Below are 916535 nucleotides of genomic sequence, written 5' to 3' on the forward strand. Positions count from 1 at the left end.
TGCGGTCCAGCCGAAGAAGTTCGTGTAGGTCAGGACCATGGTGAGCACGAGCACGGCGAACAATCCCCAGATCGCCGCACGTCCCCATTTCGCCGGTCCCGCGCGCTCGAAGAGCACGAACAGCACCGGCACGAGCAGGATCTTCCGGTACTTCAGCAGGAAATTGAATGCTTCATGATGGCTTGCCACACTGTACGTCATGCTGAGCGCGAGCACGGCGAACAGGATCAGCGCCATCAGGCTGGCGGGCGACGTGCGCACGCGCCGGCAGGCTCGCCATGCTTCTGGCGAGAGGACGGCGAAGAGCAGAATGAACGCGGATCCGACGTTGACGGCCGCCGTCGAAACCGGCACCGCATACAGGGTCAGCAACGCGGATGCGCGCGCGAGAAACAGCGGGAGCGATTCTCCGGGATTGCGCCAGTGGCTGCCGCCTGGGGGCGCTGCGCCGGTCGGGGTGGCCGCTCCTTCACCGGCGGGCGTTGCTAGACTTGTGTGTCGCATGATCTGGAATGCTATATCGGTCGTATTTTCAGCGCGTCGTTTCGACGTCGGGGCGCCGTGGGGACCGCGATCCCGCACTTCAGGCGGCCGCACCGGGCGAAGCGCTTGCCGTCCTGCGCTGAAAGCGAATGTCACGGATTATGCCGGATATTGTTGCGCGCACGCAGATCGTCAGGCGGCAAGACCCGCTGCATGGTTGCCCGGATCGCGCATACCCGCCCGCGGGAACGGCAGCCGGCAGCCGGCAGGCGCGTGCGTGCGTTCCGGCGTATGGCGTGACGACGTCGTGGCGCTCAGGCGCGATCCGTTGCGCGCGCACCCGTAAAGAAAGCGGCCCGGCTCCGCAATGCGTCTGCGGAATACAGCGCCTCGACTGTCTGCCTTGCGCGCACCCCGATCGATGCGCGCAGCACCGGGTCGGCGATCAGCGTCCCGACCAGCGTGCGGGCCTCATCCGTCGTGTCGAAGAGAAAGCCGTTTTCGCCGTGGCGGATCCAGTCGCTGTAGCCGCCGCGCCGGTGGCAGACGACCGGCAGGCCGCACGCCATCGCCTCGAAGACCACGCGGCCGAACGTTTCGACGTGCGCGCCGGTACGGTAGTAGAAAATGTCGAGCGAGTGCAGGAAATCTGCTGCGGGAAGCGTGCCTTCCCGCAGCAGATGGATCGATGGCTCCGCCTGAAGGCTGTTCGCAAGGCAGGTGCCGCCCTGCAGCCTGACTTCGATCCCCTGTGCCGCCCATTCGCGGTAGAGGGCGAGGTCCTGATCGTCGTGCTTGTCGGGCGTGTCCCGGCTCATCCGGCCGACGGCCAGTCTGTCGCGCGGCACGGCGTGCGCCGCCGGCCGGAAGCGCACAAGATCGATCGGCGACGGCTGCACGACCCCTTCGACGCCCACCTGTCGCTTCTGGAACTCGGAGATGAATACGTACTCCGTCTTCGGCCAACGCAGCAGCGGCGCATGCCGGGACGTGAGGTCGAGCAGCCTCGGGTGAAACGTATTGAATACGTAGACCAGTCTGCGTGGCCGGCCTGCGAGAAACGGCCACAGGCGGTTGCGCCAGTGCGCGCCCACGAACACATAGGTGCCGCCGTCCGGATGGCGCGAAGGCGCGAGCCCGAGCCGCGTGATGCGATGGGCGCGCGTGAGTTCGGGCGAACTGCGCGACGACGACGACCACAGCTTCACCGTATGCGTCGTGCCGAGCAGCGCGGCGAGATAGAGCGCTTCCTGCTCGCTTCCGCCATGCGGGTTGTGAAACCCGTTGATGATGTGGATGACGTCGTCGGGGCGGGTCGGGTTCATGGTTTTTGCGCGGGACGCGAGCCGGGGCAGCGCTGGTAGACCGCTTCCGTCTGCGCGACAAACTGCTCGCTCGAAAATGCGCGTATCGCCTTCGCGCGGGCGGCGGCGCCCATTGCGTCGATGCGCGCCCGGTGCGCGAGGATGTCGTCCAGCGCCTGCGCGAGCGACGCCGGATCGTGCGGCGGCACGATCCAGCCATCCACGCCGTTGTCCACGTTCTCGGGCAAGCCGGCGTAGCGCGTCACGATGACGGGCTTGCCCATGGCCATCATTTCGCGGCACGCGAACGACACGGTTTCGATGGCGTACGACACCACGTAACCGATGTCGAATGTCTGGATACAGCTTTTGACGTCCTCGACGAACCCGACGATCGTGAGCTGGCCGCGCACGCCAAGCCGGTCGATTTCGCGCTGCTGCGCGTCGTTCGGCGCGGTGCCCACGACCACCACCTCCACCTGCTCGCGCAGCGGGTCGGGCAGGGCCGCAACGGCAGCCAGCACGTCCATGGTGCCCTTGTACCAGTCGAATCCGGTCACGCTGCCGATCACCAGTTTGCCGGCGCGCGCGGGCCCGAGCAGCGCGAGGCGCGCGGCGGCCGCCTCGACCGGATTTGCCGGCCTGAACGCGTCGACATCAACGCCGTTCTTGACCACGGACAACGCACAATGCCGGTACACGGATTCGTGCACGAGCGCGCGGGTCGAATCGGAGACCGCAATGACGTGATCGGTCGCGCGCCGCGCGCGCAACGCGGTGATGAAGTCGCGCTTGATCGGAATCGAGTTGTGTTTGGTCCAGACGATGTAGGGTCGCGGCGCGTTCAGCGGCATCAGCGCGAACATCAGCAGCCGATGATCCGGCGAGCCGTTGACATGCACGACGTCGTAGCGCTCGCGCCGCAGCAGCGCGCGCAACGCACGCACCGCCGCGAGCATGCGGCCGAGGTCTTTCAGCTTGGCGGGGAAGGGGAACGGCAGCGCCGTCACGCCGGGCACCGCGCGCACCAGTTCGAGCAGCCGGCTGGCAGGCGGGGCGGCCACGGTGATCTGGTGACGGCTCGCCAGCATGCTGGCGAGCGTCAGAACGTAGCGGTCGTGACCGCCTCCTCGCCCTTCATGAAAGTTGGTGAACAGTATTTTCATTGTGATCGACGAGCGAAGCGATGACGTCGATGACCTCGCGTACCGTGGGCGGGGCCCCATCGTCGCCGACCGACGTCGAGATTCCGGGCACTTCCACGCCGAAGTAGCGGCGAGCGGTAGCCGTGAAGATCATCACGGTCTTGCGCTGCAGCGCGCTCGCGAGGTGCACGAAACCGGTGTCGGTGCCAACGACGAGCGCGGCCCGGTCGACATATTGCGCGACCTGCGTGATGGACATGCGCGGCAGCACGCGCGCGCCGGGAATGTCCTTCGCGATGGCAAGCGCTTCCTGCTCCTCGGCCGCCGACCCCCAGGGCACGAGTGGTGTGAGGCCGCGCTCGACGAGCTCGCGTCCGAGTTCGACCCAGTGCGCGGTGGGCCACTTTTTCACGGCGCTCGAGGTGGCATGGAACAGCATCGCGAACGGTTCGTCCGGGATCGCGTGCGCGGCGCCGTCTGCTTGCGGAATCACAAGATCGAAGCGCGCCGGGCCCTCAACCGCATAGCCGAACGTGTCGCCGACCGTGCGCCGCAAACCGTCCCACGCATTCAGCGGCTCGCGCGGCGGGAAGCGGCGCGTATAGGCGAATGCCGCGCCGCGCTCGCCGAGGTCGGCGTTGCGATAGCCAAAGCGCTTGCGCGAGCGGGCAAGGAACGCAATGATCGCGCTCTTGTAGACACCCTGCAGATCGAGCACCACATCGTATTTCTCACGCCGCAATTCGGCAATCGACGCGAGGATCGCCGAGAATTCGGCGCCGGAGCGGTTCTTCTTGAAGCCTCTGAGCGGCGCGCACAGCACCCGGTCGACCCCGGCATTCCAGCGCGGGATGTCGGCGAAGGCCGCGTCGACGGCCCAGTCGATCGTCGCCTCCGGAAAGGCGCGACGCAGGTCGGCCACGACGGGCTGCCCGTGCACGATGTCACCGAGGGAGGTGACTTTCACTATCAGGATTCGGTGCATCGTCTGATTCGCCCACAAGCGGAAAAGCGGAATTCACGAAAGCCGGGTTGAACGCGACGCGACGCGGCGACCGGCGCGGTGCCGGCAGGGCGCGCGGCCACGCGCAAGGCGCGGGAACGTTGCGCCGCGCAGCAGGGCTGTTCAGGACAATGTGTGTGGCGACGGCGATCGCCGTCGCCGGTCCCTTTTCGGTCATTTCCAGCGCGCGGCTGCGACACCGGGTTTGCCGCCTGGCGGGACGCAGGCTTTCGTGATGCTTTCAGCCCCGTGGGGTCGCCGGCCCATCTGGAAATCTGTACCGGCCGAGATGATACCTGAGCCCCCCACCTATTGCCAGCGGGCCCGCAGCCTTCACGCGGAGGCGATCCGGCGCCGTGTGGCCCGCGTGGCGAAGCCGGCGCGCGCGGCTGTTCCCGGTAATGACGACCACGCCTTCCGCGGTGCCCGCGACGGGCCTCTGCGGACCCGGAGCGCTTCCCATCCAGAAAAAAGCATCACAACACTTGTTATAATTCTATCAACTGATGTACGATGCATGATAACAACCGATCGCCAGCAAGTGTGTATCGCACCATTTTCACCGCGTCTCGCGCGGTCCCAACGGATGTCACATGCCTGAAGTCTCTCTTTCGAGCTCATCGGTCGTCGCGCTGCACCGCGGCACGGCTGCCCATCCGGTGCGCAATCGCGGCGTACCGTTCGACGCATCCTGGCTCGACGGCCTGCGCGTGAACCAGTCGGCGGTCGAGCGGCGCACCGCGACGCTCGGCACGCGCCGCACCGTCAAGAAAGACGCGCAGGCGGCCTGGCTGCTGAAAGCCGTCTCGTGCATCGACCTCACCACGCTGAACGGCGACGACACCGAGGGGCGCGTGCGCCGTCTGTGCGCGAAAGCGCGCCAGCCGGTGCGCGCGGATCTGCTCGCTGCGCTGGGCGTGGCGCCGCACGCGCTCACCACCGGCGCGGTGTGCGTCTATCACCGCTTTGTCGCGGCGGCCGTGGATGCGCTCGCGGGCAGCGGCGTTCCGGTCGCGGCTGTATCGACCGGCTTTCCCGCCGGGCTGATTCCGCATCCGCTGAAGCTGAAGGAGATCGAGGCGTCGGTGGCCGACGGCGCGCAGGAGATCGATATCGTCGTCACCCGCGAATACGTGCTGACGGGCAACTGGTCCGCGCTGTACGACGAAGTGCGCGAATTTCGCGCCGCCTGCGGACCGGCGCACCTGAAGGCGATCCTCGCGACCGGCGACATCCGCACGCTGTCGAACGTTGCGCGCGCATCGATGGTGTGCATGATGGCCGGCGCGGATTTCATCAAGACGTCGACCGGCAAGGAGTCCGTCAACGCGACGCTCGACGTGTCGCTCGTGATGGTGCGCATGATCCGCGACTACATGGAGCGCACCGGCGAGCGGGTCGGCTTCAAGCCGGCGGGCGGCGTATCGACGGCAAAGACCGCGCTTGCCTTTCAGATCCTGATGAAGGAGGAGCTGGGCCGCCGGTGGCTCGAACCGGACCTGTTCCGTTTCGGCGCATCGAGCCTGCTCGCCGACATCGAACGCCAGCTCGAGCATCACGTGAGCGGCCGTTACTCCGCGTTCAACCGTCATCCCGTCGCGTGACGCGGCTCGCGCCGCATCCGACGCCCTTACCGAACCGATCCACCCCATGAGCGTAGCCGAGTATTTTTCTTCGATGGATTACGGTCCCGCCCCCGAGGACGACGTCGCCGCGCGCGCCTGGCTCGCGCAGCACGACGCGTGCTTCGGACACTTCATCGACGGCGCCTGGCGCGCGCCGCAGTCCGGCGCCACCTTCCCGTCGCTCGCGCCCGCGTCCGGCGAGCCGCTCGCGCAGATCGCCCAGGGCGACGCGGCCGACATCGCTGCCGCGGTGGCCGCCGCCCGCGCCGCGCAGCCCGCGTGGGCCGCGCTCGGCGGTCATGGCCGCGCGCGTCATCTGTACGCGCTCGCGCGCATGGTGCAGCGGCACAGCCGACTGTTCGCGGTGCTCGAATCGCTCGACAACGGCAAGCCGATTCGCGAGACGCGCGACATCGACGTGCCGCTCGTCGCGCGTCACCTGCTGTATCACGCCGGCTGGGCACAACTGCAGGAGAGCGAGTTCGCGGCCTACGCGCCGCTCGGCGTGATCGGCCAGATCGTGCCGTGGAATTTTCCGCTGCTGATGCTCGCATGGAAGATCGCGCCCGCGATCGCGCTCGGCAACTGCGTCGTGCTGAAGCCGGCCGAATACACGCCGCTCACCGCGCTGCTGTTCGCGGAGCTCGCGCATCGCGCCGGGTTGCCGAAGGGCGTGCTGAACGTGGTGACCGGCGACGGCCGCACCGGCGCCGCGCTGGTCGAGCATCCGGAGGTCGACAAGCTCGCGTTCACCGGTTCGACCGAAGTGGGGCGGCGCATCCGCGAGGCAACGGCCGGTTCCGGCAAGTCGCTGACGCTGGAGCTGGGCGGCAAGTCGCCGTTCATCGTGTTCGACGACGCGGATCTCGACAGCGCGGTCGAGGGCGTGGTCGACGCCATCTGGTTCAACCAGGGGCAGGTGTGTTGCGCGGGCTCGCGGCTGCTCGTGCAGGAAGGCGTCGAGGCGCGTTTCATCGACAAGCTGAAGCGCCGCATGGCGACGCTGCGCGTCGGCGCGTCGCTCGACAAGAGCATCGACGTCGGCGCGATCGTCGATCCGGTGCAGCTCGCGCGCATCGACGCGCTCGTCGAGGCCGGCCGTGGCGAGGGCGCACAGATCTGGCAGGCGCCCGAGGTCGAGGTCCCGCAAGGCTGCTTCTATCCGCCGACGCTCGTGACGAACGTTGCGCCCGCATCGACGCTCGCGCAGGAAGAAATCTTCGGTCCGGTGCTCGTCACGATGAGCTTCCGGACTCCCGAGGAAGCGGTGGCGCTCGCGAACAACACGCGCTACGGGCTGGCGGCGAGCGTATGGAGCGAGACGATCGGCCGGGCGCTCGATATCGCGCCGCGGCTCGCGTGCGGCGTTGTCTGGGTGAATGCGACGAACCTGTTCGATGCCGCGGTGGGCTTCGGCGGCTATCGCGAGTCCGGCTACGGTCGCGAGGGCGGGCGCGAAGGCGTCTACGAATACCTGAAGCCGAAGGCATGGCGCGATCTGCCGCGCCGCGATGCGCCGCGCGCCGCGCGGCCCGCGACCGGGCACACGGTGCTCGACACCGGACTGAACGCGAACGTCGCGCTGCTCGACCGCACGCCGAAGCTGTATATCGGCGGCAAGCAGGTGCGTCCGGACAGCGGTCACACGCTGACCGTGCGCGCGCCGGATGGCCGCATCGTCGGCGAAGTCGGCGCGGGCAACCGCAAGGACATTCGCAACGCGGTCGCGGCCGCGCGCGGCGCGCAGGGCTGGACGACCGCGAGCGCGCATGCGCGTGCGCAAGTGCTGTACTACGTGGCCGAAAATCTCGCGCAGCGCGGCGACGAACTGGCCGCGCGCATCGCGGCCTGCGGCGCCGCCGGCGAGGTAGAGGCGCGTGCGGAAGTGGACGCGTCGATCGCGCGGCTGATGACGTATGCCGCCTGGGCCGACAAGTTCGACGGCGCGGTGCATGCACCGCCGCTGCGGGGCGTGGCGCTTGCGATGCACGAGGCGCTCGGCGTGATCGGCATCGCGTGTCCGGACGAGGCGCCGCTGCTCGCGTTCGTGTCGCTCGTCGGGCCGGCGCTCGCAATGGGCAACCGGGTGGTGGTGCTGCCGGGCGAAGCGGCGCCGCTGCTCGCGACGGATTTCTATCAGATCGCGGAAACGTCGGACGTGCCGGCCGGCGTGCTGAACATCGTGACCGGCGAGCGCGCCGCCGTGCTGCCCGCGCTTGCGCGCCACGACGACGTCGATGCGATGTGGTGCTTCGGCGACGCGGACGCGGCTGCGCAGGTGGAGCGCGATTCGATCGGCAACCTGAAGCGCACTTTCGTCGATCACGGCCGTGCGTTCGACTGGCGCGATCCGTCGAGCGAGGGGCCGGTGTGGCTGCGCCAGGCCGTGCAGGTGAAGAACATCTGGATACCGTATGGCGACTGAGCGGCACGAGCGCCGCCGCTGAACCGCCGCTGAACCACAACAGGCACGCCAACCGAACCCTGGAGGAGACAACGTGCTGAAGAATCTGGACCCGCTGTTGAACGCCGATGTCCTGCATGCGCTGCGGGCGATGGGGCACGGCGACGAAGTCGTGATCTGCGACGCCAATTTTCCGGCCGACTCGGTCGCGCGCGAGACCGTGCTCGGCACGCTGCTGCGGCTCGACGGCGTCGATGCGCCGCGCGCGATTCGCGCGGTGCTGTCGGTCTTGCCGCTCGACACCTTCGTCGACGCACCGGCCGCGCGGATGGAGGTGGTCGGCGAACCCGACACGATTCCGGCCGTGCAGCGCGAGGCGCAGGACGAAGTCAACCGGGCCGAAGGCCGCGGCGTGCCGTTCGCGCCGGTCGAGCGTTTTGCGTTCTACGCGCGTGCGAAGCGCGCGTATTGCGTGATCGCGACCGGCGAAACGCGCGGCTACGGCTGCTTCGTGTTCAAGAAGGGCGTGCTGCTCGCGCCCGATGCACCGCGGGCGTGACGCGATGAGTGCATCGACGAAACAGGGGCGCGTCGTCATCCTCGGCATCTTCGTGGCCGACCTGACCTTTCGCGCCGCACGCATGCCGCAGATCGGCGAGACGCTCGCGGGCTCGTCGTTCCTGATGGGACCCGGCGGCAAGGGTTCGAACCAGGCGGTGGCGGCCGCGCGCGCCGGGGCCGACGTGGTGTTCTGCACCCGCATCGGCAATGACGCGTTCGGCGAGATCGCGCGCGCGACGTGGGCGGCCGAAGGCATCACCGCGCGCGCGAAGATGCTCGACGGCGTATCGACGGGCGCCGCACACATCTTCGTCGACGAGAACACCGGGATGAACGCGATCATCGTTGCCGCGGGCGCGGCGGGCACGATGGATGCGAGCGACGTCGACGCGATCGAGGCCGACATCGCCGCGGCGCGCGTCTTCGTCACGCAGCTCGAACAGCCGCTCGCGGCCGCGCGGCGCGGCCTGGAGACCGCGCGCCGGCACGGCGTGACCACCGTGTTCAACCCGGCGCCCGCTATCGCGCTCGACGACGCGATCTTTCCGCTGTGCGATTACATCACGCCGAACGAGACCGAGGCGCAGGCACTGACCGGCGTGCCGATCCACAGCGTCGACGATGCGCGCCGCGCCGCCGACGTGCTGCTGGACAAAGGCGTCGGCGCGGCAATCGTGACGCTCGGCGAAGCGGGCGCGTTGCTGCATACGCGCGCGCATTCGCTGCACGTGCCCGCGTATGGCTGCGGCAAGGTCGTCGAAACGGCGGGCGCGGGCGACGGATTTACCGGCGGGTTTGCCGCCGCTCTCGCGCGCGGCGACGACGCGCTCGCTGCCGTGCACTTCGGCTCGGCGCTCGCGGGGCTGTCGGTGACGCGTGCGGGCACCGCGCCGTCGATGCCGGCGCGCGACGAAATCGTCGCGGTGTTGCGTCGCGCGCGCGAGCGCGCAGTCTGACAGGAGCACAGGGTCGCCATGAAGTCCACATTTGCTGCAAGCAGCCTGTTCTCCGACCGGCAGCTGAATTTCCTGCTGATCGTCAACCTCGCGATCGTCGTGGCCGCCACGGTGCTGTCGCACGGCGAATTCATCGGCATCGACAACCTTCAGTCGATGGGCGGCCAGTTGCCCGAACTCGGTCTGCTCGCGCTCGGCATCATGCTGTCGATGATTTCCGGCAACGGCGGCATCGACCTGTCCGGCGTCGGCCTCGCGAACCTCTCCGGGATGATCGCCGCGCTCGTCGTGCCGAAGTTCGTCAGCGGCGACGATTCGCCCGCCATGTACACCGCGCTCTTTTGCGTGATCACGATTGCGATGGGCTTCGTGGGCGGATTGATCAACGGTTTCGTGATCGCGAAGCTGCGCCTCACGCCGATCCTCTCGACGCTCGGCACGCAGCTCGTCTTCACCGGCACGGCGGTCGTGCTGAGCAACGGCGCGTCGGTGCACGTCGACTATGTGGATCCGCTGTCGGATATCGGCAACGGCAACTGGTTCGGCGTGCCGATCGCGTTCTGGATCTTCCTCGCCGCGGTGCTCTGGCTCGGCTGGCTGCTGCGGCGCAGCCCGTTCGGCCTGCGCCTGTACCTGATGGGCACCAACCCGAAAGCCGCGTTCTACGCAGGCATCCCGCGCGACCGGATGCTGATCCTCACCTACATGACATGCGGCGTGCTCGCGTCGTTCGCGGGGCTGATCGGCACCACGCATACGCTGAGCGCGAAGTGGGATTACGGCAGCTCGTACCTGCTGATCGCGATCCTGATTGCGGTGATGGGCGGGGTCAATCCGGCCGGCGGCTATGGCCGCATCGTCTGCGTGTTCTTTGCCGCGACGATGCTGCAGTTCCTGTCGAGCACGTTCAATCTGATGGGTGTGTCGCAGTTCTTCGGCGACTGCACCTGGGGTTTCCTGCTGCTGCTGTCGCTCGCGTTCGCCGGCGGCGGGCGGGTGCGCGCGCTGTTCGGCTTCGCGCGCACGAATACGCCGGCAAGGCGTTAGCGGCATCGGCCGCGTGGCTCATCGCTTCCCCCTCGAAGCTGGTTAATCAAACAAGGAGACATTGACATGAAACTGACCCGACTGGGTGCCGCGCTGGCGGCTGGCGCCCTGCTGAGCGCCGCCACGGCCGCGTATGCGGCGAGCAACTACACGATCGTCACGGTCGTGAAGGTGACGGGCATCAGCTGGTTCAACCGGATGGATCAGGGCGTCAAGGAGTTCGCGAAGGACAACCCTGGCGTGACCGCGTATCAGACCGGACCGGGCCGCGCGGACGCGGCGCAGCAGTTGCAGATCATCGAGGACCTGATCGCGAAGAAGGTGAGCGCGCTGGCCGTCGTGCCGTACGATCCGCCGACGCTTGAACCGGCGCTGAAAAAGGCGATGGAGCGCGGGATCGTGGTGGTCACGCACGAGGCGGACAACGAGAAGAACACGATGGTCGACGTCGAGGCGTTCGACAACACCGCGTACGGCGCGAACCTGAACGAGCGCCTTGCGAAGTGCATGCACGACGAAGGCAAGTGGGCCGTGCTGGTCGGCTCGCTCGGCAGCCGCTCGCAGGTGCAGTGGGCCGATGGCGGCATCGACAACGCGAAAGCGAAGTATCCGAAGATGCAGCTCGTCGAGCCGAAGCTCGAAACCAACAACGATGGCGAGCGCGCGTATGAAGTCGCGAAGGAAGTGCTGCGCAAGTACCCGGATCTGAAGGGCTTCCAGGGTTCGTCGTCGCTCGACGTGATCGGCATCGGCCGCGCCGTCGAGGAAGCCGGCCTGCAGGGCAAGATCTGCGTGTACGGCACCGGCCTGCCGGCCGAAGCGGGCAAGTATCTGGAAAGCGGCGCGATCAACGGCATTGCGTTCTGGGATCCGAAGCTCGCCGGCATCGCGATGAACAAGATCGCGCTGATGCTGCTGCACGGCAAGACCGTGCATAACGGCGACGACCTCGGCTTGCCGGGCTATCACAAGGTCACGGTCACGAAGGGTCCGGGTAAGGGCATCATCGTGCGCGGCCAGGGCTGGGTCGACGTGGACAAGTCGAACTACAAGAACTATCCGTTCTGATCCGGGTGTCGCAGCGTCGTGCCGCATGCGGCACGACGCGTAACCGTTGCGGTCTGCCATCATGAATCAAGACGTTACCCCTACGCCGTTTCTCGAAGTCGTCGGCGTGCACAAGCGCTTTACCGGCGTGCATGCGCTGCGCGGCGTGAGCCTGTCGTTCGAGCGCGGCCAGATTTACCATCTGCTCGGCGAGAACGGCTGCGGCAAGAGCACGCTGATCAAGATCATCTCCGGCGCGCAGCCGCCCGACGAGGGCGAACTCGTGATCGAAGGCGAGCGGCACACGCACCTCACGCCGCTCGCGTCGCTCGCCGCCGGCATCGAAACGGTCTATCAGGACCTGTCGCTGCTGCCCAACATGAACGTGGCCGAGAACGTCGCGCTCACCGGCGAGCTCGCGGAGCACGACGGCCGTCTCGCGCGGACGTTCGACCGCAAGGCGCTCGCACGCAAGGCGGCGCGCGCGCTGCAGGCGGTCGGGCTGCCGGGCGACGCGGCGTTCCTCGATGCGCTCGTCGAGCAGTTGCCGCTCGCGACGCGCCAGCTCGTCGCGATTGCACGCGCGATCGCGAGCGACGCGAAGTTCGTGATCATGGACGAACCGACCACCTCGCTCACGCAGAAGGAAGTCGACAATCTGATCGCGGTGCTCGCGAATCTGCGCGCACGCGGCGTGACGGTGCTGTTCGTCAGCCACAAGCTCGACGAATGCTACGCGATCGGCGGCGAAGTGATCGTGCTGCGCGATGGCCAGAAAATGGCGCAAGGCCCGATTGCCGACTACACGAAAGCGCAGATCAGCGAGCTGATGACCGGGCGGCAGGTGTCGAACGAACGCTATCGCGACGGCGCGGTCGGCAGCGAGATTGTGCTCGACGTGCAGGGCTTTTCGCGCGCCGGGCAGTTCCGCGACGTGTCGTTCCGGCTGCATCGCGGCGAGATTCTCGGCGTGACCGGCCTGCTCGACTCGGGGCGCAACGAACTCGCGCGCGCGCTCGCCGGTGTGGCGCCGGCCACGTCCGGCCGCGCGACACTCGACGGCGAGCCGGTTGCGCTGCGCTCGCCATCGGACGCAAAGTTTTTCCGCATCGGCTATGTGCCCGAAGATCGCCTGAACGAAGGGCTCTTTCTCGACAAGCCGATTCGCGACAACGTGATTACCGCAATGCTGTCGAGCCTGCGCGACCGGTTCGGCCAGATCGACCGCAAGCGTGCGCGCGCGCTTGCCGAGCAGACGGTCCGCGATTTGCAGATCGCCACGCCGGACGTCGACAAGCCGGTGCAGTCGCTGTCGGGCGGCAACCAGCAGCGCGTGCTGATCGGCCGGTGGCTCGCGATCGATCCGCGCGTGCTGATCCTGCACGGCCCGACCGTCGGCGTCGACGTCGGTTCGAAAGACATCATCTATCGCATCATGCAGCGGCTGTCGCAGCAGGGGATCGGCATCATCCTGATCAGCGACGACCTGCCCGAACTGCTGCAGAACTGCGACCGCATCCTGCTGATGAAGAAAGGCCGGGTGACCGACGAATATCGCGCCGATACGCTCGATGAAGCCGCGCTGTATCGCGCACTGCTGTCCGAAGCCGCCGAGGACCTCACCGTATGAGCCGCACCATGACGACCCCCACCGTGATCGAAATCGCCCCGCAGGCTGTGTCGCCCGGCTTGCGCGCGCGCCTTGTCCGCCAGCCCGAATGGTTCACCGCCGCGCTGATCGTCGTCATGTGCCTGGTGGTGGGCGCGATCAATCCGCGCTTCTTCCAGCTTGCGACGCTGTTCGACATGCTGCACTCGGCGACGACCGTCTCGCTGTTCGCGCTCGGCACGCTGGTCGTGCTCGCGTCGGGCGGCATCGACGTGTCGTTCACCGCGATCGGCGCGCTGACGATGTACGCGATCACGAAGGCCGTGTTCGCCTGGTGGCCGGCCGCGCCGTTCGCGCTGATTCTCGCGATCGGCGCGCTGGGCGGCATCCTGCTCGGCATGATCAACGGGCTGCTGGTGCACCGGCTGAAGGCGCCGTCGCTGATCGTGACGATCGGCACGCTGTACCTGTACCGCGGCATCTTGCTGACGTTCGTCGGCACGGTGTTCTTCATGAACATCCCCGCGAGCATGGATCATTTCGGGCGCATGACGCTGTACGTGTACAAAACCCCGGACGGCTTGCGCGCCGAATTGCCGGTGTCGGTGCTGGCGCTGTTTATTGCGGCAGGGCTCACGTGGTGGCTGCTCAACCGCACGATGATGGGCCGCGCGGTCTACGCGATGGGCGGCAGCCTCGCGATCGCCGAGCGTCTCGGCTACAACCTGCGCGCGATCCATCTGTTCGTGTTCGGCTACACGGGCATGCTCGCGGGAATCGCGGGCATCCTGCACGTGGCGAACAACCGGCTTGCGAATCCGTTCGACCTCGTCGGGTCGGAACTCGACGTGATCGCCGCGGTGATCCTGGGCGGCGCGCGCATCACGGGCGGCACCGGGACGGTCGTCGGCACGCTGCTCGGCGTCGTGCTCGTCACGATGATCAACAACGTGCTGATCCTGGTCGGCGTGCCGAGCACGTGGCAGAAGGTCATCATCGGGCTGTTCATTCTGCTCGCGGGCACGCTGTTCGCATTGCAGCGCAAGAACGCATAAGCGCACCGGGGCGCGGCGGCCGGGCAGGGCGCCTGCGCCGGAACAGGAAAAAGGCCGCGCATGCGGCCTTTTTTGCGGTGCGCGCGCGACGCGCGGCGCTAGCGGTGCGCGCGTTTGCGCTTCGTCTGGCCCTTCTCGGTGATGATCGAGTCGAAGTCGTCGATCTGCGAGAAGCGCACGGCTTTCACGACGCCCATCTTGCTCGTGTCGACCACCAGGTGCCGCTCGACCGCGCTGCCCATCGCGGCCTGCTTGATCGCGACTTCGTGAAAATTCCAGCAGGTCACGCCGCGCGCCTCGTCGACGCCGCCGGCCGACAGGAAGGCCTTGTTGATGCCCATGCGGCGCAGCACGTCGATGCCTTCTTCGCCGGAGAACGAATCGGACGACGGCATATAGACGCCGCCGAGCAGGATCATCCGCACATTGGGCTTGCGCCGCAGCACTTCCGCGATATTCAGCGAGTAGCAGATGACGGTGACCTGCCAGTCGTTCGGGATCAGCCGCGCAAGCGTGGTCAGCGTGCTGCCGCAGTCGATGAAGACGGTTTCGTGGTTTTCGATCAGCTCGACCGCGCAGGCGGACGCCTCGGCCTTCGCCTGCGCGAAGTGGTCCTTTTCCTGTTCGAGCGAGTAGCCCGCGCTGCCGCTGTTCGGCACGTCGTTTGCGCTGACGATGTAGCCGCCGAGATAGGTGAATTGCCCGGGGCTTGCGGCGATGTCGCGCCGGACCGTCATCTCGGAGACACCGAGGAGCGTGGCGGCGTCGCGCAGGCGCATCACGTTCTGGCGGCCCAGCGCATCGGCGAGCGCGCGAAGGCGTTCAGGTTTCTGCATGGCGATGGCAGTCCTCGGAGACGGAGGTGCGTTATGTTTTGAGCGAGATTCTGAGAAGATTGTAACAGGTCGGGCTTGCGCCGGGGTGTCTCAACCGTCCGGCGAACGGCGATTTGTCACGTGTGGCGGCGGCGTTTTCACGCAGCGGCGTCATCGCTTGGGCAGAGGCGGTCCGGACGCGCGGCGGCGCTGCCGCACAACGAGGTTCCACGCGCCCCACACGCCCAGCAGCAGGAGCGCAGCCGGGAACGTCACGAGCGACGCCCAGCCCAGAACGCCGAACGTGGCGAGCAGTTCGCCATAGTCGCGGCCGAGGATGACGCAGGGATAGGCGCCGGCCTCGTCGAAGCGGCAACCGTTCGCCTCGGCGATCTGGCCGGCGCCCAGCGCGCAGAGGAGCGGCGAGAGGCCCGCGACGGCAATCAGCAGCGAGACGACGACAAAGCGGGTGCGCGGCGTCATGGGGGCCTCCCGATCGGAAACGGGCGATGGAACGGTTTGAGAGAGCGTTGGCGCGGCCGGTGCGTGTGCGCCGGAGTGGGATGATGCATTGTGCCAGCGGCGGGACGATGCGGGCGGCCGGATGCGTTCCCGGAGCGGGACCGGCATCCGGCTTTATGCCAGGCCAGCCGGTTTGCGATCGAACCGGTGCCCGAAACATGGCATCCTTGCGCATCGCCTCGACGGTGCGATGCTGTCGCGAACGAGGCCCGCGGCGCACGGAAACCGGCGCGCAGGCGCACCCCTCATCGAGATGAACATGGTTGAGCACATCACCGGCAAGCAGGCAGGCGTTGCAGAGGGCATCTGGAACATCACGGAAGTCATCGAGCAGCAGGCGCGTCGTCATCCGGCCGCGCTGGCGCTGATTCTTCCCGAGCGCGTCCTGACCCGTCGCGAGCTTGTGACGGCGATTCAGGTCGTTGCGTTGCGATTGATGGCCGAGGGCGTGCAGGCGGGGCAGGTCATCGGCGTCTCGATGGGCCAGACCTCGCTGCATCTGGTCACGTTGCTGGCGATCATGCGGATCGGGGCCGTCGCGGTGCCGCTGCATGCCGCGTTGCCGCCCGAACGCCGGATGCTGGCGGCGCGGCGCTTCAACGTATCGGCCGTGGTGTCAGGACGAGAGGACATGAAGCTCGACGGCTGGCCGTTCATCTCGCTGCGCGCGGTGGACCTCGCGCGGCGCGTGCCGTTGCTGCCGTCCGCGCGGACGCAACCCGACGATCCCTGCTGGATTTCGCTGTCCTCGGGGACGACCGGCGACCCGAAAGGCGTCTTGCGCACGCACGGCTACATGCTCGACCGCGTTGCCCGGTCGACCTACGCGCGCGGCCCGCACTCGCGCATGTTGCCGATGGATCTGAATTTCGGTGTCGGATTCGGCCAGGCGATGCGCATGCTGGTGCTGGGAGGCACCGTCGTGCTGTCGCCGGACCGGCTGCCTGCGAATCTCGCCTTTATGGTTCGCTCGCATGCGGTCACGCACTGGCTGATCTCGCCCGCGATGGCCGAAGATATCCTCGCGCTGCTCGAAGACGACGACATCCATTTTCCGTCGCTCACGTATCTGCAGATACTCGGCGGGACGCCGAGCCCGCGTCTGCTCGATGCGCTGTTTCGCAAGTTCACGCCGAACGTCTACGTCGACTATGGCACCTCGGAGCTCGGTCCCATCGCGACGGCGACGCCCGACATCCTCCGGCGCGCGCCGACGTGCGCCGGGCGGGTGGCGCCGTGGGTGACGCTGGAGGTCGTCGACGACGGCGACCGGCCGGTGCCGGCCGGCGAAACCGGTCGTCTGCGCGTGAAGCTCGACCAGATGTTCGAGCGCTATCACCTCGATCCCGCGCTCACGTCCGAACGTTTCCGCGACGGCTGGTACTATCCGGGCGACCGCGCGCGTCTCGACGCGCAGGGGCTGCTGTATATCGAAGGGCGCGAGGACGACGTATTCAACATCGGCGGGAGCAAGGTCCATTTCCGCGACGTCGAAAGCGTGATCGGGACGCACCCGGCGGTGCGCGAAGCGGCGGCCTTCGTGCTGCCGCAAGCCGCGGGGCGCGATCGGCTCGCCGTGGCGGTGATCGCGGCGCGCCCCGTGCCGGGCGACGTATTGCTGAAGTGGGCGCGCGACAGGCTCGGGCCGATCAGCCCGGAGAAGCTCTTTTTTGTCGACGCGTTTGCGCGTACCGCAACCGGCAAGATCGTGCGCGACGCGTTGAGCGCATCGTGTGCGGCCGGGTCCGACTGAGCCCGCCGCGCGCGGCGGACCGACGGCGCGCCGCGGTGTCCCATGACATGACGGCCCTTGATGGGGTGAAGGACGACGGGGTGAATAGGCCGGGTAGTGTGATCGATGTGCACGCGATGATTGCCGGTCGTCCGATCGGGCGGCTGCAGAAGCGGGTGCTTTGGCTGGGATTCTGCATCATCGCGCTGGAAGGGTTCGATCTCGCCGTGATGGGTTTTATCGTGCCGGTGCTGCGACAGCAGTGGCACGTGAGCAGTCATGCGCTGGCGCCCGCGCTGGGCGTCACGCAGATCGGGCTCGTCCTCGGCGCGCTGGCGGCCGGACCGCTCGCGGATCGCTTCGGCCGCAAGTCGGTGCTTTTGCTGAGCGTCGCGGTTTTCGGCGCAGCCACGCTGCTGAGCGCAACGGCCGACGATCTGCCGCATCTGATCCTGTACCGGTTTCTGACCGGCCTGGGGGTGGGCTCGGTCGTGCCCAATGCCGCCACGTTGATATCCGAATATGCGCCCGAACGGATGCGCTCGCTTGCGGTGGCGTTCATCATCTGCGGCGTGGCGTTCAGTTCGGCCTGTGCGGGCTTCCTGTCCGCGTGGATCATCCCGGTGCTGGGCTGGCGCAGCATGTTCGCGCTCGGCGGCGGCATTGCGCTGCTGATGATTCCCGTGCTGATGTTCGCGCTGCCGGAGTCCGTTCGCTTTCTGGTGGCGAGCGAGGCACCCGCCGGCCGGATCCGCGCGATCGTCGAACGGCTGGCGCCCGGGGAAGCGTCGGCGCAATCGTCGTTCATGGCTTCCGCCGAATCTCCCGGACGCGCCGGGACGAAACTGCTGTTCTCCACGCGTTACCGTTTCGGGACGCTGATGTTGTGGCTGACCTATTTCTGCGCGCTCTTCGCGAGCAATCTGCTGTCCAGCTGGCTGCCGAGCCTGATCAAGGAAGCTGGCTTCAGTTTTCAGTACGCCGCGAAAGTCGGCGCCGTCTACCAGATGGGGGGCGTGATCGGCGCCCTGGTGCTCGGATGGGCGATGGACCGTCACGATCTGCACAAGGTGCCCGCGCTTGCGTGCGTGGCGAGCGGCGCCCTGTTTCTGGGCCTCGGGCTAGCCTTCCATTCGGTGCCGTTGATGCTGCTGCAGGCGTTCGCGCTGGGCTTCTGCCTGATCGGCGCGATCTGCAGCGTCAATGCGCTTCCTACGGTTTTCTATCCGACCCGGGCGCGCGCGACGGGCTCGTGCTGGATGCACGGGGCCGGTCGCTGCGGCGCGCTGCTGAGCATTCTGTCCGGCGCGCAGATGCTGAGCATGGCATGGAGCGCGAGCCGCGTCTTCTTCGTGCTCGTCGCGCCGGCGCTGCTGGCAGGGATCGCGTTGCTCGCCGACGAGCGCCGCCGGCGAGCCGGGCCCGCCTGACGCGTTGCGTCGAATACGGAAGACGCACCGCAGGCCCGATGCGAGATCAGACGCGGCAGACGCGGCAGACGCGGCAGACGCGGCAGACGCGGCAGGCGCGGCAGACGCGGCAATCGGGCAAACGGGCAAACGGGCAGGCCGCGCAGCGGCGCGCGATCGCGCGCCGCTGCGCCCACGTTCAGAAAAGCTGCCGCAGCCGCAGCACGCCGGTCTGCGAGACGAAGCGCGGTGCGGCCTGCAATTCATAGCGCGCAGACAGCGACAGGTTGCTCGCGCGCAGCACGGTGATGCCGACCGACACGTCCGCCAGATCCGAAACCGGCACCGGACCGACGGTCGTGAACGCGGTCTGCCCGCTCGGGTCGGCTGCGAAGCTGGCGCCGGTGGTCTGCTGCGTGTGGTCGTACTCGTGTATCCACTGCAGCTGCAACTGCGGCACGATCATGCCGTAGCGCGTCTCGAAGCCGCGTTCGAGCCGTGCGCCCAGCGCGCTGCGTACCGACGTCTCGTGCGCGGCATCGACCGATAGCGCGGCGCCGTCGCCGCCGGTCTCCGTATAGCTGTTTTGATGCTGATAGCTGTACGTGAGACTGGTGAGCGGCGTGAGCGTGAAGCGGCCGAGCGCGAGCGGATAGCCGCCCTCGACGCGCGCAATATACTGCTGCCCGCTGAACGCGCCGTTCGCGACGCCCGAGAAGCCGGTAAAGCCGATCTGGCGCGTCGTGTCGAAGCGCTGCTGCACGACGCCGCCGCTGACGTTCACATACCATGGCGCACCGGTGTAGCTCGCATAGCCGAGCAGGCCGTAGCTGTTCACGCGTGCGGAGTCGCCGGCGCTGTTTTCGGTTTCGTCGATCAGCGTGTTGCTGTAGCTGAACACGCCGCCGGCGCGCCAATGATCGTTGAGCGCGCGATCCGCGCCGACCAGCAGCCCGCCGTAGTTGGCGCTGTAGCCGTCGACCTGGTCGATCGCCCCCTGTCCCGCGTGCCCGCCGAACGCCTGACCCCATACGCTCCACAGCGGCGCGGCCTCGCCGGTCGCGATTCCCGATGCGCTCGAACCGTCGGCCTGCGCGAGGCGGGCTTCGTCGGCATGCGCGGAGACGACCGAAAGCACGTCGTACGTCGAGGCGGCCGCCCCCTGTGCGTCTGCCCCGGTATGCGACGGCGCGAGCTGCGCGCCGGCGCGATTCGCTTCGGCCGTCGAACCGTAGGCATTCACGGCGATCGCCGCGTTCTGCAGGTTCATCAGATTCGCGTTGTAGCCGGTGTACTTCCCGAGCCCGCCCAGCGACGCCACCGAATTGGGCGCGGTGGCGGGCGTCGGCGTAGGGGACGGGGACGGCGTTGGTGTCGGTGATGGCGAGGGTGTCGGCGCAGGCGACGGTGAAGGCGACGGCGTGGGTGAGGGCGTGGGTGAGGGCGTGGGCGAGCTGTTCAGCGTCAGCACCAGTTCCTGCTGACTGCCGCTTGTCACGTTTTGACCGCTGATGGAGCCGGCGAAGCCCGTCGCCGAATAATGGAGGCTGCCTTCGTTATAGGCGCCCGTGCCCGCCGCGGCGATCACGATATAGCGCTGGCCCGCCGCGAACGCATACCCCAGGCTCTTCAGCCCGATCGACGAGCCGGATGCCACGGTCGCATTGCCGCTTACCACCAGTTCGCCGTAGTTCGAGGCCGATGTGACGCCCGACAGCAGGGTCGCATTCTCAGCCTGGTTGTAGTTGCCCGTGATCGTGACCGGCGCATCCACCTGCAGCGTCGCGCCGTTGTTGTTGACGGTATGGCTGCCGGCTTCGATCTTGTCGTTGAGCAGCAGACTGCCGCTTCCGAAATCCAGATCCGACGCGGTATTGAGAATGGTGCCGATCGCTCCGCCGTAGCCGGTCAAGGTGCCCATGACCGCGCCGTTGCCGGACAGGGTCAGCACGTTGCTGCTGTCGTTCGCGATATTGCCGGCAATCAGGCCGCTGTTCTGGACGACCCCGATCGAACCGTTGACGTCGATGGACAAGGCCCGAAACGAGCCTGTGATCGTGCCGCTGTTCGTCAGCGTGCCGATCGTGCCGGGGTTGTAGATGGCCTCGTTTCCGCTGATCGTGCCCATGTTGTCGAGCAGGCCGATGGTGCCGGAATTGTAGATGCCGTCGTAATTCGTGGAGATGATCGTGCCGGTATTGGACAGCGTGCCGATGGAGCCGCTGTTGAGGATGCCGGTGTTGCCGCCGGCGATGTAGCCGCCGCTCTGGTTGACGAGCGTGCCGATCGTGCCGCTGCCGTCATTGGCGATGCCGTATCTGTTGGGATCGTCGGGATCGGCGGACGTGGTGATGGTGCCGCTGTTGCTCAGGCTGCCGATACTGCCGCTGTTCTGGATGCCCGAGCTGCCGCCGACGATGACGCCGCCGCTGTTATTGTCCAGCACCGCGATGCGGCCGGTGTTGTTGATCCCGTTGAACGACGTGTAGCCGTAGCCGCCGTAGCCGCTGATCGTACCGCTGTTGCTTAGCGTGCCGATGCTGCCGTTGTTCCAGATGCCGGTGCTGCCGGCACCGATCTTGCCGTTGTTGGTCAGCGTGCCGATCGTGCCGTTGTTGCGCAGACCGGCCGCGCTGACGCTCAGGCCGAGGATCTGGCCGGCGCTGTTGTTGGTGAGCTGGCCGAGGGTGCCCGAATTGAGCAGGCCATACATGAAGCCGGCGATGGTGCCGCTATTGGTCAGCGTTCCCAGCGACGAGCCGGTGGCGAGCAAGGCCGTCTGCGTGTTGTAGTTGGAGAGCGTGACGTTCGGGGCGATCGTACAGTCCCCCGATGACCAGCCGATTTCGCTGGTATTGCTGCTAATCGTTCCGTTGATGCCACAGTTCGCTTTCGCCGCGAGGGGGCTTGCGCCGGAAATGACGCCCGCGATTGCAACAGCGATGGTGCGTCCCCTGGGATGGGCTGGATTGCGGTTCATGGCGTATACCCGGGTGCGATAGTTCTTGGAAATTGTTTCCGAAACTTAATACATGACGATCTGCGCAAGCAAGACCTTACGGTGTTCGTCCTTGAACGAGGTGGCCCGCTTCCCGCGCATGCGCGCCAACGGGCGCTGCCCGAGCGACGCGCCGGCGTGCGATCGCTTCTCACAGACTGTTACCGCGGCGGGCCGCATGAAACCTGAATGGGTAAACGGCAACGCGCGGCTCGAGCTTTAGCCTTGGTGAACGGCGCGCGGGTGAGCGTGCGGGTGGGCGGGTGTGTGGCGCGGCTAGGCGAAGCGGATGTTTTCCTGCAACACGGCCGAGAACAGTGGCCGGTCGTCCCAGGGCGCGTCGTGAAATATTTCGTAAAGCATTGGGCTGAGCGGATCGCGGTACCACTCGTCCGGAAAGAGCGCCACGTGGCGTTCGCCACGCGCGCCGGGTGTCCGGTTACCGGCGGTCGCGCCGCACGTGTCGGCGAGGGCCTGGCATAGATCGTCGCCCAGCAGGTACCCGAGATGGGAGATGGAAATGGCGCGGGGATTGTGCTCGATCATCAGCGCGTTTCCGGCTTCGTCCAGCTGGAAATCCCAGCCGTGGAATCCCGAGGCGCCGGTGTTTGCCACGAATGCGGCACAACTGGCGGCCATCGCATCGTGCTGAAGCAGCCTGACCACGCTGCTGGGCGCGGTGGGATTGTCGCTGCGCCTGCTGATCTGCACGGCGCTCAGTTTCGCCAGCACGCGGCCCTGCTCGGCAAAGACGGCGTGCATGCCGAGCACCCCCGGGATGAAGCGCTGGATGATCCACGGCTGTCCCGCGTTGCCGAACGGGCCGCGCGCGGCCCGTTCGCGCAGGGCCGCCTCGCTGTCGACGATGAACGCGGCTACGCCCCCGCTGGAAGTCTCCTGTTTGAGCACGACCGGATACCCATGCGCCTGGGCAAACTGAACGCAGGCTTCAAACGTGGCCACGTCCGCTTGCGGCGCTGCCGGGATACGTGCGGCCTGGGCGGTCTCGAAAGCGCGGCGGCGCGCGGCGAAAAGCGGATAGCCGGCCGGACTGCCGAGCGAGCGGCGCACCCGCGCCACCACATCGGCGGGCAGCGGCATCGTGCCGCCCTGCAGCTGCCCGATGCCGATTTGCTGGAGCACCTGAGCGGACAACTCGTCAAGGGGGATCACCCATTGAGGCAGCGTCTGCCGGACGCAGTCGATAAACGGCTCCACCGCCAGGCCGCCGCCATCGGACGGCCACGGGAAGAACGCCCGGACGTGGCCGGAACGCGATGCCATGCAGGTCCTGACGCCGGCGAAGACGACCTCGAGACCCACGCGCGCCAGATGTCGAGGCAGATGCATATTCCCGATGCCGGGCGACAAGCCAACCAGCAGGATTCGCGGGGAGCGCGGCGTGCTGGACGCTGGGAACGTAGTCATGGCGATATCGACGGGAGCGGAATCCTGTCCGCCTCGCGCAGGATCGTAACCCTCTGTTCTTCCGTGAACCGGCTCTTCTTCATGACTTCCTTCTCTCCGTTGGAAGCCATTCTCTCAAGTTTCTACCGATCCGAAAATCGCCGGGCAGGTTACCGGCGGATATCGTTGCGCTTGGTCGTCGGGTGATCGCTGGCCAGGCGCCGCCGGTCGAGGTCGCCATCCACTTCCGAATAGCTAAGGTCTCGCCGGCCCCCGCTCAATGACCAGTTTCCGGTTAGCAAATTGCCCGTGGCACTGGCTCAACCCGGCCAGGAACGGTCGTTCGACGCACGTGGGAGGATCGTCGTCAATCTGGCACAGAGCCAACCGCTCCGTAGCCTACGCTCAAAAATTTTCTCAGAACTGAGGCGCGTCGATCGCATCTATCGTTGAGCGCCCCCTTGCGGGGTGAAACCAAATGCAAGCGTTTTCCCTCCCGCTTGGAAGCGAGCGATTGGCCCTGCGATCAAACGAATTACCGCACATAAGCCCGTTACTTTATGGCATTCGCAATCGCCTTCCGTGAGAGAATCGTCGCCACCAAACTAACCTGGCCCTATGTTGAGCGATGATTACCTCATTCCGTATAGAGAACTTCAGGACTTGCCGTGACGTGGAAATAGTGGGCGCGACCCACTCTACGTTGTTGATTGGCAGGAATGGTGCTGGAAAGACGAATATTCTTTCAGCGTTGGAATGGACGGCGAATGTCGCCGTCGGTTCGGGCATACCTGCGCTGGCTCCCTTTATTGAAAAATCCTCGGTCTCGCTGACACTAAGATTGAGCGACCGCACATATCGTTATTCCTTAGTTACGCGAGGCTTCTCGGGCACCAACGATCAGGCGCTAGGTATCGGGATGATGTACGACGACAAATTGTGTGAAGTAGGGAGCCGTGGTCAGGAAAAGTTACTGTTTGAGAGAACTGGCGAGTCCATTACCATCGCGAACGGCCGACGTCGTCAGGTAGTCGCGCTCCCAACGGGCCTCACACGCACGTTCAATCTTGCGCTCAGTATCGCTTCGGGTACGAGTGCCCGGCAGTCCATCAAAGAAGTTCGTGATTTTCTGTCGGGGATCCGCTACTACGCTCTCGACGATCTGCGCTCCAAATCTTTCTTTATCAGGCAGGAGCAATATTCGGCTTGGCTGCAAGACGAGGATGACGATTTGTCAGGCGGGGATGCTGTGTTGTACCGTTTAATTCGCCTATATCAAGACAAAAGAGAGATATTCGACGAGATAGTTGAAATTTTAGGGGGAAATGAGCTTAATATCATAAAAAACATAAGAGTTACCGCAACAGCTTATTCCACAAAAACTAAAAATAGGGTCGGCGGCGATCAAATGGAGTTAAACGCGTCTAATGCACTGAACTCGATGTACACAGTGAATTTTTTTGTGCCTGGCGCTGAATCGGCTGTTGTGGCCTACCAAGGGTTGTCGTTTGGCACACGGCGCATTCTGCAGCTAATCGTTGCTTTGTTATATGACCGCTCCACGGTCATGCTCGTCGAACAACCAGAAGACGGCATACATCCGGGTTTGTTGGGGAAGCTGATGCGTGTGATCCACAGCTACGCTTCTCCGACTCAATTTTTCATGACGAGCCATTCGCCGTCCGTGGTGAATAGCGTTCCTGCAACGGATTTGCGCATCGTTATGAACGTGAAGGGAAAGACTAGATGCAGATCGCTGACGGACGCTGAACTCGAGGATGCAAAGAAATTTATCAACGAAGAAGGGCAGCTTTCTGAATACGTGAGACTCTTGGAGCAGTGAATGTATATTGTTATCGCGGAAGACGAAACTGATTATGAGGCGGTGAAGGTGTTCATTGAGCGCATCGCGCCAAAGAAGGTCGACGTTGACGGATGCGGATTCGATGGCTGTGGGGATTTAGTCAAGCAAGGAGCGCGCGTACTAAATATACTCGCAAAAAAAGAGGTTAATAAATTCGTTATCGTTCACGATTGCGATGGCCATGCGTCGGATAATAGGCGTCAACTTGTCATAGATCGGATTGTTAAAAAAGTTAATGCCAAGGGGAAATTTTGCCTTCTGATCCCGAAAGAGGAACTTGAGGCATGGTTTTTTGCCGATATTTCCTGCGTGACAAAAGTTTGGTCAGGATGGAAGTTGGATAAGGAAATCGATAAAAAGTATCCGAATCCAGAGAGCGTAGCAAAGCCAAAAGAGTTAATAAGAAAACTAAGTGTAGATCAGTCACTGAAGCCGCGCTTCAATACGAATAAGAATAAACTCTTGGCACAGCATGTTGATCTCAGGAAAGTTGAAAAGAAATGCCCTTCATTTCTTCCACTCAAGCGGTTTGTAGTGGATGGGTTGGCGAATTACCCGGAAGACCTCGGGGCGGCTGCATAACCTCTTCCGGTATGGTGTCGGCCTCTTACCTGCACGCGCGTAGCCAGCAGGTATGGCGCCTTATCGCCCCTATACCACCCTGCGTTTCGTGACCTGTAACCAGAAGGCCAGCGCATAGCAAAGTAATTGCTGGGGTACGGACGAGTGAGCGCTTTGGCGCCCGGCGAGAGACCGCTTGGGGTCGGGTTGAGACCTCCCTGCGGCGTCAAACGTCGAGGCGGCGTTGTCGGTCCGGGTGCGGCTAGGAAGCGACGTACATGTAACGTGTGGATTTGACATTCGAATGTCTGCTTTGGGTGGGCGGAGTGAACCGGTAACCGCAAACCTGCGCAGACATCCTTTGGTGAGCAACACATACCCAAGGATTGGAGAGGCGTGATTCGGGTATTGGAGACGCTCACGTCAGGTTAATAAGACTTTCTGCTTGCACAGTTAGTGGACTTAACGTCAGAATGTCCAGCTACCACAATATCTAGAAAAGTCACAATACGATGCCACCGCCTAGAGTCACAAAAGCCTTTGTAACATCTTCCGCGAGTGCGTTCATCCGTGATGTCGAGAGGGCTCGCGAACTCTATGTTAAGATTGTTTTAAACGGTTATACAGGTACTGCAACGGCGCCCGTCAAGCTAAACAATCCGGATACCTGCGATGCGGCGCAGTTTATTTTTTTCGAAGCTGCCGCAAAATTTGAAGAATTTGCGAAAGCGATGTTCCTCGTTGAAACGCGAGCAAAACTTCGTATTACCTCGCATCGAACCTATCTGGTAGCGCCTCGCCTTGTGCGCCCGTACACTGGTTCAGACACGCCTCGGGCATCTCAAAATCATTGTAGTTTCCCGGATAGCAGGCGCACAGCAAATCAACGAATTTTTCGACATCGAAGTCGGAGGGCTGGTAGGCGTTGCTCATAACGCAGCTCGATTACTAATAGTGGCGTCAACGTGATCTACGATACTTACCACAGATATACAGTGGTAAGCGGCCATTTGTCTGCCGGGAGGTCCAATGGCTGAGAAGGGTTGCTTTCTGCTCGGCGCCGTCCGGCCAACATGAATTGCCCACCGGGAGGGGCACCCCGACATTCGACCGGCATTGGTGTAGCCGAAAGCAGGCCTACACGAATTTAGGGGGAAGCGGAATCCATGGGCCGTCACGGCTTGATTGCTGACGTCAGACCGTTTGGCTGTGCCTCGGAAACCGCTTTGAAGCTGAGCATTTCATTCGCGTAGCGAGATCGAATGCCATTGATCAGCATTCTGCCTCCGACCTCTGTTGTGCTGTATTCAGATTGCGACACACAAATACGGAATCTATCAGATGGATCGTGTTCCTTCGTTAAGATCAACCCGTAGCACTCGTTTTTCCCGTGATTTTCGTACTTTCCCGTTACATCATAAATTTCTGAATAGGCAACGCCTTCACGCCGATTCATCTCAAGTGAAACAGCCGAAATTGACAAGAAAGCAATAACAGTCGCCGCGAACAATCCCAAAAACCAAGAAACTCCCGGCCCAACCTCTGTCATTCCGCCGATACGCATGCGGTACGTACTTCCTACTATCGCTGTCCGAAACCACCAGCCGATCAAAATGACTGGGCCTATCGCGACTCCAATTGCCTGACTTCTATAGTCAGGATTAGTTTGTGTTGCGAGGCCTCCACTTGGAAGGATAGAAATGGCAACAATCACAAAAACAATAAAACCTAAAAGTCGCGGTTCGAACCGACGGTTACCAGATGCAGACATAAGCCACTCGCCAAGAAGTCTCTATTCTTCACCGTGTCAAATGACATCGGCACAGATTTACTTCAATCGTACAGGATTGTCTTCTTCGTAGCGCGCCGTCATCGCAATCGACGCGTGTCCTACTGGAGCCAAACTTCCAACCATCTGTGCTTTCACGGTCGAAGGCCGTTGTCTCTTGCGAGCGGCCGTTGAACACGCGCCGTTACGACCGACAGTTGTGGGTCGCGTGCTGCCGGACACCGTCGTCGATGAGCAAAGCGCAAATATGCGGTTTGCATTGGGCACGCATTCAGCCAATTACAGCCGATCGACCAGCTCACCAGAATAGTCGACAATCGAGGTGCACCGCAGACGAATCGTTATTGCACGCTTGACGGCTCGAGGTCAGGCGAAGAACAGTTTGTAGGGGTAGGTTAGCTCGGGTGGAACTCACATTGGCGTACGGGCCATGCGGCCTATTCCACATTCCCTGAAAACGAATGGATTCCTGAGAAAGATGGCAAACACAAGCGTCCGGGTCCCGGACATAGAAATGGAAGGCGTTGGGATCACGCGGGTGATCGAGATTCTAGTTAATCCAGGCGACATCGTGAAACCTGAGGACACAGTGGCGGTACTCGAAAGCGACATCTGGACGATGGATGTCCCGTCCCTTTCTGAAGGGATCGTGAGTGAGGTCCTCGTTTCGATCGGACAGGAAGTTAAGTCCGATTCGGCGATCGTAACCTTGAGTGAAGCTAGCACTGCAAAGGTCGCAGACGTTTTTCTGGTCCATGGACGCAACGATGGTCTCAAGGAGACGGTCGCACGATGCATCGAGAAGCTCGGGCTTGCAGTGTCGATCCTGCACGAGAAGCCGAATGAGGGGAAGACGATCATCGAAAAATTTGAGGGGCATGCTGATGTGAAATTTGCCGTAGTGGTGATGACCGCGGACGACCGCGGCGGCCTCCACGATGACGAGGTTGCGAAATATCGGAGCCGTGCGAGACAAAACGTAGTTTTCGAGCTCGGCTATTTTTTGGGGCTACTTGGACGCAATAAGGTTTGTGCTCTATACGAGCAAGGGGTGGAAATGCCGTCCGATTACAGCGGAATCCTGTTCATCGAGTTGGACGACCGAGGCGCGTGGCGCTATCAACTGGCAAAGGAACTTCACCAAGCCAAGCTCCCGGTCGATCTGAACAAGTTGCTAACGTAGCGGACCGCGTGGACCAGCAATCGCCTGAACCCTCAGTACAATTGACAAACAGATCGGGACGGAAAATGACTATTAGAAAGATATTCTTTCTAATCATCCTGATAACAGCTCCCGTCGTGGCACAGGGGCAGGCTCAAGTCAAACTTATGTTGTTCGGGGGCAGTAGCCACGACGTCTATTTGGGCTGTCTGAACTGCTCAGATGTGGCACCCGACTCAGTTCAAAATGATATCGGTCAATATGGTTCCGACATCTCGCCGCAGAGCATCTTCAATGACATAGGTCGGTACGGATCGGATATATCTTCCGAAAGCCCATGCAACGACATGGCATCTGATCCACCAGTTATCGTCGACCAAAATGGCGGATTCTATGGGTATCTGACGCTGAATGATACGCATCCCAAAGCAGTTACTGATCCGAGTATCCTAGGATGGCTAAAATATAAAGTCTGTAAAGTACAACGCTGACCGCCTTTCGTCTGCAGCGCTGAGCAAGTGGCCATGCTAAGTGATGCGAATTGACCGATCGCGAAGGGCAGCTTTGGAGAGGCGAGAAGGTCTCTTTCGGGTCGAGAGTACGCACTGCCGAATGGCCGCTTGCGGGCCGCTGAATTCCAGTGACCGTTTCCGAGCGATGAGTTTGGGGAGTGGACTGACGCAGCACGACCCCAAGCGGACCTACGCACTTGAGCGGGGACGATGGCCGCTTCCAAGATACAGCGGTCGTACGTGTGGCACGCTAGTGGGCCGCGGAGCGGTTGGCTAAGAGAAGAGCGGCATTTACAAATTCCATTCTGGTATTCTCGGACAACGCATCGAAGAATGAGTCGACAGATGGAATACAAATTTAAAAGCGGGGTTCTTACGGCGTATCTGGCGCATGAGACTTCCGCACGGTTGCCTGAGTATTTTGCCCCGGTGGCACTAGAACTAAGTGAACAGGTCCGAGGTTACGATTTCACTGAAACGGCACAAGATGGTCATATCCATGTGAGGATGTTCGAACACAACCTCGAAGATACCCAGAGATTTGTCGACTGGGCTGTCGAGATATGGAATAAAGTTTGGCGTTTCGCCCATCGATCCCGCAAGATTTCTACGGACGAGTGCCTCGCGAATATATTACTCCGAGACGGAGATACACCCCTCGAATCTCTCCTAATCATGTTTGAAGGTTGGCATGAGGGCAGTGAATTGGACGAAGGTCCTTACCTTTCTCCGATGAAGTATTCATTTCGCGAATTTTCGGATGAACCATTTGCGACCATAGGGAATCTTTGTGCAGCTACGGGTTTGGCTGTTTTAGATCAGTTGATCGTGCACTTCGAATCGAAAAGCAAGGAACACGCGCTCTACGAGTTGGGACTGGCATGGCGGTTCGCATCGATTGCGCGTTGGAGTAACCATATGGAAATGGCCATGTATTTCGAAATGGAATCTAGCCGTGAGCGGATGTCGCGAGCCGCAAGAGCCCGGCACAAGAAATCCCCGATCCAGACGGTGAAGCTTGAGGTTAACGAACTGTGGCAGATGTGGGAACGGTCTCCTTCAAAGTATCCAAGTGCGGCCGCTTTTGCGCGCGATATGTGCGACAAATGGCCCGACTTGCTTCAAAGCGAGGTCGTTGTTGCTCGCTGGGTACGCGAGTGGAGAAGAAAGAAGGTGGGATAGAACTCTGCAAGCAGGCTGCGCACCGAGCTAGCATCATGCGCATCGTGCATGCAACGGGATTTCGCAACGCGGCCCATGCGCAGACACTGACAACAACATCAGTGTATGGAGTCGCAGGATGACAAAAAGCCGGAAATCTTGGCCTCTGAAGAGAGGCGCAGCTCATGGATATGCGCGCCAAGTGCCGTTGGTAGAAGTAATGCATCTGTTTGCAACCGAGTCGGTGACAGTTAGGCTAAGCGTTCTGCTATGCGCGCTGGGCGGAGAGATCATTTTAAACGCGTTGATTTGTTTAACGCGTCTAAGCCTCATCGCAATGTTTTTATTGGCGACGAGCGCAGGCATAAAGCACGGCGTCTTGGCGTTGTTGTAGGCGTCCTAGTTGTCCGATAGAGGCTTCAATGCAAGCGGTCGTAAGGTCCAGTTGTTGAGTGAAGCAGTCACTCGAACGACCACTCGTCGGTGATCGCGACTGGCAGCTCCTGGCCGGCTGCCGTCTGATGCAACTGGCATACACGGCTCGGACCTCGCGAGGCCCCGATCGGCAGCACCCGACCCGAAGGCGACGTTCGTTATGCGCGATAGCGGTCATCCGAAATAGTGCATCATTGATGCCTTTCATTCAGCGATGAGCGACTGCGGTATACCCATGAAATGTGATTGCCACGATCAGCCTGCAATACGCCGGATTGACGGAACTTTATCTTCCCTGTTTCCCGGCTTCCAGCACGTGGATGCTGGCTCCTGGAGAGCGCTTTTACGATGCCCAGCATGCGGACAGCTATGGGCTGCCGATGAGTGGGAAAAATACCAGATTCAGCTTGCGGTAAAGGTCGCCGACGCTGAGAGCTGGAGCGCCTCTGATAAGGCTCAGCGAAAGGAACATCTTGCTCTGTCGCGTGGGGGAAATGCGGCTGCAAAATGCATGTGGAACGGGTGCGACAAAAATCAGCTGACCGGCAGCGCATACTGCGTCGATCATCTCTACGCCACTGGGACAAGAGCCTGACGATCGGCAATCTGGACATGTTCTTCGTCGACTGACCGGTCCTGGCCGATTGGGTGAGGTCACCAACGGCCGCTTTATGGCGCTCTAGTTCGCAAAACCTGGATTCGACCGTCTGACTGCTTCGGAGAAGGTCGTCTGACCGAAGCGGATCGCATCGAGCCAACTGGTCCGCGCCTTCCCACGGCTGCTCGACTCGCGCCGCAGCATTCCGCGGGCGCATCAACCGACAAATGCGGATATCCTCCATCGCCTTCGCGTGGCAGAGGCGACCCGCCGTCATCCAGAACGCGACGTATTGATCCTCCTGCTGCGCTTCACGTGCGGCATGCGCGTGTCCGAAATCGCTCAAATCGAAACGGCCGACGTGCTGCTGCCGTCCGGGCGCCTCCGCGAAAAAGCGCGTGTGCAAGGTGCGATTACAAACGGCGCACAGGCCGTTGCGTCTGTCTGGGTCATCCTCAAACCATCGATGCCCCGGAGCGGTACATCGAATGGCGCTGGAAGCACGGCGAGGCGACGGCGCTCGACCGGAGCAAGTGGCAGGGACTTATGCCTACGTATCGCTCATCTTGACGCACAAGGGCGCGCGCCTCGAATGAGCATCAAGCGTCGCGTCAACTACGACGGCGAGACGCGATCGAATTCGCGTGCGGCATCCCTCAACGGCTCAAGCGCGATTACACCGAGCACGTCTCGACCGGCATGGACAACGGGACTGTGCGTCGGCCGCCTGATGTCGTCGCGGGCATCACGCCTTGCAACTTTCCACGCATGCTGCCCTGCTGGATGGTCCCGGTTGCTATCGCAGCGGGTAACGCGTTCATCCTGAAGCCGGGCGCGCGCTCCGCTTCATGCACCGCTACGACCCGCTACGCCGTGGCGAGGCCGCGCCGCATGCGCGGATCACGAGCCGCACGACTTCGTCGCTCGACGTGTCGAACGCCTTCTGGGTGAGCGCACGCTTGCCGCCGAGCGCGCGGATCTGCGCATCGAAATCCGCGTAGTGCTGCGTGGTGGCCCAGATCATGTACATGAACGTCTTCGGATCGAGCGGCGCGAGCAGCCCGCGCGCGATCCAGTCGTCGATCACCGTCACGCGGCTTTCCAGCCACGGCTTCACGCGCTGCGTGAGGATGTCCTGCATGTGTCCGGCGCCCTGGATGATCTCGTTCGCCCACACCTTCGAGCCGTTCGGGCGCCGTCGCGACAGTTCCATTTTCGCGCGCACGTAGCCGCTGATCGCGACGACCGGATCGTCGCTCGCCTCGAACGTGTCCGCCGCGCGATGCCAGTCTTCGAACAGGTCTTCGAGCACGCGCCGGTAGAGCGCAAGCTTGGTCGGGAAGTAGTAGTGCAGATTGGCCTTCGGCAGGCCCGCGCGTTCGGCGATGAGCGCGGTGCTCGCGCCCTCGAAGCCGCGCTCGGCGAACACGGCCTCCGCGCACGCGAGCAGATGGGCTTCGTTCGATTCGCGGATATGAGCTTTGCGCCGCCGCAAGGGGGGCGTGGTGTCGTCCTGCCCGGTCGTCCCGGGGGCGCCTTCGTCGTGTTTCATCGTGACCTCAGGTGGCGCGCATCGCGCGTCGCGCTTCATTCTAGCCGCTCGGCCATTTTCAGACACCCGACCCCGCACGCGCTCGGCCGTGCGTGCTGCACTGCGATGGCACGCTTCTCGCTCTGCTTTTCTCCAAGCGAAAAGCATTGATTTGTCGATGCTAATCGTCTAAAACCTGTCCGACTGGACAGGATTTGAGAAGCGCCGGAACCGGGCCGGTCGGAAGCACGCAGGGTGTCGCACGACGTGCACCGGGGTCGTGCGCGCGTGCCCCACGATCCGGCGCCGATGCACCTGTTTCATCGGCAGGGTCGGGGCACGGCAGCGCGCGTGTCCATCACGGAGCGCAACACGGTCGAATCTTCGAACAGGAGCGAGACGCATGAATGCAGTATCCGAAGCGTTGCGGCAGGCCGCACCGGACACGTCGATCCGGGTCGACGGCAAGCGGCTGTGGGACAGCCTGATGACGATGGCGAAGATCGGCGCGACGCCGAAAGGCGGCGTATGCCGGCTCGCGCTCACCGATCTCGATCGCGAAGGACGCGACCTGATCGTGAGCTGGGCGAAGGAGGCGGGCTGCACGGTGTCGGTCGATCAGATGGGCAACGTGTTCATGCGCCGCGCGGGACGCAATCCGTCCGCACTGCCGGTGATGACCGGCTCGCATGCGGATTCGCAGCCGACCGGCGGCCGCTTCGACGGCATTTACGGCGTGCTCGGCGGCCTCGAAGTGATCCGCAGCCTGAACGATCACCGTATCGAGACCGAGCATCCGGTCGAGGTGGTGATCTGGACCAATGAGGAAGGCTCGCGCTTCGCGCCCGCGATGGTCGCCTCCGGCGTGTTCGCCGGCGTGTTCACGCTCGACTACGGGCGCTCGCGCAAGGATGTCGACGGCAAGACGATCGGCGAGGAGTTGCAGCGCATCGGTTATGCGGGCGACGTGCCGTGCGGCGGACGCCCGCTGCACGCGGCGTTCGAGCTGCACATCGAACAGGGGCCGATTCTCGAAGCCGAACGCAAGACGATCGGCGTCGTCACCGACGCGCAGGGGCAGCGCTGGTACGAAATCACGCTGACCGGTCAGGAAGCGCACGCCGGCCCGACGCCGATGCCCCGCCGTCGCGACGCGCTGCTCGGTGCCGCGCGGGTCGTCGATCTGGTCAACCGCATCGGGCTCGATCATGCGCCGTACGGCTGCGCGACGGTCGGGATGATGCACGTGCATCCGAACTCGCGCAACGTGATTCCGGGGCGCGTGTTCTTCACCGTGGACTTTCGTCATCCGGACGACGCGGTGCTCGCGAGGATGGATGCCGCGCTGCGCGACGGCGTGGCGAAGATTGCCGGCGGCATCGGTCTGGATCTCCAGCTCGAACAGATTTTCTATTACGCCCCCGTGGCGTTCGATCCGGCCTGCGTGAAGGCCGTGCGCGCCGCCGCGGAACGCTTCGGCTACAGCCATCGCGACATGGTGTCCGGCGCCGGCCACGATGCGTGCTATCTCGCCCAGGTCGCGCCGACGTCGATGGTGTTCGTGCCGTGCGTCGACGGCATCAGTCACAACGAGATCGAGGACGCGACGCCCGAATGGATCGAGGCGGGCGCGAACGTGCTGCTGCACGCGATGCTCGCGCGCGCCTGCGAACCCGCTTCATGAGCCTGACCCGATAGCGCGGGCGCCGCGGCACCCGCACCCAGTCCGACCGCTTCTGATCGGGCCGCCGCGACCGGTCCGGCTGCACGCTCGCGCAGCCGGCGGGCGAGGTCGTGCCTTCACTTCGAACGAGGATGTCCATGACCATCAAGCACACCGGCGACATCGCCGCGCATCGTCTGTCGGCGGCGCAGCTCGCCTGCGAGTTCGCCGACATCGCCCCGCTGCTCGATCCCGCCGCGGCGGCCGCCGCAGCGAGCCGCTGCCATTACTGCTACGACGCGCCGTGCGTGAGCGCGTGTCCGACCGCGATCGACATTCCCGGCTTCATCCGCAAGATCAGCCACGACAATCTGAAGGGCGCGGCGCTCGACATCCTGTCGGCGAACCCGCTCGGCGGGATGTGCGCGCGCGTCTGCCCGACCGAAATCCTCTGCGAGGGTGCTTGCGTGCGCAACCATCAGGACGGCCGCGCGGTCGAGATCGGCGCGCTGCAGCGCTACGCGACCGACTGGGCGATGGCGCGCGGCGAGCCGCTGTTTCGCCGCGCGGCCGACACGGGCCGCCGCGTCGCGGTGCTCGGCGCGGGACCGGCCGGGCTCGCGTGCGCGCACCGGCTCGCGCTCGCCGGCCATCGCGTGACGGTGTTCGACGCGCATCGCAAGGGCGGCGGTCTGAACGAGTACGGCATCGCGGCATACAAGACGGTCGACGATTTCGCGCAGCGCGAGCTCGCGTGGCTGTGCTCGGTCGGCGGCATCGACGTGCGGACCGGCGTCGCGCTCGGCCGCGACGTGAGTCTCGACGCGCTGCGCGAGCAGCACGACGCGGTGTTTCTCGCAATCGGCCTGGCCGGCGTGCGCGCGCTCGAGGTGGCCGGCGAAGCGCTGGCGGGCGTGGGCAGCGCGGTCGATTTCATCGAGGCGCTGCGCAGCGCGGAGGATCGGGCGAGCGTGCCGGTCGGACGCCGCGTCGTCGTGATCGGAGGCGGCAATACCGCGATCGATGCGGCCGTGCAGAGCCGCAAGCTCGGTGCGACGACCGTGACGATGGCGTACCGCCGCGGCGTCGACGCGATGAGCGCCACAGCGGCCGAGCGCGCGTTCGCGCAGACCCAGGGCGTGACGCTGATCACCCACGCGCGGCCGGTGCGTTTTCTCGGCGAAGACGGCCGCGTGAGCGGCGTCGAATTCGAGCGAACGGCGGGCGATGCGCCCGAGCGCTTCGTCATCGAAGCCGACATGGTGCTCGAGGCGATCGGCCAGACGCTCGTGCCGGCCGGACTGGCCCGCGAGCTGCTGACGCTCGACGGCAGCCGCATCGCGGTCGACTCGCACGGATGCACGTCGCTGGCCGGCGTCTGGGCCGGCGGCGACTGCGCGGCGACCGGCGGCGTCGATCTGACCGTGCAGGCGGTGCAGGACGGCAAGGTCGCAGCCGCGTCGATCGACGCGTATTTCGCGCAGAGCGCCGCGAAGGCGGCCTGAAGCATGGCGGGGCCGCGCACTGTCACGCAAGACGCAAGACGCAAGACGCAAGACGCAAGACGCAAGACGCAGGACGCAGGACGCAGGACGCAGGACGCAGGACGCAGGACGCAGGACGCAGGACGCAGGACGCAGGACGCAGGACGCAGGACGCAGGACGCAGGACGCAGGACGCAGGACGCAAGACGCAAGACGCAAGGCTGTGCGCGCGCCTGAACCCATGCCCCCGGAGCGCACGCGAATCCGCATCCGGGCAGACGACGCGCCGTCGCGGCCACGCGCCGGCGCACTGCGATATCAACGAGTCCCCAAGGAGCCCAAGATGGCCGATCTGCGCTGTACGATTGCCGGCATCGCGTCGCCGAATCCCTTCTGGCTGGCCTCCGCGCCGCCGACCGACAAGGCCTATAACGTGAACCGCGCGTTCGAGGCGGGCTGGGGCGGCGTCGTCTGGAAGACGCTCGGCCTCGACCCGCACGTCGTCAACGTCAGCTCGCGCTACGGCGCGGTGCAGTGGAACGGCCAGCGCATTGCCGGCCTGAACAACATCGAGCTGATCACCGACCGTCCGCTCGACGTGAACCTGCGCGAGATCGCGCAGGTGAAGCGCGACTGGCCCGAGCGCGCGCTGATCGTGTCGCTGATGGTGCCGTGCAACGAGCGCGACTGGAAAGAAATCCTCGCGCAGGTCGAGGATACCGGCGCCGATGCGGTCGAGCTGAACTTCGGCTGCCCGCACGGGATGAGCGAGCGCGGCATGGGCTCGGCGGTCGGGCAGGTGCCCGAGTACATCGAGATGGTCACGCGCTGGGTCAAGGAGGGCACGAAGCTGCCGTGCCTCGTGAAGCTCACGCCGAACATCACCGACATCCGGCTCGGCTCGCGCGCGGCCTTCAAGGGCGGGGCGGACGGCGTGTCGCTGATCAACACGATCAACTCGATCGTCGGCGTCGACCTCGACGCGCTCGCGCCGCTGCCGAGCGTCGACGGCAAGGGCACGCACGGCGGCTACTGCGGTCCGGCGGTCAAGCCGATCGCGCTGAACATGGTCGCGGAGATTGCCCGCGACCCGCAGACGCCGAACCTGCCGATCTCCGGCATCGGCGGCATTTCGACGTGGCGCGACGCCGCCGAGTTCATCGTGCTCGGCGCCGGCAGCGTGCAGGTCTGCACGGCGGCGATGCATTACGGCTTCCGGATCGTGTCCGATCTGGCCGACGGGCTGTCGAACTGGATGGACGAGAAAGGCTATGCGGATCTCGACGCGTTGCGCGGCCGCGCCGTGCCGAACGTGACCGACTGGACGCAGCTGAACCTGAAGTACGACATCAAGGCGCGTATCGACCAGGACCGCTGCATCCGCTGCGGACTCTGCCACATCGCATGCGAGGACACCTCGCACCAGGCGATTACGCGCGAGAAGAACGGCGTGCGCCATTTCGAGGTGGTGGACGCCGCCTGCGTCGGGTGCAATTTATGCATGCACGTGTGCCCGGTCGAGCAGTGCATCACGATGGAGCGCGTGGATACCGGCGAGTTCGCGAACTGGACCACGCATCCGAACAATCCCGCGCGCGTCGATCCCGCGGCTGCGCCGCAACCGGTGTCGCAACCGGCGGCGACCGCCGCCTGACGCAGGCTCGCCGGTGCGCGCGCAACCAGTCCGTTTTCATCCGCCCGTACGCCGCCTGCGAAGCGGCGCCGGCCCCAACGACGAAGTGGAGAGTCACCCATGAACCAGGCAGCGCAAGACGTCGAGCCGCAGCTAGCGGCCGGCGTGCAAGGCAGCAGTCTTTACAACGACGATCTCGCGCCGACCGGCGTCGCGCGGCGCACGTGGAAGTGGTATCACTTCGCCGCGCTGTGGGTCGGCATGGTGATGAACATCGCGTCGTACATGCTGGCGGCCGGCCTCACCGAGCAGGGCATGTCGCCTTGGCAGGCGGTGCTCACGGTGCTGCTCGGCAATCTGATCGTGCTCGTGCCGATGCTGCTGATCGGTCATGCCGGCGCGAAGCACGGCATTCCGTATGCGGTGCTCGTGCGCTCGTCGTTCGGCACCCAGGGCGCGAAGCTGCCGGCGCTGCTGCGCGCGATCGTCGCATGCGGCTGGTATGGAATCCAGACCTGGCTGGGCGGCAGCGCGATCTACACGTTGCTCAACATCCTGACCGGCAATGCGCTGCACGGCAGCGCGCTGCCGTTTCTCGACATCTCGCTCGCGCAGCTTGCATGCTTTCTCGCGTTCTGGGCGCTGCAGATCTACTTCATCGTGCATGGCACCGATTCGATCCGCTGGCTCGAAAGCTGGTCCGCGCCGATCAAGGTGGTGATGTGCATTGCGCTCGTCTGGTGGGCGACGTCGAAGGCGGGCGGCGTCGGCTCGATGCTGTCGGCGCCGTCGCAGTTCGCGGCCGGCGGCAAGAAGGCGGGGCTGTTCTGGGCCACGTTCTGGCCGGGTCTCACCGCGATGGTCGGCTTCTGGGCGACGCTCGCGCTGAACATTCCGGACTTCACGCGCTTCGCGCGCACGCAGCGCGACCAGATGGTCGGCCAGTCGATCGGCCTGCCGGTGCCGATGGCGTTGCTGTCGGTGATCTCGGTCGTCGTGACGTCCGCGACCGTGGTGATCTACGGCAAGGCGATCTGGGATCCGATCGACCTGACGAGCCGGATGACCGGCATCGGCGTCGGCGTCGCGCTCGTGATCCTCACGCTCGATACGATGTGCTGCAACCTCGCGGCGAACCTCGTGGGTCCCGCGTACGACTTTTCGAGCCTGTGGCCGAAGGGCATCAGCTATCGCGCGGGCGGCATGATCACCGCGACGATCGCGATCGTGATGATGCCGTGGAAGATCCTTGCGACGACCCAGGGCTACATCTTCACGTGGCTCGTCGGCTACTCGGCGCTGCTCGGGCCGGTGGCGGGCATCCTGATGGTCGACTACTTCCTGATTCGCGGCACCCGCCTCGATACGCGCGCGCTCTTCGACGAAAACGGCGAATACAGCTACACGGGCGGCTGGAACCCCGGCGCGGTGGTCGCGCTCGTGATCGGCGTGCTGCCGAATCTGCCGGGTTTCCTGCATACCGCGTTTCCGCACGCGTTCGCCGACGTGCCGGCGTTCTTCAATACGCTCTACACGTATGCGTGGTTTGTCGGTCTCGCGCTGGCTTCGCTCGTCTACAGCGCGTGGATGAAGCTGAGCCGCGGGCCGAGCGCGCGCGTGGCGAGCGCGTGATGTACACGACGCGCGTGCCGCGCGCGATGCGCGGCGGCGTGCGGCAATGACCTGGCAGTCACAGAGGAGGCAGCAAGATGACGACCCTGATACGCGGTGGCACGGTGATCGACGCGGAGCGCAGCGTGCGTGCCGATGTGTTGTGCGCGGACCCGCAGGACGGCGGCACGATCCTGCAGGTCGGTCCCGGCCTCGACGCGCCGGCGGGCGCGACGATCGTCGACGCGCACGGACAGTATGTGATGCCCGGCGGCATCGATCCGCATACGCACATGGAATTGCCGTTCATGGGCAGCACCGCGAGCGACGATTTCTATACCGGCACGGCGGCGGGCCTGTCGGGCGGCACGACGAGCATCATCGACTTCGTGATCCCGAGCCCGCGCGAGTCGCTGCTCGAAGCGTTCCGCAACTGGCGCGGCTGGGCCGAAAAGGCGGCGGCCGATTACGGCTTTCACGTCGCGGTGACGTGGTGGGACGACAGCGTGTATCGCGAGATGGGCACGCTCGTGCACGAGCATGGCGTGTCGAGCTTCAAGCATTTCATGGCGTACAAGAACGCGATCATGGCCGATGACGAGGTGCTCGTGAACAGCTTCGCGCGCGCGCTCGAACTCGGCGCGCTGCCGACCGTGCACGCGGAAAACGGCGAGCTCGTGTTCCAGCTGCAGCGGCAACTGCTCGCGCGCGGCATCACCGGGCCGGAGGCGCATCCGCTGTCGCGTCCGCCCGAAGTGGAGGGCGAGGCCGCCAACCGCGCGATCCGCATTGCGCAGGTGCTCGGCGTGCCGGTGTACATCGTGCACGTGTCGTCGAAGGATGCGGTGGATGCGATTGCCCGCGCGCGCAACGAGGGGCTGCGCGTGTTCGGCGAGGTGCTGCCGGGGCATCTCGTGATCGACGAAAGCGTCTACCGCGACCCGGACTGGACGCGTGCGGCCGCGCACGTGATGAGTCCGCCGTTTCGCACGCAGGTTCATCGCGATGCGTTGTGGAGCGGGCTGCAGGCGGGCCAGCTGCATACGACCGCGACGGATCACTGCGTGTTCTGCGCGCCGCAGAAGGCGATGGGGCGCGACGACTTCACGAAGATCCCGAATGGCTGCGGCGGCATCGAGGATCGCATGGCGGTGCTGTGGCATCACGGCGTCAATACCGGACGCCTGACGCCGAACGAGTTCGTGCGGATCACGTCGACGAACGCCGCACAGATCTTCAATCTGTATCCGCGCAAGGGGGCTGTCCAGGTGGGGGCCGACGCGGACCTCGTGGTCTGGGATCCGGCTGCGACGAAGACGATCTCGGCGAAGACGCACCACCAGAACGTCGATTTCAACGTGTTCGAAGGGATGGCCGTGCGCGGCGTGGCGATGCATACGCTGGCGCGCGGCGCACTGGTGTGGACCGACGGCGACCTGCGTGCGGTGCGCGGCGCCGGGCGCTATCTGAAGCGGCCGCCGAACGCGGCCTATTTCGACGCGATCCGGGTGGCGAACCGGCTGAAGGAACCGCACGCGGTCGAGCGGTAAGCCGCGTATCGCGCGGGCCGCGGCGGCCCGCTTGTGCGGTCCTGTTGCCGGTTTCCTGCGGATGCATCGCGCGGCTCGCATGCGTGCCGCACGTGGCGCGCATCGCATCGCGCGATCTGCCGCGAGCGTTTATCGCCGAACGCTCGCATCGGCGAAACGGATCGGGTCCGCTCCCTCGGGCCCCTTGCGTCCGCGCCGGGCGTCCGCCGCGACCCGGCCGCCCGTCGGCGGCGTGCCGGTCGGGCTGACGACCCGCAGGCAGGGGCGCCGCGCCATGTCGCGGCGTGCGGTACGGGAGGCGCAGCGCCTTTGTGCCACCTCGCAGGACCGAGGCTTCGTCGCATTGCCGCCAATGGGGGGGTGTCTCACCTGGGCTTAGGGCGAAGCTGAACAAGCATCTGAATTCATGACGTCATCGAGAGTTCGAAGCGAACCGGTCATGACAACGGCGCTCGCGTGTCTGGCCCTTGCGTTTGAACAATGATCTGCGCCACGCGTGGACGAGCTGGCACGTTCGGCGCGGCACGCCGCTGACGGTGCTCAAGGCGCTCGGGGGATGGGAAACCATCGAGAGGGTGCAGAAGCACGCCCACCTCGCCCTGAGTCACCTGGCCGATCACTTGGGCACGGTCAGGTTTTGGTCAGGCCAGGAGGCGCAGAAAGAAAAAACGCCGCTTGACGAAGCGGCGTAATTCCTTGATTCCACGAAAAATTCTTTGGTAGGCCGTACTGGATTCGAACCAGTGACCAACGGATTAAAAGTCCGCTGCTCTACCAGCTGAGCTAACGACCCAAAAGAGAAGCGGGATTATAGCGACCGCGGCGCAATGCTGTCAACCGTACGTCCGGGGACGGACACAAAAGGAAACGCCCGGGGCGCGAGCCCCGGGCGTTCCGGCGAGAGGCGTGCGTGGCAGGGCCACGCGGCGGGCGGGCCGCTATTTCAGTTGCGTCAGCTTGCTTTGCGCGGACTGTGTGACGTCCGAGTTCGGATACTGCGAGACAAGCTGTTCAAGCGTGCGCCTTGCCGCGCTCTTCTGGCCGAGTTCGAGCTGGTTGTTGGCAATGGCGAACAGCGCTTCGGGTGCGCGCGGATGCTGCGGGTAGTTCTTCACCACGCCTTCCCACGTTGCCGTCGATCCCTTGTAGTCGCGCAGCGCATACAGCGCGTTGCCGAGCCAGTATTGCGCGGTGGGCTGGTACGGGCTCTGTGGGTACTTCGCGATGAAACTGCGGAACGCCGCGGCAGCGCCCTTGTAGTCGCCGCTGCGGAATTGCTCGGAAGCCGTATTGAACGCCTCGGTCTCCCCGGGCTGCACCGTTCCCTGGACTCCGTCCACCGTCACCTGCTGCGGCTCGAGCTTCTTGAGCCGCGTGTCGAGATCGGTGTAGTAGTCCTTCTGCTGCTTTTGCAGCGTGGCGAGCTGGTTGGTCAGGTCCTCGTTCTGGCCGCGCACCGTCGCAATCTGCTGGTTGAGCTGATCGAGACGGTTCGACTGATCGAGGATGGTGCGCTGGGCCGCCGCCAACTGGCTCGCCAGGCTATCGGTCCGGGTGCGCAGATCGAGAATCGCCTGACGGGCCTGGTCGTCGTCGAATATGCCCGCGTGCGCGGGCACGGCCGTCAAGGCCATGCCCGCGACGCAGGCCGCTGCGGCAACGCGCAGCCAGGAGAGACGATGCGTCATACGGCTAGTCACCCATTACTGTTGATAGACGAGATCGGCGCGGCGGTTCTGGGCCCATGCCGCTTCGTCATGACCGAGCGCGACCGGCTTTTCCTTGCCGAGGCTCACGGCTTCGAGTTGCGAATCCGGCACGCCCATCAGTTCCAGCGCGTGCAGCACGGCTTCAGCACGCTTCTGGCCGAGCGCGAGGTTGTACTCGCTCGTGCCGCGTTCGTCGGTGTTGCCCTGGATCAGCACGTGGCGTTCCGGGTGCGACTTCAGGTAGCGGGCGTGGGCTTGCAGCAGCGGCTGGTACTCGTCCTTCACCGAGTAGCTGTCGAAGTCGAAGTAGATGCTGCGCTTCGCGAGCGGGCTGTTCGGGTTGTTCAGATCGTCGACGTTCACCTGTGCCACGGCATTCGGGTTCGGTTGCGTCGAGATCGCGCCGCCCTTGTTGGCGTTCTGGTCGAGCTTGACGCCCGAGTGACATGCAGCGAGTGCGCCGACCATCAGCGCGACAAAGGCGATACGAAGTTTGGACATCATTTGTTGCTCTCCTTGTGTGTCATTGCATAAAAGGGCCCCAGGACGGCTCGCGAACTGAACCGCCCTGAACGGACAGGACCTGCCGGGTGAGACCATCGATCGACACCGCGGCCAACACGCCACGGCCGTTCACCTGTGTGGCGTAAAGAATGTACTGACCGTTCGCCGCGAAGCTCGGCGATTCGTCATGTGTTGTGTCAGTCAGCCCGGTCGCAATGCCGGTCTGAAGATCCTGGATGTACAGCTTGAACGCGCCGCCCACCCGCGAGATGTACGCGAGTTCCTTGCCGTCCGGGCTGATGCGCGGGCTGGTGTTGTAGTTGCCCGTGAACGTGACGCGCTGGGCCGCGCCGGCGCTTTCCCCTTGCGCCGGCATCTTGTAGATTTGCGGTTCGCCGCCGCGGTCGCTCGTGAAATAGATCCACTTGCCGTCCGGCGAATAGACCGGCTCGGTGTCGATGGAGGTGCCTTGCGTGAGGCGGCGCAGACCGCTGCCGTCGACGTTGACCGAGTAGATCTGCGTGGTGCCCGAGCGCGACAGCGCGACAGCCAGCGTGCGGCCGTCCGGCGCCCAGGTAGGCGCGCTGTTGTTGCCCTTCTGGTCGACGAGGATGTAGCGGCGGCCGGTGGGCAGGTCGTGGATGTAGACGATCGGCTTGCGTCGTTCAAACGACACGTAGGCGACCTTCGTGCCGTCCGGCGACCAGGCCGGCGAGATGATCGGTTCCGGGCTCGACAGCGCGATGTGCGCGTCCTGGCCGTCCGAGTCGGAAATCTGCAGCTGGAAGCGGTTGCCGACCTTCACGACGTACGACAGGCGCGTCGCGAACACGCCGCGGATGCCGAGCAGCTTCTGGTAGATGTAGTCCGACACCTTGTGCGCGCTCATGCGCAGGCCGCTTGCGGGGCTCACGAGGACGAGACCGCCGAGGCTTTCGCCCTTGACGGTGTCGTACAGCTTGAAGCGCACCTCGTACTGGCCGTTCGGCAGGTGATTCACGCTGCCGGCGACGAACGCGTTCGCGCCCTTTGCCTTCCACGCGTTCAGGTCGACCGGATCGGTTTCGGACACCGGCGTGCTGCCCGCGTCGATGTTCGAGAACTTGCCGCTGCGCTGCAGATCCTGCCGCACGATGGTGCTGATCTGCTGCGGCGCGTTGGCTTCACCGGCAAAATTTGCAGTAGCGATGGGGAACTGGGTGGACCCGACGCCCGTCACGAGGACGTTGAGTTGCGCGTGTGCGGCGCTGCCGGCCGCAATGAGGCACGACGCGATCAAGGTCCGCAGGCCTAGCTTGGTCATCAAACTCATGCTGTGTGGATTCCCAAAAGATCAGATTACGAACATGCAATAACAGCAAACAGACCCGGAAACAATTATTTCGTTCCCGGGCGCCCCCGCCGTGGCGGAGCGCCCGGGCCCTGCATCATCCCGCGGGCCGCAGCGTGACGAGGAAGCTCGCCGGCGCCTTGCCGTCGACGTCGACCGGCATCGGATCGGTCAGCTGCACCGCGCGCAGCGCTGCGGCATCCCACTGCGGGTTGCCGCTGCTGTGGATGATCGTCGCGCTCAGCAACGTGCCCGACGGCGCGCAGCGCACCGCAACAACCGTTTGCAGCCCCTGCGTTTCGCCTCCCCACACGAGGTGCGACTTGACGAGCCGGCGCACCTTGTCGGCGTAACCCGGCGAGGTCGCCGTGCCGCCCGAGCCGCTGCCGTTGCCGCTCTTCGCGAGACCGTTGCCCGACGCGCTGGTGCCGTCGGCCATTCCCTGCATCTGCGCGAGGCGGGCACGGCGTTCCTGGTCGAGCTTCTTCGCCGCTGCCTCGGCCGCCGCCTTCGCCTTGGCCGCCTTCAGCGCCTGCTCCTTCTTCTGCGCTTCAGCCTCGGCTTCCTTCTGCTGCGCCTCGAGTTGCTGCTGCTTCAACTGTTGCTGCTTCAACGCCTCTTCCTGCTGCTCCTTCTGCTGCTGCGCGAGCTGTTGCTTGAGCTGTTGCTGCCTGAGCTTTTCCGCCTGCTGCTGCCGCAGCTTCTCGGCCTGCAGCTGCTGCTGTTTCAGCTTGTCTGCGGCCTTCTCGGCGGCGATCTGCGCAGCCTGTTCGGCCGCGCGCTCCTGTTCGCGCTTCGCCTCCGCCTGCTGCTGCTGGAGTTGCAAAAGCCGCTGCTGCTCGGCAAGTTGCTGCGCTTCCCGTTGGGCTTCTTCCTGCTGGCGCTTTTTCTGCTGCAGTGCGATGTCGGCCTGTTCGTCGGGCAGCGGCGGCGCGGGGGCGACCGGCGCGGGAGGCGGCGGCGCCGGGCGCGGCGTGGTCATGTCGGGCACGTCGGTCCACAGTTCCGCTTCCGCGCCTGCCGGCATGCTGTTTTGCCAATGAATGCCGTGATACAGGAAAAAAGCGAGCAGCACGTGCATCAGCAGGGCGAGCACAAAGGCTCGCCCCGTGCCGCGTTCACGCGGCGGCTGGAGCGGGTAGGCGGAGTGGTTGCGGCTCATTGCGATTTGACAAGCAGCCCGACGCGCTTGACGCCGCGAGCCTTCAGATCGGACATGACGTTCATCACGGCTTCGTACTTGACCGTCTTGTCCGCCGCGATCACGACCGGCTGATCCGGATGGGTCTGCTCGCGGTCGGCGACGAAGTTGTCCAGATCGGTCAACGTCATTTGCTGCTGCTGCATCCCGCCATTGTCGTCCTTGTATTTGACGCTCATGTTGCCGTCGGCGCGGATGTTGACGAGCACGGGCGGCGTCTGCTGCGCGGGCGATGCGCCGCCGACGGTGGGCAGATTGACGATCGACGGCGCGACGAGCGGGGCCGTGACCATGAAGATCACGAGCAGCACCAGCATCACGTCGATGTAAGGCACGACGTTGATGTCGGCCATCGCGCGACGCGAGCGGCCGCCGCGCATGCTGGAAGATCGGACTGACGAGCCTGCCATCGTGGACTCCTTAGTGCGTCTGCCGCTGCAGGATGTTCGAGAACTCTTCGATGAAGGTCTCGAAGCGGATCGCGAGGCGGTCGATGTCGTGCGCGTAGCGGTTGTACGCGACGACGGCCGGGATCGCGGCGAACAGGCCGATCGCGGTGGCGGTCAGTGCCTCGGCGATGCCGGGCGCCACGTTGGCGAGCGTCGCCTGCTGCACGTTCGCGAGACCGCGGAACGCGTTCATGATCCCCCACACGGTGCCGAACAGACCGATGTACGGGCTGACCGAGCCGACCGACGCAAGGAACGAGAGGTTCGCTTCGAGCACGTCCATTTCGCGCTGGAACGCGGCGCGCATCGCGCGGCGTGCGCCATCGAGGATCAGGGTCGGGTCGGAGAGGCGCTTTTCCTTGCCCTTCAGGAATTCGCGCATGCCGGATTCGAAGATCCGCTCCAGCGCACCGATCGTGTGACGGTTGTTCGCGGCGCTCTGATACAGCGCCTGCAGGTCGCCGCCCGACCAGAAATCGCGCTCGAAGCGCTCAGTCTGCGCGCGCGCGCGGCGGATCGCAAACCACTTGCGGAAAATGAAGGTCCACGACAGCAGCGAGAGCAACAGCAAAAGTGCCATCACAGCTTGCGCCAGCAGGCTCGCATTGAGAACGAGGGAAACGATCGAAAGATCCTGGGTAGTGTTCATATAGGTTCGCTATAACGTCCCGACAGGGGCGTCCGGCTGCAAGGTCGTTCGAAGCTGTCCGTGAGGGAAGCGGAAGCTTCGGCCGGCTGCGTGCCGAACCGTCATTGGTGCTGCATTTTTGATACGAGTTCACTGGCCCCGTATCAACGGTATTCAGCCGTTGTCCGTTGACACGTTGCCTGCATCGATACCCAGCAAACCGCGCCGCAAGGCTGCAAGTACGGGCGCGGGCACCGGCGCGGGACGCAATGCGGTCTGGTCCACGCAGCCGACCCGGATGGCGCCGGTGGCGAGCAGCGTATCGCCGCGCCACGCCTGCTGCGTAAAATCGACCGAAGCACGGCCGACCCGCCCGGCCCGGCTGACGACGGTGACAATGTCGTCGAGCCGGGCGGGCGCGAGATAGTCGAGCGCCGTGCTGCGCACCACGAACAGAACTCCGTTTTCCTGCGCGAGCCGCTGCTGCTCGACGCCGCACGCACGCAGCCATTCGGTGCGCGCGCGTTCGAAGAACTTCAGGTAGTTGGCGTAGAAAACGATGCCGCCGGCGTCGGTATCTTCGTAGTACACGCGCACCGGCCATGTGAAGCCGGTTTCGCCGGCGGGCGTGCTGGAGAGCCTGGTCATGCGGCGCATTTTACCGGATAGCACCCCCGCGCGCGCGATTCGCGGGGCGGTGCGGCCGTGCCGGTGCGCCGCGCGCGCAAACGCGGACCGGCCGCAATATTGCGGTTCGCTGACAGCCCTTCGCGGGTGTCTCCCGCGGCGTGTCGCCCGCGTCGCGCCTGCGCTTTGCCGGACGGGCGGTTGAGCGGAATCCGGGCGGCCTCGCCGGACGCTTTCAGAAGGCTTGCGGGCCATGTTTCCACGCGGTTGCCTATTCGGTGCGCTTCCAATACACTACCGTGCTCATCCCTGCGTGACTGGCGATAGAACCGCACCGGTTCAAGGTGGAGCATCCCACCGTGAAGCGCAGGGCGCCGTTTTGCCGTTCGCCTGGGCAGCCGTGTTTTGCGCGCATGTTTTTGCGCCGCTGGTGGCTGTCCTGACTCGCATGTGCGGTGCGTTCCCGTCCGCCATGTCAGGGCTGGCTCCGCTGCCAGCAGCGCCGCGTACCCACTACGCGTTTCGCGCACGATCCGGTCAACCTGAAAACACTCAACGGAACCCGTATGTTTGACAGAGCCCATAGCACCATCGCCAGCGTCGATCCCGAAGTCTGGCAGGCGATCGAGCAGGAAAACCGCCGCCAGGAAGACCATATCGAGCTGATCGCGTCGGAAAACTACACGAGCCCGGCGGTCATGGCCGCGCAGGGTTCGCAGCTCACCAACAAGTACGCTGAAGGCTACCCCGGCAAGCGCTACTACGGCGGCTGCGAATACGTGGATATCGTCGAGCAGCTCGCGATCGACCGCGTGAAGCAGCTGTTCGGCGCCGAGGCGGCGAACGTGCAGCCGAATTCCGGCTCGCAGGCCAACCAGGGCGTGTTCTTCGCGATGCTCAAGCCCGGCGACACGATCATGGGCATGAGCCTCGCGCATGGCGGCCACCTGACGCACGGCTCGCCGGTCAACATGTCGGGCAAGTGGTTCAACGTCGTCAGCTACGGCCTGAACGAAGCGGAAGACATCGACTACGAAGCGGCCGAAAAACTCGCGCAGGAACACAAGCCGAAGCTGATCGTCGCGGGCGCATCCGCATTCGCGCTGCGCATCGACTTCGAGCGCCTCGGGAAAATCGCGAAATCGGTCGGGGCGTATTTCATGGTCGACATGGCGCATTACGCGGGTCTCGTCGCCGCGGGCGTCTACCCGAATCCGGTGCCGCACGCCGACTTCGTCACGACCACCACGCACAAGAGTCTGCGCGGCCCGCGCGGCGGCGTGATCCTGATGAAGGCGGAGTACGAGAAGCAGATCAATTCGGCGATCTTCCCGGGTATCCAGGGCGGCCCGCTGATGCACGTGATCGCGGCGAAGGCGGTTGCCTTCAGGGAAGCGCTGTCGCCGGAATTCAGGGACTACCAGCAGAAGGTCGTCGACAATGCGCGGGTGCTCGCGGAAGCACTCGTCAAGCGCGGCTTGCGCATCGTGTCGGGCCGTACCGAGAGTCACGTGATGCTGGTCGACCTGCGCGCGAAGCACATCACCGGCAAGGCAGCGGAAGCGGCGCTCGGCGCAGCGCATATCACGGTCAACAAGAACGCGATCCCGAACGACCCGGAAAAGCCGTTCGTGACGAGCGGCATCCGCCTCGGCTCGCCGGCGATGACCACGCGCGGCTTTGGCGTGAAGGAAGCCGAGCAGGTGGCGAACCTGATCGCGGACGTGCTGGACAACCCGGAAGACGCCGCGACGATCGAGCGCGTGCGCACCCAGGTTGCCGAGCTGACGCAGCGCTTCCCGGTCTACGGGTAAGCTGCGATGCGCTGCCCGTTCTGCCGGCATGACGATACGCAGGTGGTAGATTCCCGCGTATCCGAGGACGGCGCGGCAATTCGCCGGCGGCGCCGCTGCCCGGCCTGCGACAAGCGTTTCACGACGTACGAGCGGGTCGAGCTGGCACTGCCGGCGGTTGTCAAGAAGGACGGCAGCCGGACCGAATTCGACCGCCGCAAGATCGTTGCGAGCATGAAGCTCGCGTTGCGCAAACGTCCGGTCGCCGCCGAGGCGATCGACGCGGCGGTCGCGCGTATCGAGTACCAGTTGCTCGGCAGCGGCGAGCGCGAAGTCCGCAGCGAGCGCCTGGGCGAACTCGTGATGCATGAGTTGCGCGAACTCGACACGATTGCGTATGTCCGTTTTGCCTCGGTATACCGGCGCTTTGAAGACGTTTCCGAGTTCGAGGACGTGATCGAGGAATTCCGCCGCGCCTCGGCGCCTCCTGCGCCTACCCCCCGCAAGCGCTGAGCGCGCGGGCATCCGCGTATTCATTTTCCCCTCCTTTCCTGCATGGTTTCCGGTGTCATTGTCGCGGCTGGGCGCGCGTGACGCGACTCGGCCATCCGGCTAATTGTCCGCAGTGAACTGCGCCGCTACATTGTCTGCATTCGTCATAAATTAAGGAATGCAGATGAATGGGGTTGCAGATTTTCCAGCTTGCCGTGGCGGGGGTTTCACGCTGATCGAGACGCTCGTGGTGGTGACGATACTCGCAGTCGTCGCGCTGGTCGCGATGCCGTCGTTTGTCGCATGGCATGTGCGCGACCAGGTCGACGCGCGTGCCCGGGCGTTGTTTTCGACCCTGGCCTATGCCCGCAGCGAGGCAATCCGGCGTGGTGTACGCGTGACCGTGTGCCGTATCGATGCGGCACGCCGCTGTCTTGCGAGCGGCCAGTCCTGCCGGACCGGTGTGGCCGACTGGTCATGCGGATGGGCAGTGATCGTCGAGCGCGAGGGCACGCCGACGATACTTCGGGCACAGCCGGAACTGGCAGCGGTGAGCATTGCCGGTACGCAAACCAGCCTGACGTTCACGCCGCCGGCAGGGCAACTGATCGGCAGTTTTCGCAGTTTCGATTTCGCGCCGCTCGCGCTGTCGCGCGCAGTCGAGGGCAACCCGTGGCGGCGTTGCCTGCGCATCGCCGCAGGAGGGCGGCCGCGCATGACCGATGGTGCGTGCGGAGCATCATCATGACGACCCGGCGTGCAATGCGGATACGTGGTGCGTCGCTGATCGAGGTGATGCTGGCCGTCGTGGTGACAGCGGTGACCGCGCTTGGGCTGATTGCGGCGCAGCTCTGGATGACCCGCGAGGCGCGCGCCGCGGCGCAGCGCGAGCATGCAGCGTGGCTGGCCGACGCCGCAGCCGAGTCCGCGCGTGCATCGGCCAGCGACGCGGCCTTGCAGGTGTTGAAGGCGCGGGCAGCAGGCCTGCTTCCGAATGGCGAAATCGCGCTCGTCGCCGTGGGCGCCGGGGTAGAGGCCGCTCGCGCCACCTGGTCCGCATCGTCCCGGCCACCGGCTTCGACCGAGTACATCGACAAACCGGACGCGTGCGGTGTCGCAGATGCGCCCGCCGGTGTCGCGTGCGTGGCACTGGCGTTCGCGCGATGACGCGGCGCATGGGGTCGCTCATCAGGCGGCGCAGCAGCGCTTCGGGTAACGGCGGTTGCGCCGGCCATACCCTCGCCGAACTGATGATCGCCATGGCGCTGGGTCTCGTCGTGACAGCAGGTGCGGTGTCGCTCTACCGTTCGCAGCGTGCGGCTCTCGCGCGCGCGAATGACGCGATGCAGATGCGCGAGGCGGGTCTCGCCGCGCTGACGCTCGTTGGTCAGCAGGTCCAGATGACCGGGTTCGTTCCGGCCGACGCGCCGCAACCGCGCACGCGTCCCGCGCTGTTCGGCTGCTCGGGCGCGCGCCCGACGGGGGCCGACGACGCGCTCGCGTGCGAGCCGCTCAGCGGCCGTTCGGACGGCATCGCGGTGCGCTATGTCGCGGACGGCGTCTCGACCTGGCCATCGTCGAGCGGGCAACCCACCGACTGCCTCGGGCAGGCGCCGGGCGCCGGCAACGCGCCTGGCGAGGCGGGCGGGGTGCCTGTCGTCAACCGGTTTTATGCGAAGCAGAGCGGTTCGACCGGCGAGTACGAACTGTATTGCGAAGGCAGCGGCAGGGTCGGGACCGCGCAGCCGCTCGTGGAGGGCGTCGAACGGTTGCGCGTCCGTTACTGGACGGCCGGGGCGCCATCGGCGCTCGATGCGTCCGCGCTGGCGCCGGATCAGTGGCCGGATGTCGTGGTGGTGGACGTTTGCGTGCTGGTGCGCGGCGCGCCTCAAGGCCAGCGCGTTCGCTATCTCGATTGCGACGGCGCGAGCGTGCTCGGCACGGACTTTCGCGCAAGACAGGCGTTCTGGCGACGCATCGCGCTGCGCAACAACGAGGCGATGCCATCATGACGCGCCGTCGCACTCGTGATACGTGCACGGCCGCCGCCCGGACAGACGGGATGCGCCGGCGCGGGGCGGCGTTGCCGGTGGTTTTGCTGATTGCGGCGATGATGCTGACCGGGTCCGCCGCGTGGTTCGAGTCGTCGCTGGCGGGCATGCGCGCGGGAACTAACCAGCGCGACGCGCTGCAGGCCTTCCATGCGGCGGACTCGGCGCTGAGCCTATGCGAACGCGCGGTGATCGCCGGTGCGGCACCGGTGAGTCCGCCCGTCGACATCGAGCCGGGTGGCTGGAAAAACGCCGGCACATTTGGCGCGGGCGCGTTCACGCCCGTCGCGCAATGGCCGGGCTCGATCCAGCCGCCGCAGTGCCTCGTCGAAGCATGGCGACTCGCGACGCGTCCCGAGGTGCATGTCTACCTGATTACCGCACGCGGTTTCGGCGCCGCGCAGGCCTCACAGGCCTGGCTACAGCTCGAACTGGTGGTCGACGGCGCCAACGTCGAGCGGCACTGGCGCCGTGTCGCGTCGCGGCCGTTCTGAGGGGAGAGTCATGAAATCGCATCGTGCTGCATTTACGCTGCTTGAACTCGTGATTGCGCTTGCGATCGCGGCCGTGCTGGTCGCGTTCGCAATCCCTTCGTATCACCGGCAGGTCATGCGTTCGTACCGGATCGACGCGGCGTCCGCCCTGTATCGCGCGGCGCAGTTCGTCGAAGCAGCCGCGCCCGGCGATCCGGGGGCCTTGCCGGCCGGGCTCGATCAGGTGCCGGCAGCGGGCGCGGCAATCTATCAGCTCAGTGTCTTGCCCGCTGACGACACGAACGGCGGCTACGCGCTCGAGGCGCGTCCAGCCGCGGCCGGACCGATGCACGACGACGCCTGTGGAACGTTCATTCTCGATGCGACAGGTCTGCGTACCAACCGCACGAGCGACGGCGCCGCGCCCCCGGATGCGGTGGTGTGCTGGAATGGAGGGTAACGTCGTGGGTCATGGTTGCCGCTCGCGCATCGTTCGATCCATTGCGCGCATTGGCCAGTCGCCGCCGCATCCTCAGCCGCTCGCTTCCGTTTGCGTGTCGCCGGCTTCGTCGGCGTTCGCCTCGGCCTCGGCGTCGGCCTTGATCTGCTGCCAGATGCGCCATGCTTCCCATCCGGCGAACGCGAGGCTCCCCCATTTGAGCGCCGGCCGCGCGCTGCGGGCGAGGGTCGCGCGCAACGGTTTGGCCAGCACCAGCGAAATCAGCGAGCTCACCAGCGGATATTCCTTCAGGAGCGTGCCGATTCCGGGGCCCTTGCGCTCGCGCAGCGCCGCGACACCGGGCAGCACGAACTTGAGCCAGCGAAAGTGCGTGACGGTCTGGCGCAATTCGGAGGCGGCCTCGGCGAACTCCATGCGCTCGACGTCCGCTCGCAGCAGCAGCAACTCCTTGCGCAGCGCGCGCAGTTGCGGCGCACTCAGGTCGCGCGACGTCGGACGCTTGCTGGAAAACGGGGCGTTGTGGCGGCTTGTGCTCATGGCGGGCGGCGTCAATGGACAGGAAAGGGACGCGCACAGCGGGTGCGCGCGGACGACCTTACGGCTTCCGAAACATTTCGCGGTCCTTTTCGAATTCGGCGAGCGTGGCCTCGAAGATGACCGGCGAAGCATGCAGACTGTTGCGTGCCTTCAGCGCGCAGAGCAGGGCGGCGATCGCGTAGATTGCCGTGATGCACGCGAGGGACTGCCAGCGGTAGGTGTCCCAGAACGCGATCGCGACGAGCGCGGTCAGCGCGATCAGCGCCATCGTCGCCAGCATCATGGCGGCGAGGCCGAGAAACAGCGCGCCCAGCAGCCGGCCTTTTTCCTCGGCAAGCTCGATGCCGATCAGTTCAAGACGGGTCTGCAGGATCGCGAACAGGGAGCCGACGAGGCGGCGCAAGGGGCTGTGGTCCGCGCGGTGCGATTGTGTGTCGTTCGTCATGGCTTGAGCGCGTGGCGCCTCAGGTGCGCTGGATGGAAAACGCGAGCCGGGCGGAGCCGTCCGGCCCGGGACCGCGGGCGCACCGGCGCCGCGGCCCGGTACTGCGGGCCGCGACGCTTACTTGCGGTTGATCAGCAGGCCGACCAGCACGCCGACGCCGGCGGCGATGCCGATCGACGTCCAAGGGTGCTCGTGCACGTAGTCGTCCGTTGCGCGCGCGGCCTTCTTGCCTTTTTCGACCACGACGACCTGGACGTCGGCCGCTTTTTCGCGTGCCTGCTTCAGGCGCGAGAGCGCGGTTTCACGCAATTCGGAAGCGCGCTCGCCGGTGGCGCTCGCGGCCTGTTTCAGCAGATCCTCAGCGTCCGCGAGGACGGTTTTGATATCCGACATCAATCTCTCCTTGTTGACTTCCGACATTGACTGCTCCCATCTTTTCGCGTCACGCAATTAATCGTAACGAAAGTAATCGCCGCTGGCGAGTGCGTCGTACGGTGCGCGCGCGACATGCCGGCGCGTGCATCCGGGCCGCACGAAACGTTCCCGCCTTGCTCACCTCTGCACGCGCCGCACCCAGACGGAACAATGCGCGCGTCTGCGAACCCTGATGGAGTTGATCTGGCACGTAAAGTTTCCTCCATTCGCGAGAAAATTACAAAAATTCATAAGGGTGTGACGCGAAGTTTGTTCAGGGTGTACCTGGCCTCCCGTATGCTCTAGATTGATAACCTGGCGCAGGCGTCGGCCTGCGTGCCCGTCCAACCACACACAGGAGATGGATCATGAGTTTACGTCTTGGCGATATCGCTCCGGACTTCGAGCAGGATTCGAGCATTGGCCGCATCAGGTTCCACGAATGGCTGGGCGACAGCTGGGGCGTGCTGTTCTCGCATCCGGCGGACTTCACGCCCGTCTGCACGACCGAGCTCGGCCTGACCGCGAAGCTCGCGGGCGAATTCGAAAAGCGCAATGTGAAGACGATTGCGCTGTCGGTAGACAGCGCCGAGTCGCACAACGAATGGATCAAGGACATCAACGAAACCCAGGCGGCGAGCGTCGGCTTTCCGATCCTCGCGGATGGCGACCGCAAGGTCTCGCAGCTCTACGACATGATCCATCCGAATGCGAACGAGACGCTCACGGTCCGTTCGCTGTTCGTGATCGACCCGAACAAGAAGGTGCGTCTGATCATCACGTATCCCGCGAGCACCGGGCGCAACTTCGACGAAGTGCTGCGCGTGATCGACTCGCTGCAGCTCACCGACCACTACCAGGTCGCGACGCCGGGCAACTGGAAGCAGGGCGATGACGTCGTGATCGTGCCGTCGCTGAAAGACGAAGATCTGATCCGTCAGAAATTCCCGAAGGGCTATAAGGCGCTGCGGCCGTATCTGCGGCTCACGCCTCAGCCGAACCGCTAGGCGGCGCCGCCCGCAGGCGGCCAGTCGGCATGAAAAAAAGGCCAACCGCACAGGGTTGGCCTTTCTTTTTTCGCGCATCGCCGCGCGGCACGCGGCCGGCGACGCTCAGAAGAACGCCTGGATGCCCGTCTGCGCACGGCCGAGAATCAGCGCGTGGATGTCGTGCGTGCCTTCGTACGTGTTGACGACCTCCAGGTTCACCAGGTGCCGCGCCACGCAGAATTCGTCCGAGATGCCATTGCCGCCGAGCATGTCGCGCGCGAGCCGCGCAATGTCGAGCGCCTTGCCGCATGAGTTGCGCTTCATGATCGACGTGATTTCGACGGCCGCGGTGCCTTCATCCTTCATTCGCCCGAGACGCAGCACGCCTTGCAGCCCGAGCGTGATTTCGGTCTGCATGTCGGCGAGTTTCTTCTGGATCAGCTGGTTTGCCGCGAGCGGCCGGCCGAACTGCTTGCGGTCGAGCACGTACTGGCGCGCCGTGTGCCAGCACGCCTCGGCCGCGCCGAGCGCGCCCCATGCGATGCCGTAGCGTGCCGAGTTCAGACAGGTGAACGGACCGCGCAGGCCGCTCACGTCCGGCATCAGGTTCTCGTGCGGCACGAATACGTCGTCGAGCACGATCTCCCCGGTGATCGACGCGCGCAGGCCCACCTTGCCGTGGATCGCGGGCGCGGACAGCCCCTTCCAGCCTTTCTCCAGAATGAAGCCGCGGATGGCGTCCTTGCCGTCCTCCTCGAGCTTCGCCCAGACGACGAACACATCCGCGATCGGCGAGTTCGTGATCCACATCTTCGCGCCCGACAGCCGGTAGCCGCCCTCGACCTTCTTCGCGCGCGTGACCATGCTGCCCGGATCGGAGCCGTGGTTCGGCTCGGTCAGGCCGAAGCAGCCGATCCACTCGCCGGTGGCGAGCTTCGGCAGGTATTTTTCCTTCTGCGCATCGGAGCCGAACGCGTGGATCGGCACCATCACGAGCGACGACTGGACCGACATCATCGACCGGTAGCCGGAATCGACGCGCTCCACCTCGCGCGCGATCAGGCCGTAGCTCACGTAGTTCAGGCCGGGGCCGCCGTACTGTTCGGGGATCGTCGGGCCGAGCAGGCCGAGCTCGCCCATCTCGCGGAAGATCGCGGCGTCCGTGCGCTCGTGGCGGAAGGCCTCCAGCACGCGCGGCGCGAGCTTGTCGCGCGCGTAGGCGGCGGCGGCGTCGCGCACCATCCGTTCGTCTTCGGCGAGCTGCTGATCGAGCAGCAGCGGGTCTTCCCAGTGGAACTGCGCGGCGTCGGCCATGATGCGTATCTCCTGAATCGAATTCCGTATAACGCGGGACGTGAAGTCGGTACTTGACGGTACTTGACTTAAGTTCCGCTAAGCGGAACAATGTTTTGCAAAAGACACCGAAGTGTACCACCCGATGACGCCCCTATCCACTCCCCCCGATGCGCTCGACGAGCGCAAGTTCGTCGTGGCGCTGGCGCGCGGTCTCGATCTGCTGCGCGCGTTCCGGCCCGGCGAGACGCTGCTCGGCAACCGCGACTTCGTCGAGCGTACCGGCCTGCCGAAAGCGACCGTCAACCGCCTGGCGTACACGCTGACGGTGCTCGGCTACCTGCGCCTCGACGAGACGCTCGGCAAATATGCGCTCGACGCAGGCGTGCTGTCGCTCGGTTTCGCGCTGCTGTCGGGCAGCGACACGCTCGACCTCGCGCGGCCGCACATGCGCACCTTTGCGAGCGAGGTCGGCGCGGCGGTGTCGCTCGGCTGCCGCGACGGGCTCGACATGATCTATCTGGAGACGATCCGCAGCGAGACCGCGCTCACGCTCGGGCTCGCGGCGGGCTCGAAGCTGTCGATGCTGACCAGTTCGATGGGCCGCGCGTATCTGGCGGTGCAGCCGCCGGACGCCCGCGCCGCGCTGCTCGTCGAACTGCGCAAGGCCGCCGGGCCGCGCGGCGCGCGCGAACTGGCCGACGCACAAAAGGAAATCGATGCGTTCGCGGACGAAGGCTGCTGCTACTCGTTTCGCGCGTGGCATGACGACGTGAATGCGGTCGCGGTGTCGTTTCGCGAGCCGCGCGATGGCCGCTGGCTCGTGCTGAGCTGCAGCGGACCGGCGTCGTCGATGGACGAGACGTGTTTCCGGCAAGCCGTCGCGCCGCGCCTGAAGGCGCTCGCGCGCCGGCTTGGCGAGACGGTCTGAGGCCGCACCGCGCTGCCTCACCCAGGGCGCCCTGGGGCGGCGGCGCAGGCGGGCGGGTCCCCTCAGACCGCGCCGTCGTGGCTGTGCACGATGAACAGCGGCCCCTGGACGAAGCGCACGTCGTACTGCTGGAGCAGATCGAATTGCGCTTCGGTGGTCACGTGATCGAAGATCAGCGGGATCCGCAGCCGGTTCGCGTATCCCACCAGCGGCTTCACCATCGAGTCGCGCAGTGCGTGCGCGGCGTTCATCTTGATGAAGTCGAGCCGCGCCATGTCCGATATCGACAGGATCTGTCCGGCGTTCGGCAGATTCCCCGCGACCTTGAAGCCGTAGTGCTGGTAGCTTTTCGTCAGATAGCCGAGGAACGTGCGATGCGCGACGGCCGCCCCGGGCAGCTCGATGACGACGCGCGCGGGGCTCAGCCCGAACGACATCAGCACGGTCGAGAAGTGCCGGCCGTGATCGTACTTGACGCTCTTCAGCAGGCGCTCGTGCACCCTCAGGAACAGCAGCCCGTGACGCTGCGCGCCGAAGAAATTGAGCGCATGCATGGCGCGCGCGAGCCGGTCCACGGTGACGAGTTCGGGATCGTCCTGAATGTGCTCGAACGGGTCGAACGGCGCGCCGCTGTCGTGCAGCGTGAGCGCCTCGAAGCCGAGTTCGTCGCCGAACCGGTCGCCGCTGAACGGCGCGGACGACAGCGACTGGGCGTGCGCGTGCACGCTGATGTCGAAGATCGGCTCATAGGCGCTGGCGAGCGCGAGATCCCCGTAGCGCGCGAGCGCGCAGCCGTGATGCGCGCCGTCCCCCATGGTCAGATGCTTGCCGAGAAACGGATGGGAGCCGGCGCGGGCAACGAGTTCGTCGACGGTTTGCGAAATCATGAAGGCGTGGATGGCGCGTCGTGGACAGGAAGTGCGGCGCGATGCCGCATCTTTCGATGTTAGCAGTCCGCTGAAAGCCTGCATGAACAAAATCGGCTCCGCCATCCGGGATTCTTGCGGAGAATCCGGGTTTACGCTGGCTGGCTGGCTGGCTGGCTGGCTGGCTGGCTGGCGCCGCGCCGTCCGTCGGCAGCGGTCTTCATTAGCCGCTTTCGTCAGCGGCCGTCGTCAGCGGCCCGTCGTCGGCCGCTTTCATCAGGCGCTTTCATCAGCCGTTTTTTCAGCCGCCCGACGGTCCACGGGCCGGTGCGCTGCGTTCGCCGGTTCGGCGCGCGTGGGCGCGGCGCGTCAGCCCGGCACCGCGCAGCGCTGTGCGCGCCGTTCGAGCGAAACCGACCACAACGTCAGCGCGAGCGCGGCGATCGCGCCCGCGACGCCAACCCACGGCAGCGCGGTGAGCGGCGCGCCCGCGCCGATCGCGAGGCCGCCGAGCCACGCGCCGGTGGCGTTGCCGAGATTGAACGCGCCCTGATTGAGCGTCGAGGCGAGGTTGGGGGCCTGGCTCGCGCGGTCGACGATCAGCATCTGCAGCGGCGGCACGATCGCGAAGGCGAGCACCCCCCACAGGAAGATGGTCAGGAGCGCAGGGAATACCGCATGCATCGTGCCCGCGAAGATCGTCATGATCACCGCGATCGCGAGCAGCAGCGCGACCAGCGACGGCATCAGCCGCCAGTCCGCGAGCTTGCCGCCGAGCGTGCTGCCGACCGTCAGCCCGAGGCCGAACAGCAGCAGCACGAGCGTGACCGCGTGCGGCGTGAAGCCGGTGACCTGTTCGAGGATCGGCGTGATGTACGTGAAAGTCGAGAACAGGCTCGCCGACGCGAGCACGCTGATGCCGAGCACCATCAGCACCTGCGGGTTCTTCAGCACGCCGAACTCGTGGATCAGGCTGGTTTTCTGCATCTCGATCTTCGCGGGCAGGCAGGCGGCGAGCGCGGCGGCGGCCAGCACGCCGATGCCGGTCACCGCCCAGAAGGTCGCGCGCCAGCCGACCGCCTGCCCGAGCGCGGTGCCGAGCGGCACGCCGAGCACGTTCGCGAGCGTGAGGCCGGTGAACATCAGCGCGATCGCCTGCGCGCGGCGGTTCGGCGCGACGAGCCCGGCGGCGACCACCGAGCCGATGCCGAAGAACGCGCCGTGACAGAACGCGGTGACGATGCGCGCGATCATCAGGATGCCGTAGCCGGGCGCCACCGCGCACAGCAGATTGCCGACGATGAACACGCCGATCAGGGCGAGCAGGGCCTTCTTGCGCGGCATGTCGGCGACGGCGATCGCGACGATCGGCGCGCCGATCGTCACGCCGAGCGCGTAGGCGGAGACCAGCATGCCGGCGGCCGGGATCGAGACGGCCAGGTCGCGCGCGACGTCGGGCAGCAGTCCCATGATGACGAATTCGGTCGTACCGATTCCGAACGCCGCGACGGCGAGCGCAAGCAGAGGCAAAGGCATGGGAGTGCGGGGGGAAGGCGCGCGTCGCGCGGCCAGCGCGCGTTTCGGGGCGAGAACGCGGGCGCTGTCAGGGTAAATCAGTAGGGGATTGTAGCTAAGCGCGGCGGTTCCTGCCGACTGGCGTACGGTCCGTTGTTTTTTGCCGAATTCAGTCCGGCGCGCGGTCTTGCGGGCGATCTTGCGGGCGATCCGGCATGTCGTCCTGCGCGCCGAGCGGGTCGCCGTGGCGGCCTGCGCCGCCGGCGAAGCGCCGCGCGAGCGCGAGGCCGTCCGCGAAGACCGCGGCATGGCCGCCCGCGCCTTCGCGCCGCAACGCTTCCGGCAGATCGTCGAGCGGACTGTTTTCCAGTGCCGAGCGGCGATCCGCGAGCAGCGCCGCCTGCGGAAACGCCGCGAGCTGCGCGGCGAGTCGCTCGGCTTCGACGCGCGCGTCGCCTACCGGCACGACGCGGTTCGCGAGGCCGAACGCGAGCGCTTCGTCGGCGCCGAGCGGCCGTCCGGTCAGGATCAGGTCGAGCGCGCGCGACAGCCCGATGAGCCGCGGCAGCCGGATCGTGCCGCCGTCGATCAGCGGGATGCCGACGCGGCGGCAGAACACCCCGAGCACCGCATCCTGCTCGACGACGCGCAGATCGCACATCGCCGCCAGTTCCAGCCCGCCTGCCACGGCGTATCCTGCAATGGCGGCGACGACCGGTTTCGTGAACGCCATGCGGGTCGGTCCCATGGGTCCGGGACCGCTGCCGTCGGCGTGCAGTTCGTTGCGGCGCTGCGCGTCGTCGAGCGCACCGAGGTCGGCGCCGGCGCAAAAGGTGCCGCCTGCACCAAACAGGACCGCGGCGCGCCAGTCCGGCTGCGCCTCGAAGCGGCGAAACGCGGCGCTGAGCGCGTCAGCCGTCGGCCGGTCCACCGCGTTGCGGCACGCGGGGCGCTCCAGCACGATCGTGGCGACGGCGGCGCATGCCTCGATGCGGACATGTTCGCCGAAGGAGATGAGGGTCATGATGTCTCCGCAGTGGTGGCAGTGGTGGCAGTGGTGGCAGTGGTGGCAGTGGTGGCGCGGCGGTGAAACGGCGCGGTCAGGCTCTCCGGGTTTCGCCGGGCTCAGGCGGGTTCGAGCAGTCTCAGACGGCCTCAGAAGGCTTCAAGCGGATTTATGCGGCGTGAATCTTGCTTTGTGTCACATTTTCTTCACGAACGGGATTTAGCGTAGTCGGCTTTTCGGCCTCGTCGCGCGTCCACGGCTTCCACCGCGTCCACCGCGTCCACCTTTTCTTGCGCCTGTGTCTTCCGCTCCTTTCATGTCCTCGTCCGCCCCGAGTCCCGACTTGCCTATCGCAGAGACCCTCTGGATCGTGCCGCTGCACGAGCATCCGTGGTACGACCATGTCCGGCTGAAGCGCGTCTTCGTCAACGACGGCTCCCGGCATCAGGTCGTGCTGGTCGACGCGCGCAAGCTGCTCGAATGCGCGGATCGCGACGAAACCGACTACGTGCTGCGGCCGGTGAGCGAGTGGCACGCCGGCAAGGTGCGCGGGATTCGCGAATTTCTCGATCCGGCCAATCCGCGCATCCCGCCGATGCCATACGTCACCGTGACGACGCGCCGCGCGGCCGGGCTGACCGGCTGGCTCGGCATCGAGAAGATCGGCGTCGTCGCGTTTCGCAACGGCCAGCATCGCGCGCGCTACATGGCCGAGGCGGGCGCGCGCTGGTTCCCGGTCGAAGTGCACGAGCGCGAGGCCGTGCTGCTGCGCGAAGTGTGCGGCGCTGCCGACGACGCCCGCACGCTGATCAGGCAGATCCACGGCGGCGACGCGCGCTAGCCGCGCGGCGCGACGAGATGGCGCGCGTTGCCGTGCTGCCACGCGGCGACGTTGCCGAGCGTGGTCTGCGCGATCTCGTTCATCGCCTCGCGCGTGAAAAACGCCTGGTGCGCGGTCACGATCACGTTCGGGAACATCAGCAGGCGCGCGAGCACGTCGTCCTGCAGCGGCAAATTCGAGTGATCCTCGAAGAAAAGGCCGCCTTCCTCCTCGTACACGTCGAGGCCCAGATGGCCGAGCTGGCCGCTCTTGAGCGCGCCGACCAGCGCGTTGCTTTCGACGAGTCCGCCGCGCCCGGTATTGATCAGCATCGCGCCGCGCTTCATTTTCGCGAGCGCGCCCGCGTCGATCAGATGATGGGTGGCCGGCACCAGCGGGCAGTGCAGGCTGACGATGTCCGCTTGCGCGAGCAGCGTATCGAGCGGCACGTAGCGCGCGCCGAGCGCGAGCAGGTCGGCGGCGGGCGTGCCGGGATCGCAGGCAAGGATCTGCATGCCGAAGCCCGCCATGATCCGGCCGAACACGCGGCCGATGATCCCGGTGCCGACGATGCCGACGCACTTGCCGTGCAGGTCGAAGCCGAGCAGTCCGTGCAGCGAGAAGTCGCCTTCGCGGGTGCGCGCCGCGGCGCGCGGCAGGCGACGGTTGAGCGCGAGAATCAGCCCCGCTGCGTGCTCGGCGACCGCGTGCGGCGAGTACGCCGGCACGCGCGCAACCGGCAGGCCGAGCCGCTGCGCGGCGCCCAGATCCACGTGATTGAAGCCGGCCGAGCGCAGCGCGATCAGCCGCGCGCCGCCCTCGCGCAGGCGCGTGAGCACCGCGGCGTCGACGCTGTCGTTGACGAACGGGCAGACCACGTCGAAGCCGTCCGCGAGCACTGCGGTTTCGTCGTCGAGGCGCGATTCCTGGAAGTGCAGGTCGAAGCCGAACGCAGCGTTGGCTTCGCGGAAGGTGTCGATGTCGTACTGGCGGCTGCTGAACAGGATCATGCGCATCGGCGACTCCGGCGGCGAGGGGGCGTGCCGATAGTCTAGGCCGGTTTGGGCGGCACTCCGGGCAATCCGGGCAATCCGGGCAATCCGGGCAATCCGGGCAATCCCGGCCCAATCCCGGCCCAATCCCGGCCCAACCCCGGCCCAATCCCGGCCCAATCCCGGCCCAATCCCGGCCCAATCCCGGCCCAATCCCGGCCCAACCCCGGCCCAATCCCGGCCCAATCCCGGCCCAATCCCGGCCCAATCCCGGCCCAATCCCGGCCCAATCCCGGCCCAATCCCGGCGCGATGCCAGGCAATGCCAGGCACTCCCGGCGCACTCCCGGCGCAATCCGCGGCAATCCCGATCCCGGGCAATCCGGGGCAACTCGCCCGCCGCCCGTTCAGATTCCCGCCGGTGCGCCCGGCGCGCGGTGATGGCGCAGATACAGCGCGGTCGACAGCGCGACCGCGGCGGCGCACGCGAGCGCCGCGAACAGGAACACCGAACCGTAGCCGAACGCGCCCGCCACATAGCCGGCAAGCGGTCCGGTGATCCCGAGCGACAGGTCGAGAAACACCGAGTACGCCGACAGCGCCGCGCCGCGGCTGGCCGGCGGCACGAGCCCGACCGCCTCGACGCCGAGCGCCGGAAATACCAGCGCGAAGCCGAAGCCCGTCAGCGCGGCGCCGGCGAGCGCGACGTGCGGCAGCGGCGCGAGCCACAGCATCAGCAGGCCGACGCATTCGCACGAAAAACACGCAATCGCCACGCGAAAGCCGCCGTAGCGCTTGATCGTATTGGCAAACAGCAGCCGCGCGCCGATGAACATCGTGCCGAACACCGTCAGCGACAGCGCCGCGTTCGGCCAGTGCCGCGCCGCGTAGAACAGCGTGATGAACGTCGCGATCGAGCCGAAACCGGCCGAGCCGAGCGCGAGCCCCAAGCCGTGCGGCAGCACCCGCATGAACACGCTGCGGTACGACATCCGTTCGCCATGCACGATCGGCACCGCTTCGATCGCCCGCGTGAGGCGGTAGCCGAGCGCCGCGAGCGCGATCACGACGATGCCGAGCGTCGCGAAGCCGAGCGTGCGCGCGATCGCCACGCCGAGCGGCGCGCCGATCGCGAGCGCGCCATAGGTCGCGATGCCGTTCCACGAGATCACCTTCGCGTTGTGCGAGACGCCGACGCGGCCGATCCCCCACAGGATCGCGCCGGTGCCGCACAGGCTTTCGCCGCAGCCGAGCACGAGCCGGCTCATCGCGAGCAGCGTCAGGCTGAGCTCGGGCCAGTGGCCGGCGAGCGCCGCGAGCAGCAGCAGCGCGCCGCTCGCGCCGCAGCCGATCAGCCCGAGCGCGACCGTGCGCTTCGGCCCGAGCGTGTCGGCCGTGCGGCCGGCCAGCGCGCGCGACGCGAGCGTCGCGAGATACTGGATGCTGATCGCCGCGCCGGCCATCACCGTGCTGAAGCCCAGATCGTCGTGCACGTAGCCCGGCAGCACCGCGAGCGGCAGGCCGATCGCCAGATAGCAGATAAACGTGAAAAAGACGACCTGAACGATCTGTAAGGTAGTGGCGAATTCGCTGCGCGAAGAGGCGGAGTCGGCGGACATGGGGAAAACCAGACTTGAAATCGGCGGGAAGCGCGTGATTGTCCCATGGAACCGTTTCGCGTGCAGGACCTGCTTAATAACGCAGCCGGTATCCTGCGACGGATTGACCGCTTTGCCGCAGATGCGGCCAGAATACGGTAAAGCCGCCGCCGGAAGGGTCTGTCCGCGTGCGGCAACGCCCGCCGGCATATCGTTGCGACGATATGTCCCGCATGCGATTCGGGCTATGGGTTGCATTGATTGACAGTGATAGCTTTCGAACCGTCACTGCAGAAAGGTCCGCACGCGGATCCAGAACAACCGGGAGTCAAGCCAGATGAGCCAGCCGATCCGCTTTTATCACCGCAACGCGATTCGTGAAATCGCCGATGCGCCCGTTACCCGCACCGTGCTGCAGTATCTGCGCGAAGACGCGCGCTGCACCGGCACGAAGGAGGGCTGTGCGGAAGGCGATTGCGGCGCGTGCACGGTGGTGCTCGGCGAGCGCAACGCGGCCGGCGGCGTCGACTTCAAGGCGGTCAACGCGTGCATCCAGTTCCTGCCGACGCTCGACGGCCGCGCGCTCTTCACGGTCGAGGATCTGCGCCAGCCGGACGGCTCGCTGCACCCGGTGCAGCAGGCGATGGTCGACTGCCACGGCTCGCAGTGCGGCTTCTGCACGCCGGGCTTCGTGATGTCGATGTGGGCGCTCTACGAAAAGCATGGCCACGAGCATCAGTGCGCGAACCGCACGGGGCCCGCGCGCGACGAGATCAGCGACGCGCTGACCGGCAACCTGTGCCGCTGCACCGGCTACCGGCCGATCGTCGACGCCGCGGTGCGGATGTTCGACGCGCCCGCGCCGCGCGCGCCGCTCGACGTCGCCGCGCTGTCGGCGACGCTCGCGACGCTGGCGCGCAGCGACACGTTCCACTACGAGCACGCCGGCCAGCGCTTCGACGCGCCGCGCAGCACCGCGGCGCTCGCGCAGATCAAGGCCGCGCAGCCGGCGACGCGCATTCTCGCGGGCAGCACCGACATCGGCCTGTGGGTGACCAAGCAGATGCGCGCGCTCGGCGACATCGTCTACGTCGGGCAGATCGACGAACTGCAGCGCGTCGACGTGAGCGACGAATGGATCTCGATCGGCGCGGGCGTGACCGTCGAGACGGCCTACGCGGCGCTCGCGCAGCCCTATCCCGAGCTCGCGCAGATGTGGAAGCGCTTTGCGTCGCTGCCGATCCGCAACGCCGGCACGCTGGGCGGCAACATCGCGAACGGCTCGCCGATCGGCGATTCGATGCCGGGGCTGATCGCGCTCGGCGCGCGCGTGATCGTGCGCGGCGGCGACATCGAGCGCGAGATGCCGCTCGAAGACCTGTACCTCGCGTACCAGAAGAAGGACATGGCCGAGCACGAATTCGTCGTCGGCCTGAAGGTGCCGACGCGCACCGGCGCGCGCCGCAATCTGCAGTTCCGCACCTACAAGCTGTCGAAGCGTTTCGATTCGGACATCTCGGCGGTGTGCGCGGCGTTCTCGTTCATCGCGGACGGCAGCGTGATCCGCGAGCCGCGCATCGCGTTCGGCGGGATGGCCGCGACGCCGAAGCGCGCGAGCCGCGCCGAAGCCGTGCTGGGCGACGCCGAATGGCACGAGGCGACCGCCCAGGCCGCCATGATCGCGCTCGGCGAGGACTACGCGCCGCTCACCGACATGCGCGCGACCAGCGACTACCGGCTCGAAGCGGCGAAGAACACGCTCTACCGCTTCTGGCTCGAAACGCGCCCGCACAATCCGCTTTTGCCGGGTGCGCTCGACGTGCGCGCGGTCGAAGCCGCAAGCGCCTGACGCAGTCCGCTGCGCCGTTATCCGGATACGGGAGAACCATTCGAATGAACCAGCAAGCAGAACCGTTCCTGAAAGACGCCCAGGAGCGCGAGGACTTTACCCAGGTGCACGTGTCGCGTCCGCACGAATCCGCGCATCTGCATGTGAGCGGCCGCGCCACCTACACCGACGACATTCCGGTGCTCGCCGGCACGCTGCACGCGGCGCTCGGCCTGTCGACGAAAGCGCATGCGAAGATCGTGTCGATGTCGCTCGACAAGGTGCGCGCGACGCCGGGCGTCGTCGCGGTGCTGACTGCGGGCGACATCCCGGGCGTGAACGACCTCGGCCCGATCATCCACGGCGACGACCCGATTCTGGCCGATACGCTCGTGCAGTACGTCGGCCAGCCGATGTTCATCGTCGTCGCGACCTCGCACGAGATCGCGCGGCTCGCGGCGCGACGCGCCGACGTCGCGTACGAGGAACTGCCCGCCATCCTCACCGCACAGGGCGCGCGCGCGGCGAACCAGTCGGTGCTGCCGCCGATGCACCTCGCGCGCGGCGACGCCGGCGCGAAGATTGCCCGCGCCGCGCATCACGATGCCGGCGAGATGCTGCTCGGCGGCCAGGAGCAGTTCTACCTCGAAGGCCAGATTTCGTATGCGGTGCCGAAGGACGACGACGGCATCCATGTCTACTGCTCGACGCAGCACCCGACCGAAATGCAGCACGCGGTCGCGCACGCGCTGCATGTGCCGTCGCACAACGTGCTGATCGAGTGCCGCCGGATGGGCGGCGGCTTCGGCGGCAAGGAATCGCAGTCGGCGCTGTTCGCGTGCTGCGCGGCGGTCGCCGCGTGGAAGCTGCTGTGCCCGGTCAAGCTGCGTCCGGACCGCGACGACGACATGATGATCACCGGCAAGCGGCACGATTTCCACTACCGCTATGAAGTGGGCTTCGACGACACGGGCCTGATCGAAGGCGTGACGGTCGACATGACCTCGCGCTGCGGGTACTCGGCCGACCTGTCCGGCCCGGTGATGACGCGCGCGGTGTGCCACTTCGACAACGCGTACTGGCTGCCCGACGTATCGATCGACGGCTTCTGCGGCAAGACCAACACGCAGTCGAACACCGCGTTCCGCGGCTTCGGCGGCCCGCAGGGGGCGTTCGCGATCGAGTACATCATCGACAACGTCGCGCGCGCGCTCGACGTCGATTCGCTCGACGTGCGCCGCCGCAACCTGTACGGCAAGACCGAGCGCAACCAGACGCCGTACGGGCAGGTCGTCGAGGACAACGTGATCCACGAGCTGATCGACGAGCTCGAGGCGACCAGCGGCTATCGCGCGCGCCGCGCCGCGGTGCGCGAGTTCAACGCGCGCAACGACGTGCTGAAGAAGGGCATCGCGCTCACGCCGGTGAAGTTCGGCATTGCGTTCAACGTCACGCACTTCAACCAGGCCGGCGCGCTCGTGCACATCTACACGGACGGCTCGGTGCTCGTGAATCACGGCGGCACCGAGATGGGGCAGGGGCTGAACACGAAGGTCGCGCAGGTCGTCGCGCACGAACTCGGCGTGAGCTTCGCGCGCGTGCGGGTCACGGCGACCGACACCAGCAAGGTGGCGAACACGTCGGCGACCGCGGCGTCGACCGGCTCGGACCTGAACGGCAAGGCCGCACAGGACGCCGCGCGCCAGCTGCGCGAGCGGCTCGCCGCGTTCGCCGCCGAGCGCTACGGCGCGGGCGCGGTGAGCGCCGCGGACGTGCGCTTCGCGTACGACAACGTGCGCGTCGGCGACGCAGTGGTGCCGTTCGAGGAAGTGATCGCGAAGGCCTACGTCGCGCGCGTGCAGCTGTGGTCCGACGGCTTCTACGCGACGCCGAAGCTCTACTGGGACCAGTCGAAGCTGCAGGGCCGCCCGTTCTACTACTACTCGTATGGCGCGGCGGTGTCCGAAGTGGTGATCGACACGCTCACCGGAGAAATGCGCGTGCTGCGCGCGGACGCGCTGCACGACGTCGGCGCGTCGCTGAATCCGGCGCTCGACGTGGGCCAGGTCGAGGGCGGCTTCATCCAGGGGATGGGCTGGCTCACGACCGAGGAGTTGTGGTGGAACCCGGGCGGCAAGCTGATGACGCACGCGCCGTCGACGTACAAGATTCCGACCGTCAACGACACGCCGCCGATCTTCGACGTGCGCCTGTTCAGGAACCGCAACGCGGAGGACAGCATCCATCGCTCTAAGGCGACCGGCGAGCCGCCGCTGCTGCTGCCGTTCTCGGTGTTCTTCGCGATTCGCGACGCGGTGGCGAGCGTCGCCGACTACAAGGTCAACCCGCCGCTGAACGCGCCGGCGACCGCCGGGGAAATCCTGCGCGCGGTGCGCGCCGTGCGCAACGCCGGCGCGGACGACACGCCGCGCGTGCCGGCGGCGGCGCGCTAGGCGCACACGGGCGGAGCATGGCGATGAATACGGAAAGCTTCATTCAGGTGGGCAGGCGCAGCGGCCATGCGGCCTCGCGTCCCGCGCCGCTGCACGTGGTGCTGTTCGGCGCGGGGCACGTCGGCCACGCGCTGATCGCGCTGCTCGGGCAACTGCCGTGCGTGGTCCAGTGGGTCGACGAGCGCGACGAGCTGTTTCCCGACGAAGTGCCGGCAAACGTGCAGCTCGAGCCCACCGACACGCCCGAGGCGATCGTCGACACGGCGCCGCCCGGCGCGTACTTTCTGGTGATGACGCATAACCACGCGCTCGATTTCACGCTGACCGAGCGCATCATGCGGCGGCGCGACTTTGCGTACTTCGGGCTGATCGGCTCGAAGACCAAGCGCGTGAAGTTCGAACGCAGGCTGCTGGAGCGCGGGGTCGACGCGGAGCGGCTGGCCGAAATCGTCTGCCCGATCGGCGTGGCGGGGATCGTCGACAAGGCGCCGCCGTCGATTGCAGTGGCGGTGTGCGCGGAGCTGCTGCAGGTGCGCACGCGCCAGCGTGGCTGCGCGGCGCCGCCGCGCGCGTTGTGCGCGAACGCCTGAGCCGGCCACACGGGCGGCGCCGGGTGCGCTCGCATGTACTGCTACTGCTACTGCTACTGCTACTGCTACTGCTACTGCTACTGCTACTGCTACTGCTACTGCTACTGCTACTGCTACTGCTACTGCTACTGCTACTGCTCCGGCCGCTTTCGCGGCCGGTGTCGTTTTCAGGCTTTCAGGTTTTCAGGCTTTCACGCGTGGCGCGCTTTGCGCGCCGCGGCCGCTGTGCGACGAGCGCATCCGATACCTCGGCCATCAGCGCCCGCAGCCACGCGAGGTCGCTTGGCCGGTCCGCCTGCATATGCCAGAGCTGATAGGAACGGATGCGCGGAAACGGAATCGGCACGTCGACGACCGCGAGCGGCAGCATGCCGGCGTAGTGGATCGCAAAGCGGCGCGTCGTCGTGAAGATCAGATCGGATTGCAGCAGCACCTGCGGCACGAGCCCGAAATACGGCAGCGTCATCACGATGTGCCGGTCCGCGCGCGCCCGCGCGAAGCCCACGTCGATCGCGCCGACGCGCGCGCCGCTGTAGGGCGTCGGCGCCAGATGCGGCGCGGCGAGGTAGGTCTCGCGCGTGAGCGGCGCGCGCGCGAGCGGATGATCCGCGCGCATCATGCAGACCACCGTATCCGAGAACAGGTCGCTGCGCGCGAAGCGCGGGTCGGGCTTCGGCCAGTTGCCGATCACCAGATCCAGTTCGCCGCGATCGAGCGCGGCGGTGTGATCGAGCGTCGGATTCAGCGAATCGATTTCGAGCCGCGCGTACGGCGCGGCTTCGCGAAAGCGCGCGATCACGGTCGGCATGAAGAAGTCGTTCAGGTAATCCGGCGCGGCGACGCGGAAGATGCGCCGCGAGCGGCCCGGATCGAACTCGCCGTGCGGCGTGGCGACGAAATCGACGTCGCGCAGCACGCGCTGCGCCGATTCGAGCAGCGACTCGCCGTACTCGGTCGGCACCATGCCGGCCTTGCCGCGCACGAGGATCGGGTCGTTCAGGGTCTCGCGCAGCTTGCGCAGCGCGGTGCTGATCGCGGGCTGCGTCTGGTTCAGGCGCAGCGCCGTCTGGGTGACGCTGCGCTCGACGAGCAGCGTACGCAGCACGCGTACGAGCCAGATATCGAGGGTGGCGGCGGTGTCGTCCATCTTGGCTGGGGGCAACGGCTCCGGTTCGGCTGGCGGCCCCGGGTGCGGGGTTGCGCGGGTGAGCGGGTGCGCGAATCGTGCGCGCAACGGGAGCGAAGCAGGTGCGAAGCCTATACCTTAGGCCTCTTTGTACCCCATTGGCCATAGCGGACGCGCTATGACCGGGATCAAGCGGCGCCGGACCCGGCTGCCGCTGCGCGCGGACCCGGGGTCCGCGCGCAGCCGGGCGGGCTGCTCAGGGCGTCGTGCGAGGCGTCACCCGATGCGCTGCTCAGGGCGTCGCGCTGGCCGGCAGCGTGCTGATCCGCTTCACTTCCTTCGATTCGAGCCAGTTCGGCGTGCGCGCGCAATACAGCACCATCGGCAGCGCGTCTTCGCCCCAGAACAACTGCTTGTTGAGCCAGAAGGTCGGCACGCCGAATACGCCGAGCGCGAGCGCGTCGGCCGTATTGCGGCGCAGTTGCGCCTTCACGTCTTCGCGCTCGATCAAGGCGGGGCCGTCGGGCACGCCGATGCGCTCGCACAGCGCGGCAAAGCCCGCCTCGCTCGACGGATCGCGGCCCTCGCGCCAGATGAAGCGGAACATCTCGCGCACCGTCGGCACGTCGGCTTTGGCCGCGACCGCGAGCCGCAGCGCCTTGTCCGAATCGAACGGATGGGCCGGCGGCATGCGGAACGGAATGCCGAGCTGGTCCGCGCGAAACAGCGCGTGACGGTACATGTACACGCGCTTGGCCGGAATGCTGTACGACGGCCGCTGGCCCCACTGCTGATACAGGTCGTTCAGCGCGACCGGCGTGAAGCCGAACGGGAAGCCCGGCCATTTCTCATACTGTTCGAGCAGCAGGTACGTGAACGGCGAGACGAAGTCGTAGAACCACAGCGGGCGGGTGACGTCGATGCCATCGGTCATGAGGGAACTCCCGGAATGCCTGGATTGGGCGGCCGCGGCGTACCGATTCGCACCGCATCGCCTGGTTTTGACGTGATCTTACGCAATGCGGCAGCCGCTTGCGAGGGTCTTGCGAGATCGGGTTGCGCGCGCGGGTGAGGCGGCGCGGCGGTGGGCTGCCCGGGTCAGTCGCTTCTCGACCCGACGGGGTCCGGCGCAGCGGGCGCATCGGGCGCATCGGGCGCGTCCGACACATCGGACACATCGGACACATCGGGCGCCGCGTGGGCGCCGGCCGGCGCGTGGGCCGCCGCGCGCGCCCGCGCGCGGGTCGTCTCGCGGCCTTGCGTGAGCCGCTCGCGCACGAAGCCGATATGCTCGCGCAGCACATAGAACTGGTCGGCGTAGGCGAGCGGCATCTTCAGCCCGTTGACCGATTCCTCGATCGCGTCGAGGCGCCGCACCAGTGCTTCGCGCTCGCTCGCACTCGCGTCGCTGAGCGCGCCGCGCTCGATTGCGATCAGCCCGCCGTACCAGCGATAGATGCGCGAGCGCACCCGCCACGCGTACAGCGACGGCACGACGCGCAGCGCCGGCACCAGCACCACCACGAGCGGCACGACCACCACCAGCAGCCGGTCGACGAGGCTCGCGATCCAGAACGGCAGCGTCCGGTACAGGAAGCTCTTGCCGGACTTGTAGTAACGCGCGGCGTCGTCGCTGATCGGGAAGTCGCGCGCGAGCGGCGCGGGGAATTCGCCGGCCCGCTGCAGTACGCCTGCCTTGCCGTGCACTTCGCGAGCCGCCTCGATCAGCAGGTCCGACAGCGCCGGATGCAGCGAGTCGCGCGCGACCAGCTCCTCGGTCGGCGCGACCATCTCGATCGGCGCGGACGGCAGGTTCGCGCCGAGATCGAAGGCGCCCATCGGAATGTGCACCTGGGTCAGATAGGGAAAGCGGCGCGCATAGGCTTCGGCCTGGGTGAAGTTGTAGAAGCGTACGTTCGGCGTCCGGTAGAGCCGGCCCATCACCGGCGGCTGCGCGGAGTCGCCCGTCAGGAATGCGGCGTCGACCTTGCCGGAAATCAGCGCATCGGCGGCGGCGTCGCCGGACAGCGGCAGCAGCGTGGTCGAGCCGCCCGGCTCGATGCCGTTCGCCTTCAGCAGCGCAAGCGCGAGGGCGCGCGTGCCGCTGCCCTGCGCGCCGATCGCCAGACGCTTGCCCCTGAAACCGGACAGCCGCGTGACGACGGGGCCGTGATAGAAGATCGCGAGCGGCACATAGGCGACGCTGCCGAGCGACATCAGGCCGGCGCGGTCCGCGGCGGGCGCGATGCCGTCCTGCACGAAACCGACGTCGACGTGGCTGTGAGGATCCGCGAGGCGCCGCAGATTCTCGTCCGAGCCCTCGGATGTCAGCACCTTCAGCGTGATGCCGTTGCGCGCGAGAATCGCCTTGTATTTCTGCGCGGCATTCCAGAACGAACTGCCCTCGGGGCCGGCGGTGATCGTCAGCGTGTCGGGCGGCGCCGGCTGGATCAGCCGCACGGCGAGCCAGACCGCGGCGACCGCCAGCAGCGCGATGGGTCCGAACGATACCGCGAGATCCCGCCAGGAGATCGCGACGAAGCGTGCGACGAGACGAACGGGTTTGCGGCCGGAGGGAGACTTCATCGCAGCGGGTGACGGTCGGCAGGTTTCAGGAGCGAGGTGGTGCGCGCGGCGGTGCCGACGCGCGCGCGCCGGCGTGTTCGCGCCGATGGTACATGAGAATGCCGGCGTATCCGTGGCACGCCGGAATGGGGGGGCGACAAATGCGTAACAAATCGTGAACCGCGCGGGGATGGCAGATGGCAGGCGCGGGGACGGCACAGGAGCGGGCACAGGAGCGGCACAGGGAAGGCACACGAACAGCGCGAGTCTCGGGTCACAGTGACCCGAGCCGCCCGCGAAAGCGCCCCCTGCGCCGCCTGCCGCACCGCGCAAATCTTTTGCGCTTCTCCGGGACCTGAACTACATTGAGCTTCGCTGCCGATGTAAAACGTTTGCGCGAGCCGACCCGGCACAGCACGGCACGACACAGCAGAACCGGGCGGATCACGAATCGGTGCGGCATGCATCCGGGTGCGCTGCGGCTCGTTGCGCCCGCGCATTTCCCTTGTCTCTCGCACGTGGTGTCCAGGTTCTGGCCGACGGGTTTCCCGCCGCGCGTTCGCGCGTCGCGCTTCGGCTAACGGAAGTCGTAACGAAGCCGCTTGTCGGACGCGGCCATAACCGAAGTAAAAGGAGAGATCATGAAATCGATCGGTTTTCTGAAGGCCCTGGTAGGGGCGGTTGCGCTGGTCGTGGCGTGCAGCAGCTATGCGCAGACGAATCCGGCGTCGGGTGCGATGGCGCCGCACAGCACGAAGATGATGAAGAAGGCGAACCGCCAGCTCGGCCGCAAGGTGCGCTCGGCGCTCTCGAAGGCGCAAGGGGTCAGTGTGGCGAACATCGCGGTGCGCGCGCGCGGCGGTGCGGTCACGTTGACGGGCTCGGTGCCCGATCAGGCGCAGGTGGACAAGGCGGGCGAGATCGCGAAGTCGGTGGACGGCGTGACGTCGGTCACCAACAAGCTGACCGTGGTGGTGCCGCACTAAAAAACGGGGCAAGCTGCGCGCGACGCGGTCGCGCGCAGCTTGTGCGACGGGCGTATCGGAGCGCCGGTGCGCTGTGACACACAAATTTCCCGGCTAAAGGCGTAGTCTGAATGCATCGAACCGGAGTGATTCATCATGGACACGGTGCTTCAGCATTACACCGACCTGCCGATCGGGGAGCGGGCGGCTTTCGAACTGGTGTGCGCGCGGCACGGCTTCGCCCCCGCGCACTTCGAGATCACCGGGATGCCGGATCCTGACGATGTCGAGCATCACCGCAGGCTCGTCACGGTGCGGCGCGGCGGCTGGGCCCAATCGTATCGCGCGGACGAAAACGGTTACTGGGTGCGCGAATTCGAAACCGATCTGAATTGCCGCTTCTTCCGCTGACGCTTGCGGCTTGTGGTTTGCTGCCGCAAGCCGCAAGCCGCAAGCCGCAAGCCGCAAGCCGCAAGCCGCAAGCCGCAAGCCGCAAGCCGCAAGCCGCAAGCCGCAAGCCGCAAGCCGCAAGCCGCAAGCCGCAAGCCGCAAGCCGCAAGCCGCAAGCCGCAAGCCGCAAGCCGCGTCGGCGGCGCGCTGCGGGCGCTCAGGCCATGACCAGCCGGACCCCCACCAGCATCAGCGTGGCGGCGAGCACGTTGCGCAGCAGCGCGTCCGGCGCGCGCGACGACAGGAGGCTGCCGAGCGCGATGCCCGGCAGCGAGCCGACCAGCAGCGACAGCAGCATCGGCCAGTTGATCGAGCCGAGCAGCCAGTGGCCGGCGCCCGCGAGCAGCGTGAGCGGCACGGCGTGCGCGATGTCGGAGCCGACGACGCGCGTCGTCGACAGCCGCGGATAGAGCAGCAGCAGCACGGTCACGCCGATCGCGCCCGCGCCCACCGACGTGAGCGACACCAGCACGCCGAGTATCGCCCCCGTCAGCAGCGTCAGCCCGAACGTGGTCGCCTCGCGGGGCGCGCGGGTGCGTCCGGTGGCCAGTTTCGCGAGCTGCGGCCGGAACACCAGCGCAAGCGACGTGATCAGCAGCGCCGCGCCGAGCACCACCTGGATCAGGCTGCTCGCGCCGGGCGTGTTCATCCCGTAACGGTGCAGCAGGATCAGCGTGACGGTGGCCGCCGGCACGCTGCCGGTCGCGAGCCGCAGCGTCACGCGCCAGTCCACCGAGCCTTTCAGGCCGTGCACGAGCGTGCCGGTTGCCTTGGTGGCGGCGGCGTACAGCAGGTCGGTGCCCACTGCGGTGGCCGGATGCACGTGGAACAGCAGCACGAGGATCGGCGTCATCAGCGAGCCGCCGCCGACGCCCGTCAGTCCGACCAGAAAGCCGACGAACAGGCCCGATACGGTGTAGAGAAGGTCAATATGGGGAAGTGCCATGGGCGGCCCGGGCGGGTCGGATAGGGTTGGCGGCGCGGCCGGCCGGCACGCATGGCGGGTGCAGGCTCGGTGCGGCGGGCGCCCGGGGCGGACGCGGACAAAGCCGCTATTGTCGCAAAACTGCGGCGCGCTTGCCGGTCCACCCCTGGGACCGGCAGGGCCATGCGACTCAGAGCGCGCGCCGCATCTCGATCAGGCCGAACACCGCGAGGCCCACACCGACCGCGCGGTCGATCCACGCGCGCACGCGGCTGCCGAGCGCATGGCGCGCGAGCGACACGCCGCTCACGAGACTGCACCACCAGGCGATCGAGCCGCAGAATACGCCGGCGACCGTCGTGAGCGCGAGGGCCGGCGAGAACGCGCCGCGCGGCGCGAGCGTCGTGAAGAGCGCGGCGAACATGATGACGGTTTGCGGGTTCGTCAGCGTCAGCAGCAGCGCGCTCGCGTACGCGCGTGCGACGCCGGCGCGGCTCGCGCGCAGCGGGGCGGCTCCAGCGGGGCGCGCGGCGTCGGCGGGCGGGGCCCGGTGTCCCAGCGCGCGCAGCCCGAGATACAGCAGGACCAGGCCGGCGGCGACGTGCAGCGGCCGATCGTGCGCAAGCATGAAGTGCGACAGCCCGACCAGCCCCAACGCGGCGACGAGTCCGTAGAGCGCGTCGCCGCTCGCGATGCCGAAGCCGACCGCGAGCCCGGCGCGCGGGCCCTCGGCGAGCGTACGGCGGATGCACAGCATGCCCATCGGGCCGATCGGTGCGGCGACGGCGAGACCGACGCCCGCGGCGGTGAGAAAGAGTGCGGTATGCGACATGCGATGTCCTCGATCGGTGCGGCGGGGCGGTTGTGCGACGCTTCAGCATAGCGGGGCCGGCGGCTGCCGGCAATGACGGCATGCCGCGCGCGCAGGGCTATCCGCGCGGAAGATCGGGTTGCGCAAATAATCAGGAATGCAGATTGATCGTGTTCGGGCCGGCGACGACGCGACCGGAATGACGCCCGCACTCGTGCGCGCGCCGTGTCGCGCGCACGTTGCCCGGCGCCGGGCGCATCCAGCGCGGCGAGGGCCCCGGTCAGCGCGCCGGCTGCAGGTCGCCCCAGCTCACCAGCACCCGCTGGATATTGCGCGCATAGGCGTCGCGCTCCTTCGGCGATTCGGAATGGTAGGCGCCGACCGCGCGCCACGTGTTGCCGTATTTCACCATCTTCTGTTTCAGCAGCCATGCAGCGACGTAGACGTTCACGCACGGATCGGTCAGCGCGCGGTGCGGAATCCCTGCACGCGCGAGATCGGGGAAATGCACCGAGTTGATCTGCAACTGCCCGACGTCGATCGATCCGTCGGCATTGCGGTTGATCGCGGACGGGTCGCCCTTCGATTCGAACCAGGCGAGCGCGCGCAGGATCAGCGGATTGACGCCCTGATAGGCGGCGGCCTGCTCGAAGCAGTCGTTCGACGGTTGCGCGTGTGCGATGCGCGCGCATGACGCGATCGCGACGCCGGCCAGCAGCAGCGCGAACGCGCGCGACGCGACCGGCCGCGCGGGCGCAGCGGCGCCGGGATTGCGGGTCGACACGAGTCGTTCCTCCATGGATGGGCGTTATCTGAGCAGCGCGAGATCGAGCTGGCGGTCGACGTCGCTCAGATAGGCACGCGACGCATCCGACACGACGAGCCGCGCGGGCGGCGCCGCGACGCGCCGTTCCTCGCGCTCGCGCTTCCAGCGGCGCTTTTTCGGGCCGCGGCGCGGCGACGGGTCGTCGGTGTCGGCGCTGCCGGCCGGCAGCATCGCGAGCGTCGGCAGCGGCGGATACACGGTGTCGGCGGCGGCGACCGGATGCACGGCGCCGGGCGGCGCGGCTGGCGCGACGCCGCCCGCTTCGCCCGCGAAAGCAGCCGAAGCGGCGAGCAGCGCGACGAGCGCCACGGGCACGATGAGCACGAGGAAGCGGGGCATGCGGTGACTCCGTTATTCGGTCGGCCTGATCGTCACGCTGTACGGCTGGTTCGCACCGGCCGTCAGGTTGTCGAGGCTCAGGTGCGCGTCGTGCTGCGGCGGCACGCCTTTCCAGATCGCCGCGTTCAGATACGGGAAATCCTGTGCGAGCGCGGTCACGAGTATCGTGGTCGGCTGCTTTTGCGCAGCCGCGAGCGCCCCCGCCTTGGCGAGCACCGCCGACAGTTGCGGGTCATGGGCGCCGAGCGCATCGGGCGGGATCGTGAAGCGGATGATCTCGCTCGTCGCCGGCGGCGTGGCCGGCTGGACTTTCGCAACCGGCTGCAAGGGCGCGCAGCCGGCCAGCGCGAGCAGCGCCACAAAAGAGCACAGCGAGGACCACAGCGAGAACCACAGCGAGAACCACAGCGGCTTCACGAGTCGCTCCTCCGTCGAATGTAATGAACGTCCGTACACGCGATGTCGGCATGCGCGCGAAGCAACTTGATACGCATGCCGCAAACGTTTGGCAAAAAAGAAAACGTCTCTCAGGAACGGGGCGACGGCCTTCAATCGTTAGCTGACTGACAGCCGTCGCGAGGCGAACCTGCTCTGCGAACGCGACGCGGCGCGAGGGTACGAATGATCGGACGAATGCGCGCGCCCGGGCCGCGCGCGCTGCGTGACGCACTGCTGCAACGTGCGACACCGGACCGCGCGGCCGGAACGGACCGTGTCGCGCGCCGCTGCGGCCGGCCCGGCGGATTGCGTCGCAAACGCAGCACGCATGCGCGTTCCGGCGAATTCACCGGGCGCGCGGATAGGCCGGTTGCCGCGTCCGGCGCACCAAAACAGGGCGCTCGCGCCGCGCCCGCCGGCGCGCGCCCAGCCAAGGTTGCGCAGCGAGTTATGGTAAACACGCCTATACTCACGGGCGCGCCCCAACAGTCGCTTCATCGGCTCGGCCCCTCTCGCGGCACAGCCGGCGGCCTTGCACGCGGCCTCGCCGCGCGCCCGGCCGGATGGCTGCGCAGATCCGCTCCCTCGCATTGCACCGCCGCTGCCCCGGCGGTCCGATCATCCCGCGGGGACGGCGCGCGGCGGCCTGCGGTATGCACGGTGCAACCTGGTCGGTTCAGCGCGGCCTGCGCGCTGGCTTTCTTTTCATCAAGCAACGCATCAGATATGTCTACATCGCCGAAGATCATCTACACCCTCACCGACGAAGCGCCCGCCCTCGCCACCTACTCGCTGCTCCCGATCATCAAGGCCTTTACGCACTCGTCGGGTGTCGACGTCGAGACGCGCGACATCTCGCTGGCCGGCCGGATCATCGCCACGTTCCCCGAGCATCTCGCCGACGGACAGAAGATCGCCGACGATCTCGCCGAACTCGGCGCGCTCACGCTGCGTCCGGAAGCCAACATCATCAAGCTGCCGAATATTTCCGCGTCGGTGCCGCAGCTGAAAGCCGCGATTGCCGAACTGCGCACGCAGGGCTACAACCTGCCGGACTATCCGGACGAGCCGAAGAACGACGAAGAGAAGGCCGTCAAGGCGCGTTACGACAAGATCAAGGGCAGCGCGGTGAACCCGGTGCTGCGCGAAGGCAACTCGGACCGCCGCGCGCCGCTGTCGGTCAAGAACTATGCGCGCAAGCACCCGCACAAGATGGGCGCGTGGAGCGCGGATTCGAAGTCGCACGTCGCGCACATGGACGGCGGCGATTTCTACGGCAGCGAGAAGTCCGCGCTGATCGGCGAGGCCGGCACCGTGAAGATCGCGCTGACCCGCGCGGACGGCACGACGGCCGTGCTGAAGGAAAAGACCGCGGTGAAGGCCGGTGAAATCATCGACGCCTCGGTGATGAGCAAGAAGGCGCTGCGCCGCTTCTTCGAGGAACAGATCGCGGACGCGAAGGCGCGCGGCGTGCTGTTCTCGGTGCACCTGAAGGCGACGATGATGAAGGTCTCGGACCCGATCATCTTCGGCCAGGTCGTCTCGGTGTTCTACGCGGACGTGCTCGCGAAGCACGCGGAAGCGCTCGCGCAGATCGGCTTCAATCCGAACAACGGGATCGGCGATCTGTACGCGCGTCTGAAGGAGCTCCCGGACGCGACGCGCGAAGCGATCGAAGCGGACATCAAGGCGCAGTACGCGCAGCGTCCGGCGCTCGCGATGGTCAACTCGGACAAGGGCATCACGAACCTGCACGTGCCGAGCGACGTGATCGTCGACGCGTCGATGCCCGCGATGATTCGCGAATCGGGCCGCATGTGGGGCGCGGACGGCGCGCTGCACGACGCGAAGGCGCTGATTCCGGACCGCTCGTATGCGGGCGTCTATCAGGCCGTCATCGAAGATTGCAAGCAGCACGGCGCGTTCGATCCGGTCACGATGGGCAGCGTGCCGAACGTCGGCCTGATGGCGCAGGCGGCGGAAGAATACGGTTCACACGACAAGACGTTCCAGATTCCGGCGGACGGCGTCGTGCGCGTGACCGACGAGAAGGGCAACGTGCTGCTCGAACACGCGGTCGAAGCCGGCGACATCTGGCGCATGTGCCAGACGAAGGACGCGCCGGTGCAGGACTGGGTCAAGCTCGCGGTCACCCGTGCGCGTGCGACGGGCGCGCCGGCCGTGTTCTGGCTCGACGCCGCGCGTGCGCACGACGCGCAGATCATCCGCAAGGTCGAGCATTACCTGAAGGAGCATGACACGAGCGGCCTCGATATCCGCATCCTGACGCCGGTCGACGCGACCCGTTTCTCGCTTGAGCGCATCCGCGCGGGCAAGGACACGATCTCGGTCACCGGCAACGTGCTGCGCGACTACCTGACCGACCTGTTCCCGATCATGGAACTCGGCACGAGCGCGAAGATGCTGTCGATCGTGCCGCTGATGGCCGGCGGCGGCATGTTCGAAACCGGCGCGGGCGGCTCGGCGCCGAAGCACGTGCAGCAGCTCGTCGAAGAGGGTTTCCTGCGCTGGGATTCGCTCGGCGAATTCCTCGCGCTCGCGGCCTCGCTCGAACATCTCGGCAACCTGTTCGACAACGCGCGCGCGAAGGTGCTCGCGAAGACGCTCGATCAGGCGACCGGCCAGTTCCTCGACAACGACAAGTCGCCGGCGCGCAAGGTCGGCGGTCTCGACAACCGCGGCAGCCACTTCTACCTCGCGCTGTACTGGGCGCAGGCGCTCGCGGCGCAGACCGAAGACGCGGCGCTGCAGGCGCAGTTCGCCGGCGTGGCGAAGGCGATGGCGGAGAACGAGGCGAAGATCGTCGCCGAACTGGCGAGTGCGCAGGGCAAGCCGGTGGATCTCGGCGGCTACTACCGCCCGGATGTCGCGCGCACGAGCGGCGCGATGCGCCCGAGCGCGACGCTGAACGGCATCGTCGACGCGCTCGCGTAAAACGGCCGGCGGCCGGCGAAGCCGGGCCGCGCGAGCGGCATTGACCGGCCGCGAAAAGCACGATGGCGCCGCAAGGCGCCATCGTCGCATGGGCAGCCCGCAATGGGCTGCCGCTCAGACATGCACGATCTCCCAGTCGCCGATCTGATGCGGAATGTCGAGCGTCGACGTATCCGCCTCGGACAGGTGCGGACAGCACACGCCGCTGGCGAGGTCGTCGGCGGCCTGCTGCGGGCTGTCGAACGCGCCGAGTTTCTGGTTGCCGAACGATGCTTCCCAGCCGTCCTTGCCGGGCAGGATGTAGAACGATCCTTCCGTCGAGCCAAAGCGAAAGCCTTTCATTTTCAGTCTCCCAAGTGCCAATGAAATAACGCGATCTGTTGGGAACAGTCTATGACAGGCCGACGCACTGCAAGGTCGGCAAAGCGGCTTTGCGCCAATAAAAATTATTGTTTTAAATCAACGTGATGCTGGCATTTTTTCGAGATGTGGAATGTGACTGGACATTGCGAAATCGCCGATTTGTGCCCCGCACCACGATTTTTTGTAGTGCAGGGGATCGTGTCACATCGTGAAATTTTGCTGGCGGCGCGGGCGGCAGGCGGTGCCGCGCGCGCGGCGTCGCCCGGTTTCAATGAAGTCCGGGCGAAACCGGCCATCGCACACGGCCGTCGCGCGCCGCGCAAATAAGGGCGGTCCGCGCCGTTTCAACATCAACGGCGCGCTATAGAGGGATGCTGCGAATATCGCCACGGCCGATGTTGAAACACGTGTTTTCGCGCCCATTTGCCAATCCGAAAGGACGGTTGCAGTGCCGGACGAACGGGCGGCCGTCCTCTTCCCATCACGTATCGAGAGGAGTGGACCATGAGTGATTTCTACTTCGGCAGCGATCTGTTCGGCGATATCGGTCGCCTGCAGCGGCAGATGTCCGCGCTGTTCGACACCTTTCCGTCAAGCCTGCGCGGGAGCCGGGCCGACGCTTTTCCGCCGCTGAATGTTGGCAGTACTGAAGAAGCGATCAGCATTGTCGCGTTTGCACCCGGCATCGACCCGGCCACGCTCGACGTGACCATCGACAAAGGCACGCTGACGATCAGCGGCGAGCGCAAGGCGCCCGAGGCGGCGAGCGAAGGCGAAACCCGCCGCTATGCGCAGGAGCGCTTTTTCGGCACGTTCCGGCGCGTGATCGAACTGCCGCAGAACGCCGATCCGGACAAGGTCGCCGCCCGCTACGCGGACGGCTGCCTGACGATCACGGTTGGCAAGCGCGAAGCGTCGAAGCCGCGCGCCATCGCCATTCAGTAACGACAACGGAGCCAGCGATGAACGATACGACTGAACTTACCCCGCGCGACACCGGCGCAACGGCGCGCCGCAACGACGAAGCGCCGCGCCGCGTGACGCTGGTCCCGGCGGTGGATATCGTCGAGGACAGCCACGGCGTGACGCTCTGGGCCGACCTGCCCGGCGTGCCGCGCGAGCGGCTCGACGTGAAGGTGCACGACGGGCGCCTCTTTATCGAAGCCGAGGCGGTGGTCGCGACGCCTGCGGATCTGCGGGTGCATCACGCGGAAATTCGCGCGCCGTACTTCGCGCGCGCATTCACGATCAGCGAAGATTTCGACACGACGAAGGTCGATGCGAATCTGCAGAACGGCGTGCTGAAACTGGTGATTCCGCGTCGCGATGCCGCGCGCCCGCGGCGTATCGACGTCCAGGCCAGCTGAGCGGGGCCGGCGGGGGCGGCCGGCGAAACGGCGCGTCTCCTTCGCGTGCCGCGAAGGAGGTCTGCCGCCGCGTCATGCCGCGGCGGGCTTGCCGCGCGACACGCATCAGACGGTCGCGCGCCTCGGCGGCCGGCGCGCTGTCCGGCGGCACTCGCGGCCGCGCGTGCCTAAAATGAAAGTGTTGTGAAAGAAATCCGGGCGCGGGTTTTCAGATTCCGAATTTTTTTGTAATAAGCGCGTCGCCCGCCGCAAGAATGGGGCCGCGCTCGCTTATCATGTGGCCACGTCGCGTGATTGCCACCGTCGCCGAGGGGAGCGGCGCGTGACGAAGCGCTGTCCGATCCGGTTATCTGATCAGGCATACTTATTAAATAGACCAATATGTCTGCAACCCGTCCGGAACCGAGTTCCGGTTTGACCGCCTCCGCGAACGGCCCGGCTTGCACGGCCCGCGAACTGCGCGAAGGCGTGCCGCTTGGCTATGTCAGCGAAAAGCTGCGGCACGCGATTGCCGAAACGCACGACGCGGCGCGCGCCCACCCTGACGCGCGCGAGCGGCTCGTGCACGTCATGTATTCGCAAACCAAGGCATTGCTCGCGCTGCACAATCTGCTGGACGTCGCCAACGCAGAAGGCCTGCCCGAGCATCTGCTCGACATGGAGCGCGACGAGCTGGACCGATGGGTCGCCGCGATCGTCGCGCACGGCGATCTGTTCGGCGCGGCGCAAGGTTAGCCGCGCCGCCTGCCGGCCTGCAATAGCCGGCGAACCGCGCTACGCTTCGGGGTATCCGGGCCCGGTCCCGGCGGATGGCGGGCCGCGCCACAACATGATCCGACAGGGATGCACGATGACACAACCGCTCAGAATCGACTTCATTTCGGATATCGCGTGCCCGTGGTGCGCGATCGGCCTGGCGTCGCTGCAGCGCGCGCTCGAGCGGCTCGGCGACGCGGTGGACGCCCAGATCGTCGTGCATCCGTTCGAGCTCAATCCGCGGATGGGGCCCGGCGGCGAAGCGATCGTCGATTACCTCGGCAAGAAGTACGGACGCACACCCGAGCAGATTGCCGAAACGCAGGCGATGATCCGCGAACGCGGCGCGGGCGTCGGTTTCGCGTTCGGGCCGCGCACGCGCGTCTACAACACGTTCGACGCGCATCGTCTGCTGCACTGGGCCGGGATCGAAGGCCGGCAACTGCCGCTGAAGCTCGCGCTGCTGCGCGCGTATCACACCGACGGCAAGGACCCGAGCGATCACGATGTGCTCGTCGCCGCCGCGCAGGACGCCGGTCTCGATCCCGTCGAGGCGCGCGCGGTGCTCGACAGCGCACGCTATAGCGACGACGTGCGTGTGCAGGAACAGGAGTCGCAGCGTCTCGGCATCCATGCGGTGCCGGCGTTCGTCTTCAACCAGCAGTACCTGGTGAGCGGCGGTCAGCCGGTCGAGGCCTTCGAGGACGCCATCCGGCAGATTCTCGCGAAGGCCGCTTGAGGGTCTGCGTGAGCGTCTGTCTGAGTGTCTGCTCGAGCGTGCGCCTGAGCGTGCGGTTTGCGCGGCGCGCCGCGGCTCGTTGCGCGCGCAACAGTTCCGGCAGCGCCGGCGCGGCGGGGTAAGATCGGAATTTCGTTCCGCTCGCCGCCGCCATGCTGGTCCTCAAGCTCACACTCGTCCCGTTGTTTCTGCTCGGTGTCTCGATGGCGGGCAAGCGCTGGGGGCCGTCCGTGGCCGGCTGGCTCGCCGCTTTGCCGGTGGTGGCCGGCCCGATCCTCTTTCTGCTCGTGCTGGCGCATGGCCCGATGTTCGGCGCGCGTGCAGCCACGTTGTCGCTGTCGGCGATCCTCGCGTCCGAAGCGTTCAACTTCGCCTATGCGTGGATCTGCCGGACCCGTCCGTGGCCCGTCGCGCTCGCGGCGGCCCTGCTGGCCTGGCTGGTCGCGGCCTGTGCGTTGTCCCTGCTGCCGGACTCGCCTCTGTGCGCGGCCGGCATCGCGCTTGCGGCGGTCTGCTTCGGCCAGTCGTTCCTGCCGCGCAGCACGGTTGCCGCCGCGAATCCCCGCGTGAGCCGCTGCGACCTGGCGGGCCGGATGCTGGCCGGCGCGTTGCTCACGGTCTTTGTGACGACGCTGTCGGCCCGGCTCGGGCCGGCATGGAGCGGTCTGCTCGCCGTGTTTCCGCTGCTGGGCAGCGTGCTGTCGGTGGCGTCGCATCGCGCGCACGGTCCCGACTTCGTGATCGCGCTGCTGCGCGGCATGGTGCTCGGGCGGTTCTCGTTTGCCGCGTTCTGTCTGTTCCTGTCGCTTGCCCTGCCGCATGAGGCCGCGTACGTTGCCTTTCTCGAGGCGGCGGCCGTTGCGCTCCTCGTGCAGGGGGCGACGAAGCGGCTCGCGACCACCCGTGCGGCGCGGCCGGCCACGGCGGAGTGAGCGCGCGTGCCGCGGCCGGCCAGCCGGCCGCGGCGCACGAACCACGCACGAACCACGCACGAACCACGCACGAACCACGCACGAACCACGCACGAACCACGCACGAACCACGCACGAACCACGCACGCGCGGGACGATGCGATGCGAAGCCGGCTTCGCGGCTTGCATCCGGGCGGAGCGGCACATGACACGCAGGCCCGTTTGTCATCTCGACGCAGGGGACACCATGACTCTGACTCACATCGGACCGGAAGCGCTGACGCGCAGCGTTTTTTCCATCGCAAACGTTTTGCAGGGCGCCGCGCGTCGCCCCGATGGCCGGCGCGCGCGCCAGCATGACCTGCTGCTCGTGCGTGTGCTGGCTGCGCTGTGCGCGTCCGTGCTGCCGGTTCTCGCCGCTGCGCAGTGGCAGGTAAGCACATTGACGGCGCCGCCGTCGTCCGACGGCGACGCGTCGCTGGCCTTTCCGGTCGTGTCCGGCGGCGCACCGGGCGCCGCCGCGCGCATCAACACCTGGCTGCAAGTTTCGATGCTGCAGAAACTGCCCGGACGCTACCGGCACGATCCGTTTGAAGACGTGGCGCCGCACGGCGACGACCCGTCCGGAATCTCATCGCTCGCGTACGAGGTGAGGAGCGCGACGCCCAGCTATCTGTCCATCGAGATCACCGGCGAATACGACTCGGCGACGATCAACGACATGGACGTCGCGTACAACTTCGACGCCCGTACCGGCGACCTGCTCGGTCTGGCCGATCTGTTCAGCAGCACCGGGCTCGCGCAACTCACGAAAACGGTGCGCGCGCAACGATTGAAGGCGATCGACGATGCGCTGGCTGAGCTACCCCGCTCGCCCAGGACGTCCGATGCGGACGACGATCCCGCGGACCCGCGTCACCTCTATCTCGACTGCCGGGCCGACGTCGTGCGCGAATCGCTCGCCGACCTCGATTTCCTGCTCGGCCGCCATGCGCTACTGCTGAGCAAGGATTGCACGACCTCGCATGAAGCGCGTGCCACGAGCGGCGCCGAGCCGATCGCGAGCCGGTTTCCTTTCGCGAGCCTCGCGCCCTGGCTGAGCGACTACGGCCGCTGCGTACTGGTGGCGCAGCGCGAGGACTGCGTGAACCCGCGCGTCGACGTGTCGCGCGGCATCCTGCACGGCATGCTCGGCGGCCGCTATCCGATCACGCTGGTCTACGGGTCGCCCGCCGGCGACGGGTACTTCTACGACCGTTTCGCGAAGTTCATTCCGCTCGATGTCAAGGCGAGCACGGGCGATAGCGTGCGGCTGCACGAATCCGGCGGCGACGGGCCCGATGCGCAATTCGTGCTGCAACGCGCGGCAGACGGCACGTTCCACGGAACGTGGACGCAGGCGCACACCGGCAAGCGCCTCGCGGTGGTGCTGCGCTGAGCGCGCGGCGCGGCAGGGCTCGCAGCAGCCGGCCTGCTGTGCACGGGCCCGGTCAGCCGGCGCCGCGCGCGACGGGATGAGCGTCGAGCCACGCGCTTTGCGTATCGTCGAAAAGACGCGAGCGGGTCAGAAAACGCAGCCCCGTCGGTCCCTCCAGCGAAAACATGCCGCCGTTGCCGCGCACGGCGTCGATGACGAGCTGCGCCAGTACTCGAACTGCGCGGCGCTCATGTGGAACGGCATGCCGCCGATCTTGCCGAGCATCACGTCGGACGCGCCGACCATGAATTCGCTCGCGGGAAAGCACATCGGCGCGCTGCCGTCGCAGCCGCCGCCCGACTGGTGAAACAGCAGCGCGCCGTGTTCGCGCGCGAGTCATTCGATCAGCGCGAGCGCAGCCGGCGAGCCAGCGGAAATGATCGATCGCGAGCGGAATGTCGGCCGCGAGCGTTTCGCGCGAGGGCTTGCCGTTATCGATCGTCTCCGCGACCGCCAACCGGTGCAGGTTCTGTTCGAGACGATCCGCGATCCGGTTCAGCAGGTTCGCGCGGTCCGCCGGCGAGGTCGCGCCCCATGCGGCGCGCGCGGTCTGGCGCGCCAATGGCATGCGACTTGCCTGAGCGCAGACGCACGCGGCTTCCCGCCGCCTGGCGCGACCGGCATGTCCGGCTTGCGGCAGTGCATCGACACGAATGGCGCTATGCGTTTCCGGCCGATCTGAAGCAGGGCTGCGAGGCGACGCCGATCGTCAACGGCAGCTATCTGTTCGTCACCAAGCCGAAGGACAACGTCTACGCGTTCGATGCGAAGACCGGTAAGCCATTGTGGAAGTACGAGCCGAAGCTCGGCCCTGAATCGTTCAGGACTGCGTGCTGCGACGTCGTGAATCGCGGCGGCACGCTGTACGTGTTCGCGCTCGATCGCAGCTGATGGTACACGTGCGCCCCGCTGCGGTCCGCGGCCGCCGGGGCGCGCGCGCTTCTCTTGCCTTTACTGGAATGCACGACCATGAGCCATCGATTCACCCTGTTCGCTGCGGCCGGGGCCGTCGCGGCTTGCGCCGCGCCGGTTCCCGCGCAGGCGTTCGCCGGCGTGCGCGTCTGCACGATGCCGGGCAGCCCGTCCGCGGTGCTCGATCGCGCAGTCGCGCGCGATGTGCTCGACACGGCGGGTATCGGGGCGTCGTTCGTCGCGCGCGGCATCGACGATGACGGCGGCGACGACGGCATTTCTGCGCATGACCTCGTCAAGACGCTCGGCGGCGAACGCGCATCTGACGATCGGCGGCATCTATCCGTACATGCCGACGAACATGCCGGCCGATCATCCAGGCAAACTGACCGATCAGGATTACGCGGACCGGATGGCGTTTCTGCTGTACACAAACGGCTACGACGCGGGTGGCGCGAAGCTGACCTCGAATGCCGCGCTGGCGTCGACGCCGCCGCTGAACGCGGGCCCGCGCCGCTAGCGCGAAGGCCGCCGCCCCTGCGGCGAGGAGCGCGCGCGTATCACGCGCTGGTCGACAGCAGCCCGGTGGTCTGTCCGCTGGACAGCATCAGTTGCGCGAGGGCGCTCTGCGCACTTTGCAACTGGCCCTGGATCTGCGTGACCTGGCTCGTGTCCGAGCCCTGCAGCGCCGTGGCGAGCGCGCTCTGTGCGCTTTGCAACTCGGCCTCGATCTGGCTGACCTGGCTTGCGTTCGCCCCCGCCGCCGCGCCCGCGCCGGACGACACCTGCGCGAGCTGCGCCTCCAGCGACGCGACGAGCGCGCTCATCTGGGTGAGCGCGCTGCTCGACGAACTGGCCGACGAGGCGGCGACCGCCGCGCCGCCGCCTGCCCCAGGCGACGAAGTGGCCGATGACGCCGCCGATGACGTGCCCGTGCTGGACGACGATGTCGTCGTGCCCGTCTGCGTGCTGCCGGACGCGGATGACGTGCTGGATGAGCCTGCTCCGCCGGCTTGAAGGGTGCTGCCGGTTCCCGGTGTGCCGCTGCCTTGTGTCGTCGCGGCAGACGTGCTGGCGACCGGCGAGGCCGGATACGCGCTGGGCGCGGTGATCGACGGAATCTGCATGAAATCTCTCCTTGGGCATGTGTCCGCGCGACGCGGCTGCGGCCGCGCGGTACGCGCTGCGGCAGCCTGCATGCCGCCATGTCTTTGATAACGGCCGCATCCCGCAGCACTTGAAGCGCTCTTTCTTACCGCGTGTTACCGCCGCTGTTACCGTTGCTTGCGCGCGCAACGAAGACGGTAATGAGGCGGTAAGCCGATGCGCGCGTGACCGCTTCATGAAAAATTGCCATCGATGCTGCGTGCGGGGCGTGCATTTTTTCCTCGCTGCGTCGCGCGGCAGGCCAATCCGGCCGCATCCGATGGCCCGCAGATGACGCGAAACTGACCGTCCCGTCATCCTCGCGCGAGCGTGTTTACTTCGCGCGGCAGTGCGCGCAAGCTCGTCGGACCGGGGCCCGTCCGATGCCCTCGCGGTGCAGGCCGTCCGCGATGTCCGGCGGCGTTTGCGCTGCCAGATCACGTTGTCGCCGCCGCGGGCGTGCGTCGATGCGCATGCTCGCGGCGGTTGTCGCGTTCTTTCAGGGAGCAGGCAGAACGTCATGTCCAGCGATCACGATAAGCCTGGCCCCGACGACGATCCGGCGATCACGCCGTCGAGTCAGTCGCGCCGCCGCTTCCTGCAGTCCGCGGCCGCCGCGGCGACGATCGGCGCGGCGCCGCATCTGCACGCGCAGCCCCGCACGCCGGCAGCGGATGCGCCGGATGCGCCACACCCACCGGCGATTCCTGCGCAGCCGGTACAGCCCGTGCGCCTGAACATCAACGGGCGCGTCTACACGCTGCAGCTCGAACCCCGCGTGACGCTGCTCGACGCGCTGCGCGAATACGCCGGGCTGATGGGCACCAAAAAGGGTTGCGACCGCGGCCAATGCGGCGCGTGCACGGTGATGACCGACGGGCGTCGCATCAACGCGTGCCTCACGCTCGCGGTGATGCACGAAGGGCAGGCGATCACGACGGTCGAGGGGCTGGCGCACGAGGGTGCACCGGCAGCGCTGCAGCGCGCGTTCATCGAGCACGATGCATTCCAGTGCGGCTACTGCACGCCCGGACAGTTGTGTTCGGCGACGGCGATGCTGCGCGAGTTCGCCGCCGGCACCGCGAGCGCGGCGACCGTCGATGTCCGCGCAGCGGCGCCGCAACTGAGCGACGCCGAAATTCGCGAGCGCATGAGCGGCAATCTGTGCCGCTGCGGCGCGTATGCGAACATCGTCGCGGCGGTGCGCAGCGTGCACGCCGGCGAGTTCGGCGCAACCTGACGGAGGCGCGCATGCAGGCTCTCTCCTATGAGCGCGTGAGCGACATCGCGGGCGCGTTGCGCGCCGCGCAGCGTCCCGGTGCGCAATTCATCGGCGGCGGCACGAACCTGCTCGATCTGATGAAAGGCGGCGTCGAGAATCCGCTGCATCTGGTCGACATCACCCGCATCCGCACGCTCGCCGCGCTCGGCCCGCTGCCCGACGGCGGGCTGCGCATCGGCGCGCTCGTGCGAAACAGCGATGCCGCCGATCATCCGCTCGTGCGCACGCGTTATCCGCTGCTCACGCAGGCCTTGCTGGCGGGGGCGTCGCCGCAATTGCGCAACATGGCCACTGTCGGCGGCAACCTGATGCAGCGCACGCGCTGCGGCTACTTCAACGATACCGCGTTCGAGCATTGCAACAAGCGCGATCCGGGGAGCGGCTGCGCGGCGATCGGCGGCGAAAACCGCATGCATGCGATCCTCGGCGCGAGCGCGCAATGCATCGCGGTGAATCCGTCCGACATGAGCGTCGCGCTGGCGGCGCTCGATGCGACGGTGCGCGTCGTCGGCCCGCACGGGGCGCGCACGATTGCGCTCGACGCGTTTCATCGCTTGCCGGGCGAGCATCCCGAGCTCGACACGACGCTGCGTGCCGGCGAGCTGATCACCGCGGTGGATCTGCCGCCGCCGCTGTTCGCGCAGCACGCGTACTACCTGAAGATCCGCGACCGCGCGAGCTACGCGTTTGCGCTCGTGTCGGTCGCCGCCGCGTTGCAGATGGACGGGGCGACGGTGCGCAGCGCGCGCATCGCGCTGGGCGGCGTCGCGCCCAAGCCGTGGCGCGCGCGTGCCGCCGAGCAGAAACTGACGGGGCATGCGCTCAGCGACGCGCTGCTGCACGACGCGGCCGCCGAGGCATTGCGCGACGCGCAGCCGCAATCGGCGAACGGCTTCAAGGTGATGCTCGCGCAGCGCGCGATCGTGCGCGCCGTCAACGAAGCCGCCCAACGCACCGGAGGCGCCGCATGAGCCCGCTGATCGGAGAACCGCTCGACCGCACCGACGGCCTCGCGAAGGTCACGGGCGCGGCGCGCTATGCGGCGGAGTTCGCGCATCCGGGCCTCGTGCACGGCGTGCTCGTGACGAGCACGATCGCGCGCGGCACGATTGCGTCGATCGATCACGTCGAGCGGGTGCAGGCGATGCCCGGCGTGCTGCTCGTGATGACGTGGCAGAACGCGCCGCGCCTGCCCGGCGCGGGGAGGTCGCGGCTGTCGCCGCCGGCCGGCCGCCATCTGTCGCTGCTGCAGGACAACGAGGTTCGCTACAGCAACGAGCCGGTCGCGGTGATCGTCGCGGATACGCTCGAACGGGCCACCGATGCGGCGCGCCGGTTGCGCCTCACGTATGCGGCGCAGCCGGCCGCGCTCGATTTCGCGCAGGCGCTGCCCGACGCGTATGCGCCGACGCATCCGCAGGGCCGCCAGACCGATACGGCGCGCGGCGATCTCGACGCGGGCATGCGCGAGGCGGCGGTGCGCGTCGAGGCGGTCTACACGACGCCGATCGAGCATCACAACCCGATGGAGCCGCACGCGACGATGGCGCAGTGGGACGGTGCGCGCCTCACGCTGTACGACGCGACACAGGGCGTCACCGGCGCGAAGAATGCGATCGCGGCCACGCTCGGCATTGCGCCGGAGAACGTGCGCGTGCTCGCGCCGTTTCTCGGCGGCGGGTTCGGCTGCAAGGGTTCGTCGTGGTCGCACGTCGCGCTGTGCGCAATGGCCGCGCGCGAGGTCGGGCGGCCGGTGCGGCTCGTGCTCGAACGCCCGCAGATGTTCGGGCCCGTCGGCGCACGGCCGCGCACGCAGCAGCGCATCCAGCTCGCGGCGCGTGCCGACGGCACGCTGACCGCAATGCGACACGATTCGTACTCCGATACATCGACCTTCGAGGACTGGACGGAGACCTGCTGCATGGTCTCGCGCATGCTCTATGCGGTGCCGAACCAGGTGACGACGCACCGGCTCGTGCGGCTGAACGTCGGCACGCCGACCTTCATGCGCGCACCGGGCGAAGCGACGGGCTCATTCGCGCTCGAATCGGCGATGGACGAACTGGCCGTGCAACTGGGCATGGACCCGCTCGCGTTGCGACTGAAGAACGATACGGATGTCGATCCGAGCGTGAACCGGCCGTTTTCGGCGAGGGCGCTGCGTGCCTGCTACGAAGCGGGCGCCGAACGTTTCGGCTGGTCGCAACGCCCGGCGGCGCCGCGCGCGACACGGCGCGGCGACACGCTGATCGGCTACGGGCTGGGCACGGCGACGTATCCGGCCAACCGCAACGAGGCGGCGGCGCGCGCCCGCATTTTCGCGGACGGGACGGCCGAGGTGGAATCGGGCACCCAGGACCTCGGCACCGGCACCTACACCGTGATGACACAGGTCGCCGCGGATGCGCTCGGTTTTGCGCCGCACGACGTGCGCTTCGTGCTGGGCGATTCGTCGCTGCCGAAAGCGCCCGGCTCCGGGGGCTCGCAGACCGCGGCCAGCGTGTCGCCCGCGGTGCGCGACGCGTGCCTGCAGGCACGCGCGCGCCTGATGGCCCTCGCGTCCTCGGACCCGGCGTCGCCGCTGCACGGGCTCGCACCCGACGCGCTAGCGGTCGAGGAGGGCTGGGTCGTGAGCCGCACGGATGCGACGCGGCGCGTGGCGGCCGCGACGCTCGTCGCGCGCGCCGGCGCGCCGGTCGACGTGCGGGCGTCCGCGCGGCCCGGCGCGGAGCGCGAGACGTACGCGTTCCATTCGTTCGGCGCGGTGTTCGTCGAGGCGCACGTCGATGCGTTGCTTGGCACGATCCGCGTGCCGCGCGTCGTGGCGGTCTATGACGTCGGCCGCATCCTCAATCACAAGACCGCGCGCAGCCAGCTGATGGGCGGACTCGTCTGGGGCATCGGCGCGGCACTCGAGGAGCAGACGCTGCTCGACACCCGCTACGGCCGCTTCACGAACGCGAACCTGGCCGAGTATCACGTGCCCGTGAACGCGGATATCGGCGAGCTTGACGTGACGTTCCTCGACCAGCCGGACCCGCACATCAATTCGCTCGGGGTGCGGGGGATCGGCGAAATCGGCATCACGGGGGTGGTGGCGGCGCTTGCCAATGCGGTCTGGCATGCGACGGGCGTGCGGGTGCGCGATCTGCCGATCACGCTCGACAAGCTGATGGTCTAGCGCGCGGTGCGGCCCGTTGCGGCGGACCGCGCCGCGCCAGGGCTACGCCGACGCCTGGAAGCGCCACTGTGCGCACAGTTCGTCCGCGAGCGCGCGCTTTTTCTCGACCTGGGCCGCGATGTCCGGTTGTGCGCGCGATGCGTCGTCGAGGTGCGACAGCAGAAACGTCTGCGCGGCGAAGTTCACGGCACGCAGCGCGCGTCCGTCGATGCCGGCCATCCGCTTCGCGTGGCGCATCGCTTCGTCGACGAGGTTGCGCGCGCCGCCCAGATCCGGCGCGACGCCGGCGTGCGCCTGAAGCTGCGCGCGCAGGTCCGGTGCGGCGGCGGGCAGTGCGCCGAGTTCATCCATGTCGACCATGACGTCGACGTGACCGAGCATGCGCCACGTGCAGAGCGTCCACAACGCAACGAAGGCGCGATACGCGTTGTCGCCCTCGACGGTGCGCGCAAACTGCTCGCACGCGGCGGCATACGCATCGTGCGAAGCGGGGACGCCCGGCGGCAGCCGCACGCCGCACAGCCCGATGACTTCGCGCACCGCCGGCTCGGCCTGATTCAGGCCGAGCACGCGAAACGGCGCCGCCACGAAGAACGGGTTGTTCCACTCCTGCTTCAGCAGCCACCCGGACGCAAACTGCGAGGCGGGATTGCGCAGCACGCCCACGTGCATCGCGCCGGGGAAGGCTTGCCGCAGCCAGCGCACGCGTCCCTGCGAGCGGCAGAACTTGAGCACCGGCAGCAGGTTGCGCTGCGTGGCGTGCTGGCACAGCGTGCGCAGATAGTCCTGCAGCGCGGGGAACGTGTCGTCCGGCTGTTCGCTGAACCGGTCGAGGCCGAAGCGTTTGCGGTAGCCGCGCACGCCGCGCGCGCCGTCCTGCATCAGCGCGCGATATTCTTCGTAATACGGCGCGCGCAGCGGCGGATGGCCGGAGGTCAGCACCGGCTGGACCGCCGCAATGTCGGCCGCGCGCAACTCGCCGAGGAGCGGGCTGAGCGGCTCGTAGAACGCGCACACGCGGTCTTGCGCGCGCAGCCGCGACCACAGCCACGTGCCCGCGCTGCGCCAGCCGGTGTGCAGAAAAATGCCCTTCGTTTGTGCGCTGGCCAGTGCGTCGGTTGCATTCGCTGCGTCCGCCGCATCCGCTGCATCCGCTGCGGGTGAGCGGGCGGGATTGGCGGCGGCGCCCGATGGGCGCGGGCCGTAATAGGGGGGGCTGCCGTAAGACGACGTCATCGTGGGGCTTCTCGCAGGGCGGCTCGCGTCCGCGCCGGCCGCGCGCGGGCAGGCAGGCGAGGGGGCGATAGCCGGAAAACAGGGCGGCGAGCGCGTCTGCGATCTCGCCGGCGGCGCGATATTGTCGCGAATCAGGCCGTCAAGTGTAGTGCAAGCGGGCGCGCGCCGGGCCGGATGCGGTCCCGGCGCGCGCCATCCAGCGGCGGACCAGACGTGCCACACTGGGCGCCATTGTTCAACGCTGTCGTTCGAAGGGGATGCTCATGGATCGCGAAACGTTTGTCCTGACTCTTGCCGAGGAGGGCTTTGCGGAGGTCGTCACGGTGACGCGCGAGCCCGGTGTGATGGAGATGCACACGCACCCGTTCGAGGCGAAAGCGCTGATACTCGCGGGCGAAATGCGGATTCGGGCCGGCGACGACGAGCGGGTCTACCGCCCCGGCGACGTGTTTCATCTGCGGGCCCACGTGCAACACGTGGAGCAGTATGGCCCGCAGGGCGTGCAGTATCTGGTGGGCAGGAAGTAGCGTCGGGGCGAGTGCGAGTGCGAGTGAGCGTGAGCGTGAGCAGGAGCAGGAGCAGGAGCAGGAGCAGGAGCGGATTTCACGTGGCCGCGTCACGCGCGGGTGCCGCTCGTTCGCTGCGTACGGGCACGATCACGCGCACATGCAGCCCGCCGTCGGGATGATTGCCGAGTCTGAGCTTCGCGCCGCACTGGTGCGCAAGGCGGCGGACGATCGACAGGCCGAGGCCCCAGTGCTCGCCGTCCGCGTGGCGGGTGTCGTCCGCTTCGAGCCGCACGAATGGGCGGGTTGCGGCGGCGAGGTCGCTGCCGCGGATACCGGCGCCATGATCGCGCACGCTGAGCACCCGGCTGCGTACGCCGCGCATCGTGCAGATTTCGACCGGCGGCGCACCGTGCGCGAGCGCGTTGCCGACGAGATTGTCGATCAGGCGTTCGAGCGCGTGACGCGGCAGCGTGAAATCCGCGCCCGCTCCGAGCCGAAGCGCGATGTTCGCGTCCTCCATGGTGCTGCCGTGCAGAAAACGGTCCCGCAGATAGGCATCGACGCCGGTCTGCGCGTCGTGCACGCGGTGGCGGCCGGGCAGGTCGATGCACTGGCGCGCGATGTTCAGGAACAGATCGATGTCTTCGATGAAGGCGACGCGCGTATGCCACTGTGCGATCCGCAGCGCGCGGTCGCGCAACTGCGCGACGCGCGCGTCGAGTTGCTGCGAAAACGCGGCGAGCGCGCGCGCCTGGTCGTCGAGCGAGCGCCGGTGGCGGCACATCATGTCGCTGAGCGCGCGCGCGAGCAGACACAGGTCGCGCACGCGGTGTTCGAGCGCGCGCCGCGTGGCGCCGCCCGCCCCGAAGGTTCGCGCCATCGCGGAGAGCGCGTGCAGATCGCGGCGGATCTGCAGGAACCAGTACAGCCGCAGCACGGACAGCGCCGCGGCGACGGACAGCAGCAGCGTCGCGAACGGCGTGTCGGACATGAAGCCAAGGAGGCCGTCGCACGACGCGTCGTCCGGACACGCGTCGCCGCCCGCGAAGGCGCGGGACGACGCGTCGCCGGCGCGCGCCCAGACGGCCGAGCGCAGGTCGGGCGCGACGGGTTCGCCGAGATCGACGACGCGCGGCCTGATCGACCAGGACGGGCCGATGCCGCCGGCGGCCGCGCGCAGCGGCTCGTCGGCGGCCGTCGCGTCCAGCGCGATGCGCAGTGGCGCGAAGCCGCGGACTTCGTCCGTTAAAGAGTCGGCCATGATCAGCCGATAGCCGGTATGCAGGGAAAGCAGCATCGCCACCGACAGTAGCGCTGCTCGCGCGAGCAGGGTATTCACGTGGGGATTGACGTCGATGATTCCGCGGGATCGGTGCGCGCGGACGCGGGTGCGCCCGCACAACGGAGCGATCTTGGCCGATAACGCCCGTTTTCAAAGCGCGGAACAGCCACGAAAAGTGGCCCTTCCTTACCAGATGTTTCTCTTGCGCGGTGCCACGCCCGGCTGCGGAGCGCGGCGGCGCATGCACGCCGCGTTGCCGTGCCGCGCGCCGTCGCGGCCTCCGATGCCGTGCGCGTGGGGGCGATGCCCGTCGGGCAGGTCGGCGCCGCTATCCGGCAGTCGTTATGCGTTTTGTGGTCGATGCGGATCGCTTTTTAGGCAGTCTTGATCAACTTTGTTAGCAAAGCTAAAAGAATGAAGAAATGCCGCGCGCGCTTTGCTATGTTTCCCGCTTGAATGAAAAGGCTACGCGTATCGCGAGCCCATCCCGTTCAATTCATTGGGAAAAATGATGCGCACGACATACAGACTGGCGGCTGGACTGACGGCCGCCCTCCTGCTGGCATCGGCCTGCAGCGGAGACGGAAACGTCACGGCGAACCCGGGTGGCGGTCCGGCAGAAAACAGCGCGGGCAACAGCGCAGGCAACGGCGCGGCAGGCAGCGGCGCAGGCGCCGCCGATACGGTCGGCGACAACGGCACGCCCGCCAATCCGCCGGCCACGCCGGCCCATCCGGTCAACATTCTTTTTGTCGGCAACAGCTACACGTTTGCGCGCGTCGATCCCGCAATGACGTACAACACCGCGAGCGTCGCCGATATGACGGCCGCGTTCAATGCGGCCAATCCGGACGGCACCAACAGCTACCCGGTGGGCAGCGGACTGCCGCCTGCCCCCTGTGTCGCGCAGGGCGTGGGCTGTTTCGAGCCGCATCCGTGGGGCGGCGTGCCCGGCATCTTCAAGAAGCTGACCGACGAAGCGGGCCTGAATTACATCGTGTCGCTCTCGACGCGCAATGCGGCGTCGTTGCGCGGGCACTTTCTGAACATCGCCAATGCGACGTGGGACCTGCGGGGCAATATCGCGAGCCAGAAATGGGACGTCGTGATCGTGCAGGGTCAGAGCGACGAGCCGCTGCCCGCGGGCAAGGCCAAGAACGCCAATTTCCCGCAGTTCGACACCTATGCGAAGCTGATTGCCGAATACGTCCAAACCGGCACGATCGGCACGCTCGACGCGAATGGCCAGACGACCGAAGCGCAGATCTTCGGCAGCCTCGCGAACTGCATGGCGGCGACCTCGGCCAGTCCGGCCGGCCCGGGCCTGAGCCGCACCAGTTGCAACACGGTGCGCACGATTCCCGTCAACGTGAATGCGAATCCGAATGCGCGCATTTACCTGGAGCAGATGTGGGCGCGCCCGGACATGGTCGAGGCCCATCGCTGCACGACCCCCGATCTGTCGACGATGGACGGCAGCCCGATCGTCGACCCGACCTGTTCGAACGGCGCCAACGGCAGCGCGGTCACCGGCATGAACACGCTCTACTACACGAGCGAGCCGTCGACGGCAGCCAACCTGAACGACATCACGAACGACATGAAGTCGGCCGTGAACCGTGTCGTGGCCGAAAGCGGCCGCTATGCCGGCATCGTGCCGGTGGGCGACGCGTTTCAGCGCGCGGTGAATACGGGCGTCGTGAAAGCATCGGGGTTTTACGATGCATCGGGCGTCTATACGGTGTCGCCGACCCAGATGGAATTGTGGTGGAAGGACCGCACGCATGCCAGCGTCTACGGCTCCTATCTGAAGGCGCTCGTGCTGTATGGACGGCTGACGGGCCGGGATCCGGCCGCGTTCGGCGCCGGCGAGCAGGCGGCGAAGGACCTGGGGATCAGTGCGGCGAACGCGCTGACGCTGCAAAAAGTGGCCTCCGATACGCTTCAGGCGCAAGGCTATCTCACCCAGTAGAACGCGCCGGCGCGCCGCGCGCGAGTTTGCGCGGCGCCGTTCACGCGCGTTCGAGCAGCGCGTCGAAGCGGCCTTGCAGATCGATCTGCCGGGCCGCGTCCCAGAACGCCGCGACGAGCGGCGGCATGACCGGAACGTTGCGCGTAATCAGGCCGATCTCGCGCGTGAGTTCGGGCATCAGCAGCGTCGCGGCGAAGACGTCCTTGCCGTGCACGCTGCCAAGCAGGCTGTGCGGCAACACGCTGTGCATGCCGACATGCTGCACGCTGGAGATGAGCGTGAGCAGCGAGTCGGCCTCGGCGATCACTGCCGGCTGCACACCGGCCTGGCGAAACGCCGCGTTGATCACCTGACGGTTCTGCATCGCGGTGTCCAGCAGGCATAACTGAAGCCCGCCCATCGCGTCCCAGCGTCCGATGCCCGCGCACGCCCCCTCGCCGCATCCGGCGGGCGACACGAGCACATAGCGCTCGCGATACAGCGGACACACGGAGAAGCCCGCCTGCACGTCGTTGTCGAGATACGTGAAACCGATGTCGAGCTCGAAGTCGTCGAGCTGGCGCAGGATGGCGCTCGAACTGAGCGAGCGCAGCGAATAGCGGATGCCCGCATGTTCCGCCTGGCAACTCGCGAGCAGCAGGCTGACGACGGGCAGCGTGGTCGGAATGACACCGATGCGCAGCGTGCCGCTCAGACGCACCCGCGCGGCCGACGCGTCCTGGCGCATGTGTTCGAGCGTCGCGAGGGTCTGCCGCGCCCAGCCGAGCACGCGTTCGCCTTCTTCGGTGAAACCGAGAAAACGCCGGCCGCGCCGGACGATCACGAGACCCAGCTCGTCTTCGAGGCGGCGGATCGCGGAGGACAGGGCGGGCTGCGACACGTTGCAGACGTCGGCCGCGCGGGCGAAATGCTCTTCGCGCGCGAGCGTCACGAGGTAGTTGAGCTGACGGATAAACATGCGTGACAGGCGAGCCGGGTAGTGTCCGATGCGGAATGCGTCATATTTTGGCGTATATGGCGTGGCATTGACAACCGCAGGCGGCGCGTAGACAGCGCGTAGACAGCGCACGAAGACGACACCGCGCCGCATCGCGCGGCGCAGCGGCGCACGCGCGCCCGGACGGGCCATGAAAAATGCGCGGCAGCGCCTGGAATAAGAGCGGTCGCTTCGCGTTTACCCAGCATCCGATGCTCCGATCACGAGGACCCGCTCATGCACCCGTCACCGCCACCGGCTTCGCCGGTCAACCGCGCTGCCCGATGGGGCCTGATAGCCGGCGTCGTCGCGGCCACGGTGGCCGCATTCGGTTATGTCGGCGGATGGTTCGCGCCGCATCGGCTGACCGCCGACCGGATCATCCGCCAGTTCCAGACGAATGCCGGCGTCTTCCCCGGTTACCGCCGCAATCATGCGAAGGGAGTGTGCTTCACCGGCTATTTTCAGAGCACGGGGCGTGCCGCGCCCTATTCAGTTGCGCAGGTGTTCGCGGCGGATCAACGCACGCCGGTGGTCGGACGCTTTGCGATTCCGGGCAGCAACCCCTACGCGCCGGACAGCAGCGTGCCGATCCGCAGCATGGCGCTACGCTTCACGCTTGCGAACGGCCAGCAGTGGCGCACCGGCATGAACAGCATGCCGGTGTTTCCCGTTTCCACACCGCAGGCGTTCTACGCGCAGTTAAAGGCACAGCAGCCCGATCCGCGCACCGGCAAGCCCGACCCGCGCAAGGTCGCCGCGTTCTTTGCCGCGCATCCGGAAACGGCTGCGTTTCGCGCGTGGGCGAAGACTGCGAAGCCGTCGGCGAGCTTCGCGACGAACGCTTACTGGAGTCTCGATGCATTCGAATTCATCGGCCCCGGCGGCCAGCGCCACGCGGTGCGCTGGCGTATGGCGCCGCAGGCCGCGGCGGACGTGGCGGAGCACGCGCGGCCCGAAGGCCCGGATTATCTGGCCTCCGATCTGCGCGCGCGCATCGCGCAGGCGCCGCTGCGCTGGACACTGCAGGTGACGCTCGCGCAGCCGGGCGACCCGACCGGCGACGCCACGAAAGCATGGCCGGCCGACCGGCCTGCGATCGATGCCGGCACCCTCGTGGTGCAGGCGACCGAGCCGCAGGACAGCGGTCCGTGCCGCGACGTCAACTACGACCCGCTGGTGCTGCCCGACGGCATTCAGCCGTCCGACGATCCGCTGCTGCCGGCCCGTTCCGCGGCCTACGCCGATTCGTATCTGCGCCGCACCAGCGAAGAGGCGCATCTGCCGGGCACCGTACGCACGTCCCCGGCCACCCCCGCGCCGCCCGCGCGAGTCACGCCACGGAGCCCGTCATGAAGCGCACCGATATCTTCTGTCTCCCCGCGCGGATCCTGCACTGGCTGATGGCCGCGCTGATCGTCGCGATGCTGTTCATCGGCGTGGGCATGGTGGCGTCGGTGTCGGCGCGCCATCTGTGGCTGGTACGCATTCACAAGCCGCTCGGCATCGCGATCCTGGTGCTCGCGGTGCTGCGCCTGATCGTGCGCATGCGCCGCGCGCCGCCGCCGCTGCCGGCCGATCTGCCCGCGCCGCAGCGGCTCGCCGCGCACGCGTCGCACGTGCTTCTGTACGGCCTGATGCTGGGGATGCCGCTGGTGGGCTGGGCGATGCTCTCGGCCGGCGGGTATCCGGTGATGTTGAGCGATTCGCTGCGCCTGCCGTCGATCTTTCCGGCGAACCCGGTTGCATTCGCGGTGCTGCGTCATCTGCACGCGTGGCTCGCGATGCTGCTGTTCGTCACGTTTCTCGCGCACATGGCCGCGGCGTTGTATCACGGCCTGATACGACGCGATGGCGTGCTCGCCGCGATGCTCGGCCGGGCGAGCGGCGGATGAAAGCAGCGGTGCGACCCGGCATGACGCCGCTGCTGCACCGAAGCGGCAGCGTCACGCGGTCTTTGCCATTGCGGCGAAGGCCGTCTCCTGTGGCGACGCGCGCACGGCTCGCAGCACGAGCCACATCGCGGAGCGCGCGCCCCTGTTTTTCAGCGGCCGGTACACCACGCCGTTCACGTTGACGCTGCGCAACGACTCCGGCACCAGCGCGACCCCGAGCCCTGCCGCGACCAGCCCGACGATGGTCGGCGCCGCGCGCGCTTCCTGTCCGATGCGCGGCGCGAAACCCGCCTGGCGGCAGAGAGCGACGATCTGGTCGTACACGCCGGTGCCGCTTTCGCGCGGATACATGACGAACGCTTCGTCCGCGAGTTCGCCGATCGAAAGCGGTTTCGTGCTCGCGGAGAGCCGGTGCTGGGGCGGCAATGCGACGATCAGCGAGTCCTCGAACAGGCGGGTGGCGCGCAGCGTGGACGGCAGGTCGGGCGGCGCGGCGCTGCGCACGATGGCCACGTCGAGCCGCTGCTCGAGCAGTGCGGTCAGTTGCTCCTGCGTCGTCAGCTCCTCGATGCGCAGATGGACACCGGGAAAGCGTTGCCGATAGGTCAGGATCAGGCGCGGAATCAGCGCGGTGAACGCGCCGGACCCGGTCAGGCCCACCCGCAGCTCGCCGATTTCGCCGCGTTGCGCACGGGCGGCGACCGTCGATACCCGTTCGGCTTGCGCCAGCAGCGCGCGTGCTTCGGGCAGCAACGCCTTGCCGGCCGGGGTCAGGTCCACGCGCCGGTTGGCGCGATCGAACAGCTGCGCGCCCAGTTCCTCCTCGAGCACGCGAATCTGCTGGCTGAGCGGCGGCTGCGCGATGTTCAGGCGCAACGCGGCGCGGCCGAAATGCAGCGTTTCGGCCAGCACGACGAAGTAGCGGATGCGGCGCAGATCCATGATATCGAAGATGTATTAATTCGCTGAAAATTAATATTGGACGGGTATCCCGTAACGGCGGATTATTCCCTATCCCCCAAGCGTTGTCCAAGCCGGACCCGAAACATGCCTGCCCCTCATATCCCTGCACTGAAGCCGATGGAGCCGCCGGCTGTCACCGCGCGCAAGAGCGCGGAGCCGTCGTCCGCCGTGCCGAGCCCGAAGATCGAACTGGGCACGGCCGCGTTCGTGCAAACGAACTGCGCGCTGTTTGCGGCCGGCTTTGCGACTTTTGCGCTGCTGTACTGCGTGCAGCCGCTGATGCCGCTGTTTTCCCGGCAATTTCACGTGAGCGCCGCGGGCGCGAGCCTCGCGTTGTCGCTGACCACCGGTCTGCTCGCGGTGTCGATGCTGGTCGCGGGCGTGCTGTCCGAAGCGTGGGGCCGCAAGCCGATGATGGTCGCCTCGCTCGTCCTGTCGGCGTTGCTTGCGGCGCTCAGTGCGATCCTGCCGCACTGGTCTGCGCTGCTCGCGGCGCGCGCGCTGATGGGCATCGCGCTGAGCGGCCTGCCGGCCGTTGCGATGGCCTACGTCGGCGAAGAGATGCATCCGCGCTCGCTCGGGGTCGCGATGGGGCTGTACGTCGGCGGGACGGGCCTCGGCGGGATGGCAGGGCGTCTGCTGACCGGCGTGGTGACGGACCTGTGGGGCTGGCGCGCGGCGGTGATGGCGATGGCCGTGCTGGGCGTCGTGTGCGCGGCGATCCTGCAGCGATGCCTGCCGGCGTCGCGTCACTTCGCGCGGCGTCCGCTGCGGGTCGTGCCGCTCGCGAAGAACTATGCGCTCCAGTTGCGCGACCGCGCGCTGCCGTGGCTGTTTGCAGAGGGCTTCCTGCTGATGGGCGCGTTCGTGACGGTCTACAACTACGTCGGCTACCGGCTGGTGGCGCCGCCGTATCTGTTGAGCCAGACGAAGATCGGCCTGATTTTCGCGGTCTATCTATGCGGGATCGTCAGTTCGGCGTCGATCGGCGGGCTGTCGGAAAAGCTCGGCCGGCATACGCTGCTGCCGGCGATGCTCGGGCTGATGCTGGTCGGCACTGCGCTCACGCGTGCGCATGCGCTGCCGGTGATCATCGTCGGCATTGCGGTGCTGACCGTGGGCTTTTTCGGTTCGCATTCGGTTGCGAGCGCATGGATAGGCGCCCGTGCGCAAACCGGCAAAGCGCAGGCGTCGTCGATGTATCTGTTCGCGTACTACGTCGGGTCGAGCGTGGTCGGCTCGCTTGGCGGCGTGTTCTGGAGTCTGCGCGGCTGGTCCGGGGTGACGTTGATGACCGGGTCGCTGCTGGTTGTCGCGATCGCGATCGCGCTGCGGCTGCGGAAGATGACGGTGCGCGGTTAGCGCGAGCCTCGCTGCGCGTGTCGATGACGCACCTGCTCGCCTGCTCGACGCGCGGTCATGGCATGGCGGTCTGATAGGGCAGGTGGGACGACGCGGGAAACGGGCTCGCGACTTTCCTTAACGGGTCGGCATCCTGCATATTGCCGGGGGGCGTCTCACGCAACGGGCACGAGACGACCGGGAGCGGGCCGCCACGATTGCCTTGAGCGGACGTTCACGAGGGTGAAACCGGTTTTTTGCCTCGTGATGTTGGCGGCGCTATACTGCGCGCAATTATGCTGAGTCTGGCGGGAACACGAAGCCCCATATAGGTGGAGGCGAGAAATGCTGCTCGTATACCGTCAAAAATACCGTCGCATCACGATACTTGTAGCGAGACGACGATAGGCAATGCCGGACGGTGCCCGCAATCGTTCAGAGCGTTTCCAGCATCTGAAGCGTTTCCGGATGCTTGGCGACCAGTCGGATCAGCGTGGCGGCCTGTGCGTTGGGCTTGGCTTTGCCTTGTTCCCAATTCTGATACGTGCGCACGTTGATGCGCAGGCTTCGAGCCATGACCGCTTGCGACGCGTGAGAGGCTTCGCGCACGGCCTTGATTTCGGCCGGCGAGACTTCGAGCGCATCGGGTACATCGGCCTTGACCTTGCGCAGCGTGATTTTTCCTTCGCGCTCGGCAGCAAGGGCGTCGAGACCCTCAGTCAATTCAGCAAACAGATTTCGCTTCTTCATTGCTTGCTCCGTATCGTGACCTCTCTTTTCAGTAGCTTCGCGAAGGCTTTGCGCTCGTCACTGGATAGGTCCGCCATTTCATCCTTGTCGTACAGTGTGAACAACCAGAATTGATAACCGCTGACCCAGTAGTAATAGATCACTCGTAGGCCACCGCGTTTGCCTTTCTGGCGGCGTTTGTCGGCGAACCTCAACTTCCGCAGACCGCCGGCTCCCTTGATCAAGTCGCCAGCCTCGGGATTAGCCAGCAGCTCTTTCTGCAGGACGGCGTACTCGTCATCCTGCCAGATAGTTCTCGCGTTCGCGGGAAAACGGCGGTAGTTCAATGAAGGTCGCTTGCATGGCAGAATTATACGCTACCTGCGTATAATTTCAAGGATATGGCTTTGGCGAGCCCGGTCGAAGCATGCTTGGGCCGACCGCTCATCGCGCCGGAGCCGGTTGGCGGTACGCCATGTCAGATCGGCGCACATTTTCTCTTGGTACAAGGTTGCTTCCCTTTCTATGCTCTATCTTTACTGCACTCACAAGCTGCTCAAACGTCTAAAACCCGACGTGGTCGAGGGTGGGAGCAGCACCGCGAAGCTGGGCAACTGGTACGCAACTGTTTTGCCATGGCGGCCGCAGGTTGCGATGCTTGTGAATGAGCAGACGCTATTGCCGGTGCTGATGCCGTTGGCTCCGGCCGCCAACCTGGCGATCAGGTTCCCGGGGGCTCTGATGGATATACTGGCCGCCCACGGAGTGCCGCGTTGGTTTATCGACTCGGAAGTGAGAGAAATGCAGGCCGTCAAATACGCGAAGACGCAAAATCGCAGCGTTGTTGGCATCATGACGGCGTTCGCGCATCTCGCCGAAGCCTATCGCGCTCACGACGAACCGACCGAACTCATCGCGTTGTCGTTAAAACTGGCGCGCACGCCATGTAGCCCGCTTTACAAGGGGGCGGTCTTCCCGGACAGGGCTTTGAAAGAGCTGACGAGCGATAGCGGTGCGATCGCTTGATTGCGCCGCTATCGCGCGCGTATTCCTGTTCGATCTGACCGGAGGGCAGCCCGGTAGGCGAGCACCGACTAGCTGATGGGCGGCGATAATGCCGGTGATCTCCTGCCAAACCAAATCCGCCATCGATATGTTGAACGAAGTGCTCTCGCGCCTCACCACGGACCAGTTGAAATCGCTTATGCGCTGGCTGCCTGATACGGCGCCGACCGGAAAGAAGGACCAACTGATCGAACAGATCCTGAAGAGTCTCGATGGCGATGGGCTGCACGCGCTTTGGGATCGCCTGGACGACACGCAACGCATGGCTGTTGCCGAAGCTGTGTACGCCGAGCGAGGAGTCTTCGATGGGAAGCGGTTTCGAGCGAAATACGGGAGATTGCCGGATTTCACCGTCGACGAGGGCGGCCGGCGCTATTCCTACCGCAGGCAGCCGACGGCGCTGGGTCTTTTCCTGTACCACGAGGCCGGTCGCTACAGCCTGCCATTCGACCTCTGTGAACGGCTGCGCGGTTTCGTCGAGGAGCCTGCCCCCGTTAGGCTAAGCCCGGTCGGCGCGCTGCCCGAAAAGCTTGGCGAACAGCAGCTGACCGTGAGGCGTACCGAACTCGATGCATTGGTCGATCTGCCGGTTTTGCTGCGACTGGCGGACCAGGGGAAGATTCAGACGAGCGAGAAAACGTTGCTGCCCGGAAGCGTTACATTGCGGTTGCTGACGGACTACCTCGCGAATGGGGATTTCTATCGGCCGGCAGGCGGTAACCCGGACCCGGGTACAGGTCCGTTCAAGGCGTTTTCTTGGCCGCTGCTGCTTCAGGCTGCGGGGCTCGTGCAGCGAAACGGCAGCAAACTGGCTCTGAGCATTGCTGGTCGCACGGCATTGGCGTCCGCGCCAGCCATTGTGTTGAAAGCGATCTGGAGCAAATGGCTGAAGACCAATCTGTTCGATGAATTTAGCCGTATCGATGTCATCAAGGGGCAAAAATCCAAAGGACGAGCGATGACCGCGGTAGCGCCGCGTCGCACCGCGATTATCGACGTGCTGAGGGACTGCCCGATCGGAGCTTGGGTCAGCGTCGACGACCTTTCTCGGTTCATGGAGGCGACCGGGCGGACATTCGAAGTGGCGAATGATCCCTGGAGCCTTTATATCTGCGAACCGCAATACGGTAATCTGGGCCACGACGGTTACCACGATTGGTCAATTCTGCAGTTTCGATATCTTCTTTGCGTGCTGTTCGAGTATGCTGCGGCCCTCGGGGTGGTCGATGTCGCCTATATCGAGCCCGCCGGCGTACGTGACGACTATCGCGGGATGTGGGGGACCGACGACCTGGAATACCTGAGCCGTTATGATGGCCTGATGTATTTCCGCATTAGCTCGCTCGGTGCATATTGCCTGGGACTGAGCGACGAGTACGCACCTCCTCCGGTTGTGCCGAGCGTCAAGCTTGCCGTGTTGCCGAGCTTGCAAGTGAATGTCGTCGACGGACGGCTCTCAATCGACGAAACGCTGGCGCTGGCTACGTGGGCAGAGGAACTGACGGAAAATCGGTGGCGCTTGGATCTTCAAAGGGCCGTTGGCGCCATCGAGAAAGGGCTCGATATCGGAGAGCTTCGGGTGTTCCTGGAGGCACGAGAAGATCAGCCGTTGCCTGAAACAGTGGAGTCGTTCTTAAAGGCGGCCGAGCAGCAGGGCAAAGCGCTGAAGGTCCTGGGAACCGCGCTACTGATTGATTGCGAGAACGAGAAGATCGCTTCTATGGTGGCGGAGGCGAAGGAAGCAAGGGGTCTTTGTCTACGCGCCGGCGAGCGACAACTGGTGGTCAGGCTTGAACACGAGGAAAAATTTCGGAGCCTCGTCCGCAAGCTCGGGCTCGGCGTGACGGTCTGAGATCCGTTGCGCCGGGTCCAACGAAGCCGGAGGCTCCGAAGTCGTCCGATGGACGACTTGCAACGCGGCGAAAAGCTGTTGGGCAGCGAGGGCAACCGCAGCGGTTAGTTGCGCATCATGGGCGGCGCCGACGACAGAATCCTTTCGGTGTACCGCGCAATCAGATCAACCTCAAGATTCACCCGCCCACCTTCGCGCAGATGCTTCAGCGTGGTCACTTCGACAGTGTGCGGAATCAGGTTGATCGAAAACTCGCAGCCGTCGTCGCGATCGTCGATCGAGTTGACCGTGAGGCTCACCCCGTTCACCGTGATCGACCCCTTGTATGCGAGGTAGCGGCCCATCTCGCGCGGCGCGAGAATGCGCAGTTCGTGCGACTCGCCAACCGGCGCGAAGCGCGTGACCGTCCCGAGTCCGTCGACGTGTCCCGACACGATGTGGCCGCCAAGCCGGTCGTGCGCGCGCAGCGCCTTCTCGAGATTCACCTCGCCCACTTCGCCCAGGCCCACCGTGCAGTTCAGGCTCTCGCGCGACACGTCCACGTCGAACGCATGCGCCGTCTTCGCGACGACCGTCATGCAGGCGCCCTGGATCGTGATGCTGTCGCCAAGCTGCACGTCGTCCATGTCGAGGCCGCCCGCGTCGACGTGCAGGCGCACGCCAGCCTGTCCGTCATTGCCCAGGGGCGTCACTGATTCAATGCGGCCCACCGCCGCGACAATACCGGTAAACATCGTTCTGGATTCCTTGTCAATGTCCGATCAACGGGATTCGGGTTGCGGCGCCACGCGCGCCAGAACACGCAGGTCTTCGCCAATCCGCTCGACCGCATGAAATACGAGGCGCACGCGCTCGTCGAGCCCGGCGGGCGCGGCGAGGTTGAACATCCCCATCGAGTCGGTGCCGAGCAGGCTCGGCGCGAGATAGACCAGCAGTTCGTCCACGCAGCCCTCGCGCAGCAGCGAGCCGTTCAGCTTGTAGCCGGCCTCCACGTGCAGTTCATTGACCTGACGCTCGCCGAGCACCTTCAGCATCGCCGGCAGATCGACCTTGCCCGCGGCGTTCGCGCGCGGCACGATCTCCGCGCCGCGCGCGCGCAGCGCGTCGGCCCGCGCTTCGAGGCGCGCATCGAGCACGCCGCAGAAAATCAGCGTCGGCGCGCCGGCCAGGATCTGCGCGTCCGGCGCCACCTCGAGCTGGCTGTCGATCAGCACGCGTTGCGGCTGCCGCGGCGTGTCGACCGCGCGCACCGTCATGCGCGGATCGTCTTCGCGCACGGTACCGATGCCGGTCAGGATCGCCGAGGCCCGCGCGCGCCACGCGTGTCCGTCCGCGCGGGCCGCTTCGCCGGTGATCCATTGGCTCACGCCCGACGGCAGGCCGGTGCGCCCGTCGAGCGTCGCGGCCACCTTGACGCGCACCCACGGCCGGCCGCGCGTCATCCGCGACACGAAGCCGATATTGAGCTCCGACGCTTCCTGCGCCAGCAGCCCGCAGCGCACTTCGATGCCGGCCTCGCGCAGCATGTTGAAGCCGCGGCCTGCGACCTGCGGATTCGGATCCTCCATCGCCGCGATCACGCGGGCGACCCGCGCGTCGATCAGCGCGTTCGCGCAAGGCGGCGTGCGGCCGAAATGGCTGCACGGTTCGAGCGTCACGTAGGCCGTGGCGTCGCGCGGGTCGTGGCCGCGCGAGCGCGCGTCCTTCAGTGCGCGTACTTCGGCGTGGTCCTGGCCGGCCGGCTGCGTGAAGCCTTCGCCGATCACGTCGCCGTGCTTGACCAGCACGCAGCCGACGCGCGGGTTCGGATCGGTCGTATACAGGCCGCGCTGCGCCAGCGCGAGCGCGTGCTTCATGTGGACGAAATCGGTTTGCGAGAACATCGGCGTTCGTCAGGGGCGGTGTGTGTCGTTCGGGGCGGACCGGCGGGCCCGGGGAGTCAGACGTCGAGCGCGGCGAACGCGTGCGCCGCGGCGTCGAGCGTCGCGTCGATCACTGCGTCGTCGTGCGCGCTCGACACGAAGCCCGCCTCGTAAGCCGACGGCGCGAAGTACACGCCCGCATCGAGCATCCGGTGGAAGAACGCGTTGAAGCGCGGCACGTGGCTCGCCGTGACGTCCGCGAAGCGCGCCGGAACGCGCTCCGCGAAGTAAAGGCCGAACATGCCGCCCACCGAATCGGCGGCGAACGGCACCCGCGCGGCGCGCGCGGCCCCGGCGAGCCCCGTCGCGAGGCGCGCGGTGCGCGCACCCAGCGTGTCGTAGAAGCCGGGTGCCTGGATCAGTTCGAGCGTCTTCAGGCCCGCGGCCATCGCCACCGGGTTGCCGGACAGCGTGCCGGCCTGATAGACCGCGCCGAGCGGCGCGAGCTGCGCCATGATGTCGCGGCGTCCGCCGAATGCGGCCGCCGGCATGCCGCCGCCGATCACCTTGCCGAGGCAGGTGAGGTCCGGCGCGATCCCGTAGAGCTGCTGCGCGCCGCCGAGCGCGACGCGAAAGCCGCTCATCACTTCGTCGAAGATCAGCACCGCGCCGGATTCGCTGCACAGGCGGCGCAGCGCCTGCAGAAACGCCGGCGTCGCGCGCACGAGGTTCATGTTGCCCGCGACCGGCTCGACGATCACCGACGCGATCTCGTTGCCGAACGCGCGGAACGCTTCTTCGAGCGCGTCGACGTTGTTGTATTCGAGCACCGTCGTGTGCTTCGCGATATCGGCCGGCACGCCGGCCGAGGTCGGATTGCCGAAGGTCAGCAGGCCGGAGCCCGCCTTCACGAGCAGGCTGTCCGCGTGCCCGTGATAGCAGCCTTCGAACTTGACGATGCGGCTGCGGTTCGTGAAGCCGCGCGCGAGACGCAGCGCGCTCATCGTCGCCTCGGTGCCGCTCGATACCATGCGGACCTGCTCGATCGACGGCATCAGCCGGCAGATCGTCTCCGCAATCTCGATCTCGGCCTCGGTCGGCGCACCGAACGAAAAGCCGTTGACGAGCACTTTCTGCACGGCGTCGAGCACGTCGGGATGCACGTGGCCGACGATCATCGGCCCCCACGAGCCGATGTAGTCGATATAGCGCTGGCCGTCCGCGTCCCAGAACCAGGGGCCCTGCGCGCGCTCGATGAAGCGCGGCGTGCCGCCGACGGAGCGAAAGGCGCGCACGGGCGAGTTGACGCCGCCGGGAATGGTCAGCTGGGCGCGTTCGAAGAGGGCTTGATTCCTGGACATGGACGTTGAACCTGTCTGAGCGGGATGCACGGAGCGCGCGGCGCGGCGAGTGCCTGGGCGGGACGCGGCAGCCGGCTGGATGGCCCAAATTGTACCGGAGTCGCCGCGCGCGGGTTTCCCGCGCGTCCCGGCGGCGGGCGGCCCGCGTCCGCCGGTCGGCCCGGCCCGGCGCTGTTCCGGCGCGCCCTCGGCCGGCGGCCTGAGTCGCGGGGCTCGCGTACAATCGCGCCTGGTTCAGGCCGCGTGCCGGGCCGCGCGTCCTGCCGCGCCGCGTTCGCGCCGTCGCGCCGCGGCTTTCTATCCCCTCCGTCACCTGCCATTTCCCGCAGAATCCCATGCCCCAGATCCCGCCCCGCGAGCCCGATATCCGGCTGATCCTGCTGCTCGGCGCGCTCGCCGCGTGCGGGCCGCTTGCCACCGACATGTACCTGCCGAGCCTGCCTTCCATCGCGCAGGCGTTCGCGGTTGCCACCGGCGCCGCGCAGAGCACGCTGACGAGCTTCATGCTGGGCTTCTCGGTCGGCATGCTGCTTTATGGTCCGCTGTCCGACGCGTACGGGCGCCGGCCGGTGCTGCTCGGCGGCATCGCGATGTTCGTGCTCGCGAGCGTGGCCTGCTGCCTGTCGTACTCGATCGGTTCGCTGGTGCTGTTTCGCTTCGTGCAGGCGCTCGGGGCAGGCGCGGCGTCGGTGCTGTCGCGGGCCATCGCGCGCGATGCGCACGAACCCGCCGACGCGGCCCGCGTGCTGTCGATGGTGTCGATCGTGATGGCGATCGGTCCGCTGCTCGCGCCGCTCGTCGGCGGCCAGTTGCTGCTGCTGGGCGGCTGGCGCACCGTGTTCGCGGCGCTCACGCTGTTCGGCGCGGCCTGTGCGGTGCTCGCGTGGACGCGCATCCCGGAGACGTGGCCGCCGGAAAAGCGCCGGCATGCGGCGCTGCTGCAGTCGTTCGCGGTCTACGGCAGGCTGCTGCGCGACCCGCTCGTGTGGGGCCACGTGCTGTGCGGCGGCATGGCGTTTGCAGCGATGTTCGCGTACATCACGGCCACGCCGTTCGTGTACATCGAATATTTCCATGTGTCGCCGCAGCACTACGGGCTGCTGTTCGGGCTGAACGTGGCCGGCATCATCGCCGGCAATTATCTGAATGCGCGGCTGGTGCTGCGGCGCGGCGCGTTGCCGGTGATCGCGTTCGCGTCGGCGCTCGGCTGCGCGGCGTCGCTCGTGGTCGCGCTGGTATGCGTGACCGGCTGGGGCGGATTGTGGGCGATCGTCGCGGCGCTGTTCTTCGTCGTGGCGGTGGTCGGCGTGCTGCTCGCGAACTGCACGACGGAGCTGATGCATCGCTATCCGCACAACGCGGGGGCCGCCGCGGCGGTGTTCGGCGCGATGCAGCTCGCGTTCGGCGCGCTCGCGAGCTTCGCGGTCGGGCTGTGGGAAGGCGTGTCGCCGACCGGCATGGGCGTGACGATCGGCGTGTCGGGCGGGCTGGGCTTCGCGGGCCGCGCGATGGTGCTGCGCTGGCAGCGGCGTGCGGTGCCGGGCGTGGCCGCGTGATGCGCGTGGTCTGAGCGCGCAGCGGGCCAGGTTGCTCCGGGCAGGGTTGCGTCAGGGGCGTCGCCACCGTGCGTCATGGCGACGCACGAGGGAAGCACGAGGGAAGCACGGGCGCGCAGCGCGCATGCAGCAGCGCTGCACCGCTGCGTCGCCTTGCATAAGCAAGCGCATGGTTCGCCGCAAGCGCGGGCCGCCGGGGCGCGGCGGCCCGTGCCGGTGCCGCGTCAGTCCTTCGGGGACGATGCGGCGCCGTGGCTCAGCCAGTCGAGCACCGCGGTCGCGTCGTCGTCCGCGCCGCGGCGGGCTTTTTCGACGGCCTGGGTGACGTCCTCGTCCGGCAGCGCACGGCGGATCGCCACGCCGACCGCGAGGATGTCGATCATCACGAGATGCAGGATGCGCGAGATCATCGACAGCTGCGATTCGCGGATCTCGATGTGATCGGTTTCGAGCGCAACGGTCGCGCGCTTGGCGAGCGGCGTGTTGCTCGACGTGATCGCGATCACCTGCGCGCCCGCCTGCATCGCCACGTCGAGCACGCGCAACAGCTCCGGCGCGCGGCCCGATTTCGACACCGCGACGATCACGTCGCCCTTGCCGAGCAGCGCCGCCGACGCGGCCTGCATGTACAGGTCGCCATACGCGATGGTCGGGATGCCGAAGCGAAAGAACTTGTAGTGCGCGTCCTGCGCGACGATGTTCGAGTTGCCGAGCCCGTAGAACTCGATGCGCCGCGCGCCGTTCAGCAGGTCGATCGCGCGCTCGACGTGCTCGAAGTTCAGATGCTCGCGCAACTGCAGGATCGCCGAGACCGTGTTGTCGAGCACCTTCGCGCCGAAGTCGGTGGCGGTGTCGCCCAGGTGCACCTGGCTGTGGCTCACCGGAATCGTGCCGGTCAGGCCGGTGGCGAGCTTCAGCTTGAAGTCCGACAGCCCCTGGCAGCCGAGCGAGCGGCAGAAGCGGATCACGGTGGGCTGGCTCACGTCCGCCTTGCGCGCAATGTCGACGATCGGGTCGTTGATGATCGAACGCGGGTGATTCAGCGCGAGATCCGCGACGCGGCGCTCGGCCGGCGTCAGCGCGTCGCGCATCTGCCGGATCCGCTCGAACACCGCCGACGAACTGCCGCCCGCGCGGTTCGACAACTGTTCCGCGAGGATCGCGGAGACGCCGAGGAACGCCGGGTATTCGGCGGTGATCACATACGTCGGCACGTTCTTCAGATACGCCTCGAAGCGGCCCTTCGCCTCGAAGCGCTGGCGAAACGACGAGCGCTCGAACAGCTCGCCGAGCCGCGGCACGACGCCGCCGCCGATATAGATGCCGCCGAGCGCGCCGAGCGTCACCGCGATGTTGCCGGCGAAGGTGCCGAGAATGCCGCAGAACACGTCCACGGTTTCGAGCGCGAGCGCATCGCCGTCGAGCGCGCGCTTCACCACCTCGGCCGTGTCGAATTGTGACGACACGCGTTTCTTGTCGCGCGCGGCGAGCGCGCGATAGATCACTTCGAGACCCGGTCCGGCGCACACGCGCTCGAACGACACGTGCGGCCACTTCTTGCGCGCGTAGTGCAGCACGAGGTCTTCGCGTTCGTCGTTCGGTGCGAAGGTCGCGTGGCCGCCCTCGCTGCCGAGCGCGATCCAGCGGTCGTCGGCCGGAATCAGGCCGGAGACGCCGAGGCCGGTGCCCGGACCGAGCAGGCCGATCACGCTGTTCGGCCGGCGCGCGCCGCCGCCCACCTGCACGCGCTGCGTGTCGGTGAGGCCGGGCAGCGCCATCGCGAGCGCGGTGAAGTCGTTGACGACCAGCAGCGTGTCGAAGCCGAGCGCGCGGCGGGTGGCTTCGATCGAGAAGGTCCAGTCGTGATTGGTCATGCTGACCTGATCGCCGTCGACCGGATTGGCGATCGCGATCGCCGCGTGGTTCACGCGGCCGATGCGGGTGTCCTTCAGGTACTTGCGGATCACGTCGGCGACGCCGGGGTACTCGGCGCACGGATACACCTGCACCTGGCCGATCTCGCCCGGTCCGGTTTCGAGCGCGAAGCGCGCGTTGGTGCCGCCGATGTCCGCGAGCAGCCGGGGTCCGTCGGCGTGCTGGCCGGCGCCCGGGACAGCGTTAGTTTTGACACCAGTAGACATCGAGTCTCACTCCCTTGTCGTTTGCCAGCTTCGAGATGGCATTTTGTTGTGGTGCGGCAGCGGCGGCATTCAGCACGTCGAGCTTGCGCGGCCCCGCGATCAGCAGAAACAGCCGTCCGACCTCGCGCAGCGCGGACATCGACCAGCTGACGCGCGCATGCGGCGCGGCCCCCGGATGAACGGCGACGAAGCGCTGCGGCGTCGTGAGCGCGAAGTCCCATTCCGGCGCGTCCGCGAAGATCGACGCGGTATGGCCGTCCTCGCCCATGCCGAGCACGGCGACGTCCGGCACGCGGCGGCGCGCGTCCGCGTTCAGCGCGGCAACGTGCGCGTCGAGCGTCTGCGACGTGTCGACGAGCGGCCAGAACGCCGCGTCCCGCGCCGCGTGCTGCAGCAGCGTCTCGCGCGCGAGACGCGCGTTGCTCGCACTGTCGCGCTCGTCGACCCAGCGGTCGTCGACGAGCGTCACGTCGATGCGGGTCCAGTCGAACGGCTGCGTCGACAGCGTCTGCAGAAAGGGCCGCGGGCTGGTGCCGCCCGATACCGCCAGCGTCGCGCGGTCCGCGCGGACGCCTGCCACGGCGGCGAGCGACGCATGTAGCGCGTCGCCGACCGCCTGCGCCAGCGCGTCGGATTGCGCGCGCTGGTCGTCGAAAGCGTGAAGCTCGATCACTTCTCCTCCGTACTGCCTTCTTGTTGGGCCGGTCGGCCCGGCGCTTGCGCCAGGCCGGCCGGCCCACCGGTAAGGTTATGCCGGCGGCGCCGCAGGCCGGGCCGGCCCGCGGCGCCGCCGCGATTCTTCAGTTCTCTTCTTCGAGCCAGCAGGTGCCGTGCTGCGCGAGCATCGCGCTCGACGCGGCCGGTCCCCACGTGCCCGCCGCGTATGGCTTGGGCGGCCTGTTGCTGGTGGCCCAGTCGTTCAGGATCGGCTCGACCCAGCGCCATGCGGCTTCCTGCTCGTCGCGCCGCACGAACAGCGCGAGGCGTCCGTTGATGACGTCGAGCAGCAGCCGCTGATAGGCTTCCATCCGGCCTTCGCGGAAGAACTGGTCGAACGCGAGGTCCAGATGCACGCTCGCGAGATTCATCCCTTCGCCCGGCTGTTTCGCGAGGCAATAGAGGCGGATGTTTTCGTTCGGCTGCAGGCGGATCACGAGCCGGTTCGAGCCGGGGCGCAGCGCGGTGGAGCCGAGCGCCGAGTGCGGCACCGGCCGGAAGTTGACGACGATCTCCGCGACCCGGTCCGCGAGGCGCTTGCCGGTGCGCAGGAAGAACGGCACGCCGGACCAGCGCCAGTTTTCGATCTCCACCTTCAGCGCGACGAAGGTCTCGGTCGTGCTGTCGCGCTTCACGCCCGGCTCGGTGGCGTAGGCCGGCACCGCGGTGCCGCGGATGCCGCCCGCGTGGTACTGGCCGCGCACCGCGACCTTGCCGATCTCGCGCGGATCGACCGGCTTGAGCGCGCGCAGCACGCGCAGCTTCTCGTCGCGCACCGAGTCGGAGTCCATCGAGTGCGGCGGTTCCATCGCGACGATCGACAGCAGCTGCAGCAGGTGGTTCTGCACCATGTCGCGCAGCGCGCCGGTGTTGTCGTAGAAGTCGCCGCGCGCCTCGACGCCGAGCTCCTCGGCAATCGTGATCTGGATGCTCTCGACCCATTCGCGCCGCCACAGCGGCTCGAACAGCGCGTTGCCGAAGCGCAGCGCGAGCAGGTTCTGCACCGGCTCCTTGCCGAGATAGTGGTCGATCCGGTAGATCTGTTCTTCGGCGAAGATTTCGCCCACCGCGTCGTTGATCGCGTTCGACGATTCGAGGTCGTAGCCGAGCGGCTTTTCGAGCACGATGCGCGCCTGAGTATTCAGGCCCACCGACGCCAGCGCGCGGCAGATCGGCACGAACAGCGACGGACCGGTGGCGAGGTAGAACACGCGGATGCCGGGCAGCGGCGCGATCTTTTCGCGCAGCACCGCGAAGTCTTCCGGGTTGCCCAGATCGAGCTTCATGTAGTCGATGCGCGCGAGGAAGCTCGCCCACGCCGGGCCGTCGACGCCTTCCTTCGACACGTGCGGCTTCACATGCTCGTCGATCCACTGCAGGTAGCCGGCGCGGTCCGCGTCGAGCCTCGCGACCGCGAAGATCCTGCCGCTGTCGGCCAGCATGCCTGCGCGATGCGCTTCGTACAGCGCCGGAAGGATCTTGCGCATCGACAGATCGCCGGTTCCGCCGAAGAGTACGAAAGTGAAGCCTGAGTCCGTCAACATGTGTCTCCGTCGATGTCCAGAAAGGGCCGGCAACGGGCCCCGGTGGGCCATCGTAGTCCGATAAAAATTTTTTTGACACTGAATTGTAGTTTAACTACAATCCAAATCAAGAGGTAGCGCCAAATCGATGAAAAAAGCGTCCGCGGCAGCCGGGCGGTGTGCTTCAGGGAGTCGGTCGGCGTCCAGCATGTTAACGGACATCGTGCCTTCGTATGCAGCGGCTGCCCGGCGGGCGGCGCGCTGTAGGCGCAAGGCGAGGGTTAACGTGAGGAAGCCTCGAGTCTGCCGCGCGACGCGGGCGGGCAAAAAAGCACAAAAGGAGACTGTCAGTTGCATTCCGCATCACTCATCTTCTGAGCTTCCCGCGGCCGTATCCGGCTTGCCGGCACCTGCCTTGCGCATGCGTCCGACGGAAGCTCGATCGCCCCGTGTTTTGCCTGTTTGAACCAACCACAGCACCCTGGAGAATCAGGGGACATTCGTTTTTTTGTTCAGGTGTCTGGAGGAGATAAGCAATGAAATTCCGCGCGATCATGGGCGCCCTGTGCGCCGCAGGTCTGATGTGTGGCGTGTCCGCAGCGCAGGCGGGCGAGTCGCTTGAAGTGCTGCACTGGTGGACCTCCGGCGGCGAAGCGAAAGCCGTTGGCGTGCTCAAGGACGACATGCAGAAGCAGGGCTATGTCTGGAAGGACTACGCGGTGGCGGGCGGTGCGGGTGCGGCGGCCATGACGGCCCTGAAGACCCAGGTGATCTCGGGCAACGCACCGGACGCGGCGGACATCAAGGGACCGCTGATTCAGGAGTGGGCGCAGCAGGGCGTGCTGGTGCCGATCGACGCAGTCGCGGTGCCGGGCGACTGGAAGAAGAACCTGCCGCCGGAAATCGACAAGATCATGCGCGCGGACGGCCACTACGTCGCGGCGCCGTTCTCGGTGCACCGCGTGAACTGGGTGTGGATCAACAAGGCGGCGCTCGACAAGGTGGGCGGCAAGGTGCCGACCACGTGGCCGGAATTCTTCGCGCTCGCCGACAAGCTGAAGGCCGCGGGCATCCAGCCGGTGGCCGCCGGCGGCCAGCCGTGGCAAGACCTGACACTGTGGGAAGACGTGGTGCTGTCGCAGGGCGCGCCGTTCTACAAGAAGGCGCTGGTCGACCTCGACCAGAAGACGCTGACCTCGCCGCAGATGGTCGACGTGTTCAACACGGTCCGCAAGATCGAGTCGTACATGGATAACGGCCGCACCGGCCGCGACTGGAACCTCGCGACCGCGATGGTCATCAACGGCAAGGCCGGCATGCAGTTCATGGGCGACTGGGCGAAGGGCGAGTTCGCGAACGCGAACAAGAAGCCGGGCGTCGACTACGTCTGCGCGCCGGTGCCGGGCACCTCGAAGGCCTATACGTTCAACGTCGACTCGTTCGTGTTCTTCCAGCAGAAGGGCCAGAAGAGTGCGACGCCGGGCCAGCTCGCGCTGGCGAAGACGATCATGAGCCCGTCGTTCCAGGAGCAGTTCAGCCTGTACAAGGGCTCGATTCCGGTGCGCCTCGGCGTGAACATGTCGAAGTTCGACGCGTGCGGCAAGCAGTCGTATGCGGATGAGCAGGCCGCGATCAAGGCCGGCGGCTACGTGCCGTCGCTCGCGCACGGCATGGCTCAGCCGGACGCGACTGCCGGCGCGATCACCGACGTCGTCACGAAGTTCATGAACTCGAACGAAGACGCGAAGACCGCGGTTCAGGAACTGGCGAAGGCCGCCCAGACGAAGTAAGCGCAGACCTGCCTCACGCAGTCCATGCAGCAGACGCCCGGTTGCGACTCCACGCGCAACCGGGCGTGTTCGAAATGCGTCCGCCGTATCAGGTTCAGACAGAGTCAAAGCTCATGCCGCTGCCGTGTTGCGCGCCGTTTGCGCGGGCCGCGGACGGCACAGTTCCAGGAGTCGAGTAGTGACTGCTTCTCTTAGCGGAAACGGGAAAAACACGGCCTCCGTGTCCCGCCGCACGTCGCCGATGGCGGCGCTCGCCGACCGCTGGATTCCGAAGCTGGTGCTTTCTCCCAGCATCGTGATCAGCCTCGTGTTCGTGTATGGCTTCATCGCCGTGACCGGCTATCTGTCGCTGTCGAATTCGCGGCTGATGCCGAACTACGGATTCGCCGGCCTCGCGCGCTACCGGCAGCTGTTCGCCAACGACGTCTGGTGGACGTCGGCGGCCAACCTGGGCTGGTTTGGCATTCCGTTCATCGCGATCTGCGTCGCGCTCGGGCTGTTTCTCGCGATCCTGCTCGATCAGCGCATCCGCAGCGAAGGCGCGCTGCGCGCCGTGTTCCTGTATCCGATGGCGCTGTCGTTCATCGTGACCGGCACCGCCTGGCAGTGGATTCTGAACCCGAATCTCGGCATCCAGAAAGTGATGCACGACTGGGGCTTCACGCACTTCGCGTTCGACTGGCTCGACAATCCGGACCGCGCGATCTTCTGTATCGTGATCGCCGCCGTCTGGCAATCCACCGGCTTCGTGATGGCGCTGTTCCTCGCCGGCCTGCGCGGCGTCGACAGCGAGATCTTCAAGGCTGCCCAGGTGGACGGCGCGACGCTGCCGACCATCTACCGCAAGATCGTGATTCCGAGCATGCGCCCGGTGTTCTTCTCGGTGCTGCTGATCCTGTGCCACATCACGATCAAGACTTTCGACCTCGTCGTCGCGATGACGGCCGGCGGTCCCGGCACGTCGTCGTCGCTGCCGGCCATGTTCATGTATACGTTTTCGTTCAATCGCGGGGAACTGGGTGTCGGCGCTGCGTCGTCGATGATGATGCTCGCGACCGTCGTGGCCGTGCTCGTGCCGCTGATGTACATGGAATCGAGGAGCACGCGCAATGCAGCCTAAGATGACGTTCAGCCGCGCCTTCATTTACGCGGCGCTGATCCTGTTCGCGCTGTACTTCCTGTTCCCGCTGTATGTGATGCTGTCGACCTCGTTCAAGAGCCTCGACCAGCTGCATACCGGCAACCTGCTCACGCCGCCGTCCGACCCGACCTTCGCGCCGTGGATCAAGGCGTGGGCGCATGCGTGCACCGGCGTGCGCTGCGACGGCATGGAGCCGTTCTTCATGAACTCGGTGCGCATGGTGATTCCGGCCGTGCTGATCTCGTCGATCATCGGCGCGTTCAACGGCTACGTGCTGACCCACTGGCGCTTTCGCGGCGCCGATGCGCTGTTCACGATGCTGCTGGTCGGCTGCTTCATCCCGTTCCAGGCGATCCTGCTGCCGATGGCGCGCCTCGAAGGGATGCTCGGGCTGTCGAACACGGTGGCGGGCCTCGTGTTCGTGCACGTGGTCTACGGCATCGCGTTCACGACGATGTTCTTCCGCAACTTCTACGTGAGCGTGCCCGCGGAGCTCGTGAAGGCCGCGCGCATCGACGGCGCGGGCTTCTTCCTGATCTTCACGAAGATCATGATGCCGCTGTCCCTGCCGATCTTCATGGTGTGCCTGATCTGGCAGTTCACGCAGATCTGGAACGACTTCCTGTTCGGCATCGTGTTCTCCGGCGTCGATTCGATGCCGATCACGGTGGCGCTGAACAATCTCGTGAACACCTCGACCGGCGTGAAGGAATACAACGTCGACATGGCGGGCGCGATCATCGCGGCGCTGCCCACGCTGCTCGTCTACGTGATCGCCGGCCGCTACTTCGTGCGCGGCCTGACGGCGGGCGCGGTGAAGGGCTAACTGCAACGAGCGCCGCGGTGCGCCGCGGCAAGAACCGGCATCCGGGTGACGCCGCCGCGCGGCGCATCCGGCGCCGTACCAGAGACTAGAGGATTCACAGCATGGCAAGCCTTTCCATCCGTGACGTGTACAAGACCTACCCGAACGGCGTGCCGGTCTTGAAGGGTGTCAACATCGACATCGAAGACGGGCAGTTCCTGATTCTCGTCGGCGGCTCGGGCTGCGGCAAGTCGACGCTGCTCAACATGATCGCCGGTCTCGAAACCGTGACGAAGGGCGAGATCCAGATCGACGGCAAGACGGTCAACGAGCTGTCGCCGAAGGATCGCGACATCGCGATGGTGTTCCAGTCGTATGCGCTGTATCCGTCGATGACGGTGCGCGAGAACATCTCGTTCGGGCTGAACATCCGCAAGGTGCCGAAGACCGAGCAGGCGCAGATCGTCGAGCGCGTGTCGGGCATGCTGCAGATCCAGCATCTGCTCGATCGCAAGCCCGGCCAGCTGTCCGGCGGCCAGCGCCAGCGCGTCGCGATGGGCCGTGCGCTCGCGCGCGATCCGGTGATGTTCCTGTTCGACGAGCCGCTGTCGAATCTCGACGCGAAGCTGCGCATCGAGATGCGCTCGGAAATCAAGCTGCTGCATCAGCGCCTCGGCACGACGATCGTCTACGTGACGCACGACCAGATCGAGGCGATGACGCTCGGCGACCGCATCGCGGTGATGAAGGACGGGATCGTGCAGCAGTTCGGCGCGCCGCAGGAAATCTACGATTCGCCGGCGAACCTGTTTGTCGCGGGCTTCATCGGCGCGCCGCCGATGAACTTCATCCAGGGCCGGCTGGTCGAGCAGGGCGCGGGCGTCGGGGTCGAGCTCGATACGGGCGTCGCGCGCACGGTGCTCGCACTGCCGTTCGCGGCGGGCACGCTGAAGAGCCAGATCGGCAAGGACGTCACGCTGGGGCTGCGTCCCGAGCGGCTGACGGATGCGCGCAGCGCGCATCACGGCGAGGGCGGCGGCCAGTTGCAGTCGGTCGAAGTGAAGGTCGACGTGATCGAGCCCACCGGCCCGGACACGCTGGTGTTCGCGCAGGTGAACGGCAAGCGCGTCGTGAGCCGCGTGCATCCGGCGTCGAATCCCCAGCCGGGCGCGAACATGACGCTGCTGTTCGACGTATCGAAGGCGGTGCTGTTCGATCCGGCAACCGAAGAGCGGCTCGCCTGAGCTTGCCGGAATCCCGCGGGCGGCTGCTTCGGCCGCCGCTTCGGGTAACGGCGGGAAGGTCGATGCAAAAAGGCCCGTTGCGTGTGCACGCAACGGGCCTTTTGCCTTGTACGGCGGCTGCGTGCCGCGACGCTCGCCTAGCCCTGCTGCGGATGTGGATGCGACGGCCCCTGACCGGGCTGCAGCAGCACCAGCACCGCTCCCGCGCCGCCGTCGTGCGGCCGCGCCTGGCAGAACGCGATCACCTCTTCTTTCTGCACGAGCCACGCGCGCACCTTGCCCTTGAGCACCGGCTCCTTGCCGACCGAGCCGAGCCCCTTGCCGTGGATCACGCGCACGCAGCGCAGGCCGCGCCGGACCGCTTCGCGGATGAACTCGGCGAGCGCCTCGCGCGCTTCGTCGCGGCGCATGCCGTGCAGATCGAGCTGCGCCTGCACGATCCACGTCCCGCGCCGCAGCTTGCGCACCACCTCGGAGCGGATGCCCGGCCGGCAGTACGACAGCGAGTCGTCGGTATCGAGCAGCACCTCCGGATCGAATTCGTCGGAGATCGCTTCCTGCAGCACCGCTTTTTCGTCGAGCTGCGTCTGCAGCGGCGTTGGCGCGGGCGGGATGCGCGCCCGGGTGGCGCGCGCCGGTGCGGCAAGCGGGGCGACCGCGCCGATTTCGCGGCGAAACAGGTCCGCTTCGGCCGCCGCTTCGCGCTGCGCCTGCTCGGCTACCGCGTGTGCCCGTGCACGCCGCTCGGTGTCGGTCTTGAGCGCATCGCGCAGCGCGCCGAGTCCCGCCGCCGGCTCGATACGCGCGCGCAGCGGCGCGTCCGGTTGTGCAGGCGCGGCGGCTGCCGCGGGGGCGCGGCGTCGCGGGTCGTTCGGATGGGGCCGGTTCTTCGCCATGGTGCTGACGTGCGGACAAGAAAGCGCGTGGCGCGGCGCGTGCCGCGCCCGCGCTTCAGCGTTCCGCTTCCTGGCTCATCACGTGCTCGCCGATGCCTTCGTCGATGCTTTCGAGGTAGCGCTGCGCGTCGAGCGCGGCCATGCAGCCGGTACCGGCGCTGGTGATGGCCTGCCGGTAAATGTGGTCCTGCACGTCGCCCGCGGCGAACACGCCCGGCACGCTGGTCGCCGTCGCGTTGCCGGCGAGGCCGCTGTGCGTGACGATGTAGCCGTTCTTCATGTCGAGCTGGCCCTCGAAGATGTCCGTGTTCGGCTTGTGGCCGATCGCGACGAAGATGCCCTGCAGCGCGAACGCGGTGCTCTCGCCGGTCTGCGTATGGCGGATGCGCACGCCGGTTACGCCGGAGTCGTCGCCGGTGACTTCGTCGAGCACGTGGTTCCACTTGATCTCGACGATGCCTTCCTTCTCCTTCGCGAGCAGCCGGTCGATCAGGATCGGCTCGGCGCGGAACTTGTCGCGGCGGTGGATCACCGTGACCTTCTTCGCGATGCCGGCGAGGTACAGCGCTTCCTCGACCGCGGTGTTGCCGCCGCCGATCACCGCGACGTGCTGCTGCCGGTAGAAGAAGCCGTCGCAGGTCGCGCATGCGGATACGCCCTTGCCCATGAACGCTTCTTCGGACGGCAGCCCGAGGTACTGCGCCGAGGCGCCCGTCGCGATGATCAGCGCGTCGCACGTGTACTCGCCGGAGTCGCCGATCAGCCGGATCGGCTTTTCCTGCAGCTTCGCGGTGTGGATGTGATCGAACAGGATCTCGGTGTTGAAGCGCTCCGCGTGCTCCAGGAAGCGCGCCATCAGCTCCGGCCCCTGTACGCCGTGCGCGTCGGCCGGCCAGTTTTCGACGTCCGTCGTGGTCATCAGCTGGCCGCCCTGGGCGAGGCCCGTGACGAGCACCGGCGCCAGGTTCGCGCGCGCCGCGTAGACGGCGGCCGTGTAGCCGGCGGGGCCGGAACCGAGAATCAGAACCTTGGCATGTTTCGTGGAAGTGGCGGGCATGATCGAAATCCGTAAGAAACGCCGGACGCGCCGCGGCGCGTCCGCGCAATGGGGGCTGAAACCGTAGATGGGTATCCGGGCGTCATTATAAAGGCGGGCCGGCCGCGCTGCCTCATGAGGCTTTCCGATGGGCGCGATAGCGTCGCGCGCGGGGCGCCGGCGCGGCCCGTCGCCGGCTTCGCGATGCGCGCCGGCAGCGGTTACCGTCATTTACAGCCCCGGCCGCAACAGTGCGGCTACAATAAGCCGCAACAAGACGTACCGGCGGTCCGCGGCCGGGCAATCCGCCCGGCCGCGGACCGCGCAAGCAACAGGATCAATGGCAAAAGCTCCTTATTCCGCGAGCGCGCAGGCATTGCCGCACCGCATGTCGCGCCTCTTCACCGAAATCCGCTGGATCCTGCAGGTCGCGCTCGGCGCGTTCCTGCTGATGGCGCTCGTCAGCTACAGCCGGCACGACCCGAGCTGGACCCACGCCGCACAGGTGGACCGCATCGCGAACTGGGCCGGGCGCGTCGGCGCGTGGACATCGGACATCCTGCTGCTGCTGTTCGGCCTGTCCGCCTACTGGTGGGTCGTGCTGCTCGGCCGGCGCATCTCGGCGAACTACCGGCGCATCACGCGCCACGACGCCGAGCCCGACGCGCCGCCGCGGCCGGCCGGCTGGCTCGCCGAGGCATGCGCGTTCGCGCTGGTGCTGCTCGCGAGCGACGGCATCGAGGCGCTGCGGATGTGGTCGCTGAAGGTGCCGCTGCCGCGCGCGCCGGGCGGGGTGGTCGGCGAGGGCGTCGCGCGCGCGGTGTCGCACGCGCTCGGCTTTACCGGCGGCACGCTCGCGCTGCTGCTCGCGCTGGCCATCGGTTTGTCGCTCTATTTCCGCTTCTCGTGGCTGTCGGTGGCCGAGCGGGTCGGCGATTCGATCATTTCGGCGGTCACCTTCGCGCGCCTGCGCCGCGAAGCGGGGCGCGACCGCAAGCTGGGCGAGGCCGCCGCGGTGCGGCGCGAGGGCAAGGTCGAGCAGAGCCGCGTGCGCATCGAAGACCACGAGCCGGTGATGATCGTGCCGCCCGTCGCCACGCCGGCGCGCTCCGAGCGGGTCGAGAAGGAGCGCCAGGTGCCGCTCTTCACCGATCTGCCGGGCGACTCCACGCTGCCGCCGATCGCGCTGCTCGACGCGCCGCCGGCCGCGCAGGAAACCGTCTCGCCCGACACGCTCGAATTCACGTCGCGGCTGATCGAAAAGAAGCTGAAGGACTTCGGCGTCGACGTGAGCGTGGTCGCCGCGTATCCGGGCCCGGTCGTCACGCGCTATGAAATCGAGCCGGCCACCGGCGTGAAGGGCAGCCAGATCGTCAATCTCGCGAAGGATCTGGCGCGCTCGCTGTCGCTCGTGTCGATCCGCGTGGTCGAGACGATTCCGGGCAAGAATTTCATGGCGCTCGAATTGCCGAACCAGCGCCGCCAGACCGTGAGCCTGTCCGAGATCCTCGGCTCGGCGGTCTACGCGGACGCGGCCTCGCCGCTCACGCTCGGCCTCGGCAAGGACATCGGCGGCAATCCGGTGTGCGCCGACCTCGCGAAGATGCCGCACCTGCTCGTCGCGGGCACGACCGGTTCGGGCAAGTCGGTCGGCATCAACGCGATGATCCTGTCGCTGCTCTACAAGGCGAGCGCCGAGCAGGTGCGGCTGATCCTGATCGATCCGAAGATGCTCGAAATGAGCGTCTATGAAGGCATTCCGCATCTGCTGTGTCCGGTCGTCACCGACATGCGCCAGGCGGGCCACGCGCTGAACTGGACCGTCGCCGAGATGGAGCGCCGCTACAAGCTGATGAGCAAGGTCGGCGTGCGCAACCTCGCGGGCTACAACAACAAGATCGACGAAGCGGCGAAGCGCGACGAGAAGCTGCCGAATCCGTTCAGCCTCACGCCGGACGACCCGGAGCCGCTCGCGCGCCTGCCGAACGTGGTCGTCGTGATCGACGAACTGGCCGACCTGATGATGGTGGTCGGCAAGAAGGTCGAGGAACTGATCGCGCGGATCGCGCAGAAGGCGCGCGCGGCCGGCATCCATCTGATTCTCGCGACGCAGCGGCCGTCGGTGGACGTGATCACCGGACTCATCAAGGCGAACATCCCGACGCGCATCGCGTTCCAGGTGTCGTCCAAGATCGACTCGCGCACGATTCTCGACCAGATGGGCGCCGAGTCGCTGCTCGGCATGGGCGACATGCTGTACATGCCGCCCGGCACCGGCTTGCCGGTGCGCGTACACGGCGCGTTCGTGTCCGACGACGAGGTGCACCGCGTGGTCGAAAAGCTTCGCGAGCAGGGCGAGCCGAACTACATCGAGGGCATCCTCGAGGGCGGCCTGTCCGGCGAGGGCGACGAGGGATCGGCCGGCGCCGAGGGAACCGGCGCGGGCGGCGGCGAGTCCGATCCGCTGTACGACCAGGCGGTCGAGGTGGTGATCAAGAACCGCCGGGCGTCGATTTCGCTCGTGCAGCGGCATTTGCGGATCGGCTACAACCGCGCGGCGCGGCTGCTCGAACAGATGGAGCAGTCGGGGCTCGTGTCGGCGATGTCGTCGAACGGCAATCGCGAGATCCTGGTGCCCGCGCGCGAAGCCGACTGAGCGGGCGCAATCGTGCCGGCGCGGCGCGGACGGACCGCGTACCCAGACTTTCCTCCTTCGCCTGCCCGCGCCGCGTTCTCGCGCGGCACGGGCAGGCGAGGAATCCGATTCAATTCACGGAGAATGACATGCAGCAATACGCGGGGCTTCACGCCCATTCCGGCCGGGCCGGTCAACTGGCGCGCACGCTTGCGCGCCGCCTCGGCGGCGTGGCGATCGGCGCGTCGCTGCTCGTCGCGCAGCATGCGTTCGCGAGCGGCACCGAGCAGTTGAGGGCCTTCGTCCAGCAGGTGCAGTCGGCGCGCGGCGATTTCGTGCAGCAGGAACTGCGCGCGCCGAGCAAGGCGCACATCGCGAGCGACGCGGTGCAGATCATGCCGAAGAGCAGCACGTCGAGCGGCACGTTCGTGTTCGCGCGGCCAGGCAAGTTCATCTGGTCGTACCTGAAGCCGTATGAGCAGGTGCTGCAGGCCGACGGCCAGAACCTCTACGTCTACGACAAGGACCTGAACCAGGTGACCGTGCGTCCGCTCGGCAACGCGCTCGGCGCGAGCCCGGCGGCCATCCTGTTCGGCAGCAACGATCTGGACAAGAATTTCACGCTGCGCGATGCCGGCGTGAAGAACGGCATCGACTGGCTCGAACTGACGCCGAAGGCGCGCGACACGCAGTTCGAGAGCGTCGGCATCGGCTTTCGCGACGGCAACCTGCAGGCCATGGAACTGCACGACGTGTTCGGCAACGTGACGCTGCTGACGTTCTCGAACATCCAGAAGAATCCGTCGCTGCCGCCGGGCACCTTCAAGTTCACGACGCCGAAGGGGGCGGACGTGATCAACGGCTGAACGCCCGCCCGGCCCGGCGCGGGGTATCAGGCGCAAGCGGCCGGCGAGGGGTTGTGCGAAGGGCTGCGCACCGCGTGCGCGGCCCTTTTTGCTGCGCGTTGCTGCGCGCGCCGCGTGCCGCGTGCCGGCGGATCCGCCGGAATTCACGCGTAGGCGGTCTTGCGGGCCGCGCGCAGCGCGAGATAGCTGAGCGCGCCGACCGCGAACGCGGGCAGCGTGGCGCCGAGATCCGGCAGCCACTGGTTGATCGCCTGGTAGGCGGCGATGCCGAGCGCCCACGCGGCGAACGCGCCCAGATGCCAGCCGCCCGAGTAGCCGTAGCGGCCCGCCGGGTCGGCGAGCGCGCCGGCATCGATGCGGCGCCGGCGGACGATGAAGTGATCGACGAGCACGACGCCGAACAGCGGCGCGAACACCGAGCCGATCAGCAGCAGGAAGTTCTGGTACTTCGCCATCGGCACGAGCAGCGCGACCGCCGTGCACAGCGCGCCGAAGCCGGCCGACAGCAGCGGCACCGTGCGGCGCGTCCAGAACGTGCCGGTCGACACCGCGGCCGAGTGGATGTCGGCAAACGCGTTATCGATCTCGTCGATCAGGATCAGCATCAGCGCGAAGCCGCCGCCGGCCTTGGCGAGCGCGCCCGTCAGCAGCGCGTCGCCGCCGCCGGCGGCGAGGCCGTAGATCGCGCCGAGCGCGTAGAACCACAGATTGGCGATGCCGTAGCCGAGCAGCGTGCCGCGGAACGACTCGCCGGCGCGGCGGCCGAAGCGCGAATAGTCGGCGATCAGCGGCAGCCACGACAGCGGCATCGCGACGACGAGGTCGATCGCGCCGCCGAACGACATGTCGCCGGTGCCCGGACGGCGCATCAGCGCGCCGAGGTCGTGGCGCGCGAGCAGGTTCCACGTGAGCCACGCGGCCCCCGCGAGCAGCAGCCAGATGCCCCACGTACGCAGAAAGCGGCGCACGAACGACAGCGGGCCGCTGACCGCGAGCAGCGTCGCGAGCAGGCCGAACAGCACGGTCCACACGAGCGGCATCGACAGCCCGAACGCCTGTTTCGCGAGCGCGTCGGCGGAATCGCGCATCACGATCACCTCGAACGAGCCCCAGCCGACCAGCTGCACCGCGTTGAGCACGGCCGGGATCGTCGCGCCGCGCACGCCGAGCGTGGGACGCAGCGACGACATCGCGGCGAGCCCCGTGTCGGTGCCGATCACGCCGGCCAGCGCGAGCAGGATCACGCCGATCACGCTGCCGATGCCGATCGCGGCGAGCGCGTGCGGCAGCGACAGGCCCGGCACCAGCAGCGCCCCCGCCTGCGCGACGAGCAGCCCGATGCCGAGCGAGAACCAGAGCGCGAACGCGTCGACGGTGCGGAACGCGCGCCGCGCGTCGGGCACGGGCGTGAGCGGGGCGTAAGTGGAGCCGGCGTTGCCGGCGAGCGGATCGAGTGCCATCGGTCGGGGTTTCCTGTCCTGTCGTGTCGTGCGGTGGTGGTATCGGTATCGGGTCCGGCCGCGGGGCGTGCGCGCTCGCGCGAGCGCGGCCGCTGTCATAATGAACGGCTGTGCCGCCGCGTGCGCCCGCGCGCGTGCCGGTCCGACCGGGTGCGCCGCCTGCGCTGCGCGCCCGGAAAGCCGAGATTATCCACAAAACGCCATGTTCGAAGAAACCCGTGCCAATGTGCCGCTCGCGGAGCGGCTGCGGCCCCGCAGCATCGACGACGTGATCGGCCAGACGCACCTGCTCGGGCCGAACAGGCCGCTGCGCGTCGCGTTCGAGTCCGGCGAGGCCCACTCGATGATCCTGTGGGGCCCGCCGGGCGTCGGCAAGACCACGCTCGCGCGGCTGATGGCCGATGCGTTTCACGCGGAATTCATCGCGCTGTCGGCGGTGTTATCGGGCGTGAAGGACATCCGCGAGGCGGTGGAGACCGCGCAGGTGCATCGCGCGCACGGCAGGCAGACGCTGGTGTTCGTCGACGAGGTGCATCGCTTCAACAAGAGCCAGCAGGACGCCTTCCTGCCGCACGTCGAGTCGGGGCTGTTCGTGTTCGTCGGCGCGACGACCGAGAATCCGTCGTTCGAGGTGAACAGCGCGCTGCTCTCGCGCGCGGCGGTCTATGTGCTGAAGAGCCTCGACGACGACGAGCAGCGCGCGCTGCTCGCGCGCGCGCAGCAGGAGCTCGGCGGCCTCGCGTTCACCGACGAGGCGCGCGACGCGCTGATCGGTTCGGCCGATGGCGACGGCCGCAAGCTGCTGAACAATCTGGAGATCGTCGCGCGCGCCGCCGCGCAGCAGAAAGCGGATACGGTCGACGGCGCGCTGCTCGGCAGTGCGCTCGCGGAGAACCTGCGCCGCTTCGACAAAGGCGGCGACGCGTTCTACGACCAGATCAGCGCGCTGCACAAGTCGGTGCGCGGCAGCAACCCGGACGGCGCGCTGTACTGGTTCTGCCGGATGATCGACGGCGGCGCGGATGCGCGCTACCTCGCGCGCCGCATCGTGCGCATGGCGTGGGAGGACATCGGTCTCGCCGATCCGCGCGCGGCGCGCATCGCGCTCGACGCGGCCGAAACCTACGAGCGGCTCGGCTCGCCGGAAGGCGAACTGGCGCTCGCGCAGGCGCTCCTCTACCTTGCGGTCGCGCCGAAGTCGAACGCCGGCTACATGGCCTACAACGAGGCGCGGCGCTTCGTCGGCAAGGAGCCGTCGCGAGCGGTGCCGGTGCATTTGCGCAACGCGCCGACGCGGCTGATGAAGGAACTCGGCTACGGTCACGACTACCGCTACGCGCACGACGAACCCGACGCCTACGCGGCCGGCGAGACCTATCTGCCCGACGGGATGCGCGAGCCGCGCTGGTATCGGCCGACCCCGCGCGGGCTCGAAGGGCGGATCGGCGAGAAGCTCGCGCGGCTCGCCGAGCTCGACGCGCAGTGGTGCAGCGAGAACCGGCCGAAGAAGCGCTGAACGGCCGGTCGCCTGCGCCGGTGCGCTAAAATCGCGGCTTCACACAACGAATTTCTGTCCCTCCATGCTCGACATCCAGCTGCTGCGCAAAGACCTCGACGGCGTCGCGAAGCGCCTCGCCGACCGCGGCTACACCCTCGACGTGGCGGCGTTCTCCGCTCTCGAAGCGGAACGCCGCGCCGTCCAGACCCGTACCGAAGAGCTGCAGGCGCGCCGCAACAGCCTGTCGAAGCAGATCGGCGCGCTGAAGGGGCGCGGCGAGGATGCGTCGGCGGTGATGGCCGAGGTGGCGGGCATCGGCGATGAGATGAAGGCGTCGGCGGCGCAGCTGGACGAGATCCAGACGCGCCTGTCGGACCTGATGCTCGGCATTCCGAACCTGCCGCACGAGAGCGTGCCGCCCGGCAAGGACGAGACCGGCAACGTGGAAGTGCGCCGCTGGGGTACGCCGCGCCAGTTCGATTTCGACGTGAAGGATCATGTCGACGTCGGCACGCCGCTCGGCCTCGACTTCGAGACCGGCGCAAAGCTGGCGGGCGCGCGCTTCACGATGCTGCGCGGGCAGATCGCGCGGCTGCATCGGGCGCTCGCGCAATTCATGATCGACACGCATACGCAGCAGCACGGCTATACCGAGGTCTATACGCCGTACATCGTCAATCCGGAGATCCTGTACGGTACCGGGCAACTGCCGAAGTTCGCGGACGACATGTTCCGGGTCGAGAAGGGCGGCGCGGAAAATACCGTCACGCAGTACCTGATCTCGACCTCCGAGATTTCGCTGACCAACACGGTGCGCGAGTCGATTGTCGAGGCGGGCGCGCTGCCGATCCGGCTGACGGCGCACTCGCCGTGCTTTCGCTCCGAGGCGGGCTCGTACGGGCGCGACACGCGCGGGATGATCCGCCAGCATCAGTTCGACAAGGTCGAGATGGTGCAGATCGTTGCGCCGGAGACGTCCTACGACGCGCTCGAACAGATGGTGGGGCACGCCGAGACGATCCTGCAGAAGCTGGAACTCCCGTATCGCGTCATCACGCTGTGCACCGGCGACATGGGTTTCTCGGCGACGAAGACCTACGACCTCGAAGTGTGGCTGCCCGCGCAGAACACGTACCGCGAGATTTCGAGCTGCTCGAACACCGAGGCTTTCCAGGCGCGCCGGATGCAGGCGCGCTACCGCAATGCGCAGGGCAAGCCGGAACTCGTGCATACGCTGAACGGATCGGGGCTGGCGGTGGGGCGCACGCTCGTCGCGGTGCTGGAGAATTTCCAGAATGCCGATGGATCCGTGACGGTGCCGGCTGCGTTGCGTCCGTATCTGGGCGGGCTCGAACGGCTCGACGCGCCTGCCGCGTGAGATGCATGAGACGCATGAAACGCGCCGCAGACGGGCGCGCCGAGGCGGGTTTGCTAAAAAGGGCTTGGAATCCCGCTGCGACTGTTCTATAATCTTCGCTTCGCCAAGCAGCGACCCGCTCGGCGAAAGTGGCAAAGCCACGCAGTTCAAAGCCGGAAAGGTGGCAGAGTGGTCGAATGCGCCGGACTCGAAATCCGGTATACGGTTATACCGTATCGTGGGTTCGAATCCCACCCTTTCCGCCAGATTCAAATCAGAAACCCCGTAAAGTCGACGACTTACGGGGTTTTTGTTTTGCGTCCCACCAATCAACGATCAAGCACGGGCGCAAACGGACGGAGCACGCCGGTACGCTGCGTCGCCCATTCGGAGCATGGGCGAGCAGCACGTGTGCGAGGGCGTGCGTATCGCTCGACCGCTTCCGCCATCAACGCGTCGGCGGACTTTTCCCGTGCCCGTCGAGTCCGATCCCCGCGGGGCCACTGCGCAGCGATTTGATGGATTGGGGCACAAGGGCGACTTTTCGAACTGCATCGACGCTGGCGCGCACGAACGCGTCTGAGCTATGGATCGAACAGATTCGCCAGCGCAGGCCACCAAACGCGTGCGGGCCTTCTTGCTGGCCAGCGCCATGGTCGCCACGATCGCCACGATCGCCACGTTATTGGGGCCGTTGAGGGCATGATCGTCACGACGCTGTTCGCCGTAGCGTGCATCAGCCTGTAACCGAAGCGCCGACCGTTCTGCCCGGTGATGAAGCAAAGCGGTCGGCAGCAGCGAAGCGTTATTTCGCGGCGGTGCTTATCGGAGTGCCGGTATATTTGAGCTGTTCGATATCCTGAGGGCCGGTTTCCGGATCATCGAGCGTCGGGGTGATATGGCCAATAAACAAACCCATGCTGACGGTAGTACGCACGTATTTTGTGTCGCCGGCGTGCAGCGTGAACTTGATGTCCCGCTCCACTTCAGTCGAGGTCGAGACCGTGTATTCGCCCGGCTCTTCATCGACGAAGAAGAAGCCACCCGGTACCGAGCGTCCGACGACTTTATCGTTAAGCTTGATTTCAGGCTGAATGGCCGATCCAGCAAAGTTACCCGGGCGGAAGAAATAGATGCGACCGTGATCGGGGGCGAGTGTCGGGATGGCGGATGCCACGTCCTTGTACTGCGGGCCCGATGCGCAGCCGGCTGCGAGCAATGCCGCGCCGGTTGAAACCAATAGCGTTCGATAAATCTTATTCATTCAAGAATCTCCGTGAACCAGAAATGTGCTAGGCGGTGCGGCCCCTGTGTTCCGCCTGTCCTGAGCACTTCTGGATTACGGCTTTACAACGCGGATTCTTTAATCGCGCTTAGACTTTTCGCACCTGCACGATCAGCGCGATTTTATTCGGCGCTTTGGAGTAGTCAACTAATCCCGGATAGGGCATTCAGTTTGACGTGTCGTCTGCGGTGGGATCATATTGATTCCGCATATCGTGGCGATATGCCGCTTTTCATGTCGAACCGTAATTCGCCGAGCGTGAATGCGATCGGGTCGCTCCCGGCCCAAAACATTGGGGACGTGAGATTGCTCGCCTTGAGCATCGAGCTTCGGTCGCACAATGGAAAGCAGAGCCTTTTGCCAAACGGCTCAAACCAGCGAAACCAGCGAAACCGGCGACCAACCGGCGACTGCATCAGGATGTGCCGGAACGCCTGGAGGGCAAGGTGCGTGACTGTGTGACGCCGATGGCCGTGAGACTGCCGGGCCCCAGCAGGCACCTTTCAAGGGGCGAAATAAACCGCTTCGCGGAGACCGGAAATGGGTCAATGGGGGCCCCGGAGCAGATCGCTCGCCGCCTGCGGATCGAATTTCCCGAAGACGAATCCATGCGCATGTCTCACGAAGCGATTCGCGAGGTTCTTGACATTCAAGGGCGCGGCGCACTTAATCGCGGGCAGCGAGTGGCTTACCCCGCTTCGGCCACGCCATGTGCAGCCACCACAACGATCGCAGACGCGCGGTACGACACATGGGCCCCGGCCTGTCCCGGCACGACACCCCGACTTTCAAATGAAAACATTACCTTGCACGATCTGGCTTACCGGTCTGAGCGCTTCCGGCAAGACGACGCTCGCGCATGCGCTCGCCGCCGCGCTCGTCGCGCGCGGCACGCGTTGCGAGGTGCTGGACGGCGACGCGGTGCGGCAGACGCTGTGCCGCGACCTCGGGTTTTCGCCGCAGGACCGCAGCGAGAACGTGCGGCGCGTCGCGCACCGTTGCCGGCAGCTGAACGACGCGGGCGTCGTGGCGATCGCCGCGCTGATTTCGCCGTATCGCGCGGACCGCGACCTCGCGCGCGCCGCGGTGGGCGACACGCGGTACGTCGAGGTGTATCTGTCGACGCCGCTTGCCGTCTGCGAAGCGCGCGACCCGAAGGGTCTCTACCGGCGCGCCCGCGCCGGCGAGATTGCCAACCTGACGGGTATCGGCGACGTCTACGACATTCCGCACGCGCCCGATCTGTCGATCGACACGAGCGTGCAATCCACTGAAGCATCGGTTGCCGCGGTGTTGCAGGTGCTCGGGCTTACGGCTTTGCGCCGGGCCGGCGGGCGGGCGATGCCCCGGTAGCCGCCGGCATCGCCCGCCCGCATGCGCATCGCGCCGCGTCAGCTTCCCGCCCGCAGTGCCCGCGCGGCCGCCACCATGTTGCCGAGCGCGGGGATCACCTCATCCCACTGGCGCGTCTTCAGGCCGCAGTCCGGATTGACCCACAGCCGCTCAGCCGGAATACGCTCCGCCGCCTTCTTCATCAGCGTCACGATGTGCCCGGTATCCGGAATGTTCGGCGAGTGGATGTCGTAGACGCCCGGCCCAATCTGGTTAGGATAACTGAAGTGATCGAATGCATCGAGCAGCTCCATGTCCGAGCGCGAGGTTTCGATGGTGATCACGTCGGCGTCCATATCGGCGATCGACGCAATGATGTCGTTGAACTCCGAGTAGCACATGTGCGTGTGGATCTGCGTGTCGTCGCGCACGCCGTTCGCGGCGATACGGAACGACTCCACCGCCCAGTGCAGGTACGTATTCCATTGCGAGCGGCGCAGCGGCAACCCTTCGCGCAGCGCCGCCTCGTCGATCTGGATCACGCGCACGCCGGCTTTTTCCAGGTCGAGCACCTCGGCGCGGATCGCGAGCGCCAGCTGGTAGCACGACACCGCGCGCGGCTGGTCGTCGCGCACGAACGACCAGTTCAGGATCGTCACGGGGCCGGTCAGCATCCCCTTCATCGGTCGCTTCGTCAGCGATTGCGCGTACGTGATCCAGTCGACCGTCATGGCTTTCGGGCGGCTGATGTCGCCGAACAGGATCGGCGGCTTCACGCAGCGCGAACCGTACGACTGGACCCACCCGTACTCGCTGAACGCGTAGCCGTCGAGCTGTTCGCCGAAATACTCGACCATGTCGTTGCGTTCGGCCTCGCCGTGCACCAGCACGTCGAGCCCCAGCGCCTCCTGCTCGCGCACGCTGCGCTCGATTTCGCGGCGCATCGCGTCCTGGTAGCGCGCGGCGTCGAGCTCGCCCCGCCGGTACTGGCTGCGTGCGGCGCGGATCTCGGCGGTTTGCGGGAACGAGCCGATCGTCGTGGTCGGGTAGCGCGGCAGGTTCAGGATCGCAGCCTGCTGCGGCGCGCGCTGCGCATAGGCACTGGCGCGCTGGCCGAGCGATGCATCGAGCTTCGCGAGCGCCGCCTTGACCGCCGGATTGTGCACGCGCGGCGATGCGCGCCGGCGCGCGATGTCCGCGGCGTTCGCGGCCAGTTCGGGCGCGACCGACGCCCGCCCGTGATTGAGCGCGCGCGCGAGCACGTTCAGTTCGTCGAGCTTCTGCAACGCGAATGCGAGCCACGCGCGAATCTCGGGGTCGAGCTTCTGCTCGCTCGCGAGGTCGACCGGCACGTGCAGCAGCGAGCACGACGGCGCGATCCACAGCCGCGAGCCGAGTGTGCGGGCAAGCGGTTCGAGCCAGTCGAGCGTCGCCGCAAGGTCCGTCTTCCAGATGTTGCGGCCGTTAATCGCGCCGACCGACAGCACACGCTCGCCCGGCAGGTCGCGGGCGAGCTGCAGCGCTTCCTCGCGCGTGTGGACGGCGTCGACGTGCAGGCCGTCGACCGGCAGCGCGCGTGCGAGCGCGAGATTGTCTTCGAGCGGGCCGAAATACGTGGCGAGCAGCAGTTTCACCCGACGGGTTTCGAGCGCCGCGTATGCGGTTTCGAACGCCTGTTGCCAGGCGGGATCGAGTTCGGTGACGAGCGCCGGCTCGTCGATCTGCACCCAGTCCACGCCCTGTGCCGCGAACGTGTCGAGCAGCGCGCCGTACACCGGCAGCAGTTTCGGCAGCAGCGCGAGGCGGTCGGAGTCGTCTTTCGACTTGCCGAGCCACAGGTAGGTGAGCGGCCCGATGATCACCGGCTTCGGGTTCACGCCGCACGCGCGCGCCTGCGCGAGCTGGCGCACGAGGCGCGACGCGTCGAGCGAGAACTGCGTCGTCGCGGTGAACTCCGGCACGATGTAGTGATAGTTCGTATCGAACCATTTCGTCATCTCGCCGGCCGCGACGCCGCCGCAGCAGGCGTCGTGAGCCTGCCCGGCGTGCGCGGAGCGCCCGCGCGCGACGCGGAAGTAGTTGTCGAGCGTATCGCCATGAAAGTCGCGCACGCGCTCCGGCAGGTTGCCGAGCGTGAAGCTCATGTCGAGCACCTGGTCGTAGAACGCGAAATCGCCGACCGGGACGAGATCGAGCGCCGCCTGGGCGGCCCAGTGGCGCGCGCGCAACTCCGTGCCGAGCGCTTCGAGCGCGTCGCGCGAAGTCTGTCCTTTCCAGTAGCTCTCCAGTGCGAACTTCAGTTCGCGCCGGGCGCCGATGCGGGGGAAACCGAGATTGTGTGTGTTGACCATGTCGACCTGCGGGAATGAGAAAACGGCAGGTCCCGATGATAGGGCGTTCAATGCATGAAATAAAATGGCATTATTTCATCCATCAATCAAATTTGTTCATGGGTTAGGACTATGCTGGAACGTGTTCATCTGGTCATCATTCGCGAAGTCGACCGGCAGGGCTCGCTGACCGCGGCGGCGGGCGTGCTGAACCTGACGCAGTCGGCGCTGAGCCACACGGTGCGCAAGCTCGAACAGCAGCTCGGCACGCCGGTCTGGGATCGCGAGGGGCGCAGCCTGCGGCTCACGCAGGCCGGCCAGTATCTGCTCGCGCTCGCGAACCGGCTGCTGCCGCAGTTCGAGCAGGCCGAGGCGCGCATGAAGCAGTATGCGCAGGGGCAGCGCGGCACGCTGCGCATCGGGATGGAGTGCCATCCGTGCTATCAATGGCTGCTGAAGGTCGTGTCGCCGTTTCTCGCGCGCTGGCCGGATGTCGACGTGGACGTGAAGCAGCGCTTCCAGTTCGGCGGCATCGGCGCGCTGTTCGGCTACGACATCGACGTGCTCGTCACGCCCGATCCGCTGAAAAAGCCGGGTTTGCGCTTCGATCCGGTGTTCGATTACGAGCAGGTGCTGGTGGTCGCCGATCATCATGATCTCGCGCAGGCGCGTTATGTGCGCCCGGAACAGCTGGCCGACGAAATCCTGATCACGTACCCGGTCGAAACGGACCGGCTCGACATCTACAACCAGTTCCTGACGCCGGCGGGCGTCGTGCCGCGCCGCCACAAGACGATCGAGACGACCGACATCATGCTGCAGATGGTGGCGAGCGGACGCGGCGTCGCCGCGCTGCCGCGCTGGCTCGCCGACGAGTACGCGGACCGGATGCCGGTCACGGCGGTGAAGCTCGGCCGCGACGGGATCGCGAAGCAGATCTTCCTCGGCACGCGCGAAGCGGACGCATCGCTCGACTATCTGCGCGCGTTCGTCGAGCTGGCGCGCGATAGCGGCGGGCAGGCGCCGCGCCTGCGCCGCTAGGGCCGGGCGCGCGGCTTCGCGGCGGCGTCGCTGCGAAGCCGGTGGTGCGCAACCGTTGACGGCCCTATGCCGGAATCGGTACCCTCTCGCCTGGATGGTTCCCGTCAACGGGATCAAAAGGGAACGCAGTGGAAGCAAACGCTTCGAGTCTGCGGCTGCCCCCGCAACTGTAAGCGGCGAGTCCGTGCCCTACGTGACCACTGGGATACCGGGAAGGTCGGCAACGGATGACGACCCGCGAGCCAGGAGACCTGCCATCGACCGAGGTCCAAGCAGCCGCAAAGGGCGGGGTGTCCCGATGCGCGAGTGCCGCGTCACGCGGTTCCATGTTGCAAGGACAGCCCTGACCTCAGGATCTGTCATATGTTCACCGTTCCGATAGCGGCGCGCGCTCGGGGAGTGCCGCGCTGTCCGCTTGCCGGCGCATCGCCTGCCGCGCGTGCGCATTCCTTCCGCGCGCTTTGGCCGTGCCATGCGTGCCGTTCTTGCCATGCGCATCCGCGCCTGCCGGCGTCGTACGCCTCGCCCGGGCGGCCTTGCGCCGTTCGCGCGACGGCCCGCGGCAGCGCGCGCAGCGCGGATCGGGCGCGCGCGACCGCATCCGCACGCTAGCTGACGCCCGCGCCGCCCGCCGGATGGCGGCGACGCGTCCCGGGCGGGCGCGCTGCCGCTTCACGACCCCTATCACGACACCGCGTACCGCCGGCATACGGCGCACGCGCGATTCAAGGACACAGCCTCATGAAGTTCCGCCATACCCTCATCGCGTCGGCCGTCATGGCCGGTGCACTGCAAGGCGCCTGGGCCGCCGGCGACACGACGACGGCCCAGACCGACGCGTCGTCCGCCGACGCGACGCTGCCGAACATCGTCGTGGTCGGCGATACCGAGCACTTGCCGCAATCGTTCGACCAGCGCTACGCGACTACCCAGGTGCTGACCCGCGAGGATCTCGACCGGCTGTCACCGGCCGATCCGAGCATCACGCAGGCGCTCGCGACGCTGCCCGGCGTCACGGTCTCGCAGACGGGCGGCCCGGGCGCGGCCGCGTCGGTCAGCATCCGCGGCTCGTCGGGCGAGCAGGTGGCGGTATTCATCGACGGCATCCGGGTCGGCTCCGCGACCACCGGCGAGGCCGAATGGGCCGATCTGCCGACTTCCGCGTTCGACCGCGTCGAGGTGATCTCCGGCCCGGCGGCCGCGTCGTTCGGCGCGGACGCGGTGGGAGGCGTCGTCCAGCTGTTCACGCGCCACGCGGCGAACCAGCCGAACCAGACCACGGTCTCGTTCGGCGGCGGCTCCAACAAGACGTTCGACACGCAGGTGCGCACCTCCGGCACGGTCGCGTCGAGCGGGCCGCTCGCGGCGCTCGCCGGGCTCACGTACTCGCTCGGACTGCACGACTACAACACGGCCGGGATCGACGCGACGCAACCGTGGGCGTACGGTCACGAAGACGGGCGCAATCCGTACCACTCGCAGGATCTCGACGCCCGGCTCGGCTATGCCCACTCGAACTGGTCGATCTCGACCTTCGCGCTGTATCACCGCTCCGATCTGTCCTACGACAACGCGGGCGGCGACGACTGGCAACTGGACCATCAACTGACGACGGGCGTCGCGTTCCATCTGGACGTGTCGCCGACCACGCAGTTCGACCAGTCGTTCGGCTACGCGAACGACCGCCAGTTTCTCTACGCCGCCGATCCGACGATCCCGACCGACGAGATCGATTCGACGCGGCTGAGTTCGTCGACCTCGGTCACGCATCAGGAAACGGGCCATACGCTGTGGGGCGAACCGCTGTCCGGCGAGACGAAGCTCGCATACGACGCGTCGCGCGAGCAGGCGTTCCTGCCGGTCGATATTCCGGGCGGCGTGCCGACTCGCGACGATTCGGCGGTGTCGCTGCACCAGTCGGCCACGCTCGGCGCGTGGACGCTGTTCCTCGCGGGCCGTCACGAAATCATCCAGGGGCTGCCGGTCAATACCGGCAATGTCGCGCTCGCATGGGCGATCACACCGGTCTACACGGCGCGCCTGTCATACGGCAACGCGTTCCGTCTGCCGACGTTCGACGATCTGTACTACCCGGGCTACGCGAATCCGAACCTGCTGCCGGAGCGCAGCGACACGGTCGAGGCCGCACTCGACGCGACGACGTCGTTCGGCACCTTCACGGCCGCGGTCTACGACACGCGGGTTCACGACCTGATCACCTACGATTCGCAGACGTTCCTGCCCGTGAACGTCGGGCAGGCGCACATCCAGGGGCTGGACCTGTCTTACAAGGGCACGCTCGGCAAGTCGACGCCGGTGAGCCTCGCGATCGGCATCCTGAATCCGCAGGACGTGACGGACCAGACCTGGCTGAATCGCCGCCCGCGCCAGACCGTCAGCCTGAGCATCGACCACGTGTGGGACGAACTGCATCTGCACGCGCTCAGTACGGGCGTCTCGCTGCTGTACGGCGGTTCGACCTACGACGACCAGTACAACACGACCTACCTGCCGTCCTATACGACCGTCAGCCTGCGTGCGTCGTACCGGATCAATGCGCATCTCGCGCTGTCCGCGTCGTTGTCAAACCTGTTCAACCGGCAGTACATGACGGCCTACGGCTACAACACGCTCGGGCGCACCGCGTTCGGCAAGCTGACCTACACGTTCTGAGCGACGTCCGTGCCGGGTGCGCCGTCCGCGCGGGCGGCGCGCCGCACAATGCTGCCTGGCAGCATCTAAATTTGTCGACAGAATTCCTGGCTTTCCCGATAGTTGCCTTACAATGTGCCGTTACCGCGACCATATCGGCTTGAGCCATGATCGATCACAAGACGTCCGGTATGCCCGGACGGATCTATAGCGACATTCTGAGTCGCATCATCGAAGGGGAGTATCGGGAAGGAGACCGGCTGCCGGCCGAGCACGCGCTAGCCGAACGTTTCGAGACCTCGCGGCCGACCGTGCGCGAGGCGCTCGCGCGCCTGCGCGCGGACGGCATCATCGTGACCCGCCACGGTTCGGGCACCACGGTGCGGCGCCGGCCCGATCCGGACGTGCGGCGCTTCGCGCCGCTGGAGACGCTGTCGGATATCCGCTGCTGCTATGAATTTCGTCTGACCACCGAGGTGGGCGGCGCGACGCTCGCCGCGCGCAAGGCGGACGACGCCGATCTGCACGCGATCCAGCAGGAGTGGGACAGCCTGCAGCAGGTCGTCCAGTCCGAGGGGATCGGCGCGAAAGACGACTTTGCATTCCACATGGCAGTGGCGCGCGCGTCGAAGAACCGTTTCTTCGTGACCGCGCTGTCGTTCATCGACCAGCATGTCGAGTTCAGCATGAATCTGTCGCGCAATCTGTCGCGCGTGAAGTCGTTCGAGCGGCAGCGACTCGTGCAGCAGGAGCATCTCGCGATCCTCGACGCGATCCGCCGCCGCGACGCGCGCGACGCAGGCGAAGCCATGCGCCAGCACCTCGAGAACGCGATGATCCGGATGTTCGGCGATTGACCCCGGCGGGGTGCCGCGCCGGTTCGCGCAGTGCATCGTCATTTGTATAACAACAACGCATACAACTTATAGATGCTAGGCAACAGATGGGTTGTCTCTATCTTTCAACATCCGGGTTTTCCTGATTTTTCAATATTTACTGATACAAAACAATAAGATATGAAGCGCAGACCGGAAGCGGTTCATTCCTGTTTCTGAAATAGTTGCTTGACATCATTGCGCGCCGTTCGGTATGTTCGAGCCTCGGCTGACCCGTCTACGCAGGCGGGCCTGCCAAGAACAAAAGGAATGGGGACGCTATGGGCGCATCGGATGGTTGTCTGTCAAATTGGTGGGGAGCCGCCCGGCCGCCATGGCCGCCACAGCGGCGGCAGTCGATGTCCGGCACTCGCCTGTGCCTGCGCTTCCCCGATCCGGTCGCTCGTCCGTCACGCGCGACGTCACGCGCAGCGGCACGCCGCCGCGGTTGCCTGTCTTCGTCTCATTCCACACGTTCCCTGCCGCTTCGCCATGCGCGACCGCTCGCGGCTGCCGCGGGCATCGTGCGGATGGCCGGCGCGGGCGGGGACCGGGGCGAGCGGCAGCATCGCCCGGTAGCGCGCGGGGTATCCGTTACCGCCCGGCATGGGCCGGGCCGCCGGGGCTGACGCGACGCGAGCGCCGCCTGCATGAAGCCGCTCCCGCCGTATCGGGCGAGGCCGCTGTGCATACGATAAGGACTCCATATCAGATGCGATCGGGCAACTTCGGATGACGGGCAGCGGTGAAGGTAATGACCGGGCGAGCAATCGTCCGGGCAATCTGGTGCGGCATCACCTGCCGCGATTATTCCAACGATGAAAAGGACGTTTCGATGAAAAGCTATAAACCGGCCACTCTCGCGCTCACCGGTCTCGCGGCGATGCTCGCCGCGAGCGGCGCCTGCGCGCAAAGCAGCGTGACACTGTACGGCATCGTGGATACCGGCATCGGCTACCTGAGCAATCAGGCGCCGTCGACCGGCGCCACCTCGGGCGGCAAGTCCGTCGTCAAGATGCTCGAAGGCGTCTGGGGCGGCGAGCGCTTCGGTCTGCGCGGCAGCGAAGACCTCGGCGGCGGTACCAAGGCGATCTTCCAGCTCGAAGAGGGCTACAACGCCGACACCGGCGCCCAGGGCAAATCGGGTCTCGCGTTCAACCGCGGCTCGTGGGTCGGCCTGACGAACAGCACGTACGGCACGTTCACCGCTGGCCGCCAGTACACGCCGTACTATGTGATGCTCTCGCCGTACAGCCCGACGACCTGGCTGACCGGCGCGTTCGGCGCGCATGCGGGCGATGTCGACGCGCTCGATACCGACTACCGCGTGAATAACTCGGTCGTCTACACGACGCCGTCCTTCGACGGCCTGAAGCTGAGCGGCATGTATGCGTTCGGCGGCACGCCGGGCAGCTTCAACGCCGGCTCGACGTGGAGCCTCGGCGCGCAATACCTGATGGGCCCGGCCGGCCTCGCCGTGGGCTTTGCCCGCTTCAACAACGCGACGGTGGGCGGCGGCGCATGGAGCGCAAGCTCGACCGCGTACTCGGGCACCGGCGAGCAGGGCGAGTCGAGCGTCACGAACGGCTACCAGACGGCCGCGGCGCAACAGCGCTTCGCCGTGACGGGCGGCTACCGCTTCAACGATCAGTGGGATGTGTCCGCAGCCTACTCGAACGTCGAATACATCGCCGGCATCGGTTCGAGCTTCGCGTCGACCGCGATCTTCAACACCGGCGGCGTGGCGCTGCACTACCGCCCGGTCACCGCGTGGGATCTCGCCGCCGGCTACAGCTACACGCGCGCGACGCAGGCCAACGGCGTGCAGAACGCGGCGAGCTACCAGCAGTTCAACCTGACGCAGTTGTACAACCTGTCCGTGCGCACCCGCATCTACGTGCTGGAAGCCTACCAGCGCGCGAACGGCCAGACGCTGAGCAGCAGCGGCAAGGTGATCGACGCGACCGCGAATATCGGCGAGCAGTCGGCGTCGGCGGGCCGCAGCCAGTTCGGCTTCACGGTCGGCATCAATCACACGTTCTGATTGTCGCGATCAACCGGATGGCGGCGCGCCGCCATCCGGCCCGCGCACCGCGGGCTGCGGCCGCCGCCGCGCGGTGCGTCGGCCTTATCTGCCGCCCGTGGGCCGTTCCTACGGGTATCTACTAGGGCGCAAGCGCAAAAGATGTTTATACAATCTCTTCTTGTCAAACAACATCGCTCGGGTTGTCTACCGACGGAGTTCGATGTCGTGGCTGACCGCCCGACGCGGCAACGCAAGAGCGGTTCTGGTCGGGGATCCGGAAGGGGTCCGGGTTACCGCTACGCACCTGATTAACGATCCATTTCTGAGGAGATCATACGATGAAACGCAAGTTTGCCCTGTCGGGTATCGCGACGCTCGTTGCCACTTCGTTTCTGGCGCTGGGCGCCGGTACCGCACAGGCGCGCGTGTTCCGCGTCGCGGACGTGCACAGCGACACGTTCCCGACCACGATGGCGCTGAAGTACATGGGTCAGGAAATCACCAAGGATACCGGCGGCAAGGATACCGTGACCGTGTTCGCCAACGGCGCGCTCGGCTCGGAGAACGATACGATCGATCAGGTGCGCGTCGGCGCGATCGACATGGTTCGCGCCAACGCGGCGGCGTTCAACGACATCGTGCCGGAATCGATCATTCCGTCGCTGCCGTTCCTGTTCCGCGACATCAACCACTTCCGCAAGGTCATGTACGGTCCGGAAGGCCGCAAGATTCTCGACGCGTTCTCGGCCAAGGGCATGGTTGCGCTGACCTTCTACGAAAGCGGCGCGCGTTCGATCTACGCGAAAAAGCCGGTGCTCTCGCCGGCCGACATGAAGGGCCTGAAGGTGCGCGTGCAACCGTCTGACCTGATGGTCGACGAAATCAAGGCGATGGGCGGCACGCCGACGCCGATGCCGTTCGCCGAAGTCTACACGGGCCTGAAGACGGGCCTGATCGATGCGGCGGAAAACAACATCCCGTCGTACGTCGAGACCAAGCACTACGAAGTCGCGCCGGTCTACTCGGAAACCGAGCATTCGATGACGCCGGAAGTGGTGGTGTTCTCCAAGAAGGTGTGGGACACGCTGACCCCGCAGGAGCAGACCGTGATCCGCAAGGCCGCGCAGGACTCGGTGCCGTACTACGAGCGTCTGTGGACCGCCCAGGAAGCGCAAGACGTGACGCTGCTGAAGAAGGCCGGCGTGACGATCATCCCGGCTTCGAAGGTCGATCGCGCGGCGTTCGTCGCGGCGATGAAGCCGGTGTGGGCCAAGTATGAGAAGACGCCGGAAATGAAGCAGATCGTCGACGAAATCCAGGCGATCCACTAAGCTGCAGCGCCAGCCCGCCGCGCCGGAAATCCGTCCTGAACACGCACGGGGTTTCCGGCTTTCGTCATTTGAGCGCGAGCGGCGCGGGTTGGCTTCGTTGTGCGGGCAGACCGGCGGAACACGGCACGGGCTGCCCAGTCTGGCAGGAGGAAAGGGTAGATGAACTTCGTTAAGCATTCCAACAGCGTGGTGGCCCGGGTGATCACCGTGCTGTCGGCAATCTGTCTCGCCCTGCTGTGCGTGCTCGTCATGTACAGCGTGGTGATGCGGTACATCTTCGACAACGCACCCGATTACGTCGAGCCGATCGGGCTGCTGCTGGTGCTGGTGATCGCCTTCATGGGGGCCGCGCTGAAGGTGCGCGACGGCGGCCACATCGGGCTCGACTCGCTGGTGAAAAAGCTGCCGCGGCGCGGCCAGCTCGGCATCGCGGTGTTCCAGCAGCTCTGTCTGATCGGCTTTTCCGTCGCGGTCTGCGTCGGCTCGCAGGGCATGGCCGAAACCACGCTCACGGACCAGATCCCGATCCTCGGCATATCGGAAGCGACCCGCTATGCGATTCCCTTCGTTGCAAGCGCCTGCACGATTCTTTTTTCACTCGAACATATGCTGGCGCTCTTCGCGCAGAAGCGGAACTGATCAATCATGGAACTTGCCATTCTCGCCATCAGCTTTCTGGTGCTCCTGCTGCTCGGGGTGCCGGTGTCGTTCGCGCTGGGCCTGTCCTGCGTGCTGACGTATCTGCACGAAGGGCTGCCGCTGTCGACTGCGATGCAGTCGATGGTCTCCGGGATCAACGCGTTCTCGTTTCTCGCCGTGCCGTTCTTCATCTTCTCCGGCGAACTGATGTTGCACGGCGGCATCGCGGACCGCATCCTGCGCTTCGCGCAGGCGACGGTCGGCCATTTTCGCGGCGGCCTCGGGATGGCGAACGTGGTGGCGTGCACGATGTTCGGCGGCGTATCCGGCTCGCCGACCGCGGACACGTCCGCGATGGGCGGCGTGGTCATTCCGCTGATGAAGCGCGAAGGCTATAGCGCCGCGTATGCGGTCAACGTGACGACGCACGCGTCGCTCGCCGGCGCGCTGATGCCGACGTCGACCAACATGATCATCTATGCGCTGGCCGCGCAGGGGATCACGGGCATCGTGGCGGGGCAGTCGGTGAGCGGCGTGTCGATCGGCGACCTGCTGTTCTCCGGGCTGATTCCGGTGTTGTGGGTGATGGGCTTCGTGCTGATCGCGGCCTACTGGCAGGCGGTGCGCTACCGCTTCCCGCGCCGTGCCGACGGTTCGAGCGATCTGCCGAAATTTCCGGGCTGGGTGGCGGTCGGGCGCAGTTTCGTCGGCGCGGTGCCGGGGCTGATGGTGATCCTGATCATCCTGACCTGCGTCGCGAAGGGGATTGCGACCGCGACCGAGGCCGCGGCGATCGCGGTGGCGTACTCGCTGGTGCTCACGTTCGTCGTCTATCGCACGATGACGTTGCGCAAGCTGTTCGTCGCGCTCGCGCGCTCGACCCGCACGACCGGCGTCGTGCTGCTGCTGATCGGCGTGTCGAACATGCTGCGCTTCCAGATGGCGTTCCTGCAGATTCCGGATGCGATCGAGCACGCGCTCGAACACGCCACGACAATTCCGTGGCTGATGCTGATGTACATCAACGTGATCCAGGTGTTCCTCGGCACGTTCGTCGACATGGCCGCGCACATCCTGATCACGACGCCGCTGTTCCTGCCGCTCGCGATGCATTACGGCGTCGGCCCGGTGCAGTTCGGCATCATGATCCTGCTGAACTGTTCGCTCGGCCTCGTGCACCCGCCGATCGGCTCGGTGCAGTTCATCGGCTGCGCGATCGGCGAGGTGTCGATCGGCGAGACGACGAAGATCGCCTGGCCGTACTACCTCGCGATTTTCAGCGCGATCAACATCGTCACGTACTTCCCGGCGTTTTCGACCTGGCTGCCGAGCGTGATCAACGGCCACCCGGTGTTCTGACGCAGCGCGCGGGCTGTCGCGCCCGCGCGTGCTGCCTTCGCCTGCCGGATGTCGAACCGCCCCGGGTGCGCGCACCCGGGGCGGTTTTGCATGACCCGTCCGCGCGCATGAAGCGAGCGCCCGGCCGTGCCGGGCGCCGTCGCGGCTAGCCGCGCGCGCTGCGCTTTTCCGGCGGCGTGAAGTCGATGCTCGCGAAGCCGCCGCCCTGGTAGCGTTGCGCGACGGCGTCGAGCGGATTCGGGCGCCCGAGGATGTCGGCGGCGTAGTGTTCGGCGTTCTGGCGCGGACGGTAGCCGAGCCGCGCCGCGCCGGCGTTGTCCCAGTAGCTGCGCGTGTTGTCGGAGACGCCCCAGACGACCTGGTAGCCGAGGTCCGGCACGTTGATCGACTGCTCGATCAGGTGCATCAGGTCGTCAAAGCCGAGCCAGGTGCTCAGATGGCGGAACTCGGTCGGCCGCTCGACGCAGCTGCCGATGCGGATGCACACGCTCTCGATGCCGTGCTTGTCCCAGTAGAGCCGCGCGAGGCCTTCGCCCCACATCTTGCTGAGTCCGTAGAAGCCGTCGGGGCGGAATTCGCAGTCGAGCGCGAGCGTCTGCTCGACCGGATACATGCCGATCGCGTGATTCGAGCTCGCGAAGACGATCCGGCGCACACCGTGGCGGCGCGCGCCCTCGTAGACTTCGACGAGCCCGCGCAGGTTGTTCTCGATGATCTCCGGCAGCGGCCGCTCGACGCTGGTGCCGGCCATGTGGATCAGCACGTCGACGCCGGCGAGCAGCCGGTCGACCACGGCCGGATCGCGCAGGTCGCCATGCATGACGTCTTCGCCGTCGACGAGCGGTTCGAGCGGTTTCGAGCCGGCGGCCGAGCGCAGGTCGACGCCGCGTTCGAGCAGCGCGCGGCGCAGGACGCGGCCAAGCTGACCGGCGGCGCCGCTGAGTGCAATCTTCTTCACAGTACGTGTCCTTGTGATGGAAATCCTGAAAGACGTGCCGGCGCTGCGCCCCGGCGAGCGGCGCGCGTCCGCGGCCGGTCGCCGGGCGCGGATGCGCGCATCGGCACGTGTCAGGCATCATCCAAAAGCAGTCCGAAGTTGTCAAGCAAATCTGCGGTGCAATGCCGTGCGGTGCGAGTGCCGCGCGTCGGACCGGGGGCGCGGCGCGAGCGGCGCGGCCACGCGGGACGGTACGCGTGCGTCCCACGCGCGAGGTAAAATCGACAGTAGTTGGCCCTGTCACACAACCCATCGGTGCTGCGATGAAAACCTCTTCTCCGCAACCGGAACGCTCGCGCCGGCGTCCGTCCGACCGGGTTCTGAATCTGCTCACCTGGCTGGTCGCGCTCGTGACCCTCGGCGCCGGCATCGGATGGCTGGTCTACAGCTACTACGTCGACCTCGAAGTCCCGTACTTCGCGATCCCGCTCGTGCTGTGCGTGCCGGTTATCGTCGCGGTCGCGTTCCGCAATGTCTGGGACTAGCGCGGCGCCTCGTGCGCCGCGCGCCGCGCGGCCGGTACGTCACCGCGCGTCGGCGTAACCGAACGCTTCGCGTGCTTCGGGCGAGCGGAACATGGCTGCGGCGTCGTGGCCCACGCCCGGCACCTCGATCAGGGTCCAGCCGAAGCGCCAGCCGTGACGCTGCGCGGCCTGCCTGGCTGCCTCGAACACACGCCGTCCGCGCGCGAGCCGGGACGCGCCTTGCGCGCGCGCCGCGCGGCTGCGCGCGAGTTCGTGTGTGCCGGTGTCGGCGGTGCCGAGCAATACCGTGACCGGTTGTGCGAGATAGGCGCGCAATGCGCGGGTTGCCGGGCTGTCTGTGCCGCGGGTTGCCGCGCCGTTCGCCTTGCTGTTCGCCCGGGCGTTCACCGTGCTGCCGTTCGCTGCGCTGCCGTTTACCGTGCTGCCGTTCATCGCGCTGTTCGCCGCGCTGTTCGCCGCGTTGTTCACCGAGTTGTTCGTTCCGCCGACCACCTCGCCGTTCGCCGGTTCACCCGTCCCGACTCCGGCAAAGCCGAACGGTGGCGGCTGCGCGGTATCGGGCCACACCCACGTGGAGGGATTCGCGATCACATAACGCGCGGCGGGCACCGGCGCATAGGCGGCCACCCGGTCGACGAACTGCGCGCCGCCCGAGTGGCCTAGCAGCGCATAGGGCAACGCCGGCAGACCGGCGGCGTCGCGGCTCCATTGCGCGAGCGCGGGAATCAGGTCGACGGTGCGCGGCCGCGCCGTCGATGCGACGCCGCCGTACTGATACCGCGCGCGCGGAAAGCGCTGTCGATCGAATTGCGGCGCGACGACCAGCGCGCAGAGCCCGCGCGCGAGCGGGCGCGCATGGTCGCGATAGCCGTCGCCGTCGCGGCCGACGCCGTGAAAGACGAGCAGCAACAGACGCGGCGTGCAGTGCGGCGGCCGGTACGTGAACACCGGCAACGCGACGCCGTCGATCAGGGCCGTCTGCTGCCCGTTGCCGGCAGAGATCGTTGCGGCGCACGCGGGGGCCGCAACGGCTGCGCCTGCGCAGAGCGCCAGCAGCGCGCGCACCGCCTGCGGCCGGCGGCGCGCGCGCGGACATGGCGCGAACCGGGCGGTCAATGGAGCGGCGAACCTCGCGGCCAGGTGGGCAGCCAGCAGGGCAAACAGCGGGGCAGCCAGCCAGGCAAACAGCGGGGCAGTCAACGGGGCAAACAGCCGGGCAAACGGCCAGGCAAACAGCGGGGCAGTCAGCCAGGCAAACAGCCAGGCAGTCAACTGAGCCGCCAACCGGGCATTCGGACCAGCCATAGGACCAGCCATAGGACCGGCCATAAGGCGACCCACCAGACCACCCACCAGACGAGCCCATCCACGCACGAATCTCTCCTCGCATCGCCAGATGCGCCATCGTAGCCCGTCGCGGCGCGGGCGCGCTGATCCGTTCCTGATTATTTTGCCTCCCGCTGCATCCAGGCCTGTCACCGCTGCGTATCTCTGTCACAGGCGCGACGCAGCGCGTTGCGGCGCACGTCTTTCGACGCAGGAGACCTCGAACATGAACCAGACCGTTCCCCCCGCCGGGATGCCCGGGCAACGGATCGCGGTGGTCGGCGCGGGCATCGCCGGGCTGGCGAGCGCCTGGCTGCTGGCACGGCACCATCGGGTGACGCTGTACGAGGCCGGCGCTTACGCGGGCGGCCACACCCACACCGTCGACGTGACGCTCGACGGCCACACGCATCCGGTCGACACCGGCTTCCTCGTGTTCAACGACCGGACCTATCCGAATCTGATCGCGCTGTTCGACGAACTGGGCGTCGAATCGCACGCGAGTTCGATGACGTTCTCGGTGTCGCTCGACGAAGGCCGTCTCGAATGGGCCGGCACGAGCCTGAACACGGTCTTTGCCCAGCGCCGCAACCTGTTTTCGCCGACCTTCATCGGCATGCTGCGCGACATCCTGCGCTTTAACGACAGCGCCGAGCGCAACCTCGACGCGGCCCAGCACAGCGGCGCGTCGCTCGGCGAGCTGCTGAGCGCGGGCGGCTACGGCGGCGCATTCCAGCAGCACTACCTGCTGCCGATGGCCGCGGCGATCTGGTCCAGCGCAACGGCCGACATCCTGCGCTTTCCGGCCACCACGTTCCTGCGTTTCTGCGTGAATCACGCGCTATTGCAGGTGAACGGCCGGCCGCAATGGAAGACGGTGCGCGGGGGCGGGCGCGACTATGTCCGGCGCATCCTGCGCCAGCTCGACGACGTGCGGGTCGGCACGCCGGTGCATGCGGTGCGCCGCGACGCGGACGGCGTCGACGTGCTGGCCGCCGATGGCGCGCGGCGCTACGACGCGGTGGTGTTCGCGACCCACGCGCCCGACACGCTGCGCATGCTCGACGACGCCGACGCGAACGAGCGCAGCGTGCTGCGCGCGGTGCGCTATCAGCCGAACGTGGCGGTGCTGCACACCGACACGAATCTGCTGCCGCGTCGCCGGCGCGTGTGGTCCGCATGGAATTATCTGGGCCGGCGTCATGCGGACGGCGCGCGTCCCGTGTGCGTCAGCTACCTCGTCAACCAGTTGCAGCCGCTGCCGTTCGAGGCGCCGGTCGTCGTCACGCTGAATCCGGTGGCCGAGCCGGCGCCCGGAACCGAGTTTGGCCGCTACGTCTACGATCATCCGCTCTTCGATCTGGCGGCGATCGACGCGCAGCGGCGTCTGCCGTCGCTGCAAGGGCGCCGCCGGACATGGTTTGCCGGTGCGTGGACCGGCTATGGTTTTCACGAGGACGGCCTGAAATCGGCGCTGCGCGTCGCGGCCGATTTCGTCGCGCTGCCGCGCTGGGCGAAGCCATGAAGCGCCCGTTCTCCGAGCCCGGGTGCCCCGCCGCGCTGCTGCTGACCGGGCGCGTGATGCACGAACGGCTGCGCCCGCGCCATCACCGGTTTTCGTACCCGCTGTTCTACGTGCGCTGCAACCTCGCGCGCCTCGACGCGCTGCGGCGCTGGTGGTTCGGCATCGACCGCTGGGCGCCGCTCAGCCTGCATGCGCGCGATCACGGTCCGTGCGACGGCAGCGACCTCGCGACATGGATGCGCGCGCAACTGCAGGCCGCCGGGCTGCCCGCCGACGGCGAGATCTGGCTGCAGGCATTGCCGCGCGTGTTCGGCTATGCGTTCAATCCGGTCAGCTTCTGGTTCTGCCACGATCGCGCCGGCACGTTGCGCGCGTTGCTGGCCGAAGTGCGCAATACATTCGGCGCGCGCCACAGCTACCTGCTGAGCGCTGCGGACGGCGGACCGATCGGTCCCGGCGTCGCGCTGTGCTGCCGCAAGGTGCTGCACGTGTCGCCGTTTTGCCGCGTCGAGGGCGGCTATCGCTTCCGCGTGCGCGAGACGCCCACGCATGCTGCGATCGCGATCGACTATCACGATGCCGACGGCCTGCTGATCCGCACCGCGCTCGGCGGCCGGCTGCGGCCCCTCACCGGCGGCGCGGCGCTCGGCGCGCTCGCGCGCCAGCCGTGGCTGACGGTGGGCGTCGTCGTGCGCATTCACTGGCAAGCCGTGCGTCTGCTGCTGAAGAAAGTGCCGTTCCACGGCCGGCATCCCGGGCCGGGGCGGGACGCGCAAGCCTTTGCCGCGGGCCACGACGCCGTCCCGCCGTATCCATCTTCGTCGCTTGAGGAGATTGAGTCATGACGCTCTCCCGCACCCTGAGCGGGCCGCTGACGGCGCCCGCGTCGGGCCGGCTGTTTCTGTCGCTGCTCGAACGGATTCGCGTCGGGCATCTGGTGCTGGTCACGCCCGACGGCCAGCCGCGCGTATTCGGCGATCCCCACGCGGCGCCCGGCGCGCGGCTCGAACTGCGTGACTGGCGCGCCTGCGGCGCGATCCTGCGCAAGGGCGACATCGGCTTCGCGGAAGCCTGGCGGCGCCGCTGGGTCGATACGCCCGACCTCGCCATGCTGTTGCGGGTGGCGATCCGCAACGAGCGCGCGCTGCAGCGCACGGTCTACGGCGGATGGCTCGCGCAGCTCTGGTACGGCATCCGTCACCGGCTGCGGCCGAATACGCGTGCGGGCAGCCGGCGCAACATCCACGCGCATTACGACATCGGCAATCCGTTTTACGCGCGCTGGCTCGACCCGGGCCTCACCTATTCGAGCGCGCTGTTCAAGGGCGATTTCACGCTCGCGCTCGAAGCCGCCCAGCGGGCGAAGTATCAGCGCATCGTCGACACGCTCGGGCTGCGCGCCGGTATGCGCGTGCTCGAAATCGGCTGCGGCTGGGGCGGCTTCGCGATGCATGCGGCGCGCCTCGGCATTCACGTGCATGGCGTGACGATCTCCGCCGCGCAGCTCGACGAGGCGCGCGTGCGCGTCGAGGCGGCGGGGCTCGCCGGACAGGTCGAGCTGGCGTTGCGCGACTATCGTACGCTCGACGGCCAGTACGACGCGATCGTGTCGATCGAGATGTTCGAGGCGGTCGGGGAGAAGTTCTGGCCGACTTATTTCGGCATCCTGCGCGACCGGCTCGCGCCCGGGGCGCGTGCGCTGGTGCAGACGATCACGATCGACGAAGCGCATTTCGTCGCGTATCGCGCGACCAGCGATTTCATTCGCGAGTACATCTTTCCCGGCGGGATGCTGCCGAGTCCGCAGCGTTTTCAGGCGGCTGCGGCGCGTGCGAAGCTCGACGCCCAGGTCACGCTCGCCTTCGGCCGCGATTATGCGGAGACGCTGCGCCGCTGGCGGGATGCGTTCGACGCGCAGCTCGATGCGATCCGCGCGCAGGGATTCGACGATACGTTCGTGCGCACCTGGTATCTGTATCTCGCGTATTGCGAAGCGGGTTTCGACGAGGGCCGCACCGACGTGATGCAGTTCGTGCTCACGGCGGCGGACTGAGATGCGCCGGCTCGCGGCCTGCCTGCTGCTGTATTCGCTCTGCGCGCACGCGGGCTGGCGCGCCGACGTGCAGCCGGCGCGCCTCGTCGGCGAGGGCGACCTGAGCCTGTTCGGCTTTCGGCTCTATCAGGCGCAACTGTGGAGCCCGCAGGTGCCGGTACGCTACGACGCGCGGTTCGCGCTGCATATCACGTACGCGCGCAGCATCTCGCGGCAGCGCTTCGTCGACACGGGCATCGACGAGATCAGGCGGCAGGCGTCTGCGCCGCTGTCCCCGCAGACGCTGGCGCATTGGCGCGACGACATGATGCGCGGCCTCGTCGATGTCGATCCCGGCGACCGGCTCACCGCGGTGAACCTGCCCGGCAAGGGCGTGCGCTTCTACGCGGGCGCGCGCGAGACGGCCGAAATCGACGATCCGGCGTTCGCGCGTGCGTTCTTCGGCATCTGGCTCGATCCGTCGACGCGCGCGCCGGGGTTGCGCAAGGCGCTGCTGGGTTTGTCGAAATAGCGCGCGCATGGTCGGCGCACGACGCCTCGCGCGGCGCGCGGCGCGAAGATCAGTCCGCTTCGCTCGCCTGAAGCGCCGCGTCCGCACGGCGCGGCTGCGTTGACGCCGGCGCGTGCGCGAGACCGGCGCGCATGGGATCGTGTGCGGCCGCACCGGCTTGCGCCGGGCCGCCGGCGGCGGCATCGGCATCGGCATCGGCGTTCGCGCGCCGGCTAGCGCCCGCGCGTGCCGATACGGTATCGATGAAATGCGCGCAGTCGTCGAGCACCGGTGCGAGCAGCCGGAGCGGGGCCGCGAACGCGCCGATCAGCAGCGCGTGGGTGATGCGCGGATAGTGCTTCACCTCGACCGTGTCGCCGGCCGCGCGCAGCCGTGCCGCGAGACGGTCGGTGTTGCCCGGATCGACCACGGTGTCGCGGCGTCCGGCGGCGAGGAACATGGGCGGCTCGCCGCCGCGCACGAAGTTGATCGGCTGGCTCGCGGCGCGCAGCGCGCGCGGAAAGATTGCCTTGAGCGTCGGGTCCTGCAGCGGCAGAAAGTCGTACGGGCCCGCGAGACCGATCACGCCGCGCAGATCGTGCGTGCTCATCTGCTGCGCGGCGAGGTAGCGCCCGTCGGTCGCGAGCAGCACGGCGATGTGCGCGCCGGCCGAATGGCCCATCAGGAAAAGCGTGTGCGGATCGCCGCCGAAGGCGGCTGCGTGATCGCGGGCCCAGCGCACGGCCGAGGCGGCGTCGTCGACGAAGCCGGGAAAGCCGGTAGCGGGCCACGTGCGGTAATCGGGCAGCACGGCGACGAAGCCGCGCGATGCAAGCGCCTCGCCGACGAACAGATAGTCGCTGCGCGTCCCGCTTTGCCAACTGCCGCCGTAGAAAAACACGACCACGGGGCGCCCGTGCGTGTCGGCGGCGTCTGGCGCGCGGGTCGGCACATAGACATCGAGCTTCTGCCGCGGATCGCGGCCGTATGCGATGCCGCGGGTCAGTTCGAACGCGTTGCGGGGGGCGGCCGCGTTCAGCACATCCGTGCCGCTGCAGCCGCCGAGGGCGGCGAGCGCGAGGGTCGCGGTCAGGGTTAGCAGGCGTCGGGGCATGGTCAGGTGGAGCGCGCTCAGAGTCGGGTTTGACGGGTTTACGTGCGCGGCGCGCGAACGGATGCATGTGAGAGGCGCGCGTGATCGTACGTGCCGGTGGGGGAGGGGCGCCGCCGGGGCGTCATGTTCGCATGGCACGAGGGGGAAAATAGATAAATAAGGAATGCAGAATAGTTGGATATGTCTGGCATGCGCCCCGGAGGAGCGCGTGCACCGGCTGCCGCGTGTCGGCGGCAGCCGGCCCGGCAGGCCGCGCGCCGGCACCGGTGCACGAGACCGGCCGGCGATCCTCTGTACAATGGCCGCATGGAGCCGCGAGGCAACGCGTGTCGATCAACCGTACCGATTTCATGGCCATTCACTACAAGACCCCCGAAGATATCGCGAGGCTGCGCATTGCAGGACGCCTCGCAGCCGATGTGCTCGCGATGATCGGCGAGCACGTGCGTCCGGGCGTCTCGACCGACGAACTCGACGCCCTCTGCCACGACTACATCGTCAACACGCAAAAGGCGATTCCGGCGAACGTCGGCTACCTCGGTTTTCCGAAGACGGTGTGCACGTCGGTGAACCAGGTGGTCTGCCATGGCATTCCCAACCGCGCCGAGATCCTGAAGGACGGCGACATCGTGAACATCGACGTCGCGGTGATCCGCGACGGCTATTTCGGCGACACGAGCCGCATGTATTGCGTCGGCACGCCGAGCCCGGTTGCGCGGCAACTGATCGACACGACCTACGAGGCGATGCTGGCGGGCATCCGCGCGGTGCGGCCGGGCGCGACGCTCGGCGATGTCGGCTACGCGATCCAGAAGACCGCGCAGCGCGACGGCTTCTCGGTGGTGCGCGACTACTGCGGACACGGCATCGGCAAGGTCTATCACGAAGATCCGCAGGTGCTGCACTACGGCCAGCCGGGGCAGGGGCTGCGGCTGAAGCCCGGCATGGTGTTCACGATCGAGCCGATGGTCAACGCCGGACGCGCGGGCACGATGGTGCTGCGCGACGGCTGGACCGTCGTCACGAAGGACCGCTCGCTGTCCGCGCAATGGGAGCACATGGTCGCGGTCACCGAAGACGGCTACGAACTGCTTACGCCCTGGCCCGACGGCACCGGGACCTACGCGGCCGTGTGACGGCGCGCCACCTCGCGGTGCGCGAACGCGGCCCGCAAACCTTTGCGCCGGGTGGACGCGGCGCGGGCCGTGCGGCGCGCCGCACGCGCCTGTGTGCGAAGATCCGGCGGCGTGCGGGCCGGGAACGCGACTGGCGCCGTCCGTCAAGGCGGGGCGTCCCCAAAGCGGCAAAATAAGCATTTGACTCTCGCGCCGGTTCGGTTAAAGCTACGTCCTGGTGTTACAAAAGGTTTTTGTCTGCATGAGTTCGTCATTGACCGTTCGCCGCATCGCCGCTGACCAGGGTGCCGTTCTGCGCGAACTCCGTACGGCTTCGCTGCGGGAAGCGCCCTACGCCTTCGGCGCCACGCTCGAAGATGCGCTGTCGGCCGACACCGCCACGTTCCACGCCACCGCCGCGAACCATGCCGTTTCCACGGCGGCCGCGTCCTTCATTCTCTATACCGAAGGCCATCCGGCCGGCCTGATCGAAGCCCATTTCGAGGACGGCGCGGCGCGCCGGGCGTTTGTCGGCGAGCTGTGGGTCGCGCCGGCGGTGCGTCATCTGCGCGGCGGCGAACTGCTCGTGAACACCGCGAGCGACTGGCTCGCGAGCGAGGGCGCGCACGAAGTCTACGCGTGGGTGGCGGACGCGAACCGCACGGCAATGCGCTTCTACGAACGGCTCGGGTTCGGTCCGACCGGCGAGCACGCGCGGATCGCCCGTGCGCCCGATCAGACGGAAAGCCTGCTGGTGCGCGAGACCGCCCACGCACCGCACGGCGCATTTCACCCTTGAGCGGCCGCGCGCAGCGCCGCGGTCCGCTTCCGTTGCTTCCGGGTTGCCCCCCGCCGCGTCGTCCGCGGTGGAAGGCGAGGGCGTTGACAGGCATCGAAAATACTGGCTCCGCGCGTGGACGCCTGTAAAATACGCAAAATTTTTTGCCGAATGCTATGTCGCCCAGAAAATCGCCATTTTTCGAACTTCGCAGCGGCAGTGTCGATACGCTCCTGTTCGTCGTCAAAACGAACGACCTCGACGCGCTCCGCGCCGAGCTGAACCGGCGCTTCGAGGCGACCCCCGAATTTTTCGCGCATGACGTCGTCGCGATCGACGTGCGCCGTCTCGGCGACGACGAACGCGTGCCGCTCGCCGATATCGCGCAACTGCTCGACAGTGTGCGGATGCGCCCGGTCGGCGTGGTCGCGAATCCGCAGCAGGGCTGGGCCGGCGAGGCCAGCCTGCCGCTGCTCGAAGCGCGCGACCGGCGCGGCGCGGGCGGCAAGGCCGGTGCCGGCGACGACGCGGCCGAGCCCGCCGGCGCGCAAGCGGCCGCGGCGCAGTCGGCGGCGAGCCCCGTGAGCGCGGAAGCAGCCCCGGCCACGAGCGCACCGGGCGCCGCTGCCGCAAGCGTTTTGGCGGCTGCCGTGCCGCAGACGCTGGTGGTCGACAAGCCGCTGCGGTCGGGTCAGCGCATCTATGCGAAGGGCGATCTGGTCGTGCTCGGGCTCGTGAGCTACGGCGCCGAGGTGATCGCGGAAGGCAACATCCACGTGTATGCGCCGCTGCGCGGCCGCGCGCTCGCCGGCGTGCACGGCAATCACGACGCGCGGATCTTCTGCACGTGCCTCGAACCCGAGCTCATTTCGATTGCGGGCATTTACCGGACGACCGAAACGCCGCTGCCGGCGGATGTGCAGGGCAAGCCGGTGCAGATCCGGCTGGACCAGGAAAAGCTGATGATCGAACCGCTGCGGCTCACCTGAGCGCGCGTATCGCGCGCCGCGGCTTCACGCAGGCGCCGGATTAACTTGAACGATATTGACGAATACAGGGTAAGGGTAATGGCAAAAATCATTGTGGTGACGTCGGGCAAGGGTGGGGTAGGCAAGACGACGACGAGCGCGAGCTTCTCGTCGGCGCTGGCGCTGCGCGGCCACAAGACCGCGGTGATCGACTTCGACGTCGGCCTGCGCAACCTCGACCTGATCATGGGCTGCGAGCGCCGCGTCGTCTACGACCTGATCAACGTGATCCAGGGCGAGGCGAACCTCAACCAGGCGCTGATCAAGGACAAGAAGTGCGAGAACCTGTTCATCCTGCCGGCCTCGCAGACGCGCGACAAGGACGCGCTGACGATGGAAGGCGTCGAGAAGGTGATCAACGACCTGAGCGCGATGGACTTCGACTACATCGTGTGCGATTCGCCGGCGGGGATCGAATCGGGCGCGCTGCTTGCGATGCACTTTGCCGACGAGGCGCTGATCGTCACGAACCCGGAAGTGTCGTCGGTGCGCGACTCGGACCGCATCCTCGGCATCCTGTCGTCGAAGACGAAGCGGGCGATCGAAGGCAAGGAGCCGATCAAGGAGCACCTGCTGATCACGCGCTATAACCCGAAGCGAGTGAGCGAAGGCGAGATGCTGTCGCTCAGCGACATCCAGGAGATTCTGCGTATCGACCTGATCGGCGTGATTCCGGAGTCGGAGGCCGTGCTGCACGCGTCGAACCAGGGCGTGCCGGCCGTGCACCTCGACGGCACCGATGTCGCCGAAGCGTACAAGGACGTCGTGTCGCGCTTTCTCGGCGAGCAGAAGTCGCTGCGCTTTACCGACTACCAGAAGCCAGGCCTGCTGCAGCGCCTCTTCGGCAACAAGTAAGAGGAGCGCACGTAATGTCGATTCTTTCGTTTTTGCTGGGCGAGAAAAAGAAGTCCGCATCGATAGCGAAGGAACGCCTGCAGCTGATCATCGCGCACGAGCGCGCCGGCGGCCACGCGCCCGCCGATTATCTGCCGGCGTTGCAACGCGAACTGGTCGCCGTGATCTCGAAGTACGTGAAGATCTCCGACGAGGACATACGCGTGAGTCTCGAGCGCCAGGACGATCTCGAAGTGATCGAGGTCAAGATCGAGATTCCGCAGGCCTGAGGCCGCGCCTGCCGAGGCGGGTGGCGCTACCCGCGCGGCCCGTTCCGCCCGCACGGCCCCCCGGCGCGGGTCTGACGCGCCCTGTCGTTCTGCCGCGCTGTCGTCCTGCCGCACTGTCGCGGATGGTTTCATCGCGACACGCGCGGCGCTTTGCGCCTGCGCCATTTTCGTGCGCCGTGCGCGTTCCCCCTCCGATACCCGACTCTCGCTGACGCGGCGGTGTATGCCCGCCGTCCGACAGGGCGGGCGTCTGCGCGCTTTTTCTTTGCGGCGGGGAAATATTCCGTTGCACTTGAGCCTCCAACGTTACTTATGTCGCGTCAGCCGTCATCGCCCCTCGCGCATTGAACAGGCAATGCCGCACAGGCGTGTTGACCAGGAGGGGAAGATGAACCGAACCATTCGTTTGTTGCTTGCACAAGCCGTGCTGATCGCTGCCGGTGCGACGGCCGTTAGCGCGGCGTCGGCCGCCGAAGTCGTCGTGATTGCGCCGAGCGCGCCGCCACCGGTGCGCTTCGAGCGGGTACCGGCGCCGCGCGCCGGATTTGTCTGGGATCGCGGCCACTGGGGTTGGGATCATGGCCGCTACGTGTGGGTGGCGGGCCACTGGCAGCGCGCGCGGGTCGGCTACCGCTGGATGCCGGGCCACTGGGCCGCGCACGGCCCGACCTTCCGCTGGGTGCCGGGCCACTGGGTCTGAGCGGCCGGCTGCCAGACCGTCGAACAAGACATGATCTGAGTGACAACGAAGCCGCAGGATGCGCGCGACGCGCTTGCGCATCCTGCGCGCTCACGGAGAGACGCACATGAAAAGAAATCTGATCGCAATTGCGCTGCTGGCCGTGACGCTCGCCGGCTGTGTCGTGGTGCCGGCACGGCCCGTGTACGTCCGGCCAGGGCCGGTGGTGGTGTACTGACCGGGCGCGCCGTTGCCGGGGGGGTGCGCGCGCGTCGCGCACCGAGCCGGGGCGGCGGTGCCCGGGATGCACGCGGGACTTACGCGGGAGGCGCGCAGGACTTACGCGGGACTTTTCCGCACGATACACGCAGGATGCGCTCGGGAGGCACGCAGGACGTGTAAGTCGCAATTGCCCGGAACCGCGCGCCGCCGGTTCAGCGCGGCGGCGCCTCGGCGGCGTTCGCCGTAGCCGACGCTTCCTCGGCCGGCGCGTTGTCGATCAGCGCCTCCGGCACCTCGGGTGCGGGGGCGGGCACCGGCTGCGGCAACGGCGCCGCGTAGCGTTCGGATAGCGCTTCGTACAGCGGCGGGGCAAAGAAGCGCGATACGCGGCTGGCGATCAGCGACGTGCCCATCAGCGAGATCACCAGCGCGTGGCCGTTGATCATTTCCATCACGATGACAAACGACGTGATCGGCGCCTGCGTGACGGCCGCCAGATAGCCGACCATCGCGAGCGCGATCAGCATCTGCAGTTGCATGCTGCCGAACAGCATGTGCAGCAGATTGCCGAAGCCCGCGCCGATCGAGAGTGACGGCGCGAAGATCCCGCCCGGAATGCCCGGCAAGTACGAGCCGACCATCGAAACCATCTTCAGGAACGGATAGAACACCGACAGATGCACGCGGCCATCGAGCAGCCCGCGCGCTTCCGCGTAGCCGCTGCCGAACGTGAGGCCGCCGGAGATCACGCCGACCACGGCAATCACGAGGCCGCATACCGCGGCGAACGCCACCGGCCGCTCGCTGTGCAGCTTGCGCAGCGATGCCGGAATCCAGCGTCCGGTATTGAGCAGCAGCCAGCAGAACACGCCGCCGGCGATACCGGTGACGATCGCCGTGAGCACCACGGCAACCGCGAGCAGATCGGGGAAATGCGCGCCGATCTGGATCGTGCCGAAGTAGGTGTAATTGCCGTTCAGGCCGAGCGCGATCACCCCCGCAATGATGATGGCGGTGATCAGCACGCCGCTCGCGCGAGCTTCGAAGCTGCGCGTGAGTTCCTCGATGGCGAACACGATTCCGGCCAGCGGCGTGTTGAATGCCGCGGACAGCCCGGCGGCCGCGCCGGCCAGCACGAGTTGCCGCTCGATCAGCGCATTCGAGCGCGGATACAGCCGCCGCAGGTTGAACATCAGCGCGGCGCCGACCTGCACGGTCGGACCTTCGCGGCCGATCGTGAGGCCGCCGATGATCGCGAGAAACGACACGACGATCTTGCCGACCAGGATCCGGAACGTCAGCAGGCGCTGGCCGTACTCACCGGGCCGCGCATGCAGGGTCGCGATGACCTGCGGAATGCCGCTGCCCTCCGAGCCGCGAAAGAACGCGCGGGTCAGCCAGACGGAGAGCGCGGTAATGGCCGGCGTGATGATCAGCGGCAGCCACGCGTGCCGATGCTCGATGGCCTGGAATTGCGCGTAGCCGAAGTCGATCAGTTTTGCGTAAAGGACCGCGATGAGGCCGACGGCGATTGCGCCGAGCCAGAACACGCCGTATTGACGCCACAGCCGGCGCGTGTGACGCGCGAAGCTGGAGGTGAAAGGGGGGGACGCCTGCATGAGCCGGTGACTGAGGCAAAGGCGCCATTATAACGATTGCCCCGTCGACGTGACCGGGTGGACGGCCCGCAGCGCGGCATTGCCGCTCGGCCACGCATGTTGCGCGCACGGACAGGACGCACGGACAGGACGCACGGACAGGACGCACAAACAGGACGCATGGACGGGGCGCACGGAAAGAGGCACGGCGCGCGATGCATCTGCGTGATGCGCACGCGGCGCGGGCACGCCCTGCAAAAGCTCGGGCCGGATGGCGGCGGGCACGGAGGATCCTGCAATGAACACAAAGGCACGACGCATCAGCAGGCCGCTTCAGTGACATCGAGTTCGGCCATCGCGCGTTTGCGCAGCGAGCTGCCGACACGCTTCATCGGCGCCCCGCGCATTACATGGTTGTTAAAAATGTGGCTTTTGATTGATGGCCGCCCGCTTGCCGATGCGCTGCGGAACGGCGCACGACGCGATGGAGGGCATTTTTCGCGCGTGCCTCGCGTGACGACGTGTAACGCCGCGCTTATCAGCGCTTACAAAATGCAACGCTCCGGCACGGCGGCCTCGTGTCCAATCGACAGTATTCGAGGTCGGCTCGAATGCCCCCGATACCACGGAGAGAATGACATGAAACGCCTGATCCTGACCCTGATTGCCGGCGCCGTGCTCGCGTCCGCACTCGGCGGATGCGTGGTCGCGCCGGCGCCCGGCTACTACTACGGTGGCTACTACCACCATCACGGCTACTACAACTGATGTCGCAAGCCGGCGCCGCGGCGGGTCCGCGGCGCCGGCGGCTCACCCGAGCATCAGTTCGAAGGCGATGACCGCGGCGATGGCAGCCGCATTGGCGGCAAGCGCTTCCAGCACGATGATTTTCCAGTTGCCCGGACGAAAACGCAGCGCGAGCAGCAACGCGGCAAGCAGCGCAAGCGCAATGATCGTCACGACGTCGGCGTTGTGCAGATAGAGGTTCATGGCTGCCTCCCGGCGGATCGGGCGCGCGGCGGCGGGATGTCTGGCGCCGCCCCGCCGTTTCGCCTGATTCAATCAAGTGGGTGCTTGTTCGAGTATAAGCAGCGCGGCCGGACGTGCAAGGCGCACAACCCCGGATGCGGCGTGATTGCGCGACCCGCAGCGGCATGGCGCCGCGCAGCGTGGCCGGGCGGCCGTGCGCTGCCCGGATCGGTGCGCGGCTCAGGTGAGCTGCGTGTCGCGCGTCTCGCGCATGCACAGTACGCCGAACAGACTCACGGCGGCCGCCACCGAAATATAGGCGCCCACCCAGCTCAACCCGCCGTGCGAAGCCAGCAACTGGGCGATGTACGGCGCGACCGATGCGCCCAGAATGCCGCCGAGGTTGTACGCGACACCCGCGCCGGTATAGCGCACGTGGGTCGGAAACAGTTCGGGCAGCAGCGCGCCCATCGGCGCGAACGTCACCCCCATCAGGAACAGCTCGATCACGAGGAACAGCAGCACGAGCGGCGTCGAGCCGCTGCCGAGCAGCGGCGCCATCGTGAAGCCCGACAGGATGGCCGCGACGATGCCCGCGATCAGCACCGGCCGGCGCCCGAAACGGTCGCTTGCCCACGCCGACAGCGGCGTCGCGAGCGCCATGAACAGCACCGCGATGCACAGCATGCCGAGGAACGTCGGCCGCGGAATGTGCAGTACCGCGACGCCGTATGACAGCGAGAACGTCGATGCGTTGTAGAACAGCGTGTAGCAGACCACCATCGCGAGGGCGCCGAGCAGCGTCGGCCAGCCGTGCCGCGCGAACAGCGTGAAGACCGGCACGCGCACGCGCTCTTCGCGTTCGATGGCGGCGCGAAACGCCGGGGTCTCGGCAATCTTCAGGCGCACGTACAGTCCGAGCGCGACGAGCACCGCGCTGACGATGAACGGGATGCGCCAGCCCCAGCTGCGAAACTGCGCGTCGCTGAGCGTCAGTGCGAGCCCGAAGAACAGCCCGTTCGACGCGAGGAACCCGACCGACGGTCCAAGCTGCGGGAACATGCCGAACCAGCCGCGCTTGCCGTGCGGCGCGTTCTCGGTGGCCAGCAATGCCGCGCCGCCCCATTCGCCGCCGAGGCCGATCCCCTGGCCGAAGCGCAGGATGCACAGCAGCACCGGCGCGAGCCCGCCGATCGTGTCGTAGCCGGGCACGAAGCCGATCAGCGTGGTCGATACGCCCATGACGAGGAGCGATGCGACGAGCGTCGATTTGCGGCCGATGCGGTCGCCGAAGTGGCCGAACAGAAACGAGCCGATTGGCCGCGCGACGAACGCGATGCCGAACGTGACGAACGCGGACAGCGCCTGCGCGGCCGGCGAGCCGTGCGGGAAAAACACCGGGCCGATCACGAGGGCGGTGGCCGTCGCGTAGACGTAAAAGTCGTAGAACTCGATCGCGGTGCCGATGAAGCTCGCGAAGATGATCCGGGCACTGCTGTTGCGGCCGGCCGCGCCGGGCTGGGCGGCGGAAATCGGCGAGGTGGACATGCAAGGTCTCCTGGTCGTCGGAATACCGTGCGGCGCGCCAGTGGGGGGGCGCGTCGCCGGACGTCATGGGGGGAGATCCACTCCGGACGCGGCGACGATCGTCGCCGCAGCGGCGTGCGCGGCGCGCGCCGGCGGATGGGCGGGCGGCCACGTCAATGCCGGCGGGCACCGGCGCGGAACGTCGAAAATTATAGCGTGCGGCTAACGCTTGCGGGCGCAACCATTTGTCTGCGTCTGCGTCTGCGTCTGCGTCTGCGTCTGCGCCGCGCTCAGTCGTACGATTGTGCCTGTGGCGACGCGAGCGTGCGCAGCTGGAACTTGCCGTTGTCGTTGAACAGCCAGTCCTCGAAGAGCTCGAGCTGGCCGCGGGCGTTGAGCAGCTGCGCCGGCGGCGGCGGCAATGGCGCCGCGCGGCGCAGCGTCGCGAGCGCGGTGCGCTCCGCCTCGTCGTCGCCATTGGTGCGGTAAACCGAGGACTGCACCAGTGCGCCGCTGCGGTCGATCGTGAACGACACCACCACGAGCGAGCGCAGCATCGGCTGCAGCGTGCCGCGCAGCACATACGACGGATTGCGCTCGACGATGCGCTGCGCGACCGACTGGCGATACTGGTCGAGTGTGGCGCTGTTGATTGCCGCGGGCGGCGTGATCAGCAGCGGCCGCAGCGGTGGCGTGACCGTGCAGCTCGCCAGCAGGACGGCAAGCGTCACGCCGGCGGCCACGAGCACCGGGCGCAGCGTGCCCGTGGGGGCAACGCGATGAGGGGGGCGTGTGCGAGGGAGCATGGACGAAGGCTCGAGGACACGACGTCTTTTCATCGTAGTTCAATCCGGCCGCGTTTCAATGCAGGGTGTCACGGAGGCGGTCATGATGCGCCTGTGCGGCTAGCCGGATGGCCGGCCTCGCTGCTCGCGGCAGTTGCTGCCGCTGCCGTGAATCGCCGCGTCGCCGGCGGCGGATCGCTTCAATGGACGCCGCCTGTCCGTCCCTGTATCGGACCGGGCGCGGCATTCGCATTCGACCCTTTGTAACCGCGTAACAGCTTGAAACAGCATCGTTGCCCCATCCTCGCCAAGGATCATTAGCATGGGGACTTCGCTGTCGCATGAATCTACGAGGTGCCGAATGCTGAGTCACCATGAACTTGCCACGCTGATGCGTTTGCAGGATACGCCGCGCAGCGTGGCGGAACGCGATCCCGACGTGCTGGCGCTGCGCCGCTATCAGCTGGTCGAAATACGCGAACAGGGGCGCGAGGGCGCTACGCTGGCGCTCACGCGGCGTGGCCAGGCGTTGCTCGCGCGGCTGCATCCGGACGCCGGCCGCGCGCCGTTCGCGGAGCGCAACGAGGCGGCGGTGCGCAGCCGCGCGCCGGATGTCGGCCTGCAGTGAAGACTGTGCGATTCCCGGGCGTCGTGCGCCGGTCCGGGGTCGCTGCGTCAGTCCATCGTGTAATGAGCAGAAAAAATGTTCGGCGATCAGGTAATTGTATTGCCGCCGCGAGTGGCATAGCGTTCAGTACTACTGCTGGCTCGCGGAGAACGGCCAGTTCTTGTGTGGAGATTGACGTGAAAAGTTCGAAAATTGCATTTGCGCTGCTGGGCGCGGCGCTCGTGTGCGCAAGCGGCGTCGCGCACGCGGCGCGCGTGGGGGTGTATATCGGAGGCGGCGGGTACTACCCGTGGGGATGGGGGCCCGCGCCGTATTACTACCCCTATCCTCCGCCGGTCGCCGTGCCGGTACCCGTGCCCGTCCCGGCACAGCCGCAGGAGTACATCGAGCAGGGGCAGTCCGCGCCGGCGCCGGCCGCCCAGTCGCCGGGCGGCACCTGGTACTACTGCGACGACTCGCGGAGCTACTACCCGTATGTGAAAGCGTGTGCATCGGGCTGGCGGCCGGTGCCGGCGCAGCAGTCGTCGGCGCCCGCCAACTGACCTCGCACATGAATGCGTAAAGAGAACAGCATGATGAACTATTCACGGATTGCGTTGATCGCATCGCTTGGCTTTCTCGGTGCCTGTACGGTCATGCCGACAGGCCCGAGCGTCATGGCGCTGCCCGGCACTGGCAAGACGTTCGACCAGTTTCGCGCGGACGATGCGTCATGTCGGCAATACGCGACGCAGCAGGTGGGCGGGGTATCGGCCAATCAGGCTGCCACGGCCAGCGCGGTCGGTAGCGCGGCAGTCGGCACTGCACTGGGCGCGGCCGCCGGTGCGGCATTCAACGGCGGCAGTGGCGCGGCGGTGGGCGCCGGTGCCGGTCTGCTCGCAGGCGGCCTGTTCGGGGCCAATGCCGCGCAGGGTTCCGCTTACGAGGTGCAGCGGCGGTACGATTACGCGTACTTGCAATGCATGTACGCCGCCGGCGATCGCGTTCCGGTGTCGGGGCGTCTGAGGACCGTGCAGCCGTATGGCGCGAGTGGCTATCAGGCGGCACCGCCGCCGCCTCCGCCGCCGGGTATGGCACCCCCGCCGCCGCCCGGCGTCGAATGAGCCGATCGTGCGCGATGCTGGCTCGGGCGCGGCTGCCGCATGGAGCGGCGGCCGTGTTGTCATGAGTCGGGGGATGGCGCGTGCCTTGGCGGCACGCCGCGCGCGGCGAAGCGCAGCGTCGCGCATGTAATGAAGTGAAACGCGTCCCGGATCCCGTTTAGCCGGAAATCCTCCTAAACTGCAAAGGCCTCTCCCAAAGGGGCATCGGTGGAAGGTCTTTTACGTGCCCGCTCTACGCGGGCATTCTTTTTTGCCGACAGGCGTACCGGAGACCCGGTACGCGCACGCGTCAACGATGCCAGCCGCCGCCCACTCCGACGCCGACACTGACGGCGGGTACAGCGTAGTAGCCATAGCCATACGCGGGCGCCGGCGCGTAGCCGTAGCCATACGGGGCCGGTGCGACAACGCAGCCGCCAAGGCTGGCAGCGATGCCGATGAGCGCGAGAAGTCTGATCATCTTGTTCCTCCTTGTGCGCGCGACGGGCGCGCGTGTGTTTGCGGCGCGCGGGAAGCCGCGTGCGTTTGCGCGGTCGCGCGCCGATGCACTTCGTTTGCGTTCGCTCCACCATGGCGGAGTCGTTCAGGCGCGGAGCCGAAACAGCGAATGCGTGCGAGATCCCAGCTGCCGCGCGCGTTGCCGGGCGCGAAAAAGGCCCGCCAGTCGCAGGCGGGCCAAACTGAGGAGACTCACGAAATACCTCATTGGGGGATGAGGCGTTCCCAGTTTAGTCGTGCGGAGGGCCGATGGTGTTTCGCATGGCTTTACACCTGTTACCGTTGATGACCCGCGCGCACCGGGGCAAAACCCGGGCGTCGCGCGACGGCACGGCTACGCGCGGTTGATAGCCGCGGCAAGGCTACCGGCGTGCAACGATCGGAAACAGACTGGTGTCGTCTGCAAGCGGGCCTTGCAGACGTGTCCGGGCGGCGATGTGTGCGGCGCGCCGCGCGCTCAATGGACGACGAGGGTGTTGGCTTGCGCGTTGCCGGCGCCGGAGACGATATTCAGCCCGATATTGCCGCTTGCGTGGGCTAGCGCGCCGGCGTCGAGCTGCGCGCGGCTGCCGCCGGTGAGGGTGGCGGCGACGCTCACGTCCTGGGCGGTGTCGATGACGGCCGTCGAATGGTCGAGCGCGACAATCTGGTTCGCTTGCACATTCAGCGCGCCGGCCGCGATGTTGACGCCGATGTTTCCGGACGCGTTGCGCAGCGTATCCGCGCCAACCGCCGCGATCGCGCTCGACAGCGATGCACGGCCCGCCGTCTGCTGCGTGGTCGTGACAACGGTATCGAAGGGCGTAGCGGTAGCGTCGCCGGCCGAGGCTAGCGTATTGGTCAGCGCGGGCGACGCGCCGATGACGAGCGACAGCGCCAGTGTGACGGCAGGATGAGATTTCATCGGACACTCCCGGTCGGGCCTTGAGCGGCTCGTGACCGGGTTAACGGCGCAACATCGGTAAAGTTGAGTGCGGCGACGCGCGGAATATCCCGGACGCAGGCGGTTTCGTCTAATCATATGAGAAATACAAAAGGCTGGGCCTTGTTCAATCAAACGGTGTCCTAATCATCACCGCCTTCTCCTGCCTCATCCCCACGCCGTGTACACCATGCATGGACGCCCCCGGTTTGCCAAGCTCTCATTTGTGGTGAACTGAAGGTGGAGATTGCAGCCATGCATCCGGACTTCGATGTCCGGCGCGAGGCCGGCGGTCCCTGATGGAATGCGCTGGCCGGGCTCTCATCACTTTCGCGTGCTCCTGTGCACACTGGTGTACCCAGAGTTTTCCGGCCACGGTCTTACCTGTTCTGCCATCACTTCATGATCGCCTGAGCAATCGGTGGTTTGCGTCTCTCCTGTAAGGTGTCTACGTCAGTGTTTGGCCGGCCTGATTACGCGGCCGCAGTCGCGGGCGTGTAATCAGGCCGGAATTCGCGGCCGTGAGCGAGCAACGCCCAGATGATCCGTGCATTCTTGTTCGCAAGCGCGACGGCCGCGACATTTGAGTTTCGTCGCTGTAGCAATCCGTCCAACCAGCCGTCCTTTTGCTGCTTGCGCTCAGCGGCTTGCATGACGGAACGTGCGCCGTGGATGAGCAGCGTTCGCAGATAGGTGTCGCCGCGCTTGCTGATTCCGAGCAGCACATTCTTGCCGCCGCTTGAGTTCTGTTTAGGTACCAAGCCAAGCCAGGCCGCGAGTTGCCGTCCGTTTTTGAAGCTCTTCGCGTCACCGACAGACGCGACGAGTGCACTGGCCGTAAGCGGTCCGATGCCAGGCACGCTTGCAAGCTTGCAACTGGTGTCGTCGCTGCGGTGCCAGGCCTGGATTTGACGTTCGAGTTCGCGGACCTGCTGGTCGAGATCCTTCAGATGGTCCAGGAGGCGCTGAATGAGCAGCCGGAAGGAGCCCGTCAACTCGTTGCTGGCATCCTCGATTAGCTCGGGCACCCGGCGGGCGAGATGCGCAATCCCCTGGGGAACGACAATCCCGAACTCGCTGAGCAGACCGCGAATCTGGTTGGCCTGCGCGGTGCGCGCTCGCACGAAGCCTTGGCGAACGCGGTGCAGTGACAACACCGACTGCTGCTCGATGTTCTTGATAGGCACGAAGCGCATGTTCGGCCGTGTGACGGCCTCGCAGATCGCCTCGGCGTCAGCCGCGTCGTTCTTGTTCGTCTTGACGTAGGGTTTGACGAACTGCGGCGCGATCAATCGTACCGTGTGTCCCATCGCTTGCAGCTTACGGGCCCAGTGGTGTGCGCTGGCACACGCCTCCATGCCGATGAGACAGGCCGGCAGATTGGCGAAGAACGCCGCTACCTGATCACGTTTGAGCATCTTCCGGAGGACGGCCCTCCCATGCTCATTTACACCATGCACGGCAAAAATGTTCTTCGCCAGATCGATGCCAACTGTCGTAATCTTCATGATGGGCGCTCCCCTCGGTCAGGTGGTTGCTTCGACACTTCCACTTTGGCACATCGATGCCGTTTCGGGTGGGGGCGTCCATTCCATTACTTTCACCGATAGCTCGGCTCTGTCTGACTGCTGCCGTTACTGGCCCGCACCATGCGCCCGCCCCGTCCTGAACGACTTTAAGCCCGGTCCGAGGAAATTGGCCCGAAGCTCGCACCCGGGTCCGATGAAGTTGACCCGAGGCCTGAGCGATACTTCATGTCATCGATAGCGTGCTGATTACGAGGAACGGCAGCTTCCCTGCCGAACCATCCCTGGAGTGATGATGCTTTCCCGACTCAAACAGTTTCTTCCTGCGCTCGCGCTGTGCGCTAGTGCATTCGCTACCGGCGCCCACGCACAATCGATCGACATACGTGTCCTCGGCTCCGTGAAGCCGCCGAGCTGCGTGCCAACGCTGAGCAACGGCGGAGTGGTCAACTACGGGAGGATCGAGGTGTCGAGGCTCAAAAAAACCGAATACACGGCATTAGAAAATAGAGATCTTTTCCTGTCGATTGATTGTATCGATCGGACCCTCCTCGCACTGAAAACGACGGACAACCGGTCTTCAAGCAGGATCCCTGGCATTCTCCGAATTCTCGGCTCCGATTGGGGCGACGGAATCAACTATGGCCTTGGCACTTCGAAGGATGTGAAGGTTGGAGGGTACTCCATGGCCCTGCTGCAAGGGACATACGCCGTGGATGGCAACAGTGCGAATACCGTGAGCCGCACGACTACCGGCCAGACATGGAGGCAGGCGGGCCACGACGGTACAGTGTCTCACAGTGGCTGGTACTACTCCTGGTCGACGACCGACAACAACGCGCCGACTGCATTTAAGAACCTGACGGGTACGCTTCGGGTCTGGACGGTTCTCAACAAGGCTGACGAATTGCCCCTGTCGGGTGATGTCGAGCTCGACGGCTCAGCTACGCTCGAACTTGTTTATCTGTAAATCAAAGATCGTCGGCTTGCCCAGGCCGGCATTCGTCTCTCACAGGCCTTTCCTCGCACAAACCCCGGCAGCGTAAGCGCTACCACCAGGCGCGCGTCGCACGGGCCCGGCGACACCGCAACGCCCTGTTTGCCAGGCTGCGTGCGCGCACCATCTGCCCACCCCGGTTGGCCCCTCGCGCTTGACGAAGAACATCGGGTCCCATCGCGCGGCTCTGCCTGACTGCTGCCGTTACCGGCCCGCGCCATGCGCACGCACCGTCTTGATCGACTTTAAGCCTGGTCCGAGGAAATTGGCCCGAAGCCCGCACCCTGGTCCGATGGAGAGTGGGTGCCTACCCACCCAACGACCCGCCAAAGGAAATACGGCTAGACCCGCAACGCGAAAGGGCTCAACGACAGGGATGTCGCTGAGTTTCATCAACTGAACGAAAATCTTCTCAAGTTCGTAGCCCTTTTGCTGTGGCGACATGCTGTGTGCAGCCAGAAACCGCCTCTGAAGATCGGCCAGATCACTGGCATAGCTTGATGCAGCAGACTTCTCGGGAGCATTTCGCGCGGCCTGTTTGGCCTCTTGCACGGAGGAGAGTAACGAGGGTGGACTACTTGTGCGAGCAACCCATACGCAATGTGGATACAACTACAGCCCCAAGATTTGCCGCTCCGCGCCGGATTGATCGTCGCGCCGGATTGATCGTCGAATTGTGAGTTGAAAATTAAAAAGCCGTTGAATCTTGTTTAGATTCAACGGCTTAGTGTTCGATCGTGGCGGAGGCGGTGAGATTCGAACTCACGGAAGGATTGCTCCTTCGCCGGTTTTCAAGACCGGTGCCTTAAACCGCTCGGCCACACCTCCAAACCGCAAATTGTAACCCGAAACCGCGTCCGCCCGGCAGGCATGCGCGTCGTCACGTGCCTTCTTTCAGGAACAGCGCCTGGAGATCGTTCAGGAACGCCTGCCCACGCGGCGTCGGGGCGATCCGCTGATGATCGCGTGCGATCAGGCCGCGCTGCTCGGCCTCGCGCAGCGCCGGTTCGATCGAGGTCATCGACATGCCGGTGCGTTCGACGAACTGATGCACCGCGAAGCCCTCGGTGAGCCGCAGCGCGTTCAGCATGAACTCGAACGGCAGATCGTGCGGTCCGACCTCGTGTTCCTCCTGGATCGGCGTGCCGGCCTGGCATTGCGCGATGAAGGTTGCCGGATGCCGGTGCCGCATCTGCCGCAGGATGCGATTCGGAAACGACAGCTTCGAATGCGCGCCTGCGCCGATCCCGAGATAGTCGCCGAAACGCCAGTAATTCAGGTTATGCCGGCTTTGCCGCCCCGGCTGGGCATACGCCGACACTTCGTAGCGCGTGTAGCCGGCCGCCGCGGTGCGCTCGTGAATCCAGTCCTGCATGTCGGCGGACAGGTCGTCGTCGGGCAGCGCGGGCGGAAATTTCGCGAACAGCGTGTTCGGTTCCAGCGTCAGGTGATACAGCGACAGATGCGGCGGCGCGAACGACAGCGCGGTGTCGACGTCGGCGCGGCATTCGTCGAGCGTCTGCTGGGGCAGCGCGTACATCAGGTCCAGATTGAAGTTCTCGAACGTGTGCGCGGCGACTTCCACCGCGTGACGCGCCTGCGCGGCGTCGTGGATGCGTCCGAGCGCCTTCAGGTGCGCCGCGTTGAAGCTCTGGATCCCGACCGACAGCCGGTTCACGCCGCTCGCGCGAAACTGCGCGAACTTGTCGGCCTCGAAGGTGCCGGGATTGGCTTCGAGCGTGATTTCGGCATCCGCATCGAGCGGCAGCCGCGCGCGCACGTCCGACAGCAGCCGGTCGAGTCCCGCCGCCGACAGCAGGCTCGGCGTCCCGCCGCCGATGAACACCGTATGGACCTGGCGTCCCCAGACGAGCGGCAGCGCGAGTTCGAGGTCGGTGCGCAGCGCATCGAGGTATTCGGCCTCCGGAAAGGTCTCGCCTTTCCATTCGTGCGAATTGAAATCGCAGTACGGGCACTTGCGCACGCACCACGGGAAGTGCACGTACAGCGCGAGCGGCGGGAGCGCGCCGAGCCGGATGCGGCCGGGCGACGTGAACGCCGTGAGCGCGCCGGCGCCGCCCTGTGCCGGATGCAGCGGAATCACGCTTCCTCCGCGAGGCGGGCGAGCAGCTGCCGCAACGCGCGTGCGCGATGGCTGAGGGCGTTTTTTGTCGGCGGATCGAGCTCGGCCGCGGTCGCGTTCAGCTCGGGTAACAGGAAGTGCGGGTCGTAGCCGAAACCGTTCGCGCCGCGCGGCGCGTCGACGATTTCGCCGTGCCAGCGCCCTTCGGCGATCAGCGGTTCGGGATCGTCCGCGTGCCGCACGAGCACCAGCACGCAGAAGTAGTACGCGCGGCGATCCGTGGCGCCGCGCAACTGCTCGACGAGGCGGGCGTTGTTCGCCGCGTCGCTCTTCGGGCCGCCGGCAAGCTGCGCGTAACGCGCGGAGTAGACGCCCGGCGCGCCGCGCAACGCGGGCACGCACAGCCCGGAGTCGTCGGCGAGCGCCGCCAGGCCGGTGTGCTGCGCCGCATGGCGGGCCTTCGCGAGCGCGTTTTCGACGAAGGTCGGATACGGCTCGTCCGCCTCGCTCACGCCGAGCGCGCCCTGCGCGATCAGCTCGATGCCGGCGGCGTCGAGCAGCGCGGCGAACTCGCGCAGCTTGCCGGCGTTGTTCGACGCGAGAACCACCCGGCGCAGCGCGGCGTGTCGCTGCGCGTTCGCTGGCTCGATGGCGTCCCTGGGGGTGTTCCCGGTGGCGGGGTTAATCACGGGCGAGCCCCAGCGCTGCCTTCTGCAGTCCGACGAGCGTACCGATGCCGTCGCGCGCGAGATCGAGCAGCGCGTTCATTTCGTCGCGCGAGAACGGCGCGCCTTCGGCGGTCCCCTGGATTTCGACGAAGCCGCCGGCACCGGTCATCACGACGTTCATGTCGGTGTCGCATTGCGAGTCCTCGGTGTAGTCGAGGTCGAGCACCGGCATGCCGCGATACACGCCGACCGACACCGCCGCGACGAAATCGCGGATCGGCGAGCGGGCGAGCTTGCCGCTCGCGAGCAGCGTCGCGACGGCGTCGTGCGCGGCGACGAAGGCGCCGGTGATGCTGGCGGTGCGCGTGCCGCCGTCCGCCTGGATCACGTCGCAGTCCAGATGCAGCGTGCGCGTGCCGAGCGCTTCGAGATCGAACACCGCGCGCAGCGCCCGGCCGATCAGGCGCTGGATTTCCTGGGTGCGGCCCGTCTGCTTGCCGCGCGCGGCTTCACGGTCGCCGCGGGTATGGGTGGCGCGCGGCAGCATCCCGTATTCGGCGGTGAGCCATCCCTCGCCGCGCTCGCGCAGGAACGCGGGCACGCTCTCCGCGACGCTCGCCGTGCAGATCACCTTGGTGTCGCCGAACTCGACGAGTACCGAGCCCTCCGCATGCTTCGTGTAGTGGCGCGTGATGCGGACATCGCGCAGTTGATCGGCGTGGCGGCCGCCTGGACGTAGGGTCGTGTGGTTCATGGTTCTTCCGGAAAACGGGCGCGTGGAGGGCAAAGAACGAAATTTTACCGCTGATCGCCGCGCGCGGCCCGGTCTCCGGCGCACGCGCGCCGGACGCGCGGCGGGAGTGCGGTGGATACGCACCGGATACGCACCGGATACGCACCGGATACGCACCGGACGCGCACCGGACGCGCACCGGACGCGCACCGCACGCGCACCGCACGCGCACCGCACGCGCGCCGGACGTGCGCCGGACGTGCGCCGGGAGCGCCCGTGCGTCGGGGCGCGGCGTCAAACATGGGATAATGAGGCTTCCCCGTCCCGCGTCTCGTACACGCCGGGCGATTCGATTCACCGGCTGTCCCGTGCGCGGGCCGGCCCCCATCGCGAGACCTACGATGATCTACAGCATGACCGGCTACGCGAGCGCCACGCGCGAGCTCGCGGCGGCGTCCGGCAATGGCGGCGCGAGCGTGTCGGTCGAACTGCGCACGGTGAATTCGCGCTTTCTCGACCTCAATTTCCGCATGCCCGAAGACGTGCGCGTGTGCGAGCCGACGCTGCGCGAGATGTTGATGAACCGGCTGTCGCGCGGCAAGGTCGACATCCGCATCAATCTGCAGCGCAGCGAGCAGTCGGCCAACGCCGGTGCGCTCAACCGCGATGCGCTCGCGCAACTCGCGCAACTCGAGCGCGCCGTGCTCGGCGCGTTTCCGGAGGCCGGGCGCCTGCGTACCGGCGAGATTCTGCGCTGGCCGGGCGTGCTGGCCGAGAGCGGCGTCGACGCGGACACGCTGCGCGACGCGGTGCTCGGCTGCGGCAAGCAGGCGATCGCCGATCTCGTCGACGTGCGCGCGCGCGAAGGCGCGCAACTGGCGTCGATGCTGCTCGGGAACGTGACCGAGATGGAGGCGATCGTCGCGAAGGTCACGCCGATGATGCCGGAGCTGATCGCGAAGCATCAGCAGAAGATTGTCGAGCGCCTGCAGGAAGCGCTCGGCATTGCCGCGCCGGACGCCGCGGCAACCAGTATCTCGCGCGAGGAAGTCGCCGAGCGCATCCGTCAGGAAGTGACGATGTACGGCATCCGCATCGATATCGCGGAGGAGCTGTCGCGCCTCACCGCGCATCTGAACGAGACGCGTCACGTCATCGAGAAGGGCGGCAAGGTCGGCAAGCGTCTCGACTTCATGATGCAGGAGCTCAACCGCGAAGCGAACACGCTCGGTTCGAAGGCGGCGGCCAAGGAGATCGCGGATGCGTCGATGACGCTCAAGCTGCTGATCGAGCAGATGCGCGAGCAGGTGCAGAATCTGGAGTAATCCTGGAGCAACCCACGCAATGACCGATCTCAAACGCGAAAGCCACGCCCCGCACAATCCGTATGCCGGCGCGTACCCCGGCAACCTGTTCATGGTGGTCGCGCCGTCGGGCGCCGGCAAGTCGACGCTCGTGAACGCGCTGCTCGCGCAGGACGACGCGATCCGGCTGTCGATTTCGTACACGACGCGCCCGCCGCGTCCGAAGGAGCAGGACGGCGAGCACTATCACTTCACGACGGTCGACGACTTCCTGAAGCGTCACGCGGCCGGAGAGTTTCTCGAAAGCGCCGAGGTGCACGGCAACTACTATGCGACGTCGCGCGTGTGGATCGAGGAGCAGATGAAAAGCGGTCACGACGTGCTGCTCGAAATCGACTGGCAGGGCGCGCAGCAGGTGAAAAAGCAGTTCCACAACGCGGTCGGCATCTTCATCCTGCCGCCGTCGCTCGACGCGCTCGAGGAGCGCCTGAAAAAGCGCGGCCAGGACGAGCCGAACGTGATCACGCGGCGGCTGCTCGCGGCCGGCGGCGAGATGGGGCACGCGGCCGAAGCGGAGTACGTGGTGATCAACGAGAACTTCGAGCGCGCGCTGCACGAACTGCAATGCGTCGTGTCGGCAACGCGGCTGCGCTTCGCGTCGCAATACGCGCGCCACACCGGCCTTTTCGTGCAGCTCGGCATCCATCAGCCGCACGCGTGAGCGCGGCGAGGCGCCGGTCACATAAGGTAGAATAAGCGTCATACTGAGAAGGAACCCAACATGGCCCGCATTACCGTCGAAGACTGCCTGAAACAGATCCCGAACCGTTTCGAACTGGCGCTCGCTGCAACCTATCGCGCGCGTCAGCTCGCTCAAGGCCACACGCCGAAGATCGAAAGCCGCGACAAACCCACGGTGGTTGCGCTGCGCGAAATTGCGGCGGGCCAGGTCGGCATCGAAATGCTGAAGAAGGTACCGGTCTAAGGTACGCTTCGCCCGTTTCGACGGGCATGTCATCCCCCTCAAGCGTGCAGACCGGCGCCCAAACCGATACGGAGGCGAACATGAGTACCACCCCCTCGCCGTCCGTCAACGAAGTGGAGCGCGACGCCCACGACAGCGGTGCTCCCGGTTCTGCGCGCAAGTACATCGACGCGGTCCTCGAACAGTCGTTCCGCCATCTGTTCGGACCCACCGCCACGCCGGAGCAGCCGCGCCGGCACGACGTCGTATCGATCGCCGGGCTCACCTCGGCGCTCTCCGGCTACCTGTCGCCGGAAGAGATCAAGGACATCAAGGCAGCCTTCCATTTCAGCGACGAAGCGCATCTCGGCCAGTATCGCCAGAGCGGCGAGCCGTACATCACGCATCCGGTAGCGGTTGCGGAGATCTGCGCGGGCTGGAAGCTCGACGCGCAGTCCATCATGGCGGCGCTGCTGCATGACGTGATGGAGGACCAGGGCGTCACGAAGGCCGAGCTCGCGGAGCGCTTCGGCGCGAAAGTCGCGGAACTGGTCGACGGCCTGTCGAAACTCGACAAGATGGAGTTTCGCAACCGCGAGGAAGCGCAGGCGGAAAACTTCCGCAAGATGCTGCTCGCGATGGCGCGCGACGTGCGCGTGATTCTCGTGAAGCTTGCGGACCGGCTGCACAACATGCGCACGCTCGGCGCGGTGCCGCCGGAAAAGCGCCGGCGGGTCGCGCGCGAAACGCTCGATATCTACGCGCCGATTGCGCATCGGCTCGGTCTGAACAATACCTATCGCGAGCTGCAGGATCTGAGCTTCGCGAACTTCAATCCGCATCGCTACGCGACGCTGGAGAAGGCCGTCAAGGCAGCGCGCGGCAACCGGCGCGAAGTCGTCAGCAAGATACTCGAATCCGTGCAGCGCGCGATTGCCGACGCGCAGATCGACGCGGAAGTCACGGGCCGCGAGAAAACCATCTTCAGCATCTACAAGAAGATGCGCGACAAGCAGTTGTCGTTTTCCCAGGTGCTCGACGTGTACGGTTTTCGCGTGGTCGTCGAGAGCGCGCTGGAGTGCTATACGTGCATCGGCGCGCTGCATGCGCTCTACAAACCGGTGCCAGGCAAGTTCAAGGACTACATCGCGATTCCGAAGGTGAACGGCTACCAGTCGCTGCACACGACGCTGGTGGGTCCGTTCGGCGCACCGATCGAGTTTCAGGTGCGCACCCGCAAGATGCACGAGATCGCGGAAGCGGGCGTCGCCGCGCACTGGCTTTACAAGAACGGCGGCGCGGACCTGAACGACGTGCAAAAGCGCGCGCATCAGTGGCTCAAGTCGCTGCTCGACATCCAGAGCGAAGTGGGTGATTCGAGCGAGTTTCTCGAACACGTGAAGATCGACCTGTTCCCGGATGCGGTCTACGTATTCACGCCGAAGTCGAAGATCATGGCGCTGCCGCGTAGCGCGACTGCGCTCGACTTCGCGTATTCGATCCACAGCGACCTCGGCAACCAGTGCGTCGCGGTCAAGATCAACAACGAGTTGCTGCCGCTGCGTACCGAGCTCAAGAGCGGCGACATCGTCGAAGTCATCACGGCGCCGTATTCGAAGCCGAATCCGGCGTGGCTCGGTTTCGTACGCACCGGCAAGGCGCGCTCGGCGATCCGGCACTATCTGAAGACGATGCGGCTGAACGAGTCGGTCCAGCTTGGCGAGCGTCTCGTCGACCAGGCGCTCAAGGGTTACGAGCTCGCGTTGTCTGATGTCACGCCGGAAGTGTGGGACAAGCTCGTGCAGTGGACCGGCAACAAGAGCCGCCAGGAAATTTTCGCGGATATCGGCTTGGGCCGCCGCGTCGCCGCCGTGATGGCCAAGCGCATCGAGGTGCTGATGAGCGGGCGCGACGCGGACGACGACAGTCCGCGTTCCGAGGCGCATCATCCGCATGCGCCGCCGGTCGTGATCACCGGGACCGAAGGGATGTCGGTGCAGTTGTCGGCCTGCTGTCGGCCGATTCCGGGTGACGACATCATGGGCTATATCGGGATCGGCCTCGGCATGGCGATCCACACCACGGACTGTCGGGTCGCGCAACGCATCCACCGGCGCGATCCGGGTCGCTGGATCGATGTAGCATGGGCGCCTCAGCCGGGGCGTCTGTTCGACGTCGCGGTCAAGGTGCTGGTGAAGAATACAAAAGGCGTGTTCGCGCGGGTGGCGGCGGACATTACGTCCGCGGATGCGAATATTGTCCACATCGCGATGGACGAAGATCTGTCGCAGGAATCCACCGTGCTGCGGTTCGTGATCCAGGTCAGCGACCGTGTCCACCTGGCTAACGTGATGCGCCGGGTGCGGACCAACCCGGACGTGATGCGGATTGCGCGCGAACGCCCGAGCGAGGAGGGGCACCATCGTCACGACGGTGGAATGCGCATCGACCGCGAGCGGGCCGATTACTGAAAGCGGCGGCGGGGAAGGGTGCTGCTTTGCCTCGCGGTGGTGGCTCAAGGGCACGGATGGCCTGAATGAGCGGCCGGGATCGTCCAACAATGAACCAAAAACAAAGGGCCTTCCATAAGGAAGGCCCTTGACGAGTGGCGCGGCTGGCAGGATTCGAACCCACGACCCCTTGGTTCGTAGCCAAGTACTCTATCCAACTGAGCTACAGCCGCACGCAAACCGGGTGACACTAGAACCGGCAAAACAACAGGGCCTCCCCGGAGGGAGGCCCTCGAATAAATGGCGCGGCTGGCAGGATTCGAACCCACGACCCCTTGGTTCGTAGCCAAGTACTCTATCCAACTGAGCTACAGCCGCACGCAGAAAAGAGATTATAGCAGAGCCCGAAAAAAAGGGAAGTGTGAAGCCGTGATTTGTGCTCGCGCAATGATCGTGTAACCTTGAAAACCGGACGTACCGCAGTCAATGGAAGACCATGAACAAGGCTTTTGTCAAAGAGTCGAGCGAGGACAACGATGACGATCTCGACGTCGCGCAGCCAGCCATTCCGGCGGGCGCGAAAAATTACATTACGCCGGCCGGCCATCGCCGCCTGCGGGATGAGTTGCTGCATCTGATCGACACCGAGCGCCCCGAGGTGGTCAAACTGGTGTCCTGGGCGGCGTCGAACGGCGACCGCTCGGAGAACGGCGACTATATCTACGGGAAGCGCCGTTTGCGGGAGATCGACCGCCGGATCCGATTCCTGACCAAACGGCTCGACCTGGCGGAGGTCGTGGACAGCAGCAAGCAGGAGAACGTCGATCAGGTATTTTTCGGTGCAACCGTCGAATATGCGATGCAGGATGGCGATGTACGCAGCGTGACAATCGTCGGTGTGGACGAAGTCGACCTCGATCGCGGCCATGTCAGCTGGATCTCGCCGATCGCGCGTGCGCTCGTCAAGGCGCGGGTCGGTGACCAGGTCACGTTGCATACGCCCGCCGGGCCGGAGCAGATTGATATTCTCGATGTCCAGTATCCGCCGCCGGATGTCGCGGCCTGACGCCAGGCATAAAAAAAGGCGCCGCAAAAGCGGCGCCTTTTTCACGCTGTAAGGCGCCGGCTTTGGCATTACCGAAGCCGGCGCCTTAGATGCTGCTTACAAGCGGCTTAGAGGCGGCTTAGAAGCGGTGACGCAGACCCGCCGTCACGGCGACCTGGCTGTTGGTCGACGAAGCGTCCACGCCGTTGATGACTGCGTCGACGCCCGAACCCTGGTTCACACGCTGATACACGCCTTGCAGATAGACATCCGTGCGCTTGGACAGGGCGTAGTCCGTTTGCAGGTTGAACTGGTTCCACTTCGGACGCACGCCGTCGACCGACGCTTGCGTGTACGTGTAGGCTGCTGCCAGGCTCAGGGCCGGGGTCAGCGCGTAGCGGCCGTTCAGCTCGAAGTTCTGGAAGTGCGCGCTGCTGCCGTTCAGGGCGAGACCGTCGCTGGTGCCCGAGTTGCTTGCGGAGATGCCGTATGCCTGGTTCAGGTTGGTTTGCGAGTACACGAAACCGACCGTTGCCGGGCCGAAACCGTAGTTCAGGCCGGCTGCCCAGGTTCGCTGACGGCCCGCGACGAACGTGTTGTCGCCCGACAGTGCGCCGCTTGTGTTCGTCAGGGCGCCGCCGCTCACGCTGTTGTTCAGTTGCAGGTAGCCTGCACCGACGTTCAGGCCGCCGTACGTATACGAACCGCCGAGGCTGTATGCACGGTTATTTGCGAAACCGCCCGCCTGGTTCGAGAAGCCGTACAGGGCGCCGAACTTGAAGCCGCCGTAGTTCGCGCTCGAGTACTTGACCGAGTTGTCGATCCGGAACGAGTTGTCGAGGTTGTCGTTATCGAACGGGTGGGCGAACTCCGTGCCGCCGTAGCCGGTGCCGGTCAGGGCCAGCGGGCCGACGAAATCGACAACGCTGTCGTACTGGCGACCCAGCGTGACCGAACCGTACTGGTCGCTTGCCAGGCCGACGAACGCCTGACGGCCGAACAGGCGGCTATTCTGCTTCAGCGAGCCGTTGTTGATGCCGAAGCCGTTTTCCAACGTGAAGATTGCCTTCAGGCCGCCGCCGAGGTCTTCCGAACCGCGCAGACCGAAACGGCTGCCGTTCACCGAGCCGCTGGTTTCCTGCCAGGCGGAATGGCCACTCTGGTTGTTCGTGTAGGTGATGCCCGCATCGATCAAACCATACAGCGTGACGCTGCTCTGTGCGTGCGCAGCAGTAGCGAAAACGCCCGACAGGGCCGCGACCATGAGTGTCTTTTTCATCTTTGTAACTCCGAGAACAGGATGGGCTAGAGAACCCAGGCTTCGAGGAAACGTCATGCGTTGCGCTGCCAGAGACGGCGCACTCGCGAGACAGTGCGCCGTAGCGCACGTGTTTCCGGACAGGCAGAGTGTAGGGATGTGGTCGCAGATCGGGCATTCCGATTCGCGCAATAATTTATTCCTTGCTGTGAAATTATGGCTGCTGTAACGAAAAGTCCTTGTCAGCCAAGGCTTTCCAGCACTTGCGTCGGAATATGAAAGAGGTGTCAACCTTCGTGCGTTGTTCAATTGCTACACGAATCGACGTGAAAAAACAACGATCAAACAATGAAACATTCTGATTGTTGTTGGCTGCGCAATAGATGATTGCTGATTACGTCGTGAATCGCCTGAACGGGCGCCGGTATACTGGTGACTCCGCTTTCCGAAGCGGACTTTTTCGTTGACGAAAAAGATCTCCAAACCTTTGTCGGCGCGACTCCCCAGTCGCGCTTTTTTTTGCGCTGCGGCTGAATCGCGTGCTAGTGCGCGTGCTGGGCGAAACCCGACGACAGCGAATCGAAATCGGTGCTGACGCTCCAGTCTTCCATCACATAATGGCGTGCATCCATCGGGGATGACAGAAGATTCTGCCAGTGATCGCCGTGCCACATCGGGTCGATATCGAGCGCCGACGCGCTCGACGGGTTTTGTCCAGCCTCGTCGGAACGGGCTGCGCGGCGGGATGGGGCAAGCCAGGCAAGGAAGCGACGTAGTGTATTCATTATGCGTATCTCCGATACGGACCAACAGATCAAGCATGGGCTGCGTGACGGGCGACTACAACCCGGACAAACACTTACGATTGACAGATTTTGTTACATTTATATATCAAAATTACCGCATCCCCTGTATTCGTGACCATCCCAGTAAAAATGACGAATCCGATGGATTCTCAGGTTTGATTGCGGCCGCCGCTTATTTTTTGAGATATCACGTCGCGCCTAGGCGCATCATCCGCCCGGCATTTAATTGAGATAAGTTGTTTGAAAATTCACTTGACGATCGCTCTTCGTTCCCTTTATAACGGCACTGCTGAATTTTCGATTAGTTGACGAGATGGCGTCGGGATTTTCATGTGTCGCTATTCGGAGCAGCATCGTAATCGGCGTGAGGGCATTGCCCGCTTTAATCAAAATTTCGAGGAAAACTGGAAAATGGAAACCGGTATCGTCAAATGGTTCAACGATGCTAAGGGCTTCGGCTTCATCACGTCGGACTCCGGCGGTGAAGATCTGTTCGCGCACTTTTCGGAGATCCGTACCGAGGGCTTCAAGTCGCTGAAGGAGAACCAGCGCGTGTCGTTCGAGATCAGGACAGGCCCGAAGGGCAAGCAGGCGGCGAACATTCACCCGCTCTGAGAGGTCCGCTCGCGCAGGCATCGCGAGTGCCTGCGCACGCATCACCGAGCCCCCGCGCGAGCGGGGGCTTTTTTATGCCGGTGTTATGCCGGTGCCGCGCATGAATGCGGGGAGTCTGCCCGTCATCCAGGTGTTGGCAGCGCCGGCAGGATTTTCCGGCTATCCGTACGATGAAGACTCATTTAAATCAGTAGATCAGTCCGTGTTATTTTCTGATTTCAATTGGGGAAAATACGGAATCGATGCGGGTCGCGCACCGAAAGCAGCCGGGCAAATCGCCTCGGGCGTCGGTTATCCGAAAAGAAACGTGCCCGAAGGTCAGCCGGCGCCCGGGAGTGTGCAACCCGCCGCCGCAACTGATGCATACTTGGCGGATACCCGCTTCTGATGCTCTTCTCATGCCCGAACCGTTTTTGCAGAAACCCGCTATCGACGTGCCGATTGCCTTTGTGGATCTCGAAACCACGGGTGGAACAGCCGGCCAGCATCGCATCACCGAGGTCGGTGTCGTGGAGGTGGGGCCCGATGGCGTGTCGCGTTGGAGCACGCTGGTCGATCCGCAGCAATCCATTCCGCCTTTCATCCAGCAACTAACCGGTATTACCGACGCGATGGTGCGTGGCGCCCCCACGTTCGGCGCGATCGCGCCCGAACTGTACGAGCGGCTGAGCGGAAAGCTCTTTGTGGCGCACAACGCAAGTTTCGACCATGGGTTTCTGCGCAGCGAGTTTGGCCGGGTCGGACTGGCGTTCAACCCGGATGTGCTGTGCACCGTGCGCCTCTCGCGCGCGCTGTTCCCGGCGGAAAAGCGTCACGGGCTCGACGCGCTCGTCGAGCGCCACGCGCTGGTGCCGTCCGATCGTCACCGGGCGCTCGCCGACGCCGATCTGCTCTGGCAGTTCTGGCAACGTCTGCATGCGCTGGTACCGGATGACGTGCTGCGCGGCCAGATCGAGCGCACGATGCGCCGCTACCGGCTGGCCGGCACTATCACGGAGGACCTGCTCGATACCGCGCCGGCCGGGTGTGGCGTCTACGCGTTTTTCGGCGAAGACGGCGCGCCGCTTTACGTCGGCCGCAGCGTGCGGGTCCGTCAGCGTTTGCGTGCGCATCTGAGCGGCGAACGGCGCTCGTCAAAGGACGTGCGTCTCGCGCAGCTGGTGCGGCGCGTCGAGTGGCTCGCAACCGGCGGCGAAATTGGCGCCATGCTGGCCGAGGCGCAGTGGATAGCCACGCTGCGTCCGGCGCAGAATCGCGTGCCGCGCGCCGTGCGCGGCCTCGTGGGCGAGGCGGCCTGGCCGTTTGGGGGCGCGGTCGCCTTCGAGGAGCGCGACCCGCGCGCACCCGCGCGGGTATTTCATGTGATCGACCGTTGGCGCTATCTCGGCCAGGCCGCCACGCTCGCGCAGGCGGAGGCATTATGCGTCGCGCAGCAAACGGGGGCATTCGAGCCTGCGACGTGCAGGATCATGCAGATGCAGCTCGCGCGCGGTTTGCGCGTGGTGCCGCTCGCGACGAGCGCCACCGCGGACGCCGTGACCGCTGCCTAGCTGGTCGCGCCGACGCCGCCCGTCGCGCAGACGTGTCCCAGCGCATGCGCGAGCGCGTCCGAGCGCGATGAGTCATAGCGCGTCAGGTTTTTCCAGTTGGCGAGGCTGCCGGCAACGCGCATCGGGCAGTCCGGCGCGTCGCGCAGCGTCTGCACGCGACTCAGTGCTGCGATCATCAACGGCGTCAGGCGATCCAGTTCAGGACGGATCTGGCTGGCGAGGTCGGGCGCGGCGCCCGTCGGCGCAGCCGTGCTGCGCCACTGGTCGAACAGCGCGTGTTGCACTTCCTTGCTTGCGTCGATCTGGTCCTCGAAGAACGCGTGGGCGAACGCGGGATCGACCTGCGCCGAGGCCGCGCGCTTTTCGACGCCGGCGAGCAGGGCGGCTTCGCGCGGCGCATCCGTGATCGGCTTGTGGTGCGCCCACTTCCAGCGCGCGACCGGTTCGGCGAGCGCGAGGCGTTGCGAGACGAGGGAGATCAGATTCGTGAGCGCGGTGTCGCCGCTATCCGCGACCGCACCCGGCGTGGCACAGGCAAGCGCGGCGGACAGTGCGAGCGCGCAGCAAACTGGATGACGTAGCGGAAAACGCATGGAGGCAGGTCGGCGGCCGACGGGAGCGCGGAAGGTCGCAGCATACCCGATCGAGCCCGATGTGCGCGAGCGCGCATTTTTGTGGCGAAACGATGCCGCTTCCCGTGACGGGACATCTGGCGCGTGCGTTGGCGCGCACCCGAAGAGGGCGGCACGCTTACTTCTGCTCGCACGCCTTGCGCTGTTCGTCAAAGAACGCGCGTACGTGTTCGGGCAACTCCGCGCCGAGGAATTCAACGCCCGCCGGTTCCGGATCCGGGCTGAACACCTTGTCCGGGGAGGGAATCTTGGGCGGTTTGGCATCCATGGTGTTTCTCCTTTACGGAATCATTATCTGCCACAGTCGCTGTCTGGCACCAGCGGGACCGGGCGGCAACATTCGTTTTCAAAGCGCCTTTGTTGCTTTAACGGTACAGCGCGCACTTCGGTTGAATCGCCGAATAAAATTTAACGATTGCTTACGTCTGATTCGGCTGAATGGTCTGCATCTGGTCTTACGCGTCGACGGTCCGCGTGTGAGCGCAGCGGGTCTTGGCGAGCGCGGCGCGGACACGTTGGAGCAGCGCGGGCGCAACGACATGGCGACGATGAGCTCGAACCACAACTTGCTGATCGTGCCGGATCTGTTGGAGCGCAACTTCACGGCCACAGCGCCGCATCGGGTCTGGACGAGTGACATTGCGTATGTGGGGACGGCCGAAGGCTGACTGTATCTGGCCGTCATAATCGACCTGCCCAACTGGCAGGGGTGGGCTGGTCGATGCAACAGCCTATGACGGCCGAGCGGGTCACGGACGCGCTGCGCATGGCATGGTTCCGGCGCCGCCCCGAAGCCGGCGTGATTTCGCAAGCGACCGGGGCAGCCAGTATTGCAGCGGACTCTTCCAAGACGCGCTTAAGGCGCACGGCATGCGTTCGTCGATGAGCTGGCGTGGCGATTGTTGGAATAATGCGCTGACCGAAAGTCTGTGGGGTTCGCTGAAGGTTGCACGACTGCACGGTCGGCACTTCGCGACGCGGCGTGCCGCGATGGATGAAATCGTCGACGGGCCTGGCCAGCCGGGCCAACCCCTTGAACATTCCTGCTGGCACGACGACGAGCCAATAGCAGAGCCGCCCTTGGACGGTGAGGTTCCCTCGGTTTTTCGCCTTCCAGAGGCCCCGGGTTATGCAGCCGTTTCCTTTGTTCGCTGAGCCGCAAGCCAGTTTTGCATGAACTGGGTTGGCGACACGAAGCCGAGTGATGAATGACGACGACTGCGGTTATAAAACACTTCAATGTATTCGAACAAGTCCGCCACGGCTTCGCGATGCGTGCGATACCTCGTGCCGTGTACCCGCTCGTTCTTCAGGCTGTTGAAGAAGCTTTCTGTCGGCGCGTTATCCCAGCAACTGCCTTTGCGGCTCATCGAGCAGCGCATGCCGTACGAGTTCAGCTTGCGCTGGAATTCTTGACTCGCGTATTGACTGCCTCTGTCCGAGTGATGCAGCACGCCGGGCGCGGGCCGGCGGCGGAACCATGCCATCGTCAGTGCATCGGTCACAAGGTCCGCCGTCATGCGCGGCTTGACGGACCAGCCCACGACTTCCCGGTTGAACAGGTCCAGCGTGACGGCCAAATACAGCCAGCCTTCGTCCGTCCAGATGTACGTGATGTCCGACGTGAACACCTGATTGGGCTCGGCCGGCGTGAAGTTGCGGTTCAACACGTTCGGCGCGACCGGCAGTTTGTGTCGAGAATCGGTTGTCACCCGATAACGGCGCTTGTGGCGGGCTCGAATACCGTTGTTGCTCATCAGCCGCTCCACCCGTGCTTTGCTGGCTGGAAAGCCGCGAGCGCGAACCTCCTCAGTCATGCGCGGCGAGCCGTAGGCGCCCTTGTACTGAGCGTGAATCGTCCGAATCAACGTGAGCAACTGCGCATCGGTCAGCCGCTGACGCTCGGGCGTGCCGCCGCGCTTCCAGGCTCGATAGCCGTTCACGCTGACATCAAGGACCTCGCACAACGCCGACAGCGGATAGTGCCGGCACTGCGTGTCAATCCAGGCGTACTTCACAGGAGGTCCTTCGCGAAGAACGCCGCCGCTTTTTTTGCGATTTCCAGCTCCATCTGCAAGCGCTTGTTCTCCGCTCGAAGGCGCGAGAGCTCCATCTGTTCTGCCGTGACGACCTTCGCCCCGGCGCCGTTCAGCTTGCCGGCTTCGGACGCCTTGAGCCAGTTGCGCAGCGTCTGCGTCGACATACCCAATTCGCGGGCCACGGCGCTCACGCCTTGCCCGTCCTTGACTCGTTGCACGGCAGCTTCCTTGAACTCTGCCGTGTACACCTGGTGCGGTACCTTGAACATTTCTTCTTTCCTTCCTTTGGGTCGAGTTTATACACGACCTGCTGGAAGGCGAAAATTCAGGGGAAGCTCACGGCTTTTGCATTTGTGTGGGCCAGCGGCATTGTGTCTTGACAATAGTTTGCAAAATTTCGGACTGCGTGAGATTGCCGTTATCTAGCTGATTAGCTATCAAGGTGGGCGCACTTCAAGTCTGAAGATAGTGCGGCCCACCGCCGCCGCTTGCCTGCCAACAATCCACAAAAAGGAAAATCGACCATGCCGGGAGTCCGGAAAGGCCATTCTGTGTATCTCTTCATCGCTGCCCGTTCGCTGGCGGCATCCCGGTGCACCGCGGCACTGGCGGCTGGTGCGGTGATCGCACTGTCGGCATGCGGACATGCGTTGCCCGATGACCCCTTCGCCAGCGAAGGCCAGGCGATGGCGATGGTGCCGATCAATCACACCGACCGGTACGCGGTCAATATTTTCGTGGACAAGTACTGGGCTGGAGATGTAACGCACCAGTCAGGCGGCGGCGCCGCTGCCTGCTGCTATCCGGGGCTGAAGGACTGGAAACAGCCTGTGACGGTCAGGTGGACCTGGGGCTGGGAAGAAGATCCCAGGACGAAGGCCGTAACGATGCCGGACGCACCGCACACGGTCGTTACTCACTTCCCCTCCAGTGGCCCACACAACGACCCGGACCCAGGAAAAGACGATGCCTACGTCTGCGTGATCCTGCGCGACCTCAACACGGTGGAACTGGAGTTCTCGCCGTCAGCGTCTGGCTGTGCCGACAAATAACCACAGAGGAATCCTTACCCTGCCGCTTCTGATCCCGTCGAATCACCCCTTTCCCTTGTGGCGAAACAGGCCACGCACTGCTTTCACTCCCCTGAGCAGCAGTACGCGAATCTACCGCGCAGGCGCGTCATCGCAGACCGGATGCACACGGCGTTCGCGCTGGGTTCACCCCGGCACGCCGAGGCCAGAACGTGCCTCACCAACCCGAGAATCGGGCTCGAGATGGTCCGGGACCAGACGCGCGGCGCGAAAGGGCATCGCAGGCTGGATCGTTTCCTCCTTGAGGTAATCCGGTGACGCGTAGACAAGGACGGATGGGCACAACCTGTCGAGGCGGCGCGGGAAAGGCGTGCCGCGCCTGAAGTCCTGATCCTGAAGATGGCGGGGGAAGCGCGGGCGGTCGATGGCGACGACGATGCAGTAGCGGTTTAGCTGTCGCCAGCTGCGCCGCCTCTTCGGCATAAATGACAAATTTTCGGACTGGTGGCGATTGCGTCTGTCCGGCCGCTCAGATATCAAGGTGATCCGACTTCAAGTCTGAAGATAGCGCGGCCTACCGCCGCCGCTTGCCTGCCAACAATCCACAAAAAGGAAAATCGACCATGCCCGGAGTCCGGAAAAGCCATTCTGCGTATCTCTTCATCGCTGCCCGTTCGCTGGCGGCATCCCGGCGCACCGCGGCACTGGCCGCTGGTGCGGTGATCGCACTGTCGGCATGCGGACATGCGTTGCCCGATGACCCCTTCGCCAGCGAAGGCCGGGCGATGGCGATGGTGCCGATCAATCACACCGACCGGTACGCGACCAGCATTTTCGTGGACAAGTACTGGGCTGGAGATGCCGATGATCACTCGGGCGGCGGCGCCGCTGCCTGCTGCTACCCAGGACTCAAGGACTGGCGTCAACCTGTCACGGTTCGGTGGACGTGGGGCCAAGAGTCTGATCCTCAAACCAAGGTCGTTCTAAAAAAGCGCGAGCATAAAACCGTCACCGCCTATTTCCCCTCCAGTGGCCCGCACAACGACCCGGACCCAGGAAAAGACGATGCCTACGTCTGCGTGATCCTGCGCGACCTCAACACGGTGGAACTTGCGTTTTCGCCGAACCGATCTGGCTGTGCCGACAAATAACCACACAGGAATCGTTAGGCTATGACTGTACGCCAGGCTGGTGCACCCGTTACGGACGAGGATCTTCGCAGTGCCGTGATGTTCGGTGGGATGAAAAAAATGCAGGAATTGTCTTCCCCCGCTAACAAGGCAGGCCCTATCTCGTTGAGAGATACCAAATGCCGCCTGTATCCCAAGCTCTCGTTTTTCTTCGACGGTAGCGGCAATAATCTTGACATCGACGAGCCGTTACAGCGCCTCTCGAACGTTGCCAAGCTTTATCGTGCCGCAACCAGCGATCAGAAAGGAAGAGGTGCTACCCCAACGTATATCCCTGGCGTGGGCACTCCATTCAAGGTGCCGAAGCTTGTGGGCTATACCGACAAACTATCGGACGACAAGGGCGGTGCACTGGGGCTGGGGCTGGGCAGTGGCGGCGAGATGCGTATCCAGTTTGCACTGGCCGAATTCTCGCGAATCCTCGAACTCGACTGGAGTTCGGCATCGTGGCGCTGCATGCAGTTTATCGATGTCTCGATCTTCGGCTTTTCGCGTGGTGCGACCGGGGCGCGGGCGTTTGTGCGGAGGTTGACTGAAAAAAAGTGCCAGCGCACGGACAGCGGCCTGATCTGGCAAGCCCCGAATGGAGAGCGCACGCCGGTACGGATCCGATTCATGGGGCTGTTCGATACGGTGGCGTCGGTGGGTGGCCCAACGCTGCATCTGGACTGGGCCAGCGAACTCGCGATACCGCCCGAAGTCGAGCGCTGCGTGCATTTCGTTTCGGCGCACGAGGTGCGCGAAGCGTTTCCGCTTGATTCGGTCCGCGTAGGCCGCCACTATCCCGCCCACTGCGAGGAAGTCGTTTATCCGGGTGTGCATTCGGATGTGGGCGGGGGATACGAGCCGGACGTACAGGGACGCAGCAACCTGCTGTCGCGCATCCCCTTGCGCCACATGCTGGCCGAGGCCATCCAGGCTGGAGTGCCAATGCGACTGCCGGAGAATTTGAGGGAAGACTGGCGAACAGATTACGAACTGCCGGACGACGACCCGGTGTCAAGCCTGTACCAGGGCTACATGGCGGCATTGCCGCCCGCAGACGGGGACGACGTCGAATCACTGATGCACGCGCATCGCCGCCTGAATTTCCAGTGGCGCGGAGCGGTGGAGCGTCAGCCCCGCGATACGCGCATTCTCGGGCGGCTGTATGGAAAGGTCAGTGCGGCGTGCGAAAGTGTGCGGCCCGCGACGGACGCCGACCATCCCGCGTGCAGCCCCGGCAAGTGGACCTATGACGTTCCACCGCATCCGGACGAGCAGGCCAGACAATTGTTGCGGGAGCAACGCAGACTGGTGCAACGGGTGGCATTCCTGCGTAACCCCATCGTGCGTCCCGCAAGCAACCGCGACTGGCCGCCGCCCGAGCCGCGCAACCGGACCGCCTATGAAGACCTGATCCTCAGCGCGTGGGATAACCGAGGCGCCTTGGCAGCCGCCGTTGACGGACTGCTGGCCGAACACGTCCACGATTCCGTTGCGCACTTCACTTCGTGGCCCTGTGCGCTCTATGACCCGCGGGGCCTGTATTGCGACGGCGAGAAGTACTATGCCGACGTTCGGGATCGCAGCGTCGAGACGGCGTGACGATGCCTCACGGGAACGTATTGTCTGCTAGCACATGCGCCGCTCACGCTTGCATCATCGGGCGGTGCTGCTGCACTCGATTGCAGTGAACCACGTGCCGCAGTAATGCCAGCGCGAAGGCGCGGCTGGCGGCGTTGATCAAATTTGCCTACACAATGCCTGCAGCGCCACAGAAAACAAAAATCAGAAAGCAAAAAGCCCAGTCGCAATGACTGGGCTTCAGTGCCTGAATCTTTTGGTGCCGGAAAGAGGAATCGAACCCCCGACCTTCGCATTACGAATGCGCTGCTCTACCGTCTGAGCTATTCCGGCATCAGAGAAACGAGATTATAGGGACTTCTTTGTTGCCTTGGCAAGTCCTCAAACTCAATTTTTTGCTTCCAGGTGGTAGCGGGTCACACGGTCGACTTCGTTCTTCGAGCCGAGGAACACGGCCACGCGCTCATGCAGGCTGCCCGGTTCGATTTCGAGAATGCGCTGCGTACCGTTGGTCGCCGCGCCGCCCGCCTGTTCGACGATGAAGGCCATCGGGTTCGCTTCGTACATCAGGCGCAGCCTGCCGGGCTTGTCCGGCGTGCGCTTGTCCGCCGGGTACATGAAGACGCCGCCGCGGTTCAGGATGCGGTGAACGTCGGCCACCATCGACGCGATCCAGCGCATGTTGAAATCGGCCTGACGTGGGCCTTCCTTGCCCGCCTTCAGCTCGCTGATGTATTGCTGGACGGGCGGGTACCAGTGGCGCTCGTTCGACGCGTTGATCGCGAATTCGCGCGTGTCGGCCGGAATGCGCATGTCGCTCTGCGTCAGCACCCATGAGCCGAGTTCGCGGTCGAGCGTAAAGCAGTTCACGCCGTTGCCGGTGGTCAGCACGAGCACGGTTTGCGGTCCGTAGACCGCATAGCCGGCCGCCACCTGCTTCACGCCCGGCTGCAGGAACGAGCCCTCGGTGGGCTGCTGGCCGTCCGGGCAGCGCAGCACCGAGAAGATCGTGCCGATCGACACGTTGACGTCGATATTCGACGAGCCGTCCAGCGGGTCGAACACCAGCAGGTATTCGCCCTTCGGGTAATTCGCCGGAATCGGGAAGAATGTCTCCATTTCCTCCGACGCCATGCCGGCCAGGTTGCCGCCCCATTCGTTGGCGTCGAGCAGGATCTCGTTCGACAGGATGTCGAGTTTCTTCTGCACTTCGCCCTGCACGTTTTCGCTGCCGGCGGTGCCGAGCGCATCGCCCAGCGCGCCTTTGCTGACGTGATAGCTGATCGCCTTGCAGGCGCGCGCGACGACTTCGATCAGCAGGCGCAGGTCCGCCGGCAGATTGTGGTTCTGGCGCTGCTGCTCGATCAGGTACTTCGTGAGGGTGGTGCGGCGTTGCAAAGACATGGCGAGGCTCCGGTATGGCGAATCAATGCAGCGATTTTACCCGTTCGTCCGCGTGCCTCCTGGCTTTTGCCAGGCGCCCGCAGCCGGCGGACAATGCGCCGCGGCCGAGCGAAGGGAAGCCGGCGTCGCGCGCCGGCGCGCCGCGGGACATGGCCTGTCCCGCGCGGCGAGGGGCTCAGGCGAGCGCCTTTTCGACGATTTCGCGCACGTCGCGCGACTGGGCCTGCGCGGCGACTTTTTCCAGCGCCGCGCGCATCTGTTCACGCAGCGCCGGCGTGAAGCGGCGCCACAGTTCGAGTGCCCGCGCGAGCCGGGCCGCGACCTGCGGGTTGAGCGCGTCGAGCGCGATCACCTGGTCGGCCCAGAATGCATAGCCGGAGCCGTCCGCCGCGTGGAACTGCGCGGGATTCGCCGAGCAGAAGCTGAAGATCAGCGAGCGCGCGCGGTTCGGGTTTTTCAACGTGAAGGCCGGGTGCTGCATCAGCGCGCGCACGGTTTCAATGACCGGACGCTGCGGCGTGCCGCGCTGCGTGGCCTGCAGCGCGAACCACTTGTCGATGACGAGCGGCTCCTGCTCGAAGCGCCGATAGAAGTCTTCGAGCGCGCGTCCGGCTTCGCCCTGCGCGCGCGCGTCGCCGGCGGCTGCGCCGAGCAGTGCCGACAGCGCGGCGGCGCGGTCGGTCATGTTGTTGGCGCCGTCATATTGCGCGCAGGCGAGGCGTACCGCGTCGGCCGGGTCGTCGAGTTCCGCGAGATACGACAGCGCGAGGTTCTTCAGCGCGCGCTGGCCGCTGGCGGCCGGCGTGGCTTCATAGGCGCCGGGGGTCTGATGCTGCGTGTAGACGTCGAGCCATTCCTGTTGCAGCGCCCGCGCGAGCCGCTTGCGCATGAACTGGCGCGCCGCGTGCACCGCAGCCGGGTTCGACTCGGGCATCTGCTCGGCGAGATAGGCTTCGGACGGCAGGATCAGCGCAAGCTCGCGAAATGCCGGCGACAGCGATGCGTCGCTCAGCACCCGCGCGAAGGCGTTCACGACGGCGTCGTCGAGCTGCAGCGGCAGGCCGCCGGCGGCGCGCCCGGCGAGCACGAGCAGCTCGCGTGTCGCGAGGCGCTGGCCCGCTTCCCAGCGGTTGAACGGGTCGCTGTCGTGCGCGAGCAGGAACGCAAGTTCGTCGGCCGTGTAGTCGTACTCGACGATCACCGGGGCCGAGAAGTTGCGCAGCAGCGACGGCAGCGGCGCTTCGTCGATATCGACGAACGTGAACGTCTGCTCGTCTTTCGTGAATTCGAGCACGCGCGTCGTGGCGGCCGCATCGGCCGGCTCGCCTTCGAGCCGCAGCGGCAGGTCCGCGCCGCGCCGGCCGATCAGGCCGAGCGCAAACGGAATCAGCAGCGGGCCCTTCTGCGTTTCGCGCGCCGCGGTTACCGCGTCGCCGTAGGTTTGCGCGAGCGTCACGCGGTACTGGCGCGCGGGGGCGTCGTATTCCGCCTTGACCGCGACGCGCGGCGTGCCGGCCTGGCTGTACCAGCGCTCGAACTGCGCGAGGTCGCGCCCGTTCGCGTCGGCCATCGCGTGACGGAAGTCGTCGCAGGTGACCGCCTGGCCGTCATGACGCTGGAAATACAGATCCATGCCTTTGCGAAAGCCGTCGCGGCCGAACAGCGTCTGGTACATCCGCACGACTTCCGCGCCCTTCTCGTAGACGGTCATCGTGTAGAAATTGTTGATCTCGACATAGCTCTCGGGCCGCACCGGATGTGCCATCGGCCCGGCGTCCTCGGCGAACTGCATTTGCCGCAGCACCCGCACGTCCTCGATGCGTTTGGTCGCGCGCGCGGCCTCGTCGGTTGCCCCGCCTGCCATGTCGGCCGAGAACTCCTGGTCGCGAAACACCGTCAGCCCTTCTTTCAGGCTCAACTGGAACCAGTCGCGGCACGTCACGCGATTGCCGGTCCAGTTATGGAAGTACTCGTGTCCGACGACCGCCTCGATGTTCGCGAAGTCGGTGTCGGTGGCGGTTTCCGGGTTCGCCAGCACGTACTTCGTGTTGAAGACGTTGAGCCCCTTGTTCTCCATCGCGCCCATGTTGAAGTCGCTCACCGCGACGATCATGAACCGGTCGAGATCCAGTTCGAGGCCGAAGCGCGCTTCGTCCCAGCGGATCGAGTGGATCAGCGAGGCCATCGCGTGCCGGGTCTTGTCGAGATCCTGCGGCTCGACCCAGACCTGCAGCAGCTTTTCCTTGCCCGACCCGGTCTTCACGCGCTCCTCGATGCACACCAGCTTGCCCGCGACCAGCGCGAACAGATAGCAGGGCTTGCGAAACGGGTCCTCCCAGCGCGCGAAATGGCGGCCGTCCGGCAGCTCGCCCTGTTCGAGCAGGTTGCCGTTGGACAGCAGCACCGGGCAGGCGGCCTTGTCGGCCCGCAGCGCGACCGTGTAGGTCGCCATCACGTCGGGGCGGTCGAGGAAGTAGGTAATACGGCGAAAGCCTTCTGCTTCGCACTGCGTGAAAAAGTTGCCGCCCGACACATAGAGCCCGGACAGCGTCGTGTTCTCGGCGGGCCTGCAGAGGCTCGTGAGCGTGAGCTCGAACTGGTCCGGCACGTTCTCGACCGTCAGCCCGTGCGCGTGCGCGCGCACCGCATCGTGCGGCGCGCCGTCGACGGCCGCGCTCACGAATTCGAGCTGCTCGCCGTGCAGGTCCAGATGCGCGTGGTGTGCGGCGTCCGGATTGCGGCGCACGCGCATCGTGTTCCTGACGACCGTGCGCTCGGGCACGAGATCGAATTCGAGTGCAACGGTATCGATCAGGAATGCGGGCGGCGTATAGTCGGCGCGGCGGATGACGGTAGGGGTTGCGGTGTCTGCCATGGCGGTCTGTCGGTAAGAGGGGGCGAGCCGGCTACGCATCGGGGCGCAGCCCGTCTGTCGAGCCATTGTACAAAGCCGCAGCCGCTCTGAGGGCCGAACTTTTTACGCGGCGCACGGGTCAGCGTATGATCGGGCCGCCGCGCCCGCGCGCGGCGATCTCACGTCAGAACGAGGAAATCATGAAATCAGACCGCTGGATGCGGCGCGCCGCGCTGGTGCTGGCTGCGCTCGGGGCGCTGCTGTCGGGCTGTACTCCGTATGTCACGACGCAGGTGACGGCGTTCTCCGACTGGAGCGGCAGCGACGCGAGCCGGACCTATGCGTTCTCGCGCGCCCCCGCGCAGCAGAACAGCCTCGAACAGGCGACCTACGAGCAACTGGTGGCGAACGCACTCGCGGCCGAGGCGTTCCGGCCGGTCGACGCGCACGACGCGCATTACCTCGTCGCGCTGTCGTACGGTACCCGGACCGGTTCGGTGAGCGTGTCGCAGCCGGTGTTTTACGGCGGCATGTGGTCGGGTCCGTTCTGGGGGGCGCCGCTCGATCCGTGGGGGCCGTTCGGGCCGTTTCCTCCGGCCTACGTCAGCCAGACCTATCCGGTCTACACGCATACGCTCGGCATTCGCTTTACCGACCGGGCGAGCGGCAAGGAGGTCTACAACGTGATGGCGCGCAATGCCGGCGGCGAGCCGTCGCTGGTCCGCGCGATGCCGTATCTGGTGCGCAGCGCGCTCGCGGATTTTCCGCTCGGCAACGGCGAGGTGCGCACCGTCAGGCTGCCCGTCGACCAACGCGGCGGACTGCCGGACGCAATGGCGGCGCCCGCCGCGCCGGCATCGGCACCGCCTGCGCAGTAGTCGATGCCGGGTGCGGCGCGCGCCGCGTCAGAAGCCGACGTTCAGCAGCGCGAGCGCCCCGAGCACGACGAACAGCACGGCGGCGATGCCGTGCACGAGCTTCGTCGGCAGCCGGTGCGCGAAGCGGTCGCCCAGCAGGATGGCGGGCACGTTGGCGATCATCATCCCGAGCGTGGTGCCGGCGACTACGCCGAAGAAGTCGTGAAAGCGCGCGGCGAGCGCGACGGTGGCGATCTGCGTCTTGTCGCCCATCTCGGCCAGAAAGAACGTCACGACGGTCGTGCCGAATACGCCGAGCCGCGTGCGGTTCGGGTTTGCTTCGTCGTCATCGAGCCGGTCCGGCACGAGAATCCAGAACCCCATCGCAATGAACGACGCGGCGAGCGCCCAGCGCATCACGGTCGGTGTGACGAGCGCGCCGAGCCACGCGCCCAGCGCACCGGCGCCGGCGTGATTGACGAGCGTGGCGGTCAGGACGCCGAGAATGATCGGGAGCGGTTTGCGGTAGCGGGCCGCGAGGACAAGCGACAGGAGCTGCGTCTTGTCGCCGATTTCGGCGAGCGCGACCGCGCCGGTTGAAATCAGAAAGGCTTGATTCACGATGGACTGGATTCCCCCGGGCCAGACAGGTGCGAGCGACGACCCACGACGCGCCGGGCCCTTGAGCGGCGGTAGTGGATCATCGGTCTCGCCAGGCCAGAGGCTGCGCCTGCCATGGCCGCGAAGGCCAAGTGTGTTGACAGGCGCCCCCGCGCGTCGCGGGCGTCCGGTGCGGGACGCCGATGGAGCGCGGGGCGGCTACTCCCCAATGAGGGCCGGAGTATAGCATGCACGCAGGCACAGGCACATCCCGGACGCCGTCCCCGAGCGGCCTTGACCGAGCGTAACTGAGCGCTGCAACTGGGGGGCTGCAACCGAGTGGCTGCAACCGAGTGGCCGCAACCAGGCGGCTGCAACTGGGCGGCTGCAACTGGGCGCCCGTCCCCGGGCGCGGCTGCGCAGCGGTGCCGAAAGCCCGTCCTACGCAGCGACCTTTGCCTGCGCCGCGCCGCGTTGCGCGGCGTCGCGCCGGTGCACGCACCGGCCGGCGGCGTAGGTCGCGAACACCGCGCGGTCGTCGCCGAGCAGCGCAAACGCGAACAGCAGTTCTTCGAGCGATTCGGTGCGCGCGGTGCGGCGCGCGAGCAGCGGCGTCGACTGCGGGTCGAGCACGACGAAGTCGGCTTCGGACTGCGCGGCGAGCGTGCCGACCCGGTCGGCCAGATCGAGCGCTTCGGCCGCGCCGGCGGTGGCGAGCCAGAACATCCGGGTCGCGCTCAGGTGGTGGCCGGTGAGGCGCGCCACCTTGTGCGCCTCGTTCATCGTCTGCAGCATCGAGAACGACGTACCGCCGCCGACGTCGGTCGCGAGCGCGACCGGCATGCCGGCTTCGGCGGCCTTGTCGAAATCGAACAGGCCGCTGCCGAGGAACAGGTTCGAGGTCGGGCAGTGCGATGCGACCGTGCCGGTTTGCGCCATGCGCGCGCGGTCCTCGGCATCGAGGTAGATGCAGTGTCCATAGACCGCGCGCCGGCGCAGCAGGCCGTAGTGATCGTAGACGTCGAGGTAGCTGCGGCGCCCCGGAAAGAGTTCGGCGACCCACTTCACTTCGTCGGTGTTTTCGGCGACGTGGCTCTGGATGAAGATGTCCGGATGCTCGCGTGCGAGCACGCCGCACGCCTCGAGCTGTGCCTCGGTCGAGGTGGGCGCGAAGCGCGGCGTGAGCGCGTACATCTGGCGGCCGCGTCCGTGCCAGCGGCCGATCAGCTCGGCGCTGTCGTCGTAGCCGGACTGCGCGGTGTCGCGCAGGAACTCGGGGCAGTGGCGATCCATCAGCACCTTGCCCGCGGCCATGCGCAGGTTGCGCGCCTCGCTCTCCGCAAAGAACGCATCGGCGGACGCCTTGTGGACCGTGCAGTAGACGAGCGCGGTCGTCGTGCCGCAGGCGAGCAGTTCGTCGAGGAAGAAGCTTGCGGTCTCTCGCGCGCGCGCCGGATCGGCGAAGCCGCGCTCGGTGGGGAACGTGTACGTGTCGAGCCAGGGCAGCAGGCCCGGCGCGGGCGACGCGATCATGTCGGTCTGCGGATAGTGAATGTGCGTGTCGATGAAGCCGGGCACGATCAGCTTGTCGCGCATCTCCTCGACCGGGGTGCCGGGCGGGAGCCGCGGCGCGAGCGCCGCGTAGGCGCCCGTCGCGACGACCTTGCCGTCTTCGACGATCAGAAGGCCGTCTTCGTGGAAGACGGCTGCGTCCGCCGCGTGCGCCGGGTCGCCGGTAAAGGTCAGCAGTTGCGCGCGGAAAGCCGACTGGGTCGATTGAGTCATGAGAAAAGTGTCTCCGTAACAGGGAATGTAATGAATGAGGCGCCCCGCGCCGCGGCCCGGCGTCAGGCCGCGGCCGCGAGGCGTGGGCGAGGTGCGCGCTGGTCAGCGGCCGGGGGTGCCGTGCCAGTACGCGTCGAGCTGCGCGATGAGCGCTGCCCGCTCGTCGGGGCCGATGAACGACGCTTCGAAGCTGTTGCGCACGATCGTGTAGACCTCGGCGTCGGTGAGCTTCAGCGCGTCGATCGTCGCGAGATAGTTGTCGTTGACGTAGCCGCCGAAATACGCGGGGTCGTCCGAATTCACGGTGACCGCGACGCCGCGTTCGAGGAGCGCCTTCAGCGTGTGCTTCGTCAGGTCGTCGAATACGCGCAGCTTCAGGTTCGACAGCGGGCACACGGTCAGCGCGACGCGCGTGTCGGCGAGCCGCGTGACGAGCGCGGGATCTTCGATGCTGCGCACCCCGTGATCGACGCGGTCGACCTTCAGCCGGTCGAGCGCTTCGTACACGTACGACGGCGGCCCTTCCTCGCCGGCGTGTGCGACGAGCTTCAGTCCGAGCGCGCGCGCCTTCGCGAACACGCGCTCGAACTTCGACGGCGGATGGCCGCGCTCGGACGAGTCGAGCCCGACGCCGATCAGGCGGTGCCGGTATTGCTCGAACAGCGGCAGCGCGGCGTCGAAGGTGGCGAGCGCGTCGTCCTCCGAAAGATGGCGCAGGAAGCACAGGATCAGCCGGCTCGTGAGGCCGCGCGTCTGCGCCTCGGCCAGCGCGCGCTCGATGCCGGCGACCACCGTCGCGATCGGCACGCCGCGCTCGGTGTGCGTCTGCGGGTCGAAGAAGATCTCGGCATGCACGACGTGATCGGCGAGCGCGCGCTCGGCATAGGCGAGCGTCATTTCGTAGAAGTCCTGCTCGGTGAGCAGCACGCTCGCGCCCGCGTAGTAGATGTCGAGAAACGACTGCAGGTCGGTGAACGCGTACGCGGCGCGCAGCGCGTCGATCGAGGCGTACGGAAGCGGGATGCCGTTGCGCTGCGCGAGCCGGAAGATCAGTTCGGGTTCGAGCGAGCCCTCGATGTGGATGTGCAGCTCGGCCTTCGGCGCATGTGCGGCTTTCTCGGCGAGCGTGAGGGCGGTTCGGGTGTTCATGGTGGTGTTTCTTGTTTCAGGTGTATCGGTGAGGGGATTCGGAAAGACGGCATTCGAACGACGCGCGGCTGCAGCGTCCGTCATGCGACGCGCGGCATCTCCGCATGCGCCTCGACGGCCTGCAGCAACTGCGCGGCCGCCGAAATCGCAATGATCTCGGGCGACTTGTCGACGATGCCGTCGACGCCGAGCGGGCACTTCATCCGCGCGATCTGCGCGGGATCGATGCCGCGCGCGGCGAGCCGGTGCTCGAACTGCTTGCGCTTCGTATGCGAGCCGATCATGCCGAAGAACGCGAAATCGCCGCGGCGCAGGATGCGCTCGGCGAGTTCGAGGTCGAGCGTATGGTTGTGCGTCATCACGATGAAGTATGTCCGCGGCGCGGCCGCGTCGATCGCTTCGTCGGGCGCGTCGTTCGGATCGGGCGTTACGTTCGGCGCCTGCAGCGCGGCCGGAGCGGGGAACAGCGTATCGCGCGCGTCGACCCAGCGTACCCGGCAGGGCAGCGTCGCGAGCACCCGCACGAGCGCGACGCCCACGTGGCCGGCGCCGAACAGCACCACTGGGAATTCGCGCGGCGCGATCGTTTCGGTGAGCAGCGAGCGGCTTTCGTCGAAGCCGGCGCCGTCCCACAGCAGGCAGTCGCCGGCCGCGACGCCCGGTTCCGGGTCGGACAGCATCACGGCGTCCGGCGCGGGTCCGAACGAGACGCTGCGCACCGTCGACTGACCCGCTGCGAGGCGCTTCGCGAGCGACGTGATCCAGCCGAGGTCGCCGACGTCGAGCCGCTCGAACGCGAGCACCACCGCGCCTCCGCAGCACTGGCCGAGGCTCGGGCCGAGCGCGAAGCGTTCGAGGCGGCGCAGGTGCGGGGCGCGCATGCCGTCGCGCAGCACGTGGCGCGCGGTCTCGATCGCCTTCCATTCGAGGTGGCCGCCGCCGATCGTATGGCGGGCCGAGTCGCGCGTGACGATCATCTTCGTGCCGGCTTCGCGCGGCGCCGAGCCTTCGACGCGCGCAACCGTCACCAGCACCGCGGCGTCGCCGTGTGCGAGCAGGTGTTGCAGATCGGTGAGCCAGGCTTGCATCCGGCAGTTCTCCATCGAGGGCCGCACCGGGTATCCGGGCGGCCGGTTAAGCAGGCGCGGCGCAGTCGTGACGCGCCGCGCGGAATCAGTCCACGGCCGGCGCCGTACGCGCTTCCGCACCGGCGGCGGGGCACGCCTGCCCGGCGGGCGGCGCCGCGCCGCTCAGCGCAAGCGCGTCGAGAATCGCCTCCGGCGTGGCCGGCGCGCGCAGCGGCGGCGCGCCCGCGTGCTGCGGCGCAGCCGCGGCGATCGCGTCGCGGATCGCAAGGAATACCGAAAACGCGAGCAGCAGCGGCGGCTCGCCGACCGCCTTCGAGCGGAATACGGTCGGCTCCGCGTTCGCATTGCGATACAACTGCGCGTGAAAGGCGGCGGGCGTGTCGTTGACGGCCGGAATCTTGTAGGTCGACGGCGCGTGCGTCATCAGTCGACCGTCGCGATTCCACCAGAGTTCCTCGGTCGTCAGCCAGCCCATCCCCTGGATGAAGCCGCCCTCGACCTGGCCCAGATCGATGGCCGGATTGATCGATTGTCCCGCGTCGTGCAGCAGGTCGGCGCGCACGAGTTTCCACTCGCCGGTCAGCGTATCGACCACGACCTCCGATACCGCGGCGCCGTACGCGAAGTAGTAGAACGGGTGGCCCGTCAGCGTGCGCGCGTCCCAGTGTACCTTCGGCGTTGCGTAGAAGCCGTCGGACCACAGCTGCACGCGCGCGAGATACGCGGCGTCGACAAGCTGCGCGAACGGCAGCGACGCGTCGTTCACGTGCACGCTGCCGTCGCGGAACTGCACGTCGTCGGGCGTGCCGCCGAGCATCGTCGCGGCGAGCGGCGCGAGGCGCGCGCGGATCGTGCAGGCGGCCGTTTCGGCGGCCTTGCCGTTCAGGTCGCTGCCGGTGGAGGCCGCCGTCGCCGACGTGTTGGCGACCTTCGACGTGTCGGTTGCGCTCGCGCGCACGCGGGCGAGCGGCAGGCCGAACGCGCCGGCCACGACCTGCGCGACCTTCGTGTTGAGCCCCTGGCCCATCTCGGTGCCGCCGTGATTGACGAGGACCGAGCCGTCCCGGTACACGTGCACGAGCGCGCCGGCCTGGTTCAGAAACGGCACGTTGAACGAGATGCCGAACTTCACCGGCGTGAACGCGATGCCGCGCTTGAGCACCGGGCTCGCCGCATTGCTCGCCGCGAGCGCCGCGCGGCGCGCCTGATATGCGCTGTCCGCGAGCAGCTGTTCCGTGAGCGGCGCGAGCACGTTGTCCTCGACGCGCTGGCCGTACGGCGTCACGTCGCGCTCGCCGATGCCGTAGTAATTGACGCGCCGCACGTCGAGCGGATCGCGCCCGAGGCGGCGCGCGATGCTGTCGAGCATCACCTCCATCACGAGCGCGCCCTGCGGGCCGCCGAAGCCGCGGAACGCGGTGTTCGACTGCGTGTTCGTCTTGCAGCAGAGCGCGACGATCTCGACGTCGGGCAGGTAATAGGCGTTGTCGAAATGGCAGACCGCGCGCGTGGCGACCGCGCCGGACAGATCCGCCGAATACCCCGCGCGCAGCGCGATCTCGACGCGCGTGCCGAGGAGGCGGCCGTCGTCGTCAAAGCCGGCTTCGTACGTGTAGCACGCATCGTGACGCTTGCCGGTGATCATGAAATCGTCGTCGCGGTCGGCGCGCAGCTTGACCGGACGCTTCAGCGTGTGCGCGGCGAGCGCCGCGACGCAGGCAAACAGCGCCGATTGCGATTCCTTGCCGCCGAATCCGCCGCCCATGCGCCGGCATTCGCAGACGACGCTGTGCGCCGGCCAGCCGAGCATGTGCGCGACCACCTGCTGCATTTCGCTCGGATGCTGCGTCGAGCTGTAGACGAGCATGCCGTCGCCTTCCTTCGGGATCGCGTAGGCGACCTGGCCTTCGAGATAGAACTGCTCCTGGCCGCCGACCTCGAACGTCTCCGCGATCCGGTGCGGTGCGGCGGCGATGCGCGCCGCCGGGTCGCCGCGCTTCAGATGCAGCGGCGGCAGCACGAACTGCTGCGCGGCCTTGGCCGCCGCCGGCGTCAGGATGGCTTCGAGCGGCGTATAGCGCACGACGTCGTCGCGCCCGGCGAGCGCCGCGGCACGGCGCGCGAGCGCGTGGCTCTGCGCGATCACGACGAACACCGGCTGGCCGAGGTACAGCACTTCGCCGTCGGCGAGAATCGGGTCGTCGTGCAGCACCGGTCCGCAGTTGTTCTCGCCGGGAATATCGGCGGCGCTGAACACCGCGACGACGCCCGGCGCGGCGCGCACCGCGCTCAGGTCGAGCGCGTCGATGCGCGCATGGGCATGGCGCGACAGGCCGAGCGCCGCGTGCAGCGTGCCTTCGAGCTGCGGCAGATCGTCGGTGTAGAGGGCTTCGCCGCTCACGTGGAGGGCGGCCGACTCGTGCGGCAGCGGCGTACCGAGCGCCGCCGCGGCGGCCTGCCCGACGGTGGCGCCGATGAAGGCGTCGGTTTGCCTGTTCATCACGGCGACTCCTGAATGCTGGACGTGCCGGCGAGCGTCGGCTCGTATGCGTACACGTCCACGTCGAACAGCGCGAGCGGCGCGTCGTCGCGCGTTTCCAGCTGGAAGCGCCACAGCAGATTGCGCGCGATCTTCATCCGGTAGGCGCTCGTCGCGCGCATGTCGCTGAGCGGCTGATAGTCGGCCGCGAGCGCGTCCATTGCGCGCTGCGCCGCCGCGGCGTCCCACGCCGCGCCAACGAGCGCGGCTTCGGCATGCGCGGCGCGAAGCGGGGTCGCCGCCATCCCGCCGAACGCGATGCGCGCCGCGACGATGCGATCGTTGGCGATCCTCAGCGCAAATGCGCCGCAGACCGCCGAGATGTCCTGATCGTAGCGCTTGGCGACCTTGTAGGTGCGAAAGCGCAGATCGGGCGCCGGGCGCGGCACGCGCAGCGCCGCGACGAACTCGCCGGGCGTGAGCGCGGTTTTCTGGTAACCGACGTAGAACGCGGCGAGCGGCAGCGTGCGCGCATGGGTGCCGCGCCGCAGCACGAGTTCGGCGTCGAGCGCGAGCAGCGCCGGCATCGAGTCGCCGATCGGCGAGCCGTTCGCGACATTGCCGCCGAGCGTGCCCGCATTGCGGATCGGCCGCGACGCGAAGCGGTCCCACAGTTCCGCCAGCTCCGGGTAGTCGGCGCTCAGCGCCGCATACGCGTCCTCCAGCGTGGCGGCCGCGCCGATCGTCAGCGTCTGCGCGTCGCATTCGATCGTTTTCAGCTCGGCGACGTTGCCGATGTACAGCAGGTCGCCAAGATCGCGAAACTGCTTGGTGACCCACAGCCCGATGTCGGTGCTGCCGGCGAGCAGGCGTGCGTCCGGGTGCCGCGCGCGCAATGCGGCGAACGCGTCGAGCGTGACGGGGGCGCGAAAGACCGCTGCGCCGAACGCGCTGCCGCGCGCGTCGGGCGCCACGTATTCGAACGTGTCGCGGCGCGCGAGCGGCCGCAGCGCGTCGGCGAGCGCGGCGCGGTCGACGCGCGCGCGCGGGTAGTCGAACATCTTCTGGGCGGCTTCGACGATCGGCCAGTAGCCGGTGCAGCGGCACAGATTGCCGGACAGCGCGGTATGGATTTCGTCGCGGCCCGGCAGGCCGGCGTCGGCCGGCTGGTTCTCGTACAGCGCCCACAGCGACATCACGAAGCCGGGTGTGCAGAAGCCGCACTGCGATGCATGACAGTCGACCATCGCCTGCTGGACCGGATGCAGCGCGCCGTCGGCGCCGCGCAGATCCTCGACGGTGAAAAGCGCGCGGCCGTCGAGCGTGGGCAGGAACTGGATGCAGGCGTTGACGGCCTTCAGCGCGAGATTCCCGGCGTCGTCGAGTTCGCCGAGCACGACTGTGCAGGCGCCGCAATCGCCTTCCGCGCAGCCTTCCTTGGTGCCCGTGCAACGCAGATCTTCGCGCAGATGCTCGAGCACCGTGCGCGTCGCGGGCACGCCGCTCACCTCGCGGATCGCCCCGCGGTAATAGAAACGGATGGTTTGCGTTGTCATGGCGAATCCAGAAGACATTGCGGACCGGGCGCGCGTTACGCAGGGGGCGTGCCTGAGCCGGCCTCGCGCACGTAGATCGCCATCCATACCCGAAGATAGCACTAGCTTGTCACGAAAATATTCCCCGCTGGTGATGGGGGCTATCAGCGGGGCCCGATGGCGCGCATAGTCGTGCCGCCGGGCGGCATGCGGGACGGCGCGCCTGCCGCGGCGGCCGGCGGCCCGCCGGGCGGCAAGCCCCCGGGTGGCAAGCCGCCCGGAGCGGCAGCAGGCGCGCGGTGAAGGCGGGGTGAGCGCGCGCGCCGTCGCATCGCGCGGCGTCGCGTCGGGTGATGCCGGACGGGTGCCCGGCGGGTTTTCAGGCGGGTAGGCGGTGACGGGCTCAGGCCGCGCGGCGGCGGTTGCGCACGAGGCTGCGCGCGAGCGCGACGAAGGCGAGCACGAATGCGATCAGCGACCAGGCCGGCAGCGACAGGCCGAAGATCGGCGGATACGGCGTCTCGCACAGGCCGGCGACCTTGAACACGCCCGGCAGCCATTGCGCGGGCGGCAGGCTGTCGACGACCGGCTGCAGCGCGTCGAAGCCGCAGCTAAAGCCGGGATTCGCGAGCACGTAGACATGCCGGATGGCGGTCGCGATACCGGCCAGCGCCGCCAGCGCCGCGAGCCCCTCGGCGACGCGCACGCCGCGCCAGCTGCTGATGCCCGCGCCAACGAACGCGAAGATCGCCGTGAGCAGGAAGAAGTAACGCTGCAGGATGCACAGCGGGCAGGGATCCTCGCGTTTGACGTACTGCAGATACAGCGCACCGCCCACCAGCGCGACACAGATCAGGGCAAGCAGGATCAGCAGGGAGCGCTCGCGGCGCAGCAGCATATTGTCGTTATTCATGATGGATCGAAGTGCGGTCGGCGGCCCGGATGGGCCGGTCGTCTGCGATTCTAGCGCGAACCGCGAACCGCGAACCGCGAACCGCGAACCGCGAACCGCGAACCGCGAACCGCGAACCGCGAACCGCGAACGGCGAACGGCGAACGGCGAACCGCCGTTAGCGGATCGGGTCGAGCACGGCTTCGACGGCGCGGCCGATCGCGAGCAGCGCGTCGTCGCCATACGGGGCGCCCGCGAGCATCAGCCCGACCGGCGCTTCGCCCCGCGGATGGCACGGCACCGACAGCGCGCACGCATCGAGGAAATTGAATGCGCTCGGGTTGCGCAGGACCAGCGCGTTCGTCCGGGCGAAGACGGCGTCGTCGGCGACGAGTTCGGCGACGCGGGGCGGAACCACCGGAACGGTCGGCGCGACCAGCGCATCGAAGCGCTGCCACAGGCCGCGCGCAGCGTCGAGCAGCGCGGCGCGCTCGGCGACGAGCTCGAGGTAGTCGGCGGCGGTCGCCGGCGCTCCTTTCAGGATGCGGGCGAGCACGCGCGGATCGTACTGGTCGCGGTGCTGCGCGAGCAGCGGCCGGTGCCACGCATACGCTTCCATCGACGACAAGCCGATGCGGTTGATCTCGGGAAGCCGGTCGAGCGGTGCAAAGCGCACCTCGCTGACGATCGCGCCGGCCGCCTCCAGGTGCTTCAGCGCGGTATCGATCGCGGTGGCGACCGCTGCCTCGACGTCGTCGGTCACGTAATGGGTCAGCACGCCGAGGCGCACGCCTTCGAGCGGACGCGTCGCCGGAATGCGCGGTTCGAGCCCGGCGAGCATCCGGTCGACGAGCGCGCAGCAGGCGACCGACACGCCGATCGGGCCGAACGAGTCGAGCGTCGTCGACAGCGGGATGCCGCCCTGGCGGGGAATGCGCGCGGCGGTCGGCTTGAAGCCGGTCAGGCCGCACAGCGCGGCTGGAATGCGGATCGAGCCGCCGGTGTCGGTGCCGAGCGCGATCGCCGCCATGCCGTCCGCCACCGACGCCGCCGCGCCCGACGACGAGCCGCCCGCGATCCGCTCGTCGCCTTTCACGCCGCGCCGGTAGGGCGACAGCGGATGCCCGTAGTGCGGATTCAGGCCGAGTCCGGAAAATGCGAATTCGCTCATGTTGGTGCGGCCGATCAGCACCGCGCCGGCGCGCTTGAGCCGCGCGACCGCGACGGCGTCGGCGCGCGCGGGCGCGGCGCCGGCGAGGGCCAGCGAGCCGGCGCGCGTCACCTGGCCTTCGATATCGAACAGGTCTTTCACGGATACCGGGATGCCCGCGAGCGGCGACAGCACGGTGCCTGCCGCGCGCAGCCGGTCGTAGCCGTCGGCGGCGGCGCGCGCGTGGTCCGCGTCGACGTGCAGGAACACGGTCGAGCCCTGGCCGGCCGGTTCCGCGATCCGTTCGAGCGCGGTTTCGACCAGCTGGCGGCTGGTGGTGCGGTGCGCGGCGAGATCGGCAGCGAGCTGGGCGAGCGGCGGGAAGGGGGTGAATTCGGTGGCCATCGCGGTTCGGATCGGGTTGGCGCGGGCACGCCGGCGCGCGGTCGCGCGGTCGCACCCGCGCCGCGCGCCTGCGCGGGCAGGCGGGACGGGCAACGGCGGCCGTACCCGGCACGCCTTCGCCCGCATTGTAGAACAAGGCTTTGCCGGCGGCGCGGGAACCCGCGGACGTTATCATTCGCCTATCTTGTTTTAATTTTGTAAGGAAATGGGGCATGCATCACGAAATCGGCTTCATCCAGGATCTCGCGGTGATCATGGCGGTCGCGGGCGTCGTCACCGTGCTGTTTCATCGTCTGAGACAGCCGGTCGTGCTCGGCTACATCGCTGCGGGCGTGATCATCGGACCGTACACGCCGCCGTTCCAGCTGATTCACGACGAGCAGACGATCCGCACGCTCGGCGAACTCGGCGTCGTTTTCCTGATGTTCTCGCTCGGGCTCGAGTTCAGCCTGCGCAAGCTGGCCCAGGTCGGCGCGACCGCGGTGGTCGCCGCGCTGTCGGAGATCGTGCTGATGCTGTGGCTCGGCTACGAGATTGGCCGCGCGTTCGGCTGGAGCGCGATGGATGCGCTCTTTCTCGGTGCGATGCTCGCGATCTCGTCCACGACGATCATCGTCAAGGCGCTCTCCGAGCTCGGGCTGAAGCGCGAGCGTTTCGCGCAACTGGTGTTCGGCATCCTGATCGTCGAGGATGTGCTCGGCATTGCGATGCTGGTGCTGCTGTCGGGCATCGCGCAGACCGGCACGCTGAGTGCAGGCATTGCGCTTGCGACGCTCGCGACGCTCGCGCTCTTCATGACGGTGTCGCTCGTCGTCGGGGTGCTCGTCGTGCCGCGCGTGCTCGACCACGTCGCGCGCACCGGGCGCGACGAGATGCTGCTCGTCGTCGTGCTCGGGCTGTGCTTCGGCTTTTGCCTCGTGACGGTCAAGCTCGGCTACAGCATCGCGCTCGGCGCGTTCATGATCGGTGCGATCATGGCCGAGTCGCGCCACCTGCATCGCATCGAGCACCTGGTCGCGCCGTTGCGCGACGTGTTTTCCGCGATCTTCTTCGTGACGATCGGCCTGATGCTGGACCCCGGCGTGCTGGTCGCGCACGCATGGCCGATCGCGGTGATTACCGTGGCGGTCGTGGCCGGCAAGGTCGTGTCGTGCGGGCTCGGCGCCTTTCTCGCGGGCAAGGACGGACATACGGCGATGCGCGTCGGCATGACGGTGTCGCAGATCGGCGAGTTCTCGTTCATCATCGCGACGCTCGGCGTCACGCTGCACGTGACGAGCCCGTTCCTCTATCCGGTGGCGGTGGCCGTGTCGGCGCTCACGACACTGTTCACGCCGTACCTGATCCGCGCGGCCGATCCGCTGGCGCGCCGGCTCGGCGCGGCGATGCCGCCGGCCGTCGCGAGCGTGTTCGGCCTGTACGCCCAGTGGCTCGGCAGTCTGCGCCCGGCCGGCGACGCGGCGGCGCTGTTCGCGATTACGCGGCGCATCCTGCTGCAGATCGCGGTGAACCTGGCGCTGGTCGCCGCGATCTTCGTCGGCGCGAGCTATGGCGCGCCGCGCATCGGCGGCTGGCTCGCGCCGCTGCTGCCGGGCGAGGCGGCGCAGCGCGCGGTGCTGTGGGGGGCGGCGCTGCTGGTGTCGATGCCGCTGCTCGTCGCGGTCTATCGCAAGACCCGCTCGCTTGCGATGCTGCTGGCGGAACGCGGTGTGCAGCCCGCGCGGGCAGGGCGCTTCACGCGGGCGATCCGCGAGACGATTGCCGGGCTTGTGCCGCTCGTCTCGATGGTCGGCGTATTCCTGCTGGTGGCGGCGCTTTCCGGCGCGATCCTGCCGCCGGCCGGCCTGCTCGCGGCCGTGCTGGTGTGTGCGGCGCTGCTCGTGGCGATCCTGTGGCGCTGGTGCGTGAAGATCCATGCGACGCTGCAGATCGCGCTGCGCGAAACTTTCGACGAGCAGCCGGATCCCTGATATCAACGGTGTGCGTGTTGTCGCAAGCGGCGTTCGCGCATCGCATGGGCCGGTTTGCCGCGCGTTGCCCGGTAGCGGATAATCGGCCGGTATCCATCCGTTTGCATCGAAGGCGCGCAACCCATCGTCATGAGCGAAAACAAGCCTGAAAGCGCCGGGATCCCCGGCACGCCGTCCGCCGCCGACCATCCGGCCGGCAACCCTGTGCAGTCGAGTGCGGTGCCTCCGTTGTCGCCGTCCTGCGAACCGGCCCGCGCGCCGGACGACACGATGACCGGCGCGCAGGCCGGTTCGCGGGGTGAGCCGGCGGCTTCGTCGGCGGTGCCTTCGTCGGAAGCCGCTTCGGCGGAAGCCGCCGCGGCCGATGCCGCGTCGGGTGCCGCATCCGGCCTGCACGACACCGCCGCCGGCAGCGCGCCGCGCGCCGCCGGTGCGCCGCCGGCCGGCTTCGGCGCGGCGCCCGATTTCTCGGCGACCCATCCGCCTCCGCCGAACGCGCTGCCGCCCACGCCGCCGCGCTATCTGCGGCAGACCGATTCGGCGTGGTCGGTGTTCGGCCGGATCGTCGCGGCGCGCGCGCGGCAGATCTTTGATCGCGCCGGTCAGCGGATCACGCAGCGCACGCTGCGCATCGGCGTGTCGGCGCGGATCTTTCACCCGGAACCCGGTGCGAAAGGGCTGCGCGGCAAGACGCTGCAGTACCTCGAAGAGTCGATTGCGCACTGGGTGATGTCGCGCGACGTGCTGGTCTTCATGATCCCGACCGTGGGCCATCAGGGCATGCTGCATCCGAGCAACATTCGCCTGCGCGACTATGCCAAGCATCTGGACGGCCTGCTGCTGCAAGGCGGCGCGGATGTGTCGCCGCAGTCGTACGCGGAGCAGATCCGCTCCGAGTGGCCCGGCGACCGCGTGCGCGACATGTACGAGCTGGAACTGCTGCACGAATTCATCGAGTCGGGCAAGCCGGTGCTCGGCGTGTGCCGCGGCTGCCAGCTGATCAACGTGGCGTTCGGCGGCACGCTGTATCAGGACATCGCCACCGACGTGCCGACTGCCGGCGTGCACGTGAACGAGCACTACGACCAGCACCGCCATGCGATCCATTTTCCGGACAGCTCGACGCTCGCGAGCATGTTCCCGGGACGGCGCGAGGCGATCGTCAACTCGATCCACCATCAGGCGGTCAAGTCGCTCGGACGCGATCTGAGCATCGAGGCGGTGTCGTCGGAGGACGGCCTCATCGAGGCGGTGCGCTACCGGCGCGCGCCGTTCGTCGTGGGCGTGCAATGGCACCCGGAGTTTCATCGCGCGGGCGGCCCGGAAATGCTCGACTGCACGCCGCTGCTCGATACCTTCCTGCGGGTCGCGCGCGAAACGCGCTTCTAGCGCACGGGCCGCGGGCGACGCCGCACGCCGCACGCCGCACGCCGTCGCGGCGGCGTGTGGCCGCGTCCGCAGCGCCTGGCCGCGCGTGGCTTGCGTGTGCGGGCGCTTCGTCTATCCGGTCAGCGCGCCGTCGTGTGCGGCGCCGATCCGGTACACGTAGCGCAGCGCCGTGATGTCGGCGCCGCCCATCCGGTCCGGCTCCGCGCCGGCGAATTTCCAGCCTTGACGCTCGTAGAAACGGATCGCGGGCGTATTGCCTTCAAGCACGTACAGGTACAACTGGCGCTCGCCCTGGGCGCGGGCCCAGTCGCGCGCGGCGCCGATCAGCATCGTGCCGGCGCCGAGCCCCTGATGGCCGGGCAGCGCGTGCAGATTGTCGAGCAGCACCCCCCAGACCGAATCGGGCTGGCGCTCGACGCAGGAAAAACCGATGGCTTCGCGGCCCCGTTCGGCGATCGTGATGCTGCGCTGCTCCGCGCCCGGTGCGTTCAGGCGCGCCTGCCAGTAGGCGGCGCGTTCCTGGGTGACGTCGTGATCGAGGAAGCGGTCGGGCAGCAGCCCGCGGTAGGTCGCCTGCCAGCTGGCGGCGTGGATCGATGCGATCAGCGCGGCATCGGCGGGGGCGGCGGGGCGTAGCGAGAGCGTAAGGTCGGAGGGCATCGGCGGCACGGTGAGCGGCATCGTCAACGGGATCGTCGCAGTGTACTGCGATCGGGTGGCGCGTTGCCCGCGCGCGAGGCCGGATGCGCGGGCCTGTGCGGTTGGTGCAACCGGACGGGCGGCCGTCCGGGAACGTTGCCCGGGCGACGTGATCGTGGGCAACGCGACATGGGCGACGTGGCGCGGACAACGTGACGCGGACAACGTGACGCGGGAAACGTGATCGTGGTCTACGCGACGCGGGCCACGTGATCGTGAGCAACGCAACCCATGCAACGCAACCCCGGCGGCCATCCCGTCGCACGCATTGTCCGGTTACATCCGTCAGATGTCGTCAGGGGCCTTCAGGCGTCGCGCAGCGCGTGCGCGACCTCGGCGATCACCTCGCCCCATGCGCCCGGCTCCGGCTGGCGGACCAGCTTCGCCCCCGGATACCAGCGGCTGCGCGTGTCGCCGACAAACCAGCGCCAGTCGGCTGCGAACGGCAGCATCAGCCACAGCGGTTTGCGCAGCGCCCCGGCGAGGTGCGCGACCGACGTGTCGATCGACACGACCGCGTCCAGCCGCTCGATGATCGCAGCCGTGTCCGCGAAATCCGCGAGCCGTGCATCGAAGCGGTGGATGCGCGCGGCGTGCGGATGACGGTCGAGTGCGGCGCGTTCGTCGTCGGGCAGATTCGGCTGCAGGACGATCCAGTCGATGCCGGCAAGTGCGAACAGCGGGTCGAGCGCCGCGAGCGGCATCGAGCGGTTTTCCTGCTGCTGGATGCGTCCCGACCAGGCGAGCCCGATCTTGCGCCTCGCCTGTCCGCCGATCGACCCGCGCCATTTGCGCCGATACGCTTGCGGCACGCTCAGGTACGGCGTGTGCGCCGGAATCGTGTCGGGCGTGATGCCGAGCGCGAGCGGCAGGCTCAGCAGCGGGCAGTGCAGGTCCGCGTGCGGGCGCGCCGCGCCTTGCGCGACCAGCGCGACGCGCCATGCGGCGGCAGCCGGCGCGATGAGCGGCAGCAGCGCGGGCTGCACCTCGAGGACGACGCGCCCGCCGCGCTGCGCGGCGAGCGGCACGAAACGGACGAATTGCAGCGTATCGCCGAAGCCCTGTTCGGCGGACACGAGCAGCGTACGGCCGGCGAACGCCTCGCCCTTCCAGCGCCGCAGATAGTGCGGCGCGCTTTGCGCGGCGGCGTGCAGGCGCCATTCGTAGGCGGGCAGGCCTCGTGCGAAATCGCCCAGTGCGAGCCATACGACCGCGCGGTTCAGGTGCGCGGCCGCGAGGTCGGGACTCAGCCGCAGCGCTTCGCCGAACGCGCGGATCGCCGCTTCGTGCCTGCCGAGCGCATAGTGCGCGCTGCCGAGACTCAGCCACGCGAGGGCGTCACGCGGATCGAGGCCCACCACGCGTTCGAACAGCGGCAGCGCGCGCGCATGCCGGCCGGCCGCGGCGAGCGCGTTGCCAAGGCCGAACAGCGCGACGATGAGGCCGGGCTGCATGCTCAGCACGGTCTCGAAGGCCGCGATTGCGGCTTCGTGCTGGCCGGTGGCGGCGAGCGTGTTTGCCAGATTGAATTGTGCGGCGACGAAGCGCGGCTGCGCGGCGAGGGCCGCGCGAAAGTGACCGAGGGCCTCGTCCGCGCGCTCGAGCGCGTTCAGCGCCATGCCGAGGTTGTTGTGCGCGCCCGGATGGCCCGGCTGCAGTTCGAGCGTGCGCTGGAACGAGGCGATCGCATCGTCGTAATCGCCGAGCGCGTGCAGCGCGTTGCCGAGGTTGTTATGCGTCGACGGATGGTCCGGCTGCAGGCGCAGCGATTTGCGAAACGCGTCGACGGCGTCTTCGTGACGGCCTGCCGCCGCGTACGCGTTGCCGAGGTTGTAATGCGCGAGCACGAAATCCGGTGCGAGCGTCAGCGCGTTGCGAAAGCGCTCGATTGCGCCATCGAGGTGCCCGAGCGCTTTCAGCGCGTTGCCGAGGTTCAGCTGCAGCGCGGCGTCGCGCGGCCGCAGGTCGGCGGCGCGGCTCACGAGATCGACGGCCTCCGCGTGCTCGCCGCGCTGATGGCGCAGCACGCCGAGCAGATGCAGCGCGTCGACATGGACAGGATCGGCGTCGAGTGCGGCGCGATAGTCGCGTTCGGCGTCGTCGAGGCGGCCGTCGCGATGCGCCGCATATGCGCGCTCAAAAGCGGATGGCATGGACGGAAAGCGGGATTTCGATGGATTTCGGCGGTACAGAGACCGCATTGTCCCACAGTCGCCGGCACGTCCCGGGGATTGACACGGCGCGGGCCGGACTGGAACCATGCGGGCAGGCAACGCGGCGTGCCGTCGGGCGGCCCGTTGCTTACCCTTATCATGGGCCGTGCGGGCAGCGGCGCGCGCCGCGCGGCTGCTCCCGCCGTTGCTTCCACCACCGCTCCCGCCGTCGCGAGGATCAGCCATGACGAACACGCCGGATTCGCGCCCGCAGGCCGGGCCACCTGAAGATCGTGCGCGGCCGCGATCGGACGATGCGCGTGACGGCCGCAGGAGTGACCATATTCACGATCACGATCACGATCACGATCACGATCACGATCACGATCACGATCACGAGCACGATCACGAGCACGATCACGATCACGATCACGATCACGAGCACGAGCACGAGCACGGGCATGGGCATCAGCAGGCAAATGCGCACGCGCACGCCCATGCGGCACATACCGGTCACGGCACAGGACAGGGCGCGCACCGGCACGGCGGCCACGCCCACGCGCACGCCCATGCGCCCGTCGCCGGGCACGGGCGCGCGTTTGCGATCGCGGTTGCCCTGAACGTCGCGATCGTTCTGGTTCAGGCGGTCTACGGCGTGATCGCGCACTCGACCGCGCTGCTCGCCGACGCCGGTCACAACCTCTCCGACGTGCTCGGCCTGCTGCTCGCGTGGGGGGCCGCCTGGCTGACGACGCGTCGCCCGTCCGCACGCTACACCTATGGCCTCGGCAGTTCGTCGATTCTGGCCGCACTCGCCAATGCGGGACTGCTGCTGTTCGCGTGTGGCGTGATCGCGGCCGAGGCGGTCGGCCGGCTGCTCGATCCGGCGCCGGTGGCCGGGTGGATCGTGTTCGTCGTCGCAGTCATCGGCATGCTCGTCAATGGTTTTTCCGCTTGGCTGTTCATGCGCGGGCGCAGCGAGGACCTGAACGTGCGCGGCGCGTTCCTGCACATGGCCAGCGACGCGCTGATCTCCGCCGCGGTCGCGGTGAGCGGCCTCGCGATCGTGCTGACGCACTGGACCTGGCTCGATCCGCTGATGAGCCTCGCGGTCGTCGCCGTGATCGTGTACGGCACCTGGGGACTGCTGCGCGATTCGGTGCGGCTCGCGCTGAACGCGGTGCCCTCCGGGGTCGATCTGCAGGGTATCCGCCTGTTCCTCGCCGCGCAGCCCGGCGTCACCGACGTGCACGACCTGCACGTGTGGGCGCTATCCACGACGGGCAACGCGCTGAGCGCGCATCTGGTGATGCCGGCCGGTCATCCGGGCGACGAGGCGGTCGACGCCATCGTCCTCACGCTGCGCGAATCGTTCTCGATGCAGCATGCGACGCTGCAGGTCGATCTCGGCACGACCGATCACCGCTGCACGCTCGATCACCCGCGTTGACGCGGGATTGACGCAGCGCACCCGCAGCCGGCGACCCGGCGGCGTACACTAGGCGGCATATTGCGCTTCGGAGTTCCTGCATGGCCGCCGCCCCAGCCGGCGCGCTGCCGGTGCTGATCGTCGGGGCGGGTCCGACCGGGCTTGCTGCGGCGATGAGCCTCGCGCGTGCGCGCGTTCCCGTGCGCCTGATCGACAAGGCGCTGCAGCCGGATCCGCACTCGCGGGCGATCGGCATCCAGGCTCGCACGCTCGAACTGCTCGAACAGCATCGCCTGATCGAGCCCTTCCTCGAACTCGGCCATCGTGCGCACGCGGCAAATCTCTATTCGAACGGACAGCGCCTCGCGCGCCTCGACTTCGATCCGCTGCAAACCCGCTACCCGTACGTGCTGTTTCTCGATCAGCCGGTTACCGAGCGGCTGCTGGGCGGGCACCTTGCCGCACTGGACGTCGAGATCGAGCGTGGCGTCGCGTTGCGCGCGTTCGCCGAAGAGGGCGCGGCGCTCAGTGTCATGCTCGATCACGCGGACGGGCGCACCGAGACGCTGCGCGCCGCCTACCTGATCGCGGCGGACGGCGCGCATAGCACGGTGCGGCATCAACTCGGCGTCAGCTTTGCCGGCAAGACCTTCGCGCAGACGTTTTTGCTCGCCGACCTGCAGGCCGATACGGGCTGGTCGGATGACGAATTTCAGCTATTCGCGAGCGCCGACGGGCTGGCCGCGCTGTTTCCGATGGGCGGGCAGCGCTATCGGCTGATCGCCGATCATCCGCCGCTCGCGGCGCCGGAGGCGGGGGAGGCTGCCGAGGCGGCGGAGGGTGGCGTCCGGCGCGCGCCGGACGCGGCCGGCGCCGCGCCGCCGCCTTCGCTCGACGCCTGCCGGGCGCTGGTGGCGCGCCGCATTCATCATCCGGTGAAACTGTGGGATCTGAGCTGGTCCGCGCACTTTCACCTGAATAGCCGGATGGTCGAACAACTGCGCGCCGGCCGCGTGTTTCTGGCCGGCGACGCTGCGCACGTGCACAGCCCGGCGGGCGCGCAGGGGATGAACACGGGGATTCAGGAAGCGTTCAATCTCGGCTGGAAGCTGGCGGCGGTGATGCTGGGCCGGGCGCCGGAGCGCCTGCTCGACACCTATCACGCCGAGCGGCATCCGATCGAGCGCGACGTGCTGCGTCAGACGAGCTTTGCCACGCAGCTCGCGGAAGCCGAGCGGGGGCCGCTGAAGCTGCTGCGCGAACGCGTGATGCCGGCGCTCGCGACGTTCGGTCCGCTGCGCGACGCGGCGCGGCAGACGGTGAGCGAGCTGGCGATCCAGTATCGACGCAGTCCGCTCACGCTCGAACGGGTGCTCGACGGCGGACCGAGGGCCGGCGAGCGCGCGCCGGATGCACTCGTGCACGTGCTCGACGGGCCGCTCGGCCGGGCGCCGGGTATCGGCTGCATTTTCGATCTGCATGATCCGGCTTTTTTCTCGCTGTTCCTGCTGATCGCACCGAACGGCGCGGCGCCGCTCGATCCGGTGATGGACGGGGAGTCCGCGCGCGATGCCGCCCTCGACGGCCTCAGTGCGGCCGTCGAGCGTCTGCTGCCGGGCGTGGTGCGGATCTGGCGCGTGACGGACATGCGCGGCGACGGCGGGCCGCCGCTGGCGGAAGCGTATGGCCGCACGCGGCCGGCGTTTTATCTGGTGCGGCCGGATGGCTATATCGGCGTGCGGGGCCGACCCGCGACCGATCTGCACGCGCTACAGCGTCACTGCGAGATGTGGTTTGCCGCGCACGCGGCACCAGGTGCGCCGGCTGGACCGACGGGCTAGGGTGTGCGCGAGCGGGCCCGTCCCGTCCCGCGCGGCATGCCGCAAGCGCCGGGCAAGACAGGGCAGGACGCCGGGCGCCGTGTCAGACGACCGGGTTTTCCTCGGGCGCGGGTGTCAGGCGGTCCCGATACCGTATCAGCGCTTCGCGCACGACGGGCAGCATGGGCATGTCCGCCGGCTCGGGCTGGTCGAGCGCGGCAAGAATGGCGCGCCGCATGCGGGGCTCCCAGAAGCGGCGGATGTGCATGGCGATGCCGTCGAGCGCTTCGTCGTGATCGGGCATCGACTCGAAGAACTCGCCGATCCGGTTGGCCATGTCGATCAGGTTGTGAACGTCCATCGCGGCCCCCTCACTTGCCCGCCGTTTCCGGCGCCGCCTCGCGCCGCTCCAGCAGCTCCAGCTGCTGCGCGTTAAAGCGCGTGTACTCGCGCTGCCACTGCGACGGCTGCTCCACCGGCATCACCTGCACCGCCGTCACCTTGTACTCCGGGCAGTTCGTCGCCCAGTCCGAGCTCTCTGTCGTGATCACGTTCGCCCCCGACTCCGGGAAGTGGAACGTCGTGTACACCACCCCGGGCTGCATGCGCTGCGTCACCTTCGCGCGCAGCACCGTCTGCCCCGCCCGCGACTCGATCCCCACCCAGTCCCCCGTGCGGATGCCCCGCTCCTGCGCATCGTGCGGATGGATCTCCAGCCGGTCCTCGTCATGCCAGCGCGAATTCTCCGTGCGCCGCGTCTGCGCCCCCACGTTGTACTGCGACAGGATCCGCCCCGTCGTCAGGATCAGCGGGTAGCGCCGCGTCACCTTCTCCGGCGACGCCACGAACTTCGTGATCACGAAGTGCCCCAGCCCCCGCACGAACTCGTCCACGTGCATCGTCGGCGTGCCCCCGGGCGCCTGCGCATTGCACGGCCACTGGATGCTGCCCAGCGCATCGAGCTTCGCGTACGACACCCCCTCGAAGCTCGGCGTGAGCCGCGCGATCTCGTCCATGATCTGCGACGGATGCGTGTACGCCATCTCGTAGCCCAGCGCCCGCGCCAGCAGGATCGTCACCTCCCAGTCCGCGTACCCCGCCAGCGGCGGCATCACCCGCCGCACCCGCGAGATGCGCCGCTCCGCGTTCGTGAACGTGCCGTCCTTCTCCAGGAACGTCGCGCCCGGCAGCAGCACGTGCGCGTACTTCGCCGTCTCGTTCAGGAAGATGTCCTGCACCACGATGCACTCCATCGCCGAGAGCGCCGCGCTCACGTGATGCGTGTTCGGGTCCGACTGCACGATGTCCTCCCCCTGGCAGTACAGCCCCCGGAAGCTGCCGTCCAGCGCCGCATCGAACATGTTCGGAATCCGCAGCCCCGGCTCCGCCTGCAGCGCCACCTGCCACGCCTGCTCGAACAGCGCGCGCGTCGCCGCATCCCCCACGTGCCGGTAGCCCGGCAGCTCGTGCGGAAACGACCCCATGTCGCACGAGCCCTGCACGTTGTTCTGCCCGCGCAGCGGATTGACCCCCACCCCCTCGCGCCCGATGTTGCCCGTGGCCATCGCCAGGTTCGCGATGCCCATCACCGTCGTCGAGCCCTGCGCGTGCTCGGTCACCCCCAGCCCGTAGTAGATCGCCGCGTTGCCCCCCGTCGCGTACAGCCGCGCGGCCGCGCGCACCGCGTCGGCCGCCACCCCCGTCACTTCCCCGGTGGCCTCCGGCGCGTTCTCCGGCTGCGCGACGAACGCGCGCCACTGCCCGAACGCCCGCGCCTCGCAGCGCGCCGCGATGAACGCCTCGTCCAGCAGCCCCTCGGTCACGATCACGTGCGCCAGCGCATTGACCAGCGCCACGTTCGTGCCCGGGCGCAGCTGCAGGTGATGCGCGGCCCGCACGTGCGGCCCGTCCACGATGTCGATGCGCCGCGGATCCACCACGATCAGCTTCGCCCCCTCGCGCAGGCGCCGCTTCAGCCGCGAGCCGAACACCGGATGGCCGTCCGTCGGGTTCGCCCCGATCACCATGATCACGTCCGCCTTGCCCACCGACGCGAAGGTCTGCGTGCCCGCCGACTCGCCCAGCGTCGTCTTCAGACCGTACCCCGTGGGCGAGTGGCACACCCGCGCGCACGTGTCCACGTTGTTGTTGCCGAACGCCGCGCGCACCAGCTTCTGCACCAGGTACGTCTCCTCGTTCGTGCACCGCGAGGACGTGATGCCCCCGATCGAGTCGCGACCGTACTTCTCCTGGATGCGCCGGAACTCCGAGGCCGCGTAGCGGATCGCCTCGTCCCAGCTCACCTCGCGCCACGGGTCCGTGATCTTCGCGCGGATCATCGGCTTCGTGATCCGGTCGCGGTGCGTCGCATACCCCCACGCGAAGCGCCCCTTCACGCACGCGTGTCCCGCGTTCGCCTCGCCGTCGCGCTGCGGCACCATGCGCACCACCTCGTTGCCCTTCATCTCCGCGCGCAGCGAGCAGCCCACCCCGCAGTACGCGCACGTCGTCACCACCGCGTGCTCCGCCTGACCGAGCATCACCACGCTCTTCTCCTGCAGCGTCGCGGTCGGACACGCCGCCACGCACGCCCCGCACGACACGCACTCCGAGTCCATGAACGGCTGGCTCTCGCTCGCCGCCACGCGCGAGTCGAACCCGCGCCCGGCGATCGTCAGCGCGAACGTGCCCTGGGTCTCCTCGCACGCGCGCACGCAGCGGTTGCACACGATGCACTTGGACGGGTCGTACGTGAAGTACGGGTTCGACTCGTCCTTCTGCTCCTGCAGGTGGTTCTGTCCCGCGTACCCGTAGCGCACCTCGCGCAGCCCCGTCACGCCCGCCATGTCCTGCAGCTCGCAGTCGCCGTTGGCCGGGCACGTCAGGCAGTCCAGCGGGTGATCCGAGATGTACAGCTCCATCACGTTGCGCCGCAGCGTCTGCAGCCGCCCGCTCTGCGTGCGCACCTTCATGCCCGCCTCCACCGGCGTCGTGCACGAGGCCGGGTAGCCGCGCCGCCCCTCGATCTCCACCAGGCACAGCCGGCACGAGCCGAACGGCTCCAGCGAATCGGTCGCGCACAGCTTCGGCACGTTGATGCCCGCCCCGATCGCCGCGCGCATCACCGAGGTGCCCGCCGGCACCGTCACCGCGCAGCCGTCGATCTCCAGCGTCACGTCCACGTCCGCGTGCCGCTGCGGCGTGCCGTAATCGGTCTGGTCATGGGGCGTGTGCATCGCGCGCGCCTGCGACTGGCACGCGCAGTTGCCGGAACCGCAACCGCCGGCGCGGCTATTCTGTACATCGGACATGAGGGGCTCCATCGTCAGGCCGCCGCTTCGCGCGGCATGGCGTCAAGACCGAAGTCTTCGGGAAAATGATCGAGGGCGGACATCACCGGGTAGGGCGTCATGCCGCCCATCGCGCACAGCGAGCCCGACACCATCGTGTCGCACAGCTCGCGCAGCAGCTGCACCTGGCGCGGCGAGCGGTCGCCGTCGCGGATGCGCTGGATTACCTCCACCCCCCGCGTCGAGCCGATCCGGCACGGCGTGCACTTGCCGCACGACTCCAGCGCGCAGAAGTGCATCGCGTACTGCGCAAGCTCCGCCAGGTTCGACGTGTCGTCGTGCACCACCAGCCCGCCGTGGCCCACCACCGCGCCCACCGCCGCGTACGCCTCGTAGTCCAGCGGAATGTCCCACTGGCTCTGCGGCAGGTACGTGCCCAGCGGCCCGCCCACCTGCACCGCGCGCACCGGCCGCCCGCTCGCGCTGCCCGCGCCGTAGTCGTACACCAGCTCGCGCAGCGTCACCCCGAACGCGAGCTCCACCAGCCCGCCCTGGCGCACGTTGCCCGCCAGCTGGAACGGCAGCGTGCCGCGCGAGCGGCCCATCCCGAAGTCGCGGTAGAACGCCGCGCCGCGCGCGAAGATCACCGGCACCGTCGCCAGCGTGATCACGTTGTTGATCACCGTCGGCTGTCCGTACAGCCCCGCGAGCGCCGGCACCGGCGGCTTGGCGCGCACCACCCCGCGCTTGCCCTCCAGCGATTCGAGCAGCGCCGTCTCCTCGCCGCACACATACGAGCCCGCGCCTCGGGCCACCTCCAGCCCGAACGCATGCGCCGTGCCCAGCACGCCCGCGCCCAGCCAGCCCGCCTCGCGCGCCCGCACCAGCGCCGCCTCCAGCGCCGCGATCGCATGCGGGTACTCGCTGCGCACGTAGATGTAGCCGCGGCTCGCGCCGGTCACCACCCCCGCGATGATCATCCCCTCGATCAGCGCATACGGGTCGCTCTCCATGAGGAGCCGGTCCGAGAAGGTGCCCGAGTCGCCCTCGTCCGCGTTGCACACGATGTACTTCTGCGCCGCGCGCGCGCCGCGCACCGTGCGCCACTTGATGCCCGCCGGAAACGCCGCGCCGCCCCGCCCGCGCAGCCCCGATTCGATCAGCGCCTCGCAGGCCGCCTCGCCGTCCATCGCCAGCGCCGCCTTCAGCCCCGCCAGCCCGCCGTGCGCCACATAGTCCTCCACCGACAGCGGATCGGTCACGCCGATGCGCGCGAACGTCAGCCGCTGCTGCTTCTGCAGGTACGGAATCGCGTCGACCGGGCCGACGCAGCGCGGGTGCGCGCCGCCTTGCGTGAAGCCCGCATCGAACAGCGCGCCGACCTCCGCGCACCCGACGTTCGCGTAGCCGATGCGCCCCTGCGGCGTGGCCACCTCGACGAGCGGTTCGAGCCACAGCAGGCCGCGCGAGCCGTTGCGCACCAGCTCGATGGCCACGCCGCGGCGCTGCGCCTCGGCCTCGATCGCCGCGGCGAGCGCATCGGCGCCCAGCGCGAGCGCGGACGAATCACGGGGAACGTAGATGCGGGTCATGCGTCAGCCTCCTGGGCGTCGCGGGCGGCCGCCCACAGCGCGTCGAATCCCTGCGGATTCACCTTCGCGTGCAGCGTGCCGTTGAGCGTCATCGCCGGCGACAGCGCGCACTGCCCCAGGCAGTACGCCGATTCGAGCGCCGTCGCGGCGCCCGCCGCGTGCGGCGCGTCGAAGCGGCAGCCGGTGCGCGCCTCGATGTGCTGCGCGAGTGCCTCGGTGCCCATGCTGCGGCAGGCCTCGGCGCGGCACAGCTGCACCGTCACCGCCGCCGGCGGCGTGGTGCGAAAGTGGTGGTAAAACGTCAGCACGCCGTGCACCTCCGCGCGCGACAGGTTCAGCGCCCGCGACAGCGGCTCCACCGTCTCCGCAGGTATGTAGCCTACGTCGTCCTGGAGGGCGTGCAGGATGGCCAGCAGCGAGCGGCCGGGCTGCGCATGACGTTGCACCAGCGCGTCTGGTGCGAGTGCGGTTGAATCGTTCAAAGTGGGGGCTCCTCCGAAGTCAAATATGCACTTGTTTTTCATAATACGTGCACGTATGCTTCAGTCGTTCGGACTATGTCTGACCTGAACGATAGGCGCGCGCTACACCTTGTGCAATAGGAAAGAACGATTCATATATGATCCGGGTCGAATGCCACGCGCAGCTTGTCCTGCGCGACGCGGACGGGCGCGAAGCCTGCCTGACCGACGTGGCGCCGCTTCTGGCGCTCGTCGACGAATCGGGCAGCATCGCTCAGGCTGCCGCGCTTAAGGGTTTGTCCTACCGTCACGCGTGGGGTCTGCTGCGCGACCTCGAGGAGCGGCTCGGCGCGCCACTGATCGCGAAGGAGCGCGGGCGCGGCTCGGTGCTGTCCGAACTCGGGCAGGCCTTGCTGCGCGCGCAGCGGCTTTGCGGCGAGCGGCTCGACGGCAACATGCGCGCGCTCGCGAGCGAGGTGGCGAGTGAGCTGAACCACTGGCTTGCGCCGCCGGCGGACCACGTGCGCATTCACGCGTCTCACGGTTACGCGGTCGCGGCGCTGGTGACCGCGCTGGTCGGCGATGAGATCCCGGTCGACATCAAGTACCGCGATAGCGCGGACGCGGTGACGGCGCTCGCGCGCGGCGAATGCGACCTCGCGGGCTTTCACTTGCCGCGCGGCGAATTCCGGGCGGCGTGTGCGAACACTTACCGGCGCTGGCTCGATCCGCGGCGGCACGTGCTCGTGCACCTCACGCGGCGCAAGCAGGGGCTGTTTCTTGCCCGCGGCAACCCGAAGGGAATCGCGGCACTGGGCGACCTGGCGCGCGACGATATCCGCTTCGTGAACCGCCAGCCCGGCTCCGGCACCCGCATGCTGCTCGATCTCGCGTTGCGGCGCGTCGGCGTGGATCCGGATCGCGTCAACGGCTATGCATCGACGGAGCTGACTCACTCGGCCATTGCGGCATTCGTCGCGAGCGGGATGGCCGACGTGGGCTTCGGCGTCGAGCCGGCCGCGCATCATTTTGGGCTCGATTTCGTGCCGATCGTCGACGAAGACTATTATTTCGCGTGCGATCGCGCGAGCCTCGAACGTCAGCCGCTCGCGATGGTGGTGAATATGCTGCGCGGCGAGCCCTTCAGGCATGGCGTCGCGCGGCTCGACGGCTACGATCCGCAAGACTGCGGGACGCTCGTGGACGTCGAGGACGGGCTCGATCCGGGCGCCGGTAAGCCGCGGTAACAGCGCGCCCAACGCGCTTCGCTGCGTTGGGCGGCGGGATGCGATACCCTTGAGCCTTTCAGCCCGTACCGTTGCGCGGCCCGCCGCGCCTGAACGACATGAATGTTTTCGCTAAAGCCTGCGTCGCGGCGGCCGCCGCCGGCGCTCTTGCCGCCATGGTTTCGGTCGCCTTTGCACAGGACTCGCCGGGTATTCCGGACGGAATCCTGACGGACCAGTTTCACCTGGAGGCGCACCCGCAACTGGAGTTTGCCGCATCGGCGCCGACCGGCAAGTATCAGTCGGACAAAAAATCGGCGATGCGCAAGCGCGGTGACAATGGCGACCCGGACGGCTGCAATCTGCAGTGCCCGCAGAGCAATAACTAGCACTAGCAGGTACGCGTGCAGTGAGCCCGGCCTTGCGTCGGGCGACGCATGCAGCCTCGCCCGGCAAATAAAAACCCGCATCGTCCGTTGGGCGATGCGGGTTTTTTTGCGCGAGGCGCGGAGCAGCAGCAAAACGGTGTGAACCGGTGCCGTGCCATTTTGAAAATTCTGGTGGAGGCGGCGGGAATCGAACCCGCGTCCAGAAGTACTCCACGACTAGTTCTACATACTTAGTTCTGTCTTTTGATTTAACCGCCACGACGCGGACGAACACGCTGCGCGACGGCGATCCACTGAATTTTCGACCCCGGCGTCGTGGCGCCACCGGGGCTTAACTGACGTATATGACCTCTGGCGGTATTGCTACCGGTCTTGCGACACTAGCCCGTCAGTGAACCAGGCAGAGGACGGCGGCCCTTAGGCTGCCAGTGCGAACGTATCGTCGTTTGCAGTTACGTTTTTCCCATTGATTAACGAGGTGACGGGTCCTCGGTATGCCCTAGCCGCTTCGCTACCCCTGTCGAAACCAGGTCGCCCCCGCGGTGGATGCCCAAAATGTCTGGGCGAATGCAGATTTTACAAGAGTTTGGCGATTCTGTCGCGACTCGCTCCGGATGCCATGCCCCGGCGTGTGCACGCCGTGCTTCTCAGGCCGGACTGATGTCGCGCAGCAGTCGGCGCAGTTCGTCAGTCGATTCCACGACGTGCCGCGCGTGCCACTGGCGTGGCGGGATGTCGTTGCCGCAATAGCCGTACGCGGCCGCGACGGTCACCATCCCGGCGGCGAAGCCCGCCTGGACGTCGCGCAGGTCGTCGCCGACATAGATGACGCGCTCCGGCGCGCATTCCAGCGCGCGCGCCGCGTGCAGCAGCGGCGCGGGATGCGGCTTCGCATGCGGTGTCGTGTCGCCGCTCACCACGCAGCCGGCGCGCAGGTCGAGACCGAGTTGCGCGACGAGCGGGCCGGTCAGGCGGGCAACCTTGTTCGTCACGATCCCCCAGCGCACGCCGCGCCCATCCAGTTCGTCCAGCAACGCGTCGATGCCGGGAAAGAGCGTTGTCTCGATGCACAGATCCGCTTCATAGTTGGCGAGAAACTCCTCGCGCATCGACGCGAACTCGTGATGCTCGGGGCCGATGCCGAACGCGCCGCCGATCAGCCCGCGCGCACCCGCGGACGCGAGCGGCCGCAGCGCCTCGAGCGGCACCATGTCGAGACCGCGGTCGTGGCGCATCTTGTTGACGGCGGCGGCCAGATCGGGCGCGGTATCGGCGAGCGTTCCGTCGAAATCGAACAGGACGGCTTCGCACAGACGGATGGACGCGTCGTCTTCGTCGCGCTGGGGCAGGGGAGTGGGATCGCTCATCGGGATAGAAATACTGTCAGGAGTCCGTCAGGCCTCGCGGCGGCAGGCCAGCAGGTAGTTGACGCTGGTGTCGTTCGACAGCGCAAAATGCTTGCTGAGCGGATGGTAGGCAATGCCCTTGATGTCGGCCGTGTGCAGCCCCGCCGCGCGGACGAAGCCGGCGAGTTCCGACGGCCGGATAAAGCGCGCGTAGTCGTGGGTGCCCCTCGGCAGCATTCTGGCAATGTATTCGGCGCCGATGACAGCGAGCAGGTAGGACTTCACATTGCGGTTCAGCGTCGAGAAAAAGACCCAGCCACCCGGCTTCACGAGGGTCTTGCACGCGGCCACGATGGCCGCCGGCTCGGGGACGTGCTCAAGCATTTCCATGCAGGTCACCACGTCATACGTTGCCGGCTCGCGCGCGGCGAGCGCTTCCGCGGCGATTTCCTCGTAATCAACGCTTACACCGCTTTCAAGGCTGTGAAGATCCGCGACGCCGAGCGCCTGATTCGACAGGTCGATACCTTTGACCTGGGCGCCGAGGCCAGCCATCGATTCGGACAGGATTCCGCCGCCGCAGCCGATGTCGAGCACCCGTTTGCCCGCCAGATGGGCGTGCGTGTCGATCCAGCCGAGGCGCACCGGGTTCAGCTCGTGGAGCGGCTTGAATTCGGCGTTTGGGTCCCACCAGCGATGGGCGAGATCGCTGAACTTCTGCAATTCGTGGGGATCGGCGTTGGTCATGGCGGGGGCGTACCTCATTGGGAGACGGCGGGAAGGCGGCTGTCCGGGGATAAGACCGGAGTATAAAGGCCGCCGCAGGACACGGCAAAATGGCCGTCTCCTGTGTGCGCAGCAAAAAAAAGCCCCGCCGGAGCGGGGCTTTGATACTGCGGTAACGCCGAACTTACTGCTTCGCGGTACCGACGACTTCGACTTCCACGCGGCGGTCCGGTGCGAGGCAGGCGATCAGCGCCTTGCGGTTGCGCTGGTTGCAGCCGGTCGTCACCGGGTTGCGCTTGCCCTTGCCTTCCGTGTAAATACGGTTGGCCGGGATGCCCTTGCTGACCAGGTAGGCCTTCACGGACTGGGCGCGGCGCAGCGACAGACGGTCGTTGTACTTGTCCGAACCGATGCGGTCGGTGTAGCCGGTGGCCACGACGACTTCGAGGTTCAGGGCTTCGATCTTCGAGGCAAGGTCGTCCAGCTGTTGCTTGCCAGCCGGCTTCAGCACGGCCTTGTCGAAGTCGAACAGCGCGTCAGCCTGATACGTGATCTTCTGGCTCTGGACAACCGGAGCCGGCGGGGGCGGCGGAGCCGGCGGCGTCGGAGCCTGGGCAACCAGCGCGCCGTCGCACTTCGCGTTGGCGGTAGCCGGCGTCCAGAACGCATCGCGCCAGCAGAGCTCGTTCGTGCCGTTCATCCACACGTATTCGCCCGTGCCGTTCACCCAGTTGTCGTTGGTAGCTTGTCGCGACGCCGGCACCGACTGAGCCGATGCGGATGCAGCCATAACCGCGGTAGCTGCAATGAACGCGAGCTTTGAAAGTTTATTCATATTTCTCCTCTCGAAATTGAGATTACCGCAGGTTTACTGCGAGCCTGTTGACGAAGACCAGTCATACATTGCTCGAAGTATAACATTGGTGCGGAACAAAAAAGCGCGCTGTGTAGACTTCGAGCAGTGTCTGACTCTTTGTGCGTTGGCATTTTGCCATATCGTTCCCTTCCCACGAAAAAAAAATTCCCCCCCGTTTTTTACCCCTGGCCAATTGTGGTGCATGCGCAACAACCGTCGGACAGGGGGCGCCGTTGTCCCGTCAGCACGGGCAGCGCGCGCGAAAGGATGTAGCAGGAATCGGGCCTGAAATGGGGTCATGCAGGCTGCCGCGCACGCCGCGATTGCGGGCTCCAGGAGGCGCTGGCGCCTGCCCTCCTAATAGGTATACGTACCCCGGCTGGGGGTGGATGCGCGGCGTGCTAGAATCGCGTGATGCGTTGCCGCCGCAGCGCTCATGCGAATGTGCGGCTTTCCCGCCGTCTTCGCGCGTACAAGATACGGATAATGGATCAATTCGCCAAAGAGACTCTGCCCATCTCCCTCGAGGAGGAAATGCGCCGTTCGTATCTCGATTATGCGATGAGCGTGATCGTGGGGCGTGCGCTTCCCGATGTCCGCGATGGCCTGAAGCCGGTGCACCGGCGCGTGCTGTACGCGATGCACGAGCTGAACAACGACTGGAACCGCGCCTACAAGAAGTCGGCGCGTATCGTCGGCGACGTGATCGGTAAATACCATCCGCACGGCGACACCGCCGTCTACGACACGATCGTGCGGATGGCCCAGGACTTCTCGCTGCGCTACATGCTGGTCGACGGCCAGGGCAACTTCGGTTCGGTCGACGGCGACAACGCCGCCGCCATGCGGTACACCGAAATCCGCATGGCGAAGATCGGCCACGAACTGCTGGCCGACATCGACAAGGAGACGGTCGATTTCGTGCCGAACTACGACGGCAGCGAGAACGAACCCGCCATCCTGCCGGCGCGGATCCCGAATCTGCTGATCAATGGCTCGTCCGGTATCGCGGTCGGGATGGCGACCAATATTCCGCCGCATAACCTGAATGAGATCGTCGACGCCTGTCAGCACCTGCTGAAGCATCCTGACGCGTCGATCGACGAACTGATCGAAATCGTCCCGGCACCCGATTTCCCGACTGCCGGCATCATCTACGGCGTCGCCGGCGTGCGCGACGGCTACCGCACCGGCCGCGGCCGGGTCGTGATGCGCGCGCTCACGCACTTCGAGGAGATCGATCGCGGCCAGCGGATGGCGATCATCGTCGACGAGCTGCCGTATCAGGTCAACAAGCGCTCGCTGCTCGAGCGGATTGCCGAACTCGTCAACGAGAAAAAGCTCGAAGGCATTTCCGACATTCGCGACGAATCCGACAAGAGCGGCATGCGGGTCGTCATCGAACTGAAGCGCGGCGAAGTGCCGGAGGTGATCCTCAACAACCTCTATAAGGCGACCCAGCTGCAGGATACGTTCGGCATGAACATGGTCGCGCTGGTCGACGGCCAGCCGAAGCTGCTGAACCTGAAGGAGATGCTGACCTGCTTCCTGTCGCACCGGCGGGAAGTGCTGACGCGGCGCACCGTCTATGAACTGCGCAAGGCGCGCGAGCGCGGTCACGTGCTCGAAGGCCTCGCGGTCGCACTCGCGAACATCGACGAATTCATCGCGATCATCAAGGCGGCGCCGACGCCGCCGATCGCCCGTCAGGACCTGATGGCGCGGGCGTGGGATTCGTCGCTGGTGCGTGAGATGCTGGCGCGCGCCGAGACGGAAAATGGCGCGGCGGGCGGCAGCGGCGCCTATCGCCCCGAAGGGTTGAATCCGGCATTTGGCATGCAGTCCGACGGCCTTTACCGGCTCTCGGATATTCAGGCGCAGGAAATCCTGCAGATGCGCCTGCAGCGCCTGACGGGGCTGGAGCAGGACAAGATCATCGGCGAATATCGCGAGGTGATGGCGCAGATTGCCGATCTGCTCGACATCCTCGCGCGCCCGGAGCGTATTACGGCGATCATCGGCGACGAACTGACGTCGATCCGCGCGGAATTCGGCGACGCGCGCCGCTCGAAGATCGAGCTGAACGCCACCGAGCTGAACACCGAGGACCTGATCACGCCGCAGGACATGGTCGTCACGATGTCGCATGCCGGCTACGTGAAATCGCAGCCGTTGTCCGAATATCGCGCCCAGAAGCGCGGCGGACGCGGCAAGCAGGCCACCTCGATGAAGGACGACGACTGGATCGACACGCTGTTCATCGCGAACACGCACGACCATATCCTCTGCTTCTCGAACCGCGGCCGGGTCTACTGGGTGAAGGTCTACGAGGTGCCGCAGGGCTCGCGCAACTCGCGCGGCCGGCCGATCGTGAACATGTTCCCGCTGCAGGACGGCGAAAAGATCACCGTGGTGCTGCCGGTGAAGGAGTTTTCCGCCGACAAGTATGTGTTCATGGCGACCGCGTTAGGAACGGTAAAAAAGACGCCGCTCGAAGCCTTTAGCCGGCCGCTGCGCAAGGGTATCATTGCGGTCGGACTGGACGACGGCGACTATCTGATCGGCGCAGCAATCACCGACGGCGAGCACGACGTGATGCTGTTCTCGGACTCCGGCAAGGCGGTGCGCTTCGACGAGAACGACGTCCGGCCGATGGGCCGGGAAGCGCGCGGCGTGCGTGGCATGCAGCTCGAAGACGGGCAGCAGGTGATCGCGATGCTGGTGGCCGGCGACGAGGCGCAGTCGGTGCTGACCGCGACCGAGAACGGTTTCGGCAAGCGCACGCCGATCACCGAGTACACGCGCCACGGCCGCGGCACGAAGGGGATGATCGCCATCCAGACCTCGGAGCGCAACGGCAAGGTGGTGGCGGCGACGCTGGTCGACCCGGAGGCGCAGATCATGCTGATTACTACGACGGGCGTGCTGATTCGCACGCGCGTCGCGGAAATTCGGGAAATGGGCCGTGCGACCCAGGGTGTTACACTCATCAGCCTCGATGAGGGCACCCGTCTGTCCGGTCTTCAGCAGGTTGCGGAAGCGGATGGCGAGGGCGACAGTGAAGAGGGCGGCGAAGACGGCGGCGTCTGATCCGCCGGCACAGCCTCATGCAGGGTATAACGCCGCGGGCGTGGACGAGCGCATCGGGCCGGTGCGAGCGTGCTGCGGCAAGTAGTTCGACTATATTTCTCTCAGGGAGTAATGATGCAAAAACGATTCAAACAGTGGATGTTGCTGGCTGCCTTCGTGCCGACGTTCGCGATGGCGCAGGCGCTGCAGAACCAGGGTGCAGCGCCGGCCGACACCACCGCCGCCGCGCCGGTCGATCCGGCCAAGCAGGCGGCGATCAAGGATCTGCTGGACGCAATCGATGCACAGAAGCTCGTCAGCGCAATTGGCGGCAGCGCGCAGATGCAGGCGAAGCAACTGGTACCGGCCATCCTGTCGGATGCGCTGACCGAAAACAAGACGATGACGGACAAGCAGAAGCAGGCCGCCGTCCCGACGCTGCAGAAGAACGCGGTGCCGAAGCTGGTCGACTCGGCTGGCCAGGTCTTCACGACGCCGCAGTTCCGCCAGGACGCGATGCAAGCCCAGTATCAGGCATATGCCAAGTACTACTCGACGGCTGAGATCAAGGATCTGACCGCGTTCTACAAGAGCCCGACCGGCCGCAAGTTCATCGAGGTGCAGGACCAGGTCGGCCGCGACGTCGTCAATGGCCTGATGCAGAAGTACATGCCGGAGTCGATCAAGGCGACCCGCGCGCAGGCCGACCAGGAAGTCGCTTCGGTCAAGTCGGCCAAGTAAGCAGGCGGGCTGCTGCAGTCCGGGTACGCCATTTGCCGGCGACCCGGCCGCGTTTGGCGGCTTTCCTGTGACGATGCGATAATGGCTGTTTGCGCCTGTGCGCAAACAGCCATTTTCTTTTCAGGCGCGGATCTGCCACCTTTTATGCCGCGTGCTGCCTTGGGGACCCGTTTCAGGGACCCGATTCAGGGATCAGATTCAGGGATCAGACGAATGCGCGTCTTTAATTTCTCGGCCGGACCCGCGGCCATGCCGGAAGAAGTGCTGCGCCAGGCGGCCGACGAGATGCTCGACTGGAACGGTAGCGGCATGAGCGTGATGGAGATGAGCCATCGCGGCAAGGAGTTCATGTCGATCCATGAGGCGGCGCTGGCGGACCTGCGCGCGCTGCTCGACGTGCCCGCGAGCCACCGGGTGCTGTTCCTGCAGGGCGGCGGCCTCGGCGAGAACGCGATCGTGCCGATGAACCTGTTCGGCCAGAAGCCCCGTGCGGATTTCGTCGTGACCGGTTCGTGGTCGCAGAAGTCGTTCAGGGAAGCGCAGAAATACGGCACCGTGCATCAGGCCGCCAGCGGCGAGACGGCGGACGGCTTCACGCGCGCCCCGGCGCGCAGCGAATGGCGGCTCTCCGCGGATCCGGCGTATGTGCATCTGTGCACGAACGAGACGATTCACGGCGTCGAAACGTTCGACATCCCGGACCTCGGCGATATCCCGCTGGTCGCGGACGCGTCGTCGCACATCCTGTCGCGGCCGATGGATCTGGCCAAGTACGGCGTGCTGTTCGGCGGCGCGCAGAAGAACATCGGGATGGCAGGCGTCACGCTCGTGATCGTGCGCGAGGACCTGCTCGAACGCGCGATGTCCATCTGTCCGTCCGCGTTCGAGTGGAAGACGGTAGCCGCGAACAATTCGATGTACAACACGCCGCCTACCTACGCGATCTACATCGCGGGACTCGTGTTCAGGTGGCTCAGGAAGCAAGGCGGCCTCGCGGCGATCGAGGCCCGCAATATCGAAAAAGCGAAGCTGCTGTACGAGACGATCGATGCGAGCAGCTTCTATCTCAACAAGGTGGAACGCGCGTCGCGTTCGCGGATGAACGTACCGTTCTTTCTCGCCGACGAGTCGCGCAACGAAGATTTCCTCGCCGGCGCGAAAGCGCGCGGGCTGGTGCAGCTGAAGGGCCACAAGTCCGTCGGCGGCATGCGGGCGTCGATCTACAACGCGGTGCCGCTCGAGGGCGTGAAGGCGCTCGTCGAGTACATGAAGGAATTCGAACAGCGCAGCGCCTGAGCCCGCAGGGGCAGGGCGGGCCGTCGGCCCGCGGGCGCGCGCAGGGTTTCCGCAGTTTCCGCCAAGGCCGTTTTCACGCATGGACGACGAACTCAATCTCCGACTCAAACCGTTGCGCGAGCGTATCGACGCGCTCGACGCGCAACTGATCGCGCTGCTCAACCAGCGCGCCGCGATCGCGCTCGAAGTGGGCGAGGTCAAGAAGCACTTCAACGCACCGGTGTTTCGCCCGGAGCGCGAGCAGCAGGTCATCGCGCGCCTGCAGGACATGAGCGCCGGCCCGCTCGCCGGCGAGCACATCAGTGCGATCTGGCGCGAGATCATGGCCGCGAGCCGCGCGCTCGAAAAGACGCTGAAGGCGGCGTACCTCGGTCCGGTCGGCACGTACAGCGAACAGGCGATGCACGCTTACTTCGGACAGGCGATCGAAGGGTTGCCGTGTCCGACGATCGACGAAGTCTTCCGTTCGGTCGAAGCGGGGAGCGCCGATTTCGGCGTGGCGCCGGTCGAAAATTCCACCGAGGGTGCGGTCTCGCGCACGCTCGATCTGCTGCTGCAGACGCAACTCGTGATCGGCGGCGAGCTGGCGCTGCCGATTCACCATAACCTGCTCACGCAAAGCGGCGACCTGAACGGCGTCACGCGCGTGTGCGCTCACCCGCAGGCGCTTGCCCAATGCCAGGCGTGGCTCGCCGCGAATGCACCGCATCTGGAGCGTCAGGCGGTTTCGAGCAATGCCGAGGGTGCGCGGCTGGCGGCGAGCGACCCGAGTGTCGCGGCGATCGCGGGCGACCGCGCGGCGGCCCATTACGGTTTGCAGACTGCCCGTGCGCTGATCCAGGACGACCCGCACAACCGCACGCGTTTCGTGATGATCGGCAAGCAGCCGGCGGGTCCGAGCGGACACGACCAGACTTCGCTGATCGTGTCGGTCGTGAATCAGGCGGGCGCGGTATTCAAGCTGCTCGAACCGCTCGCGCGCCACGGCGTGTCGATGACGCGCTTCGAGTCGCGGCCGGCGCGCGTCGGCACGTGGGAGTACTACTTCTATATCGACGTCGAAGGGCATCGCGACGACGCGCCCGTTGCAGCGGCGCTCGCCGAGCTCGACCAGAAGGCGGCGTTCCTGAAGATTCTGGGCTCCTACCCGCGCGCCCGCTGACCGGCCGGGCTGCGGCGCCGAGCGTCACTCATTCTTGATCATTCTGTTGCGGAGATACGCATGACAACGCCTTTCGGTCCTTCCTACGTGCGCGCGATTGCGCCTTACATTGCCGGCAAGCCGATCTCGGAAGTGGCCCGCGAGTTCGGGCTCGACGAGGCGAAGATCGTGAAGCTCGCGTCGAACGAGAATCCGCTTGGCATGCCGCAATCGGCGCAGCGTGCGATCGCGCAGGCGGCGAGCGAACTGGGGCGTTATCCCGATTCGAACGCGTTCGAACTGAAGGCGGCGTTGAGCGCGCGCTACGACGTGCCGGCAGACTGGATCACGCTCGGCAACGGCAGCAACGACATCCTCGAAATCGCCGCGCATGCGCTGGTTGAAACGGGGCAGTCGATCGTCTACGCGCAATACTCGTTCGCCGTGTACGCGCTCGCGACGCAGGGGCTCGGGGCGCGCGCGATCGTCGTGCCCGCGCAGCACTACGGGCACGATCTCGATGCGATGCTCGCCGCCATCACGGACGACACCCGCCTCGTATTTGTCGCGAACCCGAACAACCCGACCGGCACCTTCGTCGACGGCGCGGCGCTCGAAGCCTTCATCGCAAAGGTGCCGCGCGAGGTGGTCGTGGTGCTCGACGAGGCGTACACCGAGTACCTGGCCGCGGACAAGCGCTACGACTCGATTGCGTGGGTGCGTCGCTACCCGAATCTGCTGGTGTCGCGCACGTTCTCGAAGGCCTATGGCCTCGCGGGACTGCGGGTCGGCTTCGCGATCGCGCAGCCGGCGCTGACCGATCTGCTCAATCGTCTGCGCCAGCCGTTCAATGTCAACACGCTCGCGCAGGCGGCCGCGGTGGCCGCGCTGAACGACAAGGCGTTTCTGGAGGAAAGCGCGGCGCTGAACGCCCAGGGGTATCGTTACCTGAGCGCGGCGTTCGAGCGGCTGGCCCTCGAATACGTGCCATCGTACGGCAACTTCGTGCTGGTGCGGGTCGGCCATGACGATGCGGCCGGCGGGCGGGTCAATCTCGCGCTGCTGAAACAGGGCGTGATCGTGCGGCCGGTCGGCAACTACGGCCTGCCGCAATGGCTGCGCGTGACGGTCGGTCTGCCGCAGGAGAACGAGGCGTTCGTCGCGGCGCTCGAAAAGGCGCTTGCGCCGGCCTGATCCGGCGAAGTCGTGAGGCCGGGCGTCCGGAGCGGGCGCCCGATTTCTGATTCTTACCCGCGTGCCTGCGTTTGTCGTCATGGCGCGCCTTTTTTCTGTCACCGACGTGTCCGGGTTCTCATTCAACAAGCTGGTGATTTTTGGGGTCGGCCTGATCGGCGGCTCGCTGGCGCGCGCGTTGCGCGAGCGCGCGGGGACGCACGGCGCGCGCACGGTGATCGGCGTGTCGCGGACGGCGGCGTCGGGCGCGCGAGCGCTCGCGCTGGGTGTGATCGACGCAAGCGTGGCGCTCGACGACGACGCGGCGCTGCGCGCGGCGCTCGCGGGGGCCGATCTGGTGCTGCTCGCCGCGCCGGTCGCGCAGACGCAGCCGCTGCTCGCGCGCATCGCGCCGTTTCTCGACCCCGCGACGATCGTCACGGATGCGGGCAGTACCAAGTCCGACGTCGTGGCGGCGGCCCGTGCGGCGCTCGGCGAGCGGATCGCGCAGTTCGTGCCGGGCCATCCGATTGCCGGGCGCGAGTCGAGCGGCGTGGAGGCCGCGCTGCCCGATCTCTACGCCGGCCGCAATGTGGTGCTGTGCGGTCTGCCGGAAAATCCGCCGGAAGCGCTGGCGCGGGTGGCCGCGATGTGGCGCGCGACCGGCGCGCGCGTGCACGAGATGACGCCTGAACAGCACGACCGGGTCCTCGCGTCGGTGAGCCATCTGCCGCATGTGCTGTCGTTCGCGCTGGTCGAGCAGATTCTCCATTCGCCTGACACGGCGCTGAAATTTTCATTTGCCGCCGGAGGCTTTCGCGACTTCACCCGGATCGCCGCGTCGAGCCCGGAAATGTGGCGCGACATTTGCGTGGCCAACCGCGCCGCGCTGCTCGCGGAACTCGACGGCTATACCGCGGTGCTCGCGCAACTGCGCGCGGCAATCGACGCCGGCGACGGCGCCGCGCTCGAAGCGGTGTTCGCGCGCTCGCGCGTGGCCCGCCGCGAGTGGCAGGAGCAGGGCAGCGCGACCGGCATCGCCGGGGATGCCGCCCAATAACCGGAACTGGACTCACTCATGGAATATCTCGACCTCGGACCGTTCTCCCGTGCGTCCGGCACGATCCGCCTGCCCGGCTCGAAGAGCATCTCGAACCGCGTGCTGCTGCTCGCGGCGCTTGCCGAGGGTGACACCACGATCACCAACCTGCTCGATTCCGACGATACGCGCGTGATGATCGACGCGCTCGAGAAACTCGGCGTGAAGCTGCAGCGCGACGGCGACACCTGCGTCGTGACGGGCACGCGCGGCGCGTTCACCGCGAAAACCGCGGACCTGTTTCTCGGCAACGCGGGCACGGCGGTGCGCCCGCTTACTGCGGCGCTCGCGGTGAACGGCGGCGACTATCGCGTGCATGGCGTGCCGCGCATGCACGAGCGGCCGATCGGCGACCTCGTCGACGGCTTGCGCCAGATCGGCGCGCGAGTCGACTACGAGGCAAACGAGGGTTTCCCGCCGCTGCGGATCCGCCCCGCGCGGATCGCGGTCGACGGGCCGATCCGCGTGCGCGGCGACGTGTCGAGCCAGTTCCTGACCGCGCTGCTGATGACATTGCCGCTGCTGCGCACGGAGAGCGGCGCGACCGTCGTGCAGGTCGACGGCGAACTGATCTCGAAGCCCTATATCGACATTACGATCCGGCTGATGGCGCGCTTCGGCATCGCCGTCGAGCAGCACGGCTGGCATCAGTTCACGGTGCCGTCGGGGCAGCGCTACCAGTCGCCGGGGCGGATCATGGTCGAGGGCGATGCGTCGTCGGCTTCGTATTTCCTCGCCGCGGGCGCGCTCGGCGGCGGCCCGCTGCGCGTCGAGGGCGTCGGCCGCGCGAGTATCCAGGGCGATGTCGGCTTTGCCGACGCGCTGATCCGCATGGGCGCGAACGTGAGCGCCGGCGACGACTGGATCGAAGTGCGCGGCGTCGGCCACGATCACGGCAAGCTCGAACCGCTCGACATGGACTGCAACCTGATTCCCGATGCGGCGATGACGATCGCCGTGGCGGCGCTGTTCGCCGACGGCACCACGACGCTGCGCAATATCGCGAGCTGGCGCGTGAAGGAAACCGACCGGCTCGCCGCGATGGCCACCGAACTGCGCAAGGTCGGCGCGAAAGTGACCGAGGGCGAGGACTACCTGGCCGTCACGCCGCCGGCGGCGCTGGTGCCGAACGCGGCGATCGACACGTATGACGATCACCGGATGGCAATGTGCTTTTCTCTCGTCAGCCTCGGCGGCGTGCCGGTGCGGATCAACGACCCGAAGTGCGTCGCGAAGACGTTCCCGGACTATTTCGAGCGCTTCATCGCGCTTGCGCGGCCGTGATGCGGCCGGCTTTTCCCTGACGTTCGACTCCCCCGATGAAATCGACTCGCCCCTTTCACCAGACGCCCGTCATCGCGATCGACGGTCCGACCGCCTCGGGCAAGGGCACCGTGGCCGCGCTCGTGGCGGCCCACCTGGGTTTTCACCTGCTCGACAGCGGCGCGCTGTACCGGCTCGCCGCGCTCGCCAGCGTGCGCTACGGAATCGCGCCGGACGACGCCGACGGGCTTGCAGCCCTGGTCGACGACCTCCATATCACCTTTCGCGAGGGCCTTGCGCAACTCGACGGCGTCGACGTGTCGCACGAAATCCGGGCCGAGGCGATCGGCACGCGGGCTTCGGCGATCGCCGTGCACGCGTCCGTGAGAGCCGCGCTGGTGGCCCGTCAGCGGGCATTTCGCAAGGAGCCCGGCCTTGTCGCGGACGGCCGCGATATGGGCACGGTGATCTTCCAGGACGCGGTGCTGAAGGTGTATCTGACCGCCAGCGCCGAGGCCCGCGCGGCCCGCCGGTATAAGCAATTGATCCAAAAAGGATTTTCTGCTAATATGGAAGACTTGCTGCGGGATTTGCGTGAACGCGACCAGCGCGACAGTCAGCGCGCGGCCGCGCCGCTCAAGCCTGCGGCGGATGCGAAGCTGCTCGACACGTCGTCGCTGTCGATCGACGAGGCGGTCAGCGAGGTGCTGCAGTGGTACCGCGCTGGCGCGTCCGTCGCGTGACGCCACGAAAATGCGCAGCAAACCTTGCGCAGTGAAGTGGTGTTGTATGCGATGTTGTACACGACGTTGTACAGATAGTCAGCAAGTAACAGGCAGTCGGGCGCGCCGTTGCGCCAGGCTGTCCGTGCAGGTGCCGCGCGTCGTGGATGCGCGGTGTGTTTCAACCCTTTAACCCCGCGTGGCGTTCGCCCATTGCCGAAATGGCAGCCTGTCCGGCCCGCCGGACGTCGCGAATACCAGGCAAATTCCGATTTTTATGTCCGACCTGCAAACCTCTACCCCGAATACCGAATCTTTCGCGGCTCTGTTCGAAGAGTCGCTGACCAAGCAGGACATGCGCGCCGGCGAAGTGATCTCCGCCGAAGTCGTGCGTGTCGACCACAACTTCGTGGTCGTCAACGCTGGTCTCAAGTCCGAAGCCTACATCCCGATCGAAGAGTTCCTGAACGACGCGGGCGAGGTAGAAGTGCAGGCGGGCGACTTCGTTTCGGTCGCAATCGACGCGCTGGAAAATGGCTATGGCGACACGATCCTGTCGCGCGACAAGGCAAAGCGTCTCGCTTCGTGGCTGTCGCTGGAAAAGGCGCTCGACAACAACGAACTCGTCACCGGCACGATCACCGGCAAGGTGAAGGGCGGCATGACCGTGATGGTCAACGGCATCCGCGCGTTCCTGCCGGGTTCGCTCGTCGACACGCGTCCGGTCAAGGACACGACGCCGTACGAAGGCAAGACGCTGGAATTCCGCGTCATCAAGCTCGACCGCAAGCGTAACAACGTCGTGCTGTCGCGCCGCGCGGTGATCGAAGCCACCCAGGGCGAAGAGCGCGCGAAGCTGCTCGAAACGCTGAAGGAAGGTGCGATCGTCGAAGGCGTGGTGAAGAACATCACCGACTACGGCGCGTTCGTGGACCTCGGCGGCATCGACGGCCTGCTGCACATCACCGACATCGCATGGCGTCGCGTGCGTCATCCGAGCGAAGTTCTCTCGGTCGGTCAGGAAGTCACCGCGAAGATCCTCAAGTTCGACCAGGAAAAGAACCGCGTTTCGCTCGGCATCAAGCAGCTCGGCGACGATCCGTGGGAAGGCATCTCGCGCCGCTACCCGTCGGGCACCCGCCTGTTCGGCAAGGTCACCAACATCACCGACTACGGCGCGTTCGTCGAAGTGGAATCGGGCATCGAAGGCCTCGTCCACGTGTCGGAAATGGACTGGACCAACAAGAACGTGGCGCCGTCGAAGGTCGTGCAGCTGGGCGACGAAGTCGAAGTCATGGTCCTCGAGATCGACGAGGACCGCCGCCGTATCAGCCTCGGCATGAAGCAGTGCAAGCCGAATCCGTGGGATGACTTCAGCCGCAACTTCAAGAAGGGCGACAAGATCCAGGGCGCGATCAAGTCGATCACCGACTTCGGCGTGTTCATCGGTCTGCCGGGCGGCATCGACGGCCTCGTCCACCTGTCGGATCTGTCGTGGAGCGAAGCGGGCGAAGAAGCGGTTCGCAAGTACAAGAAGGGCGACGAAGTGGAAGCGATCGTGCTCGGCATCGACGTCGAGAAAGAACGCATTTCGCTCGGCATCAAGCAGCTCGAAGGCGATCCGTTCAGCAACTATGTCGCGATGAACGACAAGGGCTCGATCGTCGACGGCACGGTCAAGTCGGTAGACGCGAAGGGCGCGGTGGTCCAGCTGTCCGGCGAAGTCGAAGGCTACCTGCGTGCGTCGGAAATCGCACAAGACCGCGTGGAAGATGCACGCAACGTGCTGAAGGAAGGCGACAAGGTCAACGCGATGATCATCAACATCGACCGCAAGTCGCGCGGCATCAATCTGTCGGTCAAGGCGAAGGATTCGGCTGAGCAGCAGGAAGCCATGCGCGGTCTCGCCGCGTCCGACAACTCGGCTGCGACCGGCACGACGAACCTCGGCGCGCTGCTGAAGGCCAAGCTCGACGGCCAGAACCAGTAAGCCTGACGAGGTCTGCTGCAGTATGACCAAATCGGAACTGGTCGCCCACCTGGCTACGCGATTTCCGCAGCTTGTTTTGAAAGATGCGGATTTCGCGGTGAAGACGATGCTCGATGCGATGTCCGACGCGCTTGCGAGCGGTCATCGTATCGAAATTCGCGGCTTCGGCAGCTTCGGCCTGAACCGTCGTCCATCCCGCGTCGGGCGCAACCCGAAGTCGGGCGAGAAAGTGCTGGTGCCGGAGAAATACGTACCGCACTTCAAGCCCGGCAAGGAGTTGCGCGAGCGGGTGGATCGCCGCGCAGGCGAGCCGTTGAAGGCCGAACAGCCGGACGACGATCTGTGAGCGCCGTGTTGTGCCGTCTGCAACGTGGCTTCGAAAGCGTCAATGGCGTAAGCCTGGCGGCAAGGACCAAAGAAAGCGCCTTCGGGCGCTTTTTTTATGCGCGCCGACCCCGCGCGCAGGTTCCACGCGGGCGGTGGGCACCCCATTGCGGCCTGGGAAGGCGTCAGGTTGAGGTCAGCTTGCCGAAAGCCGGCTTCTGCCCAGCCAAGAGGGCTTCCTTTACAATACGGGTCAATTCGGCGCGGGCCGGCGCGTGATGCGATCTGCATCCTCCGGCTGGCGTCGCGTGTGCAACTGCCGTCAAGAGATCGACTCATGAAATTTTTCGTCTGGCTGATTCGTGTGCTGGTGTTCGTGCTGCTGCTGGTGCTCGCACTCTCCAACACGCAAGGCGCTACGCTGAATTTCCTCGCGGGATATCGCTGGAGCGCGCCGCTCATCCTCATCGGTCTCGCGTTTTTCGTTGTCGGGTTGCTCGCGGGTCTCGTGTCCGCGGTGCCGGGGCTCGTGCGTCTGCGACTCGAAAACGGCCGCCTGAAGCGCGAATTGCGCTCGGTGCGCGAGACGCCCGTCGCTGTCGAGCCGCCGCCGCTGCCGCCGCTGATCTAGCTTTCAGGCTGCCGCGGGTCGCAGGTCCGCGGCGTATGTTTCTGCTCTCCCGATCAATCGCATGGATCTAGACTTTTGGTGGCTGCTCGTCGTGCCCGTCGCGTTCGCGCTCGGCTGGATGGCGGCACGCTACGATCTGAAGACGCTGCTGTCCGAGAGCGCCAACCTGCCGCGCTCGTACTTTCGCGGCCTCAATTTTCTGCTCAACGAGCAGCCTGACAAGGCGATCGACGCGTTTATCGAAGTCGTCAAGCTCGATCCGGAAACCATCGAACTGCATTTCGCACTGGGCAACCTGTTTCGCCGCCGCGGCGAAACGGACCGGGCGATCCGCGTGCACCAGAATCTGCTGGGGCGCACGGACCTGCCGGTCAGCGAGCGCGACCACGCGCTGTACGAACTCGGTCAGGACTTCCTGAAAGCGGGCCTGCTCGATCGTGCAGAGGAAACCTTCCGCGCGCTCGAAGCCGGCGATCACGCGCTGGGCGCGCAGCGCGCGCTGCTGACGATCTACGAGATCGAGAAGGACTGGAACCGCTCGATCGACACCGCGCGTCACCTCGAAACGATGGGCGCGGAGTCGCTCGACAAGGAAATCGCCCAGTTCCACTGCGAGCTTGCGCAGGAGGCGCTGCAGAGCAAGCGTCCCGATGAGGCGCGCCGGCAACTCGATCTCGCGCTGAAGGCCAACCCGGAAAATGTGCGCGCGACCATCCTGTTCGGCGACGTCGACCTTGCGGGCGGTTCGCCGGAAAGCGCGATCCGCCAGTGGCGCCGCGTCGAGGAGCAGAATTCGACCTATCTGCCGCTCGTGGCCGAGAAGATCATGAAGGCCTACGAGGCGCTCGGCCATGCCGATCAGGGCGCGGATCTGCTGACACAGTGGGTCGACCGTTATCCGTCGAACGACCTGCTCGACGTGGCCTTTCAGCATGTCGCCGCGCTGCGCGGCGCCGATGCGGCCCACAGCCTCGCGCGCACGCAGATGCAGAAGGCGCCGAACCTCGCCGGCATGACGCGGTTGCTCGAAGCGCAGCAGGCGAGCGCCGAGGAACCGCGGCGCAGCGAGCTGGAACTGATGCGCACGCTGATCCGGCAGCGCACCAAAAATCTGCCACGATATACATGCCAGAATTGCGGCTTCCGGGCACGGCTGTTCTACTGGCAATGTCCGGGCTGCAGCGGCTGGGAAACCTATGCGCCGCGGCGCGTCGAGCCGATCAACGCGGCGACCTGACCGGCCCGGCGCACCCGCCTCCGGCGCATCGGCCCGGCGCGTCGTGACGCACCGGGCCCGCACCGCGCAGCGGGCTTTACGTTGACGAAAACGAAGCGCATTTCTCACCGGACTTCATTACCGGAACGTGTATGAAACTCACCATTATCGGCACCGGCTACGTCGGGCTTGTCACCGGCGCGTGCCTCGCGGAAATCGGCCATGACGTGTTTTGCCTCGATGTCGATCCGCGCAAGATCGACATCCTCAACGAAGGCGGCGTGCCGATTCACGAGCCGGGTTTGCAGGAGATGATCCGGCGCACCCGCGCGGCCCGGCGCATTACGTTCTCGACCGATGTCGAAGCGGGGGTCGCGCACGGCGAAGTCCAGTTCATCGCGGTCGGCACGCCGCCGGACGAAGACGGTTCCGCGGACCTGCAGTACGTGCTCGAAGCCGCGCGCAACATCGGCCGCACGATGAACGGCTTCAAGGTGATCGTCGACAAGTCGACGGTGCCGGTCGGCACCGCGCAGCGCGTGCGCGCCGTGGTCGAAGAGGAACTCGCGAAGCGGGGCCTCACGGGCAGCGCGTCGCATCCGTTCTCGGTCGTATCGAACCCGGAGTTCCTGAAGGAAGGCGCAGCGGTCGACGACTTCATGCGGCCCGACCGGATCGTGATCGGCAGCGACGACGACGAAGCCGGCCAGCGCGCCCGCGAGGTGATGAAGCGCCTGTATGCGCCGTTCAACCGCAATCACGAGCGCACGCTCTATATGGATGTGCGATCGGCCGAATTCACGAAATACGCGGCCAACGCGATGCTCGCGACGCGCATCTCGTTCATGAACGAGATGGCGAACCTCGCGGAGCGCGTCGGCGCCGATATCGAAGCGGTGCGCCGCGGCATCGGCTCCGACCCGCGCATCGGCTATCACTTTCTGTATGCGGGCTGCGGCTACGGCGGTTCGTGTTTCCCGAAGGACGTGCAGGCGCTCGTTCGCACCGCGGACGAAAGCGGCCACAACCTGCGTATTCTCGAGGCGGTCGAAGCGGTGAATCACGCGCAGAAAGACGTGCTGGTGCGCAAGATCGTCGCGAAGCTCGGCGAAGATCTGAGCAGCCGCACCTTTGCGCTGTGGGGGCTCGCGTTCAAGCCGAATACGGACGACATGCGCGAGGCGCCGAGCCGCAACGTGGTGGCCGAACTGCTCGCGCGCGGTGCGACCGTGCGGGCTTACGATCCGGTCGCGACCGAGGAGGCGCGCCGCGTGTTCGCGCTCGATCTGCACGACGCGCCGGCGCGGCTCGAGCGTCTGCATTTCGCGTCGACGCAGGACGAGACGCTCACGGGCGCCGACGCGCTCGTGATCGTGACCGAATGGAAGGCGTTCAAGAGCCCGGACTTCGTGCATCTGAAATCGGTGCTGAAATCGCCGCTGGTGTTCGACGGCCGCAACCTCTACGAACCGGACGCGATGGCGAGCCTCGGGATCGATTACCACTCGATCGGCCGCCCCTATCTGCAACCGTCCGCTGTGTCGACCCATGTCTGATCCGATCGCCGAACGGGCCGCGCCCGCGCCCGAAGCGCCCGTGGTGCCGCGCGCGCGGCTCGCGGCGTCGCGTGTTCTGGTGGTGGGCGACGTGATGCTCGACCGCTACTGGTTCGGCGACGTCAATCGCATCTCGCCGGAGGCGCCGGTGCCGGTGGTGCACGTGCAGCGCCAGGAGGACCGGCTCGGCGGCGCGGCGAACGTCGCGCGCAACGCGGTCGCGCTGGGTGCGCAAGCCGGGCTGCTGTGCGTGGTCGGGCACGACGAACCGGGCGAGCGGATCGTGACGCTGCTCGGCCATAGCGGCGTCGTGCCGCATCTGGAGCGCGACCCCGACCTGCTGACCACGATCAAGCTGCGCGTGCTGTCGCGTCAGCAGCAGTTGCTGCGGGTCGACTTCGAGAATACGCCGGCGCATGAAGTGCTGCTCGCCGGGCTCGCGCGGTTCGATATGCTGCTGCCCGCGCACGACGTGATCCTGATGTCGGACTACGCGAAGGGCGGCCTCACGCACGTGACGAAGATGATCGCGCGCGCGAGAGCGGCCGGCAAGCCCGTGCTGGTCGATCCGAAGGGCGACGACTGGGAACGCTACCGCGGCGCAACGCTGATCACGCCGAATCGGGCCGAATTGCGCGAGGTGGTCGGGCAGTGGAAATCCGAGGAGGATCTGCACGCGCGCGTGACAGGCTTGCGTGCGCAGCTCGGCCTCGACGCGCTGCTGCTCACGCGTTCCGAGGAGGGCATGACGCTCTTCACGGGCAGTGGCGCGCTGCATGCATCGGCGCTCGCGCGCGAAGTGTATGATGTGTCGGGCGCGGGCGACACCGTGATCGCCACGCTCGCGGCCATGCTCGGCGCGGGCGTACCGCTCGTCGAAGCGGTGTCGCTGGCCAATCGCGCGGCCGGCATCGTGGTCGGCAAGCTCGGCACCGCCACCGTCGACTACGACGAGCTCTTTTCCTGATGTCGCGAGCCGCCCCGCGTGCGGCGCGGCTCGCATCCGTTGACTCCCTTTTCGCAGGACGATCATGACTCTCATCGTCACCGGCGCGGCCGGCTTCATCGGCAGCAATCTCGTGAAGGCGCTCAACGAGCGCGGCGAACAGCGCATCATCGCGGTCGACAACCTGACCCGCGCCGACAAATTCCGCAACCTGGTCGACTGCGAGATCGACGACTACCTGGACAAGAGCGAATTCGTCGAACGCTTCGCGCGCGGCGAGTTCGGCAAGGTGCGGGCGATTTTCCACGAAGGGGCCTGCTCGGACACGATGGAGACCGACGGCCGCTACATGATGGACAACAACTTCCGCTATAGCCGCGCGGTGCTCGATGCGTGCCTGGCCCAGGGGGTGCAGTTCCTCTATGCGTCGTCGGCGGCCACTTACGGCGGCTCGACGCGCTTTGTCGAGGAGCGCGAGGTCGAAGCACCGCTGAACGTGTACGGCTATTCGAAGTTCCTGTTCGACCAGGTAATCCGGCGCGCGCTGCCAGACGCGCGCAGCCAGATTGCGGGCTTTCGCTATTTCAACGTGTACGGGCCGCGCGAGACGCACAAGGGGCGCATGGCGTCCGTGGCGTTCCACAACTTCAACGAGTTCCGCGCCGCCGGCAAGGTGAAGCTGTTCGGCGAATATAACGGCTATGCGGCCGGCCAGCAGACGCGCGACTTCGTGTCGGTCGAAGACGTGGTGAAGGTGAACCTGTACTTCCTCGATCATCCGGAGAAGTCGGGCATCTTCAACCTGGGCAGCGGCCGCGCGCAGCCGTTCAACGACATCGCGTCGACGGTCGTCAACACGCTGCGCACGCTGGGCGGCGAGGCGCCGCTGTCGCTTGCGGAGCAGGCTCAGCGCGGGCTGATCGAATACATTCCGTTTCCGGACGCGCTGCGGGGCAAGTATCAATGCTTTACCCAGGCCGACCTGGCGAAGTTGCGCGCGGCCGGCTACGACGCGCCGTTTCTGAGCGTGCAGGAAGGGGTCGATCGCTACGTGCGTTGGCTGTTCGGCCAGCTGTAAGCCTCGCAAGGACCCCTCTAGACTGGAATCTCCTCGCTGGCGACAGGCGCCGGCGGGGGGTACGAGGGAGAGTCCACATGTTTCGAAAATTCATCGTTACGGCGGCAATGCTTGCCGCTTTTGGCCACGCGTATGCGGCGGTCGACGTCAACACGGCCAATGAGGCGGCGCTGCGCGGCATCAAGGGTATCGGTGCAGCCCGAGCCAAGGCGATTCTCGACGAGCGCGAAGCGCACGGACCGTTCAAGGATGCGGCCGATCTCGGCAAGCGCGTCAAGGGCATGGGCGGGCATACGGTCGAGCGTCTGCAGGCCGAAGGTCTGGGCGTCGGACCGGCTGGCGCTGTTGCTGGCGCACAGACTGCGGCAGCGGCGAAATCCGGTGCGGCGCCCGCCGCCGGTGCGCCGAAAAACGGCGCCGAAGTGGTGGTGAAAAAATAGCCGGCGGCCACCGCGGCCCGCATCGCATGGGCTGCGGCGGTGCCGCCGCGCTCGCGGCTCCTTCAGCCGTCGTCTCGATGACGGATTCCCGCGGTATCCCGCCGCGGGTTTTTTGCATCCGCGACGCGGCCCCGGCGGCGCACGCCCATGCTGCGCGCAGGGCCGCGCGGCAATTGCGCAGCCGCTAGTTTAAACTTGACAGATTGCAGACCAGAAACAGCGACGGCGTCGCGTTCCGATATGACCTACAAGACGATTGAAGACACGATCGGCAATACGCCGCTCGTCCAGCTCGTGCGCTTGCCGGACGACGAAATCCGCAGCCGCAACAACGTGATTCTCGGCAAGCTCGAAGGCAACAATCCGGCGGGTTCGGTGAAGGACCGCCCGGCGCTGTCGATGATCAAAAAGGCGGAAGAGCGTGGCCGCATCAAGCCGGGCGACACGCTGATCGAGGCGACCAGCGGCAACACCGGCATCGCGCTTGCGATGGCCGCCGCGATCCGCGGCTACCGGATGGTGCTGATCATGCCGGAGGACCTGTCGGTCGAACGCCGGCAAAGCATGGCGGCCTACGGCGCGCAGATCGTTCTGACGCCGGTGACGGGCGGAATGGAATACGCGCGCGATCTCGCGGAGCAGATGCAGCGCGAAGGCAAGGGGATCATTCTCGACCAGTTCGCGAACCCCGATAACCCGCTTGCCCACTACGAGACCACCGGCCCCGAAATCTGGCGCGACACCGAAGGCCGGATCACGCACTTCGTGTCGGCGATGGGCACCACCGGCACGATCATGGGTGTGTCGCGGTATCTGAAAGAGCAGAACCAGGCGATCGAGATCGTCGGTGCGCAGCCCGAGGAGGGGTCGCGCATTCCCGGCATCCGCAAGTGGCCGGAAGCGTACATGCCGAAGATCTTCGAGCGCAGCCGCGTCGATCGCGTCGAGAGCGTGAGCCAGGCCGCGTCCGAGGCGATGGCGCGCCGGCTCGCCGCAGTCGAAGGCATCTTTTGCGGCATTTCTGCGGCAGGCGCATGTGAAGTGGCGTTGCGGATCGCGCGTCAGGTCGAGAACGCAACGATCGTTTTCGTCGTCTGCGACCGCGGCGACCGCTACCTGTCCACCGGTGTGTTCCCCGCCTGATTCCGCGGGAAGCGCACGAGACCCGCAGTCCGCACACGCCGGCTAGCAGGCCGGCGTTTTTTTGCGCCGGATGCCGCGAGATGGCGATTACTGCGAGTCCGAACCCGGTGTCGTGGGCAGAAGCGGCGGCATCGAGGGCGGCATTGACGGCGCCGGCGCGGGCGGCGAAGCCGGCATGCCGGGCACCGACGGCGGAATGACCGACGGGGCGGCGCTGGGCGCCGGACTCATCGGCGTAGCCTGCTGCATGGGTGCCGCAGGCGCAGCAGGTGCGGACGATGTGGCCGACCCCGGCGCGGTGGCGGCAACGGGAGCCGAGGCCGAAGCCGGCGCCGCCGGCGTCTCATACGCGAGCCCGAGCGGGGCGCCGTGGCTGTCCAGATCGCCCGCCGCGATCAGTTGATCCTCGACGCGCTTGCCGAGTTCGTACACGGCGAGCGCATAGAAAAAGCTGTGGTTGTAACGCGTGAGCACGTAGAAGTTTTCGAGCCCCAGCTTGTACTGCGTCGGCTGTCCCGGTGTCGGCAGATCGATGACCGTGACCGGCGTGCCGGCTTCGGCGGACGCGTCGAAGCCCGGCTCGTCGAGCAGCATGCCGGCCCGCAGCAATTGTTCGAGCGGCCAGTGCGGCTCGGGCTGGCCGTCGGCGGCAGCCTGCGCGATGCCGAGACTGCCGGTGTCCGATGCGATGTTCCAGATCACCGGGCGGCCGTTCTCCCAGCCCTTCTGCTTCAGATAGTGCGCGACGCTGCCGATGGCGTCCGCGACGTTCGTGCGCAGATCGACCTGTTTGCCGCCGTCGAACGGAACCGCGTAATTGACGATGCTGCTGGGCAGGAATTGCGGAATGCCGATTGCGCCCGTGTACGAGCCGAGCACGCTGGTCGGATCGATTTGCGCGTCGCGCGTCCACACGAGGAAGTCCGCCAGGTTCTTGCGGAACGTTTGCTCGCGCGCCGCCCGGTTTGGCGTGTTCGGATAGTCGAACGCGAGCGTCGTCAGTACGTCGAGCACGCGGAAGTTGCCCATGTAGCGGCCGTAGATCGTCTCGACGCCGATGATGCCGACGATCACTTCGGGCGGCACCCCGTACTGCTCGTAGGCGCGTTCGAGCGTCGCCTCGTTGTCGCGCCAGAAGCGCATGCCGGCGTTCACGCGGACCTGGTCGAGAAAGCGCGAGCGGTACGACTCCCAGTTCTTCACGGCGGGCTTGCCGGACGGCGTCACGAGCCGCACCGCCGTCGCCGAGTAGCTGACGCCGGCAAAAAGTTGATGTAGCGCAGCCGGATCGAAGTCGTAGCGCGCGACCATGTCGTTGATGAAGCCGTTCACGTCCGCATTGTCCGCATAGCGTTGCGGGACGATTTCTTCTTCGAAGGTCTGTCCGTTCTGCGGCGTTTGCTGCGGCTGGGCCTGGGCCAGTTGCACCGGCGCGCCGGGGGCGCGGGTCTGCGCGTCGGCCGCAGCGGCGCAGCAGCCGATGACAAGCGCGGCGGCAATGGCGCTCAGGCGAAGCGGAAGGCGTGCGGACAGGGCAGGCGTGAAGGTCATGGTGAGCAGGAAGTGCAGTGCCAGAGATGCGGATCAGGGACGACGGGCGTATCGCGCGCAGTATAACCGAGGCTCACCGCGCAGCCGCGCCCCGATCCGGGCGGCGCGCGGCGCGCGCGCATCGTGTGGTAACTTGCGGGTAACTGGAACAGGGCGTGCTGCGCCGGCGCGCCGCAGAAAGGAGACACGCCCGCTTCGCGCGCCGTCTGGAGAATCATGGCAACCGCGTTTTATTCCCACTCCGACTGCCTGCTGCACGAAATGGGCCCCTGGCATCCCGAGTGCCCGGGGCGCCTGCAGGCGATCGAGGATCAACTGATTGCTAGCCGCATCGACATGCTGCTCGAACGCGAGTTCGCGCCGCTCGCCGACGAAGCCGCGCTGCTGCGCGTCCACACGCAGGCGCATCTCGACTACATCCGCGAGCGCGCGCCGCGCGAGGGCTACGCCGAGATCGATCCCGACACGTCGATGAATCCGCATACGTGGCAGGCTGCGCTGCGCGCCGCGGGCGCGGCGCTCGCCGCGACCGATGCGGTGATCGAAGGCCGCTACGACAACGCGTTCTGCAGCGTGCGCCCGCCCGGCCACCACGCGGAGCCGGCGCGCGCGATGGGATTCTGCTTTTTCAACAACGTCGCGATCGCCGCGCGTCATGCACTGGACGTGCACGGGCTGCGGCGCGTCGCGGTGATCGACTTCGACGTGCATCACGGCAACGGAACGGAAGCGGCGTTCGCGGGTGATGAGCGCGTGCTGATGTGCAGCTTTTTCCAGCATCCGTTCTATCCGTTCACCGGCGCCGACAATCAGGCGGCGAACATGGTCAACGTGCCGATGCCGGCGCGCTCGAAGGGGATGGATGTCCGCGAGGCGGTGGACCTCGCATGGCTGCCGCGGCTGCATGCGTTCAGGCCGGAGATGCTGTTCGTGTCGGCGGGCTTCGATGCGCATCGCGAAGACGATCTCGGCAACATGGGCCTCGTCGAGGACGACTACACGTGGTTGACCGACCAGATTCGCGACATCGCGCAGCGCTATGCGCGCGGACGCATCGTCAGTTGTCTGGAGGGCGGCTACAACCTGTCCGCGCTGGGCCGCAGCGTCGTGGCCCATGTGCGCGCACTGGCCGGAATCTGAGCGTCTGCGGGCGCGGGAGCGACATCATGACTGAGCGTGAGCCGTCGCACGACGGCGCCGGCGAGGGCCTGCTGCGGATCGGGCACGACGCTTACGGACTGCCCGGCGTCGTGAGCGTCACGCTGAACCGGCCGGCTGCGTACAACGCGCTGTCCGAGGCGCTGCTCGACGCGCTGCAGACGCAACTGGACGCGATTGCGGCGTCCGCGGCGCGCGTCGTGGTGATCGCCGGGGCGGGCCGGGCGTTCTGCGCCGGCCATGATCTGAAGGAGATGCGGGCGTCGCCGTCGCGGGCTTATTACGAAGCGCTTTTCGCGCGCTGCTCGAAGGTGATGCTGACGCTCGCGCGCATGCCGCAACCGGTGATCGCGCGCGTGCATGGCATCGCAACGGCCGCCGGCTGCCAGCTGGTTGCGGCATGCGACCTCGCGGTCGCGGCGCAGTCCGCGCGCTTTGCCGTGTCCGGCGTGAACCTTGGCCTGTTCTGCGCGACGCCGTCGGTGCCGCTGTCGCGCAACCTGTCGCGCAAGGCGGCGTTCGAGATGCTGGTGACGGGCGAGTTCATCGACGCGCACGACGCCGAGCGGCGCGGGCTCGTCAACCGCGTGGTCCCGCCCGACGAACTCGATGCGCAGATCGCCGCGCTGGCCGCGAGCATCTGCGCGAAGCCCGCACAGGCCGTGCGCATCGGCAAGGGCCTGTTTTATCGCCAGCTGGAAATGGGCATCGAGGCCGCGTATCAGCTGGCGGGCCAGACGATGGCCTGCAACATGATGGACGAGGCAGCGCTCGAAGGCGTGCAGGCCTTCATCGAGCGGCGCGAGCCGGGCTGGCGCCGCTAGCTCGCCGCGCCTGGCGCTCAGCGCCCGGTGCCCAGCGCTCAGCGCTCAGCGCTCAGCGCTCAGCGCTCAGTGCGCGTGCGCGTCGATCCAGCCGATCAGATCGTCGACGACACGGGTGCGGTCGAGGTCGTTCATCGTTTCGTGATAGCTCCCTTCGTAGAGCCGCAAGGTCTTGTCCGGCGAGCCGGCGTGCGTGCCGAACGCGCGGCTGCCGTCGGGCTCGGTGAGCTTGTCCGCGGTGCCGTGAAAGACCAGTAGCGGTGTGCGCAAGCGCGCGCGCGCCTGCTCGATGCGCCGCATCGCGAGCAGGATCTGCGCGCCCGTGCGCGCCGGAATCGCGCGGTGATGCACGAGCGGATCGTTCCGGTTCGCCGCGACAATCGCCGCGTCGCGCGACAGCAGCGCCGCGTCGATTTTCATGGCGGGAAAGCGCGGCCACACGCGGCTGATGATCTGGCTCATCGCCAGCATCCAGCGCGGGACGTCGCGCCCGGGTGCGAGCGCGGCGCTCGACAGGATCAGGCCAGCGAGCGGGCGGCCGCCCTGTTCGAGTCGCGTGAGCGCGTACAGCGCGGCGATGGCGCCGCCCATGCTGTGGCCCATCAGGAACAGCGGCGGGCGCGGTGACGCACCGTTCTCTCCGGCTGCGGCGGCGCCGACCAGCGCGTCGGCATCCAGAAGATAGTCGTCGAAGCGGTCGACCCAGGTCCGTCGGCCCGGCGCGCGGCCGTGTCCACGCAGGTCGACGGCGACCAGTTCGATATCCGCCGCGTTGAGTCGCGCGGCGAGTGCCGCATAGCGGCCCGCATGCTCCGCGAGTCCGTGCAGCAGTGCGACGGTCGCGCGGGGTGCGCGGGCGGCAGGCCAGCGAACGAGCGGCAGCGCGAGTCCGTCACGGGTCGTGACCGTACCGGACTCGCGAGGCGGTTCGTGCGCGGGCGGCGGGGCGGGGGTGAAGCGGGTCGTCTCCATCGCGAGGCTGTTCTCCGGGTGGCGCGCGAGCGTGCCGCGATCATAGCCGCCCGCGCGGCGGACGCGCACGCCCGCTCGCGGGAGCCGTCCTCTAATTTCTCTGGGTTATTTATTGGCAGAAATTGATTATTTAGAGAAATGAAGGCGAGACATTAGAATGCTCGGCTCGGCCTGATAGCCGTCACGGCGACGACGCGCGCAAAGCGTGCGTTGCCTGTGACGGCACGGCAAGTCCATCGAGCGACCTGCCCCGGCAGTCCGCTGGCGGCTCCCGGACAGGTGGGCGCCATGACCGACGATTTAGAGGCGGGTGTCGGAACCCCGGGGTTGTCACCGGGTTTTTTTCGGGATTAAAATAGAACGATCGTTCGATATTGCTGTCACGCCGATGAGGAGCGCTATCCTCGCTGTTCTGCAGCCCGCGACCGCGACGACCGCCAGAGGGCGGTCGCTATAATGTGCGCTGGGTTGACGTATTCGTAACTTTGGAGCGTGTGCATGAAAATTCTTGTGCCAGTCAAACGAGTGGTCGATTACAACGTGAAAGTCCGCGTGAAGTCGGACGGCACGGGGGTCGACATCGCGAACGTGAAGATGTCGATGAACCCGTTCGACGAGATCGCGGTGGAAGAGGCGGTGCGTCTGAAGGAAGCGGGCGTGGCGACGGAGGTGATCGCGGTGTCGGCGGGCGTCGCGCAGGCGCAGGAAACGCTGCGCACGGCGCTGGCGATCGGCGCGGACCGCGCGATCCTGATCGAGTCGAGCGAAGAACTGCAGCCGCTGGCGGTCGCGAAGCTGCTGAAGGCGCTGGTGGACAAGGAGCAGCCGCAGCTGGTGATTCTGGGCAAGCAGGCGATCGACGACGATTCGAACCAGACGGGCCAGATGCTGGCGGCGCTGGCGAACCTGCCGCAGGCGACGTTTGCGTCGAAAGTCACGGTTGCCGATGGCCGTGCCACCGTCTCGCGCGAAGTGGACGGCGGTGCGGAGACGCTGTCGCTGACGCTGCCGGCGGTGGTGACGACGGACCTGCGCCTGAACGAGCCGCGCTACGTGACGCTGCCGAACATCATGAAGGCGAAGAAGAAGCCGCTGGAGACGGTGAAGCCGGAGGACCTGGGCGTGGACGTGACGCCGCGGCTGAAGACGCTGAAGGTGGTGGAGCCGCCGAAGCGCAGCGCGGGCGTGAAGGTGCCGGACGTGAAGACGCTGGTGGAGAAGCTGAAGACCGAAGCCAAGGTGCTGTGAGGGAGCGGACAAGATGACGATTCTGGTGATTGCAGAGCATGACAACGCGGCCGTGAAGGCGGCGACGCTGAATACGGTGGCCGCGGCGCAGAAGGTGGGCGGCGACATCCACGTGCTGATTGCCGGCCACAACGCACAGGGGGCGGCGGAGGCGGCGGCGAAGATCGCGGGTGTCGCGAAGGTGCTGCTGGCGGACGCGCCGCAACTGGAGCAGGGGCTGGCGGAAAACGTCGAGGCGACGGTGCTGGACATCGCACGGGACTACACGCACATCCTCGCGCCGGCGACGGCGGCGGGCAAGAACGTGGCGCCGCGCATCGCGGCGAAGCTGGACGTTGCGCAGATCAGCGACATCACGGCGGTGGGCAGCGCGGACACGTTCGAGCGTCCGATCTACGCGGGCAATGCGATCGCGACCGTGCAATCGCAAGACCCGGTCAAGGTGATCACGGTGCGCACGACGGCGTTCGACGCAGTCGCGGCAGAAGGCGGCAGCGCGGTCGTGGAAAAGCTCGAAGCCGCGGCCGACAGCGGGCTGTCGCAGTTCGTGAGCCGCGAGGTGACGAAGCTCGACCGGCCGGAGTTGACGAGCGCGTCGATCATCGTGTCGGGCGGGCGTGGTCTGGGCAGCGGCGAGAACTACACGAAGGTGCTGGAACCGCTGGCGGACAAGCTCAATGCGGCGCTGGGCGCGTCGCGTGCGGCAGTGGACGCGGGCTACGTGCCGAACGACTACCAGGTGGGGCAGACGGGCAAGATCGTGGCGCCGCAGCTGTACATCGCGGTGGGGATCTCGGGGGCGATCCAGCATCTGGCGGGGATGAAGGACTCGAAGGTGATCGTCGCGATCAACAAGGACGAGGAGGCGCCGATCTTCAGCGTCGCCGACTATGGCCTGGTTGGCGATCTGTTCACGGTCGTGCCGGAACTCGTCAGCGCTTTGGGCTGAGCCCCGCTGCGGCGTCGTCGGGCGCCCGGCAAGGGGCGCCGGCACGAGAGTCCGGCGCCCTTTTTCCAGTCACAAGCATGAAGGAGAACGAAATGAGCTATGCGGCGCCCGTCAAGGACATGCTGTTCGTGATGCGGGATCTGGCTGGTCTGGACGAGATTGCGGCACTTCCCGGCTTCGAAGACGCGACTCGCGAAACGGCGCAGGCCGTGCTCGAAGAATCCGCGAAGCTGTGCGGCGAAGTGCTTGCCCCGCTGAACGCCGAAGGCGACCGCGATCCCAGCCGCTGGAAGGACGGGGTCGTCACCGCCACGCCCGGCTTTCGTGACGCGTTCCGCCAGTTTTCCGACGGCGGATGGCAGGGCGTGCAGCATCCGCTCGACTTCGGCGGCCAGGGCCTGCCGAAGCTGATCGCGACGTCGTGCATCGAGATGCTCAACGCGTCCAATCTCTCCTTTGCGCTGTGCCCGCTGCTCACCGACGGCGCGATCGAAGCCTTGCTGACCGCCGGCACCGACGCGCAGAAGCAGACCTACGTGCCCAGGCTCATTTCCGGCCAGTGGACCGGCACGATGAACCTGACCGAGCCGCAGGCCGGCTCCGATCTCGCGCTCGTGCGCACCCGCGCCGAACCGCAGGGCGACGGTTCGTTCCGGCTGTTCGGCACGAAAATCTTCATCACGTGGGGCGAGCACGACATGGCGGAGAACATCGTCCACCTCGTGCTCGCGCGCACGCCCGGCGCGCCCGAGGGCGTCAAGGGCATTTCGCTGTTCATCGTGCCGAAGTTCCTCGTCAACGCAGACGGCTCGACCGGTGCGCGCAACGACGTGCACTGCGTGTCAATCGAGCACAAGCTCGGCATCAGGGCGAGCCCGACCGCGGTGCTGCAGTTCGGCGATCACGGCGGCGCGATCGGGCATCTGGTGGGCGAGGAGAACCGCGGCCTCGAATACATGTTCATCATGATGAACGCGGCCCGTTTCGCGGTGGGCATGCAGGGCGTGGGCATCGCGGAGCGCGCGTACCAGAAGGCTGTCGCGTATGCGCGGGAACGGGTGCAGAGCCGTCCGGTGGACGGCTCGGCGAAGCAGGCGGTGACGATCATCCATCACCCGGACGTGCGCCGCATGCTGGCGACGATGCGCGCGCTGACCGAAGCGTCGCGGGCACTCGCCTACGTGGCGGCCGCGCACTGCGATTTCGCGCACCGTCATCCGGACGACGCGACGCGGGCGCGGCACCACGCGATCTACGAGTTCCTCGTGCCGGTCGTGAAGGGCTGGAGCACGGAGCTGTCCGTCGACGTCACGAGCCTCGGCGTGCAGGTGCACGGCGGGATGGGTTTCATCGAGGAGACGGGCGCCGCGCAGTACTATCGCGACGCGCGCATCCTGCCGATCTACGAAGGCACCACGGCGATCCAGGCCAACGACCTGGTGGGCCGCAAGACGCTGCGCGACGGCGGCAAGGTGGCGAAGGACCTGCTCGCCGGCATCGCGCAGACGCTCGACGCGCTGGCCGCGCAGCCTGGCGCGCCGTTCGGCGCGATGCGCACGCAGCTCGCGCAGGGGCATCGCGCGCTGGGCGCCGTGGTCGAGTTCGTCGTCGCGCGTGCGAAGGCGGATCCGAACGCGGTGTTCGCCGGCAGCGTGCCGTATCTGAAGCTGGCGGGCATCGTGCTCGGCGGCTGGCAGATGGCGCGCGCGATGCTGGCGGCGCAGGAACAGCACGCGAGCGATCCGGCGTTCTACGGCGCGAAGATCGCGACCGCGCAGTTCTATGCCGGGCACGTGCTGCCGCAGGCGGCGGCGCTGGAAGTCGCGATTGTCAGCGCGAAAGGCGACGAGGGCGTGCTCGCGCTTGCCGAAGCGCAGTTCTGACGAGCTGCCTGTCCGACGCGCGGCGATACGCGGCGATACGCGGCGACGCGGAGCGATCACTGCCCGCGCCGGACAGACAAAAACGGCGCCCGCGCGGGCGCCGTTTTTCATGCGATGCGATGCCGCTCCGGAGCGCCGTGCGGGCCGCGTTACGCGTACGCGGGCTGCCCCGCGCCGCCGCGCTCGCCCAGATAGCGGTGCACCGACAGGTCGTCCGCCTGGATCGCCGGCTTCCGGCCCGACATCAGGTCGGCGAGCAACTGGCCCGACCCGCATGACATCGTCCAGCCGAGCGTGCCGTGCCCGGTGTTCAGGAACAGGTTGGGCACCGGCGTACGGCCGACGATCGGCGTGCCGTCCGGCGTCATCGGACGCAGTCCGGTCCAGAAGCTCGCCTTCGACGTATCGCCGCCGCCCGGGAACAGGTCGTTCACGCACATCTCGAGCGTTTCGCGGCGCGCGCGGCGCAGCGACTTGTCGAAGCCGACGATCTCCGCCATCCCGCCGACGCGGATCCGTTCGTCGAAGCGCGTGATGGCGATCTTGTACGTCTCGTCCAGCACGGTCGACACGGGCGCCGCATGCGGATTGACGATCGGCGCGGTGATCGAGTAGCCCTTGAGAGGGTAGACCGGAATCCGCACGAGATCCGCCAGCAGCGACGTCGAGTACGAGCCCAGCGCAACGACGAACGCATCCGCGCGCACCAGTTCGCCGCCGCACTGCACGCCGGCGATGCGACCCGCCGTCGACGCGAGCGCGTCGATCGGCGTGTTGTAGCGGAACCGGACGCCGAGTTGCGCCGCCAGCGCGGCGAGCCTCGTCGTGAACATCTGGCAGTCGCCGGTTTCGTCGCCCGGCAGCCGCAATCCGCCGGTCAGCTTGTGCGATACCGCGGCGAGCGCGGGCTCCGCGCGGCCGAGTTCGGCGGCCGACAGCAGCTCGAACGGCACGTTCGCGTCCTTCAGCACGGCAATGTCCTTCGCCGCGCCGTCGAACTGCTGCTGCGTGCGGAACACCTGAAGCGTGCCGCCGGCGCGGCCCTCGTACTGGATGCCCGTATCGGCGCGCAGCGCCTGCAGACAGTCGCGGCTGTACTCGGCAAGCCGCACCATGCGCGCCTTGTTGATCGCGTAGCGCCCGGCCGTGCAGTTCTGCAGCATCTGCCACATCCATTGCAGCTGGAACGTCGTGCCGTCGAGGCGAACCGCGAGCGGCGCATGCTTCTGGAACATCCACTTGACGGCCTTCAGCGGCACCCCGGGCGCGGCCCACGGCGACGCGTAGCCCGGCGAAATCTGGCCGGCGTTCGCGAAGCTGGTTTCGAGCGCCGGGCCGGCTTCGCGATCGATGACGATCACTTCGTGTCCCGCGCGCGCGAGGTAATACGCGCTCGTCACGCCGACGACGCCACTGCCCAAAACGACGACTCGCATAGCTGCTCCAGAGAGGTTTTTTGCGGGCTGACGGATGCACCGGCCGCTTTCGCCCGCGAGGGCCAGGCCATCGCGACACAAAACCGTCGCGAAACGTCGGTGAAATGCGTTTTACCCAGTGTTAACCGCTATGGTATTGACTGTCATCTAGGTTTTGTTATTGTATTTTCTTGATTTTCAGTAAAAACATTTAGAGGAATGCATGCGAACCCAACGTCAACCCGTCCGCACGCTCGACAAGCTCGACCGCAAGATCCTGCGGCTGCTGCAGCAAGACGGCCGCATGGCGATGAAAGACCTCGCGGAGCAAGTCGGCCTGTCGGTGACGCCGTGCATCGAACGCGTGAAGCGCATGGAGCGCGACGGCGTGATCATGGGCTATCACGCGCGTGTCAATCCGGCGGAGCTCGGCGCGGCGCTGCTGGTATTCGTCGAGATCACGCTCGATCACAAGAGCGGCAACATGTTCGACCAGTTCCGGCGCGAGGTGCAAAAGATTCCCGAGGTGCTCGAATGTCATCTGGTGTCGGGCGACTTCGACTACCTGATCAAGGCGCGGATCGGCGAAATGGCCGACTACCGCAAACTGCTCGGCGACATCCTGCTGCAGTTGCCCGGCGCGGTGCAGTCGAAAAGCTATGTGGTGATGGAGGAGATCAAGGAATCGCTCACGATCGACGTCGGCGAATGAGTCGCGCGGGCATAAGCAGGGGCTCGACAAAGGCCGCCAATACTGTATATTTATACAGTATTGGCGGCGGTTTTTTTGCCGTTTTGCTGCCTTGCTGCTTTGTCGTTATGTCGCTTTAGCCGGGTTGCGCGGGGTAGCGTCCGTCCGCCCGGCCGTCGCGGCGGAGGCTGCCACGGCTGGGCTGTCGCGCCGCTGGCGGCACCGGCCGAGCGCCTGCCTTACCCTGTCTGGATGTCCCGTGACCGATTTCGACGCCGAGTATCCGCTTGCCCCGCCCGCGCCCCGCAAGGGACGCGGGGCGGTGACCAATCTGCAGGGGCGCTACGAACCCGACCAGCGCGAGGCGGTCGACGACGGCTGGACCCACGAGAGCAGCAACGGCGATGACGACGAGCCTGCGGTGCTGCGCACGCAGGTGTTCGAGGAGCGCGCGAAAAGCATCCTCAACCGCAACGCGTCGCCGGACATCCCGTTCGACGTATCGCTGAACCCGTACCGGGGATGCGAGCACGGCTGCATCTATTGTTTCGCGCGGCCCACGCACAGCTATCTCGGGCTGTCGCCCGGGCTCGACTTCGAGAGCCGTATCTACGCGAAGGTCAACGCGCCGGAACTGCTCGCGCAGACGCTCGCAAGGCGCACCTATGTCCCGGAGCCGATCGCGCTCGGCGTGAATACCGATGCGTGGCAGCCGGTCGAGCGTGAGTTGCGGATCACCCGCCGGGTCATCGAGGTGCTGCATGCGCACGGGCACCCGTTTGCGGCGATCACGAAATCGTCGTTGATCGAACGCGACCTGGATCTGCTCGCGCCGATGGCCGCGCGCGGCCAGTTCATGGCCGCCGTCACGATCACGACGCTCGATGCGGCAATCGCCCGTTCGCTGGAGCCCCGCGCGGCGGCGCCGGCGCGCCGGCTACGCACGATCCGCGCGTTGAGCGAGGCGGGGATTCCGGTAGGAGTCAGCGTTGCGCCGGTCATCCCGTTCGTTACCGAGCCCGACTTCGAGCGGGTGCTCGAGGCGTGCGCGCAGGCGGGGGCGACGAGCGCCAGCTACATTGTGCTGCGCTTGCCGTGGGAGGTGGCGCCGCTGTTTCAGGACTGGCTGCGCGCGCACTTCCCGGATCGCGCGGAGCGCGTGATGAGCCGTGTGCGCGACATGCGCGGCGGCAAGGACTACGATGCGCGCTTTGCGACGCGGATGAAAGGCGAAGGCTTGTGGTCGGACTTGCTGAAGCAGCGCTTCGCGCAGGTGTGCCGCAGGCTGGGTCTGAACCGCCGGCAGTATGGCATGCTCGACATGTCGCTGTTCAGGCGGCCGGACCCGCCGCCCGCGCCCCGGCCCGGTGACGCGCAACTGACGCTTTTCTAGCCGCGGGGGGCGCTATCGAGCGGCGGTGGCGGCGGGCTGCTGGGCCTCGAAATAGGTCATGACGGTTACCGCGAGACCGCCCATCAGCAGCATCGCACCGATGAAAAGGGAAAATATCACCACGAAGATCACCGCCCAGCCGGAGCGGCTGCGTCGCGACAGGTGAGGATTGAACTGCGCGTCCCACCTCGCGTCCGGGCGCAGCCCGTAAGCGATCGCCGCGATGAAGGCGGCGAATAGCGAGATCGCCCCGGGTATCGCGAGCGCCCAGCCGAGCAGCGACGCGCGGTCGCTGGCGATCAGCAGCAGCACGCCGGGAATGCCGGCCAGCATCGTGACGCACAGGTGCAGCCAGCCGAACGGGTCGCGCGGACCGTACAGGTAGAAGCGGTGCGCACCCAGGCTGCCGGTGAAGAACGCCAGCGCGGCGGCGACGGTTTTCGAGCGGAAGCGTGTCGAAGGCAGAACGCGGGTGGACATGGCGCGAAAGCTCGATGACAGGCGGTGGAGGGAGGGCGCGCAAGCGCGCACCGGCGGGACCGACGCGCATTCTACGCCGCGCCCGCACACGGGGTCACGTGCGTGCGGTTTCCCGGTGTCGGCCCGCCGCCGGACGGGCGTGCCTCGTGTCGTCCGCGCACCGTCCGCGCACTGTCCGCGTACCTTCCGCGCGCCGCGTGTACAGCCGCCGGCACCGGTTCCGCGGCGGGCACGCGCGTTTGATCAGGTAAGTGTTTGTTATGGCTTCGGTTTCAGGCTATAATCGCGTGTTTCAGTGGTTCCGAACCCCGGTTTTCAAGGATTCTGAGTATGGTCATCATCCGCTTGGCTCGTGGCGGCTCGAAGAAGCGCCCGTTCTACAACATCGTCGCAACCGATTCGCGTAGCCGTCGTGACGGCCGCTTCATCGAGCGCGTCGGCTTCTACAACCCGGTCGCCACGAAGGGCGAGTCGCTGCGCATCGCGCAAGACCGTCTGAGCTACTGGCAAGGCGTGGGCGCGCAACTGTCGCCGACGGTCGAGCGCCTCGTGAAGGAAGCCGCCAAGGCCCAGCCGGCTGCGTGATGGCGGCCGGTTCGCGCATCGTACGCGGCTTGCGCATCGGGCGTGGGTGGGGCGACATGCGCGTTGTATTTTTGCGGCAAGCGTCGGCGCTGGCTGAGGAGTTGACTCATGTCCGCGCGTGATTCGAGCGGTTCGGCAGGTTCGGCGCGCGCACAGGGCGCTTCCGGCGCGAAAGCGGGCGCATCGTTTGGTGTGTTCGCGCGCAAGCCGCCAGCGGATCGCGCCGGCGCGCGCGGTAGTGCGAATAGTGCAGGTAGCGCGGATACGGCCGTCGTCAAGCCGGACGATCCGGCGCCGCGGCTGGAAACGGCTGCAAGCTGGCCGGAAAACGCTATCGAAGTCGGCGCCATTGTCGACGCGTATGGCCTGAAAGGCTGGGTCAAGGTTGCCGCGCATGCGGAAGCCGGCCGTGGCGGCGATGCGCTGCTTGCTGCCCGACGCTGGTGGCTGATGAAGGGCAGCGAACGAAGCTCGGCCCCGGCCTTGCACGCCAAGGTTCACGGGGACGCCATCGTGGCCCATCTGGCGGGGGCAACCGACCGCGACATGGCGCTCGCGCTGCGCGGCACGCGTGTCTATGTGCGGCGCGAGGATTTTCCATCGCTTGAGGCGGACGAATTCTACTGGGTCGACCTGATCGGCCTCGCCGTCGTGAACCTGGCCGGCGTCGCGCTCGGCAGCGTAGCCGGCATGATCGACAACGGCGCGCAGTCCGTGTTGCGAATCGAATACCCGGCAACCGGCAAAGACGGCAAGCCGGTCACCGGCGAACGTCTGATTCCGTTCGTCGGTGTCTATGTGAAAACGGTGGATCAGGCGGCGAAGCAGATCATCGTCGACTGGGAAGCCGACTATTGAAGCAAAGCAAAACCTGGGCACGGGAGGGCGCGGTGCAGTTCGATGTCGTCACGCTCTTTCCTGACATGTTTCGCGCGTTGACGGACTGGGGCATTACCAGCCGCGCCGCGAAGCAGGCGCGCTATGGTTTGCGGACGTGGAATCCGCGCGATTTCACGTCCGACAACTATCGCACTATCGACGATCGGCCGTATGGCGGCGGCCCTGGCATGGTCATGCTGGCCCGGCCGCTGGAAGACGCGATCGGCGCGGCGAAAGCCGCGCAGGCGCAGCAAGGCGTCGCGGATTCCCGCGTCGTCATGATGTCGCCGCAAGGCGCGACGCTTGACCACGAACGGGTCATGCGGTTTGCCGCGCAGCCCGGCCTCATTCTGCTGTGCGGGCGCTACGAGGCGATCGATCAGCGGCTGATCGACCGTTGCGTGGATGAAGAAGTGAGTCTGGGCGATTTCGTGCTGTCGGGCGGTGAATTGCCCGCGATGGCGCTGATCGACGCAGTCGTGCGGCAGTTGCCCGGCGTGCTGAACGACGCGCAGTCGGCCGTGCAGGACAGCTTCGTCGACGGGCTGCTCGATTGCCCGCACTACACGCGCCCCGAGGACTATGAGGGCGTGCGCGTGCCCGACGTGCTGCTCGGCGGCCATCACGCGGAGATCAACGCGTGGCGCCGTCGCGAAGCGCTGCGCAATACGTGGCACAAGCGGCCGGACCTGATTGGAAAGGCCAGACAGAACAGGTTGTTGAGCCGTGCCGACGAGGCATGGCTCGCAAGTCTCGCAAACGAAGCGCCGAAGCCGCAGGGCCCGGCGTGAGTTGCGACCAGGCGGCGTTGTCCATGCGTGGGCGGCGCCTGATGTGAACCCATCCTCTATCGGGGCCGTAGCCGCGCGTCGAACGCAAGGCCGGTGCAAACGCCGACAAGATGGCTTAAGGAGTCAGTGATGAATCTGATTGCAAAACTCGAGCAGGAAGAAATGGCCCGCGTGCTGGGCGAGAAGGCCATCCCCGAATTCGCCCCCGGCGATACGGTGATCGTCAACGTGAACGTGGTCGAAGGCACGCGCAAGCGCGTTCAGGCCTACGAAGGCGTCGTGATCGCAAAGCGCAACCGCGGTCTGAACTCGTCGTTCATCGTTCGCAAGATCTCGTCGGGCGAAGGCGTCGAACGGACGTTCCAGACGTACTCGCCGCTGCTCGCGAGCATTGTCGTGAAGCGTCGCGGCGATGTCCGCCGTGCGAAGCTGTACTACCTGCGCGAGCGTTCGGGCAAGTCGGCCCGGATCAAGGAAAAGCTGGTCTCGAAAGACCGCGCTGCTTCCGAAGCGTAAGAGCTGTAAGGAAAAGCACCCGTCCCGGGTGCTTTTTTACTGGTTGGGTCAAAATAGCACTCTCCACCGTCCAGGCTTGTATCGAGATTGCCTTTGACCCGTCCCGCCTTCCAACCCGAAAGCCTGCCCGTCGAATCGACGGGTGACGATCTTCCGCCCGTCGCCCCCGCGCGGCTCACGCCGGATGGCCTGCGCACGCGTTTCGGGCAGCGCCTGCCGTGGCAGGTCGAGGCGGCGGACCCTCGCTGGAAAGACTACGGCGACCCGCGCGCCGCGGCAGTGCTGGTGCCGCTCGTCGTTCGCGAAGCCGAACTGACGGTGCTGCTCACGCAGCGCACCGATCATCTGAACGATCACGCCGGCCAGGTCAGCTTTCCGGGCGGGCGGCGCGAGGCGTTCGACGCCGACGCCACGGCCACCGCGTTGCGCGAGGCACGCGAAGAGGTCGGGCTCGACCCGGAGCGCGTCGAAGTGCTGGGTGCGCTGCCCGATTACCTGACAGGTACCGGCTTTCGTGTGACACCGGTGATCGCGCTCGTGCATCCGCCGTTCACGGTCGAAGCGGATTCGTTCGAGGTGGCCGAGGTCTTCGAGGTGCCGCTCGGCTTCCTGATGAATCCGGCGCATCACGAGGTCCGGGTGCTGCGCTGGGAAGGGGGCGAGCGGCGCTTTTTCTCGATGCCGTACCCGCGCGGCGAGGCCGCCGGGCAATATTTCATCTGGGGGGCGACGGCCGGGATGCTACGCAACCTGTACCGCTTTCTCGCCGCCTGAAACGGTTGCGCGGCCCGCGAGGTGTCGCGGGTTTGCAACCATCGGTGCGCTCAGTCGCATCCGACCCTGTGCTATCGTTATAAACAATCGCAAAAACTCGAATCGCACGGCGCATCGCATGACCTTTTTCTCCGTATTGCTGGCTCTGATTATTGAACAGGTGCGCGCGCTCTCGCCGAGTAATCCGGTGTTCGCGCTGCTTCAATATCACGCGGAGTCGGCGGCACACGGTTTCGATGCCGGCAAGCCGAAGCACGGCGTGCTCGCCTGGCTGGTCGTGGTGGTGCCGTGGACGCTGGCCGTCGCGATCGTCTACTACATTCTTTACCGCATCAACTTCGTGCTCGCGTTCCTGTGGAACGTCGTGATCGTTTATTTCACGCTCGGGTTCCGCCAGTTCAGCCATTACTTCACCGATATCCATCTCGCGCTGAATAACGACGACGTACCGCGCGCGCGGGAAATTCTGCACGAATGGACCGGCACCGACACGGTCGACATGCCGGTCAGCGAAATCGTGCGCCACACGATGATTCACGCAGTCGTCGCGTCGCACCGGCACGTGTTCGGCGTGTTCTTCTGGTTCCTGATACCGGTCGGCCCCGCCGGCGCGGTGCTGTACCGGATCGCCGAATATCTCGCGCGTTCGTGGTCGCGTCCCACGGACGATCGCACGGCGGCGTTTTCGAGCTTCGCGCAGCAGGCGTTTTTCATCATCGACTGGGTGCCGGCGCGGCTGACATCGCTCGGTTTCGCGATCGTCGGCAACTTCGAGGACGCGATTTACGCGTGGCGCAATCACGCGCGCCAGTGGCCCGACACGAACGAGGGCGTGCTGCTCGCGGCCGGCAGCGGTGCGCTCGGCGCACGTTTGAGCGGGCCGCTCGCCGAGCCGTCGAGTCTCGACGCGCTCGCGACCGGCGAAGGCGGCCCGTTGCCGGTCGGCGACGACTGCACGCCGCGCACGCTGCAATCGGCCGTCGGGCTCGTGTGGCGCGCGGTGATTCTCTGGATGATCCTGCTGCTGATGCTGACCATCGCAGTCTGGGTGGCCTGATCCGCCGGAGATGCCCGCCCGGCGCGATTAGTCGTTGAGCGGGTCGCGCGGCGTCCCGCATTGCCAGCAGACCGTGAACTGTGCTTCGAGCATCTCGCCGCAGTGGGCGCAGCGCCATCCCGGCGCGTCGGCAGCGGGGCCGCGCGTGGCTTCGTCGATCAGCCGGCGCGCGATTTTTTCGTCGCGTTCGTCGACGAGCCAGAGTTCCGGCGCGCACTGATCGGCGGGAATCTCGCCGAGCGCGCCGTTCAGATAACGGTTATGCAGCTCGCACGCGATACCGGCCGTGGCGAGCACGTTGATCCAGTGCTGGCCGATGATCAGATTCGGCGCCCGCATCAGCCTGATCATCGCGGCGCGCCTTTGCCGCGCTGCGGCCGCACTTGCCGGGTCGATGCCGCTGCGTCGCGCTTCACGTTTGCCCCCTGCCTAGCGCACGATCTGACTGGCTTCATGCACGAGTTGTGCATAAAGCGCATGCCGCGCCGGCGCAATGCGGCCGTCGGCCACCGCTTCGAGAATCGCGCACCCCGGCTCATGCAGATGATGGCAATTGTAGAAACGGCAGTGCGCGAGCAGCGGGCGGAACTCGGGAAAGGCGCGCTCCAGCGTGCCTTCGGTCAGATGGTGCAGGCCGAACTCCTGAAAGCCGGGTGAGTCGATCAGCGCGCCGCCGCCGGGCAGCGGATAGAGCCGCGTGAACGTGGTCGTGTGGCGGCCGCTGTTTAGCGCGGTCGAAATCTCGCGGGTTGCGGCTTCCGCATCGGGCACGACCAGATTGACGAGCGTCGACTTGCCCATTCCCGACTGGCCGAGCAGCAGCGTGCGATGGCCGCGCAGTTGGGCGTCGAGCGCGGCGCGCGCGGCATCGGGCTCGGCGCGGATCGACAGTTCGATCACCGGATAACCCAGCGCCCGATAGCGCGCAAGGCGCTCGCGCGCACCCGGCAGCGCGGCCGCGACGTCGGTCTTGTTCAGCACGATCAGCGGCGTGAGGCCGTTCGCGTCGGCGGCGACCAGCGCCCGGCCGAGCAGGTCTTCGCTGAAGTAAGGCTCGGTCGCGAGCACGATCAGCAACTGGTCGAGATTCGCCGCGAACAGCTTCGAACGGTACTGGTCGCTGCGATACAGCAGGTTGCGCCGCTCGCCGATCTCGACGATCACACCCTGATCGGCCGACGTCGCCTCGTAGACGACGTGGTCGCCGACCGCCACCTCGCTGCGCTTGCCGCGCGGGAAGCACTGCAGCGCCGCGGCGCCGTCGTCCGGCGCGACGAGGTAGTGCCGCCCGTGTGCGGCGATCACGACGCCGCGCAGGCGCGCGCCGGCCGCCGCGCGCGCCGCTTTCGGCGAGCGCGCGCTCATGCGTGCCGCAGCAAACGGTCGATCCGCTGCGACGCGGGCGGATGCGAGTAGTAGAACGCCGTGTACAGCGGGTCGGGGGTCAGCGTGGAGGCGTTGTCTTCATAGAGCTTGACGAGCGCGTTGACGAGTGCCTGCGCGTCCGTTTGCGTCGCGGCGAACGCATCGGCCTCGAACTCGTGCTTGCGCGAACTGAGGCTGCCGAGCGGCGTGACGAAGAACAGGAACACCGGCAGCGCGAGGAAGAACAGCACGAGCGCGAGGCCGGCATTGCTGCCGACCAGCGAAGGCCGCACGCCGAGCCCCTCGTAGAACCACACGCACTGCATCAGCCAGCCGAGCAGCGCGAGCATCGCGAGGCTGAGCGCGAAAATCACCAGCATCCGCTTGAGGACGTGGCGGTGCCTGAAATGTCCGAGTTCGTGCGCGAGCACGGCCTCGATCTCGTTGCCGGACAGGCGGGCGAGCAGCGTGTCGAAGAAGACGATTCGCCTGGCCGCGCCGAAGCCCGTGAAGTAAGCGTTGCCGTGCGCCGAACGGCGGCTGCCGTCCATCACGAAGAGGCCCTTTGCGGCGAACCCGCAGCGCTTCATCAGCGCTTCGATGCGGCTTTTCAGCGCGTCGTCCTTCAGCGGCTCGAACTTGTTGAACAGCGGCGCGATGAAGGTGGGATACAGCACCAGCACGAGCATCTGGAACACCACCCAGACCACCCATGCCCACAGCCACCAGAGGTTGCCCGCCTGGTTCATCAGCCACAGCACGACGAGCAGCAGCGGCAGTCCGAACACGGCGCCGAGCAGCACGCCCTTGATGCGGTCCGCGAAGAAGATGCCCCGGCTCATCCGGTTGAAGCCGAAACGCTGCTCGACGACGAACTGGCGGTAGTAGTCGAACGGCAGGTCGATCACGCCGGTGATCGCGATTACCGCGGCGATCAGCGCGATCTGGCCGGCATAGCCGCGCCCGAGGCCGCCGGCGATCGCGAGGTCGAGTGCCTGCACGCCGCCGAGCAGTGTCAGGCCGACCAGCACCGCCGCGCTGGCGACGATCTCGACCATCCCGAGACGGGTGCGCGCGATCGTGTAGTCGGCGGCGCGCTGATGCGCGCCGAGCGCGATCGTGGCTTCGAACTGGGGGGGCACGCGGTCGCGGTGCGCCGCGACGAAGCGGATCTGCCGCGACGCAAGCCAGAGTTTGGTGCCGACCATCGCGACAACGGCGACGGCGAACAGGAGGGTGAACGACAGGGTGAGCATCCGGGCAATCCGTGGTATCTATGCGACAATTATACGTTTGTCCCCGCCGGCCGGCGGGGCCTCGCGAACATCAGCCGCTTCGGCGCTGTTTCTGCGTTGTTTCTGCGCTGTTGCGGCACCGTCTCGCCGCGTTCGCGGCGCCGCGCGGGCCGCTCACCAAGGTTGCCTTCATGACTGAGATTCTCGAACCAGCCGCTCCGTCCGGGCTCGCCTGCACGGACATGAACCTGATCTGGCTGGACATGGAAATGACCGGGCTCGAGCCCGATACCGACCGGATCATCGAAATCGCGGTGGTCGTCACCAATTCGACGCTCGACAAGCTCGTCGAGGGGCCGGTGCTGGCGATCCACCAGAGCGACGACACGCTCGCGAAGATGGATCAGTGGAACCAGAACACGCACGGCCGCTCGGGCCTGATCGACCGGGTGCGCGCGTCGACGGTTGACGAAGCGCAGGCCACCGCGCTGATCCGCGATTTTCTCGCGCAATACGTGCCGCCCGGCAAGTCGCCGATGTGCGGCAACTCGATCTGCCAGGACCGCCGCTTCATGGCGCGCTGGATGCCGGACCTGGAGCGCTTCTTCCACTACCGCAACCTCGACGTGAGCACGCTGAAGGAACTGTGCCGCCGCTGGCAGCCGGCGGTCTACAAGGGATTCCAGAAGCGCGCGATGCACACGGCGCTGGCCGACATCCACGAGTCGATCGACGAGCTGAAGTACTACCGCGATCATTTCCTCGTGCCGGCGGCGAGCGCGCCTGTCGCGCAGGCATAGCCGTAGCCCCGCTGCGCCCGCCGCGCTTCTGCTGTTGCGGCTATTGCGGCGCGCGGGGCGCGCGCAACGCGCTTTTGGGCCGGAACGCCTTGACCACCGCGTCGTGCGTTTCGATGTACGGGCCGCCGATCAGATCGATGCAGTAGGGCACGGCCGCAAAGATGCCCGGCACGCTCGCCGCGCCGGTGTCCTCGCGCAGGCCTTCGAGCGTCTCGCGAATCGACTTCGGCTGCCCCGGCAGGTTGATGATCAGCGCCGCGTGGTCCGCGCTCTCGCGGATCACCGCGACCTGGCGCGACAGGATCGCGGTGGGCACGAACCGCAGCCCGATCTGCCGCATCTGCTCGCCGAAGCCCGGCATCACCTTTGTCGCGACCGCGAGCGTGGCCTCGGGCGTGACGTCGCGCCGCGCCGGGCCGGTGCCGCCGGTCGTCAGCACGAGATCGCAGCCGGCGGTGTCCACCAGCTCGACGAGCGTCGCCGAGATCGTCGGCGCGTCGTCGTGAATCAGCCGCGCGACCGACTGCCACGGCGAGGCGAGCGCCGCGCCGAGCCAGTCCTGCAGCGACGGAATTCCCTTGTCCTCGTAGACGCCGCGGCTCGCGCGGTCGCTGATCGAGACGAGGCCGACGACCAGCTCGTCGGGGTGGTTACGCGCGATCTTCGTCATCGTCATCCTCGTCGGCTTCGTCGGTCCCGTCGGCGGGGCTGCCTTCCTCATGGCCGCTCGCATCGCGGATCCAGCGGAACAGCTCGCGGAAATAGCGCGGCGGCTTGCCGAGCTGCGCCTCCTTGCGGGCGTTGCGGATCAGTGTGCGGCCTTCCTGCGGGTCGGCGTCCGGGTGCTGGCGGATGAAGTCCGTGAGCGCGCCGTCCTCGGCCAGCAACTGCTCGCGGGTGCGCTCGATCCAGTGCAGCCGCGCGGTCTGTGCGCGGTTTGCGCCGTTGTACGTATCCAGCGCGGCACGCAGCGCCGCGGTTTCGTGCCCGCCCAGCGAGCGCATCACCCGGCCCACGTATTGCAGCTGGCGGCGTTTGCCTTCGTGGTCCGTGATGCGGCGGGCTTCGCGCACCGCTTCGTCGAGCTTTTCGGGCATCGGCATGCGCTTGAGCGCGTCTTTCGGCAGCGCGACGAGCGCCTCGCCGAGTTCCTGCAGCGCAAGCATTTCGCGCTTGATCTGCGATTTGCTCGGGCGGTCGTAGCCGTTTTCGTCGACGACGGGGTCGACGACGGGTTCCATCGGTTGATTGCGGGTTTTGCGTGTCATGGCGGTATTGTAGCGTGCCGGCATGGCACGCTCCGGCCCCGCCGGCCGCCCGCGCGCGGCGAAGACGAGCAGGCTCCGCGCGGTCCTTGCTATCATCGCGGGAGACAGAAAGGACGAACTCGCGAGATGCTCGCGAGCCCACCCGCGGGCCGTCGTCGGCCCCGAACAGGACGGCAACGAATATGGCAGCAGACATGGACGTCGGACAACGCTTTTTCCCGCATACCCAGGACGAACTGAAGGAGATTGCGTCGGACATCCTGCGCTATGCGAAGACGCTCGGCGGCACCGACGCCGCGACCGAAATTTCCGAGGGCGACGGCCTGTCGGTGTCGGTGCGGCGCGGCGAGGTCGAGACGATCGAGCACAATCGCGACAAGATGGTCGGCGTGACGGTATTCATCGGCAACAAGCGCGGCAATGCGAGCACCTCGGATTTTTCGCCGCAGGCGCTGAAGGACACGGTGGCGGCCGCCTACAACATCGCGCGTTTCACGGCGGAAGACGACTGCGCGGGCCTCGCCGAAGCGGAACTGCTGGAGACGGCGCCGCGCGACCTCGAGCTGTATCACCCGTGGAACCTGGGCGCGGACGAGGCGGTGCAGATCGCGCGTCGCGCCGAAGACGCGGCGTTCGCCACCGACCCGCAGATCCGCAACTCGGAGGGCGCGAGCGTGTCGGCGCAGCATTCGCAGTTCGTGCTCGCGACGTCGCGCGGCTTTCTCTCCGGCTATCCGTACTCGCGCCATTACGTGGCGTGCGCGCCGATCGCCGGCAGCGGCCGCGCGATGCAGCGCGACGACTGGTACACGTCGAGGCGCAGCGCGGGCGAGCTGGCGCAGCCCGAAGCCGTCGGCCGCTACGCGGCGCAGCGGGCGCTCGCGCGGATGGGCGCGCGCGGGCTCGACACGCGCAAGGTGCCGGTGCTGTTCGAGGCGCCGCTCGCGGCGGGGCTGCTGGGTGCGTTCGTGCAGGCGGTGAGCGGCGGGGCGCTGTATCGCAAGACTTCGTTTCTGGTCGACAGCCTCGGCAAGCCGGTGTTCGCGCCGCACGTGCAGGTGGTCGAGGACCCGCACGTGCCGCGTGCGATGGGCAGTGCGCCGTTCGACGAGGAGGGCGTGTGCACGAAGCGTCGCGCGGTCGTGAAGGACGGCGTCGTCGAGGGCTATTTCCTGTCGACGTACTCGGCGCGCAAGCTCGGCATGCAGACAACCGGCAACGCGGGGGGCTCGCACAACCTGTCGCTGCTCAGTTCGGACACGCGCGCCGGCGACGACTTCGAAGCCATGCTGAAGAAGCTCGGTACCGGCCTGCTGCTGACGGAGCTGATGGGGCAGGGCGTCAACTATGTGACGGGCGACTATTCGCGCGGCGCGTCGGGCTTCTGGGTGGAGAACGGCCAGATCCAGTATCCGGTCGAGGAGATCACGGTCGCGAGCACGCTGCAGGAGATGTTCCGCCATATCGTCGCGATCGGCGCAGACACGATCGTGCGCGGCACGAAGCAGACCGGTTCGGTGCTGATCGAGCGGATGACGGTGGCCGGCCAGTGAGCAGGCCGGACGAGAGGACATGCGCCGGGCCGGCGCGCTCAGGCGGCGCGGCGCCGCCGGTAGGTCACGAACGCATAATCGAACTCGTTCGGCGCGTGCGCGCGATGCGTTTCGCGCTGCACCTCTTCCCACTGCTGCGGATCGGGGGCCGCGAAGTGCGCGTCACCGGCGAACTCCGCCATGATCTCGGTGACGATCAGCTTGTCCGCCTGCCGCAAGCCTTCTTCGTAGAGTTGCGCGCCGCCGATCAGGAACGCTTCGGGCGCCTGGTCCTGCGCCGCGAGCACGAGGGCGTCCGCGAGGCTCGGCGCGCTGTCGCAGCCGGCAAACCGGCGTGCGCGGTCGCGCGTGACGACGATGTTGCGCCGCCCCGGCAACGCGCGGCCGATCGACTCGTGGGTCTTGCGTCCCATGATGACCGGGGCGCCCATCGTGGTGCGCCTGAAAAAGGCGAGGTCTTCCGGCAGGCGCCACGGAAGCTGGTTGTCGCGGCCGATCACGCCGTTGCGGGCGCGAGCGACGATCAGGGTGAGCGTCGTCATCGAAGGGGCAGGAGTGTCGAATCGCTTCGATTCTACCCGAGCCCCGCGCGCGGCCTCCCGGCGTGCATGCGCCGTCTGCGCGGCGCGCTCGTGCCCGCGGCTACTCGTTAGCCGGCGTTTCGTCGTCGAGCACGCCGTTGTCGTCGGCGCCCGCCAGCGCACGCAAGCCGTGCGTGCCCATGAGCCGGTAGAGCGTCACGCGCGAGATGCCGAGGTCGGCGGCGGCCTCGGTCAGCCGGTGCCGGTGGCGCAGCAGCGCCGCTTCGATCGCGCGCTTTTCGGCGACCTCGCGGGCTTGCGCGAGGGTGATCGACTGCTGTCCGGTGAAATGCTCGAGATCGAGGTCCTCGGCGGTGATCAGCTTGCCCTCGGCCATCACGATCGCCCGCCGCACGCGGTTGATCATCTCGCGCACGTTGCCGGGCCACGTGTAGTTGTACATCGCCTCGATCGCCGACGGCGTGAAGCCGCGGATCTTGCGCGAGCTGTCGCTCTTGAACTTGTGCAGGATGTGATGCGCGAGGATTTCGATGTCCTTGCCGCGCGCGCGCAGCGGCGGCTCGTCGACGCGCAGCACGCATAGCCGGTGGAACAGGTCCGCGCGAAAGCGTCCTTCGCGCATCGCGGCTTCGAGGTCCACGTGGGTGGCCGAAATGATCCGCACGTCGACCGGGATCGACTCGCGTCCGCCGAGCCGCTCGATCTTGCCTTCCTGCAGGAAGCGCAGCAGGCTCGCCTGGCTTTCCATCGGCAGGTCGCCGATCTCGTCGAGCAGCAGCGTGCCGCCGTCGGTCGCTTCGACGCGGCCGATCTTGCGCTGGTTCGCGCCGGTGAACGCGCCGCGTTCGTAGCCGAACAGTTCCGACTGCAGCAGATGATGCGGGATCGCGCCGCAGTTGATGGCGATAAACGGCGCCTTGCGGCGGCGCGAGCGCTCGTGGATCGCCAGCGCGGTCAGTTCCTTGCCGGTGCCCGATTCGCCCGAGATGAACACGCTCGCGTCGGTGTTGGCGACCTTGCGGATCGTGCGAAAGAGCTGCTGCATCGCTTCGCAGGTACCGACCATCTGCTCGTCGTCGCCTGCCGCGGCGGCCGGCACGTCGTCGGTGTCGTCGCTCAGCACGACCATGCCGAATGCGTGTCCGGCGAGATAGTCGATCGTTGCGTTCGCAACGGGTGTCTTCACGTAATCGAAGCAGTAGTGGCGGATGAGCCGACGCGCATCCGGGTCGGCGAGCCGTTCGAGCGTCGCGAGCGCGATCCAGCCGATCTGCTGTTGCCGCAGGCAGGCTTCGAGGCTGCCCAGCTCGCGCGGCGCAAAACTCGCGAGATCGACCACTCCGGCGCAGGCCGTGTCGGCGCGTATCGCGCGCACGGCTTCATGGGCGGAGCGCGCGAGCGTCACGTGCCAGCCGCGGCTTCTCAGGTACGCGGCGAGGGTTTCGTCCGGTGTGCGGCAGACATAGAGCAGGATGCGCCCGGCAAGGGCGCCGGGCGTTGCCGCGTGTGCGTGCAAGGCTGCCGGCGCGGCCGCGTCCGTCTCCTCCACGATGCGCGCCTGAGCGGGCCGCTCCGTGTCGTCCCGGACGCGGGCGATCGACAGATGCGCGCCGGAAGGGGGCGGGACACTGGTCAGATGGGGTGACTCGCGCACGATCAGCCTCTTTGCGTTGGCGATTCAGAACGTATAGGGAAAGCGCACTCCGACGACGAAGTTCGGCGTATCGGGCGTGAGACCGATCGACACGGAGCCGTTGATCGTCAGGTGCTGGTTCACGACGTGGTTCAGGCCGAACGTCACGGCGGCGGCGACCGTTTCGCTGCCCGGGACGCCTGTCCAGCTGCCGCCCGGCGCCTTGGTTTCCGACTGCGGTTCGAGCGCGAGCGTGTATGACACGCTCGCCGAATCCTTGTCGGAGAAGGCAAGCGCCGCGCCCGCGCCGAGCTGGATCACATTGCCGAGCCGCACGGAAGCGGGTTCGGTCTGCCCGACCACCGACGAAATGTCGGAGAACGAGCGCGAAATATTGTAGGTGTACGAAACACTGCCGAACAGCACGACCGGGTCGTAGGTCTTCAATGCCGACAGGCCCGCCGTCACGTTCCAGAAGCCGGTGCCGGTCGGCAGCTTGGTCGGTGCGACGAGGTTCGTGTTGTTCGCATCGACCTGCACGAGCTTGATGCCGAACGGCGACGAGCCCGTGTCCGACTTCACGCGCAGACTCGCGACGAGGTCCGGCAGCGCGTTGGTTTCCTTCAGCAGCTCGTAGTACATGCCGAAGCTGACGTCACCGATGTCGTTCGAATTCGCCGACGCGTCGGACAGCGTGCTCGCGGCACCGCCGGCGCCGCCGACGATGAAGTTGCTGTGCCGGTACAGGTACGGTACGTCGACGTCGAAGCTCAACCGGTCGGTGAAGCCGTAGCGCACGTCGACATCGGCCATCAACTGGTGCGATTTGGTCTCGCCCAGGTTGATGTTGCCGAGGAAGATCGCATCGAGCGCAAGGAAGCCCGACAGCTGCAACTGGCGGCGATCGTAGTAGGTATCGCTGATGCCGAAATCGACCGTCAGCTTGTGATTGAACAGCGGCGTGTGCTGCTGGTTCTGCGCCACGGCTTCTTCCGACTCCGTGCGCACCGGCTGCGCGGCCTTCTGCGTTTCGCCGACGGTGCCGCTCGTGGCACCGCCCTCGGTGGCGGGCGGCAGCGCGTTGTTGCCGCCGGCGCTGTTTTCTTCAGGGGTCGCGTTGGCGGGCGCCGTGCCGGTCGCGCCGCTCGCGGGCACCGGCGGCGTGACGGGCACGCCGGTGGCCGTCCCCGTTGCGCTGCCCGGCGCGGCCGAGCCCGGGTTGATCTGCGCAAGCGGCGGCAGCGGCGCCGGCAGTCCGTCCGTGCCGGGCGGCGCGGCGACCTGGGCGCTGCCTTCCGGTGCGCCGTAGCCGGGCACACCGCGGCCGCGCTGCGCCATCTCGAGGTTGACGACCTGTTTTTCCAGCGCATTGATCTGTTTTTGCTGCTCGTCGACGACGCGCATCAGCGTGTTCAGGCGCTCGTCGACCGACTGGTCGGCCAGCGCCTGGGCACTCGCGCCCTGCGACAGCGCAAACAGGATGACCGCGGCCGGGATGGCCGCAAGCACGGTGCGAGGCGCACCGCCTGTCGAAAGTCTCTTCATTTTTCTTCCCCCGGTATTCTGGACGCGCACCGCCGGTCCCCCCCGGCCGTGCGCGCTCGCTTCGATCCGTTGCAGCCTTCCGTCGTCGCGGGTGGCGGCCCGCGCGTCATCTCCTCACGGTGTTTTGCAGAGCCTGCAGCACGCCGAGCTGACGCAGCATCGACGCCGACATCTGCTGGGTCTGCAGGCTGAGCTGCAACTGGTTGACGACCTGCTGGCTATTGCCCGCGATCTGCAACAGCTGGGCGATCGAGCCGGCTTGCTGCGCGCTGCCCGGCATGATCGTCTGCGACGCGATACCGGCCGGTGTCTGCAGGGAGATCGAAATGCCCCCGTTTGCGAGACTGACGGCGGCCTTCAGTGCGCCGTTGGCAGTGCTTGCGACTGCCGAACTCTCGTTGTTGTAGGTGCCGCCCGGCTGGGCGCCGGCGGGTGCGTTGAAATCGATGCTCGCCTCGTTGCTGCCGAGGTTGCCGTTGCCGGCGATCTGCGAGATCTGCGATACCCCGTTGACGGTCACATTCTGTCCGCCGGTGGCGCTCGAGGCCGGATTGGCGCCGCTGCCGGCCATGCCGCCCGGGCCGCTGACGCTGGCGGACGCGCCGATCTGCACGCTCGCCTGGTTCAATGCGTTGGTGGTCACCGAGATCGCGCCGGCCGCCGACGCCGCGGCACCGTTCGGCAGGTGCCAGGTGGACAGCAGCTCGACCACGACGCCGGAAATGACGTTGCCGCCGATCCCCTTGCCGGTCTGGCTGGCGAGCACGTCGTCCGAGACCGGTTGCAGCTTGATGGCGGGTGTATCTTCGAATACAGACGATGCCTGCGCGGCAGCATGGGCGACAGAGGCCACGCCGCACGTCGAGAAGCACAACGCGCAGCTGATCGTGAAAAGGTTGCGTTCCATGGTGGGTCAGAACAGCTCTGCCTTGATCAAACCGTATTCAACGAAAGGAGTCGCTGCCGTACTGTTCTCCAGCGCACGTTCCCGCAGTTTCAGTGCGAGCGACTCGTTGCCTTGCAAGAGCGGAGAATCCTCCCTGAAAGGTTTGCCGACGACGGCGAACACCAGCCCGTTCCATTTCTTGTCGAAATCCTTTTCGGACACGATGCGATTGCCGAGCGCAGGATCGGCAATGAAGATGCGGCCGTCTTCGGCATGCTTGACCAGAACGAAATGCTCGTAGCCGTTACTGTTCATCAGCACGAGCACCGGAATACGCAAGTGATAGAGCGCGTCGGACGTGACGCGAAAGCCGCGGCCGCGCAGGCCGAGCGTTTCGACGAATTTTTTCATGTCGAGCATCGAGAAGCCGTTCTTCACGACGACCGCGGGCGTGGAGTACACCATCATCCGGCGGATCATCTCGGGCTCGGGAATGTCGATGCCGTAGCCGTATTTCAACAGCGTGGCGAGTGCGGCCGAGCCGCAACTGAAGTCGTAGCGCTGCGCGACGATGTGCTCGTAGGTGAGATCGTGCATCGATCGCACCTTCACGTTGAACGGCACCCCCGCGGCGGCGTACATGTTGAGCGCCGACTGGGCGTGCGCTCCCTGTGTCAGAACGAGCCCGGCCGTCAGCGACAGCAAGGCTCCCCGCGTTACCCTGCCCACCCCGAACATGGTAATCCCCCTTATGGAAACAGCCGGTCAGCACGAAGGCTGACCGGCGCTTCCCGCGTTACCGCACAGACTACTGATGCGACACGCTGGCCACTGCGAGACCGTTGTGCTGCAGGTTGCCCACCCCGGAAGCGATGTTCACGCCGATGTTGCCCGTGGCGCCGGAGAGCGCCCCGCTGCCGAGCATCGCAGAGCCGGTGAACTGGCCGTTGACGCCCGCCGTCGCGGTCTGGCAGTTCTGGTCGCTCGCGACGACTTCGCCGCCCTGCGTGCTGCCGCTGCCGTAGCCGTGATGGGGATCCATGCCGCCGCTGCTTGCGCTGTCGGTGGTGGCGGACGTCGCGAGGCTGTTGTTCTGCACGTTGCCGACGCCCGACGCGATGTTCACGCCGATGTTGCCGGTCGCGCCTGCCAGCGCGTTATTGCCGACCGAGGACACGAAGCTGAAGTCTCCGACCGTCGCCTTGCCGGTCGATGCCTGCGTCGAGTAGATCTGGGCCGAGCCGAACACCGGGCCCACGTCCATGTTCGACAGCGCGGCGTCGTTGGACTGCGCGTTGTCGACGCCGGTCGCCATGTTCACGCCGATGTTGCCGGTCGCACCGCCGAGCGCACCGTTGCCGAGCGTGGCCGACATTTCGGTCGGCGTTTCGGTATCGATGTGCTGCGTGACGCTGCCGTTCACGGAGATCGAGCCCTTGCTGTCGCTGTAGCTGTGGCTCCAGCCGTACGCGTTGCTGCCTTCGGAGAAGCTCGCGTGTTGTTCGTCGCCATAGCCGCTGCGGGTTTCGGTGGCCGTGCTGTAGCTGCCGGCCTGGTAGCCGCCCCAGGCGAGGCCGTAGCCTGCCGCCTGACCGGCGAAGCCGCCGCCGAAGTTGCTCGATTCGTGCGTGTTCAGCGCGCCGGCGAAGCCCGCGGCAAACCCGCCGAGGAACACGCCGTTGCCGCCGCCGACACCGGCGATCAGGCCCGCGGCGAGGAAGCCGTTCGCGGACGCATGCGTGTTCTGATACTGATAGCCGCCATACGATGCTTCGACGCCCGTGGCGAAGCCGCCGCCCGCGACGAAGCCGGCCGTCGAGTACGAGCTGTTCGTCTGCGTATTGGACTTGTCATAGGCCCACGCATTGTTGCTGTACGACTGGCTCACGCCCCAGCTGCCGCCGCCGCCCTGCGCGTTGTTCCAGCTGTTGTTCGTGTGGATCGACGTCGTCACGTTGCCGGACGTATAGGTCTGCGGCGGGGGCTGCATGTTGACGCTGCTGATGTCGACGTTCTGCGTGTTGTTGACCGTCGCCCCGTTGCTGCTCGACACGCTGACGCCGCCGTGCAGCGTGATGAAGCCGAACTCGCCGATGTCGGTGTAAATGCTGGTCGCGGTAAAGAGCTCGGCTGGATCACAGCCGGCGGTGCATTCGGCGTAGGCCGAACCTGCTGCCATCATCGAGAGGACAGCTGCTGCGATGAGTGTGCGCTTCATGATGACGCTCCGATAAAGAGTGTGGCTCGTTAGAAAAAGGTGCCCGCCGGGGGACGGAGCACGAAACTGTTTGAACTGACGTTACCCGAGCCGGCAGTCTGGTTGATCTGGACCACGCCGCTGACGTTCTGAAGCGCCTGCTGACCGATGGACACTTCGCGCACGTCATGGCTTTCGCCCGGAACCACCAGACCACCGCCTTTGGCGGCCACCCCGGATAGCACGCCATCCGAGACGACCTCCGCTTCAACCGGCCCAGTGCCGATCACGGCGCTGTTCCGCTGAAGATTCGCTACTCCGGCCGACTGATTCAGTTCGATCAGCCCGGAGGTGTTCGAAAACGCATTGCTGCCGATCGAGCTCTGCGCGATGCCGAGCTTCGCGCTGGCACTGGCGAGTTGCGCGCTGCCGGTCAGGTCGAACGGCGAGGACAGACCGTTGACGAGCACGCCCTGATTCGTCTGCGCGTTGTCGAGCCCGGCTGCCTCGTTCAATGCGACGACGCCGGTCGCCCCCAGCGCGACGCCGCTGCCGATCAGCGCCTGCGCGTCGAGCTGCGCGGGCAGCGTCTGCGCCTGCGCGGCAAGGCCCGCAGCGGCGAGCAGCGCCGCGACGGCCACGCGTGCACGGGTGAGCGCGGCGCGCGACGGGGCGGGGACGCGGACTGTTCTCATTTCATCGCTCCGATGGCGCCGCCCAGCGGGGCGAGGGCGCCGGTGACGGTTTGCGCGATCGAGCCGCCGATACCGCTTATCCCGCCGACGCTCGCGCCTGCGCCGACCGGTACCTCGTTACGGTTGCCCGCGAGCATCTGTGCCACGCCTTGCGGGCCGACCAGCGACGGCATGAAACTGCTGCCCGCGACGCCGGCGGTGCCGTGCGCGCCGTTCAGGTCGAGGTCGCTGGCCATCGAGCCGATTGCGCCGTCGAATGCGGCGGTCGGGAAGGTCTGGACCTGGACTGCAATCGGGTCCTGGTCTTTCGGGACCGGGACAAAGGCGTCGCGCGGCGTAACGTCGCGCTCGATGACCAGATTGCCGGGCTGCGTCTGGTTCGACTGCGCGAGCGCGCCAGTGGCGGCGCAGGCGGCCAGCATCGCGAGCACGGTCCCCGTCAGCATCGGGTGCGACAGGCGGCGTGGCGAGCGGTTGAGTACGTTCATGGCGGTTCCTTGCGTGCCAGGCGGATGCGGCGTGGCGCGGCTAGTTTCTCTGGTACGTGGTGACGTTGCCTTGCGCGGAGCGGGCGAGGTCGGCGGGCACCGGCAGCGGCGCGGGCGGCGCGATTTCGTCCCACAGCGTCACGCCGTTGCCGTTGTTCACGCCGCGCATCATTTGCGGCGTCGCAACGACCATCAACATGCCGCCGAAGCCGCCGCGCTGGTGCGACAGCGCCTGGTCGTCGAGCACCATGTCCGGGCCGCCGAGGTTGCCGCTCGCGAAACTCTGTGTGCCGTCGGCCGCGTCGCTCGCGAGCGCGCGATCCTCGCTCGCGGCGGGGGCCACATCGGCCGGCGTCGCAACTGGTTGCGTGCTTGCAACGGTGAGGACGCCGGCGTCGGCAGACGCGGGCGCACCGGACCCCTGAGCCTTGACACCCGTGGACAGCATCCCCAGCACGAGCGCGGCGCATGCGAGCGCGCGCAGTGGGCGGCGATGCAGGTCGATGGCGAGAACGGGGCGCATGATGTGTCTCCTTGGTGCGACCCATTTAGCGAAACATGTGCCATCGGACGTAACCCGTTGATGGGCTTGGCGATTGCGCAATACCTGTGGCTGCGTACCGGAGAAATGGCTCAAAAACGTTTCAGCGCTGAAACACAAACTGCGAAATGGCGCTAATTCGTAATTGGCGTCGGTACAGTCCGCGTCCGAAAGCGCCGTCGTTCGGGTCTGCGGAACGTTTTACAGGGTCGGTACGGATGGCTGGAAGGCCCGCCGCACAAGGCTTGCGGCCGATCGACGATTAACTTCGCAGATTTGTTTTCGAATCGGCCTGCATATAGTAAGCTTCCGAAAACGGAGTCAAGTTTAAATAAGCCCGCTCAGGGTCGTCTTACTACACACGCCGCTTTTCGGGATCAGCTGTCCGCACGGAATGGAATGGACGTTTGGGATTGGCAACAGGCGAATCCCGACGGGATCGGCGCATCCGGAATGGTTGGATGCGCGCCGTCATCCTTGACGTTCGTCGACGAGAGGATCTGAGAAGAATGGAACCTTCAACGCGGCAACTGGTTTACGTGTCACGCGACCCGAGTACGGAGCTGCACGACAGCCTCCATCAGCGCGGCTGGCATATCGAGGTGGTCGGATCGGCGCGCGACGTGCGCCGCGCCGTGCGCGCCGGCTCCGCGGCGGGCGGCCTGCTCGACCTGTCGAGCCGTTTTCACCAGCATGAAATTGTCGCGTTCGAATCGTGCCTCACGATGCCGAACGTGGGCTGGGTCGCGACCACCACGCCGGGGCAGTTGCAGGACGCCGCCTTGCGCCGGCTGGTGCGCGACTATTGCTACGACTACGTGACGCTGCCCTGTCCGGGCGAGCGGATCGTCGATTCGATCGGGCACGCGTACGGGATGATCTCGCTCGGCGAGCCCGCGTCGAACGACGGCGTCCCCGGCGGCACCGAGGGCGAAATGGTCGGCTCGTGCGACGCGATGCTGGCGCTGTTTCGCTCGATCCGCAAGGTCGCGATGACCGACGCGCCGGTGTTCATCTCCGGCGAATCCGGCACCGGCAAGGAGCTGACGGCGGTTGCGATTCACGAACGCTCGTCGCGGCGCAATGCACCGTTCGTCGCGATCAACTGCGGCGCGATTCCTCCGCATCTTCTGCAGTCCGAACTGTTCGGCTACGAGCGCGGCGCGTTCACCGGCGCGAACCAGCGCAAGATCGGCCGCGTCGAGGCGGCCAACGGCGGCACGCTGTTTCTCGACGAGATCGGCGACCTGCCGCTCGAAAGCCAGGCGAGCCTGCTGCGCTTCCTGCAGGAGCGCAAGGTCGAGCGGCTCGGCGGGCACGGCTCGATCGACGTCGACGTGCGCATCATCTCCGCCACGCACGTCGACATGAACGCGGCGATGATCGAAGGGCGTTTTCGCTCGGACCTGTATCACCGTCTGTGCGTGCTGCAGATCGACGAGCCGCCGCTGCGCGCGCGCGGCAAGGACATCGAACTGCTCGCGCGGCACATGCTCGAACGTTTCAAGAAAGATGCGAGCCGGCGTTTGCGCGGGTTCTCGCCGGATGCGATCGCGGCGCTGCATAACTACAGCTGGCCGGGCAACGTGCGCGAGCTGATCAATCGCGTGCGGCGCGCGATCGTGATGTCCGAAGGCCGCGCGATCACCGCGCGCGACCTCGAATTGTCCGAGTACGTCGAGATCGTGCCGGTGTCGCTCGCGCAGGCGCGCGAAGCGGCCGAGCGGCAGGCCATCGAGCTCGCGCTGCTGCGCCATCGCGGCCGGCTCGGCGATGCCGCGCATGAACTCGGCATCTCGCGCGTCACGCTGTATCGCCTGTTGTGTGCGCATGGGATGCGTCACATGGAAGGCGAGCCGATCGGTTCGCATCCTGTGCAGGCCACGGTGCCGCACATCTGATACGCGGCCGCGCGCGGGGCGGGGGACGCGCGCGCTTGCTAGAATCGGGTTTTGCCGCGACAACCCCCGGCGCCGCGCGCCGGGTCGAAGGAACCCGAATGAAACAGTACCTCGAGCTTGTCCGCTCGATTCTCGACACCGGCACGTGGCAGGAAAACCGCACGGGCATCCGCACGATCAGCCTGCCGGGCGCGATGTTGCGCTTCGACCTGCAACAGGGTTTTCCGGCCGTCACGACGAAAAAGCTCGCCTTCCGCTCGGCGATCGGCGAACTGGTCGGTTTTCTGCGCGCGTCGCGCAGTGCGGCGGATTTTCGCGATCTCGGCTGCAAGGTGTGGGATGCGAACGCCAACGAGAATCCGCAGTGGCTCGCCAATCCGTATCGCGAGGGGCCGGACGACCTCGGCGACGTATACGGCGTGCAATGGCGTCAATGGCCCGCCTACAAGGTGCTCGACGCGTCGGCCACGGCTCGCATCGACGACGCGACCGGGCGCGGCTATCGCGTGATGACGGCATTCGACGAGGACGGCGGTCGCAAGGTGCTGCTGTACAAGGCCATCGATCAGTTGCGGCAGTGTCTCGACACGATCATGCGCAATCCGGCCGACCGCCGGATTCTGTTTCACGCGTGGAATCCGGCGGTGCTCGACGAGATCGCGCTGCCCGCCTGCCACCTGCTGTACCAGTTCCTGCCGAATGCCGCGCGCCGCGAGATTTCGCTGTGCCTGTACATCCGCAGCAACGACGTGGGTCTCGGCACGCCGTTCAATCTTGCCGAGGGCGCCGCACTGCTGCATCTGGTCGGCCGTCTGACGGGCTACACGCCGCGCTGGTTCAGCTACTTCATCGGCGATGCGCATATCTACGAGAACCAGCTCGACATGCTGCACACGCAGCTTGCGCGGGAGCCCTACGACAGCCCGCGTCTGGTGATCGCCGACCGGGTGCCGGACTACGCAAAGACCGGTGTGTATGAGCCGGAGTGGCTGGAGAAGGTCGAGCCCGGCGATTTCTCGCTGACCGGTTACCGGCATCACGCGCCGGTCACCGCACCGATGGCGGTCTGAGCGTCCGCGCGGACCATGACGCGGGGCAGGTGCCCGATTGCGTCCTGATGCGTATCCTGGTTGCTGATTGCGGTTCCCTCGCGCGGCGGACGCTCGTCGTCCGCCGCGCCCGCATCCGAGCCCGCGCCGGTTCCCGGCGCGGGCTTTTTGCATGGCGGGCCGCCGGCTGACGCTTCCCGCGAGCGCGCAACGGGCGTGTCACGGGCGGGATATCGACCCGGATATTGGCTCCGGCATCAGCCCGGGCGGTGCTCGTCCCGGTCGTTGCCGCCCGGGTGGGCGGACGGTGCCGCGTGGGCTTGCCGGGGCGGCTCGGCGGGGTGCGGCGCAGGGCGCGCCGGCGGGTGGAACGCTTCACGCGGCGGCTCGGCGTGGGGTGCCGCGCGCATCGCTTCGCGCGGCGGCTCGGCGTGCGGTGCCGCGTGCATCGCTTCGTGCGGCGGCTCGGCGTGGGGCGTCGCGCGCATCGCTTCGCGCGGCGGTTCGGCGTGGGGTGCCGCGTGCGTCGCTTCGTGCGGCGGCTCGACATGGGGTGCCGCGTGCGTCGCTTCGTGCGGCGGCTCGGCGTGGGGCGTCGCGCGCATCGCTTCACGCGGCGGTTCGGCACGCGGCGACGCTTGTGCGTGCTGCGCAGGCGCTTCGGGCATGCGGGCTTCCTGTGCGCCGCGTGCGTCGCGCGGCGGCGCACCGGACGCAGCGGCGGTCCGCCCTTCGATGCGCGGCAGAGACGGCCGCGCATCTTGCTGCGCCTGCGCCGCGCCATGCGCGGCTGCCTGCGCCTGCTGCGCCATTGGCGGATGCGGTTGAGTCCACGCCGGCTCGCGATGAGCCGCCTCGGCCGGCGTGGCAGGGCCGTGTGCGGCCATGCCGTTGGCGACCCTGTCCGCTTGCGGCGGATGCGGAACCGGAACCGCGTGCCCGGCTGGCGGCCGCGCGTCGGCGAGGCCGGCCGGGGCGCCGTGCGGTGCTTGTGAAGCGAGCGGCGGCCGGCTGTCGTGCGGCGCGCCGGGCGCCGGACGAGCCGCGATGACCGGCGAATGCGCCTGCACCAGGCGGATGTCTCGCGGGACGCCGTGGGCCTGCGTCGCCGCGAAATGCGCGGGCATCGACGTGCGGACCACCGGCGCGCCGGCGCCCGGCACGCGCGCGCCACCCCGCGCAAAGCGCTCGGCCAGCGTATCGCGATAGGCGGGCGGCACGGCTGGACTGCGGGTAGCGATCACCGGGCGGGTGGCGAGCGGTACGGGCGGTCTGACGGACGCGCGCCGCAGATCCGGCCCGAAGCTCTGCCGGACCGGCGCGATGCGCGGCGCGCCCGGATTGAACGTCACGTTGCGCCAGTGGCCGGGATCGACCTTTTGCGCAAACCGGCCGACCGGTTGCCCATGCATGAACACGGTGGCCGGCACGGCCGTGACGGCGCCTGGCACGCGGTAGTTGAGATAGGTCGTGTGGATGTTCGTGATGTTGGTCACGTTCACAACCGTGCGATTGACCCCCTCTTCATAACGGGGACTCCAGTCGCCCCAGCGCGGATGCCAGGGCTCGCCCGGACCGAGCGGGAACCACGCGAGACCCGCCGCGGCGATGCCGCCCGCCGCGAGCGACACGCCCCAGTCGAAGTTCCCGCCCCCGCCCCCGACGAACGCGACCAGTGCCGGCGCGTAGACGGGCGGAGCACTCGCCACGAGCGGGCCGGGCACCCAGGCCCACGTGCCGTCGAAGAACGCCCACCGGCCGTAGTGATAAGGCGCGAAGCCCCAGGGGGCGTCGTCGACCCAGGTCCAGCCCCAGGGCGCCTGCCAGATCCAGTGACCGTCGCGATACGGGGCCCAGCCCGCGGGCACCGCGTCCGGTACCCAGACTTCGCCATACTGTGGCGTGCTGCGCCACGTGCCGTTCGCGTCGAGATCTTCGTAGCCGGGGATGTCGCGCGACACGTAGCGCGCCGAGATCGAGCGGTCCTCGGCCGCGTCGCGTGCGTCGGTCCACTGATCGAACGCATCGGGCGGCGGGGCGGCGCCGTCGGCCAGCGTCTGCAGGCCGGTCCCGGCAAAGCGGATCTGCTGACCCGAGGCGACCGGCGTCTGGCCATTTTCGCCATACGCGGTTGCGCTGCCGCTGCGCACCGTGACGGTCGTGCTGCTGCCGTCGGGCGCCACGTCGACGCGATAATCGCCCGGCGCGTTCAGCGCGAGCGCGAGATTCGGCGTGTCGATCTCGTACGCGGCGCCGTCCGGCAACTCGCGCACGCGCGTCGACAGCGTGCCCTGCGCGACCTTCAGCTGTGCGGTGCGGTCGTCCAGGCTCAGGATGTCGAGGCTCGTCGACGCATCCATGCGCACCGCGGTCGAGCCGATATGCAGCTCCGCGCGCGCGTTGCGGTCGGTCCAGAGCTGGTCGCCGGTTGTGAGCGGCCGGTTCAGTTGCGCGTATGACCAGTTGCTCGCGCCGGCGGGCTCGGTCGTGACCGCGCCCGCCATGTAGTTCAGCCGCGCGACCCGATCGGGCGGATCGGTTGCGGTCGCGGCGGCGGCGGCGCCGTTGGGCGTCTGCTGGGCGGGGACGCAGGGGGCCGCCAGCGCGAATACGGCGAGGGCGATCAGCGGACTGGCGAGCGCGCGGCGCGCGGCGGGGCTGCGGGCGGGACGTGTTTTCATGGTGTCTCTCGGTGCCTTTCTGACAGATGACGGAGATGTCGAATCCGTCAAGGCACTCTACCGTCCGCGCCTGTTTCAAGGCGTCGCGATTTGTAAGACGGTGCGCTTCGCGTGTAACCAAATCTGTTTGGCCGGCGCGTGGTCCGCACGCATGAAGGCGAAGCGGACGATGCGCGCTCAGTGACGCAGGAAATCGTCGAAACGACGCTGCCCCGCCGGCGTCACCTGCAGCATTCGCGCGCGCGTGCTGCGCATGACCCAGCCCTGCTCGCTCCACGCGGCGAGCAGCGCGGCGCCCAGTGCGCCGCCCAGATGGGCGCGCCGCTCGCTCCAGTCGGGGCACGTGCAGGCGAAGCGGCGTCGCCGCGCGCGCGCAAGCGTCACGTCGACACCCCAGTCGGCCAGCTGGGCGAGGCCGGCCGGGGTCGCGTCGACGCGCGCGCCGTCGGTCGTGAGCCAGCCCTGGTCGATCATGCGTTCGTATAGCCGCACCGACAGTTCGCCCGCCATGTGGTCGTAGCAGGTGCGCGCGTAGCGCAGGCCGAGCGGCACGGTACGTGCCGTGCGGCGCGCTTCGAGCGGAGGCAGTGCGATTTCCGCGACGTTCGCGAGCGCTTCGATTGCCGCCGCGATCTCGCCCGATGCAATCCGGTAGTAGCGATGCCGGCCGCGCACGTCGAGCGCGAGCAGGCCGCTTTCGGTGAGGCGGGCGAGGTGCGCGCTTGCCGCCGACGGCGAGAGTCCGGCGATTGCGGTCAGTTCGCCGGCCGGGCGGGCGCTGCCGTCCATCAGCGCCCAGAGCATCGCGGCGCGCCCGGGGTCGGCCAGCAATGCGCCCATTCGGCTCAGGCCGGGGAAATGACCGGGGTTCTCGCTCGGCGAAACGGACATGGGCGTCTCCAGAAAAGGGGGGGCGGGCTGCCGCGATGGGCACTGTCGCTAATGTAGTCGTTTGATGCGTTCGATGTTTCGGTCTGACGTGAACAGTCGAATGCGGCGACACGTGCAGCCCGCCGGGCCGCCAGGCTAGAATCGAAGCCTGTCTTGGAGGGATGGGCGGCCATGAAACTTCTGCTGGCGATTACCGTGACGGCGCTCCTGTGCGCGGCTTGCGCGCAAGGCGGCCCGACGCAGGGCGCGGGCTCCGGCAATGTCACGATGTACGGCACGATCGACGAAGGGGTGGCTTACCAGAGCAAGTAGCCAACCCGCCGGCGGGTGCGCCGCTACGGCGCGCGGGGAGTCGGGCCTGGCCGGAAACCGTGGCCGGGTCGTTGGCCCGATCTCGGTGCGATCGCGGCCCGATCGTGTCGAAAGCGTGTCCGGATCCTGGCCCGATGGTGGCCGTATTCGTGCCCGTATAATCGGCGGCTTCCGATCCTCTCGTTTGCCCGGAGTTCATCATGAGCACGCCCGCCACCGCCCCGCTGGACCGTTCCGAAACCACGTTCCGCTTTCTGGCCGAGCCGACCTCGGTCAACTTCGGCGGCAAGGTGCACGGCGGCGCGCTGATGAAATGGATCGACGAAACCGCGTATGCATGCGCGGCGGTGTGGTCGGGCCGCTACTGCGTGACCGTCAGCGTCGGCAACATCCGCTTTCGCCGGCCGATTCTGGTGGGCAATCTCGTCGAGCTGCGCGCCCGCGTGGTCCACACCGGGCGCACGAGCATGCATATCCACGTGTCGGTGCAGGCGGGCGATCCGAAGGGCGGCGAGCTGCTGCAGACCACCGATTGCCTGATCGTGATGGTCGCGGTCAACGAGAACGGTCACCCGGTGCCGGTGCCGTCGTTCGTGCCCGAAACCGAAGAGCAGAAGCGCCTCGCGCGCTACGCGCTCGACGTGAAGGAAGCGCTCGACGCGATCGTCGAGTTGAAGCCGGACGAAGTGACGCAAGGCAAGGTCTAGGCTTTTGCTGGCGCACCCTGGGGGGTCCCGGAGGCACCCAGGGGCACCCAGGAGGCACTCAGGAGGCACCCAGGAGGCACCCAGGAGGCACTCAGGAGGCGGCACCCCGGGTGCCCCCGGGCACCCCCCACCCGAGCCGGCTCAGCGCGCCGCATGGCCGACCATTTCGTGCGGCCGTACCCACTCGTCGAACTGCTGTTCCGTCACGTAGCCGAGCGCGAGCGCGGCCGCCTTCAGTGTCGTGTGTTCCTTGTGCGCTTTCTTCGCGATCTGCGCGGCCTTGTCGTAGCCGATGTGCGGATTGAGCGCGGTCACGAGCATCAGCGATTCGTTCAGCAACTGGTCGATGCGTTCGCGGTTCGGCTCGATGCCGACCGCGCAGTGATCGTTGAAGCTCCGCGCGCCGTCGGCGAGCAGGCGGATCGACTGCAGCACGTTGTGCGCGATCATCGGCCGGAACACGTTCAGCTCGAAGTTGCCGCTTGCGCCCCCCATGTTCACCGCGACGTCGTTGCCGAACACCTGGCAGCACAGCATCGTCAGCGCTTCGGACTGGGTCGGGTTGACCTTGCCGGGCATGATCGAGCTGCCCGGCTCGTTTTCCGGAATCGACAGCTCGCCGAGTCCGCAGCGCGGACCGCTGGCGAGCCAGCGCACGTCGTTGGCGATCTTCATCAGGCTCGCGGCGACTGTTTTCAGCGCGCCGTGTGCGAACACCAGTGCGTCCGCGGCGGCCATCACCTCGAACTTGTTGGGCGCCGTGACGAACGGCAGTCCGGTGAGCGCGCCGATCGTCGCCGCGACCTGCGCGGCGAACTGCGGATGCGCATTCAGTCCCGTTCCTACCGCGGTGCCGCCCAATGCAAGCTGGTACAGATGCGGCAGCGCCGATTCCACATGAGCCATGCCCTGATCGAGCTGCGCGACATAGCCGGAGAATTCCTGACCGAGCGTGAGCGGCGTGGCGTCCTGCAGGTGGGTGCGGCCGATCTTGACGATGCCGGCGAAGGCGCGCGCCTTGTCGTCGAGCGTCGCGCGCAGCGTTCTGAGCGCGGGTAGCAGGTGGCCTGCGATCGCACAGGCGGTGGCGACATGCATGGCGGTCGGGAACACGTCGTTGGACGACTGGCCGCGGTTCACGTCGTCGTTCGGGTGCACCTTGCGCGCCTCGCCGCGCTCGCCGCCGAGCAGCTCGCTCGCGCGGTTCGCGATCACCTCGTTCAGGTTCATGTTGGTCTGCGTGCCCGAGCCGGTTTGCCAGACCGCGAGCGGAAATTCGTCCGGGTGCCGGCCGGCGACGATCTCGTCCGCCGCCTCGACGATCGCGCGGGCCTTCGTGTCGTCGAGCACGCCGAGGCTGCGATTCACCTCGGCGGCCGCGCGCTTGATGGTCGCGAGCGCGGTAATCAGCTCCGGTGCCTGCTTCTCGGAGGAAATGCGAAAGTTCTGCAGCGAGCGCTGGGTCTGCGCGCCCCACAGGCGCGCGGCGGGCACGGCGATTTCGCCGAAGGTGTCGCGCTCCATACGTACGTTGTCGGTCATGGTGGACTCCGCGTGGACGGGATGACGGCATGATCCGGGCAGGCCGGCCGCGCTGCCGGGCGCGGCCGGCGCGTCAGAGTTCGCCCTGGATCGGCAAGAGCAAGCATAGTCCGGTCAGCAGGTTGCGGTACACACCGGCTTGTGGATCGTAGTGGTAGGTATGGACGACGTCGCCCTCGCGATCGGTCCAGATGAGCGGCGACGGCGGCGCGCCGATCGCCTTCAGGCCCGCGATCTGCGCGGGCGTCGCGAGCGTGACGCGATAGCTGACCGTGGGCGACGTCGCCTGGTCGAACAGCCGCGCGACCTCGCCGGCGAGCACCGGACTGTGGATCACGAGCGCGAGCTCGGTGTTCAGGTGCGCGGAGCGCGGATCGAGGTTCATCGAACCGATCACGAGAATCTTGCGGTCGATCACATAGCTTTTCGCGTGCAGCGCGGCACGCGAGCGCGAACCGGTGATCGTCGGCGATGCGTTGCGCTGGGTCGGCTTGAACTCGTATAGCTCGACGCCCTCCTTCAGCAGCGGCACCCGGTACGGGCTGTAGCCGGCCTGCACGGCGACCGCGTCGGTGGCGGCGAGCGAATTTGTCAGGACCGCCACGCGCACGCCGCGTTTCACGAGGGCGCCCAGCGCTTTCACGCCCGCGTCGTGCGGCACGAAATACGGCGAAATCACGAGGACTTCCTTGCGCGCGTCGTGCGTCAACTGCAGCAGCCGCTGCAGCGGCGGGCTCACGTAGTTGGGCGACGGATCGTCGATCTTGCCTGGCGTGTCGGCCTTGAACTCCGCCGGCGCCCACGTGAGGCCGAGTTCGTGCTTCGCGATCTGGGTGGCGAGCGGCGTCGCGTTCAGCGGGAGCGCGTCGTACGGATGCGCGTACTTGCGCCAGTGCGCGCGCAGTGCGTCGCGGGTCGCGTCGAGCTCCTCCGGCGAGAAATGCTGGTGATTCAGCACGCCGAGCGGATAGGCGCCGCTGCTGTTCCAGTAGGCGTCGAAGCTCGCGGAGATGTCGGCGGTGATCGGCCCGGCGGCGAGCACGTCGAGGTCGCGGAACTGCAGGGTCGGGCTGGCGCTGAAGTATTCGTCGCCGAGGTTGCGGCCGCCGACGATCGCCACCTGGTTGTCGACGATCATTGCCTTGTTGTGCATGCGCCGGGTGAAGTGGTCGATCTTCGTGAACAGGTCGGTGGTGCGCTGGAACATGCTGCGATGGGCGCTGCCGAACGGATTGAACACGCGGACCTGGATGTTCGGATGCGCGTTCAGGCCCGCCATGATGTCGTCGATGTCCCGGAAGTTCAGGTCGTCGACCAGCATGCGCACGCGCACGCCGTGATCCGCCGCGTGGAGCGCCGCGGCGAGCAGCAGCTTGCCGGTGGTGTCCTCGTCGGCGATGTAGTACTGCATGTCGAGCGTTTTCGTCGCGGCGCGCGCGAGCGCAATGCGCATCTGCAGCGCGTCGGTGCCGCTCGACAGCACCCGGAACCCGGATTCGCCCGGATGTTGCGCGTCCAGCGGCGCCAGCGCATTGCCGAGCGGTGTGGCCGCCGAGGCGGGCAGCGCATGGGTGACGGAGCGGTCGAACGCGGTGGCGGGCGGGTAGCTTGCGCAGGCGCTCAACAGCAGCACGGCGGCCGCGGGCAGGCCGCGTTGGGCGAACCGGACGAGCGCGGCCCGCAGCGTCGGCAGGCGGCGCTCAGAAGGACATGACGGGGTGTCGCACGGGAAGTCGGTTGCCGGCACGCTCAGAGTCTCCATCGGGTTCGTTGCTGGCCGCGGCGCCGCGCCGCGCGGCCTGCACCCCTGCATTCGAGGGTATCGCGTATTGCAAGAGTGTGCCCGAAGTCCGCCCGTGCGTTTGGGACGGCGCCGTGCGCGGGGCAGCCGCTGGCAGCGCGCCGAGGCCGGTCCGGCGGAGCAGCGGGCCGTGCCTGGGCGCGAGCGTCTTCGCGAAGACGACGGCTGTGCGCAAGAGCGGACATCTGGATCCACGTCGACTCGGACAGCGATCGGACCCCGTCGGTTCCCGCGCGCGGCAGCGTCTGCGGCTGCATCCGCGACTGCGCGCGGCAGCGGTTGGCGAAGGCGTGAGGGCTGGGTGCCGGTCGGGCCGGTTGGTGCGCGCAGCGTGTGTCAGGCGGACGGGAAAGCAGCGGAGTCGGCGCGGCAGCGGGGGCAGGGTGGCGCGAAAGCGGGTTCGACACCCGGCCATGTCAGGATGCGCTCGACGTTCGCGTCGGCGACGGCCGTCAGGTGCCCGGATTTAGTTTGCATTCCTGATCGAATTGGCGTGTATGGGCGATCGCCAGCCGCCGTGCGCGGTGCGGTGTGAAGGTGTCACGTCGCACTGCGCGGCGCAACGCGAAGCGCGACGGCGCGCCGTGGATCGCAGCGCCGGGCCCGTTTCTGACCGGAGCCCGGGGCCTGTCGCGGCGGCCCGGTTGGCCGCGCGGCTTCGCGTTGTGTCGCGCTTCAACCCGCCTCGTTGCGCGCGACGCCCGCCGCGTGCGCATGCGGCGCGCCGCGCGCCGGGCGGTCGCGCCAGTAGCCCGCGAGCAGCGAGCCGGACAGGTTGTGCCAGACCGAGAACAACGCGCCCGGCAGCGCCGCGAGCGGCGTGAAGTACAGCTTGCCGAGCGTCGCCGCGAGGCCCGAATTCTGCATGCCGACTTCGATCGCGAGCGTGCGGCACACGGCCTCGTCGAAGCCGAGCAGACGGCCGCCCCAGTAGCCGCCGAGCAGCCCGAGGCCGTTGTGCAGCACGACGCCGAGCATCACCACGAGGCCCACCGACGCAATGCTCTTCTGCGTCGCCGCCACGACGGCTGCGATGATCAGCACGATGGCGATCATCGACACGAGCGGCAGCACCGGTTCGATCCTGCGCACCAGCTTGCCGAACAGATGGTTGACGACGACGCCGATCACGATCGGCAGCGCGACGATCTGCACGATGCTCACGAGCATGCCGCGCACGTCGACGACGATCGACGCATCCACGTACAGGCGCGTGAGCAGGGGCGTCGCGAACACGCCGACGAGCGTCGACAGCGCGCTGATCGTCACCGACAGCGCGACGTCGCCGCGCGCCAGATAGATCATCACGTTCGATGCGGTGCCGCTCGCGACGCTGCCGACCAGCACCATGCCGGCGGTCAGATCGGGCGGCATGCGCAGGACCTTCGCGATGATCCACGCGGCGAGCGGCATCACCAGATAGTGCAGCCCGATGCCGGCGAGCACCGGGGCGGGGCGCGTGAAGACACGCCGGAAATCGTCGAGCGACAGCGTGACGCCCATCGACAGCATGATGATCGTCAACAGCATCGTGACGTGCGGCGCGAGCGGCGTGAAGCTCGCGGGCCGCGCGTAGGCGGCGAGCGAGAACAGCACTGCCCACAGCGGAAAGAGTCGGGTAACGCGGGCAAGCATCGAAAGATTCCTTTGTTCTGGTTGGGGGCGCCCGGGCGGATTGCCGCGCGCCGGGGCTCGGCAATGGTCCCGCAAGGCGCGCGGCGAGCAGCACGCGGGTGGTACGCAAACGGCACACGCAAACGGCACACGCAAATGGCAGGCGCAAATGGCAGGCGCAAATGGCACACGCAAACGGCACGCGCAAACGGCACGCGCAAACGGCACACGCAAACGGCACACGCAAACGGCACACGCAAACGGCACGCAGGCATCTGCGCGGCACGCTGCGCGAGCAGCCCGACGCGTCGCGGGACAAAGGCTCATGCGAGGTTGCTTACGCGGACGGCCGCGCGGACAGCCGCCTGGCGCAGGCATCGGCCGGGCCAACGCCGTCGCGCATCGCGGCGGTCGTGCCGCCGCGCGGGGCGGCGGGCGTCGCAGCGGATGGCTGGAATGAAGGGGCGCGGTGTGCGCTCGTGACGCACACGGGCGGATTGCCTCGGGCCGGGATGGGGCAGGGCGGCAACCCGCGCGCATTGTACCTTGGGGGTGCCGCGCCGGTGGCTCAGGCGGGCGGCCGCGCGGCCGACCACGGCAGACGCCGCAGGCTCAGCCGGTGAAAGCGCAAGGTCATCAGCACGGCGACGCTCGCGAGCCCCGCCGCGAGTCCCCACCACAGGCCGCGCGCGCCGAGACCGAAGTGAAACGCGAGCGTGTAGCCGGTCGGAAAGCCGATGCCCCAGTAGCCGAATGCGGCCGCGAGCATCGGCACGCGCGTGTCTTTCAGGCCGCGCAGGCAGCCGGAACCGACGGTCTGCATGCCGTCGACGATCTGGAAGAGCGCCGCGACGCCGAGCAGCGAACTGGCGAGCGCGACTGTTGGTGCGTTCGCGGGGTCGTCCAGATGCAGATAGAGGCCGACGATCCAGTGCGGCGCGAGAATCAGCACGAGCGCCGACATCGACATGAAGCCGACGCCGAGTGCGAGCGCGACAAAGCCCGCGTGCCGCGCGGCCAGCGGATGGCCGGCGCCCGACCAGTAGCCGACCCGCACGTTGGCTGCCTGGCCGATCGCGAGCGGCACCATGAAGGCCACCGACGCGACGTTCAGCGCGATCTGGTGCGCGGCCAGCTGCGATTCGCCGAGCAGGCCGACCATCAGGCCGGTGGCGAGAAAGAGCGTCGATTCGACGCCATACGTGATCGCGACCGGCCAGCCGATGCCGAACAGTTCCCCCATCAGCGGCAGGCGCGGACGCGTCGCGACGACGAAATGCCGGAAACGCGGCCGCAGATGCAGCAGCGCCATCAGCACGAGCGCGGTCATCCAGACCGTGAACGTCGTCGCCGCCGCGGATCCGAGGAAGCCGAGCCGCGGCAGCCCGTACGCGCCGTGGATCAGCCCGTAGTTCAGGAAACCGTTGAACACGACGCCGGCGATCGACACCCACAGCAGACGCCGCGCGGCGCCGATCGCCGGCAGGAACGAGCGCATCAGGCCGATGCCGATCAGGCTGCCGGGCGCACCCCAGCGCAGGACCGCCGCGTACTCGCCGACATGCTGCGCCAGCAGCGCCGGCTCGCCGAATGCGCGCAGCAGCGGCGCGGCGACCGACAGCAGCGCGAACGCCGGAATCGCGAGCAGCACGGACATCACGAAGCCGCTCCAGTAGATGTGCGGCACACGGTCGTCGGCCTGCGCGCCGCGCGCATGCGACACGCTGACGCTCACCGACGTCAGCACGCCCTGCAGCAGCGTCACCGTGACGAAGAACAGATTCGCGCCGAGCCCGCCGGCCGCGAGCGCATCGGGGCCGAGCGAGCCGAGCAGGATAGTGTCGGTGACGCCCATGGCCATCTGCGAGAGCTGGGCGATCGCGAGGGGAGCGGCGAGGCGCGCGGTGTCCGCGGCGTGGCGCGTTAGCGTGGGCGGAGGGGTGTCCGCCCGGGAAAAACCGGGTTCTGTCATGAAATGCGCGGCGCATGCGAACGATGCGCCGTTTTCTGCCAAAACGTACAGCTTAGGGGGAGCGCGCGCGGTTGTCGATCAATACGCACAATTCTGGTGCGACGACAGCGACGACAGCGACGACAGCGACGACAGCGACGACAGCGACGACAGCGACGACAGCGACGACAGCGACGACAGCGACGACAGCGACGACAGCGACGACAGCGACGACAGCGACGACAGCGACGACAGCGACGACAGCGACGACAGCGACGACAGCGACGACAGCGATGACAGCGACGACAGCGCGCCGCTTCCCCGTGCCGTGCCGCGCGCTACGCGTCGTGCACGGCAATGCGCGTGTCGCCGAGCAGCACCGCCTGGCCCGCGCGAATCTTGCAGGTCTTGCGCCGCTCGACCTGGCCGTCGACCGTGACCACCCCCGATGCGACCAGCGCCTTCGCGGCGCCGCCGCTGTCGGCGAGCCCGGTGATCTTCAGCAGATTGTGCAGTTCGATGTAGTCGCCGGTCAGCGTGAAGTCGAGGTTGGGCATCGTGTCGGGGAGCGCGGAGGGCGGGGTACGCATGATAAGCCAGATGAGCGGGGCGCACGTCCCTCGCATGCGCGACGCTCCGCGTGCCCGCCTGAAAAAAGGGGCGCTTGCGGCACCGGGTTGTATGGATATACAGTACGGACGCCGACCGCCTCGTGCGGCTTGTCCTGTTCCGCCTGACGACTTCATCGTGCTCACCGCTGCCGAATCCGCGCCACCCGACGCCGCCGCCTGGCGCGCGAAGCTCAACGACGCCCAGCGCGCCGCGGTCGAGTACGGCGTCGCGCCGGGAGCGGCGCCCGCCGGCCCGCTGCTCGTGATCGCGGGCGCGGGTTCCGGCAAGACGAGCACGCTCGCGCATCGGGTCGCTCATCTCGTCGTGCAGGGCGCGGATCCGCAGCGGATCCTGCTGCTCACCTTCTCGCGCCGCGCGGCCGCCGACATGACGCAGCGCGCCGGCCGGATCGTCGCGCAGGCGCTCGGCGCGCGGGCGATGGCCGCCCAGCCGCTCGCATGGGCGGGTACGTTCCACGGCATCGGCGCGCGCCTGCTGCGCGAGTATGCGGAGCGTATCGGTCTTGCGCCGGCCTTCACGATCGGCGACCGCGAGGACTCGGCCGACCTGATGAATCTCGTGCGCCACGATCTCGGTCTCGCCGCGAAGGAGCGGCGCTTTCCGGGCAAGCAGGCGTGTCTTGCGATCTATTCGCGGGTCGTCAATACCGGCGCGACGCTCGCCGACGTGCTGGAGCGCGCGTTCCCGTGGTGTCGCGACGCGCAGGACGACCTGCGGCGGCTATTCGCGGCATACGTGGACGCGAAGCAGAAACAGGGCGTGCTCGACTACGACGACCTGCTGCTGTACTGGTCGACGATGGCCGCGCATCCCGCGCTGGCGGCCGATCTGGCGAGCCGCTTCGATCACGTGCTGGTCGACGAGTACCAGGACACCAACCGGCTGCAGGCGTCGATCCTGCTCGCGCTGAAGCCGGACGGACGCGGCCTGACCGTGGTCGGCGACGACGCGCAGTCGATCTATGCGTTTCGCGGCGCGACCGTGCGCAACATCCTCGAGTTTCCGCAGTGCTTCGCACCGCCCGCGTGCGTCGTCACGCTCGAGCGCAACTATCGCTCGACCCGGCCGATACTCGCCGCGTCGAACGCGGTGATCGGACTCGCGCGGGAACGCTTCACGAAGAACCTGTGGACCGACGGCGGCGGCGCGCAGCGTCCCCGGCTCGTGAACGTCGCGGGCGAACTCGAACAGGCGCGCTACGTGGTCGAGCAGGTGCTCGACGCGCGCGAGGCGGGCAGCAAGCTGAAGGCGCAGGCCGTGCTGTTTCGCGCGGCGCACCACAGCGCCACGCTCGAAGTCGAGTTGAGCCGGCGCAACATCCCGTTCGTGAAGTTCGGCGGGTTGAAGTTTCTCGATGCCGCGCACGTGAAGGATCTGCTCGCGGTGCTGCGCTGGGCCGAGAATCCGCGCGACCGCGTCGCGGGTTTTCGGGTGCTGCAGCTATTGCCGGGGATCGGGCCGGCGATCGCCGCACGCGTGCTCGATGCGGTGGCGGAGTCCGCTGGCACAGGCACAGGCACAGGCACAGGCACAGGCACAGGCACAGGCACAGGCACAGGCACAGGAGCAGGAGCAGGCGCGCCTGTCGCGCGTCCGCTTGTCGCGGCGCTGGCAGCGTTCTCGCCGCCGCCGCGCGCGCTCGACGACTGGCCCGCGTTCGTCGCGCTGATGTCGGCGCTGGGCGGCGGCAGCGCGTGGCCCGGCGACGTGGAGGCGATCCGGCGCTGGTATACGCCCTGCGTCGAGCGCGACTACGAGGATGCGCCGATGCGCATCGCGGATCTGCTGCAGATGGAGAGCATCGCGGCGACCTATGCATCGCGCGAGCGCTTCCTGACCGAGCTGACGCTCGATCCGCCCGACGCGACGAGCGCCGAGGCCGGCGTGCCGCTGCGCGACGAGGACTATCTGATCCTCTCGACGATCCATTCGGCGAAGGGCCAGGAATGGCGCAACGTCTTCGTGCTGAACGGCGTGGACGGCTGCATTCCGTCCGACCTCGCGACGGGCAGCGACGACGAAATCGAGGAGGAGCGGCGCCTCCTGTACGTCGCAATGACGCGCGCGAAAGACGACCTGCATATCGTCGTGCCGCAGCGCTTTTACGTGCATGGCCAGGCCGCGCTCGGCGACCGGCATGTGTGGGCGTCGCGTACCCGTTTCATCCCGGAGGCGCTGCTGCCGCTGTTCGACGTGTCCGCCTGGCCGCGGGTGCCCGAGCCGGCTGCGCCGAGCACCGCCGGGCTGGCGGCGGCGGCCCAGGCGAAGCTCGACATCGCCGCCCAGCTCAGAAAAATGTGGGGGTGAACCGCGCACGGCGCCCGCAGGGCGCGTGCGCCGCGCGCTAGCGCGACTGCCGCGGCTGTTGCTGCGGGCGCGGCGGCGGCGTAAAGAAGTTGCGCAGCCACGCGGCAAGGCGCGAGAAGATGTCGTAGGGCTCTTCGACGAAGATTTCCGGCTTCAGCAGACGCAGATATTCCATGATCTGCTGGGCTTCCTGTTTCTGGAAGCTGCCGTGCGCAATGCCCAGACGCAGCAGGCCGCGCAGTTCGCCGAGCTTTTCCCGCGCGGTGCTGCCGACGCTCGTCTCGCACGCGACCTTCGCTTCGTAGACGCGCTGGCGCAGCGATTCGACCAGCCGCCACGCGGGGGTCTGCATCGTCTCCTCCAGCGACTGGATGTCCTGCACCGCGCCCTTGATCTGCGCGGCGAGCGGGTCCACCAGCGCGGCGTCTCCTTCCGATTCGCGCACGATCGCCGCCGCCCACTCGCGGCATTGCTTGCTCAACTCCTCCGGGGTCCATTCGGAGCGCGCGGCAAAGCCGAAGCCGAACTCGGCGGCCTGCTGCATCAGGATTGCGACCACGTCCGGGAATTCCTTGTCGAGCGTGCGCTTCGCCCACGCGTACTGCCCCCCCTGCAGCATCCGCTTCACCGCGTGCTCGGTGAGCGGCACCATGTTGTCGAGCAGCTTCGCGCGCAGGAAGTCCTCGAACGACGGCGTCGCGAACTGAGGGTCGAGCTTCAGCGAGACACGCAGAAAGGCGTCGAAATCCTTGCGCAGCGAGGCAATGGTTTCGTCCTTGATTGAAAGGGTAATCTGACCCATGTGCTGTCCCGGTTGGTCTCGCCGCGCGGCATCGATGCCCGGCGCGGCGGACCCTGCTTGTTGCCGCGTTACCGCCGGAATTGGCTTTCCGTCGAGCGGACCTCGACTGTTTAACGGCGAGCCGGGGTGAAACTTGAGGAAGCGGGCGGGCGTCCGGGACGCCGCCGCACTACGCGCCGGGCGCGGCGACGTGCATCACGAACGCTTGCCACGCGAAGAACACCGCGAGGCCGACCGCGATTGTCAGCAGCGGCCGCCGCGTCAGCGCGCTGACCGCGATCGCGGCGAGCGCGCCGGCCAGTTGCGGGTTGCGCCAGCTTAGTTCGGCGCCGTGGCCGTGCGGCGAGACGACCATCGGCACGATGATCGCCGTCAGCACGGTGACCGGCACGAAGCCGAGCGCAGTGCGCACGAGCGGCGGGAACACGAGCCGGTTGCCGAGCACGAAGACGATCGCGCGAATCGCCCACGTGATCAGCGCCATGCCGACGATGAGTGCGACGACGTTCATTGGGCACCTCCCGGGGTCGGCTGCCGGGCGCCCGGCAGCGACAGCAGCACGCCGAGCACGACGCCCGCGAACACGGCCCCGAGCAGCCCGAGCTTGTACGGCCAGCCCTGCCAGTACCAGGCGAGCGCGCCGGCCGTCGCGGCGGCGACGAAATGGCGCAGGGCCGCCAGTTGCGGCACGACGATCGCAATGAAGGTGGCCGCCATCGCAAAGTCGAGCCCGAGCGACTGCAGGCGCGGGAACGCTGCGCCGAACAGCAGCCCGGCGAGGGTCCAGAGCTGCCAGTTGACGTACATCGCAAGGCCCGCGCCGAGAAAGTAGTAAGGGCTCGCCGCCCCCGGCGGATGATGCCGGTAGTGCGACCACGCGACCGCGAACACCTCGTCGGTCAGCACGCCGCCGAGCCCGAGCCGCCAGCGCAGCGGCAGGTGCGACACATAGGGTGCGAGCGTCGCGCTGTAGAGCAGATGGCGCAGGTTCACGACGAACGTGGTGGCAAGCACGACGGCGAGGCCGGCGTGGGCGGCGATCAGGCCGAGCGCGATGAACTGCGCGGAGCCGGCGAACACGATCAGCGACATCAGCTGGCCGTGCCACGGCCGAAGCGGTCCGGTCGTGACGAGCGTGCCGAAGATCACGCCGAACGGCGCCGCGCCGACCATCATCGGGATGATGTCGCAGGCGCCCGCGGTGAATTCGCGAAAACGATGCGGTGGGTTCACGTTCCTCTCTCCATGGGCGGCGAGGATAACGCGGGCCCGCGGCGCTGGCTTGAACGTTCTTGCGGTCCGCGCGACCGCGTGCGCGCGGTGGGCCGGTTACCCCGCTACCCCGTCACGCGGATTGCCAGCGTCCGGGCGGCACGCCGAACATGCGGCGGAAATGGCGCGTGAAGTGACTCTGGTCGGCAAAGCCGCTCGCCGCGGCGACGTCCGCGACCGGCACGCCCGCGCGCAGCGGCGCGAGCGCGCGCTGCAGGCGCACCTGAGTGCGCCACGCGTGCGGCGGCAGGCCGGTGGCCTGCGCAAACAGGCGCGCCGCGTGAAACGGTGACAGGCCGACCTCGGCGGCCAGCTCGGCGAGCCGCAGCGCCTCGGTGAGATTGTCGCTCAGGTGCGCCTTCATCGCGGCGACCCGGATGTCGTCGGCGGCGATGCGGTGCGGCTGCGGCCGGCTGCGCGCGTGGCGCACGAGCAGCATCGACAGCGCGTCGAACATCGCCGTCTCGGCCGCAAGCGGATCGCCGTGCGCTTCGAGCAGCCGGTGCGCGTACGCCAGGCGCCGCGCGAGCGCGGGATCGCGGATCACACCGGGTTCGAACCACGGCAGATCTTGCGGCGATCCGGCCAGGTCGGTCGCGAGCCGGTGGATGAATTCGACCGGCGCGTACAGCACCCGGTAGCGCCAGCCTGCCTCGACCGCGCGGGCGCCGGTGTGCAGTTCGCCCGGATGGATGACCGGCACGCTGCCTGCCTCCGCGACGTGGTTGGCGCCGCGGTAGCGGTAGCTCTCGGCGCCGGCGACGATCACCGGAATCGTGTACGCGTCGTGCCAGTGCGGCGCGAACGTGTGATCGTGATATTCGGCGGTCACAAGGTCGGCGCCGGGCAGCAGCGGGGTGCGCCAGTAGCGGGCGCTGTCGCGAAAATGCGCGGCCGGCGCGCGCGGCCGCGCGACCGGCGGGGCGGATGCACGCATGGGGGACGGTGCGCGGCGGGTGGCGGTCATTTCAGCGGGATCGTCGTGCCGGCCGGCAGCGGCACTGCGCTGACGCTGTTTTTCGCGCTGCCGCTCGCGACCCGGTCGCTATAGGTCAGGTAGACGAGCGTGTCGCGTTTCGCGTCGACCACGCGGACCACGTGCAGCGTCTTGAAAATGAGCGACATGCTGACCGAGAACACGTCCGCCTGCTGCTTGAGCGGCCCGTTGAAATGGATCGGGCCGACCTGGCGGCAGGCGATCGACGCCTCGGTCGGATCTTCGGCAATCCCGAGCGTTCCCTTGATGCCGCCCGTGCGGGCCCGCGACACGTAACAGGTCACGCCCTGCACGAGCGGGTCGTCGTAGGCCTCGACCACGACGCGATCCGAGCCGGTGAAATGGAAATTGGTGTTGACGCTGCCGATTTCCTCGCTGCGGGCTGGCGGGACGAGGGCGGCAACGGCGGCGATCGCGAATGCGGCACGCAACAGGCGGATGGTCATGGGCGGCGGGGAACGGGAAACGGGGAAACGCCCATCGTAACGCGATTGCGTGCGGCGCGGATGGCGGGCGGAGAAGAGCGGACGTGGGCCGAGAGGGCGCACAAAACTGGTGACGTGGCGAGCGACGAGACACCACGAAGTGAAGTGGTACAAAACCAAACGGCGCAAAACCAAACGGCGCAAAACCGACGCCACCAAGCAAAAGGCCCGCATGGATGCGGGCCTTCGCAATTCTTGGCTCCCCGACCTGGGCTCGAACCAGGGACCTACGGATTAACAGTCCGGCGCTCTACCGACTGAGCTATCGGGGAACAGCTGTGCAACACGACGGCGCGTCACTTGACGCATAAAAAAGCCCGTTCTGGTTAACGGGCCTTTGCAATTCTTGGCTCCCCGACCTGGGCTCGAACCAGGGACCTACGGATTAACAGTCCGGCGCTCTACCGACTGAGCTATCGGGGAACAACAACAGCAGAGAAACGGGATTTTAGGGGGTGTGCACGGGACTGTCAATACCCCGACTTCTCCCGAAAGGCGGTGCGGCGGCTGCGGCAAGCCTGCGCGCAGCCCGCGGCAGCCGGACGCCGCTTAGCGCGCGAGCAGCGCGAGTTTGTCCTTGACGTCCTTGAACTCGTCCGCTTCGGGCAGCGGCGCCTTGGTCTTCGTGATGCTCGGCCAGCCCTTCGCGAGATCCGCGTTCAGCGCGATGAAGTTCTGCTGGTCGCCCGGCACGTCTTCCTCGGCGTAGATCGCGTTCACCGGGCACTCGGCGACGCACACGGCGCAGTCGATGCACTCGTCCGGGTCGATCGCGAGGAAGTTGGGACCTTCGCGAAAGCAGTCCACCGGACACACATCGACGCAGTCGGTATAGCGGCACTTGATGCAGCTTTCGGTCACAACGTGGGTCATTCAGGCAGCTCCTGCATGCAGTATCGGGGGAGGCAAAACGCCAAAAGCGGTATTGTAACTGAACGTCAAGAGGCATATCACGCCGCGCGCCGGCGGGCTCTTATACCTTTTCGTGATTAGTTTATGGCCGTCCCGCCGGGGCGCGCGGGCCGCTGCGCGCGCACGCATTCGGGTAACATGGGCGCAGGGCGGCGCGCGAGGGGAGGCCGCCGGCTGGCCGCGGTGTCGGCGGGGTGCCGGCGCAGTACGGCCGGGATATCCGGCTCGCGTCGCCGGTCGGCCGCCGGGCTCGCGCCGCCAGTTTTGCACCGTTGGCACCATCATGATCATCACTTCGCTGCTCGATACCGATCTCTACAAGTTCACGATGATGCAGGTGGTCCTGCATCATTTTCCCGCCGCCAGCGTCGAGTACCGCTTTCGCTGCCGCACGCCGGACGTCGACCTCGTGCCGTACGTGGACGAGATCCGCGACGAGGTCCACAAGCTGTGCGCGCTGCGCTTCACCGGCGAGGAGCTGGACTACCTGAGGCGCATGCGTTTCATCAAGAGCGATTTCATCGACTTCCTTGCGCTCTTTCACCTGAACGGGAAGTACATCTCGATCGAACCGTCCGCAAAGGGCAACGGCGAGATCGAGATCGGCATCAAGGGGCCGTGGCTGCACACGATCCTGTTCGAGATTCCGGTGCTCGCCATCGTCAACGAGGTCTACTTCCGCAACACGCAGAAGGAGCCGGCGTATGGCGAGGGCCGCGAGCGGCTCGGCGAAAAGATCAAGCTGCTCGGCGCGCGCCCGGAGTTCGCCGACTGCAAGATTGCCGACTATGGCACGCGGCGGCGCTTCTCGAAGCGCTGGCACGAAGAGGTGACCCTCACGCTGAAGGACGACCTGGGCGAGCAGTTCGCCGGTACGAGCAACGTGTTCTACGCGATGAAGCACGGCCTCACGCCGCTCGGCACGATGGCGCACGAATATCTGCAGGCCTGCCAGGCACTCGGGCCGCGGCTGCGCGACTCGCAGATCTTCGGCCTGGAACAGTGGGCGAAGGAGTATCGGGGCGACCTCGGCATCGCGCTGTCCGACGTGTACGGGATGGATGCGTTCCTGCGCGACTTCGACATGTACTTCTGCAAGCTGTTCGACGGCGCGCGCCATGACTCGGGCGATCCGTTCGAGTGGGGCGAGCGGCTGCTGAAGCACTACGAGGCGAACCGGTGCGATCCGCGCACGAAGGTGCTGGTGTTCTCCGATGCGCTCGATATCCCGAAAGTGCTGCAGTTGTACGAGCGCTTTCGCGGGCGCTGCAAGCTCGCGTTCGGGGTCGGCACGAACCTCACCAACGATCTCGGCTACAACCCGTTGCAGATCGTGATCAAGATGGTCCGTTGCAACGGACAGCCTGTCGCGAAGCTGTCCGATTCTCCCGGCAAGAACATGTGCGACGACAAGGCCTATCTTGCTTATCTGCGCCAGGTGTTCGGTATTCGCCAGCCGGAGGGCGCATCGGCCTGACGCCGTGCCGCCGTGTGCGCGCATTGGCCGGATGGCCGCGTGTTTGCGCGCGGGGGCGCCGGTATAATCCTCGCGAAGCCGTCTGGCTAACGACACGAGGACCGCGCTCATGGATACATCGATTGCCCGCCGCAACATCCTTGCGCGCATTCGCGCGGCCCAGGGGCGCGACGCGGAACCGGCCGCCGTCGAGCATGACGCGGTGGCCGATTATCTGGCGCGTCATCCGCGCGGTCCGCAGCCGGTCCTGCCGGCAGACCGCGTCGCGCGCTTTGCCGAGGAGGCGCAGAAGCTCGCCACGACCGTCGATTCCATCGCGACGCTCGCCGAGGCGCCGCTTGCCGCGCATCGCTACCTGAGCGCGCACGGCCTGCCGCTGCGCGCGGTTGCGTGGCACACGCTGAGCAGCCTCGACTGGGCGGCGGCGGGGCTCGCGGTCGAATGCCGCAAGCCGGGCGAGGCCGACGCGGTCGGCATCACCGGCTGCTTTTGCGCCACCGCCGAAACCGGGACGCTCGTGCTGCTGTCCGGTCCGCAGACGTGGGCGTCGGCTGCGCTGCTGCCTGAAACGCATCTGGCCATCGTGCCGGCATCGCGCATCGTCGGCGGACACGAAGACGCGTTCGACCTGATCCATGCCGAGCGGGGCGAGTTGCCGCGTGCGGTCAACTTCGTGTCGGGACCGTCGCGAACCGGCGACATCGAGCAGACCATCGTTCTCGGTGCGCACGGACCCTACCGCGTCCATGTCATCGTCGTGCGCGACGCCTGACGGTATGACCGTACTGAGCGGCGTCCTGCCGCACTTTGCTTTTTCCATTTCGGGGATTCCATCATGAAGCGTCCTGTCGCAACGCTATGCATCGTTTGCGTTGCCGCCCTGTCGCTGCTGCCCGGGGTCGCGTCGGCGGCGACCCTCGACGGCGCGAGTCTGTCGGCCGCGTGGGGCGTGCCGTTTGCAGGCATCCTGCTGTCGATCGCGGTGTTTCCGCTAATCGCGCCCTCGTTCTGGCATTACCACTTCGGCAAGATCGCCGCGGCCTGGGCCGCGCTGTTTCTGGTGCCGTTCGCGTTCGCGTTCGGCGTGGGCACGGCATTCGGCGCGGTGGTGCACGCGCTGCTCGAAGAGTACGTGCCGTTCATCGTGCTGCTCACGGCGCTCTATACCGTGGCGGGCGGCATCTGCGTGCGCGGCAACCTGCGCGGCTCGCCGCGTCTGAATACCGGGATCCTCGCGCTCGGCACCGCGCTCGCGAGCATCATGGGCACGACCGGTGCCGCGATGCTGCTGATCCGGCCGCTGCTGCGCGCGAACGACAACCGCAAGCACATCGTGCACGTGGTCGTGTTTTTCATCTTTCTCGTGGCGAACGCCGGGGGCTCGCTGTCGCCGCTCGGCGACCCGCCGCTCTTCCTCGGCTTTCTGAACGGCGTGAGTTTTTTCTGGACAACGAAGCATCTCGCATTGCCGATGCTGTTTGTCTGCGCGGTGCTGCTCGTGCTTTTTTACGCGCTGGATTCGTACTATTACCGTCGCGACGACGAGCAGCGCAGCGCGCTCGCCGACCCGACGCCCGACTCGCCGATGCTGGGCATCGACGGCAAGATCAACTTCGTGCTGCTCGCCGGCGTGATCGCGCTGGTGCTGATGAGCGGCCTGTGGAAGCCCGGCATCGCGTTCGACGTGTTCGGCACGCAGGTTGCGCTGCAAAATCTCGTGCGCGACGTCGCGCTGGCCGCGCTCACGCTGCTGTCGCTGGCCATCACGCCGCGCGCGGCGCGCGAGGGCAACGCGTTCAACTGGGCGCCGATCGAGGAGGTCGCCAAGCTCTTCGCCGGCATCTTCGTGACGATCGCGCCGGTCATCACGATCCTGCGCGCGGGCGAGGCGGGGGCGTTTGCCGGCATCGTCCACCTGGTCAAGGATGCGAGCGGACAGCCCCACGACGCGATGTACTTCTGGGCAACGGGCGTGCTGTCGTCGTTCCTCGACAACGCGCCGACCTATCTCGTGTTCTTCAACCTCGCGGGCGGCGACGCACAGACGCTGATGAATGCCGGCGCGACCACGCTCGCCGCGATCTCGGCCGGCGCGGTGTTCATGGGCGCGAACAGCTATATCGGCAATGCGCCGAACTTCATGGTGAAGGCGATCGCGGAATCGCGCGGCGTGCGCATGCCGGGCTTTTTCGCCTATCTGGGCTGGGCCGCGGTCGTGCTGGTGCCGATGTTTCTGGTCACCAGCTGGCTATTTTTCTGACACTGAACGAGGCACGGACCCCGCTCGGGCAGCGCGTGCCATTCGGAGAGTTGCAATGCAAAAGATCCTGGTTGCCCGTCCGATTTTTCCGGACGTGATCGAGCGCCTGAAGCAGTATTTCGTGGTCGACTGGAATAACGGCGACCTGCTGTCGGAGCAGGCGCTGATCCAGCGGCTGGCCGACTGCGACGGCGCGCTCACCGCCGGCGATGTGATCGGCGCAGCGGCGCTCGCGGGCGCGCCGCGTCTGCGCGTCGTGTCGAATATGGCGGTCGGCTTCAACAATTTCGACATGGCCGCGTTCAACGCGGCGAACGTGCTCGGCACCAACACGCCCGACGTGCTGAACGAGTCCACCGCCGACTTCGGCTGGGCGCTGATGATGGCCGCCGCGCGCCGGATTGCCGAGTCGGAGCACTGGCTGCGCGCCGGCCAGTGGCAGAAATGGGCGTATGACGGGTTCCTCGGCAGTGACGTTCACGGCGCCACGCTGGGCGTGATCGGCATGGGCCGGATCGGCCAGGCGCTCGCGCGCCGCGCGCGCGGCTTCGACATGCGGGTGATCTACCACAACCGCTCGCGCGTCGCGCCGGAGATCGAGGCGCAACTGAACGCGCAGTATGTGTCGAAGGAAGCGCTGCTGCAGCAGGCCGACCACGTCGTGCTGGTGCTGCCGTACACGAAGGAGAGCCATCACACGATCGGCGCGGCCGAACTCGCGCTGATGAAGCCGACCGCGACGCTGACGAATATCGCGCGCGGCGGCATCGTCGACGACGCCGCGCTGGTCGACGCGTTGCGCGCAGGGCGCATCGCCGCGGCCGGCCTCGACGTCTACGAGGGCGAGCCGAGCGTGCATCCCGGACTGCTGACGGTGGCGAACGTCGTGCTGACGCCGCATATCGCGAGCGCGACCGAGGCGACCCGGCGGGCGATGGCCAACCTTGCGGCCGACAACCTGATCGCGGCGCTCGGCGAGGGCCCGAATGCGGGACGCCCGGCCAATCCGATCAACCCCGACGTGATGGGCAGGGCGCGCGTATGACGACACTGTGGCCGGCGGCGGTCATCGTTCTGGCCGTCGCGCTTGTGCTGGCCCTCGTGGCCCTCGTGGCGCTCGTGCGCGGCGCCCGCCCGGGTGCGGTGGACGCTCAGCTCGACGCACTGGGCGATCACCTCGGCGCCGCGGCGGACGCGCAGGCGCGCGCCGCCGAGCGGCTCGAACGCGAGTTGCGCAGCGAAATCGCCGAAACCGCGCGGGTCTCGCGCAGCGAACTGAGCGGCGGCTTCGCGCAGTTCCAGCAGACGCTGACCGCCCAGTTCACCAGCATGGCGACGCTGCAGGGCGGCAAGATCGACGGGTTTGCGCAGCAACTCGTCAAGCTTACCGAAACGAATGCACAGCAGCTCGACGCGGTGCGCCAGAGTCTGCAGCAGCAGGCGCTGCAGGCGCGCGAGGAGCAGGCGGCCACGCTGCGCCGCTTCGGCGAGACGCTCACGCTGCAGCTCGGCCAGCTGACCGAGGCGAACGATCGCCGTTTCGCCGAGGTGCGCGCGACGCTCGAACAGCGGCTGAAGGACATCGAAGCGAACAATGCGGCGCGGCTCGAGGAAATGCGCCGCACGGTCGACGAGAAGCTGCATGCGACGCTTGAACAGCGCCTCGGCGAATCGTTCCGGCAGGTGTCCGAGCGGCTCGAACAGGTCCATCGCGGTCTGGGCGAAATGCAGACGCTCGCGGCCGGCGTCGGCGACCTGAAGAAGGTGCTCACCAACGTGAAGACGCGCGGCACCTGGGGCGAAGTCCAGCTCGAAACGCTGCTCGAACAGATTCTCACGGCCGAGCAGTACGCGAAGAACGTCGCGACCGTGCCGCAGAGCAACGAGCGGGTCGAATTCGCGATCCGTCTGCCGGGGCGGCAAACGCCCGACGGCGCGTCCGCGCCGGTATGGCTGCCGATCGACGCGAAATTTCCCCGGGAGGATTACGAGCGGCTCATCGACGCCCAGGAGCGGGCCGATCCGGCGGCGGTCGACGACGCGTCGCGCGCGCTCGAAGCGAGGATTCGCGCCGAAGCCCGCACGATTGCGGAGAAATACGTCGCCCCGCCGCACACGACCGATTTCGCGCTACTGTTTCTGCCGACCGAGGGCCTGTATGCAGAAATCCTGCGCCGTCCCGGGTTGACCGATGCGTTGCAGCGCGATTATCGCGTGACGATCGCCGGGCCGACCACGCTCACCGCGTTGCTGAACAGTCTCCAGATGGGTTTCCGCACGCTCGCGATCGAGAAGCGTTCGAGCGAAGTGTGGCAGGTGCTCGGTGCAGTGAAGACCGAGTTCGGCAAGTTTGGCGACGTGCTCGCGAAAACCAAGGCACAGCTCGAGACGGTCACGCGCTCGATCGAAGCCGCGCAAACGCGCACGCGCGTGATGAACCGCAAGCTGCGCGAGGTCGAGGCGTTGCCGGGCGAAGAGGCGAGCGGCCTGCTCGGCGAGGCGCTGCCCGGCGCGGAGACGGACGAGCCGTGAACCGGCCGCTTTTGAACCGCTGCTGTGAACTGCTGCCGTGAACCTCTGCCGTGAACCTCTGCCGTGAACCTCTGCTGTGATCCCATCGGGCCGCATGAGGCGTGCAGCGTAGCGCGCGCTCTTGCGCGAGCGCGCGGCGCGCGGCCGGCGCCCGGGTTCAGCGGGCGGCGTCGGCCGGTGCGTCGGCAAGCCGCGCGAGCGCGTCGCCGGTGACGCGCACCACGCGCCAGTCGGGCAACACGGTAGCCCCCATCTTCTCGTAGAAGCGGATGGCCGGCTGGTTCCAGTCGAGCACGGTCCATTCGAAGCGGCCGCATTCGCGCTCGATCGCGAGCGACGCGAGGCGCCGCAGCATCTCGGTGCCGAGGCCGCTGCCGCGCTGCGACGGCTGGACGTACAGGTCTTCCAGATACAGCCCGCGCCGGCCGAGGAAGGTCGAATAGTTGTGGAAGTACAGCGCGTAGCCGACGATGCGGCCGTCCCGCGCCTGCGCGACGAGCGCCTCGGATGCCGGGCGCGGACCGAACAGCGCGTCGTGCACGCCGGCTTCGGTGGCGACGAACAGGTGCGTGAGCTTTTCGAATTCGGCGAGTTCGCGCATCAGCGCGAAGACGGCGCCGACGTCGGCCGGCGTCGCGGCACGGATCGTCACACTCATCACGCTTCCTCCTGCACGTCGCTCAGCTGGATCTCGATGCCGCCGAAGCGCGAGGCGACCCAGTTGTACGCGCGGCACGCGATCCACAGCAGGATGAAGCCGAGGATCGCATTGAGCAGCAGCGCGCTGAACACGGTGCTGAGCTCGACCGAGTGGTAGCGGATCAGCGCGACCACCGCGCCCAGCAGCACGATCGGCACGCTAAAGGTCAGGTACACGAGGATCAGCGCTTTGGCGGTCTGTCCCGGGGCGATGTACGAGATTTGTTTTTTCATGGGAGTCGAACCCGTTGGTCGAAAGAAGGTTGGGGCGCGCCGGCCCGGACGACAGGATACCGTGCGGCCGCTCAGATCAGTCCGTCGAACAGCATGATATCGACCGGTTCGCCTTCGGCGACGTCGCCCGCATCGTGTTCGAGCACGATGAAGCAGTTCGCTTCGCTCATCGAGCTGAGCACGCCGGAGCCCTGCGAGCCGGTCGGCGCGACGCGCCATTGCCCGCGCGCGTCGCACCGGGCGATGCCGCGCTGATACTCGGTGCGGCCGGCCCGCTTGCGGATGGCCGTGCCGCTCGACGCGCGAATCCGTGCGGGCGGCTCATGGGTCGCGCCCGCCATGATGAGGAGTGCTTCGCGCACGATCTGATAAAACGTGACCATCACGGCGACCGGGTTGCCTGGCAAACCGAAGAACAGCGCCGGATGGCCGTCGCCGGGCCGGCCGCCCGACCACACGCGGCCGAAGGCAAGCGGGCGGCCGGGGCGCATCGCGAGGCTCCAGTACGCGACGTCGCCGAACGCCTGCAGCATCTGCTTCGTCAGGTCCGCTTCGCCGACCGATACGCCGCCCGACGTCAGCACCACGTCGGCGCTGGCGGCCGCGCCGCGCAGCGCGGTACCGAGCGCATCGGCCTCGTCGCGCACCACGCCCAGGTCGAGCGGTTCGAGGTTCAGCCGCCGCAGCATCGCGAACAGCGTGTGCCGGTTGCTGTCGTAGACGCAGCCAGGCTCGAGCGGCTCGCCAAGCGAGCGCAGCTCGTCGCCGGTCGAAAAGAACGCGACCCGCAGACGGCGCTTCACCGGCACTTCCGCGAAGCCGAGCGACGCGAGCAGACCGAGGTCCGACGCGCGCACGATGCGCCCAGCGTGCAACGCCGCGCTGCCGCGCGCCAGATCTTCGCCGGCAAGACGCCGGTTGGCGCCGGCGCGCACGGCGTCGCGCGCAAAGCGGATCGTGTCGCCGTCGCGCGCGACGAGCTCTTGCGGTACGACCGTGTCGCAATCGGCCGGCATGCAGGCGCCCGTCATCACGCGCACGCATTGCGCAACGGCGGTGACGCCCATGAACGGATGACCGGCGAGCGCGCGGCCGGCGACCGCGAGTTCGACGTCCGCGCCGGGCTCGCCCAGCACGCTGCCGTGGAACGCATAGCCGTCCATCGCCGAGTTGTCGTGCGCGGGGACGTCGTGCGGCGAAACGATGTCTTCGGCGAGCACACGGTCGAGCGCATCGTGCAGCGGCACGCGCTCGACGCCGGCCACGGGCGCGGCCCAGTGGCGCACGATGGCCTGCGCGGCGGAAACCGGCAGCGCGTGAGGATCGTACTGGGCGACGCAGCGGGAGTATTCGTTAAGCGTGGTCATGGGAGGTGGAGCGTCGCGTCCGGAAGCGGGTCCGGCGGCCGTTGCGCGGCCGGCGCGGGAATTCGGCGGAGACCTCAGCTACGTTCAAGGTCGTCGAGTTCCTGTAAAGAATTGATATTGTAGAACGCGCGCTCATCGTCAAAGTCGACTTCGACCGCCCTGTGGCGCGCGTACCACGCGCGCACCTTGCGCTCGCCCGCGTCGAGGAACGCGCTCAGGTCGTCGGCGAGGTGCGTGGCGAGCAGCGCGACGACCGGATGCAGCGAGCGCGTGCCGTGCGCATCGCGGGTGCGGACGGTCGCGATGTCGGCCTGATCGGCATCGAGCGCGGCGGCGAGGCGGGCGGCGAGATCGGTGGGCAAGGCCGGCGTGTCGCACGGGGCGCTGAGCACGAAGGGCGTGCGCGCGGCGCGCAGGCCCGCGAGCAGCCCGGCAAGCGGGCCCGGAAAACCCGGCAGCGTATCGGCGACCACCGTGGCGCCCCATGGCGCGCCGAGCGCCGCGTAGCGTTCGGCGTGCCGGTTCGCGCTGATCAGCAGCGCGCCGGTTTGCGGCGCGAGCCGCCGCAACACGTGGGCGGCGAGCGCCTCGCCGTGCAACGGCTGCAGACCCTTGTCGACGCCGCCCATGCGGCTGCCGCGTCCGCCGGCCAGCACGAGTCCGGTAAGATGCGCGCGCTCGGGCTTCACGGACGAGGCTCGCTCAGCCGCCAATGTAGGACATCTCGACGCGCCGCTCGGCCGGCGCGTCGGCCGGCTGGTTGCCACGCAACTGCGAGTAGCGGTCGGTGCGGCCCTGCCAGATGTGCGCGATGGCCGACGCGATCTGTTCGTCGCTCGCGCCGTTGCGCACCAGCGCGCGCAGGTCGTGTCCCGCGTGCGCGAACAGGCACAGGTACAGCTTGCCTTCGGTCGACAGCCGCGCACGCGTGCACGTCGCGCAAAACGCGCGGGTGACGCTGGAGATGACGCCGAGTTCGCCGCTGCCGTCCGCGTAGCCCCAGCGCTGCGCGGTTTCGGCCGCGCTGTGCGGTTCGAGCGGCACGAGCGGGTAGTGCGCGGCAATGCGCGCGACGACCTCGGCGGACGGCAGCACCTCGGTCATGTTCCAGCCGTTCGATGCGCCGACGTCCATGTATTCGATAAAGCGCAGCACGCTGCCGCTGCCCTTGAAGTGGCGCGCCATCGGCACGATCTCGGCGTCGTTGGTGCCGCGCTTGACCACCATGTTGACCTTGACCGGCGCGAGTCCGACGGCCTGCGCGGCGTCGATGCCCTCGAGCACCTGGCCGACCGCGAAATCGGCGTCGTTCATGCGGCGAAACAGGGCGTCGTCGAGTGCGTCGAGACTCACGGTGACGCGCCCGAGTCCGGCGTCCTTCAGGCTGCGCGCCTTGCGCGCGAGCAGCGAGCCGTTGGTGGTGAGCGTCAGGTCGAGCGGCCGTCCGTCCGGCGTCTGCAATTGCGCGAGCCGCTCGATCAGGAATTCGAGATTCTTGCGCAACAGCGGCTCGCCGCCGGTCAGGCGGATTTTTTCGACGCCGTGCGCGACAAAAAGCCGCGCGATCCGCTCGATTTCCTCGAACGTCAGCAATGCGTTGTGGGGCAGGAACGCATAGTCCTTGTCGAACACTTCGCGCGGCATGCAGTAGACGCAGCGGAAGTTGCAGCGATCCGTGACGGAGATGCGCAGATCCCGCAGCGGGCGCGCAAGGCCGTCCTGCAACGCGCCGACAGGCGCGAGCAGCGCGCCCGCCGGGGCGGGCAGCGCGCTGATGTCGGCAACCGGAATGATGCGTCGTGACATGGATCGTGAAGCGGAAGTTCAGTATTCCATTCTAGCGGAAGCCCCGCCGGCTCACAGTCCGTACATGGCCCGAGGCCACGGGGACAAAAAAGCCTGCCCCGGAGGGCAGGCTGTGCGCACCGATACGGGTGGCGGGGCTGGCGCGCCGCTTACTGCGGATGCCGGGCCGTTTCGACCTGCTGCATCGGCGTGGTGTCCACCGGCGGCAGCGATTTGCGCTCGCGCGGCACGCGGGCCGGCTTGACCGTCTGCGCAGCCGCTTCCTGCGCGGCGCGCAGCTTGTCGGCGTCCGTGTTCACCCAGATCAGGCCAGCGTGCGCGAGTACCGGCTGGAGCGTTTCCGGCGACAGTGCCGGGCGGGCCGGCGCGCCGGTGACGGGCCGGGCCGGCTCGACGGCCGGCGCCGCGGCTGCTTCGACTTCGCGCGTTGCCGGCTGCGCTGCTTCATCCGCGACGGGCGCGGACGCCGGTTCGGCGACGTCGACGGAAGCGCCAGCCGGTTGCGCGGGCACTGTCGCGTCGCCCGACGGTGCGATAGCCGGTGCTTCGGCCGCCGGCGCTTCGGCAGCGACGTCGGGCTCACGCGTGGGTTCAACTGCAGGCCCAACTGGGGGCTCAACCTCGGCCTCAACCGCGGCGGGCGCGGTGACGACCGGTTGCGTGACATCCGGTTGCGGCGCGACGTAGGCTTCAGCGCCGAGCGGCACTTGCGGCACTTCTTCCGGTTCGACCGCGACGGCCGGTGCCGCGGCGAGAGCCGGCGCGTCTGCGTGCTGGCCGGACGCAGCGGCGTGAGCCGTCCCGGTAGCGGTGACGTCGACCGGTGCGTCGGCAGGTGCCGGCACACTTTCCGCAGCGACCGTGCCTTCCTGCGCCGCAGCCTCGACGGATGCGCCTTCAGCCGTGTCCGCGCCGGTGCCGTTCGCCAGGTCTTCCTCGCGCTCGCGGCGGCCGCCACGGCGGCCACGACGGCGGCGACGACGCTCTTCGCCGTCGCGTGCAAGGGTTTCCTGCTCGGCGGCAGCATTTGCTTCGACCCCCGCGGAGGCGTTCTGCACCAGCGTTTCGCCGGACATGTCATCCGACATTTCGCTCGGGTTCAGCGCCTCGACGGCTTCGCTTGTCTGCCGGCGACGCTCGCCGCGCTCGCGACGTTCGCCGCGCGCGGCGGTTTCCGCCGCGTCGCCGCGTTCGGCACGCTCCTGCGCGCGATTTTCGCGCGGCTCACGGGTCTCGCGGGTCTCGCGCGCCTCGCGGCCGGCACGCGGCTCACGTGCCTCGCGCGGTTCCCTCGGCTCCCGGGGTTCGCGTGCTTCGCGGGTTTCCCGTGCCTCCCGTGCCTCGCGCGGCTCGCGTCCTTCCCGCGCTTCGCGTTCCTCGCGGCGCTGCGACGCCTGGGCCGGACGGCCATTGCCGCTCGCCGCTTCGGCGCGCGCTGCACCGTCGCGACCGGGCGCGCCGCGACGATTGCGATTGCGCTCGCCGTTGCGTTCACCCCGTTCGCCGCGCTCGCCGCGTTCGGGACGCGCCTCGCCGCGCGCCGGGCGCTCGCTCTTTTCCGCAGCCGCCGGGGCGGTTTGCACCGGTGCGGCCGGTGCGGCGCCAAACAGCTTCTTCAGCCAGCCGATGAAGCCGCCGCTGGCCGGCGCGACCGCCACCGGAGCAGCCGTCGGCGCAGGGCGCGGCGGGGCGCTCGGCGCCGGCTTCTCGGGCGTGATGCCCTTCACGGCCGCTTCCTGCTTCGGCTTCACTTCGGTGGTGCGCTTGCTGTAGCCGGTTTCCGATTCGAGCTCGCGGGCTGCTTCTTCGGCCATCTTCCACGATGCGCGCGGATCGTCGAGACGCGCGTCGTCGTGACGCAGGCGTTCGAGCTTGTAGTGCGGCGTGTCGAGATGCTTGTTCGGAATCAGGACGACGTTCACCTTGAAGCGCGATTCGATCTTGTTGATCTCGGCACGTTTCTCGTTCAGCAGGAAGGCGGTGACCTCGACCGGCACCTGGCAGTGAATCGCCGCGGTGTTCTCCTTCATGGCCTCTTCCTGAATGATCCGCAGCACCTGCAGCGCGGACGATTCGGTATCGCGGATGTGGCCGGTGCCGTTGCAGCGCGGGCAGGTCACGTGGCTGCCTTCCGACAGCGCCGGGCGCAGCCGCTGGCGCGACAGCTCCATCAGGCCGAAGCGCGAGATCTTGCCCATCTGCACGCGTGCGCGGTCGTGCTTCAGCGCGTCTTTCAGGCGCTGCTCGACTTCGCGCTGGCTCTTGGCCGACTCCATGTCGATGAAGTCGATCACGATCAGCCCGCCCAGGTCGCGCAGGCGCAACTGGCGCGCGACTTCGTCGGCGGCTTCGAGATTGGTGCGCGCGGCGGTTTCCTCGATGTCCGCGCCCTTGGTCGCACGCGCCGAGTTCACGTCGATCGCGACGAGCGCCTCGGTGTGGTCGATCACGATCGCGCCGCCCGACGGCAGCGGCACGGTGCGCGAGTACGCGGTCTCGATCTGGTGTTCGATCTGGAAGCGCGAGAAGAGCGGCACGTCGTCGTGGTAGCGCTTCACCTTGCCGACGTTGTCCGGCATCACGATGTCCATGAAGGCGCGCGCCTGGTCATGGATTTCGGTCGTGTCGATCAGGATCTCGCCGATGTCCGGCTGGAAGTAGTCCCGGATCGCGCGGATCACGAGGCTCGACTCCAGATAGATCAGCATCGGCTGGCCTTGCGCGCCGCTTTGCGACGCGGCTTCGATCGCGCGCCACAGCTGCATCAGGTAGTTCAGATCCCACTGCAGCTCTTCGGCGGAGCGGCCGATGCCGGCCGTGCGCGCGATGATGCTCATCCCCTCGGGCAACTGCAGCTGCGCCATCGTCTCGCGCAGCTCCTGGCGGTCGTCGCCCTCGATGCGGCGCGATACGCCGCCGCCGCGCGGGTTGTTCGGCATCAGCACCAGATAGCGGCCCGCGAGCGAGATGAACGTGGTGAGGGCCGCGCCCTTGTTGCCGCGCTCTTCCTTCTCGACCTGGACGATCAGCTCCTGCCCTTCGCGCAGCGCGTCCTGGATGCGCGCGCTGCGCATCTCGACGCCGTCGCGGAAGTACTGGCGCGCGACCTCCTTGAACGGCAGAAAGCCGTGGCGGTCCTCGCCGTAGTTCACGAAGCAGGCTTCGAGCGACGGCTCGATGCGGGTGATGATGCCCTTGTAGATGTTGCCTTTGCGCTGTTCGCGCCCGGCGGTTTCGATATCGATGTCGATGAGTTTTTGCCCATCGACGATGGCAACGCGCAGTTCTTCCTGCTGCGTCGCATTGAACAACATGCGTTTCATGGAACGGCTCCAGAGCGGCTGCGCCGGCCCGACGCCCGCGTTTGTCGGACGCAGGAGCGGTCTCGGCGACGGCGTGCCGCGCCTTGTTGTGTTTTCACACGTACGCTGGAGCGGGAAAAATGGCGGGGAGAATTGCCTGGGAGGGCACGCTCCATTGACAAGGACGCGTTGCCGCAGGGCACATGCGAACACGGCTTCAAATCATGGCCCGACACGCCGCGGAGGCTGCCTGCCGGCCCACTGCGGCCCGCGCCCACTCATGCCGGTGCGCCCGCGGGGCGCGTGACCGGAGGGGGCGAAGCCGAGGGCCGGGCGGCAACCGGAAGTTCGCGCAAACGGCGCGTCTTTTCCTGCCGGGGGTGTCTCGCCTCATTTTGACGTCGCCATGCCCTGCACACTCTGCAGGACGCCTCGGGCGCACGCCGTATTTTCGCAACCGGGAGCTTCGGGCCGCGGGCGTGTGGCCGCTCGCGCGCAAGGCTCCCGATTAAATTCTTTCTTGCCAAAATTCCGTTACCGTCGGAGCCGGCCCCTGCCGAACGCGCCTGTGGGCGCTGTCCCTGCCGGGCACGGATTCCGTGCGTACGACTTGTTGCATCTCTTCGGACGGGTGAGCAACCAGACCCGGGCGCAAGTAAAATGATGGTTTATCGCTTGCGCCGGCGCGGCCCGGAGGCACGGACAGGAGTCCGGGCGCCGCAGGCCGCTCGCCAAATTATATTCAGAATGAAAGAGTTAGGCAAAATATCCCAGAAAAGGGTCGCAAGTGATCAGGTTTCGATGATCGAAATCGATGACGGGGCGGCCGGGCAGCGCATCGACAACTTCCTGCTGCGCGTCTGCAAGGGCGTGCCGAAGAGCCATATTTACCGCATTTTGCGCAGCGGCGAAGTGCGCGTGAACAAGGGGCGGGTCGACGCGCAGTATCGCCTCGTCCACGGCGATCTCGTGCGCGTGCCGCCGGTCCGCGTCGCGGAGGCGAGCGCGCCGGCCATTCCGGCCACGGTGCGCGCCGGCCACTTCGAGATCCTGTTCGAGGACGAGCACCTGCTGGTGATCGACAAGCCGGCCGGCGTCGCCGTGCACGGCGGCAGCGGCGTCGCGTACGGCGTCATCGAGCAGATGCGCGAGGCGCGGCCGCAGGCGAAATTTCTCGAACTGGTGCATCGGCTCGACCGCGAGACCTCCGGTATCCTGATGCTCGCCAAGCGCCGCGCCGCGCTCGTCGACCTGCACGCGCAGATTCGCGAGAACCGCGTCGACAAGCGCTATCAGGCGTGCGTGCACGGCGTCTGGGAGAGCGGCTGGGGGCGTCGGCGCGCGGTGCGCGAGCCGCTGCACAAGTATCTGACCCCGGAGGGCGAGCGGCGCGTCCGGGTACAGCCCGACGGCCTGCCGTCGCATACGGTCTTCAACCTGCTGCAGCGCTGGCCGGCGTTCGCGCTGCTCGAAGCGGAACTGAAGACCGGGCGCACCCATCAGATCCGCGTGCATCTCGCCCATCTTGGCCTGCCGATTGCCGGCGACGCCAAGTACGGCGACTTTGCGCTGAACAAGGCGCTTGCGCGCGCCGGCGCGCGTCCCGGGCTGAAGCGGATGTTCCTGCACGCGTGGCGCATCGGGCTGACCCATCCGGCGAGCGGCGCGCCGCTGCGCTTCGAGGCGCCGCTGCCGGCCGAGTGCCGGCGCTTCGTCGAGCAGCTCACCGAACTGAACGAGGGCTCCGCCCCGGAGACGCTTACGCATGGCTAGAGAGCAATTCGATCTGATCGTCTTCGACTGGGACGGCACGCTGATGGACTCGACCGCGCACATCACGCGCAGCATCCAGATGGCATGCCGCGATCTCGGCCTGCCCGTGCCGGCCGACGAAGCCGCGAGCTACGTCATCGGCCTTGGGCTGCGCGATGCGCTGCAGATCGCCGCGCCGACGCTCGCGCCGGCCGAGTATCCGCGTCTCGCCGAGCGCTATCGCTACCACTATCTGATCAAGGACCAGACCACGGAGCTGTTCGCGGGCGTGCGCGAGATGCTGCAGGAACTGCGCGAGCAGGGCTATCTGCTCGCGGTCGCCACCGGCAAGAGCCGTGTCGGACTGAATCGCGCGCTCGACCAGGCGCGCCTCACGAGCCTGTTCGACGGCACGCGCTGCGCCGACGAGACCTTCTCGAAGCCGCATCCGGCGATGCTGCACGAGCTGACCCGTGAACTGGGGCAGGATCCGGCGCGCACGGTAATGGTCGGCGACACGACGCACGACCTGCAGATGGCGCTCAACGCGGGCGTCGCGGGCATCGGCGTGACCTATGGCGCGCATCCGGCCGCGTCGCTCGTCGCGCTCGCGCCGAAGTACGTGGCGAGCAGCGTGGTGGCGCTCGCCGCCTGGCTGCGCGAGCACGCATGAGCGAGCCGGTGCAGCCGGGCGCGGTACGCGTGTGCGCGTCCGCCGAACTCGTCGAGGGCGGCGCGGGGCAGCGGGTGGCGGCCATTCACGCGGGCGCCGAGGCGGTGGTGTTCTTCGTGCGCTACGGCGGGCGCGCGTACGGTTATCTGAACCGCTGCGCGCACGTGCCGATCGAACTCGACTGGGCCGAGGGCCAGTTCTTCGAATCGTCGGGGTTATACTTGATGTGCGCCACGCATGGCGCCATCTACGCGCCGGACACGGGCCGATGTGCCGGCGGCCCGTGTCGCGGCGGCAGGTTGCGTCCGGTCGAGGTCGACGAGCGGGATACGCCCGAAGGCCGTGCGGTATTCTGGCTGCCGGACGGCGAGTTGCGTCCGGCCGCTTGCTGAATGTGCTTTCTGAGCGCTTCGTGAGTGCTTCATAGCGCTTCCTGACCCCTCATCCACCACGCATGGCCGACCATCCGACTCCCGACGCTTCGTCATCCGTCCCAACCGGGCCTCTGTCTTCACCGGCCGGCGAGCCGGGCTGGGAGCGCGCCGCGCTCGAACGGATCGCGCTCGCCGCGCTCCACGAGCAGCGCGCCGCGCGGCGCTGGAAAATCTTTTTCCGCTTCGTCTACATCGGCCTGTTCCTCGTGGTGATCTGGGGGGTGTTCGATTTTTCGGGCGAGAAGGTCGGCACTACCGGGCGACACACGGCACTCGTGTCCCTTGACGGAGAAATCGCCGCCGATAGCAATGCGAACGCCGAAGATATCGATTCGGCGCTCGATAGCGCCTTCGCGGACGCGGGAACGGCGGGCGTCATTCTGAGCTGCAACAGCCCGGGGGGCAGCCCGGTGCAGGCGAGCATCATCAACGGCGAAATCCGCCGGCTGCGCCATCAATATCCGTCGATCCCGCTGTATGCGGTGGTCGGCGACATGTGCGCGTCCGGCGGCTACTACGCGGTCGCGGCGGCGGACAAGATCTACGTCAATCCGGCCAGCATCGTCGGCTCGATCGGCGTGCTGATGGACGGCTTCGGCTTCACCGGCCTGATGGACAAGCTCGGCGTCGAGCGGCGCCTGCGCACATCGGGGGCGAACAAGGGCTTTTACGACCCGTTCTCGCCCGATACGCCGCAGATGGACGCGCACGCGCAGCAGATGCTCGACCAGATCCACCAGCAGTTCATCGCGGCGGTGCGCGAAGGGCGCGGCAAGCGTCTGCACGAAACGCCGGACATTTTCTCGGGGCTCTTCTGGACCGGCCAGCAGAGTGTCGCGATGGGTCTCGCCGACGGCTTCGGAGACGACCATTCGGTTGCGCGCGACATCATCAAGGCGCCGGAGATCGTCGACTACACGATCAAGGAAAGCCTGACCGACCGGGTTGCGCGCAGGTTCGGCGCGGCCGTCGGCCACGCCGCCGTGCACGCGGTGTTGCCCGCCGGGCTGAGCCTGCGCTAGGCGCCCGGCGGACAGGCGTCCGGAGGCGTCAGAGCGCGAGCAGCAGGAAGATCGCGGGACGCTTGTGCAGGTCGGGCGCCGCGGCTTTCTTCCAGCTCGACGCCGGTCGGCTGACCACCGTCTCGGTCGGCAGGGTCAGATCGATCGCGACGCAGATCAGGGTGGACGGCGCGCAGCTTGCAAGCAGCGTGTCGAGCAGGGCCTTGTTGCGATATGGGGTCTCGATGAAGATCTGCGTCTGTTTTGCCTTGCGCGACTGCTGTTCCAGTTCGCGCAGGCGTTTCGCCCGTTCGCCGGCGTCCACCGGCAGATAGCCGTGAAACGCAAAGCTCTGTCCGTTCAGGCCCGAAGCCATCAGCGCGAGCAGGATCGAACTGGGGCCGACCAGCGGCACCACCTTCACGCCGCGCTCGTGCGCACGCCGCACCAGTAATGCGCCCGGATCGGCCACCGCCGGGCAGCCTGCCTCCGACACGAGCCCCGCATCGGTGCCGCCCAGCAGCGGGGCGAGCAGGCGGTCGATCTCGCCCGCGGGCGTATTGACGTTCAGCTCGCGGATCTCGATTTCCTGGATGGGCCGCTCGGTCCCGACCTTTTTCAGGAACGCGCGCGTCGTCTTCGCATTTTCGCCGATGTAATAGCTCAGGACGGCTGCGCGGGCGCGCACCGTCGCGGGCAGCACGGCGTCGAGCGCGGCGGCGTCTCCGTCGCCGAGCGTGTTCGGAATCAGATAGAGCGTGCCGCTCATCGCGCCTCCTTCAGAAGCGGATAGCCCGCGGCGAGCAGCATGTCGGTCAACGCGATCAGCGGCAGGCCGATCAGTGCGGTGGGGTCGTTCGCCTCGATGGTATCGAGCAGCGCGATGCCGAGCCCCTCGGCCTTTGCGCTGCCCGCGACGTCATAGGGCGTCTCCGCGCGCAGGTAGGCGTCGAGCAGCGCGTCGGGCAGGTCGCGAAAGCGCACTTTCGTGACGACGTCGCGCGTCTGCGCGCGCGCGTCGCGGCTGTCGAACAGGCACAGCGCGCTGTGAAACAGCACGTCGCGGCCGCGCATGGCTTGCAGTTGCGCGAGCGCCCGGTCGTGGGTGCCGGGTTTGCCGAGCTGCAGTCCGTCGTAAGTGGCGACCTGATCGGCGCCGATTACGAGCGCCTGCCCGCCGGGAGCGAGTTGCGCGGCGACCGCGCGCGCCTTGGCTTCGGCGAGGCGCAGGGCCGTTGCTTCGGGGGCTTCGCCGGCCTGCGGCGTCTCGTCGAGGGCGGGCACGACGACGTCGAACGGAATCCGCAGGCGTTCGAGAAGCGTGCGCCGGTAGGGCGAACTCGACGCCAGAATCAGGCGGGGCGGGCGGGGCAGGGTATCCGGCATGGTGAATCGGCGGCAGGGAAGGACGGGCCGCGGACGCTTGCGCATCCGCGGGCTTAAGTGTTTGACGCGTAAAGATAAAGCGGATATGATTTTAGGCTTTTCATCGGTGCGGGTCGGGTTTTGCCCGCCCTGTCCGGGCGAGCGGCTGGCGCGGATCCGGCCTGTGCATAACGGCTTGCCCGGGGCTCGCCCGGCTGTATCGGGTCTGCGCCGGGGCGCACGGGGCCAGAACGGCCGTTCCGAAGCAACCCAACCCGGGCCAACGCAAGGCTGACGCAGGAGCGCACATGACTGAACATTCCGGCAAACCTGCGGGTCTGATCGACCCGCATGCTTTCGATCTGTTCGAGTTCGCTCGCAGCGGGCGGCAGGCCGCGGGCGTCGTGCGCGTCTTGCAACTGCCGCGCATGTTAAACGAAGTGCCGGCGGAAGCGCCAGCGCGCGACAGCGCGTTCACCTGGCAAGCCGAAGGGTCGACGCAGCCGGAGTTGCAGGACGACGGCACCGAGGGGCCGCAGCCGTATCTGAGGCTGGCGCTTCACGGTTCGGCGTGGCTCGCGTGTCAGCGTTGTCTCGCGCCGTACGAGCAGTCGTTCAACGTCGACGCGACGTACCGGATCGTCGAGTCCGAGGCGCAGGCCGACGAGTTTCCGCTCGACGAAGATGAGCTCGATGTGATCGTGGGTTCGAAGCATTTCGATCTCATCGACCTGATCGAAGAAGAACTGCTGTTGTCGCTGCCGCTGGTGCCGCGGCACGATGTCTGCCCCGAAGTGCACGAGTCCCTCGTGTCCGGCGCGGGCGAGGGCGGCGGGGAGGGCGAGTCGCAGGAACCGGGCGAGCCCGGCGAGACGCCGGCGCGGCCCAACCCGTTTGCGGCGCTGGGCGCGCTGAAGAAGGGCGACCCGGACGGCACGAAGCACTGAACAGTAGCATGGGAGCGCGATGCGGCGCGTCGGCCATCCGGCCAGTGACGATGGCGTTATCGGGCTGTGTTAGAATCCGGAAAATTTTTAGGAGTTATCATGGCAGTCCAACAGAACAAGAAGTCGCCGTCGAAGCGCGGCATGCACCGCTCGCACGATTTCCTGAGCGCCGCGCCGCTGGCCGTCGAGCCGAGCACGGGTGAAGTGCACCTGCGCCATCACATCAGCCCGAACGGCTACTATCGCGGCAAGAAAGTCGTCAAGACGAAGAACGACTAATCGCTTCATTGCGATGCGCCTTGCGGCGTTTCGTGTGGCGACCGACTCGCTTGACATTTTCCCGGCTCATCAGAAAGGCGGCATTTCACTGCCGCTTTTTTGTGCCTGAAATTCGTCGCATTCCATGACAGTAAAGCTCACGATTGATTGCATGGGAGGCGACCACGGCCCGTCCGTGACCGTTCCCGCCGCCGTCAGTTTCGTTCGTTCGCATGCCGATGCGCAGCTCACGCTGGTCGGCATCGAGAGTGCGATTCGCGCCCAGCTGAAAAAGCTCAAGGCGGAAGGCGATCCTGCGCTCGCCGTCGTGCCCGCTTCCGAGATCGTCGAAATGGACGATCCGGTCGAGGTCGCGCTGCGCAAGAAGAAGGACTCGTCGATGCGCGTCGCGCTCAATCGCGTCAAGGACGGCGAGGCGCAGGCGTGTATCTCGGCGGGCAACACGGGCGCGCTGATGGCGGTGTCGCGCTATGTGCTGAAAACGCTGCCGGGCATCGAGCGTCCGGCGATTGCGTTCGCGCTGCCGAATCCGAGCGGCTACACGATGATGCTCGACCTCGGCGCCAACGTCGACTGCGAGCCGCAGCATCTGCTGCAGTTCGCGGAGATGGGGCACGCGCTCGTCGCCGCGCTCGAAGGCAAGGAGCGCCCGACCATCGGCCTGCTCAACATCGGCGAAGAAGTCATCAAGGGCAACGAGACGATCCGCCGCGCCGGCGAGCTGCTGCGCGCAAGCACGCTGAATTTCTACGGCAACGTCGAAGGCGACGACATCTACAAGGGCACGACGGACGTGATCGTCTGCGACGGCTTCGTCGGCAACGTCGCGCTGAAGACGTCGGAAGGCCTCGCGCAGATGCTCAACAACTTCATCAAGGAAGAATTCGGCCGCTCGTGGCTCACCCGGGTCATGGCCATCCTTGCGCTGCCGGTGCTGCTGCGTTTCAAGAAGCGCGTCGATCATCGCCAGTACAACGGGGCGGCGCTGCTCGGCCTGCGCAGTCTCGTGATCAAGAGCCACGGCTCCGCGGATGCCTACGCGTTTGAGTGGGCGATCAAACGCGGGTATGATGCCGTCAAAAATGGCGTGCTGGAGCGCCTTGCGCGGGCAATGGAAGAGAATGCCGGCTCTCTCGAGCAGGCATCCCGCGACGCAGGCGACGCAAGCGGCGCGGGTTGCGCAAGCCCGGCCGCCGGCCAGCCTGCCGAGCCCTACGCTGCGCTACCCTCGAAGGCATAATGGCTGAACCGACTCTCTATTCCCGCGTGCTGGGCACCGGCAGTTATCTGCCGCCCGCGCGCGTCACCAACCAGGCGCTCACGGAGCGCCTGGCAAAGCAAGGCGTCGAAACCAGCGACGAGTGGATCGTCGCCCGCACCGGCATTCACGCGCGCCACTTCGCCGAACCCGACGTGACGTCCAGCGACCTCGCGCTGTTCGCGGCGCGCCGCGCGATCGAAGCGGCCGACGTCGATCCGCAGTCGATCGATCTGATCATTGTCGCGACCTCCACGCCCGACTTCGTGTTTCCGAGCACGGCATGCCTGTTGCAGAACAAGCTCGGAATCCGCAATAACGGCGCGGCCTTCGACGTGCAAGCGGTCTGCTCCGGTTTTGCCTACGCGCTCGCCACGGCGGACAGCTTCATTCGCAGCGGCCAGCATCGCACCGCGCTCGTGATCGGCACCGAAACGTTTTCCCGCCTGCTCGATTTCAGCGACCGCACCACCTGCGTGCTGTTTGGCGACGGCGCCGGCGCGGTGATCCTCGGCGCGTCCCCGGAACCGGGCGTGCTCGCGAGCGCGCTGCATGCGGACGGCAGTCACGCGAACATTCTCTGCACGCCGGGCAACGTGCACGGCGGCGTGATTGCCGGCAGCGCGTTTCTGCACATGGACGGGCAGGCGGTGTTCAAGCTCGCGGTCAACGTGCTCGAGAAGGTCGCGATCGAGGCACTCGACAAGGCGGGCCTCACGTCAAGCCAGGTCGACTGGCTGATTCCGCACCAGGCCAATATCCGTATCATGCAGAGCACGTGCCGCAAGCTCGGTCTGCCGCAGGAGCGGATGGTCGCCACGGTGGGCGAGCACGGCAATACGTCGGCGGCGTCCATTCCGCTCGCGTTCGACGTCGCGGTGCGCGACGGGCGCATCCAGCGCGGCCAGAACGTCCTGATCGAGGGCGTCGGCGGCGGCTTCACCTGGGGCGCATCGGTCATCCGCTACTGATCTGGAAACGGCGGCCATGGCGTCGTCACGCCGCCGGCAGCGTGCTGCCGCGTGATCGTTTCGGCGCAGTGCCGCGTCCGGATACATCGAATTTTGGGGACGTTATGAAATTTGCGTTCGTATTTCCCGGCCAGGGGTCGCAGGCGGTCGGCATGCTCAACGCGTTCGCCGACCACCCGGTCGTGCGCGAAACGCTGCAGGAAGCTTCCGACGCGCTCGGTCAGGATCTGGGCAAGCTGATCGCCGAAGGGCCGGCCGAAGAGTTGAATCTCACCAGCAACACGCAGCCCGTCATGCTGACGGCCGCGTACGCGATCTTCCGTGCGTGGCAGGCCGCGGGCGGCCCGGCGCCGTCGATCGTCGCGGGTCACAGCCTGGGTGAATATACGGCGCTCGCCGCAGCCGGTGCGCTCGCATTCGGCGACGCGGTGCCGCTCGTGCGGTTTCGCGCGCAGGCGATGCAGACTGCCGTGCCGGTCGGCGTCGGCGCGATGGCCGCGATCCTGGGTCTCGACGACGACACCGTGCGCGCGGTCTGCGCCGAAGCGTCGGCGGCGGGCGTGGTCGAAGCGGTCAATTTCAATGCGCCGGCGCAGGTCGTGATCGCGGGCCACAAGGCCGCTGTCGAGAAGGCCTGCGAGATCGCGAAGAGCAAGGGCGCAAAGCGCGCGTTGCCGTTGCCGGTATCGGCGCCGTTTCACTCGTCGCTGCTCAAGCCGGCATCGGACCAGTTGCGCGAATATCTCGCGAGCGTCGACGTGCGCGTGCCGCAGATTCCGGTCATCAACAACGTGGATGTCGCGATCGTCAACGAGCCGGCGGCGATCAAGGACGCGCTGGTGCGTCAGGCGGCGGGGCCGGTGCGCTGGGTGGAATGCGTGCAGGCGATGGCCGCGCAGGGCGTCACGCACGTGATCGAATGCGGTCCGGGCAAGGTGCTGGCGGGTCTCACGAAGCGCATCGACGGCAATCTGGTGGGCGGCTCGGTGTTCGATCCCGCCTCGCTCGACGACACGCTGAAGCTCGTGGCAGGCTGAGCGCCGCCCGCGCTCGCGCGAATCTATCAACAGCCCCTTGCGGGCCATCCGGACTGACAGATGGAAATGAATCTCGACAAGCAGATCGCGGTCGTGACAGGCGCGTCGCGCGGCATTGGCCGGGCGATCGCGCTGGAGCTCGCGCGCCGCGGCGCGACGGTGATCGGCACCGCGACGAGCGAAAGCGGCGCCGCCGCGATTAGCGAAGCATTCGCTGCGGCGGACCTGGCCGGCCGCGGTGCGAAGCTCGACGTCAACGACGCCGCCGCGGCCGATGCGCTGATCGATGCGACCGTCAAGGAATTCGGGCGGCTGGATATTCTCGTGAACAATGCCGGCATCACGAACGATCAGCTCGCGATGCGCATGAAGGACGAGGACTGGGACGCGGTGCTCGACACGAACCTGAAGGCCGTGTTCCGGCTCGCGCGCGCCGTGCTGCGCCCGATGATGAAGGCGCGCGGCGGCCGCATCGTCAACATCACGTCGGTGGTGGGCGCCACGGGCAATCCGGGCCAGGTCAACTACGCGGCGGCGAAGGCCGGCGTGGCCGGCATGACGCGCGCGCTCGCGCGCGAGATCGGCAGCCGCAACATCACCGTGAACTGCGTGGCCCCGGGCTTCATCGACACCGACATGACGAAGTCGCTGCCCGACGAGCAGCAGGCCGCGCTAAAAAGCCAGATTCCGCTCGGCCGCCTCGGCAGCCCGGACGACATCGCGCAGGCCGTGGCGTTTCTCGCTTCGCCGCAGGCCGGCTACATCACGGGCACCACGCTGCACGTGAACGGCGGCATGTACATGTCTTGACGGAATTCGGGTACTATCCGCGCCGTGACGCGCTCATGCCTGTCGCGCGCAAGTGCCTTGACGAAGCCGTGTGCCGCTTTTTTGCCAGGGCAAACCTGATAAAATGCGCGCACCTGTATTTTTGAACTTCTTTTCCCTCGGAGGGGTTAATGGACAATATCGAACAGCGCGTCAAGAAGATCGTCGCGGAACAACTGGGCGTTGCGGAAGCGGAAATCAAGAACGAAGCATCGTTCGTGAACGATCTTGGCGCTGACTCGCTCGACACTGTCGAACTCGTGATGGCCCTCGAAGACGAATTCGGCATGGAAATCCCGGATGAAGAGGCTGAGAAGATCACGACCGTTCAGCAAGCGATCGATTACGCTCGCGCGAACGTCAAGGCCTGAGTTCATTCTCACCCGCGTTGCTGGTCTGGCGGCGCGTGATGCCCTGTCGCGCCGGGTTGGGTCGCTCGCGGGGATCATGCGGCGGCCCATGGCGCCGGCAGCGGGAATACCGGCGCGGGGCCGTGCAAATGCGCCAGTACGGTTGCCCGCTCGACTTACCGGTCAACAGCCACAGGGCTCACAGGGCAGATTCCTGTGGCCCCTGTGGCTTTTGCTTTTGTCATCTATGAAAATGAGGTTACTGTGACTCGTCGTCGTGTTGTTGTGACAGGCTTGGGGCTGATCTCGCCTGTCGGCAATAATGTTGCCGACGGCTGGGCCAATCTGGTTGCCGGCAAGTCGGGCATTGCCGACATCACGAAGTTCGACGCGTCGAACTTCTCGACCCGCTTCGCCGGCGAAGTGAAGGGCTTCAATATCGAAGACTATGTGCCCGGTAAGGAAGCGCGCCATATGGATACCTTCATCCATTACGGCGTGGCTGCCGGCATCCAGGCGATGCAGGACAGCGGCCTCGAAGTGACGGAAGCGAATGCGGAGCGCGTCGGCGTCGTCGTCGGCTCCGGCATCGGCGGCCTGCCGATGATCGAGAATACCCAGACCGAACTGCTCAACCGCGGCCCGCGTCGCATCTCGCCGTTCTTCGTGCCGGCTTCGATCATCAACATGATTTCGGGGCACCTGTCGATCCGCTTCGGCATCAAGGGCCCGAATCTGGCGATCGTGACCGCGTGTACCACCGGTCTGCATTGCATCGGCGAGGCTTCGCGCCTGATCGAATACGGCGACGCCGACGTGATGATCGCCGGCGGCGCCGAATCCACCGTGTCGCCGCTCGGCATCGGCGGTTTCGCGGCCGCGCGCGCGCTGTCGCAGCGCAATGACGATCCGGCGACCGCGAGCCGTCCGTGGGACAAGGACCGCGACGGCTTCGTGCTCGGCGAAGGCGCTGGCGTGATGGTGCTCGAAGAGTACGAGCATGCCAAGGCGCGCGGCGCGAAGATCTATGCCGAAGTGGGCGGCTATGGAATGAGCGGCGACGCGTATCACATGACCGCGCCGCTCGAAGACGGCGACGGCGCGCGGCGGTGCATGCTCGCGGCGCTCAGGAATGCCGGCGTCAACACCGGCGAGGTGAATTACCTGAATGCGCACGGCACCTCGACGCCGCTCGGCGACCTGGCCGAGACCACCGGCATCAAGCGCGCGTTCGGCGATCACGCGAAGGGGATCGTCGTCAATTCGACGAAATCGATGACCGGCCACCTGCTGGGCGGCGCGGGCGGCCTCGAATCGGTCTTCACGGTTCTCGCGGTGCACCACCAGGTATCGCCGCCGACGATCAACATCTTCAACCAGGACCCGGAGTGCGACCTGGACTACTGCGCGAACGAGGCGCGGCAGATGAAGATCGACGTGGCGCTGAAGAACTCGTTCGGGTTCGGCGGCACGAACGGCACGCTGGTATTCCGGCGCGTCTGAACGGGCGGGCCGGTTGACCTCCGGGGCACGCTCGCCGGGTGCAGCGCGCAACCTTTCCGCCGGAGTGGCGGAAGGCGGCGCGTCATTCGCGCTGCGGCCGTCGGCCGCAGTGTGGGTGATCACGGCCTGTCTTGTGCTGATTGCCGCGGCGGCGCTCTACAGCAGTCTGGCGGCCCGGCTCGGCCTGCTCGGGGCGGCGCCGGCCGCCCTGGCGGTGCTCGCCGGACTCGTGCTTGCCGCGCGCCGGTGCCGTCAGCGCGAAGCGGGCATGGTTAAAATCGGGCCGGATGGTCTGGTGGTCCGGGACCGGCTCGGGCGCCTGCGCGCCCACGGCGCGGTCGCCGGTTGCGTGCGGTGGGGCGGCTGGCTGCTCGTGATCGAGTTGCGCGGCGCGACAGGGCGCCGCCAGACCGTGCTGATTCCGGCGGATGCGCTGCCTGCCGCGGCCTTCCGCGTGCTGGCCGCGCTGGGGCGCACGCATGCGCGGGTGTCGCTGTAACGTCTGTAACCGCTGTTACCGAACGCAGTGCCCGATTAAGCGTGACGCCGTGACAGGGACGCTACAATGGTGCCCCGCGATGCACCCCAAGTGAACGGATTTATCAGGTGAGCGAAAAAGAAATCGACCAGTTGCTGGTAGAGCGCGTTCAGAAAGGCGACAAGGCTGCGTTCGAGCTACTGGTCACCAAATATCATCGCAAGATCCTCCGGCTGATCTCGAGGCTCGTGCGGGACCCTGCCGAAGTCGAGGACGTCGCACAGGACGCGTTCATCAAGGCCTACCGCGCGCTGCCCCAGTTTCGCGGCGAATCGGCTTTCTATACATGGTTGTACCGGATTGCGGTCAATACCGCGAAAAACTACCTTGCGACCCAGGGACGTCGGGCGCCGACGTCCACCGAAGCGGACGCTGAAGAAGCTGAAACTTTCTCGGATGCCGACCAACTAAGGGATATCAACACGCCCGAGTCGATGTTGATGAGCAAGCAGATCGCCGAGACGGTCAATGCGGCGATGGCGGTGCTGCCCGAGGAGTTGCGCACCGCCATTACGCTGCGCGAGATTGAAGGGTTGAGCTACGAAGAAATCGCCGAGATGATGGGTTGCCCGATCGGCACGGTCAGATCACGAATTTTTCGCGCTCGCGAAGCCATTGCGGCAAAATTGCGTCCATTGCTTGACACACCCGAGGGCAAGCGCTGGTAATCAGCCAGCCGCCGCCTGCGGGACAATGGCGTGATCTTTGGGTCAGGTGGTGTCACCAGGGGTTGTCTGTAAGAAGATGGGGAGCATCATGGGGTCGGTCTCGATGCAATCGCAAGCCAGCTCGCGAGGCGAGCGTCTGTCTGCTTTCGTCGACGGCGAGCTGTCCGGCGAAGTGCATCTGAATGAATTCGTTGCCGGGCTCGATCAGGACGATCGGGCGACGTGGTCGCATTACCATCTGATCGGCGACGCACTGCGCTCGGACGATCTGGCGGTCAAGCCGGCTGCGAGCAGCGCGTTTCTTGCCGGTTTCGCCGCGCGCCTCGAGCAGGAGCCGCATGTGCTGGCGCCGGCCGCCGCGCAACGGCGCCCGGGCACGCTGCGTCGGCGCGTCGTGCCGGCCTTCGCGGTCGCCGCCGCCGCCGCGATGCTCACGTGGATCGTCGTGCCGCAGTTGCAGGGCGTGACGGGCGGCGCGGGCGCGAGTCAGCTCGCGTCGGGGCAGCCGCAGGGCGACGCGCTGCGGCGTGTCGCGATGTCGCCGGTGCAGGCCGTCGCCGCACAGCCGGTCGCGGCGGTGAACATCATCCGCGACGCCAGCCTCGACCAGTATCTCGAAGCTCATCAGCAATTCGCGCAGCAACCGGTCATGCCGGGTGTCATGCCGCTGATCCGTACCTCCGCCACGACCAGCCAGGGCCAATAAGTCTGATGCAGACACTGCGGTTGAATAAAATAACGCTTTGGGGACGGCTGCCTGCCTTGCTGCTTTGTGCAGCCGTATTGCTGTCCGCCGCACCGCGTGTCTTTGCGCAACCTGACGATCCGCTCGCCGTCCGCCACACGGCGTCCGACTGGCTCAACCGGATTCATCAGGCCGCCCAGCAGGAAAACTACGAAGGCGTGTTCGTCTATCAGCGCGGCAGTTTCGTGCAGACCTCGCGCATCGTGCATTACGCGACCCAGAACGACGGCGAGTTCGAGGAACTCGAGAGCCTCGACGGCAAGCCGCACCGGATGCTGCGCCATAACGACGATCTGTACACGTTCATCCCGGAACGGCATTTGTGCATTGTCGAAAAGCGTCAAAACAAGGATTCGTTCCCGTCGCTGCTGGCGGCCAGCACCGATGACGTGCTGGCGGTCTACCGGCCGAAGCTGCTTGGCACCGACCGCGTGGCGGGCATCGACAGCAACGTGCTGGAACTCGAACCGCGCGACGCCTACCGGTTCGCCTACAAGCTGTGGGCCGACCGGAAAACCGGTCTGCTGCTGCGCGCACAGACGCTGGACGCGAGCGGTCAGGTGCTCGAACAGCTCTCCTTCACGCAGGTCAGCATCGGCGTGCCGGTCGACAAGGCGCCGATCGTCAATGGCATTCGCAACACGGCGGGCTGGACGATCGTGCATCCGCCCGTCGAGCCGGTCGACATGGAAGCGCAGGGCTGGCAGATCCACTCGCCGGTGGCAGGCTTTCACAAGATTCGCGAGCTGCGCCGCCCGATGGCTGCAAGCGATCCGAAAGAGCCGCCCATCCCGGTCGATCAGGCGGTATTTACCGACGGCCTCGCGGCGATTTCGGTGTTCGTGGAGCCGGTCGAAAACAATACCCGCAAGGAAGGCGAGGGCAGCAGCGGCGCGACGCACGTGCTGGTCAAGCGTCGCGGCAACTTCTGGATCACGCTGCTCGGCGAAGTGCCCCAGGCCACATTGCAGCAATTTGCGTCTGCCATAGAATATAAAGCTCCCAGGTAGGGTTCCCCGCATTCCTCGGTCCGCTACGATATGACGATTTCCTCGGTGCGCAATTTCCTCGCGGCCGCGGCGGTGGCAGTTTGCCTGCCGCTCGTGCCGCATGGCGCGTGGGCGGCTCCTGCCGCCAGTCTCCCGGACTTCACCGATCTCGTCGACAAGGTCGGGCCGGCCGTCGTGAATATCCGCACCACGACGCGCATATCGGATAGCGGTGTCGCGCGTGGCGTTCCGCCGGGGATGAACGACGGCGACATGTCCGATTTTTTTCGGCGCTTCTTCGGTATTCCGATGCCGCAGCAGCCGGGCGCGCCGCAGGGCAATGACAACGGGGATAGCGCCGGCGGTGGCGGGGGCGGGGGCAGCAGCGGTAGTCAGGACGTGCCGGATAATTCCGACGGCGAGCAAAGCAGCGGCGTCGGCTCCGGCTTCATCCTGTCGCCGGACGGCTACGTGATGACCAATGCGCACGTGGTCGACGACGCCGACAACATCTACGTGACGCTGACAGACAAGCGCGAATTCAAGGCGAAGCTGGTCGGCGTCGACGACCGGACCGACGTCGCTGTCGTGAAAATCAATGCGACGAATCTGCCGTCGGTGGTGATCGGTGATTCGAACAAGGTCCGCGTGGGCGAATGGGTGGTCGCCATCGGCTCGCCGTTCGGCCTCGAAAACACGGTGACCGCCGGCATCGTCAGCGCGAAGGGGCGCGATACCGGCGACTATCTGCCGTTCATCCAGACGGACGTTGCCGTCAACCCGGGCAACTCGGGCGGTCCGCTGATCAACATGCAGGGCGAGGTGATCGGCATCAATTCGCAGATCTACAGCCGCACCGGCGGCTTCATGGGCATTTCGTTCGCGATCCCGATCGACGAGGCGATGCGCGTGGCCGATCAGCTCGAGACCACGGGGCACGTCGTGCGCGGGCGGATTGCGGTGGCGATCGGCGAAGTGACCGAGGACGTGGCCGAATCGCTGGGCCTGCCGTCCGCCGAGGGCGCGCTGGTGAGCAGCGTGGAGCCGGGCGGTCCGGCCGACAAGGCCGGCGTGCAGCCGGGCGACATCATTCTGAAGTTCAACGGCAGGAGCGTCGAGAACGCAACCGACCTGCCTCGCATGGTCGGCGAAACCAAACCGGGCACGAAGGCGACCATCACGCTGTGGCGCAAGGGGCAGACGCGCGAATTGCCGATCACGGTCGCCGAAATGCAGCCGGACAAGACGGTGAAAACCGGTGACAGTCCGGTGCCGCCGCCGAGGCCGCGCGCGACCAATGCATTGGGGATCGCGGTCGGCGATCTGTCCGCGAGCCAGCTGAAGTCGTTGAAAATCCATGGCGGCGTGCGGATCGAACAGGTCGACGGACCGGCGGCGCGGGCCGGCCTGCAGAAGGGCGACATCATCCTGCGGGTGGGCGACACGGACATCACGAGCGCGCGGCAGTTCGACCAGCTCACCGCGCACCTCGACTCGCAGAAGCTCGTGGCGGTGCTCGTGCGCCGCGGCGACAACACGCAGTTCGTGCCGCTGCGCCCTCGCGGCGGCGCCGCGCAGAAATGAGCGCGGCGGCCTCGCTCGTGCTGTACGGGCGCGCGTGGTGCCATCTGTGCGAAGACATGCAGGCCGCGCTGGAGCCGCTTCTGGCGGAGTACGGCGCGCAACTGCAGAGCGTCGACATCGACGCGGACCCGGCGCTGCTCGCGCGATACGACGAGCTCGTTCCGGTGCTGGTGTGCGATGGCGTCGAATTGTGCCGCTATCGCCTCGACGCGCCCCGGGTTCGGGCCGCGTTGTCGACGCATCCGCGCTAGCGCGGCGTAGCCGGTGCGCGCACGCGCATGCCGGCGGAGGTCAAGGATGCCGGGGCACCGGCGTTTTCGGCTAAAATACGGAAGTTTTGCACCTATTGACAAGGCGTGCTCTGCAATTGTCCGAGCGCGCCTTTTTCGCTTGATCGGCACTGAATGGATCATATTCGTAACTTTTCGATCATTGCGCACATCGACCATGGCAAGTCGACGCTCGCCGATCGCATCATCCAGATTTGCGGGGGCCTGTCGGACCGCGAGATGGAAGCCCAGGTACTCGACTCGATGGACCTCGAGCGCGAGCGCGGCATCACCATCAAGGCGCAGACGGCGGCGCTCGCCTATCGCGCCCGCGACGGAAAGGTCTACAACCTGAACATGATCGACACGCCGGGGCACGTCGATTTTTCGTACGAGGTCAGCCGCTCGCTGTCCGCGTGCGAAGGCGCGCTGCTGGTGGTGGACGCGAGCCAGGGCGTCGAGGCGCAGACGGTGGCGAACTGCTACACCGCGATCGAGCTGGGTGTCGAGGTCGTGCCGGTGCTGAACAAGATCGACCTGCCGGCGGCCAATCCGGAGAACGCGATTGCCGAGATCGAGGACGTGATCGGCATCGACGCGGCCGACGCGACGCATTGCAGCGCGAAGACCGGCCTCGGCGTCGAAGACGTGCTCGAGGCGCTGATCGCCAGGGTGCCGCCGCCCAAGGGCGATCCCGAGGCGCCGCTGCAGGCGCTCATCATCGATTCCTGGTTCGACAACTACGTCGGCGTCGTGATGCTCGTGCGCCTCGTCAACGGCACGCTGCGCCCGAAGGACCGGATTCGCCTGATGGCGACCGGCGCACAGTATCCGGTCGAGCATATCGGCGTGTTCACGCCGAAGTCGAAGAATCTCGAACAGCTGTCGGCGGGGCAGGTCGGCTTCATCATCGCCGGCATCAAGGAGCTGGCCGCGGCGAAGGTCGGCGACACCGTCACGCTGGTCACGAATCCGGCGCCCGCACCGCTGCCCGGCTTCAAGGAAGTGAAGCCGCAGGTGTTCGCCGGCCTCTACCCGGTCGAGGCGAACCAGTACGACGCGCTGCGCGAGTCGCTGGAGAAGCTCAAGCTCAACGACGCATCGCTGCAGTACGAACCGGAAGTGTCGCAGGCACTGGGCTTTGGCTTCCGCTGCGGATTCCTTGGCTTGCTGCACATGGAGATCGTCCAGGAACGGCTCGAACGCGAGTTCGACATGGACCTGATCACGACCGCGCCTACCGTCGTGTACGAGGTGCTGCAGCGGGACGGCTCCGTCCTGATGGTCGAGAATCCGGCGAAGATGCCCGAGCCGTCGCGTATCGAGGAAGTGCGCGAGCCGATCGTCACGGTCAACCTGTACATGCCGCAGGAGTACGTCGGCGCGGTGATCACGCTGTGCACGCAAAAGCGCGGCGCGCAGATCAACATGCAGTATCACGGCCGCCAGGTCCAGCTCACGTACGAGATTCCGATGGCGGAGATCGTGCTCGACTTCTTCGACCGCCTGAAGTCGGTGTCGCGCGGTTATGCGTCGATGGACTACGAGTTCAAGGAGTATCGCGCGGCCGACGTGGTGAAGGTCGACATGCTGATCAACGGCGACAAGGTCGACGCGCTGTCGGTCATCGTGCACCGCTCGCAGAGCCAGTTCCGCGGCCGCGAGGTGGCCGCCAAGATGCGCGAGCTGATTCCGCGCCAGATGTACGACGTGGCGATCCAGGCGACGATCGGCTCGAACATCATCGCGCGCGAGAACATCAAGGCTTTGCGTAAGAATGTGCTGGCAAAATGCTACGGCGGCGACATCACCCGTAAGAAGAAACTGCTCGAAAAGCAGAAGGCGGGCAAGAAGCGGATGAAGCAGGTCGGGACCGTCGAGATTCCGCAGGAGGCTTTCCTTGCGATCCTGCGCGTCGAAGACAAATAACACGAAAAACGGAACGTTATGAATTTTGAGCTGATTCTTTTTGTGCTCGTCGTCGTGACGGGCGTCGCATGGGTGGCCGACAAGCTGTTTTTTCTGCCGCGCCGGCGGCGGGCGGCGGAGGCCGCGGTGGTCGAGTTCGACCGTCAGCAGGCCCGCGTGGGCGAGCGTTTCGCCGATGAAAACGCGCCGCAGACGCGTGCGCATCTGCGCGACGAAAAGCTGCGCCAGCCGTGGTGGCTCGAATACACGGCCAGCTTTTTCCCGGTGATTCTGGTCGTGTTCCTCGTGCGCTCGTTCGTCGTGGAGCCGTTCAAGATTCCGTCCGGCTCGATGGTGCCGACACTGCTGGTCGGCGATTTCATCCTCGTGAACAAGTACGAATACGGCCTGCGCCTGCCGATCACGAATACGAAGATCACCGAGGGCCGGCCGCTGGAGCGCGGCGACGTGGTGGTGTTCCGCTATCCGAAGGACCAGTCGGTCGACTACATCAAGCGGGTGATCGGCCTGCCGGGCGATGTCGTGAGCTACGAGGACAAGCATCTGACAATCAACGGCAAGCCCGTGCCGGAAACGCCGCTGCCCGACTTCTTCGACGAAGAGAGCGTGAGCTACGCGAAGCAGTACCGGGAAGACCTGTTCGGCCCGACGAACCGCATCCTCAACAATCCGGCCGTGCCGCCGTTCATCATCGGCGCGGAGGATTTTCCTTACCGCAACAACTGCACGTATGACGCGCACGGCGTGACCTGCAAGGTGCCGCCCGGCCATTACTTCATGATGGGCGACAACCGCGATAACAGTGCGGATAGCCGCTATTGGGGCTTTGTGCCGGACCAGAATATCGTGGGCCGCGCATTCTTTATCTGGATGAACTTCAGCAATCTGAAGCGCATCGGGCCGATCCATTAACGTCTCATTGCACTTGCCGCGCGTCACGCCGTGCCCGGCTCATCCGGGGCGCGGCGTGTTGGCATCCCACTTTAAAAATCCGCGGTAAGGTCGCATCACCACGCTTTTCCGTCGGCCGCTCCGCGTTTTCGCCGGGGCGGGCGCCCGCGTTATACTCTGCCCATGCCCCTATCTCCGTTGGAAAGCCGTTTGCGCTATGAATTTCGCAATGCGGAATTATTGCGTCAGGCTCTCACTCATCGCAGTCATAGCGCCACACATAACGAGCGGCTCGAGTTTCTCGGCGATTCCGTTCTGAATTGTGCGGTGGCTGCGCTTTTGTTCCAACGTTTCGGCAAGCTGGACGAGGGCGACCTGTCGCGCGTTCGCGCCAATCTGGTCAAACAGCAGTCGCTGTATGAAATCGCTCAGGCCCTGAATATCTCGGAAGGGCTGCGGCTCGGCGAAGGCGAGTTGCGCAGCGGCGGCTTTCGCCGTCCGTCGATCCTCGCGGATACCTTCGAAGCCATTCTCGGCGCCATTTTTCTGGACGGCGGCTTCGAGGCCGCGCAGACCGTCATCAAACGGCTTTACGTGCCGATTCTCGATCACATCGATCCGCGCACGCTCGGCAAAGACGCGAAAACGTTGCTGCAGGAGTATCTGCAGGGCCACAAGATCGCGTTGCCGACGTACACCGTCATCGCGACGCATGGTGCGGCGCACAATCAGCAGTTCGAAGTCGAATGCACGGTGCCCAAGCTCGAGGTGAAGGTGTCGGGTTCGGGCGCGAGCCGTCGCGCGGCCGAGCAGGCGGCGGCGAAAAAAGCGCTCGAAGAGGTGATGGCGGTCGCGCCGGCCGTGGTCGCGAAGCCGCGCCGCTCGAAGAACGCGCGCGCGGCGCGGCAAGCCGAGCCGGAGATCGTGCCGGGGGTGGCCGGCGTACAGGCGGCGCTCGATCTGCGCACGCCCGATCGCAAGAGCGAGCGTCACCCGCGCGGCGACGCGAGGCCGGCCGAAGCGGGCAGCGAGCGCGCGGCGAACGCGCCGCTCGCCGTGATGCGGGCCGCTCACGTCGAATACAGCGCGCAAGCCGGGGCGGACAAGGAAAAAGCCGAGCGTAGCGAAAAGACGGAAAAAGCCGACAGAATCGCGGATAAAGCCATGGAGAAGCCGGTGGAACGTGCCGATTCCACGCTGCGCGCCGCGGACCGGCCGGCCGAGAGGGCCGCCGAGCGGCCCGACCGCCCGCCGGAAAAAGTCTCCGACAAAGCCCCAGACAAGGCCGCCGACAAACCGCTCGCGCCGCGCCCGCGCGAACTCGCACAAGGTGCCGCCTCCGCTGCCGAACTCGAACCCGGTGTGGCCGGCGCGGTATCGAGCCGCGTCGCCGACGCCGGCCACTGACGCCACCGGCGTGCGGCTTGCCGCGCGCCTGCACACGACTTCCGCAGTCGCCCGAATATGAACGAATCCGCCCCCTCTGTGTTTCGCTGCGGCATGGTCGCGATCGTCGGCCGCCCGAACGTCGGCAAGTCGACGCTGATGAATGCGCTGGTCGGCCAGAAGGTCAGCATCACGTCGCGCAAGGCGCAGACGACCCGCCACCGCATCACGGGCATCCATACGCTCGACGACGCGCAGTACATCTTCGTCGATACCCCAGGCTTCCAGACGCGCCATAGCGGCGCGCTGAACCGCTCGCTGAATCGCGCGGTGACCTCGACGCTCACGTCGGTCGACACGATCCTGTTCGTGATCGAAGCCGGCCGCTTCGGGCCGGATGACCAGCAGGTGCTCGACCTGATTCCACCGTCGGTGCCCACGCTGCTGGTTGCGAACAAGCTCGACCGCGTCGCCGACAAGCGCACGCTCTACCCGTTCATGCAGCAGATGAGCGCACGGCGTCCGTTCAACGAAATCGTCCCGCTGTCCGCGAAGCATCCGGACGACATCACGCGTCTGCTCGCGACCATCAAGCCGTATCTGCCCGAAGGCCAGGCGATCTATGCGGAGGACGACCTGACCGATCGCAGCGAGCGCTTCCTCGCGGCCGAAATCCTGCGCGAAAAGGTGTTCCGCTGGACCGGCGACGAGCTGCCGTACACGAGCACGGTGCTGATCGACAAGTTCGAAACGGAAGGCCGTCTGCGGCGTATTTTCGCCACCATCCTCGTCGATCGCGATACGCACAAGGCGATGATCATCGGCCAGAAGGGCGCGAAGCTGAAGCAGATCAGCACCGAGGCGCGCCTCGACATGGAGAAGCTGTTCGACGGACCGGTGTATCTCGAGACCTTCATCAAGGTCAAGAGCGGCTGGGCCGATAACGAAGCCGGACTCCGCGCGTATGGGTACGAATGACGCATGGGTGACCCTGCAATCCGGTGACGAGCCCGACGGGTTCGAGCAGACCGCTGCGCCACGCGCGCCCTCGAAGCCGCGGGCCGGCAAGACCTCGCCGGCGTCGTCCGGGGACATCGGCGACGGCCCGGCAGGCGTGCCGCCGCGCGATGCGGCGCGGCGCGCCGCCGCGGCCGGCAGCCGGATTCGCGAGCAACCGGGTTTCGTGCTGCATAGCTATCCGTATCGCGAGACGAGTCTCGTGATCGACGTGCTCACGCGCGATCACGGCCGGCTCGCGCTGGTCGCCAAGGGCGCGAAGCGCCCGCATTCCGCGCTGCGGGGTGTCCTGCAGACGTTTCAGCCGCTTGCGCTGTCGTGGTCGGGCAAATCCGAACTGCGCACGCTGACCGGCGCCGAATGGGTGGGCGGCATGCTGCCGCTCGCGGGCGACGCGCTGCTATGCGGTTTCTACGTGAACGAGCTGCTGGTCAAATTCTGCGCGCGCGAAGATCCGCATCCGCCGTTGTTCCAGCACTATCTGGTGACGCTCACGCGGCTCGCGCACGACGAGCCCGCGGTGCAGGTACTGCGCTCGTTCGAGCGCGTGCTGTTGCGCGAGACCGGCTACGCGGCGACGCTCGATCGCACCGTATCGCGGGGTGCGGTGCTGCCGCAGGGGCGTTACGTGTTCGACCCGGAGCGCGGCGTGCGCGAAGCCTCGGACGCGCTGCCCGCGCAATGGCCGGTGATCGCCGGGCAGACCTTGCTCGACATGGAGGCGGACGATTACCATCGGAGTCAGACTGTCGCGCAGAGCAAAACGCTGATGCGTTTTCTGCTCAATACCTACCTCGGCGGCGTACCGCTTGCGACCCGCCAGATTCTGATCGATCTGCAGAACCTATGAGCTTCTTCCTGACGTCTCCCACCGTGATCGACCTCGGCGTGAACATCGATCACGTCGCCACGCTGCGCAACGCGCGCGGCACGTCCTACCCGGATCCGCTCCGCGCGGCGCTGGCCGCCGAAGAGGCGGGCGCCGATGCGATCACGCTGCATCTGCGCGAAGACCGCCGGCATATCGTCGACGCCGACGTGCGCGCGCTGCGTCCGCTGCTGAAAACGCGCATGAATCTCGAATGCGCGGTCACGCAGGAGATGCTCGACATCGCTTGCGAAGTCAAACCGCACGATGCCTGTCTCGTGCCCGAAAAGCGCGAGGAGTTGACCACCGAGGGCGGCCTCGACGTCGCCGGCCAGTTCGGATCGGTGCAGGCCGCGTGCCGGCAGCTTGCCGGCGCGGGCGTGCGCGTGTCGCTCTTCATCGACCCCGAAGAGGCCCAGATCCGCGCCGCGCACGAAGCGGGCGCGCCGGTGATCGAGCTGCACACGGGCCGCTACGCGGAAGCGCACGAGGCGCCCGCGCAGCAGAGCGAATACGAACGGGTGGTGCGCGGCGTCGAGCTGGGCCGCTCGCTCGGACTGAAGGTCAATGCGGGCCACGGCCTGCATTACACCAACGTCCAGCCGATCGCCGCGATCGACGGTATCGTCGAACTCAATATCGGCCACGCGATCGTTGCGCATGCAATCTTCGCGGGCTGGGACAACGCGGTGCGCGAGATGAAGGCGATCATGGTCGCCGCGCGCGTGGCGGCCCGCGGTTAGGCGGCTCGCCGGGCGCACCGCTTTCGCCACGATGCAATGAGGGCAATTCCACGCATGGCTATCTATGGCATCGGTACCGACATCGTCCAGGTGAGCCGCATCGCGGCCGTGATGACGCGCACGAACGGGCGCTTCGCGGAGAAGGTGCTCGGACCGGACGAGATGCGCGTCTATCGCGCACGCGCAGCGCGTTCCGCTGCGCGCGGCCTCGCGTTTCTCGCCACGCGCTTCTCCGCGAAGGAAGCGTTTTCGAAGGCGATCGGCCTCGGCATGCACTGGCCGATGACCTGGCGCGCGCTGCAGACGCTGAACGAAGCGGGCGGCAAGCCGATCGTCGTCGCTTCCGGCGAACTCGCCGCGTGGCTCGACGCGCGCGGCATCACCGCGCGCGTGACGATCAGCGACGAACGCGATTACGCGGTGTCGTTCGTCGTCGCCGAGACGGCCGAGCCGGTTGCCGCGATACCGGCCGGCGCAGCCTGACTGCACGGCGCCGAATCTTCTGACTGCCTGTTCCTTCCGGTATCCGAACCGATGACAACCCTGCCTGGTCCGGTGATGTTCGACGTCACCGGCAAAACGCTCAACGCCGACGATCGCCGCCGCCTTGCGCATCCGATGACCGGCGGCGTGATCCTGTTCGCCCGTCATTACGAAAGCCGCGCGCAACTGCTTGCGCTCACCGATGCGATTCGCGCGGAGCGTGCGGACCTGCTGATCGCCGTCGACCATGAGGGCGGCCGCGTGCAGCGCTTTCGCACCGACGGTTTCACGCTGCTGCCCGCGATGGGCCGGCTCGGCGCGCTGTGGGAGCGCGACGCTGTGCGCGCGACCGGCGTGGCGACGGCGGTCGGCTACATCCTCGCGGCGGAACTGCGTGCCTGCGGCGTCGACATGAGCTTCACGCCGGTGCTCGATCTGGACTACGGCCACTCGCAGGTGATCGGCGATCGCGCGTTCCATCGCCTGCCTTATGCGGTCGCGATGCTGGCCAAAAGCCTGAATCACGGGCTCGCGCTCGCGGGCATGACGAACTGCGGCAAGCACTTTCCGGGGCATGGATTCGCGCAGGCGGACTCGCACGTCGCGGTGCCGGTCGACGAGCGTCCGCTCGACGCCATCCTGCGCGAGGACGTCGCGCCGTATGACTGGCTCGGCCTCGCGCTCGCGGCGGTGCTTCCGGCGCACGTGATCTATCCGCACGTCGATGCGAAGCCGGCCGGGTTCTCGCGCATCTGGCTGCAGGATATCCTGCGCGGACGGCTGAACTTTGCCGGTGCGATCTTCAGCGACGATCTTTCGATGGAGGCCGCGCGCCAGGGCGGCACGCTGACCGAGGCAGCGACCGCGGCGCTGCAGGCGGGCTGCGACATGGTGCTGATCTGCAATCAGCCCGACGAAGCGGAGAAGGTGCTCGATGCCCTGGATTTCACGCCGACGCCGGCGTCGCGTGCGCGGCTCGCGCGGATGCGTCCGCGCGGGCCGGCGCTGCGGTGGGACGCGCTCCTGGCCGAGCCGGCCTACCAGCAGGCGCAGGCGCTGCTGCAGCGCGCGCTCGAAGCAGTCTGAGCCGAGCGGCGCATACGCCATACGCAGCACGGCGTATGGCGTTAGCCGAGGCGCATCCGCTGCAGCTTGTTGTAGAGCGTCTTCGGGCTGATGCCGAGCAGCGACGCCGCGCGGTGCCGGGTGCCGCCGACCGCGTCGAGCGTGGCGCGAATCAGCATTTCCTCGACGTCCGCGAGCGGCGTGCCCACGGTCACCTGCACGCGGCTGCCGTTCAGTTCGCGGCCGTGTCCATCGCCGGATTCGTCCGCGTGCAGCGTTTCGATCACGTCGCCGGACGCCTGGTACGCGCGCCGCACGCGCTCCTGCAATTCGCGCACATTGCCCGGCCATTCGTACGCAAGACATTCGCGCACGAAGCCCGGGCTGGCCTGCTTCGGCGCATCTGCGGGCGTGCGGCCGGCGGCTTCGCGATTCAGTTCGTCGACGAGCGTTTGCGCGAGCAGCGCGGCGTCGTCGCCGCGCTCGCGCAGCGGCGGCAGCGCGATGGCGCTTGCTTCGAGCCGCAGCGCGAGCGCTTCGTGCAGGCTGCCGTCGGCCACCGCGGCACGCGGCAGCTTGCAGGTCGATGCGATCAGACGGAAATCCGTGACGATCGGCTGGGTGCCGCCCAGACGCATGAACATCTGCGTATCGAGCACACGCCACAGCGCCTCCTGCTGCGCGCGCGGCAATTCGGTGAGTTCGTCGAGCAGCAGCGTGCCGCCGCTCGCCTGTTCGAGCAGGCCTTGTTCGCGATGGTCGGTGCCGCTGAACGCGCCGCGTTCGTGACCGAAGAGAATGCCGTCGAGCGAGCGCGTCGTGCTGATGCCCGCCGCCGAGCGGCAGTCGAAGCGCACGAACGGCCCCTTGCGGCGCCGGCTCATTTCGTGCAGCGTGCGCGCCGCCGCTTCCTTGCCGGTGCCGGCTTCGCCGTAGATCAGTACCGCCGATTCGGTCGGCGCGATGTGCTCGACCGTGTCGTAGACATGCTGGACGGCGGTGCTGCGGCCGAGCATTCGCCCGAAGTGACCGAGTTCGCGCAGCGCCGCACGCAGCACCCGCACCTCTTCGGTCAGCTCGTAGGGGCGCGGAATTCGCGCCAGCAGGCTGCGCAGGCGCGGAATGTTCACCGGCTTGAGCAGATAATCCCAGATGCCGTGACGCAGTCCCTCGATCGCGCTCTCGACGGTGGCGTTGCCGGTCATCACGATCACCGGCAGCGCGCCGCCCGGCGGCTGCGCGGGCAGGTGCTGCAGCAGGTCGAGCCCGCTGCCGTCCGGCAGGTTCAGGTCGACCAGCACGACGTCCGGGATGAAGCGTGCCAGTGCGGCGCGCGCCTCGGCGAGCGTCGTGGCGGTGTCCACGGAAAAGCCGTCGGCCGCGACGATCGCGGACAGGCCGGAGAGGCTATTGGGATCGTCTTCGACAATCAGGGCGTGTGGCATGGCAAGCGCAATGATGTTCAGTTGAACGGATGACCGGGCCGCGGCACGAGCGGGTCGCCAGCGTTGCACGTGCTCACGACGCCTCTCCCGACGGGAGAGCAAAGGGCCTTGCAGGGCTCATCCGTCCTCGAAGCAGACACTGTGCCACCCATGTGCGATCCGCGCCGGCGGCGCGCTGCGGGCGCTGCGGGCGCTGCGCGGGCACGGTCGGGGTGCGGGAAAACCTCGGGACCGGCAAATGGAACAATCGTGCCGGTAAAGTTTTCTTCAACCATACACGGTCGTGCAAAAAAGAAAAAGCGCCCCGCAGGGCGCTTTCTTGTCCGGCCGGCGACGCGCAAAGGCGCAACTGGCCGGCCATTGGCGTGGCGGCTGCGCTCAGGCGCGGCTGCGGTATTCGTGCGTGCGCGTGTCGATTTCGATCTTGTCGCCGATGTTGCAGAACAGCGGCACCTGCAGTTCGAAACCGGTGTTCAGCTTGGCGTTCTTCAGCACCTTGCCCGACGACGTGTCGCCCTTGACGGCCGGCTCCGTGTACGTGATCTCGCGCACCAGCGTGGTCGGCAGTTCGACCGAGATGGCCTTTTCGTTGTAGAACACGACTTCGCAGGGCATGCCGTCTTCGAGGTAGTGCAGCGCGTCGCCCATCATTTCCGCTTCGACTTCGAACTGGTTGTAGTCGGCGTCCATGAACACGTACATCGGGTCGGCGAAGTACGAATAGGTCACTTCCTTGCGGTCCAGCAGGACCACGTCGAACTTGTCGTCGGCCTTGTACACCGACTCCATGCCGGCGCCGGTCAGCAGGTTCTTCAACTTCATCTTGACGACGGCGGCGTTACGGCCCGATTTGTTGTACTCGGTCTTTTGCACGACCATCGCGTCGCTGCCGATCATCACGACGTTGCCGGTGCGGAGTTCCTGTGCGATCTTCATAAAACTGTCCTGTGCGAAATAAATAGCTTCAATAGCTTCAACGGTGCTCAACGGCGTGCGGCCCGCGCGGGGCCGCCTCACGATCTTCCCGAAGAACGACTTCCTTACCCGGAGCGTGCGGCCCGACAACGCGCGCCGGAACGCGTGCAGGACGGGAGCGACGGAGACGGCGCCGTGCCTGCGCAGCCGGCCGCGCACGGGCCGGGCCTCTGGGGCGGGGCTGGCAACGGCGGCCGTTGTTCATTGGATAACCGCTTATTTTAACTGAGTTTTTGCGAATTCGGCCAGATTTCCGGCGAGTTCGCCATGCCGGGCCAGCTCGCCGGCCCATTCGCGCGCGCGCTGCGCGAATGCTGCGCGGTGTCGCCAGAAACCGGTCCAGTCGGGCGTGCCGGCGCCGTTCCACGCGTGCCAGAAGCGCGCAAGCGCGGCGCGCGCGTCGGCGGGAAGCGGGCCGGCGTAGTGCGCGAGCGCGGCATCGAGCTTCGGCAGATGGGCGTTGTCCGCCTGCGGGTAGATGTGCCAGACGAACGGGCGCGCGGCCCATTGAGCCCTGACGAACGAATCTTCGCCGCGCACGAAATTGACGTCGCTCGCCCATAGCAGCGCGTCGTAACCCGACTGGTCGGTGAAGGCGAGCGCATGCGCGTGCAGGTTGCCGCGCTGCGCGCGCGTGCCGGCGGCGAACGTCTCCAGCCCGAAAAAGCGCCCGATTGCACCGGAGATCCGCCCCTCGGGCACCAGCAGCACGACGGGCGCGGTGCCGTCGCGCCACTGCGCGAGCAGCGCGTCGACGGCGGGATTTTCGTAGCTGAACAGCGAGACGACGGTGCTGCCGGCGGCGGGCGGCGGCTGTCCGGTGGCTGCGCGCCACCATGCGGCGCGCGCATCCGGCGACCCCTCGAAGGCGGCGCGCGCCGCATCGAGGCCGCGCTCCTTGAGCACGCCGCCGGTGCCCGCGCCGAGGCCCGGGAAGAAAAATGTCTTCGTGAGCGGATAGCGCGGGTGGGGCGAGCGGCGCAAATGAAAGTCCGCGACCCAGTCTTCGGCGCTCAGATATTCGAGGTTGATCCAGACGGGCGCGCGGGCGCGCCGGCTCATCGCGGCGACGTACGCATGCGGAATTTCGCACGCGAATGCCTCGATGACGACGTCGGCTACCGCGAGCGCCTCGCCCGCCTGCGCCGGCGCGTGCCAGTGTTCGACGACGACGCCGTCGATCCGCTGGCGCGCGCGTTCCGGCACGACGGACGGGCACAGCCGCTGGAACGGACGCAGATCGTCGACGAACAGGCGCACCTGCCAGCCGTGTTCGTGCGCGAGCTGGCGCGCGAGGCGCCAGCACACGCCGATATCGCCGAAGTTGTCGATCACCGCGCAAAAGAGGTCGCACGCAGGCGGCGACCCGGCGGGACCGCGGGCCGGCGAAGCCGATGACCCAGGCAGCGCAGCAGGCTGCGAGTCCGACGGCCTGGCGGACGGCGAGCCTCGCGGGGAGACTGACGCGAAGCCCGGCTGCGAGCCTGGCTGCGGATCGGACTGCGAGCCTGACTGCAAACCCGGCTGCGGGGTGGACGGCGGAATGGACGGCATGGCGTGCGCGTCTCGGACGCGACCGGAATGTTCTAAACTGGCGATTTTAAAGCACCCATTCCAGTTGCCGCGCACACCGGGACGCGGTATTCCGTCCGGTTCCGTCTGATTTCGCCCGATTCCGCATGACCGCTCCCGACGCTTCCGACGCTCCCGACTCCCCTCGCGCCCCGTCCGTTTTCGAGCCGAAACCGGTGCTTGCCCAGTTGCCGCATCTGCCCGGCGTGTACCGCTACTACGACGCACAAGGCACGGTGCTCTACGTGGGCAAGGCGCGCGACCTGAAGAAGCGCGTCTCGAGCTATTTCACGAAGACGCTGCTGTCGCCGCGCATTGCGATGATGGTCACGCGCATCGAGCGCATCGAGACCACCGTCACGCGCTCGGAGGCCGAGGCGCTGCTGCTCGAAAACAATCTGATCAAGGCGCTCGCGCCGCGCTACAACATCCTGTTTCGCGACGACAAGTCGTATCCGTATCTGAAGCTGACCGGCCATGCGTTCCCGCGCATGGCGTATTACCGCGGCGCGGTCGATCGCGCGAACCAGTATTTCGGCCCGTTCCCGAGCGCGTGGGCAGTGCGCGAGAGCATCCAGATCCTGCAGCGCGTGTTCCAGTTGCGCACCTGCGAGGACTCGGTGTTCAGCAACCGCACGCGGCCTTGCCTGCTGCATCAGATCGGGCGTTGCAGCGCGCCGTGTGTCGGCGCGGTCAGTGCGGAGGATTACGCGCGTGACGTCGCCAATGCGTCGCGCTTCCTGCTTGGCCGGCAGAACGAGGTGATGGCGGAGCTCGAGGAGAAGATGCATGCGTTCGCGGCCGAGCTGAAGTTCGAGCAGGCGGCAGCGGTGCGCAACCAGATGAGCTCGTTGTCGACGGTGCTGCACCAGCAGGCGATCGAGGTCGGCAGCGACAGCGACGTGGATATCCTCGCGGTGGTCGCGCTGGGCGGCCGGGTGTGCGTGAATCTCGCGATGGTGCGCGGCGGACGTCATCTCGGCGACAAGGCGTACTTCCCGCAACACGTCGAGAGCGCGCTGACGCTCGATGAAGGCGGGCTTGGCGCAACCGGTGACGACGCGATCGCCCTCGCCGCGCAGGCGTTGCCGAGCGGCGTGCGCGGCCGCCGCGGGCCGCGCGCGGCGGGTCTCGACGCGGCCGGTGCCGCGTTGGCGGAGGACGAGGCCGGTGCGATCGGCGCCGGTGGGGATGATGCCGAAGCCGACGCACCGCATACAGAAGGTGCGCAGCGCGCGCCGGCCGCGGCTCCGCAGGCCGCGGCCGCACGCGCTGCGACCGGCATCGAGGCCGAGGTGCTCGATGCGTTCATCGCGCAGCACTATCTCGGCAACCGGGCGCCGCCCGTGCTGGTGGTCAGCCACGCGCCGGCGAACCGCGAGCTGGTCGATCTGCTGACAGAGCAGGCGGGTCACAAGGTGACGCTGCTGCGTCAGCCGCAGGGGCAAAGGCGCGCGTGGCTCGCCATGGCGCAGCAGAACGCGCGTCTCGCACTCGCGCGGCTGCTCTCCGAGCAGGGCTCGCAGCAATCGCGCACGCGCGCGCTTGCCGATACGCTCGGCTTCGACGGCGAGGATCTCGCGCACCTGCGGATCGAGTGCTTCGACATCAGTCACACGATGGGCGAGGCGACCCAGGCGTCGTGCGTCGTCTATCACCATCACAAGATGCAGTCGTCGGAGTACCGGCGCTACAACATCGCCGGCATCACGCCGGGCGACGATTACGCGGCGATGCGCCAGGTCCTGACGCGCCGCTACGAGAAGAGGGTCGCGCAGGCCGCCGCGCAAGCCGCCGATGCGGACGCGCTGGCGCCCGATACGGTGCCCGATGCGGCCGATGCACCCGATGCGCCGGGTCGCGCGCTGTTGCCGAACATCGTGCTGATCGACGGCGGCAAGGGTCAGGTGGAGATCGCCCGCCAGGTCTTCACGGAGCTCGGCCTCGACTGCTCGATGCTGGTCGGTGTCGCGAAGGGGGAAGGGCGCAAGGTCGGCCTCGAGACGCTGATTTTTGCCGATGGCCGCGCGCCGCTGGAACTCGGCAAGGAGAGCGCGGCGCTGATGCTGGTTGCGCAGATCCGCGACGAGGCGCACCGCTTCGCGATCACCGGGATGCGCGCGAAGCGCGCCAGGACGCGCCAGACGTCGCGGCTCGAAGAGCTCGAGGGCGTCGGCGCGAAACGCCGCCAGCGTCTGCTCGCCCGCTTCGGCGGGCTGCGCGGCGTGGTGGCGGCGAGCATCGACGATCTGGCGAGCGTCGAAGGCATCTCGCGGGCGCTCGCCGAGCAGATCTATCGGCAGTTGCACTGATTGCGCTGCGCCGCGCTCGGGGTTGCGCATCGCGTTCGCTTGTGGCAGGCCGTGCGACACGGCACAATTGCATCTCCCTTGGTCTGACGCTGCGCCTGCTCATGCCGTTCAATTTCCCGATATTTCTGACGTGGCTGCGGATCGTGCTGATTCCGCTCGTCGTCGGCGTGTTCTATCTGCCGGACATGATGTTGAGCCTCGCGCACCGCAACGTGGCGGCCGCGACCATCTTCATCCTCGCCGCGCTGACGGACTGGTTCGACGGCTTTCTCGCGCGCAAGTGGAACCAGACCTCATCGTTCGGCGCATTTCTCGATCCGGTGGCCGACAAGCTGATGGTGACCGCTGCGCTGCTCGTGCTGGTGCAGCTTGCGCGGCTCGATGCGGCGATTGCGCTCGTCATCGTCGGGCGCGAGATCGCGATCTCGGCGCTGCGCGAGTGGATGGCGCAGATCGGCGCGTCGAAGAGCGTCGCGGTCAATTCGCTCGGCAAGTTCAAGACCGCCTGCCAGATGATCGCGATTCCGATGCTGCTGCTGTACGGGCCCGTGCCGCTCGCGCCGGGCGTCACGCTCGACACGCGCGTGTGGGGCATGTGGCTCATCGTACTGGCGGCATTCCTGACGATCTGGTCGATGCTCTACTACATGAAGCTCGCGTGGCCGCAGATCCGCGAACGGGGCGGCCATCTGTGAGGGCGCCCGCACGGGACGTCCCGCAATCGAGGGCTTGACACGTTTCTGCGCTTTCTCCATAATCTCGTTTCTCCGATGCACGCGGTACCGGATGCGCGGAGCAGCAAGCAGGATCATGCGGGAGTAGCTCAGTTGGTAGAGCGCAACCTTGCCAAGGTTGAGGTCGCGAGTTCGAGACTCGTCTCCCGCTCCAGATTTTTGGGCAGCGTCTTCGCGCTGCTTGCAGGTGTGTTTCACGGTGAGCGGTGGCAGCTCGCGCGCGAAACGCGCTGTTGTGCAGGACCATGCGGGAGTAGCTCAGTTGGTAGAGCGCAACCTTGCCAAGGTTGAGGTCGCGAGTTCGAGACTCGTCTCCCGCTCCACACATACGGGGAAGCAACGCTTCCCTTTTTGTTTGGTGGCGACCTGAGCAGTCAGGCTGCTTACCGGCAAAAATCTGCGAGACCGTTGCATGCGCAACCTGTTGCGACGGTGCCCGCAGTCCGCTTATGGCGCGATAGCAAAGCGGTTATGCAGCGGCCTGCAAAGCCGTCCAGGCCGGTTCGACTCCGGCTCGCGCCTCCAGCAGTCAAGGAAAAGCCCCGACTTGTCGGGGCTTTTCTTTTTTCTTGTGCTTTTTCTCCCCCCTGTTTTTTCCGCTCTGTTTTTTTCGGATCGGTTTTCGCCGGATCCCCGCGCTGCCTCGATTCGGCTACGATGAGGCCTTCAACGACCGGCTGCCGTCACTGTCGCCGACTCTCGGATTCGCCACCATGTACGTTCAACTCGCCGGGACATCGATTCGTCTGCTCGGCTCGATGCATCTGTTCGCCGCGTCCAGCCCGCGCATGCCCGTGTGGATCGACCGCGCGTTCGACTGGGCCGAGTCACTGGTATTCGAATCCGATGCGGGCGCCTTTTTGCCGCTGTTGCGGCAACCGGAAGACACGGCGCTCGAACAGTGGCTGGGCCCCGAGCGGTGGAACCAGCTGGCGCGCTCGTGGCCGGCCGAGGGCGCGCTCGCGCCGCTGCGCGCGCTCAAGCCGTGGGCGGTGCTGATCGCCGCGCCGATGCTGTGTCAGCGCGTGGTCGAGGGCGTCGAACCGAGGCTGCAGCGCAGGGCGCTCGGCGACGCGAAATCCTGGCGGTACCTCGAAAGCGCCGAAGAGATCGCCGCGTCGCTCGAAGCGATTCCGCTCGCGACAATCCGCGACGGTCTGGCGACGCTGCTCGCGGATCCCGGCGAACCCCAGCGGACCCTCGAACAGATGCAGGCCGCGTGGCTGCAGCGGGATCTCGCCGCACTCTGGCAGATCGCATCCGCGACGCCCCTGTTTGGGCTGCCCGGCCTGCGCGAGGCGATTCTCGATGCGCGCAACCGCGCATGGGCGCCGCGGATTCGCGCGCTGGCACAAGCGCCCGGGCGCACGCTCGTCGTGATCGGCGCGCTGCATCTGTGCGGCGCTGACAGCCTGCTGACCCATCTTCAGCATCCGGTCGAAGCGGTCGACGTGGTCGATGCGGGGGAATGACTTCACCTGTCCGCGGACGGTAGAAAGATTTCCATTTAATTGGGACTGCAGATCAATGGTGCAGCGACATGCGACGACATGCGACGACATGCGACGACATGCGACGACATGCGACGACACGCAGGGACACGCAGGGACACGCAGCGACACGCAGCGACACGCAGCGACACGCAGCGACACGCAGCGACACGCAGCGACACGCAGCGACACGCAGCGACACGCAGCCATACGCAGCGACTGCGAGGCATTCGCGCTCCACGGCGAGCGGGCTGCCGTGACGAGACGAGACATGACGCGACGCGGTCCCAGTCCAACCCGCCGGCCGGCCGCGCCAGTCGAGGGGGCGCCGCGCTTTTCGGACGCATGCCGTTCGCGGCATAATGCCTTTTTTCCGCCACCATCGCCGCCCCGTCCCATGAATCAGCCGCCGCACTCCGAAGTCGCGCCCGCAGGCATCGAATGGCGCTGGAAGCCGTTCGACGCGCTCACGCTTGCCGAGGTCTACGCGATGCTGGCCGCCCGCAACGAGGTGTTCGTCGTCGAGCAGAACTGCGTCTACGGGGATATCGACGGCCTCGATACGCAGGCGTGGCATCTTCTGGCGTTCGGCGAAGGGGCGGCGAGGCCGACGCTCGCGGGTTATCTGCGGGTGCTGCTGCCGGACGAGACCGACGCGGATATCCGCATCGGCCGCGTGCTGACGACAGCCGGATTCCGCGGCAAAGGGCTCGGCAATGCATTGCTCGCACGAGCGCTCGGCCACATCCGCGCGCAATGGCCCGGTACGCCGGTCCGGCTGCACGCACAGGCTCATCTGCAGGATTTCTACGGTGCGTTCGGTTTTGCCGCGATGTCCGAGGTGCACGACGAGGACGGGATTCCGCACGTCTGGATGCGCTCGGCGTGAGCGCGCTCGCGCAGGACGACGGAGGGTGCCGGCCCGAGCCCGGCCGAATCCTTGATCACGTGCTGTCAGCCGGCGTTAGCTGCCGTGCTGCGCGCTCGGTTGCGTCGCGGATGCGGGCGCGGGTGTGCCCGCGCCGCGCCGCGGACGATCGCTGCGCAACCGGCCGCGCGCGGACAGCCGCATCCAGTGACGCAACGCGATCAGCGCGCCTGCGACGCTCATCATCGAGCCCGGAATCCACAGCAGCAGGCCGCCGATCTGCTGGTCGCGCATCGCGCTGAGCCACGTGAACGCACGCCCGCAAATCGAATAGATCGGATACAGCTCGTGGGGCGTGAAGAAGATGTACGCGCCGAGCAGGATCTGCGGCGGAATGGCCGCGATCACGAGCAGCACCCGGCGGCCCGGCGCGAGCCGTGCGGGCGGGGCGGGGCGGGGGTCGAGCACGAGCCACCAGAACATCAGGCCGTCGATCACCATGCTCCAGTTCATCACGCGGTACAGACGCCAGTCGAGCATCGCAATGAAATGAATCGGAGAAAACAGCCAGAAATAGATCAGCCCGACGAACAGCAACAGCGCAACCGCCGGATGCAGCAGCACGTCAAGCGCGAGGCGCACCGGCGCCGCGTTCAGCATGGGCCGCACGATGCGTTGCCGCCAGCGGAACGGCACGCCGGCGCGCAGTGCCGCGCCCGGATACGACAGCGCAATGAAGAACGGGCCGAGGTGATGCAGCACCAGATGCTGCGCGCGGTGCATGAAGAACTCATGCTCGAAGTAATAATCGAGCCGCGTGTGCAGCACCGCGTAGAGCGAGACGAGCCCGAACCAGAACGACAGCTGGCGTCGCCACGACACGCGCGCCTTGCGTGCCCCGCGCGCGAACAGGATCGCGGCGCTCAGCACCGCGATGACGACCGTCGGCGACGGTTCCCAGGGATCGAGCCAGTAGAGCAGAGTCATCATGACGGGGTGCGCGTGCGGTGGGCGAGGTGACGCGGTTTAGCCAGCGGCGCCGATGATCCGGCGCAGGTCCGCCGCGATCGCCTGCGAGGTGTCGTGACCGGTGGCGAGCAGGCGTGCCCGGCCGCGCGCGTCGAACACATAGATTGCCGAGCTGTGCGTGACCTCGTAGTTGCCGCTCGCGTCGGGCTTGCCGAACTGGTAGGCCACCCGGTATTCGCGCGCGAGCGTACGGATTTCCCCGGCGGTGCCGCTCAGGCCTACCGCGTGCTGCGCATCGAACGCGTCGACATAGGCGTGCATGACGGCGGGCGTGTCGCGCGCCGGGTCGACCGAGATGAACAGGATGCGCACGTGCTTCGCGTCCGGACCGAGTTCGCCCATGACCTGCACGAGCCGGGCGAGCGTTTCCGGGCACACATCGGGGCAGTGCGTGTAGCCGAAGTAGACGAGCGTTGTGTCGCCGAGGTAGGTCTTGCCGGTGACGGGGCGGCCCGCATCGTCGACCAGCGAGAAGTCGAGATCCGGCAGATGGCCCTGAACGTTCGTCAGGTGCCACGGCGGTCCACTATGGGTGCAGCCGGGCAACACGCACAGCGCGGCCGCGACGGCGAGGCCGGCCAGGCCCGCGCCCCATGCGCCGGGAGGGCGGCGCGGCGCGCGCCGGGACGGGCGCGATTTTCTGGCGAACAAAGCGGGCATCCCTGAGTCCGTAGGAGAGGGCGATCCTCGTGCCGGGAGCCGGCGCCGCGCACCGTGCCCGTGCGATTGCGCACGCGCGCAGCGGCCAGCCTCGTTGCGACTGTAGCGCACTTTCCCGGCGGACGGCATACGTCGGACCCCGCATCGACGCCTCCGCGAGACGCTATGACGCAGCACGAGGCAGCGGGCCGAAAGCTTGCTGAAGCCGCGCCGTGGGTCGTTCGCACGCAACGGATGCGCGACTAGGCTGCGCAGCCGCGCCGACAGGCCCGCGCGCCTTACTGTCTCGAAAAATAAGGCCGGGCGCGGTAAGATGCGCACACTGTTGCAGCGACGAGCGGCATAGAGGCAAGATAAACCGATGCAAGCACTTCCGGCTGTTCTGTCTCCGAGCGGGACCGCATTTTTCTTCGATTTCGACGGCACCCTCGTCGAACTGGCGCCCACGCCCGATGGCGTGCTGGTGCGTCCAGACGTGATCGCGCTGCTGGGCACGCTGCGGCGCCTGACTCACGGCGCGGTGGCGGTGGTGTCGGGCCGCGGCATCGATAGCATCGACCGCTTTCTCGGCATGCCGGATCTGCCGGTCGCGGGCCTGCACGGCGCGGAGCGCCGCGACGCGAATGGCGATACGCAGCGCATCGGCTTTCACGACGAGCGGCTGTTGCGGATGGAGCGTGCGCTCGCCGAGGTCGTCAACGCGCATCCGGGCATGTTGCTGGAGATCAAGGGCGCGGCACTCGCGCTGCACTTTCGCAACGCGCCGGAACACGAAGGCGCGGCGCGCACGGCCACCGAGCGGCTGGTTGCCGACTACGCCGGAGCCTACGTGCTGCAGCCCGGCAAGATGGTCTACGAGATCAAGCCGAAGGATGTCGACAAAGGGCGCGCGATGCGGGCGTTCCTCGACGAGCCGCCGTTCGTCGGCCGCGTTCCGGTCTTTGCCGGCGACGACCTGACCGACGAGAAAGGTTTCGCAGTCGTCAACGAGCGGGGCGGTGTGTCGATCAAGGTCGGCGCCGGCGAGACGATCGCGCGCGCGCGCGTCGATTCGGTGGACGCGCTGATCGGGTGGCTCGAGGCGATCGTCGCGGCCGCGCCCCACGCATGACCAGCGTGCCGCTTCCCGCCGTCAACGCCCTTTCGCACGGACACCGCGCGTCATGAGCCGACTGATTATCGTATCGAACCGGGTCGCGCCGATCTCGGAAGGGGGGCCGGCCGCCGGCGGCCTGGCGGTGGGCGTCTACGATGCGTTGAAGGAAACCGGCGGCATGTGGTTTGGCTGGAGCGGCGACGTGCTCGCGTCGGGGCAGCCCCAGATCAAGGTCGAGGAGCGCGGGCCGGTGACCTTCGCGACGATCGCGCTGATGCGGCGCGACTACGACCAGTACTATCGCGGGTTCTCGAACGCCACGCTGTGGCCCGCGTTCCACTACCGGTCGGATCTGCTGCAGTACGACCGGCACGACTTCGAAGGCTATTGCCGCGTCAACGCGTGGCTTGCGCAGCAACTGGTGCCGCTGCTGCGCGAGGACGACGTGATCTGGGTGCACGACTACCATCTGATCCCGTTTGCCGAGGCATTGCGGGCGGCGGGCGTGCGCAACCGGATCGGCTTTTTCCTGCACATTCCGTTTCCGGCCGCCCAGGTGCTGCTGACGGTGCCGCCTCATCGCGCGCTGGTGAAGGCGCTGTGCTCGTTCGACCTGCTCGGCTTCCAGACCGCGCCGGATCTGCGCGCTTTTTGCGACTATATCGTCAACGAAGCGGGCGGCGCCGTCGAGGCGCGCACCGGCGCGCCGGACAGCGTGCACGCGTTCGGCCGCACGCTGGCCGCGGCGGCCTATCCGATCGGCGTCTATCCGGACGAGATTGCCGAACTTGCGAAAGCGGGCGAGCGCGGCAAGCCGGTACGCACGATGAAAGCGACGCTGCATTCGCGCAAGCTGATCATGAGCGTCGACCGGCTCGACTACTCGAAGGGCCTCGTCGAGCGTTTCCGCGCGTTCGAGCGGCTGCTCGACCACGTGCCCGCGCATCGCAACAACGTGTCGTTTCTGCAGATCGCGCCGCCGACGCGCGCCGACCTCCATGCGTACCAGGACATCCGCGTGCAGCTCGAAGGCGAGTCGGGGCGCATCAACGGGCGTTTTGCGGAGCTCGACTGGGCGCCGATCCTCTACATTCACCGGCAATACGAGCGGCCGGTGCTGGCGGCCCTCTTTCGCACGGCGCACGTCGGGTACGTGACGCCGCTGCGCGACGGCATGAACCTCGTCGCCAAGGAATATGTGTCCGCGCAGGATCCGGAAGACCCCGGCGTGCTGGTGCTGTCGCGCTTTGCGGGGGCCGCGCAGGAGCTCGACGGCGCGCTGATCGTCAATCCGGTCGATATCGACGGGATGGCGGAAGCGCTCGGCGAGGCGCTCGCGATGCCGCTTGCCGCGCGCCAGGCGCGCTATCGCGACATGATGGCGCAACTGCGCGAAAACAACGTCTCGGTGTGGCGAGACAATTTCATGCGGGATCTGCAGGCGGTCGCGACCGACGACGTGTCGTTCGCGCCAATGTCGCCGGGCGGGTAGCGGCGGGCGCGCGGCGGGTTTGCCGCCGGGGTCGTGGCACGACGGGCGACCGTGGGCGCCGGAGTTGACGGAGGCGCCGTCAGGTCTGCCGCCGGTTTGAAGCAGGAAGGCCGCTTCGTGAAGCGGCCTTTTTGGTGCCTCCGTAGCGGCGGCGCCAGGCGCCGCGCGCCGGTGCGTACCGCCGGCGTCCGGCTCGAATGTTGGTCAGGCGACGTGGTGCTCGTCGAACTTCTTGCCGCCCGCATGCAGCGTGCTGCCCTTGCCGTGCTGCTTCGCCAGCAGGTCGCGATACAGGCCCGGCCGGTTGCGCAGTTCGTCGGGACTGCCGTCGTCGATTACCTTGCCCGCACTCATCACGATGATGCGGTCGAAGCTGCTGAGCGTCGACAGGCGGTGCGCGATGGCCACCACGGTGCGGCCGACCATCAGCCGGTCGAGCGCGTGCTGGATCGCTTCTTCCGACGCGCTGTCGAGTGCCGATGTCGCTTCGTCGAGCAGCAGGATCGGCGCGTTCTTCAGGATCGCGCGGGCGATGGCGATCCGCTGGCGCTGCCCGCCCGAGAGCTTCACGCCGCGATCGCCGACGATCGTGTCATAGCCTTCCGGCATCGCCTCGATGAAGTCCGCACAACGGGCCTCGCGCGCGGCCGCGTACACTTCGTCGCGGGTTGCGTCGGGGCGGCCATAGGCGATGTTTTCGTAGATCGTGCGATGAAAGAGCGCGATGTCCTGCGGCACGACCGCGATCGTATGCCGCAGGCTATCCTGGGTGACCGCCGCGATCTCCTGGCCGTCGATCCTGATCTGCCCGCCCTGGGTTTCATAGAAGCGCTGCAGCAGCGCGAGCACCGTGGATTTGCCCGCCCCCGACTTGCCGACGAGCCCGACGCGCTGCCCCGGCTCGATGCGCAGGTCGAAGTGATCGAGGATCGGCCGGCGGCGCGGATATGCGAACGTCACCTGCTCGAAATCGATGCGTCCGCCTTGCGGCACCAGTTCCACCGCGTCGGCGCGGTCCGGCATGCTGTGCGGTTCGAGCAGCGTGCGCACGGCTTCCGAGAGCCGCGCGACGTGCTGCGTCACGTCGACGAGCGCCACCGCGAGATCGCGCGTTCCATGCAGGATCGTGAAGCCGAGCGAACTGACGAGCACGATATCGCCGGACGTCGCGCGGCCCTGATTCCACAGCCACAGCGCCCAGCCGAGCAGGCCGGCCGACAGCATCGCGGTGATCACCGCGTGCAGCAGGCGCAGCTTTTCGAGGTAGAGCAGGCTTTGCTGGCGCGCGTCGAGCTCGGCCTGCACCGTGGAACCGAAGCGCGCCTGTTCGCGAAACGTCATGCCGAATGCGCGCACGAGCCCCATGTTGCCGATCACGTCGACCAGTTCGCCGTCGACCGCGGCCGCCCGGGTGGCGAAATTGTGATGCCGCACCGAGCCGCGCCCGGCGAGCTTGTAGAGCACGATCGCAAGAATGGCCGAGCACGTGAGCAGGCAGGCCGCCATCAGCGGATTGACCGAGATGATCATCACGATCGCGCCGACCACCGCGATGCACGGCGGCAGCACGTTCCACGCGGTGGTGTTCTCGGCGGTGTACACCGCGTTCGACGTTGCCGTGATGCGGCTCGCCAGGGTGCCCGGCTGCTTTTCCGTGAAGTACGTGGGCGCGTGTCCGCTCAGGTACTGGAACAGGTCGCGGCGCAGGTCGCCGGTGACGGCGACGAAGGTGTGCGCGGCGACCCAGCCGCCGATCCGCCACAGCAGGTTGTCCGCGGCGATCAGGCCGACCAGCACCGCAAACGCGGTCCACAGCGGGCCCGGATGATGGCGCCCCTGGCCGAGCACGTCGATCAGGTGCTTGATCGCGTACTGGGAGGCGAGCGCGCAGCCGACGGCCGCGAATACGCTGCACAGCACGATGGCATGGGCAAGCGGATGGCGGCGGATGAAGCGAAACAGGAACGCAAGCGGCCGGTGCGCATAGCTCGCAAGCTTTGCGTTATGGGCGTTGCGCTGCGCGATGGTCAGATGTTCCAATTGATCGAGTGGTGGGCGTGATTCGGGTTTGTGTCATGCAACGCTATCGGCATCGGCGCGCATCGGCTTGAAAGCCGGATCCTTGGCATTGTAAACATGCCCGCGCCAATTCGCCGTGTCTGGACGGCAACGCGGAGCAATTCGTCCTGCGATGGATTAATACAACAGTTGCGCGGGCGAACCCGCTAAAAGCCGCGTCAAGCCAACGAATCGTGCGGGACGCCAATTTATTTTGGGATACAATTACAATCGCCATTCAGCGGCCCACGCAACCGTAGCCGCACCCGCAAGCGCAGCCGGTCTTTCGGCCGGAGCAGGCGGCGTGCCCGGCTCGGTGCAGGCACGCATCGCATGCGGCGACCGGTCCCTAATCTAGAACTTCGTTGTAAAACAAGGGTTTGCAAAGTGTTTCCACTTTGTAACAACGTAAAGTCTTTGAAATGTTCGGCGTCGCGCGGGGCCGTGAGCCCCGATAATGCGGGCTCGGTTGTCCGCTGAAAGAGGTCGGGCATTCGTCCAGCAAACCGGTCGTGGCGCTTTTGCGGCACACGGCCGGCCAGATGACGGGTGCGCGCTCAGGGCATCCTTACCAAAAGCGATCCATCGCAGGATTTCTCGAAGAAACAGACGCCGGGCCGCGGGCCTACGGGGCGGCTGGCGAGGCGAGCAACGCGAGTCGCTTCCAATCTATTGCAGTCAATTGCTTTCTTTATTCGAGGAGTTCTTTCCATGCGAATCGCTCAAATCGCTCCGCTGCACGAGGCGGTTCCTCCCAAGCTGTATGGCGGTACGGAACGGGTGGTGTCCTACCTGACCGAAGCGCTGGTGGAGGAGGGCCACGATGTCACGCTGTTTGCGAGCGGCGACTCGAAGACCTCGGCGAAGCTCGAAGCGTTCTGGCCGCAGGCGCTGCGCCTCGACCCGTCGATTCGCGACGTGATGGCGCCGCACATGCTGCTGCTCGAAGAAGTGCGCCGGCGGGCGGACGAATTCGAAGTGCTTCACTTCCACATCGACTATTACCCGTTCTCGCTGTTCGCGCGCCAGGACGTGCCGTTCCTCACCACGATGCACGGGCGCCTCGACCTGCCGGAACTGCAGCCGATCTTCAACACGTTCAGCGACGTGCCGGTCGTGTCGATTTCGGACAACCAGCGCATGCCGCTGCCGCAGGCAAACTGGCTGTCGACCGTCTACCACGGCCTGCCGGAAAACCTGCTGAAGCCGATCCCCGATGTCGAGCCGGGCTACCTCGCGTTCCTCGGCCGCATCTCGCCGGAAAAGCGGCTCGACACGGCGATCCACATTGCCGGCAAGGCGGGCATGAAGCTGAAGGTTGCCGCCAAGCTCGACAAGGCGGACCGCGCCTATTATGAAGAAGTGATCAAGCCGCTGATGTCGCTGCCGCACGTCGAATACATCGGCGAAATCAGCGAGGCCGAAAAGACCGAATTCCTCGGCAATGCGCACGCGCTGCTGTTCCCGATCGACTGGCCGGAGCCGTTCGGCCTCGTGATGATCGAGGCGATGGCCTGCGGCACGCCGGTGATCGCGTTCAAGCGCGGTTCGGTGCCGGAAGTGATCGACAACGGCGTGTCGGGTTTCGTCGTCGAGGACGAGATCAGCGCGGTGGCCGCCGTCAACCGCCTGCACCTGCTGCCGCGCGAAAACGTGCGCAAGGCGTTCGAATCGCGGTTCTCGTCGCGCGTGATGGCGCGCAACTACGTCGCCACGTACGAAGCGCTGCTGCGCGAAAAGCGCCGCACGGTGCTGCGCGAAGTCAACGCCGGCTGACCCCCGCCCCCGGTCGTTCGGCCCCGCCTTTCCGGGCCGGGGCCGAGCCGCCCGACAACGCCCCGCGTGTTCGCAACACGCGGGGCGTTGTCGTATGCGGGCCGCACCGGCACCACGGGTCCCGGCCAATGGCCTTTTTTGGGACGGGCAAGCCTGAGCCGCCTCGGTAATATCCCTATAATGGCCGTGCCGCAGCGTGGGCGAGCGGCGTATCGACGACAGGAGAATGCTTTGGCGAGAACGAAAGACACGCAGGCGAACGCGATCCCCGGAGCCGGGACGATTTTCGCGTTGCGCGCGATCGGTCTCGTGATGCTCGCGCGCTGGCTGTTCTCGATGTCGGGCATGGACCTGCTGGCGTCGCTGTCGGCGATGGCGTCGTCGCCGTGGGCGTGCATCAACCTGCTGCTGCTGTTCCTGCTGGTATTTCTGCCGGGCGCGCGGGCGCGCGCCGAGCGGCCGTTTCATCCGCTGCCGCAGTGGCTGCGCCAGGCGCTGCGCCTGTTTGCCTGCCTCGGCCTTGTGTTTGCGGTGTGGTCGGTGGGCGCGTTCGTCTGGAGCGCCGGCGCGCGCCGCGCGCTGCATGCGGTCGCGGCGACCAACGGCTGGCTGGTGGCGGCGCCGGCACTGTATGCCGCGGTGCTGTGGATTTGCCGTCCGCGCGCGCTGTGGCGCACGAATGTCGCGGCGCGTCGCTTTGCGATCGGCCGTTTTGCGATCGCGCTCGATGCGGCGACGCGGACCGTCGTCGTCTGGGCGGAAAGCCGCAAGGTCGGCCAGTACGATGCGCGGGAGTTGTCGGTGCGCTGGCTGCAGGGCGCGCGGGGCGGCAGTCCCGCCGCGCTGCCGGCGCCCGCGACGGCGGCCGCCGGCGATGCGCCGGGGCTTGCATCGGCAACGGGCGCGCACGCTGCCGGATCGCAGGCGCTGGCCCATGCGGCGTGGTGGCATCGGCGTGCGCAGGTCGAGTTGCTGTGGGATTCTCCGGCGGCGGCCGGACACAACCGCCAGACGGTGTTTCGCTCGCCGCTTTCAACCGAAGGCGACCGCGTGGCTGCGCGCTCGCTCGACAACGTATTGCGTCAGGCCTGAGCGCGCGGCCGCCGGCCGCTGCCGGCCGCCCAGCGGGCACTGGCGAGGCGCCCGCGAGCGCGCCGTCATACGCGGCGCGCTGCCGCCCGCGCGGGGCCCGAGCCGGGCGCCGCGCACGCTAGACGATCGTCAGCGTCACATCGATATTTCCGCGCGTGGCATTCGAGTAGGGGCAGACGATATGCGCCTTGTCGACGAGCGCCTGGGCCGCCTCGCGCGCCATGCCCGGCAGCGAGATCTTCAGTTCCACCTCGATGCCGAAGCCATTCGGGATCGGTCCGATTCCCACGCTGCCGTCGATCGAGAGGTCGGCGGGGAGCGCGATCTTGTCCCGGGCCGCGACGAACTTCATGGCCCCGATAAAGCAGGCGCTGTAGCCGGCGGCGAACAACTGCTCGGGGTTCGCCCCGTCGCCGCCCGCGCCGCCGAGTTCGCGCGGCGTCGTCAGCCTGAAGTCGAGCTTGCTGTCGGGCACCTCGGCGCGGCCGTCGCGGCCGCCGGTGGCGTGAGCGTGTGCGGTGTAGAGGACTTTTTCGGGCGACATGGTCGAACTCCTTTGAACGGGGTGGGGGACGAAGGAAACGTGCCGGAACTCTCTGGCGGCACGTCGGATGCTGCAACACCACTATAGTTGCCCCGCCGCAGGATGGACGAAACCGGCCGGGGAGGACGGCGCGTGTCACCTGCCCGCGGGTTGCGGCGCCGCGGCCTCGAGCAAACGGCATGCGTTCCGCTCTTGCCGGAATGGCTGCCGGCAAGGGCAGCGGAGCATAGGACCGGCCTGCCGCTGCGATCGGGCGCGATCCCTACCGCCCGATCTTCCGCAACGGCTTGCCCGCGAGCAGATTCTGCTCGATCGTTTCGAGCGGCACGCCGCGCGTTTCCGGCACGAACCAGAAGGTGAACGCGATGAACACCGCATTCAGCGCCGCATAGAGCCAGAAGGTCTGCGCGTGGCCGAACGAGTTGAGCATTGCGAGGAAGGTTGCGCCCACAATCGTATTGGCAACCCAGTTCGTCAACGTCGAGGTCGCGATACCGAAGTCGCGTCCCTTGATCGGCTGGATTTCGGAGCAAAGAATCCAGATCATCGGGCCGGCGGACATCGCGAAGCCGGCGATGAACACGAGCAGCATCGCGACCGCCAGCAACTGCTCGACATGCGTCGCCACGCCGAGCTTCAGGAGCCCGCCGAGCGCCCCCATGCCGAGCGCCATCACGCTGAACCCGGTGAGCAGGATCGGCCGGCGTCCCCAGCGATCGACTAGGCCGATGGCGATGAAGGTCGCGACCACATTCACTGCGCCCACGATCACCGTGCCCCACAACTGCGCCTGATGGCCGCTATAGCCGGCAAGGCCGAAAATACGCGGGGCGTAGTACATGACGACGTTGATGCCTGTGAGCTGCTGAACGACCTGGAGCATGACGCCCAGCGCAAGCGAGCGGCGAAAGTCGCGATTCGTGCGCAGCAGCGCGAAGCCCTGCTCCTTCACTTGGAGCTGGCGCGCGATGTCCTTCATTTCCTGCTCGACGACGGCGGTTTCCGCTCGCAGCCGGTTGAGCACCTCTCGTGCCTCGTCGTGACGGCTTTTCATCATCAGCCAGCGCGGGCTGCGCGGCAGCGTCACGACGCCCAGCAGAAAGAGTGCCGCCGGAAGGGCGACGACGCCGAGCATCCAGCGCCACGCGCCTGAAGAGGAGAAGGCGGTATCGGAGAGAAACGCGAGCAGAATGCCGACGGTGATCATCAACTGATAGGCCGACACCATCGCGCCGCGGACCTGCCCCGGCGCGATCTCCGACAGATAGAGCGGCGCCGTGAACGTCGCGATGCCCACGGCGACCCCGAGCACGAACCGCGAGCCGATCAGAAACGCCGGATCGGGTGCGCTCGCGCACAGTAGTGCGCCGGCGATGAAAAGGGCCGCGCCGAGCAGCAGCGAATATTTGCGCCCGAGCCGGAACGAGAGCCAGCCGGCGGCCAGTGCGCCGACCGCCGCGCCGACCATCATCGAGCTGACGATCCACTCCTGCGTGTGGTCGTTCACCTGAAAGTCCCTGGCGATGAACGGCAACGCGCCGGCGATCACGCCGATGTCGAGACCAAACAGCAAACCGGCCAGGGCGGCCATTGCGCACGTCATCCAGACGCGCGAGCGCGTGCCGGCGTGCACGCCATGATGAGAACGCGAGACGTATGAATCCATGTCGACTCCTGCGCGGGTCTGTGCGGGGCGTGCCGGCTACCTGTGCGGCGCGACCGCCCTGCAGCGGGGCAGCACCGGATCGTCAGCAATCGGCGTGCCGCGGCCGCCGGCCGGCGGGGAGCGGGCAGTGTGCGGCGTCGGCTCTTTTCAGGGAAGGCCGTCCGGCGTGTACGGGGTCGGCTTTCCTTCGGACGACGAATCGGATGACGAATCGGACGGCAAATCGGGTGACAAATCGGACGGCGAAGGCGGAGCAGGCGCGGTGACCAGGAGCAGGCTTGGCAGCCGGAAAAGAAAAAGGCCCTCGGCTTTCGCCTGAGGGCCTTTGTTCTTCGGGCTTCCTACGTACCCATGAATCTGGTGGGTAGTACTGGGATCGAACCAGTGACCCCTGCCGTGTGAAGGCAGTGCTCTACCGCTGAGCTAACCACCCGAAGAGCTTTGAATTATGTCAGAGCTTCGTCGGCTCGTAAAGCCCTTTTTAAGCGGATGGCTCATCGGCCGCGGGAACGGGCTGCTGGCGCCACACGCTCGTCCCCTTGATTGCCTTGTCGAGGCCGTCGAGTAGCGCTTCGTGTGCGGCGCGTTCGTCCTCGCTCGCCGCGACGACCGGCAATTCGAGCGTGTGGAGCGCGACGCGTGGCGTGCGCTCGCCGTCGTTCGACGCCGGTTCGCCGAGCATGTCGATGACAAGGCTTTCCTGGCCGCGCGTCATCGCGAGATAGACCTCCGCGAGCAGTTCCGAGTCGAGCAACGCGCCGTGCAGCGTGCGGTGCGCATTGCTGATCCCGAAACGCTCGCACAGCGCGTCGAGCGAATTGCGCTTGCCCGGGAACATCGCCTTCGCGCGCACCAGCGTGTCGATGACCTCGCCGCATTCCGAGGTGAACGCAGGCAGTTCGAGCCGCGCGAATTCCGCGTCCAGAAAGCCGAGGTCGAACGGCGCGTTATGGATGATCAGGTCCGCCCCGCGCACGAAATCGCGCAGCGCGCCGGCAATTTCCCCGAACTTCGGCTTGTCGCTCAGGAACTCCGTGGTCAGTCCGTGCACCGCGAGCGCTCCCGGATCGCTGTCGCGCTCGGGGTTCACGTAGAAGTGCAGGTTGTTGCCGGTGAGCCGGCGGTTCATCAGCTCCACACAGCCGATTTCGATCACGCGGTCGCCGGAGCGTGCGTTCAGGCCAGTGGTTTCGGTATCGAGGATGATTTGGCGCATGGGGTTCGGTTCGTGTCGGGTTCGTCGCGCGCGGCCGGCAAGCGGCCGGCCGCGCCAGCGCGGGCAAGCCCGCGGCGTGCCGGCTGCCCGCTCAGGTGCCGGCGAGCGCGGCCACGCCGCGGTTGGCGAGCGCGTCGGCCCGCTCGTTCTCCGGGTGGCCGGCGTGGCCCTTGACCCAGCGCCAGTCGATCTGGTGCTGGGCGACTGCTTCGTCGAGCCTCTTCCACAGATCGGCGTTCTTCACCGGGGTTTTCGCCGCGGTCATCCAGTTCTTTTTCTTCCAGCCGTGGATCCACTCGCTGATGCCCTTTTGCACATATTGCGAGTCGGTATGCACGACCGCGCGGCAGGGGCGCTTCAGCGTTTCGAGCGCGGCGATCACGGCCATGAGCTCCATGCGGTTGTTGGTGGTGTTCGGTTCGCCGCCGAACAGTTCCTTTTCCTGCGCGCCGAAGCGCAGCAGCGCGCCCCAGCCGCCCGGGCCGGGATTGCCCTTGCAGGCGCCGTCTGTATAGATTTCTACGAGATCCGAAGTCATTTTCCGTGGTTGCGTGTGTTCGGGGTGGCGGCCGGTGCGAGGCCCGTGGCGCGCACGGCTTTCTTCACTTTCACCGGACCGACGAGTCGCATGCCGCGCACGCGCTTGATTGCCTTCACCATGTAGGTGGCGCCGAAGATGGGCCACCAGCGATCGCCCGCTGCCTCCATGAAGCGGTAGTGTCCGAGCCACTGGTCGCTCGCGAGCGGCGGCCGGTAGCAGCCGAAGCGCCCGCGCTCGAGGTCGAAGCCGAGCAGTTTAATCCAGTCCTTCAGGCGGGTGAACGCGATCAGGTCGTGGGCGGCCGGGATGAACGGCCGGCCGGTCATCTTTCCGACCGATTGCCGCGCGCCCCACAGCGACAGCGAGTTGAAGCCAAGAATGATGAGCTGCCCCTCGGGCATCAGCACCCGCTCGGCTTCGCGCAGCAGCCGGTGCGGATCGGCGGTGAACTCGAGCGTGTGCGGCATCACGATCAGGTCCACGCTCTGCGCCTCGAACGGCAGGTCGAGCAGGTCGCACCAGACCGTGCTGCGTCCGTCGGGCGCGTGGCGGCCCGGCTGCGCCGGCACAGCCGCGGGCGGCGGCGCGAACGGCCGGCTTGCGGCGCTCGCCGCGTCGAGGACGAGGCCGCGGCACGGCATGCGGTTCTCGCGCAGCGCGTCGAGCTGCGGCAGCCCGAGCTGCAGCGCGTGAAAGCCGAACACGTCCGACACCACGCGGTCGAGCTGCGCCTGCTCCCAGTCGAGCACATAGCGGCCCGGCGGCGAATCGGTCCAGGCGGGCCAGTCTATAATCGGTCGGTCAGACATATTGAGAATCGCGTGGCCTATGAATGCGCTCGAGTACGTGCCGGTCCCGGCGTTTGAAGACAATTACATCTGGCTGGTATCGGACGGGCGCCATGCGGTGGCCGTGGACCCGGGCGAAGCAGCGCCGGTTCGCGCGTATCTGGCGGCGCGGGGCTGGCGGTTGAGCGCTATTTTACTCACCCACCATCATCGCGACCACGTCGGCGGCGTGGCCGATCTGCTGGACGGGCAGCCGGTGCCGGTCTACGGACCGGTTCACGAGCCGATCGAGCACGTGACGGTGCCGCTGCACGGCGGTGCGCGCGTGAGTCTTGCCGGGCCGGCGCTCGAATTCACAGTGCTCGACGTGCCGGGCCATACGCGCGGCCACATTGCGTATTTCCAGGCCGCCGATCCGGGCGGCACGCCGCATGTGTTCTGCGGCGACACGCTGTTCGCCTGCGGGTGCGGCCGCCTGTTCGAGGGCACCCCCGGGCAGATGCTGACCTCGCTCGACGCGCTCGCCGCGCTGCCCGGCGACACCCAGGTGCATTGCGCGCACGAGTACACGCAGTCGAACATCCGTTTCGCGCTCGCCTGCGACGGCGGCAATGCCGTGCTGCAGGCATGGCGCGACGAAGCCGACGCATTGCGTGCATGCGGCCTGCCGACGCTGCCGACGACGATCGCGCACGAGCGCGCCGTCAATCCGTTTCTGCGGGCCGACGACGCGGCGATCCAGCGTACCCTGGCCGAGCAGCTTCATGAACCGGTGCCGGATCGGCTCAGCGCCTTCACGCTGATGCGCGAATGGAAGAACAGGTTCCGCTGACCCGTGCGAGATTGGGGTCATGTTCACGCCAAATTTCGGAAAAATCTGCAAGCCCAAGATTTGCCTAGGTTTTTTGAATTATTCTGATTGACGTAAACGTTTCGCTTTCGTACTATCGGCTGCAAATTCCAGTCCTGTGGAAGCCGAGACGTTCATGAGATTTATCTTAAGTGCGTTGCTGGCCCTGATGCTCGCGGCATGCGCGAGCCAGGGGCCGGCAACGAATAGCGGTACCACTGCTTCCCATTCCGCCAGCCAGCAAGCGGTCGCCGACGCACTTCGCACCACCTCCGCCGCCAACGAAACGATCAACGTCGATCAGGGTTCGGTCGAGCAGCTCACGAGCCCCGACGCGGACCTGTGGGCCCGCATCCGGCGCGGCTTCCAGATGCCGAACCTGCAGGGCGACCTCGTCGACATGCAGGTCAACTGGTACGCGCAACGCCCGGAATACGTGCAGCGCATGACCGAGCGGTCGGAGAAATACCTGTACCACATCGTCGAGGAGCTCGAGCAGCGGCACATGCCGACCGAGCTCGCGCTGCTGCCGTTCGTCGAGTCCGCCTACAACCCGCAGGCGCTGTCCGTCGCGAAGGCCGCGGGCATCTGGCAGTTCGTGCCGGACACCGGCCGCACCTACAACCTGAAGCAGAACATGTGGCAGGACGAGCGGCGCGACGTGCTCGCATCCACCAGCGCCGCGCTCGACTATCTGTCGCGGCTGCATGACATGTTCGGCGACTGGCAGCTTGCGCTCGCGGCGTACAACTGGGGCGAAGGCAACGTGCAGCGGGCGATCGAGCGCAATCAGGCCGCCGGCTTGCCGACCGACTACGCGGACCTGCGCATGCCGAGCGAGACGCGCAACTACGTGCCGAAGCTGCAGGCGATCAAGAATATCGTGATGGATCCGCAGGCCTACGGCCTGACGCTGCCGTACATCCCCAACCACCCGTATTTCGTCACGGTGACGACCGCGCACGACATCGACGTCGCGGTTGCCGCGCGGCTCGCGAACATGACGCTCGACGAGTTCCGCTCGCTGAATCCGTCGTTCAAGAAGCCAGTCATCCTGGGGGCGACGAATCCGCAGATCCTGCTGCCGTTCGACAACGCCAGCGCGTTCGAGCACAACCTGAAGGCCTATACCGGCAACCTGTCGTCGTGGACCACCTACACGGTGACGGAGCGCGCGACGCCGGCGGCGATCGCCGACAAGCTCGGCATCGACACCCATACGCTGATGGACGTGAACAAGATCCCCGTCGGCATGCGGCTGAAAGCCGGCTCCACACTGCTCGTGCCGCGCACCGACGACGATGACGACGAGGACATCAGCGCCGACGTCGCCGAAAGTGCGGTGCTCGCGATGGAGCCGGACGTGCCGGACACGCGGAAAATGCTGATCCGGGTGCGCCGCCGGCAGAGCATGGCGGCGCTCGCGTCGCGCTATGGCGTCTCGCTGGGCCAGTTGCGCAGCTGGAATCACACGCGCCGCGACTATGCGGTGGCGGGCGAGGTCGTCGTGCTGCACGTGCCGGTTGACCGGCGGATGCCGAGCGAGCCCAGGGTGGAGCGCATTTCCACCGACATGCGGGGCGGCGGAATCGAGCGGATCAGTACCGCCGCGGCGGACACGCGCCATGAATCGCGCTACGATAAGCGTCCGGTGCATGAGCGTGCGCACACCGCGCAGGCGCATGAACGCAAAGGCAAGGCCGATACGCACGCCGCATCCCGCGAGAGTCGCGACAGGAAGCCGGCTGGGCCGGTGAAGGCGGAACGGCGTTCGACCAGCAAGGCGCCGAAGGCTGCAGCGAGCCGCCACAAGACTGCAGCGACAGCGAAGAAGGAAGACAGAGCAAAGCGGCCTTGACGGAAGTGAGCACATGCGCTGCGGGGGCAGCGCATGAATTGCGCTCCGATATCACTTTTCGTTTTCCCGCCGTCACGTTCCGTGACGGCGTTTTCATTTTCAGCGGCCCATTCCGGCGGTCCGGCCTCGTGGCCGCTCAGGAGCCTGCCCGAGGCGTGCATTGGGCGTGCATTGGACGTGCTTCCGGGCGACTCGGCAGCGCGGATGCGGCGTTTACATTATTGTTCTGGGTCTGAATGATCTTCGGCCCTTTCCCTTGTCATGTCTTCGGCTCAGTTGCGGGTATTCCTGCTGTTCTCGGCAGGCTATTTCGTCTCTTATGTGTTTCGCGGCGTCAACCTCGGGTTCGCGCCGCTGATCACTCACGACATCGGTTTGTCCGCGGCGGACCTCGGTCTGCTGACGAGCCTCTATTTCCTGGGCTTTGCCGGCGCGCAGATTCCGGCCGGCGTGCTGCTCGATCACTTCGGCGCGCGGCGCGTGACCGCGGTCACGCTGTTGTTCGCCGCCGCGGGAATCGGGGTGTTCGGGGCCGCGCAGGGTATCGGCGCGATGATGTTCGGCCGGCTGCTGATCGGCGTCGGCGTGTCCGTGTGTCTGGGCGGCGCGTTCAAGGCGCTCGCGCAGCATTTCGAGGTGTCCCGCCTGCCGCTGATGAACGGGCTCGTGATGGCGATCGGCGGTCTCGGCGGCGTCGCGGTCGGCTCGCCGCTGAACTGGCTGCTGGCGTTCGCGAGCTGGCGCGCGGTGTGCGCGGGGCTGGGCGTGCTGACGGTGCTCGTCGCGCTCGGTCAGTGGGCGATCGTGCCGCACACCCGCGAGGCCGGCGGCTCGGCGCGGCTCGGGGCTCAGTTCAGGGGCACGCTGTCGATTCTGTCGAGCGGCGTGTTCTGGAAAGCGGCGTCGTTTTCGATCGTCACGCAGGGGGTCTTCTACGCGATGCAGTCGCTGTGGGTCGGCGCCTACATGCGCGATGTGATGGGCCTCGCGCCGCCGCAGGCCGCGGCGCAGGTGTCGGTCCTCGGCTTCGCGATGATGGCGGGGTGCGTCGGCTTCGGCGCGGCGGCACGCAGTCTGGAGCGGCGCGGCGTGTCGCTGTACGCGTTTTGCGGGATCGGCATGGCGCTGTTCGTGCTCACGCAGCTGCTGATCCTCTTCAATGCGCCGTTGCCGCCCGCGGTGCTGTGGGCCGCGTACGGCATGTTCGGCGGCACGGGCATTCTGACCTATGCCGTGCTGGCGCGCCATTTCGCGCCGGAACTGACCGGCCGCGTCAATACGTCGCTCACGCTGGTCATCTTCCTGCTGATCTTCGGCTTTCAGGTGGGGATCGGCGGGGTGCTGTCCCTCTGGCCGGCGAGCGGCGGGCACTATCCGCGCGCCGCGCATCAGGTCGCCTGGGGCGTGCTCGTCGCGTTGCAGGTCGCGAGCGCGATCTGGTACGTACTGCCCAGCCGTGTCTCGTTGCGTGCCCGTCCATCCGGGGCCGGCCGCCCGCTCTGACGCGCGCGGGATGCACGCGGGATGCACGCGGGATGGGCCGCAGCCGGGCGCCGGCATCCGCGCGTATCCCAAATTTGAAGGAAGAGGGGGTTTCGGGCTATAATTTCAAGGTTTGAGCTTATCAACCCGCACCCTAGCGCCTACCTCCCCCTAACCGTTCATCCGCCGCGTGTCGCAAACGCTCCGTGCCCAGCCGACCGGTCTCTAACCGGTCCGAGCCGATTCCGGGCAGCGTCTGTCGCCGTACGCGAGCGGGCCTGCGCGCGCAGCGTGATGCGCCAGCCGCGGCCCGCATGGTCGGATAAACAGGTCGGCATCAGGGTGTTCCCCCAAGGAGCCTCCCGTGTTGCCGTCTTTTTCTCCCGCTCTCCTCGCGCTTGCCGACGGCACGGTCTTTCGTGGCTACTCGATCGGTGCACCCGGCCATACGATTGGCGAGGTGGTTTTCAATACCGCGATCACCGGTTATCAGGAAATCCTGACTGACCCGAGCTACGCGCGCCAGATCGTGACCCTCACGTATCCGCATATCGGCAACGTCGGCGTGAACGCCGAAGATGTCGAAGCCACGAAAGTCCATGCCGCCGGGCTGATCATCCGCGATCTGCCGGTTCTCGCGTCGAATTTCCGCATGGAGCGCACGCTCGCGCAGTATCTGCAGGACGAGGGCGTCGTCGCGATCGCCGGTCTCGATACCCGCAAGCTCACGCGCGTGCTGCGCGACAAGGGCGCGCAAAACGGCGCGATCCTGGCCGGTTCCGCCGACGAGGCGAAGGCCATCGAACTCGCCCGTTCGTTCCCGGGTCTCGCGGGCATGGACCTCGCGAAGGTCGTCTCCACGCGCGCGCCGTTCGCCTGGAAGCAGACCGAATGGCGTCTCGGCAGCGGCTACGGCACGCAGCAGGCGCCGAAGTATCGCGTGGTTGCGTACGATTTCGGCGTCAAGTTCAATATCCTGCGCATGCTTGCCGAGCGCGGCTGCGACGTGACGGTGCTGCCCGCGCAGGCAAGCGCGGCCGAGGCGCTCGCGCTCAATCCGGACGGCGTGTTCCTGTCGAACGGCCCCGGCGACCCCGAGCCCTGCGACTACGCCGTTGCGGCCGCGCGGGAATTCATCGAGCGCGGCATCCCGACCTTCGGCATCTGCCTCGGGCACCAGATCATGGGCCTCGCGGTCGGCGCGAAGACGATGAAGATGAAGACCGGCCACCACGGCGCGAACCATCCGGTGAAGGATCTGGACGACGGCCGGGTTGTCATCACGTCGCAGAACCACGGCTTCGCGGTGGATGCCGCGACGCTGCCGGCCAATGCGAAGGTCACGCACGTGTCGCTCTTCGACGGCACGCTGCAGGGCTTCGCGCTCACGGACAAGCCGGCGTTCTGCTTCCAGGGCCACCCGGAAGCGTCGCCCGGCCCGCACGACATCGCCTATCTGTTCGACCGCTTCACCCGTCTGATGGACGAGCACAAGGCCGGCGCGCGCGCGGCGGCCGCCGCGTAACGGTCGGCGGGTTGCCCGCCGGGCAGGCCCGCGCGGGCCTGCCCCGGTCCCGCCTCGCGACGCAGGCGAAGAAAACAGCGCGCAACGCGCCGGTGCGGCCCCGCGGGCCCCGCGCGCGAACGGAAAGCACACAGGAATACATTAGCGAGAGCGTTATGCCCAAGCGGACAGACATCAAGAGCATCCTCATTATCGGCGCGGGTCCGATCATCATCGGCCAGGCGTGCGAGTTCGATTACTCGGGCGCGCAGGCCTGCAAGGCGCTGCGGGAGGAGGGCTATAAGGTCATTCTCGTCAACAGCAACCCGGCGACGATCATGACCGACCCGAACACGGCCGACGTCACGTACATCGAGCCGATCACGTGGGAAGTGGTCGAGCGCATCATCGCGAAGGAGCGTCCCGACGCGATCCTGCCGACGATGGGCGGCCAGACCGCGCTGAACTGCGCGCTCGACCTGCACGCGCACGGCGTGCTCGCGAAGTACGGCGTCGAGCTGATCGGCGCGTCGCCGGAGGCGATCGACAAGGCCGAGGACCGCCAGAAGTTCAAGGACGCGATGACGAAGATCGGCCTCGGCTCGGCCAAATCCGGCACCGCGCATTCGATGGACGAGGCACTGAAGGTCCACGCGGAAATCGCCGCGGCGACCGGCTCGGGCGGCTATCCGGTGGTGATCCGGCCGTCGTTCACGCTGGGCGGCTCCGGCGGCGGCATCGCATACAACCGCGAAGAGTTCGAGGAGATCTGCAAGCGCGGCCTCGACCTGTCGCCCACGCGCGAGCTGCTGATCGAAGAGTCGCTGCTCGGCTGGAAAGAGTACGAAATGGAGGTGGTGCGCGACCGGCACGACAACTGCATCATCGTCTGCTCGATCGAGAACCTCGACCCGATGGGCATCCACACCGGCGACTCGATCACCGTTGCGCCGGCGCAGACCCTCACCGACAAGGAATACCAGATCCTGCGCAACGCGTCGCTCGCGGTGCTGCGCGAGATCGGCGTCGACACCGGCGGCTCGAACGTGCAGTTCGCGATCAATCCGCGCGACGGCCGCATGATCGTGATCGAGATGAATCCGCGCGTCTCGCGTTCGTCGGCGCTCGCGTCGAAGGCAACCGGCTTCCCGATCGCGAAGGTCGCGGCCAAGCTCGCGGTCGGCTACACGCTCGACGAGCTGAAGAACGAGATCACCGGCGGCCAGACGCCGGCGTCGTTCGAGCCGACAATCGATTACGTCGTCACGAAGATTCCGCGCTTCGCGTTCGAGAAATTCCGCGAGGCCGACCCGCGTCTCACCACGCAGATGAAGTCGGTGGGCGAGGTGATGGCGATCGGCCGCACGTTCCAGGAATCGTTCCAGAAGGCGCTGCGCGGTCTCGAAGTCGGCGTGGACGGGCTCGACGAAAAGACCACGAGCCGCGACGAGATCGTGCGCCAGATCGGCGAAGCCGGTCCGGACCGGATCTGGTATGTCGGCGACGCGTTCCGCATCGGCATGTCGCAGCAGGAAGTGTTCGAGGAGACCGCGATCGACCCGTGGTTCCTCGCGCAGATCGAGCAGATCGTGCTGAAGGAAAAGGCGCTCGCCGGCCGCACGCTCGCGAGCCTGTCGAAGGACGAGCTGAAGTATCTGAAGCAGAGCGGTTTTTCGGACCGGCGCCTCGCGAAGCTGCTCGGCGCGAAGCCGGCCGGCGTGCGCGCGCGCCGCATCGAGCTGGACGTGCGCCCGGTGTACAAGCGCGTCGACACCTGCGCGGCCGAGTTCGCGACGAAGACCGCGTACATGTACTCGACCTACGACGAAGAGTGCGAAGCCCATCCGACCGACAAGCGCAAGATCATGGTGCTCGGCGGCGGCCCGAACCGCATCGGCCAGGGCATCGAGTTCGACTACTGCTGCGTGCACGCGGCCCTCGCGATGCGCGAGGACGGCTATGAAACGATCATGGTCAACTGCAATCCGGAAACCGTGTCGACCGACTACGACACGTCCGATCGCCTGTACTTCGAGTCGCTGACGCTGGAAGACGTGCTGGAGATCGTCGACAAGGAAAAGCCGGTCGGCGTGATCGTCCAGTACGGCGGCCAGACGCCGCTGAAGCTCGCACTCGATCTCGAGGCGAACGGCGTGCCGATCATCGGCACGTCGCCGGACATGATCGACGCCGCGGAAGACCGCGAGCGCTTCCAGAAGCTGCTGCAGGACCTCGGTCTGCGCCAGCCGCCGAACCGCACTGCCCGCACCGAAGACGAAGCGCTCGCGCTGGCCGACGAAATCGGCTACCCGCTCGTCGTGCGTCCGTCGTATGTGCTCGGCGGCCGCGCGATGGAAATCGTGCACGAGCCGCGCGATCTCGAGCGCTACATGCGCGAAGCCGTCAAGGTGTCGAACGACTCGCCGGTGCTGCTCGACCGCTTCCTGAACGACGCGATCGAATGCGATGTCGACTGCATTGCCGATGGCGAAGCGGTCTTCATCGGCGGCGTGATGGAACACATCGAGCAGGCGGGCGTGCATTCGGGCGATTCGGCCTGTTCGCTGCCGCCCTATTCGCTGTCGAAGGACACGGTGGCGGAACTCAAGCGCCAGACGGCCGCGATGGCGAAGGCGCTGAACGTGATCGGCCTGATGAACGTGCAGTTCGCGATCCAGCAGGTGCCGCAGGCCGATGGCGCGAAGCAGGACGTGATCTACGTGCTCGAAGTGAATCCGCGCGCATCGCGTACCGTGCCGTACGTGTCGAAGGCGACCAGCCTGCCGCTCGCGAAGATCGCCGCGCGCGCGATGGTCGGCCAGACGCTGGCGTCGCAACGCGTAACGAGCGAAGTCGAGCCGCCGTATTTCAGCGTGAAGGAAGCGGTGTTCCCGTTCGTCAAGTTCCCGACCGTCGATCCGGTGCTCGGACCCGAAATGCGTTCGACCGGCGAGGTGATGGGCGTAGGCAAGACCTTCGGCGAGGCGCTGTTCAAGTCGCAGCTCGCGGCAGGCTCGCGCCTGCCGGAGTCCGGCACGGTGCTGCTTACCGTGATGGATGCGGACAAGCCGAAGGCGGTCGAGGTCGCCCGGATGCTGCACGAACTCGGCTATCCGATCGTCGCGACGCGTGGCACTGCCGCCGCGATCGAGGCGGCCGGCGTGCCGGTGAAGGTTGTCAACAAGGTGAAAGACGGCCGTCCGCACATCGTCGACATGATCAAGAACGGCGAGATCGCGCTCGTGTTCACGACGGTCGACGAGACCCGTTCGGCGATTGCCGATTCGCGTTCGATCCGCATGAGCGCGCAGGCGAACAAGGTGACGTACTACACGACGATGTCCGGCGCGCGCGCCGCAGTCGAGGGGCTGCGCTACCTGAAGAACCTGGAAGTCTATGATTTACAAGGACTCCATGCTCGCCTAAACTAAGGCTTCACGTTTCATTCACGAATGCCAGTGCCGCGGTTAAGCGGCGTTCCCGGCGCGCAGCAGCGGGCTTGCTCCCTGTGCCGTGGGAATGCACTTAACCGCGGTGATTTTTTTTATGGCCGTTTTTTGTTACCAGAGTTGTCTATGAGCACGATTCCCTTGACTAAGCGCGGTGCAGACCAGTTGCGCGACGAATTGCAACGCCTGAAATCGGTCGAGCGCCCCGCGGTCATCAACTCGATCGCCGAGGCCCGAGCCCAGGGCGATCTGTCGGAAAATGCCGAGTACGACGCCGCGAAGGAAAAGCAGGGCTTCATTGAAGGCCGCATCGCCGAGATCGAATCGAAGCTGGCTGGCGCACAGATCATCGATCCGTCGCAGGTCGACGCGGATGGCCGTGTGGTGTTTGGTGCGACCGTCGAACTGGAAGACCTGGATTCGGGCGCAACCGTCAACTATCAGATCGTCGGCGACGACGAAGCCGATCTGGAGCACGGCCTGATCTCGATCAGCTCGCCGATCGCGCGCGCGCTGATCGGCAAGTCCGAAGGCGACGTCGCGTCGGTGCAGGCCCCGAGCGGCGTGCGCGAGTACGAAATCATCGCCGTGCGCTACGTCTGAGCGGCGGGGCGCGATGAATCCGAAGCTTGCCGTGCCGCACCGGCTGTTCCGTCTGCTGGCCATGCTCTGGGTGGGCAGCCTGCTGACGATCGGCTATGCGGCGGCTCCTGTTCTTTTCACCACGCTCGATCGCACGAGCGCCGGCAACGTGGCCGCGCAGCTCTTTCGTATCGAGGGCTGGATTGGCGCCGTCTGCGGCGTGATGCTGCTCGCGCTCGCGAATGGCCTGATCCGGCGCGGCGAACCGGTCTGGCGGCAGCCGCGGCGGCTCGTGGCGGGCATGCTCGCATGCGTGCTGCTCGGATATTTCGCGCTCGAACCGTTCATGAACGCGTTGCGCGTCGCTGCCCAGGCGGCGGGCACCGACGTCGGCCACTCGGCTTATGCGCTGCGTTTTGGCTGGCTGCACGGCGCGGCGACCGTGTTTTACGGCGTCGAAAGCGTGCTGGCGCTGGTACTGGTCTGGACGCTGCCGGCCGGCGCGGGCACAGCAGCAGCGCAAGCGCCGCGCGATCCGGCCGGCGGCCGCATGCTGGGGTGAATCGGGAGGAACGCGCGGTATTGGCCGGTGACCGGTCCTGCGCGTCCGCCGTTGAACCGGCGTCCGTTTGCGTTACCGGTTGCCCTGGTGCTGGCGCTTGGCACCCGTCTGGCGCTTTTTCGCGCGCTTCACGTTACCGCCGGCCGTCACGCGCTCGTTGCCGCGCACGACGACCTGCTGGGGCCGCGGGCGGCGCAGCGGGTTATCCGACGGCTTGACCACCTTCACGACGCGCGGCGCGGCGCCGCGCGCCGGTTTGTCGGGCTGTGCGGCCTCGCGCGCGCTCGGCAGCGCGCCGCGCCTGCGCGCGACGGGTTGCGGCGCGGCTTCCGGCTGCCAGATCACGAGCAGCTTGCCGATATGCTGGACCGGCGCGGCGCCGAGTTCATCGCAGATCCGCTCGTAGATCGCCACGCGCTCGTCGCGCTCGTCGCCGAACACGCGGATCTTGATCAGCCGATGCGCTTCGAGGTGCACGCCGATTTCGGCCAGCACGGCGTCGGTCAGACCCTCGGCGCCGATCAGCACGACCGGCTTGAGCGCATGGGCTTCGGAGCGCAGTTCGGCGCGTTGAGCGGGAGAGATTTTGAGGGCGGGCATGGGAAGTGGCGGACTCGACTAAAATGACGGCGCCTGCAGCCTGGATCGTTTCGCGCGATCGCGCAGGGCGGCGCGTCAGAACAACGGAACACGCGGCGGCCCCCGGTGGGGGCCGCCGCGCAAATCAAACGCGTATTATCCGCTAAAAGCGCAGCATCACGCAGCAAGAGTTCAACGATTCATGGCAAAAAACAAGTTCAACACGTCGTGGTTGCACGACCACATCAACGATCCGTACGTGAAAATGGCGCAGCGCGAGGGATATCGCGCGCGTGCCGCCTACAAACTGAAAGAAATCGACGAGCAGGACAAGCTGATCCGGCCTGGACAGATCATCGTCGATCTCGGCGCCGCGCCCGGCAGCTGGAGCCAGTACGCGCGCAACCGGCTCGCGCAGGGCATGCGCCGCGACGCGGACCGTCCGGGCGGCATCGACGGCACCATCATCGCACTCGATCTGCTACCGATGGAGCCGATCGCCGACGTCACGTTCCTGCAGGGCGACTTCCGCGAGGAGTCGGTGCTGCATCAACTGGAAGAAATCGTCGGCGCGCGCCAGGTCGACCTTGTAATTTCCGACATGGCACCCAACCTGTCTGGCGTGGCGCTGGCCGATGCCGCGCGGATCGAGCATGTATGCGATCTCGCGCTGGAATTTGCCCAGCACCATCTGAAGCCGGACGGCGCGCTCCTGGTGAAATGCTTTCACGGCAGCGGCTATAGCCAGATTGTTGAAAAGTTCAAACGTCAGTTCAGGACGGTGGCAGCCCGCAAGCCGAAAGCGTCGCGGGACAAATCGTCGGAAACGTTTATTTTGGGTAAGCATTTGAAACAGCCCGGCTGAGCGCGCTGCGCCAGGCCCGGCCCGCATGCTCCGCAGCGCCGCGCAGTCGGGCGCCGCGGGCCGCGCGACGCTATTTGTGCAGTAGCGAAACGTTATGGCAGGGGTCTGCGGACTGGATTAGAATGCATTAGTGGTGCCGCAAGGCAAATGTAGGCGCCCGTCTATGAGTGAAGGAGTGGTGCTTTGAACAACAATATGTTTTCGAAGGCAGCAGTGTGGCTGGTTATCGCACTGGTGCTGTTTACGGTGTTCAAGCAGTTCGACAAGCCTCGTGTCCAGGAAGGTGTGTCGTACTCGCAATTCATGGACGATGCGAAGGACGGCAAGATCAAGAGTGTCGTCGTTCAGGGGCGCAACCTCACGGTCACTCCGGCAGACGGCCAGAAATACCAGATCGTCTCGCCCGGCGACATCTGGATGGTGGGCGACCTGATGAAGTACGGCGTCCAGGTGAGCGGCAAGGCCGATGACGAACCGAGCGCGCTGATGTCCGCGCTGTACTATCTCGGGCCGACCATCCTGATCATCGGTTTCTGGTTCTACATGATGCGGCAGATGCAGGGGGGCGGCAAAGGCGGCGCGTTTTCGTTCGGTAAATCGCGCGCGCGGCTGATCGACGAGAACAACAACTCGATCAATTTCACCGACGTCGCCGGCTGCGACGAGGCGAAAGAAGAGGTATCGGAACTCGTCGACTTCCTGCGCGATCCGCAGAAATTCCAGAAGCTCGGCGGCCGCATCCCGCGCGGTGTGCTGCTCGTGGGCCCTCCAGGGACCGGCAAGACGCTGCTTGCGCGTGCGATCGCGGGCGAAGCGAAAGTACCGTTTTTCAGCATTTCGGGCTCCGACTTCGTTGAAATGTTCGTCGGCGTCGGCGCGGCGCGTGTGCGCGACATGTTCGAGCAGGCGAAAAAGCATGCGCCGTGCATCGTGTTCATCGACGAAATCGACGCGGTCGGCCGTCATCGCGGTGCGGGCATGGGCGGCGGCAACGACGAGCGCGAGCAGACGCTGAACCAGATGCTGGTCGAGATGGACGGCTTCGAGGCGAACTCCGGCGTCATCGTGATCGCGGCAACGAACCGCTCCGACGTGCTCGACAAGGCGCTGCTGCGGCCGGGCCGGTTCGACCGCCAGGTGTATGTCGGCCTGCCGGACATCCGCGGACGCGAGCACATCATGAAGGTGCACCTGCGCAAGGTGCCGATCGCGAACGACGTCGACGCGGCGGTGATCGCGCGCGGCACCCCGGGTTTCTCGGGCGCCGATCTCGCGAACCTCGTGAACGAGGCGGCATTGTTCGCGGCGCGCCGCGGCAAGCGCATCGTCGAGATGATCGATTTCGAGGACGCGAAGGACAAGATCTTCATGGGTCCGGAGCGCAAGTCGGCCGTCATCCGCGAGGAATCGAAGCGGGCAACCGCCTATCACGAGTCGGGCCACGCGGTGATCGCGAAGCTGTTGCCGAAGGCCGACCCGGTGCACAAGGTCACGATCATCCCGCGCGGTCGTGCGCTGGGTGTCACGTGGCAGTTGCCCGAGCACGACAACGAGACGTATTCGAAGGAATATCTGCTCGATCGTCTGGCGATCCTGTTCGGCGGCCGGGTGGCCGAAGAGTTGTTCCTGAACCTGATCAGCACGGGCGCGTCGGACGACTTCAACAAGGCCACGGCTACCGCCCGCGCGATGGTGGCGCGTTTCGGCATGACCGATGCGCTGGGGCCGATGGTCTACGTCGACGACGAAAACGAAGGCTCGCCGTTCGGCCGCGGCTTCACGCGTGCGATTTCCGAGGCGACGCAGCAGAAGGTGGATGCCGAAATCCGCCGGATGCTCGACGAGCAGTACAACCTCGCGAAGCGGCTGCTCGAAGAGAATCGCGACAAGGTCGAAGCAATGACCGCCGCGCTGATGGAATGGGAAACGATCGACGCCGACCAGATCAACGACATCATGGCGGGTCGTCCGCCCCGCGCGCCGAAGAGCTCGCCGCCGAGTATCGACCCGTCTTCGGGCGGCGGTGCGGGCGCCGAGGTGAAGCCGGGCAGCGCGACTGCTCCGGCCTGATCCGGGCAGCAGGTCAACTGGCGGGCCGGTGTGGTGTCACACCGGCCCGTTTTGCATTCATCCCGCGCTTCGCGCCCATGTGTTCATCTGAATAGTCTGTCGAGTGTCGATGTCTGCCACGCCGCTTCATCCCGTCCCCGGGCCGCTTCAATGCGGTCGTTTCACCCTCCATTTCGAACGCCCGCTGGTAATGGGCATTCTGAACATCACGCCGGATTCGTTTTCCGACGGCGGCCAGTTCGCGATGCGTGACGATGCGCTGCGCCATGCGGAGCAGATGATCGGCGAGGGTGCCGACATCCTCGACATCGGCGGCGAATCGACGCGTCCAGGCGCACCGCCGGTGCCGCTCGACGAAGAACTTGCACGCGTGATCCCGCTCGTCGAGCAATTGCGCGATGCCGGGGTGCCGCTGTCCATCGATACCTACAAGCCCGACGTGATGCGCGCGGCGCTCGCGGCGGGAGCCGATCTGATCAACGACATCTGGGGTTTCCGGATGCCCGGCGCGATCGATGCCGTACGCGACAGTACGTGCGGCTTATGTGTGATGCATATGCTCGGCGAGCCGCAAACGATGCAGATTGGCGAGCCGCTGTACGACGATGTCGTCGCCGAGGTGCGCGCCTTTCTGTCGGCGCGCGCCGTCGCGCTGACGGCGGCGGGGATCGCCAGACGGCGCATCTGTGTCGACCCCGGGTTTGGCTTCGGCAAGGCGGTGGTCGAGCATAATTACGCACTGCTGGCCCACCTGCGCGAGACCGCGCCGCAGGCCACTCCGCCGTATCCGGTGCTCGCGGGGATGTCGCGCAAATCGATGCTCGGCGCAGTCACCGGGCGGGCGGCGTCGGCGCGCGTCGCGGCGAGCGTCGCGGCCGCGGTGTGCGCGGCGGAGCGCGGGGCCGCCATTTTGCGCGTGCATGACGTCGCACCGACCGTCGATGCACTGAAGGTCTGGTCGGCGACGCGCGAAGCCGTGCGTCGCTGATCGTTCAAAAAGAGGGAACACAACACGATGACGCGTCGTTACTTTGGTACGGATGGGATACGCGGCAAGGTCGGCGATGCGCCGATCACGCCGGACTTTGTACTGCGGCTCGGCTATGCGGCCGGCAAGGTGCTCGCCGGCGGCGATCGCTGGCGCAACAGCGCTCAGCGTCCGACTGTCCTGATCGGAAAGGACACCCGGGTGTCGGGCTACATGCTGGAGGCCGCGCTCGAAGCCGGTTTCTCGGCGGCGGGCGTCGACGTGATGCTCGCCGGCCCGATGCCGACGCCCGGTATCGCCTATCTGACGCGGGCGCTGCGGCTTGCCGCCGGCGTCGTGATCAGCGCATCGCACAATCCGTATTACGACAACGGAATCAAGTTCTTTTCGGCCGACGGGGACAAGTTGCCGGACGACGTCGAGTTCGAAATCGAAGCCCAGCTCGATCAGCCGCTTGCCTGCGCCGCATCGGAGCAGCTTGGCAAGGCCCGCCGTCTCGACGACGCGGCCGGGCGCTATATCGAGTTCTGCAAGAGCACGTTTCCTGCCGCGTTCGATCTGCGCGGCATGAAACTGGTGGTCGATTGCGCGCACGGCGCGGCGTATCACATCGCGCCGCACGTGTTCCACGAACTCGGCGCCGACGTGATTCCGATCGGCGTCGCGCCGAACGGCTTCAACATCAACGACGGGGTCGGCGCAACCGCGCCCGATGCGCTCGTGCGCGCGGTGCGCGCCAATCACGCGGATCTCGGCATCGCGCTCGACGGCGACGCGGACCGCCTGCAGGTCGTCGACGCGGCCGGCCGGCTGTACAACGGCGACGAACTGCTCTATGTGCTCGTCAAGGACCGGATCGCCACCGAGGGCGAAGTCGAAGGGGCGGTCGGTACGCTGATGACCAACATGGCGGTCGAGGTTGCGCTGCAGCGCGCCGGCGTGCAGTTCGTGCGCGCGGCGGTGGGCGACCGCTACGTGCTCGAACAGCTGCGCGAACGCGGCTGGCAGCTCGGCGCGGAAGGTTCGGGCCATATCCTGTCGCTCGACCGGCATTCCACCGGGGACGGCATCGTGTCGTCGCTGCTGGTGCTGGCCGCACTCAAGCGCAGCGGCCAGTCGCTCGCGAGCCTGCTCGACGGCATCACGCTGTTCCCGCAGAAGCTGATCAATGTGCGGATGCAGCCCGGCGCCGACTGGAAGGGCAGCGAAGCGATCCGGGCTGCGGTGGGAGCGGCCGAGGCGGCGCTCGCCGGCCATGGCCGCGTGCTGATCCGCGCGTCCGGCACCGAGCCGGTGTTGCGGGTGATGGTCGAGGCCCGACGGGTGGACGACGCGCGGCATCACGCGGAGACCATCGCGCATGTCGTGAGGCAGGCAACGGCGTAAGCCGGGCCGGCGGGCGGCGTCCGTCGGCCCGCCGCCGATCCTTTCGGCGCAGTAATGCTACTGTCACGGCAACTTAACGATTCGTCACGTTACTGTCACAAAGCGGCCCTATTCTTCGCGGTGTTGTCCAAACGCTCACACGCTCACACCACAAGAATGGAGGTCTCATGAAACTGATGCAAACCGCGTTCGCTGGCATCGCTGGCGCGCTTTTCGCCATCACGGCGCAAGCCACCGACATCACCGGCGCGGGCAGCACCTTCGCAGCTCCCATCTATACGAAATGGGCAGCGGCCTACCAGAAGTCGGGCGGCGGCAAGGTCAACTATCAGGGCATCGGTTCGGCAGGCGGCATCAAGCAGATTCAGGCCAAGACGGTCGATTTCGCGGGCTCGGACGCTCCGCTGAAGGACGACCAGCTCGCGAAGGACGGCCTCTTCCAGTTCCCGACCGTGGTCGGCGGCGTGGTGCCGGCGATCAACCTGCCGGGCGTGAAGCCGGGTCAGCTCGTGCTGTCGGGTGAAGTGCTGGGCAACATCTATCTGGGCAAGATCACGAAGTGGAACGACCCGGCGATCGCCGCGCTGAACCCGAAGATCAAGCTGCCGGATACGGACATCGCCGTGGTGCGCCGCGCGGACGGCTCGGGCACGACGTTCATCTGGACCGACTACCTGTCGAAGGTGAACCCGGAATGGAAGGCGAAGATCGGTGAAGGCACCACGGTTGCCTGGCCGACGGGCACCGGCGGCAAGGGCAACGACGGTGTCGCGGCGTTCGTGCAGCGGCTGCCGGGCGCGATCGGTTATGTCGAGTGGGCGTACGCGAAGCAGAACCACATGACCTACACTGCGATGAAGAATGCATCGGGTGCGGTTGTCGAGCCGGAAACGAGCACGTTCAAGGCCGCTGCAGCGGGCGCGGACTGGTCGAAGTCGTTCTACCAGATCCTCACGAACGAGCCGGGCAAGACCGCGTGGCCGGTGGTCGGCGCAACCTTCGTGCTGCTGCACACGACGCAGGACAAGAGCGCGCAGGGCACGGAAACGCTGAAGTTCTTCGACTGGGCATTCAAGAACGGTTCGCAGGCCGCGGACGATCTCGACTACATCTCGCTGCCGCAATCGGTGGTTTCCGAGATCCGTTCGCAGTGGAAGGCGAAGATCAAGGACGCGTCGGGCAAGCCGATCGCCGAGTGAGCGTCCTCGCGCAACGGTAGCACGCCGCCCGGTCTGTTTTCAGGCCGGGCGGCCAGGGCACTGCCCGCACGGCATTGTGTCGTGCGGGATACGGATACAGGTACCAGGCTTCCATGTCCGACATTTTTCTCGATCCCGGCGCGGCCGGGTCGACGCCCCCGGGCAATGCGTCGCAACAGAAAGCGCCCAGCGCGCTCGGCGACATTGTCTTCGGCAGCCTCACGCGCCTCGCGGCGATCGTGACGTTGCTGCTGCTCGGCGGCATCATCGTATCGCTGGTCTACGCGTCGATGCCGACAATCAGGCACTTTGGCCTGAGCTTCCTGTGGACCGCCGACTGGGATCCGCCCAGCGACAAATACGGCGCGCTGGTGCCGATCTACGGTACGCTCGCGACGTCGCTGATCGCGCTCGTGATCGCGGTGCCGGTGAGCTTCGGCATTGCGCTCTTCCTGACCGAACTCGCGCCGCTGTGGCTGCGTCGCCCGCTCGGCATCGCGATCGAACTGCTTGCCGCGATTCCGTCGATTGTCTACGGCATGTGGGGCCTGCTCGTTTTCTCGCCGATCTTCGCGACGTGGTTCGAAAAGCCGCTCGGCGACGTGCTCGGCAGTATTCCGTTCGTCGGCGCGCTCTTCAAGGGGCCGCCGATCGGCATCGGCATCCTGTGCGCGGGGGTGATTCTCGCGATCATGATCATCCCGTACATCTCGTCGGTGATGCGCGACGTGTTCGAGGTCACGCCGGTGCTGCTGAAGGAGTCGGCATACGGCATCGGCTGCACGACCTGGGAAGTGATGTGGCGGATCGTGCTGCCGTTCACGAAGAGCGGCGTGATCGGCGGCGTGATGCTCGGGTTGGGCCGCGCGCTCGGCGAAACGATGGCGGTGACGTTCGTGATCGGCAATACCAATCTGCTCAGCAGTCCTTCGCTGTTTTCGCCCGGCAACAGCATCACGTCCGCGCTCGCGAACGAGTTCGCGGAGGCGTCGCCCGGTCTGCATACGTCCGCGCTGATGGAGCTCGGCCTGATCCTGTTCGTGATTACGTTTATCGTGCTGGCGATTTCGAAACTGATGCTGCTGCGCCTCGAGAAAGGGGAGGGTGCGCGATGAGCGAGCCCACGCTGAACCTGCCCGGTCCGGACGACCGCGGCGTGCTCGACGGAATGCGCAAGCGGCTGCAAAGCCGCCGCCGCGTGACCAATGCGGTCGCGCTGACGCTGTCGCTGGCGGCGATGGCATTCGGGCTGCTGTGGCTGGTCTGGATCCTGTACACGACCGTGCAACTCGGCGTGGGCGGGCTGTCGGTGCAGTTGTTCACGCAATCGACGCCGCCGCCGAATACCGATGGCGGCGGTTTGCAGAATGCGATCGTCGGCAGCCTGATGATGATCGTGCTGGCGACCGCCGTTGGCACGCCGATCGGCATCCTCGCCGGCGTGTACCTGGCGGAGTACGGGCAAAAAGGCTGGCTTGCGCGCATCACGCGCTTCATCAACGACATCCTGCTGTCCGCGCCGTCGATCGTCGTGGGCCTGTTCGTGTATGCGCTGATGGTCGCGCAGCTTGGCCATTTCAGCGGCTGGGCCGGGGTGGTGTCGCTCGCGCTGCTGCAGATTCCGATCGTCATCCGCACGACCGAGAACATGCTCAAGCTCGTGCCGAACGCGCTGCGCGAGGCGGCATTTGCGCTCGGCACGCCGAAGTGGCGCATGGTGCTGTCGATCACGCTGAAGGCGTCGATTGCCGGCATTACGACCGGCGTGCTGCTCGCGGTCGCGCGGATTGCCGGTGAAACCGCGCCGCTGCTGTTCACCGCGATGTCGAACCAGTTCTTCTCGTGGAACCTGAACGAGCCGATGGCGAACCTGCCGGTCACCATCTACCAGTTTGCGATGAGTCCGTTCACGCAATGGCAGTCGCTTGCCTGGGCGGGTGTGTTCCTGATTACGCTCGGCGTGCTCGGACTGAACATCCTCGCGCGTTCGATCTTTTCAAAAAAGTAACGGCGGAGCGATCCGATGAATATGGCCGAAACCCAACTCAATCCGCTTGTGCCGCCGACCGTGCCGCCGGCCGTCCCCGCCGGCTTCGATCCCGCGCAGAGCGGGCGCGCGCAGGCTGTGGCGCAGCCGAAGATCCACGTGAAGAACCTGAACTTCTTCTACGGCAAGTACCACGCGCTGAAGAACATCAATCTCGAGATTCCGGAAGGCAAGGTGACGGCGTTCATCGGACCGTCGGGCTGCGGCAAGTCGACGCTGCTGCGCACCTTCAACAAGATGTTCGCGCTCTATCCGGAGCAGCGCGCCGAAGGCGAGATCCTGATGGACGGCGAAAACCTGCTGACCTCGCGGCAGGACATATCGCTGCTGCGCGCGCGCGTCGGCATGGTGTTCCAGAAGCCGACGCCGTTTCCGATGTCGATCTACGACAACATCGCGTTCGGCGTGAAGATGTTCGAGACGTTGACGCGCTCGGAGATGGACGACCGCGTCGAATGGGCGCTCACGAAGGCGGCGCTGTGGAACGAAGTGAAGGACAAACTGCAGCAAAGCGGCTATGGCCTGTCCGGCGGCCAGCAGCAGCGCCTGTGCATCGCGCGCGGCATTGCGATCCGTCCCGAAGTGCTGCTGCTCGACGAACCGTGCTCGGCGCTCGACCCGATTTCGACAGGCCGCATCGAGGAACTGATCGCCGAGCTGAAGAACGACTATACGGTAGTGATCGTCACGCACAACATGCAGCAGGCGGCGCGCTGCTCGGACTACACGGCCTACATGTACCTCGGCGAACTGATCGAGTTCGGCGACACCGAAAAGATCTTCATCAAGCCGGTCCGCAAGGAAACCGAGGATTACATCACGGGCCGCTTCGGCTGAGCCTCGTTGCGCGCACAACCAGACGGAGTACCTCATGTCCGATAAGCACCTCTCCAGCCAGTTCGACGCCGACCTGAACCAGGTCTCGTCGAAGGTCCTCGAAATGGGCGGTCTCGTCGAGTCGCAGATCGTCAAGGCGATGCAGGCCCTCAACGAATTCGACCTCGCGCTGTGCGACGACGTGATCGCCGCCGAGGACCGCCTGAACGCGATGGAAGTCGACATCGACGAGGAGTGCAGCAACATCATCGCGCGCCGGCAGCCCGCCGCACGCGATCTGCGCCTGCTGCTCGCGATCTCGAAGACGATCACCAATCTCGAGCGCGCCGGCGACGAAGCCGAAAAGATCGCCAAGCGCACCCGGCGTCTGATGGAAGACGGCGCCTCGCGCACGATCAACATCGCCGAGATCAAGCTGTCCGGCGAGATGGCCGTGTCGATCCTGCGCCGCGCGCTCGATGCGTTCGCACGCCTCGATACGGTGGCCGCCGCGCAGATCGTGCGCGACGACAAGGCGATCGACGAGGAATTCCGTGCGTTCGTGCGCAAGCTGGTGTCCTACATGACCGAAGATCCGCGCTCGATTTCGGTCGGGCTCGACTTCCTGTTCATCGCCAAGGCGATCGAGCGGATCGGCGATCACGCGAAGAACATCGCGGAGTTCATCATCTACATCGTCAAGGGCACCGACGTGCGGCACAAGTCGCGCGACGCGCTCGAGCGCGAAGCCCTCAGTTAACTCCAGCAAAAAAGGTCAAGAGGTGCCGATGCCTAGCAGCATTCTCGTCATCGAAGATGAACCCGCTATTTCCGAGCTGATTTCGGTCAATCTTCAGCATGCGGGGCACTGCCCGATCCGCGCCTACAACGCGGAGCAGGCGCAGAACCTGATCAGCGACGTGCTTCCCGACCTCGTGCTGCTCGACTGGATGCTGCCGGGCAAGTCCGGCATCGCGTTCGCGCGCGAACTGCGCAACAACGAACGCACGAAGCACATCCCGATCATCATGCTGACCGCGCGCGGCGACGAGCAGGACAAGGTGCTCGGCCTCGAGATCGGCGCGGACGACTATGTGACCAAGCCGTTTTCGCCGAAGGAACTGATGGCGCGCATCAAGGCGGTGCTGCGCCGTCGCGCGCCGCAGCTGACCGAGGACGTGGTCGCGATCAACGGTCTGAAGCTCGATCCCGCGACGCACCGGGTCGCCGCGCACGCGCAGGGCAGCGAGATCAAGCTCGATCTCGGCCCGACGGAATTCCGTCTGCTGCACTTCTTCATGACCCACCCGGAGCGGGTGCACAGCCGCACGCAACTGCTCGATCAGGTGTGGGGCGATCACGTGTTCGTCGAGGAGCGGACGGTCGACGTGCATATCAAGCGTCTGCGGGCCGCACTCAAGCCGGCGGGCTGCGATGCTATGATTGAAACGGTGCGGGGCAGCGGCTACCGGCTCGCGAAAAGCGCCTGAGCCTGCCTGCCTGGCGGGCGTCGGGCATCGCCCGCCACCCGCCGCCGGCGCGGGAAGCGAGCACCCGTATCGTTCACCCGCGCCGCCCGGCGCGCGTGACTCTCTCTTCGATCGCAGGAACATGAACATCATCTGGACCCGCTCCCTGGTGTCGATGGTGCTGCTGGCCGTTCTGTGCGTGGCGCTCGGCGTGATCGTCAACGTCGACGCCGCACTGATCGTCGCGGTCGTCGTGCTGCTCGCGCAGAGCCTGTTCGGCACCTTTCACAAGCAGCGTCTGTGGCGCCTGCTCGATGCCCCCGTGTATGGCGAAGTGCCGAGCGCACCGGGCATCTGGGGCGAAATCTATTACCGGCTGCACAAGCTCGCGAAGCGCTGGCACGCACAGGTGCGCCAGGTCGAGCAACAGCATTCGCGTTTCATCCAGGCGATCCAGGCGTCGCCGAACGGCGTGGCGATGCTCGACGATCACGATCAGATCGAGTGGTGCAACGCGATCTCCGAAGCGCATTTCGGACTGGATGCGAAGCGCGATCTGCGGCAGCACATCACGCATCTGGTGCGCCGTCCGGAGTTCGTGCGCTATCTGAACTCGCATCGCTACGAAGAGATGCTGATCATGCGCGGGATGGGCGAGAAGCGCCAGAACGTGTTGTCGGTGCAGGTGTTTCCGTACGGCGAAAACCGCAAGCTCGTGCTGTCGCAGGACATCACCGAGCTGGAACGCACGGATGCAATGCGCCGCGATTTCGTCGCCAACGTGTCCCACGAACTGAAGACGCCGCTCACCGTGCTGTCGGGCTTTCTCGAAACGATGCGCGAACTGCCGCTCGGCGAAGACGAGCGCGCCCGCTATCTCGAACTGATGGAGCAGCAGGCCTCGCGGATGCGGCATATCGTCAACGACCTGTTGACGCTCGCGAAGCTCGAGGGCGACAACCGCCCGCCGAGCGACCAGATGATCGACATGCGCGCGGTGCTGCGGCACCTGCGCGATGACGCGATGAACCTGTCGGGCGATCATCACCAGATCGGTTTCGACGTGGACGAGAGCGTGACCGTCACCGGCGTCGAAACGGAGGTGCTGAGCGCGCTCGGCAATCTCGTCACGAACGCGATCCGCTATACGCCGGATGGCGGCAGGATCCACGTGACGTGGCAGATGAAGGACCACTGTGCGGTGTTCGCGGTCGCCGACAGCGGCCTCGGCATTCCGGCCGCCGACATTCCGCGGCTGACCGAGCGCTTCTACCGCGTCGACCGCAGCCGTTCGCGCGATACCGGCGGCACCGGGCTCGGTCTGGCGATCGTCAAGCACGTGCTGCAGCGCCACGACGCGCAACTCGACGTGACCAGCGAAGAGGGACGCGGCAGCACGTTCACCGTGAGGTTCCCGGCGTTTCGCAGCGCCCGGCGCCAGCCGACGCTGGCGTAACGGCGCGTGGCGCGCGGCGCTTTGCCGGGCCGCGCGACCGGCCGCTCAGGGCTCGGCTCAGGGGCAGAACTTGCCGAGCAGGCTCAACTGCGCGTTGCGCGACGCCTTGCCCGGGCGACGCCGGCGATAGTGGCCATCGCTTTGCATCAGCCACGCTGACGTGTTGTCGCCGAGAAAGGCCGACAGGCCTTCCGCGATCACGCGGCGCTTCAGGCGGCGGTTCGTGATCGGAAAAGCGACTTCGACGCGCCGGAAGAAGTTGCGATCCATCCAGTCGGCGCTCGACAGGTAGATGTTTTCGTTGCCGCCGTCGTAGAAGTAGAAAATCCGGTGGTGTTCGAGAAAGCGGCCCACGATCGAGCGCACCGTGATGTTCTCGGAGAGGCCCGGCACGCCCGGCTGCAGCGAGCACACGCCGCGCACGATCAGATCGATCTTCACGCCGGCCTGCGACGCCTCGTACAGTTCGGCGATCACCGTCGGTTCGAGCAGCGCGTTCATCTTCGCGACGATGCGCGCCTTCCGGCCCGCGCGCGCGTGCACCGCTTCGGCGCGGATCGCTTCGATCAGCTTCGGATGCAGCGTGAACGGCGACTGCCACAGTTCGTGCAGCCGGATCTCGCCGCCGATGCCGGTCAGCTGCTGGAACACATGGTGCACGTCCTCGCAGATCTTCTGGTCGGACGTCATCAGGCCGAAGTCCGTGTACAGGCGCGCGGTCCGCGGGTGATAGTTGCCGGTACCCAGATGCGCGTAGCGCTTGAGCACCATCTTGCCGTGCTCGGACACGCGCCGCACGATCAGCATCATCTTCGCATGGCACTTGTGGCCCACCACGCCGTACACGACGTGCGCGCCGACTGCTTCGAGCTGCGCGGCCCAGTTGATATTCGTTTCCTCGTCGAAGCGCGCCAGCAGCTCGACGACGACCGTCACTTCCTTGCCGTTGCGCGCGGCCTGCATCAGCGCATCCATCAGCGGCGAATCGGTGCCGGTGCGATAGATGGTCTGCTTGATCGCCATCACGTTCGGGTCTTTCGCGGCCTGCAGCAGCAGCTCCAGCACCGGCTGGAAGCTCTCGTAGGGGTGATGCAGCAGCACGTCGCCCTGATCGATCGCATCGAACAGGTTGGTGCTGTTGGCGATCTGCGGCGAAATGGCCGGAATATGCGGGACAAATTTCAGATCGGGCCGGTCGACCATCTCCGGCAACTGCATCAGTCGCACGAGGTTGACCGGGCCGTTGACGAAATAGCAGTCCTGCGCGACGAGGCCGCTTTCGTCGAGCAGGCGCTGCACCAGATGCCGCGGCGTATCGGCCGAGACTTCGAGGCGCACCGCGTTGCCCAGGTGCCGCGCGGGCAATTCGCCTTGCAGCGCGACGCGCAGATTGGTGATTTCGTCCTCGTCGACGAACAGCTCGCTATTGCGCGTGATGCGGAACTGGTTGCAGCCGCGCACGTGCAGGTTCGGAAACAGCTCCCCGACAAAACGCTGCAGCAGCGAACTCAGCAGCACGAATCCGTGCGGATAGCCCGACAGGTCCTGCGGCATGCGCACGAGGCGCGGCAGCGCGCGCGGCGCCTGCACGATGCCCATCAGCGCCTGGCGGCCGAACGCATCCTTGCCTTCGAGCTCGACCACAAAGTTCAGGCTTTTGTTCAGCACGCGCGGAAACGGATGGGCGGGGTCGAGGCCGATCGGCGTCAGCACCGGCAGCAGTTCGTTGAAGAAGTAATGACGCGCCCATTCGGTTTGCGCGTCGTTCCACGCTTCCGTGCCGTGAAAATAGATGCCTTCCTGTTCGAGCGCGGGCAGCACCGTATCGTGCAGCATCCGGTACTGGCGATGCACGAGCTTCTGCGCGCGTTCGACCACGAGGTCGTAGACATGCTGCAGCGACATGCCGTCGGGCGCGAGCGCGCCCGGATTGTCGCGCATCTGCTCCTGCAGTCCGGCCATGCGGACTTCGAAGAATTCGTCGAGATTGCTGCTGGTGATGCAGATGAAGCGCAGCCGCTCGAGCAGCGGCACGGCCGGGTCGGCGGCTTGCGCGAGCACGCGCTCGTTGAACCCCAGGATGCCCAGTTCGCGATTCAGGAGAGGGTAGCGGGTGGACATCGTTTCAGCGGCAGGAATGTCAGGTGAAGACGTGTAAAGACGCTCGGAAATTCTCACAGTATGATGACGTTCTTATGACACTCGAAGTGTCATAAATTTTACGCCAATTCAAGTACGTGTCGTAAAGATGACGCAGTCTGCATGGGACCATTGAAGCCTGCCACTCCAGTCGAGGTGACACCGTGAAGTCCGGTGCGCTTAAAATGGCCAATTTGAACAACGCGGCGACCGGGCCGGTCGTGCCGCATGCGCGCATGGGGTCAGCACACGCGATGGTCACTACTCCACATCTGCTTGCCGCCGTCGATCTCGGCTCGAACAGCTTCCGTCTGATCGTCGGGCGTGTCGAGGAAACGGATGCCGGCAGCCAGATCTACCAGGTCGATGCGCTGCGCGAATCCGTGCGGCTCGCCGCGGGCCTGTCGCCGGACAAGATGCTCGACCGGGCGTCGCAGGTGCGCGGCTGGAACGCGCTGAAGCGTTTCGGCGAACGGCTGCGCGACTTCCATCCGGATCACGTCCGCGCGGTGGCGACCAATACGCTGCGTGTCGCGAAGAACGCGGGCGAGTTTCTCGTCGAGGCGCAGGCGGCGCTCGGTTTTCCGATCGAAGTGATCGCCGGGCGCGAGGAAGCGCGCCTCATCTACGCGGGCGCCGCGCATTCGGTGCCGGCGAGTCCGGGCAAGCGCTTCGTCGTCGATATCGGCGGCGGGTCGACCGAATTCATCATCGGCTCGCACTACACGCCGATCAAGATGGAGAGCCTGTATATCGGCTGCGTGAGTCATAGCCGCGCGTTCTTCCCGGCCGGCAACGTGGACGAATACACGATGCGCCAGGCGCAGCTCGCGGCGAGCCGCGAAATCCAGATCATCTCGCAGGACTATCGCAAGACCGGCTGGGACCAGGCGATCGGCTCGTCGGGCACGGCCCGCGCGCTTGCGGAACTGGTCGAGGCGAACGGCCTGAACGATGCGGGTGTCACACACGGCATTTCGCGCGGCGGGCTCGAACGTCTGAAGCGCGCGCTGATCAAGGCGGAAAACGTCAACCGGCTGAAGCTCGTCGCGCTCAAGCCGGACCGCGTGCCGGTGCTGGCCGGCGGGCTGTCGATCATGCTCGCGGTGTTCGAGGAGCTCGGCATCGACTACGTCGATACCACCGACGGCGCGCTGCGCCTCGGCGTGCTGTACGACCTGCTCGGACGCTCGCAGCACGAGGACATGCGCACCGTGACGGTCGAAGGCTTCATGCGCCGCTATGGCGTCGACCGCGCGCAGGCCGGGCGTATCGCGGAACTGGCGGCGAACTTCTACGACCAGCTGAACGAAGGCGATGCGGAGCGTCGCGTCGAGAACCGGATGTTTCTCGGCTGGGCAGCTTCGCTGCACGAGATCGGCTTGTCGATCTCGCACAGCGCGTATCACAAGCATTCCGCGTATATCGCGAGCAATGCGGACATGCCGGGTTTTTCGCGGACCGATCAGGCGCGCCTCGCCGCGCTCGTGCTCGGTCATGCGGGCAAGCTCGGCAAGCTGTCGCAGACGCGCGATGTCGAATGGCCGCTGCTGTTCTGTCTGCGGTTAGCGGCGCTGCTGTGCCGGCGCCGGGCCGACGTCGGGTTGCCGCGCATCGCGGTCGGGCGGGTCAACGGCGGCTACGAGGTCCGTTTGCCGAACGACTGGGTCGCGAACAATCCGCTCACGGACTACAGCATGAGCCAGGAAGCCGCGGAGTGGGGCAAGGTCGGCATGCCGTATCGCGTCGTTTATACGGACGACTGAGCAATCCGGCAGCGGGCGCCGGCCGGCGCTCGCCTTAGCCACGGGTTCAGGCGCGCGTTCAGGCACGCGTTCAGGCGTGCAGCGCGTCGCCGAGAAAGTGGCGCGCGTAACGCGCATTGATCTCCGAGAGGCGCAGCAGCGTCAGGAAATCGGCAGTATTGAAGTCGGGATCCCATGCGGGCGCGCCGCAGATTTTCGCACCGAGCCGCAGATACCCCTTCACGAGCGGCGGCGGCGCGGCGCGCACGCCGGTGCGCAGTTCGTCGACGGGCAGCGGCGTATGCGGGAACGCGCGATATTCGGGCGCGGTCGACGCCGTGGCGCGCAGCGCCTCGTACAGATTCGCCGCGTAGTGGCCGCCGTCGGCCATCGCGACGCTCGCGCAGCCGAGCATTGTCTCGTAGCCGTTGTGCAGCATGTACGACGCCAGGCCGCCCCAGAGCGACATGATGACCGCGCCGTGGCGGTAGTCGGGATGGACGCACGAGCGGCCCACTTCGACCATTTTCGCGCGCAGGTGCGTGAGGCGCGAGATGTCGAATTCGCTCTCCGCATAGAGGCGCCCGAGGCGCGCGGCCTGATGCGGCGGCAGCGCGCGATAGGTGCCGACCACTTGCAGCGTGTCGAGATCGCGCACCAGCAGGTGATCGCAGTACGCGTCGAACGGATCGACGTCGAGGCCCGCCGGGCCGCTCAGGCGGGCGCCCATCTCCTCTGCGAACACGCGAAAGCGCAGGCGCTGTGCTTCGCGCAGCTCTTCGTCGGTCCGGGCCCACGCCACCTGCAGACGGTGCTGCGCGGTGATCGTTTCCTCGGCACGCGGCAGACGGCGGCGTGTCTCGACGGGCGAAGCGAAGGGCAGGGAAGACGTCGTCGGATCGGACATGTGGCGTTCCTCGTCGAGGATGGAGTTCGCGATCCCGCCAATGTAGTAATCGCCAATGACGCCTGGATGGCAATGCGATGACCTCTGGATGACAGTCAGTAAGCCTGGTTGTTGCCCATCCGTAAGCTGACCGCCGCGCCCTTCAGACGAGTTCGGGGCTGATCGCCGCGCGCAGGACGACCTGCGCGTCGCCGTCGCGCTCGCGGCTGGCGAGCCACCATAGCCCGGCTTTCTTCAGCGTCCAGCTGGCGTTGCTGGCGGCAAGCAGGCGCGCCACGACGTGCCCGAGCGTGGGTTGATGGCCGACGATCACGACCGTGGAGGCCAGCCCCTGCGGCCAGCCGGCGGCAGCGAGCACGGCGTCCACGCGGGCGCCGGGGGCGAGTTCGGGGACCACGCGATAGCCGGCGCCCAGATACCCGGCGGTCTGGACCGTGCGCGCGGCGGGGCTGGCGAGGATCACGGCGTCGTCGTCCAGTCGCGCCCGCAGCCACCGTGCGACCTGCTGGGCCTGCTTGCGGCCATGCGGGGTCAACGGACGGGCGAGGTCGGACGCCGCGAGGTCTTCCGCTTCCGCATGCCGCCACAGGATCAGGTTCATCGCGCGCCTCCGGGACGGGGCGGCGCCCCCGGTGGCGCCGTCGCTGAAGTGACTGTCGCACGCGGGCGCACCGGCCCGCAAGCCGCGGATCGATGCACGCTCACATTCCGGATTGTGCTGGATCCGGCAACAGTGTTTTCGTAATGCAAGGGTTTACCCTGGTCATCTGTCCGCCTAGACTGCGTATGTCGGCTGCGCAACCGGGCGGTTGTGGCACCAGATAAAACAATCTTCGGAGGTCGTCATCATGAAATCGTATCTTGAAGCTATCGTTATTGCTGCACTGATTACCGCGCCGCTGGCGGCGTTTGCACAGTCGAACGAGCCGCTCACGCGTGCGCAGGTGCGCGAGCAGCTTGTCCAGGTCGAGAAGGCCGGTTATAACCCGATGGACTGGATGCACTATCCGGACAACATTCAGGCTGCGGAAGCGCGCGTGGCCGCGGAGCAGCCTGCGAAGGCGGAAACCACGGGCTACGGTTCGGGTAGTAACGGGTCGTCGCAGGCAGGGGTTGCGACGGGCGGAGCGGCCGCGAGTTCGTACTCGGTGCCGGTCGAGCACTTCGCGCGTTGATACGGTGTGGGCACGCATCCCCGTGATGCGTGACGGGCCGCGTCAATGAGCGGCGTACGCGGTGACATCGAATGGCTGCACGATCCGACACGAGGCCGTGATGGATACGACGGTGGTGGGCATTGCGTTCGGCTCGGTGGTAATGCTGATCGCGCTGGTGTTTGCGGTCGGGCACTACCGGCGCGAACGACTGCGCCAGCGGGTAATTGGCGACTTCGAGCGGCGCCGGTGCCTGTACGATCTGAGCGGGCCGAAGCGTTGAGGGTGCGGGCTTCACTTCGGGTAGCCGCGCGCAGGGCGCGGCGGTCGGCGCATACGACAAGGGGTTACAGTGCATCCAGCGCTGTAACCCCCTTTTGCATCGTGGTCGGAGCGATAGGATTCGAACCTACGACCCTCTGATCCCAAATCAGATGCGCTACCAGGCTGCGCTACGCTCCGAGGAATCGACGATTGTATCTGCTTCGATCTATCACCGTCAATGCAAATCGGGCGCGCGCGATGCGGCTGCTGCAGGTATGGCGGCGAGCGGCGCGTGAAGGGACGGGCGGGTCGATGAGCCTGCAGGGCGCGCGCACCCGCCCCGCGCAAGCGTGGTTGGCGGAAGCGGTCAGGGACGTAGATGAAACCGCAAGACGTAACCGCACAGCAGCCTACGAACCGCCGCGAACCGCCGCGCAGCAACGCCATGCGATGCCCACGCACCCACTTGGGCAAAGCGCCGCCCATCGCAGCATTTGCGCGCAACGCACCCGCCGCTTATCGTCCTGCGACGCAGCGGCGACCGCTCCGCCCGCTTCCGTGCGCCAAGATTCGCCGCGCGGAAGCGGGCGCGAGGAGACTCAGTGCCTTCGATGCATCCAGTCGAGCATATGATGCTCGGCTAACCAGTGGTGCATCATGCCTTCGCCACCGTGCTCACGCCGATAGGAGCGCGATTCGAAAATCGACAGCCCCAGTAGCACGAGCAGGCCAACACCGAGTCCGACAAACCCCGCGATCGATTCCGCATTCATGGCAGCCTCCTTTGGCGATTGCAGCCATGCCGTACATAGTAATCCAGCCGCGCGTGCGGGGGGAGGGGGGAAGCGTGATGGATGCCGCGCCGCGCGTCACCGCACGTCACCGCACGCACATGGCCCAGGCGCCACGCGACGCCATACGCCGGGCCAAACGCGCGTCATCGTTCGCGCGCGGCGCCGATGCCGGCACTTCGGTGGAGGCGAGACACCGGCGCGGGCACGCCGGCGTCTCTGACCCGCGCGCATTGTTCGCGCGATACGCACAGGCTGGCTTCATTCTATGGCCGGCTGCCCGCGCCATTTGTATGCGGCTGTTTCAAACCGTAACCGGATCGGACTGCGTTCCGCAGGCGTCCTTCAGGCGTCGCTCATGCGCTAGCCGGCGCAATCCCCTGCGTGATCCCCCGGGTGATCCTCGGCAGCACGCGCATCAGCGTCACGCCGCGCACCGCCATGAAAACGAGGAGCGCCGCCCATAGCCCGTGGTTGCCGAGCCGCGCGAGCAACCCGCACGACACCGCGACGAACACGGCGAACGACCACCCCATCGACACTCTCAGCTCCCGCGTGCGGGTCGCGCCGATGAACACGCCGTCGAGCAGGAAGCCCCAGACGCAGACCAGCGGCGATAGCGCCGCCCACGGCAGATAGGTGTCGGCAGCCGACCGGATGGCGGCCTGATCGGTGAGGCGTCCGATGATCCATCCACCGGCGCTCCAATAGGTCAGCGCGAATCCGCATGCACCGAGTACCGCCCAGAACAGTGTGACGCGCACAGCGAGCCGGAACGCGTGGCGATCGCGAGCGCCGATCGCCGCGCCGACCAGCGCTTCGGCAGCATGGGCAAAGCCGTCGAGACCGTACGACATGAAGGTCTGGAAATTGAGCAGCAGCGCGTTGGCCGCGAGCGTAATATCGCCCTCGCGCGCGCCCAGGTGCGCGAACCACGCGTACGACGACAGCAGGCACAGCGTGCGGATGAAGATGTCGCGGTTCAGCGCGACGAGGTGCCGGAGCGCGGCGCCATCGGCGAGGGTCGCGCGGCTGAGCGGCGGCAGCCCGCGCGGCCGGCCTTGCCACAGGAGTAGCGCGCCCAGTCCGCTGCCGAGCAGGTCGGCGCTCGCCGTCGCGGCCCCGATTCCGGCGATGCCCCAGTGAAATGCATACACGTAGAGCAGCACGGCAGCAATGTTGACGCCGTTGATGAATATCTGGGTAACGAGCGCGAGCCGCAAGCGCTGCGTGCCGAGCAGCCAGCCGAGCACGACGTAGTTGGCGAGCGCGAACGGCGCCGCCCAGATGCGCGCGTGGCAATACGTCTGGGCGTGCTGCTGGACCGCGGCGCTGCCGCCGGTCAGGCGCAGGGCATACGCGATCAGCGGCGCCTGCAGCAACAGCACGGCCATGCCTATCGCGAGCGCGAGGAGCAGCGCGCGCGCCAGATTCGCGCGCAACGCGGCGTGGTCGCCCGCTCCCCATGACTGCGCGACGAGGCCGGTCGTGCCCATCCTCAGGAAACCGAAACCCCAGAACACGAAGTTGAAAAAGAGTCCGCCGAGTGCGACGCCGCCAAGATAGGCCGGGCTCGCCAGATGTCCGGCGACGGCCGTGTCGACCGCGCTCAGCAGCGGCTGCGTGAGGTTCGCAAGAACGATCGGAAAAGCGAGGCGCAGCACGCGCCGATGCCAGTGCCGCGGCAGCGCCGCGCCCGCCATCTCATCGGCCTCACCGGCCTCGCCGGGCCGGGCGTCGGCCTGGGCGGGGTGGCTCAAGCGCGTTCCTGCACGCACACCCACGGCGAAACGACGACCGCCCACAATGCCGGGTCGCGCGCGGCATAGTCGGCCGCCGTGGCTGCCTGCACACGTTCGACGAGGCCGGAGGACAGCCATTGCGCGACCTGCGCGGTATCGTCCCTGGCGATTGCTTCGGCGACGCTCACGAGATCGAGGTCGCGCGCCACGTGCAGCAGCACGCCGCGCGCAAAGAATCGCTCGAGTTCCTTCCAGCCGATCTGCGCGGTTTGCGCAAACAGTGACGAATAGAGCGGGTCGGAGGGAGCTTCGTTGGAGGTCATCGGATCGGACGGTCTGACAGACGGGCGGGCCGTTACTATAAACCATGGACGCAGCACGCGATCGGCACCCGAGGACGCCCGCCGGATGCCGGATCTGCTCGCGTCATGCGTCCGGATAACACTTGTGCTTAACCCATTTTGCGGATATTTTAACTCGCAAATTGTAAAGCAGATCTAACAATATAACGATATGAAGAATAGCCGGCGATACGCGGATCGCCGTATACCAGGGTAATGGAGAGTGCGCTCGCGCACTAAGTGATCTAAATTACAATAATCCTACGGTGCGTTTGAGCGTGCCCCCTGCTTCCGTGCGGGAGATGCACTGTGCGATCTCGCGGAATATGAAAAATATCATTTAAAAACAGATATTTGTCGGTTTTACGGAATGCCGCGCCGGGACCTTTCTGGAGGTTTTCTCCATTAATTGCGAAGTGATTTAAAGCGTTGCCGGCGGATTTCGGATTCACGGAATGCGGACTCCGTGCGTCTCGTCACATTTTTTCTCAAATTAATTGATTGCCCGCGCAGGTTCGGGTTGATAGATTCCGTTTTGGCGCATGGTGAACCGGTCCTTTGCCGATATGCGCCGAACCCCCGTTAGCCCGGCCGCTGTGCCGGGCTTTTTTTCTGGCGCGTGGCGGCGCACGTGCACGGACGCCTGCGCGCCGCGCGCCACCCCCGGCCTAGCGCGGCGGCAGCGCGCGGGACGGGTCGATCGAGCGGCCCTGGTAGCGCAGCTCGAAGTGCAGCATCACGCGGTCCGCGTCGGTGTCGCCCATTTCGGCGATTTTCTGGCCCTGCTGTACGTGCTGGCCTTCCTTCACGAGCAGCACGCGGTTGTGCGCGTAGGCGCTCAGGTAGTCGGCGTTGTGCTTGATGATCAGCAGGTTGCCGTAGCCGCGCAGGCCGTTGCCCGCGTAGACGACCGTGCCCGCAGCGGCAGCGACGACCGGCGCGCCGGCCGTGCCGGCGATGTCGATGCCCTTCGAGGTCGAGCCGTTGAAGCGCTGGATCACCGGGCCGCTTGCGGGCCAGACGAGCGAGATCGACGACGCCGGCGCGGCCGTCGGCGCCGCTTCCTCGGGTACGCTGCGCGGCGCGGAGGCGGCCGGCGACGCGCTGCGTCCGGTGACGCGCGCGGTGCGCTCCGCGGGGGACGCGCTGCGTCCCGGCGGTGCGACGCGCAGCACGCGGCCGACGTCGATGTCATTCGGATTCGTGATGCTGTTCCAGCGCACGAGGTTGCCGACGGACTCGCCGTTATCGCGGGCGATCTTCGTGAGCGTATCGCCGCGCTGCACGCGGTAAAACCCCGGGCCGACCGGTGCGGTTCCGCACGCGGCGAGCATGGCGAGCAACGACGCGCAGACGAGTCGCCGGATTGTTCTTTTTCCCACTATCGGACCCCGCGAAACGCTGCCGCGCCAATGAGGGACGCGCGGCAGACTGGCATGAGCAAAAGCAGCGATTCTAACGGTTTTGCGCTGCGCGCCGCGTCCCCGGGCGTGCCGCCCGGATGCGACACGCGATCGCGCGCCGCGCGCTAGCCGGCGATCCCGCGTGGCTTGGCGCACCGGGGGACGCGCGCCGTCGCAGTCATGCTGTCTGGCGCGCCCGTGCGGCTTCAGCCCGCGTCGCGCAGTGCGCCGACGCCGATGCGCAGCGCGGCGGTTTCGCTCTGCCCGGCATCGAGCCAGCGCAGGCCCAGGCCGTTATGGATCGCGTCGGGCAGACCGAGCCACGGCTCGACGCAGTAGAAATCCGATTCGGCGGCTTCGGTCCAGGTCGTCACGGCGTACCAGGGCACCGAGCCCGGGCGTCGCAGGTCGATCGTGATCGCGCGGTTCAGGCCCGGTGCGAGCAGCCGTACCGGTTGTCCGGGCACGCCGTCGAGGCAGTGGAAGCGGTCGTGGATGCGCGCCTCGTCGAGCGTGTAGCGCGGCGCGCCGGGCTCGGGGGCGCTGATCGAGCCGTCTGCGCGCTGCTCGCGGCGTGTCGTCGGCGGCAGTTCGAGCACGGTCTCGCCGCGCTGCGCATGCGGCAGCGCGAAATAGAAATGATGGCCCGCGTAGTAGGGCAGCGGTGCGCTGCCCGTATTGCGGGTCGTGAGCGCGACGTCGAGCACGTGGTCGCCGGCGAGCTGGTACACGGCTTCGAAGCGAAAGCCGAACGGGTAGCCGGCGCGCGTCGCGTCGCTGTCGGTCAGGGTCATGCGCACCGTGGGGCCGGCGTCGGCGGTGGCCGGTTCCACCTGCGCCGAGAACGGGAGGTCGCGCGCGAAGCCGTGCATCGGCAGATCGCGTACGGTGCCGTGCGCGTCGCGCCAGCGGCCGATCACGCCATCGACGCGATGCCGGCCGAGAAACGGGAACAGCAGCGGATTGCCGCCGCGGATGCCGGCGGGCCGGCTCCAGTCGGCGACGTCGGGCCAATGGATCACCGGTTCGCCGTCGATGTGCCACGACAGCAGCCGGCCGCCTGCTTGCGCAGCGAAGCGCAGCAGCGACGCGCCGTGCTGGATCTCGATAATGTCCTGATGCTGGAATTGGGCCATAGGGGAGCGGTCAGTGTGAAAGCGGAGGTTCGTCGCGCCGCATGGCGGCGCGACGCCGATTGTGCGCCGCTTTGCGTTACGGGGAAACCCTTGTGGGGAAATTGCGGGTTCGCGCGACGGATGGGCTTGCCGATAATGCGCGGGTTGTCCGGCCGTTCCCTGGGTGCCGGACTCGTACCGATCCGGAGGGCCGCATGGATATCGCGATGGCAATGAGCCTGACGCTGTTCGCCATCTTCACGGGCAGCACCGCGTACTTTTTCTATCAGATCGGACGCTGAGCGGCGTCCGGTCCCGCTTCCGCTTCGTCTCTCTCCTTCCGTTTTCCCCGCTCGCTTCGGGCAGGCGCGGTGCGCGCAGCGCGGCCGCGATGGGGGCGTATACTTCGCGTTCGCCCGTTGCCCGGCGGGCCCGGCGGCCGTCCATGTTCCTGTCCACGTCGCCGGCGACGCACGAGCGCTTGCCCGGCAGCGCATAAGGCGGGGCTAAGAAACCTTCGGGCATCATTGCGTACTATCGGGCGCAACCGCGCAACCGCGCAACCGCGCAACCGCGCAACCGCGCAACCGCGCAAGGGCGGCCGCTTGCCCGCAGGCGGCCGGTCTGCGCGAGTTCGTTGCGGTCTCATGCCGCAATGCGTCAAAATGGCCCCGGGCCGGTCGTGCCGGCTTGGCGCTCGCGAGGCGGCCAGGCATAATGGGGACGCTTCGGCGCCCGCTGCATGCCGTCCAGCGGCGCGCCGTTACCCGAATTTTCATTTACCAGGAGGACTGCCGCGTGAATTTGTCGTTTCTGTTTTTTCTGAGCGTGTTGCAGGGCGTCACGGAGCTGTTTCCGGTCAGCAGTCTCGGTCATACGCTGCTGGTTCCCGCACTGTTCGGCATGCATATCGACGAACACGCGCCGCAGTTATTGCCGTTTCTGGTCGCGCTGCACCTCGGCACGGCGCTCGCGCTGCTATGGTATTTCCGTGCGCGCTGGATCGCGCTGATCGGCGGCTTTTTCGCGTCGCTCGGCGGCCGCCGCAACGACGACGGCCACATGATGTGGGCGCTGATCATCGGCACGATTCCGGCGGGGCTGGTCGGCCTGCTGCTGGAAAAGCATCTCGAACGGCTGTTCCACGACCTGCGCATCGTCGCGCTCGCGCTGATCGTCAACGGCATCCTGCTGTGGTTCGGCGACCGGCTGCAGCGCGCGCGCGCGTACCGGCACCGCGCGCCGGAGAAGCTGACGTTCCGCCAGGCGTTCCTCGTCGGGCTGGCACAGGTGGGCGCGCTGATTCCGGGTTTTTCGCGCAGCGGCCTCACGATGATCGCCGGCTACGCGGCCGGTCTGACGACCGCGACGTCGGCCGAATTTTCGTTCCTCCTCGGCACGCCGATCATCTTCGCGGCGGGCGTGCTCGAACTGCCCAAGCTGCTTCACGCGCCGGACCAGTTGCTGAACGCGTTCGTGGGCGGCGTATTGACGGCGATCGCAGCCTATCTGAGCGTGCGCTTCCTGATGCGCTATTTCGAGGGGCGGGGCCGGCTCGCGGGCTTCGGCGTCTATTGCGTGCTCGCCGGCCTCGTGTGCCTCGGCTGGTTCATGATGCACGCGCAGCCGCCGGTCTGACCGGTTTCCCCCCCAGGCTCGTTGCCCGGTTCGTTGCCGGGCTTGTTACCTGGCTTGTTACCCGGCTCGTTACCTGGTAGCCGCTGCCCGATCGGTTATAATCGGCGCCCTTGCTCGCACCCGCGTCAGCCCGGGCCCGCCCGGCGCGGGCTGGCGGACGCGGCGTCGGTTAAAATGAGCGCCTCGCCTCCCCATAGTTCAACGGATAGAACACGGGTCTTCTAAACCTGAAATCGAGGTTCGATTCCTCGTGGGGGGGCCATCGCCGCCACCGGCGACCGCCGGATTGCCCCGCCGCCTTACCGCCCCTTCCAGAACCTCAAACCCGCGCGTACGCCGACGATATCCACGAAGTCAGCTCACCGCAGGAGGCTCTCGTCATGTTCGTCGCATCGCCCGAACTGATTGCACAGAAGGTTCGCATCAATCCGATCATGATCGTTACCGGCAGCGGCGACTCGGCGCGCTCGTTGCGCTACCGGGGTCGCCACACGCTGCGGGCGGTGCTCGGTCTGCTCGGCAGCCAGCGCGCGGCGCGCGCGTTCGTCTATAGCCACGGGTCGGCGGGCCGCATGTTATGGATCGACGTGCAGACCGGCGCGTTTTGCCGCCTGCAATGAGCGCGCGCGAGGCCGCGTTGCGCGATCCGGCTAGTCGGGCGCAGCCGTGCGGCCGGCCGGCGCGCGCATCAGGTCGCGATGCGTGAGATAGAGCCGCAGGTCGAATTCGGTCTGGTGGTAGCCCGGCTGCATGAACTCGCACAGGCGGTAGAACGCCTTGTTGTGTTCGCTTTCCTTCAGATGCGCGAGTTCGTGCACGACGATCATCTGCAGGAATTCGGGCGCGCAATCCTTGAACAGCGACGCAATGCGGATTTCCTTTTTCGCCTTCAGCCGGCTGCCCTGCACGCGCGAGATCGTCGAGTGCAGGCCGAGCGCGTGGCGCAGCACGTCGAGCTTGCTGTCATAGACCACCTTGTCGATTGCCGGTCCGCTGCGCAGGAATTCCCGGCGTAGTTCCGCGCAATAGTCGTATAGCGCGCGATCCGTCTGCACCGCGTGACGGCGTGGATAGCGGCTCGCCAGGTAGTCGCCCAGTTGCTGTTCGGCGATCAGCCGGCGGACCTTGTCCTGGAGCGTGGCCGGGTAGGCGCTGAGGTATTTCAGAGGCTGCATCGCGGGGCGCCGGAAGGGTGAGAGCTGCGCTATTGTAGTAGCGGACGCGCGGTTGCACCGGCGCTCGGGCGGCTTTCGCGCGTTCGCTGTGGGGCGCTGCGAGGGCCCGCTGCAAGGGTTCGTTACGAGGGTTCGTTACGCGGGTCCGCTGCGAGGGTTCGTTACGCGTCGTCAAACGTTGCGGGTTGCCGGCGATGCGGCGAGCGGCGTCGCAACAGACGGCGGTCGCGGGGCATCGTCTCGCGCAGCAGCGACAGGCGCCGCAGTGGCAGCGACAGGCGCCGCAGCAGCGGCGAGCGTGGCGGCACGGCACTGCGCGACCAGTTCGCGGAACGTGGCGGTCGCGCGCAGCGTGTCGTTGCTGCCGGCTTCGGCGTCCGTGTCCGGCGGCATACCGGGCCCGACGATCACCGCCGTGGGCACCGGTTGCCGGCGGATCCGGCGCAACAGGTTGCGCAGATACGGCGGCGAATCGGCGGTATCGAGCGAAACCACGCAGACGATCGGCGCGCGGCCCTGGCCGCCCGTCCGCTCGCCCTCGCTGCGGAACTGCTCGTAGGTGGTCGTCACGACGGGAATCTGCCGCCGCGCGAGCAATTGCGTTGCGATTGCCGTGGCCACTTCGTCGAACGCGCCGCGCCCGGAGATGCACAGCACGGTGGGCGTTTGCGCCGTCTGCGGCGCCGGCTGTGCCGTTTGCGCGGCGGCGCCGGCGTTGGTGGCGTGACCGTCCGGCTGCGCGTCGGGCTCCGGCATGCCCTCGGCGGCTTCGAGATTTTCGATGATGTCGATCACCGCTTCGTTGAAGCGCGCCAGCTGCTCGGCGGTCAGCACGCCGCGCAGCGCGTCGTTGCGCGCGAGCTGCAGGCCTTCGAGCGCGACGCGGTCGTAGTAGTCCGTCACGGACATTTCGCCGAGCAGCCGGTCGGCCTGCACGATCGCCTCGTGCGGGTCGTCGGCGAGCAGGCGCTGATAGAACGTCTGCGCGGGCGTGAGCGCGGGCTGGTCGCCGAGCAGGATCGTCAGGAAGTTGAGCCGGTCGGCGTAGCGGCCGAGCGTGACGAGACACAACGTGAGCGGCGTCGACAGCACGAGCCCGATCGGCCCCCACAGCCAGCTCCAGAAGATCGCCGCGACGACCACCGCGAGCGGCGACAGCCCCGACTGGCGGCCGTACACCAGCGGCTCGACCACCTGGCCTGCGATCACGTCGACGGCCATGAACAGGATCAGCGTCCAGACGGCCATCGTCCATTGCGGCTGGATCGCGGCCGCGAGGCACACGGCGAGCAGCGCCGCAATCCAGATGCCGATGTAGGGCACGAAACGCAGCAGCGCCGCGACGACGCCGAACAGCAGCGCACCCGGCACGCCGATGCCGGCAAGGCCGATTGCCAGCACCGCCCCCACGCCCGCGTTCAGCGCCAGTTGCGCGACGAAATAGCGGCTCAGCCGGCTCGCGGCATCGTTGATCGCGGTGGTTGTGCGGTGCAGGTCGCGCGAGCCGAACAGGCTGATCAGCCGGTCGCGAAGGTCTTCGCGCTGCAGCAGGATGAAGATCGTGACCACCAGCACGATGAAGGTCGTTTCGAGCGGCCGCACGATCGGCGCGAACGCACGTTGCGCGAGCTCCAGCGGCGTGAGCGCCGGCGTGTGCACCTCGACCGGCATCGGTGCCGGCGGCGCGTTGCGGCTCGCGCGGCCGTAGCCGCGCGGCGCGGCCGGCCGCGACGGCGCGACCTTCTGCAGCGTGAGCGCCGCGCGCCCGAGCAGCATGTCCGCGCGGCCGACGGTTTTCTCCTGCACGGTGCGCACCTTGCGCTCGATCGCCACCTGGTATTGCGGCAGATCGGAAGCGAGCTGGACGATCTGCGCGCCGATCAGCGTGCCTGTGCCGAGCACCACCGCCAGCGCGAAGAACACTGCGATGAAGATCGACGGCAACTGTCCCATGCGCAGACGCCGCAACGTCGCAACGAGCGGCGCGAGCAGGAAGCTGAGCAGCACCGACAGCGTGATCGGAATCAGCACCTCGCGCGCGAAATAGAGCCCGCAGACGACGACCACCCCGGTAATGACGGACGCGAGCCCGTGCAGCGTCGGTCCGCCGGGCGGATACACGCGGTTGGGCCGGCCATGCGGCGGTAACGTGAACTTCATGCGGATGACATTCCGGTTGGCGAAACGCGCGGCGGCGTCGCGCGGGCTTCAAGGATACATCCGCATTGTGCAGCAAGATGCGCGCCGGACACCGGATCGGCGGGCGAGCGGGGTGGCGGGGTGGCGGGGGGATGGAGGGCGGGCGAGGGCGAGGGCGAAGGCGAAAGCGAGGGCGACAGGCGGGCTGCACCCGCCCTGCGCCGTCTGCCGACGTGCGCGAGCCGGGATGATGCGTTGACGCTAGCCGGCGATCAGCAGATAGCAGGTGCCCACCAGCAGCACGAACGAGCCCAGCAGTGCGACGGTGCCGATGCGCGTGGCGATGCCCGGCCAGGCGGCGGGCGGCAGCGCCTCGATGCGCACGATGTGGCGCGCCGGCGCCGGATCGCGACGGACGAAGAGCGGCACCAGCGCAAGGCAAGACACCGCGAGCAGGATGGCGAAGAAACGGAGGGCGAATGCGTGGTCCATGGTCGTATCGGGATGAGGCGCAGGTGTGTCGCGCCGAGCCTTACGACCTTACGGGCTAGCCGGGGCCGAAGCCATCGGACAGGTCTGAAAGGCGCCCTTGCGCGAACGCCGGCCGACACGATCGATGCCCCGTGACCATGCTATGCTTTTCAGGTCCAGATCATGTCCGCGCCGTGGCCGCTGCACCGATCCACCGCCCCTATCGAGGAGAACCTCCATGTCGACGCGAACCCGTGCCGTGCTCCACCTGACCCTGAGCGGATGGCTGCTGGCCGGCGCGGTCGCGGCGCACGCGGCCAACCTCGGCTTCCTCAGCGACACGCCGATTGCCTACATGGGCACGCGCGACATCGATTCGGTGAAGGCGGCGGTGATCGGCGCGCTCGATCGCAATCAGGACGGCCAGGCCGCGAGCTGGGACAACCACGGCACCGGCAACAGCACGCGCATCGACGCGACCATCACGCCGCGGGGCAGTGCCGCCCAGGGGGCGCGGACCTGTCGCGACGTCACGGTCGTGCTGAACGCAAAAGGGCAGTCGATGACGCTGCGTCCGCAGTTCTGCCGGGTCGGCCGCGGCCCGTGGCAATTGCAGAAGCGTCATTGAAGGGCGCCGGCTCGCCTGTGCCGATGACGCCGCGCGTCGTGTCGTGCGGTGTCGTGCTGCTCGACCCGGAGGGCCGCGTGCTGCTCGCGCATGCGACCGACACGTCGCACTGGGATATCCCGAAGGGACACGGCGAACCCGGCGAAGCGCCCGCGACGACCGCGCTGCGCGAGCTTGTCGAGGAGACCGGGATCGTGCTGCCGCCGTCGCGGCTGAAGGATCTCGGCCTCTTCGTGTACCGGCATGACAAGGACCTTCACCTGTTCGCCGCGCGCGCGCTCGAAAGCGAGCGCGACCTGTCGCGCTGCGTGTGCACGTCGTTGTTTCCGCGCCGGCGCGACGGCGTCATGATTCCGGAGATGGACGCGTACCGCTGGTGCGCGCCGGACGACATCGACGGGTACGCGAGCCGCAGCCTCGCGCGGCTCTTTCATACGGTGCTGCCGCTCGACCAGTTGCACCGCACGCTGTGAGCGCGCGGCCGGCGGCGCCGGCCGGATCTCAGGCTGGTTTGCCCCAGCTGTCGCGCAGGCTCACGATGCGGTTGAAGACGGGCTGTCCCGGCTTCGAGTCGATGCGATCGGCGACGAAGTAGCCGTGCCGCTCGAACTGGAAGCGGTCTTCCGGTTGCGCGTTGCCCGCGCCCGGTTCGAGGTAGGCGCGCACCACGCGCTTCGAATCCGGATTCAGCGCTTCGAGGAAGTCGCGCCCGCCCGCGTCGGGCTGCGGTTCGCGAAACAGCCGGTCGTAGATCCGAACCTCGGCCGCGCACGCGTGCGCGGCGCTCACCCAGTGGATGTTGCCCTTCACCTTGTAGGTGTTCGCGCCTTCGGTGCCCGATTTGCTGTCGGCGAAGTAATTGCAGTGCACCGCGACGATGTTGCCGTGCTCGTCCTTCTCCGCGCCCGTGCATTCGATCACGTAGCCATAGCGCAGCCGCACGCGGTTGCCCGGGAACAGGCGGAAATAGCCCTTCGGCGGGGTTTCGGTGAAGTCGTCGCGCTCGATCCACAGCTCGCGCGAGATCGGGAACGTGCGCTCGCCGCGCTCCGGGTGGTGCGGATGGACCGGCGCGCTGCAGTTCTCCGAGACGCCTTCCGGGAAGTTGTCGATCACGAGCTTGAGCGGATCGAGCACCGCCGCCGTGCGCGGCGCCTTGTCGTCGAGGTCGTCGCGCAGCGCGCCTTCGAACACGCTCATGTCGATCCACGAGTCGACCTTGGTCACGCCGATGCGCTCGCAGAAGAGCCGGATGGCCTCCGGCGTGAAGCCGCGCCGGCGCACGCCGACGATCGTCGGCATGCGCGGGTCGTCCCAGCCGTCGACGTGGCCTTCGGTCACCAGTTGCAGCAGCTTGCGCTTGCTGGTGATCGCATAGGTCAGGTTCAGCCGCGAAAACTCGATCTGCTGCGGCAGCGGCCGCGTGAAGACGCCGGCGTCCGCGAGTTCGTTGAGCACCCAGTCGTACAGCGGGCGATGATCTTCGAATTCGAGCGTGCACAGCGAGTGCGTGATGTTTTCCAGCGCGTCCGAAATGCAGTGCGCGTAGTCGTACATCGGATACACGCACCACGTGTCGCCAGTGCGGTAGTGATGCGCGAAGCGGATCCGGTAGATCACCGGGTCGCGCATGTTGAAGTTCGGCGAGGCCATGTCGATCTTCGCGCGCAGCACGTGCTCGCCCTCGGCGAATTCGCCGGCCTTCATGCGGCGAAACAGGTCGAGGTTCTCCTCGACCGGGCGCTCGCGAAACCGCGACGGCGTGCCCGGCTCGGTGGCCGAGCCGCGGTTCGCGCGGATCTCGTCGGCCGACTGGCTGTCCACGTATGCCTTGCCGCGCTGGATCAGCAGCTCGGCGAACGCGTAGAGCTGCCCGTAATAGTCGCTCGCGTAGTACAGATGCGCGCGGCCGTCCTTCTGCCAGTCGAAGCCGAGCCATGTCACCGCGTCGACGATCGACTCGACGTATTCGACGCTTTCCTTTTCCGGGTTCGTGTCGTCGAAGCGCAGATGGCACACGCCGGCGTAGCTTTGCGCGATGCCGAAGTTCAGGCAGATGCTCTTCGCGTGCCCGATGTGCAGATAGCCGTTCGGCTCGGGCGGAAAGCGCGTTTCCACGCGCTGGCTCCATTTGCCGGAGCGCGTGTCGTCGTCGATGATGTTGCGGATGAAATTGGATGCCGCGGGCGCTTCGTTGCGTTCGGTATTCATGCGAAAAGGGAGAAGGTCGGTCGGGGCGCGCGCCGCGCCCGCTGATCTGTCAATTCTACCTGACGGCCATCGTTGCGGCGGGAGGCGCGCCGCCTCGCGCCACCTCGCGCGCGGCGCCCGCCCGCGCCGGGTTCCCGCGCGCGTCAGATCACGGCCTGCGCGCGCAGCGCGGCGAGTTGCGCGGCGTCGTAGCCGAGCAGTTCGGCGAGCACGCTGTCGGTGTGCTCGCCGAGCGTGGGCGGATGGCTGCGCGCCTGCGGCGGCGTGGCGCTCATGTTGATCGGATTGCGCACGAGCCGCACCGCGCCGCCGGCCGGATGCGGCAGCTCGACCTGCATCCCGCGCGCGAGGACCTGCTCGTTGGCGAACACTTCGGCGAGATCGTTGATCGGCCCGCACGGCACGCCGGCGGCCTCGAGCGCGGCGATCCACTGGGGCTTCGTCTGGCGGCGCACCATCGCGGCGAGGAGCGGCACGAGGACGTCGCGGTGGCGCACGCGCGCCGGGTTGGTCGAAAAGCGCGCGTCGTCGGCGAGCGCCGCCTCGCCCCCCGCCTCGACGAACTTGCGGAACTGCCCGTCGTTGCCGACCGCGACGATGATCCAGCCGTCGCTCGTCTGGAACGTCTGGTACGGCACGATGTTCGGATGCGCGTTGCCCCAGCGCACCGGCGGCTGCCCGCTCGCGAGGAAGTTCGCGTTCATGTTCGCGAGCATCGCGACCTGCACGTCGAGCAGCGCCATGTCGATGTACTGGCCCTCGCCGGTACGCTCGCGGTGCGCGAGCGCGGTCAGCACGGCGACCGTCGCGTACATGCCGGTCATCAGGTCGGCGATCGCCACGCCGGCTTTCTGCGGGCCGCCGCCGGGCAGGCCGTCGCGCTCGCCGGTGATGCTCATGAAGCCGCCGAGCCCCTGCACGATGAAGTCGTAGCCGGCGCGCTGCGCGTAGGGCCCGGTCTGCCCGAAGCCGGTCACCGAGCAATAGACGAGATCGGGCTTCACCGCCTTCAGCGACGCGTAGTCGAGCCCGTACTTCTTCAGCTGGCCGACCTTGTAGTTCTCCAGCACCACGTCGCTCTGCGCGGCGAGCGCGCGGACGATGCGCTGGCCCTCGGGGGTCGCGATGTCGAGCGTCACCGAGCGCTTGTTGCGGTTCGCCGCGAGGTAGTAGGCGGCCTCGCGGGTGTCGGCGCCGTCCGGCGTCTTCAGGTACGGCGGGCCCCAGTGGCGCGTGTCGTCGCCCACCTGCGGGCGTTCGATCTTGATCACGTCGGCGCCGAAATCGGCGAGCGTCTGCGCGCACCAGGGGCCGGCGAGCACGCGGGTGAGGTCCAGCACGCGGATATGACTGAGAGCGCCCATCTTCGTTGCCTGTCTCCTGGCGAGTGAGTATCGGTTGGGGGGGCGGGCGGGGGTCGCGTCCGGGCGGCGCGCCGCGCCGCCGACGGCCATCTTAAGCGATTCGGCCGCGCCGGCCCACCGGGGCGGTCCCGGGCCGCCGCGCACGGGCGCCGATCCCGTATAATCGGCCGTTTAAGCCACCTTCGGTTGGCGCATCCCCCGGATGCCGCCAGATCCAGCCAGGACCGTCCCCCGTACGCTATGAAAGCCGCCGAAATCCGCGAGAAATTCCTCAAATTCTTCGAATCGAAGGGTCACACGATTGTCCGCTCGTCGAGCCTCGTGCCGGGCAACGACCCCACGCTGCTCTTCACCAACTCGGGGATGGTGCAGTTCAAGGACGTGTTCCTCGGCGCGGAGAGCCGCCCGTACTCGCGCGCGACCACCGCGCAGCGCAGCGTGCGCGCGGGCGGCAAGCACAACGACCTCGAGAACGTCGGCTACACCGCGCGCCACCACACGTTCTTTGAGATGCTCGGCAACTTCTCGTTCGGCGACTACTTCAAGCGCGACGCGATCCGCTACGCGTGGGAGCTGCTGACCGAAGCGTACCGGCTGCCGAAGGACAAGCTGTGGGTCACCGTCTACCACGAGGACGACGAAGCGTACGACATCTGGGCGAAGGAAGTCGGCGTGCCGGCCGGGCGGATCATCCGCATCGGCGACAACAAGGGCGCCCGCTACGCGTCGGACAACTTCTGGCAGATGGCCGACACCGGCCCGTGCGGCCCGTGCTCGGAGATCTTCTACGACCACGGCCCGGAGGTCTGGGGCGGCCCGCCGGGCTCGCCGGAGGAAGACGGCGACCGCTACATCGAGATCTGGAATCTCGTGTTCATGCAGTTCAACCGCGACGCGCAGGGCAACATGACGCCGCTGCCGAAGCAGTGCGTCGACACCGGCATGGGGCTCGAACGCATCGCCGCGGTGCTGCAGCACGTGCACAGCAACTACGAAATCGACCTGTTCCAGGCGCTGATCGCGGCCGCGGGGCGCGAGACCGGCATCGCGGACCTCGGCAACAACTCGCTGAAGGTGATTGCCGACCACATCCGCGCGTGCGCCTTCCTGATCGTCGACGGCGTGATCCCGGGCAACGAGGGCCGCGGCTACGTGCTGCGCCGCATCGTGCGCCGCGCGATCCGCCACGGCTACAAGCTTGGCAGGAAGGACGCGTTCTTCCACCGGCTCGTCGCGGATCTGGTCGCGCAGATGGGCGGCGCGTACCCGGAACTGAAGGACGCGCAGCAGCGCGTGACCGACGTGCTGCGCCAGGAAGAAGAGCGCTTCTTCGAGACGATCGAGCACGGCATGTCGATTCTCGACGCGGCGCTGGCCGAACTGGCCGGCAAGGGCGGCACGCTGCTCGACGGCGAACTCGCGTTCAAGCTGCACGACACCTACGGCTTTCCGCTCGATCTGACCGCGGACGTGTGCCGCGAGCGCGGCGTGACGGTCGACGAGCCCGCGTTCGACGAGGCGATGGCGCGCCAGCGCGAGCAGGCGCGCGCGGCCGGCAAGTTCAGGATGACGCAGGGCCTCGAATACGCGGGCGCGAAGACCACGTTCCACGGCTACGAGCAGATCGTGTTCGACGACGCGAAGGTCGTCGCGCTGTACGTGGAAGGCGTGTCGGTCGACGCGGTGAAGACCGGCCAGCAGGCGGTGGTCGTGCTCGACCACACGCCGTTCTATGCGGAGTCGGGCGGCCAGGTCGGCGACCAGGGCGTGCTTGCGAACGCGAGTGTGCGCTTCGCGGTGAGCGACACGCAGAAGGTGCAGGCCGACGTGACCGGCCATCACGGTACGCTCGACCAGGGCGAGCTGAAGGTCGGCGACGTCGTGAAGGCGGAAATCGACACGCTGCGCCGTGCCCGCACCGCCCGCAACCACTCGGCAACGCACCTGATGCACAGGGCGCTGCGCGAGGTGCTGGGCGCCCACGTGCAGCAGAAGGGCTCGCTCGTCGATCCGGACAAGACGCGCTTCGACTTCGCGCACAACGCGCCGATGACCGACGAGCAGATCCGCCAGGTCGAGGCGATCGTCAACGCGGAAGTGCTCGCGAACGCGCCGGGCATCGTGCGCGTGATGCCATTCGACGAAGCGGTGAAGGGCGGCGCGATGGCGCTGTTCGGCGAGAAATACGGCGACGAGGTGCGCGTGCTCGACCTCGGCTTCTCGCGCGAGCTGTGCGGCGGCACGCACGTGCACCGCACCGGCGACATCGGGTTCTTCAAGATCGTGATGGAAGGCGGCGTTGCGGCCGGCATCCGCCGTGTCGAGGCGATCACCGGCGACAACGCGGTGCGCTACGTGCAGGCGCTCGACGCCCGCCTGAACGCGGCCGCGGCGGCGTTGAAGACGCAGCCGTCGGAGCTGAACCAGCGGATCGCGCAGGTGCAGGACCAGGTGCGCGCGCTCGAAAAGGAACTGGGCGCGCTGAAGTCGAAGCTCGCATCGAGCCAGGGTGACGAACTCGCGAGCGCGGCCGTCGAGGTGGCCGGCGTGCACGTGCTGGCGGCCACGCTGGACGGCGCGGACGCGAAGACGCTGCGCGAAACGGTCGACAAGCTGAAGGACAAGCTGAAGCACGCGGCAATCGTGCTGGCGTCGGTCGAGGGCGGCAAGGTCACGCTGATCGCCGGCGTCACCGCGGACGCGAGCCGCAAGGTGAAGGCGGGCGACCTGGTGAATTTCGTCGCGCAGCAGGTGGGCGGCAAGGGCGGCGGCCGTCCGGATATGGCGCAGGCGGGCGGCACCGAGCCGGCCAACCTGCCGGCCGCGCTGGCCGGCGTGAAGGCGTGGGTCGAAGCGCAACTGTAAGCGCTGCGACGACGGACCGCGCCCGCACCGGGCGCTTCGTGCAAAGAAAAGCCGCGGGCTCGGACAGCTGCGGCTTTTTGCATGCTGGGCGCGAGGTGGCGGTGGGGCAAGACCGCGAGGCCTGCGAGACCTGCGCCACCGCGCTTACGCCGCGCGCGCCGCGCTCGCTCGTGCCGCGCTCGCTCGTGCCGCGCTCGCTCGTGCCGCGCCCTTGCCCGGGGGCGCGACGTTGCCGGATTCGAGCAGCGTCGCGCGCAGCGCGTGCAGCGCGGGCGATCCGTATCCATGACGCCAGATGAGCTGCGTGTCGATACGCGGCAGTGCATCGATCGCATGCAGCGCGACGTTGCCGAGTTCGTGCCGCTGCAATTCCAGCACCGAGCGCGGCGCGATCGCGACGCCGGCGCCGGCCGCGACGCACGCGATCATCGCGTGATACGAGCCCAGCTCCAGCACGCGCGCCGGCCGCACGCCGCATGCCGCGTACCATTGCTCGGCATATGCGCGGTACGCGCAGCCGCGGTCGAACGCAATCAGTGTGGCCAGTGCGATGTCGCGCGCGTCGCGGACGGGCCCGTGCGTGCGCGGGGTCAGCAGCACCAGTTCTTCGCGAAACACCGGAACCGCCTCGAACAGCGGATCCGGCGTGCCGCTGCCGCGCGGCGTGGCGATCAGCGCGGCGTCGATCTCGAAGTGACGTACCCGCTCGATCATGCGCGCGCTGGTGCCGGTTTCGAGTTCTAGCGCGACGTCGGGCCAGCGCTGGTGATAGCGGGCCAGCGGTCCGGCGAGCCGGCTCGCCGCGGTGCTCTCCATCGTGCCGAGCCGCAGGCGGCCGCCGGGGCGGTTTTCGCGCAGCGCGTCGCGCGCTTCGTCGGCGAGCGCGAGCAGACGCTCGGCGTACGGCAGCAACGTTTCGCCGGCCGGCGTCAGCACGAGCCGCCGGCCGTCGCGGATGAACAGCTCGGCGCCAAGCTGCGCTTCGAGCTGCTTGATCCGGGTCGTGACGTTCGACTGCACCCGGTTGAGCTTCGCCGCCGCGCGCGTGATGCCGTTTTCACGCACGACAGCCCGGAAAATCATCAGCTCGGCGAGATCCATGGTTCTCTCTTTGGGATGGATGGCATCAAAATTATTCATTTTTCGTGATTCGAGTGTCAAGCTAACATGCGGACATCGGGCGCTGTTTGCGTTGCCGCCCTGCTCACCGGCTTACCCGTCCATGAACGACTCTGTCTCCCTGTCCTCGTCCTCGTCCTCGCGCGCGCTGGCCGCTGCCGGCGAGCCGGGGCCTGCGCGCGTCGCGCTGGCCTGCATGGTGGTGCTTGCGGTGGTGCTCGGCATCGGCCGCTTTGCGTTCACGCCGCTGCTGCCGCTGATGCTGCACGGCGGCAGCCTCGATATCCGTCACGGCGGCTGGCTCGCGTCGTTCAACTACGCGGGCTACTTCGTCGGCGCGGTGAGTTGTGCCGCGCTGCGCGTCGAGCCGGCGCGGATGGTGCGCGCCGGGCTCGTCGCGACCGCGCTGCTGACCGCCGCGATGGCGCTGACCGAGCCGTTCTGGGTCTGGGCCGCCGTGCGCTTTGCGGCCGGCGCCGTCAGCGCGTGGACCTTCGTGTTCGCGTCGCAATGGGGACTGCGCAAGCTCGCCGAGCAGGGCGCACCCGAATGGGGCGGAGTGATCTATACGGGGCCGGGCGTCGGTATCGTCGGGACCGGGCTGTTCGTCAGCGCGGCGGGCCGTCTGGGCGCCGCGGCCGGATGGCTCGGCTTCGGCGTCGCCGCCGCGCTGCTGTCGGCACTGGTGTGGCGGGTGTTCGGCGCGCGGCGCCTGAGTGGCCGCGGCGCACTGCAGGCAGGCCCTGATGAAGCCGCAACGGCGCGACCGTCGGACGGCCCGGCGTCAGGCACGGCGTCAGGCACGGCGGACAGAGAGGCGGACAGAGAGGCGGACAGGCAGGCGGACAGGCAGGCGGACAGGCAGGCGGACAGGCAGGCGGACAGGCAGGCCGCGCAGGCGCGCGCGGATGCCGCGGCGCGCGCCCACGCGGCGGGCGGGCCCGGGCCCGGGGCACGCGCCGATGCGCGCTGGCTCGTCGCGCTATACGGCATTCCCGGTTTCGGCTACATCATCACCGCGACCTTTTTGCCGGTGATCGCGCGTCATGCGTTGCCGGGCTCCGCGTGGCCCGACCTGTTCTGGCCGATGTTCGGCGTCGCGCTGGTGGCCGGTGCGCTGGGGGCGGCGCGGCTGCCGGCGCACTGGGACAACCGCTTGCTGCTGGCGGCCTGCTATCTGGTGCAGGCGGTCGGAATCGCGGCGGGGATCGTGTCGCCGACCGTCGGCGGCTTTGCGCTCGGCAGTGTGCTGATCGGGCTGCCGTTCACCGCGATCACGCTGTTTGCGATGCGCGAGGCACGCCGTCTGCACGGCAACCGCGCGGCCGGCCTGATGGGCTATGCGACCGCCGCCTACGGGATCGGCCAGATCGTCGGACCGCTGGTCGCTGCACCGGTGGCCGCGCACACCGGCTCGTTCTCGCCGGCCTTGTGGCTCGCGGCGTGCGCGCTGCTCGGCGGCGCGCTGGGGCTGGTCGTGCGCGCGCGCGGACGCGTGCCGTCCGATGCGCGGGGCCGGTAACGCGCAGGGACGCGTGACGCGGCGGAGGGGCGCAATGACTGCGGGATGTGAAAGGGGAACGGGCGGGCGGTCTGTGCTGCGGGGAGGGGGGATTTCCGCACTGACTTGGGCTGATCCGGGCTGATGTGTGGGCGGGGGGCAGCCAGCGGCCAAGAAACGACGTTCACTTAATGACAGGCACGGACATTTGAGCGTAGGTCGCACAATGACAGCGGTCATTTAAACCAGCAAAACCGGTGACGGCTGGCAGGCCTTTGGGAACCTTCGCCGATGCTCCCTAGGAAGTCAGCAGTCTCACCGGTGCAAACGGTGACTGCGCAGTGCAGCGGGTGGACCGCTCTAGTCACCTCTTCCGCAGCCCCCAGAGATGGCACAATTGTAGCGCGCTCGCACAACGGCCGTAGTGCAGACTGATCCACAAACTAACGGGACAACAATGAATTCGGAATTGGTTTCGCTTTCGAAAGCTTTCACGGAAAATCTTTATCGTATCCCGGATTACCAACGCGGCTATTCATGGGGCGACAAACAACTCAAGGACTTTTGGAATGATCTCGACCAGCTTGAACCGAAGCGGAATCACTACACTGGCGTCCTAACGTTGGAAACCGTCGCGCCGGATACATATGCGCAGTGGACTGATGACCTCTGGATTATTGAGGCAAAACACTATCAACCGTTTTTCGTGGTTGATGGACAGCAGCGCCTCACCACGGCGATAATTGCGATCCAATGTCTACTAGAACGGGTTAAAGAACCGAATACGTTAAACTACGATAGCGTTGCGGACGTTCGCAAGCGATACATATCCTTGTCGAAAGATCAGGGAATTTCGCATTCTTACATTTTTGGATACGAAAAAGATAATCCAAGCTATGAGTTTTTGAAAAACAAGATCTTTTTGGAAAAATCGGTTAATCATTCGACAAATGAGGACACGATTTACACCCAAAACCTGTCGCATGCAAAAAGCTTTTTCGCCGAAAAAATCAAAGATTTTTCGAATGAAGAAATTGAAGCGCTCTACACGAAGATTACGCAGCATCTGCTGTTCAACGTCTTCACAATCTCAGACGACGTGGAAGTGTTCGTCGCGTTCGAGACGATGAACAATCGTGGGAAACCGCTTTCTCACCTCGAATTACTAAAGAACAGGTTGATATACCTCTCAACCCGATTACCCCACACCGATGATGACGAAGGAGACCACGAAAAAATCGACTTCGGAAAACGATCAACGAGTGCTGGAAGGCAGCCTATCACTATCTCGGAAAAAATAAGGCGAAACCTCTAGACGATGACGCCTTTCTTTTGATTCAATTTTTACTTTTTTTCAACGTTAATTTGCCTCAGCCCGAACAGTATGCCGACTCCGAACGCTTGGGCCTTTATTTCTATAGGCACGGACATCAGTACAAAGATTATTTATTAGATGACGTATTCACGTCCAAGCGTCTTTACCGCGATTCGTCGGCAGATTCTGAAATTCATCCACCTCTCGATATAAATTTTATTAACGGATATGCGACAGATGTCAAGCGAACCGTGGAACTTTACTACAAGATCACCAATCCGAATGATTCGGATTTTTCGGGCGACGAGAAAATCCAGTTGGATCGCTTAAGCCGGCTTTCGAACACGTCCAGTGAAGTTCTGCTAACTGCGCTCTATCGAGTATCGTCGTCAGTCGACGAACGTCTCGCACTTCTTATACAACTCGAGAGGATGATGTTTCTGCGGTCGCTGCGTGGGTACCATATGGGTGATGTCTCCCCTGAGGAGGATGGCGCATTACTCGTAGCAGGTCGAGTCACAGTGCCCGAAATCACGGAGAAATATAACAAACATGCTGACGAGTTCGTTCGCTCGAAAGATTTTAAGGATACGATGCGTACCCTTGGAAAAGTTGGTTACTACGGCTGGAGGGGCAGTCGATATTTTCTATACGAGTATGAGCAATCACTGCGAGCGCAGTCTAAGGCTGAACGCGAAAAACTAAATTGGGAAGAATTTATCGCCGAAGATTTCAGGAGCGACTACATCACCGTCGAACACATATATCCGCAGAAAGCCAGCAATGCCTACTGGAAAGATAAATTCGACAGTTTCACGGTTAAGCAGAGAAATGTACTAAAGAACGCAATCGGAAACTTGGTGCCGCTGTCCAAGCGAAAGAACTCCTCCTTGAGCAACAAACCGTTTCCGGAAAAGAAGGGCAGTCGTGACAACAAGGTGGGCTTCAGCTACGGGTGCTTCTCGGAAAACGAGATCGCTCATGAGAGCGAATGGACAGCGCGTCAGATTTGCGAGCGTACGATTAGGTTGCTGAAGTTTCTCGAAGATCGATGGGGGTTAACCATTGGTACTGACGCCGAGAAACTGAAAATCTCAGGGTTGGACTTCGTCGGCCGATCAAACAACTTGAAAGACGAAGACGACACCGATTGATTACTGAATTAATGCGGGCGGCATGATTTCGCTCCTCTTACTGCATGGTGCCGCATTTCTCGGGATCTGAGATCAATGTCAATTGAACGCGACGAACGACCCATGTACCTCGGAAGCTGCCTCATGGTTCAAGGTAATTCGACGGACCCTAATGGGTCGATACCGGTAACTCACAGCTGGCAGCAGCGCTGCTTTCCGCGGCCGCTCCTCAACGCCACGCGGTTGGCACCGTGTCGATTTATCGGTGCGTGGTGACAAATTTAAGGTCGCAACGGGGACGTTTTTTAATGCGGTCTACTGGTTCGCGAAGACCTGTTGCACGCGTGTGCTGTACGCTCGGGAAAGCCGTTCTTCCTGCGTGCTTGCGCGCTCTCGCCAAAGCGGGTGCAGGGCGTACGTCCCGGCAAAACCACGCCTACGCGTCTGTTGAACCGCGCTGGTGCGAATGCGGGCGTGTTCGTCTCGAAGCGTTTGACGAGCATCGATCCCCCCGACGATGACGACGCGTTCGATATCGCGCCAGGAGCGCGACCCGACGGCCGCTTCCGTTTCGGCGATGCGTCGTTCACGCCGGATGCGCAAAGGCTTGCGGGCCGATGTGCGTCGGGTTCGCCGGATGCGGCTCTGCCTGTTTCGTTGCAGCCCGGACGCGTCCTCGTGCGCGGCGCTCGCTGGCCTGCGATCCTCGTCAAACGCCTGCTCGCACGCCCGCAGCGCGTTCTCAAACCGAATCGCCGGCATAGCCCGATCCGCAGCCGGATCGCTGCCGCCACACTAAAATGACCGCTTTCCGGCCATCCCTTCGCGTCCGCACCGGGCGCGCTCGCCACTGCCATGTCATCTTTCGCGTTCGTCATCGCTGCGGGGGGCCGTCCCGAGCCGTTCCGGACGGCTGATCGCGCTTCGCACGCCGGGCAGTTCGCCGGCCGCCCCGGGTCGCCGCTCACCCCCCCGCGCATCGGGCCCCGCCCGATGCCAGCGGCCGCCCAACTGCCGCCCAACCGCCGTCCAACTGCTGTCCAACCGCCGCTTCACTGACCGATTTCCACCATGAGTGACTACCAGTTCTGCCCCCGTTGTGCCACGCCGCTCGTCGAGCGCGCGGACCCCGTCCATGAGGGCGGCCGCCTGCGGCGCGCCTGTCCCGACGACGGCTGCGGTTTCGTCCATTGGGACAATCCGCTGCCGGTGGTGGCCGCGATCGTCGAGTACGAGGGCAAAATCCTGCTCGCGCGCAACGCCGCCTGGCCCGAGGGGATGTTCGCGCTGATCACCGGGTTTCTGGAGAACGGCGAGACCCCGGAAGAGGGGATCGCCCGCGAGGTGCGCGAGGAAACCGCGCTGCATGCGCAGAGCGTCGAGCTGGTCGGCGTCTACGAGTTCGTGCGCAAGAACGAGTTGATCATCGCCTATCACGTGCGCGCGTATGGCACGATTGCGCTGTCGCCCGAACTGCTCGAATACCGGCTCGTCGAACCCGCGAAGCTGCGCCCGTGGAAGGCCGGCACCGGCCAGGCGCTCGCCGAGTGGATGCGCCGGCGCGGCCTGCCGTTCGAGTTCGTCGAGCGGCCCGGGCAGTAAGCGCGCACCCGGCGCCCTTCGCCTGCACGCGCCGCGCGGAGGGGCGCCGGACAGTTGCGCTGCCGGAGCGTTGCGCAGTGTTCCTGATCGTTGCTGATTGTCCCTGATTGTCCTTCACCCGAACGGATCATCGCCATGGCCTACCTCTACTATCTGACGCACATCCACCTCGGCTACGACGCGCTCGCGCAACTGCCGGCCGAGTGCGCGCGCAGCGGCATCCGTCGTCCGCTGGTGATTTCGGACAAGGGCGTCGTCGCGGCGGGGCTCGTCGAGCGCGTGCTGGCCGCGCTGCAAGGCGGCGCCGCGCCGGTATTCGACGACACCCCGTCGAACCCCACCGAGGCGATGGTGCTCGCCGCCGCGGCCCGCTATCGCGACGCGGGCTGCGACGGGCTGATCGCGGTCGGCGGCGGATCGTCGATCGATCTCGCGAAGGGCGTGGCAATCGCCGTGACGCATCCCGGTTCGCTCACGCAGTACGCGACGATCGAAGGCGGCAGCGCGAAGATCACCGCCTCCGCCGCGCCGCTGATCGCGGTGCCCACGACGGCGGGCACGGGCAGCGAGGTCGCGCGCGGCGCGATCGTGATCCTGAACGACGGGCGCAAGCTCGGCTTTCACTCGTGGCATCTGCTGCCGAAGGCGGCGATCTGCGACCCCGGCCTCACGCTCGGCCTGCCGCCGCAGCTGACCGCCGCGACCGGCATGGACGCCATCGCGCACTGCATCGAAACCTTCCTCGCGCCGGCCTTCAATCCGCCCGCGGACGGCATCGCGCTCGACGGTCTCGAACGCGCATGGGCGAACATCGAGCGCGCGACCCGCGACGGCAGCGACCGCGACGCGCGGCTGAACATGATGAGCGCATCGATGCAGGGCGCGCTCGCGTTCCAGAAAGGGCTCGGCTGCGTGCATTCGCTGTCGCATCCGCTCGGCGGGGTGCCGGTCGGCGGGCGCACGTCGCTGCATCACGGCACGCTCAATGCGATCGTGCTGCCGGCGGTGTTGCGCTTCAACGCGAGCGCGCCGAGCGTGGTCGCGAATCGCTGCTTTGCGCGGATGCGGCGCGCGATGGGGCTCGCGGACCACGCCGATCTGCCCGACGCACTGTTCGCGATGAGCGAACGCCTCGGCTTGCCGAGCGGCCTGAAAGCGCTCGGCGTCGATGAATCGGTGTTCGACAAGGTCGTGCAGGGTGCGCTCGTCGATCATTGCCACAAGACGAATCCGCGCGAGGCGAGCGCGGACGATTACCGGCGCATGCTCGCCGAATCGCTGTGAGCCCGTCTTCCTTGCCGCCCGCCCTGTGCCGATGAAACCGACCGCCGCGTTGCCGCGCGATGCCTACGCGCATTTCCTGCCGATCCCGACCCGCTGGATGGACAACGACGTCTACGGCCACGTGAACAACGTCGTCTACTACAGCTATTTCGACACCGTCGTGAACGCGTATCTGATCCGCGCCGGCGTGCTCGACGTCGAGCATGGCGCGACGATCGGGCTCGTCGTCGAAACGCAGTGCCGCTACTTCGCGCCGCTCGCGTTTCCGCAGAGCATCGACGCCGGCCTGCGGGTCGCGCGGCTCGGCACGACGAGCGTGCGCTACGAGGTCGGCCTGTTTCCCGCCGGCGAGGCCGGGGCGGCCGCGCAAGGGCATTTCGTGCACGTCTACGTGGACCGCGCGACGCGCCGCCCGGTCGAGCTGCCCGCCGCGCTGCGCGCGGCGCTCGCGCCGCTCGTGGTCGCGCCCGCCGCGGGCTAGCGCGTGCAGGCGTTCGTCATCGACCTGCTGAACGGGGTCAGCTACGGGCTGTTGCTGTTCATGCTGTCGGCCGGCCTCACGCTGATCTTCAGCCTGCTCGGCGTGCTGAACTTCGCCCATGCGAGCTGCTACATGCTCGGTGCGTATGTCGGCGTCTCGGTGGCCGCGTATGCGGGTTTCTGGGGCGCACTCGTGCTGGCGCCGCTGCTGGTCGGGCTCGCGGGCGCCGCGTTCGAGCGCGGGCTGCTGCGGCGCGTGCGTGCGCACGGGCACCTCGCGGAACTGCTGCTCACGTTCGGCGCGGCGTATCTGATCGGCGAGGGCGTGAAGCTCGTCTGGGGGCTCGACACGCTCGCCGCGCCGGTGCCGCCGCTGCTCGACGGGCCGCTCTTCACCGTGTACGGGGTGAGCTTCGCGCGCTACCGCGCGTTCATGATGGTCGCCGCCGTCGCGATGCTCGCACTGCTGTACGGCTCGCTGCGCATCTCGAAGACGGGGCTGATCGTGCGCGCGGCGCTGACCCGTCCGCGTGCGGTCGAAGCGCTCGGGCACGACGTGCCGCGCGTGTTCACCGGCGTGTTCGCGCTCGGCACCGCGCTCGCGGCGCTGGCCGGCGTGATCGGCGCGCCGCTTTTCGTGATCGAACCGTCGATGGCCGAGGCGGTGGGGCCGATCGTGTTCGTGGTGGTCGTGATCGGCGGGCTCGGCTCGCTCGCGGGCGCGTTGTTCGCTTCGCTGCTGATCGGCTGCATGCAGACCTTCGCGGTGGCGAGCGACCTGTCGCTCGGCGCGGTGGCAAACGGACTCGGCGGGACGCTGCCCGCGTCATGGAGCGGGCTCACGCTCGCGCAGATCGCGCCGCTGCTGCCGTATCTGCTGATGGTCGCGATGCTGGCCGTGCGTCCGCGCGGCCTGTCCGGACGGCGGGACGACGATGCGTGACCGGAAACTTCAGCAGGCGCACGAGCGGGAACATGCGCGCGAACACGAGCACGAGCACGAGCACGAACATGAGCACGAGCACGAGCATGAGCATGAGCACGAGCATGAGCATGAGCATGAGCATGAGCATGAGCATGAGCATGAGCACGAGCACGAACATGAACATGAACATGAACGGGAACGCACGCGCAACCATGCGCGGGCACGCGAGCCGGCGCACGGGCGGGATGCGCCGCCCGATGCCGCCCGGTCCGGCGAGGGCGCACGACGCGACCACGCCGGCGCGCCCGGCATAGCGCTGGCGCGGCGGCCCGGCGCACCCGCTCCGTCGCCCGCCGCACGCATCACGGCGCCGCCCCGGCGCTGGCGCGCCGCGCTGCCCTGGGGGGCGCTGCTCGCCGTGCTCGGCGCGCCCGCGCTGGCAGGCTCCGACTGGGCCTACGCGTGTTTCGCGCAGATCGCGACGATGATCGTGTTCGCGCTGTCGTACAACCTGCTGCTCGGCGAGACCGGCTTGCTGTCGCTCGGCCATGCGGTGTATGCGGGGCTCGGCGCGCTCGCCGCCGCGCGCGTGTTCAATCACACCGGCATGCCGCTGCCGTTGCTGCCGCTTGTCGGCGGTCTGGCGGGGGCGCTGTGCGGCCTCGCGTTCGGCGCGGTGTCGACGCGTCGCGCCGGCACCGCATTCGCGATGATCACGCTCGGCATCGGCGAACTCGTCAGCGCGGCGTCGTGGACGCTGCCCGACTGGTTCGGCGGCGAGGCCGGCGTCGCGATCGATCGCACGAGCGGACCCGCGCTCGCCGGCTGGACCTTCGGCCCTGCCGGCGAGGCCTATGCGCTGATCGCGCTGTGGTGTGTGCTCGCGTGCGGCGCGCTGTTCGCGCTGTCGCGCACGCCGCTCGTGCGCCTCGCCAACGCGGTGCGCGACAACCCGGTCCGGGCCGCGGCGATCGGCTGCGCACCCGCGCGCATCCGGCTCGCAATCTTCGCGATCGCGGCGGGTTTTGCGGGGGTCGCCGGCACGCTCGGGTTGATCAACGTCGAACTGGTATCGACGGAAAGCGTCGGGATGCTGCGTTCGGCGTCGGTGCTGATCGCCACCGTGATCGGCGGCAGCGGGACGTTTTTCGGCCCGGTCGTCGGTGCGATCGTGCTGACCTTCTTCAGCGTCGTGGTGGCGAGCGTCACGCGCGCGTGGCTGCTCTATCTGGGGCTGCTGTTCGTCGCGGTGGTGATCGCGTCGCCTGGCGGGATCAGCGGCGGGTTCGCGCTGCAGCGCGAGCGGCTCGTCGCATACGGCTGGCGGCGCGGCGGCCGTGCCGCGCTATGCGGCGCGTTCGCGGCGCTCGGCTGGGTCGGCGCGCTCGTGCTGCTGGTTCAGTGGCTGTACGCGGTGCGTTTCGGCGCCGATGCCGGCGAGCGTCCGCTCCTGGCCGGTATGGTTCCCGCCGGCGCGCGGGGCGGAGTGTGGTGCGTGACGGCAGCCGGCGTGCTCGCGTGCGTGGCGTGGGGCTTGCAGCGGCGCGCCCGCAGGGCATGGCGCAGCCTTGCGCTGGAGCGGGATGCACGGGCGTCCGATACGGACGGCGACATCCACCCGCTTGCCGCGCGCCGCACTGAACGGACGCCCGGCGCGCACCGCGCCAACGCCGGCCCCGGCCTTGGCCGCAATCCCGACCCGGACTCCGGCTCCGGCCTTGGGCTCGGCCCCGATCCCGATCCCGATTCCGATCCCGGCCCCGGCCGCAATCCCGACCCAGACCCCAACGCCAACGCCAACGCCAACGCCAACGCCAACGCCAACTCCAACTCCAACTCCAACTCCAACTCCAACTCCAACTCCGGCCGCGACGCGGAGGCGAAGCGATGACAGCCGCGCTCTCGCTGCGGGGCGTCGAGAAGCGCTTCGGCGCGACGCCGATCCTGCGCGGCGTCGATCTCGCGGTTACGCCCGGCGAGCGGCACGCGCTGATCGGCCCCAATGGCGCGGGCAAATCCACGCTGTTCAACGTGATTGCCGGCGGGATGCGGCCGAACGCGGGGCGCATCGCGCTGTACGGCGCCGACATCACCGGATGGGCGCCGGCAGCGGTGAGCCGCCGCGGCCTCGCGCGCAGTTTCCAGACGACGCGTGTGTTTGCCGGGCTGAGCGTGATCGACAATCTGCGCTGCGCGGCCCTGCTCGCCGAGCGCGACCGGCTGCGCGCATGGCGCCGTTTCTTCGTCGGCTCGCGCGAGGTGGATGCGCGCGCAACGGAGGTGCTGGAGGCGGTCGAGCTCGGTGCGTATCGCGACGTGCCAGCCGGCGTGCTGAGCTACGCCGGGCAGCGCGCGCTCGATCTCGGTCTCGCGCTCGCGGGCCGCGCGCATACGCTGCTGCTCGACGAGCCGACCGCGGGCATGAATCGCGCGGAAGCGGCGCGCGCGATCGAGCTGATCCGCGCCCGCACCGCCGGCCGCACCGTGCTGATGATCGAGCACGACATGGACGCGGTGTTCGGGCTCGCCGACCGGATTTCGGTGCTGGTGCAGGGACGCATCATCGCGACCGGCACGCCGCGTGCGATCCGCGCAAACGACGCGGTACGCGCGGCCTACCTCGGCGAGGACCTGCCGCGATGAGCGCGCTGCTCGATATCCGCGGCCTGCGCGCCGGATATGGCGCGAGCGCGGTGCTGCACGGCGTCGATCTGCGGATCGACGCGGCCGACGTGCTGGCGCTCGCGGGGCGCAACGGCTCGGGACGCTCGACGCTTGCGCGCGCAATCATCGGCGACGTGCGCGCCGACGGCGAGCTGCGCTTCGCGGGCCGCTCGCTGATCGGCCTGCGCACGTTCGAGATCGCGCGGCTCGGGATCGCGTATGTGTCCGAGCATCGCGACGTATTCGGCGCATTGAGCGTGCACGAGAACCTGCTGCTCGGCATCGCCCCGCGCGCGCGGCGCCGCGCGCCGCGCTTTACGCTCGACGACGCGTACCGGCTCTTTCCGGTGCTCGGCGAGCGGCGGCGCACGCGTGCCGGCGTGCTGTCCGGCGGCGAGCAGCAGATGCTCGCGCTCGCGCGCGCGTTGCTCGGCGATCCCGACTTGCTGATCGTCGACGAGCCGGCCGAAGGACTCGCCGCGCAAGCCGTCGCCGCGCTCGCGCAGTGCCTGCGCGCGCTGCGCGAGCGCGGCGTCGCGATGCTGCTGATCGAGCAGCGGCTCGTGATTGCGGCGCGTCTGGCGAACCGGGTCGCGGTGATGGGGCACGGCGAAATCGTCTTCGACGGCACGCCCGCCGCATTCGCCGCGCGGGCGGATATCCGCGACACGTGGCTCGGCGTCGGCTGACGCGGCCCGCACACCGTGCATCGGCTGCTTGCGCCGCTGTTTGAACTGTAACGCGCCAACCCGTGCACGCCCGGCTGTGCAGGGCATGGCCGGCGTTCGCCCGGATTGATTCAAACGCTTGATCGGCCGGCGAGCGTTTGGTGAGCGTCCTCCAGAAATCTTGTCGGCAGCGCGGCGACAAACCGTGACAATCGGATGAGGGAATGGCGGCACCGGCGGTTTTGCCGCGTTGCCGTCACCGCGCGCGCGTGCCGTGCGGCGCTGGAGGGGGGAGACATCATGCGAAGACACGATGACGCGTTCGCCGGACCCGGGCTGCTGCGCCGAATCCGCACACTCGGGCATCGCGGGCATCGCGCGCGCGAAGCGCACGCCCGCGCGAACCGCTGCGCGCCCGTGACGCGGCGCGACGGCCTCGCGTGTGCCCTGCTGGTCGGCGCGACACTTCTCGTGTCCGCGTGCGCACCGGCGAGTGCCGATGTCGCACAAAATCGATCAGGAGTCCAGTTTAATCAGGGGAGCGGCCAGCAGCGAGGCACACAGCGCTCCTCGCAGCCGCGTCCCGCCCTCGACCGGGCCAAGGCCGCTCAGCTCGCCGCCGAGCATGCCGTCGACGCGCGCGTGCCGGCGGCCAGCGGCATGACCGTGACGCGCGTGCGACCGCTGACGCTACGCGATTCCGGCATCGACGGCGCGCTGATGTTCGCTCGCCACGTCGACTTTCGCCTGACCGGCGACATCGGTTTCATGATCGACCGGATGGCCGCGACGCTGACGCCGACGCATGCCGGCGCGCCGATCGTATTCGACGATCCGACAAGCGTCACGATCCACGTGCATCGCGGCGACGTGCTGCTCGACAGCGCGAAGCTGACCGCGATCTTCGATCGCTATCTGTTCCAGTATCGCGGCTCGCCGCTGCGCAACATGCGCGTCGTGCCGCGCGACGACGGCAGCCTGCGCATCACCGGCGAGATGAACCGGGACGGCTGGGTGCCGATCGCGCTGACCGGCACGCTCGCGATGCGCAACGCGAGCGAACTGGTGTTCCATGCGGACCACGTCCAGGTGGCGGGGGTTGACGCGGATCATCTGATGCAGGCGGCGCACGTGCGGATGGCCGACCTGCTGAAAGTCGCGACGCCGATCGTGCGGCTCGAAGGCGACGACGTCGTGATGCAGGTCGCGAAGCTCACGCCGCCGCCCGCGTTGCAGATGACGATCACGCGGATCGACACTTCGGCCGCCGGGGTGCGCTTCACGCTCGACGACCACACGCTGCGCGGCATCGACTGGCCCGCGCGCATGCCCGCACGCGGCCTGCTGTTCGAAGGCGGCGACGTGAAGTTCATGCGCTCGATGCCGATGAACATCGACATGGCGATCGAGCCGTTGCCGTCCGCATCCGCGACGGCGCCGTTCGTGCTCGACCTGTACCACTATCGCGACCAGATGGCGCGCGGCTACTTCACGTTCGACGAGCAGGGCGCGCTCGACGTGCGGCTGCCGTCCCGCGACACGCTCGCGGACGCGTCCGGCGACGATGCGCGCGCACAGACCGGCAGCGCCGCGGCGCGCTTCAACGACAGCTTCCTGCACGCGCAGCAGGCCGCGCTCGCGCAGGCGCGCGCGCAATGGCAGGCGGTGCAGGCGAGCGGTCCGGCGGCGGGGCCCGCCGGCGCGAGCGCGCGGAACGATACGCAGCCGTTGCGCGTGAAGACTGCGTTCGCACCGGCCGCGCCGACGCCCGTGCCGACCGTCGACGCGCGCCGTTCGGCCGGACCCGCGCCGCTCGTGCACATGCAGAACGTGGATTTTTTCGTCGCCGGCCGGATCGGCTTTCACATCCGCTCGCTCGACGCGCAACTGGTGCCGAAGGTGCCCGGCCAACCCGTCGATCTCGACGACCCGAACCAGTACGACATCCACATTCTCGGCGGCGAGGTGATCGAACCGTGGCCCGCGATGGCCGCACTCTTCAACGACTATCTGCTCGACTACACGCCGCGCTCGCTGAATGCGCTGACGCTCGCGCCCGAGCACGGAATGCTGCGCGTCACCGGCGGCATCAAGCTGTGGAATCACTTTCCCGGCGTCTGGCTGCCGACGACGATGCGCGGCACGCTGGTCGCGCGCGACGACCGCCATCTCGTCTACACGCCGACCTCGGTGAGCGTGCTCGGGGTGCCCCAGGCGGGTCTGCTGCATGCGCTCGACATCCCGCTTGCGTCGCTGACGCCGTTCGCGCGCAAGGGCGTGAAACTCGTCGGCAACCAGCTGGTGTTCGACCAGTACACGGTGTTTCCGCCGCCGGTCCTCGCGGGTCACCTGGCGCGCGCGCGCGTGACCGACGCCGGTCTCGTGCTGGATTTTCAGGCGCAGCGCGATGCGCCCCGCGCGCAGCCGCCCGCCGATGCGGGCAGCAGTTACGTCTGGATCGAATCGGGCGACGTCCGGATGTTCGACTCGCTGGTGACCAACGCGCGCACGCTGATCCGCAACAGCGCCGTGCGGGGGCCGATGCGCTTCGATCTGTACGATTACCGGCGCGACGTCGCACGCGGCACCGTGCGGATGAACCGGAACGGGACACTGCGCGTCGATCTGGCGCCGCGCAAGGCGGGCGCGCCCGGGGCCGATCCGGGCTGACCTGGGCTGGCCGCTGATGCGGGCCGATCCGCTCTACGCTTTTGCGTCGCGCTCGACGATCCACTCGTGCGCGGGATCGTTCCTGAAGTGCCACACGCGCGTCCGGCCCGCCATCACGTTCAGGTAATACGACTCGTAGCCATACGGAACGACGACCGGATGATAGCCGCGCGGCACCATCACGACGTCGTGATCCTCGACGGCCATCGATTCGTCGATGTCGCGCGCATCCGTGTAGACGCGCTGGAACGCGAAGCCCTGCGGCGGATCGAGGCGATGGTAGTAAGTCTCTTCGAGCGAGCTTTCGAGCGGCACGTTGTCGGTATCGTGCTTGTGCGGCGGGTAGCTCGACGCATGGCCGCCGGGCGTGCGCACCTCGACCACGAGCAGCGCTTCGGCCGGCTCGGTTTGCGGCAGGATGTCGCATACGTAGCGCGTATTGGGTCCCTTGCCGCGGGTCGAGCGCTTCATCTGGCCGGGCTCGATCAGCCGCGCCGGATAGCGGCCCTGCGCGGGCGCGCTGGCGACGCCGAGCTCGGCGTCGCGCGTCGCGTGCACCGTGGCGCTCACGCCCGGCGGCAGATAGACCGCATACGGCGCGGCGTCGTCGAACACGCTGTCGCGCGAACCGAGATTGCGCCACGTCATCTCCGCCGTTTCGATATCGACCGCGCCGGCAAGCACGACGATGCAGACTTCGCGCGCGGCCTCGTGCACCTGCATGCTTTCGCGCGCGCGCAGCCGGTGCGCGGCAAACCCGACGTACCGCCAGCCGGCCGATTCCGGCGTGACGCGCGCAATCGTCTGGCCCGTGCGCGCGGCCTTCACGAGCAGGCTCATGCGGCCTCCCTGCGTGCGGACGGCGCGCCGTCGAGCGGTGCATCGACGAGCGCGCGCAGCGTCCGGTAGCCCTTGTCCGCGTACGCATACGACGGCGCGATCACCGGATCCTGTTCGGCCTCGACGACCAGCCAGCCGCGATAGCCGTGCCGCTTCAGCCGCGCGACGAGCGTCGCGAAGTCGACCGCGCCGTCGCCCGGCACCGTGAATGCGCCGGCGATCACCGCGTCGAGGAAGCTCCAGTTGCGGTTGCGCGCGAGCCGGATCACGGCCGGCCGCACGTCCTTGCAGTGCACGTGGCACACGCGCGCGATGTGCTTGTCGAGTTCGACGACCGGATCGCCGCCCGCGAACGTCATGTGGCCCGCGTCGAACAGCAGCCCGACCGCATCGCTCGTGCGGGCCATCAGGTTGTCGACGTCGGCGGGCGTTTCGACGTAGGCGCCCATGTGATGGTGATACGCGAGGCGCACGCCGCGGCTTAGCGTGTGGCGCGCGAACGCGTCGACGCGGCGCGCGTAGTCGTCCCACTGCGCGTCGCCGAAAAAGCGCGGCCGCTGATAGAGCGGGCGCGGCGCGCCCTGGATCGAGTCCGCGACTTCGCCGTACACCATCACCGTCGCGCCGTTGCGCGCGAGCAGTTCCAGATGCGCGTCGACGGCCTCGATCTCCTCGTCGACGCTGCGCCGTGCAAGCTGACCCGAATACCAGCCGGACACCAGCGACAGGTCGTATTGTGCGAGCAGCGCCTTGAGCGCGTCGGGCTCGCGCGGAAACTTGTTGCCGAGCTCGAATCCCTCGTAGCCGATCTGCCGGCCTTCGGTCAGCGCGACGTCGAGCGGCGTTTCGCCGCCGAGCGAGGGCAAATCGTCGTTCATCCACGACAGCGGATTGATGCCGATGCGTACTTCGAACGGGTTCATGCGGGCGTCCTCAGACGGGGTCGGTGGGGGCGGCGCCGCGCGTGCGCGCGGCGACCTGGGCTTCGTATTGCGCGCGCGCGTCGCGCACGGCCGCGCGCGGCGACACCTCGGGCACCGCGACTTCCCACCACCAGCCGCCGTCGGCGGTGGTGCGGGCCGGATCGGTGTCGATGCTGATCACGTACGTGCGGTCCGCGGCGCGCGCGCGCGCGAGCGCCGCTTCGAGCTGCGCGACGTTCGCGACGTGTTCGGCCTGCGCGCCGAGCGCGCGCGCGTGCGCGGCGAAGTCGACGGGCGGCGCGCCGTGCGGGCCCTGCACGCAATCGTCGAACAGGTTGTTGAACGGCGCGCCGCCGCAGGCCTGCTGCAGCCGGTTGATACAGCCGTAGCCGCGATTGTCGAGCACGACGACGATCAGCTTCGCGCCGAGCATCACCGACGTCGCGATCTCGCTGTTCATCATCAGATAGCTGCCGTCGCCGACCATCACGATGACTTCGCGGGTGGGCCGCGCAAGCTTTGCGCCGAGTCCGCCGGCGATCTCGTAGCCCATGCACGAATAGCCGTACTCGACGTGATACGCGCCCGGACGGCCCGCGCGCCACAGCTTGTGCAACTCGGCCGGCAGCGTGCCGGCCGCGCACACGACGATGTCGTCGGTTGCCGAGGTCGCGCTCGAACGCTGCACCGCGCCGATCACGTCGGCATCGTACGGCAGCACGCCGTCGCGTTGCGGCGCGTGCGTGAGCGCTGCAACCGCGTCGCGCCAGCCGGCCGCGAGCGTGCGCGCACGCTCGCTCCACGCGGGCTGCGCGCGCCAGCCGGAGAGGCCGGCCGCGAGCGCGTCGAGCGCGAGGCGCGCATCGGCTTCGACGACACCCTGCGCGCGGTGCTTGAGCGCGTCGAATGCGTTCGCGTTGATGCCGATCACGTCGGCTTGCGTGAAGAGCGTGTTGGAGCCGGTCGTGAAGTCCTGCAGACGGGTGCCGACCGCGAGCACGCAGTCGGCGTCGTGCGCGAGCGCGTTCGCCGCCGGCGAGCCGGTCACGCCGAGCGCACCCGCGTTCAGCGGGTCGTCCCACGCGAGCGCACCCTTGCCGGCCTGGGTTTCCGCCACCGGAATCCCGTGCGCGTGCGCGAACTGCCGCAGCGTGTCGGCGGCGTGGCCGTACAGCACGCCGCCGCCCGCGACGATGAGCGGCCGCTGCGCGTCGCGCAGGCGGGCGAGCGCGGCGGCGATCTCGTCGGCGCGCGGCACACTCGCATGAAAGCTCACCACGCGCGGCGCGAAGAAGTCCACGGGATAGTCGAACGCCATCGCTTGCACATCCTGCGGCAGCGCGAGCGTGACCGGGCCGCATTGCGCGGCGTCGGTGAGCACGCGGATTGCGCGGGGGAGCGCGGTGAGCAGCTGCGCCGGATGCACGATCCGGTCGAAATAGCGGGACACCGGCCTGAATGCGTCGTTTGCGGAGATTCCGCCGTCGTGGAAGTCCTCGACCTGCTGCAGCACCGGATCGGGCGCGCGCGAGACGAACACGTCGCCGGGCAGCAGCAGCACCGGCAGCCGGTTCACGTGCGCGAGCGCGGCGGCGGTGACGAGGTTCGTTGCGCCGGGGCCGATCGAGGTGGTGACCGCCATCATCCTGCGCCGGAAATGGGCTTTCGCGTACGCGATTGCGCTATGCGCCATCGCCTGCTCGTTGTGCGCGCGCAGCGTCGGCAGTACCTCGCGGTGCTGATAGAGCGCTTCGCCGAGACCGGCCACGTTGCCGTGTCCGAAGATCGCGAACACGCCGCCGAAGAGCGGCTCGGTGCCTTGACCGTCTTCGCTCGCGACCTGTTGCGCAGCCAGATAACGCACGAGCGCCTGCGCGGCGCTCAGGCGCAGCGTGCCGCCGCGGGTTGCCGCGGCGGGGGCCGCGTGGGGTGCTTGAGGTGCCTGGGGTGCCTGAGCGGCGTCGGTCGCCGCGTGATGCGAGATACGCTGGTTCATGCCGCCTGCTCCTGATGGACGGGATGGGGCGCGCCGGGCCGCGCCGGCGCGGCGCCGCGCGCGGCGCGCCACGCGGCGATCAGCGTCTCGAAGGTCTCGCGCACGCGGGCGATCAGCGCATCGTCATCGAGCGTGCCGGCCAGCCACGCCTGGCTCGGCTCGTGAAAGATCGTGCGGCCGACCGTGAAGCCCCGGCAGCTCGCCGACTGCGCGGCGCTGCGAAAGCCCTCGGTGAGCTGCTCGACCGCCGCCGACAGCCCGAGCAGCACGACGCCGCGGCAATACGGATCGCGTTCGGCGATCAGCGCGTCGACGGCCTGCCACTGCACGGCGTCCATCGGTTCGAGCTTCCACCACTCCGGGTAGATGCCGAGGTTGTAGAGGCGTTTGAGCGCGCGGAACACGGTGTCCGGTGCGGCCGGCAACCCGGCGTTGCGCGGCGGGATCACTTCGAGCAGCAGCTCGTGGCCGCTCGCCTGGGTCGCGTCGTACAGCGCGCGCAGTTGCGTCTCCTGCTCGATGCGCTGTTCGACCGGTTCGTCCGGGTGATACTGGACGAGGCACTTGACGATGTGCTCATGCGGCCAGCTGACGAGCGACGTGCCGATCGAGCGGCCGTGGTCGAACACGAGCGGCACCGAGCCGGGCAGCTCGACCGGGCGGCCGATCCACCAGCCGCGGCCGGTGGCGGCGTTCAGCGCGTCCTGGCCGTAGCGGTCGTCGATCAGTACGCCGATGCGGCCTTGCAGGCCGAGTGCGCGTTCCGTCTGCGCGACCGCCTCGACGAACAGCGCCTTCAGCGCGGCGATGCGCGTCTCATCGGCCCCGGCCTGCTGCACGAGATCGAAGAACTGGTTGCGATGGTCGAACGCGAAGCCGAGCACCTCGTCCCACTGCTTGCGCGCGGGCGTCACACGGTGCAGCCGCGCGAGCGTGGCGTCGAGATCGGGCCGGCGCATCCGCTGCGGGTCGGCCTGCGCTTCGGCGAGAAAGTAGTCGAGCTCGGCGGGCGTCGGCATGGCCGGCGCGCAGCCGTGGCGCGAGACGACCAGCGCGCCGCTCGCGTTCGCGGCGCGCGCGCACGCGTCGAGCGGCTGATCGCGCAGCCAGCCGGACAGGAAGCCGGACGCGAACGCATCGCCCGCGCCGAGCACGTTCAGCACGTCGACCTCGACGCCGCCATGCAGCGGCACCGCGTCGAGCGACGCCGGCACGTCGCCGTCGACGATCTGGCAGCCGAGCGGTCCGCGCTTGACGACGAGCGTGGCAGGCGTCACCGCGCGCACCATCGCGAGCGCATCGGCCAGTTCGTTCTTGCCGCCGGCGATGCGGAACTCCTCTTCGGTGCCGATCACGAGGTCCATTAGCGGCAGGATGCGCTGCAGGTGCGCGGTGACGTCCTCGCTGGCGATGAAGCGCGTCTCGCCGTCGGCCTTGCCGGTGAGTCCCCACAGCACCGGACGGTAGTCGATGTCGAGCACGGTGCGCACGCCGTTGCGGCGCGCGTAGTCGAGCGCGCGGCGGCTCGCGCGGTTCACCTGTTCGGTCGAGAAGTGGGTGCCGGTGATCAGCAGCGCCTTCGACGACGCGATGAACGCCTCGTCGAAATCCGTCTCGTCGATCGCCATGTCCGCGCAGTTTTCGCGGTAGAAGATCAGCGGAAACGTGTCGCGGTCCTTCAGGCCGAGCAGCACGAGCGCGGTGAGGCGTTCGCGGTCGATGCGCACGTGGCTCGCGTCGCAGCCTTCTTTCGTGAGCGTTTCGGTCAGGAAGCGCCCCATGTGGTCGTCGCCGACGCGCGCGAGCATCGACGACGCGAGGCCGAGCCGCGCGCAGCCGAATGCGATGTTCGCCGACGAGCCGCCGAGATACTTCGCGAAGCTCGTGACGTCTTCGAGCCGCGCCCCGACCTGCTGGGCGTAGAGGTCGACCGCGAGGCGGCCGAGGCAGATGATGTCGCGGCCGCGGCCCGCCGCGAAGCGGCTGGGCGGGGTGCCGGCAGCCGGCGATGGAGTGCTGGAAAGAGCCATGGGAATGTTCCTGGTTGGGCGGGCGCGGACGCCGCGCCACGTGCGCTAGATCGTCGCGCCTTCGAGTTCGCCGATCATCTTCTGCATTTCGGCGCCGCCGGCCATCATGTCGAGCACCTCGTCCTTGCTGATGGTTTCCTTCGTGAAGGTGCCGAGCGAGCGCCCGCGGTTGAGCAGCGTGAACGAATCGCCGATCGGGTAGGCGTGGTGCACGTTGTGCGTGATGAAGATCACCGAGATGCCTTTCGCGCGCGCGGTATGGATCAGCTTCAGCACGTTGAAGCTCTGCTTCACGCCGAGCGCGGCGGTCGGTTCGTCGAGAATCAGCACGCGCGCGCCGAAGTAGATCGCGCGGGCGATCGCGAGGCACTGCTTCTCGCCGCCCGACATCGTGCCGATCGGCTGATGCGGGTCGCGCACGTTGATGCCCATTTCCGCGAGCTTTTCGCGCGACGCGCGGGCGCACAGGTCGAGGTCCATCACGTTCAGGAAACCGAACAGTTTTTTCTGCGGCTCGCGGCCCATGAAGAAATTGCGCGCAACCGACAGCAGCGGCACCAGCGCGAGATCCTGGTAGACGGTGGCGATGCCGAGATCGAGCGCGTCCTTCGGCGACGCGAAGCGCACCGGCTTGCCGTCGACGAGGTAGGTGCCTTCGCTCGGCTGATGCACGCCCGCGAGCGTCTTGATCAGCGTCGACTTGCCGGCGCCGTTGTCGCCGAGCAGGCAGTGCACTTCGCCGCGCTTCAGGCGCAGCGTGATGTCTTTCAGTGCGATCACGTTGCCGAAGAAGCGGCTCACGTTTTCGAGCGACAGGATGTAGTCGTCCTGCGCGGCGGTCTGGGTCGTATCCATTGTCGGCTCCTGCGGTCAGCGCGTGGACGACACGCGGCTGCGCACGTAATGGTTGAACAGCACCGCGAACAGCAGCATGACGCCGAGAAACACGCGGAACCAGTCGGAATCGATGTTCGTATAGGTGATGCCGATCTGCACGACGCCGAAGATCAGCGCGCCGAACGACGCGCCCACCACCGAGCCGTAGCCGCCGGTGAGCAGCGTGCCGCCGATCACCGCGGCGATGATCGCCTGGAATTCGGCTTGCAGACCGCGGTCGGCGGCGGCCGAGCCGATGTCGCACACCTGCAGCACCGCATACAGGCACGAGCAGAACGCGGTCAGGACGAACAGCGAGATCTTCACGCGGCGCACCGGCACGCCGACGTTCTTGGCCGCGTTCGGGTCGCCGCCGACCGCGAAGATCCAGTTGCCGAACTGCGTCTTCGCCAGGGTGAACGCGCACACGGCGGCGAGCCCGAACCACCACAGCAGCACTTTCGGCACGCCGGGGACGAGCGGTGCGCCGTTATCGAGCGTCTTCACGAGACCGACGTGCGCGAGCCACGTGAAGAGGCCCTTGAACGCGCTGCCCTGGAACAGCGCGTGCGCGAATGCGCTTTGCGCGGCGACGTCGCCCACCCCCGAGATGATCGTGCGGTTCGCGAAGATCACCGACAGCGCGAGCGTGAGGCCGCGCAGAATGAACAGGAAGGCGAGCGTGACGATGAACGACGGCAGCCGCGTGCGCATCACGAGGTAGCCGTTCAGCGCGCCGAGCAGCATCGAGCCGGCGAACGCGAACAGGATCGACAGCGCGATCGGCCAGTGGAAGTACATGGTGGGCAGCGCGACCATCATCCCGGCGAAGCCGATCATCGAGCCGATCGACAGGTCGAATTCGCCGGCGATCATCAGCAGGCACGCGCCGACCGCGATGATGCCGAGATAGGCCGCAACCTGCGCCCAGTTCATGATGCCGTCGAGCGCGAACATCCCCGAGTTGCCGGCGCTGATGCCGAACACGATGAATACCATCACGGCGCCCGCGAGCGCGGCGAATTCCGGGCGGTTCAGCAGCTGGCGGAACCACGACTGGCGGCGCACCCGCTCGTCGGATGCGGCAGATGCGTCAGACGCGGTGGCGCCGTTTTCGGACGGCGGATGCTTGGCGTGGGAAGGATTGGCGACGCCCATTGAAACTCTCCTTGGTGCGCGGCGGCCCGGGTCGCGACGACGCCGGGGCGGGCTGCGCGTGAAGCAGTGTGTCGTGGCAGAGGGAGGGGGTGCGGTGCGGCGGATCCTGCGCCGCACCCGCGACCTTCATGGCGGCCGCAGCCGCGCTCGCGCCCGGCGGGCGCGAGAGGCACAGGCCTAGCGGTACTGGCCGGCGTACTTGATGACCTTGTCGATGTTCTCCTTCGTGATGAAACCCGGGCCGGAGCTGATGTTGCGCGGACCGTAGGACGGCATCAGCCCGTATTCCTTCAGGCGTGCCTGGAACTTCGGATTGGCCTGCAGGATCTGGCGGATCTTCGCCGGGTCGGTCGTGTGGTCCCTGTTCACGATGGCGAGCACCGCGACCGGAATGTAGCCCTGCAGGTACGGCTGCTGGTCGATGGCGAACTTGCAGGTGCCGTCCTGGATTGCCTTGGCGATGTCGTTGTCGAAGTCGAAGGTCGCGAACCACATCTTGCCGGCGAGGCCCATCTGTTGCAGCGCCTTGATGGTCGGATCCGCCGAGATCGGGCCGAGCGCGAGCACGCCGCCGGTGTCCGGATGATTGCGCAGATAGGCGCTCACCTTCGACTGGATGCCGGTCGGGTCGGTGCCCGCGTCGAGCGTGGAGGTCTTGAAGTCGACGCCGATCGCATCGGCAAAGCCGCGGCAGCGCTCGAACGAGGCCGGGTTCGTCGCGTAGTGGTTCACGCACAGGAACGACTTCACGCCGGCGGCCTTGGCTTTCTCGCCGGCCGCGTAGCCGGCGGCATATTCGGGCTGGCCGACGTGCATGATCGCGCCGAGCTCGGCGCTCTGCTTCTCGGTGCCGGAGTTGATCGTGACGAGCGGAATGTGCTTCTCGGTCACTTTCCTGATCGAGTTCTTCAGCACGTCGTAGTCGGCGATCGTGACGATCACGCCGTCGTAGTTGCGCGCCGCCGCCTGTTCGATGAGGCGCGCCATGTCGGCGATGTCGCCGTTCGGCGGATTGCGGTAATCGGTCTGCACACCGAAGTCTTCATCGGCCTGCTTGATCGCGTTCTTGATCGTGTTCCACCACGAGTCGGAATCCGGCGCGTGGCTGATCAGAACGAAATGCGGTTCGGCCGCGCGCGCCGGGCTCGATGCGCCGAGGCCCGCCGTCAGCGCGAGTGCGGCCACGAGTGCGCTTACCACTGCCTTGCCATTGCAAAGTCTCATTGTCTCCACCTTTCTCGGTCTTCGTTATTGAACGGAGCGTGGGGCATGTCGGATTGCCGGCGGACGCGCGCTGTCTGCACCTCCGCTGTGCCATCGCTCACGGACAAGATTAGGTCATCTCCCCACGCTTTGCAATTAAAATTTCATGACAGATAAAAATGGAAAATACATTCCATTTCGATCGGCGCGTGCCTATAATCGGCAGCGTCGGCCTGCAATGGCGGGCCCGCGAAACGCGGGTTTTGCGGCGCAACAAGCACACGGAAGGTCACACCATGGCGCAAGACAGCGCAGAAGAATCACCCAGCGTCGACGATTTGATGCAGCGCATCGCGGAAAACTACGAATCGCTGCCGCGCCAGTTGAAGAGCGTCGCGACCTACCTCGAACAGCACCGCGCGAGCGTGATGGTCGATCGCACCAGCGACATCGCGGCGAGTTGCGGCGTGCATCCGTCCGCGGTGGTGCGCTTCGCGCAGCGCTTCGGCTTCTCGGGCTTCTCGGATCTGCAGGCGGTGTTCCGTCAGGCGTATACCGGGCAGGGCGCGTCGTCGCCGAGCTACCAGCAGCGCATCCGCAAGCTGATCGACGGGCAGCCGGGCGCGCTGTCGGGCGGCGCGGTCGCGCGCGAATTCATCGCCGCCTGCCGCGGCGGTCTCGACGAACTCGACGCGGGGCTCGACGCGGCGCAATTCGAGGCGGCTGTGAAGATGCTGCAGCAGGCCGACAACATCTACGTGATCGGCGTGCGCCGCTCGTTTCCGGTGGCGAGCTACATCGTCTATGCGCTGCAGCACACGCCGAAGCGCGTGCACCTGGTATCCGGCTTCGGCGGCATGTATCGCGAGCAGATCCGCAGCGTGCGCAAGGGCGACGTGGTGATCGCCATCAGCTTTGCGCCATACGGCAAGGAGACGCAGTACTGCCTGCGCGTCGCGCATCATCATCAGGCCAGGACGCTGGTGATCACCGACAGCCAGCTTTCGCCGCTCGCGCGCTACGCGAGCACGCAACTGTATGTGAAGGAGGGCAGCGCCTTTGCGTTCCGCTCGCTCACCAGCACGATCTGCCTGTGCCAGGCGCTGTTCATCGCGCTCGCGTACAAGCTCGAATTGAACGTCGAAGAATCGAAAGACACCGGAGGATACGATGACTGAAGGCAGGACAATCGACGTGGCCGTGTTCGGCGCGGGGCGCATCGGCCGCATTCATGCGGCCAACCTCGCGCGGCAGCCCGGCGTGCGGCTGAAGTACGTGGTCGACGTGAACCGCGACGCGGCGGCGGCGCTCGCCGCGCAGCACGGCGCGCAGGTCGCGGACGTGGACGGTGCGATGGGCGACGCGTCGGTCGGCGCGACGGTGGTCTGTTCGAGCACGGACACGCACGCGGACCTGATCATCGCGTCGGCCGCGCAGAAGAAGCACGTGTTCTGCGAGAAGCCGGTCGATCTCACGCTGGAGCGCGCGCGCGCGTGCGCGCAGGCGGTCGGGCACGCCGGCGTGGTCTGCATGATCGGCTTTCAGCGCCGCTTCGATCCGACCTTTGCGGCGGTGAAGGCGCGCCTCGACGCGGGCGAGATCGGCACGCCGGAGATGCTGGTCGTCACGAGCCGCGATCCGGGCGCGCCGCCGCTCGAGTACATCCGGCACTCGGGCGGCATCTTCAAGGACATGCTGATCCACGACTTCGACATCTTTCGCTGGATCCTCGACGACGAGGCCGACACGCTGCACGCGACCGGCAGTTGCCTGAGCGATCCGGCGATCGCCGAGGCGGGCGACATCGATTCGACCGCGGTGACGATCCGCACGAAGCGCGGCCGCCTGTGCCAGATCAACACCGCGCGCCGCGCCGCGTATGGCTACGACCAGCGCTTCGAGGTGCTCGGCAGTGCCGGCATGCTGCAGGCGGGCAACGTGCGGCCGACCGAGGTCGTTGCTTACTCGAAGCAGGCGGTGTCGAGCGACGTGCCCGAGGCGTTCTTCCTCGAACGCTACCGCGCCGCGTATGCGGCCGAAATGGCGCATTTCTTCGCGGCGCTGACCGGGGGCAAGCCGGTCCGCACGACGGTCGCCGACGGCCTGAAAGCGCTGGAGCTGGCCGAAGCGGCCGCGCGGTCGTGGCGCGAAGGCCGGCCGGTGCGGCTCGGCGAGGAGGCGTGATGGCGAGCGCACAACCGGTGCGGATCGGGGTGGTCGGGCTCGGGCGGCTCGGCAAGCGTCATGCGGAGAATCTCGCGTGGCGCGTGCCCGGCGCCGCGCTCGCGGCGGCCTGCAGTCCGCTCGACGAGGAGCGGGCGTGGGCGCGCGACGCGCTGCCGGCATCGCGCCTGTACGACGATTACGCTGCGCTGCTGGCCGACCCGGACGTCGATGCCGTGTGGCTCGTCACGCCGTCGTCGCTGCACGCGCAGCAGATCGTCGATGCGCTGCGCGCGGGCAAGCACGTGTTCTGCGAGAAGCCGCTGTCGCTCGATCTGGCCGAGTGCGAGCGGGTGCTCGCCGAGGCGCGCCAGCATCCGCATCTGCAGGCGACGATCGGCTTCATGCGGCGCTTCGATCCGAGCTACCGCGACGCGTTCGAGAAGGTCGAGGCGGGCCGCATCGGCCGGCCGTTCCTCGTGCGCTCGCAGACCTGCGACATGAACGACCCGGACGGCTTCTTCGTGCGCTTCGCGCCGACCTCCGGCGGCCTCTTTCTCGACTGCACGGTGCACGACATCGACGTCGCGCGCTGGCTGCTCGGCAAGCCGCGCGCGAAGCGCGTGTTCGCGAGCGGCACGGTCGCGCTGCACGAGGGGCTGCGCGCGTTCGGCGACGTGGACAACGGCGTGGCGATCTGCGAGTTCGAGGACGGCCGGCTCGCGGTGTTCTATGCCTCGCGCACGATGGCGCACGGCAACGACACCGGCAGCGAGGTGATCGGCACGGCCGGCGCGCTGAAGATCGGTGCGAACCCGCGGCTGAACCGCGTCGAGATCGCCGATGCGGCCGGCTTTCGCAACGAGTGCACGCCGACCTTCTTCGACCGCTTCGAGGAGGCATTCCTGCACGAGGCGCGTGCGTTCGTCGCGGCAGTGCAGGGCGGCGCGTCGGCCGGCGCGACGCTCGCCGACGCGCTGGAAGCGACCCGGATCGGCAGCGCGCTGCGCCGGTCGCTCGAAACCGGGCAGGCGGTGACGCTCTGACGCTCTGACGCGCGCTCCGGCGGGCAGCGACGCCCTGGCGCGCACCCGCGGGCGGGCGACGCAGCGCGGCGCGCGCGGCCGGTCCCGTCGCCTCGGGCGGCCGCCAGGCGGGAGCGTGACCGGCGGGGGGCGGGCGGCTGCGGTAGAATCGTTGCCTCTCGTCCGGCGCCATGCGGCGCCCCCTCCCGAAGGTCATCGTCGATGCAGATTCAGGTTCACAAGGAAATCGATGCGCGCGGGCTCGCCTGTCCGCTCCCCATTTTGCGGGCGAAAAAGGCGCTCGCGGACATGGAAAGCGGCCAGATTCTCAAGGTGCTTGCCACCGATCCGGGCTCGCAGCGCGATTTCGCCGCGTTCGCGAGGCAGACCGGCAACGAGATCGTCGAAGCGTCGACCCAGGACAAGACCTTCGTTTTCCTGATGCGGCGCCGGTAGGCGCGGGCCAGCGGCCGCGCCGGCGTCCGGCGCATGAAAAAAGGCGCAGTAGCCGCGATATCGCGGCTACTGCGCCTTTTTGACGTCTGCTTGCGGCGTGCGGACGCTTCGCGCCGAACGCCGCGCCCGGGCGAACCTCAGCCTTCGAGGACCGGCGAGCGGGTCCGCAGATACGCTTCGAACTCCTGCGCCACTTCCGGGTGCCGCAGCGCAAACTCCACGGTTGCCTTCAGATAGCCGAGCTTGCTGCCGCAGTCGAAACGCGTGCCGTGATACTTGTACGCGAGCACCTGCTCGTCGGCGAGCAGCGACTGGATCGCGTCGGTGAGCTGCAGTTCGCCGCCCGCGCCCGGCTTCAACGCGCGCAGATGCTCGAAGATGCGCGGCTTGAGCACGTAGCGGCCGACCACGCCGAGGTTCGACGGCGCGACTTCCGGCGCCGGCTTTTCGATGATGCCCGACATCTTGATGATCGACTCTTCCCACTCCTTGCCGTCGACGATCCCGTACGACTTCGTCTCGGACGGCGGAATCTCTTCGACGCCGATCACCGAGCTGTGATAGTGGTTGAACACCTCGATCATCTGCGCCATGACCGGCGGGGTGCCGTACAAAAGGTCGTCCGCGAGAATCACGGCGAACGGGTTGTCGCCCACCAGCTTCTCCGCGCACATCACCGCGTGGCCGAGGCCGAGCGCCTCGGGCTGGCGCACGTAGAAGCAGTCGACGTGGCTCGGCTTGATGCTGCGCACGAGCTCCAGCAGCTTGTCCTTGCCGCGCGCTTCGAGCTCCGCCTCGATTTCGTACGACTTGTCGAAATGGTCCTCGATCGCGCGCTTGCTGCGGCCCGTGACGAAGATCATTTCGGTGATCCCGGCTGCCATCGCTTCCTCGACCGCGTACTGGATCAGCGGCTTGTCGACGATCGGCAGCATTTCCTTCGGGCTCGCCTTGGTGGCGGGCAGGAAGCGGGTACCGAGGCCTGCCACCGGAAATACCGCTTTTGTAACTTTTAGCATGTGAATATCCTGAATTTTCGGGTGGCGACGCCGGTGCGCGAGCACGGGCGCGGAGCGTCGATCAGGCCGGCAGCCGCGCGAGCTGGGCGCTCAGCTTGCCGAGGGTTGACTGGTATTCTGCCAGCCTTTTCTGCTCCTGCTCAACGACTGCGGGCGGCGCCTTGGCGACGAAGCTCTCGTTCTGCAGCTTTGCCTGGCACTTCGACACTTCGGCACCCAGCCGCGCAATCTCCTTGGACAGGCGTTCGCGTTCGGCGGCGACGTCGATTTCCACCTTCAGCACCAGCTTGTCCGTGCCTACGATAGCAATTGGCGCGCCATCTGCCTCGCTGTCGAGCGCGGCCTCGTCGGCGAGCACCTGCACCTCGGACAGGCGCGCGAGCGCCTGCGCGTACGGCGCGAACGCGCGCAGCCGCGCGCCGTTGCCGGCCGCGAGCAGCGGCACCCGGGTGGCGGGCGACAGGTTCATCTCGCCGCGCAGGTTGCGGCACGCGTCGATCAGCGCCTTCAGGTCGGCGACCCACTGTTCGGCGGCTTCGTCGAGCTTGCCGGGTTCGGCGACCGGGTACGGCTGCACCATGATCGACGCTTCGCCGTCCGCCGCGCCCTGCGGGTAGCGGGCCGCGAGCGGGGCGACCTTCTGCCAGAGCGCCTCGGTGATGAACGGAATCACCGGGTGCGCGAGGCGCAGCGTCGCCTCCAGCACGCGCAGCAGCGTGCGGCGGGTCGCGCGCTGCTGCTCCGGGGTGCCGGCCTGCAGCTGTACCTTCGCGAGTTCGAGGTACCAGTCGCAGTATTCGTCCCAGACGAACTTGTAGACGGCGTTGGCCACGTTGTCGAAGCGGTAGTCGGCAAAGCCCTTCGCGACCTCCGCCTCGACCCGCTGCAGCTGCGAGACGATCCAGCGGTCCGCCTGCGAGAAGTCGAGGTAGCCGCCCGGCCCGCATTCGCCGTGGCCGCAGGCTTCGGGCTTGCCGAAGCCGCAGTCGTGCCCCTCGCAGTTCATCAGCACGAAGCGGGTGGCGTTCCACAGCTTGTTGCAGAAGTTGCGGTAGCCTTCGCAGCGCGCGAGGTCGAAGTTCACGTTGCGCCCGAGCGTGGCCATCGACGCCATCGTGAAGCGCAGCGCGTCGGTGCCGAACGCGGGGATGCCGTCCGGGAATTCCTTGCGGGTTTTCTTCTCGATCGACGCCGCCTGCTTCGGATTCATCAGCCCGCTCGTGCGCTTGGCGACGAGCGCTTCGAGGCCGATGCCGTCGACGATGTCGATCGGGTCGAGCGTGTTGCCCTTGCTCTTCGACATCTTCTGGCCTTCGGCGTCGCGCACCAGCCCGTGCACATAAACGGTGTCGAACGGCACCTTGCCGGTGAAGTGGGTGGTCATCATGACCATCCGCGCGACCCAGAAGAAGATGATGTCGAAGCCGGTGACGAGCACCGACGACGGCAGGAAGGCGCGCAGCTCCGGCGTGTCGCTCGGCCAGCCGAGCGACGAGAACGGCACGAGCGCCGACGAGAACCACGTGTCGAGCACGTCCTCGTCGCGCCGCAGCGCGCCCGTGTAGCCGCGCGCGGCGGCTTGCGCGCGCGCGTCGTCCTCGGACTTCGCAACGAAGATTTCGCCGTTCTCGCCGTACCAGGCGGGAATCTGGTGGCCCCACCAGAGCTGGCGCGAGATGCACCAGTCCTGGATGTTTTCGAGCCACTGGTAGTAGGTGCTGGTCCAGTTTTCCGGCACGAAGCGGATCTGGCCGCCGCGCACGACGTCGAGCGCGGTGTCGGCGATCGACTTGCCGGGGTGGAACGTGCCGGCCGGCGCGGGCTTCGTCATCGCGACGAACCACTGGTCGGTCAGCATCGGCTCGATCACGACGCCGGTGCGGTCGCCGCGCGGCACCATCAGCTTGTGCGGCTTCACCGATTCGAGCAGGCCGAGCGCCTCCAGATCCGCGACCACCTGCTTGCGCGCGTCGAAGCGGTCGAGGCCGCGGTATTGTTCCGGCGCGTTGCCGTTGATCTTCGCGTCGAGCGTGAAGATCTCGATCTGCGGCAACTGGTGGCGCTGGCCGACCTGATAGTCGTTCGGGTCGTGCGCGGGCGTGACCTTGACCACGCCCGTGCCGAATTCGCGGTCCACATAGGTGTCCGCGATCACCGGGATATCGCGCTGCGCGAGCGGCAGCCGCACCATCGTGCCGATCAGGTGCGCGTAGCGCGCGTCTTCCGGGTGCACCATCACGGCGACGTCGCCGAGCATCGTCTCCGGGCGCGTGGTGGCGACCGTCAGGTGGCCCGAGCCGTCGGCGAGCGGATAGCGGATGTGCCACAGGTGGCCGTTTTCTTCCTCGCTCGCGACTTCGAGGTCGGACACCGCCGTCATCAGCACCGGATCCCAGTTCACGAGGCGCTTGCCGCGGTAGATGAGGCCCTGCTCGTACAGCGTGACGAACACGTCGCGCACCGCGGCCGACATCCGCTCGTCCATCGTGAAGTATTCGCGCGACCAGTCGATCGACGCGCCGAGACGGCGCACCTGGCCGGTGATCGTCGAGCCCGACTGCTGCTTCCATTCCCAGACCCGTTCGAGGAAGCGCTCGCGGCCGAGCTCGTGGCGCGACACGCGCTGCGCGTCGAGCTGCCGCTCGACGACGATCTGCGTGGCGATGCCGGCGTGGTCGGTGCCGGGCACCCACAGCGTGTTCTCGCCGAGCATCCGGTGATAGCGCGCGAGCCCGTCCATGATCGTCTGGTTGAACGCGTGGCCCATGTGCAGCGTGCCGGTGACGTTCGGGGGCGGCAGCTGGATCGAGAAATTCTTGCGCTCCGGGTTGAACGCGGGGGCGGCATAGCCGCGTTTTTCCCACTCGGGACCCCACTGGGCCTCGATGTTGTGAGGCTCGAAACTCTTGGCAAGCGTGCTGTCGCTCATTGTTGAAAGTCTGCTGTCGATGCAATGGAATCTTCGATTATACGGGGAGTCCCGCTGCCCACGGCGGCGGGGGCGGGCGCGGCGCCGGCGTGAACCTTATAATGTCGGTCGACCCGCCGCCCTCCAGACGACATGCCCGAACTGCTCAGCAACCTGAACCCCGAACAACTCGCCGCCGTCACGCTGCCGAACGAGCCGGCGCTGATCCTCGCCGGCGCCGGCAGCGGCAAGACGCGCGTGCTGATCACGCGGATCGCGTGGCTGATCCAGCAGGGGCTCGCGTCGCCGGCCACGGTGCTGGCGGTGACCTTCACGAACAAGGCCGCGCGCGAGATGATGGCGCGCCTGCAGATGCTGCTGCCGATCGACACGCGCGGGATGTGGATCGGCACCTTCCACGGCCTGTGCAACCGGATGCTGCGCGCGCATCACCGCGACGCGGGGCTGCCGGCGACGTTCCAGATTCTCGATACCGCCGATCAGCTGTCCGCGATCAAGCGGCTGATGAAGGGCCTGAACATCGACGACGAGAAGTACCCGCCGAAGAACCTGCAGTACTTCATCAACAACGCGAAGGAGCAGGGGCTGCGGCCGAAGGACGTCGACGCGACCGACAGCTTCAACCGCAAGTTCGTCGAGCTGTACGAGGCCTACGACCAGCAGTGCCAGCGCGAAGGCGTGGTCGATTTCGCGGAATTGCTGCTGCGCTGCTTCGAGCTGCTCGCGCACAATCCGCCGCTGCGCGCGCATTACCAGGCGCGCTTTCGCCACATCCTCGTCGACGAGTTCCAGGACACCAACAAGCTGCAGTACGCGTGGCTGAAGCTGCTCGCCGGCGAACACAACGCGATTTTCGCGGTGGGCGACGACGACCAGTCGATCTACGCGTTCCGCGGCGCGAACGTCGGCAACATGCGCGACTTCGAGCACGAGTTTCGCGTGCGCCACCTGATCAAGCTCGAACAGAACTATCGCTCGCACGGCCACATCCTCGACGCGGCGAACCAGCTGATCGCGCACAACGCGCGCCGGCTCGGCAAGAACCTGCGCACCGACGCGGGCCACGGCGAGCCGGTGCGCGTCTACGAGGCCGCCACCGACTCGCAGGAAGCGGGCTGGATCGTCGAGGAGATCCGCGCGCTGCTCAACACCGGCCTGTCGCGCAGCGAGGCGGCGGTGCTGTACCGGAGCAACGCGCAGTCGCGCACGATCGAGCACACGCTCGTGAACGCGGGGATTCCGTACCGCGTGTACGGCGGCCTGCGCTTTTTCGAGCGTCAGGAGGTCAAGCACGCGCTCGCGTATCTGCGCCTGATCGACAACCCCGGCGACGACACCGCGTTCGCCCGCGTGGTCAATTTTCCGGCGCGCGGGATCGGCGCGCGCTCGCTGGAACAGCTCGCGGACGCCGCGCGGCTCTACAACTGCCCGATGATCGCCGCGATCCCGTACGTGGCCGGCAAGGCGGGGTCGAGCCTCGGCGCGTTCGCGAACCTGGTCGCGCGCATGCGCGCGCAGACCGAGCGGATGAGCCTGCCGGAGACGGTCGAGGCGGTGGTGCGCGAAAGCGGCCTGTCCGCGTTCTACCAGGGCGAGCGCGAAGGGCAGGATCGGCTCGAAAACCTGCAGGAACTGGTGAACGCGGCGGCGGCGTTCGTCAGCGAGGAAGGCTACGGGCTCGATACGCCCGCGCGCTCGATCCCGCTGCGGCCCGGCGCGAGCGCGGCGCCGGAGCTGCCGGTCGCGGGCGAGGACGCCGGGCCGGTCGTGCTCGACGCGCCCGCGCTCACCGACCCGGCGCAGAACCCGGACACGATGACGCCGCTCGCCGGCTTCCTGTCGCACGCGTCGCTCGAAGCGGGCGACAACCAGGCGCAGGCGGGCCAGGAGGCGGTGCAGCTGATGACCGTGCACGCGGCCAAGGGTCTCGAATTCGCCGCGGTGTTCATCACCGGCCTGGAGGAGGGGCTCTTTCCGCATGAGAACAGCGCGATGGAAGCGGACGGCCTCGAAGAGGAGCGCCGCCTGATGTACGTCGCGATCACGCGCGCGAAGGAGCGGCTTTACCTGTCGTTCGCGCAGAGCCGGATGCTGCACGGCCAGACGCGCTACAACATCCGCTCGCGCTTTTTCGACGAACTGCCGCAGGCGTCGCTGAAGTGGCTCACGCCGAAGGTCGAGGCGGGCGCGCGCTGGGGCGGCCGCTCGGACAACGCCGGCTACGGGCGCGACTGGTTCGCGCGGCCGGATCGCCAGCAGGCGGCTTATGACGCGCCGGCGGCGCCGCTGCCGGCCTTCGCCGACGCGCAGCGCGCCGCCGAAACCGGCTTCCGGGTCGGCCAGCAGGTGTTTCACACGAAGTTCGGCGAAGGCACGATCACCGCGCTCGAAGGCGGCGGCGCCGACGCGAAGGCCCAGGTCAAGTTCAAACGGCACGGCGAGAAGTGGCTTGCGCTCGCGGTCGCCAAACTGCAGGCAGTCGAATGAATCCAGTACGACACGCGGGCGGCGCGCGGCCGCTCGGCATTCTGGCCGCGCTGCCGCAGGAGCTCGGCAACCTCGTCGACGCGATGCGCGCGGAAGCGGGGGTGCGCACGGTGACGCTTGGCCAGCGCGATTATCACGTCGGCACCGTGCACGGCGCGCCGTGCGTCGTCACGCTGGCGCGCATCGGCAAGGTCGCCGCCGCGGCGACCGTCAGTGCGCTGATCCATGCGTTCGACGTCGACGCGGTGGTCTTCACCGGCGTCGCGGGCGGGGTCGGGCCGGGCGTGCGCATCGGCGACGTGGTGGTGGCCGAGACGCTGCTGCAGCACGATCTCGACGCGTCGCCGCTCTTCCCGCGCTACGAGGTGCCGCTGCTCGGCGTGTCGCGCTTCGCGGCCGACGCGGCGCTCGCGAGCGCGATCGCCGAGGCGGCCGGCCGCTTCATCGCGGACGACGGCATCGCGCTCGCCGCGCGCTTCGGCACGCAACTGCCGCAATTGCATCGCGGGCTCATCATCAGCGGCGACCAGTTCGTCGCGAGCGCGCAGGCCGTCGCGCGGCTGCGCGCGGCATTGCCGGATGCGCTCGCGGTCGAGATGGAAGGCGCGGCGATCGCGCAGGTCTGCCACGAGTACGGCGTGCCGTACGCGATCGTGCGCACGATCTCGGATACGGCCGACGTGCACGCGCCGGCGTCGTTCGAGACCTTCCTGTTCGAACTGGCGGGGACGTATTCGAGCGGGATCCTGAAGCGTTTTCTGCTCGCCCGCGCCTGAGCGTCCATCGGCGGTAGCGCGCGGGGGCGGGGCGCCGATGCGCGGTGCGATGTCCTGGCGCGCTTGCGGGGTTTGGCGCGCGGGTTCGCGCGGTCGCGTTGCGGCATGGCGCATGGCGCATGCCGCATTCCGCGGTAGCGGTTCCGCAGGCGGGGTGCGTGTGGGCTGTCGTCGCGGCTCGCCTCCACGCGAACCGGGCGCGAATCGGGCGTGAACCAGGCGCGAACCAACCGCGAACCAGGCATGAACCGGGCACGAACCAAGCGCGAACCAACCGCGAACCAACCGCGAACCAACCGCGAACCAGGCGTGAACCAGGCGTGAACCAACCGCGAACTACGCGCGCGCGTCTGCGGCGAGCGCATCGCGCACCTGCTGCAGCGCGGCCGGATCCTCGATGGTCGGCAACTCGCCCGGATCGCGCCCCTCCGCGAGGGCCGCGATCGCGCGCCGCAGCAGCTTGCCCGAGCGCGTCTTCGGCAGCATCGACACCAGATGGACGCGCGCGGGCCGCGCGATCGCGCCGAGCAGCCGGTCGACGGTCGCGCCCAGTTGCGCTTCGAGCTGCGCGCGCGCCGCGGGCGTCGCATGCTGGCCGGCGTCGCGCGGCACGACGAACGCGAGCGCGACCTGTCCCTTCAGCGGATCGGCGACGCCGACCACCGCGACCTCAGCGACGGCCGCGTGGCTCGACAGCGCCTCCTCGATCTCGCGCGTGCCGAGCCGGTGGCCGGCAACGTTGATCACGTCGTCGGTGCGGCCGAGGATCGTCACGTAGCCGTCGGCGTCGCGGATGCCCCAGTCGAAGGTCGAGTACGCGAGCTGGCCGGGCACGCCCGACCAGTAGGTGTCGACGAAGCGTGCATCGTCGCCCCAGACCGTCGTCATGCAGCCGGGCGGCAGCGGGTACCCGAGCGTGATCACGCCTTTTTCGCCGGGTGCGCACGGGGCGCCGGTCTGCTCGTTGCGCAGCGTCAGGTCGTAGCCGTAGACCGGCACGCCCGGCGAGCCGGGCTTCGCCGGCAGCGGCTCGATGCCGTGCTGGATCGCGAGCATCGGCCAGCCGGTTTCGGTCTGCCAGTAGTTGTCGACGATCCGCTTGCCGAGCGCGCCGGCGATCCATGCGGCGCTCGGTTCGTCGAGCGGCTCGCCCGCGAGGAACAGCGTGCGCAGGCTCGTCAGGCGGGCCTGCTTCAGGTAGGCGGGATCCTGCTTCTTCAGCACCCGCAGCGCGGTCGGCGCGGTGAACATCAGGTTCACGCCGAGCTGCTCGACGAGGCGCCACCAGATGCCCGCATCCGGCCGGACCGGCGTGCCTTCGTAGAGGACCGTCGTCATCCCGGCGATCAGCGGCCCGTACACGATGTAGCTGTGGCCGACCACCCAGCCGATGTCCGACGCGGTGAACATCGTGTCGCCCGCGCGGCCCTCGAAGACGTAGTCCATCGACGCGGCGAGCGCGACCGCATAGCCGCCGACGTCGCGCTGCACGCCCTTCGGCCGGCCGGTCGTGCCCGACGTGTAGAGCACGTAGGACGGTTCGTTCGATTCGAGCCACTCGCATGGCACCCAGGCGTCGAAATAGCGCTCGCGCAGCGGCTCGTACGGGACGAGATAGCTCGCGTCGAGGCGTTCCGGCGCAAGCTGCCGGTCGATCAGCAGCACGCGCGGGGTCTGGTGCGCGGCGCGCGCGAGCGCTTCGTCGACGAGCGGCAGATATTCGACCACCTTGCCGGCGCGCGCGCCCGCGTCGGCAGTGACGAGCAGCACCGGCTTCGCGTCGTCGATGCGGGCTGCGAGGTTGGGCGCCGCGAATCCGCCGAACACCACCGAGTGGATCGCGCCGAGCCGCGCGCACGCGAGCATCGCGAACACCGCTTCGGGAATCATCGGCAGGTAGATCAGCACGCGTTCGCCGCGCCGCACGCCGAGCGAACGCATGACGGCGGCCATCCGGTTGACTTCCGCGTGCAGTTGCGCGTACGTGTAGCGCCGCTCGATGCCGGTCTCGGTCGACACGTAGACGAGCGCGTTCTGCGCGGCGCGCGTGTCGAGATGCCGGTCGACGGCGTTGTGGCAGAGGTTGGTGCGCCCGCCGACGAACCAGCGCGCAAACGGCGGATTCGCGCGGTCGAGCACCTGCGTGAACGGCGCGTCCCAGTGGATGCGCCGCGCTTCGTCGCGCCAGAACGCGTCAGGGTCGTCGATCGAGCGGCGGTGGAACTCGCGATACCGGTTCATGAGCGGCGATCCTCCGGGCAGCGTGGTCGGACGCGCGCGCCCCGCACAACGACCCGGGGACGGCGGCTGCGCAACGGGCCGGCGGCGTGTCTGACCGTGCGGCCGGCGGCGTGTCTGACCGCGCGGCCCGCCGTGCGCCCCATTGGCCCATAGTGTGCCCCATAGCGTGCCCCACGGCGCGCCCGACAGCGTGGCCCGCGGCGCGCAGACCGGCTCACGGGACACCCGTGCGGCGCGTGCGCTCAAGCATAGAGCAGGCCGGCGGCCGCGGGCAACGCGGGTTCTCCTTAGGGGCGCGCGCGGCGCCCCGGCCCGCGCATCAGGCCTGTTTCGCGCGCCGGCTTTCGAGGTTCGGCAGGAACACCGTCAGCACGCCGAGCAGCGGCAGGAACGAGCAGACCTTGTAGACGTGTTCGATGCTGGTCGCGTCCGCGAGCTGGCCGAGCACCGCCGCGCCGATGCCGCCGAGCCCGAATGCGAAGCCGAAGAACAGGCCCGCGATCATCCCGACCTTGCCCGGAATCAGCTCCTGGGCATACACGAGGATCGCCGAGAAGGCCGACGCGAGCACCACGCCGATGACGATCGTGAGCACGCTGGTCCAGAACAGGTTGGCATACGGCAGCAGCAGCGTGAACGGCGCCACGCCGAGGATCGACACCCAGATCACGTACTTGCGGCCGATCCGGTCGCCGATCGGGCCGCCGATCACGGTGCCCGCGGCCACTGCGGCGAGGAACACGAACAGGTGGATCTGCGCGGCCTGCACCGGCAGATGGAAGCGGTCGATCAGGTAGAACGTGAAGTAGCTGTTGATGCTCGCGAGGTAGAAGTACTTCGAGAACACCAGCATCACGAGCACGCCGAGCGCGAGCGCGACGCGGCCGCGCGTCAGCGTCGCATGCGCGGGCTGCGCGGCGCGCGCCTTTTTCGCGGCCGGGTGCTGCCGGTACCAGCGGCCGATCTGCACGAGCACGACGATCGCGACGAGCGCCGCAACCGAGAACCACGCGATGCTGCGCTGGCCGTGCGGAATCACGATCAGCGCGGCGAGCAGCGGGCCGAGCGCGGTGCCCGCGTTGCCGCCCACCTGGAACAGCGACTGCGCGAGGCCGTGGCGGCCGCCCGAGGCCATCCGCGCGACCCGCGACGATTCCGGATGAAACACCGACGAGCCGCAGCCGACCAGCGCCGCGGCGACGAGCAGCACGCCGAAGTTCGGCGCGACCGACATCAGCGCGAGCCCGCACAGCGTGAAGCCCATCCCGACCGGCAGCGAGAATGGCTTCGGATGCTTGTCCGTGTAGATGCCGATCAGCGGTTGCAGCATCGACGCGGTGATCTGGTACGTGAGCGTGATCAGGCCGATCTGCCCGAACGACAGCGTGAACAGATCCTTGAACATCGGATAGATCGCGAGGATCAGCGACTGGATCATGTCGTTCATCATGTGCGAGAAGCTGATCGCACCGAGGATCGGGTAGACCGTGCGCTGCGCCCGCGCGACGGCGGACTGGCCGGCGCCGGGCAGGGCGCCTTTGTCGAGACTGGTTTGCATACGCGTGACACCGGAAACGGGAGGAGGGGCACGATGCGCGACGCCCGCCTGGCGCGGCCGCGAACCTTTCGTGATTCCCCAAAAGTGTAATGTGGCCGACGTGAAACCGCGCGACAACTTTTGTCGAGAATCGGTCAATCCTCCGATGCTTCGCCGCGCGGGCGTCCAGCGGCGTTCACGGGCGTCCATTGCGGCAGGATACGCCGCCTCCCGCCGGCGCGTGCGTCCTGGCAGCATTGCCAGGCTGCCGGCGGAATTTTGGCCATGTATAAAGCCGCTCGCAGGCGCGCGCCAAACAGGCGCCGCCGCGCCCGGGTCGACGCGGCGGCGCTAAAGATGAGCGCCGCGGCTGCCGTAGACCCGAGAAGACAACCTGACTGGCCGGGATCGATCTCGCCGGCCGGTCGAACTGAGGGGACCAGATCCATGAAAGCTGTATCGCTCGGTGGCCGCGGGGCCGTGGGGTTCGTCGCGCCGGGGGCGCCCGCGGGCGGCGCCGCGAAGCCGAAAGCGCCGTCGCGGCTTGCCCGCCTGTCGGTGAAGGCGACGTTGCGGCTCGCGTTTGCGCTGGTGCTGGTCGGCACGTTGCTGATCGGCGTGTTTTCGCTCGCGCAGATCAGCCGTCTGAACGCGTCGGCGCAGTCGATCTACGTGCAGGGGCACGTCGCGAGCCGCGCCGCCGAAGAGGCGCGCGGCGACATGCTGCGTGCCAGCCGCGCGCAGAAGATGCTGCTCACCGCGACGACCCAGCGCGAGCGCGACGAACTGGGCGCCGACATCGAAACGAGCCTCGCGGGGCTGTCGACGCAGATCGCGACGCTGCAGCGCTACACCAATTCAGCCGACGCGAAGCAGGTGGCCGAACAGAAGCGCTTCGCCGACGCCGTGACGGCCTGGCGCGATCACCTGCGCACCTTCGTTGCGCTCGTGAAGGCGCAGTCGCTCGACCTGTCGCAGATGGCCTGGCAGGTCGGCATGCAGGACGTGTCGCTGTTCGTCGAGACCGGCAAGCTCGAAAAGACGATCGACCAGATCGTCGACGAGCGCGGCATCGAGGCGAAGGCGACGATCGCCACGTCGGCGTTCATCTTCCACTCGTCGTTCGTGATGATCGCCGGCATGACGCTCGGCCTGTTCGTGTTCGCGTTCGCGACGAGCGAGTGGGTCGTGCGGCGGCTCGCGCGTCAGCTGGGCGGCGAGCCGGGCTACGCGAAGGAGATTGCGAGCCGGATCGCGGCGGGCGACCTGTCGAACCCGATCGCGCTCGCGCGCAACGACCGCGCGAGCATGCTGTCGGCGCTGCGCGACATGCAGGGCGGGCTGTCGACGACCGTGGCCGACATCGCGGCGAGCGCCGATGCGATCGCCACCGCGTCGGGCGAAATCTCGATGGGCAATCTCGATCTGTCGCAGCGCACCGAGCAGCAGGCGATGGCGCTCGAGCGCACCGCGTCGAACATGGAGCAGCTCACGTCGACGGTGCGGCAGAACGCGGACAACGCGAAGCAGGCGAGCACGCTGGCCGACAACGCGTCGGCGATCGCCGAGAAGGGCGGCGAGGTGGTCGGGCGCGTCGTCGCGACGATGGGCGAGATCGACGCGAGCGCGAAGAGCATCGGCGACATCATCGGCGTGATCGAGGGGATCGCGTTCCAGACCAACATCCTCGCGTTGAACGCGGCGGTCGAGGCGGCGCGCGCCGGCGAAGAGGGCCGCGGCTTCTCGGTGGTCGCCGGCGAGGTGCGCAATCTCGCGCAGCGCAGCGCGTCCGCGGCCAAGGAGATCAAGACGCTGATCAGCGCGTCGCTCGAACGCGTCGGCAACGGCTCGGCGCTCGCGCAGGACGCCGGTCAGACGATGGAGGAGGTCGTGAAGGCGGTCAAGCGCGTGACCGACATCATGGGAGAAATCTCCGCGGCCTCGGCCGAGCAGAGCAGCGGCATCGACGCGATCAGCGTCGCGGTGTCGCAGATGGACGCGGGCACGCAGCAGAACGCGGCGCTCGTCGAGCAGGCCGCGGCGGCGGCGCGCTCGCTCGACGATCAGGCGAAGTCGCTGAAGGCGCTGGTCGGCCAGTTCAGGCTGGCCGGCGCGCCCTGAGCGGGCGGCGTGAGCGCGCGCGGCCGGGCCGGTTGACGGCGCGCCGCATCGTACGCTTGTGCCGTGCGCATACGGTGCACATACCGCGCACATACCGCGCGCGTCGCTCGCGCGCCCGCCGGCTGCGCGGCTCAGCCCTTCGGCTGCACGACCACCGTGCAGGTCGTGCCGGCCGACAGCGTGATGCCGTCCGGCACGCGGTCGATCCGGATGCGCACCGGCACCCGCTGCGCGAGGCGTACCCAGTTGAAGGTCGGATTCACGTCGGCGAGCAGTTCGCGGCTTTGCGGATTGTCGCGGTCGTAGATGCCGCGCGAGATGCTTTCGACGTGGCCCTGCAGCACGCCGCCGCTCATCAGCCGGATCTGCGCGGCGTCGCCGACCTTCACGCGTGGCAGCTTGGTCTCCTCGAAGTAGCCGTAGACCCAGAACGAATGACTGTCGACGAGTGCGAGCCGCGCGGCGCCGGCGCTCGCGTAGTCGCCGCGGAACACCGCGAGGTTGGTCACGTAGCCGTCGGTCGGCGCGACGACCCGCGTGCGCGCGAGGTTCAGCTTCGCGGCGTCGAGCGCGGCGAGCGCCTGCTGGTAGGCCGCCTGCGCGGCGAGCGCGGTATGGGCGGCGTTCTCGCGGTTCTCCTTCGATACGACGAGGCTGTCCATGTCGGCGCGGCGCCGCGCATCGTCGACGCGCATCTGCAGCTCGGCCTTGCGCGCGGCGACCGCGGCTTCGGCCTGCTCGACCGCGATCCGGTAATGCGACGGGTCGATCTGCATCAGCAGATCGCCCTGCTTCACGAACTGGTTGTCGTGCACGGGCACCGCGACGACTTCGCCCGACACGTCCGGCGCGACGTTGATGACGTCGGCGCGCACGCGCGCGTCGCGCGTCCACGGTGCATCCATGTAGTGCACCCACACGGTACGGCCGACAAGGATCGCGACGGCGAAAAGGGCCACGGTCGCAACAAAACCCACAATGTTTCGGATGGTCATGATTCGACTCTGATCAACGATAAACGGCGAGCGACAGCGCGCCGCAGACACAGACAAGCAGGCTCGCCCGGAACAGGTTCGGGTGCCACACGATGCGGTACAGGCCGAGCCACGCGAGCGCGCGGTCGACGAACCAGGTGAGCGCCGCGCCGGCGAGGCATAGCAGCACGATGGTGGGCACGTATGCGTCGAGGAGGGCGATTTCACGCGGCATGGCGAACTCCTGATGAGGCATCGGGCTGCGCGGCCGCGAACGCGGCGAGCGGCGACTGCGCGTCGAGCAGCGCGGTGCGGATGAAATGCAACTGGCTGAGGATGCGCGGCAGCGGGTCGCGCGCGTCGCACGACGGCGACGGCGCATCGGCGTGCAGCACCGGCTGCAGCGCGGCGATCGCGGCATCGGTTGCGGCGCGCGCGGCGGCGAGGCGCGCCGCGTCGGGGCGCTCGAACAGCGCGGCGAGCGCGCGGCGCAGCGTGCGTTCGGCCGCGCGCCAGGGCGTCGATGCAGCGTGACGCGGCGCGGGCGGCAGCGTCGCGAGGTCGGCGCGCAGGTCGAGCACCGCGGTGCCGACTTCGAGCACCGCGAACAGCCAGCGCAGCGTGTCGAGCCGGTACGCGGGCTCGCCTTCCGCGAGCGCCTGGATCTGGAACAGCAGGTCGCGCGTGCCGCTCTCGAAGCGCGTGCGCAGCCGCTCGACGCGCGTGAGGCGCGCGTGGCAGGCGCTCGCCACCGCGCGGCGCAGATCGATCAGCAGGCGGTTGCGCAGCCACGGCGTGGACGGCGGCAGCAGCGTCGCGCAGACGAGCGCGGTGACGATCATCGCCAGCACGATCGCCACCGCGTCGTTCATGAAGGCGGTCGGATCGTAGTGCAGCAGGTTGTCGGGGCCGGCGAGCGTGCAGAAGAACACGCAATAGCCGAAGCCGTAGCCGAGCAGCGTCGGGCGGGTCGTCATGAACACGCCGAGCGCGAGGCAGGGCGTGAGCGCGACGCACAGCAGCGCGAAGCCTTCGATATGCGGATACGCGCCGAACATCGCGGCAAACCCGACGAGCGCCGCGAGCGTCGTGCCGGCCGCCATCTGCGCGGCCATCCGGGCAGGGTACGGCGAGCCGCTCGCGAGCGCGCAGGTGGCCGCGCCGGTGAGCACGAGCGACACGCCGCTCGGCCACGCGGTTGCGATCCAGAACGCGCCGAGCAGCATCACGACCAGCGCGGCGCGCAGCCCGCCGATGACGGCTGCCAGTGCGTTGGTCTTCGGCGTGTAGCGCTCGATCCAGCGTTCGCGCTCGTGCGTGTCGACCGCGAGCGAGGCATAGGTGGCCGCGTAGGCGTGCAGGTCGTCGACGAAGCGGGCGAGCAGTTCGGCCGCGGTGTCGAAGTCGAGCAGCGATGCGTCGCCGTGCGCGGCGAGCGTCGCGCGCGTTGCGCGAATCCGCTGCGGCAGCGCGGCGCGGTAGCCGTCGAGCTGGGCGGCCGCGTGTCCGGCATCGGCGGCGCTGCGCACGGGTTCGCCGGACTTGTCGAGTAGCGGCGCGATCTCCCGGAAGTACGGTTCGAGCGCGTCGATCGCGGCGTGCGCGCCGGCTGCGCGCAGCCGGTTCATCAACTGATGCAGCGTGTGAAAGCGCGTCGACGCGCTCATGAATTCGCTGTTCAGCCGCGACAGCCGGCCGCTGCGCATCCGGGCCTCCGGGCTCTCGAACACCGCGACGCTGCGGGTGGCCTCGAAGCCGACGATATCGGCGACGAAGCGCGCATGCGCCGCTTCGATCTGCGCGCGCTCGACGCGGCCCGCGAGCGACGCACCCACGTGGTCGACAAACGCACTGAAGCGCGCGCGCACGGTCGAGCGCATCTGCTCGCCGGCGTGCTGCGGGAACAGCAGCGCGCTCACCGCGCCCGAGCAGACGATGCCGAGCGTGATTTCGGCGACCCGCGTGAGCGCCGACATGTAGGCGCCGTCCGGATGCTGCGAGGCGGGAATGCCGATCAGCGCGGCCGTGTAGCCCGCAAGGACGAAGCCGTACGAGCGGAAATTGCGGTTGCGCGCCGCGCCGGCGGTGCAGATGCCGACCCAGATCGCCGTCGACGCAATGAACAGCACCGGTTGCTGTGCGAACAGGCCGATCAGCACGAGCATCACGACCAGCCCGACGAGCGTGCCGCAGAACCGGTAGAAGCTCTTCGCGAGCACGCGGCCGCTTTGTTGCGTCATCAGGATGAACACGGTGGTCATCGCGGTGCGCGGCTGCGGCAGGTCGAGCTTCATCGCGATGCCGAGCGCGAGGAACGCAGCCGTCAGCGCCTTCGCGATGTACAGCCAGGTCAGGCCGTCGGTGCGGGCCCAGTCGACGGCGGCGGCGCGCAGCGCCGCGAACGCGAGCGCCGCTCGCGGGGCGGGGGAACGGGGGACGGACATGGGGCGGCCCTATTGCGTGTAGGACGCGTAGGGCGCGCCGGTGGCGGCGTCAGTTGCGCTTTGCGCCTGCGCGGGCGCCTGCTTCGGGTTCTGCCGGTGTTCTTGCGTTGGCGCAAATGTGGATGCGGCGGCAGGCACAGAGGCAGGCACAGAGGCAGGCACAGAGGCAGGCACAGAGGCAGGCACAGAGGCAGGCACAGAGGCGGCCGTTCCGGGCAGGCGCGCTGCGAGCGCTTCGAGCGGGCTGCGCTGCGCGGGTCGCGTTTGCGCGGCTGGCGGGCTGTCGGCGGGCGCGGCGAGGCCGCCGCCGAGCGCGGTCATCAGCGACGCCTGCGCGGCAAGCCGCGCCGCGGCGATGCGCGCGACGCCCTGTTGCGCGCGCAACAACTGGTTTTGCGCGACGAGCACGTTCAGGTAGTCGCTCAGGCCGCGCTGGTAGCTGGCTTTCGACAGCGCGTCATTGCGCTGCGCCGTGTCGACCGAGCGCGCGGCGTCGCGCCGCTGCGCGTCGAGCGAGCGGATCCGCACGATCTGGTCGGCGACGTCCTTCAGCGCGTCGACGAGGGTCTGGTTGTATTGCGCGACGGCTGCGTCGTAGCCGGCGTCGGCGGCGCCCAGTTGCGCGCGCAGACGGCCGCCGTCGAAGATCGGCAGCGACAGCGCGGGTCCCGCGCTCCAGCCGCCGTTGGCCGCGTGCAGGAACTGGAACAGCGGTCCGGCGGCTGCGTAGCCGCCGAGCGACGCGAGCAGGTTGATGTCCGGGTAGAAGCGGGCGTGGGCGACGTCGATGCCGCGTGCCTGCGCGGCCACGCGCCAGCGCGCGGCGACCACGTCGGGCCGGTGGCCGAGCAGGTCGGCCGGCAGCGTCGACGGCAGACCGGCCGGCGCGAGCAGCGACAGCGTGGGCCGCGCGATCGCATCGCCCGCGCCGGGCCCCTTGCCGGCAAGCGCGGCGAGCTGGTTGCGCGCGAGCGCGATATTTTCTTCGAGTTCGTCGATCTGGCGCGCGTACTCGGGGAGCGGCGTTTGCGCTTCGCTCACTTCGAGTTGCGTGCCGAGGCCGCCGCGCAGCCGCCGCGTCGCGAGCGTCACGATCTGCTCCTGCTGCGCGAGCGTCGTGCGCGCGATGTCGAGCAGCGCGTAGTTCATGGACAGCCCGACGTACGCGCGCACGACGTTCGCTTCGAGTTCGAGTTGCGCGGCGCGCGCGTCGGCGGCGCTCGCATGCGCGGTGTCGAGGGCGCGTTCCGCGCTGTTGCGGTCCTGGCCCCACAGGTCGGGATGCCAGGACAGCGTCAGCGAGCCGGTGTTGTTGTAGGTGTTGGCGTCGGCGAGCGATCCCGGGCCGTAATAGAGGTTGTCCGGCCAATGCTGGCGTTGCAGCGACAGGTTGCCCTCCACCTGCGGCGCGAGCGCGGCCTGGGCGACGCCCGCGAGCGACTGCGCGGCGCGCACGCGCGCTTGCGCAACCGCGAGCGACGGATTGTCGGCGAGCGCGGTGTCGATCCACGCGTTCAGTTGCGGGTCGCCGTATGCGCGCCACCAGTCGGTGGCGGGCCACCGCGCATCGGTATTGGCGCTGCGCAGCGCCGCGCCGGCGTCGAGCGCGGCCGGATTGGGCAGGTGCGCGTGCGGCACCCGTCCGCCGGTACTGGCGCAACCTGCGATTGTTAATGAGATTGTAAGAGCCACGAAGGCTGCAATCCCGTTTCGTACCGGAGACAGCACGATTTATCCCTTAATTGACTATAGAAACCTGTGCGTTATTATATTTTTCAGGGGATTCGTGAATAACCCGTAAAAATGCAAGGCATTTTTACGGGTTATGAGAGAATTGCTGTTGCAGGACGTGTAACAATTCGGCCGTCTCGGTAAGGATACGTATGGATACGCTTCAAAACATGCGCGTGTTTGTTCGCGTCGTCGAAGCCGGCAGCTTCACGGGTGCCGCGCAGCATCTGAATACGACGACCGCTTATGCGTCGCGCGCGGTGTCGGATCTCGAAGCGCATCTGCGCACCCGGCTGCTGAACCGCACGACCCGGCGCATCGCGCTCACCGAGGCGGGCGAGCGTTACCTGCAGCGCTGCGAGCAGATCCTCGCGTATGTCGACCAGGCCGAGGCGGAGGCGGGCGACGCGCACGCGCGTCCGTCCGGCAAGCTGAAAGTGCATGCGATGACGAGCTTCGGCCAGCACTACGTGGTGCCGTCGGTGGGGCGGTACCAGCAGCGCTATCCGGACGTGAGCATCGAGCTGACGCTCGCGCAGCGGGTGCCGGACATGCTCGACGAAGGCTATGACGTGACGCTCGTGCTCGCGCAGGCGCTGCCCGATTCGGGCCTGGTGTCGCAGCGGCTGGGCAGCGCGTTCAGCATTGCGTGCGCGTCGCCGGCTTATCTGGAGCGCCACGGGGTGCCGCAAAAGCCCGCGGATCTCGCGCGTCACACCTGCCTGCAGATGCTCACGCCGGTGTTCCCGCCGGACCAGTGGATCTTCGACGGCCCGGACGGCGAAGCGCGCTTCGCGCTCGGTCCGGCGAGCTTCCAGGTGAATGTCGCCGAGGCGCTGGCGGTGGCGGTGCGCGAGGGCATGGGCATCGGGCTGCTGCCGACCTACTCGGCGATCAGCGGCCTGCGCAGCGGCCAGCTGGTCTGGGTGATGCCGGAGTACACGTCGCAGGAAATGAACCTGTATGCGCTCTACGCGTCGCGCCAGTATCTCGACGCGAAGATCCGCACGTGGGTCGAGTTCCTGCGCGACGAACTGCCGGCGACGCTCGCGACCGATCAGGCCGAGCTGCGCCGCTTCGCCCGCACGTGACAGGCCGCGCCGGGCCGCCGGCGCGCTGTTACAGATAGGGGTGGCATCGCAACATTTCCTTACGTCTCGCGCGCGGGCGATTTGATACCGTTGCATGAAGCCTCGGGGTCGGCCGCATGCGGTGCGCTCCGGCACCCCGAATCGCGTGAAATCAAGAGGACATCATGAACCTGCATCTGCTCATCGGCCTGGCCGTCATGCTCGGACTGATCGGCGTGGCCGCATCGCGCAACCTGCTGCGCAGCGCGCGCGCACAGCATCTGGTACCGGTGCGCGTCGGCCGTCGGTCCACCCGGCAACGCTAGGTTCGCGGCGCGCGATGCGCGCCGGCCGGCGTCACACGCCGGCCGGCTCTCCAGCCGCGCTCGATTTCCACCGCCCCGCTAGATTTCCACCACCTTGTCCCACGCGAACAGCGGATTCTCCCACTGTCCGCTCCGCCGGTCGCGATAGCCGCGCGGATTGCACACTACGCGCGTGCCGTTCACCGTGTAGTCGAATGCGGTGTGCGTGTGCCCGTGCACCCAGAGTGCGACCGGCGCGCGCACCAGCTCCGGCAGATGGCTCACGAATCCCGCCGACACCCGGTCGTCCGCATAACGCGCCGCGAGGCTCAGCCGGTGCGGCGCGTGGTGCGTGACGACGATCGTCTTGCCGGCGAACGGTTTCGCCAGTTCGGCGGCGAGCCACGCGCGCGCGTGCTCGTGCAGCGCGAGCGCGTCAGCCGGCGTGAAATTGCGCGGGTCCGGGTCGCCGGGGGCTGCATGAGCGCCGCGCGGCCAGCTCACCTGGATCGGGCCGCGAAAATCCAGCATGACGCTCTGGGCCGCGCGCATGGCGTCCGCGCGTGCGGCGGCGTCGGCGCCGTAGAGCGCGAAGTCGCTCCAGAGCGTCGTGCCGAGCACACGCCACGCGCGCTCGGGTCCGACGAGCGTCGCATTGTTCAGCACGTGCACGTCGTCGACCGCCGCGCCCGCATCGTGCAGCGCGACTTCGAGCGCGCCGAATTCGCCGTCGTAGTATTCGTGATTGCCCGGCACGTAGACGACCGGCGCCGCGCCGTCAAAGGTCTGTGCGGCCCAGCGCGGGCCGGCCGCGTGGTTGTGGATGTCGCCGGCCAGCACGATCAGGTCGGCCGGCGCATGCGGGATCAGTTCGGGTTCGTCGCATTCCAGATGCAGATCGGACAGCACGCGGATCTTCACGGACAGCACTCCGGTTCGCTGCGAATGGGCCTAGCGTAGCACCTTGCCGGGATTCATCAGGTTCAGCGGATCGAGCGCCTGCTTGAGCGCGCGCATCAGCTGCACCTCGACGGGCTGCTTGTAGTGCGCCGCCTCGTCCACTTTCAACTGGCCGAGCCCGTGTTCCGCGCTGATGCTGCCGCGGTGCCGGTGTACGCTGTCGTAGACGATGCCGTTGATCTTCGTCTGGAAGCCGGCGAGGAAGGTCCCGGCGTCGACGCCCTCGGGCGCCTGCACGTTGTAGTGCAGATTGCCGTCGCCGAGATGGCCGAACGTGACCATTCTCGCACCCGGCGCGGCCGCGGCGATCAGCGCGTCCGTCTCGTCGATGAAGTGGCCGATCCGCGAGATCGGCACCGCGATGTCGTGCTTGATGTTCAGCCCTTCCTCGGCTTGCGCGAGCGGAATATGCTCGCGCAGGTTCCAGAACGCCTGCGACTGGGCGAGATTTTCGGCCACCACCGCGTCCGCGACGAGACCCTGTTCGAGTGCGGTTTCCATCAGTTGTTCGAACAGCGCACGCGCGTGGACTTCGCTCTCGCTGTCCGACAGTTCGAGCAGCACGACCTGCGGATGCGAGGTGTCGAACGGGTAGCGCATCGCCGGAAAATGCCGGCCGACGAGCTTCAGACAGACATCCGACATCAGTTCGAAGCCGGTCAGCAGCGGCCCCGTGACCTGTTGCGCGAGCGCGAGGAAGTCGAGCGCCGCATGGGGCGACGCGAGTGCGGCGAGCGCCGTGACGCGCGCGGCCGGCAGCGGGTGGAGCTTCAGTACCGCGGCCGTGATGATGCCGAGCGTGCCCTCCGCGCCGATGAACAGGTCGCGCAGGTCGTATCCGGTATTGTCCTTGCGCAGCCCGCGCAGTCCGTCCCACAGCTCGCCTTGCGCGGTCACGACTTCGAGGCCGAGACACAGCTCGCGCGTGTTGCCATAGCGCAGCACCCCGGTGCCGCCGGCGTTGGTCGACAGATTGCCGCCGATCGTGCAGCTGCCTTCGGCGGCGAGGCTCAGCGGGAACAGGCGGCCGGCCGCCTCGGCGCGCGCCTGCACTTCGGCGAGGATCACGCCGGCTTCGACGGTGATCGTGTTGTTGTGCGGATCGACGTCGCGCACGCGGTTCAGGCGGCGCAGGCTCAGCACCGCCTGACGACCGCTCGCGTCGGGCGTGGCGCCGCCGGCGAGGCCGGTGTTGCCGCCCTGCGGCACGAGCGCGATGCGATGCGAGAAGGCAAGCCGCACCAGCGCGGCGACCTCGGCGGCGTCCGCGGGACACAGCACCGCGAGCGCCGCGCCGGTGTAGCGGCGGCGCCAGTCGGTCAGGTACGGCGCGACGTCGTGCGGGTCGGTAAGCACGTGGGCGGCGCCGATTGCCTGGCGGCACGCGGCGACAAAGGCGGATGGGGCGGCGCGGGCAGGAGATTCGGTCATGACGGGGGTTCCACGGAAACGGGGGGGGCTGATCAGCGGCGCCGCGCCGCGCGTTTGAACGGCGCGACGTACGCGAGCGCGCAGACGAAGAAACCCACCGCGAGCAGCGTTTCGAGCCAGCCCAGCGACGCGGACCCGCCGCGGTCGGTCATGCCGCGCACGATGCCTTCGGCCATGTACAGCAGGATCAGCATCGACGCCCACTGCAGCGTATAGAGCCGCGCGCGCAACACGCCGGGCAGCGCGAGCAGCAGCGGCACGGCCTTGAGAACGAGGGCGGAGCCGCCGGGGCGCAGCGGGGCGAGCCGCCACTCCCATGCGATGGCGAGCGCGATCAGCAGCACGAGTGTCGCGCCGGCGCCGCGCGCGGCCCACGGGCGCGCGAGCGCGGCGGGGTCGTGCGCCGACGCGCGCGCCGCAGAGTCCGCGCTGCCGTGTCGCGTGTTCACGGGCGCTCGCCCAGGGCTGCCGCGGTTCGCGCGACACGCGCGCCGAGCGCGACGGCGAGCGCTTTTTCGTCCGCGGTGAGGCCTTGTTGCGCGTGCTGCGCGCGGGCGAAATGCGATGCGCCGTATGGCGTGCCGCCGGCCTGGGTCGTGCTCAGCGCGCTTTCGGTGTACGGGATGCCGACCAGCAGCATTCCGTGATGCAGCAGCGGCAGCATCATCGACAGCAGCGTCGACTCCTGGCCGCCGTGCAGGCTGCCGGTGGACGTGAAAACGCACGCCGGCTTGCCGGCCAGCGCGCCGGACAGCCATTGGGGCGTCGTCCCGTCGAGAAAATACTTGAGCGAAGCGGCCATGTTGCCGAAGCGGGTGGGCGAACCGAGCGCGAGGCCCGCGCACTCCTCGAGATCGCGCAGTTCCGCATAAGGCGGGCCGTCCTGCGGTATCTCGGGCGCGCTGGCCTCGCATACGGCCGACACGGCCGGCACGGTGCGCACGCGCGCCTGCATGCCGGGCACGCTGTCGACGCCTTGCGCGATCGCGCGCGCGAGTTCGCGCGTCGCGCCATGCCGGCTGTAATAAAGCACGAGAATGTCTTTCATGGGCGGGAAGAAGTGAACGGGTATTATAGGGGTGGGTCCGCGGCGGCGCCCATCGGCCGAACGGCCGGTGCGGGAGGGACGCGCGTGCGGTACGTGCTTTACGCAACGGGGAGGTGAGCGTGTTGGCCAGGGTGCGTTTCGACCTCGATACGCTCAAACGTCTCGCGCGCTTCGCGGCGACGCGCTGCGGCGAGGACCGCATCGCGCAGGTCGCGGGCAGTCTCACGTTCACGACCATGCTGGCGCTCGTGCCGCTTGCGACCGTGGCGTTCGCGCTGTTCACCGCGTTTCCGATCTTCGCGTCGTTCCAGGTCTCGCTACAGGGATTTCTGGCCGATCACCTGATGCCGGCGCAATTCAACGACCAGATCTTCAAGTACCTGAACCAGTTCGCCGCGAAGGCCAAGGGCCTGACGACGATGGGCATGATCGTGCTGTTCGTCACCGCGGTGATGACAATGATGACCGTGGAGTCGGCCTTCAACGTGATCTGGCGCGTGCGCAAGCCGCGCCCGCTCGCGCAGCGCGTGCTGGCTTACTGGGCGGTGGTCACGCTCGGGCCGGTGCTGATCGGGTTCAGCCTGTCGATCTCGTCGTATCTGTTCACCCGTTCGATGGCATTCGGCGCGGCACAGCACGTGACGCCGCTGATCTCATGGGCGCTGGCGGGCGCGACGCTGCCGTTCACCGCGCTTGCGTTCACGATGCTCTACGTGTACTTGCCGAACTGCCGCGTCGAGTGGCGCGATGCGCTGGTTGGCGGCGTCGCGGCGGCGGTCGCGTTCGAGCTGGCCAAGCGCGGCTTTGGCTACTACGTCCGCCATATTCCGACCTATACGGCCGTCTACGGCGCATTCGCCGCGGTGCCGATGTTCCTGCTCTGGATGTACCTGAGCTGGTTCATTACGCTCGCCGGCGCGACGATCGTGTCGGCGCTGCCGGCGATCCGGATTGGCCAGTTCCACCGGCCGCGCTTCGCGGGCAGCGACCTGTTCGACGCGCTCGAGCTGCTCGCGCGGCTTTCCGAGGCGCGCGAGGCCGGGGCGCGCGGCTACACGGTGCACGATCTCGGACGCAAGCTGCGCCGCGACGCCGATACCGTGACCCGCCTGCTGGCGACGCTCGAAGAGATCGAATGGATCGCGCGTCTCGAGGACGACGGCGAGGCGCCACGCTTCGTACTGCTGGCCAATCCGGATCAGGTGACGGTCGAGCGGCTGTTCGACCGGTTCGTGATCGATCGCGCGGAACTCGCCTACCAGCTGAACCTGGAGTCGACCCGCGTGGACGCCCGGATACTGCTCTCGGCGCTCGAAAGCGACCGGCTGAAGGTGTCGCTTGCGACGCTGGTGGCGGCGCGCGCGCTGACGCGCGGCGCACGCAATCAGCCCGCGGCGGGCCACGGCGCGGCGATACCGCATCAGCCCGCGTAAGCGGGCAGCGCGGCGCGCGCGGGCGTGTCCGTGCCGCTGCCGCTACAGCGAAATCTTGCCGGTGCAGATGTCCCTGAACATCACACAGTCGCCCATCAGGCTATACACAGGGTGCCTGAAGGTGGCGGGGCGGTTCTTCTCGAAGAAGAAATGTCCGATCCACGCGAACCCGTAGCCACAAATGACCGCTGCCGGCAGCCACAGCCAGCTGTCGGTTGCAAACGCCATCGCGAGACAGCCGATGACGCCGAGCGAGCCGATGAAGTGCAGGCGCCGGCACACGGGGTTGCGGTGCTCGCCCAGATAGAACGGATAGAACTCCGCGAAACTGGCGAAGTGGTCGGTGTGTGTGGTGTGCGCCATCATGACCTCCCTTTTCTGCTCCCGCCGCCTGCGTGACCGCACGCCTCTGCGTGCGCCGTGCACCGGGCATGGCGGCGCCCGCACGCGCAAGGCATGCGGGTCTGGATTCATTGTGCTGCGATCGCGTGTTCCGCGCAACCTGGCCGTCCGGCCGATGGTGCACGCGGCGCGGCGCCGCTATCGTCAAGGCGGTGGGGCAGCGGAGTGTGTGCAGGCGAAGGCGAACAGCGCGTCGAGTGTTGCATCGGGCTGCTCGGTCATCATGGCGTGGCCGGCGTCGAGCGTGACCGTGTCTACCTGCGGGCTGGACTGGCCGAGCACGCCGGCAAGGGCTCGGGCCGAACGCGGCGGCGTCATCACATCGTGCCGGCCGACCAGCAGGCGTACCGGGCAGCGCACCTGTGCGGCCCGCGCGAGGCCGTCTGCGTAGCCGTGGCAGGCCGCGAAATCGGTGTGAAAGAGGCCGGGCTCGCCTGTGGCTGACACACGCTCCATCAGTCGCTGGTTCATCCCGCGCAACCAGAAGCCGGGCACGGGGTTGGCCGGTGCGGCGGCAAGCGGGGCGTGCGACCAGCCGTTGACCATCGCGATCGCGTCCGGTTCGCGGTGCAGCGCCGCGTCGAGCAGCGCGTCGGACACCGTCATGGGCACCGCGGTGGCGACGAGCGCCAGATGGGTGGCGCGGGCGGGGTAGCGGGCGGCGAAATCGAGCGCGACGAGCGAGCCCATGCTGTGGCCGATCACGCAGGCGCGCGCGACGCCGGCCGCGTCGAGCAGGGCCGCCAGCCAGTCGGCCAGCGCGTCGATCCGGGTCAGCGCCGGACCGGCGCTACGGCAGTGGCCTGGCAGGTCGGGCGCGAGCACGCCGAAGCCGTGATGCGCGAAGTAGCGGCTTTGCAGCGCCCAGATGCTGTGATCGTGCTCGGCGCCGTGAATGAAGACCGCGCATGGCAGCGCAGGGTCGAACGGCTTGCCGCCGGTATACGCGTAGGCCGCGCTGCCGTGAACGTCGAGGATCATGCGGATTCCTTGCGCGCGGCAGCGTGGGTCGACCTGCCCGCAGATCCGCCCGCGGCCTTCGTCGCGGCCTTCAGTGCGCGCTTGAGGTCGTCGATCAGGTCGTCCGGATCTTCGAGGCCGATCGACAGGCGGATCGTGCCTTCGGCGATGCCGGCCGCGGCCAGCGCGGCGGCATCCATCCGGAAGTGCGTGGTGGAGGCCGGATGGATCACGAGCGAACGTGCGTCGCCGACGTTGGCCAGATGCGAGAACAGCGCGAGCGCCTCGATGAAGCGCTGGCCCGTGGCGCGGTCGCCGCGCAGGTTGAAGCTGAAGACGGCGCCCGCGCCGCGCGGCAGAAGGCGCCGCGCGAGTGCGTGATCGGGGTGCGACGGCAACTCCGGGTAGGCGACGGATTCGACGGCCGGCTGGGCCGCGAGGAATTCGACCACCTTGCGGGTGTTCTCGACGTGGCGTGCCATGCGCAGCGGCAGGGTCTCGATGCCCTGCAGCAGTTGCCAGGCGGCCTGCGGATGCAGGCACGCGCCGAAGTCGCGCAACCCCTCGCGGCGGGCGCGCAGCAGGAACGGCGCAACCGTGCTTTCCTCGGCGAAGACCATGCCGTGAAAGCCCTCATAAGGCTCGGTGAGCTCGGGAAAGCGCCCGGAGGCCGCGAAGTCGAAGGTACCGCCGTCGACCAGCACGCCGCCGATCGTCGTGCCGTGGCCGCCGAGGAACTTGGTTGCCGAGTGGTAGACGAGGTCGGCGCCATGCTCGAACGGCTTCAGCAGCCAGGGCGTCGTGAACGTCGAGTCGACCAGCAGCGGCACGCGCTGGCGATGCGCGATGTCTGCGAGCGCCGCGATGTCGAGCACGTCGAGCCCCGGGTTGCCGAGGGTTTCGCCGAACAGCAGCCGGGTGTTCGGGCGGAGCGCCGCGCGCCAGGCGGCCAGATCGCCCGGCTTCACGAACGTGGTTTCGATGCCGAAGCGCCGCAGCGTGTAGTGCAGCAGGTTGTGCGAGCCGCCATACAGCGCGCTGGAGGCGACGATGTGAGAGCCGGCGCCCATCAGCGTGGCGATCGCGAGGTGCAGCGCCGCCTGGCCGCTCGCGGTGCCGATCGCGCCGGCGCCGTTTTCGAGCGCCGCGACCCGTTCCTCGAAGACGGCGACTGTCGGGTTGGAAAGGCGCGAGTACACATGTCCCGCGCGCTCCATGTTGAACAGCGCGGCCGCGTGGTCGGTATCGCGAAAGGCAAACGACGTGCTCTGGTAGATCGGCGTCGCGCGCGCGCCGGTCGTGGGGTCGGGGGCGGCGCCGGCATGCAGCGCAAGCGTGTCGAAGCGGTTGGCGGGCATCCTGGGCGGCGGAACCACGGACGGTTCCGCGAACGGTGAACGTGGTGGCCATCGTATCACCGCGGCGCCCGGCATCAAGCCCTCCGGGCGGGCCGCGCGAGGGCCGGCGGGTGGCGGCGTCGCTTTTCTTTTACAGGTCTTTCAGCTAGGATCAAAAGTCGGTTCAGGATTAACGGCTCTACCGGATGCACAGGAGACAACCATGCGAGTCAGCGACATTCTCAAGGTCAAGGGCAACACGCTTTTTACGGTTACGCCGGATACGCCGCTGCACGACGCAGTCAACACGATGGCGGAGCACGACATCGGTTCGCTGGTTGTCATGGAATATGGCGATCTGGTCGGCATGCTGACGTTTCGCGAGATCATCCAGACGCTCAGCAAGCATGACGGCAGCGTGGGCACCGCGACAATCCGCAGGGTGATGGACGACCATCCGATCACCTGCACCCCGGAAACGGATGTGAACGAAGTGCGGCGCATCATGCTGGAACACCATGTGCGCTATCTGCCGGTCATGGAGAGCCGCACGCTGATGGGCGTGATCTCGTTCTACGACGTCGCGAAGGCGGTGGTCGAGGAGCAGGGGTTCGAGAACCGGATGCTCAAAGCCTACATTCGCGACTGGCCCGAAGAACCCGAGCAGCAGCAGGCCCGCTAGCCGCGCCCCGCTGCGTTCCCGCGGGCGCTGCGAGGGCTGCGGCGGCTGTTGCGGTTGCCTCGCGTCGCGCCGTGTTGTCCCGTGCCGCCCCGTTTTGCCTTTGCACGGTCTCTTCCAGTCCCGCAGGCGGGGCGCCGGCCGCCGGGCCGGTCGCCAGCAGGACCTGACCGGGTGCCGTTTCGGCTCCGTCCGCCGGCATAGCGTCGCGCCCGTTTCATCGCGCTGTCGCCGGGGTCCGTCATCCCGGCGGGGCGGTGGTACGCCGGCGACGTGCGCCGGACTCATCCATTGCGCATAGCGCGCCCATCGTGCCGGCCGGCTGCCGGCGCGTCCTCACTGCACTGACTCTCATGAGCGATCGTTCCTTGCCTTCTGCCCGCCGGGCTGCCCGCGGCGAAGCGCACGACTCCCAGTTCCGGCTGCTCGGCGAGCGGCGGTTCGCGCCATTCTTCTGGACCCAGTTCCTCGGCGCGATGAACGACAACGTCTTCAAGATCGGTTTCACGTCGCTCGTGACGTACCAGAGCGCGCGCTTCTCCGGCGTCGACGCGGGGACGGCCGCGTTCCTCATCGCGGCTATCTTCATCCTGCCTTTCGTGCTGTTCTCGGCAACCTCCGGCCAGATTGCCGACAAATACGACAAGGCGACGCTCACCCGTCTCGTCAAGACCTTCGAGATCGCGGTGATGCTGACCGGCGGCGCCGGCTTCTGGCTGTACAGCGCGCCGCTGCTCTATCTGTGCACGTTCCTGATGGGGGTGCATTCGACGCTGTTCGGCCCCGTCAAATATGCGTATCTGCCCCAGCATCTCGGCAAGACCGAACTGGTCGGCGGCAACGGCCTCGTCGAGATGGGCACGTTCGTCGCGATCCTGCTCGGCACGATCGCGGGCGGCGAGGCCGCGGCGCTGCCCGCGCACGGCGCCGCCGTGCTGGCGGGCCTGTGCATCGCGATCGCGCTCGTCGGGCGCGGCGTCTCGGCGGGCGTGCCGCGTACGCCCGCGCCGCAGCCGCAGTTGCGCATCAACTGGAATCCGTTCAGCGAAACCTGGCGCAACCTGCGGATCGCGCGCGAGAACCGGACGGTCTTCCTGAGCCTGCTCGGCATTTCGTGGCTGTGGTTCGTCGGTGCGACGTTTCTGTCGTCGTTTTTCCGTTTTGCGAAAGACGTCCTGTCGGCGAGTCCCGACGTCGTGACCGTGCTGCTGGCGACGTTCTCGGTCGGGATCGGAACCGGCTCGCTGTTGTGCGAGCGGCTCTCGAAGCGGCGCATCGAGATCGGTCTCGTGCCGCTCGGCTCGATCGGCATCAGCGTGTTCGCCATCGACCTGTTTTTCGCGAGCCACGCGCGGCCGGCCGCCGGCGCGCTGCTCGGGGTCGGCGCGTTCCTTGCGGTGCCGGCGAACTGGCGCGTGCTCGCCGACCTGTTTCTGCTCGCGATGTTCGGCGGCTTCTACAGCGTGCCGCTCTACGCGCTGATCCAGAATCTCAGCCAGCCGAGCCATCGCGCCCGCATCATCGCGGCGAACAATATCCTGAATTCGCTGTTCATGATCGTGTCGGCGCTGCTCGCGATCGCGCTGAGCGCGGCGGGTGTCGGGATTCCGGGGATTTTCCTCGTCACCGCGCTGCTGAACGTCGCGGTCGCCGCGTACATCTACGGACTCGCGCCGGCGTTCCTGCTGCGTTTCGTCGCGTGGCTGCTGGTGCACACGTTCTACCGCATCCGTCTCGTGCATGCGGAACGGATTCCGGAGGAGGGCGGCGCGGTGCTCGTGTGCAACCACGTGAGCTATGTCGACGCGCTTGTGATCATGGCCGAAAGTCCGCGGCCGATCCGCTTCGTGATGGATCACCGCATCTTCCGCACGCCGTTTGCCGGCTGGCTGTTCCGTCACGCAAACGCGATTCCGATCGCGCCCGCGCACGAGGACGCGGCGTTGCTCGCGCGTGCCTACGACCGCTGTGCCGAGGCGCTTGCGCAGGGCGAACTCGTGTGCATCTTTCCCGAAGGCAAGCTCACGCGCGACGGCGAGATGAACCCGTTTCGCCACGGCGTGGCCGAGATTCTCGGGCGCTCCCCGGTGCCGGTGGTGCCGATGGCGCTGCGCGGCCTGTGGGGCAGCGTCTTTTCGCGTGCGCCCGACGTGCACTGGCCGCGGCCGGTCCAGCGGGGCGTGATGAGCCGGCTGACGCTGGCGGTCGGCGAGCCGCTCGAGCCGCAGCAGGCGTCGCCGCAGGTGCTGCAGCAACGCGTCGCCGAGCTGCGCGGCGCGCGCCGCTGACCGGGCGCGCCCGGCGGCGGCCGGGCCGCGCTGGCATAATAGCGGTCTTCCCGCATTTCATTTGGACGACGCTCATGTCCGGCAATACGCTTGGTACGCTCTTCACCGTTACGACCTTCGGCGAATCGCATGGTCCCGCCATCGGCTGCGTGATCGACGGCTGCCCGCCGGGCATGGCGCTCGCCGAAAGCGACATCCAGCTCGAACTCGACCGTCGCAAGCCGGGGACGTCGCGCCACGTCACGCAGCGCCAGGAGGAGGACAAGGTCGAGGTCCTGTCGGGCGTATTCGAAGGCGTGACCACCGGCGCGCCGATCGCGCTGGTGATCCGCAACACCGATCAGCGCAGCAAGGACTACGGCAACATTGCGGAAACCTTTCGTCCCGGACACGCCGACTACACCTACTGGCAGAAATACGGCATTCGCGACTATCGCGGCGGCGGCCGCTCGTCCGCCCGTCTGACGGCGCCGACGGTGGCCGCCGGCGCCGTCGCGAAGAAGTGGCTGCGCGAGCGGTTCGGCACCGAGATTCGCGGCTACATGGCGGCGCTCGGGGAGATCGACGTGCCGTTCGTCGACTGGGCGCACGTGCGCGAGAATCCGTTTTTCGTGCCGAACGTGCAGATCGTGCCGCAACTCGAAGCGTACATGGATGCATTGCGCAAGGACGGCGACTCGATCGGCGCGCGGATCAACGTGGTGGCCTCCGGCGTGCCGGTCGGGCTCGGCGAACCGCTGTTCGACCGGCTCGACGCCGATATCGCACACGCGATGATGGGCATCAACGCAGTGAAGGGCGTCGAGATTGGCGCCGGTTTCGCGAGCGTCGCGCAGCGCGGCTCCGTGCACGGCGACGAGCTGACGCCGGAGGGGTTCGTCGGCAATCACGCGGGGGGCGTGCTCGGCGGCATCTCGACCGGACAGGACATCACGGTGTCGATTGCGATCAAGCCGACGTCGAGCATCCGCACGCCGCGGCGTTCGATCGACAAGGCGGGCCAGCCCGCTGTCGTCGAGACGTTCGGGCGTCACGATCCGTGTGTCGGGATTCGCGCGACGCCGATCGCGGAGGCGATGCTCGCGCTGGTGCTGATCGACCACGCGCTGCGCCATCGCGCCCAATGCGGCGACGTCGAAGTGAGTACGCCGAAGATCGCGGCGCGCGCGCCTTCGGCATCGTAGCCGCGCCGCACGCGTCGGGGTCCGCATGGCGGTGCCTCACCACGAAAAAGCGCCGCCTGGAGCGGTGCTTTTTCATTCGACGCGAGAATGCGTGCCGGACGCGTTCGCCTGCGCGTTCGCCTACATGTTCGGATAATTCGGCCCGCCGCCGCCTTCCGGCGTGACCCACACGATGTTCTGCGTCGGATCCTTGATGTCGCAGGTCTTGCAGTGCACGCAGTTCTGCGCATTGATCTGCAGCCGGTCCTGGTTCGCCTCGTCCTTCACGAACTCGTACACGCCCGCCGGGCAGTAGCGGCCCTCGGGCCCCGCATATGTGTGCAGGTTCACGTTCACCGGCACGCTCGCGTCCTTCAGCGTCAGGTGCGCCGGCTGGTTTTCCTCGTGATTCGTGTTCGAGATGAACACCGATGACAGCCGGTCGAACGTCAGCTTGCCGTCCGGCTTCGGATAGACGATCGGCTTGCACTGCGACGCGGGCTTCAGCATCTCGTGGTCCCAGTGCTGGTGATGCAGCGTCCACGGCACGTTGCCGCCGAGCAGCTTCTGCTCGATGCCCACCATCAGCGTGCCCAGATAGAGCCCCTTGCTCATCCACTGCTTGAAGTTGCGCGCGCGGTACAGCTCCGTGTGCAGCCACGACGTGTTGAACGCCTCCGGGTACGCGCCCAGCTCGTCGTGCTGGCGGCCCGCCTGCACCGCATCGAACGCCGCCCCGGCGGCGAGCATCCCGGTCTTGATCGCCGCGTGGCTGCCCTTGATGCGCGACGCGTTCAGGAAGCCCGCGTCGTCGCCGACCAGCGCGCCGCCCGGGAACACCAGCTTCGGCAGCGACATCAGCCCGCCCGCGGTGATCGCGCGCGCGCCGTACGAGACGCGTTTGCCGCCTTCGAGAAAGGAACGGATCGCCGGATGCGTCTTGTAGCGCTGGAACTCCTCGAACGGCGACAGGTACGGGTTGGTGTAGCCGAGCCCCACCACGAAGCCCACCACCACCTGGTTGCCGTCCAGGTGATAGAGGAACGAGCCGCCGTAGGTGTCGGTGTCGAGCGGCCAGCCGGCCGTGTGGATCACGAGGCCCGGCTGGTGCTTCGCCGGATCGATCTCCCACAGCTCCTTGATGCCGATCCCGTAGACCTGGGGATCGCGCCCGTCGCGCAGCCGGAAACGCTCGTGCAACTGGCGCCCGAGATGGCCGCGCGCGCCCTCGCAGAACAGCGTGTATTTCGCGTGCAGCTCCATGCCGGGCTGGAAGTTCGCGGTGGGCTCGCCGTCCTTGCCGATGCCCAGGTTGCCGGTGGCGACGCCCTTCACCGCGCCGTGTTCGTCGTAGAGGATCTCGGCGGCCGCGAAGCCGGGGAAGATCTCGACGCCGAGCGCCTCGGCCTGCTGGCCCAGCCAGCGCGTCACCGCGCCGAGGCTGATCACGTAATTGCCGTGGTTCCTGAAGTTATCGGGCAGCGCCCAGTTCGGCACCGCTTTCGCGCCGGTTTCGGACAGGAACAGGAAGCGGTCCTCGCTCACCTGGACGGTGAGCGGCGCGCCTTTTTCCTTCCAGTCGGGGATCAGTTCATTGAGCGCGCGCGGATCCATCACCGCGCCCGAGAGGATGTGCGCCCCGATCTCCGAGCCTTTTTCCAGCACGCAGACGCCGATCTCGACGCCTTTCTGCGCGGCCAGCTGCTTGAGCCGGATCGCCGCGGACAGGCCCGCCGGGCCGCCGCCGACGATCACCACGTCGTATTCCATCGACTCGCGCGGACCGTATTGCCCGATCAGACTTGCGGGGGTCATTGAAGCTCCTCTTGCCGTTAGAATGCTTTTTTCGGGATCGTATTGTGGGCGAACGCCACCCACGCCGCAACCCAACCGAGGCAGATTAGCACGATCGTTCTATTTATGTGCTACCGTATCGGCCGGGTATTTCCGATGCCCGCACGGCGTCCCGCGCGGGCGAACCAACCGAACAAGGTAACGACAATGGGCCGTTCGATCAATCTGGAAGGCAAGGTCGCGCTGATCACGGGCGCGTCCAGCGGGCTCGGCAAGCGCTTTGCGCAAGTCCTGTCGCAGGCGGGCGCGAAGGTCGTGCTCGCCAGCCGCCGCACCGAGCGCCTGAAGGAATTGCGCGCGGAGATCGAGGCGGCCGGCGGCGCCGCGCATGTCGTGTCGCTCGACGTGACCGACTGCCAGAGCATCAAGTCCGCGGTTGCGCATGCGGAGACCGAGGCGGGTACGATCGACATCCTCGTGAACAATTCGGGCGTGTCGACCACACAGCGGCTCACCGACGTGACGCCCGCCGACTTCGAGTACGTGTTCGACACCAACACGCGCGGCGCTTTCTTCGTCGCGCAGGAAGTCGCGCGCCGCATGATCATGCGCGGCAGCGGCGGCCAGGGGCAGAAGCCGCCGTACCGGATCATCAACATCGCATCGGTGGCGGGGCTGCGGGTGCTGCCGCAGATCGGCCTGTATTCGATGAGCAAGGCGGCGGTCGTGCACATGACGAAGGCGATGGCCCAGGAATGGGGCAAGCACGGGATCAATGTGAACGCGATCTGCCCGGGCTACATCGACACCGAGATCAATCACCACCACTGGGCGACCGAGCAGGGGCACAAGCTCGTCTCGATGCTGCCGCGCCATCGCGTCGGCCAGCCGGAGGATCTCGACGGACTGCTGCTGCTGCTCGCCGCCGACGAATCGCAGTTCATCAACGGCGCGATCATTACGGCCGACGACGGCTTCGGCCTCGCGTGAAGGCTCGACAGCCCCGGCTGCGCCGCCGGCCGCCATTGCGCCGCGCCGCTCGCAAGGCCGCGTGAAGCGAGCCGTGGATCCGCGCCGCCGGGCCCGCCCGGGCGCAGCGGCGCACGTCCGGCTATTTCCCATTCACCGTATCAACCGCAGAAAGAAGCACCATGAGCGACTATCACCCCGTCTTTGAAATGTCGATGCCGATCCGCTGGGGCGACATGGATGCGTTCGGCCATGTGAACAACACGGTCTATTTCCGCTACATGGAGCAGGTGCGGATCTCGTGGTTCGAACAGATCGGCATTGCCGGCGGCAATGGCGCGGGACAGGGGCCGGTGATCGTCAATGCGTCGATGGAGTTTCTGCGCCAGCTGCACTATCCGGGCGACGTGATCGGCCGCATGTCGGTCGGCACGCCCGGCCGCAGCAGTTTCGACACGCGTTTCGAGCTGAGCCGCGCGGACGACCCCGCGACGCTCTACGCGCGCGGCGCGGCGCGCTGCGTGTGGATCGATTACGCGGCGGGCAAGTCGGTGCCGATTCCGGATACGCTGCGCGCGACGATCGAACACGCGCTGCCCGTCAGGGCCGCGTAGGCGGCGCGCGGTCGGGCGCCCCGTGCGGGGCCGCGTGGCGCGCATCAGTCACCGAGGAGCCGCTGCAGCAGCTCGGTCGCGTTGCCCGTGCCGTACTTGCGCATGAGCCGTGCGCGATAGACGTCGACCGTGCGCGAGCTGATGTCGAGCACCCGTCCGATCTGCTTGCTGGTCTTGCCGGTCACGAGCTGCGCGGCGATCTCCCGCTCGCGCGGCGTCAGCTGCACCGCGACGCGCCGCGTCGCGCTCAGGTCCTCGAAGGTCCAGACCCCGGCCGCGTGCGGCGCGGCGCGTTCGAGCGAGCGGCCCGTCACGTGGCACCAGAACAGCTCGCCGTTGGCCCGCTTCATGATGCGGTCGTCCGCATAGCTGCCCTGCGCGGTCATGATCGGCGGAATGCGCGCGCCGATACGCTCGAACTCGTCCGCGGACGGATACAGCACCTGGAACGACTGGCCGAGCAGCGCTTCGCGCGGACAGCCGAAAATGGCGGCGAGCTGATCGTTGCAGTCCTCGATCATGCGCTCGCGCGCCAGCACGAGTCCGATCGGCGCGAGATGGAAGGCAGTCTGGTAATCGAGGGCAGGCATGGCGGACAAGGCGCGCGGCGCGCTTATGTATTTTTGCGTATTGTGCCGCATCGCCCGCGCAGCGTACCCTTTTGGCCATCGACAACAACGGCGATGCAGGCTGCGCGGGTTCGACCCGGGCACACGCCGGGATGACTAGAATGACAAAGTCCGGTGCGGCGCGGGTACGGCGCCCGGCATCGGACAGAGGCCGGATTTCGGGTTTCCATAAAGGAAGGGACAAACTGATGAACAAGGTCTATCCAGGCGCGGCTGAGGCGCTCAGGGACATCGTCGCGGACGGCCAGACGTTTGCCGTCGGCGGCTTTGGCTTGTGCGGGATTCCGGAGGCGCTGATCGCGGCGCTGCGCGACTCGGGCGTCAAGGGGCTCACCTGCATCAGCAACAACGCGGGCGTCGACGGGTTCGGCCTCGGCATGCTGCTGCAGACGCGGCAGGTGAAGAAGATGATCTCGTCGTACGTGGGCGAGAACAAGGAGTTCGAGCGCCAGTACCTGGCGGGCGAACTCGAACTGGAATTCACGCCGCAGGGCACGCTCGCGGAGAAGCTGCGCGCCGGCGGCGCGGGCATTCCGGCCTTCTTCACCAACACCGGCTATGGCACGCTGATCGCCGAAGGCAAGGAGACGCGGCTGTTCGGCGACCGGCACTACGTGCTCGAACCGTCGCTCACCGCCGATGTGGCGCTCGTGAAGGCATGGAAGGCCGACAAGGCCGGCAACCTGGTCTACCGGCGCACCGCGCGCAACTTCAATCCGGTGTGCGCGATGGCGGGCCGGGTCACGGTGGCGGAGGTCGAGGAGATCGTCGAGACGGGCGAACTCGATCCGGACGCGATCCACACGCCCGGCATCTTCGTGCAGCGCATCGTGCTGAATGCGCATCCCGAGAAACGCATCGAGCAACGCATCGTCCGCGCGAAAGGAGACTGACCATGGCATGGACCCGTGATGAAATGGCCGCGCGCGCGGCGCAGGAACTGCAGGACGGCTTCTACGTGAATCTGGGCATCGGCCTGCCGACGCTGGTGGCCAATCATGTGCCGCCGGGCGTCGAGGTGTGGCTGCAGTCGGAGAACGGGCTGCTCGGCATCGGTCCGTCGCCGACCGAGGAAGAAGTCGATGCCGACCTGATCAACGCCGGCAAGCAGACGGTGACCACGCTGCCGGGTTCGTCGATCTTCTCGTCGGCGGACTCGTTCGCGATGATCCGGGGCGGGCACATTAACCTGGCGATTCTGGGCGCGATGCAGGTGAGCCGGCAGGGCGATCTGGCGAACTGGATGATCCCGGGCAAGATGATCAAGGGCATGGGCGGCGCGATGGATCTGGTGGCGGGCGTGAAGCGCGTCGTCGTGCTGATGGAGCACGTCGCGAAGGGCGACCAGCACAAGATCCTGGAGGAATGCACGCTGCCGCTGACGGGGGTCGGGGTGATCGACCAGATCATCACGGATCTCGGCGTGATCGACGTGACGCCGGACGGGCTGAAGCTCGTCGAACTGGCGCCCGGCGTGACGGTGGACGAGATCCGCACGAAGACCGGTGCGCCGCTCGACGTGAGCGCGGTAGGCTAGGGCGCCTTCGCCGCCCGCAGTTGCCTGGAGCCGGTGGCGCAGGAAGCGGTGCGCAGGCGGGCGAGACGCGAGTCTCGCCCGCCTGCTGCCTTGTGCGGCCGGGGCGCGCTAGCCATCCGGCGGATCCACGGCGCGGCGCATGCCGGATTACAATCGTCCGCAGGTTGTCCGCCCGTCCACTCGCGCCGCCGTTCGGCGAAGCCGCGCTTTTGCAAGGAACTCCCGATGACTGCTGCCCCTGTCGCCGACCGCGCCGTGCCCCGTCAACGCTTCGTCCAGTGCGCGAGTCCGGCCGGCCTGCACCGTGTCGCGTACACGGAATGGGGCGACCCGGACAATCCGCGGGTGCTGTTGTGCGTGCACGGGCTCACGCGCTCGGGGCGCGATTTCGACCGGCTCGCGGCCGCGTTCGCGCCGTCGTGGCGCGTCGTCTGTCCGGATGTCGCGGGGCGCGGCCTGTCGTCGTGGCTGGCCTCGCCGAACTTCTACACGGTGCCGCAGTACGTGGCCGACATGGTCACGCTGATCGCGCGTCTGAACGTCGACACGGTCGACTGGTTCGGCACGTCGATGGGCGGCCTGATCGGCATGGGGCTCGCCGGGTTGCCGGATTCCCCGGTGCGCAGGCTGCTGCTGAACGACGTCGGCCCGCATCTCGAACCGGCCGCGCTTGCGCGCATCGGCGAGTACCTCGGCAAGCCCGCGCGCTTCGGGACGCTGCAGCAGGGCATCGACCACGCCGCGTTGCTCGCGCAATCGTTCGGTCCGCTCACGCCGGACGAATGGCGCGAGATCAACACGCCTCTCCTGTGCGAGCGCGACGGCGCCTGGGCGTTCCGCTACGACCCGCGTATCGCGCAGCCGTTCGCCGCGGTGACCGACGAGATCGCGGCGGCCGGCGAAGCGGCGCTGTGGGCGTCGTTCGCGGCGATTCCGGGGCCGGTGCTGGTCGTGCGCGGCGCGCAATCGGACCTGCTGTCGCGCGAGACGGTCGCAAAGATGGTGGCAACGGGGCGGTCGGTGTCGAGCGTCGAAATCGCCGGTGTCGGGCACGCTCCAGCCTTTCTCGACGCTGCGCAGATCGGCATCGCGCGGCGCTTCTTCGAGGGCGACGCCGCCGACGCGTCATAATAGAGGACTGCGCGGCGCGCTATCGCGCCCCGGCACGGCGGCGCCTCGGTACGACGGCACGTCGGCACGTCGGCACGTCGTGCGGCGGCGGCGCGCCGGCAAGATCGGGCGAGCGCGCCGTGCAGTCCCGGCGACGCGGCCGCGAAGTGCGGCGCAGGTTCGTTCACCTTTTAACCCATACCAGGAAATTCCATGGCAGTCATTCGTCACCACGTCGGCAAGCGGCTTTCGGAAATCGCCGTGTACAACGGCACCGTCTATCTGGCCGGCCAGATCGCCGAGGACACCGACCAGGACATCGCCGGCCAGACGCGCGAAGTGCTCGGCCACATCGACCGCCTCCTCGCCGACGCGAACAGCGACAAGTCGAATCTGCTGTCGGTGCAGATCTTCATCTCCGACATGGCCAACTTCGCCGGCATGAACGCCGTGTGGGACGAATGGGTCGAGCAAGGCGCCACGCCGCCGCGCGCGACCGTCGAGGCGAAGCTCGCGAACCCGCGCTGCCTCGTCGAAGTGGTCGTGGTGGCCGCGCAGCGCAGCTAGCCGTCGCGGCCTGACCGCGCTGTTTTTGCAGTATCCGCTTCTTTGTTGAACCGTCTGGCCCGGTGGGCCGTCGCACCATGAATCCCGAACCCGTCACGACTGCCGCTGCGCCCACGCCATCGTTCGACGAGGCGCTCGCGTTCGTGCGGGAGCACGCGGGCACGGTGCGGCTGTCCACGGGCGAGATGCTGGCCGATCACGCGGCCGGCACTGCGGCGATCATGCGCACGCTGAATGTGGACGCGGCGTCGGTGCTGGCGGCGGCGCTGTTTGCGCTGACGCCGCATCTGCAGGACCCGGAGCGTGTGATCGCCGAGAATTTCGGCGAGGAAGTCGCGCAACTGGTCGGCGACGTGCGCAAGCTGCTGCGCCTCGGCACGGTGAGTCTGCGCGCCGCGCAGAACGCGATACCCGAAGCCGGCCGCGACGCGCAGGCGGCGCGCCGCGCGCAGGTCGAGGCGCTGCGCAAGATGCTGCTCGCGTTCGCGCAGGACATCCGGGTCGTGCTGATCCGGCTCGCGTCGCGCTTGCAGTCGCTGCGCTATTACGCGGCGGCGAAGGTCACGCCGTCGCCGGACGTCGCGCGCGAAACGCTCGACATCTACGCGCCGCTCGCGAACCGGCTCGGCATCTGGCAGCTGAAATGGGAGCTGGAGGATCTCGCGTTCCGCTTCGAGGAGCCGGCCACCTACAAGCGCATCGCGAAGCTGCTGGACGAAAAGCGCGTCGAGCGGGAGACCTACGTCGCGCAGGCAATCGCGCGACTGCAGGCGGAACTCGCGGCGGCGCACATCCGCGCGGAGGTAAGCGGGCGCCCGAAGCACATCTACAGCATCTGGCGCAAGATGCACGGCAAGGAGCTCGACTTCGCGGAGCTGTACGACGTGCGTGCGTTTCGGGTGATCGTGCCGGATATCAAGGACTGCTATACGGTGCTCGGCATCGTCCACAACCTGTGGCAGCCGGTGCCGAGAGAGTTCGACGACTACATCTCGCGGCCGAAGCCCAACGGCTACCGGTCGCTGCACACGGTCGTGATCGGCGACGACGGGCGCGCGTTCGAAGTGCAGATCCGCACCCAGGACATGCATCAGTTCGCCGAGTACGGCGTCGCCGCGCACTGGCGCTACAAGGAGGCCGGCGCCCGCGGTTATGGCGGACAGATCACCGCGAGCGAGAAGTACGACGAGAAGATTGCCTGGTTGCGGCAGCTGCTTGCGTGGAAGGACGAGGTGTCCGAAGGCGAGCATGGCGAAAAGCGCGCCGCCCAGCCTTGGGAGCAACTGCGCCAGGCGACCTTCGACGACGACCATATCTACGTGCTGACGCCGCAGGCGCGCGTGATTGCGCTGCCGCAGGGTGCGACGCCGGTCGACTTCGCGTACCACCTGCACAGCGAGCTTGGCCATCGCTGCCGCGGCGCGCGCGTCGACGGCGCGATGGTGCCGCTCAACACGCCGCTGCGCAACGGCCAGACGGTCGAGATCGTCGCCGTGAAGGAGGGCGGTCCGTCGCGCGACTGGCTCAATCCACAACTGGGCTATCTGCACAGCCCGCGGGCGCGGCAGAAAGTGCGCGCCTGGTTCAACGCGGTCGAACTGCAGGAGCACATCGCCAACGGCCGCGCGATGGTCGAGAAGACGCTGCAGCGGGAGGGCAAGACCTCGGTCAATCTCGATCAGCTGGCGGCGAAGCTCGGCTTCAGGACGCCGGACGATCTGTTCTCGGTCGTCGGCAAGGAAGAGTTCAGTCTGCGGCAGATCGAACAGGCGCTGCAGGAAGCGCCGCCGCCGGAGCCCGTCGAGGACGCGCCCGAGCAGTTCGAGAAGCGCAGCAGCGGCGCGAGCGTGGCGCACGGCGCGTCGACGGGGGTGCTGGTGGTCGGCGTGGACGCGCTGCTCACGCAGCTCGCCCGCTGCTGCCGCCCGGCGCCGCCCGATCCGATCAGCGGCTTCGTCACGCGTGGCAAGGGCATGTCCGTGCATCGCAGCGACTGCCCGACCTTCAGGCGGATGGCGGCGCGCGCGCCCGAGCGGGTGCTCGAAACCGCGTGGTCGGCCGAAGTGATCGGCGGACGGGGCCAGTCGGTGTACCCGGTCGACCTGACGATCGACGCGACCGATCGTCAGGGGCTGCTGCGCGACATTTCCGAAGTATTCGCGCGCGAGAAGATGAACGTGATCGGCGTGAAGACGCAAACGCGCCGCAACGCGGCTTTCATGCAGTTCACCGTCGAGGTGTCGAGCGCCGCGCAGATCCAGCGCGCGTGCGTGCTGCTCGGCGAGGTGAGCGGCGTGCTGCGCGCGTCGCGCAAGGGATGAGCGGACATTGCGCGACGGGGCGTTGGCCGGGCGGCCGATGAAAACACTTGCCAAGCTGTTTGGGGCCCCATATAATCTCGTTTCTCTAGGCTCGTAGCTCAGCTGGTTAGAGCACCACCTTGACATGGTGGGGGTCGTTGGTTCGAGTCCAATCGAGCCTACCAACGAATCTGAAATCCCGGTCAGCCGGGGTTTCAAAGAAGGTAAAACGCGCCTAGGCGCGAAAGGCAGAGTCGGTTATGGCATCGCGAACGTTCACTGGAACTACTCCGGAACGACGCTAGTCGAGGACCTCTTTCGCCCGTGTAGTTTGTATGAAATGTGAATGCGGCCCCTCGAAAGCGGGGCCGCATTTTTTTTGTCTCATATTCACCAGGTTGTTGCACGTGCCGCCGCCGGCCGGCACCACGGAGAACACACATGGTTTCGATACGTCTGCCCGACGGTTCCGTTCGTCAATACGAGCACCCCGTGACGGTGGCCGAAGTGGCCGCGTCGATCGGCCCCGGTCTCGCGAAAGCCGCGCTCGGCGGCAAGGTCGACGGCGAACTCGTCGACACGTCGGCGCTGCTCGATCACGACGTGTCGCTGGCCATCATCACGGACAAGGATGCGGACGGGCTCGACATCATCCGCCACTCTACCGCCCACCTGCTGGCGTACGCGGTGAAGGACCTGTACCCGGAAGCGCAGGTGACGATCGGCCCGGTGATCGACAACGGCTTCTACTACGATTTCGCGTACAGCCGGCCGTTCACGCCGGAGGATCTGGAGAAGATCGAGAAGCGCATGCAGGAGCTCGCGAAAAAAGACGAGCCGGTGTCGCGCCGGGTCGTCTCGCGCGACGAGGCGGTCAGCTACTTCAACAGCATCGGCGAGAAGTACAAGGCGGAAATCATCGCGTCGATTCCGGCCAGCGATGAAATCAAGCTGTATTCGCATGGCGGCTTCACGGATCTGTGCCGCGGCCCGCACGTGCCGTCCACCGGCAAGCTGAAGGTGTTCCGGCTGATGAAGGTCGCCGGCGCCTACTGGCGCGGCGATGCGAAGAACGAGCAGTTGCAGCGCATCTACGGCACGGCCTGGACGAAGAAGGAAGACCAGGACGCGTACCTGCACATGCTCGAAGAGGCGGAGAAGCGCGACCACCGCAAGCTGGGCAAGCAGCTCGACCTGTTCCACATGCAGGACGAGTCGCCCGGCATGGTGTTCTGGCATCCGCGCGGCTGGACGCTGTGGCAGCAGGTGGAGCAGTACATGCGCCGGCGGGTCAACGAGGCCGGCTATCTCGAGATCAAGACGCCGATGATCATGGACCGCTCGCTGTGGGAGGCGTCGGGCCACTGGCAGAACTACCGCGAGAACATGTTCACGACGGAGTCGGAAAAGCGCGACTACGCGATCAAGCCGATGAACTGCCCGGGGCATGTCCAGGTATTCAATCACGGTCTGCGCTCGTACCGCGATCTGCCGCTGCGCTACGCGGAATTCGGCTCGTGCCATCGCAACGAGGCGTCCGGCGCGCTGCACGGCCTGATGCGCGTGCGCGGCTTCGTGCAGGACGACGCGCATATTTTCTGCACCGAAGAGCAGTTCATCAGCGAGTCGATCGCGTTCAACACGCTCGCGATGAGCGTGTACCGCGACTTCGGCTTCGAGAGCGTGGCGATCAAGCTGTCGCTGCGCCCGGACGCGCGCGCGGGCTCCGACGAGACGTGGGATCGCGCCGAGCAGGGTCTGCGCGACGCGCTCACGGCGTGCGGCGTGAGCTGGGAGGAACTGCCCGGCGAGGGCGCGTTCTACGGTCCGAAGGTCGAGTATCACATCAAGGATGCGCTCGGCCGCTCGTGGCAGTGCGGCACGCTGCAGCTCGACATGGTGCTGCCGGAGCGCCTCGGCGCCGAATACGTGGCCGAGGACAACAGCCGGCGCCGGCCGATCATGCTGCATCGGGCGATCGTCGGGTCGATGGAGCGTTTTCTCGGTATTCTGATCGAGCACCATGCCGGTGCGATGCCCGCATGGCTCGCGCCGATGCAGGTGGTGGTGATGAATATCGCGGAAAATCAGGCTGAATATGCGCGATCGCTGGCTCAATCTTTGCAAAAACAAGGGCTTAGAGTCGAGGCCGATTTGCGCAACGAGAAAATTAGCTATAAAATACGGGAGCACACGCTGGAAAAGGTCCCGTACCTGCTCGTGGTCGGCGACAAGGAGCGTGAAGCCCAAACGGTAGCCGTGCGTGCCCGTGGCGGCGTGGATCTTGGCGTAATGCCGGTCGACGCCTTCGTTGAGCGTCTGCGCGAAGACGTGCAGTCGTTCAGGTAAGCCACCTGGCAGCGCGGCTCGTTTTTTTAATTTTTAGAGGAAACGTAACATCGCTACTGATAAGTCTGCGCACCGCATCAACGGTGAAATCACGGCACCTGAGGTGCGTCTGGTCGGCATCGACAACGAACCGCTGGGTATTGTGAAACTCGCCGAAGCGTTCCGTCTGTCGGAACAGCAGGATGTGGATCTGGTTGAGATTGCGCCTCAGGCTGTGCCTCCGGTTTGCCGTCTGATGGACTACGGCAAGTTCAAGTACCAGGAAGCGAAGAAGCAGCACGAGGCGAAGCTGAAGCAGAAGGTGATCCAGGTCAAGGAAGTCAAGTTCCGCCCGGGCACCGACGACGGCGATTACAACGTCAAGCTGCGCAACCTGGTCCGCTTCCTCGAAGACGGCGACAAGACGAAAATCACGTTGCGTTTCCGCGGCCGCGAAATGGCTCACCAGGAAATTGGCATGCGCATGCTCGAACGTCTGCGCACGGACCTCGACGAGGTTGGCCAGGTGGAGCAGATGCCGAAGATGGAAGGGCGCCAGATGATCATGGTGCTCGCGCCGAAAAAGCGCAAATAAGGCGTGCGACGGGCGGCTGGCCGTCGCCGGGTCCGGTACCCGGAGGCCGCGCGGGACGTGCGGTCGCCTCTGGCATGTCGCCTTCGGCGTACTTCGGCGTACCGTGCGCCTTCGTGTCGCCCTTGACGCAGTCGAGCAGTGCCTTGCAGCGGCGGACGCCGCTGCGGGAAAGCAGGTTTCGGTGGGGCGTCCGCGGTGCGGGCGCCGCGCGCGAAAAGCAGCGGCCGGGATGACCGGCGTGCTGCATACCAAGTGGAGTGGGTTTCGAAGGGCGGGAAGTGGCCGCAAGGCCGACCGCACACCCATGTCCATCAAATAATGGAGTTGTCTGTCATGCCCAAGATGAAGACCAAGAAGAGCGCTGCAAAGCGCTTCGTGGTGCGTCCGGGTGGTACCGTGAAGCGCGGTCAAGCCTTCAAGCGCCACATTCTCACGAAGAAGACCACCAAGAACAAGCGCCATCTGCGTGGCTCCGCGGCCGTTCATGAGACCAACATGAACGCTGTTCGCGCCATGCTGCCGTTCGCCTAACCCTTAACCGATACTCACAGGAGCGAAACATGCCTCGAGTCAAACGTGGGGTTACCGCACGGGCCCGTCACAAGAAGATCATCAAGCTGGCCAAGGGTTACCGCGGCCGCCGCAATAACGTCTATCGCATCGCCAAGCAGGCGGTCATGCGCGCAGGGCAGTACGCCTATCGCGATCGCCGCAACAAGAAGCGTGTGTTCCGCGCACTGTGGATCACGCGTATCAACGCGGCGGTGCGTCAGCACGACATGACGTACAGCGTGTTCATCAACGGCCTGAAGAAGGCGTCGATCGAACTGGACCGCAAGGTGCTGGCCGACATGGCTGTGTTCGACAAGGCTGCTTTTGCTGCGATCGTTCAGCAGGTGAAAGCCGCCGTTGCAGCCTGATTGCGCTTTGGGCAATTAAACTGCGTGGTTCGTTGCAGCGAATATCCGGGCTTCCGGTGACGCTGCAACAAAAACGGGGCTCCTCACCGAGCCCCGTTTTTGTTGGTCGAACCGCTTTGCTTCGATTGAACACTGACGTTGAAATGATGGGATCAATGGACCTGGACCAGATTGTCGCCGACGCACAACACGCGTTCGAACATGCGGCCGATGTGACCGCACTCGAGAACGAGAAGGCCCGCTTCCTCGGCAAGTCGGGCGCGTTGACCGAGTTGCTGAAGGGCCTCGGCAAGCTCGATCCCGAGACGCGCAAGACCGAAGGCGCGCGGATCAACGTCGTCAAGCAGCAGGTGGAGGCGGCGCTCGCCGCGCGTCGCCAGGCGCTTGCCGACGCGTTGCTGAACCAGCGTCTCGCCGCCGAAGCGATCGACGTCACGCTGCCCGGCCGCGGCGCGGGCACGGGTAGCCTGCATCCTGTGATGCATACGTGGGAGCGCGTCGAGCGCGTGTTCCAGTCAATCGGCTTCGATGTCGCGGACGGCCCGGAAATCGAGACCGACTGGTACAACTTCACCGCGTTGAACAGCCCGGAGAACCATCCGGCGCGCTCGATGCAGGACACGTTCTACGTGGACGGCAAGGACGCCGACGGCCGGCCCCTGCTGCTGCGCACGCATACGAGTCCGATGCAGGTGCGCTATGCGCGCACCCATACGCCGCCGATCAAGGTGATCGTGCCGGGGCGCACCTATCGGGTCGACAGCGACGCGACGCACTCGCCGATGTTCAACCAGGTCGAGGGCCTGTGGATCGACGAGGACATCAGCTTTGCCGACCTGAAAGGCGTCTACACGGATTTCCTGAAGAAATTCTTCGAGCGCGACGATATTCAGGTGCGCTTCCGCCCGTCGTATTTCCCGTTCACCGAGCCGTCCGCCGAGATCGACATGCGCTTCGAATCCGGCAAGAACGCCGGCAAGTGGCTCGAAATCTCGGGCTCCGGCCAGGTGCACCCCACCGTGATCCGCAACATGGGCCTCGACCCGGAGCGCTATATCGGCTTCGCGTTCGGCAGCGGGCTCGAGCGTCTCGCGATGTTGCGCTATGGCGTGCAGGACCTGCGCCTGTTCTTCGAGAACGACCTGCGTTTCCTGCGGCAGTTCGCCTGAGCGCCGCGTCACGGTCCGGCGCGCGCGGCGCGCGACCGTGGGCCGCGAACGAAGGCGGCAGCGCTTCGCGAAGGTAGTCGCGAACGCGCCGCAAGCTGTGCCGCCGGCCGGACAGGCGATATCGGAAGACGCCGGCCGGCCGTGGACCAACCTGATCAGAACGTACACAGAATCATGCTATTCCCGGAATCCTGGCTGAGAAGCTTTGTCGACCCGCAACTCACGACCGACGAACTCGCCCACGCACTGACGATGGCGGGCCTCGAAGTCGAAAGCCTGCGGCCGGCCGCGCCCCCGACCACCAAGATCGTGGTGGGGCGCGTCCTCGAAGTGGTCAAGCACCCGGACGCGGACAAGCTCAACGTCTGCCAGGTCGATGCGGGCACGGGCACGCTGCTGAACATCGTGTGCGGTGCGCCGAACGTCGCGCCCGGCATCAGGGTGCCGGTCGCGCTGGTGGGCGCCGAACTGCCGCCCGCCGAGGACGGCGGTGCGCCATTTGCGATTCGTCTCTCGAAGCTGCGCGGCGTGGAAAGCCAGGGGATGCTGTGCTCGGCGCGCGAACTGAAGCTGTCCGAAGATCATAGCGGGCTGCTGATCCTGCCGGAAGATACGCCGATTGGCCAGGATATCCGCGAGACGCTGAACCTCGACGATACGATTTTCGAAATCAAGCTGACGCCGAACAAGGCGGATTGCCTGTCGGTCTTCGGCATTGCGCGCGAAACCGCGGCGATCACTGGCGCGCCGCTGCGCGCGCCCGACATCCGGCCGGCGGCGGTCACGCTCGAAGAAACGCTGCCGGTGAACATTTCGGCGCCGGACCTGTGCGGCCGCTTCTCCGGGCGCGTCATTCGCGGCGTGAACGCGCGCGCGAAGACGCCGCAGTGGATGGTCGAGCGGCTCGAACGTTCGGGGCAGCGCAGCATCTCCGCGCTGGTCGATATTTCGAACTACGTGATGCTCGAACTCGGCCGTCCGTCGCACGTGTTCGATCTGGACAAGATCCACGGCGGCATGGACGTGCGCTGGGCACGCGAGGGCGAGACGCTGAAGCTGCTGAACGGCAACACGGTCGAGCTCGACGCGACGGTCGGCGTGATCGCGGACGAGCAGGCCATCGAAAGCCTCGCGGGCATCATGGGCGGCGACAGCACCGCGGTGACGCTCGACACGACGAACATCTACCTCGAAGCCGCATTCTGGTGGCCCGACAGCATTCGCGGCCGCTCGCGCCGGTACAACTTTTCGACCGATGCGGGGCATCGCTTCGAGCGCGGCGTCGATTATGCGACGACGGTCGAGCATATCGAGCGCATCACGCAACTGATTCTCGACATCTGCGGCGGCAAGGCCGGTGCGGTCGACGACCAGAGCGTCAACGTGCCGCAGCGCGCGCCGGTCAGCCTGCGCGTCGCGCGTGCGCAGCGCATCATCGGCGTGCCGGTCAGCGCCGACGAGATCGCGCAGATCTTCACGCGCCTTGGCTTGCCGTTCGAGCGCGACGGCGATGTGTTCGCGGTGACGCCGCCGTCGTACCGGTTCGACATCGAGATCGAAGAGGATCTGATCGAGGAAGTCGCACGCATTTACGGCTTCGAGAAGATTCCGGCGCGCCCGCCGGTCGCGAAGAGCGAGATGCGCGCGACGAACGAGACGCAGCGCTCGATTCATGCGATCCGTCACGCGCTCGCCGCGCGCGATTATGCGGAGACGGTCAGCTTCAGCTTCGTCGACGCGGAATGGGAACGCGATTTCGCCGGCAACGACCGGCCGGTGCAGCTGCTGAACCCGATCGCCAGCCAGCTTTCGGTGATGCGCACGACGCTGTTCGGCAGCCTCGTCGGCGTGCTGCGCACCAATCTGAACCGGCGCACCGCGGAGCGCGTGCGGGTCTTCGAGGCGGGCCGCGTCTTCCTGCACGATCCGTCCATCAAGGCCGGCGAGATGACGGTCGAAGGCTTCGCACAACCGAAGATGATCGGCGCGCTCGCGTACGGACCGGCGCTCGACGAACAATGGGGTGTGACGAGCCGCGCGGTCGATTTCTTCGACGTGAAGGGCGACCTCGAAGCGCTTCTCGCACCGGCGCTCGCGCGCTTCGTGAAAGCCGAGCATCCCGCGCTGCATCCGGGGCGCAGCGCGCGTGTCGAACTGGACGGCCGTGCGGTCGGCTGGATCGGCGAACTGCATCCGCGCTGGTTACAAAAATACGACTTGCCGCATGCGCCGATCCTGTTCGAGATCGAAGCGGACGCGCTGATGCCGCACGCGTTGCCGAGCCCGGGCGAGGTGTCGAAATTCCCGCCGGTGCGACGCGACATTGCGATCGTCGTGGACCAGAAGATCGAAGTTCAGGCGCTGCTCGACGAGATGCAAAAGGCGCTTCCGGAGGCCGCCTGCAGGAGCATCAGAAGGGTTGCGCTTTTTGATGAATTTCGTCCAAAATCAAATACTTCCGGTGGGTTGGCAGGGCACGAGAAAAGCCTTGCGTTCCGGGTGACCTTGCAAGATACTGGCGGAACCCTTCAGGACGAGACGGTCGATCTGGCCATTCAAACCCTGGTGGATCGTCTGGCTCGAGCATTTGGCGCACGGTTGCGTGGTTGACCCTCAAGCGGCAGTTCCGGCATTTTCCGTTTCGGGTTGGCGCGCCATTTGACACATATGAACGAAATGAACTCGAGTGATTTCGAAGCCCTTCTTACGGCGCAGCGTAGCGCCATGATTCGAGACCTACCGACATCGTCCGCCGGCACGGCGGCGGAGACGCCCACGCTGACCAAGGCCGAACTGGCCGAGTTGCTGTTCGACAATGTCGGGCTCAACAAGCGGGAAGCGAAGGACATGGTCGAGGCGTTCTTCGAGGTGATTCGCGACGCACTGGAAAGCGGCGACAGCGTGAAGCTGTCGGGCTTCGGCAACTTCCAGCTGCGCGACAAGCCGCAGCGTCCAGGCCGCAATCCGAAAACGGGTGAGGCGATTCCAATCGCCGCGCGCCGCGTCGTCACATTCCACGCAAGTCAAAAGCTGAAGGCGCTGGTCGAGACCGGTGCCGAGGCAAGCCTCGCGCGCTGATTGACCGGCGCGTGCCCGCGCAACCATCACGACGGCTAGCTGACGATGACCACGACAGGCGAGAAAGTCGTCTTGCCCCCGATTCCGGCGAAACGTTACTTCACGATTGGTGAAGTCAGCGAGCTGTGCGGGGTCAAGCCACACGTGCTGCGTTACTGGGAGCAGGAGTTCACGCAGTTGAGGCCGGTGAAGCGGCGCGGCAACCGGCGCTATTACCAGCATCACGAGGTGCTGCTGATTCGCCGCATTCGCGAGTTGCTGTACGAGCAGGGTTTTACGATCAACGGCGCGCGCAACCGGCTGGATGCGCACGGTGCGGTGGTGGAGCCCGCGGAAGACGCGGCAGTGCACAGCGAGCCGCTCGAGGCTCCGGTGCGGGCGATGGCGAGCGTGGATGTCGAGCAGTTGCGCAAGGAACTGCTGCACGTGATCGATCTGTTGAGCGGCTGAGCGAGTGGCGGTTTGTTCGGTGCCGGCGGTTCTAATTGGGTCTGGTGTCTGTTATACTATTTTGCTGTTCGGGGCGTAGCGCAGCCTGGTAGCGTACCTGCATGGGGTGCAGGTGGTCGGAGGTTCAAATCCTCTCGCCCCGACCAAAGAAATCAAGGCCTTACAAGCAATGCTTGTAAGGCCTTTTTCTTTGCCTCGATTTTTACCCCACTTTTTACCCCACCGCCTTCTTCATCATCATTTTTTGCATAGCGAATGGGGTCAACGGTCGTGGTAGCGACGGCGCTCTCGATCATGGGCCAGTCGACCTGGTCGCTCGGCGTTGGTCGTGAGTTAGGAGTCAACTCTCGCTGTTCGGTGCAGCGCGCAGCAGAGGACAAGTTGATTTCGCAACCCGTGGTCGTTCGAGTTCCCCTCCGTTTCCGCCAGCAAAGGCGGTGGAACCCCGCAGAGTCAAGGCTCTGCGGGGGTTTTGTTTTCTGCGACCTACAAAGCGATCATCAAATGGTAATCGGATCCCGGTGGATCCGCTCGGCATCTCCTGTGTGGCCGGGCTTTCTGTTGGATGCCTTGGTGGGGTGTACGGGATTGTTCGAACCTGTGACCAGCGTGAAGGTGCTGCATCGATTGCCCCGCAGCCGAAAATCTGGCATTTTCCTTTGTGTCGGCTTTACTCCTTTGTCCGCACCCCCAGTGGCTCAATTTTCGGTCGGCGTAAACATTCATGCGGTTCTGGCCGCGCATCTGATCGAGCGATGCCCCGCCACCGATCTGTTTGGCAAGAAGGGGCGTGCCTGGCTCGGCGTTCAGCCGCTTCCGCTGGACGAGCGACTCGGTGTTGAGCAGCGACTGCGCGAACTGGACCGGGTCAAGGTGATTCAGGACGTGGCCGACGGGATGCTGAAGCCGTGGCGTGCGGCTGAGCGGCTTGGGCTGACGACGCGGCAGATCCGGCGACTGGTTGGCCGGTGGCGCGAGGACGGGCCACGCGGCCTGATCTCTGGCAAGTGCTCGAAGCCGAGCAATAACCGGCTGGATGCGGCGACGGCTGACCGGGCACGGGCGATCATCCGTGAGCGCTATGCGGATTTCGGGCCAACGCTGGCTTGCGAGAAGCTGGTCGAGTGCCATGGCATCCGGCTCGCGAAGGAAACGGTGCGGAGGCTGATGACGGATGCCGGTCTGTGGGTGCCGCGGCGACAGCGTCCACCGAAGGTGTACCAGCCGCGGGCACGCCGGGCGTGTCTGGGCGAGCTGATCCAGATCGATGGCAGTGAGCACGCGTGGTTCGAGCAGCGCGCACCACAATGCACGTTGCTGGTGTACGTGGATGACGCCACGAGCCGGCTGATGCATCTGCACTTCACGGCGAGCGAGTCGACGTTCAGCTATTTCGAGGCGACGCGTGCGTACATCGAACGTTACGGCAAGCCGGGGGCGTTCTACAGCGACAAGGCCAGTGTGTTTCGCAGCGCGTCCGCGGCCAGTACGGGGCGCAGCGTGACGCACTTCGGCCGGGCGATGGCTGCGTGCTGGTGTGCCGGCAATATGACCGGCTGGCGGAAATCGATCAGGGCGCCGTGATCGAGCACAAGCGGCTGGCGCATGTGCTGCAGGTCGCGCAGGCGGTACAGGCGCAGCGCGACAACCGGCGGGCATCGGACGCTCCGTCACGCACGAATCAGGGCCTTGAGGTGCGCAAACCGGGACGGCCGCCGGGGACAAAGAAGCAGCGCGAGTTCACGCAGGCCGATGTCGAACAGGTCGTCACGGCACTCGCGCAAAGCAGAACAGCACGTTCTTCCAAACCTGGCCGGCGGGCTGCGAGGAGCCGTGGACCTGACGTAAGCACCCTGCCCGTTCAGGCGCAATCCTTCGACACTGCGTGAGTTGAAGCGTCAGGAAACAGAGCTTTAACCCTTGCAAAAGCGGACATTTGAACTTGGCTGGAAAGCGGACATTTCAGAATGGCCTAGACAAAAGCCTCGTGGCGTCGCGGATGCCTTTTGCATAAAACGCGCCACCGAGGCGATCGGCGCGCTCGACCGTGGGGCACAGTGCGGCCAACATGCGTCACTCATCGGAAGGGAGGCCCCGCCGTTCGAACGTCATCGGCTCTTCCGAAAGCGGTCGCCGAATCGATATCTCAAGTTGCAGGTGCCGACTGCCGTTAAGCCGGACTGCGAGCAAATTTGTTCATTTTCTGATGCCAAATGCGTAAGAAGATCCCAGCAAATAAGGTCTCGGGCGGGACTCTGAGCATCGTTGCGGCCAATCACGGACTTCGTCAATCCATTCCATGTTCAAACGCATTCTGTCAGCCCTGAGCGGCGAAAAGCGCGATGCCACCATCACTGCCTCCTCCATCCCCACGGAAGCAGAGAATCCGCCAACGGCCAATGGTGAATTAATCACCGCTTACGACGCGTATGGCCGAGAGATGAAGATCCCGCGCAGCGAGTGGCGCGATAAGGTTTTCCTGCCCAACCTGCAACAGAAGTGGAACAATGCAGCGGAACTCTACAGCCAGATTATTTCTGGCCTTAACGATGGCTTTGCAGCCGACCTGATGCCCGCCGCTGCCCGTCTTGTCGAAATTGATGACGTCCCCGAGCGCAGCCATACGATTCGCGGCATCGTGCAAATGAAAAACGGCCAGCTAGATGCCGCCGAGGCGACGCTTCGTGCCGGTATGGCGAAAGCCGGAGAGACCGGCACCCTGCTGACCAATCTGGCCAAAGTATTCGCCGAGCGTGGTGAAGAGACCCGCGCACATGAAATTCTCTGGCGGGCAGTACAGGCCGACCCGAATCAGGACAACGGACTGCTCTGGTGGGCGGCCATTCAGCGGGATCGTGGAGGCGATGAGGCCTATCTACAGGCGCTACGCACTGTGGCGGCCCTGCCCGGCAGTTGGCGCGCGCAGTTGTGGTTGGCGCGCCACCATCTGGAACAGAAAGACGTCGAAGCGGCACGTGCTCTCTATGTAGAAGTGCTGGAGGGGGGCAAGTTCGACGGCAGTTCGCTAATGATGATATCTGGCGACTTGGGAAACAACGGCCAAGTTCCGCTGATTCTCGGGCTTGTTGGTCCGGCCTATGATGAGCGCAAGCACGACCCCATGACTGGCCTCAACCTGCTGCGCGCCTGCCAACAACTCGGCAAGGTCGATGAAGGCGAAGCGCTGCTCGCTCGTATGTACCCCTTGGGCATCGCCCCAATCAAGCACCACCTTGACCAGTTCGCGCAAACATTCCAGGTAATGCGCAACCAGGCAGTACAAGGCACGCCGATAGATATAGCTAACCTGAATATCAGTACGCTGGCGCTAAGCCAGCCGATTTGGCACTACGGGCTGCGCGATGCCAATTGGCTGTTCACACAAAAGCCGGGAGACGCCGAAGAAGTCGGCTTCTTTGCGCTCTCGAAAATCATGGACGGCTCGGAACGAGCCGAATCACAACGGGAAGATGATCTAGGGCGTCTTACGCGCGCCATCCCCCTGTATTTGGCTGAGGCTACTCACTACTGGAGCGACTACGCGGCTAACTGCTACATCCAGATCGTCGAGGGTGCAGGTCCGATCGTAACTGGAGGCGAAACCGACGGCAGCGCACTCTTTGAGACTGTGCCGTCGAGGATGAAGTACTTCATAACCGGAGAGATCGGCACTTCGGGGGAAGCCGCTCCGGTCCAATGGCAGGTGTCTCTGACGCTCTGGGACTGCGCGACTCGCACAAAGCACTCGAGCGAAAGTGGAAAAGTAGCGCGCGCAGAGATCGGAGCGTTGGTGGCCACTCTTGAGAAGAGCTTACTTGAGCGCATTGGTCGGAAGCGAGAACAGCCGCTGGACGCGTTCTACCAGCGGCCCACGACGGATGTCATGCCTGCGTATCTGGGAGAGTTGGGCCAAGCCTTCACGTTGACGCTGCTTGCTAACGAGCGCATGCCAAAATCCGCGATGTGGGGTGAGCGTGCCATGCTTGACTGGCCCCTCACTATGGCCCTGCACTGGCCCTCGGTAGAGGTCCCGAAGCTAATGTACATCTCCGGCTTGGGCAAGGCACGGGACTACCAGTCGGACATACTCGCGGAATACAAGGAGCGCAGCCTGCAACTGCTACGCGAAGCGGGGCAAGCAAACAGCCTGGTTGCCCAGTTGGCACCACTGGTGTGGAAAGTGTTCGGCATGCAGGACGAGTTTCAGGCCCATATGCGGAATTTGCCGGCCGACACAAACCCAGCGTACAAGACATGGCTGGACAGGGTTGGAGAGTAGCCTGCGAGTCGGGATCAGCTCTGATCCGGCTCGGGCAGCCGGTTGACCTCCGAAACCGGCCACTCGATTTTCTGCAATCGACCGGCAGCTCCGGGTCGCTTCCCGCTCAATCACCACGATGCGTCGTTGCTCCCGCGCCGAAGCGTTCGATTACGAAATCGATGAAGCTACGCAGTTTTGGCGACGTGTGCCGTTCGCGCAGATATAGCAGATTCAGTTGCCGCTCGGGCGCGGCACAGTCCGGCAGCACTTCGATCAGCCGCTTCGCGCGCAGATCGGCGTTCACCAAGATCGCGGGCAACATCGCGATGCCGAGGCCGCGCAACACGGCGCGCCGCAGTGCCTCCGAGTTGTCGACTTTCAGCCGCCCATCGACGGGCACGTTCACATGCCCGTCAGGGCCATGCAGGATCCACTCGGGCTGCGCCGCATACCACTCGGAGCGCGGCGGATACGCGTAAGTCAGGCACTGGTGCGTGCGTAGCGCGTCGGGCGTCGCGGGCGAGCCGTGCGCTTTCAGATACGCGCGCGAAGCGCACAGCACGAGCCGATACGGTTTGAGCGGCCGCGCGATCATATCCGGATTGCCGAGCGTGCCGATGCGGATCGCCGCCTCGAAGCCGTCGTTGATGAGATCCGAGACCGCGTCGGTCGCGACGATATCTAGCTTCACCTCGGGATAGCGTTCGCAGTAATCGGGGATGGCCGGAATCAGGCATTCGTTGGTGAACATGACCGGCGCAGTCACGCGCAGACGGCCGCGCGGCGTCACGAGATGATCGTGCGCGAGCCGTTCGGAATCGTCGATCAAGCCGAGTATCTCGACACAGCGTTCATAGTATGTCTGACCGAACGCGCTCACCTGCTGCTTGCGCGTCGTGCGATGAATGAGCCGCGTGCCTAGCCGCGTTTCCAGCGCCTGAAGATGATTACCGACCATCGTCGGCGACAGGTCGCACGCCACCGCCGCCCCCGTCAGGCTGCCGGTTTCCACCACGCGCACGAACACCGCCATCGCTTTGAGAAGGTCCATTCCTCAATGATACTGGGTTCTGTTGCTAATCGACCTGCGTTTATCAAGCGTTGCTTCTTGAATACAGTTCGGGCTTTGCGACAACACTGCGGGCTGGTTCCAACACGCCCGCGCCATTCCCCCCACGGACATCATGCGCACACATCCCACCCCGCGGCAGCAATCATCGCGGCTCGCCCTGCTCGCAACGAGTCTCGGCTTTGTCATCATCTGCCTCGACGTGACCGTCGTGAACGTCGCGCTGGCCCACATGCGCGCAAGCCTCGCGATCGACGCGACGGCGCTCGAATGGGTAGTCAACGCGTACACGCTGGCGTTCGCCTGCCTGCTGCTGACGGCGGGCGCGCTTGCCGACCGCTTCGGCGCGCGACGCGTGTTCGTCAGCGGCTTTGCGGCTTTCACCTTCGCGTCAATCGGCTGCGGTCTCTCGAGTGGCGCGGCGCTGCTCGTCGCCTCGCGCATGCTGCAAGGCGTGGGCGCGGCTTTGTGTGTGCCGTCGTCGCTGGCGTTGCTCGGCGCGGCGTTTCCGGACGCGCACACGCGCGCGAAGGCCGTAAGCATTTGGGCGGGCACCGCCGCGCTTGCGCTCGGCGCGGGACCGCTGGTCGGCGGCGTTCTCGTTGACCGGTTCGGCTGGCCGTCGATTTTCCTGATCAACGTGCCGATCGGCATTGCCGGCATTTGGCTAACGCTCGCGCATGCGCCCGACACCGTGCGTCACGCAGCGCGCCGCATCGATCTTGCCGGACAACTGCTCGCGATCATCGCGCTGGCTGCGCCGACCTATGCCGTCATCGAAGGCGGCCGGCTCGGCTGGACCAGCGCGACGGTCATGACGAGTCTAGCGGCGGCGCTGGCGGCGGCCGCGTTGTTCGTCGCCGTCGAAGCACGTCAAGTGCAGCCGCTGTTACCGCTCATGCTGTTCCGAAACGCCGTGCTGAACGTCAGTTCGATCACGGGCCTAACGCTGAACTTCGGCTATTACGGATTGATGTTCGCGATGAGTCTGTTCTTCCAGAACGCGCGCCATGACACGCCGCTCGAAACCGGCATCGCATTCCTGCCGATGACCGCCGTCGTGACCATCGCGAACGTGGTCTCGGGCCGCCTCACCGCGCGCTTCGGCCATCGCTTGCCGATGGTCGTCGGCCAGTCTCTGGCGGCGCTCGGATATTTCTCGCTGGCATTCATCCACCCTGACAGCAGCACGCTCGCCATCGCGTTGCCCTTGCTGGCCGTCGGCACCGGCGTCGCGCTCGCGGTGCCGTCGATCAATACCGCCGTGCTCGCGCATGTTGAATCGCCGTCCATTGGCATCGCTTCGGGCGTGCTGAATACCGCGCGGCAGATCGGCGGCGTGGTGGGCGTGGGCGTGTTCGGTTCGCTCGTGCGCCCCGAGTCCAGCGATATTGCCGCAGGGCTGCATGTCGCCGTAATCTTGGCCTTTGTCATGACACTTTTGAGCCTGGTGACAATATGGCTCGGTCTTGCAAAAGCTGCATCGTCTATCAAGGCATGCGCGAGTTGAAACGTTGTGACGACGGGTGCATGAGCGCCAAGAAGGTGGGCTTTTGCGGTGGCAATACAACGGCATCTGGCGAAGACTCTGGATGGCTCGAGCGGTCTTCCGCGAAGTCCGACTCAGATGTCTCAATTGGGTCGGTTATGCCGATCGTATGACTTGCGGGCTGCGGTACGACGCCGTGGCCGGTCGTGGGACGCAGTGCGGCCATCTTCTGCCGTTCATTGTCGGCGCCAGCCGGACATTCGAACGTCGTTGACGTGTCCGAAAGCGGACATCGCTGCACACCCCGATCTGCTAGATTCGTGTGCCAGTTGCATACAGATGGTCAACGCAGTAGGCCTTTCGTTCAGTTGATTTTTCTCGCAGTCATGCCACATGCATTTCGCAGCCGAATTCTCCCCACAGAGCTGAGCAAGGTACTCCTTACGCACAGCCTTGTCTGGCTCGTCCCAGCCCTTCGGGTGTTCGGCATTCACTGCAAACTGAATCTGTGATTTCTCCGATGATGAAGCACCAGCGCGAGCAGCAATTGCAGCTGGCGTGTGTTCATACGGCGGCGCTGTCAGCGATGCCGGCAGACGCGCGCTTGATTGCCGTGCCGCGCAAATTCGCACGAGTTCGGCGAATTCCACAAACGCACCCCGGCAACGCTCGTGCACCGCGCGTCCGGCTGCGGTTGGCAGCATTCCAGAAGGACCAGGGAAGCGTCCGTGGGCTCCTCGGAAGCAACCACGGGACGGTGCAGCGGTCATGGAGCTCAGTCGGCGTCTTGGCCAACGCCAATGTGGGCGGACTGGTCGGTCATAAGGCCAGCAGTGCGACCATCTGAGAGTTCCTATGCCACCGATAACGTAAAGCAGTATGGACACGGTGGCGTAGGCGGTCTGGTTGGCATCAACGAGGGAATGGTCACCGAGCGTTGAGGGGTCGCTACCATCCGCGGCCGGTCAGATCGCGATCTGATCGGACATTCGAAAGCCCGGCAATGCATTGCTGTTCTCCGGTTGAGTTGGATACAGCGTACAGGAAGCATGCGTGGCGATAAATGCCGCGACAGTTGACAGTGTGTCGACGAGGCGTTCGCAGCGCTGCCTGCGCGGAGAACTTGTCGGCGATCTATCGGCCCATAGCGTCGCAGATGTGAATGCCGGCGGCGCGGACGCAAGACCCGGGAGTAAGGCATCGACTGTGTCGAATACGCTTTGCTGTGGTGAACGCTTCGCACCATGCAGAAACCATGCAAAATTCGTTTCTGCTCCGCTTACAAGGCGTCACAGCCCACCGCGTTGCTCGCCATCTCCCGGGCCGCCTTCGCGCCTTCGACACGTAGCAGTTCCGGCAACGACACGCCATTTTTCGCGGCCGTCAATTCGGCAAGTATCGACAGGGCGATCTCCGGCGGCGTCCGGCTGCCGATGTAGATGCCCACTGGTCCGTGCAGGCGCGCGAGTTCTTCATCGTTGAGATCGAACTCCTTCAAGCGCTCGCGCCGCGCCGCGTTATTGCGACGCGATCCGAGCGCACCCACATAGAATGCCGGCGTTTTCAGCGCTTCCATCAGCGCGAGATCGTCGAGCTTCGGATCGTGCGTCAGCGCGATCACCGCACAGCGTTCGTCGAGCTTCATCTCCATCACGGTGTCGTCGGGCATGGCGCGAACGAGCGTCGTGCCCGGCACGTTCCACTCTTCCGTATATTCCTCGCGCGGATCGCACACCGTGACCTGATAATCCAGCCCCACCGCGATGCTGCACAGATAGCGCGACAACTGTCCCGCACCGATCACCAGCATCCGGTAACGGGGCCCATGGATGGTCAGCAGCGTCGTTCCGTCAAAGAAGAGGCCGTCCGTCGCCTGTGCGGGTTCGAGGCGTGCAGCCCCCGTCGCCATGTCGAGCGTGCGCGCCACGAGCCTGCCTGCCTCCACCGCGGCAGACAGCTCGGCGATACCGCTCGCAAGCGTCAACGGCTCCAGCACGAGCTGAATGGTGCCGCCACAAGGCAGGCCAAAGCGATGCGCCTCTTGCGCGCTAATGCCGTACTTCAACGCATGCGGCCTTTCGTGTTCGATGCCCCGCTGCCGCACGCGGTCGATCAGATCGTCTTCGATGCATCCACCCGACACGGATCCGACCACATGCCCATCGGCGCGCACGGCGAGCATCGCGCCCACGGGACGCGGCGACGATCCCCATGTCTTCACCACCGTCACGAGCAGGACGCGATGCCCGTCTGCCAGCCATCGCGCGCTGCTTTTCAGGACTTCGAGATCCACGCTGTCCATTGCCTCGCCTCCCTGCCATTCACCGCAACGGTGCGATACCTTCCGCAACGCCGGCCGGCATGCAGATGTGCTTCAACTCGGTGAAGTCCGCAAGCGCATCGTAGCCGTGCAGCCTTCCCACTCCGCTTTGGCGGTAGCCGCCTGTTTCGGCTTCGGCGAAAAGCTTGTTGTGGTCATTGATCCACACAGTGCCGTTGCGCAGCGCACGCGCGACGCGGAATGCGCGCGCTGCGTCGTGCGTCCATACGCTTGCCGAGAGGCCGAAGACTGTGTCGTTGGCTTTCTCGATCGCTTCCCTTTCGTTCTCGAAGACTTCCAGCGTGACGAACGGGCCGAAGATCTCGTTCTGACAAAAGAACGCCTTCGGATCGCTGTGTTCGACAAGCGTCGGCGACAAAAACGCGTGCCCGGAGCGCGTGCCTCGCAGCAGCACGCGCTCGGCCATTGAGCACGCGCGCTCGATCGTCCCTGCCACCGCATCGCGCGTCGGGCCGTCGATGAGCGCGCCGATATCGGTTGCCGGATCGATGCCCGGTCCGACCCTCAGCGCCGCCAGCGCCGACGTGAGGTGCTCGCGCATTTGCGCAGCACGCGATGCATGAACCAGCACCCGGCGCGCCGCCGTGCATTGCTGCCCGGAAATGATCGTGGCAGCGCGCGCGAGACGCGGCGCGATCGCCGCAACATCGGCATCGTCGAAGACGACGCAGCATGACTTGCCGCCAAGTTCGAGCGATAGCTTCTTCATGCTGTTGGCGGCTGCCGCCATGATTTTCTTGCCCGTCGCCGTCGATCCCGTGAAGCTCACCACATCGACGCCGTGCGAATCGACGAGCCGCTGGCTGGCCGCGTATCCCCGTTCGTTGACGAGGTTCACCGCGCCTCCAGGCAACGCCGTGCGCTCGAAGCAGCGCAACATCGCGGCCGTGAGCAGCGACGTCTGCGCCGCCGGTTTGACGATCGTCGTGCAGCCGGCCGCCAGTGCGGGCGCGAGCGAACGCACGAGCAGCACGGCGGGCGCATTCCACGGCACGATGATGGCCGCAACGCCGGCGGCTTCGCGCAGCATCGTCGATATCGTGCCCGGTTCCGGTTCGAGCACATGCCCGGCGATATGGCGCGCGAGCCCCGCGTAATAGCGTACCTCCGATATCGCGCCTGCTATCTCGCCGTGCGATTGCGCAATTGCCTTGCCATTTTCGCGCGTGAGCAGCGTCGCGAGCATGTCGCGTTCGGCTTCGAGCGCCGAAGCCCAGCCGAGCAGCACGTCCTGGCGCAAGCGCGCATCCTGCGCCCATGTGGTGCGATCGAACGCGTGGCGTGCGCCGGCGATGGCCGCATCGGCTTCGCGCGATCCGCCCTCGGCGAACCGGCCGATGGCCTCGCCCGTCGCGGGATCGATGCTGTCGACGTCGGGCGTGCCGGTCCATTCGCCGGCAATCCAGTGTCGTGCGTTCATGATGAACGTTCCTTGTTGGTGTGTGAGGGCTCGTCGCCCGACATGTTCGACGCCCGATGCAACTCGTCGCCGATGATCTCGATCAGTGCTTCCGCCGCCGCGCTCAACGGGCGACGCGGATGACTCACGCAGACAATGTGCCGCACGATGCGGGGTGCCAGAATCGGGCACGCGCGCAACGTGCCGTGCCGCGCGGCGCGCTCGACGACGATGCGCGGCAGGATCGTGGCGAAGCGCGTGTGCTCGACGAGCTTGAGAATCGTGGAAAGCACGTCGATCTCGAAGCGCGGCGCGAGCAGAACGTCCTCGTGTTGCGCGGCGCTGTCGAGCACGCCGCGCAGGCCATGACGTTTAGTGGGCAGCACCAGTTCCAGTTCGGGCAGTTGCGCGAGTTCGATTGCATGCGGCAAGTCGGGGCCATGCGAGGCGCTGGTGGCAAGCACCATCTCCTCGTCGAGCAGCGCGCGCGAGTCGAGCGAAAGGCGCGCGCGCGGCTTGTTGATGAGGGCCGCATCGAGCTGCCCGCCCGCCACCCAGTCGATGAAGGTCGCGCTGTAGCCATCGGCGACGGTGACTTCGACATCGGGGTAACGCGCGTGAAAGCGCGACAGCGAATCCGCGAGCACGCTCTCCGTCACCGATGCGATCAGCCCGATGCCGACATGCCCCGTCACCACTTCGTCGCGCTGCACGAGTTGCTGCCGCGCGTGGGCAAGGTCGCGCACGATCGGTAAAAACAGGCGGTACATCAGCCGTCCCGCGGGGGTGGGCGCCATGCCGTGCGCACCGCGCTCGAACAGCTGTTGATGCAGTTCGTCCTCGAGCTTGGCGATCTGCATGCTCAAGGCCGGCTGCACGATATTGAGCCGCTTCGCGGCACGGGTGACCGAGCCGTCCTCGAACAACGCGATGAAGTACTGGATTTGTTTGAGGTCCATTTTGTCCGAGGGGCATCAGAGACGCTAATAGTCCGTGCCGACATTATCATCCCGCTTCCTGCGTGCACGCTGGGCGCGGATTCTTCATACTCCTGCCGCCTAGCCACATCGACCGTTACATTGATACGGAACGGCAAGGACGCTGTCATCCGGAGGAACACGGATATAAGCCAGAATGATTCGGAGCATCAAAAAACGGTATTAGATCTTATAGGTCGACGTAGCTACGCTTCCATCCAATGCGCTCACTCCGGTAGCGCGCACAGATGGAGACGTTGATGAACCCTCGCGATGCCGCAACGCACGGCATTCCTTCATTCACCTGGGCACGGGATCACGCCGATGCCGGCTCGCTGTCGCTGCGCGACTGGCTCGCGCACCTCGCGAAAACCGGCCGTGTCGCTACGATCGACAAGCCTGTCGCGCTCGAGCACGAACTCGCCGCCATTGCAAAGCGCCTCGACGGCGAACAAGCGGCTTTTTTCACGCAGCCGCGCGGACATGCGATGCCCGTCGTGAGTGGCTTCATGTCGAAGCGCGGGTGGATCGCGGAAGCGATGGGGGTCGATGAATCAGCACTGCTCGCGCGTTTTTCCGCTGCGGCCTCAGCCCCGCTCGCATCGAAACTGATTGAAGCTGAAGACGCGCCCTGTCAGCAGGTGGTGCATACAAGCGGCATCGATCTCCACGCGCTGCTGCCCATTCCCACGCATAGCGAGCACGACAACGGCCCGTATATCACCGCCGGTCTCGTGATCGCGCGCAATCCGCGCACGGGCGTGCAGAACGTCTCGATCAACCGCATTCAGGTGCACGGCCCCGATCGCATGGCGATCCTGCTGCTGCCGCGCCATCTCTACGCGTTCCAGCGCGACGCGGAAGCCGCGGGCGACGCGCTCGACGTCGCCATCGCGATTGGCGTCGATCCCCTCACGATGCTGGCGTCACAAGCGATCACGCCGATCGATCACGACGAACTCGAAATCGCGGGCGCGCTGCACGGCGCGCCGCTGCCTGTCGCGCGATGCGTGACGAACCGCGTGCACGTGCCGGCGTTCGCGGAGATCGTCATTGAAGGGCGCATCTTGCCGAACGTGCGCGAGCCAGAAGGCCCGTTCGGCGAATTTCCGAAGTACTACAGCGCGAAGGAAGCACGCGAAGTCATCGAAGTGACGGCCGTCACGCATCGGCGCGACCCGATCTTTCATACGATTGTGCCCGCTGAAATGGAGCATCTGCTGCTCGGCGCGATCCCGCGCGAAGCCACCTTGCTTGCGCATCTTCAGCGCAGTCATCCCGCCGTGAAGGACGTGCATCTGTCGGTGGGCGGCGTCTGCCGCTATCACCTGTGGGTGCAATTCGACAAGAAACGCGAAGGCGAAGCGAAGAACGTCATCCTGTGCGCGTTCGGCGCGCATTACGACATCAAGCAGGTCGTCGTCGTCGATACCGATGTGAACGTGCACGATCCCGCCGAAATCGAATGGGCAATCGCGACGCGCTTCCAGGCAGACCGCGATCTCGTCGTGATAACAGGCGCGCAAGGTTCGCCGCTCGATCCATCGACGACGGTCGATCAGCCCGACGATGCCCCGTCGCATCAGCAAGGCGTCAGCGCGAAGATGGGGCTCGATGCGACGCGTCCCGTCGTGTATCCCGCCCATGTGTTCACGCGCGTGCGCATACCGGGGCAAGACACGGTCGACCTGCGCGCTTTCGTCGCCGCAGACAACAGCGCGTTCGACGCCTATTTGTCGCGCGATCATGGCTGAACGAAAGAAGCGCATCGTCGTCGGCATGTCGGGCGCAAGCGGCGCGGTGATCGGCCTGCGTTTGCTCCGAGCATTGCGCCGGCTCGGCACGCACGACACGCATCTCATCGTATCGTCGTCGGGCGCGGTAACGGCCGCACAGGAACTCGGCCTCACTCGCGGTGACCTCGAAGCCGTTGCCGATGTGGTGTACAACGTGCGCGATATCGGCGCGGCCGTGGCGAGCGGATCGTTTCTGACCGAGGGCATGGTGATCGCGCCATGTTCGATGAAAACGCTCGCAGGCGTCGCGAACGGCTTCGCGGACAACCTGCTCACGCGCGCCGCCGATGTGATGCTCAAGGAGCGCCGCCGCCTCGTGCTGGTCGCGCGCGAAACGCCTCTCAATCTCGCGCATTTGCGCAACATGACGCTCGCCACGGAAATGGGCGCGATCGTGATGCCGCCAGTGCCGGCGTTCTACGCGCATCCGCAGACTATCGACGACGTGGTCGACCACACAGTGGGGCGCATTCTCGATCTGTTCGGCATCGAGCACGACGAAATTGCGCGCCGCTGGAGCGGTCTCGCCGATGAATTCGGCGGCCGCGCCGCACATGAGGAGTAACGTCATGAATCAGTGCGAGACCGCTTTCGCCCACATGGACGCGCCCGTCGCCGATAACCAGGCGCGCGAAGCAACCGCGCAGCAGCGTCACATCGGCCGCCCGATGCAGCGCCTCGAAGACCCGGCGATCCTGACAGGACGTGGCCGCTATGGCGACGACATCGCTATCAAGCCGGGCACGCTGCACGCCGCGATTCTGCGTTCGCCGCACGCGCATGCAGGCATCTTGTCGATCGATACGGAAGCCGCAACGAAGCTAGCGGGCGTACGTGCCGTGCTCACGCGCGACGATCTGCGTCCGTGGTCGCGACCGTTCGTCGTCGGCGTGAAATCGCCTATGGAACAGTGGGCGCTCGCGATGGACCGTGTGCGCTATGTCGGCGAGCCGGTCGCGGTCGTGATGGCCGATTCGCGTGCGCTCGCGGAAGACGCGCTCGATCTCATCAAGGTCGACTACGCGATGCGCGATCCCGTGACTTCGATCGAACAAGCCGCGAAAGACGACGCGCCGGTGCTGCACGAACGCGTCGGCAGCAACATCGTCAGCGACCGGCATTTCCGCTATGGCGAGCCCGAAGCAGCCTTCGAGCGCGCACCGCATCGCGTGAAGCTGGTCGCGCATTATCCGCGCAACACCTGCGCACCTATCGAGTGCGGCGTGGTCATCGCCGAGTATCTGTCGGGCGATGAAGGCTACGACGTCACGTCGAATTTCATGGGGCCGTTTTCGCTGCACGCCGTCATGGCAATGGCGTTGAACGTGCCCGCCAATCGCCTGCGTCACAAGGCGCCGCGCGATTCCGGCGGCAGCTTCGGCGTGAAGCAGGCGGTGTTTCCGTACGTGGTGCTGATGTGCCTCGCGTCGCGCAAGGCCGGCGCGCCGGTGAAGTGGGTCGAGGATCGGCTCGAACACTTGAGCGCGGCCACATCGGCGACGGCGCGCGTCTCGACCATCGAAGCCGCCGTCGAAGCCGATGGCCGGATCGTCGCGCTGTCCTACGATCAGATGGAAGACGTGGGCGGCTACGTGCGCGCACCCGAGCCCGCGACGTTCTACCGCATGCACGGCTGCCTGACGGGCGCATATGCGATCCCGAATGTGCTCGTGCGCAATCGCGTCGTGCTGACGAACAAGACGCCGACGGGGCTCGTGCGCGGCTTCGGCGGGCCGCAGGTTTACTTCGCGCTGGAACGGCTGATCCAGCGCATCGCGGTCGAACTGAAGCTCGATGTGCTCGACGTCTATCGCCGCAACTTCATTCCGCCCGATGCGTTCCCGTATCGCGCGGCGGCTGGCGCACTGCTCGATTCGGGCAATTATCAGGAAGCGCTGCGCCGTTCGCTCGCCGAAGGCGGATACGGGGAACTCGTCGCGCGCCGCGACGCCGCGCGCAGCGAAGGACGCCTGTATGGCATCGGCTTCGCGGCGATCGTGGAGCCGTCGGTGTCGAACATGGGCTACATCACGACCGTGATGCCCGCCGACGCACGCAAAAAAGCAGGGCCGAAGAACGGCGCAATCGCGAGCGCGACCGTCAGCGTCGATCTGCTCGGCGGCGTGGTCGTGACGATTGCATCGACGCCCGCCGGCCAAGGGCACATGACGGTGTGCGCGCAAGTCGTCGCCGATGTGCTCGGGCTTGATCCGAAGGACATCGTAGTCAACGTCGAATTCGATACGCACAAGGACGCTTGGTCTGTCGCGGCCGGCAATTATTCGAGCCGCTTCGCGGGCGCGGTGGCGGGTACGGTGCATCTCGCCGCGATGCGCGTGCGCGACAAACTCGCGCGGGTGCTCGCGAAGCAGTTCAACTGCACACCCGGCGATTTGCGCTTCGAAGGCGCGCGCATTTTTCCGCACGATGCCCAAGACCGCGCGCTGCCGTTCGCGCGTGCCGCGAGCAATGCGCCGCACTGGGCCCCCGCGCTGCTGCCCGAAGGCGAAGAGCCGGGCCTGCGCGAGACTGTGTTCTGGTCGCCGCCGCACATGGATGCGCCCGACGAACAGGACCGCATCAATACATCGGCGGCGTATGGGTTCGCGTTCGACATGTGCGGGGTCGAAGTGGAACGCGCAACGGGGCGCGTGCGCATCGATCGTTATGTGACCGTGCACGACGCGGGCACCATCCTCAATCCCGCACTCGCCGACGGCCAGATTCGAGGCGCGTTCGCGCAAGGCCTCGGGGCCGCGCTGATGGAAGAGTTCCGCTACGGCGCGGACGGCAGCTTCCAGTCCGGCACGCTCGCCGACTACCTGATGCCGACCACCTGCGAAGTGCCCGATCCGCTGATCGTGCATCTGGAGACGCCTTCGCCTTTCACGCCGCTTGGCGCGAAGGGTCTCGGCGAAGGCAACAACATGAGCACGCCGCCGTGCATCGCGAATGCGGTGGCGGATGCGCTTGGCGTCGAAGACATTCGCCTGCCGCTCACGCCCCCCAAAGTGATGGCGATGATCGGCATGGACGATCCCGAACCCTCGCGTCCGGAATATCGCCAAGCGCCCGCCGCGAAGCCCGCGACGCCGGGCGGCGGTCGTGCATTGACGGCCCAGGGCACGGTCGACCTGCCCGCGACACCCGAAGCGGTGTTCGCCGTGCTGCTCGATCCGAAGGCACTCGCTAACGTCATTCCCGGCTGTCACGCGCTCGAAGAGACGGCGCCGAACCAGTATCGCGCTGACGTGACCGTCGGCGTCGGCATGATCAAAGCGCGTTTCGAGGCGCGTATCGGCTTGTCGGAGATCGATGCGCCGCGCCGCCTACGACTCGCCGGCGCGGGAATCTCGCCGCTCGGCAGCGCGCGCGGCAGCGGTCTCGTCGAACTGACGCCGCAAGCCAGCGGCACGCGGCTCACGTACGACTACGAAGCACAGGTGTCGGGCAAGGTTGCGGCGGTCGGCGGCCGGATGCTCGAAGGCGCGGCGAAGGTCGTGCTCAGGCAGCTTTTCGAATCGCTCGGACGGCAGGCCGCGGGCAAGCCCGTGCAAGCGCACGGATCGTGGATCGCAAGACTCCTTGCACGTTTCAGGAGACACGCATGAAGCCCGCACCGTTCGATTACCTGCGCGCGATGACCGCGCAAGACGCGCTCGACGCGCTCGCGCAATACGGCGAGGACGCGCGCGTGCTGGCGGGCGGCCAGTCGCTGATGGCCGTGCTCAATATGCGGCTCGCGCAGCCGAAGGTGCTCGTCGATATCTCGAGCACCGCCGAACTCGATGCCGTACGCGTGGACCAGCAGGCGCGGCATCTGGTCGTGAACGCAGCGGCGACGCAAGGCAGCGTCGAATGGCGCAGCACGCTCACCGACGAAGCGCCGCTGCTCGCGATGGCCTTCCCGCATATCTCGCACTTTCAGATTCGCAATCGCGGAACGGTGTGCGGATCGATCGCGCATGCGGACCCGAGCGCGGAGTTGCCGCTGGTCCTTGCGGCGCTCGGCGGTGACGTGATGCTGCGCTCGCGAAAGCGGCGCCGCACGCTCGCGGCCCGGGACTTCTTTCAGGGAATGCTGATGACCGCGCGCGAGCCCGACGAACTCGTCGAAGCGGTGCGCTTCCCGCTTCGCAAACCGGGCGAGCGCTACGCGTTCGCGGAATTTTCCGCGCGGCACGGCGACTTCGCGATCGTCGCGTGCGCGGCCGTGGTCACCGACGAGTCGATCCGCATTGCTGTCGGCGGCGTCGCGGACCGGCCGGTGATGGAGCAATGGCCGCGTCTGCAGGGCGACGACCTGCGCGGCGCACTGAACGATTTGAGCTGGAAACTGAACGCGCAGGACGATGCGCAGATCAGCGCGGCATATCGCCGGAATCTGGTCCGGCAACTCGGATGGCGCGTGATCGAGGAGGCAAAGTGAACAAAATACCGGACACCATCATGCGGCACGGCGAAGCGCGGCGCATCGCGCTGACGCTGAACGGCCGCGAACGAAGCGGCTATTGCGAGCCGCGCGAACTGCTGTCGGACTTCATCCGGCACGAACTCGGCGCGACGGGCACGCACGTCGGCTGCGAACACGGCGTGTGCGGCGCATGTACCGTGCAGGTCGACAGCGTCGCGGCGCGCTCGTGCCTGATGCTCGCGGTGCAGGCCGACGGGCGGCGTATCGATACCGTCGAAGGCCTTGCACCCGACCAGACGCTCGGCGACCTGCAGCAGGCGTTCCAGCAGCATCACGCGCTGCAGTGCGGCTTCTGCACGGCAGGCATTCTGATGTCGTGCGCGGATTATCTGCGGCGCGTGCCCGATCCTTCCGAAGAGCAGGTGCGCGAGATGCTCTCGGGTCATATCTGCCGCTGTACGGGCTACACGCCCATCGTGGCCGCGGTGCTCGACGTGGCGGCGCGGCGCCGGGCCGAGGCAAGCGCGAAGGAGGCCGAACATGCTTGATCTCGGACGTACGTTCCTGCAAAGCGTCGAGCGCAGTCCGAACGCGCTCGCGCTCGTCGACGGCGATGTGCAACTGACGTACGCGCAGTGGCATCGCATGATCCTCAATGTCGCCGATGGCCTGCGCGAACTGGGCCTGGAGCGCAGCGACCGGGTGCTCGTCGTACTGCAAAACCGCTGGGAAATGGCGACGCTGCATTGGGCCGGACAGTTTGCGGGCATCGTGATCGTGCCGCTCAACTGGCGGGCGAAGCCGGAAGAAGTCGACTACTGCGCGACCGACGCGGGGGTGAAGGCGATCGTCTACGAACCCGTCAGCGCGGATTCCGTCGCGCAGAGCGCCGCCGCGCAAAAAGTGCCGCGCGTCGGACTCGACGATGCGCCCGGCCGCACCACCACCTTCGATGCGCTCATCGTCGAACGAACGCGCAGTGCGGAGGCGACCGACACGACGCACGCCACCGCCGACGACATCTCGCTGATCCTCTATACGTCCGGCACGACGGGCAAAGGCAAGGGCGTGCCGCGCCGGCATCGGCATGAACGCGCGGGCGCGCTCGCGCACGTCGCGCAGAACCTGTACAGGCGCGGCGAACGCACGCTCGGGGTGATGCCGCTCTATCACACGATGGGCGTGCGCTCGCTGCTCGCGATGGCGCTCGTCGATGGCCTGTTCGTCTGCGTGCGGCGCTGGAACGCGAAGCTCGCGCTCGATTGCATTGCGAAGCACGCGCTCACCTGCCTCTATCTCGTGCCGACGCTCTATCACGATCTGCTCGCCGACAGCGCGTTCGCGAGCACGGACACGTCGTCGGTCAGAAAGCTCGGCTTCGCGGGCGCACCGATGAACGACGGCCTGCTCAAGCGCCTCTCCGCCGTGTTCGAGCCGGAGCTCTTCGTCAATCACTACGGCTCGTCCGAGGTCTACACGTTCAGCATCGACCAGGACGCGACAAAGAAACCCGGCAGCGCGGGCCGCGCGGGCATCAATACGCGGCTGCGCGTGGTGAAGCTCGATGCGCTCTCGCCCGATGAAATCGCCGAAGTCGACGAAGAAGGACAGATCATCGCGGACCTGCTCGGCGACGAAGCCTTCGAAGGCTACTGGAATCGCCCGGACGCGAATGCGAAGTGCTTGCGCGAGGGCTGGTACTTCACCGGGGACACGGGCTATCTCGACCGCGACGGCGATCTCTACGTGACGGGCCGCGTCGACGACATGATCATCAGCGGCGGAGAGAACATCTCGCCGGTGGATATCGAATCGGTGTTGTCGCTGCATCCGGCCGTCGATGAAGTCGCCGTGGCGGGCGTCAAGGACGAGCGCTGGGGGCAGCGCGTGGTCGCGTTCATCAAGCGCCGCGAGTACGTCGATTCCGCTGCGCTCGATGCATGGTGCCGCCAGTCGGACCTCGTCAACTTCAAGCGCCCGCGCGAGTACGTGTTCGTCGACGACATTCCGAAGTCGCCGGTCGGCAAGATCCTGCGCCGCAAGCTGCAAGCGGGCGAGTACACGCCCGCTTCGAACGCACAGGCCGCACAACCTACAGAAACCACCAAGGAGTAACCGACAATGAGTGAACTCACCCATCGCGGCCAGACGCTGCTGCAAGACCTCGACGGCTTCTCGATCGAAATCGACGCCCAGCGCGAGCGCGCCGACATCATCCTGCATCGGCCGCCGTTCAACGTCATTTCGATGCACGCACGCGATCAGTTGCGCGCCGCGGTCGAAGCCCTCGACGAGGACGACCGCGTGCGCGTGATCGTCGTGCGCGCGAAGGGCGAGCATTTTTCGAGCGGCGGCGACATCAAGGGCTTCTTGGAAGCCTCGCCGGAACACGTGTCGAAGCTCGCGTGGAATATCGCGGCGCCCGCGCGCTGCTCGAAGCCGGTGATTGCGGCCAATCGCGGCTTCTGCTTCGGCGTGGGCTTCGAGTTGTCGCTGGCGTGCGATTTCCGGATCGTCACGGATACGACCTTCTATGCGCTGCCGGAGCAGAAGCTCGGCCAGATTCCCGGCTCGGGCGGTTCGGCGCGTTTGCAGTCGATGGTCGGCATCGGCCGCACGAAGGACATCGTGATGCGCTCGCGCCGCATTCCCGGCAAGCAGGCGTACGAGTGGGGCATCGCGGTCGAATGCGTCGCGGACGCCGAACTCGAAGCGGCGACGGACGCGCTCGTCGACGAACTGCGCGGATTCTCGCCGCTCGCGCAACGCACCGCGAAGAAGCTCTTGAACGATTCGGAAGACGCGCCCTTGTCGATCGCGATCGAACTCGAAGGCCATTGCTATAGTCGTCTGCGCTCGTCGGACGATTTCCGCGAAGGCGTCGAAGCGTTTCATGGCAAGCGCAAGCCGGTGTTTCGCGGCAGCTGATACCCGACACGCCGCGTGGCGGACGAGACAAGAGGAGACAACGCGATGGATCGCTTCGACTACGTGATCGTAGGCGGCGGCTCGGCGGGATGCGTGCTTGCGCATCGGCTGTCGGCGGCGCCGTCGGTGCGCGTCGCGCTGATCGAGGCGGGCGCCGATACGCCGCCGGGCGCGGTGCCCGCGGCGATTCTCGACAGCTATCCGATGCCCGTCTTCTACGGCGACACGTACATCTGGCCCGATCTGCAAGCGAAAGCCACGCAGCACGCCGCGCCGCGTGTCTACGAGCAGGGCCGCGTGATGGGCGGCGGATCGAGCATCAATGTGCAGTCGGCCAATCGCGGCCTGCCGCGCGACTATGACGAATGGGCCGAGAATGGCGCCGAAGGCTGGTCGTGGCGCGACGTGCTGCCGTACTTTCGCAAACTCGAACGCGACGTAGACTTTCCCGGCGGCGAATTGCACGGCAGCGACGGACCCGTGCCGATCCGCCGCATCATGCCGAAGGACTGGCCGGCGTTCTGTCACGCATTCGCGAAGGGTTTGCGCGCGAATGGCTTCGCGGAACTTCAGGACCAGAACGGCGAATTCGGTGACGGCTTCTTTCCGGGCGCGTTCTCGAATATCGACGACAAGCGCGTGTCGACTGCCATCGCCTATCTCGACGAAGCCACGCGCAAGCGCCGGAATCTCAGCATCCATTCGAATCTGCGCGTCGAACGCATCGTGATGGAAGGCGCGACGGCGCGCGGTGTCGTCGCGATTGCGGCGAACGGCGAGCGCGTGCGTTTCGATGCGGGCGAAGTGGTGCTGAGCGCGGGCGCGTTGCAGTCGCCCGCGATGCTGATGCGCGCCGGTATCGGCGATGCGCGCCAACTCGTGATGATGGGTATCCCGTGTACGGTGGATTTGCCGGGCGTCGGACGCAATCTGCAGGATCATCCGTCGCTCACGTTCTGTCATTTTCTCGAGCCGCGCTTTCGGATGCCGCTCGCGCAACGCCGCGCGAGCATGATGGCCGCGCGCATGAGTTCGGGTGTCGCGGGCTGCGACGAGTCGGACCTGTATTTGTCAAGTGCGACGCGCGCAGCGTGGCATGCGCTCGGCAACCGGCTCGGCCTCTTTTTCCTGTGGTGCAACCGGCCGTATTCGCGTGGCCGCGTTCATCTGGCATCGCCCGATGCAGCCGTTGCGCCGCGCGTCGATCTGAATCTGCTCGACGACGAACGCGATTTGCAAAGGCTCGCCGCTGGGGTGCGGATGCTGGCGCGCGTCGTCGATGCATCGGGTCTTGGCCACGATGCACGTGACTTCTTCCCGGCCGCGTTCTCGCCGCGCGTGAAGGCGCTGAGCAAGGTAGGCCAAAGCAATGCGTTTCTGACTTCGATCCTCGGCGCGCTGCTCGACACACCGGCGCCGCTGCGGCGTGCGCTGATCGAACGGTTCTTCACGCGCGGCCAAAAGACGGCTTCGCTGATCCACGACGACCGCGCGCTCGCCGATTTCATCCGCGCGAACGTGTTCGGCGTGTGGCATGCGAGCGGCACCTGCCGCATGGGTGGCGCGCAGGACCGCGACGCCGTCACCGACACGGAAGGCCTCGTGCGAGGCACACGAGGGCTGCGCGTGGTGGATGCATCGCTGATGCCGCGACTGCCATCGGCCAATACGAACATACCGACCATCATGATCGCCGAGAAGATCGCCGATGCGATGGTTGCCCAGCGACGGGCGAGCGCGGCATCGCCGTACACCGCCGCCCACTGACGATTTTTCAACCTCGACAAGAGCGCGCATCCAACAAAGCGTGCCTGTGACACACAAGGAGATGCAAATGTCTGTAGCAGCGCAAGACGGGGCCACCATGCTTCCGGTCAATCAGCGTCAGATCATGGGCGCGGTGATGGCGTCGTGCATGGGCTGGGCGCTCGATCTGTTCGACCTGTTCGTGTTGTTGTATGTCGCGCCTATCATCGGGCGTCTGTTCTTCCCGTCCGAGCACGCAATGCTTTCGCTCGCTGCGGTTTACGCGTCGTTCGCAGTGACGCTGTTGATGCGGCCGCTCGGCTCCGCGCTCTTCGGCTCTTATGCGGACCGTCACGGCCGCAAGGGCGCGATGATCTTCGCGGTGGTCGGCGTCGGCGTGTCGACGGCGGCCTTCGGCGTGCTGCCGACGGTCGCGCAGGTGGGCATCGCCGCGCCGGTGTTGTTCTTGCTGCTGCGTCTCGTGCAGGGCGTGTTCGTCGGCGGCGTGGTCGCCTCCACGCATACGATCGGCACCGAATCGGTCGCGCCGAAGTATCGCGGCGCGGTGTCGGGGCTAATCGGCGGCGGCGGCGCGGGACTCGGCGCGCTGCTCGCATCGCTCACGTATCTGGCGATGTCCTCGCTCTTTCCCGGCCATGCATTCGACGTGTGGGGCTGGCGCTGCATGTTCTTCACGGGCATCCTGAGTTCGGTGCTCGGCCTGTTCGTGTTCAACCGCCTCGAAGAATCGCCGATCTGGAAGCAGCTCGCCGCCGACAAGGCAGCAAAGGCCGCCGCGCAGATGAAAAGCGCGACCGTCGAAGTGGTGCGCTCGCCGATCCGCACGCTGTTCTCGCGCGAATATCGCGGCGTGCTGTTCGTGAATCTGTTGCTGACGATCGGCGGCGGCAGCGGCTACTACCTCACGTCGGGCTATCTGCCGACGTTCCTGAAGATCGTGAGCCATGCGCCGAACGGCGCCGCCGCTGCGATCCTGATGATCTGCAGCGTGGCCGTGGTGATCGCGTCCGTCGCGGCGGGGCACATCAGCACGCTCATCGGCCGCAAGGGCGCCTTCATCTGGATCGGCATCATCCGGCTCGTGGCGCTGCCCGGCGTGTTCCTGCTGCTGCCGACGGCGCAAAGCATCACGATGGTCGGCGTCTACGCGGTGGTGCTTTCCGCGCTCGGCAGTGCCGGCTATGCGCCCGTGCTGATCTTCCTGAACGAACGCTTCCCGACCGCTATCCGCGCGACGGGCACGGGCCTTTCGTGGAATATCGGCTTCGCGATCGGCGGCATGATGCCGACATTCGTCTCGCTCGTCGCGAAGGATGCGGGCCAGTTGCCGTCGACGCTCGCGATCTTCGTCGGCGCGATCAGCGTGATCTTCCTGATCGGCGCGTTCGTGGTGCCTGAGACGCTCGGCAAGCTCGACAACGGCGTGGCGCGCAATCCATCCTGATCGCGCTCATTCGAGCGATCCGGTGGTCACGCGCCGGATCTCCTCGGTGATGATCGCGATCAACGCCTGGGCGGCCGGGCCGATCGGCCGCTTCGGATGCGTGACCTGAATGATCTGGCGCACGATCGGCGGCGACGCGATCGTGCGTGCGCGCAAGCGGCCTTCGTCCACCTTCGCCTGCACGACGACGCGCGGCAGGATCGTCGCCACACTGCTCTGCTCAACGAATTGCACGATGGTGCTGAGCAGATCGATCTCGAACTTCGGCTTGAGGACGACGTCAGCCGCCATCAAGGCGGCATCGAGCGCGCCTCGCAGGCCGTTGCGGCGCGTCGGCAACACGAATTCGATGCCCGACTGCCGCGTGAGATCGATCTCGTCGGGCAGCTTTGGGCCATGCACCACGCTCGTCACCAGCACCATTTCTTCGATGATCAACGGCTCGACATGGAGCGTCAGCCGTCCGCGCGGCTTGTTGATGATGGCGGCGTCGAGCCGGCCGGATTCGACAGCGTCGATCAGTTGCGCGCTGAAGCCATCGGCAACGGAGACTTCGACTTGCGGGAAAAGCGCATCGAATCGGGCGAGCGATTCGGGCAATACGCTCTGCGCCTCCGATGACACCATCCCCAGCGACACGCGGCCCGTCACGATGACGTCGCGACGACTCAAGTGTTCCCGTGCGTGATCGATGTCGCGCATGATCGGCGTGTAAAGGCGGTACATCAACCGTGCGGCTTCGGTCGGCGCCATGCCATGCGGCCCACGCTCGAAGAGCTTCTGCCGAATCTCCGTTTCGAGCTTGGCGATCTGCATGCTGAGCGCCGGTTGAGCGATGTTGAGCCGCCTCGCGGCGCGCGTGACGGTGCCTTCTTCGAAAAGCGCGATGAAGTACTGGATCTGCTTCAGTTCCATGGGACATGGGGGTATACGGGACGGGGCCGACGAAGATAGTACCGCGCGCCGTCTTTCATGAGGTGGGCGTCGTATCGCTAACCCACGGTATCGAGTCGCTGATTGCAGCCGAGCGTCCATCAGGGCCGCCCGAGGCGATCGCCCAAGGCATACTGCGAACGCTGGCACCGTTCAGACATATGGCGGGACCTGTAACGGTGCCTAACGTTGCCAAGAGCGAAAGACATCTAAGCGCCTGAGTGCGTTGCGCACGAGCATCCAGGACAACGAGGCCGTTACGGACGCGAAGGAAGGCGTGAAAATCGTTGATTCGCGGATGCCGAAAATGCCGTCCCGCTGCGCGGCGCCGTCACTTCAGGCGGCAACACGCCACGTACCTGACGCCGACGACGGGTTGGCGGGGACCGCGAGTGACTGGCCGTTGCACTTCGTCAAGAGACGCTCGCTGTACCGAGAGTCGAACGGCCGAGTTGGGTCGACGTGCGCCGTCCGCCGGTCCAGGCGCGGTGCGACGGGGTCGTCGGGCAGTGGTCGGCCACAACCGGTCATTGGACCGGCTCGTCCAGATTGGCGACAATCTGGCCTAAACGCGTTGGCGCGAGCGTAGCTAAGCATACCGGGACGAACTTCATGTCGAAACGAGGGCACAAAATTCTTACCTCATTATTGAGGCACTGGTGGGTGCCGTATCTTGTTGTCTGCTTTGCCGTCGGAATTCATGATTGGGGAAAAATACTCGCCTCGCCATTAACACCAAATCCGGCAACAGGAAACGTTGTTCCTTACAACGACCACGGAAAGATACTCTACATAACGCGTGGCGAGAGTCTAGCCATGATGTGGGAACCCTGCATTGGGCCAATCCTTGCTCTTGCCTTGTTTATACTTCAACGCTTTCGGGCGAGCCGAGACGAACGGAGCCATCAACAGTCTCGACGTCTTCCTTCGGGGTGATCTACCGTTGATGGCAAGACGAAAGTCGATCGTTCGGCGATGGTCAAGCTGCGGCCAGAAGCCGACACTCGACGACGCCTCTCGAATCGTCGACAATTCTCACAGGCTGCGGCAAGCAAGGACGCAAGCTCTAGTATCTATCCCATCTCCGAAGAGCGAGGTCGTATGGAAACCGACTGGAAGTTGGTACGCGATGTGTTGAATGCCGCGATCGACAGCTGTGAGGCGTTGGAGCGAGCGGGATATTCTGAGCAACACCGGGGACGAACCGTCGCGGTCAATGGGAGGCAAGTGAGCGTTCAAGATTTTCTGGTGAGCGCCTGGACCTTGCCTGAAAGCGCTCGTTACACAGTGATTCGCGAGCGGCATGAGAAGGGAGTCGACAGTCCGTATGTCCCGGAGTCGGCACGGATTCTTATGGCCGTGTCGGCCGCGTGCGTCGAACTTATTGGTGCAGGGAAGGAACCACCGGGCGGCACCCTGATGCAGGGAATGGCCAACTGGTATCGGAATCATTTTGATCCGAACATGAAGCGCGCAATTGCCACTGAGTAGTGTTCCGGTTTGCATGGCTGCTTGTCCGCCTGCGACGGGGCCGAAGGACCGCGTCCGGACACACGGTGTCCTCTCAGGACAATAATCGGCCAGTTAGAGCCATTCGACATAGAAGGTGTTATGCACTTTTGTTAAGGGCTGCAAAGTGGACGAGCATAAGCACGGAGAATACGACGAAATGCAAGCCAGCCAAGGTTTCGGGCAATCGCTCGTAGTCTCTGGCCAGACGGCGGAAGCGGTTAAGCCAGCCGAAGCTGCGCTCCACCACCCAGCGGCGCGGCAACAGCACGAACCCCTTTTTCGCCTCCGCCAGTTTGATTACCTGAAGCTCGATTCCTTCGTCGAGTGCTGCCTGCGCAGGCTCCTCGCCGGTATATCCCTGATCGGCGAACGCCACCTTGACCGTCTGGCCCGTGGCCTGCTGAACCTGACGCGCCAGTTCTCCGACCTGCGCGCGCTCCTGTTCGTTGGCCGGCGTCACATGCACCGCAAGCAGTTGCCCCAATGTGTCCACCGCCATGTGCACTTTGCTGCCTTTCTTGCGTTTGTACCCGTCGTAGCCTGCGCGTGGACCGCTCTCGCACGTCGACTGCAGCGTACGGCCATCGAGGATGACTGCACTGGGCTGACCTCGGCGATCCTGCGCCACCCGGATAATCGAACGCAGGTCATTGACCATGGCCTCGAAACAGCCCGCCTGAATCCAGCGCTGCGTCTGCTGGTAGACCGTCTCCCACGGCGGAAAATCATTGGGCAGCAGACGCCACGGTGCACCCGCACGGACAATCCAGCGCAAAGCGTTGAACATCTCGCGCAATTCGTAGCGACGCTGAGGCGCGTCCTTGTTCATCAAGGTCAGGTACGGAGCGGCGAAGTACCACTCTTCGTCCGATACATCCGTTGGGTAGGGTCTGCGTCTTTTCATCCCGCCAGGGTACCAGGTCTGGCCGAAAGTTCATAACACCTTCTAAGCACTTAGATCGATGGCAATCGTTTTTCTTCGCAAGAAAACAGGAGCCCGCTTTGTCATCAACGAATCTGCGTCTATACGCCGACGCTCAATTCGCAAGTCCATATGCGATGTCGGTCTTCGTGGCCCTTGACGAAAAAGGATTGCCATTTGAGCTTGTATCCATAGACCTGGCCAACAGCGAAAATCTCGAACCTAGGTATGCGGCGAATTCACTTACGCAGCGTGTACCTACACTGGTTCACGACAGTTTCGCCTTGTCCGAGTCGTCGGCAATAACTGAGTACCTCGACGAGGTTTTTCCGGGCTCCTCGTTATATCCCAAAGATCCGATCGACCGCGCTCGGGCACGTCAAGTCCAAGCGTGGCTGCGAAGCGACCTCTTGCCAATCCGGCAAGAGCGCTCCACTGAGGTGGTATTTTACGGCGTTCCCGCCGCGCCCTTATCTGCTTCAGCACAAACGGCCGCAGGAAAACTGTTTTCTGCGTGCGAGATATTGCTTGCCGACCCCTCGCCGAACCTCTTTGGCGAATGGTGTATAGCAGACGCCGACCTTGCGCTTATGCTGAACCGGCTCATCCTGAATGGTGACACGGTACCGGCGAGGCTTGCCGACTACGCTGTGCATCAGTGGCAAAGGCCATCTGTTCAACGTTGGATCGCCCTGAATCGCCCTCCGCTGTGAAATGCAGATGGCTCTTGTTCAAGCCGGCGTATTGGCCTAGGGTAGATAGTCTCGGGCGTCACTGAGCGTCCGCTCTTTGGAAGTGCCACCGGCTCTTTTGGGTCGTTTCCAGTCAAATGGCGGTTGGTCGTGACGGCGTGGAGCCGGGCGCTTCTGCGCGGCTCAGGCGCTAGCGGTCCGCATGCAATGCAACAATTTCGCGCTGGGGCCATTCAACGTATCCTCGCGACGCCGGAAATACGCAACGCAGGCGCCAACGCCCAGGCTCAGGTCACATTGAACGATCTTGAGCACGCCTTGCGCAGAGAAATATTCAGCGACGCTGCGAGTCATCACCGCGAATGCGGGCATTTCCTTGATGAGCGTGAGGTTGGTCATCACCGACGCCGACTCGATCGCGTTTGCTGGCGGATTCTGGCCGGCGAGCGCGAACTGCGTTTCGATTCCATGCCGCAACGGGGCATTCTCCAGCGGAAGAATCCATGGCCATGTCAGCAATTCGGAGCAGGGAATTTTGCGGCGCGTGTTGGCCATCGGATGCTCGACGTCGCAGACGATCGAGAATTGCTCGTCGTAGAGGTGTTCGCGCCAGAGGTCCTGCGCGGCATGCTTGACCGTCACGCGTCCAATCACGATGTCGAGCTCGCCGGCGCGCAACTCGCCAAGCAGCGCGCTGTTGTCTCCTTCGCGCACCTCGATGCGTAGTGTCGGGCTCAACTGCTTGAGCGCAGCAATCGCGCGCGACAGTATGACCGGCGCGATCGATGCGATCGTGCCGATACGCAGGGTGCCGGCCTGACCGACACGCAGTGCGTCGACCACGTCCTGAATGCCTTGCACATCGGCGAGCACAGCCCGCACGCGGCGTGTGACCTCCAGCCCGAAGGTGGTCGGCGTCAGCCCGTGATGAGAACGCTCATACAACTGCACGTTCAACGCCGACTCCAGTTCCTGCAAGATCCGCGTCGCACCGGGTTGCGTCAGGTTCAGCATTTCCGCGGCCTTGCGCAGATTACCCGTCGTGCTTAGCGCAAGGACGAGTTGCATGTGCCGGATCTTCAGTCGCATGGACAGGCCCGGCTGAGCATCGGAAGCGTACGGATCGGTGGACATGGCGAATCCAGACGATGAAGGGAAATGCGCCGCGCGGGGGTGCCTGGGCGACGCTGCTGTCGACCGCAGACCAGTCTAGCAACGGTCTATCGAAAAATACATCGCCTGATCGGCTTTTTTCACGCCTTCGCATCTTTCTGCCGAGAGGCGATGCATAGCGCGACGCGCGGCTTTCAGCTGCTCCAGCGCTGTCGGAGAACGGTTTCGCAGATTGCGTCGCACCGTGCATGACCATGCGAAAAAGTGATGCACTGATGCGATCTAATGATTTTTATTTTGCAGATATCGCGAGTAATGTCTCCCTCAAGACTGAAAGAAAACCGGGCATCGCTGTCCGTCCCGTCAGGCGCGTCCCGACGCAATCTCCGAGCCCATCGGACCAGGTCAACACCAGAGGAAGGTCATGAAGAATGCGAGGCATCACAGCCGGATCGTGCTGGCGTCGACCATCGGCAACGTCATGGAGTGGTTCGATTTCATCTCGTTCGGCTACCTGATGGGCGTCATTGCAAAGCACTTCTTTCCGTCGGATGGATTGACGACCGGACTGCTGCTGTCGACGGCAACTTTCGGCGTGTCGTTTCTGGCCCGCCCGATCGGCGCGGTTGTACTGGGCGCCTACGCGGACTGGAAGGGCCGCCGCAGCGCCCTGTTTCTCGTGATGATGCTGATGAGCGTGTCGACCTGCATGATCACGTTCGCGCCGACGTATCGGACCATCGGCGTCGGAGCGACTGTGCTACTCGTGGTGGCCCGCGTGATCCAGGGCGTTTCGGCCGGCGGCGAATTCGGCAGCGGCACTGCGATGCTGATCGAACATGCGCCGCAAAAACTGAAGGGCTTCTTCGGCAGTTTCATGTTGATGTCGCAAGCCGTTGCCGGCACGTTGGCCGCCGCCTGCGGCTTCCTGATCACACACTACCTGACTCCAGCCCAGCTCGACAGCTGGGGGTGGCGTCTGCCATTCGCGCTCGGCCTGCTGCTTGCGCCGATCGGCCTCTACATCCGCCGCAACGTTGCCGAAACCGCCGAGTTCAATACGACGATGCGGACCGGTGACAGCATCACGTTCATGCAGTTTCTCGCCCGCTACCCGAAGGCGAACCTGATAGGTATCGGTCTGTCCGCCGGCATCAACGTCGTGCAGGTATTCTTCAACGTCTACATGCCCGTGTATGCGACAAAGATGCTCAGCCTTCCTGCGCAAGCCGCGTTCCTGGCAGTCGCGCTGTCCGGTATCGCGAGAATCGTCGCTACACCTTTTTTCGGACTGCTTGCCGACAGATTGGGGCGACGCAATACGATGGTGTACGGCTGCGCGGCCAACGCGATCGCCGTCGTGCCGTGCCTCGTGTGGCTGCATGCGTCGCCGAACTTCGCGACGCTGCTGACGATCGAACTGATCATCAGCGTGCTCACGCAGATCGTCAATGCGGCCACCCCGACGGCGCTGGCCGAACTGTTTCCCACGGCCGTGCGCTCGCGGGGGTTGTCCGTGACCTATAACGTCGCGGTGACAGCGTTCGGCGGAACCGCGCCATTCGTGATCACCTTGCTCACGACGCAAACCGGCAATGAGCTGATGCCCGGCTACTACGCGAGCGTCGCCATGATTCTCAGCCTCGTCTGCTCCTGCCTGCTGCCTCGTCGCCCGCAGCCGGCAGCAGCGCAGCATGCGGAAGAGGCGTCCGCGCATGTTCCACCTGCCGACCCGCCACCTGGGCATTGCCGTATCCAGCCGCGCTGATCACGACCGCCACGCTCCACTTTCAATCACCTCTACGGCTGGTCTCGCGGCCAGCAACCACGACAATGAACACTCAACACCACGCGTGGGCCTGCGTCGCGCTGGCCTCGCTGCCCGCGCTCGCCTTCGCGCAGTCGTCCGTCACGCTCTACGGGGTCGCCGACGTCAGCGTGCGCTACGTCAATGCGGCGACCGCCAACGGCGGCGGCCAGTGGTCGCTGACGAACGGTGCGATCACGCAAAGCCGCTGGGGACTGCTGGGGAGCGAAGATCTCGGCGCGGGACTCGCTGCGATCTTCAGGCTCGAGTCCGGAGTCAGCCTGCCTACTGGCGCGCTGTCCAGCAGCGGTGTTCTGTTCAACCGGTTCGCCTATGTCGGACTCGCGAGCCAGACTTATGGCACGCTCACACTGGGCCAGCAGAACAATCCGGTGTATGAGAGCCTGATTGAAGGATGGGATCCTCTGACGGTCGGGAACTACAGGCAGAACGCGTGGCTGCCGATCGCGTTCTCCGGCTTTCTGCGCGGCGAAAACAATACTGCGACGTACCGCTATCGCGCAGGCGCGTTCTCGGCGAGCGCGGCCTACGGATTCGGCAACGTCACCGGCAACTTTGCCGATAGTTCGATGAAAGGGGTGTCCATTTCGTATGAGCCGAGCCCGCTCGGCGCCGAGGCAGGCTACACCGAAACCTATAACGCCGCGGGTTTCAGGCAGACCGAGTACAACGTTCAGTTACGCTACACGCCCGGCGCGCCGGAATTCTGGCTTGGCTACTATCAGAGCACCGATGAGACGGGCAGTGTCGACGCGTTTCTGAACGGCAATACCGCAATCTCGAGCACATCCAGTCCACGCAAGGACAACGCATTCGTCGCTGGTGCCGCATACCAGTTCACGCCATCGCTGCGCTGGACCAACGCGTTCTACTACGACACGGCCACCCATATTCTTTCGGCGTCGGGATCGGCGGGCGACGGCAAGCGCTATGCGATCGTCACGCTGCTCGACTACGCGCTGTCCAAGCGCACGTCGATCTATGCGACCGTCGACTACAACCGCGTGACCGGCGCGGCCGCCAGCGAATTGCCGAACCGCACCTATCAGATCGGCGCGGGCACCGGGATTCGGACGCGCTTCTGAGACGTGAAGGCGTCAGTCGATCCGGATGATGCAGCGGAACCCGATATGGCTCGTACCCGTATCGATCGCCTGCGGATGTCGTGCAGCGGGCCGATAGCGCTGGCAATAGTTGGACGCGCACAGATGCGACCCACCTTTGATGACTTTACGCGGGACGCGGCTCGGGTCATCGGCATCGCGGCTGCCAGCCTCGTTTCCGCCTCGTGGATCCGCCTGCGCGCAGCAGCTTTTGCCGGAGGTCATCATCGCATCGGGCAAGGTCCACCAGTCGTCGGTCCACTCCCAGACGTTGCCGATCATGTCGTACAGCCCGTAGCCGTTTGCCGGAAAGCTGCCCACGGGCGAGGTTCTTTCCCAGCCGTCGAGAAGCAGGTTCGTATGCGGAAACGTGCCCTGCCAGTAATTCGCGAGCATGCGACCTTCCGGCGCGAGCTCATCGCCCCAGGCGAACGCTTTACCGTCGAGCCCGCCACGCGCGGCGAACTCCCACTCGGCCTCGGACGGCAGCACCTTGCCGGACCACGCCGCGTACGCGAGCGCGTCGTCATACGCGATGTGGACGACCGGATGCTCGCCGAGCCTGGCGAGATCACTGTCGGGACCCAATGGACAGCGCCAGTGGGCGCCGGGAACGAATTGCCACCACGGCAGATGTGCACGCGCGTCGTCGCTCAGGACCGGCATGACGAACACGCTCGATCCGGCTACCGCTACTTCGGCATGCAAGCCAGGATAGTCGAGCGAGGAGAGCGGTGTTTCGGCGACGGTGGCATATCCGGTCTCGCTGACGAAGCGGGAAAACTGCGCGTTCGTGACCGGCGTTTCGTCGATGAAAAACGCGCCGACGCGCACGCGCCGGACTGGGGCTTCCTCGGGATAGAACTGATCGCTTCCCATCCGGAACGTTCCGCCGTCGATCCGCTTCATACCGGGCGGAGCATTGTCCGTCGATCTGCCAAACGACATGCTCGACTCTCCCAAAGAAGTGGGCGCGACGCAAGGAAATACGCGCCCAAAAACAAACATGCTCTATCATATGTATATGCATATGATAGCATTCGATTCGACGAGATGCCATTGTCGAAGCCCTCTGAGGCGAGGCCGGCCGAGCGAAACGCGCAGCCGCGCGTCGTCCGTGATACGCCTGTCCGTACGCCTCATTCTTCAGGAACACCATGATGAGCACTACCAGTCAGACGAAGCCAGCCCGCCGTCCCAACGTCGTCATCATCCTCGCCGACGACATGGGATATGGCGATCTGTCGAGCTACGGCAATCTGCTGATCGAAACGAAGCATATCGACAGCATCGGCCGTGACGGCGTTCGGTTTACCGACGGCTATTCGTCGGCGCCGCTATGCAGCCCATCGCGGGCCGGGCTGATCACGGGACGCTATCAGCAACGCTTTGGCTTCGAGCAGCAGGTATCGTCCGGTGCGTTTCCCGAGCGCCGCGAGGTTCGCGAAGACGATGGCAGCCTCGCGCCGTTGCAAGGCGAGGCGGAATTTCTGCGTCGGGGCATTCCGCTCACGGAAAAGAATATCGGCGAACTGTTCAAGGCCGCCGGCTATAGAACGGGCGTGATCGGCAAATGGCATCTCGGCCATGGGCCACAGTTCCTGCCGCAGAACCGGGGCTTCGATCATTCCGTCGTTTTTCACGGCAATACGAGTTTGCAGGCCACCAACCTGAACGACCCGGACATGGTGAACCTGCAGGTCGATTTCCACGATGAAGCGACGGACACAGCATGGACCCGCGAAGGGTTGAACAACATCCGTGTGAACGGCGAACTCGTGACGGTTGACCAGTATCTGCTGCATTACTTCCGCGACCGGGTCGTCGACTTCATCGAGGAGAACCGGGACGAACCCTTCATGCTCTACTTTGCGATGAATGCGCCGGTTCCGCCGCTGCAGGTGCCGCGAACCTATTTCGAACGCTTGAAGAGCAGCATTCCGAACATCAGCGTACGTGCTTACAACGCGCTGGTACTCGCGCAGGATGATGTGGTCGGCGCGGTGCTCGACAAGCTGAACGAGGCGGGCATTGTCGACGACACGATTGTGATTTTCGTGAGCGACAATGGTTGCGCGCCCAGTCGTCCGGGCAGCAACGCGCCGTTTTCGGGCGGGAAATACACGACGCTGGAAGGCGGCATTCGCATGCCGTACATGATGAAGTGGCCGAACGGCGTGAAGGCCGGACAAACCTATACGAAGGCGATCAGCACGCTCGATATCCTGCCGACAGTCGCGGCCGCATGCGGCGTTTCAACCGGTGCCTCGCAACCGCTCGATGGCAAAAATCTTCTGCCGTATCTGTCAGGTGCGAACCCGGAGGCCCCGCACGAAGCGCTGTTCTGGAAGCTTGCGGGATTCTCCGCGGTTCGCATCGGGAAGTGGAAGCTCTATCTCGAGACCCGGCGTGACGTGATGCGACTGTACGATCTCGAACAGGATCCGTCGGAAAAGTGCGACATGGCCGAGGCGGAACCGGGCGTGGTGCAGATGCTGAAGGCGCGCTATGACGAATGGAACCAGAGTCTGCCGCCGCGTGCATGGACGAACATTTCGCCGGTCTTCAAGAAGATGCACGAGTAGAGGATGGGCGGCGAGAACCGATAGAATTCATGCTTTCGACCTTCGCCGATCGGCGCCGCCCAATGAAAAGCTCCAGGAAAGCGGGTACTCGCGATCAGGATTCGGCAATCGAATTCGATCTGGTGAACTTCCTGCCGCATCGCCTTGCCGTTCTGTCGCGGCTGACCCAGGTCATGCTGGCGTCGGTGCTTGATTCGTCGGGACTAACGATTGCACAGTGGCGGGTTTATCTGTGCCTCATCCAGCAAGGGCCGAGCACGCTCAACAGCATTGCGGAATTCACGCAGCTTCCGCAGTCGTCGTTGAGCCGCTCGGTGGCGCGCATGGCGGAACGCAATCTGGTACGCAATGCGCGCAATGCCGAAGATCGACGGCTGTTGCAGATTGAGATTACGGACGAAGGGCGGGCACAACTGAACGAGGCGATCCGTTCGATTCAGGAGGACTGGACCAACGTTTTCGCCACGGCGCCTGTCGATGAACAGAAATTCCTGAAAAGCGTCAACAAGCTGATCGATCACATGTCGACGATGTCCGGGCGCGAGTGAGCCGATGGGAATGGTTCCTTTGCGTGCGCGAGCCGGCATTGATTCAGATCTTCCGTGAACGGCCGACATGCGTCGCATCCCGACCGATGCGACGCCTCAAACGCTCGACGCCACGGGAGGGTCGCAGCCCGACCCGTAACTGACCGTTGGGTTGGCGGGACTTCAAAGACGGCTTCGAGGGGGCTTCGGACATCGGTCTTCGCACAGGCTGCTGCGCTTCGGCTCTGGGGGCGCCGATGCAACCATCGACCGATGGCGGTTATAGCCAGCTTTGCCGCCGTCAGATCCGGGAACGGTTTTGCACGGCAGTTTTGCTGCCGCTGGAAGGAAAGCAGGCGACTCTGAGCAGCGAATCGCCGTTACCGATTGGGTGTGCCCGCTGTGGGTTTGCCGATTCAATCCGTCCTGCCACATTCGTATGTGTCGACGCCGCGACCGTCCTATCGTTCAGGCAGCCGCGGTCTCATGCGTTCGTGGCAATTCTTGTGGAGCTTCAGTCCCCGGCTGAGCGTACATTCACGTCGCCGACGACCACTGTTCTCAGCCCCTCCCGTAGGGCCCGCGTTGCTGTTGGCATGCGATCCTGTCCGGCTCCGGCAAGATTGCCTCTCTTGCGAGAAGCGGCTCATCGTCAGCCTCGCCGCCTGTCATCGGTCTCGACGAAGACATGCATGAGCGGGTTGCCGCGATCTGAAGAAGCAGGGGGTTCGAGTCGCAGGAGAAAATCGAAGTATCGTTCCGAGAGCTTCGCGAGTTGCTCCTGGACTGCGCCAAGTTTGATCAGGCACTGCGCGTCCCAGTTCATGCCCACGACGAGTTCACTCGTCACATCGTTCCACTCGCTCAGGAGAATCGCGCCGGCGCGAGCGTTTTCCTCGGCGAACTGCACGATGCGTCGCTCGATATAGCGCACGTCGTCGCGCATCAACGTGCCTGAGATACGTAGCGAGACGGTATGGGCCACTTCGTCGTGCTTGAAATACACGGTCGCAATGCCGCCCAGATGGCGGGACACCCGATCGAGTTGCTCGCTTTCCAGATCGTCCGGAACGGCGAGCGCGCCAGACAGGGCATAGGGTGCAGGTTCTTCCATCATCGCCTCCGTTGAGTCAGTGACTCTACGCTTGCCGTTTGCGAGGCGGCATCAATCCTTTGGTACGTCAGCTTGCCGACGGTCGGAATTTCTCGAGAATCGTCGCCTGACGTTGCAGGAAGACCTCCAGTTGTGCGTGCTCGTCGGCGAGCTCCTCGAGCAGTTCGACGTGCCGGGCGAGCCCGATGGGCACGAACGACAGTTCCCCGTAGCGCACGCGCTTGAAGATGGCGCCTGCTCGCGCCCATTTCTGGGACAATTCCTGCAGTGCGTCTTCGACCGATTCCACTTCGCGGTCGGAGAGCACGCCACGAATGCAGAGCAGGAAGGAATGGGTGACGGTGTCGGTGGCGAAGTAGACGCCGGCCTCCTCGATACGCTGGGCGAAGTGCTGGGCGTGGATCTGCCTGAAATTGTCAAGGACGGGCAGGGCCCCGCTGATTTCGTAGGTAAATGGCATAAAAACCTCGGGCTTGAACGGATCGCTGTCTTCGAGACGCAGAGTATTTGACTGCTTGCGCGATGTCGTTGTTGCTCAATCGTGTACTTCCTACGGTAGTCAACAAAAACGTATATGTCAACATCGAATCCACATTTGGATAACTTTTCGCTCCGCCTGAAGCAGGAGCGCCGGCGTCTTGGCATGAATCAGGCGGAGTTCGGTAATGCCGGCGGCGTTTTGAAGCAGGCGCAATCCAATTACGAGAAGGGCTTGAGGTATCCGGATGCCAGCTATCTGGTTGGAATCGCAGAGGCGGGCGCCGATGTTCAGTATCTGCTGACCGGTCGGGCCTCCACGCCGACCACGCTCGCCCTGACTGGTGACGAGGAGCGCCTCCTCGCTGGGTTCCGCGAACTGAAGATGCGGGAACAGCGCGGGGTACTGGCGCTGGTGGGCGCGATCATCGGGACGTCTCGGGGAGACCCCGAGGATGTCGAGCAGCCATGATCGAAGAGGGCAGGGGGCGGCGCAGACGGTTTTCGTCGGGCGCTCGTGGGGGCAGTATCTGGTTAAGCGGAGTATGATTCAATAGGATTGAATCAGCTTCTGGGGCCGAGCCATGCGATCTACGCGTCAATTTAGTATCACGCTGCCGAACGAGATGGCCGACATGGTTCGCGCCAAGGTCGAAGCGGGGGAATACGCCTCGGAGAGCGAGGTGATCCGGGACGGGTTACGCGCCCTGGCGGCTCGTGACAGGGCGGTTGAGGCGTGGCTCCGGGAGACCGTCGTCCCGAGTGCCCAGGCCCTGAAAGCGAATCCCGATCAGGCGCTGACGCCGGAACAGGTGCGAGCGCACCTCACCAGTCGCCGCAAGGCGCACGCGTGACGTACCGCGTTCAGTTTGCCCCGGAGGTTCGGGATCAACTCGCAGAACTCGAGAGCTACATTGGCGAGACAGGGTCCCCCATGACGGCCGCGCGCTATGTCGATGCGATCGTCGAGTATTGCATCAGCCTGGCGGCCTTTCCGAAGCGGGGCAGCATGCGCGACGACCTCATGGTCGGACTGCGTATCACGCACTACCGTGGTCGCACGGTGATTGCCTTCCACGTTGACGACGAGGTTCGGACAATTTCCATCGTTGGTATTTTCTACGGCGGTCAGGATTATGAGATGCGCCTGCTGGGCGATATCGACGAGTGAGCGTTGAGCAGCACCGTTGGCACCCGTAGAACCCGAACTGAGAGTAAGAGGCGAGTTGCTTGCGGCTCGGCCGCCTCGCGGACTGGAGGGGCTGCCACGACGTCGCGAGGCGTGCGCGACAGTCGCGTCGTGGTGAGTTCGAGAGACCATCGGCAGAAATGCGACGCGCCGATCCATGCGCATGGCGCCCAAAGCCGGCGCAAGCCAATCCTGCCATCCCTCGTTTTTATGTTCTTGAATTTGCCGTTCGCAAATCCCGTGAGTGAGGTTGACCGTGGCCGCGCGGATACATGAACTACTGCCGCAAGAAAACATGTTAGCTCACGCAGGAAAACGAAGCACCACGCGCAGCAAGATGAACCGGCCCGGTGGAGGAACCCGGTGTATCGCGTGAGGAGTTGCTCCCGTCCGCACAAATACGGTGATCTGCCAGAAATGTGATGGTGGACGTTCTGGCGCAACATCCGAAAGCATGGCTACCGGACATCGAGCAGAAAGATTTCCGAGGCTGTGCTGATTCCCCATGCGAGGGTGCCGCCGCTTACGCAAGTTGAGCGGGACGACTCCGGCAGGTCGCGCGGTAAAAGTCGTATCGTCCAGACAGGTTGCATCAAATCTCGCGATTGTAGGGCGCAGCATGAAGCGCGAGGGATTTCAGATGCAGTCCGGTGCCGGCGCAGAAACCAGTCGGTCGCTCGACCGGAAAGCTGATCTTGTCGCGACTCTCGTGCGAGCAAGTTCCTGCACGTTGTCAGCCAGCGACGGCGCAAAAAAAGTTTTCTGTTCCGGCAAATTCCTGATCGTTCCGGCGTGTTCCATCGCTTCGATTAACGCCTGTTTTCAGGGGTTGACGCGCGTTATCACCCTTAGCAAGATGGCATGAAGGCAGCGTGCAGGAGTCAATCATGCCGATGGTGAAGAGCTTTACCCAGGCGCAATGGGACGCTGCCGCACGTCGTCTCGATGCGCTGCCGGAAAAGCCCGCGCATGAGCATCGCGTCAATGTCCGCGATGCAATGAAATCCATGCAGTCTCAAATTATTGGCGCACAGAGGAAGGGGTATACGCAGGAAGAAATCGTCCAGCAGATCGCGCAGGACGGTGTGGAAATCAGTGCGGCCACACTGCGATATGCGATGCAGCGTGCGGCGAAAGACGACAGGTCTGCGCAGACGGAAAGGCATGTCACAACAAACACTGACGCAGCATTGCCGCGCGTGAAAAAAACCAGTCAGGCGAAGTCATCGTATACAGGTAATGCACGCACCGAATCACAAAAGAAAAGGGATGGGGGAATAACCAGGCCAGAATCCACGCCGGTAAAGGGCTTCCTCGGATTTCCGATCAGGCCGGATACCGAAAACTTGTAGAGGTATGAAATGGCAATGGAAAATCACCCCATCTATATGGTCGGCGGCAGCAAGGGCGGTGTCGGCAAGAGCTTCGTCACGCTGGCGCTAGTCGATTATCTTCGTCGCTCGGACGTTCACGTCGTACTCGTGGAGACCGATACGTCCAATCCCGATGTCATGAAGGCTGTCCATGACGAGGTCGAATGCGCGTCGTGCGATCTGGATGAGGCGGGAGGCTGGATTGATTTCGTCAATTTCTGCGATACGCACCGCGATGCGACGGTCATCGTCAACACGGCGGCTCGTAGTCAGACAGGTGTTGCGCAATATGGCGGAACACTTGCCGGTACGCTGGATGAGCTGGCGCGGCGTCTCGTTGTGTTGTGGGTCATCAACCGGCAGCGGGACAGCCTCGAACTGCTGATGGAATTTGGCGAGACGTTCCCGCATGCGCTTACGCACGTTGTACGCAATGGGTACTTTGGTACGCCAGACAAGTTCGCGCTGTACCGCGATTCGAAACTTCGCAAGGCTGTAGAGGCGCAGGGCCAGTCACTGGATTTTCCCGATCTCGCTGACCGGGTGGCGGACGAACTTCGCAGCCAGCGTCTGTCGATCCGCAGGGCGGCCGAAACAATGCATATCGGCGAGCGGGCGGAACTGCTGCGCTGGCGAACCCTGTATAGCGACATGTTCGCCCGGGTGACAGCCGATGCGTAACCGGCGGGAGAAGCCGTCTGATGCACTCGCCCGCCTGTTTCTCGATGTCGCGGGCGAAGTGCCAGATGATAGGAGCCTGCTGCGCATGCGCCGTATCTCAGGTGCGATGAATCTGCGCGATAACGATGCACTATGGTCGATGATCGCCGTGCTCGAATACTACGCTCGACTTTACGAGGCGATGCCGGATCGTATCCGCAAGGCTGGAGATCGTGGGTTCGATGCCGTGCGCCAGGAGACCGGGGAGGCGACCGATGTCCTGATGCGCCAGCATCGTGACGCGCTCGCGCGTTGCAAGGCCACGATCCAGTTGGCCGAGAGCATGATCCGGGAATACGAAGCGAGATACCAGGCGGCGCTGGCAGAACTCAATGCGGTATCGATCACTTCGCTCGCTGAACGGATGGCGAACCGGGTTGCAAGCGTTGCCGGGAACAGGTTCGTCGGTGCGACAGCGGTGGCGGCGCGGGAACAGCGGGCGCGGATGGACGAGGCAGCGAACCTGTTTGAGCGGGCGATGGAGTCTGCGGCCAGACAGGCGCAGGGGAGTATCGAGGTATCCGGGCGGCGTCTGACGCGTAGACTAGGCTACCTGTTGTCTGTCGTGATCGGTCTGTTTGCGGTGCTGGTTGCCGTTGCATTCTGGGCCGGTGAACACGTCCGCTAAAACTACTCCCCACCTGCGTTTGGGCACAGGCAGGGAGTGGTCAGTTACGCGATGTGCTGTGCGGTTTCCGCGTTCGCCATGCTGGCTGAGGTCGGGTAGGGCCATGCCCCGACATTTTCCTCGACCGATTCCGTATCAGGCTGTGCCTCTACTTCCCCGGCGCTCGCTTCGTCCTCGTCCGTCTCATCGTCCGACATGCTGTGTACGCCGAGCGCGCGGACAGGCGGTACTTCCCGGTCGGTGAGGATTTCCGGGAACCGTGTGTCACGAACGCAGACGTAAGTCTGCGGTGCTGTACTGAAGATGGGAGAAGGCCTCCCGAAGTCGGCTTTCAGGAGCAGGCTTCAAACCGCCCGGTGCTGCTGCGTCCAAAAGGCGCGGTGGTGAGCGACCGTGGAAAAGTCACCCGGAGAGGGCGGCAGGTACGTGTTGAGAAGATGAGCGAAAGCAAACCGTCCGATGACGCATCGTTAGAAATCTAAGGTGCTGCCAAAACTGGAGCAGGGCTCCCGCTCCAGGATCAGTCGGGACGTCACCTGATTACGGACCCGATGGCAGTCGGTGTATAGGCGGCATGAGCTCAACACAGGCTTTGGTACGGAACGTGAGAACCTTGTTCTGAATGTAAAGGGAAATAACAAGTGGCAGACACCATGAGGAAGAATACCGATGTCAGAGCAAGGGGCGGAGCTGCTCGTAGTAGTGTTGAAACCCTTGTAATGAGGGCGGAGCGAAGGGGCAGCGTTATCCAGTTGACGAAGGTCACCAACCTGCATTTGCGGGGATGAGGGGCATGAAATCAACAAAGCCGTATGAGATTGCGAAGCGCACGGTGTGGGAGGCCTATCAACTGGTAAGGGCCAACCGCGGGGCTGCGGGCGTGGATGATGAAACGATCGCTATGTTCGAGCAGAACCTGTCAAGGAATCTGTACAAATTGTGGAACCGGATGTCGTCGGGGTCGTACTTCCCGCCGCCCGTGAAGCAGGTAGAGATTCCGAAGGCGAAGGGCGGAACCAGGAAACTGGGGGTGCCTACCGTGTCGGATCGGGTTGCCCAAACCACCGTCAAGCTGATGATTGAACCGATTCTCGATCCGCTATTCCATGAAGATTCGTATGGGTATCGGCCGGGTAAGTCGGCGAAACAGGCGATTGCGGTAACGCGTGAGCGTTGCTGGCGATATGACTGGGTCGTTGAGTTTGACATCAAGGCAGCGTTTGATCAGATCGATCACACGTTGCTGATGAAGGCGGTGAGGCGACACATCAGGGAAGACTGGATCCTGCTGTACATCGAACGGTGGCTGACTGCGCCGTTCGAAACGGCAGAGGGGGTTGTGCCCCGCACGCGCGGGACACCGCAGGGTGGGGTCGTCAGTCCGATCTTGATGAACCTGTTCATGCACTACGCATTTGACAGCTGGATGAAGCGTGAATATCCACGCTCTCCGTTTGCGCGCTACGCAGATGACGCGGTGGTTCACTGCCGAACTCGAGCGCAGGCGGAAGCCATGATGCAGGCTATCGCATCGCGGCTGGAAGCATGTGGACTCGTGATGCATCTGGAGAAGTCAAAGGTAGTGTATTGCAGGGACAGCAATCGCACTGGAGAGTATCCGAACGTGCAGTTTACGTTTCTGGGCTTTACGTTTCGTCCGCGGGCGGCGATGAATAAACATGGTCGGCGGTTCACGAATTTCTTGCCGGCGGTGAGTAATGACGCGCTGACAAGGATGAGACAGAAGGTGCGAAGCTGGCGGCTGCATCGACGAACGTCGGTGAAGCTGAACGATCTCGCTGAGCAATGTAACGCGACGATACGAGGGTGGTGGAATTACTATGGGGCATTCTATCGGACGGCAATGCACAAGCTCTCGGTCTATCTAGACTTGAGGCTTGAGCAATGGGCCAGACGCAAATACAAGAAGCTGTCGCAGCGCAGGCGGCGCAGTGTGCTCTGGCTCAGCAAGATGAAAAGAATTTCTCCGCTGTTGTTCTACCACTGGCGAATTGTTCGTAGTGCGGTTGGGTAACGGGAGCCGTATGAGGTGTAGAAGTTCAGACTTGATCTGACAGTAAGGCCTTGCCAAGAGGCGGGGTTACCCGTTTTGATAGAGGTGCGAATCTTCATCAAAACAGCGCGCAAGCGCCAAGGAGTAACCCCGTGAGTAGTCTCAACCAAAACGTCATCCGCCACAAGATCGGTCTGCTGAATCTGGCCAGCGAGCTGGGCAACGTGTCGAAGGCCTGTAAAGTCATGGGCCTGTCGCGCGATACGTTCTACCGCTATCAGAACGCCGTGGCCGAAGGCGGCGTGGAAGCCCTGTTCGACAGCAACCGGCGCAAGCCGAACCCCAAGAATCGCGTCGAGGAAGCGACGGAAACCGCTGTTCTGGCCTATGCCACCGAGCAGCCCGCGCACGGACAGGTTCGGGTCAGCAACGAGTTGCGCCAGCGCGGCATTTTCGTGTCGCCGTCAGGTGTTCGGTCGATCTGGCTGCGCCACGAGCTGTCGTCCTTCAAGCTGCGGCTCATGGCCCTGGAGAAACGGGTCGCCGAAAAGGGCATTGTGCTGACCGACGACCAGGTGGCGGCGCTCGAAAGGAAGCAGGACGACGATGTGGCCCATGGCGAAATCGAAACGGCCCACCCCGGCTACCTGGGTTCTCAGGATACGTTCTACGTGGGCACGATCAAGGGCGTCGGCCGGATCTATCAGCAGACCTTTGTCGATACCTACAGCAAGGTGGCCATGGCCAAGCTGTACACCACCAAGACGCCGATCACCGCCGCCGACCTGCTGAACGACCGCGTGCTCCCGTTCTTTGACGAACACCGCATGGGCGTTATCCGAGTGCTGACCGACCGCGGCACAGAATATTGCGGCAAGCCGGAATCGCATGACTATCAGCTGTACCTGGCGCTGAACGACATCGAGCACACGAAAACCAAGGCGCGACATCCGCAGACCAACGGCATTTGCGAGCGCTTCCACAAAACCATTCTGCAGGAGTTTTATCAGGTCGCGTTCCGTCGCAAGCTTTATCTGACGCTGGCGGAGTTGCAGACGGATCTCGATGCCTGGCTGGCTTATTACAACGGCGAGCGTACCCACCAGGGTAAGATGTGCTGTGGTCGCACGCCTCTGCAAACCCTCATCGCGGGCAAGGAGTGAACCGCTCCGGGTTTGTCGGAGACCGCCGAGTTTGGCGCTACGCCGCGCGAGCGGAGCGCACCAGATTCCGATTGTAGACTTCCTCTGCTTCCGCAGGCGATACGTACCCGAGCGGGCCGAGCAACCGATGGTGGTTATACCAGTGAACCCATTCGAGCGTGGCGAGCTCGACGTCTTGGAACGTACGCCATGAACGCCGATGTACAACTTCGGCCTTATACAAGCCGTTGATCGTTTCGGCCAGAGCATTGTCGTAAGAGTCGCCGACAGTTCCGACTGATGGCTCAACGCCCACGTCCACCAAACGTTCGGTGTACCGAATGCTGAGATATTGCGACCCGTGATCGCTATGATGAATGAGCCCGGGCAGTGGCTGGCGATCGTGTAACGCCTGGTTCAGCGCATCCAGCACGAAGTCAGTCCTCATCGATGCCGACACGCGCCAGCCGACGATACGGCGCGCAAACACATCGGTCACGAAGGCCACGTAGACAAAGCCCGACCATGTCCAGCAGTAGGTAAAATCTGCGACCCACAACGCGTTAGGCTGCTCGGCCCGGAACTGACGTTTGACCCGGTCCAGCGGGCACGGCACCGCATCGTCGCGCTGCGTCGTCTTGATCCGGCGCCCACGCCGCACACCTTCGAGGCCCATCACCTTCATCAGGCGCGCAACCGTGCAGCGCGCGACCTTTACGCCATCGCGCAACAACTGGCGCCAGACCTTGCGCACTCCATACACGCCGAAGTTTTCGTCCCAGACCGCCCGGATGAGGGCCTTCAGTTCAATATCGCGACGCGCTCGTGCTGACCATTGCTCCGGATCGCTGCGTCGCCCGGCGTGCCGGTAATACGTCGACGGCGCGATCGGCAGCAGGCGGCAGATCGGCTCGATGCCGTAGACGTCGCGATGCTCGTCGATGAACGCGATCATGGCTTCGATCGGCGGTCGAGCTCCGCCTGCGCGAAATATGCGGAAGCCTTACGCAGGATCTCGTTGGCCGTGCGCAGTTCACGATTCTCGCGCTCCAGTTCCTTCAGACGCGCAAGCTCCGAAGTTGTCGCGCCAGCTCGTTGGCCACCGTCGCGCTCAGCCTGAACGATCCAGTTGCGAAGCGTCTCGCGCGACATCCCCATCTTCGAGGCGATCGAGCGGATCGCTGCCCCCTGCGTTTGATACTCGTGTTGGTGCTCAAACACCATCCGGATCGCTCGCTCACGGACCTCATCCGAATATCGCGTCCCGGTGGGCTTCCTTGTCTTGCTTTCGCTTTCCATGCTTCAAATCTCCCGTTACAGCCAAGATCCGAAGTCTCCTACATTTCCGGGGCGGTTCAGAGGTCTGGAACGAGAAAGTTAACCACCTGAATCTGATCTGACAACCACGCACCGTCAGAATGGGTAACTGTCAGATCGGGTCGCGACTTCTACATATGAGGCGAGAGCTTCACGTTCGGTTCTGGGAGAGCCTCGGGGTGCAACTCCCCGGGGCTACTCACCACGCGACCTTCGCCAGGCGTAGTTCGGCTGCGGCGGCAGCGTCGGCCTTCTTCATCTTCCCGAGGTCAGCTGCAACCTTTGGCGAGACGGCTGCAGACACGACTTCCCCGATGCGAGCCTTACTGACATGATCGAAATACGTGGCGCGGGTCGGCGTCCAGTACCGGGTCATGTCCAGGTTCAGCGCGCCCGCGAGCGCGCTGATCGCCTGCGGCTTTTCCTCGCCCACGATGCCGTCGAGCAGGGTGCCGGTGCAGAAGGCAAGCAGGTCAAGCAGCGTCTTGCCGGGATCCTGTTTCGCGAGCCACGGCAGCAGATCGGCGCGTTTCGCGGGCAACTCGGCGGCCCATCGGGCGCGTTGTGCCTCAATCGTGTTCCACGCGGCGCTGGTGGGCAGGTCGTCCGCCGCGCGCAGCAGGCTGTCATGATTGTTGTCACCCGATAGCGCCAGATAGTCGCGCGCGGACGTGAAGCCGTAGTGCCCGGGCAGCGCCTGCGGAACGAGATGCCGCAACAGGGCGGCGAGCGCGACGGCGGGCTGTGCGACCATTTCGGCGTGGATGGCGACGGTGCGGTGCGCGGTGAGTCGCTGGCAGAGCTTCGCGCTGTGGACGGGTTTGACCTTCGTTCCAGGGCCATCTGCCGGGTCTCCAGCTTCGGCCTGCGGTGTGCCGGTGACAGTCGCACCGGCCGCATCCAGCGCGGCGCTGTTCTCGCGCCGCTCGAGACCGCGCTCGATGAGCAGTTTTCCCTGCGGATCGACGATCACGAACGCGCCCGCCTCCGCCATCTGCTGTGTATCCCACACGAGAGCGCGGCTTTCGAGTGCGACGATCGTGGCGTTGACCCTTCCGATTTCGGCATCAAGTCGGTCGGCTTCTTCATAGGCGTTTTCATCGTCCTCGGACAGCGCTTCCAGCTTCCCGGCCAGGTCGTCCTGCTGTGCGGTGAGTGCGTCCATCTCGTGCTGCTCGTCGTCCGTAAAGGGGCGCTGGATGGGGCGCAGCTTGCCGTAGCGGTTAAGCTCCAGCACGTTGCGCTCGACGCGGGTTTCTGTCCAGCCCCAACCCTCGGCGCGCACTTCTTCTGCGGCTACGTCGAGCTTCTGTGCGACGAGCCGCTGCAGCAGTTCGGCATCGGCAATGTAGCCCGCATTCCCGTCGTCACTGAAGAGGTCACGGCGTACATACCCGCCTGCTGCTTCGTAGGTGTCGAGGCCAATAAAGCGCACAAGGCGGCTGCGGCTCGCGTCGATTTCGGCCCGCGTGATGGCCTGCCGCAGATAGTTTGGCTGGCGTTGCCACTCGTTCGCGTCGAACCAGATGTGTTCCTGCGTTTCATGGTTGTCCGCGAGGGCGATTGCGGCAAGCTGGTCGAGCGTGATCGCGTCCTCTCTCAGCAGGGTCAGCAGCTTCGGGGACACGCTGGCGAGCTTCATGCGCCTTTTGACCGTGAGCGGCGAGGCGGAAAAGAGCGCTGCGATGTAATCGATGCTTCGCCCTTCCTCGGCCAGCATCCGGTATGCGCGCAGCACGTCGAACGGATCGAGTCCTTCGCGCTCGGTATTCTCGATCAGGGAAATGGCAAGGGCTTCACCTTCACTGACGATGCGCACGGGGACCGGGTAGTCGGCGGCGATGTCTTTCTGTTCGAACAGGAGGTCGAGTGCGGCCTCGCGGCGTTGACCGGCGCACACGCCATATTTGCGCTGCCTACTGCGCGGCCCCTTGATCTCGTGGACGACGAGATTTTGCAGCAGACCCTTGGCCCGGATATTGGCGGCGAGGCCGGAAATGCCCGACAGGGGTTTCGTACGGGCATTGAGTGGCGAAGGCCGCAGGGTCGAATACGGCACGGTCACGATGGGCTGTTCATTGCCGAAGTGGCTTTCGAGCACGGTAGCCGGTTCGGCGGTGTCTAACGTTGTGGTTTCGGATTGGGCTTGCATGACTGACTCCAGAATGTAGAAAAGAAGATTCCGGGCCAGGGACTATCGGATTCCATCAGGACTCGACCCGGATAGGAGTCCTGATGGATGAGGAGAAAACGTGGCTTTCTTAAGCCTTCCGTAGCTACGCCTTCATCTGGCGCATGGCATCCGCGAGCATCCAGAGGGCGCGGTTGAGCTTCACGTTCTGGTCGATACCGGTGATGGGACGGGTGGACATCGAGCGACCCGTGCGCGAGCGACCATGCAGCCCGCCCTTGGTGAGGTTTTCCTGAACACGGTTAAAGACGGTCCAGAGGTCGTCGCGGCGATCCTCGAAGCGGCGCGGGGCGAGCAACTGGCTGTCGGTGACCGGGGCCGGTGCCTCCGCGTCGGTCGGGTCGTAGCGCAGCGCAAGTGCGGAGCGGGCGAATGCTTGCTGTTCGTCGCGGTCGAGCGTGACAGCACGCATGCTTTCCTTCTGCTCGCAGATCAGGTCGAAGCCGTCGAGCACGTCGAACGCACCGTTGATCACGTTCTGGACGATGTTGCCCTTATGCGGGACGCGGATATCGGCAACGTTGTCGCCTGCCACCATGCCGTTCTGGCAGACAAAGCGCAGCATGCCCGCAAGCATCTGGTAACTACTGGTGCCATCGTGCGAGTTCAGCAGCACGATTTCGTTGGCTTCCTCGCCGGTAATCTGGTCGGCGTGACGAAGCCGAAGCATGTGTTTCGTGTACTCGCGACGGTCGTCGTGCCGCACGCGCGTCTGGCAGACCATGAAAGGCTGGAAACCTTCATTTCGCAGGCCGCGCAGTACGTCAATGGTCGGAATGTAGGTGTAGCGTTCGGAGCGGCTTTCGTGCTTGCCGTCCGCGAAGATGGACGGGGCAACGCGGCGAATCTGATCGTCTGACAGGGGCGAGTCAGCGCGCAGCATCGGGGAGCCGTAACGGAAAGAAGAAGCGAGTTGCATGGCAATCTCCAGAGTCAAGGTTGAGGACCTGAACCGGGCGAAGGGATGTGACTTGCCTTTGCGGCTGAACACCTCCCGGTGGAACTCGGGGTTGGCCTTGCTGCCGCCAGGTTCCCGGGTTTCCGCCCGTGCGACTTGAGGAGCCGATAGCCGGCAGGCGTCAAGGAGAAAGGCGAGGGAGGGGTGCGGGCAACACGGTCCCTCGCCCCTTGATGCCTGCCGGCTATCGGCTACGGTCGCGGGTCAAGGGCGGGGAGCTGGGAGTCGGGTGCATGCCATGCCTCGGGTTGACCGGACAGGGGCCCAACTGGAAGATGAGTGGGGATTGATTGCTGCGCCAGGAACTGATGCCCGACAGGGGCGAGACACGGTAACGCGGCTCGACGCGCAGTGCGAAAGCCCGGTCTCGGTGCCTGAGCGTACCGGACCGATGAGTCCAGCGTCTGCTTTCAGAATGCATTCATTTCTCATTCGGTCCCAAATTAAAGGGCCCGATCTCCGACGGCTGTCCGGCGCCAAGCGGCCGTACTCGGCGCCCCGACCGAGCGCGCCGTTCGTCTCGGGAATGTGAATCATGCAAAAAGCATGGTTCTGCGCCCTCTGCCACTGATATTGGTGCCGGTTGCCTGTCCCAGGAAAAGGTAATCTCGCTAGAATTCATGCGGCAAATGTGCAGTCGCAGCCGTTGTATTGGAAGCGCTGACCAGTTCTTATTCCGTCGAGACAGAGGGTATATGCAGTCTGACCTTATTAAGAAACGAATTATCGGGAACCTGACCGATGAGGTCGTCGAGCTCGACGCTTCTACGCTCGAAGAGGTTGGGCATAGCCTCATTGAATTGCTCGAGGAAAGGCACCTGATCCATCATGGCCTCAACAAGGACTATCGGCCAGTCGGATACACCATTGATACCTTTTCTCAGGATTTTTTGGTCGCCGGCGAATACAGCGCGGAGAAAGACTATTTCCATGGCAGGGTAAGTAAGGCGGCCGAGGAGCGAGAGGCCGAAGTACGGCAGGGCGCAGGAGGCACTGATGCCGCGGACCCTGTGCGGACGTACGCCAAGATCGAGAAAGACGTTCAGCACGTCCTGGATCATGCCGCAGGCAAGTTGCCCAACAAAATCTACCTCGTATGCAGTCAGGAGGAGCCGGAATCGTTTCGCGCGAATTTTAATCGCACGGAAATTGCACGGGAGCATGGCGAGCGTCTTCACATTCTCGATGCGCGCGAGCTAGCAAAGCTGATCTTTGAGTTCTCTACGCAGAACCATACCGCTGCAGCATTCTACGCAACGATTTTTCCTGGTTTTTCCCAAGACCTCGACAACTATGCCTACTATGGCAAAGCGCCTGCATCGTGCGAGCATCACGTCTCCGATCCTGCGGTTGTGCTCGCAATCCGGGATCACTTTGAACAGGGCAACCATGTTTGTCTGCTCAGTGGACTCAGCGGCTCCGGCAAGACGCAGGCCGCTATCGATTATCTGAAGCATGAAGGCAAAAATTACGAGAACTACCTGTGGATCACTGGTAGCGATTGGAAGCAGGACACCTCGCTTAGCTCGATTCAACGTGCCAGAGGTGGTGTGGCTGTCAATGTGGCGGGCATCTTCAACGGCTATAAAACGTTGCTCGTCATCGACAGCCTGGAACGCGAGCTGATTGAGAACTCGCTCGATGACCTGTCAAAGGGGCTTGAGCTAGGCGGTCGCGTGCTGGTAACTTCGCAGCTCAATCCAGCGAGCAAGTCAGTTCTTCACATGCCGACCGTTTCGACGGAGACGGCTGCTGCTATTTTGGGCGAGGACACAGACAGGCTTGGCGCGATTGCGGCCAAATTTATCGAAGCTTGCCGGTTCTCTCCTCTCATCCTTGCAACTGTTCGTAAGCTGGTCGAAGCCGAAGGCATACCTCGGGAAGATCTCTATCAAGAAATCCTCGCCGACCCGCAGGTCATTTCCGACGGCGATGGAGCGGCAATCATGGGCAGAATCTTGCGACGATTGGATCCGAGATATCTCGAGGGCCTGAAACAGATTGCGAACTCAGGATCTTTCTCGAACGATGCCAAGTTTCTCGGGCAGTTTCTGGGGCATGCCGTAAAGTCTCACTTGCAGCGGTTGTCAATACTGAAGCCGGCGGATGCGCCCGAGTTGCTGTCCGTGCATGACCTCATTTGTCATGCCGTTTGCGACAAGCCAGATGGTGAGCCCATCGCCATTGCCACGACGCAGTATGTCGAAAAGCATTTAGGGGAGATGATCCCCAGTGTTATTCGGCAGATTCATTTATGCGCGCCTCAGTTGACAGAGATGTATCGGCGGCGCGAGGTGCAACAACCTGACTGGCTGGCGTATGCCTTGCTGCAACTCAATAGTGGTCGTTCCCTTGTGCAGGATCAGGAGCTTCATCTCCGGGCCCTTCACGCGGGAGCACCGTTGCAAGAATTGCTCTGCGTCATCGACGCGCGGGAGGCGTTCGTTTATTCACTTGAACACGACGATCGGCGCAAGCACTTCGACACATGGGCGGAGGAATATGGCCGAGCTCAAGAAGGAAGTCCTCGGGCCGAGGTGAAGCTGGAGCTTTTGCATCACGAAGGCAAGGCATTGCGTCGCTGTGGAAAATTGCATGAGGCTTTGACGTGCTTCCAAAAGCTATTGAACATTCGTCCTGCGTGGCATGCCACATACCTGCAGATTGCACATATGGGAACGCAGAACGATGCCGACGATGCAATCAAGGCGGCCGGAGAAGAGGCCATGAGGACGCTCGTCGAGCGCGTCATAGAGGCGCCGCGGGATGTACCGCTACGGGTCTCGTTGGCGGCCGTCGCGCGGCTCCGTTCTTACAGGAAAGTTGCCAGCGATATGGCGGGCAAAGCCGAGCAGGTGCAGGCCTTGGCGGACGTGGTTGCCTTAGCTGCTATCGAGGGGCTGGACCAGTTCTACGAGGCCTATCTGTCGTTTACCTCAATTTTTGCGTATCAGCATCCGGAGATTTGCGTGGCGCTGGCGGAGGGGTTTCCGGAGATTCTCTCGATGCCTCCCGACCTGGTCGATACGAGCCAATGGATTAGTGCCTGCGAGTCGCTTGGCAATACAGCTGCTGCTGCTGGAAGCGCAGGTAAGGCCGATTTGCGCGATCGCATCACTGCAGCAGGCGTTGCGTTCGCCACTGCTTTGGCGGAGAGACCAGGTATCAAGAGTTTTGATGCACGCGCAGTCGCCAAGATGTTTCTTCTTGCGAAAATGCCAGCGGAGGCATTGGCTGTCATAACAAAGATTTCGCCTGAGGTTCTTAACAAGGACCATTGGCTTCTGTATCGCAAGGCTGAGGCAGAGTTGGGAGTTGGCAAGCCGGAGGATGCGCTCAATGCCGCAGAACTGGCGCTTGCGCTGGCCAAGGAAGACAAAAAAGGACGGGAGCGCATCCCTAGTTATTACGAGCTACTCAGTAAATGTCACGAGGCAATGGGCGCGACGGAAACGGCGACCACGCAAATGGAGGCGGCCTTGGATGCTTGTCCGGCGGGGAAGTACCGAGAGGCGCTGTCGCGGAGACTGGAAGACCTGAAGCAGCGCGCAAACACGAAGCATTAAGCTATCTGGTTGACAGATGGGAATCCGATGCTGTCATCGTTACGCGACAGTTGGCCGGTGATCAGTCGTATCAGTTTGATGGTCTACAAAGGATGAGCATGCTTTATCGTGGTCAAAATCGTAGCGGTCACAATCAAAACAACGGCGTTGTCTATCCTAAAGGTAGCAGCCCGACTGTGGTGCCTCGTTTCGATGGTTCATGGGTTGCCGATGGGAAGTTTACCTACGGAGATTCGGAAAATAACGCCGTGCGTGCACATCACATCGACACGGGAAAATGGAATGGATGCTTCATTTCGACCACGCGAAACTACGAGGTCGCCCGTTATTTCGCGACGGCTGACAACACATGCGATGGTGTGATTTATCACATTGATGAGACACTGTTCGATAGGTACGGGGTCGTGGCCAAAGAACTTTCCGATCTCCTATACAGCGAAGAGACCGAGGTGTCTGTCCGGTCCGAAGACTGTGGACCACTCCCTCCCGAGGTCATCGTCCGGATTGATGCTGTTTCACCAGTCTAGTGTCCTGAGTTAGAAATTCATTGCTTTATTTGCGTTGTGTACTAACCTGGAGCAAGGTTCGCAGATAAGCGAGGCAACGATGAGAGGAAGACCGAAGGAGCCACTGGTTCTGAGTGGGTCGGAGCGCGAACAGCTCATCGCGCTGACGATGCGACGCAAGACAGCACAGGCGCTTGCGCTGCGAGCGCGTATTGTGCTGGCTTGCGCCGAGGGCATCGACAACAAGACGGTCGCGACAAGACAACGTGTCACCTCGCATACGGTTTCGAAGTGGCGTTCGCGATTCATCAGTCACCGTGTGGACGGGTTGCTCGATGCACCGCGCCCAGGCGCACCGAGGACGATCGGGGACGCGCAGGTGGATGCGCTCGTCGCACGCACGCTCGAATCCGTACCCACGGGCGCGACTCACTGGAGCACGCGAACAATGGCCCGCGAGATGGCAATGTCGCAAACAGCCGTTTCGCGGATCTGGCGTGCCTTCGGATTGCAGCCGCATCGGCAAGAGACCTTCAAGCTCTCCACTGATCCGTTTTTCGTCGACAAGGTGCGCGATATCGTCGGGCTGTATCTGGACCCGCCGCTCAAGGCCATGGTGTTGTGCGTCGACGAGAAGAGCCAGATTCAGGCGCTGGACCGCACGCAGCCTATTCTGCCGCTGGCCCCGGGAATTCCTGAGCGACGTACGCACGACTATATGCGTCACGGCACGACCACGCTGTTCGCGGCGCTGGACATCTCCACGGGCGAAGTTATTGGCGAGCTGCATCGGCGTCATCGCAGCAGTGAATTCCTGCAGTTCCTGCGCACCATCGAGGCCAACGTGCCACCCCAACTGGACGTCCATCTGGTGATGGATAACTACGGCACGCACAAGACCTCCTCGATTAATACCTGGCTGGCTCGCCATCCGCGTTTCCATGTGCATTTCACTCCCACCTCTGCATCGTGGATTAACCAGGTCGAACGATGGTTTGCCACGCTCAGCGAGACATACATCCGCCGTGGCACTCATCGCTCCACCCGACAACTCGAACAGGCGATTCGCCAATACATCCAGATCAACAACACCGACCCGAGGCCTTTTAACTGGACCAAGTCAGCCGACGACATCCTCGCCAGCGTCAAGCGATTTTGTCTACGAATTTCTAACTCGGGACACTAGTTGGAGCCTACAGAAACGTCGGCCCCGCTTCGTACTGGGCAAGGGGAATTCCCCAGTATGAGGCGGGCGTCACACCTAGCCGCCGTCGATCATCGAGTAGTTCAGCAAACGACAAACGACAGCAATCGGCTCTCGTCAATGTTTTGATCCGCACTCGTGATGCTCAATGCCCACGGGCGGGCTTGCATGGCGTTCCCCGCAGATTTCAGCGTTCATGCGGTGTAAAGTTGACCCGGGCTACCACTGATCCGAGCGTGGGCATCGTGAACGCTCTGGCGGCATGGAGTCTCTCCACAGCATCTATCGCAGCACTTGTACAGGTGCGATTTTAGCCGCCGCAGGGTCGTCCGTAACCGTTGTGTCAGCGTGTAAAATTATTTGTAGCGTGCTCGACGCAGGAAGCTACTGCATCGGAAATAGAGTCATTAAAATAAGTAGGCTGTGGTGTATGCAGTCTGAACGATAGCGAGGGGATTGGACGTGTACAGGCTTGATCAGGCGAAGGAAAGGCGAGGATGTCGTTGATGCTGACGCTAGCGGCGGTGCGCGGCAATCTTCGCCATGGTTCTCAGCGGGTGATCGCTAACGAGAGCGACCTCGTTAGCAAGCCCGCAAATCCTATGGCGCAGTCATGCCAAATGGCAGCGATTCTTGTTGACGCCAACAATAGCGCCCCTGTGACTCTTGCCGGCGCGCTGGAGGGCGCGTCGGTGTCCTGTGTCAGCGCGCCGCTTCCCTTTCTATCTGGTGAGCCGGCGTGCTGACCCCCGCCGATATCATCGCTGGAGCGCGCATCGCGGCTCATCCGGGGATCTATGTCCTTGGATTCTACGACACGCGCATCACCTTCTATTCGCAGCAGGTTCGTGGGCTCGAATTGTCCCATGCGTTGCAGCACGAGCACTTGCTTCCTGCTAACGCTCGGGTGGCGGTGGTCGGCGGCGGTGCCGCAGGAATCACGGTAGCTGCCGGTCTCGCGCTACAAGGCGGGACGGACGTCCATTTGTTCGAAAGGGCTCATCACTTGCTGCCACTGCAAGGTGACTCGCAACAACGGCGTCTGGATCCGCATATCTACGACTGGCCAAATCCGGATGCCGATCATGAACTCGCTCAGCTACCCATCCTCGACTGGCGGTCGGGACCTGCCATCAATGTGCGCGATGCCGTGCTTCACGAATTCAGCGAGGTCCGAGCAGCGACCGGAGGGCGCCTCACAGTCAGGGAGCGGCACGCAGTCACAGCCGTCACGCCGGATGCAGGCCGCTTCACCGTGACCTTCGAGCGGGAAGCGGCGGGAGGTGCGCGTCAGACAGCGAGCCAAGAGTTTGACATCGTCCTGCTCGCAATAGGCTTTGGAATTGAGCCCCGCTTCTCAATCCCCAACACGGAAACGGCTAGTTACTGGCACGACGCCGGGGTCCCTGGGGCGGATATTGATGGCAATCCGCGGCCAGCATTCCTCATCAGTGGCAATGGCGATGGAGGATTGATTGACCTGATCGCCTCTGCCAGCGCCACTTTCCGACACGATGACATCGTTCGCGGCATCGCGCAACGCGCTGGCGTTCAAGCCTTGCGAGATGCGTTGTTGGGAATCGACGATCAAGCCCTCGAGGCCGAAGCAAGGGGACAAGGGTTTGATTTTGTCGCGGCCTATGACCACGCCATTGGTAACCAAGTTGAAGCTCTTGGGTTGGTCGATGGTATGCAGGATCGGTTGCGACCGGGTGTCCAGCTCTTCCTCCAAACCCGTGAGCCGGAGCTTCTGTCGATCAGAACGGCACGATTGAACCGGCTCGCCGTCTATTTGCTGACTAGGGCCTGCGCGCGTCCAATCGCGGAGAGCTTCACACATCTCGTTTGCGATGATGTAGTCCAAATACCTTCGCAGCCCGGCGATAGGCATGGCTCGCGACGCTTTGAATGCGGTCCGGTGAACATTGTCGCCGATTGGGTGATTGCGCGGCGAGGACCTGGCCGGGAAACGGTTCGTCAGCCCTTCGCGGACGTGCTAGCAGGATATGCAGCCGAGCATGAGGCGTGGGTTCAACGCTTCCCCATCGATAGCATCGCGCCAGAGCTGAATCCGACGACTTACGCCCATTTCGCACAGCTCTCTGCTCGAGCCAAGCTGCCTCCGCCACGCTACCGGCTAGAGGCCCTGATCGCTGCAATGCCACGCAGCGGTAAGTTGTGGCTAGCTGGAGGCGGGGCGAGATGGAGCGGTGATGTGACACTTGCGGACGTGGCGACACTATGGTCCGATAACAGTCCCCAGTTTGACCTCGCCGTGACCGATGCCCCTGGGCAGCTGGGATCGGACCTCGCGCACGCTGTGGCGCGTTTGGTGATCCATGCGTCGCGGACCGACCTTCACGTTGACGTCGCTCGCTGGCAGCCGTTCGTAGCCGCCCTGTCGAGTGAATCGCCGAGCGCGGGTGGGCTACAGCCGCCGAACCTCAGGGCACTCGGTGGCCACCCATCGATTTTGAATCCGGTAACGATGCCGCCGGATGATCTCGCGACTGTGATCAATCGAGCGCTCGATCAGTGGTTGCTCGATGCCGTGCATCTGCGCTTAACACGCTACATCGGACAAGGAGAGGATCCGGGGCGGGCCGTATCATTTGTGGCCGCAGCAGATCTTCGACAGCAAATGGCCCCGATCTGGCAGAGCTGGGTCCAGCAATTTCGCGGCGATCCCGCATTGCTGACGCGTTTTCTTGGATTGGCGGTCTGTGCTAAAGATGAGGCGGCGGCGACCCGCGAAGCGTCGGTGCTCGCCGGTCGCCTCCTACTGCCGCCGCTTGTTCGGGCGTGTGCGGTGGCGCTCGCGGTAGCAACGGCCTGGCAGGTCACAGCGCCACGCGGCGCCCATCCGGGCAATCTCGTCCGCGACGCCAATGGAACTGGCCGGACAGGCCATGCCTGCGCGGCAAGCTATATCGACAGCGAAGATATGGCCATAGTCGCGCTGCGTCACGCATGGACGACGGAATTCGTCCTGCTACCGATGCAGTCGGTTCCACCGACGTTGATTGCGGACGCGAATAGGTCGCTAGGGAATTCCGACACCGGCACACCGTTACTCGGGCGGCTAGGTGCCGACGGAAAGCTCATGCTGACGGTCGACTCTCAATTCCGCGCGGCTGCCTCAACCAGCGCAGCGGCGCTCAGCGCCCTGCTGTCAAGAATCGAGGAAGCGCACTTCGCCCGCTTGAGAGCTGAAATCGAGGAAGAAGGAGATCTAACATTATGAGCGACACTGCCTCGTCGTCCCCAGCCCAGGAAAGTCTGGACGCCGGTGAGCGTCTGCTTGGTGGACTCGCAGCCGAACTCGACCTTGCCGTCGAGACAAGGCCCTTCTATGCCGGCCATATTTTTGCCGGTGCGAGCGACGCGCAGTCGGCTCGACTCGAGCCGAGCGATCTGCCAAATCATGTGCGCGGCCTGCAGATCGGCCGCTATGCGGTGCTTTTGACGTTGCTCCCTGAGGCACCTAACGAAGAGGGGATAAACGAAGTTTTGCGGCGCGTGCGCAATCAGTGTGTTGTCGCTAGATCCTATTTGAGTTCGGCAGGCGCGCTCGACCTGCACGTGATTGTGCTGGGTCCGCGCGGCAGCGAGGGTGTCGACAGATGGAAAGCCCTAGCGCTGATTGTTGAACGGGACGAGCGTGTGGCGCGCAAGCTCGTGTGGTTGCGCCCGCGAGACGCGAGCGCCGACGAGCAAAGCTTCGTCGATTTCGCCAAGCGAAGCTTCCTTGCCCGGCCGTGGGTCACGGGCGCGGTCTTCTCGATGGCGCCCCTCGACAACGTGAGCCGTGCAGCTGTCTTCCATGAAGTCCCACGGGACACTGCGGGAGAATGGCTTCGTCTTGCAAGCGAACCCGGCATCGACTCTGATTCCCTCGTCGACCAATTGGTTGCCTCTTGGCAGCGACGGAGCGCAACGTGACCAACACCTTTCTACGCGAAGTTCATCTAAGAGACTTCCGGACGTTCGGTGAATTTACGCTGGCCGTACCGCCGGGGCCCGGCCTTACACTGCTTGTCGGAACCAACGGCCTCGGAAAAAGCAGCTTCTTCGATGGGATCGAATGGTGTCTGACCGGTAACATTAGACGCTTCCAGGACTATATCGGGCGCCTAAAGGAAAGCGATTACCTCACGCGTCGCGACGCCGAGGCGGGAGCGCATCGAGTAAGCTTGACCTTTTCGGAGGGCGAGTCGTTGGTGCGAACTTTGCGTGAGCACCCTGCGACCGGCGCGTTGCTCAGTTTGCTAAAGGACCCCGAATGGACAGCGATCAACGACATTGGCGCCTATCTCGGTTTTACCCATTTTCTAGGCCAAGCTTCGCAGCAGCGCTTTACCAGCCGAGCCCAATCCGATCAGTGGCAAGCGCTAAAAGGCCCAAGCGGGATCGATCGACTCGAGTCAATCCGAACCGCGCTGCGGGGGCGAGCGACCACTCTCGCCTTTGGCCGGCGAGCGGAACGCGAAGAGAGCGCGATCAATACTGCTATTCGGGCGCTCGAGGAATGGCAGGGATATATCGCCAGACTGGCTGGACTCCGGGCGCGCGGGGTCGCGGCGGGTGCGGAGAATGAGGCAGCGCTCGAGGCACGACTTTCGAACATCGAGGGGGTACTGTCGGCAGGCGAGCACACGTCGGAAGATTTTACGGAACGGCTGTCCGTCGCACGGGCAACCATTGATGCGGAGCAGCAGCAGATCGCACGCAACCGTGCGGTTCTTGACACCCTTCGCGTTATCGTCGCGCGGTTCAGCGAGGTGTCCGCAGTGCTAGGTCGGAATGGCGCTCGCCTTGACGCCGCCGATGGTGCCATTGCTACGGCAACGACCCATGTAAGCGAGGCTATGCTCGCCGCGACGAACGCGGAATCGGCGGCGGCTGCACAAGCTGAGACCCTCGCACGCATCGAAGCGGAGCATCGCGAACGCGTTCGCGTACGAACCGCAATCGCCGAGTTCGACACACTCGACGCTGAGCGGCGGGCAGCGCAAGCCGACGAGGCAGTGTTGAAAGCCGAGCGTGACATTTGCCAGGCGGATGTCACGAGCGCGCAAAGCGTGCTATTGCGAGCGCATGAGGCGCAAGCGACGCTCAGCCGGCTGGACGGTGAGCAAGCAACGCTCCAGCTCTGGTCAACGCGCGCTGTTGCATTGCAGGCTAAAGAGTCAGCCTCCCAGATTCAGCGTAAGGCTGCCGCTGCCGCCAGCGCTGCTGCCGATCATGCCCGCAACCAGTTGAGCGCGCTTCAGCGCGCCTTCGACGATGCCCGCACAGTCGAAGCAAACGCGGATGCAAGGCTGGCGGCGCGGCGGCGCGATGCGTCGCAACTCGCCGAGCTCCTGTCTGGGCTCGCTGCGCACATCAATCATGACGACACCCAATGCCCAGTTTGCGCGAACAGTTTCCCCCTGGGAGAACTTCAAACACGCGCGCGCAATGCGGTAGCCGCTCAGGATGCCCAACTCGCCGATGATGTTCGAGAGCTGGACGCATTGCGTGATCGCACGAAGGCCGTTGCTCAGGCGCTCGCCCAGGCGCGATCGTTGATCTCCGCTGAGGTCGAGGCTACCGCGGCCGCGATCGCGGCCGAAAAAGTAACTGCGAGCGAGCGCGCCGCTATCGCGGAGGGGTTCGGGGTAGGTCCCGAAAGCGACCTCGGAACGCTGATTGCTGAACGATTGAGTGAGGTTACCCGCGCGCGCGCGGCGCATATCCGAGATGCCGGCGGCAGTACGACCGATGTCAGCTCTGCTCAAGCGCGCGTCGATGCGCTGGCTGCGACGCTGGCGTCGTTGGACGAGCGGCGTGCGACGGCGGTACAAAGGCGCACCCGGTGCGAGACGGTGTTACGCGCGATCGAGGAGAGCTTGGAGGGCCACCCGAAGCCGTGGAGCACCGAAGCCGCCGACGCTGCCATCGAAACGCAGCGAAAGCTGCTTGAGGATGCACGCACGAGCCTAGACGAACTTACCGTCAAGCGGGTCGCAACCGCCAACTCCGAAACCGTGGCACGCGAGCGGCTTGCCGCAGCCAAAGCCGAACGTGAGCGGATCGCTTCGGCAATCAGCGATGCTGAAGCGGGGCGTGCGGCGGCGGTCGATGATTGGCTGCAGGTCGGCATGGACGGTGAACCATCGTCGCAGGCGATTGAGACTAGGGAGGCGGCACTAGGTGATCGCGCCAGCGCCCTTGCGGTGCAATTTGAAGGCATCAATGCGCTGTCGCGGAGCTATGAATCATTTCTCGCGCAGGATGAGCTGCGCGCGCTGCTCGCTAAGATGGACCAGCAAGGCGGGGAAGGGGCCGCGGAGAATCCTGCCATTTACGCGCAACAACTTCAGGGGCAATTGGAGGCGGCGCGCGCGGCACTCCGGTTAACCACAGCCACTCGGGAGGCGGTGGTCGCCTATGGCGACCAACTAAAGGCGGAAGCTGAGAGTTTTTCAACCCAGTTCCTGCTGCCGCTCAACGACCTGATCGATGGGTTCAATCGAGCGCTGCTGAGCGCGCCGGGCGCGACCGTGCAGTTCAGTGCCGAGCATACCGTCGAACGCACTTCCCTCGCGATGCAACTGCGGTATGTGGATGCCGTCGATAATGCCCAGTATCGGACCACGTTGCCGCCGCAACTAGTGCTGAGCGAAGGACAAATGGCCGCGAATGGTTTCAGCATCCTGTGCGCTGCCAGTACCGCCTATCCATGGTCGCGCTGGCGGGCCCTATTACTCGATGACCCACTCCAGCACAACGACATCATTCATACTGCGGCCTTTGTCGATGTCATGCGTAACCTCGTCGAGCTTGAAGGCTATCAGCTCATCATGTCGAGCCATAAGAGAGACGAGGGCGAGTTTATAGCGCGTAAGTTCGACGCGGCGGGACTGCCGTGTACTGTCGTCGAACTCGTTGGGGCGTCCAAGGATGGCGTACGAGTCGCGCCGCCGCGGCATAATGCGGCGGCGCGCCACCTACTTGCTCGGCCCGAGGCGCGGCTGGCGTGAGCCCGGAAGTGCGCGTAATTCCATCGGGCTGGTTAACGCATAGTTGCGTCGAGCTGTCCGTCCAGAGCGATTAGGCAACTAGGATTGGTATTGGTGCCTGCGAGCGGGAAGAGCGATTCTTGGCGATAGGCCCTCTGAGCGGCACCGTCTTATTGCGTCTAGACACATGCCTACTGAGATTGGCCGCGTTGAAAATCCGGCACCAATGGGCTTCGAGATACCGTCTTGGATCACGGTCATCATCCGCTTCGAATCAATCAGCAAGGTACCTCGCCTTTTGCCACCAAGGTAATGACGCTCACGGAACTGCCTTGATTCTGTCGAAAAGTCCATTCAGAGAAAGCACGGGTGTATTCGATAGGCCGTTGTTCTTCCAGCTGTCACGTCCGCCCCAATGTTCGATGGCCTTGGCGACAGGGTCTGCGTCTATTGCGACACCTTGATCGAACCAATAGCTGAGAAGCTCGGTGGCAGCCTCAACGGTATGTTCATCGCTGGAACACAGGCATGCCAGTGTCATGTTCATGAGCGAAGTCGACGGCAGGGACTGAAGATCGCAAAGCGCTTTGAAAATGCTGCTGAGATCCCCCGAGGCGTTCTCGCTGAGGCGCTGCAATAGCATCGGTTGTGTTTCCTCGAAATGGTGGCACTTAATCAGATGAATGACATAACGTAAGGAATCACCTGTCGCCTTGCGCAATATTTCGCCAAGCTCATTCAGCTCCATGGGAAGGTACTGAAAAAGACTCGCAGCCAGCCAGTTTATCCACGCAGAGGGATGAAGAAGGCCGCGCATGACTTCGACACGGTTGATCGGTATGTTTGGGGCTTTCTCCCAGGTAGGTGGATCTATGTCCACCGTCGGCAGAAAAGTGAAGATCGAATCAATCGAATTCGTGTCCAGCCGATCCACCAAATCCCTGGCCTCCTCTGCCAGAGCATGTAGGTCAAGCGGAATCAGTTGCGCGACCGCCTTGATCGTCGATTGCACCGCAGGCTCATCGTGAATGTACTCCCAGGACGAAATGTCGCTGGCAGGTTTTTTCCAAAACCCGGATGAATGTATTAGACCTGAAAACTGAAGGAACGCATGATGGCGACTTTGCCCAATGTCATTTGTAGAGCGGCCGCTTGCGAAAGCCTTGGCGATTGATCGAAACGCACCAGCGTTAACTTCCGTCCAACTAGGGCCCGCGTAGGTCAGAGTGACGGGTGATGCGCCTCTTTCATGGTCCAGCATAGGCAACGGTAACTCTTCAATTCCTCTGGATCTCAGAATGTCGTTGACCTTAAACTTGAATCCTACGGTTAGTAGTTTTTTGTCCGAGAGTTCATGCTCGGCGAAAGATCTGGCCGAATTATCTGGCTGCGCTTTCAATGCCGCCAAGGCGACGAGCTGCAACAGATCAAGATCGCATCGATCCTCTTTATTTATAATATCTCGAGTTTTGTTTATCTCTACATGTTGAAGCAATTCTACGAAAACCGCCGACAGCGTCGTAGCGTCATAGTGAGACGATTCACACCGGACGGCAGTGGCCCACGCTACGAGCTTGATTGCTGGATTGGTTGCGGCAAGCTTTGACACAGCCAGCGATTCCGCAAGGTGACCTGCCCTTGCGCCAACGTCCGCAAGCGCAAGACCTACGCTGAACTTATCGCTCGCCCCATCCTCAACGGCTTTGAATGATTGTCGTATCAGCTCCTGTGCAGACGATTCGGAAACGGTAATATTTTTATTTCCAAGCATCAGAAGCGCGGGTTGTAATTGGCCTGGCCGCCCTGCGGCATGCCGACTTAAGTACACCTCGATCAAGTCTTCAACCAAGCCCAGCCCGACCGCGAAGTTCAAGACCTCTTGCTTCTCAGGATGGTCGATCGCATCCTCGATCAACTTCAAATTAAGGCGATTGCTAAGCAAAAAACGCGAGGCGACAAATTCGCAAAACGTTTTATGTATAAAGGTCAGTAGTGCTGTACCTTGGTGGAAAACCTTCTCGACCAGACCTACGCTTTCCCAGTGAGCTATCGCGAGTCGAACGTCTTTTTTCAGTGCCAGCGGTGTAGCCCCCATAAGAGGCGCCAGCATCGTGGCTGTACGATTGATCAATTCACTGAATGCTATCAACGGACTGCTGATCAGGACCCAGCCAATGATATCGAGAACAGTCTCGAAAAGATCAGCCTGTTCCGGGGGGGTATCGGCCGGCAACTTCTCAAACAGGCTGATGAGCTCAGTGTAAAGTCCTAGGCGCGTAGTCGGCAGAGCGCGACGCATGCAAATCAGTGATGCGGACATGCCAAGGAGCTGTGGGCTGATCGAAATGGCATCGCTAGGCGAAATCTTTCCAGACCGATGCTGGGATAAATCGGCAGCGCTTGAAAGCGAAGGTTCGCTGATCAACACAGATCTCACCAGTTTTTGGAGATTGTTCGCTCCCTGCTCCTTGCGGGGAGGTAAGAGGTTGTAATGAGTCCAGTGCGACAATTCTGCAGTTTCGTAGCCGATGGGTCTGGTCGTCACAACTATTCGCACGCCAGGATGACCCACGGCATACTTATTGATCTGTTCCGCTACCTTGTGGTGAGCGCTGCCGCATTCGTCCAGCCCGTCTGCCAATATGACCCAATTCAGACCCGTTGCGCTTCGGATCTGATGAGGTAATACCTTGGCCCCATCGAGCGCTCGAGTCAGGAGCAGTTCTGAGAAAGATGCTCCCAGTTGCATAGCGGCAGCAATCGGCTTTAGTGCAACGCGTAGCACCACCGCCCACGATCTTCGATCAGAAGCACGGCCTGCCGATAAAGACAATTCCACGCCGCATCAGCATCTTCTTCTCGCGCGCAAACGCGACGCAATATGTCCTTTGCGGCATTAATACTGGTGTCCTCCGCGCTCAGGGCGTGGACCACCCGGATACGCATACAACGGCATACCGTCTGGGCTGGGATATTGGCTTTACTCAGTTGTCGAGCCCAGTCGGCACCGATATCCGAAAGATGGTCGGTTCTGCCTTGTCCAAGGCGCTTGATGTCTTTGGCCAGTTCCTCGCAAATGGTTTTGCTCGAATCTGAGGCAACCGCCAAAACCCCGTACGGTAAATGACCGTTATGAATTGCGTCTGAGATACGCCGCAAAGCTGCCCACAGGTTTGAGCCACGCGCTAGCCCCTTCTTCGCCTGGACCTCAATACTGACGTTGTCCTCAAGCTCGACACACAGATCATCGCCTGGCCCCTCGCTTTCTGCCCATACGGCGACCGGCTTGTCGTTGCACACACCTTCGAACCAGTTCAAGGCAGTACCGCTAAGAATATGTATTCCGACGATGGTTGTTATGGCTGCCTGAAAATTGATCCCGCCGCCAACAGCCGTTCCGCCACCTGTTTTTTTATCGCTAGGAGCTTGCGCTGTCTTTGCACTACTTTGCTTGACTGTCATTTCCGATCTGCTATCCGTTGTGATCGGCACGTGGTCGCACGCTTAAGGCGCATCCGTACATGCCTGGGTCAGGCCAAATTATGTCTGGACGACTTCTTGTCCGAGGTTGAAGAGATGCGCGTGCCGACGAAGCTCGAATAATCACCTTGCTTTCCGCCAGCCCAGATCGACATCTGCCTTCCCGCCGTATGCGCTTGCAAAGGCCGATCGACGTGGGTGAAGAACTGGCGCAGTAGTTATTTTTAGCGCTCCGTCAACGCGGTGACGTCACCATCTTTATGGTTCTGACTGCCAGAAAATCGTTCGCGATACCCAGGCAGGCAAGTGCAGTCGCGCGACCGCTCTGTGCCTATGAGTGCAATGACTTCATCCGCGCTTTCCGAGGGAATCCGCATGCGGCCGTCGCGTAGGGCGTGATATAGCGCGTCTACGGCATATTGGACACCAAGTGTGGCGATGACCGTCGGATGCCGAAGGAGGTCTAGCGACCAGTGCGGCACTAACGCTGGCAGCAGTGTGCCGGCGCGTGTTCGCCCTCTTCGTTCATCAATAACAGGTCGAAGTTGCCTGGAGGCAGCGATGGCAATCGTCGCGGCCTCACCATCATCCAACGACGGAGATGCCGAAGTAAGTTCGTGGAAAATCAGATACTCAGTGTCGGTTAGACCGACGACAGTAACGATTCGATCTGCCACAAGCGCCTGCAGAAAGGCGTACTCGCCATTTTTACGGCTTCTCTCATGTTCCAATTCTCCCGCGACGATTTCGGGAACGAGAATGTCGTTTGGGATCGCCGAGAGGATTCGTTCACCATATTTGCACGCGTGAAGGTTAATCAGTACGCTGGTGTCGAGAACCCATTGGTTCACGATATCAATCCGGGAGCTTGAGTAGTTCATCCGTGTCCCTTTCCTCAAGCTCGATTTGGTCGATAATGCCGCGTACTTCCACTCGGCCCAACTTCAGTAACTCCGCCAATTGTCCTTCGGACATTAATTCGCGCTTCCAGGCGGCATGTGCCATCAGGCTCAGGCGGTGGGAGATGGGACGGTCGACATCGCTTTTCGCCGGATCTCGGCGTTCAGTCATTTCGCCGAGAACCTCCCGAGCGTGCTCATCGGTGATGCCGCCATTGTTCTCGAACCAGACCCAGGTACCTTTCTTGGCAAGCTCTAATTCCTCGAGCCGGAGGCAGCACGCCTGTCGCGATATGTTGTACTGTTGGGCGAGGAGAATTATTAGACGCCGGGTCGTCTTGCCAGTGATTTGCTTCAATTGGCGGAAGCTTTCCGAGAAACTCTTGGCCGGCGTCAGGAAAGCACGACCAAAAGCGTTGGCATAGCGCTCGTCGCGTGACAGGAATTTCTCATCCTCTTCGAGCACCTCCGGAGTCTGACGCGTGCCATAGAAGTGGCCGAGCTCATGCGCCGCGGACTGGATGCGCCGCGGTAGCGGATGACTAGCGTTGAGAAGAATGCAGGCACCAATGCTTTCATCGTAGCTGAAGAGGCCCGCAATCTTCGAGTTGGAAGCAAGGCGACGCTGATACAGGCGTATGCCAAGATCCAGCTCGATTACCGAGAAAATGTCGGCAATCGGTCCAGGGCCAAGACCAAGCCAGTCGCGCAATTCCTTGGCATGCTTTTCGGCAAGTGCCGTGACGTCGCCCTCATTGAGGCCGCGCTCCGGCGGGTAATTTCGTCGACGCTGGATGCCCAGTATATTCTCCATTTCAACATCCGCTTTAATCAAGTCGTTGAATAGCCGGATAGCATCAGCGGTTTGCGCGTCTTCTGTCTCACGCAATTTTCGAAAACGAGGCAATAAGTCGACGTGAACGGCTTCCCGGCGGAGCAGGGCGTTCACTGATACGCCGTAGTGGCGGCCGAGCAACTGGATTTCCTGAATACGAACGCGGCGTACGCCCTTCTCGATGGACACGAGAGTAGGGCGGGAAACGCCAATGATTTGGGCTGCATCCTCTTGCCGAATGGCTGCGTTCTCTCGTGCTATTCGCAGGCGGCGTCCAATTTCCTGTGAGGTCAGCTCATTCAGATCAGCCATAGCGTCCTCCATCCATCCAGTTGTTCAGGAAGCTTTGTTGCCCTTGAGTGGACAGAAATGCTCGCCATTCGCTGGCATGTGATGCCAACATCAACTTCAGTTTTTTCAAAGTTTCCTCATAGGTTTCCCCGGTCGCGATCGCGATTTGCGAGGCGTACGCGCGAAGACCGTCATCGGGTTGACCGGCCATGTCTGCAAGATGCTGCAGATGGCGCACACCGACGCTTCCATATTCGACCATGATGTCTCTATCGGCCTTCCGAGGAATAACCGATAAAGCATCCTCGACATCGGAGGCGGCGAGGTCGCACACAACATAGGTGTCGCGCGCCTCGCTGACGCCAGCGGCATGTAGACTCAAGCGCCTCAGCAAGCAGGCAGCACACAGGCCGCACTGCTTCTTCTCACCTACATTGACGACACGGCGCGTTTGCCAGCAGGATCGAGTGTTCGTCAGATGTTTTTTAGACTTTCCGGGTATCCGCAAGAATGCGCTTAATGTCTGGCCTTTCGTGAACCAGAGGCGCGGTTGTTCAAAGCTGACCTGATAGTGTTGCAATGCTCTTATGAACTGCTCCATCTTTCGAAAGAACGTCGGATGGTTGCGATAGTCAGGATAAACGTTATACAGCGGAAGCAGTACTGGCCCAAGCGCTCCCTGTCCGCTCTCTGGAACAACAATTCGAGTCACGTTTGAAAGTTGCGCGGCAATCGCTGTTACCGCTGCGAATTGAAATCCGCGTGAGCGGAAGCTACTCTCGTTGCTACGGTATTCCTTGGTCTCGAAGGGAATCTGCGTGAAGTAGCTATCGCCGTCTTTGGGACGCTGGTAATTTCCGGCAACTCGGATACAAAGGGCTTCGTCCCTTGCGCCACTCAAGGCCGATACTGCGCGCGAGTCCAAACCATTGCTGTAGGCAACAGCAAAGGTCTTGGTCATACCGAAGTCCAATGGTATCTGTCGCGAGCCGATAGGCGAGGGCGCCTTCGTTTTCACAAAGCTGAATTGCCAGTTGTCGCCGGTCAGATGGTTCAAGACGCCCTGGAGGCTGTTCAGAACGTCCGGCTGCTGCCAGTTCTTGGGGTCGGCAACGGGAAGAGTCACATGCAAGATGCGCCTCCAACTCAGTGGCCGCTTCCAGCGACGATCAGCGAACTCCACGGCGGCACAAAGAACCAGCATCTCGTAGTGAATTGGCTTGCACCCCTCGACGTCAAAGCTATCGAGAGCTGACGGATCAAAGCAGATGTGCTGGCCGATTTCCGCAATTTCGGCATCCTTCGGGACGGCGCGACCGCGCTTCTGCCCATTCTCGAGAACAACCAGGCGCTTTTCCGATCTACCCGGTTTTTTGATGCTAGTGCTCATTCTTCGGGACCCTCATCTACGCCGCTTTTCTTATGGAGCGCTTCGCCAAATGCGCGCTTGTTGCCGGAGGCCAAAGCAGCGCAGAGCTCGTCGGGTTTGATGGCAGAAAAGGTTTCATGGTTTCGCTCAAGCCCCTTGCGATAATCCTCGCGCTTCATGTCCCCAAGATCGCGGGCGCGGATGCAGTGTTCGTCGAGTCGATTCTTGGTGGTGCCAATCCATTCTATTGCCGTGTTCCCCAACGCTTGATCAAGTGCTTTGTCCGGTGATATCTGATCCCTTAGATTGGCGATCAAATGCCTGCTCAGAGACTCAGACAGAAACGATCTGGGATGGCGATCAAAGATCGTCTCAATTGCTGCCACAGGGTCCAGGTCCATTTGGGGGCGCTGGGCATGCGCACTGAGTTCGCCGAAAAGGGGATGAAAGGTCTTCATGTCTACGTCGCGAATCATGCTGTGGCACGCCTGCGCCATGCGCTCTTCAGCGCTCGCGGCGTCGCTAACCAGCTTTTGGCCGTATACCTTCCAACGACTAGTTAATGCGACATTTCTGAATGGTCCGTCAGACATAGCGCCCTCCCATGTCAGCAATGTACGATAAAGAATCTGACAATGTCAATACATTGATGAAAAATTCTGACATTCGGGTCAGAGGCTGCGGCAAACGCTGGCAATCGGCCGCAAAGGCGGGGGGGGGGGGGCCTCGCCGCGTCAGTACAACCGCTGAATGCACAACGTGCCGTTAGCGAAGTCATAACAGGGTCGGTATCATCAGGCATCGACCATCCACAAACCAAACACATGCCTCAAGATCGTCCGACCGCGGCTCAGCTTTGGAGCGGTGAAATCTCGTTTTTTTCCCTCGATACCGACCTGATACAAAGTGCCGGGTACAGTTTCGACGCCGGTGTGCTTAACCAGCTGCCTCAGGTGTCTCCCAAAACGATGCAGCTTCTGTTGACCGATGTCACGGCAAGAGAAATTGTTAGTCACCTTATGAAATCGGTGACGCAGGCTATGGGAGAGTTCAGGAAGGGCTCTGATACGCTCAAACGTGCTGTCGGCACTGACATGGGGCAAATCGATAAATTGTTCGAAGCCCTGTCGGTCGCAAGCAACGCAGAGGCGGTGTTCCGCAAGCGCGTCGACAGTTACGCAGAACGATGCCGCGGCGAGGTACTTCCGATTGGCGGCGATGACATGATGCCCAGAATTTTTGAACGATATTTCGCGGGACAGCCGCCGTTTGGTACGCGGAAGGACAAGAAGGCCGAATTCCCGGACGCAACGTCTTTAATGCTCCTTGAGGACTACGCGCGTGATCATGAGACTAAAGGGGTTGTCGCTTCGCGAGATGAGGGATGGAGCGAGTTTGCAGAGAAGTCGGAGTATCTGTATCGCGTTAAGTCACTTGACGAATTGATTGCGCTTTTCGAGGCCACCGGCGAGCACGCTAAGGCGATCGCTGACCGGATCACTTCCGCGGTAGAGGACGAGAGTTCGTCCGTGCGGACCGCGCTTCTTGACGGATTCAGGGCGCACATCCACGAGTCGTCATGGAGTGTCGAGAATGTGTACAGTGGCGTTGTACCCCGCGTCGAAGCGGCGACCTATGAAGCGGATGTTATTAGCCACGTATTGCAATCCGATCGAACGAAGGTCTGGAATCTTGAGGAGGATAAGTCTGTCTGGGTTGTCGAATTAACAGCGTCGTTGACAGTGGAAGTGCTGCTCGATGTGACGTTCTATGTTTGGGATGCGATCGATCGGGAGGAGATGGAGCTTGACACACAAACAGTTCGACGCAAGACGGATATTGAAGTGAAAGCTTTTTTGACCGTTAGAGATGCTGAGACCGACGTGGATCCGGCCAAGTGGGATGTAGACGTAGAAATGGCTCCCGGCCAGTATGAGATTAACGTCGGCGAGGTGGAGCCGGAATATAGTGGAGATTGAACGTGTCGGCGTATGAATTTGACACTATCATTTTAAACGGCGGCGTCTACATCGCTTCAAGAGAAGTCGCTTCGTAGCGGAGATGCCTGCCGCCATAGGGTGTGTAGCGAGGCTTCTGCGAGCTCTGCGAGGACCGCATTGGAACGCACTTGACGGTATCTAAGACGGTATTCAATAAGAAACCGTCCTTGAGTGCTCGGGGGGCCGCGATATTTCAAGGGAAGTGCAGATTGATTTTCCGATACAGTCTCCTCAGAGTTGAGAACTGCCGAATGGAATTTCCGGTATCGCTGACGGTATCGATCCAGCGTGACCAGGCGGAAACGCAGTCCCGACTGGGCTCCCGCCTTGGAATTGACAATCGAGTGGGGTGTGCCAAGAACGCGAGCGTCAGATGATCGATGCTTGCGGTGCTGGTATTGAAGCATTCGGGCCTGTCGGGAATTTCGTGTTTAAGGCATAACATGCTCCCAAGGAGAGTTTATGCCTCGCAAACCTAAAGCCCAGCCGGCGGATCTGCCGGCGATTCCCGCCGAGTTGCTTGAGCAGTTCGGCAACGGCCCGATGACAGCCGAAACCATTAGCGCTGCGACGATGGCCTTCAAGAAGGCCCTGATCGAGCGTGCGCTGAACGGAGAGATGAACCATCATCTCGGTTATCCCACTGGCGCGGCCAGGCCGGCCGACGTTACCAACCAGCGTAACGGCCGGGGTGGCAAGACGGTTCTGACCGAGCATGGTCCTGTCCGTATCGAGGTACCGCGCGATCGTGACGGTAGCTTCCAGCCGATCCTGATACCCAAACACGAGCGACGCTTCACCGGCTTCGACGACAAGATCGTCGCCATGTACGCCCGCGGCATGACGGTCCGGGAAATCCAGGGCTTCCTGCTTGAGCAATACGGCACCGAAGTCTCGCCCGACTTCATCAGCTCCGTCACCGACGAAGTCATGGCCGAAGTCACCGCCTGGCAAAGCCGACCGCTTGAGCCGATGTATCCGGTCGTGTTCTTCGACGCCTTGCGCGTCAAGATCCGCGAAGACGCCGTGGTCCGCAACAAGGCTGTCTATCTGGCCTTGGGCGTGCTGCCCGATGGTTCGCGTGACATTCTCGGTTTGTGGATCGAGAACACCGAAGGCGCCAAATTCTGGATGAAGGTATTCAATGATTTGAAGACGCGCGGCATTGGCGACATTCTGATTGCCGTGACCGACGGCCTCAAAGGCATGCCCGAGGCGCTGGCAGCTGTGTTTCCTGCAACGACGCTGCAAACCTGTATTGTCCATCTGATTCGCAATAGCCTGGCCTACGCGAGCTGGAAGGACCGCAAGGCGCTGGCGGCCGCGATCCGGCCGATCTACACTGCGCCGAGCGCCGAAGCCGCGCAGGCCGAACTCGATGCCTTTGCCGAAAGCCCGTGGGGTCAGAAATTCCCGACAGTCAGTGTTGCCTGGCGCAGCGCCTGGGACCGCGTGATTCCGTTCTTCGCGTTCCCCCCGGACATTCGCAAGGTTATATACACTACGAACGCCATCGAGAATGTCAACTCGCAACTACGCAAGATCATCAAGACGCGCGGCCATTTCCCAAGCGACGATGCCGCGACCAAGCTCATCTGGCTGGCATTGCGGAATATCACCGCCGACTGGGGACGCGCAGCAAAAGACTGGAAAGCGGCCATGAACCAATTCGCTATCCTCTACGCGGATCGATTTGTTCGGCCATCCGTGTGATTCTCAACCCCGCCTTGAACACGGAATTCCTGACACCCCCAAGCATTCGGAGTTTCAGATAAGCTGTAGAAGTCGCGACCCGATCTGACAGTTACCCATTCTGACGGTGCGTGGTTGTCAGATCAGATTCAGGTGGTTAACTTTCTCGTTCCAGACCTCCTTGCCCGCGATGAGGGTTTGCAGAGGCGTGCGACCACAGCACATCTTACCCTGGTGGGTACGCTCGCCGTTGTAATAAGCCAGCCAGGCATCGAGATCCGTCTGCAACTCCGCCAGCGTCAGATAAAGCTTGCGACGGAACGCGACCTGATAAAACTCCTGCAGAATGGTTTTGTGGAAGCGCTCGCAAATGCCGTTGGTCTGCGGATGTCGCGCCTTGGTTTTCGTGTGCTCGATGTCGTTCAGCGCCAGGTACAGCTGATAGTCATGCGATTCCGGCTTGCCGCAATATTCTGTGCCGCGGTCGGTCAGCACTCGGATAACGCCCATGCGGTGTTCGTCAAAGAACGGGAGCACGCGGTCGTTCAGCAGGTCGGCGGCGGTGATCGGCGTCTTGGTGGTGTACAGCTTGGCCATGGCCACCTTGCTGTAGGTATCGACAAAGGTCTGCTGATAGATCCGGCCGACGGTAAGCGGCCAGCCATCCCATCTTGACGCGCGAGGAAGGAGTTAGCTGGTCGCGGCCGGTTGCCATCGATGCGGCAGCAACGAGGCGATATCGCTATGCCGGTGTGTCGGCAGTCGCGTGAGAACATCCTTGAGATACGCTTGCGGCTCATGGCCGTTGAGTTGCGCTGACCGGATGAGGCTCATGATCGCGGCTGAACGTTGACCGGCACGAAGTGATCCGGCAAACAGCCAGTTGTTGCGTCCGACAGCCCACGGGCGGATCTGGTTCTCAACCCAGTTGTTATCGATCGGCACAGCCCCGTCGTCGAGATAGCGCGTCAGCGCTTCCCACCGGTTGAGCGTGTAGTCCAGCGCCTTCGCTATCGCCGAGCCCTCGGAGACGATCCGGCGATGTGTGATCAGCCACTCGTGAAGTGCATCGCACACTGGCCTGGCTCGATGCTGTCGAAGCTGGTATCGGGCGTCATCGTTCAGTGCTGCGGCGTCGCGCTCGACATCGTAGAGCGCGGCGAAGAACGGTAGTGCCTGCTTCGCCACCTCGCTGCTGTGGTTGGCATGCAGTTCGTAGAATTTGCGCCGTGCGTGCGCAGCGCACCCGATCTCGGTGATGCCCTGCTGGAACGATGCCTTGTAGCCGCTGAAGTCGTCGCATACCAGCTTGCCATGCCAGCCATCGAGGAACGCCCGGGCATGCTCTCCAGCACGGCTGCTGGCGAAGTCGTAGACCACGGCGCGCAACCCGCTGAGCTGGGTGGACGTATACGCCCACAGGTACGCCCGATGTGTTTTGCCTTTGCCGGGACTGAGCATCTGTACCGGTGTCTCGTCTGCGTGCAGCACGGCCTGCTTCAGCATCTCCTGTCGGAGCGCGTCCACCAGCGGCTGCAGTTGCACTCCGCACGCGCCGACCCACGCCCCCAGCGTCGACCTCGGAATGGCGAGACCGGCACGCGCAAAGATCTGTTCCTGACGATACAGCGGGAGGTGGTCGGCGAATTTGTTGACCAGTACCGACGCCAGCAGCCCCGTGGTCGGGATGCCCTTGTCGATCACATGCGCCGGCACGGGGGCCTGGATCAACGTCTCGCAGTTGCGGCATACCCACTTGCCCCGGATATGCCGCTCTACCGTGAACACGCCCGGCGTGTAGTCCAGCTTCTCACTGACGTCCTCGCCAATGCGGACACGTTCGCAACCACACCGGCAGGTCGTGCTGTCCGGCTCGTGCTGGATCTCGATGCGCGGTAACTGCGCAGGCAGAACCGATCGCTTCGGCTGTTCGCGCTGTGTGACTGTGGCGGGTTGCAGTTGCTCCAGCTCGATCTCGATGGCGGCCAGATCGCCATCGATCGCCTCGTCGAGCAGGTTCATCTGTTCACCGTTGAACTGCTCGCTGCGACGGCCGAACTGCTGGCGCTTGAGAATCGAGATCTCATGCGTCAGATGGTCGATACGTGTCTGCCGGAAGCGCAGTTCGCGGTCACGCTCGCTGACTTCACGCGCCTTCGCCTCGATCTCCAGATCCTTTGCCTGAACCTGAGCCGCGAGCTGCGCTGCCAGCGTGCGCAGTTGTTCCGGGCTGAGGGCTTCGAGATCGGATGGCAGGTTCATGCGAATCAGTCTGCCAGAAGCCAGCAACCCGGAGAAGCGAAACAGTTTACGCCGCCATCAGACGATCCGGATCACGCTGTCCGGTCCGACGCGTTGCCACGGCAGGCCCAGCACAAGCGCCGCGAGCTGTTCGTGCGTGAGGGTGTGCTGCTTCGGCTCGCTGCCGACAGGTGGCCAGCTGAACTGACCTTGATTCAGGCGCCGGGCGGCCAGCCAGATGCCGAAACCGTCGTGAATCAGAACCTTCACGCGGTTGGCGCGGCGATTGGCGAACAGGTACGCGTGGTGAGGATGTGCAGCGCCGAACACCTTGACCACGCGCGCCAGTGCCGTATCGAAACCCGCACGCATGTCCAGCGGTTCAACAGCCAGCCAGATCTCGTCGACCTGGATCACCTCAGCCACTCGCGCAGCCAGGCCGCGCATTGCGTTGCCTCCGAGACCGGCCAGCTCACTGTGACCGACTGGTTGCCGCGATGCACTTCGATCCGGATCTCTGCGGGGCGCACACTCCGCTGCTCCAGCGCGACTGGAACAAACGTCGGCGACGGTAACGGCTGCACTTCTGACGGGCGCCCCGGCATTCCACGCGGCAATCTGCCTTCGGCCTGATCAATCCAGCGTCGCAGCAGGTTCGCGTTGAGCCCATGCTCCAGCGCGACCGCTGAGACCGAAACGCCCGTGGCCTGGCAGGCGGCTACCACTTCGGCCTTGAACTGTTCGCTGTAGCGTCGCCGGCGACGGCGCTCCGTCGGAGCGCGTTCTTCGATAGTGTTCACGTGTCCACTTATTTGCTCTTAGTGGACGCGATACTCGCAAGTGCTTGAGCGGCATTCAAGGTGACTTGGCCGGACGCTTACGGCCGACGCCCTTGATCGTGCCCACGTAGAACGTATCCTGAGAACCCAGGTAGCCGGGGTGGGCCGTTTCGATTTCGCCATGGGCCACATCGTCGTCCTGCTTCCTTTCGAGCGCCGCCACCTGGTCGTCGGTCAGCACAATGCCCTTTCGGCGACCCGTTTCTCCAGGGCCATGAGCCGCAGCTTGAAGGACGACAGCTCGTGGCGCAGCCAGATCGACCGAACACCTGACGGCGACACGAAAATGCCGCGCTGGCGCAACTCGTTGCTGACCCGAACCTGTCCGTGCGCGGGCTGCTCGGTGGCATAGGCCAGAACAGCGGTTTCCGTCGCTTCCTCGACGCGATTCTTGGGGTTCGGCTTGCGCCGGTTGCTGTCGAACAGGGCTTCCACGCCGCCTTCGGCCACGGCGTTCTGATAGCGGTAGAACGTATCGCGCGACAGGCCCATGACTTTACAGGCCTTCGACACGTTGCCCAGCTCGCTGGCCAGATTCAGCAGACCGATCTTGTGGCGGATGACGTTTTGGTTGAGACTACTCACGGGGTTACTCCTTGGCGCTTGCGCGCTGTTTTGATGAAGATTCGCACCTCTATCAAAACGGGTAACCCCGCCTCTTGGCAAGGCCTTACTGTCAGATCAAGTCTGAACTTCTACAGATAAGCTCGCAGCGAGCTTGTCTCCCAATTTTTTCCATGCGGCCGTTTTCTCAGCTGCATATTCATAGAGTAGGTAGTGTCGGCGAACTTTGGGGCCCGCCACGATATGGTTTTGACACCGGTCGATGACGTCGAGTGGGATACCGAGTTCTTGCATCATGGTAGCCCCGGTTCGCCGCAGATCGTGCGGCGTCCAATTGCCGTTGACCCCGTCTGAGAGTACTAGGCTATCGTCATTTCGGCGCTTGGTAAGCGGCTTGTTGCGATTCTGGAAACGTGTTTGGCGGTCGCCCACCTGCTTGCTGACCGATTTCTTGCAGACGTGGGTATCTCCCTTCGTCTTGTTCCGAGCCGGAAATAACCATTCGGAATCGCTAGATAGTTCCAGCAGTTCGGTAAATTTCTGGCGGGCAAAGTCAGACAAGAAGACGAGATACTCCCGCCGGTGTTGCCGCTGCCCCTTCACATTCGTGCGCGGGATGTACCATGTTCCATCTTGCAGATTGACATGCTGTCGCTTGGCCACGAGCAATTCACCGATTCGGCAGAGGGTGCTCAGGCATATCCATAAGGCAAGCTCGGTTTCACGTTTCAGAGGATGCTGCAGCGTGTGTCTGGTGCCGGTCGGCGCCGCGGCGTACTCGGCCCTTGCGCGAGAAAGGATATGGGCCAATTGCCGGATTTCGTCCAGCGATAATCTGCGCTCGCGCTCTTCCTCGTAGTCGTCAGGAATCAGCTTGTCCATGTCGATCAGATTGACGGGATTGCCATCGATTAGTAGACGGCGCCATGGCTGCCGCTCGTCTCCCCAGCGCAGCATCTGGCCGAAATTGTCGAAAGTCATGATCGCCGTTCGCACAACGCCACGCGCGATCAGCTTGGATTCCATCGCATGAATATCGGAGTCGGTCAATTTTCGCAGCTCGATGTGGCCGATGACGGGAAGCACGTCTTTCTCGAATTGGCGGCGCAACTCCTTGTTCCCATCCCTTCTTGCGACGCCGTTTTTTATCCATTCGTCGAAGAGGTCTTGTACGGTCAACGATTGGCTACGTTGCCGCTCGGCTTCGGCGAGCGTGGCTTCGACAGCGTTTTGCCTTTCGATCCGCCCCGCTTTCTTAGCCGCAGTTGGGTCGATGCCGTCAGCGACGCTGACCCGCATCCGATCGCGTTCGGCTCGGATGTCGGCGAGGCTCTTTTTGGGCCATGAGCCCAAAGAGTGATCCTTCTTGTCTGTGCCAAGTTTGAATTCGTATCGGAAGAGCACGGTAACGCCGCGTCGACCTGCACGGACACGGCCGACGATTCCGCCATCTTCCCGGAGACCGCGACCGTCATCGCCCGCAGTCAGTGCTTCAAGCTCCTTAACCGTGATCTTGCCCATACAGGTCACCGTAGATTTTTACCCCACTTTTACCCCACCGAATTGGCTGGCTGTCCGTGGAACTTGGCGGATCTTCTGGGACCGAAAATCCATCGCAAGTAACTGTATTTTATACATTTTTATGTTCCGTTGCGATCATGTGCGATCTTCGGAAATCCACTAATTAATTGCATGGGGTGCAGGTGGTAGGAGGTTCAAATCCTCTCGCCCCGACCAAAGAAATCAAAGGGTTACAGATGAGAGTCTGTAACCCTTTTTCGTTTTGGGCCCCACTTTTTTTACTCCGCTGCCACCGCGTCTGCATTGTTCTACGTCGGTCGCCGGCCAGGCCCCCTCGCTTGCCGTTCGGCGCAGCGCGCCGCAATGCCCAGCCAGAAAGCAGGCGCTCGAGCCTGCGTTATAGGCCGTCCACAATCCGACATGTCGGATCGTTCTCTCTCGTGAACGTTGGCCGCCTGGTACGCGCGTCGTCCGTTTGCATTCGCATTGCAGCGGTCTGTACCCATGCTACCCATGCGGTTACGGGAACAACGGAAAATTGCGGTAGCTGGCTGGGAACCCCACGTCTGCCAACGGCTGGTCCGGCGACGGGGACGGAAGCTGGAGACAGGCGCCGGTGTCCGGTGCATTACAACAGGCGCAGCACTTTGTTATGTACTGCGAAGTGTATCGAACCGGTCGATACCGCGCAGGATATAGTGCGCAAGACGTGGCTGCCTCAATTGCTCAAGCCACCATTTCAGCGCTCGACCCGACCGGTCAGTGCGCCACGCTGCGAACAACATATTCGGTTCACGCGGTTCCTGAGTCCGACATTCCACGAGCTCGCCGCGCGCCAGCAATGAGGCGATGCGGTGGCGGGGTAGCCAGCCAACACCGAGACCGGCCCGCTGCGCGATGATTTTCGCGTACATGCCAGGCACGGCGAGAACGGGTTGCCCTCCCTGGACGCCGTAAACACGCGCATGCTGCGTGCGCGAACTGTCGGCTACCACGACCGCCCGGTGCGCGGCGATCTGTTCGCCGGTCAGCGGTGCGCGAGCCTTTGCCAGCGGGTGACGCGGCGATATCGCGAACACCCATTCCATGACGCCGAGTTCGGTCCATTGGAGCTTCGGCATCGCAGGCGGCTCATTGGTCGCGCCGATCACAAGGTCGGCGCGGCCGTCACGCAACGCTTCCCACGTGCCGCCGAGGACCTCCGATGTGACCCGCAGGCTCACGCCGGACTGCAATGCATCGAAGGCATCGATGAGCGGCATCAGCAGTTCGAACTCGACGATTTCGTCGGTGACGATCCACAGCCGCTCCTCCCACCCGTTCGCCACCTGGCGCACACGCTGGCTCAATCGTTCGCTGTCCACCATCAGCCGTCGCGCCTCGTCGGCCAGAAGCTGACCCGCCGGCGTAAGCTCCATCCGGTACCGGCGACGGTCGAACAGCAGCGCGTCGAAACGGGATTCCAGCTGGCGCGCCGCATGCGAGACGGTGGAGGGTGCCTTGCCGAGCCGCGCCGCAGCGCGCGACAGGCTGCCGCTGGAGCGGATCGTTTCCAGCAGCGTCAGTTCGTCGTCGGTCAGCATAACGGCTCCTTCGTGGGACGGGGGCGCGCCGAGGAATTCGTTGCGATGATCCACCACGCGCGGTCGAGGTCGTGCGCGTCAAGCGTGCCATAACCAGACAGCGCCGGACCCCCGGACCCCCGGACCGCGTGGAAGACCGGTCAGGGAACGGGCAATGCCATAGAGCGCGACGGCATCCAGTCTGCGTTATGCCGGGATTTTGCGGAACGAGATCGCAAAGCGGTTCCAGCTGTTGATCGTCGACACGAGCAGCGTCAGATCGACGAGTTCGGCGTCGGTGAAATGCGGTCGCACGATTTCCCAGACGGCGTCCGGTGTGCGGTCGTGAGCGATGAGGGTGACCGCTTCCGTCCATTCGAGCGCGGCGCGTTCGCGATCCGTAAAGAACGGCGCTTCACGCCAGACAACGACCGCCGCCAGGCGACGCTCGGTTTCGCCGGCCTTGCGCGCATCGGTGCTATGCATGTCCACGCAATAGGCGCAACCGTTGATCTGCGACGCGCGCAGGCGGACCAGTTCGACGAGCGGCTTTTCCAGTGCCGACTTGAGCAGATGCTGCTCCACGCCCATCAGCGCTTTGACGGCGTTCGGGTTTGCCTGATAGAAGTCGAGACGTGCTTGCATGATGAAAACCTCGGTGTTTAGGGATACAAGGTGTTGCGGCAGTTCCAATATTACGCACGCCAACGGTTACCTGAAGTGACCAGTTTTGGCTTATTTAATGGAACCACTTTGATGTGACCATGTTGATGCGCATGTCCCCCGGCCTCCAGGCGGGACCGCGCATCCGTCAAGACGTTCGAAGAATCCGAACATCTCCGTCGAAAGACGGGAACAACACCGCGCCTCACGTTGGGCATGATGTGTCCAGAGGCGGAAACGATCTGTGCCGCCTTCCACTTCGATCCGTATCAACGGACAAAATCATTTATTAAGGATAGCGAAATGAATAGGGAATTCGATGGCAAGGTTGCCTTTGTAACGGGCGGTGCACGTGGGATTGGCGCCGCGGTGGTGCGCCGTCTGGCGCGTCAGGGCGCGATGGTGGCATTCACCTATCAAGGCTCGGCGGAGCGGGCGCGGCAACTCGTTGCCGAGGTCGAAGCGCAAGGCGATCGCGCACGCGCGATCCAGGCCGATTCCGCCGATGTCGCCGCGCTGACGGCGGCGATCGATCAGGTCGCGCGCGATTTCGGCGGCATCGACATCCTGGTCAACAACGCCGGCGTGCTGCTGCTCGGCCCGGTCGACGTCTACGCGCTCGACGACTTCGACCGCACGTTCGATATCAACGTGCGTTCGGCGTTTATCGCGGCACAGGCGGTGTTGCCGCATATGGGGAACGGCGGACGCATCATCAATGTCGGCAGTGTCAATGCGGACCGCATGCCGTTCCCGGGCGGCGCCGCCTACGCGATGAGCAAGGCGGCATTGCAAGGTCTGGTGCGCGGCATGGCGCGAGATCTGGGTCCGAAAGGCATTACCGTGAACAACGTCCAGCCCGGTCCGACGAACACGGACATGAATCCGGAGAGCGGTGAATTTGGTGGCGCGCTGCATGGAATGATGGCGATTCAGCGACACGCGCATCCGGACGAAATTGCCGGCCTGGTGGCTTATGTCGCAAGCCCGGAAGCGGCTTTCGTAACCGGCGCGAACCTGAGCATCGACGGCGGCTTCAGCGCCTGAGATCGTCCCCGCACTCACAGGAGTTTCATATGGCTGAACGTACGTTTCTGGTCACGGGCGCGAGCAAGGGTATCGGGCGCGCGCTGTCGGACAGGCTCGCGGTTGCACGGCACGGCAAGCCGGCGGTGCGTCCGCCTTCGCGGTCTCGTCATCGGGCAGAGAAGACAGTCCGAAAAAGCGGGGCGGGGCACGTCTATCCCCGCTTTTTCGCGACATCGAAGGCCATCTTGCGATCGACGTGTCCGATAACGCCGTCCTTCCGGCGCCTCATCAGAACCCGTCCGTTCAGAGCGTTCGCTGCTAATCCCCGCATTCCCGTTCAGCGAATGCCGCGCTTGATCAGCGGAATGAGCGAGTCGATCGTCGCGGGTGTCTCCACGCCGGCGCCGGTATTGATGGTCAGTCCGGCGAAATGATACGCGGCCGAAAGCACGCATTGCGTGACCGGCAGGAAGCCCTGCAGATAAAGCTGCTGGTCGAGCGTCGCGGTGATGTACTTGCTCTGCAGTCCGGAAATCGTGGACGGCGCCAGATCGATGCCTCCCACGATGATTTGCCCCGGCTTCTTGCCGGCCTGCCGCAGCGCCTGCGGAATGAATCCGGTCACGCCGCCGTGCTGCGTGCCGATTGCCTTCAGGTCAGGATGCGCCTCGATATAGGCGACGAGTATCGGCACCGCGAGCGACGGATCGGCGTCCACCTGCGACGAGATATTGAGCTTCGTCACCTTCACGCCGGCTTTCTCCAGCGTATCCGCAAGACCGCGATCGGACTGGCTGCGCACGCTCTCGTTGAATACGCCGTATTCCAGCGCTTCGTCGCCCTTCTTGAGCCCGGCGGCGAGCATCGCCTGCGCGGTGATCTGCCCGCCCACGTAGAGATCGACGCCGGCATAGCCGAAGCCTTTGCCGTCATACAGCTTCTGGTTCGCGGGCAGCGGCGTGTTGCCGACGGTCACGATGATCCCCTGGTCTTCCGCCTGCTTGATCAGGGGCGCGAAGGCCGGATCGCCCGGATGGCCCATGATGCCGATGCACGTCGGATGCGCGGCCATTGCCTGGCGAAACTGCGCGAGCATCGTCTCCGGGCTCCATGCCGAGTACTGCTCGATCACCTTGATGCCGAACGCGTGCGCCGCGTCTGCCGCGCCCGTCTGACGAGGCAGCGTGGCGCCGTCGCCGGGGTTCCCGCCCATCTGCATGTACATCGTCATCCCGGCGCCGAGCGGCCCCGTGGTGGTCGGCTCAGTGGCGCCGGCCTGCGGCGCGAGGCCGAACCCAAGCATGCCTGCTCCCAGAAGGAGTCCCGTCACGATCTTGTTCATTTCTGCTCCTGTCTCCAGTTTTAATGACGTCATCGCCCCCCGGGCCTGAACCGCTCGCGCAACGTGCGCAGCCTGGCGGGATTCTCAACCAGCAGATGCAGTGTCACGGCGACGATGAACACCACGCCCTCGATCGCCTGTACCCAGAAGCCGGCAATCCCCGTCGCGACGATTCCGGCCTCCAGCATGCCGATCACGAAGGTGCCGAAGAACGTTCCGACGATCGTCGCGGTGCCGCCGAACACCGAGGTGCCGCCGATGAACACGCCGGCCAGCGCCGGCAGCAGATAGCCTTGCCCCTGGGTCGAGAAATAGTTCAGATTCTCGAGCGTCAGCAGCACGGTCGCGAACCCGGCGAGCACGCCCATCAGCGTGAACAGTTTCACCGTCTCGCGCACCACGTTGATGCCCATGACTTTTGCCACGTTGCGGTTGTCGCCGATGAACAGCACGTGCTCGCCGAACCGGTGGCGATTGAGGATGAACCACATGAACACGGCAAGCCCGAGCGCCCACAGCGCCTGCATCGGAATCACGCCGAACAGCGTGCCCGCGAACACCGCATAGGCCGAACCGCTGGCGAGCTGCTGGAGCGCATCGGAGAGGCCGCCGGACAGGATCGACGCCACGCCGGCCCAGAGGAACTGCGTGCCGATCGTCACGATGATCGACGGCACGCCGACCACCGCGACCAGCACGCCGTTCACCACGCCGACCAGCGCGCCGCCGGCCAGCGCCGCGAGCACCGCGAGCCAGGCGGATCCGGTGGTGTTCACGCACCACGCGAACAGAAAGCCCGAGAACGCCATCACGGACGGGAAGGACAGATCGATCTCGCCAGCGGCGACGACCAGCGTGAGCCCGATCGCGAGCACCGCCATCGGCGGCACGGTGGTCAGGAACGACAGGTAGATGGGCCAGCCGAGAAAGACGCGCGGGGCAGTCGCCATGAACAGGCCGACCACCAGCACGAACACGACCACGCTCGGCACGCCCTCGACACGGGCGAAACCCGGCAGGCGAAAACCCGCGAGCCGCGCCGGCTGTTTGTCTTTGACCGGATCGCTCACGTTCGGGTCCCCGCCGGTGCGTGCCCGCTCTGCTGCAGCGAGATCAGAAACCGCGTGAGTTCTTCGAGGGTCATCTCGCCCGACCGGATATTCGCGACGATCCGGCCGCGATCGAGCACGACCAGCCGGTCGGCGAGCTCGTGCACGTGCGCGAGGTTATGTTCGATGTAGATGCACGCGCGACCGGACGCCTTGATCGAGCGCACGAAGTCGAGCACCTTGCGCACCTCGCTGATCGCGAGCGCTACCGTGGGTTCGTCGAGAATGATCAGGTCGCTGTCGAAGTACATGGCCCGGCCGATCGCGATGCCCTGGCGCTCGCCGCCGGAGAGTTTCGCAATCAGCGAATCGGCGTCGATCCCCACGCCGCGAAAACCGAGCTGGTGCTTCAGGATATCGTTCGCAATGCGCCGCTCTTCGGCCACCTTGATGAAGCCGAAGCGGTTGGTGATCTGGCGGCCCACGAAGAAATTGCGCCACAGCGGCTGCTTCTCGCCCAGCGATTTTTCCTGGTACACCGTCTCGAAGCGCAGCCGGTGCGCCTCGTGCACCGAAAAGCGGCTCCAGTCGACCTCTGCGTCGCGGATGAAAAGCTTGCCCGCGCTCGGCCGCACCACGCCGGTCAGGACCTTGATGAGCGTCGATTTGCCGGCGCCGTTATCGCCGATCAGACCGACGATCTCGTTGCGCCCGATCGCGAGATCGATGCCGGACAGCGCGCGGATCTTGCCGTAGGAGAGGCTGATGTCCTGCGCGCGCACGATGTGCTCATACGCGCTCGTGCCGGGTGCCGCCCGGCTCGCCGTCACGCTGCGCTCCCGCGCGAATGACCGGCTGCGATGAGGTGTACGACGACGGCCATAAAACCTTCCCCTTTGCTTGTCGATCCTCTGTCAACTTACTCCGGAAAGCCCCTGCAATCTAGCAAGAGTTGGAGTCCAGTTCAAGAATCGCCTGAGCATTCTGTTTATTTCCCCGGTAAACCATGAGTCTCGGGCCACTGAAAGACGGATCGCAAACGAGACCCGTCGCGCTTTTAATGACGCATCGCCGACGCGCACCGGGGCGCTCCGCGCTCGCCGTTCGCACGGTGCGGCAAGGGGGCGGGGCACGCCTGCCGGAGCGGGCCGCATTCAATCGCAGGATGCCTCGCACTGGCCGAATGATTCACCGGCACAAGGAAATGCCAGTGAGAAAATGAAAGGCAATTTCGCAAAGTTTGGGAAATGCGCCGACATCGAAATGATGAAAAAGACCAGCAAGTGAATTTCCGCGCGCTATTGAATTAAATGCCCCGCCGCCGGCGGATGTTCTTTGCCGCGCGATCTCCAGCGAGCCAGTGGATGCGCGCCGGCGGTTGAACGGTGCAACGTTCAACCGTGCGGCGGCCGGGCGGCGCAACATGGCGCCGTTCGACCGACGGCCTTTCGACAGGCCCCTGCCAGGCTATCGATAACCCTACAGTTGAAATAAAGCGAAACACATGTAATGATAGTCATTCGCATTTGTATCGGGCCGCGCCACGCCGGCCCGTTCCATCACACCAGCCAGCCTGACGTCGTGTCCTTGTTCACCTGAGGGACGTCCAGCGAGCCAGCGTACCCGTGCCGCCACGCGACATTGCCGATGTCGAGCGCCGGCCGGGACCTTCGTCGGACAGGACTCCCATGCTGAACAGGACGCCGCTCGCGAGTGCGCTCGCGCTGGCCTTTGCCGCACCCTTCGCTTCCCCCGCGCTCGCGCAGAGCGCGCCCTCTGTCACACAGACCACGCCGGCCGCTCTCCCGGACAGGGCGGCGGGCTCGACGCTGCCTGCGATCGCCGTGTCAGGCGAAGCCGATCGTCAGGACTTCCAGGCAGAACGGTCGACGGTCGGCGCGAAGATGCCCACCGCGCTGCGCGACATCCCGCAGACCGTCACGGTCATCAACAAGGCCCTGATGCAGTCGCAGGGCGCGACCTCGTTCCAGGACGCGCTGCGCAACGCGCCGGGTATCACGATCGGGGGCGCGGAAGGCGGGCAGATCGGCAACAACATCAACCTGCGCGGATTCACCGCGCAGAACGACATCTATCTCGACGGCTTTCGGGACCGCAACCAGTACTATCGCGACACGTTCGATCTCGACGCGATCGAGGTGCTGTACGGGCCGTCGTCGATGCTGTTCGGCCGCGGCTCGACAGGCGGCGTCGTCAATCAGGTGACGAAGAAGGCGAATCTCACGCCGTCCGCGCAAGTGTCGACCACGCTCGGCACCGACGACCGCTATCGCACCAGCATCGACCTGAATCATCCGCTCGGCGATACCGCTGCGTTCCGCCTCAACGCATTCGGGCAGTCGCTCGGCTCGACACGCGACGAGATGAAGAACAAGGACTACGGGATCGCCCCCGAACTGCGCTTCGGCATCGGCACGCCGACCGAGGTGACGCTGTCCGCACTGATCCAGCATAACGACGACATGCCGGACTACGGCGTGCAGTCGATCGACGGTCATCCGTATGCGCCTTCGAAGCACACCTACTACGGCCTCACCGACGACCGCACGATCCAGGACGTGCAGACGGTGTCCGCGCGCATCGACCATACGTTCAACGACCGGTTCAGGATCAGCAACCAGACGCAGTTCTCGCACTCGCTCACCGACGCGCGCGAGACGGCGCCGGGCGCCGTGCTGACTGGCCCGCTCGCCACGAGCCCCGCGTTGAGCAAGGGCAACTACACGACGCTGCCGCTCGCCGACCTGTACGTCAGGCTGGCGAGCCACGACCGCGTGATCGAGAATCATTCGGTCTACAACGACACGATGGCGGAGTACAGGTTCGACACCGGGTTCATCCGGCACGACGTGATCGGCGGCATCGAGGCTGGGCACGACAGCTACACGAACCAGGCCTCCACGCGCGGCAACCTGCCCATCGTATCGCTGACCGATCCGCTGTACGGGACGACGCCGTCGAACGTCACGCGGACCGTGGGCAACCACGCCGCGTCCGGCGCGACCTCGCTGGCCGCTTACCTGAACGAGACGATGTCGCTCGGCGAGTACTGGAAGCTGATCGGCGGCGTACGCTGGGACCGCTTTCAGGCCCACATCGCGAACACGGTCAGCGCGCCCGCGTATGCGGATCAGACCAACACCTATACGAGCGTGCGCGCAGGCGTCATCTACCAGCCGACCGACTGGCAGTCGTATTACTTCTCCTATGGCACTTCGTTCGATCCCTCGCTCGAAGCGCTCACCGTCACGAACAATACGCAGAACCTCGCGCCTGAACATACGAAGTCCTATGAGGTGGGCAGCAAGTGGGATCTGCTGGGCGGCAACCTGTCGGTGACGTCGGCGCTGTTCCAGCAGGAGATGGACAATGCGCGCACGCAGACGTCCTCGGGCGAGTATCGGCTGGACGGCGACGTGCGCGTGCGCGGCTTCCAGGCCGGCGTGAGCGGCCACCTTACGGACAAGTGGCAGGTATTCGGCGGCTACACGTACATGGACGGCGTCGTGCTGCGCGCGCTGGACGGCACCCAGGGCAACACGCCCGCTAACACGCCGCGCAATACGCTGACATTATGGACAACGTACGATTTCGTGCCACACTGGGAAGTGGGCGGCGGTCCCACCTACATGTCGGCACGCTATGCGGCGAATACGAACTATGTGTCGGTGGGCGGATACACCCGCTGGGATGCGATGCTCGGGTATCGCGAGAAGAAGTGGGACGTGCGTCTGAACCTGCTGAACCTGACCAACAAGTTCTATTACGACGCGCTGATTCCGTCCGACGGCGGCCGTTCGGTGCCGGGCGTCGGCCGCACGCTTCTCGCGACGTTCGACTATCGGCTCTGACCACCCGACACCGCCGCACGACACAGGACAAGGAAACACGATGCTGGTGCACATTCTGGATGTTCTCACTCCCGAGCAGTTGCGCGCGCTGCGTGCGCGGCTCGACGACGCCGGGCACGCGTGGGTCGACGGCCGCGCGACGGCGGGCTATGCGGGGGCGCCCGTCAAGCGCAACCAGCAGATCGCCGAGCATACGCCCATCGCGCGCGAACTGGGCGACGTGATCGTGCGCGCGATCGAGCGCCATCCGCTTTTCATCAGTGCCGCGCTGCCGAACCAGGTGTATCCGCCGCTCTTCAACCGCTATGAAGGCGGGATGACGTTCGGCAGTCACGTGGACGGCGCGGTGCGCGTGCTGCCCAACGGCGTGAAGCTGCGCACCGACGTGTCGGTCACGCTGTTTCTTTCGGCGCCGGACGAGTACGACGGCGGTGAACTCGTGATCGAGGACAGCTACGGTGTGCAGCACGTGAAGCTGCCGGCGGGCGACATGATCGTCTATCCGGCCACGAGTCTGCACCAGGTCACGCCGGTCACGCGCGGCGTGCGGCTTGCGAGCTTCTTCTGGGTGCAGAGCCTCGTGCGCAACGACGCACAGCGCGCGCTGCTGTTCGACCTGGATACCGCCATCCAGCGCCTGAATGCGAGCGATGCCGAGGCCCAGGCGCGCCGCACGCTGGTGGGCTGCTATCACAACCTGTTGCGGCTCTGGAGCGAAACGTGAACGCCCGCGACAGGGCGGCCATCGACGCGGCGAAGCCCGCTCAGACGCAACACCGCCCGATCGTACGGGACGCGCGCGCACAGCGTTCGCATCGCGCCGCGTTCATCAAATGGCTGCGTAAAGTGCACGGCTGGGTGGGGCTGTGGGGCGCGGCGCTCGGGCTGCTGTTCGGCGTGACAGGTTTCGTGCTCAACCATCGCGGTGCGCCGCTGCGCATTTCCCAGGGTGCGCCGCAGGTGGCAGCGCTGCAGCTTGCGCTGCCCGATCCCGCGCCGGATACCCCCCACGCGCTGGCAAAGTGGTTGCGCTCGCAACCCGACCTCAAGCTGCCGGCACGCATGGGACGCGTGCAGAAGGAACCGCGCCATGCGGTGGCCTGGGGCGACCGGCGGAGCGTGCAGCCCGAGCACTGGCAGATCGTCTTTGCGTCGCCCGAGGCGAGCGTGATCGCCGAGTACTGGCGCGGAAACGACTTCGTCACGCTCAGGCGCAATGACAATACGCTGCTCGCGACGCTCGCGAACCTGCACAAGGGCGTGGGCATGAGCGTCGCCTGGGTGCTCGTGGTCGACACCTTCGCGGGTGCGCTGATCCTGCTCTCACTGACGGGTGTGCTGCTGTGGACCGAACTCAACAGACGCAAGACCGTGGGCGCCGTGCTCGTGATCGGCTCGATCGTCGCAGCCGTGTGCGCGGCGCTGTGCTGATCCGGCCAGGTACTTCGCCGGCGCGCACGCGCACCGTTCCGCAGGGTTCCGCACGGAGGGTGCGCGCTCGACCCGGCCCGGTCACGCCCGCACGGTGCCCCGCACTTCGCCCAGCCCGATGCGCCGGGCGCCCGGGCGTTCGCACCAGCCCCGCATGATCACGGTATCGCCGTCCTCAAGGAATGTGCGCTGTTCGCCGTTCGCGAGCGTGAGCGTTTTCTTGCCGCCCTCGGTCAATTCGAGCAGCGAGCCGGCTTCGTCGGGCGCGGGGCCCGACAGCGTGCCGGAGCCGAGCAGATCGCCCGGCTGGAGGTTGCAGCCGTTGACCGTGTGGTGCGTCACCAGCTGTGCGGCGCTCCAGTACGCGGCCGCGCGCGCGCTGCCGAGCGTGAGCCGCTGCGGCGCGATGCCCGTCGCGGCCATCCGCGCCGTCTGTATCAGGACTTCGAGCGTGATGTCGAGCAGGCCGGATGCGCGATTGAACGCGCTATCGAGGTACGGCAGCGGCTGCGGATCGTCGTGCGGACGCGCGAGCGGGGCGCGAAACGGCGCGAGCGCTTCCATCGTGACGAGCCACGGCGAGACGGTCGACGCGAAATTCTTCGACAGGAACGGGCCGAGCGGCTGGTACTCCCAGGCCTGGATGTCGCGCGCGGACCAGTCGTTCAGCAGCGTGACGCCGAACAGGTGGCTTTCCGCGCTTTCGATGGTGATGGGCTGCCCCAGCGCATTGCCGCGCCCGACGACATAGCCGAGTTCCAGTTCGTAGTCGAGGCGCCGGGTCGGGCCCACGCCCGGCTGGGCGGCGTCGGGCATCCGGGTCTGCCCGTGCGGCCGCGGGAATGTCTGGCCGCTCGCGCGGATCGACGACGCGCGGCCGTGGTAGCCGATGGGCACCCATTTGTAATTGGGCATCAGCGGCTGGTCCGGCCGGAACAGTTTGCCGACCGATGTCGCGTGATGAATGCCCGTGTAGAAGTCGGTGTAGTCGCCGATTGCACAGGGCACCGTCAATTCGGCTTCCGATTGATGCGTCAGCAGCTTCGACCATGCGTGCTGCTCGGCGCTGCCCTGCGCGAGGCCGCGCGAGAGGGCGCGCCGCAGGCGCAGGCGGGTCCCCGCGTCCTGCGCGATCAGCACGTTCATGTCGGGGCTGTCGATCAGGCCGGTGCGCTGCAGATCGAGAATCTGGTCGCCGATCGCGACACCAATCCGGTAGTCTGCCTCCGAACCTGGCGAACCGGGCATCCGCATACGATAGCGGCCGAACGGCAGGTTCTGGATCGGGAAGTCGGCGTCGCGAACGTTGGCGGACTCGACCCAGCTAAGCAGCGAAGGGTCATGGGTTTCGTTGATCGCGCTCATTTCTGCTCCGGATTGAAGTGCTTTTTGATGTCGAGCCAGCATTGATGGTAGTTGGCCTGCAATTGCGCGGAGGCGAGCGCCGCGCGGGTCGGCCGGATCACGTGACGCGTCTCGAACATGAAGGCCATCGTCGCATCGACCTTGCGCGGCGTCGTCACATCCGCCGCGCTCGCCTTCTCGAACGTCGCCGCATCCGGGCCGTGGCCGCTCATGCAGTTGTGCAGGCTCGCGCCGCCCGGTCTGAAGCCGTCCGCCTTCGCGTCGTACTCGCCGTGGATCAGTCCCATGAACTCGCTCGCAATGTTGCGGTGAAACCAGGGCGGACGGAACGTGTGTTCGGCCGCGAGCCAGCGCGGCGGGAAAATCACGAAGTCGATGCTGTCGACCCCCGGTGTGTCCGACACCGATTGCAGCACCAGGAAAATCGATGGGTCGGGGTGGTCGTAGCTGATCGAACCGATCGTGTTGAAGTGCCGCAGGTCGTACTTGTAAGGCGCGTAGTTGCCATGCCACGCAACGACGTCGAGCGGCGAGTGATCGAGCCGGGCCCGATGCAGGTTGCCCATGAACTTGGCGACCAGCTCGAACTCGCCTTCGATATCTTCATACCACGCGACCGGCGTCTGGAAGTCGCGCGGATTGGCCAGCCCGTTCGAGCCGATGACGCCCAGGTCCGGTAGCCGGAACGGCGCGCCGTAGTTCTCGCAGACATAGCCGCGCGCGTTGTCGTCGAGCAGTTCGACGCGGAACCGGACGCCGCGCGGGATCACGACGATTTCCTGCGGCTCGGCCTCGATCAGGCCGAATTCGGTGGCAAAACGCAATCGCCCCTGCTGCAGCACGATCAGCAGCTCGCCGTCGGCGTCATAGAAGAAGCGGCCCTGCATTGACCGGTTGATCGCATAGAGGTAAATCGCGGCGCCGCTTTGGGCATGCGGGTCGCCGTTGCCCGCCATGCCGAGCAGGCCGTCGATAAAGTCCACGGCGTCGGAGGCGGGCGGCAGCGGCAGCGGATCCCAGCGCAACTGGTTGGGTGTCGTGGGAATTTCCAGGTAGTCCTGAAGGATCTTGCCATTGCCGATCTGCTCGAACGGCGCGTGCGCGGCGCCGGGGCGGATCCGGTAAAGCCAGCTGCGGCGATTGGCGTGGCGCGGCGCGGTGAAGGCGGTGCCCGAGATCTGTTCCGCGTACAGCCCATAGGGGCAGCGCTGGGGGGAGTTCTGGCCGGCCGGCAGCGCGCCGGGGAGCGACTCGCTTGCCCATTCGTTGGCGAATCCGGTCAGATAGGCGAGCGCTTTTGCGGGGGTGGCCATGCGATGTCTCCTGAATCGTGGGGCGGCAGCCCGAAGTACCTCACATTGTCGGAGCCGAAAGCTATAATCGCAACGACCTATGGTGAATAAATGCCATTCACTTCATGAATAGACAAGATGAGCGTGCGCCAGCTTCGTGAGATCGACCTGAATCTCCTCGTGATCTTCAAGGACCTGATGGAGACCCGCAACATATCGGCGACCGCGCGCCGCCTGAACATGTCTCAGCCCGCGGCGAGCAATGCGCTGGCGCGCCTGCGCGCGACCATCGGGGACGAACTGCTGGTGCGTTCCGGGCAGACGATGCAGCCGACCCGGCTCGCTGCGCTGATCGCCGGCGACGTGGATGAGGGGATGGCATTGCTGCAGGCCGCGTTGAGCCGCAGGGATACGTTCGATCCGTCCACCGATACGCGCCGCTTCGTGATCGGCATGACGGACGTGGGCGAGGTCTATTTCATGCCGCCGCTGCTGGCCTACTGCGCGCAGCATGCGCCGCGCGTGCGGATCGAGGTGTCGTACGCCAGCGGCGTCGCGTTGCGCGAAGACCTGCAGGAAGGGCGCATCGATCTCGCGCTCGGTCCTCATGACGACATGGCGGACAGCCTGCTTCAGCTTTTCCTGTTCAGGCAGCCTTGCGTGAGTCTGGTTCGGGCCGCTCATCCGTTCGCGGCGCAGGCGCCCCTTTCGCTCGCGCGGTACCGGGAGGCGCGGCACATCTTCGTGTCGAATCCGGCGAGTCCTTACGTCGAGATCCAGAAACGCATGGAGAAAGCGGGGATACGTCCGTCATCGAACGACCGCGTATCGAGTTTTCTCACGGCGCCGTTCGTGGTTGCGGCCTCCGATGCCGTCGTCACGGTGCCGTTCAAACTGGCCCGGCAGTTCGAGCGGCCCCTCGCGTTGCGCGCGATCCGGCCGCCGATCCGCTTGCCGGAACTGGAGACGCATTGCTTCTGGCATCGGCGAAGTCTCGCGGACCGGGGACTTGCATGGCTGCGCGAAGTCATCGTCGCGTTGTTCGTGGAACCGCCTGCCAAAGCGCGGTAAACGGGCACGGACCGGCGCCGCGCTACGACAGCGCGCGCAACTGGCGGCGCAGTTGCTCGATTTCGCCGGGCGCAAACGGTCTCTCGATTTCGGCGTGCGTGCGTTGCCAGATTGGAAACGCCTCGGCGAGCAGTTGCTGCCCGTGCGGCGTCAGCATGAGCAGGCGGCTGCGCCGGTCGTCCGGATCCTGCTGGATGCGGACCAGGCCGCGCCGCTCAAGCGGTTTGAGCGCGGCCGTCAGGGTGGTGCGGTCCATTGCGAGTAACGACGACACCGCTTTCATCGCGGGCGGCTGCGGCCGGTTGAGCGACATCAGCAGCGAAAACTGCCCGTTCGTGAGGTCGAGGTCGCGCAGCGCGTCGTCGAATAGTCGCGCGAGATTGCGTGCGGCGCGCTGCATGTGCAGACACAGGCAGCAGTCCCGCACGAGGAGCGTGGTTTCAAACGGAAGCTTTCTGGTGCGTGCCATGTTGCAATTATGTTGGTATCAACCTATATTGTCAACGCCGGTCGGGCGACATCCCGTTGCCCTTTTCATCGGCATGGAGGACGCATGAGCGATCAACAGCTGTTTCTGGCAGTTTTTCTCGGCAGCAAGGACTCGCCGCGTACGCAGGCGTGGTGGTCGCTGCCCGAAGACGAGCGGCGCGTGCGCGAGCGGGAGGGCATCGCGGCATGGAAGGCGTGGGTCGCCCAGCATCAGGCGGCGATCGTGGACATGGGCGGCCCGCTCGGCAAAACCCGGGCCATCGACGAGCACGGCATCACGGAGACGAGCAATGCGCTGGCCGGCTTCACGGTCGTGCGCAGCACCTCGCACGAGGCGGCCGCCAAATTGTTCGAGAATCATCCGCATTTCACGATCTTTCCGGGTACGGCCGTCGAAGTGATGCCCGTGTTGCCGATACCCGGCGCGTGAGCGGCCCGCTCGCCGCGCCGGCCGGTATCGCGCCGATACGGGCGCGCCGGCGTTTTCGACACTCTGGAGACACGTGATGAAACTGTACGGATTTGCCGGCACCCGCTCGCAACGGGCGCTGTGGGGGTTGCACGAGGTCGACGCGACGTTCGAGTACGTGTCGGTCAATCTGCTTCAGGGCGAACACAGGCGGCCCGAATTCCTGCGCCTGAATCCGGCGGGGCGGGTGCCCGTGCTGGTCGACGGCGATCGGGTGATTCCGGAGTCGGCGGCGATCGTGCTCTATCTGGCCGATAAATATCCGGAGCGGGGCCTGTTGCCGGTCGATCTCGACGAGCGGGCGCAGGCGTATCGCTGGACGCTCTTCGCCGTCACCGAACTCGAACAGCCGCTCTGGCGAATCGCCCGCCATACGATGCTTTATCCGCCGGACAAGCGCTCGCCCGCGGACATCGAACTCGCGCGCGAGGACTTTGCGTCGATGGCCGTCGTTCTCGACCGGCATCTCGAAGGGCGTGCGTTCATCGTGGGCGACCGGTTGACGGTGGCCGATTGCGTGACGGTCTATCTGATCGACTGGGCCGATGAATGCGGGTTGCTCGACGGGTTTCCGCGCTTGCGGGCGTATCTCGAACGTCTGTATGCGCGCCCGGAGGCGCCGCAGCGTATCGCGCAGGCGCGCAAGGCGGCGTGACGCAGCGCGCGTGCGGCGGCGCCGCGTTGTCCGCGGGCCGATCCGCGCGCGCAGTCGAATGCTCCGGATGCCGGCGACGCGTGCGTTATCCGTCGCGGTACCGCAGCGCGTCGACGATCACCGCAAATGCGGGCGACGTCTGGCGACGATTCGCGAAGTAAAGGTGATAGCCAGGCACGCGCGGGCACCAGTCGTCGAGCACGCTCTGTAACGTGCCCTCGGCGAGATGGGGCGCGGCAACGTCGTGCGGCACATAGGCAAGCCCGTATCCCGCCCGTGCCGCTTCGAGCATCCGGGGCGTGGTATTGAAGATCAGCTGACCGCGCACGTTGACGTGCTGCGCGTCGCCGTTCCTCGCGAATTCCCACGCATACAGGCCGCCGTGTGTCGGCAGGCGCAGGTTGATGCACGCATGAGCGGCAAGATCGCGCGGGGTGGCGGGGCGCCCGGTTGCGTTCAGATACGCGGGCGAAGCGACGACCGCCATGCGGAAATCCGGGCCGATACGCACGGCAATCATGTCCTGCGCGATCAGGTCTCCGCTGCGCACGCCGGCGTCGAAGCGGCCGGTCACGATGTCGACCATTCCGTAGTGGATGTCGATCTCGACGCAGAGGTCGGGATAGCGGCGCAGCACGCCGTTCAGCTTCGGCCAGAGGACCGTATCCGCCGCATGATCGTGAGCCGAGATGCGGATCAGCCCGGCGGGCTTGTCGCGCAGCGCGCCGAGCGACGCCAGTTCGGCGTCGATTTCTTCGTAATGGGGACCGACGTTCGACAGCAGGCGCTCGCCGGCTTCGGTGGGCGCGACGCCCCGGGTGGTGCGGGTCAGCAAGCGCAACCCCAGCTTTTCCTCCAGACCGCGCATCGCATGGCTCAACGCCGATTGCGATACACCGAGCTGCGCCGCCGCGCGCGTGAAGCTGCGCTCGCGCGCCACGATGAAGAATGCCCGCAGCACGTTAAGGTCGATGTTCGACATCATGAATCCGGCTCATGGCTGTTTGCGAAGTCTAGCAGCTACCGGCGGGAGCCGGTCGGGCGGTACAGTGCAGCCGTCGTGCGCCGGGTGCATCGCCCGGCGATCGGACACAAGCGCACAAGGAGTCGGAGATGGCAGATGAAATCGAGGTCAGGCGTTGTGGGAGCGTGTCTTCCGCGAAAGGTCCGCAGGACTGGTTCACAGGCGACGTGCGGGTGGACAGGCTGTTCCAGCCGAACGACGCGACGCGCGCCTCGGGCGGCAGCGTGACGTTCGAGCCGGGTGCCCGCACCGCATGGCATGTGCATCCGCTCGGCCAGACGCTGATCGTGACGGCGGGCTGCGGCCATGTGCAGCGGTGGGGCGGACCGCTCGAGACGATCCGGCCGGGCGACGTCGTATGGATTCCCGCGGGTGTCCGGCATTGGCATGGCGCGTCCGCCGACACGTCGATGACGCATATCGCAATCCAGGAGGCGCTCGACGGCAAGGTGGCCGACTGGTTCGAGCACGTCAGCGACGAACAGTACCGGGGGGCGGCGCCGTCGCAACGGTGAGCGTGTCATGACAGGCGGTCGCGGCGATTTCGCCGCGCAAGCGATAGAATCCCGCAGACTACGCAATCAGGCAGACTGCCGGGTAAAGGATTGGACAGGCTTCAGGAAGGCTACATTCTGACGCGCCACTGGCGCGACGTCGGCACGCATACCGAGGTCGAGTTCTGGCTGTCCACGCAAGCCGGGCCGCGTCTGCTGCGGTTGCGTCCGCAACCGTGTGTGGCGTTCGTTCCGGCCAGCCAGCAGGCCGAGGCCGCGCGGGTGCTGCAGGACGACGCGCGCGTCGAGCTTCGTCCGCTGTCGCTCCGGGACTTTCGCCAGCGCCCGGTGCTCGGACTCTACACACCGCACTACCGCCATCTCGCGGGCGTGGCGAAGCGCCTTGTGCAGGCAGGCGTGGACGTGTACGAGGCGGACATTCAGCCGGCCGACCGCTACATGATGGAGCGCTTCATCACGGCGCCGGTGCGCTTTCGCGGCGAGCCGGATGACGCGGGCCGGCTGCTCGACGGCGAGCTGCGGCCGGCGGCGCAGTATCGCCCGCACCTGAAGCTGGTGTCGCTCGATATCGAAACGAGCGCGCAGGGTGCGCTCTATTCGATCGCTCTCGAAGGTTGCGGCGAGCGCCAGGTATTCATGCTGGGCCCGGAAAACGTTCAGGCAGCCGACCTCGATTTTCAGCTGGTGTACTGCGAGGACCGGGCGCAGATGCTGGAGCGATTGAACGCGTGGATTGCGACGCACGACCCCGACGCGATCATCGGCTGGAACCTCGTTCAGTTCGATCTGCGCGTGTTGCGCGCGCATGCCGAACAGTATGGCGTGCCGCTGCGTTTCGGACGCGGCGGCGAGCCGATGGAGTGGCGCGAACACGGCATGCGGCAGCAGCATTATTTCGCGGCAGCGGCCGGCCGCCTGATCATTGACGGCATTGAAGCGCTGCGCTCGGCGACATGGAGTTTTCCTTCGTTCAGCCTCGAATACGTCGCGCAAGCGCTGCTCGGCGAAGGCAAGGCGATCGACAACCCGTATCAGCGGATGGACGAAATCCAGCGCCGCTTCGACGAGGACAAGCCCGCGCTCGCGCGCTACAACCTCAAGGATTGCGAGCTCGTCACGCGCATCTTCGAGAAAACCGACCTGATCGCTTTCCTGCTCGAACGCGCGTCGGTGACGGGTCTTCCCGTCGACCGCAGCGGCGGATCGGTCGCGGCGTTCACGCATCTGTATCTGCCGAGAATGCACCGGCTCGGCTATGTCGCGCCCAATCTCGGCGATGTCGCGGGCGAAAACAGCCCGGGCGGCTTCGTGATGGACTCGCGTCCCGGCCTCTACGATTCCGTGCTGGTGCTCGACTACAAGAGCCTCTATCCGTCGATTATCCGCACCTTTCTCATCGATCCCGTCGGGCTGATCGAGGGCCTCGCGCAACCGTCCGACGCGCAGTCCGTGCCGGGCTTTCTCGGCGCGCGATTTGCACGCGACAGGCACTGTCTTCCGGCGATCGTGCAGCAGGTGTGGGAGAGCCGCGATCAGGCGAAGCGTCAGCGGAATGCGCCGCTGTCGCAGGCGCTGAAAATCATCATGAATGCGTTTTACGGGGTGCTCGGTTCGACCGGTTGCCGCTTCTTCGATCCGCGGCTCGCGTCGTCGATCACGATGCGCGGGCACGAGATCATGCGCAAGACGCGCGAGCTTATCGAGGCGCAAGGCTATGCGGTGATCTACGGCGACACCGACTCGACGTTCGTCTGGCTCAAGCGTCCGCACTCGGAGGAAGACGCCGTGCGAACCGGCCATGCGCTCGTCGCGCAGGTCAATGCCTGGTGGAAGACGGAGTTGCGCACCCGCTACGCGCTCGACAGCGCGCTCGAACTGCAATTCGAGCGGCACTATTCGCGCTTTCTGATGCCGACGGTGCGCGGGGCGGAGGAGGGCAGCAAGAAGCGTTACGCCGGGCTCACGCGAACCGGCGACGACAGCGAGGACGTCGTCTTCAAGGGGCTCGAAACGGTGCGCACGGACTGGACGCCGCTTGCGCAGCAGTTCCAGCGCGAACTGTATCGGCGCGTATTCAGGCGCGAGCCCTACGCCGACTATATTCGCGACTACGTTCGCCGCACGCTGAGCGGCGCACTCGACGACCAGCTCGTCTACAGGAAGCGTCTGCGCCGTCCGTTGAGCGACTATCGGCGCAACGTCCCGCCGCACGTGCGGGCGGCGCGCGTCGCGGACGAGTTCAACCGCGCGAAGGGGCGGCCGCTGCAGTATCAGAACGGCGGGTGGATCAGCTACGTGATGACCGTGGCCGGGCCGCAGCCGCTGGAAACGCTGGCGGCGCCGGTGGATTACGCGTTCTACGTGACGCGCCAGCTGCAGCCCGTCGCCGATGCGATTCTTGTCTTTCTGAACGAGGACTTCGACTCGTTGACGTCGGGCCAGACAAGGCTTTTCTAGCGCTCGCAGGCCGCTCCCCATTCGGGCGGTCGCGGCCCGCGGCGCCGGCGGGCCGACTCGTCAGAACATCGTGCGTATGCCGGTGGCGACGACGTAGTTGGTCGGCTGGAATCCGTTGAACGCGGAGCCGTTGAACTTCGAGAACATATAGCCGGCGTAGACGTCGGTGCGGCGGCTCAACTGGTAATCGGCGAGCAGCGAGTACTGAAGCTGGTTGCCGCCCGCGACCTGCGCCGATTGCATGGTCTGCGTGTCGTAGAAGGCAGCGGCCAGATCGAGTGCCGGCGTGATCTTGTAGTCCCCGCCGATGAAGTACACGTTGTTCAGCGAGGTCGCTGCCTGATCCGTGACCTGACCTACGTAGCCGAAGTAGTCGGCGGTCGAGCCGGCGACGACCGGGTTGGACGGCGCCTGCAATTCATAGCGCTCGTAGCCGCCCTTGATCGTCGCGCCATCGAATGTGTACTTCGCGGCGATCAGGAAGTCTTCGTCGTTGTCGAGTGTCAGCGGGCCGACGTTGGTGCCGATCAGCGCGCTGCCGACCGGATTGGCGCCCGTGAGCGACGTCGAATGCAGCATGTCGCGCGCTTCGTACCATGTGGCCTGAACGCCGAAGCCGTGCGCCTCATAGCCGAGATTCGCGCCCCACGACGAACCGGCGGCGAAGTTGCCGGCCTGGTCGCCCAGGCCATAGGACAGCCCGACGTTGATCGGGCCGAAGTGGTTCGTATAAACCACGTTGTTGTCCGTGCGCGAGCCTTCGGTAATCCCCCCGGCGTAATACGACCCGGAGAAGCCAAGTGGGGAGAACAGCTGCGAGGCGAACATCGGGTCGTAATTGACGACGGTATAGAAGCCGAGCGTCGGTGTACGGCCGAACTCCAGCGAACCGTATTCGTCCTGCTTGAGGCCGACATACGCCGCCCGGTTGAACAGCTGTCCGTTGAGCGCGGACGGCGCGCCGACCGCGTTGTTCGCGCCGGCGATCGAGGCGGCCGTGTTGTTCAGCGAGCCCGAGTTGACGTCGATGCCCGATTCCAGATCGAAGAATGCGCTCATGCCGCCGCCCAGGCTCTCGTTGCCGCGCAAGCCCCAGCGCGAATCCGACAGGCCGCCGTTGAACATTCCCCACACGGAATTCGCGAATTTTGTCTTGCTGACCGGGTTGACCGTGGATGGGAAGGTCGGACTGCCGTTCCCGCTGTGTTCTTCCATGCCGACTGCCGTATCGAGAATGCCGTACAGCGTGATGCTGTTCACGTCGTCCGCGTATGCGTGGGACGCGAGCAAGGCCACCATTCCTGCCAAAGCAAGTTTCTTTACCACGTTTGTCTCCTGATTTTGAATGATCCGTAGCGATGCAGATCACGACTTTCACGCGAAGAGGGCTGCCTTCGCGCCGACCGGCTGGGGCAAACGAGAGGACGACAGCGCGGACTAGCCTGTCGCCGCGGATTTCAATCCATGCGGGAAATACATGGGTATTCCATTTAAGAAAAATATATTTATGAAAGAAATATGACAGATTCGTGGCGATGGTAAAGGAATCTCGCTGATTCAGATTTCCTGAAACAAAAATTCAGAATTTCACAAATATCCAGTGACAAGCGGTCTGGAATGGAGGAATTGGCGCCGCCGGCGATTGCCCGGATCGTCGCTCTGCACGGCGTTCGCGAGGCGGATAGGCTTACGCAGCGGGTGTGCTGTTAGTCGGTCAAATAGTCATTCTCAACCGGCGGCGGACGTAAAAACGATATCCGCGCTCCGATGCCGGAATGGGCTGGGTGATTAAAAGATGTATTTAGTCGGGAAAATGCGCCATTTGCTGGACGTCTGTGCCGGCGTTCCGGTAAGACATTCGCGCGCGACCCGAGGTAAATCAATCTTCATCCTTGGGAAAGCTGCATTTCAGCGCTGGAATCTATCCTGACAGTGTTGTGCCTGCTTTTTCCCGCCGGGTTCGGCGTGCTTGCCGAACCGTGTTTATCCAGGTCAGGTCGGGCACAGCAGATTTCATTCAATTGTACTAAGGAAAAAGCCATGAAACTGCCCTTCTACGCTCTCGGAACCGTTGCCCTGATGACGTTTAGTGCTGCGACATTCGCGGCGCCGGGGCTGACGCCGCAGCAATGCCATGAATATCCGTTCGTTCAGCCGGTGCATGGCGTCACGCATGCAGAACTGATGCAGGAACTGGCAGAACTCGAAGCGGTGGGATACCACCCGTCGCCGGACGATCCGTACTACCCGCGCCAGATTCAGCGGGCAGAGCACAAGCTGCATGCGGAATATCGCCAGGATTGCATGACCCCCGGTGCGAGTTCGAACGGATAGGTGGCCTTCGCTTGCCGCTGTTCGCTCAGGCCCGGGGCGGCGCAGGAGCCGCCCCGGGCCGCGCGCGTCGCGTGGAGCAACGTGCCGTGCGGGCTGCTGATGGACGGTGGGAACGAATAAAAGACGCTTGAAGAAGGCACAAAAAAAGACGAAGACGGGAATGCGCGTCGACGCATTCCCGTCAGGCAAGGAAGGGTTGTGCCGGGATCGTGTCCCGGCCGGCGCCTCGCCCGGGATTCACGTCCCGAAGTACGGTACGCAGAAGTCGGGCGGCCCCACGCAGTTTCCCGGACCGTTCGGCGACGGATGCAGCGATGCACACCCGCCTAGCAGGGCGCCCGCGAAGGCACACAGACCGATGCGTAAAAGGGTGACCCGTAAGCGGTGGCGCTTCATCATGCAAACCTCCGTGGCGCGGTTGATGGGTTCAGTGATGCGCGTAGACGGTGCTGTTCAGATACGCGAGCTGACCATCCTGTTCGGCCTGAACGAGTTCCTGGTAGACCTGCGCACGCGTTTTTTCCATCACGGGCTGGCCATACGGCGGCACCCATTGCCCGTTTTGCGAGGCCGCATTCGATGTGACAGCGGCGCCGCCCGACATCGCGGGCTGCGCACCGGGGGCGGATTGAGCGAAGGCCGGCGATGCGGCGAGCAGACATAGCAGCGCGGTAGCGCTCAGGTATTTCATGGACATTTCTCCGTGCTGGGGAGTCGCGGTGCGTCGGGCGGGATGCCCGGCTGGCGCGCGACCCAGTGGATTCAGCATAGAGCGGGAGGGCTATCGCAAGCCGAGCATCTGGATGAAGAGATTTTTAAGGCGACGCGGCGCACGATGCGCGGAGCCGGAACGCGAGGTGTGTCGTGCGACGACAGGGTGAAGCCAGGCGGCGGCATGCGCCGCCGCGTGTACGCTCAGTAGGACATCAGTACCGGCAGGCGCATGCGCGCGAAGAGATCGCGTGTCACGCTGCCGAGCATTTTTTCCCACAGCCGCGCTCTGCCGTGCGCGCCGCATACCAGCATGTCGGCGCCGCATGCGAGCGCGGCGTCCTGCAGCGCGTCGCCGACCGAGCCCTCGGTGTCGGGCAGCGCGCAATAGTGCGCGTGCGCGGTGTGCAGCTTGACGTGGTCGAGGATCGAAGCCGGGTCGACGCGCTCGGGATGCGCGAAGCGATCCGGGGCGGCGACGAGTACCGTGGTGTGCTTAGCCTGCTGCACGAGCGGCAACGCGTCGGAAAGCGCGCGGGCCGACGCGCGGCTGCCGTTCCACGCGATCGCGATGCGTTCGCCGAGCGTGGCCGCGAGCGTGGCCGACGCGCCCGACGGGACGATCAGCAGCGGCCGGCCGGTCGTGAACAGCATCGTCTCGGCGAACGAGTAGTCGTCGGGCAGCGCGGCGTTTTCACACGGATCGTAGCCGACGACGGTCAGGTCCGCATAGCGCGCGCGCTGCGGCACGATCTTGTGCGCGGCGCCTTCGAGCGCGTGCCATGCGGTGTCGAGCGACAGCGTGCGCTGCAACTGTGCAAGCTGCGCGCGCAGCGCGTCGGCATCGCGGTCGAGCGCGCTGTCGATGTCGCGCGTGAGCGCATCGGTGCGTTGGCTCGAGGCGAGTCCCAGTTCGGCGGAGCGCAACTGGTGCTGCTGCTCGATACTGTATTCGCGCACATGCAGCGCGCTCAGCCGCGCGCCGTGCCGTCGTGCGAGGTCCGCCGCGAGGCGAAGCCGCGCATGGCCCGCCTCGCTCGCATCGACGTGCACGAGAATGTCTTGATAGGCCATGTCCCATCCCTCTTGACTGCTGTGTTGTCGGCCTTTTTACTGCGGCTCCTGCACGTCGTGCGGCGCCGCGCCAAGGCTAAGCGGATTAAATGGAATTGTCTGTTCGCGGGTGGGCAGATCCGCTTCGCGCCAGCCCCCGCCGAGCGCGCCGATCAGCGACACCGCGGTTTGCAGCCGGCGCGTCTGTACCTGCACCTCGGTGATCTGCGCAGTCAATGCGGCGATCTGCGCGACGGTCACGTTCAGATAGTTGTCGAGCCCATCGGTATAGAGGCTCATCGCGATCTTCTGGACCTTCAATGCGGCCTGCAGTGCTGCTTCCTGCTGGACCTCCTCGATGGAGAGCTTGCTCGTGAGCGAAAGGTCGTCTTCGACCTGCTGGAACGCGGTGAGCACGGTGGACTTGTACGCGTCGCCCGACTGCGCGAACTGCGACCAGCTCGCCTGCACCTCGGCCTTGCGCAGCCCGCCCTCGAAGAGCGGAAGCATGGCCGACGCACCGACGGCCCACAGCGCGTTTGGCAGCGACGCGAGCGCGCCGCCGGTATCCTCGAAGCCGGCCATCGCGTCGATGCGGATGTTCGGATAGAACGCGGCGCGCGCAATGCCGATCGCCGAGTTGGCCGCGGCCATCGAGCGTTCGGCGGCGGCGATGTCGGGGCGTCGCTGCAGCAGCGCCGACGGCACGCCCGCCGGCACTTCGGGCAGCATGATGTGCGAGTCGGTGCGGACCGGCAGCCGGAAGGTGGTCGGATTCTGCCCGGCCAGTACGGCGATCGCGTGTTCCAGCACGGCGCGCCGCGCCTCGACGTCGGTATCCTGCGCTTCGGCTGCGGAGAGCTGGTTTTCCGCGCGCGCGACGTCGAGCCCGGACGCGATCTTGCCTTCGTAGCGCATCCGCGTGATGCGCACCGCGTTCGCGTACAGCGCGATGGCGCGCGTGTAGGCCGCGTGCTCGGTATCGAGCCCGTGTGCCGCCATGTAGTCGTTTGCCAGTTCCATCTGCAGGCTCAGTCGCGCCGATGCGACGAGAGCGGCAGTGCCTTGCGCGTACTCGCTTGCGCGTTTCTCCGTGTTGCGGATTTCGCTCCAGAAGTCGGGCTCCCACGACGCGTCGGCACCATATCCGTTAGAGGCCTCCTGATACGGTCCGGTTCCGCTATGGAACAGCGAGTGCGCCGACTCCTTGTTCTCGCTTGTGAACGCCTGTGTGTTGATCTGCGGGAAGAGTCCCGAGCGGGCTTCGCCGACGACGTCGCGTGCCTGCGTATAGGTTTCCTGCGCGGCTTTCAGGTCCGGATTGGCCGCGTCGAGCTGGCGTTCCAGCCGGTCGAGTTCGGGGTCGGCAAACATCTGCCACCACGGCCCGCGCGGAATCTGGTCCTGCGGGTCTGCTTCGACGAACGGCCCGGAGCCGCGGTAATCGGCCGGCAGCACCATGCTGGGCGGGTGATAGACCGGAGCGAGATCGCAACCTGAAAGCAAACAGAGGGCAGCCAGGCAGACGAGGTGCCTGGTGGAAGGAAATCGACGCATCATTTGTCCGGATCGTTACGGGCGGCTTCGACCTTCGCGCGCTGTTCGTCGCTCAGGTTATCGGGTACCGGCGGCGGCGCCGGAATCGGCTGGCTCAGCGCGACGCCGGGCGCGCCGGCGACGATGCGCACCTTCTCGCCTTCGAGAATGCCCGCCGACGGATTGACGACGAGCCGGTCGGTCGGCTTCAGGCCGTCGACGACCTGCACCGTCTGGCCGAGATTCAGGCCGAGCTTGACGTTCTGCAGATGCACGCGGTCGTGCGGTCCGACGAGGGCGACCTGCATGCCCTGGGCGCGGAACAGCAGCGCCTGCTCGGGCACGATCAGGATGTGCGGATCCGATGGGATGACGAAGTGCACGTCCGTATAGGTGCCCGGCCAGATCAGATGGTCCGGGTTCGGCACCAGCAGTTCGGTGACGACCGTGCGGGTTTGCGGATTGAACGCGTTCGCCGTCGTGTCGAAGGTGGCCTTGAAGGTGCGGCCGGGGTATTGCGGCAGCGACAGCGTCGCGGTCAGGCCCGGCTTCAGGATCTGCGAGTAGTCCTGCGGCACCGACACGAACACGCGCATCTCGTGAATATCGGCCACGCTGAAGAGTTCGTCGGCGGCGCCTGCCTGGCTGACATCGCCGCCCGCCGCGTTCACGTAGTTGCCCACGTCGGTATTGCGCGAGGTCACGACGCCGTCGAACGGCGCAACGATGTTCTTGAAGCCCTCAAGCACCTTGTAGCGCGCAACCTTGTGTTCGGCGGCGCGCACGCGCGCCTTCTGCGCGGCCGCGTTCGCGACCTGCACGTCGACTTCCTGCTGCGAGACTGCCTGCGTGCCCTCCAGCGCGGTCCAGCGTCGCGCGGTCACTTCCGCGAGCGTATATTGGGTGCGCGCGACGTCGAGATCGGCGAGCGCGCTTTCATACTGCTCGTCGACCGCCGGCGCGTCGATGGTCGCGAGCAGCTGGCCGGCCTTCACGACGGCGCCGTAGTCCTTGTACCACTTCTTCACGTAGCCGGACACCTGCGCATAGATCGGCGCGGAGTACCACGCGTGGATGTTGCCCGGCAACGTCATCGAGCGGGTTGCCGGACCCGGCATCGGCGTGATCACCTGAACCGGCGGAACGGCGTTTTCGTCGGAGAGGGTCTGCAGCTCCACGACATTGTCGTGCCGCTGCACGATGCCGACGACGACGAGTCCGGCGGCGGCGAGCAAAGCGGCAATCGTCAGCAGGCGTGCCTTGGGGTGCCGTGTAACGGTCGTTTCTCGAAGGGTTCTCATGCGTGCAAGTCCCGGTTTGCCTTGTTGCCGCGATGCAGGAATGCGAAAACGCAAGGCACGAAGAGCAGGGTGGCGAAGGTCGCGACCAGCAGGCCGCCGATCACGGCGCGCCCGAGCGGTGCGTTCTGGGTGTTGCTGAAGGACATCGGCAACATGCCGATGATCATCGCGAGGGCGGTCATCAGGACCGGACGGATACGGGCGTACCCGGCTTCGATTGCGGCGGCGACCGGGTCGCCGTGCACGGCGAGGTGATCGCGGGCGAACGACACGACGAGAATCGAGTTCGCGGTGGCCGTGCCCATGCACATGATCGCGCCGGTGAGCGCCGGCACCGACAGCGTCGTGTGCGTGAGGAAGAGGCTCCACACGATGCCGGCGAGCGCGCCCGGCAGCGCCGTGATGATGATGAACGGATCGAGCCACGACTGGAAATTCACGACGATCACGAGATACACGAGCAGGATCGACAGCGCGAGCCCTTCGAGCAGCTGCGAGTAGGCGCTGCCCATCGTCTGCGCCTGGCCGCGCAGGTGCACCGTCGCGCCGTGCGGGACCTGGTCCTTCATCTCGTTGACGACCTTCTCCACTGCGTCGTTGACCGCGCCGAGATCGCGCCGCTGGTTGCTCACGAAGATGTCGATGGCCGGCAGGATGCTGTAGTGCGTCGCGAGCAGCGGCGTACCGGTCTGCGTGATGCGGCTGAGCGCGCCGAGCAGTTGCACACCCTTGCCGCCGGGGTCGCCGTTGCCGCTGTCGATCGGGATCGTCTCCAGATCGTTGATCGACGTCAGCTGGTCCTGAGGCGTCTGCATGTTCACGAGGTGCGATACGCCGCTCGACGTGTCGAGCCAGTAGGTCGGCGCGGTCTGGCCGCTGCCCGACAGCGTGGCGAGCGCGTTGTTGGCGATGTCGGCTTCCGTGAGATTCATCCCCGAGGCGAACGAGCGCGACGCGCTGACCTTCAGCGTCGGCTCGTTCATCGCCTGCTGGATATTCACGTCGGCGGCGCCCGGGATGCGCCGCAGGCGCGCGGCGAGCTTCTGCGCGAATGCATAGTTCGCCTGCTGGCCGCGCCCGGCGATCTGCACGTCGATCGGCGCGGGCAGGCCGAAGTTCAGGATTTTCGCGGTGATGTCGCCCGGCAGGAACGTGAAGGTCGTGCCCGGGAAAAGCGACGGCAGTTTGCGGCGCAGCGCGAAGCGATACGCGTCGACCGGGGAGCGGTCGCTGTTCAGGCTGATCGTGATGTCGCAGTCCTGCGGCCCGATCGTGCCGGTCGAACTGTACGCCTCGTTGATGCCGCTCGCCGGCAGGCCGCAGTTGTCCAGCACGTTGGTGACCTTGCCGGGCAGGATGTTGCGGATCTGCTGGTTCACGAGTACCGCAAGGCGCGAGGCTTCTTCGAGGCGCGTGCCGATCGGCGCGCGCATGTGCATCTCGATCTCGCCGGACTTGATGCTCGGGAAGAAATCGCGGCCGAGAAACGTGATCAGGCCGAGCGAGGCCACCGCCAGCGCGAGGAAGCCGGGAATGAAGCGCCCGCGTTGCGCGACGATACCGGTCAGCACCTCCTTGTAGCCGGTGCGAAAGCGCGTGAAGCGATGTTCGAAGCCGCGCTGGAAGCGGGTGAACGGACCCGGCGTGCCGGTGTGCCCATGCTTGTGCTGCTCGACCTGACCACGCAGCAGGTAGGCGGCCATCGTCGGCACGAGCGTGCGCGACAGGATGAACGAGGCGATCATCGCGAACACGATCGCCTCGGCGAGCGGCAGGAACAGATAGCCGGCCACGCCTGACAGCTGGAACAGCGGCAGCCACACGATACAGATGCACAGTGTCGCGACGAAGGTCGGCACGACGATCTGGTTGGCGGCCTCGATGATGCCCGGTTCGAGTTCGGCACCCGCCTCCAGGTGCGAATCGATGTTCTCGATCATCACGGTTGCGTCGTCAACCAGAATGCCGACCGCGAGCGCAAGCCCCCCGAGCGTCATCACGTTGATGGTCTGTCCGAGCCACGACAGCGCGAGCACGGAGCACAGGATCGCAAGCGGGATCGAGGTGGCCACGATCAGCGTCGAGCGCCAGCTGCCGAGGAACAGCAGCACGGTGAGCCCGGTGAGGATCGCGGCCGTGACCATCTCCTGCACCACTTCGCGCACCGAGTCGCGCACGAAGCCGGACGCATCGTTTAACGGCGTGATCTTCACGCCGGGCGGCAGCGTGCGGATGATGCCCGGCAGTGCCTTCTTGATGCCGTCGACCACCTGCAGCGTCGACGCGTTGCCGCTCTTGAGCACCTCGATCAGCACCGCCTGCTTGCCCTTCACGAGCACCGCGTTGATCTGCGGCGGCGAGCCGCGGTAGACGTGGGCGACGTCGCGCAGATAGACGGTCGCGCCGTTGACCGTCTTGATCGGCATGTTGTTGAAGGTGGAGACCGCAACAGGCGTCGCGTTGGTCTGGACCATGAAGTCGAGCGCGCCGATCTTCTGGTCGCCGGCCGGCAGCACGACGTTCTGCGTACTGAGCGTGCGCGCGACGTCGGCCGCCGACAGCCCGTGCGCGAGCAGCTTCGTCTGGTTCAGATCGATTTCGACGTCGAGCGACGCGCCGCCGTATGGCGTCGGGATCGCTGCGCCCGGCACCGCGACCAGCTGCGGGCGGATCAGGTTCGACGCCATGTCGTAGACCTGTGCGGCGGTCATGCCGGGCGCCGAAACCTGCAGGTTCAGCACCGGCACGGACGATGCGTTGTACACGAGAATTTCCGGCGGCGTGATACCGGCGGGCATCTGCTTGAGCACGGTCTGCGACGCCGCGGTGATCTGCGCTTGCGCCTCGGCGACGTTGGTGCCCGGCTGGAAGAACACCTTCACGATGCCGCGCCCGTAGAGCGACTGGCTCTCCATGTGCTGGATGTTCGCGACGGTGGCGGTGAGCGCGCGCTCGTAGTAGTAGATCACACGGCCTGACATGTCCTGCGGCGACAGGCCGTTGTAGGTCCACACGATCGCGACCACGGGAATGCGGATCGCCGGAAAGATGTCGGTGGGCGTTCTGAGCACCGCCATCCCGCCGAACAGCACGATCAGGATGCTCATCACCACGAAGGTCAGTGGCCGCTTGAGCGCGACCAGGACAATTGCATTCATGTAAGGCCGTTGAGGAAATCCATCACAATCGACGTAGCAGGACGCGCACCGCATCCACCGGGGAAGCGCGGTGTCGCGTCGTGCCGCTTGCGCGGACCGGTGCCGCGCAAGCGGCGGCCGGTACGCGCGTCATCGGCGCAGCGGTTGCGCTACTCGCTCAGCAGATAGCCGGAGCCGCGGATCGTGCGGATCGCCGGGTGCTCGCCGAGCACGGCGAGCTTCTTGCGCAGACGCCCGACATGCACGTCGATCAGGTTGGTGCCGGGATCGAAGCGGCAGCCCCACACGCCTTCGAAAATCATCGTGCGCGTGAGCACCTGTCCAGGGTTGCGCATCATGTATTCGAGCACCCGGAACTCGGTGGGCTGCAGGTCGAGCTCGGCGCTGCCGTGCGTCGCGCGCCGGCGGATCAGGTCCAGTTCGAGCACGCCGACGCGCAGCATCGTCTCCGGCATGTACAGCGGCGCCTTGCGGCGCAACAGCACCTCGACGCGCGCGGCCAGTTCCTCGGGCACGAACGGCTTCGTCAGATAGTCGTCGCCGCCCGCGCGCAGACCGCGCACCCGTTCGTCGACGTCGGACATCGAACTCACGAGCAGCACCGGCGTTTCGATGCCGACGTTGCGCATGGCGGACAGAATCGACAGGCCGTCGATGTCGGGCAGCACGCGGTCGAGCGTCACCACGTCGTACTGGCCCGCCATCACGCGGGCGAGTCCGGCGCGGCCGGTATGGGCGATGTCGACGTTGTATCCGGTTCCGGAGAGCGACATCTGGATCTCCTGGATGATCAGTTCATCATCGTCGACGGACAGGATGTTTGGCATCGTTGCGTGAGCAGTGGAAGTGGCACGGGGTTCAGGCGGTTTCGCGCAGCACGGACAGGTTGTCTGCATCGCGATACCATCCGATCGTGAAGTCGACGAAGCTTCTGACCCGCGGCGGGATCCGGCTTCGACTGGCATACATCACCGACAGCTGGCGCATGCCGTTGGCCACGGCGAACGGCGCAAGCACCCGGACGAGACGGCCCGCGTCCAGATCGTCCTGAACCTCGGGCGCGGGCAGCAGGCCGATGCCCATGCCGGCGATCGCGGCCGAACGGACCCCGATGCTGTTCGACGCGCGCAGCGCGGAGGTCACGTCGACACCGTACGCCTGCGCGCCGTGCGTGAAACGCCACGTGGCGCGCCGCGGTCCGCACGGCGCGGCGAGCAGCCGGTGGTCCTTCAGGTGAACGGGGTTCGACGGCATGCCGTGCAGCGCAAGATAGGCGGGCGAGGCGACCGCGACCTCGTCGATCGTGGTCAGCTGCCGGCACACGATCGTCGAATCCGGCACGTTGCGCCCGGTCGAGAAGCCGACGTCGTGACCGCCGGAGAGCAGGTCGATGTCGCCGTCGCAGACCGTCACGTCGAAGTCGATCTGCGGATAGGCCTGCTGATAGCGGGCAATCAGTCCGAACAGCCCGGTCTGCGCAAACGTCGCCGAACTCGCGACGCGCAGCGCGCCGCGCATCTCGCGCGTCGAGCGCACGAGGCCGGCTTCGAGATCGTCGAGCTGCCCGATCACGACGCGGGCGGATTCGAAATACATGCGTCCCGCCTCGGTCAGCGACAGGCAGCGCGGTGTCCGGTTCAGCAGACGCGTATGCAGATGCGCTTCGAGCATGCTCACGCTGCGTGTGACCGCGGACGGGCACATGCCGAGCTGTTCCGCCGCGCGCACGAAGCTCTCCAGTTCAACGACCCGTACGAAGGTACGCATTGCCTGCAGCTGGTTCATCGGAAGTTACCCAAACTGTCGAGCCTGCATGATGGCCGATGGGCGCTAACGCGGAATCGGCATCCTCATTAAGCATTCTTTAGGGTTGGGATATCGATGCGGGGTCGCGCGCGGGAACGTGGAGAAACGCGCGGCCGCGCAGGCAGCGCAAGCACGCGTATTGAATGAGGCGCGGGCGCTGCCGGGCACGATGCGGCGGCCGGCTCGGTGCGAAGCGCGCGGTGTCCGGCTGGCGAAGCGGGGCCGCGGGCCGTGCGAGGGAAGCGCTTAGCCGAGCCGGTATCCGGCGCCGCGTATCGTGCGGATAGCCGGCGCATTGTCGAGCGTGGCGACTTTCTTGCGCAGATGGCTGATATGAACGTCGATCAGGTTGGTCGCGCGAACGCGCGCGCTGCCCCACACGCGCTCGAAGATCAGCTTGCGCGAAATCACCTCGCCGGCATGACGCATCAGGCACTCGAGGATGCGCGTTTCGGTCGGGTGCAGGTCGAGGTCGCTGCCGTTGTGGCTCGCCCTGTACGTCAGCAGATCCAGTTCGAGATCGCCCACCCGCAGTCGAGATTCGGCGTGGCGGCCGCTCGCGCGCCGCCGCAGCAGGACTTCGACGCGGGCATTCATCTCGTCCGGTTCGAACGGCGTGCTCATATAGTCGTCGCCGCCCGCGCGCAGACCGCCGATGCGTTCCTGCAGGCTTGCCTGTGCGCCGAGCAGCAGCACCGGGATGTCGATGCCGACGCGGCGCATCGTGGATACCAGCGTCAGGCCGTCCAGGTCCGCCAGCACGCTTTCGAGCAGCACGACGTCGTAGTCGGCCGACATGACGCGCGCCATGCCGAGGCGCGCGGTGCGCGCAACGTCGATTTCGTAGGCCGGGGGCAGGAGCGCGCTCATGATCCCCGTGGTGGTGCTCTCAGCGCACGCGATCGACAGGACTTTCGGCATGGACGGGATGTGCTGTCAGGCTGTGATGGACGGAAGCGCGTGCGCCGCAGCGGCCGGGCGTCACGCACCCAGCCATCATCGGAGATCGCCCCAGCGATGTCATCGACAGCCGCGTTAAGTTTTTTTCATCGACGCGAGGCCATTCGTTTGGGCGGCATGCCGCGAGGCAACGGCAGTGACCGGCGGTGATCGCCAGATGCCAGGCGTGCCGGAAGAGCGGCTTGCAAGGACTTACAGTGAGACATCGCGATGTTAAATATTTATGAAGCTGTAGATTCGTGTCGACAACTTTAGTGAAACACTGAATTCCAGAGGTTTTCTGCGTTGCGCCCCGTATAGTCGCCGAGGTTTCGCCGGTTCCGGTCGGAGCGATCCCTCGTCTGAGCGTCTCAGGCAAGCTGCACGCGGGACACCGCGCAACGGCATGTCTTTCGTTGTACTGATTGACAGACAAGGCTATCCGGCACGGGAAGCGGGATACGAGTGAACCGGTGTCGCAGTGGCGGCGACACAACATTAAAACGCGCGATCTCCTGGAGAGTGAAAGATGAAGAAAAAACTACTGGCTACGATGGTTCTTGCGTCGATCTCCGCAGCAGCCCATGCGGACGATAGCGTGACGCTGTACGGCATTATGGATACCGCGGTCGGCGTGGTCGAACACAGCGCGAACGCGAGCCCGTTGTTCCCGGCGACCGTGAACCCGGTCAACAAGGTGAGCACGAAATTTCAGAGCCCGGTGTGGGGCATGTTCAACGGTGGCATTTCGGATTCGCGCTGGGGTATCCGCGGTAACGAAGACCTCGGCGGCGGCCTGCATGCGTTCTTCGACCTCGAATCGGGCATCAACATCCCGTCGGGCAACCTGAACAACGCCGCTGGCTCGATTGCGGGCGCAAGCAACACGATGGGCGCGGCTTCCGCGCTCGACGGCCAGCTGTTCAACCGCGGTGCGTATGTCGGCTTGCGGCAGGACCAGTACGGTTCGCTGTCGTTGGGCCGCACGACGACGCTCGGCTACGACACGATCGTCAACTACGACCCGGTGTTCGCAGCCCAGCTGTTTTCGCCGCTCGGCTTCTCCGGTTCGTACTCGGCCGGCGGGATCACCGAGGGCTCGCGTACGGACAACAATATCAAGTACACGAACCATGCCGGACCGTTCAACTTCGGCGTGTCGTACAGCCTCGGCGGCGTGGCGGGCAACTTCGGCGCAGGCTCGACGTGGGGCGCGAACCTCGGCTACGAGGACCACAACTTCGGCGTTCAGGCGACCTATTACGAAGCGCGCGACGCGATTCACTCCGGGCAGCTGGTGGGCGCGAATGCAGTGGGCAGCAGCGGAATCGGCCAGGACGTGGGCGCGCTCACTGTGAACAACGACGAAGACTTCATGATTGCCGCGAAGTATTCGTTTGGCGCCGCAACGCTGAAGGCCGGTTACGAACATTTCGAACTGAAGGCACCGAGCGATCCGGTGACGGCCGGCACCACGTACGACTACTACGGGTACTCTGGCACGCTGACCAACACGGTCTACAGCAGCAAGAACAACGTGTACTTCGCGGGCGGCGACTACAAGGTGACGCCGGACTTCGATGTCGCGCTGGGCTTCTACGACACGCAGACCATGCAGTCGACCGGCGTGGCCGGCGGCAACCAGCTGCAGTACTCGTTGCTGGCCGACTATCACCTGAGCCGCCGCACCGACGTGTACGCGGGCTATATGTTCTCGAAGTTCAATGGTGCGGCGTTCAACGGCTACCAGTCGACCAACTACATCGCGGCGACCGGCATCCGCACGATGTTCTGAAGCTGACCTGGGCGGCGTGCCCGGATCGCATCGACGCACAGCGTGACGCCGCCGCGGCTGCACGCCGTGCGTTTTCGTGAATGAGATGCGTGAAAAGGCCGCACGTCACAGGGTTGCGCAAAAAAAGACCCCAACGGGGTGCGTTGGGGCGGGACCTACACAGCCTGCCCTCCCGGGGGAGGAGAGCAGTCTCAGCATAGTGGCGCCGGGACTCGCTCGCCATCGCCGAAACGGAAATTCAGCATTGATCGGGCGACGCGGACGAAGCGGGACGTCGCCTGTTTCCGCTTCGCCCGCTGTGCGATCAATACGGACTACGCACAGTCAGCTTGTTCGCCACCGATACGACCCCCTCGATACCCTGGGCGGCCCGGCCTGCGAGGTCGATCTGATGCTGCGACACGCATGAGCCGGTCAGCGTGATCTTGCCGTCCCACGCTTTCACATAAACACGCGTCGGATCCAGCCCTTTCGTGTGCGCGAGCGCGCGCCTGACCTTCTTCGCCAGCGCGCGATTGGCTGCTTTCGTTGCTTTGGTCACCGGTGCGGCAGCGGTGGCCGCAGGTGCGGACATCGCGTCGCTAGCCTGGGCGTGCGCGTTCAGCGCGAACGCCATCGTGACCGCGGCGCTAGCAATCGTCTTCAGGATGCGTGCAGATTTCATCTGATTCTCCTTACGGTTGGCTACGAAATGGCCCGCCGGAGGCGGGATGCGAACACCGCTTGCGGAAAATCGACCGGACCCGCATGCGGCAGTGACGCGACAGCCTGTCGGGAACCGCTTTACAGCGATTGTGAGGAGGGCAAGGCGCGCGACCTTGACGCAATCGCGCGTGATCGAAGCGTGGCGCGGCGAGTGCGCGCTTCGATCACGCGGATCGGGACGCACGGGTCGCTGCCGCACGACCCGCCCCGAACGCCGGGCGCGTCGTGCGGCAGCGAAGCGGCGCACGAATGCAGACGCCGCCCCCGGCAAGGGGCGGCGCGATGCAGCCGCTTACATCCGGACTGTGTCCGGAACGGTCATCAGAATTGCGTCATGATGCCCGTGAACGCGCCGAACTGGCCGTGGCCATAGCTCGGGTTCGTGTTCGTGTTGTCGACCGAAGCCGGCGCATCGTTCGCGTTCGGGCCATACGGGTTGCTGTAGCCGTCGCCCAGACCGATGTTCGACGTCGAGCTGTTGCGGACGTAGCCGAGTTCGGCGTACAGGAACGTCCGGCGCGACAGGTTGTACTGGCCTGCCAGCGTGAACAGCGTTGCATTGCCGTTGCCGTTGTTCGCATTCGCGTGATACACGGCACCTTCGAGGCTCACGACCGGCGACATCTGCCAGTCCGCGCCGACCCATTCATGCGTGACCGCAGTCGGTACGCCCACACCGCCCGGCAGGGCGTCGCCCGCGCCGAGGTTGTAGCTCGCGGTCGTCGCATCCGGCGCGCTCAGGTACTGGCCGCCCGCGAAGATCTTGACCGGCCCGATCGTGAAGTTGCCGCCGCCCAACGCGGAACGCGAGTACAGGTAGACGTTGCTGAAGTTGCCGTTCGGATCGCGGATTTCGTCGTAGATCGCCTGCAGTTCAAACGCGGACGCGTTGTATTGCAGCTTGAAGCCGTCCGAGCGGCCCTGTGCGCAACCGAAGCCCGAGGTGCCCACCGCGCAGCCGAGCTGGCCCGGCGCACTGCCCGGGTCGCCCGCGTTCCACGTGTAGCTGTTGGCCAGGTCATACTGGCCCTTGACCGTCAGGCCGCCGAAGCTCGGCGACGTGTATTCGATGCCGTTGCCGGCCTGCGACCAGTTGCGGCCACGGACCAGGGTCGAGATCGCGTAGAACTGCATCAGCTGCGGGTCGAGATCGTAGCTGTCCTGCTGGATTTCGCCGGCGCCGAGGTTACCGAGGTTCAAGGTACCGTAGGTGTTGTTGGTCAGGCCGACCGTGGCGGCGCGGCCGAACAGCGAGCCGTTGCCGTAGGTGCCGTTCTGCGTGTTGAGGCCCATTTCAAGGTGGAAGATCGCCTTCGTGCCGCCACCAAGGTCTTCTACACCCTTCGCGCCGAATTCGGACTGGCCGAAGTCGCCGCTTTCTGCGGAGAACTGGCCACCGTGCGGCAGACCCGATTCGTACTGCATGCCGTTGTCGATACGGCCGTACAGCGTGACGCTGCTTTGGGCTTGCGCGACGCCTGCCAGTGTCGCCAGCAGAGTTGCAAGGATGGTACGTTTCACCTGGGTCTCCTTAAGAGGGGAAAATGATCACGTCGAATGAGGCGACGTATCGGACTCAGCGCACTGCACGAATGATTCCTCGTATCAGCCCTGCGCATCGGAGGCAATTATATGAATTCGTTTTTCTTCTTTATCGGTTGTCAGACCCTGGAAAAAACACTAATGCACTGGATGATAATTTTGTGAGTGCGTTGGGCGGCTGATCTGTAGTTTCGCTAAAGAAAGCGATGTGAAAAAATAAAAATCAATGAAATCATATATCTACAATCTTTTTCTTTCTTGTCATTACGAGCATGAAAAAGATGTCGCTACATTAAAAAAGATTTAATTTCATTTGTCGATTCAGTGTGGCATGTTCGGTTTTGCGGAATGCAATAAATGTCCGTATATCGGGCAGCAGGCGTGCGCTTCCGTTGCGGTGCTGCAACTGTCGGCGCGGCCACACCTATAAAGCGTGTTTCATGTTCGCGCTGTTGTTGTGCTAGTCGCGGGGCGTTAGCATCCAGACGCATATCCGACGAAGCGTTTCACGAGGTCACGCATGTCCCATCCGATGAAGATCGACGTCATCAGCCAAGATGGCGAAACCGCACTGAAACTGACCATCGGCACGCAGGTGAAGGTGCTCGACGGCGCGGGCGTCGAGGAGCTGGTTGCGCGGCTCGCGCTGATGCGCGCGTCGATGCGCCCGCCTGTCGCGCCCGAACCGTTGCGCACGAAACAATATGTGATCGAAGTCGACCCGTGCTGGCTCGCGCAGCCCAATGCCGCGGGCGACGGGGCAGTGCTGTTTCTGCGGCACAGCGGGCTCGGCTGGACCGGCTTCGCGTTGCCGCAGGAGGGCATCGAGAAACTGAGCGGCGAATTTGCCGACTATATCGCCGCACCGGTCGCCCCGAACGGCACCGCCCATTAGCCGGCGTGTGCGCGCGCTGCGATGGATCGCGCGCGGCACGGTCAGTCAGTCAACTTGTTCGAGTGAGCGGGCATGTCAGCACAGATAGAAATGGAGATCATGAACGAGTACGGCGCCCAGTCGCTTCTGCTGAAGATGGGCGACGACAGCGTTCTGCTCGAACCGGCCGAAATCGACGTCCTGATCGAGGAACTGGGCAACCGCCGTTCCGACATGAAGCCGTACACGCCGGCGCAGATGGCGCGCGATCGTCAGTATGTGGTCGAGACGAGCCCGGTGTGGCAGACGGTGCGCAATCCGCTCTTCGATGGTCTGGTGGTGTTTTTCAGGCACAGCGGTTTCGGCTGGACAGGCTTTGCGATTCCAAATGGGAGTCTGCGCAAGCTGCTGGAATCGATGGGGGCGGTCAGTGCGTCGCCGCCGACGGAGATCGTCGCGGAACGCGGTTCGCCCTTTACCGCGTGAGGGTGCCGCTGACGGACGGCCGATGAGACCGATCGCCGCACGGCGACGACACGCCCGAGCCGTCAGGCCGGGCGTGTCGTCGACGCGAGCGTCGTGCAGGCGGGGAGCCGAAGCGCGGCGGCGCGCGCCGTCTGCTTCGGCAAGTTCTGCGCCATGCCTCGTTGCGCCGGCATGCGTGGCATCGCGACCTCGACTGGCGCGGTGCCGGGGTGCGCGTGCGTCGCGCGGACCAATCAACGGCCCCCGAAGAACAGCGATTGCGAGTTCAGGCGGCCATGCGACGTCGCTTCGCTGTTACCCGATTGCGACGAGCCGTCCGTCGAAGCACCGTAGCTCGTGTCGACGATCGCGCCGTGTTGCGCGGCGACCCGGGCTTCGGCAGCCTGGATGTCTTGCGGATAGTACGGGTCGCGGCCCGTGGCGGGGTTATAGCCGGCCTGCTCGATTTGCACGAGTTCGGCGCGCACTTGCGCACGGGTGACCGGTGCGTTCGATTGGGCAAACGAAGTCAGCGGGGCAGCGATGGCAACCGCAACGGCAACAGCCTGGATCAGCGTCTTCATGATGATTTTCCTCAAGGTTATTAAGAACGGGCCGCAGTCTTCGGGAGAACCCTGATGTCCTGCAACCGTTGAAGCCATTCTAGGAGTCCGCTGCCCCAGGGTAAATACCGACATCGCGAAATAACTGTTTCCAGAATCCGCACAATCGGAGAGCGCGTGGGCAGCAAGTGCGCCGATTACTTGAGAAATCTGAAACGAACAATTTCATTTTCCAAAACAGCGGGCCCCGTTGACGTGACCGTGGCGGCGGCACGCCGCACGGCGCGCAGCCTGCCGTGCGCGGTTTCGCGCGCTTGACGTATCCTTTCTGCGTTGCCCGTTGCCCGTTGCCCGTTGCCCGTTGCCCGTTGCCCGTTGCCCGTTGCCCGTTGCCCGTTGCCCGCTTCGGCCCCGCTTCGGCCCCGCTTCATTCCGCTTCGTCTCCTGCCCGCCTGCCCGTTTCCATGACCGATTTCCCGTTTGATGCCGTGCTGTTCGATTGCGACGGCGTGCTGGTCGACTCCGAGCCCATCACGAATCGCGTGCTGGCCGACATGCTGGGCGAACTCGGCTGGGCGATCAGTGCCGAGGAGACCTTGCGGATCTTCGTCGGCAAGATGGTGATGGACGAAGCCGCGCGCATCGAAGCGCACACCGGCGTCGCGATCACGCCGCAATGGCTCGCGCAGTTTCGTGAGCGCCGCAACGCCGCGCTCGATCGGGAACTCACCGCGATCGGCGGCGCGGCGGCGGCCGTCGAAGCGCTTCATGCCGCGCTGGACGGCCGCATTGCGGTCGCCTCGGGCGCGGATCGCCGCAAGGTCGAGCTGCAATTGCGCAAGGCGGGGATGCTGGCGCGCTTCGACGGGCGCATCTTCAGCGGTCACGAGATGCCGCGCAGCAAGCCGCATCCGGACGTGTATCTCGCGGCCGCGCGGGCGCTGGGCGTCGATCCGCGTCGCTGCGCGGTGATCGAGGATACGGTGACTGGCGCACGCGCCGGCGTCGCGGCCGGCGCGACGGTGTTCGGCTATTGTCCCGGTGGTTCGGGCGGTTCGGGTCGTTCGGGTGGCTCGGGCGGTTCCAGCAACTCCAGCAGTTCCAGCAGCTCCGACGGTTCCGTCAACTCCGATGTGCCAGCGCATGGCAGCGCGGCCGCGCTGCGTGACGTGGGCGTTGCGCACGTGTTTGCGAGCATGGCGCAATTGCCGGCGCTGCTCGCCGGATGGGCGCGCGTCTAGCGATGCCCGTTTGGGCGGGCGAGGTCCGCAAGGGCTTGAATGCGCGCGAAGGTGCCCGAATACCCGAATACCCGAATACCCGAATACCCGAATACCCGAACGCCCGAATACCCGGGTGCGTGCGTCAGCGCCCAGGAACGGGCAGGGGACCCCAAGCCGGGATCCGCCGCCTAGAGCAGCCGCCGCGCCGGACGGGTGACGAGTTGCAGCGGCGTTTCCGTGTACGGCGACAGGTCCTGTTCGCGCGTCATCTCGGTGAGCGCCTTGACGGCGACGTCGACGCCGAACACCGCCTGGCGCGCCGCAAACTGGTCGACGGTCGCGAGCATGCGGCCGGAGTCGAGCAGCGGCTGGATCGACGGATCGTTGTTGTACCCGGTGATGTACACGCGCCCGGTGCGATGCGCGTTGCGCACCGCGTCGACCGCGCCGCTCGCCATGCTGTCGTTCGCGCACAGCAGCGCGCGCAGCGGCGGATGTTGCGCGAGCATCGTTGCGGCCAGCGCCTTGCCCTTCGCGTAGGTCCAGTCGCCGGCGGCCGCCGCGACGATGCGCAGACGCGCGGCGTCCAGCGCGTCGCGAAAGCCGACGGTGCGCTGCTGTGCGTTGCGGTCGTCCGCCATGCCCTCGATCAGCGCGACCTCGTCGCCGGGCTGCAGCTTCGTGGCGAGGTAGGCGGCCACTATGCGCGCGCCTTTGCGATTGTCGGGGCCGACGAAGGGCACCGCGATGCGCGCATCGTCGAGCGCGGCTTCGTCGAGCGGATTGTCGATCGCGACCACGATGATGCCCGCGGCGATCGCGCGTGCGACGACCGGCACGAGCGCGCGCGAATCGGTCGGCGCGAGCACGATCGCGTTCGCGCCGTTGCGGATCAGCCGCTCGACGAGCGCGATCTGACCGGACGTATCGACGTCGGTGGCGGTGCCGAGCACGTCGAGGTCGAACTGCCACGCGAAATGTTTCTGATAGTTCTGCGCGGCGCTCGCCATCGCGACCGTGAACGGGTCGCTCATCGACTTCAGCACGAGCCCGATCGTGACCTGGCCTCTCGACTGCGCGCGCGCATCGGCGAAGCCGGAGGCGGCGAGCACGCCGGCCGCAAGCAAGCGCCGGCGCGTGATGTTGACCATGGGTTGTCTGTTTCCTCTTTTCGAATGCGTGGCTGCGCCGCGCACACGCGCGTCGCAGCGACCACAGGCGCATGATACCGCGTGGCCTCGCGGCATTTCACCGGCGCCTGTGGCAGAGCGCGCCGGCTAGGGCGAGGGCGCGCGCTCCCAGCCGCCGCCGAGCGCGAGAAACAGGTTCGCCTGGTCGAGCGCCACCTGGCCCCGGGCGGCGGCGAGCTGCGCGCGGGCCGCGGTGAGCGTGCGGGTCGCGTCGAGGTCGTTGATGAACGATTCGCGTCCGCCCAGGTACAGCCGGTGGGTTTCGCCGGCCGAATCGGCGGCCGACTTCAGCGCCGTGCGCAACGCGTCGGCGCGGGCGGTGTCGGCGGCGTAGGCGGCGAGGCTCGTCTGCGTTTCGCGCAGCGCGTTGAGCACGACGCCGTCGAAGTGCGCGAGCGCCGCGCTGCTCGCGTCCCGCGCTTCGAGGATGCGGCCGCGCGCACCGTTGGTCGGGAAGGTCCAGCTGATCAGCGGGCCGACGCTCCAGCGCGCGGTCGGCGAGGTGCCGAGGTCGCCCAGAATGCCGGTGAAACCGGTGGACGCACCGAAGCTCACGCTCGGATACAGCTCGGCGGTGGCCACGCCGATGCGCGCGGTGGCGGCCGCGAGCTGGCGCTCGGCGGCGCGCACGTCGGGGCGGCGCCTGAGCAGCGCCGCGCCGTCGCCGACCGGCAGCGGCTGCGCGATGCGCGGCACCCGCGCGCACGCGTAGACCCCGGGCGGCAGCGCCGACGGCGCGCGCGCGAGCAGCATCGCGAGGCGGTACTGCGCGGCCTTGCGGCGCGCCGCGTAGGCGGGGATCGTCGCGGCGAGCGTCGCGACCTGGGTTTCGCCGCTCGTCACGTCGGGCTGGTTCGCGCGGCCGGCTGCGCGCAGCCGGCGGGTCGCGTCGACGCGCGTCTTCTGCAGCGCGAGCGACTGCTGCGCGATGGCGAGTTCCTCGGCCGCCGAGCAGTTTTCCAGGTAGGCGCGCACGACGTCCGCCACCACGGTGATGCGCGCGAGATCGGCCGCGGCAAGCGCCGCTTCGCTGTCGGCGCTGGCGGCTTCGACCCCGCGCCGCAGCTTGCCGAACAGGTCGAGCTCGTACGAAATGCTGATGCCGACGTCGCCCTCGTACTCGACGGGCAGCTTGCTCGTGAGCAGGTACTGCTCGGCCGATTCCTGCGCGCGCGCAAACGCGGCCGACGAGCGCCCGGAGAACCCGCCCTGCGCCTCGGCGACGCCGACCGCCTGCTGCGCGCGGGCGAGATTCGCGGCGGCCACCCGCAGGTCGGCGTTCGACTGCAGCGCGTCGGTCACGAGTTCTGCGAGCACCGGGTCGTCATATAGACGCCACCAGTCGGGCGGCACCGGTTGCGCGGATACGTGCTGTCCGTCGACATCGGGCAGCGGCGCATGCGCGAGCGGCGCATTGACGAGCGCGCCGGCCGGCAGCGCGTAATTCGGGCCGACCGTCGTGCAGGCGGCCAGCGTCAGCAGCAGCGGTGCAACGAGGGCAAGCGTACGGCGCGGCGTCATCATGATGCGGCGCTCGCGGTTTGCGGCGCGGACGCTGCACCCGAAGCACCCGAAGCACCCGAAGCACCCGAAGCACCCGAAGCACCCGAAGCACCCGAAGCACCCGAAGCACCCGAAGCACCCGAAGCACCCGAAGCACCCGAAGCGGCGGCCGGTCCGCGCGCGTCGGGCGCGGGCCCGTGCGGGCGCACCGAAACCGTCGCGGTGCGCCCGGCGATCATGCGGACGTCGCCCGGCACGTCGTCGAGCGCGATGCGCACCGGAATCCGTTGCGCGAGGCGCACCCAGCTGAACGCGGGGTTCACGTTCGGCAGCAGGTTCGCCCCTTCGCTGCGGTCGCGATCGACGATGCCCGCGACGATGCTCTGCACGTGGCCGCGCAGGATGCCGGGCTCGCCCATCACCTTGATGTCGACCGCCTCGCCGATATGGATGCCGGACAGCTTGGTTTCCTCGAAATAGCCGTCGACGTGAAACGAATGCAGGTCCACCACCGACACCACCGCATGCCCAGCCGACGCGAACTCGCCGGCGCGCGGCGCGCGGTCGTTCAGATAGCCGTCCACGGGACTGCGGATCACCGTGCGCGCGAGGTTCAGCTTCGCGGTGTCGACCGCCACGCGGGCATCGGCGAGCGCGGCTGCGTCGAGCTCGACGCGCGCGTGGCTTTCCTCGGCCACTTCGCGCGCGACCAGATCGCCGAGCACGCGATTGCGCGCGTCCTCGCGGCGCGCCTGGTCGAGCGATGCGCGCCGCTGCTCGACGAGCGCCTCGGCCTCGCGCAGCGCGAGCGTGTAACGGGCCTGGTCGATCACGAACAGCGTCTGGCCGCGCCGGACCTGCTGGTTGTCGGCGACCTCGACCGATGTGATGAGCCCCGACACGTCCGGCGCGACCTGGATCACGTCGGCGCGGATGTGGCCGTCGCGCGTCCATGGCGAGTACAGGTAGTAGGCGATCAGCTTCGACAGCACGAAGCCGGCGATCGCGACGACGACGAGGGTGAGCAGGATCTGACCGAGAGAGAACCAGGTTTTCTTCACGTTGTTAGCCGGTGCGAAACGATGACGACGAGACCCAGCACCAGCACGTAGATGCCGAGATCGAAGATGGAACGGTGCCAGACGAAGCGGTAAAAGCCGGTGCGCGCGAGCAGCGTGCGCAGCGCGAGGTTGATCAGATAGGCGATGAGCATCAGCACCAGCACAGCCGGCACGAATACGCCGAAGATGTCGATTTCGCCGATCATCGTGTCGAGTAGCGCGAAAAGGGGAACAGGAAGGGTGTCATGCGGTGGGCACCTCGCGCGGCGGCGGCAGCGGGCTCGCGGCGGCCGGAAACAGCGACAGCCGCAGGCCGACGAGCGCATGCAGCGTATCGCGCAGCCGGCGGGCCGGCTGCGCGGCCAACGCCGCCGCGTCGGCGTCGGCGTCGGCGAGCCCCGCATGCGCGACGTGCGCGAGCGCCGCATCGATGGCGCCGATCAGGCTGGCCGGCGCCGGCGTGCGCCCGCGCCGCGCGATGCAGTGCGCGAAATGCGCGTGAATGCCGTCCAGCACCGGATCGAGCGCGGCGGGCACGTCGCCCGCGAGGCGCGGCCGCAGCCGGCGCAGATCGAGTGCGTTGAACGCGATGCGCAGGTCGCGGAAACTCTCGATCGACGGATGACGGTCGTCGTCGGTGGCGGCGAGCCGCGGGATCAGTTGCATCAGCCGGTCGAGCATGCGCGCGGCGAGGTTGCGCTGATCGTCGACCGGCTCGTGCGACGCGCTGAGCATCACGTCCGCCCAGCTCGAACGCATTAGCCGCGCGGCTGCCAGCTCGGCGCCGAACGGCCGCGTGACCCGGGTCCAGACGAACGCATACAGCAGCCCCGCAAGGCCCGCGAGATTGCTGTTCAGGAATACGAAGAAATTGGCGTCGTACGCGTCCTGGATGCTGATGAAGGTCGCCGTGTTGACCGCCACCAGCATCGTCGCGAGGTTGAACTGCGGACGCGGAATCAGCGTGCCGACGAGGATGAACGGGCCTGCGAACAGGATCACGAGCATCGGGAAATCGTGCACGTGCGGCAGCACCGCGAACAGATAGAGGCCGGCGAACACGACGCTCGCGGCCGTCGCCGTGAAGAAGCGCAATACCTGCGGCGCCGGCTCGTCGAGCGCCGCGAAGAAGCAGCACGCGATGGCGGCGAGCGTGACCGCGCCGGCGCCGTCGTTCCAGCCGGAGCTGATCCACAGCGCGCACGCGACGATGATCGCGCCGACCGCCGACGCCGTCGAGAACAGCATGATGCCGCGATCGAAGTAGCGTTCGGTGCCGCCGAGGCGCCAATGGCGAAAGCGCGGCTGCCAGTCGCCGGTTTCGTCGCGGATGATCGCGCGCAGCGTGCGGCAGTCCTGCCACACGTCCATCAGTTGCCGCAGCCGCCACAACGCGTTCGACAGCAGCGCGCCGTCCCAGCTTGCCAGCGTCGCCGGGGCCGGCTCCAGTGCGGCGATGCGCGCCCGCAGCGCGTCGGCCTGCGGATCCGTCGAGCCCGCGGGCGCGCGGCGCAGCGGCGCGCCGAACCAGCGGGCGACGTCGGCGAGCAGCGCGTCGAGGCCGGCGGGGCGCGCGTGCGTGCCGTCGAGCAGCGCGACGAGCGGGTCGGCGAGCGCCGACGTGATCGGCAGCAGCAACATCATCCGGCCGCGCAGCGCGTGTGCGCGGCGCAGCACGTCGGGCCGCGTGTGATCGTAGGCAAGCTGGCTCAGCAGCAGTTCGAGCGCGTTGCAGGTGGCCGCGAGCCGCTGCCGGCAAGCCGAGATCGCCGCGCCCGCGAGATGGCCGGACAGCGTTTGCGTCGTATAGAACACCGCGTCGCGAAACCAGCCGTCGGTGCGCTCGACGAGCGTCGGCGCGAGCCGGCTCGGAAAGATCGCGCTGCCGACAATGCTCGCGCAGACGATGCCGAGCGTGATCTCCTCGGTGCGCGTGATCGCGATGTCGAATACGGCGTCCGGGTTGAACACGGACGGCAGCGCGATCAGCGGCATCGTGTAGCCGGCCAGCATGAAGACGTAGCTGCGCGCGGTGCGGTCGGAGATCGCGAGGTACAGCAGCGTGCCGGTCCACAGCGCGACGACCACGCTGAACAGATAGGGCGTCTCGACGAACGGAGGCACCAGCAGGATCGCGGCCGCCGCGCCGAGCGCGGTGCCGAGCGCGCGATACAGCGCCTTCGAACGGGTCGCGCCGACGAACGGGTTCGACACGATGTAGACCGTCGCCATCGCCCAGTACGGGCGCGGCAGATCGGCGGCGAGCGCGATGTACAGCGCGAGCATGGCCGCCGCGAAGGTCTTGACCGAGAAGAGCCAGTCGCGCAGGGATGGGTAGACCATGGCCGGCTATCCGCGAAGGCGCGCGAGGACGGTCGCGGCGGGTGCCTGCCGCGAGGCGCGGGCGGCGCGGCGGCAGCGGGTGCCGGCGCACGGGGCAGCGGGAGTCGGCATGATTCGAATGGGTTCGGTTAATGAACGCGGCACGGGTAGTCTACGCCGGCCGTTTGCCGGAATCGACCCCGAATCGGCCGCGAATCGATCCGGAGCCGGTCTGGGACGTCCGCGCCGTGCGGGCGCCGGCAGCGGCCGCTGCATCGGCCGCTGCATCGGCCGGGTGCAGCGTGGCGCTGCGCCCGGCCGGCGCGGCGTGAGCACGGCCAGCAGGTATCGCGGGCAGTATCATAAATGGTTATTTAAAAAATGTGCGGCGAACGCCGCAGCGATCCGCGCGCTGGACGCGTCGCGCGGGCGGCTGGCGCTGCGCGGCCGGGCGGTATTGATACGGATGCCGAAATAATGGGCCGGCGGCGCGCCCAGCCTCGCGGCGCGGCCGCCGCGCGTGCCCCGCATGCTAGGATGCTTCGCAGATTGCCACGGAGATCCGTATGAACCCGCTGACCGCGGCCCGCTTCGACACGGAGTTTGCGCCGCGCATCGCGACGGCGATCGTCGCGCTGTTCGGCACGGGTGTGCAGGCCGACGTGCTGCCGTACCTGGGCCACGGCCATCCGACGCGGATCCGCATCCATGCCGAGCCGCTCGGGGCGCTGCGCCGCTACCCGAACCCGCTGAACCTGCATCTGACCTGGGACGGCGACGAGATCGAGCGGCTGATGCAGCAGGACGGCGAAGCGCGCTTCGCCGCGTATCTGCAGGCGGTGCCGCGCAAGCTCGACGCGTGGCACAACGCGCGCGAGATCGATTTCCGCTCGCACACGCAGGCGCAAGCGGAAATCCTGATCGGCGGCCTCGACTTCGAGGCCTAGCCGCTACTTCGTTTGCGCTTCGCGCACGCCTCGTTCGCGCCTGTTTTGCGCCTGTTTTGCGCCTGTTTCGCGCCTGTTTCGCGCTTCTTTGGTGCCTCGTTTCGCAGCGGTGCCGGCGTCCCGTCAGAACAAGCCGCCCGGCATGCCGCCAGCGCCGAACGTGCCCGGCGGGAACGACACGCCGCGCAGCACCTCGGCGAATCGGGCGCTGCGCGGCGTCACGAAGTGCTCGTTCGCCGCGCCGCTCGCGCTCGTGTTCTTCAGCACGTCGCGGATCGCGACGAGGCGGGACGGACGTGCTGCGGGGAAAGGTCGGTGGGGGCCATCTGTCGTCTCCGTACGGCTTCGGGTTTGACAGCGTGCTTCGTACACGGACTTGCAGGAAAACCCGGCCAACCTAACAGCCGCCGATGAACGATTCTTGACGCCTGCCTTTCATCCTGTTTATGTGACGCGCGGCTCATGCCGCGCCTGCCGCTCGTTCGCGTCTGAACGGCTCAGTCGAGCCGGAATTGCGCGGCGGCGCCCGCGAGGCTTGCCGCCTGGGTCTGCAGCGCAGCGGCCGCGGCGCTCGACTGTTCGACGAGCGCCGCGTTCTGCTGCACCATCTCGTCGAGCTGGCTCACCGCGCGGTTGACTTCCTGAATGCCGCGCGTCTGCTCGTTCGCCGCCTGCGAAATGCCGGCGATGATCGTCGTCACGCCCGACACGTTGCTGACGATGTCGGCCATCGTCTCGCCCGCATCGCGCACCTGGTTCGAACCGGACGCGACGCTTGCGACGGTCGACTCGATGAGTCCCTTGATCTCCTTGGCCGCCTGGGCGCTGCGCTGCGCGAGCGAGCGCACCTCGCCGGCGACCACCGCGAAGCCGCGGCCCTGCTCGCCGGCGCGCGCGGCCTCGACGGCCGCGTTCAGCGCGAGGATGTTGGTCTGGAACGCGATGCCGTCGATCACGCCGATGATGTCCGCGATCTTGACCGACGCGTGTTCGATCTCGCCCATCGTCGCGATCACGTCGCCGATGACCTCGCCGCCGCGCGACGCGACGCACGAGGCGGCGCTCGCGGTCTCGTCGGCCTGCTGCGCGGACTGCGCGGACTGCGTTACGGTGGCGGTGATCTGCTCCATCGACGCCGCGGTTTCCTGCAGGCTGGCCGCGGCCGACTCGGTGCGGCCTGACAGGTCTGCGTTGCCGGCGGCGATCTCGTCCGCGGCGACCCGCACCGATGCGCTCGCGTCGCGAATCTGCCGCATCACGCGGCTCAGCGTGTCGATGAAACGGTTGAATGCGGCCGCGATCTGCGCGACTTCGTCCGTGCCGCCGGCAGGCAGCCGGCGCGTGAGATCGCCCTCGCCGGAGGCGATCGCGTCCATTGCGTCGCGCACTTTCGAGAGCCGCTGGAACGAAGCGGCGGTGGTCGCCGCGACGACCGCCGCCGCCAGCGCGGCGATCACGACGAGCCCGAGCAGCGACGTGCCGAGCATCGAGCGCATGCCGGCGGTGGCCTCGCCCTTGTCGAGCGCGACCACCAGCAGCCAGTTCGTGCCCGCGACCGGTTGTGCGCGCAACAGCATCGGGCGGCCGTCGACGTCGGTGTCGAGCGGCTGCGTCGCCTCGGCAAGCGCGGCGAGGCCGCTCGCGTCGAGCGCCGGTACGAGCCCCGCGAGCGGCTTGAGCGTGAGCTTCGGATCCGGGTGCGCGACGATCTCGCCGTCGCTGTCGACGAGCATCCCGAAGCTGGCCGGCGTCGGATGGATCGACGTGACGTTCGCGATCACGCTGTCCATCGTCAGATCGCCGGCGACCACGCCTTTCACGTCGCCGTCGCGGATCACCGGCGACGCGAACGTGACGACGAGGTGCCCGGTGCCCGCGTCGACGTACGGCGGCGTGACCACCGGCTTGCCGGCCGCGACGGCCTGGCGGTACCACGGCCGGCTGGTCGGATCGTAATCCGGTGGAATGCCGCTCGGATCGGAGAAATGCGTGCTCTTGTCGGCATAGCCGACGTACACGTTCGTGAAGTGGCCGGCCGCCGCCATCTGCTTGAGCGCGGCGGTCGGGTCGGGCTGCAGGACCGTGTCCTGCAGCGAATCGATCATCTGGCTGTGGGTGGCGATCCAGTCGCGGATGCCGTCGGTGTGGCCGCTTTCGACGGCGACGAGGTTGCGCTCGATCGCTTCGGCGTTGTACGCGCGGGCGACGACATAGGTGAGAACGGCATTGGCTGCGAGCGCAACGACAACGATGGCCACGCACAGGGCCACGACGCGTGCGCGAATAGAGGAGAGCATGTCGGACTTTTTGGGCAATGTTCAGCGGAATACGGCGCAGGGCTGCGCCTGGCCGGGTATACGGCCGCCTGCGCGCCGACTTGAATTGTCTATTGCATGCAAGCGCGGATTGCAAGCGCAGGACAAAAGCGCGGCATGGCGCCCCCCCCCCCCCCCCCCCGCGCGTTGACCGCGCCCCGGGCGCGCCGTCCCGCGCCTGCTTGCGCCTGCACGCGCCCGCAAGCGCCCGCACGCGGCGCGCCGCGCGCCGCGTTACTGCGCGGCGTTGCCGCCGAGCGCCGGGTCGCTCATGCTGCTGCGTCCGGTCTCGACGTGCCCGCCGAGCCGGCGCACGAAGCGCGCATCGGTGCTGACGGTGATCGTCAGGTCGTACCAGCCGTACACGTTGCGCAGGTCGAGATACAGCTGGCCGTCGTCGCCGCCTCGCACCGTCTGGTGGATCACCGAGCCCGGCTCGTAAGCGTTGGCGATCGTGAACGCGCACGGCGCGGTGCCGGGGTTTTCGAGCCGCAACTGCAGATTGCCGTTCGCGACGTCGTACCCTTCGGCGACTTCCGGCCGCGCCGCGCCCGTGCCGCTCCACCAGTGCGCGGGCGCGCTCGCGGTGCCTGCGAAGCGGCGCAGGAAGCCGTTCGGACCGTACACGGTGTAGTCGTAGGTCCCGTCCGTGCCCAGCGCGAACGTGTCTTCGAGGCGCTTGCCCGCCTCGACGGTGTACGAACGCGGCGCGGTGCGGCTGCCTGTCGCGTAGACGAGAAACACGGCACCGGCGCGGCCGGTATTGAGAAAGCGCATCGAGAGCTGGCCTTGCGACACGTCCGCGCGGATCCGCACGAACAGCTCGTATGGCAGCGCGCGTGCCGGACGCACGCCGGGTTCCTGTTGCGGCACCGCCTGCACGAGCGGCGGCTGCGGCGTGTAGCTCGGATGGCGCGCGCTGTCGGTGGGCACGTAGCTCGCGGTGCTCGGCAGCGCCGCCGCCGCGTCGTTCGGGTTCGCGAAGTTGAAGGCCGAGCTCAGATCGCCGCAGATCGCGCGGCGCCACGGCGTGATGTTCGCTTCGGCGAGGTGGTGGTCGCACCCGAAACGCGCTTCGATGAAGCGGATCACCGACGTATGGTCGAACAGTTCCGAGCACACATAGCCGCCCTTCGACCACGGCGAGACGACGAGCATCGGCACGCGCGGGCCGAGGCCGTACGGACCGTTCGAATAGGTGCCCGCCGGATACTGGCCGTTGCCCTGATAGCGCTCGTTGGCGAGCTCGACCGTCGACAGGCCGCCGGCGTTCGACGCCGGCGCGAACGGCGGCGCCGCATGATCGAAGAAGCCGTCGTTCTCGTCGTAGTTGATGAGCAGCACGGTCTTGCTCCACACGTCCGGGTTCGACGTGAGCACCTGCAGGACCTGATCGACGTACCAGGCGCCGTAATTGGCGGGCCAGTTCGGATGCTCGGAGTACGCTTCGGGCGCCACGATCCACGACACCTGCGGCAGCGTGCCGTTCTGCACGTCTTCCTTCAGGATGTCGAAATAGCTGCCGCCCGCGGAGACGTTGGTGCCGGTGCGCGCGTTGTCGTAGAGCGGGTTGCCCGGCTGCGCGTTGCGGTACTGGTCGAAGTACAGCAGCGAGTTGTCGCCGTAGTTGCCGATGTACGCGTTGCTGGTCCAGCCCCACGAGCCGGCCGCGTTCAGGCCGGTACCCATGTCCTGATAGATCTTCCACGTGATGCCCGCGTTCTGCAGCACTTCGGGATAGGTCGACCAGCCGTAGCCGAGTTCCGAGTTGTCGATCACCGGGCCGCCGCCGGCGCCGTCGTTGCCGACCCAGCCGGTCCACATGTAGTAGCGGTTCGGGTCGGTCGCGGCCATGATCGAGCAGTGATACGCGTCGCAGATCGTGAATGCGTCGGCGAGCGCGTAATGGAACGGGATGTCCTCGCGGGTCATGTAGGCCATCGTCGTCGCGCCTTTCGCAGGCACCCACTGGTCGTACAGTCCGCCGTTCCACGCGCTGTGCGTGGTGTTCCAGTCGTGCGCGAGATCTTCGAGAAACTGCAGGCCGAGATTCGGCGCACCGGGGCGAAACGGCAGCACGTAGGCGCCGTCGGCGGGTGCGTTCGCGGCGCTCGGCTGGTACCACACCGGCTGGCCGGTCGGCAGCGTGAGCGCGCGGGTATCGCCGAAACCGCGCACGCCGCGCAGCGTGCCGAAGTAGTGGTCGAACGAGCGGTTTTCCTGCATCAGGATCACGATGTGCTCGACATCGCGAATGCTGCCTGTCGCGGTGTGAGCAGGAATGGCGAGCGCGTTGCGGATGCCGGGCGGCAGCATGCTCAGCGCGGTGGCGGAACCGGCAGCCTGGGCGGCTGCGCGCAGAAAATCACGGCGGCTTCTTGAGGTCATGTTGGGCTTGGGTGGTCGGTGGAGGAAACCGGCACGGCGGCGACGCAGCGCGGCGCCGCCGTGCCGGCGGACAGGCTCAGTCAACGGTGTGGATCACGGGTGGAGCAAGACCGGTCGAGGTCGCCGCCTGCGAGCCGGCGGCGCGCGGCTGGAACGCGTTTGCCGCGGGGGCGGACGGCATCGTGCCGGCAGGCGGTATCGCGGAGAACGTCGATGCGCCGCCCGTGGATGGTGCGACCGGTGCGGATGGTGCGGATGGTGCAGGCACTGCGGGTGGCGGGGCTGCCTGCGACGCGGGGTCGGGCGTCGTCGTCCGGTCGCCGTCACATGCGGCGAGCGCGGCCGCCAGCGTCATGCACGACGCGATCGCGCCGAGCCGCGCGGCGCGACAGCGCGGCCTGCGCGGCGGGCCGTCGGCGTTCGTGTGGCCGGTGGCGAACGAGGGGCGGCGCGCGGATCGGTCGGACATGAGGGCCTCTGACGATGCGGGACGAATCGGCAGCGCCGGCGCTGCCTCTGTGGGTCCCGCGCAGCATAACGAGCCACCCATGTAAGATTTGTGAACGCTGGGTAATAAGTTGTATTTGTGCAGAGATGCGTAGTTCTGCTGCCGCATCGGTGCGCGAGCGATCGCCGGATCGCGTCGCGCACGATATCGCGCGAGCGTTTATCATCGAACTATCGCATCGGCGCCACGGATCGGGTCTGCCCCCGCAGGCCTGTCGCATCCCCGCCGGGCGTCCCCAGCGACTCGGCCGCCCGCCGGCGGCGCGCCGGTCCGGCAGTCGGCCCGTGAAGCAGGGCGCCGCATCGTGTCGCGGCGCACGCAGCGAGCGGCGCGGCGCCTGCCTGCCACTTCGCAGCACCCGAGGCCTCGTCTCGTTGCCGCCAATGGGGCGTGTCCCACAGACCCGCTTTGCCGGTTCGTTCATTCTGGCCCCTCAGGAGCCTGTTGGGAGATGGCGATGTCGATCTATGTCGATGAAGGGTTCCGGCCCTGGGTCACCGAGAGCGCGACGGTGGCATTCCGCGTATGTTTCGACGAGCGTGCGCGTGTGTTCGAAGTGAGCGCGGACGCGTTGATTGCGTACTTTGGCGCCGCGAGCCGGCGCCGCGCGGATCTGCTGGTCGCGTTCGAAGCGGGACTCGAAGATATTCTCAAGGTGGCCGAGCATGAAACCGGCGTGACGAAGCCGGAACCCATCCGGCTCGATGTCGATGAGTTCAGGCAGGTCCAGCATTGAGCCGCTATTGCATTCAGCGGCTATTGAGCGTCCATTGAGTGCCGACGGGGGGCGCATTGAGTGCCCATTGGGTTCCCATGGAGTCCCCACACTGGGTCCCCAATAAGCCGCCATCACAAGACGCCGTGCCGGCCGTGCACGGCTGGCGCGTTGGGCAGGGCGCGCCACCCCGTGCCCGGATGCGCGACGGCTTCTGTCCGCTCGTCATTCATCGGACGATCTGCGCCGCGCCGGCCGCGCGCGCGTTGACCCGCACGCGAAACGCACGGTTTTCTTTTTCTTTCCTGTTGCATCGCGCACCGCGATCCGGCACGTGAAACCGCGCACGCGCGCCGTGCGTATATCCGGTTGCGCATCCGCAATGGGCCTGGGCCGATGCCGGCGACGATCCGGCACCCTCCGGGCGGAGATTCGCGCAAGTCCTGATCCCGGCCGCGCCGATGCGCGCGTCGGACTATCTTGTCGGAGGCATGATGAAACTGACGTCGAACAGAAGGTCGGCACTGTGGCCGGCGGCGCTTTGCGTGGCCGCGCTGGGGCTCGCGACAGGCGCGCGCGGCGCGGGGCTCGCGCCGCAGGACGACATCAACGCCGCGCAGAACAGCACGCGGCTGATGCCGGATGCGGCGCGCGGCAGCGAATATCCGACGCACGGCAACCAGCAGGCCGGCGAGTTGAACCTGAACCCGGCCGACCCGCGCGCGCAGCTCGTGAACGGACTGCCGAACAACGCGGAGGCAGGTGGCTACGGCGCGCCGCTTGCCGGTGTGCGCGGGATGCAGCCGATGCCGGCGAACTGAAACGCGCTTGAGGGCGGCGTCGAGCCACGCATCGCGGGCGGCGCGGCGCGTTGCGTCGCTGCGATGCGATGCGTTGCGTTGCGTTGCGTTGCGTTGCGTTGCGTTGCGATGCGCTGCGATGCGCTGCGCTGCGCTGCGCTGCGATGCGATGCGATGCGATGCGATGCGCGCGCAGCGTCGCGAATCACCCGCGCGGCTGCGCGCCGTTGCGCGGGCGGCCGGTGTGCTGTGCTTGCCGGGTCAGATTCCGAACAGCACACGCAGCGTATCGTTGCCGACGATCACCGAGGTGCCGATCACGAGCAGGATGAACGGCAACAGCGCGGTGCCGTAGCGCCGGATCGGCGCGCCGAGCAGCGGATGATGCACGAGCCACGCCGCGCCGGCGCACCACACGCCGGTCAGCACGACGAACACGAGCGAGATCAGCGCGCCCTGCGCACCGGTGTGGACGGCGTAAAGCGGCACGTAGACCGCGATATTGTCCGAGCCGTTCGAGATTGCGACGCCGGCGACGGTCCACCATGGCGTCGATGCGATCGCGCGCGGCGCGGGTGGGGGGGAGGCGGCGCGCGCGGATCGCGCGGGCCGCGCGGCGTCGTCCGGCGGACGCCGGAATGCGTCCCGCGCGGCGGGCGTCGCGCGGCGCAGGAAGCGCGTCCGCGCCTTCACGAGGCCGACCGTGACCGGCAATACGCCGAGCAGGCCGACATAACCATGCGGCAACTGGCGCACGAGGTCGGCGAGGCCGATCGCGACGGCGATCAGCGCGAGCGAACCGGCGAACTGTCCGGCGACCACCGGCCGCAGCCGTCCGCGCGCTTCCGCAACGAACGCGAGCAGGACGAACAGGTTGTCGATGTTGGTGGCGGCGAACGCGCCGGCGGCGAGGGCGATCAGGCTCAGCATGCGGGCGAGGGGTGTCGGAAAGAAGGGCACGCGGCAGCGGCCGGGCTTTTGCGTGGTTTCGCCTGGTTTCGCCTGGTTTCGCGTGGCTTTGCCGGGGCCACGAAGCACGACACGAGGCGCCCCACGAAGCGCCCCACGAAGCGCCACATTGTGCCAGCTTCGACGCAGCGTCGCGCGGGTGATCGCGTGCGGCGCCGGCCTCCCGGGCCGGCCGCGGTGGCGGCGAGGGGTACGATACAATCGCGGCAGCCTTGCTCCTGGGACACCGATGAAGATCCGCACCTATTCGCTTGCCTGCCTGCTGGCCGCCGCGTCGCTCGCGGGATGCGCCGCCGTCTACAGGAACACGGACGCGTGCGAGACGCTGACGCGCACGCGACTCGCGGATGTGCCCGCGGCGCAGTGGCCGGCCGCCGCGACCGGCCGCTTTTCGGTGAGCCACACCGGCGCGGCGATTCGCGGGTCGCGCGTGGTCGTCGAAGGCGCGCTTGCGCCGGCACAGCGTGTCGCGCAGGCCGCTGCGCCGAGCGGGGCGTCGGCGGACCACGCGTCGAAGACGAAAGCAAAGACAAACATGAAAGCGGCCAGCCAGCCGGTTGCCGCCCAGTGCACATTCGATGGTCCGAAGCTGACGTCGTTCCGTTGGCTCTCGCCGGCGATCCTCGTGAACGCAAACGGCGGCACGCCCGCCGACTGAGCCTGCGCGCGTGCCGCGATGCCGGCCGCGCCGGCGTGTGCATCCGGGCGTCCCGCGTGACCCGGTTTGGCCGGCGCACGCATCAGAACGCGTAGAACGGTCCGTTGCCCGCGGAGGTCGCGCGGGCGTCGATCGCCGTATAGATCCGCTTGCCGTAGAAGAACGGCAGCCCCCATCCGAAGCTGTTGCTTGCCGGCGCGGCGAGATTGTCAAATGCGTAATTAGATGTGCTGAGCAATGAGGTTGCGTCTGCAATCGTATAGGCTACGGCTGCCGCGCTCCCGTCGGTGCCGGAGATCGTCGCGGTGCCGGACTGCGGCGCGCCCGGGCAGTACCACGGGCCGCATTGGGGCAGACCCGCGTTGGCGATGAACAGGGCGTTCGAGCCGCTGTCCAGGTAGCTGTTCGCGTAGGTCTGGCCGTTGCTGACGGTGGTGACGTAGCCGCTGACCGGGCGGGCTCGCAGGACCGTGGCCGTGCCGAGCGTGTTGTTGGCCTGCGTGTCGATGCCGAACAGCAGCGACCCCGTCACCGATGCCGCGCCGTCCGGGCCGATCGCCGGCAGGGCGATCACGACGCCGTTGTTGTCGAGTGCGAACGCGCTGACCGGATTCGTGACCTGCTGCGCGAGCGGCTGGGCCGTGGCCGTACAGGCGCCGCTCGCGTCGCAGCGGTAGTACCAGCGCGGCAGCGCGCTGCTCACGCAGGCGGAGCCGCAGTCGGCGGCGAATACGCCGATGCCGAGGATGCCGTTGCTGTGCAGCGTGCTGGCCGTCTGCATCGCGGCGCCGGTGCTGGCGCAGTCGGACGCGACGCCCGGCGCGGCCGGGTCGCCGATCAGCTGGATCGGCAACGCGGCGGCCAGTTCGCCGGCCATCCGCACGTCGGCGCTGCGCACCGTGCCCCATGTATAGCCGCCGCCGAACACCGCGCACTCGACCGCCACGCCGCCGGTTGTCGGCAGCGCCGGCAGCGCCAGTGTCGACGGCAGCGCGGACGCGAGCAGCCGCAGCCCCTGCGAGCCGGTGTCGACCTGGACGTTGTCGATCGTCGCGCACTGGCTGGTGCCGGGCACGCACACGGTGACGCTGGTGGTCAGGATGTTGCGGGTGCCGCTCACACCGACGCCGACGGCAACCGGCTGCGTGTTCGGCGTGCTCGACTGGCGGATCGACGGCGTGCCGGAGGCGCCGCTGTTGCTCGTATCGGCCGTCCCGCCGCTGCCGGTACTGCCGGCGCTACTGCTGCCGCCGCCGCCCCCGCCGCCGCATGCGGCGAGCGCGCCGCACAGGCCGAGGCCGAAGGCGAAGCGCAGCGTGGGCCGGATCGTGAAGGAGGCCGTGAGGCGGCTCACGAAGCGGTCCGTCAAGCAGCCTGTCAAGCAGCCCGTCAAGCGGCCCATCAAGCGGCCTATCAAGCAGCCCACGAAGCAGCCCGCGAAACGCAGACGGCGGCGCGATACGGCGTGCGCCGTGACGTGTAGCGCTGCCGGCGGCAGGCTGGCGAAGCAGGAGACGGTGTCGCGAAGCGTGTTCATGGCGAGCCTCCGTTATTGCAGGTCGTCGGGGGTGACGCCGGCGGGCAGCGCGTCCGTGAGCCACGCGCGTCCCACGTAGCTGCGCATCTGGCCGCCCGATTCGACGACGACGTCCGGGCCGGCGATGCGTGCCGCATGGAGGTCGGCGGCTCCGGCAAGCCGGTTGGCCGCGCCCGTGAGGTAGGCCTGCTCGCGCGTGCCGAGGAGCGTGCGCAGGTCGGGCATCGTCGGGCCTTGCCACGTGTAGGCGAAGATCCGGCCGGTGCCGGACGCATACTCGTGGATCGTCGTGCCGCCCGCGTCGATGCGCGTGCGCATCAGCACCGCGCCGTTAAGCAGCGGGACCGGCGCATCGCCTTGCGCGTCGGCGGTGAGCGGCATCGTGCCGTCGAGCTGGGCGTGGGCGGGAAGGGGGAGCAGGCTGGCGCAGGCGGCGGCCAGTGCGGTGTGCGGGAGCCAGCGGAGCGGGCGGTGCAAGGGACGGCGGATGTGAGCGTTCATGATCCAAGCCTCGTAAAAGGTCAGTTGAACTAATCCGGAGACGCGTTTGCAGGACGTCGCAATCAAGATATCACTCAGTTTTCCTGATGAATGTGTAGGTGCGCCTGATGAAGAGTAGGTTTGAAGTTAGCTTCTTTGAAGGAAAAATCTGATAAATCAATAAAAACAACTACGTGAGAGTCAGGCGTTCCTTGCTTTCATTTTTGTAGGGAACGTTGTGGACTGTTAAATCGTCACGCTGTGATCCGCTGCGTAGCGCGCTGGCGTATTTGAATGGCATCGATGGGTCAGCGGGGTCGCGGCGCGGCAGGCGCAGGGCACCGTGCGCAGGGCGTGGGCACGTGCGGTAGCGGGCGACGGAACGGTGCCGCGGCGCTGGTCAGACCACGTTTTTGCACATCCTCGCCCGGGATCGGTAAAATGATCGGTTGATCCACGAAACTTGCCGTGGCGTTGCGGAAGGATTCCCTGAACATGACTGATCTTCGTGTTACCCAGCGGTATGTCGTAATGATGATGGCCGGCGGGCTTCTCGCCGGTTGCGGGACCACGCCGTCGCCGACCCAGATCGATTACAAGAGCGACGTCAGGGCAAAGGCGGTTTCTCTTGCGGTGCCGCCGAATCTGCTCGACGAAGCGCCCGACCAGCGTTCGCTGCCGCCGAAGAGCGGCCAGACCACGCTGTCGAAGCTCGAACAGGTGCAGGCGAGCGCGCCCACGTCCAGCCTCGACGTGCTGCCGGCCGTGCCGGGCATGCATATCCAGCGCGCCGGCACCGAGAGCTGGCTCGTCATCGACGGCAAGGCGCCCGACCAGATCTGGCCGCAGGTGCGGCGTTTCTGGCAGGAGCAGGGCTTTCTGCTCGTCATCGACCAGCGCAACCGCGGCGTGATGGAAACGGACTGGAACGAGACGCGGCCGCAGATCAACGACGGCATCATCCGCAACACGCTGGCGAAGGCGCTCGGCGACTCGTCGTACGTCACATCCGAGCGCAACAAGTACCGCACCCGTCTCGAAGCCGGGCCGAACGGCGGCACCTACGTGTTCATCAGCCAGAAGGGCCTGAAAGAGGCACTGAGCGGTCCGAACAACGACTCGAGCGAATGGGTGCCGCGGCCGAACGACCCGGGGCTCGAACTCGAATACCTGAAACGGCTGATGGCCTCGCTCGCCGCCACCGACACCGCACAGGGTGCGGGCGAGCCGCTGTCGCCGGGGGGCGCGCAGACGCCGGCCGCGGCCGCGCTGCCCGCGTCCGGTGCGTCCGGTGCGTCCGGTGCGACCGCGCAGACCGTCGCGCAGAACGTCGAGTTTGCGGCCGAGCAGCCGTCGGCGACCGCGCTCGCCCAGCAGCAGGGGCCGAGCGGCCAGTACACCGCGACCGAGATCACGCTCGGCGAGCCGTACGACGACACGTGGGCGCGGGTGGGCATCGCGCTCGACCGCGCCAACTTCACGGTCGAGAGCAGCGACCGCACGCGCGGGCTGTATTTCATCCGCTACGTGGATCCGAAGGACCTGCGCTCGGAAGAGCAGGGTTTCTGGAGCCAGCTGTTCCACGGACACACGCCGAAGCAGGCGAAACAGTACCGCATCAACGTGCGCGCACTGACGCCGAACCAGACGCGTGTGGCGGTCGTCGACGACTCCGGCAACATCGAATCGTCGCGCCCGGCACGCGAAATCATGAACATCGTCACCGACGAACTGCAGTAAGCGCCGCAGATCGCGCCCGCGCGCCCGCGTATCGCGCGCGGCGTCCAAAACCCGCCCGGGGTTCACCCGGGCGGGTTTTTTTGCGCGCATGAGTTTTGTGCCGGTGAAAGCGGGCGCGCTTTGCACGCCATGCTTGCAGTTGCTTTCGCCTCCCGTGCGCTTTGAAAAGAAAACGCAAGACACCTGCGCGCACCCGGGGCGGCGCGACAGCCCGGGCGCGGCCGATGTCCCGGATGAACGTAACGTGACGTTACGTCGTAACGCGTAGCCGGTCGCCTGCCGCACACCGGGCGGGGCGCGCGATTCACCACAGAATCAAGGGCTTGCCGCGCACACCTCGGTCCGATCGCAACTGGCATGCTAGCTGCTTCTATTCAATCATGGGGCCGGATGACGGTCGCGCCAAAAGGGGCTTGTGTTGTGTGGCGCGTCCGGAGATGCACAGGCGGCCTTTCGAATCGCCGACGCAGTGTGTGCGGGCGAAATCTGCCGGACAACGGTTTCGCGCGGCGCGTCGCGCGCGCGGGCCACGATGGCCCCGTCGCCTATCCTCGTAGGGCGACGGTTTCGCCCGCGTTCCTTTGGAACGCGGGCTATTTTTTTGCGGAGGCAGCACGCCGCACGCCGAAGGCCGAAGACAGCAGGGGCAGCAGGCCGAAGGTAGCAGGCAGCGCGTGGCGGCGCCGCGCGACGCGGCGCCGGCGGCGCTCAGGTATCCGCGCGCCGCCGCCCGGCTCGGGGGCCGATGCCCGGGAGCCGCCGCAGCGCGCCCGTCGCGAGCGCGGTGCCCACGACGATCACGGCGCAGCCCGCGAGCATGCCAGGCGAGACGGTCTCGCCGAGAAACAGCGCGCCCCACAGGATGCCAAAAATCGGGATCACGAACGTGACCGTGATCGCGCGCGCCGGACCGGCGACCGCCAGCAGATGGAAGTACAGCAGATAGGCGACGCCCGTGCATGCAACGCCCAGGCCGACGACCGCCGCCCACGCGTGCAGCGAAACCGGTGCGGCCGGCCACGCAACCACGGCGAACGGGACCAGCACGAGCGTCGCGCCGGTCATCGTGCCGGCTGCGACGCTGAGCGCATCGACGCCGCTCAGGTAGCGTTTCGTGTAGTTCGCCGCGATGCCGTACAGCAAGGTCGCGCCCAGCGCCGCACCGGCCGCGAGCGCGGTGGCGAGCGGTGCCGCATGGCTGCCGCCGGCCGGACCGTCGACCTGGTTCCACACGAGCAGCAGCACGCCGGCGAAACCGATCGCGAGTCCGACCGTGCGCAGCGCGCTCAGCCGGTCCTTGAGCCACAGGAACGCGACGAGCGCGCCCCACAGCGGCGTGCTCGCATTGATCACCGACGTGACGCCGGCCGGCAGCGTGAGTTCCGCGTAAGCGAACAGGCAGAACGGCGCGGCCGAATTGAGGATGCCGACTACGAGCAGCGGCCACGCGCGCGCGCGGAACGTGGCGGCGGATTCGCGCAGCGGCCGGCGCGCGGCCAGCACGATCAGCAGGCACAGGGCGCCGATGCCGACGCGCAGCGCCATCAGCGGCGCCACGCCGAATTCGGCGACGCCGACGCGAATGAACAGGAACGACGCGCCCCACAGGGCGGCAAGAACGAGCAGCTGGATAGCCTGAGCGGGATTCATGATGAGGGGAGCGCGGCGAGCGCGATGACGAGTCCGAATGCAAAAGGATGGTAGCAGCGCCGGTGCGCGGATATTTCAAGCCGGAATGAAACAGCAAGAAATTCGCGCAGAGGCGTCCGGCGAAAGCGGGCCGGGGGCCTCAAGCGTAAGCGAATCCGGGGATCGGCACCAAACGAGCAATTCTCACGGCGTTGTGAGAAAAATTGGCCGTTGCGGGCAGCTTCCGTGAGCGGCGACGAGAGGGAAGCAGGAGGGAAGCGAATGGCGTGCGCGCCGCTGTGACGGCGGCGCGCAGCAGTCGGGTCAAACCCGTATCACCCGCGCGGATCAATGATAGTGACCATGCCAGCCGCCATGCCAGCCACCGTGCCACCCGCCATGCCAGCCGCCCCAGCAGCATCCGCCGCCCCAGAAGCCGCCGAAGCCGACGGCGACCGACGGGCCCCAGTAGGCCGGATAGGGATAGCTGTAGGGATAATAGCCCGGGTAGGGGTAATACGACGGGTAGACGGTTGTCGGCATGCTGGCGTCGACCGGTGCGGTGACCGCCGGGCCCGGCGCCGGCACTGACGGTGCCGCCGAAGGCACCGCGTAGCTGCCCGATTGCGTGACCGCGGGCGGCGGCGGGGCCGGGATCGGCTGTGTCTGGTTCAGCGCCGGCAGCGGTTCGCCCGCCGCGTTGACCGGCACGGCGGTCTGCGTGGCGGCGGCCGGCACCACGGCGTTGCCGGCATAGCCGCTCGGGTAGTAGCCGTACGGGTAATAGCAGCCGGCGAGCGAAAGTAAGGCCGCCGTGCTGGCGAGCCTGGCGAAGGCCGGGATGGGGCTCATGGCTTGCTCCTGTTGCGTCGCGCCGCCGCGAGAGTGCGGGTGCGGACGGCCCGCGCGCCGCGCGCACCGGCGAGGCGCGAGTCCGGTGCGGCGACGTGCGGGCCGCCCGAAGGGCGGCATCCATTCAGCTTACGCTGCTGCGCGCGCGCTCGGGTTGCAATCCGGTTACCGTGTATTTCAGAGGATTGCGCGGGCGGCGCGCGCGTGCGTGCCGCCCGCCGCGCACGTGCGTGCCGCCCGCCGCGCACCGGCTACTGGCGGTGATAGATTTCGGCGCCCTGGCGCACGAACTCGACCGCCTTGACTTCCATCCCCTTCTGCAGCGCCTCGTCGGCGGACACGCCCTGCTGGGCCGCGAAGTCGCGCACGTCCTGGGTGATCTTCATCGAGCAGAAGTGCGGACCGCACATCGAGCAGAAGTGCGCGACCTTCGCGGAGTCCTTCGGCAGCGTTTCGTCGTGGAATTCGCGCGCCTTGTCCGGGTCGAGGCCGAGGTTGAACTGGTCTTCCCAGCGGAACTCGAAGCGCGCCTTCGACAGCGCGTTGTCGCGCACCTGCGCGCCCGGGTGGCCTTTCGCGAGATCGGCCGCGTGCGCCGCGAGCTTGTACGTGATGATGCCGGTCTTCACGTCGTCCTTGTTCGGCAGGCCGAGGTGCTCCTTCGGCGTCACGTAGCAGAGCATCGCGGTGCCGAACCAGCCGATCATCGCCGCGCCGATGCCCGACGTGATGTGGTCGTAGCCCGGCGCGATGTCGGTGGTGAGCGGCCCGAGCGTATAGAAGGGCGCTTCCTTGCACCAGTCGAGCTGCAGGTCCATGTTCTCCTTGATGAGCTGCATCGGCACGTGGCCCGGACCTTCGATCATCGTCTGCACGTCGTGCTTCCACGCGATCTGCGTGAGTTCGCCGAGCGTCTTCAGCTCGCCGAGCTGCGCGTCGTCGTTCGCGTCGTAGATCGAGCCCGGGCGCAGGCCGTCGCCGAGCGAGAACGACACGTCGTACGCCTTCATGATGTCGCAGATCTCTTCGAAGTGCTCGTACAGGAAGCTCTCCTTGTGATGCGCGAGGCACCACTTCGCCATGATCGAGCCGCCGCGCGACACGATGCCGGTCATCCGCTTCGCGGTGAGCGGCACGTACTGCAGCCGCACGCCGGCGTGGATCGTGAAGTAGTCGACGCCCTGTTCGGCCTGCTCGATCAGCGTGTCGCGGAAGACTTCCCACGTCAGTTCCTCGGCCTTGCCGTGGACCTTTTCGAGCGCCTGGTAGATCGGCACCGTGCCGATCGGCACCGGCGAGTTGCGGATGATCCACTCGCGCGTCTCGTGGATGTGCTTGCCGGTGGACAGGTCCATCACCGTGTCGCCGCCCCAGCGGATCGCCCACGTCATCTTGTCGACTTCCTCGCCGATCGACGAGGTGACCGCCGAGTTGCCGATATTCGCGTTGACCTTCACGAGGAAGTTGCGGCCGATGATCATCGGCTCGCTTTCCGGGTGGTTGATGTTCGCCGGGATGATCGCGCGGCCGCGCGCGACTTCCTCGCGCACGAATTCGGGTGTGATCTCCTGCAGTCCGTGCGGGCCGAACGCGCTCGCGCCGAATGCCTGGCCGGGGTGCTGGCGGCTCATCATCGCCGCGAGCTTCTCGCCGTTCGGGCCGCTGCGCCGGAGCGTCTCGACGTAGGCGGCACGCTGCTGGTTCTCGCGGATCGCGATGTACTCCATCTCGGGCGTGACGATGCCCTTGCGCGCGTAGTGCATCTGCGACACGTTCTGGCCGGCCTTCGCGCGGCGCGGCGTGCGGTGCAGGCCCGGAAAGCGCAGCTCGGCGGTGGCCGCGTCGGCCGCGCGCTCGCGGCCGTACTGGCTCGTGAGCCCCGCCAGCGGCTCGCTGTCGCCGCGCTCCTCGATCCAGCGCTGACGCAGCGCGGGCAGCCCGGCGCGGATGTCGATCTGCACCTGCGGGTCGGTGTACGGGCCCGACGTGTCATAGACGAACACGGGCGGGTTCTTCTCGCCGCCAAAGCTGTCCGGCGTGTCCGCCTGCGTGATTTCGCGCATCGGCACGCGCAGGTCGGGCCGCGACCCGGTGACGTAGATCTTGCGGGAATTCGGCAGCGGGGCGACCGCCGCGGCATCGACGTGCGCGTCGGCGGAAAGGAACTTCGGATTGGCGTTCATGCAATTCTCCTGATGTAGGGCCGCTAAGCAGGAGATCGAGATGGAAGTGGTCGGGAGGCACCGCGAGGTGGGATGTTGCCGGGGGTGCCAACCGTACGCTTCCCTGCGCTGGCATTATCCAGATCAGGTTCAAAGGGTATTTCTCACCCACGCGGTACGGCAGTTTTGCTGCCGTACGACGCAGGACCCCCGCGTTAGCAGCGCACACGATACACCGGCGACCCGCTGCTTGGCAACCGGTGAACGGGGGCGCGGCCGGGCGGTGCGCCGCAGGGGCCGCGCCCGTCGCCAGGTCCGTCGCCGCGCCCGTCGGGGCGGCTGCGGCGACGGACCGCGCGATGCTGCGGCGCCGCAACGCGAAGCGGTCCGCCGGGAAGCGGCCCCCCTTTTGCGCGCACCGTCCGCCCGCCGCCCGTGCGCCTTCACAGGCCGTCCGGGCGGCTTGCCCGACGTTTCGCCACGGCGTCGAAAATTTTTTTGCCGCCGCTGTCATAACCCCGGGTGCCGGCCGACAAACGTGCAGTTCCCCTGCCGGAGTCCGCCATGCCCCCGTTCATTGCCCGCCTTGCCGGCCTGCGCCGCATCCGCCCCGCCAGCGCGGCGCGGATTGCCGCGCTGGCGGTCGCGTGCGTCGCCACGCTCGTCGCGAGCAGCTTCGCGGCCGCCGCGAGCGTCGCGTGCAGCGTGCACAGCCCGGCGCATCGCGTCGCGCTCGTCGAGCTGTACAGCAGCGAGGGCTGCAGCAGCTGTCCGCCGGCCGACCAGTGGCTCAGCGAGTGGAAGGACGACGGCGTCGCGCACGACGTCGTGCCGCTTGCGCTGCACGTCGATTACTGGAACAGCCTCGGCTGGACCGACCGCTTTGCCCAGCACCGCTTCGCCGAGCGCCAGCAGAGCCTGACCGATCAGGCCGGCCGGCACACGATCTACACGCCTGAAGTGTTCGTCGCCGGACGCGAGCTGCGCGGCTGGTCGCAGCCCGCGCAGTTCGCGGCGCGGGTGCGCGAGGTGAGCGCCCAGCCGGCCGGCGCCGACATCGCGCTGGCGCTGACGCCGGCGGCGCAGGGCTTCGCGATCGATGCGCGCTTCGGCGCCCGGGCGGGCACGCCCGCCGGCGCGCCGCTCGATGCGTATGTCGCGGTGTACGAGAACGCGTTGACGTCGCAGGTGAGCGCCGGCGAAAACCGCGGCGCGACGCTGCATCACGATCGCGTGGTGCGCGCCTGGTTCGGTCCGGTGCCGCTTGCGGACGGCCGCGCGCAGATTCGCCGCGACTTCGCGTGGAGCGCCGCCCACGCTTCCCCGGCCGGCGCCGGGCAGTTCGGCGTCGTCGCGTTCGTCGAAAACGCGTCGAGCGGCGAGGTGCTGCAGGCGACCGACCTGCCGGCGGCCTGTCATTGAGCCGGCCGGCGCATTCCTTCCCTTTCAGGAGACCGTCATGACCTCTTCCGATCTCGCGAGCGGCCACCCGCCGCCCGCCGCGCGCCCCGCCGGGCCGGTGCATCCGCGCTGGGTACGCGTCGCGCACTGGCTGAACGCGCTCGCGGCGGTGACGATGATGCTGTCCGGCTGGCGCATCTACGACGCGTCGCCGATCTTTCCGTCCTTCACGTTCCCGACCTCGATCACGCTCGGCGGCTGGCTCGGCGGCGCGCTGCAATGGCACTTCGCGGCCATGTGGCTGCTGGTCTTCAACGGCCTCGTCTATCTGCTGCTGAACCTCGCAAGCGGGCGCTTCGCGCGCAAGTTCCTGCCGCTGTCGCCGCGCGCGGTGCTGCGCGACCTCGTCGCCGCGCTCACCGGCAAGCTGTCGCATGCCGATCTGCGCCAGTACAACGCGGTGCAGAAGCTCGCGTATCTGTTCGTCGTCTGCGATCTGATCGTGCTGGTGCTGTCGGGCCTCGCGATCTGGAAATCGGTGCAGTTTCCGCTGCTGCGCGATCTGATGGGCGGCTACGACAACGCCCGGATCGTGCACTTCTGCGCGATGTCGCTGATGGCGGCGTTCATCGCGGTGCACCTGGCGATGGTCGCGCTGGTGCCGCGCTCGCTGCTCACGATGCTGCGCGGACGTTAAGGAGAACGACATGAAACCGTCTGACCGCAAATCCGCGATGCCCGTGCCCCGCGCGCCGCTCGATCGCGAATCGATCCTCGTCGACGCGCGCCGCGAACTCGCGCAGCCGTCGCGGCGGCTGTTCGGCAAGCAGATGCTGTCGCTCGGCGGCCTGCTGATGCTGACCGGCTGCACGCTGACCGACGAGCCTTCGGTGAACGCGTTCCTCGAAGCCGTATCCCGGCTGAACGACCGCGCGCAGGCGCTGCTGTTCAGCGAGCGGAACCTCGCGCCGACCTACACCGAAGCGCAGATCACGCGGCCGTTCCCGTTCAACGCGTATTACGGCATCGAGGACGTGCCGCACGTCGACGCGACCGGCTACCGGCTGGCGCTGAGCGGCCTCGTGACCGGCCAGCGCACATGGACGCTGCCGCAGCTCTACGCACTGCCGCACGCGGAGCAGATCACGCGGCATATCTGCGTCGAGGGCTGGAGCGCGATCGGCCGCTGGGGCGGCACGCCGTTCGGCGATTTTCTGCGCCGTGTCGGCGCGGATACGAGCGCGAAATACGTCGGCTTCAAATGCGCGGACAACTACTACGAGAGTATCGACATGGCGAGCGCGCTGCACCCGCAGACGCTTCTCGCGTTCGAGTACGACGGCCAGCGGCTGCCCGCGGAATACGGCTTCCCGATGAAGCTGCGCATTCCGACCAAGCTTGGCTACAAGAATCCGAAGCACATCGTCGAGATCTTCGTCACCAACACGTTCCCCGGCGGCTACTGGGTCGACCAGGGATACAACTGGTTCGGAGGCTCCTGACGCACGCGGGCTGAGCCCGACCTTCGTACGGCAGAAGCTTCGGAACACCCGGGCACCGTGGGTGCCTCTTTTAACCTGTGTAACCTGTAAATCAAGGAGTTTTCTCATGAACAAGCTCGCTACCGCCATCCTGTCCGTCGCGCTGATGAGCGGCGCCACCGCCGTGTTCGCGCAAGCCAGCGGCGCGATGTCGAACGACGCGATGAAGCACGACAGCATGTCGAAGAACGCGATGTCGCACGATGCAATGAAGCACGACAGCATGGCCAAGGACGCGATGTCGAAGAACGGCATGTCGCACGACGCGATGAAGAAGGACGATGCGATGGGCATGAAGCATCCGGCATCGGGCGCGATGGCGCAGTAATTCCGCGATCCGCGCGACAGAGCCGCCGGCGTTGCCGGCGGCTCTTTTTTTTGGGGCGCGCGCGCCGGCCGCGCACAGCGTCCGCGCGCGTTCCGGCATAATGCCGCGAGGCGCGCCGGGCGGCCGGCGCGCCGCCGCGCTCCCGCTTTCGTCGCGCGCCCGTCCGGCGCCCTGATCGGCTCCTGTTCGGCCGCGCAGCGGCGCGGTGCGGCGGGTCCGATGGCTCCGTTCGCCTGCCCGCGCGTCTGTGCGGCACGCAGGCGCTTCGTCGATGCAGCGGGGCGGGGTCGTCGTCGGGCCGGGCCGGTGCTCGTCCGCTTGTGCCGCGCTGCTCGCGTTCCGCTTTCCTGCTGCTCCGACTGTCATGCTCGCCTGTCTTGCCCGCTTCGCCGCGTTGTCCCGGCTGCGCCCGTTTTCTGTGCTCGCGCGTGCCGCGGCGCGCCACTTCGCACGCTGTGCGCCCAACGCGGGCTGAGCCGATGTCCGGTTCGCTGCCATCACGTTTTCCGCGGCGTTTTCCGCTGCGCCTGCCGCGCACGCGCGGCGGCCGGGTCGCGCTTTCGCTCGCGGTTGTCTATCTGGTCTGGGGCTCGACCTATCTGGCCGTGCACGTCGCGCTCGGCAGCTTTCCGCCGCTGCTGATGTCGGGCTTGCGCAACCTGTTTGCCGGGCTCGGCCTGTTTGCGTTCGCGGCGCCACGCGCGCGCGCGTGGCCGCGCGCGGCCGAGGTGCGCCATGCGGCGCTGGTCGGTACGCTGCTGGTCGGGCTGTCGAGCGGCATGCTTGCGTTCGGGATGCGCACGGTCGGCACCGGCACGGCCGCCGTGATGGTCGCGACGGTGCCGCTGTTCGCCACCGTGATCGCCGCGATCGCCGGACGCAAGATCGCCACCGGCGAGTGGTTCGCGGTCGCGCTCGGGCTCGCGGGCATCATGATCCTGAGCGAGGGCGGCGGCGCGAGCGGCTCGGCGGGCGGCAGCCTCGCGATCCTGTGCGGCGCGCTGTTCTGGGCGGTCGGCGCGCATCTCGCGGGGCGTCTCGCGCTGCCGGCCGACCTGTTCCTGTCGACCGCGCTGCAGGTCGGCCTCGGCGGCGCGATCTCGACCTGCGTCGCGTGGCTGTCCGGCGAGCGCCTGCTTCCGCTGCACGTGCTGCCGGTGCTCGCGTTCCTGTACCTGATGCTGATCGGCACCATCGCCGCGTATATCGCGTACGGCTACCTGATTCGCCACACGAGCCCGATCATCGCGAGCAGCTGCATGTACGTGAATCCGCTCGTTGCGGTCGCGCTCGGCGCGCTGCTGCTCGGCGAGCCGGTCACGCGCGCGACCGTGATCGCGACCGTCGTGATCCTCGCGAGCGTGGGCCTGTCGTTCTGGTTCGACCGGCGGCGCGCGGCCGCGTGACGGCGGCGCGTTCGCGCGCGTGGCCGGGCGCGCACGCGGATCTCACAGACGCGCCGCGAGTTCCGCGCCTTCGCGGATCGCGCGCTTCGCGTCCAGTTCGGCCGCGCGCGCGGCGCCGCCGATCACGTGATAGCGGGGCCCTTGCGCCGACGCCGTAGCCGGCTGAAGCTCGCGCAGCGGTTCCTGACCCGCGCAGATCACGACGGTGTCCACATCGAGCCATTGCTCGGCGCCGTTGCGCGCGATCCGGATGCCGCGCGCCGCGATCTCCAGGTAAGCGACGCCGTCGAACATATGCACGCCGTTGCGCGCGAGCACCGCGCGATGCACCCAGCCGGAGGTCTTGCCGAGTTCCGCGCCGAGCTTGCCCTCGCGCCGCTGCAGCAGCCAGATTTCGCGCGGCGGCTGCGCGGGCGCGGGCGGCTTCAGGCCGCCGCGCGCGTGTACCGCGAGATCGACGCCCCATTCGTCGAGCCATGCGTCGCGCGGTTGCGGCAGCGGCTCGCCCGCGCGATGCAGCAGAAACGCGCTGACGTCGAAGCCGATGCCGCCCGCGCCGATCACCGCGACCGTGCGGCCCACCGGCGCGCCGCGCAGCACGTCGACGTAGCTCAGCACGTTCGGTCCGTCGATGCCGGGAATCGCCGGGCGGCGCGGCCGGATGCCGGTCGCGACAATCACGTCGTCGTAGCCGCCCGCGGCGAGCAGCGCCGCGTCGACGCGCGTGTCGAGCCGCACGTCGACCTGCAGGCGCTGCAACTGGTGCTGAAAATAGCGGATCGTTTCGCGAAACTCTTCCTTGCCGGGCACGCGCATCGCCAGATTGAACTGGCCGCCGATCGTTGCATTCGCATCGAACAGCGTAACGCGATGGCCGCGCGCCGCGAGCACGGTGGCCGCCGACAGTCCCGCCGGACCGGCGCCGGCCACGGCGACGCGGCGCGGCGTCTGATGAGCGGCGAGCGGCGTATACACGAGTTCCGTTTCGCGTCCGGCGCGCGGGTTCACGAGGCAGCTCGCGCGGCGGTTCTGGAACGTGTGATCGAGACACGCCTGATTGCACGCGATGCAGGTGTTGATTTCGTCGCTGCGTCCCTGGGCTGCCTTGTTCACGAATTCCGGATCGGCGAGCAGCGGACGCGCGAGCGACACGAGATCGCCCGCGCCCTCGCGCAGCAGGTCTTCGGCGAGCTCGGGCGTGTTGATGCGGTTCGATACGATCACCGGCACCTTCACGGCGGCCTTCAGACGCGCGCTCAACGGCGCGAACGCGGCGCGCGGCACCGACGTGACGATCGTCGGCACACGTGCCTCGTGCCAGCCGATGCCGGTGTTGAACATCGTCACGCCCGCGGCTTCGAGTGCCTGCGCCACCTGGATCGTTTCGTCCCATGTATTGCCGCCTTCGACCAGATCGATCAGCGACAGCCGGTAGATCACGATGAAGCGCTCGCCGCATGCCGCGCGGACCTGCTCGACGATCTCGCGGGCGATGCGCAGCCGGTTGTCGATGCTGCCGCCGTACGCGTCGGTGCGCCGGTTCGTGCGCGGGCACAGAAACTGGTTCAGCAGATAGCCTTCGCTGCCCATGATCTCGACGCCGTCGTAGCCCGCGCGTTGCGCGAGGCGCGCGCAGCGCGCGTACGCGCGCACGGTCTTCGCGATGCCGGCGAGCGTCAGCGCGCGCGGCCTGAACCTGGAGATCGGCGAGCGGATCGCCGACGCGGAGACGACGAACGGCTGATAGCCGTATCGGCCCGCATGCAGGATCTGCAGCGCGATCTTGCCGCCCTCGGCATGCACGGCATCCGTCAGTTGCCGGTGATTGTGCAGATCCAGCACGGTGTTCAAGGTGCCGCCGAACGGCAGCAGCCAGCCTTCGCGATTCGGCGAGAAGCCGCCTGTGATGATGAGCCCGACGCCGCCCCGTGCGCGTTCGCGGTAGTAGGCGGCGAGCTTCGGGTAGTGCCAGAAGCGGTCTTCCATGCCGGTGTGCATCGAGCCCATGACCACGCGGTTGGCGAGCCGCGTGAAGCCGAGATCCAGTGCGGAAGTCAGGAGTGGGTAAGGCATGCAAAGCGCCTTGTAAAAGTGGGTGCGCCCGAACGATACACCGGCGCGCAGGCCGGACTGCCGAAGAAAAATTCTAAATCGCCGGCCGCGGGCCGCGGCCCCGCGCGATCCGTGCCGCTGCGCCGCGCGCGGGCGCGGCATAGCGATTGCTGAAACGGGGAGTCCGTTCGACATCGCGGGTGCCCTATGGCGACGGATCACGGCGACGGGCGCGAACGCGCCGCGTGCCGTCGCAATGCGCGTAGCGCGTACGTTCGCCGTACCCGTCGCGCGATCTGGCCGCCCCGGATGTCAACGGAAGGCGCGCCGGCATAACCCATGGGTCGAGACCCACCATCGAGAAAGGTGAAGACATGAAGCTCATCCGTACCTTCGTCGCGCTTGCCGGCGCGGCATCCGTCCTGACGGCCTGTGGCGGCAGTGGCAGCGATGCCGCGAAATCACTCGGTATCACCGATCCGGAGATCCACTTCGTCAATGCGGTCCCCGGCAGTTCGGGCTACGACCTGCTCGTGAACGGCTCGGCGCCGTCCGGCCAGACCAACGTCAGCTACAAGGGCGTGACGAATTTCACCAACATCGGCACGGGCTCGACCTCGGTCGGCTATGCGGCGACCGGCACCACGACGGCGCTCGCGAGCGGCACGTTCCCCGATGCCGCGAACGGCCATGAATATACGGTGATCGCGCTGCCGGGGCTGACCGCGCCCGGCATCGGCCTGATCGACGATCCGTTCGACAAGGGCCTGCTGTCGAGCGACGCGCGCGTGCGGGCGTTCAACGCATCGGCGAATGCGACGGACCTCGACCTGTACATCGTGCCGTCGGGCACCGACATCAGCAACGTGAATCCGACGATGGCGGGCGTCGCGTTCGGCAACGGCGTGCCCGCGAGCGGCCAGGACTCGCTGTATCTGTCCGGCGGGACCTATGTGGCGATCGCCACGCAGGCGGGCAGCAAGACGCCGATCTTCGAATCGGGCACGTTCAGCCTTGCGAACAACGCCGACTGGCTGGTCACGACGGTGCCGATCGCCGGCACGCTGAGCCAGCTCGCGCCGGGCCAGATTCACCTGCTGGTCGCGCAGGGCGGCAACACGGGCCAGCCGGCCATCGAGCTGACCAACACGCTGACCGGGCAGTAGCCGGCGCGAGATGACGCGCGAGTCCGACGCTCATCGGATGTTTGTCCGCCGCGCGCGGCATCGCGCCGCGGTGCGGCGGGCGTTCATCCTCAGGGCAGATGGACGATTGATTTGGTATCCGAATTAATTATGAGGGCATAAGCCAGGCGTGCCGTGCTGCGATCCGTACCGGACCGTGCCGGCGCGCAAGCAGTGGAAAAGCAGCCGTGAAAAGCTGCGGCCAAAAGCAGACGGCCAAAAGCAGACGGCCAAAAGCAGCGAGCCCGCCGCATCGACGCGGCGGGCTCGCCGGGGAGCCTGCACCCTGCGCGCGCGATGCGGCGCGCCGCGGGCGGTGGCTGGCGTCAGTCCTGCGCCTGGTCGGCCGCGTGCGTGATCGCGTGGCCGCCGTTTGAAATGTCCTGGCCGGCGCCCGCGACGGTGTTGCATCCCGTCAGCAGAGCGGTACCGGCGAGCAGAAACAGCGCGATGAGTCGGTTCATGTTGATTCTCCTTTCGAAGCGAGCGACGGTCGATGCGCCCGGCAGCCGACGCGCGCTTCGCCTTCGCAGGCGGGCGGCATCGCGCGAGCCGGACAGTTTCATGGCACGGCAACCTGATACGGGCCCGGCGCGACGCAGACTGCCGGGAAGACAGGCCGCGTCGCGTCGGGCGGGGCACTTCGATGCGGATTCGCATGCCGGATCGGCGTGGCTGGGGCGGAAACACGCGGCTCCCGCCCGAGGCCGACGCCTGCGCCCAGCAAGGCGAACGACGCATCCGACCGGATCTGAGCAGATTGCGTGCCAATGTGCACCGCGCTGCATCGCGCGCACGCGGCACGGATCCTGCGGCGCCGCGCGGCGTGCGGCACGGCCGACGCGGCTTCGTGCGCGGTCGATTGCGTTGCCGTTTGCGCCGCCGTTTGCGCTGTCGTTTTTACAGCGAGCGTGTTGCTTTTACTGCGCGCCCGGACTGTGTCGAAGCGGTCGATGCGGCGGGTCCGGTTTCTGCTGATGAAGTGATGGAGCAGAGCAGATGTCCACCCCGATCACAGGAGAACATGCCATGTCGAAGTCCGCCGCATCGCCGCAGGAACCGTTCGTGATGGATCTGGAAAAGATTCGCGAGCAGGCGCGCACGCACATGTCCGACGGCCCGGTCACACCGAGCTACGGCGCCGACCGCGAGACCGTGCTGAAGCTGCTGAACGACGCGCTCGCGACGGAGATCGTCTGCACGCTGCGCTACAAGCGGCATCAGTTCATGGCGAAGGGTATCGAGGCCGAAGCGGCGGCTGCGGAGTTCGCCGAGCATGCGGCCGAGGAGCAGGCGCACGCGGACCGCTTCGCGCAACGCATCGTGCAACTGGGGGGCGAGCCGGACTTCTCGCCGCAGACGCTGGGTACGCGCTCGCATTCGGAATACCGCGAGGGTGGCGACCTGACTGGCATGATCCGCGAAAACCTGATCGCCGAACGGATCGCGATCGATACCTATCGCGCGATCATCCGCTACCTGGGCGAGCGTGACGTGACGACGCGGCGCATCTTCGAGGACGTGCTGGCCGTCGAGGAGGAGCACGCGGACGATATGGCCGATCTGCTCGCCGGCCGCGCGTGACAGGCGCGCGGGTGAGGCGGGCGGCACGGCACGCACGAGACGCACGGCATGCACGAGACGCACGAGACGAGGCGCGCGGCAGCCGGTACGCGCGCAGGCCGCCGCGCGCGCATCAGGACATCACCGTGTCGCGGCGGCGCCGTGCATGGTTCAGCGCGGCGAGCCCCGCGAACAGCAGTCCGGCGATGCTCACGCCGACCCAGCCGAAGGCCGGCCAGACCGCCGCGCCGACTGCGGAGCCGAGCGCGCCGCCGATGAAATACGCGACCATGTAGACGGTATTCACGCGGCTGCGCGCTTCGGGTGCGAGCGCGTAGATGCGCGACTGGTTCGAGATCTGGGCGGACTGCACGCCGACGTCGAGAATCAGCACCCCGATCACGAGGCCGGCGATGCTCTTGCCGGACAAGGCGAACACGACGAACGCGACGGCGACGAGCCCGATGGCGAGCGAGATGATCGCGCGCGGGCCGCGCCGGTCCGCGAAGCGGCCGGCAAGCGGCGCAGCGAGCGCGCCGCCGGCGCCGACGATGCCGAACAGGCCCGCCGCCTGCGGACCGAGATGGAACGGCGCGCCCGCGAGCAGCAGCGCGAGCACGGACCAGAAGATGCTGAAGGCGCCGAACAGGCTCGCGCCGGTCAGCGATGCTTCGCGCAGGCCCGGATGCTCGACGATCAGATGCCACATCGACACGAACAGCTTGCCGTACGGCAGCGACGACGTCGGACGGCTCGCCGGCAGCCGCAGCCCGATCACGACCGCGAGCGCGAGCAGCACCGCGACCGACGCGCCGAATACCGCGCGCCAGCCGAAATACTCCGCGACGAAGCCGGCCGCGGTCCGCGCAAGCAGAATGCCGAGCAGCAGCCCGCTCATTACCGTGCCGACCGCATGGCCGCGGCTCGACGGCGGCGCAAGCTCGGCGGCGAACGGCACGGCCTGTTGCGCGATGGTCGCGAGTACGCCGATCGCGAGGCTCGCCACGATCAGCACCGTCAGATTCGCCGCGCTCGCGGCGATCACGAGCGCCACGCAGATCGCGGCAATCTGCAGCAGGATCAGCCGGCGCCGGTCGAAGCGGTCGCCGAGCGGCGCGAGCAGCAGCATCCCCGCCGCGTAGCCGAGCTGCGTGACCGCCGGCACCGCGCCGACCCACGACGCGCTCGCCGGGAACGTGTGCCGGAAGTCGTCGAGCAGCGGCTGGTTGTAATAGATGTTGGCGACCGCGACCCCGGCGATCGTCGCGAGAAGCAGCAGCAAGGCGCGCAGCGAACGCGCATCGCGCGTGCCGGAAGCGGAACCGGAGGTGGACATGGGCGGCGGTATCGGATCGGTGCCCGGGCGGGGGCGGGTTGCAACGGCTGCCGATCATACCGCAGGGGTGCGAATCGCGCTGTGCGCGTAGCGCCGCCGCGGTTGCGCGCTCAGTCGATCAGCCGGCCGCCGGGCTCGTAGAACGGATACGGGCCGTCGGACCGCTCGACGTAGCCGTGATGCGTGACGAGCTGGCCGCTTGCCGGGTCGTAACGGTGCAGCGCGAACGCGGGCGGCTCCATCATGAATGCCGGCGGCGCGTGCTCGCGCAGATCGAGCGCGACCTGATGCGCGGGCGCGGGCACCGCCGCCGCGATCGTGCCCGCGAAGCGCGTGAATATCGGCCGGTGCACGTGCCCGCACAGCACCCGCTCGACGTTCGGGTGGCGCGCGATCAGCGCGGCGAGCCGTGCGGCCGCGTGCGGGTCGAGCCGCTGCGCATCCATGTGGCCGATGCCGCATGCGAACGGCGGATGATGCAGCGCGACGACGACAGGCCGCGCGCGTGCTGCGTCGAGCTGTGCGTCGAGCCACGCGAGGCGCGCATCGCACAGGTGCCCGCCGCTTTCGCCCGGGACCGTCGAATCCAGTGCGATGAGCCGCAGCGGACCGACGTCGAGCGCGTACTGGACGAATGCGCCGCCGCTCGCGAGCTCAGGCCGTTCCGCAAACGCGCTGCGCAGCGCGGCGCGCTCGTCGTGATTGCCCGCCACCAGGTAATACGGCAGGGCGAGCGGCGCGAGCAGCGTTTTCAGATGCGCGTATTGCGCGAGTTCGCCCTGATCGACGAGGTCACCGGTGATCACGACGGCGTCGGGACGCGGGTCGAGCGCGTTCAGCGCGGCCACGCAGCGCGCGAGCGCGGCGGCCGTGTCGACGCGCCGGTAGGCGAGCGCGCCGGGACGTTTGATGTGCAGATCGCTGATCTGGGCTAGCAGCATGGTGACGGGTCCGGGTAAGCGCGGGCGCGAGCGCCCGCAGAGGTCAGGCGAGCGCGATCAGCGCGTGCGCGGCGATCGCGATGCCGACCGGCGTGCCGCGCGCGAGTTCGATGCGCCCGCCCACATCGACGAGCAGCGTGTCGTCGGCGGCGCCGCCGATCGCGAGGCGCGTGCGCTCGCCGAGAAACGCGGTGCTCTCGACGGTGCCGCGCAGGTGCGCGTGGGCCGGATCGACGAGGCGCGCGTCCTCGGGGCGAAAGAACAGCTCGGCTGCGGCACCGGGCGTGCGCGCGGCGTGCTGCGCGGGCAGCGGCACCGCGCCGCCGGCGGTCGCGAGCAGGCCGTCGCGCGCTTGCCCGGCGAGCCGGTTCAGCGTGCCGATGAACTGCGCGACCGTGCGATTGGCCGGCCGGTAGTAGATGTCGCGCGGCGCGCCGATCTGCTCGATGCGTCCGGCGCTCATCACGACGATGCGGTCGCCGAGCTCCATGGCTTCCGCCTGGTCATGCGTGACGTAGATCGTCGTGATGCCGAGCGCGCGCAACAGCGCGTTCATTTCGCCGCGCAGCGCGTCGCGCAGCCGCGCGTCGAGTGCGGTGAGCGGCTCGTCGAGCAGCAGCACGCGCGGCTGCAGCGCAAGCGCGCGGGCGAGCGCGACGCGTTGCCGCTGGCCGCCGGAGAGCTGATCGACGGGTTTGTCCGCGTGCGGGGCGAGGCGCATCATCGCGAGCAGCTCGTCGACGCGCGCGCGCACGTCGGGCGCGGCCATCCGGCGGATCTTCAGCCCATAGCCGATGTTGCCGCGCACGTTCAGGTTCGGAAACAGCGCGTAGTTCTGGAACACCATGCCGACCTGGCGACGCTCGATCGGCAGCGCGGTGACGTCGTCGTCGCCGAAGGCGATGCGTCCGCCCGCGTCGGGCGTTTCGAGGCCGGCGATCATGCGCAGCGTGGTGGTCTTGCCGCAGCCGGACGGGCCGAGCAGCACCAGCGTTTCGCCGGCGCCGATCGCCAGGTCGAGCGGTTCGAGCACGCGCGCGCCGCGAAACGTTTTCGCGCAGCGCGTGAGCGTGACGGAGACGGGGGTGGATTTCATCGCGCTTCTCGGGCAGGTTCTCGGGCGGGTTCGGAGGGGACGGCGCGGCCCGCGTGGTCCGCGCGGCGTGCGGCCGGCGCGCTGCGCTGGCCGGTGGCGTCGACGCCGAGCCACTGCATGACCATCAGCAGCGGCATCGTCATCAGGAAGAACAGGATCGTGTACGCGCTGCCCACTTCGATGCGCAGCGACGCGTAGGTATCGGCGAGACCGACCGGCAGCGTCTTCGTGTACGGCGTGTGCAGCATCCACGTCAGGTTGAACTCGCCGATCGACAGCGTGAGCACCGCGAGCGCGCCCGCGACGATGCCGGGCCGCGCGTTCGGCAACACGATCGTCACGAAGCGCTGCAGGAAGCGCGCGCCGAGACTGGCGGCGCCCTCTTCGAGCGTGCGCAGGTCCACGCTCGCGCACACGGCCGCGACCGCGCGGACCATGAACGGCAGCGTGAACACCACGTGCCCGACGACGATGAACCAGACGCTCATGCGAAACACCGTGATGCCGCCATAGACGACCAGCAGGCCGAGCGCCGACGCGAGTCCCGGCAGCGCGATCGGCAGCACCAGCAGTTCCTCGATGACACGCGACGCGCGCGACGGGCTGCGCGCAAGCACATAGCCGGCCGGTACGCCGGTGACGAGCGTGATCGCGAGCGTGGCGAAGGCGATTTCGAGCGACAGGAACACCGACGCGTGGTACTGCGTCCATACCTCGGCGAGCCAGCGCAGCGTGAGGCCGCTGGACACGCCGCGAAAATAGTTGACGGTCAGCCCGGCGAGTACGGACATGATGACCGGCACGATCAGGAACGCGCACAGCAGCAGCGTGACGAGCCACTGGCCGGCGCCGAGGACGGCGCGCGAGGACAGGCGCGGCAGCGGGCGCGGCCGCGCGGCGGGCGGAGCAGGGGGCATCGCGGGTTCGGGGGCGGTGTGCATGAGGGATCGGAAGCGAGGAAGGTCGGCGATCAGGCGCTGGCGGCGACCGCCTGGCCGCTCACGTTGCGCGCGAGCGCCAGCACGAGCCAGGTGACGAGGCCGAGCACGATCGACAGGCCCGCGGCGGTTACCATGTTCGCGTTCAGCGTGAACTCGGTGTAGATCGTCATCGGCAGCACGTCGATGTCGGTGGCGAGCGTGAAGGCGGTGCCGAACGCACCCATCGAGGTGGCGAAGCAGATCGCGCCGGCGGCGACGAGCGCCGGCGCGAGCGCCGGCAGCACGATGTCGCGCGTGATCTGCCACGGCGAGGCGCCGAGCGAGCGCGCGGCCTCTTCGAGCGACGCATCGAGCTTGCTCGCCGACGCCATCACGGTGACGATCACGCGCGGAATCGAGAAGTACAGGTAGCCGACGAACAGCCCTGTCATCGAGTACGCGAACACCCAGCGATCGCCGGTCAGCTTCAGCGTCAGCGCGCCGATCAGCCCCTGGCGGCCCGCCAGCATGATGACCATGAAGCCGATCACGACGCCCGGAAACGCCAGCGGAAAAGTGAGCAGCGCGAGCAGCATCCGCTTGCCGGCGAACGCGCGGCGCGCGAGCAGCAGCCCCGCGATCACCGACAGCACGAGCGTCGTGGCGGTGACCGCGGCCGACAGCAGCACGGTCTCGCCGAGACTCGTCATGTAGCGCGTGTTCGCGAGCAGCGCGCGGTAGGTCGCGAATGCGTCGCCGTTGCCGCTCAGTTGCGCAAGCGCGGCGATCGGCAGCAGCCAGAACGCGGCGAACACCGCGAGCGCCGGCGCGATCAGCGCGATGCGCCAGCGCAGTGCGAACGTGGCGTCGTTCAATGCATCACCTGCAGATACTGTTCGCCAAAGCTTTGCTGATGCGCGGCCATCTTTGCGAAATCGACCGGTTTCGCGCGCGCATAGTCGCTTGCGGGCAGGAATTTCGCGGCGGCCGCGGGGCTCATCGCGCTCGCGCGCACCGGGCGCAGGAACGCATTGGCCCACAGCGTCTGGCCTTCGTCGGAGAGCACGAAATCGAGCACCTTCTTGCCGTTCGCCGCGTGCGGCGCACCCTTGACGAGCCCCATCACGTAGGGCACCGAGATCGTGCCTTCCTGCGGGATCACGAACGCGACGTTCGCGTGGTCCTTGTATTTCGCGCGGTAGGCGTCGAAGTCGTAGTCGAGCAGGATCGGAATCTCACCGGAGAGCACGCGCGCGTAGGCGGTCTGCTTCGGCACGATCGGATCGTTGGCCTTCAGCTTGCGGAACCAGTCGAGCGCCGGCTGGAAATTGTCGAAGCTGCCGCCGAGCGCCTGGTTCACCGCCACCGCGCCCGCATAGCCGACGAACGCGCTCGACGGATCGAGATAGCCGATCATGCCCTTGTACTCGGGCTTGAGCAGATCGGCCCACGAACGCGGCACCGGCTTGCCTTCGAGCGCGTCCTTGTTGACGAAGAAGCCGAGCGTGCCCGAATGGATCGCGAACCAGTAGCCTTGCGGATCCTTCATGCCGGCCGGGATGTCGTCCCAGTGCGCGGGCTTGTACGGCTGCAGCAGCCCCTTGTCCTTCGCTTCGAACGCGGACGACACGCCGAGATAGACGACGTCGGCCACCGGGCTCTTCTGCTCGGCCATCAGCTGCGCGATGGCCTGGCCGGAGTTCTTGTTGTCGAACGGCACGCGAATGCCGGTCTTTTGCTGGATCGCGCGGATCTGGCTGGCCCAGTCGGCCCATTCGGGCGGGCAGTTGTAGCAGATCGCGGTCTCGTCGGCGTGCGCGGCGACGGGAATGCTCAGCGACGCCAGCGCGAGCGCGCAGGCGGACAGCGCGACGGCGGCCTGGCGCGGCAACGCGCCGGCGAGCGCGCATAACAGGGAACCCAGACGGGCGGAACGACGGGTCACGGCAATGCTCCTTGAACGGATGGGACAGGAATAGGGCGGCCTTCGGATCGACGGTCGCGGCGAAGCGGTAGAGCGTTTGCGCGCCGATATGGCTGCGCGCGGCGGCATGCGGCGATGCACGTGGTCATGCACGTGGACATGCACGTGGACATGCAGGCGGCGATGGGAGCGGACATGCAGGCGGACATGCAGGCGGACATGCGAGTGGCGGCGTGTGCCAGCGGGCTCATGCGAAACGCGGCGGCGCGGATTCGCGCGGCGCGGCGCCTGCGTGCGGGATCGCGGCGATCGTCGCGCCTTCGCGCAGCGTGTGCGGCAGCGTGAGGGCGCGCGATGCGTGCGCGTCGTCGTCTTCGATGCGGGCGATCAGGCGCCGCCATGCGGCGCAGCCGATTGCGCGGTTCGGCGCGCATACGCTCGCGAGCGCCGGCTGCAGCAGCTCGCCCATCGCGAGGCCGTCGAAGCCGAGGATCGACATGTCCGTCGGAATCTGCAGCCGCGCGCGGCGCAGCCCGCGCATCACGACCATCGCGAGCAGGTCGTTGCTGCAGAACAGCGCCGTCGGGCGGTTGGCGCTGTGCGCGAGATGCGCGAGCACCGGGGGCGCCAGCTCGTCCGCGTTGAAATCGATTTCGAGCGCGGGCGCGGGTTCGAGTCCTGCCTGCTGCATGGCCTGCACGTAGCCGAGATGGCGCAGACGGGCGCGGTCCGATGCGGCGAGCGTGCCGGCGAGCATCAGGATGCGGCGATGGCCGTGCGCGATCAGCATGCGCACGCCGTCATAGGCGGCGAGGCGATTGTCGACCGAGACCGATGGCCGGCGGACCGTGTCGTTGTGCATCAGCACGTACAGCAGGCCGGCGCGGTCGAGGTCGTCGAGCAGCGGATGCGCGTCGGCATCGGCGACGGTCAGGATCAGGCCTTCGACGCGATGCTCGCGCAGCGTCTCTATTGCATGACGCTCGCGTTCCGCGTTGTACTGCGTGGTCATCAGCATCAGACGGTAGCCTTGCGCGGATGCGAGTTCGTCGATGCCTTGCAGGCAGTCCGCGAACACCGGATTCGCGAGGGTGGGCAGCACGACGCCGATCAGCCGCGTGCGCTCGCCGCGCAACTGGCGGCCGAGCGGACTGGGGCGGAACTTGAGCGCGTCGATCGACTGGCGGACCTTGTCGAGCGTGACCGGGCTGACCGTGTGCGGCGCGTTGATCGCGCGCGACACGGTCGCAATCGAAAAGCCGGCGTGAGCGGCGACGTCCTTGATTGTCGGGGTCATGGCGTTCCTGTGCGCGGTGCGGCGCTGTAAACGTTTTCGCCGACGCATTATCGTGACGCCATATGACCGCGCGATGACGCGGCCCGCGCGGGTTTGGTGCGCACGCGGGGCAATGGTAGAATCCGGTCCGCCCTGCCGGGGTGATGAAATTGGTAAACATAGCGGACTTGAAGCATTGAGTGCCCGACCGGAAACGGCCGGTGCAGAACCCCTCAAATTCGGCGAATCCCCTGACCCGCACTTACGCGCGCGGGTCGAGGCAACGCCGAGCCAAGCCTGCCGCCGCGCGCGCGCGACGGCACGGAAGGTGTAGAGACTAGACGGGGGGCGCCTAAGGCGGCGCAGGCGAAGCAATTCGCCGCGCCGCGATGGCGAAGGCATAGTCCAGCGCACGAACGGAGACGCCGCCCGGCGCGACCGGCGTCGAAAGACGCAGTGTGACGAAAATCCGCCGCTTAACGGCTTGCCGGTTCGAGTCCGGTCCCCGGCACCAGGGCATATTTTCTACTAATGATAATCCTGTGAAGAATTTTTTGGCTGCGGTGCACTCAGTGCTTCGCGCCAACCAATCTCGCGACCACGTCGGCGAGCATGGCCTCGATGTTCGGCTGGATTTCGGATTCGGGCTCGCCGTCCTCGATCTCCTGCATCATTTGCACAAGTTGCGATGCGATCCATAGCCCGAGTGCTGCGCCCGGGTCGCCGGTCTGCTTTGTTTCCTCGCGAAGCAGGTAGCGCCAGTACGCGGATCCGTGCGCGGTGAGCGCGAGTGCCGCACTGAGTGAACGGGCTTCGCGGTCGATCGCTTCGAGTGGATGATCGGCGCCGGGCTCGCCAGCATGGAAGGCGGCGCGCAGGAACAGGATGCGGGCGGCGAACCCGGGCACGAGGCGATTGACCTCGGCGTCGTCTACGAGGGTGGGGCGGCGCGGCGCGCTCATGATGGCCGCAATCCCATCAAGCCGCAGACAGCGGCGAGGCTCGCGGACGGCGCCAGAGGCCCGTACGGCTCGCCCATGAGGGCAGACCGCAGCAGTTCGGCGGCTTCGAGTATGTGGCCGTCGAGAATCTGTCCGGCGTACCAGACGAACGCCGTGCGGATTCCGAGCCGTATCTCGCCGTGGATCTTGAGCGCGTGCATGACGTGCTGGGCGAGCGCGAGCCCTTCCTCGCTGGGCTCGTGGCCGATGATTCTCCCGCTCGCGCGCCGCGCCGCGAAGTCGAGTGCCGCGATCACGTCCGGGTGCGCAGGCGGTTCCATGACGCGCAGCGCCTCGGCGGTGAACTCCGCGATGGCGTCCCGTACGGTCTCCACGTCCATGTCTCCTCCCAACGAGAAAACCCGGCTCGCGGCCGGGTTCGTTGCTTGTCGTCTGCTGCGGCGCTTATTGGGCCGTCTTCGTCCTATGGCGCTCGGCGCGCAGCCGCATGAGGCGCAGCAAAACTTCCGTCGCGCGCTTGCGCTCGGCCGGCGTGAGGTCGCGGGCGTCTAGCTTCTTCTTCCATGCTTCCAATGCGCTCGCGGGCTTCGTCTCGCGATCGGCCGCCATACGCTCCTGCAGCGCGGTCCATTTTCCCGGCACGCTCATGCGGACTCCAGTTCCGGCGCACGAGCGACCTTGCGAGACGAGCCGCCGGTCGCTGCCTTCTTCGCTCGCGCCTTCTTCGCGGGTGCGGCTGCTATCGGCCTGACGGTCAATTGCAGACCCATGACGCCGAGCACTTTTTCGACGGTGGACAGAGACGGATTGCCGCCTTCAGAGAACGAGCGGTACAGGCTCTCACGGCTGACGCCCGCCGAGCGAGCGATTTCCGTCATGCCTTTGGCGCGAGCCACGACGCCGAGCGCATGTCGAATGTGGGCCACGTCGCCGGTCTCGAATGCATCGGCGAGGTAGACGGCCTGCGCCTCTGGCGACCCAAGATACTCGGCGGAATCGAATGCAGAAAGTTCAATTGTCATGATGTCAATCTCCAATCTCGGCGGCAAGCTTGACGGCCGCCTTAATATCTTTCTTCTGCGTGGACTTGTCGCCGCCGCACAGAAGGATTACGAGCACTTCGCCGCGCTGGGTGAAGTAGACCCGGTATCCGGGGCCGAAGTCGATCCGCAACTCACTAACCGGGCCGTCTATGCGCCATCTAACGTCACCGTGAAGGCCGCTGCGCACGCGGTCAATGCGAGCGACGATCTTTGCCTGCACTGCGCCATCCTGCGCGCGAAGCCACTCGCCAAAGACTTTTGTTTGTCGGATTTCCATGTCGCAAATTGTAGCTTATAGGCTACATCTGCGTAAAGTGCAAAATGCCGACCTACCGGGGTTTCCGATGGTCGTAGGGTTCGAGTCCTGCCGCCGGCTTCGAACTGCCGGGCGCGTTTCTGGCCCTAAAGGACGGGGCCTGCCGCGCACCTGTTAATCGGCCCGGCGGCTAATACTTCGCGCCGACCAGGCGAGCGGTAACGTCTTCGAGCAGGTCGGCGAGCTTCTGCCGCACGTCGTCTTCTGTCTCGCCGTCTTCGATCGCGACGAGCAGGCCAACGACCTGACCTGCGACCCAAAGACCCAGGGCCGCGCCAGGCTCGCCCATGTGCAGCGTTTCCGCCGGTAGCAGGACGCGGTAAAGGGCGTTGCCGTGCGCCGTGAGCGCGAGGCTCGACCCGAACGTGCGGGCTTCGGATTCGATCAGCGGGAGCACGTCGCGCGGCCCGATGCCAGCGTGCCAGTCCGCTCGCAGGAGGGCGATGCGCGAGGCGAACGCGCGAACGATGCGCCCGACCTCTGCGTCGTCAAGCGTGGTCGGGCGGCGCTTCGCAACGGGTATGTCAAGCATGATTCATGCGGCGGCCTCCTATGCCTTCGGCGCCCGGCGGCGCTTCTGGACGAACGGCGCGAGTTCGCGCGCAATCGTGAACTACCTCGGGGTTCAGCCGGGGGAGGATGTCAACTTCTGAACGTGTTGCTCGTCCATTGCCGTTCCCCGAGTTTGCAGATCGAACAGTTTTGCACCGACCTGCGCCGTCAGCATCGCTTTCGGTTCGATTCCGATGGACGGTATCGCACGCATCCGGGCCGGCCCGAACCTCGTGCCCGGGTCGCCCCCGGCTTTTTCTGCCCGTTTCCGCGCCTGGCGGTCGGGACCGATGCACGCGTGCGGCGAAGGGCTCGGTCGAATCAGCTGCATAGCGCGCAGACAGACGGTCTCGGGAAAGGAGACGTCACTTGTTCAACTCCCGCCATTTAAGCGTGAGCGAACCAAGCTGAGCCACCGCGACAATGGCAAGAATGGCGAGCAGTATGACGGTGAGGACGAAAAGCGCCTTCACATCGTCGAAAGCCCAATCCGCATGATGTAAATCCAGTTCCTGAAGGATAGCGAGCGTGCGTGGCGCAAGAATCAGGAAAGCGGCGATCGTTACTGCGGTCAGCGGCAACGCTTTGGAAACGATTGCCCGCTTTACCTGCGTTATTTGCGGTCCGCGATTATCGCGGTCGTCGCGGGCTTTAAGCGCAAGCGCCGCGTTGACGTCGGCAAGCCATAGCGTATAGAGCGCGGCCAAGACCGCCAGAACCAGGCTTGCCGCCGAGATCGCGTCCGAAAGATGGTCCGCGGGATTCATGGATATAGCGCCCTCAATGCGCCGAACGAGCCATTCGCGACCACGTAAGTGTCGAATGTACCCGTCTTGCGACGGATCGGTTCGCGTGGGCGCGGCTCCAGGGCCAGCTGTCCGTTCAGGCTCTCGATCGTGATCGCATTCGCGCAGCGTCCCTCCCAATCGCCGCCGGCGTCGGCTTGCGTGCAGGCGCCAAGAAAGCCTCGGGCCGCGCCGTCCATCGCCGGCTTGAGCTTGATGCGGTTGCGCGAAAGCGTCGATCGCAGCAGCGATCGCGCCGACACGCGGGTGAGACTGAACAGGCGCGCGATCGTCTCATCCGACGGGAAATCAGGCAACGCAAGGAGAATCGCGACGAGGCGCGCTTCGCGCAGTTCCGATGCCGATGTCATTGCCTGACCCGCAAACATCTCTACATATTCGCGCAGTGCCGCCGGCGCATATTTTCGGAGTTCGGCCGTCAACTGATTCGGCTTGCAGCGAAGCGTATCGGCTAACGCGTTCATCTCGTCGTCGGTCAATTCGAGTGTCGCGGTTATCGTCAGGTTGGGCATAGCGCGGTTTTCCAGTGCAGAGCGCGACAAAGCCGCACGAGCCAGTGCCAGGCGGCCGCATCATGATTCGGATCACGCGAGATAGCTTACCATCGGCGCGCGCGATTCCCGGTCCGGCGATCATGCGTGCGCTGCGCGCGAGTCACGCCACGATCACCGACGCCTCCAGATTCGCCCGCGCGAACTGCCGCACGTGCTCGATAAACGAATGCAGCAGCAGCGCCGGCGGCCGTTGCGACGGAATCAGCATCGTGAAGTCGATCACCAGTTCCGGCTCGAACGGGCGAAACACGACGCCCTGGCCGTGATAGCCCCACGCGGTGATCGCGTCGACCAGCGACACGCCCGCGCCGGCTTCGACGAACGAGCAGATCGCGTGCGACACCTGGGTCTCGATCTGCACGTTCAGCTCGACGCCGTGCGCGGCAAAGAGCGCATCGATCTCCAGCCGCGAGTCGAGCGTGCGCGGATGCGCGACGAAGCGCTCGCCCGCCAGGTCGCGCGGGCGGATCGTCGCGCGCCGCGCGAGCCGATGTCCCGCCGGCAGCGCGCAGACGGTGCGCGTCGAGATCAGCCGCTCGCCGTGCGCGCTCGGGTGATTCATCGACAGTATCGCGATGCCGAGATCGCAGCGCTGCCCGACCACCATATCCACCACCGAGCGCGACGAGTGCATCAGCAGCGAGACGTGCGCCTCGCTGTGCGTGCGCAGATAGTCGGCGATCGCCTGCGGCAGGAACGCATGCGAGATGGCCGGCGCCGCGACGATCTGCAGCGTGCCGCGCTGCAGTGCGCCGATTTCCGACGCCACCCGCGCAATCCGCTCGATGCCCGACAGCGAACGCTGGACCTCCTCGAATAGCGCCTGCGCTTCCGGCGTCGGATAGAGCCGCCCCTTGACGCGCTCGAACAGCGAAAAGCCCAGCGATTGTTCAAGGTCGGCGAGCAGCCGCGTGGTCGCCGGCTGCGAGATGTGCAGCATCTCGCTCGCGCGCGTCACCGTCTGGCAGAGCATGATGGCGCGAAACGCCTCCAGCTGGCGCAGCTTCATGGTCGCGTCCTTCCTCGTTCCCAAGATGTATAACAAAACATTATTGTCGATGGAAAAAAAAGAATTTCACAAGCCTTTTTGACGCTTCTATCTTCGGCGTTGCCCAAACAATCAGGCAGTATCCGGGGTTTCCCTTAATCATAACGTTGTGTGTTCGAAAACGTCGTCGGCCTCGCTGCGGCCGATCCTGCGTTGAGGAGAGGAAATGAAAGTGATCAAGCTCGCCGCCGCCGCGCTCGCCGTTGGCGCATCGCTCGCGGCATCGGTTGCCTGCGCGGACCCCACGCTGTATGTCGGCTCGTACGGCGGCTCGACGCAGGACGCGTTCGAGCACAGCATCATCCCCGCGTTCGAGAAGTCGCATCACGTCCATATCGTCTATGTGCCGGGCAATTCGACCGACACGCTCGCGAAGCTGCAGGCGCAGAAAGGGCATGAGGAGCTGAATGTCGTGCTGCTCGACGACGGTCCGATGTATCAGGCCGAGCAGTTCGGCTTCTGCGACAAGCTCGCCGATGCGCCGGTCTATCACCAGCTCTATCCGCTCGCGAACATGGGCGGCAGCGCGGTCGCGCTCGGCGTCGTCGCCACTGGCCTTGCGTACAACCCGGATGCGTTCAGGAAGGCAGGGCTGCCGCCGCCGGATTCGTGGGAAGCGCTGACCGATCCGCGCCTGAAGCAGAAGATCGCGGTGCCGCCGATCTCGAACACGTACGGGCTGCAGGCGCTGCTGATGTTCGCGCATCTGAACGGCGGCAGCGCGACCGACATCAAGCCCGGCTTCGACGCGATCATCGGCAAGGTCGCGCCGAACGTACTCGACTGGGAACCGTCGCCGGGCAAGATGACCGAGCTCTTCCAGGACGGCGACGTGATGCTCGCGGTGTGGGGCAGCGGCCGCGTCGTGACGTTCCAGAAAACGGGCTTCCCGATCCGCTTCGTCTATCCGAAGGAGGGCGCGATGGCGCTGATGACGGCGGTCTGCCCGGTCAGGCAGAACGCGCAGCCCGCGCTGTCGCAGCAGTTCGTCCAGTATCTGCTGAGCCCGCAGGTCCAGCAGGTGCTTGCGCAGACTCAGGCATGGGGCCCGGTGAATCGCGACACGCAGCTTTCGCCGGCGGTTGCCGCAACCGTGCCGTATGGCCACGCGCAGATCGCGAAGCTCGTGACCACCGACTGGACGGTCGTCAACGCAAAACGCGACCAGTGGACCAACGAGTGGAACCGGCGCGTCGAGCGCTGAGCAACGGCAATGAGCTTCCTGCGACTTGAGAACCTGTCGAGGCAGTATGGCGACACGCGCGTGGTCGACGCGCTGTCGCTCGACGTCGAGCGCGGCGAGTTCGTCTCGCTGCTCGGCCCGTCCGGATGCGGCAAGACGACCACGCTGCAGATGATCGCCGGCTTCGTCGTGCCGAGCGCCGGGCGCATTCTGCTCGACGGCCGCGACATCGCGCGGCTCGCGCCCGAGAAGCGCGACATGGGCGTGGTGTTCCAGAGCTACGCGCTGTTCGCGCACATGAGCGTGGCCGACAACGTCGGCTTCGGGCTCGAAATGCGGCGCGTGCCGCGCGCGGAGCGGCTCGAACGGATTCGCGCCGCGCTCGCGCTGGTGCACCTCGACGGGCTCGAACGGCGTTATCCGCGCGAACTGTCCGGCGGCCAGCGGCAGCGCGTCGCGATTGCGCGCGCACTGGTGGTGCGGCCGCAGGTGCTGCTGCTCGACGAGCCGATGTCGAATCTCGACGCGAAACTGCGCGAGGAAATGCATATCGAACTGCGCGCGATCCAGCGCCAGCTGGGCATTACGACGATCCTCGTCACGCACGATCAGGTCGAGGCGATGACGATGAGCGACCGGATCGCGGTGATGCACGGCGGGCGCATCGTGCAGCACGCGGCGCCGTTCGATGCCTACGAGCGGCCCCAGTCGCCGTTCGCATCGACCTTCCTCGGCCGCACCAATGCGTTTTCCGGCACGGTGCTGGAGCGGCGCGGACGCTGCTGCGTCGTGCAGCTCGGCGAGCGCACGGTGCAGGTGCCGCACGAGGGGCGCGAGTTCGGCCGCGACGTGCGCGTCTACGTGCGGCCCGAAAAGCTGCGTGTCGCGCAGGCCGGCGGCGGCACGCTCGAAGCCACGGTGCGCACGCGGCTCTTTCTCGGCAATCACTGGATGCTCGAAGTCGACAGCACGCTCGGCGCGTTTCGCGTGAGCCTGCCCAATGTCGGCGCGCCGCCGCCCGAAGAGGGCGAGCGCGTCGGCCTGGCGTGGTCCGACGACGATCTGCGCATTCTCGACGTGGAGCGCGCTCATGGCTGATCTGACGCTTCACGCAGGCGCAGCGCGCGAGGCACGCGCCGCCAGCCGCGCGGCATGGCTGCTGGCCGCACCTGCGCTGCTGTTGTTCGTCGGGCTGCTGATCGTGCCGATGGCTTTGATCGCGATTCTCTCGTTTCACGCGTTCGACGGCACGCGCGGCATTCTGCCCACGTACACGCTCGGCAATTACATCGAAGTACTAACCGATCCGTACTATCACGCGATTTTCGCGCGCACCGCGCTGCTCGCGCTGCTCGTCACCGCGCTGTCGATCGTGCTCGGCGTGCCGGAGACGCTGATCATCGCACGCATGCGGGGACCGTGGCGCAGCATCTTCCTGCTGGTGATCCTCGGGCCGCTGCTGATCTCGGTGGTCGTGCGCACGCTCGGCTGGGCGATCCTGATGGACCGCGAGGGGCTGATCAACAAGGCGCTGCTCGCGCTGCACCTGACCCGCTCGCCGGTGCAGCTGCTGTTCACGATGACCGGCGTGACGATCGCGCTCGTGCATGTGCTGGTGCCGTTCATGGTGATCTCGGTGTGGGCGTCGCTGCAGAAGCTCGATCCGCAGATCGAGAACGCGGGCCGCTCGCTCGGCGCGCCGCGCTTCACGGTGTTTCGCCGGATCGTGCTGCCGCAGCTGCTGCCCGGCGTGCTGTCGGGCAGCATCATCGTGTTCGCGCTGTCGGCCTCGGCGTTCGCGACGCCGGCGATCCTCGGCGGCCGGCGCCTGAAGGTCGTGGCGACCGCCACCTACGACGAGTTCCTGAGCACGCTGAACTGGCCGCTCGGCGCGTCGATCGCGGTGCTGCTGGTGGTGGCGAACATCGCGATCATTCTCGGCTGCAACCGGTTGATCGAGCGGCGCTTTCGCGCCGTGTTCGAGTCCTGAGCGGAGGCCCATGATGCGTCGCAACGGTTGCTTTTCACTGCTTTATCACGGGCTGTTCATCACGTTCATGCTCGCGCCGCTGGTGGTCGTGATCGCCGTGTCGTTCACGAGCCTCGGCTACATTTCGCTGCCCACCCACGGGTTGTCGCTGCGCTGGTTCCGCGCGCTCGCGCAGGCCGACGACTTCATCAGCGCGCTGTGGCTGTCGCTGCGCCTCGGCGCGCTCGCCGCGAGCGTCGCGGTCGTGCTCGCGGTGCCGGCCGCGCTCGCGTTGACGCGCTACCGGTTCACCGGGCGCGGCGTGCTGACGAGCTTTTTCATGTCGCCGCTGATGATTCCGTACGTCGTGCTCGGTGTCGCGTTTCTGCGCTTTTTCACGCTCGCGGGCTTCGACGGCTCGTTTTTCTGGCTCGCGCTCACGCACGTGATCGTCGTGATGCCGTACGCGCTGCGGCTCGTGCTCGCGGCGGCGACCGGCCTCGAACGCGACGGCGAACGCGCCGCGCGCTCGCTCGGCGCGCACCACCTGACCGCGTTTCGCCGCGTGGTGCTGCCTGCGCTGCTGCCCGGCATCGCGGGCGGCTGGATTCTCGCGTTCATCACGAGCTTCGACGAACTGACGATGACCGTGTTCGTCGCGACGCCGGGCACTACGACGCTGCCGGTCGCGATGTACAACGACATCGCGCAGAACATCGATCCGCTCGTCACGTCGATCTCGACGCTGCTGATCGTCGGCACCGTGCTCCTGATGATCGTGCTCGATCGCACCGTCGGGCTCGACCGCGTGCTGATCGGCAAAGGGTAGGGGACGCGTTCGTCCGCGGCGGGGCGGGTTGCTGCCGGCCGCCGCGAACGGAGCGCGAAGCAAACATGACACTCATCTACTGGCCATGAATTCGACAGATGTAATCGTGATCGGCGGCGGCCTCGTCGGCATGTCGGTCGCGTATGGGATCGCGCGCGCCGGCGACGTGCGGGTGACCGTGTTCGACGAGGGCGACGATGCGTTTCGCGCGTCGCGCGGCAATTTCGGCCTCGTCTGGGTGCAGGGCAAAGGCGGTGGCCTGCCGCGCTACGCGCGCTGGAGCATGGAGTCCGCCGGACTCTGGCCGCAGCTTGCCGAGGCGCTGCGCGAGGAGACCGGCGTCGACGTGCAGCTCAGTCAGCGCGGCGGCTTTCATCTGCTTCATTCGGAGCACGAATGGCGCGAGCGCGAAACGCGGCTGAGCCAGCTGCGCGAAGCGCTCGGCGGCGCGTATCCGTACGAGATGCTCGATCATGCGGCGCTCGCCGCGCGGCTGCCCGGAATCGGGCCGCAAGTGCTCGGCGCGAGCTACACGCCAATGGACGGTCATGCGAACCCGCTGAAGCTGCTGCGTGCGCTGTACGACGCGTGCGCACGCCAGGGGGTCGAGCGGGTGCGCGGCGAGCGCGTCGAGCGCATTGGGACGGTGGCGGGCTGCTTCACCGTGCGCACCGCACGCGGCACCTGGCAGGCGCCGAAGCTCGTGCTCGCGGCCGGTCTCGGCAACGCCGCGCTTGCGCCGCAGGTCGGCCTGCATGCACCGGTGAAGCCGAATCGCGGGCAGGTGCTGATCGGCGAGCGCACCGCGCGCTTTCTCGACCATCCGACCACGTATGTGCGTCAGACCGACGAGGGCACGATCCAGCTCGGCGACTCGATGGAGGACGTCGGCTTCGACGATTCGACGACGACCGGTGTGCTCGCAACGATTGCGCAGCGCGCGGTGCGCTCGTTCCCGGCGCTCGCGAGCGTGCGGCTCGTGCGCGCATGGGCGGCGTTGCGCGTGATGAGCCCGGACGGCTTTCCGATCTATCAGCAGTCGGCCGGACATCCGGGCGCCTTCGTGGTGACGTGCCACAGCGGCGTGACGCTCGCCGCCGCGCACGTGTCGCGCATTGCCCCGTGGATCGCCGGCGGCGCGGCGCCGGATGCGCTCGACGTTTTCGCGGGAGACCGCTTCCTGAATCCACAACGGACTTTCGATCATGCCCACTAGCAGTCTCTTTACCCGCATGGCGCGTGCGGGGCAGCCGCCCGCGCAGGTGCGCATCGAACTCGACGGCGCGTCGCTCGCGGTGCCGGCCGGTTGCAGCGTGGCCGCGGCGCTGCTGGCGAGCGGGGTCGCCTGCTTTCGCGAAACGCCGGTCAGCGGTGCGCCGCGCGCGCCGTACTGCATGATGGGCGTCTGCTTCGAGTGCCTGATGGAGATCGACGGCGAGCCGAACCGGCAGAGCTGCCTGATCGAGGTGCGCGACGGCATGCGCATCCGCACCCAGCGCGGCGTGCGCGCGCTCGACCTCGGCGAGGAGACGCGCGATGACGCCTGAACGGATCGATATCGCCATCGTCGGCGCGGGGCCGGCGGGGATGGCGGCGGCGAGCGTCGCCGCGCAGGCCGGGGCGTCCGTCGTGCTGCTCGACGAGCAGGGCTCGCCCGGCGGCCAGATCTATCGCGCGATTGCCCAGGCGCCGCAGCGCCGGCTGGAGATTCTCGGGCCCGACTACGCGGCGGGCGGCGCGCTGCTCGACGCCTTCCGGCGCTCGGGCGCGCGGCACGAAGCGGGGGCGGCGGTCTGGCAGGTGACGCCGCAGCGCACGGTCCACTATCTGCAGGACGGCCGGGTCAAATCGTTGCAGGCGCAACAGGTGATTCTGTGCACGGGCGCGCTCGAACGGCCGTTTCCGATTCCCGGCTGGACCTTGCCCGGCGTGCTCACCGCGGGCGCCGCGCAGATCCTGCTGAAAAGCGCCGACACGGTGCCGGGCGAGCCGGTCGTGCTCGCCGGCTGCGGTCCGCTGCTGTACCTGCTCGCCTGGCAGTATGTGCGCGCGGGCGTGCCGGTGCGCGCGATCGTCGATACCACCGATGCGGCGGACAGGCGTCGCGCGCTCGCGCACCTGGGCGGCGCGCTGGCCGGCTGGCGCTATCTGCGCAAAGGTCTCGCGATGATGCGCGCGCTGCGCGCGGCCGGCGTGCCGTTGCGGCAGGGCGCGACTTCGCTGGCGGTCGAAGGGGAGCGCGCCGCGCGTGCGCTGACGTTCGTGATCGACGGCCGGCGCGAGCGCATCGAGAGCCCGCTCGTGCTGCTGCATCAGGGCGTCGTGCCGAATACGCAGTTCAGCTGGTCGTTGCGCGCGCAACATCGCTGGGATGACGCGCAGTTGTGCTTCGTGCCCGTCACCGATGCGTGGGGTGCGCTGAGCGTACCCGGCATCTCTGTCGCGGGCGACGGCGGCGGCATCGGCGGCGCCCAGGCGGCCGCGCTGCAGGGGCGTCTGTCGGGGCTCGCGGCGCTGGCCGCGCTCGGGCGGCTCGCGGCGGCCGAGCGCGACCGCCGTGCCGCGCCGCTGCGCCGCGAACTGGCCGCGCATCTGCGCGTGCGGCCGTTTCTCGACGCGCTGTACCGGCCGAAGCCCGAAAACCGCGTGCCGACCGACGATCACGTCCTCGTCTGCCGGTGCGAAGAGGTGAGCGCCGGCACGCTGCGCGAACACGTGAAGCTCGGCTGCACCGGCCCGAACCAGGCCAAGTCGTTCGGCCGCTGCGGGATGGGGCCGTGCCAGGGGCGGCTATGCGGCCTGACCGTCACCGAACTGATTGCGGACGCGCGCGGCGTATCGCCCGCGGAAATCGGCTACTACCGGATCCGGCCGCCGATCAAGCCGATCACGCTCGGCGAACTGGCGCGCGACGCATGAGTGCCGCATGGCATGCGCCGTCCGGCGCACGGCGGCTCGCGCAAGGGGCCGACGTGCTGGTCGTCGGCGGCGGGCTGCATGGATTGTCGAGCGCGTTTCATCTCGCGCGCGCCGGCGCGCGCGTGACCGTGCTCGAAGCCGAATATTGCGGGCGGCACGCATCCGGGGTGAACGCGGGCGGCGTGCGCACGCTCGGCCGGCACGATGCGGAGATTCCGTTGTCGCTCGCGTCGCGCGCGCTCTGGTATCGGCTGCCCGAACTGCTCGGCGACAGCGGCGGCTTCGTGGCGAGCGGCCAGCTCAAAGTGGCCGCCGACGACGCGGGTCTCGCGATGCTGCGCGCGCGGGTCGATCATCTGCACGCGCTCGGCTACACGCATGAAGTGCTGATCGATGCGCACGCCGTGCGCGAGCTGCTGCCGAGCGTTGCGCCGTGCGTGACGGGCGGCATCTGGGTGCGCGAAGACGGTCACGCGCTGCCGTTTCGCGCGGTCACCGCATTCCGGCGCGCGGCGCAGGCGCTCGGCGTGACGATCCACGAACGCACGCGCGTCGATACGCTGCGCCACACCGGTGCGCATTGGGAAGCCGAGGCCGGCACGCGGCGCTTCACGGCCGAATACGTGGTCAATAGTGCGGGCGCATGGGCGAGCGGATTCGCCGCGCAAGTGGGCGAGCCGGTGCCCGAGGAGCCGGTGGCGCTGCTGCTCACGATCACGCATCGGGTCGCGCCGTTCTGCGAGCCGGTGGTCGGCTTCGCGGGCCGCACGCTGTCGTTCAAGCAGTTCGACAACGGCACCGTGCTGATCGGCGGCGGGCTGCGCGGCACTGTCGACCAGGAGGCGCGTTGCGGCGACGTCGATTTCGTGCAGCTCGCGACCAACGCGCGGACCGCACTCGATCTATTCCCGCATCTGCGCGACGTCGGGATCAATCGTGTGTGGGCGGGAATCGAGGGCTTCATGCCGGACGGCATTCCGGTGCTGGGCCCGAGCCGCACGATGCCGAAGCTCGTCCACGCATTTGGTTTTTGCGGTCATGGTTTCGAGCTCGGACCGATCGGCGGCAGCATCGTGGCCGATCTGGTGATGACCGGGCATACCGCGCTGCCGATCGGGGCGTTCGCCATCGACCGGTTTGCGGCTTCATCCGCCGGACTCCGATCCGGTTTCAACGCAGGGAAAGAGGAACAGACATGACCACGATTCAACGGTTTCAATCGAACGCGCGCCTTAGCCGGATTGTCGTGTATCAGGGCGTTGCGTACGTCGCCGGGACGACCGCCGCCGATCGGAGCGGCGACGTGCTCGCGCAGACGCGCGATGTGCTCGCGCAGATCGACGGCTATCTCGCGAGCGTCGGCACGGACAAGTCGCGGCTGCTTTCAGTGCAGATCTGGCTGAAGGATATCGACCGCGACTTCGCGGGGATGAATGCCGCGTGGGCCGAGTGGATTCCGGCCGACGCCGTGCCGACGCGCGCGACGTGCGAAGCGAAGCTCGCAGCCGCGGATATTCTGGTCGAGATCATCGTCACCGCGGCGGCGTGACGCGCCGGGCGACGCCCGGCGGCTGCCGCGGCCGGCCGGGCGCGGCCGCTCGCGTGCGCAGCCGCACGCGAGCGGTGCGGCGTCAACCCGTCAGCGCGGTGTTGTACGTCGTGCCCCCGATCACGACATTGCTCAGCGTGATCGCATTCGTGTTGTCCACGAACACGGGGCCGGCGGTGGTCGTCGTCGCCGGTCCCACGCAGACCGGCGTGCCGAGATTGCAGTCGGAGATCGTGACGCCGGTGATCGGCGGCACCGACGGCACCGGCAGCGGACCGTTATAGTCCGCCGCCACCGGTCCCTGCGCGACGATCGCCTGGAAGCACGAGTTCGTCCCCGCGGAGAAGCCCGACGGCATCGTGTACGACACGCTGCCCGACACGTTGGTCGCGCTCACGTTCGAGATGTTCACGTTGTTGATCGTCGCGGGGTTCCAGCGCACTGCGTCGCCGCTCGGCTGGTAGTCGCAGTCGAATGTGATCAGTCCGCCCTGGCCGGTCGACGGGCTGCCGGCAAGACCGAGCGGCCCCGTGCCGGTCACCGCGCCGGGGTAGCTCGCGCCGAGCGCGTGGCCGCCGTAGGCGCCCGCGAGGTTCACGCCGTTGGGCAGTGTGACGCCGGTGATCCACACGTTGTTGATATAGCCGCCGCGGTTCATGTTGGTCTTGAAGCGCAGTGCGATGTTCAGCGGATTGCTCGCCCAGTTCTCGTTCTGCATCGTCAGGTTGCGCGCGTAGACGTTCTCCACGCCCGCGCTCATTTCGCTGCCGATCGTGAGGCCGCCGTGCCCGCTTTGCATCGTGCAGTTCTGGATCACGATGTTCTGCATCGGGCCGTACTCGGTGTCGAGGCACTTGCCGGACTTGATCGCGATACAGTCGTCACCCGTATTGAACTGCACGTTCTGCACGAGCACGGTATTGCACGCGTCCGGATCGAAGCCGTCGTTGTTCGGGCCGACGCTGTCGGCAAACACGCCGTCGATCACGAGGTTCGTGCAGTCGGCCGGATGATGCTGCCAGAACGGCGTGTTCTGCGTATGGTAGTTCTGCAGCAGCACGTTGGTGCAGCCGACCAGCTCGATCATGCAGGGCCGCAGGTAGTGGCCGTTGCCGAAGATGCGGTTCAGCACCGGCACGCCCAGCTCGGAGAGCGCCGGCAGATAGTTCTGGTCCTGGTTCCAGCCCGATACCGTGACGAGGTCCATCAGCGTCGTCGTCGTGCCGTCCTGGTTCGTGAACGACACGTTCGCCTGCGGGTTCGTGACCTGGGACGAGGGCAGGCTCGTCAGCGCGGTGTTGTTCGGGTTCGCGTAGGCTTGCGACGGCGTGGACGAGCCCGCGTAGCCGTATTCGTTGCTCGAACCCTTGAAGGTCCACCAGCACGAGGTCGGCGCCTGGGTGCTCAGCTGGATCGGCGTCATCGCCTGGCCGTTGAGCACGCAGGTGTTGTCGTCGGCGGTGAGGCCGATGTTCTGCTGCTGGTACGCGTACACCGGCGCGCCGAAATTCAGGCAGTCGTTGCCCTGCCAGCGGCTCCAGTAGAGGTTGCCGTTCGCGGTCGGATATGCGCCGTTTTTCGCGTAGTCGGCCGGGTTCGGGCTGAAATAGATCGTGCAGCCCGAGCTCAGATGGAAGTTCACATTGCTCAGGAGTACGATCGGACCGCCGCAGTACCAGTTGCCGGCCGGCACCACGACGCGGCCGCCGCCGGCCTGGTTCGCCGCGCGGATCGCGGCGTTGAACGCGGCGTAGGAATCGTACTTCGTGTCCGTGTAGTCGCACGGCACCATCACGTTCGAGCCCGGGCTTTGCAGGTCGTTGGTCGGGTGCGCGCTCTGCTCGGCGCCGCCCGTCACCCAGGGAATCGTTCCGCCCGGCCAGGCCGTGGACTGGATCAGCGCGGCCGCGGGCAGCGCCTGGGCACCGTAGGCCGTTACCTGAAAATCGACCGACATGAACATCGAGGTCGTGATGTTCGAGAGCTTGTTGATGATGGCCGTTGCCGCGCCATTGGTGCCCCAGATCGGGTCGGAGGAGGCGGCGGAAGGCGTCGTGCCCGTGCCGCCGGTGGTGGCGGCGCCCACGCTGCCGCTCGTGCCGCCGCATCCGGGCAGTCCGGCCAGCAGGCCGGCGCTGGCCGATGCGCCGGCGAACACGAGAAATGCGCGACGGCGCGGCGACTGCGGATGCGCCTGGGGCGCACCGTTACGGGGATCGTTGGCGTGATCGGTCATAAGGCACTCGTCTCCTGGTTGAGTTGTGTTCTCGGACTCGCGCGCGGTCTGCCGGCGCATTTCCCAGGAAATATGTTGTAAGACAAATAAACCGTTGTCAATCCTTGTGATGCCCAATTATGGTAAACGCGAGCGTGCTTTTGTTTAAATTGTGAACAAATGATCGCGAAATCCTCACGAAAGGCGCTGTCATTACCGATCGAAGGAGTGGCGCACAGGAATATTTGACTGACAACAAAGTCGGGTCGTCTGGACACGTGGCAGGGCGGAGCGCGGCGCCCGTGCGCCTGCGTGAGGCGATTCGCCATGAGGAGGGGGTGGGGAGGGGCGTCGCCGATCGTGCGGCGCCGGACAGGCGCCGCGGGCGCGCCGCGCCGCCCGCAGCGTGTGCGGGCGGCCAGGGCGTTAGCCCCGCGCGGATTGCCAGCCGAGCCCGAGGCTCTTTTGCAGCGACACGAAGTCCTTCAGCAACTCGGCCTTGCCGGAGATCACGTTCTGCTGCGCGTCGAACTCCTCGCGCTGGGTGTCGAGCAGATCGACGAGGCTCGCCGTGCCCGCGCGATAGCGCTGCCGCGTCAGGTCCGCGGAGCGTTGCGCGGATGCGAGGACCTTCTGCAGCGTGACGAGATGCGCGCGCTGATAGCCGAAGCGCGACAGGCCGTCATTGGCGTCCTGCAGCGCGCCGAGCACGGTTTTCTCGTAGTCGGCCTGCGCCTCGTCGCGCGAGGCCTCGGCGCCATGCACGGCGCCGAGCGTACGCCCGAAGTCGAGCACGTTCCACGACAGATAGGGCACCGCAAGCCACGTCGCATTGTCCCGGCGCAGCAGGTGGCCGGGGTCGCTCGCCGAGTAGCTGAGATCGCCGTAGAGCGTGAGCTTCGGGAAGAAGTCGGCGATGTGCTCGCCGATCTGCGCGTTGCTGGCCGCAAGCCGGCGTTCCGCCGCGCGGATGTCGGGCCGCTGGGCCAGCATCGCGGCCGGGTTGCCGATGCGCACGTCGGCGGGCAGCAGCGGCAGCGCGCGCGGCGTCGACAGCATCGCGTCGAGCGCGCCCGGCGCGTCGCCCGTCAGCACCGCGAGCTGGTCCAGCGCGATGTCGATCTGCGCCGCGAGCGGCATGAGCGTCGCGCGCGTCGTTTCGACCTGGGTGGTCAGGCGCTCGACGTCGACGTCCGCGGCCGTGCCGCCCGCGCGACGCTGCTCGGTCAGCGCGAGCATCTGCTGCTGCACCCGGGCCGTGCGCTGCGCAATCGCGAGCCGCTGCTGCTCGTCGCGCAGGTCGATGTACGCCTGCGCGACTTCGGCGGCGAGCGACACCCGGGCGTCCGCGAGATCGGCGTCCACCGCCTGCGCCTGGGCGCTCGCCGCCTGCACGGCGCGGCGCGTGCCGCCGAACAGATCGATTTCCCACGACGCGTCGAAGCCGGCCGTATAGAGCGACAGCGGGCCGCCGCCCGATGACGCGGCCGACGAATCGAGCGCCGACAGCGCGCTCAGGTCGGGCTCGCGCATGCGCAGCGCCGCCGCATCGGCTGAGAGCTTCGGCAGTTCCGCCGCGCTTTGCTGGCGCAGTTGCGCGCGCGCTTCGCGCAGCCGCGCCTGCGCGGCGCGCAGGTCGGGGTTGTAGGCAAAGGCGCGCGCGATCAGCGCGTCCAGTTGCGGGTCGCCGAGCGCGCGCCACCACGCGCTCGGCGCGGGCGCGGTCGCGATGCCCGTTGCCGGCATGCGCACGAACGTCGCTGCGTGGGTCGCCGCGGTCGCGACAGCGGGCGCGCCATGGTAGTCGGGCCCGACCGTGCAGGCGGCGAGCGCCGCGGCCAGCGCGCAGGGGAGGAGGCGAAAAGGGCGGAAGGCGTTCATGTCGTGGGAAGGAAAGCTTCGGTGGCGTCAGTGGCCGGCGGAGGACGCGCGTGCGCCGCGCTGCGGCGTGCGCAGCAGGAACGCGAGCGGGATGCACGCCAGCAGTGCGAGGCCGAGCAGCCAGAATGTTTCGGCATACGTGATAACGGTCGACTGCATCTGGATCTGCGCGGCGAGCTGGCCGAGCGCCTGCAGCTTCGCATACGCGAGGTCGCCGCTTTGCGTGAAGAACTGCGCGGCGCTCGCATCGATGCGCGCCGCGCCGATCAGCGAGTTGTGCGTGATCGAATCGCGCAGCAGCGCGGTGTGCAGCGCCTCGCGCCGGTCGATCAGCGTGCCGATGATCGCCAGCCCCACGGAGCCGCCGAGATTGCGCGCCATGTTGTACAGCCCGGCTGCGTCACCCGACTCCTCGCGCGAGACGGCGGCCATCGCCGCCTGGTTGAGCGGCATCATCGCGAGGATCTGCCCGACGCCGCGAATCAGCTGGGACCACGTGAAGTCGTGGCCGGTGCTCTGCGCGGTGAGCGTCGTGTCCAGCATGCAGCTGCAGGCGAAGAACAGCAGCCCGAGCACGACGAGCGCGCGGATGTCGACCCGGTCGAGCAGTCTCGGCAGGAGCGGCATGGTCAGCATCGCGGGCAGGCCCGACAGCAGCATCACCTCGCCGGACTGCTGCGCGTTGTAGCCGGCGACCTGGGCGAGAAACTGCGGCAGCAGATACGAAATGCCGTAGAGGCCGGCGCCGACCACGAACACGATGACGTTCACGCTCGCATAGCGCGCGTTGCGCATCAGCGCGAGGCGCAGGATCGGCTTTTTCGCGGTGAACTGCGCGATCGCGATCAGCGTCATGCCGGCGAGCGCGACCCACGTGAGCGAGACGATCATGTCCGAATCGAACCAGCGCTCGCGCTGGCCTTCTTCGAGCACGACCGTGAGCGAGCTCAGTCCGAGCGCGAGCCCGACGATGCCGACCCAGTCCGCGTTGAAAAACGCTTCCCAGTGCGGGCGATCCGGTTCGAGGCCGGCCAGCAGCAGCGTGATCAGCGTGAGGCACACCGGCAGGTTGACGAAGAAGCACCAGCTCCAGCTGATGTTCTCCGCGAGCCAGCCGCCGATCACCGGCCCGAGCAGCGGCCCGAGCAGCGCGGTGAGGCCGAATACCGTCATGCCGACGGCCATCTGCGACGGGGGCAGCCGCGTGCGGATGATCGTCTGCGCGGTGGGAATCATCGCGCCGCCGGTGAAGCCCTGGCCGATGCGCCCGGCGATCATGAGGCCCAGCGAGTTCGACCAGCCGCAGGTCATCGAGAAGAGGATGAACAGCCCGGCATTCGCGAGCAGGAAATTGCGCAGCCCGAAGACGCGCGTGAGCCACGCGGCGAGCGGGATCATCACGATCTCCGACATCAGGTACGCGGTGGAGATCCACGTGCCCTCGGTGCCGGTCGCGCCGATTTCGCCCTGAATCTGCGGCAGCGCCGAATTCGTGATCGAAATGTCGAGCGTCGCAACGAGTGCGCCGAGCGCGCCCGCGGCGACCGCGATCCAGTCGGCCGTCGTGGCGCGCCCGCCGTGCGGATGCGCGGGCGCGGCAAGCGCCGCGCGGGTCGGCGCGCGGCTACTCACGGCGGTTCTCGGCGTCGATGCGGCGCTCGTCCTCGCGCGCGGAACGTGTGTCCACGTCGACGGTGACCGACATGCCCGGCAGCAGCACGCTGCGGGTGCGCGGCCCCGTTTCGAGGCGGATGCGCACGGGCACGCGCTGCACGATCTTCGTGAAGTTGCCCGTCGCGTTGTCGGCCGGCAGCAGCGCGAACTGCGAGCCGGTGCCCGGCGAGAAGCTGTCGACGACGCCGTGCAGCGTGTGGCCGGGCAGCGCGTCCACCGCGATCTCGACCGGCTGGCCCTGGCGCATGCGGCCGATCTGCGTTTCCTTGAAGTTCGCGGTCAGATAGATGTTCTGGACCGGCACCACCGACAGCAGGCGCGTGCCCGGCTGCACGAACTGCCCGACCCGCACGCTGCGGTCGCCGACGCGGCCGGCGATCGAACTGCGGATCACCGTATGCTGCAGATCGAGCTGCGATTGCACGGCGCTCGCGCGCGCCGCCTCGAGCTGCGCGCGCGCCTCGCCGAGCTGCGCATCGAGTGCGCCGACCCGCGCGCGCGCGGCGGCGACAGCCGCGTGGTCGGCGGCGAGCGTGGCCTGATCCTGATCGCGCGTACTCCTGAGTTCTGCGAGACGCTCGTTGGTTTCCGCGCCGGTTGCCGCGAGCGGCGCGTACCGGTTGACCTCGTCCTGTGCGTGGCGCAGGCTCACGCGCGCCACCTGTTCCTGCGCTTGCGCCTGCGCGATGTTCGCGCGTTGCTGCGCGAGTTGCGCGAGCGCCTGCTGGACGTCGGCCGCGCGCGCGTCGACGGTGGCGTCGGCCTGCGCGAGCGCGGCCTGGTACTGGCGGGTGTCCAGCCTGACGAGCGGCGCGCCGGCCGTGACGGCCTGGTTGTCGGCGACGTAGACGTCGGCCACGTAGCCGCTGACCTTCGGCGCGACGGTGACGCTGTCCGCTGCGAGATATGCGTCGTCCGTGCTTTCGATGAAGCGGCCGACGAGCCACCAGTGCCCGAGCCCGATGCCCGCGCCGATGAGCACGGCCGCGCCGAGCGCCATCAGGATGAAACGTCGTGAGCCGCGTCGTTCCGGGCGGGCTGCTTCGTCCGCGGCGGCGCGCCCGGGTGTCCCTGCTGTCGTCGACATGATCGTGAAAACCTCAAATTATTCCGGATGGAAAAAGTATTCCGAGCGGAAAATATTCCATCCGGAAAACTTCTGTCAAGTGATATATTTTGAAAGATCAGCATGCGGGAACCCCATGAACGAAATCCGACGACCCCGCCGCCCACCCGAAGGCGGCTATGCGCGCGGCGACGAAACGCGCCGCAAGATCATCGAGGCAGCGATCTCCCTGTTTGGGCAGCATGGCTTCGCGGGCGCATCGACGCGCGACATCGCCGCGCGGGCCGGCGTGAACGCGCCGGCGCTGCAGTACTACTTCGAGAACAAGGAAGGGCTCTACCGGGCGTGCGCCGAGTCGCTTGCCGACGAGGCCTGGGGCGCGTTCGAGCCGCAGATCGCGCGCTGCCGCGCGGCGCTCGAACACGACGGCGCGATCGACGAACTGATCGACGCCTTCGTGGACCTGCAGGGCGCGGTCGCCGGGGTGATGTTCAGGAAGGGGAGCATGCCGGACAAGCGGCTGTTCCTCACGCGCGAGCAGAGCGGCGGCGAGCCGGCGATCGGCTCGCAGATCCTGCGCGCGCGCGTGCGCGAACCGCTGAATCGCGTGAGCATCGCGATGATCGCCCGCATTACCGGGCTACCCGAGGACGATCCGCTCGCCGCGGTGCGGATGTTCAGTCTCTTCGGGCAATTCATGCCGTTTCACTTCGCGCGGGAATCGACGTTGTCGATGCTCGGCTGGAGCGAGATCGACGGCGAGCGGATTGCGTATCTGAAGGCCTGCATCGGCGAGCAGACGCGTGTGCTGCTCGCGCATTGGCGGCGCGAGGCGCGCAAGGCGGGCCGGTCGCGCTAGGGGCAGGCAAGCCGGCGCCCGGCGATGCCGGGCCCGGTCATGTCGCCGCCGCGCGCCGCCGGAAGCCGTCGCGCGGCGGGCGTGTTCGCAGCAGGGGAAGGCCTGCGCGAACGCGACACTCCTGGTCGTCAGAAGCGATGCCGCATGCCGACCACGGCAAGGAACTGCGACTGCCCGGTGCCGTAGAACCCTTCATCCCCGATCGAGGCGGTGGCCGGCACGAGCGCGCCCGCATCGCTCAGCGTGTTGCCGCTCGCGTGCTGGTACACCGTCGATACGTAGAGGTCGGTCTGGGCGGACAGGAAGTAGTCCGATGCGAGCGAGATCTGGTTGTAGTTCGCGCCGGCGCCGCTGCCGCTCGCGCGGGTGAAGTTGTAGCCCGCCAGCAGACCCAGCGTCGGACCCGCCATGTAGTGAACGAAGGCCGAGCCGCTATTGAAGTTGAGCGTCGCGCTGGTGTCGAACTGATGGAAGCGCGAGTTGCTGTACGCGGCGCCGACGATGACATTGCCGAACGCGTACTGACCGCCGACGCGGCCGATTTCGTTGGAGCGGATGTTCGTGAACTGGACGACCGGGTTATCGTAGTTGAGGCCATCGGCGCTCGTGGACGACGTCACGCTGCCGTTCAGCGCGACCTGGTTGTCGACCCGGTTGACGATATAGCCGCCCGCGAGCGACAGGCCGCCGTTCGTGTACGATGCGGCCGCGCTGTAGACGCTGCCCGCCGATACCGAACCGGCCACGCCGTTCAGCGACGCCATCGCTTCGAAATTGAAGCCGCCGAGCGTCGGGCTCGCATACTTGATCGAGTTGTTGATGTGCAGCAACGCGTCGTAGTTGTCGACGTTGCCGACCGTGGCGACCAGCGCGCCGAAGTCGATGTCGGCGGTCAGCGGCTCCAGCAGGTCCGTAATCGGGTCGTATTGCCGGCCGAAGGTCAGCGTCCCGTACGTCTTCGACGCGAGTCCGACCCACGATTGCAGGCTGAAGAGATTGTTCGACTCGGCGAGCGCCCCGGAACTCGGCACGATGATGCTCTGCAGGTCGAAGATCGCCGAGAGGCCGCCGCCGAGATCTTCGGTGCCCTTGAGCCCGAAGCCGCTCGACTGGATGTTGCTGTTGACGAAGCCGATCCGGTGCGCGGTGCTCGTCACGCCGGCATTGGTGACGTAGCCGAGCGACGTGTCGATGACGCCGTACAGCGTGACGCTGCTCTGCGCATGACTCGCGCACGGAATGGCCGCTGCCACGGCGATGCCCAGACGCAGCAGTGCGTACGAGAGCGGGCTGCGTGACGGTACACGATGGGAATGATTCAAGTCGTCCTCTTATTTCGTTATGAGCCTGTCGCCCGGCGCGCCCGCGCGCCTTGCTGGCCGCGCCGCATGCCGGGTGCCTTTACGCTGGAACCGCGCGCGTTGACGGCAATGAGCCGGTGTCCGCGCGTATCGATGACACTAAAGGTCCATATTTCGCCGGATCTTCCAAATTGCGACATGCATTGCTCCAGGAGCGACGACCCCCGTCGCGCGTCGTGCCGGCCGCTCGATGCGCAATTGTTAAAGATGCGGTGACGGCACGGTGTCGCTGCACCCGGGGGGCGGGCGCCCGAGCGGCCTCCATCAACCTCTTTTTCTACGTTATGCGTTTTTTGTATAAGGTCATGCCGACATGGCATTAGACGATCCGGGGGCGTCCCTTCATCATCGCGTCTCCGCAGTCGACAGGTCCTTGCTTCCGACCCCCCGCCTCGACAACGCATCACACAAGCAGGCAAGCAGGCAAGCAGGCACGCGGGCCGTCGGCGCTGACGGCGCGCGCAGCGCCCACACCAGGTCGCGGGTGCACCCCGCCTGTCGCCGGTTGCGGTATCCCTATCGTAGGAGACAACGTGAATCAATCAATACAACGAAACATTGGCCCGTTCGCGCTGATGCTGACCGGGCTGGGTTCGATCATCGGGTCGGGCTGGCTGTTCGGTGCATGGAAGGCGGCGAAGATCGCGGGTCCGGCGGCGATCTGTGCGTGGATGATCGGGGCGGTGGTGATCCTGGCGATCGCGCTGACGTATGCGGAGCTGGGGGCGATGTTCCCGGAGTCGGGCGGGATGGTGCGTTACGCGCGCTACTCGCACGGGGCGCTGGTGGGGTTCGTCAGCGCGTGGGCGAACTGGATTGCGATCGTGTCGGTGATTCCGATCGAGGCGGAGGCGTCGATCCAGTACATGAGCACGTGGCCGTATCCGTGGGCGCATGCGCTGTTCGTCGACGGGTCGCTGACGACGCACGGGCTGCTGCTCTCGGCGCTGCTGGTGATCGTGTACTTCCTGCTGAACTACTGGGGGGTGAAGCTGTTTGCGCGGGCGAACACGACGATCACGGTGTTCAAGTTCGTGATTCCGGCGGCGACGATCGCGGGGCTGATGTCGGCGGGTTTTCATCACGAGAACTTCGGCGACGCGTCGAGCTTTGCGCCGTACGGGTGGTCGGCGGTGTTCACGGCGGTGGCGACGAGCGGGATCGTGTTTGCGTTCAACGGGTTCCAGAGTCCGGTGAACCTGGCGGGGGAGGCGCGCAATCCGGCGCGCAGCGTGCCGGTTGCGGTGATCGGCTCGATCCTGCTGGCGCTGGTGATCTACGTGCTGCTGCAGGTGGCGTATCTGGGGGCGGTGAATCCGGCGGAGGTGGCGAAGGGGTGGAGCCACTTCAACTTCAAGTCGCCGTTTGCGGAGCTGGCGCTGGCGCTGAACCTGAACTGGCTGGCGTTCCTGCTGTACGTGGATGCGTTCGTGAGCCCGAGCGGCACGGGCACGACGTACATGGCGACGACCACGCGGATGATCTACGCGATGGAGCGCAACCACACGATGCCGAAGATTTTCGGCGCGGTGCATCCGCTGTACGGGGTGCCGCGCCAGGCGATGTGGTTCAACCTGCTGGTGTCGTTCATTTTCCTGTTTTTCTTCCGGGGGTGGAGTTCGCTGGCGGCGGTGATTTCGGTGGCGACGGTGATCTCGTACCTGACGGGGCCGATCAGCCTGATGTCGCTGCGGCGGGCGGCGACGGACCTGGAGCGGCCGCTGCGCATTGCGGGGATGAAGGTGATCGCGCCGTTTGCGTTCGTGTGCGCGTCGCTGGTGCTGTACTGGGCGAAGTGGCCGCTGACGGGGGAGATCATCCTGCTGATGGTCGTGGCGCTGCCGGTGTACTTCTACTTCCAGGCGAAGTCGGGGTTTGCGGGGTGGGGCAGGGACCTGAAGGCGGCGTGGTGGCTGGTGGCGTATCTGCCGGTGATGGCGGTGCTCTCGCTGATCGGCAGCACGCAGTTCGGCGGGCGCGGCGTGCTGCCGTACGGGTGGGATATGGGCGTGGTGATCGTGGTCGCGCTCGGGTTCTACTACTGGGGCGTGCACTCCGGCTATCGCAGCCCGTATCTGGATGAGCGAAAGGACCCCGTCGCCAGCAAGGAGTGGGCGTTCGAGTCGGTCTGACGAGCGCGCGCTGCGCGGTGGCCCGTCGCGCGTCGCCGGCGCCGTGCACGAGACGCGCGCGGAAGGCGCGGGCGCGCCCGCCGCCTCTTGCGGCGCTTCCGGTTGCCGGTATACCCGGTCGCGAATGGCCTCGTCGTTGGCGGGCCGTTGGTTTGCACAGCGGCCACCGGCAGACCGCGCGGGTCTTTTACAGCGAGAAATTGTCGCAAGCCGGCCGGCGGCTGATCGACCGGCCGAATGCATTCGCGTAGACCGCAAGCGGGCGGCCGAGACCGGCGCCGCGAATTCTCGCAGGGATCCGTTTCACCACGCCGGCCTCGCGGTCAGAGCGAAATGCGCGTGCCGAGCAGCACGAGGAACTGGGCGAGCCAGTTGCTGTGCGCGGTCCACGCGGGCGCGGTGACGAACGGGCCGTCGGTGATCGCGTCGGGCCAGGCCAGCTCGACATATTCGCCGCCCGCCAGCCGTACTTCGGGCGCGACCGCGGGATACGCCGAAATCTTGCGGCCCGCGATCACGCCGGCGGCGGCAAGAATCTGCGCGCCGTGGCAGACCGACGCGATCGGCTTGCCGCTCTCCGCAAACGCACGGACGATCGCCAGCACGCGCGGGTTCAGACGCAGGTACTCGGGAGAGCGGCCGCCGGGAATCAGCAGGGCGTCGTAGGCGGCGGGGTCGGCGGACGCGAAGTCCGCATTCAGCGTGAAGTTGTGGCCGCGCTTTTCGGTGTAGGTCTGATCGCCCTCGAAGTCATGAATGGCCGTGCGGATCGTGTCGCCCGCCTTCTTGTCCGGCGTGACCACGTGCACGACGTGGCCGACCGCGCCGAGCGCCTGAACCGGTACAACCAGTTCGTAGTCCTCCACGAAATCGCCAGCCAGTACGAGAATGTTCTTTGCCATGAGGATGCTCTCCAGAGTGAGTGGGTGAGTGGGGAAGCGACAGTCCGCGCGGTGGAGGAGGCGGGGCCGGATGCGACGGGACGGCGTCAGCCGGTGCGGTATGCGTCCGGTGCCGCTCGCGCGCATCGCGCGGATCGCGATGTGGGCGACGCGCGGCAGCATGCGTCTCGCGAGCACCGGTGCGCACGATGCGTGTCAGGAAACCGGGTCATGCCGTCCGCCTCCGCGTTGCAAGGAGTGGTGCGGCATCTCGTGCGCCGCACGCGTTCCGATACAGTAAGGAAAGCACCGGCGCAGCGGGTAATAACCGGTTAAATCCCGCTCGGGATTTTCACTCGGCAGCGGGCCCGTGAGGCGCTGTGATGCGTTGTGATGCGTTTGAATGCGTGGAATGCGTGGCGATCGTCGCGGCGGGGCGTGGACGATATCGTCGGAAGAGGGGCGTGAGGCTATCGGACGGCCAGCGGGTCGGTGGTCCAGAGTTCGCCGCGCGCGGGGCGGTCGGGCAGGCTGAAGAAAACGGCGCGGGTGCCCGGAGCCGCATTGTCGTCGACGTGCGAGACCCGGATGCGGGTGCCCGAAGGCAGCGTGAGGCAGGCGCCGGTAGCGGCTTGCGTGTCCGCGCCGCTCGCGGGCGCCGGTGCGCCGCTGCCGGCGGGGCAGGCGAGCACGTCCGAACTCAGCGTATAGGTGCCGCCGGCCTTGAGTGCGGCCGTGCGCGAATGGAGCCACGGAATGCCGATCTTGAGGTAGACGAGCAACGCGGCACCGAGCAGCGCGACCGCGAGGATCTTCATCGTGCTGCCGGAACGGGCGGGCCTTGGCATCGGACGGTCTCCGTCAGTGTGATTCGGTTTTCGCGCTGATCCAGTCCATTGCCGCGAACAGCACGCCGGACACGATGAAGGTCAGATGCAGAATGACGAGCCAGCGAATGCGCTCGACGTCGAGCGGCAGATTGCGTTCGGTGAGGCTCATGAACGCACGCAGCAGCGAGATCGCCGAGATTGCGACGATCGAGCCGATCAGCTTCATCTTCAGCCCGGAAAAATCGAGCGTGCCCATCCAGCTGGGACGGTCTTCGCTGTTGCCGGTGTCGATCTTCGAAATGAAGTTCTCGTAGCCGGAAAAAATGACAATGATGACCAGGTTGCCGGCGAGCGACAGGTCGATCAGCGACAGCGTGGCGAGAATGATCTGCTCGGGCGCGGCGCTCATGATGCCGGCGAGCGCGTGTACCAGTTCGCGCACGAAGCCGGCGAGCAGCATCACGAGGCTCAGTGTCAGGCCCACGTAGAACGGCGCGAGCAGCCAGCGCGATTTGAACAGCAGGAATTCAAGCAGTCTTTCCGGACCGGTGCGGCGATGCATGGGCGACAATCCTCGAATCGCGGGTGAACGGTACGTCCAGCGCGCGTCGCGACGACATTGCGACGGCCTCGCGCGGCGCCGTGCACGGCCGCGACGGCTGGAGCGGGCGTGATTTTACCGTGTCCGCCGCACGCGCGGTGCGAGCGGGCATGCGCGATAGCGCGACGGCGTGACAGTGCGGCTGAGCGGCTGAGCGGCTGAGCGGCTGAGCGCCTGTGCGATCAGGCGACCAGGCGACCAGGCGACCAGGCGATCAGGCGATCAGGCGATCAGGCGACCAGGCGATCAGGCGATCAGGCGATCAGGCGATCAGGCGATCAGGCGATCAGGCGATCAGGCGATCAGGCGACGACACCACCGGTGTGGCCTGCGCACCGGCGGCGCCACGCCCGCTCACTGCGCGCGCGCGGAGGCCTGTGCGAGGGTGGCGACGCCGCAGAACCAGTCGACGCCGCGCGGTGCCTCGCGCCAGCGGGCGTTTTGCTGCAGCACGGTGGGGCACTGGTCCGATATCGTGAAGTCGGGCGCGTCGGCGGTGCAGGCCAGCGAGGCGCTCTCCGCGTCGGATGACGCGCCGGCCTCGGCCGCGGGTCGCGTGCGGTCGATGGCAGGCACGGCGAATGCGACAGCAGACGTGTGCGTCGCGAAAGCGCGGGCCGCGTCACGCGGAGTGCCGGGCGGCGCGTGCACGACGCCGTCCGCGGCGGGTGTCCCAAGCTGCGCAAGCAGTTGCTGCAGTTCGCCGATGCGGCCGCGATACCAGGTGTCGAGGCATGCTTCGTCGGTGCAATGCGCTTCGCGCCAGGCCCATTTGCGGTCGCTGTCCACGCGGAATGCACGCGGATCGGGGACCCGGCGGCGGGCTTGCCAGTAGAGGCGGCCGAGCACGTCGTCGAGTTGCGACAGCCGCGCGGTATGGCAGATCAGCTGCTCGGGCACCGAGCGGCCTCTGCGGCAATCGAAGCTGGTCGCGTGCGAGGACGACGCGACCAGCAGCAGGCTGGCGGACAGGACGAGGCGCAGTAATTTCATGGTGTTCACGCGAATGCGGGTCGATCGTGCCGCTCATGATCCGCGTCGTATGACAAGGGCAGCCCGCAAACACAGGACAACTTTCCGGACTCGTTACCAGAAATTTCACACAGGAAACAGGGTGTGCATGCTGCCGCATACCGTTGTGCGTGTCCCGCGAGGATGCGGTACGCTGTCGACGGTGGTGAGCCGGGATGCGCATCGAATACCAACCACACCACGCCCTTCCGGGAGACGCACATGCGACGACAGCTTGTCCCTCTGGTTCACGCCGCGCTGGCCGGCGTGCTGATCCTGCCCGCCGCGGCTCACGCGCAGTCGCCGGCCGTCACCAACGGCCCGGTGAACATGCGCGCGGGTCCGGCGCGCGACTACCCGCTCGTCGCGCAGCTCGGGCCGGGCACGCCGGTTACGGTGATGGGCTGCGTTGCCGGCTACAGCTGGTGCGACGTGGCGATGCCCAATCTGCGCGGCTGGGTGTATGCAGGGCGTCTGAATTACACCTACCAGGGCGCGCCGGTGCCCATCCTGAATTACGGAATGACGATCGGCCTGCCGGTCGTGACGTTCTCGATCGGCAGTTACTGGGGCAACTATTACCGCGGCCGCCCGTGGTATCGCGATCAGGCGCGCTGGGCGCATCGGCCGCCTCCGCGTCCGCCCGCGATGCGTCCGCCGGGCGGCCATCCGCCCGGGCCCGGCGGGCGTCCGCCGCCGGGGGGACATCCGCCGCCCGGCGGGCGTCCTCCGGGCGGGCATCCGCCGCAGGGCAGTCGTCCTCCGGGTGGGCATCCGCCGCAGGGCGGGCGCCCCCCTGGCGGCCGGCCGCAGGGGGGGCCGCCGCAGGGGGCGCATGGACCGGGCGGCCCGCGCCCAGGCGGACCGGGCGGCCGTCCGCAGGGCGGCGGGCGGCCCCAGGGCCACGGCGGCGGCGATCAGGGCAGGCCGCCGCAGCGCAACAACTGAGCTGCCGCGGCGGATCGGGCCCGCGCCGTCCCGACGGTGCGTGCGCTGCGTGCGCCGGCCGGTGCTGGCCGGCCGCAATGCGCGGCTGCCGCCCCGGCCGTCGCCGACGCTACGGCATCCTGACCGATACGGGGGCGCCGGCTGCGCGCAGCGCCGGCGTCCGTCGGGGACTCGCCAGCGCGGCGACGTTCCGCTACAGTCGTACTTCCGTTTGCTCCCCCTCCGAGGCAATCCATGCAACTGATCGGCATGCTGGACTCCCCGTACGTGCGTCGCGTGGCGATTTCGCTCGCGGTGCTCGGTCTGCCATTCGAGCATCGCAGCCTGTCCGTGTTTCGTCATTTCGACGAGTTCGCCCGCATTAACCCGACGGTCAAGGCGCCGACGCTCATCGAGGACGACGGCACGGTGCTGATCGATTCGACGCTGATCCTCGACTACCTCGACCACAAGGTGGCGCCCGCGGAGCGTTTGCTGCCGCAGGCGCCCGCCGCGCGTCTGCAGGCGCTCGGCACAATCGGCTTTGCGCTCGCGGCGGCCGAAAAGACCGTGCAGATCGTGTACGAGCGCAATCTGCGGCCGGACGCGTTCCAGTACGAACCGTGGGTCGAGCGGGTGCAGAAGCAGCTGCATGCGGCTTATGCGCTGCTCGAACCGGTCGTCGCCGCGGCGGGCGGGGGCTGGCTGGCCGGCGAGCGGCTGATGCAACCGGATATCACGGTGGCCGTCGCGTGGCGTTTCACGCAGTTCATGCTGCCGGGCGCCGTCGACGCGGACCGCTATCCGGCGCTGGCCGCGTTCTCGGCGCGTGCCGAGGCGCTGCCCGCGTTCGTCGGCGCACCGCTGGAATAGGCGCGCGGCGGCGCGCAGGGCCCGACCGCGGCGAGGAGACGCGATGCGCCCGCGCGTGCCCTTACGTCTCGCTCGCATGCCTTTACGTTTCGCTCGCCGCGCGCATTCCGGCGGGCCGATGCGCGTCTCAGGGCCTTGAGCGCCGGTATTCGACGGCGAACTTGATCAGTTCCGCTTGTCCCTCGATATCGAGTTTGCGCTTCAGGTTGAGCCGGTGGGTCTCGACCGTGCGCACCGACAGCCCGTTGCGCTGCGCGATCTGCTTGCTCGACAGGCCCTCGGCGAGCGCATCGAGAATCTCGCGTTCGCGCGGCGTCAGCGTTTCGAGCGGGGTTTGCAGCGCGCTCGCGTGAACCATCTTCGCGGCGAGCCCTGCGCTGAAAAACGTCTGCCCCGCGAGCACCGCGCCGATCGCGTCGATGATCTCGGCCGCGGGCGAATCCTTCAGCACGTAGCCGTGCGCGCCGGCGCGCACGGCTTGCGTTACGTATTCGATGTTGTCGTGCATCGACAGCATCAGCACGCGGATCGCCGGAAAGCGCTCGTGAAAGAGGCCGGCGAGCGTGACGCCGTTCATGCCGTTCATGCCGACATCCATCAGCACGAGGTCGGGCATGATGTCTTCGACGAGCGCGAGCGCTTCGCTCGCGTTGCTGGCCTCGCCCGCTACTTCGAGGTTCGGCACGCCTTCGAGGTGCAGGCGCAGCCCGTCGCGCACGAGCGGATGGTCGTCGACCAGGATGATTTTCGCCGGCTTGCCGAGGATCGTTTCGCTCATGACAGGGGATTCCCGTTCGATGTGGGGGCGACGGCCGGCGCGCCGCCGGCGCTGGCGGGTTGCGGCAGCGGCACATGGGCCGCCACGCGCGTGCGGCCGGGTTGCGAACTCATCGACAGCGCGCCGTGTAGCGTATCGAGACGCTCGCGCATGTTGCGCAGACCGATGCCGCCGCCCGCGTCGGCCTGTGCGCGCTCGACATCGAAGCCGCATCCGTTGTCGGCGATCGTCAGCGTCACGGCGTCTGCCGTGACGTCCAGCGTCAGATCCGCGCGGGTGGCCCGCGCGTGCCGGACGATGTTGTTGAGCGCTTCCTGCGCGATGCGAAAGAGCGCGGTATTGACGGTGTCGGGAAGCTCGGCGGCGCCCGCCTGCCCGACCCGCGAAAAGCCGATCGCGATGCCGGTCTCGTCGCCGAGTTCGCGCGTGAGCTGTTCGAGCGCGGCGGCGAGGCCGAGATCGTCGAGCATCGCGGGGCGCAGCGCGTGCGAAATGCGCCGGACTTCGCGCAGCGTGTCGGAAAGGCGCGCGAGGCCCGTGGCCAGCGCCGCTTCCGCGGCGGGCACGCGCCGGGCGGGTGCGTCGGCGCGTTCGAGACGCGTCAGCGCCGATTCGAGCAGCAGCTTGACCGATACCATCATCTGGCTGATGCCGTCGTGCAGTTCGCGCGACAGCCGCGCCCGTTCGTGCTCCTGCGACTCGACGACCTGCTGCGCGAGGCGCTTGAGCTTCGCGTCGGCGCTGCGCGACTCGCTCACGTTGACGACGAGCGCGCACAGCGCGATGGCGCCGAATCCGGCCAGCGCGATGGCGGCGATCCACAGCATCGTGTGACGGATCTGCGCCGACGCGCGCGCGTCGATGTGCGCGAGCGTCGTGTTGACGTCGTCGAGGTAGAGGCCGGTGCCGATCATCCAGCCCCAGCGCGGCAGCGGCACCACGTAGCCGAGCTTGGCCTCGATCCGGTTCGTCGAAGGCCGGTTCCAGACATAGCGGACGTAGCCGCCGCCATGCGATGCGGCGTCGATCAGCTGCTGGATCGTCAGCGCGCCGTGCGGGTCGCGCAGCATCCACCAGTTGTGGCCGACGAGGTTCGGCTCGCGCGGGTGCATCAGCGCATTGCCATGCATGTCGTAGACGAAGAAATAGCCGTCCGGGCCGAAGTCCATTTTCGCGAGTATCGCGAGCGCCTCGCGCTGGGCCATCCGGTCGTCGCGCGCGTTGGCGCCGCTCGCGTCGTACAGCGGGGCGATCGCGCTCGTCGCGAGCTCGACGTAGTGCCTGAGCTCCTTGCGCTTGCTCGACATGTAGGCGGCCTCGACGGTGGCGCGCTGGGCCCGCGCGAGCGAGGTCGCCTGCTCGCGCACGCCGACGCCGATGCCGGCGATCGCGAGCAGGAAAGGCGCGATCGCGAGCAGAAAAATCTTGACCTTGAGTTTCATCACAGGATTCCAGGTGTCGACGCCGCGCCAGAGCGGTTTCCGCTGGCACGCCGGCGAAAGCGAATCCTACCGCGCCGCGGCATCCGGCGTATCGGTCGCGCTGGCCGGGGCGATGGCGCGCGTCTGCGCCGCATGCCGCCGGGAAGCGGCGCGATCGCGCGCCGGCAGCGCGCCAGCGAAGGTCGGCGAAACCGGCGAAACCGGCGAAACCGGCGAAACCGGCGAAACCGGCGAAACCGGCGAAACCGGCGAAACCGGCGAAACCGGCGAAACCGGCGAAACCGGCGAAACCGGCGAAACCGGCGAAACCGGCGAAACCGGCGAAACGGTGCGGGTCGGCAGCGGGGATTGTTATCGAACGCGCGGATCTTTTGAATTCGGAGAATCTTGTACGTGCGATTACGTAGCGGCGGCGAAATCGGGCTGTCGTCATGGCCGCGACGGTGCAGTACGTAGTTTTACGCAATCCGGCTTACGTAGTCATGCGCTTGTGGCGCGCCCCTTCGCCGCAGATACTACGGCCGTTCATCGCATGCCGGATTGGCGGGGGGCACAGCCGCTGTGTCCCCGGACAATCGCGCGCTTCGCCTGTCTGGCCACGCGGCATGCCGATCAAGACTTCATAGCCAGTCCATCAAGGAGTCAATCATGGAGACCTCCCATCCGCCGCGGCGATCGTGGCGTTCGCTGATCCTGCTTTTGCCGTATTTCGCGCTGCTATGGCTGCCGTTCTACAGCGGCGGGCAGCCGTCGCTGTTCGGCTTTCCCTTCTTCTACTGGTACCAGTTTCTCTGGGTGCCGATTACCTCGCTGCTGATGTACGCCGTCTACCGGAGCGCCAAATGACCGAACCCACTTCGATCAATACGACGGCGCTCGCGATCTTCATGGTGTTCTTCGCGCTGATCACCGTGCTGGGTTTCGTCGCGGCACGCTGGAAACGCGGCGACCTGTCGCAACTGCACGAGTGGGGGCTCGGCGGACGCCAGTTCGGCACGGTCATCTCGTGGTTCCTGGTGGGCGGCGATTTCTACACTGCCTATACGGTCATTGCCGTGCCGGCGCTCGTCTACTCGGTGGGCGCGTATGGATTTTTCGCGCTGCCGTACACGATCATCGTCTATCCGTTCGTGTTTGCCGTGATGCCCAGGCTCTGGCAGGCGTGCCATCGCCACAACCACATCACCGCAGCCGATTACGTGCAGGGCGTGTTCGGCGGCAAGTGGCTGCCGGCGGCGATCGCGCTGACGGGCATCGTGGCGACGATGCCTTATATCGCGCTGCAGCTCGTCGGCATGCAGGTGGTCATCAAGAGCCTCGGCATCAACGGCGAAATGCCGCTGATCATCGCGTTCGTGATCCTCGCGCTCTATACGTACGCAAGCGGTTTGCGCGCGCCCGCGATGATCGCGTTCGTCAAGGACATCATGATCTACATCGTGGTGATCGTTGCCGTGTGCTGGATTCCGACCCGGCTCGGCGGCTACGGCGCACTGTTCGACACGGCGGACAAGTACTTCGCGGCGAAGGGCGGCGCCACCGGCATTCTGCTGAAGCCGTCGCAGTTCACGGCCTATGCGACGCTCGCACTCGGCTCCGCGCTTGCCGCATTCATGTATCCGCACACGATGACCGGCGTGCTCTCGTCGCGTTCGGCCGAGACCGTGAAGAAGAACGCGATCTTCCTGCCGGCCTACACGGTGCTGCTCGGTCTGATCGCGCTGCTCGGCTACATGGCGATCGCAGCCGGCGTGCACGTGAAATCGCCGTCCGACGTCGTGCCGGTGCTGTTCCTTACGCTGTTTCCGTCGTGGTTCGTCGGTTTCGCGGCGGCGGCGATCGCGATCAGTGCGCTGGTGCCGGCGGCGATCATGTCGATCGGCGCGGCCAACCTGTTCACGCGCAATCTGTACCGGCCGTTGCTCGCACCGGATGCCACGCCCGAGAAGGAGGCCGCCAATGCCAAGCTCGTGTCGCTCGTCGTCAAGTTCGGTGCGCTGCTGTTCATCGTCGCGCTGCCGACGCATTACGCGATCGACATGCAGTTGCTGGGCGGCGTGTGGATCCTGCAGATCTTTCCGGCGGTGGTGTTCTCGCTCTATACGCGACGCCTGACGGCACGCGGCGTCTTCGCCGGCTGGCTCGCGGGCATCGTGCTGGGCACCTGGCTTGCCGCCGTGCAGGGCCTGAAGCCGGTCTATGCGCTGCATCTGGGCGGCGCGACGTACCCGGTCTATATCGGCCTGATCGCGCTCGCACTGAACATCGTCGTGACGGCCGTGATCTCGGTCTGGAATCCCGCGCCCCGGACGAAAGTGGCTGCGTCGTAAGCGCACGGAGACGCCGCCGCCCGGCACCTGCACCGGTACGAGCGGCGCAGGTGTCGACGCGAGGGACGGGGGCGAACCTGCGGTCTTCCCCGTCTTCTTCGTCCCCGTTGCGTTCTTCGCGTGAGGCGTTCGCGCCTGGCCGCGCCGATTGGGCGGATTGTGCGCGCGCGTCGACGCGCGGTCTTCCGGCGACGCCGATCCGAGGTGCCGTGGGGCCGGGACGGGCGGCAACGCATGTGCCGCGCGCACGGCGAGCCTGAGCCGCTTCATCGCGCGGTTGCAGGGCGGGGTGTCGGAGGCGAGGGCCAGCACCTGCCCGGCGGCGAGCGCATCCAGCGACATTGCGAGCGACAATCTCGACCGGTTGTCGCGTACCGGGGAGCCGGTGCGTCGCTGCAGCAAGTCGCCCCCCATGATGCAGCCGACGCAGGCGCCCGGCAGAACGCCGGGCATCCACGCCGTGCCGACACGCTCGTCGGCGAGGCCCGCGGCCCTTATCGACTCGCGCTTCATCATTGATGGGCGTCAGCGGTACCCATGGCGGGTCGCTGCGATACATCGTCCCCCGTCCTTCAAAGCGGTTCCATGTTCGCCCGCGTCTCCCAAGCGTGCTCCTTCGGCCTCCGGCAGGCCCTGCAGGCAGCAGCGACACGCCGCCGGCTCCGACGTGCAGGAAGACGCCTTGCCGGCGGACGGCAGCCGGGCGAGCAGGCGACTTCGCCTGGATTAAAAGGCCGGGTTGAAAAGACCAGGCGCAAGGCTGCTGACTCTCTGCCGCTTCATCACGTTCGATCGCCTGCGGTCCGGCAGGCAATGATGCGGGTTCGCCGGGGCATGACGGGCGACCGGCAGGGTCACGTGCGTGGGCAATGGCCGGAACGCGCTGCGGATTTCCTCTGGATGGGATGAGTTAAATCCGAAACTTAAAAACCTTCCCGTTTCCGGTTGCGTAATTTCCCGCGTGGCTGTCGTGTTTTCTTTGCGAAGATTTTTCTTTGATCTTGCAGGATGAATGGCGTCTTATATCACAGTGTGATAGACGGCCCCAGAAAAAATCACGCGTTATTCAGTGACTATTTGTCGCACATTGAATCTCTTTTCAATTCGTCAGTAGTCGCTCCTTCTGATTAAGACGAGTCCTACCCGTTTGGGGATGCGAATCAGCGTTTGTCCGATATCTCGCCGGTCTGACTTTTCTGATACTTGCGCGTACTTCGGATTCAAAGATCAACGGCGCAACGCCCCGATCGTACGTTTCGCATCAAAAACCCCCAGCACTTCTTTTGACCACGTCGCCCGAATAGCGCGATGGGAGATATTTATGAACAAGTCTTACCGCACTGTCTACAACGAGGCACTCAATGCGTGGGTGGCGATCAGCGAGATCGATTCCGCCAGGGGCAAATCGAGTCGTTCCGAATGCGCCGGAAGTCCGGTCAGGCGCGGCGTCGCTGCGGTCGTGCTGGGGCTGAGCCTGTGTGCGTCACTGGTCCAGCCGGTGCAGGCTGGCATGACGGCCGCCAACAATTATCTGAATTCCAGTGACGGTACGTCGAGCTTCACCTACTACAACACGATTTCTGCGGGATTCAACGGTGTGGCCCTGGCCGGCGCGATGGACTGCGGGATGCTGTCCCCGGCGAACGGGTCGAGCACGACGGCGATGATATACGGGACCGGCGCGAACTTTACGGGTGGCCTGTACGGCTTCGGTCCGCAGACCACGGCGCTAACGTGGAGTCAGATAGCCCAGACCGGGCCGGGGCAGACAGGCGGCATCAATACCTGGACTGGCGCGCAGACGCTGGGCAACGTGGCGGTCGGTTCGGGTCAGACGGCGACGCCGAATGGCGTGGCCAACACGCTTGCCACGGGCATGAACTCGTTCGCCACCGGCTGCGGCTCGCAGGCGACCGGCATGGGCTCGAACGCGATGGGCTGGGGCGCGGTTGCGTCCGGCATGGGCGCGACTGCGCTGGGCATCAATTCGACCGCATCGGGACAGGGCTCGTTTGCCTTCGGCACGTATGCGACGGCGAGCGCGACCGATTCGATCGCGATGGGTGCGCAGGCCACCGCGACGGCCACCAACGGGATTGCGCTGGGCGCGCAGTCCTCGGTCGCGACCACCGCGACGTCCGGCATCGCGCTCGGGCATTCGGCGTCGGTGCAAGGCGCCTATGGCATTGCGGAAGGCGACAGTTCGACGGCCGGCTCGACGGGGCAGAACGTCGCGATCGGTTCGGCGGCGACAACGGCGAACTCGAGCACCGGTGCGGGCGGCGCGGTCGCCATCGGCCGGGCGGAAACCGCAACCGGGGACGGGGCGGTCGCCATCGGCAGCACGACCGTGGCCAACGGCAATGGGGCGCTGGCATTCGGCATCGGTTCCACCGCTTCGGCGGGCGGCGCGATGGCGCTGGGCTCGGGCGCGACGGCCGCGACCACGGACGGCGTCGCCATCGGCACGGGGGCGAACGCACAGTACGCAGGGAGCGTGGCGATTGGTTCGGGCAGTGTGACGGGTACGGCCGCGCCGACCGGGACCGGTTACATGACGGGCCAGGCCGCGCCGGCTGCGGAAGTGTCGATCGGCAGCGCCAGCGCGTTGCGCCGCCTCACGAATCTCGCGGACGGCTCGGCGCCCACGGACGCCGTGACGGTCTCGCAACTGAGCACCAGCAATATCAGCCTGTCGACGGGTATTGCGACGCTTTCGACGTCGACCTCGACCGGGCTCGCGTCGCTGTCGACGGGCATCGACACGACCAACAGCAACGTCGCGAGCCTGTCGGTTTCCACATCGACGAGCGCGGCGTCGCTGTCGACGGGGATCGATACGCTGTCGACTTCGGCCTCGACGAGCGTGGCATCGCTGTCGACCGGCGTCGACACGCTTTCGACGTCGACCTCGACCGGGCTCGCGTCGCTGTCCACGGGCATCGACACGACCAACAGCAACGTGGCGAGCCTGTCGACCGCCTCGTCGACGAGCGAAGCGTCGCTGTCGACGGGCATCTCGAATCTCTCGACCTCGGCTTCGACCAGCGTTGCGTCGCTGTCGACCGGCGTCGACACGCTTTCCACGTCGACCTCGACCGGTTTCGCGTCGTTGTCCACGACCATCGACACGGCCAACAGCTCGGTGGCGAGCCTGTCGACCGCGTCCTCCACGAGTGAAGCGTCGCTGTCGACGGGCCTCTCGAATCTCTCGACCTCGGCTTCGACCAGCGTTGCGTCGCTGTCGACCGGCGTCGACACGCTTTCGACGTCGACCTCGACCGGTCTCGCGTCGCTGTCCACGGGCATCGACACGACCAACAGCAACGTGGCGAGCCTGTCGACCGCCTCGTCGACGAGCGAAGCGTCGCTGTCCACGGGCATCTCGGATCTCTCGACCTCGACCTCGACCAGCGTTGCATCGCTGTCGACGGGTATGGATTCGCTCTCGACCTCCGCGTCGACCAGCGAAGCGTCGCTGTCCACCGGCTTGTCGACGACCAACAGCTCGGTGACGAGCCTGTCGACGTCGGCCTCCACGAGCGAAGCGTCGCTGTCCACCGGCCTGACCTCGCTGTCGAGCTCGGCCTCGACAAGCGAGGCCTCGCTGTCGACGAGCATCGACTCGACGAACAGCGATCTGGCCAGCCTGTCGACGATGACGGTCGACGGCATGGATTCGCTGTCGACGAGCCTCTGGACAACCGACAGCAACCTCAACAGCCTGTCTGTCTCGACGTCCGACGGCATGAGCATGCTGTCGACGGGCATCGGTTCGCTGTCGACGGGCCTGTTCAACCTGTCGACCTCGGTCGTGACGCTGTCGACTTCCGTCTCGACCAGCGAAGCGTCGCTGTCGACGGGGCTGTCGACGACCAACAGCTCGGTGACGAGCCTGTCGACCTCGGCGTCGACGAGCGAAGCGTCGCTGTCGACCGGCCTGTCGACGACCAACAGCACGGTGGATAGCCTGTCGACGTCCGCCTCCACGAGCGAGGCGTCGCTGTCGACGGGGCTGTCGACCACCAACAGCAATGTGGCAAGTCTTTCGATGTCGACGTCGACCACCCTGGATTCGCTGTCCACCAGCATCGATTCGACCAATAGCAGCCTGAACACGCTGTCGGCGTCGACATCGACGAGCGTGGCGTCGCTCTCCACGGGCCTTTCATCGACCAACAGCACGGTGACGAGCCTGTCGACCTCGACCTCGACCGGCATCGCATCGCTGTCGACGGGCCTGTCGACGACCAACGCGACGCTCAACAGCCTGTCGACGGGGGTCGATAACACCGTCGCCACCGTCAACTCGCTGTCGACGGCCACCAATTCGCTGTCGACCGGGGTCCAGTCGCTGTCGACTTCCACGTCCACCGGCATCGCCTCGCTCTCGACGAGCGTGGGTTCGCTCTCCACCACGGTGTCGTCCGTGACGCCGCTGGCGAACATGCTGCAGGCAGCCAATGCGCAGGGCGCCGCCTTTGCGGGAACGCTGGAAGGGGGGATGAACAACAACGGCACGATCCAGACGATGGGCGCGAGCGGTCAGACGGTCAACAACGTGGCGCTAACAAACTGTACGAGCGCGTCCGGCGTCGATTCGACCGCCTCTGGCGCGTGTGCGCATGCTGATGGCACGGGCGCCACGGCCTACGGTTCGAATGCCCAGGCCACGGCGGCGAACACCACGGCAGTCGGCTTCCGCGCGACCGCGAGCAACGAGGGGTCGGTCGCGATCGGCTACAACGCGCAAGCGGTTGCCGATCCGACCGTGGCGGTGGGCTCGAACTCGCTGGCCGCCGGAAACAACTCGGTCGCATTGGGCGCGAATGCGCAGGCCACCGGCAACAACGCCGTCGCGTTGGGTGCGGGCTCGGTTGCGGACCAGGACAATACCGTCTCCGTGGGCTCCGCCGGCAACGAGCGGCGCATCACGAACGTCGCGCCGGGCGTCGCGCCGACCGATGCCGTCAACGTGAGCCAGATGAACAACGCGCTTGGCGGGATCAACAACCAGATCAACGCGGTGGCCCGCAACGCCTACTCGGGCGTGGCGGCGGCAACGGCGCTGTCGATGATTCCGGAGGTCGATCCGGGCAAGAATTTCTCCCTCGGTGTCGGGGCGGCGACCTACAACGGCTACCAGGCCGTGGCGATCGGTAGCACGGCGAACATCAAGATGAAGGCGGGCGTGGGCATCAGCAACGGGGGCACGGCCGTCGGCGTTGGCGCGTCGTACCAGTGGTGAGGTTAGCGTCTCGCAGTTGAGGGACGGAGTCGGGAAACAGGGCGTCCGGCAACGGATGTCCTGTTTTCGTTGGGAGTGGATGAGCGATGCGTATCGGCATTTCGGTACTGAGCCGGCCAGGGCAGAGCATCTGGCAAAACGGCCTCGGACAAAACGTGGTGTTTCTCGCGCAGCTGTTTCAGCGCCTGACGTTTGTCGAGTCCGTCGTGCTGATCGATGTGGGGAGCGAGGGTGCGCTGCCGCCCGAGGCCGACATCGTGTCCGGGGGGCTGCGCGTGGTGAGTCAGCGCGACGCGACCGATCTGGTCGACATCGTCTTCGAGGCTGCGGGGAATCTCGACATCAAATGGCTCGACCTCATGCGCAGCCGCGGCCGCAAGGTGGTGTACTACTGCTGCGGCCAGCCGTATGTGGGTCTGGTGGAGCCGGCGGTGTTCGAGCGTCCGGTGTTCGCGTCACGTCCCGACCGTTGCGATGAGATCTGGCTGTTCGCGAAGGATCGTTCGCTGATTCCGATGATGCGCACGCTTCATCGGTGCCCGGTGCATGAAGTGCCGTTCATCTGGCACCCGGCGTTTGTGGAGATGCGTGCGGCGCAGGCGGCCCGGCATGGTGTGCACTACGGCTACAAGCCGGACCGGACGGACGGAGGCGGTCTTCGCGTGGCGATTTTCGAGCCGAATATCTCGGTGGTGAAGTGCTGCAGCGTTCCCATGCTCGCGTGCGACGAGGCGTGGCGCGAGGACCCGGAGAGCGTGCGCGAAATGCATGTGCTCAATACGCTGCACATGAAGGATCACGCCACGATGCTCTACCTCGCGAATTCGCTCGACCTCGTACGCCATCATCGCGCCTGCTTTCATGGCCGGCACGACATCGTGGGTTTCCTCGGACAGCACGGCGACGCGGTGGTGGCGCATCAATGGCAAAACGAGCAGAACTACGCCTACCTCGACGCCCTCTACGGGAATTACCCGCTCGTCCACAACTCGCCGTGGCTCGGCGAGGCCGGCTACTACTATCCCGGCTTCGACGCGGCCGCCGCAGGGCAGCAACTGCTGCGCGCATTCCGCCAGCACGACGCGGAGCTTGTCGCCTATCGGCAACGCTCGCAAGCCATTTTCGACGCCGTGGATCCCTTTGCACGGCACAACCTCGATGCCTACGCCGTGCGTCTGCTCGCGCTCGCCGGCAGGACCGCAACGGCCGGGGAGGGACGGTGAGCACGGCACAGGCAAGTCCGCGCAATCTGAGCGTCGGCGTGTCGCTGCACGTGCGCAAAGGCGGCCAGTCGTTGTGGGAAAACGGCATTTTCCAGAACTGCCTCTTTCTCGTGATGCTGCTGCGCGCGGTGCCCTCGGTCGGCCAGGTCTATATCGTCATGGGCGGGGACGGGAGCGCGGAAGACGCGCGGCGTCTTGTGGCCGACGTGCCCGTGCCCGTCATCACGCAGCAGGATGCCATCGGCCGGCTGGACCTGATGATCGAAATGAGCGCGCAGCTGGAGCGCGACTGGATTGCCGCGTTCCGGCAGCGCGGAGGCAAGACCGTTTCGATGCGTGTAGGCAATGACTACGTCATCGACATCGAACGGATGATCTTCGACCGGCCCAATGCGCTGCTGATCAGCGGTGCGCCCTATCACGAGATCTGGACGCTGCCGCAGTACGCGCACATCTGCGCGCCCTATTACCGCAGCGCGATGCGTGTGCCGGTGCGCATCGTGCCGCACATCTGGAGCCCGCTGGTGCTCGAACGGGCGATCGACGGCGACGCGCAGGCGCGCGAGCAGTTCGGCTATCGGCCGGGCAGGCGCCGCTGGCGCGCGGGCATCTTCGAGCCGAACATCTGCATGGTGAAGACGAGCCCGATTCCGATGCTGTGCTGCGAAGCGGCGCACCGCCTGAACCCGGAGATGCTCGAACACGTCTGGGTCTACAGCGCGCTGCGGCAAAAGGAGCATGCGGGATTTTCGGGCTTTGCTTCGAGTCTCGACATCGTCAGGCATGGTCTTGCGACCTTCGAGGGACGCTTCCCGTTTCATCAGATGATGGGCCGTTGCGTGGATGCAGTGGTCGCGCACCAGTGGGAGAACGCGCAGAACTATCTGTATTACGAGGCGCTTCATGGCGGCTATCCGCTCATCCATAACTCGCATCTGATCGGCGCGTGCGGCTACCGCTATGACGCGTTCGACTGCGAGGAGGGCGGGCGTGCGCTGCTGCGCGCCTACGCGGAGCACGACGCGAATCTGGCCGGGTATCGCGAAACGGCGCAGGCATTCCTGCGTACCCTCGCGCCCGATCATGCCCCGAACGTCAAGGCCTACGGCGACGCGATCGAGGCGCTGTTCAATTCGGAGGCGTCCGCATGAGCGGCCTGAGAGTGGGGATCACCATCGGCCTGCATCAGCCCGACGAGACGCTGTGGAACAACGGTATCAAGCAGAACGCCGTGTTTCTGGCCGATGCGCTTCGCCATTGTCCCGGCGTGGCGAGCGTCGTGCTCGTCAACACGACCTCCGTACCGGTGACGTCGGCGCTGCCGTGGGACCGTTCGCGGTGGCCCACGCTGTCGTTCGACGGCGCAAAGGACCAGCTCGACATCCTGATCGAACTGGGTGGCCAGGTCGACCGCGCGCGCACCGATTACCTGAAGGCGCGCGGCGTGCGGCTGGTGTCCTACTGCTGCGGTTTCGAATACATCCACGCGGCCGAAGCCATGATGTTCGGCAAGAACCTTTGGGGCGGTCACCTGTTCGTCAACGAGCGTTACGACGACCTGTGGTTCATTCCCCAGGTGGCGGGCAACACGCAGAGCTACCTGGAGGTGATGCGACGCCAGAGCGGGCGGGTTGTTCCATTCGTCTGGAGCCCGGAATTTATCGAGGCGAGAGGCCGCGAATTTCCGGAGGGCGGCATCTATCGGCCGCGCCATGGGCCGCGCAGGCTCACGGTGATGGAGCCGAATATCAACATCGTGAAATTTTGCCTCTATCCGGTGCTGATAGCCGAGCTGGCCTATCGCGAGCGTCCCGACGATATCGAGCGCCTGCAGGTGACAAACGCGCTCTCGATGGCGCAAGGCAATCAGGATTTCATCGCGCTGATGAACCAGCTGGACATCGTGCGCGGACACAAGGCCGTGTTCACGGGGCGTCACGATACGCCGGCGTTCCTCGCGCAGCACACGGACATCGTGATCTCGCATCAGCTGGAAAACCCGCTGAACTACTTCTATCTCGAAGTGTGCTGGCAGGGCTATCCGCTCATCCACAATGCGACGCTGTGTACGGACCTCGGATACTACTACGAAGGCAACGACGCGCGCCGCGGCGCGGATCGGGTGGGAGAGGCGATCGACCATCACGATGCACAGGCGGATGCGTACCGCACGCGGCAGCGCAGCCTGATCAGGCGCTACGCACCGGATTCGAGCGAGGTGGTGCGCACCTATCAGGCGCTACTCGATCAGTTGATGAGCCGTGACGTGCGGAAGCTTGCGGGAATCCGGCCAGGGGCGTAAGTTGATGATAAGGAGCGTTAAGTAACCATGGATACGGACCTTGACACGGCACGCTATATCCGCGGCGTCGCGCTACTGGAAGCCGGCGAGTACGAGCAGGCCGAGGCCTGCTTTCGTCAGGTAAGCGAAGCAAGCCCGGATTTCGGGCAGGCACAGTATCACCTCGGCATTGTTGCATTGCGCACATCGCGACTCGATGACGCCCTGCGGAATTTCCACGCCGCAACGCGCGTCAATCCCGGTTTCGGTGCCGCCTGGAACAATCTTGGCGATGTGCAGATGCGCACCGGGCAGTGGGACGACGCTGAAACGAGCTTGCGTAGGGCGACCACGGAAACGCCGTCGCTGGCCGAGGCCTTCTACAACCTCGGTACGCTTCTGCTGCGGACGGGGCGTCTCACCGAGGCGCAATCGTGTCTGCATCGGGCGATCGTCTTGCGCCCGGACTTCCCGCAGGCGTACAACAACCTGTGCGAGGTGATGGTGCGTGCGCAGCGCCTCGACCAGGCCGAGTCGTGCGTTCGGCAAGCCATTGCACTCGCGCCGGATTTCGCCCCGGCGCACTACAACCTCGGCAACCTGATGGTCAGGGCGCAGCGCCTTGACGAGGCCGAACTCAGCTTGCGCGAGGCGGTGAGGATCGATCCGGACTTCGCTGACGCGAATCACAATCTCGGGCAACTGCTGCTCAATCAGAACCGCGGATCCGAGGCGGAGACGTTTCTGCGCAAGGAAACGGCGCTGCGCCCGGAGTCGGCCATGAGCTGGAATGCGTTGGGCACGGCGCTGATGGGCGCGCAACGCGTGCCCGATGCGCTGGCGTGCTTCGAGCGCGCATGCGCGCTCGATCGGGGCGCTGCCGAAGCCCGTTACAACCTGGGCGGCGCGCTGATGTCGCTGAACCGCCTGGATGAGGCTGTAACGGCTTTGTCGCACGCTTACACGCTGGCGCCCATGTCGCCCTCCGGCCGCCTCATGCTGGGTATGACGCTGCTGAAGCTCGGCCGCTATCGGGAAGGGTGGCCGCACTACGAATTTTTCTCGGCACGCAGGGCGGCGGGCGAGCCGCGTTCCGGGCTTGCCGGCGTGTTGCCGGAATGGCAAGGCGAGCCGCTGGCAGGGCGCTCGCTCATCGTGCTGTGCGATTACGGCTTTGGCGACGCAATCCAGTTCATACGCTTCATGCCGGTGCTCAAGGCATGGGGTCTCGCGCGTCTCACGGTCGTGTGTCAGCCCGAACTCAAGAGGCTGTTCGAGAGCGTTTCTGAGATCGACGCGGTGAAATCGACCGAGGATCACATCGACCTGCGGCAGGCGGAATGCTGGTGCTACCTGACGAGCGTGCCGCTGCGGCTCGATGTGACGCTGGAGAGCGTCACATCGCGGCACCCTTATCTGAAGGTGCCTGCCGCGTTGATCAAGCGTTGGGGGCGGCGCCTCGAGCGTGAACTTCCCGCGGGGCGTCCGCGGGTGGGGCTGGTGGGGGCGGGCAATCGCCGGCTGCACGATTGGCATGCGGCGCACATGGACGAGCGGCGCTCGCTGCCTCATGTAGGCCTGTTCGCACCCCTGCTCGACGTGCCGGATGTCTCGTTCGTGTCCCTGCACAAGGACGCCGAACGGCAGGCGCAGTGGCGTACGTTGCCCGCGGCCCGGCGGGGCCCGGACGTCATGGACGAGGTGGTCGACTTCGCCGACACCGGCGCGTTGATGCGCAATCTGGACCTGGTCGTGACGGTCGATACGTCTGTCGCGCACCTCGCGGGTGCGTTGAATGTGCCGTTCTGGCTCTTGCTGAATGACGACTGCGACTGGCGGTGGCTGCACGAGCGGACCGATTCGCCCTGGTATCCGGGCGTGGCGCGGCTGTTCCGGCAACGTGTGGCGGGCGCGTGGGACGACGTGATCGGCGACGCGACCGTCGCGCTGCGGCGCTGGGCGGTTTGCGGGCGCGTCCAGTGATTCGCTTCGAGGGGAATATGCGATGAAAGAGCAAACGGCGCGGCCGGAGCAAACACGCGAAGGACGAGACGCCGCGCTGGCGCAGGCCGTCGACGACTGCAACGTCAATGCGCTCGATGCGATGCGCCGCGGGCAGAGGGATGTCGCGCAGCGCCTGCTCGACGAAGCGCTGGCGCTTGACGCGCGCAATGCGCGGACGCTGTGCAACCGCGGCCTGCTGTTCGCCTCGCAGGGTGAGCCGCGCCGTGCGGAAGCAGCCTATCGCGCGGCTATCGACGCGCAACCCGATCTTGTCGAGGCTCATTTCAACCTGGCGGTGCTGCTGCATCGGGAAGCCCGCCTGCAGGATGCCGAGCACGCCTATCTTCTTGCACAACAGCTGCTTCCCGGGAACGCGGAGATCTACTTCAACCTGGCGACGCTCTATCGCGAGACCGGGCGCGGGTCCGACGCGCAAGCCGCGTACCGGCGCTCGATCAGCCTCAACCCGGGTGACGCGCGGGCCGCGCACGATCTGGGCGTGCTGCTGCACGATCTGGGCGACGCGGGCGCCGCCGAGGTCGAACTGAGGCAGGCCATCCGGCATGCACCCGGCTATGCCGATGCCTGGTATAACCTGGCAATCGTGCTGCGGGTGCTGGGCAGGATCGACGAGTCGCTGCAGGCGCAGCACGAAGCCATGCGCCTGCGGCCCGGCCGCGCGGAAGATCAGAACAATCTGGGCATTCTGTTGCAGCAGCAAGGACGCATCGCCGAAGCGGAAGCCGCGTTCCGGGAGGCGATCGCAATCGCGCCGGAACGCGGTGAAGCCCACGCCAACCTGGGTAATCTGCTGCGCGACACGGGGCGCATGGTTGAAGCGGAGGCCGCGTTGCGCGAGGGCGTGCGGCTCGCGCCCACGTTGCCAGGACCGCTCGATGGACTCGGCTTGCTGCTGCAGTTGACAGGACGCTTCGGCGAGGCGGAAGCGGCGTACCGCCAGGCGCTTGCATGGCAGCCGGGGCTTGCGCCGCTCGAGGCGCATCTGCAAGACCTGCTGCGCGAAATGCGCGGCGAGCCACCCGCGGCCGATCCGGCCTTTGATGACGCAGACAGAAAAGAGGGAAAGAAATGATCGATTTCCGTTCCATGCGCAATTTCGTCGTGTTGGGCGGCGGCACGGCCGGCTGGTTTGCCGCGCTCGAACTGCGGCGGCTCTTTGGGGCACAGGTCTCGGTTTCCGTGGTCGAATCGCCGCGTGTCAACGTGATCGGCGTGGGCGAGGGCGGGATCCTGAACCTGCTGCCTGCGCTCGCCCGTCATGGAATCGACGAGGCGGACTTTATCGAGGCGACGGGTGCGGTCATCAAGCTCGGCTTCGAATACGTGGGCTGGAACACGGGGCGCGACGACGACGTGTATTACCACCTGTTTCATACGACACCCAATGCGGCCGACGGTAGCCTGTTCGACGGCGTTCCGGTCAATTGGGCCATGCTGGCGGCGAATGGCGTAGGCGTCCAGTACGCGGAAAGCGGCTTGCCATTGATCCTCGGCAACACTGCGCAAAACGAAGTCGCGCGCACGCGGGCGACGCTGGGTCCGCGTCTTCCGACTTCGCTGCACTTCGACGCGCATCGGGTCGCCGCCTATCTGAAGAAGGTGGCGCTCGGCATGGGCGTGAAGCTCGTGAGCGCCAACGTCGAGGATCTGGAAACAGACGGTGCGACCGGGCATGTCACGGGCCTGAAGATCGAAGGCGGCGACAGGCCGCTCGCGGTCGATTTCCTGATCGATGCTTCCGGATTCGCGAGACTCTCGCTTGGACGCAAATACAAGGTGCCGATGCGCTCGTTCAGCCAGCACCTGTTCCACGACCGCGCCATTCCGTTCTATCTCCCGCATGCGCGCCCGAATCCGCACCTTGCCACGCGTTCTGTGGCGATGAACGCAGGGTGGATGTGGCAGATCCCGGTGCAGGAGCGCGTCGGCTGCGGGTATGTCTACTCCAGCGCCCATCTCGACGACGACGCGGCATTGCGGGAAATCGAGGCGCGGGTGGGCCGGAAAATCGAACCCCAGCGCACGATCCGGTTCGAGGCGGGTCATTTCGACGACGTCTGGATCGGCAACGTCATGGCGGTCGGTCTGGCGTCGGGGTTCATCGAACCGCTCGAAGCGACGTCGATCGGGCAGATGCTCGGACAGATCCTGGTGTTCGGCGATACGGTGGCCGCTAGCGCGTTTGCCGTGCCGCAGACAACCGTGACGTTGTTCAACGAACGCAACCGCATCGACTGGGCCGGCATTCGCGATTTCCTGTGCCTGCATTACGACGTGCGTCGGCGCGATACGCCGTTCTGGCGCGACGTGACCGCTCAGCGTTTCCCCGAAACGTACGCGACCCTCAAGGCTTGCTGGCAACAGCGCCTGCCGCGCAGCATCGATCTGCAACCCTATCGGCTCGGTAACTTCATGCACTTCGAGGCAACAAGCTGGATTGCGGTGGGGCAGGGAACCGGGGTCATTCCACCGCAAGCGGCCGCGGCGGATATCGCGCACTTGCCGCGCGACGTCGTGCAGAAAGCCCATCAGTTCCTGACGGGCGTGCGTAGCCGGTTCGCCCTCGCCGACGCGCGCTGACGACGCGCAAAGCGACTACCCGGTTCGCCGAAGCCGGCAAACCGGAGACGCGTGGACTCGAACGCCTGGGGGGCCTCGTCCGCACCCCGGCCGCAGTGCGGCATACCGATGCGGTACACGGATGCGGCACATTGGTGTGGCACACTGCAGCTCACCGCCGTGGTGATCCGCCGCGGTGATCCTCCGCGGTGATCCTCCGCGGTGAGCCGCCGCGCCGTCCGCCAACCGGAGCCTGCCTTGCGATGACCCGCCCGCCGCCTGCCGCGCGCGTCGGCCTGATTGCCGACACCCATAACCTGATGCGTCCCGAAGCGCTGCAGTATCTGGCCGGCTGCGACGCGATCATTCACGCGGGCGACATCTGCTCGCCCGCGGTACTCGACGCGCTGGCCGGGCTCGCGCCGGTGACCGCGGTGCGCGGCAACAACGATACCGGCGCGTGGGCGGGCGCGCTGCCGCGGCTTGCGCGCATCAGGATCCGGCAGGTGACGATCCTGGTTGTCCACGACCTCGCCGATCTGCCCGATCTGCCGCGCGACCTGCACGCGGCGGGCGTCGGCGTCGTCGTGAGCGGGCATTCGCATCAGCCGTCGGTGGCCGGGCGCGACGGCGTGCTGTTCGTCAATCCCGGCAGCGCCGGGCCACGGCGGTTTCGTCTGCCGGTCAGCGCGGGCATGCTGTCGATCGACGGCGCGCTCGCCCACGCGACGCTTCAGCCATTGCTCGCCTGAGCCGGCGCGCGCAGCGGACGCGCGCGAGCAAAAAAAATCCGCGCACGCGGCGCGGATCGTCCCTGAACGCGCGCGTTCAGCTCTGGGCCGGCGGCACGTAGCCCGACGCCTGATCGGCGCCTTCGCCGAAGAAGAACTTCTCGGTCTGCTTCATCAGATACTGGCGAGCCCGCGGGTCGGCCATGTTCAGGCGGTTTTCGTTGATCAGCATCGTCTGCTGCTTCAGCCACGCCTGCCATGCTTCCTTCGAGATGCTCTCGTAAATCCGCTTGCCGAGTTCGCCCGGCAGCGGCGGGAAATCGAGACCTTCGGCTTCCTTGCCGAGCTTAGCGCATTGAACCGTACGAGCCATGCTGTGCTTCTCCTGTTATCGGTGGGGGGCGGCGCTGCTCAGAGCTGTTTCATCAGCACGAGCGACTTGCGCTGCCAGTTGTAGAGGCGGCGGCGATCTTCCGGCAGGTCGTCGACCGTGACCTTCACGAAGCCGCGTTTGAGGAACCAGTGTTCGGTGCGCGTGGTGAGCACGAAGATGCCCGTCAGGCCGCGTGCCCGCGCGCGCTGCTCGATGCGCCTGAGCAGCCGCTCGCCGTCGCCGGTGCCCTGGGCTTCCGGCGCGACGGTGAGGCAGGCCATCTCGCCGATGCGCTCCTGCGAGTACGGATACAGCGCGGCGCAGCCGAACAGCACGCCGTCGTGCTCGATCACCGAGAAGTGGTCGATGTCGCGCTCGATCTGATGGCGGCCGCGCCTCACGAGCGTGCCGTCCGCTTCGAGCGGCTCGATCAGCGACAGGATGCCGCCGACGTCGTCCGGCGTCGCTTCGCGCAGGCTCTCCAGATTCTCGTACGAGATCATCGTGCCGACGCCGTCGTGCAGGAACAGTTCGAGCAGCAGGCTGCCGTCGAGCGCGTGCGGCACGATGTGCGCGCGCGCCACGCCGCCGCGGCAGGCGCGGATGCAGTGCTTCAGGTAAAAGCCCGCGTCGCCCTGGACCTCGCCGCTTTCGTGCAGCCTGTACGCGTCGTCGAGCGACATTTCGCGGATCAGCTCGCCCGCCTCGTTGATGAGGCCCTGCGTTTCGGTGAGGAACACGATCTTGTCGGCGCGCAGCGCGATCGCGGCGGCCGACGCGACGTCTTCCATCGCGAGGTTGAACGCCTCGCCGGTCGGCGAAAAGCCGAGCGGCGACAGCAGCACCAGCTTGCGGCTCGCGAGCGAGTGGCGGATCGAGTCCGCGTCGATCTTGCGCACGACGCCGGTATGCTGGAAGTCGACCCCGTCCAGAATGCCGACCGGACGCGCCGTCACGAAGTTGCCGGACACGACGCTGATGTGCGCGTGCGCCATCGGCGTGTTCGGCAGCCCCTGGCTGATCGCCGCCTCGATGTCGAGACGCACCTCGCCGGCCGCTTCCTTGGCGGATTCGAGCGCGCGCGCGTCGGTGATGCGCATGCCGTGCGAAAACTCGGATTCGACGCCGTGCAGGCTCATCTGCTCCTCGACCTGCGGGCGCGAGCCATGCACCAGCACGATCTGGATGCCCATCGCCTGCAGCAGCGCGATGTCGGAGACGAGCGCATTCAGCAGTCCCTGGTGCACGACCTCGCCGCCGAAACCGACGACGAAGGTCTTGTTGCGGAACGCGTGAATGTACGGCGCGACCGAGCGCATCCAGTCCACGAATTGCGCGTGCTGCGAGTCGGATTCCGTAGGGCTGGGTGAGGCCGGAGCGCTAGCGGGCATGGGGGCGAGGTCGGTTCGGGAATTCATGCCCGGGATTATAATGCGCCCCCATGTCGAATGTCCCTAAAAGTCCCGCGGCGCATCCTGCTTCGCCGGGCCCTTCCGCCGGCTCCGCCGACCGATCCGCACCTGACGCACCGAAGGCGCCCGCCGCACCCGCCGTGCCCACGGCATCCGCCGCGCCCGCCGTATCCGCCGCATCCACGGCACCCGCCACTCCCGCGCAGTCCGAGCGCAGCGCCGCGTCGGCCGCGTCGGCCGTGCCGCCCGCGCGATCCGCCGGCCGCGCGGCGGCCCCTCGCGCCGGCGCGGGCGTCGGCGAGCGCGCCACGCAGGCCCGCTGCGACGGCTTGCCCGCCGCGCGCGGCAGCGGGAAAGCGGCGCCCCCCGCCGGCCCGCACGCGCCGCGCCGCGCGCCGCGCGCGGCGGCGCCCAATCCGGTGCCGCCGGTCACGTTCCCGGAAGCGTTGCCGGTGTCCGGCCGGCGCGACGAGATCGCGCGCGCGATCGCCGCGCACCAGGTCGTGATCGTGTGCGGCGAAACCGGCTCGGGCAAGACCACCCAGTTGCCGAAGATCTGTCTCGCGCTCGGCCGCGGGCTCGGCGCGGGCGGCACGGGGCTGATCGGCCACACGCAGCCGCGCCGGATCGCGGCGTCGAGCACCGGACGGCGGATCGCCGAGGAACTCGGCACGCCGTTCGGCGAGGTGGTCGGCTACAAGGTGCGGTTCACCGACAACCTCGCGCCGGGCGCGTCGGTCAAGCTGATGACGGACGGCATCCTGCTTGCCGAAACGCAGACCGACCCGCTGCTGAAGGCGTACGACACGCTGATCATCGACGAGGCGCACGAGCGCAGCCTGAACATCGATTTCCTGCTCGGCTATCTGCGCGAAATCCTGCCGAAGCGGCCGGATCTGAAGCTGATCGTGACCTCCGCGACGATCGACGCGGAGCGCTTCGCGCGTCATTTCGGCCGCGACGCGCAGCCGGCGCCGGTGATCGAGGTGAGCGGGCGGCTCTATCCGGTCGAGGTGCGCTACCGGCCTGTCGCGCAGGACCGCCTCGCGCCGCCGCCCGGTGCGCCAGCCGCGCGCGAGCGGCCGCGCGCGGCGCGCGAGACCGGCCGGGAGCGCGAGCGCGATCTGATGGACGCGCTCGTCGACGCGGTCGACGAGCTGTGCCGCGAGGGCCCCGGCGACGTGCTGGTGTTTTTGCCCGGCGAGCGCGAGATTCGCGACGCGGCCGAGGCGCTGCGCAAGCATCATCCGCCGCATACGGAAATCCTGCCGCTGTTCGCGCGGCTGTCCGCGCAGCAGCAGGAGCTCGTGTTCCGGCCCTCGAACGCGCGACGGATCGTGCTCGCGACGAACGTCGCGGAAACCTCGCTGACGGTGCCCGGCATCCGCTACGTGGTCGACACCGGGCTCGCGCGCGTGAAGCGCTATTCGTACCGCAACAAGGTCGAGCAGCTGCAGGTCGAGCCGATTGCGCAGGCCGCCGCGAACCAGCGCGCCGGGCGCTGCGGACGGGTCGCCGACGGCATCTGCATCCGGCTTTACGACGAGGCCGATTTTGTCGCGCGCGCGCGCTTCACCGATCCCGAGATCCTGCGCTCGTCGCTCGCGTCGGTGATCCTGCGGATGAAGTCGCTGCACCTGAGCGCGATCGAAACGTTTCCATTCATCGAGCCGCCGCCCGGCCGCGCGATCGCCGACGGCTATCAGCTGCTCAACGAACTCGGCGCGGTCGACGACGACAACGCGCTCACGCCGCTCGGCCGCGAACTCGCGCGGCTGCCGCTCGATCCGCGGGTCGGCCGGATGATTCTCGCCGCGCGCGACCAGCAGGCGCTGCGCGAGGTGCTGATCATCGCGAGCGCGCTGTCGGTGCAGGATCCGCGCGAGCGGCCGCTCGAAGCACAGGCCGAGGCCGACGCCGCGCACCGGCGCTTCGCCGACGAGCGCTCCGAGTTCCTGCAGTGGCTGCGGATCTGGAACTGGTTCGAGGAAGCGGTCGCGCACAAGAAGTCGAACCGGCAACTGGCCGACGCCTGCCGCAGCCAGTTCCTGTCGCATCTGCGTCTGCGCGAATGGCGCGATGTGCACTCGCAGCTGCTCACGGTGGTGCGCGAGCACGGCTGGCGCGTGAACGAGGCCGACGCGACCTTCGAGCAGATCCACCTCGCGCTGCTGACGGGGCTGCTCGGCAACCTCGGCCTGAAAGCCGACGACGAACCGTATTACCTCGGCGCGCGCGGCATCAAGTTCTATCTGTGGCCGGGCTCGGCGCTCGCGAAGAAGGCCGGGCGCTGGGTGATGGCCGCCGAACTCGTCGAGACGAGCCGGCTCTATGCGCGCTGTCTCGCGAAGATCGAGCCGGAGTGGATCGAGCGGATCGGCGCGCATCTGCTGAGAAAGTCGCTGTCCGAGCCGCACTGGGAGAAGCGCGCGGCGCAGGTGTCCGCCTACGAGCGCGCGGTGCTGTACGGGCTGACGGTGTATCAGCGGCGGCGCGTCGCGTTCGGCCGCCAGGATCCGGCCCGCGCGCGCGAGCTGTTCATTCGCGGCGCGCTCGTCGACGGCGAATTCGACACCAAGCTCGCGTTCTTCGCGCACAACCGCAAGCTGCTGGCGGAGATCGAGCAGCTCGAACACAAGTCGCGCCGTCAGGACGTGCTGGTCGACGACGAACTGATCTACGCGTTCTACGACGACGCGATCCCCGAGGGGATCCACACCGGCGCCGCGTTCGAGCGCTGGTATCGCGACGCGGTGACGGCGGCCGGCCAGCCCGAGGACCGGCTGCGCCTGCTGTACCTGTCGCGCGACGACCTGATGCGCCACGAGGCGGCCGGCGTGACGACGGAGCTGTTTCCGAAGCGCGTCGCGATGGCCGGCATCGAGATGACGCTCGGCTATCACTTCGAGCCCGGTTCGCCGCGCGACGGCGTGACGCTCGCGGTGCCGCTCTACGCGCTGAACCAGATCGACGCGCGCCGCTGCGAATGGCTCGTGCCGGGCATGCTGAAGGAAAAGGCGCAATTGCTGCTGAAGTCGCTGCCGCAGAAGCTGCGCCGCCACTGCGTGCCGCTGCCCGACTATGCGGGTGGTTTCGTGCAGCGGGCGGGCGGCGAGCGCTTCGGCGCGTCCGCGCTGCTCGACGCGCTGATCGCGGATGTGCGCGCCGAGACCCAGGTCGCGCTGAAGCAGGCCGACTTCAAGCTGGAGACGCTGCCCGCGCACCTGTTCATGAACTTCAAGGTGATCGACGAGCATGGGCGGCAGCTGGCGATGGGCCGCAACCTTGCGCAGCTGCGCGCGGAACTGGGCGCACAGGCGCAGCAGCAGTTCCAGAAGCTCGCCGCGGGCGTGACGCTCGGCGGCGAAGCGGCCGCGTCCGCCGGCGCGACGCGTGGTGCTGCACCGGCGGGGCCGGCGCGCGGCGCACCGGCGCCGGCCCCTGCGCGCGCGACGGGTGCAGCGGCGGCGGCAGCGCCAGCGGCGGCGGGCACGGTCGCCACCGCGCTTTATGAAAACCTGACGACGTGGAATTTCGGCAAGCTGCCCGAGCTGCTCGAAATCCGCCGTGGTGGACAGACGCTGTTCGGCTATCCCGCGCTCGTCGATCGTGGCGCGCATTGCGATGTCGAGGTCTTCGATTCGCCCGAGGAGGCCGCGCGGATCCATCGCGCGGGGCTGCGTCGGCTGTTCGCGCTGCAGCTGAAGGAGCCGATCCGGTATCTGGAGAAAAATCTGCCCGGATTGCGCGAAATGGCGATGCAGTACATGACGCGCGGCACGCAGGACGAACTGCGCGACCAGCTGATCGACACCGCGCTCGACCGCGCGTGCCTGCAGGCGCCGCTGCCGGACGACGACGCAACCTTCCACGCGCGCCGCGACGAAGGCCGCAGCCGCCTGACGCTGCTCGCCCAGGAGATTGCGCGCCTCGTCGGGCAGATCCTCGCCGAGTATGCGGCGCTCGGCAAGAAGCTCGCGCAGGCGAAGCCGTTCGCCGCCGCGCATGCGGACCTGCAGGCGCAGCTCGATGCGCTGATCGGCAAGCGCTTCGTGATCGACACGCCGTATGCGCAGCTCGCGCATTTTCCGCGCTACCTGAAGGGGATCGCGCTGCGCATCGACAAGCTGCGCGCCGACCCGGCGCGCGACGCGCGCCAGTTCGCCGAACTGCAGCCGCTCGCGCAGCATTACCAGCGCGCGCTGGCGCAGCGCGCCGGCGTGCCCGATGCGCGGCTGACGGAGTTTCGCTGGCTGCTGGAGGAATTGCGCATCTCGCTGTTCGCGCAGGAACTGCGCACGCCGATGCCCGTATCGGTCAAGCGGCTGCACAAGGTGTGGGAGTCGATGCAGCGCTGAGCCGCGCGACGCGCGGGACGATCGGGGTCAAGCATCGGGGCTTACAGAACGGCTACAATGGGCGCCTCTCATTCGAGGCCTCTCCCCATGCGTCTATTCTCCTCACGCGGCCTGCGCGCCGCGCGCGCGGCCGGCGTGCTGCTGGTCGCGGCGGCCGCGTTGTGGGCGCCGTCCGCCCGCGCGAACCGTGTGATCGTGCTCAATTCGGGCGAGGCGACGCTCAGCCTGATCGACGAGGCCACGCACCAGGTGGTCGGCACCGTGCCGACCGGCAAGGAACCGCATCACCTGATGGCGACGCCGGACAACGCGTCGCTGATCGTCGCGAATTCGGTGTCCAACAACCTGATGCTCGTCGACCCGAAAACCGGCAGCGTGCAGCGCTGGATCGAGAACGTCGAGGATCCGTACCAGATCGGCTTTTCGCCGGATCGCCGCTGGTTCGTCACGACCGGCCTGCGCCTCGACCGGCTCGACATCTACCATTACGACGGCCACGGCGGCATCACGCTCGCGCGCCGCCTGCCGCTTCGCGTGATGCCGAGCCACCTCGCGTTCTCGAACGACAGCCGCACCGTGTTCGTCACGCTGCAGGTGTCCGGCGAGGTGGCCGCGGTCGATCTGGCGACCCAGCAGGTGCGCTGGAAAATGAAGGTCGGCAAGTTTCCGGCGGGCCTGTGGATGACGCCGGGCGATCGCTACCTGCTGGTCGGGATGACCGGCGCGGACTATGTCGCGGTGCTCGACTGGCGCACCCGGACGATCGTGAAGACGATCCACACCGGCGCCGGCGCGCACAACTTCCGCTCGCTGGCGGACGGCCGGCATGTCGCGGTGTCCAATCGCGTCGCGAACACGATCAGCCTGATCGACGAGATGTCGCTCGAAAACGTCGGCGACATCACCGGACTGCTGCCCGGCCCGGACGACATGGAGCTCACCGCCGACCGGCGCTACCTGTGGGTGACGTTCCGCTTCGCGAGGCATGTGGGCATCATCGACCTGCGCAGCCGCAAGCTGATCGAAACCATCGCGGTGGGGCGTTCGCCGCACGGCATCTACTTCTACGACCGCGCACCCGTCACCGCGCCCAACGGCGCCTGACGCCGCCCGCCCGGGGGCCGGCCGTCCGCGCATTGCGCACGGCGCGCCCGCGTGGTTTATCCTGTGGGACGGGATGGCGCCGCGTGCCGCGTGGTACGCCCGCCCGTCCCGTCTCATTGACACCGACCTGTCCTCTCTCGCATGAATGACCTGTTGCGCTCGTTCGGGCGCGCGCTTGCCAGCGCGCTGCATCCGCGCATGCTGTGGCTTACCTTCGTGCCGTTCTTCGCGGCGACGCTCGGCTGGGGCCTGCTGTTGTGGTTCTTCTGGCAAACGCTGATCGGCGCGACGCGCACCTGGCTCGACGGGTGGCGTTTCACGAACACGCTGTACCGGCTGTTCGACGGGTTCGGCTTCACCGCGCTGCATGCGGCGCTCGCGCCGTTCGTCGTGGTTGCGCTGGCGATTCCGCTGATCGTCGTGACGATCCTGCTGCTGATCGCGACGCTCGCGATGCCCGGCGTGATCCGCCATCTGGCGGCGCGCCAGTTCGCCGGCCTCGAGATGCGGCGCGGCGGAACGTGGTACGGTAGCCTCGCGCATACGGCATGGACCACGCTGCTGTGCCTCGTGCTGATGATCGTCACGCTGCCGCTCTGGCTGATTCCGCCGTTTTTCGCGCTGGTTCCGCCGTTGCTGTGGGGCTGGCTCACCTACCGCGTGATGACCTACGATGCGCTCGCCCTGCACGCGAGCCGCGACGAGCGTCGCGCGCTGGTGCGCCGGCACCGGCTGCCGCTGCTCGCGATCGGCGTCGCGAGCGGGCTGCTCGGCTCGCTGCCGACGCTGCTGTGGGCGTCGTCGGTGTGGCTGCTCGTGCTGTTTCCGGTGATGACCGCGGTGACGATCTGGATCTACGCGTTCATTCTCGTATTTACCGCGCTGTGGTTCGGCCATTACTGTCTGCGCGCGCTGCAGCGCCTGCGCGCGCAAGCGCCGGGTGTGCGGCACGCGGCGTCCGGTGTTCCGGCCGAATCCGGACTGAACTGATTTGAACTGATCTGAGAGGCCGCAATGGCATTTGGCGTCATCATCATCGGCGACGAGATCCTGTCGGGCAGACGGGTCGACAAGCATCTGCAGAAGGTCATCGCGCTGCTCGGCGCGCGGGGGCTGTCGCTCGCGTGGGCCGAATACGTCGGCGACGAACCGGCGCGCATCACGGCGACGCTGCGCCGCAGCTTCGCGTCGGGCGACATCGTGTTCTCGACGGGCGGCATCGGCGCGACCCCCGACGATCACACGCGACAGTGCGCCGCCGCCGCGCTCGACGTGCCGCTCGAACTGCATCCGCAGGCCGCGGTGCTGATCCGCGAGCGTATCCGCGACATGCATCCGGCGGACGCGGCGACGCCGGTCGATTACGATTCGCCGGAGAACCGCCACCGGCTGAACATGGGCACGTTCCCGCGCGGCGCCGCGATCATCCCGAACGGCTACAACAAGATTCCCGGCTTCTCCGTGGGCGATCATCATTTCGTGCCGGGCTTCCCGGTGATGGCCTGGCCGATGATCGAATGGGTGCTCGACACGCACTACGCGCATCTGCACCACGCAATGCCGCACGCGGAGAAATCGCTGCTGGTGTTCGAGCTGCCCGAATCGACGCTCACGCCGCTGATGGAGCGCCTCGAGCACGATTTTCCCGGCGTGCGCGTGTTCAGCCTGCCGAGCGTCGGCGATGCGGAGCGTGGCGGCATCTATGCGCGCCGCCATATCGATCTCGGCGTGAAAGGCGAGCCCGAGGCGGTGGCGGCGGCGTTCGTGCGCCTGCGCGAGGGCGTGCATCTGCTCGGCGGCGATATCGTCGAGCCCGACATGGCAAGCGGCGTGCGGCGCGCGGATTGACGCGCCGCGATGTGCGGGCGCGGGGCGCGGGGCGAGGCGCGCGAGCAGCGGGGTGCCCGGAATGCGCGCGAGGAATGCATGCCAGGAAGGTGGCGGGGGCGTGCCGTTACGGCACGCGCGGTCGGTCAGTCAGCCCATCATCGCAGTGTCACACGCGGCGCCGACGATGCGGCGGATACCGCGACGCGCCGTCAGGCGCCGATCCACGGCAGTCCGCGGAAACACCAGCCCGACACCGTCTTGCGATGCCCCTGACCGTCCTTGTCCCCTTCGAAGCCTTCCAGCAGATCGAACGCGTGCGTGAAGCCGGCCTGGGTGGCGGCGATCGCGGCGAGCTTCGAGCGCGCGGCGCTGCGGCACAGGAACAGCAGCGGCGTGTCGGACGGCGCGAGTTCGCCGAGCTGCTGCAGGAACGCCTGATTCGGCACCGCGCCGGGATAGCGGGTCCATTCGAGGTGCGCGTACTGGCCGTCGCCGACCACCGGCCGGCCCACCCAGTCGAGTTCGGCGCGCGTGCGCACGTCGACGAGACGCGCGCGCGGATCGAGTTGCAGAAGCTCGAAGGCCTCGGCGGGCGACACCGCGCCGGCGTACGGCAACTGGTGGTCGATGCGGCGCTTTTCGGCCTGCGCGTACAACTGCTCGAGCGTGCTCATGACGGCGAATCTCCTTCGGACCAAATGACCATTCTAGCGCGCCGGCTTCACGCTGCGTGCCGCGCCCCGGGCGGCCTCGCGATCGACGCGGCCAGATCGGATGCGCCGGAATGGTGCAAAATATCGGGTATGCACCGGTATGGAGAATTTCTCGTGGTGCAAATTCGAGATTGCACCGGTGTGGTGCTTTTGTGCGATGTGCGATACGCGGGGCGCGCCCGCCGAGGTGCCGCGATTCCCTGCAAACGCGCGTCCAGTCGGACTTTGCGCCGCGTTGGCGCATTCATGGCACGGAAGCTGCTTATTTCGGGCCGATCGATCCGGTGCCCGGCGCAGCCGGGGTGCGCGGCGGCGGTGCGCGGCGCGCATCGCACCGCGACCTAGACGCGCGAGGGCGGGTCAGCTAGATTGGGGCGGCGGCTCAATCCGCCGAATTCGTTAATCAGGAGATAGGTTATGAGTAAATCCGTGGCCGACGTCATGCAACTCGTCAAGGACGAGGACGTCAAGTTCGTCGACTTCCGTTTCACCGACACGCGCGGCAAGGAACAACACGTCTCGGTGCCGGTGTCGGCATTTGACGATGACAAATTCGAAAGCGGCCATGCGTTCGACGGTTCCTCGATTGCAGGCTGGAAGGGCATCGAGGCGTCGGACATGCTGCTCGTGCCGGACCCGAACACCGCCTTCATCGACCCGTTCTACGAAGAGTCGACCCTCGTGCTGACCTGCGACGTCGTCGAACCGGCGGACGGCAAGGGCTACGAACGCGACCCGCGCTCGCTCGCGAAGCGCGCGGAAGCCTACCTGAAGAGCTCGGGCCTGGGTGACACGGCGTTCTTCGGTCCGGAACCGGAATTCTTCATTTTCGACTCGGTGCAGTGGAGCACCGACATGTCGGGCTGCTTCGTGAAGATCGGCTCGGAAGAAGCGCCGTGGTCGTCGGCGAAGGAATTCGAAGGCGGCAACACGGGCCATCGCCCGGGCGTGAAGGGCGGCTACTTCCCGGTCGCGCCGGTCGACTCGTTCCAGGACATGCGCTCGGAAATGTGTCTGCTGCTCGAGCAGATCGGCATTCCGGTCGAAGTGCATCACCATGAAGTGGCAGGCCAGGGCCAGAACGAAATCGGCACGAAGTTCTCGACGCTCGTGCAGCGCGCGGACTGGACCCAGCAGCTGAAGTACATCGTGCACAACGTCGCGCACACGTACGGCAAGACGGCGACCTTCATGCCGAAGCCGGTCGTCGGCGACAACGGCTCGGGCATGCACGTGCACCAGTCGATCTGGAAGGACGGCCAGAACCTGTTCGCGGGCAACGGCTATGCGGGCCTGTCGGAATTCGCGCTGTTCTACATCGGCGGCATCATCAAGCACGCGCGCGCACTGAACGCGCTCACGAACCCGACGACGAACTCGTACAAGCGTCTCGTGCCGCACTTCGAAGCCCCGGTGAAGCTCGCCTACTCGGCGCGCAACCGCTCGGCGTCGATCCGGATTCCGCACGTGAGCAACCCGAAGGGCCGCCGCATCGAAACCCGCTTCCCGGATCCGATGGCCAATCCGTACCTGTGCTTCTCGGCGCTGATGATGGCCGGTCTCGACGGCGTGCAGAACAAGATCCATCCGGGCGAAGCCGCGGACAAGAACCTGTACGACCTGCCGCCGGAAGAGGATGCGAAGATCCCGACCGTGTGCGCCGGCCTCGACCAGGCGCTTGAAGCGCTGCACAAGGACCGCGAGTTCCTCACGCGCGGCGGCGTGTTCACGGACGGCATGATCGACGCGTACCTCGAACTGAAGGAAGCCGAACTGCAACGCGTGCGCATGACCACGCACCCGGTCGAGTTCGAACTGTACTACTCGCTGTAAGCGGCGATGGCGCTTCGCCTGGACAGCCTGGCGAAGCGCATGCCCGACGCGCGCATCCGGTCGAACGGGATGCACCAGGGGACGGCGGCGCCGTCCCTTTTTCGTTGCGCGCCGGGCAACGTTTGCGCGTCGTCGGCGAGGCGCGCGCGCCGGGTCGTTCCACCATCTCACCTCGGCCAGACTGCAAGATGGTTCTGAAGAATCTGATCAAAGCAAGAAAAGGGCATGCCGAGCCGCTGTCGGATAACCCGCAACTGCTGGACTCGGGGTTGCTGCCGGGGTTCGAGGCGTTGCCGACGGTCGTGCTCGTGATCGAGAAGCGCACGCTGCACCTGGCGTTCGCGAATCCGTCAGCCGAGTCGATGCTCGAACTGTCGCGCCGGCAGCTCACGCAGATGGCGTGGACGGATCTGTTTGCGAACGCGGACGAGCTGGTCGCGACGATCGCGTCGATTGCCGAACACCGCTTTCACGCGACGCATCTGGACGCGGTGCTCGAACGCGCGGGGCACGAACCGCTGCATGTGCATGCCATCGTCGGCTACCTCGAAGGCGCGCCGGATCACGTGCTGCTCGAACTGTTCGAAAACGAGCGGCATCTGCGCACGGATCGCGAGGAGCGCATCAACGACCTGACCGCGGTCAACAAGCAACTGATCCGCAACCTCGCGCACGAGATCAAGAATCCGCTCGGCGGCATCCGCGGCGCGGCGCAGCTGCTCGAATTCGAGCTCGGCGGGCGCGGGCGCGACGAACTGCGCGAGTACACGCAGGTGATCATCAAGGAGTCGGACCGGCTGCAGACGCTCGTCGACCGGTTGCTCGAACCGCACCGGCATCCGCACATCGTCGGCGACGTCAACATTCACGAGGTGTGCGAACGCGTGCGCGCGGTGATTCTCGCGGAGTTTCCGCGCGGGCTCACGATCGAGCGCGACTACGACGTGAGCGTGCCCGATCTGCGCGGCGACAAGGAGCAGCTGATCCAGGCGGTGCTGAACATCGTGCGCAACGCGGCCGAAGCGCTGCGCGAGCGCATCTCGCAGGGCGATGCGCGCATCGAGTTGCGCACGCGCGTCGCGCGCAAGGTGACGATTTCAAAACGCCTGTGCAAGCTGGCACTGGACTTGCATATTATCGATAACGGGCCGGGCATTCCCGAGGACATCCGCGACCGCATTTTCTATCCGCTCGTATCGGGGCGCGAAGACGGCAGCGGTCTCGGGTTGACGCTCGCGCAGACCTTCGTGCAGCAGCACGACGGTCTGATCGAGGTGGAAAGCCGGCCGGGTCACACCGAGTTTCAGATTCTGCTGCCGCTCGACTGCTAGGACCCCACGCCTCTCAAGACTTCTGACCGACCTTATGAAGCCGATCTGGATAGTAGACGACGATCAATCGATACGCTGGGTGCTCGAAAAGGCGCTTGCCCGCGAGAACTTCACGACGCGCAGCTTTGCGAACGTGCGCGACGCGGCTCTCGCGCTCGATCACGACAGTCCGCAGGTGCTGGTGTCGGACATCCGCATGCCCGGCGGTTCCGGGCTCGAACTGCTGCAGACCGTGCGCGAGCGTCTGCCGGGGCTGCCGGTCATCATCATGACCGCGTTCTCCGATCTCGACAGCGCGGTGGCCGCGTTCCAGGGCGGTGCGTTCGAGTATCTCGCGAAACCGTTCGACATCGACAAGGCGGTCGAACTGATTCGCCGCGCGGTGGACGAGAGCATGCGCGGCGAGCAGACGTGGGACGAGCGCATTGCCGATGCCCCGGAAATGCTCGGCCAGGCGCCGGCGATGCAGGACATGTTCCGCGCGATCGGCCGCCTGTCCCATTCGGCGGCAACCGTGCTCATTACCGGCGAATCGGGCACCGGCAAGGAGCTGGTCGCGCGTGCGCTGCACCGTCATAGCCCACGCGCGAACGGTCCGTTCATCGCGCTGAACACCGCGGCGATTCCGAAAGATCTGCTGGAGTCCGAACTGTTTGGCCATGAGCGCGGCGCGTTCACCGGCGCGCAGGCGATGCGCCAGGGGCGTTTCGAGCAGGCCGAAAACGGCACGCTGTTTCTGGACGAAATCGGCGACATGCCGTTCGATCTGCAAACGCGTCTGCTGCGCGTGCTGTCGGATGGGCAGTTCTATCGCGTCGGCGGACACAGTCCATTGCGCGCGAACGTGCGCGTGATTGCCGCCACCCATCAGAACCTCGAAGCGCGCGTGCGTCAGGGGCTGTTTCGCGAGGATCTGTATCACCGCCTGAATGTGATCCGTCTGCGGCTGCCGGCGCTGCGCGAGCGCAGCGAGGATATTCCGCTGCTGACGCGCCATTTCCTGCAAAAGAGCGCGCGCGACCTCGGCGTCGAACCGAAGCGCGTGTCCGAGGAGGCGCTTGCCTACCTGACGTCGATGCCGTTTCCGGGCAATGTGCGCCAGCTCGAAAATCTCGCGAACTGGCTCACCGTGATGGCGCCGGCGCAGACGATCGAGGTGAAGGACCTGCCGCCCGATCTGGTGCCGGCGGCCGCCGGCGCGGCCGATCCGGCGGCGGCCAACGGCATGGCCGCCGATGCGGTGGCGAGCGCGGCGGCGCCGTCGCCCGCGAACGGCGCGGCGTTCGCGCCGCACGGCGTGGCCGGCGTGCCGGTCAACGTGCCGGCGAGCGCGTGGGAGGGCGGTTTGCGCACCGAAGTCGCGAAGATGCTGCGCGAGAACGCGGCCGACGTGATGGACGAACTCGCGCGGCGCTTCGAGGCCGCGGTGATTCGCGAGGCGCTCGATTTCACGCGCGGCCGCAAGGTCGAAGCGGCGGAGCGGCTGGGCATCGGCCGCAATACGATCACCCGCAAGATTCAGGAACTGAATCTCGAACCGTGACCACGTGCACGGCCGGCGCGGCGCGCCGGCCGTGCGCAGGGCATAATGCCGGCGTACCGCGTTGACGCCCTGCACGATGCCTGCCTCTATTTCCTCTACCTTGCCGGCGGCCTTCGACTGGCCGCTGTCCCCCGATCCGTTCCTGTGGCTCGAAGCGCTCGACGACCCCGCCGCGCGCGAATGGGTCGAGCGCCACAACGCCCGCACACGCGCCGCGTGGGCAGCCGATGCGCGCTTTGCCGCGTTGCGCGAGCGGCTCGCCGCCGCCTATCTGCCGCACGAACGGCCGGTGATTCCCGAGCGCTGGCAGGACTGGGCCTACGACCTGTGGCAGGACGCGCGCAATCCGAAGGGGATCTGGCGGCGCACGTCGTGGGCGAACTGGCGCGCCGGCACGCCCGCCTGGCAGACGCTGCTCGACTTCGATGCGCTGGGCGCGGCCGAAGGCACGCCGTGGGTCTGCGTCGACCTCGACATCCTCTATCCGGACGGCGATCGCGCGCTCGTCACGCTGTCGCCGGGCGGCTCGGACGCGCTCGTCGTGCGCGAATTCGACCTCGATGCGGGGCGCTTCGTCGAGGCGGGCTTTCGGATCGACCACGCGGGCAAGCATACGGTGTCGTGGATCGATCGCGACTCGCTCTATGTCGGCTGGGACAACGGCGGCAAGACGCTCACGCGCTCCGGCTATCCGCGCGAGGTGCGGCGCTGGCGGCGCGGCACCGCGCTTGCCGATGCCCCGGTGGTGTTTCGCGGCGCTTATCGCGACGTGAGCGTCGAGGCGGTCTACGATCCGATCGACGGGCGCCACACGGTCAGCCGCGGCGTCGACTTCTTCGACGCGCAGACCTGGTACCTCGACGCATCGCAGACGTGGCAGCGCTATGCGGTGCCGGCGCACGTCGCGGTCGGCGGCTGGGAGGGCTGGCTGCTGCTCGAACCGCGGCTCGACTGGCGATGCGGAGGCACGCGCTATCCGGGCGGCGCCTTGCTTGCGATCCGCGAGTCGGCGTTTCTGGCGGGGGCGCGCGACGTGATCGCGCTGTTCGTGCCGAACGAACGCACGTCGGCGTGCGACTGGACGCATACGCGCCATCAGCTGATCGTGTCGTATCTGGAGGATGTGCAAAGCCGCACCGTGCTGTGGCAGCCGCGGCAACGCGAGGACGGCGCATGGGCGTGGACGTCGCGGGCATTTGCGGCGCGCGAAGGCGCACAGGTCGACGTGGCGCCGGTCGAGGCGACGCTGAACGATGAGGTGTTCGTCGATATCGAGGATTACCTGCTGCCGCCCGAATATGCCCTGACGGATCTGGCCCGTGCGGACACCGGCGACTGGACGCTGCTCGACCGCTGGCCGACGCAGTTCGACGCCCGCCCGTACACGGTGCGCCGGGCGTGGGCGCGCTCGGCCGACGGCACGCGCGTGCCGTACACGCTGATCGGCGCGCGCGACGCGCTCGCGCCGGACGCGCTCGGCCGCGCCGCGCCCCGGCCCTGTCTGCTGACCGGCTACGGCGGCTTTGCGATTCCGCTCACGGCGGGCTATCTGGTGGGGCCCGCGCTCGGCTGGCTGGAGCAAGGCGGGGTGTATGCGGTCGCGCACATCCGGGGCGGCGGCGAATTCGGCAGCGCGTGGCATCAGGCCGCGCAGGGCGAACACCGGCAGCGTGCGTTCGACGATTTCATCGCGGTCGCCGAGGCGCTGATCGAAACGGGTGTCACGCGCGCCTCGCAACTCGGCATTCGCGGCGCGAGCAATGGCGGGCTGCTGGTGGCGGCGTGCGCGGTGCAGCGTCCGGCGCTGTTCGGCGCGGTGGTCTGCGAGGCGCCGCTGCTCGACATGCAGCGCTATGCGCAGTTGCACGCGGGTGCGTCGTGGATCGACGAGTATGGCGACCCGGACGATCCGCACGAGGCGCGCGCGCTTGCCGCCTATTCGCCGTATCACGGCGTGCGCGCGGAGCACGCGTACCCGCCCATGCTGTTCGCGACGTCGACCAGCGACGACCGCGTGCATCCGGCGCATGCGCGCAAGATGGTGGCGCGCATGCAGGCGCAGGGCGCATCCGGCGTCTGGTATGCGGAGAATACCGACGGCGGCCATGGCGGCGGTGCCGATGAACTGGAACAGGCCGACCACGACGCGCTGGTGTACGGCTTTCTGTGGTCGTGTCTCGCCGAGGCGCGCGCAGACTAGCGCCGCGCGCAGTGCCGCTCAGCCGACCTGCGCGACGACGGGCGCGTGGTCGGACGGCTGCTCCCATTTGCGCGGGGTCTTGTCGACTTCACACAGCGTGCAGGTTCCGGCCAGGGCTTTCGACAGCAGGATGTGGTCGATGCGCAGGCCGGCGTTGCGGCGAAACGCGAGCATCCGGTAGTCCCACCACGAGAAGGCCTTTTCGGGCTGCTCGAACAGACGGAACGCATCGACGAGCCCGAGCCCGATCAGTGCGGAGAAGGCCGCCCGTTCTTCCGGCGACACGAGGTTCTGGCCTTCCCAGGCTTTCGGGTCGTGCACATCGCGGTCTTCGGGGGCGATGTTGTAGTCGCCGAGCAGCGCGAGCTTCGGATGCTGTGCGAGTTCGCGCGCAATCCAGGTGTGCAGCGCGTCGAGCCAGCGCAGCTTGTAGGCGAACTTGTCGGTGCCCGGCGCCTGGCCGTTGGGGAAGTATGCGCAGATGACGCGCACGCCGTCGATTGTCGCGGCGATCACGCGCTGCTGCGGGTCGTCGAAGTCGGGGATGTTGCGCGACACGCTGCTTTCGTCGACCGCGAGGCCTTCGCGCACGAGGATGCCAACGCCGTTATACGTTTTCTGGCCCGCGAACCAGCTGCGATAGCCTTTGGCCTCGAATTCCGCGCGCGGAAATTTCTCATCCGGCAGTTTCAGTTCCTGCAGGCAAAGCACGTCGATGTGGTTCGTGTCGAGCCAGTCGAACACGTGCTGCTGACGGACCTTCAGCGAATTGACGTTCCAGGTGGCGATTTTCATGTGAGGGGTAACGATATGGGGTTAATGCAGAATGCTACTTTGCGCGGCGGATGATATCCGTATCGCGGTATGCATGCCCATGCGCAGTGGCCCGTCACTCGTGACCCGCATGCCACGCCTACCCGGTGCCGCACGGCGCTGCATTTGACGCGTATATGATACCGGGCTGCCACGGCGGCGGGCGCAGAAAGACCCGGCGCAGCCTTGGCGCAGGCACGGTACGGGCGGGCTCCGGCCTCCGTGTTCGAAGCGCGTGGCGTTCCGTTTCGCCGATGCCGCGCCTGACTGTCTTGCGCGGGGCGGCGTGATCCGGATCGCCGCGCATCAGCAGGCGCGTTTCCGCTGCAGCGACTGTCCCGCTTGCGCGATCACCTGACCGAGCACCGCCAGTTGCCCGTCGACCTCGTCCTGCGAGACGTCGAACAGGTGAAAGACGCCCATGCCTCGCAGGCTCGCGAAGACAAAGCCGGCGAACACCTCGGGATTGGGGTGGTGGGCTCCGATCTCCGGGAAGCACGACACGAACCGGGCAAAGAAGAGGGGATCGGACCGCGCACGGTTGGCGTCGATACGCGCAAAGAGCTCGGGCGACGCTTTGCAGCCGAAGAACAGACTCCATGCAGCAACGTAGCTCGGCGCACCGTAGATCGTCTGCCACGCGAGGCGAACAAACTCGCGCGCCCGTTCCTCCAGAGGCAGTGCAGCGGGAGGCCAGACTACGCCATCGTCCGATAGCGGCGCCATCACTTCGTCGATGAGCCGTTCCATCAACACCTGGCGATTCGAAAAATGATGCTGCAACGCGCCCAGCGTTACTTTCGCTCCTCGCGCAATCTCCTGAAGATTCGTCGCGCGAAAGCCCTTTTTATGCAGCAGGCGCATCGCTGACTGGACGATACGTTTGCGCGTCGCATCGCTGCGTTCTTCCTGCGTGCGGCGCGGAAGGGCGCGCCTCGTCCCGGATTTGGGTAGGGTGCTCATGGTGGTGGTGAAGTCTCGTGCGCCTGAAGTTTATTACAGCTCCCAACGGAAGAGGGCCGGGTCCATCCGCAGGGTATACCAGAAACAAGTAACATTAAATTTTTATTGTTATGTGTCTGCGTCGTCCCTATACTTCGTCCATCGGGTTCTGGACGACACGATGGACGACATGAAGCGTCGTCGCCGGTGTTCGGTCGCCAATTAAAACAATTAAGTATTATTGTTTGTATATGGATTCATGCTCTAACCGGGCCGGATGGACCAAGGAGAAATCATGCAAGACCGCAGTGCAAGCGCAGACAAGCTCAGGCGCCGCCTCGATAACCGGCATATCCAGTTGATCGCGCTTGGCGGCACCATCGGAACCGGACTGTTTCTCGGGTCGGCTGGCGTGCTGGAACTCGCCGGCCCATCCATGGTATTGGGCTATGCCATCGCCGGGTGCGTCGCATTCCTGATCATGCGTTTCCTCGGCGAAATGCTGGTCGAGGATCCGGTCTCGTCTTCGTTCAGCCATTTTGCCAAGCATTACTGGGGAGAATTCGCGGGTTTCTTCGCCGGCTGGAACTGCTGTGTGCTCTACATCCTTGTCGGAATGCTGGAACTCACCGCGGCGGGGAAGTTCGTCCAGTTCTGGTGGCCGTCGGTGCCGACGTGGGTCACGGCGGCCGTCTTCTTTGCAGTCATCAATGCGATGAACTTTGTCCATGTCAGGCTGTACGGCGAGACGGAGTTCTGGTTTTCGATGATCAAGATCGCAGCGGTGGTCGGCATGATCGTCCTCGGGCTTTTCCTGCTTGTCACGGGCAAAGGCGGGGACGAGTCAGGGGTGAGCAACCTGTGGCGCGCCGGCGGGTTCTTTCCAAACGGCGTACACGGGCTGGTGATGGCGATGGCCTTCATCGTGTTCTCGTTCGGAGGCCTTGAAATGCTGGGCTTCACGGCCGCGGAAACGGCCGCGCCGAAGGTAACGATCCCGAAGGCGATCAATCAGGTCATTTTCCGTGTCCTGATCTTTTATGTCGGGTCGATGCTCATCCTGCTCTGCCTCACCCCGTGGACACATTTGCTGGCCTCGCTGAAATCGGGCGGCGACACGTACAACCACAGTCCCTTCGTGATGATCTTCGCCGTGCTGGGCGACAAACCGGCAGCGGATGTTCTCAACTTCATCATCCTGACGGCCGCGCTGTCCGTCTACAACGGCATGGTGTACTGCACTAGCCGGTTGCTTCATGGCATGGCGAGGCAGGGACACGCACCGCGCGGCCTGATGAAGGTCAATCGTCGCGGTGTACCGACGGCGGCCATCCTGCTGCCTGGCGGATTCACGGCGCTGTGCATCGTCCTCAACTATGTCCTGCCGGACGGCGCGATCGAACTGCTTATCTCGTTGACCGTTGCCGGTCTGATTTTCAGCTGGGCGATCATCATCATCACGCACGCGAGGTTTGTTCGTGCGATGAAGGCGAGCGGCAGGACGAGCGCGTTCAAGGCGATCGCCAGTCCTCTCAGCAATTACGGCTGCCTCGCGTTTCTGATGGCCGTCGTCGTCATTATGTTGCTGACACCACAGATCCGTGTTTCGGCATATGCGATGCCAGTCTGGCTGCTGGTCGTCTACGTCGCGTATCGGGCGTCCCGAGGCAGCCGCGACAGTGCCGCGCGCGCAGAGCCGTCCGGCACGCGGCCTGCCGCACGTTGACCGGCTGCATCCAGGTATCCACGTTTGCTTTCAAGAGAGAGTCATGTTCAACGCCGTCGATCATCAGCCGTCCGATTATCTGTTCACATTCGAATGCCCCGACCGGCTCGGCATTCTGGCGAAGGTGTCCAGTCTTCTTTTCGAACAGGGCGCCTTCGTCACGGAGTCGTTTCACTATGGCGATCCCGAAACGAAGAAGTTCTTCGCGCGCATGGTGTTCAACGATGGCGTTCTGAGCGCGCCGATCGAAGCGCTGCGCCAGCGGCTCTCGGAACTGGGCGAGGAACTGAACATGGCATTCACGCTGCGTCGCGCAGACTATCGCCCGCGCGTGCTCATTGCCGTGTCGAAGTACGATCACTGCCTGAACCTGCTGCTCACGAAGTGGCGCTCCGGGGCGCTCGCGATCGAGATCGTGGGCGTCGTGTCCAATCATGACGATTGCCGAAGCCTCGTCGAGTGGTATGGCGTGCCGTTTCATCATCTCCCCGTCACGCCGGACACAAAGCCGCAGCAGGAAGCGCAGATCCTCGGCATCTTTGCCGACACGGGCGCGGAGCTCCTGGTACTCGCCCGGTACATGCAGATCCTGTCGGACGACATGAGCCGCAAGCTCGAAGGTTGCGCGATCAACATTCATCATTCGTTCCTGCCCGGATTCAAGGGTGCGCGTCCGTATCACCAGGCCCACGACAGAGGGGTCAAAGTGATCGGCGCCACGGCGCATTTCGTCACGGGCGATCTGGACGAGGGGCCGATCATCGCGCAGGAAGTCAAGGCGATCGACCATTCCTATACGGCGGCGGACATGGTACTGGTGGGTCACGATACCGAGGCTGTTGCCCTTTCGACGGCGGTGCGTCTGTTCAGCGAAGGCAGGATCTTCATGAACGGTCAACGTACCGTTGTGCTGTAAATCAGAACGCGCAAGAGGTCGTGGTTGGAACACTATTCATTCTGGTCGCTCGCAAGGCATGCGCTGACAGGCCATCGAAACTGGACGCCGGCATGGCACGATCGCGAGCCGAAGTCGCGATATGACGTCGTTGTCATAGGCGGTGGCGGGCAAGGGCTTGCCACGGCCTATTACCTTGCGAAGAACCACGGCATCACCCGTGTCGCGGTTCTGGAAAAGGGCTGGCTGGGCGGCGGCAACACAGGGCGGAATACGACCGCCATCCGTTCGAACTACTTCTACCCCGAGAGTACGAATTTCTTCGAACGGTCGCTGCAACTCTACGAGGGCCTGAGCAAGGAACTGAACTACAACATCATGCTGAGCCAGCATGGTGCGCTGACGCTCGCGCACAGCCCGCACCAGATGGACGGCCTTGAGCGGTGGTCGAACTCGATACAGTTACAGGGGATCGACGCCGAGATGCTCGACCTGAAGCAGATCCGCGATTTCATGCCGGTTCTGGATACGCGCCCGACGGCGCGCTTTCCCATCCATGGCGGCTTTATCCAGCGACGTGCGGGTGTCGCACGTCATGACGCGGTCGCCTGGGGATATGCGCGAGGCGCGGACAACCTTGGGGTCGACATCATCCAGAACTGCGAGGTCACGGGCCTACGCACCAGCGGCAACCGCGTGCGGGGCGTCGAGACGAAGTACGGATACATCGAGGCCGACAAGGTTGTGATCGCCGTGGCGGGCCACTCGTCGGTGCTTGCAGGCATGGCGGGATTTTCACTGCCGGTCACCAGTGTCGCGCTCCAGGCGATGGTCAGCGAGCCGATCAAGCCGGTCCTCGCGGGGCTGGTCGTTTCGCCCGTCGTGCACTGTTACGTCAGCCAGTCGGATCGCGGCGAGATTCTTGTCGGCGGTCGCGCCGATGCCTATCCGTCGTACGGGCAGCGCGGCACGTTGCCGGCGCTCGAAGAAACATTGAGCGCGACGCTCAGCCTTTTTCCCACATTCAGCCGTCTCAAGCTGATGCGGCAGTGGGCGGGGATCGTGGATATCTCTCCCGATTCCAGCCCGATTCTGGGCAAGACGCCGGTGACCGCGCTCTACATCAGTACGGGATGGGGAACGGGCGGCTTCAAGGCGATTCCCGTCGGCGGCGAGACGCTGGCCTACACGGTGGCCCACGACCGGCCGCATGAACTTGTCGAGCCGTTTGGAATGGAGCGCTTCGCATCCGGCCGGTTTGTCAACGAGGCCGCCGCGGCCGGCGTCGATCATTAAGCGAGGGCGAACATGTTACGCATTCCATGTCCATACTGCGGCAGCACGCGCGATGAGGACGAATTCACATTCGGAGGACCGTATGCGCGCACACGTCCCGATGAACCGCACACGCTCTCCGACGAACAGTGGGCAGACTATCTCTTTTCAAGGGAAAACCTTCGCGGCGCGGCGATCGAGCGGTGGCGGCACACCTTTGGCTGCCGTCAATGGTTTGGCATCGAACGCGATACCGTGAGTCATGCGCTGGTCCGTGTTTTCACGTTCGCGCATGAACCGCGCTGCGGCGCGCACGGGTCGCAGGAAACGAGGAGTCGTCATGAGGCCGCCTGAACGGGTACCGGTATTCGGCAGACCGGACAACGAGTCCCGCGTCGAGGTGCGGTTCTGGTTCGACGGGCGATCGTATGCAGGCCGGGAAGGCGATACGCTTGCCGCCGCACTGCTCGCGAACGGAATCGATATCGTTGGCCGAAGCTTCAAGCTTCACCGGCCGCGCGGCATAGTGGGAAGCCATGTCGAGGAGCCGAATGGTCTCGTGCAACTGGAGTCGGGCGAATTTGACGAGCCCAATGTCCGTGCAACGATGATGCCGCTGTATCCCGAGCTACGTGCGGCGAGCCAGAACGCCTGGCCCAATGCCCGCAACGACGTTCTCGGGGTCATGGACCGCTTTTCCCGACTTCTGCCGGCGTCGTTCTATTACAAGTCGATGATGTGGCCGAGCTGGCATTTCTACGAGCGGTTCGTGCGTCCGGTCGCCGGGCTCGGAAAGGCGCCGGCGGTGCGCGATGCGCAGAAATATCATAAGCGCAATGCGCATTGCGATCTTCTGATCGTCGGCGGCGGCCCGGCCGGCCTCGCCGCCGCTCTGGCGGCCGGGCAGGCGGGACTACGCGTTCTCGTGATGGACGACAGGGAACAGTTCGGCGGAAGCCTTCTGGCCGAGCGTTTCACGATCGGCGGGGTACCCGGTCCGCACTGGGTGGAGGACACGCTTCACCGGCTCGCTCAATTGCCGAACGTGCAACTGGTGCCTCGCACGAATGTGAGCGGGTACTATGAAAATAACGTTCTTGTAGCGGCCGAGCGGGTGCGCAATCATCTCGGCCCGGACGGGCAGGGCGGAAAGCTGCGTGAGCGGCTGTGGAGGATTCGCGCGCGATCCGTCATTCTCGCGACGGGCGCGATCGAACGGCCGCTCGTTTTCGCAAACAATGACCGCCCCGGCATCATGCTTGCCTCCGCGGTACGGATGTACGTGAACCGCTTTGGCGTCGTTCCCGGTTCCCGCGTGGTGATCGCCACCAACCATGACGATGCGTATCGCACGGCGCTAGACCTTCGGACCGTCGGGGTGAGCCATATCGCGGTCGTGGACACGCGCGCGACCGTGTCCGATGAACTGATCCGGCGCCTGAATGAACAGGGAATCGACCATTTCGTCGGCTACGCAGTGCGCGACGTCGCGGGAACCCGCCGGATCCGCGCAGTGAAGATTTCACGGCACCTCGGCGACGGCAGGCTCGCTGAAGCGGAGCGCACGCTGGATTGCGACCTGCTGGCGATGTCGAGCGGATGGACCCCCACGATCCATCTGTTCAGCCAGGCGGGCGGAACCCTCGAATACAGCGCCGCACTCGCTTGTCTGGTGCCGCGGTCATGCTCGCAGTCCGTTCGCGTCGTCGGCGCAGCGAACGGTGCATTTACACTCGCGGAATGCCTCGATGAGGGCGACAACGCGGGCCGGGCTGCGACGGCCCAACTCGGCGGTGCCGTTCAGGCGCCGCGCCTGCTCCCCGTCCTGCTCGATACCGGTTATGACTCGTCGAGTATCGAACCGTACTGGTACACACGGAATGCGCCGACCGACCGGCAATGGCTCGATTTCCAGTACGACGTCAAGGTCTCGGACATTGAAGTGGCGATGCGTGAAAACTTCGTCTCGGTCGAGCACGTCAAGCGGTACACCACGGGCGGCATGAGTGTCGACCAGGGTAAGTCGAGCAACTTCAACATTCTCGCGGTGATGGCGGCGTTGAGCGGCCGATCCATCATGGAGGTTGGCACGACGCGCTTTCGTCCCCCGTACCAGCCGGTGACGATCGGCGCTTTCGCGGGCAGCACAGTCGGCGAGATGTATGCACCATGGCAGACCTTGCCCGCTCACGCCTGTCATGTCGCAGCGGGGGCGCATTTCGGCGATTATGGATGGCAAAGGCCGGAGTGTTACCCGCGGGGCGACGAAGGCGTCGCCGAGGCGACGCGGCGGGAAGTTCTCGCGGTGCGCAACGGCGTCGGGATGTTCGACGGATCGCCGCTGGGCAAGATCGAGGTCAGAGGTCCCGACGCCGCAACGTTTCTCAACCGGGTGTATGTCAATAACCTTGCGAGCCTGAAGCCGGGCTTTGCGCGGTACGCGGTGCTTGCAAACGAAAACGGCGTGATGATCGACGATGGCGTGATCGTCAGGCTGGCGGACGATCACTATCTCGTCCATGCAACGAGCGGCGCGGTCGCCCGGGTGTTTCTTCTGCTTGAAGAATACCTTCAGTGCGAATGGCCCGAGCTCCGTGTGTTCGTGAATAACGTCACCACACAGTGGGCCAACGTAACGGTATCCGGTCCGACATCGCGCGAAGTCCTTCAGCGGATCGAGTCGGATATCGACTTCTCCGCGCAGCGTTTTGCACATATGCAGTTCCGTACGGGCCGGTTTGCGGGCGTGCCGGCGCGGGTGCTGCGAGCGAGCTTCACGGGCGAAGTGACCTACGAAATATCCGTTCCCGCGCGATATGCCGCTTCTCTGTGGGAGCAAATCGCACGGGTGGGCGCGCCTTTGGGCATCACGCCATACGGTATCGAAGCCCTTGAGGTGATGCGGACGGAGAAGGGCTATCTTCACGTGGGGGCCGATACGGACGGCAACTCGAATCCATACGACATTGGCTGGGCGGCGCTCATCGAGAAGAAGACGGATGACTTCATCGGTCGTCGCTCGCTTCAGCGACCCGCCGACAAGGCCACAGCCCGTCTTCAACTGGTTGGCCTCGAATCGGTCGATCCGGCGATGCCGTTGCCGGTGGGGGGGCATTTTATCGACGAGGCGGTGACGCGGATTCCCGCGACATCCAGGGGGTATGTGACGTCGGCCTGTATGAGTCCGATGCTGGGCAAAGCGATCGGGCTCGGCATTTTGCAAAACGGGACTTCTCGCATGGGCGAAATCGTGAACATCTATGCGAAGGGCGCCGTCACATCGGCCCGGGTTGTTCCAACGGCGCACTTCGACCCGAAAGGAGAGCGGCTCAATGGATAAGCTCGTTGCACGTTCAACACTGTCACAGGGGCTGGTCGATAAGAATGCCTTTCCGGTCATATTCGATCGTCTGAAAATCTTCGAGATGCCGCTCGAAGGCCTCGTTCGCGTGCAGGGCGTATCGTCTGACCCGTCGTTCGGCGCCGCCATCGAGAAAGCACTCGGCGTTGTCCTTCCTGCTGCGGAACGTATCTCGCTCGATGCCGCGATTGCGCTCGCATGGGTCAATCCGAACGAGTATCTGTGCTTTTGTTCGCTGGGCGAGGAAGCGCGCTACGTTTCCTCCCTTGAAGAGGGGCTCGTCGGGAAGCAGGCGAACGTCACGCTGGTCTCCGATAGCCGCATCGGCTTGCTGATTTCCGGTGAGGACGCGGCGGCCTTCCTCGCGAAAGGATGTTCGATCGATCTGCATCCGTCGTCGTTCGGAGCCGGTTGCGCAGTGACGACCCGGTTTGCCGGGTTGCCCGCGATGCTCGTATGTCGGCGACCCGGCGTCTTTGCGCTGTACGTCGACGTCGGTTACATCCAGTACGTACTAAGATGGGTCATCGACGCGGCCGACGAATTTTCCGGGAATGAGGCATCGAGCCGTTATTCCTAGTCTCCAGGGGCGATTGCCCACGTTCCTTTCCCCCGGACCAACCGGGGGATTTTTTTTGGTTCATCGCAGAAACGGTGGAGCGTCAGGGAGCCATTGCCTTAACCGGAGGTCATCGTTGTGGGGCGCACCAGGCGTTCAGGGGGCAGGGTTGCGCGATGGGCGCATCTTGTCATCACCCGTCAGGGCTGCGCATTGAGACTTGCGGGGGCGCAATGACCGGTCGATGTGCCCGGTCATTGCATTCAGAAGAGATCCGGAACGGTGAGCGGTGCGACCCGACGGCTGTGCTGCGATGGGCGCGGCGGCTCGCCTCTGCGACGTGATGCGCAGAGGCGAGGCTCAGGGCCGGCTGGTCAGAACCTGTGCCGAATGCCGACACGCACCGCTGTCTGGATATCCGTTGAGGACGGATCGCCGTAGGCGGCCTGAGCCTGGGCGCCGAAACCGTGATCGTGTGCAAGCGCCCCCACGATGTACACATCCGTCTGTTTCGACAGGAGGTAGTCCGCGCTCAGCGTGAACTGGTTTGCACTACCGATCCCGTTGTTGCGTTGCTGGAATTGATAGCCCGCGCCCAGCGAAACGTCGGGCACAAGAAGGTAGGTGGCGCCGCCTTCATACGTGGTAGCCCGCTGTCGGGTACCGCTGCTGAGCTGCACGTCTGTGACCAGGGCAAAGAGCCGTGCGCGACCGATATTATAGGCGGTGCCGCCGGCGTATTCCGTCGAGTTCGCCGTGCCTGTCGCATTATGGATCGACATATATGCAACGGACGCACTGAACGGTCCGTGCTCATAATCGACGATGAAGTTGCTTGAACTGTCCGTGCCGAGGGAGCCCGCGACGTTGCCAAAGCCCCACATGGCACCGAACGTAAGCCCGCCGATAGTGGGTGACAGATACTTCACGGAGTTGTTGACCTCGTCGCCCCAGACCCGGTTATCGAGCACATACCCGCCCGCCGCGTACGCGGGCAGACTCCAGGCCAGCAATCCCGCAGGCGTTTGTGCGCCAATGGCGTAAGCCGGCATGAAATCGCCGATGAAGTCGTATTGCCGGCCGAGTGTCAGTGTTCCCCACGCGCTGCTTACGCCGACGAACGCCTGGCGTCCGAATTCCAGGCCGCCCTGGCCGAGTTGGCCATTGCTCAGTTCAAAGCCGTTCTCGAGGACGAAAATGGCTTTCATTCCGCCACCGAGGTCTTCCGAACCTTTGAGTCCCCAGCGGTCGCCTTGCGACGACCCGGAGGTGAACTGAACGGAGGCTCCGTGGCCGGACGAACCCGTTACGTTATTGGTGTAGGTGATACCTGCGTCCATCAAGCCATATAGCGTTACCGATGACTGTGCGAATGCCGATCCACTGCATAACATTGCGGCAGCAAAGAATTTGTATTTCATTTAGGTCTCCAAACCTAACAAGGCAAACCGATTCGGGAAATCTCGTGGGAAGCCGGACTTATTTCAGGGAAACCGTTTTCATGGGCACATACTTCCCGTCTTTGACTTCGTAAAGCGTGACGTTTGCCGCCCGGAGATCGCCGTTGGCATCGAATGAGATGCGGCCGGTGACGCCGTCGAAGTCCACCTTTTTCATCGCAGGAAGATAGTCCGCGGGCACCGTCGAGTTCGCAATCTTCATCGCGTTGATCAAGGCCCAGGTGGCGTCGTACGCGTAGGGTGCATAGAGCACGACCGCTCCGTATTTCTGGAATTTCTTTTCAAACAGCTTCCCGTTGGGCATCGTCTCGAGGGGTTGCCCGGATTCGGCGGAGACCGTTCCTTCCGCCGCGGCGGGGCCCGCGAGTTTGATGAAGTTGTCGGTTGAGATCGAGGACCCGACCAGAGGGATATCCAGGGCGAGGTTCGACATCTGTCGGCGAAGCGGACCGGCCTGTGCGTCGACGCCCCCATAGAAGACGGCCTGCGGGTCTTTCGACTTGACCGCGGTCAAAATCCCCTTGAAATCGATCGTCTTGTCGGTCACGTATTCCCGATCGACGATGTCGACGCCCGCCGCCTTCAGCTTGCTGACGACAACGTCGGCAAGGCCTTGCCCGTACGAAGTGCGATCGTCGATGACCGCGACCCGCTTGAAACCCTTTGTCTTCGCGATGTACTGCGCCACGACCCGGCCGACGTAGCTGTCGTCGCCGATGACCCGGAAAGCCGTCGGAAAGCCCTGGCGGGTAAACATGGGATTGGTCGCCGAGGGCGAGACCTGCGGGATCCCGGCGTCCGCATAAATTCTGGACGCTGCCACAGTGGCGCCGGAGTTGAGATGCCCGACTACGCCATTGACTTTCTCATCCACGAATTTTTGCGCGACTGACACCGCGGTTTTGGGATCGGCCGCGTCGTCCTCGGGGTCGAGGACAAAATGCACGGGCGTTCCGTTGATCCTGATGTCGTCCGCGTTGGCCTCGCTGATGGCCAGTCGCGCGCCATTCTCGGCGTCTTTGCCGACGTGGGCGACCTCGCCGGTGAGTGGGCCGCTGAAGCCGATCGTGACCGTCTGGTCGGCATACGCACTACCTGCTGCCAAAACCAGGCAGGCCAGGGGTGCCACGCTCTTTCTTGACACATGCATAGGATTACCTCATGAAGGTGGGATCAAAAGCCTGTCCGCGCCGGACTCGCCGAAGCGGTCACGCATCGCTTCCCGCGAACGGATTTAATGGACAGAACTGTACGTAAGATAGATTGTTCAAAAACAACGGGCAATCTCTTTCTGTTTTTCGCAACATAGTGGTTTACGCTCGACCTCGAATTTCGTGGCGATCCTTCTGCATGTGTGCAGGGGATGGGGCGTCATGCGATGGGCACGCGTACGTTCGAGTGGAGAGATGACGTCCGGGAGGTGTCGTTCCAGTCCTCGATATAATGGTCAGACATGTCCATTTGTCGAGACACTTGAAGTTCGGCGACGTGGCCGGCCGATCGCACCTGCCGGCGCAGGCGGAGCGATGATTCGATGGTGCTATCCTGTCGGCCGGGGCAACTTATCGCGAAACGGAATGCGGCCGAAATCAGTAGCTAAAGAGCAGACTCGAAGGATGACCAAGGCGGCGCGCCCGGTCGTCGACCGCACGGTATGGCTCGAGGCCGCGCGCGCGATTCTGGTCGACCAGGGGGTCGACGCCGTCAAGGTCGAGCCGCTGGCTGCCATGCTGGAAATCAGCCGGAGCAGTTTCTACTGGCATTTCAAGAATCGTCAGGATCTCCTGCATGCGCTGATTGAGTATTGGACGGAGGTGAACGACCATGCGCTCAGGGCGCTGGTGGAGCCGCACGAGTCCGATTCGAGGGAACGCGACAAGCTTGCGAAATCCCGTCTTCGCCGCCTGGTGTTGCTCTTCATCGACGAGCGCCAGTTCTCGTCGGAATTCGATATGGCGATGCGCGAATGGGCGCGCAAGGATCCTGTCGTCGAGAAAGAGGTGGCCCGGATCGACAGGCAACGGATTGCGCATCTTCAGAAAATCTTTCAGGACATTGGCCATTCCAGAGCAGACAGTCTGATCCGGGCCAAGATCCTCTACTTTCATCAGCTTGGCTACTACCTGACCGGCATCAAGGAGAGCGACGAAGTGCGAAAGCGCGTCGCGCCGCGGTATCTCGAAGTGCTCAGCGGCATCAAGCTGTAAGCGCCGCACACCCGGCGCCGTCCTGCAGGGCGGCGCTCACGGAATCATATCCGTCCTGCACCTGTTCCTGAGGGTCACAGTTCCCTCGCGTCTGTTTCGCACCTCGATCGACGCCATCACTACGGGCGCACGCAGGAGCGCGCGGAGGGCTCGTTCGATGAAGTCCTCACACCCAGGGTGGCCGGCGCTGACCAGCGCGTTACGCATGATGTCGTAATCGACGACTGCCGCGAGGTCGTCCCCTTGCGCGTCGGCGTCCCGATAGCGCACAAAAATCTCGACGTTCACGCTGACCGCATCGGTACAGTCCGCTGGCACCGGGTAACGCCAGTTGCGCAGAAAGAGCCGCCTGCACCCCAGTGCAAGCCGCGTTTCATGAGCATTCATCATTCCCTCGTCGTTTGAAGGGGGCACGAAAAATTCCTCAAACATGTACATAAGTGTACATGATTTACGAGGCATTCACGTGTCCTTCATCCATATCCTGCACCAGCGAAATTTTCAGGAGTCTGGTCCAAGGAGAGAAGAATTCCTGAATTAGTACGACAAATTTGGCGAGCCGGCCTTGGCTCGCCTCGACGGACCACGACTTCGTCGGGCGCAATATTTTCTCTTGACGTCATGTACAGATATGTACATTATTGCCGGGATGCCACGGCTTGAACCTGTCGTGGTCGATGCGACGGATGGAGTCGGAAATGGGTAACGGAAACGTGATTGACGGTGTGGCGGTCTCCCGCCGATTGCGGGAGACGCTGGAGCAAAGGGTTTCGGTGTTGGCGCGGAGCGGGCGAACCCCCGGTCTCGCGGTGGTGCTGGTCGGGGATGATCCTGCCAGTGCGGTGTACGTGCGCAACAAGATCAAGGCGTGCGAGCAGCACGGTCTGCATTCCACGTTCGACCATTTGCCGTCGAGCGTGTCCGAGCGCGCGTTGCTTGAACGGATACGGCAGTTGAACCATGACCCGAAGGTCCATGGCATTCTCGTTCAACTGCCTTTGCCTGGGCACATCGACAGCCACAAGGTCGTGGAGGCGATTGCCATTGAGAAGGACGTCGACGGATTTCACGTGGCCAATGCGGGCGCCCTGATGACGGGGCGCCCGCTGTTCCGGCCGTGCACGCCGTATGGCGTCATGAAGCTTCTCGAAGCGTATGACGTTCCCGTCAACGGCCAGCATGCTGTTGTGATCGGTCGCTCCAATATCGTCGGCAAACCGATGGCGCTGCTTCTGCTCGAGGCCGGCGCCACCGTCACCCTCTGTCACAGCAAGACGGCCGATCTCGGTTTCCATACGCGAGCGGCGGACATCGTCGTCGCTGCCGTCGGGAAGCGGAACATCGTGACCGCAGAAATGATCAGGCCGGGGGCTACCGTGATCGACGTGGGGGTGAACCGGAATGACCAGGGCAAGCTCTGCGGCGACGTCGACTTCGACGGCGTCAGCCGTATCGCAGGGCTCGTTACACCCGTTCCGGGTGGGGTCGGCCCGATGACCATCACGATGTTGCTTGCTAACACGCTGGCGTCGGCCGAGCGCGCAGCGAACGGCTTCGCGGCTGCTGGCATCGATCACTCACCCCGCTTGGCCGGGCGCGCGTGAGCGTCCCCAGCGTCTTTCTGGTTGGAGTCCGAGCATGAACTGCCCGATGGGTCATGGATCGTCTGCTGCCCCCGATGTGGACGGGGCCGCCTGGCATGACGCCAAAATGGATTTTTCCGGATCCATGAGTTACGGAGATTATCTGGGCCTGAACGAGATCCTGAATGCCCAGCGTCCCAGATCGCCGGACCATAACGAAATGCTCTTTATCGTGCAGCATCAGACGTCCGAGCTCTGGATGAAGCTCATGCTTCACGAACTGCAAGGGGCGTTGATCTGCGTTCGCGAGGACCGCTTGCCGCCCGCGTTCAAGATGCTGGCCCGGGTTTCCCGCATCATGGATCAACTGGTTCATGCGTGGAATGTCCTCGCTACGATGACGCCGCCCGAATATAGCGCGATGCGTCCCTACCTGGGGGCGTCCTCGGGGTTCCAGTCATACCAGTACCGGCAGATCGAATTTATGCTCGGAAACAGGAATGCGGCGATGCTGGGTCCGCATGCGCACCGTCCGGAACATCTCGCACAGGTTCAGTCGGCGCTTGAGGTTCCCTCGTTCTATGAGGAGGTCATCCGGGCGATGGTCCGGCGGGGACTCCCGGTGGATGCCGCACGCCTCACGGTCGACGTGACGGTTGCGACCCGGTACGACGCCTCCGTCGAGGCGGCATGGATGCAGGTTTATCGCCATACCGGCGAGTACTGGGATTTGTATCAACTCGGCGAAAAGCTTGTCGACATCGAAGACTCATTCAGGCAGTGGCGCTTTCGCCACCTCACCACGGTGGAGCGCGTGATCGGATTCAGGCGTGGAACCGGCGGTACCGAAGGGGTCGGATATCTGCGAAAAATGCTCGATACCGTGCTATTTCCGGAACTGTGGAAGCTTCGCACCGGATTGTGACGCCAGGGCTCGCCCGGACTGCAGCCTCTCCGAACTTCATTCTTTAACTGTTGGCCAATTGCCATGCTTAAACACGTCCCCGACTACCCAGGCGATCCTATCCTCTCTCTCATGGAGATGTTTCAGAGGGATCCCAACAGCGCAAAGACCAACCTCGGCATCGGTCTCTACTACGGCGAGGACGGAAGGATTCCTGTGCTGTCGTGCGTCCAGCGTGCCGTCGCGGAAACCCGCAACGGTATCCGGCCTCATACGTATCTGCCGATGGAAGGCGATCAGGGGTACCGGCACGCGGTCCAGTCGCTGGTGTTCGGTACGGATTCCGAGGCGCTCCGGTCTCGTCGCGTGGCATCTGTCCAGACCATTGGCGGGTCGGGCGCGATCTTCCTTGCAGCGCGTTTCATCCGGACGTTCTTGCCGGGCTCGGATGTCTGGGTGAGCGACCCCACATGGGACAATCATCGGGTGCTGCTTGAATCGGCGGGCCTGAAGGTGCACACCTACCCGTACTTCGATGCCGCTCGCCGTAGCGCGAATTTCGAGGCGATGTCCGCGAGGCTCGAAACGCTTCCGGCCCAGAGCGTCGTGCTGCTGCAACCGTCCTGCCATAACCCCACCGGCTGTGATCTGAACGAGACCGAGATCGACAGCCTGGTCGAACTGCTGAAGCGCAAGAATCTTCTGCCGTTCGTCGACATGGCCTATCAGGGGTTCGGAGACGGCCTTGACGAGGATGCATCGATGATTCGCAAACTCGCCGCTGCCGGCCTGAACGTCATTGTGAGCAATTCGTTCTCGAAGAACTTCTCCCTTTATGGTGAGCGCGTCGGGGGGCTCTCGGTCGTGTGTGGCGACGAGCCGACTGCGACGCGAGTTCTCGGCCAGCTCAAGTCGCTCGTGCGGCAGGCCTATTCGAGCCCGCCGTCATTCGGCGCGGGCCTTGTGACAACGGTTCTCGCAAACCCCGCGCTCGCGGCGACGTGGCGTGAGGAACTGGCGGCGATGCGCGAGCGGATGAAGCACATGCGAGCGGCGCTGCGCACGTCCCTTGAATGCGCGGTACCAGGTCAGGACTTTTCGTATCTGACTCGCCAGCGAGGCATGTTCAGCTACACGGGGCTCTCGGCCGACGAGGTCGATGGTCTTCGCGAGCAGCGCTCGATCTATCTGATTCGCTCGGGCCGGATCTGCGTGGCGGGCCTCAATCAGTCGAATATCGCCCGTGTTGCAGAGGCTTTCGGTGAGGTGATGCAGCGTCGCGGCAGCGGGCTGACCGATCGCGCCGGTGCGTTTGCATAACCACACCCGGTATGTGCCGAACCACCGGACCCACATCGCAGGAGGCCAGCATGCCGAACGTCATCGAAACAGGGCTGCCGCGCATGTCGCAGCCGTTCTCATGGGCCGTCGAGTCGGGGAGCGTCCTGTACACCGCGCATGGCCCGGTGAACGAGGAAGGGCAGATCGCCGGCGCGGACATTGCCGCGCAGGCTCGCCTTACCTTTGCGAATCTGCGTGTCGCCGTCGAGGCGGCCGGCTGCACATTGCGCGATGTCGCGCAGGTTCTGATCTACATGAGCAGGGCATGCGACATGCCGACGATCGATGCGGTCTATCGGACATTTTTCGCCGAGCCCTGGCCTAATCGGAGCAGCGTCGTCGTGAGCGGATTCGTTCATCCCGCGATGATGATTGAGATTGTGGCCTACGTTGGCTTGCCGGCGCATCGCAAGCAGGCGTGAGCCGAACCGGCCGGAATCGGATGACAGGGAGGGTGGGGTGCGACGGGTGCATGAGAACGTGGAGCAGGCTGCGACAACCATCCCGCCTCACCACAGCCGTGGCGACGCGAAGCCCGTGTCCGGCGCAAGACGCGTCCAGACGTCGGAGAGCAGGGCAGGTAGCGCGGTCCCGTCTCTGGCGAAAGGGCTCGCCATGCAGGAGGTCATCGCGTCGTCGGTGCGCCCGCTGTCGCCTGGAAGGCTCGTCGAAGGTCTGAAGATGCCGCGAAGCACCGCGAGGCGTCTGGTGAGAACGCTCGTGCAGGTGGATTTCGTCTGCGAAGATGCGTCAGGCAGGCTCAGGCCGTCGTTTGCCGCAGGGCGTCTCGCGAGCGCATATCTGGCGTCTCTGCCCGTCTGGCACGGTAGCGGTCCGGTACTTGAACGTCTTGCGACAGAAACGCGATGTGCTGCGCAATTGATGATCCGCGACGGGCATCAGGCGGTTGTGATTGCGCAATACCTCCCCGAGGCACTGGACCACCCGCTGCTTGCCTGTCGACCGGGCGCGAGTCTCGTGCAGACAGCGCGCGGGTGTTCGAATCGTCCGACGTCGTTCCCGATGGAGGCCGACATGTCCGTTTCCCTGGGCGTTTTCCGGGTGGCCGACGGGGCGTCCAATGCCGACGCCGCGCAATGCATGGTGCTCGGACGGGGAATCGGGATTCCGGGCTATCCTCCGGACCGGCTCATCGTCGGGGTCGCTGCCTGCCACATCGGTCCCGATAAAATGGGCCGCGTGAGCGGCGCGCTATCGGTTGCCTCCGAAATGCTGTCCGAACTTGCCTCGCGTCATGCGTCGACGTGAATGAACGAGACCGATCGTTGCTTTCGCTGCCTATGTCACCCGCATTGATATGCGTTGAACCCGTCGATGCCGAAGCGTTTTCCCCGTATGGCGTGATGCTTGGCAAGCATCCGCATCAGCGTGCGGACGGCCCCGCTTATTTCGGCCCGTCCACCGACTTTTGGCGCGAACACCTTTTTGACAACGGGACCGAAGGCGACACGGAAATCCTGTGGGTCCGGCAGCGGGACAGGGATCAGTGTCTGCGCGGCCTGGAAGCGTTTCATCTCACGGAACTCGCCGTGGTGCCGTTGACCGGGCCGATCATCCAGGTCGTCGCGAACGCGAGGCTCGACGGGACGCCGGAGCCCAGGTCGATCCGCGCGTTTCTGGTCAGTCCGGGCGAGGGAGTCTGCCTTCATCCGGATACATGGCATGCGACCCGGGTGCTGCAGGAGGAGGTGACCGTCATGATGCTGACAAGGCCATCCTCCACCTACGACCTTGCGGTGCATTTGCGCACGGGTGCGCCGGCCGCGCAGCGCAGTCTGAGCATCTTGGAAGGCTATCGGGTGCAGCTCGCACCGCTGGCGACGGGTGCCGCCGGACACTGCAAACCAGCGCGGCGGACGCGCTCGCGATGAGCGCATCGGCCAGCGCGTTTTGCTGGGTTTCCCGGATCGCGTTAGCGCATATCGACCAGGCTTGAATCGATATAAGCATCGACATTCTGCGATTGCTTATACACCGCGTTGCGCACGTTGAATGCATCCGCATTGCGCGTGGACCCATAGATCGAATCGAGCCCGTCGCCGTGGCGGAACGCCCGCTTCTCGGCGGCGGCATCGAGCAGGTGCGTGCCCTTGAGCAAAGGCAAATACTGCTTCGGCGAAAGACCCACGCGTGCCGACATGATCTTCACCGCGTCGGCCTGCGTTTTGGGATCGTTGATGTATGCGACGCAGCGATACCACACCTTGATCACCTTTTCCCAGTCGGCTTTGCGCGTGGCGAGGCTCATCGGCGAGACGGTGATGGCGTCGTAGATCAGACCCGGCGCGTCTGCCGACGTGAAGATCGCGCGCGAGCCCGGTGAACGTTTCAGCGCTTCGCCGGCGTTCGGCTGCCAGGCCGCGATGGCCGCAACGTCGTTCGACGAACCGAGCACCTGCGGCAACTCGTTGGTCTTCGCGTTGACCAGCGTGATATCCGAATCTTTCATCCCATGCTTTTGCAGCGCGGTTTCGAGCAGCAGATGATCGACGAGGCCCATTTCGACGCCCACCTTCTTGCCTTTCAGGCCTTCCACCGTGCGGATCGGCGGTTTTGCGACGATCATGTCGTTACCCGCCGAATAATCGGTCAGGAGGATCATGACGTTCCTTGCACCCGATGCGCCCGTGACGAGCGCGTCGCCGTTCGTCGCGGCGACGGCATCGAGCTTGCCGGCCGAGAAGGCATCGAGCGAAGCCGAGTAATCGAACCATTCGAAGTCGACGTCCACGCCGGCTTCCTTGAACCAGCCTTTATCGAGTGCAACCTGGAACGCGACCCAGCCGGGCCAGTCGCTGTAGCCGATTTTCAACGGTGGGGCCGCGTGTGCAGCGGGTGAAGCGGCAAAGGCGCTGGCGAGCGCGGCGGCGCCGATCGTACGGCGCAAGGAAGCAGGGCACAGCAGGCGATTGAACAGGGACGCGATACGGGTCATCGTTTTCTCCAGGAGACCGGGTGAAGTGCTTGTCGAACGAATCGCGCACGGCGCGACTCGATGGCATGACCGGCTCCTGCGTAGGCACGACGAACGCCGGTCAAGGAGAGGCACGATGGCCGCCGCCATCGCCGATCTCCCGGGCTTTTGTCCCGCCGTGTAGCGCCATCCCGGCACTGTCTTGCGACCGCGCCGGCTGGCACCGGGCTGCTCTCGGACCAGACGTTCTCGCGAACCGGAACCCTAGCACCCCTAAGATGCGACTGCGCCGCACCTCTCGGCGGCCTGCCGAGCGAGAACTGTGCCAACGCATCTCGCCGCAGACCGGAATGGCCCGCCCACATCGGCTCCGGGCCAATGTGCAGGCCGTTTGCGTCCGGTATCCGGTAACGGGGCCCCCATTCGGCGAACGGATGCCGCGGCACACGCCGCGTCGCCCCGCATTGGTGCGTTCGACGTGCGTCTGGTGCGTCTCGCGCCCAGCTCTTGGGCGCCACGTTGCCCGGCGCCTGCATCGACGTTCGCTCGAACGCTCGCCGGGTGCGGCCCGCACGCTCACGCGATTCGCTGGCACGGTCCTCGCTTCAAGGCACCCCCGAGAGGTGCGAAGCAATTTGCATCATCTTCAGGATCGCTAGGGTTCCGGTCGTGCGGCGCGCCGCGCTGTGCGACGACTGGTCCGAGAGCAATCCGGTCTGGCCGTGCGTCCTCGCCATCGAGGAACCGGCGAGGCTCCACGGAGGGATAAAAGCCCGGGAGGTCGCGATGTCGTTCGGTCGCCCTCTCATGCCTTTTATCAACCGATCCGAGGAGCCTTCATGTCGCCGAATCCCCAAACCGAACCGAACCCGCCGCTCGACCCGCTGCCAGGGCCGTCTCTTCGTCCTCTTGCGCGGGGCGCGTGGGACGTCGTCATTCCGGCGGGCACGCACTGGTCGGGCATCCTGCGTCGCGGCCTGGCGCTTCGCATAGTCGATATCGAAGGCGGAGCGAATGTGTCCGCTGTCTTTCATCGTCAGGAAGACCTGCTCGAACGCTTCAACCTGGCCGATACGCTCAAGGCACAACATACGGCGCATCTGAGCAGCGGGCACGTTCTCTACACGGACATGGGGCGCGTCATTGCGTCGATCACGGGCGACACCCTCGGCTGGCACGATGCGCTGGGCGGCGTGGGCAATGCGCAACTGTTCGCACACAAGTACGGGACGTCGTCGTATCAGGGCAGCCGCAACGGCATGATTCGCAACGGCCGGGACAGTCTCGTGCTGGAGCTCGCGAAGTATGGGCTGTCCGCGCGCGACCTCGCGGCCAACGTCAACTTCTTCAGCAAGGTGGCGCCGGGTGAGGACGGGTCGCTCGATTTCGTGACGGGGCACTCGCAGCCCGGCAGCGCATTCGATCTGCGCTTTGAGATGAATACGCTAGTGGCGTTCTCGACCGCGCCGCACCCGCTCGATCCGAATCCCGCGTATGCGCCGAAGCCCGTGAAGCTGATCGCCTATCGCGCCTACGCGGCCGATGACGCTGCGCCCGACGACGATCCGTGCCGCCGCGCGTGCCCGGAGAACGTCCGCGGCTTCATCAACACCGACCGCCTGTTTGCCTGAAGGAGCACACCATGCCGATCATCGAAAGCACGCTCGACATGCAGGACGTCGTCTACGACGTCACCCTCGGTGCAGGGGAGCCCTGGCTGCACGAGGTGAAGCGCGGGCAGATCCTGCGCATTCTCGATCTCGAGGGCAATCAGGCCGTCGATACGCTGTTTTATCGTACCGACGATCCTGCCGAGCGCTATAGCGCACAAGACACGATTCGCGAGCAGCGCAATCTCTATCTGAGCGCGGGCAGCGTGTTGATGTCGAACTTCGGTCATCCGATGATGACGATCGTCGCGGATACCTGCGGCCGTCACGACACGCTCGGCGGTGCATGCGCGGCGGAGAGCAATACCGTGCGCTATGCGCTCGAAAAGCGCTACATGCACAACTGCCGCGACAGCTTCCTGAATGCGATTGCGAATTGCAGGTGCGGCGCCGGTGCGCGGATGTCGAAGCGCGATATCGTCAGCAATGTCAATTTCTTCATGAACGTACCGGTCACCCCGCTGGGCAGGCTCACGTTCGAAGACGGTATTTCCGCGCCGGGCAAGTACGTGGAGCTGCGCGCGCAGATGGATGTCACCGTGCTGATCTCGAACTGCCCGCAGCTGAACAATCCGTGCAACGGCTATAACCCGACGCCAGTGCGGCTCTCGATCTGGGAGGCGCAATGAGATTGTCGAAAGTACTGGTCGCCAATCGCGGCGAGATCGCGTGCCGCGTCATTCGCACGCTCAAGCGGCTCGGCATTGCCTCGGTCGCGATCTATTCGGAAGCCGATCGCCATGCGCGGCATGTGACGCTGGCAGACGAAGCTGTGTGCGTGGGTGCGGCGCCCGCTGTCGACAGTTACCTGAACGTCGCTGCGATTCTTGCTGCCGCGCGAACCACCGGTGCGCAGGCGGTGCACCCCGGTTATGGCTTCCTGTCGGAGAACCCCGATTTCGCCGAAGCCTGCGAAGCGTCGGGGCTGCGCTTCATCGGCCCGCGCGGCGCGCAAATGCGTGCGTTCGGCCTCAAGCACACGGCGCGCGAGCTGGCGCGCGAGCATGGCGTCGCGCTGCTGCCGGGGACGGACCTGCTGGCCGATGCCGACACGGCACGTGTGCAGGCAGACGCGATCGGCTATCCGGTCATGCTCAAGAGCACGGCGGGCGGTGGCGGCATCGGCATGTCGCTGTGCCGGGACGCGGCGCAGCTCGCGGCGGCCTTCGATCAGGTCGTCCGTCTTGGCAGCGCGAATTTCGCGCATGCCGGCGTCTACCTCGAAAAATTTGTCGAGCACGCGCGGCACATCGAAGTGCAGATATTCGGCGACGGACATGGGGCGGTCATCGCGCTGGGCGAGCGCGACTGCTCGGTGCAGCGCCGCAACCAGAAGGTCATCGAAGAAACGCCCGCGCCCGGCTTGAGCGACGCCGAACGCGAAGCGCTGCACGCGAGCGCGGTGCGGCTTGCGCGCGCGGTCGACTATGCGTCGGCCGGCACGGTCGAATTTGTCTTCGACACGACAACGCGCGCGTTCTATTTCCTCGAAGTGAACACGCGGCTGCAAGTCGAGCATTGCGTGACGGAGGAAGTGACGGGCATCGATCTCGTCGAATGGATGATCCTTCAAGCCGAAGGCGATCTGCCGCCGCTCGACTCGCTTGCGGTGACGCCTTCCGGCGCGAGCCTCCAGGTCCGCCTCTACGCGGAAGATCCGAACAGGCAGTTTCAGCCGAGCGCCGGCGTGTTGACGCATGTGACATTTCCCGATACCGCACGCGTCGAAACATGGGTCGAAGCCGGCACCGAGGTCAGCGCCTATTACGATCCGCTGCTCGCGAAGCTGATCGTGAGCGGCGAGACGCGCGCGCAAGCGCTTGCGGCGCTGCGTGCCGCGCTGGACGATACGCAGCTGTATGGCATCGAGACGAACCTCGACTATTTGCGCGCGGTCGCCGGATGCGACACGTTCGCACGCGGTGCGCAAACGACGGCGCTGCTGTCCCGCTTCGCGTTCGCGCCGCATACGATCGACGTAATCGACGGCGGCGTGCAGACGACGGTTCAGCAATTGCCGGGGCGCATGGGCTACTGGGATATCGGGGTGCCGCCGTCGGGCCCGATGGACGACCGCTCGCTCGCGCTCGCCAATACGCTGCTCGGCAACCCCGTCGATGCCGCAGGGCTCGAATGCACGATGGTTGGCCCTACGTTGCGGTTCAACGTCGCGACGTTGTTCGTGTTGAGCGGCGCAATGCTCAGCGCGACGCTCGACGGGCAAACGATTCCCTACTGGCAGGTGCTGCGCGCCGCGCCGGGCGCGGTGCTGAAGCTGGGCGGCGTGACTGGCCCCGGTGTTCGCGCATACGTCGCCGTGAAGGGCGGGCTCCAGGTGCCGGACTATCTCGGCAGCAAGGCGACGTTTACGCTGGGCCAGTTCGGCGGTCACGCGGGGCGTGCATTGCGCAGAGGCGATGTGCTGCATCTGGGTGCGGATGCGGGCCGGGGCGAAGCCGTTCCGGTGGCAGGCGACATCGGGCATCCGGTGTTGACGCATGCCTGGACGCTAGGCGTGCTCGACGGGCCGCACGGCGCCCCCGACTTCTTTACGCCCGAAGACATCGCGATGCTGTACGGCACGCGCTGGACCGTGCACTACAATTCGAGCCGCACGGGCGTGCGTCTGATCGGGCCCAAGCCCCAATGGGCGCGCACCGATGGCGGCGAAGCGGGCCTGCATCCGTCGAACATTCATGACAACGCCTATGCGATCGGCGCGGTCGATTTCACGGGCGATATGCCCGTCATTCTCGGGCCGGATGGGCCGAGCCTGGGGGGGTTCGTCTGCCCGGTGACGGTGGTAAGGGACGAGTGGTGGAAGCTCGGCCAGCTCCGTCCGGGCGACACCGTGCAGTTTGCACGCGTCGGCGTGTCTCCGGCCATTCCCCGTGGCAACGAACAAAGCGTAGCGGATTCGCCGTCCGCCGCGACCACCACGACCGCCGCCCACGACGACTGCGTGCTGTATCGCGACCCGTCGGCGGGCGGCGGCGTCGGGGTCGTCTATCGACGTTCGGGCGACCGCAATGTCCTCATCGAATACGGACCGCTCGTACTCGATCTGAACCTGCGGCTTCGCGTTCATGCGTTGATGTGCTGGCTGCAGGCGCATCCGTTGCCCGGCATGCTCGATCTCACGCCGGGGATTCGTTCGCTGCAAGTGCAGTTCGACGCGCGCACGCTAGCGCCCGGCGCGCTGCTCGAACATCTTCAGGCGGCCGAGCGTGCGTTGCCCGACGTGACGGACATGCGGGTGCCCAACCGGATCGTGCACTTGCCGCTGTCGTGGGACGATCCGTCGACGCGCGTGGCCATCGAGCGCTACATGCAGTCGGTGCGGCCCGATGCGCCCTGGTGCCCCAGCAATATCGAGTTCATTCGCCGCATCAACGGGCTCGACAGTGTCGAGGAGGTCAAGCGCATCGTCTTCGACGCGCAATACCTGGTGATGGGGCTGGGCGATGTTTATCTGGGCGCGCCGGTCGCCACGCCGCTCGACCCCCGTCACCGTCTCGTCACGACGAAGTACAACCCGGCGCGCACGTGGACGCCCGAGAACGCGGTCGGCATCGGCGGGGCGTACCTGTGCGTCTATGGCATGGAAGGGCCCGGCGGCTATCAGTTTGTCGGCCGCACAGTGCAGATGTGGAACCGCTATCGGACGACGCGGGAGTTCGAGGCAGGCAAACCGTGGCTTTTGCGCTTTTTCGACGTCATTCGTTTCTACGAGGTGGACGAGGACGAATTGCACAGGCTGCGCGCCGATTTCGTTGCGGGTCGTGCGTCGTTGAAGATCGAGGAATCGGTCTTCGATCTGCGCGAGTACAACCGTTTTCTGCGCGACGAAGCGGGATCGATTGCGGCATTCAAGACCGCGCAGCAGGCGGCTTTCGACGCGGAGCGCGAGCGCTGGCGTCAGGCGGGACATGCCGAGTACGTCGGCGAAGCCGGCCAGGGCGACGCCGGTGCGGCGCCGGCGGGGGAGGCGCTCGGTAGCGGGCAGCACAGCATTGCCACCGACGTATCGGGCAGCGTCTGGAAGGTGCTCGTCGAAGCCGGCGAGCGGGTCACGGAGGGCCAGGTCGTGGCGATTCTCGAATCGATGAAGATGGAGGTGTCGGTGGTGGCGACGGAGGACGGCGTGATCGATTCGATCGAATGTTCACCCGGTGCGGCTGTCGTCGCAGGTCAACGTCTGATGGTCGTGAATGCCGGTGCGGCCGAGGAGGTCGCATGAATGCATGTGAACACAACAGCGCGCCGACGTTTCGCTCGATCGCGACACTACGCGCGCAATATCTTGCCGGCCACCTGACGCCGCAGCGGCTCGTCGAAGCGATCGCCGCGCACTTCGACGCAGGCGATCCGCATCACGCCTGGATCCGGCCTTTGACACGCGACGAGATGATGCACTACGCCGACGCGCTTTCCGGCCGCCCCGTCGAGACGCTGCCGCTGTTCGGCGTGCCGTTCGCGATCAAGGACAACATCGACCTGGCCGGCGTGCCGACGACGGCGGGCTGTCCCGACTACGCGTACACGCCGGTGCGCAGTGCGCCCGTAGTCGAACGGTTGATTGCGGCGGGCGCGATTCCGATCGGCAAGACGAACCTCGATCAGTTCGCGACCGGACTGTCGGGGCAGCGCTCGCCCTACGGCGCGTGCCGTAACGCGCTCGATCCGCGCTATGCGTCGGGCGGTTCGAGCTCGGGGTCTGCCGTCGCCGTCGCACTCGGCGTCGCTGCGTTTTCACTCGGCACCGATACCGCCGGGTCCGGGCGCGTGCCGGCCGCGTTTCATGGGCTCGTCGGTTTGAAGCCGACAAAGGGCGTGTTGAGCACGCTCGGCGTGGTACCGGCCTGCCGATCGCTCGATTGCGTGTCGGTCTTCGCGCATTCGCCCGCGGATGCCCGAACGGTGTTCGACGCGGCGCGCGGCGTGACGCCGGGGGATCCGTATGCACGGCAATGGCAGCCGCTGCTGGCCACGGGCGCGAACGCGAGCGCGGCGCATAGCGCCGCGCTCGACGGCGTGCGATTCGGTACGCCCCGCGCCGATCAGCTTGAATTCTTCGGCGACGAGTCGTATCGCGGGGCATACGAGGCTGCGTTGGCGCGCCTGCGCGCGGCCGGTGCAGATGTCGTCGAAATCGATTTGTCCGCGCACCTCGCCGCGGCCCGGCTGCTATACGAAGGTCCATGGGTAGCCGAGCGGTTTGCCGCGCTGCGCGCGTTTTTCGAGCGAAAGCCCGATGCGGTGCATCCGGTGGTGCGCGAAATCGTCGGGGGGGCACGGCGGTTCAGCGCCGCGGATGCGTTCGCCGCGTTCGATCGCCTGGCGTCGCTGCGCGTCGAGGCCGAGCGCGTATGGGAAACCGTCGATACGATCGTGACGCCGACCTCCGCGACGACAGCGACCGTCGATGAACTCGAAGCCGATCCGATCGGTGTCAACACACGCTTCGGGTATTACACGAACTTCGTCAACCTGCTCGATTTGTCGGCGATCGCCGTGCCTGCCGGCCTGTGCCTGGCCGGCAGGCACGCGGGGCGGCCCTTCGGCATCACGTTCGCCGGCCGCGCGCATGACGACGCGAGGCTGCTCGGGCTGGCGCAGGCATGGGTTGCCGAGGGGCGCGAAGAGGACGCTGCGGTCGCGGCCCCGCCGCCGGCAGCCTGTTCGGGCGTTGTCCGCGTGGCCGTGGCGGGCGCTCATCTGAGCGGCGAACCGCTGAATTTCCAGTTGACGCAGCGCGGCGCGCGTCTGGTCGCGGCGACCGCGACAGCGCCTGCCTACCGGCTTTACGCGCTCGATGCCGCGGCAGCGGGCGGCATCGAGAAGCCCGGCCTTGTCCGCGTCGGAGAGCAAGGCAAGGCGATCGACGTCGAAGTATGGGAGATCCCCGTCATGACATACGACAGCTTCGTCGCGGACATCCCCGCGCCGCTCGGCATCGGCACGTTATCGCTCGCCGACGGAAGCCATGTGCAGGGTTTCCTGTGCGAGAGCGCCGCACTCGACGGCGCGCAGGACATCACCCGCTTCGGCGGCTGGCGCGCCTATCGGGCAAGCCGCGCCGCCGGCGGCGCGTGCGCGGAACGATGAACACGGCGGCGCGCGCGACGCGGCCGGACGCGCGCACCGCGCGGGCGGTACGCGGGCGGTACGCGATACCCAATGTGTAGATACGGAGATTTCGATGTCAACGACCCCGAGCATGACCGAATGGTTCGCCGTGCGACGCGCGTTATCGACGCGCGAAAAATGGACGCTCGGCACAGCGTCTTTTCTGCTGCCGCTCGCTCTCTGGTGTTTGATCAGCTATGTGCCGTTCATCTGGCATCCGCAAGTGAGGATCACGAACCCCGGCAGCGTCGATTACTTTCAAACCGGCATGCAGGTCGACAAGGCTGTCTTTGCCGACGAACTGCAGCATGCGCGCGAAGCCCATACGGCTTTGCCGCAGGGCGTGCCCGCGAATCCCGTCTATCTGCCCGCGCCGCATCAGGTGGCGCGCGCGTTCTATACGGCGTTCACGACACCGCCCGCTTCGCGCGAAGGCGTATGGCTGCATCAGAGTCTCTGGCATAGCATCCGCATCATTTTCTGGGGCTTTGCGATCTCGTCGGCAATCGGTGTGCCGCTCGGCATCATCGGGGGGACATTCAGTGCGATTGCACGGTTGCAGGAGCCATTCTTCGAGTTCTTCCGCTATTTGCCGGCGCCGGCGTTCGGCGCGCTCATGGTGGCGATTCTCGGCATCTACGATGCGCCCAAGATTGCGATCATCGTGATCGGCACGGTATTTCAACAGGTGCTGATCGTTGCGAACACGACGCGCAAGCTCGAATATGGCCTGTTCGAAGCAGCGATGACGCTCGGCACGAAGAAGCTGAAACTGGTTGCGCACGTCGTGATTCCGGGCGTGCTGCCCGACCTTTACCGCGATCAGCGCATTCTGCTCGGCTGGGCGTGGACGTATCTGATTGTCGCGGAACTCGTCGGAACCAGTTCGGGCATCACGTGGTACATCGTTCAGCAGGCGCGCTACGAGCACTTCGACAATGTCTACGCGGCGATCCTGATGATCGGCATCATCGGTCTCGGCACCGACATCGTGCTCGCGCTGCTCGCCCGCAAACTCTTTCCCTGGGACCGCACGCTGAAGGCGTGATGGCTTAAGTCCGTGAACTCTCCCGTTATCACCGCAGAGGCGCTCATGCTCAACCCTCGACCCGTTCCCGAATACCTGATCCAGTCCGACGCGGTGCGCGAGCGCTTTACGCGTCTCAAGGCCCGCGAGGTGATTCTCGACGTGCAGCATGTCGGCAAGCATTATCGTTCGGCGCAGGGCGAAGTCGTGGCGCTGAACGACATCAGCTTCCGCACGCATCGACGCGAATTCGTCTGCGTGATCGGCCCTTCCGGCTGCGGCAAGTCCACGCTCATTCGCATTCTCGCCGGGCTCGAATCGCAGACGAGCGGCGACGTTCTGCTCGACGGGAAGCCGGTGCGCGGACCGGGTGCGGACCGGGGCATGGTATTTCAGGGCTATACGCTGTTTCCGTGGCTGACGGTGAAGAAAAACGTCATGTTCGGTCTCAGGATGAACGGCAGCAGCACGGGCGAAGCCGAGCGCGAGGCCCTTCAATGGCTCGATCTTGTGGGACTGACGCCATTCGCCAATGTCTATCCCCATCAGTTGTCGGGTGGCATGAAGCAGCGCGTGGCGATTGCGCGTGCGCTCGCGAACCGGCCGCGCATTCTGCTGATGGACGAACCGTTCGGCGCGCTCGATGCACAGACGCGCGCGAAGATGCAGGCGCACCTCATCGACATCTGGCGCAATATCGACGTGACGATCCTGTTCATCACGCACGATCTCGATGAAGCGATTTTGCTGGCGGACCGCATTCTCGTACTGAAGGCCAATCCCGGCGAATTGCAGGAACTGATCGAAGTGCCGGTGCCGCGTCCGCGCCACGCAGCGCAGTTGACGACGCGCGAGTTCATGGCGACAAAGGCGCGGCTCGAGGCGCTCATTCATCCGAAGACGGTCGGGGAAGAGAGCGACGACGACGTGGTGCGCCCGCACATGATCCGGATGACCGACGTGACCGATGACGTGGAATAAGGCCGGCTGACGACGTGCACGATTACGGACGACGCCCGCTTCGGCCCGGCGTCCTTTGGCGATCGCAGTCGTCCCGATCAGTTCGTGCATGACGTCACGCGTGGACTCGACGAATACAGCCTCGCGACATGTTTTCGTACGGCATTGATCGGGCATCGCGCGGCGGTATATCGGAACGAAGCAATGCGGACCCTCGACGGCCAGGCGGTTCGGCTTGCCATTCGAGCTTTTTCTCTCGCAGTGCGGAAAGCGCGCGCGTGTTTGACGGATGAACGGGAGGCCGGTTGCCAGCGGCAAATACAGGGCGACGACACGTTCGACATCGGGATCCCGCGCGATCGTGCGGGCACCGTCGACCGGGTACGGATGGGATCGAGGATTCGGCGTGCCTCATCGGCGCGACGACTGACGCTGTGACCGCTGGGGATGCGGGCATGACGGTCGGGTCTCCCTCTCTTCGCTGGAAGCCATTCTCTGAAATTTCTGCGGGTCCGATCAGCGGCGAGGGGATGATGAATTGCTTCGCATTCCGAACAGAAATGGCGTGATGAAAGCGAATGGACGGCGGACAGTCGACCGCCGGCAGCGGCGCGGGCGCTGGGCTGGGAAAAATAGTTTGCAGAGGTATTGACGTTTTGCTCGCAACACCCTATAATCTTTTTCTCTGACGCGGGGTGGAGCAGTCTGGCAGCTCGTCGGGCTCATAACCCGAAGGTCGTAGGTTCAAATCCTACCCCCGCAACCAGACAAATCAAAGGGTTACAGCGCATGCGCGCGTAACCCTTTTTTGTTTTTCGGCGCTGCGGGTCGTTTCTATCGTTTGGCTATCGTCTGCGCATCGACTGATTGCGCGTCGACCAGGCGACATCACGGCCACAACGTCCTCGAATTGCACGTAGCGATTGGGCGATACGCCCGCGCGGATGCGCTTTCACAACGACCCGCGCCGACCCGCGCCAACCCGCGCGGAATGGACACACTCATTTACGATTCTGTCCGTTCGCGATCCCAGCTAGAACCCCTACGGAGAAAGGCGCGCCGCGAATTCGGGCGGCCCGGGTGTGGATAGCCGCCACGCTGTCACCGGAACGTAATGGGCAAAAAATATCGTCTCCCCAGCGACGGCACAAGGCCGTTGCCGGGTGCGCGGACCCGCATTCCACCGTGGTCGCGAGGGAGATCTGCCATGCAAGTGCCGGTATATCGGCATGTCGTACACGTTAGCCTGTTTGCTGCCGCTGCGCTGGTCGCCGCGTGCAGTGGCTCGGACAACCCGGGGCCGTCGGCATTGAGCAACGCGCAACCGGTTCAGAAGGCCGCATGCGGTGGCGCGGCACTTGCCGGCGTCAGAATGCGTTGCCCGCCCGCTTTTGCGTCGCCGGCTTCGTGATATGTCAATCAATTCGTATTCCAAACTAAAAAGAGATAAAGAAGAGAAAGCCATGATTTCCCCTTCCCGACGTGGATTTCTGAAGCTGTCTGCCGGGCTGGCCGGTGCGACGGCCGCCCATGCGTTCTTTCCGGAATCGATCCGCCGGGCATTCGCGATCGAGCCGCATTCCGTCACGGGCACGATTCAGGATGTCGAGCATGTCGTCGTGTTCATGCAGGAAAACCGCTCGTTCGACCATTATTTCGGGCATCTGTCCGGCGTGCGCGGCTACAACGACCGTTTTCCGGTGACCTTGCCGGGTGGCAAGCCGGTGTGGTTCCAGCCGTCGAAGGAGGATCCGGCAAAGCCGGTGCTGCCGTTTCATCTGGACACGCAGACTACGAGCGCGCAATGCGTCGGCGATCTGGATCACACGTGGTACAAGACGCACGGTGCGATCGACGGCGGACGCTACGACCAATGGCCGGCGAACAAGACGGATATGACGATGGGTTACCACCTGCGCCAGGACATTCCGTTTCACTATGCGCTTGCCGACGCATTCACCGTGTGCGATGCGTATTTCTGCTCGCTGCCCGGGCCGACGCACCCGAACCGCTGTTATCTGATGACAGGCATGGTCGACCCGAGCGGAACGATGGGCGGCCCGCTGCTGGACAACAACGATTACGTCGACGGCGACGGGCCGCCCGCGTATCAGTTGCTGTCCTGGACTACTTATCCGGAGCGGCTCCAGGCCGCCGGCGTGAGCTGGCAGATCTATCAGCAGGGCACGGACGGCACGGATCCGCTAAACGGCAACTACGGCACGAACGTCCTGCAGAATTTCGCGAATTTCATCGATGCGCAACCCGGATCACCGCTTTATCAGCGCGCGCAGACCGTACGCACGATCTCGGATCTCAAGGCCGACGTGCAGGCGAACCGTCTGCCGCAGGTGTCGTGGCTGTGCCCGCCCGCGGCGTATTCGGAGCATCCGCAGTACACGCCGGCATACGGCGCCGAATACACGTCGCAGGTGCTCGATGCGTTGACATCGAATCCGGACGTCTGGAGCCGGACCGTGCTCTTCATCATGTACGACGAAAACGACGGCTTCTTCGATCACATCGTTCCGCCGCAGCCGCCGACCCTGCCGTCGCAGGGCAAATCGACGGTGAGCGTGGCAGGCGAGATTCACGACGTCGTGAATCCGGGGCGCGGCGGCACGTACACCGCAGACGGGCTTCCATACGGCCTGGGCCCGCGCGTCCCGATGACGGTCGTGTCGCCGTGGACACGCGGCGGCTATGTGTGTTCGCAGGTGTTCGATCACACGTCGGTGATCCGCTTTATCGAAGCGCGGTTTGGCGTCGCCGAGCCGAACATCACCGCGTGGCGTCGGGCCGTGTGCGGCGATCTGACCTCGGCATTCGATTTTCGCGCGGCCGATCCGTCAATGCCGTCGTTGCCCGACACGAGCGGCTACATGAGCATCGCCGACAACCAGTGCGCGACGCAGCCTGCGCCGGTCGTGCCGGCGACCCCGGGCCCGGTCGCTGCGCAGGAAGCGGGAACCCGGCCGGCGCGACCGTTGCCGTATGAACTGCATGTGAATGGCCGATGGATCGACGGCGCGTATGCGCTCACGTTTGCGAACACGGGTCAGCAAGGCGCGCATTTCTGGGTCTATACGGCCGGTGCGGACGCAATGCCGCGACGCTATACGGTTGAAGCGGGCAAGCAGTTGACGGACACGTGGGCACCGGATGCAAACGGGCAGTACCAGGTGTCGGTGTACGGGCCCAATGGATTCTTCCGCCGCTTTGCGGGCTCGGCCGCAGCCGACGCGACTGCGTTGCCCGAGCTCGTGACCTGTTACGACGTCGCCAATGGCAACGTGCATCTCACGTTGTCGAACCACGGTAATGCGGCACTGACGTTCACGGTGTCGGATGGCGCGTATGGCCAGCCTCCGCGCACGGTGACGGTGGGCGCGGGCAAGACGGTCGAGGATGACTGGGATCTGTCCTGCAGCAGCGGCTGGTATGACCTGCAGATCACCGTCGCGGACGAGCCGGCATGGTGGCGTCGCATCGCGGGCCACGTGGAAACCGGCAGCCCCAGTGTGACGGACCCAGCCGCGATCACGCCGGCCATGCAGGCGGTGTAGGCGGAACGGCGGCCCGCATGGCCGCCCGCTCAGTCGACGCCGATGATCACGCTGGACGCCTTGAAGATCGCGGTCGCCGCGCTGCCGGTGGCGAGGCCGAGCCGGTCCGCGCTTTCGTTCGTGATGATCGCGGCGAGCTGCGCGCCGCCGTCAGCCGCGACGATGACCTCGCTGTTGACCGCGCCGCGCGTGAGCGCGCTCACCTTGCCGGCGATACGGTTGCGCGCCGAGGTCCTGCTGCCGGCGTCATCGACCATCACGATGACCGACGAGGCTTTCACCAGCGCAAACGCGGGTGTGCCGGCCGCGAGGCCCAGCGACGATGCGCTGCCGTGCGTGATGATCGCGACAATGTCGAGCCCGTCCGCCGTGCGCAGCGTGACTTCGTCGTTGACCGCGCCGGTTTTCACTTCCGTGATTTGTCCGGCGAAATGGTTGCGGGCACTGGTTCGCATGGCGTGTCTCCTGGAAGGCGCCGCCGCGCGGGCCGGCACGGGCGGGCGTCGATGACGGAACACTAGTGGAGTTCGGGATCGCGCGCAAGCCGCGGACGATGGCATGCGTGCATGTGTGCGTGCGCCGCGCCCGCCGGCGTGCACGCTCTGGCCGTCACAGGGATGCCGCGCATCCCGCGCTACGATGTCCGGCGCAGGGCGGGCATGTACTCTGCGGCGCAGCCGGGATACCATTCGCGCAACGATGGCGGCGAAAGCGCCCAGGCGTGGCCGGGCACCGTGGTGGGGCTTGACACTTTCGCGCGCCGAGGAGACGTTTCGATGGACACCTATATCCTGCTGGCCGTCGGTTTCGGGCTCGCGCTCGCGATTGCGGTCTGGGGCATCTGGAAGCTGCGCTAGCGTGCGTGCGCCGGCCGTGCCCGCGGAAATTATTTCAATTCACTTACATTACTTATGTCCTCATCCGTCAGCAGTCAGTCCACGCACGCAGTCAATACCGCGCCGAGCCTCGTGCTCGGCGCGATTGGCGTGGTGTTCGGCGATATCGGCACGAGCCCTCTCTACACGCTGCGCGAATGCCTGAAAGCGGCCGGCGGCATCAGCGCGCCGAACGTGTTCGGCATCGTCTCGCTGATCCTGTGGTCGATCGTGATCGTCGTCACGCTGAAGTACGTGAGCTTCGTGATGCGCGCGGACAACGACGGCGAAGGCGGCATTCTCGCGCTCACCGCGCTCGCGTCGCGCGTCGCGCCGGCGAAGCTGAGCCCGCTGCTGCTCACGCTCGGCGTATTCGGCGCGGCGATGTTCTACGGCGACTCGATGATCACGCCGGCCATTTCCGTGATCTCCGCGGTCGAAGGCGTGACGCTCGTCGACGCGAAGCTCGCCGCATGGATCGTGCCGATCTCGCTGGTGATCCTGACCGGCCTGTTCAAGCTGCAAAAGCGCGGCACCGGGACGGTCGGCCGGTTGTTCGGACCGGTGATGGCGCTGTGGTTCGTCACGCTGGCGGCGCTCGGCCTGCTGCACATCGCGCAGGGGCCCGCGATCATCGGCGCGGTGTCGCCGCTGTACGCGCTGCGCTTCGTCACGCATGCGCCGCTGACGGCGTTCGTCGTGCTGGGTTCGGTGTTTCTCGCGCTGACCGGCGGCGAGGCGCTCTATGCGGACATGGGCCATTTCGGCAAGCGTCCGATCCGCTTCGCGTGGCTCTTCCTCGTGCTGCCGAGCCTGCTGCTCAATTACTTCGGCCAGGCGGCGCTGGTGCTCGCGAAGCCGTCGGCGATCGGGCAGCCGTTCTTCGAATCCGCGCCCGACTGGGCGCTCGTGCCGCTCGTGGTGCTCGCGACCGCGGCGACGATCATCGCGTCGCAGGCGGTGATTTCCGGCGCGTTCTCGATGACCAAGCAGGCGGTGCAGCTCGGCTTCCTGCCGCGCATCCCGGTCGTGCACACGTCGACGCAGGAGATGGGGCAGGTCTACGTGCCGTTCATCAACGTGTCGCTGTATGCGGCCGTCGTGTTCCTCGTGGTGTTCTTCAAGTCGTCCGATAATCTCGCGGCGGCGTACGGCATCGCGGTGGCCTCGACGATGCTGCTCACGACGCTGCTGATGTTCTTCATCACGCGCTCGCTGTGGAACTGGTCGCCGCTCGCGACGCTCGTGGTGATCGGACCGCTCGCGTTCGTCGATCTGGTGTTCGTGACCAGCAATATCGGCAAGGTAGCCGACGGCGGCTGGTTCCCCCTCGCCGCCGGCGCACTGCTGTTCACCGTGATGACGACCTGGCACCGGGGCCGCGAGATGATCGTCGAGCGGATGCGGGCGGACAACATTCCGCTCGCCGGGCTGATCCAGTCGCTGTGCGGCGGCTCGCATGCGCCGCCGCGCGTGGACGGCACCGCGGTATTTCCGGGCGGCGTGGCCGGCATGACGCCGTCCGCGTTCATGCACAACCTGAAGCACAACCGCGTGATGCACCGCGTAAACCTGTTTCTGGCCGGCACGACCGAGAACGTCCCGCACGTGGCCGACGAGCAGAAGGTCGACGTGCAGGATCTCGGCTACGGCTGCTACTCGGTGGTGGTGCGGCATGGCTTCATGGAGATTCCGAACGTGCCGTCGATCCTGCAGCTGATCGCGCAGCGGGTGCCGGACTGGCAGTACGAACCGGCCGACACGTCGTTCTTCCTCGCGCGCGACACGGTGCTCGCGACCGGGGCGAGCAAGGACATGGCGCTGTGGCGCGAGAAGCTGTTCGCGTTCCTCGGCCGCAACGCGGCGCAGGCCGCCGAGTACTACAGTCTGCCCGCCAACCGCGTCGTCGAACTGGGCGGGCAGATCAACCTGTAGCCGCGCGCGGCCGCGCACGGCTAGAACGCGACGGTGGTCCGCAGCCCGACGACGGCCTCGTTGCCGATGCGCTGCGCCGGAGCGTCCGGGTCCGGAATGCCGCCCGCGGGCCGGAACACGTACTGGAAATCGGCCTGCCATTGCCACCAGGGCGTGAGCTGGTACTGGTAGGTCGCCTCGATCAGCGTTTCGGCGCTGCGCGACGGATAGCCCGGTGTCGTGAGCGCGCTCGCGCTCGCCAGGTCCTGCGCGTGCGAGCCGATTCGCGCATAGCCGAGCGCGAGCCCGGCGACGTCGTTATCGCGCCCCTTGAACGGCGCTTTCAGCGTGATGCCCGCGTTCAGCGCGAAATCCACGAGGTTGCGGTCGCCCGGCGCGCCCATTACGCGCGCGAAGACGCCGAGCGCCTGCGGGCTGTCCACGCCGGGGCGCCACACCATCTGATCGGCGACCGCATAGATCCCCTCGTTGCCGCGGTAGCTGCGCGCGATGCCGCTGCCCGACGGATCCGCGAGCGACGCGCCCGCCGTGTCATAACCGGGATCGGCGAAGCGCTGCGAGTCGTACCAGAGGCCCAGGCGGTAAGTGCCGGGCAAGCCGGCCGGTTTCGGCGCGGCCGGGTCGGCCGGCACGGGGTTGAGCGCGTACTGCACCTCGCCGATGAAGAGCGCGCCGTGTTGCCGGGCGAAGTTCGTACCGTGCGCGTCGAGCTGCTGCGGATCGGCGCTGCCGTTGCTGGCCGGATTGCCGAACACGCCGGCGAGCACGGTCCATGCGCCGGACGGCGTCACGCGCAGCCGCACGCCGGGCGAGGCGAGCGGATAGGCGGGACCGCCCGCCGGCAGATCGACCGACGGCAGCACGTTCCAGCCAAACGTCGCGTTCATGAAGAGGCTCGCGTCGTCGCTCACCATGAACTCCTGGTCGACGCTTTGCTGGCCGATCTTCAGATCCGCGTCGCCGCCGGCGAACGTCTGCTGGTACCACAGTTCCCACAGACGCGTGGTGTCGTCGGCCTCGATGCCGCTTGCGCTTTGCAGCGTCTGCAGATTGCGTGCGCTGAGGCTCGTGCCGTGGATCTGCAGGCCCGATACGTTGAACGTGCCGCCAGGCAGCCCGAACGCTTTTTGCGTATCGATGCCGAGGCCGAACTGCGTGACGCCGTCGTACGCGCCGCCGCGTCTCACGCCGCCTGTCAGGTTGCCCAGTGTCTCGCTGGTTTCCTGCAGGCCGATCGTCACGCCCCGGTTGTCGAGCCACGGGCGCACGCCGCCCATGTCGCCGAACAGGCTGGCGCGGCTCCAGAAGCCGGTTGGAGCGGGGGCTGCGGCCGCGGGCGCAGGCTCGGCCACGGGCGCAGACGCAGGTGCAGACGCAGGTGCAGACGCAGACGCAGGTGCAGACGCAGGTGCAGGCGCAGGCGCAGGTGCAGGTGCAGGCGCAGGCGCAGGTGCAGGCGCAGGCGCAGGTGCAGGCGCAGGCGCAGGTGCAGGCGCAGGTGCAGGTGCAGGTGCAGGCGCAGGTGCGAGCGCCAGGGGGCGCGCATCGTCGGACGAGGCTTGCGCGAGTGCGGGGGCGGCTGCGCCGATCGACAGCAGCAGGCCGAGACCGGCGGGTCCGGCGGCGCAGCGGCAGGCGAGGGTGAAGTTGTTTTTCATCGCGAGCAGAGGCAGAAGGGAAATGGGCAAACGAGATCGAAAGGCCCCGAACAGGGCGACGCCGGGTCGATCGGGCATGCCGCGTCCCCGTCGAGCCCGAACGGATCGGGCAACGTGAGAGGACGCGACGGCACCTCGCCGTCAAACGGACGGCGCACAGGCGTACGACGGAGCGTGCGGCTGACGGCGCGGCATCAAGCCGGCCGGAAAAGAAGCGCGCTAACCCAATACAGGCGAGTCAGCGGCAGAGGCGGGACCTCGGGGCGGCTAACTCGCGATCGTCAGGCCGGCGCAGGCCGGCATCGGACTTCCACTACCCGAGCATGTGTCCACGTGGGACTCCCTGAATGAGACGGGCGGATTGTAGGGGCCGCCTGCACCGTCCGGCAAGTAAAAAGTGCATCAAAAAAAGCGCCGCGTGCCGCGCGGAAATCGGGGGCAGGGTGACGCGGCCCGAGAGACCCGTGCCGCGTCGATTAGCCTGGCTCTGCTTAGCGAAGCCGGTTGACTTTTTGTTCTCAAAATGTCTAGAATTCGCCGGTCGTCACAAAAGGGGCTGATGCCTTGGACAGTAGCAGTAGTCGATCTTCGATCTGTTTCGCCGCCTGAGCGGCAGGACCCCCGCGCCATATTCTTTCGCCGCCGTCCTGCCTGCCGGGCAGACGGTGCGCGCCGCAGTATCTTTCCCCGTGCACCTCGAATCGTGTCATGTGAGCGCCTCGCCGCGGCGTGTGCTCGCATGGCGTTTTGTCGCGAGCGTCGACTCGCGGCTGCGTGCGCGCGCATCCCGCCTCGGCGGCGTGCGCGCGTGAATGGATTCGCGCGTGCTCCGGCCCGCGCAGCAGACGGGCGTGCTCAACGCCGACAAGGAGCGCTCCATGCCGGACCCTGACAGTTATCCCTTATGCCGCTATACCGTGCACCGCTGCACGTCCCCTTTCACTGACGCAAGCGAGTAGAGCCCCGCTGTCGCATCGCCGATCCCACGGCACTCCGGGTCTTGCTGGCTTCCGTCGAACCGCGTTAAGCCCAACGCTCGGAGAACCCTCATGAACTTCGGCCTGCTCCTGTCGCACCTGCCGCACGTCGAGGACGCCCGCGTCCACTACGACACGATGCTGTCGCTGCGTACCCGCCCGCCCCGCGCACGGGGTGCGCTCTGGCGCTATCTCAAGTCGCTTTTTGCGTAGTGTCCGCGTGCGTCCGCACACGAGGCGTGCCGGCCACGACCGGCCGCCCCGCGTGCGGGCCGCGCGGGCGTGTTCATTCACTACCTGCCTGTTTTCGCTCATGTCTGTTTTCTGTTTTGTCCCGCATGCCCGCGCGCCGTTGGCCGGCCCGCGCGTGCCGGCCGTGGGCCGTGTCTCGATGACCGCCGCTGGGGGAGCGCTGTAATGGACTTCAGCTTCGACCTGAAACGCACCGCTCACGCGTCCGCGTGGCGTCTGTTGCCCAATGGCTGGGACTTCGTTGCGTTCCCGCTGATCATCTGCGTGATCGCGATGGCCGCGATCGGCTTTCACCAGACGCTCGCGCCGATGTCGACGCTGAAGGCCCAGGTGATCTCGCTCGACCCGTCGCATCTGCCCGAGTACGCGATGCGCACGACGCTGCGCATGCTCGCGGCGATCGTCGCCTCGCTGGTGTTCACGCTGGCGTACGGCACGCTCGCGGCGAAGAGCCGCCGCGCGGGGCTCGTGCTGGTGCCGATTCTGGACATCCTGCAGTCGGTGCCGGTGCTCGGCTACATCTCGTTCACGGTGACGTTCTTTCTCGCGCTGTTTCCGGGGCGCGTGCTCGGCGCGGAGCTTGCGGCGATCTTCGCGATCTTCACGAGCCAGGCGTGGAACATGACGTTCAGCTTCTACCAGTCGCTGCGCACGGTGCCGCGCGATCTGGACGAAGTCTCGCGCGGCTTTCACCTGACCGGCTGGCAGCGTTTCTGGAAGCTGGAGGTGCCGTTCTCGATGCCGGGCCTGATCTGGAACACGATGATGTCGATGTCGGGGGGCTGGTTCTTCGTGGTGGCGTCCGAGGCGATCACGGTCGGCAACAACACGATCACGCTGCCGGGGATCGGGGCGTATCTGGCGCAGGCGATTGCCGGGCGCAACCTGCACGCGGTCGGCTGGGTGATTCTCGCGATGACGGTGGTGATTCTCGCGTACGACCAGCTGCTGTTCCGTCCGCTCGTCGCGTGGGCCGACAAGTTCCGCATGGAGACGACGAGTTCGGGCAATGCGCCGGAGTCGTGGCTGCTCGACCTGATCCGCCGCACGCGGCTCATTCACCGGCTGCTGGTGCCGCTCGGCTGGGTGTTCGCCCGCGCGGCGCGGGTGCCGATGCGGCTGCCGGCGCCGCGCGGCATCCGGTTCGAGCTGCCGGGGCGCGGCAAGGCGTCGCGCGTGGGCGATATCGTCTGGGGCGTGCTGGTGCTGCTGCTGACCGCCTATGTGGTGTACCGGGTGGTGGCCTACGTGCGCACCGGGGTGACGCTCGACGAGGTCGGCCACGTGTTCGTGCTCGGGTTCATCACGCTCGTGCGGGTGGTGGTGCTGATCGCGCTGTCCTCGCTGGTGTGGGTGCCGGTGGGGGTGCTGATCGGGCTGCGTCCGGCGCTGGCCGAGAAGATCCAGCCGCTTGCGCAGTTTCTGGCGGCGTTTCCGGCGAACCTGCTGTTTCCGGTGTTCGTGATCGTGATCGTGCGGTTTCACCTGAACCCGGACATCTGGCTGTCGCCGCTGATCGTGCTGGGCACGCAGTGGTACATCCTGTTCAACGTGATCGCGGGGGCGAGCGCCTATCCGAACGATTACCGGGAGGCGGCGACGAACTTCGGGATCCGCGGCTGGCAGTGGTGGCGCAAGGCGATGCTGCCGGGGATTTTTCCGTACTACGTGACGGGGGCGATCACCGCGTCGGGGGGCGCGTGGAACGCGAGCATCGTGGCGGAGTTCGTGCAGTGGGGCGACACGAAGGTGGAGGCGCATGGGCTGGGCGCGTATATCGCGCAGACGACGGCGGCGGGGGATTTTCCGAAGATCATCCTCGGCATTGCGGTGATGTCGCTGTTCGTGACGCTGTTCAACCGCCTGTTGTGGCGACCGATGTATGCCTATGCCGAATCCCGGCTGCGGCTCGACTGAGAGTAAAAGCGATGCTAAATCCGAAAATCGTATCCGCCGATCTGCCGCACACGCCGGCGCCGGCGCCGGCGCCGCGTTCCGGCGCGGAGGTGCTGCGCGTCACCGACGTGAGCCGCGGCTTCAACAAGAACCAGGGCGAACTGCTGGTGCTCGACGGCGTGAACCTGTCGCTGCGCGAGGGCGAGATCGTCGGCATGCTGGGCCGTTCGGGCTCGGGCAAGTCGACGCTGCTGCGCATCATCGCCGGGCTGATCCGGCCGACCGGCGGCGACGTGACCTATCTCGGCAAGCCGCTGGACGGCCCGGCCAAGGGGGTCGCGATGGTGTTCCAGACCTTCGCGCTGTTTCCGTGGCTCACGGTGCTGCAAAACGTGGAGGCGGGACTGGAGGCGCAGGGCGTGGGCGCGCGCGAGCGGCGCGAGCGGGCGCTCGCGGCGATCGACCTGATCGGTCTGGACGGCTTTGAAAATGCCTATCCGCGCGAGCTGTCGGGCGGCATGCGCCAGCGCGTGGGATTTGCGCGCGCGCTGGTGGTGGATCCGACGCTGCTGCTGATGGACGAGCCGTTCTCGGCGCTGGACGTGCTGACGGCCGAGACGCTGCGCACGGACCTGCTGGACCTGTGGACGCAGGGGCGCATGCCGATCAGGTCGGTGCTGATCGTGACGCATAACATCGAGGAAGCGGTGTTCATGTGCGACCGGATTCTGGTGCTGTCGTCGAATCCGGGGCGGGTGCTGGCGGAGATCAAGGTGCCGTTCGCGCATCCGCGCAACCGGCTGGATCCGGCGTTTCGCCGGCTGGTGGACGAGATCTACGCGAAGATGACGGCGCGCCGTCCCGACGAGACCGCGAAGAAGGGGCTCGAACTGGGCAGCTGGCTGCCGCACGTGTCGACCAACCTGATGGCGGGTCTGATCGAGACGCTCGCGGCCGCGCCGTACCACGGCCGTGCGGACATGCCGGAAATCGCGCGCTCGCTGCATCTGGAGGTGGACGACCTGTTTCCGGTGGCCGAAGTGCTGCAGCATCTGGGGTTCGCCGAGGTGCGCGAGGGCGATATCCTGCTCACGCCGCCGGCGCGGGTGTTCGCGGAGTTCGGCACGCAGGAGCGCAAGATGATGTTCGCCGAGCATCTGCTGCGGCTCGTGCCGCTCGCGGCGCGGATCAAGAAGGTGCTCAACGAGCGTCCGGGGCATCGCGCGCCGCGCGTGCGCTTCGAGCAGGAGCTCGAAGACTTCCTGTCGGACAGCGCGGCCGAGGAAACGCTCGACGCGGTGATCAACTGGGGCCGCTACGGCGAGATCTTCTCGTACAACGACCAGACCGAGCTGTTCAGCCTGGAAGACGTCGAGGCGTGAACGGAGCCGCCGCCGCGCCGGCAGACGGGTGCGGCGTGCGGCGCGCGCCGCTCAGACCGGGTCGGCGGCGATGGCCCAGTCGACCGCGGCGCGCGCGTGCAGCGCCGTCGTATCGTAGACGGGCAGCGACGCATGCTCCGGCCTGATCAGCAGCGTGATCTCGGTGCAGCCGAGGATCACTGCCTGGGCGCCGCGCGCCGCGAGGCCGTCGATGGCGCGCTGATAGACGCGGCGCGCGTCGTCCCGTATCACGCCGTGACACAGTTCTTCGTAGATGATCCGATGGATCGCCGCGCGCGCATCGTCGTCGGGCGTCAGCGTATCGAGTCCGTAGCGTTCGTGCAGGCGCGCGCTGTAGAACGGCTGCTCCATCGTATAGCGGGTGCCGAGCAGGCCGACGCGCGTCACGCCGTCCGCGCGCAGCGCCGCGCCGGTCGGATCGGCGATGTGCAGGAACGGGATCGCGAGCGCCTGCTCGATCGCGTCGCAGACCCGGTGCATCGTATTGGTCGCGAGGATCACGAGGTCCGCGCCGCCGCGCTCGAGCTGACGCGCGGCCGCCGCCATCCGCGCGCCGAGCGCGGGCCAGTCGCCGGCGCGCTGCAGCGCTTCGATCGCCGCGAAGTCGACGCTCAGCAGCAGGCTGCGCGCATTGTGATGGCCGCCCAGACGCGCCTTCGCGTGGTGGTTCAGCAGCCGGTAATACTCGGCAGACGATTCCCAGCTCATGCCGCCGATCACGCCGATGGTCTTCATCCCGCTTCCCTTTGCCGGTGTCGGGCGCGGCCGGTGGCGCCCGCTGACTGAGTATAGGGGGCGCGGTGCGCGGCGCGCCGGTACGGCGCGGCCGTCGCCCGCCGATACGGCGACGGCGGGCGGCCCGATACAGCCACCTTGATAAAGGCACTGTGTTTTTGTACAGTGCGGGTACCTGAGTCAGAAGGTGTACCCGTGTCCGCGGCTGTGCCGTTTGCGTTGCCCGTGCGCAAGATCATCCATTGCGACTGCGACTGCTTCTATGCATCGGTCGAGATGCGCGACGACCCGTCGCTGCGCGGCCGTCCGCTGGCGGTCGGCGGTCGTCCCGACCAGCGCGGCGTGATCGCCACCTGCAACTACGAGGCGCGCCGCTTCGGCGTGCATTCGGCGATGTCGTCGGCGCTCGCCCTGCGCAAATGCCCCGAGTTGCTGATCCTGCCGTCGGCGATGGAAAAATACCGGGTCGCGTCGCGTCAGATCATGGCGATTTACCGCGACTACACCGCCGCGGTCGAGCCGCTGTCGCTCGACGAAGCTTATCTCGACGTCACCGGCACGACGCGCTGCAAGGGCAGCGCCACGCTGATCGCAACGGAAATCCGCGAGCGCGTGCGCGCGACGGTCGGCGTGACGGTGTCGGCGGGCGTTGCGCCGAACAAGTTCATCGCGAAGATCGCATCCGACTGGAACAAGCCCGATGGCCTGTACGTCGTGCGCCCGCACGAGACCGATGCATTCGTCGCCGCGCTGCCGGTGCGCAAGATCTTCGGCGTCGGCAAGGTGACCGCGGCGAAGCTGGAACGGCTCGGCGTGACGACCTGCGCGCAATTGCGCACATGGCCGCTCGTCGATCTGCATCGGCAGTTCGGCGTGTTCGGCACGCGGCTCCATGAACTGGCGCGCGGCATCGACGAGCGGCCGGTACGGGCTGATCGCGAGCGCAAGTCGATCAGCGTGGAAACGACCTACGTCACCGATCTCGACACGCTCGACGCGTGCGCGGCGCAACTGCGCGAACTCGCCGCGCAGCTCGACGGGCGGATTGCGCGCGCGGGCGCGGCGGCGCTCGTGCGCAAGCTGTTCGTGAAGATCCGCTTTGCCGATTTTCAGCGCACGACGGTCGAGTGTGTCGGCGAGACGCCCGACGTGCCGACGCTGCTCGCGCTACTCGAAAAAGGCTTCGCGCGCCGCGACCGCGCGGTGCGCCTGCTCGGCGTCGGCGTGCGGCTCGAACAGGACGCGGGGGCGCTCGAAGGGCAGTTCGCGCTATTCGATGAAGCGACGGACGACGCTTCGACGGACGAAAGCCCGGCGGCGCACGCAGACGGGCCGCGCTGAAGCCCGTGCCGATGCCGGGGCCCGTTTCCGCCCGCTTGTGCGTTGCTGTGCGGTGACCGGTGCGATCGCCAGTACGGCCACCGGCGGCGAGGCGACAAGCCGACAAGCCGACAAGCCGACAAGCCGACAAGCCGACAAGCCGACAAGCCGACAAGCCGACAAGCCGACAAGCCGACAAGCCGACAAGCCGACAAGCCGACAAGCCGACAAGCCGACAAGCCGCACCCGGTTGCTCACTGCCTTTGTAGTGCCGATAGAATCGACCTCAGCCCAAGGAGCGAGTCATGGACCTGATCATCCGTCGCGCGCGTTTGCCGCGCAGCGAATCGCAACACGCGTCGCTGGTCGATATCGGCATCGATGCGGCGCGCATCGTCGCCGTCGAGCCGCATCTGGCCGCGCAGGCGCCGCAGGAAATCGACGCGGCCGGCCGGCTGGTCGCGCCGCCGTTCGTCGATCCGCACTTTCACATGGACGCGACGCTGTCCTACGGCCTGCCGCGCGTCAATGCATCCGGCACGCTGCTCGAAGGCATTGCGCTGTGGGGCGAACTCAAGCCGCAGCTGACCCAGGACGCGCTCGTCGAGCGCGCGCTGCAGTATTGCGACTGGGCTGTGGCGCGCGGCCTGCTGGCGATTCGCAGTCACGTCGACGTCTGCGATCCGCGCCTGCTCGCGGTCGACGCACTGCTCGACGTGAAGCGCCGCGTCGCGCCGTATCTGGACCTGCAGCTTGTCGCGTTTCCGCAGGACGGCCTGCTGCGCAGCCCTGGCGCGTTCGATAACCTGAAGCGGGCCATCGCACGGGGCGTCGACGTGGTGGGCGGGATTCCGCACTTCGAGCGCACGATGGCCGAGGGCGCCGAGTCGGTCCGCCTGCTGTGCGAATTCGCCGCGCAGCAGGGGCTGCGCGTCGACATGCACTGCGACGAATCGGACGATCCGCTGTCGCGCCACATCGAGACGCTCGCCGCGCAGACGCACCGGCTCGGGCTGCATGGCCGCGTGGCGGGCTCGCATCTGACGTCGATGCACTCGATGGACAACTACTACGCGAGCAAGCTGCTGCCGCTGATGCGCGAGTCCGGCGTCGCCGCGATCGCGAATCCGCTGATCAACATCACGCTGCAGGGCCGCAGCGACACGTATCCGAAGCGGCGAGGGATGACGCGCGTGCCGGAAATGATGGCGGCCGGCATCACAGTCGCGTTCGGCCACGACTGCGTGATGGATCCGTGGTACAGCCTCGGCTCGGGCGATATGCTGGAGGTCGCGCACATGGGCTTGCACGTCGCGCAGATGACGGGCATCGACGCGATGCACGCCTGCTTCGATGCGGTGACGGTGAACGCGGCGCGCATTCTCGGGCTCGACGGCTATGGGCTTGCGCCCGGCTGTGCCGCCGATTGCGTGCTGCTCGACGCGCGCGATCCGGTCGAGGCGATCCGCCTGCGCGCCGCGCGCCTCGCGGTGATCCGGCGCGGCAAGGTGGTCGCGCGTTCGCCGGCCGCGTGCGCGACGCTCGCGCTCGACGGGCGGCCGGCACAGGTCGATTTCCGGCTGCAGCGCGGCTAGCGGGTAATGCGCGCCGGCGCGCGCCGGGGCTCACTGGTGCACGCTGGCGCGTATTGAGGCGTATTGAGGCGTATCCGCGCGCGGAAGCGCCCGCCCCGGGTGCCGCCCGCTTGGCACGGGCCGCCCGCCGGAGATTGCGCCGCCGCTCGCGCGCTCAGCGCGGCGCCGCCTGTGACGCGGGCGTCATGCCGCTGTGGCGCAGCAGTGCGTCGATGCTCGGCTCGCGGCCGCGGAACGCCTTGAACGACTCCATCGCGGGCCGGCTGCCGCCCACTTCGAGAATTTCCTGGCGATAGCGCGTGCCGGTGGCCGCATCGAGCACGCTGCCGCCGGCCGCCTCGGCCGCTTCCTCGAACGCCGCATAGGCATCGGCCGACAGCACTTCGGCCCATTTGTAGCTGTAGTAGCCCGCGGCGTAGCCGCCCGCGAAAATGTGGCTGAACGTATTCGGCCAGCGCGAGAACGACGCCTGCGGCACCACGTGGAAGCGTTCGTTGATTTCGCGCGCGAGCGCATTGGCGCTGAGCGGGCCGCTCGGATCGAAGTCGGTGTGCAGCTTGATGTCGAACATCGAAAACACGATCTGGCGCAGCGTCGCGAGGCCGCTCTGGAAATTCTTCGCGGCGAGCATCTTGTCGAACAGCGCGCGCGGCAGCGGCGCACCGGTCTCGACGTGCGAACTCATGTCCTTCAGCACGTCCCATTCCCAGCAGAAGTTCTCCATGAACTGCGACGGCAGCTCGACCGCGTCCCATTCGACGCCGTTGATGCCCGACACCGCCAGTTCGTCGACGCGGGTGAGCATGTGGTGCACGCCGTGACCGAACTCATGGAACAGCGTGATCACCTCGTCGTGCGTGAAGCAGGCCGGCTTGCCGCCGACCGGCGCGGAGAAATTGCAGGTCAGATAGGCGACCGGCGTCTGCACGCCGCCGTGCGCGAGGCGGTGACGCGAGCGCGCATCGTCCATCCACGCGCCGCCGCGTTTGCCTTCGCGCGCATACAGGTCGAGGTAGAACTGCGCGACAAGCCCGCCGTCCTGGTTCTCGACGCGGAAAAAACGCACGTCCGGATGCCACACAGCCGCTTCGTCGCGGCGAATCGCGACGCCGAACAGCGTCTCGGCTACCTTGAAGAGTCCCCTGAGCACCGCGTCTTCCGGGAAATACTGCTTGACCTCGTTCTCCGAGAACGCGTAGCGCTGCTGGCGCAGCCGCTCGGCGGCGAAGGTCATGTCCCACGGCTGCAGTTCGTCGAGACCGAGTTCCTGCGCGGCGAACGCGCGCAACGCCTGCCAGTCCTGTTCGGCATGCGGCCGGGCGCGGGTGGCGAGGTCTTCGAGGAAAGCGATCACCTGTTGCGGCGATTCCGCCATCTTCGGCGCGAGCGACACCTCGGCGAAGTTGCGGTAGCCGAGCATCTGCGCTTCCTCGGCGCGCAGCTGGAGCTGCTCGGCGAGGTTCGCGGTGTTGTCCCATTCGGCCTTGCCGTCGCCATACGCGCTGCCGAGCTCCGACGCGCGCGTGACGTACGCGCGGTACATCGCCTCGCGCATCGCGCGATTTTCCGCGTATTGCATGACCGGGAAGTACGACGGGAAATGCAGCGTGAACTTCCAGCCCTGCTCGCCGTCGCGCTCGGCGGCTTCGGCCGCGGCGGCGATCACGTCCTCCGGCAGACCGGCGAGTTGCGCGTGGTCCTCGACCCGGTAAGCGTAAGCGTTGGTCGCATCGAGCACGTGATCCGAGAAGGCTTTCGAGCGTGTCGCCTGACGCTCCTGCAACGCGGCGAAACGCGGCTTCTGCGCTTCGGGCAGCTCCGCGCCGGACAGCCGGAAATCGCGCAGCGCGTTGTGCAGGATCTTCTGGCGCTCGCCGGTGAGCGACGTGAAGTCCTCGCTCGCGGCGATCGCCTTGTACTTCTCGAACAGCGCGAGATTCTGGCCGACGCTGGTCCAGAACTCCGTCACGCGCGGCAGGTTGTCGCTGTAGACCGCGCGCAGCTCGGGCGTATCGGCGACCGCGTTCAGATGGCCGATCACGCCCCAGGCGCGCGACAGCGGTTCGGTGGCACGCTCGACCGGATCGATCACGTCGGCCCACGACGCCGGCGTGACCGGTGCGCTCGCACGCGCGACGGCCGCGCTCGCGTCCGCGAGCAGGCGATCGAGCGCAGGGGTGACATGTTCGGGGCGGATCTCGCCAAAGCGCGGCAGGTCGGAGAAATCGAGGAGAGGATTGTCGTGTGCCGGTTGAGTAGGGGACATGGGGCTTCCTGTCTGACGCGGTTGAAGGGGGAGCGCGGCGAGGCGGCGCCCGGTTCGGTGACGGCTGCGATGTGCTGACTGTGATTATTGGGGCGGTGTGCCCCGATTCCAATCGGTGCATGCACAAATTATCAGAAGCCGGCGCGCGGCGTGCGGCGCCGGATAGTCGCGCCAGATGCGCCCGGGGGGGGAACGGGCGGCGGCAATCGCGCGGCCGCCGCCGTTGCGTGCGACAGCGAACGGTCGGCTGCGCCGCGCCGCGCGATGCTGGGGGCTCGACGCCGCGCGGACCGTGGCGGCGCGCGCCGCTCCGGGGGGACCGAGATGAATCCGCTTTCGCATGCGCTTTCGCGCAACGGCAACAATTTCGACCTCGTGCGTCTGCTGGCGGCGATGGCCGTCGTGTATGGGCATTCGTATATCCTGCAGCAGCCCGACGGCAGCACCGACTGGGTCAGCGGCGCGCTCGGCTTCGACGGTTTCGGCGCGTTCGGCGTCTACGCGTTTTTCCTGCTGAGCGGGATGCTCGTGACCGCGAGCTTCGACCGGCAGCGCTCGGCGCCGCGCTTCGTCGCGCTGCGCATCGCGCGGATCTGGCCGGCGGTGGCGGGGGGCTCGCTGGTCTCGGTGTTCGTGCTCGGACCGCTGTTCACGACGCTGCCGCTGCACGCGTATTTCAGCGCGGGCGCGACGTGGGCGAATCTCGACAATTTCTCGACGATCGTGCTGAAACACGGCTGGGCGCTGCCCGGCGTGTTCGAGCACAACCGCTTCGGTCACGACATTTGCGCGCCGCTCTGGACGCTGCCCATCGAGGTGCGCTGTTATGCAATCGTGCTGGTCTGCGGGCTCGCCGGGCTGCTGTCGAACCGCTGGGGTATCCTCGCGGCCGCCGCGCTCGGCGGGCTCGCGTTCGTGGTGCGGGTGCACGCGCCGCATCTGGAGATCGGCTGGCGCGATTTCTCGGTGAAATCGGGGGGCTACTCGTTCTGGCCGGAGCCGTTTTTCTTCGTCGGCATGGTGCTGTACGGATGGCGCGCGCACGTGGTGATTCACGGCGTCGTCGCGCTGGGCCTGCTGATGGTGTTTCTGGTGTTTCGCGATACCGCCGCCGCGCAGCCGCTCTTCTATCTCGCGTTCGTGTACGGCGTACTGTGGATCGGCACGACGCCGCTTGTGCGCCGCTTCGTGCCGAAGAGCGATTACTCGTACGGCATCTACCTATACGGCTTCATGATGCAGCAGGTCGTCGCCTGTGTCGCGCCGCAGCTGAATCATCAGACTGCGGCGCTGGTGGCGGCGCCGTTCATCGTGCTGTGTGCCGCGCTGTCGTGGCACGGGATCGAGCGGCCCGTGCTGCAGTGGTGCCGCCGGCGTCTTGCGCCGGCACATCCGGCGGCTGGCGTCGGCCTGGCGGGCGGCGGCGCGGCACGGTGACGGTGCGGCAGCGGCGCGAGCTATCGAATGAACGCGTTGAACGTGACGAGTGCGAAGTGGCCGCGCGGTGCGGGCCGCCGCACGCTCACGCGAGCGCGGCGGCGCGCTCGGCGGCTTCGATCGTGTTGACGAGCAGCATCGTGATCGTCATCGGGCCGACCCCGCCCGGCACCGGCGTGATATGGCCGGCGACGTCCTTGACGGCGGCGAAATCGACGTCGCCGCACAGCTTGCCTGCGTCGTCGCGATTCATGCCGACGTCGATCACCGTCGCGCCCGGCTTCACCATGTCGGCGCGCAGCAGGTTGCGCCTGCCGGTCGCGGCAACGACGATGTCGGCCGCGCGCGTATGCGCGGCAAGGTCGCGCGTCTTGCTATGGCACACCGTGACGGTCGCCCCTGCTTCGATGAGCAGTAGCGCCATCGGCTTGCCGACGATGTTCGAGCGGCCGATCACCACCGCATTCGCGCCGCTCAGATTGATCCCGTAGGCCTCGAACATCTTCATCACGCCGTATGGCGTGCAGGGGCGGAACAGCGGCTTGCCGGTCATCAGCGCGCCGGCGTTGGCGACGTGAAAGCCGTCCACGTCCTTGTCCGGCGCGATCGCCTCGATCACCTTGTGGCTGTCGATATGCGCGGGCAACGGCAGTTGGACCAGGATGCCGTGGATGCGCGGATCGCGGTTCAGTTCGTCGATGCGCGCCAGCAGCGCTGCTTCGGCGAGCGTGGCCGGATAGCGGTCGTAGGACGAGAACAGGCCGTTGTCTTCGCACGCTTTCACCTTGTTGCGCACGTAGACTTCGCTCGCGGGGTTGTCGCCGACCAGCACCACGGCAAGGCCGGGCCGGTGGCCGCGGGCGGCGAGCGCAGCGGCGCGCGCGGCGACATCGGCGCGCAGGGTCTTGGAGAGGGCGTTGCCGTCAATCAGTTGGGCAGTCATGGTCGGTCGAGAATGGGCAGTTCGTCATGCGGGGCAAGGCGGCGCGCACCGCGAGGCGGCGCTCTTCGATGGCGTTTCGTGACAGGAAGCGGTCGGCTCCGGCAACGCGCGGGGCGCGCGAAAAGCGTTGCAATGAAGTGGGCCATTATACCGTTGCGCGCCTGGGCGCTTGCCGCATCATCGTTGCAGGCGCGGCGCGCAGCGTGTGCCGTAGCGTGTGCGGCAGCGGGAGACCGCGGCCTGCGCGGACCGCGCAGGCCCGTCTTGAACGCGCGGCCGGCGCGCGCCGGATCGCGGCCCGCGAGCGCAGTTCACCCTGTGGCGCGCGGCTGACGGCGGGGACACCGGCGCAGGCAACTTCGCGGCTAACTTCGCCGCTAACCGCGCCGCTTACTGCGTGGTCTGCGGCTTGTTCGACAGCGCGAGCCGGAGCAGATCGGCCACGGTGTTGACGTTCAGCTTTTCCATGATGTTCGCGCGATGCGCCTCGACCGTCTTGATGCTGATGCCGAGATCGTCCGCGATCTGCTTGTTCAGGCGGCCCGCGATGATGCGTTCGAGCACCTGGTGTTCGCGCGCGGTCAGCTTGCCGAGCCGCTCGGCCGCCGCCCGCTGCTGCTGCACGCTGGAGCTCTCGCTGCGCGCCTTGTCGAGCATGCGCTCGACGAGCTTGCGCAGCTCCGCCTCGTCGAATGGCTTTTCGATGAAGTCCATCGCGCCTTTTTTCATCGTCGATACGGCCATCGGCACGTCGCCGTGTCCCGTCACGAAGATGATCGGCAGCAGCGCGTTGTCCGCGATCAGGCGTTCCTGCAGTTCGAGCCCGCTCATCCCCGACATCCGCACATCGAGGATCAGGCATGCGATCTGACCCGGATGCGTGTGCGGCTGCCATACCTCGAGGAACTGTTCGGCGCTGGAGAAGCACTGCACACGGTAGCCGTTCGCTTCCAGCAGCCAGCGCAGCGAATCGCGCACGGCCTCGTCGTCGTCGACGACAAAGACAGTTTCCTGTGTGGTGACTGGGCTGTTCATAGCTCTCCCGTAACGGTTTGTGGTGTCGGCGCCTCGGACCCGCCGTTGCTCGGGCCGTCCGGCTCCCCTAGAGGCAGACTGCAATGGAACGTGGCGCCCGTGATGTGGCCGTCGGCTTCGACGTTATTCACCACCCACAGACGGCCCCGATGCGACTCGATGATCGAGCGGCAGATATTCAGCCCCATGCCCATGCCGTCGGACTTGGTGCTGTAAAACGGTTCGAACAGACGCTCGGCGGTGGCCTCGTCGACCCCCGGACCCTGGTCGATCACGCTGATGCACACGAAGCCGGCGTCGAGCCGCACGACCACGCGGATCACCGGATCGACCGCGTCCGGCCGCGCGTCGTGCATCGCTTCGGCGCCGTTCTTCAGCAGGTTCACGAGCACCTGCTCGATCAGCACCGGGTCGACGTAGATCACCGGCAGGCGCGAGCGCAGGTCCGTGACGATGCGGATGCGCCGCTTGCGCGTTTCGATCTCGGCGAGCCCGACCGCATCCGCGACGATGTCGGCGACGCGCGTGGCCTGGCGTTTCGGCTCGCTGCGCTTCACGAACTCGCGGATCCGCTTGATGATCATGCCGGCGCGCACCGCCTGCTGGGCGGTCTTTTCGAGCACCGGCAGCAGGTTATCGGGCGTGGTGCGCCCCGACTTGACCAGCGCGACGGCGCCCGAGCAATAGTTGTTGATCGCGGCGAGCGGCTGGTTCAGCTCGTGCGCGAGCGACGAGGCCATCTCCCCCATCGTCATCAGGCGGCTCGTGAACTGCAGCTTTTCGTCCTGCTGGCGGGCAAGCTCCTGGGCCTTCTTGCGCGTCGTGATGTCGGTGGCGATCTGCATCTGCGCGAGGTGCCCGTCGACCCACTGGATGTACTGGCGACGCACCTCGAACCACTTCTGGATGCTCTGCACGTAGATTTCCTGCGCGTCCGCGGTGCTTTCGGTGAGCGCGGCCGCGGGCAGCCCGGCGTACGCGTCGACCATGTCGATCGAGTCCGACGACGCCTGCGCGCTGTCGAAGCCGCCGCCGGCAAGTTCGAGATGCCCGTCCGGACGGATGCCGAACAGATGCCGGTAGTAGCGGTTCGCGAACAGCAGCTCCGCTTCGTCGGCGGCGAGCACCGACACGGCGGCGTCGAGGCTCTCCAGCACCGTGGTGAAGCGCTCGTGCGCGGCGGCGAGTTCCTCGCGCGCGCGCTTGGGCTCGGTGATGTCGGTCATCGACGACATCCAGCCGGTCTGCCGCCCCGAGCTGTCGATGAGCGGCGACACGTAAAGCCGCGCGTGGAACGTCGAGCTGTCCTTGCGGCGCACGCGCAGCTCGAACCCGGACGACGGCGCCTTGCCGCGCAGCGTCATGTCGAGCTGGCGCTGCATCTCCGGGTAGGCGTCGCGCGGCCAGTACGGGAACGGCGCGCTCTTGCCGACGAGGTCGCTCTCGTCCCAGCCGGTCATCCGGCAGAACGCGGGGTTCACGTGCGTGATGCGGCCGTGCATGTCGAGCACGCGCATGCCGATCAGCACCGAGTTTTCCATTGCGCGGCGAAAGAACGCTTCGGCGTAAAGCGCCTGCTGCGCCTCGAAGCGCTGGCGCGTGTGCTTCCACAGGCTCCACAGGCTCCACAGCACGAAGCACGACAGCCCCGCGACCAGCCAGACGAGCGTGTTGTTCGTGAAGTTCGTGATCTGCGGGTACGCGTACACGCGCACCGACACGCCCTGGCCCGGCGGGTCGAGCGGCAGGTCGTAGAACGCGTCGCGCGGCAGCCGCGGGCGCGTCGACGTGGTCGCGAGCTCGCGGTTGTTCTGGTCGATGATCGAGATCTTGTACTTGGCCGACAGCTCGGGCGGGATGTCGTGCTTCAGGATGCCTTCGACCGAGAAGACCGCAGCGATCGTGCCGAGGAAGTCGCGGTCGCGGTAGATCGGCGTCTGCAGCGTCAGGTAGCCGTTGCCGAGGTCGTCGTAGATGAGCGGCGAGTACACCTGGCGGCGCGAGTTGCGCGCGTCGGCGAAGGCGGCGCGCACCGCCTCGTCCATCTGCGCGTCGCTCGGGCGCGCGAGGCGCTGCCCGAACACCGGCAGCGGCGTGTCCGGCCAGCGCGGCTGCTGCGCGGGGGTGTACCAGTTCATGTAGAGAATCTCGGGATGTCCCTGCATGACGTCGGTGGTGGCGCTCTGGAACGAGTGCGGGTCTTCGTGGCCGGCGGCGATGTCGCGCGCGAGCGCCGAGATCTGCTCCTGCGCGCCCGTCATCGACAGGCGGATCTGCTGCTGCGCCCACGCGACGTTGCGGTACAGCGTGTCTTCCTGCTGCTGCTGCTCGCGCCGGTTCAGGCTCCACAGGATCAGGCTCATGACGACCAGGAATACGAGGATCGACAGGAGCGGCGTAAGCAGATACGAGTTGGACCACCATGGTCCATGGTGCCAGCGGGACGGCGACGGGTCCGCTGGCGTTCCGGACGGCCGCGCCGAGCGTGCGAAAAGCCGTTCGGTCAACATGGCTCGCATTGTAGCGCAGCGGCTCGCCGGCAATTGACGCAAAAAAGCGCGGAAGCTGGCGTCAACCGGAGCAAACTGGGCGTTGCATTCGCGTAAGGGCGGTGAAATCTGGGTGCGCTGCAACAAATTTTCGCATTGTGAGAATCTATCTCGCGATTCGAAAAATTGGTTGCGCGGACGATCGCAGCCTTATTACAATCGGGCCGAAGCTGCCGCGGCTCACCTCATCCGCGTCGTCTGTCCACACAGCGTTCCCCATATCCAGGAGACGAGCATGTCCGCTGTACCCGATGAAGTCTTGAAATATGTCGCCGCCGAGAAAGACGACGATCCGCAGGAAACCGCCGAATGGCTCGAGGCGCTCGACGGCGTCATCTCCGCAGTCGGCCCCGACCGCGCGCACTACCTGATCGAAAAGCAGATCGAATTTGCCCGCGTGCACGGCGAGCACCTGCCGTTCTCGGCCAACACGCCCTACATCAACACGATTCCGGTCGCAAACCAGGCGCAAAACCCCGGCGACCAGGACATCGAGCACCGGATCCGCTCGTACACCCGCTGGAATGCGATGGCGATGGTGCTGCGCGCCGGCAAGGACACCAACGTCGGCGGCCATATCGCGTCGTTTGCGTCGGCCGCGACGCTCTATGACGTCGGCTACAACCACTTCTGGCACGCGGCGTCGGACCAGCACGGCGGCGACCTCGTGTTCGTGCAGGGCCATTCGTCGCCCGGCGTCTACGCGCGCGCGTTCCTGCTCGGCCGGCTGTCCGACCGGCAGCTCGACAACTTCCGCCAGGAAGTCGGCGGCGAGGGCATCTCGTCGTACCCGCACCCGTGGCTGATGCCGGATTTCTGGCAGTTCCCGACCGTGTCGATGGGCCTCGGCCCGATCATGGCGATCTACCAGGCGCGCTTCATGAAGTACCTGCAGGCGCGCGGCATCGCGAAGACCGAAGGCCGCAAGGTGTGGGCATTTCTCGGCGACGGCGAGACGGACGAGCCGGAATCGCTCGGCGCGATCGGCATGGCCGGCCGCGAGCGGCTCGATAACCTCGTGTTCGTGATCAACTGCAACCTGCAGCGCCTCGACGGTCCGGTGCGCGGCAACGGCAAGATCATCCAGGAACTCGAAAGCGAGTTCCGCGGCGCCGGCTGGAATGTGATCAAGGTGATCTGGGGCAGCCGCTGGGACGCGCTGTTCGCGCGCGACAAGTCGGGTGCGCTGATGCGCCGGATGATGGAAGTGGTCGACGGCGAATACCAGACCTACAAGTCGGAGTCGGGCGCCTACGTGCGCGAGCATTTCTTCAATACGCCCGAGCTGAAGGCGCTCGTCGCGGACTGGTCCGACGACGAGATCTGGAACCTGAACCGCGGCGGCCACGATCCGCACAAGATCTACGCGGCGTTCCAGGCGGCGATGGATGCGAAGGGCCAGCCGACCGTGATCCTCGCGAAGACCATCAAGGGCTACGGGATGGGCGAGGCCGGCCAGGCGATGAACATCACCCACCAGCAGAAGAAGATGCAGGTGGATCAGCTGAAGAAGTTCCGCGACCAGTTCCGCCTGCCGATCTCCGACGACGAGATCGTCGACGTGCCGTACCTGACGTTCGAGGAAGGCTCGAAGGAGCTCGAGTACATGCGCCAGCGCCGCATGGACCTCGGCGGCTACCTGCCGGCGCGCCGCGAGAAGGCGCAGTCGCTGCCGGTGCCGGCGCTCGACGTGTTCGAGCCGCTGCTCAAGGGCACTGGCGAAGGCCGCGAAATCTCGACGACGATGGCGTTCGTGCGGATCCTGAACATCCTGCTGAAGGACAAGGCGCTCGGCAAGCGCGTCGTGCCGATCGTGCCGGACGAGTCGCGCACGTTCGGCATGGAAGGCCTGTTCCGCCAGATCGGCATCTGGAATCAGGACGGCCAGAAGTACGTGCCGGAAGATTCCGATCAACTGATGTTCTACAAGGAATCGGAAACCGGCCAGATCCTGCAGGAAGGGATCAACGAAGCCGGCGGCATGTCGGACTGGATCGCAGCCGCGACGTCGTATTCGACGCACGGCGAGATCATGATCCCGTTCTACATCTTCTATTCGATGTTCGGCTTCCAGCGCATCGGCGACCTCGCGTGGGCCGCGGGCGACATGCGCTCGCGCGGCTTCCTGCTCGGCGGCACCGCCGGCCGCACGACGCTCAACGGCGAAGGCCTGCAGCACGAAGACGGCCACTCGCTGCTGTGGGCGGCGTCCGTGCCGAACTGCGTGAGCTACGACCCGACCTTCGGCTACGAACTCGCGGTGATCATGCAGGACGGCCTGCGCCGGATGGTGCAGGAGCAGGAGGACGTGTACTACTACATCACGGTGATGAACGAGAACTACGAGCACCCGGCGATTCCGCAGGGCGAGCACGTGGCGGCCGACATCATCAAGGGCATGTACGCGTTCCGCAAGGCGGACGCCGACGCGAAGGCGCCGCGCGTGCAACTGCTCGGCGCGGGCACGATCTTCAATGAAGTGATCGCCGCCGCCGACCTGTTGAAGAACGACTGGGGCGTCGCCGCCGACCTGTGGAGCGTGCCGAGCTTCACCGAACTCGCGCGCGAAGGCCACGACGTCGAGCGCTGGAACCTGCTGCACCCGACCGGGGAGCGCAAGCTCTCGCACGTGACCCGGCTGCTGCAGGACACGCAGGGTCCGGTGATCGCGTCGACCGACTACGTGCGCGCGCTCGCCGACCAGATCCGCGGACTCGTGCCGGGCCGCTTCGTGGTGCTCGGCACCGACGGCTACGGCCGCTCGGACACGCGCGAGCGGCTGCGCCACTTCTTCGAGGTCGATCGTTACTGGGTGACGGTGGCCGCGCTCAACGCGCTGGCCGACGAAGGCACGCTCGATCGCAAGGTCGTCGCCGACGCGCTGAAGAAGTACAACCTCGATCCCGCCAAACCCAACCCGATGACCGTCTAAGGCATCCTTCCCCGAGTGCCACGGCGCGCGCCGCCTCGTCCCGCTTGCGGGCGGGGCGGCGCGCGCGGCCCAGGAGACACGCACAATGAGTCAAACGATCGAAGTCAAGGTGCCGGACATCGGCGATTACAAGGACATTCCTGTGATCGAGGTGCTGGTCAAGGCGGGTGATGCCGTCGAAAAGGAGCAGTCGCTCGTCACGCTGGAATCGGACAAGGCGACGATGGACGTGCCGAGTTCGGCCGCCGGCGTCGTGAAGGAAGTGAAGGTCAAGGTCGGCGATACGGTGTCCGAAGGCGCGCTGATCGTCGTGCTGGACGCGGCGCAAGGCGCCCCGGCTGCGCCGGCTGCCGCGCCCGCGGCGGCCCCCGCCGCGCCGGCCGCTGCCCCCGCGCCTGCCGCTGCCCCGGCAGCGGGCGGCGTGCAGGAAGTGAAAGTCCCGGACATCGGCGACTACAAGGACATTCCCGTGATCGAGATCGCGGTGAAGGTCGGCGATCGGGTCGAGAAAGAGCAGTCGCTGATCACGCTCGAATCGGACAAGGCGACGATGGACGTGCCGAGCTCGGCCGCCGGCGTCGTGAAGGAACTGAAGGTCAAGGTCGGCGATACGGTGTCCGAAGGTTCGGTGATCGTGCTGATCGAAACGGCGGGCGGCGGCGCCGCCGCCGCGTCGGCACCGGCGTCGAAGCCGGCGCCGGTCGAGAAGCCGTCGGACGCGCCGGCCGTGCCGAGCCCCGCGCCGGCCCAGCCGTCCGCGCTCGCGCAGGCGCCGGTGATTCCGGCGGGCGAGGGCGGTGCGCGCAAGCCGAGCCACGCGTCGCCGTCGGTGCGCCAGTTCGCGCGCGAACTGGGCGTGGACGTGTCGCGCGTGCGCGGCACCGGACCGAAGGGCCGCATCACGCAGCAAGACATCCAGAGCTTCGTGAAGGGCGTGATGACCGGCCAGCTGGCGGCGCCGGTCGCCGCGCCGGCCGCTGCGGCGGGCGGCGGCGAGCTGAACCTGCTGCCGTGGCCGAAGGTCGATTTCACGAAGTTCGGACCGGTCGAGCCGAAGCCGCTGTCGCGCATCAAGAAGATTTCCGGCGCGAACCTGCATCGCAACTGGGTGATGATCCCGCACGTCACGAACAACGACGAAGCGGACATCACCGAGCTCGAAGCACTGCGTGTGCAGCTGAACAAGGAGAACGAGAAGGCCGGCGTCAAGTTCACGATGCTCGCGTTCGTGATCAAGGCCTGCGTTGCCGCGCTGAAGAAATTCCCGACCTTCAACGCGAGCCTCGACGGCGACAATCTCGTCTTCAAGCAGTACTTCCACATCGGGTTTGCCGCCGACACGCCGAACGGCCTCGTCGTGCCGGTGATCCGCGACGCGGACAAGAAGGGGCTCGTCGAGATCGCGAAGGACATGACCGAGCTCTCGAAGCTCGCGCGCGACGGCAAGCTCAAGCCCGACCAGATGCAGGGCGGCTGCTTCTCGATCTCGTCGCTGGGCGGGATTGGCGGCACGCACTTCACGCCGATCATCAACGCGCCCGAGGTGGCGATCCTCGGCCTGTCGCGAAGCGCGATGAAGCCGGTCTGGGACGGCAAGCAGTTCGTGCCGCGTCTCACGCTGCCGATGTCGCTATCGTACGATCACCGCGTGATCGACGGGGCCGAGGCCGCGCGTTTCAACGCGTACCTCGCAGCGATCCTTGCCGATTTCCGGCGCGTTATTCTCTGATCGGCGGAGGCTGCCCGCGCCGCGCGCGTCCGTGACCACGGACCGCGCGCGTCGTCGCGGCAGCCGCTGATCGCTCCAACAGGGGACACCATGAGTCTCGTCGAAGTGAAAGTGCCGGACATCGGCGACTTCAAGGACATCGACGTCATCGAAGTCAGCATCAAGCCGGGCGACGCGATCGAGAAAGAGCAGACGCTGATCTCGCTCGAGTCGGACAAGGCCACGATGGAAGTGCCGAGCGATGTGGCCGGCACCGTGAAGGAAGTGAAAGTGAAGCCGGGCGACAAGGTGTCGCAGGGCACGGTGATCGCGCTCGTCGAGGCGTCGGCAGGCGCGGCCGCACAGCCCGCCCCGGCGGCAGCCCCGGCACCGGCCGCCGCGCCGGCTTCGGCACCCGCGGCGCGCAGCGCCGCACCGGCTGCCGGCAGCTTCTCGGGCAGCGCCGATATCGAATGCGACATGCTCGTGCTCGGCGCCGGTCCCGGCGGCTACTCGGCGGCGTTCCGCTCGGCCGATCTCGGGATGAAAACCGTGCTGGTCGAGCGTTATGCGACGCTCGGCGGCGTGTGTCTGAACGTCGGCTGCATTCCGTCGAAGGCGCTGCTGCACACCGCGCTCGTGGTCGACGAGGCGGCCGCGCTCGCCTCGCACGGCATCTCGTTCGGCAAGCCGCAGATCGATCTCGACCGCCTGCGCGAGTTCAAGTCGGGTGTCGTGAAGAAGCTGACGGGCGGGCTCGCCGGCATGGCGAAGGCGCGCAAGGTCGAGGTGGTGACCGGCGTCGGCAGCTTCGTCGATCCGCATCATATGGAAGTGCAGGGCGAAGGCGGCAAGAAAGTCGTGCGGTTCAGGCAGGCGATCATCGCCGCGGGTTCGCAGGCCGTGAAGCTGCCGTTCATCCCCGAGGATCCGCGCGTGGTCGACTCGACCGGCGCGCTCGAACTGCGCCAGATTCCGCAGCGCATGCTGGTGATCGGCGGCGGCATCATCGGCCTTGAAATGGCGACCGTCTACTCGACGCTCGGCGCGCAGATCGATGTCGTCGAAATGCTCGACGGCCTGATGGCCGGCGCGGACCGCGACCTCGTGAAGGTCTGGGAGAAGTACAACGCGAAGCGCTTCGCGAACGTGATGCTGAAGACGAAGACCACGAAGGCCGAAGCGAAGGACGACGGCATCTACGTGACGTTCGAGGGCGAGAAGGCGCCGGCGGAACCGCAGCGTTACGATCTCGTGCTGGTCGCCGTGGGCCGCAGCCCGAACGGCAAGAAGATCGGCGCCGAGAAGGCGGGCGTCGCGGTGACGGAGCGCGGCTTCATCGAGGTCGACAAGCAGATGCGCACGAATGTGCCGCACATCTTCGCGATCGGCGACGTCGTCGGGCAGCCGATGCTCGCGCACAAGGCCGTGCACGAAGGCCACGTGGCGGCCGAGGCTGCGCATGGCGAGAAGGCGTACTTCGACGCGCTGCAGATTCCGTCGGTGGCGTACACGGATCCTGAAGTCGCATGGGCCGGCAAGACCGAGGAGCAGTGCAAGGCCGAGGGCATCAAGTACGGCAAGGCAGTGTTCCCGTGGGCCGCATCGGGTCGCGCGATCGCGAATGGTCGCGACGAGGGCTTCACGAAGCTGATCTTCGACGAAGAGACGCACCGCGTGATCGGCGGCGGCATCGTCGGTCTGAATGCCGGCGATCTGATCAGCGAAGTCTGTCTCGCGGTCGAAATGGGTGCGGACGCAACCGATATCGGCAAGACGATCCATCCGCACCCGACGCTCGGCGAATCGGTCGGGATGGCCGCCGAGCTGTATGAAGGCGTCTGTACCGATCTGCCGCCGCAGAAAAAGAAGTAACCGGCAGGGCGTTCGCGCGTCTCGCGCGGACGCCCGATGCCGTGCGCTGTCAACAGGCGCTGCCAATAGAAAAACGGCGCGTTCCGGATGGAACGCGCCGTTTCTTGTTGGGGCGTGCGACGCATCACACGATGCATCGCCGCGACGCGGCGCCCATGGCGCCGCTGCCGCGTCAGACTGCCTTCTTGGCCGAGCGCGAAGCTTGCGCAGCCGCTTGCGAAGCAGCCTTCGACGCGGCTGCAGCGGCTGCGTTGAAGTTGCTCTCCGCGAGTTCGACCGCCTGCTTGGTCGCCTTGTGAACCGTTTCGTACGTGGTGTTCGCGGCAGTGATGGCCGACTTGATCACGGCGACCGCGGTTTCCGAACCGGCGGGGGCGTTCTTCGCAACGTTGTCGACGAGCGACTGCACCTTGCGGTTCTGCTCGTCGTACTGCGCTTCCGCGACGCGCGCGAACTCGGCTTGCGTGGCCGACAGGATTTCATACACGTGACGGCCGTACGACAGCGCCTTTTCCGACGCCGGCTGCGCGAGGCCTGCCTGCAGCGAGAAGAATTCCTGCGCGTCTTTCACCGACAGCGCGCGCTGGGCGGCTTCCTGGCTTTCCGCGAGCGTCGACTTCACGACTTGCAGATTCAGTTCGACCAGCTTTTCGACGCCTTCGAATGCCTTGGTCGTCAGACCGAACAGCGTCTCGAGGTTGGCCTTCTGGGCGGCGGTGATTTGCTCAGGGGTCAGCAGAGTCATATTTACGCTCCTGGATGACGGACTGTCTGGCGCAGGCCGTGTTGGGTTAATAGCAATACAAGCTGGCAATACAGGGGACAAGCGGGGCGATGCCGGAATATCTATTGTGCATCGCAACAATGTCTTCTATTTTAGGATGATGGCGGTGAATGTCAAGCACTTTTGACGCATCGCACAAATCAGACAATTGCACGTTAAAACAATATCTTATGAAGTGCTCATGACATATTCATGATGCATGCCGGAATGGCCAATGCACCGCGACAGGGCGGTAAATGTTGCATGCCTTGTCGCGCGCAGGGCCGGACTCCGGGTTACGCGCTCGACGCCGGCCACGCGTCATTAAATGGGGGCAAATAGATTCGATTGGCGTGAATTGCACCGATTTCCGCGCGCAACGCGCGATCCGATGTAAACCGGAACCCACGTCGGAACGTTAATGGCGGATTCCGGTCGAACGCCCGACCCCGCGGCGAGCCGCGCAGTGCGCGCCGTCCGTTGACTGCGGAGGGCGCCGCCGCAGGGGGCCGCTGGCTGCCCGGCCGCGTCCCGGTGCGCCGCGACCGTATTTCCCCTGATCAAGCTTGTGTTCCGATTGCCGTTATGCTTGTCAGATTGCGCAACCTGGGCACGAGCCCGCGCTTCGGCCGCACCGGCTACGCGTGCAGACCGAACGCTTTCACAAGCCTTGATGGCGCTCCGCAAACGGTTCTGACAAGCCGGTTTAAGGAGCGTCTATAAGTGCTTAATATTGCTAATTTTTCACGTTTTGCTACACTTGCATAAAACTTCCGCCGCCCCTGACCGAACACCAATGAAAACCGACATGTTCTTGTCGCTCAACGTGATTCCCGGCGTGACGCTTCGCACCGCTCTGTCGGTGGCGGCGTCGGTGGTCGTCGCGGCCGCATTTGCTGTGCCGCCCAATGCGTACGCCGAGACAGCCGACAATACCGCCACGCCGGTTCATCATCATCGTCCCCTTCGCAAAACCCGTATCGAGCGCAAGGAAACGCCGGCCAAAAAGCCGCGCGCGACGGTTGCCGCCCGTTCGCATCGGGTCGAGAAGCGGACGGTAGCCGCCGCGCCGCGTGAAGAGGAGCACAAGCGCCGCGTGTCGTACCGGATGTACGTGCATCACCGCGAGGTGGTGCGGCACGTCGCGTTCGAGCCGCGGGCCCCGCAGCCCTTCGGGTTGCGCGAGTCGCCATATGGCCTCGCGCTGCGCTCGAACGTCGCGCTCGTCGTCGACCAGAACACCGGCGAGACGCTGTTCGACAAGAATTCGCACGAAATCGTGCCGATCGCGTCGATTTCGAAGCTGATGACGGCCATGGTCGTGCTCGATTCGAAAGCGCCGCTCGACCAGATGATCACGGTCACGAACGACGACCGGGACTTCGTGAAGAACACCGGCTCGCGTCTTTCGGTCGGCTCGGTGCTGTCGCGCCGGGACATGCTCCATATTGCGCTGATGGCCTCGGAGAACCGCGCGGCGGCCGCACTGTCGCGCTACTTCCCGGGCGGGCGGCCCGCGTTCATCGCGGCGATGAACGCGAAGGCGAAGCAGCTTGGCATGCTCGACACGCACTTCATCAGCCCGTCGGGGCTGACGAGCGAGAACGTGTCCACCGCACGCGACCTCGTGAAGCTGGTCGATGCGGCTTACCAGTACCCGCTGATCCGCGAGTTCTCGACCGACAATCACAGCTACGAGGTCTTCCCGGGCCGCCGTCCGCTCGAATACAACAGCACGAACGCGCTGGTGCACAACCCGAGCTGGGACATCGGTCTGCAGAAGACCGGCTTCATCAACGAATCGGGTGAATGTCTCGTGATGCAGGCGACGATCAAGGGCAAGCCGGTCGTCATGGTGCTGCTCGATTCGATCGGCAAGTATTCGCGCTTTGCGGATGCCTCGCGCGTGCGCACGTGGCTCGATAACGGCGGCGACGAGCACATCACCAGTGCCGATGCAAGCGGCGCGGGTACCTGAGCGACGCGCCGTCCGGGGTCTCCGGGCGTCTCCATACGAAAAAGCCCCGCCGATGCGGGGCTTTTTACTGGGTAACCGGTCCCGCCGCACGCGGCGCCCGGACGTGACGGCGCGCCGCCGCAGGAAGCGAGGCGCCGCGGCCCGCCGCGCCTAGCCCTGCGGTGCGCTCTTGTTCGCGGCCGCCTGCGGCTGGTAGCCGAGCGATTGCGAGATCACGAGCGCGGTGCCCGTCAGCTGGCCGAGCCACGAATCCTGCAGCCGGTCGGCCGGCGCGGATAGCGACAGCCCGGCGACCAGCTTGCCGGTATCGTCGTAAATGCCGGCGGCGATGCAGCGCACCCCGAGCTCCAGCTCCTCGTTGTCGCGCGCGCACGCCTGCTGGCGCACGATATTCAGTTCGCGTTCGAGTTTCGTCAGGTCTGTGATGCTGTTCTGCGTATGGCCGGACAGGCCCGTGCGCGTCGCATAGGCGCGCACGCGGGTGGCCTCGTCGGCGGCGAGGAAGAGCTTGCCGACCGAAGTCAGATGCAGCGGCGCCCGTCCGCCGATCGCGCGCACGACCTGCATGCCGGAGCGCTCCGAGTACGCGCGCTCGATATACACGATTTCGTCGCCCTGGCGGACCGACAGATTCACCGTCTGGCCGGTCAGCCGGTGCAGTTCGCGCATCGGCGCAAGCGCCGCGTCGCGCACCGACAGGCGCGCCTTCACGAGGTTGCCGAGCTCCAGCAGCCGCATCCCGAGCCGGTACGTGCCGGGGTCGGAGCGGTCGACGAGGCGGCACGTGACCATGTCGTTCAGGATGCGGTGCGCGGTGGACGGGTGCAGCTCGGTGCGCAGCGCAAGCTCTTTCAGGCTGACCGGGTCGGTATGCGCGGCGAGGGCGTCCAGCAGCCGCATCATGCGCTCGATCACCTGGATCGAGGTCTTGGGATCCGGGTTGGTATCGCTCATGGGGGGAATCGTTCGACGCATCTGGCAACGGAGAGCCGATTGTATATCGTATTGTGAAAAAAGCGAACGCTGTTCGACGCCGCTTCGAGGCAGCATTCGAAACCGGGCGGCGGCGCGCCGGGCTGTCAGTCGCGCGGCGCGCGGGCATTGGTAATGTCGGACAAACAGCGGATAATCAGGGGCCGTTTTGCGGAGGAGCGCTATGCGAGTCGGTTTGTTCGTCACCTGCCTGATTGACCTGATGCGGCCCGAAATCGGTTTTTCGGCGCTCAAGCTGATCGAGCAGGCGGGTTTCGAGGTCGTCGTGCCGCCGGCGCAGACCTGTTGCGGACAGCCCGCGTACAACTCCGGCGAGCGCTGCCTCGCGCGCGACCTCGCGGAAAAGACGCTGCGCGAATTCGAACAGTTCGATTACATCGTCGTGCCGTCCGGTTCGTGCGGCGGGATGATCCGCGTGCACTACGGCGACCTGTTCGGCGACGACCCGGAACTGATGGCGCGCTTCGGCCGCGTGCGCGCGCGCGTCTACGAACTCACGGACTTTCTCGTCAACGTCGCGAAGATCGAACTCGCGCCCGGCGAGTTCCGCGGACCGGTCACCTATCACGACGCGTGCTCGGGCCTGCGCGAACTCGGCGTCAAGGCGCAGCCGCGCGCGCTGCTCGCGCAGGCGGGCGTCGCGCTGACCGAAATGAAGGATTGCGAGCACTGCTGCGGCTTTGGCGGCACCTTCGCGATCAAGTACGGCAACATCTCGACCGCGATCGTCGACGAGAAGTGCGCGAACATCGGCGCGAGCGGCGCGGGCGCCGTCGTGCTCGGCGACCTCGGCTGCATGCTCAATATCGAAGGGCGGCTGCGCCGCAACGGCGATACGGCCACGCGCGTGCTGCACATCGCCCAGGTGCTCGCCGGCGACGTCTGACAGGCGGCTGCGTCCTCATCCCTCGAACCGGTCTCTCGCCATGCAAATCCAGACGATGCAGTTCAAGGCCCGCGCCGGCGAGAAGCTCGCCGACGAACGGCTGCAGCGCAACCTGACGAAGCTCTCGACGAAGTTCGTGTCGGCGCGCGCGGCGGCCATCACCGCGATCGATTTTGCCGCGACGCGCGCCGCGCTGAAGGAGCGCCGCAACCGCGCGCTGGAAAACCTGGACGTGTGGCTCGATACGTTCGAGCGCGAAGCGACCCGGCGCGGCGCGACCGTGCTGTATGCGGAAACCACCCAGGAGGCCGCGCGCCTCGTCGCGGACATCGCGCGGCGCCACGACGTGAAAAAGGTCATCAAGACCAAGTCGATGGTGAGCGAGGAGATGCGGCTGAACGAGGTGCTCGGCGAGATGGGCGTGCAGTCGATCGAGACCGATCTGGGCGAATACATCCTGCAGATCAACGGCAACGAGCCTCCGAGCCACATCATTGCGCCGGTCGTGCACAAGGACAAGGACGAAATTTCGGCGCTCTTCGCGAGGACGCACGGGCGTCCGGCGCTCACCGACATTGCGCAGATGACGCGCGAAGCGCGCGAAGTGCTGCGTCCGCACTTTCTCGGCGCGGACATGGGCGTGACCGGGGGCAACTTCCTCGTCGCCGAGACCGGCTCCGTCGCGCTCGTGACGAACGAGGGCAACGAGGGCATGTGCACGGTGCTGCCGCGCGTGCACGTGGCGGTCACTGGCATCGAGAAGGTGCTGCCGACGCTGGAGGATCTCGCGACCGCGATGCGGCTGCTGCCGCGCTCGGCGACCGGCCAGTCGACGTCGAATTACTTCTCGCTGCTCACCGGCCCCCGCGGCGTGGGCGATCAGGACGGCCCGGAGCATATGTACGTGGTGCTCGTCGACGGCGGGCGCACCGGGCTGATCGGCGGCGACTTCCAGGCGATGCTGCGCTGCATTCGCTGCGGCGCCTGCATGAACCATTGTCCGGTGTATCAGAAGGTCGGCGGCCATACCTACGGCTGGGTGTATCCGGGCCCGATGGGCTCGGTGCTCACGCCCAGCTACGTCGGGCTCGACAAGGCGCCCGATCTGCCGCAGGCCGCCACGCTGTGCGGGGAGTGCAACAGCGTGTGCCCGGTCGGCATTCCGCTGTCGGACCTGCTGCGCAAGCTGCGCGAGAAGCAGGTCGAGCGGCGCCTGCGTCCGTGGCGCGAGCGCGCGGGGCTGGCGCTCTGGGGCTACCTCGCGCTGCACCCGGACGCGTACGCGCTGTTCACCCGGCTCGCTGTGCGGCTGCTCGAACAGCTGGGCGGTCGCCGCCGCGCGATCGCGCGCCTGCCGCTCGCCGCCGGCTGGACCGCGACGCGCGATCTGCCGGAGCCGGTCGGCCGGACGTTCCGCGAGTTGTACGCGGCGCAGCGCAAGCACGTCGGCTGACCGGCGGGCGAGACTGTTCGTCGGGACGCAACGCTGTATCTCGCCGGGACGGGTTTATCCCGATTGATTCGTTCTATACCATTTCACATGGGCATAGTGGGCGGTGCGCCCCAGCCCGTTTCAATCGGAAAAGAGCGACATCATGAAAAAGACAATAGCGATGGTCTGGCCTCTCGCGGTATTCGTGCCGTTCGCCGTGGCGGCGTATCTGTACGCGGCGCACGGGCACGCGGCGCGCGCTTCCCAGCAGCCGCTTGCGGTCGGGCAACTGAGCGCCGAGCTGGCGCGGACGTTTTCGTATGGCCTCGTCGGCGCCAATCCGGTCCACGTATCGCGGCCGCTGCGTGCGGCGGCCGCGCTGCCCGCGCCGCGGGCGTCCTGAGCCGCCTCGCCGGTTGCCGCGGCGCCCGGCGCGATCGCGCGGGCCTTTGTATAATCGCGGCACCGCCGTCAACCCTGCCGGGATGCGCTGCATCCGCCGTTCGATGAAAACCGTTTCGATCTGTTTTGTCTGCCTCGGGAACATCTGCCGTTCGCCGACCGCGGAAGAAGTGATGCGCCAGCAGGTGCGCGGTGCGCAACTGGAACAGCAGATCGTGGTGGATTCCGCCGGCACCGGCGACTGGCACATCGGCGCGGCGCCCGACGAGCGCGCGCAACGCGCGGCGGCGGGGCGCGGCTACGATCTGTCCGGCTTGCGCGGCCGCCAGATCGGCCCGGACGACTTCGCGCGCTTCGACCTGCTGGTCGCCATGGACGACGCAAACGTCGCCGCGTTGCGCCGGATTGGGCCCGCGGCGCAACACGACCGGATTCGTCTGCTGATGGAGTTCGTGCCGCCCGGCGACGCGCGCTGGGTCGGCGAGCACGAGGTGTCGGACCCGTATTTTGGCGGCGCGGCCGGCTTCGAGCGCGTGCTCGACCAGTGCGAAGCCGCCTGCAGCGGCCTGATCGCGCTGCTGAGGCCGCAACTCGTTGCCGCGGCGGACGTTTCCGCCTCGATCCGCGTCAAATAAATGACCCGATTCGCGGCAGGGATACTTGACTGAAACGCTCATGTATTTATACTTGACAAAACTTGTCGAGAATTGCGGTCCCCCACCATCATGAGACTCACCACGAAAGGCCGGTTCGCCGTCACGGCGATGATTGACCTGGCGCTGCGCCAGGAGCAGGGCCCGGTGACGCTTGCGGGTATCAGCCAGCGCCAGCACATTTCCCTGTCGTACCTCGAGCAGCTGTTCGGCAAGCTGCGCCGGCACGAGATCGTCGAATCCGTGCGTGGGCCGGGCGGCGGCTACAATCTCGCGCGCCGCGCGGAGGACGTCACGGTCGCCGACATCATCATCGCGGTCGACGAGCCGCTCGATGCGACGCAATGCGGCGGCAAAGGCACGTGCGAAGGCACCAAGCAGCACGACGGCCACTGCATGACGCACGAACTGTGGTCCACGCTGAACCAGAAAATGGTCGAGTACCTCGATTCGGTGTCGCTGAAGGATCTGGTCGACCAGCAGCGCTCGCGCGAGGGCACGGCCGCCGTGCTGCGCGACCGGCGCAGCGAGGCGGCGGTCGAGACGGCGCGGGTCGCGCCGAAAGGGCCGAATTCCGTTTTCAACATGGCCGGTTCATAGGGCGCGCGCCGTTCGCGGCGAACCCGGATTCCGAAGCCAGAGCACATGATGTCCCCGGAGCGATACATGAATAACGAGATACCCCACCTGCCCATTTACATGGATTACAGCGCCACGACCCCGGTCGATCCGCGCGTGGTGGACAAGATGATTCCGTACCTGCGCGAGCAGTACGGCAACCCGGCCTCGCGCAGTCACGCGTACGGCTGGGAAGCGGAGCGCGCGGTCGAAGAGGCGCGCGAGCATGTCGCGGCGCTCGTCAATGCGGATCCGCGCGAAATCATCTGGACGTCGGGCGCGACGGAGTCGGACAATCTCGCGCTGAAAGGCGCCGCGCACTTCTACAAGAGCAAGGGCAAGCACCTGATCACGGTGAAGACCGAGCACAAGGCCGTGCTCGACACCTGCCGCGAGCTCGAGCGCGAAGGCTTCGAAGTCACGTATCTCGACGTGAAGGACGACGGTCTGATCGATCTCGACGTGTTCCGTGCCGCGCTGCGCCCGGACACGATTCTGGTGTCGGTGATGTCGGTCAACAACGAGATCGGCGTGATCCAGGACATCGCCACGCTCGGCGAAATCTGCCGCGAAAAAGGCATCATTTTTCACGTCGACGCCGCGCAGGCCACCGGCAAGATCGAAATCGACCTGCAGAAGCTGAAGGTCGACCTGATGTCGTTCTCGGCGCACAAGACGTATGGCCCGAAGGGCATCGGCGCGCTGTACGTGCGCCGCAAGCCGCGCGTGCGGATCGAGGCGCAGATGCACGGCGGCGGCCACGAGCGCGGGATGCGCTCGGGCACGCTCGCGACGCATCAGATCGTCGGCATGGGCGAGGCATTCCGGCTCGCGCGCGAGGAAATGGCCACCGAGAACGAGCGCGTCCGCATGCTGCGCGACCGGCTGCTGCGCGGCCTCACGGAAATCGAAGAGGTCTACGTGAACGGCGACATGACGCAGCGCGTGCCGCACAACCTGAACATCAGCTTCAACTTCGTCGAAGGCGAGTCGCTGATCATGGCGGTGAAGGACGTCGCGGTGTCGTCGGGGTCGGCGTGCACGTCGGCGTCGCTGGAACCGTCGTACGTGCTGCGCGCGCTCGGCCGCAACGACGAGCTCGCGCACAGCTCGATCCGCTTCACCGTCGGCCGCTTCACGACGGAGCAGGAGGTCGATTATGTGATCAATCTGCTGAAGACCAAGATCTCGAAGCTGCGCGATCTGTCGCCGTTGTGGGAAATGTACAAGGACGGCGTCGATCTCTCGACGATCCAGTGGGCCGCGCACTGACGCGCGCCGCATCGAACGCAGATTGAAACGAATCAAGGAGTGTCATCATGGCTTATAGCGACAAGGTTCTGGACCATTACGAAAACCCCCGCAATGTCGGTTCGTTCGCGAAGGACGACGACACGGTCGGCACCGGCATGGTCGGCGCGCCCGCCTGCGGCGACGTGATGAAGCTGCAGATCCGCGTGGGCGCGGACGGCGTGATCGAAGACGCGAAGTTCAAGACCTACGGCTGCGGCTCCGCCATCGCGTCGAGTTCGCTCGTCACCGAATGGGTGAAGGGCAAGACGCTCGACGAGGCGATGTCGATCAAGAACACGCAGATCGCCGAGGAACTGGCGCTGCCGCCGGTGAAGATCCACTGCTCGATTCTCGCGGAAGACGCGATCAAGGCAGCGGTCGCCGACTACCGCCAGCGTCACGGCGAGACGGCCGAAGCGGGCGGCGCGCACGAAGCGGCCTGACGGGTCGCGCGGGAAGGCAGGGCAACGCAGGCGCGGCGCTCGACGCGTGCGCCGCGCGGGCGATATGACAGGCAGGGTGGCCGCGCACAAACGGGCGCGGCCCGATGAGAAACGCTATGGCAATTACGTTGACCGAAAAGGCAGCACAGCACGTGCAGAAGTATCTGACCCGGCGCGGCAAGGGGGTCGGGCTGCGGCTCGGCGTGCGCACGACCGGGTGCTCGGGGCTCGCGTACAAGCTCGAGTATGTGGACGAACTGGCGCCGGAAGACCAGGTGTTCGAGTGCAATGGCGTGAAAATCATCGTCGACCCGAAGAGCCTCGCCTATATCGATGGCACCGAACTGGATTTCGCGCGCGAAGGGCTGAACGAAGGCTTTCGCTTCAACAATCCGAACGCGAAGGACGAGTGCGGCTGCGGCGAATCGTTTCGCGTCTGAGCCGGCCGGCTCCGCGCGCAGCGGACAAAAGGCGGCACAGGCCGCCTTTTTGGTTTGTAGCGCGCCGGCCCGCAGCGCGTCCGCTTGCCGTGCGCCCGCTTGCACGTTCGCCCGTGTATCCCCTTGCGCTTCCTGAGACCCTCCTGAACGGACCCGATTGCGATGGCCGCGCTAACCGACAGCCACTTCGACCTGTTTGACCTGCCGGCGCAGTTCGCGCTGGACCTGCCGGCGCTCGAACGCGCCTATCGCGCGGTGCAGTCGCAGGTGCATCCGGACCGCTTCGCGGCGGCCGGCGACGCGCAAAAGCGCGTCGCGATGCAATGGGCGACGCGCGCGAACGAGGCGTTCCAGACGCTGCGCGATCCGCTGAAGCGGGCGACCTATCTGCTGGCGCTGCGCGGCATCGACGTCGGCGCCGAGAACAACACCGCGATGGAGCCCGCGTTCCTGATGCAGCAGATGGAATGGCGCGAAGCCATCGAGGACGCCGCGGCGGCGAAGAATGTCGACGCGCTCGATGCGCTGCTCGCCGAGCTGCGCGACGAGGAGCGCGTGCGTTTCGACCGGCTCGGCGCGCTGCTCGACAGCGGCGCGAACCAGGCCGCGAGCGAAGCGGTGCGGCAACTGATGTTTATCGAGCGCGTCGCCACCGAAACCGGCGCCCAGATCGAGCGGCTCGAAGGCTGAGCGACGCGCGCTCGCAACGGGCAAGCACTGAACCAGCAACGCGAACATGGATGACGGAGCGCCGCGCGCTCTGAAGAAGATCCCAGATGGCCTTACTGCAAATCTCCGAACCCGGCATGGCGCCGGCTCCGCACCAGCGGCGTCTCGCGGTCGGCATCGATCTCGGCACGACCAACTCGCTTGTCGCCGCGGTGCGCAGCGGCGTGCCCGAAGTGCTGCCTGACGAAGACGGCCACGTGCTGCTGCCGTCGGTGGTCCGCTATCTCGCGCAGGGTCGCCGCCGCATCGGGCGCGTCGCGAAGGCCGAGGCGGCCAGCGACCCGCGCAACACGATCGTGTCGGTGAAGCGCTTCATGGGCCGCGGCAAGGCGGACGTGGAGGGCGCCGAGAACGCGCCGTACGATTTCGTCGACGCGCCCGGCATGGTGCAGATCCGTACTGTCGACGGCGTGAAGAGCCCGGTCGAGGTGTCGGCGGAAATTCTCGCGACGCTGCGCCAGCGCGCCGAGGACTCGCTCGGCGACGAACTGGTCGGCGCGGTGATCACGGTGCCCGCGTATTTCGACGAAGCGCAGCGCCAGGCAACCAAGGACGCCGCGCAGCTCGCCGGCCTGAACGTGCTGCGGCTGCTGAACGAACCGACCGCGGCGGCGATCGCCTACGGGCTCGACACCGGCGCGGAGGGGCTGTATGCGGTCTACGACCTCGGTGGCGGCACGTTCGACCTGTCGATCCTGAAGCTCACGCGCGGCGTGTTCGAGGTGCTGGCCGCCGGCGGCGATTCGGCGCTCGGCGGCGACGATTTCGATCACGCGCTCTATCGTCACGTGCTGGCGCAGGCGGGTATCGCACCCGGTTCGCTCGAACCGCAGGACGTGCGCCTGCTGCTCGACAGCGTGCGCGCCGCGAAAGAGGCGCTGTCGTCGGCGCCGCGGGCATCGGTGTGCGTGACGCTGTCGGATGGGGCGACGCTCGATCTGGCGATCGACGACGCGGCCTTCGAGGCGATCACGCGCGCGCTCGTGCAACGCACGCTCGGGCCGACGAAGAAGGCGCTGCGCGACGCGAAGGTGACGACGAAGGACATCAAGGGCGTCGTGCTGGTGGGCGGCGCGACCCGCATGCCGGTGATCCGCCATGCGGTCGAAGCGTTCTTCGGCCAGCCGCCGCTGACCAATCTCGACCCGGACCAGGTGGTCGCGCTCGGCGCGGCGATCCAGGCGGATCTGCTGGCGGGCAACCGCGGCGCGAACGGCGACGACTGGCTGCTGCTCGACGTGATTCCGCTGTCGCTCGGCGTCGAAACGATGGGCGGGCTCACCGAGAAGATCATCCCGCGCAACTCGACCATCCCGACGGCGCGCGCACAGGACTTCACGACTTTCAAGGACGGCCAGACCGCGATGGCGATTCACGTCGTCCAGGGCGAGCGCGAGCTGGTGTCGGATTGCCGCTCGCTCGCTCGCTTCGAGCTGCGCGGCATTCCGCCGATGGCCGCGGGCGCGGCGCGCATTCGTGTGACCTATCAGGTCGATGCGGACGGGCTGCTGTCCGTGTTCGCGCGCGAACAGCACTCGGGCGTCGAGGCGTCGGTGGTCGTGAAGCCTTCGTACGGACTCGCGGACGACGACATCGCGCGAATGCTCGAAGACAGCTTCAAGACCGCCGAGGTCGACATGCGCGCGCGCGCGCTGCGCGAGGCGCAGGTCGACGCGCAGCGCCTGATCGAAGCGACCGCGGCGGCGCTGGCCGCCGATGCGGACCTGCTCGATGCGCAGGAGCGCGCGGCGCTCGATGCGCTCTTGGCGGACTTGCGCGAAGTCGCCGGACGCGACGATGCCGATGCGATCGAAGCGGCGACGAAGCGCCTCGCCGAAGGCACCGACGAATTCGCGGCGCGCCGGATGGACAAGGGGATTCGCGCGGCGCTTGCCGGCCGCCGGCTCGACGAAATCTGAGCGGGCCTGCGCCCGGCTGTTCGCGTCCGAGCGCGTCCGTCCGGGAGAATCAGTTGGCGCGCGCCAAAATGCGCGCGCCGCCAGTAAAATGGTACGCAGCCAGTTCGCCGGCGGACGTGCCCCAGATGAAACGGAAACCGTATGTCTCAAATCGTTGTGCTGCCCCATGTCGAACTGTGCCCGGAGGGCGCGGTGATCGATGCTGCGCCGGGCAAAAGCATCTGCGACAATCTGCTCGAACACGGCATTGAAATCGAGCATGCGTGCGAGAAGTCGTGCGCGTGCACGACCTGCCACGTGATCGTGCGCGAAGGGTTCAACGCCCTTGCGCCGTCCGGGGAGGACGAAGACGATCTGCTCGACAAGGCATGGGGGCTCGAGCCCGAATCGCGGCTGTCGTGCCAGGCCATCGTGCCGGCCGGGCAGGATCTCGTGGTCGAAATCCCGCGCTACTCGATCAATCATGCGAAGGAAAATCACTGACAGGAGGGCTCACCGATGAAGTGGACCGACATCCAGGATATTGCGATGGCGCTGACCGACAAGCACCCCGAAGTCGATCCCCAGCAGATCCGTTTTACGGACCTGCACCGCTGGGTGATGGAGCTGGAAGGCTTCAGCGACGATCCGAACCGCTCCAGCGAGAAGATCCTCGAAGCGATCCAGGCGGCGTGGATCGAAGACGCCGATTATTGAGGGTGCGCGTTGAGGGTGTGCGGATGCGGGCGGCGTCGCGCGACGCGGCTTGCATCGCAAAAGCAAAAAGGCGATTCCATCTGGAATCGCCTTTTTGCATGGCGCGGCGGACTTCCTTGCGCGGGCCTTTTGCGGCGGCGCTGTGCGGCGCGATCCGCCTGACGCGCGCGCCGCACGCGTGACGCGGCGTCGGTCGTCAGCGGTCAGTCTTCGCGGCGCAGATGCGGGAACAGGATCACGTCGCGGATGCTCGGGCTGTCGGTGAGCAGCATCACGAGACGGTCGATGCCGATGCCGCAGCCGCCCGCCGGCGGCATCCCGTATTCGAGCGCGCGGATGTAGTCGGCGTCGTAGAACATCGCTTCCTCGTCGCCGGCGTCTTTCTGGTCCACCTGCTTGCGAAAGCGCGCGGCCTGGTCTTCCGGATCGTTCAGTTCCGAGAAGCCGTTGGCGATCTCGCGGCCCGTGATGAACAGCTCGAAGCGCTCGGTGATCCCCGCCACCGTATCGGAGGCGCGCGCGAGCGGCGACACTTCGACCGGATAGTCGATGATGTACGTCGGCTCCCACAATTGCGATTCCGCCGTCTCTTCGAACAGCGCAAGCTGCAGCGCGCCGACTCCCGCGTTCAGGAACTGCGGCTGCGACGCGTCGATGCCGAACTGCTTCAGCTCCGTGCGCAGGAACGCCGCATCCGCGAGTTGCGCGTCGGTGTACTGCGGCGCGTACTTGCGGATCGCCTGCGTGATCGTCAGCCGATGAAACGGCTTCGACAGATCGAGCTCGCGGCCCTGATAGCTGATGGTCGCGGTGCCGAGCGCGTCGATGGCCGCCTGGCGGATCAACTGCTCGGTGAAGTCCATCAGCCAGCGATAATCGGTGTAGGCCGCGTAGAACTCGATCATCGTGAATTCCGGATTGTGGCGCACCGACACGCCCTCGTTGCGGAAATTCCGGTTGATCTCGAACACGCGCTCGAAGCCGCCGACCACGAGCCGCTTCAGGTACAGCTCCGGCGCGATGCGCAGGAACATCTGCATGTCGAGCGCGTTGTGATGCGTGACGAACGGCTTGGCCGCGGCGCCGCCGGGAATCGGATGCAGCATCGGCGTTTCGACTTCCATGAAGCCGGCCTCGGCCATGTAGCGGCGCACCGACGAAATCGCCTTCGTGCGCGCGACGAACGTGCGCCGCGTCTCAGGTGTGACGATCAGGTCGACGTAGCGCTGCCGGTATTTCATCTCCTGGTCGGCGAGCCCGTGGAACTTGTCCGGCAGCGGGCGCAGCGCCTTCGACAGCAGCCGCAGCTCCGTGCAGCGCACCGACAGCTCGCCCTTGTTGGTGCGAAACAGCACGCCGCGCGCGGCGACGATGTCGCCCATGTCCCATTTCCTGAATGCGTCGTAGGTCGCTTCGCCGACGTCGGCCGGCGTGATGAAGAACTGGATCTGCCCGGAGCCGTCGCGCACGGTCGCAAAGCTCGCCTTGCCCATCACGCGCTTGAGCATCATGCGGCCGGCCACCGCGACCTGGAGCGGCTGCGCTTCGAGCGCGTCCTTGTCCGTCGCCGCGTACTCGCTCTGCAGATCGGCCGCGTGATGCGTCGGGCGGAAGTCGTTCGGATAGGCGACGCCTTGCTCGCGCAGCTCGCGCAGCTTCTCGCGGCGCTCGGCCATGATCTTGTTGTCGTCGCTTTCGGGCGCGGCGTTCGTTTGGGTCGGTTCAGTCATGATCGGTCGATAGTCGGGTAGCGGGGGAGGCGGCGCGGCGCGTGTGCTTCGCGTCTGCCGCCGGCGGGCGTCGCCGCCGGCACACACCGGCGGCACGGCGCCGCACGCGTCAGATGCCCTGTTTCAGGCTCGCGCTGATGAACGGATCGAGGTCGCCGTCGAGCACGCTCTTCGTGTTGCTGATTTCGACGTTGGTGCGCAGATCCTTGATCCGGCTGTTGTCGAGCACGTACGAGCGGATCTGATGTCCCCAGCCCACATCGGTCTTGCCGGCTTCGAGCTTGTCCTGCTCGGCCTGGCGCTTGCGGATCTCGGCTTCGTACAGGCGCGATTTCAGCATGGCCATCGCCTCCGCGCGGTTGCGGTGCTGCGAGCGGTCGTTCTGGCACTGCACGACGATGCCGCTCGGCAGGTGGGTGATGCGCACCGCGGAGTCGGTCTTGTTGATGTGCTGGCCGCCGGCCCCGGACGCGCGGTAGGTGTCGATGCGCAGGTCGGCCGGATTGATCTCGACCTCGATCGAGTCGTCGATCTCCGGGTAGACGAACACCGACGAGAACGACGTATGGCGGCCGCCCGACGAATCGAACGGCGACTTGCGCACGAGCCGGTGCACGCCGGTTTCGGTGCGCAGAAAGCCGTATGCGTATTCGCCTTCGATCTTGATGGTGGCGTTCTTGATGCCGGCGACGTCGCCGTCGGTCTGCTCCAGCACCTCGGCCTTGAAGCCCTTGCGTTCGCAGTAGCGCAGATACTGGCGCAGCAGCATCGCGGCCCAGTCGCACGCCTCGGTGCCGCCGGCGCCTGCCTGGATGTCGAGAAACGCGTTGTTCGGGTCGGCCGGGTTCGAGAACATCCGGCGGAACTCCATATCCGCGACGCGCGCTTCGAGCAGCTGCGCGTCGCTCTCGCACGCGACGAGGGTGGCCTCGTCGTCTTCCTCGCGCGCCATCCCGAACAGGTCCTGCGTGTCGCGCAGGTCGTTATCGAGCGACGTGAGCTTGCCGACGACGTCGTCGAGCAGCTTCTTTTCCTTGCCGAGCGCCTGCGCGTGCTTCGCGTCGTTCCAGACGTCCGGGTCTTCCAGTTCGCGGTTGACTTCGATCAGGCGCCGGGCCTTGTCGTCGTAGTCAAAGATACCCCCGTAGCTCGCCCGCGCGATGGCGCAGGTCAGCCAGAGAGGCTTCGATCGCGTTCAGACGTTCCGCTTCCATGTCGATCTTCTATCGCTTCGTAAAAAGCTGAAATTATAGCCGATCGGCGCGCGCCGCCGGGCGCGGGGGGCCGCCGCGCGCCTAGCCGAGCGCGTGCTCGACGATCAGCTGCACGCGCGCCACGCCGTTCCACGTGTCGCTCGCGAGCCGGTACGCGAGCGTCGTGCGCGCGGGCAGCGTGTCGGTGTGGTTGAACCAGATCGCGTTGAAGCGCTGGCGGCCGCGCAGCAGTTGCAGCTTCAGATGCCGGTCCTTCACGAGCGCCTGCGACGCGATGTCGAACTCGCCCGCGAAGAGCGGCGCGGGGAACCCCTGGCCCCACACCTGCGCGTCGAGCATCTCGACGAACTGCGGCGTGAAGTAGGCGTCCTCCAGATCGCCGTCGGTTTCGACGACGCGCGCGAGCGCTTCTTGCGTCAGCCACGCCTCGCCGACCGTCTCGAACGCCGCGGTGAAGCGCGCGAGGTCGCATGCGGCGAGCGTGAGGCCGGCGGCCATCGCGTGGCCGCCGAACTTGACGAGCAGGCCCGGCTCGCGCTTCGAGATCAGGTCGAGCGCGTCGCGCAGGTGAAAGCCCGCGATCGAGCGGCCCGAGCCTTTCACGAGGACGCCGCTGTCGTCGGCCGGTGCGAACGTGATCGCGGGCCGGTGGAATTTTTCCTTCAGCCGGCCGGCGACGATGCCGATCACGCCCTGATGCCAGTCCGGGTTGAACAGCGTGAGCGTCGCGCGGCCGGCCGGGTCGAGCGCCGACAGGTCGGCGAGCGCCTGCTCCTGCATGCCGGCCTCGATTTCGCGACGCTCCCGGTTGATCGCGTCGAGCTGCTGGGCGAGCGTCCATGCGCGACCCACGTCGTCGGTGATCAGGCATTCGATGCCGAGCGACATGTCCGACAGCCGCCCGGCCGCATTCAGCCGCGGCCCGAGCGCGAAGCCGAGGTCGAAGCCGGAGGCGCGGCGCGCGTCGCGCGCGGCGGCGCGAAACAGCGCGGCGATGCCCGGCTGCATCTTGCCCTTGCGGATGCGCTGCAGACCCTGCGCGACCAGAATCCGGTTGTTGCCGTCGAGCCGCACGACGTCGGCCACCGTGCCGAGCGCGACGAGGTCGAGCAGCCCGTCGAGGCGCGGCTCGGGCGCGCCGGCCTCGAACGCGCCGCGCCGGCGCAGTTCGGCGCGCAGCGCGAGCAGGACGTAGAACATCACGCCGACCCCGGCGATATGCTTGCTCGGAAACGCGCAGCCCGGCTGGTTCGGATTGACGATCGCGCGGGCGGCGGGCAGCGCGTCGCCCGGCAGATGGTGATCGGTGACGAGCACGTCGATGCCGAGCGCATTGGCGGCGGCGACGCCGTCGACGCTCGCAATGCCGTTGTCCACCGTGATCAGCAGATCGGGCGGCCCGCCCGCCCGCTGCGCCGCGAGCGCGACGATCTCCGGCGTGAGGCCGTAGCCGTACTCGAAGCGGTTCGGCACGAGGTAGTCGATCTGCGCGCCGAACTGGCGCAGGCCGCGCACCGCGACCGCGCAGGCGGTCGCGCCGTCGCAGTCGTAGTCGGCGACCACCAGCATCCGGCGGCGCGCGCCGAGCGCGTCGGCGAGCAGCGCGGCGGCCGCGTCGCAGCCCTTGAGCAGCGCCGGCGGCACGAGGCGCGCGAGGCCCGTTTCGAGGTCGTCCGGGTGGCACACACCGCGGGCCGCGTAAAGGCGCGCCAGCACCGGATGCAGGCCGTGGCGGGTCAACGCTTCGGCGTCGGCGGGAGGGCAGGAGCGCGTAACGATTCGGGTCATGCGTGAAGAGTGTCGGGCGGAAGGGGCAGGGGAGACATCAACGGTGCATCAGGTGTGCATCAGGCGGTTGCGAGCGCGGCCGGCGTGCGACGGCGCCAGAACTTGCGCAGGTCGGCGCGCGTGAGCGCGAGCGTGACCGAACCGGTATCGCCGCACAGCGTGAGGCCGAGCTCGCCGAGCCGGCCGTGCTGCAGCGCGTCGAGCGCGGGGGCGAACCAGTTCGCCTCCAGCGCGGCGAACGCCTGCTGCCAGCCGGCGCCGTCCTCCATGATGAACGGCGCCGTGCATGAATCGAGCTCGACCAGGGTCGCGCCGGCCGCCGGCGCATCCGCGCGCGCCGCCAGTGCGGCGAACGACGGCGCTGCCGCGTCGTTTGCGACCCCGGCCGCGCGCGCGAGGCCGCGCGTCGCGACCGCGTCCGACAGCACGCGCGCGAACGGGCTTTTGACGGGCCGCGCGGCGCCCTGTGCGTGAAACCAGATCGAGTTGACCGCGGGCAGGCCGCGCGCCTCGCGCGCGAGGTTGACCGGATGCTCGAACCAGGCCATCTGCACCTCGTTCTGCAGCTTCATCCAGGCGAGCGCGCGCGCGCCGCTGCCGGCCTCGTGCGGCAGCCAGATCTCGATGTTGCGGCCGCTCGCGCGCAGCGGCGACGCGCCGGCGAGCGAGGCGAGCGTCGCGCTCGACAGATACCAGCGCAACGGGTTCGGCGCGAGCACGCGCACGCCCAGCCCTTCGACGAGCGGCCGCGCGACGTCGAGCAGCGCGGCGGCATCCGCTTCGTCCAGGTCGAGCGACGCCGGGTCGATCAGCACCAGATGGTCGTGCGCGATGCGCACGTGCACCGGCTGCACGCAGGCCCACACGGCATCGCCGGGCTCGCCGCCGTCGGCGCGCAGCATGTACGGCGCGAGCGGCGCGGCGTCGGCGTCGTCCTGCGGCGCCGCGCCGAAGCACTGCGCAAGCCAGCGCTCGTGCGGCAGCGTGCGCTGGAAGTCCTCGCCGTGCGCCGCCTGCGTCAATCGGGCGCGGGCGACGAGCCGCGCGAACGCCGGGGTCCCGGCAAGGCCGGGGAATCCGGGCATGCCGGGGGTGCCGGGGGTGCCGGACGCGCCGGGCGCCGCGGGCAGCGCGAAAGGCAGCAGCAGGTGGACGCGGTCGGGACGGGCAGGAGGGGGCAGACGGTCAGCGTGCATGATGGTGCGCATTGTATGGCAAACTTCGCGCTTGATCGGCGGCGCACGCTCGGCGGCGCACGCTCGGCGGCGCACGCTCGGCGGCGTCCAGGCAGCGGGCACGGTGGTGGCTACGCGGCGGCGCGTGCGGCGGCCTACGCGAGGCGGCGGCCCACGCGGCGGCGCGTGCCGCGCGTGGGCGCTCCGGAACCATCGCCGCCGATCGGACACCAAGGGTCACGGCTGCCGCGCGTTGCGCGCGGCGCCGCGACTGTCGATCCCGGGGGCGTAAGCCACTCGACAGCCGCGCGTATGGCACGGGATCACGAAACGCAGAAAAGGACTCGCTTGAAACTTCCCTACGAATGGCAGATCGGCTGGCGCTACACGCGCGCCGGCAAGCGCACGACCGGCAACGGCTTCATTTCGTTCATCGCGCTGGTGTCGATGTCGGGCATCGCGCTCGGCGTGGCCGCGCTGATCGTCGTGCTGTCGGTGATGAACGGCTTCCAGAAAGAGGTGCGCGACCGGATGCTGTCGGTGCTCGCCCACATCGAGATCTTCTCGCCGACCGGCTCGATGCCGGACTGGAAGCTCACCGCGAAGGAGGCGAAGCAGAACCGCGAAGTGATCGGCGCGGCGCCGTATGTCGATGCGCAGGCGCTGCTCACGCGCCAGGACGCGGTGAGCGGCGTTGCGCTGCGCGGCGTCGATCCGGCGCTCGAACCCGACGTGTCGGACATCTCGCGCGAAATGAAGGGCGGTCAGCTGTCCGACCTGAAGCCCGGCGACTTCGGCATCGTGCTCGGCGTGGATCTCGCCGACAACCTCGGCGTGTCGGTCGGCGACAAGCTCACGCTGGTCGCGCCCGAAGGCACGATCACGCCGGCCGGGATGCTGCCGCGGCTCAAGCAGTTCACGGTGGTCGGGCTGTTCGAATCGGGCCACTACGAATACGACAGCACGCTCGCGCTCATCAACATCCACGATGCGGAGGTGCTGTTCCGGCTGCCCGCGCCGACCGGCGTGCGGCTGCGCCTGCGCGACATGCAGCGCGCGCCGCAGGTCGCGCGCGAACTGTCGCACACCCTGACGGGCGACCTCTACATCCGCGACTGGACGCAGCAGAACAAGACGTGGTTCTCCGCGGTGCAGATCGAAAAGCGCATGATGTTCATCATCCTCACGCTGATCATCGCGGTGGCGGCGTTCAATCTCGTGTCGTCGCTCGTGATGACGGTCACGAACAAGCAGGCCGATATCGCGATCCTGCGCACGCTCGGCGCGCAGCCGGGCTCGATCATGAAGATCTTCGTCGTGCAGGGGGTGACGATCGGCTTCATCGGCACGGCAATCGGCGTCGCGCTCGGCTGCCTGATCGCGTGGAGCATTCCGTGGCTCGTGCCGATGATCGAACATCTGTTCGGCGTTCAGTTCCTGCCGCCGTCGGTGTACTTCATCAGCGAACTGCCGTCCGAACTCGTCGCGGGCGACGTGATCCGGATCGGCTCGATCGCATTCCTGTTGTCGGCGCTCGCCACGCTCTATCCGAGCTGGCGCGGCGCGAAGGTTCGCCCCGCGGAGGCGCTGCGCTATGAGTGATCTGATGAACGCTCCCTCGTCCGCGCAGGCCGCGGCATCCGGCGCCGCGCCGCATCCGTTCGTGCTGGAGGCGAGCGGCATTTCGAAGTCGTTCGTGCAGGGCGGCCTGAACGTGCAGGTGCTCAACGACGCGCGTCTCACGGTGCGCCGCGGCGAGAAGCTCGCGATCGTCGGCGCATCCGGCTCGGGCAAGAGCACGCTGCTGCACGTGCTCGGCGGCCTCGACGATCCGAGCGCCGGCGAGGTGTCGCTGCTCGGCAAGCCCTTCACGAAGCTCTCGGAGCGCGAGCGCAACGATCTGCGCAATCGCGCGCTCGGCTTCGTCTACCAGTTCCATCATCTGCTCGCGGAATTCACCGCGCTCGACAACGTCGCGATGCCGCTGCGGATTCGCCGTCTGCCGGTCGAGGAAGCGCGCCACGCGGCGCTGCAGACACTCGAGCGGGTCGGCCTCGCGCATCGCGCGAAGCACCGGCCGGGCGAGCTGTCGGGCGGCGAGCGGCAGCGCGTCGCGATCGCGCGCGCGCTCGTCACGAACCCAGCCTGCGTGCTGGCCGACGAGCCGACCGGCAATCTCGACGGCGGCACCGCCGACACCGTGTTCAACCTGATGCTCGAGCTGTCGCGCTCGTTCGAAACCAGCTTCGTGATCGTCACGCACGACCCGGATCTGGCGGCGCGCTGCGACCGCACGATGCGCCTGCGCGACGGCGTGCTGTACGAAGAGCCGTCGGTGCCGGTGTAACGCGTCCGCGCGAGGCGCGCATGTGGATCGATACGCACTGTCATCTCGATGCCGCCGAGTTCGACGCGGACCGCGCGGCGGTGGCCGATGCCGCGCGGGCGGCCGGCGTCGCGCGGATCGTGATACCGGCTGTCGCGCGCGCGAACTTCGCGACCGTGCGCGCGTGCGCGCACCGCATCGAGGGCGGCGCGTACGCGCTCGGCATTCATCCGCTCTTCACGCCGGCCGCGCAGGACGCGGACCTCGACGCGCTGCGGCGCGAGATCGCGGCGAGCCTCGACGATCCGCGCTTTGTCGGCGTCGGCGAGATCGGCCTCGACTTCTTCGTGCCCGGCCTCGACGACGCGCGCCAGCAGCACTTCTATCACGCACAGCTCGCGCTCGCGCGCGAGTTCGAGCTGCCGGTGATCTGCCATGTGCGCAAATCGCAGGATCAGGTGCTGAAGGGGCTGCGCAGCCAGCGCGTGCATCGCGGCATTGCGCACGCGTTCAACGGCAGCTTCCAGCAGGCGCGCGCATTCATCGACCAGGGACTGCATCTGGGGTTCGGCGGCAATCTGACGTTCGAGCGGGCCTTGCAGATTCGCCGGCTCGCGGCGCAACTGCCGCTCGACGCGCTGGTGCTGGAGACCGACGCGCCCGACATCCCGCCCGCATGGCGCTACCGGCAGCGCAACACGCCGGACCAGGTGCCGGCAATCGGCGCGCAACTCGCACACCTGCGGGTGCTCGATCCGCGCGAGCTTGCCCTTGGCACAACGGCTAACGCGCACGCGGCGCTGCCGCGCCTCGCGCTTTCGTCTGCATAATCAGACCGGTGATTCGCGTCGGGCGAAGCACGCCTCGCGCGGCATCGCGGCGCCTGTCCGCGCCGTGGTCTGACCGTGCCTTGCGGCCCGACGCCCCTGTGCGTTTGGGCGAAAGGAGGGCGGATGCGGGCGGTCTGGTGCGGATTTGCGGCGGGCGTGATCGTTCTGCAGCAGCAGGCTGCGCTGCCCACGCCGCGCGGCGCGTTCGCGCTGCTGCTCGCGGGTGCCGCCGCGCTCGCCGCCGCGTGCTGGGGCATGCGCGGGCGAGGCTGGCGGGCGCGCGGCGGCGTGTGCGCGCTGTGTGTCGCGGCCGGCTGCGCGGGCTTCGGCTATGCGGCATGGCGTGCGCATCTGCGCCTCGCAATCAGCCTGCCGGTCCAGTGGGAAGGGCGTGACATCGCGCTGCGCGGCGCGATTCACGGGTTGCCCGCGCGCGACGACAAAAGCGTGCGCTTTCTGTTCGACGTCGATCCCGCAGGCGCGCCGTTCGCGTCATTTCCGCGCACGATCGAACTCGCGTGGTTCGCGCGAGCCGGCGAGGCGCTGCCGCCACTCGCGCCGGGTTCGCGCTGGCAGCTGACGGTGCGCCTGAAGCGCCCGCACGGCAACGCGAACGACGGCGTTCGCGACACCGAGGCCGCGCTGTTCGCACGCAATATCCGCGCGACCGGATACGTGAGCGAGCCGGCGCGGGCTCGTCGGCTGGCCGGCGATGCGCACGGCGTCGCGATCGCGATCGACCGCTGGCGTGCCGCGTTGCGCGCGCGGATCGAAACGGTGCTTGCCGACGAGCCGCATCAGGGGGTCGTTGTGGCGCTCGCGGTTGGTGCGCAGGACGATATCAGCGCGGCCGACCGGGCGTTGATGCGCGCGACCGGCACAAGTCATCTGGTGGCGATTTCCGGGCTGCATATCGGCCTCGTGGCAGGGTTGGGCGGCTGGCTCGCGGGGGCGCTGTGGCGTCGCTCGGCCTTCGTCGGGCGCGGCTGGCCGCTGCTGTTGCCGGCGCAGGCGGTGGCGGCCGGCGCGGGCGTGCTGTGCGCGGCGCTTTATGCGGCGCTGGCGGGATTCAACGTGCCGGCGCAGCGCGCGCTCGGGATGGCGGGCGTGGTGGCCCTCGCGTTCCTCGGTGGCCGGAAGGTGGCGCGTTCGCTGGTGCTCGCGTGGGCGCTCGGGCTCGTGCTGCTGCTCGATCCCTGGGCGGTGCTCGGCGCGGGTTTCTGGCTGTCGTTCGGCGCGGTGGCGGCGATCCTGTTCGTGACGTCGGCGCGCCCGCGCGTGCCGGCGCACCGCGACCCCGCGTCGGACGAGGAGGCCGCGTCGCAGAGCCGGCGCGCGGCATGGCGCGCGGCATGGCGTATGGCGTTACGCACGCGCGTCGCGCGGTGGCTTGCCGCCCTGCGCGAGGGTATTCGTCTGCAGTGGGCTGTGACGATCGCGCTCGCCCCGCTGACGGTCTATGCGTTCGGACAGATTCCTCTGTTGGGGCCGCTCGCCAACCTGTTTGCGATACCGTGGGTCAGCATGCTGGTGACGCCGACGGTGCTTGCGGGCGTCGTGCTGCCTGCGCCGCTCGACGCGTATGCGTTTCACGCCGCGCATGGTCTGCTGAACGTGCTCGTGGCGGGCCTGCAGCCGTTGTCGGCGCCGGCGTGGGCGCTGTGGCGCCTGCCGCGGCCGGAAGGCTGGGCCCTGGGCGCCGCCGCGGCCGGCGTCGCGTGGTGTCTCGCGCCGCGCGGCTGGCCGCTGCGCTGGGCGGCGCCGCTCGCGTGGTTGTCGCTGCTGTGGCCGGCGCCGTCCGCTCTGCCGCCCGGCGCTTTCCGGCTCACCGCGCTCGACATCGGCCAGGGCTCGTCTGTCCTCGTCGAAACCGCGCATCACACACTGCTGTTCGACGCCGGTCCGGGGCCCGAATCGACGCACGCAGGCGAGCGCATCGTGGTGCCCTATCTGCAGGCGCACGGGATTACCACGCTCGACTCGCTCGTCATCAGCCATGACGATTCCGACCACGCGGGCGGGGCGCCGGCGGTGCTCGACGGCGTGCGCGTACGGCAATTCGTGGCCGGGCTGCTGCCGTCGAACCGCTTGTGGGCGCACGCCCGCGCAGCCGGCGCCGGCATCGTGCGCTGCGCGGCGGGGCAACGCTGGCAGTGGGATGACGTCGAGTTCACGATGCTGTGGCCCGACCCCGGGCCGTTGCACGGACCGACGAATGCGCACTGCTGCGTGCTGCGCGTGCGGACACTGCCGGCGCCTGATGTGCCGCCGGGCACAGGCACAGGCACAGGCACAGGCACAGGCACAGGCACAGGCACAGGCACAGGCACAGGCACAGGCACAGGCACAGGCACAGGCACAGGCACAGGCACAGGCACAGGCACAGGCACAGGCACAGGCACAGGCACAGGCACAGGCACAGGCACAGGCACAGGCACAGGCACAGGCACAGGCACAGGCACAGGCACAGGCACAGGCACAGGCACAGGCACAGGCACAGGCGTTGCCGCGGCGCTGCTCGCGGCCGACATCGAGGCGCCGCAGGAGCGCGTGCTCGTCGCGCGCGCTGCCGGCGGTGCCGCCGCGTTTGACACATTAAGCGCACAGATACTCGTCGTCCCTCACCACGGCAGCAAGACCTCGTCGACCGAGCCGTTCCTCGACTCTATCGGGCCGCTGATTGCGGTATTTCAGGTAGGCTATCGCAACCGTTTTCATCACCCGGCGCCGAGTGTGTTCGCGCGTTATCTCGCGCGCCACATCGCGCTCGCGCGCAACGACGCGGATGGCGCCGTGCAGATCGTCGCCACGCGCGGCACGGCCGGGCATGCCGCCGTGCTCACGCTCGAACGGTACCGCAGCACGCACCACCGCTACTGGATGGACTGAACGCAGCCTAACGCAGCGTAACGCCGCGCAACCGTAGCGGAACCAGCCACGGAGACCGTCATCGTTGAAGCACATCATTCACTTCTCGCACGCAAACGGCTTTCCCGCGTCCACGTATCGCACGATCTTCGCGGAGCTGGCCGATCACTACGAACTGCGCTACATCGAGCGCATCGCGCACGACGCGCGCTATCCGGTCACGCAGGACTGGCCTCATCTGGTCGAGCAGCTGCTCGACGACGTCGGCCGCCGCTACGAACAGCCGGTCTGGCTCGTCGGCCATTCGCTCGGCGGCTATCTGTCGCTGATGGCGGCATTGAAGAAGCCGCAATGGGTGCGTGGCGTGCTGATGCTCGATTCACCCGTGATCGCCGGCTGGCGCAGCTCGATGCTGCGGGTATCGCAATGGACCGGTCTCGACGAGCGGCTCTCGCCCGCCGCGGCAACGCGTAACCGCCGCACGCAGTGGGCGAGCCGCGACGAAGCGTGGCGCCACTTCCACACGAAGCCGGCGTTCGCGAAATGGGACGAGCGGATGCTGTCCGACTATATCGAATTCGGCATTCCGCAGATCGCGGCCGACGGCACGCGGGCGCTGGCGTTCGATCGCCGCATCGAATACCAGATCTACCGGACCTTGCCGCATACGCTCGGCGCCCGGCTCGCGCGCGGCGCGCCGGTGCCGGTCGGTTTCATCGCCGGCACCCGCTCGAAAGAGATCCGCCAGGCCGGGCTCGTTGCCACGCGCCACGCCACGGGCGGTCACCTCGAATGGATCGAGGGCAGTCATCTGTATCCGATGGAAAAGCCGCTGGAGACCGCGCGCGTCGTGCAGCGCATGCTGCGCGAACTCGAACAGCGCGGATAACTCAGATAACGCAGAGGAAGTGAAGACCGCGGCACGCGCGCGAGGCAAGGACGCGCTTCGCGCATGTCGTCTCGCATCGTGCGCTTCTTCGTGTGCATCTTCGTGCGCTCCAGTCGGGCATGCCTGCGCCGGCCGTCGAACAGGGGCGCCTCAGGCGGATTTCGCCCGCGTCTTCGGGACGTTTGCGGCGCGTGCGCGCACCCCTTCGCACGGGCGTGCGGCAACGCGGATCGTGCCGCGGCGCAGGGGGCCGAAAACGGTGCGGGATCGGTGCGGGCAGGGCGGATTTTGCTGGGTTGAGGGCCCTCTTTACGGTATAATCCGTTTTTCCCGCGAGCATCCTGCGATGACCAAATATGTTTTCGTCACCGGCGGCGTAGTGTCTTCCCTCGGCAAGGGTATTGCCGCCGCTTCTCTCGCCGCGATCCTCGAGTCGCGCGGTCTCAAAGTCACCCTCCTCAAGCTCGATCCCTACATCAACGTCGACCCCGGCACGATGAGTCCGTTTCAGCACGGCGAAGTGTTCGTGACGGAGGACGGCGCGGAGACCGATCTCGACCTCGGCCACTACGAGCGCTTCATCAGCACGAAGATGCGCAAGGCCAACAACTTCACGACCGGGCAGATCTACGAATCGGTGATCCGCAAGGAGCGCCGCGGCGACTACCTGGGCAAGACCGTGCAGGTGATTCCGCACATCACGAACGAGATCCAGGCCTTCATCGAGCGTGGCGCCGCGTCGGCGACCTGCGGCGAGCCGGATGTCGCGATCGTCGAAGTGGGCGGCACCGTCGGCGACATCGAATCGCTGCCGTTTCTCGAAGCCGCGCGTCAGATGAGCCTGCGGCTCGGCCGCAACAGCGCGTGCTTCGTGCATCTCACGCTGGTGCCGTGGGTTGCCACCGCCGGCGAGCTGAAAACCAAGCCGACGCAGCACAGCGTGCAGAAGCTGCGCGAGATCGGCATTTCGCCGCACGTGCTGCTGTGCCGTGCAGACCGCCGCATTCCGGACGACGAGCGCGCGAAGATTTCGTTGTTCTCGAACGTGCCCGAAGACGCGGTCATCTCCGTGTGGGACGCGGACAGCATCTACAAGATTCCGCAGATGCTGCACGACCAGGGCATGGACGCGATCATCTGCGACGAGCTGAAGATCAGCGCGAAGCCGGCCGATCTGTCGATGTGGTCGGATCTCGTCCACCGGCTCGAGCACCCGAAGCACGAGGTCGCGATCGGCATGGTCGGCAAGTACGTCGAGCTGACCGAATCGTACAAGTCGCTGATCGAGGCGCTGCGCCATGCGTCGATCCACACGTCGACGCGCGTGAATATCGAATACATCGACTCCGAGGAGATCGAGGCGCACGGTGTCGAAAGCCTGCGGCATCTCGATGCGGTGCTGGTGCCGGGCGGCTTCGGCCGTCGCGGCACCGAGGGCAAGATCGCCGCAATCCGTTACGCGCGCGAGGCGAAGGTGCCGTATCTGGGCATCTGCCTCGGCATGCAGCTCGCAGTGATCGAGTTCGCGCGCGACGTCGTCGGCCTCGCGAACGCGAACAGCACCGAGTTCGATCCGGACACCGAAAACCGCGTGGTCGCGCTGATCACCGAGTGGTACGACCGCGACGGCCGCGTCGAAAAGCGCACCGAGGAATCCGACCTGGGCGGCACGATGCGCCTTGGCTCGCAGCGTTGCCCGATCAAGCCCGGCACGATGGCCGAGCAGATCTACGGCAAGGACGTGAACGAGCGCCACCGGCACCGTTACGAGGTGAACAACCGCTTCGTGCCGCAGCTCGAAGCGGCGGGACTCGTCATCAGCGCGCGCACGCCGAGCGAAGATCTGCCGGAAATGATGGAACTGCCGCGCGACATGCATCCGTGGTTCGTCGGCGTGCAGTTCCACCCGGAATTCACGTCCACGCCGCGCGACGGCCACCCGCTGTTCAAGTCGTTCGTCGAAGCGGCGCTTGCGCATCAGCAGTCGCCCGTCGAGGAGAAAGCATGAAACTGGGCGATTTCGAAGTCGGGCTCGACAAGCCGTTTTTCCTGATCGCGGGCACCTGTGTCGTCGAATCGGAGCAGATGACCATCGACACCGCCGGCGCGCTGAAGGAAATTTGCGCGAAGCTCGAGATTCCGTTCATCTACAAATCGTCCTACGACAAGGCCAATCGCAGCAGCGGCACGTCGTTTCGCGGGCTCGGCATGGACGAGGGCCTGCGCATCCTGTCCGAAGTGCGCCGCCAGACCGGCGTGCCGGTGCTGACCGACGTGCATTCGGAGGAGGAGATCGCACCGGTCGCCGCGGTGGTCGACGTGCTGCAGACGCCCGCGTTTCTGTGCCGCCAGACCGACTTCATTCATGCGTGCGCGCGCTCGGGCAAGCCGGTCAACATCAAGAAAGGCCAGTTCCTCGCGCCGCACGACATGAAGAACGTGATCGACAAGGCGCGGGCGGCCGCGCGCGAGGCGGGGCTTTCGGAAGACCGCTTCCTCGCGTGCGAGCGCGGCGTGTCGTTCGGCTATAACAATCTCGTATCGGACATGCGGTCGCTCGCGATCATGCGCGAGACCGGCGCGCCTGTCGTGTTCGATGCGACCCACTCGGTGCAGTTGCCGGGTGGCCAGGGCACCAGTTCGGGTGGCCAGCGCGAATTCGTGCCGGTCCTCGCACGCGCCGCCGTTGCAACGGGCGTGGCAGGGCTCTTCATGGAAACCCATCCGGATCCGGCGCAAGCCCGCTCGGACGGTCCCAATGCCGTGCCGCTGCGCCGCATGGCCGACCTGCTCGAGATGCTCGTGACGCTCGACCGGGCCGTGAAGCGCACGCCGTTCCTCGAAAACGACTTCAACTGATGCCGCGCGCGGCATGCCGTCCGGCGGGGCACCGCCGCACCGGCTTGCTGCGCCCGGCGCCGTCCGGGCTTCAGGGGTTGTCGAAAGTGTCCGGCGCGAAGGCGGCGCCTGGTGAGCCGGACACCGTTTCACTGCAAGCATCCAACGTCATATCTTGAGGAAACCATGAGTGCTATCGTAGATATCATCGGTCGGGAGATTCTCGATTCGCGAGGCAACCCCACCGTCGAATGCGACGTGCTGCTCGAATCGGGCACGATGGGCCGCGCCGCGGTGCCGTCGGGTGCATCGACGGGTTCGCGCGAAGCGATCGAACTGCGCGACGGCGAAGCCGGCCGCTACAACGGCAAGGGCGTGTTGAAGGCGGTCGAGCACATCAATACCGAGATTTCCGAAGCGATCATGGGCCTTGACGCGTCGGAGCAGGCGTTCCTCGACAAGACCCTGCTCGAACTCGACGGCACCGAGAACAAGTCGCGCCTCGGCGCGAATGCGATGCTGGCGGTGTCGATGGCCGTCGCGAAGGCGGCCGCCGAGGAAGCCGGCCTGCCGCTGTACCGCTACTTCGGCGGCTCGGGCGCGATGCAGCTGCCGGTGCCGATGATGAACATCGTCAACGGCGGCGCGCACGCGAACAACAGCCTGGACATCCAGGAATTCATGATCGTGCCGGTCAGCCAGCCGACTTTCCGCGAAGCGCTGCGCTGCGGCGCCGAAGTGTTCCATGCGCTGAAGAAGATCCTGTCGGACCGCGGGATGAGCACCGCCGTGGGTGACGAAGGCGGCTTCGCGCCGAATTTCGGCAGCAACGACGAATGCCTGTCGACGATCCTGCAGGCGATCGAAAAAGCCGGCTATCGCGCCGGTGAAGACGTGCTGCTCGCGCTCGACTGCGCGGCGAGCGAGTTCTACCACGACGGCAAGTACCAGCTCGCGGGCGAAGGCCTGCAACTGTCGTCGGCCGAGTTCACCGATTACCTCGCGACGCTCGCCGACAAGTTCCCGATCGTGTCGATCGAAGACGGCATGCACGAGAGCGACTGGGACGGCTGGAAGCTGCTGACCGACCGCCTCGGCAAGAAGATCCAGCTGGTGGGCGACGACCTGTTCGTCACGAACACGCGCATCCTGAAGGAAGGGATCGAAAAGGGCATTGCGAACTCGATCCTGATCAAGATCAACCAGATCGGCACGCTGACGGAAACCTTCGCCGCGATCGAGATGGCCAAGCGCGCCGGCTACACGGCCGTGATCTCGCACCGCTCGGGCGAAACGGAAGATTCGACGATTGCCGATATCGCCGTGGGTCTGAACGCGGGGCAGATCAAGACGGGTTCGCTGTCGCGCAGCGACCGGATCTCCAAATACAATCAGCTGCTGCGTATCGAAGAGGATCTCGGCGACATTGCCAGCTACCCCGGCAAGTCGACGTTCTACAATCTGCGTTGACGATCGTCATGGCCGTCAAGCCGGTCAGCCGTCATGTCTGATTCAGTCCGCCGCCCTGCGTATAGCGCAGGGCGGCGCGTATTGAGCCGCCGGACCGGGCGCGCGGCGCGCCGGGTCCGGAAAGAGCGGCCGGCCTCGTGTTTTCCTGAGAGTGTGCTTATTTCATGCGGCTTGTCACTGGTGTCCTGATCCTGCTGCTGGTGTTGATCCAGTACCCGCTCTGGTGGGGGCACGGCGGCTGGCTGAGCGTTCATCAGTTGCAGGAACGGCTCGCGCAGCAGATGCAGAAGAACGCCGACGAAAAGCTGCGTAACGAGCGCATCGCAGGCGAGGTGCAGGATCTGCAGAACGGCACGTCGGCCGTCGAGGAGCGTGCGCGCTACGAAATGGGCATGATCAAGGACGGCGAGGTGTTCGTGCAGTTCGTTTCGCCGAACGCGCCGATTCCGTCGCCTCCCGCCGACGTCCCGAGCATGATGGCCAAACCCGGCGACATGTCCGCGGCCCCGGTGCGGGTCGTGCCGAATCCGCCGCCCAGCCAGAGCATGCTGCGCCGGCTCGCTCGCGAGAAAGCCGAGAAGCAGAAGCGCGCGGAGCGGCGCACGAAGGAAAAAACGGCCGCGCGATAACGCGTGACGGGCCACAAAAAAGCGCGGCATGGCCGCGCTTTTTCTTTGCGGGTTGCACGGCCGCGAGCCGACCCCGGCCCGCGGCGCGGCGACGCGCCTACCAGCCCGGGTAGTAACCGTATCCGACTGTCCAGCCGGGCGTCCAGCTGCCGTAGCCATAACCGTAGTACGGCGCCGGCGGCGGCGTGTAGTAGCGGGACCAGGCCTGGGCGGCCGCGTCCGCGGCGAATGCCTGGTTCTGGTCGGTCATCACCTGTTTGTCGATGGCCGCGTATTGCTTGCGTTCGGCCTCGGTGAGCGGTCGCTGGCCGTCGGGCAGGCCCGATTGCGCGGCCGGCAGCCGGCTGTAGATGGGCGCCGGACCGCGCGGGTCCAGCGTGCAGCCGGCGCTCGCCGCGATGCCGGCCGCGAGCGCGACCGCAAACGCGGCGCGCACGCCACGGCTGCACGGGGAAAGAGAGGACATGTCGGAATCTCCGTCTGTTTTTGTCGGTGCGGGCCATAGGCCAGCAAGCACGCAGCGGGTTTCGCTGCGACGCTCAGTGACGCTGCCCGTCAGCGGGCGTGATGCCCTGTGAGAGTTCGTGGACCGCGAAAAGTTGCGCGACGTCGACCGGGTCGAACTCGTAGCGCTGATTGCAGAATTCGCAGTGGATCTCCACATGGCCGCGCTCCGCGAGCACGCCGTCGACTTCGTCGCGGCCCAGCATCTTCAGCATCGCACCGACCTTTTCGCGCGAGCACGAGCATTCGAAACGCGCCTTGGCCGGCTCGAAATGCTGCACCTTCTCCTGCCAGAAGAGGCGCCGGAACAGCGTCTCCGGCTCCTGCTGCAGCAGCTCGTCGCGCGAGAGCGTGCCGCCGAGCGTGCACACACGCGCCCACGTGTCGGCGTCGAGTTCGCCCGGATGCGGGACGATGCCGCCGTCGCCGGGCAGTTTTTGCAGCAGCATGCCGACGGCGCGCTCGGCGTCCGCGGCGAGCCAGAGGCGCGTGTCGAGCTGCTCCGAATGATGCATGTAATGCTCGATCACGTCCGAGAGCGCCGGCAGGGGGCCGTCGAATCCGGACAGCGGCACGATGCCCTGATACGGCTGCTGGCCCGGCTGCTTGTCGCGCGGGTCGAGCGTGATCACGCAGCGGCCGTGGCCGCTCGCGTTGACGAGTTCGACGAGCGTCGCGTCGTCGCGGATCGTGTGGTGCGACTCGCCGGAGAACTTCGCGGTCGCGCGCATCGACAGATCGGAGTTGCACTGCACGACCAGCATCCTGACCGGGCCGTCGCCGAAAATCTGCATCACGAGCGTGCCGTCGAACTTCAGGTTGGCCGACAGCAGTGCGCAGGCCGCCATCATTTCGCCCAGGATCGTGCGCACCGGGGCGGGGTAAGCGCGGCGATTCAGCACTTCCTGCCACGTGTTGCGCAACGAGACGATCTCGCCGCGCACCGGCGCCGCGCTGAACATGAATTTTTGCAACTGGTCGTTCACAACATTTCCTCGATCGAATCGCGCAGCCTGGTGCTGCGCATGCGCAGCGTGCGCAACGGCCGTATCAGCCGATGCGCACGAGCTGCGCCTTGAAATACGCCCGCCGTTCCGCGTAACCGGCGGCGTTCCTGAGCAATCCGGCGATTTCGGCCTCGCTCAGCTCGCGCACGGCTTTGGCCGGTGCGCCGAGAATCAGCGAGTTGTCCGGGAACACCTTGCCCTCGGTGACCACCGCGCCCGCCGCAACCAGACAGTTGCGGCCGATCACCGCGCCGTTCAGGACCACCGCCTGAATGCCGATCAGCGAGCCTTCGCGGATCGTGCAGCCGTGCAGCATCGCCTGATGGCCGACGGTCACGTTGTCCTCGATCGCCAACGGGTAGCCGGGGTCCGCATGCAGCACCGCGCCCTCCTGGATGTTGCTGCCCGCGCCCACCGTGATCGGCTCGTTGTCGCCGCGAATCGTTGCGCCGAACCATACGCTGGCGTTTTCGCCGAGCGCGACGTTACCGATGATCGCCGCGCTGTCGGCGACGAATACGCTTTCGTGGATGGTCGGGGCGGCTTCGCCCAGTTTATAGATCGTCACAGTGTCTCCGGGAAAGGAATGGCGCGTTCGCACGGTCCGGCAGGCGCGTCGCAAGGCCGAATAGCGTATTGTAAACGGTTGTCCGCGGCCGCCGTTGCGCGAGGCCCCGGGGGTCCCCGTTCCCGGGGCGGCATGGGCGCTGCTTTCGCTTCTGCTTTTGTGCTTGCTGTTGCGCTTCTGTTTGCACGCCGTCCGCGGCGGCACGCTCCTCCCGCCGCTTGCTGAAGGGCTTGCTGACGGGCTTGCCGACCGATTTGCCGCCCCCGATTTGCCGACTGATTTGCCGCCCCCGATTTGCCGACTGAGTTGCCGACTGAGTTGCCGACTGAGTTGCCGACTGATTTGCTGACTGCCCCGATCGATCCGATGACTGCCGCCGGTGCCTCTTCGTCCGCCGATTCCCAATGCGCGCGCCGCCGCGCGCTGGTCGCGCTGCGCGAGCGCGCGCCGAGCGCGAAGGCGGAGGCGGCGCGCGCGCTGTACGCGGCGGTGCGCGCCGGACAGGCCGTCTGCGACAGCGCGGCGCACATCGACGAGCCACCAGATCTGCCCGGGCGGCCCGCGCGGCCGGAGCTGGTCGAGCCGCGCCGGCTCGGCCGGCGCAGCATGCAGTCGGCCGAGGGGCGCGCGGTGCTGCTGCACGCGCTCGCCCACATCGAATTCAATGCGATCAATCTAGCGCTCGATGCGGTCTGGCGCTTCGCCGGCATGCCGGCCGCGTTCTACGCGGACTGGCTGAAAGTGGCGGCGGAGGAGGCCCATCACTTCACGCTGCTCACGCAGCGGCTCGCGCAGTTCGGCCACGCATACGGCGATTTTCCGGCGCATGACGGGCTATGGGACATGTGCGAGCGCACCCGCGACGACGTGCTCGCGCGCATGGCGCTTGTGCCGCGCACGCTGGAGGCGCGCGGGCTCGACGCGTCGCCGCCGATCCGCGCGCGGCTGCAGCAGGCGGGTGACCACGCATCGGCGGCGATTCTCGATGTCATCCTGCGCGACGAGATTGGCCATGTGCTGATCGGCAACCGCTGGTTCCGCCATCTGTGCGTCGAGCGCGCGCTGGATCCGATCCCGACTTATGCGGCGCTTGCCGACCAGTATCGCGCGCCGCGGCTGCGCGGGCCCTTCAATTTCGACGCCCGCCGCGACGCCGGCTTCGACGCGACAGAACTGGCCGCGCTCGCGGCGCTCGATACCCCGGATAGCCCGGATAGCCCGGATAGCCCGGATACCCCGGATACCCCGGATACCCCGGATACCCCCGCGACCGGCACCTGAGCGGGCATCGCCGCGGCCCGCGCCGCGGCTACGCAAACGGCCGCCGACGCACCGACCCCCGCGCCGACATGATCCCGCTATAATCGAACGATCATTCTTTTTTATGCGCGGTGTGTCCATGAATCCAGCCGAATCCGTGTCCGATTTCGTCACCGTGCGCGGCGTGCGCCTGCATGTGCGGCGCTGGGGCAATCCCGCGGCGCCCGCGCTCTTCATGCTGCACGGCTGGATGGACGTCGCGGCGTCCTTCCAGTTCGTCGTCGACGAACTGGGGGGCGACTGGCACGTCATCGCGCCGGACGCGCGCGGCTTCGGGCTGTCCGACTGGCCGGCGGCCGCGCGCGGCGGCGGCAGCTACTGGTTCCAGGAATACCTCGCCGACCTCGACGCCCTGCTGGACCACTACGCGCCGCACGGCGAGGTCAACCTGATCGGCCATAGCATGGGGGCGAACGTCGTGTGCCTGTACGCGGGGGTGCGCCCGGAGCGCGTGCGGCGGGTCGTCGATCTCGAAGGCTTCGGCCTTGCGGCGGCCCGCGCGAGCCAGTCGCCGCGTCGGCTGCGCGCATGGCTCGACGAACTGCGCGAGCCGCCGCGGCTGCGCGGCTATGCGTCGCTCGACGAGGTGGCCGCGCGGCTGGTGAAGACCAATCCCCGCCTCGCATCCGCGCGAGCGCGTTTTCTCGCGCAGCACTGGGCGAGGCCGGACGGCGAGGGCGGCTTCCAGCTGCTTGCCGATCCCGCGCACAAGGTGCACGGCCCGATGCTGTACCGCCTCGACGAAGTGATGGCCGTATGGGCCTGCGTGCGCGCGAAGGTGCTGCACGTCGAGGCGGCCGGCTCGCCGACGCTCGCGCAGATTGCCGGCGACGAGCCGCTCGCCGTGTTCAAGGCGCGCTTTCGCGCGTTTGCGGACTGGCGCGAGAAGATCGTCGACGAGGCCGGCCACATGGTGCATCACGATCAGCCTGCCCAGGTCGCCGCGCTGATCGAGGCGTTCTGCGCGTAACGGGCGGCGCGCCGCACCGCGGGGTCTGCCGGGGCTGGTGCATTGCAGTAGAATGGCTGCTGAATCTTTTCAGAACAACGATGAACGCCGATCTGCATTGTCACTCGACCGTTTCGGACGGCCAGTTCGCGCCGGCCGACGTCGCACGCCGCGCGTACGCGCACGGCGTCACGCTCTGGGCGCTGACCGACCACGATCAGGTGGGCGGGCAGCGCGAGGCGCGGGCGGCGGCCGAGGCGCTCGGCATGCGGTATCTGGCAGGCGTCGAAATTTCGGTCACATGGGCGGCGCGCACGGTGCACGTGGTCGGACTGAATATCGATCCGGACTGCGCGGCGCTGGTCGACGGCCTCGAGCGTACGCGCAGCGGCCGGGGCGCGCGCGGCGAAGCGATCGGCGAGCGGCTCGCCACGCTGGGCGTGCCCGGCGCGTTCGAGGGCGCGCTGCGCTACGTGAGCGACCCGGAGATGATTTCGCGGACCCACTTCGCCCGTTTCATCGTCGAGCAGGGCTACGCGGCCACCGCGCAGGAAGCGTTCGACCGTTATCTGGGCGACGGCAAGCCGGGTTACGTCGGCCACCGCTGGGCGAAGCTGGCGGACGCGGTACGCTGGATCCGGACCGCGGGCGGCGAGGCGGTGATTGCCCATCCGGGCCGCTACCGGTACACGCCGCTCGAATTCGATGCACTCTTTGCCGAGTTTATCGAGCTGGGCGGCCGGGCGATCGAGGTGGTGACCGGCAGTCATACGCCGGACCAGTATCGCGAATACGCGGACGTGGCGCGCCGCTTCGGCTTCGAGGCGTCGCGCGGCTCCGATTTCCATGCGGCGGGCGAGGGGCGGGTCGAGCTGGGCAGCCTGCCGCCGCTGCCGTCCGATCTGCAGCCGGTCTGGGAACGCTGGCTTTGAGCTTCCCGCGCGGCGCCCGCGCGCTCGCGCGCCGGACGGTCTGACCTCTCGGCACATCACCATGTCGCAATTCTTTCGGCTTCACCCGGACAATCCGCAGGCGCGCCTCGTCAAGCAGGCGGCGCAGATCGTCCGCGACGGCGGGGTGGTCGCGCTGCCGACCGATTCGAGCTACGCGCTCGCCTGCCACCTCGACGACAAGGCCGCGGTCGAACGGCTGCGCCGCATCCGCGCACTCGACGAACGGCAACTGCTGTCGCTGCTGGTGCGCGATCTGTCCGAGCTCGCCACCTTTGCGATGGTCGACAACCGCCAATACCGGCTGATCCGTTCGGTGACGCCCGGGCCCTACGTGTTCGTGCTGCAGGCGACGCGGGAGGTGCCGCGGCGCCTGTCGCATCCGTCGCGCAAGACGATCGGCCTGCGTGTGCCCGATCATCCGATTCCGCGGGCCATTCTCGCCGAGCTCGGCCAGCCGATGCTCGGCACTACCCTGATCCTGCCCGGCGAGACGCAGCCGCTGAACGACGCCGAGGAAATCCGCGCCCGTCTGGAAAAGCAGGTCGATCTCGTGATCGACGGCGGCGCTTGCCCGTGCGAGCCGTCCACCGTCGTGGATCTGAGCGGTCCCGAGCCGGTGCTGGTGCGCGCGGGACGCGGCAGCCTCGCGCCGTTCGGGCTGGAGCAGCCCGCATGAGCCAGAGCGGTCAAAGCGGCCGGAGCGGCCAGAGCGGCCAGAGCGGCCGGGGGCGCGCACCGATGCACGTGGGCGCGCTGTTAACGCGTTGTTACAATAGCGCGCTATGAACGCTTCCCTGATCCAGACCATTACGGTCTACGCGCTGCCGGTGATCTTCGCGATCACGCTGCACGAGGCCGCCCACGGTTACGTCGCGCGCCTGCTCGGCGACAACACGGCCTACCTGCTCGGGCGCGTGTCGTTCAACCCGATACGCCATATCGACCCGCTCGGCACGATCGCGATTCCGCTGCTGCTCTATTTCGCCACCGGCGGCGCATTCATGTTCGGCTACGCGAAGCCGGTGCCGGTCGCCTTCGGCAATCTGCGCAATCCGCGCTGGGGCACGTTCTGGGTCGCGCTCGCGGGGCCACTGTGCAATTTCGTGCAGGCGCTCGTGTGGGGGCTGGCGAGCGTCGCGCTCGTGCTGCTGTCTATCGACGAGCCGTTTTTCACGCGGATGGCCGCGGCCGGTGTCGGCGTCAATCTGGTGCTCGGCGTGATCAACCTGTTTCCGCTGCCGCCGCTCGACGGCGGCCGGGTGCTCACCGCGCTGCTGCCGCCGCGCCCGGCGTTCGCGCTCGCGCGGCTCGAGCCCTACGGCTTTTTCATCGTGATGCTGCTGGTCATCTCGGGGCTGCTCACGCGCTACTGGCTGATCCCGCTGGTGCAACTCGGCTATGTCGCGGTGAACGCGATCCTGACCCCTCTCGTCTCGCTCTTTCAATAACACCATGTTCCCTGACCGTATCTTCTCCGGCATGCGGCCCACCGGCTCGCTGCACCTTGGCCACTATCACGGCGTGCTGAAAAACTGGGTGCGGCTGCAGTCCGAGTACCCGTGCTTTTTCTGCGTGGTCGACTGGCATGCGCTGACGACCCACTACGAGACGCCCGAGGTGATCGAAAAGAACGTCTGGGAAGTGCTGATCGACTGGCTGGCGTCCGGCATCGACCCGGCGCAGGCGACGCTGTTCATCCAGAGCCGCGTGCCCGAGCACGCGGAGCTTGCGCTGCTGCTCGGCATGAGCACGCCGCTTGGCTGGCTCGAACGCGTGCCGACCTACAAGGAGCAGATGGAAAAGCTGAAGGACAAGGATCTGTCGACTTACGGCTTCCTCGGCTACCCGGTCCTGATGGCCGCCGACATCCTGCTGTACCGCGGCTCGCTCGTGCCGGTCGGCGAGGATCAGGTGCCGCACGTCGAGATGACGCGCGAGATCGCGCGGCGCTTCAACTACCTGTACGGCCGCGAGCCCGGCTTCGAGGAGAAGGCGCTCGAAGCCGCGAAGAAGCTCGGCGGCAAGCGCTCGAAGCTGTACCACGAGCTGCGCGTCGCGTACCAGCAGGAGGGCGACGACGAGGCGCTCGAGCAGGCGCGCGCGATGCTGCAGGAGTCGCAGAGCCTGTCGATGAGCGACCGCGAGCGCCTGTTCGGCTACCTCGAAGGATCGCGCAAGATCATCCTCGTCGAGCCGCAGGCGATGCTGACCGAGGCGTCGCGGATGCCGGGCCTCGACGGCCAGAAGATGTCGAAGTCCTACGGCAACACGATCGGCCTGCGCGAAGACGCGGAAACGATCACCCGCAAGGTCCGCACGATGCCGACCGACCCTGCGCGCGTGCGCCGCACGGACCCCGGCGACCCGGACAAGTGCCCGGTGTGGCAGCTGCACCAGGTCTACACGGACGAAGCGACGCACGACTGGGTGCAGAAGGGCTGCCGCTCGGCGGGGATCGGCTGCCTCGAATGCAAGCAGCCGGTCATCGAAGGGATCCTGCGCGAGCAGCAGCCGATGCTCGAACGGGCGCAGAAGTACATGGACGATCCCTCGCTGCTGCGCGCGATCGTAGCCGACGGCTGCGACAAGGCGCGCAGGTTCGCGACCGAGACGATGCGCGACGTGCGCGAGGCGATGGGCCTCTCGTACAACTGATGCGGCACGCAGCGCGGAGCGGGACGATGGCGCGGGCGGCGGAGGGCGCATGAGCGAAGCACATCCGCTTTCGCCTCCGCACACGGGTCCGGCGCCCGCCGGCGAGCCGTCCGGCTGGGTGCGCCGCTGGGCGCAGTTGCTCGCGCCGGGCGGCGCGGTGCTCGACGTCGCGGCCGGCGCCGGCCGTCACGCGCGCTGGCTTGCCGCGCGGGGCCACCCCGTGACCGCGCTCGACCGCGACGAGACGGCGCTCGCGGCGTGCGCGGCGTTCGATGTGCAGCCGCGCATCGCGGCCGTGCACGCCGACCTCGAAGGCGCGCCTTGGCCGCTCGCGCCGTCCGCGCGGTTTGCCGCGGTGGTGGTCACGAACTACCTGCACCGGCCGCTTTTTCCGCACCTGGTCGACGCGCTCGCGCCGGGGGGCATGCTGATCTACGAGACCTTCGCACGCGGCAACGAGGCGTTCGGCAAGCCATCGAATCCGGCCTTCCTGCTCATGCCGGGCGAACTGCTCGACGCGGTGCGCGGGCGCCTCAGGGTGCTCGCGTACGAGGACGGCTTTGTCGCGCAGCCGCGGCCCGCCTGCGTGCAGCGGATCTGCGCGGTGCGCGACATGCCGGCCGGCGACGAGCCGGGAGAAAGGTTGGCCGGGCGATTTTACGAGTTGGCCTGCTAATCCGCTACAATCGCGGTTTACCGATCAAACTCCTGGCGTTTCATGACTAACGGTATTGGTATTCAAGGCGGCACGTCGGGCAGCGGCCCGAAGTTTCGCGGCAGCATGCCTGCCATCATCACCCCGATGCTCGAAGACGGAAGTCTCGATCTGCCCGCGTTCCGCCAACTGATCGACTGGCATATCGAAGAGGGCACGGATGCGCTCGTCGTGGTCGGCACGAGCGGCGAGTCGGCCACGCTGTCGGTCGAGGAGCACGTGCTGATGATCCGGACCGCGGTCGAGCACACGGCCGGGCGTATTCCGGTGATCGCGGGCGCGGGCGGCAATTCGACCACCGAGGCGATCGACCTCACGCGCGAGGCGAAAGCGGTCGGCGCGAACGCCACGCTGCAGGTGGTGCCGTACTACAACAAGCCGACCCAGGAAGGGATCTACCGCCACTTCTCGAAGATCGCCGAGGCGGTGGATCTGCCGGTGATCCTGTACAACGTGCCGGGCCGCACCGTGGCGGACATGTCGAACGAAACGATCCTGCGCTGCGCGCAGGTGCCGGGCATCGTCGGCGTGAAGGAGGCGACCGGCAACATCGATCGCGCCGCGCATCTGATCAAGGCCGCGCCGGCCCATTTCGGCATCTACAGCGGCGACGACCCGACGGCGATCGCGCTGATGCTGCTCGGCGGCCACGGCAACATCTCGGTGACCGCGAACGTCGCGCCGCGTCTGATGAGCCGGCTGTGCCGGGCGGCGCTCGACGGCGACGCGAAGACCGCGCGCGAGATTCATCTGAAACTCCTGTCGCTGCACAAGAACCTTTTCATCGAGTCGAATCCGATTCCGGCGAAATGGGCGCTGCAGCAACTGGGACGCGTGCAGGGCGGCATCCGCCTGCCGCTCACCCCGCTCGACGCGCGCTACCACGAGGCGGTGCGTGGCGCATTGCGCGAAGCGGAACTCCTCGGCTGAGTGATGCTGGCGCAGAATCGCCCGCCACCGGCAATTTCCAATCGACGTCGATAGCGCCCCGGCACAGGACGAGGCTCCGCGTTCCAGGTTCACGAAGGACCCCCATGAAACGTTCCGCACTTCCCCTCCACGCAACCCGCATGGCGGCGCTGGCGCTTGCGCTGGTCACGCTCGCCGGTTGTGATACGTTGAACGACTGGTTTGCGTCGGACCGCGTCAACTACAAGGACACCAGCACGGCGCCGCCGCTGAAGGTGCCGAGCGACCTGCAGGCCGCGCAGGGGCCGAAGCCGCAATACGTGGCGCCGCCCACCACCGTTGTGCTGGGCAACGCGCCCAAGCGTATCGAGACGCAGGCCGGCAACGCGGTCGAAGGCGTGCCGAGCGCGCAGGATCCGCTCGGCATGCACGTCGAGCGCGACGGCGACCACCGCTGGCTCGTCGTCGACGGCCGCACGCCCGAGCAATTGTGGCCGCAGCTCGAATCGTTCTGGCAGGACAACGGCTTCGTGCTGAAGACCGATGCGCCGGCCACCGGCATCATGCAGACGGACTGGGCGGAAAATCGCGCGAACATTCCGGACGACTGGTTCCGCCGCACGATCGGCAAGGTGATCGACTTCGCGTATTCGTCGGGCACGCGCGACCGTTTCCGCACGCTCGTCACGCGCGGCGCGCAGGATTCGACCGACATTTCGATCACGCATAGCGCGCTCGAAGAGGTGCTGACGGGTCAGGACAAGACGTCGTCGCGCTGGGTCGAGCGCCCGCGCAACCCGGCTCTCGAAGCGCTGTTCCTGGCGAAGCTGATGGAGAAGTTCGGCCTGACCGATGCGCAGGCGAAGCAGCTGCTGGTCGATGCGCGTCCGGCGACTGCGCCGGTGACGGTCGACATCGCAGACGGCGCGGCGACGCTCGATCTGCAGGAGCCGTTCGATCTCGCGTGGCTGCGCGTCGGTCTCGCGCTCGACCGGACGAACTTCGCGGTGGACAACCAGGACCGCGCGAAAGGCATCTATTACGTGCGTTACGCGGACTCGGCGGCGGAGCTGAAGAAGGAGGGGCTGCTCGGGCGCCTCTTTGGCGGCAGCAAGCCGAAGAAGCCGGGCCAGGAGTTTCTCGTGAACGTGCGCCAGAAGAGCGATACCGTGACGCAGGTCGCGGTGCTCGACGCGAACGGACAGGTCGATACGTCGGCGAACGCGCAGCATATCGTGTCGCTGCTGCATTCGCAGCTGAACTGACGCTGCGAGCCCCGTGCGGTTCGCGAGTCTCGGAAGCGGTAGCGAAGGCAACGCGCTGCTGGTCGAAGCGCACGGCGGCGGCGCGGGCGGCACGACGACGCGCGTGCTGCTCGACTGCGGTTTTTCGGCCCGCGAGGTGGAGCGCCGTCTGCAGCGCCTGGGGGTGGGTGTCGAGGCGCTCGACGCCATTCTGATCACCCACGAGCATACCGATCACATCGGCAGCGCGCTGACGCTCGCGCGCAAGGCGTCGATTCCGCTTTACATGAGCTGGGGCACCGCGCGCGCGGTCGGCGCCGACGAAGCCGGTGTCGCGTTGCACGTGCTGTGGGGCGACGAGGCGGTCGCGATCGGCGACCTGAGCGTGCTGCCGTACACGGTGCCGCACGATGCGCGCGAACCGCTCCAGTACGTGTTTTCCGACGGCGCGGCGCGGCTTGGCGTGCTGACCGACGTCGGTACGTCGACGCCGCACATCAGCGCGGTATTGAGCGGCTGCGACGCGCTCGTGCTCGAATGCAACCACGACCGGCAGATGCTGGCCGCGAGCCGCTACCCGCCGTCGCTGAAGGCGCGCATCGGCGGCAGCCACGGCCATCTGAACAACGACGCCGCGGCGGACATCCTGGCGTCGCTCGACCGCTCGCGGCTGCGCCACCTCGTTGCCGCCCATCTGAGTCAGCAGAACAATACGCCGGCGCTTGCGCAGGCGGCGCTTGCCGCCGTGCTCGGCGCGGCGGCGGCGGACGTGCGGGTCGCGTCCCAGGATGACGGCTTTGACTGGCTGAGTCTGTAGGCGCTTTGCCCGGGGCTGCCTGCGTTCGCCGGGCCGGCCCTCGTGTTTTTTACCGCACCCAAAACCAGAACGCCCATGACCGGGGGGCGGTCATGGGCGTTCTGTCGTTCTGTCATCCGGTGCGACCTGGTGTGACCCGGCGCAGGCAGGCCGAGCGGCATCGCGCCGCACGGCCTGGGAATCAGTTGCGGTTGCCGCCGAGCACGCCGAGCAGCGCGAGCAGGTTCACGAACACGTTGTACAGGTCGAGATAGATCGCGAGCGTTGCCGTGATGTAATTGGTTTCGCCGCCATTCACGACGCGCTGCACGTCGAACAGCATGTACGCCGAGAAGATGGCGATGGCGAGCACCGACACCGTCAGCATCAGCGCCGGCAGATGCAGGAACATGTTCGCGACCATCGCGAGCAGCAGCACGATCACGCCGACGAACAGCCACTTGCCGAGGCCCGAGAAGTCGCGCTTGCTGACGGTGGCGATCGTGGCCATGGCGGCGAAGATCACGCCGGTGCCGCCGAACGCGAGCATGATCAGCGACGGGCCGTTCGACAGGCCGAGGATGAAGCTGAGCAGGCGCGACAGCATCAGGCCCATGAAGAACGTGAAGCCGAGCAGCACGACCACGCCCGCGCCGCTATTCTTGGTGCGCTCGATCGCGAACATGAAGCCGAAGGCGATTGCGAAGAACGCCAGCATGCTCATGACCGGGCTCGTGGCGGCGAACAGCGAGAAGCCGGTCGCGACGCCGACCCAGGCGCCGAGCACGGTCGGCACCATGGAGAGCGCGAGCAGCCAGTAGGTGTTGCGCAGCACGCGGTTGCGGGATTCGGCTGCAACGGCGCCGTTGCGGCCAAAACTGTACGGATGATCGTTCATGGTTTCTCCTTGCGTCAGGCGCATGATTCGCCGTGGTTGTTTCAGTGCGACCCGCATTGTGACGCCGGCCGGCTGATCTGTACATTTCTAAGATTAACGCTGCGGTGCGGAGTTTCAATACTCCGCGACAGCTTGCCCGGTATCTGCTTTGAGTCTTTCGGTGTGTAAGGGTTCAATCGCAAAGACCACTGGGAACATGCTACAATAGCGGATTCATTTAAATCTGTAACCTCTTAATTTTCTGGAGTTTTTATGGCGATCGAACGCACCCTGTCGATTATCAAGCCTGATGCCGTGGCGAAGAACGTGATCGGGCAGATCTACAGCCGCTTCGAGAACGCGGGCCTGAAGATCGTCGCTGCCCGCATGGTCCACCTGTCGCGCGCGGACGCGGAGAAGTTCTACGCAGTGCACGCCGCGCGTCCGTTCTTCAAGGACCTCGTCGAATTCATGATCTCGGGCCCGGTGATGGTACAGGCGCTCGAAGGCGAAGGCGCGATCCTGAAGAATCGCGAACTGATGGGCGCAACGGATCCGAAGAAGGCCGAGAAGGGCACGATCCGCGCTGACTTCGCCGACAGCATCGACGCGAACGCGGTGCACGGCTCGGACGCGGCGGAAACGGCGGCGGTCGAGATCGCGTTCTTCTTCCCGGAAGTCAACGTCTACTCGCGCTAAGCGCGGCACGGGGCAACCGGCCGCACGGCAACAGGCGCGAGTGCGGCCCGCGTCCACGCGCCCCGGCGCGCGAACGCGGGTTTCGCACCGAACTGGCAGGATTCGACATGACGAGCAGTCCAACCGTCAACCTTCTCGATCTCGACGCCGAGGGGCTTGTCGCGTACTGCGGCAGCCTCGGCGAGAAGCCGTTTCGCGCAAGGCAGCTGCAGCGCTGGATCCACCAGTACAACGCCGCCGACTTCGACGGCATGACCGATCTCGCGAAGTCGCTGCGCGAGAAGCTGAAAGGGCGCGCCACGCTGGCGATGCCCGCGATCGCGAGCGACCACGTGTCGGCTGACGGCACGCGCAAGTGGCTCATCGACGTCGGCAACGGCAACGCGGTCGAAACCGTGTTCATCCCCGAGGAAACCCGCGGCACGCTGTGCGTGTCGTCGCAGGCGGGCTGCGCGGTCAATTGCCGCTTCTGCTCGACCGGCAAGCAGGGCTTTTCGCGCAATCTGACGACCGGCGAGATCGTCGGCCAGCTGCGCATGGCCGAGTTCGCGCTGCGAGCCGCCCGCGGCGATGCGCCGCAAGGCCGGGGCGAGCGCGTCGTCACGAACGTCGTGATGATGGGCATGGGCGAGCCGCTGCTCAATTACGACGCGGTCGTGCCGGCGATGCGCCTGATGCTCGACGACAACGCGTACGGCCTGTCGCGCCGGCGCGTGACCCTGTCCACCTCCGGCGTCGTGCCGATGATGGACCGGCTCGGCGCCGAGTTGCCGGTCGCGCTCGCGGTATCGCTGCACGCGCCGGCCGACGCGCTGCGCGACGTGCTGGTGCCGCTGAACCGCAAATATCCGCTGCGCGAACTGATGGCCGCGTGCAAGCGCTACCTGGCGGTGGCGCCGCGCGATTTCATCACGTTCGAGTACTGCATGCTCGACGGCGTGAACGACAGCGAGGCGCAGGCGCGCGAGCTGCTTGCGCTCACGCGCGACGTGCCGTGCAAGTTCAATCTGATCCCGTTCAATCCGTTCCCGGAATCGGGGCTGGTGCGCTCGAAGTCCGAGCAGATCCGGCGGTTTGCGCAGGTGCTGATGGATGCGGGCGTCGTCACGACGATCCGCAAGACCCGGGGCGACGACATCGACGCGGCGTGCGGTCAGCTCGCGGGCGCGGTCAAGGACCGCACGCGCCTTGCCGAGCGCACGGAACGGGCCGCGAAGGTGATCGAGGTCCGGCCGGTGTAAATGCCGCGCGGGTCCGTGCGCGCCGCGTGCGTGCACGTCGCGGCAGCGCCGGTGCAGAAAGGTAACTGTGAGAAGCGATCGGAAGCGGCACACGATGCCGCGCATTTTGTTATAAACGGTCTGCGAAGCCGGTGTGTGCAAAATATCCGCCGGATCGCCAGAGTGAAAAAGAATCGACGCGAAAGGATTTGGCATGAGTGAGCCGCAGCACCCGCACCCGCAGGATCCAGGGACCCACGAAGGTCATCCGGCGCCCGCAGCCGCACGTCCCGCGGCGCAGCCGGCTGCACAGACGGGGTTGGACTCGCTGGCGGCGGTCGGTGCGCGTCTCGCCCAGCTGCGCGAAGCGAAAAACTGGTCGCTCGACGACGTATCGGCCCGCCTGAAAGTGTCGTCCGCGAAGCTGCGCGCGCTGGAGGCCGGCGACGTCAGCCAGTTGCCGGACACGACGTTCGCGCTAGGTGTCGTGCGCAGCTACGCGAAGATGCTCGGCGCCGATCCGGCGCCGTTCACGCAGGCGCTGCGCCGTGTGCAGGGCGTGCCCGAGCCGGATCTGTCGATGCCGGCCTCGGCGGGCACCGACCTGCCGCGCGGACGCGTGTCGCTGTCGCTCGGCGGCGGGCAGAAGCATCGCTCGTGGCTCTGGGGCATTGCGGCGGTGGTGGTCGCGGTGATCGCGCTCGGCATGTGGCGCACCAACGGCGGCGAATCGGCTGCCTGGTTCGAGCGCCTGCGCGCGAGCGCGAGCGGGGCGGCCGGCGAGAGTCACGGCGCGTCGGGCGCGGTCGGACAGGCGCCCGCGGCAGGCTCCTCTGCCGAGGCCGCTGCGGCTGCCGGGGCGTCCGCACCGGGCGCGAGCGATGCGCTCGTGCCGCAAGCCCAGCCGGCAGCCTCGGCAAGCGGTGCGGCGGCGCAGGGCGCCGACACGGTGGCGGCGGCGGCCTCGGCGGCGCAAACGGCCGCGCCGCTTGCGGCCAGCGCGCCGGCAGGCGTTGCGGGCGCGAGCAGCGCGGGTGCGGCGAGTGCCGCGGCCGCGGCGGCGGCTTCCGCCGGTGCGGCGACCATCGTGCTGCACGTGTCGCAGGACAGCTGGTTCAGCGTTCGCCAGCAGGACGGCAAGGAGGTGTTTTCCGGCCTCGTGCACGCCGGCGACGCGAAGGAAATTTCCGGTACGCCGCCGTTCAAGGTGACGGTCGGCAACAAGGCGGGGCTCGATTCGATGACGTACGACGGCCAGCCGGTCGACGCGTCGAAATATGCCTCGGCCAGAGGCAACGTGGCGCGCTTCACGCTGCCCTGATACGGACAGTCTGCGCCGCGGCTCCGGTCGCGGCATTTTTTTCAATGGCTTGTGCCGCAGGCGCGGCACAGCCGGTGCACAGGTGAGTGTTTCGATGCAATCCGAAGCTCAATCTCCATCCACGAGTCAGATCTGCTCGAACGAGCCGGTGTTCGGCGGCCACGCGCCGCGGCGCAAGTCGCACGCGGTCGACGTGCGCTGGGGCGGCCAGCTCGTGACGATCGGCGGCGACGCGCCGGTGCGCGTGCAGTCGATGACGAATACCGATACCGCGGACGCGATCGGCACCGCGATCCAGATCAAGGAGCTCGCGCAGGCCGGCTCGGAACTCGTGCGGATCACCGTCAATACGCCGGAGGCCGCCGCGGCGGTGCCGGCGATCCGCGAGCAGCTCGACCGCATGGGCGTGACGGTGCCGCTCGTCGGCGACTTTCACTACAACGGGCATCTGTTGCTGCGCGACTATCCCGCCTGTGCCGAGACGCTGTCGAAGTACCGGATCAATCCGGGCAACGTCGGCCAGGGGGCGAAGCGCGACACCCAGTTCGCGCAGATGATCGAAGCTGCGGCGCGCTATGACAAGCCGGTGCGCATCGGCGTGAACTGGGGCAGCCTCGACCAGGATCTGCTCGCGCGGATGATGGACGAGAACGCCGCGCGCGCGCAGCCATGGGAAGCGCAGAGCGTGATGTACGAGGCGCTGATCCAGTCCGCGATCGGCTCGGCCGAACGCGCGGTCGAACTCGGCCTCGGGCGCGACCGCATCATTCTTTCGTGCAAGGTGAGCGGCGTGCAGGATCTGATCGCCGTGTACCGGGAACTCGCGCGCCGCTGCGATTTCGCGCTGCATCTCGGCCTGACCGAGGCGGGCATGGGGTCGAAGGGCATCGTCGCGTCGACGGCGGCGCTGTCGGTGCTGCTGCAGCAGGGTATCGGCGACACGATCCGCATCTCGCTCACGCCGGAGCCGGGCGCGTCGCGCACCGGCGAAGTGGTGGTCGGCCAGGAGATCCTGCAGACCATGGGTCTGCGCTCGTTCACGCCGATGGTGATCGCGTGCCCGGGCTGCGGCCGGACCACCAGCACGCTGTTCCAGGAGCTCGCGTCGCAGATCCAGACCTATCTGCGCCAGCAGATGCCGGTGTGGCGCGACCAGTATCCGGGCGTCGAGAAGATGCACGTCGCGGTGATGGGCTGCATCGTCAACGGGCCCGGCGAGTCGAAGCACGCGAACATCGGCATCAGCCTGCCGGGCTCCGGCGAGAACCCGGCTGCGCCGGTGTTCATCGACGGCGAGAAGGTGAAAACGCTGCGCGGCGAGCATATCGCCGCGGAATTCCAGCAAATTGTGAGCGACTATGTCGAGCGCACGTATGGGCGCGCGGCCGCGCTCAATTGAAGACACGTCGATCGTAACCAGATGACTGAACAGAAAAAGAAGCTCGAGAAGTTGTCCGGCGTGAAGGGCATGAACGATGTCCTGCCGCAGGAAGCCGGCTTGTGGGAGTTCTTCGAATCGACCGTCCGGTCGATGCTGCGCGCCTATGGATATCAGAATATCCGTACGCCGATTGTCGAGCATACGCAGCTGTTCACGCGCGGTATCGGTGAAGTGACTGACATCGTCGAAAAGGAGATGTACAGCTTCACCGACGCGCTGAACGGCGAGCACCTGACATTGCGGCCCGAAAACACCGCGGCGGTCGTGCGCGCGTCGATCGAGCACAACCTGCTGTACGACGGTCCGAAGCGCCTCTGGTATATCGGCCCGATGTTCCGTCACGAACGGCCGCAGCGGGGCCGCTATCGCCAGTTCCATCAGGTCGGCGTCGAGGCGCTCGGCTTCGCCGGTCCCGACACGGACGCGGAAATCATCATGATGTGCCAGCGCCTGTGGGACGACCTCGGTCTCACCGGGATCCGCCTCGAGATCAACTCGCTCGGCCTCGCGGAGGAGCGCGCTGCGCATCGCGTCAAGCTGATCGAATATCTCGAGCAGCACGTCGACGCGCTCGACGAGGACGCGAAGCGCCGCCTCTATACGAACCCGCTGCGCGTGCTCGATACGAAGAATCCCGCGCTGCAGGAGATCGCGCAGAACGCGCCGAAGCTGATCGACTTCCTCGGCGACGCGTCGCGCGCGCATTTCGAAGGATTGCAGCGCATCCTGAAGGCGAACAACCTGCCGTTCACGATCAATCCGCGCCTCGTGCGCGGCCTCGACTACTACAATCTGACCGTGTTCGAGTGGGTGACCGACCGGCTCGGCGCGCAGGGCACGGTCGCCGCAGGCGGACGCTACGATCCGCTCATCGAGCAGCTCGGCGGCAAGCCGAGCGCCGCGTGCGGCTGGGCGATGGGCGTCGAGCGTATTCTGGAGCTGCTGAAGGACGCGCAGCTCGTGCCGCAGGACGAGGGCTGCGACGTCTACGTCGTGCATCAGGGCGAGGCCGCGCGCGAGCAGGCTTTCGTGATCGCCGAGCGCCTGCGCGACACCGGCCTCGACGTGATCCTGCATTGCAGCCCGGACGGCCAGCCGGCGAGCTTCAAGTCGCAGATGAAGCGCGCCGACGCGAGCGGCGCCGCGTTCGCGGTGGTCCTCGGCGACGACGAAATCGCGCAGGGCACCGTCGGCGTGAAGGCGTTGCGCGGGGCCGGTGAAAACGGCGAAAAGGGTGCGCAACAGAATGTGCCGGCCGCGGACTTGACCGAATTTCTGATCAATGCGATGGTTGCATCCGCCGAAGACGGCGACGACTGAGCCCCAGGGTCGTCGGCCATGCGGTTCGACGCCCGCCATGAAATAGAAGAGAAGGAATCGCCCGGCGATGAGTTACCACGACGAAGAAGAATCCATTGAAAATCTGAAGGCCTGGTGGGCCCGCTGGGGCAATCTGACCACGTGGATCGTCCTCGTGGTGCTGGTTGCACTTGCCGGCTGGAACGGCTGGAATTTCTGGCAGCGCCGTCAGACCGCGCAGGCCGCGGTGCTGTACGACCAGTTGCAGCAGGCCGTCGCGACCGGCGACAAGGCGCGCACAAGCCGCGTCGCATCGGACATGGAAAACCAGTTCGGCCGCACCGCTTACGCGCAGATGACTGCGCTTGCCGCCGCGAAGGCGCTGTACATGGCCGGCGACGAAGCCGGTGCGAAGGCGCAGCTGCAATGGGCTGCCGATCATGCGAAGGACGACGAATTCCGGCAGATCGCGAAGCTGCGCCTCGCGTCGCTGCTGCTCGACGAGAAAGCGTACGACCAGGGCCTCGCGCTGCTGGACGGTCCGCATCCGGACGGGTTCAAGGGCGTCGTCGCGAATGGCCGCGGCGACCTGCTCGCCGCCGAAGGCAAGCGCGACGAAGCGCGCACCGCTTACCAGCTCGCGCTCGATTCGCTGCCGAAAAGCGATACCGCGGAGCGCCAGCTGATCCAGTTCAAGCTGGAAGCGCTGGGGGGCTGAGCGCCGTTTGCGCCGGCCGTTTCCTCCGTTCAACCCATCACCCTTACTGCAACGTCAACCGATGAATCTGCTGAAACGCTACGCTTTGCCCGTTGTCTGTGCGGCGGCCGTGCTGCTGACGACGGCCTGCTCCTCCTCGAAGGACGAGCGCCGCGTGCCGACCCCGCTCACCCAGTTCAAATCCGTGCTGAACGTGCAGCAGGTCTGGAAAACCAGCGTCGGCAAGGCGGGCCGTTATCTGTTCGCGCCCGTGGCGGTCGGCGATGCTGTCTACGCGGCGGCCGAGAACGGCTCGGTCGTGAAGATCGACGCGCAAACCGGCAAGGAAATCTGGCGCACGAAGCTGCGTGACGACCTGACCGCGGGTGTCGGCAGCGACGGCACGCTGACTGCGGTCGGCGGCGAAAAGGGTGCGGTCGACGTGCTCGGTTCGGACGGCAAGCTGCTGTGGCGGGAATCCGTGGCGGGCGAGATCATTTCGCCGCCGCTCGTCGGCAACGGCTATGTGGTCGTGCGCACGGTCGACGGCGCGATCACCGGCTTCAATGCGCAAACGGGCGAGCAGAAGTGGGTCTATCGCAATCGCGCGGTGCCGCTGAACCTGCGCGTGTCGTCGGGCATGACCTTCGCGGGCGATGCGGGCGTGCTGGCCGGTTTCCCGGGCGGCTCGTTCGCGGCGATCAACGTGCACACCGGCGACGCGTTCTGGGAAACCCCGGTGTCCTATCCGACAGGCGTGACCGAAGTCGAGCGGATCAACGACGTGACCGGCGCGCCGACGCTCGTCGGCGCGGAAACCTGCGCGGTGACGTTCCAGGGGCAGCTTGGCTGCTTCGACGCGAATTCGGGCCGGCCGCTGTGGGAGAAGCCGTTCTCCAGCACCACCGGCCTCGCGCAGGACGACACCGTTGTGGTGGGGGCGGACGACTGGTCGGTCGTGCATGCGTTCGACGTCAACGACGGTCACGAACTGTGGAGCAACGACCAGCTGAAGAACCGCAACCTCAGCGTGCCGTTCCTGCTCGGGCACGCGGTCGTGCTCGGCGACTACAAGGGCTTCGTGCATTTCCTGTCGCGTGACGACGGCCACTTCGTCGCCCGGATGCCGACCGACGGCAGCGCGATCAACTCGCCGCCGGTGCTGGCCGGCAGCACGCTCGTCGTGCAGACGCACGACGGTCACCTGTTCGGTTTCCGCCCCGAGGCGAACTAGGACAGCAGGAGGCTGGCCGGCTGTCGCGCCGGCCGCCGCACAGAACGGTCCGGCGTATCGCGCGCGCTGGCCGTCGCGCCGAAGTGGGCCGAAGTGCGCCGAGGTCTGCCGCGTCACGAGGTGGCCGCGGGCGTTCGGGCAAGCGTGGCGGCGCCGAGCCGGCCGAGCCGGCTCGGCGCGCTACACGCAGCGTGCGGTCGTGCCTTCGGGCGCGCGGGCGCGGGCGATGCGGCCCGCGATCATACCGGCCGGATCCGGGCAAGGCTGCGCCCGGACAAGCCACGGCGCTGTCCATCCGGGCAGGGCCGAATTCGTGATAATTTGCGTCAATCGCAGCCGCGATGCGGCCGCATCGCATCGCGCGCGAGGCAGTCGTGGCCGCCCGCGCGTTACACCGTGAACAGGATCTGATGAAACCCGTCATTGCGCTCGTGGGGCGCCCCAACGTGGGGAAATCCACGCTATTCAACCGCCTGACCCGCTCGCGCGACGCGCTCGTCGCCGACCTGCCGGGTCTCACGCGCGATCGCCATTATGGCGAAGGGCGCGTCGGCGAGCGGCCCTACCTCGTGGTCGATACCGGCGGTTTCGAACCGGTTGCGAAGGAAGGCATTCTTTACGAAATGGCGCGTCAGACGCGCCAGGCGGTCGAGGAATCGGACATCGTCGTGTTCATTGTCGACGGCCGTAACGGGCTCGCGCCGCAGGACAAGACGATCGCCGATTATCTGCGCAAGACCGGCCGGCCGATCTTCCTCGTCGTGAACAAGGCCGAAGGGATGCGCTACAGCGCGGTCGCCGCCGATTTCTACGAACTCGGGCTCGGCGAGCCGCGCGCGATTTCGGCCGCGCACGGCGACGGCGTGGCCGACATGATCGGCGAGGCGCTCGAAGCCGCCTACGCGGAGCAGCCGGAGGAAAGCGAGGAGGCCAAGGCCGCGCACGGTATCAAGATCGCGATCGTCGGCCGGCCGAATGTCGGCAAGTCGACGCTCATCAATGCGCTTGTCGGCGAAGACCGCGTGATCGCGTTCGACATGCCCGGCACGACGCGCGATTCGATCTACGTCGATTTCGAGCGCCAGGGTAAGCCCTACACGCTGATCGATACCGCCGGCCTGCGCCGTCGCGGCAAGGTTTTCGAAGCCATCGAGAAGTTCTCGGTCGTGAAGACGCTGCAATCGATCTCCGATGCGAACGTCGTGATCCTGCTGCTCGATGCGCGCCAGGACATCTCGGATCAGGACGCGCACATTGCCGGCTTCGTCGTGGAGCAGGGGCGCGCGCTGGTGGTCGGCGTGAACAAGTGGGACGGACTCGACGCGCATGTGCGCGAGCGCACGAAAGCCGATTTGCAGCGCAAGCTCAAATTTCTCGATTTCGCGAAGTTCCACTTCATTTCGGCCGCCGAGAAAACCGGCATCGGCCCGCTGATGCGCTCGGTCGACGAAGCCTACGCGGCGGCGATGTCGAAGCTGCCGACGCCGAAACTCACGCGCGCGCTGATCGAAGCGGTCGAATTCCAGCAGCCGCGCCGCCGCGGTCCGGTGCGACCGAAGCTGCGCTATGCGCACCAGGGCGGGCAGAATCCGCCGATCATCGTGATCCACGGCAACGCGCTCGATGCGATTACGGACACCTACCGGCGCTACCTTGAAAACCGCTTCAGGGAAACTTTCAGGCTGACCGGGACTCCATTGCGAATAGAGTTCAGATCGTCGACGAACCCTTACGCGGACAAAGGCTGAAACCCGCGTGGGTGCTGGCTTTGGCCGCATGGCCAGGCGTCTCGCGCCCCAACGAAAATCGGCTATAGTGTAGCGGTTGACGGCGGATTTCTTTTTCTTCGCCGTCAATTCAGTCAACCTGCAAAAAAATACGGAGTTTGCTATGAGCAACAAAGGGCAATTGTTACAAGACCCGTTTTTGAACGCACTGCGTAAAGAGCACGTGCCGGTGTCGATCTATCTGGTCAACGGCATCAAGCTTCAAGGGAACATTGAATCGTTCGACCAGTACGTCGTGTTGCTCCGGAATACGGTGACCCAGATGGTGTACAAGCATGCCATTTCGACCGTGGTGCCCGCCCGTCCGGTGAACTTCCATCCCGATTCCGAACAGTCCTAACCGCTCGTCGCGGCCGGCGCCAGGTCGCCCGTCGGCGATTTCCCCGGCCGCCCCACCTTGATACCTTCCAATTTGATCAACGCAGCGCTCGTCAGCATCGACTTCGGCAAGATCGATTTCGCCGCCAGCCTCGAAGAACTCAGCCTGCTTGCGCAAAGCGCAGGCGCCACGCCTGTCGTGACCCTCACCGGCCGCCGCGCGAGCCCCGACGCGAAGATGTTCGTCGGCAGCGGCAAGGCCGAGGAACTGCGCCTCGCGTGCGAGGCGAACGACATCGAGATCGTGATTTTCAATCATGCGCTCTCGCCCGCGCAGCAGCGCAATCTGGAGCAGACGCTTAAGATTCGCGTGATCGACCGCACCAGCCTGATTCTCGACATCTTCGCGCAGCGCGCGCGCAGCCACGAGGGCAAGCTGCAGGTCGAACTGGCGCAACTGCAATATCTGTCCACGCGGCTCATCCGCGCGTGGACCCACCTCGAACGGCAAAAAGGGGGCATCGGCCTGCGCGGCCCCGGCGAAACCCAGCTCGAAACCGACCGCCGGCTGATCGGCGAGCGCATCAAGGCGCTCAAGGCGCGCCTCGAAAAGCTGCAGCGCCAGCACGGCACGCAGCGTCGCGCGCGCGAGCGCAACCGCGCGCTGTCGGTGTCGCTCGTCGGCTATACGAACGCGGGCAAGTCCACGCTCTTCAATGCGCTGACAAAGGCGCAGGCGTATGCGGCCGACCAGCTGTTCGCCACGCTCGACACCACGTCGCGACGCGTCTATCTGGGCGACGCGGCCGGCCAGGTCATCGTGTCCGACACGGTCGGCTTTATCCGCGAGCTGCCGCACCAGCTGGTGGCGGCGTTTCGCGCAACCCTCGAGGAAACCGTGCATGCGGACCTGCTGCTGCACGTCGTCGACGCGTCGAGCGCCGTGCGTCTCGCGCAGATCGAGCAGGTCAACGGCGTGCTGCACGAGATCGGCGCCGAGCGGATCCGCCAGGTGCTCGTGTTCAACAAGATCGACGCGGTGCCCGAGCTGGCGGAGCGGGGCGAGGCGGTCGAGCGGGACGAGTATGGTAATATTTCGCGCGTCTTTCTGAGCGCACGCACGGGGCAGGGACTCGATGCGTTGCGCGCCGCCATCGCCGAAATCGCGGCCGCCGAACCTCTTTCCGATGCGCAGCGTGTACCGCCGCTGGAAAGCCGGCTTGCGGTGTCGCACGACGAACATGACGTGCCGGAATTCGGGCACTGAATCGTTGTGCGTTGCACGGACCGCTGTCTACTCTGGTGAACGAACTCAGGTGAACGATTACAACGAGCGGAGTTTCTGGCCGCGCCTGCGCGCCATTCTTTCGATGAACGATCCGCGTTGGGGTCGTGGCGACGGCAATGGCGACAAGCAGCGTCCGGGCGATCCGAGACGTCCTTCGTCGGGCAAAGACGGCGATGGTCCGCCCGATCTCGACGAAATGTGGCGCGAATTCAACCGGCGCCTCGGCAGCGTGTTCGGCGGCCGCAAGGGCGGCGGTCTCGGCCGCCCGGACAACGGCCGTGGCGCGCGGCTCGGCGTGGGCATCGTGATCGGCGTGCTCATTGCGATCTACCTCGGCAGCGGCGTGTTCGTGGTGCAGGAGGGCGAGGCGGGCATCGTCACGTCGTTCGGCCAGTATCGCGATACGACGGGGCCCGGGGTGCACTGGCGGCTGCCTTATCCGTTCGAGGCGCATGCGCTCGTCAACGTCGGCGCGGTGCGCTCGGTCGAGATCGGCCATAACAACATCGTGAGTCCGTCGAATGCGAAAGACGCGTCGATGCTCACGCACGACGGCGACATCCTCGATGTCCGCTTCACCGTGCAATACCAGGTGAGCAACCCGACCGACTACCTGTTCCGCAACGCCGACCCGGACCAGACCGTCACGCTGGCGGCGCAGGCTGCGGTGCGTGCGATCGTCGGCGCGCGCGACACCGATGCGACGCTTTATCAGGACCGCGAAGCAATGCGCGACCAGCTCGTCGACGCGATCCAGCAGACGCTCGACGCGTCGCGCACCGGGCTGAAGGTGACCGGCGTCACGTTCCAGTCGGTGCGTGCGCCGGACGCGGTGCAATCGGCGTTCGCCGACGAAGCGAAGGCGCGTGAGGACAGCGCGCGCGCGAAGGCCGACGCCGAGGCGTATGCGAAAGATCTGTTGCCGCATGCCCAGGCGCAAGCCGCCCGGCTGATCGATGACGCGAAAACCTATAGCGACCGTGTCGTCGCGCAGGCACAGGGCGATGCCGAGCGCTTCACGCAGGTCTACAACCAGTACGCGAAGGCACCGGCGGTGATTCGCGAGCGCATGTACCTGGACACGATGCAGCATATCTATGCGAACACCACCAAGGTGTTCGTCGACAGCAAGACGGGCAACAACGTGATCTATCTGCCGCTCGACAAGCTGGTCGGCGCATCGCGGCCGGCCGCGGGCGCACCGGCCAGCGGCGCCGCCGAGGCGGCCCCGCCGCCGGCGGCCAGCGCCGCGGCCGCCGGGTCCGCGGCCTCCGATGCGTCCGCCGCGGCGGATGCCGCCGGCGCGAGCGACGCCTCCAGCGCCTCCGACCCGCTGCGCTCGCGCGATCTGTTCCGCAATCGCGATCGCCAGGACGATATTCAGTGAGGCGCGCCATCATGAACCGAATCATTGCGCTCGTCGTGGCGGTCGTCATCGTGCTGTTTGCCGCATCGTCGATGCTGTTTGTCGTCGACCAGCGCCATATGGCGGTGCTGTCCGCCCGCGGCGGCGGCACCCCGGAAGTGCTCGGCCCGGGCCTGCACTGGAAGCTGCCCGCGCCGCTGCAGACGGTGACGCTCGTCGACAACCGCGTGCAGGCCGTGGAAGCCGCCGACGTGGGCCGTTACACGACGGCCGACAAGACCGAGCTGCTGGTGGAGCCGGTGATCCAGTATCGCGTGACCGATCCGCTGAAGCTCTACGAGCAGACGCACGGCGACGACCAGACCTTGCCGGAGCGCCTCGTGCAGGCCGCGGGCGGCGCGCTGGCCGACACGTTCGCGAAGTTCTCGCTTGCCGATGCGCTCGGCAAGCAGCAGGAGATCGCCGGAGATGCGCGCAGCGCGCTGGCGGCCGCGGCGGCACCGCTCGGCGTCGACGTGCTCGCGGTCCAGCTCACGCGCATCGACTATCCGTCCGCGCAGGCCGATTCGGTCTACAAGCGGATGTCCGCGGCGCGCGAACAGGCGGCAAGCGAAGTGCGCGCCCAGGGGCAGGCGGCGGCCGACAAGATCCGCGCCGACGCGCTCGCGCAACAGCAATCGCTGCTCGCGAACGCAAGCGTCGAGGCGCAGACGATCAAGGGCGAGGGCGACGGCAAGGCCGCGGCGATCGCCGCCGAAGCGTACGGCCGCGACCCGCAGTTCTACCAGTTCTACCAGAGCATGGAGGCGTACCGGAACACCTTCAGGCCGGGCGACGTGATCGTGGTCGACTCGAGCAGCGATTTCTTCCGCTTCATGCGCAGTCCGAACGGCGACAATCCGTCCCCGCCCGCAGCGCTTCCGCGCAAACACTGATTACCGGCGCGCCGCGGCAAACGTATCGTGGCGCGAAACCTGCATGGATATCGTCGGTTCGTTACTGCTTGCGATCGCGCTGATGCTGATCATCGAAGGGATGTTCCCGTTCGTGTTTCCGGGCGCGTGGCGCGACACGTTCCGTAGAATAGCGGAGCGGCCGCCGCATCAGATCCGCATGGGCGGGCTGATCGTGATGGCGCTCGGCCTGGTACTGCTGCTGATCGCTACCTGATAGTCGCCCGATGGCCACCTGATCGCCCATCCGGGCGGCAGCCGGCCGCACGGATCGCGCGCGGCGCAGGCCGCGCCGCGTGACCGGTGGACTGCCGGCTTTCATCCTTTCCGTTTCACCGGCGTGCTCGCGCCGGCCTCAATGTCGTAGGACTGCACCGATGTCGACCTGGTTACTTCCCGAGAATATCGCCGACGTGCTGCCGTCGGAAGCGCGCAAGATCGAAGAACTGCGCCGCCGCCTGCTGGACCGCTTCCGCGCGTACGGGTACGAGATGGTGATGCCGCCGCTGCTCGAATACCTCGAATCGCTGCTGAGCGGCGGCGGTCACGACCTGAACCTGCGCACCTTCAAGCTGGTCGACCAGCTGTCCGGCCGCACGCTCGGGTTGCGCGCCGACATGACGCCGCAGGTGGCGCGGATCGACGCGCATCTGCTGAACCGCCAGGGCGTGACGCGCCTGTGCTACGCGGGCAACGTGCTGCATACGCGTCCGCGCGGGCTGCACGCGACCCGCGAGCAGATCCAGATCGGCGCGGAAATCTACGGTCACGCGGGTCTCGAGGCCGACCTCGAAATCCAGCAACTGATGCTCGATGCGCTGCGCCTTGCCGGCCTCGCAAAAGTGCGCCTGGATCTGTGTCACGCGGGCGTGCTCACCGCGCTGTTCGACACCGAGCCGGCTGCGGCGGCGCTCGGCGAGCAACTCTACGAAGCGCTCGCGGGCAAGGACGTGCCGCGCCTCGCGGAGATGACGGCGCACCTGTCGCCGGCGTGCCGCGACGCGCTGCGGGCGCTGCCGGCGCTGTACGGCGACGCATCGGTGCTCGCGGACGCGCGGGCGCGTCTGCCGGCGCTTGCCGCGATTGCGCGCGCGCTCGACGAACTCGCGTTCCTGAGCGCCCAGATCGACGGCGCCGAGGTGATGATCGATCTCGCGGATCTGCGCGGCTATGCGTACCACAGCGGCGTGATGTTCAGCGCTTACGTGGACGGCCTGCCGAACGCGATCGCGCGCGGCGGCCGTTACGATCACCTCGGTCAGGCTTACGGGCGCGCGCGCGCGGCCACCGGCTTTTCACTCGACTTGCGCGAAGTCGCGCGCATTTCGCCGGTCGAGGCCCGCAGCAGCGCGATTCTCGCGCCGTGGGAGCATGACGAGCGGCTGCGCGCGAGCGTCGCGGCGCTGCGCGATGCCGGCGAGGTGGTGATCCAGGCGCTGCCGGGGCATGACCATGCGCTCGACGAATTCGCGTGCGACCGGCTCCTCGTCGAGCGCGACGGCGCCTGGGTCGTCGAGCCGCGCGGCGCGGCCTGAGGGCGCCCGGCGGCGGCGCCTGCGAATGCCGGGCGGCGTGCGGGAGCGACCGGCCGCCGGTCCCGCGATCACGGCCATGCCGTTGAGCGGAAAAGGAAAAATTCGGAAGGTTCCCGGAACCTAGGTAGAATACGTTTTTAACCAGCACACGAATCAACATGTCTGCCAGCGCAGTGAACGTGAACCCCGGGCGCAACGTCGTCGTCGTGGGAACCCAATGGGGTGATGAAGGCAAGGGCAAGATCGTCGACTGGCTGACGGACCACGCGCACGGCGTCGTTCGCTTTCAGGGCGGCCACAACGCCGGTCATACGCTGATCATCGGCGGCAAGAAAACCATCCTGCGCCTGATTCCGTCGGGCATCATGCGTGCGGGCGTCGCCTGCTACATCGGCAATGGCGTCGTGCTGTCGCCAGAGGCACTGTTCAAGGAAATCGGCGAACTCGAGGAAGCCGGCCTCGACGTGCAGAGCCGCCTGTTCGTGTCCGAGGCCGCCACGCTGATCCTGCCTTACCACGTGGCGATCGACCAGGCGCGCGAGGCGCGCCGCGGCGCCGGCAAGATCGGTACGACCGGCCGCGGCATCGGCCCCGCGTACGAGGACAAGGCGGCGCGTCGCGGCCTGCGGGTGCAGGACCTGTTCGATGCGGACGCCTTCGCGGCCCGTCTGCGCGAAAACCTCGATTTCCACAATTTCGTGCTCACGCAATACCTCGGCGCGCCTGCGGTGGACTACCAGCAGACGCTCGACCAGATGCTCGGCTTCGCCGCGCGCCTGAAGCCGATGGTCGCCGACGTGTCGCGCCGCCTGTACGACGAAAACGCGGCGGGCCGCAACCTGCTGTTCGAAGGCGCGCAAGGCACGCTGCTCGACATCGATCACGGCACCTATCCGTTCGTCACGTCGAGCAACTGCGTGGCGGGCGCGGCGTCCGCGGGCGCAGGCGTCGGACCGCAGAAGCTCGACTACATTCTCGGCATCACGAAGGCGTACTGCACGCGCGTCGGCGCGGGTCCGTTCCCGAGCGAACTGTACGACGCGGACAACCCGCAGCGTCAGGAAGCGATCGGCGTGGAACTCGCGACCGTCGGCAAGGAATTCGGCTCGGTCACCGGCCGTCCGCGCCGCACCGGCTGGCTGGATGCGGCCGCACTGCGCCGCTCGATCCAGATCAACGGCGTGTCGGGCCTGTGCATGACGAAGCTCGACGTGCTGGACGGGCTCGACGAGGTGAAGCTGTGCGTCGGCTACACCGTCGACGGCCGGCCCTGCGATATCCTGCCGCGCGGCGCAACCGAAGTCGCGCGCTGCGAGCCGGTGTACGAAACCTTTGCCGGCTGGAAGGAAAGCACGGTCGGCATCGCCGCGTGGGACGCGCTGCCGGAGAACGCGCGCCGCTACCTCACGCGCGTGCAGGAAGTGGCCGGCGTGCCGATCGACATGGTCTCCACCGGTCCGGATCGTGACGAGACGATTCTGCTTCGTCATCCTTTCAAGGCGTAGCCCGATGACGCAGGGTGTACCGATGATTGCGATGAAAGATCCGCGCAACGACGATCGCAACCTGTGGGTAGGGTGGGACGAATATCACCGGCTGATCGAGCTGCTCGCGCTCACCGTGCACGAGTCCGGCTGGAAGTTCGACAAGATCCTGTGCCTCGCGCGCGGCGGTCTGCGCGTCGGCGACCAGCTTTCGCGGATCTACGACCTGCCGCTCGCCATTCTGGCGACGAGTTCGTACCGCGAGGCGGCGGGCACGCAGCAGGGCGACCTCGATATTGCGCAGTACATCACGATGACGCGCGGCGAACTGTCGGGCAACGTGCTGCTGGTCGACGATCTGGTCGACTCGGGCGTTACGCTCGCGCGTGTGCAGCAGCATCTGAAGGAGCGCTATCCGGCGATTGCGGCGGTGCGCTCGGCCGTGCTCTGGTACAAGAACTGCTCCAAGGTGAAGCCCGATTACTTCGTGCAGTTTCTGCCGACGAATCCGTGGATTCATCAACCCTTCGAAGAGTGGGACACGTTGCGTCCGCACAACCTCAGCGCGTGGATCAAGCGCGGCATCGCGCAAGCGCGCGAGGAGGGTTGAACGCGGGGCCGCGCTGTCGCGCAGCGCGCGCGTCGCAGTGTGCAAACGGGGCTTCGCAGCCCCGTTTTTCATTGGCGGGATGCGCAGGAGAGCAGCGGAGGGGCGGGCCCGCGGCAAGGTCTGGCGCACGTTGCGCGCGGCTGGCCCGACGCTGTCGCGGGGCGTGCCGCGATGCTACACTGCGCCGGCTGTCCACGTGGTTCAGGCACAACGGGTCAGGACGCTTGCTTTCAATCAGTTAGAATGGCGTTCGCTTTTTCGTACCGGAACGGTTTTCCCGCGTTTATGACAGATACCAGTCACGTGCACAAAGAGTCTTGGCCGGCGCTCGCGCTGGCCGCGGTCGGCGTGGTATTCGGCGATATCGGCACGAGTCCGCTGTATTCGCTGAAGGAAGCATTCAGCCCGGCACATGGCATTCCGCTCACCGAGCATTCGATCCTGGGCGTCATTTCGCTGCTGTTCTGGGCGATCGTCATCGTGGTGGGTATCAAGTACGTGCTGTTCGTGATGCGCGCGGACAACAACGGCGAAGGCGGCGTGCTCGCGCTGATGGCGCTGGCGCTGCGCTCGGTCGATCCGGCGCGCAAGTTCGCCGGCCTCCTGATGATGCTCGGCATCTTCGGCGCCTGCATGTTCTACGGGGACGCGGTCATCACGCCGGCGATCTCGGTGATCTCTGCGGTCGAGGGCCTTCAGGTGGCCGCGCCCGACCTGTCTCATCTCGTGCTGCCGTTCACGATCGTCATCCTGATCGCGCTGTTCTGGATCCAGCGCAACGGCACCGCGACCGTCGGCCGTCTGTTCGGGCCCATCATGGTGGTCTGGTTCATCGTGATCGGGCTGCTTGGCCTCGCGCACATCATCCGCTCGCCGGGCGTGGTTCGCGCGCTGAATCCGTATTACGCGTACAGCTTCATGGCGGCACACGTGCTGCAGGCCTATGTCGTGCTCGGCTCGGTCGTGCTGGTGCTGACCGGCGCGGAAGCGCTGTATGCCGACATGGGCCATTTCGGCGCGAAACCGATCCGCATGGCGTGGTATGCGCTCGTGATGCCGTCCCTGGTGCTGAACTACTTCGGCCAGGGTGCGCTGCTGATGCACGACGCAAAAGCGATCGAGAACCCGTTCTTCCTGCTGGCGCCGCAATGGGCGCTGCTGCCGCTTGTCGTGCTCTCGACGGTCGCTACCGTGATCGCGTCGCAGGCGGTGATTTCCGGCGCCTATTCGCTGACGAGCCAGGCGATCCAGCTGGGCTACGTGCCACGGATGAAAATCCGTCACACGTCCGATCTGTCGATCGGGCAGATCTATGTGCCGGTGGTGAACTGGCTGCTGCTCTTCATCATTCTGTGCATCGTGGTCGCGTTCAAGAGTTCGGACAATCTCGCGGCCGCGTACGGTATCGCGGTCACCGCGACCATGGTCATCACGACGATGCTCGCCAGTGTCGTGATGGTCAACGTGTGGGGCTGGAACAAGCTCGTGGTGGCGCTGATCATCGCGGGCCTGATGATGGTCGATCTCGGCTTTTTCGGCGCGAATCTGCTGAAGGTGGCCGAAGGCGGGTGGCTGCCGCTCGGTATCGGCGGGCTGCTGTTCTTCCTGCTGATGACCTGGTTCAAGGGGCGCATGATCGTCAAGGACCGCACGGCAGCAGACGGTATCCCGCTGATGCCGTTCCTGCAGGGGCTGCTCGCGCATCCGCCGCACCGCGTGTCGGGCACCGCGATCTATCTGACCGGCAGCGACACGCTCGTGCCGGTGAGCTTGCTGCACAACCTGAAGCACAACAAGGTGCTGCACGAGCGCACCATTTTCCTGACCTTCGTCACGCGCGACATTCCCTATGTGAACGACGCGGATCGCGTCACCGTGAAGGAGATGGGCGGCGGCCTGTATCTCGTGAAGGCGGTGTACGGTTTCAACGAGACGCCGGACGTGAAGGCGGTGCTCGCGGAGGTCGGGCGTACGCACGACATGACGTTCGAGATGATGGATACGTCGTTTTTCCTCGCGCGCGAAACCGTCGTGCCGACGCAGCTGCCGGGCATGTCGGTGTGGCGCGAGCGCGTGTTCGCGTGGATGCATCAGAACGCCGCGAAACCGACGGATTTCTTCAGCATTCCGGCCAATCGCGTCGTCGAGCTCGGAACGAAGATCGAGATCTGATCGCTGCCGCCACGAATGGCGGCGCGCCTGCGCATCCGCCGCGATGCGCGAAAAAAAGCCCACGTGTTTCGCGTGGGCTTTTTGTTGGCGGCCAGCCGCGATGCGATTTGCGGCTTGATCGCGACGTGATTCGCGGCGCGATCCGGCGCGCCGCGCGTCTAGCGCTTGAGTTTGGCGAAGGCCGCCGCCATTGCGCCGGCCGGCTCCGGCTCGCGCGGCCGCTGCGAGCCGCGTGCGCCGCCGTTCGCGCGCGGCGCCTGGCCGCCGCGGTCGTGGCGGTCGTGACGTTCGCCGCGTGCGGACGGCCCCGCCGCGTTCGCTTCGTCGGTGAGGCGCATCGTCAGCGCGATGCGCTGGCGCTTCACGTCGACTTCGAGCACCTTGACCTTGACGATCTGGCCCGCCTTCACGACCTCGTGCGGGTCCTTGATGAACTTCGTCGACATGGCCGAGACGTGCACGAGCCCGTCCTGATGGACGCCAATGTCGACGAACGCGCCGAATGCGGCGACGTTCGTCACCACGCCTTCGAGCATCATCCCCGGTTCGAGGTCGGAGATCTTCTCGACGCCGTCGCGGAAGGTCGCGGTCCGGAATTCGGGGCGCGGGTCGCGGCCGGGTTTTTCGAGTTCCGCGAGGATGTCGCGCACCGTCGGCAGGCCGAAGCGCTCGTCGACGAATGCGGCAGGCGACAGCCCGGCGAGCGCGTCGCGATTGCCCAGCACGTCGGCGACCGGCCGGCTGATTTCCGCGAGGATGCGCTCGACGACCGGATAGGCTTCCGGGTGCACCGACGAGCGGTCGAGCGGATTCTCGCCGCCGTTGATGCGCAGGAAGCCCGCGGCCTGCTCGAAGGTCTTGTCGCCGAGCCGCGGCACCTTGCGCAGATGCTCGCGCGACGGGAACGGGCCATGCGCGTCGCGATAGTCGACGATGTTGCGCGCGAGCGTCGCGTTCAGTCCCGATACCCGTGCAAGCAGCGGGGCCGACGCGGTGTTCGCGTCGACGCCGACCGCGTTCACGCAGTCTTCTACGACTGCATCGAGCGAGCGCGCGAGTTCGCGCTGGTTCACGTCGTGCTGGTACTGGCCGACGCCGATTGCCTTGGGTTCGATCTTCACCAGCTCGGCGAGCGGGTCCTGCAGCCGCCGTGCGATCGACACCGCGCCGCGCAGCGACACGTCCATCGCAGGGAATTCCTTCGCCGCCAGTTCGGAGGCCGAATAAACCGATGCGCCGGCTTCGGAGACGACGATCTTCTGCAGCTTCAGCTCCGGATGGCGCGCAATCAGCTCGCTCGCGAGCCGGTCGGTCTCGCGCGACGCCGTGCCGTTGCCGATGCTGATCAGTTCTGCCTGGGTCTGGCGGCAGAGCTGGGCAAGCCGCGCGAGCGAGCCGTCCCAGTCGCGGCGCGGTTCGTGCGGGTAGATCGTGTCGGTTGCGAGCACCTTGCCGGTGCGATCGACCACCGCCACCTTCACGCCGGTGCGCAAGCCCGGATCGAGGCCGATCACGGCCTTCGGTCCCGCGGGCGCGGCGAGCAGCAGGTCTTTCAGGTTGCGCGCGAACACGCGGATCGCTTCATGTTCGGCCTGCTCGCGCAGTTGCGTGAGCAACTCGTTTTCCAGGTGCGGCTGCACCTTCACGCGCCAGCACCAGCGGCACACGTCGGACAGCCACTTGTCGGCCGGCCGCCCCTCCTGCGCGATGCCGAAATGGCGCGCGATGGTCGCCTCGCCCGGATGCGGCACCTGCGCGTCGAGCTCGTCGCCGAGCCCGAGGCGCACGTTCAGCACCCCGGCGTTGCGGCCGCGGAACAGCGCGAGCGCGCGATGCGACGGCACGGTACGCAGCGTTTCCGAATAGTCGTAATAGTCGCGGAATTTCTCGCCTTCTTCGCTTTCCTTGCCGTCCACGACGCTCGAACACACGATGCCCTGATTCGTCAGATAGTCGCGCAGCTTGCCGAGCAGTTCGGCCGTCTCGCCGAACTGCTCGGACAGGATGTCGCGCGCGCCGTCGAGCGCGGCCTTCACGTCGGCGACACCCTTGTCGGCGTCCACGTATGCGGCGGCTTCGGTCTGCGGATCGCGCCGCGGATCGGCGAGCAGCGCCTGCGCGAGCGGTTCGAGCCCCGCCTCGCGGGCGATCTGCGCACGCGTGCGGCGCCTGGGCTTGTAGGGCAGGTAGAGGTCTTCGAGTACCTGCTTGCTGTCGGCGTCGCCGATCGCGGCGCGCAGCGCGTCGGTCATCTTGCCCTGCTCCTCGATGCTCGCGACGATCGTCGCGCGACGGTCCTCGAGTTCGCGCAGGTAGAGCAGCCGCTCTTCGAGGTTGCGCAGTTGCGTGTCATCGAGGTTGCCGGTGACTTCCTTGCGGTAGCGCGCGATGAACGGCACGGTCGCGCCTTCGTCGAGGAGTTCGACTGTCGCCGCGACCTGGCGCGGCTGCACGGCGAGTTCGGCGGCGATGCGCTGAACGATCTTGACTGCTACGGTATCCGTCATGGGTCTTCGGAGTTGCCGGACTCGGTCTGCGGCCGTGGGGGCGGAGCACGCGGAACGACACGGCGCACGCCACGGCCAGGTTGCCAAAGCGGGGCATTTTGCCATAAATGCCCGGGGGCTCAATCGCGGGGTGATAGAATTTCGGGCATGTTCCGTCGCCCAATCACGAAGTTGCCGACCTCCCGTTTTCCGCGTGCTTCGCGCCCGGCGCAGCAGGTCGCGCCGCCGGCAAGGCGCGCGTCCCCCGGCCTTGCTGCCGGCGTTTTCCCTTTCTTCGCTCCCTTCGCCAGCCGGTTTTTCTCCGCCTTCGCCGCGGCCAGCGCGGCCCTCTGCGTCGCGTGGGGCGCACCCGCATTCGCGCAGGATTCGCCGGTCTCGCCCGCGCTCGCGCGCCCGGCGTCGCCCGCTTCGGGCAGCGTGGCGGCTTCCGGCGACGCGGCGGCAAACCCGGACGCGCAGCGCGACGCATTTGCCGCGCGCCAGGCGGCGCTGGACCGCCGCAGCGCGGAAAACGACTACCGCTATGGCGTAGACCAGCACAACTGCTACAGCAAGTTCTTCGTCAATCATTGCATTGATGTGGCTCGCGACCGGATGCGCACGGTGCGCGCGTCCATTCGCAAGGAGCAGTTGGCGCTGAACGCGGAGGAGCGCGCGCAGCGCGCGCTCGCGCGCGACCAGCAGGCCGCGCTCAAACGTGCGCAGGACGAGGCCGAGGCGCCGCAGCGGGCCGCCAACGAGGCGAGCAACGAACAGGCGTATGCGGCGAAGCAGCGCCAGCACGAACTCGATCAGGCGCAGCGCGCCGCAGGCGCACCGCAGCGCGCGGCCAACGAGCAGGCCTATCAGCAGAAGCTGCAGCAGCACGCGCTCGACCAGGCACAGCGCGGCGTGAGTCCCGGCGAGGCGGCGGCGAACCAGCAGGCGTACGACCAGAAGCAGGCGGATTTTCAACGCCAGCTCGAACAGGCGCGCGAGCAGGGTGCGCAACAGGCGCAGGAGCGTATCCAGAAGCAGCAGAACTACGAGCGCAAGCTCGAAACAGCGGCACAGCACAAGCAGGATGTCGAAGCGCGCCAGAAGCAGGCGGCCGAGAAGGCGCGGGAGCACCAGCAGGAGCAGCAACAGCAGCAACAGCAGCAACAGCAACAGCAGCAACAGCAGCAACAGCAGCAACAGCAGCAACAGCAGCAACAGCAGCAACAGCAACAGCAGCAGGAGCAACAGCAGTAACGCGTTTTCCAGCCGGACAGCAACCTCGGGCGACGCGGCTGCGCGAGGCAGCCGACGCCGCCCGGCAGAGGAGGCGAGCATGCGCGACCATCATCACGTCATCGACGCGAATGTACTGCAGGACCGCATTCTGCAACTCGAATCGGAACACAGTGGACTCGATCGTCTGATCGACAGAATGTCGGATCAGCCCGGCCATGACGATCTGGAGCTGCGGCGCCTCAAGAAGCGCAAGCTCAAGGTCAAGGACACGATCATCTTGCTGCAGTTGCAGCTCGAACCCGACGCGCGCGCATAGGGTCGGCCTGGCGGGCGCCGGGTTCGCCACGTGCGTGCCGGATTTTGCAGGACACGCTTGCCTTGAATTCTTCGACCGCTTCCACGTCGACTTCCGCGTCGGCCTCTTCGCCGGCAAATGGATCACACGCGTCTTCCGACACCGGGGAGCACGCGGCTGCGCCGCGCGATGCGCTTGCAGCCGGCTCCCTCGCGGGCGCGCTCGATCCGCGCAGGCGCTCCGAACTGGACGACATTTTCGCCGCCGACGGGTTGCTCGCGCGGCAGATCGACGGCTATCGTCCGCGGACTTCGCAGATCGACATGGCGCGCGCGGTCGCGGCGGCCATGCAGGCGAGCGGCGAGGCACTGCCCGAGCCGGCGATGTTCGAGACCCGCGCGCGGCCCGCGCGACGGCTTCAGTCTGGCGGCGCCGCGAATGATGCGCGCGCGCCCGACAGCAGCGCTGCAGCCGAGCCGGCGCACGCTGCGGGCAGCGGCGAGAACACGCTGATCGTCGAGGCCGGCACCGGCACGGGCAAGACCTATGCGTACCTCGTACCGGCGATGCTGTGGGGCGGCAAGGTGATCGTCTCGACCGGCACCAAGCATCTGCAGGACCAGCTGTTCCAGCGCGACATTCCGACCGTGCGCGACGCGCTCGCGGTGCCGGTGTCGGTGGCGATGCTCAAGGGGCGCGCGAACTATCTGTGCCACTACTACCTGCAGCGCGCGGCGGACAACGGCCGTCTGCCGTCGCGCCAGGAGAGCGCCTGGCTGCAGGACATCGTCCGCTTCGCGAAGATCACGCGGACCGGCGACAAGGCGGAGCTTGCAAGCGTGCCGGAGACCGCGGCGGTCTGGTCGATGGTCACCTCGACGCGCGATAACTGCCTCGGCCAGGAGTGTCCGCATTACAAGGACTGCTTCGTGATGCAGGCGCGTCGCGAGGCACAGCAGGCAGACATCGTGGTGGTCAATCACCATCTGTTCTTTGCCGACATCATGCTGCGCGACACGGGCATGGCCGAACTGCTGCCGACCGCGAACACGATCGTCTTCGACGAGGCGCACCAGTTGCCGGAGACGGCGACGCTGTTCTTCGGCGAGACGCTGTCGAGCGCGCAGTTTCTCGAACTCGCGCGCGATGCGGTGGCCGAGGGGCTCGGCCACGCGCGCGACGCCTGCGACTGGGTGAAGCTCGGCGCCGCGCTCGAACGCGCCGCGCGCGATCTGCGCCTCGCGTTCCGGGAGGATGCGCTGCGGCTGTCGGTGGCGCAGTTGCCGGACGATCATCCGCTGTTTGCGGCGCTCGATGCACTGGAGACCGAACTCACCGCACTCGCCGACGCGCTCGCGGGCCAGGCCGAGCGCGCGGAGTCGCTGGGCGCGTGCCTGCGGCGCGCGCGCGAACTGCAACAGCTGCTCGCGGGCTGGACGGCGCCGCCGGTTGGCGGGGCCGCGAGCGAGGCCGCCGGCGCGGACGAGAAGGTGCGCTGGGTCGAAGTGTTCTCGCATACGGTGCAACTGCACGAGACGCCGCTGTCGGTTGCACCGATCTTCGCGAAGCAGCGAGCGGGCGTGCCGCGTGCGTGGATCTTTACGTCGGCGACGTTGTCGGTGCGCGGCGACTTCACGCATTACGCGGCGCAGATGGGCCTGAACGCACGCCGGTCGATGACGCTGCCGAGCCCGTTCGATTATCCGAACCAGGGGCTGCTGTACGTGCCGCGCAATCTGCCGCAACCGTCCTCGCCGGCGTTCACGGACGCGGTCTTCGACGCGGCGCTGCCCGCCATCGAAGCATCCGGCGGCGGCGTGTTCATGCTGTGCACGACGCTGCGCGCGGTAGACCGGATCGCCACGCGGCTGCGCGACGCGATCGAGCGTCGCGGCTGGAACATGCCGTTGCTCGTGCAAGGTGACGCGAGCCGCACGGAATTGCTGGACCGCTTTCGCGCGTACGGCAATGCGATTCTGGTCGGCAGCCAGAGCTTCTGGGAAGGGGTCGACGTGCGCGGGGACGCGTTGTCGCTCGTGGTGATCGACAAGCTGCCGTTTGCGCCGCCCGACGATCCGGTGCTGGCGGCACGCCTCGATGCGCTGACGAAGAAGGGGCTCAGTCCGTTTGCCGTGCACCAGTTGCCGCAGGCCGTGATTACGCTCAAGCAGGGCGCAGGCCGGCTGATTCGAGCGGAGACGGACCGCGGCGTGCTGATGATCTGCGATACGCGGCTGGTCGACAAACCTTATGGACGGCGTATCTGGCAAAGCCTGCCGCCGTTCCGGCGCACCCGCGAGATCGACGTGGTGCGCGACTTTTTCGCGCCGCAATGACAAAGCGACAATACGTCGCGAAAAACATCACGAGAAACGCCGCTAAAAAGCGTTACTGAAAGACAAAACGCCACGAACAAATGTTCGTGGCGTTTTGCTTTGCTGCGGCGCGTCGCCCATGCAGGCGACTGACCGACGGGTTCGCGCGGAGGCGAACCCGCAGCGGCAGCTTACTGGCTCGCGCCCGATGCCGGAGCAGCAGCCGAAGCGCCTGCGTCCGAAGCCGCGCCAGCGTCCGAAGCGGCACCGGTGTCCGACGCAGCAGCCGCAGCGCCCGTGTCGCTCGCAGCAGCAGCGCCCGAAGCCGCGCTGTTATCCGAAGCAGCGGCCGGTGCCGAAGCAGCCGTCGCGTCGCTAGCCGGGGCTGCCGACTGGTCGCTGCTCTTGCTGCAAGCTGCCAGTGCCACAGCTGCCAACAGGGATGCTACGAGGAGGGATTTCTTCATGATCACGTCCTTTTATGGTTAAGGTAAGCAACAGCGCAAAATAATACCGGTAATCTGCTTCAACTCCGCCTTGAGCCGCCGGTGGAGATGCACATCACATGGAGCGTGAATCTTCCCTACGGCCTGGGCGGAAATTATATGCACTTTCGTACGGACCGTCGACAAATCGAGGGTCAATACGTTGTCTTTCACATACAGAATTCCACGGTACGGCAAAACAGACGGAACACCCTGTCAGACAGGCGGTCCCACCTGTATCCAGCCCGCACGATACCACTCGTGCAGTAATACTGTCATGGACGAATCGTCCAAGAGTGTTACAAAGCGTTTCGCACTCAGGGAGCGGTTATCGGCGAATTCAATCAACCACTTTCGGACGTCTGCCAGGCGATTTTCTTCCCCATTCAGGAAGTAGTTGCGTCGATCGTATAACAGCACGCTCTTGCGGTCGAGCCGCACGCCTCGTTGCGATGCATGTCGCACGAATTGTGCCTCGCTCAGCGGGCGCGACGGCGGATCGAACACGACACTCGGCTTGGGCTCGCTCAGGTACGTGCCGAGAAACGCGGCGATGTCGCGCTCGTTCCATTTCACGCGTGCGAGCAGCGTCGCGACGCGCTCGACGAGCGCCGCGGGCAGTTGCGCCGGATGCGCGACCGCGGGTTGCCGGGGGTCGCGATACAGCTGCGGCGCGTGTGCTGCCGCCGACTCGCCGCGTTCGGCGAGGTGGTAGAGAAACTGCGTGGTCAGCTCGTGCGTCGACGGCGCGCGAAAACCGATCGAGCAGGTCATGCATTCGCCCTCGGCCACCCCGTCGTGCGCGATGTGCGGCGGCAGGTACAGCATGTCGCCCGGTTCGAGCAGCCATTCCTCGTCCGGCTGAAAATGCTGTAACACTTTCAACGGCAGGTCGGCGCGCAAGCTCAGATCGCGCTGCGCGCCGATGCGCCAGCGGCGCTTGCCGTGCACCTGCAGCAAAAATACGTCATACGAGTCGAAGTGCGGACCGACCCCGCCGCCGTCGCTCGCATACGAGATCATCAGGTCGTCGAGGCGTGCGTCCGGGACGAAGCGAAAGCGGTCGAGCAGCGCGCGGGCGCGATCGTCGTGCAGGTCCACGCCTTGCACCAGCAGCGTCCAGGCGCGCTGTTTCACCGACGGCAATTCGTCGGCCGCGAACGGGCCGTGCTCCAGTTGCCAGCGCTGGCGAAAACGGGTGATGAGCCGCGATTCGACGTCGTCGCGATCGGCGAGCTCGAACAGCGCATCGCGCGTGAGCGGGGCCTCGACGCCGGGGATCGCCTGACGGATCAATAGCGGCTTTTTTTGCCAGTACTGGCGCATGAAACGGGCTGGTGTCAGATTGCCGAGCAAGGACGTCGGCAACCCGGGCGCGGGCGGTGCGAAGTCTGTGCCGAGCCTGTCGGAACCTGGGTTAGCCGCGTGGTCAAGGGGCCGCTTGGGCATCGTATAATGTGATTTGTATTCTGGAGAATCGAATGAAAATCGCAAAGAACACCGTCGTGTCGGTCGCTTACAAGCTGTCGGATGCGCAGGGCAACCTGATTGAGGAAAGCGACGAGCCGATGGTCTATCTGCACGGCGGCTATGATGGCACGTTCCCCAAGATCGAGGAAGAGCTCGACGGCCGGGAAGCCGGCTTCGAGACCCAGATCCAGCTGGAACCACAGGACGCGTTTGGCGAGTACGACCCGGAGCTGGTGAAGATCGAGCCGCGCGACCGTTTTCCAGAGCCGCTCGAAATCGGCATGCAGTTCGAGGGGACGCCGGAAGAGGGGGATGAGGAACTCGACTCGCTCGTCTACGTCGTCACCGACATTGCCGACGACAAGGTCGTGCTCGACGGCAACCATCCGCTCGCGGGCATGGCGCTGCGCTTCAATCTCACGGTCAAGGATGTGCGCGAGGCGACGGAAGACGAGATCCAGCACGAGCATCCGCATGGGGCAAGCGGCCTCGAAGTGCTCGACGAAGAAGACGACGAGGACGAAGACGAAGAGCCGAAATCAGGGCCCACGCTGCACTGAGCTTGCCGGCTGTGCGCCCGTGCCCGCCGGTGCGGGCACGCTGGGGTTTGCTGCTTGATCCGGTGCCTGGTTCGGCGCTTGATCCTGCCCTTCTGGCCAGACCGGCTGGCTGGCTGGCAGGTCCGGCGGCGCGGGCGTTGGCAGTAGCGGCGGCAGGTCGGGCGGCAGATCCGGTGACCCGTTCGACGCCGGATTCGGCGGCGTCAACGAATCGGGCACCCCATAGCCGGATGCGGGCATCGGGCCGGACGGCGCGAGCGGCTGCACCGCCACCGGCACCAGCGGCAAGTCGCGCGGTACCGCGCGCACCCTCACATGAAACGGCGGCCGGCGCGCCATGTCCGCGTCGACTTCGATCCATTGGTCGAGACGGTCCGCCGGCGCAAACGCGAGTCGCGTCAGATTCCACACCACCTGTCCCCGGTCGTTGCGCAACGGCTGGTCGATCTTGAATCCGCTGGCGAGCCGGTGGTCATCGGCGTGAATCAGCAGCACCGGGCCATGAAAAATCTCGGCGACGTGGATCAGGTCGCGCTTCAGTTCGAGAAAGCCATCACGCGGGCGATGGCGCGCAAAGCGCAGCCACGCGAAGCGCTCCGGCCGTTCATAACGTCGCGGATCCGGATCGGCTGAAATGAAAATGACGAGCGCGCGCGCGTTGCGCCGCCTTGCGTACTCCGCCGCATGATCGAGCCAGAATGCGTTGGCGATCACGCGGTCGTCGAACTCGCCGTTGCGCCCGCCTGCATCGAGATAGTGATTGTTCGGCGCCGGTACGTTCAGGCCGATGAAAACCGTATCGTCGAGCGTCCAGCGCACGTTTTCCCGGTACTGCGTGAAGCGCGAGACTTCGCTTTCGCGGGTAAGCGCGACGGGATTTTGCCCCATCGACGACGAATCCGAGAATATCGTCTGGCGCAACTGGTAGAGCCGCTCAGCCGGGTCGAATTCGCCGGCTTGCGGCGTGCCGCAATCGACCCAGTCGTGTTCGCCGGGGATAAAGACCAGCGCCGGGCGCGCCGCCTGCAGCAGCGCCTCGCGGCGTTCGAACAGCGCATCGCGGCAGGATTCCTGCGACCCGCGCAGGCCGCCGTCGTAGACGATGAACGCGGTGTCCGGCTCACGGCCGATCGCGCGGATCAGCCGCTGCACGTAGATTTCGTCTGCAGTGCTGCGCATCGTGTTGGCGACGACGGCAAAGCGGTAACGCAGCGGCGCCGCATGCGCACCGGAAAAAGCCGTGCACGCCGCCGTCAGCGCGGCGCAAAGCGCCGCGCGCCAAGGGCGCGGCATGCGCATTCGCCGGTGACGCTCAATGCGAGTCATCCGCGTCGCTTGCCAGATCGCGTAGCGCGTAGATCAGATCGAGTGCGTCGCGCGGGCGCAGTGCATCCGGGTCGAGTTCGCGCAGGCGCGCGAGCAGCGTCTCGTGCGCGGCGGTGAGTGCCGGCCGCACGGGTTGCGCGGGTCGCACGCGTGACGGCGCCGGCTCGCCGGGTTCGTCCGGTGGCGGCGCGGCGAACAGGTCGAGTTGCGGCGTCGGCTGGGCGGCCGACTGCTGCTCCAGATGCGCGAGGTGTTTGCGCGCGGCGCGGATCACCGGTGCCGGCACGCCGGCCAGTTGCGCGACCTGCAGGCCATAGCTCTGGTTCGCGGGCCCCTCGTTGACCGCGTGCAGGAAGACGATGCCGTGGTCGTGCTCGACCGCCGACAGGTGCACGTTCGCGGCCTGCGAGAATTCGCCCGGCAGCTGCGTGAGCTCGAAGTAGTGGGTGGCGAACAGCGTGTGACAGCCGTTGTGCGCAAGCAGATGCCGTGCGATGGCCCACGCGAGCGCGAGGCCGTCGAAGGTCGAGGTGCCGCGGCCGATTTCGTCCATCAGCACGAGGCTGCGCGGTGTCGCGTCGTTCAGGATCGCGGCCGCTTCGGTCATCTCGACCATGAAGGTCGAGCGGCCGCCGGCAAGGTCGTCGGCGGCGCCGATGCGCGTGAAGATGCGGTCGATCGGGCCGAACGATGCGCGCCGCGCGGGCACGTAGCTGCCGGTATAGGCCATCAGCGCGATCAGCGCGGTCTGGCGCATGAAGGTGGATTTACCCCCCATGTTCGGCCCGGTGATCAGCAGCAGCTTGCGCTCGGCGTTCAGCAGGCAGTCGTTGGCGATGAACTGTTCGACCTGGGCCTCGACCACCGGATGCCGGCCTTGTTCGATGTCGATCCCGCCGTCCGGCGAAAACGACGGCGCCACCCAGTCGAGGGCGCGCGCGCGCTCGCCGAACGTGCCGAGCAGGTCCAGTTCGGCGAGCGCGGCCGCGACCCGCTGGCAGTCGGCGATATACGGCAGGAGCGTCTGCAGCAGCGCGTCGTAGAGTGCCTTCTCGCGGGCGAGCGCGCGTTCCTGGGCGGACAGCGCCTTGTCTTCGAAGGTCTTCAGCTCGGGCGTGATGTAGCGCTCGGCATTCTTCAGCGTCTGACGCCGGCGGTAGTCGTCCGGCACCTTGTCGGTCTGACCGCGCGTGACCTCGATATAGAAACCGTGCACCTTGTTGTACTCGACGCGCAGGTTGCCGATGCCGGTGCGCGCACGCTCGCGCGTTTCGAGGTCGATCAGGAACTGGCCGCAGTTCTCCGAGATGTCGCGCAGCTCGTCGAGCTCGGCGTCGTAGCCGCGCGCGATCACGCCGCCGTCCCGTACCATCGCGGCCGGCTCGGCGGCGACCGCGCGCGACAGCAGGTCGAAGCAGGGCGCGGGCGGCTCGAGCTGCGCATGCAGGCGCGCGAGCGAATCGGCCGCGCCGGCGACAGGTGCAAGCTGCGCGCGCAGTTCGGGCAGCGCGGCGAACGTGTCGCGCAGGCTCGACAGGTCGCGCGGCCGCGCCGACAGCAGCGCGAGACGGCCGGTGATCCGTTCGATGTCGGCGATGCGGCGCAGTGCCGCACGCAGCGGATCGAGGCCGGCGCCGGCCGGCGCATCGAGCAGCGCGCCGATCGCCTGGTGGCGGCTCTGCGCGATGGCGGCGTCGCGCGGCGGATGATGCAGCCAGTGGCGCAGCAGGCGGCTGCCCATCGTCGTGCAGCAGGTGTCGAGCAGCGAGCACAGCGTCGGACTTTCGGTGCCGCGCAGCGTTTCGGTGAGTTCGAGGTTGCGGCGGGTCGCGGGGTCGAGTCCGATGTATTCGGATTCGGATTCCACTTTCAGGCTGCGCACATGACGCAGCTGTTGGCCCTGGGTGGCCGCCGCGTAGATCAGCAGCGCGCCGGCCGCGCCGCATGCGCTCGCCAGCGAATGCGCGCCGAACCCGTCGAGGCCCGCGACGCCCAGCTGATCGCACAGCCGCTGCCGTCCCGAGGCGATGTCGAAGTGCCATGCCGGCACGCGGGTAAGCGCGCCGAAGCCGGCCGGCACCGACCAGCCGTTGGCTTCCTGCGGCTGATCCGCGACGAGGATTTCGGCCGGGCGGATCCGCTCGAGCACGGCGGCCGCCTGGTCCGGCGCGACCTCGGCAAGGCGCAGCGCGCCGCTCGCGAGATTCAGCCACGCAAGCCCGAGGCCGGTCGGCACGCCGCGCCGGTTATGGCCGACGCACACGGCGAGCAGATACACGTCGCTCTTGTCCGACAGCAGCGCGGCGTCGGTGAGCGTGCCCGGCGTGACGACGCGCACGACCTTGCGCTCGACCGGACCCTTCGAGGTGGCCGGATCGCCGATCTGCTCGCAGATCGCAACCGATTCACCGAGCTTCACGAGTTTGGCGAGGTACTGTTCGACGGCATGATGCGGCACGCCGGCCATCCGGATCGGATTGCCGGCCGATGCGCCGCGCTGCGTGAGCGTCAGATCGAGCAGGCGCGCGGCTTTTTCCGCGTCGTCGAAGAACAGCTCGTAGAAGTCGCCCATCCGGTAGAACACCAGCGTGCCGGGATGCTCGGCCTTGATGCGCAGATACTGCTGCATCATCGGCGTGTGCTGCGCGACGTCAGTGGCGGTAGCGGTTTGCATGCCCATTCTGTGAAGACATAAAAGTTTCTCGCCGAGAGTGTAACCCGTCGCCGGGCGCTGCGAAGCCTGGCCGGATGGCGAGGCGCCGCGTGTCCGCGGGCCTTACTCGCCGACCAGGGCGCGCAGGTCGACGCGGCGCGCGTTCGCGCGGCTGCGCCGCAGCGCCAGCGCCATCATCAGCGTGATGAAGCTGCCGAACACCACGATGATCCACGGCACCGGCAGCCGCGCGGTGAGCAGCAGCGCGTACAGGCCGAGCATCAGCAGCACGGCCAGATTCTGGTTGAAGTTCTGTACCGCGATCGAATGTCCGGCGGTGAGCAGCGTCGCGCCGCGGTGCTGCAGCACCGCGTTCATCGGCACGATGAAAAAGCCCGACAGCGCGCCGAGCAGGATCATCAGCGGATACGCGAACACCAGATAGAGCGGTGCGACGAACGGCCCCACGCGAAAGCCTTCGCCGGCCGGAAACAGGCCCTTGCCGTAAAACGCCATGGCCACCGCGACGGCGCCGCTCACGATGCCGACCGGCAGCACCTTCAGCGAATGGCGCAGCGGCACCAGCGCCGCGGCGGCGGCCGCGCCGACCGCAATGCCGAGCCCCGCGACGCCTTGCATCAGCGCGGCTTTCGACAGCGACAGGCCGAGGTTGACGTCGGCCCACTTCAGCACCAGCAGTTGCAGCGTGACGGCGCCGCCCCACATCAGCGTCGTGACCCACAGCGCGATCTGCGCGAGCTCGTCGCGCCAGAGTACGTTGAAGCAGTGCACGAAGTCGTCGACGAGGCGCTTCGGCTCGGCGAGGCGGTTTGGGTAACGCGCGCCGGTGTCGGGAATGCCGATGTTCAGCAGTGCCGCGAGCGCGTACGTGAGCATCACGGCGAGCATCGCGAGGTCCGCGGCGGAGTGGATGAGCGGCAGCGCCGTGCGCGCGACAAGGCGCTGCGCGTAATGGCTCACGAGCGCGCCGCCGAGCATCGTGCCGACGATCGTCGACAGCACGGTGGCCGATTCCAGCCATGCATTGGCCGCGACGAGCCGTTCGGCCGGCAGCAGTTCCGTCAGGATTCCATACTTTGCCGGGGAGTACGCCGCCGCGCCGAAGCCGACCACGCCGTAGGCGATCATCGGATGGACGCCGGCGATCATCATCAGGCAGCCGCCCGCTTTCAGCGCGTTCGAGACGAACATCACGTGGCGCTTTTGCAGCGCGTCGGCGAACGCGCCGACGAACGGCGCGAGCAGCACGTAGGAGACCGTGAAGAAGATCTGCAGCAGCGGCGTCATCCACGCGGCGGATCCGATGACCGAGAGCAGCGCGATGGCCGCGATCAGCAGCGCATTGTCGGCGAGCGAGGACACGAACTGCGCCGCGATGATCGTGTAGAAGCCTTTTTTCATGAAGCAGTCTGGAGTGCCGTCCGTACTCCCGGACAGGTCGCGCACGAAACGGGGCCGCCCCGGCCGCGCGGCGCGGGTGGCGGCAACGCGGCGGGCAGGCGCCCCCGCCCGGCGCGCGTTACGCCGCCTGCTGGCGGGTGCGGCTGTAGCGCGACAGGAGGGGCACCATCTGCGCGTAGACCTTCGGGTTGCCCGCGACGATCTCGCCGACGTGCAGGAAGTCCGAGTCGCCGGTGTAGTTGCCGACGAGGCCGCCCGCCTCGGTGATCAGCAGGCTGCCCGCGGCCACGTCCCACGGATTCAGGCCCTGCTCGAAGAAGCCGTCGAGGCGGCCGGCCGCGACGTTGGCCAGATCGAGCGCCGCCGCGCCGGGGCGGCGCAGGCCCGCGCAGGACTCGGTCATTTCGGTGAACAGGCGCGCATAGGCGTCGAGTCCGTCGGTTTCGCGAAACGGAAAGCCGGTGCCGATCAGGGCATCCGCGAGGCGGTCGCGCCGCGCGACGCGGATGCGGCGGTCGTTGAGGAACGCGCCGCGGCCGCGCGACGCGGTGAACAGATCGTTGCTGTTCGGATCGTAGACGACGGCCTGCGTGACGATGCCCTTGTGCGCGAGCGCGATGGACACGCAGTAGTACGGGAAGCCGTGAATGAAGTTCGTCGTGCCGTCGAGCGGATCGACGATCCACTGGTACTCGGATTCGTTCTCCGAGCGGCCGGATTCCTCGGCGAGGATCGCGTGATCCGGGTAGGCGGTTTTCAGCGTTTCGATGATCGCCGCTTCCGACGCCTTGTCGACCTCCGTGACGAAATCGTTGTGCTGTTTCTTGCTGACCTGGATCAGGTCGAGGTCGAGCGATGCCCGGGTGATGATCTGCGCCGCGCGGCGGGCGGCCTTGACCGCGATATTGAGCATGGGATGCATGAGCCAGTATCCTTGTGCCGGCGCAGCATGGCGGCTGCCCGGTAATGGAGCCGAAATCGGCTGAAGTCGGCGGAAACAGCGCGGAACGCACGCCTGCCGGCGTGTTCCGTCCACGGAGACGAATTGGGTAAGAACGGGGCGCGGCCACGCGGGCGGCGCACAATCTGCGTATTTTACCCGACTCGGCGTCGCTGCTGCAGTCGCGCGGCGCGAACCGGCGCGCGGTTGGCGCTAACATAATGGGTTTTTGCGCTCCCCGTTTCCATCGTGACCACGTCCCAGTCTCCGAATCCGTCGCCGCCCGCCGAACTGTGCGTACCGGACAGCGCCGTGCCCGTGCGCGGCGGTTTTACGTCGACCCGCTTCGTGCTCGTCGAGCCCAGCCACCCCGGCAATGTCGGCGCGGCGGCACGCGCGCTGAAGACGATGGGTTTCTCGCGTCTCGTGCTGGTCGCGCCGCGCGTCGCGCACGTGCAGTCGGACCCCGAAGCGATCGCGATGGCAAGCGGCGCCGACGACGTGCTCGCCGCCGCCCACGTGGTGCCGACGCTCGCCGACGCGCTCGCCGGCGTGCACTGGTCGGTCGCGCTGACCGCGCGGCTGCGTGAATACGGCCCGCCGCAGTTCGCGCCGCGCGCCGCGGCGGCGCACGCGCGCGCGCATTCGGCGCAGGGCGACGTGGCGCTGGTGTTCGGCAACGAGCGTACCGGCCTGTCGAACGAGGACGTCGAGCGGTGCAGCGTGCTCGCGCATATTCCGGCGAATCCGGCGTATAGCTCGCTGAACCTCGCGCAGGCGGTTCAGGTGCTCGCGTACGAACTGCGCACCGCCTACGTCGGGGCGCCCGAGGACGGCGGCGCGCAGGAGCCGGCCGTGGTGCGCGCGTCGAGCGACGACATCGAGCGGATGTACGTACACCTGGAAAATGCGCTGATCGCACTCGATTTTCTGGATCCGGCCAACCCCAAGAAGCTGATGTCGCGGCTGCGCCGCCTGTTCGCTCGCGCCGGGCTGGAGCGCGAAGAGGTGAACATCGTGCGGGGCATCGCGAAGCATATCCTGCTGAGGATCAACGGGCCGCACGACGGTCCGCGCTAAGGTTCGCGGGGCGCGCAGAGGGCTGCACGGAAGGCTGCACAGCCAGGCCGCACAGCCGGGCCGCACAGCCGGGCCGCACAGCCAGGCCACAAAGCCACGCCACGCAGCCAGGTCACACAGCCAGGTCACACAGCCAGGCCGCACAGCCGGGCCACACGGAAGGCCATGCCGGGCGCCCGCCCCTGCGGCGACCTTGACGCCAGCGGGGGCATCCGGCAAGCGGCGCGCCTCTCGCCCTACAATGCCCCACAGATATCCGGCCGGCTGCCGCGCGGCGCCGGCGTTCCTGCGGGCGGCCGCGCGCTGCCGTATGGCCGTCCTGTCCTCCGGGCCTGCGTTTCCACCATGTTCACGAGACTTCGCGAAGACATTGCTTCGATCCGCGAGCGCGATCCCGCCGCCCGCAGCGCCTGGGAAGTGCTCACGTGCTATCCGGGGTTGCACGCGCTCGTGCTGCACCGCCTCGCGCACGCGTGCTGGCGGGCGAAGCGGCGCTGGCTCGCGCGCCTGGTGTCGCAGTTCGCCCGCTTTCTGACCGGCATCGAAATTCATCCGGGCGCGACGATCGGCCGCCGTGTGTTCATCGACCACGGAATGGGCGTCGTGATCGGCGAGACCGCCGAGATCGGCGACGACTGCACGATCTATCAGGGCGTGACGCTCGGCGGCACCTCGCTCACGCGCGGGGCGAAGCGGCATCCGACGCTCGGGTGCGGCGTGATCGTCGGGGCGGGCGCGAAGGTGCTCGGCGGCTTCACGGTCGGGGAGAACGCGAAGATCGGCTCGAACGCGGTGGTCGTGAAGCCGGTGCCCGCGGGCGGCACGGCGGTCGGCAATCCGGCGCGCGTCATCGTGCCGGCGGCGGGCGGTGCATCCAGCCCATCGGCGGCCTCTTCGGCAGGCGCTTCCGGCGCGGCCGCCGCGGATACGCTGCCGGCGGCGCGCCAGGGCTTTTGCGCGTACGGCATTGCGCCGAATGCGGACGATCCGGTGTCGCTCGCGCTGCACGGCCTGATCGATCATGCGGCGACGCAGGCGCAGCGCATCGACGAGATCGTGGCCGCGCTCGAACGGCTCGGCGCGAGCCTCGAAGCGATGCAAGGCGCGGAAGGTGCGCTGCGCGACCTGCATCGCCTGTCGGCCGCGATCGACGGCCGGGCGGACGGCGTCGTCGGCACGGAGCGCTGATTTTTCGCGGGTTCTTCCCGGGTTCTTCGCCGATTCTTTGCGCGGCCCTGATCGGCGGCCGCAGCGAGGCCGCATCGTCTGCCTGGTGGTCCTCACTGTGCTCAACCACCGCTCAACCTCTGCCGCTGACGCGCGTCAGTCGAGCGGCAGCGCGCGCAAGCCTTCCGCGTCGGCGCGCAGATAGCCGCCGCGCGGCTCGCCGTGATCGAGATCCCAGTCGGGCAATACCCAGCGCGTGCCGTCGGGTTCGCGGTGACGCGCCGGCCGGTGCGTGTGGCCGTGGATGATCACGTGCGTGCCGGTCTGGCGAAACAGCGCCGCCACGCCTTCGCGCGTGACGTCGTATTTCGGCGATACGGGCCGGGCGCGGCCTTCTTCGCTTGCCGCGCGCATGCGGCGCGCGAGCGCCGCGCGCCAGCGGAACGGCCACGCAAGAAACAGCCGCTGGGCGACGCGGCAGCGCGCGATGCGGCGAAACCGCATATAGCCGCGATCGTCCGTGCATAGCGCATCGCCATGCGCGAGCGCGATGCGCGTGCCGAATGCGGTGATCACGAACGGATCCGGCAGCCAGACGGCGCCCGCGGCCTGCATGAAGCGCCGGCCCAGCAGGAAGTCGCGGTTGCCGTGCATGATGTAGAGCGCGATGCCGCGCTCGGTGAGCGTATGCAGCAGCGCCGCGATGCGGGCGATGAACGGATCCGCGAGCATGTCGTCGCCGATCCAGTATTCGAACAGGTCGCCGAGAATGAACACGGAGTCGGCCTGCTCCGCCGTGACGCGCACGAAGTGCTCGAATGCCGCGACCGTGCGCGGGATCGCCTCGCCCAGATGCAGGTCGGAGAGGAAGAAGTAGGGGCGCGCGACGCGCCGGCGGTCATCTTCGCCAGGCACGCCCGCGGCGACGCCTCGCAGCGGCGTTTCTTGCAGCATCGGTGGGTGCCTGAAAACGGTTGCGGTCTGCACGGCGCGCGCACGCGATGTGGCGCGTGCGCGCGGCACAGGGGCTCAGTCGACGACGACGGCTTTCTCGATGACGACGTCCTCGACCGGCACGTCCTGATGAAAGCCCTTCGAGCCGGTCTTCACCTTCCTGATCTTCTCGAGCACGTCGAGACCCTCGACGACCTTGCCGAACACCGCGTAGCCCCAGCCTTGCGGGGTCGGCGACGAGTGGTTCAGGAAGTCGTTGTCGTTGACGTTGATGAAGAACTGCGCGGTGGCGGAGTGCGGATCGTTGGTGCGCGCCATCGCGATCGAGCCGACCACGTTCTTCAGGCCGTTGTTCGCCTCGTTCTCGATCGGCTCAAGGGTCGGCTTCTGCTTCATGCCGGGCTCGAAGCCGCCGCCCTGGATCATGAAGCCGTCGATTACGCGGTGAAACACGGTGTTGTCGTAGTGGCCGGCCTTCACGTAGCTGAGGAAGTTCTCGACCGATTTCGGGGCTTTCGCGGCGTCCAGTTCGAGCTTGATGACGCCGTGATTCGTATGCAGTTCAACCATGATGGCATTCCTTGATGAACGGGTGGGGGAAGGGCGCGGCGCGCGGCCTTGCGGGTGCGTGCCGCGCGGGCGGGCTTACTGGCTGACCACCGTGGCGGATTCGATCACGACCGGCGTGACCGGCACGTTGGCCATCGGGCCGCGAGTCGTGGTCGGCGTGCCTTCGATCTTCTTCACGACATCCATGCCGGAGACGACCTTGCCGAACACGGCATAGCCGTAGCCGTCCTGACCCGGATAGTCGAGCCCCGGGTTGTCGACGGTATTGATGAAGAATTGCGCGGTTGCCGAATTCGGATCGCTCGTGCGGGCCATCGCGATGGTCCCGGCCACGTTTTTCAGGCCGTTGCGGCTTTCGAGCGGGATCGGCGCGCGGGTCGGCTTCTCGGCGTAGCTCTGCGTGTAGCCGCCGCCCTGGATCATGAAGCCGGGGATCACGCGATGGAAGATCGTGCCGCTGTACTGGCCGGACTTCACGTATTCGAGGAAGTTCGCGACGGTCTTCGGCGCTTTCTCGGGGTTCAGCGCGACGCGGAAATCGCCGTCCGTGGTCTTGAACAGCACGACCGGGTGGGTGGCCTGCGCGGACTGCGCGAACACCGGCGCGGTGGCGATCAGGGTGGCGCCGCCGAGCGCCAGCATCAACCATTTCATGAGAGTCCTCGGGGTGGGAAAATGCGTGGAAAAAGGGTGGGCGCGCGAGCCGGCGCCCCCGCGGGTGGCCGCTATTGCGACGGCGCCGTATAGGGCGGCATCGCGAGCGGGCCGTTCGAGCCGCCGAACTGGAAGCTCGGCGCCGGCACCACGTCCGATGGCGCGGTCTGCGCGCGCGCGGCGGGCGCTGCTTTTTTCGCCGGCGTGCCGGGGTGCGGCGAGACGATCTCGCGGATGTCGGCCAGGCGCTGCTGCGTGGGGCCGCTCGCCTCGCCGAGATCGGCGGCGCGCTGGTAAGCCGACGCGGCGAGCCGCAGATACAGGTCGCCGAGATTCTCGTAGGCGAGCCCGTAGTTCGGGTTGGCTTTCGTCGCGGTTTCGAGCGTCTCGCGGGCTTCCTCGTAGCGGCCTTCCTTTGCGTAGAGCGCGGCGAGGTTGTTGTATGGCTCCGGCAGTTCGGGGTAGGCCTGGGTGAGCGCGACGTACGCCGCGATCGCGTCGCTGTCGCGATTCAGGTACACGAGCACCGTGGCGCGCTTGAACTGCGCCTGCACGTCGCGCGGATGCGAAGCGATGCGCGCATCGAGTTGCGTGAGCGCGGCGGGCCAGTTTTTCTGCGCGATCAGTGCGTCGATTGCCGGGGTGCCGTCGCGCACGGCCGGTCCGTTGCTGAACACGGGCGTCTTCTGCGCATACGCGCTCGCGCCCGGCAGGAGCAGGGCGGCGAGGCCGCACAAGGCCGTTGCCGCGAGGGTCGCGGCGCTGCGCGCGCGGCCGCTGGAAGATTTCATAGGCTCGGATCGGGATGTTATACTCCGAGCCATTCTAACAAAACGTCTGCGCGTTCCGTCGAACCGCGGACTGTCTTATCGCCACTCGTGGTCGTCCCCGCCTTGAGTGCAGTCTGAGCGCCGCATCGGGTACGCTCTCGCACTGCCCGGCAAGCTGCTGTTCGTGTCCTGCTTCGCGCGCATGCGCCAGAGCGGGGCGCGCGAAACAAGGTGGATGTCCTTCGGCCCACGCATCGTCTCTATGGAATCACTGCGTATCTACAACACGCTCACGCGTGACAAGCAAACTTTCGTGCCGCTGCAGGAAGGCGTCGTGCGCATGTACGTCTGCGGGATGACGGTGTACGACTACTGCCACATCGGCCACGCGCGCGTGATGGTCGTGTTCGATATCGTGCAGCGCTGGCTGCGCACGCTCGGCTACGCGGTGACCTACGTGCGCAACATTACCGACATCGACGACAAGATCATCCGTCGCGCGGTGGAGAACGGCGAGACGATCAAGGCGCTGACCGACCGCTTCATTGCCGCGCTGCATGAAGATGCGGATGCGCTCGGCATCGCCCGCCCCGATCACGAGCCGCGCGCGACCGGCTATATCCCGCAGATGCTCGGCATGATCGGGCGTCTCGAAGCGAACGGCTACGCGTACCGGGCGACCGACGGCGACGTGAACTACGCGGTGCGCAAATTCGCCGGCTACGGCAGGCTCTCGGGCAAGTCGCTCGAAGACCTGCGCGCGGGCGAGCGCGTCGCCGCCAACGACGCCAAGCAGGACCCGCTCGACTTCGTGCTGTGGAAGCAGGCGAAGCCAGAGGAGCCCGCCGACACCGGCTGGGAATCGCCGTACGGACGCGGGCGGCCCGGCTGGCATATCGAATGTTCGGCGATGAGCTGCGCGCTGCTCGGCGAGCGCTTCGACATCCACGGCGGCGGCCAGGACCTGCAGTTTCCGCACCACGAGAACGAGATCGCGCAAAGCGAAGGGGCGACCGGTCAAACGTTTGTCAATTACTGGATGCACAACGGCTACGTTCAGATCGACAATGAAAAGATGTCGAAGTCGCTCGGCAACTTCTTTACGATCCGTGAAGTGCTCGAGCGCTACGATGCCGAAGTGGTGCGGTTCTTCATTGCGCGCGCGCATTACCGCTCGCCGCTGAACTACAGCGACACGCATATCGACGACGCGCGCAACGCGCTCACGCGGCTGTACACGGCGCTGAAGGACGTCGCGCCCGACGCCCGCGCGCTCGACTGGAACGAGGCGCACGCGCAGCGTTTTCGCGCGGCGATGAACGACGACTTCAACACGCCGGTCGCGGTGGCGGTGTTGTTCGAACTGGCGGGCGAAGTGAACCGCACGCGCGACGCTGCGCTTGCGCGCCAGTTGCGCGCGCTCGCGCAGCTGCTCGGGCTGCTCGGCCGCGCGCCGCGCGCCTATTTGCAGCAGGCGGCCGGCCATGCGGGCGAAGGCGCGCCGGACGCGGCCGCGATCGAAGCGAAGATCGCCGCGCGCACGGCCGCGAAGCAGGCGAAGGACTATGCGGCGGCAGACCGGATCCGGGCCGAGTTGCTCGAAGCCGGGATTGCACTCGAAGACAAACCGGGCGGGCTGACCGAGTGGCGGCGCGTATGAACGCGGCGCACGGTTCCCTCTGATCGACTCGCCAGGCAGGAGGCAGGATGGCAACGGCCACGAAGACGCCGGCTAAACGGGCCGCGTCTCACAGCAGTGCGGCAGGTGCGGCGAAGCGCGCGCGCGAGGCGCGCGAGGCGCAGGCGGTCGACGGCAACGTGAAGGCAGCCGGCAAGCGTGCCGAAGACGCCGTGCAGCCGGTCGCGAAGCGCGCGCTCAATGGCAGTGGCGCGCGTGCCAGCAAACCCGCCGGCAGCGCGCGCACCCGGGCGCAGACCGGCAACGGCGCGGCGCCCGCCGCGCCCGACGGCGCAGGCGAGGCCGAAACCGTGGTCGACGGCGCGCGCCGCGCGTACGACCCGGCCGTCGCGCCGGTCGCCGGCGCGCATGCGCACGCGGAAGCCACCCGCCCCACGTACTGGGACCGCGCGTGCGCCGACCTCGTGAAGCGCGACCGCATCCTGAAGAAGCTGATTCCGAAATTCGGCCCCGTGCATCTGACGCCGCGCGACGATCCGTTCGTCACGCTCGCGCGCTCGGTCGTCGGGCAGCAGGTGTCGGTGCCGTCCGCGCAGGCCGCATGGGCGCGCGTCGAAAGCGTGTGCCCGAAGCTCGTGCCGCAGCAGTTCATCCGCGTCGGACACGACGGACTGACCGGTTGCGGGCTGTCGAAGCGCAAGGCCGAGTACATTCTCGATCTCGCCGAGCACTTCGTATCGGGCGCGCTGCATGTCGGCAAGTGGACGTCGATGGAAGACGAGGCGGTCATCGCCGAGCTCACGCAGATTCGCGGCATCGGCCGCTGGACCGCGGAGATGTTCCTGATCTTCAACCTCTCGCGTCCCGATGTGCTGCCGCTCGACGACCTCGGCCTGATTCGCGCGATCAGTCTGAATTACTTCAGCGGCGAACCGGTCACCCGCAGCGAGGCGCGCGAGGTTGCCGCGAACTGGGAACCGTGGCGCACCGTGGCCACCTGGTATATGTGGCGCAGCCTCGACCCGCTCGCGGCCGGCGGCTGAGCGCGCGTTTGCGTGACCTATCGATTTTTTCAGGTCGATAGTTTCGGGCAAGTTTTGACTTCGGCGGGCGCGGTTAGAATACGCGCTGCCGGTAAGTCCAAGGATTACAACCAATGAAGACCACCTTTCTGGATTTCGAACAGCCCATCGCCGAGCTCGAAGCGAAAATCGAAGAATTGCGCTTCGTGCAGGACGATTCGGCCGTCGATATTTCGGAAGAGATCGAGCGGCTCTCGAAGAAGAGCCAGCAGCTCACGAAGGATCTGTACGCGAACCTGAGCCCGTGGCAGGTGTCGCAGATCGCGCGCCATCCGCAGCGTCCGTACACGCTCGACTACGTGAACGAACTGTTCACCGATTTCCACGAACTGCACGGCGACCGCGCGTTCGCGGACGATCTCGCGATCGTCGGCGGCCTCGCGCGCTTCAATGGCCAGGCCTGCATGGTGATCGGCCATCAGAAAGGGCGCGACACGAAGGAGCGCTCGCTGCGCAATTTCGGCATGCCGCGTCCCGAGGGGTATCGCAAGGCCGAACGGCTGATGCGTCTCGCCGAGAAGTTCGGTCTGCCGATCTTCTCGTTCGTCGATACGCCGGGCGCTTATCCGGGCATCGGCGCCGAAGAGCGCGGCCAGTCGGAGGCGATCGGCCGCAACCTGTATGTGATGGCCGAGCTGAAGACGCCGGTGATCACGACGGTGATCGGCGAAGGCGGCTCCGGCGGCGCGCTCGCCATTGCGGTGGCCGACAGCGTGCTGATGCTGCAGTTCTCCACCTACTCGGTGATCTCGCCGGAAGGCTGCGCGTCGATCCTGTGGAAGAGCGCGGCGAAGGCGCCGGAGGCGGCCGAGGCGCTCGGCCTGACCGCGCACCGGCTGAAGGCGCTCGGCCTCATCGACAAGATCGTCAACGAACCGCTCGGCGGCGCGCATCGCGATCCGAAGGGCATGGCGGCGCTGCTGCGCCGTGCGCTCGCGGACTCGCTGCGTCAACTGCAGGGCATGAGCGTGTCCGACCTGCGCGATCGCCGTTTCGAGCGGCTGATGGCGTACGGCAAGTTCAAGGAAACGACGCCTGGCGCGTGAGCCGGCGTTCGCTCTTCCGATCCGACGAGGCGCGCCGCGCCTTCATGCCGTGACCCATTCCGCTGATTCCACCGCCGGGCGCCTCGTGATCGAGGCGCTCGAAGCGGCGTTTGCCGCGTTGCCGGCGCGCGCGCGGGTGGCGATCGCGTTCAGCGGTGGACTCGATTCGTCGGTGCTGCTCGATGCGGCGGTGCGGGTCGGCGGCGCGGCGCGCTGCGTCGCGCTGCACGTGCATCACGGTCTGAGTCCGCATGCCGATCAATGGCTGGCGCATTGCGATGCGTTTGCGCGCGCGCGCGGCGTTGCGTTTGCCGCGCAGCGCGTCGAGCGGGTGCGCACGCCCGGCGCGAGCGTGGAAGCGGCCGCGCGCGACGCGCGCTACCGCGCGCTCGACGCGATGTGCGCGCAGGCCGGCGTGGCCGCGCTCTGGCTCGCGCAGCATGCGGACGACCAGGCCGAGACGGTGCTGCTGCAACTGCTGCGCGGCGCAGGTCTCGCGGGACTCGCGGCGATGGCGCCGACGCGGCGGCCGCCGGGCGGCGGTGTCGAGCGCGGACGGCCGCTGCTGCATCTGTTGCGCGCGCAACTGTCGCAGTATGCGCAGCAGCACACGCCGGGCTGGATCGACGACGAATCGAACGCCGACACGCGCTACGCGCGCAATGCGCTGCGGCACGACGTGATGCCGGCGCTCGCAATCCACTTCCCCGGCTTTCGCGATGCGCTTGCGCGCACGGCCGCGCACGCCGCCGCCGCGCAGCGACTGCTCGACGAACTTGCGCGCATCGATTTCGCCGCCGCGCAGTGCGGCGACGACTCTGCGTTGTCGCGCGCCGCGCTGCTCGCGCTCGACGACGACCGCGCGCTCAACCTGCTGCGCTACTGGATCCGTTCGCTCGGTTTGCCGGCGGCGTCGAGCGCGCGCTTGCGCGACGCGTTGCGGCAGTTGCGCGAAGCACGCGAGGACGGCGCGCTGCGCGTCGACCATGCGGGTCAGGCGCTGCGCAGCTACCGCGGCGCGATCTACTGGGAGGCGGGCGACAGCCGCGAGCCGGCCGACGAGACCTCATTCGCCGAACGTCCCGCGAGCCGGCTCGACTGGCGCGGTGAAGCGATCTGGCGTCTGCCGCAGTGGCGCGGCACGTTTCTGTTCATTCCCGCGGCGCCGCGCGAGCCGGGTGCGGTGCCGGTTGCGTTGCTGCGTTCGGCGCCGCTCATTGCCTGCTCGCGCCGCGGCGGCGAGCGCATGCGCGAGAGCGGGCAGGGCGCGAGCCGCACGCTGAAGAACCTGTTCCAGGCGCGCGGCGTGCCCGCATGGAAACGCGACGTGCCGTTGCTGTTCGTCGGCGAACGGCTGCTGTTCGTGCCGCGCGTGGGGCTGAATGCCGGCGCGCTCGACGCGGTGTCGCCACCCGGCGATGCGTACGTGCGGATCGAATGGCGCGAGGACCTGCTGATCGCCTGAGCGCGGCGCGGCGACGCGATGCACGGGGTGCGCTGGCGCGCGGGCCGCACGCGTGGATGTGCCGCCCTGTCATGTCGCCTCGTGTGCCCGGGAGCCGGGACCCGCACGCGGCGTCGACGCCCCGCGCGGCTTGTAATTTCGCGCTCGATCAGGTAGCGTATGGCGTTTGCCCGAGCCGCTTTTTACGACTGCTTTTCACGCGGTTTTCACACGTGGTCTTCGCACGTTTCCGGCCCTTTTTCGGATTTTCCGTCAACTTTCCGGTCATCGTGTGCAGCGCCTCGCGATCCTTCGCGGGTCCATCCGCGTGTCGCGCGTGTCGCATATGCGCTGCTTCCACGCTGTCACGCCCTTGCTGCCGGTCGTTGCCAAACGGCGCGCGCAGCGGGCGGATCCAGCGGTCGTCTCCAGCGTGCCCGCGCGGTTTCTTCTCCAGTACAGAACGACAATGGCACTCATCGTACACAAATACGGCGGCACTTCGATGGGCTCGGTCGAGCGCATCCAGAACGTCGCGAAGCGCGTCGCAAAATGGCACAAGGCCGGTCACCGGATGGTCGTCGTGCCGTCTGCGATGTCGGGCGAAACGAATCGTCTGCTCGGCCTCGCGAAGGGGCTTTCGGCACAGCCGAGCCCGCGTGAGCTCGACATGATCGCGGCGACCGGCGAGCAGGTCAGCTCGGGGCTGCTGGCGATCGCGCTGCAGGAGGCGGGCGTCGACGCGGTCAGCTACGCGGGCTGGCAGGTGCCGGTGCGCACCGATAGCGCGTTCACGAAGGCGCGCATCAGCGAGATCGACGGCGCGCGCGTGCTGCGCGACCTCGACGCCGGCAAGGTGGTCGTGATCACGGGCTTCCAGGGGATCGATCCCGACGGCCACATCACGACGCTCGGACGCGGCGGCTCCGACACGTCGGCGGTGGCGGTGGCGGCGGCGCTGAAGGCCGACGAGTGCCTGATCTACACCGACGTCGACGGCGTCTATACGACCGACCCGCGCGTGGTGGAAGAGGCGCGCCGGCTCGACCGCGTGACGTTCGAAGAGATGCTGGAGATGGCGAGCCTCGGGTCGAAGGTGCTGCAGATCCGCTCGGTGGAATTCGCCGGCAAATATCAGGTGAAGACCCGGGTGCTGTCGAGCCTGACCGATCCGCTGATTCCGCTCGAAGACGAAATGAACTCGGGCACGCTGATTACTTTTGAAGAAGACGAGACCATGGAAAAAGCAGTCATCTCGGGCATCGCGTTCCAGCGCGACGAAGCACGCATTGCCGTGATGGGTGTGCCCGACAAGCCCGGCATCGCGTACCAGATTCTCGGCCCGGTGGCGGACGCCAATATCGACGTCGACATGATCATCCAGAACCAGAGTGTCGAGGGCAAGACTGCGTTCACGTTCACGGTCGGGCGCGGCGATTATCAGCGCGCGATGGACATCCTCGAAGGCCAGGTGAAGGAGCATGTGAAGGCCGAGCAGGTGCTGGGCGATCCGAAGGTGTCGAAGGTCTCCGTGGTCGGCGTAGGCATGCGCTCGCACGTCGGCATCGCGAGCAAGATGTTCCGCACGCTGTCGGAAGAGGGCATCAACATCCAGATGATCTCGACCTCGGAAATCAAGATTTCGGTGCTGATCGACGAGAAATACATGGAACTCGCGGTCCGCGCGCTGCACAAGGCGTTCGAACTCGACCAGGCCTGAGCGCGGCGGGTTCGGCGCGCCTGAGCCCAGATAAAAAATGCGTGCCAGAGTTTGACCTTCGCGCCTAAACCCGCTATGATCTTGCCTTCGTCGCGCTGACTCCCTGCACGACGAAAAGTTTGGGAGACGTGGCCGAGAGGTCGAAGGCACTCCCCTGCTAAGGGAGCATCTGGGCCAAAACCTGGATCGAGGGTTCGAATCCCTCCGTCTCCGCCAGAAATGGCGGCGGAACCCCGTAAGTTCGAGGACTTACGGGGTTTTTGTTTTTCAGCGCGCCGGTCTTCCGGTTTGCGTGATGCAGGGTGTTGTCCAGATTCGCCGCCTTCACCTGAAAACGGGCATGGAATAATACGGAATCCGAACGATTCAAGCGATGCCGTGGCGACGCGGCGGTCTGCGACGGCGCGATGACGCGCGAGAATGTATTACATCGCGGCGGCTTGTTCACTTAATGCCGCACGCGTGTAACCAAACGTTACCCTGCGCATCTGCCCACGACGATATGCATCAGTTCTTACAAACTTGAAATACGCGGGAAGCGGCCTTGCGCTATATTGGCGTCAACACCACACTTCTCAAAAAAGGTGAATGCCATGAAGTCCATTCGTCTTGCTTCGCTGATGATCGGGGTGCTCGCGCTGGGCGCTTCGGGCGCTGCCATGGCTGGCGTCAGCGTCGGGTTCAACATCGGGATTCCTGCGCCGGTGTATGTCGCGCCTGCACCGGTCTACGCGCCGCCGCCGCCTCCGCCGCCGGTCGTCTATCAACCAGCACCGGTCTATTACGGTGGTCCGTCGATCGTGATCGGCTGGCATGGCGACCGCTACTGGGATGGCCGCCGCTACTGGTCGCGCAACGACTGGTACCGTCATCATGGCGGCGGGCGCTGGGGGGATCACGGCCGCTGGGGCGATAACGGCCGCTGGCATTAAGCGCGTTGCGCACACAACAAAAAACCGCCTGCAAAGGCGGTTTTTTGTTGTTCGGCCCGTGTGTTCCCGCGGGTCGGGGAGACCGCGGCGCCGCGGGCGCGGCGCATCCTGTGCCGCTTACTCCGCTGCGGCAGCCATTCCGCCGACCACCGCATTGAAGCCGCTGTCGACGTGCACGATCTCCGCCGTGATGCCCGCCGCGAGATTCGACAGCAGGAACGCGGCCGAGTTGCCGACCTGCTCGATCGTCACGTTGCGCCTGAGCGGCGCATTGTCCTCGACGAACTCGAGAATCTTGCCAAAGCCCTTGATGCCGCTCGCGGCGAGCGTCTTGATCGGGCCTGCCGAGATCGCGTTCACGCGCACGCCCTTCGCGCCGAGCGAGACCGCGAGATAGCGCACGCTGGCTTCGAGCGCGGCCTTCGCGAGCCCCATCGTGTTGTAGTTCGGAATGGCGCGCTCGGCACCGAGGTAGCTGAGCGTGAGCAGCGCCGCGTCGGGCGAGAGCATCGGCAGCGCGGCCTTGGCGAGCGCGGGGAAGCTATAGGCCGAAATGTCGTGCGCGATCCGGAAATTCTCGCGCGTGAGGCCGTCGAGAAAGTCGCCGGCGATCGCTTCGCGCGGCGCAAAGCCGATCGAGTGGACCAGGCCGTCGAGGCTGTCCCAGTGCGTCTTCAGCGACGCGAACAGCGCGTCGATCTGCGCATCGTCCGCGACGTCGCACGGAAACACGAGGTCGCTGCCGAATTCCGCGGCGAATTCGGTGATGCGGTCCTTGAAGCGGTCGCCGACATACGTGAACGCCAGTTCGGCGCCTTCGCGCTTGCAGGCCTGTGCGATGCCGTATGCGATCGAACGGTTCGACAGCAGCCCGGTCAGCAGGATTCGTTTACCAGCGAGGAAGCCCATGAATTCTCCTATTAAGTCGACGCGCCGCGGGGTCGGATGTGCGGGATCGCGCGGGATTATTGGGTAGAATTCTCTCACATTGCAACCACCCCTCCGACCCGATCCCCTGGCAAGGCCTCCATGACAACTGGCTCGCGAAGGATTCATGCGCCTCGTGCAGGGGTATGCGGTATCGCGCAGTGGCTGTGGCGCATCGCGCCGCGCATCCGGGCGGCTGCGCCGATGCTGGCCGCCGCGGCGTGTGCCGCGCTCGCGGGCGCGCCGCCCGCGCAGGCCGCCGACGCGATCGCGCAGTATGGCGAGCCGAAGTACCCGCCCGGCTTTGCGCACTTCGATTACGTGAATCCGGATGCGCCGAAGGGCGGCACACTGGTGCTCGCGAATCCCGACCGGCAGACGAGCTTCGACAAGTTCAATCCGTTCACGCTGCGCGGCAATGCGGCGCCGGGCATCGGGCTGATGTTCGAGAGCCTCGCGCTCAGCAGCGCCGATGAAGTCGCCACCGAGTACGGCCTGCTTGCGGACGACATCCGCGTCGCGCCCGACGGTCTTTCGGTGACCTTCCACATCAATCCGCACGCGCATTTCTCGAACGGCGACCCGGTCACCGCGGCCGACGTCAAGTACTCGTTCGACACGTTGAAGGGGCCGCTTGCCGCGCCGCAGTTCGCGTCGTACTTCGCCGATATCACGCGCGCAGTGGTGATCGATCCGCTGACGATCCGCTTCGATTTTCGCGAGCGCAACCGCGAATTGCCGCTGCTGGCGGGCGGGATCCCGGTGTTCTCGCACAAGTGGGGGATGAAGCCGGACGGCACGCGCGTGCCGTTCGACCAGCTCGCGTTCCAGCCGCCGATCGGCAGCGGCCCGTATCTGATCGAGCGCTACAGCAATGGCCGCACGATCACGTACCGGCGCGACCCGCATTACTGGGGCGCTGCGCTGCCGGTGCGCGTCGGCATGTACAACTTCGCGCGCATCACCTACAAGCTGTACTCGGACGACACCGCGCGCCGCGAAGCGTTCAAGGCCGGCGAATACGACGCGATGGTCGAGAACATCGCGCGCAACTGGGTGCGGCGCGATGTCGGCAAGCGCTACGACAGCGGCGAGCTCATCAAGCGCGAGTTTGCGCAGCACAACGGCAACGGCATGCAGGGCTTCGTGCTGAACCTGCGCCGTCCGCTGTTCCAGGACGTGCGCGTGCGCGAGGCGCTCGATCTCGCACTGGATTTCCAGTGGCTCGACCGGCAACTGTTCTACAACCAGTACACGCGCATCGACAGCTATTTTGTGAACACGCCGTTCCAGGCGAAGGGCATGCCCGGTCCCGGCGAGCTCGCGCTGCTCGCGCCGTGGCGCAGCGTGCTGGATCCCGCGGTGTTCGGCCCGATGCCGGTCCAGCCCGATACCGACCCGCCGGGCTCGCTGCGCGCAAACCTGCTGAAGGCGCGCGCACTGCTGAACGCGGCCGGCTGGCACTATCGCGACGGCGCGCTGCGCAACGCTGCGGGCGTGCCGTTCGTGTTCGAGATGCTCGACGACTCGTCGGGCACGGCCGCATGGGCCCCCGTCATGGCGATGTATCAGCGCAACCTCGCGAAGCTCGGCATTACGGTGAACTATCGCGCGATGGATTTCGCGGTCTACCAGAAGCGGCTGGATGCATTCGACTTCGACGCGACGATCATCAAGTTTCCCGACGAGCAGGTGCCGGGCACCGATCTCGTCGACGAGTTCGGCAGCAAGTCCGCCGGTGTGCAGGGCTCGGGCAACCTGTTCGGGCTGAAGTCGCCGGCGGTCGATGCGCTGCTGCACGCGCTCGTGCACGCGCAGACCTTCGACCAGCTGCTCGACGCGAGCCACGCGCTCGACCGCGTGCTGATGCATGGTTATTATGTCGTTCCGCACTGGTACAGCAATGTGCACCGGGTCGCGTTCAGGCGCGGCCTCGCGTGGCCGAAGACGCTGCCGCTGTACTATTCGGCGGTCGACTGGATCACCTCGATGTGGTGGTTCGAGCCTCCCGCGCAGCGGCGCTGAGCGCGCGCTGCGGTTCTCCGTCCACGCCAGCCGCACCGTCGCATCCGGAATATCGCCATGTGGAGCTACATCCTCAAACGTCTGCTGCTGATGATCCCGACGCTGCTCGGCGTGCTGACGCTCACGTTCGTGGTGATCCAGTTCGTGCCCGGCGGTCCGGTCGAGCAGATGGCGCACGAGTTGCGCAAGGGCGCCGAGCAAGGTGCGCCGTTCGGCTTGCGTGCACACACCGGGGTCGACGCGAAGCAGATCGCCGAGCTGAAGAAGCTGTATGGTTTCGACAAGCCGCCGCTCACGCGCTATGTGCTGATGCTCAGGCGTTTCGCGACATTCGATCTCGGCCAGAGCTACTTTCGCCATCAGAGCGTCTGGTCGCTGATCGTCTCGAAGCTGCCGGTGTCGATCAGCATCGGCTTGTGGACGTTCTTTCTCACGTATCTGATCTCGGTGCCGCTCGGCATTGCGAAAGCGATCCGCAACGGCTCGCGCTTCGACTTCGTGACGAGCCTGATCGTGCTGGCGGGCTACGCGATCCCCGGCTTCGTGCTGGGCGTGCTGCTGCTCGTGCTATTCGGCGGCGGCTCGTTCCTGCAGATCTTCCCGCTGCGCAACCTCACGTCCGACGACTGGTCGCAGCTGAGCCTCGCCGGCAAGGTGCTCGATTATCTGTGGCACATCACGCTGCCGGTGACGGCGTCGGTGGTGGGCAGCTTCGCGGTCGTCACGATGCTCACGAAAAACGCGTTTCTCGACGAGGTGCGCAAGCAGTACGTGCTGACCGCGCGCGCCAAGGGCCTGTCGGAGCGGCGCGTGCTGTGGAAGCACGTGTTTCGCAACGCGGCGCTTCCGCTGATCGTCGGTTTTCCGAGTGCGTTCATCGGCGCGTTTTTCTCGGGCAGCCTGCTGATCGAGACGCTGTTCTCGCTCGACGGGCTCGGCCTGCTGTCGTATCAGTCGGTGATGCAGCGCGACTACCCGGTCGTGCTCGGCACACTGTATCTGTTCACGCTGATCGGGCTCGCCACGAAGCTGATCTCCGACCTGTGCTATGTCTGGGTCGATCCCCGCATTCAATTCGAGCAACTGGAGCGCTGATTTGAGTCGAGCCCGCACTCGTGCCGATCTGCCGCCGCGTACCGGGCCGGTGCGCGCGTTCGTCTCGCCGTCGCCCGCGCGGCGCGTCTGGCAGCGGTTTCGCCAGCAGCGGCTCGGCTACTGGAGCCTGATCGTCTTCGTCACCGCGTTCGTGCTGAGTCTCGCGGGACCGCTGTGGTCGAACGACAAGCCGCTCGTCGTCCGCTACGACGGCCATCTGTATTTCCCGCTCGTCAAGACCTACCCGGAGACCGCCTTCGGCGGCGATTTTCCGACGCCGGCCGATTATCTCGACCCGTACATTCGCGACCGCTTCAGCCGGCCCGGCAACTTCGCGATCTATCCGCCGAATCACTATTACTACGACACGCTGAACTACTTCTCGCGCGTGCCGAGTCCCGCGCCGCCGTCGCGCGAAAACTGGCTCGGCACGGATGCCGAAGGGCGCGACGTGTTCGCGCGCCTGCTCTACGGCTTTCGCGTGTCGGTGGAGTTCGCGCTCGCGCTGACCGCGATCGGCACGCTGCTCGGCGTGTGCGCCGGCGCGGTGCAGGGCTTCTTCGGCGGCAGGACGGACATCGTCGGACAGCGGCTCATCGAAGTGTGGAGCGCAATGCCCGAGCTGTATCTGCTGATCATCTTCTCGTCGATCTTCGAGCCGGGCTTCATCCTGCTGATCGTGCTGCTGTCGCTGTTCGGCTGGATCGGGCTGTCCGACTACGTGCGCGCGGAGTTCCTGCGCAACCGCACGCAGGATTACGTGCGCGCCGCGCGCGCAATCGGCCTGTCGAACTGGCAGATCATGTGGCGCCATGTGCTGCCCAACAGCCTCACGCCGGTCATCACGTTCCTGCCGTTCCGGATGAGCGGCGCGATCCTGTCGCTCACGAGCCTCGACTTTCTCGGCCTCGGCGTGCCGCCGCCGACGCCGAGTCTCGGCGAACTGCTGCAGGAGGGCAAGGACAATCTCGACGCATGGTGGATCTCGATGTCGACCTTCGGCGTGCTGGTGCTGACGCTGCTGCTGCTCACCTTCATGGGCGACGCGCTGCGCAACGCGCTCGATACGCGCGTGAACGACGCGATGCGTGCGGGAGGCAAGCCATGAGTGCGCCGCCGCAGCCGCCGCGACCGTTGCAGCCGTTGCAGCCGTTGCAGCCGTTGCAGCCGCCGCAGCCACCGCAGCCGCCGCAGCCACCGCAGCCACCGCGGCCGTTGCTGGAACTCGATCGTCTGCAGGTGCGCTTCGGCGACACGCTCGCGGTGCGCGACATGTCGCTCGCGATCGCAGCGGGCGAGCGTGTTGCGCTCGTCGGCGAGTCGGGCTCGGGCAAGAGCGTGACCGCGCTGTCGATCCTGCGGCTGCTGCATGACGCCGACGTGAGCGGCACGATCCGCTTCGACGGCGAGGATCTGCTCGCGAAGAGCGAGCGCGCGATGCGCGGGCTGCGCGGCTCCGACATCGCGATGATCTTCCAGGAGCCGATGACCGCGCTCAATCCGCTCTACACGATCGGCGAGCAGATCGCGGAAACGGTCGTCGTGCACGACGCGGTGTCGCCGAAGGAGGCGCGCCGGCGCGCGGTGGCGCTGCTCGACCGTACCGGCATCGCGGAACCGGGCAAGCGTGTGAACAGCTATCCGCATCAGCTTTCGGGCGGCCAGCGGCAGCGCGCGATGATCGCCATGGCGCTCGCGTGCCGGCCGCGGCTCTTGCTCGCCGACGAGCCGACCACCGCGCTCGACGTGACGATTCGCGCGCAGATCGTCGAGCTGCTGCTCGAACTGCAGCGCGAGGAGGTACAAAAGCGCGGCATGGCGGTGTTGCTGATCACGCACGACCTGAACCTCGTGCGCCATTTCGCCGAGCGCGTGGCCGTGATGGAGCAGGGCGTGCTCGTCGAAAGCGGGCCGGTCGCGCAAATCTTCAGCGCGCCTCAGCATCCGTACACGCAGCGGCTCCTGCAAAGCCGGCCGGAGCGCGAGATCCTGCCGGTACTGCCGATCGCGCCGGTGCTGCTCGAGGCGCGCGGCGTCTCGGTCGACTTTCGCACGCCGCTGCCGGGCGTGCGCGGCTGGTTTCGCGCGGGACGGTTTCGCGCGGTTGCCGACGCGAGCGTGGCGGTGCGCCAGGGCGAGACGCTCGGGATCGTCGGCGAGTCGGGTTCCGGCAAATCGACGTTTGCAATGGCGCTGCTCGGCCTGCAGCCGGTCGCGCACGGGCAGATCGAGTTTCAGGGCAGGGCGCTCGCGAGCTATCGCGGCGCCGAGCGTACCGGGCTGCGCGCGCATCTGCAGGTGGTCTTTCAGGACCCGTTCAGCTCGCTTTCGCCGCGCCAGACGATCGAGCGCATTGTCGGCGAGGGGCTCGCGCTGCATCGCCCGCAGCTCGACGCGGCCGCGCGGCGCGAGAAGGTCGTCACGGTGCTGCGCGAGGTCGGGCTCGACCGGACCGTGCTGTACCGCTATCCGCACGAATTCTCGGGCGGCCAGCGGCAGCGCATCGCGATTGCGCGCGCGCTCGTGCTGGAGCCGCGGATCCTGATTCTCGACGAGCCGACCAGCGCGCTCGACGTGTCGATCCAGCAGCAGGTGCTGAAGCTGCTTACCGGGCTGCAGCGCAAGTACAACCTCGGTTTTGTGTTCATCAGCCACGATCTGGCGGTGATCGGTGCGATGGCGCATCGCGTGGCGGTGATGCAGGCAGGGGCGATCGTCGAAACGGGTGCGGTCGAGGATATTTTTGCGAAACCGGCCCATCCATATACGCAAAGGCTTTTGAAAGCTGCGGACTTAGGTTGATTTTCACCAATTGGGTGCGTGTCTCGATTGTATTTTTCTATTTGTTTTGACACATGAATACTTACTGGCTAGTATCGACCCAACTTTTTTCGCATCCCTCTGATTTTTAGGCAAAAACTACCGACCAATGCAGCACGGAAACTTGACCCAGGCTTGCACGCGCGTCGTCGCCGGGATGTTCATTGGCGTATTGATCGCAGCAGCACCCGGCGTTTTCGCCGATGAAGCAAGCAATTTCAATCAGAATGCCGTAATTTCGACCCCCGCCGGGTCGAATTCGTTGTCGCTCCCCAATTTGCAAGGCACGTCGCCGGCGTCTGTCGCGCAGGCGTCGCCGTCGCCCCTGACCCCCGTTGCGGCTGCGGCTGCTTCGATGCTGCCGCCGTCCACGTCGGCGGACGCCGCGCCGGCCGCGAGCGCCGATAGCGGCGGTGCGCGTGGGTTCCTGTCGGGCATGGCGGGCAAGGCGGGCGACGTCGTGGTCGGCGCACTGAACATGATCGGCGTGCGTTATCGCTGGGGCGGCAATTCGCCGGATTCGGGACTCGACTGCAGCGGGTTCGTCCGCTATGTGTTCCAGGATACGCTGGGCCTCGCGTTGCCGCGCCGCGCGGAAGAAATGAGCCGGGTCGGCGAGAAGGTCAGCCTGAACGACCTGAAACCGGGCGACCTGGTCTTCTTCAACACGATGCGCCGCACGTTCTCGCACGTCGGCATCTACATCGGCGACAACAAGTTCGTGCACTCGCCGTCCACCGGCAGCACGATCCGCGTCGACGACCTCGACGAGAGTTACTGGGAAAAGCATTTCACCGGTGCGCGCCGCATCGAGGTGTCCTATAAGGGCAGCCAGGATCTGAAGCAGCGCGTGAAGGCGTCGCTCGACGGCCTCGGCAACTGAGTTTCCCGTACGCGTGTCCGGATAGGACAAAGCCCGCTTCGAATGAAGCGGGCTTTGTTTATTGCGACGCCGATTTATTTTCGTCTGGATGGTGGCGCGAGCGGTCCTTGCATCGAACGGGTCTCGCAGGCGTAATTCGCAGCCGTTGGCAAAGGTCCGCGGGTTGAGACATGAAGGGTCTTGCGGGCCTCCGTCCGGGACAGGTCCGATCGTGCATCAGTCCGTGGCGGCAGTCGTCTGGATCAGCGGCTTCAGGCCTGGGTTCGACAGCGCCAGCAGGTTGAGCGTGGCCGCGCCGAAGCGGCGCGCAAACTCGTCGTCAAACCTGTCGTTGTAGTCGGAAGCGGGCAGATTCATCGGGAATGCCCGCTGGGTGACAGCCCTCGCGTTGTCAACGTCGAGCGTGTACGAAACGAGCGTCCGCTCATCCTCATCCCACAGGACCACGACGCACCGCTTTGGCGGATGGTTTGCCATGCGTATCCCCTGTACGCTTGATTGCGCCGGGTGGTTTCTACGTATCCTGTTTCAGTGGGTCGCGTGACCTGTCAGGCTTTGGGCGGCTTGTGCTCGCCCCAGTTGATGGTGTCGCCTGTCGTGAGTTGAATGCGCTCACGCAGTTCCGGGTGCCTCTTGGCCTGAATCAGGATGGCAATAGCGCCGAGGGCACGTGCGTCCTCGTCCGTAATGGGGGCGTCTGGTGTTTCCTCCGCGTGAGGCGGGATGGTCATTGCGCCTGCCCGATCGATCGCCAACTGCACCTGGGAGCGTGACACTGTGCAAAGCTGCACCTGTTGCGTGTCCTCGTTATAGAAGACGATGGTGGCGCGGGGTGTTTTCGTCATTTCAATATCCTCGGCAAGCCTGGTAGCGGGAGAATGCGCGTTGTGTGCAGAGCGCGTAGGTGCGCGGGTCCTGGTATATCGCGCGTGCGAACTGACATTGGTCCATTTCGTTGTCGTACTGTGCGGCACACGCCGCCTCGTCTTCCTCGCTCACGCCTCTAGCGGCGAGATCGATCAAGTTCTCGTCGACGGAATCGTCACTGTACTTGAATGGTTGCGTGTTTCCGAGCGGCGTCGGGGGAGGCGACGAGGATGGCCCATCTGTTGCCGCGCGTGGCGCCCCTCCCGCAGCCTGTCTGGCCCGCTCCTGCTGGATGGCTTCCACGCACGCGCGCAAGTCGTCGGCAACGGCACGAAAATGAGTTTGCCCCGCTGCACCGCGTCGAGCACCGCGCGGGCAACCTGTTGCGTATTCATCTTCCAGATCCGCCCTTCGTAGTCTTCGACGCGCGCGAGCACATCCCTCGGTTCGCGATCGGATCAGGACAGGGAAGGCGGCCGGCTCGTCCCGAGCCAGGCCGCCTGCGCAACCTTCATGGCCGCGTCGATGTCGCGGAGCTCGTCGGGCGAGACTTCGGTGAAGCGCCTGCCGGTCCCGAAGACGAAGTGGCGCGCCGGATCGAACGTCCATGGATCCCGCACGCTCAGATACATTGACTGGTCAAGGCTGTGCCAGAAAAAGCGGAAGTACCGCCAGTGCTCGCTGGCACTGCGGGAGTCAGGTGCAGGGCGATTCATGCAAGGGGTTGCCCCATGTGGCGGGCCGGTCGAGGTGGGGCGCGACCGGCACGGATGGCATAAAATAAGGAATACTTAATATTTTGAGCAATCTTTTCTGGGCCCAATGGGACGTATCCGAAAAGAGGCGGCGCTTCATGCGAAGCGGATTGCCGCCACAAGGCAAGCTGGCGCGCGCCGGAATGACGCGCCACCACGGCATCACATTGATGAAGGCGGGTCGCGAATCGCCGGGCGGTTTCAATCCCCCGGCCAACCAATGGCGACCGGATCGCGCTAAGCCGCCATCTGCCGCGCGGCGAGCTTGCGTATCAGCTCCGGCGCGATGCGCGCCGCGGCTTCCTCGCCGGCGAGAATGGCCGCGTTGCGCTGCGAGAAATCGCTGCCGCTCATCGCGGCGAGGTTCGGCCGGATCACGATATCGGCGTACTTTTCCAGCTCGTAGGTCTTGATGGTCTGGCCCATGATCGTGAACGTCTGCAGCAGCACGTCGAACTCGCTCGACGTCGCGCCCGTCTCGGGCCGCTGCGAGATGTCCACCGCGATCACGAAGTCGGCGCCCATGCGGCGCGCGAACGACGCGGGCACCGGGCTCACGAGACCGCCGTCGACGTACTCGCGCGTGCCGATTCTCACCGGCTCGAAGATCGACGGCACGCTGCACGACGCGCGCACCGCGATACCGGTATTGCCGCGCTGGAACAGGATCGGCTCCCCGGAATGCAGATCGGTCGAGACGATGCCGAGCGGCTTCGCCATGTTCTCGATCGGCCGGCCGTGCAGCGTCGTATTCAGGTAGTTCTGCAGCGCGACGCCCTGCAGCAGTCCACGGGTGCGAAACGGCATCGCCCAGTCGCTGATCGATGCTTCGTCCATCCGCAGCGCGAGGCGGTTCAGCGCGAAGCCGTTCATGCCGGACGCGTACAGCGCGCCGACCACGGAGCCGGCACTTGTGCCCGCAACCAGGTCGACATGGATGTTGCGCGCTTCGAGCGCCTTGATGACGCCGATATGCGCGAAACCGCGCGCGGCGCCGCCGCCGAGCGCGAGGCCGACCCGCAGTGGGCGCGGCGGCCGGCTCGCGGCCGGCGGCGGCGTGGGTGTGGCCGGCGTGGCCGGCGGCTCGCCCGAGAGCGAAGCCGTCTCGCGGCCTGTGGTCGCGCAGCCGGTGAGCACGGCGGATGCCGCCGCAAGCGAAAAGGCGCGGCGACTCAGATTCAGGGTGGATGGCTTCAACGAATTCTCCAGCAACGGCGGGGTGCGGCGCGGCGCATGCATGGCCCGCGTCCGCAGCGGGCGGCGTCGCGCCCGCCGCCGCGAGCGGGCTGTCGCGGCGCGCGCCCATGATAATGCAAAGCATCGCGGCACCCCGACGGGCGAGACGAACGGTTACACAAACACGGCCGGCCCGTGACGGCCGCGCGGCGCGCGCACGACGGATCCTGGGCCGCCACGCCCGCCCGGGGCGAGCCGCCGCACCCGAACGTCCGGCGCCGCGAGCGCGCCGGTCGGCCGCACGGATGAGCGCGGGTATAATTCGCGTCTCCTTTCCGGTTCGCGCCACGACGTCCGACGCGTTGCATCCGCGGCCTGCGCCGCATGAGCGTCGCGCCAGCCGGCCGCGGCGCCGCAGCCTGTTTTTCGAGTATTCGCCCATGACCACCTCCGTCCGTACCCGTTTCGCTCCGAGCCCGACCGGCTTCATTCACCTCGGCAACATCCGTTCCGCGCTGTATCCGTGGGCTTTTGCACGCAAGATGAAGGGCGCCTTCGTGCTGCGGATCGAAGATACCGATGTCGAGCGCTCGACCTCCGCCTCGGTCGATGCGATCCTCGAAGGCATGGCCTGGCTTGGTCTCGACTACGACGAAGGCCCGTTCTTCCAGATGCAGCGGATGGACCGCTACCGCGAGGTGCTGCAGCAGATGCGCGAGCAGGGGCTCGTGTACCCGTGCTACATGTCGACCGAAGCGCTCGATGCGCTGCGCGAGCGGCAGCGCGCGGCCGGCGAGAAGCCGCGCTACGACGGCACCTGGCGCCCGGAGCCGGGCAAGGTTCTGCCGCAGCCGCCGGCCGGCGTGCAGCCGGTGCTGCGCTTTCGCAACCCGCTCACCGGCGTGGTCGCGTGGGACGATGCGGTGAAAGGGCGTATCGAGATTTCGAACGAGGAACTCGACGATCTCGTCATCGCGCGTCCGGACGGCACGCCGACCTATAACTTCTGCGTGGTCGTCGACGATCTCGACATGCGCATCACGCATGTGATTCGCGGCGACGATCACGTGAACAACACGCCGCGCCAGATCAACATCCTGCGCGCGCTCGGCGGCGAGCCGCCGGTCTACGCGCACCTGCCGACCGTGCTGAACGAGCAGGGCGAGAAGATGAGCAAGCGGCACGGCGCGATGAGCGTGACCGGCTATCGCGACGCCGGCTTTCTGCCGGAGGCCGTGCTGAACTACCTCGCGCGGCTCGGCTGGTCGCACGGCGACGCCGAGATTTTTTCGCGCGAGCAGTTCGTCGAATGGTTCGATCTGGAGCACCTCGGCAAATCGCCGGCACAGTACGATCACGACAAGCTCACGTGGCTGAACGCGCACTACATCAAGGAGGCCGATAACGCGCGCCTCGCGGATCTCGTGCGGCCGTTCTTTGCCGCACTGGGTGTCGATGACGGCGCGCTCGCGCGCGGCCCGGCGCTGGCCGGCGTGGTCGCGCTGCTGAAGGACCGCGCGTCGACCGTCAAGGAAATCGCCGACAATGCGCTGCTCTTTTACCGCACGCCGACGCCCGACGCCGATGCGCTTGCGCAGCATCTGACCGACACGGTGCGTCCCGCGCTGGCCGATCTCGCGGCCGCGCTGAAAAGTGCCGAATGGACGAAGGAGGGCATCGCCGCTGCGCTGAAGGCCACGCTCGCCGCACACAAGCTGAAAATGCCGCAACTGGCGATGCCGGTGCGCCTGCTCGTGGCGGGCACCACGCATACGCCGTCGATCGACAGCGTCCTGCAACTGTTCGGCCGCGAGGTCGTGCTGAGCCGGCTCGACACGCCGCGCGACTGATCGCGTGAAGCGGCGATCGCGCATCCGATCGCGCATCAATTGCAAAAAAATGACGCGTCATCGCTCAACGGGTATTTACAAGACCCGGAATGCCCTCTAGAATCTCGTTTCTGTTCTGCAGGGGGGTATAGCTCAGCTGGGAGAGCGCTTGCATGGCATGCAAGAGGTCAGCGGTTCGATCCCGCTTACCTCCACCAACAGAGCAAAGTGAAGTTTCCCGGTGAGCCGGGCGTTGTAGAAAAAAAGACTTCACAAACCGCAGCAGGGTAGTTAAAATATTGGTCTTTGCTGCTGACGAGTTGAAATTGGCGTCAGTTAGCAGCAAGATAAAGACAGATCCGCAAAGATCATGTCCCCTTCGTCTAGAGGCCTAGGACATCACCCTTTCACGGTGAGTACAGGGGTTCGAATCCCCTAGGGGACGCCAGACATCGGCGTCGTTTCTTCAGTGAGGCGGCGCGGCTAGCAAGACATAACCGACGCTTGCTGGCTTGGGTGCAAAGACTGGAGTGGTAGTTCAGTCGGTTAGAATACCGGCCTGTCACGCCGGGGGTCGCGGGTTCGAGTCCCGTCCACTCCGCCAGACAAAGCCCGTTCATCGGAACGTGAACGGGCTTTTTTATTAAAGGTGTAAGCAGCACGTTGTCCCCTTCGTCTAGAGGCCTAGGACATCACCCTTTCACGGTGAGTACAGGGGTTCGAATCCCCTAGGGGACGCCAGAGACAACGCTTCATGCCGGTCGCTGAGAGCGGTGCGAAGCAGCAGGAAACGGAGCGGTAGTTCAGTTGGTTAGAATACCGGCCTGTCACGCCGGGGGTCGCGGGTTCGAGCCCCGTCCGCTCCGCCAGTCGCACGCAATGAGCCGTTGAATTCGCGAGAATTCAACGGCTTTTTGTTTTTCACGCCGTGCACCGCGTCGTACGCCGGTGTTTCCCTGTTCTCGCCACACGCTCATACGCCGCTGCGCACGCCGACCCGATACTGCGTGGTCTGTCGGTACGGCTTGCCCGGACGCAGCACCACCGGGTCGCGTTCGGCCATGTTGATCTGGTTCGGGAAGCCGCCTGCCTCGAGGCACAGCCCCGCATGGCGTGCATAGGTGAGGCCGCCGCGGCCGCGCTCGCTCGCGAGGTGATTGCCCGTGTAGAACTGCAGTCCCCATTGGTCGGTCAGCACGCGCAACTCGCGGCCGCTGCCCGGATCGTAGACGCTCGCACATTCGCGCACCGCACGCGTGCCGTCGCAGGCCGGCGGCACGTCGCCGAGCACGTAGCAATGATCGAAGCCGCCCGCCAGCGCGAGCTGTGCGTTCGGCCAGTCGAGCCGCGCGCCGACCGGCGCGCTGTGCCGGAAGTCGAACGGATTGCCGGCGACATCCGCGCGTCCGCATGGAATCAGCGTTTCGTCGATTTCGAGGAACGTGTCCGCATCGATCGACACCACGTGCCCGCGTATATCCGACGCTGCGTCGCCGCTCAGATTGAAGTACGGATGGCTCGTCAGGTTCAGCGGCGTCGGGGCGTCGCTGCGCGCTTCGTAGCCGATTGTCAGCGTGCCGTCGTCGTCGAGCGCGTAGCGCACGTGCACCGTCAGGTTGCCGGGAAAGCCCGCTTCGCCCTCGGGCGAATCGAGCCGCAGCAGCAGCGCGCCGGCGTCTTCTTCGGCATCCCAGCGCTGCCGGTGAAAACCCGTTGCGCCGCCGTGCAGCAGATTGCGGCCTTCGTTGCGGTCCAGTGCGTACTCGATGCCGTCGAGCATGAAGCGCGCCCCGGCGATGCGGTTGGCCCAGCGCCCGATCAGGCCGCCCATGTAAGTCGTCGCCTCGACATAAGCGGCCGGCGTATCGTGGCCGAGCAGGATGTCGGCGAGCCGCCCGGTTCGATCGGGCGCCTGCCACGACACGAGCGTCGCGCCCAGATCGCTGATCGCGACGCGCATGCCTGGCGCGTTGCGCAGCGTGAACAGTCGCACCGGGTCGCCGCCGGGCAACGTGCCCCACGGCTCGGAAGTCAGATGGGCCTGGCTGATCATAGGGCGGGCCATGGTTATCGTGATGACGGGTGAGGGGTCTCGCGCTCAGTCCGGCGTGACGCCGGCGCGGGCGCGCTCCTGATACTCGCGCGGCGTGCAGCCGAGCTCGCGGCGAAACACCGCGTACATATATTGCAGCGACGTGAAGCCGCAGCGGATCGCGACCTCCGCGCTCGGCGCGTCGCCCCTGGCAAGCAGCGAGCGCGCCGCGTCGAGCTTGTGGCGCAGGATTTCCTGGTGCACCGTGCATTGCAGTTCGCGGCGAAAATGCTCCTCCAGCGATGAGCGCGATACGCCGACATAATCCGCGACCTGCTCGGTGCGGATCCCCTGGCATGCGTACTGACGGATGAAGTGGCGCGCGCGCATCACGTGCGGGCTCGCGAGCGGCTCGTGGCGGGTCGACGCCATTACGTTGATGCCGACTGGCGGCACGCGGATGCGCCGGCCCGGGAAACGCGCGCCGTGCAGCATCTGGTGCAGCAGGTGCGCGGCCGTGCGGCCCATTTCCTCGGTGCCCTGAATGACCGACGACAGCGGAATGCGCGTGAGCGTGCGGGTCAGCGGATCGTTGTCGATGCCGATGATCGCCACCTCCTCCGGCACCGCGATGCCGGCCATCAGGCAGGCCTGCAGCAATTGCCGCGCGCGCGCATCGGTGACCGCGATGATGCCGACCGGCTTCGGCAGGCCGGCCAGCCAGAGCGTGAGCTGCTCGATCGCCTGGTTCCAGAGCGGCGCGCTCGTCGACAGGCCGCGCCAGATTTCCGCATCGAGGTGCGCGGCGTCGCCGCCGTCCTGCCGGCGCAGCGCGGCGAACACGCGTTCGCGCTCCTGCGCCCAGCGGTTCTCGGGCGCGTCCGGCAGGCTGTACAGCGCGAAATGCGGCAGACCCGCGCCGATCAGATGCGTGTACGCGAGCGACATCAGCTTCGCGTTATCGGTGGCGATATAGGGCAGTTCCGCCGGATACTGCGCGTCGTCCTCGTACGACGAGCCGACCGCCACGACCGGCAGCGGGCATCCGCGCAGCGCGTCGCTGACCGCCGGGTCGTCGAAGTCGGCGATGATGCCGTCGCCGTCGAAGCGCTCGATGCCGTTCAGCCGGCAGCGGAAGTCTTCTTCCAGAAAGAGGTCCCATGCGACGCGCGTGGACAGCAGGTAATGCCCGATCCCGCTGATGATCTCGCGGTCATACACCTTGTTCGCATTGAACAGCAGGGCAATCCGGTGCGGCGTCTGGGTGGTGCCGGGTCGGCTCATCGCGGTGTCGGGCGGCGCGCGGGGCGCAAACGGGGTCTCGTGGCGGTGCGGCGCGCGAGCGCCGGCTTGAGGCATCCGGCTATTCTAGGCCGGGTTCGCGGCGCGTGCGCGCACCGGGCCGTCGTGCGGTGAGAAACGTTAGCCGCGCTGCGCAATTTCGCAATTGCCGCCGGGCGCCGGCTGCTGGCAGCATGGCGTCACCCTGACGAATCCGCCGCGGCCGCATCGCACGGTCGCGCGGCCCCTTCCTGGAGACGCCCATGTCCTTCTTCGAACATATTCCCGCAGTCCGCTACGAAGGTCCGCAATCGGACAACCCGCTCGCCTACCGCCACTACGACCGCACGAAACGCGTGCTCGGCAAGACGCTCGAAGAGCATCTGCGTCTCGCGGTGTGCTACTGGCATACGTTCGTCTGGCCGGGCGCCGACATCTTCGGGCAGGGCACGTTCCAGCGCCCGTGGCAGCAGCCGGGCGACGCGATGGAGCGCGCGCACCAGAAGGCCGATGCCGCGTTCGAGTTCTTCAGCAAGCTCGGCACGCCGTACTACACGTTCCACGACACGGACGTCGCGCCGGAAGGCAAGAACCTGCGCGAGTACGGCGAGAACGTCGCGCGCATGACGGACTATCTCGCGCGCAAGCAGCAGGACACCGGCGTGAAGCTGCTGTGGGGCACCGCGAACCTGTTCTCGAATCCGCGCTATGCGGCCGGCGCCGCGACGAATCCGAACCCTGAAGTGTTCGCGTACGCCGCGAGCCAGGTGTGCCACGCGCTCGACGCGACCCAGCGCCTCGGCGGCGAGAACTACGTGCTGTGGGGCGGGCGCGAGGGCTACGAGACGCTGCTGAACACCGACCTCGTGCGCGAGCGCGAGCAGTTCGCGCGCTTTCTGAACATGGTGGTCGAGCACGCGCACAAGATCGGCTTCAAGGGCACGCTGCTGATCGAGCCGAAGCCGCAGGAGCCGACCAAGCACCAGTACGACTACGACGTCGCCACCGTGCACGGCTTCCTGCTGCAGTACGGCTTGCAGAACGAGATCCGCGTGAACATCGAGGCCAATCATGCGACGCTCGCGGGGCACTCGTTCCATCACGAGATCGCCACCGCGTTCGCCCTCGGCGTGTTCGGCAGCATCGACGCGAACCGCGGCGATCCGCAAAACGGCTGGGATACGGACCAGTTTCCGAACAGCGTCGAGGAACTGACGCTCGCATTCTATGAAATCCTGCGCCACGGCGGATTCACGACCGGCGGCATGAATTTCGACGCGAAGGTGCGCCGCCAGAGCATCGATGCGGAGGACCTGTTCTACGGCCATATCGGCGCGATCGACAATCTCGCGCTCGCGCTCGAACGCGCGGCCGTGCTGATCGGCAACGACCCACTGGAGCAGTTCAAGCGTCAGCGCTACGCGGGCTGGGACACCGAGTTCGGCCGCAAGATCCTGTCCGGCGGCTACTCGCTGTCCTCGCTCGCGCAGGACGCGCTCGCGCGCGGCGTGAATCCGCATCACGTGAGCGGCCAGCAGGAGCGCCTCGAAGGCGTCGTGAATCACGCGATCTACGGCCTGCGCTAACGCCGCTGCGCACGCGAACCCGCCCCTTTTCACCCGAACGAGGCGCTCGCGCGCGCCGCTCCGCGACAGCGGAGCGCGCGTGCCGGCGCCGCAGAGGAACGCAGTGATGTTCATCGGAATCGATTTAGGCACATCGGGCGTGAAAGCGGTCCTGCTCGATCGCGACGGCCACGTGCGCGCGAGCACGAGCGAGGCGCTGAGCGTCAGCCGGCCGCAGCCGCGCTGGTCCGAGCAGGTGCCCGCGGACTGGTGGCGCGCATGTACCACGGCGCTTCGCGCGCTGCTCGACGCGGCACGCGCCGCGGGCATCGGCGCCGACCAGGTGGAGGCGCTCGGACTGACCGGCCAGATGCACGGCGCGACGCTGCTCGATGCGCACGGCGACGTGCTGCGGCCAGCCATTCTCTGGAACGACGGACGCTCCGGGCGCGAGTGTCTCGAACTCGAAGCGGCGGTGCCGCATCTGCATGCGATGGCCGGCAATCTCGCGATGCCCGGCTTCACCGCGCCGAAGCTGCTGTGGGTGCGCAAGCACGAACCGGAGGTTTTCGCGCGCATCGCCCACGTGCTGCTGCCGAAGGACTATCTGCGCTACCAGCTCACCGGCGACTTCGCGACCGATCCGTCGGATGCCGCGGGCACGCTGTGGCTCGATATCGCGCGGCGCGACTACAGCGACGCACTGCTCGCCGCGTGCGGCCTGTCGCGGGAGCAGATGCCGAAGGTCTTCGAAGGCAACCAGATCACCGGCACGCTGAAGCCGGCGCTCGCGCGCGAGTGGGGACTGCGCGAGATTCCGGTGGTCGCGGGCGGCGGCGACAATGCGGCCGGCGCGATCGGCGTCGGCATCGTGCGGCCGAAACAGGCGATGCTGTCGCTCGGCACCTCGGGCGTGTATTTCGCGGTGTCCGACGGCTTTCTCGCCAATCCCGCGTCCGCGGTGCACAGCTTCTGTCACGCGCTGCCGGACACGTGGCACCTGATGTCGGTGATGCTGAACGCGGCCGGCTGCCTCGACTTCACCGCGCAACTGACCGGCTACACCGACGTCGCGGCGCTGCTCGACGACGCGCAGCGCAACGCGCGCCCGCAGCATCCGTGGTTCTTGCCCTACCTGACCGGCGAGCGCACGCCGCACAACAACGTCAACGCAAAAGGCGTCTTTTACGGGCTCGTGCCGCAAACGAGCCGCGCGGACCTCGCGAACGCGACGCTCGAAGGGGTGGGCTTTGCGCTGCTGGACGGCATGGACGCGCTGCATGCGGCGGGGCTCGTGCCGGACGAGATTTCGCTGATCGGCGGCGGCTCGCGCAGCGCGTACTGGACGCAGATGCTCGCCGATATTTCAGGGCGGCCGCTGACGCTGCGCGCCGGCGGCGAAGTGGGGCCGGCGCTCGGCGCGGCGCGCCTCGCGCACCTCGCGCTGGAGCCGCAGGCCTCGCTCGATGCGATCTGCCCGACGCCCGAGCGCCTCGCGGTGCGCGAACCCGATCGGGCGCGTCACGCGTGGTATCGCGACGAACGCCGTCCGACGTTCCGCGCGCTGTACCGCTCGCTCGAACCGGTGTTTGCGAGCGGCGCCTGACCCCGCCGCCGCGGCGCGCCGGTTCGGGGGGCGCGCATGCGGACGCGCAGACCGGGAGCGGAGCGGCGGCCGGCGCGCATGCCGCGCGCCGGCGGTTCGCAGCGCCTGTCCTGCTCGGGACATTCAGTGATTGCCAGCGCGCGCCGGGTGCTTTACCGTTGCATCGAGACCCTTTTCGCGCGCTGCATCATGTTCGTCCTCGAGGAAGCCCATTCGCCGTTCCAGATGCGCAAGGCCAGCATGGACGACTTCGCGTTTGCCGAAGCGCTGACCCGCAACAACATGGGCGGTTACTACACGCGGCATCATCTGGTCTGGCGCAGCGACCTGTTTCTCGCCAGCTGGCGTGAGTCGGAAAATTACATTCTCGACGTCGACGGCCACCCGGCCGGCGTGCTGCGCATCACGGTCGAAGGCGATTCGCTGCACATCCGCGACGTGCAGATCGCCGAAGGCTACCGCCGGCGCGGCGCCGGCACCTACATGCTCGATCTGGCGCACCAGTGGGCGCGTGAGCGCGGGCTGCGCGAACTGCAACTGCGCGTGTTCGTCGACAATCCCGCCGCCCGTCTTTACCAGCGCATGGGGTATCGCCTCGCCGGACCGCGGCTCGCGCAACTCGGCGCGATCCGCCATCTCGCGCGGCGCGTCTGAAGCGGGTGGCGCCGTGCGCGTTCCCTGCGCCGGATGCAGGGGCGCAGCGCAGCCGCAGGTTCGCGCCGTACCGGCGCGTTTGCGTGCGCACCTGAAATTCGGCCCGCGCCGCTAGCGTTCGCTGTGCGCTTGCGCGGAACCCGACACCGTGTCGCCGCGCGCGTCGTCCACTTCGTCCACGTCGTCCGCTTCGCCGTCCTGCCATGCCGGCGCCGGGCCGCGCTCGATGAACGCGCGCGGGCTCTTGCCGAACGCGCGCCGGAACATCGCGGAGAACGCACTCTGGCTCTGGTAGCCGAGTTCGCGCGCGACCTGCGACAGCGGCCGCCCCTGGCTGAGCAGCGGAATCGCGCAGGCGAGCAGCGCCTGCTGGCGCCATTGCGAAAAGCTGATGCCCAGCTCCTGGCGAAACAGCCGCGCAATCGTGCGCGTGCTCGCGCCGACGCCGAGCGCCCATTGATCGAGTGAAGCGGGGCTCGCAGGATCGGCGAGCACCGCTTCGCACAGCGCGCGCAAGCGTTTTTCGTTCGGCATCGGCACCGCGAGCGGCAGCGGCTCGGAACGCGTCAGTTCGTCGAGCGCGAGCGCGCCGAGCAACTGCTCGCGCGCCGCCGGCAGCGCGGACGTGTCGAGCGCCGCGATCACCTCGCGCAGCAGCGTCGACACTTCGACCACACGGCACGCATCGAGTCCCGGCGGCGCGGCGATTTCGTCGATGTACAGCGTGCGCAGAAAGGCTTCCTCGACGATCACGACTTCGTGCGTCACGTGCGGCGGCACCCAGATGGCGCGCGACGGCGGCACCATCCACGTCGAGCCGGTGGTCGCGACGCGCAGCACCCCGCGCGATGCATACGCGACCTGTGCCCATGCATGCGTATGCCGCGCGATCCGCACGCCCGCGGCCATCGGCCGCGAGCGCACGCGGATCGGATGAACCCGGTTCGGCGCGAATTCGGGCGGAATATCGGTGAAGTCGACCTGGGTCGACAGCGACGCGGTGGCGGGCGGGCTCATGAGCGGGGCGGGCGGGGCGCGCAGGCGTGACGGTGACGCCATTGTAGGGCCAGTCCGCGCGCTGCCGGCAGGCTCGTCACCGGGGAGGGGCGCTCCCGCGGCAGGCATAATGCGCACAGGCTGTCCTCGGCCCGCGCGTGATGCGGCGGCGTGCGGGCGCGGCAGCGGTGCGGCGCGCCGGGCGCTGCGCCGGCATTCTGACAGAGGAAAAATTGACGACGATGCAGCGGGTTTTCGTGTACGGCACCTTGCGGGCCGGAGAGATCAACGATATCGGCGTGGCGGCGCTACGCCACGGAATGGACGCGCCGCGGCTGCTCGGCCGCGCGACGCTGCGCGGGCAGCTGTTCGACTTCGGCGCGTATCCGGGGCTCGTGCCTGACGAGGCCGGCGAGCCGGTGGTCGGCGACGTGTACGAGATCGAGCCCCGCCTCGTGGCGGTGCTGGACGAGATCGAGGAGGTGTATCCGGGCGTCGAGGGGTTGTTCGTCGCGCGCGAGACGACGATCGAGGTGGACGGTGCGCCGCTCGTCTGCCGCTACTACCCGGTGACGCGCGACGCAGTGGCCGGGCTGCCGGAAATCGTCCCGGGCGACTGGGTCGCATACCGCCGCGCGCGCGGCTAGCGCTCGCGCGGCAGACTGCTACGCAGGCGAAGCAGGCGAAGCAGGCGAAGCAGGCTACGCAGGCTACGCAGGCTACGCAGGCTACGCAGGCTACGCAGGCTACGCAGGCTACGCAGGCTACGCAGGCTACGCAGGCTACGCAGGCTACGCAGACGAAGCAGACGAAGCAGACGAAGCAGACGAAGCAGACGAAGCAGACGAAGCAGACGAAGCAGGCCGCCGCATCGCCGAAGACCCGGCGCAGCGGCGGCCGATGCGTGCTTACAGCTCTTCGTACAGCGGCAGCGTCAGGAAGTCGGTGAACTGCTCCGAGGTCGACATCTGCTCGAAGATCTGCGCGGCGCGCTCATACGGCTTCGGATCGCCGCCGGCCGTCCGCAGCACGTTCTGCAGCTCTTCCTTCGACAGCGCGCGCACCAGGTCGGCGGTCACCTTGCGGCCGTCGTCGAGCGCACCCTTCGGCGAGCGGATCCACTGCCACACCTGCGAGCGCGAAATTTCGGCGGTGGCGGCGTCCTCCATCAGATTGTGGATCGGCACGCAGCCGTTGCCCGCGAGCCACGCGCCGAGGTAGTGAATCCCGACGTTGATGTTGTTGCGCAGCCCCGCCTCGGTGATCGGCTTCTCCGGGCGGAAATCGAGCAGATCCTTCGCGGCCACCTCCACGTCGTCGCGCTGGCGGGCGATCTGGTTCGGCGCGTCGCCGAGCACCTTGACGAACGCTTCCATCGCGAGCGGCACGAGCCCGGGATGCGCGACCCAGCCGCCGTCGTAGCCGTCGCTCGCGTCGCGCGCCTTGTCGGCGCGCACGCCGGCCATGGCGCGGTCGTTGGCGGCCGGGTCGTTGCGGATCGGAATCAGTGCGCTCATCCCGCCGATCGCCGGAGCCTGGCGCCGGTGGCAGGTCTTCAGCAGCAGCAGCGCGTAGGCGCGCATGAACGGCGCGGTCATCGTGATCTGCGAGCGATCGGCGAGGCAGAAGTCCTTGTCGCTGCGGAATTTCTTGATCGCGGAAAAGATGTAATCCCAGCGGCCCGCGTTCAGGCCCGCGCTATGCTCGCGAAGCTCGTACAGAATCTCGTCCATTTCGAACGCGGCAAGAATCGTCTCGATCAGCACGGTGGCGCGGATCGTGCCGCGCGGGATGCCGACCGCTTCCTGCGCGGCGACGAAGATGTCGTTCCACAGCCGCGCTTCGAGATGGCTTTCCATCTTCGGCAGATAGAAGTACGGGCCCGAGCCGCGCGCGATCAGCTCCTTCGCGTTATGGAACAGGAACAGCGCGAAGTCGAAGAGGCCGCCCGAGACGCGCTGGCCGTCGACCATCACGTGCTTTTCGTCCAGATGCCAGCCGCGCGGACGCACGATCAGCGTCGCGGTGCGCGCATTCAGCTGGTACGACTTGCCGTTCTGTTCGAGCGAGATCGTGCGGCGCACCGCATCCTTCAGGTTGATCTGGCCGGTGATCTGGTTGTCCCAGCTCGGCGCGTTCGAATCCTCGAAGTCCGTCATGTACGAATCGGCCCCCGAGTTCAGCGCATTGATGATCATCTTGCGCTCGACGGGCCCGGTGATTTCGACGCGCCGGCATTGCAGGTCCTGCGGCAGCGCCGCGATTTTCCAGTCGCCTTCGCGGATGCTGCGGGTGGCGGCGAGGAAGTCCGGGCGCTCGCCGGCGTCGAGGCGCCGGGTGCGCTCGACGCGCGCCTTCAGCAGCGCCTGGCGGCGCGGCTCGAACGTACGGTGCAGCGCGGCGACGAGATCGAGCGCGTCGCGCGTGAGGATCGCTTCGTAGCCGGGACGGATGTCGCCGGTGAGGGTCATGCCTTGCGGCAACTGCAACGAGGGGTGCGGGTTCGCCATGTTTTCTCCGTGGTCGGTCATCTTGTCAAGTAGCGGGGTTCAACGGTGCGGGATTGCGCCGATGCGGGTCGAAAGCGGCGCGCGGTACGCAGCGCCGGCGCGGCGGCCACCCGGGGGCCGTGCCGCGACCGTTACGCGGCGGGGCTGCCGCGCGTGGGGGTGCCTGGATCGGGGGTGCCTGGATCGGGGGTGCCCGGATCGGGGGGGCCCGGATCGGGGGTGCCCGGATCGGGGGTGCCTGGATCGGGGGTGCCTGGATCGGGGGTGCCTGGATCGGGGCGGCCTGAATTGGGCGTGCCTGAACTGGAGGTACCTGGATCGGAAGTACTCGCGCAGGAGCGGCCTGTGCGGGATGCGCCTGCGCCGGAGCGCTCCGCGGGGCGCAGGAAGGCAAGCAGCTCCGGCAGGCTTGCGCCGGTGCCGTCGGGCATGACGCCGAGTTCTTCGAGCGGCGCGCCGTGCCGGTTCAGCCAGAACGTGCGGAAGCCGAACCAGCGCGCGCCGGCCGCATTCCAGCCGTTGGACGACACGAACACGATATGGCGCGCGGCCGTCCCGAACGCCTGGGTGGCGAGCGCATACGCGGTGGGCGACGGCTTGTACGCGCGCACCGCGTCGACCGACAGCACGTGGTCGAACAGGCCGCCCATGCCGGCGCTTTTCACGGCGATGTCGAGCATCTCCGGGCTGCCGTTGGACAGGATCGCGAGCCCGGGCGCCGTGCCGTCCGCGCGCTGCGCACGCAATGCGCGCAGCACCGGCAGCGTGTCCGGGAAGGCCGACAGGCACGCGTATTCGTCCATCAGGCGCTTTTCCGCACCGGCGGTGAGCGGGAGACCGAGCCGGCGCGCGGCGTAGCGCAGCGCGTCGAGCGTGATGTGCCAGAACGGCCGGTAACGCGCGCCGGCCGGATCGGCGAGGCTGCGCAACTGCGTGTATTCGATCTGCTTCTTGCGCCACAACTGCGACAGCGCATCGCCGTGGCCGGGAAACAGTTGCTCGCTCGCGGCGACCACCGAGTGCACGTCGAACAGTGTGCCGTAGGCGTCGAAGATCACTGCGTGGGGAGTCGGTGTCGTTTTGGCCGACATTGCCATGCGCTCCTGTGAGAGGTCGGAACGGATTGTATTTGTGATGTTGGGTATCTAAAAAGACGCTATCGATCACTTGATCTTTTACTTTGATGCGCATAATCTGACGCTCACTCTTTATTTCGCACGCGTTCGTCGCGTACGGGACCCGGCGCATCGATGGACCGTTTCAAGCAGATCGAAACCTTTGCGGCCGTGGCCGCGAAAGGCAGCCTGTCGGCCGCCGCCCATGCCGAAGGCGTGGCGCCGGCGATCATCGGCCGGCGCATCGACGCGCTCGAGGAGCGCCTCGGCGTGAAGCTGCTGGTGCGCACCACGCGGCGCCTCACGCTGACGTTCGAGGGCTCGGCTTTTCTCGAGGATTGCCAGCGGATCCTGCACGACATGCAGAATGCCGAAGCGAGCGTGTCGGCGGGCGGCGTCAAGGCGAGCGGGCATCTGCGGGTGTCCGCGCCGGCCGGGTTCGGGCGGCGGCACGTCGCGCCGCTCGCGCCGGCATTCGCAGTCGCGCATCCCGACGTGACGATTTCGCTCGATCTGTCCGACCGGCTCGTCGATCTGGTCAACGAGGGTTTCGATTGCGCGGTGCGCCTCGGCGAGTTGCCGGACTCGTCGCTGGTGTCGCTGCGTCTGGGCGAGAACCGCCGCGTATGCGTGGCCGCGCCCGCGTATCTGACCCGGCGCGGTGCGCCGCAGAGCCTCGGCGAGCTGGCGCAGCACAACTGCCTTGCGCTCGGCGCGAGCGCGAACCAGCAGCGCGGCTGGATGTTCCAGCACGACGGCAAGGTGGTGTCGATCCGCGTGTCGGGCACGATGGAATGTTCGGACGGCGCGGTGCTGCACGAGTGGTGCCTCGCGGGCTACGGACTCGCGTGGCGCTCGTGGTGGGAAGTCGGCACCGATATCGCGGCGGGCCGTCTCGTCACCGTACTCGACGCGTTCGCGGCGCCGCCGATCGGCATTCACGCCGTGTTTCCGCAACGCCGCCATTTGCCGTTGCGCGTGCGCTTGTTTCTGGATTTCCTCAAGCACACCTTCAGCGATCCGGCCTACTGGACCTGATGCCGCGCGGCGCGCATTGTCGCGCGGGTTTCCGATATGCGGATTGACCCGCAAGCGCCCACTGCGGGCGCGGCGGCGCACTACAATCGAGAGCATCGGCTGGCGGGCGGCCCACGGGCAGGGCACGGGCGGCGTGCACAAGGTGTGCCGGGCGCGTGGCGTCTATCCGGCCCGCTGCGTATGCCGGGTATGCCGGGTATGCCGGGTGTGCCGGGTATGCCGGGTATGCCGGGTGTGCCGGGTCCGCGCGGTCCGCGGCCGGCGCAAGGCGACGACGGAGGGCAGCATGTTCAAGCACATCCTGGTGCCGACCGACGGCTCCGACCTGTCGCGCAAGGCCATCGAGGGCGCCATCGATCTCGCGCGCACAGTCGGCGCACGGGTGACCGCCTATGCCTGCCTGCCGCAGTATCCCTACTCGCCATTCTCCGATGTCGTGATCGAGCCGCCCGTCGATTTTCTCGAACGCAGCGAACGCGAGGCGCGCGCGCATCTGGTCGAAGTGGAGCAGGCCGGGCGTGCGGCGGGCGTGCCGGTCGCGAGTTGCACGAGCGTGCATCCCGCGCCGTATCTGGGCATCATCGAGGCCGCCGAGAAGGGCAGCTGCGACGTGATCTTCATGGCCTCGCACGGGCGTCGCGGGCTGGGCAGCCTGCTGATCGGCAGTGAGACGCAGCGCGTGCTCACGCATACGAAAATTCCGGTGATCGTGTATCGCTAAGCGCGGGGCGGCGGCATCGTGCTGCATGCCGCCGCCTGCGTAACGACGCGGGTCTCTCAGATTCTGTCTGTTCTGGCCCAGGGCCGCTGCTCGCCGGTGCGCCGCGCCGTATTGTTCGTATCGCGCGGCGCGCCGGCGCCTCTCCCTGATGGGTGTCCGGTGCCTGCCGGTGGCGGCCGCCGCCCCGCATCACGGGGACGGCGGCGCATGATGCGCAGTGCAGGTGCGCTTACGCGACCTTCTTGTCGAAGAACTGCTCGTCCTCGGTCGAGCCGTGCAGCGCGGTCGTCGACGCATCGCGCTCGACCGTCTGCGTGACCGCGTCGAAGTAGCCGGTGCCGACTTCGCGCTGGTGCTTGACCGCGGTGAAGCCCTTCTCGGCGGCGGCGAACTCGGCCTGCTGCAGCTCGACGAACGCGCTCATCTGCGAGCGGGCGTAGCCGTGCGCGAGGTTGAACATCGAGTAGTTCAGCGCGTGGAAGCCGGCAAGCGTGATGAACTGGAACTTGTAGCCCATCGCGCCGAGTTCCCGCTGAAACTTCGCGATCGTTGCGTCATCGAGGTTCTTCTTCCAGTTGAACGACGGCGAGCAGTTGTACGCGAGCAGCTTGTCCGGGAAGTGCTGGCGGATCGCCTCGGCGAACTGCTTCGCGAACGCGAGGTCCGGCTTGCCGGTTTCGCACCAGATCATGTCCGCGTACGGCGCGTAGGCGAGGCCGCGCGAGATCGCCTGCTCGATGCCCGGCTTCGTGCGGTAGAAGCCTTCGACGGTGCGCTCGCCGGTGAGGAACGGCTTGTCGTTCTCGTCGATATCGGACGTGATCAGGTCAGCCGCTTCCGCATCGGTGCGCGCGAGCAGCACGGTAGGCACGCCGCAGACGTCGGCCGCGAGCCGCGCGGCGGAGAGTTTCGCGACGTTCTCGCGGGTCGGCACGAGCACCTTGCCGCCCATGTGGCCGCACTTCTTCACCGACGCGAGCTGGTCTTCGAAGTGCACGCCTGCCGCGCCGGCCTCGATCATCGCCTTCATCAGTTCGAATGCGTTCAGCACGCCGCCGAAGCCCGCTTCCGCGTCCGCGACGATCGGTGCGAAGAAGTCGACGTAGCCCTCGTCACCCGGGTTCTTGCCCTCGGACCACTGGATCTGGTCGGCGCGCGTGAGCGTGTTGTTGATGCGCTTCACGACGAGCGGCACCGAGTTGGCCGGATACAGCGACTGGTCCGGGTACATTTCGCCGGCCACGTTCGCGTCGCCCGCGACCTGCCAGCCCGACAGGTAGATGGCCTTCAGGCCGGCCTTCACCTGCTGCATCGCCTGGTTGCCGGTCAGCGCGCCGAGCGAGTTGACGAACGGCTCGCTGTGAACGCTGTTCCACAGCTTTTCCGCGCCGCGGCGCGCGAGCGTGTGCTCCGGCTGCAGCGAGCCGCGCAGACGCACGACGTCCTCGGCGGTGTAGTTGCGGCGGATGCCTTTCCAGCGCGGATCGGTGGCCCATTGCTGCTGAAGTGCTTCGGCTTGCTGTTGGCGTGACATCGTGTGCTCCTTGGATTGGCCTTGAGTCGTCAGTAGGGGGAACCGCTGCTTCACGATGCGGCACCACGGGGTGCTGTTGCGTGAAGTCTTATAGAAGAGTCTAGGCAAATCGGTGCAAGCGCAACAGAGCGCGAAGGCATTTGGCTGGATATTTTTTATCTTTATAAATCAGTAATTTGTTGCTTTTATTTCATATTGAGAAATGCCGTTTCTAGTGCTGCAATGGCCGGTGTTGTGCTGCGCAGCACGTTTTTTTACGACGCAAAAGATTTTTCCATATCGTGAAATTTGCGCGAAGGCGAAAAAAAACCGGCGCCGAAGCGCCGGTTCGTGATCACGCGGGCGGCCCGACGGCCGCGTCTCGCGTGTTTAGCTGCCGCGGCGTGCCGTGCGCGGACCGTCGCTGCGGCGCGCGCCGTAACCGTCGCGCGAGCCATAGCCTTCGCGCGAACCGCCGCCGCTCTTGTTGCCGCTCCAGCCGCCGCCGCCACCGCCGCTGCGCGCGCCGGCATGGCCGCCGGGCTTGCCGCTGCCCTGGCCGAAGCGTCGCCCGCCGCCGCCGTTACCGCCCGGCCGGCCGCGTCCGCCGAAGCCGCGGCCATTGGCCGGCGGCGCCTTGCGCGGCTCGAAACCTTCGACCACGTTCACCGGTAGCGGCGAGCGCACGAAACGCTCGATGCGCTTGAGCGCACCCTGCTCGGCGTGGTGCACGAGGCTCACCGCGACGCCCGTGCGGCCCGCGCGGCCGGTCCGGCCGATGCGGTGCACGTAGTCTTCGGCGAACTTCGGCAGGTCGTAATTGAACACGTGCGTGATGCCCGGGATGTCGATGCCGCGCGCGGCGACGTCGGTGGCGACCAGCACGCGGACGCGGCGCTCGCGCAGCGCGCGGATCGTGCGGTTGCGCGCGCCTTGCGGCAGATCGCCGTGCAGCGCGGCCGATTCGAATCCGGCGTCGGCCAGACGTCCGGCCAGGTGGTCGGCGTCCATCTTCGTCGCGGTGAACACGATGGCCTGGTCGAGGCCCGCATCGCGCAGCAGATGGTCGAGCAGGCGGTCCTTGTGATCGCGGTCGTCGACGTAGTGAACCGTCTGCGCGATGTTGGTGCGCTGCTCCATGCGCTGGACGATCTCGATGCGCTCCGGGTTTTTCAGCAGACGGCCGGTCAGCGAGCCGATCTTGCCGTCGAGCGTGGCCGAGAACAGCATGGTCTGGCGCGTGGCCGGGGTCGCGGCGACGATCGTGTCGATGTCGTCGATGAAGCCCATGTCGAGCATCCGGTCGGCCTCGTCGAGCACGAGAATCTGCAGCTCGGACAGGTCGATGCGGCCGCGTTCGAGGTGGTCGATCAGCCGGCCCGGGGTCGCCACGAGGATTTCCGGGTTCTTCGCGAGCAGCATCAGCTGCTGGCCGTACGCGACGCCGCCAAGGATGCTGACCGTGCGCAGACGGCGCAGATGCTTGCCGTAGGTCGCGGCGGCGGTCGTGACCTGCATCGCGAGTTCGCGGGTCGGCGTGAGCACCAGCATGGTCGGACGGGCGACCGGCTGCGGGCGGCGCGCGCCGCGTTCGCCGCGCGGCGCCTGCGGATCGCGCGGTGCGCTTGCCTGGGCTTTTTGCAGCTGCGAGAAGCGCTCGATCGCGGGCAGCATGAAGGCGGCGGTCTTGCCGGAGCCGGTCGGGCTCGACACCAGCAGGTCGCGGCCGGCGATGCCGGCGGGGATCGCGCGTTGCTGCACGGGAGTCGGCGTCTGGTAGCCGGCAGCCGTCAGCGCGGAGACGACGTCCGCGGACAGGCCGAGCGACGCGAACGTCGGAGTGTCCGTCCCGGCGGCCTCGGCCGGCGTGGCGGCGGGGGCGTCGAGGCCGAGCGCGCGCTCGGCAATAGTGTTCAACGGACTGCTGGAAAGGGTGCTCGAAGTCATGAAAATCCTTGGGAAACGATCCCGGGAATGGCGGGGAATCAATGCGTCGGCGCCAATCGGCATACCCAAGTCGTCGGATTCAGCGAGCAAATCGAAAAACGGGGGCCGCTCGCGACAAAAGGAGGCGAGCTGTTCGTTAGAAGCTGTATCGGATGCGGCCTGCCAAGAAGGCGCGCCGCCAGCCTGGTACTGGACGCCCGCAAGGGGCTAGGCAGGAGGGGACAGGTTCTAAACTGGATTGGAGCAAAACGCTACGTTGCGCCACGCCGCCAGTCTGCCCGCCGAAGCGGACGTCATGCAGCAGGACGCGGACGCTATTGTAAAGGATTTTGCTGCACCGCGCCACAGGCACGATGCAGCCGGCGATCCGGACGCGCGCTTACGCTGCCGCGCCGTTCTTCAGCGACTCGACGAGTTCGACATAGTGCTGCTTGGCCGCGTCCTGCGCGGTGCCTTTCAGCGCGGACCACGCATCGTACTTGTACTTGCCGACGATGTCGGCGAAGCCCGGCTTGTCGCCGTGCACGTCGCCGAGGGTCGCCTGCTTGTACAGCGCGTACAGACGCAGCAGCGTCAGGTTGCCCGGGCGCTCGGGCAGTTGCTGCACGTCTTCGTGTGCCTGGGCGAATTGCGCGTCGACGTCGCTCATGGGTGTTCTCCGTGGGAATGGATTCAGGGGGTTCGATCTTAGCAAGCGTGTCACCCGGCGGGCCGCGGCCGGGCTGGAGCCTTTATTCCAAACGCGCCTGTTCCAGACGCGCCGCGCGCTGCGGCGGATCGCCTGCGGTCGTGCCCGCCGCGCGGCCGGCAGGCGGGCGCGCCGCGTTACCGCATTACAATAGCGGTCATGACCCGAACCGTGCTGTTAGCTCTCGATACCTCGACCGAATTCTGCTCGGTCGCCCTGCTGTGCGCCGATGCAAGCGCGGCCAGTCCCGCTGCCGAACCCCGCGTCTGGGTACGCCACGAAGCGACCGGCGCCGTCTCCAGCACACGTCTGCTGCCGGCTGTGCGCGAACTGCTCGACGAGTCCGGCCTCGCACTGGCCGACTGCGACGCTATCGCGTTTGGCGCCGGCCCGGGCTCGTTCACCGGTCTGCGCACGGCGACCGGCGTGGCTCAGGGGCTTGCGTTCGGTCTCGACCTGCCGGTGGTGCCGGTCAGCACGCTGCTCGCGTGCGCGGAGCGCGCGCGCCGGCGCCATCCGGCCACGCGGCGCGTGCTGACCGCGCTCGATGCGCGGATGGACGAAGTCTACTGGGCCGATTACGCGTGGGACGATGCGGCGGGGCAGTGGCACACGGTGCAGCCGGCGTCGCTCGATGCGCCGCAGCGGCTCGTCGCACCGGATGTGCCGTTCACGCTCGCCGGCAATGCGGCGGCCGTGTTCGGCGCGCGGCTCGTCGCGGGCGCGCTCGCGCAGACGATCGATGCCGATGCGCTGCCGCACGCGTTGCCGGTTGCGTTCGTGGCACTGCGGGCGCTGCGGGCCGGACAGACGGTCGCGGCGAGCGCGGCCGCGCCCGAGTACGTGCGCGACAAGGTCGCGCAGACCACCGCCGAGCGGCTGGCCGCGAAAGCCGGGGGCGCTGCGCAATCCGGGGGATCCGCGGGCGCCGATGCGGCCGGGGATGCCGCTGGCCGCGCCCGTCCCGGTGCGCCGGCGGAGCGCGCGCGATGAGCGGGGTCCTGCTGGCGGACCGCTACCTCGCGCCGATGACCGAAAGCGACCTCGACGAGGTTGCGCTGATCGAACGGTCCGCCTATGAGTTTCCCTGGACGCGCGGCAATTTCGCGGATTCGCTGCGCAACGGCTATTTCGGCATGTGCCTGCGGCACGTGACCGGCACGCTGATCGGCTACTGCGTGCTGATGCCCGTCGTGGACGAAATGCATCTGCTGAATCTGTGCGTCGCGCCTTCTGCCCAGGGGGCGGGCGCCGGGCTCACGCTGCTGCGCGAGGCGGTGCGCATCACGCGTCACGAGAAGCTGTGCGGCCTGCTGCTCGAAGTGCGGCCGTCGAACCAGCGGGCGATCCGGCTCTACGAGCGCTTCGGTTTCGCGTCGATCGGGCGGCGCAAGAACTATTACCCGGCGCGCTACCGCGGCCGCGAGGACGCGATCGTGATGCGTCTCACGTTGACGAAGGAGGGGACGCATGGCGCTGCGTGATGTCGTGCTGGATGAACTCGGGCTCGCCCCGACGTGGGTGCGCCGCGGCGCCGCGCAGACTGTGCCGCGGCCGCAGGAGCGGGCGCTCGCCGACGCGCACGCGCCGGCGCGGCACGCGGCGGATGGCGCGGACGACCCGCCGGTTGCGCCGCCGGTGTCGCGGGTGCCGCCACGGGTGCAGGAGCAGGCGCCAGTGCCGGTGCCAGTGCCGGTGCCGGTGCCGTCTGCGGCGGCCGCGCTCCCGGCGGCGGGCGATGCGCCGCGCTCCGTACTGCGAGCCTCTGCTGCGGCTTCGCCGGCTGAGGACGCGTTCGCGGCGCTGGAAGACGCCGCAGCCTCATGGTCCGACGACGCGTTGCCTGCCGGCGAGCCCGCGCTGCCAGGTGTGCATACGCTCGACTGGGATGCGCTCAGCGCGCGCGTGGCGAGCTGCACGCGCTGCCGCCTGTGCGAGAAGCGCACCAACACGGTGTTCGGCGTCGGCGACCGCCACGCGGACTGGATGCTGATCGGCGAAGCGCCCGGCGAAAACGAAGACCGCCTCGGCGAACCGTTCGTCGGCCAGGCCGGCAAGCTGCTCGACAACATGCTGCACGCGCTCGCGCTGGCACGCGGCGAAAACGTCTACATCGCGAACGTGATCAAGTGCCGGCCGCCGGGCAACCGCAACCCGGAGCCGGATGAAGTGGCGCGTTGCGAGCCGTATCTGCAGCGCCAGGTCGCGCTCGTGAAGCCGAAGCTGATTGTCGCGCTCGGCCGCTTCGCCGCGCAGAGCGTGCTGAAAACGGATGCGAGCATCTCGTCGCTGCGCGGCCGGGTCCACGCGTACGAGGGCGTGCCCGTCATCGTCACGTATCACCCGGCCTATCTGCTGCGCAGCCTGAACGACAAGTCCAAGGCGTGGGCCGACCTGTGCCTCGCGCGCGACACGTGGCGGAAAGCAGGGGGCGGCGCGGCCGCCGGCGGATGAGCGGCGACGCACCGGTTGCGTCGGATCGGGCGTGGCCGGCGGCGCCGCTCGATGCGCTGCGCGACCCCGCCGTGCGCGATCTGGCATGGCTGCTGTTCAGTGCCGATCTGTTGCGCGCGCAACTTCCTCGCGGCGCGCTCGCCGACTGCTTCGCGACGCCCGGGGAAGCGCGCGCGACCCGCGTCTGGCTGCAGGCGCTCGACGCCGATCCCGCCGCGCTGCTGCGCGCGCTTGCCGCGGCGCGCATCACGCGTCTCGGGCGCTATGCCGAATGTCTGCTCGGCTGGTTTCTGCAGCATGGTCCGGCGGCCCGGCTCGTTGCGGCGAACGTGCCGTTGCGGCGCGCGGGCGTGACGCTCGGCGAGTGCGATTTTCTGCTGCGCACGCGCGATGGCCGACGGCTGCACTGGGAACTGGCCGTGAAGTGCTATCTGCACATCGGCGACGGACGCGCGCAGCTTGCCGATTACGTGGGCCCCGATCTGCGCGACCGCTTCGATCTGAAGCTCGCGCATCTGCTGACTCATCAGCTGCCGCTCAGCGCGCGCGAGGAGTTTGCCTCGCTCGGCCTTGAAGGTCCGTGGGAGCCGCAGATGTTCGTGAAGGGCTGGCTGTTCTACCGGGATGGCGAAACGCCGCCCGAGCCGGCGCAACTCGCGCCCGCGCACGGGCGCGGCTGGTGGACGACGCGCAGCGCATGGCGGGACGTCGCCGCGCGCATGGCACAGCCCGGTATGCGCTGGCGGGTGTTGCCGCGCCTCGAGTGGCTGGCGCCGCGCCACGATGCGCCGGCGTCAGCGCAGCACGCGTCCTGGTTCGACGCGCACGGGCTGGACGCGCATCTCGGGCCCGCTCCGGGGCCGGTGATGGTGGCGGCGGCGCTTCGCGACGAAGCGGGCGGCCACGTTGAATCGTCGCGCGGTTTCATCGTGCCGGACGACTGGCCGCAGCGTGCGCAGGGCTGCGCACACGCTGCTTACCACCAGCGGTGAAAGTGATGCACGGGGCCGACGCCACGGCCCACGTCGAGCCGGTCGCTCGCCTGCAATGCGGCGCTCAGGTAGGCTTTCGCGTCGGCCACCGCTTCGGCGAGGCCGGGGCGTTGCGGCAACAGCGCCGCGATCGCCGATGACAGCGTGCAGCCCGTGCCATGCGTATTCTTCACCGGCACGCGCGGGGCGCCGAGGCGCAGGGTGCCGCTTGCTTCGATGAGCCAGTCGGGGCTGTCGGCCGCGCTCAGGTGGCCGCCTTTCATCAGCACCGCGCGCGCGCCGATCGCGCGCAGCGCTTCGCCCTGGTCGACCATGCCGGCTTCGTCCGTGGCGGGCTCGCGGCCGAGCAGCGCGGCGGCCTCGGGCAGGTTCGGCGTGAGCAGGTCGGCGAGCGGCATCAGTTCGTCGCGCACTGCCGCGACGGCGTCGGGCGCGAGCAGCGCGTGATTGCTCTTCGAGATCATCACCGTGTCGAGTACCACGTGGCGCGGCCGGTAACGCCGCAGCGCGTCCGCCACCGCGCGCGCCACGCCGGCGTTCGCGAGCATGCCGATCTTCACCGCGTCGATGCGGATGTCGTCGAACACCGCGTCGAGTTGCGCGCGCACAAACGCCGGGTCCGGCGTATGGATCGCGGTGACGCCGCGCGTATTCTGCGCGGTGAGCGCGGTGATGACGCTCGCGCCGTAAGCGCCGAGCGCGGAGAACGCTTTCAGGTCGGCCTGGATGCCGGCGCCGCCGCCGGAGTCGGAGCCGGCAATGGTCAGGACGTTGGGAATCGGGTGAGTCATCGGACGTGTCTCGCAGAGGAGGGGGCGCGTGTGCCGCGAGCGCGCATGAAGCGCGGCGTGCGGCGCCGCGCGCTCAGTGGCGTGGCTCAAGTGGCGTGGTTCAGTGACGTAGCTAAGTGACGTAGCTAAGTGGCGTGGCTCAATGACGCAACTCAACGACGCAGCTCAATGACGCATTTCGCCGATCAGCGCAACGGAGTCGAATGCGCGCTGGTTGGCCTGATGACGCCGGATCACGAACCACATCATCACGCAGACGAAGGTGCCGAACAGCACGATTACAGCCGACACCGGCACGTCGAGCCAGACGAGCACCGCGTACAGGCACAGCATCACCAGGACCGACAGGTTCTCGTTGAAGTTCTGCACGGCGATCGAGTGACCCGCGGAGAGCAGCACGTGGCCCCGATGCTGCAGCAGCGCATTCATCGGGACGACGAAGAAGCCGGACAGCGCGCCGACGACCATCAGGAACAGGTACGCGAGAATCAGGTAGCCGTGAATGTGCACGCGGCCGAAATAGACGCCCCAGTCGGGCGGGAACAGGTTGCGCGTGTAGAAGGCCATCAGCATCACCGCGAGGCCCATCGCGACGCCGACCGGCAGCACCGTCAGCGATTTCTTCAGCGGCACGCGCGAGGCCGCGATGATCGCGCCGGCGGCCACGCCGACCGCGACGACCGCCTGCAGGATCGCGCCCTCGGACAACGACATGCCGAGCGATACCTCCGCCCACTTCAGCACGATGAACTGCAGCGTCGCACCGGCGCCCCAGAACAGCGTGGTGACCGCGAGCGAGATCTGGCCGAGCTTGTCATGCCACAGGACGACGAAGCATTCCGCGAAGTCCGTGACGAGGCGCAGCGGCCCGCGCTCCTGTTTCGGGTAGCGCGCGCCGGTATCGGGAATGCGCAGGTTGAACAGCGCCGCGACGATGTAGATCACCATGATCACGACCATCGCGGCTTCGGCGGGCGTGTGGATGGTGGGCAGATGATGGCGGAGAATGTGCGAGGCGATCTGCGGACTGATCAGCGCACCGCCGAGCACGGTGCCGAGGATGATCGAGCCGACCGTGGTGCCTTCGATCCAGCCGTTCGCGGCGACCAGCCGGTCGGGCGGCAGCAGTTCGGTGAGGATGCCGTATTTCGCCGGCGAGTAGGCGGCCGCGCCAAAGCCGACGATGCCGTACGCAAGCAACGGATGCGCGCCGACCAGCATCGTGATGCAGCCCGCGACCTTGATGGTGTTGGTGATGAACATCACCTGTCCTTTCGGACGGGAGTCGGCAAACGCGCCGACGAACGCGGCAAGGACGACATACGACAGCACGAAGAACAGCTTGAGCAGCGGCGTCATCCAGTTGGGGGCGTGGAGATCTTTCAGCAGTGCAATCGCAGCGATCAGAAGTGCATTGTCGGCCAGCGACGAAAAAAACTGCGCGGCCATGATCGTGTAAAAACCTTTTCTCATCTGATGCGATGCCGTCCTCGCTGCGATCCGTCCGCCCCGGACGGGAGCATGGCGTCCGTGCTTATTCCGTTCGAAATGGGTTGTGCGCACGGCTTTATATCACGAAAATAGCCTCACCCGGACTAGCACAATCCTTGATCGGGCCGCCCGGCGGGCGCCCCACGCCTGAAAACATGCTGTAAGGTCCTGATTCGCAAGCGTCTTTACGAAAATTTCCCATGCCTCGCCCCCTCCTTGCCACGATTCACACTACGGCTCTCGCCAATAACCTCGCCGTTGCGCGCCGCTATGCGCCGCACTCGAAAATCTGGGCGGTCGTGAAGGCCAATGCCTACGGGCATGGGCTTGCACGCGTCTTTCCGGGCCTGCGCGCAACCGACGGCTTCGGATTGCTGGACCTCGAAGAGGCGGTAAAGTTGCGTGAACTCGGCTGGGCAGGGCCGATCCTGCTGCTCGAAGGCTTTTTCCGGCCGACCGACATCGACGTGATCGACCGCTACAGCCTCACCACCGCGCTGCATTCGGACGAGCAGTTGCGGATGCTCGAAATGGCGCGCCTGTCGAAGCCGGTCAACATCCAGCTGAAAATGAACAGCGGGATGAACCGGCTCGGCTACACGCCCGAGCGATTTCGTGCCGCATGGGAGCGCGCACGCGCGTGCGCGCGCGTGGGTCAGATAACGTTGATGACCCATTTCTCGGACGCCGACACCGAGCGCGGCGTCGCGTATCAGATGGAGGCGTTCGAGCGCGGCGCGCAGGGCATCGCGGGCGCGCGCAGCCTCGCCAATTCGGCCGCGACACTGTGGCATCCGGGCACGCACTTCGACTGGGTGCGTCCCGGCATCATCCTGTACGGCGCCTCCCCGTCGGGCGTGCATGGCGCGATCGCGGACACCGGGCTGCAGCCGGCCATGACGCTCGCCTCCGAACTGATCGCGGTGCAGTCGGTGGCCGAAGGGCAGACGGTCGGCTACGGTTCGACCTACCGTGCGCGTGCGCCGATGCGCATCGGCGTGATCGCGTGCGGGTATGCGGACGGCTACCCGCGCTCGGCGCCGGAGGGCACGCCGGTGCTCGTGGAAGGGGTCCGCACCGGCGTGATCGGCCGGGTCTCGATGGACATGCTGACCGTCGATCTGAGCGGGGTGCCGAACGCGGGCGTGGGCTCGCGCGTCGAGCTGTGGGGCGCGGCGCTGCCGATCGACGACGTGGCGCGCGCGTGCGGCACGATCGGCTACGAGCTGATGTGCGCGGTCGCGCAGCGCGTGCCGGTGCGCGCCGAATAAGTGCGTGCGGCGTTTCCGCCGATGCGAAACAACCGTCAATCCGAAATACGGGCAAGGGTGCGTGGCTAAACAGAAAACGGTGTACACCTGCAACGAATGCGGGGCTCAGGTGCCCAAGTGGCAAGGACAATGTCCCGCGTGCCATGCGTGGAACACGCTGGTCGAGACGATGGCCGAAGCGCCCTCCGCCCATCGCTTCCAGGCGCTCGCAAAAGGCGCGCCCGTCCAGCGCCTCGCCGATATCGAAGCAGCCGATGTGCCGCGCTTCTCCACCGGGGTCGGCGAATTCGACCGGGTGCTCGGCGGCGGCCTCGTGCCGGGCGGCGTGGTGCTGATCGGCGGCGATCCGGGGATCGGCAAGTCCACGCTCCTGCTGCAGTCGCTTGCGCAGATCGCGCTCGAACGGCGCGCGCTGTATGTAAGCGGCGAGGAGTCGGCCGCGCAGATCGCGCTGCGCGCGCAGCGTCTCGCGCTGCTCGAAACGGATTCGAAGGCGAGCGAGCTGAAACTGCTCGCCGAGATCCAGCTCGAAAAGATTCTGGCCACCATCGACACGGAACGTCCCGACGTGGCGGTGATCGATTCGATCCAGACCGTCTATTCGGACGCGCTCACGTCGGCGCCAGGCTCGGTCGCGCAGGTGCGCGAATGCGCCGCGCAACTGACGCGCGTGGCCAAGCAGTCCGGCACCGCGATCATCATGGTCGGCCACGTGACGAAGGAGGGCAATCTCGCGGGGCCGCGCGTGCTCGAACACATCGTCGATACGGTGCTGTATTTCGAGGGCGATACGCATTCGTCGTTCCGCCTCGTGCGCGCATTCAAGAACCGCTTCGGCGCGGTCAACGAACTCGGCGTGTTCGCGATGACCGAGCGCGGCCTGCGCGGCGTCGCGAATCCGTCGGCGCTGTTTTTGTCGCAGCACGAACAGAGCGTGCCGGGCTCGTGCGTGCTCGTCACGCAGGAGGGCACGCGCCCGCTGCTGGTCGAGGTGCAGGCGCTCGTCGACGCGGCGAACGTGCCGAATCCGCGCCGTCTCGCGGTTGGCCTCGAACAGAACCGGCTCGCGATGCTGCTGGCCGTGCTGCACCGGCACGCGGGGATCGCCTGCTTCGATCAGGACGTGTTTCTGAACGCGGTGGGCGGCGTCAGGATCACCGAGCCGGCGGCTGACCTGGCGGTGCTGCTCGCGATTCATTCGTCAATGCGTAACAAGGCGTTGCCAAAGGGGCTGATCGTATTCGGCGAGGTTGGCCTGCTCGGCGAAATCCGGCCGTCTCCGCGGGGTCAGGAGCGGCTTCGCGAAGCGGCCAAGCTCGGCTTCTCGGCGGCGCTGATTCCGAGGGCAAACGCGCCGAAGCAGCCGATCGAAGGCTTACAGGTCATTGCAGTGGATCGTCTCGAACAGGCAATCGACCGCATCCGGACCCTCGATTAGCGCGGCTCGCGCGGGGCGGGGCGTCGCGATTCGCGTAATGCGCGGTAAATTTGCGCGGCGCGACTGTAACCTGCACGACAGGTGATTTCCCTAAGCTGGGGGCGTTGTTACCCCCGCCGACGCGGAAAAGGATCCCGCCTTGAAACAGTCTCATGAAGCTGCTGCCGACGGCGCGCTCAACGTGCGCGGCTGTCGCGTGTCCCCGCCGATCCAGCGGCCGTGGGGCGGCGCATGCCGGATCATCGAGTGGATCGACGCCGGGGGCCAGATTTCGCGCCGTGTGGTGGCCGCCAACGTCACGGCCGCCGAAGTGCGGGCAACCATCAACCGCCACGTCGAAGGCCGCAAGCACGTGCTCCACGATGACGAGCGCGCACCGCGCCAGACGTTGCCGCGGCGCTAAGGCGGCCTGTGCCGCGGGGCGCGCGCGGCTCAATTGCTCAGGTCTGCTGATCAGATTGCTTCGAGATCGTCGGGCGGCGTGTCGCTTGCCTGCGCGTGCGGATTGAACAGCGGATGCTGTGCCGCTTCAGCCGGCGTCAATACTGGCGACACGCAGCAGTCGAGCGGTTCGAGCAGGCTCACCCACGCGTCGAGCGGCTGGCTGGCGATCAGGTCGGCAAACTCCTGGGTGAGCGCGCGCGCATCCGGGCCGCCGATGGCCTGTCCGACGCTCCAGTGCCGGAATGCCCATTCCGGGCGATCGAGCGCGTGACACAGCGTTTCCCAGAATTTGAGCTCCAGCGCGCCGACGGCCAGCCAGCGGCCGTCCTGCGTGCGGTACAGGTTGTAGCAGGGCGCACCGCCGTTCAGGAGTCCGCCGCCGGGCGGCGGTGCGGCGCCCTCGTTGGTGAGCGCGATCTGGGCGACGAAGTTGTTCTCATACGTGCAATGGGTCATCGATACGTCGACAAACCGGCCATTGCCGCCGCGCGCCACGTGCCACAACGCCGCGAGAATCTGCGCGACCGCGCTCGCGGCGCCGCCCAGCAGGTCGGCGATCTGGAAGTTCGGCACAACCGGCGCGCCGTCCCGGCCGCCCAACTGTTCGAGCACGCCTGCGTAGCTCAGGTAATTCAGGTCGTGTCCCGCCAGACGGGTGAAGGGGCCGTCCGACCCATAACCGGTGATCGCGCAGTAGACCAGCTTCGGGTTATGCACCCGCAGGATTTCGTAGCCGAGCCCAAGCCGCTCCATGACGCCGGGCCGAAAGCTCTCGATCAGCACGTCGGCTTCGCTCGCGAGCGCGCGCAGCACCGTGCGTCCCGCTTCGGACTTCAGGTCGAGCCGCGTTTCGCGTTTGCCGCGGTTGACCATCCGGTAGAACGCGCCGGGCCGTCCGGCCACGCGATCCGCGGAGGACTGCATCATCGTGCGGGTCGGGTCGCCGGCGCCGGGCGCTTCGATCTTCAGCACGTCCGCGCCCATTTCCGCCAGGCGCAGTGCGGCGACCGGACCCGGCAGCAGGCGTGTCAGATCGAGCACGCGCAGGCCCTGCAATGCTGCGGGAGTCGTCAATGCCCACCTCTCGTCGTTGCCGGCGCGGACCGCACGCGAAGCCGCTAGCCGATTTGTTCGAGCTCCTCGAGCGTATCGAGCCATTCGGCTTCGAGTGCTGCGAGTCGTGCGCTCACCTCTGCCTGACGGCGGATCGCCTCCGTCAGTCTGGTTTTCTGCTGCGCGTCGTAACTGGCGGGATCGGCGACGAAGGTGTCGAGCGTGGCCTTCTCCGCATTCAGCGTGTCCATTTCCCGTTCGATCTTGGCGATACGCGTTTGCAGCGGCTTTTTCAGCTGCGCGAGCCGCTGGCGCGTCCCGGCGTCCTGACGGCGCTGCTCCTTGCGGTTGGCTGCGCTGTCCGCGCTGCCTGGCGCCGCGTCGTTTGCGGCTGCGCCCGTCTCGCGCGCCTTCAGTGCGGCCCGCTGCTCGGCGGCGTGCTGCAGCAGCCAGTCGCGGTAGTCGTCCAGATCGCCGTCGAACGGTTGCAGCCGGTGCTTCGCGACGAGCATGAATTGATCGGTCGTTGCGCGCAACAGATGCCGGTCGTGCGACACGAGGATCAGCGTGCCGTCGAACTGCGCGAGCGCCATGGTCAGTGCATGACGCGTTTCGAGGTCGAGGTGATTGGTCGGCTCGTCGAGCAGCAGCAGGTTGGGCTTCTGCCAGATGATCAGTGCGAGCGCGAGGCGCGCTTTCTCGCCGCCGGAAAACGGGCCGATCGCGCTCGTCGCCATGTCGCCGGAGAAGTTGAAGCCGCCGAGGAAATCGCGCAACTCCTGCTCGCGCGTGTCGGGGGCGAGCCGTGCGAGGTGTTGCAGCGCCGAGTCCTCGGGGCGCAGCGTTTCGAGCTGATGCTGCGCGAAGTAGCCGATCGCGAGTCCCTTGCCGCTGCGCATGCTGCCGCTGAGCGCGTCGAGCGTGCCGGCGAGCGTCTTGATCAGCGTGGATTTGCCCTGGCCGTTTGCGCCAAGCAGGCCGATGCGCTGGCCGTTCTGGATCGACAGGCTGACCGCGTCGACCACCGGAATTTCCCCTTGCTCGCCGCGGTAGCCGCAGCGCACGTTTTCCATCACCAGCATCGGGTTCGGCGCGGAATCGGGCGTGCGGAACTCGAACGTGAACGGCGAGGCCACGTGCGCGGGGGCGATCAGCTCCATCTTTTCCAGCGCTTTCATGCGGCTTTGCGCCTGGCGGGCCTTGGTGGCCTTCGCCTTGAAGCGGTCGATATAGCTTTGCAGGTGGGCGACCGTGCGCTGCTGCTTCTCGTACGCGCTCTGTTGAAGCGCGAGTTGCTGCGCGCGCAGCACTTCGAATTGCGAGTAGTTGCCGCCGTAGCGTTTGACCTGTTGCTGCTCCAGGTGCAGCGTGACGTCGCAGACCGCGTCGAGAAACTCGCGGTCGTGCGAAATCACGATCAGCGTACCGGCATAGCGGTGCAGCCAGTCTTCCAGCCAGACGATCGCGTCGAGGTCGAGGTGATTGGTCGGTTCGTCGAGCAGCAGCAGGTCGGAGCGGCACATCAGCGCCTGTGCGAGATTCAGGCGCATGCGCCAGCCGCCGGAGAAGCGCGTGACCGGCAGGCGGGTTTGTTCGAGCGTGAAGCCGAGGCCGAGCAGCAGCGCCTGGGCCCGCGCCGGCGCAGTGTAGCCATCGGCGTCGGCAAATGCCGCGTGCGCCTCCGCTTCGGCCGCGCCGTCGTGTGCGGCCGAGGCCGCCGCGATACGCGCCTCGATTGCGCGCAATGCCGCATCGCCGTCGAGCGCGTAATCGAGCGCGGACTGGTCGACCGCAGGCGTTTCCTGCGCCACGTGCGCGATCTGCCATGACGGCGGCCACGCGACGTCGCCGCCGTCCGCATGCAACTCGCCGCGCAGCACGGCGAACAGGGTGGACTTGCCCGCGCCGTTCGCGCCGACCAGACCGGCTTTTTCGCCGGGGTTCAGCGTGAAGCTGGTGTTGTCGAACAGCGGCTTGGTGCCGCGCGCGAGACTGAACTGACTGAAACGGATCACGGGAGGACGGGCGAGAGCAAAACCGTATTTTAGACTGCCGCGGCGCGCAGCCGGCATTGGCCAGTTGGCCGACTGTCGCGAAGAGGCTTTTCGCTTAGACTGTCGTCTTTCGGGAGGGCGCACATGACGTCGATCTATTCGTTTTCGGCCCGCACGCTGGGTGGCGAAGAAGCCAGCCTCGAGCCATATCGCGGCAAGGTGCTGCTGATCGTGAATACCGCAAGCGAATGCGGGTTCACGCCGCAATACGCGGGCCTGCAGGCGCTCTACGACACGTATGCGGCGCGCGGCTTCGTCGTGCTGGGCTTTCCGTGCAACCAGTTCGGCCGTCAGGAGCCGGGCGACGCGGCGCAGATCGGCAGCTTCTGCGAGAAGAACTACGGCGTGACGTTTCCGATGTTCGACAAGATCGACGTCAACGGGGCGAACGCGCACCCGCTGTACCGCTTCCTGACCGGCGAGGCGCCCGGCCTGCTCGGGCTCGAGGCGATCAAGTGGAACTTCACGAAGTTTCTCGTGGACCGTGCCGGCAATGTCGTCAAGCGCTATGCGCCGGTCACGAAGCCCGAGACGATCGAAGCGGACATTGCCGGGTTGTTGTGACGCTGTGTTAAAGAATCGGGGCGAACAGGCGCGCCATGTGCATGGCGACGCGCCTGACGGCGGGGGCGTCGCGATACTCGTTGCGGTCGATTTCATAGGCAAGCGCGAAGTCGGCTTCGAGCATCGCTTCCACTTCGGCGGCGAAGCCGCGGTCCACCGTGAGCACCATGATCTCGAAGTTCAGGCGGAACGAGCGGTTGTCCAGATTGGCGCTGCCGATCGCCGCCGCCGCCTGGTCGATCAGCACCACCTTCTGGTGCAGGAAGCCCGGCCGGTAGCGAAAAATCCGGATGCCTGCGCGCACGCAATCGTATGCGTACAGCTTCGACGCCTCGAACACCACGTAATGGTCGCGCCGGCTCGGAATCAGGATGCGCACGTCCACGCCGCGCAGCACGGCAAGGCGCAGCGCGGCGAACACCGCTTCGTCCGGCACGAGATAGGGCGTGGTAATCCAGATGCGCTCGCGCGCCGCGTTGATCGCCTCGACAAAGAACAGCGAGCAGGTCTCCTGGCGATCGGCGGGGCCGCTCGGCATCACGAGGCAGTGCATGCCTGAGTGGGCAGGGTCCGGCTCGGGCGTGTCGAGCGGCGGTAATTGCTGGGTTGCCCAGTACCAGTCTTCCGTGAAGACGAACTGGATGCTCGCGACGACCGGCCCGCGCACCTCGATGTGCGTGTCGCGCCACGGCGACAGGGGCGGCCGTGCACCCAGGTACTCGACGCCGACGTTATGTCCGCCGACGAACGCGCGCTCGCCGTCCACCGAGACGATCTTGCGGTGATTGCGGAAATTGAGCTGAAAGCGGTTGACGAAGCGGCGGTTCGTCGCAAACGGATGTATCTCGACGCCGCCCGCGCGCAACTGGGCAATGTAGCTGTGGCGCAGGTCGAAGCTGCCGATGCTGTCGTACAGAAAATAGATGCGCACGCCCTCGGCCGCTTTGGCGAGCAGCGCATCGCGCAGCAACTGGCCGAGCGCGTCGTCGCGCACGATGAAGAACTGCACGATCACGTAGCGGCGCGCCTCGGCGATCGCATCGAGGATCGCCGCGAACGTGGCTTCGCCGTTGACCAGCGTGCGCACCGTGTTGCCCGGCAGGAACGGCATGCCGCCGAGTCCGGTCAGCGCGCGCACGAGCCGTTGGCCGAGCTCGTCGGTGGGTTGGCCCGCCGACGATGCATGCGTGTCCCAGACCGGCGGATGCGCGCGCGAGCGCAGGGACTCGTTTTCGAGCCGCCGCGCATCGGCGTAGCCGGCGAATTTGCTGCGGCCGAGAAACAGGTACGGCACGAGCGTCAGATACGGCATGGCGACGAGCGAGACCGCCCATGCGATCGCGCCTTGCGACGTGCGCGTATTCAGAATGGCATGGCAGGCTGCGATCAGGCCGAGCAGATGGGCGAGGGCAACGAGCGGGGCAAGCTGGAGCAGGTCGAGTCGCATGGGCGCGTCTGGGGTGGTCCGGGCGCTTTCGGCCGCGTGGGGCGCGCGGCGGTAAGACGGTCGCGCTCATCTTACCGAACCCGCGCGGGTTCGGGGTGGTCGTACCGGCCGGGTTGCCGGAGCGGCCAGCCGGTGAAGGCCGACCTGGCCAATCAGGGCCAACCCGGGCCAACCCGGGCCAACCCGGCCAACCCGCGTTTCAGGCCGTCGCGTCCGGTACGCCCGGCAGGTCCGCGGCCTGGATCAGGAACACGTTGTCGTCGCCGGCGCTGGTCGACAGCCACACCAGGTCGAGTCCGCCGAATGCCGCCTCGACATGCTCGCGTTCGTTGCCGATCTCGACCACGAGGATGCCTTCGTCGGTGAGCCAGTTGCGCGCCCCGCCGACGATGCGCCGCACGACGTCCATGCCATCGGCGCCGCCGGCGAGCGCCATCGCCGGCTCATGACGGTATTCGGCGGGCAGCCCGGCCATCGACGCGGCGTTCACGTACGGCGGATTGGTGACGATCACGTCATAGGTGCGCTGCGGCAGCGGCGCATACAGGTCGCCCTCGAACAGCGCAATGCGCTCCTGCAGCCCGTACTCGTCGACGTTGCGCGCAGCGACTTCGAGCGCGGGCGCCGACAGGTCGACCGCATCGATGTCCGCGTTCGGGAACGCGTGCGCCGCGAGAATCGCGAGGCAGCCGGAGCCGGTGCACAGTTCGAGCACGGCGCCGACCTGCTCGGGGTCGTCGACGTACGGCTGCAGCCCGTCCTGCAGCAACTCGCCGATGAACGAGCGCGGCACGATCACGCGTTCGTCCACGTGAAAGCGAAACCCGTGCATCCACGCTTCCTGCGTGAGGTAGGCGGCCGGTATGCGCTCGCCGGCGCGCCGCTCGATCACCGCGAGCACCGCGGAGATTTCTTCGTCGGTCAGGCGCGCGTCGAGAAACGGTTCGAGCAGGTCGAGCGGCAGATGCAGCGTATGCAGCACGAGGTAGGCGGCTTCGTCGTACGCGTTCGCGCAGCCGTGGCCGAATGCGAGCTTCGCCTGGTTAAAGCGCGTGACCGCGTGGCGCAGCACGTCGCGTACGGTCGAAAACGGAAGAGGCATCGGATTCTGTCCTTGCTCAGGCGACCAGCGTTTCGAGCACGCGGCGGTATACGTTCTTCAGCGGCTCGATATCGTGCAGGTCGATGTGTTCGTCGATCTTGTGAATGCTTGCGTTGATGGGGCCGAATTCGACCACCTGCGGGCAGATGCGCGCGATGAACCGCCCGTCCGAGGTGCCGCCGGTGGTCGAGAGTTCGGCGCTGACGCCGGTTTCGTCGTGAATCGCCTGCGTGAGCGCATCGGACAGCGCGCCGCGCGGCGTGAGAAACGGCAGGCCGCTGACGGTCCACTGCAGGTCGTAGTCGAGCCCGTGGCGCGCGAGGATCGCGTGGACGCGCGCCTGCAGTCCTTCAACCGTGCTCGCGGTCGAGAAGCGGAAGTTGAACGTCAGATCCGCGTGGCCCGGAATCACGTTCGATGCGCCGGTGCCGCTGTGCAGGTTCGATACCTGCCAGGTGGTCGGCGGAAAGTATTCGTTGCCGTCGTCCCAGCGTTCGGCGACGAGTTCGGCGAGCGCCGGCGCGAGCAGGTGCACCGGATTTTTCGCGAGATGCGGATAGGCGATGTGGCCCTGCAGCCCCTTCACGATCAGCTTGCCGGACATCGAGCCGCGCCGGCCGTTTTTCACCGTGTCGCCGAGGCGCGCGCTCGACGTGGGCTCGCCGACGATGCAGTAGTCGAGCCGTTCGCCGCGCGCCTGCAGCGCTTCGACGACCTTGACGGTGCCGTCGGTGGCCGGACCCTCTTCGTCGCTCGTGATCAGGAACGCGATCGAGCCGCGATGCGCCGGGTGCGCGGCGACAAACTCCTCGGTTGCGACGACGAAGCCGGCAATCGACGTCTTCATGTCGGCCGCGCCGCGGCCGTACAGTTTGCCGTCGCGGTGCACGGGCTCGAACGGCGGCGATTGCCATTGTTCGAGCGGGCCGGTGGGCACCACGTCGGTATGGCCCGCGAACACGAGCAGTTTGCCGCGCGTGCCGTCGGCGCCGCGCCGCACGGCCCACAGGTTGGTGACGCCGTGCGATTCGAGCGTTTCGCAGGCGAAGCCGAGCGGCGCGAGGCGCTCGCTCAGCAGGTGCTGGCAGTGCTGGTCGTCGGGCGTGACCGACGCGCGCGCGATCAGTTGTTCGGTAAGGGCAAGCGTGCCGGACATGGGTTCGGGTCGAGCTACGTGAGAATCAGACAACGCCGGCCGCGCCCCAGGGGCGCGGCCGGCAACGGCATGCGGGGCGCGCGGGCGGCGCGCTCGGGCAGGCATTCAGACAAACGTTCAGCCAGGCGCCCAGGCTCAGGCAAAAACGCTCAGGCAAAAACGCTCAGGCAAAAGCGCTCAGGCAAAAGCGCTCAGGCAAAAGCGCTCAGGCAAACAGCGTATCGTATTGCGGCGCGGAGAAGCCGAGCGTTTTCACGCGCCCGTCGACCACCACCACCGGCCGCTTGATGACCGACGGCTTGTCGATCATCAGTGCGATGGCGCCGGCTTCGCTGTCGGCCGCGGCCTTCTGCTCGTCCGCGAGGCCGCGCCAGGTGGTGCCGCGCCGGTTGACGAGCGACTCGACAGGCACGTCCTGCAGCCAGCCTTTCAGCAGCGCCGCGCTCACGCCCGCCTTGCGGAAGTCGTGAAATTCGAACGCGACGCCGTGCGCTTCGAGCCACACGCGGGCCTTCTTCACGGTGTCGCAGTTCGGAATGCCATAGACGACCGTCTTGCCGGCGCCCGCCATCAGTCGCCTCGCAGCAGTTCGTTCAGGCCGACCTTCGCGCGCGTCCTGGCGTCGACCTTCTTCACGATCACCGCGCAGTACAGGCTGTGCGAGCCGTCCTTCGAGGGCAGGTTGCCCGCCACCACGACGGAGCCGGCCGGAATGCGGCCATATGTGACTTCGCCGGTTTCGCGGTCGTAGATCTTCGTGCTCTGGCCGAGGTAGACGCCCATCGAGATCACCGAGTTCTCCTCGACGATCACGCCTTCGACCACTTCCGAGCGCGCGCCGATGAAGCAGTTGTCCTCGATGATGACCGGATTGGCCTGCAGCGGTTCGAGCACGCCGCCTATGCCGACGCCGCCCGACAGGTGCACGTTCTTGCCGATCTGCGCGCACGAGCCGACGGTTGCCCACGTGTCGACCATCGTGCCTTCGTCCACGTACGCGCCGATGTTCGTGTACGACGGCATCAGCACGACATTCTTCGCGATGAACGCGCCGCGCCGCGCGATGGCGGGCGGCACCACCCGGAAGCCGCCGGCCGCGAAGTCCCCGGCGCTGTAGTGCGCGAACTTCGACGGCACCTTGTCGTAGAACTGCGTGTAGTTGACGCCCGCGCCGCCGGCCGGCATCGGCACGTTGTCCTCGAGACGGAACGACAGCAGCACGGCCTTTTTGAGCCACTGGTTGACGACCCAGTCGCCGTCCTTCTTCTCGGCGACGCGCAGCGCCCCCGTGTCGAGTAGCCCGATCGCCTGCGCGACCGCTTCGCGCACGTCGGCGGGCGCGGCCTTCGGCGACAGTTCCGCGCGGTTTTCCCACGCGTTGTCGATGATCTGCTGGAGTTGTTGCGACATATCCGTGATGTGAAGAGTTGAGATCCGAACGGGACGACGCGCGCTCAGCCTGCGAGCGCGCGGCAAAAATCGACGATGCGCTGTGCGCCCGCGATGCATTCGTCGACCTCGGCGACGAGCGCGAGGCGCACGAAATCGCGGCCGGGATTCGTGCCGTGCGCGGTGCGCGCGAGATACGAGCCCGGCAGAACCGTCACATTATAGTCGGCGTACAGGCGCTGGGCGAACGCAGTATCCGACAGGCCGGTGCGCGCGACGCTGACCCACAGGTAGAACGCGGCGTCGGGCAGGCGCACGTCGAGCACGTCGGCGAGCATCGGCGTGACGGTCGAGAACTTCTGCACGTATTTCGCGCGGTTTTCGCGCACGTGGGTCTCGTCGTTCCACGCGGCGATGCTCGCGCTCTGATAGACAGTGGAAAGCGCCGCGCCGTGGTAGGTGCGGTACAGCAGGAACTGTCTGAGCAGCGCCGCGTCGCCGGCGACGAAGCCCGAGCGCATGCCGGGCACGTTCGAGCGCTTCGACAGGCTCGACAGCATCACCAGCCGGTCGTAGCCGCGGCCTAGCCGGTGCGCTGCCTCGAGGCAGCCGAGCGGCGGACGCGCCTCGTCGAAGTAGATCTCCGAATAGCATTCGTCCGACGCGATCGTGAAGCCGTGACGGTCCGACAGCGCAAAGAGTTCGCGCCAGTCGTCGAGCGTGAGCACCGCGCCCGTCGGATTGCCGGGCGAGCACACGTAGAGCAGTTGCGTGCGGGCCCAGACCGCGTCGGGGATGGCCGCGTAGTCGCATGCGAAGTTGCGGGCCGGATCGCTGTTGGCGAAGTACGGCTGCGCGCCGGCGAGCAGCGCCGCGCCTTCGTAGATCTGGTAGAACGGGTTCGGGCAGAGTACGATCGCGGGCTCGCCCGCTGCGTCGCGCCGCGGGTCGATCACGGTCTGCGCCAGCGCGAACAGCGCCTCGCGCGAGCCCGACACCGGCAGCACTTCGGTGGCCGGATCGAGCGGCGGCAGTCCGTAGCGCCGCGCGACCCAGCCGGCGATCGCCTCGCGCAGCGCCGGCGTGCCGAGCGTGGCCGGATACGCGGCGAGGCCGCCGAGCGACGCGATCACGGCGTCGCGCACGAGCGCCGGCGTCGGATGTTTCGGCTCGCCGATCCCGAAGCTGATGTGCGGCAGGTGCGCGGGCGGCGCGAGATCCTGGAAGAGCGCGCGCAGCTTTTCGAACGGATAGGACTGGAGGGTGTCGAGTAGCGGATTCACTTGGCGGATCGGACGTGGGCGGAGACGGTCGCGGGCAGCGTGCGTGGCGGCGGCAATCGCCATGCTGCGGCGCACGCACAGGACCGGTGGCGGAGTGCCGATTATAGCGTGGCCGCGCGGCGCAGCGCCGCGCGCGAAGCAGACGCGCCGGCCGTGAACGGCGCCCGGACCACCGGACAGACAGATTGGGAGAAACCATGCAGCAAAGCGCTGGGCATCGCAGGACGGCATGTCGGCCCCCCCTCGCCGCAGGCCGGCCACCGCTCGCCGCAGGCCGGCGCCCGCTCGCCGCAGGCATGCGCGAGGGCGCCGCATCATGAGCGGCGCAATCCGCGCGGCGTGGCCGACGCTCGCCATCATGCTGGGCGCATCGGTCTGGGGCGTGGTCTGGTATCCGTTGCGTGTGCTTCATGGGCTCGGCGTGACCGGCACTGCGGCGAGCGCGCTCACGAGCGGCGCGGGCTGCGCGTTCGTGCTGCTGGTGCGCCGCCGCGCGATCGCGACCGTGCGCTGGCACTGGGTGCTGCCGGCGCTCGCGCTGGCCGCGGGCGTGACGAACCTCGGCTTCGTCTGGGGCTCGATTCACGGCCAGGTGATGCGCGTGCTGCTGCTTTTTTACCTGACGCCCGCGTGGACCGCGCTCTTTGCGCACTTCATCCTGCGCGAGCGGCTCACGTGGGCGGGCGCGGGCCTTGCCGCGCTGTCGCTGGCCGGGGCGATGACGATGCTGTGGTCGCCGCGGCTCGGCTTGCCGGTGCCGGCGAATCTGGCCGAATGGGCGGGACTCGCGGGCGGCATGGGCTTCGCAATGAGCAACGTGCTGATCCTGAAGACGAGCCGCGTGCTGCCCGACATGCGCGCCGAGATGCGTACCGCGACGATCTTCGGCGGCGCGGCCGTGTTCGGCGGGTGCGCGTCGCTATTCGAGGCGATGCCCGCGCCGCCGGCCGGCGCGCATCTGGGGTTCGCGGTGCTGCTGGTGCTCGGGCTCGGGCTGCTGCTCGCGTCGAACAACATGCTGGTGCAGTACGGCGTCGCGCGGATCGCGGCGAACCGCGCGTCGGTCATCATGCTGTTCGAGATCGTCGTGACTGCGCTGTCCGCGTGGCTGATCGCGGGCGAGGTGCCGGGGCCGCGCGAATGGGCGGGCGCGGCGTGCATCGTCGCCGCGTCGCTGCTGTCGGGCTGGGTGCATCGCCGGGGCGAGCCGCGCGACGCGGGAGCGGCGATGTACGCGCCGGCCGACGGCGCGCACGAAGCGGGCGTCGCGCGCGACGCGCAGCGTCGGGACGGCGGGCAGGACGGCGGCGGTACTGGCGGCGGGAACGGCGGCGGGGATGGCAGGCGTAACGGCAGCGGCGACAGCGGCAGTATCGGCAGCGATAACGGCAGCGATAACGGCAGCGATAACGGCAGCGATAACGGCAGCGATAACGGCAGCGATAACAGCAGCGATAACAGCAGCGGGAATAGCAGCGGAAACACCAGCGGGAATAGCGGCCGGGATCGCAGCCGCGCGATGGTATGATTGCCCCTGCCTGTCGCCCCACGCAAGGGCGCACCCCGGTCGTGCGTTGCCGGCAACCGTATCGTGGGGCAGGCGTGGGCAGGGTGCCGCGGCGCGAGGCGTCGGCTGCGCGAGCTTCGGCCCCTCTTGACCTTTTCCCAATTCAATCAGCGATATCGCCGTGCGTCTGACCTCGATCAAACTCGCTGGCTTCAAGTCCTTCGTCGATCCCACGCATTTTCAGGTTCCGGGCCAGCTGGTGGGCGTGGTCGGACCGAATGGCTGCGGCAAATCCAACATCATCGATGCCGTGCGCTGGGTGCTCGGCGAATCGCGCGCGTCCGAGCTGCGCGGCGAATCGATGCAGGACGTGATCTTCAACGGCTCGACCACGCGCAAGCCCGCCAGCCGCGCGAGCGTCGAGCTGGTATTCGACAACGCCGACGGACGCGCGGCCGGCCAGTGGGGCCAGTACAGCGAGATCGCGGTGAAGCGCGTGCTCACGCGCGACGGCACGTCGAGCTACTACATCAACAATCTGCCGGCGCGCCGCCGCGACATCCAGGACATCTTCCTCGGCACCGGCCTCGGGCCGCGCGCGTACGCGATCATCGGGCAGGGCATGATCGCCCGCCTGATCGAGGCGAAGCCCGAGGAGCTGCGGGTGTTCCTCGAAGAGGCCGCCGGCGTGTCGAAGTACAAGGAGCGCCGCCGCGAGACCGAGAGCCGCCTGCAGGACACGCGCGAGAACCTGACGCGCGTCGAGGACATCGTGCGCGAACTCGCGGCGAACCTCGAAAAGCTGGAAGCCCAGGCGGTCGTCGCGACGCGGTTCCGCGAACTGCAGGCCGACGGCGAAACGAAGCAGCGTCTGCTGTGGCTGCTGCGCCGGAACGAGGCGCTCGCCGAGCAGGAACGCCAGCAGCGCGCGATCGAACAGGCGCAGATCGACCTCGAAGCGCACACCGCGCGGCTGCGCGAAGTGGAAGCGCAGCTCGAAACGCTGCGGGTCGCCCACTACGCCGCGAGCGACGCGATGCAGGGCGCGCAGGGCGCGCTCTACGAGGCCAACGCGGAGGTGAGCCGGCTGGAGGCGGAGATCCGCTTCATCGTCGAATCGCGCAACCGCGTGCAGGCGCAGATTGCCGCGCTCGCCGCGCAGCGCGAGCAGTGGCAGGCGCAGGCGCACAAGGGGCAGGACGATCTCGAGGATGCGCAGGCGCAGCGCGCGATCGCCGACGAGAAGGCCGCCATCGCCGAAGACGAGGCCGCGGCGAAGCACGATGCGCTGCCCGCGCTCGAAGCGCGCTGGCGCGACGCGCAGGCGCAGCTGAACGACGAGCGAGGCGCGATCGCGCAGACCGAACAGGCGCTCAAGCTCGAAGCGGCGCATCAGCGCAACGCCGATCAGCAACTGCAGCAACTGCAGCAGCGCGAGGAGCGGCTGAAAGCGGAAGCCGGCGGCCTCGACGCCCCTGACGAAGCGCAGCTCGAAGCGCTGCGGATGCAGCTTGCGGAACACGAGGAAATCCTGCGCGACGCACAGGCGCGCCTCGTGGACGCGCAGGAGACGCTGCCGCAGCTCGACGCCGCGCGGCGCGCGGCGCAGGAGCGTGTGCAGGCCGAGAGCGCGCAGATCCATCAGCTCGACGCGCGGCTCGCCGCGCTCAGGCAGTTGCAGGAGAGCGTGCAGACCGAAGGCAAGATCCAGCCGTGGCTCGACAGGCATGAGCTGGGCGCGCTGCCGCGTCTGTGGAAGAAGCTGCACGTGGAGGCCGGCTGGGAAACCGCGCTGGAGTCGCTGCTGCGGGAGCGGCTCGCGGCGCTCGAAGTGTCGAATCTCGACTGGGTGAAGGCGTTCGCCACCGACGCGCCGCCCGCGCGGCTCGCGTTCTATGCGCCGCCGGTGGCCGGCGCGCCGCTCGCGGCGTCGTCGGCGCTGCGGCCGCTGCTGTCGCTCGTGCGGATCGACGACGCGGGGCTGCGCGCGGTCCTCGGCGACTGGCTCGGCCATGCGTACGTCGCCGACGACCTCGGCGCAGCGCTCGCGCGGCGCGCGCAGCTGCCCGAGGGTGGCGCGTTCGTCGTCAAGGCCGGCCATGTCGTGACGAGAATGGGCGTGCAGCTGTACGCGGCCGATTCCGAGCAGGCGGGCATGCTCGCGCGCCAGCAGGAGATCGAGAACCTGACCCGTCAGGTGCGCGCACAGGCGCTGCTCGCCGACGACGCGAAGGCCGCGGCGATCCGCGCGGAGGCGGCGCACACGCAGGCGTCGCAGACGCTTGCCAGCGAACGTCAGCAGGTCGAGCGCGCCACCCAGCGCGTGCACGCGCTGCAGATGGACGTGCTCAAGCTCGGCCAGGCGCACGAACGCTACACCCAGCGCAGCACGCAGATCCGCGAGGAGCGCGAGGAGATCGCCGCGCAGCTCGACGAGCAGCGGGCGCTGCGCGCCGAGTCGGAGGCGAACTTCGAGCGCTACGACGGCGAACTGGCCGAGCGCCAGGCGCGCTTCGAGGACGACCAGCTGGCGTTCGAGGCGCTCGACGAGGCGTTGGGCGCGGCGCGCGCGCAGGCGCGCGATCTGGAGCGCGCCGCGACCGATGCGCGCTTTGCCGCGCGCAACATGGTGAACCGGATCGACGAGCTCACGCGCACGATCCAGGTCGCGCACGAGCAGAGCGAGCGCGTGGCCGTGTCGCTCGAGGACGCGCGCGCGGAACTCGAAACGATCAATGAGCAGACCGCGCACACCGGGCTGCAGGACGCGCTCGACGTGCGCGCGGAGAAGGAAGCGGCGCTGCACGCGGCGCGCCTCGAACTGGACGATCTCACCGCGAAGCTGCGCGCCGCCGACGAAACCCGGCTCACCGCCGAGCGCGCGCTGCAGCCGCTGCGCGATCGCATCGGCGAGCTGCAGCTGAAGGAGCAGGCTGCGCGTCTGAACGCCGGGCAGTACATCGAGCAGCTCGAAGCGGCCGGCGCCGACGAAGCCGAACTGCAGGCGCGGCTCACGCCGGACATGAAGCCGTCGTATCTGCAGGGCGAAGTCACGCGCCTGAACAACGCGATCGCCGCGCTCGGCCCGGTCAACATGGCGGCGCTCGACGAACTGAAGGCGGCGACCGAGCGCAAACAGTTCCTCGATGCGCAGTCGGCCGATCTGACGAGCGCGATCCAGACGCTCGAAGATGCGATCTACAAGATCGACCAGGAAACCCGCACGCTGCTGCAGGGAACCTTCGACGAAGTGAACCGCCATTTCGGCGACCTGTTCCCGCGCCTGTTCGGCGGCGGTCAGGCGAAGCTGATCATGACCGGCGACGAGATTCTCGACGCGGGCGTGCAGGTGATGGCGCAGCCGCCGGGCAAGAAGAACTCGACGATCCACCTGCTGTCGGGCGGCGAGAAGGCGCTGACCGCGACCGCGCTCGTGTTCGCGATGTTCCAGCTGAATCCGGCGCCGTTCTGCCTGCTGGACGAAGTGGACGCGCCGCTCGACGACGCGAACACGGAGCGCTTCGCGAACCTCGTGCGGGCGATGTCGGAGAAGACCCAGTTCCTGTTCATCTCGCACAACAAGATCGCAATGGAAATGGCCCAGCAGCTGATCGGCGTGACGATGCAGGAGCAGGGCGTCTCGCGGATCGTCGCGGTCGACATGGAAACGGCGGCGGGATTCGCCCAGAATATCGTTTGAGCGGGCGCGCGCCCGCCCGGTGCGCGATGTCGCGGCGAGCGGGCCGCGCGGCGCCGGCGGAAGAATTGCAGATGGAGCATGCATGGACGAGTTGACACTCGGTTTGATCGGCGCCGGCGCCGTCGTGGTCGGCGGCGTGGCGGTGTACAACGCATGGCAGGGCGCGCGGGTGCGCCGCCGCATGCCGCGGCCGATGCCGGCCGATCCCGGCGAGCATTTCGCCCGCGAGGACGACGCGGAGCCGGGGCCGTTCATCGAGCCGACGCGCCCCGTCGCGCGGCGCGAGCCGGAGATGCCCGGGGCCGAGGGGCGGCCCGAGGCGCGCGTCGAGCCGACGTTCGGCGCTGCCGCGCCGCTCGACACGCCGGCGGACATCCAGGCGGAAATGACCACGCCAAACGGCTTTCCCGAACCCGCGGACGGCGAGCCCGGTCTCGCGGCCGGCCCGGCCGCCGCGGGCGATGCCGTGGCGACGTCCGTTGCGGCCGCCGACGGGCCTGCCGAGCCGATCCTGCCGGCCGCGACGACGATCTCGGCCGCGCCGCCGGCGATCGTCGACCGGCGCATCGATTGCATCGTGCCGCTGCGCCTCGCGGCGCCGCTCGCGGGGGACAAGGCGATTCCGCTCGCGCAGCGGCTGCGCCGCGCCGGCAGCAAGCCGGTGTACATCGAGGGCAAGCCGGAAGGCGGCGGGTGGGAACTGCTGCAAAGCGGCGTGCGTTACGAGGAACTGCGCGCGGCCGCGCAACTCGCCAATCGCAACGGCCCGCTGAACGAGCTGGAGTTCTCCGAATTCGTCACGGGCGTGCAGCAGTTCGCGGACGCGCTCGACGCGGCGCCGGAGTTTCCCGACATGATGGAAACGGTCTCGATGGCGCGCGAGCTCGACGGCTTCGCGGCGCAATGCGACGCGCAGCTGCAGATCAACGTGATGTCGGACGGCGCCCCGTGGTCGGCCAACTACGTGCAGGCCGTGGCGTCGCAAGACGGGCTGCTGCTCTCGCGTGACGGCACCCGCTTCGTGAAGCTCGATGCGAAGCAGAACCCGGTGTTCATGCTGCAGTTCGGCGACACCAACTTCCTGCGCGACGATCTCACGTACAAGGGCGGCCAGATGATCACGCTGGTGCTCGACGTGCCGGTGGCCGACGAGGACATCCTGCCGTTCCGGCTGATGTGCGATTACGCGAAGTCGCTCGCGCAGCGCATCGGCGGGCGCGTCGTCGACGACGGTCGCCGGGCGCTGCCCGAGGCGGCGCTGCAGTCGATCGAAAAACAGCTGATGACGCTCTACGCGAAGCTCGAACAGGCCGGCATCCCGGCGGGTTCGCCGGCCACGCGCCGGCTCTTCAGCCAGTAGCGCACACACGGGCATGGCGCCGCCCGCCCGGGCGGCTGTGCGCCGCGCAAGCTGGCGCGCGCGGCACGGCCGCTGGCCATGTGGCCGATGTCCATCGCGGAGGGTTCCTGCGATAATCGGACGTCCTTTGTTCAAAGCGCGTTTCGCGCGACGGCTTCCAGCATGGTTCATCCTTCCGCTTCTTCCTCCGGTCAACGCGTCGCGGCCGAGCGGGCCGCGCAGCTGCGCACAGAACTCGAACGCGCGAACTACGCGTATTACGTGCTCGACCAGCCGGAGTTGCCGGATGCGGAATACGACCGCCTGTTTGTCGAACTGCAGCAGATCGAAGCGGCGCATCCCGCGCTGGTGACGCCGGACTCGCCGACGCAGCGCGTCGGCGGCGAAGTGGCGAGCGGTTTCGCGCCGGTCGTGCACGAACAGCCGATGCTGTCGCTGAACAATGGCTTCGCGGACGAAGATATCGTCGCATTCGACAAGCGAGTGGGCGACGCGCTGCACGAGACCCCGGTGCGCTACGCGTGCGAGCTCAAGTTCGACGGGCTTGCGATCTCGCTGCGCTATGTCGACGGCCGCTTCGTGCAGGCTTCCACGCGCGGCGACGGCACCACCGGCGAGGACGTGACCGCCAACGTGCGCACGATCCGCTCGCTTCCGCTCGTGCTGAAGGGCGCGCATGTTCCGAAGCTGATCGACGTGCGCGGCGAAGTGCTGATGTTCAGGCGCGACTTCGAGCGCATGAACGAGCGCCAGCGCGCTGCTGGTCTCAAGGAGTTTGCGAATCCGCGCAACGCGGCGGCGGGCAGCCTGCGCCAGCTCGATCCGAAGATCACCGCGCAACGGCCCCTGGCGTTTTTTGCGTATGGTATCGGCGTGCTCGACGGCGTACCGATGCCTGCGACACACAGCGCGCTGCTCGACTGGTATGCGTCGATGGGGCTGCCGGTCAACAGCGAGCGCACGGTCGTCGAGGGCGCGGACGGCCTGCTCGGCTTCTTCCGCGCGGTGGGCGCGAAGCGCGACACGCTGCCCTACGATATCGACGGCGTGGTCTACAAGGTCAACGCACGTGCGCAGCAGGACGCGCTCGGCTTCGTGTCGCGCGCGCCGCGTTTTGCGCTCGCGCACAAGTTTCCGGCCCAGGAAGCGCTGACGAAGCTCGTCGCGATCGACGTGCAGGTCGGGCGCACCGGCGCGATCACGCCGGTGGCGCGCCTCGAACCGGTGTTCGTCGGCGGCGCGACCGTGACCAATGCAACCCTGCACAACGAGGACGAGGTGCGCCGCAAGGATATCCGTATCGGCGACACGGTCATCGTGCGGCGCGCGGGCGACGTGATCCCGGAAGTGGTCAGCGCGCTGTTCGAGCGGCGCCCGCCCGACGCGCGCGAATTCGTGATGCCGACCCGGTGCCCGGTGTGCGGCTCGGCGATCGAGCGTCTGCCGGACGAGGCGATTGCACGCTGCACCGGCGGCCTGTACTGCCCGGCCCAGCGCAAGCAGGCGCTGTGGCATTTCGCCCAGCGTCGCGCGCTCGACATCGACGGCCTCGGGGAGAAGATCGTCGACCAGCTGGTCGAACTGAACCTCGTGCGCACGCCGGCCGACCTGTTCAATCTCGGGTTCGCGACGCTCGCCGAACTCGACCGCTTCGCGGAGAAGTCCGCGCAGAACCTGCTCGACTCGCTCGAAAAAGCCCGCCATACGACGCTCGCGCGTTTCATCTATGCGCTGGGGATTCGTCATGTCGGCGAGTCGACGGCGAAGGATCTCGCCCGACACTTCGGCTCGCTCAACCCGCTGATGGACGCGTCGCTCGACGAACTGCT

At 66.5% G+C, this 916535-nt stretch carries 786 protein-coding genes, 23 tRNA genes, 1 other RNA gene, 14 pseudogenes, 6 riboswitches and 1 other annotated feature (2 of these 831 cut by a window edge); of the genes and pseudogenes, 478 read left to right on the forward strand and 346 right to left on the reverse strand.

The annotated features are described in order from the left end of the window. From AC3AP7_RS01910 to waaC, 4 genes are all read right to left on the reverse strand, one after another. Positions 1 to 504, reverse strand: the beginning of a protein-coding gene (locus tag AC3AP7_RS01910; protein ID WP_475766110.1) for an O-antigen ligase family protein. Its footprint begins 831 nt before the window's first position; the window shows 504 of its 1335 coding nt (coding positions 1-504); its start codon is at positions 502 to 504; its stop codon lies off the left edge, out of view. 293 nt (positions 505 to 797) lie between these two features. After that, positions 798 to 1808 carry a glycosyltransferase family 4 protein gene (locus AC3AP7_RS01915; RefSeq protein WP_475766108.1) on the reverse strand — a complete coding sequence of 337 codons (1011 nt, stop codon included), beginning with the start codon at positions 1806 to 1808 and terminating at the stop codon, positions 798 to 800. Beyond that, the gene (locus AC3AP7_RS01920; RefSeq protein WP_475766106.1) at positions 1805 to 2953 is read right to left on the reverse strand and encodes a glycosyltransferase family 4 protein; all 1149 of its coding nucleotides are present in this window, start codon (positions 2951 to 2953) and stop codon (positions 1805 to 1807) included. Before AC3AP7_RS01920 ends, AC3AP7_RS01915 begins: the two co-directional genes overlap by 4 nt. Continuing rightward, positions 2925 to 3917: a lipopolysaccharide heptosyltransferase I gene (waaC, locus tag AC3AP7_RS01925; protein ID WP_475766104.1), complete on the reverse strand. Its 993-nt coding sequence runs from the start codon at positions 3915 to 3917 to the stop codon at positions 2925 to 2927. Before waaC ends, AC3AP7_RS01920 begins: the two co-directional genes overlap by 29 nt. Positions 3918 to 4528: 611 nt before the next feature. On the opposite strand from waaC, the gene deoC reads away from it, so the two are divergent. The 8 genes from deoC (at position 4529) to AC3AP7_RS01965 (ending at position 14239) form a co-directional block, all read left to right on the forward strand. Further along, the gene (gene deoC / locus AC3AP7_RS01930; protein ID WP_475766102.1) at positions 4529 to 5539 is read left to right on the forward strand and encodes a deoxyribose-phosphate aldolase; all 1011 of its coding nucleotides are present in this window, start codon (positions 4529 to 4531) and stop codon (positions 5537 to 5539) included. A gap of 46 nt (positions 5540 to 5585) precedes the next feature. Beyond that, positions 5586 to 7985 carry an aldehyde dehydrogenase family protein gene (locus AC3AP7_RS01935; protein WP_475766100.1) on the forward strand — a complete coding sequence of 800 codons (2400 nt, stop codon included), beginning with the start codon at positions 5586 to 5588 and terminating at the stop codon, positions 7983 to 7985. Positions 7986 to 8058: 73 nt separating this feature from the next. After that, on the forward strand, positions 8059 to 8523 hold the full coding sequence (locus tag AC3AP7_RS01940; protein ID WP_475766098.1) for an RbsD/FucU family protein: 465 nt from the start codon (positions 8059 to 8061) through the stop codon (positions 8521 to 8523). 4 nt (positions 8524 to 8527) lie between these two features. Next, positions 8528 to 9481, forward strand: coding sequence for a ribokinase (gene rbsK, locus AC3AP7_RS01945; RefSeq protein ID WP_475766096.1), 954 nt, complete (start codon positions 8528 to 8530; stop codon positions 9479 to 9481). A gap of 18 nt (positions 9482 to 9499) precedes the next feature. Then, positions 9500 to 10528: an ABC transporter permease gene (locus AC3AP7_RS01950; RefSeq protein WP_475766094.1), complete on the forward strand. Its 1029-nt coding sequence runs from the start codon at positions 9500 to 9502 to the stop codon at positions 10526 to 10528. Between the two features lie 66 nt (positions 10529 to 10594). Beyond that, positions 10595 to 11596 (forward strand): autoinducer 2 ABC transporter substrate-binding protein, encoded by a 1002-nt coding sequence (locus tag AC3AP7_RS01955; RefSeq protein ID WP_475766092.1) that lies wholly within the window; start codon positions 10595 to 10597, stop codon positions 11594 to 11596. Positions 11597 to 11657: 61 nt separating this feature from the next. Beyond that, the gene (locus AC3AP7_RS01960; RefSeq protein WP_475766090.1) at positions 11658 to 13205 is read left to right on the forward strand and encodes a sugar ABC transporter ATP-binding protein; all 1548 of its coding nucleotides are present in this window, start codon (positions 11658 to 11660) and stop codon (positions 13203 to 13205) included. Beyond that, the gene (locus AC3AP7_RS01965; protein WP_475766088.1) at positions 13202 to 14239 is read left to right on the forward strand and encodes an ABC transporter permease; all 1038 of its coding nucleotides are present in this window, start codon (positions 13202 to 13204) and stop codon (positions 14237 to 14239) included. The genes AC3AP7_RS01960 and AC3AP7_RS01965 overlap by 4 nt, the downstream gene beginning before the upstream one ends. 98 nt (positions 14240 to 14337) lie before the next feature. Here the strand turns inward: AC3AP7_RS01965 and AC3AP7_RS01970 are convergent, their stop codons facing one another. Both AC3AP7_RS01970 and AC3AP7_RS01975 read right to left on the reverse strand, forming a co-directional pair. Next, positions 14338 to 15075, reverse strand: a complete 738-nt coding sequence (locus AC3AP7_RS01970; RefSeq protein WP_475766086.1) for a DeoR/GlpR family DNA-binding transcription regulator — start codon at positions 15073 to 15075, stop codon at positions 14338 to 14340. 150 nt (positions 15076 to 15225) lie between these two features. Beyond that, positions 15226 to 15537 carry a hypothetical protein gene (locus AC3AP7_RS01975; RefSeq protein WP_475766085.1) on the reverse strand — a complete coding sequence of 104 codons (312 nt, stop codon included), beginning with the start codon at positions 15535 to 15537 and terminating at the stop codon, positions 15226 to 15228. Positions 15538 to 15835: 298 nt separating this feature from the next. On the opposite strand from AC3AP7_RS01975, the gene AC3AP7_RS01980 reads away from it, so the two are divergent. Further along, positions 15836 to 17329: a class I adenylate-forming enzyme family protein gene (locus AC3AP7_RS01980; RefSeq protein ID WP_475766083.1), complete on the forward strand. Its 1494-nt coding sequence runs from the start codon at positions 15836 to 15838 to the stop codon at positions 17327 to 17329. Between the two features lie 116 nt (positions 17330 to 17445). After that, entirely contained in the window at positions 17446 to 18738 is a 1293-nt protein-coding gene (locus AC3AP7_RS01985; protein ID WP_487362692.1) for an MFS transporter, read from the forward strand. A gap of 178 nt (positions 18739 to 18916) precedes the next feature. Here AC3AP7_RS01985 and AC3AP7_RS01990 read toward each other — a convergent pair whose 3' ends face one another. Continuing rightward, positions 18917 to 21697, reverse strand: a complete 2781-nt coding sequence (locus AC3AP7_RS01990; RefSeq protein WP_475766081.1) for an autotransporter outer membrane beta-barrel domain-containing protein — start codon at positions 21695 to 21697, stop codon at positions 18917 to 18919. Positions 21698 to 21991: 294 nt separating this feature from the next. Beyond that, a complete protein-coding gene (locus AC3AP7_RS01995) occupies positions 21992 to 23143 on the reverse strand; it encodes an ATP-binding protein (protein WP_475766079.1) in 1152 nt (383 codons plus the stop codon). A 607-nt stretch (positions 23144 to 23750) separates the two neighbouring features. Here AC3AP7_RS01995 and AC3AP7_RS02000 point away from each other — a divergent pair. Then, complete coding sequence (locus AC3AP7_RS02000; RefSeq protein WP_475766078.1) at positions 23751 to 24965, forward strand: AAA family ATPase; 1215 nt, start codon at positions 23751 to 23753, stop codon at positions 24963 to 24965. Next, positions 24966 to 25568 (forward strand): DUF4276 family protein, encoded by a 603-nt coding sequence (locus tag AC3AP7_RS02005; RefSeq protein ID WP_475766076.1) that lies wholly within the window; start codon positions 24966 to 24968, stop codon positions 25566 to 25568. It abuts the gene before it with no gap. 744 nt (positions 25569 to 26312) lie between these two features. Here the strand turns inward: AC3AP7_RS02005 and AC3AP7_RS02010 are convergent. Then, the gene (locus tag AC3AP7_RS02010; RefSeq protein WP_475766075.1) at positions 26313 to 26480 is read right to left on the reverse strand and encodes a hypothetical protein; all 168 of its coding nucleotides are present in this window, start codon (positions 26478 to 26480) and stop codon (positions 26313 to 26315) included. A 241-nt stretch (positions 26481 to 26721) separates the two neighbouring features. Then, positions 26722 to 27318 carry a hypothetical protein gene (locus AC3AP7_RS02015; RefSeq protein WP_475766073.1) on the reverse strand — a complete coding sequence of 199 codons (597 nt, stop codon included), beginning with the start codon at positions 27316 to 27318 and terminating at the stop codon, positions 26722 to 26724. 532 nt (positions 27319 to 27850) lie between these two features. Here AC3AP7_RS02015 and AC3AP7_RS02020 point away from each other — a divergent pair. From AC3AP7_RS02020 to AC3AP7_RS02030, 3 genes and pseudogenes are all read left to right on the forward strand, one after another. Next, a complete protein-coding gene (locus tag AC3AP7_RS02020) occupies positions 27851 to 28519 on the forward strand; it encodes a TIR domain-containing protein (RefSeq protein WP_488324815.1) in 669 nt (222 codons plus the stop codon). Positions 28520 to 29355: 836 nt separating this feature from the next. Further along, complete coding sequence (locus tag AC3AP7_RS02025) at positions 29356 to 30192, forward strand: hypothetical protein (protein ID WP_475766068.1); 837 nt, start codon at positions 29356 to 29358, stop codon at positions 30190 to 30192. Positions 30193 to 31831: 1639 nt separating this feature from the next. After that, positions 31832 to 32059 (forward strand): annotated as a pseudogene (locus tag AC3AP7_RS02030) (aldehyde dehydrogenase family protein); the annotation flags it as partial. Position 32060: 1 nt separating this feature from the next. Here AC3AP7_RS02030 and AC3AP7_RS02035 read toward each other — a convergent pair. Then, the gene (locus tag AC3AP7_RS02035) at positions 32061 to 32795 is read right to left on the reverse strand and encodes a TetR family transcriptional regulator C-terminal domain-containing protein (protein WP_475766066.1); all 735 of its coding nucleotides are present in this window, start codon (positions 32793 to 32795) and stop codon (positions 32061 to 32063) included. A gap of 343 nt (positions 32796 to 33138) precedes the next feature. Between AC3AP7_RS02035 and AC3AP7_RS02040 the strand changes: the two genes are divergently transcribed. From AC3AP7_RS02040 to AC3AP7_RS02065, 6 genes are all read left to right on the forward strand, one after another. Continuing rightward, on the forward strand, positions 33139 to 34419 hold the full coding sequence (locus tag AC3AP7_RS02040; protein ID WP_475766065.1) for a Zn-dependent hydrolase: 1281 nt from the start codon (positions 33139 to 33141) through the stop codon (positions 34417 to 34419). A 137-nt stretch (positions 34420 to 34556) separates the two neighbouring features. Then, complete coding sequence (locus AC3AP7_RS02045) at positions 34557 to 35903, forward strand: NAD(P)-dependent oxidoreductase (protein WP_475766063.1); 1347 nt, start codon at positions 34557 to 34559, stop codon at positions 35901 to 35903. A 322-nt stretch (positions 35904 to 36225) separates the two neighbouring features. Beyond that, entirely contained in the window at positions 36226 to 37536 is a 1311-nt protein-coding gene (gene preA, locus AC3AP7_RS02050; RefSeq protein WP_475766061.1) for an NAD-dependent dihydropyrimidine dehydrogenase subunit PreA, read from the forward strand. Positions 37537 to 37635: 99 nt separating this feature from the next. Beyond that, positions 37636 to 39147 carry an NCS1 family nucleobase:cation symporter-1 gene (locus tag AC3AP7_RS02055; RefSeq protein ID WP_475766059.1) on the forward strand — a complete coding sequence of 504 codons (1512 nt, stop codon included), beginning with the start codon at positions 37636 to 37638 and terminating at the stop codon, positions 39145 to 39147. 77 nt (positions 39148 to 39224) lie between these two features. Next, positions 39225 to 40676: a dihydropyrimidinase gene (gene hydA, locus AC3AP7_RS02060; protein WP_475766057.1), complete on the forward strand. Its 1452-nt coding sequence runs from the start codon at positions 39225 to 39227 to the stop codon at positions 40674 to 40676. Between the two features lie 473 nt (positions 40677 to 41149). Beyond that, on the forward strand, positions 41150 to 41368 hold the full coding sequence (locus tag AC3AP7_RS02065; protein WP_475766056.1) for a site-specific integrase: 219 nt from the start codon (positions 41150 to 41152) through the stop codon (positions 41366 to 41368). A gap of 25 nt (positions 41369 to 41393) precedes the next feature. On the opposite strand, the gene AC3AP7_RS02070 is transcribed toward AC3AP7_RS02065, so the two are convergent. The 8 genes from AC3AP7_RS02070 to ybgC all read right to left on the reverse strand — a co-directional run bounded on the left by AC3AP7_RS02070 (position 41394) and on the right by ybgC (position 47154). Beyond that, a tRNA-Lys gene (locus AC3AP7_RS02070) sits at positions 41394 to 41469 on the reverse strand. Between the two features lie 145 nt (positions 41470 to 41614). Beyond that, positions 41615 to 42364 (reverse strand): tol-pal system protein YbgF, encoded by a 750-nt coding sequence (gene ybgF / locus AC3AP7_RS02075; protein ID WP_475766054.1) that lies wholly within the window; start codon positions 42362 to 42364, stop codon positions 41615 to 41617. Positions 42365 to 42379: 15 nt separating this feature from the next. Next, positions 42380 to 42889, reverse strand: coding sequence for a peptidoglycan-associated lipoprotein Pal (gene pal / locus AC3AP7_RS02080; protein WP_475766052.1), 510 nt, complete (start codon positions 42887 to 42889; stop codon positions 42380 to 42382). A gap of 19 nt (positions 42890 to 42908) precedes the next feature. Further along, positions 42909 to 44201 (reverse strand): Tol-Pal system beta propeller repeat protein TolB, encoded by a 1293-nt coding sequence (tolB, locus tag AC3AP7_RS02085; protein WP_475766050.1) that lies wholly within the window; start codon positions 44199 to 44201, stop codon positions 42909 to 42911. 115 nt (positions 44202 to 44316) lie between these two features. Further along, positions 44317 to 45381 (reverse strand): cell envelope integrity protein TolA, encoded by a 1065-nt coding sequence (tolA, locus tag AC3AP7_RS02090; protein ID WP_475766049.1) that lies wholly within the window; start codon positions 45379 to 45381, stop codon positions 44317 to 44319. Beyond that, complete coding sequence (gene tolR / locus AC3AP7_RS02095) at positions 45378 to 45830, reverse strand: protein TolR (RefSeq protein ID WP_475766047.1); 453 nt, start codon at positions 45828 to 45830, stop codon at positions 45378 to 45380. The genes tolA and tolR overlap by 4 nt, the downstream gene beginning before the upstream one ends. Before the next feature lie 10 nt (positions 45831 to 45840). After that, complete coding sequence (tolQ, locus tag AC3AP7_RS02100) at positions 45841 to 46518, reverse strand: protein TolQ (RefSeq protein ID WP_475766045.1); 678 nt, start codon at positions 46516 to 46518, stop codon at positions 45841 to 45843. Positions 46519 to 46671: 153 nt separating this feature from the next. After that, positions 46672 to 47154, reverse strand: a complete 483-nt coding sequence (gene ybgC, locus AC3AP7_RS02105) for a tol-pal system-associated acyl-CoA thioesterase (protein ID WP_475767838.1) — start codon at positions 47152 to 47154, stop codon at positions 46672 to 46674. A 273-nt stretch (positions 47155 to 47427) separates the two neighbouring features. After that, a riboswitch (ZMP/ZTP riboswitch) is annotated at positions 47428 to 47527 on the forward strand. Positions 47528 to 47690: 163 nt separating this feature from the next. Here ybgC and glyA point away from each other — a divergent pair. From glyA to AC3AP7_RS02140, 7 genes are all read left to right on the forward strand, one after another. Then, positions 47691 to 48938, forward strand: a complete 1248-nt coding sequence (gene glyA, locus AC3AP7_RS02110; RefSeq protein ID WP_475766043.1) for a serine hydroxymethyltransferase — start codon at positions 47691 to 47693, stop codon at positions 48936 to 48938. 6 nt (positions 48939 to 48944) lie between these two features. Further along, a complete protein-coding gene (gene nrdR, locus AC3AP7_RS02115; RefSeq protein ID WP_475766041.1) occupies positions 48945 to 49430 on the forward strand; it encodes a transcriptional regulator NrdR in 486 nt (161 codons plus the stop codon). 157 nt (positions 49431 to 49587) lie between these two features. After that, positions 49588 to 50157, forward strand: coding sequence for a GspH/FimT family pseudopilin (locus AC3AP7_RS02120; RefSeq protein WP_475766039.1), 570 nt, complete (start codon positions 49588 to 49590; stop codon positions 50155 to 50157). Next, positions 50154 to 50576, forward strand: a complete 423-nt coding sequence (locus tag AC3AP7_RS02125) for a type IV pilus modification PilV family protein (protein WP_475766037.1) — start codon at positions 50154 to 50156, stop codon at positions 50574 to 50576. The genes AC3AP7_RS02120 and AC3AP7_RS02125 overlap by 4 nt, the downstream gene beginning before the upstream one ends. An 8-nt stretch (positions 50577 to 50584) precedes the next feature. Beyond that, the gene (locus AC3AP7_RS02130; RefSeq protein ID WP_475766035.1) at positions 50585 to 51421 is read left to right on the forward strand and encodes a PilW family protein; all 837 of its coding nucleotides are present in this window, start codon (positions 50585 to 50587) and stop codon (positions 51419 to 51421) included. A 77-nt stretch (positions 51422 to 51498) separates the two neighbouring features. Then, the gene (locus AC3AP7_RS02135) at positions 51499 to 51954 is read left to right on the forward strand and encodes a pilus assembly PilX family protein (protein WP_475766034.1); all 456 of its coding nucleotides are present in this window, start codon (positions 51499 to 51501) and stop codon (positions 51952 to 51954) included. Positions 51955 to 51964: 10 nt separating this feature from the next. Continuing rightward, positions 51965 to 52393 (forward strand): type IV pilin protein, encoded by a 429-nt coding sequence (locus AC3AP7_RS02140; protein ID WP_475766032.1) that lies wholly within the window; start codon positions 51965 to 51967, stop codon positions 52391 to 52393. Positions 52394 to 52465: 72 nt separating this feature from the next. Here the strand turns inward: AC3AP7_RS02140 and AC3AP7_RS02145 are convergent, their stop codons facing one another. The 3 genes from AC3AP7_RS02145 to AC3AP7_RS02155 all read right to left on the reverse strand — a co-directional run bounded on the left by AC3AP7_RS02145 (position 52466) and on the right by AC3AP7_RS02155 (position 53795). Then, a complete protein-coding gene (locus AC3AP7_RS02145; RefSeq protein WP_475766030.1) occupies positions 52466 to 52930 on the reverse strand; it encodes a DUF3318 domain-containing protein in 465 nt (154 codons plus the stop codon). Between the two features lie 58 nt (positions 52931 to 52988). Continuing rightward, positions 52989 to 53375 carry a phage holin family protein gene (locus AC3AP7_RS02150; RefSeq protein WP_475766028.1) on the reverse strand — a complete coding sequence of 129 codons (387 nt, stop codon included), beginning with the start codon at positions 53373 to 53375 and terminating at the stop codon, positions 52989 to 52991. Between the two features lie 117 nt (positions 53376 to 53492). Continuing rightward, positions 53493 to 53795: an ElaB/YgaM/YqjD family protein gene (locus tag AC3AP7_RS02155; RefSeq protein ID WP_475766026.1), complete on the reverse strand. Its 303-nt coding sequence runs from the start codon at positions 53793 to 53795 to the stop codon at positions 53493 to 53495. A gap of 362 nt (positions 53796 to 54157) precedes the next feature. Between AC3AP7_RS02155 and AC3AP7_RS02160 the strand changes: the two genes are divergently transcribed. Next, positions 54158 to 54796 (forward strand): peroxiredoxin, encoded by a 639-nt coding sequence (locus tag AC3AP7_RS02160; protein ID WP_475766024.1) that lies wholly within the window; start codon positions 54158 to 54160, stop codon positions 54794 to 54796. Between the two features lie 105 nt (positions 54797 to 54901). Here the strand turns inward: AC3AP7_RS02160 and AC3AP7_RS02165 are convergent, their stop codons facing one another. Next, positions 54902 to 56092 (reverse strand): acyl-CoA dehydrogenase, encoded by a 1191-nt coding sequence (locus tag AC3AP7_RS02165; protein ID WP_475766022.1) that lies wholly within the window; start codon positions 56090 to 56092, stop codon positions 54902 to 54904. Positions 56093 to 56216: 124 nt separating this feature from the next. Between AC3AP7_RS02165 and AC3AP7_RS02170 the strand changes: the two genes are divergently transcribed. Beyond that, on the forward strand, positions 56217 to 57002 hold the full coding sequence (locus AC3AP7_RS02170) for an IclR family transcriptional regulator (protein ID WP_475766020.1): 786 nt from the start codon (positions 56217 to 56219) through the stop codon (positions 57000 to 57002). Between the two features lie 62 nt (positions 57003 to 57064). On the opposite strand, the gene AC3AP7_RS02175 is transcribed toward AC3AP7_RS02170, so the two are convergent. From AC3AP7_RS02175 to AC3AP7_RS02185, 3 genes are all read right to left on the reverse strand, one after another. After that, positions 57065 to 57889 carry an EAL domain-containing protein gene (locus AC3AP7_RS02175; protein WP_475766018.1) on the reverse strand — a complete coding sequence of 275 codons (825 nt, stop codon included), beginning with the start codon at positions 57887 to 57889 and terminating at the stop codon, positions 57065 to 57067. A gap of 348 nt (positions 57890 to 58237) precedes the next feature. Further along, a complete protein-coding gene (locus AC3AP7_RS02180; RefSeq protein WP_475766016.1) occupies positions 58238 to 59404 on the reverse strand; it encodes an MFS transporter in 1167 nt (388 codons plus the stop codon). 148 nt (positions 59405 to 59552) lie between these two features. Beyond that, a complete protein-coding gene (locus AC3AP7_RS02185) occupies positions 59553 to 60407 on the reverse strand; it encodes a crotonase/enoyl-CoA hydratase family protein (RefSeq protein ID WP_475766014.1) in 855 nt (284 codons plus the stop codon). Between the two features lie 298 nt (positions 60408 to 60705). Between AC3AP7_RS02185 and AC3AP7_RS02190 the strand changes: the two genes are divergently transcribed. Then, entirely contained in the window at positions 60706 to 61230 is a 525-nt protein-coding gene (locus AC3AP7_RS02190) for a plasmid fertility inhibition factor family protein (protein WP_475766012.1), read from the forward strand. On the opposite strand, the gene AC3AP7_RS02195 is transcribed toward AC3AP7_RS02190, so the two are convergent. Together AC3AP7_RS02195 and AC3AP7_RS02200 are read right to left on the reverse strand one after the other, a co-directional pair. Continuing rightward, positions 61227 to 62225 (reverse strand): 2-hydroxyacid dehydrogenase, encoded by a 999-nt coding sequence (locus AC3AP7_RS02195; protein ID WP_475766011.1) that lies wholly within the window; start codon positions 62223 to 62225, stop codon positions 61227 to 61229. The two genes, AC3AP7_RS02190 and AC3AP7_RS02195, sit on opposite strands and share 4 nt — an antisense overlap. Positions 62226 to 62607: 382 nt before the next feature. Continuing rightward, the gene (locus tag AC3AP7_RS02200) at positions 62608 to 63819 is read right to left on the reverse strand and encodes an MFS transporter (RefSeq protein ID WP_475766009.1); all 1212 of its coding nucleotides are present in this window, start codon (positions 63817 to 63819) and stop codon (positions 62608 to 62610) included. A 316-nt stretch (positions 63820 to 64135) separates the two neighbouring features. Between AC3AP7_RS02200 and xdhA (AC3AP7_RS02205) the strand changes: the two genes are divergently transcribed. Genes xdhA (AC3AP7_RS02205) through xdhC (AC3AP7_RS02215) form a run of 3 tightly spaced genes read left to right on the forward strand, consistent with a single transcriptional unit; the run spans position 64136 to position 68669 of the window. Then, positions 64136 to 65647 (forward strand): xanthine dehydrogenase small subunit, encoded by a 1512-nt coding sequence (xdhA, locus tag AC3AP7_RS02205; protein WP_475766007.1) that lies wholly within the window; start codon positions 64136 to 64138, stop codon positions 65645 to 65647. Positions 65648 to 65691: 44 nt separating this feature from the next. Beyond that, positions 65692 to 68079: a xanthine dehydrogenase molybdopterin binding subunit gene (xdhB, locus tag AC3AP7_RS02210; protein WP_475766005.1), complete on the forward strand. Its 2388-nt coding sequence runs from the start codon at positions 65692 to 65694 to the stop codon at positions 68077 to 68079. A 23-nt stretch (positions 68080 to 68102) separates the two neighbouring features. Beyond that, positions 68103 to 68669, forward strand: a complete 567-nt coding sequence (gene xdhC, locus AC3AP7_RS02215) for a xanthine dehydrogenase accessory protein XdhC (RefSeq protein ID WP_475766003.1) — start codon at positions 68103 to 68105, stop codon at positions 68667 to 68669. A 175-nt stretch (positions 68670 to 68844) separates the two neighbouring features. Here xdhC (AC3AP7_RS02215) and AC3AP7_RS02220 read toward each other — a convergent pair whose 3' ends face one another. The 3 genes from AC3AP7_RS02220 to AC3AP7_RS02230 all read right to left on the reverse strand — a co-directional run bounded on the left by AC3AP7_RS02220 (position 68845) and on the right by AC3AP7_RS02230 (position 72381). Then, on the reverse strand, positions 68845 to 69816 hold the full coding sequence (locus AC3AP7_RS02220) for a LysR family transcriptional regulator (RefSeq protein WP_475766001.1): 972 nt from the start codon (positions 69814 to 69816) through the stop codon (positions 68845 to 68847). A gap of 271 nt (positions 69817 to 70087) precedes the next feature. Continuing rightward, the gene (locus AC3AP7_RS02225; protein WP_475765999.1) at positions 70088 to 70729 is read right to left on the reverse strand and encodes a 2-hydroxychromene-2-carboxylate isomerase; all 642 of its coding nucleotides are present in this window, start codon (positions 70727 to 70729) and stop codon (positions 70088 to 70090) included. 164 nt (positions 70730 to 70893) lie between these two features. Then, on the reverse strand, positions 70894 to 72381 hold the full coding sequence (locus AC3AP7_RS02230; protein WP_475765997.1) for a TAXI family TRAP transporter solute-binding subunit: 1488 nt from the start codon (positions 72379 to 72381) through the stop codon (positions 70894 to 70896). Between the two features lie 620 nt (positions 72382 to 73001). Between AC3AP7_RS02230 and AC3AP7_RS02235 the strand changes: the two genes are divergently transcribed. Beyond that, the gene (locus AC3AP7_RS02235) at positions 73002 to 73346 is read left to right on the forward strand and encodes a BON domain-containing protein (RefSeq protein ID WP_475765996.1); all 345 of its coding nucleotides are present in this window, start codon (positions 73002 to 73004) and stop codon (positions 73344 to 73346) included. 135 nt (positions 73347 to 73481) lie between these two features. Further along, complete coding sequence (locus AC3AP7_RS02240) at positions 73482 to 73736, forward strand: hypothetical protein (protein WP_475765994.1); 255 nt, start codon at positions 73482 to 73484, stop codon at positions 73734 to 73736. 196 nt (positions 73737 to 73932) lie between these two features. Here the strand turns inward: AC3AP7_RS02240 and AC3AP7_RS02245 are convergent, their stop codons facing one another. The 5 genes from AC3AP7_RS02245 to AC3AP7_RS02265 form a co-directional block, all read right to left on the reverse strand. Then, complete coding sequence (locus AC3AP7_RS02245) at positions 73933 to 74721, reverse strand: sulfite exporter TauE/SafE family protein (RefSeq protein ID WP_475765992.1); 789 nt, start codon at positions 74719 to 74721, stop codon at positions 73933 to 73935. Between the two features lie 169 nt (positions 74722 to 74890). Beyond that, the gene (locus tag AC3AP7_RS02250) at positions 74891 to 75532 is read right to left on the reverse strand and encodes a LysE family translocator (RefSeq protein WP_475765991.1); all 642 of its coding nucleotides are present in this window, start codon (positions 75530 to 75532) and stop codon (positions 74891 to 74893) included. Positions 75533 to 75791: 259 nt separating this feature from the next. Further along, positions 75792 to 76232, reverse strand: a complete 441-nt coding sequence (locus AC3AP7_RS02255; protein WP_475767836.1) for a lytic transglycosylase domain-containing protein — start codon at positions 76230 to 76232, stop codon at positions 75792 to 75794. Positions 76233 to 76319: 87 nt separating this feature from the next. Further along, complete coding sequence (locus AC3AP7_RS02260; RefSeq protein WP_475765989.1) at positions 76320 to 76676, reverse strand: hypothetical protein; 357 nt, start codon at positions 76674 to 76676, stop codon at positions 76320 to 76322. Between the two features lie 12 nt (positions 76677 to 76688). Beyond that, positions 76689 to 77084, reverse strand: coding sequence for a hypothetical protein (locus AC3AP7_RS02265; protein WP_475767833.1), 396 nt, complete (start codon positions 77082 to 77084; stop codon positions 76689 to 76691). Between the two features lie 756 nt (positions 77085 to 77840). On the opposite strand from AC3AP7_RS02265, the gene AC3AP7_RS02270 reads away from it, so the two are divergent. After that, a complete protein-coding gene (locus tag AC3AP7_RS02270) occupies positions 77841 to 80069 on the forward strand; it encodes an NADP-dependent isocitrate dehydrogenase (RefSeq protein ID WP_475765987.1) in 2229 nt (742 codons plus the stop codon). Between the two features lie 114 nt (positions 80070 to 80183). Here AC3AP7_RS02270 and AC3AP7_RS02275 read toward each other — a convergent pair whose 3' ends face one another. Further along, positions 80184 to 80411, reverse strand: coding sequence for a hypothetical protein (locus AC3AP7_RS02275; RefSeq protein ID WP_475765985.1), 228 nt, complete (start codon positions 80409 to 80411; stop codon positions 80184 to 80186). A 525-nt stretch (positions 80412 to 80936) separates the two neighbouring features. On the opposite strand from AC3AP7_RS02275, the gene AC3AP7_RS02280 reads away from it, so the two are divergent. From AC3AP7_RS02280 to AC3AP7_RS02305, 6 genes are all read left to right on the forward strand, one after another. Then, on the forward strand, positions 80937 to 81377 hold the full coding sequence (locus AC3AP7_RS02280) for an Hsp20/alpha crystallin family protein (protein ID WP_475765981.1): 441 nt from the start codon (positions 80937 to 80939) through the stop codon (positions 81375 to 81377). A gap of 17 nt (positions 81378 to 81394) precedes the next feature. Next, entirely contained in the window at positions 81395 to 81799 is a 405-nt protein-coding gene (locus tag AC3AP7_RS02285) for an Hsp20/alpha crystallin family protein (RefSeq protein ID WP_475765979.1), read from the forward strand. A gap of 414 nt (positions 81800 to 82213) precedes the next feature. Then, positions 82214 to 82534, forward strand: coding sequence for a hypothetical protein (locus AC3AP7_RS02290; RefSeq protein ID WP_475765977.1), 321 nt, complete (start codon positions 82214 to 82216; stop codon positions 82532 to 82534). Between the two features lie 115 nt (positions 82535 to 82649). Next, positions 82650 to 83294, forward strand: a complete 645-nt coding sequence (locus AC3AP7_RS02295) for a DsbA family oxidoreductase (protein WP_475765975.1) — start codon at positions 82650 to 82652, stop codon at positions 83292 to 83294. A gap of 152 nt (positions 83295 to 83446) precedes the next feature. Then, positions 83447 to 84226: a hypothetical protein gene (locus AC3AP7_RS02300; RefSeq protein ID WP_475765973.1), complete on the forward strand. Its 780-nt coding sequence runs from the start codon at positions 83447 to 83449 to the stop codon at positions 84224 to 84226. A 226-nt stretch (positions 84227 to 84452) separates the two neighbouring features. Further along, the gene (locus AC3AP7_RS02305) at positions 84453 to 85643 is read left to right on the forward strand and encodes a hypothetical protein (protein ID WP_475765971.1); all 1191 of its coding nucleotides are present in this window, start codon (positions 84453 to 84455) and stop codon (positions 85641 to 85643) included. A gap of 52 nt (positions 85644 to 85695) precedes the next feature. Here the strand turns inward: AC3AP7_RS02305 and AC3AP7_RS02310 are convergent. After that, positions 85696 to 86063, reverse strand: a pseudogene (locus AC3AP7_RS02310) (DUF779 domain-containing protein). Continuing rightward, positions 86029 to 86229, reverse strand: a pseudogene (locus AC3AP7_RS02315) (aldehyde dehydrogenase family protein); the annotation flags it as partial. The pseudogenes AC3AP7_RS02315 and AC3AP7_RS02310, both read right to left, overlap by 35 nt. Positions 86230 to 86336: 107 nt before the next feature. Between AC3AP7_RS02315 and AC3AP7_RS02320 the strand changes: the two are divergent. Then, positions 86337 to 86549: pseudogene (locus tag AC3AP7_RS02320) on the forward strand (outer membrane protein assembly factor BamB family protein); the annotation flags it as partial. Positions 86550 to 86633: 84 nt separating this feature from the next. Here AC3AP7_RS02320 and AC3AP7_RS02325 read toward each other — a convergent pair. After that, positions 86634 to 86933, reverse strand: coding sequence for a hypothetical protein (locus AC3AP7_RS02325; protein WP_487362705.1), 300 nt, complete (start codon positions 86931 to 86933; stop codon positions 86634 to 86636). On the opposite strand from AC3AP7_RS02325, the pseudogene AC3AP7_RS02330 reads away from it, so the two are divergent. After that, a pseudogene (locus AC3AP7_RS02330) lies at positions 86902 to 87114 on the forward strand (cytochrome C); the annotation flags it as partial. The gene AC3AP7_RS02325 and the pseudogene AC3AP7_RS02330 sit on opposite strands and share 32 nt — an antisense overlap. 40 nt (positions 87115 to 87154) lie before the next feature. Here the strand turns inward: AC3AP7_RS02330 and AC3AP7_RS02335 are convergent. Continuing rightward, on the reverse strand, positions 87155 to 87421 hold the full coding sequence (locus tag AC3AP7_RS02335) for a hypothetical protein (protein ID WP_475765967.1): 267 nt from the start codon (positions 87419 to 87421) through the stop codon (positions 87155 to 87157). A gap of 4 nt (positions 87422 to 87425) precedes the next feature. Between AC3AP7_RS02335 and AC3AP7_RS02340 the strand changes: the two genes are divergently transcribed. The 4 genes from AC3AP7_RS02340 (at position 87426) to AC3AP7_RS02355 (ending at position 92203) form a co-directional block, all read left to right on the forward strand. Then, positions 87426 to 87611: a hypothetical protein gene (locus AC3AP7_RS02340; RefSeq protein WP_475765965.1), complete on the forward strand. Its 186-nt coding sequence runs from the start codon at positions 87426 to 87428 to the stop codon at positions 87609 to 87611. A 649-nt stretch (positions 87612 to 88260) separates the two neighbouring features. Next, positions 88261 to 88980 (forward strand): 2Fe-2S iron-sulfur cluster-binding protein, encoded by a 720-nt coding sequence (locus AC3AP7_RS02345; protein ID WP_475765963.1) that lies wholly within the window; start codon positions 88261 to 88263, stop codon positions 88978 to 88980. Between the two features lie 11 nt (positions 88981 to 88991). After that, positions 88992 to 89993, forward strand: coding sequence for an FAD binding domain-containing protein (locus AC3AP7_RS02350; protein ID WP_475765961.1), 1002 nt, complete (start codon positions 88992 to 88994; stop codon positions 89991 to 89993). Then, positions 89990 to 92203: a xanthine dehydrogenase family protein molybdopterin-binding subunit gene (locus AC3AP7_RS02355; protein WP_475765959.1), complete on the forward strand. Its 2214-nt coding sequence runs from the start codon at positions 89990 to 89992 to the stop codon at positions 92201 to 92203. Before AC3AP7_RS02350 ends, AC3AP7_RS02355 begins: the two co-directional genes overlap by 4 nt. A 42-nt stretch (positions 92204 to 92245) precedes the next feature. Here AC3AP7_RS02355 and AC3AP7_RS02360 read toward each other — a convergent pair whose 3' ends face one another. Further along, a complete protein-coding gene (locus AC3AP7_RS02360; protein ID WP_475765958.1) occupies positions 92246 to 93439 on the reverse strand; it encodes a hypothetical protein in 1194 nt (397 codons plus the stop codon). A gap of 263 nt (positions 93440 to 93702) precedes the next feature. On the opposite strand from AC3AP7_RS02360, the gene AC3AP7_RS02365 reads away from it, so the two are divergent. Further along, positions 93703 to 93966 carry a cupin domain-containing protein gene (locus AC3AP7_RS02365; RefSeq protein WP_475765956.1) on the forward strand — a complete coding sequence of 88 codons (264 nt, stop codon included), beginning with the start codon at positions 93703 to 93705 and terminating at the stop codon, positions 93964 to 93966. A gap of 76 nt (positions 93967 to 94042) precedes the next feature. Here AC3AP7_RS02365 and AC3AP7_RS02370 read toward each other — a convergent pair whose 3' ends face one another. Next, positions 94043 to 95287 (reverse strand): sensor histidine kinase, encoded by a 1245-nt coding sequence (locus AC3AP7_RS02370; protein ID WP_475765954.1) that lies wholly within the window; start codon positions 95285 to 95287, stop codon positions 94043 to 94045. A 454-nt stretch (positions 95288 to 95741) separates the two neighbouring features. Here AC3AP7_RS02370 and AC3AP7_RS02375 point away from each other — a divergent pair, with 454 nt between their 5' ends. Then, positions 95742 to 97202, forward strand: coding sequence for a hypothetical protein (locus AC3AP7_RS02375; protein ID WP_488324816.1), 1461 nt, complete (start codon positions 95742 to 95744; stop codon positions 97200 to 97202). Between the two features lie 40 nt (positions 97203 to 97242). Here the strand turns inward: AC3AP7_RS02375 and AC3AP7_RS02380 are convergent, their stop codons facing one another. Further along, positions 97243 to 98160 carry a LysR family transcriptional regulator gene (locus AC3AP7_RS02380; protein ID WP_475765950.1) on the reverse strand — a complete coding sequence of 306 codons (918 nt, stop codon included), beginning with the start codon at positions 98158 to 98160 and terminating at the stop codon, positions 97243 to 97245. A gap of 255 nt (positions 98161 to 98415) precedes the next feature. Here AC3AP7_RS02380 and AC3AP7_RS02385 point away from each other — a divergent pair, with 255 nt between their 5' ends. Next, positions 98416 to 99534, forward strand: coding sequence for a catalase family peroxidase (locus AC3AP7_RS02385; protein ID WP_475765948.1), 1119 nt, complete (start codon positions 98416 to 98418; stop codon positions 99532 to 99534). After that, positions 99531 to 100073, forward strand: a complete 543-nt coding sequence (locus tag AC3AP7_RS02390; RefSeq protein WP_475765946.1) for a cytochrome b — start codon at positions 99531 to 99533, stop codon at positions 100071 to 100073. The genes AC3AP7_RS02385 and AC3AP7_RS02390 overlap by 4 nt, the downstream gene beginning before the upstream one ends. A 51-nt stretch (positions 100074 to 100124) precedes the next feature. Here AC3AP7_RS02390 and AC3AP7_RS02395 read toward each other — a convergent pair whose 3' ends face one another. Beyond that, positions 100125 to 101015: a LysR substrate-binding domain-containing protein gene (locus tag AC3AP7_RS02395; protein WP_475765944.1), complete on the reverse strand. Its 891-nt coding sequence runs from the start codon at positions 101013 to 101015 to the stop codon at positions 100125 to 100127. A gap of 105 nt (positions 101016 to 101120) precedes the next feature. On the opposite strand from AC3AP7_RS02395, the gene AC3AP7_RS02400 reads away from it, so the two are divergent. Then, positions 101121 to 102398, forward strand: coding sequence for an MFS transporter (locus AC3AP7_RS02400; protein ID WP_475765941.1), 1278 nt, complete (start codon positions 101121 to 101123; stop codon positions 102396 to 102398). Between the two features lie 414 nt (positions 102399 to 102812). On the opposite strand, the gene AC3AP7_RS02405 is transcribed toward AC3AP7_RS02400, so the two are convergent. Further along, positions 102813 to 103127, reverse strand: coding sequence for a helix-turn-helix domain-containing protein (locus tag AC3AP7_RS02405; protein ID WP_175691690.1), 315 nt, complete (start codon positions 103125 to 103127; stop codon positions 102813 to 102815). After that, on the reverse strand, positions 103124 to 103453 hold the full coding sequence (locus tag AC3AP7_RS02410) for a type II toxin-antitoxin system RelE/ParE family toxin (RefSeq protein ID WP_475765939.1): 330 nt from the start codon (positions 103451 to 103453) through the stop codon (positions 103124 to 103126). The genes AC3AP7_RS02405 and AC3AP7_RS02410 overlap by 4 nt, the downstream gene beginning before the upstream one ends. Positions 103454 to 103631: 178 nt before the next feature. On the opposite strand from AC3AP7_RS02410, the gene AC3AP7_RS02415 reads away from it, so the two are divergent. Both AC3AP7_RS02415 and AC3AP7_RS02420 read left to right on the forward strand, forming a co-directional pair. Further along, positions 103632 to 104132, forward strand: coding sequence for a DUF6933 domain-containing protein (locus AC3AP7_RS02415; protein ID WP_475765937.1), 501 nt, complete (start codon positions 103632 to 103634; stop codon positions 104130 to 104132). An 88-nt stretch (positions 104133 to 104220) separates the two neighbouring features. Continuing rightward, entirely contained in the window at positions 104221 to 106023 is a 1803-nt protein-coding gene (locus AC3AP7_RS02420) for a hypothetical protein (RefSeq protein ID WP_475765935.1), read from the forward strand. Between the two features lie 104 nt (positions 106024 to 106127). Here AC3AP7_RS02420 and AC3AP7_RS02425 read toward each other — a convergent pair whose 3' ends face one another. The 3 genes from AC3AP7_RS02425 to hemL are packed head-to-tail and all read right to left on the reverse strand — an operon-like array spanning position 106128 to position 109246. Next, positions 106128 to 106757: a riboflavin synthase gene (locus AC3AP7_RS02425; RefSeq protein ID WP_475765933.1), complete on the reverse strand. Its 630-nt coding sequence runs from the start codon at positions 106755 to 106757 to the stop codon at positions 106128 to 106130. A gap of 27 nt (positions 106758 to 106784) precedes the next feature. Then, positions 106785 to 107906, reverse strand: a complete 1122-nt coding sequence (gene ribD, locus AC3AP7_RS02430) for a bifunctional diaminohydroxyphosphoribosylaminopyrimidine deaminase/5-amino-6-(5-phosphoribosylamino)uracil reductase RibD (RefSeq protein WP_475765931.1) — start codon at positions 107904 to 107906, stop codon at positions 106785 to 106787. Positions 107907 to 107962: 56 nt separating this feature from the next. After that, complete coding sequence (hemL, locus tag AC3AP7_RS02435) at positions 107963 to 109246, reverse strand: glutamate-1-semialdehyde 2,1-aminomutase (RefSeq protein WP_475765929.1); 1284 nt, start codon at positions 109244 to 109246, stop codon at positions 107963 to 107965. Positions 109247 to 109581: 335 nt separating this feature from the next. Between hemL and AC3AP7_RS02440 the strand changes: the two genes are divergently transcribed. Next, the gene (locus AC3AP7_RS02440; RefSeq protein WP_475765927.1) at positions 109582 to 110802 is read left to right on the forward strand and encodes a Bcr/CflA family multidrug efflux MFS transporter; all 1221 of its coding nucleotides are present in this window, start codon (positions 109582 to 109584) and stop codon (positions 110800 to 110802) included. Positions 110803 to 111026: 224 nt separating this feature from the next. Here AC3AP7_RS02440 and AC3AP7_RS02445 read toward each other — a convergent pair whose 3' ends face one another. From AC3AP7_RS02445 to zwf, 3 genes are all read right to left on the reverse strand, one after another. Beyond that, the gene (locus tag AC3AP7_RS02445; RefSeq protein WP_475765925.1) at positions 111027 to 112943 is read right to left on the reverse strand and encodes a bifunctional transcriptional regulator/glucokinase; all 1917 of its coding nucleotides are present in this window, start codon (positions 112941 to 112943) and stop codon (positions 111027 to 111029) included. After that, positions 112921 to 113616: a 6-phosphogluconolactonase gene (gene pgl / locus AC3AP7_RS02450; protein WP_475765923.1), complete on the reverse strand. Its 696-nt coding sequence runs from the start codon at positions 113614 to 113616 to the stop codon at positions 112921 to 112923. The genes AC3AP7_RS02445 and pgl overlap by 23 nt, the downstream gene beginning before the upstream one ends. Before the next feature lie 127 nt (positions 113617 to 113743). After that, positions 113744 to 115204, reverse strand: coding sequence for a glucose-6-phosphate dehydrogenase (gene zwf, locus AC3AP7_RS02455; protein WP_475765921.1), 1461 nt, complete (start codon positions 115202 to 115204; stop codon positions 113744 to 113746). A gap of 515 nt (positions 115205 to 115719) precedes the next feature. Here zwf and AC3AP7_RS02460 point away from each other — a divergent pair. From AC3AP7_RS02460 to AC3AP7_RS02475, 4 genes are all read left to right on the forward strand, one after another. Then, complete coding sequence (locus AC3AP7_RS02460; RefSeq protein ID WP_475765919.1) at positions 115720 to 116973, forward strand: ABC transporter substrate-binding protein; 1254 nt, start codon at positions 115720 to 115722, stop codon at positions 116971 to 116973. 178 nt (positions 116974 to 117151) lie between these two features. Further along, entirely contained in the window at positions 117152 to 118093 is a 942-nt protein-coding gene (locus AC3AP7_RS02465; protein ID WP_475765916.1) for a carbohydrate ABC transporter permease, read from the forward strand. After that, on the forward strand, positions 118083 to 118940 hold the full coding sequence (locus AC3AP7_RS02470) for a carbohydrate ABC transporter permease (protein WP_475765914.1): 858 nt from the start codon (positions 118083 to 118085) through the stop codon (positions 118938 to 118940). The genes AC3AP7_RS02465 and AC3AP7_RS02470 overlap by 11 nt, the downstream gene beginning before the upstream one ends. 101 nt (positions 118941 to 119041) lie before the next feature. After that, positions 119042 to 120163, forward strand: coding sequence for an ABC transporter ATP-binding protein (locus AC3AP7_RS02475; RefSeq protein WP_475765912.1), 1122 nt, complete (start codon positions 119042 to 119044; stop codon positions 120161 to 120163). Positions 120164 to 120300: 137 nt separating this feature from the next. Here the strand turns inward: AC3AP7_RS02475 and AC3AP7_RS02480 are convergent, their stop codons facing one another. Further along, entirely contained in the window at positions 120301 to 121059 is a 759-nt protein-coding gene (locus AC3AP7_RS02480; RefSeq protein ID WP_475765910.1) for a Smr/MutS family protein, read from the reverse strand. A 55-nt stretch (positions 121060 to 121114) separates the two neighbouring features. After that, on the reverse strand, positions 121115 to 122116 hold the full coding sequence (trxB, locus tag AC3AP7_RS02485; RefSeq protein ID WP_475765908.1) for a thioredoxin-disulfide reductase: 1002 nt from the start codon (positions 122114 to 122116) through the stop codon (positions 121115 to 121117). A 319-nt stretch (positions 122117 to 122435) separates the two neighbouring features. Between trxB and AC3AP7_RS02490 the strand changes: the two genes are divergently transcribed. Next, complete coding sequence (locus AC3AP7_RS02490) at positions 122436 to 124751, forward strand: DNA translocase FtsK (RefSeq protein WP_475765905.1); 2316 nt, start codon at positions 122436 to 122438, stop codon at positions 124749 to 124751. Positions 124752 to 124879: 128 nt separating this feature from the next. Then, complete coding sequence (gene lolA / locus AC3AP7_RS02495; protein ID WP_475765903.1) at positions 124880 to 125596, forward strand: outer membrane lipoprotein chaperone LolA; 717 nt, start codon at positions 124880 to 124882, stop codon at positions 125594 to 125596. 143 nt (positions 125597 to 125739) lie between these two features. On the opposite strand, the gene cytX is transcribed toward lolA, so the two are convergent. Continuing rightward, the gene (gene cytX, locus AC3AP7_RS02500) at positions 125740 to 127056 is read right to left on the reverse strand and encodes a putative hydroxymethylpyrimidine transporter CytX (RefSeq protein WP_475765901.1); all 1317 of its coding nucleotides are present in this window, start codon (positions 127054 to 127056) and stop codon (positions 125740 to 125742) included. A gap of 202 nt (positions 127057 to 127258) precedes the next feature. Here cytX and AC3AP7_RS02505 point away from each other — a divergent pair, with 202 nt between their 5' ends. The 3 genes from AC3AP7_RS02505 to AC3AP7_RS02515 all read left to right on the forward strand — a co-directional run bounded on the left by AC3AP7_RS02505 (position 127259) and on the right by AC3AP7_RS02515 (position 130177). After that, entirely contained in the window at positions 127259 to 128572 is a 1314-nt protein-coding gene (locus tag AC3AP7_RS02505; RefSeq protein ID WP_475765898.1) for a replication-associated recombination protein A, read from the forward strand. A gap of 64 nt (positions 128573 to 128636) precedes the next feature. Then, entirely contained in the window at positions 128637 to 129932 is a 1296-nt protein-coding gene (gene serS / locus AC3AP7_RS02510; protein ID WP_475765895.1) for a serine--tRNA ligase, read from the forward strand. Between the two features lie 154 nt (positions 129933 to 130086). Further along, positions 130087 to 130177: transfer RNA gene (locus tag AC3AP7_RS02515), tRNA-Ser, on the forward strand. Positions 130178 to 130716: 539 nt separating this feature from the next. Here AC3AP7_RS02515 and AC3AP7_RS02520 read toward each other — a convergent pair. After that, positions 130717 to 131175 (reverse strand): DUF2846 domain-containing protein, encoded by a 459-nt coding sequence (locus tag AC3AP7_RS02520; protein WP_475765892.1) that lies wholly within the window; start codon positions 131173 to 131175, stop codon positions 130717 to 130719. 231 nt (positions 131176 to 131406) lie between these two features. Here AC3AP7_RS02520 and AC3AP7_RS02525 point away from each other — a divergent pair. Next, positions 131407 to 131864, forward strand: a pseudogene (locus tag AC3AP7_RS02525) (IS30 family transposase); the annotation flags it as partial. Positions 131865 to 131988: 124 nt separating this feature from the next. After that, positions 131989 to 132549: an adenylyl-sulfate kinase gene (gene cysC, locus AC3AP7_RS02530; RefSeq protein ID WP_475765891.1), complete on the forward strand. Its 561-nt coding sequence runs from the start codon at positions 131989 to 131991 to the stop codon at positions 132547 to 132549. Positions 132550 to 132587: 38 nt separating this feature from the next. Here cysC and metE read toward each other — a convergent pair whose 3' ends face one another. Further along, positions 132588 to 134879, reverse strand: coding sequence for a 5-methyltetrahydropteroyltriglutamate--homocysteine S-methyltransferase (metE, locus tag AC3AP7_RS02535; protein WP_475765889.1), 2292 nt, complete (start codon positions 134877 to 134879; stop codon positions 132588 to 132590). A gap of 111 nt (positions 134880 to 134990) precedes the next feature. On the opposite strand from metE, the gene AC3AP7_RS02540 reads away from it, so the two are divergent. The 7 genes from AC3AP7_RS02540 to AC3AP7_RS02570 all read left to right on the forward strand — a co-directional run bounded on the left by AC3AP7_RS02540 (position 134991) and on the right by AC3AP7_RS02570 (position 144781). After that, positions 134991 to 135899: a LysR family transcriptional regulator gene (locus AC3AP7_RS02540; RefSeq protein WP_475765887.1), complete on the forward strand. Its 909-nt coding sequence runs from the start codon at positions 134991 to 134993 to the stop codon at positions 135897 to 135899. A 77-nt stretch (positions 135900 to 135976) separates the two neighbouring features. Beyond that, a riboswitch (cobalamin riboswitch) is annotated at positions 135977 to 136172 on the forward strand. A gap of 468 nt (positions 136173 to 136640) precedes the next feature. Next, positions 136641 to 138572, forward strand: coding sequence for a TonB-dependent receptor domain-containing protein (locus tag AC3AP7_RS02545; RefSeq protein ID WP_475765884.1), 1932 nt, complete (start codon positions 136641 to 136643; stop codon positions 138570 to 138572). A 146-nt stretch (positions 138573 to 138718) separates the two neighbouring features. Beyond that, positions 138719 to 139408, forward strand: coding sequence for a FadR/GntR family transcriptional regulator (locus tag AC3AP7_RS02550; protein WP_475765882.1), 690 nt, complete (start codon positions 138719 to 138721; stop codon positions 139406 to 139408). A gap of 853 nt (positions 139409 to 140261) precedes the next feature. Then, positions 140262 to 141470 (forward strand): porin, encoded by a 1209-nt coding sequence (locus AC3AP7_RS02555; RefSeq protein WP_475765880.1) that lies wholly within the window; start codon positions 140262 to 140264, stop codon positions 141468 to 141470. 320 nt (positions 141471 to 141790) lie between these two features. Next, positions 141791 to 142783 carry a TRAP transporter substrate-binding protein gene (locus tag AC3AP7_RS02560; protein WP_475765877.1) on the forward strand — a complete coding sequence of 331 codons (993 nt, stop codon included), beginning with the start codon at positions 141791 to 141793 and terminating at the stop codon, positions 142781 to 142783. A 159-nt stretch (positions 142784 to 142942) separates the two neighbouring features. Beyond that, entirely contained in the window at positions 142943 to 143422 is a 480-nt protein-coding gene (locus AC3AP7_RS02565; protein WP_475765873.1) for a TRAP transporter small permease, read from the forward strand. A 6-nt stretch (positions 143423 to 143428) separates the two neighbouring features. After that, entirely contained in the window at positions 143429 to 144781 is a 1353-nt protein-coding gene (locus tag AC3AP7_RS02570) for a TRAP transporter large permease (protein ID WP_475765871.1), read from the forward strand. 145 nt (positions 144782 to 144926) lie between these two features. On the opposite strand, the gene AC3AP7_RS02575 is transcribed toward AC3AP7_RS02570, so the two are convergent. Then, a complete protein-coding gene (locus AC3AP7_RS02575; RefSeq protein WP_475765868.1) occupies positions 144927 to 145739 on the reverse strand; it encodes an NAD-dependent epimerase/dehydratase family protein in 813 nt (270 codons plus the stop codon). A 302-nt stretch (positions 145740 to 146041) separates the two neighbouring features. Between AC3AP7_RS02575 and AC3AP7_RS02580 the strand changes: the two genes are divergently transcribed. Next, positions 146042 to 146263 (forward strand): hypothetical protein, encoded by a 222-nt coding sequence (locus tag AC3AP7_RS02580; RefSeq protein ID WP_475765866.1) that lies wholly within the window; start codon positions 146042 to 146044, stop codon positions 146261 to 146263. Positions 146264 to 146302: 39 nt separating this feature from the next. Here the strand turns inward: AC3AP7_RS02580 and AC3AP7_RS02585 are convergent, their stop codons facing one another. Continuing rightward, positions 146303 to 147535 carry a hypothetical protein gene (locus AC3AP7_RS02585; protein ID WP_487362660.1) on the reverse strand — a complete coding sequence of 411 codons (1233 nt, stop codon included), beginning with the start codon at positions 147533 to 147535 and terminating at the stop codon, positions 146303 to 146305. Between the two features lie 280 nt (positions 147536 to 147815). Here AC3AP7_RS02585 and AC3AP7_RS02590 point away from each other — a divergent pair, with 280 nt between their 5' ends. Genes AC3AP7_RS02590 through AC3AP7_RS02605 form a run of 4 tightly spaced genes read left to right on the forward strand, consistent with a single transcriptional unit; the run spans position 147816 to position 151678 of the window. Beyond that, on the forward strand, positions 147816 to 149114 hold the full coding sequence (locus AC3AP7_RS02590; RefSeq protein WP_475765861.1) for an NAD(P)/FAD-dependent oxidoreductase: 1299 nt from the start codon (positions 147816 to 147818) through the stop codon (positions 149112 to 149114). Continuing rightward, positions 149111 to 149959 (forward strand): DUF1365 domain-containing protein, encoded by an 849-nt coding sequence (locus AC3AP7_RS02595; protein WP_475765858.1) that lies wholly within the window; start codon positions 149111 to 149113, stop codon positions 149957 to 149959. Before AC3AP7_RS02590 ends, AC3AP7_RS02595 begins: the two co-directional genes overlap by 4 nt. Beyond that, on the forward strand, positions 149956 to 151167 hold the full coding sequence (locus tag AC3AP7_RS02600) for a class I SAM-dependent methyltransferase (RefSeq protein WP_475765855.1): 1212 nt from the start codon (positions 149956 to 149958) through the stop codon (positions 151165 to 151167). The genes AC3AP7_RS02595 and AC3AP7_RS02600 overlap by 4 nt, the downstream gene beginning before the upstream one ends. A gap of 1 nt (position 151168) precedes the next feature. Continuing rightward, entirely contained in the window at positions 151169 to 151678 is a 510-nt protein-coding gene (locus AC3AP7_RS02605) for a chalcone isomerase family protein (protein ID WP_475765852.1), read from the forward strand. Positions 151679 to 151727: 49 nt separating this feature from the next. On the opposite strand, the gene AC3AP7_RS02610 is transcribed toward AC3AP7_RS02605, so the two are convergent. Continuing rightward, positions 151728 to 152771 carry an alpha/beta hydrolase gene (locus tag AC3AP7_RS02610; RefSeq protein ID WP_487362661.1) on the reverse strand — a complete coding sequence of 348 codons (1044 nt, stop codon included), beginning with the start codon at positions 152769 to 152771 and terminating at the stop codon, positions 151728 to 151730. A gap of 350 nt (positions 152772 to 153121) precedes the next feature. Here AC3AP7_RS02610 and map point away from each other — a divergent pair, with 350 nt between their 5' ends. From map to AC3AP7_RS02640, 6 genes are all read left to right on the forward strand, one after another. Continuing rightward, the gene (gene map / locus AC3AP7_RS02615; protein ID WP_475767831.1) at positions 153122 to 153907 is read left to right on the forward strand and encodes a type I methionyl aminopeptidase; all 786 of its coding nucleotides are present in this window, start codon (positions 153122 to 153124) and stop codon (positions 153905 to 153907) included. A gap of 241 nt (positions 153908 to 154148) precedes the next feature. Continuing rightward, a complete protein-coding gene (locus tag AC3AP7_RS02620; protein WP_475765850.1) occupies positions 154149 to 154685 on the forward strand; it encodes a GNAT family N-acetyltransferase in 537 nt (178 codons plus the stop codon). Between the two features lie 155 nt (positions 154686 to 154840). Beyond that, entirely contained in the window at positions 154841 to 155653 is an 813-nt protein-coding gene (gene minC / locus AC3AP7_RS02625; RefSeq protein WP_475765848.1) for a septum site-determining protein MinC, read from the forward strand. 78 nt (positions 155654 to 155731) lie between these two features. Then, positions 155732 to 156547, forward strand: a complete 816-nt coding sequence (gene minD / locus AC3AP7_RS02630) for a septum site-determining protein MinD (RefSeq protein WP_475765845.1) — start codon at positions 155732 to 155734, stop codon at positions 156545 to 156547. Between the two features lie 14 nt (positions 156548 to 156561). Further along, the gene (gene minE / locus AC3AP7_RS02635) at positions 156562 to 156816 is read left to right on the forward strand and encodes a cell division topological specificity factor MinE (protein WP_475765843.1); all 255 of its coding nucleotides are present in this window, start codon (positions 156562 to 156564) and stop codon (positions 156814 to 156816) included. 388 nt (positions 156817 to 157204) lie between these two features. Next, entirely contained in the window at positions 157205 to 157516 is a 312-nt protein-coding gene (locus tag AC3AP7_RS02640) for a YXWGXW repeat-containing protein (RefSeq protein ID WP_475765841.1), read from the forward strand. Between the two features lie 413 nt (positions 157517 to 157929). Here AC3AP7_RS02640 and AC3AP7_RS02645 read toward each other — a convergent pair whose 3' ends face one another. After that, the gene (locus AC3AP7_RS02645; protein WP_475765839.1) at positions 157930 to 159336 is read right to left on the reverse strand and encodes a chloride channel protein; all 1407 of its coding nucleotides are present in this window, start codon (positions 159334 to 159336) and stop codon (positions 157930 to 157932) included. 618 nt (positions 159337 to 159954) lie between these two features. On the opposite strand from AC3AP7_RS02645, the gene AC3AP7_RS02650 reads away from it, so the two are divergent. Further along, entirely contained in the window at positions 159955 to 160083 is a 129-nt protein-coding gene (locus AC3AP7_RS02650) for a hypothetical protein (protein ID WP_475765837.1), read from the forward strand. 42 nt (positions 160084 to 160125) lie between these two features. Here AC3AP7_RS02650 and AC3AP7_RS02655 read toward each other — a convergent pair whose 3' ends face one another. The 3 genes from AC3AP7_RS02655 to AC3AP7_RS02665 all read right to left on the reverse strand — a co-directional run bounded on the left by AC3AP7_RS02655 (position 160126) and on the right by AC3AP7_RS02665 (position 162617). After that, complete coding sequence (locus tag AC3AP7_RS02655) at positions 160126 to 160305, reverse strand: hypothetical protein (RefSeq protein WP_475765835.1); 180 nt, start codon at positions 160303 to 160305, stop codon at positions 160126 to 160128. 219 nt (positions 160306 to 160524) lie between these two features. Further along, complete coding sequence (locus AC3AP7_RS02660; RefSeq protein ID WP_475765833.1) at positions 160525 to 161832, reverse strand: MFS transporter; 1308 nt, start codon at positions 161830 to 161832, stop codon at positions 160525 to 160527. A gap of 269 nt (positions 161833 to 162101) precedes the next feature. Then, entirely contained in the window at positions 162102 to 162617 is a 516-nt protein-coding gene (locus tag AC3AP7_RS02665; RefSeq protein ID WP_475765830.1) for a TonB family protein, read from the reverse strand. A gap of 340 nt (positions 162618 to 162957) precedes the next feature. Between AC3AP7_RS02665 and AC3AP7_RS02670 the strand changes: the two genes are divergently transcribed. The 3 genes from AC3AP7_RS02670 (at position 162958) to AC3AP7_RS02680 (ending at position 164327) form a co-directional block, all read left to right on the forward strand. Continuing rightward, complete coding sequence (locus AC3AP7_RS02670; protein WP_475765828.1) at positions 162958 to 163224, forward strand: hypothetical protein; 267 nt, start codon at positions 162958 to 162960, stop codon at positions 163222 to 163224. 176 nt (positions 163225 to 163400) lie between these two features. Beyond that, the gene (locus tag AC3AP7_RS02675) at positions 163401 to 163766 is read left to right on the forward strand and encodes a hypothetical protein (RefSeq protein WP_475765827.1); all 366 of its coding nucleotides are present in this window, start codon (positions 163401 to 163403) and stop codon (positions 163764 to 163766) included. Positions 163767 to 163778: 12 nt separating this feature from the next. Then, positions 163779 to 164327, forward strand: coding sequence for a hypothetical protein (locus tag AC3AP7_RS02680; RefSeq protein WP_475765823.1), 549 nt, complete (start codon positions 163779 to 163781; stop codon positions 164325 to 164327). Between the two features lie 289 nt (positions 164328 to 164616). Here AC3AP7_RS02680 and AC3AP7_RS02685 read toward each other — a convergent pair whose 3' ends face one another. The 3 genes from AC3AP7_RS02685 to AC3AP7_RS02695 all read right to left on the reverse strand — a co-directional run bounded on the left by AC3AP7_RS02685 (position 164617) and on the right by AC3AP7_RS02695 (position 167255). Further along, on the reverse strand, positions 164617 to 164787 hold the full coding sequence (locus tag AC3AP7_RS02685; RefSeq protein WP_475765821.1) for a hypothetical protein: 171 nt from the start codon (positions 164785 to 164787) through the stop codon (positions 164617 to 164619). A 495-nt stretch (positions 164788 to 165282) separates the two neighbouring features. Beyond that, on the reverse strand, positions 165283 to 165729 hold the full coding sequence (locus AC3AP7_RS02690) for a hypothetical protein (RefSeq protein WP_475765820.1): 447 nt from the start codon (positions 165727 to 165729) through the stop codon (positions 165283 to 165285). Positions 165730 to 166220: 491 nt separating this feature from the next. After that, a complete protein-coding gene (locus AC3AP7_RS02695; protein ID WP_475762854.1) occupies positions 166221 to 167255 on the reverse strand; it encodes an IS110 family RNA-guided transposase in 1035 nt (344 codons plus the stop codon). Positions 167256 to 167568: 313 nt separating this feature from the next. Here AC3AP7_RS02695 and AC3AP7_RS02700 point away from each other — a divergent pair, with 313 nt between their 5' ends. Continuing rightward, entirely contained in the window at positions 167569 to 168243 is a 675-nt protein-coding gene (locus AC3AP7_RS02700; RefSeq protein WP_487362662.1) for a DUF1120 domain-containing protein, read from the forward strand. A 765-nt stretch (positions 168244 to 169008) separates the two neighbouring features. Here the strand turns inward: AC3AP7_RS02700 and AC3AP7_RS02705 are convergent. The 4 genes from AC3AP7_RS02705 to rph all read right to left on the reverse strand — a co-directional run bounded on the left by AC3AP7_RS02705 (position 169009) and on the right by rph (position 171775). Beyond that, positions 169009 to 169098, reverse strand: a tRNA-Ser gene (locus tag AC3AP7_RS02705). Positions 169099 to 169150: 52 nt separating this feature from the next. Next, positions 169151 to 170365: a radical SAM family heme chaperone HemW gene (hemW, locus tag AC3AP7_RS02710; RefSeq protein ID WP_475767828.1), complete on the reverse strand. Its 1215-nt coding sequence runs from the start codon at positions 170363 to 170365 to the stop codon at positions 169151 to 169153. A gap of 5 nt (positions 170366 to 170370) precedes the next feature. Next, positions 170371 to 171003, reverse strand: coding sequence for an RdgB/HAM1 family non-canonical purine NTP pyrophosphatase (gene rdgB, locus AC3AP7_RS02715; protein WP_475767826.1), 633 nt, complete (start codon positions 171001 to 171003; stop codon positions 170371 to 170373). 31 nt (positions 171004 to 171034) lie between these two features. Further along, positions 171035 to 171775: a ribonuclease PH gene (gene rph, locus AC3AP7_RS02720; protein ID WP_475765818.1), complete on the reverse strand. Its 741-nt coding sequence runs from the start codon at positions 171773 to 171775 to the stop codon at positions 171035 to 171037. A 380-nt stretch (positions 171776 to 172155) separates the two neighbouring features. On the opposite strand from rph, the gene AC3AP7_RS02725 reads away from it, so the two are divergent. From AC3AP7_RS02725 to AC3AP7_RS02740, 4 genes are all read left to right on the forward strand, one after another. Then, the gene (locus AC3AP7_RS02725) at positions 172156 to 173079 is read left to right on the forward strand and encodes a YicC/YloC family endoribonuclease (protein WP_475765816.1); all 924 of its coding nucleotides are present in this window, start codon (positions 172156 to 172158) and stop codon (positions 173077 to 173079) included. Between the two features lie 19 nt (positions 173080 to 173098). Next, complete coding sequence (gene gmk / locus AC3AP7_RS02730) at positions 173099 to 173779, forward strand: guanylate kinase (protein WP_475765814.1); 681 nt, start codon at positions 173099 to 173101, stop codon at positions 173777 to 173779. A 60-nt stretch (positions 173780 to 173839) separates the two neighbouring features. Continuing rightward, on the forward strand, positions 173840 to 174043 hold the full coding sequence (gene rpoZ, locus AC3AP7_RS02735; protein WP_006999799.1) for a DNA-directed RNA polymerase subunit omega: 204 nt from the start codon (positions 173840 to 173842) through the stop codon (positions 174041 to 174043). A gap of 80 nt (positions 174044 to 174123) precedes the next feature. Beyond that, positions 174124 to 176493 carry a RelA/SpoT family protein gene (locus tag AC3AP7_RS02740; RefSeq protein WP_475765811.1) on the forward strand — a complete coding sequence of 790 codons (2370 nt, stop codon included), beginning with the start codon at positions 174124 to 174126 and terminating at the stop codon, positions 176491 to 176493. Between the two features lie 135 nt (positions 176494 to 176628). Here AC3AP7_RS02740 and AC3AP7_RS02745 read toward each other — a convergent pair. Then, positions 176629 to 176705: transfer RNA gene (locus AC3AP7_RS02745), tRNA-Arg, on the reverse strand. Between the two features lie 68 nt (positions 176706 to 176773). Then, positions 176774 to 176850 (reverse strand) — tRNA-Arg (locus tag AC3AP7_RS02750). 118 nt (positions 176851 to 176968) lie between these two features. On the opposite strand from AC3AP7_RS02750, the gene greB reads away from it, so the two are divergent. Then, entirely contained in the window at positions 176969 to 177538 is a 570-nt protein-coding gene (gene greB / locus AC3AP7_RS02755) for a transcription elongation factor GreB (protein ID WP_475765809.1), read from the forward strand. A gap of 118 nt (positions 177539 to 177656) precedes the next feature. Here greB and AC3AP7_RS02760 read toward each other — a convergent pair whose 3' ends face one another. After that, complete coding sequence (locus AC3AP7_RS02760; protein ID WP_475765807.1) at positions 177657 to 178796, reverse strand: porin; 1140 nt, start codon at positions 178794 to 178796, stop codon at positions 177657 to 177659. A gap of 521 nt (positions 178797 to 179317) precedes the next feature. Then, the gene (locus tag AC3AP7_RS02765; protein ID WP_475765805.1) at positions 179318 to 179560 is read right to left on the reverse strand and encodes a hypothetical protein; all 243 of its coding nucleotides are present in this window, start codon (positions 179558 to 179560) and stop codon (positions 179318 to 179320) included. Between the two features lie 432 nt (positions 179561 to 179992). On the opposite strand from AC3AP7_RS02765, the gene AC3AP7_RS02770 reads away from it, so the two are divergent. Both AC3AP7_RS02770 and AC3AP7_RS02775 read left to right on the forward strand, forming a co-directional pair. Then, positions 179993 to 180196: a cold-shock protein gene (locus AC3AP7_RS02770; RefSeq protein WP_475765803.1), complete on the forward strand. Its 204-nt coding sequence runs from the start codon at positions 179993 to 179995 to the stop codon at positions 180194 to 180196. 398 nt (positions 180197 to 180594) lie between these two features. Next, entirely contained in the window at positions 180595 to 181746 is a 1152-nt protein-coding gene (locus AC3AP7_RS02775) for an exonuclease domain-containing protein (RefSeq protein WP_475765798.1), read from the forward strand. On the opposite strand, the gene AC3AP7_RS02780 is transcribed toward AC3AP7_RS02775, so the two are convergent. Next, entirely contained in the window at positions 181743 to 182339 is a 597-nt protein-coding gene (locus tag AC3AP7_RS02780; protein ID WP_475765796.1) for a chorismate mutase, read from the reverse strand. The two genes, AC3AP7_RS02775 and AC3AP7_RS02780, sit on opposite strands and share 4 nt — an antisense overlap. Before the next feature lie 157 nt (positions 182340 to 182496). Beyond that, positions 182497 to 182646, reverse strand: coding sequence for a hypothetical protein (locus tag AC3AP7_RS02785; protein WP_475765794.1), 150 nt, complete (start codon positions 182644 to 182646; stop codon positions 182497 to 182499). Between the two features lie 274 nt (positions 182647 to 182920). Here AC3AP7_RS02785 and AC3AP7_RS02790 point away from each other — a divergent pair. Continuing rightward, positions 182921 to 183395 (forward strand): annotated as a pseudogene (locus tag AC3AP7_RS02790) (IS3 family transposase); the annotation flags it as partial. A 110-nt stretch (positions 183396 to 183505) separates the two neighbouring features. Here the strand turns inward: AC3AP7_RS02790 and AC3AP7_RS02795 are convergent. Continuing rightward, positions 183506 to 184686 (reverse strand): IS3 family transposase gene (locus AC3AP7_RS02795; RefSeq protein WP_475764380.1). Its coding sequence is split into 2 segments (ribosomal slippage): positions 183506 to 184434 and positions 184434 to 184686, totalling 1182 coding nucleotides; the frame shifts between segments, so codons are not numbered across the junction. Positions 184687 to 184968: 282 nt separating this feature from the next. Between AC3AP7_RS02795 and AC3AP7_RS02800 the strand changes: the two genes are divergently transcribed. The 3 genes from AC3AP7_RS02800 (at position 184969) to AC3AP7_RS02810 (ending at position 188225) form a co-directional block, all read left to right on the forward strand. Continuing rightward, positions 184969 to 185469: a DUF3304 domain-containing protein gene (locus tag AC3AP7_RS02800; RefSeq protein ID WP_475765792.1), complete on the forward strand. Its 501-nt coding sequence runs from the start codon at positions 184969 to 184971 to the stop codon at positions 185467 to 185469. Between the two features lie 566 nt (positions 185470 to 186035). Continuing rightward, positions 186036 to 186599 (forward strand): DUF3304 domain-containing protein, encoded by a 564-nt coding sequence (locus AC3AP7_RS02805; RefSeq protein WP_475765790.1) that lies wholly within the window; start codon positions 186036 to 186038, stop codon positions 186597 to 186599. Positions 186600 to 186620: 21 nt separating this feature from the next. Next, on the forward strand, positions 186621 to 188225 hold the full coding sequence (locus AC3AP7_RS02810) for a T6SS phospholipase effector Tle1-like catalytic domain-containing protein (protein WP_475765788.1): 1605 nt from the start codon (positions 186621 to 186623) through the stop codon (positions 188223 to 188225). A gap of 236 nt (positions 188226 to 188461) precedes the next feature. On the opposite strand, the gene AC3AP7_RS02815 is transcribed toward AC3AP7_RS02810, so the two are convergent. The 3 genes from AC3AP7_RS02815 to pepN form a co-directional block, all read right to left on the reverse strand. Then, positions 188462 to 188537 (reverse strand) — tRNA-Thr (locus tag AC3AP7_RS02815). A 54-nt stretch (positions 188538 to 188591) separates the two neighbouring features. Continuing rightward, the gene (locus tag AC3AP7_RS02820) at positions 188592 to 189608 is read right to left on the reverse strand and encodes a class 1 fructose-bisphosphatase (RefSeq protein ID WP_475765787.1); all 1017 of its coding nucleotides are present in this window, start codon (positions 189606 to 189608) and stop codon (positions 188592 to 188594) included. A gap of 175 nt (positions 189609 to 189783) precedes the next feature. Further along, positions 189784 to 192483, reverse strand: coding sequence for an aminopeptidase N (gene pepN, locus AC3AP7_RS02825; RefSeq protein ID WP_475765785.1), 2700 nt, complete (start codon positions 192481 to 192483; stop codon positions 189784 to 189786). 179 nt (positions 192484 to 192662) lie between these two features. Between pepN and AC3AP7_RS02830 the strand changes: the two genes are divergently transcribed. Next, on the forward strand, positions 192663 to 193340 hold the full coding sequence (locus AC3AP7_RS02830) for a DUF4136 domain-containing protein (RefSeq protein WP_475765782.1): 678 nt from the start codon (positions 192663 to 192665) through the stop codon (positions 193338 to 193340). 27 nt (positions 193341 to 193367) lie between these two features. Here the strand turns inward: AC3AP7_RS02830 and AC3AP7_RS02835 are convergent, their stop codons facing one another. From AC3AP7_RS02835 to AC3AP7_RS02870, 8 genes are all read right to left on the reverse strand, one after another. Continuing rightward, positions 193368 to 193940: a TMEM165/GDT1 family protein gene (locus tag AC3AP7_RS02835; protein ID WP_475765781.1), complete on the reverse strand. Its 573-nt coding sequence runs from the start codon at positions 193938 to 193940 to the stop codon at positions 193368 to 193370. 57 nt (positions 193941 to 193997) lie between these two features. Further along, positions 193998 to 194159: riboswitch (yybP-ykoY riboswitch) on the reverse strand. A 201-nt stretch (positions 194160 to 194360) separates the two neighbouring features. Further along, positions 194361 to 195704 carry a guanine deaminase gene (gene guaD / locus AC3AP7_RS02840; protein ID WP_475765779.1) on the reverse strand — a complete coding sequence of 448 codons (1344 nt, stop codon included), beginning with the start codon at positions 195702 to 195704 and terminating at the stop codon, positions 194361 to 194363. Positions 195705 to 195806: 102 nt separating this feature from the next. Continuing rightward, positions 195807 to 196853: an adenosine deaminase gene (locus tag AC3AP7_RS02845; RefSeq protein WP_475765777.1), complete on the reverse strand. Its 1047-nt coding sequence runs from the start codon at positions 196851 to 196853 to the stop codon at positions 195807 to 195809. 80 nt (positions 196854 to 196933) lie between these two features. Next, positions 196934 to 197941 (reverse strand): xanthine dehydrogenase accessory protein XdhC, encoded by a 1008-nt coding sequence (gene xdhC / locus AC3AP7_RS02850; RefSeq protein WP_475765775.1) that lies wholly within the window; start codon positions 197939 to 197941, stop codon positions 196934 to 196936. A gap of 85 nt (positions 197942 to 198026) precedes the next feature. Continuing rightward, positions 198027 to 200441 carry a xanthine dehydrogenase molybdopterin binding subunit gene (gene xdhB, locus AC3AP7_RS02855; protein ID WP_475765773.1) on the reverse strand — a complete coding sequence of 805 codons (2415 nt, stop codon included), beginning with the start codon at positions 200439 to 200441 and terminating at the stop codon, positions 198027 to 198029. Then, positions 200441 to 201976 (reverse strand): xanthine dehydrogenase small subunit, encoded by a 1536-nt coding sequence (xdhA, locus tag AC3AP7_RS02860; RefSeq protein ID WP_475765771.1) that lies wholly within the window; start codon positions 201974 to 201976, stop codon positions 200441 to 200443. Before xdhA (AC3AP7_RS02860) ends, xdhB (AC3AP7_RS02855) begins: the two co-directional genes overlap by 1 nt. A gap of 382 nt (positions 201977 to 202358) precedes the next feature. Beyond that, on the reverse strand, positions 202359 to 202868 hold the full coding sequence (locus AC3AP7_RS02865; protein ID WP_475765770.1) for a disulfide bond formation protein B: 510 nt from the start codon (positions 202866 to 202868) through the stop codon (positions 202359 to 202361). A 157-nt stretch (positions 202869 to 203025) separates the two neighbouring features. Beyond that, complete coding sequence (locus tag AC3AP7_RS02870; RefSeq protein WP_475765768.1) at positions 203026 to 204402, reverse strand: amidase; 1377 nt, start codon at positions 204400 to 204402, stop codon at positions 203026 to 203028. 212 nt (positions 204403 to 204614) lie between these two features. On the opposite strand from AC3AP7_RS02870, the gene AC3AP7_RS02875 reads away from it, so the two are divergent. Next, a complete protein-coding gene (locus tag AC3AP7_RS02875; protein ID WP_475765766.1) occupies positions 204615 to 206372 on the forward strand; it encodes a cation:proton antiporter in 1758 nt (585 codons plus the stop codon). Positions 206373 to 206501: 129 nt separating this feature from the next. Continuing rightward, positions 206502 to 207761 (forward strand): gamma-glutamyl-gamma-aminobutyrate hydrolase family protein, encoded by a 1260-nt coding sequence (locus AC3AP7_RS02880; RefSeq protein ID WP_475765764.1) that lies wholly within the window; start codon positions 206502 to 206504, stop codon positions 207759 to 207761. Positions 207762 to 207872: 111 nt separating this feature from the next. Here the strand turns inward: AC3AP7_RS02880 and AC3AP7_RS02885 are convergent, their stop codons facing one another. Together AC3AP7_RS02885 and AC3AP7_RS02890 are read right to left on the reverse strand one after the other, a co-directional pair. Next, positions 207873 to 208421 (reverse strand): GNAT family N-acetyltransferase, encoded by a 549-nt coding sequence (locus tag AC3AP7_RS02885; RefSeq protein ID WP_475765762.1) that lies wholly within the window; start codon positions 208419 to 208421, stop codon positions 207873 to 207875. A 344-nt stretch (positions 208422 to 208765) separates the two neighbouring features. Beyond that, a complete protein-coding gene (locus tag AC3AP7_RS02890; RefSeq protein WP_475765760.1) occupies positions 208766 to 210613 on the reverse strand; it encodes a tetratricopeptide repeat protein in 1848 nt (615 codons plus the stop codon). Between the two features lie 343 nt (positions 210614 to 210956). On the opposite strand from AC3AP7_RS02890, the gene AC3AP7_RS02895 reads away from it, so the two are divergent. Together AC3AP7_RS02895 and AC3AP7_RS02900 are read left to right on the forward strand one after the other, a co-directional pair. After that, positions 210957 to 212063, forward strand: a complete 1107-nt coding sequence (locus AC3AP7_RS02895; RefSeq protein WP_475767824.1) for a cation diffusion facilitator family transporter — start codon at positions 210957 to 210959, stop codon at positions 212061 to 212063. An 80-nt stretch (positions 212064 to 212143) separates the two neighbouring features. Then, positions 212144 to 213883 (forward strand): FAD-dependent monooxygenase, encoded by a 1740-nt coding sequence (locus AC3AP7_RS02900; RefSeq protein WP_475765758.1) that lies wholly within the window; start codon positions 212144 to 212146, stop codon positions 213881 to 213883. Between the two features lie 82 nt (positions 213884 to 213965). Here AC3AP7_RS02900 and AC3AP7_RS02905 read toward each other — a convergent pair whose 3' ends face one another. Genes AC3AP7_RS02905 through AC3AP7_RS02920 form a run of 4 tightly spaced genes read right to left on the reverse strand, consistent with a single transcriptional unit; the run spans position 213966 to position 219226 of the window. Then, on the reverse strand, positions 213966 to 214223 hold the full coding sequence (locus AC3AP7_RS02905; protein ID WP_475765756.1) for a formate dehydrogenase subunit delta: 258 nt from the start codon (positions 214221 to 214223) through the stop codon (positions 213966 to 213968). 10 nt (positions 214224 to 214233) lie between these two features. Then, positions 214234 to 217173, reverse strand: coding sequence for a formate dehydrogenase subunit alpha (gene fdhF, locus AC3AP7_RS02910; RefSeq protein ID WP_475765753.1), 2940 nt, complete (start codon positions 217171 to 217173; stop codon positions 214234 to 214236). Between the two features lie 14 nt (positions 217174 to 217187). After that, positions 217188 to 218744: a formate dehydrogenase beta subunit gene (locus tag AC3AP7_RS02915; protein WP_475765750.1), complete on the reverse strand. Its 1557-nt coding sequence runs from the start codon at positions 218742 to 218744 to the stop codon at positions 217188 to 217190. Continuing rightward, positions 218741 to 219226, reverse strand: a complete 486-nt coding sequence (locus tag AC3AP7_RS02920; RefSeq protein ID WP_475765748.1) for an NAD(P)H-dependent oxidoreductase subunit E — start codon at positions 219224 to 219226, stop codon at positions 218741 to 218743. The genes AC3AP7_RS02915 and AC3AP7_RS02920 overlap by 4 nt, the downstream gene beginning before the upstream one ends. A gap of 137 nt (positions 219227 to 219363) precedes the next feature. Between AC3AP7_RS02920 and AC3AP7_RS02925 the strand changes: the two genes are divergently transcribed. Beyond that, the gene (locus AC3AP7_RS02925; RefSeq protein ID WP_475765746.1) at positions 219364 to 220452 is read left to right on the forward strand and encodes a substrate-binding domain-containing protein; all 1089 of its coding nucleotides are present in this window, start codon (positions 219364 to 219366) and stop codon (positions 220450 to 220452) included. Positions 220453 to 220550: 98 nt separating this feature from the next. Further along, entirely contained in the window at positions 220551 to 220820 is a 270-nt protein-coding gene (locus AC3AP7_RS02930) for a hypothetical protein (RefSeq protein ID WP_475765744.1), read from the forward strand. Between the two features lie 169 nt (positions 220821 to 220989). Here AC3AP7_RS02930 and ssrA read toward each other — a convergent pair. The 4 genes from ssrA to ompA form a co-directional block, all read right to left on the reverse strand. After that, positions 220990 to 221359: a transfer-messenger RNA gene (ssrA, locus tag AC3AP7_RS02935) on the reverse strand. Between the two features lie 108 nt (positions 221360 to 221467). Next, positions 221468 to 222187, reverse strand: a complete 720-nt coding sequence (locus AC3AP7_RS02940; protein ID WP_475765741.1) for an HAD family hydrolase — start codon at positions 222185 to 222187, stop codon at positions 221468 to 221470. Positions 222188 to 222214: 27 nt separating this feature from the next. Further along, positions 222215 to 222913 (reverse strand): bifunctional 2-polyprenyl-6-hydroxyphenol methylase/3-demethylubiquinol 3-O-methyltransferase UbiG, encoded by a 699-nt coding sequence (gene ubiG, locus AC3AP7_RS02945; protein WP_475765738.1) that lies wholly within the window; start codon positions 222911 to 222913, stop codon positions 222215 to 222217. 163 nt (positions 222914 to 223076) lie between these two features. After that, complete coding sequence (gene ompA, locus AC3AP7_RS02950; protein ID WP_475765737.1) at positions 223077 to 223727, reverse strand: outer membrane protein OmpA; 651 nt, start codon at positions 223725 to 223727, stop codon at positions 223077 to 223079. A gap of 507 nt (positions 223728 to 224234) precedes the next feature. On the opposite strand from ompA, the gene gyrA reads away from it, so the two are divergent. The 17 genes from gyrA (at position 224235) to cysM (ending at position 243576) form a co-directional block, all read left to right on the forward strand. Next, positions 224235 to 226838, forward strand: a complete 2604-nt coding sequence (gene gyrA, locus AC3AP7_RS02955; protein WP_475765734.1) for a DNA gyrase subunit A — start codon at positions 224235 to 224237, stop codon at positions 226836 to 226838. Positions 226839 to 226952: 114 nt separating this feature from the next. Beyond that, positions 226953 to 227558, forward strand: coding sequence for a DUF2059 domain-containing protein (locus AC3AP7_RS02960; RefSeq protein WP_475765732.1), 606 nt, complete (start codon positions 226953 to 226955; stop codon positions 227556 to 227558). Positions 227559 to 227771: 213 nt separating this feature from the next. Continuing rightward, the gene (gene serC, locus AC3AP7_RS02965) at positions 227772 to 228854 is read left to right on the forward strand and encodes a 3-phosphoserine/phosphohydroxythreonine transaminase (protein WP_475765731.1); all 1083 of its coding nucleotides are present in this window, start codon (positions 227772 to 227774) and stop codon (positions 228852 to 228854) included. Positions 228855 to 228933: 79 nt separating this feature from the next. Next, positions 228934 to 230016 carry a prephenate dehydratase gene (gene pheA, locus AC3AP7_RS02970; protein ID WP_475765729.1) on the forward strand — a complete coding sequence of 361 codons (1083 nt, stop codon included), beginning with the start codon at positions 228934 to 228936 and terminating at the stop codon, positions 230014 to 230016. Positions 230017 to 230076: 60 nt separating this feature from the next. Continuing rightward, positions 230077 to 231189, forward strand: coding sequence for a histidinol-phosphate transaminase (hisC, locus tag AC3AP7_RS02975; RefSeq protein WP_475765727.1), 1113 nt, complete (start codon positions 230077 to 230079; stop codon positions 231187 to 231189). Positions 231190 to 231268: 79 nt separating this feature from the next. After that, complete coding sequence (locus tag AC3AP7_RS02980) at positions 231269 to 232228, forward strand: prephenate dehydrogenase (RefSeq protein ID WP_475765725.1); 960 nt, start codon at positions 231269 to 231271, stop codon at positions 232226 to 232228. Positions 232229 to 232246: 18 nt separating this feature from the next. Beyond that, positions 232247 to 233551 (forward strand): 3-phosphoshikimate 1-carboxyvinyltransferase, encoded by a 1305-nt coding sequence (aroA, locus tag AC3AP7_RS02985; protein ID WP_475765722.1) that lies wholly within the window; start codon positions 232247 to 232249, stop codon positions 233549 to 233551. A 35-nt stretch (positions 233552 to 233586) separates the two neighbouring features. Continuing rightward, positions 233587 to 234273, forward strand: a complete 687-nt coding sequence (gene cmk / locus AC3AP7_RS02990; protein WP_475765719.1) for a (d)CMP kinase — start codon at positions 233587 to 233589, stop codon at positions 234271 to 234273. Between the two features lie 256 nt (positions 234274 to 234529). Then, entirely contained in the window at positions 234530 to 236242 is a 1713-nt protein-coding gene (rpsA, locus tag AC3AP7_RS02995; protein WP_475765717.1) for a 30S ribosomal protein S1, read from the forward strand. 22 nt (positions 236243 to 236264) lie between these two features. Beyond that, positions 236265 to 236588, forward strand: coding sequence for an integration host factor subunit beta (locus tag AC3AP7_RS03000; protein WP_475765715.1), 324 nt, complete (start codon positions 236265 to 236267; stop codon positions 236586 to 236588). A gap of 315 nt (positions 236589 to 236903) precedes the next feature. Continuing rightward, positions 236904 to 237197: a LapA family protein gene (locus AC3AP7_RS03005; RefSeq protein ID WP_475765713.1), complete on the forward strand. Its 294-nt coding sequence runs from the start codon at positions 236904 to 236906 to the stop codon at positions 237195 to 237197. A 61-nt stretch (positions 237198 to 237258) separates the two neighbouring features. Beyond that, complete coding sequence (gene lapB / locus AC3AP7_RS03010; RefSeq protein ID WP_475765711.1) at positions 237259 to 238434, forward strand: lipopolysaccharide assembly protein LapB; 1176 nt, start codon at positions 237259 to 237261, stop codon at positions 238432 to 238434. Between the two features lie 131 nt (positions 238435 to 238565). Then, entirely contained in the window at positions 238566 to 239969 is a 1404-nt protein-coding gene (locus tag AC3AP7_RS03015; protein ID WP_475765709.1) for a UDP-glucose dehydrogenase family protein, read from the forward strand. Continuing rightward, positions 239962 to 240936 carry a D-glycero-beta-D-manno-heptose-7-phosphate kinase gene (gene rfaE1, locus AC3AP7_RS03020; protein WP_475765706.1) on the forward strand — a complete coding sequence of 325 codons (975 nt, stop codon included), beginning with the start codon at positions 239962 to 239964 and terminating at the stop codon, positions 240934 to 240936. Before AC3AP7_RS03015 ends, rfaE1 begins: the two co-directional genes overlap by 8 nt. A 64-nt stretch (positions 240937 to 241000) precedes the next feature. Then, positions 241001 to 241993, forward strand: coding sequence for an ADP-glyceromanno-heptose 6-epimerase (gene rfaD, locus AC3AP7_RS03025; RefSeq protein ID WP_475765704.1), 993 nt, complete (start codon positions 241001 to 241003; stop codon positions 241991 to 241993). A gap of 77 nt (positions 241994 to 242070) precedes the next feature. Continuing rightward, complete coding sequence (locus tag AC3AP7_RS03030) at positions 242071 to 242433, forward strand: ComEA family DNA-binding protein (protein ID WP_475765702.1); 363 nt, start codon at positions 242071 to 242073, stop codon at positions 242431 to 242433. 240 nt (positions 242434 to 242673) lie between these two features. Next, positions 242674 to 243576 (forward strand): cysteine synthase CysM, encoded by a 903-nt coding sequence (cysM, locus tag AC3AP7_RS03035; protein ID WP_475765700.1) that lies wholly within the window; start codon positions 242674 to 242676, stop codon positions 243574 to 243576. Positions 243577 to 243891: 315 nt separating this feature from the next. Here the strand turns inward: cysM and mltB are convergent. Beyond that, positions 243892 to 245127, reverse strand: a pseudogene (mltB, locus tag AC3AP7_RS03040) (lytic murein transglycosylase B); the annotation flags it as partial. Between the two features lie 216 nt (positions 245128 to 245343). Here mltB and AC3AP7_RS03045 point away from each other — a divergent pair. Next, the gene (locus AC3AP7_RS03045; RefSeq protein ID WP_475765698.1) at positions 245344 to 246267 is read left to right on the forward strand and encodes a histone deacetylase family protein; all 924 of its coding nucleotides are present in this window, start codon (positions 245344 to 245346) and stop codon (positions 246265 to 246267) included. Positions 246268 to 246293: 26 nt separating this feature from the next. Next, positions 246294 to 247109 carry an enoyl-CoA hydratase gene (locus AC3AP7_RS03050; RefSeq protein WP_475765696.1) on the forward strand — a complete coding sequence of 272 codons (816 nt, stop codon included), beginning with the start codon at positions 246294 to 246296 and terminating at the stop codon, positions 247107 to 247109. Positions 247110 to 247175: 66 nt separating this feature from the next. Here the strand turns inward: AC3AP7_RS03050 and AC3AP7_RS03055 are convergent, their stop codons facing one another. Further along, complete coding sequence (locus tag AC3AP7_RS03055; protein ID WP_475767822.1) at positions 247176 to 248081, reverse strand: alpha/beta hydrolase; 906 nt, start codon at positions 248079 to 248081, stop codon at positions 247176 to 247178. 498 nt (positions 248082 to 248579) lie between these two features. Between AC3AP7_RS03055 and AC3AP7_RS03060 the strand changes: the two genes are divergently transcribed. From AC3AP7_RS03060 to AC3AP7_RS03070, 3 genes are all read left to right on the forward strand, one after another. Then, positions 248580 to 249329: an electron transfer flavoprotein subunit beta/FixA family protein gene (locus AC3AP7_RS03060; RefSeq protein ID WP_475765694.1), complete on the forward strand. Its 750-nt coding sequence runs from the start codon at positions 248580 to 248582 to the stop codon at positions 249327 to 249329. Positions 249330 to 249342: 13 nt separating this feature from the next. Further along, entirely contained in the window at positions 249343 to 250278 is a 936-nt protein-coding gene (locus AC3AP7_RS03065; protein ID WP_475765693.1) for an electron transfer flavoprotein subunit alpha/FixB family protein, read from the forward strand. A gap of 92 nt (positions 250279 to 250370) precedes the next feature. Next, positions 250371 to 252161, forward strand: coding sequence for an acyl-CoA dehydrogenase (locus tag AC3AP7_RS03070; RefSeq protein ID WP_475767820.1), 1791 nt, complete (start codon positions 250371 to 250373; stop codon positions 252159 to 252161). A 149-nt stretch (positions 252162 to 252310) separates the two neighbouring features. On the opposite strand, the gene AC3AP7_RS03075 is transcribed toward AC3AP7_RS03070, so the two are convergent. Then, a complete protein-coding gene (locus AC3AP7_RS03075; protein WP_475765691.1) occupies positions 252311 to 253597 on the reverse strand; it encodes a D-amino acid dehydrogenase in 1287 nt (428 codons plus the stop codon). Between the two features lie 202 nt (positions 253598 to 253799). Between AC3AP7_RS03075 and AC3AP7_RS03080 the strand changes: the two genes are divergently transcribed. Then, on the forward strand, positions 253800 to 254288 hold the full coding sequence (locus tag AC3AP7_RS03080) for an Lrp/AsnC ligand binding domain-containing protein (RefSeq protein WP_475765689.1): 489 nt from the start codon (positions 253800 to 253802) through the stop codon (positions 254286 to 254288). 238 nt (positions 254289 to 254526) lie between these two features. After that, entirely contained in the window at positions 254527 to 255660 is a 1134-nt protein-coding gene (locus AC3AP7_RS03085) for a PA0069 family radical SAM protein (protein WP_475765687.1), read from the forward strand. Between the two features lie 12 nt (positions 255661 to 255672). On the opposite strand, the gene AC3AP7_RS03090 is transcribed toward AC3AP7_RS03085, so the two are convergent. Then, the gene (locus tag AC3AP7_RS03090; protein ID WP_475765685.1) at positions 255673 to 256140 is read right to left on the reverse strand and encodes an NINE protein; all 468 of its coding nucleotides are present in this window, start codon (positions 256138 to 256140) and stop codon (positions 255673 to 255675) included. A gap of 330 nt (positions 256141 to 256470) precedes the next feature. Here AC3AP7_RS03090 and rpsP point away from each other — a divergent pair, with 330 nt between their 5' ends. The 6 genes from rpsP to AC3AP7_RS03120 all read left to right on the forward strand — a co-directional run bounded on the left by rpsP (position 256471) and on the right by AC3AP7_RS03120 (position 260742). After that, positions 256471 to 256725 (forward strand): 30S ribosomal protein S16, encoded by a 255-nt coding sequence (gene rpsP, locus AC3AP7_RS03095; protein WP_475765683.1) that lies wholly within the window; start codon positions 256471 to 256473, stop codon positions 256723 to 256725. Between the two features lie 108 nt (positions 256726 to 256833). Next, complete coding sequence (rimM, locus tag AC3AP7_RS03100) at positions 256834 to 257583, forward strand: ribosome maturation factor RimM (RefSeq protein WP_475765682.1); 750 nt, start codon at positions 256834 to 256836, stop codon at positions 257581 to 257583. A gap of 32 nt (positions 257584 to 257615) precedes the next feature. Then, positions 257616 to 258395, forward strand: coding sequence for a tRNA (guanosine(37)-N1)-methyltransferase TrmD (gene trmD / locus AC3AP7_RS03105; RefSeq protein ID WP_475767818.1), 780 nt, complete (start codon positions 257616 to 257618; stop codon positions 258393 to 258395). A 129-nt stretch (positions 258396 to 258524) separates the two neighbouring features. Next, the gene (gene rplS, locus AC3AP7_RS03110) at positions 258525 to 258911 is read left to right on the forward strand and encodes a 50S ribosomal protein L19 (RefSeq protein WP_475765680.1); all 387 of its coding nucleotides are present in this window, start codon (positions 258525 to 258527) and stop codon (positions 258909 to 258911) included. 93 nt (positions 258912 to 259004) lie between these two features. After that, a complete protein-coding gene (locus AC3AP7_RS03115) occupies positions 259005 to 259685 on the forward strand; it encodes a CoA pyrophosphatase (RefSeq protein WP_475765678.1) in 681 nt (226 codons plus the stop codon). Between the two features lie 118 nt (positions 259686 to 259803). After that, the gene (locus tag AC3AP7_RS03120) at positions 259804 to 260742 is read left to right on the forward strand and encodes a CobD/CbiB family protein (protein ID WP_475765676.1); all 939 of its coding nucleotides are present in this window, start codon (positions 259804 to 259806) and stop codon (positions 260740 to 260742) included. A 27-nt stretch (positions 260743 to 260769) separates the two neighbouring features. Here AC3AP7_RS03120 and AC3AP7_RS03125 read toward each other — a convergent pair whose 3' ends face one another. The 3 genes from AC3AP7_RS03125 to AC3AP7_RS03135 all read right to left on the reverse strand — a co-directional run bounded on the left by AC3AP7_RS03125 (position 260770) and on the right by AC3AP7_RS03135 (position 263363). Beyond that, entirely contained in the window at positions 260770 to 261090 is a 321-nt protein-coding gene (locus AC3AP7_RS03125; RefSeq protein WP_475767816.1) for a putative signal transducing protein, read from the reverse strand. Between the two features lie 81 nt (positions 261091 to 261171). Then, complete coding sequence (gene rsgA, locus AC3AP7_RS03130) at positions 261172 to 262107, reverse strand: ribosome small subunit-dependent GTPase A (RefSeq protein ID WP_475765674.1); 936 nt, start codon at positions 262105 to 262107, stop codon at positions 261172 to 261174. Beyond that, a complete protein-coding gene (locus AC3AP7_RS03135; RefSeq protein WP_475765673.1) occupies positions 262104 to 263363 on the reverse strand; it encodes a M48 family metallopeptidase in 1260 nt (419 codons plus the stop codon). The genes rsgA and AC3AP7_RS03135 overlap by 4 nt, the downstream gene beginning before the upstream one ends. Before the next feature lie 170 nt (positions 263364 to 263533). Here AC3AP7_RS03135 and orn point away from each other — a divergent pair, with 170 nt between their 5' ends. Continuing rightward, positions 263534 to 264142, forward strand: a complete 609-nt coding sequence (gene orn / locus AC3AP7_RS03140; RefSeq protein ID WP_475765671.1) for an oligoribonuclease — start codon at positions 263534 to 263536, stop codon at positions 264140 to 264142. A 40-nt stretch (positions 264143 to 264182) separates the two neighbouring features. On the opposite strand, the gene mog is transcribed toward orn, so the two are convergent. Then, positions 264183 to 264812 carry a molybdopterin adenylyltransferase gene (gene mog, locus AC3AP7_RS03145; protein ID WP_475765669.1) on the reverse strand — a complete coding sequence of 210 codons (630 nt, stop codon included), beginning with the start codon at positions 264810 to 264812 and terminating at the stop codon, positions 264183 to 264185. After that, a complete protein-coding gene (gene yjgA / locus AC3AP7_RS03150; protein WP_475765667.1) occupies positions 264793 to 265410 on the reverse strand; it encodes a ribosome biogenesis factor YjgA in 618 nt (205 codons plus the stop codon). Before yjgA ends, mog begins: the two co-directional genes overlap by 20 nt. 182 nt (positions 265411 to 265592) lie before the next feature. Between yjgA and pmbA the strand changes: the two genes are divergently transcribed. Continuing rightward, complete coding sequence (pmbA, locus tag AC3AP7_RS03155; protein WP_475765665.1) at positions 265593 to 266963, forward strand: metalloprotease PmbA; 1371 nt, start codon at positions 265593 to 265595, stop codon at positions 266961 to 266963. Positions 266964 to 267001: 38 nt separating this feature from the next. On the opposite strand, the gene AC3AP7_RS03160 is transcribed toward pmbA, so the two are convergent. The 9 genes from AC3AP7_RS03160 to AC3AP7_RS03200 form a co-directional block, all read right to left on the reverse strand. Next, complete coding sequence (locus tag AC3AP7_RS03160; RefSeq protein WP_475765663.1) at positions 267002 to 267505, reverse strand: dihydrofolate reductase; 504 nt, start codon at positions 267503 to 267505, stop codon at positions 267002 to 267004. A gap of 100 nt (positions 267506 to 267605) precedes the next feature. Then, positions 267606 to 269159, reverse strand: coding sequence for a sigma-54 dependent transcriptional regulator (locus AC3AP7_RS03165; protein ID WP_475765661.1), 1554 nt, complete (start codon positions 269157 to 269159; stop codon positions 267606 to 267608). A gap of 24 nt (positions 269160 to 269183) precedes the next feature. Then, positions 269184 to 270683, reverse strand: a complete 1500-nt coding sequence (locus AC3AP7_RS03170) for a hypothetical protein (protein ID WP_475765659.1) — start codon at positions 270681 to 270683, stop codon at positions 269184 to 269186. Between the two features lie 106 nt (positions 270684 to 270789). Continuing rightward, positions 270790 to 271590: a peptidase C39 gene (locus AC3AP7_RS03175; RefSeq protein WP_475765657.1), complete on the reverse strand. Its 801-nt coding sequence runs from the start codon at positions 271588 to 271590 to the stop codon at positions 270790 to 270792. A gap of 6 nt (positions 271591 to 271596) precedes the next feature. Beyond that, entirely contained in the window at positions 271597 to 272307 is a 711-nt protein-coding gene (locus tag AC3AP7_RS03180; protein ID WP_475765654.1) for a C39 family peptidase, read from the reverse strand. A gap of 70 nt (positions 272308 to 272377) precedes the next feature. Then, entirely contained in the window at positions 272378 to 273787 is a 1410-nt protein-coding gene (locus AC3AP7_RS03185) for a hypothetical protein (RefSeq protein WP_475765652.1), read from the reverse strand. A gap of 29 nt (positions 273788 to 273816) precedes the next feature. Further along, positions 273817 to 274407, reverse strand: coding sequence for a hypothetical protein (locus AC3AP7_RS03190; protein ID WP_475765650.1), 591 nt, complete (start codon positions 274405 to 274407; stop codon positions 273817 to 273819). A 50-nt stretch (positions 274408 to 274457) separates the two neighbouring features. Continuing rightward, the gene (locus AC3AP7_RS03195) at positions 274458 to 274949 is read right to left on the reverse strand and encodes a hypothetical protein (protein WP_475765647.1); all 492 of its coding nucleotides are present in this window, start codon (positions 274947 to 274949) and stop codon (positions 274458 to 274460) included. 40 nt (positions 274950 to 274989) lie between these two features. After that, on the reverse strand, positions 274990 to 275472 hold the full coding sequence (locus AC3AP7_RS03200; protein WP_475765645.1) for a hypothetical protein: 483 nt from the start codon (positions 275470 to 275472) through the stop codon (positions 274990 to 274992). 527 nt (positions 275473 to 275999) lie between these two features. Here AC3AP7_RS03200 and AC3AP7_RS03205 point away from each other — a divergent pair. Together AC3AP7_RS03205 and AC3AP7_RS03210 are read left to right on the forward strand one after the other, a co-directional pair. After that, positions 276000 to 277391 carry a sigma-54 dependent transcriptional regulator gene (locus tag AC3AP7_RS03205; RefSeq protein WP_475765641.1) on the forward strand — a complete coding sequence of 464 codons (1392 nt, stop codon included), beginning with the start codon at positions 276000 to 276002 and terminating at the stop codon, positions 277389 to 277391. Positions 277392 to 277489: 98 nt separating this feature from the next. Further along, positions 277490 to 278461 carry a thymidylate synthase gene (locus tag AC3AP7_RS03210; RefSeq protein ID WP_475765639.1) on the forward strand — a complete coding sequence of 324 codons (972 nt, stop codon included), beginning with the start codon at positions 277490 to 277492 and terminating at the stop codon, positions 278459 to 278461. Positions 278462 to 278697: 236 nt separating this feature from the next. Here the strand turns inward: AC3AP7_RS03210 and AC3AP7_RS03215 are convergent, their stop codons facing one another. Further along, complete coding sequence (locus tag AC3AP7_RS03215) at positions 278698 to 281121, reverse strand: DUF6600 domain-containing protein (RefSeq protein WP_475765637.1); 2424 nt, start codon at positions 281119 to 281121, stop codon at positions 278698 to 278700. Between the two features lie 177 nt (positions 281122 to 281298). Next, positions 281299 to 282012, reverse strand: a complete 714-nt coding sequence (locus AC3AP7_RS03220) for an ArsR/SmtB family transcription factor (protein WP_475765635.1) — start codon at positions 282010 to 282012, stop codon at positions 281299 to 281301. A 171-nt stretch (positions 282013 to 282183) separates the two neighbouring features. Between AC3AP7_RS03220 and AC3AP7_RS03225 the strand changes: the two genes are divergently transcribed. Both AC3AP7_RS03225 and AC3AP7_RS03230 read left to right on the forward strand, forming a co-directional pair. Next, positions 282184 to 282324: a hypothetical protein gene (locus tag AC3AP7_RS03225; protein WP_475765633.1), complete on the forward strand. Its 141-nt coding sequence runs from the start codon at positions 282184 to 282186 to the stop codon at positions 282322 to 282324. A 200-nt stretch (positions 282325 to 282524) separates the two neighbouring features. Then, positions 282525 to 283031 (forward strand): acyl-CoA thioesterase, encoded by a 507-nt coding sequence (locus AC3AP7_RS03230; protein WP_475765631.1) that lies wholly within the window; start codon positions 282525 to 282527, stop codon positions 283029 to 283031. 141 nt (positions 283032 to 283172) lie between these two features. Here the strand turns inward: AC3AP7_RS03230 and fumC are convergent, their stop codons facing one another. From fumC to AC3AP7_RS03260, 6 genes are all read right to left on the reverse strand, one after another. After that, the gene (gene fumC / locus AC3AP7_RS03235; protein ID WP_475765628.1) at positions 283173 to 284573 is read right to left on the reverse strand and encodes a class II fumarate hydratase; all 1401 of its coding nucleotides are present in this window, start codon (positions 284571 to 284573) and stop codon (positions 283173 to 283175) included. Between the two features lie 73 nt (positions 284574 to 284646). Next, positions 284647 to 286335, reverse strand: coding sequence for a phospholipase D family protein (locus AC3AP7_RS03240; RefSeq protein WP_475765625.1), 1689 nt, complete (start codon positions 286333 to 286335; stop codon positions 284647 to 284649). Positions 286336 to 287049: 714 nt separating this feature from the next. After that, positions 287050 to 288009 carry a ketopantoate/pantoate/pantothenate transporter PanS gene (gene panS / locus AC3AP7_RS03245; RefSeq protein ID WP_475765623.1) on the reverse strand — a complete coding sequence of 320 codons (960 nt, stop codon included), beginning with the start codon at positions 288007 to 288009 and terminating at the stop codon, positions 287050 to 287052. Positions 288010 to 288556: 547 nt separating this feature from the next. Next, on the reverse strand, positions 288557 to 289960 hold the full coding sequence (locus tag AC3AP7_RS03250; RefSeq protein ID WP_475765621.1) for an MATE family efflux transporter: 1404 nt from the start codon (positions 289958 to 289960) through the stop codon (positions 288557 to 288559). 52 nt (positions 289961 to 290012) lie between these two features. Then, positions 290013 to 290297: a hypothetical protein gene (locus tag AC3AP7_RS03255; RefSeq protein ID WP_475765619.1), complete on the reverse strand. Its 285-nt coding sequence runs from the start codon at positions 290295 to 290297 to the stop codon at positions 290013 to 290015. Continuing rightward, complete coding sequence (locus AC3AP7_RS03260; protein WP_475767814.1) at positions 290278 to 290496, reverse strand: RNA-binding S4 domain-containing protein; 219 nt, start codon at positions 290494 to 290496, stop codon at positions 290278 to 290280. Before AC3AP7_RS03260 ends, AC3AP7_RS03255 begins: the two co-directional genes overlap by 20 nt. A gap of 124 nt (positions 290497 to 290620) precedes the next feature. Between AC3AP7_RS03260 and AC3AP7_RS03265 the strand changes: the two genes are divergently transcribed. After that, a complete protein-coding gene (locus tag AC3AP7_RS03265; protein WP_475765617.1) occupies positions 290621 to 292879 on the forward strand; it encodes an ATP-dependent helicase in 2259 nt (752 codons plus the stop codon). A 37-nt stretch (positions 292880 to 292916) separates the two neighbouring features. Here the strand turns inward: AC3AP7_RS03265 and AC3AP7_RS03270 are convergent, their stop codons facing one another. The 8 genes from AC3AP7_RS03270 to fdxA all read right to left on the reverse strand — a co-directional run bounded on the left by AC3AP7_RS03270 (position 292917) and on the right by fdxA (position 297308). Next, entirely contained in the window at positions 292917 to 293681 is a 765-nt protein-coding gene (locus tag AC3AP7_RS03270; protein WP_475765615.1) for a DUF4088 family protein, read from the reverse strand. 169 nt (positions 293682 to 293850) lie between these two features. Next, the gene (locus AC3AP7_RS03275) at positions 293851 to 294192 is read right to left on the reverse strand and encodes an AzlD domain-containing protein (RefSeq protein WP_475765613.1); all 342 of its coding nucleotides are present in this window, start codon (positions 294190 to 294192) and stop codon (positions 293851 to 293853) included. After that, the gene (locus tag AC3AP7_RS03280) at positions 294189 to 294857 is read right to left on the reverse strand and encodes an AzlC family ABC transporter permease (RefSeq protein WP_475767812.1); all 669 of its coding nucleotides are present in this window, start codon (positions 294855 to 294857) and stop codon (positions 294189 to 294191) included. The genes AC3AP7_RS03275 and AC3AP7_RS03280 overlap by 4 nt, the downstream gene beginning before the upstream one ends. Before the next feature lie 169 nt (positions 294858 to 295026). Further along, entirely contained in the window at positions 295027 to 295890 is an 864-nt protein-coding gene (locus tag AC3AP7_RS03285) for a helix-turn-helix transcriptional regulator (RefSeq protein WP_475765611.1), read from the reverse strand. A 26-nt stretch (positions 295891 to 295916) separates the two neighbouring features. Next, positions 295917 to 296396: a CreA family protein gene (locus tag AC3AP7_RS03290; protein ID WP_475765609.1), complete on the reverse strand. Its 480-nt coding sequence runs from the start codon at positions 296394 to 296396 to the stop codon at positions 295917 to 295919. A 235-nt stretch (positions 296397 to 296631) separates the two neighbouring features. Next, positions 296632 to 296707: transfer RNA gene (locus AC3AP7_RS03295), tRNA-Asn, on the reverse strand. A 75-nt stretch (positions 296708 to 296782) separates the two neighbouring features. After that, positions 296783 to 296858, reverse strand: a tRNA-Asn gene (locus tag AC3AP7_RS03300). 126 nt (positions 296859 to 296984) lie between these two features. Then, entirely contained in the window at positions 296985 to 297308 is a 324-nt protein-coding gene (fdxA, locus tag AC3AP7_RS03305) for a ferredoxin FdxA (RefSeq protein ID WP_475765607.1), read from the reverse strand. A 322-nt stretch (positions 297309 to 297630) separates the two neighbouring features. On the opposite strand from fdxA, the gene pncB reads away from it, so the two are divergent. The 5 genes from pncB (at position 297631) to AC3AP7_RS03330 (ending at position 303616) form a co-directional block, all read left to right on the forward strand. Further along, positions 297631 to 298824, forward strand: coding sequence for a nicotinate phosphoribosyltransferase (pncB, locus tag AC3AP7_RS03310; protein WP_475765605.1), 1194 nt, complete (start codon positions 297631 to 297633; stop codon positions 298822 to 298824). Between the two features lie 109 nt (positions 298825 to 298933). Further along, entirely contained in the window at positions 298934 to 299596 is a 663-nt protein-coding gene (locus AC3AP7_RS03315; RefSeq protein ID WP_475765603.1) for a LutC/YkgG family protein, read from the forward strand. A 63-nt stretch (positions 299597 to 299659) separates the two neighbouring features. Next, the gene (locus tag AC3AP7_RS03320; RefSeq protein ID WP_475765601.1) at positions 299660 to 301084 is read left to right on the forward strand and encodes a sodium:proton antiporter; all 1425 of its coding nucleotides are present in this window, start codon (positions 299660 to 299662) and stop codon (positions 301082 to 301084) included. A 55-nt stretch (positions 301085 to 301139) separates the two neighbouring features. Continuing rightward, entirely contained in the window at positions 301140 to 302129 is a 990-nt protein-coding gene (locus AC3AP7_RS03325) for a 2-hydroxyacid dehydrogenase (protein WP_475765598.1), read from the forward strand. Further along, positions 302126 to 303616: a DNA recombination protein RmuC gene (locus AC3AP7_RS03330; RefSeq protein ID WP_475765596.1), complete on the forward strand. Its 1491-nt coding sequence runs from the start codon at positions 302126 to 302128 to the stop codon at positions 303614 to 303616. The genes AC3AP7_RS03325 and AC3AP7_RS03330 overlap by 4 nt, the downstream gene beginning before the upstream one ends. A 157-nt stretch (positions 303617 to 303773) precedes the next feature. Here AC3AP7_RS03330 and AC3AP7_RS03335 read toward each other — a convergent pair whose 3' ends face one another. The 6 genes from AC3AP7_RS03335 to AC3AP7_RS03360 all read right to left on the reverse strand — a co-directional run bounded on the left by AC3AP7_RS03335 (position 303774) and on the right by AC3AP7_RS03360 (position 311045). Further along, a complete protein-coding gene (locus AC3AP7_RS03335) occupies positions 303774 to 304274 on the reverse strand; it encodes a GNAT family N-acetyltransferase (RefSeq protein ID WP_475765595.1) in 501 nt (166 codons plus the stop codon). Next, a complete protein-coding gene (locus AC3AP7_RS03340; protein ID WP_475765593.1) occupies positions 304274 to 304549 on the reverse strand; it encodes a hypothetical protein in 276 nt (91 codons plus the stop codon). Before AC3AP7_RS03340 ends, AC3AP7_RS03335 begins: the two co-directional genes overlap by 1 nt. A 71-nt stretch (positions 304550 to 304620) precedes the next feature. After that, entirely contained in the window at positions 304621 to 305916 is a 1296-nt protein-coding gene (gene moeA, locus AC3AP7_RS03345; protein ID WP_475765590.1) for a molybdopterin molybdotransferase MoeA, read from the reverse strand. A 74-nt stretch (positions 305917 to 305990) separates the two neighbouring features. Next, complete coding sequence (mobA, locus tag AC3AP7_RS03350) at positions 305991 to 306545, reverse strand: molybdenum cofactor guanylyltransferase MobA (RefSeq protein ID WP_475767810.1); 555 nt, start codon at positions 306543 to 306545, stop codon at positions 305991 to 305993. 73 nt (positions 306546 to 306618) lie between these two features. Next, complete coding sequence (moaA, locus tag AC3AP7_RS03355) at positions 306619 to 307722, reverse strand: GTP 3',8-cyclase MoaA (RefSeq protein ID WP_475765588.1); 1104 nt, start codon at positions 307720 to 307722, stop codon at positions 306619 to 306621. A gap of 149 nt (positions 307723 to 307871) precedes the next feature. Beyond that, positions 307872 to 311045, reverse strand: a complete 3174-nt coding sequence (locus tag AC3AP7_RS03360; RefSeq protein WP_475765586.1) for an Rne/Rng family ribonuclease — start codon at positions 311043 to 311045, stop codon at positions 307872 to 307874. Between the two features lie 726 nt (positions 311046 to 311771). On the opposite strand from AC3AP7_RS03360, the gene AC3AP7_RS03365 reads away from it, so the two are divergent. The 4 genes from AC3AP7_RS03365 (at position 311772) to AC3AP7_RS03380 (ending at position 314905) form a co-directional block, all read left to right on the forward strand. Then, on the forward strand, positions 311772 to 312797 hold the full coding sequence (locus AC3AP7_RS03365; RefSeq protein ID WP_475765582.1) for an RluA family pseudouridine synthase: 1026 nt from the start codon (positions 311772 to 311774) through the stop codon (positions 312795 to 312797). After that, positions 312790 to 313449, forward strand: coding sequence for an HAD-IIIA family hydrolase (locus AC3AP7_RS03370; protein ID WP_475765580.1), 660 nt, complete (start codon positions 312790 to 312792; stop codon positions 313447 to 313449). Before AC3AP7_RS03365 ends, AC3AP7_RS03370 begins: the two co-directional genes overlap by 8 nt. Further along, a complete protein-coding gene (locus AC3AP7_RS03375) occupies positions 313446 to 313841 on the forward strand; it encodes a Rieske (2Fe-2S) protein (protein ID WP_475765578.1) in 396 nt (131 codons plus the stop codon). The genes AC3AP7_RS03370 and AC3AP7_RS03375 overlap by 4 nt, the downstream gene beginning before the upstream one ends. 62 nt (positions 313842 to 313903) lie before the next feature. Next, the gene (locus tag AC3AP7_RS03380) at positions 313904 to 314905 is read left to right on the forward strand and encodes a S49 family peptidase (RefSeq protein WP_475765576.1); all 1002 of its coding nucleotides are present in this window, start codon (positions 313904 to 313906) and stop codon (positions 314903 to 314905) included. A gap of 28 nt (positions 314906 to 314933) precedes the next feature. Here AC3AP7_RS03380 and AC3AP7_RS03385 read toward each other — a convergent pair whose 3' ends face one another. Both AC3AP7_RS03385 and AC3AP7_RS03390 read right to left on the reverse strand, forming a co-directional pair. After that, positions 314934 to 315653 carry an SAM-dependent methyltransferase gene (locus AC3AP7_RS03385; protein WP_475765574.1) on the reverse strand — a complete coding sequence of 240 codons (720 nt, stop codon included), beginning with the start codon at positions 315651 to 315653 and terminating at the stop codon, positions 314934 to 314936. Then, the gene (locus AC3AP7_RS03390) at positions 315650 to 316270 is read right to left on the reverse strand and encodes a Maf-like protein (RefSeq protein WP_475765572.1); all 621 of its coding nucleotides are present in this window, start codon (positions 316268 to 316270) and stop codon (positions 315650 to 315652) included. Before AC3AP7_RS03390 ends, AC3AP7_RS03385 begins: the two co-directional genes overlap by 4 nt. Before the next feature lie 287 nt (positions 316271 to 316557). Here AC3AP7_RS03390 and AC3AP7_RS03395 point away from each other — a divergent pair, with 287 nt between their 5' ends. The 22 genes from AC3AP7_RS03395 (at position 316558) to nagZ (ending at position 336618) form a co-directional block, all read left to right on the forward strand. After that, positions 316558 to 317196, forward strand: a complete 639-nt coding sequence (locus tag AC3AP7_RS03395; RefSeq protein ID WP_475765570.1) for a DUF177 domain-containing protein — start codon at positions 316558 to 316560, stop codon at positions 317194 to 317196. Positions 317197 to 317295: 99 nt separating this feature from the next. After that, on the forward strand, positions 317296 to 317475 hold the full coding sequence (rpmF, locus tag AC3AP7_RS03400; RefSeq protein ID WP_120344197.1) for a 50S ribosomal protein L32: 180 nt from the start codon (positions 317296 to 317298) through the stop codon (positions 317473 to 317475). A gap of 124 nt (positions 317476 to 317599) precedes the next feature. After that, a complete protein-coding gene (gene plsX / locus AC3AP7_RS03405; RefSeq protein WP_475765568.1) occupies positions 317600 to 318715 on the forward strand; it encodes a phosphate acyltransferase PlsX in 1116 nt (371 codons plus the stop codon). After that, positions 318715 to 319704 (forward strand): beta-ketoacyl-ACP synthase III, encoded by a 990-nt coding sequence (locus tag AC3AP7_RS03410; RefSeq protein ID WP_475765565.1) that lies wholly within the window; start codon positions 318715 to 318717, stop codon positions 319702 to 319704. The genes plsX and AC3AP7_RS03410 overlap by 1 nt, the downstream gene beginning before the upstream one ends. A gap of 104 nt (positions 319705 to 319808) precedes the next feature. Continuing rightward, the gene (gene fabD / locus AC3AP7_RS03415) at positions 319809 to 320741 is read left to right on the forward strand and encodes an ACP S-malonyltransferase (RefSeq protein WP_475765563.1); all 933 of its coding nucleotides are present in this window, start codon (positions 319809 to 319811) and stop codon (positions 320739 to 320741) included. Positions 320742 to 320801: 60 nt separating this feature from the next. Beyond that, positions 320802 to 321551 (forward strand): 3-oxoacyl-ACP reductase FabG, encoded by a 750-nt coding sequence (gene fabG, locus AC3AP7_RS03420; RefSeq protein WP_475765562.1) that lies wholly within the window; start codon positions 320802 to 320804, stop codon positions 321549 to 321551. Positions 321552 to 321700: 149 nt separating this feature from the next. Then, positions 321701 to 321940 (forward strand): acyl carrier protein, encoded by a 240-nt coding sequence (acpP, locus tag AC3AP7_RS03425; protein WP_004197638.1) that lies wholly within the window; start codon positions 321701 to 321703, stop codon positions 321938 to 321940. A 243-nt stretch (positions 321941 to 322183) separates the two neighbouring features. Further along, on the forward strand, positions 322184 to 323422 hold the full coding sequence (gene fabF, locus AC3AP7_RS03430) for a beta-ketoacyl-ACP synthase II (protein ID WP_475765557.1): 1239 nt from the start codon (positions 322184 to 322186) through the stop codon (positions 323420 to 323422). A gap of 64 nt (positions 323423 to 323486) precedes the next feature. After that, positions 323487 to 323921 (forward strand): protein YgfX, encoded by a 435-nt coding sequence (locus tag AC3AP7_RS03435; RefSeq protein WP_475765555.1) that lies wholly within the window; start codon positions 323487 to 323489, stop codon positions 323919 to 323921. Positions 323922 to 324028: 107 nt separating this feature from the next. Next, the gene (gene rpoE, locus AC3AP7_RS03440; RefSeq protein ID WP_172311280.1) at positions 324029 to 324628 is read left to right on the forward strand and encodes an RNA polymerase sigma factor RpoE; all 600 of its coding nucleotides are present in this window, start codon (positions 324029 to 324031) and stop codon (positions 324626 to 324628) included. Between the two features lie 88 nt (positions 324629 to 324716). Continuing rightward, positions 324717 to 325334 carry a sigma-E factor negative regulatory protein gene (locus tag AC3AP7_RS03445; RefSeq protein WP_475765552.1) on the forward strand — a complete coding sequence of 206 codons (618 nt, stop codon included), beginning with the start codon at positions 324717 to 324719 and terminating at the stop codon, positions 325332 to 325334. Positions 325335 to 325339: 5 nt separating this feature from the next. Further along, entirely contained in the window at positions 325340 to 326383 is a 1044-nt protein-coding gene (locus AC3AP7_RS03450) for a MucB/RseB C-terminal domain-containing protein (RefSeq protein ID WP_475765550.1), read from the forward strand. Positions 326384 to 326413: 30 nt separating this feature from the next. After that, complete coding sequence (locus AC3AP7_RS03455) at positions 326414 to 327946, forward strand: DegQ family serine endoprotease (RefSeq protein ID WP_475765547.1); 1533 nt, start codon at positions 326414 to 326416, stop codon at positions 327944 to 327946. Further along, entirely contained in the window at positions 327943 to 328197 is a 255-nt protein-coding gene (locus AC3AP7_RS03460) for a glutaredoxin family protein (RefSeq protein ID WP_475765543.1), read from the forward strand. Before AC3AP7_RS03455 ends, AC3AP7_RS03460 begins: the two co-directional genes overlap by 4 nt. Positions 328198 to 328350: 153 nt before the next feature. After that, entirely contained in the window at positions 328351 to 330144 is a 1794-nt protein-coding gene (gene lepA, locus AC3AP7_RS03465) for a translation elongation factor 4 (protein ID WP_475765542.1), read from the forward strand. An 18-nt stretch (positions 330145 to 330162) separates the two neighbouring features. Continuing rightward, on the forward strand, positions 330163 to 331056 hold the full coding sequence (gene lepB / locus AC3AP7_RS03470; protein WP_475765539.1) for a signal peptidase I: 894 nt from the start codon (positions 330163 to 330165) through the stop codon (positions 331054 to 331056). Positions 331057 to 331218: 162 nt separating this feature from the next. Continuing rightward, complete coding sequence (gene rnc, locus AC3AP7_RS03475; protein WP_475765537.1) at positions 331219 to 332442, forward strand: ribonuclease III; 1224 nt, start codon at positions 331219 to 331221, stop codon at positions 332440 to 332442. A 57-nt stretch (positions 332443 to 332499) separates the two neighbouring features. Then, positions 332500 to 333399, forward strand: coding sequence for a GTPase Era (gene era / locus AC3AP7_RS03480; protein WP_475765535.1), 900 nt, complete (start codon positions 332500 to 332502; stop codon positions 333397 to 333399). Beyond that, positions 333386 to 334288, forward strand: a complete 903-nt coding sequence (gene recO, locus AC3AP7_RS03485) for a DNA repair protein RecO (protein ID WP_475765533.1) — start codon at positions 333386 to 333388, stop codon at positions 334286 to 334288. The genes era and recO overlap by 14 nt, the downstream gene beginning before the upstream one ends. Beyond that, positions 334285 to 335049, forward strand: coding sequence for a pyridoxine 5'-phosphate synthase (gene pdxJ, locus AC3AP7_RS03490; protein ID WP_475765531.1), 765 nt, complete (start codon positions 334285 to 334287; stop codon positions 335047 to 335049). Before recO ends, pdxJ begins: the two co-directional genes overlap by 4 nt. A 54-nt stretch (positions 335050 to 335103) precedes the next feature. Further along, entirely contained in the window at positions 335104 to 335532 is a 429-nt protein-coding gene (acpS, locus tag AC3AP7_RS03495) for a holo-ACP synthase (RefSeq protein WP_475765529.1), read from the forward strand. A gap of 51 nt (positions 335533 to 335583) precedes the next feature. Further along, a complete protein-coding gene (nagZ, locus tag AC3AP7_RS03500) occupies positions 335584 to 336618 on the forward strand; it encodes a beta-N-acetylhexosaminidase (RefSeq protein ID WP_475765527.1) in 1035 nt (344 codons plus the stop codon). Positions 336619 to 336659: 41 nt separating this feature from the next. Here the strand turns inward: nagZ and AC3AP7_RS03505 are convergent, their stop codons facing one another. From AC3AP7_RS03505 to earP, 3 genes are all read right to left on the reverse strand, one after another. Next, on the reverse strand, positions 336660 to 338042 hold the full coding sequence (locus AC3AP7_RS03505; RefSeq protein WP_475765525.1) for a sigma-54-dependent transcriptional regulator: 1383 nt from the start codon (positions 338040 to 338042) through the stop codon (positions 336660 to 336662). Between the two features lie 378 nt (positions 338043 to 338420). Beyond that, positions 338421 to 338978 carry an elongation factor P gene (gene efp / locus AC3AP7_RS03510; protein WP_475765523.1) on the reverse strand — a complete coding sequence of 186 codons (558 nt, stop codon included), beginning with the start codon at positions 338976 to 338978 and terminating at the stop codon, positions 338421 to 338423. A gap of 255 nt (positions 338979 to 339233) precedes the next feature. Then, positions 339234 to 340646, reverse strand: a complete 1413-nt coding sequence (gene earP / locus AC3AP7_RS03515; RefSeq protein WP_475765521.1) for an elongation factor P maturation arginine rhamnosyltransferase EarP — start codon at positions 340644 to 340646, stop codon at positions 339234 to 339236. A 50-nt stretch (positions 340647 to 340696) separates the two neighbouring features. On the opposite strand from earP, the gene uvrC reads away from it, so the two are divergent. The 7 genes from uvrC (at position 340697) to AC3AP7_RS03550 (ending at position 346014) form a co-directional block, all read left to right on the forward strand. Beyond that, a complete protein-coding gene (uvrC, locus tag AC3AP7_RS03520; protein WP_475765518.1) occupies positions 340697 to 342901 on the forward strand; it encodes an excinuclease ABC subunit UvrC in 2205 nt (734 codons plus the stop codon). Between the two features lie 101 nt (positions 342902 to 343002). Beyond that, on the forward strand, positions 343003 to 343596 hold the full coding sequence (gene pgsA / locus AC3AP7_RS03525; RefSeq protein WP_475765516.1) for a CDP-diacylglycerol--glycerol-3-phosphate 3-phosphatidyltransferase: 594 nt from the start codon (positions 343003 to 343005) through the stop codon (positions 343594 to 343596). Between the two features lie 117 nt (positions 343597 to 343713). After that, positions 343714 to 343789, forward strand: a tRNA-Gly gene (locus tag AC3AP7_RS03530). Between the two features lie 93 nt (positions 343790 to 343882). Further along, positions 343883 to 343958 (forward strand) — tRNA-Gly (locus tag AC3AP7_RS03535). Positions 343959 to 344086: 128 nt separating this feature from the next. Next, a tRNA-Cys gene (locus AC3AP7_RS03540) sits at positions 344087 to 344160 on the forward strand. A gap of 188 nt (positions 344161 to 344348) precedes the next feature. Continuing rightward, positions 344349 to 345107 carry a TraB/GumN family protein gene (locus AC3AP7_RS03545; protein ID WP_475765514.1) on the forward strand — a complete coding sequence of 253 codons (759 nt, stop codon included), beginning with the start codon at positions 344349 to 344351 and terminating at the stop codon, positions 345105 to 345107. A 415-nt stretch (positions 345108 to 345522) separates the two neighbouring features. Further along, positions 345523 to 346014: a GNAT family N-acetyltransferase gene (locus tag AC3AP7_RS03550; protein WP_475765512.1), complete on the forward strand. Its 492-nt coding sequence runs from the start codon at positions 345523 to 345525 to the stop codon at positions 346012 to 346014. 75 nt (positions 346015 to 346089) lie between these two features. Here the strand turns inward: AC3AP7_RS03550 and AC3AP7_RS03555 are convergent, their stop codons facing one another. Both AC3AP7_RS03555 and AC3AP7_RS03560 read right to left on the reverse strand, forming a co-directional pair. Further along, positions 346090 to 346980, reverse strand: a complete 891-nt coding sequence (locus AC3AP7_RS03555) for a cytochrome c oxidase assembly protein (protein WP_475767807.1) — start codon at positions 346978 to 346980, stop codon at positions 346090 to 346092. A 39-nt stretch (positions 346981 to 347019) separates the two neighbouring features. Beyond that, a complete protein-coding gene (locus AC3AP7_RS03560; RefSeq protein WP_475765510.1) occupies positions 347020 to 347682 on the reverse strand; it encodes an SCO family protein in 663 nt (220 codons plus the stop codon). 361 nt (positions 347683 to 348043) lie between these two features. Here AC3AP7_RS03560 and otsB point away from each other — a divergent pair, with 361 nt between their 5' ends. Beyond that, positions 348044 to 348793: a trehalose-phosphatase gene (gene otsB, locus AC3AP7_RS03565; RefSeq protein WP_475765508.1), complete on the forward strand. Its 750-nt coding sequence runs from the start codon at positions 348044 to 348046 to the stop codon at positions 348791 to 348793. 52 nt (positions 348794 to 348845) lie between these two features. Further along, on the forward strand, positions 348846 to 350270 hold the full coding sequence (otsA, locus tag AC3AP7_RS03570; RefSeq protein WP_475765506.1) for an alpha,alpha-trehalose-phosphate synthase (UDP-forming): 1425 nt from the start codon (positions 348846 to 348848) through the stop codon (positions 350268 to 350270). A 204-nt stretch (positions 350271 to 350474) separates the two neighbouring features. On the opposite strand, the gene AC3AP7_RS03575 is transcribed toward otsA, so the two are convergent. Then, a complete protein-coding gene (locus AC3AP7_RS03575; protein ID WP_475765503.1) occupies positions 350475 to 352310 on the reverse strand; it encodes an ABC transporter ATP-binding protein in 1836 nt (611 codons plus the stop codon). Between the two features lie 729 nt (positions 352311 to 353039). On the opposite strand from AC3AP7_RS03575, the gene AC3AP7_RS03580 reads away from it, so the two are divergent. Further along, positions 353040 to 354104, forward strand: a complete 1065-nt coding sequence (locus tag AC3AP7_RS03580; RefSeq protein WP_475765499.1) for a glycosyltransferase family 4 protein — start codon at positions 353040 to 353042, stop codon at positions 354102 to 354104. Between the two features lie 231 nt (positions 354105 to 354335). Next, positions 354336 to 355196 carry a hypothetical protein gene (locus tag AC3AP7_RS03585; protein WP_475765496.1) on the forward strand — a complete coding sequence of 287 codons (861 nt, stop codon included), beginning with the start codon at positions 354336 to 354338 and terminating at the stop codon, positions 355194 to 355196. 118 nt (positions 355197 to 355314) lie between these two features. Here the strand turns inward: AC3AP7_RS03585 and AC3AP7_RS03590 are convergent, their stop codons facing one another. The 6 genes from AC3AP7_RS03590 to AC3AP7_RS03615 form a co-directional block, all read right to left on the reverse strand. Then, complete coding sequence (locus AC3AP7_RS03590) at positions 355315 to 355740, reverse strand: organic hydroperoxide resistance protein (RefSeq protein ID WP_475765494.1); 426 nt, start codon at positions 355738 to 355740, stop codon at positions 355315 to 355317. 262 nt (positions 355741 to 356002) lie between these two features. Continuing rightward, on the reverse strand, positions 356003 to 357406 hold the full coding sequence (locus tag AC3AP7_RS03595; RefSeq protein WP_475765492.1) for a sugar porter family MFS transporter: 1404 nt from the start codon (positions 357404 to 357406) through the stop codon (positions 356003 to 356005). A gap of 358 nt (positions 357407 to 357764) precedes the next feature. Next, a tRNA-Val gene (locus AC3AP7_RS03600) sits at positions 357765 to 357839 on the reverse strand. A 48-nt stretch (positions 357840 to 357887) separates the two neighbouring features. Then, positions 357888 to 358622: a DNA polymerase III subunit epsilon gene (gene dnaQ, locus AC3AP7_RS03605; RefSeq protein WP_475765488.1), complete on the reverse strand. Its 735-nt coding sequence runs from the start codon at positions 358620 to 358622 to the stop codon at positions 357888 to 357890. 91 nt (positions 358623 to 358713) lie between these two features. Next, on the reverse strand, positions 358714 to 359160 hold the full coding sequence (rnhA, locus tag AC3AP7_RS03610; protein ID WP_475765485.1) for a ribonuclease HI: 447 nt from the start codon (positions 359158 to 359160) through the stop codon (positions 358714 to 358716). After that, on the reverse strand, positions 359157 to 359972 hold the full coding sequence (locus tag AC3AP7_RS03615) for a class I SAM-dependent methyltransferase (protein WP_475765482.1): 816 nt from the start codon (positions 359970 to 359972) through the stop codon (positions 359157 to 359159). Before AC3AP7_RS03615 ends, rnhA begins: the two co-directional genes overlap by 4 nt. Before the next feature lie 19 nt (positions 359973 to 359991). On the opposite strand from AC3AP7_RS03615, the gene gloB reads away from it, so the two are divergent. The 7 genes from gloB (at position 359992) to AC3AP7_RS03650 (ending at position 370238) form a co-directional block, all read left to right on the forward strand. Continuing rightward, on the forward strand, positions 359992 to 360783 hold the full coding sequence (gene gloB, locus AC3AP7_RS03620) for a hydroxyacylglutathione hydrolase (protein ID WP_475765480.1): 792 nt from the start codon (positions 359992 to 359994) through the stop codon (positions 360781 to 360783). A gap of 154 nt (positions 360784 to 360937) precedes the next feature. Then, positions 360938 to 362659, forward strand: coding sequence for a transglycosylase SLT domain-containing protein (locus AC3AP7_RS03625; protein ID WP_475765477.1), 1722 nt, complete (start codon positions 360938 to 360940; stop codon positions 362657 to 362659). Between the two features lie 261 nt (positions 362660 to 362920). Continuing rightward, complete coding sequence (locus AC3AP7_RS03630) at positions 362921 to 364162, forward strand: MFS transporter (RefSeq protein ID WP_475765475.1); 1242 nt, start codon at positions 362921 to 362923, stop codon at positions 364160 to 364162. Positions 364163 to 364505: 343 nt separating this feature from the next. Then, positions 364506 to 365666 carry a glutamine-hydrolyzing carbamoyl-phosphate synthase small subunit gene (carA, locus tag AC3AP7_RS03635; RefSeq protein ID WP_475765473.1) on the forward strand — a complete coding sequence of 387 codons (1161 nt, stop codon included), beginning with the start codon at positions 364506 to 364508 and terminating at the stop codon, positions 365664 to 365666. 155 nt (positions 365667 to 365821) lie between these two features. Next, positions 365822 to 369076: a carbamoyl-phosphate synthase large subunit gene (carB, locus tag AC3AP7_RS03640; RefSeq protein WP_475765471.1), complete on the forward strand. Its 3255-nt coding sequence runs from the start codon at positions 365822 to 365824 to the stop codon at positions 369074 to 369076. Between the two features lie 144 nt (positions 369077 to 369220). Beyond that, complete coding sequence (gene greA, locus AC3AP7_RS03645) at positions 369221 to 369697, forward strand: transcription elongation factor GreA (RefSeq protein WP_475765469.1); 477 nt, start codon at positions 369221 to 369223, stop codon at positions 369695 to 369697. A gap of 31 nt (positions 369698 to 369728) precedes the next feature. Beyond that, complete coding sequence (locus tag AC3AP7_RS03650; RefSeq protein ID WP_475767805.1) at positions 369729 to 370238, forward strand: DUF4149 domain-containing protein; 510 nt, start codon at positions 369729 to 369731, stop codon at positions 370236 to 370238. A 72-nt stretch (positions 370239 to 370310) separates the two neighbouring features. On the opposite strand, the gene AC3AP7_RS03655 is transcribed toward AC3AP7_RS03650, so the two are convergent. Further along, the gene (locus AC3AP7_RS03655; protein ID WP_475765466.1) at positions 370311 to 370838 is read right to left on the reverse strand and encodes a YhbY family RNA-binding protein; all 528 of its coding nucleotides are present in this window, start codon (positions 370836 to 370838) and stop codon (positions 370311 to 370313) included. 181 nt (positions 370839 to 371019) lie between these two features. Between AC3AP7_RS03655 and AC3AP7_RS03660 the strand changes: the two genes are divergently transcribed. The 11 genes from AC3AP7_RS03660 to phoR all read left to right on the forward strand — a co-directional run bounded on the left by AC3AP7_RS03660 (position 371020) and on the right by phoR (position 383113). After that, positions 371020 to 371682: an RlmE family RNA methyltransferase gene (locus AC3AP7_RS03660; protein WP_475765464.1), complete on the forward strand. Its 663-nt coding sequence runs from the start codon at positions 371020 to 371022 to the stop codon at positions 371680 to 371682. Positions 371683 to 371865: 183 nt separating this feature from the next. Further along, a complete protein-coding gene (gene ftsH / locus AC3AP7_RS03665) occupies positions 371866 to 373752 on the forward strand; it encodes an ATP-dependent zinc metalloprotease FtsH (protein ID WP_475765463.1) in 1887 nt (628 codons plus the stop codon). Positions 373753 to 373861: 109 nt separating this feature from the next. Next, positions 373862 to 374740 (forward strand): dihydropteroate synthase, encoded by an 879-nt coding sequence (folP, locus tag AC3AP7_RS03670; protein ID WP_475765461.1) that lies wholly within the window; start codon positions 373862 to 373864, stop codon positions 374738 to 374740. Positions 374741 to 374767: 27 nt separating this feature from the next. Then, positions 374768 to 376126 carry a phosphoglucosamine mutase gene (glmM, locus tag AC3AP7_RS03675; RefSeq protein WP_475765459.1) on the forward strand — a complete coding sequence of 453 codons (1359 nt, stop codon included), beginning with the start codon at positions 374768 to 374770 and terminating at the stop codon, positions 376124 to 376126. Positions 376127 to 376293: 167 nt separating this feature from the next. Next, a complete protein-coding gene (pstS, locus tag AC3AP7_RS03680; protein ID WP_475765457.1) occupies positions 376294 to 377325 on the forward strand; it encodes a phosphate ABC transporter substrate-binding protein PstS in 1032 nt (343 codons plus the stop codon). 113 nt (positions 377326 to 377438) lie between these two features. Then, positions 377439 to 378440 carry a phosphate ABC transporter permease PstC gene (gene pstC / locus AC3AP7_RS03685; protein ID WP_475765455.1) on the forward strand — a complete coding sequence of 334 codons (1002 nt, stop codon included), beginning with the start codon at positions 377439 to 377441 and terminating at the stop codon, positions 378438 to 378440. Beyond that, complete coding sequence (gene pstA, locus AC3AP7_RS03690) at positions 378437 to 379333, forward strand: phosphate ABC transporter permease PstA (RefSeq protein ID WP_475765453.1); 897 nt, start codon at positions 378437 to 378439, stop codon at positions 379331 to 379333. The genes pstC and pstA overlap by 4 nt, the downstream gene beginning before the upstream one ends. Positions 379334 to 379348: 15 nt before the next feature. Further along, positions 379349 to 380209: a phosphate ABC transporter ATP-binding protein PstB gene (pstB, locus tag AC3AP7_RS03695; RefSeq protein ID WP_475765451.1), complete on the forward strand. Its 861-nt coding sequence runs from the start codon at positions 379349 to 379351 to the stop codon at positions 380207 to 380209. A 34-nt stretch (positions 380210 to 380243) separates the two neighbouring features. Beyond that, positions 380244 to 380948, forward strand: a complete 705-nt coding sequence (phoU, locus tag AC3AP7_RS03700) for a phosphate signaling complex protein PhoU (protein ID WP_475765448.1) — start codon at positions 380244 to 380246, stop codon at positions 380946 to 380948. Positions 380949 to 380976: 28 nt separating this feature from the next. Further along, entirely contained in the window at positions 380977 to 381678 is a 702-nt protein-coding gene (phoB, locus tag AC3AP7_RS03705) for a phosphate regulon transcriptional regulator PhoB (protein WP_475765446.1), read from the forward strand. Positions 381679 to 381799: 121 nt separating this feature from the next. Continuing rightward, a complete protein-coding gene (gene phoR / locus AC3AP7_RS03710) occupies positions 381800 to 383113 on the forward strand; it encodes a phosphate regulon sensor histidine kinase PhoR (protein WP_475765443.1) in 1314 nt (437 codons plus the stop codon). Between the two features lie 57 nt (positions 383114 to 383170). Here phoR and ppk1 read toward each other — a convergent pair whose 3' ends face one another. Further along, a complete protein-coding gene (ppk1, locus tag AC3AP7_RS03715; RefSeq protein ID WP_475765441.1) occupies positions 383171 to 385234 on the reverse strand; it encodes a polyphosphate kinase 1 in 2064 nt (687 codons plus the stop codon). A gap of 203 nt (positions 385235 to 385437) precedes the next feature. On the opposite strand from ppk1, the gene ppx reads away from it, so the two are divergent. Then, a complete protein-coding gene (gene ppx, locus AC3AP7_RS03720; RefSeq protein WP_475767803.1) occupies positions 385438 to 387018 on the forward strand; it encodes an exopolyphosphatase in 1581 nt (526 codons plus the stop codon). A gap of 70 nt (positions 387019 to 387088) precedes the next feature. Here ppx and AC3AP7_RS03725 read toward each other — a convergent pair whose 3' ends face one another. Both AC3AP7_RS03725 and AC3AP7_RS03730 read right to left on the reverse strand, forming a co-directional pair. Then, positions 387089 to 387904 (reverse strand): GNAT family N-acetyltransferase, encoded by an 816-nt coding sequence (locus tag AC3AP7_RS03725; protein ID WP_475765439.1) that lies wholly within the window; start codon positions 387902 to 387904, stop codon positions 387089 to 387091. Between the two features lie 142 nt (positions 387905 to 388046). Further along, positions 388047 to 388505 (reverse strand): SixA phosphatase family protein, encoded by a 459-nt coding sequence (locus tag AC3AP7_RS03730; RefSeq protein ID WP_475765437.1) that lies wholly within the window; start codon positions 388503 to 388505, stop codon positions 388047 to 388049. A gap of 247 nt (positions 388506 to 388752) precedes the next feature. Here AC3AP7_RS03730 and AC3AP7_RS03735 point away from each other — a divergent pair, with 247 nt between their 5' ends. Together AC3AP7_RS03735 and AC3AP7_RS03740 are read left to right on the forward strand one after the other, a co-directional pair. Further along, the gene (locus tag AC3AP7_RS03735; RefSeq protein WP_475765434.1) at positions 388753 to 389079 is read left to right on the forward strand and encodes a DUF4148 domain-containing protein; all 327 of its coding nucleotides are present in this window, start codon (positions 388753 to 388755) and stop codon (positions 389077 to 389079) included. A 100-nt stretch (positions 389080 to 389179) separates the two neighbouring features. Then, entirely contained in the window at positions 389180 to 389341 is a 162-nt protein-coding gene (locus AC3AP7_RS03740; protein ID WP_475765432.1) for a hypothetical protein, read from the forward strand. A 102-nt stretch (positions 389342 to 389443) separates the two neighbouring features. Here the strand turns inward: AC3AP7_RS03740 and AC3AP7_RS03745 are convergent. The 6 genes from AC3AP7_RS03745 to AC3AP7_RS03770 all read right to left on the reverse strand — a co-directional run bounded on the left by AC3AP7_RS03745 (position 389444) and on the right by AC3AP7_RS03770 (position 394735). After that, positions 389444 to 389520 (reverse strand) — tRNA-Pro (locus AC3AP7_RS03745). A gap of 401 nt (positions 389521 to 389921) precedes the next feature. After that, positions 389922 to 390095 (reverse strand): hypothetical protein, encoded by a 174-nt coding sequence (locus tag AC3AP7_RS03750; protein WP_475765429.1) that lies wholly within the window; start codon positions 390093 to 390095, stop codon positions 389922 to 389924. A gap of 374 nt (positions 390096 to 390469) precedes the next feature. Then, complete coding sequence (locus AC3AP7_RS03755; RefSeq protein ID WP_475767801.1) at positions 390470 to 391816, reverse strand: MATE family efflux transporter; 1347 nt, start codon at positions 391814 to 391816, stop codon at positions 390470 to 390472. Positions 391817 to 391869: 53 nt separating this feature from the next. Then, on the reverse strand, positions 391870 to 392178 hold the full coding sequence (locus AC3AP7_RS03760) for a DUF2288 domain-containing protein (protein WP_475765427.1): 309 nt from the start codon (positions 392176 to 392178) through the stop codon (positions 391870 to 391872). Between the two features lie 686 nt (positions 392179 to 392864). Further along, the gene (locus AC3AP7_RS03765) at positions 392865 to 393530 is read right to left on the reverse strand and encodes a peptidoglycan DD-metalloendopeptidase family protein (protein ID WP_475767799.1); all 666 of its coding nucleotides are present in this window, start codon (positions 393528 to 393530) and stop codon (positions 392865 to 392867) included. A gap of 275 nt (positions 393531 to 393805) precedes the next feature. After that, complete coding sequence (locus tag AC3AP7_RS03770) at positions 393806 to 394735, reverse strand: aldose epimerase family protein (RefSeq protein ID WP_475765425.1); 930 nt, start codon at positions 394733 to 394735, stop codon at positions 393806 to 393808. A 777-nt stretch (positions 394736 to 395512) separates the two neighbouring features. Between AC3AP7_RS03770 and AC3AP7_RS03775 the strand changes: the two genes are divergently transcribed. The 3 genes from AC3AP7_RS03775 to AC3AP7_RS03785 all read left to right on the forward strand — a co-directional run bounded on the left by AC3AP7_RS03775 (position 395513) and on the right by AC3AP7_RS03785 (position 396972). Next, positions 395513 to 396352, forward strand: a complete 840-nt coding sequence (locus AC3AP7_RS03775) for an undecaprenyl-diphosphate phosphatase (RefSeq protein WP_475765423.1) — start codon at positions 395513 to 395515, stop codon at positions 396350 to 396352. 187 nt (positions 396353 to 396539) lie between these two features. Continuing rightward, positions 396540 to 396614 (forward strand) — tRNA-Arg (locus AC3AP7_RS03780). A gap of 118 nt (positions 396615 to 396732) precedes the next feature. Then, complete coding sequence (locus tag AC3AP7_RS03785) at positions 396733 to 396972, forward strand: hypothetical protein (protein ID WP_475765421.1); 240 nt, start codon at positions 396733 to 396735, stop codon at positions 396970 to 396972. 30 nt (positions 396973 to 397002) lie between these two features. Here AC3AP7_RS03785 and AC3AP7_RS03790 read toward each other — a convergent pair whose 3' ends face one another. The 3 genes from AC3AP7_RS03790 to AC3AP7_RS03800 all read right to left on the reverse strand — a co-directional run bounded on the left by AC3AP7_RS03790 (position 397003) and on the right by AC3AP7_RS03800 (position 400158). Next, complete coding sequence (locus AC3AP7_RS03790; RefSeq protein ID WP_475765419.1) at positions 397003 to 397527, reverse strand: YgjP-like metallopeptidase domain-containing protein; 525 nt, start codon at positions 397525 to 397527, stop codon at positions 397003 to 397005. A gap of 171 nt (positions 397528 to 397698) precedes the next feature. Beyond that, complete coding sequence (locus AC3AP7_RS03795) at positions 397699 to 399687, reverse strand: AI-2E family transporter (RefSeq protein ID WP_475765418.1); 1989 nt, start codon at positions 399685 to 399687, stop codon at positions 397699 to 397701. Between the two features lie 240 nt (positions 399688 to 399927). Next, entirely contained in the window at positions 399928 to 400158 is a 231-nt protein-coding gene (locus AC3AP7_RS03800; RefSeq protein ID WP_475765416.1) for a hypothetical protein, read from the reverse strand. A gap of 217 nt (positions 400159 to 400375) precedes the next feature. Between AC3AP7_RS03800 and AC3AP7_RS03805 the strand changes: the two genes are divergently transcribed. Then, positions 400376 to 400765, forward strand: coding sequence for a hypothetical protein (locus tag AC3AP7_RS03805; RefSeq protein ID WP_475765414.1), 390 nt, complete (start codon positions 400376 to 400378; stop codon positions 400763 to 400765). A gap of 23 nt (positions 400766 to 400788) precedes the next feature. Next, on the forward strand, positions 400789 to 401238 hold the full coding sequence (locus AC3AP7_RS03810; protein WP_475767797.1) for an NUDIX hydrolase: 450 nt from the start codon (positions 400789 to 400791) through the stop codon (positions 401236 to 401238). A 28-nt stretch (positions 401239 to 401266) separates the two neighbouring features. Here AC3AP7_RS03810 and AC3AP7_RS03815 read toward each other — a convergent pair whose 3' ends face one another. Both AC3AP7_RS03815 and AC3AP7_RS03820 read right to left on the reverse strand, forming a co-directional pair. Continuing rightward, positions 401267 to 402976: a glutamine--tRNA ligase/YqeY domain fusion protein gene (locus AC3AP7_RS03815; protein WP_475765412.1), complete on the reverse strand. Its 1710-nt coding sequence runs from the start codon at positions 402974 to 402976 to the stop codon at positions 401267 to 401269. A gap of 143 nt (positions 402977 to 403119) precedes the next feature. Next, positions 403120 to 404340, reverse strand: a complete 1221-nt coding sequence (locus AC3AP7_RS03820; protein WP_475765410.1) for a CaiB/BaiF CoA transferase family protein — start codon at positions 404338 to 404340, stop codon at positions 403120 to 403122. 240 nt (positions 404341 to 404580) lie between these two features. Here AC3AP7_RS03820 and alaS point away from each other — a divergent pair, with 240 nt between their 5' ends. Beyond that, entirely contained in the window at positions 404581 to 407205 is a 2625-nt protein-coding gene (alaS, locus tag AC3AP7_RS03825; protein ID WP_475765408.1) for an alanine--tRNA ligase, read from the forward strand. A gap of 144 nt (positions 407206 to 407349) precedes the next feature. Here alaS and AC3AP7_RS03830 read toward each other — a convergent pair whose 3' ends face one another. Further along, positions 407350 to 408306 carry a LysR family transcriptional regulator gene (locus AC3AP7_RS03830; protein WP_475765407.1) on the reverse strand — a complete coding sequence of 319 codons (957 nt, stop codon included), beginning with the start codon at positions 408304 to 408306 and terminating at the stop codon, positions 407350 to 407352. 121 nt (positions 408307 to 408427) lie between these two features. Here AC3AP7_RS03830 and AC3AP7_RS03835 point away from each other — a divergent pair, with 121 nt between their 5' ends. The 12 genes and pseudogenes from AC3AP7_RS03835 (at position 408428) to AC3AP7_RS03890 (ending at position 422566) form a co-directional block, all read left to right on the forward strand. After that, positions 408428 to 409846 carry a YbfB/YjiJ family MFS transporter gene (locus AC3AP7_RS03835; protein WP_475765405.1) on the forward strand — a complete coding sequence of 473 codons (1419 nt, stop codon included), beginning with the start codon at positions 408428 to 408430 and terminating at the stop codon, positions 409844 to 409846. Positions 409847 to 410282: 436 nt separating this feature from the next. Beyond that, positions 410283 to 411140, forward strand: coding sequence for a DUF262 domain-containing protein (locus tag AC3AP7_RS03840; RefSeq protein WP_475765403.1), 858 nt, complete (start codon positions 410283 to 410285; stop codon positions 411138 to 411140). Positions 411141 to 411391: 251 nt separating this feature from the next. Next, positions 411392 to 412294 (forward strand): HNH endonuclease family protein, encoded by a 903-nt coding sequence (locus tag AC3AP7_RS03845; protein WP_488324817.1) that lies wholly within the window; start codon positions 411392 to 411394, stop codon positions 412292 to 412294. 453 nt (positions 412295 to 412747) lie between these two features. Continuing rightward, positions 412748 to 413077: a hypothetical protein gene (locus tag AC3AP7_RS03850; protein ID WP_475765399.1), complete on the forward strand. Its 330-nt coding sequence runs from the start codon at positions 412748 to 412750 to the stop codon at positions 413075 to 413077. A gap of 267 nt (positions 413078 to 413344) precedes the next feature. Next, complete coding sequence (locus AC3AP7_RS03855) at positions 413345 to 413875, forward strand: NUDIX domain-containing protein (RefSeq protein WP_475765397.1); 531 nt, start codon at positions 413345 to 413347, stop codon at positions 413873 to 413875. Between the two features lie 135 nt (positions 413876 to 414010). Beyond that, positions 414011 to 415159: an iron-containing alcohol dehydrogenase gene (locus AC3AP7_RS03860; protein WP_475765395.1), complete on the forward strand. Its 1149-nt coding sequence runs from the start codon at positions 414011 to 414013 to the stop codon at positions 415157 to 415159. A 31-nt stretch (positions 415160 to 415190) separates the two neighbouring features. Beyond that, complete coding sequence (locus AC3AP7_RS03865) at positions 415191 to 415640, forward strand: acyl-CoA thioesterase (protein ID WP_475765393.1); 450 nt, start codon at positions 415191 to 415193, stop codon at positions 415638 to 415640. 3 nt (positions 415641 to 415643) lie between these two features. Beyond that, positions 415644 to 416582 carry a branched-chain amino acid ABC transporter permease gene (locus AC3AP7_RS03870; protein WP_475765390.1) on the forward strand — a complete coding sequence of 313 codons (939 nt, stop codon included), beginning with the start codon at positions 415644 to 415646 and terminating at the stop codon, positions 416580 to 416582. A gap of 343 nt (positions 416583 to 416925) precedes the next feature. After that, a pseudogene (locus AC3AP7_RS03875) lies at positions 416926 to 418161 on the forward strand (branched-chain amino acid ABC transporter permease); the annotation flags it as partial. A gap of 290 nt (positions 418162 to 418451) precedes the next feature. Next, entirely contained in the window at positions 418452 to 419207 is a 756-nt protein-coding gene (locus AC3AP7_RS03880; protein ID WP_475765388.1) for an ABC transporter ATP-binding protein, read from the forward strand. Beyond that, on the forward strand, positions 419204 to 419917 hold the full coding sequence (locus tag AC3AP7_RS03885) for an ABC transporter ATP-binding protein (protein ID WP_475765385.1): 714 nt from the start codon (positions 419204 to 419206) through the stop codon (positions 419915 to 419917). Before AC3AP7_RS03880 ends, AC3AP7_RS03885 begins: the two co-directional genes overlap by 4 nt. Before the next feature lie 279 nt (positions 419918 to 420196). After that, entirely contained in the window at positions 420197 to 422566 is a 2370-nt protein-coding gene (locus AC3AP7_RS03890; RefSeq protein ID WP_475765383.1) for a hypothetical protein, read from the forward strand. A 33-nt stretch (positions 422567 to 422599) separates the two neighbouring features. Here AC3AP7_RS03890 and iolB read toward each other — a convergent pair whose 3' ends face one another. The 7 genes from iolB to AC3AP7_RS03925 form a co-directional block, all read right to left on the reverse strand. Next, positions 422600 to 423406, reverse strand: coding sequence for a 5-deoxy-glucuronate isomerase (gene iolB / locus AC3AP7_RS03895; protein WP_475765381.1), 807 nt, complete (start codon positions 423404 to 423406; stop codon positions 422600 to 422602). Continuing rightward, the gene (iolE, locus tag AC3AP7_RS03900) at positions 423403 to 424329 is read right to left on the reverse strand and encodes a myo-inosose-2 dehydratase (RefSeq protein ID WP_475765378.1); all 927 of its coding nucleotides are present in this window, start codon (positions 424327 to 424329) and stop codon (positions 423403 to 423405) included. Before iolE ends, iolB begins: the two co-directional genes overlap by 4 nt. Before the next feature lie 10 nt (positions 424330 to 424339). Next, entirely contained in the window at positions 424340 to 426325 is a 1986-nt protein-coding gene (gene iolD / locus AC3AP7_RS03905) for a 3D-(3,5/4)-trihydroxycyclohexane-1,2-dione acylhydrolase (decyclizing) (RefSeq protein WP_475765376.1), read from the reverse strand. Beyond that, entirely contained in the window at positions 426322 to 428355 is a 2034-nt protein-coding gene (locus tag AC3AP7_RS03910; RefSeq protein ID WP_475765375.1) for a bifunctional 5-dehydro-2-deoxygluconokinase/5-dehydro-2-deoxyphosphogluconate aldolase, read from the reverse strand. Before AC3AP7_RS03910 ends, iolD begins: the two co-directional genes overlap by 4 nt. Positions 428356 to 428400: 45 nt before the next feature. Then, on the reverse strand, positions 428401 to 429210 hold the full coding sequence (locus tag AC3AP7_RS03915) for an ATP-binding cassette domain-containing protein (RefSeq protein ID WP_475765373.1): 810 nt from the start codon (positions 429208 to 429210) through the stop codon (positions 428401 to 428403). A gap of 15 nt (positions 429211 to 429225) precedes the next feature. Next, entirely contained in the window at positions 429226 to 430389 is a 1164-nt protein-coding gene (locus AC3AP7_RS03920; RefSeq protein ID WP_475765370.1) for an ABC transporter permease, read from the reverse strand. Positions 430390 to 430566: 177 nt separating this feature from the next. Further along, complete coding sequence (locus AC3AP7_RS03925; RefSeq protein ID WP_475765367.1) at positions 430567 to 431613, reverse strand: sugar ABC transporter substrate-binding protein; 1047 nt, start codon at positions 431611 to 431613, stop codon at positions 430567 to 430569. 275 nt (positions 431614 to 431888) lie between these two features. On the opposite strand from AC3AP7_RS03925, the gene AC3AP7_RS03930 reads away from it, so the two are divergent. The 4 genes from AC3AP7_RS03930 (at position 431889) to AC3AP7_RS03945 (ending at position 435236) form a co-directional block, all read left to right on the forward strand. Further along, on the forward strand, positions 431889 to 432770 hold the full coding sequence (locus AC3AP7_RS03930; RefSeq protein ID WP_475767795.1) for a MurR/RpiR family transcriptional regulator: 882 nt from the start codon (positions 431889 to 431891) through the stop codon (positions 432768 to 432770). Then, positions 432763 to 433776 carry an inositol 2-dehydrogenase gene (gene iolG / locus AC3AP7_RS03935; RefSeq protein ID WP_475765364.1) on the forward strand — a complete coding sequence of 338 codons (1014 nt, stop codon included), beginning with the start codon at positions 432763 to 432765 and terminating at the stop codon, positions 433774 to 433776. The genes AC3AP7_RS03930 and iolG overlap by 8 nt, the downstream gene beginning before the upstream one ends. Next, positions 433776 to 434801, forward strand: coding sequence for a Gfo/Idh/MocA family oxidoreductase (locus AC3AP7_RS03940; protein ID WP_475765363.1), 1026 nt, complete (start codon positions 433776 to 433778; stop codon positions 434799 to 434801). Before iolG ends, AC3AP7_RS03940 begins: the two co-directional genes overlap by 1 nt. Positions 434802 to 435008: 207 nt before the next feature. Then, entirely contained in the window at positions 435009 to 435236 is a 228-nt protein-coding gene (locus tag AC3AP7_RS03945) for a sulfurtransferase TusA family protein (RefSeq protein ID WP_475767793.1), read from the forward strand. Positions 435237 to 435373: 137 nt separating this feature from the next. On the opposite strand, the gene galU is transcribed toward AC3AP7_RS03945, so the two are convergent. Together galU and AC3AP7_RS03955 are read right to left on the reverse strand one after the other, a co-directional pair. Further along, entirely contained in the window at positions 435374 to 436255 is an 882-nt protein-coding gene (gene galU / locus AC3AP7_RS03950; RefSeq protein WP_475765361.1) for a UTP--glucose-1-phosphate uridylyltransferase GalU, read from the reverse strand. A gap of 61 nt (positions 436256 to 436316) precedes the next feature. After that, positions 436317 to 439184: a valine--tRNA ligase gene (locus AC3AP7_RS03955; protein WP_475765359.1), complete on the reverse strand. Its 2868-nt coding sequence runs from the start codon at positions 439182 to 439184 to the stop codon at positions 436317 to 436319. Between the two features lie 132 nt (positions 439185 to 439316). Here AC3AP7_RS03955 and AC3AP7_RS03960 point away from each other — a divergent pair, with 132 nt between their 5' ends. After that, positions 439317 to 441671 (forward strand): UvrD-helicase domain-containing protein, encoded by a 2355-nt coding sequence (locus tag AC3AP7_RS03960; RefSeq protein ID WP_475765356.1) that lies wholly within the window; start codon positions 439317 to 439319, stop codon positions 441669 to 441671. Next, positions 441668 to 442447 (forward strand): 5'-methylthioadenosine/adenosylhomocysteine nucleosidase, encoded by a 780-nt coding sequence (locus AC3AP7_RS03965; protein ID WP_475765354.1) that lies wholly within the window; start codon positions 441668 to 441670, stop codon positions 442445 to 442447. Before AC3AP7_RS03960 ends, AC3AP7_RS03965 begins: the two co-directional genes overlap by 4 nt. Positions 442448 to 442783: 336 nt before the next feature. Here the strand turns inward: AC3AP7_RS03965 and AC3AP7_RS03970 are convergent, their stop codons facing one another. Continuing rightward, positions 442784 to 444688, reverse strand: coding sequence for a propionate--CoA ligase (locus tag AC3AP7_RS03970; RefSeq protein ID WP_475765352.1), 1905 nt, complete (start codon positions 444686 to 444688; stop codon positions 442784 to 442786). Between the two features lie 319 nt (positions 444689 to 445007). Continuing rightward, positions 445008 to 446246, reverse strand: coding sequence for an MFS transporter (locus AC3AP7_RS03975; protein WP_475765350.1), 1239 nt, complete (start codon positions 446244 to 446246; stop codon positions 445008 to 445010). A gap of 426 nt (positions 446247 to 446672) precedes the next feature. Between AC3AP7_RS03975 and AC3AP7_RS03980 the strand changes: the two genes are divergently transcribed. Continuing rightward, a complete protein-coding gene (locus AC3AP7_RS03980) occupies positions 446673 to 448346 on the forward strand; it encodes a methyl-accepting chemotaxis protein (protein WP_475765348.1) in 1674 nt (557 codons plus the stop codon). A 131-nt stretch (positions 448347 to 448477) separates the two neighbouring features. On the opposite strand, the gene AC3AP7_RS03985 is transcribed toward AC3AP7_RS03980, so the two are convergent. From AC3AP7_RS03985 to AC3AP7_RS04000, 4 genes are read right to left on the reverse strand one after another with little or no spacing between them, the layout of a single operon-like run. Continuing rightward, the gene (locus AC3AP7_RS03985; RefSeq protein ID WP_475765346.1) at positions 448478 to 449341 is read right to left on the reverse strand and encodes an efflux RND transporter periplasmic adaptor subunit; all 864 of its coding nucleotides are present in this window, start codon (positions 449339 to 449341) and stop codon (positions 448478 to 448480) included. Positions 449342 to 449354: 13 nt separating this feature from the next. After that, positions 449355 to 449555, reverse strand: a complete 201-nt coding sequence (locus tag AC3AP7_RS03990; protein ID WP_475765344.1) for a DUF1656 domain-containing protein — start codon at positions 449553 to 449555, stop codon at positions 449355 to 449357. Next, the gene (locus tag AC3AP7_RS03995; RefSeq protein ID WP_475765342.1) at positions 449545 to 451764 is read right to left on the reverse strand and encodes an FUSC family protein; all 2220 of its coding nucleotides are present in this window, start codon (positions 451762 to 451764) and stop codon (positions 449545 to 449547) included. Before AC3AP7_RS03995 ends, AC3AP7_RS03990 begins: the two co-directional genes overlap by 11 nt. Before the next feature lie 9 nt (positions 451765 to 451773). Beyond that, positions 451774 to 453492 (reverse strand): efflux transporter outer membrane subunit, encoded by a 1719-nt coding sequence (locus tag AC3AP7_RS04000; protein WP_475765340.1) that lies wholly within the window; start codon positions 453490 to 453492, stop codon positions 451774 to 451776. Between the two features lie 155 nt (positions 453493 to 453647). Here AC3AP7_RS04000 and AC3AP7_RS04005 point away from each other — a divergent pair, with 155 nt between their 5' ends. Together AC3AP7_RS04005 and AC3AP7_RS04010 are read left to right on the forward strand one after the other, a co-directional pair. After that, positions 453648 to 454586, forward strand: coding sequence for a LysR family transcriptional regulator (locus AC3AP7_RS04005; RefSeq protein ID WP_475765338.1), 939 nt, complete (start codon positions 453648 to 453650; stop codon positions 454584 to 454586). Between the two features lie 164 nt (positions 454587 to 454750). Continuing rightward, the gene (locus AC3AP7_RS04010; RefSeq protein ID WP_475765337.1) at positions 454751 to 454891 is read left to right on the forward strand and encodes a hypothetical protein; all 141 of its coding nucleotides are present in this window, start codon (positions 454751 to 454753) and stop codon (positions 454889 to 454891) included. 78 nt (positions 454892 to 454969) lie between these two features. On the opposite strand, the gene AC3AP7_RS04015 is transcribed toward AC3AP7_RS04010, so the two are convergent. From AC3AP7_RS04015 to wrbA, 4 genes are read right to left on the reverse strand one after another with little or no spacing between them, the layout of a single operon-like run. Further along, positions 454970 to 455791, reverse strand: a complete 822-nt coding sequence (locus AC3AP7_RS04015) for a metallophosphoesterase (protein ID WP_475765335.1) — start codon at positions 455789 to 455791, stop codon at positions 454970 to 454972. A gap of 30 nt (positions 455792 to 455821) precedes the next feature. Then, on the reverse strand, positions 455822 to 457261 hold the full coding sequence (locus AC3AP7_RS04020) for an FAD-binding oxidoreductase (protein ID WP_475765333.1): 1440 nt from the start codon (positions 457259 to 457261) through the stop codon (positions 455822 to 455824). A 32-nt stretch (positions 457262 to 457293) separates the two neighbouring features. Then, the gene (locus AC3AP7_RS04025; RefSeq protein WP_475765331.1) at positions 457294 to 457710 is read right to left on the reverse strand and encodes a DUF2069 domain-containing protein; all 417 of its coding nucleotides are present in this window, start codon (positions 457708 to 457710) and stop codon (positions 457294 to 457296) included. Continuing rightward, on the reverse strand, positions 457707 to 458309 hold the full coding sequence (wrbA, locus tag AC3AP7_RS04030) for an NAD(P)H:quinone oxidoreductase (protein WP_475765329.1): 603 nt from the start codon (positions 458307 to 458309) through the stop codon (positions 457707 to 457709). The genes AC3AP7_RS04025 and wrbA overlap by 4 nt, the downstream gene beginning before the upstream one ends. A 119-nt stretch (positions 458310 to 458428) precedes the next feature. Between wrbA and AC3AP7_RS04035 the strand changes: the two genes are divergently transcribed. Then, positions 458429 to 459742 (forward strand): YihY family inner membrane protein, encoded by a 1314-nt coding sequence (locus AC3AP7_RS04035; RefSeq protein ID WP_475765328.1) that lies wholly within the window; start codon positions 458429 to 458431, stop codon positions 459740 to 459742. 42 nt (positions 459743 to 459784) lie between these two features. Here the strand turns inward: AC3AP7_RS04035 and AC3AP7_RS04040 are convergent, their stop codons facing one another. The 3 genes from AC3AP7_RS04040 to AC3AP7_RS04050 all read right to left on the reverse strand — a co-directional run bounded on the left by AC3AP7_RS04040 (position 459785) and on the right by AC3AP7_RS04050 (position 462462). Continuing rightward, positions 459785 to 460105 (reverse strand): Mpo1-like protein, encoded by a 321-nt coding sequence (locus AC3AP7_RS04040; RefSeq protein ID WP_475767791.1) that lies wholly within the window; start codon positions 460103 to 460105, stop codon positions 459785 to 459787. 183 nt (positions 460106 to 460288) lie between these two features. After that, positions 460289 to 461125, reverse strand: coding sequence for an alpha/beta fold hydrolase (locus AC3AP7_RS04045; protein WP_475765326.1), 837 nt, complete (start codon positions 461123 to 461125; stop codon positions 460289 to 460291). Beyond that, positions 461122 to 462462 carry an O-acetylhomoserine aminocarboxypropyltransferase gene (locus AC3AP7_RS04050; protein WP_475767789.1) on the reverse strand — a complete coding sequence of 447 codons (1341 nt, stop codon included), beginning with the start codon at positions 462460 to 462462 and terminating at the stop codon, positions 461122 to 461124. Before AC3AP7_RS04050 ends, AC3AP7_RS04045 begins: the two co-directional genes overlap by 4 nt. Positions 462463 to 462664: 202 nt before the next feature. Here AC3AP7_RS04050 and AC3AP7_RS04055 point away from each other — a divergent pair, with 202 nt between their 5' ends. The 3 genes from AC3AP7_RS04055 (at position 462665) to aroC (ending at position 466592) form a co-directional block, all read left to right on the forward strand. Further along, positions 462665 to 463123, forward strand: a complete 459-nt coding sequence (locus tag AC3AP7_RS04055) for a CBS domain-containing protein (RefSeq protein ID WP_475765324.1) — start codon at positions 462665 to 462667, stop codon at positions 463121 to 463123. A 350-nt stretch (positions 463124 to 463473) separates the two neighbouring features. Continuing rightward, complete coding sequence (locus tag AC3AP7_RS04060) at positions 463474 to 465408, forward strand: MFS transporter (RefSeq protein ID WP_475765322.1); 1935 nt, start codon at positions 463474 to 463476, stop codon at positions 465406 to 465408. Between the two features lie 74 nt (positions 465409 to 465482). After that, a complete protein-coding gene (gene aroC / locus AC3AP7_RS04065; RefSeq protein WP_475765320.1) occupies positions 465483 to 466592 on the forward strand; it encodes a chorismate synthase in 1110 nt (369 codons plus the stop codon). Between the two features lie 120 nt (positions 466593 to 466712). Here the strand turns inward: aroC and AC3AP7_RS04070 are convergent, their stop codons facing one another. Beyond that, positions 466713 to 468386 (reverse strand): electron transfer flavoprotein-ubiquinone oxidoreductase, encoded by a 1674-nt coding sequence (locus AC3AP7_RS04070; RefSeq protein WP_475765318.1) that lies wholly within the window; start codon positions 468384 to 468386, stop codon positions 466713 to 466715. 186 nt (positions 468387 to 468572) lie between these two features. Here AC3AP7_RS04070 and AC3AP7_RS04075 point away from each other — a divergent pair, with 186 nt between their 5' ends. Together AC3AP7_RS04075 and AC3AP7_RS04080 are read left to right on the forward strand one after the other, a co-directional pair. Then, complete coding sequence (locus tag AC3AP7_RS04075; RefSeq protein WP_475765316.1) at positions 468573 to 469355, forward strand: SDR family oxidoreductase; 783 nt, start codon at positions 468573 to 468575, stop codon at positions 469353 to 469355. 161 nt (positions 469356 to 469516) lie between these two features. Beyond that, positions 469517 to 469948 carry an acyl-CoA thioesterase gene (locus tag AC3AP7_RS04080; RefSeq protein WP_475765314.1) on the forward strand — a complete coding sequence of 144 codons (432 nt, stop codon included), beginning with the start codon at positions 469517 to 469519 and terminating at the stop codon, positions 469946 to 469948. A 44-nt stretch (positions 469949 to 469992) separates the two neighbouring features. Here the strand turns inward: AC3AP7_RS04080 and AC3AP7_RS04085 are convergent, their stop codons facing one another. Continuing rightward, positions 469993 to 470538, reverse strand: coding sequence for a helix-turn-helix transcriptional regulator (locus AC3AP7_RS04085; RefSeq protein ID WP_475765312.1), 546 nt, complete (start codon positions 470536 to 470538; stop codon positions 469993 to 469995). A 227-nt stretch (positions 470539 to 470765) separates the two neighbouring features. On the opposite strand from AC3AP7_RS04085, the gene AC3AP7_RS04090 reads away from it, so the two are divergent. The 15 genes from AC3AP7_RS04090 to AC3AP7_RS04160 all read left to right on the forward strand — a co-directional run bounded on the left by AC3AP7_RS04090 (position 470766) and on the right by AC3AP7_RS04160 (position 484777). After that, a complete protein-coding gene (locus tag AC3AP7_RS04090) occupies positions 470766 to 471470 on the forward strand; it encodes a CoA transferase subunit A (protein ID WP_475765307.1) in 705 nt (234 codons plus the stop codon). A 2-nt stretch (positions 471471 to 471472) separates the two neighbouring features. Further along, the gene (locus AC3AP7_RS04095; RefSeq protein WP_475765304.1) at positions 471473 to 472114 is read left to right on the forward strand and encodes a CoA transferase subunit B; all 642 of its coding nucleotides are present in this window, start codon (positions 471473 to 471475) and stop codon (positions 472112 to 472114) included. Between the two features lie 225 nt (positions 472115 to 472339). Continuing rightward, entirely contained in the window at positions 472340 to 473245 is a 906-nt protein-coding gene (locus AC3AP7_RS04100; RefSeq protein WP_475765302.1) for an alpha/beta fold hydrolase, read from the forward strand. Positions 473246 to 473437: 192 nt separating this feature from the next. Beyond that, on the forward strand, positions 473438 to 473791 hold the full coding sequence (locus tag AC3AP7_RS04105; RefSeq protein ID WP_475765300.1) for a RidA family protein: 354 nt from the start codon (positions 473438 to 473440) through the stop codon (positions 473789 to 473791). A 77-nt stretch (positions 473792 to 473868) separates the two neighbouring features. Continuing rightward, complete coding sequence (locus AC3AP7_RS04110; protein ID WP_475765298.1) at positions 473869 to 476112, forward strand: RelA/SpoT family protein; 2244 nt, start codon at positions 473869 to 473871, stop codon at positions 476110 to 476112. An 87-nt stretch (positions 476113 to 476199) separates the two neighbouring features. Beyond that, positions 476200 to 476276 (forward strand) — tRNA-Val (locus AC3AP7_RS04115). Positions 476277 to 476532: 256 nt separating this feature from the next. Next, positions 476533 to 478440, forward strand: a complete 1908-nt coding sequence (gene thrS / locus AC3AP7_RS04120) for a threonine--tRNA ligase (protein WP_475765296.1) — start codon at positions 476533 to 476535, stop codon at positions 478438 to 478440. A gap of 49 nt (positions 478441 to 478489) precedes the next feature. Beyond that, entirely contained in the window at positions 478490 to 479014 is a 525-nt protein-coding gene (gene infC / locus AC3AP7_RS04125) for a translation initiation factor IF-3 (RefSeq protein ID WP_475767786.1), read from the forward strand. Between the two features lie 333 nt (positions 479015 to 479347). Continuing rightward, positions 479348 to 479545: a 50S ribosomal protein L35 gene (gene rpmI, locus AC3AP7_RS04130; RefSeq protein WP_475765294.1), complete on the forward strand. Its 198-nt coding sequence runs from the start codon at positions 479348 to 479350 to the stop codon at positions 479543 to 479545. A 29-nt stretch (positions 479546 to 479574) separates the two neighbouring features. Next, on the forward strand, positions 479575 to 479934 hold the full coding sequence (gene rplT / locus AC3AP7_RS04135) for a 50S ribosomal protein L20 (protein WP_006052502.1): 360 nt from the start codon (positions 479575 to 479577) through the stop codon (positions 479932 to 479934). Positions 479935 to 480089: 155 nt separating this feature from the next. After that, on the forward strand, positions 480090 to 481103 hold the full coding sequence (gene pheS / locus AC3AP7_RS04140; RefSeq protein ID WP_475765290.1) for a phenylalanine--tRNA ligase subunit alpha: 1014 nt from the start codon (positions 480090 to 480092) through the stop codon (positions 481101 to 481103). Positions 481104 to 481277: 174 nt separating this feature from the next. After that, positions 481278 to 483713 carry a phenylalanine--tRNA ligase subunit beta gene (gene pheT, locus AC3AP7_RS04145; protein WP_475765288.1) on the forward strand — a complete coding sequence of 812 codons (2436 nt, stop codon included), beginning with the start codon at positions 481278 to 481280 and terminating at the stop codon, positions 483711 to 483713. Positions 483714 to 483770: 57 nt separating this feature from the next. Beyond that, positions 483771 to 484181 carry an integration host factor subunit alpha gene (locus AC3AP7_RS04150; protein WP_475765284.1) on the forward strand — a complete coding sequence of 137 codons (411 nt, stop codon included), beginning with the start codon at positions 483771 to 483773 and terminating at the stop codon, positions 484179 to 484181. Between the two features lie 45 nt (positions 484182 to 484226). Beyond that, entirely contained in the window at positions 484227 to 484631 is a 405-nt protein-coding gene (locus tag AC3AP7_RS04155; protein WP_475765282.1) for a MerR family transcriptional regulator, read from the forward strand. A gap of 69 nt (positions 484632 to 484700) precedes the next feature. Further along, a tRNA-Pro gene (locus AC3AP7_RS04160) sits at positions 484701 to 484777 on the forward strand. Positions 484778 to 484783: 6 nt separating this feature from the next. Here AC3AP7_RS04160 and AC3AP7_RS04165 read toward each other — a convergent pair. Beyond that, positions 484784 to 484927 carry a hypothetical protein gene (locus AC3AP7_RS04165; protein WP_475765280.1) on the reverse strand — a complete coding sequence of 48 codons (144 nt, stop codon included), beginning with the start codon at positions 484925 to 484927 and terminating at the stop codon, positions 484784 to 484786. A 424-nt stretch (positions 484928 to 485351) separates the two neighbouring features. On the opposite strand from AC3AP7_RS04165, the pseudogene AC3AP7_RS04170 reads away from it, so the two are divergent. The 3 genes and pseudogenes from AC3AP7_RS04170 to AC3AP7_RS04180 all read left to right on the forward strand — a co-directional run. Continuing rightward, positions 485352 to 486215 (forward strand): annotated as a pseudogene (locus tag AC3AP7_RS04170) (ISNCY family transposase); the annotation flags it as partial. Beyond that, complete coding sequence (locus AC3AP7_RS04175; RefSeq protein ID WP_475765278.1) at positions 486212 to 486520, forward strand: hypothetical protein; 309 nt, start codon at positions 486212 to 486214, stop codon at positions 486518 to 486520. The pseudogene AC3AP7_RS04170 and the gene AC3AP7_RS04175, both read left to right, overlap by 4 nt. 410 nt (positions 486521 to 486930) lie before the next feature. Further along, positions 486931 to 488910 (forward strand): tetratricopeptide repeat protein, encoded by a 1980-nt coding sequence (locus tag AC3AP7_RS04180; protein WP_475765276.1) that lies wholly within the window; start codon positions 486931 to 486933, stop codon positions 488908 to 488910. A 106-nt stretch (positions 488911 to 489016) separates the two neighbouring features. Here AC3AP7_RS04180 and AC3AP7_RS04185 read toward each other — a convergent pair whose 3' ends face one another. Next, positions 489017 to 489943, reverse strand: coding sequence for a LysR family transcriptional regulator (locus AC3AP7_RS04185; protein ID WP_475765273.1), 927 nt, complete (start codon positions 489941 to 489943; stop codon positions 489017 to 489019). Positions 489944 to 490076: 133 nt separating this feature from the next. On the opposite strand from AC3AP7_RS04185, the gene AC3AP7_RS04190 reads away from it, so the two are divergent. Then, entirely contained in the window at positions 490077 to 491471 is a 1395-nt protein-coding gene (locus AC3AP7_RS04190; RefSeq protein ID WP_475765271.1) for an MFS transporter, read from the forward strand. A 499-nt stretch (positions 491472 to 491970) separates the two neighbouring features. Further along, the gene (locus AC3AP7_RS04195; RefSeq protein WP_475765269.1) at positions 491971 to 492297 is read left to right on the forward strand and encodes a hypothetical protein; all 327 of its coding nucleotides are present in this window, start codon (positions 491971 to 491973) and stop codon (positions 492295 to 492297) included. A 432-nt stretch (positions 492298 to 492729) separates the two neighbouring features. Here AC3AP7_RS04195 and AC3AP7_RS04200 read toward each other — a convergent pair whose 3' ends face one another. From AC3AP7_RS04200 to AC3AP7_RS04210, 3 genes are read right to left on the reverse strand one after another with little or no spacing between them, the layout of a single operon-like run. After that, positions 492730 to 493752: an XdhC family protein gene (locus AC3AP7_RS04200; RefSeq protein ID WP_475765267.1), complete on the reverse strand. Its 1023-nt coding sequence runs from the start codon at positions 493750 to 493752 to the stop codon at positions 492730 to 492732. Between the two features lie 19 nt (positions 493753 to 493771). Continuing rightward, on the reverse strand, positions 493772 to 495211 hold the full coding sequence (locus tag AC3AP7_RS04205; RefSeq protein ID WP_475765265.1) for an aldehyde dehydrogenase family protein: 1440 nt from the start codon (positions 495209 to 495211) through the stop codon (positions 493772 to 493774). Then, a complete protein-coding gene (locus tag AC3AP7_RS04210; protein ID WP_475765263.1) occupies positions 495208 to 496149 on the reverse strand; it encodes a LysR family transcriptional regulator in 942 nt (313 codons plus the stop codon). Before AC3AP7_RS04210 ends, AC3AP7_RS04205 begins: the two co-directional genes overlap by 4 nt. Before the next feature lie 278 nt (positions 496150 to 496427). Between AC3AP7_RS04210 and AC3AP7_RS04215 the strand changes: the two genes are divergently transcribed. The 9 genes from AC3AP7_RS04215 to AC3AP7_RS04255 all read left to right on the forward strand — a co-directional run bounded on the left by AC3AP7_RS04215 (position 496428) and on the right by AC3AP7_RS04255 (position 508516). Then, the gene (locus tag AC3AP7_RS04215; protein WP_475765261.1) at positions 496428 to 497921 is read left to right on the forward strand and encodes a UbiD family decarboxylase; all 1494 of its coding nucleotides are present in this window, start codon (positions 496428 to 496430) and stop codon (positions 497919 to 497921) included. Further along, complete coding sequence (locus tag AC3AP7_RS04220; RefSeq protein ID WP_475765259.1) at positions 497914 to 498528, forward strand: UbiX family flavin prenyltransferase; 615 nt, start codon at positions 497914 to 497916, stop codon at positions 498526 to 498528. Before AC3AP7_RS04215 ends, AC3AP7_RS04220 begins: the two co-directional genes overlap by 8 nt. 4 nt (positions 498529 to 498532) lie before the next feature. Continuing rightward, positions 498533 to 501574, forward strand: coding sequence for a xanthine dehydrogenase family protein molybdopterin-binding subunit (locus AC3AP7_RS04225; RefSeq protein ID WP_475765257.1), 3042 nt, complete (start codon positions 498533 to 498535; stop codon positions 501572 to 501574). Continuing rightward, on the forward strand, positions 501571 to 502392 hold the full coding sequence (locus AC3AP7_RS04230; protein WP_475765255.1) for an FAD binding domain-containing protein: 822 nt from the start codon (positions 501571 to 501573) through the stop codon (positions 502390 to 502392). Before AC3AP7_RS04225 ends, AC3AP7_RS04230 begins: the two co-directional genes overlap by 4 nt. Further along, positions 502389 to 502925 carry a (2Fe-2S)-binding protein gene (locus AC3AP7_RS04235; RefSeq protein ID WP_475765253.1) on the forward strand — a complete coding sequence of 179 codons (537 nt, stop codon included), beginning with the start codon at positions 502389 to 502391 and terminating at the stop codon, positions 502923 to 502925. The genes AC3AP7_RS04230 and AC3AP7_RS04235 overlap by 4 nt, the downstream gene beginning before the upstream one ends. Further along, positions 502918 to 504492 (forward strand): AMP-binding protein, encoded by a 1575-nt coding sequence (locus tag AC3AP7_RS04240; RefSeq protein WP_475765251.1) that lies wholly within the window; start codon positions 502918 to 502920, stop codon positions 504490 to 504492. The genes AC3AP7_RS04235 and AC3AP7_RS04240 overlap by 8 nt, the downstream gene beginning before the upstream one ends. A gap of 6 nt (positions 504493 to 504498) precedes the next feature. Then, positions 504499 to 505305, forward strand: coding sequence for an enoyl-CoA hydratase/isomerase family protein (locus AC3AP7_RS04245; protein ID WP_475765249.1), 807 nt, complete (start codon positions 504499 to 504501; stop codon positions 505303 to 505305). 45 nt (positions 505306 to 505350) lie between these two features. Beyond that, the gene (locus AC3AP7_RS04250) at positions 505351 to 507072 is read left to right on the forward strand and encodes a GMC family oxidoreductase (protein WP_475765248.1); all 1722 of its coding nucleotides are present in this window, start codon (positions 505351 to 505353) and stop codon (positions 507070 to 507072) included. 67 nt (positions 507073 to 507139) lie between these two features. After that, positions 507140 to 508516 carry an MFS transporter gene (locus tag AC3AP7_RS04255; protein WP_475765246.1) on the forward strand — a complete coding sequence of 459 codons (1377 nt, stop codon included), beginning with the start codon at positions 507140 to 507142 and terminating at the stop codon, positions 508514 to 508516. A gap of 6 nt (positions 508517 to 508522) precedes the next feature. On the opposite strand, the gene AC3AP7_RS04260 is transcribed toward AC3AP7_RS04255, so the two are convergent. Further along, the gene (locus tag AC3AP7_RS04260) at positions 508523 to 509431 is read right to left on the reverse strand and encodes a LysR family transcriptional regulator (RefSeq protein ID WP_475767785.1); all 909 of its coding nucleotides are present in this window, start codon (positions 509429 to 509431) and stop codon (positions 508523 to 508525) included. 1119 nt (positions 509432 to 510550) lie between these two features. On the opposite strand from AC3AP7_RS04260, the gene AC3AP7_RS04265 reads away from it, so the two are divergent. Further along, positions 510551 to 510940, forward strand: a complete 390-nt coding sequence (locus AC3AP7_RS04265) for a hypothetical protein (protein WP_475765244.1) — start codon at positions 510551 to 510553, stop codon at positions 510938 to 510940. A gap of 118 nt (positions 510941 to 511058) precedes the next feature. Here the strand turns inward: AC3AP7_RS04265 and AC3AP7_RS04270 are convergent, their stop codons facing one another. Then, a complete protein-coding gene (locus AC3AP7_RS04270; RefSeq protein ID WP_475765242.1) occupies positions 511059 to 511865 on the reverse strand; it encodes an IS5 family transposase in 807 nt (268 codons plus the stop codon). Between the two features lie 98 nt (positions 511866 to 511963). Here AC3AP7_RS04270 and yfcF point away from each other — a divergent pair, with 98 nt between their 5' ends. Continuing rightward, positions 511964 to 512596 (forward strand): glutathione transferase, encoded by a 633-nt coding sequence (yfcF, locus tag AC3AP7_RS04275; protein WP_475765240.1) that lies wholly within the window; start codon positions 511964 to 511966, stop codon positions 512594 to 512596. A 162-nt stretch (positions 512597 to 512758) separates the two neighbouring features. Here yfcF and AC3AP7_RS04280 read toward each other — a convergent pair whose 3' ends face one another. Further along, positions 512759 to 513709 (reverse strand): LysR family transcriptional regulator, encoded by a 951-nt coding sequence (locus tag AC3AP7_RS04280; RefSeq protein ID WP_475765238.1) that lies wholly within the window; start codon positions 513707 to 513709, stop codon positions 512759 to 512761. Between the two features lie 403 nt (positions 513710 to 514112). Here AC3AP7_RS04280 and AC3AP7_RS04285 point away from each other — a divergent pair, with 403 nt between their 5' ends. After that, positions 514113 to 515456, forward strand: a complete 1344-nt coding sequence (locus AC3AP7_RS04285; protein WP_475765236.1) for an MFS transporter — start codon at positions 514113 to 514115, stop codon at positions 515454 to 515456. 65 nt (positions 515457 to 515521) lie between these two features. Beyond that, positions 515522 to 516601 carry a porin gene (locus AC3AP7_RS04290; protein ID WP_475765234.1) on the forward strand — a complete coding sequence of 360 codons (1080 nt, stop codon included), beginning with the start codon at positions 515522 to 515524 and terminating at the stop codon, positions 516599 to 516601. Between the two features lie 12 nt (positions 516602 to 516613). Here AC3AP7_RS04290 and AC3AP7_RS04295 read toward each other — a convergent pair whose 3' ends face one another. Beyond that, positions 516614 to 517627, reverse strand: coding sequence for a formylglycine-generating enzyme family protein (locus tag AC3AP7_RS04295; protein ID WP_487362664.1), 1014 nt, complete (start codon positions 517625 to 517627; stop codon positions 516614 to 516616). 152 nt (positions 517628 to 517779) lie between these two features. On the opposite strand from AC3AP7_RS04295, the gene AC3AP7_RS04300 reads away from it, so the two are divergent. Both AC3AP7_RS04300 and AC3AP7_RS04305 read left to right on the forward strand, forming a co-directional pair. Beyond that, positions 517780 to 519204 carry a sulfatase-like hydrolase/transferase gene (locus tag AC3AP7_RS04300; protein ID WP_487362665.1) on the forward strand — a complete coding sequence of 475 codons (1425 nt, stop codon included), beginning with the start codon at positions 517780 to 517782 and terminating at the stop codon, positions 519202 to 519204. Positions 519205 to 519233: 29 nt separating this feature from the next. Continuing rightward, positions 519234 to 519752 (forward strand): MarR family winged helix-turn-helix transcriptional regulator, encoded by a 519-nt coding sequence (locus AC3AP7_RS04305; protein WP_475765228.1) that lies wholly within the window; start codon positions 519234 to 519236, stop codon positions 519750 to 519752. A gap of 631 nt (positions 519753 to 520383) precedes the next feature. On the opposite strand, the gene AC3AP7_RS04310 is transcribed toward AC3AP7_RS04305, so the two are convergent. Then, positions 520384 to 520845 carry a hypothetical protein gene (locus tag AC3AP7_RS04310; protein ID WP_475767782.1) on the reverse strand — a complete coding sequence of 154 codons (462 nt, stop codon included), beginning with the start codon at positions 520843 to 520845 and terminating at the stop codon, positions 520384 to 520386. A gap of 67 nt (positions 520846 to 520912) precedes the next feature. After that, entirely contained in the window at positions 520913 to 521305 is a 393-nt protein-coding gene (locus tag AC3AP7_RS04315; RefSeq protein ID WP_475765226.1) for a hypothetical protein, read from the reverse strand. Positions 521306 to 521419: 114 nt separating this feature from the next. On the opposite strand from AC3AP7_RS04315, the gene AC3AP7_RS04320 reads away from it, so the two are divergent. The 9 genes from AC3AP7_RS04320 to AC3AP7_RS04360 all read left to right on the forward strand — a co-directional run bounded on the left by AC3AP7_RS04320 (position 521420) and on the right by AC3AP7_RS04360 (position 528409). Next, the gene (locus AC3AP7_RS04320; protein ID WP_475765223.1) at positions 521420 to 521794 is read left to right on the forward strand and encodes a helix-turn-helix domain-containing protein; all 375 of its coding nucleotides are present in this window, start codon (positions 521420 to 521422) and stop codon (positions 521792 to 521794) included. Positions 521795 to 521906: 112 nt separating this feature from the next. Continuing rightward, on the forward strand, positions 521907 to 522176 hold the full coding sequence (locus AC3AP7_RS04325; RefSeq protein WP_475765221.1) for a type II toxin-antitoxin system ParD family antitoxin: 270 nt from the start codon (positions 521907 to 521909) through the stop codon (positions 522174 to 522176). Continuing rightward, positions 522173 to 522493 (forward strand): type II toxin-antitoxin system RelE/ParE family toxin, encoded by a 321-nt coding sequence (locus tag AC3AP7_RS04330; RefSeq protein ID WP_475765220.1) that lies wholly within the window; start codon positions 522173 to 522175, stop codon positions 522491 to 522493. Before AC3AP7_RS04325 ends, AC3AP7_RS04330 begins: the two co-directional genes overlap by 4 nt. A gap of 658 nt (positions 522494 to 523151) precedes the next feature. Beyond that, positions 523152 to 523376: a hypothetical protein gene (locus AC3AP7_RS04335; protein WP_475765218.1), complete on the forward strand. Its 225-nt coding sequence runs from the start codon at positions 523152 to 523154 to the stop codon at positions 523374 to 523376. A 22-nt stretch (positions 523377 to 523398) separates the two neighbouring features. Then, complete coding sequence (locus AC3AP7_RS04340) at positions 523399 to 523863, forward strand: hypothetical protein (protein WP_475765216.1); 465 nt, start codon at positions 523399 to 523401, stop codon at positions 523861 to 523863. A 9-nt stretch (positions 523864 to 523872) separates the two neighbouring features. Continuing rightward, complete coding sequence (locus AC3AP7_RS04345) at positions 523873 to 524565, forward strand: nucleotide-binding protein (protein WP_343666710.1); 693 nt, start codon at positions 523873 to 523875, stop codon at positions 524563 to 524565. Next, positions 524558 to 525232 (forward strand): hypothetical protein, encoded by a 675-nt coding sequence (locus AC3AP7_RS04350; RefSeq protein WP_475765213.1) that lies wholly within the window; start codon positions 524558 to 524560, stop codon positions 525230 to 525232. The genes AC3AP7_RS04345 and AC3AP7_RS04350 overlap by 8 nt, the downstream gene beginning before the upstream one ends. Before the next feature lie 793 nt (positions 525233 to 526025). Next, entirely contained in the window at positions 526026 to 527267 is a 1242-nt protein-coding gene (ltrA, locus tag AC3AP7_RS04355; RefSeq protein WP_475765211.1) for a group II intron reverse transcriptase/maturase, read from the forward strand. A 131-nt stretch (positions 527268 to 527398) separates the two neighbouring features. Beyond that, positions 527399 to 528409 carry an IS481 family transposase gene (locus tag AC3AP7_RS04360; RefSeq protein ID WP_475765209.1) on the forward strand — a complete coding sequence of 337 codons (1011 nt, stop codon included), beginning with the start codon at positions 527399 to 527401 and terminating at the stop codon, positions 528407 to 528409. Between the two features lie 37 nt (positions 528410 to 528446). Here AC3AP7_RS04360 and AC3AP7_RS04365 read toward each other — a convergent pair. The 3 genes from AC3AP7_RS04365 to AC3AP7_RS04375 all read right to left on the reverse strand — a co-directional run bounded on the left by AC3AP7_RS04365 (position 528447) and on the right by AC3AP7_RS04375 (position 532815). Continuing rightward, positions 528447 to 529687, reverse strand: a protein-coding gene (locus AC3AP7_RS04365) for an IS3 family transposase (protein WP_475765207.1) whose coding sequence is annotated in 2 segments (ribosomal slippage) — positions 528447 to 529381 and positions 529381 to 529687 — 1242 coding nt in all. Because the reading frame shifts where the segments join, the coding sequence is not laid out codon by codon here. After that, positions 529269 to 529385: a sequence feature (AL1L pseudoknot), on the reverse strand. (Overlaps the previous gene by 117 nt.) 217 nt (positions 529688 to 529904) lie before the next feature. After that, positions 529905 to 531857, reverse strand: a complete 1953-nt coding sequence (locus AC3AP7_RS04370; protein WP_475765205.1) for a ParB/RepB/Spo0J family partition protein — start codon at positions 531855 to 531857, stop codon at positions 529905 to 529907. A 124-nt stretch (positions 531858 to 531981) separates the two neighbouring features. Next, positions 531982 to 532815: a DUF932 domain-containing protein gene (locus tag AC3AP7_RS04375; protein ID WP_475765203.1), complete on the reverse strand. Its 834-nt coding sequence runs from the start codon at positions 532813 to 532815 to the stop codon at positions 531982 to 531984. Between the two features lie 734 nt (positions 532816 to 533549). Here AC3AP7_RS04375 and AC3AP7_RS04380 point away from each other — a divergent pair. The 7 genes from AC3AP7_RS04380 (at position 533550) to AC3AP7_RS04410 (ending at position 545155) form a co-directional block, all read left to right on the forward strand. Beyond that, positions 533550 to 536420 (forward strand): uL30 family ribosomal protein, encoded by a 2871-nt coding sequence (locus tag AC3AP7_RS04380; protein ID WP_475765202.1) that lies wholly within the window; start codon positions 533550 to 533552, stop codon positions 536418 to 536420. Between the two features lie 98 nt (positions 536421 to 536518). Beyond that, the gene (locus tag AC3AP7_RS04385; RefSeq protein WP_475765200.1) at positions 536519 to 536947 is read left to right on the forward strand and encodes a hypothetical protein; all 429 of its coding nucleotides are present in this window, start codon (positions 536519 to 536521) and stop codon (positions 536945 to 536947) included. Between the two features lie 79 nt (positions 536948 to 537026). Then, positions 537027 to 538112: an IS630 family transposase gene (locus AC3AP7_RS04390; protein WP_475765198.1), complete on the forward strand. Its 1086-nt coding sequence runs from the start codon at positions 537027 to 537029 to the stop codon at positions 538110 to 538112. A gap of 515 nt (positions 538113 to 538627) precedes the next feature. After that, positions 538628 to 538876, forward strand: coding sequence for a hypothetical protein (locus AC3AP7_RS04395; RefSeq protein WP_475765196.1), 249 nt, complete (start codon positions 538628 to 538630; stop codon positions 538874 to 538876). Then, a complete protein-coding gene (locus tag AC3AP7_RS04400) occupies positions 538870 to 541374 on the forward strand; it encodes an ABC-three component system protein (protein WP_475765194.1) in 2505 nt (834 codons plus the stop codon). Before AC3AP7_RS04395 ends, AC3AP7_RS04400 begins: the two co-directional genes overlap by 7 nt. Beyond that, on the forward strand, positions 541371 to 542072 hold the full coding sequence (locus AC3AP7_RS04405; RefSeq protein WP_475765192.1) for an ABC-three component system middle component 1: 702 nt from the start codon (positions 541371 to 541373) through the stop codon (positions 542070 to 542072). The genes AC3AP7_RS04400 and AC3AP7_RS04405 overlap by 4 nt, the downstream gene beginning before the upstream one ends. Further along, positions 542069 to 545155, forward strand: a complete 3087-nt coding sequence (locus tag AC3AP7_RS04410) for an AAA family ATPase (protein ID WP_475765191.1) — start codon at positions 542069 to 542071, stop codon at positions 545153 to 545155. The genes AC3AP7_RS04405 and AC3AP7_RS04410 overlap by 4 nt, the downstream gene beginning before the upstream one ends. A 298-nt stretch (positions 545156 to 545453) precedes the next feature. On the opposite strand, the gene AC3AP7_RS04415 is transcribed toward AC3AP7_RS04410, so the two are convergent. From AC3AP7_RS04415 to AC3AP7_RS04440, 6 genes are all read right to left on the reverse strand, one after another. Beyond that, complete coding sequence (locus AC3AP7_RS04415) at positions 545454 to 547883, reverse strand: NACHT domain-containing protein (protein ID WP_475765189.1); 2430 nt, start codon at positions 547881 to 547883, stop codon at positions 545454 to 545456. A gap of 17 nt (positions 547884 to 547900) precedes the next feature. Then, the gene (locus AC3AP7_RS04420; protein ID WP_475765187.1) at positions 547901 to 548596 is read right to left on the reverse strand and encodes a hypothetical protein; all 696 of its coding nucleotides are present in this window, start codon (positions 548594 to 548596) and stop codon (positions 547901 to 547903) included. 242 nt (positions 548597 to 548838) lie between these two features. After that, positions 548839 to 549495, reverse strand: a complete 657-nt coding sequence (locus AC3AP7_RS04425) for a PIN domain-containing protein (RefSeq protein ID WP_475765186.1) — start codon at positions 549493 to 549495, stop codon at positions 548839 to 548841. Continuing rightward, complete coding sequence (locus AC3AP7_RS04430; RefSeq protein ID WP_475765185.1) at positions 549470 to 550660, reverse strand: ImmA/IrrE family metallo-endopeptidase; 1191 nt, start codon at positions 550658 to 550660, stop codon at positions 549470 to 549472. Before AC3AP7_RS04430 ends, AC3AP7_RS04425 begins: the two co-directional genes overlap by 26 nt. Then, positions 550653 to 552029 carry a 7-cyano-7-deazaguanine synthase gene (locus AC3AP7_RS04435; protein ID WP_475765183.1) on the reverse strand — a complete coding sequence of 459 codons (1377 nt, stop codon included), beginning with the start codon at positions 552027 to 552029 and terminating at the stop codon, positions 550653 to 550655. The genes AC3AP7_RS04430 and AC3AP7_RS04435 overlap by 8 nt, the downstream gene beginning before the upstream one ends. Further along, positions 552026 to 552601 carry a hypothetical protein gene (locus tag AC3AP7_RS04440; protein WP_475765181.1) on the reverse strand — a complete coding sequence of 192 codons (576 nt, stop codon included), beginning with the start codon at positions 552599 to 552601 and terminating at the stop codon, positions 552026 to 552028. Before AC3AP7_RS04440 ends, AC3AP7_RS04435 begins: the two co-directional genes overlap by 4 nt. Before the next feature lie 231 nt (positions 552602 to 552832). Between AC3AP7_RS04440 and AC3AP7_RS04445 the strand changes: the two genes are divergently transcribed. Together AC3AP7_RS04445 and AC3AP7_RS04450 are read left to right on the forward strand one after the other, a co-directional pair. Then, entirely contained in the window at positions 552833 to 553987 is a 1155-nt protein-coding gene (locus AC3AP7_RS04445) for a PIN domain-containing protein (protein ID WP_475765180.1), read from the forward strand. A gap of 483 nt (positions 553988 to 554470) precedes the next feature. After that, positions 554471 to 555721 (forward strand): IS256 family transposase, encoded by a 1251-nt coding sequence (locus tag AC3AP7_RS04450; RefSeq protein WP_475763347.1) that lies wholly within the window; start codon positions 554471 to 554473, stop codon positions 555719 to 555721. A gap of 117 nt (positions 555722 to 555838) precedes the next feature. Here AC3AP7_RS04450 and AC3AP7_RS04455 read toward each other — a convergent pair. The 8 genes and pseudogenes from AC3AP7_RS04455 to AC3AP7_RS04490 all read right to left on the reverse strand — a co-directional run. Beyond that, positions 555839 to 556348 (reverse strand): annotated as a pseudogene (locus AC3AP7_RS04455) (integrase core domain-containing protein); the annotation flags it as partial. A gap of 42 nt (positions 556349 to 556390) precedes the next feature. Then, positions 556391 to 557962: an IS66 family transposase gene (tnpC, locus tag AC3AP7_RS04460; protein WP_475763207.1), complete on the reverse strand. Its 1572-nt coding sequence runs from the start codon at positions 557960 to 557962 to the stop codon at positions 556391 to 556393. A gap of 57 nt (positions 557963 to 558019) precedes the next feature. Continuing rightward, positions 558020 to 558358: an IS66 family insertion sequence element accessory protein TnpB gene (tnpB, locus tag AC3AP7_RS04465; protein WP_475763209.1), complete on the reverse strand. Its 339-nt coding sequence runs from the start codon at positions 558356 to 558358 to the stop codon at positions 558020 to 558022. Beyond that, on the reverse strand, positions 558355 to 558741 hold the full coding sequence (tnpA, locus tag AC3AP7_RS04470) for an IS66-like element accessory protein TnpA (RefSeq protein WP_475763211.1): 387 nt from the start codon (positions 558739 to 558741) through the stop codon (positions 558355 to 558357). The genes tnpB and tnpA overlap by 4 nt, the downstream gene beginning before the upstream one ends. Before the next feature lie 79 nt (positions 558742 to 558820). Next, positions 558821 to 559365: pseudogene (locus AC3AP7_RS04475) on the reverse strand (helix-turn-helix domain-containing protein); the annotation flags it as partial. 96 nt (positions 559366 to 559461) lie between these two features. After that, positions 559462 to 560865 carry a tyrosine-type recombinase/integrase gene (locus tag AC3AP7_RS04480; protein ID WP_475765177.1) on the reverse strand — a complete coding sequence of 468 codons (1404 nt, stop codon included), beginning with the start codon at positions 560863 to 560865 and terminating at the stop codon, positions 559462 to 559464. A gap of 650 nt (positions 560866 to 561515) precedes the next feature. After that, positions 561516 to 562448, reverse strand: coding sequence for a LysR family transcriptional regulator (locus tag AC3AP7_RS04485; protein WP_475765175.1), 933 nt, complete (start codon positions 562446 to 562448; stop codon positions 561516 to 561518). Positions 562449 to 562634: 186 nt separating this feature from the next. Beyond that, entirely contained in the window at positions 562635 to 563072 is a 438-nt protein-coding gene (locus AC3AP7_RS04490; RefSeq protein ID WP_475767780.1) for a carboxymuconolactone decarboxylase family protein, read from the reverse strand. A gap of 321 nt (positions 563073 to 563393) precedes the next feature. Between AC3AP7_RS04490 and AC3AP7_RS04495 the strand changes: the two genes are divergently transcribed. Further along, a complete protein-coding gene (locus tag AC3AP7_RS04495; RefSeq protein WP_475767778.1) occupies positions 563394 to 564137 on the forward strand; it encodes an SDR family oxidoreductase in 744 nt (247 codons plus the stop codon). Positions 564138 to 564166: 29 nt separating this feature from the next. Further along, positions 564167 to 564250, forward strand: a pseudogene (locus AC3AP7_RS04500) (SDR family oxidoreductase); the annotation flags it as partial. Positions 564251 to 564456: 206 nt separating this feature from the next. Here the strand turns inward: AC3AP7_RS04500 and AC3AP7_RS04505 are convergent. The 4 genes from AC3AP7_RS04505 to AC3AP7_RS04520 form a co-directional block, all read right to left on the reverse strand. Next, positions 564457 to 565461, reverse strand: a complete 1005-nt coding sequence (locus AC3AP7_RS04505) for a substrate-binding domain-containing protein (RefSeq protein ID WP_475765174.1) — start codon at positions 565459 to 565461, stop codon at positions 564457 to 564459. Positions 565462 to 565490: 29 nt separating this feature from the next. Beyond that, positions 565491 to 566531 carry an ABC transporter permease gene (locus AC3AP7_RS04510; RefSeq protein WP_475765172.1) on the reverse strand — a complete coding sequence of 347 codons (1041 nt, stop codon included), beginning with the start codon at positions 566529 to 566531 and terminating at the stop codon, positions 565491 to 565493. After that, positions 566528 to 567340, reverse strand: a complete 813-nt coding sequence (locus AC3AP7_RS04515; RefSeq protein WP_475765170.1) for an ATP-binding cassette domain-containing protein — start codon at positions 567338 to 567340, stop codon at positions 566528 to 566530. Before AC3AP7_RS04515 ends, AC3AP7_RS04510 begins: the two co-directional genes overlap by 4 nt. 358 nt (positions 567341 to 567698) lie before the next feature. Beyond that, positions 567699 to 567935: a hypothetical protein gene (locus AC3AP7_RS04520; protein WP_475765168.1), complete on the reverse strand. Its 237-nt coding sequence runs from the start codon at positions 567933 to 567935 to the stop codon at positions 567699 to 567701. 263 nt (positions 567936 to 568198) lie between these two features. Here AC3AP7_RS04520 and AC3AP7_RS04525 point away from each other — a divergent pair, with 263 nt between their 5' ends. From AC3AP7_RS04525 to AC3AP7_RS04535, 3 genes are read left to right on the forward strand one after another with little or no spacing between them, the layout of a single operon-like run. Continuing rightward, entirely contained in the window at positions 568199 to 570382 is a 2184-nt protein-coding gene (locus AC3AP7_RS04525; protein WP_475765165.1) for a TonB-dependent receptor, read from the forward strand. A gap of 40 nt (positions 570383 to 570422) precedes the next feature. Beyond that, positions 570423 to 571106 (forward strand): Fe2+-dependent dioxygenase, encoded by a 684-nt coding sequence (locus AC3AP7_RS04530; RefSeq protein ID WP_475765163.1) that lies wholly within the window; start codon positions 570423 to 570425, stop codon positions 571104 to 571106. Beyond that, the gene (locus AC3AP7_RS04535; RefSeq protein ID WP_475765161.1) at positions 571103 to 571813 is read left to right on the forward strand and encodes a PepSY-associated TM helix domain-containing protein; all 711 of its coding nucleotides are present in this window, start codon (positions 571103 to 571105) and stop codon (positions 571811 to 571813) included. The genes AC3AP7_RS04530 and AC3AP7_RS04535 overlap by 4 nt, the downstream gene beginning before the upstream one ends. An 81-nt stretch (positions 571814 to 571894) precedes the next feature. Here the strand turns inward: AC3AP7_RS04535 and fahA are convergent, their stop codons facing one another. Beyond that, a complete protein-coding gene (fahA, locus tag AC3AP7_RS04540) occupies positions 571895 to 573178 on the reverse strand; it encodes a fumarylacetoacetase (protein WP_475765159.1) in 1284 nt (427 codons plus the stop codon). Further along, on the reverse strand, positions 573175 to 574491 hold the full coding sequence (gene hmgA / locus AC3AP7_RS04545) for a homogentisate 1,2-dioxygenase (protein ID WP_475765157.1): 1317 nt from the start codon (positions 574489 to 574491) through the stop codon (positions 573175 to 573177). Before hmgA ends, fahA begins: the two co-directional genes overlap by 4 nt. 123 nt (positions 574492 to 574614) lie before the next feature. On the opposite strand from hmgA, the gene AC3AP7_RS04550 reads away from it, so the two are divergent. After that, the gene (locus AC3AP7_RS04550) at positions 574615 to 575541 is read left to right on the forward strand and encodes a LysR family transcriptional regulator (RefSeq protein WP_475765154.1); all 927 of its coding nucleotides are present in this window, start codon (positions 574615 to 574617) and stop codon (positions 575539 to 575541) included. Between the two features lie 22 nt (positions 575542 to 575563). Here AC3AP7_RS04550 and AC3AP7_RS04555 read toward each other — a convergent pair whose 3' ends face one another. Next, positions 575564 to 576010 carry a MarR family winged helix-turn-helix transcriptional regulator gene (locus tag AC3AP7_RS04555; protein WP_475765152.1) on the reverse strand — a complete coding sequence of 149 codons (447 nt, stop codon included), beginning with the start codon at positions 576008 to 576010 and terminating at the stop codon, positions 575564 to 575566. An 84-nt stretch (positions 576011 to 576094) separates the two neighbouring features. Here AC3AP7_RS04555 and AC3AP7_RS04560 point away from each other — a divergent pair, with 84 nt between their 5' ends. Together AC3AP7_RS04560 and AC3AP7_RS04565 are read left to right on the forward strand one after the other, a co-directional pair. Continuing rightward, positions 576095 to 576460 carry a hypothetical protein gene (locus AC3AP7_RS04560; RefSeq protein ID WP_475765150.1) on the forward strand — a complete coding sequence of 122 codons (366 nt, stop codon included), beginning with the start codon at positions 576095 to 576097 and terminating at the stop codon, positions 576458 to 576460. A gap of 76 nt (positions 576461 to 576536) precedes the next feature. Beyond that, complete coding sequence (locus AC3AP7_RS04565) at positions 576537 to 577154, forward strand: glutathione S-transferase family protein (RefSeq protein ID WP_475765148.1); 618 nt, start codon at positions 576537 to 576539, stop codon at positions 577152 to 577154. Between the two features lie 85 nt (positions 577155 to 577239). Here the strand turns inward: AC3AP7_RS04565 and AC3AP7_RS04570 are convergent, their stop codons facing one another. Continuing rightward, a complete protein-coding gene (locus AC3AP7_RS04570; protein WP_475767776.1) occupies positions 577240 to 578136 on the reverse strand; it encodes a LysR family transcriptional regulator in 897 nt (298 codons plus the stop codon). Positions 578137 to 578279: 143 nt separating this feature from the next. Between AC3AP7_RS04570 and AC3AP7_RS04575 the strand changes: the two genes are divergently transcribed. Next, the gene (locus tag AC3AP7_RS04575) at positions 578280 to 578693 is read left to right on the forward strand and encodes a (R)-mandelonitrile lyase (protein WP_475767775.1); all 414 of its coding nucleotides are present in this window, start codon (positions 578280 to 578282) and stop codon (positions 578691 to 578693) included. Positions 578694 to 578783: 90 nt separating this feature from the next. Continuing rightward, positions 578784 to 581150 carry a DNA polymerase II gene (locus tag AC3AP7_RS04580; RefSeq protein WP_475765147.1) on the forward strand — a complete coding sequence of 789 codons (2367 nt, stop codon included), beginning with the start codon at positions 578784 to 578786 and terminating at the stop codon, positions 581148 to 581150. Between the two features lie 60 nt (positions 581151 to 581210). Here the strand turns inward: AC3AP7_RS04580 and AC3AP7_RS04585 are convergent, their stop codons facing one another. Beyond that, positions 581211 to 582476: a porin gene (locus tag AC3AP7_RS04585; RefSeq protein ID WP_475765145.1), complete on the reverse strand. Its 1266-nt coding sequence runs from the start codon at positions 582474 to 582476 to the stop codon at positions 581211 to 581213. 714 nt (positions 582477 to 583190) lie between these two features. Between AC3AP7_RS04585 and AC3AP7_RS04590 the strand changes: the two genes are divergently transcribed. Then, a complete protein-coding gene (locus AC3AP7_RS04590) occupies positions 583191 to 583484 on the forward strand; it encodes a DUF4148 domain-containing protein (RefSeq protein ID WP_475765143.1) in 294 nt (97 codons plus the stop codon). A gap of 427 nt (positions 583485 to 583911) precedes the next feature. Here the strand turns inward: AC3AP7_RS04590 and AC3AP7_RS04595 are convergent, their stop codons facing one another. From AC3AP7_RS04595 to AC3AP7_RS04630, 8 genes are all read right to left on the reverse strand, one after another. Beyond that, the gene (locus AC3AP7_RS04595; protein WP_475765142.1) at positions 583912 to 584175 is read right to left on the reverse strand and encodes a DUF4148 domain-containing protein; all 264 of its coding nucleotides are present in this window, start codon (positions 584173 to 584175) and stop codon (positions 583912 to 583914) included. A 224-nt stretch (positions 584176 to 584399) separates the two neighbouring features. Then, positions 584400 to 585269 (reverse strand): universal stress protein, encoded by an 870-nt coding sequence (locus tag AC3AP7_RS04600; protein ID WP_475765140.1) that lies wholly within the window; start codon positions 585267 to 585269, stop codon positions 584400 to 584402. 36 nt (positions 585270 to 585305) lie between these two features. Continuing rightward, positions 585306 to 586754, reverse strand: a complete 1449-nt coding sequence (locus AC3AP7_RS04605; protein WP_475765139.1) for an efflux transporter outer membrane subunit — start codon at positions 586752 to 586754, stop codon at positions 585306 to 585308. 50 nt (positions 586755 to 586804) lie between these two features. Beyond that, complete coding sequence (locus AC3AP7_RS04610; RefSeq protein WP_475765137.1) at positions 586805 to 588085, reverse strand: efflux RND transporter periplasmic adaptor subunit; 1281 nt, start codon at positions 588083 to 588085, stop codon at positions 586805 to 586807. Further along, complete coding sequence (locus AC3AP7_RS04615) at positions 588082 to 591243, reverse strand: efflux RND transporter permease subunit (RefSeq protein ID WP_475765135.1); 3162 nt, start codon at positions 591241 to 591243, stop codon at positions 588082 to 588084. The genes AC3AP7_RS04610 and AC3AP7_RS04615 overlap by 4 nt, the downstream gene beginning before the upstream one ends. A 149-nt stretch (positions 591244 to 591392) precedes the next feature. Next, positions 591393 to 592070: a response regulator transcription factor gene (locus AC3AP7_RS04620; protein ID WP_475765133.1), complete on the reverse strand. Its 678-nt coding sequence runs from the start codon at positions 592068 to 592070 to the stop codon at positions 591393 to 591395. Positions 592071 to 592101: 31 nt separating this feature from the next. Further along, entirely contained in the window at positions 592102 to 593028 is a 927-nt protein-coding gene (locus tag AC3AP7_RS04625; RefSeq protein ID WP_475765131.1) for a LysR family transcriptional regulator, read from the reverse strand. Between the two features lie 267 nt (positions 593029 to 593295). Next, complete coding sequence (locus tag AC3AP7_RS04630) at positions 593296 to 593970, reverse strand: response regulator transcription factor (RefSeq protein WP_475765129.1); 675 nt, start codon at positions 593968 to 593970, stop codon at positions 593296 to 593298. Positions 593971 to 594517: 547 nt separating this feature from the next. Here AC3AP7_RS04630 and AC3AP7_RS04635 point away from each other — a divergent pair. Beyond that, complete coding sequence (locus AC3AP7_RS04635) at positions 594518 to 595783, forward strand: porin (protein WP_475765127.1); 1266 nt, start codon at positions 594518 to 594520, stop codon at positions 595781 to 595783. A 304-nt stretch (positions 595784 to 596087) separates the two neighbouring features. Here the strand turns inward: AC3AP7_RS04635 and AC3AP7_RS04640 are convergent, their stop codons facing one another. After that, a complete protein-coding gene (locus AC3AP7_RS04640; RefSeq protein ID WP_475765125.1) occupies positions 596088 to 596447 on the reverse strand; it encodes a BON domain-containing protein in 360 nt (119 codons plus the stop codon). 362 nt (positions 596448 to 596809) lie between these two features. Next, on the reverse strand, positions 596810 to 598009 hold the full coding sequence (locus AC3AP7_RS04645) for a porin (protein ID WP_475765123.1): 1200 nt from the start codon (positions 598007 to 598009) through the stop codon (positions 596810 to 596812). 541 nt (positions 598010 to 598550) lie between these two features. Between AC3AP7_RS04645 and AC3AP7_RS04650 the strand changes: the two genes are divergently transcribed. Together AC3AP7_RS04650 and AC3AP7_RS04655 are read left to right on the forward strand one after the other, a co-directional pair. Further along, positions 598551 to 598925, forward strand: coding sequence for a hypothetical protein (locus AC3AP7_RS04650; RefSeq protein ID WP_475765122.1), 375 nt, complete (start codon positions 598551 to 598553; stop codon positions 598923 to 598925). A 72-nt stretch (positions 598926 to 598997) separates the two neighbouring features. Continuing rightward, positions 598998 to 599390 carry a hypothetical protein gene (locus tag AC3AP7_RS04655; protein ID WP_475765120.1) on the forward strand — a complete coding sequence of 131 codons (393 nt, stop codon included), beginning with the start codon at positions 598998 to 599000 and terminating at the stop codon, positions 599388 to 599390. Positions 599391 to 599623: 233 nt separating this feature from the next. On the opposite strand, the gene AC3AP7_RS04660 is transcribed toward AC3AP7_RS04655, so the two are convergent. After that, positions 599624 to 599953 (reverse strand): DUF4148 domain-containing protein, encoded by a 330-nt coding sequence (locus AC3AP7_RS04660; protein WP_475765118.1) that lies wholly within the window; start codon positions 599951 to 599953, stop codon positions 599624 to 599626. Positions 599954 to 600396: 443 nt separating this feature from the next. Here AC3AP7_RS04660 and AC3AP7_RS04665 point away from each other — a divergent pair, with 443 nt between their 5' ends. Next, positions 600397 to 601173 (forward strand): HAD family hydrolase, encoded by a 777-nt coding sequence (locus AC3AP7_RS04665; protein ID WP_475765117.1) that lies wholly within the window; start codon positions 600397 to 600399, stop codon positions 601171 to 601173. A 170-nt stretch (positions 601174 to 601343) separates the two neighbouring features. On the opposite strand, the gene AC3AP7_RS04670 is transcribed toward AC3AP7_RS04665, so the two are convergent. From AC3AP7_RS04670 to AC3AP7_RS04690, 5 genes are all read right to left on the reverse strand, one after another. After that, positions 601344 to 602306 (reverse strand): substrate-binding domain-containing protein, encoded by a 963-nt coding sequence (locus tag AC3AP7_RS04670; RefSeq protein ID WP_475765115.1) that lies wholly within the window; start codon positions 602304 to 602306, stop codon positions 601344 to 601346. 126 nt (positions 602307 to 602432) lie between these two features. Then, on the reverse strand, positions 602433 to 603869 hold the full coding sequence (locus AC3AP7_RS04675; RefSeq protein ID WP_475765113.1) for an efflux transporter outer membrane subunit: 1437 nt from the start codon (positions 603867 to 603869) through the stop codon (positions 602433 to 602435). Further along, on the reverse strand, positions 603866 to 604909 hold the full coding sequence (locus AC3AP7_RS04680) for an efflux RND transporter periplasmic adaptor subunit (RefSeq protein WP_475765111.1): 1044 nt from the start codon (positions 604907 to 604909) through the stop codon (positions 603866 to 603868). Before AC3AP7_RS04680 ends, AC3AP7_RS04675 begins: the two co-directional genes overlap by 4 nt. Beyond that, a complete protein-coding gene (locus AC3AP7_RS04685; protein WP_475765109.1) occupies positions 604906 to 605115 on the reverse strand; it encodes a DUF1656 domain-containing protein in 210 nt (69 codons plus the stop codon). Before AC3AP7_RS04685 ends, AC3AP7_RS04680 begins: the two co-directional genes overlap by 4 nt. Before the next feature lie 37 nt (positions 605116 to 605152). Continuing rightward, positions 605153 to 607252: an FUSC family protein gene (locus tag AC3AP7_RS04690; RefSeq protein ID WP_475765108.1), complete on the reverse strand. Its 2100-nt coding sequence runs from the start codon at positions 607250 to 607252 to the stop codon at positions 605153 to 605155. A gap of 109 nt (positions 607253 to 607361) precedes the next feature. Here AC3AP7_RS04690 and AC3AP7_RS04695 point away from each other — a divergent pair, with 109 nt between their 5' ends. Together AC3AP7_RS04695 and AC3AP7_RS04700 are read left to right on the forward strand one after the other, a co-directional pair. After that, a complete protein-coding gene (locus AC3AP7_RS04695; RefSeq protein ID WP_475765105.1) occupies positions 607362 to 607709 on the forward strand; it encodes a hypothetical protein in 348 nt (115 codons plus the stop codon). 88 nt (positions 607710 to 607797) lie between these two features. Then, positions 607798 to 608178, forward strand: coding sequence for a DUF5594 family protein (locus AC3AP7_RS04700; protein ID WP_475765103.1), 381 nt, complete (start codon positions 607798 to 607800; stop codon positions 608176 to 608178). 123 nt (positions 608179 to 608301) lie between these two features. Here AC3AP7_RS04700 and AC3AP7_RS04705 read toward each other — a convergent pair whose 3' ends face one another. From AC3AP7_RS04705 to AC3AP7_RS04720, 4 genes are all read right to left on the reverse strand, one after another. Next, the gene (locus tag AC3AP7_RS04705) at positions 608302 to 608445 is read right to left on the reverse strand and encodes a hypothetical protein (protein WP_475765101.1); all 144 of its coding nucleotides are present in this window, start codon (positions 608443 to 608445) and stop codon (positions 608302 to 608304) included. Positions 608446 to 608675: 230 nt separating this feature from the next. Continuing rightward, entirely contained in the window at positions 608676 to 610475 is a 1800-nt protein-coding gene (locus AC3AP7_RS04710) for a methyl-accepting chemotaxis protein (RefSeq protein WP_475765100.1), read from the reverse strand. Positions 610476 to 610727: 252 nt separating this feature from the next. After that, complete coding sequence (locus tag AC3AP7_RS04715) at positions 610728 to 612881, reverse strand: phosphocholine-specific phospholipase C (protein WP_475765097.1); 2154 nt, start codon at positions 612879 to 612881, stop codon at positions 610728 to 610730. Between the two features lie 76 nt (positions 612882 to 612957). Continuing rightward, on the reverse strand, positions 612958 to 613350 hold the full coding sequence (locus tag AC3AP7_RS04720; RefSeq protein WP_475765095.1) for a hypothetical protein: 393 nt from the start codon (positions 613348 to 613350) through the stop codon (positions 612958 to 612960). Between the two features lie 496 nt (positions 613351 to 613846). On the opposite strand from AC3AP7_RS04720, the gene AC3AP7_RS04725 reads away from it, so the two are divergent. Together AC3AP7_RS04725 and AC3AP7_RS04730 are read left to right on the forward strand one after the other, a co-directional pair. Then, positions 613847 to 614125, forward strand: coding sequence for a DUF1488 family protein (locus AC3AP7_RS04725; RefSeq protein ID WP_475765092.1), 279 nt, complete (start codon positions 613847 to 613849; stop codon positions 614123 to 614125). A gap of 473 nt (positions 614126 to 614598) precedes the next feature. Next, positions 614599 to 614925 (forward strand): hypothetical protein, encoded by a 327-nt coding sequence (locus AC3AP7_RS04730; RefSeq protein ID WP_475767772.1) that lies wholly within the window; start codon positions 614599 to 614601, stop codon positions 614923 to 614925. 240 nt (positions 614926 to 615165) lie between these two features. Here the strand turns inward: AC3AP7_RS04730 and AC3AP7_RS04735 are convergent, their stop codons facing one another. Next, the gene (locus tag AC3AP7_RS04735; RefSeq protein WP_475765090.1) at positions 615166 to 615834 is read right to left on the reverse strand and encodes a cadmium resistance transporter; all 669 of its coding nucleotides are present in this window, start codon (positions 615832 to 615834) and stop codon (positions 615166 to 615168) included. Between the two features lie 268 nt (positions 615835 to 616102). Here AC3AP7_RS04735 and AC3AP7_RS04740 point away from each other — a divergent pair, with 268 nt between their 5' ends. Further along, the gene (locus tag AC3AP7_RS04740; protein ID WP_475765088.1) at positions 616103 to 616531 is read left to right on the forward strand and encodes a hypothetical protein; all 429 of its coding nucleotides are present in this window, start codon (positions 616103 to 616105) and stop codon (positions 616529 to 616531) included. A gap of 82 nt (positions 616532 to 616613) precedes the next feature. Here AC3AP7_RS04740 and AC3AP7_RS04745 read toward each other — a convergent pair whose 3' ends face one another. Continuing rightward, complete coding sequence (locus tag AC3AP7_RS04745; RefSeq protein WP_475767770.1) at positions 616614 to 617858, reverse strand: DUF3443 domain-containing protein; 1245 nt, start codon at positions 617856 to 617858, stop codon at positions 616614 to 616616. Positions 617859 to 618080: 222 nt separating this feature from the next. After that, positions 618081 to 618569, reverse strand: coding sequence for a DUF2844 domain-containing protein (locus tag AC3AP7_RS04750; RefSeq protein ID WP_475765085.1), 489 nt, complete (start codon positions 618567 to 618569; stop codon positions 618081 to 618083). Between the two features lie 474 nt (positions 618570 to 619043). On the opposite strand from AC3AP7_RS04750, the gene bamC (AC3AP7_RS04755) reads away from it, so the two are divergent. Continuing rightward, positions 619044 to 620288 carry an NlpB/DapX family lipoprotein gene (bamC, locus tag AC3AP7_RS04755; RefSeq protein WP_475765083.1) on the forward strand — a complete coding sequence of 415 codons (1245 nt, stop codon included), beginning with the start codon at positions 619044 to 619046 and terminating at the stop codon, positions 620286 to 620288. Positions 620289 to 620996: 708 nt separating this feature from the next. On the opposite strand, the gene AC3AP7_RS04760 is transcribed toward bamC (AC3AP7_RS04755), so the two are convergent. The 3 genes from AC3AP7_RS04760 to thiC form a co-directional block, all read right to left on the reverse strand. After that, positions 620997 to 621938, reverse strand: a complete 942-nt coding sequence (locus AC3AP7_RS04760; protein ID WP_475765081.1) for a DMT family transporter — start codon at positions 621936 to 621938, stop codon at positions 620997 to 620999. A gap of 327 nt (positions 621939 to 622265) precedes the next feature. Beyond that, complete coding sequence (locus AC3AP7_RS04765; protein WP_475765079.1) at positions 622266 to 622769, reverse strand: hypothetical protein; 504 nt, start codon at positions 622767 to 622769, stop codon at positions 622266 to 622268. Positions 622770 to 623020: 251 nt separating this feature from the next. Then, a complete protein-coding gene (thiC, locus tag AC3AP7_RS04770; protein ID WP_475765077.1) occupies positions 623021 to 624952 on the reverse strand; it encodes a phosphomethylpyrimidine synthase ThiC in 1932 nt (643 codons plus the stop codon). A gap of 82 nt (positions 624953 to 625034) precedes the next feature. Next, positions 625035 to 625153, reverse strand: a riboswitch (TPP riboswitch). 342 nt (positions 625154 to 625495) lie between these two features. On the opposite strand from thiC, the gene AC3AP7_RS04775 reads away from it, so the two are divergent. The 5 genes from AC3AP7_RS04775 to AC3AP7_RS04795 all read left to right on the forward strand — a co-directional run bounded on the left by AC3AP7_RS04775 (position 625496) and on the right by AC3AP7_RS04795 (position 629607). Next, entirely contained in the window at positions 625496 to 626353 is an 858-nt protein-coding gene (locus AC3AP7_RS04775; protein ID WP_475765075.1) for a DUF1223 domain-containing protein, read from the forward strand. Between the two features lie 37 nt (positions 626354 to 626390). Then, positions 626391 to 627029: a cytochrome b/b6 domain-containing protein gene (locus tag AC3AP7_RS04780; RefSeq protein ID WP_475765073.1), complete on the forward strand. Its 639-nt coding sequence runs from the start codon at positions 626391 to 626393 to the stop codon at positions 627027 to 627029. 10 nt (positions 627030 to 627039) lie between these two features. After that, positions 627040 to 627834 carry a molybdopterin-dependent oxidoreductase gene (locus AC3AP7_RS04785; protein ID WP_475765071.1) on the forward strand — a complete coding sequence of 265 codons (795 nt, stop codon included), beginning with the start codon at positions 627040 to 627042 and terminating at the stop codon, positions 627832 to 627834. 106 nt (positions 627835 to 627940) lie between these two features. Next, positions 627941 to 628201 carry a pentapeptide MXKDX repeat protein gene (locus tag AC3AP7_RS04790; protein WP_475765069.1) on the forward strand — a complete coding sequence of 87 codons (261 nt, stop codon included), beginning with the start codon at positions 627941 to 627943 and terminating at the stop codon, positions 628199 to 628201. A gap of 479 nt (positions 628202 to 628680) precedes the next feature. After that, the gene (locus AC3AP7_RS04795; protein WP_475765067.1) at positions 628681 to 629607 is read left to right on the forward strand and encodes an EamA family transporter; all 927 of its coding nucleotides are present in this window, start codon (positions 628681 to 628683) and stop codon (positions 629605 to 629607) included. A 42-nt stretch (positions 629608 to 629649) separates the two neighbouring features. On the opposite strand, the gene AC3AP7_RS04800 is transcribed toward AC3AP7_RS04795, so the two are convergent. Continuing rightward, entirely contained in the window at positions 629650 to 631680 is a 2031-nt protein-coding gene (locus tag AC3AP7_RS04800) for a 2,4-dienoyl-CoA reductase FMN-binding domain-containing protein (RefSeq protein ID WP_475765065.1), read from the reverse strand. 353 nt (positions 631681 to 632033) lie between these two features. Between AC3AP7_RS04800 and AC3AP7_RS04805 the strand changes: the two genes are divergently transcribed. After that, positions 632034 to 632825 carry a DUF4397 domain-containing protein gene (locus tag AC3AP7_RS04805; protein WP_475765064.1) on the forward strand — a complete coding sequence of 264 codons (792 nt, stop codon included), beginning with the start codon at positions 632034 to 632036 and terminating at the stop codon, positions 632823 to 632825. 344 nt (positions 632826 to 633169) lie between these two features. On the opposite strand, the gene AC3AP7_RS04810 is transcribed toward AC3AP7_RS04805, so the two are convergent. Beyond that, positions 633170 to 633307 (reverse strand): entericidin A/B family lipoprotein, encoded by a 138-nt coding sequence (locus tag AC3AP7_RS04810; protein ID WP_475765062.1) that lies wholly within the window; start codon positions 633305 to 633307, stop codon positions 633170 to 633172. 565 nt (positions 633308 to 633872) lie between these two features. Between AC3AP7_RS04810 and AC3AP7_RS04815 the strand changes: the two genes are divergently transcribed. After that, on the forward strand, positions 633873 to 634427 hold the full coding sequence (locus AC3AP7_RS04815) for a ferritin-like domain-containing protein (RefSeq protein ID WP_475765060.1): 555 nt from the start codon (positions 633873 to 633875) through the stop codon (positions 634425 to 634427). Positions 634428 to 634539: 112 nt separating this feature from the next. On the opposite strand, the gene AC3AP7_RS04820 is transcribed toward AC3AP7_RS04815, so the two are convergent. The 16 genes from AC3AP7_RS04820 to AC3AP7_RS04895 all read right to left on the reverse strand — a co-directional run bounded on the left by AC3AP7_RS04820 (position 634540) and on the right by AC3AP7_RS04895 (position 647141). Further along, a complete protein-coding gene (locus tag AC3AP7_RS04820; RefSeq protein ID WP_475765058.1) occupies positions 634540 to 635742 on the reverse strand; it encodes an MFS transporter in 1203 nt (400 codons plus the stop codon). Between the two features lie 110 nt (positions 635743 to 635852). Then, on the reverse strand, positions 635853 to 636683 hold the full coding sequence (locus AC3AP7_RS04825; protein ID WP_475765056.1) for a phosphodiesterase: 831 nt from the start codon (positions 636681 to 636683) through the stop codon (positions 635853 to 635855). 43 nt (positions 636684 to 636726) lie between these two features. Continuing rightward, positions 636727 to 637779 carry an ABC transporter ATP-binding protein gene (locus tag AC3AP7_RS04830; protein WP_475765055.1) on the reverse strand — a complete coding sequence of 351 codons (1053 nt, stop codon included), beginning with the start codon at positions 637777 to 637779 and terminating at the stop codon, positions 636727 to 636729. Further along, a complete protein-coding gene (locus tag AC3AP7_RS04835; RefSeq protein WP_475767769.1) occupies positions 637776 to 638696 on the reverse strand; it encodes an ABC transporter permease in 921 nt (306 codons plus the stop codon). The genes AC3AP7_RS04830 and AC3AP7_RS04835 overlap by 4 nt, the downstream gene beginning before the upstream one ends. A 53-nt stretch (positions 638697 to 638749) precedes the next feature. Then, entirely contained in the window at positions 638750 to 639574 is an 825-nt protein-coding gene (locus AC3AP7_RS04840; RefSeq protein WP_475765053.1) for an ABC transporter permease, read from the reverse strand. Next, on the reverse strand, positions 639571 to 640644 hold the full coding sequence (locus AC3AP7_RS04845; protein ID WP_475765051.1) for an ABC transporter substrate-binding protein: 1074 nt from the start codon (positions 640642 to 640644) through the stop codon (positions 639571 to 639573). Before AC3AP7_RS04845 ends, AC3AP7_RS04840 begins: the two co-directional genes overlap by 4 nt. A 226-nt stretch (positions 640645 to 640870) precedes the next feature. After that, positions 640871 to 641920: a LacI family DNA-binding transcriptional regulator gene (locus AC3AP7_RS04850; protein ID WP_475765050.1), complete on the reverse strand. Its 1050-nt coding sequence runs from the start codon at positions 641918 to 641920 to the stop codon at positions 640871 to 640873. A gap of 548 nt (positions 641921 to 642468) precedes the next feature. Then, the gene (locus tag AC3AP7_RS04855; RefSeq protein WP_475764789.1) at positions 642469 to 642861 is read right to left on the reverse strand and encodes a hypothetical protein; all 393 of its coding nucleotides are present in this window, start codon (positions 642859 to 642861) and stop codon (positions 642469 to 642471) included. Further along, entirely contained in the window at positions 642858 to 643241 is a 384-nt protein-coding gene (locus AC3AP7_RS04860) for a hypothetical protein (protein WP_475764788.1), read from the reverse strand. The genes AC3AP7_RS04855 and AC3AP7_RS04860 overlap by 4 nt, the downstream gene beginning before the upstream one ends. A gap of 64 nt (positions 643242 to 643305) precedes the next feature. Then, positions 643306 to 643509 (reverse strand): hypothetical protein, encoded by a 204-nt coding sequence (locus AC3AP7_RS04865; protein ID WP_475764787.1) that lies wholly within the window; start codon positions 643507 to 643509, stop codon positions 643306 to 643308. After that, positions 643506 to 643883 (reverse strand): addiction module antidote protein, encoded by a 378-nt coding sequence (locus AC3AP7_RS04870; protein WP_475764786.1) that lies wholly within the window; start codon positions 643881 to 643883, stop codon positions 643506 to 643508. The genes AC3AP7_RS04865 and AC3AP7_RS04870 overlap by 4 nt, the downstream gene beginning before the upstream one ends. A gap of 4 nt (positions 643884 to 643887) precedes the next feature. After that, positions 643888 to 644181, reverse strand: a complete 294-nt coding sequence (locus AC3AP7_RS04875; RefSeq protein WP_475764785.1) for a type II toxin-antitoxin system RelE/ParE family toxin — start codon at positions 644179 to 644181, stop codon at positions 643888 to 643890. Positions 644182 to 644350: 169 nt separating this feature from the next. Continuing rightward, complete coding sequence (locus AC3AP7_RS04880) at positions 644351 to 644752, reverse strand: hypothetical protein (RefSeq protein ID WP_475764784.1); 402 nt, start codon at positions 644750 to 644752, stop codon at positions 644351 to 644353. A 385-nt stretch (positions 644753 to 645137) separates the two neighbouring features. Then, positions 645138 to 645539, reverse strand: a complete 402-nt coding sequence (locus tag AC3AP7_RS04885) for a hypothetical protein (protein WP_475764783.1) — start codon at positions 645537 to 645539, stop codon at positions 645138 to 645140. After that, on the reverse strand, positions 645536 to 646090 hold the full coding sequence (locus AC3AP7_RS04890; protein ID WP_475764782.1) for a hypothetical protein: 555 nt from the start codon (positions 646088 to 646090) through the stop codon (positions 645536 to 645538). The genes AC3AP7_RS04885 and AC3AP7_RS04890 overlap by 4 nt, the downstream gene beginning before the upstream one ends. A gap of 142 nt (positions 646091 to 646232) precedes the next feature. Then, the gene (locus tag AC3AP7_RS04895) at positions 646233 to 647141 is read right to left on the reverse strand and encodes a LysR substrate-binding domain-containing protein (RefSeq protein WP_475764781.1); all 909 of its coding nucleotides are present in this window, start codon (positions 647139 to 647141) and stop codon (positions 646233 to 646235) included. A gap of 205 nt (positions 647142 to 647346) precedes the next feature. Between AC3AP7_RS04895 and AC3AP7_RS04900 the strand changes: the two genes are divergently transcribed. The 9 genes from AC3AP7_RS04900 to AC3AP7_RS04940 all read left to right on the forward strand — a co-directional run bounded on the left by AC3AP7_RS04900 (position 647347) and on the right by AC3AP7_RS04940 (position 655629). After that, the gene (locus AC3AP7_RS04900; RefSeq protein ID WP_475764780.1) at positions 647347 to 648384 is read left to right on the forward strand and encodes an ABC transporter substrate-binding protein; all 1038 of its coding nucleotides are present in this window, start codon (positions 647347 to 647349) and stop codon (positions 648382 to 648384) included. 9 nt (positions 648385 to 648393) lie between these two features. Further along, the gene (locus AC3AP7_RS04905) at positions 648394 to 649461 is read left to right on the forward strand and encodes an ABC transporter ATP-binding protein (protein ID WP_475764779.1); all 1068 of its coding nucleotides are present in this window, start codon (positions 648394 to 648396) and stop codon (positions 649459 to 649461) included. Continuing rightward, positions 649454 to 650353: an ABC transporter permease gene (locus AC3AP7_RS04910; RefSeq protein ID WP_475764778.1), complete on the forward strand. Its 900-nt coding sequence runs from the start codon at positions 649454 to 649456 to the stop codon at positions 650351 to 650353. Before AC3AP7_RS04905 ends, AC3AP7_RS04910 begins: the two co-directional genes overlap by 8 nt. A 13-nt stretch (positions 650354 to 650366) precedes the next feature. Further along, a complete protein-coding gene (locus AC3AP7_RS04915) occupies positions 650367 to 651161 on the forward strand; it encodes an ABC transporter permease (RefSeq protein ID WP_475767767.1) in 795 nt (264 codons plus the stop codon). Positions 651162 to 651246: 85 nt separating this feature from the next. Continuing rightward, a complete protein-coding gene (locus AC3AP7_RS04920; RefSeq protein WP_475764777.1) occupies positions 651247 to 652377 on the forward strand; it encodes an NAD(P)/FAD-dependent oxidoreductase in 1131 nt (376 codons plus the stop codon). Beyond that, positions 652367 to 652708: a (2Fe-2S)-binding protein gene (locus tag AC3AP7_RS04925; RefSeq protein ID WP_475764776.1), complete on the forward strand. Its 342-nt coding sequence runs from the start codon at positions 652367 to 652369 to the stop codon at positions 652706 to 652708. The genes AC3AP7_RS04920 and AC3AP7_RS04925 overlap by 11 nt, the downstream gene beginning before the upstream one ends. Further along, complete coding sequence (locus AC3AP7_RS04930; protein WP_475764775.1) at positions 652698 to 654080, forward strand: FAD-dependent oxidoreductase; 1383 nt, start codon at positions 652698 to 652700, stop codon at positions 654078 to 654080. The genes AC3AP7_RS04925 and AC3AP7_RS04930 overlap by 11 nt, the downstream gene beginning before the upstream one ends. After that, complete coding sequence (locus tag AC3AP7_RS04935; protein ID WP_475764774.1) at positions 654077 to 655279, forward strand: NAD(P)/FAD-dependent oxidoreductase; 1203 nt, start codon at positions 654077 to 654079, stop codon at positions 655277 to 655279. The genes AC3AP7_RS04930 and AC3AP7_RS04935 overlap by 4 nt, the downstream gene beginning before the upstream one ends. Beyond that, entirely contained in the window at positions 655276 to 655629 is a 354-nt protein-coding gene (locus AC3AP7_RS04940; RefSeq protein ID WP_475764773.1) for a RidA family protein, read from the forward strand. Before AC3AP7_RS04935 ends, AC3AP7_RS04940 begins: the two co-directional genes overlap by 4 nt. 82 nt (positions 655630 to 655711) lie before the next feature. On the opposite strand, the gene AC3AP7_RS04945 is transcribed toward AC3AP7_RS04940, so the two are convergent. From AC3AP7_RS04945 to AC3AP7_RS04960, 4 genes are all read right to left on the reverse strand, one after another. Next, positions 655712 to 657865, reverse strand: a complete 2154-nt coding sequence (locus AC3AP7_RS04945; RefSeq protein WP_475764772.1) for a glycoside hydrolase family 28 protein — start codon at positions 657863 to 657865, stop codon at positions 655712 to 655714. A 405-nt stretch (positions 657866 to 658270) separates the two neighbouring features. Beyond that, positions 658271 to 659725, reverse strand: a complete 1455-nt coding sequence (locus AC3AP7_RS04950; protein WP_475764771.1) for an efflux transporter outer membrane subunit — start codon at positions 659723 to 659725, stop codon at positions 658271 to 658273. 27 nt (positions 659726 to 659752) lie between these two features. Then, positions 659753 to 661357, reverse strand: coding sequence for a DHA2 family efflux MFS transporter permease subunit (locus AC3AP7_RS04955; RefSeq protein WP_475764770.1), 1605 nt, complete (start codon positions 661355 to 661357; stop codon positions 659753 to 659755). After that, positions 661350 to 662486 (reverse strand): HlyD family secretion protein, encoded by a 1137-nt coding sequence (locus AC3AP7_RS04960; RefSeq protein ID WP_475764769.1) that lies wholly within the window; start codon positions 662484 to 662486, stop codon positions 661350 to 661352. The genes AC3AP7_RS04955 and AC3AP7_RS04960 overlap by 8 nt, the downstream gene beginning before the upstream one ends. A 115-nt stretch (positions 662487 to 662601) precedes the next feature. Here AC3AP7_RS04960 and AC3AP7_RS04965 point away from each other — a divergent pair, with 115 nt between their 5' ends. Beyond that, positions 662602 to 663324, forward strand: coding sequence for a CerR family C-terminal domain-containing protein (locus AC3AP7_RS04965; protein ID WP_475764768.1), 723 nt, complete (start codon positions 662602 to 662604; stop codon positions 663322 to 663324). A gap of 128 nt (positions 663325 to 663452) precedes the next feature. On the opposite strand, the gene AC3AP7_RS04970 is transcribed toward AC3AP7_RS04965, so the two are convergent. Then, complete coding sequence (locus tag AC3AP7_RS04970) at positions 663453 to 664646, reverse strand: porin (RefSeq protein ID WP_475764767.1); 1194 nt, start codon at positions 664644 to 664646, stop codon at positions 663453 to 663455. Positions 664647 to 665218: 572 nt separating this feature from the next. Between AC3AP7_RS04970 and AC3AP7_RS04975 the strand changes: the two genes are divergently transcribed. Continuing rightward, positions 665219 to 666817 (forward strand): APC family permease, encoded by a 1599-nt coding sequence (locus AC3AP7_RS04975; protein ID WP_475764766.1) that lies wholly within the window; start codon positions 665219 to 665221, stop codon positions 666815 to 666817. Positions 666818 to 667140: 323 nt separating this feature from the next. Here the strand turns inward: AC3AP7_RS04975 and AC3AP7_RS04980 are convergent, their stop codons facing one another. From AC3AP7_RS04980 to AC3AP7_RS04995, 4 genes are all read right to left on the reverse strand, one after another. Further along, on the reverse strand, positions 667141 to 667719 hold the full coding sequence (locus AC3AP7_RS04980) for a DJ-1/PfpI family protein (RefSeq protein ID WP_475764765.1): 579 nt from the start codon (positions 667717 to 667719) through the stop codon (positions 667141 to 667143). 449 nt (positions 667720 to 668168) lie between these two features. Next, positions 668169 to 668546: a hypothetical protein gene (locus AC3AP7_RS04985; RefSeq protein ID WP_475764764.1), complete on the reverse strand. Its 378-nt coding sequence runs from the start codon at positions 668544 to 668546 to the stop codon at positions 668169 to 668171. A 13-nt stretch (positions 668547 to 668559) separates the two neighbouring features. Further along, on the reverse strand, positions 668560 to 669090 hold the full coding sequence (locus AC3AP7_RS04990; protein WP_475764763.1) for a TIGR00645 family protein: 531 nt from the start codon (positions 669088 to 669090) through the stop codon (positions 668560 to 668562). Between the two features lie 393 nt (positions 669091 to 669483). Further along, a complete protein-coding gene (locus tag AC3AP7_RS04995) occupies positions 669484 to 670122 on the reverse strand; it encodes a lysozyme inhibitor LprI family protein (protein ID WP_475764762.1) in 639 nt (212 codons plus the stop codon). Between the two features lie 240 nt (positions 670123 to 670362). Between AC3AP7_RS04995 and AC3AP7_RS05000 the strand changes: the two genes are divergently transcribed. Both AC3AP7_RS05000 and AC3AP7_RS05005 read left to right on the forward strand, forming a co-directional pair. Then, complete coding sequence (locus AC3AP7_RS05000; protein WP_475764761.1) at positions 670363 to 671088, forward strand: SH3 domain-containing protein; 726 nt, start codon at positions 670363 to 670365, stop codon at positions 671086 to 671088. A gap of 234 nt (positions 671089 to 671322) precedes the next feature. Next, positions 671323 to 671940 carry a glutathione S-transferase family protein gene (locus AC3AP7_RS05005; RefSeq protein WP_475764760.1) on the forward strand — a complete coding sequence of 206 codons (618 nt, stop codon included), beginning with the start codon at positions 671323 to 671325 and terminating at the stop codon, positions 671938 to 671940. A gap of 127 nt (positions 671941 to 672067) precedes the next feature. Here AC3AP7_RS05005 and AC3AP7_RS05010 read toward each other — a convergent pair whose 3' ends face one another. Beyond that, complete coding sequence (locus AC3AP7_RS05010) at positions 672068 to 672718, reverse strand: response regulator (RefSeq protein ID WP_475764759.1); 651 nt, start codon at positions 672716 to 672718, stop codon at positions 672068 to 672070. Continuing rightward, positions 672715 to 674160 carry a cache domain-containing protein gene (locus AC3AP7_RS05015; protein ID WP_475764758.1) on the reverse strand — a complete coding sequence of 482 codons (1446 nt, stop codon included), beginning with the start codon at positions 674158 to 674160 and terminating at the stop codon, positions 672715 to 672717. Before AC3AP7_RS05015 ends, AC3AP7_RS05010 begins: the two co-directional genes overlap by 4 nt. Here AC3AP7_RS05015 and AC3AP7_RS05020 point away from each other — a divergent pair. From AC3AP7_RS05020 to AC3AP7_RS05070, 11 genes are all read left to right on the forward strand, one after another. Then, positions 674144 to 674851: a hypothetical protein gene (locus tag AC3AP7_RS05020; RefSeq protein ID WP_475764757.1), complete on the forward strand. Its 708-nt coding sequence runs from the start codon at positions 674144 to 674146 to the stop codon at positions 674849 to 674851. The two genes, AC3AP7_RS05015 and AC3AP7_RS05020, sit on opposite strands and share 17 nt — an antisense overlap. Then, on the forward strand, positions 674809 to 675006 hold the full coding sequence (locus tag AC3AP7_RS05025; protein ID WP_475764756.1) for a DUF3311 domain-containing protein: 198 nt from the start codon (positions 674809 to 674811) through the stop codon (positions 675004 to 675006). The genes AC3AP7_RS05020 and AC3AP7_RS05025 overlap by 43 nt, the downstream gene beginning before the upstream one ends. Further along, positions 675003 to 676490 carry a monocarboxylate uptake permease MctP gene (mctP, locus tag AC3AP7_RS05030; RefSeq protein ID WP_475764755.1) on the forward strand — a complete coding sequence of 496 codons (1488 nt, stop codon included), beginning with the start codon at positions 675003 to 675005 and terminating at the stop codon, positions 676488 to 676490. Before AC3AP7_RS05025 ends, mctP begins: the two co-directional genes overlap by 4 nt. Before the next feature lie 1321 nt (positions 676491 to 677811). Further along, on the forward strand, positions 677812 to 681738 hold the full coding sequence (locus tag AC3AP7_RS05035; protein ID WP_475764754.1) for a YadA-like family protein: 3927 nt from the start codon (positions 677812 to 677814) through the stop codon (positions 681736 to 681738). A gap of 86 nt (positions 681739 to 681824) precedes the next feature. Next, a complete protein-coding gene (locus AC3AP7_RS05040) occupies positions 681825 to 682961 on the forward strand; it encodes a DUF2827 domain-containing protein (protein WP_475764753.1) in 1137 nt (378 codons plus the stop codon). Continuing rightward, entirely contained in the window at positions 682958 to 684112 is a 1155-nt protein-coding gene (locus AC3AP7_RS05045) for a DUF2827 domain-containing protein (RefSeq protein ID WP_475764752.1), read from the forward strand. The genes AC3AP7_RS05040 and AC3AP7_RS05045 overlap by 4 nt, the downstream gene beginning before the upstream one ends. Further along, positions 684109 to 685263, forward strand: coding sequence for a DUF2827 domain-containing protein (locus AC3AP7_RS05050; RefSeq protein ID WP_475764751.1), 1155 nt, complete (start codon positions 684109 to 684111; stop codon positions 685261 to 685263). The genes AC3AP7_RS05045 and AC3AP7_RS05050 overlap by 4 nt, the downstream gene beginning before the upstream one ends. A gap of 27 nt (positions 685264 to 685290) precedes the next feature. Further along, positions 685291 to 687225 carry a tetratricopeptide repeat protein gene (locus AC3AP7_RS05055; protein WP_475764750.1) on the forward strand — a complete coding sequence of 645 codons (1935 nt, stop codon included), beginning with the start codon at positions 685291 to 685293 and terminating at the stop codon, positions 687223 to 687225. A 22-nt stretch (positions 687226 to 687247) separates the two neighbouring features. Further along, on the forward strand, positions 687248 to 688339 hold the full coding sequence (locus AC3AP7_RS05060; RefSeq protein WP_475764749.1) for a tetratricopeptide repeat protein: 1092 nt from the start codon (positions 687248 to 687250) through the stop codon (positions 688337 to 688339). Beyond that, the gene (locus AC3AP7_RS05065; RefSeq protein ID WP_475764748.1) at positions 688336 to 689847 is read left to right on the forward strand and encodes a tryptophan halogenase family protein; all 1512 of its coding nucleotides are present in this window, start codon (positions 688336 to 688338) and stop codon (positions 689845 to 689847) included. The genes AC3AP7_RS05060 and AC3AP7_RS05065 overlap by 4 nt, the downstream gene beginning before the upstream one ends. Before the next feature lie 242 nt (positions 689848 to 690089). Further along, positions 690090 to 690578 carry a metallophosphoesterase family protein gene (locus AC3AP7_RS05070; protein WP_475764747.1) on the forward strand — a complete coding sequence of 163 codons (489 nt, stop codon included), beginning with the start codon at positions 690090 to 690092 and terminating at the stop codon, positions 690576 to 690578. Between the two features lie 76 nt (positions 690579 to 690654). Here AC3AP7_RS05070 and AC3AP7_RS05075 read toward each other — a convergent pair whose 3' ends face one another. After that, on the reverse strand, positions 690655 to 690930 hold the full coding sequence (locus AC3AP7_RS05075; protein ID WP_475764746.1) for an oxidative damage protection protein: 276 nt from the start codon (positions 690928 to 690930) through the stop codon (positions 690655 to 690657). A 38-nt stretch (positions 690931 to 690968) separates the two neighbouring features. Further along, entirely contained in the window at positions 690969 to 692348 is a 1380-nt protein-coding gene (gene argA, locus AC3AP7_RS05080; protein WP_475764745.1) for an amino-acid N-acetyltransferase, read from the reverse strand. Between the two features lie 23 nt (positions 692349 to 692371). On the opposite strand from argA, the gene hrpA reads away from it, so the two are divergent. From hrpA to AC3AP7_RS05100, 4 genes are all read left to right on the forward strand, one after another. Beyond that, on the forward strand, positions 692372 to 696700 hold the full coding sequence (gene hrpA / locus AC3AP7_RS05085; RefSeq protein WP_475764744.1) for an ATP-dependent RNA helicase HrpA: 4329 nt from the start codon (positions 692372 to 692374) through the stop codon (positions 696698 to 696700). An 87-nt stretch (positions 696701 to 696787) separates the two neighbouring features. Continuing rightward, positions 696788 to 697804 carry a YVTN family beta-propeller repeat protein gene (locus AC3AP7_RS05090; RefSeq protein WP_475764743.1) on the forward strand — a complete coding sequence of 339 codons (1017 nt, stop codon included), beginning with the start codon at positions 696788 to 696790 and terminating at the stop codon, positions 697802 to 697804. Positions 697805 to 697945: 141 nt separating this feature from the next. Further along, entirely contained in the window at positions 697946 to 698794 is an 849-nt protein-coding gene (locus tag AC3AP7_RS05095; RefSeq protein WP_475764742.1) for an EI24 domain-containing protein, read from the forward strand. A 24-nt stretch (positions 698795 to 698818) separates the two neighbouring features. Further along, positions 698819 to 699652, forward strand: a complete 834-nt coding sequence (locus AC3AP7_RS05100; RefSeq protein WP_475764741.1) for a competence/damage-inducible protein A — start codon at positions 698819 to 698821, stop codon at positions 699650 to 699652. Between the two features lie 191 nt (positions 699653 to 699843). Here the strand turns inward: AC3AP7_RS05100 and AC3AP7_RS05105 are convergent, their stop codons facing one another. Then, positions 699844 to 700308, reverse strand: coding sequence for a rhodanese-like domain-containing protein (locus AC3AP7_RS05105; RefSeq protein WP_475764740.1), 465 nt, complete (start codon positions 700306 to 700308; stop codon positions 699844 to 699846). Positions 700309 to 700764: 456 nt separating this feature from the next. Here AC3AP7_RS05105 and glnA point away from each other — a divergent pair, with 456 nt between their 5' ends. The 4 genes from glnA (at position 700765) to AC3AP7_RS05125 (ending at position 707254) form a co-directional block, all read left to right on the forward strand. Next, a complete protein-coding gene (gene glnA, locus AC3AP7_RS05110) occupies positions 700765 to 702180 on the forward strand; it encodes a type I glutamate--ammonia ligase (RefSeq protein ID WP_475764739.1) in 1416 nt (471 codons plus the stop codon). Between the two features lie 188 nt (positions 702181 to 702368). After that, entirely contained in the window at positions 702369 to 703511 is a 1143-nt protein-coding gene (gene glnL / locus AC3AP7_RS05115; protein ID WP_475764738.1) for a nitrogen regulation protein NR(II), read from the forward strand. Between the two features lie 34 nt (positions 703512 to 703545). After that, entirely contained in the window at positions 703546 to 705054 is a 1509-nt protein-coding gene (ntrC, locus tag AC3AP7_RS05120) for a nitrogen regulation protein NR(I) (protein ID WP_475764737.1), read from the forward strand. A gap of 76 nt (positions 705055 to 705130) precedes the next feature. Then, positions 705131 to 707254, forward strand: a complete 2124-nt coding sequence (locus AC3AP7_RS05125) for a prolyl oligopeptidase family serine peptidase (protein WP_475764736.1) — start codon at positions 705131 to 705133, stop codon at positions 707252 to 707254. A gap of 18 nt (positions 707255 to 707272) precedes the next feature. On the opposite strand, the gene xth is transcribed toward AC3AP7_RS05125, so the two are convergent. Next, complete coding sequence (gene xth / locus AC3AP7_RS05130) at positions 707273 to 708049, reverse strand: exodeoxyribonuclease III (protein WP_475764735.1); 777 nt, start codon at positions 708047 to 708049, stop codon at positions 707273 to 707275. 324 nt (positions 708050 to 708373) lie between these two features. Then, the gene (locus AC3AP7_RS05135; protein WP_475764734.1) at positions 708374 to 709030 is read right to left on the reverse strand and encodes a TetR/AcrR family transcriptional regulator; all 657 of its coding nucleotides are present in this window, start codon (positions 709028 to 709030) and stop codon (positions 708374 to 708376) included. 274 nt (positions 709031 to 709304) lie between these two features. Between AC3AP7_RS05135 and AC3AP7_RS05140 the strand changes: the two genes are divergently transcribed. Genes AC3AP7_RS05140 through AC3AP7_RS05165 form a run of 6 tightly spaced genes read left to right on the forward strand, consistent with a single transcriptional unit; the run spans position 709305 to position 716846 of the window. Then, positions 709305 to 710735, forward strand: a complete 1431-nt coding sequence (locus AC3AP7_RS05140) for an amino acid permease (protein WP_475764733.1) — start codon at positions 709305 to 709307, stop codon at positions 710733 to 710735. Positions 710736 to 710778: 43 nt separating this feature from the next. Continuing rightward, a complete protein-coding gene (purU, locus tag AC3AP7_RS05145; protein WP_475764732.1) occupies positions 710779 to 711651 on the forward strand; it encodes a formyltetrahydrofolate deformylase in 873 nt (290 codons plus the stop codon). 24 nt (positions 711652 to 711675) lie between these two features. After that, entirely contained in the window at positions 711676 to 712926 is a 1251-nt protein-coding gene (locus AC3AP7_RS05150; protein WP_475764731.1) for a sarcosine oxidase subunit beta family protein, read from the forward strand. A gap of 12 nt (positions 712927 to 712938) precedes the next feature. Next, positions 712939 to 713259 carry a sarcosine oxidase subunit delta gene (locus AC3AP7_RS05155; protein ID WP_475764730.1) on the forward strand — a complete coding sequence of 107 codons (321 nt, stop codon included), beginning with the start codon at positions 712939 to 712941 and terminating at the stop codon, positions 713257 to 713259. Next, positions 713246 to 716245: a sarcosine oxidase subunit alpha family protein gene (locus AC3AP7_RS05160; protein WP_475764729.1), complete on the forward strand. Its 3000-nt coding sequence runs from the start codon at positions 713246 to 713248 to the stop codon at positions 716243 to 716245. The genes AC3AP7_RS05155 and AC3AP7_RS05160 overlap by 14 nt, the downstream gene beginning before the upstream one ends. Beyond that, positions 716238 to 716846, forward strand: coding sequence for a sarcosine oxidase subunit gamma (locus AC3AP7_RS05165; RefSeq protein ID WP_475764728.1), 609 nt, complete (start codon positions 716238 to 716240; stop codon positions 716844 to 716846). The genes AC3AP7_RS05160 and AC3AP7_RS05165 overlap by 8 nt, the downstream gene beginning before the upstream one ends. Positions 716847 to 717199: 353 nt before the next feature. Here AC3AP7_RS05165 and AC3AP7_RS05170 read toward each other — a convergent pair whose 3' ends face one another. Together AC3AP7_RS05170 and AC3AP7_RS05175 are read right to left on the reverse strand one after the other, a co-directional pair. Continuing rightward, positions 717200 to 718246 (reverse strand): porin, encoded by a 1047-nt coding sequence (locus tag AC3AP7_RS05170; protein ID WP_475764727.1) that lies wholly within the window; start codon positions 718244 to 718246, stop codon positions 717200 to 717202. A 58-nt stretch (positions 718247 to 718304) separates the two neighbouring features. Beyond that, a complete protein-coding gene (locus AC3AP7_RS05175; RefSeq protein WP_475764726.1) occupies positions 718305 to 719414 on the reverse strand; it encodes a branched-chain amino acid ABC transporter substrate-binding protein in 1110 nt (369 codons plus the stop codon). A gap of 487 nt (positions 719415 to 719901) precedes the next feature. Between AC3AP7_RS05175 and AC3AP7_RS05180 the strand changes: the two genes are divergently transcribed. After that, the gene (locus AC3AP7_RS05180) at positions 719902 to 720492 is read left to right on the forward strand and encodes a TetR/AcrR family transcriptional regulator (protein ID WP_475764725.1); all 591 of its coding nucleotides are present in this window, start codon (positions 719902 to 719904) and stop codon (positions 720490 to 720492) included. A 36-nt stretch (positions 720493 to 720528) separates the two neighbouring features. On the opposite strand, the gene AC3AP7_RS05185 is transcribed toward AC3AP7_RS05180, so the two are convergent. Then, on the reverse strand, positions 720529 to 720924 hold the full coding sequence (locus AC3AP7_RS05185) for a hypothetical protein (protein ID WP_475764724.1): 396 nt from the start codon (positions 720922 to 720924) through the stop codon (positions 720529 to 720531). A 266-nt stretch (positions 720925 to 721190) separates the two neighbouring features. Between AC3AP7_RS05185 and folD (AC3AP7_RS05190) the strand changes: the two genes are divergently transcribed. From folD (AC3AP7_RS05190) to AC3AP7_RS05215, 6 genes are all read left to right on the forward strand, one after another. After that, positions 721191 to 722096, forward strand: a complete 906-nt coding sequence (folD, locus tag AC3AP7_RS05190) for a bifunctional methylenetetrahydrofolate dehydrogenase/methenyltetrahydrofolate cyclohydrolase FolD (protein WP_475764723.1) — start codon at positions 721191 to 721193, stop codon at positions 722094 to 722096. Between the two features lie 34 nt (positions 722097 to 722130). Beyond that, on the forward strand, positions 722131 to 723000 hold the full coding sequence (kynA, locus tag AC3AP7_RS05195; RefSeq protein ID WP_475764722.1) for a tryptophan 2,3-dioxygenase: 870 nt from the start codon (positions 722131 to 722133) through the stop codon (positions 722998 to 723000). Between the two features lie 63 nt (positions 723001 to 723063). Beyond that, positions 723064 to 724299, forward strand: coding sequence for an amino acid aminotransferase (locus AC3AP7_RS05200; RefSeq protein ID WP_475764721.1), 1236 nt, complete (start codon positions 723064 to 723066; stop codon positions 724297 to 724299). Positions 724300 to 724349: 50 nt separating this feature from the next. Beyond that, a complete protein-coding gene (locus AC3AP7_RS05205) occupies positions 724350 to 724742 on the forward strand; it encodes a RidA family protein (protein ID WP_475764720.1) in 393 nt (130 codons plus the stop codon). A 115-nt stretch (positions 724743 to 724857) separates the two neighbouring features. Then, positions 724858 to 725589 (forward strand): helix-turn-helix domain-containing protein, encoded by a 732-nt coding sequence (locus AC3AP7_RS05210; protein ID WP_487362695.1) that lies wholly within the window; start codon positions 724858 to 724860, stop codon positions 725587 to 725589. A gap of 17 nt (positions 725590 to 725606) precedes the next feature. Further along, on the forward strand, positions 725607 to 726212 hold the full coding sequence (locus AC3AP7_RS05215) for an ureidoglycolate lyase (protein WP_475764718.1): 606 nt from the start codon (positions 725607 to 725609) through the stop codon (positions 726210 to 726212). Positions 726213 to 726253: 41 nt separating this feature from the next. Here the strand turns inward: AC3AP7_RS05215 and AC3AP7_RS05220 are convergent, their stop codons facing one another. Beyond that, positions 726254 to 727276 (reverse strand): ABC transporter substrate-binding protein, encoded by a 1023-nt coding sequence (locus AC3AP7_RS05220; protein WP_475764717.1) that lies wholly within the window; start codon positions 727274 to 727276, stop codon positions 726254 to 726256. Between the two features lie 134 nt (positions 727277 to 727410). Further along, positions 727411 to 727534: riboswitch (guanidine-I (ykkC/yxkD leader) on the reverse strand. Between the two features lie 365 nt (positions 727535 to 727899). Beyond that, positions 727900 to 728037, forward strand: a riboswitch (guanidine-I (ykkC/yxkD leader). 57 nt (positions 728038 to 728094) lie between these two features. Between AC3AP7_RS05220 and AC3AP7_RS05225 the strand changes: the two genes are divergently transcribed. The 8 genes from AC3AP7_RS05225 (at position 728095) to AC3AP7_RS05260 (ending at position 740607) form a co-directional block, all read left to right on the forward strand. Next, positions 728095 to 728886 (forward strand): urea amidolyase associated protein UAAP1, encoded by a 792-nt coding sequence (locus AC3AP7_RS05225; RefSeq protein ID WP_475764716.1) that lies wholly within the window; start codon positions 728095 to 728097, stop codon positions 728884 to 728886. Between the two features lie 11 nt (positions 728887 to 728897). Further along, entirely contained in the window at positions 728898 to 729554 is a 657-nt protein-coding gene (locus tag AC3AP7_RS05230; RefSeq protein ID WP_475764715.1) for an urea amidolyase associated protein UAAP2, read from the forward strand. Continuing rightward, positions 729551 to 733165, forward strand: coding sequence for an urea carboxylase (gene uca, locus AC3AP7_RS05235; protein ID WP_475764714.1), 3615 nt, complete (start codon positions 729551 to 729553; stop codon positions 733163 to 733165). The genes AC3AP7_RS05230 and uca overlap by 4 nt, the downstream gene beginning before the upstream one ends. Continuing rightward, positions 733162 to 735033 carry an allophanate hydrolase gene (gene atzF / locus AC3AP7_RS05240; protein ID WP_475764713.1) on the forward strand — a complete coding sequence of 624 codons (1872 nt, stop codon included), beginning with the start codon at positions 733162 to 733164 and terminating at the stop codon, positions 735031 to 735033. Before uca ends, atzF begins: the two co-directional genes overlap by 4 nt. 94 nt (positions 735034 to 735127) lie before the next feature. Further along, positions 735128 to 736102: an ABC transporter permease gene (locus AC3AP7_RS05245; protein WP_475764712.1), complete on the forward strand. Its 975-nt coding sequence runs from the start codon at positions 735128 to 735130 to the stop codon at positions 736100 to 736102. Positions 736103 to 736147: 45 nt separating this feature from the next. Further along, positions 736148 to 737062: an ABC transporter ATP-binding protein gene (locus AC3AP7_RS05250; RefSeq protein ID WP_475764711.1), complete on the forward strand. Its 915-nt coding sequence runs from the start codon at positions 736148 to 736150 to the stop codon at positions 737060 to 737062. A gap of 668 nt (positions 737063 to 737730) precedes the next feature. Next, positions 737731 to 737807 (forward strand) — tRNA-Met (locus tag AC3AP7_RS05255). A gap of 697 nt (positions 737808 to 738504) precedes the next feature. Then, positions 738505 to 740607, forward strand: coding sequence for a phosphocholine-specific phospholipase C (locus tag AC3AP7_RS05260; protein ID WP_475764710.1), 2103 nt, complete (start codon positions 738505 to 738507; stop codon positions 740605 to 740607). Between the two features lie 29 nt (positions 740608 to 740636). Here the strand turns inward: AC3AP7_RS05260 and AC3AP7_RS05265 are convergent, their stop codons facing one another. Beyond that, entirely contained in the window at positions 740637 to 741062 is a 426-nt protein-coding gene (locus AC3AP7_RS05265) for a TOBE domain-containing protein (protein WP_475764709.1), read from the reverse strand. A 162-nt stretch (positions 741063 to 741224) separates the two neighbouring features. Here AC3AP7_RS05265 and AC3AP7_RS05270 point away from each other — a divergent pair, with 162 nt between their 5' ends. Both AC3AP7_RS05270 and AC3AP7_RS05275 read left to right on the forward strand, forming a co-directional pair. Next, positions 741225 to 741464, forward strand: coding sequence for a hypothetical protein (locus tag AC3AP7_RS05270; RefSeq protein ID WP_475764708.1), 240 nt, complete (start codon positions 741225 to 741227; stop codon positions 741462 to 741464). A 54-nt stretch (positions 741465 to 741518) separates the two neighbouring features. Continuing rightward, entirely contained in the window at positions 741519 to 743417 is a 1899-nt protein-coding gene (locus AC3AP7_RS05275) for a potassium transporter Kup (RefSeq protein WP_475764707.1), read from the forward strand. 20 nt (positions 743418 to 743437) lie between these two features. Here the strand turns inward: AC3AP7_RS05275 and AC3AP7_RS05280 are convergent, their stop codons facing one another. Further along, positions 743438 to 745075 (reverse strand): carbohydrate porin, encoded by a 1638-nt coding sequence (locus AC3AP7_RS05280; protein WP_475768069.1) that lies wholly within the window; start codon positions 745073 to 745075, stop codon positions 743438 to 743440. Positions 745076 to 746124: 1049 nt separating this feature from the next. Here AC3AP7_RS05280 and AC3AP7_RS05285 point away from each other — a divergent pair. From AC3AP7_RS05285 to AC3AP7_RS05295, 3 genes are all read left to right on the forward strand, one after another. Further along, positions 746125 to 746265: a hypothetical protein gene (locus tag AC3AP7_RS05285; RefSeq protein WP_475764706.1), complete on the forward strand. Its 141-nt coding sequence runs from the start codon at positions 746125 to 746127 to the stop codon at positions 746263 to 746265. 204 nt (positions 746266 to 746469) lie between these two features. Then, on the forward strand, positions 746470 to 748221 hold the full coding sequence (locus AC3AP7_RS05290) for an ABC transporter permease (RefSeq protein WP_475764705.1): 1752 nt from the start codon (positions 746470 to 746472) through the stop codon (positions 748219 to 748221). A gap of 11 nt (positions 748222 to 748232) precedes the next feature. After that, positions 748233 to 749582 (forward strand): ABC transporter ATP-binding protein, encoded by a 1350-nt coding sequence (locus tag AC3AP7_RS05295; RefSeq protein ID WP_475764704.1) that lies wholly within the window; start codon positions 748233 to 748235, stop codon positions 749580 to 749582. A 51-nt stretch (positions 749583 to 749633) separates the two neighbouring features. Here AC3AP7_RS05295 and AC3AP7_RS05300 read toward each other — a convergent pair whose 3' ends face one another. Next, positions 749634 to 750338, reverse strand: a complete 705-nt coding sequence (locus AC3AP7_RS05300; RefSeq protein WP_475764703.1) for an aspartate/glutamate racemase family protein — start codon at positions 750336 to 750338, stop codon at positions 749634 to 749636. A 276-nt stretch (positions 750339 to 750614) separates the two neighbouring features. Here AC3AP7_RS05300 and dinB point away from each other — a divergent pair, with 276 nt between their 5' ends. Both dinB and AC3AP7_RS05310 read left to right on the forward strand, forming a co-directional pair. Continuing rightward, complete coding sequence (gene dinB / locus AC3AP7_RS05305) at positions 750615 to 751679, forward strand: DNA polymerase IV (protein ID WP_475768067.1); 1065 nt, start codon at positions 750615 to 750617, stop codon at positions 751677 to 751679. A gap of 284 nt (positions 751680 to 751963) precedes the next feature. After that, on the forward strand, positions 751964 to 753253 hold the full coding sequence (locus AC3AP7_RS05310; protein ID WP_475764702.1) for an amidohydrolase family protein: 1290 nt from the start codon (positions 751964 to 751966) through the stop codon (positions 753251 to 753253). A gap of 154 nt (positions 753254 to 753407) precedes the next feature. Here the strand turns inward: AC3AP7_RS05310 and AC3AP7_RS05315 are convergent, their stop codons facing one another. After that, on the reverse strand, positions 753408 to 755519 hold the full coding sequence (locus AC3AP7_RS05315; RefSeq protein ID WP_475764701.1) for a M3 family metallopeptidase: 2112 nt from the start codon (positions 755517 to 755519) through the stop codon (positions 753408 to 753410). Positions 755520 to 755843: 324 nt separating this feature from the next. Between AC3AP7_RS05315 and AC3AP7_RS05320 the strand changes: the two genes are divergently transcribed. Then, positions 755844 to 756956 carry an acyltransferase family protein gene (locus AC3AP7_RS05320; protein WP_475764700.1) on the forward strand — a complete coding sequence of 371 codons (1113 nt, stop codon included), beginning with the start codon at positions 755844 to 755846 and terminating at the stop codon, positions 756954 to 756956. Between the two features lie 85 nt (positions 756957 to 757041). Here AC3AP7_RS05320 and folD (AC3AP7_RS05325) read toward each other — a convergent pair whose 3' ends face one another. From folD (AC3AP7_RS05325) to fixL, 3 genes are all read right to left on the reverse strand, one after another. After that, positions 757042 to 757899, reverse strand: a complete 858-nt coding sequence (gene folD / locus AC3AP7_RS05325) for a bifunctional methylenetetrahydrofolate dehydrogenase/methenyltetrahydrofolate cyclohydrolase FolD (RefSeq protein ID WP_475764699.1) — start codon at positions 757897 to 757899, stop codon at positions 757042 to 757044. A 390-nt stretch (positions 757900 to 758289) separates the two neighbouring features. Beyond that, positions 758290 to 758934 (reverse strand): oxygen response regulator transcription factor FixJ, encoded by a 645-nt coding sequence (fixJ, locus tag AC3AP7_RS05330; RefSeq protein ID WP_475764698.1) that lies wholly within the window; start codon positions 758932 to 758934, stop codon positions 758290 to 758292. After that, complete coding sequence (gene fixL, locus AC3AP7_RS05335) at positions 758931 to 761444, reverse strand: oxygen sensor histidine kinase FixL (protein ID WP_475764697.1); 2514 nt, start codon at positions 761442 to 761444, stop codon at positions 758931 to 758933. Before fixL ends, fixJ begins: the two co-directional genes overlap by 4 nt. Before the next feature lie 274 nt (positions 761445 to 761718). Between fixL and aceE the strand changes: the two genes are divergently transcribed. The 3 genes from aceE to lpdA all read left to right on the forward strand — a co-directional run bounded on the left by aceE (position 761719) and on the right by lpdA (position 767998). Continuing rightward, a complete protein-coding gene (gene aceE / locus AC3AP7_RS05340) occupies positions 761719 to 764415 on the forward strand; it encodes a pyruvate dehydrogenase (acetyl-transferring), homodimeric type (RefSeq protein WP_475764696.1) in 2697 nt (898 codons plus the stop codon). Between the two features lie 85 nt (positions 764416 to 764500). Beyond that, the gene (gene aceF, locus AC3AP7_RS05345) at positions 764501 to 766144 is read left to right on the forward strand and encodes a dihydrolipoyllysine-residue acetyltransferase (RefSeq protein ID WP_475764695.1); all 1644 of its coding nucleotides are present in this window, start codon (positions 764501 to 764503) and stop codon (positions 766142 to 766144) included. A gap of 90 nt (positions 766145 to 766234) precedes the next feature. Further along, complete coding sequence (gene lpdA / locus AC3AP7_RS05350; RefSeq protein ID WP_475764694.1) at positions 766235 to 767998, forward strand: dihydrolipoyl dehydrogenase; 1764 nt, start codon at positions 766235 to 766237, stop codon at positions 767996 to 767998. 172 nt (positions 767999 to 768170) lie between these two features. Here the strand turns inward: lpdA and AC3AP7_RS05355 are convergent, their stop codons facing one another. Continuing rightward, positions 768171 to 768743, reverse strand: a complete 573-nt coding sequence (locus tag AC3AP7_RS05355) for a phasin family protein (RefSeq protein WP_475764693.1) — start codon at positions 768741 to 768743, stop codon at positions 768171 to 768173. 814 nt (positions 768744 to 769557) lie between these two features. Between AC3AP7_RS05355 and pbpG the strand changes: the two genes are divergently transcribed. After that, positions 769558 to 770739, forward strand: coding sequence for a D-alanyl-D-alanine endopeptidase (pbpG, locus tag AC3AP7_RS05360; protein ID WP_475764692.1), 1182 nt, complete (start codon positions 769558 to 769560; stop codon positions 770737 to 770739). Positions 770740 to 770889: 150 nt separating this feature from the next. On the opposite strand, the gene AC3AP7_RS05365 is transcribed toward pbpG, so the two are convergent. Beyond that, entirely contained in the window at positions 770890 to 771693 is an 804-nt protein-coding gene (locus AC3AP7_RS05365) for an IclR family transcriptional regulator (RefSeq protein WP_475764691.1), read from the reverse strand. A 202-nt stretch (positions 771694 to 771895) separates the two neighbouring features. Between AC3AP7_RS05365 and AC3AP7_RS05370 the strand changes: the two genes are divergently transcribed. The 12 genes from AC3AP7_RS05370 (at position 771896) to iscX (ending at position 781243) form a co-directional block, all read left to right on the forward strand. After that, complete coding sequence (locus AC3AP7_RS05370; RefSeq protein ID WP_475764690.1) at positions 771896 to 772618, forward strand: (Fe-S)-binding protein; 723 nt, start codon at positions 771896 to 771898, stop codon at positions 772616 to 772618. A gap of 40 nt (positions 772619 to 772658) precedes the next feature. Next, positions 772659 to 774071: a lactate utilization protein B gene (locus AC3AP7_RS05375; RefSeq protein WP_475764689.1), complete on the forward strand. Its 1413-nt coding sequence runs from the start codon at positions 772659 to 772661 to the stop codon at positions 774069 to 774071. 142 nt (positions 774072 to 774213) lie between these two features. Further along, positions 774214 to 774453, forward strand: coding sequence for a hypothetical protein (locus tag AC3AP7_RS05380; RefSeq protein ID WP_475764688.1), 240 nt, complete (start codon positions 774214 to 774216; stop codon positions 774451 to 774453). A 103-nt stretch (positions 774454 to 774556) separates the two neighbouring features. Then, positions 774557 to 775087, forward strand: a complete 531-nt coding sequence (locus tag AC3AP7_RS05385) for a low molecular weight protein-tyrosine-phosphatase (RefSeq protein WP_475764687.1) — start codon at positions 774557 to 774559, stop codon at positions 775085 to 775087. Positions 775088 to 775177: 90 nt separating this feature from the next. Further along, complete coding sequence (gene iscR / locus AC3AP7_RS05390; RefSeq protein ID WP_475764686.1) at positions 775178 to 775705, forward strand: Fe-S cluster assembly transcriptional regulator IscR; 528 nt, start codon at positions 775178 to 775180, stop codon at positions 775703 to 775705. A 66-nt stretch (positions 775706 to 775771) separates the two neighbouring features. Then, on the forward strand, positions 775772 to 776995 hold the full coding sequence (locus AC3AP7_RS05395; protein WP_475764685.1) for an IscS subfamily cysteine desulfurase: 1224 nt from the start codon (positions 775772 to 775774) through the stop codon (positions 776993 to 776995). A gap of 47 nt (positions 776996 to 777042) precedes the next feature. Continuing rightward, a complete protein-coding gene (iscU, locus tag AC3AP7_RS05400) occupies positions 777043 to 777459 on the forward strand; it encodes a Fe-S cluster assembly scaffold IscU (protein ID WP_475764684.1) in 417 nt (138 codons plus the stop codon). Positions 777460 to 777575: 116 nt separating this feature from the next. After that, a complete protein-coding gene (gene iscA, locus AC3AP7_RS05405) occupies positions 777576 to 777899 on the forward strand; it encodes an iron-sulfur cluster assembly protein IscA (RefSeq protein ID WP_475764683.1) in 324 nt (107 codons plus the stop codon). Positions 777900 to 778061: 162 nt separating this feature from the next. Then, positions 778062 to 778589, forward strand: coding sequence for a Fe-S protein assembly co-chaperone HscB (gene hscB, locus AC3AP7_RS05410; protein WP_475764682.1), 528 nt, complete (start codon positions 778062 to 778064; stop codon positions 778587 to 778589). 86 nt (positions 778590 to 778675) lie between these two features. Beyond that, the gene (gene hscA / locus AC3AP7_RS05415; protein WP_475764681.1) at positions 778676 to 780547 is read left to right on the forward strand and encodes a Fe-S protein assembly chaperone HscA; all 1872 of its coding nucleotides are present in this window, start codon (positions 778676 to 778678) and stop codon (positions 780545 to 780547) included. 141 nt (positions 780548 to 780688) lie between these two features. Then, the gene (fdx, locus tag AC3AP7_RS05420; RefSeq protein ID WP_475764680.1) at positions 780689 to 781030 is read left to right on the forward strand and encodes an ISC system 2Fe-2S type ferredoxin; all 342 of its coding nucleotides are present in this window, start codon (positions 780689 to 780691) and stop codon (positions 781028 to 781030) included. A 15-nt stretch (positions 781031 to 781045) separates the two neighbouring features. Next, a complete protein-coding gene (gene iscX, locus AC3AP7_RS05425; RefSeq protein ID WP_475764679.1) occupies positions 781046 to 781243 on the forward strand; it encodes a Fe-S cluster assembly protein IscX in 198 nt (65 codons plus the stop codon). 203 nt (positions 781244 to 781446) lie between these two features. On the opposite strand, the gene lysS is transcribed toward iscX, so the two are convergent. The 4 genes from lysS to AC3AP7_RS05445 form a co-directional block, all read right to left on the reverse strand. Beyond that, positions 781447 to 782973, reverse strand: coding sequence for a lysine--tRNA ligase (gene lysS / locus AC3AP7_RS05430; RefSeq protein ID WP_475764678.1), 1527 nt, complete (start codon positions 782971 to 782973; stop codon positions 781447 to 781449). A 109-nt stretch (positions 782974 to 783082) separates the two neighbouring features. After that, positions 783083 to 784187 (reverse strand): peptide chain release factor 2 gene (prfB, locus tag AC3AP7_RS05435; RefSeq protein WP_475764677.1). Its coding sequence is split into 2 segments (ribosomal slippage): positions 783083 to 784105 and positions 784107 to 784187, totalling 1104 coding nucleotides; the frame shifts between segments, so codons are not numbered across the junction. A gap of 81 nt (positions 784188 to 784268) precedes the next feature. Next, entirely contained in the window at positions 784269 to 785975 is a 1707-nt protein-coding gene (gene recJ / locus AC3AP7_RS05440) for a single-stranded-DNA-specific exonuclease RecJ (protein WP_475764676.1), read from the reverse strand. Between the two features lie 59 nt (positions 785976 to 786034). Beyond that, the gene (locus tag AC3AP7_RS05445; protein ID WP_475764675.1) at positions 786035 to 787183 is read right to left on the reverse strand and encodes a regulator; all 1149 of its coding nucleotides are present in this window, start codon (positions 787181 to 787183) and stop codon (positions 786035 to 786037) included. Between the two features lie 315 nt (positions 787184 to 787498). Here AC3AP7_RS05445 and AC3AP7_RS05450 point away from each other — a divergent pair, with 315 nt between their 5' ends. From AC3AP7_RS05450 to ftsB, 9 genes are all read left to right on the forward strand, one after another. Further along, a complete protein-coding gene (locus AC3AP7_RS05450; protein WP_475764674.1) occupies positions 787499 to 788752 on the forward strand; it encodes a lipoprotein-releasing ABC transporter permease subunit in 1254 nt (417 codons plus the stop codon). Between the two features lie 4 nt (positions 788753 to 788756). Next, positions 788757 to 789497, forward strand: coding sequence for a lipoprotein-releasing ABC transporter ATP-binding protein LolD (gene lolD, locus AC3AP7_RS05455; protein WP_475768065.1), 741 nt, complete (start codon positions 788757 to 788759; stop codon positions 789495 to 789497). Between the two features lie 20 nt (positions 789498 to 789517). Next, on the forward strand, positions 789518 to 790306 hold the full coding sequence (locus AC3AP7_RS05460; RefSeq protein WP_475764673.1) for a TatD family hydrolase: 789 nt from the start codon (positions 789518 to 789520) through the stop codon (positions 790304 to 790306). A 123-nt stretch (positions 790307 to 790429) separates the two neighbouring features. After that, on the forward strand, positions 790430 to 793195 hold the full coding sequence (locus AC3AP7_RS05465; protein WP_475764672.1) for a DNA internalization-related competence protein ComEC/Rec2: 2766 nt from the start codon (positions 790430 to 790432) through the stop codon (positions 793193 to 793195). 64 nt (positions 793196 to 793259) lie between these two features. After that, complete coding sequence (locus AC3AP7_RS05470) at positions 793260 to 794063, forward strand: alpha/beta fold hydrolase (protein ID WP_475764671.1); 804 nt, start codon at positions 793260 to 793262, stop codon at positions 794061 to 794063. Between the two features lie 346 nt (positions 794064 to 794409). After that, positions 794410 to 796071, forward strand: coding sequence for a CTP synthase (gene pyrG / locus AC3AP7_RS05475; RefSeq protein WP_475764670.1), 1662 nt, complete (start codon positions 794410 to 794412; stop codon positions 796069 to 796071). Beyond that, positions 796068 to 796922, forward strand: a complete 855-nt coding sequence (gene kdsA / locus AC3AP7_RS05480; protein ID WP_475764669.1) for a 3-deoxy-8-phosphooctulonate synthase — start codon at positions 796068 to 796070, stop codon at positions 796920 to 796922. The genes pyrG and kdsA overlap by 4 nt, the downstream gene beginning before the upstream one ends. A gap of 165 nt (positions 796923 to 797087) precedes the next feature. Continuing rightward, positions 797088 to 798371 carry a phosphopyruvate hydratase gene (eno, locus tag AC3AP7_RS05485; protein WP_475764668.1) on the forward strand — a complete coding sequence of 428 codons (1284 nt, stop codon included), beginning with the start codon at positions 797088 to 797090 and terminating at the stop codon, positions 798369 to 798371. Between the two features lie 164 nt (positions 798372 to 798535). Then, complete coding sequence (ftsB, locus tag AC3AP7_RS05490) at positions 798536 to 799000, forward strand: cell division protein FtsB (RefSeq protein ID WP_475764667.1); 465 nt, start codon at positions 798536 to 798538, stop codon at positions 798998 to 799000. Positions 799001 to 799097: 97 nt separating this feature from the next. Here ftsB and AC3AP7_RS05495 read toward each other — a convergent pair whose 3' ends face one another. The 3 genes from AC3AP7_RS05495 to AC3AP7_RS05505 all read right to left on the reverse strand — a co-directional run bounded on the left by AC3AP7_RS05495 (position 799098) and on the right by AC3AP7_RS05505 (position 801079). Then, the gene (locus tag AC3AP7_RS05495) at positions 799098 to 799466 is read right to left on the reverse strand and encodes a hypothetical protein (RefSeq protein WP_475764666.1); all 369 of its coding nucleotides are present in this window, start codon (positions 799464 to 799466) and stop codon (positions 799098 to 799100) included. Positions 799467 to 799539: 73 nt separating this feature from the next. Further along, complete coding sequence (hslO, locus tag AC3AP7_RS05500) at positions 799540 to 800490, reverse strand: Hsp33 family molecular chaperone HslO (RefSeq protein WP_475764665.1); 951 nt, start codon at positions 800488 to 800490, stop codon at positions 799540 to 799542. A 64-nt stretch (positions 800491 to 800554) separates the two neighbouring features. Continuing rightward, positions 800555 to 801079 (reverse strand): gamma carbonic anhydrase family protein, encoded by a 525-nt coding sequence (locus AC3AP7_RS05505; protein WP_475764664.1) that lies wholly within the window; start codon positions 801077 to 801079, stop codon positions 800555 to 800557. Positions 801080 to 801445: 366 nt separating this feature from the next. Between AC3AP7_RS05505 and AC3AP7_RS05510 the strand changes: the two genes are divergently transcribed. From AC3AP7_RS05510 to AC3AP7_RS05555, 10 genes are all read left to right on the forward strand, one after another. Then, the gene (locus AC3AP7_RS05510; protein WP_475764663.1) at positions 801446 to 802360 is read left to right on the forward strand and encodes a ferritin-like domain-containing protein; all 915 of its coding nucleotides are present in this window, start codon (positions 801446 to 801448) and stop codon (positions 802358 to 802360) included. Between the two features lie 118 nt (positions 802361 to 802478). Next, a complete protein-coding gene (locus AC3AP7_RS05515) occupies positions 802479 to 803369 on the forward strand; it encodes an alpha/beta fold hydrolase (protein WP_475764662.1) in 891 nt (296 codons plus the stop codon). Between the two features lie 80 nt (positions 803370 to 803449). Further along, entirely contained in the window at positions 803450 to 804280 is an 831-nt protein-coding gene (locus AC3AP7_RS05520) for a 3',5'-nucleoside bisphosphate phosphatase (protein WP_475764661.1), read from the forward strand. A 61-nt stretch (positions 804281 to 804341) separates the two neighbouring features. Beyond that, entirely contained in the window at positions 804342 to 804977 is a 636-nt protein-coding gene (locus AC3AP7_RS05525; protein ID WP_475764660.1) for an L-threonylcarbamoyladenylate synthase, read from the forward strand. Positions 804978 to 805083: 106 nt separating this feature from the next. Next, on the forward strand, positions 805084 to 805749 hold the full coding sequence (locus AC3AP7_RS05530) for a site-2 protease family protein (RefSeq protein WP_475764659.1): 666 nt from the start codon (positions 805084 to 805086) through the stop codon (positions 805747 to 805749). A 4-nt stretch (positions 805750 to 805753) separates the two neighbouring features. Beyond that, positions 805754 to 806956 (forward strand): tryptophan--tRNA ligase, encoded by a 1203-nt coding sequence (locus AC3AP7_RS05535; protein ID WP_475764658.1) that lies wholly within the window; start codon positions 805754 to 805756, stop codon positions 806954 to 806956. A 49-nt stretch (positions 806957 to 807005) separates the two neighbouring features. Then, on the forward strand, positions 807006 to 807632 hold the full coding sequence (locus AC3AP7_RS05540) for a class I SAM-dependent methyltransferase (protein ID WP_475764657.1): 627 nt from the start codon (positions 807006 to 807008) through the stop codon (positions 807630 to 807632). Between the two features lie 42 nt (positions 807633 to 807674). Then, complete coding sequence (gene dapA / locus AC3AP7_RS05545) at positions 807675 to 808601, forward strand: 4-hydroxy-tetrahydrodipicolinate synthase (protein ID WP_475764656.1); 927 nt, start codon at positions 807675 to 807677, stop codon at positions 808599 to 808601. Between the two features lie 104 nt (positions 808602 to 808705). Further along, positions 808706 to 809845 carry an NlpB/DapX family lipoprotein gene (bamC, locus tag AC3AP7_RS05550; protein WP_475764655.1) on the forward strand — a complete coding sequence of 380 codons (1140 nt, stop codon included), beginning with the start codon at positions 808706 to 808708 and terminating at the stop codon, positions 809843 to 809845. Between the two features lie 13 nt (positions 809846 to 809858). Continuing rightward, complete coding sequence (locus AC3AP7_RS05555; protein ID WP_475764654.1) at positions 809859 to 810641, forward strand: MBL fold metallo-hydrolase; 783 nt, start codon at positions 809859 to 809861, stop codon at positions 810639 to 810641. A gap of 181 nt (positions 810642 to 810822) precedes the next feature. Here AC3AP7_RS05555 and AC3AP7_RS05560 read toward each other — a convergent pair whose 3' ends face one another. Continuing rightward, entirely contained in the window at positions 810823 to 811518 is a 696-nt protein-coding gene (locus AC3AP7_RS05560; protein WP_475764653.1) for a Bax inhibitor-1/YccA family protein, read from the reverse strand. A gap of 252 nt (positions 811519 to 811770) precedes the next feature. Between AC3AP7_RS05560 and ndk the strand changes: the two genes are divergently transcribed. The 17 genes from ndk (at position 811771) to AC3AP7_RS05645 (ending at position 830921) form a co-directional block, all read left to right on the forward strand. Continuing rightward, a complete protein-coding gene (ndk, locus tag AC3AP7_RS05565) occupies positions 811771 to 812196 on the forward strand; it encodes a nucleoside-diphosphate kinase (RefSeq protein ID WP_475764652.1) in 426 nt (141 codons plus the stop codon). Positions 812197 to 812303: 107 nt separating this feature from the next. Further along, complete coding sequence (rlmN, locus tag AC3AP7_RS05570; RefSeq protein WP_475764651.1) at positions 812304 to 813437, forward strand: dual-specificity RNA methyltransferase RlmN; 1134 nt, start codon at positions 812304 to 812306, stop codon at positions 813435 to 813437. A gap of 193 nt (positions 813438 to 813630) precedes the next feature. After that, entirely contained in the window at positions 813631 to 814737 is a 1107-nt protein-coding gene (locus AC3AP7_RS05575) for a helix-turn-helix domain-containing protein (protein ID WP_475764650.1), read from the forward strand. 94 nt (positions 814738 to 814831) lie between these two features. Further along, positions 814832 to 816136: a flavodoxin-dependent (E)-4-hydroxy-3-methylbut-2-enyl-diphosphate synthase gene (gene ispG, locus AC3AP7_RS05580; RefSeq protein WP_475764649.1), complete on the forward strand. Its 1305-nt coding sequence runs from the start codon at positions 814832 to 814834 to the stop codon at positions 816134 to 816136. A gap of 21 nt (positions 816137 to 816157) precedes the next feature. Next, positions 816158 to 817498 (forward strand): histidine--tRNA ligase, encoded by a 1341-nt coding sequence (hisS, locus tag AC3AP7_RS05585; protein ID WP_475764648.1) that lies wholly within the window; start codon positions 816158 to 816160, stop codon positions 817496 to 817498. A 67-nt stretch (positions 817499 to 817565) separates the two neighbouring features. After that, a complete protein-coding gene (locus AC3AP7_RS05590; protein WP_475764647.1) occupies positions 817566 to 818195 on the forward strand; it encodes a YfgM family protein in 630 nt (209 codons plus the stop codon). Positions 818196 to 818256: 61 nt separating this feature from the next. Beyond that, positions 818257 to 819408, forward strand: coding sequence for an outer membrane protein assembly factor BamB (gene bamB, locus AC3AP7_RS05595; protein WP_475764646.1), 1152 nt, complete (start codon positions 818257 to 818259; stop codon positions 819406 to 819408). 410 nt (positions 819409 to 819818) lie between these two features. Then, a complete protein-coding gene (der, locus tag AC3AP7_RS05600; protein ID WP_475764645.1) occupies positions 819819 to 821156 on the forward strand; it encodes a ribosome biogenesis GTPase Der in 1338 nt (445 codons plus the stop codon). 142 nt (positions 821157 to 821298) lie between these two features. Then, positions 821299 to 821535: an RNA chaperone Hfq gene (gene hfq, locus AC3AP7_RS05605; RefSeq protein ID WP_006051315.1), complete on the forward strand. Its 237-nt coding sequence runs from the start codon at positions 821299 to 821301 to the stop codon at positions 821533 to 821535. A gap of 57 nt (positions 821536 to 821592) precedes the next feature. Further along, a complete protein-coding gene (hflX, locus tag AC3AP7_RS05610) occupies positions 821593 to 822780 on the forward strand; it encodes a GTPase HflX (RefSeq protein ID WP_475764644.1) in 1188 nt (395 codons plus the stop codon). A gap of 49 nt (positions 822781 to 822829) precedes the next feature. Next, entirely contained in the window at positions 822830 to 824188 is a 1359-nt protein-coding gene (hflK, locus tag AC3AP7_RS05615) for an FtsH protease activity modulator HflK (protein ID WP_475764643.1), read from the forward strand. An 11-nt stretch (positions 824189 to 824199) separates the two neighbouring features. Continuing rightward, positions 824200 to 825102: a protease modulator HflC gene (gene hflC, locus AC3AP7_RS05620; protein WP_475764642.1), complete on the forward strand. Its 903-nt coding sequence runs from the start codon at positions 824200 to 824202 to the stop codon at positions 825100 to 825102. Between the two features lie 43 nt (positions 825103 to 825145). Beyond that, the gene (locus tag AC3AP7_RS05625) at positions 825146 to 825337 is read left to right on the forward strand and encodes a DUF2065 domain-containing protein (RefSeq protein ID WP_475764641.1); all 192 of its coding nucleotides are present in this window, start codon (positions 825146 to 825148) and stop codon (positions 825335 to 825337) included. A 160-nt stretch (positions 825338 to 825497) separates the two neighbouring features. Further along, positions 825498 to 826655 (forward strand): ATP phosphoribosyltransferase regulatory subunit, encoded by a 1158-nt coding sequence (locus AC3AP7_RS05630; RefSeq protein WP_475764640.1) that lies wholly within the window; start codon positions 825498 to 825500, stop codon positions 826653 to 826655. A gap of 158 nt (positions 826656 to 826813) precedes the next feature. Beyond that, positions 826814 to 828160 carry an adenylosuccinate synthase gene (locus AC3AP7_RS05635; RefSeq protein ID WP_475764639.1) on the forward strand — a complete coding sequence of 449 codons (1347 nt, stop codon included), beginning with the start codon at positions 826814 to 826816 and terminating at the stop codon, positions 828158 to 828160. A 4-nt stretch (positions 828161 to 828164) separates the two neighbouring features. Continuing rightward, the gene (locus AC3AP7_RS05640) at positions 828165 to 828749 is read left to right on the forward strand and encodes a phosphoribosyltransferase (RefSeq protein ID WP_475764638.1); all 585 of its coding nucleotides are present in this window, start codon (positions 828165 to 828167) and stop codon (positions 828747 to 828749) included. 285 nt (positions 828750 to 829034) lie between these two features. After that, positions 829035 to 830921 carry a potassium transporter Kup gene (locus AC3AP7_RS05645; protein WP_475764637.1) on the forward strand — a complete coding sequence of 629 codons (1887 nt, stop codon included), beginning with the start codon at positions 829035 to 829037 and terminating at the stop codon, positions 830919 to 830921. A 158-nt stretch (positions 830922 to 831079) separates the two neighbouring features. On the opposite strand, the gene AC3AP7_RS05650 is transcribed toward AC3AP7_RS05645, so the two are convergent. Further along, positions 831080 to 833428, reverse strand: a complete 2349-nt coding sequence (locus AC3AP7_RS05650; RefSeq protein ID WP_475764636.1) for a Tex family protein — start codon at positions 833426 to 833428, stop codon at positions 831080 to 831082. Positions 833429 to 833575: 147 nt separating this feature from the next. On the opposite strand from AC3AP7_RS05650, the gene AC3AP7_RS05655 reads away from it, so the two are divergent. The 3 genes from AC3AP7_RS05655 to yoaA all read left to right on the forward strand — a co-directional run bounded on the left by AC3AP7_RS05655 (position 833576) and on the right by yoaA (position 837274). Next, positions 833576 to 834661 carry a hypothetical protein gene (locus AC3AP7_RS05655; RefSeq protein ID WP_475764635.1) on the forward strand — a complete coding sequence of 362 codons (1086 nt, stop codon included), beginning with the start codon at positions 833576 to 833578 and terminating at the stop codon, positions 834659 to 834661. A gap of 79 nt (positions 834662 to 834740) precedes the next feature. Further along, the gene (locus AC3AP7_RS05660) at positions 834741 to 834959 is read left to right on the forward strand and encodes a DUF465 domain-containing protein (protein ID WP_475764634.1); all 219 of its coding nucleotides are present in this window, start codon (positions 834741 to 834743) and stop codon (positions 834957 to 834959) included. 62 nt (positions 834960 to 835021) lie between these two features. Beyond that, positions 835022 to 837274 (forward strand): DNA repair helicase YoaA, encoded by a 2253-nt coding sequence (yoaA, locus tag AC3AP7_RS05665; protein ID WP_475764633.1) that lies wholly within the window; start codon positions 835022 to 835024, stop codon positions 837272 to 837274. 170 nt (positions 837275 to 837444) lie between these two features. On the opposite strand, the gene AC3AP7_RS05670 is transcribed toward yoaA, so the two are convergent. Both AC3AP7_RS05670 and AC3AP7_RS05675 read right to left on the reverse strand, forming a co-directional pair. Then, positions 837445 to 837720 carry a hypothetical protein gene (locus tag AC3AP7_RS05670; RefSeq protein ID WP_475764632.1) on the reverse strand — a complete coding sequence of 92 codons (276 nt, stop codon included), beginning with the start codon at positions 837718 to 837720 and terminating at the stop codon, positions 837445 to 837447. Positions 837721 to 837954: 234 nt separating this feature from the next. Beyond that, positions 837955 to 839187 carry a JmjC domain-containing protein gene (locus AC3AP7_RS05675; protein ID WP_475764631.1) on the reverse strand — a complete coding sequence of 411 codons (1233 nt, stop codon included), beginning with the start codon at positions 839185 to 839187 and terminating at the stop codon, positions 837955 to 837957. Between the two features lie 32 nt (positions 839188 to 839219). On the opposite strand from AC3AP7_RS05675, the gene AC3AP7_RS05680 reads away from it, so the two are divergent. Next, positions 839220 to 839768: an FKBP-type peptidyl-prolyl cis-trans isomerase gene (locus tag AC3AP7_RS05680; protein ID WP_475764630.1), complete on the forward strand. Its 549-nt coding sequence runs from the start codon at positions 839220 to 839222 to the stop codon at positions 839766 to 839768. Here the strand turns inward: AC3AP7_RS05680 and AC3AP7_RS05685 are convergent. The 4 genes from AC3AP7_RS05685 to AC3AP7_RS05700 form a co-directional block, all read right to left on the reverse strand. Then, positions 839748 to 841094, reverse strand: coding sequence for a hypothetical protein (locus tag AC3AP7_RS05685; RefSeq protein WP_475764629.1), 1347 nt, complete (start codon positions 841092 to 841094; stop codon positions 839748 to 839750). The genes AC3AP7_RS05680 and AC3AP7_RS05685 overlap by 21 nt on opposite strands. Next, positions 841081 to 843774 carry a DNA mismatch repair protein MutS gene (gene mutS / locus AC3AP7_RS05690; protein WP_475764628.1) on the reverse strand — a complete coding sequence of 898 codons (2694 nt, stop codon included), beginning with the start codon at positions 843772 to 843774 and terminating at the stop codon, positions 841081 to 841083. Before mutS ends, AC3AP7_RS05685 begins: the two co-directional genes overlap by 14 nt. Positions 843775 to 843870: 96 nt before the next feature. After that, a complete protein-coding gene (gene lplT, locus AC3AP7_RS05695) occupies positions 843871 to 845169 on the reverse strand; it encodes a lysophospholipid transporter LplT (RefSeq protein WP_475764627.1) in 1299 nt (432 codons plus the stop codon). 118 nt (positions 845170 to 845287) lie between these two features. Further along, positions 845288 to 846091: an inositol monophosphatase family protein gene (locus AC3AP7_RS05700; protein WP_475764626.1), complete on the reverse strand. Its 804-nt coding sequence runs from the start codon at positions 846089 to 846091 to the stop codon at positions 845288 to 845290. Between the two features lie 309 nt (positions 846092 to 846400). Here AC3AP7_RS05700 and AC3AP7_RS05705 point away from each other — a divergent pair, with 309 nt between their 5' ends. Continuing rightward, on the forward strand, positions 846401 to 847189 hold the full coding sequence (locus AC3AP7_RS05705) for an RNA methyltransferase (protein WP_475768063.1): 789 nt from the start codon (positions 846401 to 846403) through the stop codon (positions 847187 to 847189). Between the two features lie 345 nt (positions 847190 to 847534). Continuing rightward, positions 847535 to 848377 carry a serine O-acetyltransferase gene (cysE, locus tag AC3AP7_RS05710; RefSeq protein WP_475764625.1) on the forward strand — a complete coding sequence of 281 codons (843 nt, stop codon included), beginning with the start codon at positions 847535 to 847537 and terminating at the stop codon, positions 848375 to 848377. A gap of 135 nt (positions 848378 to 848512) precedes the next feature. On the opposite strand, the gene AC3AP7_RS05715 is transcribed toward cysE, so the two are convergent. The 4 genes from AC3AP7_RS05715 to AC3AP7_RS05730 all read right to left on the reverse strand — a co-directional run bounded on the left by AC3AP7_RS05715 (position 848513) and on the right by AC3AP7_RS05730 (position 851325). Next, on the reverse strand, positions 848513 to 849310 hold the full coding sequence (locus tag AC3AP7_RS05715) for a UDP-2,3-diacylglucosamine diphosphatase (protein WP_475764624.1): 798 nt from the start codon (positions 849308 to 849310) through the stop codon (positions 848513 to 848515). A 75-nt stretch (positions 849311 to 849385) separates the two neighbouring features. Then, a complete protein-coding gene (locus AC3AP7_RS05720; RefSeq protein WP_475764623.1) occupies positions 849386 to 849880 on the reverse strand; it encodes a peptidylprolyl isomerase in 495 nt (164 codons plus the stop codon). 75 nt (positions 849881 to 849955) lie between these two features. After that, positions 849956 to 850534, reverse strand: coding sequence for a peptidylprolyl isomerase (locus tag AC3AP7_RS05725; protein WP_475764622.1), 579 nt, complete (start codon positions 850532 to 850534; stop codon positions 849956 to 849958). 71 nt (positions 850535 to 850605) lie between these two features. After that, on the reverse strand, positions 850606 to 851325 hold the full coding sequence (locus AC3AP7_RS05730) for a tetratricopeptide repeat protein (protein WP_475764621.1): 720 nt from the start codon (positions 851323 to 851325) through the stop codon (positions 850606 to 850608). A gap of 241 nt (positions 851326 to 851566) precedes the next feature. On the opposite strand from AC3AP7_RS05730, the gene cysS reads away from it, so the two are divergent. From cysS to AC3AP7_RS05765, 7 genes are all read left to right on the forward strand, one after another. Continuing rightward, a complete protein-coding gene (gene cysS, locus AC3AP7_RS05735) occupies positions 851567 to 852964 on the forward strand; it encodes a cysteine--tRNA ligase (RefSeq protein ID WP_475764620.1) in 1398 nt (465 codons plus the stop codon). Between the two features lie 47 nt (positions 852965 to 853011). Continuing rightward, on the forward strand, positions 853012 to 853986 hold the full coding sequence (locus AC3AP7_RS05740) for a DNA-3-methyladenine glycosylase family protein (protein WP_475764619.1): 975 nt from the start codon (positions 853012 to 853014) through the stop codon (positions 853984 to 853986). A 113-nt stretch (positions 853987 to 854099) separates the two neighbouring features. After that, on the forward strand, positions 854100 to 855071 hold the full coding sequence (locus tag AC3AP7_RS05745) for an acetyl-CoA carboxylase carboxyltransferase subunit alpha (RefSeq protein ID WP_475764618.1): 972 nt from the start codon (positions 854100 to 854102) through the stop codon (positions 855069 to 855071). 49 nt (positions 855072 to 855120) lie between these two features. Next, on the forward strand, positions 855121 to 856536 hold the full coding sequence (gene tilS, locus AC3AP7_RS05750; protein ID WP_475764617.1) for a tRNA lysidine(34) synthetase TilS: 1416 nt from the start codon (positions 855121 to 855123) through the stop codon (positions 856534 to 856536). A 448-nt stretch (positions 856537 to 856984) separates the two neighbouring features. Next, on the forward strand, positions 856985 to 858235 hold the full coding sequence (locus AC3AP7_RS05755) for an aspartate kinase (protein WP_475764616.1): 1251 nt from the start codon (positions 856985 to 856987) through the stop codon (positions 858233 to 858235). 122 nt (positions 858236 to 858357) lie between these two features. Next, positions 858358 to 858451, forward strand: a tRNA-Ser gene (locus AC3AP7_RS05760). Between the two features lie 377 nt (positions 858452 to 858828). Continuing rightward, complete coding sequence (locus tag AC3AP7_RS05765) at positions 858829 to 859167, forward strand: hypothetical protein (protein ID WP_475764615.1); 339 nt, start codon at positions 858829 to 858831, stop codon at positions 859165 to 859167. Between the two features lie 117 nt (positions 859168 to 859284). Here AC3AP7_RS05765 and fabI read toward each other — a convergent pair whose 3' ends face one another. After that, positions 859285 to 860076, reverse strand: a complete 792-nt coding sequence (gene fabI / locus AC3AP7_RS05770) for an enoyl-ACP reductase FabI (RefSeq protein WP_475764614.1) — start codon at positions 860074 to 860076, stop codon at positions 859285 to 859287. 222 nt (positions 860077 to 860298) lie between these two features. Here fabI and AC3AP7_RS05775 point away from each other — a divergent pair, with 222 nt between their 5' ends. From AC3AP7_RS05775 to AC3AP7_RS05795, 5 genes are all read left to right on the forward strand, one after another. Further along, the gene (locus tag AC3AP7_RS05775) at positions 860299 to 862119 is read left to right on the forward strand and encodes an extracellular solute-binding protein (RefSeq protein ID WP_475764613.1); all 1821 of its coding nucleotides are present in this window, start codon (positions 860299 to 860301) and stop codon (positions 862117 to 862119) included. Positions 862120 to 862176: 57 nt separating this feature from the next. After that, the gene (locus tag AC3AP7_RS05780; RefSeq protein ID WP_475764612.1) at positions 862177 to 863214 is read left to right on the forward strand and encodes a microcin C ABC transporter permease YejB; all 1038 of its coding nucleotides are present in this window, start codon (positions 862177 to 862179) and stop codon (positions 863212 to 863214) included. 1 nt (position 863215) lies between these two features. Next, positions 863216 to 864322 (forward strand): ABC transporter permease, encoded by a 1107-nt coding sequence (locus AC3AP7_RS05785; protein ID WP_475764611.1) that lies wholly within the window; start codon positions 863216 to 863218, stop codon positions 864320 to 864322. Continuing rightward, a complete protein-coding gene (locus AC3AP7_RS05790) occupies positions 864319 to 866016 on the forward strand; it encodes an ABC transporter ATP-binding protein (protein WP_475764610.1) in 1698 nt (565 codons plus the stop codon). The genes AC3AP7_RS05785 and AC3AP7_RS05790 overlap by 4 nt, the downstream gene beginning before the upstream one ends. Positions 866017 to 866143: 127 nt before the next feature. Beyond that, entirely contained in the window at positions 866144 to 866917 is a 774-nt protein-coding gene (locus AC3AP7_RS05795; RefSeq protein WP_475764609.1) for a C40 family peptidase, read from the forward strand. A 216-nt stretch (positions 866918 to 867133) separates the two neighbouring features. Here the strand turns inward: AC3AP7_RS05795 and AC3AP7_RS05800 are convergent, their stop codons facing one another. The 4 genes from AC3AP7_RS05800 to AC3AP7_RS05815 form a co-directional block, all read right to left on the reverse strand. After that, entirely contained in the window at positions 867134 to 867394 is a 261-nt protein-coding gene (locus AC3AP7_RS05800; protein ID WP_475764608.1) for a hypothetical protein, read from the reverse strand. A gap of 71 nt (positions 867395 to 867465) precedes the next feature. Further along, complete coding sequence (locus AC3AP7_RS05805) at positions 867466 to 867762, reverse strand: hypothetical protein (protein WP_475764607.1); 297 nt, start codon at positions 867760 to 867762, stop codon at positions 867466 to 867468. A gap of 480 nt (positions 867763 to 868242) precedes the next feature. Further along, positions 868243 to 868500, reverse strand: a complete 258-nt coding sequence (locus AC3AP7_RS05810) for a hypothetical protein (protein WP_475764606.1) — start codon at positions 868498 to 868500, stop codon at positions 868243 to 868245. Positions 868501 to 868776: 276 nt separating this feature from the next. Next, positions 868777 to 869736: a patatin-like phospholipase family protein gene (locus AC3AP7_RS05815; protein WP_475764605.1), complete on the reverse strand. Its 960-nt coding sequence runs from the start codon at positions 869734 to 869736 to the stop codon at positions 868777 to 868779. Between the two features lie 419 nt (positions 869737 to 870155). On the opposite strand from AC3AP7_RS05815, the gene gltX reads away from it, so the two are divergent. From gltX to AC3AP7_RS05845, 6 genes are all read left to right on the forward strand, one after another. Continuing rightward, a complete protein-coding gene (gene gltX, locus AC3AP7_RS05820; RefSeq protein ID WP_475764604.1) occupies positions 870156 to 871565 on the forward strand; it encodes a glutamate--tRNA ligase in 1410 nt (469 codons plus the stop codon). A 121-nt stretch (positions 871566 to 871686) separates the two neighbouring features. After that, positions 871687 to 871762: transfer RNA gene (locus tag AC3AP7_RS05825), tRNA-Ala, on the forward strand. A 154-nt stretch (positions 871763 to 871916) separates the two neighbouring features. Next, a tRNA-Glu gene (locus AC3AP7_RS05830) sits at positions 871917 to 871992 on the forward strand. Between the two features lie 79 nt (positions 871993 to 872071). Then, positions 872072 to 872148, forward strand: a tRNA-Asp gene (locus tag AC3AP7_RS05835). Between the two features lie 61 nt (positions 872149 to 872209). After that, a tRNA-Glu gene (locus AC3AP7_RS05840) sits at positions 872210 to 872285 on the forward strand. A 51-nt stretch (positions 872286 to 872336) separates the two neighbouring features. Then, positions 872337 to 872413, forward strand: a tRNA-Asp gene (locus AC3AP7_RS05845). Positions 872414 to 872517: 104 nt separating this feature from the next. Here the strand turns inward: AC3AP7_RS05845 and AC3AP7_RS05850 are convergent. Both AC3AP7_RS05850 and AC3AP7_RS05855 read right to left on the reverse strand, forming a co-directional pair. Then, a complete protein-coding gene (locus tag AC3AP7_RS05850; protein ID WP_475768062.1) occupies positions 872518 to 873597 on the reverse strand; it encodes an aldose epimerase family protein in 1080 nt (359 codons plus the stop codon). A gap of 45 nt (positions 873598 to 873642) precedes the next feature. Continuing rightward, positions 873643 to 874860 carry a XylR family transcriptional regulator gene (locus AC3AP7_RS05855; protein ID WP_475764603.1) on the reverse strand — a complete coding sequence of 406 codons (1218 nt, stop codon included), beginning with the start codon at positions 874858 to 874860 and terminating at the stop codon, positions 873643 to 873645. Between the two features lie 260 nt (positions 874861 to 875120). Here AC3AP7_RS05855 and xylA point away from each other — a divergent pair, with 260 nt between their 5' ends. The 3 genes from xylA to AC3AP7_RS05870 all read left to right on the forward strand — a co-directional run bounded on the left by xylA (position 875121) and on the right by AC3AP7_RS05870 (position 878682). Then, a complete protein-coding gene (gene xylA, locus AC3AP7_RS05860; protein WP_475764602.1) occupies positions 875121 to 876443 on the forward strand; it encodes a xylose isomerase in 1323 nt (440 codons plus the stop codon). A 106-nt stretch (positions 876444 to 876549) separates the two neighbouring features. After that, complete coding sequence (xylB, locus tag AC3AP7_RS05865; RefSeq protein WP_475764601.1) at positions 876550 to 878028, forward strand: xylulokinase; 1479 nt, start codon at positions 876550 to 876552, stop codon at positions 878026 to 878028. Positions 878029 to 878217: 189 nt separating this feature from the next. Further along, positions 878218 to 878682, forward strand: coding sequence for a GNAT family N-acetyltransferase (locus AC3AP7_RS05870; RefSeq protein WP_475764600.1), 465 nt, complete (start codon positions 878218 to 878220; stop codon positions 878680 to 878682). A 111-nt stretch (positions 878683 to 878793) separates the two neighbouring features. Here AC3AP7_RS05870 and AC3AP7_RS05875 read toward each other — a convergent pair whose 3' ends face one another. Then, positions 878794 to 879699 (reverse strand): AraC family transcriptional regulator, encoded by a 906-nt coding sequence (locus AC3AP7_RS05875; protein ID WP_475764599.1) that lies wholly within the window; start codon positions 879697 to 879699, stop codon positions 878794 to 878796. A gap of 221 nt (positions 879700 to 879920) precedes the next feature. On the opposite strand from AC3AP7_RS05875, the gene AC3AP7_RS05880 reads away from it, so the two are divergent. Continuing rightward, entirely contained in the window at positions 879921 to 880325 is a 405-nt protein-coding gene (locus AC3AP7_RS05880; protein ID WP_475764598.1) for a gamma-glutamylcyclotransferase family protein, read from the forward strand. 261 nt (positions 880326 to 880586) lie between these two features. Here AC3AP7_RS05880 and aceB read toward each other — a convergent pair whose 3' ends face one another. Together aceB and AC3AP7_RS05890 are read right to left on the reverse strand one after the other, a co-directional pair. Then, positions 880587 to 882188, reverse strand: coding sequence for a malate synthase A (aceB, locus tag AC3AP7_RS05885; RefSeq protein ID WP_475764597.1), 1602 nt, complete (start codon positions 882186 to 882188; stop codon positions 880587 to 880589). A 304-nt stretch (positions 882189 to 882492) separates the two neighbouring features. Further along, positions 882493 to 883279, reverse strand: a pseudogene (locus AC3AP7_RS05890) (haloacid dehalogenase type II); the annotation flags it as partial. A gap of 159 nt (positions 883280 to 883438) precedes the next feature. On the opposite strand from AC3AP7_RS05890, the gene AC3AP7_RS05895 reads away from it, so the two are divergent. Then, positions 883439 to 884341 carry a LysR family transcriptional regulator gene (locus tag AC3AP7_RS05895; RefSeq protein ID WP_475764596.1) on the forward strand — a complete coding sequence of 301 codons (903 nt, stop codon included), beginning with the start codon at positions 883439 to 883441 and terminating at the stop codon, positions 884339 to 884341. A 286-nt stretch (positions 884342 to 884627) separates the two neighbouring features. Beyond that, on the forward strand, positions 884628 to 885062 hold the full coding sequence (locus tag AC3AP7_RS05900; protein ID WP_475764595.1) for a universal stress protein: 435 nt from the start codon (positions 884628 to 884630) through the stop codon (positions 885060 to 885062). 229 nt (positions 885063 to 885291) lie between these two features. On the opposite strand, the gene aceA is transcribed toward AC3AP7_RS05900, so the two are convergent. The 3 genes from aceA to AC3AP7_RS05915 form a co-directional block, all read right to left on the reverse strand. Next, on the reverse strand, positions 885292 to 886596 hold the full coding sequence (gene aceA / locus AC3AP7_RS05905) for an isocitrate lyase (RefSeq protein WP_475764594.1): 1305 nt from the start codon (positions 886594 to 886596) through the stop codon (positions 885292 to 885294). 369 nt (positions 886597 to 886965) lie between these two features. Then, positions 886966 to 888522 carry a DEAD/DEAH box helicase gene (locus tag AC3AP7_RS05910; protein ID WP_475764593.1) on the reverse strand — a complete coding sequence of 519 codons (1557 nt, stop codon included), beginning with the start codon at positions 888520 to 888522 and terminating at the stop codon, positions 886966 to 886968. A gap of 379 nt (positions 888523 to 888901) precedes the next feature. Continuing rightward, on the reverse strand, positions 888902 to 889171 hold the full coding sequence (locus AC3AP7_RS05915; protein WP_475764592.1) for an acyl-CoA-binding protein: 270 nt from the start codon (positions 889169 to 889171) through the stop codon (positions 888902 to 888904). A gap of 198 nt (positions 889172 to 889369) precedes the next feature. Here AC3AP7_RS05915 and tsaB point away from each other — a divergent pair, with 198 nt between their 5' ends. Genes tsaB through AC3AP7_RS05935 form a run of 4 tightly spaced genes read left to right on the forward strand, consistent with a single transcriptional unit; the run spans position 889370 to position 892656 of the window. Continuing rightward, a complete protein-coding gene (gene tsaB / locus AC3AP7_RS05920; RefSeq protein WP_475764591.1) occupies positions 889370 to 890203 on the forward strand; it encodes a tRNA (adenosine(37)-N6)-threonylcarbamoyltransferase complex dimerization subunit type 1 TsaB in 834 nt (277 codons plus the stop codon). Next, entirely contained in the window at positions 890200 to 890694 is a 495-nt protein-coding gene (gene rimI / locus AC3AP7_RS05925) for a ribosomal protein S18-alanine N-acetyltransferase (protein WP_475764590.1), read from the forward strand. Before tsaB ends, rimI begins: the two co-directional genes overlap by 4 nt. Next, positions 890681 to 891664, forward strand: a complete 984-nt coding sequence (locus AC3AP7_RS05930) for a uracil-DNA glycosylase (protein ID WP_475764589.1) — start codon at positions 890681 to 890683, stop codon at positions 891662 to 891664. The genes rimI and AC3AP7_RS05930 overlap by 14 nt, the downstream gene beginning before the upstream one ends. Next, positions 891661 to 892656, forward strand: a complete 996-nt coding sequence (locus AC3AP7_RS05935; protein ID WP_475764588.1) for a DUF1853 family protein — start codon at positions 891661 to 891663, stop codon at positions 892654 to 892656. Before AC3AP7_RS05930 ends, AC3AP7_RS05935 begins: the two co-directional genes overlap by 4 nt. On the opposite strand, the gene thiD is transcribed toward AC3AP7_RS05935, so the two are convergent. After that, a complete protein-coding gene (gene thiD, locus AC3AP7_RS05940; protein WP_475764587.1) occupies positions 892641 to 893447 on the reverse strand; it encodes a bifunctional hydroxymethylpyrimidine kinase/phosphomethylpyrimidine kinase in 807 nt (268 codons plus the stop codon). The two genes, AC3AP7_RS05935 and thiD, sit on opposite strands and share 16 nt — an antisense overlap. 165 nt (positions 893448 to 893612) lie before the next feature. Next, a complete protein-coding gene (lplT, locus tag AC3AP7_RS05945; protein ID WP_475764586.1) occupies positions 893613 to 894920 on the reverse strand; it encodes a lysophospholipid transporter LplT in 1308 nt (435 codons plus the stop codon). A 218-nt stretch (positions 894921 to 895138) separates the two neighbouring features. Here lplT (AC3AP7_RS05945) and alr point away from each other — a divergent pair, with 218 nt between their 5' ends. The 3 genes from alr (at position 895139) to AC3AP7_RS05960 (ending at position 898050) form a co-directional block, all read left to right on the forward strand. Continuing rightward, complete coding sequence (gene alr / locus AC3AP7_RS05950; protein ID WP_475764585.1) at positions 895139 to 896209, forward strand: alanine racemase; 1071 nt, start codon at positions 895139 to 895141, stop codon at positions 896207 to 896209. 61 nt (positions 896210 to 896270) lie between these two features. Then, positions 896271 to 897647: a DNA repair protein RadA gene (gene radA, locus AC3AP7_RS05955; RefSeq protein ID WP_475764584.1), complete on the forward strand. Its 1377-nt coding sequence runs from the start codon at positions 896271 to 896273 to the stop codon at positions 897645 to 897647. Between the two features lie 139 nt (positions 897648 to 897786). Next, positions 897787 to 898050: a DUF2866 domain-containing protein gene (locus tag AC3AP7_RS05960; RefSeq protein ID WP_475764583.1), complete on the forward strand. Its 264-nt coding sequence runs from the start codon at positions 897787 to 897789 to the stop codon at positions 898048 to 898050. Between the two features lie 50 nt (positions 898051 to 898100). On the opposite strand, the gene AC3AP7_RS05965 is transcribed toward AC3AP7_RS05960, so the two are convergent. Both AC3AP7_RS05965 and AC3AP7_RS05970 read right to left on the reverse strand, forming a co-directional pair. Further along, positions 898101 to 899147 (reverse strand): CaiB/BaiF CoA transferase family protein, encoded by a 1047-nt coding sequence (locus AC3AP7_RS05965; protein WP_475768060.1) that lies wholly within the window; start codon positions 899145 to 899147, stop codon positions 898101 to 898103. A 62-nt stretch (positions 899148 to 899209) separates the two neighbouring features. Further along, on the reverse strand, positions 899210 to 901159 hold the full coding sequence (locus AC3AP7_RS05970) for an ATP-binding cassette domain-containing protein (protein ID WP_475764582.1): 1950 nt from the start codon (positions 901157 to 901159) through the stop codon (positions 899210 to 899212). A 123-nt stretch (positions 901160 to 901282) separates the two neighbouring features. Here AC3AP7_RS05970 and AC3AP7_RS05975 point away from each other — a divergent pair, with 123 nt between their 5' ends. Beyond that, positions 901283 to 901762, forward strand: coding sequence for a glutathione peroxidase (locus tag AC3AP7_RS05975; RefSeq protein ID WP_475764581.1), 480 nt, complete (start codon positions 901283 to 901285; stop codon positions 901760 to 901762). 7 nt (positions 901763 to 901769) lie between these two features. Here the strand turns inward: AC3AP7_RS05975 and cls are convergent, their stop codons facing one another. The 6 genes from cls to dapC form a co-directional block, all read right to left on the reverse strand. Beyond that, positions 901770 to 903209 carry a cardiolipin synthase gene (gene cls / locus AC3AP7_RS05980; RefSeq protein WP_475764580.1) on the reverse strand — a complete coding sequence of 480 codons (1440 nt, stop codon included), beginning with the start codon at positions 903207 to 903209 and terminating at the stop codon, positions 901770 to 901772. A gap of 199 nt (positions 903210 to 903408) precedes the next feature. Beyond that, positions 903409 to 904311 (reverse strand): 50S ribosomal protein L3 N(5)-glutamine methyltransferase, encoded by a 903-nt coding sequence (gene prmB, locus AC3AP7_RS05985; protein WP_475764579.1) that lies wholly within the window; start codon positions 904309 to 904311, stop codon positions 903409 to 903411. 16 nt (positions 904312 to 904327) lie between these two features. Then, entirely contained in the window at positions 904328 to 905467 is a 1140-nt protein-coding gene (gene dapE / locus AC3AP7_RS05990; protein WP_475764578.1) for a succinyl-diaminopimelate desuccinylase, read from the reverse strand. A gap of 205 nt (positions 905468 to 905672) precedes the next feature. Then, the gene (locus AC3AP7_RS05995; RefSeq protein ID WP_475764577.1) at positions 905673 to 906038 is read right to left on the reverse strand and encodes an ArsC family reductase; all 366 of its coding nucleotides are present in this window, start codon (positions 906036 to 906038) and stop codon (positions 905673 to 905675) included. Then, positions 906038 to 906877, reverse strand: a complete 840-nt coding sequence (gene dapD / locus AC3AP7_RS06000) for a 2,3,4,5-tetrahydropyridine-2,6-dicarboxylate N-succinyltransferase (RefSeq protein ID WP_475764576.1) — start codon at positions 906875 to 906877, stop codon at positions 906038 to 906040. Before dapD ends, AC3AP7_RS05995 begins: the two co-directional genes overlap by 1 nt. 44 nt (positions 906878 to 906921) lie before the next feature. Next, the gene (dapC, locus tag AC3AP7_RS06005) at positions 906922 to 908139 is read right to left on the reverse strand and encodes a succinyldiaminopimelate transaminase (protein ID WP_475764575.1); all 1218 of its coding nucleotides are present in this window, start codon (positions 908137 to 908139) and stop codon (positions 906922 to 906924) included. A 316-nt stretch (positions 908140 to 908455) separates the two neighbouring features. Here dapC and AC3AP7_RS06010 point away from each other — a divergent pair, with 316 nt between their 5' ends. From AC3AP7_RS06010 to ligA, 4 genes are all read left to right on the forward strand, one after another. After that, the gene (locus AC3AP7_RS06010) at positions 908456 to 909667 is read left to right on the forward strand and encodes a DMT family transporter (protein ID WP_475764574.1); all 1212 of its coding nucleotides are present in this window, start codon (positions 908456 to 908458) and stop codon (positions 909665 to 909667) included. A 160-nt stretch (positions 909668 to 909827) separates the two neighbouring features. Further along, on the forward strand, positions 909828 to 913346 hold the full coding sequence (smc, locus tag AC3AP7_RS06015) for a chromosome segregation protein SMC (protein ID WP_475764573.1): 3519 nt from the start codon (positions 909828 to 909830) through the stop codon (positions 913344 to 913346). Between the two features lie 82 nt (positions 913347 to 913428). Continuing rightward, the gene (locus AC3AP7_RS06020) at positions 913429 to 914706 is read left to right on the forward strand and encodes a cell division protein ZipA C-terminal FtsZ-binding domain-containing protein (RefSeq protein ID WP_475764572.1); all 1278 of its coding nucleotides are present in this window, start codon (positions 913429 to 913431) and stop codon (positions 914704 to 914706) included. 162 nt (positions 914707 to 914868) lie between these two features. Continuing rightward, positions 914869 to 916535: the 5' portion of an NAD-dependent DNA ligase LigA gene (gene ligA, locus AC3AP7_RS06025; protein WP_475764571.1), read on the forward strand. 385 nt of this gene lie beyond the right edge of the window; the window shows 1667 of its 2052 coding nt (coding positions 1-1667); its start codon is at positions 914869 to 914871; its stop codon lies off the right edge, out of view.

Source organism: Paraburkholderia sp. PAMB 6770, assembly GCF_057748135.1.

Bases quoted from the DNA above. Each gene is read 5' to 3' on its own strand.
- AC3AP7_RS01915 (WP_475766108.1), bottom strand. From the start codon at position 1,808: ATGAACCCGACCCGCCCCGACGACGTCATCCACATCATCAACGGGTTT.
- AC3AP7_RS01920 (WP_475766106.1), bottom strand. From the start codon at position 2,953: ATGAAAATACTGTTCACCAACTTTCATGAAGGGCGAGGAGGCGGTCAC.
- waaC (WP_475766104.1), bottom strand. From the start codon at position 3,917: ATGCACCGAATCCTGATAGTGAAAGTCACCTCCCTCGGTGACATCGTG.
- deoC (WP_475766102.1), top strand. From the start codon at position 4,529: ATGCCTGAAGTCTCTCTTTCGAGCTCATCGGTCGTCGCGCTGCACCGC.
- AC3AP7_RS01935 (WP_475766100.1), top strand. From the start codon at position 5,586: ATGAGCGTAGCCGAGTATTTTTCTTCGATGGATTACGGTCCCGCCCCC.
- rbsK (WP_475766096.1), top strand. From the start codon at position 8,528: ATGAGTGCATCGACGAAACAGGGGCGCGTCGTCATCCTCGGCATCTTC.
- AC3AP7_RS01950 (WP_475766094.1), top strand. From the start codon at position 9,500: ATGAAGTCCACATTTGCTGCAAGCAGCCTGTTCTCCGACCGGCAGCTG.
- AC3AP7_RS01955 (WP_475766092.1), top strand. From the start codon at position 10,595: ATGAAACTGACCCGACTGGGTGCCGCGCTGGCGGCTGGCGCCCTGCTG.
- AC3AP7_RS01960 (WP_475766090.1), top strand. From the start codon at position 11,658: ATGAATCAAGACGTTACCCCTACGCCGTTTCTCGAAGTCGTCGGCGTG.
- AC3AP7_RS01965 (WP_475766088.1), top strand. From the start codon at position 13,202: ATGAGCCGCACCATGACGACCCCCACCGTGATCGAAATCGCCCCGCAG.
- AC3AP7_RS01970 (WP_475766086.1), bottom strand. From the start codon at position 15,075: ATGCAGAAACCTGAACGCCTTCGCGCGCTCGCCGATGCGCTGGGCCGC.
- AC3AP7_RS01975 (WP_475766085.1), bottom strand. From the start codon at position 15,537: ATGACGCCGCGCACCCGCTTTGTCGTCGTCTCGCTGCTGATTGCCGTC.
- AC3AP7_RS01980 (WP_475766083.1), top strand. From the start codon at position 15,836: ATGGTTGAGCACATCACCGGCAAGCAGGCAGGCGTTGCAGAGGGCATC.
- AC3AP7_RS01985 (WP_487362692.1), top strand. From the start codon at position 17,446: ATGATTGCCGGTCGTCCGATCGGGCGGCTGCAGAAGCGGGTGCTTTGG.
- AC3AP7_RS01990 (WP_475766081.1), bottom strand. From the start codon at position 21,697: ATGAACCGCAATCCAGCCCATCCCAGGGGACGCACCATCGCTGTTGCA.
- AC3AP7_RS01995 (WP_475766079.1), bottom strand. From the start codon at position 23,143: ATGACTACGTTCCCAGCGTCCAGCACGCCGCGCTCCCCGCGAATCCTG.
- AC3AP7_RS02000 (WP_475766078.1), top strand. From the start codon at position 23,751: ATGATTACCTCATTCCGTATAGAGAACTTCAGGACTTGCCGTGACGTG.
- AC3AP7_RS02005 (WP_475766076.1), top strand. From the start codon at position 24,966: ATGTATATTGTTATCGCGGAAGACGAAACTGATTATGAGGCGGTGAAG.
- AC3AP7_RS02010 (WP_475766075.1), bottom strand. From the start codon at position 26,480: ATGAGCAACGCCTACCAGCCCTCCGACTTCGATGTCGAAAAATTCGTT.
- AC3AP7_RS02015 (WP_475766073.1), bottom strand. From the start codon at position 27,318: ATGTCTGCATCTGGTAACCGTCGGTTCGAACCGCGACTTTTAGGTTTT.
- AC3AP7_RS02020 (WP_488324815.1), top strand. From the start codon at position 27,851: ATGGAAGGCGTTGGGATCACGCGGGTGATCGAGATTCTAGTTAATCCA.
- AC3AP7_RS02025 (WP_475766068.1), top strand. From the start codon at position 29,356: ATGGAATACAAATTTAAAAGCGGGGTTCTTACGGCGTATCTGGCGCAT.
- AC3AP7_RS02035 (WP_475766066.1), bottom strand. From the start codon at position 32,795: ATGAAGCGCGACGCGCGATGCGCGCCACCTGAGGTCACGATGAAACAC.
- AC3AP7_RS02040 (WP_475766065.1), top strand. From the start codon at position 33,139: ATGAATGCAGTATCCGAAGCGTTGCGGCAGGCCGCACCGGACACGTCG.
- AC3AP7_RS02045 (WP_475766063.1), top strand. From the start codon at position 34,557: ATGACCATCAAGCACACCGGCGACATCGCCGCGCATCGTCTGTCGGCG.
- preA (WP_475766061.1), top strand. From the start codon at position 36,226: ATGGCCGATCTGCGCTGTACGATTGCCGGCATCGCGTCGCCGAATCCC.
- AC3AP7_RS02055 (WP_475766059.1), top strand. From the start codon at position 37,636: ATGAACCAGGCAGCGCAAGACGTCGAGCCGCAGCTAGCGGCCGGCGTG.
- hydA (WP_475766057.1), top strand. From the start codon at position 39,225: ATGACGACCCTGATACGCGGTGGCACGGTGATCGACGCGGAGCGCAGC.
- ybgF (WP_475766054.1), bottom strand. From the start codon at position 42,364: ATGACGCATCGTCTCTCCTGGCTGCGCGTTGCCGCAGCGGCCTGCGTC.
- pal (WP_475766052.1), bottom strand. From the start codon at position 42,889: ATGATGTCCAAACTTCGTATCGCCTTTGTCGCGCTGATGGTCGGCGCA.
- tolB (WP_475766050.1), bottom strand. From the start codon at position 44,201: ATGAGTTTGATGACCAAGCTAGGCCTGCGGACCTTGATCGCGTCGTGC.
- tolA (WP_475766049.1), bottom strand. From the start codon at position 45,381: ATGAGCCGCAACCACTCCGCCTACCCGCTCCAGCCGCCGCGTGAACGC.
- tolR (WP_475766047.1), bottom strand. From the start codon at position 45,830: ATGGCAGGCTCGTCAGTCCGATCTTCCAGCATGCGCGGCGGCCGCTCG.
- tolQ (WP_475766045.1), bottom strand. From the start codon at position 46,518: ATGAACACTACCCAGGATCTTTCGATCGTTTCCCTCGTTCTCAATGCG.
- ybgC (WP_475767838.1), bottom strand. From the start codon at position 47,154: ATGCGCCGCATGACCAGGCTCTCCAGCACGCCCGCCGGCGAAACCGGC.
- glyA (WP_475766043.1), top strand. From the start codon at position 47,691: ATGTTTGACAGAGCCCATAGCACCATCGCCAGCGTCGATCCCGAAGTC.
- nrdR (WP_475766041.1), top strand. From the start codon at position 48,945: ATGCGCTGCCCGTTCTGCCGGCATGACGATACGCAGGTGGTAGATTCC.
- AC3AP7_RS02120 (WP_475766039.1), top strand. From the start codon at position 49,588: ATGCAGATGAATGGGGTTGCAGATTTTCCAGCTTGCCGTGGCGGGGGT.
- AC3AP7_RS02125 (WP_475766037.1), top strand. From the start codon at position 50,154: ATGACGACCCGGCGTGCAATGCGGATACGTGGTGCGTCGCTGATCGAG.
- AC3AP7_RS02130 (WP_475766035.1), top strand. From the start codon at position 50,585: ATGGGGTCGCTCATCAGGCGGCGCAGCAGCGCTTCGGGTAACGGCGGT.
- AC3AP7_RS02140 (WP_475766032.1), top strand. From the start codon at position 51,965: ATGAAATCGCATCGTGCTGCATTTACGCTGCTTGAACTCGTGATTGCG.
- AC3AP7_RS02145 (WP_475766030.1), bottom strand. From the start codon at position 52,930: ATGAGCACAAGCCGCCACAACGCCCCGTTTTCCAGCAAGCGTCCGACG.
- AC3AP7_RS02150 (WP_475766028.1), bottom strand. From the start codon at position 53,375: ATGACGAACGACACACAATCGCACCGCGCGGACCACAGCCCCTTGCGC.
- AC3AP7_RS02155 (WP_475766026.1), bottom strand. From the start codon at position 53,795: ATGTCGGAAGTCAACAAGGAGAGATTGATGTCGGATATCAAAACCGTC.
- AC3AP7_RS02160 (WP_475766024.1), top strand. From the start codon at position 54,158: ATGAGTTTACGTCTTGGCGATATCGCTCCGGACTTCGAGCAGGATTCG.
- AC3AP7_RS02165 (WP_475766022.1), bottom strand. From the start codon at position 56,092: ATGGCCGACGCCGCGCAGTTCCACTGGGAAGACCCGCTGCTGCTCGAT.
- AC3AP7_RS02170 (WP_475766020.1), top strand. From the start codon at position 56,217: ATGACGCCCCTATCCACTCCCCCCGATGCGCTCGACGAGCGCAAGTTC.
- AC3AP7_RS02175 (WP_475766018.1), bottom strand. From the start codon at position 57,889: ATGATTTCGCAAACCGTCGACGAACTCGTTGCCCGCGCCGGCTCCCAT.
- AC3AP7_RS02180 (WP_475766016.1), bottom strand. From the start codon at position 59,404: ATGCCTTTGCCTCTGCTTGCGCTCGCCGTCGCGGCGTTCGGAATCGGT.
- AC3AP7_RS02185 (WP_475766014.1), bottom strand. From the start codon at position 60,407: ATGACCCTCATCTCCTTCGGCGAACATGTCCGCATCGAGGCATGCGCC.
- AC3AP7_RS02190 (WP_475766012.1), top strand. From the start codon at position 60,706: ATGTCCTCGTCCGCCCCGAGTCCCGACTTGCCTATCGCAGAGACCCTC.
- AC3AP7_RS02195 (WP_475766011.1), bottom strand. From the start codon at position 62,225: ATGCGCATGATCCTGTTCAGCAGCCGCCAGTACGACATCGACACCTTC.
- AC3AP7_RS02200 (WP_475766009.1), bottom strand. From the start codon at position 63,819: ATGTCCGCCGACTCCGCCTCTTCGCGCAGCGAATTCGCCACTACCTTA.
- xdhA (WP_475766007.1), top strand. From the start codon at position 64,136: ATGAGCCAGCCGATCCGCTTTTATCACCGCAACGCGATTCGTGAAATC.
- xdhB (WP_475766005.1), top strand. From the start codon at position 65,692: ATGAACCAGCAAGCAGAACCGTTCCTGAAAGACGCCCAGGAGCGCGAG.
- xdhC (WP_475766003.1), top strand. From the start codon at position 68,103: ATGAATACGGAAAGCTTCATTCAGGTGGGCAGGCGCAGCGGCCATGCG.
- AC3AP7_RS02220 (WP_475766001.1), bottom strand. From the start codon at position 69,816: ATGGACGACACCGCCGCCACCCTCGATATCTGGCTCGTACGCGTGCTG.
- AC3AP7_RS02225 (WP_475765999.1), bottom strand. From the start codon at position 70,729: ATGACCGATGGCATCGACGTCACCCGCCCGCTGTGGTTCTACGACTTC.
- AC3AP7_RS02230 (WP_475765997.1), bottom strand. From the start codon at position 72,381: ATGAAGTCTCCCTCCGGCCGCAAACCCGTTCGTCTCGTCGCACGCTTC.
- AC3AP7_RS02235 (WP_475765996.1), top strand. From the start codon at position 73,002: ATGAAATCGATCGGTTTTCTGAAGGCCCTGGTAGGGGCGGTTGCGCTG.
- AC3AP7_RS02240 (WP_475765994.1), top strand. From the start codon at position 73,482: ATGGACACGGTGCTTCAGCATTACACCGACCTGCCGATCGGGGAGCGG.
- AC3AP7_RS02245 (WP_475765992.1), bottom strand. From the start codon at position 74,721: ATGGCACTTCCCCATATTGACCTTCTCTACACCGTATCGGGCCTGTTC.
- AC3AP7_RS02250 (WP_475765991.1), bottom strand. From the start codon at position 75,532: ATGTCGCATACCGCACTCTTTCTCACCGCCGCGGGCGTCGGTCTCGCC.
- AC3AP7_RS02260 (WP_475765989.1), bottom strand. From the start codon at position 76,676: ATGCCCCGCTTCCTCGTGCTCATCGTGCCCGTGGCGCTCGTCGCGCTG.
- AC3AP7_RS02270 (WP_475765987.1), top strand. From the start codon at position 77,841: ATGTCTACATCGCCGAAGATCATCTACACCCTCACCGACGAAGCGCCC.
- AC3AP7_RS02275 (WP_475765985.1), bottom strand. From the start codon at position 80,411: ATGAAAGGCTTTCGCTTTGGCTCGACGGAAGGATCGTTCTACATCCTG.
- AC3AP7_RS02280 (WP_475765981.1), top strand. From the start codon at position 80,937: ATGAGTGATTTCTACTTCGGCAGCGATCTGTTCGGCGATATCGGTCGC.
- AC3AP7_RS02285 (WP_475765979.1), top strand. From the start codon at position 81,395: ATGAACGATACGACTGAACTTACCCCGCGCGACACCGGCGCAACGGCG.
- AC3AP7_RS02295 (WP_475765975.1), top strand. From the start codon at position 82,650: ATGACACAACCGCTCAGAATCGACTTCATTTCGGATATCGCGTGCCCG.
- AC3AP7_RS02300 (WP_475765973.1), top strand. From the start codon at position 83,447: ATGCTGGTCCTCAAGCTCACACTCGTCCCGTTGTTTCTGCTCGGTGTC.
- AC3AP7_RS02305 (WP_475765971.1), top strand. From the start codon at position 84,453: ATGACTCTGACTCACATCGGACCGGAAGCGCTGACGCGCAGCGTTTTT.
- AC3AP7_RS02325 (WP_487362705.1), bottom strand. From the start codon at position 86,933: ATGCCGCCGATCGTCAGATGCGCGTTCGCCGCCGAGCGTCTTGACGAG.
- AC3AP7_RS02335 (WP_475765967.1), bottom strand. From the start codon at position 87,421: ATGAGCGCGCTCGTCGCGTCGCTGGAGGCGCAGCTCGCGCAGGTGTCG.
- AC3AP7_RS02345 (WP_475765963.1), top strand. From the start codon at position 88,261: ATGTCCAGCGATCACGATAAGCCTGGCCCCGACGACGATCCGGCGATC.
- AC3AP7_RS02350 (WP_475765961.1), top strand. From the start codon at position 88,992: ATGCAGGCTCTCTCCTATGAGCGCGTGAGCGACATCGCGGGCGCGTTG.
- AC3AP7_RS02355 (WP_475765959.1), top strand. From the start codon at position 89,990: ATGAGCCCGCTGATCGGAGAACCGCTCGACCGCACCGACGGCCTCGCG.
- AC3AP7_RS02360 (WP_475765958.1), bottom strand. From the start codon at position 93,439: ATGACGTCGTCTTACGGCAGCCCCCCCTATTACGGCCCGCGCCCATCG.
- AC3AP7_RS02365 (WP_475765956.1), top strand. From the start codon at position 93,703: ATGGATCGCGAAACGTTTGTCCTGACTCTTGCCGAGGAGGGCTTTGCG.
- AC3AP7_RS02375 (WP_488324816.1), top strand. From the start codon at position 95,742: ATGCGCACGACATACAGACTGGCGGCTGGACTGACGGCCGCCCTCCTG.
- AC3AP7_RS02380 (WP_475765950.1), bottom strand. From the start codon at position 98,160: ATGTTTATCCGTCAGCTCAACTACCTCGTGACGCTCGCGCGCGAAGAG.
- AC3AP7_RS02385 (WP_475765948.1), top strand. From the start codon at position 98,416: ATGCACCCGTCACCGCCACCGGCTTCGCCGGTCAACCGCGCTGCCCGA.
- AC3AP7_RS02390 (WP_475765946.1), top strand. From the start codon at position 99,531: ATGAAGCGCACCGATATCTTCTGTCTCCCCGCGCGGATCCTGCACTGG.
- AC3AP7_RS02395 (WP_475765944.1), bottom strand. From the start codon at position 101,015: ATGGATCTGCGCCGCATCCGCTACTTCGTCGTGCTGGCCGAAACGCTG.
- AC3AP7_RS02400 (WP_475765941.1), top strand. From the start codon at position 101,121: ATGCCTGCCCCTCATATCCCTGCACTGAAGCCGATGGAGCCGCCGGCT.
- AC3AP7_RS02405 (WP_175691690.1), bottom strand. From the start codon at position 103,127: ATGAAGAAGCGAAATCTGTTTGCTGAATTGACTGAGGGTCTCGACGCC.
- AC3AP7_RS02415 (WP_475765937.1), top strand. From the start codon at position 103,632: ATGCTCTATCTTTACTGCACTCACAAGCTGCTCAAACGTCTAAAACCC.
- AC3AP7_RS02420 (WP_475765935.1), top strand. From the start codon at position 104,221: ATGCCGGTGATCTCCTGCCAAACCAAATCCGCCATCGATATGTTGAAC.
- AC3AP7_RS02425 (WP_475765933.1), bottom strand. From the start codon at position 106,757: ATGTTTACCGGTATTGTCGCGGCGGTGGGCCGCATTGAATCAGTGACG.
- ribD (WP_475765931.1), bottom strand. From the start codon at position 107,906: ATGTTCTCGCAAACCGATTTCGTCCACATGAAGCACGCGCTCGCGCTG.
- hemL (WP_475765929.1), bottom strand. From the start codon at position 109,246: ATGTCCAGGAATCAAGCCCTCTTCGAACGCGCCCAGCTGACCATTCCC.
- AC3AP7_RS02440 (WP_475765927.1), top strand. From the start codon at position 109,582: ATGCCCCAGATCCCGCCCCGCGAGCCCGATATCCGGCTGATCCTGCTG.
- AC3AP7_RS02445 (WP_475765925.1), bottom strand. From the start codon at position 112,943: ATGTCTACTGGTGTCAAAACTAACGCTGTCCCGGGCGCCGGCCAGCAC.
- zwf (WP_475765921.1), bottom strand. From the start codon at position 115,204: ATGTTGACGGACTCAGGCTTCACTTTCGTACTCTTCGGCGGAACCGGC.
- AC3AP7_RS02460 (WP_475765919.1), top strand. From the start codon at position 115,720: ATGAAATTCCGCGCGATCATGGGCGCCCTGTGCGCCGCAGGTCTGATG.
- AC3AP7_RS02470 (WP_475765914.1), top strand. From the start codon at position 118,083: ATGCAGCCTAAGATGACGTTCAGCCGCGCCTTCATTTACGCGGCGCTG.
- AC3AP7_RS02475 (WP_475765912.1), top strand. From the start codon at position 119,042: ATGGCAAGCCTTTCCATCCGTGACGTGTACAAGACCTACCCGAACGGC.
- AC3AP7_RS02480 (WP_475765910.1), bottom strand. From the start codon at position 121,059: ATGGCGAAGAACCGGCCCCATCCGAACGACCCGCGACGCCGCGCCCCC.
- trxB (WP_475765908.1), bottom strand. From the start codon at position 122,116: ATGCCCGCCACTTCCACGAAACATGCCAAGGTTCTGATTCTCGGTTCC.
- AC3AP7_RS02490 (WP_475765905.1), top strand. From the start codon at position 122,436: ATGGCAAAAGCTCCTTATTCCGCGAGCGCGCAGGCATTGCCGCACCGC.
- lolA (WP_475765903.1), top strand. From the start codon at position 124,880: ATGCAGCAATACGCGGGGCTTCACGCCCATTCCGGCCGGGCCGGTCAA.
- cytX (WP_475765901.1), bottom strand. From the start codon at position 127,056: ATGGCACTCGATCCGCTCGCCGGCAACGCCGGCTCCACTTACGCCCCG.
- AC3AP7_RS02505 (WP_475765898.1), top strand. From the start codon at position 127,259: ATGTTCGAAGAAACCCGTGCCAATGTGCCGCTCGCGGAGCGGCTGCGG.
- serS (WP_475765895.1), top strand. From the start codon at position 128,637: ATGCTCGACATCCAGCTGCTGCGCAAAGACCTCGACGGCGTCGCGAAG.
- AC3AP7_RS02520 (WP_475765892.1), bottom strand. From the start codon at position 131,175: ATGAATAAGATTTATCGAACGCTATTGGTTTCAACCGGCGCGGCATTG.
- cysC (WP_475765891.1), top strand. From the start codon at position 131,989: ATGAAAACATTACCTTGCACGATCTGGCTTACCGGTCTGAGCGCTTCC.
- metE (WP_475765889.1), bottom strand. From the start codon at position 134,879: ATGGTCAACACACACAATCTCGGTTTCCCCCGCATCGGCGCCCGGCGC.
- AC3AP7_RS02540 (WP_475765887.1), top strand. From the start codon at position 134,991: ATGCTGGAACGTGTTCATCTGGTCATCATTCGCGAAGTCGACCGGCAG.
- AC3AP7_RS02545 (WP_475765884.1), top strand. From the start codon at position 136,641: ATGAAGTTCCGCCATACCCTCATCGCGTCGGCCGTCATGGCCGGTGCA.
- AC3AP7_RS02550 (WP_475765882.1), top strand. From the start codon at position 138,719: ATGATCGATCACAAGACGTCCGGTATGCCCGGACGGATCTATAGCGAC.
- AC3AP7_RS02555 (WP_475765880.1), top strand. From the start codon at position 140,262: ATGAAAAGCTATAAACCGGCCACTCTCGCGCTCACCGGTCTCGCGGCG.
- AC3AP7_RS02560 (WP_475765877.1), top strand. From the start codon at position 141,791: ATGAAACGCAAGTTTGCCCTGTCGGGTATCGCGACGCTCGTTGCCACT.
- AC3AP7_RS02565 (WP_475765873.1), top strand. From the start codon at position 142,943: ATGAACTTCGTTAAGCATTCCAACAGCGTGGTGGCCCGGGTGATCACC.
- AC3AP7_RS02570 (WP_475765871.1), top strand. From the start codon at position 143,429: ATGGAACTTGCCATTCTCGCCATCAGCTTTCTGGTGCTCCTGCTGCTC.
- AC3AP7_RS02580 (WP_475765866.1), top strand. From the start codon at position 146,042: ATGAAAACCTCTTCTCCGCAACCGGAACGCTCGCGCCGGCGTCCGTCC.
- AC3AP7_RS02590 (WP_475765861.1), top strand. From the start codon at position 147,816: ATGAACCAGACCGTTCCCCCCGCCGGGATGCCCGGGCAACGGATCGCG.
- AC3AP7_RS02595 (WP_475765858.1), top strand. From the start codon at position 149,111: ATGAAGCGCCCGTTCTCCGAGCCCGGGTGCCCCGCCGCGCTGCTGCTG.
- AC3AP7_RS02600 (WP_475765855.1), top strand. From the start codon at position 149,956: ATGACGCTCTCCCGCACCCTGAGCGGGCCGCTGACGGCGCCCGCGTCG.
- AC3AP7_RS02605 (WP_475765852.1), top strand. From the start codon at position 151,169: ATGCGCCGGCTCGCGGCCTGCCTGCTGCTGTATTCGCTCTGCGCGCAC.
- AC3AP7_RS02610 (WP_487362661.1), bottom strand. From the start codon at position 152,771: ATGCCCCGACGCCTGCTAACCCTGACCGCGACCCTCGCGCTCGCCGCC.
- map (WP_475767831.1), top strand. From the start codon at position 153,122: ATGGCCATTCACTACAAGACCCCCGAAGATATCGCGAGGCTGCGCATT.
- AC3AP7_RS02620 (WP_475765850.1), top strand. From the start codon at position 154,149: ATGAGTTCGTCATTGACCGTTCGCCGCATCGCCGCTGACCAGGGTGCC.
- minC (WP_475765848.1), top strand. From the start codon at position 154,841: ATGTCGCCCAGAAAATCGCCATTTTTCGAACTTCGCAGCGGCAGTGTC.
- minD (WP_475765845.1), top strand. From the start codon at position 155,732: ATGGCAAAAATCATTGTGGTGACGTCGGGCAAGGGTGGGGTAGGCAAG.
- minE (WP_475765843.1), top strand. From the start codon at position 156,562: ATGTCGATTCTTTCGTTTTTGCTGGGCGAGAAAAAGAAGTCCGCATCG.
- AC3AP7_RS02640 (WP_475765841.1), top strand. From the start codon at position 157,205: ATGAACCGAACCATTCGTTTGTTGCTTGCACAAGCCGTGCTGATCGCT.
- AC3AP7_RS02645 (WP_475765839.1), bottom strand. From the start codon at position 159,336: ATGCAGGCGTCCCCCCCTTTCACCTCCAGCTTCGCGCGTCACACGCGC.
- AC3AP7_RS02650 (WP_475765837.1), top strand. From the start codon at position 159,955: ATGAAACGCCTGATCCTGACCCTGATTGCCGGCGCCGTGCTCGCGTCC.
- AC3AP7_RS02655 (WP_475765835.1), bottom strand. From the start codon at position 160,305: ATGAACCTCTATCTGCACAACGCCGACGTCGTGACGATCATTGCGCTT.
- AC3AP7_RS02660 (WP_475765833.1), bottom strand. From the start codon at position 161,832: ATGTCCACCTCGCCGATTTCCGCCGCCCAGCCCGGCGCGGCCGGCCGC.
- AC3AP7_RS02665 (WP_475765830.1), bottom strand. From the start codon at position 162,617: ATGCTCCCTCGCACACGCCCCCCTCATCGCGTTGCCCCCACGGGCACG.
- AC3AP7_RS02670 (WP_475765828.1), top strand. From the start codon at position 162,958: ATGCTGAGTCACCATGAACTTGCCACGCTGATGCGTTTGCAGGATACG.
- AC3AP7_RS02680 (WP_475765823.1), top strand. From the start codon at position 163,779: ATGCGTAAAGAGAACAGCATGATGAACTATTCACGGATTGCGTTGATC.
- AC3AP7_RS02685 (WP_475765821.1), bottom strand. From the start codon at position 164,787: ATGATCAGACTTCTCGCGCTCATCGGCATCGCTGCCAGCCTTGGCGGC.
- AC3AP7_RS02690 (WP_475765820.1), bottom strand. From the start codon at position 165,729: ATGAAATCTCATCCTGCCGTCACACTGGCGCTGTCGCTCGTCATCGGC.
- AC3AP7_RS02695 (WP_475762854.1), bottom strand. From the start codon at position 167,255: ATGAAGATTACGACAGTTGGCATCGATCTGGCGAAGAACATTTTTGCC.
- AC3AP7_RS02700 (WP_487362662.1), top strand. From the start codon at position 167,569: ATGCTTTCCCGACTCAAACAGTTTCTTCCTGCGCTCGCGCTGTGCGCT.
- rph (WP_475765818.1), bottom strand. From the start codon at position 171,775: ATGAACCACACGACCCTACGTCCAGGCGGCCGCCACGCCGATCAACTG.
- AC3AP7_RS02725 (WP_475765816.1), top strand. From the start codon at position 172,156: ATGATCTACAGCATGACCGGCTACGCGAGCGCCACGCGCGAGCTCGCG.
- gmk (WP_475765814.1), top strand. From the start codon at position 173,099: ATGACCGATCTCAAACGCGAAAGCCACGCCCCGCACAATCCGTATGCC.
- rpoZ (WP_006999799.1), top strand. From the start codon at position 173,840: ATGGCCCGCATTACCGTCGAAGACTGCCTGAAACAGATCCCGAACCGT.
- AC3AP7_RS02740 (WP_475765811.1), top strand. From the start codon at position 174,124: ATGAGTACCACCCCCTCGCCGTCCGTCAACGAAGTGGAGCGCGACGCC.
- greB (WP_475765809.1), top strand. From the start codon at position 176,969: ATGAACAAGGCTTTTGTCAAAGAGTCGAGCGAGGACAACGATGACGAT.
- AC3AP7_RS02760 (WP_475765807.1), bottom strand. From the start codon at position 178,796: ATGAAAAAGACACTCATGGTCGCGGCCCTGTCGGGCGTTTTCGCTACT.
- AC3AP7_RS02765 (WP_475765805.1), bottom strand. From the start codon at position 179,560: ATGAATACACTACGTCGCTTCCTTGCCTGGCTTGCCCCATCCCGCCGC.
- AC3AP7_RS02770 (WP_475765803.1), top strand. From the start codon at position 179,993: ATGGAAACCGGTATCGTCAAATGGTTCAACGATGCTAAGGGCTTCGGC.
- AC3AP7_RS02775 (WP_475765798.1), top strand. From the start codon at position 180,595: ATGCCCGAACCGTTTTTGCAGAAACCCGCTATCGACGTGCCGATTGCC.
- AC3AP7_RS02780 (WP_475765796.1), bottom strand. From the start codon at position 182,339: ATGCGTTTTCCGCTACGTCATCCAGTTTGCTGCGCGCTCGCACTGTCC.
- AC3AP7_RS02785 (WP_475765794.1), bottom strand. From the start codon at position 182,646: ATGGATGCCAAACCGCCCAAGATTCCCTCCCCGGACAAGGTGTTCAGC.
- AC3AP7_RS02810 (WP_475765788.1), top strand. From the start codon at position 186,621: ATGACTGTACGCCAGGCTGGTGCACCCGTTACGGACGAGGATCTTCGC.
- AC3AP7_RS02820 (WP_475765787.1), bottom strand. From the start codon at position 189,608: ATGTCTTTGCAACGCCGCACCACCCTCACGAAGTACCTGATCGAGCAG.
- pepN (WP_475765785.1), bottom strand. From the start codon at position 192,483: ATGGCAGACACCGCAACCCCTACCGTCATCCGCCGCGCCGACTATACG.
- AC3AP7_RS02830 (WP_475765782.1), top strand. From the start codon at position 192,663: ATGAAATCAGACCGCTGGATGCGGCGCGCCGCGCTGGTGCTGGCTGCG.
- guaD (WP_475765779.1), bottom strand. From the start codon at position 195,704: ATGACTCAATCGACCCAGTCGGCTTTCCGCGCGCAACTGCTGACCTTT.
- AC3AP7_RS02845 (WP_475765777.1), bottom strand. From the start codon at position 196,853: ATGAACACCCGAACCGCCCTCACGCTCGCCGAGAAAGCCGCACATGCG.
- xdhC (WP_475765775.1), bottom strand. From the start codon at position 197,941: ATGCAAGCCTGGCTCACCGATCTGCAACACCTGCTCGCACACGGCGAC.
- xdhB (WP_475765773.1), bottom strand. From the start codon at position 200,441: ATGAACAGGCAAACCGACGCCTTCATCGGCGCCACCGTCGGGCAGGCC.
- xdhA (WP_475765771.1), bottom strand. From the start codon at position 201,976: ATGACAACGCAAACCATCCGTTTCTATTACCGCGGGGCGATCCGCGAG.
- AC3AP7_RS02865 (WP_475765770.1), bottom strand. From the start codon at position 202,868: ATGAATAACGACAATATGCTGCTGCGCCGCGAGCGCTCCCTGCTGATC.
- AC3AP7_RS02870 (WP_475765768.1), bottom strand. From the start codon at position 204,402: ATGGCCACCGAATTCACCCCCTTCCCGCCGCTCGCCCAGCTCGCTGCC.
- AC3AP7_RS02875 (WP_475765766.1), top strand. From the start codon at position 204,615: ATGCATCACGAAATCGGCTTCATCCAGGATCTCGCGGTGATCATGGCG.
- AC3AP7_RS02880 (WP_475765764.1), top strand. From the start codon at position 206,502: ATGAGCGAAAACAAGCCTGAAAGCGCCGGGATCCCCGGCACGCCGTCC.
- AC3AP7_RS02885 (WP_475765762.1), bottom strand. From the start codon at position 208,421: ATGCCCTCCGACCTTACGCTCTCGCTACGCCCCGCCGCCCCCGCCGAT.
- AC3AP7_RS02890 (WP_475765760.1), bottom strand. From the start codon at position 210,613: ATGCCATCCGCTTTTGAGCGCGCATATGCGGCGCATCGCGACGGCCGC.
- AC3AP7_RS02900 (WP_475765758.1), top strand. From the start codon at position 212,144: ATGGCCGCCGCCCCAGCCGGCGCGCTGCCGGTGCTGATCGTCGGGGCG.
- AC3AP7_RS02905 (WP_475765756.1), bottom strand. From the start codon at position 214,223: ATGGACGTTCACAACCTGATCGACATGGCCAACCGGATCGGCGAGTTC.
- fdhF (WP_475765753.1), bottom strand. From the start codon at position 217,173: ATGTCCGATGTACAGAATAGCCGCGCCGGCGGTTGCGGTTCCGGCAAC.
- AC3AP7_RS02915 (WP_475765750.1), bottom strand. From the start codon at position 218,744: ATGACCCGCATCTACGTTCCCCGTGATTCGTCCGCGCTCGCGCTGGGC.
- AC3AP7_RS02925 (WP_475765746.1), top strand. From the start codon at position 219,364: ATGATCCGGGTCGAATGCCACGCGCAGCTTGTCCTGCGCGACGCGGAC.
- AC3AP7_RS02930 (WP_475765744.1), top strand. From the start codon at position 220,551: ATGAATGTTTTCGCTAAAGCCTGCGTCGCGGCGGCCGCCGCCGGCGCT.
- AC3AP7_RS02940 (WP_475765741.1), bottom strand. From the start codon at position 222,187: ATGAGCGATCCCACTCCCCTGCCCCAGCGCGACGAAGACGACGCGTCC.
- ubiG (WP_475765738.1), bottom strand. From the start codon at position 222,913: ATGACCAACGCCGATCCCCACGAATTGCAGAAGTTCAGCGATCTCGCC.
- ompA (WP_475765737.1), bottom strand. From the start codon at position 223,727: ATGAATAAACTTTCAAAGCTCGCGTTCATTGCAGCTACCGCGGTTATG.
- gyrA (WP_475765734.1), top strand. From the start codon at position 224,235: ATGGATCAATTCGCCAAAGAGACTCTGCCCATCTCCCTCGAGGAGGAA.
- AC3AP7_RS02960 (WP_475765732.1), top strand. From the start codon at position 226,953: ATGCAAAAACGATTCAAACAGTGGATGTTGCTGGCTGCCTTCGTGCCG.
- serC (WP_475765731.1), top strand. From the start codon at position 227,772: ATGCGCGTCTTTAATTTCTCGGCCGGACCCGCGGCCATGCCGGAAGAA.
- pheA (WP_475765729.1), top strand. From the start codon at position 228,934: ATGGACGACGAACTCAATCTCCGACTCAAACCGTTGCGCGAGCGTATC.
- hisC (WP_475765727.1), top strand. From the start codon at position 230,077: ATGACAACGCCTTTCGGTCCTTCCTACGTGCGCGCGATTGCGCCTTAC.
- AC3AP7_RS02980 (WP_475765725.1), top strand. From the start codon at position 231,269: ATGGCGCGCCTTTTTTCTGTCACCGACGTGTCCGGGTTCTCATTCAAC.
- aroA (WP_475765722.1), top strand. From the start codon at position 232,247: ATGGAATATCTCGACCTCGGACCGTTCTCCCGTGCGTCCGGCACGATC.
- cmk (WP_475765719.1), top strand. From the start codon at position 233,587: ATGAAATCGACTCGCCCCTTTCACCAGACGCCCGTCATCGCGATCGAC.
- rpsA (WP_475765717.1), top strand. From the start codon at position 234,530: ATGTCCGACCTGCAAACCTCTACCCCGAATACCGAATCTTTCGCGGCT.
- AC3AP7_RS03000 (WP_475765715.1), top strand. From the start codon at position 236,265: ATGACCAAATCGGAACTGGTCGCCCACCTGGCTACGCGATTTCCGCAG.
- AC3AP7_RS03005 (WP_475765713.1), top strand. From the start codon at position 236,904: ATGAAATTTTTCGTCTGGCTGATTCGTGTGCTGGTGTTCGTGCTGCTG.
- lapB (WP_475765711.1), top strand. From the start codon at position 237,259: ATGGATCTAGACTTTTGGTGGCTGCTCGTCGTGCCCGTCGCGTTCGCG.
- AC3AP7_RS03015 (WP_475765709.1), top strand. From the start codon at position 238,566: ATGAAACTCACCATTATCGGCACCGGCTACGTCGGGCTTGTCACCGGC.
- rfaE1 (WP_475765706.1), top strand. From the start codon at position 239,962: ATGTCTGATCCGATCGCCGAACGGGCCGCGCCCGCGCCCGAAGCGCCC.
- rfaD (WP_475765704.1), top strand. From the start codon at position 241,001: ATGACTCTCATCGTCACCGGCGCGGCCGGCTTCATCGGCAGCAATCTC.
- AC3AP7_RS03030 (WP_475765702.1), top strand. From the start codon at position 242,071: ATGTTTCGAAAATTCATCGTTACGGCGGCAATGCTTGCCGCTTTTGGC.
- cysM (WP_475765700.1), top strand. From the start codon at position 242,674: ATGACCTACAAGACGATTGAAGACACGATCGGCAATACGCCGCTCGTC.
- AC3AP7_RS03045 (WP_475765698.1), top strand. From the start codon at position 245,344: ATGGCAACCGCGTTTTATTCCCACTCCGACTGCCTGCTGCACGAAATG.
- AC3AP7_RS03050 (WP_475765696.1), top strand. From the start codon at position 246,294: ATGACTGAGCGTGAGCCGTCGCACGACGGCGCCGGCGAGGGCCTGCTG.
- AC3AP7_RS03055 (WP_475767822.1), bottom strand. From the start codon at position 248,081: ATGGAGACGACCCGCTTCACCCCCGCCCCGCCGCCCGCGCACGAACCG.
- AC3AP7_RS03060 (WP_475765694.1), top strand. From the start codon at position 248,580: ATGAAAATTCTTGTGCCAGTCAAACGAGTGGTCGATTACAACGTGAAA.
- AC3AP7_RS03065 (WP_475765693.1), top strand. From the start codon at position 249,343: ATGACGATTCTGGTGATTGCAGAGCATGACAACGCGGCCGTGAAGGCG.
- AC3AP7_RS03070 (WP_475767820.1), top strand. From the start codon at position 250,371: ATGAGCTATGCGGCGCCCGTCAAGGACATGCTGTTCGTGATGCGGGAT.
- AC3AP7_RS03075 (WP_475765691.1), bottom strand. From the start codon at position 253,597: ATGCGAGTCGTCGTTTTGGGCAGTGGCGTCGTCGGCGTGACGAGCGCG.
- AC3AP7_RS03080 (WP_475765689.1), top strand. From the start codon at position 253,800: ATGCGAACCCAACGTCAACCCGTCCGCACGCTCGACAAGCTCGACCGC.
- AC3AP7_RS03090 (WP_475765685.1), bottom strand. From the start codon at position 256,140: ATGTCCACCCGCGTTCTGCCTTCGACACGCTTCCGCTCGAAAACCGTC.
- rpsP (WP_475765683.1), top strand. From the start codon at position 256,471: ATGGTCATCATCCGCTTGGCTCGTGGCGGCTCGAAGAAGCGCCCGTTC.
- rimM (WP_475765682.1), top strand. From the start codon at position 256,834: ATGTCCGCGCGTGATTCGAGCGGTTCGGCAGGTTCGGCGCGCGCACAG.
- rplS (WP_475765680.1), top strand. From the start codon at position 258,525: ATGAATCTGATTGCAAAACTCGAGCAGGAAGAAATGGCCCGCGTGCTG.
- AC3AP7_RS03120 (WP_475765676.1), top strand. From the start codon at position 259,804: ATGACCTTTTTCTCCGTATTGCTGGCTCTGATTATTGAACAGGTGCGC.
- rsgA (WP_475765674.1), bottom strand. From the start codon at position 262,107: ATGAGCGCGCGCTCGCCGAAAGCGGCGCGCGCGGCGGCCGGCGCGCGC.
- AC3AP7_RS03135 (WP_475765673.1), bottom strand. From the start codon at position 263,363: ATGCTCACCCTGTCGTTCACCCTCCTGTTCGCCGTCGCCGTTGTCGCG.
- orn (WP_475765671.1), top strand. From the start codon at position 263,534: ATGACTGAGATTCTCGAACCAGCCGCTCCGTCCGGGCTCGCCTGCACG.
- mog (WP_475765669.1), bottom strand. From the start codon at position 264,812: ATGACGAAGATCGCGCGTAACCACCCCGACGAGCTGGTCGTCGGCCTC.
- yjgA (WP_475765667.1), bottom strand. From the start codon at position 265,410: ATGACACGCAAAACCCGCAATCAACCGATGGAACCCGTCGTCGACCCC.
- pmbA (WP_475765665.1), top strand. From the start codon at position 265,593: ATGGCAGCAGACATGGACGTCGGACAACGCTTTTTCCCGCATACCCAG.
- AC3AP7_RS03160 (WP_475765663.1), bottom strand. From the start codon at position 267,505: ATGACGACGCTCACCCTGATCGTCGCTCGCGCCCGCAACGGCGTGATC.
- AC3AP7_RS03170 (WP_475765659.1), bottom strand. From the start codon at position 270,683: ATGAAGAGACTTTCGACAGGCGGTGCGCCTCGCACCGTGCTTGCGGCC.
- AC3AP7_RS03175 (WP_475765657.1), bottom strand. From the start codon at position 271,590: ATGGAACGCAACCTTTTCACGATCAGCTGCGCGTTGTGCTTCTCGACG.
- AC3AP7_RS03180 (WP_475765654.1), bottom strand. From the start codon at position 272,307: ATGTTCGGGGTGGGCAGGGTAACGCGGGGAGCCTTGCTGTCGCTGACG.
- AC3AP7_RS03185 (WP_475765652.1), bottom strand. From the start codon at position 273,787: ATGAAGCGCACACTCATCGCAGCAGCTGTCCTCTCGATGATGGCAGCA.
- AC3AP7_RS03195 (WP_475765647.1), bottom strand. From the start codon at position 274,949: ATGAACGTACTCAACCGCTCGCCACGCCGCCTGTCGCACCCGATGCTG.
- AC3AP7_RS03200 (WP_475765645.1), bottom strand. From the start codon at position 275,472: ATGCGCCCCGTTCTCGCCATCGACCTGCATCGCCGCCCACTGCGCGCG.
- AC3AP7_RS03205 (WP_475765641.1), top strand. From the start codon at position 276,000: ATGGAACCTTCAACGCGGCAACTGGTTTACGTGTCACGCGACCCGAGT.
- AC3AP7_RS03210 (WP_475765639.1), top strand. From the start codon at position 277,490: ATGAAACAGTACCTCGAGCTTGTCCGCTCGATTCTCGACACCGGCACG.
- AC3AP7_RS03215 (WP_475765637.1), bottom strand. From the start codon at position 281,121: ATGAAAACACGTCCCGCCCGCAGCCCCGCCGCGCGCCGCGCGCTCGCC.
- AC3AP7_RS03220 (WP_475765635.1), bottom strand. From the start codon at position 282,012: ATGTCCGTTTCGCCGAGCGAGAACCCCGGTCATTTCCCCGGCCTGAGC.
- AC3AP7_RS03225 (WP_475765633.1), top strand. From the start codon at position 282,184: ATGAAACTTCTGCTGGCGATTACCGTGACGGCGCTCCTGTGCGCGGCT.
- AC3AP7_RS03230 (WP_475765631.1), top strand. From the start codon at position 282,525: ATGAGCACGCCCGCCACCGCCCCGCTGGACCGTTCCGAAACCACGTTC.
- fumC (WP_475765628.1), bottom strand. From the start codon at position 284,573: ATGACCGACAACGTACGTATGGAGCGCGACACCTTCGGCGAAATCGCC.
- AC3AP7_RS03240 (WP_475765625.1), bottom strand. From the start codon at position 286,335: ATGGAGACTCTGAGCGTGCCGGCAACCGACTTCCCGTGCGACACCCCG.
- panS (WP_475765623.1), bottom strand. From the start codon at position 288,009: ATGCTTGCCCGCGTTACCCGACTCTTTCCGCTGTGGGCAGTGCTGTTC.
- AC3AP7_RS03250 (WP_475765621.1), bottom strand. From the start codon at position 289,960: ATGACAGAACCCGGTTTTTCCCGGGCGGACACCCCTCCGCCCACGCTA.
- AC3AP7_RS03260 (WP_475767814.1), bottom strand. From the start codon at position 290,496: ATGCCCAACCTCGACTTCACGCTGACCGGCGACTACATCGAACTGCAC.
- AC3AP7_RS03265 (WP_475765617.1), top strand. From the start codon at position 290,621: ATGGATATACAGTACGGACGCCGACCGCCTCGTGCGGCTTGTCCTGTT.
- AC3AP7_RS03270 (WP_475765615.1), bottom strand. From the start codon at position 293,681: ATGGGTCAGATTACCCTTTCAATCAAGGACGAAACCATTGCCTCGCTG.
- AC3AP7_RS03275 (WP_475765613.1), bottom strand. From the start codon at position 294,192: ATGAACGTCGTCGCACTCATCGTCGGCATGGCGCTGATCACGTGGGCG.
- AC3AP7_RS03280 (WP_475767812.1), bottom strand. From the start codon at position 294,857: ATGATGGTCGGCGCGGCGCCGTTCGGCGTGATCTTCGGCACGCTCGTC.
- AC3AP7_RS03285 (WP_475765611.1), bottom strand. From the start codon at position 295,890: ATGCGTGCATCCGCCCCGCCGGTCGCGCGGCCGCGCGCGCCGGCCGCG.
- AC3AP7_RS03290 (WP_475765609.1), bottom strand. From the start codon at position 296,396: ATGACCATCCGCCTGTTGCGTGCCGCATTCGCGATCGCCGCCGTTGCC.
- fdxA (WP_475765607.1), bottom strand. From the start codon at position 297,308: ATGACCCACGTTGTGACCGAAAGCTGCATCAAGTGCCGCTATACCGAC.
- pncB (WP_475765605.1), top strand. From the start codon at position 297,631: ATGATCATCACTTCGCTGCTCGATACCGATCTCTACAAGTTCACGATG.
- AC3AP7_RS03315 (WP_475765603.1), top strand. From the start codon at position 298,934: ATGGATACATCGATTGCCCGCCGCAACATCCTTGCGCGCATTCGCGCG.
- AC3AP7_RS03320 (WP_475765601.1), top strand. From the start codon at position 299,660: ATGAAGCGTCCTGTCGCAACGCTATGCATCGTTTGCGTTGCCGCCCTG.
- AC3AP7_RS03325 (WP_475765598.1), top strand. From the start codon at position 301,140: ATGCAAAAGATCCTGGTTGCCCGTCCGATTTTTCCGGACGTGATCGAG.
- AC3AP7_RS03330 (WP_475765596.1), top strand. From the start codon at position 302,126: ATGACGACACTGTGGCCGGCGGCGGTCATCGTTCTGGCCGTCGCGCTT.
- AC3AP7_RS03335 (WP_475765595.1), bottom strand. From the start codon at position 304,274: ATGAGTGTGACGATCCGTGCCGCGACGCCGGCCGACGTCGGCGCCGTC.
- AC3AP7_RS03340 (WP_475765593.1), bottom strand. From the start codon at position 304,549: ATGAAAAAACAAATCTCGTACATCGCCCCGGGACAGACCGCCAAAGCG.
- moeA (WP_475765590.1), bottom strand. From the start codon at position 305,916: ATGACCACGCTTAACGAATACTCCCGCTGCGTCGCCCAGTACGATCCT.
- mobA (WP_475767810.1), bottom strand. From the start codon at position 306,545: ATGGGCGGCGTCGACAAGGGTCTGCAGCCGTTGCACGGCGAGGCGCTC.
- moaA (WP_475765588.1), bottom strand. From the start codon at position 307,722: ATGTCACGACGCATCATTCCGGTTGCCGACATCAGCGCGCTGCCCGCC.
- AC3AP7_RS03360 (WP_475765586.1), bottom strand. From the start codon at position 311,045: ATGAAACGCATGTTGTTCAATGCGACGCAGCAGGAAGAACTGCGCGTT.
- AC3AP7_RS03365 (WP_475765582.1), top strand. From the start codon at position 311,772: ATGAAAGAGTTAGGCAAAATATCCCAGAAAAGGGTCGCAAGTGATCAG.
- AC3AP7_RS03370 (WP_475765580.1), top strand. From the start codon at position 312,790: ATGGCTAGAGAGCAATTCGATCTGATCGTCTTCGACTGGGACGGCACG.
- AC3AP7_RS03375 (WP_475765578.1), top strand. From the start codon at position 313,446: ATGAGCGAGCCGGTGCAGCCGGGCGCGGTACGCGTGTGCGCGTCCGCC.
- AC3AP7_RS03380 (WP_475765576.1), top strand. From the start codon at position 313,904: ATGGCCGACCATCCGACTCCCGACGCTTCGTCATCCGTCCCAACCGGG.
- AC3AP7_RS03385 (WP_475765574.1), bottom strand. From the start codon at position 315,653: ATGAGCGGCACGCTCTATCTGATTCCGAACACGCTCGGCGACGGAGAC.
- AC3AP7_RS03390 (WP_475765572.1), bottom strand. From the start codon at position 316,270: ATGCCGGATACCCTGCCCCGCCCGCCCCGCCTGATTCTGGCGTCGAGT.
- AC3AP7_RS03395 (WP_475765570.1), top strand. From the start codon at position 316,558: ATGACTGAACATTCCGGCAAACCTGCGGGTCTGATCGACCCGCATGCT.
- rpmF (WP_120344197.1), top strand. From the start codon at position 317,296: ATGGCAGTCCAACAGAACAAGAAGTCGCCGTCGAAGCGCGGCATGCAC.
- plsX (WP_475765568.1), top strand. From the start codon at position 317,600: ATGACAGTAAAGCTCACGATTGATTGCATGGGAGGCGACCACGGCCCG.
- AC3AP7_RS03410 (WP_475765565.1), top strand. From the start codon at position 318,715: ATGGCTGAACCGACTCTCTATTCCCGCGTGCTGGGCACCGGCAGTTAT.
- fabD (WP_475765563.1), top strand. From the start codon at position 319,809: ATGAAATTTGCGTTCGTATTTCCCGGCCAGGGGTCGCAGGCGGTCGGC.
- fabG (WP_475765562.1), top strand. From the start codon at position 320,802: ATGGAAATGAATCTCGACAAGCAGATCGCGGTCGTGACAGGCGCGTCG.
- acpP (WP_004197638.1), top strand. From the start codon at position 321,701: ATGGACAATATCGAACAGCGCGTCAAGAAGATCGTCGCGGAACAACTG.
- AC3AP7_RS03445 (WP_475765552.1), top strand. From the start codon at position 324,717: ATGGGGTCGGTCTCGATGCAATCGCAAGCCAGCTCGCGAGGCGAGCGT.
- AC3AP7_RS03450 (WP_475765550.1), top strand. From the start codon at position 325,340: ATGCAGACACTGCGGTTGAATAAAATAACGCTTTGGGGACGGCTGCCT.
- AC3AP7_RS03455 (WP_475765547.1), top strand. From the start codon at position 326,414: ATGACGATTTCCTCGGTGCGCAATTTCCTCGCGGCCGCGGCGGTGGCA.
- AC3AP7_RS03460 (WP_475765543.1), top strand. From the start codon at position 327,943: ATGAGCGCGGCGGCCTCGCTCGTGCTGTACGGGCGCGCGTGGTGCCAT.
- lepA (WP_475765542.1), top strand. From the start codon at position 328,351: ATGGATCATATTCGTAACTTTTCGATCATTGCGCACATCGACCATGGC.
- lepB (WP_475765539.1), top strand. From the start codon at position 330,163: ATGAATTTTGAGCTGATTCTTTTTGTGCTCGTCGTCGTGACGGGCGTC.
- rnc (WP_475765537.1), top strand. From the start codon at position 331,219: ATGCCCCTATCTCCGTTGGAAAGCCGTTTGCGCTATGAATTTCGCAAT.
- era (WP_475765535.1), top strand. From the start codon at position 332,500: ATGAACGAATCCGCCCCCTCTGTGTTTCGCTGCGGCATGGTCGCGATC.
- recO (WP_475765533.1), top strand. From the start codon at position 333,386: ATGGGTACGAATGACGCATGGGTGACCCTGCAATCCGGTGACGAGCCC.
- pdxJ (WP_475765531.1), top strand. From the start codon at position 334,285: ATGAGCTTCTTCCTGACGTCTCCCACCGTGATCGACCTCGGCGTGAAC.
- acpS (WP_475765529.1), top strand. From the start codon at position 335,104: ATGGCTATCTATGGCATCGGTACCGACATCGTCCAGGTGAGCCGCATC.
- nagZ (WP_475765527.1), top strand. From the start codon at position 335,584: ATGACAACCCTGCCTGGTCCGGTGATGTTCGACGTCACCGGCAAAACG.
- AC3AP7_RS03505 (WP_475765525.1), bottom strand. From the start codon at position 338,042: ATGCCACACGCCCTGATTGTCGAAGACGATCCCAATAGCCTCTCCGGC.
- efp (WP_475765523.1), bottom strand. From the start codon at position 338,978: ATGAAGATCGCACAGGAACTCCGCACCGGCAACGTCGTGATGATCGGC.
- uvrC (WP_475765518.1), top strand. From the start codon at position 340,697: ATGACCGCTCCCGACGCTTCCGACGCTCCCGACTCCCCTCGCGCCCCG.
- pgsA (WP_475765516.1), top strand. From the start codon at position 343,003: ATGCCGTTCAATTTCCCGATATTTCTGACGTGGCTGCGGATCGTGCTG.
- AC3AP7_RS03545 (WP_475765514.1), top strand. From the start codon at position 344,349: ATGTACGTTCAACTCGCCGGGACATCGATTCGTCTGCTCGGCTCGATG.
- AC3AP7_RS03550 (WP_475765512.1), top strand. From the start codon at position 345,523: ATGAATCAGCCGCCGCACTCCGAAGTCGCGCCCGCAGGCATCGAATGG.
- AC3AP7_RS03555 (WP_475767807.1), bottom strand. From the start codon at position 346,980: ATGACTCTGCTCTACTGGCTCGATCCCTGGGAACCGTCGCCGACGGTC.
- AC3AP7_RS03560 (WP_475765510.1), bottom strand. From the start codon at position 347,682: ATGCCCGCTTTGTTCGCCAGAAAATCGCGCCCGTCCCGGCGCGCGCCG.
- otsB (WP_475765508.1), top strand. From the start codon at position 348,044: ATGCAAGCACTTCCGGCTGTTCTGTCTCCGAGCGGGACCGCATTTTTC.
- otsA (WP_475765506.1), top strand. From the start codon at position 348,846: ATGAGCCGACTGATTATCGTATCGAACCGGGTCGCGCCGATCTCGGAA.
- AC3AP7_RS03580 (WP_475765499.1), top strand. From the start codon at position 353,040: ATGCGAATCGCTCAAATCGCTCCGCTGCACGAGGCGGTTCCTCCCAAG.
- AC3AP7_RS03590 (WP_475765494.1), bottom strand. From the start codon at position 355,740: ATGTCGCCCGAAAAAGTCCTCTACACCGCACACGCTCACGCCACCGGC.
- AC3AP7_RS03595 (WP_475765492.1), bottom strand. From the start codon at position 357,406: ATGGATTCATACGTCTCGCGTTCTCATCATGGCGTGCACGCCGGCACG.
- dnaQ (WP_475765488.1), bottom strand. From the start codon at position 358,622: ATGCGCCAAATCATCCTCGATACCGAAACCACTGGCCTGAACGCACGC.
- rnhA (WP_475765485.1), bottom strand. From the start codon at position 359,160: ATGACTTCGGATCTCGTAGAAATCTATACAGACGGCGCCTGCAAGGGC.
- AC3AP7_RS03615 (WP_475765482.1), bottom strand. From the start codon at position 359,972: ATGTCTGACCGACCGATTATAGACTGGCCCGCCTGGACCGATTCGCCG.
- gloB (WP_475765480.1), top strand. From the start codon at position 359,992: ATGAATGCGCTCGAGTACGTGCCGGTCCCGGCGTTTGAAGACAATTAC.
- AC3AP7_RS03625 (WP_475765477.1), top strand. From the start codon at position 360,938: ATGAGATTTATCTTAAGTGCGTTGCTGGCCCTGATGCTCGCGGCATGC.
- AC3AP7_RS03630 (WP_475765475.1), top strand. From the start codon at position 362,921: ATGTCTTCGGCTCAGTTGCGGGTATTCCTGCTGTTCTCGGCAGGCTAT.
- carB (WP_475765471.1), top strand. From the start codon at position 365,822: ATGCCCAAGCGGACAGACATCAAGAGCATCCTCATTATCGGCGCGGGT.
- greA (WP_475765469.1), top strand. From the start codon at position 369,221: ATGAGCACGATTCCCTTGACTAAGCGCGGTGCAGACCAGTTGCGCGAC.
- AC3AP7_RS03655 (WP_475765466.1), bottom strand. From the start codon at position 370,838: ATGCCCGCCCTCAAAATCTCTCCCGCTCAACGCGCCGAACTGCGCTCC.
- AC3AP7_RS03660 (WP_475765464.1), top strand. From the start codon at position 371,020: ATGGCAAAAAACAAGTTCAACACGTCGTGGTTGCACGACCACATCAAC.
- folP (WP_475765461.1), top strand. From the start codon at position 373,862: ATGTCTGCCACGCCGCTTCATCCCGTCCCCGGGCCGCTTCAATGCGGT.
- glmM (WP_475765459.1), top strand. From the start codon at position 374,768: ATGACGCGTCGTTACTTTGGTACGGATGGGATACGCGGCAAGGTCGGC.
- pstS (WP_475765457.1), top strand. From the start codon at position 376,294: ATGAAACTGATGCAAACCGCGTTCGCTGGCATCGCTGGCGCGCTTTTC.
- pstC (WP_475765455.1), top strand. From the start codon at position 377,439: ATGTCCGACATTTTTCTCGATCCCGGCGCGGCCGGGTCGACGCCCCCG.
- pstA (WP_475765453.1), top strand. From the start codon at position 378,437: ATGAGCGAGCCCACGCTGAACCTGCCCGGTCCGGACGACCGCGGCGTG.
- pstB (WP_475765451.1), top strand. From the start codon at position 379,349: ATGAATATGGCCGAAACCCAACTCAATCCGCTTGTGCCGCCGACCGTG.
- phoU (WP_475765448.1), top strand. From the start codon at position 380,244: ATGTCCGATAAGCACCTCTCCAGCCAGTTCGACGCCGACCTGAACCAG.
- phoB (WP_475765446.1), top strand. From the start codon at position 380,977: ATGCCTAGCAGCATTCTCGTCATCGAAGATGAACCCGCTATTTCCGAG.
- phoR (WP_475765443.1), top strand. From the start codon at position 381,800: ATGAACATCATCTGGACCCGCTCCCTGGTGTCGATGGTGCTGCTGGCC.
- ppk1 (WP_475765441.1), bottom strand. From the start codon at position 385,234: ATGTCCACCCGCTACCCTCTCCTGAATCGCGAACTGGGCATCCTGGGG.
- ppx (WP_475767803.1), top strand. From the start codon at position 385,438: ATGGCCAATTTGAACAACGCGGCGACCGGGCCGGTCGTGCCGCATGCG.
- AC3AP7_RS03725 (WP_475765439.1), bottom strand. From the start codon at position 387,904: ATGTCCGATCCGACGACGTCTTCCCTGCCCTTCGCTTCGCCCGTCGAG.
- AC3AP7_RS03730 (WP_475765437.1), bottom strand. From the start codon at position 388,505: ATGAACCTGATCCTGTGGCGGCATGCGGAAGCGGAAGACCTCGCGGCG.
- AC3AP7_RS03735 (WP_475765434.1), top strand. From the start codon at position 388,753: ATGAAATCGTATCTTGAAGCTATCGTTATTGCTGCACTGATTACCGCG.
- AC3AP7_RS03740 (WP_475765432.1), top strand. From the start codon at position 389,180: ATGGATACGACGGTGGTGGGCATTGCGTTCGGCTCGGTGGTAATGCTG.
- AC3AP7_RS03750 (WP_475765429.1), bottom strand. From the start codon at position 390,095: ATGAATGCGGAATCGATCGCGGGGTTTGTCGGACTCGGTGTTGGCCTG.
- AC3AP7_RS03755 (WP_475767801.1), bottom strand. From the start codon at position 391,816: ATGGCGGGCGCGGCGCTGCCGCGGCACTGGCATCGGCGCGTGCTGCGC.
- AC3AP7_RS03760 (WP_475765427.1), bottom strand. From the start codon at position 392,178: ATGACCTCCAACGAAGCTCCCTCCGACCCGCTCTATTCGTCACTGTTT.
- AC3AP7_RS03765 (WP_475767799.1), bottom strand. From the start codon at position 393,530: ATGCTCGCCGCGTGCGGAACCGCACCGGTCGGCCCGGGGTTTTACCGC.
- AC3AP7_RS03770 (WP_475765425.1), bottom strand. From the start codon at position 394,735: ATGGCCCAATTCCAGCATCAGGACATTATCGAGATCCAGCACGGCGCG.
- AC3AP7_RS03785 (WP_475765421.1), top strand. From the start codon at position 396,733: ATGTTCGTCGCATCGCCCGAACTGATTGCACAGAAGGTTCGCATCAAT.
- AC3AP7_RS03790 (WP_475765419.1), bottom strand. From the start codon at position 397,527: ATGCAGCCTCTGAAATACCTCAGCGCCTACCCGGCCACGCTCCAGGAC.
- AC3AP7_RS03795 (WP_475765418.1), bottom strand. From the start codon at position 399,687: ATGAAGTTCACGTTACCGCCGCATGGCCGGCCCAACCGCGTGTATCCG.
- AC3AP7_RS03800 (WP_475765416.1), bottom strand. From the start codon at position 400,158: ATGGACCACGCATTCGCCCTCCGTTTCTTCGCCATCCTGCTCGCGGTG.
- AC3AP7_RS03805 (WP_475765414.1), top strand. From the start codon at position 400,376: ATGTCGACGCGAACCCGTGCCGTGCTCCACCTGACCCTGAGCGGATGG.
- AC3AP7_RS03810 (WP_475767797.1), top strand. From the start codon at position 400,789: ATGACGCCGCGCGTCGTGTCGTGCGGTGTCGTGCTGCTCGACCCGGAG.
- AC3AP7_RS03815 (WP_475765412.1), bottom strand. From the start codon at position 402,976: ATGAATACCGAACGCAACGAAGCGCCCGCGGCATCCAATTTCATCCGC.
- AC3AP7_RS03820 (WP_475765410.1), bottom strand. From the start codon at position 404,340: ATGGGCGCTCTCAGTCATATCCGCGTGCTGGACCTCACCCGCGTGCTC.
- alaS (WP_475765408.1), top strand. From the start codon at position 404,581: ATGAAAGCCGCCGAAATCCGCGAGAAATTCCTCAAATTCTTCGAATCG.
- AC3AP7_RS03830 (WP_475765407.1), bottom strand. From the start codon at position 408,306: ATGGATCTCGCCGAGCTGATGATTTTCCGGGCTGTCGTGCGTGAAAAC.
- AC3AP7_RS03835 (WP_475765405.1), top strand. From the start codon at position 408,428: ATGAACGACTCTGTCTCCCTGTCCTCGTCCTCGTCCTCGCGCGCGCTG.
- AC3AP7_RS03840 (WP_475765403.1), top strand. From the start codon at position 410,283: ATGAATTCGGAATTGGTTTCGCTTTCGAAAGCTTTCACGGAAAATCTT.
- AC3AP7_RS03855 (WP_475765397.1), top strand. From the start codon at position 413,345: ATGAGTGACTACCAGTTCTGCCCCCGTTGTGCCACGCCGCTCGTCGAG.
- AC3AP7_RS03860 (WP_475765395.1), top strand. From the start codon at position 414,011: ATGGCCTACCTCTACTATCTGACGCACATCCACCTCGGCTACGACGCG.
- AC3AP7_RS03865 (WP_475765393.1), top strand. From the start codon at position 415,191: ATGAAACCGACCGCCGCGTTGCCGCGCGATGCCTACGCGCATTTCCTG.
- AC3AP7_RS03880 (WP_475765388.1), top strand. From the start codon at position 418,452: ATGACAGCCGCGCTCTCGCTGCGGGGCGTCGAGAAGCGCTTCGGCGCG.
- AC3AP7_RS03885 (WP_475765385.1), top strand. From the start codon at position 419,204: ATGAGCGCGCTGCTCGATATCCGCGGCCTGCGCGCCGGATATGGCGCG.
- AC3AP7_RS03890 (WP_475765383.1), top strand. From the start codon at position 420,197: ATGCGAAGACACGATGACGCGTTCGCCGGACCCGGGCTGCTGCGCCGA.
- iolB (WP_475765381.1), bottom strand. From the start codon at position 423,406: ATGAGCCTGCTCGTGAAGGCCGCGCGCACGGGCCAGACGATTGCGCGC.
- iolE (WP_475765378.1), bottom strand. From the start codon at position 424,329: ATGAACCCGTTCGAAGTACGCATCGGCATCAATCCGCTGTCGTGGATG.
- iolD (WP_475765376.1), bottom strand. From the start codon at position 426,325: ATGAACCAGCGTATCTCGCATCACGCGGCGACCGACGCCGCTCAGGCA.
- AC3AP7_RS03910 (WP_475765375.1), bottom strand. From the start codon at position 428,355: ATGGCTCTTTCCAGCACTCCATCGCCGGCTGCCGGCACCCCGCCCAGC.
- AC3AP7_RS03915 (WP_475765373.1), bottom strand. From the start codon at position 429,210: ATGGATACGACCCAGACCGCCGCGCAGGACGACTACATCCTGTCGCTC.
- AC3AP7_RS03920 (WP_475765370.1), bottom strand. From the start codon at position 430,389: ATGGGCGTCGCCAATCCTTCCCACGCCAAGCATCCGCCGTCCGAAAAC.
- AC3AP7_RS03925 (WP_475765367.1), bottom strand. From the start codon at position 431,613: ATGAGACTTTGCAATGGCAAGGCAGTGGTAAGCGCACTCGTGGCCGCA.
- AC3AP7_RS03930 (WP_475767795.1), top strand. From the start codon at position 431,889: ATGGCGCAAGACAGCGCAGAAGAATCACCCAGCGTCGACGATTTGATG.
- iolG (WP_475765364.1), top strand. From the start codon at position 432,763: ATGACTGAAGGCAGGACAATCGACGTGGCCGTGTTCGGCGCGGGGCGC.
- AC3AP7_RS03940 (WP_475765363.1), top strand. From the start codon at position 433,776: ATGGCGAGCGCACAACCGGTGCGGATCGGGGTGGTCGGGCTCGGGCGG.
- galU (WP_475765361.1), bottom strand. From the start codon at position 436,255: ATGCTAAAAGTTACAAAAGCGGTATTTCCGGTGGCAGGCCTCGGTACC.
- AC3AP7_RS03955 (WP_475765359.1), bottom strand. From the start codon at position 439,184: ATGAGCGACAGCACGCTTGCCAAGAGTTTCGAGCCTCACAACATCGAG.
- AC3AP7_RS03960 (WP_475765356.1), top strand. From the start codon at position 439,317: ATGCCCGAACTGCTCAGCAACCTGAACCCCGAACAACTCGCCGCCGTC.
- AC3AP7_RS03965 (WP_475765354.1), top strand. From the start codon at position 441,668: ATGAATCCAGTACGACACGCGGGCGGCGCGCGGCCGCTCGGCATTCTG.
- AC3AP7_RS03970 (WP_475765352.1), bottom strand. From the start codon at position 444,688: ATGAACCGGTATCGCGAGTTCCACCGCCGCTCGATCGACGACCCTGAC.
- AC3AP7_RS03975 (WP_475765350.1), bottom strand. From the start codon at position 446,246: ATGCAAACCAGTCTCGACAAAGGCGCCCTGCCCGGCGCCGGCCAGTCC.
- AC3AP7_RS03980 (WP_475765348.1), top strand. From the start codon at position 446,673: ATGAAAGCTGTATCGCTCGGTGGCCGCGGGGCCGTGGGGTTCGTCGCG.
- AC3AP7_RS03985 (WP_475765346.1), bottom strand. From the start codon at position 449,341: ATGACCATCCGAAACATTGTGGGTTTTGTTGCGACCGTGGCCCTTTTC.
- AC3AP7_RS03990 (WP_475765344.1), bottom strand. From the start codon at position 449,555: ATGCCGCGTGAAATCGCCCTCCTCGACGCATACGTGCCCACCATCGTG.
- AC3AP7_RS03995 (WP_475765342.1), bottom strand. From the start codon at position 451,764: ATGTCCGTCCCCCGTTCCCCCGCCCCGCGAGCGGCGCTCGCGTTCGCG.
- AC3AP7_RS04005 (WP_475765338.1), top strand. From the start codon at position 453,648: ATGGATACGCTTCAAAACATGCGCGTGTTTGTTCGCGTCGTCGAAGCC.
- AC3AP7_RS04010 (WP_475765337.1), top strand. From the start codon at position 454,751: ATGAACCTGCATCTGCTCATCGGCCTGGCCGTCATGCTCGGACTGATC.
- AC3AP7_RS04020 (WP_475765333.1), bottom strand. From the start codon at position 457,261: ATGACCGAATCTCCTGCCCGCGCCGCCCCATCCGCCTTTGTCGCCGCG.
- wrbA (WP_475765329.1), bottom strand. From the start codon at position 458,309: ATGAAAGACATTCTCGTGCTTTATTACAGCCGGCATGGCGCGACGCGC.
- AC3AP7_RS04040 (WP_475767791.1), bottom strand. From the start codon at position 460,105: ATGGCGCACACCACACACACCGACCACTTCGCCAGTTTCGCGGAGTTC.
- AC3AP7_RS04045 (WP_475765326.1), bottom strand. From the start codon at position 461,125: ATGATCCTCGACGTTCACGGCAGCGCGGCCTACGCGTATACCGGCGGC.
- AC3AP7_RS04050 (WP_475767789.1), bottom strand. From the start codon at position 462,462: ATGCCCGCCAACCGCTTCGACACGCTTGCGCTGCATGCCGGCGCCGCC.
- AC3AP7_RS04055 (WP_475765324.1), top strand. From the start codon at position 462,665: ATGCGAGTCAGCGACATTCTCAAGGTCAAGGGCAACACGCTTTTTACG.
- AC3AP7_RS04060 (WP_475765322.1), top strand. From the start codon at position 463,474: ATGAGCGATCGTTCCTTGCCTTCTGCCCGCCGGGCTGCCCGCGGCGAA.
- aroC (WP_475765320.1), top strand. From the start codon at position 465,483: ATGTCCGGCAATACGCTTGGTACGCTCTTCACCGTTACGACCTTCGGC.
- AC3AP7_RS04070 (WP_475765318.1), bottom strand. From the start codon at position 468,386: ATGACCCCCGCAAGTCTGATCGGGCAATACGGTCCGCGCGAGTCGATG.
- AC3AP7_RS04075 (WP_475765316.1), top strand. From the start codon at position 468,573: ATGGGCCGTTCGATCAATCTGGAAGGCAAGGTCGCGCTGATCACGGGC.
- AC3AP7_RS04080 (WP_475765314.1), top strand. From the start codon at position 469,517: ATGAGCGACTATCACCCCGTCTTTGAAATGTCGATGCCGATCCGCTGG.
- AC3AP7_RS04085 (WP_475765312.1), bottom strand. From the start codon at position 470,538: ATGCCTGCCCTCGATTACCAGACTGCCTTCCATCTCGCGCCGATCGGA.
- AC3AP7_RS04090 (WP_475765307.1), top strand. From the start codon at position 470,766: ATGAACAAGGTCTATCCAGGCGCGGCTGAGGCGCTCAGGGACATCGTC.
- AC3AP7_RS04095 (WP_475765304.1), top strand. From the start codon at position 471,473: ATGGCATGGACCCGTGATGAAATGGCCGCGCGCGCGGCGCAGGAACTG.
- AC3AP7_RS04100 (WP_475765302.1), top strand. From the start codon at position 472,340: ATGACTGCTGCCCCTGTCGCCGACCGCGCCGTGCCCCGTCAACGCTTC.
- AC3AP7_RS04105 (WP_475765300.1), top strand. From the start codon at position 473,438: ATGGCAGTCATTCGTCACCACGTCGGCAAGCGGCTTTCGGAAATCGCC.
- AC3AP7_RS04110 (WP_475765298.1), top strand. From the start codon at position 473,869: ATGAATCCCGAACCCGTCACGACTGCCGCTGCGCCCACGCCATCGTTC.
- thrS (WP_475765296.1), top strand. From the start codon at position 476,533: ATGGTTTCGATACGTCTGCCCGACGGTTCCGTTCGTCAATACGAGCAC.
- rpmI (WP_475765294.1), top strand. From the start codon at position 479,348: ATGCCCAAGATGAAGACCAAGAAGAGCGCTGCAAAGCGCTTCGTGGTG.
- rplT (WP_006052502.1), top strand. From the start codon at position 479,575: ATGCCTCGAGTCAAACGTGGGGTTACCGCACGGGCCCGTCACAAGAAG.
- pheS (WP_475765290.1), top strand. From the start codon at position 480,090: ATGGACCTGGACCAGATTGTCGCCGACGCACAACACGCGTTCGAACAT.
- pheT (WP_475765288.1), top strand. From the start codon at position 481,278: ATGCTATTCCCGGAATCCTGGCTGAGAAGCTTTGTCGACCCGCAACTC.
- AC3AP7_RS04150 (WP_475765284.1), top strand. From the start codon at position 483,771: ATGAACGAAATGAACTCGAGTGATTTCGAAGCCCTTCTTACGGCGCAG.
- AC3AP7_RS04155 (WP_475765282.1), top strand. From the start codon at position 484,227: ATGACCACGACAGGCGAGAAAGTCGTCTTGCCCCCGATTCCGGCGAAA.
- AC3AP7_RS04165 (WP_475765280.1), bottom strand. From the start codon at position 484,927: ATGATCGAGAGCGCCGTCGCTACCACGACCGTTGACCCCATTCGCTAT.
- AC3AP7_RS04180 (WP_475765276.1), top strand. From the start codon at position 486,931: ATGTTCAAACGCATTCTGTCAGCCCTGAGCGGCGAAAAGCGCGATGCC.
- AC3AP7_RS04185 (WP_475765273.1), bottom strand. From the start codon at position 489,943: ATGGACCTTCTCAAAGCGATGGCGGTGTTCGTGCGCGTGGTGGAAACC.
- AC3AP7_RS04190 (WP_475765271.1), top strand. From the start codon at position 490,077: ATGCGCACACATCCCACCCCGCGGCAGCAATCATCGCGGCTCGCCCTG.
- AC3AP7_RS04195 (WP_475765269.1), top strand. From the start codon at position 491,971: ATGATGAAGCACCAGCGCGAGCAGCAATTGCAGCTGGCGTGTGTTCAT.
- AC3AP7_RS04200 (WP_475765267.1), bottom strand. From the start codon at position 493,752: ATGGACAGCGTGGATCTCGAAGTCCTGAAAAGCAGCGCGCGATGGCTG.
- AC3AP7_RS04205 (WP_475765265.1), bottom strand. From the start codon at position 495,211: ATGAACGCACGACACTGGATTGCCGGCGAATGGACCGGCACGCCCGAC.
- AC3AP7_RS04210 (WP_475765263.1), bottom strand. From the start codon at position 496,149: ATGGACCTCAAACAAATCCAGTACTTCATCGCGTTGTTCGAGGACGGC.
- AC3AP7_RS04215 (WP_475765261.1), top strand. From the start codon at position 496,428: ATGAACCCTCGCGATGCCGCAACGCACGGCATTCCTTCATTCACCTGG.
- AC3AP7_RS04220 (WP_475765259.1), top strand. From the start codon at position 497,914: ATGGCTGAACGAAAGAAGCGCATCGTCGTCGGCATGTCGGGCGCAAGC.
- AC3AP7_RS04225 (WP_475765257.1), top strand. From the start codon at position 498,533: ATGAATCAGTGCGAGACCGCTTTCGCCCACATGGACGCGCCCGTCGCC.
- AC3AP7_RS04230 (WP_475765255.1), top strand. From the start codon at position 501,571: ATGAAGCCCGCACCGTTCGATTACCTGCGCGCGATGACCGCGCAAGAC.
- AC3AP7_RS04240 (WP_475765251.1), top strand. From the start codon at position 502,918: ATGCTTGATCTCGGACGTACGTTCCTGCAAAGCGTCGAGCGCAGTCCG.
- AC3AP7_RS04245 (WP_475765249.1), top strand. From the start codon at position 504,499: ATGAGTGAACTCACCCATCGCGGCCAGACGCTGCTGCAAGACCTCGAC.
- AC3AP7_RS04250 (WP_475765248.1), top strand. From the start codon at position 505,351: ATGGATCGCTTCGACTACGTGATCGTAGGCGGCGGCTCGGCGGGATGC.
- AC3AP7_RS04255 (WP_475765246.1), top strand. From the start codon at position 507,140: ATGTCTGTAGCAGCGCAAGACGGGGCCACCATGCTTCCGGTCAATCAG.
- AC3AP7_RS04260 (WP_475767785.1), bottom strand. From the start codon at position 509,431: ATGGAACTGAAGCAGATCCAGTACTTCATCGCGCTTTTCGAAGAAGGC.
- AC3AP7_RS04265 (WP_475765244.1), top strand. From the start codon at position 510,551: ATGGAAACCGACTGGAAGTTGGTACGCGATGTGTTGAATGCCGCGATC.
- AC3AP7_RS04270 (WP_475765242.1), bottom strand. From the start codon at position 511,865: ATGAAAAGACGCAGACCCTACCCAACGGATGTATCGGACGAAGAGTGG.
- AC3AP7_RS04280 (WP_475765238.1), bottom strand. From the start codon at position 513,709: ATGTCCACCGATCCGTACGCTTCCGATGCTCAGCCGGGCCTGTCCATG.
- AC3AP7_RS04285 (WP_475765236.1), top strand. From the start codon at position 514,113: ATGAAGAATGCGAGGCATCACAGCCGGATCGTGCTGGCGTCGACCATC.
- AC3AP7_RS04290 (WP_475765234.1), top strand. From the start codon at position 515,522: ATGAACACTCAACACCACGCGTGGGCCTGCGTCGCGCTGGCCTCGCTG.
- AC3AP7_RS04295 (WP_487362664.1), bottom strand. From the start codon at position 517,627: ATGTTTGTTTTTGGGCGCGTATTTCCTTGCGTCGCGCCCACTTCTTTG.
- AC3AP7_RS04300 (WP_487362665.1), top strand. From the start codon at position 517,780: ATGAGCACTACCAGTCAGACGAAGCCAGCCCGCCGTCCCAACGTCGTC.
- AC3AP7_RS04305 (WP_475765228.1), top strand. From the start codon at position 519,234: ATGCTTTCGACCTTCGCCGATCGGCGCCGCCCAATGAAAAGCTCCAGG.
- AC3AP7_RS04310 (WP_475767782.1), bottom strand. From the start codon at position 520,845: ATGGAAGAACCTGCACCCTATGCCCTGTCTGGCGCGCTCGCCGTTCCG.
- AC3AP7_RS04315 (WP_475765226.1), bottom strand. From the start codon at position 521,305: ATGCCATTTACCTACGAAATCAGCGGGGCCCTGCCCGTCCTTGACAAT.
- AC3AP7_RS04320 (WP_475765223.1), top strand. From the start codon at position 521,420: ATGTCAACATCGAATCCACATTTGGATAACTTTTCGCTCCGCCTGAAG.
- AC3AP7_RS04325 (WP_475765221.1), top strand. From the start codon at position 521,907: ATGCGATCTACGCGTCAATTTAGTATCACGCTGCCGAACGAGATGGCC.
- AC3AP7_RS04335 (WP_475765218.1), top strand. From the start codon at position 523,152: ATGCAGTCCGGTGCCGGCGCAGAAACCAGTCGGTCGCTCGACCGGAAA.
- AC3AP7_RS04340 (WP_475765216.1), top strand. From the start codon at position 523,399: ATGCCGATGGTGAAGAGCTTTACCCAGGCGCAATGGGACGCTGCCGCA.
- AC3AP7_RS04345 (WP_343666710.1), top strand. From the start codon at position 523,873: ATGGCAATGGAAAATCACCCCATCTATATGGTCGGCGGCAGCAAGGGC.
- AC3AP7_RS04350 (WP_475765213.1), top strand. From the start codon at position 524,558: ATGCGTAACCGGCGGGAGAAGCCGTCTGATGCACTCGCCCGCCTGTTT.
- ltrA (WP_475765211.1), top strand. From the start codon at position 526,026: ATGAAATCAACAAAGCCGTATGAGATTGCGAAGCGCACGGTGTGGGAG.
- AC3AP7_RS04370 (WP_475765205.1), bottom strand. From the start codon at position 531,857: ATGCAAGCCCAATCCGAAACCACAACGTTAGACACCGCCGAACCGGCT.
- AC3AP7_RS04375 (WP_475765203.1), bottom strand. From the start codon at position 532,815: ATGCAACTCGCTTCTTCTTTCCGTTACGGCTCCCCGATGCTGCGCGCT.
- AC3AP7_RS04380 (WP_475765202.1), top strand. From the start codon at position 533,550: ATGCAGTCTGACCTTATTAAGAAACGAATTATCGGGAACCTGACCGAT.
- AC3AP7_RS04385 (WP_475765200.1), top strand. From the start codon at position 536,519: ATGCTTTATCGTGGTCAAAATCGTAGCGGTCACAATCAAAACAACGGC.
- AC3AP7_RS04390 (WP_475765198.1), top strand. From the start codon at position 537,027: ATGAGAGGAAGACCGAAGGAGCCACTGGTTCTGAGTGGGTCGGAGCGC.
- AC3AP7_RS04395 (WP_475765196.1), top strand. From the start codon at position 538,628: ATGTCGTTGATGCTGACGCTAGCGGCGGTGCGCGGCAATCTTCGCCAT.
- AC3AP7_RS04405 (WP_475765192.1), top strand. From the start codon at position 541,371: ATGAGCGACACTGCCTCGTCGTCCCCAGCCCAGGAAAGTCTGGACGCC.
- AC3AP7_RS04415 (WP_475765189.1), bottom strand. From the start codon at position 547,883: ATGCAACTGGGAGCATCTTTCTCAGAACTGCTCCTGACTCGAGCGCTC.
- AC3AP7_RS04420 (WP_475765187.1), bottom strand. From the start codon at position 548,596: ATGACAGTCAAGCAAAGTAGTGCAAAGACAGCGCAAGCTCCTAGCGAT.
- AC3AP7_RS04425 (WP_475765186.1), bottom strand. From the start codon at position 549,495: ATGAACTACTCAAGCTCCCGGATTGATATCGTGAACCAATGGGTTCTC.
- AC3AP7_RS04430 (WP_475765185.1), bottom strand. From the start codon at position 550,660: ATGGCTGATCTGAATGAGCTGACCTCACAGGAAATTGGACGCCGCCTG.
- AC3AP7_RS04435 (WP_475765183.1), bottom strand. From the start codon at position 552,029: ATGAGCACTAGCATCAAAAAACCGGGTAGATCGGAAAAGCGCCTGGTT.
- AC3AP7_RS04440 (WP_475765181.1), bottom strand. From the start codon at position 552,601: ATGTCTGACGGACCATTCAGAAATGTCGCATTAACTAGTCGTTGGAAG.
- AC3AP7_RS04445 (WP_475765180.1), top strand. From the start codon at position 552,833: ATGCCTCAAGATCGTCCGACCGCGGCTCAGCTTTGGAGCGGTGAAATC.
- AC3AP7_RS04450 (WP_475763347.1), top strand. From the start codon at position 554,471: ATGCCTCGCAAACCTAAAGCCCAGCCGGCGGATCTGCCGGCGATTCCC.
- tnpC (WP_475763207.1), bottom strand. From the start codon at position 557,962: ATGAACCTGCCATCCGATCTCGAAGCCCTCAGCCCGGAACAACTGCGC.
- AC3AP7_RS04480 (WP_475765177.1), bottom strand. From the start codon at position 560,865: ATGGGCAAGATCACGGTTAAGGAGCTTGAAGCACTGACTGCGGGCGAT.
- AC3AP7_RS04485 (WP_475765175.1), bottom strand. From the start codon at position 562,448: ATGCTGACCGACGACGAACTGACGCTGCTGGAAACGATCCGCTCCAGC.
- AC3AP7_RS04490 (WP_475767780.1), bottom strand. From the start codon at position 563,072: ATGCAAGCACGTCTCGACTTCTATCAGGCAAACCCGAACGCCGTCAAA.
- AC3AP7_RS04495 (WP_475767778.1), top strand. From the start codon at position 563,394: ATGAATAGGGAATTCGATGGCAAGGTTGCCTTTGTAACGGGCGGTGCA.
- AC3AP7_RS04505 (WP_475765174.1), bottom strand. From the start codon at position 565,461: ATGAACAAGATCGTGACGGGACTCCTTCTGGGAGCAGGCATGCTTGGG.
- AC3AP7_RS04520 (WP_475765168.1), bottom strand. From the start codon at position 567,935: ATGTTGCGCCGCCCGGCCGCCGCACGGTTGAACGTTGCACCGTTCAAC.
- AC3AP7_RS04525 (WP_475765165.1), top strand. From the start codon at position 568,199: ATGCTGAACAGGACGCCGCTCGCGAGTGCGCTCGCGCTGGCCTTTGCC.
- AC3AP7_RS04530 (WP_475765163.1), top strand. From the start codon at position 570,423: ATGCTGGTGCACATTCTGGATGTTCTCACTCCCGAGCAGTTGCGCGCG.
- fahA (WP_475765159.1), bottom strand. From the start codon at position 573,178: ATGAGCGCGATCAACGAAACCCATGACCCTTCGCTGCTTAGCTGGGTC.
- hmgA (WP_475765157.1), bottom strand. From the start codon at position 574,491: ATGGCCACCCCCGCAAAAGCGCTCGCCTATCTGACCGGATTCGCCAAC.
- AC3AP7_RS04555 (WP_475765152.1), bottom strand. From the start codon at position 576,010: ATGGCACGCACCAGAAAGCTTCCGTTTGAAACCACGCTCCTCGTGCGG.
- AC3AP7_RS04560 (WP_475765150.1), top strand. From the start codon at position 576,095: ATGAGCGATCAACAGCTGTTTCTGGCAGTTTTTCTCGGCAGCAAGGAC.
- AC3AP7_RS04565 (WP_475765148.1), top strand. From the start codon at position 576,537: ATGAAACTGTACGGATTTGCCGGCACCCGCTCGCAACGGGCGCTGTGG.
- AC3AP7_RS04570 (WP_475767776.1), bottom strand. From the start codon at position 578,136: ATGTCGAACATCGACCTTAACGTGCTGCGGGCATTCTTCATCGTGGCG.
- AC3AP7_RS04590 (WP_475765143.1), top strand. From the start codon at position 583,191: ATGAAACTGCCCTTCTACGCTCTCGGAACCGTTGCCCTGATGACGTTT.
- AC3AP7_RS04595 (WP_475765142.1), bottom strand. From the start codon at position 584,175: ATGAAATACCTGAGCGCTACCGCGCTGCTATGTCTGCTCGCCGCATCG.
- AC3AP7_RS04600 (WP_475765140.1), bottom strand. From the start codon at position 585,269: ATGGCCTATCAAGACATTCTCGTGCACGTCGATGCGAGCGAGGCGGGC.
- AC3AP7_RS04610 (WP_475765137.1), bottom strand. From the start codon at position 588,085: ATGAGAACCCTTCGAGAAACGACCGTTACACGGCACCCCAAGGCACGC.
- AC3AP7_RS04615 (WP_475765135.1), bottom strand. From the start codon at position 591,243: ATGAATGCAATTGTCCTGGTCGCGCTCAAGCGGCCACTGACCTTCGTG.
- AC3AP7_RS04620 (WP_475765133.1), bottom strand. From the start codon at position 592,070: ATGCCAAACATCCTGTCCGTCGACGATGATGAACTGATCATCCAGGAG.
- AC3AP7_RS04625 (WP_475765131.1), bottom strand. From the start codon at position 593,028: ATGAACCAGCTGCAGGCAATGCGTACCTTCGTACGGGTCGTTGAACTG.
- AC3AP7_RS04630 (WP_475765129.1), bottom strand. From the start codon at position 593,970: ATGCCGAAAGTCCTGTCGATCGCGTGCGCTGAGAGCACCACCACGGGG.
- AC3AP7_RS04635 (WP_475765127.1), top strand. From the start codon at position 594,518: ATGAAGAAAAAACTACTGGCTACGATGGTTCTTGCGTCGATCTCCGCA.
- AC3AP7_RS04640 (WP_475765125.1), bottom strand. From the start codon at position 596,447: ATGAAATCTGCACGCATCCTGAAGACGATTGCTAGCGCCGCGGTCACG.
- AC3AP7_RS04650 (WP_475765122.1), top strand. From the start codon at position 598,551: ATGTCCCATCCGATGAAGATCGACGTCATCAGCCAAGATGGCGAAACC.
- AC3AP7_RS04655 (WP_475765120.1), top strand. From the start codon at position 598,998: ATGTCAGCACAGATAGAAATGGAGATCATGAACGAGTACGGCGCCCAG.
- AC3AP7_RS04660 (WP_475765118.1), bottom strand. From the start codon at position 599,953: ATGAAGACGCTGATCCAGGCTGTTGCCGTTGCGGTTGCCATCGCTGCC.
- AC3AP7_RS04665 (WP_475765117.1), top strand. From the start codon at position 600,397: ATGACCGATTTCCCGTTTGATGCCGTGCTGTTCGATTGCGACGGCGTG.
- AC3AP7_RS04670 (WP_475765115.1), bottom strand. From the start codon at position 602,306: ATGGTCAACATCACGCGCCGGCGCTTGCTTGCGGCCGGCGTGCTCGCC.
- AC3AP7_RS04675 (WP_475765113.1), bottom strand. From the start codon at position 603,869: ATGATGACGCCGCGCCGTACGCTTGCCCTCGTTGCACCGCTGCTGCTG.
- AC3AP7_RS04685 (WP_475765109.1), bottom strand. From the start codon at position 605,115: ATGATCGGCGAAATCGACATCTTCGGCGTATTCGTGCCGGCTGTGCTG.
- AC3AP7_RS04690 (WP_475765108.1), bottom strand. From the start codon at position 607,252: ATGGTCTACCCATCCCTGCGCGACTGGCTCTTCTCGGTCAAGACCTTC.
- AC3AP7_RS04695 (WP_475765105.1), top strand. From the start codon at position 607,362: ATGATTCGAATGGGTTCGGTTAATGAACGCGGCACGGGTAGTCTACGC.
- AC3AP7_RS04700 (WP_475765103.1), top strand. From the start codon at position 607,798: ATGAACCCGCTGACCGCGGCCCGCTTCGACACGGAGTTTGCGCCGCGC.
- AC3AP7_RS04710 (WP_475765100.1), bottom strand. From the start codon at position 610,475: ATGCTCTCCTCTATTCGCGCACGCGTCGTGGCCCTGTGCGTGGCCATC.
- AC3AP7_RS04715 (WP_475765097.1), bottom strand. From the start codon at position 612,881: ATGACCTCAAGAAGCCGCCGTGATTTTCTGCGCGCAGCCGCCCAGGCT.
- AC3AP7_RS04720 (WP_475765095.1), bottom strand. From the start codon at position 613,350: ATGTCCGACCGATCCGCGCGCCGCCCCTCGTTCGCCACCGGCCACACG.
- AC3AP7_RS04725 (WP_475765092.1), top strand. From the start codon at position 613,847: ATGTCGATCTATGTCGATGAAGGGTTCCGGCCCTGGGTCACCGAGAGC.
- AC3AP7_RS04730 (WP_475767772.1), top strand. From the start codon at position 614,599: ATGAAACTGACGTCGAACAGAAGGTCGGCACTGTGGCCGGCGGCGCTT.
- AC3AP7_RS04735 (WP_475765090.1), bottom strand. From the start codon at position 615,834: ATGCTGAGCCTGATCGCCCTCGCCGCCGGCGCGTTCGCCGCCACCAAC.
- AC3AP7_RS04740 (WP_475765088.1), top strand. From the start codon at position 616,103: ATGAAGATCCGCACCTATTCGCTTGCCTGCCTGCTGGCCGCCGCGTCG.
- AC3AP7_RS04750 (WP_475765085.1), bottom strand. From the start codon at position 618,569: ATGAACGCTCACATCCGCCGTCCCTTGCACCGCCCGCTCCGCTGGCTC.
- bamC (WP_475765083.1), top strand. From the start codon at position 619,044: ATGACTGATCTTCGTGTTACCCAGCGGTATGTCGTAATGATGATGGCC.
- AC3AP7_RS04760 (WP_475765081.1), bottom strand. From the start codon at position 621,938: ATGAATCCCGCTCAGGCTATCCAGCTGCTCGTTCTTGCCGCCCTGTGG.
- AC3AP7_RS04765 (WP_475765079.1), bottom strand. From the start codon at position 622,769: ATGAGCCCCATCCCGGCCTTCGCCAGGCTCGCCAGCACGGCGGCCTTA.
- thiC (WP_475765077.1), bottom strand. From the start codon at position 624,952: ATGAACGCCAATCCGAAGTTCCTTTCCGCCGACGCGCACGTCGATGCC.
- AC3AP7_RS04775 (WP_475765075.1), top strand. From the start codon at position 625,496: ATGCCCCCGTTCATTGCCCGCCTTGCCGGCCTGCGCCGCATCCGCCCC.
- AC3AP7_RS04780 (WP_475765073.1), top strand. From the start codon at position 626,391: ATGACCTCTTCCGATCTCGCGAGCGGCCACCCGCCGCCCGCCGCGCGC.
- AC3AP7_RS04785 (WP_475765071.1), top strand. From the start codon at position 627,040: ATGAAACCGTCTGACCGCAAATCCGCGATGCCCGTGCCCCGCGCGCCG.
- AC3AP7_RS04790 (WP_475765069.1), top strand. From the start codon at position 627,941: ATGAACAAGCTCGCTACCGCCATCCTGTCCGTCGCGCTGATGAGCGGC.
- AC3AP7_RS04795 (WP_475765067.1), top strand. From the start codon at position 628,681: ATGTCCGGTTCGCTGCCATCACGTTTTCCGCGGCGTTTTCCGCTGCGC.
- AC3AP7_RS04800 (WP_475765065.1), bottom strand. From the start codon at position 631,680: ATGCCTTACCCACTCCTGACTTCCGCACTGGATCTCGGCTTCACGCGG.
- AC3AP7_RS04805 (WP_475765064.1), top strand. From the start codon at position 632,034: ATGAAGCTCATCCGTACCTTCGTCGCGCTTGCCGGCGCGGCATCCGTC.
- AC3AP7_RS04810 (WP_475765062.1), bottom strand. From the start codon at position 633,307: ATGAACCGACTCATCGCGCTGTTTCTGCTCGCCGGTACCGCTCTGCTG.
- AC3AP7_RS04815 (WP_475765060.1), top strand. From the start codon at position 633,873: ATGTCGAAGTCCGCCGCATCGCCGCAGGAACCGTTCGTGATGGATCTG.
- AC3AP7_RS04820 (WP_475765058.1), bottom strand. From the start codon at position 635,742: ATGTCCACCTCCGGTTCCGCTTCCGGCACGCGCGATGCGCGTTCGCTG.
- AC3AP7_RS04825 (WP_475765056.1), bottom strand. From the start codon at position 636,683: ATGCTGCTAGCCCAGATCAGCGATCTGCACATCAAACGTCCCGGCGCG.
- AC3AP7_RS04830 (WP_475765055.1), bottom strand. From the start codon at position 637,779: ATGAAATCCACCCCCGTCTCCGTCACGCTCACGCGCTGCGCGAAAACG.
- AC3AP7_RS04835 (WP_475767769.1), bottom strand. From the start codon at position 638,696: ATGCCCCCTGCTCCGCCCGCCGCGCGGCCGCGCCCGCTGCCGCGCCTG.
- AC3AP7_RS04850 (WP_475765050.1), bottom strand. From the start codon at position 641,920: ATGACCCCGACAATCAAGGACGTCGCCGCTCACGCCGGCTTTTCGATT.
- AC3AP7_RS04855 (WP_475764789.1), bottom strand. From the start codon at position 642,861: ATGAGCGCGCCGCGCCGCCCCACCCTCGTAGACGACGCCGAGGTCAAT.
- AC3AP7_RS04860 (WP_475764788.1), bottom strand. From the start codon at position 643,241: ATGGACGTGGAGACCGTACGGGACGCCATCGCGGAGTTCACCGCCGAG.
- AC3AP7_RS04865 (WP_475764787.1), bottom strand. From the start codon at position 643,509: ATGAGCGTGCCGGGAAAATGGACCGCGCTGCAGGAGCGTATGGCGGCC.
- AC3AP7_RS04870 (WP_475764786.1), bottom strand. From the start codon at position 643,883: ATGACAATTGAACTTTCTGCATTCGATTCCGCCGAGTATCTTGGGTCG.
- AC3AP7_RS04875 (WP_475764785.1), bottom strand. From the start codon at position 644,181: ATGGAAATCCGACAAACAAAAGTCTTTGGCGAGTGGCTTCGCGCGCAG.
- AC3AP7_RS04880 (WP_475764784.1), bottom strand. From the start codon at position 644,752: ATGCTTGACATACCCGTTGCGAAGCGCCGCCCGACCACGCTTGACGAC.
- AC3AP7_RS04885 (WP_475764783.1), bottom strand. From the start codon at position 645,539: ATGAATCCCGCGGACCATCTTTCGGACGCGATCTCGGCGGCAAGCCTG.
- AC3AP7_RS04890 (WP_475764782.1), bottom strand. From the start codon at position 646,090: ATGCCCAACCTGACGATAACCGCGACACTCGAATTGACCGACGACGAG.
- AC3AP7_RS04895 (WP_475764781.1), bottom strand. From the start codon at position 647,141: ATGAAGCTGCGCCAGCTGGAGGCGTTTCGCGCCATCATGCTCTGCCAG.
- AC3AP7_RS04900 (WP_475764780.1), top strand. From the start codon at position 647,347: ATGAAAGTGATCAAGCTCGCCGCCGCCGCGCTCGCCGTTGGCGCATCG.
- AC3AP7_RS04905 (WP_475764779.1), top strand. From the start codon at position 648,394: ATGAGCTTCCTGCGACTTGAGAACCTGTCGAGGCAGTATGGCGACACG.
- AC3AP7_RS04910 (WP_475764778.1), top strand. From the start codon at position 649,454: ATGGCTGATCTGACGCTTCACGCAGGCGCAGCGCGCGAGGCACGCGCC.
- AC3AP7_RS04915 (WP_475767767.1), top strand. From the start codon at position 650,367: ATGCGTCGCAACGGTTGCTTTTCACTGCTTTATCACGGGCTGTTCATC.
- AC3AP7_RS04920 (WP_475764777.1), top strand. From the start codon at position 651,247: ATGAATTCGACAGATGTAATCGTGATCGGCGGCGGCCTCGTCGGCATG.
- AC3AP7_RS04925 (WP_475764776.1), top strand. From the start codon at position 652,367: ATGCCCACTAGCAGTCTCTTTACCCGCATGGCGCGTGCGGGGCAGCCG.
- AC3AP7_RS04930 (WP_475764775.1), top strand. From the start codon at position 652,698: ATGACGCCTGAACGGATCGATATCGCCATCGTCGGCGCGGGGCCGGCG.
- AC3AP7_RS04935 (WP_475764774.1), top strand. From the start codon at position 654,077: ATGAGTGCCGCATGGCATGCGCCGTCCGGCGCACGGCGGCTCGCGCAA.
- AC3AP7_RS04940 (WP_475764773.1), top strand. From the start codon at position 655,276: ATGACCACGATTCAACGGTTTCAATCGAACGCGCGCCTTAGCCGGATT.
- AC3AP7_RS04945 (WP_475764772.1), bottom strand. From the start codon at position 657,865: ATGACCGATCACGCCAACGATCCCCGTAACGGTGCGCCCCAGGCGCAT.
- AC3AP7_RS04950 (WP_475764771.1), bottom strand. From the start codon at position 659,725: ATGAACGCCTTCCGCCCTTTTCGCCTCCTCCCCTGCGCGCTGGCCGCG.
- AC3AP7_RS04960 (WP_475764769.1), bottom strand. From the start codon at position 662,486: ATGTCGACGACAGCAGGGACACCCGGGCGCGCCGCCGCGGACGAAGCA.
- AC3AP7_RS04965 (WP_475764768.1), top strand. From the start codon at position 662,602: ATGAACGAAATCCGACGACCCCGCCGCCCACCCGAAGGCGGCTATGCG.
- AC3AP7_RS04980 (WP_475764765.1), bottom strand. From the start codon at position 667,719: ATGGCAAAGAACATTCTCGTACTGGCTGGCGATTTCGTGGAGGACTAC.
- AC3AP7_RS04985 (WP_475764764.1), bottom strand. From the start codon at position 668,546: ATGCCAAGGCCCGCCCGTTCCGGCAGCACGATGAAGATCCTCGCGGTC.
- AC3AP7_RS04990 (WP_475764763.1), bottom strand. From the start codon at position 669,090: ATGCATCGCCGCACCGGTCCGGAAAGACTGCTTGAATTCCTGCTGTTC.
- AC3AP7_RS04995 (WP_475764762.1), bottom strand. From the start codon at position 670,122: ATGAAATTACTGCGCCTCGTCCTGTCCGCCAGCCTGCTGCTGGTCGCG.
- AC3AP7_RS05000 (WP_475764761.1), top strand. From the start codon at position 670,363: ATGCGACGACAGCTTGTCCCTCTGGTTCACGCCGCGCTGGCCGGCGTG.
- AC3AP7_RS05005 (WP_475764760.1), top strand. From the start codon at position 671,323: ATGCAACTGATCGGCATGCTGGACTCCCCGTACGTGCGTCGCGTGGCG.
- AC3AP7_RS05010 (WP_475764759.1), bottom strand. From the start codon at position 672,718: ATGAGCGAAACGATCCTCGGCAAGCCGGCGAAAATCATCCTGGTCGAC.
- AC3AP7_RS05015 (WP_475764758.1), bottom strand. From the start codon at position 674,160: ATGAAACTCAAGGTCAAGATTTTTCTGCTCGCGATCGCGCCTTTCCTG.
- AC3AP7_RS05025 (WP_475764756.1), top strand. From the start codon at position 674,809: ATGGAGACCTCCCATCCGCCGCGGCGATCGTGGCGTTCGCTGATCCTG.
- mctP (WP_475764755.1), top strand. From the start codon at position 675,003: ATGACCGAACCCACTTCGATCAATACGACGGCGCTCGCGATCTTCATG.
- AC3AP7_RS05035 (WP_475764754.1), top strand. From the start codon at position 677,812: ATGAACAAGTCTTACCGCACTGTCTACAACGAGGCACTCAATGCGTGG.
- AC3AP7_RS05040 (WP_475764753.1), top strand. From the start codon at position 681,825: ATGCGTATCGGCATTTCGGTACTGAGCCGGCCAGGGCAGAGCATCTGG.
- AC3AP7_RS05050 (WP_475764751.1), top strand. From the start codon at position 684,109: ATGAGCGGCCTGAGAGTGGGGATCACCATCGGCCTGCATCAGCCCGAC.
- AC3AP7_RS05055 (WP_475764750.1), top strand. From the start codon at position 685,291: ATGGATACGGACCTTGACACGGCACGCTATATCCGCGGCGTCGCGCTA.
- AC3AP7_RS05060 (WP_475764749.1), top strand. From the start codon at position 687,248: ATGAAAGAGCAAACGGCGCGGCCGGAGCAAACACGCGAAGGACGAGAC.
- AC3AP7_RS05065 (WP_475764748.1), top strand. From the start codon at position 688,336: ATGATCGATTTCCGTTCCATGCGCAATTTCGTCGTGTTGGGCGGCGGC.
- AC3AP7_RS05070 (WP_475764747.1), top strand. From the start codon at position 690,090: ATGACCCGCCCGCCGCCTGCCGCGCGCGTCGGCCTGATTGCCGACACC.
- AC3AP7_RS05075 (WP_475764746.1), bottom strand. From the start codon at position 690,930: ATGGCTCGTACGGTTCAATGCGCTAAGCTCGGCAAGGAAGCCGAAGGT.
- argA (WP_475764745.1), bottom strand. From the start codon at position 692,348: ATGAATTCCCGAACCGACCTCGCCCCCATGCCCGCTAGCGCTCCGGCC.
- hrpA (WP_475764744.1), top strand. From the start codon at position 692,372: ATGTCGAATGTCCCTAAAAGTCCCGCGGCGCATCCTGCTTCGCCGGGC.
- AC3AP7_RS05090 (WP_475764743.1), top strand. From the start codon at position 696,788: ATGCGTCTATTCTCCTCACGCGGCCTGCGCGCCGCGCGCGCGGCCGGC.
- AC3AP7_RS05095 (WP_475764742.1), top strand. From the start codon at position 697,946: ATGAATGACCTGTTGCGCTCGTTCGGGCGCGCGCTTGCCAGCGCGCTG.
- AC3AP7_RS05100 (WP_475764741.1), top strand. From the start codon at position 698,819: ATGGCATTTGGCGTCATCATCATCGGCGACGAGATCCTGTCGGGCAGA.
- AC3AP7_RS05105 (WP_475764740.1), bottom strand. From the start codon at position 700,308: ATGAGCACGCTCGAGCAGTTGTACGCGCAGGCCGAAAAGCGCCGCATC.
- glnA (WP_475764739.1), top strand. From the start codon at position 700,765: ATGAGTAAATCCGTGGCCGACGTCATGCAACTCGTCAAGGACGAGGAC.
- glnL (WP_475764738.1), top strand. From the start codon at position 702,369: ATGGTTCTGAAGAATCTGATCAAAGCAAGAAAAGGGCATGCCGAGCCG.
- ntrC (WP_475764737.1), top strand. From the start codon at position 703,546: ATGAAGCCGATCTGGATAGTAGACGACGATCAATCGATACGCTGGGTG.
- AC3AP7_RS05125 (WP_475764736.1), top strand. From the start codon at position 705,131: ATGCCTGCCTCTATTTCCTCTACCTTGCCGGCGGCCTTCGACTGGCCG.
- xth (WP_475764735.1), bottom strand. From the start codon at position 708,049: ATGAAAATCGCCACCTGGAACGTCAATTCGCTGAAGGTCCGTCAGCAG.
- AC3AP7_RS05135 (WP_475764734.1), bottom strand. From the start codon at position 709,030: ATGAGCACCCTACCCAAATCCGGGACGAGGCGCGCCCTTCCGCGCCGC.
- AC3AP7_RS05140 (WP_475764733.1), top strand. From the start codon at position 709,305: ATGCAAGACCGCAGTGCAAGCGCAGACAAGCTCAGGCGCCGCCTCGAT.
- purU (WP_475764732.1), top strand. From the start codon at position 710,779: ATGTTCAACGCCGTCGATCATCAGCCGTCCGATTATCTGTTCACATTC.
- AC3AP7_RS05155 (WP_475764730.1), top strand. From the start codon at position 712,939: ATGTTACGCATTCCATGTCCATACTGCGGCAGCACGCGCGATGAGGAC.
- AC3AP7_RS05160 (WP_475764729.1), top strand. From the start codon at position 713,246: ATGAGGCCGCCTGAACGGGTACCGGTATTCGGCAGACCGGACAACGAG.
- AC3AP7_RS05165 (WP_475764728.1), top strand. From the start codon at position 716,238: ATGGATAAGCTCGTTGCACGTTCAACACTGTCACAGGGGCTGGTCGAT.
- AC3AP7_RS05170 (WP_475764727.1), bottom strand. From the start codon at position 718,246: ATGAAATACAAATTCTTTGCTGCCGCAATGTTATGCAGTGGATCGGCA.
- AC3AP7_RS05180 (WP_475764725.1), top strand. From the start codon at position 719,902: ATGACCAAGGCGGCGCGCCCGGTCGTCGACCGCACGGTATGGCTCGAG.
- AC3AP7_RS05185 (WP_475764724.1), bottom strand. From the start codon at position 720,924: ATGTTTGAGGAATTTTTCGTGCCCCCTTCAAACGACGAGGGAATGATG.
- folD (WP_475764723.1), top strand. From the start codon at position 721,191: ATGGGTAACGGAAACGTGATTGACGGTGTGGCGGTCTCCCGCCGATTG.
- kynA (WP_475764722.1), top strand. From the start codon at position 722,131: ATGAACTGCCCGATGGGTCATGGATCGTCTGCTGCCCCCGATGTGGAC.
- AC3AP7_RS05200 (WP_475764721.1), top strand. From the start codon at position 723,064: ATGCTTAAACACGTCCCCGACTACCCAGGCGATCCTATCCTCTCTCTC.
- AC3AP7_RS05205 (WP_475764720.1), top strand. From the start codon at position 724,350: ATGCCGAACGTCATCGAAACAGGGCTGCCGCGCATGTCGCAGCCGTTC.
- AC3AP7_RS05220 (WP_475764717.1), bottom strand. From the start codon at position 727,276: ATGACCCGTATCGCGTCCCTGTTCAATCGCCTGCTGTGCCCTGCTTCC.
- AC3AP7_RS05225 (WP_475764716.1), top strand. From the start codon at position 728,095: ATGTCGCCGAATCCCCAAACCGAACCGAACCCGCCGCTCGACCCGCTG.
- AC3AP7_RS05230 (WP_475764715.1), top strand. From the start codon at position 728,898: ATGCCGATCATCGAAAGCACGCTCGACATGCAGGACGTCGTCTACGAC.
- uca (WP_475764714.1), top strand. From the start codon at position 729,551: ATGAGATTGTCGAAAGTACTGGTCGCCAATCGCGGCGAGATCGCGTGC.
- atzF (WP_475764713.1), top strand. From the start codon at position 733,162: ATGAATGCATGTGAACACAACAGCGCGCCGACGTTTCGCTCGATCGCG.
- AC3AP7_RS05245 (WP_475764712.1), top strand. From the start codon at position 735,128: ATGTCAACGACCCCGAGCATGACCGAATGGTTCGCCGTGCGACGCGCG.
- AC3AP7_RS05250 (WP_475764711.1), top strand. From the start codon at position 736,148: ATGCTCAACCCTCGACCCGTTCCCGAATACCTGATCCAGTCCGACGCG.
- AC3AP7_RS05260 (WP_475764710.1), top strand. From the start codon at position 738,505: ATGATTTCCCCTTCCCGACGTGGATTTCTGAAGCTGTCTGCCGGGCTG.
- AC3AP7_RS05265 (WP_475764709.1), bottom strand. From the start codon at position 741,062: ATGCGAACCAGTGCCCGCAACCATTTCGCCGGACAAATCACGGAAGTG.
- AC3AP7_RS05270 (WP_475764708.1), top strand. From the start codon at position 741,225: ATGCCGCGCATCCCGCGCTACGATGTCCGGCGCAGGGCGGGCATGTAC.
- AC3AP7_RS05275 (WP_475764707.1), top strand. From the start codon at position 741,519: ATGTCCTCATCCGTCAGCAGTCAGTCCACGCACGCAGTCAATACCGCG.
- AC3AP7_RS05280 (WP_475768069.1), bottom strand. From the start codon at position 745,075: ATGAAAAACAACTTCACCCTCGCCTGCCGCTGCGCCGCCGGACCCGCC.
- AC3AP7_RS05285 (WP_475764706.1), top strand. From the start codon at position 746,125: ATGAACTTCGGCCTGCTCCTGTCGCACCTGCCGCACGTCGAGGACGCC.
- AC3AP7_RS05290 (WP_475764705.1), top strand. From the start codon at position 746,470: ATGGACTTCAGCTTCGACCTGAAACGCACCGCTCACGCGTCCGCGTGG.
- AC3AP7_RS05295 (WP_475764704.1), top strand. From the start codon at position 748,233: ATGCTAAATCCGAAAATCGTATCCGCCGATCTGCCGCACACGCCGGCG.
- AC3AP7_RS05300 (WP_475764703.1), bottom strand. From the start codon at position 750,338: ATGAAGACCATCGGCGTGATCGGCGGCATGAGCTGGGAATCGTCTGCC.
- dinB (WP_475768067.1), top strand. From the start codon at position 750,615: ATGCGCGACGACCCGTCGCTGCGCGGCCGTCCGCTGGCGGTCGGCGGT.
- AC3AP7_RS05310 (WP_475764702.1), top strand. From the start codon at position 751,964: ATGGACCTGATCATCCGTCGCGCGCGTTTGCCGCGCAGCGAATCGCAA.
- AC3AP7_RS05315 (WP_475764701.1), bottom strand. From the start codon at position 755,519: ATGTCCCCTACTCAACCGGCACACGACAATCCTCTCCTCGATTTCTCC.
- AC3AP7_RS05320 (WP_475764700.1), top strand. From the start codon at position 755,844: ATGAATCCGCTTTCGCATGCGCTTTCGCGCAACGGCAACAATTTCGAC.
- folD (WP_475764699.1), bottom strand. From the start codon at position 757,899: ATGACTGCCCAACTGATTGACGGCAACGCCCTCTCCAAGACCCTGCGC.
- fixJ (WP_475764698.1), bottom strand. From the start codon at position 758,934: ATGAACAGCCCAGTCACCACACAGGAAACTGTCTTTGTCGTCGACGAC.
- fixL (WP_475764697.1), bottom strand. From the start codon at position 761,444: ATGTTGACCGAACGGCTTTTCGCACGCTCGGCGCGGCCGTCCGGAACG.
- aceE (WP_475764696.1), top strand. From the start codon at position 761,719: ATGTCCGCTGTACCCGATGAAGTCTTGAAATATGTCGCCGCCGAGAAA.
- aceF (WP_475764695.1), top strand. From the start codon at position 764,501: ATGAGTCAAACGATCGAAGTCAAGGTGCCGGACATCGGCGATTACAAG.
- lpdA (WP_475764694.1), top strand. From the start codon at position 766,235: ATGAGTCTCGTCGAAGTGAAAGTGCCGGACATCGGCGACTTCAAGGAC.
- AC3AP7_RS05355 (WP_475764693.1), bottom strand. From the start codon at position 768,743: ATGACTCTGCTGACCCCTGAGCAAATCACCGCCGCCCAGAAGGCCAAC.
- pbpG (WP_475764692.1), top strand. From the start codon at position 769,558: ATGAAAACCGACATGTTCTTGTCGCTCAACGTGATTCCCGGCGTGACG.
- AC3AP7_RS05365 (WP_475764691.1), bottom strand. From the start codon at position 771,693: ATGAGCGATACCAACCCGGATCCCAAGACCTCGATCCAGGTGATCGAG.
- AC3AP7_RS05370 (WP_475764690.1), top strand. From the start codon at position 771,896: ATGCGAGTCGGTTTGTTCGTCACCTGCCTGATTGACCTGATGCGGCCC.
- AC3AP7_RS05375 (WP_475764689.1), top strand. From the start codon at position 772,659: ATGCAAATCCAGACGATGCAGTTCAAGGCCCGCGCCGGCGAGAAGCTC.
- AC3AP7_RS05380 (WP_475764688.1), top strand. From the start codon at position 774,214: ATGAAAAAGACAATAGCGATGGTCTGGCCTCTCGCGGTATTCGTGCCG.
- AC3AP7_RS05385 (WP_475764687.1), top strand. From the start codon at position 774,557: ATGAAAACCGTTTCGATCTGTTTTGTCTGCCTCGGGAACATCTGCCGT.
- iscR (WP_475764686.1), top strand. From the start codon at position 775,178: ATGAGACTCACCACGAAAGGCCGGTTCGCCGTCACGGCGATGATTGAC.
- AC3AP7_RS05395 (WP_475764685.1), top strand. From the start codon at position 775,772: ATGAATAACGAGATACCCCACCTGCCCATTTACATGGATTACAGCGCC.
- iscU (WP_475764684.1), top strand. From the start codon at position 777,043: ATGGCTTATAGCGACAAGGTTCTGGACCATTACGAAAACCCCCGCAAT.
- iscA (WP_475764683.1), top strand. From the start codon at position 777,576: ATGGCAATTACGTTGACCGAAAAGGCAGCACAGCACGTGCAGAAGTAT.
- hscB (WP_475764682.1), top strand. From the start codon at position 778,062: ATGGCCGCGCTAACCGACAGCCACTTCGACCTGTTTGACCTGCCGGCG.
- hscA (WP_475764681.1), top strand. From the start codon at position 778,676: ATGGCCTTACTGCAAATCTCCGAACCCGGCATGGCGCCGGCTCCGCAC.
- fdx (WP_475764680.1), top strand. From the start codon at position 780,689: ATGTCTCAAATCGTTGTGCTGCCCCATGTCGAACTGTGCCCGGAGGGC.
- iscX (WP_475764679.1), top strand. From the start codon at position 781,046: ATGAAGTGGACCGACATCCAGGATATTGCGATGGCGCTGACCGACAAG.
- lysS (WP_475764678.1), bottom strand. From the start codon at position 782,973: ATGACTGAACCGACCCAAACGAACGCCGCGCCCGAAAGCGACGACAAC.
- recJ (WP_475764676.1), bottom strand. From the start codon at position 785,975: ATGACCCGAATCGTTACGCGCTCCTGCCCTCCCGCCGACGCCGAAGCG.
- AC3AP7_RS05445 (WP_475764675.1), bottom strand. From the start codon at position 787,183: ATGCGCACCATCATGCACGCTGACCGTCTGCCCCCTCCTGCCCGTCCC.
- lolD (WP_475768065.1), top strand. From the start codon at position 788,757: ATGAACGCTCCCTCGTCCGCGCAGGCCGCGGCATCCGGCGCCGCGCCG.
- AC3AP7_RS05460 (WP_475764673.1), top strand. From the start codon at position 789,518: ATGTGGATCGATACGCACTGTCATCTCGATGCCGCCGAGTTCGACGCG.
- AC3AP7_RS05465 (WP_475764672.1), top strand. From the start codon at position 790,430: ATGCGGGCGGTCTGGTGCGGATTTGCGGCGGGCGTGATCGTTCTGCAG.
- pyrG (WP_475764670.1), top strand. From the start codon at position 794,410: ATGACCAAATATGTTTTCGTCACCGGCGGCGTAGTGTCTTCCCTCGGC.
- kdsA (WP_475764669.1), top strand. From the start codon at position 796,068: ATGAAACTGGGCGATTTCGAAGTCGGGCTCGACAAGCCGTTTTTCCTG.
- eno (WP_475764668.1), top strand. From the start codon at position 797,088: ATGAGTGCTATCGTAGATATCATCGGTCGGGAGATTCTCGATTCGCGA.
- ftsB (WP_475764667.1), top strand. From the start codon at position 798,536: ATGCGGCTTGTCACTGGTGTCCTGATCCTGCTGCTGGTGTTGATCCAG.
- AC3AP7_RS05495 (WP_475764666.1), bottom strand. From the start codon at position 799,466: ATGTCCTCTCTTTCCCCGTGCAGCCGTGGCGTGCGCGCCGCGTTTGCG.
- AC3AP7_RS05510 (WP_475764663.1), top strand. From the start codon at position 801,446: ATGACTGCCGCCGGTGCCTCTTCGTCCGCCGATTCCCAATGCGCGCGC.
- AC3AP7_RS05515 (WP_475764662.1), top strand. From the start codon at position 802,479: ATGAATCCAGCCGAATCCGTGTCCGATTTCGTCACCGTGCGCGGCGTG.
- AC3AP7_RS05520 (WP_475764661.1), top strand. From the start codon at position 803,450: ATGAACGCCGATCTGCATTGTCACTCGACCGTTTCGGACGGCCAGTTC.
- AC3AP7_RS05525 (WP_475764660.1), top strand. From the start codon at position 804,342: ATGTCGCAATTCTTTCGGCTTCACCCGGACAATCCGCAGGCGCGCCTC.
- AC3AP7_RS05530 (WP_475764659.1), top strand. From the start codon at position 805,084: ATGAACGCTTCCCTGATCCAGACCATTACGGTCTACGCGCTGCCGGTG.
- AC3AP7_RS05535 (WP_475764658.1), top strand. From the start codon at position 805,754: ATGTTCCCTGACCGTATCTTCTCCGGCATGCGGCCCACCGGCTCGCTG.
- AC3AP7_RS05540 (WP_475764657.1), top strand. From the start codon at position 807,006: ATGAGCGAAGCACATCCGCTTTCGCCTCCGCACACGGGTCCGGCGCCC.
- dapA (WP_475764656.1), top strand. From the start codon at position 807,675: ATGACTAACGGTATTGGTATTCAAGGCGGCACGTCGGGCAGCGGCCCG.
- bamC (WP_475764655.1), top strand. From the start codon at position 808,706: ATGAAACGTTCCGCACTTCCCCTCCACGCAACCCGCATGGCGGCGCTG.
- AC3AP7_RS05560 (WP_475764653.1), bottom strand. From the start codon at position 811,518: ATGAACGATCATCCGTACAGTTTTGGCCGCAACGGCGCCGTTGCAGCC.
- ndk (WP_475764652.1), top strand. From the start codon at position 811,771: ATGGCGATCGAACGCACCCTGTCGATTATCAAGCCTGATGCCGTGGCG.
- rlmN (WP_475764651.1), top strand. From the start codon at position 812,304: ATGACGAGCAGTCCAACCGTCAACCTTCTCGATCTCGACGCCGAGGGG.
- AC3AP7_RS05575 (WP_475764650.1), top strand. From the start codon at position 813,631: ATGAGTGAGCCGCAGCACCCGCACCCGCAGGATCCAGGGACCCACGAA.
- ispG (WP_475764649.1), top strand. From the start codon at position 814,832: ATGCAATCCGAAGCTCAATCTCCATCCACGAGTCAGATCTGCTCGAAC.
- hisS (WP_475764648.1), top strand. From the start codon at position 816,158: ATGACTGAACAGAAAAAGAAGCTCGAGAAGTTGTCCGGCGTGAAGGGC.
- AC3AP7_RS05590 (WP_475764647.1), top strand. From the start codon at position 817,566: ATGAGTTACCACGACGAAGAAGAATCCATTGAAAATCTGAAGGCCTGG.
- bamB (WP_475764646.1), top strand. From the start codon at position 818,257: ATGAATCTGCTGAAACGCTACGCTTTGCCCGTTGTCTGTGCGGCGGCC.
- der (WP_475764645.1), top strand. From the start codon at position 819,819: ATGAAACCCGTCATTGCGCTCGTGGGGCGCCCCAACGTGGGGAAATCC.
- hfq (WP_006051315.1), top strand. From the start codon at position 821,299: ATGAGCAACAAAGGGCAATTGTTACAAGACCCGTTTTTGAACGCACTG.
- hflC (WP_475764642.1), top strand. From the start codon at position 824,200: ATGAACCGAATCATTGCGCTCGTCGTGGCGGTCGTCATCGTGCTGTTT.
- AC3AP7_RS05625 (WP_475764641.1), top strand. From the start codon at position 825,146: ATGGATATCGTCGGTTCGTTACTGCTTGCGATCGCGCTGATGCTGATC.
- AC3AP7_RS05630 (WP_475764640.1), top strand. From the start codon at position 825,498: ATGTCGACCTGGTTACTTCCCGAGAATATCGCCGACGTGCTGCCGTCG.
- AC3AP7_RS05635 (WP_475764639.1), top strand. From the start codon at position 826,814: ATGTCTGCCAGCGCAGTGAACGTGAACCCCGGGCGCAACGTCGTCGTC.
- AC3AP7_RS05640 (WP_475764638.1), top strand. From the start codon at position 828,165: ATGACGCAGGGTGTACCGATGATTGCGATGAAAGATCCGCGCAACGAC.
- AC3AP7_RS05645 (WP_475764637.1), top strand. From the start codon at position 829,035: ATGACAGATACCAGTCACGTGCACAAAGAGTCTTGGCCGGCGCTCGCG.
- AC3AP7_RS05650 (WP_475764636.1), bottom strand. From the start codon at position 833,428: ATGACGGATACCGTAGCAGTCAAGATCGTTCAGCGCATCGCCGCCGAA.
- AC3AP7_RS05655 (WP_475764635.1), top strand. From the start codon at position 833,576: ATGTTCCGTCGCCCAATCACGAAGTTGCCGACCTCCCGTTTTCCGCGT.
- AC3AP7_RS05660 (WP_475764634.1), top strand. From the start codon at position 834,741: ATGCGCGACCATCATCACGTCATCGACGCGAATGTACTGCAGGACCGC.
- AC3AP7_RS05670 (WP_475764632.1), bottom strand. From the start codon at position 837,720: ATGAAGAAATCCCTCCTCGTAGCATCCCTGTTGGCAGCTGTGGCACTG.
- AC3AP7_RS05675 (WP_475764631.1), bottom strand. From the start codon at position 839,187: ATGCCCAAGCGGCCCCTTGACCACGCGGCTAACCCAGGTTCCGACAGG.
- AC3AP7_RS05680 (WP_475764630.1), top strand. From the start codon at position 839,220: ATGAAAATCGCAAAGAACACCGTCGTGTCGGTCGCTTACAAGCTGTCG.
- AC3AP7_RS05685 (WP_475764629.1), bottom strand. From the start codon at position 841,094: ATGACTCGCATTGAGCGTCACCGGCGAATGCGCATGCCGCGCCCTTGG.
- mutS (WP_475764628.1), bottom strand. From the start codon at position 843,774: ATGGGCATGCAAACCGCTACCGCCACTGACGTCGCGCAGCACACGCCG.
- lplT (WP_475764627.1), bottom strand. From the start codon at position 845,169: ATGAAAAAAGGCTTCTACACGATCATCGCGGCGCAGTTCGTGTCCTCG.
- AC3AP7_RS05700 (WP_475764626.1), bottom strand. From the start codon at position 846,091: ATGCATCCCATGCTCAATATCGCGGTCAAGGCCGCCCGCCGCGCGGCG.
- cysE (WP_475764625.1), top strand. From the start codon at position 847,535: ATGTTCACGAGACTTCGCGAAGACATTGCTTCGATCCGCGAGCGCGAT.
- AC3AP7_RS05715 (WP_475764624.1), bottom strand. From the start codon at position 849,310: ATGCTGCAAGAAACGCCGCTGCGAGGCGTCGCCGCGGGCGTGCCTGGC.
- AC3AP7_RS05720 (WP_475764623.1), bottom strand. From the start codon at position 849,880: ATGGTTGAACTGCATACGAATCACGGCGTCATCAAGCTCGAACTGGAC.
- AC3AP7_RS05725 (WP_475764622.1), bottom strand. From the start codon at position 850,534: ATGAAATGGTTGATGCTGGCGCTCGGCGGCGCCACCCTGATCGCCACC.
- AC3AP7_RS05730 (WP_475764621.1), bottom strand. From the start codon at position 851,325: ATGAAATCTTCCAGCGGCCGCGCGCGCAGCGCCGCGACCCTCGCGGCA.
- cysS (WP_475764620.1), top strand. From the start codon at position 851,567: ATGGAATCACTGCGTATCTACAACACGCTCACGCGTGACAAGCAAACT.
- AC3AP7_RS05740 (WP_475764619.1), top strand. From the start codon at position 853,012: ATGGCAACGGCCACGAAGACGCCGGCTAAACGGGCCGCGTCTCACAGC.
- AC3AP7_RS05745 (WP_475764618.1), top strand. From the start codon at position 854,100: ATGAAGACCACCTTTCTGGATTTCGAACAGCCCATCGCCGAGCTCGAA.
- AC3AP7_RS05755 (WP_475764616.1), top strand. From the start codon at position 856,985: ATGGCACTCATCGTACACAAATACGGCGGCACTTCGATGGGCTCGGTC.
- AC3AP7_RS05765 (WP_475764615.1), top strand. From the start codon at position 858,829: ATGAAGTCCATTCGTCTTGCTTCGCTGATGATCGGGGTGCTCGCGCTG.
- fabI (WP_475764614.1), bottom strand. From the start codon at position 860,076: ATGGGCTTCCTCGCTGGTAAACGAATCCTGCTGACCGGGCTGCTGTCG.
- AC3AP7_RS05775 (WP_475764613.1), top strand. From the start codon at position 860,299: ATGCTGGCCGCCGCGGCGTGTGCCGCGCTCGCGGGCGCGCCGCCCGCG.
- AC3AP7_RS05780 (WP_475764612.1), top strand. From the start codon at position 862,177: ATGTGGAGCTACATCCTCAAACGTCTGCTGCTGATGATCCCGACGCTG.
- AC3AP7_RS05790 (WP_475764610.1), top strand. From the start codon at position 864,319: ATGAGTGCGCCGCCGCAGCCGCCGCGACCGTTGCAGCCGTTGCAGCCG.
- AC3AP7_RS05795 (WP_475764609.1), top strand. From the start codon at position 866,144: ATGCAGCACGGAAACTTGACCCAGGCTTGCACGCGCGTCGTCGCCGGG.
- AC3AP7_RS05800 (WP_475764608.1), bottom strand. From the start codon at position 867,394: ATGGCAAACCATCCGCCAAAGCGGTGCGTCGTGGTCCTGTGGGATGAG.
- AC3AP7_RS05805 (WP_475764607.1), bottom strand. From the start codon at position 867,762: ATGACGAAAACACCCCGCGCCACCATCGTCTTCTATAACGAGGACACG.
- AC3AP7_RS05810 (WP_475764606.1), bottom strand. From the start codon at position 868,500: ATGAATCGCCCTGCACCTGACTCCCGCAGTGCCAGCGAGCACTGGCGG.
- gltX (WP_475764604.1), top strand. From the start codon at position 870,156: ATGACCACCTCCGTCCGTACCCGTTTCGCTCCGAGCCCGACCGGCTTC.
- AC3AP7_RS05850 (WP_475768062.1), bottom strand. From the start codon at position 873,597: ATGATCAGCCAGGCCCATCTGACTTCCGAGCCGTGGGGCACGTTGCCC.
- AC3AP7_RS05855 (WP_475764603.1), bottom strand. From the start codon at position 874,860: ATGAGCCGACCCGGCACCACCCAGACGCCGCACCGGATTGCCCTGCTG.
- xylA (WP_475764602.1), top strand. From the start codon at position 875,121: ATGTCCTTCTTCGAACATATTCCCGCAGTCCGCTACGAAGGTCCGCAA.
- xylB (WP_475764601.1), top strand. From the start codon at position 876,550: ATGTTCATCGGAATCGATTTAGGCACATCGGGCGTGAAAGCGGTCCTG.
- AC3AP7_RS05870 (WP_475764600.1), top strand. From the start codon at position 878,218: ATGTTCGTCCTCGAGGAAGCCCATTCGCCGTTCCAGATGCGCAAGGCC.
- AC3AP7_RS05875 (WP_475764599.1), bottom strand. From the start codon at position 879,699: ATGAGCCCGCCCGCCACCGCGTCGCTGTCGACCCAGGTCGACTTCACC.
- AC3AP7_RS05880 (WP_475764598.1), top strand. From the start codon at position 879,921: ATGCAGCGGGTTTTCGTGTACGGCACCTTGCGGGCCGGAGAGATCAAC.
- aceB (WP_475764597.1), bottom strand. From the start codon at position 882,188: ATGGCGAACCCGCACCCCTCGTTGCAGTTGCCGCAAGGCATGACCCTC.
- AC3AP7_RS05895 (WP_475764596.1), top strand. From the start codon at position 883,439: ATGGACCGTTTCAAGCAGATCGAAACCTTTGCGGCCGTGGCCGCGAAA.
- AC3AP7_RS05900 (WP_475764595.1), top strand. From the start codon at position 884,628: ATGTTCAAGCACATCCTGGTGCCGACCGACGGCTCCGACCTGTCGCGC.
- aceA (WP_475764594.1), bottom strand. From the start codon at position 886,596: ATGTCACGCCAACAGCAAGCCGAAGCACTTCAGCAGCAATGGGCCACC.
- AC3AP7_RS05910 (WP_475764593.1), bottom strand. From the start codon at position 888,522: ATGACTTCGAGCACCCTTTCCAGCAGTCCGTTGAACACTATTGCCGAG.
- AC3AP7_RS05915 (WP_475764592.1), bottom strand. From the start codon at position 889,171: ATGAGCGACGTCGACGCGCAATTCGCCCAGGCACACGAAGACGTGCAG.
- tsaB (WP_475764591.1), top strand. From the start codon at position 889,370: ATGACCCGAACCGTGCTGTTAGCTCTCGATACCTCGACCGAATTCTGC.
- rimI (WP_475764590.1), top strand. From the start codon at position 890,200: ATGAGCGGGGTCCTGCTGGCGGACCGCTACCTCGCGCCGATGACCGAA.
- AC3AP7_RS05930 (WP_475764589.1), top strand. From the start codon at position 890,681: ATGGCGCTGCGTGATGTCGTGCTGGATGAACTCGGGCTCGCCCCGACG.
- AC3AP7_RS05935 (WP_475764588.1), top strand. From the start codon at position 891,661: ATGAGCGGCGACGCACCGGTTGCGTCGGATCGGGCGTGGCCGGCGGCG.
- thiD (WP_475764587.1), bottom strand. From the start codon at position 893,447: ATGACTCACCCGATTCCCAACGTCCTGACCATTGCCGGCTCCGACTCC.
- lplT (WP_475764586.1), bottom strand. From the start codon at position 894,920: ATGAGAAAAGGTTTTTACACGATCATGGCCGCGCAGTTTTTTTCGTCG.
- alr (WP_475764585.1), top strand. From the start codon at position 895,139: ATGCCTCGCCCCCTCCTTGCCACGATTCACACTACGGCTCTCGCCAAT.
- AC3AP7_RS05975 (WP_475764581.1), top strand. From the start codon at position 901,283: ATGACGTCGATCTATTCGTTTTCGGCCCGCACGCTGGGTGGCGAAGAA.
- cls (WP_475764580.1), bottom strand. From the start codon at position 903,209: ATGCGACTCGACCTGCTCCAGCTTGCCCCGCTCGTTGCCCTCGCCCAT.
- prmB (WP_475764579.1), bottom strand. From the start codon at position 904,311: ATGCCTCTTCCGTTTTCGACCGTACGCGACGTGCTGCGCCACGCGGTC.
- dapE (WP_475764578.1), bottom strand. From the start codon at position 905,467: ATGTCCGGCACGCTTGCCCTTACCGAACAACTGATCGCGCGCGCGTCG.
- AC3AP7_RS05995 (WP_475764577.1), bottom strand. From the start codon at position 906,038: ATGGCGGGCGCCGGCAAGACGGTCGTCTATGGCATTCCGAACTGCGAC.
- dapD (WP_475764576.1), bottom strand. From the start codon at position 906,877: ATGTCGCAACAACTCCAGCAGATCATCGACAACGCGTGGGAAAACCGC.
- AC3AP7_RS06010 (WP_475764574.1), top strand. From the start codon at position 908,456: ATGAGCGGCGCAATCCGCGCGGCGTGGCCGACGCTCGCCATCATGCTG.
- AC3AP7_RS06020 (WP_475764572.1), top strand. From the start codon at position 913,429: ATGGACGAGTTGACACTCGGTTTGATCGGCGCCGGCGCCGTCGTGGTC.